798 protein-coding genes, 12 tRNA genes, 3 rRNA genes, 1 other RNA gene, 1 pseudogene, 4 riboswitches and 4 other annotated features (2 of these 823 cut by a window edge) are annotated in these 922,746 nt (G+C 44.6%); of the genes and pseudogenes, 133 read left to right on the forward strand and 682 right to left on the reverse strand.

Annotated features, from left to right (window positions below; translation table 11 throughout):
- On the forward strand, nt 1–100 hold the 3' end of the coding sequence (locus NST40_RS20840; protein ID WP_076276075.1) for a serine hydrolase domain-containing protein. 1,166 nt of this gene lie to the left of the window's left edge; only the last 100 of its 1,266 coding nucleotides appear in the window; its start codon lies beyond the left edge, outside the window; the stop codon is at nt 98–100.
- A 43-nt stretch (nt 101–143) separates the two neighbouring features.
- Here the strand turns inward: NST40_RS20840 and NST40_RS20845 are convergent, their stop codons facing one another.
- The gene (locus NST40_RS20845; protein ID WP_036685802.1) at nt 144–503 is read right to left on the reverse strand and encodes a hypothetical protein; all 360 of its coding nucleotides are present in this window, start codon (nt 501–503) and stop codon (nt 144–146) included.
- 279 nt (nt 504–782) lie between these two features.
- On the opposite strand from NST40_RS20845, the gene NST40_RS20850 reads away from it, so the two are divergent.
- On the forward strand, nt 783–992 hold the full coding sequence (locus NST40_RS20850) for a hypothetical protein (protein ID WP_076100132.1): 210 nt from the start codon (nt 783–785) through the stop codon (nt 990–992).
- On the opposite strand, the gene NST40_RS20855 is transcribed toward NST40_RS20850, so the two are convergent.
- The 6 genes from NST40_RS20855 to NST40_RS20880 form a co-directional block, all read right to left on the reverse strand.
- Nucleotides 989–1,471, reverse strand: coding sequence for a DinB family protein (locus NST40_RS20855; protein WP_179087464.1), 483 nt, complete (start codon nt 1,469–1,471; stop codon nt 989–991). The genes NST40_RS20850 and NST40_RS20855 overlap by 4 nt on opposite strands.
- Nucleotides 1,472–1,508: 37 nt before the next feature.
- Entirely contained in the window at nt 1,509–2,612 is a 1,104-nt protein-coding gene (locus tag NST40_RS20860; protein ID WP_081387120.1) for an LCP family protein, read from the reverse strand.
- An 8-nt stretch (nt 2,613–2,620) separates the two neighbouring features.
- Complete coding sequence (locus tag NST40_RS20865; RefSeq protein WP_076276072.1) at nt 2,621–3,430, reverse strand: GNAT family N-acetyltransferase; 810 nt, start codon at nt 3,428–3,430, stop codon at nt 2,621–2,623.
- A gap of 208 nt (nt 3,431–3,638) precedes the next feature.
- Nucleotides 3,639–3,866, reverse strand: coding sequence for a hypothetical protein (locus tag NST40_RS20870; RefSeq protein ID WP_038572358.1), 228 nt, complete (start codon nt 3,864–3,866; stop codon nt 3,639–3,641).
- 64 nt (nt 3,867–3,930) lie between these two features.
- A complete protein-coding gene (locus NST40_RS20875) occupies nt 3,931–4,131 on the reverse strand; it encodes a cold-shock protein (RefSeq protein ID WP_036685790.1) in 201 nt (66 codons plus the stop codon).
- A 671-nt stretch (nt 4,132–4,802) separates the two neighbouring features.
- A complete protein-coding gene (locus NST40_RS20880; RefSeq protein WP_076129908.1) occupies nt 4,803–6,911 on the reverse strand; it encodes a methyl-accepting chemotaxis protein in 2,109 nt (702 codons plus the stop codon).
- Between the two features lie 178 nt (nt 6,912–7,089).
- Between NST40_RS20880 and NST40_RS20885 the strand changes: the two genes are divergently transcribed.
- Nucleotides 7,090–7,494: a CBS domain-containing protein gene (locus NST40_RS20885; RefSeq protein WP_038572361.1), complete on the forward strand. Its 405-nt coding sequence runs from the start codon at nt 7,090–7,092 to the stop codon at nt 7,492–7,494.
- 54 nt (nt 7,495–7,548) lie between these two features.
- Here NST40_RS20885 and map read toward each other — a convergent pair whose 3' ends face one another.
- Nucleotides 7,549–8,295 (reverse strand): type I methionyl aminopeptidase, encoded by a 747-nt coding sequence (map, locus tag NST40_RS20890; protein WP_036685786.1) that lies wholly within the window; start codon nt 8,293–8,295, stop codon nt 7,549–7,551.
- A 398-nt stretch (nt 8,296–8,693) separates the two neighbouring features.
- On the opposite strand from map, the gene NST40_RS20895 reads away from it, so the two are divergent.
- Nucleotides 8,694–10,325 carry a cellulase family glycosylhydrolase gene (locus NST40_RS20895; protein WP_342409979.1) on the forward strand — a complete coding sequence of 544 codons (1,632 nt, stop codon included), beginning with the start codon at nt 8,694–8,696 and terminating at the stop codon, nt 10,323–10,325.
- A gap of 1,001 nt (nt 10,326–11,326) precedes the next feature.
- Here NST40_RS20895 and cysI read toward each other — a convergent pair.
- The 5 genes from cysI to NST40_RS20920 all read right to left on the reverse strand — a co-directional run bounded on the left by cysI (nt 11,327) and on the right by NST40_RS20920 (nt 20,500).
- Nucleotides 11,327–13,051, reverse strand: coding sequence for an assimilatory sulfite reductase (NADPH) hemoprotein subunit (gene cysI / locus NST40_RS20900; RefSeq protein WP_076276070.1), 1,725 nt, complete (start codon nt 13,049–13,051; stop codon nt 11,327–11,329).
- Nucleotides 13,052–13,097: 46 nt separating this feature from the next.
- Nucleotides 13,098–14,954 carry an assimilatory sulfite reductase (NADPH) flavoprotein subunit gene (locus NST40_RS20905; protein ID WP_342410916.1) on the reverse strand — a complete coding sequence of 619 codons (1,857 nt, stop codon included), beginning with the start codon at nt 14,952–14,954 and terminating at the stop codon, nt 13,098–13,100.
- A 234-nt stretch (nt 14,955–15,188) separates the two neighbouring features.
- Nucleotides 15,189–18,449: an ATP-binding protein gene (locus NST40_RS20910; protein ID WP_342409980.1), complete on the reverse strand. Its 3,261-nt coding sequence runs from the start codon at nt 18,447–18,449 to the stop codon at nt 15,189–15,191.
- Nucleotides 18,427–18,807, reverse strand: coding sequence for a response regulator (locus NST40_RS20915; protein ID WP_076219813.1), 381 nt, complete (start codon nt 18,805–18,807; stop codon nt 18,427–18,429). The genes NST40_RS20910 and NST40_RS20915 overlap by 23 nt, the downstream gene beginning before the upstream one ends.
- Nucleotides 18,808–18,868: 61 nt before the next feature.
- The gene (locus NST40_RS20920) at nt 18,869–20,500 is read right to left on the reverse strand and encodes a diguanylate cyclase (RefSeq protein ID WP_076130764.1); all 1,632 of its coding nucleotides are present in this window, start codon (nt 20,498–20,500) and stop codon (nt 18,869–18,871) included.
- 217 nt (nt 20,501–20,717) lie between these two features.
- Here NST40_RS20920 and NST40_RS20925 point away from each other — a divergent pair, with 217 nt between their 5' ends.
- On the forward strand, nt 20,718–20,987 hold the full coding sequence (locus NST40_RS20925) for an ACT domain-containing protein (protein WP_036685776.1): 270 nt from the start codon (nt 20,718–20,720) through the stop codon (nt 20,985–20,987).
- 17 nt (nt 20,988–21,004) lie between these two features.
- Complete coding sequence (locus NST40_RS20930) at nt 21,005–22,360, forward strand: PFL family protein (protein WP_248548616.1); 1,356 nt, start codon at nt 21,005–21,007, stop codon at nt 22,358–22,360.
- An 89-nt stretch (nt 22,361–22,449) separates the two neighbouring features.
- On the opposite strand, the gene NST40_RS20935 is transcribed toward NST40_RS20930, so the two are convergent.
- Nucleotides 22,450–22,860, reverse strand: a complete 411-nt coding sequence (locus NST40_RS20935) for a hypothetical protein (protein ID WP_248548519.1) — start codon at nt 22,858–22,860, stop codon at nt 22,450–22,452.
- Between the two features lie 207 nt (nt 22,861–23,067).
- On the opposite strand from NST40_RS20935, the gene NST40_RS20940 reads away from it, so the two are divergent.
- Both NST40_RS20940 and NST40_RS20945 read left to right on the forward strand, forming a co-directional pair.
- A complete protein-coding gene (locus NST40_RS20940; protein ID WP_076276067.1) occupies nt 23,068–24,105 on the forward strand; it encodes a glycosyltransferase in 1,038 nt (345 codons plus the stop codon).
- Between the two features lie 13 nt (nt 24,106–24,118).
- On the forward strand, nt 24,119–25,186 hold the full coding sequence (locus NST40_RS20945; protein ID WP_076276066.1) for a glycoside hydrolase family 99-like domain-containing protein: 1,068 nt from the start codon (nt 24,119–24,121) through the stop codon (nt 25,184–25,186).
- Between the two features lie 33 nt (nt 25,187–25,219).
- Here the strand turns inward: NST40_RS20945 and NST40_RS20950 are convergent, their stop codons facing one another.
- Nucleotides 25,220–26,680: an MFS transporter gene (locus tag NST40_RS20950; RefSeq protein ID WP_076278765.1), complete on the reverse strand. Its 1,461-nt coding sequence runs from the start codon at nt 26,678–26,680 to the stop codon at nt 25,220–25,222.
- 164 nt (nt 26,681–26,844) lie between these two features.
- Between NST40_RS20950 and NST40_RS20955 the strand changes: the two genes are divergently transcribed.
- On the forward strand, nt 26,845–27,264 hold the full coding sequence (locus tag NST40_RS20955) for a MarR family winged helix-turn-helix transcriptional regulator (protein ID WP_076130769.1): 420 nt from the start codon (nt 26,845–26,847) through the stop codon (nt 27,262–27,264).
- Between the two features lie 53 nt (nt 27,265–27,317).
- On the opposite strand, the gene NST40_RS20960 is transcribed toward NST40_RS20955, so the two are convergent.
- The 18 genes from NST40_RS20960 to NST40_RS21045 form a co-directional block, all read right to left on the reverse strand.
- A complete protein-coding gene (locus NST40_RS20960) occupies nt 27,318–28,985 on the reverse strand; it encodes an extracellular solute-binding protein (protein WP_076276064.1) in 1,668 nt (555 codons plus the stop codon).
- Nucleotides 28,982–30,388, reverse strand: coding sequence for a response regulator (locus NST40_RS20965; RefSeq protein WP_076219822.1), 1,407 nt, complete (start codon nt 30,386–30,388; stop codon nt 28,982–28,984). Before NST40_RS20965 ends, NST40_RS20960 begins: the two co-directional genes overlap by 4 nt.
- Nucleotides 30,381–32,126: a sensor histidine kinase gene (locus tag NST40_RS20970; protein WP_076276063.1), complete on the reverse strand. Its 1,746-nt coding sequence runs from the start codon at nt 32,124–32,126 to the stop codon at nt 30,381–30,383. The genes NST40_RS20965 and NST40_RS20970 overlap by 8 nt, the downstream gene beginning before the upstream one ends.
- A gap of 134 nt (nt 32,127–32,260) precedes the next feature.
- Complete coding sequence (locus tag NST40_RS20975; RefSeq protein WP_076219824.1) at nt 32,261–34,096, reverse strand: extracellular solute-binding protein; 1,836 nt, start codon at nt 34,094–34,096, stop codon at nt 32,261–32,263.
- A 91-nt stretch (nt 34,097–34,187) separates the two neighbouring features.
- Nucleotides 34,188–35,084, reverse strand: a complete 897-nt coding sequence (locus tag NST40_RS20980) for a carbohydrate ABC transporter permease (RefSeq protein WP_036685756.1) — start codon at nt 35,082–35,084, stop codon at nt 34,188–34,190.
- A gap of 17 nt (nt 35,085–35,101) precedes the next feature.
- Entirely contained in the window at nt 35,102–36,061 is a 960-nt protein-coding gene (locus tag NST40_RS20985; RefSeq protein WP_076130774.1) for an ABC transporter permease subunit, read from the reverse strand.
- Nucleotides 36,062–38,525: 2,464 nt separating this feature from the next.
- Nucleotides 38,526–40,073, reverse strand: coding sequence for an MDR family MFS transporter (locus tag NST40_RS20990; RefSeq protein ID WP_076278179.1), 1,548 nt, complete (start codon nt 40,071–40,073; stop codon nt 38,526–38,528).
- A gap of 40 nt (nt 40,074–40,113) precedes the next feature.
- Nucleotides 40,114–40,785: a hypothetical protein gene (locus NST40_RS20995; protein ID WP_076220714.1), complete on the reverse strand. Its 672-nt coding sequence runs from the start codon at nt 40,783–40,785 to the stop codon at nt 40,114–40,116.
- On the reverse strand, nt 40,778–41,464 hold the full coding sequence (locus NST40_RS21000) for a hypothetical protein (RefSeq protein WP_342409981.1): 687 nt from the start codon (nt 41,462–41,464) through the stop codon (nt 40,778–40,780). Before NST40_RS21000 ends, NST40_RS20995 begins: the two co-directional genes overlap by 8 nt.
- A gap of 12 nt (nt 41,465–41,476) precedes the next feature.
- Nucleotides 41,477–42,121, reverse strand: coding sequence for a YhbD family protein (locus NST40_RS21005; RefSeq protein WP_076192157.1), 645 nt, complete (start codon nt 42,119–42,121; stop codon nt 41,477–41,479).
- A gap of 270 nt (nt 42,122–42,391) precedes the next feature.
- A complete protein-coding gene (locus NST40_RS21010) occupies nt 42,392–44,239 on the reverse strand; it encodes a fibronectin type III domain-containing protein (RefSeq protein WP_179089376.1) in 1,848 nt (615 codons plus the stop codon).
- Nucleotides 44,240–44,563: 324 nt separating this feature from the next.
- A complete protein-coding gene (locus tag NST40_RS21015; protein ID WP_076130800.1) occupies nt 44,564–45,172 on the reverse strand; it encodes a 50S ribosomal protein L25 in 609 nt (202 codons plus the stop codon).
- A gap of 210 nt (nt 45,173–45,382) precedes the next feature.
- Complete coding sequence (locus tag NST40_RS21020) at nt 45,383–46,348, reverse strand: oligopeptide/dipeptide ABC transporter ATP-binding protein (RefSeq protein WP_036685744.1); 966 nt, start codon at nt 46,346–46,348, stop codon at nt 45,383–45,385.
- A complete protein-coding gene (locus NST40_RS21025; protein WP_076130798.1) occupies nt 46,341–47,324 on the reverse strand; it encodes an ABC transporter ATP-binding protein in 984 nt (327 codons plus the stop codon). The genes NST40_RS21020 and NST40_RS21025 overlap by 8 nt, the downstream gene beginning before the upstream one ends.
- Nucleotides 47,325–47,335: 11 nt before the next feature.
- The gene (gene opp4C, locus NST40_RS21030) at nt 47,336–48,259 is read right to left on the reverse strand and encodes an oligopeptide ABC transporter permease (protein WP_036685740.1); all 924 of its coding nucleotides are present in this window, start codon (nt 48,257–48,259) and stop codon (nt 47,336–47,338) included.
- Nucleotides 48,260–48,275: 16 nt separating this feature from the next.
- Entirely contained in the window at nt 48,276–49,229 is a 954-nt protein-coding gene (locus NST40_RS21035; protein ID WP_076130810.1) for an ABC transporter permease, read from the reverse strand.
- A 64-nt stretch (nt 49,230–49,293) separates the two neighbouring features.
- Nucleotides 49,294–51,042 (reverse strand): ABC transporter substrate-binding protein, encoded by a 1,749-nt coding sequence (locus NST40_RS21040; RefSeq protein WP_076278177.1) that lies wholly within the window; start codon nt 51,040–51,042, stop codon nt 49,294–49,296.
- Nucleotides 51,043–51,276: 234 nt separating this feature from the next.
- Entirely contained in the window at nt 51,277–52,179 is a 903-nt protein-coding gene (locus tag NST40_RS21045; RefSeq protein ID WP_076278176.1) for a winged helix-turn-helix domain-containing protein, read from the reverse strand.
- Between the two features lie 1,743 nt (nt 52,180–53,922).
- On the opposite strand from NST40_RS21045, the gene NST40_RS21050 reads away from it, so the two are divergent.
- The gene (locus tag NST40_RS21050; protein WP_076134638.1) at nt 53,923–54,216 is read left to right on the forward strand and encodes a GNAT family N-acetyltransferase; all 294 of its coding nucleotides are present in this window, start codon (nt 53,923–53,925) and stop codon (nt 54,214–54,216) included.
- An 82-nt stretch (nt 54,217–54,298) separates the two neighbouring features.
- On the forward strand, nt 54,299–55,144 hold the full coding sequence (locus NST40_RS21055) for a GNAT family N-acetyltransferase (RefSeq protein WP_076127613.1): 846 nt from the start codon (nt 54,299–54,301) through the stop codon (nt 55,142–55,144).
- 94 nt (nt 55,145–55,238) lie between these two features.
- On the opposite strand, the gene NST40_RS21060 is transcribed toward NST40_RS21055, so the two are convergent.
- The 4 genes from NST40_RS21060 to NST40_RS21075 all read right to left on the reverse strand — a co-directional run bounded on the left by NST40_RS21060 (nt 55,239) and on the right by NST40_RS21075 (nt 57,913).
- Nucleotides 55,239–56,006, reverse strand: coding sequence for a hypothetical protein (locus tag NST40_RS21060; RefSeq protein WP_342409983.1), 768 nt, complete (start codon nt 56,004–56,006; stop codon nt 55,239–55,241).
- Between the two features lies 1 nt (nt 56,007).
- Complete coding sequence (locus tag NST40_RS21065; protein ID WP_076134641.1) at nt 56,008–56,460, reverse strand: flavodoxin; 453 nt, start codon at nt 56,458–56,460, stop codon at nt 56,008–56,010.
- Between the two features lie 171 nt (nt 56,461–56,631).
- The gene (locus tag NST40_RS21070) at nt 56,632–56,997 is read right to left on the reverse strand and encodes a VOC family protein (protein ID WP_076219229.1); all 366 of its coding nucleotides are present in this window, start codon (nt 56,995–56,997) and stop codon (nt 56,632–56,634) included.
- Between the two features lie 85 nt (nt 56,998–57,082).
- The gene (locus tag NST40_RS21075) at nt 57,083–57,913 is read right to left on the reverse strand and encodes a helix-turn-helix domain-containing protein (protein ID WP_076219228.1); all 831 of its coding nucleotides are present in this window, start codon (nt 57,911–57,913) and stop codon (nt 57,083–57,085) included.
- Nucleotides 57,914–58,144: 231 nt separating this feature from the next.
- Between NST40_RS21075 and NST40_RS21080 the strand changes: the two genes are divergently transcribed.
- Complete coding sequence (locus tag NST40_RS21080; RefSeq protein WP_036685718.1) at nt 58,145–59,008, forward strand: class I SAM-dependent methyltransferase; 864 nt, start codon at nt 58,145–58,147, stop codon at nt 59,006–59,008.
- 3 nt (nt 59,009–59,011) lie between these two features.
- A complete protein-coding gene (locus NST40_RS21085; RefSeq protein ID WP_076219226.1) occupies nt 59,012–59,758 on the forward strand; it encodes an RluA family pseudouridine synthase in 747 nt (248 codons plus the stop codon).
- Between the two features lie 816 nt (nt 59,759–60,574).
- Here the strand turns inward: NST40_RS21085 and NST40_RS21090 are convergent.
- From NST40_RS21090 to NST40_RS21125, 8 genes are all read right to left on the reverse strand, one after another.
- The gene (locus NST40_RS21090; protein WP_256721873.1) at nt 60,575–60,757 is read right to left on the reverse strand and encodes a hypothetical protein; all 183 of its coding nucleotides are present in this window, start codon (nt 60,755–60,757) and stop codon (nt 60,575–60,577) included.
- Nucleotides 60,758–60,820: 63 nt separating this feature from the next.
- Nucleotides 60,821–61,120, reverse strand: coding sequence for a hypothetical protein (locus NST40_RS21095; protein ID WP_256721872.1), 300 nt, complete (start codon nt 61,118–61,120; stop codon nt 60,821–60,823).
- Entirely contained in the window at nt 61,117–61,548 is a 432-nt protein-coding gene (locus tag NST40_RS21100) for a MarR family transcriptional regulator (protein ID WP_076127601.1), read from the reverse strand. The genes NST40_RS21095 and NST40_RS21100 overlap by 4 nt, the downstream gene beginning before the upstream one ends.
- 192 nt (nt 61,549–61,740) lie before the next feature.
- On the reverse strand, nt 61,741–64,182 hold the full coding sequence (gene gyrA, locus NST40_RS21105) for a DNA gyrase subunit A (protein WP_076127599.1): 2,442 nt from the start codon (nt 64,180–64,182) through the stop codon (nt 61,741–61,743).
- 177 nt (nt 64,183–64,359) lie between these two features.
- Nucleotides 64,360–66,342 carry a DNA topoisomerase IV subunit B gene (gene parE, locus NST40_RS21110; RefSeq protein ID WP_076127597.1) on the reverse strand — a complete coding sequence of 661 codons (1,983 nt, stop codon included), beginning with the start codon at nt 66,340–66,342 and terminating at the stop codon, nt 64,360–64,362.
- 169 nt (nt 66,343–66,511) lie between these two features.
- The gene (locus NST40_RS21115) at nt 66,512–67,501 is read right to left on the reverse strand and encodes an ABC transporter permease (protein WP_342410917.1); all 990 of its coding nucleotides are present in this window, start codon (nt 67,499–67,501) and stop codon (nt 66,512–66,514) included.
- The gene (locus NST40_RS21120; RefSeq protein WP_036685707.1) at nt 67,494–68,474 is read right to left on the reverse strand and encodes an ABC transporter ATP-binding protein; all 981 of its coding nucleotides are present in this window, start codon (nt 68,472–68,474) and stop codon (nt 67,494–67,496) included. Before NST40_RS21120 ends, NST40_RS21115 begins: the two co-directional genes overlap by 8 nt.
- A gap of 102 nt (nt 68,475–68,576) precedes the next feature.
- Nucleotides 68,577–69,416 (reverse strand): GDSL-type esterase/lipase family protein, encoded by an 840-nt coding sequence (locus NST40_RS21125; RefSeq protein ID WP_076127595.1) that lies wholly within the window; start codon nt 69,414–69,416, stop codon nt 68,577–68,579.
- Nucleotides 69,417–69,655: 239 nt separating this feature from the next.
- Here NST40_RS21125 and NST40_RS21130 point away from each other — a divergent pair.
- Nucleotides 69,656–69,728: transfer RNA gene (locus tag NST40_RS21130), tRNA-Lys, on the forward strand.
- 133 nt (nt 69,729–69,861) lie between these two features.
- Here the strand turns inward: NST40_RS21130 and NST40_RS21135 are convergent.
- Nucleotides 69,862–70,578, reverse strand: coding sequence for a CAP domain-containing protein (locus tag NST40_RS21135; RefSeq protein WP_342409984.1), 717 nt, complete (start codon nt 70,576–70,578; stop codon nt 69,862–69,864).
- 312 nt (nt 70,579–70,890) lie between these two features.
- Nucleotides 70,891–72,855 (reverse strand): WG repeat-containing protein, encoded by a 1,965-nt coding sequence (locus tag NST40_RS21140; RefSeq protein ID WP_076276726.1) that lies wholly within the window; start codon nt 72,853–72,855, stop codon nt 70,891–70,893.
- Between the two features lie 1,132 nt (nt 72,856–73,987).
- Here NST40_RS21140 and NST40_RS21145 point away from each other — a divergent pair.
- On the forward strand, nt 73,988–74,233 hold the full coding sequence (locus NST40_RS21145; protein WP_339244194.1) for a hypothetical protein: 246 nt from the start codon (nt 73,988–73,990) through the stop codon (nt 74,231–74,233).
- A 335-nt stretch (nt 74,234–74,568) separates the two neighbouring features.
- Here NST40_RS21145 and mglC read toward each other — a convergent pair whose 3' ends face one another.
- The 17 genes from mglC to leuC form a co-directional block, all read right to left on the reverse strand.
- The gene (gene mglC, locus NST40_RS21150; protein WP_076127586.1) at nt 74,569–75,576 is read right to left on the reverse strand and encodes a galactose/methyl galactoside ABC transporter permease MglC; all 1,008 of its coding nucleotides are present in this window, start codon (nt 75,574–75,576) and stop codon (nt 74,569–74,571) included.
- A 93-nt stretch (nt 75,577–75,669) separates the two neighbouring features.
- The gene (locus NST40_RS21155; protein WP_076276724.1) at nt 75,670–77,181 is read right to left on the reverse strand and encodes a sugar ABC transporter ATP-binding protein; all 1,512 of its coding nucleotides are present in this window, start codon (nt 77,179–77,181) and stop codon (nt 75,670–75,672) included.
- Nucleotides 77,182–77,327: 146 nt separating this feature from the next.
- A complete protein-coding gene (locus NST40_RS21160; protein WP_143761904.1) occupies nt 77,328–78,398 on the reverse strand; it encodes a galactose ABC transporter substrate-binding protein in 1,071 nt (356 codons plus the stop codon).
- A 198-nt stretch (nt 78,399–78,596) separates the two neighbouring features.
- Complete coding sequence (locus NST40_RS21165) at nt 78,597–79,619, reverse strand: substrate-binding domain-containing protein (protein ID WP_036685687.1); 1,023 nt, start codon at nt 79,617–79,619, stop codon at nt 78,597–78,599.
- On the reverse strand, nt 79,616–81,445 hold the full coding sequence (locus NST40_RS21170) for a sensor histidine kinase (protein ID WP_081387484.1): 1,830 nt from the start codon (nt 81,443–81,445) through the stop codon (nt 79,616–79,618). The genes NST40_RS21165 and NST40_RS21170 overlap by 4 nt, the downstream gene beginning before the upstream one ends.
- A gap of 2 nt (nt 81,446–81,447) precedes the next feature.
- Nucleotides 81,448–83,100, reverse strand: a complete 1,653-nt coding sequence (locus NST40_RS21175; RefSeq protein ID WP_342409985.1) for a response regulator — start codon at nt 83,098–83,100, stop codon at nt 81,448–81,450.
- 195 nt (nt 83,101–83,295) lie between these two features.
- Complete coding sequence (locus tag NST40_RS21180; protein WP_232061416.1) at nt 83,296–83,760, reverse strand: GNAT family N-acetyltransferase; 465 nt, start codon at nt 83,758–83,760, stop codon at nt 83,296–83,298.
- A complete protein-coding gene (purT, locus tag NST40_RS21185) occupies nt 83,750–84,940 on the reverse strand; it encodes a formate-dependent phosphoribosylglycinamide formyltransferase (protein WP_076192169.1) in 1,191 nt (396 codons plus the stop codon). The genes NST40_RS21180 and purT overlap by 11 nt, the downstream gene beginning before the upstream one ends.
- 149 nt (nt 84,941–85,089) lie before the next feature.
- Nucleotides 85,090–88,776: a dynamin family protein gene (locus NST40_RS21190; RefSeq protein WP_256718984.1), complete on the reverse strand. Its 3,687-nt coding sequence runs from the start codon at nt 88,774–88,776 to the stop codon at nt 85,090–85,092.
- A 344-nt stretch (nt 88,777–89,120) separates the two neighbouring features.
- Nucleotides 89,121–89,387, reverse strand: coding sequence for a hypothetical protein (locus tag NST40_RS21195; protein WP_036676334.1), 267 nt, complete (start codon nt 89,385–89,387; stop codon nt 89,121–89,123).
- 32 nt (nt 89,388–89,419) lie between these two features.
- Nucleotides 89,420–90,100: an endonuclease III gene (gene nth / locus NST40_RS21200; protein ID WP_036676333.1), complete on the reverse strand. Its 681-nt coding sequence runs from the start codon at nt 90,098–90,100 to the stop codon at nt 89,420–89,422.
- 313 nt (nt 90,101–90,413) lie between these two features.
- The gene (locus NST40_RS21205) at nt 90,414–93,146 is read right to left on the reverse strand and encodes an S-layer homology domain-containing protein (protein ID WP_081398209.1); all 2,733 of its coding nucleotides are present in this window, start codon (nt 93,144–93,146) and stop codon (nt 90,414–90,416) included.
- Between the two features lie 86 nt (nt 93,147–93,232).
- Nucleotides 93,233–93,892, reverse strand: coding sequence for a GerMN domain-containing protein (locus NST40_RS21210; protein WP_342409986.1), 660 nt, complete (start codon nt 93,890–93,892; stop codon nt 93,233–93,235).
- 116 nt (nt 93,893–94,008) lie between these two features.
- Nucleotides 94,009–95,451 carry an N-acetylmuramoyl-L-alanine amidase family protein gene (locus tag NST40_RS21215; protein WP_076276719.1) on the reverse strand — a complete coding sequence of 481 codons (1,443 nt, stop codon included), beginning with the start codon at nt 95,449–95,451 and terminating at the stop codon, nt 94,009–94,011.
- A gap of 150 nt (nt 95,452–95,601) precedes the next feature.
- Nucleotides 95,602–97,194, reverse strand: coding sequence for an N-acetylmuramoyl-L-alanine amidase family protein (locus tag NST40_RS21220; protein ID WP_342409987.1), 1,593 nt, complete (start codon nt 97,192–97,194; stop codon nt 95,602–95,604).
- A gap of 186 nt (nt 97,195–97,380) precedes the next feature.
- A complete protein-coding gene (leuD, locus tag NST40_RS21225; protein ID WP_076127570.1) occupies nt 97,381–97,983 on the reverse strand; it encodes a 3-isopropylmalate dehydratase small subunit in 603 nt (200 codons plus the stop codon).
- A 29-nt stretch (nt 97,984–98,012) separates the two neighbouring features.
- Nucleotides 98,013–99,437 carry a 3-isopropylmalate dehydratase large subunit gene (gene leuC, locus NST40_RS21230; RefSeq protein WP_339244204.1) on the reverse strand — a complete coding sequence of 475 codons (1,425 nt, stop codon included), beginning with the start codon at nt 99,435–99,437 and terminating at the stop codon, nt 98,013–98,015.
- Between the two features lie 876 nt (nt 99,438–100,313).
- Here leuC and NST40_RS21235 point away from each other — a divergent pair.
- Nucleotides 100,314–101,225, forward strand: a complete 912-nt coding sequence (locus NST40_RS21235; RefSeq protein WP_076101451.1) for a LysR family transcriptional regulator — start codon at nt 100,314–100,316, stop codon at nt 101,223–101,225.
- 85 nt (nt 101,226–101,310) lie between these two features.
- Here the strand turns inward: NST40_RS21235 and NST40_RS21240 are convergent, their stop codons facing one another.
- Nucleotides 101,311–101,508 (reverse strand): hypothetical protein, encoded by a 198-nt coding sequence (locus NST40_RS21240; RefSeq protein WP_076192175.1) that lies wholly within the window; start codon nt 101,506–101,508, stop codon nt 101,311–101,313.
- 432 nt (nt 101,509–101,940) lie between these two features.
- Here NST40_RS21240 and proB point away from each other — a divergent pair, with 432 nt between their 5' ends.
- From proB to proC, 3 genes are read left to right on the forward strand one after another with little or no spacing between them, the layout of a single operon-like run.
- Nucleotides 101,941–103,044: a glutamate 5-kinase gene (gene proB, locus NST40_RS21245; RefSeq protein ID WP_076101454.1), complete on the forward strand. Its 1,104-nt coding sequence runs from the start codon at nt 101,941–101,943 to the stop codon at nt 103,042–103,044.
- A gap of 36 nt (nt 103,045–103,080) precedes the next feature.
- The gene (locus tag NST40_RS21250; RefSeq protein WP_076276716.1) at nt 103,081–104,328 is read left to right on the forward strand and encodes a glutamate-5-semialdehyde dehydrogenase; all 1,248 of its coding nucleotides are present in this window, start codon (nt 103,081–103,083) and stop codon (nt 104,326–104,328) included.
- Between the two features lie 48 nt (nt 104,329–104,376).
- Nucleotides 104,377–105,246 carry a pyrroline-5-carboxylate reductase gene (proC, locus tag NST40_RS21255; RefSeq protein ID WP_076134661.1) on the forward strand — a complete coding sequence of 290 codons (870 nt, stop codon included), beginning with the start codon at nt 104,377–104,379 and terminating at the stop codon, nt 105,244–105,246.
- A gap of 51 nt (nt 105,247–105,297) precedes the next feature.
- Here the strand turns inward: proC and NST40_RS21260 are convergent, their stop codons facing one another.
- From NST40_RS21260 to NST40_RS21385, 26 genes are all read right to left on the reverse strand, one after another.
- Entirely contained in the window at nt 105,298–106,023 is a 726-nt protein-coding gene (locus NST40_RS21260) for a hypothetical protein (protein ID WP_339244206.1), read from the reverse strand.
- Entirely contained in the window at nt 106,020–107,126 is a 1,107-nt protein-coding gene (locus NST40_RS21265; RefSeq protein ID WP_076127557.1) for a hypothetical protein, read from the reverse strand. Before NST40_RS21265 ends, NST40_RS21260 begins: the two co-directional genes overlap by 4 nt.
- A 15-nt stretch (nt 107,127–107,141) precedes the next feature.
- Nucleotides 107,142–107,639, reverse strand: a complete 498-nt coding sequence (locus NST40_RS21270) for a hypothetical protein (protein WP_143761903.1) — start codon at nt 107,637–107,639, stop codon at nt 107,142–107,144.
- The gene (locus NST40_RS21275) at nt 107,630–108,238 is read right to left on the reverse strand and encodes a sigma-70 family RNA polymerase sigma factor (RefSeq protein WP_176462568.1); all 609 of its coding nucleotides are present in this window, start codon (nt 108,236–108,238) and stop codon (nt 107,630–107,632) included. The genes NST40_RS21270 and NST40_RS21275 overlap by 10 nt, the downstream gene beginning before the upstream one ends.
- Nucleotides 108,239–108,309: 71 nt before the next feature.
- Entirely contained in the window at nt 108,310–109,062 is a 753-nt protein-coding gene (locus NST40_RS21280; protein WP_076192183.1) for a DnaD domain-containing protein, read from the reverse strand.
- Between the two features lie 31 nt (nt 109,063–109,093).
- Nucleotides 109,094–110,392: an asparagine--tRNA ligase gene (asnS, locus tag NST40_RS21285; RefSeq protein ID WP_036676308.1), complete on the reverse strand. Its 1,299-nt coding sequence runs from the start codon at nt 110,390–110,392 to the stop codon at nt 109,094–109,096.
- Nucleotides 110,393–110,413: 21 nt separating this feature from the next.
- The gene (locus tag NST40_RS21290) at nt 110,414–111,622 is read right to left on the reverse strand and encodes an acetate kinase (protein ID WP_036676305.1); all 1,209 of its coding nucleotides are present in this window, start codon (nt 111,620–111,622) and stop codon (nt 110,414–110,416) included.
- A complete protein-coding gene (locus NST40_RS21295) occupies nt 111,619–112,491 on the reverse strand; it encodes a 3-hydroxyacyl-CoA dehydrogenase NAD-binding domain-containing protein (protein WP_036676304.1) in 873 nt (290 codons plus the stop codon). The genes NST40_RS21290 and NST40_RS21295 overlap by 4 nt, the downstream gene beginning before the upstream one ends.
- A 133-nt stretch (nt 112,492–112,624) precedes the next feature.
- Nucleotides 112,625–114,127, reverse strand: a complete 1,503-nt coding sequence (locus NST40_RS21300; RefSeq protein ID WP_076276715.1) for an AAA family ATPase — start codon at nt 114,125–114,127, stop codon at nt 112,625–112,627.
- The gene (locus NST40_RS21305) at nt 114,120–114,662 is read right to left on the reverse strand and encodes a hypothetical protein (protein WP_076127549.1); all 543 of its coding nucleotides are present in this window, start codon (nt 114,660–114,662) and stop codon (nt 114,120–114,122) included. The genes NST40_RS21300 and NST40_RS21305 overlap by 8 nt, the downstream gene beginning before the upstream one ends.
- A 410-nt stretch (nt 114,663–115,072) precedes the next feature.
- A complete protein-coding gene (locus tag NST40_RS21310; protein ID WP_036676299.1) occupies nt 115,073–115,591 on the reverse strand; it encodes a DUF5590 domain-containing protein in 519 nt (172 codons plus the stop codon).
- 172 nt (nt 115,592–115,763) lie between these two features.
- Nucleotides 115,764–117,065, reverse strand: coding sequence for an amidohydrolase (locus NST40_RS21315; RefSeq protein ID WP_076183988.1), 1,302 nt, complete (start codon nt 117,063–117,065; stop codon nt 115,764–115,766).
- Nucleotides 117,052–117,705 (reverse strand): redox-sensing transcriptional repressor Rex, encoded by a 654-nt coding sequence (locus tag NST40_RS21320; RefSeq protein ID WP_036676294.1) that lies wholly within the window; start codon nt 117,703–117,705, stop codon nt 117,052–117,054. Before NST40_RS21320 ends, NST40_RS21315 begins: the two co-directional genes overlap by 14 nt.
- A gap of 130 nt (nt 117,706–117,835) precedes the next feature.
- Nucleotides 117,836–120,697 (reverse strand): ATP-dependent DNA helicase DinG, encoded by a 2,862-nt coding sequence (gene dinG, locus NST40_RS21325; RefSeq protein ID WP_339244208.1) that lies wholly within the window; start codon nt 120,695–120,697, stop codon nt 117,836–117,838.
- Nucleotides 120,698–120,823: 126 nt separating this feature from the next.
- Nucleotides 120,824–121,465, reverse strand: coding sequence for a hypothetical protein (locus NST40_RS21330; protein ID WP_076127543.1), 642 nt, complete (start codon nt 121,463–121,465; stop codon nt 120,824–120,826).
- A 110-nt stretch (nt 121,466–121,575) separates the two neighbouring features.
- Complete coding sequence (gene panD / locus NST40_RS21335) at nt 121,576–121,959, reverse strand: aspartate 1-decarboxylase (protein ID WP_036676288.1); 384 nt, start codon at nt 121,957–121,959, stop codon at nt 121,576–121,578.
- Nucleotides 121,952–122,842: a pantoate--beta-alanine ligase gene (gene panC / locus NST40_RS21340; protein WP_076218403.1), complete on the reverse strand. Its 891-nt coding sequence runs from the start codon at nt 122,840–122,842 to the stop codon at nt 121,952–121,954. The genes panD and panC overlap by 8 nt, the downstream gene beginning before the upstream one ends.
- Complete coding sequence (gene panB / locus NST40_RS21345) at nt 122,843–123,709, reverse strand: 3-methyl-2-oxobutanoate hydroxymethyltransferase (RefSeq protein WP_342409988.1); 867 nt, start codon at nt 123,707–123,709, stop codon at nt 122,843–122,845.
- Between the two features lie 336 nt (nt 123,710–124,045).
- The gene (locus tag NST40_RS21350; RefSeq protein ID WP_076127538.1) at nt 124,046–124,846 is read right to left on the reverse strand and encodes a biotin--[acetyl-CoA-carboxylase] ligase; all 801 of its coding nucleotides are present in this window, start codon (nt 124,844–124,846) and stop codon (nt 124,046–124,048) included.
- On the reverse strand, nt 124,836–126,185 hold the full coding sequence (locus NST40_RS21355; RefSeq protein ID WP_341003271.1) for a CCA tRNA nucleotidyltransferase: 1,350 nt from the start codon (nt 126,183–126,185) through the stop codon (nt 124,836–124,838). The genes NST40_RS21350 and NST40_RS21355 overlap by 11 nt, the downstream gene beginning before the upstream one ends.
- A gap of 10 nt (nt 126,186–126,195) precedes the next feature.
- Nucleotides 126,196–127,356, reverse strand: coding sequence for an N-acetyl-alpha-D-glucosaminyl L-malate synthase BshA (bshA, locus tag NST40_RS21360; RefSeq protein WP_036676278.1), 1,161 nt, complete (start codon nt 127,354–127,356; stop codon nt 126,196–126,198).
- Between the two features lie 231 nt (nt 127,357–127,587).
- Nucleotides 127,588–128,280, reverse strand: a complete 693-nt coding sequence (gene bshB1, locus NST40_RS21365; protein ID WP_076127533.1) for a bacillithiol biosynthesis deacetylase BshB1 — start codon at nt 128,278–128,280, stop codon at nt 127,588–127,590.
- The gene (mgsA, locus tag NST40_RS21370) at nt 128,277–128,699 is read right to left on the reverse strand and encodes a methylglyoxal synthase (RefSeq protein WP_036676275.1); all 423 of its coding nucleotides are present in this window, start codon (nt 128,697–128,699) and stop codon (nt 128,277–128,279) included. The genes bshB1 and mgsA overlap by 4 nt, the downstream gene beginning before the upstream one ends.
- Before the next feature lie 15 nt (nt 128,700–128,714).
- Complete coding sequence (gene dapB / locus NST40_RS21375) at nt 128,715–129,518, reverse strand: 4-hydroxy-tetrahydrodipicolinate reductase (RefSeq protein ID WP_036676273.1); 804 nt, start codon at nt 129,516–129,518, stop codon at nt 128,715–128,717.
- 34 nt (nt 129,519–129,552) lie between these two features.
- Nucleotides 129,553–130,074, reverse strand: coding sequence for a tetratricopeptide repeat protein (locus tag NST40_RS21380; protein ID WP_342409989.1), 522 nt, complete (start codon nt 130,072–130,074; stop codon nt 129,553–129,555).
- A 59-nt stretch (nt 130,075–130,133) separates the two neighbouring features.
- A complete protein-coding gene (locus NST40_RS21385; protein WP_036676271.1) occupies nt 130,134–130,463 on the reverse strand; it encodes a nucleotide pyrophosphohydrolase in 330 nt (109 codons plus the stop codon).
- Nucleotides 130,464–130,630: 167 nt separating this feature from the next.
- Between NST40_RS21385 and NST40_RS21390 the strand changes: the two genes are divergently transcribed.
- Nucleotides 130,631–131,500, forward strand: a complete 870-nt coding sequence (locus NST40_RS21390; RefSeq protein ID WP_076127532.1) for a YitT family protein — start codon at nt 130,631–130,633, stop codon at nt 131,498–131,500.
- A gap of 60 nt (nt 131,501–131,560) precedes the next feature.
- Here NST40_RS21390 and NST40_RS21395 read toward each other — a convergent pair whose 3' ends face one another.
- The 12 genes from NST40_RS21395 to NST40_RS21450 all read right to left on the reverse strand — a co-directional run bounded on the left by NST40_RS21395 (nt 131,561) and on the right by NST40_RS21450 (nt 140,604).
- On the reverse strand, nt 131,561–132,463 hold the full coding sequence (locus NST40_RS21395) for a sporulation protein YpjB (protein WP_076141307.1): 903 nt from the start codon (nt 132,461–132,463) through the stop codon (nt 131,561–131,563).
- A gap of 155 nt (nt 132,464–132,618) precedes the next feature.
- The gene (locus NST40_RS21400; protein ID WP_051490910.1) at nt 132,619–133,266 is read right to left on the reverse strand and encodes a DUF1405 domain-containing protein; all 648 of its coding nucleotides are present in this window, start codon (nt 133,264–133,266) and stop codon (nt 132,619–132,621) included.
- Between the two features lie 91 nt (nt 133,267–133,357).
- Nucleotides 133,358–134,230: a menaquinol-cytochrome c reductase cytochrome b/c subunit gene (locus NST40_RS21405; RefSeq protein WP_076134674.1), complete on the reverse strand. Its 873-nt coding sequence runs from the start codon at nt 134,228–134,230 to the stop codon at nt 133,358–133,360.
- A gap of 26 nt (nt 134,231–134,256) precedes the next feature.
- Nucleotides 134,257–134,928: a cytochrome b6 gene (locus NST40_RS21410; RefSeq protein ID WP_036676266.1), complete on the reverse strand. Its 672-nt coding sequence runs from the start codon at nt 134,926–134,928 to the stop codon at nt 134,257–134,259.
- 5 nt (nt 134,929–134,933) lie between these two features.
- A complete protein-coding gene (locus NST40_RS21415) occupies nt 134,934–135,488 on the reverse strand; it encodes a ubiquinol-cytochrome c reductase iron-sulfur subunit (protein WP_076127525.1) in 555 nt (184 codons plus the stop codon).
- A 239-nt stretch (nt 135,489–135,727) separates the two neighbouring features.
- Nucleotides 135,728–136,147, reverse strand: a complete 420-nt coding sequence (locus tag NST40_RS21420; protein WP_076218400.1) for a DUF2487 family protein — start codon at nt 136,145–136,147, stop codon at nt 135,728–135,730.
- A gap of 184 nt (nt 136,148–136,331) precedes the next feature.
- A complete protein-coding gene (locus NST40_RS21425) occupies nt 136,332–136,511 on the reverse strand; it encodes an IDEAL domain-containing protein (RefSeq protein ID WP_036676261.1) in 180 nt (59 codons plus the stop codon).
- A 235-nt stretch (nt 136,512–136,746) separates the two neighbouring features.
- Nucleotides 136,747–137,832, reverse strand: coding sequence for a hypothetical protein (locus NST40_RS21430; protein ID WP_076101463.1), 1,086 nt, complete (start codon nt 137,830–137,832; stop codon nt 136,747–136,749).
- 89 nt (nt 137,833–137,921) lie between these two features.
- A complete protein-coding gene (locus NST40_RS21435; RefSeq protein WP_036676257.1) occupies nt 137,922–138,509 on the reverse strand; it encodes a histidine phosphatase family protein in 588 nt (195 codons plus the stop codon).
- A gap of 178 nt (nt 138,510–138,687) precedes the next feature.
- Nucleotides 138,688–139,134 (reverse strand): hypothetical protein, encoded by a 447-nt coding sequence (locus tag NST40_RS21440; RefSeq protein WP_051490909.1) that lies wholly within the window; start codon nt 139,132–139,134, stop codon nt 138,688–138,690.
- Nucleotides 139,135–139,286: 152 nt separating this feature from the next.
- A complete protein-coding gene (locus NST40_RS21445; protein WP_036676255.1) occupies nt 139,287–139,874 on the reverse strand; it encodes a sigma-70 family RNA polymerase sigma factor in 588 nt (195 codons plus the stop codon).
- Nucleotides 139,875–140,427: 553 nt separating this feature from the next.
- Nucleotides 140,428–140,604 (reverse strand): hypothetical protein, encoded by a 177-nt coding sequence (locus NST40_RS21450; RefSeq protein WP_179087006.1) that lies wholly within the window; start codon nt 140,602–140,604, stop codon nt 140,428–140,430.
- A gap of 193 nt (nt 140,605–140,797) precedes the next feature.
- On the opposite strand from NST40_RS21450, the gene NST40_RS21455 reads away from it, so the two are divergent.
- Entirely contained in the window at nt 140,798–141,364 is a 567-nt protein-coding gene (locus tag NST40_RS21455; RefSeq protein WP_038572428.1) for an XRE family transcriptional regulator, read from the forward strand.
- A 217-nt stretch (nt 141,365–141,581) separates the two neighbouring features.
- The gene (locus NST40_RS21460) at nt 141,582–142,886 is read left to right on the forward strand and encodes an MFS transporter (protein WP_081398171.1); all 1,305 of its coding nucleotides are present in this window, start codon (nt 141,582–141,584) and stop codon (nt 142,884–142,886) included.
- Between the two features lie 465 nt (nt 142,887–143,351).
- Here the strand turns inward: NST40_RS21460 and NST40_RS21465 are convergent, their stop codons facing one another.
- The 39 genes from NST40_RS21465 to NST40_RS21655 all read right to left on the reverse strand — a co-directional run bounded on the left by NST40_RS21465 (nt 143,352) and on the right by NST40_RS21655 (nt 177,920).
- A complete protein-coding gene (locus NST40_RS21465) occupies nt 143,352–144,446 on the reverse strand; it encodes a prephenate dehydrogenase (protein WP_036676253.1) in 1,095 nt (364 codons plus the stop codon).
- 46 nt (nt 144,447–144,492) lie between these two features.
- Complete coding sequence (gene hisC, locus NST40_RS21470; RefSeq protein ID WP_076276734.1) at nt 144,493–145,590, reverse strand: histidinol-phosphate transaminase; 1,098 nt, start codon at nt 145,588–145,590, stop codon at nt 144,493–144,495.
- A 60-nt stretch (nt 145,591–145,650) separates the two neighbouring features.
- Nucleotides 145,651–146,475 carry a tryptophan synthase subunit alpha gene (gene trpA, locus NST40_RS21475; RefSeq protein ID WP_076127517.1) on the reverse strand — a complete coding sequence of 275 codons (825 nt, stop codon included), beginning with the start codon at nt 146,473–146,475 and terminating at the stop codon, nt 145,651–145,653.
- Nucleotides 146,472–147,671, reverse strand: a complete 1,200-nt coding sequence (gene trpB, locus NST40_RS21480) for a tryptophan synthase subunit beta (protein WP_076127515.1) — start codon at nt 147,669–147,671, stop codon at nt 146,472–146,474. Before trpB ends, trpA begins: the two co-directional genes overlap by 4 nt.
- The gene (locus tag NST40_RS21485) at nt 147,668–148,345 is read right to left on the reverse strand and encodes a phosphoribosylanthranilate isomerase (RefSeq protein WP_076276712.1); all 678 of its coding nucleotides are present in this window, start codon (nt 148,343–148,345) and stop codon (nt 147,668–147,670) included. The genes trpB and NST40_RS21485 overlap by 4 nt, the downstream gene beginning before the upstream one ends.
- Nucleotides 148,338–149,168 carry an indole-3-glycerol phosphate synthase TrpC gene (trpC, locus tag NST40_RS21490; protein ID WP_076276711.1) on the reverse strand — a complete coding sequence of 277 codons (831 nt, stop codon included), beginning with the start codon at nt 149,166–149,168 and terminating at the stop codon, nt 148,338–148,340. The genes NST40_RS21485 and trpC overlap by 8 nt, the downstream gene beginning before the upstream one ends.
- Nucleotides 149,158–150,198: an anthranilate phosphoribosyltransferase gene (gene trpD / locus NST40_RS21495; protein ID WP_175618936.1), complete on the reverse strand. Its 1,041-nt coding sequence runs from the start codon at nt 150,196–150,198 to the stop codon at nt 149,158–149,160. The genes trpC and trpD overlap by 11 nt, the downstream gene beginning before the upstream one ends.
- Before the next feature lie 41 nt (nt 150,199–150,239).
- On the reverse strand, nt 150,240–151,805 hold the full coding sequence (trpE, locus tag NST40_RS21500) for an anthranilate synthase component I (RefSeq protein WP_076127509.1): 1,566 nt from the start codon (nt 151,803–151,805) through the stop codon (nt 150,240–150,242).
- Nucleotides 151,806–152,237: 432 nt separating this feature from the next.
- Complete coding sequence (gene aroH, locus NST40_RS21505; protein ID WP_076127508.1) at nt 152,238–152,612, reverse strand: chorismate mutase; 375 nt, start codon at nt 152,610–152,612, stop codon at nt 152,238–152,240.
- The gene (gene aroB, locus NST40_RS21510) at nt 152,606–153,709 is read right to left on the reverse strand and encodes a 3-dehydroquinate synthase (protein WP_076276710.1); all 1,104 of its coding nucleotides are present in this window, start codon (nt 153,707–153,709) and stop codon (nt 152,606–152,608) included. The genes aroH and aroB overlap by 7 nt, the downstream gene beginning before the upstream one ends.
- Nucleotides 153,710–153,711: 2 nt before the next feature.
- Nucleotides 153,712–154,881 carry a chorismate synthase gene (gene aroC, locus NST40_RS21515; protein WP_076134686.1) on the reverse strand — a complete coding sequence of 390 codons (1,170 nt, stop codon included), beginning with the start codon at nt 154,879–154,881 and terminating at the stop codon, nt 153,712–153,714.
- Between the two features lie 192 nt (nt 154,882–155,073).
- Nucleotides 155,074–155,235 carry a hypothetical protein gene (locus NST40_RS21520; RefSeq protein ID WP_169744788.1) on the reverse strand — a complete coding sequence of 54 codons (162 nt, stop codon included), beginning with the start codon at nt 155,233–155,235 and terminating at the stop codon, nt 155,074–155,076.
- A gap of 105 nt (nt 155,236–155,340) precedes the next feature.
- Nucleotides 155,341–156,144 carry a protein-glutamate O-methyltransferase CheR gene (locus tag NST40_RS21525; protein ID WP_036676236.1) on the reverse strand — a complete coding sequence of 268 codons (804 nt, stop codon included), beginning with the start codon at nt 156,142–156,144 and terminating at the stop codon, nt 155,341–155,343.
- Nucleotides 156,145–156,171: 27 nt separating this feature from the next.
- Nucleotides 156,172–156,615, reverse strand: coding sequence for a nucleoside-diphosphate kinase (gene ndk / locus NST40_RS21530; RefSeq protein WP_076127503.1), 444 nt, complete (start codon nt 156,613–156,615; stop codon nt 156,172–156,174).
- A gap of 99 nt (nt 156,616–156,714) precedes the next feature.
- Nucleotides 156,715–157,683 (reverse strand): polyprenyl synthetase family protein, encoded by a 969-nt coding sequence (locus tag NST40_RS21535; RefSeq protein WP_076127501.1) that lies wholly within the window; start codon nt 157,681–157,683, stop codon nt 156,715–156,717.
- Complete coding sequence (locus NST40_RS21540; RefSeq protein WP_076218704.1) at nt 157,680–158,540, reverse strand: menaquinone biosynthesis protein; 861 nt, start codon at nt 158,538–158,540, stop codon at nt 157,680–157,682. Before NST40_RS21540 ends, NST40_RS21535 begins: the two co-directional genes overlap by 4 nt.
- 4 nt (nt 158,541–158,544) lie before the next feature.
- On the reverse strand, nt 158,545–159,147 hold the full coding sequence (locus tag NST40_RS21545) for a flavin prenyltransferase UbiX (RefSeq protein WP_036676229.1): 603 nt from the start codon (nt 159,145–159,147) through the stop codon (nt 158,545–158,547).
- The gene (locus tag NST40_RS21550; RefSeq protein WP_076127498.1) at nt 159,147–160,019 is read right to left on the reverse strand and encodes a UbiA-like polyprenyltransferase; all 873 of its coding nucleotides are present in this window, start codon (nt 160,017–160,019) and stop codon (nt 159,147–159,149) included. The genes NST40_RS21545 and NST40_RS21550 overlap by 1 nt, the downstream gene beginning before the upstream one ends.
- The gene (locus NST40_RS21555) at nt 160,012–160,764 is read right to left on the reverse strand and encodes a demethylmenaquinone methyltransferase (RefSeq protein WP_143761902.1); all 753 of its coding nucleotides are present in this window, start codon (nt 160,762–160,764) and stop codon (nt 160,012–160,014) included. Before NST40_RS21555 ends, NST40_RS21550 begins: the two co-directional genes overlap by 8 nt.
- 3 nt (nt 160,765–160,767) lie before the next feature.
- Complete coding sequence (locus tag NST40_RS21560; protein ID WP_254857027.1) at nt 160,768–161,661, reverse strand: heptaprenyl diphosphate synthase component 1; 894 nt, start codon at nt 161,659–161,661, stop codon at nt 160,768–160,770.
- Nucleotides 161,662–161,752: 91 nt separating this feature from the next.
- A complete protein-coding gene (locus tag NST40_RS21565; protein ID WP_076276708.1) occupies nt 161,753–162,295 on the reverse strand; it encodes a hypothetical protein in 543 nt (180 codons plus the stop codon).
- A 94-nt stretch (nt 162,296–162,389) separates the two neighbouring features.
- Nucleotides 162,390–162,638, reverse strand: coding sequence for a trp RNA-binding attenuation protein MtrB (gene mtrB / locus NST40_RS21570; protein ID WP_051490908.1), 249 nt, complete (start codon nt 162,636–162,638; stop codon nt 162,390–162,392).
- A gap of 116 nt (nt 162,639–162,754) precedes the next feature.
- A complete protein-coding gene (locus tag NST40_RS21575; protein WP_036676223.1) occupies nt 162,755–163,027 on the reverse strand; it encodes an HU family DNA-binding protein in 273 nt (90 codons plus the stop codon).
- A 377-nt stretch (nt 163,028–163,404) separates the two neighbouring features.
- Entirely contained in the window at nt 163,405–164,883 is a 1,479-nt protein-coding gene (spoIVA, locus tag NST40_RS21580; protein WP_036676222.1) for a stage IV sporulation protein A, read from the reverse strand.
- A 437-nt stretch (nt 164,884–165,320) separates the two neighbouring features.
- Nucleotides 165,321–166,067: a hypothetical protein gene (locus NST40_RS21585; RefSeq protein ID WP_341003285.1), complete on the reverse strand. Its 747-nt coding sequence runs from the start codon at nt 166,065–166,067 to the stop codon at nt 165,321–165,323.
- Between the two features lie 30 nt (nt 166,068–166,097).
- Nucleotides 166,098–166,466, reverse strand: coding sequence for a 2Fe-2S iron-sulfur cluster-binding protein (locus NST40_RS21590; RefSeq protein WP_076218703.1), 369 nt, complete (start codon nt 166,464–166,466; stop codon nt 166,098–166,100).
- A gap of 34 nt (nt 166,467–166,500) precedes the next feature.
- Nucleotides 166,501–166,680 carry a DUF2768 family protein gene (locus tag NST40_RS21595; RefSeq protein ID WP_036676218.1) on the reverse strand — a complete coding sequence of 60 codons (180 nt, stop codon included), beginning with the start codon at nt 166,678–166,680 and terminating at the stop codon, nt 166,501–166,503.
- A 197-nt stretch (nt 166,681–166,877) separates the two neighbouring features.
- Complete coding sequence (locus tag NST40_RS21600; RefSeq protein ID WP_038572437.1) at nt 166,878–167,153, reverse strand: stage VI sporulation protein F; 276 nt, start codon at nt 167,151–167,153, stop codon at nt 166,878–166,880.
- Between the two features lie 66 nt (nt 167,154–167,219).
- Nucleotides 167,220–168,260 carry an NAD(P)H-dependent glycerol-3-phosphate dehydrogenase gene (locus NST40_RS21605; RefSeq protein WP_076218702.1) on the reverse strand — a complete coding sequence of 347 codons (1,041 nt, stop codon included), beginning with the start codon at nt 168,258–168,260 and terminating at the stop codon, nt 167,220–167,222.
- Nucleotides 168,253–168,870 carry a glycerol-3-phosphate 1-O-acyltransferase PlsY gene (gene plsY, locus NST40_RS21610; protein WP_036676213.1) on the reverse strand — a complete coding sequence of 206 codons (618 nt, stop codon included), beginning with the start codon at nt 168,868–168,870 and terminating at the stop codon, nt 168,253–168,255. Before plsY ends, NST40_RS21605 begins: the two co-directional genes overlap by 8 nt.
- Nucleotides 168,871–168,882: 12 nt before the next feature.
- Complete coding sequence (gene der / locus NST40_RS21615) at nt 168,883–170,208, reverse strand: ribosome biogenesis GTPase Der (protein WP_036676212.1); 1,326 nt, start codon at nt 170,206–170,208, stop codon at nt 168,883–168,885.
- 176 nt (nt 170,209–170,384) lie between these two features.
- Nucleotides 170,385–171,707: a 30S ribosomal protein S1 gene (gene rpsA, locus NST40_RS21620; protein ID WP_170914203.1), complete on the reverse strand. Its 1,323-nt coding sequence runs from the start codon at nt 171,705–171,707 to the stop codon at nt 170,385–170,387.
- Nucleotides 171,708–171,881: 174 nt separating this feature from the next.
- A complete protein-coding gene (locus tag NST40_RS21625) occupies nt 171,882–172,469 on the reverse strand; it encodes a lysophospholipid acyltransferase family protein (protein ID WP_036676211.1) in 588 nt (195 codons plus the stop codon).
- A complete protein-coding gene (gene cmk / locus NST40_RS21630; RefSeq protein WP_254848699.1) occupies nt 172,466–173,176 on the reverse strand; it encodes a (d)CMP kinase in 711 nt (236 codons plus the stop codon). The genes NST40_RS21625 and cmk overlap by 4 nt, the downstream gene beginning before the upstream one ends.
- A 207-nt stretch (nt 173,177–173,383) precedes the next feature.
- The gene (locus NST40_RS21635; protein ID WP_036676209.1) at nt 173,384–174,037 is read right to left on the reverse strand and encodes a flagellar brake domain-containing protein; all 654 of its coding nucleotides are present in this window, start codon (nt 174,035–174,037) and stop codon (nt 173,384–173,386) included.
- A 133-nt stretch (nt 174,038–174,170) separates the two neighbouring features.
- Complete coding sequence (gene ypeB, locus NST40_RS21640) at nt 174,171–175,529, reverse strand: germination protein YpeB (protein WP_339244221.1); 1,359 nt, start codon at nt 175,527–175,529, stop codon at nt 174,171–174,173.
- A gap of 322 nt (nt 175,530–175,851) precedes the next feature.
- The gene (prsW, locus tag NST40_RS21645) at nt 175,852–176,547 is read right to left on the reverse strand and encodes a glutamic-type intramembrane protease PrsW (protein ID WP_076134692.1); all 696 of its coding nucleotides are present in this window, start codon (nt 176,545–176,547) and stop codon (nt 175,852–175,854) included.
- A 152-nt stretch (nt 176,548–176,699) separates the two neighbouring features.
- On the reverse strand, nt 176,700–177,314 hold the full coding sequence (locus NST40_RS21650; protein WP_036676203.1) for a genetic competence negative regulator: 615 nt from the start codon (nt 177,312–177,314) through the stop codon (nt 176,700–176,702).
- Between the two features lie 234 nt (nt 177,315–177,548).
- Nucleotides 177,549–177,920, reverse strand: a complete 372-nt coding sequence (locus tag NST40_RS21655; RefSeq protein ID WP_076141316.1) for a hypothetical protein — start codon at nt 177,918–177,920, stop codon at nt 177,549–177,551.
- A gap of 94 nt (nt 177,921–178,014) precedes the next feature.
- On the opposite strand from NST40_RS21655, the gene NST40_RS21660 reads away from it, so the two are divergent.
- The gene (locus tag NST40_RS21660) at nt 178,015–178,911 is read left to right on the forward strand and encodes a polysaccharide deacetylase family protein (protein ID WP_076192320.1); all 897 of its coding nucleotides are present in this window, start codon (nt 178,015–178,017) and stop codon (nt 178,909–178,911) included.
- Nucleotides 178,912–179,061: 150 nt separating this feature from the next.
- Here NST40_RS21660 and NST40_RS21665 read toward each other — a convergent pair whose 3' ends face one another.
- The 3 genes from NST40_RS21665 to NST40_RS21675 are packed head-to-tail and all read right to left on the reverse strand — an operon-like array spanning nt 179,062 to nt 180,892.
- Nucleotides 179,062–179,880, reverse strand: a complete 819-nt coding sequence (locus NST40_RS21665; protein ID WP_076276732.1) for a metallophosphoesterase — start codon at nt 179,878–179,880, stop codon at nt 179,062–179,064.
- Nucleotides 179,881–179,897: 17 nt separating this feature from the next.
- Complete coding sequence (locus NST40_RS21670) at nt 179,898–180,302, reverse strand: hypothetical protein (RefSeq protein ID WP_076184021.1); 405 nt, start codon at nt 180,300–180,302, stop codon at nt 179,898–179,900.
- Complete coding sequence (locus NST40_RS21675) at nt 180,299–180,892, reverse strand: CPBP family intramembrane glutamic endopeptidase (protein ID WP_036676197.1); 594 nt, start codon at nt 180,890–180,892, stop codon at nt 180,299–180,301. Before NST40_RS21675 ends, NST40_RS21670 begins: the two co-directional genes overlap by 4 nt.
- Before the next feature lie 116 nt (nt 180,893–181,008).
- On the opposite strand from NST40_RS21675, the gene NST40_RS21680 reads away from it, so the two are divergent.
- Entirely contained in the window at nt 181,009–181,914 is a 906-nt protein-coding gene (locus tag NST40_RS21680; RefSeq protein WP_076127483.1) for a hypothetical protein, read from the forward strand.
- Nucleotides 181,915–182,025: 111 nt separating this feature from the next.
- Nucleotides 182,026–182,256 (forward strand) — a binding site (T-box leader).
- Nucleotides 182,257–182,499: 243 nt separating this feature from the next.
- Nucleotides 182,500–184,092 carry a phosphoglycerate dehydrogenase gene (gene serA / locus NST40_RS21685; protein ID WP_036676193.1) on the forward strand — a complete coding sequence of 531 codons (1,593 nt, stop codon included), beginning with the start codon at nt 182,500–182,502 and terminating at the stop codon, nt 184,090–184,092.
- 373 nt (nt 184,093–184,465) lie between these two features.
- Here serA and NST40_RS21690 read toward each other — a convergent pair whose 3' ends face one another.
- Entirely contained in the window at nt 184,466–185,299 is an 834-nt protein-coding gene (locus NST40_RS21690) for an SDR family NAD(P)-dependent oxidoreductase (protein WP_076276707.1), read from the reverse strand.
- 159 nt (nt 185,300–185,458) lie between these two features.
- Here NST40_RS21690 and NST40_RS21695 point away from each other — a divergent pair, with 159 nt between their 5' ends.
- From NST40_RS21695 to NST40_RS21720, 6 genes are all read left to right on the forward strand, one after another.
- On the forward strand, nt 185,459–186,415 hold the full coding sequence (locus NST40_RS21695) for a YafY family protein (RefSeq protein WP_076127480.1): 957 nt from the start codon (nt 185,459–185,461) through the stop codon (nt 186,413–186,415).
- A 121-nt stretch (nt 186,416–186,536) separates the two neighbouring features.
- Nucleotides 186,537–187,787, forward strand: a complete 1,251-nt coding sequence (locus NST40_RS21700) for a HAMP domain-containing methyl-accepting chemotaxis protein (protein WP_036676188.1) — start codon at nt 186,537–186,539, stop codon at nt 187,785–187,787.
- Nucleotides 187,788–187,961: 174 nt separating this feature from the next.
- Nucleotides 187,962–188,058, forward strand: a riboswitch (cyclic di-GMP riboswitch).
- A gap of 155 nt (nt 188,059–188,213) precedes the next feature.
- The gene (locus tag NST40_RS21705) at nt 188,214–189,854 is read left to right on the forward strand and encodes a thiamine pyrophosphate-binding protein (protein ID WP_143761901.1); all 1,641 of its coding nucleotides are present in this window, start codon (nt 188,214–188,216) and stop codon (nt 189,852–189,854) included.
- A gap of 10 nt (nt 189,855–189,864) precedes the next feature.
- Nucleotides 189,865–190,233 carry a carboxymuconolactone decarboxylase family protein gene (locus NST40_RS21710; RefSeq protein ID WP_036676184.1) on the forward strand — a complete coding sequence of 123 codons (369 nt, stop codon included), beginning with the start codon at nt 189,865–189,867 and terminating at the stop codon, nt 190,231–190,233.
- Nucleotides 190,234–190,438: 205 nt separating this feature from the next.
- A complete protein-coding gene (locus NST40_RS21715) occupies nt 190,439–190,789 on the forward strand; it encodes a hypothetical protein (RefSeq protein WP_076127478.1) in 351 nt (116 codons plus the stop codon).
- Between the two features lie 54 nt (nt 190,790–190,843).
- Complete coding sequence (locus NST40_RS21720) at nt 190,844–191,836, forward strand: ketoacyl-ACP synthase III (protein ID WP_076127476.1); 993 nt, start codon at nt 190,844–190,846, stop codon at nt 191,834–191,836.
- Between the two features lie 76 nt (nt 191,837–191,912).
- Here the strand turns inward: NST40_RS21720 and NST40_RS21725 are convergent, their stop codons facing one another.
- From NST40_RS21725 to mscL, 21 genes are all read right to left on the reverse strand, one after another.
- Entirely contained in the window at nt 191,913–192,122 is a 210-nt protein-coding gene (locus NST40_RS21725) for a DNA-binding protein (protein WP_076127474.1), read from the reverse strand.
- A 20-nt stretch (nt 192,123–192,142) separates the two neighbouring features.
- Entirely contained in the window at nt 192,143–193,636 is a 1,494-nt protein-coding gene (gene glpK, locus NST40_RS21730) for a glycerol kinase GlpK (RefSeq protein WP_076218816.1), read from the reverse strand.
- A gap of 118 nt (nt 193,637–193,754) precedes the next feature.
- On the reverse strand, nt 193,755–195,191 hold the full coding sequence (locus tag NST40_RS21735; RefSeq protein ID WP_076127471.1) for an ATP-binding protein: 1,437 nt from the start codon (nt 195,189–195,191) through the stop codon (nt 193,755–193,757).
- Nucleotides 195,192–195,908: a response regulator transcription factor gene (locus NST40_RS21740; RefSeq protein WP_036676174.1), complete on the reverse strand. Its 717-nt coding sequence runs from the start codon at nt 195,906–195,908 to the stop codon at nt 195,192–195,194.
- A 76-nt stretch (nt 195,909–195,984) separates the two neighbouring features.
- Nucleotides 195,985–197,247, reverse strand: coding sequence for a cytochrome c biogenesis protein CcsA (gene ccsA / locus NST40_RS21745; protein WP_036676173.1), 1,263 nt, complete (start codon nt 197,245–197,247; stop codon nt 195,985–195,987).
- A complete protein-coding gene (locus NST40_RS21750; RefSeq protein ID WP_076218817.1) occupies nt 197,244–198,929 on the reverse strand; it encodes a cytochrome c biogenesis protein ResB in 1,686 nt (561 codons plus the stop codon). Before NST40_RS21750 ends, ccsA begins: the two co-directional genes overlap by 4 nt.
- Nucleotides 198,929–199,450 carry a redoxin domain-containing protein gene (locus NST40_RS21755; RefSeq protein WP_038572444.1) on the reverse strand — a complete coding sequence of 174 codons (522 nt, stop codon included), beginning with the start codon at nt 199,448–199,450 and terminating at the stop codon, nt 198,929–198,931. Before NST40_RS21755 ends, NST40_RS21750 begins: the two co-directional genes overlap by 1 nt.
- 120 nt (nt 199,451–199,570) lie before the next feature.
- The gene (locus tag NST40_RS21760) at nt 199,571–200,329 is read right to left on the reverse strand and encodes a pseudouridine synthase (RefSeq protein ID WP_036676166.1); all 759 of its coding nucleotides are present in this window, start codon (nt 200,327–200,329) and stop codon (nt 199,571–199,573) included.
- 20 nt (nt 200,330–200,349) lie between these two features.
- Nucleotides 200,350–200,694 carry an N-acetylmuramoyl-L-alanine amidase gene (locus tag NST40_RS21765; RefSeq protein WP_076127466.1) on the reverse strand — a complete coding sequence of 115 codons (345 nt, stop codon included), beginning with the start codon at nt 200,692–200,694 and terminating at the stop codon, nt 200,350–200,352.
- Nucleotides 200,695–200,753: 59 nt separating this feature from the next.
- Nucleotides 200,754–201,287, reverse strand: coding sequence for a spore maturation protein (locus tag NST40_RS21770; RefSeq protein ID WP_036676158.1), 534 nt, complete (start codon nt 201,285–201,287; stop codon nt 200,754–200,756).
- A gap of 7 nt (nt 201,288–201,294) precedes the next feature.
- Nucleotides 201,295–201,960: a nucleoside recognition domain-containing protein gene (locus NST40_RS21775; RefSeq protein ID WP_076127464.1), complete on the reverse strand. Its 666-nt coding sequence runs from the start codon at nt 201,958–201,960 to the stop codon at nt 201,295–201,297.
- 36 nt (nt 201,961–201,996) lie between these two features.
- The gene (locus NST40_RS21780) at nt 201,997–203,196 is read right to left on the reverse strand and encodes a D-alanyl-D-alanine carboxypeptidase family protein (protein ID WP_179087488.1); all 1,200 of its coding nucleotides are present in this window, start codon (nt 203,194–203,196) and stop codon (nt 201,997–201,999) included.
- Nucleotides 203,197–203,443: 247 nt separating this feature from the next.
- Nucleotides 203,444–203,932, reverse strand: a complete 489-nt coding sequence (gene ytfJ, locus NST40_RS21785) for a GerW family sporulation protein (RefSeq protein ID WP_076127461.1) — start codon at nt 203,930–203,932, stop codon at nt 203,444–203,446.
- Between the two features lie 89 nt (nt 203,933–204,021).
- Nucleotides 204,022–204,729 (reverse strand): DUF2953 domain-containing protein, encoded by a 708-nt coding sequence (locus NST40_RS21790; protein ID WP_076127459.1) that lies wholly within the window; start codon nt 204,727–204,729, stop codon nt 204,022–204,024.
- A 181-nt stretch (nt 204,730–204,910) separates the two neighbouring features.
- Nucleotides 204,911–205,513 carry an SMC-Scp complex subunit ScpB gene (gene scpB / locus NST40_RS21795; RefSeq protein WP_036676149.1) on the reverse strand — a complete coding sequence of 201 codons (603 nt, stop codon included), beginning with the start codon at nt 205,511–205,513 and terminating at the stop codon, nt 204,911–204,913.
- Nucleotides 205,482–206,273: a segregation/condensation protein A gene (locus NST40_RS21800; RefSeq protein ID WP_036676147.1), complete on the reverse strand. Its 792-nt coding sequence runs from the start codon at nt 206,271–206,273 to the stop codon at nt 205,482–205,484. Before NST40_RS21800 ends, scpB begins: the two co-directional genes overlap by 32 nt.
- Before the next feature lie 136 nt (nt 206,274–206,409).
- The gene (gene ribE, locus NST40_RS21805) at nt 206,410–206,877 is read right to left on the reverse strand and encodes a 6,7-dimethyl-8-ribityllumazine synthase (protein ID WP_036676377.1); all 468 of its coding nucleotides are present in this window, start codon (nt 206,875–206,877) and stop codon (nt 206,410–206,412) included.
- Nucleotides 206,878–206,913: 36 nt separating this feature from the next.
- Nucleotides 206,914–208,167, reverse strand: coding sequence for a bifunctional 3,4-dihydroxy-2-butanone-4-phosphate synthase/GTP cyclohydrolase II (locus NST40_RS21810; RefSeq protein WP_076127453.1), 1,254 nt, complete (start codon nt 208,165–208,167; stop codon nt 206,914–206,916).
- A gap of 62 nt (nt 208,168–208,229) precedes the next feature.
- On the reverse strand, nt 208,230–208,898 hold the full coding sequence (gene ribE, locus NST40_RS21815; RefSeq protein ID WP_076127451.1) for a riboflavin synthase: 669 nt from the start codon (nt 208,896–208,898) through the stop codon (nt 208,230–208,232).
- 55 nt (nt 208,899–208,953) lie between these two features.
- The gene (gene ribD, locus NST40_RS21820; RefSeq protein ID WP_076219851.1) at nt 208,954–210,054 is read right to left on the reverse strand and encodes a bifunctional diaminohydroxyphosphoribosylaminopyrimidine deaminase/5-amino-6-(5-phosphoribosylamino)uracil reductase RibD; all 1,101 of its coding nucleotides are present in this window, start codon (nt 210,052–210,054) and stop codon (nt 208,954–208,956) included.
- A 218-nt stretch (nt 210,055–210,272) separates the two neighbouring features.
- Nucleotides 210,273–210,446: riboswitch (FMN riboswitch) on the reverse strand.
- 188 nt (nt 210,447–210,634) lie between these two features.
- Complete coding sequence (gene mscL, locus NST40_RS21825) at nt 210,635–211,039, reverse strand: large-conductance mechanosensitive channel protein MscL (protein WP_076219852.1); 405 nt, start codon at nt 211,037–211,039, stop codon at nt 210,635–210,637.
- Between the two features lie 405 nt (nt 211,040–211,444).
- On the opposite strand from mscL, the gene NST40_RS21830 reads away from it, so the two are divergent.
- The 4 genes from NST40_RS21830 (at nt 211,445) to NST40_RS21845 (ending at nt 216,285) form a co-directional block, all read left to right on the forward strand.
- The gene (locus NST40_RS21830) at nt 211,445–212,155 is read left to right on the forward strand and encodes a response regulator transcription factor (protein ID WP_076127445.1); all 711 of its coding nucleotides are present in this window, start codon (nt 211,445–211,447) and stop codon (nt 212,153–212,155) included.
- Nucleotides 212,152–213,255 carry a HAMP domain-containing sensor histidine kinase gene (locus NST40_RS21835; RefSeq protein WP_076219854.1) on the forward strand — a complete coding sequence of 368 codons (1,104 nt, stop codon included), beginning with the start codon at nt 212,152–212,154 and terminating at the stop codon, nt 213,253–213,255. Before NST40_RS21830 ends, NST40_RS21835 begins: the two co-directional genes overlap by 4 nt.
- Before the next feature lie 127 nt (nt 213,256–213,382).
- Nucleotides 213,383–214,762, forward strand: coding sequence for an MBOAT family O-acyltransferase (locus NST40_RS21840; protein WP_339244240.1), 1,380 nt, complete (start codon nt 213,383–213,385; stop codon nt 214,760–214,762).
- Nucleotides 214,763–214,776: 14 nt separating this feature from the next.
- Nucleotides 214,777–216,285 (forward strand): stalk domain-containing protein, encoded by a 1,509-nt coding sequence (locus tag NST40_RS21845; protein ID WP_081387479.1) that lies wholly within the window; start codon nt 214,777–214,779, stop codon nt 216,283–216,285.
- Nucleotides 216,286–216,371: 86 nt separating this feature from the next.
- On the opposite strand, the gene NST40_RS21850 is transcribed toward NST40_RS21845, so the two are convergent.
- Complete coding sequence (locus tag NST40_RS21850) at nt 216,372–219,839, reverse strand: collagen binding domain-containing protein (protein ID WP_342409990.1); 3,468 nt, start codon at nt 219,837–219,839, stop codon at nt 216,372–216,374.
- 243 nt (nt 219,840–220,082) lie between these two features.
- On the opposite strand from NST40_RS21850, the gene NST40_RS21855 reads away from it, so the two are divergent.
- Nucleotides 220,083–220,838, forward strand: a complete 756-nt coding sequence (locus tag NST40_RS21855) for a TIGR02206 family membrane protein (RefSeq protein WP_342409991.1) — start codon at nt 220,083–220,085, stop codon at nt 220,836–220,838.
- Nucleotides 220,839–220,892: 54 nt separating this feature from the next.
- Here the strand turns inward: NST40_RS21855 and NST40_RS21860 are convergent, their stop codons facing one another.
- From NST40_RS21860 to NST40_RS21920, 13 genes are all read right to left on the reverse strand, one after another.
- Nucleotides 220,893–221,324: a peptidylprolyl isomerase gene (locus tag NST40_RS21860; protein WP_036676135.1), complete on the reverse strand. Its 432-nt coding sequence runs from the start codon at nt 221,322–221,324 to the stop codon at nt 220,893–220,895.
- A gap of 145 nt (nt 221,325–221,469) precedes the next feature.
- Nucleotides 221,470–222,804 carry a diaminopimelate decarboxylase gene (lysA, locus tag NST40_RS21865; RefSeq protein ID WP_036676133.1) on the reverse strand — a complete coding sequence of 445 codons (1,335 nt, stop codon included), beginning with the start codon at nt 222,802–222,804 and terminating at the stop codon, nt 221,470–221,472.
- 126 nt (nt 222,805–222,930) lie between these two features.
- The gene (locus tag NST40_RS21870) at nt 222,931–224,631 is read right to left on the reverse strand and encodes a spore germination protein (RefSeq protein ID WP_076127621.1); all 1,701 of its coding nucleotides are present in this window, start codon (nt 224,629–224,631) and stop codon (nt 222,931–222,933) included.
- A gap of 645 nt (nt 224,632–225,276) precedes the next feature.
- Nucleotides 225,277–225,702, reverse strand: coding sequence for a stage V sporulation protein AB (locus tag NST40_RS21875; protein ID WP_036676132.1), 426 nt, complete (start codon nt 225,700–225,702; stop codon nt 225,277–225,279).
- 2 nt (nt 225,703–225,704) lie between these two features.
- On the reverse strand, nt 225,705–226,361 hold the full coding sequence (locus NST40_RS21880) for a stage V sporulation protein AA (protein ID WP_076127430.1): 657 nt from the start codon (nt 226,359–226,361) through the stop codon (nt 225,705–225,707).
- Nucleotides 226,362–226,586: 225 nt separating this feature from the next.
- The gene (locus NST40_RS21885; protein ID WP_306066879.1) at nt 226,587–227,633 is read right to left on the reverse strand and encodes an arabinogalactan endo-1,4-beta-galactosidase; all 1,047 of its coding nucleotides are present in this window, start codon (nt 227,631–227,633) and stop codon (nt 226,587–226,589) included.
- Nucleotides 227,634–227,635: 2 nt separating this feature from the next.
- Nucleotides 227,636–228,514 (reverse strand): carbohydrate ABC transporter permease, encoded by an 879-nt coding sequence (locus NST40_RS21890; protein WP_036676128.1) that lies wholly within the window; start codon nt 228,512–228,514, stop codon nt 227,636–227,638.
- Nucleotides 228,515–228,541: 27 nt separating this feature from the next.
- Nucleotides 228,542–229,432, reverse strand: a complete 891-nt coding sequence (locus NST40_RS21895; protein ID WP_036676126.1) for an ABC transporter permease subunit — start codon at nt 229,430–229,432, stop codon at nt 228,542–228,544.
- A 234-nt stretch (nt 229,433–229,666) separates the two neighbouring features.
- Nucleotides 229,667–231,385 (reverse strand): extracellular solute-binding protein, encoded by a 1,719-nt coding sequence (locus tag NST40_RS21900; RefSeq protein WP_076127426.1) that lies wholly within the window; start codon nt 231,383–231,385, stop codon nt 229,667–229,669.
- A gap of 107 nt (nt 231,386–231,492) precedes the next feature.
- A complete protein-coding gene (locus tag NST40_RS21905) occupies nt 231,493–233,133 on the reverse strand; it encodes a response regulator (protein ID WP_076192254.1) in 1,641 nt (546 codons plus the stop codon).
- An 18-nt stretch (nt 233,134–233,151) separates the two neighbouring features.
- Nucleotides 233,152–234,897: a histidine kinase gene (locus tag NST40_RS21910; protein WP_342409992.1), complete on the reverse strand. Its 1,746-nt coding sequence runs from the start codon at nt 234,895–234,897 to the stop codon at nt 233,152–233,154.
- 139 nt (nt 234,898–235,036) lie between these two features.
- Nucleotides 235,037–238,558: a glycosyl hydrolase 53 family protein gene (locus NST40_RS21915; RefSeq protein ID WP_342409993.1), complete on the reverse strand. Its 3,522-nt coding sequence runs from the start codon at nt 238,556–238,558 to the stop codon at nt 235,037–235,039.
- 244 nt (nt 238,559–238,802) lie between these two features.
- Entirely contained in the window at nt 238,803–239,759 is a 957-nt protein-coding gene (locus NST40_RS21920; RefSeq protein WP_076219781.1) for a DMT family transporter, read from the reverse strand.
- 126 nt (nt 239,760–239,885) lie between these two features.
- Nucleotides 239,886–240,034, reverse strand: a riboswitch (FMN riboswitch).
- Nucleotides 240,035–240,243: 209 nt separating this feature from the next.
- On the opposite strand from NST40_RS21920, the gene NST40_RS21925 reads away from it, so the two are divergent.
- On the forward strand, nt 240,244–241,416 hold the full coding sequence (locus NST40_RS21925; protein ID WP_342409994.1) for a substrate-binding domain-containing protein: 1,173 nt from the start codon (nt 240,244–240,246) through the stop codon (nt 241,414–241,416).
- 207 nt (nt 241,417–241,623) lie between these two features.
- The gene (locus tag NST40_RS21930) at nt 241,624–243,126 is read left to right on the forward strand and encodes an N-acetylmuramoyl-L-alanine amidase family protein (RefSeq protein WP_076192328.1); all 1,503 of its coding nucleotides are present in this window, start codon (nt 241,624–241,626) and stop codon (nt 243,124–243,126) included.
- 47 nt (nt 243,127–243,173) lie between these two features.
- Here NST40_RS21930 and NST40_RS21935 read toward each other — a convergent pair whose 3' ends face one another.
- The 4 genes from NST40_RS21935 to NST40_RS21950 form a co-directional block, all read right to left on the reverse strand.
- On the reverse strand, nt 243,174–243,578 hold the full coding sequence (locus NST40_RS21935) for a VOC family protein (RefSeq protein ID WP_076192264.1): 405 nt from the start codon (nt 243,576–243,578) through the stop codon (nt 243,174–243,176).
- A 23-nt stretch (nt 243,579–243,601) separates the two neighbouring features.
- Nucleotides 243,602–245,074 carry a carboxylesterase/lipase family protein gene (locus NST40_RS21940; RefSeq protein WP_342409995.1) on the reverse strand — a complete coding sequence of 491 codons (1,473 nt, stop codon included), beginning with the start codon at nt 245,072–245,074 and terminating at the stop codon, nt 243,602–243,604.
- A gap of 19 nt (nt 245,075–245,093) precedes the next feature.
- On the reverse strand, nt 245,094–246,248 hold the full coding sequence (locus NST40_RS21945; RefSeq protein WP_076127413.1) for an AI-2E family transporter: 1,155 nt from the start codon (nt 246,246–246,248) through the stop codon (nt 245,094–245,096).
- Between the two features lie 243 nt (nt 246,249–246,491).
- The gene (locus NST40_RS21950; RefSeq protein ID WP_076219783.1) at nt 246,492–246,851 is read right to left on the reverse strand and encodes a (2Fe-2S) ferredoxin domain-containing protein; all 360 of its coding nucleotides are present in this window, start codon (nt 246,849–246,851) and stop codon (nt 246,492–246,494) included.
- A gap of 149 nt (nt 246,852–247,000) precedes the next feature.
- Between NST40_RS21950 and NST40_RS21955 the strand changes: the two genes are divergently transcribed.
- The 3 genes from NST40_RS21955 to NST40_RS21965 all read left to right on the forward strand — a co-directional run bounded on the left by NST40_RS21955 (nt 247,001) and on the right by NST40_RS21965 (nt 250,080).
- Nucleotides 247,001–248,587: an AraC family transcriptional regulator gene (locus tag NST40_RS21955; RefSeq protein WP_339281211.1), complete on the forward strand. Its 1,587-nt coding sequence runs from the start codon at nt 247,001–247,003 to the stop codon at nt 248,585–248,587.
- 103 nt (nt 248,588–248,690) lie between these two features.
- Nucleotides 248,691–249,707, forward strand: a complete 1,017-nt coding sequence (locus NST40_RS21960; protein ID WP_342409996.1) for an ABC transporter substrate-binding protein — start codon at nt 248,691–248,693, stop codon at nt 249,705–249,707.
- Between the two features lie 142 nt (nt 249,708–249,849).
- A complete protein-coding gene (locus NST40_RS21965) occupies nt 249,850–250,080 on the forward strand; it encodes a hypothetical protein (protein ID WP_076127617.1) in 231 nt (76 codons plus the stop codon).
- 6 nt (nt 250,081–250,086) lie between these two features.
- Here NST40_RS21965 and NST40_RS21970 read toward each other — a convergent pair whose 3' ends face one another.
- The 9 genes from NST40_RS21970 to NST40_RS22010 form a co-directional block, all read right to left on the reverse strand.
- Nucleotides 250,087–251,184: a GerAB/ArcD/ProY family transporter gene (locus NST40_RS21970; protein WP_076281415.1), complete on the reverse strand. Its 1,098-nt coding sequence runs from the start codon at nt 251,182–251,184 to the stop codon at nt 250,087–250,089.
- Between the two features lie 37 nt (nt 251,185–251,221).
- Complete coding sequence (locus tag NST40_RS21975) at nt 251,222–252,427, reverse strand: Ger(x)C family spore germination protein (protein ID WP_342409997.1); 1,206 nt, start codon at nt 252,425–252,427, stop codon at nt 251,222–251,224.
- Nucleotides 252,424–253,935: a spore germination protein gene (locus tag NST40_RS21980; protein ID WP_076276696.1), complete on the reverse strand. Its 1,512-nt coding sequence runs from the start codon at nt 253,933–253,935 to the stop codon at nt 252,424–252,426. Before NST40_RS21980 ends, NST40_RS21975 begins: the two co-directional genes overlap by 4 nt.
- Before the next feature lie 159 nt (nt 253,936–254,094).
- Nucleotides 254,095–255,120: an iron-hydroxamate ABC transporter substrate-binding protein gene (locus tag NST40_RS21985; protein ID WP_254847660.1), complete on the reverse strand. Its 1,026-nt coding sequence runs from the start codon at nt 255,118–255,120 to the stop codon at nt 254,095–254,097.
- A gap of 132 nt (nt 255,121–255,252) precedes the next feature.
- Nucleotides 255,253–256,878, reverse strand: a complete 1,626-nt coding sequence (locus NST40_RS21990) for an AraC family transcriptional regulator (RefSeq protein WP_076276695.1) — start codon at nt 256,876–256,878, stop codon at nt 255,253–255,255.
- A gap of 144 nt (nt 256,879–257,022) precedes the next feature.
- Entirely contained in the window at nt 257,023–258,063 is a 1,041-nt protein-coding gene (locus NST40_RS21995) for an NAD(P)/FAD-dependent oxidoreductase (RefSeq protein ID WP_076129508.1), read from the reverse strand.
- Between the two features lie 42 nt (nt 258,064–258,105).
- Nucleotides 258,106–259,821, reverse strand: a complete 1,716-nt coding sequence (locus NST40_RS22000; protein ID WP_076276694.1) for an ABC transporter ATP-binding protein — start codon at nt 259,819–259,821, stop codon at nt 258,106–258,108.
- 42 nt (nt 259,822–259,863) lie between these two features.
- Complete coding sequence (locus NST40_RS22005) at nt 259,864–260,901, reverse strand: iron ABC transporter permease (RefSeq protein WP_342409998.1); 1,038 nt, start codon at nt 260,899–260,901, stop codon at nt 259,864–259,866.
- Nucleotides 260,901–261,959 (reverse strand): iron ABC transporter permease, encoded by a 1,059-nt coding sequence (locus tag NST40_RS22010; protein WP_076276693.1) that lies wholly within the window; start codon nt 261,957–261,959, stop codon nt 260,901–260,903. Before NST40_RS22010 ends, NST40_RS22005 begins: the two co-directional genes overlap by 1 nt.
- Nucleotides 261,960–262,172: 213 nt before the next feature.
- Between NST40_RS22010 and NST40_RS22015 the strand changes: the two genes are divergently transcribed.
- The gene (locus tag NST40_RS22015; protein ID WP_076276692.1) at nt 262,173–263,180 is read left to right on the forward strand and encodes an ABC transporter substrate-binding protein; all 1,008 of its coding nucleotides are present in this window, start codon (nt 262,173–262,175) and stop codon (nt 263,178–263,180) included.
- A gap of 88 nt (nt 263,181–263,268) precedes the next feature.
- Here NST40_RS22015 and NST40_RS22020 read toward each other — a convergent pair whose 3' ends face one another.
- The 13 genes from NST40_RS22020 to NST40_RS22080 all read right to left on the reverse strand — a co-directional run bounded on the left by NST40_RS22020 (nt 263,269) and on the right by NST40_RS22080 (nt 278,754).
- Nucleotides 263,269–263,490, reverse strand: a complete 222-nt coding sequence (locus NST40_RS22020) for a hypothetical protein (protein ID WP_076276691.1) — start codon at nt 263,488–263,490, stop codon at nt 263,269–263,271.
- Between the two features lie 46 nt (nt 263,491–263,536).
- Nucleotides 263,537–265,513 carry an ABC transporter permease gene (locus NST40_RS22025; RefSeq protein WP_076276690.1) on the reverse strand — a complete coding sequence of 659 codons (1,977 nt, stop codon included), beginning with the start codon at nt 265,511–265,513 and terminating at the stop codon, nt 263,537–263,539.
- On the reverse strand, nt 265,503–266,270 hold the full coding sequence (locus NST40_RS22030) for an ABC transporter ATP-binding protein (RefSeq protein ID WP_076276689.1): 768 nt from the start codon (nt 266,268–266,270) through the stop codon (nt 265,503–265,505). The genes NST40_RS22025 and NST40_RS22030 overlap by 11 nt, the downstream gene beginning before the upstream one ends.
- Before the next feature lie 134 nt (nt 266,271–266,404).
- Nucleotides 266,405–267,820: an MFS transporter gene (locus tag NST40_RS22035; protein WP_076276688.1), complete on the reverse strand. Its 1,416-nt coding sequence runs from the start codon at nt 267,818–267,820 to the stop codon at nt 266,405–266,407.
- 199 nt (nt 267,821–268,019) lie between these two features.
- On the reverse strand, nt 268,020–269,024 hold the full coding sequence (locus NST40_RS22040; RefSeq protein ID WP_076276687.1) for a helix-turn-helix domain-containing protein: 1,005 nt from the start codon (nt 269,022–269,024) through the stop codon (nt 268,020–268,022).
- Nucleotides 269,025–269,190: 166 nt separating this feature from the next.
- On the reverse strand, nt 269,191–270,294 hold the full coding sequence (cheB, locus tag NST40_RS22045) for a chemotaxis-specific protein-glutamate methyltransferase CheB (RefSeq protein ID WP_076220075.1): 1,104 nt from the start codon (nt 270,292–270,294) through the stop codon (nt 269,191–269,193).
- A gap of 41 nt (nt 270,295–270,335) precedes the next feature.
- Nucleotides 270,336–271,934: a methyl-accepting chemotaxis protein gene (locus NST40_RS22050; RefSeq protein ID WP_342409999.1), complete on the reverse strand. Its 1,599-nt coding sequence runs from the start codon at nt 271,932–271,934 to the stop codon at nt 270,336–270,338.
- Nucleotides 271,935–272,142: 208 nt separating this feature from the next.
- Nucleotides 272,143–272,805 (reverse strand): response regulator transcription factor, encoded by a 663-nt coding sequence (locus NST40_RS22055; protein WP_076219667.1) that lies wholly within the window; start codon nt 272,803–272,805, stop codon nt 272,143–272,145.
- A gap of 37 nt (nt 272,806–272,842) precedes the next feature.
- Entirely contained in the window at nt 272,843–275,773 is a 2,931-nt protein-coding gene (locus NST40_RS22060) for a PAS domain S-box protein (protein WP_342410000.1), read from the reverse strand.
- Between the two features lie 96 nt (nt 275,774–275,869).
- The gene (gene sigF / locus NST40_RS22065; RefSeq protein WP_036676059.1) at nt 275,870–276,625 is read right to left on the reverse strand and encodes an RNA polymerase sporulation sigma factor SigF; all 756 of its coding nucleotides are present in this window, start codon (nt 276,623–276,625) and stop codon (nt 275,870–275,872) included.
- A gap of 11 nt (nt 276,626–276,636) precedes the next feature.
- On the reverse strand, nt 276,637–277,092 hold the full coding sequence (gene spoIIAB, locus NST40_RS22070; protein WP_036676058.1) for an anti-sigma F factor: 456 nt from the start codon (nt 277,090–277,092) through the stop codon (nt 276,637–276,639).
- Complete coding sequence (spoIIAA, locus tag NST40_RS22075) at nt 277,089–277,442, reverse strand: anti-sigma F factor antagonist (RefSeq protein WP_036676057.1); 354 nt, start codon at nt 277,440–277,442, stop codon at nt 277,089–277,091. The genes spoIIAB and spoIIAA overlap by 4 nt, the downstream gene beginning before the upstream one ends.
- A 175-nt stretch (nt 277,443–277,617) precedes the next feature.
- Entirely contained in the window at nt 277,618–278,754 is a 1,137-nt protein-coding gene (locus NST40_RS22080; protein ID WP_256718985.1) for a D-alanyl-D-alanine carboxypeptidase family protein, read from the reverse strand.
- A 374-nt stretch (nt 278,755–279,128) separates the two neighbouring features.
- Here NST40_RS22080 and NST40_RS22085 point away from each other — a divergent pair, with 374 nt between their 5' ends.
- Nucleotides 279,129–280,142 carry a serine hydrolase gene (locus NST40_RS22085; protein ID WP_076276684.1) on the forward strand — a complete coding sequence of 338 codons (1,014 nt, stop codon included), beginning with the start codon at nt 279,129–279,131 and terminating at the stop codon, nt 280,140–280,142.
- Between the two features lie 110 nt (nt 280,143–280,252).
- Here the strand turns inward: NST40_RS22085 and NST40_RS22090 are convergent, their stop codons facing one another.
- The 9 genes from NST40_RS22090 to NST40_RS22130 form a co-directional block, all read right to left on the reverse strand.
- Entirely contained in the window at nt 280,253–281,584 is a 1,332-nt protein-coding gene (locus NST40_RS22090; RefSeq protein WP_036676056.1) for a pyrimidine-nucleoside phosphorylase, read from the reverse strand.
- Nucleotides 281,585–281,745: 161 nt separating this feature from the next.
- Nucleotides 281,746–282,564, reverse strand: a complete 819-nt coding sequence (locus NST40_RS22095; RefSeq protein ID WP_036676055.1) for a purine-nucleoside phosphorylase — start codon at nt 282,562–282,564, stop codon at nt 281,746–281,748.
- 49 nt (nt 282,565–282,613) lie between these two features.
- The gene (gene deoB / locus NST40_RS22100) at nt 282,614–283,792 is read right to left on the reverse strand and encodes a phosphopentomutase (RefSeq protein WP_076129494.1); all 1,179 of its coding nucleotides are present in this window, start codon (nt 283,790–283,792) and stop codon (nt 282,614–282,616) included.
- Nucleotides 283,793–284,034: 242 nt separating this feature from the next.
- Complete coding sequence (gene xerD / locus NST40_RS22105) at nt 284,035–284,928, reverse strand: site-specific tyrosine recombinase XerD (protein ID WP_076219664.1); 894 nt, start codon at nt 284,926–284,928, stop codon at nt 284,035–284,037.
- Between the two features lie 159 nt (nt 284,929–285,087).
- Complete coding sequence (locus NST40_RS22110) at nt 285,088–285,321, reverse strand: DUF4227 family protein (RefSeq protein ID WP_036676052.1); 234 nt, start codon at nt 285,319–285,321, stop codon at nt 285,088–285,090.
- 163 nt (nt 285,322–285,484) lie between these two features.
- Nucleotides 285,485–285,949, reverse strand: a complete 465-nt coding sequence (locus tag NST40_RS22115; protein WP_036676051.1) for a Fur family transcriptional regulator — start codon at nt 285,947–285,949, stop codon at nt 285,485–285,487.
- Between the two features lie 90 nt (nt 285,950–286,039).
- A complete protein-coding gene (spoIIM, locus tag NST40_RS22120) occupies nt 286,040–286,690 on the reverse strand; it encodes a stage II sporulation protein M (protein WP_036676050.1) in 651 nt (216 codons plus the stop codon).
- Between the two features lie 82 nt (nt 286,691–286,772).
- Entirely contained in the window at nt 286,773–287,972 is a 1,200-nt protein-coding gene (locus NST40_RS22125) for an endonuclease Q family protein (RefSeq protein ID WP_312150532.1), read from the reverse strand.
- A complete protein-coding gene (locus tag NST40_RS22130; protein ID WP_076276680.1) occupies nt 287,963–288,535 on the reverse strand; it encodes an NUDIX hydrolase in 573 nt (190 codons plus the stop codon). The genes NST40_RS22125 and NST40_RS22130 overlap by 10 nt, the downstream gene beginning before the upstream one ends.
- 77 nt (nt 288,536–288,612) lie before the next feature.
- On the opposite strand from NST40_RS22130, the gene NST40_RS22135 reads away from it, so the two are divergent.
- On the forward strand, nt 288,613–288,786 hold the full coding sequence (locus tag NST40_RS22135) for a hypothetical protein (RefSeq protein ID WP_162636775.1): 174 nt from the start codon (nt 288,613–288,615) through the stop codon (nt 288,784–288,786).
- Nucleotides 288,787–290,019: 1,233 nt separating this feature from the next.
- On the opposite strand, the gene NST40_RS22140 is transcribed toward NST40_RS22135, so the two are convergent.
- Nucleotides 290,020–291,147, reverse strand: coding sequence for a tripeptidase T (locus NST40_RS22140; RefSeq protein WP_076129490.1), 1,128 nt, complete (start codon nt 291,145–291,147; stop codon nt 290,020–290,022).
- Nucleotides 291,148–291,241: 94 nt separating this feature from the next.
- Between NST40_RS22140 and prli42 the strand changes: the two genes are divergently transcribed.
- Nucleotides 291,242–291,343, forward strand: coding sequence for a stressosome-associated protein Prli42 (gene prli42 / locus NST40_RS22145; RefSeq protein ID WP_094872112.1), 102 nt, complete (start codon nt 291,242–291,244; stop codon nt 291,341–291,343).
- Between the two features lie 70 nt (nt 291,344–291,413).
- Here prli42 and lipB read toward each other — a convergent pair whose 3' ends face one another.
- The 5 genes from lipB to lpdA all read right to left on the reverse strand — a co-directional run bounded on the left by lipB (nt 291,414) and on the right by lpdA (nt 297,289).
- A complete protein-coding gene (gene lipB, locus NST40_RS22150; protein ID WP_076219292.1) occupies nt 291,414–292,133 on the reverse strand; it encodes a lipoyl(octanoyl) transferase LipB in 720 nt (239 codons plus the stop codon).
- 55 nt (nt 292,134–292,188) lie between these two features.
- Nucleotides 292,189–293,559: a dihydrolipoamide acetyltransferase family protein gene (locus NST40_RS22155; protein WP_076184130.1), complete on the reverse strand. Its 1,371-nt coding sequence runs from the start codon at nt 293,557–293,559 to the stop codon at nt 292,189–292,191.
- Nucleotides 293,560–293,704: 145 nt separating this feature from the next.
- Entirely contained in the window at nt 293,705–294,691 is a 987-nt protein-coding gene (locus NST40_RS22160; protein WP_036676034.1) for an alpha-ketoacid dehydrogenase subunit beta, read from the reverse strand.
- 3 nt (nt 294,692–294,694) lie between these two features.
- A complete protein-coding gene (locus NST40_RS22165) occupies nt 294,695–295,726 on the reverse strand; it encodes a thiamine pyrophosphate-dependent dehydrogenase E1 component subunit alpha (RefSeq protein WP_076184133.1) in 1,032 nt (343 codons plus the stop codon).
- Between the two features lie 141 nt (nt 295,727–295,867).
- Nucleotides 295,868–297,289, reverse strand: coding sequence for a dihydrolipoyl dehydrogenase (gene lpdA / locus NST40_RS22170; RefSeq protein WP_076219293.1), 1,422 nt, complete (start codon nt 297,287–297,289; stop codon nt 295,868–295,870).
- Nucleotides 297,290–297,456: 167 nt separating this feature from the next.
- Between lpdA and NST40_RS22175 the strand changes: the two genes are divergently transcribed.
- Nucleotides 297,457–297,762: a DUF2627 domain-containing protein gene (locus tag NST40_RS22175; protein ID WP_076219294.1), complete on the forward strand. Its 306-nt coding sequence runs from the start codon at nt 297,457–297,459 to the stop codon at nt 297,760–297,762.
- 242 nt (nt 297,763–298,004) lie between these two features.
- Here the strand turns inward: NST40_RS22175 and NST40_RS22180 are convergent, their stop codons facing one another.
- Genes NST40_RS22180 through NST40_RS22190 form a run of 3 tightly spaced genes read right to left on the reverse strand, consistent with a single transcriptional unit; the run spans nt 298,005 to nt 301,826 of the window.
- Nucleotides 298,005–299,864: an ABC transporter ATP-binding protein gene (locus NST40_RS22180; protein ID WP_341003323.1), complete on the reverse strand. Its 1,860-nt coding sequence runs from the start codon at nt 299,862–299,864 to the stop codon at nt 298,005–298,007.
- Nucleotides 299,845–301,578: an ABC transporter ATP-binding protein gene (locus tag NST40_RS22185; protein ID WP_076184143.1), complete on the reverse strand. Its 1,734-nt coding sequence runs from the start codon at nt 301,576–301,578 to the stop codon at nt 299,845–299,847. The genes NST40_RS22180 and NST40_RS22185 overlap by 20 nt, the downstream gene beginning before the upstream one ends.
- 17 nt (nt 301,579–301,595) lie before the next feature.
- On the reverse strand, nt 301,596–301,826 hold the full coding sequence (locus NST40_RS22190; protein ID WP_036676022.1) for a hypothetical protein: 231 nt from the start codon (nt 301,824–301,826) through the stop codon (nt 301,596–301,598).
- 135 nt (nt 301,827–301,961) lie between these two features.
- Between NST40_RS22190 and NST40_RS22195 the strand changes: the two genes are divergently transcribed.
- The gene (locus NST40_RS22195) at nt 301,962–302,531 is read left to right on the forward strand and encodes a thymidine kinase (protein WP_036676019.1); all 570 of its coding nucleotides are present in this window, start codon (nt 301,962–301,964) and stop codon (nt 302,529–302,531) included.
- A gap of 64 nt (nt 302,532–302,595) precedes the next feature.
- On the opposite strand, the gene NST40_RS22200 is transcribed toward NST40_RS22195, so the two are convergent.
- The gene (locus tag NST40_RS22200; protein ID WP_076277663.1) at nt 302,596–303,114 is read right to left on the reverse strand and encodes a DinB family protein; all 519 of its coding nucleotides are present in this window, start codon (nt 303,112–303,114) and stop codon (nt 302,596–302,598) included.
- Nucleotides 303,115–303,251: 137 nt separating this feature from the next.
- On the opposite strand from NST40_RS22200, the gene NST40_RS22205 reads away from it, so the two are divergent.
- From NST40_RS22205 to NST40_RS22215, 3 genes are all read left to right on the forward strand, one after another.
- A complete protein-coding gene (locus tag NST40_RS22205) occupies nt 303,252–303,917 on the forward strand; it encodes a hypothetical protein (protein ID WP_179087045.1) in 666 nt (221 codons plus the stop codon).
- Between the two features lie 504 nt (nt 303,918–304,421).
- On the forward strand, nt 304,422–304,541 hold the full coding sequence (locus NST40_RS22210; RefSeq protein WP_139329854.1) for a cyclic lactone autoinducer peptide: 120 nt from the start codon (nt 304,422–304,424) through the stop codon (nt 304,539–304,541).
- 21 nt (nt 304,542–304,562) lie between these two features.
- Complete coding sequence (locus tag NST40_RS22215; protein ID WP_036676016.1) at nt 304,563–304,898, forward strand: LytTR family DNA-binding domain-containing protein; 336 nt, start codon at nt 304,563–304,565, stop codon at nt 304,896–304,898.
- 575 nt (nt 304,899–305,473) lie between these two features.
- Here NST40_RS22215 and NST40_RS22220 read toward each other — a convergent pair.
- From NST40_RS22220 to NST40_RS22235, 4 genes are all read right to left on the reverse strand, one after another.
- Entirely contained in the window at nt 305,474–305,782 is a 309-nt protein-coding gene (locus NST40_RS22220; RefSeq protein ID WP_036676014.1) for a hypothetical protein, read from the reverse strand.
- A 122-nt stretch (nt 305,783–305,904) separates the two neighbouring features.
- A complete protein-coding gene (locus NST40_RS22225; protein ID WP_036676012.1) occupies nt 305,905–306,564 on the reverse strand; it encodes a helix-turn-helix transcriptional regulator in 660 nt (219 codons plus the stop codon).
- A 1,089-nt stretch (nt 306,565–307,653) separates the two neighbouring features.
- Entirely contained in the window at nt 307,654–314,145 is a 6,492-nt protein-coding gene (locus tag NST40_RS22230) for a phosphodiester glycosidase family protein (RefSeq protein WP_342410001.1), read from the reverse strand.
- Nucleotides 314,146–314,262: 117 nt separating this feature from the next.
- A complete protein-coding gene (locus NST40_RS22235; protein WP_076220765.1) occupies nt 314,263–315,180 on the reverse strand; it encodes a LysR family transcriptional regulator in 918 nt (305 codons plus the stop codon).
- Between the two features lie 164 nt (nt 315,181–315,344).
- Here NST40_RS22235 and NST40_RS22240 point away from each other — a divergent pair, with 164 nt between their 5' ends.
- The gene (locus NST40_RS22240) at nt 315,345–316,094 is read left to right on the forward strand and encodes an SDR family oxidoreductase (protein WP_076129478.1); all 750 of its coding nucleotides are present in this window, start codon (nt 315,345–315,347) and stop codon (nt 316,092–316,094) included.
- A gap of 77 nt (nt 316,095–316,171) precedes the next feature.
- On the opposite strand, the gene NST40_RS22245 is transcribed toward NST40_RS22240, so the two are convergent.
- The 8 genes from NST40_RS22245 to NST40_RS22280 form a co-directional block, all read right to left on the reverse strand.
- Nucleotides 316,172–316,462, reverse strand: coding sequence for a MazG nucleotide pyrophosphohydrolase domain-containing protein (locus NST40_RS22245; RefSeq protein WP_076220766.1), 291 nt, complete (start codon nt 316,460–316,462; stop codon nt 316,172–316,174).
- Nucleotides 316,463–316,720: 258 nt separating this feature from the next.
- Entirely contained in the window at nt 316,721–318,079 is a 1,359-nt protein-coding gene (locus tag NST40_RS22250) for an LLM class flavin-dependent oxidoreductase (RefSeq protein ID WP_076277666.1), read from the reverse strand.
- Between the two features lie 31 nt (nt 318,080–318,110).
- Nucleotides 318,111–318,923, reverse strand: a complete 813-nt coding sequence (locus NST40_RS22255) for an ABC transporter permease (RefSeq protein ID WP_076129474.1) — start codon at nt 318,921–318,923, stop codon at nt 318,111–318,113.
- Complete coding sequence (locus NST40_RS22260) at nt 318,920–319,771, reverse strand: ABC transporter permease (protein WP_076129473.1); 852 nt, start codon at nt 319,769–319,771, stop codon at nt 318,920–318,922. The genes NST40_RS22255 and NST40_RS22260 overlap by 4 nt, the downstream gene beginning before the upstream one ends.
- Before the next feature lie 37 nt (nt 319,772–319,808).
- Nucleotides 319,809–320,819, reverse strand: a complete 1,011-nt coding sequence (locus tag NST40_RS22265; RefSeq protein WP_076220340.1) for an aliphatic sulfonate ABC transporter substrate-binding protein — start codon at nt 320,817–320,819, stop codon at nt 319,809–319,811.
- Nucleotides 320,820–320,862: 43 nt separating this feature from the next.
- A complete protein-coding gene (locus NST40_RS22270; protein ID WP_076220339.1) occupies nt 320,863–321,639 on the reverse strand; it encodes an ABC transporter ATP-binding protein in 777 nt (258 codons plus the stop codon).
- A 407-nt stretch (nt 321,640–322,046) separates the two neighbouring features.
- A complete protein-coding gene (locus NST40_RS22275) occupies nt 322,047–322,823 on the reverse strand; it encodes an RNA ligase family protein (RefSeq protein ID WP_342410003.1) in 777 nt (258 codons plus the stop codon).
- A 322-nt stretch (nt 322,824–323,145) separates the two neighbouring features.
- Nucleotides 323,146–323,619 carry a hypothetical protein gene (locus NST40_RS22280; RefSeq protein ID WP_076277668.1) on the reverse strand — a complete coding sequence of 158 codons (474 nt, stop codon included), beginning with the start codon at nt 323,617–323,619 and terminating at the stop codon, nt 323,146–323,148.
- Between the two features lie 382 nt (nt 323,620–324,001).
- Here NST40_RS22280 and NST40_RS22285 point away from each other — a divergent pair, with 382 nt between their 5' ends.
- A complete protein-coding gene (locus NST40_RS22285) occupies nt 324,002–325,744 on the forward strand; it encodes an ATP-binding cassette domain-containing protein (RefSeq protein WP_076277669.1) in 1,743 nt (580 codons plus the stop codon).
- A 293-nt stretch (nt 325,745–326,037) separates the two neighbouring features.
- Here the strand turns inward: NST40_RS22285 and NST40_RS22290 are convergent, their stop codons facing one another.
- From NST40_RS22290 to NST40_RS22425, 28 genes are all read right to left on the reverse strand, one after another.
- Nucleotides 326,038–326,481, reverse strand: a complete 444-nt coding sequence (locus NST40_RS22290; protein WP_076277670.1) for a stalk domain-containing protein — start codon at nt 326,479–326,481, stop codon at nt 326,038–326,040.
- A 60-nt stretch (nt 326,482–326,541) separates the two neighbouring features.
- Nucleotides 326,542–327,702 carry a YrpD family protein gene (locus tag NST40_RS22295; protein ID WP_076277671.1) on the reverse strand — a complete coding sequence of 387 codons (1,161 nt, stop codon included), beginning with the start codon at nt 327,700–327,702 and terminating at the stop codon, nt 326,542–326,544.
- Between the two features lie 723 nt (nt 327,703–328,425).
- Nucleotides 328,426–329,241, reverse strand: a complete 816-nt coding sequence (gene spo0A / locus NST40_RS22300) for a sporulation transcription factor Spo0A (RefSeq protein WP_036682806.1) — start codon at nt 329,239–329,241, stop codon at nt 328,426–328,428.
- A gap of 197 nt (nt 329,242–329,438) precedes the next feature.
- Nucleotides 329,439–330,575, reverse strand: a complete 1,137-nt coding sequence (spoIVB, locus tag NST40_RS22305) for a SpoIVB peptidase (protein WP_076129655.1) — start codon at nt 330,573–330,575, stop codon at nt 329,439–329,441.
- 114 nt (nt 330,576–330,689) lie between these two features.
- Entirely contained in the window at nt 330,690–332,417 is a 1,728-nt protein-coding gene (gene recN / locus NST40_RS22310) for a DNA repair protein RecN (protein ID WP_076129654.1), read from the reverse strand.
- A 46-nt stretch (nt 332,418–332,463) separates the two neighbouring features.
- Nucleotides 332,464–332,913, reverse strand: coding sequence for a transcriptional regulator ArgR (gene argR, locus NST40_RS22315; RefSeq protein ID WP_036682813.1), 450 nt, complete (start codon nt 332,911–332,913; stop codon nt 332,464–332,466).
- Nucleotides 332,914–332,944: 31 nt separating this feature from the next.
- The gene (locus NST40_RS22320; protein ID WP_256719078.1) at nt 332,945–333,418 is read right to left on the reverse strand and encodes a hypothetical protein; all 474 of its coding nucleotides are present in this window, start codon (nt 333,416–333,418) and stop codon (nt 332,945–332,947) included.
- A gap of 331 nt (nt 333,419–333,749) precedes the next feature.
- A complete protein-coding gene (locus NST40_RS22325; RefSeq protein ID WP_076277672.1) occupies nt 333,750–334,652 on the reverse strand; it encodes a TlyA family RNA methyltransferase in 903 nt (300 codons plus the stop codon).
- A 45-nt stretch (nt 334,653–334,697) separates the two neighbouring features.
- On the reverse strand, nt 334,698–336,602 hold the full coding sequence (gene dxs / locus NST40_RS22330) for a 1-deoxy-D-xylulose-5-phosphate synthase (RefSeq protein WP_036682816.1): 1,905 nt from the start codon (nt 336,600–336,602) through the stop codon (nt 334,698–334,700).
- Nucleotides 336,603–336,701: 99 nt separating this feature from the next.
- Nucleotides 336,702–337,649 (reverse strand): polyprenyl synthetase family protein, encoded by a 948-nt coding sequence (locus tag NST40_RS22335; RefSeq protein WP_076277673.1) that lies wholly within the window; start codon nt 337,647–337,649, stop codon nt 336,702–336,704.
- Nucleotides 337,636–337,893 (reverse strand): exodeoxyribonuclease VII small subunit, encoded by a 258-nt coding sequence (gene xseB / locus NST40_RS22340; protein ID WP_036682818.1) that lies wholly within the window; start codon nt 337,891–337,893, stop codon nt 337,636–337,638. The genes NST40_RS22335 and xseB overlap by 14 nt, the downstream gene beginning before the upstream one ends.
- Entirely contained in the window at nt 337,871–339,250 is a 1,380-nt protein-coding gene (gene xseA / locus NST40_RS22345; RefSeq protein WP_076277674.1) for an exodeoxyribonuclease VII large subunit, read from the reverse strand. Before xseA ends, xseB begins: the two co-directional genes overlap by 23 nt.
- 11 nt (nt 339,251–339,261) lie before the next feature.
- Nucleotides 339,262–340,119 (reverse strand): bifunctional methylenetetrahydrofolate dehydrogenase/methenyltetrahydrofolate cyclohydrolase FolD, encoded by an 858-nt coding sequence (gene folD / locus NST40_RS22350; protein WP_036682821.1) that lies wholly within the window; start codon nt 340,117–340,119, stop codon nt 339,262–339,264.
- Between the two features lie 42 nt (nt 340,120–340,161).
- Entirely contained in the window at nt 340,162–340,614 is a 453-nt protein-coding gene (gene nusB / locus NST40_RS22355; RefSeq protein WP_036682824.1) for a transcription antitermination factor NusB, read from the reverse strand.
- Nucleotides 340,615–340,871: 257 nt separating this feature from the next.
- Nucleotides 340,872–341,105, reverse strand: a complete 234-nt coding sequence (locus tag NST40_RS22360) for a DUF2273 domain-containing protein (RefSeq protein WP_036682825.1) — start codon at nt 341,103–341,105, stop codon at nt 340,872–340,874.
- A 15-nt stretch (nt 341,106–341,120) separates the two neighbouring features.
- The gene (gene amaP, locus NST40_RS22365; RefSeq protein WP_036682827.1) at nt 341,121–341,660 is read right to left on the reverse strand and encodes an alkaline shock response membrane anchor protein AmaP; all 540 of its coding nucleotides are present in this window, start codon (nt 341,658–341,660) and stop codon (nt 341,121–341,123) included.
- A 74-nt stretch (nt 341,661–341,734) separates the two neighbouring features.
- Nucleotides 341,735–342,151, reverse strand: coding sequence for an Asp23/Gls24 family envelope stress response protein (locus tag NST40_RS22370; protein WP_076129649.1), 417 nt, complete (start codon nt 342,149–342,151; stop codon nt 341,735–341,737).
- A gap of 115 nt (nt 342,152–342,266) precedes the next feature.
- Nucleotides 342,267–343,610, reverse strand: a complete 1,344-nt coding sequence (gene accC / locus NST40_RS22375) for an acetyl-CoA carboxylase biotin carboxylase subunit (RefSeq protein ID WP_076129648.1) — start codon at nt 343,608–343,610, stop codon at nt 342,267–342,269.
- Between the two features lie 54 nt (nt 343,611–343,664).
- Nucleotides 343,665–344,174, reverse strand: coding sequence for an acetyl-CoA carboxylase biotin carboxyl carrier protein (gene accB, locus NST40_RS22380; protein WP_076098642.1), 510 nt, complete (start codon nt 344,172–344,174; stop codon nt 343,665–343,667).
- Nucleotides 344,175–344,321: 147 nt separating this feature from the next.
- Nucleotides 344,322–345,239 (reverse strand): SpoIIIAH-like family protein, encoded by a 918-nt coding sequence (locus tag NST40_RS22385; RefSeq protein ID WP_076277675.1) that lies wholly within the window; start codon nt 345,237–345,239, stop codon nt 344,322–344,324.
- A 67-nt stretch (nt 345,240–345,306) separates the two neighbouring features.
- On the reverse strand, nt 345,307–345,951 hold the full coding sequence (gene spoIIIAG / locus NST40_RS22390; protein ID WP_175617305.1) for a stage III sporulation protein AG: 645 nt from the start codon (nt 345,949–345,951) through the stop codon (nt 345,307–345,309).
- 43 nt (nt 345,952–345,994) lie between these two features.
- The gene (gene spoIIIAF, locus NST40_RS22395) at nt 345,995–346,771 is read right to left on the reverse strand and encodes a stage III sporulation protein AF (RefSeq protein WP_076277676.1); all 777 of its coding nucleotides are present in this window, start codon (nt 346,769–346,771) and stop codon (nt 345,995–345,997) included.
- A gap of 27 nt (nt 346,772–346,798) precedes the next feature.
- Nucleotides 346,799–348,031, reverse strand: coding sequence for a stage III sporulation protein AE (spoIIIAE, locus tag NST40_RS22400; RefSeq protein ID WP_076218779.1), 1,233 nt, complete (start codon nt 348,029–348,031; stop codon nt 346,799–346,801).
- A gap of 44 nt (nt 348,032–348,075) precedes the next feature.
- A complete protein-coding gene (gene spoIIIAD / locus NST40_RS22405; protein ID WP_036682847.1) occupies nt 348,076–348,465 on the reverse strand; it encodes a stage III sporulation protein AD in 390 nt (129 codons plus the stop codon).
- A 7-nt stretch (nt 348,466–348,472) separates the two neighbouring features.
- On the reverse strand, nt 348,473–348,676 hold the full coding sequence (gene spoIIIAC, locus NST40_RS22410; protein ID WP_036682849.1) for a stage III sporulation protein AC: 204 nt from the start codon (nt 348,674–348,676) through the stop codon (nt 348,473–348,475).
- Between the two features lie 13 nt (nt 348,677–348,689).
- Complete coding sequence (gene spoIIIAB / locus NST40_RS22415) at nt 348,690–349,208, reverse strand: stage III sporulation protein SpoIIIAB (protein ID WP_076104383.1); 519 nt, start codon at nt 349,206–349,208, stop codon at nt 348,690–348,692.
- Nucleotides 349,201–350,202 (reverse strand): stage III sporulation protein AA, encoded by a 1,002-nt coding sequence (gene spoIIIAA, locus NST40_RS22420; RefSeq protein WP_342410004.1) that lies wholly within the window; start codon nt 350,200–350,202, stop codon nt 349,201–349,203. Before spoIIIAA ends, spoIIIAB begins: the two co-directional genes overlap by 8 nt.
- Nucleotides 350,203–350,284: 82 nt before the next feature.
- Entirely contained in the window at nt 350,285–350,527 is a 243-nt protein-coding gene (locus NST40_RS22425; protein WP_036683194.1) for a YqhV family protein, read from the reverse strand.
- Nucleotides 350,528–350,850: 323 nt separating this feature from the next.
- On the opposite strand from NST40_RS22425, the gene NST40_RS22430 reads away from it, so the two are divergent.
- A complete protein-coding gene (locus NST40_RS22430; RefSeq protein ID WP_081382367.1) occupies nt 350,851–351,717 on the forward strand; it encodes a YitT family protein in 867 nt (288 codons plus the stop codon).
- A 134-nt stretch (nt 351,718–351,851) separates the two neighbouring features.
- On the opposite strand, the gene NST40_RS22435 is transcribed toward NST40_RS22430, so the two are convergent.
- The 5 genes from NST40_RS22435 to NST40_RS22455 form a co-directional block, all read right to left on the reverse strand.
- On the reverse strand, nt 351,852–353,105 hold the full coding sequence (locus tag NST40_RS22435; RefSeq protein ID WP_036682855.1) for an aspartate kinase: 1,254 nt from the start codon (nt 353,103–353,105) through the stop codon (nt 351,852–351,854).
- 193 nt (nt 353,106–353,298) lie between these two features.
- Complete coding sequence (locus NST40_RS22440) at nt 353,299–353,847, reverse strand: dihydrofolate reductase family protein (protein ID WP_076302717.1); 549 nt, start codon at nt 353,845–353,847, stop codon at nt 353,299–353,301.
- A 147-nt stretch (nt 353,848–353,994) separates the two neighbouring features.
- Entirely contained in the window at nt 353,995–354,552 is a 558-nt protein-coding gene (gene efp / locus NST40_RS22445; RefSeq protein ID WP_038572538.1) for an elongation factor P, read from the reverse strand.
- A 46-nt stretch (nt 354,553–354,598) separates the two neighbouring features.
- Nucleotides 354,599–355,669 carry a Xaa-Pro peptidase family protein gene (locus NST40_RS22450; RefSeq protein ID WP_342410005.1) on the reverse strand — a complete coding sequence of 357 codons (1,071 nt, stop codon included), beginning with the start codon at nt 355,667–355,669 and terminating at the stop codon, nt 354,599–354,601.
- A 74-nt stretch (nt 355,670–355,743) separates the two neighbouring features.
- Entirely contained in the window at nt 355,744–356,235 is a 492-nt protein-coding gene (locus NST40_RS22455) for a YqhR family membrane protein (protein ID WP_036682865.1), read from the reverse strand.
- Between the two features lie 156 nt (nt 356,236–356,391).
- On the opposite strand from NST40_RS22455, the gene NST40_RS22460 reads away from it, so the two are divergent.
- Both NST40_RS22460 and NST40_RS22465 read left to right on the forward strand, forming a co-directional pair.
- Nucleotides 356,392–357,390 (forward strand): DUF1385 domain-containing protein, encoded by a 999-nt coding sequence (locus tag NST40_RS22460; RefSeq protein WP_036682868.1) that lies wholly within the window; start codon nt 356,392–356,394, stop codon nt 357,388–357,390.
- Nucleotides 357,391–357,397: 7 nt separating this feature from the next.
- Nucleotides 357,398–357,736: a hypothetical protein gene (locus NST40_RS22465; protein ID WP_076129641.1), complete on the forward strand. Its 339-nt coding sequence runs from the start codon at nt 357,398–357,400 to the stop codon at nt 357,734–357,736.
- An 87-nt stretch (nt 357,737–357,823) separates the two neighbouring features.
- Here the strand turns inward: NST40_RS22465 and NST40_RS22470 are convergent, their stop codons facing one another.
- The 3 genes from NST40_RS22470 to mntR form a co-directional block, all read right to left on the reverse strand.
- A complete protein-coding gene (locus NST40_RS22470) occupies nt 357,824–358,753 on the reverse strand; it encodes a patatin-like phospholipase family protein (RefSeq protein WP_076277677.1) in 930 nt (309 codons plus the stop codon).
- Between the two features lie 88 nt (nt 358,754–358,841).
- Nucleotides 358,842–360,530: a family 10 glycosylhydrolase gene (locus NST40_RS22475; protein WP_342410006.1), complete on the reverse strand. Its 1,689-nt coding sequence runs from the start codon at nt 360,528–360,530 to the stop codon at nt 358,842–358,844.
- Between the two features lie 263 nt (nt 360,531–360,793).
- Complete coding sequence (gene mntR / locus NST40_RS22480; protein ID WP_036682880.1) at nt 360,794–361,219, reverse strand: transcriptional regulator MntR; 426 nt, start codon at nt 361,217–361,219, stop codon at nt 360,794–360,796.
- 193 nt (nt 361,220–361,412) lie between these two features.
- On the opposite strand from mntR, the gene splB reads away from it, so the two are divergent.
- Nucleotides 361,413–362,489: a spore photoproduct lyase gene (splB, locus tag NST40_RS22485; RefSeq protein ID WP_076129638.1), complete on the forward strand. Its 1,077-nt coding sequence runs from the start codon at nt 361,413–361,415 to the stop codon at nt 362,487–362,489.
- Here splB and NST40_RS22490 read toward each other — a convergent pair.
- The 8 genes from NST40_RS22490 to NST40_RS22525 all read right to left on the reverse strand — a co-directional run bounded on the left by NST40_RS22490 (nt 362,486) and on the right by NST40_RS22525 (nt 371,999).
- On the reverse strand, nt 362,486–363,199 hold the full coding sequence (locus NST40_RS22490) for a cytochrome c biogenesis protein CcdA (protein ID WP_076220439.1): 714 nt from the start codon (nt 363,197–363,199) through the stop codon (nt 362,486–362,488). The genes splB and NST40_RS22490 overlap by 4 nt on opposite strands.
- 136 nt (nt 363,200–363,335) lie before the next feature.
- Complete coding sequence (locus NST40_RS22495) at nt 363,336–364,139, reverse strand: metal ABC transporter permease (RefSeq protein WP_036682884.1); 804 nt, start codon at nt 364,137–364,139, stop codon at nt 363,336–363,338.
- A 334-nt stretch (nt 364,140–364,473) separates the two neighbouring features.
- Nucleotides 364,474–365,223 (reverse strand): metal ABC transporter ATP-binding protein, encoded by a 750-nt coding sequence (locus tag NST40_RS22500; protein WP_342410007.1) that lies wholly within the window; start codon nt 365,221–365,223, stop codon nt 364,474–364,476.
- Between the two features lie 34 nt (nt 365,224–365,257).
- Nucleotides 365,258–366,256 (reverse strand): zinc ABC transporter substrate-binding protein, encoded by a 999-nt coding sequence (locus tag NST40_RS22505; protein ID WP_076277679.1) that lies wholly within the window; start codon nt 366,254–366,256, stop codon nt 365,258–365,260.
- A 203-nt stretch (nt 366,257–366,459) separates the two neighbouring features.
- On the reverse strand, nt 366,460–368,472 hold the full coding sequence (metG, locus tag NST40_RS22510) for a methionine--tRNA ligase (protein WP_339169033.1): 2,013 nt from the start codon (nt 368,470–368,472) through the stop codon (nt 366,460–366,462).
- A 47-nt stretch (nt 368,473–368,519) separates the two neighbouring features.
- Nucleotides 368,520–368,780: a binding site (T-box leader), on the reverse strand.
- A 40-nt stretch (nt 368,781–368,820) separates the two neighbouring features.
- Entirely contained in the window at nt 368,821–369,084 is a 264-nt protein-coding gene (gene yidD / locus NST40_RS22515; RefSeq protein ID WP_036682893.1) for a membrane protein insertion efficiency factor YidD, read from the reverse strand.
- A gap of 2 nt (nt 369,085–369,086) precedes the next feature.
- Complete coding sequence (locus NST40_RS22520; RefSeq protein WP_036682896.1) at nt 369,087–369,548, reverse strand: transcriptional repressor; 462 nt, start codon at nt 369,546–369,548, stop codon at nt 369,087–369,089.
- Nucleotides 369,549–369,767: 219 nt separating this feature from the next.
- Nucleotides 369,768–371,999: a stalk domain-containing protein gene (locus NST40_RS22525; RefSeq protein WP_342410008.1), complete on the reverse strand. Its 2,232-nt coding sequence runs from the start codon at nt 371,997–371,999 to the stop codon at nt 369,768–369,770.
- Between the two features lie 346 nt (nt 372,000–372,345).
- Here NST40_RS22525 and NST40_RS22530 point away from each other — a divergent pair, with 346 nt between their 5' ends.
- Genes NST40_RS22530 through NST40_RS22540 form a run of 3 tightly spaced genes read left to right on the forward strand, consistent with a single transcriptional unit; the run spans nt 372,346 to nt 376,674 of the window.
- The gene (locus tag NST40_RS22530; protein WP_076277682.1) at nt 372,346–374,115 is read left to right on the forward strand and encodes a sensor histidine kinase; all 1,770 of its coding nucleotides are present in this window, start codon (nt 372,346–372,348) and stop codon (nt 374,113–374,115) included.
- Nucleotides 374,116–374,127: 12 nt separating this feature from the next.
- The gene (locus tag NST40_RS22535) at nt 374,128–375,372 is read left to right on the forward strand and encodes a response regulator (protein WP_342410009.1); all 1,245 of its coding nucleotides are present in this window, start codon (nt 374,128–374,130) and stop codon (nt 375,370–375,372) included.
- An 18-nt stretch (nt 375,373–375,390) separates the two neighbouring features.
- The gene (locus NST40_RS22540) at nt 375,391–376,674 is read left to right on the forward strand and encodes an extracellular solute-binding protein (protein ID WP_342410010.1); all 1,284 of its coding nucleotides are present in this window, start codon (nt 375,391–375,393) and stop codon (nt 376,672–376,674) included.
- Between the two features lie 72 nt (nt 376,675–376,746).
- Here the strand turns inward: NST40_RS22540 and NST40_RS22545 are convergent, their stop codons facing one another.
- From NST40_RS22545 to NST40_RS22640, 20 genes are all read right to left on the reverse strand, one after another.
- The gene (locus NST40_RS22545) at nt 376,747–378,345 is read right to left on the reverse strand and encodes an ABC transporter substrate-binding protein (protein ID WP_342410011.1); all 1,599 of its coding nucleotides are present in this window, start codon (nt 378,343–378,345) and stop codon (nt 376,747–376,749) included.
- Nucleotides 378,346–378,439: 94 nt separating this feature from the next.
- The gene (locus NST40_RS22550) at nt 378,440–379,402 is read right to left on the reverse strand and encodes a carbohydrate ABC transporter permease (RefSeq protein ID WP_235219483.1); all 963 of its coding nucleotides are present in this window, start codon (nt 379,400–379,402) and stop codon (nt 378,440–378,442) included.
- A gap of 15 nt (nt 379,403–379,417) precedes the next feature.
- The gene (locus NST40_RS22555) at nt 379,418–380,395 is read right to left on the reverse strand and encodes an ABC transporter permease subunit (protein ID WP_235219484.1); all 978 of its coding nucleotides are present in this window, start codon (nt 380,393–380,395) and stop codon (nt 379,418–379,420) included.
- Between the two features lie 247 nt (nt 380,396–380,642).
- Complete coding sequence (locus NST40_RS22560; RefSeq protein ID WP_342410012.1) at nt 380,643–380,795, reverse strand: hypothetical protein; 153 nt, start codon at nt 380,793–380,795, stop codon at nt 380,643–380,645.
- 407 nt (nt 380,796–381,202) lie between these two features.
- Entirely contained in the window at nt 381,203–381,994 is a 792-nt protein-coding gene (locus NST40_RS22565) for a response regulator (RefSeq protein WP_036682908.1), read from the reverse strand.
- The gene (locus NST40_RS22570; protein WP_076278166.1) at nt 381,972–383,825 is read right to left on the reverse strand and encodes a sensor histidine kinase; all 1,854 of its coding nucleotides are present in this window, start codon (nt 383,823–383,825) and stop codon (nt 381,972–381,974) included. Before NST40_RS22570 ends, NST40_RS22565 begins: the two co-directional genes overlap by 23 nt.
- A 28-nt stretch (nt 383,826–383,853) precedes the next feature.
- Nucleotides 383,854–384,684 carry a carbohydrate ABC transporter permease gene (locus NST40_RS22575; RefSeq protein WP_036682912.1) on the reverse strand — a complete coding sequence of 277 codons (831 nt, stop codon included), beginning with the start codon at nt 384,682–384,684 and terminating at the stop codon, nt 383,854–383,856.
- Nucleotides 384,684–385,568, reverse strand: coding sequence for a sugar ABC transporter permease (locus tag NST40_RS22580; protein ID WP_036682917.1), 885 nt, complete (start codon nt 385,566–385,568; stop codon nt 384,684–384,686). Before NST40_RS22580 ends, NST40_RS22575 begins: the two co-directional genes overlap by 1 nt.
- A gap of 128 nt (nt 385,569–385,696) precedes the next feature.
- Nucleotides 385,697–387,103, reverse strand: a complete 1,407-nt coding sequence (locus tag NST40_RS22585) for an extracellular solute-binding protein (RefSeq protein ID WP_076129628.1) — start codon at nt 387,101–387,103, stop codon at nt 385,697–385,699.
- A 439-nt stretch (nt 387,104–387,542) separates the two neighbouring features.
- Entirely contained in the window at nt 387,543–388,280 is a 738-nt protein-coding gene (gene pflA, locus NST40_RS22590; protein WP_036682920.1) for a pyruvate formate-lyase-activating protein, read from the reverse strand.
- A 217-nt stretch (nt 388,281–388,497) separates the two neighbouring features.
- A complete protein-coding gene (gene pflB / locus NST40_RS22595) occupies nt 388,498–390,759 on the reverse strand; it encodes a formate C-acetyltransferase (RefSeq protein ID WP_076218917.1) in 2,262 nt (753 codons plus the stop codon).
- Between the two features lie 254 nt (nt 390,760–391,013).
- Complete coding sequence (gene adhE / locus NST40_RS22600; RefSeq protein ID WP_036682925.1) at nt 391,014–393,635, reverse strand: bifunctional acetaldehyde-CoA/alcohol dehydrogenase; 2,622 nt, start codon at nt 393,633–393,635, stop codon at nt 391,014–391,016.
- A gap of 408 nt (nt 393,636–394,043) precedes the next feature.
- On the reverse strand, nt 394,044–395,510 hold the full coding sequence (locus NST40_RS22605; RefSeq protein WP_076129626.1) for an extracellular solute-binding protein: 1,467 nt from the start codon (nt 395,508–395,510) through the stop codon (nt 394,044–394,046).
- A gap of 132 nt (nt 395,511–395,642) precedes the next feature.
- Nucleotides 395,643–396,515 carry a carbohydrate ABC transporter permease gene (locus NST40_RS22610; protein ID WP_036682930.1) on the reverse strand — a complete coding sequence of 291 codons (873 nt, stop codon included), beginning with the start codon at nt 396,513–396,515 and terminating at the stop codon, nt 395,643–395,645.
- Between the two features lies 1 nt (nt 396,516).
- On the reverse strand, nt 396,517–397,437 hold the full coding sequence (locus tag NST40_RS22615; protein ID WP_076129625.1) for a sugar ABC transporter permease: 921 nt from the start codon (nt 397,435–397,437) through the stop codon (nt 396,517–396,519).
- A 117-nt stretch (nt 397,438–397,554) separates the two neighbouring features.
- A complete protein-coding gene (locus NST40_RS22620) occupies nt 397,555–398,883 on the reverse strand; it encodes a response regulator (protein WP_342410014.1) in 1,329 nt (442 codons plus the stop codon).
- 19 nt (nt 398,884–398,902) lie between these two features.
- Nucleotides 398,903–400,696, reverse strand: a complete 1,794-nt coding sequence (locus NST40_RS22625) for a histidine kinase (RefSeq protein ID WP_076184180.1) — start codon at nt 400,694–400,696, stop codon at nt 398,903–398,905.
- Between the two features lie 2,648 nt (nt 400,697–403,344).
- Nucleotides 403,345–403,983, reverse strand: a complete 639-nt coding sequence (gene pgmB, locus NST40_RS22630; protein ID WP_076130680.1) for a beta-phosphoglucomutase — start codon at nt 403,981–403,983, stop codon at nt 403,345–403,347.
- 32 nt (nt 403,984–404,015) lie between these two features.
- On the reverse strand, nt 404,016–406,298 hold the full coding sequence (locus NST40_RS22635; protein ID WP_342410015.1) for a glycosyl hydrolase family 65 protein: 2,283 nt from the start codon (nt 406,296–406,298) through the stop codon (nt 404,016–404,018).
- Complete coding sequence (locus NST40_RS22640; RefSeq protein WP_076278119.1) at nt 406,295–408,601, reverse strand: glycosyl hydrolase family 65 protein; 2,307 nt, start codon at nt 408,599–408,601, stop codon at nt 406,295–406,297. Before NST40_RS22640 ends, NST40_RS22635 begins: the two co-directional genes overlap by 4 nt.
- A 422-nt stretch (nt 408,602–409,023) precedes the next feature.
- On the opposite strand from NST40_RS22640, the gene NST40_RS22645 reads away from it, so the two are divergent.
- A complete protein-coding gene (locus tag NST40_RS22645; RefSeq protein WP_036682945.1) occupies nt 409,024–409,749 on the forward strand; it encodes a Crp/Fnr family transcriptional regulator in 726 nt (241 codons plus the stop codon).
- 179 nt (nt 409,750–409,928) lie between these two features.
- Here the strand turns inward: NST40_RS22645 and NST40_RS22650 are convergent, their stop codons facing one another.
- The 11 genes from NST40_RS22650 to NST40_RS22700 all read right to left on the reverse strand — a co-directional run bounded on the left by NST40_RS22650 (nt 409,929) and on the right by NST40_RS22700 (nt 419,363).
- On the reverse strand, nt 409,929–410,720 hold the full coding sequence (locus NST40_RS22650) for a formate/nitrite transporter family protein (protein WP_076130683.1): 792 nt from the start codon (nt 410,718–410,720) through the stop codon (nt 409,929–409,931).
- A 52-nt stretch (nt 410,721–410,772) separates the two neighbouring features.
- Nucleotides 410,773–411,093 (reverse strand): nitrite reductase small subunit NirD, encoded by a 321-nt coding sequence (nirD, locus tag NST40_RS22655; RefSeq protein ID WP_076218891.1) that lies wholly within the window; start codon nt 411,091–411,093, stop codon nt 410,773–410,775.
- Nucleotides 411,094–411,125: 32 nt separating this feature from the next.
- On the reverse strand, nt 411,126–413,549 hold the full coding sequence (nirB, locus tag NST40_RS22660) for a nitrite reductase large subunit NirB (RefSeq protein WP_076278121.1): 2,424 nt from the start codon (nt 413,547–413,549) through the stop codon (nt 411,126–411,128).
- Nucleotides 413,550–413,778: 229 nt separating this feature from the next.
- Entirely contained in the window at nt 413,779–414,489 is a 711-nt protein-coding gene (locus NST40_RS22665) for a hypothetical protein (RefSeq protein WP_342410016.1), read from the reverse strand.
- Between the two features lie 149 nt (nt 414,490–414,638).
- A complete protein-coding gene (gene ric, locus NST40_RS22670) occupies nt 414,639–415,334 on the reverse strand; it encodes an iron-sulfur cluster repair di-iron protein (protein ID WP_339248794.1) in 696 nt (231 codons plus the stop codon).
- A 382-nt stretch (nt 415,335–415,716) separates the two neighbouring features.
- Nucleotides 415,717–416,109 (reverse strand): hypothetical protein, encoded by a 393-nt coding sequence (locus NST40_RS22675; RefSeq protein ID WP_081387696.1) that lies wholly within the window; start codon nt 416,107–416,109, stop codon nt 415,717–415,719.
- Nucleotides 416,110–416,136: 27 nt separating this feature from the next.
- Nucleotides 416,137–416,430 carry a hypothetical protein gene (locus NST40_RS22680; RefSeq protein WP_076218895.1) on the reverse strand — a complete coding sequence of 98 codons (294 nt, stop codon included), beginning with the start codon at nt 416,428–416,430 and terminating at the stop codon, nt 416,137–416,139.
- Nucleotides 416,431–416,700: 270 nt separating this feature from the next.
- Nucleotides 416,701–417,426 carry a hypothetical protein gene (locus NST40_RS22685; RefSeq protein ID WP_076204958.1) on the reverse strand — a complete coding sequence of 242 codons (726 nt, stop codon included), beginning with the start codon at nt 417,424–417,426 and terminating at the stop codon, nt 416,701–416,703.
- Between the two features lie 212 nt (nt 417,427–417,638).
- Nucleotides 417,639–417,956, reverse strand: coding sequence for a helix-turn-helix domain-containing protein (locus tag NST40_RS22690; RefSeq protein ID WP_036682958.1), 318 nt, complete (start codon nt 417,954–417,956; stop codon nt 417,639–417,641).
- Nucleotides 417,957–418,080: 124 nt separating this feature from the next.
- Nucleotides 418,081–418,404 carry a hypothetical protein gene (locus NST40_RS22695; RefSeq protein ID WP_076184188.1) on the reverse strand — a complete coding sequence of 108 codons (324 nt, stop codon included), beginning with the start codon at nt 418,402–418,404 and terminating at the stop codon, nt 418,081–418,083.
- 23 nt (nt 418,405–418,427) lie between these two features.
- Nucleotides 418,428–419,363, reverse strand: coding sequence for a Gfo/Idh/MocA family oxidoreductase (locus NST40_RS22700; protein ID WP_076184189.1), 936 nt, complete (start codon nt 419,361–419,363; stop codon nt 418,428–418,430).
- Between the two features lie 163 nt (nt 419,364–419,526).
- Between NST40_RS22700 and NST40_RS22705 the strand changes: the two genes are divergently transcribed.
- Both NST40_RS22705 and msrA read left to right on the forward strand, forming a co-directional pair.
- Nucleotides 419,527–420,147: a VTT domain-containing protein gene (locus tag NST40_RS22705; RefSeq protein ID WP_076193058.1), complete on the forward strand. Its 621-nt coding sequence runs from the start codon at nt 419,527–419,529 to the stop codon at nt 420,145–420,147.
- Between the two features lie 98 nt (nt 420,148–420,245).
- The gene (gene msrA, locus NST40_RS22710) at nt 420,246–421,232 is read left to right on the forward strand and encodes a peptide-methionine (S)-S-oxide reductase MsrA (protein WP_038572566.1); all 987 of its coding nucleotides are present in this window, start codon (nt 420,246–420,248) and stop codon (nt 421,230–421,232) included.
- Between the two features lie 92 nt (nt 421,233–421,324).
- Here the strand turns inward: msrA and NST40_RS22715 are convergent, their stop codons facing one another.
- Nucleotides 421,325–422,440 carry a DUF4349 domain-containing protein gene (locus tag NST40_RS22715; RefSeq protein WP_179087063.1) on the reverse strand — a complete coding sequence of 372 codons (1,116 nt, stop codon included), beginning with the start codon at nt 422,438–422,440 and terminating at the stop codon, nt 421,325–421,327.
- A gap of 428 nt (nt 422,441–422,868) precedes the next feature.
- Here NST40_RS22715 and NST40_RS22720 point away from each other — a divergent pair, with 428 nt between their 5' ends.
- Nucleotides 422,869–423,021, forward strand: coding sequence for a DUF1540 domain-containing protein (locus NST40_RS22720; protein WP_076098619.1), 153 nt, complete (start codon nt 422,869–422,871; stop codon nt 423,019–423,021).
- A 146-nt stretch (nt 423,022–423,167) separates the two neighbouring features.
- Here the strand turns inward: NST40_RS22720 and metE are convergent, their stop codons facing one another.
- The 8 genes from metE to NST40_RS22760 form a co-directional block, all read right to left on the reverse strand.
- Nucleotides 423,168–425,471: a 5-methyltetrahydropteroyltriglutamate--homocysteine S-methyltransferase gene (gene metE / locus NST40_RS22725; protein WP_076218898.1), complete on the reverse strand. Its 2,304-nt coding sequence runs from the start codon at nt 425,469–425,471 to the stop codon at nt 423,168–423,170.
- Nucleotides 425,472–425,625: 154 nt separating this feature from the next.
- A riboswitch (cobalamin riboswitch) is annotated at nt 425,626–425,832 on the reverse strand.
- 99 nt (nt 425,833–425,931) lie between these two features.
- Entirely contained in the window at nt 425,932–426,792 is an 861-nt protein-coding gene (locus tag NST40_RS22730) for an undecaprenyl-diphosphate phosphatase (protein ID WP_076130699.1), read from the reverse strand.
- Nucleotides 426,793–426,842: 50 nt separating this feature from the next.
- A complete protein-coding gene (locus NST40_RS22735) occupies nt 426,843–427,466 on the reverse strand; it encodes a DedA family protein (RefSeq protein WP_076218903.1) in 624 nt (207 codons plus the stop codon).
- Between the two features lie 17 nt (nt 427,467–427,483).
- Nucleotides 427,484–429,433: an FtsX-like permease family protein gene (locus tag NST40_RS22740; protein WP_341003412.1), complete on the reverse strand. Its 1,950-nt coding sequence runs from the start codon at nt 429,431–429,433 to the stop codon at nt 427,484–427,486.
- Nucleotides 429,408–430,178 (reverse strand): ABC transporter ATP-binding protein, encoded by a 771-nt coding sequence (locus NST40_RS22745; protein WP_076184196.1) that lies wholly within the window; start codon nt 430,176–430,178, stop codon nt 429,408–429,410. Before NST40_RS22745 ends, NST40_RS22740 begins: the two co-directional genes overlap by 26 nt.
- 85 nt (nt 430,179–430,263) lie before the next feature.
- Nucleotides 430,264–431,271 carry a sensor histidine kinase gene (locus tag NST40_RS22750; RefSeq protein ID WP_076218900.1) on the reverse strand — a complete coding sequence of 336 codons (1,008 nt, stop codon included), beginning with the start codon at nt 431,269–431,271 and terminating at the stop codon, nt 430,264–430,266.
- Nucleotides 431,268–431,969 carry a response regulator transcription factor gene (locus NST40_RS22755; protein ID WP_076218901.1) on the reverse strand — a complete coding sequence of 234 codons (702 nt, stop codon included), beginning with the start codon at nt 431,967–431,969 and terminating at the stop codon, nt 431,268–431,270. The genes NST40_RS22750 and NST40_RS22755 overlap by 4 nt, the downstream gene beginning before the upstream one ends.
- A gap of 162 nt (nt 431,970–432,131) precedes the next feature.
- Complete coding sequence (locus tag NST40_RS22760; RefSeq protein WP_218640451.1) at nt 432,132–432,584, reverse strand: C40 family peptidase; 453 nt, start codon at nt 432,582–432,584, stop codon at nt 432,132–432,134.
- A gap of 251 nt (nt 432,585–432,835) precedes the next feature.
- On the opposite strand from NST40_RS22760, the gene NST40_RS22765 reads away from it, so the two are divergent.
- On the forward strand, nt 432,836–433,432 hold the full coding sequence (locus NST40_RS22765; protein WP_342410017.1) for a hypothetical protein: 597 nt from the start codon (nt 432,836–432,838) through the stop codon (nt 433,430–433,432).
- 719 nt (nt 433,433–434,151) lie between these two features.
- Here NST40_RS22765 and NST40_RS22770 read toward each other — a convergent pair.
- Nucleotides 434,152–434,946, reverse strand: coding sequence for a TIGR00266 family protein (locus NST40_RS22770; protein WP_038572584.1), 795 nt, complete (start codon nt 434,944–434,946; stop codon nt 434,152–434,154).
- 302 nt (nt 434,947–435,248) lie between these two features.
- On the opposite strand from NST40_RS22770, the gene NST40_RS22775 reads away from it, so the two are divergent.
- A complete protein-coding gene (locus NST40_RS22775; RefSeq protein WP_342410018.1) occupies nt 435,249–436,145 on the forward strand; it encodes a rhodanese-related sulfurtransferase in 897 nt (298 codons plus the stop codon).
- 255 nt (nt 436,146–436,400) lie between these two features.
- On the opposite strand, the gene NST40_RS22780 is transcribed toward NST40_RS22775, so the two are convergent.
- The 5 genes from NST40_RS22780 to NST40_RS22800 form a co-directional block, all read right to left on the reverse strand.
- On the reverse strand, nt 436,401–437,072 hold the full coding sequence (locus NST40_RS22780) for a YitT family protein (protein ID WP_076130250.1): 672 nt from the start codon (nt 437,070–437,072) through the stop codon (nt 436,401–436,403).
- A gap of 315 nt (nt 437,073–437,387) precedes the next feature.
- Nucleotides 437,388–437,888 (reverse strand): Crp/Fnr family transcriptional regulator, encoded by a 501-nt coding sequence (locus NST40_RS22785; RefSeq protein ID WP_076217941.1) that lies wholly within the window; start codon nt 437,886–437,888, stop codon nt 437,388–437,390.
- Between the two features lie 175 nt (nt 437,889–438,063).
- Nucleotides 438,064–439,992, reverse strand: a complete 1,929-nt coding sequence (locus tag NST40_RS22790) for a fructose-specific PTS transporter subunit EIIC (protein WP_076217942.1) — start codon at nt 439,990–439,992, stop codon at nt 438,064–438,066.
- 38 nt (nt 439,993–440,030) lie between these two features.
- Nucleotides 440,031–440,942 carry a 1-phosphofructokinase gene (gene pfkB / locus NST40_RS22795; protein WP_076184203.1) on the reverse strand — a complete coding sequence of 304 codons (912 nt, stop codon included), beginning with the start codon at nt 440,940–440,942 and terminating at the stop codon, nt 440,031–440,033.
- Between the two features lie 117 nt (nt 440,943–441,059).
- Complete coding sequence (locus tag NST40_RS22800; RefSeq protein WP_305953507.1) at nt 441,060–441,824, reverse strand: DeoR/GlpR family DNA-binding transcription regulator; 765 nt, start codon at nt 441,822–441,824, stop codon at nt 441,060–441,062.
- Between the two features lie 251 nt (nt 441,825–442,075).
- Between NST40_RS22800 and NST40_RS22805 the strand changes: the two genes are divergently transcribed.
- Nucleotides 442,076–442,348 (forward strand): hypothetical protein, encoded by a 273-nt coding sequence (locus NST40_RS22805; RefSeq protein WP_076130246.1) that lies wholly within the window; start codon nt 442,076–442,078, stop codon nt 442,346–442,348.
- 190 nt (nt 442,349–442,538) lie between these two features.
- Nucleotides 442,539–443,648 carry an AI-2E family transporter gene (locus NST40_RS22810; protein WP_076130245.1) on the forward strand — a complete coding sequence of 370 codons (1,110 nt, stop codon included), beginning with the start codon at nt 442,539–442,541 and terminating at the stop codon, nt 443,646–443,648.
- A gap of 110 nt (nt 443,649–443,758) precedes the next feature.
- On the opposite strand, the gene NST40_RS22815 is transcribed toward NST40_RS22810, so the two are convergent.
- From NST40_RS22815 to NST40_RS22825, 3 genes are read right to left on the reverse strand one after another with little or no spacing between them, the layout of a single operon-like run.
- Entirely contained in the window at nt 443,759–444,163 is a 405-nt protein-coding gene (locus NST40_RS22815; RefSeq protein WP_036683006.1) for a hypothetical protein, read from the reverse strand.
- A gap of 30 nt (nt 444,164–444,193) precedes the next feature.
- Nucleotides 444,194–444,862 carry a uracil-DNA glycosylase gene (gene ung / locus NST40_RS22820; protein ID WP_076130244.1) on the reverse strand — a complete coding sequence of 223 codons (669 nt, stop codon included), beginning with the start codon at nt 444,860–444,862 and terminating at the stop codon, nt 444,194–444,196.
- A gap of 44 nt (nt 444,863–444,906) precedes the next feature.
- Nucleotides 444,907–445,563 carry a ribonuclease H family protein gene (locus NST40_RS22825; RefSeq protein ID WP_076184205.1) on the reverse strand — a complete coding sequence of 219 codons (657 nt, stop codon included), beginning with the start codon at nt 445,561–445,563 and terminating at the stop codon, nt 444,907–444,909.
- A 208-nt stretch (nt 445,564–445,771) separates the two neighbouring features.
- Between NST40_RS22825 and NST40_RS22830 the strand changes: the two genes are divergently transcribed.
- A complete protein-coding gene (locus NST40_RS22830; RefSeq protein ID WP_076130242.1) occupies nt 445,772–446,365 on the forward strand; it encodes a hypothetical protein in 594 nt (197 codons plus the stop codon).
- Between the two features lie 67 nt (nt 446,366–446,432).
- Here the strand turns inward: NST40_RS22830 and NST40_RS22835 are convergent, their stop codons facing one another.
- The 4 genes from NST40_RS22835 to NST40_RS22850 all read right to left on the reverse strand — a co-directional run bounded on the left by NST40_RS22835 (nt 446,433) and on the right by NST40_RS22850 (nt 449,184).
- On the reverse strand, nt 446,433–447,005 hold the full coding sequence (locus NST40_RS22835) for a type 1 glutamine amidotransferase family protein (RefSeq protein ID WP_341003423.1): 573 nt from the start codon (nt 447,003–447,005) through the stop codon (nt 446,433–446,435).
- Nucleotides 447,002–448,120: a DNA alkylation repair protein gene (locus NST40_RS22840; RefSeq protein ID WP_341003424.1), complete on the reverse strand. Its 1,119-nt coding sequence runs from the start codon at nt 448,118–448,120 to the stop codon at nt 447,002–447,004. Before NST40_RS22840 ends, NST40_RS22835 begins: the two co-directional genes overlap by 4 nt.
- A gap of 97 nt (nt 448,121–448,217) precedes the next feature.
- Nucleotides 448,218–448,751, reverse strand: coding sequence for a hypothetical protein (locus tag NST40_RS22845; protein ID WP_076281365.1), 534 nt, complete (start codon nt 448,749–448,751; stop codon nt 448,218–448,220).
- Between the two features lie 118 nt (nt 448,752–448,869).
- On the reverse strand, nt 448,870–449,184 hold the full coding sequence (locus NST40_RS22850) for a hypothetical protein (RefSeq protein WP_341003425.1): 315 nt from the start codon (nt 449,182–449,184) through the stop codon (nt 448,870–448,872).
- Nucleotides 449,185–449,389: 205 nt separating this feature from the next.
- Here NST40_RS22850 and NST40_RS22855 point away from each other — a divergent pair, with 205 nt between their 5' ends.
- Entirely contained in the window at nt 449,390–449,599 is a 210-nt protein-coding gene (locus NST40_RS22855) for a hypothetical protein (protein ID WP_036683023.1), read from the forward strand.
- 77 nt (nt 449,600–449,676) lie between these two features.
- Here NST40_RS22855 and NST40_RS22860 read toward each other — a convergent pair whose 3' ends face one another.
- The 4 genes from NST40_RS22860 to NST40_RS22875 form a co-directional block, all read right to left on the reverse strand.
- Nucleotides 449,677–450,690 (reverse strand): Gfo/Idh/MocA family oxidoreductase, encoded by a 1,014-nt coding sequence (locus NST40_RS22860; RefSeq protein WP_341003427.1) that lies wholly within the window; start codon nt 450,688–450,690, stop codon nt 449,677–449,679.
- Nucleotides 450,691–450,721: 31 nt separating this feature from the next.
- A complete protein-coding gene (locus NST40_RS22865; RefSeq protein WP_342410019.1) occupies nt 450,722–450,850 on the reverse strand; it encodes a hypothetical protein in 129 nt (42 codons plus the stop codon).
- A gap of 101 nt (nt 450,851–450,951) precedes the next feature.
- Nucleotides 450,952–451,734: a Gfo/Idh/MocA family oxidoreductase gene (locus NST40_RS22870; protein ID WP_342410020.1), complete on the reverse strand. Its 783-nt coding sequence runs from the start codon at nt 451,732–451,734 to the stop codon at nt 450,952–450,954.
- Between the two features lie 20 nt (nt 451,735–451,754).
- The gene (locus NST40_RS22875) at nt 451,755–452,603 is read right to left on the reverse strand and encodes a sugar phosphate isomerase/epimerase family protein (protein ID WP_076130236.1); all 849 of its coding nucleotides are present in this window, start codon (nt 452,601–452,603) and stop codon (nt 451,755–451,757) included.
- Nucleotides 452,604–452,785: 182 nt separating this feature from the next.
- Between NST40_RS22875 and NST40_RS22880 the strand changes: the two genes are divergently transcribed.
- Nucleotides 452,786–453,691, forward strand: a complete 906-nt coding sequence (locus NST40_RS22880; protein WP_076281361.1) for an AraC family transcriptional regulator — start codon at nt 452,786–452,788, stop codon at nt 453,689–453,691.
- Nucleotides 453,692–454,183: 492 nt separating this feature from the next.
- Here NST40_RS22880 and gnpA read toward each other — a convergent pair whose 3' ends face one another.
- The 4 genes from gnpA to NST40_RS22900 form a co-directional block, all read right to left on the reverse strand.
- A complete protein-coding gene (gene gnpA / locus NST40_RS22885; protein ID WP_342410021.1) occupies nt 454,184–456,337 on the reverse strand; it encodes a 1,3-beta-galactosyl-N-acetylhexosamine phosphorylase in 2,154 nt (717 codons plus the stop codon).
- 26 nt (nt 456,338–456,363) lie between these two features.
- On the reverse strand, nt 456,364–457,218 hold the full coding sequence (locus NST40_RS22890) for a carbohydrate ABC transporter permease (RefSeq protein WP_076217953.1): 855 nt from the start codon (nt 457,216–457,218) through the stop codon (nt 456,364–456,366).
- Between the two features lie 9 nt (nt 457,219–457,227).
- Nucleotides 457,228–458,169 (reverse strand): sugar ABC transporter permease, encoded by a 942-nt coding sequence (locus tag NST40_RS22895; protein WP_254857029.1) that lies wholly within the window; start codon nt 458,167–458,169, stop codon nt 457,228–457,230.
- 90 nt (nt 458,170–458,259) lie between these two features.
- The gene (locus NST40_RS22900; RefSeq protein WP_076277394.1) at nt 458,260–459,735 is read right to left on the reverse strand and encodes a carbohydrate ABC transporter substrate-binding protein; all 1,476 of its coding nucleotides are present in this window, start codon (nt 459,733–459,735) and stop codon (nt 458,260–458,262) included.
- 347 nt (nt 459,736–460,082) lie between these two features.
- Between NST40_RS22900 and NST40_RS22905 the strand changes: the two genes are divergently transcribed.
- The gene (locus NST40_RS22905; RefSeq protein ID WP_076104348.1) at nt 460,083–461,822 is read left to right on the forward strand and encodes a sensor histidine kinase; all 1,740 of its coding nucleotides are present in this window, start codon (nt 460,083–460,085) and stop codon (nt 461,820–461,822) included.
- A gap of 4 nt (nt 461,823–461,826) precedes the next feature.
- Nucleotides 461,827–463,443 carry a response regulator gene (locus NST40_RS22910; protein ID WP_342410022.1) on the forward strand — a complete coding sequence of 539 codons (1,617 nt, stop codon included), beginning with the start codon at nt 461,827–461,829 and terminating at the stop codon, nt 463,441–463,443.
- A 17-nt stretch (nt 463,444–463,460) separates the two neighbouring features.
- Here the strand turns inward: NST40_RS22910 and NST40_RS22915 are convergent, their stop codons facing one another.
- From NST40_RS22915 to NST40_RS22925, 3 genes are all read right to left on the reverse strand, one after another.
- Complete coding sequence (locus tag NST40_RS22915; protein WP_342410919.1) at nt 463,461–464,054, reverse strand: DinB family protein; 594 nt, start codon at nt 464,052–464,054, stop codon at nt 463,461–463,463.
- A gap of 67 nt (nt 464,055–464,121) precedes the next feature.
- A complete protein-coding gene (locus tag NST40_RS22920) occupies nt 464,122–465,069 on the reverse strand; it encodes a YafY family protein (RefSeq protein ID WP_076217956.1) in 948 nt (315 codons plus the stop codon).
- Nucleotides 465,066–466,262 carry a macrolide family glycosyltransferase gene (locus NST40_RS22925; RefSeq protein WP_076217957.1) on the reverse strand — a complete coding sequence of 399 codons (1,197 nt, stop codon included), beginning with the start codon at nt 466,260–466,262 and terminating at the stop codon, nt 465,066–465,068. The genes NST40_RS22920 and NST40_RS22925 overlap by 4 nt, the downstream gene beginning before the upstream one ends.
- 147 nt (nt 466,263–466,409) lie before the next feature.
- Here NST40_RS22925 and NST40_RS22930 point away from each other — a divergent pair, with 147 nt between their 5' ends.
- The 3 genes from NST40_RS22930 (at nt 466,410) to NST40_RS22940 (ending at nt 469,611) form a co-directional block, all read left to right on the forward strand.
- On the forward strand, nt 466,410–467,600 hold the full coding sequence (locus NST40_RS22930; protein ID WP_076130227.1) for a coenzyme F420-0:L-glutamate ligase: 1,191 nt from the start codon (nt 466,410–466,412) through the stop codon (nt 467,598–467,600).
- 91 nt (nt 467,601–467,691) lie between these two features.
- Nucleotides 467,692–468,591 (forward strand): LysR family transcriptional regulator, encoded by a 900-nt coding sequence (locus tag NST40_RS22935; protein WP_076217958.1) that lies wholly within the window; start codon nt 467,692–467,694, stop codon nt 468,589–468,591.
- Between the two features lie 78 nt (nt 468,592–468,669).
- On the forward strand, nt 468,670–469,611 hold the full coding sequence (locus tag NST40_RS22940) for an NAD(P)H-binding protein (RefSeq protein WP_076279201.1): 942 nt from the start codon (nt 468,670–468,672) through the stop codon (nt 469,609–469,611).
- A 445-nt stretch (nt 469,612–470,056) separates the two neighbouring features.
- Here the strand turns inward: NST40_RS22940 and NST40_RS22945 are convergent, their stop codons facing one another.
- From NST40_RS22945 to NST40_RS22965, 5 genes are all read right to left on the reverse strand, one after another.
- The gene (locus NST40_RS22945) at nt 470,057–471,196 is read right to left on the reverse strand and encodes a 5-methyltetrahydropteroyltriglutamate--homocysteine S-methyltransferase (RefSeq protein WP_341003434.1); all 1,140 of its coding nucleotides are present in this window, start codon (nt 471,194–471,196) and stop codon (nt 470,057–470,059) included.
- A 172-nt stretch (nt 471,197–471,368) separates the two neighbouring features.
- Complete coding sequence (locus tag NST40_RS22950) at nt 471,369–472,133, reverse strand: GNAT family N-acetyltransferase (protein WP_342410023.1); 765 nt, start codon at nt 472,131–472,133, stop codon at nt 471,369–471,371.
- Between the two features lie 244 nt (nt 472,134–472,377).
- Nucleotides 472,378–472,569 (reverse strand): hypothetical protein, encoded by a 192-nt coding sequence (locus tag NST40_RS22955; RefSeq protein ID WP_076104342.1) that lies wholly within the window; start codon nt 472,567–472,569, stop codon nt 472,378–472,380.
- Nucleotides 472,570–472,646: 77 nt separating this feature from the next.
- Nucleotides 472,647–472,997 carry an MmcQ/YjbR family DNA-binding protein gene (locus NST40_RS22960; protein WP_076217962.1) on the reverse strand — a complete coding sequence of 117 codons (351 nt, stop codon included), beginning with the start codon at nt 472,995–472,997 and terminating at the stop codon, nt 472,647–472,649.
- A 23-nt stretch (nt 472,998–473,020) separates the two neighbouring features.
- Nucleotides 473,021–473,644: a hypothetical protein gene (locus tag NST40_RS22965; RefSeq protein WP_076217963.1), complete on the reverse strand. Its 624-nt coding sequence runs from the start codon at nt 473,642–473,644 to the stop codon at nt 473,021–473,023.
- 97 nt (nt 473,645–473,741) lie between these two features.
- Between NST40_RS22965 and NST40_RS22970 the strand changes: the two genes are divergently transcribed.
- Nucleotides 473,742–473,939, forward strand: coding sequence for a hypothetical protein (locus NST40_RS22970; protein ID WP_076130220.1), 198 nt, complete (start codon nt 473,742–473,744; stop codon nt 473,937–473,939).
- A gap of 138 nt (nt 473,940–474,077) precedes the next feature.
- Here NST40_RS22970 and NST40_RS22975 read toward each other — a convergent pair whose 3' ends face one another.
- The 18 genes from NST40_RS22975 to NST40_RS23060 form a co-directional block, all read right to left on the reverse strand.
- Nucleotides 474,078–474,653 carry a dihydrofolate reductase family protein gene (locus tag NST40_RS22975; RefSeq protein WP_076217964.1) on the reverse strand — a complete coding sequence of 192 codons (576 nt, stop codon included), beginning with the start codon at nt 474,651–474,653 and terminating at the stop codon, nt 474,078–474,080.
- A gap of 199 nt (nt 474,654–474,852) precedes the next feature.
- Nucleotides 474,853–476,325, reverse strand: coding sequence for an amidase family protein (locus tag NST40_RS22980; RefSeq protein WP_076184221.1), 1,473 nt, complete (start codon nt 476,323–476,325; stop codon nt 474,853–474,855).
- Between the two features lie 28 nt (nt 476,326–476,353).
- Nucleotides 476,354–476,812 carry a GNAT family N-acetyltransferase gene (locus NST40_RS22985; RefSeq protein WP_076217965.1) on the reverse strand — a complete coding sequence of 153 codons (459 nt, stop codon included), beginning with the start codon at nt 476,810–476,812 and terminating at the stop codon, nt 476,354–476,356.
- A 154-nt stretch (nt 476,813–476,966) separates the two neighbouring features.
- Nucleotides 476,967–478,076: a hypothetical protein gene (locus tag NST40_RS22990; protein ID WP_076217966.1), complete on the reverse strand. Its 1,110-nt coding sequence runs from the start codon at nt 478,074–478,076 to the stop codon at nt 476,967–476,969.
- Nucleotides 478,077–478,190: 114 nt separating this feature from the next.
- The gene (locus NST40_RS22995; protein ID WP_076217967.1) at nt 478,191–479,255 is read right to left on the reverse strand and encodes a serine hydrolase domain-containing protein; all 1,065 of its coding nucleotides are present in this window, start codon (nt 479,253–479,255) and stop codon (nt 478,191–478,193) included.
- A 202-nt stretch (nt 479,256–479,457) separates the two neighbouring features.
- The gene (locus NST40_RS23000; RefSeq protein WP_342410024.1) at nt 479,458–480,642 is read right to left on the reverse strand and encodes a glycosyltransferase; all 1,185 of its coding nucleotides are present in this window, start codon (nt 480,640–480,642) and stop codon (nt 479,458–479,460) included.
- A 222-nt stretch (nt 480,643–480,864) separates the two neighbouring features.
- Complete coding sequence (locus NST40_RS23005) at nt 480,865–481,488, reverse strand: HXXEE domain-containing protein (RefSeq protein ID WP_342410025.1); 624 nt, start codon at nt 481,486–481,488, stop codon at nt 480,865–480,867.
- 23 nt (nt 481,489–481,511) lie between these two features.
- Nucleotides 481,512–482,093 (reverse strand): TetR/AcrR family transcriptional regulator, encoded by a 582-nt coding sequence (locus tag NST40_RS23010; RefSeq protein ID WP_076184227.1) that lies wholly within the window; start codon nt 482,091–482,093, stop codon nt 481,512–481,514.
- Nucleotides 482,094–482,812: 719 nt separating this feature from the next.
- A complete protein-coding gene (locus NST40_RS23015; RefSeq protein WP_076130210.1) occupies nt 482,813–483,256 on the reverse strand; it encodes a GNAT family N-acetyltransferase in 444 nt (147 codons plus the stop codon).
- Nucleotides 483,257–483,442: 186 nt separating this feature from the next.
- The gene (locus NST40_RS23020) at nt 483,443–484,282 is read right to left on the reverse strand and encodes a hypothetical protein (protein ID WP_342410026.1); all 840 of its coding nucleotides are present in this window, start codon (nt 484,280–484,282) and stop codon (nt 483,443–483,445) included.
- 737 nt (nt 484,283–485,019) lie between these two features.
- Nucleotides 485,020–485,478, reverse strand: a complete 459-nt coding sequence (locus NST40_RS23025; protein ID WP_076130208.1) for a hypothetical protein — start codon at nt 485,476–485,478, stop codon at nt 485,020–485,022.
- Between the two features lie 875 nt (nt 485,479–486,353).
- A complete protein-coding gene (locus tag NST40_RS23030; RefSeq protein ID WP_342410027.1) occupies nt 486,354–487,493 on the reverse strand; it encodes a DUF4367 domain-containing protein in 1,140 nt (379 codons plus the stop codon).
- Nucleotides 487,475–488,023 (reverse strand): RNA polymerase sigma factor, encoded by a 549-nt coding sequence (locus tag NST40_RS23035; RefSeq protein ID WP_076217975.1) that lies wholly within the window; start codon nt 488,021–488,023, stop codon nt 487,475–487,477. Before NST40_RS23035 ends, NST40_RS23030 begins: the two co-directional genes overlap by 19 nt.
- Before the next feature lie 946 nt (nt 488,024–488,969).
- Entirely contained in the window at nt 488,970–490,139 is a 1,170-nt protein-coding gene (locus NST40_RS23040; RefSeq protein ID WP_076277407.1) for an MFS transporter, read from the reverse strand.
- A gap of 23 nt (nt 490,140–490,162) precedes the next feature.
- Nucleotides 490,163–490,981: a helix-turn-helix domain-containing protein gene (locus tag NST40_RS23045; RefSeq protein WP_076194965.1), complete on the reverse strand. Its 819-nt coding sequence runs from the start codon at nt 490,979–490,981 to the stop codon at nt 490,163–490,165.
- Between the two features lie 1,098 nt (nt 490,982–492,079).
- Nucleotides 492,080–493,057 (reverse strand): phosphotransferase, encoded by a 978-nt coding sequence (locus tag NST40_RS23050; protein WP_342410028.1) that lies wholly within the window; start codon nt 493,055–493,057, stop codon nt 492,080–492,082.
- A 249-nt stretch (nt 493,058–493,306) separates the two neighbouring features.
- The gene (locus NST40_RS23055; protein ID WP_076218443.1) at nt 493,307–494,230 is read right to left on the reverse strand and encodes a helix-turn-helix transcriptional regulator; all 924 of its coding nucleotides are present in this window, start codon (nt 494,228–494,230) and stop codon (nt 493,307–493,309) included.
- A gap of 277 nt (nt 494,231–494,507) precedes the next feature.
- Nucleotides 494,508–495,689 (reverse strand): MFS transporter, encoded by a 1,182-nt coding sequence (locus NST40_RS23060; protein ID WP_342410029.1) that lies wholly within the window; start codon nt 495,687–495,689, stop codon nt 494,508–494,510.
- A 181-nt stretch (nt 495,690–495,870) separates the two neighbouring features.
- Between NST40_RS23060 and NST40_RS23065 the strand changes: the two genes are divergently transcribed.
- From NST40_RS23065 to NST40_RS23075, 3 genes are all read left to right on the forward strand, one after another.
- Nucleotides 495,871–496,731 carry a LysR family transcriptional regulator gene (locus tag NST40_RS23065; RefSeq protein ID WP_254847659.1) on the forward strand — a complete coding sequence of 287 codons (861 nt, stop codon included), beginning with the start codon at nt 495,871–495,873 and terminating at the stop codon, nt 496,729–496,731.
- A gap of 80 nt (nt 496,732–496,811) precedes the next feature.
- On the forward strand, nt 496,812–497,219 hold the full coding sequence (locus NST40_RS23070) for a VOC family protein (protein WP_342410030.1): 408 nt from the start codon (nt 496,812–496,814) through the stop codon (nt 497,217–497,219).
- Nucleotides 497,220–497,301: 82 nt separating this feature from the next.
- Nucleotides 497,302–497,682 (forward strand): hypothetical protein, encoded by a 381-nt coding sequence (locus NST40_RS23075; protein ID WP_341003447.1) that lies wholly within the window; start codon nt 497,302–497,304, stop codon nt 497,680–497,682.
- 103 nt (nt 497,683–497,785) lie between these two features.
- Here NST40_RS23075 and NST40_RS23080 read toward each other — a convergent pair whose 3' ends face one another.
- The 5 genes from NST40_RS23080 to NST40_RS23100 all read right to left on the reverse strand — a co-directional run bounded on the left by NST40_RS23080 (nt 497,786) and on the right by NST40_RS23100 (nt 501,806).
- Nucleotides 497,786–498,412 (reverse strand): hypothetical protein, encoded by a 627-nt coding sequence (locus NST40_RS23080; RefSeq protein ID WP_342410031.1) that lies wholly within the window; start codon nt 498,410–498,412, stop codon nt 497,786–497,788.
- Nucleotides 498,413–498,735: 323 nt separating this feature from the next.
- Entirely contained in the window at nt 498,736–499,239 is a 504-nt protein-coding gene (locus tag NST40_RS23085; protein ID WP_076218439.1) for a DinB family protein, read from the reverse strand.
- A gap of 429 nt (nt 499,240–499,668) precedes the next feature.
- On the reverse strand, nt 499,669–500,388 hold the full coding sequence (locus tag NST40_RS23090) for an SDR family NAD(P)-dependent oxidoreductase (RefSeq protein WP_341003450.1): 720 nt from the start codon (nt 500,386–500,388) through the stop codon (nt 499,669–499,671).
- Nucleotides 500,389–500,680: 292 nt separating this feature from the next.
- Nucleotides 500,681–501,034, reverse strand: a complete 354-nt coding sequence (locus tag NST40_RS23095) for a VOC family protein (RefSeq protein ID WP_076130263.1) — start codon at nt 501,032–501,034, stop codon at nt 500,681–500,683.
- Between the two features lie 160 nt (nt 501,035–501,194).
- Complete coding sequence (locus NST40_RS23100; RefSeq protein WP_076130264.1) at nt 501,195–501,806, reverse strand: DedA family protein; 612 nt, start codon at nt 501,804–501,806, stop codon at nt 501,195–501,197.
- An 85-nt stretch (nt 501,807–501,891) separates the two neighbouring features.
- On the opposite strand from NST40_RS23100, the gene NST40_RS23105 reads away from it, so the two are divergent.
- Together NST40_RS23105 and NST40_RS23110 are read left to right on the forward strand one after the other, a co-directional pair.
- Complete coding sequence (locus tag NST40_RS23105) at nt 501,892–503,337, forward strand: hypothetical protein (protein WP_341003453.1); 1,446 nt, start codon at nt 501,892–501,894, stop codon at nt 503,335–503,337.
- A 244-nt stretch (nt 503,338–503,581) separates the two neighbouring features.
- Nucleotides 503,582–503,794, forward strand: a complete 213-nt coding sequence (locus tag NST40_RS23110; protein ID WP_038572647.1) for a hypothetical protein — start codon at nt 503,582–503,584, stop codon at nt 503,792–503,794.
- Between the two features lie 85 nt (nt 503,795–503,879).
- Here the strand turns inward: NST40_RS23110 and NST40_RS23115 are convergent, their stop codons facing one another.
- The 22 genes from NST40_RS23115 to NST40_RS23220 form a co-directional block, all read right to left on the reverse strand.
- Entirely contained in the window at nt 503,880–504,191 is a 312-nt protein-coding gene (locus NST40_RS23115; RefSeq protein WP_076194804.1) for a hypothetical protein, read from the reverse strand.
- Nucleotides 504,192–504,311: 120 nt separating this feature from the next.
- On the reverse strand, nt 504,312–505,187 hold the full coding sequence (locus tag NST40_RS23120) for a cysteine ABC transporter substrate-binding protein (RefSeq protein ID WP_076130267.1): 876 nt from the start codon (nt 505,185–505,187) through the stop codon (nt 504,312–504,314).
- Between the two features lie 19 nt (nt 505,188–505,206).
- Nucleotides 505,207–505,962, reverse strand: a complete 756-nt coding sequence (locus NST40_RS23125; protein WP_076130268.1) for an amino acid ABC transporter ATP-binding protein — start codon at nt 505,960–505,962, stop codon at nt 505,207–505,209.
- Between the two features lie 22 nt (nt 505,963–505,984).
- Nucleotides 505,985–506,662, reverse strand: coding sequence for an amino acid ABC transporter permease (locus tag NST40_RS23130; protein WP_076130269.1), 678 nt, complete (start codon nt 506,660–506,662; stop codon nt 505,985–505,987).
- On the reverse strand, nt 506,643–507,308 hold the full coding sequence (locus NST40_RS23135) for an amino acid ABC transporter permease (protein ID WP_076186917.1): 666 nt from the start codon (nt 507,306–507,308) through the stop codon (nt 506,643–506,645). Before NST40_RS23135 ends, NST40_RS23130 begins: the two co-directional genes overlap by 20 nt.
- Before the next feature lie 217 nt (nt 507,309–507,525).
- Complete coding sequence (locus NST40_RS23140; RefSeq protein ID WP_076279222.1) at nt 507,526–508,641, reverse strand: glycoside hydrolase family 88 protein; 1,116 nt, start codon at nt 508,639–508,641, stop codon at nt 507,526–507,528.
- Nucleotides 508,631–510,496: a DUF2264 domain-containing protein gene (locus tag NST40_RS23145; RefSeq protein WP_342410032.1), complete on the reverse strand. Its 1,866-nt coding sequence runs from the start codon at nt 510,494–510,496 to the stop codon at nt 508,631–508,633. Before NST40_RS23145 ends, NST40_RS23140 begins: the two co-directional genes overlap by 11 nt.
- 24 nt (nt 510,497–510,520) lie before the next feature.
- Nucleotides 510,521–512,119, reverse strand: coding sequence for a helix-turn-helix domain-containing protein (locus tag NST40_RS23150; protein WP_341003458.1), 1,599 nt, complete (start codon nt 512,117–512,119; stop codon nt 510,521–510,523).
- Nucleotides 512,094–513,893 (reverse strand): sensor histidine kinase, encoded by a 1,800-nt coding sequence (locus NST40_RS23155; RefSeq protein WP_076277415.1) that lies wholly within the window; start codon nt 513,891–513,893, stop codon nt 512,094–512,096. The genes NST40_RS23150 and NST40_RS23155 overlap by 26 nt, the downstream gene beginning before the upstream one ends.
- A 104-nt stretch (nt 513,894–513,997) precedes the next feature.
- Nucleotides 513,998–515,362, reverse strand: a complete 1,365-nt coding sequence (locus tag NST40_RS23160; RefSeq protein ID WP_076130274.1) for an extracellular solute-binding protein — start codon at nt 515,360–515,362, stop codon at nt 513,998–514,000.
- Nucleotides 515,363–515,502: 140 nt separating this feature from the next.
- Nucleotides 515,503–516,285 carry a carbohydrate ABC transporter permease gene (locus NST40_RS23165; protein WP_052097522.1) on the reverse strand — a complete coding sequence of 261 codons (783 nt, stop codon included), beginning with the start codon at nt 516,283–516,285 and terminating at the stop codon, nt 515,503–515,505.
- A gap of 63 nt (nt 516,286–516,348) precedes the next feature.
- Nucleotides 516,349–517,254, reverse strand: coding sequence for a sugar ABC transporter permease (locus tag NST40_RS23170; protein ID WP_036683142.1), 906 nt, complete (start codon nt 517,252–517,254; stop codon nt 516,349–516,351).
- A 190-nt stretch (nt 517,255–517,444) separates the two neighbouring features.
- On the reverse strand, nt 517,445–518,827 hold the full coding sequence (locus tag NST40_RS23175) for an MATE family efflux transporter (RefSeq protein WP_076130275.1): 1,383 nt from the start codon (nt 518,825–518,827) through the stop codon (nt 517,445–517,447).
- Nucleotides 518,828–518,845: 18 nt separating this feature from the next.
- Entirely contained in the window at nt 518,846–519,277 is a 432-nt protein-coding gene (locus NST40_RS23180; protein ID WP_038572665.1) for a MarR family transcriptional regulator, read from the reverse strand.
- Nucleotides 519,278–519,433: 156 nt separating this feature from the next.
- Nucleotides 519,434–522,364 (reverse strand): insulinase family protein, encoded by a 2,931-nt coding sequence (locus NST40_RS23185; protein WP_342410033.1) that lies wholly within the window; start codon nt 522,362–522,364, stop codon nt 519,434–519,436.
- A 71-nt stretch (nt 522,365–522,435) separates the two neighbouring features.
- Entirely contained in the window at nt 522,436–524,577 is a 2,142-nt protein-coding gene (locus tag NST40_RS23190) for an S-layer homology domain-containing protein (protein WP_076277418.1), read from the reverse strand.
- A gap of 167 nt (nt 524,578–524,744) precedes the next feature.
- Entirely contained in the window at nt 524,745–526,550 is a 1,806-nt protein-coding gene (locus NST40_RS23195; RefSeq protein WP_342410034.1) for a DUF4838 domain-containing protein, read from the reverse strand.
- Between the two features lie 26 nt (nt 526,551–526,576).
- Nucleotides 526,577–527,737 (reverse strand): amidohydrolase family protein, encoded by a 1,161-nt coding sequence (locus tag NST40_RS23200; RefSeq protein WP_342410035.1) that lies wholly within the window; start codon nt 527,735–527,737, stop codon nt 526,577–526,579.
- Nucleotides 527,734–528,513: a glucosamine-6-phosphate deaminase gene (locus NST40_RS23205; protein WP_342410036.1), complete on the reverse strand. Its 780-nt coding sequence runs from the start codon at nt 528,511–528,513 to the stop codon at nt 527,734–527,736. Before NST40_RS23205 ends, NST40_RS23200 begins: the two co-directional genes overlap by 4 nt.
- A 46-nt stretch (nt 528,514–528,559) precedes the next feature.
- Nucleotides 528,560–530,122 carry an extracellular solute-binding protein gene (locus tag NST40_RS23210; RefSeq protein WP_342410037.1) on the reverse strand — a complete coding sequence of 521 codons (1,563 nt, stop codon included), beginning with the start codon at nt 530,120–530,122 and terminating at the stop codon, nt 528,560–528,562.
- Nucleotides 530,123–530,166: 44 nt separating this feature from the next.
- Nucleotides 530,167–531,036 carry a carbohydrate ABC transporter permease gene (locus NST40_RS23215; protein WP_342410038.1) on the reverse strand — a complete coding sequence of 290 codons (870 nt, stop codon included), beginning with the start codon at nt 531,034–531,036 and terminating at the stop codon, nt 530,167–530,169.
- A 15-nt stretch (nt 531,037–531,051) separates the two neighbouring features.
- A complete protein-coding gene (locus NST40_RS23220) occupies nt 531,052–532,002 on the reverse strand; it encodes an ABC transporter permease subunit (protein WP_342410920.1) in 951 nt (316 codons plus the stop codon).
- 293 nt (nt 532,003–532,295) lie between these two features.
- On the opposite strand from NST40_RS23220, the gene NST40_RS23225 reads away from it, so the two are divergent.
- On the forward strand, nt 532,296–534,578 hold the full coding sequence (locus NST40_RS23225; RefSeq protein ID WP_342410039.1) for an AraC family transcriptional regulator: 2,283 nt from the start codon (nt 532,296–532,298) through the stop codon (nt 534,576–534,578).
- 76 nt (nt 534,579–534,654) lie between these two features.
- Here the strand turns inward: NST40_RS23225 and NST40_RS23230 are convergent, their stop codons facing one another.
- From NST40_RS23230 to NST40_RS23250, 5 genes are all read right to left on the reverse strand, one after another.
- Nucleotides 534,655–536,658 (reverse strand): beta-galactosidase, encoded by a 2,004-nt coding sequence (locus NST40_RS23230; protein ID WP_342410040.1) that lies wholly within the window; start codon nt 536,656–536,658, stop codon nt 534,655–534,657.
- 26 nt (nt 536,659–536,684) lie between these two features.
- On the reverse strand, nt 536,685–538,109 hold the full coding sequence (locus NST40_RS23235) for a family 43 glycosylhydrolase (protein ID WP_076219543.1): 1,425 nt from the start codon (nt 538,107–538,109) through the stop codon (nt 536,685–536,687).
- An 86-nt stretch (nt 538,110–538,195) separates the two neighbouring features.
- Nucleotides 538,196–539,869 carry a hypothetical protein gene (locus NST40_RS23240; RefSeq protein WP_342410041.1) on the reverse strand — a complete coding sequence of 558 codons (1,674 nt, stop codon included), beginning with the start codon at nt 539,867–539,869 and terminating at the stop codon, nt 538,196–538,198.
- A gap of 41 nt (nt 539,870–539,910) precedes the next feature.
- Nucleotides 539,911–540,786 carry a carbohydrate ABC transporter permease gene (locus NST40_RS23245; protein ID WP_036683169.1) on the reverse strand — a complete coding sequence of 292 codons (876 nt, stop codon included), beginning with the start codon at nt 540,784–540,786 and terminating at the stop codon, nt 539,911–539,913.
- A 36-nt stretch (nt 540,787–540,822) separates the two neighbouring features.
- A complete protein-coding gene (locus NST40_RS23250; RefSeq protein WP_081382600.1) occupies nt 540,823–541,779 on the reverse strand; it encodes an ABC transporter permease subunit in 957 nt (318 codons plus the stop codon).
- Nucleotides 541,780–542,007: 228 nt separating this feature from the next.
- On the opposite strand from NST40_RS23250, the gene NST40_RS23255 reads away from it, so the two are divergent.
- From NST40_RS23255 to NST40_RS23265, 3 genes are all read left to right on the forward strand, one after another.
- Nucleotides 542,008–543,738 (forward strand): histidine kinase, encoded by a 1,731-nt coding sequence (locus tag NST40_RS23255; protein WP_076302658.1) that lies wholly within the window; start codon nt 542,008–542,010, stop codon nt 543,736–543,738.
- Nucleotides 543,719–545,074, forward strand: a complete 1,356-nt coding sequence (locus tag NST40_RS23260) for a response regulator (protein WP_342410042.1) — start codon at nt 543,719–543,721, stop codon at nt 545,072–545,074. Before NST40_RS23255 ends, NST40_RS23260 begins: the two co-directional genes overlap by 20 nt.
- Nucleotides 545,075–545,149: 75 nt before the next feature.
- Nucleotides 545,150–546,028: an AraC family transcriptional regulator gene (locus tag NST40_RS23265; RefSeq protein ID WP_076130289.1), complete on the forward strand. Its 879-nt coding sequence runs from the start codon at nt 545,150–545,152 to the stop codon at nt 546,026–546,028.
- A gap of 1,235 nt (nt 546,029–547,263) precedes the next feature.
- Here NST40_RS23265 and NST40_RS23270 read toward each other — a convergent pair.
- Entirely contained in the window at nt 547,264–549,453 is a 2,190-nt protein-coding gene (locus tag NST40_RS23270) for an alpha-galactosidase (RefSeq protein WP_076194794.1), read from the reverse strand.
- 235 nt (nt 549,454–549,688) lie between these two features.
- Nucleotides 549,689–549,943, reverse strand: a complete 255-nt coding sequence (locus NST40_RS23275) for a glycoside hydrolase family 2 protein (protein ID WP_256719114.1) — start codon at nt 549,941–549,943, stop codon at nt 549,689–549,691.
- Nucleotides 549,944–550,032: 89 nt separating this feature from the next.
- Here NST40_RS23275 and NST40_RS23280 point away from each other — a divergent pair, with 89 nt between their 5' ends.
- Complete coding sequence (locus NST40_RS23280; RefSeq protein WP_076278197.1) at nt 550,033–550,875, forward strand: hypothetical protein; 843 nt, start codon at nt 550,033–550,035, stop codon at nt 550,873–550,875.
- Nucleotides 550,876–551,152: 277 nt separating this feature from the next.
- Here NST40_RS23280 and NST40_RS23285 read toward each other — a convergent pair whose 3' ends face one another.
- The 16 genes from NST40_RS23285 to uxuA form a co-directional block, all read right to left on the reverse strand.
- Complete coding sequence (locus NST40_RS23285) at nt 551,153–551,362, reverse strand: hypothetical protein (protein ID WP_342410043.1); 210 nt, start codon at nt 551,360–551,362, stop codon at nt 551,153–551,155.
- 48 nt (nt 551,363–551,410) lie between these two features.
- On the reverse strand, nt 551,411–551,722 hold the full coding sequence (locus tag NST40_RS23290; protein ID WP_342410044.1) for a hypothetical protein: 312 nt from the start codon (nt 551,720–551,722) through the stop codon (nt 551,411–551,413).
- Nucleotides 551,719–551,937: a hypothetical protein gene (locus tag NST40_RS23295; protein ID WP_341003474.1), complete on the reverse strand. Its 219-nt coding sequence runs from the start codon at nt 551,935–551,937 to the stop codon at nt 551,719–551,721. The genes NST40_RS23290 and NST40_RS23295 overlap by 4 nt, the downstream gene beginning before the upstream one ends.
- 334 nt (nt 551,938–552,271) lie before the next feature.
- Nucleotides 552,272–554,317 carry a carbohydrate-binding protein gene (locus tag NST40_RS23300; protein ID WP_076276794.1) on the reverse strand — a complete coding sequence of 682 codons (2,046 nt, stop codon included), beginning with the start codon at nt 554,315–554,317 and terminating at the stop codon, nt 552,272–552,274.
- A 200-nt stretch (nt 554,318–554,517) separates the two neighbouring features.
- Nucleotides 554,518–555,501 carry a glycoside hydrolase family 43 protein gene (locus tag NST40_RS23305; RefSeq protein WP_076276793.1) on the reverse strand — a complete coding sequence of 328 codons (984 nt, stop codon included), beginning with the start codon at nt 555,499–555,501 and terminating at the stop codon, nt 554,518–554,520.
- Between the two features lie 46 nt (nt 555,502–555,547).
- Nucleotides 555,548–557,107, reverse strand: coding sequence for a glycoside hydrolase 43 family protein (locus NST40_RS23310; protein WP_076276792.1), 1,560 nt, complete (start codon nt 557,105–557,107; stop codon nt 555,548–555,550).
- Between the two features lie 30 nt (nt 557,108–557,137).
- On the reverse strand, nt 557,138–557,977 hold the full coding sequence (locus NST40_RS23315; protein WP_076128910.1) for a carbohydrate ABC transporter permease: 840 nt from the start codon (nt 557,975–557,977) through the stop codon (nt 557,138–557,140).
- On the reverse strand, nt 557,970–558,914 hold the full coding sequence (locus tag NST40_RS23320; protein ID WP_076128908.1) for a sugar ABC transporter permease: 945 nt from the start codon (nt 558,912–558,914) through the stop codon (nt 557,970–557,972). Before NST40_RS23320 ends, NST40_RS23315 begins: the two co-directional genes overlap by 8 nt.
- A 164-nt stretch (nt 558,915–559,078) precedes the next feature.
- Nucleotides 559,079–560,350 (reverse strand): response regulator, encoded by a 1,272-nt coding sequence (locus NST40_RS23325; RefSeq protein ID WP_076219246.1) that lies wholly within the window; start codon nt 560,348–560,350, stop codon nt 559,079–559,081.
- Nucleotides 560,343–562,145, reverse strand: a complete 1,803-nt coding sequence (locus tag NST40_RS23330; protein ID WP_076219245.1) for a histidine kinase — start codon at nt 562,143–562,145, stop codon at nt 560,343–560,345. The genes NST40_RS23325 and NST40_RS23330 overlap by 8 nt, the downstream gene beginning before the upstream one ends.
- A gap of 154 nt (nt 562,146–562,299) precedes the next feature.
- Nucleotides 562,300–569,037 (reverse strand): pectinesterase family protein, encoded by a 6,738-nt coding sequence (locus NST40_RS23335; RefSeq protein WP_342410045.1) that lies wholly within the window; start codon nt 569,035–569,037, stop codon nt 562,300–562,302.
- A 38-nt stretch (nt 569,038–569,075) separates the two neighbouring features.
- Nucleotides 569,076–570,833, reverse strand: a complete 1,758-nt coding sequence (locus NST40_RS23340; RefSeq protein WP_076276790.1) for an S-layer homology domain-containing protein — start codon at nt 570,831–570,833, stop codon at nt 569,076–569,078.
- Nucleotides 570,834–570,913: 80 nt separating this feature from the next.
- The gene (locus NST40_RS23345; RefSeq protein ID WP_076276789.1) at nt 570,914–575,995 is read right to left on the reverse strand and encodes a pectinesterase family protein; all 5,082 of its coding nucleotides are present in this window, start codon (nt 575,993–575,995) and stop codon (nt 570,914–570,916) included.
- Between the two features lie 150 nt (nt 575,996–576,145).
- Entirely contained in the window at nt 576,146–577,525 is a 1,380-nt protein-coding gene (locus NST40_RS23350; RefSeq protein WP_076128897.1) for a sugar ABC transporter substrate-binding protein, read from the reverse strand.
- Nucleotides 577,526–577,746: 221 nt separating this feature from the next.
- On the reverse strand, nt 577,747–579,357 hold the full coding sequence (locus tag NST40_RS23355; RefSeq protein ID WP_076276788.1) for a mannitol dehydrogenase family protein: 1,611 nt from the start codon (nt 579,355–579,357) through the stop codon (nt 577,747–577,749).
- On the reverse strand, nt 579,358–580,434 hold the full coding sequence (uxuA, locus tag NST40_RS23360; RefSeq protein ID WP_076128893.1) for a mannonate dehydratase: 1,077 nt from the start codon (nt 580,432–580,434) through the stop codon (nt 579,358–579,360). It abuts the gene before it with no gap.
- Between the two features lie 207 nt (nt 580,435–580,641).
- Between uxuA and NST40_RS23365 the strand changes: the two genes are divergently transcribed.
- Nucleotides 580,642–581,295, forward strand: a complete 654-nt coding sequence (locus tag NST40_RS23365; protein WP_076128891.1) for a GntR family transcriptional regulator — start codon at nt 580,642–580,644, stop codon at nt 581,293–581,295.
- Between the two features lie 103 nt (nt 581,296–581,398).
- Here NST40_RS23365 and NST40_RS23370 read toward each other — a convergent pair whose 3' ends face one another.
- From NST40_RS23370 to NST40_RS23445, 16 genes are all read right to left on the reverse strand, one after another.
- On the reverse strand, nt 581,399–582,088 hold the full coding sequence (locus NST40_RS23370; RefSeq protein WP_342410047.1) for a glycosyltransferase family 2 protein: 690 nt from the start codon (nt 582,086–582,088) through the stop codon (nt 581,399–581,401).
- A gap of 37 nt (nt 582,089–582,125) precedes the next feature.
- A complete protein-coding gene (locus NST40_RS23375; RefSeq protein WP_076276786.1) occupies nt 582,126–584,348 on the reverse strand; it encodes an MMPL family transporter in 2,223 nt (740 codons plus the stop codon).
- A gap of 163 nt (nt 584,349–584,511) precedes the next feature.
- On the reverse strand, nt 584,512–585,165 hold the full coding sequence (locus tag NST40_RS23380) for a response regulator transcription factor (protein WP_076218827.1): 654 nt from the start codon (nt 585,163–585,165) through the stop codon (nt 584,512–584,514).
- Entirely contained in the window at nt 585,162–586,358 is a 1,197-nt protein-coding gene (locus NST40_RS23385; protein ID WP_076218828.1) for a sensor histidine kinase, read from the reverse strand. The genes NST40_RS23380 and NST40_RS23385 overlap by 4 nt, the downstream gene beginning before the upstream one ends.
- Nucleotides 586,359–586,587: 229 nt before the next feature.
- Entirely contained in the window at nt 586,588–588,048 is a 1,461-nt protein-coding gene (gene ascB / locus NST40_RS23390; RefSeq protein ID WP_076218829.1) for a 6-phospho-beta-glucosidase, read from the reverse strand.
- An 18-nt stretch (nt 588,049–588,066) separates the two neighbouring features.
- The gene (locus NST40_RS23395) at nt 588,067–589,365 is read right to left on the reverse strand and encodes a PTS transporter subunit EIIC (RefSeq protein ID WP_076128887.1); all 1,299 of its coding nucleotides are present in this window, start codon (nt 589,363–589,365) and stop codon (nt 588,067–588,069) included.
- A 3-nt stretch (nt 589,366–589,368) separates the two neighbouring features.
- Nucleotides 589,369–589,674 carry a PTS sugar transporter subunit IIB gene (locus NST40_RS23400; RefSeq protein WP_036683292.1) on the reverse strand — a complete coding sequence of 102 codons (306 nt, stop codon included), beginning with the start codon at nt 589,672–589,674 and terminating at the stop codon, nt 589,369–589,371.
- A 1-nt stretch (nt 589,675) separates the two neighbouring features.
- Entirely contained in the window at nt 589,676–590,014 is a 339-nt protein-coding gene (locus tag NST40_RS23405; protein ID WP_038572728.1) for a PTS lactose/cellobiose transporter subunit IIA, read from the reverse strand.
- A gap of 28 nt (nt 590,015–590,042) precedes the next feature.
- Nucleotides 590,043–591,965, reverse strand: a complete 1,923-nt coding sequence (locus NST40_RS23410) for a BglG family transcription antiterminator (protein WP_076191835.1) — start codon at nt 591,963–591,965, stop codon at nt 590,043–590,045.
- A gap of 352 nt (nt 591,966–592,317) precedes the next feature.
- The gene (locus NST40_RS23415; protein ID WP_076276785.1) at nt 592,318–593,748 is read right to left on the reverse strand and encodes a YfcC family protein; all 1,431 of its coding nucleotides are present in this window, start codon (nt 593,746–593,748) and stop codon (nt 592,318–592,320) included.
- A 2-nt stretch (nt 593,749–593,750) separates the two neighbouring features.
- A complete protein-coding gene (locus NST40_RS23420; protein WP_076276784.1) occupies nt 593,751–595,331 on the reverse strand; it encodes an amidohydrolase family protein in 1,581 nt (526 codons plus the stop codon).
- A 90-nt stretch (nt 595,332–595,421) separates the two neighbouring features.
- Entirely contained in the window at nt 595,422–596,135 is a 714-nt protein-coding gene (locus NST40_RS23425) for a GntR family transcriptional regulator (RefSeq protein ID WP_342410049.1), read from the reverse strand.
- A gap of 97 nt (nt 596,136–596,232) precedes the next feature.
- The gene (locus tag NST40_RS23430) at nt 596,233–597,045 is read right to left on the reverse strand and encodes a fructoselysine 6-kinase (protein ID WP_076276782.1); all 813 of its coding nucleotides are present in this window, start codon (nt 597,043–597,045) and stop codon (nt 596,233–596,235) included.
- 16 nt (nt 597,046–597,061) lie between these two features.
- Nucleotides 597,062–598,030, reverse strand: a complete 969-nt coding sequence (locus tag NST40_RS23435; RefSeq protein WP_342410050.1) for an SIS domain-containing protein — start codon at nt 598,028–598,030, stop codon at nt 597,062–597,064.
- 305 nt (nt 598,031–598,335) lie between these two features.
- Complete coding sequence (locus NST40_RS23440; RefSeq protein ID WP_342410921.1) at nt 598,336–599,022, reverse strand: cyclase family protein; 687 nt, start codon at nt 599,020–599,022, stop codon at nt 598,336–598,338.
- 184 nt (nt 599,023–599,206) lie between these two features.
- Complete coding sequence (locus NST40_RS23445; protein ID WP_076128868.1) at nt 599,207–599,725, reverse strand: TetR/AcrR family transcriptional regulator; 519 nt, start codon at nt 599,723–599,725, stop codon at nt 599,207–599,209.
- Between the two features lie 199 nt (nt 599,726–599,924).
- On the opposite strand from NST40_RS23445, the gene NST40_RS23450 reads away from it, so the two are divergent.
- Nucleotides 599,925–600,950: a 2-dehydropantoate 2-reductase N-terminal domain-containing protein gene (locus NST40_RS23450; RefSeq protein ID WP_076276780.1), complete on the forward strand. Its 1,026-nt coding sequence runs from the start codon at nt 599,925–599,927 to the stop codon at nt 600,948–600,950.
- Between the two features lie 59 nt (nt 600,951–601,009).
- On the opposite strand, the gene NST40_RS23455 is transcribed toward NST40_RS23450, so the two are convergent.
- The 5 genes from NST40_RS23455 to NST40_RS23475 all read right to left on the reverse strand — a co-directional run bounded on the left by NST40_RS23455 (nt 601,010) and on the right by NST40_RS23475 (nt 604,544).
- Entirely contained in the window at nt 601,010–601,156 is a 147-nt protein-coding gene (locus NST40_RS23455) for a hypothetical protein (protein ID WP_179087010.1), read from the reverse strand.
- Entirely contained in the window at nt 601,149–602,741 is a 1,593-nt protein-coding gene (locus NST40_RS23460; RefSeq protein WP_342410051.1) for a sensor domain-containing diguanylate cyclase, read from the reverse strand. The genes NST40_RS23455 and NST40_RS23460 overlap by 8 nt, the downstream gene beginning before the upstream one ends.
- Before the next feature lie 320 nt (nt 602,742–603,061).
- Nucleotides 603,062–603,147, reverse strand: a tRNA-Leu gene (locus tag NST40_RS23465).
- A gap of 158 nt (nt 603,148–603,305) precedes the next feature.
- The gene (locus NST40_RS23470) at nt 603,306–603,782 is read right to left on the reverse strand and encodes a WGxxGxxG-CTERM domain-containing protein (protein WP_076136668.1); all 477 of its coding nucleotides are present in this window, start codon (nt 603,780–603,782) and stop codon (nt 603,306–603,308) included.
- Nucleotides 603,783–603,857: 75 nt separating this feature from the next.
- The gene (locus NST40_RS23475; RefSeq protein ID WP_076220018.1) at nt 603,858–604,544 is read right to left on the reverse strand and encodes a M15 family metallopeptidase; all 687 of its coding nucleotides are present in this window, start codon (nt 604,542–604,544) and stop codon (nt 603,858–603,860) included.
- A gap of 117 nt (nt 604,545–604,661) precedes the next feature.
- On the opposite strand from NST40_RS23475, the gene NST40_RS23480 reads away from it, so the two are divergent.
- Nucleotides 604,662–604,826, forward strand: a complete 165-nt coding sequence (locus tag NST40_RS23480) for a hypothetical protein (protein ID WP_169744799.1) — start codon at nt 604,662–604,664, stop codon at nt 604,824–604,826.
- On the opposite strand, the gene NST40_RS23485 is transcribed toward NST40_RS23480, so the two are convergent.
- Together NST40_RS23485 and NST40_RS23490 are read right to left on the reverse strand one after the other, a co-directional pair.
- Nucleotides 604,823–605,158 (reverse strand): YolD-like family protein, encoded by a 336-nt coding sequence (locus NST40_RS23485; protein ID WP_076128863.1) that lies wholly within the window; start codon nt 605,156–605,158, stop codon nt 604,823–604,825. The genes NST40_RS23480 and NST40_RS23485 overlap by 4 nt on opposite strands.
- A gap of 214 nt (nt 605,159–605,372) precedes the next feature.
- The gene (locus NST40_RS23490; protein ID WP_076128860.1) at nt 605,373–605,933 is read right to left on the reverse strand and encodes a hypothetical protein; all 561 of its coding nucleotides are present in this window, start codon (nt 605,931–605,933) and stop codon (nt 605,373–605,375) included.
- 117 nt (nt 605,934–606,050) lie between these two features.
- On the opposite strand from NST40_RS23490, the gene NST40_RS23495 reads away from it, so the two are divergent.
- The gene (locus tag NST40_RS23495) at nt 606,051–606,539 is read left to right on the forward strand and encodes a PH domain-containing protein (protein WP_076128858.1); all 489 of its coding nucleotides are present in this window, start codon (nt 606,051–606,053) and stop codon (nt 606,537–606,539) included.
- Between the two features lie 73 nt (nt 606,540–606,612).
- Here the strand turns inward: NST40_RS23495 and NST40_RS23500 are convergent, their stop codons facing one another.
- Nucleotides 606,613–608,088 carry a glycosyl hydrolase gene (locus tag NST40_RS23500; protein WP_342410052.1) on the reverse strand — a complete coding sequence of 492 codons (1,476 nt, stop codon included), beginning with the start codon at nt 608,086–608,088 and terminating at the stop codon, nt 606,613–606,615.
- 174 nt (nt 608,089–608,262) lie between these two features.
- Complete coding sequence (locus NST40_RS23505) at nt 608,263–608,679, reverse strand: cytidine deaminase (protein ID WP_038572821.1); 417 nt, start codon at nt 608,677–608,679, stop codon at nt 608,263–608,265.
- Between the two features lie 106 nt (nt 608,680–608,785).
- Here NST40_RS23505 and NST40_RS23510 point away from each other — a divergent pair, with 106 nt between their 5' ends.
- Nucleotides 608,786–609,217: a NucA/NucB deoxyribonuclease domain-containing protein gene (locus tag NST40_RS23510; protein ID WP_076192139.1), complete on the forward strand. Its 432-nt coding sequence runs from the start codon at nt 608,786–608,788 to the stop codon at nt 609,215–609,217.
- 81 nt (nt 609,218–609,298) lie between these two features.
- Here the strand turns inward: NST40_RS23510 and NST40_RS23515 are convergent, their stop codons facing one another.
- Entirely contained in the window at nt 609,299–609,448 is a 150-nt protein-coding gene (locus NST40_RS23515) for a hypothetical protein (RefSeq protein ID WP_155288175.1), read from the reverse strand.
- Nucleotides 609,449–609,597: 149 nt separating this feature from the next.
- Between NST40_RS23515 and NST40_RS23520 the strand changes: the two genes are divergently transcribed.
- The 7 genes and pseudogenes from NST40_RS23520 to NST40_RS23550 all read left to right on the forward strand — a co-directional run bounded on the left by NST40_RS23520 (nt 609,598) and on the right by NST40_RS23550 (nt 613,463).
- Nucleotides 609,598–609,774: a YjfB family protein gene (locus NST40_RS23520; protein WP_076098563.1), complete on the forward strand. Its 177-nt coding sequence runs from the start codon at nt 609,598–609,600 to the stop codon at nt 609,772–609,774.
- A 163-nt stretch (nt 609,775–609,937) separates the two neighbouring features.
- Entirely contained in the window at nt 609,938–610,489 is a 552-nt protein-coding gene (locus NST40_RS23525) for an ImmA/IrrE family metallo-endopeptidase (protein WP_036683410.1), read from the forward strand.
- Between the two features lie 66 nt (nt 610,490–610,555).
- Nucleotides 610,556–610,717, forward strand: a complete 162-nt coding sequence (locus tag NST40_RS23530; protein ID WP_155288176.1) for a hypothetical protein — start codon at nt 610,556–610,558, stop codon at nt 610,715–610,717.
- Nucleotides 610,718–611,082: 365 nt separating this feature from the next.
- On the forward strand, nt 611,083–611,418 hold the full coding sequence (locus NST40_RS23535) for a DUF3139 domain-containing protein (protein ID WP_076220020.1): 336 nt from the start codon (nt 611,083–611,085) through the stop codon (nt 611,416–611,418).
- 95 nt (nt 611,419–611,513) lie between these two features.
- Nucleotides 611,514–611,624, forward strand: a pseudogene (locus NST40_RS23540) (phosphomethylpyrimidine synthase ThiC); the annotation flags it as partial.
- Between the two features lie 358 nt (nt 611,625–611,982).
- Nucleotides 611,983–612,477 (forward strand): sigma-70 family RNA polymerase sigma factor, encoded by a 495-nt coding sequence (locus tag NST40_RS23545; RefSeq protein WP_076220021.1) that lies wholly within the window; start codon nt 611,983–611,985, stop codon nt 612,475–612,477.
- Entirely contained in the window at nt 612,474–613,463 is a 990-nt protein-coding gene (locus NST40_RS23550; RefSeq protein WP_342410053.1) for a hypothetical protein, read from the forward strand. Before NST40_RS23545 ends, NST40_RS23550 begins: the two co-directional genes overlap by 4 nt.
- Nucleotides 613,464–614,188: 725 nt before the next feature.
- On the opposite strand, the gene NST40_RS23555 is transcribed toward NST40_RS23550, so the two are convergent.
- Nucleotides 614,189–614,692, reverse strand: a complete 504-nt coding sequence (locus NST40_RS23555; RefSeq protein ID WP_076128844.1) for a hypothetical protein — start codon at nt 614,690–614,692, stop codon at nt 614,189–614,191.
- A 399-nt stretch (nt 614,693–615,091) separates the two neighbouring features.
- On the opposite strand from NST40_RS23555, the gene NST40_RS23560 reads away from it, so the two are divergent.
- Nucleotides 615,092–615,457, forward strand: a complete 366-nt coding sequence (locus NST40_RS23560) for a hypothetical protein (RefSeq protein WP_076128842.1) — start codon at nt 615,092–615,094, stop codon at nt 615,455–615,457.
- A 33-nt stretch (nt 615,458–615,490) separates the two neighbouring features.
- Nucleotides 615,491–616,708, forward strand: a complete 1,218-nt coding sequence (locus NST40_RS23565) for a sialidase family protein (protein WP_076128840.1) — start codon at nt 615,491–615,493, stop codon at nt 616,706–616,708.
- Between the two features lie 441 nt (nt 616,709–617,149).
- On the opposite strand, the gene NST40_RS23570 is transcribed toward NST40_RS23565, so the two are convergent.
- The 14 genes from NST40_RS23570 to lspA all read right to left on the reverse strand — a co-directional run bounded on the left by NST40_RS23570 (nt 617,150) and on the right by lspA (nt 633,420).
- Nucleotides 617,150–617,223 (reverse strand) — tRNA-Ile (locus NST40_RS23570).
- A gap of 44 nt (nt 617,224–617,267) precedes the next feature.
- A tRNA-Met gene (locus NST40_RS23575) sits at nt 617,268–617,344 on the reverse strand.
- 82 nt (nt 617,345–617,426) lie between these two features.
- Nucleotides 617,427–617,591 (reverse strand): hypothetical protein, encoded by a 165-nt coding sequence (locus tag NST40_RS23580; RefSeq protein ID WP_167347621.1) that lies wholly within the window; start codon nt 617,589–617,591, stop codon nt 617,427–617,429.
- A 112-nt stretch (nt 617,592–617,703) separates the two neighbouring features.
- Nucleotides 617,704–619,191: an extracellular solute-binding protein gene (locus tag NST40_RS23585; protein WP_076219144.1), complete on the reverse strand. Its 1,488-nt coding sequence runs from the start codon at nt 619,189–619,191 to the stop codon at nt 617,704–617,706.
- A 1,567-nt stretch (nt 619,192–620,758) separates the two neighbouring features.
- The gene (pyrE, locus tag NST40_RS23590; RefSeq protein ID WP_076279282.1) at nt 620,759–621,397 is read right to left on the reverse strand and encodes an orotate phosphoribosyltransferase; all 639 of its coding nucleotides are present in this window, start codon (nt 621,395–621,397) and stop codon (nt 620,759–620,761) included.
- Complete coding sequence (gene pyrF / locus NST40_RS23595; RefSeq protein ID WP_076146022.1) at nt 621,394–622,140, reverse strand: orotidine-5'-phosphate decarboxylase; 747 nt, start codon at nt 622,138–622,140, stop codon at nt 621,394–621,396. Before pyrF ends, pyrE begins: the two co-directional genes overlap by 4 nt.
- 111 nt (nt 622,141–622,251) lie before the next feature.
- Nucleotides 622,252–625,479, reverse strand: coding sequence for a carbamoyl-phosphate synthase large subunit (gene carB / locus NST40_RS23600; RefSeq protein ID WP_076185242.1), 3,228 nt, complete (start codon nt 625,477–625,479; stop codon nt 622,252–622,254).
- Nucleotide 625,480: 1 nt separating this feature from the next.
- On the reverse strand, nt 625,481–626,662 hold the full coding sequence (carA, locus tag NST40_RS23605; RefSeq protein WP_051491286.1) for a glutamine-hydrolyzing carbamoyl-phosphate synthase small subunit: 1,182 nt from the start codon (nt 626,660–626,662) through the stop codon (nt 625,481–625,483).
- Between the two features lie 115 nt (nt 626,663–626,777).
- Nucleotides 626,778–628,061 carry a dihydroorotase gene (locus NST40_RS23610; RefSeq protein ID WP_076276759.1) on the reverse strand — a complete coding sequence of 428 codons (1,284 nt, stop codon included), beginning with the start codon at nt 628,059–628,061 and terminating at the stop codon, nt 626,778–626,780.
- A gap of 109 nt (nt 628,062–628,170) precedes the next feature.
- Nucleotides 628,171–629,076 carry an aspartate carbamoyltransferase catalytic subunit gene (locus NST40_RS23615; RefSeq protein ID WP_076219141.1) on the reverse strand — a complete coding sequence of 302 codons (906 nt, stop codon included), beginning with the start codon at nt 629,074–629,076 and terminating at the stop codon, nt 628,171–628,173.
- A gap of 4 nt (nt 629,077–629,080) precedes the next feature.
- Nucleotides 629,081–629,644, reverse strand: coding sequence for a bifunctional pyr operon transcriptional regulator/uracil phosphoribosyltransferase PyrR (gene pyrR / locus NST40_RS23620; RefSeq protein WP_036683379.1), 564 nt, complete (start codon nt 629,642–629,644; stop codon nt 629,081–629,083).
- 840 nt (nt 629,645–630,484) lie between these two features.
- Nucleotides 630,485–631,738, reverse strand: a complete 1,254-nt coding sequence (locus tag NST40_RS23625) for an LL-diaminopimelate aminotransferase (RefSeq protein ID WP_076098555.1) — start codon at nt 631,736–631,738, stop codon at nt 630,485–630,487.
- Between the two features lie 205 nt (nt 631,739–631,943).
- Entirely contained in the window at nt 631,944–632,915 is a 972-nt protein-coding gene (locus tag NST40_RS23630; protein ID WP_076192046.1) for an RluA family pseudouridine synthase, read from the reverse strand.
- Entirely contained in the window at nt 632,908–633,420 is a 513-nt protein-coding gene (lspA, locus tag NST40_RS23635) for a signal peptidase II (RefSeq protein ID WP_036683603.1), read from the reverse strand. The genes NST40_RS23630 and lspA overlap by 8 nt, the downstream gene beginning before the upstream one ends.
- A 246-nt stretch (nt 633,421–633,666) precedes the next feature.
- Between lspA and NST40_RS23640 the strand changes: the two genes are divergently transcribed.
- The gene (locus tag NST40_RS23640) at nt 633,667–634,389 is read left to right on the forward strand and encodes a TraR/DksA C4-type zinc finger protein (RefSeq protein WP_076098553.1); all 723 of its coding nucleotides are present in this window, start codon (nt 633,667–633,669) and stop codon (nt 634,387–634,389) included.
- Between the two features lie 92 nt (nt 634,390–634,481).
- Here NST40_RS23640 and NST40_RS23645 read toward each other — a convergent pair whose 3' ends face one another.
- The 37 genes from NST40_RS23645 to NST40_RS23825 all read right to left on the reverse strand — a co-directional run bounded on the left by NST40_RS23645 (nt 634,482) and on the right by NST40_RS23825 (nt 676,771).
- Entirely contained in the window at nt 634,482–634,778 is a 297-nt protein-coding gene (locus tag NST40_RS23645) for a DUF5665 domain-containing protein (protein ID WP_051491300.1), read from the reverse strand.
- Nucleotides 634,779–635,107: 329 nt separating this feature from the next.
- Nucleotides 635,108–638,200 (reverse strand): isoleucine--tRNA ligase, encoded by a 3,093-nt coding sequence (gene ileS / locus NST40_RS23650; RefSeq protein ID WP_076185244.1) that lies wholly within the window; start codon nt 638,198–638,200, stop codon nt 635,108–635,110.
- 478 nt (nt 638,201–638,678) lie between these two features.
- Nucleotides 638,679–638,953 (reverse strand) — a binding site (T-box leader).
- 185 nt (nt 638,954–639,138) lie between these two features.
- Complete coding sequence (locus tag NST40_RS23655; RefSeq protein ID WP_051491297.1) at nt 639,139–639,651, reverse strand: DivIVA domain-containing protein; 513 nt, start codon at nt 639,649–639,651, stop codon at nt 639,139–639,141.
- 227 nt (nt 639,652–639,878) lie between these two features.
- A complete protein-coding gene (locus NST40_RS23660) occupies nt 639,879–640,661 on the reverse strand; it encodes a YlmH/Sll1252 family protein (RefSeq protein ID WP_036683613.1) in 783 nt (260 codons plus the stop codon).
- A gap of 9 nt (nt 640,662–640,670) precedes the next feature.
- Entirely contained in the window at nt 640,671–640,937 is a 267-nt protein-coding gene (locus NST40_RS23665) for a YggT family protein (protein ID WP_036683616.1), read from the reverse strand.
- A gap of 7 nt (nt 640,938–640,944) precedes the next feature.
- A complete protein-coding gene (gene sepF / locus NST40_RS23670; RefSeq protein WP_036683619.1) occupies nt 640,945–641,385 on the reverse strand; it encodes a cell division protein SepF in 441 nt (146 codons plus the stop codon).
- A gap of 11 nt (nt 641,386–641,396) precedes the next feature.
- Nucleotides 641,397–642,083, reverse strand: coding sequence for a YggS family pyridoxal phosphate-dependent enzyme (locus NST40_RS23675; RefSeq protein WP_036683622.1), 687 nt, complete (start codon nt 642,081–642,083; stop codon nt 641,397–641,399).
- 3 nt (nt 642,084–642,086) lie between these two features.
- Nucleotides 642,087–642,944 (reverse strand): peptidoglycan editing factor PgeF, encoded by an 858-nt coding sequence (gene pgeF / locus NST40_RS23680; RefSeq protein WP_076276757.1) that lies wholly within the window; start codon nt 642,942–642,944, stop codon nt 642,087–642,089.
- A 104-nt stretch (nt 642,945–643,048) separates the two neighbouring features.
- The gene (locus tag NST40_RS23685; protein WP_036683628.1) at nt 643,049–643,393 is read right to left on the reverse strand and encodes a YlmC/YmxH family sporulation protein; all 345 of its coding nucleotides are present in this window, start codon (nt 643,391–643,393) and stop codon (nt 643,049–643,051) included.
- A 130-nt stretch (nt 643,394–643,523) separates the two neighbouring features.
- Nucleotides 643,524–644,306 (reverse strand): RNA polymerase sporulation sigma factor SigG, encoded by a 783-nt coding sequence (gene sigG, locus NST40_RS23690; protein ID WP_036683631.1) that lies wholly within the window; start codon nt 644,304–644,306, stop codon nt 643,524–643,526.
- A 78-nt stretch (nt 644,307–644,384) separates the two neighbouring features.
- Nucleotides 644,385–645,107, reverse strand: a complete 723-nt coding sequence (gene sigE, locus NST40_RS23695) for an RNA polymerase sporulation sigma factor SigE (protein ID WP_036683937.1) — start codon at nt 645,105–645,107, stop codon at nt 644,385–644,387.
- Between the two features lie 92 nt (nt 645,108–645,199).
- Nucleotides 645,200–646,147 (reverse strand): sigma-E processing peptidase SpoIIGA, encoded by a 948-nt coding sequence (gene spoIIGA / locus NST40_RS23700; protein ID WP_076129086.1) that lies wholly within the window; start codon nt 646,145–646,147, stop codon nt 645,200–645,202.
- A gap of 269 nt (nt 646,148–646,416) precedes the next feature.
- Nucleotides 646,417–647,538: a cell division protein FtsZ gene (gene ftsZ, locus NST40_RS23705; RefSeq protein WP_076129065.1), complete on the reverse strand. Its 1,122-nt coding sequence runs from the start codon at nt 647,536–647,538 to the stop codon at nt 646,417–646,419.
- Between the two features lie 61 nt (nt 647,539–647,599).
- Nucleotides 647,600–648,862, reverse strand: coding sequence for a cell division protein FtsA (ftsA, locus tag NST40_RS23710; protein WP_076136520.1), 1,263 nt, complete (start codon nt 648,860–648,862; stop codon nt 647,600–647,602).
- A gap of 343 nt (nt 648,863–649,205) precedes the next feature.
- Nucleotides 649,206–649,961, reverse strand: coding sequence for an FtsQ-type POTRA domain-containing protein (locus NST40_RS23715; protein ID WP_076276756.1), 756 nt, complete (start codon nt 649,959–649,961; stop codon nt 649,206–649,208).
- 65 nt (nt 649,962–650,026) lie between these two features.
- Complete coding sequence (murA, locus tag NST40_RS23720; RefSeq protein WP_036683642.1) at nt 650,027–651,310, reverse strand: UDP-N-acetylglucosamine 1-carboxyvinyltransferase; 1,284 nt, start codon at nt 651,308–651,310, stop codon at nt 650,027–650,029.
- Nucleotides 651,311–651,515: 205 nt separating this feature from the next.
- Complete coding sequence (murG, locus tag NST40_RS23725; RefSeq protein ID WP_076217862.1) at nt 651,516–652,628, reverse strand: undecaprenyldiphospho-muramoylpentapeptide beta-N-acetylglucosaminyltransferase; 1,113 nt, start codon at nt 652,626–652,628, stop codon at nt 651,516–651,518.
- 5 nt (nt 652,629–652,633) lie between these two features.
- Complete coding sequence (spoVE, locus tag NST40_RS23730; RefSeq protein WP_036683647.1) at nt 652,634–653,731, reverse strand: stage V sporulation protein E; 1,098 nt, start codon at nt 653,729–653,731, stop codon at nt 652,634–652,636.
- A 49-nt stretch (nt 653,732–653,780) separates the two neighbouring features.
- On the reverse strand, nt 653,781–655,202 hold the full coding sequence (gene murD, locus NST40_RS23735) for a UDP-N-acetylmuramoyl-L-alanine--D-glutamate ligase (protein ID WP_342410054.1): 1,422 nt from the start codon (nt 655,200–655,202) through the stop codon (nt 653,781–653,783).
- 3 nt (nt 655,203–655,205) lie between these two features.
- Complete coding sequence (gene mraY / locus NST40_RS23740; RefSeq protein WP_036683653.1) at nt 655,206–656,171, reverse strand: phospho-N-acetylmuramoyl-pentapeptide-transferase; 966 nt, start codon at nt 656,169–656,171, stop codon at nt 655,206–655,208.
- Nucleotides 656,172–656,192: 21 nt separating this feature from the next.
- Nucleotides 656,193–657,599, reverse strand: a complete 1,407-nt coding sequence (gene murF, locus NST40_RS23745; RefSeq protein ID WP_342410055.1) for a UDP-N-acetylmuramoyl-tripeptide--D-alanyl-D-alanine ligase — start codon at nt 657,597–657,599, stop codon at nt 656,193–656,195.
- Nucleotides 657,596–659,083: a UDP-N-acetylmuramoyl-L-alanyl-D-glutamate--2,6-diaminopimelate ligase gene (locus NST40_RS23750; protein WP_038572864.1), complete on the reverse strand. Its 1,488-nt coding sequence runs from the start codon at nt 659,081–659,083 to the stop codon at nt 657,596–657,598. Before NST40_RS23750 ends, murF begins: the two co-directional genes overlap by 4 nt.
- A gap of 55 nt (nt 659,084–659,138) precedes the next feature.
- Complete coding sequence (locus tag NST40_RS23755; protein WP_076136530.1) at nt 659,139–661,064, reverse strand: stage V sporulation protein D; 1,926 nt, start codon at nt 661,062–661,064, stop codon at nt 659,139–659,141.
- A 79-nt stretch (nt 661,065–661,143) separates the two neighbouring features.
- A complete protein-coding gene (locus NST40_RS23760) occupies nt 661,144–663,378 on the reverse strand; it encodes a penicillin-binding transpeptidase domain-containing protein (protein ID WP_076217859.1) in 2,235 nt (744 codons plus the stop codon).
- Nucleotides 663,379–663,424: 46 nt separating this feature from the next.
- Nucleotides 663,425–663,817, reverse strand: a complete 393-nt coding sequence (locus NST40_RS23765; protein ID WP_036683668.1) for a septum formation initiator family protein — start codon at nt 663,815–663,817, stop codon at nt 663,425–663,427.
- Nucleotides 663,818–663,840: 23 nt separating this feature from the next.
- Entirely contained in the window at nt 663,841–664,794 is a 954-nt protein-coding gene (gene rsmH / locus NST40_RS23770) for a 16S rRNA (cytosine(1402)-N(4))-methyltransferase RsmH (RefSeq protein WP_076217858.1), read from the reverse strand.
- 36 nt (nt 664,795–664,830) lie between these two features.
- Nucleotides 664,831–665,268: a division/cell wall cluster transcriptional repressor MraZ gene (gene mraZ / locus NST40_RS23775; protein WP_036683674.1), complete on the reverse strand. Its 438-nt coding sequence runs from the start codon at nt 665,266–665,268 to the stop codon at nt 664,831–664,833.
- Between the two features lie 263 nt (nt 665,269–665,531).
- Nucleotides 665,532–666,803, reverse strand: a complete 1,272-nt coding sequence (locus NST40_RS23780; RefSeq protein WP_170914265.1) for an adenosylhomocysteinase — start codon at nt 666,801–666,803, stop codon at nt 665,532–665,534.
- A 100-nt stretch (nt 666,804–666,903) separates the two neighbouring features.
- Nucleotides 666,904–668,535: a bacillithiol biosynthesis cysteine-adding enzyme BshC gene (gene bshC, locus NST40_RS23785; RefSeq protein ID WP_342410056.1), complete on the reverse strand. Its 1,632-nt coding sequence runs from the start codon at nt 668,533–668,535 to the stop codon at nt 666,904–666,906.
- 230 nt (nt 668,536–668,765) lie between these two features.
- Nucleotides 668,766–669,686 carry an ATP-binding cassette domain-containing protein gene (locus NST40_RS23790; protein WP_036683682.1) on the reverse strand — a complete coding sequence of 307 codons (921 nt, stop codon included), beginning with the start codon at nt 669,684–669,686 and terminating at the stop codon, nt 668,766–668,768.
- Nucleotides 669,683–670,678: an ABC transporter ATP-binding protein gene (locus NST40_RS23795; protein WP_036683686.1), complete on the reverse strand. Its 996-nt coding sequence runs from the start codon at nt 670,676–670,678 to the stop codon at nt 669,683–669,685. The genes NST40_RS23790 and NST40_RS23795 overlap by 4 nt, the downstream gene beginning before the upstream one ends.
- 11 nt (nt 670,679–670,689) lie before the next feature.
- A complete protein-coding gene (locus NST40_RS23800; protein ID WP_036683689.1) occupies nt 670,690–671,625 on the reverse strand; it encodes an ABC transporter permease in 936 nt (311 codons plus the stop codon).
- Between the two features lie 3 nt (nt 671,626–671,628).
- Nucleotides 671,629–672,561, reverse strand: coding sequence for an ABC transporter permease (locus NST40_RS23805; RefSeq protein WP_036683691.1), 933 nt, complete (start codon nt 672,559–672,561; stop codon nt 671,629–671,631).
- Between the two features lie 221 nt (nt 672,562–672,782).
- The gene (locus NST40_RS23810) at nt 672,783–674,492 is read right to left on the reverse strand and encodes a peptide ABC transporter substrate-binding protein (protein WP_076129042.1); all 1,710 of its coding nucleotides are present in this window, start codon (nt 674,490–674,492) and stop codon (nt 672,783–672,785) included.
- Nucleotides 674,493–674,642: 150 nt separating this feature from the next.
- On the reverse strand, nt 674,643–675,029 hold the full coding sequence (locus NST40_RS23815) for a DUF3397 domain-containing protein (protein ID WP_036683696.1): 387 nt from the start codon (nt 675,027–675,029) through the stop codon (nt 674,643–674,645).
- 21 nt (nt 675,030–675,050) lie between these two features.
- On the reverse strand, nt 675,051–676,013 hold the full coding sequence (locus NST40_RS23820; protein ID WP_076276752.1) for a 2-dehydropantoate 2-reductase: 963 nt from the start codon (nt 676,011–676,013) through the stop codon (nt 675,051–675,053).
- 107 nt (nt 676,014–676,120) lie between these two features.
- Nucleotides 676,121–676,771, reverse strand: a complete 651-nt coding sequence (locus tag NST40_RS23825) for an RsfA family transcriptional regulator (protein WP_036683702.1) — start codon at nt 676,769–676,771, stop codon at nt 676,121–676,123.
- A gap of 345 nt (nt 676,772–677,116) precedes the next feature.
- Here NST40_RS23825 and NST40_RS23830 point away from each other — a divergent pair, with 345 nt between their 5' ends.
- Both NST40_RS23830 and NST40_RS23835 read left to right on the forward strand, forming a co-directional pair.
- Entirely contained in the window at nt 677,117–677,353 is a 237-nt protein-coding gene (locus NST40_RS23830) for a DUF2626 family protein (protein WP_036683705.1), read from the forward strand.
- A gap of 140 nt (nt 677,354–677,493) precedes the next feature.
- Entirely contained in the window at nt 677,494–678,621 is a 1,128-nt protein-coding gene (locus tag NST40_RS23835) for a hypothetical protein (protein ID WP_342410057.1), read from the forward strand.
- Here NST40_RS23835 and NST40_RS23840 read toward each other — a convergent pair.
- Nucleotides 678,613–679,839, reverse strand: a complete 1,227-nt coding sequence (locus tag NST40_RS23840) for an extracellular solute-binding protein (RefSeq protein WP_076217857.1) — start codon at nt 679,837–679,839, stop codon at nt 678,613–678,615. The two genes, NST40_RS23835 and NST40_RS23840, sit on opposite strands and share 9 nt — an antisense overlap.
- A gap of 380 nt (nt 679,840–680,219) precedes the next feature.
- The gene (locus tag NST40_RS23845) at nt 680,220–681,551 is read right to left on the reverse strand and encodes a PhoH family protein (protein WP_036683710.1); all 1,332 of its coding nucleotides are present in this window, start codon (nt 681,549–681,551) and stop codon (nt 680,220–680,222) included.
- A gap of 107 nt (nt 681,552–681,658) precedes the next feature.
- Here NST40_RS23845 and NST40_RS23850 point away from each other — a divergent pair, with 107 nt between their 5' ends.
- Nucleotides 681,659–682,234 (forward strand): YhcN/YlaJ family sporulation lipoprotein, encoded by a 576-nt coding sequence (locus NST40_RS23850; protein WP_076129034.1) that lies wholly within the window; start codon nt 681,659–681,661, stop codon nt 682,232–682,234.
- A gap of 55 nt (nt 682,235–682,289) precedes the next feature.
- Here NST40_RS23850 and NST40_RS23855 read toward each other — a convergent pair whose 3' ends face one another.
- From NST40_RS23855 to NST40_RS23880, 6 genes are all read right to left on the reverse strand, one after another.
- Nucleotides 682,290–682,742, reverse strand: a complete 453-nt coding sequence (locus tag NST40_RS23855; RefSeq protein WP_076129033.1) for a pyridoxamine 5'-phosphate oxidase family protein — start codon at nt 682,740–682,742, stop codon at nt 682,290–682,292.
- Between the two features lie 101 nt (nt 682,743–682,843).
- Nucleotides 682,844–683,944: an LCP family protein gene (locus NST40_RS23860; protein WP_076129031.1), complete on the reverse strand. Its 1,101-nt coding sequence runs from the start codon at nt 683,942–683,944 to the stop codon at nt 682,844–682,846.
- Between the two features lie 82 nt (nt 683,945–684,026).
- Nucleotides 684,027–684,323, reverse strand: coding sequence for a YlaH-like family protein (locus NST40_RS23865; RefSeq protein ID WP_076179286.1), 297 nt, complete (start codon nt 684,321–684,323; stop codon nt 684,027–684,029).
- Nucleotides 684,324–684,452: 129 nt separating this feature from the next.
- The gene (typA, locus tag NST40_RS23870; protein ID WP_076129029.1) at nt 684,453–686,294 is read right to left on the reverse strand and encodes a translational GTPase TypA; all 1,842 of its coding nucleotides are present in this window, start codon (nt 686,292–686,294) and stop codon (nt 684,453–684,455) included.
- A gap of 205 nt (nt 686,295–686,499) precedes the next feature.
- Nucleotides 686,500–687,009, reverse strand: a complete 510-nt coding sequence (locus tag NST40_RS23875; protein ID WP_076129027.1) for a hypothetical protein — start codon at nt 687,007–687,009, stop codon at nt 686,500–686,502.
- Between the two features lie 220 nt (nt 687,010–687,229).
- On the reverse strand, nt 687,230–687,889 hold the full coding sequence (locus NST40_RS23880; protein WP_076136549.1) for a TerC family protein: 660 nt from the start codon (nt 687,887–687,889) through the stop codon (nt 687,230–687,232).
- A 171-nt stretch (nt 687,890–688,060) separates the two neighbouring features.
- Between NST40_RS23880 and NST40_RS23885 the strand changes: the two genes are divergently transcribed.
- Nucleotides 688,061–688,753 carry a TerC family protein gene (locus tag NST40_RS23885; protein ID WP_076276751.1) on the forward strand — a complete coding sequence of 231 codons (693 nt, stop codon included), beginning with the start codon at nt 688,061–688,063 and terminating at the stop codon, nt 688,751–688,753.
- A 67-nt stretch (nt 688,754–688,820) separates the two neighbouring features.
- Here the strand turns inward: NST40_RS23885 and thiI are convergent, their stop codons facing one another.
- The 6 genes from thiI to NST40_RS23915 form a co-directional block, all read right to left on the reverse strand.
- Nucleotides 688,821–690,101 (reverse strand): tRNA uracil 4-sulfurtransferase ThiI, encoded by a 1,281-nt coding sequence (thiI, locus tag NST40_RS23890; protein ID WP_256718992.1) that lies wholly within the window; start codon nt 690,099–690,101, stop codon nt 688,821–688,823.
- A gap of 9 nt (nt 690,102–690,110) precedes the next feature.
- Complete coding sequence (locus NST40_RS23895) at nt 690,111–691,262, reverse strand: cysteine desulfurase family protein (protein ID WP_076217853.1); 1,152 nt, start codon at nt 691,260–691,262, stop codon at nt 690,111–690,113.
- A gap of 82 nt (nt 691,263–691,344) precedes the next feature.
- On the reverse strand, nt 691,345–692,049 hold the full coding sequence (locus NST40_RS23900; RefSeq protein ID WP_076217852.1) for a lytic transglycosylase domain-containing protein: 705 nt from the start codon (nt 692,047–692,049) through the stop codon (nt 691,345–691,347).
- 186 nt (nt 692,050–692,235) lie between these two features.
- Nucleotides 692,236–692,646, reverse strand: coding sequence for a hypothetical protein (locus NST40_RS23905; RefSeq protein ID WP_076217851.1), 411 nt, complete (start codon nt 692,644–692,646; stop codon nt 692,236–692,238).
- Between the two features lie 12 nt (nt 692,647–692,658).
- Nucleotides 692,659–692,880, reverse strand: a complete 222-nt coding sequence (locus NST40_RS23910; RefSeq protein WP_036683762.1) for a DUF1540 domain-containing protein — start codon at nt 692,878–692,880, stop codon at nt 692,659–692,661.
- A gap of 166 nt (nt 692,881–693,046) precedes the next feature.
- The gene (locus tag NST40_RS23915) at nt 693,047–693,544 is read right to left on the reverse strand and encodes a YpuI family protein (RefSeq protein WP_036683764.1); all 498 of its coding nucleotides are present in this window, start codon (nt 693,542–693,544) and stop codon (nt 693,047–693,049) included.
- Between the two features lie 316 nt (nt 693,545–693,860).
- On the opposite strand from NST40_RS23915, the gene NST40_RS23920 reads away from it, so the two are divergent.
- The gene (locus NST40_RS23920; protein WP_342410059.1) at nt 693,861–695,795 is read left to right on the forward strand and encodes a S8 family peptidase; all 1,935 of its coding nucleotides are present in this window, start codon (nt 693,861–693,863) and stop codon (nt 695,793–695,795) included.
- Between the two features lie 5 nt (nt 695,796–695,800).
- On the opposite strand, the gene NST40_RS23925 is transcribed toward NST40_RS23920, so the two are convergent.
- Nucleotides 695,801–697,231, reverse strand: a complete 1,431-nt coding sequence (locus NST40_RS23925) for a PLP-dependent aminotransferase family protein (RefSeq protein WP_342410060.1) — start codon at nt 697,229–697,231, stop codon at nt 695,801–695,803.
- A gap of 93 nt (nt 697,232–697,324) precedes the next feature.
- Between NST40_RS23925 and NST40_RS23930 the strand changes: the two genes are divergently transcribed.
- Entirely contained in the window at nt 697,325–698,545 is a 1,221-nt protein-coding gene (locus tag NST40_RS23930) for a PLP-dependent aminotransferase family protein (RefSeq protein ID WP_342410061.1), read from the forward strand.
- Between the two features lie 535 nt (nt 698,546–699,080).
- Here the strand turns inward: NST40_RS23930 and NST40_RS23935 are convergent.
- From NST40_RS23935 to NST40_RS24085, 31 genes are all read right to left on the reverse strand, one after another.
- Nucleotides 699,081–699,404 carry a hypothetical protein gene (locus NST40_RS23935; protein ID WP_342410062.1) on the reverse strand — a complete coding sequence of 108 codons (324 nt, stop codon included), beginning with the start codon at nt 699,402–699,404 and terminating at the stop codon, nt 699,081–699,083.
- 723 nt (nt 699,405–700,127) lie between these two features.
- An RNA gene (rnpB, locus tag NST40_RS23940) (RNase P RNA component class A) lies at nt 700,128–700,530 on the reverse strand.
- Nucleotides 700,531–700,594: 64 nt separating this feature from the next.
- A complete protein-coding gene (locus NST40_RS23945) occupies nt 700,595–701,710 on the reverse strand; it encodes a Nif3-like dinuclear metal center hexameric protein (RefSeq protein ID WP_076098536.1) in 1,116 nt (371 codons plus the stop codon).
- Nucleotides 701,686–702,456 carry a class I SAM-dependent methyltransferase gene (locus NST40_RS23950; RefSeq protein WP_076185284.1) on the reverse strand — a complete coding sequence of 257 codons (771 nt, stop codon included), beginning with the start codon at nt 702,454–702,456 and terminating at the stop codon, nt 701,686–701,688. Before NST40_RS23950 ends, NST40_RS23945 begins: the two co-directional genes overlap by 25 nt.
- 5 nt (nt 702,457–702,461) lie before the next feature.
- Nucleotides 702,462–703,286 carry a hypothetical protein gene (locus tag NST40_RS23955; RefSeq protein ID WP_036683797.1) on the reverse strand — a complete coding sequence of 275 codons (825 nt, stop codon included), beginning with the start codon at nt 703,284–703,286 and terminating at the stop codon, nt 702,462–702,464.
- A gap of 110 nt (nt 703,287–703,396) precedes the next feature.
- Nucleotides 703,397–704,530, reverse strand: coding sequence for an RNA polymerase sigma factor RpoD (rpoD, locus tag NST40_RS23960; RefSeq protein ID WP_036683799.1), 1,134 nt, complete (start codon nt 704,528–704,530; stop codon nt 703,397–703,399).
- Nucleotides 704,531–704,570: 40 nt separating this feature from the next.
- Nucleotides 704,571–706,391, reverse strand: a complete 1,821-nt coding sequence (gene dnaG, locus NST40_RS23965; RefSeq protein ID WP_036683805.1) for a DNA primase — start codon at nt 706,389–706,391, stop codon at nt 704,571–704,573.
- A 39-nt stretch (nt 706,392–706,430) separates the two neighbouring features.
- Nucleotides 706,431–706,910, reverse strand: coding sequence for a DUF188 domain-containing protein (locus NST40_RS23970; protein WP_076220169.1), 480 nt, complete (start codon nt 706,908–706,910; stop codon nt 706,431–706,433).
- Between the two features lie 162 nt (nt 706,911–707,072).
- On the reverse strand, nt 707,073–709,148 hold the full coding sequence (glyS, locus tag NST40_RS23975; protein ID WP_342410063.1) for a glycine--tRNA ligase subunit beta: 2,076 nt from the start codon (nt 709,146–709,148) through the stop codon (nt 707,073–707,075).
- Nucleotides 709,141–710,028 (reverse strand): glycine--tRNA ligase subunit alpha, encoded by an 888-nt coding sequence (glyQ, locus tag NST40_RS23980; RefSeq protein ID WP_036683820.1) that lies wholly within the window; start codon nt 710,026–710,028, stop codon nt 709,141–709,143. Before glyQ ends, glyS begins: the two co-directional genes overlap by 8 nt.
- Nucleotides 710,029–710,448: 420 nt before the next feature.
- Nucleotides 710,449–711,204, reverse strand: coding sequence for a DNA repair protein RecO (gene recO / locus NST40_RS23985; protein WP_342410064.1), 756 nt, complete (start codon nt 711,202–711,204; stop codon nt 710,449–710,451).
- A gap of 36 nt (nt 711,205–711,240) precedes the next feature.
- On the reverse strand, nt 711,241–711,384 hold the full coding sequence (locus NST40_RS23990; RefSeq protein ID WP_076098533.1) for a YqzL family protein: 144 nt from the start codon (nt 711,382–711,384) through the stop codon (nt 711,241–711,243).
- A gap of 113 nt (nt 711,385–711,497) precedes the next feature.
- Complete coding sequence (gene era, locus NST40_RS23995; protein WP_036683823.1) at nt 711,498–712,391, reverse strand: GTPase Era; 894 nt, start codon at nt 712,389–712,391, stop codon at nt 711,498–711,500.
- A 674-nt stretch (nt 712,392–713,065) separates the two neighbouring features.
- A complete protein-coding gene (locus tag NST40_RS24000) occupies nt 713,066–713,485 on the reverse strand; it encodes a cytidine deaminase (RefSeq protein ID WP_076221046.1) in 420 nt (139 codons plus the stop codon).
- Between the two features lie 241 nt (nt 713,486–713,726).
- Nucleotides 713,727–714,122 carry a diacylglycerol kinase family protein gene (locus tag NST40_RS24005; RefSeq protein ID WP_076129003.1) on the reverse strand — a complete coding sequence of 132 codons (396 nt, stop codon included), beginning with the start codon at nt 714,120–714,122 and terminating at the stop codon, nt 713,727–713,729.
- Complete coding sequence (gene ybeY, locus NST40_RS24010) at nt 714,122–714,619, reverse strand: rRNA maturation RNase YbeY (RefSeq protein ID WP_341003595.1); 498 nt, start codon at nt 714,617–714,619, stop codon at nt 714,122–714,124. Before ybeY ends, NST40_RS24005 begins: the two co-directional genes overlap by 1 nt.
- The gene (locus NST40_RS24015) at nt 714,616–716,871 is read right to left on the reverse strand and encodes an HDIG domain-containing metalloprotein (protein WP_076128999.1); all 2,256 of its coding nucleotides are present in this window, start codon (nt 716,869–716,871) and stop codon (nt 714,616–714,618) included. The genes ybeY and NST40_RS24015 overlap by 4 nt, the downstream gene beginning before the upstream one ends.
- A 14-nt stretch (nt 716,872–716,885) precedes the next feature.
- The gene (locus tag NST40_RS24020) at nt 716,886–717,857 is read right to left on the reverse strand and encodes a PhoH family protein (RefSeq protein WP_036683834.1); all 972 of its coding nucleotides are present in this window, start codon (nt 717,855–717,857) and stop codon (nt 716,886–716,888) included.
- A 15-nt stretch (nt 717,858–717,872) separates the two neighbouring features.
- Nucleotides 717,873–719,054, reverse strand: coding sequence for a sporulation protein YqfD (gene yqfD, locus NST40_RS24025; protein WP_076128997.1), 1,182 nt, complete (start codon nt 719,052–719,054; stop codon nt 717,873–717,875).
- Entirely contained in the window at nt 719,051–719,344 is a 294-nt protein-coding gene (gene yqfC, locus NST40_RS24030) for a sporulation protein YqfC (RefSeq protein ID WP_036683844.1), read from the reverse strand. Before yqfC ends, yqfD begins: the two co-directional genes overlap by 4 nt.
- Before the next feature lie 172 nt (nt 719,345–719,516).
- Complete coding sequence (locus NST40_RS24035; RefSeq protein WP_342410065.1) at nt 719,517–720,095, reverse strand: hypothetical protein; 579 nt, start codon at nt 720,093–720,095, stop codon at nt 719,517–719,519.
- Between the two features lie 18 nt (nt 720,096–720,113).
- The gene (gene floA, locus NST40_RS24040; RefSeq protein WP_036683849.1) at nt 720,114–721,118 is read right to left on the reverse strand and encodes a flotillin-like protein FloA; all 1,005 of its coding nucleotides are present in this window, start codon (nt 721,116–721,118) and stop codon (nt 720,114–720,116) included.
- A gap of 55 nt (nt 721,119–721,173) precedes the next feature.
- Nucleotides 721,174–722,559, reverse strand: a complete 1,386-nt coding sequence (locus NST40_RS24045) for an NfeD family protein (RefSeq protein WP_342410066.1) — start codon at nt 722,557–722,559, stop codon at nt 721,174–721,176.
- Between the two features lie 118 nt (nt 722,560–722,677).
- The gene (locus NST40_RS24050; RefSeq protein WP_036683862.1) at nt 722,678–723,121 is read right to left on the reverse strand and encodes a GatB/YqeY domain-containing protein; all 444 of its coding nucleotides are present in this window, start codon (nt 723,119–723,121) and stop codon (nt 722,678–722,680) included.
- 15 nt (nt 723,122–723,136) lie between these two features.
- Nucleotides 723,137–723,310, reverse strand: coding sequence for a 30S ribosomal protein S21 (gene rpsU / locus NST40_RS24055; protein WP_036657994.1), 174 nt, complete (start codon nt 723,308–723,310; stop codon nt 723,137–723,139).
- 139 nt (nt 723,311–723,449) lie between these two features.
- Complete coding sequence (locus NST40_RS24060) at nt 723,450–723,809, reverse strand: histidine triad nucleotide-binding protein (protein WP_036683863.1); 360 nt, start codon at nt 723,807–723,809, stop codon at nt 723,450–723,452.
- A gap of 354 nt (nt 723,810–724,163) precedes the next feature.
- On the reverse strand, nt 724,164–727,580 hold the full coding sequence (locus NST40_RS24065; RefSeq protein ID WP_342410067.1) for an AAA family ATPase: 3,417 nt from the start codon (nt 727,578–727,580) through the stop codon (nt 724,164–724,166).
- Nucleotide 727,581: 1 nt separating this feature from the next.
- A complete protein-coding gene (locus NST40_RS24070; protein WP_076218330.1) occupies nt 727,582–728,763 on the reverse strand; it encodes an exonuclease SbcCD subunit D in 1,182 nt (393 codons plus the stop codon).
- 40 nt (nt 728,764–728,803) lie between these two features.
- Entirely contained in the window at nt 728,804–732,847 is a 4,044-nt protein-coding gene (addA, locus tag NST40_RS24075) for a helicase-exonuclease AddAB subunit AddA (RefSeq protein WP_341004307.1), read from the reverse strand.
- A gap of 2 nt (nt 732,848–732,849) precedes the next feature.
- A complete protein-coding gene (gene addB, locus NST40_RS24080; RefSeq protein WP_342410068.1) occupies nt 732,850–736,362 on the reverse strand; it encodes a helicase-exonuclease AddAB subunit AddB in 3,513 nt (1,170 codons plus the stop codon).
- A 786-nt stretch (nt 736,363–737,148) separates the two neighbouring features.
- Complete coding sequence (locus NST40_RS24085) at nt 737,149–738,573, reverse strand: class I SAM-dependent rRNA methyltransferase (protein ID WP_342410069.1); 1,425 nt, start codon at nt 738,571–738,573, stop codon at nt 737,149–737,151.
- A 99-nt stretch (nt 738,574–738,672) separates the two neighbouring features.
- Between NST40_RS24085 and NST40_RS24090 the strand changes: the two genes are divergently transcribed.
- Complete coding sequence (locus NST40_RS24090) at nt 738,673–739,659, forward strand: Na/Pi symporter (protein ID WP_076218327.1); 987 nt, start codon at nt 738,673–738,675, stop codon at nt 739,657–739,659.
- A gap of 54 nt (nt 739,660–739,713) precedes the next feature.
- On the opposite strand, the gene NST40_RS24095 is transcribed toward NST40_RS24090, so the two are convergent.
- From NST40_RS24095 to NST40_RS24110, 4 genes are all read right to left on the reverse strand, one after another.
- Nucleotides 739,714–740,544: an energy-coupling factor transporter transmembrane component T gene (locus tag NST40_RS24095; protein ID WP_076128979.1), complete on the reverse strand. Its 831-nt coding sequence runs from the start codon at nt 740,542–740,544 to the stop codon at nt 739,714–739,716.
- Nucleotides 740,541–742,247, reverse strand: coding sequence for an ABC transporter ATP-binding protein (locus NST40_RS24100; protein ID WP_341003598.1), 1,707 nt, complete (start codon nt 742,245–742,247; stop codon nt 740,541–740,543). Before NST40_RS24100 ends, NST40_RS24095 begins: the two co-directional genes overlap by 4 nt.
- An 81-nt stretch (nt 742,248–742,328) precedes the next feature.
- A complete protein-coding gene (locus NST40_RS24105) occupies nt 742,329–742,889 on the reverse strand; it encodes an ECF-type riboflavin transporter substrate-binding protein (RefSeq protein ID WP_076128974.1) in 561 nt (186 codons plus the stop codon).
- A 151-nt stretch (nt 742,890–743,040) separates the two neighbouring features.
- Nucleotides 743,041–745,266 (reverse strand): hypothetical protein, encoded by a 2,226-nt coding sequence (locus NST40_RS24110; RefSeq protein WP_076276741.1) that lies wholly within the window; start codon nt 745,264–745,266, stop codon nt 743,041–743,043.
- A gap of 209 nt (nt 745,267–745,475) precedes the next feature.
- On the opposite strand from NST40_RS24110, the gene NST40_RS24115 reads away from it, so the two are divergent.
- Together NST40_RS24115 and NST40_RS24120 are read left to right on the forward strand one after the other, a co-directional pair.
- Entirely contained in the window at nt 745,476–746,210 is a 735-nt protein-coding gene (locus tag NST40_RS24115; protein ID WP_036683898.1) for an AzlC family ABC transporter permease, read from the forward strand.
- Nucleotides 746,201–746,527, forward strand: a complete 327-nt coding sequence (locus tag NST40_RS24120; protein WP_036683900.1) for an AzlD domain-containing protein — start codon at nt 746,201–746,203, stop codon at nt 746,525–746,527. The genes NST40_RS24115 and NST40_RS24120 overlap by 10 nt, the downstream gene beginning before the upstream one ends.
- A gap of 343 nt (nt 746,528–746,870) precedes the next feature.
- Here the strand turns inward: NST40_RS24120 and mtaB are convergent, their stop codons facing one another.
- The 7 genes from mtaB to NST40_RS24155 form a co-directional block, all read right to left on the reverse strand.
- Nucleotides 746,871–748,214, reverse strand: a complete 1,344-nt coding sequence (gene mtaB / locus NST40_RS24125; protein WP_342410070.1) for a tRNA (N(6)-L-threonylcarbamoyladenosine(37)-C(2))-methylthiotransferase MtaB — start codon at nt 748,212–748,214, stop codon at nt 746,871–746,873.
- Nucleotides 748,215–748,217: 3 nt separating this feature from the next.
- Nucleotides 748,218–748,982 (reverse strand): RsmE family RNA methyltransferase, encoded by a 765-nt coding sequence (locus NST40_RS24130; RefSeq protein WP_076185272.1) that lies wholly within the window; start codon nt 748,980–748,982, stop codon nt 748,218–748,220.
- A gap of 179 nt (nt 748,983–749,161) precedes the next feature.
- On the reverse strand, nt 749,162–749,845 hold the full coding sequence (locus NST40_RS24135) for a site-2 protease family protein (RefSeq protein ID WP_076128966.1): 684 nt from the start codon (nt 749,843–749,845) through the stop codon (nt 749,162–749,164).
- 2 nt (nt 749,846–749,847) lie between these two features.
- Complete coding sequence (gene prmA / locus NST40_RS24140) at nt 749,848–750,900, reverse strand: 50S ribosomal protein L11 methyltransferase (protein ID WP_036683907.1); 1,053 nt, start codon at nt 750,898–750,900, stop codon at nt 749,848–749,850.
- Nucleotides 750,901–751,109: 209 nt separating this feature from the next.
- A complete protein-coding gene (locus NST40_RS24145; protein ID WP_076220294.1) occupies nt 751,110–751,688 on the reverse strand; it encodes a DNA-3-methyladenine glycosylase I in 579 nt (192 codons plus the stop codon).
- Nucleotides 751,689–751,791: 103 nt separating this feature from the next.
- Nucleotides 751,792–753,468 carry a DUF4179 domain-containing protein gene (locus tag NST40_RS24150; protein ID WP_143761906.1) on the reverse strand — a complete coding sequence of 559 codons (1,677 nt, stop codon included), beginning with the start codon at nt 753,466–753,468 and terminating at the stop codon, nt 751,792–751,794.
- A complete protein-coding gene (locus NST40_RS24155) occupies nt 753,428–753,988 on the reverse strand; it encodes an RNA polymerase sigma factor (protein WP_076128962.1) in 561 nt (186 codons plus the stop codon). The genes NST40_RS24150 and NST40_RS24155 overlap by 41 nt, the downstream gene beginning before the upstream one ends.
- 154 nt (nt 753,989–754,142) lie before the next feature.
- On the opposite strand from NST40_RS24155, the gene NST40_RS24160 reads away from it, so the two are divergent.
- On the forward strand, nt 754,143–754,538 hold the full coding sequence (locus NST40_RS24160) for a hypothetical protein (protein ID WP_076276739.1): 396 nt from the start codon (nt 754,143–754,145) through the stop codon (nt 754,536–754,538).
- Between the two features lie 213 nt (nt 754,539–754,751).
- Here NST40_RS24160 and NST40_RS24165 read toward each other — a convergent pair whose 3' ends face one another.
- The 4 genes from NST40_RS24165 to NST40_RS24180 all read right to left on the reverse strand — a co-directional run bounded on the left by NST40_RS24165 (nt 754,752) and on the right by NST40_RS24180 (nt 757,261).
- The gene (locus tag NST40_RS24165; RefSeq protein WP_076220488.1) at nt 754,752–755,663 is read right to left on the reverse strand and encodes a methyl-accepting chemotaxis protein; all 912 of its coding nucleotides are present in this window, start codon (nt 755,661–755,663) and stop codon (nt 754,752–754,754) included.
- Nucleotides 755,664–756,214: 551 nt separating this feature from the next.
- Entirely contained in the window at nt 756,215–756,586 is a 372-nt protein-coding gene (locus NST40_RS24170) for a hypothetical protein (RefSeq protein ID WP_076220487.1), read from the reverse strand.
- Between the two features lie 97 nt (nt 756,587–756,683).
- Entirely contained in the window at nt 756,684–756,863 is a 180-nt protein-coding gene (locus tag NST40_RS24175; RefSeq protein WP_036683923.1) for a YfhD family protein, read from the reverse strand.
- A gap of 38 nt (nt 756,864–756,901) precedes the next feature.
- The gene (locus NST40_RS24180) at nt 756,902–757,261 is read right to left on the reverse strand and encodes a hypothetical protein (RefSeq protein WP_036683926.1); all 360 of its coding nucleotides are present in this window, start codon (nt 757,259–757,261) and stop codon (nt 756,902–756,904) included.
- 283 nt (nt 757,262–757,544) lie between these two features.
- Between NST40_RS24180 and NST40_RS24185 the strand changes: the two genes are divergently transcribed.
- The gene (locus NST40_RS24185; protein WP_342410071.1) at nt 757,545–762,077 is read left to right on the forward strand and encodes a S8 family serine peptidase; all 4,533 of its coding nucleotides are present in this window, start codon (nt 757,545–757,547) and stop codon (nt 762,075–762,077) included.
- Nucleotides 762,078–764,067: 1,990 nt separating this feature from the next.
- Here NST40_RS24185 and dnaJ read toward each other — a convergent pair.
- From dnaJ to gpr, 16 genes are all read right to left on the reverse strand, one after another.
- Nucleotides 764,068–765,192, reverse strand: coding sequence for a molecular chaperone DnaJ (dnaJ, locus tag NST40_RS24190; RefSeq protein ID WP_036677487.1), 1,125 nt, complete (start codon nt 765,190–765,192; stop codon nt 764,068–764,070).
- A gap of 253 nt (nt 765,193–765,445) precedes the next feature.
- Entirely contained in the window at nt 765,446–767,293 is a 1,848-nt protein-coding gene (gene dnaK / locus NST40_RS24195; RefSeq protein ID WP_076220088.1) for a molecular chaperone DnaK, read from the reverse strand.
- Between the two features lie 175 nt (nt 767,294–767,468).
- On the reverse strand, nt 767,469–768,050 hold the full coding sequence (gene grpE, locus NST40_RS24200) for a nucleotide exchange factor GrpE (protein ID WP_036677491.1): 582 nt from the start codon (nt 768,048–768,050) through the stop codon (nt 767,469–767,471).
- A gap of 48 nt (nt 768,051–768,098) precedes the next feature.
- Nucleotides 768,099–769,130, reverse strand: a complete 1,032-nt coding sequence (gene hrcA, locus NST40_RS24205; protein WP_036677493.1) for a heat-inducible transcriptional repressor HrcA — start codon at nt 769,128–769,130, stop codon at nt 768,099–768,101.
- A gap of 103 nt (nt 769,131–769,233) precedes the next feature.
- Nucleotides 769,234–769,725, reverse strand: a complete 492-nt coding sequence (locus NST40_RS24210) for an N-acetyltransferase (protein ID WP_051490987.1) — start codon at nt 769,723–769,725, stop codon at nt 769,234–769,236.
- A gap of 93 nt (nt 769,726–769,818) precedes the next feature.
- The gene (gene hemW, locus NST40_RS24215; RefSeq protein ID WP_076105910.1) at nt 769,819–770,991 is read right to left on the reverse strand and encodes a radical SAM family heme chaperone HemW; all 1,173 of its coding nucleotides are present in this window, start codon (nt 770,989–770,991) and stop codon (nt 769,819–769,821) included.
- Between the two features lie 185 nt (nt 770,992–771,176).
- Nucleotides 771,177–773,453, reverse strand: a complete 2,277-nt coding sequence (locus NST40_RS24220; protein ID WP_340392636.1) for an FAD-dependent oxidoreductase — start codon at nt 773,451–773,453, stop codon at nt 771,177–771,179.
- A 19-nt stretch (nt 773,454–773,472) separates the two neighbouring features.
- On the reverse strand, nt 773,473–774,300 hold the full coding sequence (locus NST40_RS24225) for a carbohydrate ABC transporter permease (protein ID WP_076129699.1): 828 nt from the start codon (nt 774,298–774,300) through the stop codon (nt 773,473–773,475).
- A 61-nt stretch (nt 774,301–774,361) separates the two neighbouring features.
- On the reverse strand, nt 774,362–775,246 hold the full coding sequence (locus tag NST40_RS24230; RefSeq protein WP_249267723.1) for a sugar ABC transporter permease: 885 nt from the start codon (nt 775,244–775,246) through the stop codon (nt 774,362–774,364).
- 91 nt (nt 775,247–775,337) lie between these two features.
- Nucleotides 775,338–776,642: an extracellular solute-binding protein gene (locus NST40_RS24235; protein WP_076141557.1), complete on the reverse strand. Its 1,305-nt coding sequence runs from the start codon at nt 776,640–776,642 to the stop codon at nt 775,338–775,340.
- 95 nt (nt 776,643–776,737) lie between these two features.
- Nucleotides 776,738–777,505 carry a response regulator gene (locus tag NST40_RS24240; RefSeq protein ID WP_076219575.1) on the reverse strand — a complete coding sequence of 256 codons (768 nt, stop codon included), beginning with the start codon at nt 777,503–777,505 and terminating at the stop codon, nt 776,738–776,740.
- A complete protein-coding gene (locus tag NST40_RS24245) occupies nt 777,490–779,295 on the reverse strand; it encodes a histidine kinase (protein WP_341003612.1) in 1,806 nt (601 codons plus the stop codon). The genes NST40_RS24240 and NST40_RS24245 overlap by 16 nt, the downstream gene beginning before the upstream one ends.
- A 105-nt stretch (nt 779,296–779,400) precedes the next feature.
- Nucleotides 779,401–781,215 (reverse strand): translation elongation factor 4, encoded by a 1,815-nt coding sequence (gene lepA, locus NST40_RS24250; protein ID WP_036677511.1) that lies wholly within the window; start codon nt 781,213–781,215, stop codon nt 779,401–779,403.
- Between the two features lie 140 nt (nt 781,216–781,355).
- Nucleotides 781,356–781,841: a hypothetical protein gene (locus NST40_RS24255; RefSeq protein WP_076277233.1), complete on the reverse strand. Its 486-nt coding sequence runs from the start codon at nt 781,839–781,841 to the stop codon at nt 781,356–781,358.
- Nucleotides 781,842–781,876: 35 nt separating this feature from the next.
- On the reverse strand, nt 781,877–783,214 hold the full coding sequence (locus NST40_RS24260; RefSeq protein WP_076129693.1) for a stage II sporulation protein P: 1,338 nt from the start codon (nt 783,212–783,214) through the stop codon (nt 781,877–781,879).
- Between the two features lie 156 nt (nt 783,215–783,370).
- Nucleotides 783,371–784,372 (reverse strand): GPR endopeptidase, encoded by a 1,002-nt coding sequence (gpr, locus tag NST40_RS24265; protein ID WP_036677518.1) that lies wholly within the window; start codon nt 784,370–784,372, stop codon nt 783,371–783,373.
- A 304-nt stretch (nt 784,373–784,676) separates the two neighbouring features.
- On the opposite strand from gpr, the gene rpsT reads away from it, so the two are divergent.
- The gene (rpsT, locus tag NST40_RS24270; RefSeq protein WP_036677521.1) at nt 784,677–784,949 is read left to right on the forward strand and encodes a 30S ribosomal protein S20; all 273 of its coding nucleotides are present in this window, start codon (nt 784,677–784,679) and stop codon (nt 784,947–784,949) included.
- Nucleotides 784,950–785,107: 158 nt separating this feature from the next.
- Here rpsT and NST40_RS24275 read toward each other — a convergent pair whose 3' ends face one another.
- From NST40_RS24275 to NST40_RS24300, 6 genes are all read right to left on the reverse strand, one after another.
- Nucleotides 785,108–785,596, reverse strand: a complete 489-nt coding sequence (locus NST40_RS24275) for a hypothetical protein (RefSeq protein WP_076219578.1) — start codon at nt 785,594–785,596, stop codon at nt 785,108–785,110.
- Nucleotides 785,597–785,633: 37 nt separating this feature from the next.
- The gene (gene holA / locus NST40_RS24280) at nt 785,634–786,653 is read right to left on the reverse strand and encodes a DNA polymerase III subunit delta (protein WP_036677525.1); all 1,020 of its coding nucleotides are present in this window, start codon (nt 786,651–786,653) and stop codon (nt 785,634–785,636) included.
- A gap of 276 nt (nt 786,654–786,929) precedes the next feature.
- A complete protein-coding gene (locus tag NST40_RS24285; RefSeq protein ID WP_312148473.1) occupies nt 786,930–788,186 on the reverse strand; it encodes a zf-HC2 domain-containing protein in 1,257 nt (418 codons plus the stop codon).
- Nucleotides 788,183–788,731, reverse strand: a complete 549-nt coding sequence (locus NST40_RS24290; RefSeq protein WP_036677530.1) for a sigma-70 family RNA polymerase sigma factor — start codon at nt 788,729–788,731, stop codon at nt 788,183–788,185. The genes NST40_RS24285 and NST40_RS24290 overlap by 4 nt, the downstream gene beginning before the upstream one ends.
- 308 nt (nt 788,732–789,039) lie before the next feature.
- Nucleotides 789,040–789,276, reverse strand: a complete 237-nt coding sequence (locus NST40_RS24295) for a hypothetical protein (RefSeq protein WP_038572950.1) — start codon at nt 789,274–789,276, stop codon at nt 789,040–789,042.
- Nucleotides 789,277–789,514: 238 nt separating this feature from the next.
- Nucleotides 789,515–790,156 (reverse strand): bifunctional 2-keto-4-hydroxyglutarate aldolase/2-keto-3-deoxy-6-phosphogluconate aldolase, encoded by a 642-nt coding sequence (locus NST40_RS24300; protein WP_038572952.1) that lies wholly within the window; start codon nt 790,154–790,156, stop codon nt 789,515–789,517.
- A 346-nt stretch (nt 790,157–790,502) separates the two neighbouring features.
- On the opposite strand from NST40_RS24300, the gene NST40_RS24305 reads away from it, so the two are divergent.
- Nucleotides 790,503–791,453: a sugar kinase gene (locus NST40_RS24305; RefSeq protein ID WP_076179379.1), complete on the forward strand. Its 951-nt coding sequence runs from the start codon at nt 790,503–790,505 to the stop codon at nt 791,451–791,453.
- A gap of 538 nt (nt 791,454–791,991) precedes the next feature.
- Here the strand turns inward: NST40_RS24305 and NST40_RS24310 are convergent.
- The 7 genes from NST40_RS24310 to NST40_RS24340 form a co-directional block, all read right to left on the reverse strand.
- Nucleotides 791,992–793,008, reverse strand: a complete 1,017-nt coding sequence (locus NST40_RS24310) for a LacI family DNA-binding transcriptional regulator (RefSeq protein WP_342410072.1) — start codon at nt 793,006–793,008, stop codon at nt 791,992–791,994.
- A 72-nt stretch (nt 793,009–793,080) separates the two neighbouring features.
- Nucleotides 793,081–794,199, reverse strand: coding sequence for a hypothetical protein (locus NST40_RS24315; protein ID WP_342410073.1), 1,119 nt, complete (start codon nt 794,197–794,199; stop codon nt 793,081–793,083).
- Nucleotides 794,196–794,735, reverse strand: a complete 540-nt coding sequence (locus tag NST40_RS24320; protein WP_076220530.1) for an RNA polymerase sigma factor — start codon at nt 794,733–794,735, stop codon at nt 794,196–794,198. Before NST40_RS24320 ends, NST40_RS24315 begins: the two co-directional genes overlap by 4 nt.
- 134 nt (nt 794,736–794,869) lie before the next feature.
- Nucleotides 794,870–796,933, reverse strand: coding sequence for a glycosyl hydrolase 115 family protein (locus tag NST40_RS24325; RefSeq protein ID WP_342410074.1), 2,064 nt, complete (start codon nt 796,931–796,933; stop codon nt 794,870–794,872).
- A gap of 847 nt (nt 796,934–797,780) precedes the next feature.
- Nucleotides 797,781–800,456 (reverse strand): ComEC/Rec2 family competence protein, encoded by a 2,676-nt coding sequence (locus NST40_RS24330; RefSeq protein ID WP_342410075.1) that lies wholly within the window; start codon nt 800,454–800,456, stop codon nt 797,781–797,783.
- A 114-nt stretch (nt 800,457–800,570) separates the two neighbouring features.
- On the reverse strand, nt 800,571–801,089 hold the full coding sequence (locus tag NST40_RS24335) for a dCMP deaminase family protein (RefSeq protein ID WP_076137388.1): 519 nt from the start codon (nt 801,087–801,089) through the stop codon (nt 800,571–800,573).
- Nucleotides 801,090–801,202: 113 nt separating this feature from the next.
- Nucleotides 801,203–801,904: a ComEA family DNA-binding protein gene (locus tag NST40_RS24340; RefSeq protein WP_342410076.1), complete on the reverse strand. Its 702-nt coding sequence runs from the start codon at nt 801,902–801,904 to the stop codon at nt 801,203–801,205.
- A 187-nt stretch (nt 801,905–802,091) separates the two neighbouring features.
- Between NST40_RS24340 and comER the strand changes: the two genes are divergently transcribed.
- Nucleotides 802,092–802,943 carry a late competence protein ComER gene (gene comER, locus NST40_RS24345; RefSeq protein ID WP_342410077.1) on the forward strand — a complete coding sequence of 284 codons (852 nt, stop codon included), beginning with the start codon at nt 802,092–802,094 and terminating at the stop codon, nt 802,941–802,943.
- Nucleotides 802,944–803,004: 61 nt separating this feature from the next.
- Here the strand turns inward: comER and leuS are convergent, their stop codons facing one another.
- The 6 genes from leuS to NST40_RS24375 form a co-directional block, all read right to left on the reverse strand.
- Nucleotides 803,005–805,455, reverse strand: coding sequence for a leucine--tRNA ligase (gene leuS / locus NST40_RS24350; protein ID WP_076277227.1), 2,451 nt, complete (start codon nt 805,453–805,455; stop codon nt 803,005–803,007).
- Between the two features lie 517 nt (nt 805,456–805,972).
- Nucleotides 805,973–807,040, reverse strand: a complete 1,068-nt coding sequence (locus NST40_RS24355; protein ID WP_342410078.1) for an AI-2E family transporter — start codon at nt 807,038–807,040, stop codon at nt 805,973–805,975.
- 179 nt (nt 807,041–807,219) lie between these two features.
- Entirely contained in the window at nt 807,220–807,429 is a 210-nt protein-coding gene (locus NST40_RS24360) for a hypothetical protein (protein WP_036677557.1), read from the reverse strand.
- Nucleotides 807,430–807,443: 14 nt separating this feature from the next.
- On the reverse strand, nt 807,444–807,965 hold the full coding sequence (locus NST40_RS24365; RefSeq protein WP_036677560.1) for a PRC-barrel domain-containing protein: 522 nt from the start codon (nt 807,963–807,965) through the stop codon (nt 807,444–807,446).
- A 92-nt stretch (nt 807,966–808,057) separates the two neighbouring features.
- Nucleotides 808,058–809,209, reverse strand: coding sequence for a cysteine desulfurase family protein (locus tag NST40_RS24370; protein WP_341004308.1), 1,152 nt, complete (start codon nt 809,207–809,209; stop codon nt 808,058–808,060).
- 128 nt (nt 809,210–809,337) lie between these two features.
- Nucleotides 809,338–809,793, reverse strand: coding sequence for a DUF523 domain-containing protein (locus tag NST40_RS24375; protein ID WP_076129681.1), 456 nt, complete (start codon nt 809,791–809,793; stop codon nt 809,338–809,340).
- Between the two features lie 156 nt (nt 809,794–809,949).
- Here NST40_RS24375 and NST40_RS24380 point away from each other — a divergent pair, with 156 nt between their 5' ends.
- Nucleotides 809,950–810,618: an SOS response-associated peptidase gene (locus tag NST40_RS24380; RefSeq protein WP_076129680.1), complete on the forward strand. Its 669-nt coding sequence runs from the start codon at nt 809,950–809,952 to the stop codon at nt 810,616–810,618.
- Between the two features lie 249 nt (nt 810,619–810,867).
- Here the strand turns inward: NST40_RS24380 and NST40_RS24385 are convergent, their stop codons facing one another.
- The 3 genes from NST40_RS24385 to NST40_RS24395 form a co-directional block, all read right to left on the reverse strand.
- Entirely contained in the window at nt 810,868–811,968 is a 1,101-nt protein-coding gene (locus NST40_RS24385) for a glycosyltransferase family 4 protein (protein ID WP_341003624.1), read from the reverse strand.
- 22 nt (nt 811,969–811,990) lie between these two features.
- Nucleotides 811,991–813,199, reverse strand: coding sequence for a glycosyltransferase (locus NST40_RS24390; RefSeq protein ID WP_076185497.1), 1,209 nt, complete (start codon nt 813,197–813,199; stop codon nt 811,991–811,993).
- Nucleotides 813,200–813,357: 158 nt separating this feature from the next.
- Entirely contained in the window at nt 813,358–813,732 is a 375-nt protein-coding gene (locus tag NST40_RS24395; protein ID WP_076129677.1) for a hypothetical protein, read from the reverse strand.
- A gap of 271 nt (nt 813,733–814,003) precedes the next feature.
- Here NST40_RS24395 and NST40_RS24400 point away from each other — a divergent pair, with 271 nt between their 5' ends.
- Entirely contained in the window at nt 814,004–814,447 is a 444-nt protein-coding gene (locus NST40_RS24400) for a carboxymuconolactone decarboxylase family protein (protein WP_076179371.1), read from the forward strand.
- Between the two features lie 165 nt (nt 814,448–814,612).
- On the opposite strand, the gene NST40_RS24405 is transcribed toward NST40_RS24400, so the two are convergent.
- A complete protein-coding gene (locus tag NST40_RS24405) occupies nt 814,613–815,065 on the reverse strand; it encodes a MarR family transcriptional regulator (RefSeq protein ID WP_076218488.1) in 453 nt (150 codons plus the stop codon).
- Between the two features lie 128 nt (nt 815,066–815,193).
- On the opposite strand from NST40_RS24405, the gene NST40_RS24410 reads away from it, so the two are divergent.
- Genes NST40_RS24410 through NST40_RS24420 form a run of 3 tightly spaced genes read left to right on the forward strand, consistent with a single transcriptional unit; the run spans nt 815,194 to nt 816,779 of the window.
- On the forward strand, nt 815,194–815,640 hold the full coding sequence (locus tag NST40_RS24410; RefSeq protein WP_076129675.1) for a GNAT family N-acetyltransferase: 447 nt from the start codon (nt 815,194–815,196) through the stop codon (nt 815,638–815,640).
- Nucleotides 815,637–816,281, forward strand: a complete 645-nt coding sequence (locus tag NST40_RS24415) for a YitT family protein (RefSeq protein WP_341003626.1) — start codon at nt 815,637–815,639, stop codon at nt 816,279–816,281. Before NST40_RS24410 ends, NST40_RS24415 begins: the two co-directional genes overlap by 4 nt.
- A gap of 42 nt (nt 816,282–816,323) precedes the next feature.
- Nucleotides 816,324–816,779, forward strand: coding sequence for a GNAT family N-acetyltransferase (locus NST40_RS24420; protein WP_342410079.1), 456 nt, complete (start codon nt 816,324–816,326; stop codon nt 816,777–816,779).
- 198 nt (nt 816,780–816,977) lie between these two features.
- Here NST40_RS24420 and NST40_RS24425 read toward each other — a convergent pair whose 3' ends face one another.
- Nucleotides 816,978–817,397, reverse strand: a complete 420-nt coding sequence (locus NST40_RS24425; protein WP_036677599.1) for an Rrf2 family transcriptional regulator — start codon at nt 817,395–817,397, stop codon at nt 816,978–816,980.
- 293 nt (nt 817,398–817,690) lie between these two features.
- Here NST40_RS24425 and mnmA point away from each other — a divergent pair, with 293 nt between their 5' ends.
- Nucleotides 817,691–818,812: a tRNA 2-thiouridine(34) synthase MnmA gene (gene mnmA, locus NST40_RS24430; protein ID WP_076129704.1), complete on the forward strand. Its 1,122-nt coding sequence runs from the start codon at nt 817,691–817,693 to the stop codon at nt 818,810–818,812.
- A 368-nt stretch (nt 818,813–819,180) separates the two neighbouring features.
- Here the strand turns inward: mnmA and NST40_RS24435 are convergent, their stop codons facing one another.
- From NST40_RS24435 to NST40_RS24480, 10 genes are all read right to left on the reverse strand, one after another.
- Nucleotides 819,181–822,165: a glycoside hydrolase family 48 protein gene (locus tag NST40_RS24435; RefSeq protein ID WP_081387552.1), complete on the reverse strand. Its 2,985-nt coding sequence runs from the start codon at nt 822,163–822,165 to the stop codon at nt 819,181–819,183.
- 32 nt (nt 822,166–822,197) lie between these two features.
- Nucleotides 822,198–824,930 carry a glycoside hydrolase family 9 protein gene (locus NST40_RS24440; RefSeq protein ID WP_342410080.1) on the reverse strand — a complete coding sequence of 911 codons (2,733 nt, stop codon included), beginning with the start codon at nt 824,928–824,930 and terminating at the stop codon, nt 822,198–822,200.
- A gap of 292 nt (nt 824,931–825,222) precedes the next feature.
- Nucleotides 825,223–827,070 carry an oligopeptide ABC transporter substrate-binding protein gene (locus tag NST40_RS24445; protein ID WP_076218485.1) on the reverse strand — a complete coding sequence of 616 codons (1,848 nt, stop codon included), beginning with the start codon at nt 827,068–827,070 and terminating at the stop codon, nt 825,223–825,225.
- 19 nt (nt 827,071–827,089) lie between these two features.
- Nucleotides 827,090–827,995, reverse strand: a complete 906-nt coding sequence (locus tag NST40_RS24450) for an ABC transporter permease (RefSeq protein ID WP_076129671.1) — start codon at nt 827,993–827,995, stop codon at nt 827,090–827,092.
- Nucleotides 827,996–828,022: 27 nt separating this feature from the next.
- Complete coding sequence (gene opp4B, locus NST40_RS24455) at nt 828,023–828,985, reverse strand: oligopeptide ABC transporter permease (protein WP_036677612.1); 963 nt, start codon at nt 828,983–828,985, stop codon at nt 828,023–828,025.
- A gap of 4 nt (nt 828,986–828,989) precedes the next feature.
- Nucleotides 828,990–829,925, reverse strand: a complete 936-nt coding sequence (locus tag NST40_RS24460) for an ATP-binding cassette domain-containing protein (protein WP_036677615.1) — start codon at nt 829,923–829,925, stop codon at nt 828,990–828,992.
- Nucleotides 829,912–830,928, reverse strand: coding sequence for an ABC transporter ATP-binding protein (locus tag NST40_RS24465; RefSeq protein ID WP_076129669.1), 1,017 nt, complete (start codon nt 830,926–830,928; stop codon nt 829,912–829,914). The genes NST40_RS24460 and NST40_RS24465 overlap by 14 nt, the downstream gene beginning before the upstream one ends.
- Before the next feature lie 379 nt (nt 830,929–831,307).
- A complete protein-coding gene (locus NST40_RS24470; RefSeq protein ID WP_076129668.1) occupies nt 831,308–832,612 on the reverse strand; it encodes a replication-associated recombination protein A in 1,305 nt (434 codons plus the stop codon).
- Nucleotides 832,613–832,907: 295 nt separating this feature from the next.
- Nucleotides 832,908–833,189 (reverse strand): CD3324 family protein, encoded by a 282-nt coding sequence (locus NST40_RS24475; RefSeq protein ID WP_076129667.1) that lies wholly within the window; start codon nt 833,187–833,189, stop codon nt 832,908–832,910.
- Between the two features lie 391 nt (nt 833,190–833,580).
- On the reverse strand, nt 833,581–835,764 hold the full coding sequence (locus NST40_RS24480; protein WP_076277221.1) for a UvrD-helicase domain-containing protein: 2,184 nt from the start codon (nt 835,762–835,764) through the stop codon (nt 833,581–833,583).
- A gap of 194 nt (nt 835,765–835,958) precedes the next feature.
- Here NST40_RS24480 and NST40_RS24485 point away from each other — a divergent pair, with 194 nt between their 5' ends.
- Nucleotides 835,959–836,231 carry a hypothetical protein gene (locus NST40_RS24485; RefSeq protein WP_342410081.1) on the forward strand — a complete coding sequence of 91 codons (273 nt, stop codon included), beginning with the start codon at nt 835,959–835,961 and terminating at the stop codon, nt 836,229–836,231.
- Here NST40_RS24485 and NST40_RS24490 read toward each other — a convergent pair.
- The 10 genes from NST40_RS24490 to NST40_RS24535 form a co-directional block, all read right to left on the reverse strand.
- Nucleotides 836,226–837,524: an NCS2 family permease gene (locus tag NST40_RS24490; protein WP_342410082.1), complete on the reverse strand. Its 1,299-nt coding sequence runs from the start codon at nt 837,522–837,524 to the stop codon at nt 836,226–836,228. The genes NST40_RS24485 and NST40_RS24490 overlap by 6 nt on opposite strands.
- Before the next feature lie 239 nt (nt 837,525–837,763).
- Nucleotides 837,764–838,519, reverse strand: a complete 756-nt coding sequence (locus NST40_RS24495) for a tRNA threonylcarbamoyladenosine dehydratase (protein WP_076130395.1) — start codon at nt 838,517–838,519, stop codon at nt 837,764–837,766.
- A gap of 61 nt (nt 838,520–838,580) precedes the next feature.
- Nucleotides 838,581–840,365 carry an aspartate--tRNA ligase gene (gene aspS / locus NST40_RS24500; RefSeq protein ID WP_076193219.1) on the reverse strand — a complete coding sequence of 595 codons (1,785 nt, stop codon included), beginning with the start codon at nt 840,363–840,365 and terminating at the stop codon, nt 838,581–838,583.
- A gap of 55 nt (nt 840,366–840,420) precedes the next feature.
- A complete protein-coding gene (gene hisS, locus NST40_RS24505) occupies nt 840,421–841,674 on the reverse strand; it encodes a histidine--tRNA ligase (RefSeq protein WP_036677635.1) in 1,254 nt (417 codons plus the stop codon).
- A gap of 192 nt (nt 841,675–841,866) precedes the next feature.
- The gene (locus tag NST40_RS24510) at nt 841,867–842,004 is read right to left on the reverse strand and encodes a hypothetical protein (RefSeq protein WP_155288182.1); all 138 of its coding nucleotides are present in this window, start codon (nt 842,002–842,004) and stop codon (nt 841,867–841,869) included.
- 366 nt (nt 842,005–842,370) lie between these two features.
- Nucleotides 842,371–842,820: a hypothetical protein gene (locus NST40_RS24515; RefSeq protein WP_036677637.1), complete on the reverse strand. Its 450-nt coding sequence runs from the start codon at nt 842,818–842,820 to the stop codon at nt 842,371–842,373.
- Between the two features lie 48 nt (nt 842,821–842,868).
- Complete coding sequence (locus NST40_RS24520; RefSeq protein ID WP_076105448.1) at nt 842,869–843,378, reverse strand: type 1 glutamine amidotransferase domain-containing protein; 510 nt, start codon at nt 843,376–843,378, stop codon at nt 842,869–842,871.
- 150 nt (nt 843,379–843,528) lie between these two features.
- On the reverse strand, nt 843,529–843,684 hold the full coding sequence (locus tag NST40_RS24525; protein WP_179087027.1) for a hypothetical protein: 156 nt from the start codon (nt 843,682–843,684) through the stop codon (nt 843,529–843,531).
- Nucleotides 843,685–843,818: 134 nt separating this feature from the next.
- Entirely contained in the window at nt 843,819–844,262 is a 444-nt protein-coding gene (dtd, locus tag NST40_RS24530) for a D-aminoacyl-tRNA deacylase (RefSeq protein ID WP_342410083.1), read from the reverse strand.
- Between the two features lie 21 nt (nt 844,263–844,283).
- Nucleotides 844,284–846,464, reverse strand: coding sequence for a bifunctional (p)ppGpp synthetase/guanosine-3',5'-bis(diphosphate) 3'-pyrophosphohydrolase (locus tag NST40_RS24535; protein WP_342410084.1), 2,181 nt, complete (start codon nt 846,462–846,464; stop codon nt 844,284–844,286).
- Nucleotides 846,465–846,777: 313 nt separating this feature from the next.
- On the opposite strand from NST40_RS24535, the gene uraA reads away from it, so the two are divergent.
- Entirely contained in the window at nt 846,778–848,091 is a 1,314-nt protein-coding gene (gene uraA, locus NST40_RS24540) for a uracil permease (protein ID WP_038572987.1), read from the forward strand.
- A 253-nt stretch (nt 848,092–848,344) separates the two neighbouring features.
- Here uraA and NST40_RS24545 read toward each other — a convergent pair whose 3' ends face one another.
- The 6 genes from NST40_RS24545 to NST40_RS24570 form a co-directional block, all read right to left on the reverse strand.
- A complete protein-coding gene (locus NST40_RS24545; RefSeq protein ID WP_036677647.1) occupies nt 848,345–848,863 on the reverse strand; it encodes an adenine phosphoribosyltransferase in 519 nt (172 codons plus the stop codon).
- A gap of 207 nt (nt 848,864–849,070) precedes the next feature.
- Nucleotides 849,071–851,473, reverse strand: a complete 2,403-nt coding sequence (gene recJ, locus NST40_RS24550) for a single-stranded-DNA-specific exonuclease RecJ (RefSeq protein ID WP_342410085.1) — start codon at nt 851,471–851,473, stop codon at nt 849,071–849,073.
- Nucleotides 851,474–851,502: 29 nt separating this feature from the next.
- Nucleotides 851,503–852,453, reverse strand: coding sequence for a cation diffusion facilitator family transporter (locus NST40_RS24555; RefSeq protein ID WP_036677651.1), 951 nt, complete (start codon nt 852,451–852,453; stop codon nt 851,503–851,505).
- 143 nt (nt 852,454–852,596) lie between these two features.
- A complete protein-coding gene (gene secF / locus NST40_RS24560; RefSeq protein ID WP_052097271.1) occupies nt 852,597–853,499 on the reverse strand; it encodes a protein translocase subunit SecF in 903 nt (300 codons plus the stop codon).
- On the reverse strand, nt 853,489–854,739 hold the full coding sequence (gene secD / locus NST40_RS24565) for a protein translocase subunit SecD (protein ID WP_076277218.1): 1,251 nt from the start codon (nt 854,737–854,739) through the stop codon (nt 853,489–853,491). Before secD ends, secF begins: the two co-directional genes overlap by 11 nt.
- 221 nt (nt 854,740–854,960) lie before the next feature.
- The gene (locus tag NST40_RS24570) at nt 854,961–855,212 is read right to left on the reverse strand and encodes a post-transcriptional regulator (protein WP_036677655.1); all 252 of its coding nucleotides are present in this window, start codon (nt 855,210–855,212) and stop codon (nt 854,961–854,963) included.
- A gap of 196 nt (nt 855,213–855,408) precedes the next feature.
- Here NST40_RS24570 and spoVB point away from each other — a divergent pair, with 196 nt between their 5' ends.
- Nucleotides 855,409–857,007 (forward strand): stage V sporulation protein B, encoded by a 1,599-nt coding sequence (spoVB, locus tag NST40_RS24575; protein WP_076130398.1) that lies wholly within the window; start codon nt 855,409–855,411, stop codon nt 857,005–857,007.
- Between the two features lie 4 nt (nt 857,008–857,011).
- Here spoVB and NST40_RS24580 read toward each other — a convergent pair whose 3' ends face one another.
- A complete protein-coding gene (locus NST40_RS24580) occupies nt 857,012–857,776 on the reverse strand; it encodes a DUF421 domain-containing protein (RefSeq protein ID WP_076277217.1) in 765 nt (254 codons plus the stop codon).
- A 226-nt stretch (nt 857,777–858,002) separates the two neighbouring features.
- On the opposite strand from NST40_RS24580, the gene NST40_RS24585 reads away from it, so the two are divergent.
- Together NST40_RS24585 and NST40_RS24590 are read left to right on the forward strand one after the other, a co-directional pair.
- Nucleotides 858,003–858,395: a TIGR04086 family membrane protein gene (locus NST40_RS24585; RefSeq protein ID WP_036677660.1), complete on the forward strand. Its 393-nt coding sequence runs from the start codon at nt 858,003–858,005 to the stop codon at nt 858,393–858,395.
- 93 nt (nt 858,396–858,488) lie between these two features.
- Nucleotides 858,489–859,328 carry a phosphatase PAP2 family protein gene (locus NST40_RS24590; protein WP_232061443.1) on the forward strand — a complete coding sequence of 280 codons (840 nt, stop codon included), beginning with the start codon at nt 858,489–858,491 and terminating at the stop codon, nt 859,326–859,328.
- Nucleotides 859,329–859,423: 95 nt separating this feature from the next.
- Here NST40_RS24590 and yajC read toward each other — a convergent pair whose 3' ends face one another.
- From yajC to NST40_RS24645, 11 genes are all read right to left on the reverse strand, one after another.
- The gene (yajC, locus tag NST40_RS24595; RefSeq protein ID WP_076206460.1) at nt 859,424–859,744 is read right to left on the reverse strand and encodes a preprotein translocase subunit YajC; all 321 of its coding nucleotides are present in this window, start codon (nt 859,742–859,744) and stop codon (nt 859,424–859,426) included.
- 50 nt (nt 859,745–859,794) lie between these two features.
- Nucleotides 859,795–860,931 (reverse strand): tRNA guanosine(34) transglycosylase Tgt, encoded by a 1,137-nt coding sequence (tgt, locus tag NST40_RS24600; RefSeq protein ID WP_036677666.1) that lies wholly within the window; start codon nt 860,929–860,931, stop codon nt 859,795–859,797.
- 21 nt (nt 860,932–860,952) lie between these two features.
- Nucleotides 860,953–861,981 (reverse strand): tRNA preQ1(34) S-adenosylmethionine ribosyltransferase-isomerase QueA, encoded by a 1,029-nt coding sequence (gene queA, locus NST40_RS24605; protein ID WP_076277215.1) that lies wholly within the window; start codon nt 861,979–861,981, stop codon nt 860,953–860,955.
- A 9-nt stretch (nt 861,982–861,990) separates the two neighbouring features.
- Nucleotides 861,991–864,090 (reverse strand): SpoIID/LytB domain-containing protein, encoded by a 2,100-nt coding sequence (locus NST40_RS24610; RefSeq protein WP_342410086.1) that lies wholly within the window; start codon nt 864,088–864,090, stop codon nt 861,991–861,993.
- A 32-nt stretch (nt 864,091–864,122) separates the two neighbouring features.
- Complete coding sequence (gene ruvB, locus NST40_RS24615; protein ID WP_036677672.1) at nt 864,123–865,130, reverse strand: Holliday junction branch migration DNA helicase RuvB; 1,008 nt, start codon at nt 865,128–865,130, stop codon at nt 864,123–864,125.
- A gap of 36 nt (nt 865,131–865,166) precedes the next feature.
- Nucleotides 865,167–865,784, reverse strand: a complete 618-nt coding sequence (gene ruvA, locus NST40_RS24620; protein ID WP_036677675.1) for a Holliday junction branch migration protein RuvA — start codon at nt 865,782–865,784, stop codon at nt 865,167–865,169.
- Nucleotides 865,781–866,284 (reverse strand): crossover junction endodeoxyribonuclease RuvC, encoded by a 504-nt coding sequence (gene ruvC / locus NST40_RS24625; protein ID WP_036677679.1) that lies wholly within the window; start codon nt 866,282–866,284, stop codon nt 865,781–865,783. The genes ruvA and ruvC overlap by 4 nt, the downstream gene beginning before the upstream one ends.
- A gap of 245 nt (nt 866,285–866,529) precedes the next feature.
- Nucleotides 866,530–867,255 (reverse strand): BofC C-terminal domain-containing protein, encoded by a 726-nt coding sequence (locus NST40_RS24630; RefSeq protein ID WP_076130403.1) that lies wholly within the window; start codon nt 867,253–867,255, stop codon nt 866,530–866,532.
- A gap of 786 nt (nt 867,256–868,041) precedes the next feature.
- Nucleotides 868,042–870,168, reverse strand: a complete 2,127-nt coding sequence (locus tag NST40_RS24635) for a CocE/NonD family hydrolase (RefSeq protein WP_076277214.1) — start codon at nt 870,166–870,168, stop codon at nt 868,042–868,044.
- An 11-nt stretch (nt 870,169–870,179) separates the two neighbouring features.
- On the reverse strand, nt 870,180–871,340 hold the full coding sequence (locus NST40_RS24640) for a membrane dipeptidase (RefSeq protein WP_076277213.1): 1,161 nt from the start codon (nt 871,338–871,340) through the stop codon (nt 870,180–870,182).
- A 14-nt stretch (nt 871,341–871,354) separates the two neighbouring features.
- On the reverse strand, nt 871,355–872,329 hold the full coding sequence (locus NST40_RS24645) for an ornithine cyclodeaminase family protein (RefSeq protein WP_076220086.1): 975 nt from the start codon (nt 872,327–872,329) through the stop codon (nt 871,355–871,357).
- Nucleotides 872,330–872,512: 183 nt separating this feature from the next.
- Here NST40_RS24645 and NST40_RS24650 point away from each other — a divergent pair, with 183 nt between their 5' ends.
- From NST40_RS24650 to NST40_RS24660, 3 genes are all read left to right on the forward strand, one after another.
- Nucleotides 872,513–873,448 (forward strand): aldo/keto reductase, encoded by a 936-nt coding sequence (locus NST40_RS24650; RefSeq protein WP_076185518.1) that lies wholly within the window; start codon nt 872,513–872,515, stop codon nt 873,446–873,448.
- A 523-nt stretch (nt 873,449–873,971) separates the two neighbouring features.
- A complete protein-coding gene (gene fabV, locus NST40_RS24655) occupies nt 873,972–875,162 on the forward strand; it encodes an enoyl-ACP reductase FabV (protein ID WP_341003640.1) in 1,191 nt (396 codons plus the stop codon).
- 162 nt (nt 875,163–875,324) lie between these two features.
- The gene (locus tag NST40_RS24660) at nt 875,325–876,245 is read left to right on the forward strand and encodes an aldo/keto reductase (protein ID WP_038573011.1); all 921 of its coding nucleotides are present in this window, start codon (nt 875,325–875,327) and stop codon (nt 876,243–876,245) included.
- 210 nt (nt 876,246–876,455) lie between these two features.
- Here the strand turns inward: NST40_RS24660 and NST40_RS24665 are convergent, their stop codons facing one another.
- Nucleotides 876,456–877,238 (reverse strand): hypothetical protein, encoded by a 783-nt coding sequence (locus NST40_RS24665; RefSeq protein ID WP_076219804.1) that lies wholly within the window; start codon nt 877,236–877,238, stop codon nt 876,456–876,458.
- Nucleotides 877,235–878,176: an ABC transporter ATP-binding protein gene (locus NST40_RS24670; protein ID WP_179087026.1), complete on the reverse strand. Its 942-nt coding sequence runs from the start codon at nt 878,174–878,176 to the stop codon at nt 877,235–877,237. The genes NST40_RS24665 and NST40_RS24670 overlap by 4 nt, the downstream gene beginning before the upstream one ends.
- Nucleotides 878,177–878,332: 156 nt before the next feature.
- On the opposite strand from NST40_RS24670, the gene NST40_RS24675 reads away from it, so the two are divergent.
- On the forward strand, nt 878,333–879,070 hold the full coding sequence (locus tag NST40_RS24675) for a LytTR family DNA-binding domain-containing protein (RefSeq protein WP_076219805.1): 738 nt from the start codon (nt 878,333–878,335) through the stop codon (nt 879,068–879,070).
- Nucleotides 879,063–880,343 carry a sensor histidine kinase gene (locus NST40_RS24680; RefSeq protein ID WP_076193191.1) on the forward strand — a complete coding sequence of 427 codons (1,281 nt, stop codon included), beginning with the start codon at nt 879,063–879,065 and terminating at the stop codon, nt 880,341–880,343. Before NST40_RS24675 ends, NST40_RS24680 begins: the two co-directional genes overlap by 8 nt.
- A gap of 278 nt (nt 880,344–880,621) precedes the next feature.
- On the opposite strand, the gene NST40_RS24685 is transcribed toward NST40_RS24680, so the two are convergent.
- From NST40_RS24685 to NST40_RS24695, 3 genes are read right to left on the reverse strand one after another with little or no spacing between them, the layout of a single operon-like run.
- Nucleotides 880,622–881,629, reverse strand: coding sequence for an iron ABC transporter permease (locus tag NST40_RS24685; protein ID WP_076098983.1), 1,008 nt, complete (start codon nt 881,627–881,629; stop codon nt 880,622–880,624).
- The gene (locus NST40_RS24690; protein WP_081387548.1) at nt 881,626–882,675 is read right to left on the reverse strand and encodes an iron ABC transporter permease; all 1,050 of its coding nucleotides are present in this window, start codon (nt 882,673–882,675) and stop codon (nt 881,626–881,628) included. The genes NST40_RS24685 and NST40_RS24690 overlap by 4 nt, the downstream gene beginning before the upstream one ends.
- Complete coding sequence (locus tag NST40_RS24695) at nt 882,662–884,647, reverse strand: AraC family transcriptional regulator (RefSeq protein WP_076219807.1); 1,986 nt, start codon at nt 884,645–884,647, stop codon at nt 882,662–882,664. Before NST40_RS24695 ends, NST40_RS24690 begins: the two co-directional genes overlap by 14 nt.
- Nucleotides 884,648–885,300: 653 nt before the next feature.
- Between NST40_RS24695 and NST40_RS24700 the strand changes: the two genes are divergently transcribed.
- Nucleotides 885,301–885,801, forward strand: coding sequence for an AAA family ATPase (locus NST40_RS24700; protein ID WP_076221073.1), 501 nt, complete (start codon nt 885,301–885,303; stop codon nt 885,799–885,801).
- A gap of 170 nt (nt 885,802–885,971) precedes the next feature.
- Here NST40_RS24700 and NST40_RS24705 read toward each other — a convergent pair whose 3' ends face one another.
- The 6 genes from NST40_RS24705 to NST40_RS24730 all read right to left on the reverse strand — a co-directional run bounded on the left by NST40_RS24705 (nt 885,972) and on the right by NST40_RS24730 (nt 892,066).
- Complete coding sequence (locus tag NST40_RS24705) at nt 885,972–887,129, reverse strand: hypothetical protein (RefSeq protein WP_143761926.1); 1,158 nt, start codon at nt 887,127–887,129, stop codon at nt 885,972–885,974.
- Between the two features lie 71 nt (nt 887,130–887,200).
- Entirely contained in the window at nt 887,201–888,346 is a 1,146-nt protein-coding gene (locus tag NST40_RS24710) for a hypothetical protein (RefSeq protein ID WP_076220373.1), read from the reverse strand.
- 18 nt (nt 888,347–888,364) lie between these two features.
- Nucleotides 888,365–889,573 carry a hypothetical protein gene (locus NST40_RS24715; RefSeq protein WP_076185530.1) on the reverse strand — a complete coding sequence of 403 codons (1,209 nt, stop codon included), beginning with the start codon at nt 889,571–889,573 and terminating at the stop codon, nt 888,365–888,367.
- Nucleotides 889,566–890,429, reverse strand: a complete 864-nt coding sequence (locus tag NST40_RS24720; protein ID WP_076220372.1) for an ABC transporter ATP-binding protein — start codon at nt 890,427–890,429, stop codon at nt 889,566–889,568. Before NST40_RS24720 ends, NST40_RS24715 begins: the two co-directional genes overlap by 8 nt.
- Entirely contained in the window at nt 890,419–891,087 is a 669-nt protein-coding gene (locus NST40_RS24725; RefSeq protein ID WP_036687472.1) for a hypothetical protein, read from the reverse strand. The genes NST40_RS24720 and NST40_RS24725 overlap by 11 nt, the downstream gene beginning before the upstream one ends.
- 43 nt (nt 891,088–891,130) lie before the next feature.
- Nucleotides 891,131–892,066: a serine hydrolase gene (locus tag NST40_RS24730; protein ID WP_342410087.1), complete on the reverse strand. Its 936-nt coding sequence runs from the start codon at nt 892,064–892,066 to the stop codon at nt 891,131–891,133.
- Between the two features lie 404 nt (nt 892,067–892,470).
- Here NST40_RS24730 and NST40_RS24735 point away from each other — a divergent pair, with 404 nt between their 5' ends.
- Entirely contained in the window at nt 892,471–892,824 is a 354-nt protein-coding gene (locus NST40_RS24735; RefSeq protein ID WP_051491512.1) for a BlaI/MecI/CopY family transcriptional regulator, read from the forward strand.
- 226 nt (nt 892,825–893,050) lie between these two features.
- Here NST40_RS24735 and NST40_RS24740 read toward each other — a convergent pair whose 3' ends face one another.
- The 35 genes from NST40_RS24740 to NST40_RS24910 all read right to left on the reverse strand — a co-directional run.
- Nucleotides 893,051–894,904 carry an ABC transporter ATP-binding protein gene (locus NST40_RS24740; RefSeq protein WP_036687469.1) on the reverse strand — a complete coding sequence of 618 codons (1,854 nt, stop codon included), beginning with the start codon at nt 894,902–894,904 and terminating at the stop codon, nt 893,051–893,053.
- A 331-nt stretch (nt 894,905–895,235) separates the two neighbouring features.
- Nucleotides 895,236–895,424 (reverse strand): hypothetical protein, encoded by a 189-nt coding sequence (locus NST40_RS24745; protein WP_036687467.1) that lies wholly within the window; start codon nt 895,422–895,424, stop codon nt 895,236–895,238.
- Nucleotides 895,425–895,493: 69 nt separating this feature from the next.
- The gene (locus NST40_RS24750; RefSeq protein WP_076130852.1) at nt 895,494–897,038 is read right to left on the reverse strand and encodes a radical SAM protein; all 1,545 of its coding nucleotides are present in this window, start codon (nt 897,036–897,038) and stop codon (nt 895,494–895,496) included.
- Nucleotides 897,039–897,722: 684 nt separating this feature from the next.
- Nucleotides 897,723–898,292 (reverse strand): sigma-70 family RNA polymerase sigma factor, encoded by a 570-nt coding sequence (locus NST40_RS24755; protein ID WP_036687464.1) that lies wholly within the window; start codon nt 898,290–898,292, stop codon nt 897,723–897,725.
- A 201-nt stretch (nt 898,293–898,493) separates the two neighbouring features.
- A tRNA-Leu gene (locus NST40_RS24760) sits at nt 898,494–898,572 on the reverse strand.
- A 19-nt stretch (nt 898,573–898,591) separates the two neighbouring features.
- Nucleotides 898,592–898,668: transfer RNA gene (locus tag NST40_RS24765), tRNA-Arg, on the reverse strand.
- Between the two features lie 10 nt (nt 898,669–898,678).
- Nucleotides 898,679–898,753: transfer RNA gene (locus NST40_RS24770), tRNA-Gly, on the reverse strand.
- 36 nt (nt 898,754–898,789) lie between these two features.
- A tRNA-Lys gene (locus tag NST40_RS24775) sits at nt 898,790–898,862 on the reverse strand.
- Between the two features lie 14 nt (nt 898,863–898,876).
- A tRNA-Asp gene (locus NST40_RS24780) sits at nt 898,877–898,954 on the reverse strand.
- Nucleotides 898,955–898,979: 25 nt separating this feature from the next.
- Nucleotides 898,980–899,056: transfer RNA gene (locus NST40_RS24785), tRNA-Met, on the reverse strand.
- Nucleotides 899,057–899,145: 89 nt separating this feature from the next.
- A tRNA-Val gene (locus NST40_RS24790) sits at nt 899,146–899,221 on the reverse strand.
- Nucleotides 899,222–899,310: 89 nt separating this feature from the next.
- Nucleotides 899,311–899,385: transfer RNA gene (locus NST40_RS24795), tRNA-Glu, on the reverse strand.
- Between the two features lie 87 nt (nt 899,386–899,472).
- Nucleotides 899,473–899,766 (reverse strand): hypothetical protein, encoded by a 294-nt coding sequence (locus NST40_RS24800; RefSeq protein WP_342410088.1) that lies wholly within the window; start codon nt 899,764–899,766, stop codon nt 899,473–899,475.
- A gap of 233 nt (nt 899,767–899,999) precedes the next feature.
- Nucleotides 900,000–900,117 (reverse strand): 5S ribosomal RNA (gene rrf / locus NST40_RS24805).
- 146 nt (nt 900,118–900,263) lie between these two features.
- Nucleotides 900,264–903,189, reverse strand: a 23S ribosomal RNA gene (locus NST40_RS24810).
- A gap of 232 nt (nt 903,190–903,421) precedes the next feature.
- Nucleotides 903,422–904,979: ribosomal RNA gene (locus NST40_RS24815) — 16S ribosomal RNA — on the reverse strand.
- Together the 16S, 23S and 5S rRNA genes form the textbook arrangement of a ribosomal RNA operon.
- Nucleotides 904,980–905,432: 453 nt before the next feature.
- Nucleotides 905,433–907,160, reverse strand: coding sequence for a LysM peptidoglycan-binding domain-containing protein (locus NST40_RS24820; protein ID WP_342410089.1), 1,728 nt, complete (start codon nt 907,158–907,160; stop codon nt 905,433–905,435).
- Between the two features lie 304 nt (nt 907,161–907,464).
- Complete coding sequence (gene ilvE, locus NST40_RS24825) at nt 907,465–908,346, reverse strand: branched-chain-amino-acid transaminase (RefSeq protein WP_036685189.1); 882 nt, start codon at nt 908,344–908,346, stop codon at nt 907,465–907,467.
- A gap of 4 nt (nt 908,347–908,350) precedes the next feature.
- The gene (gene pheA / locus NST40_RS24830) at nt 908,351–909,238 is read right to left on the reverse strand and encodes a prephenate dehydratase (RefSeq protein ID WP_342410090.1); all 888 of its coding nucleotides are present in this window, start codon (nt 909,236–909,238) and stop codon (nt 908,351–908,353) included.
- The gene (gene thrB / locus NST40_RS24835; protein ID WP_038573028.1) at nt 909,235–910,212 is read right to left on the reverse strand and encodes a homoserine kinase; all 978 of its coding nucleotides are present in this window, start codon (nt 910,210–910,212) and stop codon (nt 909,235–909,237) included. The genes pheA and thrB overlap by 4 nt, the downstream gene beginning before the upstream one ends.
- Nucleotides 910,213–910,271: 59 nt before the next feature.
- The gene (locus NST40_RS24840) at nt 910,272–911,558 is read right to left on the reverse strand and encodes a homoserine dehydrogenase (RefSeq protein WP_036685184.1); all 1,287 of its coding nucleotides are present in this window, start codon (nt 911,556–911,558) and stop codon (nt 910,272–910,274) included.
- A 33-nt stretch (nt 911,559–911,591) separates the two neighbouring features.
- A complete protein-coding gene (locus NST40_RS24845) occupies nt 911,592–912,029 on the reverse strand; it encodes an ACT domain-containing protein (protein ID WP_038573029.1) in 438 nt (145 codons plus the stop codon).
- A 159-nt stretch (nt 912,030–912,188) separates the two neighbouring features.
- Nucleotides 912,189–913,550 carry a hypothetical protein gene (locus NST40_RS24850; protein WP_342410091.1) on the reverse strand — a complete coding sequence of 454 codons (1,362 nt, stop codon included), beginning with the start codon at nt 913,548–913,550 and terminating at the stop codon, nt 912,189–912,191.
- A 66-nt stretch (nt 913,551–913,616) separates the two neighbouring features.
- Complete coding sequence (locus tag NST40_RS24855; protein WP_076218573.1) at nt 913,617–914,393, reverse strand: hypothetical protein; 777 nt, start codon at nt 914,391–914,393, stop codon at nt 913,617–913,619.
- 14 nt (nt 914,394–914,407) lie between these two features.
- A complete protein-coding gene (locus tag NST40_RS24860) occupies nt 914,408–915,154 on the reverse strand; it encodes a hypothetical protein (protein WP_341003658.1) in 747 nt (248 codons plus the stop codon).
- Nucleotides 915,155–915,164: 10 nt separating this feature from the next.
- The gene (locus tag NST40_RS24865) at nt 915,165–916,487 is read right to left on the reverse strand and encodes an SPFH domain-containing protein (RefSeq protein ID WP_076100995.1); all 1,323 of its coding nucleotides are present in this window, start codon (nt 916,485–916,487) and stop codon (nt 915,165–915,167) included.
- 210 nt (nt 916,488–916,697) lie between these two features.
- A complete protein-coding gene (obgE, locus tag NST40_RS24870) occupies nt 916,698–918,008 on the reverse strand; it encodes a GTPase ObgE (protein ID WP_036685174.1) in 1,311 nt (436 codons plus the stop codon).
- A 15-nt stretch (nt 918,009–918,023) separates the two neighbouring features.
- Nucleotides 918,024–918,764 carry a Spo0B domain-containing protein gene (locus tag NST40_RS24875; protein ID WP_076105522.1) on the reverse strand — a complete coding sequence of 247 codons (741 nt, stop codon included), beginning with the start codon at nt 918,762–918,764 and terminating at the stop codon, nt 918,024–918,026.
- 243 nt (nt 918,765–919,007) lie between these two features.
- Nucleotides 919,008–919,319 (reverse strand): 50S ribosomal protein L27, encoded by a 312-nt coding sequence (gene rpmA, locus NST40_RS24880; RefSeq protein WP_036685171.1) that lies wholly within the window; start codon nt 919,317–919,319, stop codon nt 919,008–919,010.
- A gap of 17 nt (nt 919,320–919,336) precedes the next feature.
- Entirely contained in the window at nt 919,337–919,672 is a 336-nt protein-coding gene (locus NST40_RS24885; RefSeq protein ID WP_036685168.1) for a ribosomal-processing cysteine protease Prp, read from the reverse strand.
- 12 nt (nt 919,673–919,684) lie between these two features.
- The gene (gene rplU, locus NST40_RS24890) at nt 919,685–919,996 is read right to left on the reverse strand and encodes a 50S ribosomal protein L21 (RefSeq protein WP_036685166.1); all 312 of its coding nucleotides are present in this window, start codon (nt 919,994–919,996) and stop codon (nt 919,685–919,687) included.
- Nucleotides 919,997–920,010: 14 nt separating this feature from the next.
- Nucleotides 920,011–920,097, reverse strand: a sequence feature (ribosomal protein L21 leader region).
- The gene (locus NST40_RS24895) at nt 920,012–920,179 is read right to left on the reverse strand and encodes a hypothetical protein (RefSeq protein WP_155288184.1); all 168 of its coding nucleotides are present in this window, start codon (nt 920,177–920,179) and stop codon (nt 920,012–920,014) included. Its footprint overlaps the feature before it by 86 nt.
- On the reverse strand, nt 920,160–921,401 hold the full coding sequence (locus NST40_RS24900; protein WP_076129388.1) for an Rne/Rng family ribonuclease: 1,242 nt from the start codon (nt 921,399–921,401) through the stop codon (nt 920,160–920,162). The genes NST40_RS24895 and NST40_RS24900 overlap by 20 nt, the downstream gene beginning before the upstream one ends.
- Nucleotides 921,402–921,455: 54 nt before the next feature.
- Nucleotides 921,456–922,298, reverse strand: coding sequence for a M50 family metallopeptidase (locus NST40_RS24905; protein WP_036685160.1), 843 nt, complete (start codon nt 922,296–922,298; stop codon nt 921,456–921,458).
- Nucleotides 922,291–922,746 carry the 3' portion of a M23 family metallopeptidase gene (locus NST40_RS24910; protein ID WP_076277484.1) on the reverse strand. It continues 441 nt past the right edge of the window, so the window shows 456 of its 897 coding nt (coding positions 442–897); the start codon falls outside the window, past its right edge — the gene reads right to left on this strand; the stop codon is at nt 922,291–922,293. The genes NST40_RS24905 and NST40_RS24910 overlap by 8 nt, the downstream gene beginning before the upstream one ends.

The following is a 922,746-nucleotide window of genomic DNA, read 5'->3' on the forward strand; positions in this document are numbered from 1 at the left end:
CCATCATACCAAGCATGACAGTGAATTTGAATTTAAACGAAATGAACAGGGTGAGCTTTCATTTCTGGGGATGAAAAAAAACAAACGAGTGCCGCAATAGCCATAAAACAGCTACTGGGCACCCGCCTTTTTTCAGCTAAGGCCTAAGCCTTGGCCAAAATTATAAATTGCGTGAGCATCACGATTACCGCTGAAGACACCCCCAGCGAATTAATGATTGTTAAAGCATTTGGATAACTTTCTTTCCGAAATTGTGAGAACAAAGACACCGTCCATAACACGCTGAAAAATAACGACGACAACCCGGATACAGCTTCACTATCAATTCGTCTGCTCCGGAGAAACAATCCGGCAAGGGTGGCGACAGTATAAACAATATATATTACTAGCTCTATCGATGTGATAACGATCGCCTCGCCGGCAGAGAACAAACGCATTAACAAGTATTGAAAACCTAAACAGATAAACACAAGCTGGTTAAAAGATAGTCTCTTCACTCTCATAGCTTAGCTCCTTTAGGATATATTTTCACAAAAGACAACGCTTACATTGTACTAGTGATTGAATATATCTTCTGTGACTTTCCATACCCTGCCAAATATTAGTCGGATAATATCCTCACATACAAAAAAGGAAGTACACTTTGCGAAAAAGATACGCAAGGCATACTTCCTTTTTTTACGATTCGATTGTAGATTTAGACGGAATGGGACATCTTAGTTCCAAAATAGAATGAACAGTGGATTTATAAGATGTTTTCTTAAAATTAGGAGGTCATTGCTGTGAGAAACAAACAATCCATTGTCTTCGTGACCATACCATTATCCGAGATCAAGAAGTTCATCCTTATTGATATTGTTGCTGGATGGGTCTTTTATTTTGCTATAAAATTCCCCTTCCATTCCTTAATTGCCGCCTCTGCCGGAAGCATGTTTGGTCCTATCCTCATACGCCAATCCATGAAGTTAGTTCAAAATCGCGCCAAGTTTTAAGGTTTTAAGAACTGCTCAATCTGTTTTTTATGATGCTTATCATGTGGGATAAAACTTCTCAAGTACTTGCGAACGCTGAATTTTTTGCGATCTCCATCCTTATATTCCTGATTGAATTCCTCTTCCGTTAAGCCTACAGCTGCATCTATGATTTTAGTTCTATAACGTACAAATTGTTCAATTAATGTTTGTTCAGATAATAATTTAGCATATTCTACAGCGTTAGCATTAAACTCGTTAAAATCCAACTGCTTGGTTGTGATCGGTTCCCGGAGAATTATTTTCTTAATCGCACCTTCATAAAAATATTTATCCCATAACATGAGATGACAGATGATATCCTTTAAAGTCCATTTACCAGCTGCAATAGGCTGATTCCAATGTTTGTCTGATACTTCACCTAAAGATTCTACGAACGGGATGAGGGACTTAAATTCGAGTAACATTTGCTCATTTGTTTTTGCAGCCAGAGAGATCAACCTCCACATGAAAAATAAAATAATTCAGTCACAACATCTATGCTGCGTCATCCGCAGAAGCTGCGGCCAGATCCGTATCGGTAGAGTCAGGATTCAGCCAAATCTCAATCAACTCATGGGTACGCTTCACATCATTTTCGTCAAGCATGTAATACCATTGATCCTTCCGTCTGCCCTCACCCTGCAACATATGGCTTGTGATCTCAGGAGTACCCCCTTCAAGAATTACTCTTTTCGCCAAATCAAGAATAAAGTCTGACTTCATATTGGTTTGGAAATTACTGCCTGCTATTTCGATGATTTTCTGTATATTAAGGATATTATCTACTCTCTTCATCCGTTCAAGCGCAGATTTCAAAAAGATCCGCTGCCGCTCCGTTCGTTTAAAATCAGAATCCTCGCGGTATCTTACATACATTAATGCTTCAGCGCCAGAATAAATCGGTTTGTTCGGTTCAATTCTTAATTTCTCATGATCCGGGCTCTTGTTCTCAATCACCTTGGTAATCGGAAGTTCAACACCCCCTAGAGCATCTGTAACGCCCACAAGACCGTTAAAATTAATAGTAGCGTAATACTCGATAGGCGCGTTTAATAAATTTTTAACGGTGTCTACACTCATCTGAGGACCGCCATAGGAATGAGCTGCATTAATCTTGGTTTCTTTCCTAGCTCCTTTAACCTTTTCCGCTCCGATAATTTCTGCATAGGAATCACGAGGGATCGACACGAACAATACTTTATGATCAACTGGCCGGATCACAGTATATATAATCGAATCAGAAAGCCCGTTCTCTTTTCCCCGCTGATCAGTACCCAATAGGAGGATAGAAAATGGACGATCCTTGTTATCCGCCGTTGGCTGTAATCCGGGAGCTTCAGCGTTTTCATTATTTTCTAAAGGAACGTATGATCCATCAAGCGTGTGTTCAATAGTCGGAGCCACAACATTATTAAATCCGAAAATCAGCAGTTCTTTACGAAAAACATAAGATCCTAGCCCAGCAATAAGTACGATAGCAAGCGTAAATAACCAGATCTTTTTTTTCTTGCTGGTCTTAGTTTTCTTCTTCACCTTTTTTTTCTCAATTCTACTTAAAGAAAATGAAGAAGCTGAATGGGTAGTCTGTTTATTTTTCATTCGGATCCTTAACCCTTCCTGATGACGGATTCTACCAGCCGATAATAGGGAATCATGTAGGTTGTCTCAAAGCCTAATCTATGCGCTAAGTTGAAAGAACCCTGGTTATCCAGACGACACGCCCACACCGGCTCAAGCTGATGTTCTAGACAGTATTCTATTAAGGCTGAACAGACCGCGTAGGCATAGCCCTTCCCCCGATGTGCTTCTGAGGTTTCTATGCCAATTTCCAGTTGATGCTCATTAACAAAACCCGAAAATGCCGTAGAGGCAATTTCCCCAGCGTCAAGAATATTGAAGCCCAGCCCCTCAGCAATAAATTGCTCTTCATTCCTCCAAAACGCCTTAGGATTGACACCTCCTGTTGCCGCCAAAAACCGTTCTTTGTTCATTCGCACCACTTCAAGGTCTTGGCTAAGATAAGAAGCTTTCTGTTTCAGATATTTCTCGCGGTTAAAGCTGAAGTTGACCCTTGTATTTCTATGGAGCATTTCCTGTTCACTCCAATAAGCGATAACTTCCGGCCAGCCTCCCGCTGGATCAGCCTGCAGCAACTCTTGATGATGCCGAATCATATTTTTATTGGTTATGTAATCAAAAAGATCGCGCTTAAACTCTTCATTATCCGACTCTCCAATTAATAAAGACATTCCACAAGGGTGAGCAATGTAAAAAGCACGCGGGTTAACGATATCGTCAGCATATACGCTGCCAGGTATGACTTGTTTAACCACGGACTCAGCAAACATCGTATTTATTTTCACTTTTCCTAAAGGCTCAATAGCTTTGTAATAATCTTTACGCTCTAGTCGTTTCATAATTTTCTCCTTAGATCTCACGTAATGTTTTGATAGATAACCACCAGTATGTGAGGATATTTTTTTGCTGGATGACACTGTTACCTAAAATATCCCATTATTATAGACGATCTTAGGGTCGATAAGTTTCTATTTATAAGAAATTTGTGAGACAAAAAAAGACCATATCCTATCAAGGATTGGTCTACCCTATTTATTAATGATGATCTTAGGTTTTTTTCACAATCATATCGATCTCACTCTTCAGTAAAAGATATCTGACGACACTTCTCATGATCGGAACTTTAGTCAACTTATGCTGATCTACATAACTTTTCATTTGGTCTTTAGACAGCCCGAGCAAGCTTCCCGCTTCAGACACCGTCAATACTTCCTTGTTACTTGTAGCGTTAAAGGTTTTCTTAACTTTTAAATTCCAGTCTTCAAACACCTGCATTTACATCCGCCACCTTTCTATAAAAAAATCCCCAAACGATACGTTTGGGGATTCATTTTACTACTTACAGTTTTACAACATTCTCAGCTTGTTGACCACGATTACCTTGAACCACGTTAAATTCTACACGTTGTCCTTCATCCAGGGACTTGAATCCGTCACCAGTAATTGCGCTGAAATGTACGAATACATCTTCTCCACCTTCAACCTCGATAAAACCAAAACCTTTGTCTGCGTTAAACCATTTCACTGTTCCTGTTTGCATAATATAATTACCACCTTATTTTTATTTACATGTTATTCTTATCCTCAAAAAATCTCTAAAAAAATAAAAATTCACATATGGTACAAGGTTATTAACGTCTAAAGAATAACCCTCTACGCTATGTGAATTCGCCAGGTAAATACTTTCGATAGATTGATTATAACACAGCTAACACCAAATAGATACTCTTCTGCATTATGAAGAAAATGGGAAGAAAGAAGGAGCTGTGCCATAAGTGATTCTACGAGCGGAGACTGACCTCCTCACTTTCAAAATCCTAAAATCAACAAAACAGCGATTCTTCTGTTATCGAAGAATCGCTGTTCAGCGTTTTTTGGTCATTCGCGGCCTGCTGCGACTACACATTCATTATCCTACGGGGCTTTCGGACTCGGTAGACGTTATTTACATGTTTTTATTCTTTACCGCTAGATTTCGGACTCCAGTGACGCTATTCCTTGGAAAGAGGCTCATAATAAGCATTTTTCAGGCCAATAGCTGCACTGGAGTCCGATAACATTCCAAATATCGGATAATCGTACGTTTAAGGACCACTGTGTCCGTTAGCAGGTTACTAAGCGTATTTTCCAGTGACTAAACATGTGGTTTCGACACAGCAGTCATTTTCATAGTTTTAGGTGCCAGCCCTTCTCTATATTTGAAAAGGGAATCTAAATTTTAAAGTAAGATAATTTATCCAACAGGTCTTGCACCATTGAGCTGAGTGACTCCGACGAGGCTGAGATCTCTTCCATAGAAGCAAGCTGCTCCTCAGAGGCTGCTGCCACACTTTGGGAGTCAGAGGAAGCTTCCGAAGCAAGATCGGCTAATTGTTTAACGGTAACTGAAATTTGCTCCGTTCCCGCGGTCATCTGCTGTGCAGCTGCTGAGACCTCTTGGATCTGATCGGTTACCTGTGTCATCTCTGTCAGAATCGACGTAAATAAAAGATCACTATCAGATACACTCTGCACACCAAGAATTACTTTTTCATTGCCGACAGCCATCGCTTGTGAAGCTTGATTAGTATCTTGCACCACATCTTCAACCAAAGCAGTAACTTGTTCGGCAGCTTTTTTAGTCTGATCTGCCAGCATGCGAATTTCTGAGGCCACCACCGCAAAACCTCGGCCATGTTCACCCACTCTGGACGCCTCAATAGCCGCATTTAGTGCCAACAGATTGGTCTGTTTACTTATGTTCGAAATCAAGCCGATAATCCCGCTGATCTGAGCAGATCGTTCGCCTAAACGTTCAATCGCCAGACTCGTCTCATCTACAGACAGCTTTAACTCCGACATTTGATTCACTGCCATTTGCAGCTGGGCACTGCCCTTTTTCGTCTGATCGGTAACTTCATCTGCAGATGCAGATACCGATGACGAAGAGTCAGCAATCCGTTGCACTCCAACATTCAGCTCGCTCATCGCCATTGAAGAATCACCCGCATAATCATTCTGCAGCTGCGCTCCTTCGGCTACTCGTCCAATTGCCACAGCAATTTGTTCAGCAGCTTTTCCAGTCTGCTCAGCGTTAGCTGTCAGCTCTTCAGAGGTAGCTCCCACGGACATTGATAGATCAGCGACAAGTCCAAACATTTCTCGAAGCTTATGGGTCATATGATTAAAATGTGTAGCCATTTTGCCGAATTCATCATCATTTCGAACCTGCAGGGTTTGAGTCAAATCCCCCTGAGACATCAGCTGCAATTTCTCAGATAACAAACGAAGCGGTTTAACTACCATCAACCATAGTTGAAGACCAACAATAACAGCTAAAATCAAAATCCCAATAATCATAATGATAAAAAATTCTGTTTTAGCTTGTTCATAATCAGCCATGATAACATCCTTAGAGATCGCTGTCTGTGTGTACCAGACCTGGTCACTTCCAGGCATTGGTATCGGAACAAAAGTCCGCAGCACGTCTTCTCCCTTGGAATTTATCGTGTATCCCAGTTTGGCCTCCCCATTCTTCACACGCTTCCACAGTACTGTTTTATCTTCTGTATCACCGAATTCTTTGAGTACACTTTGAGGATCATTTGGGTTGGCTGCATATTTGCCATTACCAGTGATTAAAGAAACATAACCTCCCAGAGGTTTATAGTTAACGGCTTCTTCCTGCAATTGGGTTAACGAAACATCGAACCCTACAGTCCCCAGAAATGCACCCGTTTTATCCAAAATTGGCAGCATGACCGAAATCATCTCTATAGCTCCACCAGTCGTCTCATAGGAGTAGGGTTCAATATAGACCGGTTTTTTCTCTTTTTTTGGTAAAAGGTAATAATCACCCGCACCTTCTACATCATAATTCTTTAAGGGTTCAACCTTTATTGCACCTTGATTTCTAAAGACATAAGGAATAAAACGCCCCGTACCATCATCATATGGCATCTTATTTATATTAGCCTGATCGTTCTGATCAAAAGCATTGGGTTCCCATAATATGCTCATCCCAAAAATTTCTGGTCTGTGCTCAAGCATAGTTTTCATTGTAGAAACAACATCTTCACGGTCCAAGGTTTGACGTTCTCTTGATTCAAGGAGTACTTCAGCGAGCGCTTCACCCGTCGACTGAATGTCTATCATTCTATTCTGAATGGTCTCCGCATAACTTTTTCCTGCGACCTCTGCCTGAAGTTCACCGTTGGATATGCTCACACTACGCAGATTAGCCAGGTTTGCGACTAAACTAAAGAAAAAGATCACAATAATTACTAAACTTACCACCATAACAAATTTAAACGTTAATGAAAGCCTTCGATACAATGCCATCTGAACAACTCCACTCTAGGATAATATATCTTTAATCGACAAAATACGACCTCTATTCAATAGGACTTATTACCTATAATTCAAGGGGTGAAAATTTAAAATTCTATCCATTCCAAAAGTATGTTTAAATAAAAGTAGCCTAATCAAAAAATAACATAATACAAAGGAGTTCATGCCGATGGAAATATCCTCTTTTTTGTTGCCAAAAGATCAAGTCGCCTATATCACTAACTCACTATCCATGCTGGAAGCCTTAGAACAATTAGAACAGCACCATTACACGGCTATCCCTATTATTGATAATGAAGGAAAATATGTAGGAACACTTTCGGAGGGTGATCTATTGTGGAAGCTGAAAAACACAGCAGATTTAACCTTTGACAATATAGGGGAAGTTCCAGTAAGCGACATCCAAAAGCATGTTCATAACGAAAGTGTTCTCATTAATGCAGAAATGGAGGATATGCTGACGCTCGCTGCGGATCAGAATTTCGTTCCTGTGATTGATAATGAGGGTGTATTTGTTGGAATTATTAGGAGAAAAGATATCATTGAATATTACACTCGCAACATTACAGATTAATAAAAAATGACCAATCTCCATTACGGAGACTGGTCATTTTATTTTTCATCAAAATTACAGTTCAGTCAGGATAATCGTTCCTTGTGGGGTAATCGCTAAGGTATGCTCATATTGTGCTGACAATCCGCCGTCAATGGTACGCGCAGTCCAACCATCCGCATCAATTTTTGTTCTGTAACTGCCTGTGTTCAGCATGGGCTCAATGGTAAATACCATCCCCTCTTTAAGACGAGGCCCTCTCCCTGCTGGACCATAGTGAGGCACTTCCGGAGCTTCATGCATTTCTGAACCGATCCCGTGGCCAATAAAATCACGCACTACAGAAAACCCGTTAGACTCTGCATAAACTTGGATGGCATGCGCAACATCGCCAATACGGTTGCCTGCAACCGCCTGCTCGATTCCACGGAATAAAGATTCCTTAGTAGTGTCTAGAAGTTTGGTCGCCTGTTCACTAATATTGCCAATCCCGTAAGACCAGGCCGAATCTGCCAACCAGCCGTTTAAGTTAACAACCATGTCAATGGTTACGATATCCCCGTCTTTTAGCGGCTCTTTTTTCGGAAATCCGTGGCATATTACATCATTTACAGATGCACAGGTTGCGTACGGGTACCCATTATATCCTTTTTGCTCAGGAGTAGCTCCTTGAGACAATATAAATTTTTCTGCAAATTCATCAATTTCCCAGGTCGTAATACCAGGCTGCAAAATTTGCGCAATTTGACGATGACATTCAGCGAGAATTTTTCCCGCCGCACGCATTTTTTCGATCTCTTCCATCGTTTTCATGATAATCATAATATCGCCTCTTCTGTACAGAACACATCGCTCTCGGGCAACGGTTCTTCTTTTGTATTTAGTTTACCCTTTATATTATGAAAGAAAATCGCGAGAAATCCAAATCATTAGGCAAAAAAAATTATATTTTCCTTGCTGAATCTAAAAATAACATCATTTTTATGAAAATGTTAGATGAAAGACGAGTGCCTTATCAGTAATTTCTCTTATCTATCTAATAAAACATAAAGTTATTGTTATCGTTAAATTATTTATTATTCCTAAAAATTCCTTTATATGTTATATTCAAAATAACTGAGGAGGTGATACATGCCTGTAATTGAGTGCATTTACTGCAACCACCTGGAGGATACGCATAATCAAAGAAGCAACCCTATTTGATTAAGGAGGAAATGTTGATGAAATTCAGAAAGCATTTTTCGTTCCGGAAAATCAGTTTGTTAGTATTAATTAGTATCCTTACTCTTTCTATTTCTTTACCTCAACAGCAGGCAGCGGCTGCGAACACTTCTGTTAAAGGTTTTTATGTAAGCGGTACCACTTTATACGATGCTACTGGCAGTCCTTTTGTAATGCGTGGGGTGAATCATGCACACACTTGGTACAAAAACGATCTGGCTACTGCAATACCGGCCATCGCAGCGACTGGCTCCAATACCGTCAGAATTGTACTTTCTAATGGCAGCAAGTGGTCTCTCGATACTTTAGCTGATGTCCAAAATATTCTTAAGCTTTGTGATCAGTATAAAATGATTGCCATGCTGGAAGTGCATGATGCTACGGGCTCAGACAACACCTCTGACCTTAACGCTGCAGTAAACTATTGGATCAGCATCAAGGATGCTTTGATCGGTAAAGAAGATCGTGTCATTGTGAATATTGCTAATGAATGGTACGGTTCTTGGAACACTGCAACATGGGCCAGTGGATACCAAGCAGCAATTCCTGCGTTAAGAAATGCGGGCATTAAGAACACTTTAGTTGTAGATGCAGCGGGATGGGGTCAATACCCACAATCTATTTTCACTAGTGGTCAGGCTGTATTTAATTCAGATACCTTAAAAAACACTATTTTCTCAATTCATATGTACGAATATGCTGGAGGTAATGCTGCTACAGTCAAGAGTAATATCGATAGTGCCTTGGCTATTGGAGCCCCTGTGATTATCGGCGAATTCGGTGACAAGCACACGGGTGGAGATGTCGATGAAGTCACCATTATGAGCTACACGAAGGAAAAAAAGGTGGGCTGGCTCGCCTGGTCCTGGTATGGTAATGGCGGAGGCGTTGAATATCTGGATCTAGCCAGCGGTCCAGCAGGAACACTCAGCAACTGGGGAAATACAGTCGTTAATGGAGCAAACGGAACCTTAGCAACCTCCGTGCTTAATAAAATTTACACAACACCTGGTTACCAACCTGTGCCGGATGGTGGCACTACACCAACACCTACACCAACAGCTACACCTACACCAACACCTACACCTACACCTACACCTACGCCAACACCAACACCAACACCAACACCTACGCCAACAGCTACAGTAACACCTACAGCCACTCCTACCGGCTCGCCATCCAGTAATCTGGCACTTTACTACCGTGCAGCAGATACCAATGCTACTGATAACTCAATCAAGCCCTACTTCAACATCTATAACAACGGAACAACGGCAGTCAATTTAAATGGACTGAAAATTCGTTATTACTTTACTAAAGATGGAAGTGCCTCTCTCAATGGAGTAATCGATTGGGCGCAGGTCGGTGCTTCTAATATATCGGTTGCCCTCGGGTCCACAAGTGGGACGAACGCCGACTCTTACGTTGAGCTTACTTTCAATGCTAGCGCGGGCTCCATACCTGCCGGTGGGCAGTCAGGAGAAATCCAATTACGCGTGCACAAAAGCGACTGGTCTAACTTCAATGAAGCAAATGACTATTCGTTCGATCCAACCAAAGTTTCCTTCAGCACTTGGAACAAAGTAACCCTGTATCAAAACGATGTACTGATCTCCGGTATCGCTCCTTAAACACATAAACCAGCGAGCCTCCCGGAATTGGAGACTTGCTGGTTTTTAAATTGAATCTGTTGTAGCGCAGATGTTGGGATCTTACTAGATTATTGTAGATCAAATGAAGGCTGTTGCTAGATTTGTCAGTCAACGGTGATCTACTGCTGTTAGCCTGCTCCCGGAATGTTACTACTTTGATGTTAGTCTACTGTCGATCGTCTATTGTTCCGCTAGTCGGTTGCTTCTCTTTTATTTGGCTGTTCTGCGTACTACTCCACTATTGCTACTGCTGAGCTAATCTAATTTTACTCTTTCACCATCTAATGTTATTTTACTATCGATTTAATTCGACCCTTTCACCACTCTGATGTTAGTCTACTGCCGATCGTTTATTGTGCCGCTAGTCGGTTACTGCTCTTTTGTTTGGCTGTTCTGCGTTACTTCACTATTGCTCCTGCTGTTCTGCGTATTACTCTACAATTGCTCCTACTGCGCTAATATCACTCTGTCCCACTATCTAATATGACCCTTTTGCTACTCTGATGTTAGTCTACTGCCGCTCGTCTGCGCTCATCTGCCGTTCTTTACCTTTGGAGCGCTTTTGTCGTGATTTTCGGACTCAGATGACGCTATTTGTGCGATTTGAGCCGTTTTGAGCAACTTTCGGACTGGAGAGGCGCTATTCCTCTGAAAAAGGCCTGTTCCTGTCTCTTTTCATCCCCATAACGGCGCTGGTGTCCGAATACTCGTCAAATTGGCAAGATTTCAGGAAATAAGGGCTCCTGAGTCCGTCACCTTGTTAGTCTACTGCCGCTCTTCTGCGCTCATCTACTACTCATCGGCCCCTCATCTAGTACTCATCTACTATTCGTCTACTACTCGTCTGCGCTCACCTACCGTTCTTTACCTCTGGAGCATTATGTGTACGACACGACACCCCGCGCATCTAACTAAGCCCAAACCACAAAAATCCCGGCAGCCATCAACTGGCCCCGGGACATTTTTAAATCTACTTTCATTTAGTCATGGAAATTAAGTCCAGAGGTAACGGCTTTAACATAATCTGCACGGATCACGAAATCTCCAAAATGCTCGCCTTGTTGACGTTCTTTGGCATATCGGTGAAGAATAGGTTCAAGCGTCTCTAGGATCTCCTTCTCATCTATGTTTTCTTTATACATTTTATTGAGGCGATCACCCGTAAAGCCTGCTCCTAAATACATATTATATCTGCCTGGAGCCTTTCCGATAAACGAGATTTCACCCAACGCCGGTCTAGCACAGCCATTAGGACAGCCGGTCATTCGGATCACAATTTCCTCGTCCCGCAAACCAGCTTTATCTATAACAAGCTCCAGCTTATCTATCAGCGAAGGCAGATAGCGTTCCGCTTCAGCCATCGCAAGTCCGCAGGTTGGCAGTGCTACACAGGACATGGAGCTGCGCCGCAATGCAGAAAGATGTGCTCCATCTGTTAGTCCATGCTGTTTAGCCAGCTCAGCTACTTTGCGTTTTTTGGCAGTAGTGACGTTGGCAATCGTTAGATTCTGATTCGGCGTTAGCCGGAAATCTCCAGTATGAATCTTAGCAATCTCCCGCAAGCCACTCATCAAGGTGTATCCTTCTTGGTCATGAATCCGTCCGCTTTGGATATAAAGTGTCAGATTCCATTTTCCATTGGTCCCCTTCACCCAGCCGTAACGGTCTCCGTTGTGATCAAAATGATAATCACGTGCTGCTTCAAGCTGCCATCCGAGTCTTTCATGCAGTTCGTCTACGAACCATTCCAGACCGTGGCGGTCAATCGTATATTTGAACCGTGCATTTTTGCGGACAGAGCGATTACCATAATCCCGCTGGATTGTTACGGTCTTTTCTGCCACATCAATTAACTGTTCCGGACGGCAAAAACCAATTATACGTCCCAACTGAGGATAAGTACTGGTATCGCCATGAGTCATCCCCATACCGCCGCCTACAGAAACGTTGAAGCCGACTAGCTTCTCATTTTCCAGAATAGCGATAAAACCCAGATCTTGCGAGAATACATCCACATCATTAGAAGGAGGCACCGCTAGACCTATCTTGAATTTACGCGGTAAATATACCGGTCCATAGATCGGTTCTACTTCCGCACGTTCGCCTAAGCTATCTACTACCTTCTCACCGTCCAACCAGATTTCATGGTAAGCAGGCGTACGTGGTGATAAGTGATCACTTACTTTGCGCGCCCATTCGTAGACCTCTGCATGCACCTCTGACTGGTAAGGATTCGGATTACTCATTACGTTACGGTTAACATCGCCGCAAGCTGCCAGCGTCGTCATCAGCGTATCATTAATGCTGCGGATGGTTTTCTTAAGATTCCATTTGAGTACCCCATGCATTTGAAACGCCTGTCTGGTAGTCAGACGTAAGGTTCCATTGCCGTATTTTTGTGCCAGATCATCCATCACTAGCCACTGCTCTGGTGTCGCTACCCCGCCTGGGGCAACTACACGAAGCATGAACTGGAATGCAGGCTCCAGCTTTTGCCGTTCACGCTCGTTGCGTAAATCCCGATCGTCCTGCATATAGCTTCCGTGAAATTTCAGCAGCCGATTATCATCTTCCGGCAAGCCTCCGGTAATCGGATTGCTTAATGTCTCAACAAGCGCGCCCCGCAGATAGTTACTCTCTTGCTTAATGTGCTCAACATCGCTTGGAGGCCCGCCGATCGGCTTAACCTTTTCATTGTTTGCCATTGTTGTTATCTCCCCCCGAAGTCATTCGATAACTTTCCTCTATCCATTAGTAAACATCACGTTGGTAGCACTGCGCCTGCTGCATATTATCCAAATAAGCTGCCGCTTCTTCAGGACTCAGACCACCCTCATGCTGGATGACAGTAATCAGAGCAGAATGAACATCATGTGCCATATGCTTCTCGTCTCCGCAAATGTAAATATGAGCTCCCGCTTGCAGCCATTCGTAGACCTCGCGGCTCTTTTCCAGAATGCGATGCTGAACATATACTTTCTCTTCGGTATCACGGGAGAAAGCAACATCCAGCTTAGTTAACAAGCCGTCTTTAAGCATTCTCTGCCAGTCCGTCTGATAGAGGAAGTCCGTCACAAAATGCCGATCTCCGTAGAACAGCCATGATTTACCTTCCGCCCCAAGCTCGCCACGTTCCTCCAGGAAAGAGCGGAAGGGTGCAACACCTGTGCCCGGTCCAATCATAATGATCGGTGCATCAGGATTCGTCGGAAGCTTAAAGTTCGGATTATGTTGAATGTAGATGGGCAACGTATCTCCCGGCTGGACTCTTTCAGCACAATGTACCGAGCAGACCCCATAACGCTCACGGCCATGTGCCTCATAACGTACAGCTCTAACCGTTAAATGAACCTCATCTGGATTAGCTTTATAGCTGCTGGCAATTGAATAGAGTCGTGCCGGAAGCTTGCGCAAAATAGTCACAAAGCTACTGGCCGAACCCTCCCATGGAGAGAAGTCCTGAACTAAATCGAGCAGATCGCGGCCTTGAATATATTCCTTAAGCTGTTGCGCACGTTCTGGCGACAATAGATCACTTAATTGGTTAGAAGAAGATAACTTCGCCGCTTGTTCAAGTAACGGTTTGGTCAATACAGTGATTTCATAGTGGTGAAGAAGGGCCTCACGTAAGGTGCCGTCTTCCCCTTTTTTATTTAATGGAACAATATCATTAGGATTCCAGCCCATAGTATGAATAATAGCGTCTACCAATTCAGGATGATTCTCCGGATAGACACCCAGCGCATCCCCTGGCTCAAATTGTATGTTAGAACCTTCTAGGGATAGCTCCAAATGGCGGGTCTCACGGTCAGAACCACGTCCGTTCAGATTTAGATTCTCCAATACTTCCGCTTTAAAAGGATTGTTGCGGGTATACAAAGGCTCCTGAGAATCTGCGTCTTCTGCAGCTTGAACCGCTTTTGCCGCAATGGCCGGAGCATTTAAATGTGCATTTAAGGCACTAATGACGCCTTCAAACCACTCGGTAACCGAATCATCATAATCAAGATCACAATCCACACGCGGACTTAACCGCTTGCCGCCAAGTTCCTCAAGCCGCTGATCGAAGTCCTTGCCGGTCTGACAAAAGAATTCATAGGAGGTATCCCCCAGTGCCAGCACTGAGAACTTCAGATTCTCTAATTGAGGAGCTCTTTTGCTATAGAGAAATTCATGGAACATCCGTGCATTATCTGGCGGCTCGCCTTCACCGTGTGTACTGACCAGCAATAGGAGGTTCTCAACCTTCTTAAGCGCATTGGGCTTAAAGCTGTTCATCGCAGTGAGTGTGACCTGAAATCCTTGCTCCTCCAGCTTGCGGGACAAGCTCCCAGCCAGCCGTTGGCAGTTCCCTGTCTGGGACCCAAACAACACGGTCACTTCACGTGAAGCTGCAGGTTGACTAACGGCACTACCTTCCACATTTCCTATCGTATTTGATTGTACTGCTTGAACCCCGGCACCTGCCGATGGTGCAGTAGTAAAGCCCATGGCTGACAAATAACCGCTAAGCCATATTTGCTGTGTCTCCGTTAAGGATGGTAGAAGACGATTGAGTAGCTCGACTTGGCTCTCGTTAAAAGGACTGTTCGTTACCTGTAGTTGCAACAATATCCACCTCTCCTAAACATGAAATCTTCTGATGATCCGTACCTCATGAAATCAGGCTATCACAATAATTGTAAACGATCAATGATGTCGATTTACCCTAATAATTGTATTTTATTGAAAAATCATCTATAAAGTACGTAAAAACCGATCAAAACAGTATGATTTAACCTGTTTTGATCGGTTTCATTATAAAAAGTGATACTATTTATAAAATATTGTGATAAATAAAAGCTATAATTTTTGCTTACTTTCGGGAAATAACACCTCGCCGATCCCCGTCTTAATCTTCACTATCTCCTCAAGCGTATTCGACAGCTCGCCGGGCGGATAAGGTTTAGTTAAATATTTTTGAATTACATCGTTTAATTGGTTCTTATCCGATTGATCCAGAGCAGAAGAAATAACGATAGGTATATTTTCAGTTCTTGGATCTTCTTTAAGCATTCGGATCAAATCCCAGCCATCCAGCTCTTCACCCAACATCAAATCTACCACAATCGCCACAAATGGTGTTTTCAAGGCCTGATCAAAAGCTTGCTGTGGATGGTAATGATGGGTAACACGGAAGCCCTTCCCTTTAAGCTCTTCTGATAAAAGCAACGAAAGACTGTAATCATCTTCAACGATCATTACATTAGGCTTGAGCTCTTTATCGGTGCTCCATTTATTAAGCTCATCCTGTTGCCGGCTCGCTTCCGCATGGAGGATAGGGAGGCTAAACCAGACGGTAGTGCCCTCTCCTTCTACGGAATCTATACCGATATTTCCCTTTTGTTTCTCAATGATCTCCTTACAGATAGCAAGTCCGAGTCCTGTTCCTCCAATTCTTTTAGAGGCGCTATTATCCACTCTTCTGAATTTTTGGAATAGCTGTCCTATTTGATCCTTAGGAATGCCAAGACCATTATCCTGGATACGTACAATAATTCTATCCGACTCGTTATGCAGCAGTACTTTAACTTCATTGTTATCAGGCGAGAATTTAATCGCATTACTTAACAGATTCGTCAGAACTTGGACAATCTTATCCTTGTCCACATCAACATCCGCATTTAAAGCCTCATCCACTAGGAGCACATGATGGGTACTGCTCAGTTTATATTGATCAATTACACCTAATACAATTTCACTGAGATTCAAATGCTCCGTGATATATTGCTGCTTACCTGACTCCATTCTCTGCAAATCAAGAAAATCATTAATGAGCTCCGTCAGTCGTTTAGCTTCTTTATGAATCGTCTCCAGATATTTAAGCTGCTTCTCAGGCTTCATGGTCTTAGATAATAACAGTTCTGTGAAACCAAGTACACTCGATAGCGGTGTTCTTAGCTCATGACTTACCGTACTGACAAGATCAGATTTCATAAGATCCAGCTCATATTCTCTAGTGATATCTCTGTAGACAAACAATGTACCAATACGCAGTTCGCGACGGAATACAGGGATCGCATACACATCAATATGCTTCATCGATTCAGTTCCAATGGAGTATTGCATGCTGCTGGATTCCAGAGCATCCTCAGCAATCGCTTTTTCAAAAAACATCCGAAGTTCATGATTCTCATTCGAGTGCTCAATGAAATAATCCATCCATTTCTGACGGGGAATCAAAGCTCCTTCTGTCCACTCATAATTAAAAATGTTGCTCAACGCTTTATTCATCTGCAGGAGCATACCTTCTGTATTCACAAATTGTATGCCCTCGTTCACATTATTTACGATGTCCCGATTCAGCTTTCGGCCATGTTCAATCTCTTCATACATGAATAAACGTTCAATCGCCAGCGCTACGCGGTTCATCATCCCTTGAACCTCATTAATCTCTTCTTTGCTGAAGGAATAACCAATCCGGCTGCCACAGAACACTGCAAGAATCTCATCCTCTGCGTTCACAACAGTAGTGTAGAAGTCGTAAACATAGACCTCACTCGCAGAAATCCCTTGCTCTGATTGTGTGGCCAGGCGCTTGATTAGGTACGTTTTTTCCGCTTGCAAGCGATATAACATCTCATTATTCTCATGATCAAGATAACGCTCCACATTCTCCTGCGGAATGCCTTTCACAGCCGCGATATTATCTTTCACAAGCAGGAAGAAACTCGAATCAAAGGCATACAGGCGATGCATAAACTCAATAAACTTATCGGCAAATTCATGTTTATCCAAAGTATAAGTAATATCATGATTGAGCTGATTATTAAGTTCAAGCATCATCTTGGTCTGTTCTGTGTTTTTTAACGTTTCGGCTAGCTCCTGCTGTACGCTTTTCATTGAGGTGATATCGTTCGCAATAAGGATGTATTGATAAATCACACCCTCTTCATTCAGGTACGGCACAATCGTCAGATGCAGCCAGATGGGCAATCCGTCTTTGGCTAGAATCTGCAGCTCATTGTTCCACACTCCGCCTGTATTTAATTTGTTAAAGATTTTCTGATAACCCTCATCAGAGAGATTATAAAGTTCAAATAACTTATAGGTGTAACCGATAATCTCAGACTTTTTATAGCGGGTATATCCACTTAAATTATCATTCGCGTAGGTAAAGACACCTTTAGCAGTAAGAATTCCGACGGCAGACGATTGATCCAAGGCTTTCATCATACTCTCAATTTCACTAAGCGAGCGCTGCAGCCTATATTGCTGATCCTGAAGTTCATCCTGCTGCGCATGCAGCTCTTCATTCTGCATCATCAATTCTTCTTCTTTATCTTGAATACTTCTAGCCATATTTAGAAAAGCATCATAAAGTCGGCCAATTTCATCTTGATTCTTAAGCTTGCCCAGAAGAATTTCTTCTCCTGCAGCCAGGGAATGGGTTGCCCCTTCCAGCTTCAGAATAGGATCTATTAGGTTCTTCAGAATCCGCCAGATCATAAAGGTGAAGATTAGCAGAATAATCGTGCTGAAAAAGAATGCGATAAAGGTAAACTCATTGGCACGTTTGATGTAATCCATAGCCATAGTATTTAATGAGGCATCGGATCGTTGCTTGTACTCTTTTGTATACATTAAAAAATCATTTACTGATTTCGTGTTGCCATCTGCGGATAGAGCTCTCAAAGACACATAATCGTCTGCCTCGACAAACCGAATCGCTTCCGGCAAAACTTTAGTTTTGTACTGAACATAAAAGGCTTTCAAACCATCTCTAAACAAGGCTTCTTCCGGAGATAAATTGAGATTAGAATAGGTTTCCAGAATCTTATCAAAGTTAACAAGTCCTAAGTTTAAGAGCTCTAATTCATTGTTACTCTTAAGTGCGCTGAATCCCCTCGCTCGGAAAAAAACCTCATTTAACGCAGTCGCCAATTCGTTAATCGTGTCCGCCTTATTTTGCAGAACTTCACGGTCTCTACTTAATTTGTTCTGCTCATTGTTTATGAAAAACAAAAATACAGATCCCATAAGAATGATTAACGAAAAAACCAAGGCAATGATACGAAAATATCTATTTTTAATACTGTGATTAGAGCTGCTTCCCTTTGTCACTTAGGATCCCCTCCACAATCTGCAAGAGTTCCATCGGACTAAAAGGTTTTGGCATAAAATAACGTACGCCTGCATCTACCGCTCGAAGACGATCTACATCTTGGGCTTTGGCTGTTAACATTAAAATAGCTGTAGCCTTCTTTTTCTCATCATCCAGTTGGCCTAGGACTTCAATCCCTGTCATTTCAGGCATCATATAATCCAATATCACCAAATCATAATGATCCTGTGACAATTTTGAAAGCGCCTCTAATCCGTTCTCGGCAGTGTGGATCTCCACGTCTTCCAAATCTTCTAAGGTGTCTACGATTAACATTCGTAATACTTCTTCATCATCCACTACCATTACCTTTTGCATAGCTGCCTAGTTCCCTCCGCTTTAGATCTCTCCTGGTGCTCACAACATATTCAGAACCCAATTAGAACAAAAATCTATGAGCCAACCGCTCTATCCTCGACAATAACTCAGGCATATGGACCGGTTTGACTACGTAATCATCGGCACCCATCTGCAGGGCATGTACAATATCCGCCTGATTGTTTCTTCCCGTCAACATGATCACTAATATATTTACTTCCGGATACGTTTTGCGGATTCTTTCCAGAACTTCTACTCCATCCAGATCAGGCATCACACCATCCAGCAAAATAATATACTTCTCATCCACGGCATACCAATCCGATTGCAGGAAATCAAGCCCATTCGCATAGCTGCTAACCTTCACCTCAGCAATATTCTCCGGCTCCCAAATGGCGAACTGACTGGTCACAATTCTCCGAATTAGCGTATCGTCATCCACAACAATCACATTCAGAACCGAATGCTTTTTAGTAGTGGATAAATGGTCCGAATAAAGCGTTGTCTGATTCCTTCCAGCATGCTTACTGGCATAAAGAGCCTGATCTGCTTCCTCAATCAATTTATCGGCTATATTCTCGGCATCTGTTACCTCAGAAATCCCGCTAGAGATAGTCACATGAAAGATTTCATTTTTCGCAAAAAAATCAGTCGCCGCAAACCGCTCTTGAATACGTTGTATAACCAACATTGCAGATTCCGCATCCGTGTGAGGTAAGAACACTGCAAACTCTTCTCCCCCATAACGGCAAAAGGTATCCTCCAGACGGATGGAATTCTTCACAAGCTCGGAAAAGCCCTGCAGCACTTCGTCTCCGATTAGGTGACCATATGTATCATTAACGTTTTTAAAATAATCCAAATCAATCAGCGCTAACGAAAATACGCGGTTGGTCCGCTTAAAATCACCAATCAGCTGCTTCATGACTTGATTGAAGTGTTTGCGATTAAATGCGCCGGTCAAATCATCGACGATGATGGACTCCTGCCATTCTCTTTTGAGCTGAAAGCGATTTTTGATCAATACCAGAAATAAATCAATATCTACAGGCTTCGGTAAAAAATCCATCACCCCCAGCGAATACGCCTGCATTTGCGTCGCTTTGGAGTACTCCCCGCTTATAATAATAATGGGAATTCGTTCTTTTTTAGCCTTGCCGATAATTTGGTTCAACACCTCAATCCCGCTTTTATCCGGTAAAAGAATATCCAGCAGAATGAGATCTGGTTTCGTTTCATAAAAGATTTTAAGTCCCCGTTCAGCAGATAAGGCAATGCTTACATAGTAATTCTGCCTCTCCAACGACTCTTTCAGATAAGCAACTAACTCTACATCATCGTCGATAAGAAGAATATCATTCTGCGTGAGCGTCTCAGCAGGTCCCTTTTTATCCAATGCTTTGACAGAGCTTGAAGCTGCCAATGAATGGACATTAAACAATGGAATCAGTGGATATAAATAATCCCCCCATTCCTCGACTGACCAACTCTTAAGACTGCTTTCCATGAAATAGGGCAGCGTATCCTCGGCAAATTGTTCGACATCCGGTAATCCGACAGTTCCAGCAGTGCCTTTTAAATTATGCAAAAAACGATAAATGTCCTTTTCCTTCACTTCCGCCTGTTCCGTCCATTCCTGGAGGGTCATCTTCGTTCTTTGCTCAACCATGTCTTTATATTTTTGTGTAGTCATATTTACTCCTTCAGACTATCATATCAAACTCTCAGTTCATCACATTTTTTATAGGCTGTCAAATGAATTTTCTATAATTTTAGCTGCCAAAATAAATATTTAATCAAACTGACAAAAAACCTTTGGTTGAAGCTTGTTTCATCATTTGCAATAATAGTTGGAATGGTTCATTCCGTATACACGGTGAAATCAACAAATACAAAGGGAGGCTGTATTCATGAAGGGGATTATTACTGTATTAGGAAAAGATAAAGTAGGGATTATCGCAAAAGTATGTACATATCTAGCCGAACACAATTTGAACATTCTGGATATTTCGCAAACGATTGTTCAAGATTATTTTAACATGATGATGATTGTAGACATTTCTAGCTCAACTAAAGCTTTTGAGAATATTGTAGAGGAATTACATTTGCTTGGCGAATCGATTGGCGTGGAAATCAAGCTTCAGCATGAGGATATTTTTAATATTATGCACCGAATCTAGGAGGATGGCTGACCATGATATCACTAGTGGAAGTACAAGAAACGAATAAGATGATTCGTGAAATGAATCTGGATGTGCGTACCATAACGATGGGGATCAGCCTCATGGATTGTGCCCACACGGATATGCGCACCTTTAATCAAAATGTATATGACAAAATCACCAGATCCGCTGAAAAGCTCGTAAAGACGGGTGAAGATCTGGAAAGACAATTTGGGGTTCCTATCGTTAACAAACGGATTTCTGTCACACCCATCGCTATTGCCGCTGGTGCGGTGAAGACAGATACCTATGTACCTGTTGCTGAAATCCTGGACAAGGCTGCAAAAGAGGTAGGCGTTAACTTTATCGGCGGCTTCTCTGCACTTGTACAAAAAGGCTGCACCAAAGGCGATCGTATTCTGATCGACAGTATTCCAGAAGCATTGGCAGTCACTGAAAGAGTCTGCTCCTCGGTCAATGTCGGTTCCTCCAGAAGTGGAATCAACATGGATGCTGTGAAATTAATGGGTGATATCATTATCCAAACTGCGGAACGCACCAAGGATCGGGATTCCATCGGCTGCGCCAAGCTGGTAGTCTTCTGTAATGCCGTTGAGGACAACCCTTTTATGGCCGGAGCATTTCACGGGGTTGGAGAGCGGGAATGTGTCATCAACGTTGGCGTCAGCGGTCCTGGTGTCATCAAACGTGCGCTTGAAGAGGTTCGAGGACAGGATTTTGAAACCTTATGTGAAACCATTAAACGGACAGCCTTCAAAGTCACACGTGTCGGTCAGCTAGTTGCTCAAGAGGCTTCCAAACGGATGAATGTTCCTTTTGGGATTATCGATCTATCCTTAGCTCCTACTCCAGAAATCGGAGATTCCATTGCCGAAATCTTTCAAGTCATGGGTCTGGAGGAAGCTGGGGCTCCGGGAACAACCGCTGCTCTGGCGATCCTAAATGACAATGTTAAAAAAGGTGGCGTAATGGCCTCCTCCTATGTAGGTGGACTTAGTGGAGCCTTTATTCCAGTCAGTGAAGATCACGGCATGATTCAAGCGGTTCAGCGGGGTGCCCTTACACTAGAGAAGCTGGAAGCTATGACCTGTGTGTGTTCCGTGGGACTGGATATGATCGCTATCCCCGGAAGCACCACCAAGGAGACCATTTCCGGCATCATCGCGGATGAAGCTGCAATCGGCATGGTGAATAACAAAACCACTGCGGTTCGCGTGATTCCAGTAATCGGCAAGGACGTTGGTGAAATGGTCGAATTTGGCGGCCTGCTCGGATATGCACCAGTTATGGCAGTGAATGGCTTCAACTGCGCGAATTTCGTTAATCGTGGCGGACGAATCCCTGCACCAATTCATAGCTTTAAGAATTAATAGAAACCTCTAACAGCAAGTCCCTATTTGTACTTAGGAGACTTGCTGTTTTTTTATATTTTAAAGCTGAGAATATTAGTTTATCTTGATTAAGCCCGTTGAATGCCGATATTAGGCGTTCCGCCAGTCAAATCGATAAATAATACATAATCATTTCCATCTGTGCCCTTCAGCACGAGACCCGTCTGACCTACAGCACCTACAGAAAAGTATCGAACCTGTTGCAGGCTGGTAGGAGCGCCTGGTGGCAATGTTGCTTGGTTCGTAGCGATCAACCGGGTTGCAGCTCTGATGGTGCCTGCCCCGCTAATTTCACCGGTAACCCCCAGATGACCGAGTATGGATTCACTGCCGTTCACATTTAGGCTTCCCATTATAGTCTGACTACCATTCAAATGCAGATTCGAATCGATAGTCTCATTTCCATTAACGTGCAGATCATTTTGAATGGTCTGACTTCCTGTAACTAGAACGCTATCGAAGGTTGGCAAGGCGATCATCCCTTTCAGGTTTTATAGTACATCTTATGTTAAACAAGCCAGCCCTGTCATAGATAGATATACAGCTTTCACTAAATCCGCTTTTTATCTTCGAGACTCTGATTAATGGTCTTATACCTAAAGTCAAAATAACCCCCTACACATATAATGATTAGCAAGACTCGGTGCTAGAGCGGACGACTGGCTCCACAGAACACAGGAGGAATTATGAAGAAGACAGCTAATAGGCTCACTCCTGAAAGGCCTTCAAGTCACGAAGTCACCATCAGCCAAGTTAATCCATCGCAACACCATAACCTCATCCTAGAGATGAACTCTTATAGAGCAGAGCCTTTGCAACGGGAACTCAAACAATTAAGAATATTGCTGCTGGTTCCTACAGAGGCAAGCGGTAAAATGCCTAATGTACGACTTTTTAAAGATCAACTAAGGCATCTGGTCAAAGAAGTACTTGCTATTAAATTCCAGCATAATCTGGAGGAATATTTAGCCCATTTTCAACCTGATCTAATATTAGCTCTAGGATCGGAGACCCTATTTCCGGAGGAGAACCTCCCTGCTCTGAAAGCTTCCAATGTTCCCAAAGCGGTATGGATGGCAGATGCCGCTTGTCTTACTCCAACAGAACGTAATCTGGCATTGTTATTCGATTATATTTTCACACAGAACATAGCTAATCTGATCTATTACCAGGGTTTATGGGGCAAACACTCCAGCTATCTCCCATATGCTGCGGATACGGATCTCTATTATCCAAGACGTGTGGAGGACTGTTATCAGAGTGATGTACTCATTCTTGGCGATTTTCAAATCGATAGTGTGCTTTACACATTGGCATATTCAGACCTACTTCAAGGCCTTAAGGTAATGATCGCCGGGCGTGGTTGGGAACCCCCCAGAAATTTCATTGATATCACCCATAGTGAAGATATGTCCAGCTATTATAATGGAGCAAAAATCGTCATCAATTGCACTGGTTCTGTGCAGCAGATTATGGAGGTCACCGCTTGCGGTGTATTTCAGTTAGTGGAGGATCATCCCCATCTTCATAATTACCGAATTGCAGAAGAAGATCTCATTCGTTTCCAGAACTTCAAAGAGCTCTCCGATAGCTTTAAGCACTATTTTTCACATAGTGAAGAAAGAAGAATTTCTGCCTCTCGTGCCCTAAAGGAACTTAAATATAACCATTCTTATATCCAGCAAGGAAAGTTACTGCTGAGAAAAATATTCAAGGAACCATAGGGGGTGACCTGACTTGAAATGCATTGCTTTTGTATTGCCTCAGTTTCATCAGATCTCTGAGAACGATTCCTGGTGGGGTGAGGGTTTTACAGAATGGACAAATGTCAGGAAGGCTGCAGCCCTTTATCCTGAACATGATCAGCCCAAGAAGCCATTAAATAATTACTACTATGATTTAACGGATCCTAAAGTGAAACAATGGCAGGCAGAGACGGCAAGGGCTCATGGCATTTACGGTTTTTGTTATTATCACTATTGGTTTAATGGCAGGCGGCTGCTGGAACAACCGGTTCAGCAGATTCTTGCGAGCAAAGAGCCTGACTTCCCCTTTTGCCTTTCTTGGGCTAACGAACCCTGGACACGTAGCTGGGATGGTACCGAAGAGGATGTCCTGATGCCACAGGAATACGGAGAACAACGGGATTGGCGAATGCACTTTTTTGCTTTGCTGGAAGCCTTCAAAGATGATCGTTATATCCGGGTGGAGGATAAGCCTGTCTTTATCATTTATCGGTCTGCTAGTATCCCGCACTGTGAAGAAATGCTTCAATATTGGCGCGAATTGGCTCTGCAGAACGGACTTAAAGGACTTCATCTGGTCCGGACACTGGGCGGTTTCCCTCTAAAGAAAGAGCAAGGATTCGATGCCAGTCTGGAATTTGAGCCGCATTACACATTCGCACATGGCGGGGTTAAGCATTTATGGAGCTCAAAGCAGGTGGAGGATCAGAGGCATATCGTAATTGATTATGATGAGTTATGGGAATCTATGTTGGAGCGGACACCCCATAGAGACGGAGAAATCATATATCCGGGAGCCTTTGTCAACTGGGATAACACACCACGTAAAGGCCCTGCCGGACAAAGCACCTTAGGCGCTAATCCTCAAAAATTCGGCCAATACCTTTCACGACAAATTGAGCGCGCCAAAAAAATGTTCAAAAGTGAATATATTTATATCAACGCCTGGAATGAATGGGCTGAAGGGGCCTACCTAGAACCGGATGTACGTTATCAATATCAATACTTGCAAGCCGTTAAGGAAGCCTTACAGTTTCATCACAAAGAAGATCCTTCTTAGCCGTAGCGCCAGAAGGATCTTTTTCATGGTATGTTATCTTTCCGATGACTGCACTCTGGCGCTTCTTGCACTCACCAATCTCCAGCCAGTTAATAAAGCAGCCACTAGACATATCGATGCCGAGGTTACAAACACTACATGCATGCCCTCGATAAATAACTCTGGCCGACCAGGAACTAACCCTGTCACCCTATAGCCGGCTTTACTGCTCATCACTTGAAAAAGAATTGTAGTAGCAATTGTTATGCCGACAACCATACCCACATTACGAACTAACGAATTGACACTACCCGCAGAACCAAGCTGTGTTCTTGGTACCTTAGACATGACAAGCGAATTGTTCGGCGATTGAAATAAACCACTTCCTATCCCCAGCATAGCGATCCACACACCTACCAGCACAACAGAGCTTCCTACATGAAGCTGTGCTAATCCGAACTGCGCAATAACCATGACCACCAGCCCTGCAAAAGTCAAAAATTCCGAGCCTATTTTATCCGATAGCGCTCCACTCATTGGAGCCACGACTACCATACATATCGGCAACAGCATTAACAAAAAGCCTGCATAGAATGGCGATAAATTAAGCATGTTCTGTGCATAAAACGGCGCGATAATATTGAAGCAGAAATTCGCTGTAAATACGAGAAAACCACATAAGATACTTAAAGAAAACAACGGATTCTTAAATAATGACAGCTGCAACAGCGGTTCTTTTCTGCGAAGCTCCATCCATATGAAAGCAACGAAGCTGACTACAGCAACAATTATTGATGTAACAATTAAGCTGTTACCATATCCAAGCTGTTGACCTAGTAATAATCCTGCGAACAAAGTAATGATAAAGACAGCGAACAGTAAACTGCCCGGCACATCAATCGAAGATTTCACTCTCGTTAAATCCTTAGGCAATACCTTCCATCCAAAAAATATAGCGATCAGGCCAATAGGGACGTTTACCCAAAAGATATACTCCCAGCCTAAGGTGGAAACCATAATCCCGCCTAGACTTGGACCGGCTATACTTCCCAGAGACACGAATGTACCAATGAAACCAAGGGCTTTACCACGCTCCGTGGCAGGAAAGATATCCGTAACAATTCCCTGACTGTTCGCCATGGTCATCGAAGCACCTAAGGCTTGAATTACGCGCGAAGCAATTAAGGCTGGTAAGCTTACACTAAGCCCACACAGCATAGATCCAATAACAAATACAATCGTGCCAATCTTAAAAATTCGAATCTTTCCTACGATATCTCCAAGCTTGCCGAAGAAAAGGATCGCCGCACAGATCGCCATTAAATATCCTGTTGTTACCCATTCGATTTGCGCCATGGGCAGCTTCAGTTGTTTGGATAGCTCAGGCAGAGCAATATTGACAATACTACCATCAAGGGTGGACATGAACGTAAAAATATTCAGAACAATTAAGATCATCCAGCGCTTCTTCTGAATTTCTTTATCCTCCTGATAGGTTGCACTTACAGAACTCATAACTAACACCTCATTAAATATTAATAATCACTGTTTAGTTGCGCACGCAACCAAACTCGCCATACCCAGTGTACAACAATTTAGTTGCGTGCGCAACGACTTTATTGTACACTTTATTTCAAGGCAACAAATGAACGAACATATAACCCAAAGAGGTGTCTATATTGGCAAGAGAGCCTATCGGGAAGCTAATTTCCCATCTTCACCGTCAAAATCAAAAGAAACTGGTTAAGCAATTTGTCCCCTATGGAATCGGTAGTGGTGGACAGCATAGCTTTCTTAAATTGATTCTCTCTCGGCCAGGCATTACTCAGGATCAGTTAACTGCCGAATTGAAGTTCGATAAAGCAACTACAGCACGTTCTGTGAAGCAATTAGAGAACTCGGGATATATCGAGCGCAAAGACGATCCTAATGATCGACGCTCTCACCTTCTATATCCTACCCCGAAAGCCATCGATTTCTTCCCAGTTTTACAGTCCATCTTAGATGAATTTAATAAAAGCCTTGTGGGCCATTTAACCGATGAAGAAGTAGAGCAACTACATTTCCTGCTGCAAAAAATCAGCAAAAACGAAGAATAGAACATAAGAAAAAGGATGTCCCACAGCCATTAGGCTGTTGAGGCATCCCACGTTTACTTTTGCTTTACGAGCTCAGTAACTTCTTCCGTAATCTCTTCTCCGCCCATACTCTTCCATTTAGCTACAAACGCATCAAAATCACTAAGCGGTGAATCACCCACAATGATATTTAAGAACGTCTCATTCTCCAGATTCTGCAGTTCCGGCCATTTAGTCTTCATAAGCCGGGTGTTCCCATAAAAGACCCCACGCACTCCCTCTATAGCAGTTGAGGTTAACACAGCTACTCCGTATTTATACGCATTTGCTGCTTTCCAGCCTTCAAGATCTTTTTTGGGCTGCTCTGTTTCCGCTACCCATTGATCATAAATGAGCCGGGTATCAGAATTTAATGTATCCGGGTCTATCTTTCCGTGCAAAGCCTGCTGGATATCAGCATAATGTTTCTCAATCGCATCCCTATAATCTATCAGAAGATCGAACGGATAATATGCACGCAGCTGAATGCCTGTCTGCGCAGAGAAATCACCCAGCTTTTTTACCTCCTCTTGATTAGGATCCTGTCTTCTTTCGAGTCTTGTAAACACGTTTAATTGCTTGATTACAGCCTCAGGGTGTTCAAACCCTTTACGCACAACAAGATATCGATCTGTTACCGGCGCTAAATGAGCGACAAACTTACCGGAATCGTCAACTGGAGCTGCATATGCTCTCCATTCTGCCTTCGTATCCAAAGCCACTGCCTCTGATAAAGGATAATAAGGCATCCACCAAGGACCAAAAAACATCCCGGATTTACCTGTAATAATAGGCTCCTGAGTTTCCTTATATAGTGCAAAGTCCGGATCCAGCAACCCGCGTTTATACCAATCAGCAAGTTTAGCAAGCGCTTGTTTGGTCTCTGGTGTAATGGAGCCATACACGATATTGCCGTTGTTATCCTTAATCCAATTCGTGGGGAAAGCGTGAAATGCACTAAACACAGCATCCAGACCATTAACTAATGGTTTAGTTCCATATACGATATTTTTGTAGCCGCTTAGACCGACGGTATCTCTTTTTCCATTTCCATCAGGGTCTTTTTCAATAAAAGCTTTGGCAATTTTCTCGATGTCTTCAAAAGTTTGAGGAGGCCGCAGCTCCAGCTTCTCCAGCCAATCCTGACGTACCCAGAGCAGCACGGGAGAGTCAGCATCAATAGCTACATTTGGTAATCCATATAGTTTACCATCGCGGGAAGCGTCCTCTAATGCCTCACCCTTTGTAGAATTGTACATATCCTTGATAAGTTCAGATCCATATATTTTATAAGTCTCTGTCAAATCTTCAATCATATCATTATCAATTAATTTCTTCAGTTGATCCCGATCCACAACCATGGCATCAGGCAAATCGTTGCTATCAATGGCAAGCTGTACCTTTTGCGTAAAAGCATCCTCACCCTTCGCTTCCCAGGAGTGAACCACTTTGATATTCGTAATGCTCTCTAAATAACGGGTGATTGGATTGTTATCGTTGCTGTCACCTGTATTAAGCCGCGAGTCGGGAACCTTAAACCCTACTCGGATCACAATCGGATCCTCATATTTGCTATAAGCGATAGAAGTAGCTTCATCCCCTGCCTGAGGGCTTGCAACCGAATCTACAATACCATTATTGTCACGACATGATGTCATTCCAATGACCATAAACACTAGGAGGATAGATTTCCAAAATTTCATATTTGGTTTTTCCCCTCCGCACGGAATTCACTTGGTAATTTACCAATACGTTCTCTGAACAATCTGCTGAAATAACGATCATCCTCAAAACCGGACCGCGAAGCAATCTCACAGACGGGAAGTGTAGTCTCCAGCAGCAGTGATTTGGCAAGCTCCAGCCGCATTCCCCGTAAACATTCACCAAATGTCTCTCCGGCAAAACGAGCGAAACATTGGCTGAAATAACCACGGCTCATATTAATGACGGCTGCTACGTCGCTCTGATTGATTTTGTCACCTGCATGGCTCTGCATATAACGAACTGCACGAATAAGACAGGACATAACCTCTTTAGTTAATCCAAGTTCCAGCATTCTTCGTCCCACATGATCAGAAAATCGCCGCAGCCAGTTCTTCCAATGGCACCAGTTCAGATTATGGGAGATGTCCCTTTCCAGTTGAGCAGCATCTTCAGGCTTTAAAAGTAAAGAGCTCCAGCTTTGTATTAGAGAGTGTGCAAACGCCAGAAACTGATCAGAACGGGGTTTCTGCTGAATTATGTTTGCTACAAATTTCTCCCACTCATTTCCATCAATTGTCCACTTCAAATTCTGTGCTTGCTCCAGCAGATTATCCGCCTCTTGTTTTGAGTAGGGAGCCGCTGGTTCCTTCTTTATGTCTTCATATTTCAATGAGGTCAAATCCTCAGGTTCAGGATGATAAAATAGAATACGGCGTAATTTCGCAGTGAGCTGTTCCTCTAATTCCTGTAACGGTTGATCTCTCAATCCACTGATTAGCGCGGTCTGCCATCGTCCGGATAGCTGGATCTTAAGCTCACGTTTGCTCTCATCTATTGAGAAACGATGTAATAAGGGCGACATCCACATCTCATGAAAAGTAATGAGCGGATTATTTTTCACGCTGGACAGCTGAAACAATTCTTCTTCATTGCATTGATGATTTAGTGGCAAATACAGCAGAGCCTTATCAGCAGCCATACGTTTACTTTCCCCACGAACCAGAGCATCCCGTGTATTGTCCTCCCATTTAATACGATCGACAAGACGTCTGATGGTTTCATCCGCATTTTCCATCTCAAGCAGTGTTTTTACAATATAGTCAACGGCTCCTAAACGCATAGCCTCCTGAACATAGTCAAATTCATGATGACAAGTAAGGACAACACAGCGAATGCCTGCGAACCGTTGTCTAACCATTTTAATAAGCTCGAAGCCTGAAATGCCTGGCATGGTCAAATCCACAAATAATAAATCTACTTCCTGCTGTTGAAGCAGCTCCAAAGCAGATTTACCATCACCTGCCTCCCCAACTATAACAATCCCTAAGGATGACCAGTCAATCAGGGAAATGAAGCCTTTTCGCACGAGTCTCTCGTCATCGACAACTACAGCCTTAATCATCGAAGTCCTCCTTACCTTTCCTCGGAATCACAATGGATACAACCGTACCTTCTCCTGGCTTACTGAACATCTCTAGCTTCATTTGTTCTCCATAATAGGTTCTAAGCATCCGGTTCACATATGAAAAACCAATTCCAAGTCCCCGTTTTTTCGCTCCATCATCAGACAACAGCTGATCTAATGTATCTGCATCCATCCCAGCGCCGTTATCTTTTACACATAACTGAACTTCTCCTTCACCATGTTTCGTTATCTCAACATCTACCTTGCCATTATCGCTTAATCCATGATAAATCGAGTTTTCAACCAGAGGCTGAAGCAAAAATCTCGGGACAGCCACAGACAATACATCCTCATCAGCTTCAACGTTAAATTCAAATTCATAATCATAACGAATACGCTGCAGCTCCATATAATTTCGAATCGCTTCAATTTCCTCGCCAATGGTAACAATGATGCTTTGCTTTCCCAGATTATAATGCAGCACCTTTACAAGAAGAGTGACCAGCTTGTCGATCTCCTTCTGGCCGTTTAGCCGGGCCATCCACTGTACCGTATTTAAGGTATTATGCAAAAAATGAGGATTGATCTGGCTGAGCAACTTCTCAATCTCAAATTGGCTTTTCTGTTTCTCATTATGGGCAACCGCAACAATCAGCTCATTCACCTGTTTTTTCATCTGCTGAAAGTTGGTAAGCACGAAATCAAATTCTTCCACATTCGTATAGGCTACCGGAGCGGTAACATTTTCCGCCATTCGGTTGATTTCAAGGTTGACCTTACGCAACGGACCATAAATTTTCCTCCAGATGATCCAAGCCAGAAACCCGGCAAAAAGAAGGGTGGAGAAGGCAAGTAAGATCATTTTATAAAACCAAGAATAAATTTCACTGTTGAATTCTGATTTTTTCACAACGGCAATAAGCTTCCAGCCCTGAGGACTCGCGTAACGAAACAGATGATATCCACTTAGCGTTTCATGGGTGAGATTGGAGTTGCTTCCCGCAGCTTTAATAATACTTAGCGGAAGTTTGCCATCGATCACTTTTGTACTATTACCTTGCTGATTGACCAGCAGATGATTTACTTTCATCCCGTAGGACTCCTGATTGAAGATTTTGCGAAACAAACTATAATTCGTCTCCAAATAAATATAAAGCTTATGCTGGCCCGGCACACGGACAATCCGCTGCTCCGAGAATACGAGATTATCACCAACAGCGTACATAGTGGGATGTGGTCCATAATAGTCAGCCCCGTTATATCGCATAAAAGACGGCAATGTACTGATATCAAAATTTCTGCGTGCGCTCATGTTGGTGAACAGAACGGGATCATCGCTGTCCGGCATAATGTAGGCTGTAAGTCCAATATAAGGGTTCGTAAAATTGACTAGATTGATCTTCTGGTTGATGGAATTCATCATTTGCGATTTGCGAAAAATTTGTTTTTCCTGAATAAATGAGGACATCTCCTGCACAATCTGACCGTCCAGAGCAAACTGTTTGGAGGCAAAATCCATATTGTCGATGGCATTCTCCAGGCTTGAGGCTTCCTGTCTCAGACTAGCGCTGATCCCGTTGCCAATTTTACCTGAAAGGATGGAGTAAATAGAGGTGTAGGTTACGAATCCTACTAAGAGAAGCGGAAGTAGTGTTCCGATTACTAGATAGATAAATAAGGTATTACGTAAGGATTTGACAGCTGGAGTATGACTCCGCAGGGGTACTCTTACCATCTGGATTATCCTCTTCTTTCTATCTGAAAGCGTTTTATATTAATGTGAGAATACCACATTTATCCTTAATTGAATAGAATAAGGCAGAACAGCCTCCACGCCGCCCCGCCTTATTTTATAGTTACTAGCCGTGTTTATTTAACGCTTTTACGGGCCTCGAACAATTCCTCAGCCTTTTTAATCGAGAAATCCATAACTTCAGAATACCCAAGACCATTTACCTTATCATGCATTTCTTTATTCAACTTATCGTATTCCGCTTGATCTTTAGCAAAGACCATTTTCCAGGAAATCTGTTGAATAACCGTACCGATTTGTTTATTCTTTTGTTCCACTGTTTTATCCATGGTTAATGGTTCTTTGCCAGTGAAGCCTTGTGGTGCTACAGCCAATAGATTGTTTTTCTCAAAATACTCCTTAGGAGTCAGAACACCCATTTTCGCTCTCCAGTCACTATCAAGCTTGGAAGGGTTACGCTCTAGGGTTGTTGTCCACAGATTATGATCGAATGGCTCACTATTCTCTGGATTCACCATCGCCGGAACCACAAACGAGAAGTTCATTTGATTGGAGCCATAGTAGTAGTCACCCCCGCCGTATTCAGCAGGAACTTGAGTATTCTGTTGATCAGTATAAGCTTTCCAACCAAAATCAGTCACTGCAGGTTTGCCGTTTGCATCAATATCCCAAGTCAGACCTTGAGGTCCGTTAGGTACTGCTGTACCACTTCCTGCAGAAATCATTGCACCTTCCGGTGTGTACATCCAGTTAATGAATTCCATAATTCTAGCAGGCTCCTTAGCTTTTGCGCCGATTGCAATAATACCGTTACCACCGTAAACATTGAACCCTGTGGAATACATCAATTCATCTTTGAACGGAACCAGCGCAAAACCTTTACCTTCGGCTGTTCTTTCTGGTGTATTGTAGTTAGCAGCTCCAAGCCATGGGAACCAAGAGAACAATAGACGACCATCTTTGTATTTCGCTACAACATCGTCAAATTTTTGCGTCATAGAGTCCGGATCAACCAGACCCATCTGGTTAGCTTCAAAATACAGTTTGAGCGATTTCATGTACCAGCTATCTTCGGATAAGAAGTCATAATACTTTTCTTCATCTGCCTTAACATACACAGCAGTATCAGGAATTTCGTCATAGCCCATCATGTTAGCGAACTGTTTAGCCAATGTCATTTTATAGTTGCCATCCCAATCAGACCACATCGAGAAAGCATAGGTTTTTTTGCCTTGTTCATTCTTAGGCTCGAGCTCTTGCATTTTTTTCAGCACAGGCAGATAATCTTCAATCTTTGTAATTTCTGGCGCTCCAATTTGTTGGTAAAGATCAAAGCGCAGGTCTGGACCCCAAGTCATATCTTTTCCTTCAGAGGGTCCGGATGGATTAGAAGCTACGCTGTTCCCCATACCAAAGACTGATGATCCACCGCCAAAAGCTACCTTAGCTTTTTCAATAGCTTTTGGAAAAGTGCTAGAAATGTCTTTTCCGTATTTGTCCAAAAGACCGTCCTGTGTCCAGTCCAAGAGCAGCTTTCCTTTGATGGCATTTGGATAGTGGTTCTTGTCGTCACCGAAAATGATGATATCTCCAAGATCTCCGGAAGCCATCATTGCAGAAATTTTGGTATCTCCACCAGTCAGGTTTGAAGCTACAATCTCCATTTCGATGTTGAACTTATCCTTGATAATTTTTGCAAACCATCCGGTTTGTGGACCGGCATAGTTAGCGGTTGTTGAGAATACAGTCAGCTTCAGCGGCTTGGAATGATCAAGCGCTCCGTCATCCGGTGCTGCTGTCTCTTCCGCCGGGGCATTCGTGGCAGCCGACGTAGGTTTCTCTGTGCTCGTGTTTTTGCCCGAGTTAGCCGTATTATTCCCCCCGCCACATGCTGCAAGAACGAAGACCAGGATTACGGATAGCATGACAAGCGATGCTCTTCTTATTCTCATTGCTTTATACCCTCCCTTTCATCTCTTCACTTATAGTTCAACTCTGCTTATAGCAGAGGAAAACCCAGTTCTAGTCCAGAGCGGCTACCCATCAGCCTTTAACCGCACCGATCATAATTCCTTTGACGAAAAAGCGTTGGAAGAACGGATACACGATCAAAATCGGCAATACGACGATCATCGTTACAGTCATCCGCACAGAGGTTGGAGTCTGCATATTCGCTGCACTAGCGGCCATATCTGGCGAATTACGAATTAAGGCTGCAAGCGAGCTGGATTCGTTCAAATAACGCCATAATAAGAACTGGAGCGTAAAGTATTTCGTATCTGTCATCAGAAACGCCGTATCAATAAAGGCATTCCACTGATTCACCGCTGAGAAAATCGTAATCGTAGCCAAGATAGGTGTTGTAAGAGGAACAATGATACTCCAGAACACCCGGAAGTAACCTGCTCCATCCATTGACGCCGACTCCTCAAGTGAGGGTGGAATTGCCTCGACGAAGGTTTTGACCAAAATGATATTAAAAGGAGTAATAATGGTTGGCAAAATATAAGCCAGATAATTATTAGTCAGATGCAAGTTATGCATGGTGATATACCATGGGATCAGCCCTGCGCTGAAATACATCGTAACTACAACACTGCGGTACCAAATACTCCGGCCCCACATTTCCTTTTTGGTGAACAAGTACCCAAGAAATGCCGAAGATCCAACGGTGAGCAAAGTACCAACAACTGTTCTATAAATAGAGACTGTAGCCGCATGACCTAAACCACTGATTCTTAGAACCTTACTATAGTTATCAAAATGGATCTGCCTTGGATAAAATTTGATATACCCTGCTGCGCTAAGATCATTCGAACTGATCGTATTAATGAACAAATAGTAGAATGGATAAATGCATGACAGGGTGAACAATCCAAAGAGTGTGTAGATAATAATTTGAAAGATTAATTCTCCAGAAGTTAGTTTTTTCTTTCTCAAATGGGATCACCCCTGCCTTAAATGATAGATTCGTCACGCACCATCTTGGATAATGTGTTTGCCGCGAACAGTAGAATTACACTGACAACCGACTTCAGCATACTGACAGCTGTGGCAAACGGAAAGTTGTTAGCGAACGCAATATTGTATACATAAAGATCCAGCACTTCTATGGAATCTTTATTCATCGCATTTTGAAAGGCAAAGTACTGCTCCATCCCGTTATTGACCAGGTTACCTATGGAGAGCAGCAGTAGGACAAAGAAGGTTGGGATAAGACCCGGAATGGTAATATGCCAGATTTTACGGAACCGGCTTGCACCATCCACCTCTACGGCTTCATACAACTCCTGATCAATGCCTGCGATTGCAGCAAGATAGAGAATGGCACCCCAGCCTAACGATTTCCACCAATACCAAATGATCATCGTGACCCAAATATTTGAGCTGGAGGCTAAAAAGTTATAACCCTCATCAACGATTCCAAGCTGCACTAAAATGTGTGTGATGACCCCGTTATCAACGGAAAACAACGAGAAGGCCAATGCATATACCAGAATCCAGCTGATAAAGTTCGGAATCGTGGTTAGCGTCTGCACCATCTTGCGATACCAGCCTGACTTAATCTCGGTCAGAAAAATCGCAAAGATCACTGGAAATATTGAGGTAATTAGTCCTAGTGAACTCATGGCAAGAGTGTTCTTCAGCACGCGCACAACCTCTGCGGTCTGTGTTGGATTGGATACAATCGTCTTGAACCATTTCAACCCGACATATGGCGTGTCAGACAACGGTATTCCGGGAATGAAATCATAAAATGCATAAATCCATCCGCTGATCGGCAGATAATAGAAAATAAAGGTGACAACAAGAAACGGAAAAGCCATGAAGAACAACTTATGTTTGTTCTTCATCTTCCAGCGGGATCGATGAACCGGATCGACGCTGGGAAGTAATTCACCAGAAGGTACCCCCATGTCGGAATCTCCTATACCCAGATTTTGATTACGTTTTCATAGTATCAGAACCTTTACGTATGACGAGATAGAACACAGAACGGCCTCACTGGAGAACCGTCTGATGCTTGTGAACCAAATTCGCATATATTTCGACCATTTTCTACCTAATCGCTGTGGGTCTAGTGATGGAGAGCCTACATGCCTTTTGGCTTATAAAAAGCGGCAGGATGACGGAAATTCCCGTCATCCTGCCGCTGAAAGAGATGGTTTCCTAAGGAGCGCTTGGGAGCTATGGGCAACTAGACTCTCCTCGTTCACTACATCAACTATGGTGCGCTATGTCCTCTTCGTCCGCTATGGTTTTTCACACTTCATAGTTTTGGCATCGGACCCAGATGCACTTATTTCCGGAATTCAGCGCTTTTCCTCGTGCTATCGGACTCAGGTGCAGCTATTCACTCAAATATAGTCCAAATAAGAGCATATGCATGCCGATAAGAGCTATACAGTCCGAAACTACGGCTAAGTAGCTCAAAAATCAGCAATAGCGACTCTACGGTCCGCAACACTCCATCCATCATACTTGGGCACCCTACTATCACGTATCCATCACATTTGCTCACGCTGTCGGACTCAGTTGCACTTATTTCCGGAATTCAACACATTTTCTCGTGCTATCGGACTCAGGTGCAGCTATTCACTCAAATATAGTCCAAATACGAGCATTTGCATGCCAATAAGAGCTATACAGTCCGAAACTACGGCAAAGTAACTCAAAAATCACCAATAGCGACTCTACGGTCCGCAACACACTTCATGCAGCGAAATCAGGCACTCTTCTCTCGAGAATTCATCGCATTCCCTCATACTGTCTGACTCATTCTTGGATTCATCGCATTTGCTCATGCTGTCGGACCCATTCTTGGATCCATCACATTTGCTCACGCTATCGGACCCAGATGCACTTATTTCCGGAATTCATCGCTTTTCCTCGTGCTATCGGACTCAGGGGCAGCTATTCACTCAAATATAGTCCAAATATGAGCAAATTCATGCCGATAAGAGCTATACAGTCCGTAATTATGGCAAAGCAGCTCAACAATCAGCAATAGCGACTATACGGTCCCCAACACACTTCATGCAGCGAAATCAGGCACGCTTCTATCGAGAATACATCGCATTCCCTCATACTGTCTGACTCATTCTTGGATTCATCACATTCCCTCATGCTGTCGGACCCAGGTGCACTTATTTCCGCGTTTCAACACATTTTCTCGTGCTATCGGACTCAGGTGCAGCTATCCACACAAATATAGTCCAAATATGAGCAAATTCATGCCGATAAGAGCTATACAGTCCGAAACTACGGCAAAGTAGCTCAAAAATCAGCAATAGCGACTATACGGTCCGCAACACTCCACCCATCATTCTTAGGCACACTTCTATCGAGAATACATCGCATTTCCTCATACTGTCGGACCCAGGTGCGCTTATTTCCGGGTTTCAACACATTTCCTCGTGCTATCGGACTCAGGCGCAGCTATTCACACAAATATAGCCCAAATACGAGCATATGAATGCCGATAAGAGCTATACAGTCCGAAACTACGGCAAAGTAGCTCAAAAATCAGCAATAGCGACTATACGGTCCGCAACACTCCACCCATCATTCTTAGGCACACTTCTATCGAGAATACATCGCATTTCCTCATACTGTCGGACCCAGGTGCGCTTATTTCCGGGTTTCAACACATTTCCTCGTGCTATCGGACTCAGGCGCAGCTATTCACACAAATATAGCCCAAATACGAGCATATGAATGCCGATAAGAGCTATACAGTCCGAAACTACGGCAAAGTAGCTCAAAAATCAGCAATAGCGACTATACGGTCCGCAACACTCCACCCATCATTCTTAGGCACACTTCTATCGAGAATACATCGCATTTCCTCATACTGTCGGACCCAGGTGCGCTTATTTCCGGGTTTCAACACATTTTCTCGTGCTATCGGACTCAGGTGCAGCTATCCACACAAATATAGTCCAAATATGAGCAAATTCATGCCGATAAGAGCTATACAGTCCGAAACTACGGCAAAGTAGCTCAAAAATCAGCAATAGCGACTATACAGTCCGCAACACTCCATGCATCATTCTTAGGCACACTTCTCTCGGAAATTCATCTCATTCCCTCCTGCTAGCGGACTCATTCTTGAATCCATCGCATTCCCTCCTGCTATCGGACTCAGATGCTCTTATTTCCAGAATTCATCGCATTTACTCAACCTTCGAACTCAGCTCCTTTACTTCGAGGGTTCATGCTCATTTGTACTCCCAACCACACATAAAAAAGCAGCCTCTCAAATGAGAAGCTGCTCCATCACTTTACAACCCTAGTTTGTTTACAACCAATTCACTGCATTCCGCATAATGCGCACTACATTCCGCTCTTCATTCGAATGCCCGCGCCTTTCGCCACAGCCTAATGCCCAGGCGTCTGAACTTTCCCCTCCGCGGAGGCATCCATTTTCTGGCGCCCCATAAAAAAGGAGGCCAGCAAAGCTAACGCAGCAGGAATAACCGCCCAAGCGAAGGTGTTCGCAATGGAAGAGGAAAGTCCCTCCGTAATTTTGCTCAAAATTTCCGGTGGAATCAGTGCTCTAGTCTCAGGCGACAGCAGAGAATGCGGATCTTTAAAATCCATAACCCCAGCAGCCCCCGCAGAAGCAGCTCCTCCTCCATTTGCTGTGAGCAACTTAGTTAGACTGCCCGAGAAATAATGGCTTTGAATAATGCCAAATGTGGTTATTCCGATGGTCATGCCAAGCGAACGAATGAAATTCAGTGTTGCGCTGGCAGAGCCGCGTTGCTGCGCAGTCAGACCATGAATAGCTGCTGTGCTTAACACAGAGAAGGAAGCGCCAATGCCTAATCCGATTAAAATCATATACAAGGTAACCAAGAGACGTGAAGCTTCCGGAGTAAGCGTTGCTACCAGCCCTGTGCCGATCACCAAAAGTACAAACGTAGGAATCAGCAGATTGCGGTAACTGGTTTTTGCCATCAGGAATCCTCCCGTTGTGGCGGTAATTACTGAGCCTACCATCATCGGCAGCAGGACAAGTCCTGAATTGGTAGCCGAACCCCCTAATACACCTTGGATAAAGATCGGGATATATACGGAAGCCACGATAAATGCAGCACCACTAAATAGCGCGCACAGAATGCTGACGGCGTACAGTCTTTTTTTGAATAACGCAAAGGAAATGATCGGCTCTTTCGCTCTCGTCTCTACAAAAAGGAACACTGCCGCCAATATAGCAAAAGCTGCAAATAAGCCGAGGATCATCGATGAGCCCCAAGCGTACTCTTTTCCACCCAGCTCCAACGCAAACATTAAGCAGATGACAGAGCCCAGCAGTGTGCCCGCACCCAGCCAATCAATAGGTTGTTTGGAATGCTCATGTGACTCTTTATAAAAGAAAACGACCATCACAAAAGCCAACAGTCCAAGCGGTAAGTTAATATAAAATATCCACTGCCAAGCAATATGATCGGTGATATACGCGCCTAGCAATGGACCAAAAATACTCGATAATCCAAATACCGCACCAAATGCACCGCCCAGCTTGCCCCGTGTCTCCAGCGGTACGGCGTCGAACATTATGGCAAAAGCAATCGGCACTAGCGCACCGCCTCCAATTCCCTGAATCGCCCGATAAGCAGCCAGCTGAGTAATCGTATCTGCCGTCCCGCAAAGCGCTGAACCCGCCATAAATACAATAATCCCAAAAACAAAAAACTTTTTACGCCCATACATATCAGACAGCTTGCCAAAGATAGGCATCCCCGCCATCTCAGCTACGAGATAAGCTGATGTTACCCAGACAAATTTGTCCATACCGCCTAGTTCTCCAACAATATTGCCCATTGCTGTAGCAACGATGGTGCTGTCCATGGAGGCCATCAGTATTCCTAACAGCAGACCTGCGATTACAATGCCCAGATTGGGCGCTTTGGCAGCACTCATTTATTCCACTCCCCATTGTCAAAAGATCTATAACTATGTGTTACAGCTTTACTTGATGCCTCACTATTGCATTCTTGTGAATCTCCAAAGCACTACGGTATTCCACAGTATCAATCTCACAGTCCACACCGATGATTACCCGATCTCCTCTGACAATATTTGCTTTTGTATTATTCAGCTCTATCGTATCGCCTTCAATGAGCCCAGCCTCAAAAAGCACTTTAGGATTCTGCTTCATCAAATGCAGGAATTTTCCGGTCTTGCTTTTTTTGATCGTTAAAGCACTGCCTCCAACCTCTTTCGCTATACTTAGACCATATAAATTGATCTCCAGTTGCTCCGCACTTAGCAGTCCTGCCACATTGAGAGCGCCCGAAATACGCAGATGTTCACCTTCACAATCACCATTAACCTCCAAATTACCGTTAAGATGAATATCGTCGATTTTTACGGAGGCTGCTTTAATTTCCCCCTGACCCCGCAAGGAATCCCCTTCAAGATTACCCATAAGTGTCATCTCACCGGTTATTTTCATTTTGGTCATTAGCAGGTTTCCATCTACCCTTGCATTTCCAGTCAGGCTCAACTTCTCACAATCTACATCCCCTGCAAAATGACCTTCCCCAGTAACCTTAATATCCCGAAAAAAGCCTCCCGCTGAGGTCGTTGTGCCCATTATTTTCAAATTACTCCGAATTGTTTCTTCAGTCACCGATCTTCTCCACCTTTCCAACCTTTGCTTCAGGATGTACTGTGATCTGATCACGATACTCTATCCGCTCAACAGTACAGCCTGGACCTACAATCACAATATTGCCCCTGATAACATCAGCCGTTGTATATTCCAAATCAATAAAATCTCCTTCAATAGTCCGAGCCCGCAGCTCCGATCTTAATTTAGGGATGATTCCACTTAACATTTTGCTCCAGACTCCACTATTCGTTTGCCGGATCAGTAGACTCTCCACACCAATTTCATGCGCCTTTCCCTGCCCTTGCAGTTTGAAGTCTACATGTCCTGCACTAAGTAAACCTCCGACACTAAAGCTTCCTTCCCCCGCAAAATCCTCAAGCTCACAATCACCCTTGATATTCAGCATTCCATGAAGTGTGCAGCTTTCTCCCCGAATGCTCTCCCCGACAGTAATCATTCCGTCCACTTTTAGGGAGTTAAAACGCAAATGGCCCAGCACTTTCATCGTTCCATTGCATTCCGCTTCTTCCGCCGAGAGATCATTCTTCAAATTCATATGCCCGTTTCCTTTAAAAATTCGCGTCACGATGGGTCCCGTTAATTTGCCTACACCATCGATTCGCACGCTGTTATAAGTACCTCCTGCCCCCCCGCTGACTCCGTTTATAATCAGATCCGGCAGCTCTCGTTTGTCCATTACACTAACCCCCTATTCAACAAGCTTAAAAGCAAGCTTACCTTTCAATTGTTCTATAACATCAGCACTGAGTATTTTACTGACCAGCTTTACCCCTTCATCGAACCATAACTCTGCTGGTGCCTGAGCCAGAATAAAGGATGACACCCCCATTTTGCGGATAAAAAATAACTCCCAGCTGCCACTCTCAAGATTGGAGGCTTTATCCATTAAGGTTCGAAACAGCAGCTCTGCTTCCTCCATACTCATCTCCCCTGCACTAAGCAGGCGATCTACAGCCAATAAATAAGTGAGTTGATCGAAGCTATATCCATTCTTGACACCGAGCCTCTCTCCAAATTTCCCCAGCGTCATCGACGAAACAATGTTACGTTCTATAATTTCCGCAGCAGATACACTTACTCTGTCAAAAGAAGCTTTATCTGATAGCTTATCAGCCATTTCATCCAAAGAAAGTCCATCTTTCATATTCACAATATTATCGATACGGGACAAAATCATGTCTTTTGGAAAAAAAGTCTCCTGTCCAGTAAACGTAGATTTACGGATAAACCATTCCTCTGGAATCAACTGCTTCCGCTTCCAGCGGTACAATTGCCCATAAGATATACCGGTTAAATCCAATAGCTGCTTCTTTGAGATCAAATCCTCTTCCATGCTTATCACTCCTTGAAGCCATCGTAACATAACACTGTTACGTTGTAAAACCAATAAATTAAACTCCCCTCATACCTACCTACGCTAGTAACCATCGTGTCCTAACGTCTCCCCCAAAGATTTTAAAGCATACCTTAAGAGCAGACCTCCGTCTTGAGAAGGATTTAACGGTCATTCACTATTTTTTCCACAACAAAAGACTGCCCCCGCCGCTATAAATAGCAGCATGGAACAGCCTTCTCTTAGAATGATTTTTACGATCTGCTAATCTTACTGAACAAAAGTATAATGTGCTGAATCATATTGCGGGCCGGATTTTTCGTAAGTGAACCAGTACTCAATACTGCTGCCAGCGCTTAATCCACTCACCGTCTGCTTCCATGTTCCTGAGTTATTAGTCATCCTGTAATTAAGCTGGGAACCCCCGTTAATCTTGTAATGCACATCTACATAAAGGGCACTGGTTACAGGTGTAATATAGATACTCGCCTCTGTAGCAGAAAGTCTCGTTACCCCTGCTGTAAAGTCAGCCGTCACATGATCACCGCCTCCGCTGCCTCCAGTGGGATTAGTAGTAACTGTTGCGGTATTACTAGCGGAGGATAAATTACCTGCTGCATCTGTAGCTTTTACTGTAAACGTATAGGCTGTGCTTGGAGTAAGTCCACTAACAGTAGCTGTAGTTCCCCCCACAGTGGACACCTGCTGTGTTCCACGATAAACAATATAACCTGTAACGCCAACATTATCGGTAGAAGCGGACCAGCTTAAGCTAACTCCTGTATCCGTCTTACTGGTTACCGTTAGATTAGCGGGAGCGGTTGGCGCGGTTGTATCCCCAGTATTACCACCACCCGTCAAATATTGACCTGTGAATGGATTAAACCGGTGCAGGGACATTATTAACCAACCTGTGCTGGAAACACAGTTTTGCTGCGCCATCACCCAATAACTGTTGCTGGACCCTTTCAGCGAGTAGGGAATACCCCCAAGCGAAGCACCGCTTGTGCCTTGTTTTTTAATAATCTCTGTATTAATAGCGTCTGCCTTTGAGGCATTGCCTTGCAGATAATAAGCGAGCGACATGAATGCGCTTCCTTCAAACCATACGTCAGCACCCGTATTGCCAATTTGATTTCCGTTATCGTCATACGCTGGCAATACTTCATCTGTCCAGTCAAAATCATATCCGGTGAGCGTATTCCCAGCATCATTGTAAGTAAGCGTCTGCTTGTAACGCGGATTCGCAAGTGTTCCCGGGGTGCCGGAGGCATTTTCCACATAGGTTAAGCTTGCGCCGTAGTTATGTGTTCCGGATACGCCTAAAGCTAATACTCCCCAAGGATTCACGTCTAAAGGTATTTTGGGGTCGATCAGATTTGTATCGTTTTTCCAGCCCCCCTTGAAACGTTTGACTGTGTCATCCCACACATAATTATCCAGGAAGGTTTTGACTCCAGAAGCCGCACTGTTATAAGTGGCTGCCTTTGAGGAATCCACCGAAGCATAATACTGCAATACCCGGTAAATATCGATATTGTGCTCGGTTGAGCTCCAAGGCTCATCGGAATTACTCCAACCACTCCATCCCCCTGCAATACTGCCATTAGCCTTTTTATACTGTAAACTCCAATCTAGTGCTTTGAGCGCCATTGGACGATACCGTGAATCATTATATTGCTTCTCATAAGCCATAGCAGCCATTGCCATCCATACAACGGGTCCCACATGTTTACGGATTTCTTCTCCGAAGCCGTTGTTATACCAATAAGAATTCAGCCAGAAGCCTGATGGGTCTTGAATGTCCCGCATTTTGTTCAAAACCTGCTCTGCCCGCGTCCGTTCACCCTTTACAATAAAGGCGATAGCTGCAACCGCTTGATCATATGTGTATACAATCTGTTTGGGGTTGTTTGGTCCCCAGAAATCTTCAAAGCTATCTACCAGTCCCTCAAAAGCATACCCCGCTGTTGCATCCTGCTGGGCCTTCAGCCAGATTAAAGCACGATTTGAAGCGTCACTTGCAGCATCTGCATTCGCTTTTCCACCAAAGGGTAGAGCTACCCCAAGCACCAGCAAACTTGTCATTAAGATCGAAAACAGCTTCCTCATCTTCATAACTTTCCTCCTCTTAATCATGATGAACTAGGCAATAAGAGTTCTTTGAAGCATAAAAACTAAAGCGTTTTCAAACAGCAACAACAGGGACTTTTGAATATTTTACCATGGTAATTGTCCTCATTTTCAGGCTTAGAAACCCGTTCGTCAACGATTTTATGTAAATTTTTAACTAAATGAGGCGAAACAACCAAAATTTCCATTTGAGAAATCATACGAAAGACCAGCATCATTTTTATGAATTCATATTTATGAAGACAAAACAAAAAGAGCAGACAGCTCCTTTACAAGGATTCTATCTGCTCTTTACTATTTATCTCTATACTATTCTGCTTTATCTTCGCCAGCAGTTTCAGCTACAGCGGGTTCAGCAGTATCTTCTTCTGTTGGCTCTTGCGCTGCTGGAGGTGAAATACGGACAATCAATGTGTCCTCAGGCGTCAATACTTCCCAGCCTTCATGCTTCGGCAAATCAGATACCAGCAATTGATCACCAATATCTAGTCCACTGATATCCACTTCAAAGGATGCAGCTATTTTATCTGGAAGTGTGCGAATATCCAGCTCATGCAATTCGATTTGTTGCACGCCGCCGCTCTTCACACCTACCGGTTCACCTGTAAAGTGGAACGCTACTTTTGTATCCAATTTGGCCTTCATATCAATCTGCTGAAAATCAATGTGCAGCAGTTGTTTGGAAATTGGCTGACGTTGGATTTCTTGAATAACCACGTTCTTTTTGCCCGAGTCTGGCAATTCCAAAGTAAGAACAGCCCGTGGGTTGCTGGCTAAAATACCTGAAATTGTCTTAGCATCCGCTGTAAAGGACTGGCTATCTGAACCTGCACCGTACACGACTACCGGTACAAAGCCTTTTCTGCGCTGTGAAGAAGTCGAGCCGGATCTTTCTGTCAAACGTACTGTTGTATTCACGATGATTCCTCCTAAGTAGGGATTTTATACTAGACCGATTAGATATGTACGCCTAACCTAACCACTCTCTAATTACCCCATTGACCTGGCTTTGAAACCTCTCACGACTTTTGAGCCCAGGCAAAAATAAGGTCAAATTGTATTATTATACAATTCAACATTAATTATTCATGTCTTAGGAGTAAATCATTGCTATATTTGTGACAACTATTAAACTAAATGACAAGCTACAAAATGGTTACTGCCAACATCACGAAATACCGGGATTTCAGATCTGCAAACCTCTTGCGCAAAGGGACAACGGGTATGGAATTTACAGCCAGAAGGCGGGTTTACCGGACTCGGAATATCTCCCTTAAGTACAATTCTTTCCCTTTTCAGCTTTGGAATAGGAATCGGAACAGCCGACAGCAGCGCTTTGGTATACGGGTGGAGCGGATTCTTAAACAGTTCATCTCTTGAAGCCGTCTCCATCATAGAGCCCAGGTACATGACACCGATTCTTGAACACAAATGCTCCACAACACTCAAGTCATGGGAGATAAACAAATACGTTAACCCTCGACTCTGCTGGAGCTTACTGAATAAATTAATAATCTGTGCTTGGATGGAAACATCCAGTGCTGAAACTGGTTCGTCTGCAATGATCAGCTCAGGATTCAAAACAAGCGCACGGGCGATCCCGATCCGCTGCCGCTGCCCCCCGGAGAATTCATGCGGAAAGCGATCAATATGATAAGAAGATAACCCGCAAGCCGCTAGCGCTTCAAGCACCAGATCTCGCACCTCGGACCTTGAGCATAAACCATGATCCAGTAAAGCTTCACCAATGGCATCACCTATACGAACCCGTGGGTTAAGTGAGCTATAAGGATCTTGGAAGATCAACTGCATTTGGGGTCTAATATTGCGCAATTCAGCGGGCGACAGGGAGTGAATGTCTATCCCTTTGAACTTGATCTCACCTGCCGTTTTATCCGTTAGCCGTAAAATCGTCCGTCCGACTGTACTTTTGCCGCTCCCAGATTCCCCTACAAGCCCAAACGTCTCCCCAGGTTGAAGTGTGATGCTAATATCGTCAACAGCCTTTACATGCCCAACGGTTCGGTTAAGCAGCCCCTTAGTAACAGGGAAATATTTCTTTAAATGATTGACCTCAAGTAGTGCTTCAGGCATGAACAACCGCCTCCTCATACAACCAGCAAGCTACCTTTTGTCTGCTGGCCACCTCTTTAAGCTGGGGCTGCTGGCTGACACATACAGGCATGCAATGCTCACATCGGTCATGAAAATAACAAGAGGGCACCAGCTCAAGCGGATTTGGCACTTGACCTGGTATGGAATACAGCTCATCCTGTCGCTGATTGATTACCGGCTTCGATTTGAGCAGCCCTTTTGTATAGGGATGTTTGGGGTTGTTGAACAATTCAACAACTTCACCCTCCTCCACAATCTTTCCGGAATACATAACAATCACATAATCGGCCATCTCTGCCACTACGCCAAGATCATGGGTGATTAGTAGAATGGACATGCCCGAGCTATCTTTAATTTCACGCAGCATATCCAGAATTTGCGCTTGAATCGTTACATCCAGCGCCGTAGTCGGTTCATCAGCAATCAATAGCTTTGGACTGCAGGCAATGGCAATAGCAATCATAATCCGCTGCAGCATACCTCCACTTAATTCATGCGGGTAACTATCAGCAATTTGCTCTGGTCGTGATATGCCTACCTGCTTAATCAGTTCAATCGCCCGGATGCGCGCCTGTTTCTTGTTCATCTTCAAATGTACAATCAGCGGCTCCATAATTTGCTCACCGATCTTGATTACAGGATTAAGGGAGGACATGGGCTCCTGAAAGATCATCGCGATCTCATTCCCGCGGATGGTCCGCAGTGTGTTTTTGTCCATTTTCAACAAATCTTCACCCTGAAAATCAATTTTCCCTTGGGCTACCTTGCCCCCGGGTTCCTCAACAAGCCCCATGATGGACATCGCGGTCACGCTTTTGCCGCAGCCTGATTCTCCAACGATACATACCGTCTCTCCCTCGCGAACACGGAAGCTTACATCATCAACGGCTTTCACTTTTCCTTCTTCCGTGAAGAAGTATGTACTTAGACCGTCTATATTCATTAAATCACTCATCTGAGGGTCACCTACCTCTTCTGTTTAGGATCAAGCACGTCCCGGAGTCCGTCCCCAAAGATATTGATCGCGATCACTGTCGCAAAAATCGATAACCCTGGTGGAATCCACAGCCACGGCCGATCCTGAAAGTCGATCATATTATTCGCAGCATCAATCATATTGCCCCAGGTTGGAGTTGGCGGCATAACACCTAGTCCAAAAAAGCTAAGAACCGATTCACTCAATATAGCACCACCGATGTTAAGGGTAGCCATAACGATCAGCAACGGAACGATATTCGGCAGCAAATGATTAAATAATTTACGCCGGTCACGGAGGCCTAATACTACCGCCGCCTGCATAAACTCACGTTCACGCAGACTAAGCATTTGCCCCCGTACCATACGTGCCATACCCGGCCAGCTAACAATACTAAGCATCAGCATAACGATATACATCCGATAATCCGTTGGAATCTTCCACTCCGATAATAACGCACCAAAAATAAAGAGCAGTGGCAGACTCGGAACCGTCAACAGAAGATCCGCAATCCGCATTATGATTTGATCAGCAATACCGCGGTAATACCCAGCAATAGCCCCCAGAAGAGCACCGATAAACACCGAAAGAACCATTGATGCTAGTCCCACAGTCAGTGAAATGCGCCCCGCCTGCATTACCCGGGTCAGAATATCTCTGCCCAGTGCATCGGTGCCCAGCCAATGCTTCATATTGGGTGCCTTGTTCATCATGGCCATATTAATTTTGTTATCCGTATAGGGTGAGAACAGCGGACCAATAAAACAAAGCGCAAACATAAAGATCACCACCACAAATCCGGATACCGCCAGCTTGTTCTTCAGCAACCTCCGCATGGATTGCCGGAATAAAGAGGATTTTCCTTTGGTGGTCTGCGGCTTCGCAATCCCAGCTACATTACTTTGAACTGCCACGTCAGCTTCCTCCTCTCTATAGCCGAACTCTAGGATCGGCAATCCGGTACAAAACATCCGAAAGCAACGTTCCTATGACGGTAAGTATGGCAATAAACATCGTAAAGCCCATCAGCAAAGGATAATCCCTTAGTCCGAAGGACTGCATATACAGTTGGCCAATCCCAGGCCAATTGAATATTTTCTCAATAATAAGTGATCCGCCAAATAGTGCCGGAAGCTCAAAACCAACCAGTGTAATTGCGGGCAGCAAGGCATTACGTAAGGCGTGTGTAAAGAGCACCTTGCGTTCTTTCAGGCCTTTGGCGCGTGCCGTACGGATATAATCCTGTTTTAAGACATCGATCATATTACTGCGGAAATAACGGGTGAGCGAACCTAATCCAAGAAGGGTCATAACCACAACCGGAAGGGTCATGTGCGTTACTATCTCCTTAAAGTAAGCCAAACCCGTAGCATTACTACCCGTGGTGATTATTCCACCTGGAGGCAGCCACTTAAGATCGACGGCCAGGATTTTGATCAGGAATAAGCCTATAAAAAATGACGGCAGCGACATTGCTGCGAATATAGCGATCATCACGAGTGTATCGAACCATGAATACTGCTTATAGGCAGAGATGACGCCAATAATGACCGCAATCACCCACGTCAGAAACGTAGATACGGCAGCCAGCAGAAAGGAATTCCAAATATAATCATTAAAAAGCTGCAGCACAGGCTTTTGTTGGGCTAAGGAATACCCGAAATCACCATGCAGCGCATTCTTCATCCAGATCCCATACCGTTCAAGCACAGGCTTGTTTAAGCCGTAGATTTCACGCAGCTCAGCTTTGCGTTCAGCGGTCAATTTAATATTTCCGGTTATGAAGTCACCGGGAGTTGAAGCATACAGACAGAAGATCAATAATGATGCCGCAAATAAGATGATGACCATGTACAACAGTCTTTTCGATAAATAAGCGCTCATGACAGACTCCTTATGATTCGTCCCCTGCCCTTGAATCCAGTCAGGGCAGGGGACACTGGTTTATTTATTTCAGGCTCCAAGTTGGAAGACTGCCAGCAAGACCGATGAACGGGCTGACCGATAGATTCTCAATACGTCCGTTATAGGCGTATACTGTCTTTTTATAACTTGTAAAAATAATAGGCAGTTCATCATTGAAAAGCTGATACAGCTCTTTATATACCGCTTTGCGCGCCTCAATATCAGTAGTGGCCAAGGCTTTGTTGTACAGCTCCAGGAATTTCGGATTGTCATAATCCGTGATTTCTCCATCGAAGAATTGCATGAACCCGTCAGACGGATCAGTCAACATGCTTGTGGAGAAGGATACGAGATCGTAGTCCCCACCTTCTACTTTCGATACCAGTGAGTTAAAGTCTGCGAAAACCTCAGGCTGGAATTCGATACCCAACGCTTCAAAATTCTCTTTAGCTACAGCGATGAAAATATCTGTGTTTTTACTCTTCGAACCGAGGTAATGGATGGACAGCGGTTTGCCATCTTTTTCACGGATACCCCCCGCGCCTACCGTCCAGCCAGCTTCATCGAGTAATTGTTTTGCTTTTTCCGGATCATATTTGTAAGGATTAATACCTTCCTCAGTGTAAGACCAGGAAATCGGCGATGCCGGGATGTTGGCAATAGACCCTGCACCTTGCGCTGCATCCACATAAATACTCTGACGATCCAAACCGTACACAATAGCTTGACGTACAAGCTTATCCTTGAGCTGCTCATGCTTCAGGTTAACTTGCAAGTAACCATAGGTGCTTGGAGTGTAAGGAATAATATTCACAAAACCGAGTGCTTTCAGCTTCTCGATATTCTCGTCTGTCGCACTAAAGGAAGCGTAGTCCACTTCACCAGTTTCTACGAACTGCCATACGTCGCCTTCCGTAGTTTTGTAGATGAAATGCTCCGTCTTTGGTTTACCTTTGAAATAATTTTCATTCGCTACAAAACGAACTTCTTGACCTGGAATAAATTTCTCCAGCTTGTAAGGTCCATCGCCAAGCGGCTTCTCATGCAGCTTTTTAATGTATTCAAGATTTCCAATTTTATAGTCCTTGCCATAGTAAGCTTTCGACAGTACGTTCGAGCCGAGCTGTACCAGCGCTGTTGCGTTTGGTTGCTCAAGGGTTGCTGAGATCGTCTGTGGATCAATTACTTTAATGCCCTCAACTGTAGGGGAAGTACCTTCCTTATAGGCTTTGCCGCCTTTAACATTTAACGATGGAAGCTGGGAGCTACCGTCATACGATTTGTCGTATTGGATCGTCCATGTAAATGCCACATCATCCGCTGTTAACGGTGAACCGTCGCTGAATTTCAAATCTTTTCTCAAGTGGAACGTGTATGTAAGCTGATCATCCGAAACATCCCAGCTCTCCGCAAGCTCCGGCGTTGGAACGCCTTTGTCATCAACAGTTACGAGAGAAGCGTATAGCAGTGAAGAGACATTGCCATCATAACCACTTTGTTGAAAATAAGGAGTGAACGCTCCGCTTGGGTCCGTAAGCCCGACGATAATGGTATCTGTACGTTTCTGGGCCACCGCTGGAAGTTTGGATAAATCCGTGGCAGTAAAAGGTTCGCTTAGAGCACCCGCAGGAACAATCTCTGGTGCAGTGGTTGCTTCCACATTGGTTGAATTGGAGCCTGCAGCCGCATTGTTTGCGGATGAGGATTCGTTAGTACTGTTGTTAGCGCAAGCAGAAAGTAACAGTGACCCCGTAAGCAGTAATGAAGTGATTACAATCGCATTTTTTCTCATGTACCTATCTCCCTTTTCTCTCTGAATAGAATAATAACTATAATTCCTACCCGTTAAGTATGAATAACATCTGATTTTCATTATAGAAAGGTTTTCTAGTTCTGTAAAGAGAGAACTTAAAAAAAATTCTCCATAAACAGAATTGGGTGATAAATAAAACAAATAAAAAAAGCCAAAACCCTCTCTGTAAAAGAGAAGTTCTAGCTTTCAGGCGGTTATATTTTTTCAAAATCATTATTTCAAATACTCGAATAGCTGCTCATTCATCCGATGAATACCTTCGAGACGCAGACTGTATCCGGTGACATTCTCCCCTTCAATATAGGCATGAAGCAAACCTGCACAACGAAGATTAAAAATATGATCATGCACAATCCCCTTCGAGATCCCCGCATGCTTAACAATTTCGGTAAACGTTTTACGGCCACCACTAAGGGCTTGGAGGATTTTTAGCCGGCTTTTTTCACTCAGACTACGGATCGCTCTGTACATAAAAGGGGAGATTTCCTCATTCTCCATCGATATCCACGCCGCATAATGGCAGATCGTTAATTCACCGTAGCAATAAATGATATTAGCAGGCTGAAAATGATACTGTGGAATCAGTACGAGCTTCTTAAGCCCATCCGTAGGCATGAAGTAAAATCCGTTGGTCGTCTTGTTCACGAAATCCGCAGTGTCCAGTCCATTAAGCTCCATGTTCTTGGAATCCGCATGCTGCTGTAGTTTGCTCAAAATCGCAGGATTGCATTGGCTAAAGTACTGGCGGTTCCACTCGGAGAGTAAAAATACTACGCGGTTACGGTAATCCTCCATATGGCTTGGAAATACCTTTACATACTTTGATAAGGTCTCGTATAACTCGCCAACCGATAACCCTTCAATCCAGTTCAACACACTGTCTACATCATCTTTAAATGGACAACAGTAAATGAGCAGATTCAACATTTTCCACTCATTGTTTAGTTCGGTTTCTTTCAGACGGGATAACAGCTCTTCACTGAGCGTGCTTTCAATTTCATTAGCCCACGCTACCCCTAAATCAATCTTCTTATAGGATTTTTTGCAGAGATAAGTATGTAAGCTGTTCAACAATTCATAAATCGATCCAAATTCAACCTCAACCTTGTATTCCACAATGATTCCTCCTGCTAGCGGTTCTTTTCAGTAGTGAGATATTCTCTTAATCTTATTGTATTATCCTGAGAATACGCAAGCTACTCTATAAACGGGAGTGCATAAAAATTCATTAGCTGCTATTTCAGCACCGAATTCTCTGCATTGCACGCTGGTTTAGCTGTCATTTCCGTTAGCGTGGACGCTATCGGACACAACTGAGCTTGTGCTAATGGCGTCTGCTGGGTCCGCAGGCTTCAGCGGGAGATCAGGACTCTGCGCTATCGGACACAATTGACCTTATTCGCAGTATTATCCCCTTTTTTGTGTGCGATCGGACTCCATAGGCGCTATGGGCATTAAAAATGCCTATTTCGCGCCTATTCTAAAGGAATAGCTGCACTGGGGTCCGAAACTTTACTCAAAAGGCTAAATATGTGCTAATAGCGTCTGCTGGGTCCGAGAGGTTCTACGGAGGTTTAGGATTTTGTTCCATCGGTCAGTTGACCTTGTGCAAATAACGTCTATTGGGTCCGTAAGCTCCTGCGGGAGATTAGGATACTCTTCCATCGGACACAGTTGACCTTATTTGCAGTATTATCCTCTTTTCAGCATGCTATCGGACTCCATAGGCGCTATGGGCATAAAATAGGCCTATTTCGTGCCTATTCTAAAGGAATAGCTGCACTGGGGTCCGAAACTTTGCTCAAAAGGCTAAATATGTGCGAATAGCGTCTGCTGGGTCCCTAAGCATCAGTGGGGAATTAAGACTCTGGACCGTAAGCTTCTGCGACGGATTGGGATCCTACGATATTGGACACCTATCGGACACAGTTGACCTTATTCGCAGTATTATCCCATTTTCAGCATGTTATCGGACTCCATAAGCGCTATGGGCATTAAAAATGCCTATTTCGCGCCTATTCCAAAGGAATATCTGCACTGGGGTCCGAAACTTTGCTCAAATGACTAAAAATGTGCAAATAGCGTCTGCTGGGTCCGTAAACATCAGTGGGGAAATCAGGACTCTGGTCCATAAGCATCAGCGGGGGATTAGGACTCTGGTCCGTAAGCTTCTGCGACGGATTGGGATCCTACGATATTGGACACCTATCGGAAACAGTTGACCTTATTCGCAGTATTATCCTCTTTTTTACGTGCGATCGGACTCCATGGGCGCTATTGACACTATAAATGCCTATTTCGTGCCTATTCCAAAGGAATAGCTGCACTGGGGTCCGAAACTTTACTCAAATGACTAAAAATGTGCAAATAGCGTCAATTGGGTCCGTTAGATTCCGCAGAGGATTAGGACAGAGGGTTCGGGGTTCGGGGGTTCCATGGTTCCGGGGTTCCGGGGTTCCGGGGTTCCGGGGGTTCCAGCGTTCCCAGCGTTCCCAGCGTTCCCAGCGTTCCCATCATTCCAGACTTCCAGACTTCCAGACTTCCACCGTTCCCAGCGTTCCCAGCGTTCCCAGCGTTCCCAGCGTTCCCAGCGTTCCCATCATTCCAGACTTCCAGACTTCCAGACTTCCACCGTTCCCAGCTTACCAAAACAAATACTCGAGGTTAGTTAACTCTCACTTGCTCATATTCTGCTATAGCCATGTTGCCCACATGAACAAAAATGCAGTGCAGCGATCCTCGGGTAACAAGGAAAAAAAACATTCAACCCGACGAACAATCAATCTGGTTCGCTCCTCGCTTTTTGCAATTCATGGTAGTAAAATATAGGCAATAACTAATTAGGAGTGAAGCCATAAGATGCAAATTCAAAATGAAAACGGACGTTTTTTTGTTGCTAATGACGGTAAGGACCTTGCCGAAATCACATACAGTTTGGATAAAGAAGCCGGGGAATTAGTCATTGACCACACCCGTGTCTCCGAAGAACTGCGCGGTCAAGGTACTGGACAAGAGCTTGTACGTGCTGTTGTGGACAAGGCTCGGAATGAGAATTTAAAAATTGTACCCGTGTGCTCCTATGCTGCGCATCAATTCGAGAAGCACCCGGAGTACAAAGACGTGCTGAGCGGGAATACTGGCGGGAGAGCTTAAAACCTGCTCCCGTTTCCGCGAAGCTTTTTTAGTAACTATGCGAACTTATAATAGTTCAAATACACTTTAGGGGGAAACGGGTTTGACGACTGCCGACACTTTTAAGAATATTGAGGAATTACAACAACGCTGTGAGCAATATGAAGGAATCTCATTAAAACTGAATTGGGATATGCTCCGCCAGCCATCAAGCGCAGGTGATACGGAATGGCTCGTGACTTATGAGGACGAATTACTGGTCGGTTTCTTGGGACTCTATGGTTTTGGAAGCGATATGGAGGTCTGTGGCATGGTTCGGCCAGGCTACCGTCGACGCGGAATCTTCACCTCTCTGTGGAACCGAGCACAAACCATAATCAAGCGCAATAAAGTCTCTACTCTTCTTCTAAATGCACCCGCCGCTTCTTCATCTGGAACTGCTTTCCTGCAAACCTTGCCTCTGCAGTTCAATCACGCTGAATATCAAATGAAATGGGATGGCAATTCCATGGTGTCATCTGATGTCAGCTCAGCAACAGGGACTGTCGTCTTACGGCCAGCTCGTGAAGAAGAGGCACACATTCTGGTCGAACTGGATTGTGGAGGTTTTGATATGAAGACAGAAGATGCTGCAGAGCAGTATGAGTTGCACAAACAGGAAGGTATGCAAGAGAATATTATGATCGAGATGGACGGCAGGCCTGTTGGGAAGATGCGGGTGTGGACTGAAGATAATGAATCCTGGATCTATGGATTTACAGTCGACAAAAAGCTACGTGGGCTTGGCATTGGCCGCAGCGCCCTTCTTCAGACCATCGAACGAGAGCGCAAAAATTATAATGGTGTAAATCTGGAGGTCGCACTGGATAATCCCAATGCACTTAAGCTGTATGAGAGCTGCGGCTTTGTCATTCAGAATAAACAGGATTATTACCGATATATCGGCTAATCCCCAGACCTATTCTTGAGATTTTAATAAAGCAGTCACAATAAGACCTCCTTACTTGCTGGTGTTCTAACCTGCAGATAAGGAGGCCTATTTATTATAGTAAATAATTCGCTTCGCCTCTCTCATTTCTACGATCGCTGCAGCTTAAGGAACCGTCAGCTAACACTTCCCGCTCAAGAAATACGGATAACAGACGCACATAATCCAGTGACTCCATAAGCGAGATTGCCTCTCCATCAAAGCAGTATTTACGTCCATCCAGCAGCGAGAAAACTTCCACGGTCTCCGCTGGCTCACCATAAGCATGATGGCAAAAAACATTGGCCATATGCATAAATCCAGTGATGATATCCTCATTGTCATTAACCATAAATTTCTGAATGTTCACGCTTCGGCCACTTTTTGAAGAGTTCCAAGCCAGCTGCGTAATCATCGATAACTCCAAATTCAGCGCTGGAACTGGGACATGCCACTGTTCATATAACATCACTGGAATCTCCTGTAGATGATTGCTTGAAACGATACGCATAAGCTCATCAGCTACACTCGTTTTGATATCCCAATATTGCAAAAGGGAGGGAAAAGCATCTCCCCTAGGAGGCCACCGGCGCTCTAACAGAAATTGTATAGGTGTCTCTCTTCGCACTTCCGGCAACAGACTATAGAAGTCATTAAGTGTATGTCCCACAGCATATTGAATCTGCTGGCGCCAGCGTGGGAGCCCCGTCGCTGGAGCTCCGCTAGCTAAATTCTCAGTCCCGCCCAGCATAATATGCTCCATGCGATAATCGTGCAGCCGTTTATACGGAGGGCTATGTACATCCCTTGGCTTGTTAAACCAACTTCCCACTGGCCCACCCATCTTAGGTTACCGCCATACAGGCTTCGATGAATTGACGTCCGAATTGACGGCAGGCTTCTTTTTCGGCAGCATTAGGGCCATACTCAATCTTTAGGCTATCTTGCAAAATGACTGCTCCACGCTCCTTTAGCTTCTCCTCGATAACATCCACTGCCCCACAATAAATGGCGTAGCCTGTATCTCCACTACCAAAAACTGCTGACTTCATAGCAGTCAAATCAAGTTCATCCATCTCCTCATAGAAATCAAGAGCTTCATCCGGCAACTCTCCGTCTCCCCAAGTGTATGCCCCTAGCAGAACGCCTTCATATGATTTTATCTCAATCGCATTACATTCAGTGACCGACTTCAAAACAGCCTCACCGCCTGCTTGGCGTATTCCTTCTACAATCAATTCAGCCATTTCCTCAGTGTTGCCAGTTAAACTAGCATATGCCACAAGCACTTTAGCCATAAACTCCTGTTCCTCCCCTACTAACACCTTAAATTTAAATCATATACGCTTCACCTCATTCTATTTGATAATGATTATCATTGTCAATAAATAAAGTTAAAAAAACGCAAACTCCCCGTTATTACACACGGTTGAGGTTTGCGCTCCGTCTCATTTTTCTTAAAAAGAAGCTTAATAAGCACCTTCCAGCAAGGTTATGTGATTCCCATCAGGATCACGAAAATTCATTTCTTTACCGCCATATTCCATCGTAACAGGTGGCTGACAATCCAGTCCCTTAGCTTTCAACTGCTCGTATGTCTCATCCAGATTATCACAGCCGAATACTAAATTAACAAAACCTGTCGTAAGATTTTCCCATTTTGCAGCATCCCAAATAATAATTCCCGGCTGCTTCTTATCAAAACCAATCTTTGCCCCGTCGAAATTACCGTAACCTTCGAAAGGCATAGGAATTCCTAGTACCTCCGTATAAAATTTAGCTGACACCTCAGTATCTTTAGTGTAAATGTTAGTCCCTTCAAAAGACGAAATCATAACTTGTCCCCTCTCATTCTCATAATATGTCTCATTTCTTACTTGGGTTTAGTCTAACAAGGTTGACACGCTTTGTATTGCAAAATTACGACATTCTTCGGCCTGCATAGACCAAGGCTTCAAGTGGGGTTCTTCCTGCATATTTTTTGAAATTATTGATAAAATGGGACTGGTGACTGTAACCATACGCGAAAATAAGATCCTGCATATTCTTTGTCTGCCCAGGTAAATGACACATCTCCCGCCATACATTCTGAAACCGCACGAGATCTGCTGTTTTTTTGGGCGATACACCTATATATTCTTGAAAAAGCCGTTCAAGTTGTCGTCTGCTTAAATTAGAACTGGTCTCCAAATCCTCTGCGGTCACAATCCCTTTTTGTTTAACCATAGTATAGACTGCGTTCATCATCCGATCGTTAGTCCGCCCTCTACGCTCAAGACGACGAAGCAGATAGGCTTCAGCGGCTGCAATCCTTTCGTCCATCGAGTTTACTTTCTCCAATAGATGACCAAGCTCTTTTTTAAAAGTGCCAAAATATTGTTCTACATCGACATGTGCATTCAAGACATTCCGCAGATGATCATCTGCAAAAAAATGAACCGCCCAGAACTGAAACCGGATACCAAAGGTTGAACTCCCCCCTGGCTTTCTGTCTGAAGAGACTTCAAATGGAGTGTCATTGATGCCGGAGAAAAAAGTGTTTGTATTGCCTGATTCTCTATCCAAATCCCAAATAATATCCATACAGGTGTCCGGAATTATTGTCTCCGTCTCAGGTTGTTGTATAGACTCCACATCTACAGAACCCCAAAAACAGCGAATAAACGGCTGCAAGGCATGGCTGGGCAGAAACTCACTAGTGTGGTTGGGTTTTGCAGTTATAGGGAAATACAGCGGTGAGAGATTGAACATAGCTTTAGTTCTCCGATCGTAAATAGGGTAAGAACTCTACTATCTGATCATACACAATCAAGTCTTGCAGCACCAGTTGAATAGCCGCATAAGCATGGGAATATTATACACTTCATTAGCATTGGACAAAATTATTGGTGAAGCTGGTTGAGGTGTAATTTGTTTGTAGCAATCAGGTGAAATGTTGTACAATAAAGGCTAAATGAATTTTTTTGAAGGATGGATTAAATCATGTATATAGCGAGCGATTGGAAAGACTATGAAGTAATTGATACAGGCGGTGGAGAGAAGCTCGAACGCTGGGGCGATATTATCTTGCGTCGTCCTGATCCACAGATTATTTGGCCTCTAAATAATGAGACCGCTAAATGGCGTGATGTGCACGGACATTATCACCGTTCCTCCGCTGGTGGCGGACAATGGGAAATGAAAAAAACCATTCCGGACGATTGGAAGATTAGCTATGGTAAATTAAAATTCCACTTACGTCCTACAAACTTCAAGCATACAGGACTATTCCCGGAACAAGCAGCCAACTGGAGCTGGATGATGGACAAGATTGCAGCGGCTAACCGTCCAATTTCAGTGCTGAATCTTTTTGCTTACACAGGTGGAGCTACTGTGGCAGCGGCGAGTGCCGGTGCGTCTGTCGTTCACGTGGATGCAGCCAAAGGTATGGTGCAGTGGGCGAAAGAAAACGTTCAGCTGTCTGGTCTTGGAGAACGTCCAGTCCGCTTTATCACGGATGATGTATTCAAGTTCGTACAACGTGAACAACGCCGCGGCAGCAAATATGACGCGATTATTATGGACCCTCCTTCTTACGGAAGAGGACCTGGTGGAGAAATGTGGAAGCTTGAATCAAGCTTGTACCCTTTCCTTGAGAGCTGTATGGAGATTATGAGCGACAACCCATTGTTCATGCTCATTAATTCCTACACCACTGGAATTTCTCCAACTGTACTGCGCAACATGTTGTCCATGACCATGGGCAAACGTTATGGCGGAAAACTTACCTCCGGCGAAATTGGTCTTCCGATCACCTCCTCCGGCATGAACCTGCCATGTGGTATCCTGGGTCGCTGGGAGGCGTAAGCCATGACACAGCATAGTTCCGGCAACAATGAGGCTGTAAGCGGCGGATCACAACGCTTTGAAGTGTTATACGAAGACAACCATCTTCTGGGGATTGTAAAACCCGTGAATATTCCTGTTCAGGAGGATGCAACAGGCGATCCTGACCTGCTGAACCTGCTGAAAGAAGATGTGAAGGAACGTTTCAACAAACCCGGCAACGTCTATATAGGTCTGGTCCACCGTTTGGATCGACCGGTTGGGGGAGCAATGATTTTTGCCAAGACTTCCAAAGCGGCTTCAAGACTATCCGAGAGTGTCCGTACTCACGGCTTTCATAAGGTGTATTTAACAGTCGTGCATGGTAAACCGCCAGCCACTCGTGGCCGTCTTACAGATACGCTGCTTAAAGACGCAAAGAGTAACACCGTCACTGTGGTTCGAAAAGGAACTCCCGGCGGCAAGGAAGCAATTCTGGATTACACAGTGCTTGACAGTGCAGAAGGATACAGCCTGCTTAAGATTGATTTACTTACAGGGCGTTCCCACCAAATTCGGGTGCAGCTGAGTTCGATCGGCTGTCCATTATACGGTGATCAGAAGTACGGGGCTTCAGTGAACAGACCGGGGCAACAAATTGCGTTATGGTCAGCACTTGTAGGATTCCCTCACCCTGTTACTAAAGAAGAAGTGGAACTCATCTCTCTGCCCCCACAAACCCATCCTTGGGATCTGTGGCCGCGTGAAACACTACAAGAAGGGCTGTCCTGAAGCAGCCCTTTTTAGGCAATGAAACAAACCCTGTTATTTAAAACAAGGCAGTGATTCTCCGGTTAGTGGAGAATCACTGCCTTGTTTTTGGTTCTGCGTCTGCTACTTGATCAGAGACTTTGGGAAGAGGGTCCACGTTGGAGTGTTCTTCTTAGCTCCGCACGAATGCTTAGTCCGATTATTCCAGCCGGGCATGGAATATCCCTTTGAGATTAAACATCCCTTCGAGATTAAACATCATTTTGAGAGATTAAACATCCTTTCCACCTTCCAGCCTGAACTTAGCTAACGGTCCACCGCTCTGTTTAGCGATGGATCAGCAGTGGTACAGTAGTGGTACAGTAGTGGATCCTAGTTGGAATCTGAAATGAAAGTAAGATAACTGCACTCTATACACTTATTCCGAATAAAAAAACAGTAGGTCGGATTTTAAGTGTACTCTTTACAACTAAAAATCAGGGAAACTGTAAAAAGAGAAGTAAATCAAGAAAATAGTTGTATAAAATACAGTTATATCTCAATGCTCGAGTAATTTACAAATAATAGCTGTACAAAATACAACTAAATACATTTAGATACCTCTACATGTTTCTCTTACTTCTAGATGCCACTAAATACCTATATATACTTTCAAACGCTTCTAAATGTTTCTATATACTTCTATATATATCTATATACTTCTATATATATCTATATATTTCTATGTATTTCTACATTCATCTAATTCTTCTAAACGCCTCTATCTTCTTCAACATTTTCCGCATTGCTTCCATCGGCTCTTTATACATATATTCTAAATGGGGTGTAGATCCAAATCTAATACCCTATCATATTTATTAAAGGCTTATCATCCCAAATTTGAACCTCAATATATCGTTCAGGTCCCTTGTCACCATTGGCATTCCATTCCTGTGGCATACCGAATTTATCGATTACATCTATAATCTCGTCCCATGTATAAACTTGATTGCGATAAGGTTTGCCATCTTTATATCTCATAGTAGGAAACAAATCCCCGTAAGTGAAACTGATCGAAGCAGGATCAAACTGCTCAATAGTAATTTACAGGCTTTTACCTCTAGGATACCAGTCTAATAACCACGGACATTCTCCCAGCGTCATATAATGCGGACAGGCTCTAGAAGGCTTACCACCTTTTATTATAAATAATTCCCTGGCCTTTGCTTCAAGACCCCGGCGAATATCTAGATAATCTGCTGAACGCTTACTCGCAAAACCTTTATTACGCTGACGTAGATCATTCAGAACCTGTTCCGCTTCTTGGGATGGCAGATCAGACAGATTTTGAAATGGACCTGTAGATTCATCATAGTAGTGATACAGCCAAGCTATTTGCTTCAAGGTGTAGAACCCTCCGGTGTAGTTGTCACAACCATTTTGCCCATTAAGTAGAGCAGTAACTGTTGGTTATGAGAGGAGATCGGATCAAGCGCTTCCGCAAAAAAATCACTGCGGATCTTTAGACCCCGTGCAGTTTCTTCCATTCCAGTCTCCGTTATACTCACCCATACAATCCGCCGGTCCGAAGCATCTCTTTCCCGCACAATAAGCTCATGCTTCTCCATCCGATCAAGTAACATCGTAACCGCTGCAGGACTGGTCGCCAAATGTGGAGCCAGATCAGAAGGCTTCATGGCGTCGCGTTCCTGAAGCAGTTCAAGTACAGTAAGTTGGGCATCCGTCAGCGTTGGAGCAAGATTACTGTCCATATGTAATTTATAATCTTTTAAAATCTTATGCCAAATTTTACTGAATTCAGAAGCATGCACACTTATTCCTTCCTTTCCTCGCGGTTCTATCCGGTATATCTACATTTTCGCGAAACAACTTCCATTTCCTGCAAACGAAGAAAAAATAAATCTGCCAGACCTTCAGCATAAAAAAATAAAAAACGACGCTTAGTCAACCCTCCAAAAGAGCGGACTAAACGCCGTTATAAAATCACTTGTTAATCGCTAGTTTTAATGAACTGATGGGAAAAGATTTATGATCTCATCCTTTTTCTCCACAGCTACAATCTGTTTGCCTGTAGAACGACGCTCGCCCAGCGGCGCTGATTCAGAGGAGAACGTATGGTGGGCATTCTCACGGGTAACGGCATTCAGTTCTAATGGCTCCTTGCAATAGAAAGCCCCTGCTAACCTGCTGCCATTTGGACGTATTCGTTTGCCTTCCTTGAATTCGAAGGTTGGCATTCCTTTGCCACCACGGCTTTGTGATGGATAATCCACAAGTAATGAACGTTTCGCATAACCAATATCAGAAATGGCAAGGATTTCGCCTTCATCTTCGCTGACCCAGAAGCAGGAAATCACCTCGTCGCCCTCGCGCAGCTGAATTCCTCTTACGCCGGATGCAACGCGACCCATAGGGTTAACCTCATTCTCATGGAATCGGATACTCATTCCCTCACGGGTGACCAGCACAATGTCCTTGTCATTCGTACTAGAAGCCACTGTAATGATCTCATCACCCTCGGCTACCTTACAGGCCGCTACAGCTCCAGAACGGCTTGTAGAGTATTCCTTGAGCTCTGTACGCTTCACCTGACCCCGACGGGTGACAAACACAAGGCTCTGCTGCGGATCATCTAGATTATTCACCGGAATCACACTAACGATTCCATCTCCTTTAGACAATCCAATAACATTCACAATCGCTGTACCAGGCTCTTTCCATTTAAACTCCGGGATCTGGTGCACAGGAAGCAAGAAGTATTGCCCTTTGCGGGTAAATACCAGCAGACTGTCACGGGTATTTACATCCAGCAGCCTGACGATATGATCGCCTTCTTTGACGCCTGAGGTATGACGCTCCCCACCAGAACGGGTGAAGGAAAGCATACTAGTCCGCTTAATATATCCATCTGCTGAAAGAGCAACGAGCACATCCTCCGCATTGACCAGCGCTTCAAGGCTAACCTTGAGCTCCTCGACTTCGCCTTGGATCAGAGAACGGCGATCAATGCCGTATTTGTCGCGAATCTCCAGCAGTTCCTTACGAATTACAGCAACTAGCTTTTTGTCGCTATCCAAAATACCGCGCAGATGTGTAATCTTTGCCATCATTTCATCTAACTCTTTCTGGAGTGAAGTGATCTCCAGATTGGTCAGACGATACAATTGCAAAGTAAGAATCGAATCGGCTTGGCGTTCACTGAAGCCGAACATCCATACGAGATTGTTCTGAGCATCCTGACGATTTTTCGAAGCTTTGATCGCAGCGATAACCTCATCCAGGATGTTTAGTGCTTTAACTAAGCCCTCTAAGACATGAGCACGGTCTTCAGCGCGTTCCAGATCGAACTGGGTGCGATGAGTCACAACTTCACGCTGATGGGCGATATAAGCTTCCAGGATGGCTTTTAGACCAAGCTGCTGAGGTGCTTTGTTAACAATAGCAACCATATTGAAGTTATAGGTGATTTGAAGATCGGTTTTTTTGAGCAGATACGCCAACACGCCTTGAGCATCAGCCTCTTTTTTGAGTTCGACTACAATCCGCAGTCCCTCACGGCCGCTCTCATCACGAACCTCGGCAATGCCATCGATCTTTTTCTCCAGCCGAATATTCTCCATGGAAGTAACCAGCCGTGATTTTACAATCTGGAATGGTACTTCCGTGATCACGATTTGCTGCTTGCCGCCCCGCATATTCTCAATCTCTGTTTTGGAGCGCAGGTAAATACGGCCTTTACCTGTGCGGTAAGCATCCATGATGCCGTCTCCGCCCATGATCGTGCCGCCTGTAGGGAAATCCGGACCTTTCATGAAGGTCATAATTTCTTCCAGCTCAATATTTGGTTTCTGCATCACTGCGATACAAGCGTCAATTACTTCACGCAGATTATGTGGCGGAATTTCAGTGGCAAAACCAGCAGAAATCCCACTCGTGCCATTTACGAGCAGATTCGGATACCGGGAAGGAACCACAACAGGCTCTTTGGCGGTATTGTCAAAGTTATCTTTAAACAAGACCGTCCGCTTCTCGATATCACGCATCATCTCCATTGCAATGGGAGACAGCCGTGCTTCTGTATAACGCATTGCCGCTGCTGGGTCATCGTCCATAGAGCCCCAGTTGCCGTGACCGTCAACTAGCACATGCCCCATCTTCCAAGGCTGTGCCATACGTACCATACCATCGTAAATAGAGGAGTCACCATGTGGATGGTAATTACCCATTACATCTCCGACAGTTTTGGCTGACTTGCGGTATGGCTTGTCAGGGGTGTTGCCGGAGTCGTACATCGCATAAAGAATCCGGCGCTGCACGGGTTTAAGTCCATCACGGACATCGGGGATTGCCCGGTCCTGAATAATATATTTGGAATACCGACCAAAGCGGTCACCGACGACCTCTTCCAGAAATGCCGGCAAAAATTGTTCTGATAAACTACTCACTTTGCTCACCTTCTGTTCCTCAAACTGCCCGTTTTAAAATAGTGTGGTGAGTCTCAGGTACTTCAGAGATTTTTGGAATTCCGGGCACTATCGCTCCTACAGTTCCAAAATCCCCTAGGTCCCATAAATCACCAAACTCTTAGAAAATCGGGATTATCGTCACTTGCAGCACTGACATTACTCTACAATTTCGGTGAAATCGACATTTTCAACAATCCAGCGTTTACGTGGATCGACTTTGTCACCCATAAGTGTTGAAACACGGCGCTCCGCCTTAGCGGCATCCTCAATCTGTACCTGAAGCAGCGTACGCGACTCTGGATTCATCGTTGTTTCCCACAGCTGATCGGGGTTCATCTCGCCCAATCCTTTATAACGCTGAAGCTCGAAGTTTTTGCCGAATTCCTTTAAGTAATTTTGCAGCTCTTCATCACTCCATGCATACCTTACGGTCTCCAGCTTACCCGTTTTGCGGGTCAACTTATAAAGCGGAGGCTGAGCGATAAAGACCTTACCTGCATCTAATAAAGGCTTCATATAACGATAGAAAAATGTCAGCAGCAGCACCTGAATATGCGCTCCATCGGTATCGGCATCGGTCATAATGATAATTTTAGAATAATTGCTGTCTTCGACGGTGAAATCCGGACCAATTCCAGCACCTATTGTAGAAATAATTGCTTTATACTCGTCGTTCTTCAGGATGTCCAGCAGCTTAGCTTTCTCCGGATTCATCGGTTTACCTTTTAGCGGCAATATCGCTTGAATCTTAGAGTCACGGCCTTGCTTAGCTGAACCACCGGCGGAATCACCTTCCACGATAAACAGCTCCGTACGTGTAACGTCCTTTGATTGTGCAGGAGACAGCTTACCGCCAAGATTCGAGCTTTCGCTGCGTTTCTTGCCTGTGCGGATCTCATCGCGGGCTTTACGTGCCGCTTCCCGGGCTTTCGACGCTTGAATCGATTTCTTCAGCAGGCTCTGCGCAACTTGTGGATTCTCTTCCAAGAAACGCGCCATATTTTCAGAAACGATATAATCTACTGCACTACGGGCGGAAGCACTGCCAAGCTGATCCTTCGTCTGTCCAACAAATTCAACCTCGGACATTTTCACACTGATAACTGCCATCATGCCTTCCCGCAGATCATTACCTTCCAGGTTTTTATCTTTTTCTTTAAGCAATTGCGTGCGGCGGGCATATTCATTTAATACACGAGTGTACGCAGTTTTAAAGCCGGTCTCATGTGTGCCTCCGCTGCGAGTTGGAATGGAGTTTACGAAGGAAGCCAAGGTTTCTGTGTAGCCTCCGTTGTATTGCAGAGCTACTTCTACCTCGATATCATCCTTTTCTGCACTGAAATGAATAACATCATGGAGAACATCCTTACCTTCGTTGAGGAACTGCACAAATTGACTGGCTCCACCTTCATAAAAGAACTCATCCTGACGGTTGCTCCGCTCATCTTGCAGTGTAATACGCAGACCGGAATTCAGAAAAGCAATCTCCTGAACCCGCTCTGCCAGCGTGTCATAATTCAGAGCAATTCCATTTGGGAAGACACGAATATCTGGCTTGAAAGTAATTTTCGAACCCGTTTTATTGGTGTTACCCAGAACTTCAAGACCAGTTACAGGTTCGCCAACATGCTCCTTGCCCTTCTTGTCCACCCAGTACTCAAACCGCTGCCGATGGATTTTGCCCTCACGATAAATCTCTACTTCGAGCCATTCAGACAAAGCGTTTGTGACAGAAGCCCCTACGCCATGCAAACCGCCTGATTTTTTATAACCCGATCCACCGAACTTACCGCCCGCATGCAAAATTGTAAATACAACTTGCGGGGTAGGTACCCCTGTCTTATGCATTCCAGTTGGGATCCCCCGTCCATTATCGCTAACGGTTACCGAGCCATCCTTGCGAAGCAGTATGTCAATCTTTGTACAATACTTGGCTAAATGCTCATCTACGGCATTATCTACGATTTCCCATACTAAATGATGTAGTCCTGAAGAACTCGTACTGCCGATATACATGCCAGGTCGTTTGCGTACTGCAACCAGACCCTCGAGCACTTGAATGTCGTCAGCATCGTATCCAGTACGGCCATTCTCGCCGTTATTAGAAACTTCAGCAAACATATCGATCTGTTCGAGCATTCATGCTCCTCCTTCTTTTCTCTATACTAAGAAGAAACGGCTTGGCCGTCCTTTATGTTAAGAACGGTATCCGTTACTGCCAAAAACCTAAGGATAGAATATAACGTGAAATTATACTCTCCTATATTTCTAAGAAATGCAAACAAACGTTTTGGTCACTTTGTTCATTCTAATTCAAAATATCCCTTTTCGTAAAGACGGCGAATGAAATGATCACCGAAGCGGCCCCCCATACTGCCAGCACAGCCATGGAAAATGACAAGGACATCCCTTCAATGGGGGCGGGAGTACCAGACAAATAGCTGGTCAGTCCAAGATTTACCATAAATAAATATTTCGCTGTTGTCCAGGCAGAGGCCATATTGGTCAGTATACTACCTGCAATCAGCGCTGCCATCATAACTACTATACTCGCCGCAGTACTGCGAACTAGCACCGAGATCATGAACGCGAGCAGTGCAACCACTACGCTTACGAACCAAATCAAACCACCTTGCATAAGCATATATTTCCACTGGGGCACTGCATGTACAGTAGACATATCTAGCGAATCACCACTGATTTTAAAGCCTGTAAAAACAGGAATGTTAAAACCTTTAAAACCAAAGGCAAGACCAGAGATAAAGTAACTGATTGCAAATGTGGAAAGTACGATAAGCGAGACAAACATTAGCAGTGCTGTCATTTTGCTAAAGAGCACCTTCCAACGCTTGACCGGCCTAGTCAACAGCATTTTGATAGTTCCAGTTGTCCTTTCGGCCGAGACCAAATCTGAGGCCACCGCCATAATGAGCAATGGAATAAATAATGTAACCGAATTATCCATAAATTCTCGGGTAAAGGTAACCCCGCTAGGTTCATTCGGATTAACGTCATGGTGAAGATAATACTGAAGCTGTTGTACAAATATTCGCCGATAAGTCTTCCATTCCTCTGGAATCCGGTCACTGCCCAGTGAATTTTGATTATCGATAATCTGCTGCTGGATCTCAAGCCGCCAATTGGAATTAAATTTCTCCCGACTCCGTTCGGCTGAACGCATCTGTGCATAGGTGAACATAGGCACCAGTACAATCAGAATCAGCAGTATAACATAAAACCGTTTCTTTTTTATAATCTTCAAGCACTCATTACGGATTAGCGGAAGCAAGTTACTCAACATTCTCACCCTCCGTTAGTTTCAAGAATAGCTGTTCCAGTGTCGGATTAATTTTATGCACAGCTCTCACCTCAATTTCAGCAGTAACCATTACGGCCACAATCTCGGGGATCAGATCCTGATCCATGATCGTTATTAAAGAATTGGGGCCCATCCCGGCAATAATTGAGTCATCTAATGTGACGTCTTCCAGTTTCTGAATTTGAATATCTGAACGATCAGCCAGCATTTCCCGGGCCTCAGCAAAAGGCTCCAGCTCCCAAAGTACATACGGCGAATTACGAGCGATCAGCTCATCTACCGCACCTACTGCCAATACACGCCCTTTACTAATAATCGCTACACGGTCGCAAAGAAGCTGAATTTCACTAAGCAGATGGCTCGATACGAACACCGCCAGCCCTTCATCCGCCAGCTTGCGAATGAATTCTCGCAGCTCTTTAATGCCTTTAGGGTCAAGTCCATTCGTCGGCTCGTCCAAAATAAGCAGCCGTGGACGTCCCAACAGCGCCTGCGCAATGCCTAATCGTTGTCTCATCCCAAGCGAGTATGTACTTACCTTATCATGTATCCGCTGATCTAATCGAACAATATCTACCACTTCGCTAATACGTTCATTGTCTACGCCAGGCTGCATCCGTGCAAAATGCTGCAAATTCTCCCACCCGGTCAAATAGGTATATACCTCAGGATTCTCAACGATAGAGCCTACATATTGCAATGCTTTTTCCGGATTTCGGTTCACATTGTACCCACATACTGTAATCTTGCCCTCAGTAGGTCGAATCAAATCCACAAGCATGCGGATCGTGGTCGTCTTCCCAGCGCCATTAGGCCCGAGAAAGCCGAAAATCTCCCCTTTTCTCACATCGAAAGTGACATCATCTATAATCCATTTTCGTCCTATTTTTTTACGTACCCCGTCCACAGACAAGACGACTGTGCCGGAGTCTTCACTATTCGCTTTTGTCATATTTAATTTAGCTCCTTGTGACTGTCATTTTCTCGGTTTGTACTTGCTCAAAGGGCATTTACCTACATGATCTTACTGCAAAATTTAACACTCACCTATATACTACTGCACAGCCTGTATGAACCGTTCTCCGATTCGCTGATAGCCATCACCATTAGGATGAAAATGATCGGTGGATAGATACTTGTCCAAATGTCTGTTAAACAAGTCAAACGTAGGAACCAAGGTCATGTTGCTATGCTCATTAATAATATCCATTGCCGTATTATTCCACTTCGTTACCGCTTGATTGCCTGGTGCCAGTAATTCTGGAATATCGCCAAAGGGATTATACAGCCCCATATAGTAAACTTGCGCATTCGGATTGATCTGTGAGATTTTATCGAGAATCTTCTCCAGTCTAGCTGCTGCTTCTGGCAGAGCGGCTAATAAAGACTCTGGAGTCAGCTCCTGCCCAGAGGTTGATGAAGTTGTGTTGCCCTGTTGCGCCCCATTATTCTCAAGAATATCCGAATCCTTAAACAGATCATTTCCTCCGACGGATAGCAGAACAACATTCGACATGCGCAAGGCATACTCCACACCATCTTCGTTCAGTTTGCTTAACAGCCCCGCAGTAGTCAACCCGTTAATCCCCATATTGCCTAAAAAGTCTACGGTGACACCTTTTGCGGATAAACCAGTAACCGTACGCTTAACAAACCCTTCTCCGGTGTTATCACCGGTCCCCTTGGTTAGCGAATCCCCGAGCGCAACAATTTTTAGGAGCTTGACAGTCTCCGTCACCGGTGCGGCTGTTTGCTGAGGCAAGCTGCTCTCGGTAACCTCTCCGACCGGATAGATAATATCTTTAACCGCATAAACTAAACCAACCATCAAAACTATAGTTGTTACTATGGAAATCAAGCTGACGCTGCGCCATGTCCATTTCGAATCCTTCAAAGCTATCCCTCCGTATGCCGTTCTATTATGTATTGTTCCACAATTTACAAAGATCTTAACTATGTTACATAAACATAATTCTTCCATACAAGTTTTGCAAATGTCTAGCAAAGAAAAAAATCCCGCTGCTACAGTGTTTTTGCCGAGGAACGAGTGTGGACTTTTTTGAAAATAAAAAAATACTGGCTTTTTAATTAATGCCATTATATAATATTCACCGTTGACTCTTTAGACATTACGGGTTATTAGCTTAGCTGGTAGAGCAGCCGACTCTTAATCGGCAGGTCGCAGGTTCGACCCCTGCATAACCCATAGAGCTAGACAGAAGAAGTAAGGACAAGTTCCTTACTTCTTTTTTTGTTGCATTTTTAATCTTCACCACACAAAAAAAACCGCTCCCCGACTTACATCGGAGAACGATTTCTTCCTGAAGCATCTACTCGTATTATTTACCAATAAACTCTTGAACCCAGTAATTATTATCATAACCGACACCGATATAATTGAAGTTAGCATTCAAAATATTAGCGCGGTGACCTGGACTATTCATCCATGCCTTCATTACTTCTTCTGGTGTTTTTTGTCCCATTGCGATGTTCTCACCTGCGGCTTTATAAGTGATGCCAAAGGATTTCATCATATCAAAAGGTGAACCATACGTAGGTGAAGTATGTGAGAAATAGTTATTCGAACGCATATCTGTAGCTTTTGTAGCGGCAACTTTGTGCAGGCTGTCCAATCCAGCTACAGGTGACAAACCAGCTGCTGCACGTTCTTTGTTTACCAGCGTTACGATTTGCTGAACATAGGTTCCTTTATTGCTCACAGCACCTGTTGTAGTTGTATTATCAGTTGGCTTAGTTACAGTAGTTGTGTCTGCTGGCTTTGTAACCGGTTTTGTAGTTGTAGTTGTGGTCGTGTTGTTTTTGTTTGGTACTGTTCCAGTTTGCGGCTTAGTTACCACGATTGTGCTATTCGAAAAAGGGAATCCCTCAAGATTAGCTTGTTTAAAATATTGTAATATTTGCTCATAACTTGTGCCTTTTATTGTTACTGTCGATTCATTCGATGCCGCATTTGCTTCCAATGGAAGAGAAATACTAAGTGCCATAACAGCTGCCACGCTACCACCGATGATTGCTTTTAATGTCTTGTTCTTCAATCTGCCATCTCCTTTTTTCTTGCGTGTAATATATGCTTCTGCCTAGAGTGACCATCTACAAATGTTACAAAGTTGTAATTTGTTCCTCAGTCATTGTAGCATAAATCTCTCAAATGTGCGCTTCTAATTTTTTACATATAATAGTCTTGACTGTAAGATTTCCGATTCCTAGATACATTCGCTTTCTTCCGCTGTTTTCCTGCCTAAAAATACCATTTTACCTGTTATTCGCGAGAAAAAGCGAGAAAAAGCAAAAAAAGTCGCCCTCCCCGAAAGGACGGCAACTTCAGCAAACCTATGGATACCTGACGATTAATGGAACGATTGCCAGAACTCGCCCTCCGTAGAGATCAATCCCATGATTTCCGCATAAGGAATCCGGAAGGTTGGAAAACCTGCAGAATACGGAGCGATCTCATAAGGTGCGAAATATAGATACAACGCTTCATTATCTACAAAGAAGGGCTGATCCGAGGTAATTCCTTTATACGTATCCGGAAAAACATATGAATATTGTGGATCGTTCTCGATCTGTTTACCCACAATTTTACTGAGCTTCTCCACATATCTGCTGCCTGGCTTGAACAAGTCCCCCAGCTTATAGAACCTGCCGCTGCGCAAATTAATATGCGGATAGATTTTGGTAGGCATTCCATGTGCTGCTCCAAAAGGAAAACGATAACCGGTCAGCTCCAGCACCAGCAGGTTTTTACGGAAGAAAGAGACTGAAAAATCACCATTATAACTAAAGTCCTGGGAAATCCCTCCACTCCCAACGTCTTCAGCAAGGGATAGCTTGCGCAGCTTATCGTTAACCTCTCGCGAAACTTCCGCACTTGCAATCCCCTCAACGACCGGATAATACACCAGATAATCCCTGTTCGGTTTGTATTTCTTCTCCACTACGGAATAGGGAGGTCTCAGCGGAATGACTCCATTTTGGCGCCAAACCTGCTTTCCCTGCCGATCATAATAAGATGTGCGTTGATCTACATCTGCTCTTATCAAACGTCCGCTAAGGGTGAGTGTTCCTGCCCCTGGAATAACTGGGGGCTGGGCTGCCTTTTTTCCACTTCTATCGATAAAATAAGTATCTTTAGCATCAAATACAGACGCCAAGCCTTCCTGATAATTGTTCACGCCAAGCAGGGTGTGATTGCTCAGGACCGCTCCCGTTTCCGCATCTGCAATTACGTAACGTGATCCGCGATAAGGCTGGCTGGGGAATACAGGCGTTCCTATGGCTACTCTGCCTTCACCTAGCTGCAATACTTCATAATATTTTGCCGGGATGATCATTTTTCCTTGTTTATCAATCAGCCCGTAGGCGTTGCCATAATTCTCAGCGGTATTCACCACCGCACGTCCTTCTGAAAAAGGTAACGCAGAGGTGAATTGCGGTTGAATGGCTACAGAACCATCCGTATTTAAATAGCCATATTTACCGTTTTCAGTCGCTTGAAAGGCTAGTAAACCTTCTCCCGGACTTCCAACGAAAGGATGGTTATACGTATGCAGAATGTTCCCATCCGGATCGATGAGCGCATACTCTCCTTCTTTGATTTTAACCAAAGCCATGCCGTTCATAAAATCATTGGCATCTACATAAATCGCGGGCAGCACCTCTTTGCCTTGCGCGTCCACATATCCATATAGCGATTGGCCGCCGGTCGTATTTTGTTTTGAAAATAGTGCTCGCCCCTCATGTAATGAGTTCAAATAATCATACCGGGCGGACGTCACTTCTTTGCCTTTTTCATCAATAAAAGTGTACCCCTTAGCATCCGACACGACCGCGCGCTCTTCCGAAAAAGGCGCAATAAATGAATAGATCGGCTTCACTCGTTCTCTTCCAGTGCTGTCAATGAGCCCGCTGCTATTTTTTCGCTGAACTACGGCAAGACCATTCTTCTGAAAATCCTCAGCATATTCGTACCGGGGTTCAATCTGAACACGGCCCTCGTCATTAATATATCCCCAAAGTGTGCCCTCTTTGAGATTAAACGGCGCCGGATGCAGACCCGTGGTCCGCAGATTGTCCCCCACCCACTCCGGCAATAAGTATGGCGCCTCAAAAGGCTTATTAGAGTAATCTACACGATATAATCCCGCTTCTGCCGGAATCGTGACGAACAACTCCTCTTCCGTGCGTATGAAATCCTCATCCTGCTGAGTAATATATTCGTTCCAGCCAATGCCATCCCATTTCCATACATCCGCCTGTATCAGACCATTGTCATTCCCTTTCCCCAGCTCATTCAACCTAATCCTTAACATCCAGTCGCTCCCCTTTAACAAAGGCATTTGCCTATAGAATATGGGAGAACGTTGGTTTATGTGCTTTTTGATCTTTGGGGTTAGGGGGAGGCGTATTCTAGGGCATTAATGTCTCTCTTTCCTCCTCCGTCGCTCGTTTCGGCGTATTCTAGGGCATTTTTGCCTCTCATAATTTCACGTTAGCTCGTTTCAGCCAATTCTACGGGATTTATACCGTTCTTTCGCCCCACGTAGCTCGTTTCAGCCAATTCTACGGGATTTATACCGTTCTTTCGCCCCACGTAGCTCGTTTCAGCCAATTCTACGGGATTTATACCGTTCTTTCGCCCCACGTAGCTCGTTTCAGCCAATTCTACGGGATTTATACCGTTCTTTCGCCCCACGTAGCTCGTTTCAGCCAATTCTACGGGATTTATACCGTTCTTTCACCTCACGTAGCTCGTTTCAGCCAATTCTACGGGATTTATACCGTTCTTTCGCCCCACGTAGCTCGTTTCAGCCAATTCTACGGGATTTATACCGTTCTTTCTCCTCAAGTAGCTCGTTTCAGCCAATTCTACGGGATTTATACCGTTCTTTCACCTCACGTAGCTCGTTTCAGCCAATTCTACGGGATTTATACCGTTCTTTCGCCTCATGGTGCTTCTGTTCTGTTACTAAAATTAGTTTGTTGATATTGTTGGTGAGCTATGATGAATATGATGTGTTTTCGTGGTGCTCCTGATGGCGATGGTAGTGTTATTGCTGCTGATATTGATTTGTGGCGGTGATTGCCGTGTTCATGCTGTTAATGTTGAGAGGATTGTGATAACCGTGTTTGTGTTGATGATAATAATTGGTGATGGTAATGATGCTGTAGTAGTACCGTGGCGGTTATGGTGCAACTATCGGGTGGAGTAAGTCCTATTGGTGGAATATTAGATTTGATGGAGCAGGGGTGGCAATGTTGATTGAAGTTGGTGGTGGTAAGTAATGTTGATGTTAGTGTTGCTGGCGCTGTTTAGTCGTGGTGGCATTTTGGCGGGTAGTTTTAGTGGTATGTTTGTTTCATGTTGGTAGTAGCCATTGAAGATCTGTGTGTTAGTGGTGGTGACACTATTTGGTCGTGGTGGCATTTTAGTGGGTAGTTTTGGTGTTGTGTTTAGTTGTTAGTACTGTAGTTAGTCGTGTTTTGGTTGACAGTGTTGTGGTTGACAGTGTTGTGGTTGGCAGTACCGTAGTTAGTGGTGCATTAGTTAGCAGCGCTGTAGTTAGCAGTGCTGACAGTGGCATTATTGGTGTAGTTGATATTATTGGCGTAGTTGATATTATTGCTGTACTTGATGCTGGTCCCAATGGTACTAGTGGGAGCGAAATTGGTTTATCCCTAACTAATTAAACTAGTTTTTGTGGGTAGTTTTTCATACATAGTTTTTGTGGTTAGTTTTTGTGGGTAGTTTTCGTGCTCGTGCGTAGTTTTCCTATGCGAGGAGCAAGGGGGCGACGTTCAGTACTTGTGAATTGGTACTTATGAATTGCTTCTTATAAATCGGTACTTTTAATTTGCATCATATGAATTGGCACTTATGAATTTGTACTTTAAATAGGTTCATATGAATTGTATCTTATGAACTGATTCTTACGAGTTGCTTATATCCGCAAGCGAAATGAACAAACCAAAAAGCGTTTGCCATAAATAGCAAACGCTATAATCACCACACATCCCCCACACAGCTACTTCTTCGAAGAATACTTCCGCATATCAAACGCGACCGCGGCGATGATGATCAGACCTTTGATAATCAACTGATAGTAAGGGCTGATGCCGATAAAGGTCAGGCCGTAGTTGATTAAGGTAAAGATAATAACACCGACCAGAACACCTGGCACTGTTCCGATACCACCGGTTGTGGACACCCCGCCCACGACGCAAGCAGCAATCGCATCAAGCTCATACATGTTACCATAGTTATTGGTTGCGCCACCTGTTCTGGCAGCCTCCAGCACACCCGCCAAACCATAAAGGGCTCCAGCAATCGCATAGATGTAGATCAAGTTCTTGGAAACATCGATGCCAGATACTTTAGCTGCCTGCATGTTACCGCCGATAGCGTACATGTTCTTGCCCAGCTTGGTTTTATTGAACACCACCCATACGATGGCGGCGACACCCAAGGCTATCAGCACGATATACGGGATTGAATATTGCCCCTTGCCGATAAACCCGGAACCGATTGTAGTGAAATCTGGACGCAGACCGCCAATTGGCTGTGATTGGTTGGGGTCCATGTCAAAGTACAAGGAATTCAAGCCGTAGACGATAACCATCGTACCCAGTGTTGCGATAAACGGCGGGACGTTCAGCTTGGAGACGACAATACCATTGACGAGTCCGCAGAGAAGGCCAGCGATAATAGCTATAAGGATCGGAAGCCACACTTGCACCTGCGGCAGATCAGGAAAAAAGCGCCGGGAATAATCCGGAATTTGCAACATCGATGCAGAGATTACCGCTGTAAAACCAACCACACGTCCAGCAGACAAGTCCGTCCCAGCTGTGATAAGGATGAAGGCAACACCAAGCGCGATGATAATCCGTGTTGACGACTGAATTAGAATGTCCCGTAAAGTATTTACAGAGATAAAGGCCGGCTCATATAAGGCAATACCCATAATTAGAATTACCAAGACAATATAAATAGCATTTTGAGTAATAAAAGATTGGGCTCTTTTAGCGTTCATTAGTAGTGTTCCTCCTTAAAGTTACGCGAAGAGTACTTCTCTTCGTAAACCAAATCTAGTTTCGCCCAGCAAAACTATCATTGAAATCCTATCCTAATGCTGTGCAGCGAGCCGCATAACTTCGGTTTCCGTAGCTTGCTCGCCTTCTAGTATTCCGGTAAGCCTACCCTCCGACATGACCATTACACGGTCAGACATTCCGAGCAGCTCCGGCATTTCTGAGGAGATCATAATGATGCTTTTCCCTTGCTGCGCCAAGTCGGCAATAATCGAATAAATCTCGAATTTAGCCCCTACGTCGATACCGCGAGTCGGCTCGTCCAGAAGCAGGATTTCGGGCTCGGTTAAAAGCCATCTGGCGAGCAGCACTTTTTGCTGATTCCCACCAGAAAGATTCATGATCAGCGTTTTGGTTGTTGGAGTTTTGGTCCGTAATTTTTCAATCATTTTATCGACTTCTTCTTTTTTCTTTTTTCCATCTAGTAGAAGTAGTAGTTTCTGGTATCGATGCAGATTAGCGATTGCGCCATTTTCATGAACAGACAAGACTGGAAAAATACCGGTGACACGCCGTTCCTCCGTAAGCAAAGCCATTCCGTGTTTCTTAGCATCCTTGGGAGATTGGATATGAATGCGCTTACCATCGATAGAAATCGTCCCCGATTTGATAGCCCTCAGGCCAAATAATGCTTCAATAACCTCTGTTCTCTGAGCGCCTACCAGACCACCAATCCCTAAAACCTCACCTCGTCTTAATTCAAAAGAAACATCTTTAAACGATCTTTCTTCAGGGGAGGTTAATCCTTCCACCTTCATATATACTTCGCCAGGCACGTTAAAACGTTCTGGGAATCGATTGGTCAAGTCACGGCCGACCATTTTGGAAATGATAAGATCTGTAGTCAATTCCGCCGCTGGCCAGGTTCCGATTTTTTTACCGTCCCGCATAATGGTAACCTCATCAGAAATTTCGAGAATCTCTTCCATTTTGTGAGATATATAAATAATAGCCACGCCTCTACTCCTAAGGTCCCGTATGATTCGAAATAAATGCTCCACCTCCACACTGGTCAGGGAGGAAGTAGGTTCATCCATTACAATAACGCGGGAGTGAAAAGAGACAGCCTTCGCAATTTCAATGGATTGGATTTTGGATACAGAGAGCTTTCCCACTAATGTCTCGGGATTCAGATCGATATCCAGATCTTTAAACAAATTCTCCGTGTCAGTGTACATTTTCTTATGGTCAATAAACTGAAAAGGTCCAATCCCTTTGGTTGGGAAACGTCCTAACCAGATATTCTCCATCACACTTCGGAACGGCACGGGATGCAGCTCCTGGTGAATCATGGAGATCCCATTTTTTAAAGCGTCATTTGAGCTTCCGATAGAGGTCTTCTCACCCTCCAAAAAAATCTCACCGGCATCCGGTGAATAAATACCAAAGAGACATTTCATTAAAGTGGACTTACCCGCACCATTCTCGCCCATAAGGGCATGCACCGAACCTGGTCTGACCTTTAAACTAACTGCATCCAGCGCTTTGACGCCGGGGAATTCTTTAGTAATGTCATTCATTTCTAGCAAAAACTCAGCTTTTTTCATGTTGTTACGCCCCCTACGCTTTTTTCTTTTTTCATGAGAGGCACAGCGGTTTCATCCTGTTCCCTGCCTGAAAGAAATCCGAGGAGCGAATATCCGCTCCCCGTTGCTGCCATATGATCATGAATTCCATCTAGATTAGAGCGTTATTATTTGGCGTCATCGATATTGTCTTTGGTGATCTTTTTATAGGAAATCCACACGTATTGGTTGTCTGTGATATCAAAGCCTACGTTATCTTTTGTAGGTGTTTCTCCTTTAGCAAGCAGAGCAGCAACTGTGATCGCAGCTTTACCTTGGTTGTTCGCATCATTCAGCACGGTACCAAGCATCGTTCCATCTTGTAGCGCTTGAATCGCAGGAGCAGTAGCATCTACACCTACTACCGGCATGAATTTATCACCCGTGAAGTAACCTGAAGCTTTCAGAGCTTCGATGGCACCGAGAGCCATATCGTCATTGTTCGCAAGCACAGCTTCAATTTTGTCGCCATGGGAGCCAAGGAACGCTGCCATTTTTTCTTGCCCTTTTACGCGGTCCCACATCGCAGTATCTTCAGCCAGCTTTTCTACCTTGATGCCGGCATCTTCAATTGCTTGGATGGAGTAAGTAGTACGAAGCTCAGCGTCTTGGTGCCCCGGTTCGCCTTTTAGCATTACGTATTGGAGGACACCATCGCCGTTTTTATCCGCTTCAGGATGTGCCTTCCAGTAATCCACGATCAGTTGACCGGACATAGTTCCGGATTCTTCTGCCTTAGCGCCTACATAATAAACCTTATCCCATTTCTTCATATCTTCTGGCAGCGGCTCGCGGTTCAGGAAGACCACCGGAATATTTGCCGCTTTTGCTTTTTCGATAATAACGCCAGCCGCAGTACGGTCAACCGGATTGATCAGCATGCCTTTATATTTTTTGGTGATGAACAAGTCAACTTTGTCATTTTGTGTGGGTTGGGAATTTTGGCTATCTACGATATCTACAGTAGCAATGCCTTTGGCAGCAGTGTCGATTGCGTTACGAACACCTGTCATGAAGGTATCGTCAAATTTGTAAATGGCAACCCCTACTTTTGGCGTTTCAGTGGAAGAGCCCGCATTTTCAGTTTTTGGTGCGTTGGTAGCTTTACCATTGTCTGCATTATTGTTGCTATTGCCACAGCCTGCCAGGGCGGCACCCAGTATTGCGCTTGCTAAAAGAACGGAAGTGATTTTTTTCATTATTCATTGACCTCCTGTTTATACTTCTTTTTTTTGGTTTAACCCTGAATTCTCTCGGGCACATCCATATTATGCCTTAGGTGAAAACGGTTTCGAATATAAAATCCTACTCACTTTTATAAAAATTCTACTGAACCCAAAAAACGAATACCTCCCATTTTAAGGATGGCATTCGTCTTTTCAAAAATAAACCGTCCACTATCTGACGAAGGGAAATAACAATTTCTGATTCTCAGGCCACAGCATATTGTCCAAATCAATGAGTTTAGTACCCGTATCGACACGTTCAGGAACATCCATTCCTTCGATTACCTCAACGGCATGTTTTACGGCTAAATACCCGTTACTAAAAGGATTTTGGATTACGGTCGCTTGAACCGTACCCTCCTGCAGCAACTCCATCATTGACGGGGAGCTGTCGAAAGCAACCATTTTAATATTATGCAGCCCTCGGCTCTGGATAGCTTTTGCCGCCCCTTGTGAAGCTGTCTCATTCAAGCTGGCGATCCCGCGAAGATTTGGATGTTTCAGCAGCATTAACCGTGTCAGTTCTTCAGCATCACTAATACTCGAAGTGGTATAAGAAATCTCTACTACCTGTATGTTCGGATATCGGGCAGCGTAATTTAAAAATCCCTTTTCCCGCTCCTCCGCGTCCCTAGCACCATATTCAATGCCGTTTGAAGACTCCTGCTCCGCCCCCAAAGATGAATTTGTGAAGTTAATGATGCCGACCTCCCCGTATCCATTTAGCAGCTGAATGAGTCTTTCTGCAGACTTTTGTCCCGCTTCATAGCCGTTTGAACCCACATAGGCTCTTACTCTGGCCGAACCGACTTCTGCATCCACAGACAATACGGGAATCTTGGAATATGCCGCCCGATCAACCACTTGTGCAAGTCCCATATAGCTACTGGCAGCTAAAATAATAACATCCGCTTTTTCTTTAATGGAGTCCTCAACCATTCTGACCTGTTCCGCAATATCACTCTCAGCATTCGGAGCTTTGAACGTTAGTTTCACATTAAATTCCTGTGCCGCGGCTTCTGCACCCAATCTAACTGTATTCCAATAGTCGCCTTTGTTCATTTTTACAATAAGATGAATATTGCGGGTTTTGTTCGTGTTGATATAATTAGGTGCCGAATTGAAACAAGACGTGATGGTTGTCCATAACACCACACATACCAGCAGGGTTAGCCAAAAACGAACGATTCTCATACCGATGTCTCATCCTCCTCATGTCCAGGATTGCCCTCGCCTGCTGCGAGTGCCGGGAAGATAAGAGTAACCGTAGTGCCTTCTTCAATTTCACTTTCAAAAGAAAGACCATAATCACGCCCATAATACAGCTCAATACGCTCGTTTACATTTCTAACGCCTACCCCGGAGCCATGCATACTCTTACTGCCGCCAGTCAAAAGAACCTTCATAGTCTCCTCGGACATACCCAGTCCATTATCACGAATGCGAATGACGACAAGATCATCCTTCAGCTCCGCTTGGATCGAAATAAAACCTTCATCAGGCATCATTTCAATCCCGTGATACAGGGCATTCTCCACAATAGGTTGTAAAATTAGCTTAATCGTCTGACACTGCAGCACTTCATCCTGAGCCTCAATCTCGTAGCGGAACTTATTTTTGAACCGAAAGCTCTGAATCACAAGGTAATGACGAACATGATCAAGCTCTTCCTGCACGGTAATCATATTATTCCCTTTACTAAGGCTGATCCGGAAAAACTTCGATAAGGACTGAATCATCGTGACTACCTCCTCAGTCTTGCCGCGTTCAGCGAGCCGGATCACAGAATTCAAGGTATTGTACAGAAAGTGCGGATTGATCTGGGATTGCAGTACTTCAAGCTCACCTTTACGTTTGGTTTCCTGTTCATAAATAATCTGATCCATCAGTTGACGGATACGTTGCAGCATAAGGTTAAACCGTTTGGACAGCTGTTCCACCTCATACGCCCCACTGACATCTATTCGGGTGTTGAGATCCCCTTCGCCCACCTGCTGAAGCGTCCGTTCCAGCTTGCGGATAGGGCGGGCAATACGTGCAGACAAAAAGACGGATACAATAATTACGCATAAAATGACTACCGCTAAAAACCAGGATAAAAAAGTGTTTAGATCACGTTTGGTGGTTACAATCTCATCGTAATAAGCCACGCCCACGATCTTCCAGCCTGTCTGTTCCAGTGTTCTTACGGTGATAAACCGTTTTTCACCCGTAGACTCATCCAAATAGCTACGAAAAGCATATTCCAGTACTGGCTCCACATTCTCATATTTTAAGCCAGCGTAAATCAGCTGCTGCTGGGGATGGTACACAATATTTCCTAGCTGATCGAGGATGTAAGCGTATCCTCTTTTGCCAAGCTTAACCTGCTTGCTCAGCTCATCAATGGTTCGAAAGTTAAAATCCATCAGCAGGATGCCGGTTTTTAAGACTCCGTTCTCCTTATATTGAATTAATTTGCTGATAGACACGACCCAGATATATTGACCTTTGAACAAATTCTGAATATGAGGTGCGGAATAGGAGAGCTCTGATGTTCTTTGCGCCGTCGTAAACCAGCTCTGAGTCTCCAGCTGTGTGTTGCTGCGCAGCTTCTGACCGGGTGTACCCACGACATATTTCCCCTGTGGTGTAAAAACAGCCGCCGAGACCAGATCCTCTCTGCTCCCCATTAGCATAGCCATTCTTTCCGTCAATAAAGCGGAATCCACGGAAGGGCTATTCGTAATCTGCTCCTCCGCTGTCTCAAAAATATTGCGCATTCCCTTAACATAAAGACCCAGATTGTAATTCACTTGCTCAATGATCTGCTGCATATTCATATTGGCATTCTCTTCTGCGGTCTTGGCAAACTTGTTGTACAGCATAAGGCTGACAACGACAGCTACCAGCACGGCAACAGATGTAAAAGTGAGTGTAATCGTAACTTGAATGCTTCGGAGCTTGGAGGACAACCGACGTTTTCCGCCTTTGGGATGCTGCGGTCTTAGAGGAAAGGAATAAGGTTTATCCTTCAGCATCTTTACCCTCCTCTGGAGCTGTTTTTATACTCTTTAGGAGATTGACCATATTTTTTGCGGAAACAAAAGCTGAAATAGTTAGGATCGGCAAAACCTATTTTTTCTGCAATTTCAAAGGCCTTCAGCTCCGTGGATCGTAAAAGTTCCTTGGCTGCTTCTAACCTAATTTGCAAAAGATAACTAACGAACGTCATTTTCATTTCCTTCTTAAAAATACTGCTAAAATAGCCGGTACTTATATGTAAATGCTGACAAACCTTGCCGATGGAAATATCAGATTCAACATAGTGGCTGCGTATATATTCTTTAGCTTCATCAATAAGCAGCTTATAGGAGGATTGACGTTCTAATGCAATCGTATCCATTAAACCGCTACAGACTGCAATAATCCATTGCTTGGCTTCGGCCATACTATTAAATTTATTGATGGCAGTTAGCGACGAAATGCCAGAACCAATATACTTTGCAGCCTCACTGCCGGATTCTTTAGCCACTCGCAGGATAGATGTAAAAATCTCCAGCAAAAAAATCTGATAATCCTGTGTAGACACCTGCTCTGCGTCAAGACCGGCAAATAAATCCTCAACAACCTCTTTTAGTTCTTGCACCGTACCTAGTTTAATCGTCCGGATTAAGGATTGCTGGGTTAGTTCATCATAGGTTAGCAGTGTGCTGGAACGTGACTCAACGTCCTCAATCCAGATCACCCGGTTATTGCCGAGAATAAGCCGATAATCTAATGCCTGCAAGGCATCCCCAAAAGAATTAAATAACAAAGCAGGCGATGAACAGACCGTTCCGGAGCCTGCCGTGACCGTCAGCTTCAGAAAACGCTGTACGTTCTGGCGGATTTCTTCAAGAAGCTCAAATGTCTTTCCAGTGATATCAGTTTCTTCCCCTTCTTCATGGATTGTGAGCAATACGACCTCATCACGATGAATAAACACCCTTCCAAAACCATGCTTCGAGCATATTTCTTCAGCAATATTCAGCACAGCGAATAACTGTAAATTCTTTTCACCAGTGTCTCGTAAAGAAATTTGCCTGCCTGTTGTAACCCCAGCAGATTCCCGCTCAGGACGAATATAATCCACACTAATTACCGAAGCCTGAAACCACCGTCCCGTTAATTTTATGCCATATTCAGAGCTTTTCTCAGCAATTTCATCCGTACGCAGTCTACGCGAAATAAGGGACGATAAAAATTGCTCCCTTAACACTGGCAGACTTTTCCGGTAATGCTCACTGAGTACAAATACATTTTCTTTTTCTGCAATTTCAGCCTCGATAGTGGCTCTAACCTTAAGCAATACTTCAATTAATTCCTGTGAAGAGAACGGTTTCAAAATATACTCATCAATTTGCAATTTTATCGCCTTCTGAGCATATTCAAATTCATCATACCCAGTCAAAATGATAATCTTAGTGTTAGGATGATGACTACGAATCCATTCAGCCAGCTGAAGTCCATTCATAAAAGGCATTTGGATATCGGTAACTACCACATCCGGCAGCAAACGGTCTATGGCATCCGCAGCTTCCCGTCCATTCTCCGCCTGCTCGACAATCTCAAATCCGTAACGCTCCCAGTCAATCTGCCCGATAACGCCTTCCCTAACGTCTTCTTCATCTTCAGCAAGAACTAGCTTATACATGTCTCATCCCTCTTTGGAAACGTTTTAGATGTCATAAATTTTATTGTATATGATTCAAACCAATCCATCTATGGTTAAGTTATTTAAATAGTTTTAGGTATTAATATATTAAATACATATAAAAAAAGAGTTCCAGAGCAAAAAAAAAACCATCCCGCCGTAGCTGGGATGGGGATGATCGGTAACCTATAAGTATTATAGCAACGCTTTGTTAAAGCGATAGCCTGCTGTCTTTTCGAAACCGATATGACGATAAAAAGCATGTGCCGGTGCGCGTTCTACGCGGTTGCCACTTCTAAGGAAAAGCTGGCAGCAACCTTGCTCACGTGCCCATTCTTCTGCTGCGGCCACAAGTCTTTTACCGAGTCCGTTTCCTCTGAGTTCTTCTGATACGATAAGTGCAGTAATCTCAGTGATACAATCTGTCTGTTTGTAATACGAGCTTACCTGTCTAAGGCCGATCATACCCACAACTTCATTGTTCAGCTCTGCTACAAGTGTGCATTGGAGATTGCTGTTCTCCATGCTTTCCAGTCTCTCTTTCATCACGCTTAGCGTTGTTGGATAGCCGAATTCCCGCAGAAGCGCTGTAACTCTCTCCAGATCATTCAAGCCGCATTTGCGAATTTCCAGTACAGGTGCCATGGTACTACTGTTCATCCTCATATACCTCCACTTTTAGCATAGACGCCGCCTGCTTGGCTATCGTCCGCGCGATTTCCACATCTTCCGCCGCACTTAACGCTACTGCCATCCGCCGACCAGGACGAACTTCCGGTTTACCAAATACGCGAACCTGAGTCCTAGGCAGTTCCAAAGCTTCACCAATTCCGGTCACAGCAAAGGCTCGTCCTTCTCCATCAGCCTTCAGCGTAGCTGAGGCACCAGGTGTCAGCAATTGTACTGACTGGACAGGAAAACCAAGAATAGCTCTGACATGCACTGCAAATTGAGATAAATCCTGCGTCGCCATCGTGACCATCCCCGTATCATGGGGTCTAGGTGACACTTCACTGAACAATACGCCTCGATCTGTCAAAAAAAGTTCCACTCCAAAAATACCGAAACCTCCGAGCTGATCCGTTACTGCTTTTGCAATAGATTGCGCTTCTTCAAGCAGCTCTGGCTTCATAAAGTGAGGCTGCCAGGATTCCACGTAATCTCCATCCTTCTGAATATGTCCAATAGGTGGACAAAATACCGTACCAGACACAGATCGCACCGTCAAAAGAGTAATCTCGCTCTCAAAAGTAACAAAAGCCTCCACGATAACCCGTGTCCCTTTAGCTCTCGCTCCATCCAAAGCAGTGTTCCAGCAGTTTTCTGCATCTTCAGGTCTTTTGCATACGCTCTGACCCTTGCCAGAAGAACTCATAATCGGCTTAATGACACAAGGAGTGCCTAACTCGGCTATAGCTTGTTGCAGCTCTTCCAGACTATCCGCAAAACGGTAATCAGCAGTTGGCAGTCCAAGGTCTTCAGCCGCAAGACGACGAATCCCTTCTCTGTCCATGGTCAGCCGAGCCGCCCGCGCCGTCGGAACAACGAAAAAGCCTTCTTCTTCAAGCTCTTGAAGAGCATGAGTGGCAATTGCCTCAATCTCCGGAACAATGACATCCGGTTTCTCAGAGCGAATCAGCGCTTTCAGCGCCTCTGCATCCAGCATATCAATTACATGTGAACGATGAGCTACACCCATCGCCGGTGCATCGGTATAACGGTCTACAGCTACGGTCTCTACGCCAAGGCGTTGAGCTTCAATTATGACTTCCTTACCCAGTTCCCCGCTGCCCAGCAGCAACAGCTTGCGGCTTTGAGCTGAAAAAGGAGCTCCCCACATTGTCGATTCCAACCTCTTTCGGCAAATTGACTGTCTCGTTTTTATGAATTTCAGAAAACGTAACAGTTTCATTGTATATTTTCAGGCTTCTTTATTTTCATCCATCATACGCCAGATTGCAAGTGTTCTTCGACATTTTCCTACAAACTTCACAGAACTTTGTCGACTTTATCAACGAAAGTTTGTTCTAGACGTGATAATTGGTGGCTTATTTGGCCCCAATGATCTGCAGTCTCACCCCCTTTAAGGAGATCTAACATCGCTTTCTCTTGCTCCGCAAGCCCTTCTTGCAGGCTTTCGGCAGCAGATTTTAATTCTCTGCTGATATTCTCGACGTAATGAGCAATTAATTTTTCCTTCTGCACTGCCGCTGCAAGATTAACCGCTTCTTTCAAAAGCGGCTCTGCCGCACCTTTGACTAATTCCCGCCCAGTTCCCTCAAAGAAATAACGCGGGGATTTGAAATGGCCCCATAAAGCGGACCACTGCACAGGCTGAAGCTGGCATTCCAGATCCTTAGGAGATGGCCAAGCCTGCTCCTCATTCTCCATAAGATGAAATTCCTCCGTGGAAAAGAGTAGCTCTGTAGCTGCCGCTTCAGCAGCTTCATGTACAAGCCTGCGTCCCGTGCTCTCTAGCCGCAGCGTTGTTGCCCATAGCTCTTGCTCAAGCTCGCGCTGAGTAGTACGCATTAGTTCGGCACCACAGGCAGAGAAAATGGCTTTTAAATTCCCTGCATCCTCACGCAGTAAGGAGGGATGAAAAGATTCCTGAAAATTTCTGTTGAAGGAGAAGCTAATCCGCTGGCACACATGATAGATCAGTTCTTCACTTTCATGAATAAGATCTCTGCTAGGACGTTCCTCAGTCTCCAAAAGAGATAACCGCTTCATGGCGAACTGCCGCCGTTCCTGCAGTTCTTTTAACCCGGCTTCACGCTCGCTCGCCGCCTTGGAAGCCAGATTCTGCCATTCCTCAGCCCGGCGCCGAACCGATGCGATGCTCTCAGCAGCTGCGTTAAGTGAAAGCTGAGGAAGCTCATCACCAGCAAAGCTGGATAATGCTTGCTCAAATTCATTGAAGCGGGAGGTTTCATAAAGATCGTGATTATGTTGAGTTTTAGCTTCTAGAGCAAGCAAGCTGGACAAAGCATAGATTCTCGGAGACCGCAAACCTCCGGCACGCAGATTTTGAACGACATGTGCTTTAACCTCATCTAGTTCTTCTTCGCTTGAAGCGAGATCAGAAGCATTGATAATAAAGAACATTTTATCGAGAGCAAAGCTGTCTTTAATGCGGCCCAGCTGGGCCAAGAGGCCGCGATCCGCCTTCGAAAAGGCGTGGTTATAATAGGTCACAAAACAGATCGCATCCGCATTTTTCATGTAACTAAAGGTTACGCCAGTGTGGCGTGCATGCAGTGAATCTGCTCCTGGTGTATCTACGAGCACAATCCCGCTCTCCGTCAAAGGACAGGCATAATATAGGTCAATCCCTTGCACGAAGCAAGCCCGGGTCTCTTCCGCAACTAGGTTTCGATATTCATCCAAATCAACCGTCCGCACCGTTCCTAATAGCGGCTCAGCTTCAGCCCAACCGGATGCTGCGGCTCTTAGAAATCCTGCATGCGGCAGCGCAGAGGGGTGAATTCCCCGTGTTGGCAGGCTCGCAAGTACTGCTGTCCACGTATCCTGTTGCGGCTCTCCAAGCTGCAGCACGCTGAAGGAATGGCAGATGTCATCCCAGAAATCCGCCATGCTCTTCATCGTTACAACCGCGCTGGCATGGCGGAAGTCTCCTTCCGGCGCCAATATGCGGTTAACTGCGGCCGTGGCAGGGTGTGGCGACACGGGCAGCACTTCTTCGCCGAGCAAAGCGTTGGCGAAGGAAGATTTGCCTGCGCTGAACGCACCGAACAGCGCAAGGGTAAAGCGGCCGCCGGCGAGATCCTCCGCCCGTGCGGCCAGACTGCGCGCCGCCGATGCCATCGCTGGCTCGCGGCGCAGCAGCTCTGCCGCAGCCGCCAGCGCGTCAGCGGCTGCCGAGAGCCGGCGGCGTCCGCCCGCCGGCGAAGCCGTTCCCGCCGCCCAGCTTGCGGCGGCGGCACTTCCAGCCGCGGCGCGTTCGCGCGGCTGGGTCGCCCGCGGTGCGGCGCTCTGCGCAGCCGCAAGCGGGGTGACCCTCACCTCCGGCAGGATGCCGGGGGTAAGGGTCCGGCGCGGCGGCAGCAGCGCCGCTAGCTCGTGCGCGCGGGCGTCAGCCGCGCGGTCCAGGGCGGCTAGCGCGCGGGCAGCGCGCGCCTGCCGGGTAAGGGCCTGTTCGCGGCGCTGGAGTTCCGCGCGCTGCTCCTCGATAAGCGATGGCAGCTTCGCCAGCAGCTCATCGCCAACTAACAGCGCAGCGCGGCGGAATTGGCTCTTCAGATCTGCCGCAAGTGTGCGGCAGAAATTGAGCAGCGCCTCGCCGCTATTCCCCGTTCCCGGCTTAACTGCAGCCGCCAGCCATTCTTGGCTCACCGCCGGGAACCCTTGCTTCAGAGTCGTCTCTGCCTCCTCTGCCCACAGTCCGAGATTCTCCGCCCATTGACGTACCAGCTGAATCAGATGCCATTCCAGCTGAGCGGAAACCTCTCGGACCAGTAATCCTTGCCAGGCATCCAGTCGTTTGCCTTGTTCCTTCTCCCGCCGTCCGGCTGTAGAGAACAAACCTAAGCGGAAGCCTGGGCTGACACTCTCCACATAGCTCCCTGCCGCCTCTCTAACATCCGCAGGCATTAAGTTAGCATTATTGAGTAAGGCATCAAGATCACTTCGCAGGCTAGCTCGTGATTGCTGAGGCAGCTCCTCAAGCAGTGCCTTCTCTTCTTCCAGCGATTTCAGCTCTTCCATCACAACTGTAACCTCTGCACCCTCTAGCTCAGCTAAAAAAGTTTCCCGTTCCTCCTGCTGGTCTTCACGGAACGCGGTTAGCGAAGAATCTGCTGTATGATGAATGGAACGTGACAAGCTATATTGAAGCAATTGTTCCCTGTGCTCCAACAGCTCTGTTATAAGGTTCAGCAGATTATCCCAATGATTCAGCGGGTGCTCTTTCATTTTGAGTGAGGTAAACAGAATCCCCGCACAATGAATCCCCCACTGCTCGAAAGCATTTTCAAGCTGGCGTTTATATTCTTCAATGGAAATTTCTTGTTCTCTATGCTTGTCTATCTGATTAACAATAAGATAGAGCGGTTTGCCCCAGTCACTAAGATTTTTGGCAAAAGCCAAATTATTCTCTGACTGTACATGGTTATAATCCATAACATAAAAGACGACATCAGCTAAATGCAGCGCGGAACGAGTGGCGGCCTGGTGGCCATCATCCGTCGAATCTACGCCAGGCGTATCCAATAGAACACCATGCTTCCCTAGAAGAGGAATCTCATTCCAGACTTCAATCGCGGAATATTCTCCGCCATTTCGACAATATTCCTGTAATCTTTCTGGTGTTGTCTCTACAGGGGTAGATTCATTTTCACTTCCCTCCACCCTTGGATAGATAAGCACTCGTGGAGCCCCGCTACGAATAGAAACAATATTGGCACTAGTCGGCACAGGTCCGGAAGGCAACACTGAGCTGCCGCATAAAAGATTAATCATGCTGGATTTCCCTGCCGAGAAATGCCCACAAAAAGCAAGGGTCAGTTCATTCCCACCCTCTTTATTTTGTAAATCTTCATATATTCGTTCAGCACTCTCATCGCCCCAGTGGCGCATTAAATCTTTCAGCCGGGAAAGCTGCGATGCTGTTTCACTTAATGTTTCTCTCTGAATTCTAACCTGTTCCGCTCCCACAGACATTCCACCTCCACAGTTACCTTCTAATCATGCACTGATCTTAATCCATTCATGAATACTGATTTAAGCTCTTTTTTATGCAAAACTTATATAGGTGCAATTTCTGAACTTTAGCGCGGAACATTTTTTATAAATAATAATTACAGTTTATCACCAGTTTGACACAAATTAAATACACACTACTTACAAAATAACCTATCATCTCCTACGAAATGATACCAAAAAAGAAGCGAGGTTGTCGTCCTGTAAAGCCAACCGTCGTTTCTCGTAGAAATATAAGGATATTCAATAAAAAAAGGAGCCAGCCCCAAGGGCCGACTCCATTTCAGGTCACTTCTCAATTATGCAGTTTCCAAAACAGGCAACAGAATTTCAAAAACTTTTCCGTGCTGCAGAATAGTCAATCCACGAGATTTGTCTCTCATTACGACAACCTCTGGTTTTACAGACATACGCTCCAGATAGTGCTCAGGCACATCACCGGAATGACTGATCGTAATGCCCTCTACTTCTTGCTCTTCATTTTCTTCCAGCGGGCTTTCCACTACGCGGTCAAAAATATCCGAGAATACCTCAAAATTATCTGTGTATACAGAAATGCATTTCATCTCTATCCCATCCTCTTCTTCAACTCTAACTTTTAACTTTTTGGCGTATGATCTTTAGCTTTCCTGACGACAGCCGTTTTCATACGTTTTTTGCCCTCTCGACATACATCAAGGAGCGGACAAACCTGACATTTTGGATTCTGAGCCTTACAGTGATATCGTCCGAAAAAGATTAGCCGGTGATGCGTGAGGGTCCATTCATCACGTGGCACAGCCTTCATCAGCTTTTTCTCCACTTCCAGCACAGAATCTTTCCAGCCTGCCAATGCAAGTCGTTTAGCAACCCGCTCCACATGAGTGTCCACAGCAATGGCAGGAACTCCAAATGCGTTGGATACTACTACGTTAGCAGTTTTACGACCTACTCCTGGCAACGTTACAAGCAAGTCATGTGCCTCAGGCACTTCTCCGCCATACTGTTCTATGAGTATAGAGCACAGGCTTTGGATATGCTTAGCTTTGTTACGATATAAGCCGATGCGCCGGATATCCCCCTCCAATTCCTCCAGCGGCACAGAAATATAATCGATGGGGGCTTTGTACTTTTGGAACAGGTCCTCGGTCACTTTGTTCACCGTTGCATCCGTGCATTGGGCTGACAGCAGCACCGCTATTGTTAATTCAAAAGCATTACTGTGATTCAGCTCGCAATGCGCATCCGGAAACAAATCTCCAATCGTATCCAAAATGTGGCGGACGTCTGCAGCTTTCATAGTGTCCCCTCCACGGAGCAAAAACGCTCAGAAAATTCTATCGAGCGTCTCACCTCAAATGTTAGAAATATAAGCAAAGTATGTATTATAACGTATGGATTCATACATTTCAACACATACGATACTGGCATTATATTTCAAGTATTAACGCCTTGAGTGTCCTAATAAGAACAGTAAGCGTTTAAGCGAGAAATATAAGACATACAGTATAGGAGCAATACTTATACTTTCTTATATTTCAAAAAAAACGTCTTGACGCAGGTAAAGCCCCCTGTGTCAAGACGGTGATTCACTCAGAAATCCACCATTGCAACTATTGTTTCACAATTTCAACCAAAATATCATTATTGAAATACATTATAATATTATCATTTTCTTTCAAAGATTGCACGGATAAAGTCGAATCTCCCTGATGAATATATACATTAGTAGGAACAAAGAATTGATATTTATCATTTAGATTAGCTCTCTTAGTCGACAATAAGTTAGTTGCACTTTCATAGCGTGAGAAGGTTCTACTAAGCTGAGACATTACACGAACGATAATTACTCCATCCGTATCCTTACGAATCTCCACTCGGTCACCTGTAGTCAAGCTGCTAAGAGCCGTCGTTGTCGAGCCATCACGAATGATTTTTACCCCTCCGCTCACCGCTAAGGTCTGTGCTGCTCCAGAATAATCTTTCACAACCAAGGTATTCCCAGCGGCATCTACAGAACTTATCTGGCCTGTTGTAAGCTTCACTGCTTGAATAGCCAGTGGTGTGCTTCCATCGAAGGTCACGTTAAGATAATCACCCGCTTTTAAAGCTGTTAGTTTAATGCTTTCACCAGCTTCATTGGTCATCGGGATAGCATAAGTATTGATCTCGCTGGTTCCACCATTCCATTTGATGCTCAATCGGTTAGTTCCAGAATTTACAGTTGCCGCTTCAACCTGAAGAACGGTCTTTACTTTCAAAACTACGATTAAATCCTGATTAGCTGTTAAAGAAGCTGTCACATAACTTCCAACTGGAATATCTGTTACGGTTGCGTTCGTTTTACCAAAAATATCAATGAGCTGTGGAGTTGGAAGCGTCACACTCTGTCCGTCATTAAGCTTCAGAACTATAGTTCTAGCAGCTACATTGACAGCCGTAACCGTTCCTTCATACTTTGTAACAACTTCTAGAGACAATGCTCGTTGTCCGATTGCTTTAATGTTCACTTTACGGTTCTCGGTGAGTCTTGCACCAATACTAGTTAAGTTAGGAAGTACACCATCGTAGGATAACTTAGTTTTTTCATCCAACTGTACTATATGAGCCTTATTGCTAGTATCCATAACCGTCAACAATTGTGTTTTAGAATTATAATCTATAACAGCTGCTCCGCTATACTGATCAATTTGACGGCTTAACACTTCAATTTTGGTCACTTGATCGCTGCTGTTTAAGGTAAGCTGAATCTTGTCACCGCCTACTGTATCAGCAATTAGATCATCAGGTACAGGCCCACTCATGTTCGGAATAACAATTGTCGGTTTAGTACCAAGCAGTTTAACCTCACGATTTCCGTCCGCTTTTTTGTAAACAACTGTGGAGCTAGTCAGCTCGGTAAGTACCCCCTCAACTGTCCGTTCAACACCTTCTGTTACTTCTACAGTGCGGATCACATTATCTTGAATCGTATATTTGACAGCATTCCCTGTCTTCAGATCAGCAGGTTGTAACACTGATGTTTGAGAGCTGAATAAAGAAGTCCCATCTTCCCATTTAAAAGTCTCTACTATACCCGCGGTATTTTTGAAAGTAATTCTTTTGCCCGTAAGATCTACACTTTGAATGGTGCCTGTTGTTGTTTTGTTAACAACCCCTGAAGTCACTTGAACCCTCACTACTTTGTGCGAACCACTGTACGTTTCACGTTGCAATGAAACTACGCTATCTGCTACCAGCGAAGCAGGTTCAATTCTAGCTCCATTTACATCCACAAAGGAAGTAGTCTCGTCGTAGTAATATTCAGTAAACCCTGTTGGTGACTTTAACCAAAGCTTATTACCTGGAGCTACCATGGCAAAGTTTCCTGAAAGATTCTCTACTTGTTGTGTAGGGTCAGTCACTTCAACATAAGCCACGTTATAAGTCGCTCCAATTACGGTAACTTTAGTGTAGGGTTGAACATCACTTAGATTGATTCTGCTTTCAGAAGCACTTGTGAAATAAGCGGTGCTTGCTCCCAAGGTATATGTAGAAGTCTTTCCGTTGTTATAGACGGATAGTTTCCCATCTGCTAATTGACTGATCGTTCCCGATAACGTGTTGTCGTATTCAACCGTATTGTGAGCTGCGGCACGACTGAAAAAAGTCGCCAATTGCGCACGAGTTACAGCTCCTTGCGGATCAAAACGATTGCCATCAAGTCCGTTGGCTAGGCCTAAATCAACGGCAATGTTGATGTAACCACGTTTGTTTGCAGACACTTTGGCATCATCTGCAAAGCCAGTCGGCTCACTAGCGGCCCCTGCTGCATCTGCGTTTTTTCCAAGGGAGCGGATTAACAGCTCCGCAATCCATTCTCGGGATGCTTTACGTTCTCCCCAAGAAGTCTTCAGATTATCTGGAGCCATTTCGGTCGCTTTATCAAGTAATCCTTGTTGAAAAGCCAACACAACATAATCCTTATAATAATTCGTAACCTTAAAATCGGTAGGCAATGCAACCGTTGAAGAAGCATCCACTTTATCCTGCTGCTTCATAAACCGCAGGGCCATAAGCACCGCTTCCTGCTGAGTTACAGAATCTCCCGGACGGAACAATCCATTATTTCCAACCACGATCCCTTGTGAAGCGAGTTTGTAAATATGTTTTTCAGCCCAGAAGCCTGTCTTCACATCGCTAAAAATCCCTACAGATTGTGTAGTGGTTGATGTCGGTGTAGTGGCAGCTGTGTCAGCAAACACTGCACTTGCACCACCAAAAACCATAACACCAGCCATAACAGCCGACACTGCTTTATTAGAATAAGCCTTCAATGGACGTTTTGACCTTTTTTGCGCGGACAATAGATTATTCCCCTCTCTATGACTCAAATAAATAGTATGTTTAAAATTCGTCAACTAGATGCCTAATTCCTTTGTTAAATAACCAATTAGAAATTATCTCTAGTCATAGGATGCAGCAGGTCTACATGGCCCATTAGACTTTCTACCTTTTCACCATCAACTAAAACTTCGATACTTTTTACTTCCGCAAATTGAAAATAAGTTTTGGCAAGTGAAGTAATGGCAAAGGATTCTCCGCCCGCACCAAGTTGAGCTTCATCTGGTTTATGGATATCCATTACGATTTGACCCTCTACAAACTTCAATGATTTCAGTTCAATTTTGCCCCATAAAGGTACAAGATCTGTATTCTCACTACTTTGCAGTGCTTTGAACGTCTCTGTATATTTCTCCACATCATCAGAGTAGTTAATCGTTGTTTTAGCAGGCACTAAGTCCATAATTTGCGAATCTGTGTAATAAACTTCAATACTCTGTCTTTGCTTTTGTGTCTCATTTTCTACCGGCTTCGAAGACGGTTGAGTTTCTGCATTAGTATTATCTGCTGTCGGTTGCGGAGTGCTAGCCACTTCGGTTTCCTGATCATCAGACGGAGCTGGGGTACTTTCTCCCGCACCACTTACAACGTTTGTAGTATCTTGCTCCACTCCATTAGCAGGAGCTGCAGTAGGCTTATCTCCACAGCCAGCAATCACTAGCAGAAGCAGCGCAGCAACCCCAACCATCGTCCATTTTTGTTTAAACATTAATAAACGCCTCCTCTAGATGAATACGGGCAGACAGGTACCGCAAAACCACTTCTTGCCTTTTTATAGATAAAAGCAGAAAGCTGACTTTGCGGCGCTCGTCTGCCACTGGTCTGTTATTTTATACCCAAATATTCCTTGATTCCACTCACTATTGAAGCAGCAACTTTGTTTTGTAATGCTTCCGTAAAGAGCAATGTCTCATCCTTCTTATTGCTAAGGTATCCTACTTCAAGTAGAACAGCAGGCATTTTCGTTTCACGAATGACATGGAAATTCCCGTATCGTACACCGCGATCACTAAGCCCTGTAGCCTCAACAAGATACTTATGCATTACTTTTGCTAAGGCCTTACTGGCTTCCCGCTGATAATACGTTTCTGTCCCGCTTGCCGCAGAAGATGCGGAACTGTTGGCATGTACAGAAATGAATAGATCTGCTTTTAGATTATTAGCCATAGCCGCTCTATCCTTGAGCTCCAAGAATGTATCGTCACTGCGTGTCAGTACGACGTCGATATTACTTTCTTTTTTCAGCAATGCTGCTGTCTTAAGTACTATAGCTAAATTAAAATTCTTTTCGTATTTTCCTGTTACTCCTACTGCACCAGAATCTTTAGCTCCGTGCCCTGCATCCAGTACTACTAGCTTCTTGCCATCATTACCTGGCTGTGTTGAAGTATCATCCGTACTTTCTGCATTCAGGTCAATGATAACCAACTTAGAATCCGTCCCAGATACGCTGATGTTATAATTCTTAGGATAATTCAAATCAATTACAAAACGTACAGTATAAGGATTGGAGCTATAAAGCGAATACCGGACGCCTGATACATCAGGATAATCCTTCACTTCCAGTTTACCATTCAGATCAGGATCAAGAACTTGTCCCGTCCCAAAAAGATCTGAGAAAGTGGCATTAGGAAAATCAATCACTAACCGATCCGGCCCTGTCATTACACTTACTTTTGGCGCGGAATTACCTTCCATCGCAATGCTCAAACGATTCTCACTAAAGCTCAAACCATTTATCATGGTTAAATTCTTAGTAGGATCTACCGGTGGAACAACAACCTCAGATCCACCATTTCCAGAGTTTCCATTTGAACTTCCGTTTTCATTTGAGGATCCTGGGGTAATGAGGTATACGATCTTCTTCGCATTATCCCAAGTGACGGTGAGACCGAACTGTTCACTTATGAACCGTATAGGCACAAGTGTCGTATCACTCCGCAGGACAGGCGCAGTGCTAAGCTGTACTGTTTTGTCATCAACCGAAGCCGTCTTTTGATTAACAATAAGTTTGATGACCTTACCTTGCTGTTCAATCGTCACCGTTTTGCTTTTTTGATCCCAGCCCACGGTATAACCAAGACTCTCGGAGATCAATCTCAACGGTACCATGATAGTATCATTCACATTTTCAACCGGTACTTTTTGCCCTGCAGTAATCTCTTTGCCGTCTAGATAAATCTTGCTATTCGCGGCAGCAGCATGTCCATGCTCAGGCAAAACCAACACAAAGAGCAACAAAAACAACATCAAACTGAATTTCTTCATTCTTCACCTCTAAGAATCTAGTATTCGCCTGTGAATGGCGATCGTGGTGCCCCTGTCTCCGTCAACCTCAGACCTCTATTAGACGCTGGTAATCTATAAAGGTTGCGAATATATTCCATAAAAATTGAGAAATCTCACCAACCTCAAGTGTTAAAGCCCCAGATATTCCTTAATTCCGGCAACAATTTCTCTCGCTAATTTCTCTTGAAGCTGCTCACTATACATCGCCGATTCATTCCCTGAATTTGTAAGATATCCTACCTCTAGCAAGACTGCTGGCATTGTGGTTTCCCGTGTAACATGAAGGCTTTTCGTACGAATCCCGTTGTCTTTAAAACCAGTAGCGGCTAATAAATGCTTATGCATAATCTGAGCAAGCGGCAGACTATCACTGCGAGAATAATAGGTTTCACTGCCATTTATTTTATCTCTATTTGGATATCCAACCTCTAGCGAATTCGCGTGCACTGAAATAAAGAGATTCGCTTTAGCAGCCTCCGCAATTTTCACGCGATCCTGAAGCCCCAATGTAGCATCGTCAGTTCGAGTAAACACCACGTCAACTAATGTTTCCTGCGTTAACAGCGTTTGTACTTTGCGGATGACGGCCAGATTGAAGACTTTTTCCAGCTTTCCTGTGAGACTGACAGCTCCTGATTGAGTTCCACCATGACCCGCATCTAGAACTACAATTGGCTTACCTAACGTTCCATTAGCCCCTGTGGTGTTGCCTCCGCTGTTAGTTACATTCAAATCAATCGTAACCAGCCCGGTGCTTTCATCCGTACTAAGCTGGTACGGTTGATTTCCAACCGTTTGAATTACGAATCTGACAGTGGACGGACTCACACTGAACAGTGCATAACGGATCTCAGAAACGAGCGGGTAGCCGGCAACGTCCAGCTTACCTTGTGGACCGCCAGTGGTGGTAACACCCGTAAGACTTCCAATGAAATTCGGATCGAACGCAGCACCCGGAAAATCTACGACGATTCGATCAGGATTGCTCATTTTTGTAACGTTTGGCTTAGTAGCCCCCGACACAGCGATAATAAGTCGGTTCTCAGTGAATACTGCCCCGTTTACTAGAGGGCCTGTTGGAATTCCTGCTGTGCTTCCCGGTACCGTAGTTGTTTGTGGAACTGGTGTCGGGCTGGGTGAAGTTACTACACTGCCAGCCGTTGTCCCGTTGTCACTTCCCGGCGTAGCACTTGGAGTTGGAGCAGGTGTATTAGTTGCTGTTGGATTGGTAGTATTCCCCTCAGGTGTCATTGCAGGATTGCTAACTTGTCCACCTGTCAAATAGACGGTTTTATCAACATTATCCCAGCCCACCTTTAAGCCGAACTGCTCGCTTACGAAACGAATTGGAACGAGTACTGTGCCGCCACTCTGCTTAGGAGCTGCATTTAAATCAAATGTCACCCCATCTGCATCAGCTGTTTTCCGTCCTACCGCCAGCTCAATGCTTTTACCATCCTGGTGAACGGTTACTTTCCGGGTCTGCTGCTCCCATAACACCTCGAATCCAAGATTCTCTACTACCACTCTGACCGGAATCATAACGCTACCATTTACATTTTCGAGTTTAATTCCTTTTGGCAAAGCAAGTTCCTGATTGTCCATAATAATTCTGCCTGTGCTGCTACCAGCTGCGGCAGCTTCTTGTCCGGTGGATGTTAAAAATAATAAAGGCAGTAACAAAAGCAGCAATACACGAAGCCCAGCTCTTCTCATTCTCATTTTCCGCTCCTTCTGCAAGTAATAGATCCTAGATAAGTATTTAGACGACAGAAATCACCAAATGTTTCCTTAATGACCAATGAATATATCGATTATAGCAAAAAAACTTCTATTTCCGACACCCGGAAATAGAAGTTTTGCGTATTTTTTGTAAAGTTTAAGAATCAGACCAGTTATATCCTCTTTTTAAGAGAATAGCTTTGCAGCATGACGCTCTTCATAAGCAGCAATTTCATCCGCATGTTGAAGGGTCAAACCGATATCATCCAAGCCTTGCAGCAGGAATTGACGACGGTGCTCATCCAGATCAAAGCTGATGCTCAGTCCGAATTCATCTTGTAAAGCATTGTTCTCAAGATCAACTGTCAGCTTGTAGTCCTCATGCTCAGCTGTCCGTTTGAACAATTCATCCACTTGCTCTTCCGAAAGCTTAATCGGCAGAATGCCGTTCTTAAAGCAGTTATTGTAGAAGATATCCGCATAAGAAGGTGCAATTACAACTCTGAACCCGTAATCCATAATCGCCCATGGTGCATGCTCCCGAGAGGATCCACAGCCAAAGTTAGCGCGTGAGATCAGAACAGAAGCCCCTTGATAACGTGGTTTATTCATTTCGAAGGCTGGATTATCATTACCTTCTTCATCAAAACGCCATTCATAGAACAAAAACTGTCCAAATCCCGTCCGTTCAATCCGTTTCAAAAACTGTTTTGGAATAATCGCATCCGTATCTACATTTACCCGGTCAACTGGTGCAACAATTCCTGTTAATTTTTTAAAAGCATCCATAGTTTTATCCTCCCGTGTTCTCTCTAGTTCTATGAGCTGACGGCTTCCGTCTTATAATTCCAATCACGTACATCAGTGAAACGACCTTTGATCGCAGCTGCGGCTGCCATAGCTGGAGATACAAGATGTGTACGTCCTCCGCGTCCTTGGCGTCCTTCAAAGTTACGGTTCGAGGTAGATGCACAGCGTTGTCCAGGCTGCAGAACATCCGGGTTCATGGCCAAGCACATGCTGCATCCCGCTTCACGCCATTCAAAGCCAGCGTCAGTAAAGACTTTATCAAGTCCTTCTTTCTCAGCCTGCATCTTAACACGGCCCGAGCCTGGAACAACAATGGCAGTAACCTTTTCAGACACCTTATGACCTTTAGCTACCACTGCTGCAGCTCTCAAATCTTCGATCCGCCCGTTAGTGCAGGAACCGATAAATACATAATCGATCGGAATTTCAGAAATAGGTGTTCCAGGAGTCAAATCCATATATTCAAGCGCTTTTTCAGCAGCTTTACGTTCATTTTCAGTGGTGAAGTCCGCCGGATTCGGTACGCTGGAGTTGATGTCAGTACCCATACCCGGGCTAGTACCCCAGGTCACTTGTGGAATCAATGTTTCCACATCAAATTCAACAACCGTATCGTACTGGGCGCCCTCGTCGCTTACAAGACTCTTCCATCCTTCTACAGCAGCATCATAAGCTTCGCCTTGTGGTACGTATTGACGTCCACGCAGATAATTAAAAGTAGTTTCATCAGGGGCAATCAAGCCAGCTCTTGCTCCGCCTTCGATCGACATATTGCAGACAGTCATACGTTCTTCCATCGACAATTCACGAATAGCTTCGCCTGTATACTCAATTACATATCCTGTGGCAAAATCAGTACCGTACTTAGCAATAACACCAAGGATCATATCCTTTGCTGTTACGCCAGGGTTGCGTTTGCCTGTAAAGCGTACTTCCATAGTCTTAGCTTTGGATTGCTGCAAACATTGGGTAGCCATTACATGTTCAACTTCACTAGTTCCGATACCGAATGCCAGCGCGCCGAATGCACCATGCGTGGAGGTATGGCTGTCGCCGCAAACGATAGTTTTTCCAGGATGTGTCAAGCCGATTTCAGGACCCATTACGTGTACAACGCCTTGATCAATATCGTTCAGATCGAACAGCCTTACACCAAAATCAGCACAGTTCTTAGAAAGGGTATCAATTTGTTGTTTGGAGATTGGATCTTTAATGTTAAAACGATCTTTAGTTGGTACGTTATGATCCATCGTTGCGAAAGTCAGCTCAGGACGGCGAACCTTCCGGTTGCTGAGACGAAGACCTTCAAATGCCTGCGGAGAAGTAACTTCATGAACCAAATGCAGATCAATATAAATAATGCTAGGTTTACCTTCCTCTTGATGAATAACGTGATTCTCCCAAATCTTTTCAAACATTGTCTTGTTGCTCATAATTTCACCTCATTAATAGAATCGTTCATTGGAAGAGAGCGTGGAGTCTCTCTTGAATGATCTAAATATAACACCCCTGTCTTTATAATTCCAAGATATGATATCTATAAAAGTGATAGTCTGAACCTATAAGCTGAGTTAGGGTGTGTTGGAGGTATATTAGAGCGATGTGCAAGCGCGATGTGCAAGCGCGATGTGCAAGCAGGATGTGTTGGAGCGTTGCGCAAGCGCGATGTGTTGGAGCGTTGCGCAAGCGCGATGTGTTGGAGCGTTGCGCAAGCGCGATGTGTTGGAGCGTTGCGCAAGCGCGATGTGTTGGAGCGTTGCGCAAGCGCGATGTGTTGGAGCGTTGCGCAAGCGCGATGTGTTGGAGCGTTGCGCAAGCGCGATGTGTTGGAGCGTTGCGCAAGCGCGATGTGTTGGAGCGTTGCGCAAGCGCGATGTGTAGGAGCGATGTGCAAGCGCGATGTGTAGGAGCATTTAGTTGTATTTTGTACATCTATATTCCTGTGAATCATTCGTTAATGAATATAACTGTATTTTGTGCAGCTATTTTCTTGAATTATCGCCCTTTAGCTGACAACACTAGTTTTTAGTTGTATAGAATACACTTAAAACCAAAATGATCCCTTTTGCATACGAAATAGCTGTACAGAATGCAGTTATCTCTCATAGCTACCCTCAAGATCCGGCGTTAAAAATATACCGTGAGAGGATATCGGATACTTCGGTCAGTGTGGAAGGGTTACTCTCTTGAAATCAGGCTCAGCAAATCCTGGGGAGTGATGAAGTGAATGCTCTTTCGGGTTGCCTATACAAAACTATAATCCAATAGGATATACTTATAAGTAAATCATTTCCCTAAGGAGTCCATATATGGAACTGAGACAACTGCAGTATGTGCTGCAAATCGCAGCCGAAAAAAACTTCTCACGTGCAGCGGACAAGCTGCATATTGCCCAGCCCTCGCTCAGCCAGCAGCTTTCCAAACTGGAAAAAGAGCTCGGCGTAATGCTTTTTCAGCGTAATACCAGCTCAGTTGAGCTGACCTACGCAGGTTCTAAATTCGTTGAACAAGCCCAGATTATCATTGACGCAGTGGAGCTGCTGCGACAAGAGATGTCCGACATATCAGAACTGCGCACTGGACGTGTAGTTGTGGGCAGTATGCCGATTACAGGTGCACATCTTCTGCCGCATGTGCTTCCAGTTTTCAAACAAAATTATCCTGAGGTAGAAATTACGCTGCTAGAAGACTCGTCGATGAACCTAGAGAAGCTCACGGCAAGTGGTCAGACCGATTTAAGCCTGCTCTCCTTACCCCTCGAAATTCCTGCTCTAGCTTATGAAGAGCTTGGAGAGGAAAGAATTGATCTTGCCGTCCCTCCTGAACATCCGCTCGCTAAACGAATCTTAGATGGAACACGGACCTCACTTGAAGAGCTTAAGGACGAACCTTTCATCGTACTTAAGGAAGGTCAGGGCTTCCGCAAAATGACTGTGGAGCTGTGCCGGAAAGCCGGATTCGAGCCACGAATCGTTTTCGAGAGCAATAATATGGAAACCGTTCAATCCCTAGTGGCAACAGGTATGGGCGTGACTCTTGTTCCTCGTTTTATCGCTCGTGCACCGCGAAGTGAATTTGTTCCAGTCTACTTACCGCTCGCTGATCCAGTGCCTAGTCGTACGCTAGTTGTAGCATATCGACGCGGACGATATTTATCCAAGGCCGCAAAGGCTTTTGTAGAAACATTCAAATCAACCGTGTCTGAATTAACGGAAGAATAGAATATATACAAATAAAGTGCCCCAGTAACCATTCGCGTGGTTGCCGGGGCACTTTTTCAGGTAAACCTCTTTTAACAGTACTAGATTATTTACGCAAATTACGCTGTGTAATCAGGCGGTTCTGATCATCCGACACACGTGCTTTACTTGAATCAGTCAATCCCTTATCAACTGGAGCCCCGGTGTGCTCTTCCACAAATTCACGAGTCACACTATTCTGAAGCTCTGCTACTTCGTTTGAATCTTGATTCTGTCCCTGCTCGGCATTGTTGTCTTTAGTCAATTTAATCCACCTCCTGGTAACAGATTATAAGTTCTTTACCCCTTCTCTTTGAGGTTAAACATAATATATAGAGCTTTCTGCATGAAGAAATATATCCTACGTTTTCCCTTTGCAATGCAACCAGCTCCATGGTATTCTATTGAAAATAAGTGAAACGTGCAGACGGGACCAGTAAGAATGAGTCTAACCGCGCCTAGAGAGTAGATTCCGACAGGCTGAAAGAATTTACCGCGGTTTTCGTTCCGAATCCTACCCCCGAGCGGCCTGTGTCTAACAGGACGGATCCTCCCGTTATGAGAATGAAGTCGGATGATCCCTCATCAATGAAGGTGGTACCGCGGAAGTTTATAAGCTTTCGTCCTTTGCTAAGTCTAAGGATGGGGGCTTTTTGTTGTTTTCAGGACTTAATAAACGAAGAGGATGTGGATAGAAATGACGACGCGAATCGTGGTCAAAATAGGCAGCAGCTCGCTGACCGGACCCGAGGGCGGTTTGAATCGTGAAGCAGTCTCCTTTTTTGCCTCAGAGATTGCCGAGTTGAAGAAAAACGGCTGTGAGGTGTTGTTAGTAACCTCTGGTGCGGTAGCCGCAGGCTTCCGCAGTATCGGTTATCCAGCACGTCCGAAGCTGCTACATGAGAAGCAGGCCGCTGCGGCTGTGGGTCAGGTACTGCTGATGCAGGCTTATCAGGAAGCTTTTGCCCAGCATGGAATTACTACCGCGCAAATATTGCTGACTCGCACCGATTTCTGCAGCCGCAGAGCCATGAATAACGCTATGATGACTGTAGAAGAGCTACTTCGCCAAGGAGCGGTGCCCGTATTTAACGAGAATGACACTGTCTCCGTAGATGAACTGAAATTTGGCGATAATGATACCCTCTCTGCGCTCGTAGCCAACCTGTTAAAAGCCTCTAGACTGCTTGTCTTAACCGACATGGATGGTTTATACAGTGGAGATCCCCGCAAGCATCCGGATGCTGTCCGTTATCAGTTCGTAGATGACATTACACCAGAGATATATGCTATTGCTGGTGGAGCTGGCTCTAGTGTTGGAACAGGCGGTATGCGATCCAAAATCGATGCGGCCAAGATTGCTACTCGGGGTGGTGTTCCTGTCTTTGTCGGGAGAGCCACCGAACCTGGTGATTTACAGCTTGCTGCAACGGGAGAAGGCAGGGGCACTTATTTTGCAACGAAGCTATCCTCTCTTCCCGTCAAAAAACAATGGTTAGGCTTTATGTCTACCCCTCTCGGCTCCCTATACGTGGACGAAGGGGCTGTAGAAGCTTTGCTACATGGCGGACACAGCCTGTTGCCTGTAGGCGTCAAACAGACAGAAGGTAGTTTTCACGCAGGAGATGTTGTAGAAGTCCTTGGACCCGACTCCAAATTGCTTGGACGTGGGATTGTAAATTACGATGATGCTCAGCTGCGCAGCATTCAAGGTCTGCCAAGCCGTGAAATTGTACCGAAGCTGGGAGAAGTACACCGGCTTGAGGTCATTCACCGTGACGAATGGATTACACTGAGATAAGCATTTTTTTCAATTCAAATATAGGGAGGAAACGTCATGAGTGAAGTTATTAATAAGAGTAAATTAGCCAAGGAGACAACAGGAGTTCTAGCAAGCTTAACAACTGGCCAGAAGAATGAAGCACTGCTGGTCATGGCCGATGCACTTCGCCGCGAAGCTCCCGCCATTATCACCGCCAATGCGGAGGATTTGGAACGAGGAAGACTTAATGGAACTCCGGAATCCATGCTCGACCGGCTGGCATTAGATGTTGACCGGATTAACAGCATTGCCGAAGGCTTGCAACAAATCGCTGTATTACCGGACCCTATCGGTGACACGCTAGAAAGCATTGAACGTCCTAACGGCCTCAACATCCAGAAGCTGCGTGTTCCGATTGGTGTGATCGGCATCATCTACGAAGCACGTCCCAATGTTACTGTTGATGCTGCGGGTCTATGTCTCAAAACCGGCAACGCTGTTGTGCTGCGCGGGGGGTCCTCTGCCCTGTCCTCCAACCGTAAAATTGTCGAGGTTCTGCACAATGCTCTTGCTGAAACCTCAATGCCGCCTAACGCGCTTCAGCTGATTGAAGACCCAAATCGTTCTTCAGTAGATGAAATGCTAAAGCTGAACGGACTTTTAGATGTGATTATCCCGCGCGGAGGCAGCTCTCTTATTCAAAATGTAGTCCTTAACGCAACCGTTCCCGTAATTGAAACTGGAGCAGGCATCTGCCATACTTATCTCGATGCAACTGCCTTGCCAGAAATGGCACAGAACATTAGTTTAAATGCCAAAGCTCAGCGCCCTTCGGTATGTAACTCTATGGAAACACTACTCGTTCATCAGGATTACGCGAGCAAATATCTGTTATCCTTAGCCGAAGCATTCCGTGAGGTTCATGTAGAACTTCGTGGCTGTCAACAAACCATCTCTCTTGTCCCATGGGTATTACCTGCAACCGTAGAAGACTACGCTACAGAATACAATGATTATATCCTTAATATTAGAATCGTCAGTGATTTGGAAGAAGCTATGCAGCATATCGCCCAGTATGGCACGAAACATTCGGAATGTATCGTAACAGAAGATCAGGAGAACTCCACACGCTTTTTACAAGAAGTGGATGCTTCCGCTGTTTATCACAATGCCTCAACCCGCTTCACGGATGGCTTTGAATTTGGATTCGGTGCAGAGATTGGTATTAGTACCCAGAAACTCCACGCTCGTGGCCCGATGGGTCTGCCTGCACTAACTTCAACCAAATATAAGATCTACGGAACGGGACAAATTCGGGGTTAGTATACACGTTTAAGTATTCTATCACACAACTTTAGGAGGATTTTAGCCATGTGTCAGCAACCTTCAGTTCCACTCATGAATCATAATATTGTTTTTTATGGCGCAGGCTCCATGGCAGAAGCCATCGTTCGCGGGATGATTAGCCGCAATATCGTGAAGTCCGATAATGTCATCATGCTCAATCGCAGCAGCAGTGAACGTCTGGCAGAATTAAAAAGCCGTTATGGTGTAATAGGCACGAATGATCCCGAACAAAAAATAGAATACCTACGTAACGCACCAGTAATAGTACTGGCAATGAAACCTAAAGATGCTGCAGAATCCTTACGCGGACTAGGCCCGCTTCTTTCTCCGGATCAGATTGTAGTTTCTGTCATTGCAGGTCTATCTATTCGAACCATGCAAGGTTTACTTGGCAAAGCACAGCCTATTGTTCGCACAATGCCTAACACCTCCAGTTCCATCGGTCTGGGTGCCACTGGTCTAGCCTTCTCCAAAGAAGTAGACGAAAGAGGCCGTCGCCTTGCTCTTAATATCTTTGAGGCTGTCGGGCTTACAACAGTCATTGATGAGGAACGTATGGAAACCTTGACCGGAATTTCAGGCAGCGGGCCTGCGTATATCTATTACATGATGGAAGCCATGATCGCCGCTGGTATCCGTGGTGGGCTGCCACTTGATCAAAGCACCGAATTAACTGTTCAAACTGTGCTGGGAGCTGCCCGAATGGTACAACAGACGGGAGAAGAACCCGCAGCACTTCGTAAGAAGGTTACTTCCCCTAACGGTTCAACACAAGCAGCTATAGAAGTGCTTGAACGAGGGGAATTCTTTGAAACTGTGATTGCTGCCGTTAACCGATGTGCCGAGCGCTCACGTGAAATGGGTGCTGCCCTAGAGAAAGAGCTTCGTTCTTAACCAAAAAAAGATCGCAGCCCATCCCCTCATCGGGTGGGAAGCGATCTTTTTTTACCTTGTTACAACATTTCCATAATTATCTCTTACGATTACCTTTAGATTTACAGGAGCCGCAACGGTCACGTTCAACGCATTCCTGGAGTTATCGAATACTAGATGTCTAGGTATGTCTCCTAAGATAACGTAAAATGTGTCTCCGACTTGCTTAGTTTGCAACAGCCGCTTCTCTTGCTCTTGCTTGAGTTGCCCTTCTGCCGTGGAATAACTCCCAAATACATTCAACTCGTTCCCAGCCGTTCGATCAACCATAATTCCATAAGGTTCGGCAGCCTGGATTATAAGTGTACCTACACCCTGTGGAACATTCCCCTTCCATTCCGGCAAGGAATAATTCTCCTCCGTAGATGAGATCACATGTCTAAGTTCCTGTGTTAATCCTAAAGAGCTGACTCCTGCGAATACTAAACAGCACACTGCCAGAAATCCGACGAACAGAACACTTAGCACATCATAGTACATTTTCCCTTTACCACGGAACCATAAGGTGTAAATTACAATTTCTAAACCAAGTAAGATAAAAATGAGCGGCCACCAAGCAAGCGTTGTCTCGAACACATCCGCTCCTTTCCACTGCGAGACCATTATTAATGCCCCGAGAAATAAAAGGCTCAGTCCCATCGACAACGTACCTACACGCCAACTTCTAGATTTCCCTTCGTTCACTGGAAACTCGCTAGTTACCATGACTCCCGGCTCTACTTCTATTGGATTATTCAAGATTGACCCCCCGCCCCTTTTCTACCTTTATTATTCTTACTTCCAGTCATCAGCTTCACCCCTCCACCAATCAATAACACGGATACGACAATGGTCTTAAAATATTCATTTACGCGATATTCCAGCCGCCATTCTGGAAATCTGATATCGATGGCAGGAACTGCGACATTCACAACAATAAAGTATAATCCGAGGCACATCAGGACTGCTCCGAGCCAGCCTTGATGATTTAAGAAACCTTCGATAACCGGCTTATCCTGCAAAGGTTCACGTCCATATCGGCTAACTAACTGTAAGCCATCGAATAAGCTATAGAACCAAATGACCGGGATAAGGAAAAAGAGCAATGTTAACCGCAATAGATCCATGACATAAATACTTCCTAAGAAAAGAAGCATGAGCTGGAGCCCTCTTTTTTGCAGTCCCAGATACATCTGTCCAGCACCAGGAAATGCGGATAGTAATGTCGCTAATACTTTGCTGCGTCGTCCTTCCTCACGTCCAGCCTCCATCTCTTCGAATAATGTGCGGTCAACAAGCATTTCTCCTGCTTGTTTACGATGGATCAACTGAACTGCATCAAACATGCAATACAGCCAAATTACTGGCAATACTCCAAACAGCAGCAAAAATGCATCACTCGAAGTAATTCCAGCCAAGAATAACATAACGGTCATGAATCCGAAAAATGAAATCAGAAAGGATAGTCCACGCTGCATCAGCCCCATATGAAAATGACCCAATCCAGGAATGAAAGACAATAAGATGACATGCACACGTTCATTATCCTCCGTCTTTACGGGCATAGTAGAACTAAAATCCAGCATTGATCCATCAGGTGCTACAATTGGAGTGGGCATTTGCAGTAATTTAATCACCAGATGAATCATCGAAAGGATCCATAGAAGTAAGAATCCGATCACGCCCAATGCCAGAATTCCCTCATCCCCTTCCGCCATAGCGATTAAGAATGACATAAATAACACACCAAAGCTTAGCAAAAAATAAACAATCCCTTGTGGGCGTCTTCCCATATAATAATGACCTGCTCCAGGAATCATATTAAGAAAAAGACCCTTAATTTTATTACGCTGCTGTTGCATTGTTCATTTCTCCTCTCATTTCTGTCTTCCGTCCATAATCCGGCTCAACCATCCGCTGGTGGCTTGCATGAATTGTTCGCTATAAGATGGCGAATTCTCTTTCTTAGGGACAACAAGCTCCATTTCACCCGTGAGTAACTTATCAAACATCCCGGAAGACATAATCAACAGCGTTAACGAAGCAGCAACGGCATAATGAAAGATTGTTTTTTCATACCAGCGATAACGCCGTGATCCTTCTTCTTGCCCCGCTACTTCTTCTATGACTACTGAAGATCTCACCGTAGCCACCCAATCTCCCATAACTCTCTCTGTAAAAACAGACGAATTCTCCAATGAAGGCAGATCCTCCTTTAGCTCATCCAGCATCTCCATATATGAAACAAATATGTCTTCATCCTCGAGCAGCATTTGTTCCCATTCTTCTCGTTCTATACTATCTTCTTGCCCTTCAAGATAAGCTTTTGCCTGCTCGCGGCGAATTAAGTTTTCTCCACTCTTCATCATAGCCATTCGTCCTCCTTCCAATGTTTTCGCATCCATTGTCTCGCCCTATATAGTCTGGACTCCACCGTCTTCAGAGTAATTTCATTTTCAGCAGCAATTTGCTCATATTTTTTATTTTCCAGATAATAAGCCACCATAATTTCCCGATGACCCTCCGGTAAATTGTTGATCTCACCCGACAGACGATTCATCCGGTCACGACGGACAACAGTGGCTAGTACATCCTCCTCATTAGAAGGTGTCTGGCTCAGCACAAGCTCATAGTCAACAGGTAACTCTCGTAGCCGATCACGTTTACGTTTGGCATCAATAGCCTTATTTAAGGCGATCCGCGTAATCCATGATTTTAAGCCTTGATAACGGTAGTCAGGGAGAGATTTATACATCTGAAGAAAAGCTTCCTGAGCAGCGTCTTCAGCCCCTTTGACTTCACGTAATACAGAATAGGTGATTTTGTATATATGCTGACTGTATGTATTTACAAACTGACGAAACGCATCTTCGTCTCCTTGGCAAATCCGCTTGATTAATAGCTCTTCCTCAATGACTCTCCCCTCCTTCCCACAGCAATAGACGCTGAGTTCTTCGCCTACCCCTGCACTTATCTAAAAAAATAAAAAAAGAACCGTACAGACTCTAGCAATAGCTAAAGCAATACGGTTCTCTCCTAAACGATCTATCTTCCACCATTGCGGAATTTTTGTGTATATGTCTTAACATCCTGAGCGTTCTTGACCCGGTTACGGGCCCATTCCAGCAATATCCGGTCGATATAACGAAAATGAACCTTCCCCGCAAATACGGATTCCTTGAGTGCTAACAGAATCAGCTCCTCAGGATATCGGTCTTGATCCACCCAGCTGGAAATCGTCTCACATTCCATTGGAGACAGCGGGCGCCCGAATTCCTTCTCGAAAATACTGAATAGATTCCGGCTTTCCTCTTTATCTCCAAGAGAAGAAGGAGATATGGGGGGAGTTCCGAATCCTCCACCTGACGCAGCAGCCCGGGGAGCTGATGTTGCATATGCCCCCTTGTCCTTATCTTGCTCATTTTCTTGTACAGCTGTCGCAAGATAAGCACCTAGCTTTCCATATAGCCCTGAGAAATTGTAGCGTTCATAATGGATATCTCTTAGCTCATCGTTGTCTCCATCGATGCTAATGAAACCCTCCTTCATGAGCTTCTGCAATTCTCCGGCCAGAACGGAAATGCTACGACCAGTTACGACCTGAAGCTCCTCCAGAGAAGGGAACTCAATCCCTTCCACTTGCCTGAAGGAGAGCAGATGAATCAGCAGCATGGCTTCACTTCCGCTTAAATTCAGCTTCCGGTAATACTTCAGTAAAGCGTAAGGTATGACGGCCATTCCGTTCTCCAGACCGAAGGAGACGCCTTCGCTCCAGGTACTCCATGTCTTGCCGTCCATGTGCTTCCCCCTTTGTTCAAATCCTAAGAACTTATGGGTAGAGGCGGTACAGTGTACGTGGGAATGGAATAGTCTCACGTACATGGTCAAGACCACAGATCCAAGCTACAGTACGCTCAAGCCCAAGTCCAAAACCGGAGTGAGGTACAGATCCGTAAGTACGCAGATCCATGTACCATTTATAAGAATCCATCGAAAGATTGTGCTCTTTATAACGCTCTTCAAGCAGCGCAGGATCATCGATCCGCTGTGAACCCCCAATAATCTCTCCATAACCTTCAGGAGCGATCATATCAGCACACAGTACGACTTCAGGACGATTTGGATCCGGCTTCATGTAGAACGCTTTGAATGAAGCAGGATAATGAGTAATAAATACAGGTTTATCGTATGCTTCAGCGATTGCTGTTTCATGAGGTGCACCAAAATCATCACCCCAAGCAATATCTTCAAAGCCTTTATCATTCAAGAACTTGATCGCATCGTCATAAGTAATGCGTGGGAATGGTGCTTTGATATTCTCCAGCTTGGAAATATCGCGGCCTACCGCTTCCAACTCCGCACGGCAATTCTTCAATACGGATTGCACTACGAAGCTAATAAACTCTTCCTGAACCTTCAAGCTTTCTTCATGATCTGTGAAGGCCATTTCCGGCTCGATCATCCAGAACTCGATCAAGTGGCGACGAGTCTTAGATTTCTCCGCACGGAAGGTGGGTCCAAAGGAATATACACGGCCCAGTGCCATAGCTGCAGCTTCCATGTACAATTGTCCGCTTTGGGTCAGGTAAGCATCCTCATCGAAGTATTTCGTGTGGAACAAGTTAGTAGTTCCCTCTGCTGACGTTGGCGTCAGAATCGGAGGATCCACCTTTGTAAATCCGCTCTCGTTGAAGAACTGTTGGATTGCCCGGATAATCTCCGCACGAATAACCAGAACAGCCCGCTGCTTCGAGGCACGGAGCCAGAGGTGACGGTGATCCATCAAGAAATCAACGCCATGCTCTTTCGGAGTAATTGGATAATTCTCTGTAAGGTGCAGAACTTCAATTCCGGTAACAGTCATTTCAAAACCGGATTGACTGCGAGGCTCCTCACGAATAATACCGGTCACATACAATGAGCTTTCCTGTGTGAGGCTCTTAGCTGCATCCCATACCTCTTCAGGCACTTCTGATTTCACTACAACTCCCTGAATATAACCTGTACCATCGCGAAGCTGCAGGAACTGAATTTTACCACTGGAGCGCTTGTTGTTTACCCAACAACCGATAACAACACTTTCTCCAACATGTTCATTCACGTTCTTGATTACACTCTTGTTAGCCATGCCTTCAATCTCTCCTCTAATTTAGCCGTTAATTCCTTGCACAATACGGTTTGTATCACGTGCGATGACAAGTTCTTCGTTAGTCGGAACTACAAGCACCTGCACTTTGGAATCTACCGTAGAGATACGACGCGGGTCGCCGGAGCGAACTTTATTAGCTTCAACATCCAACTCAATACCCAGGAACGTAAGGTTATTTAGCAGTTTCTCACGTAGCAATGAAGCATTTTCACCAACACCAGCAGTGAATACGATAGCATCTACACCGTTCATAGCAGCCGCATAAGAACCGATATACTTGCGCAAGCGGTACTCATACATTTCAAAAGCTAGCGTGGAATTAGGCTCACCTTTTTCCATACCCTCAATAATATCACGCATATCACTGCTTACGCCCGAAATTGCTAGAAGTCCACTATGTTTGTTCAACATGGAGTTAACTTCTCCTACGGACAATTCTTCCTTGTTCATCACGTAAGGTACAATTGCTGGATCAAGATCACCACTGCGAGTCCCCATCATCAAACCTTCCAGAGGAGTCATACCCATGGAAGTATCCACAGACACTCCATCTTGAACTGCAGTTACACTACCTCCGTTACCGATATGACAAGTAATGATCTTCAGATCTTCCAACGGACGCTCCAAGTACTCCGCAGCAGCTTTGCTTACGAAGTCGTGTGATGTACCGTGTGCGCCATAACGACGAACTTTATATTTATTGTACAGTACTCTAGGAATCGCGTACATATAAGCTTTTTCAGGCATTGTTTGATGGAATGCAGTATCGAATACAACAACCTGCGGTACACCCGGCATATTTACTTCAGAAGCCGTAATCCCCATCATTGCTGCTGGGTTATGCAGGGGTGCAAGGTCAAACAATTGACGAATTTTAGTCTTGGCATCAGCGTCCACAAGTGCGGAAGCTTTGAAGAATTCACCACCATGTACTACACGGTGACCCACAGCATTGATTTCTTTAATGGATTCAATAACGCCATGCTCTTTATCCGTTAGGCAAGCTAGAACTTTACGAATCGCTGTGTTATGCTCCAAAATTTCACTTACTTCTGTTACTTCAGCTTTACCAGTAGGTTTATGGTTCAGAATGGAGGAATCCATCCCGATACGTTCCACCAAACCTTTAGCCAAAACGGATTCATCAGCCATATTGTACAATTGATATTTTAAAGAAGAACTACCGGAGTTAATTACTAGAATATTCATATACGGTCACCATCCTTGTCGTACTGGAAGAAGCCTTCGCCTGATTTCATACCCAATTGTCCTGCACGCACCATCTTCTTAAGGATCGTGGAAGGACGATATTTCAGCTCACCATATTCACGGAACATATTTTCGAGTGCAGCAAGAACCGAATCCAGACCAAATCTGTCAGCCATTTCAAGCGGTCCATATTGGAATTGATAACCAATACGCATAGCATCGTCAATATCCTGTGCGGAGGCAACGCCCTCTTGCAGTACATGCATAGCTTCGTTGATAAACAAGCAAATGAGGCGTGATGTTACAAATCCTGGGGATTCATAAATCATTACACCTTTTTTCTCAACAATTTCATCAACAAAGGATTTTGTATCTTCAAAAGTAGCATCTGAAGTTTTCAGACCGCGTACAATTTCAACAAGATCCACTTTAGCTACAGGGTATATGAAATGCATTCCGATCACGCGTTCCGGATACATTGTAGAACTTGCAAGTTCAGTCAAGCTAAGTGTTGACGTATTGCTGGCAAGAATAATGTGGTTTGGACATACTTGATCCAGTTGATTCAATATTTTTTTCTTTTCTTCTAAATCCTCAACGATTGTTTCGATAACCATGTCACAAGAGCTCAGCTCTGCGAAATGTGTCACTTTTTGAATGCGGCTAAGAATCAGCTTTTTCTCAGCTTGAGTGATCGCCCATTTCTCCAGTTGCTTATCTAGACTTGTCTCGATCATTTCGTAGGAGTAGTCCAGTTTCTCAGGGGTTTTCTCCACCAGCAATACATCCAGGCCCTTGGCTGCCAGCATTTCGGCAATCCCTTGTCCCATTGTGCCACCGCCGATGACACCAATTTTCTTGAAATTCATAAAAAAGTCTCCATCCTTTCAGGTATCTATACTTTTGTATTGTACCTTGTCTGTCGCAAAAATTTATAAAGCCCGACATATAATGATATCTTAGCATGCCTGAAAAGTAAAAAAAAATAACCAGCATAAATATTTATGCTGGTAAACGCACGCTGTCACGAAATTGACATCGAAATTGCTCTCCAGAGAGCACTTCTTCCTTCATTAAAATGTCAAGGGAGTAATCAAATACATTTCGTTGCTTTTCAAGGTGGTCGTGAGTACGTACCATCAATTCATCCAATATTTTACTGTTTTCCTTCATAAGCTCTTCAGTGGTAACCATTTCCAACTTGGCGATGCCCAACGAAGTCAATCCGGATTTCATCATGGTTTCGACAATATTCAGGGCCTGATCAAAATCGCCACGCGAACCTGTGCTTCTTCCGCCATAATACATTTCTTCTGCAGCCGCTCCACCAAGTGCGATCATAATCTGATCTTCTAGATAATCTTTGGTGTACAAATACTGCTCTTGCTGAGGATTGTGACGTACATAACCAAGGGCTTGCCCCCGCGGAGTCAGCGTAACCTGACTAACACTTCCCGGACGAAGCAGTTCTGCCATAATGGCATGTCCCAATTCGTGGATTGCCACCCGTTTTTTCTCTTCGTGGTTAGTTTCTCTGTCCGTTTTTTCCCCCATCATAACCTTGTCAATCGCCATCGACAGATGCCGCTGCTCAACCTCTGTCAATTCCTCACGCATCATATAAATTGCTGCCTCATTCATAACACTTTCGAGCTGAGCACCGGAAAAACCATAGGCTTCTTCGGAAATTTTGTCGAGGTTCACATTGGCATGAAGCGGCTTATTTTTGGCATGTAATTCGAGAATCGATCTGCGGCCTTTTTTATCAGGCATGTCCACTTGAATATGACGGTCAAACCGGCCAGGACGCAGCAATGCTGAATCAAGCATTTCTTTACGGTTAGTGGCTGCTACCAGTAGAATGCGTGGTGTTTCATTGTTATAGATCCCGTCCATCTCAGTCAACAGCTGATTCAAGGTCTGATCATATTCTCGTTGCTGTCCGCCTTCACGCTTACCGCCAATTACGTCAATTTCATCTATGAAAATAATAGCGCTTTGCTTGTTTTCCTTAAGGGCGCGGGTACGGGCATCCTTAAACAAATCGCGGATACGGCCGGCACCGACACCTACGTACATTTCTACAAACTCACTGCCTGATGCTGCAACAAATACAGAGTTCGTATAATGTGCTGCTGCTCTAGCCATAAGGGTCTTACCTGTTCCTGGAGGGCCTGTAAGCAGAATCCCTTTCAAAGGCCGAATCCCGAATTTGCTGATTTCCTCATGCCGGATCAAAAAATCCAACGCTTCACGAAGCTCCTGTTTTGCATTGTCTTGCCCGCCAATTTCTTCAAAAGTAAGCTTTGAAGGTCCATCCTTCTTGCGTTTCTTCCCGGCACCTGCATTTACCGCAAGTCCGCCTCTTAAATGAGCAATGATAAGTAAAGCCGTGAGCATCCCAGCAGCAATTACAATCGGGAATATATTAATGCCTAGAAAAGCCATGAAAATAAACAAGACAGGAACAAATCCGATTAGAATTTCTTTAAGGTATTTAGGCATTATTCCATACCCCCAATGTCGCAGGTTTTCGCGGCAAAATAATAAATTTGCTTTCTTTTCCATTACTCAAGCTTACATAGACATTATTGTCGTCAATTTCTGTTGAGGCTATCACATTTTTATATTGCGGATATTGCGCTTTGAGTCCATCAAGTTCTGTGGGTATAAGTGTATATTTACGGCTCTCCATGGCTTCAGCTACAGAGAACATCGCTTTATCCCAGTATTCATCCAGCAATTCACTGGAGTTCTGTTCTACATCAAGTTTTAGTGTACGTCCATCAATCATCGATTTTCCTTCTTGGGAGACGTACTGAACCAGCTCACGTAATTTCGTGCCTGGCTGGAGATCAAGTTTCAAAGTGACCTCATTGCGGTTAATACTGATATGAGAATTATTGACGCCCTCATATTGAGATACAATCTTCTGAAGTGGTTCCTGCATTGCAAACTGACGATACAAAAAGAAGCCACCAAACAATAGAGTAGCCGACAGTAGAGACGTTATCAGCACAGGTACAAGACGTAATTTCAAGAAACGTCCTCCTCTCAAAGATGACAAAATATAAAGCTCATTATAATAATTTATAGCTACTTGAGAGCTCATCAGAGAGACTGAAGTCTCTTATTGCTGTTCTAATTACAAGTAGTAGTATATCACAGGTGTATATACTAATTTCAAAATAAATGTGAATATATTTAAAATTTAATTTTTTAAATATTTCCATCAATACCAAATAAATTCCTCACTTTCGACAAAACCGGCCTTGATTTTTAATCAATCGGCCTATTTTCGTATGTGAATTTAAGAGAATATTCGATGATAACCACCCATTCAGTATATCACTTAGTATATCACTTTTGTACATCAAATAAATGTAAACAAGCGAACTTATTATAAGTTCGCTTGTTTACTATGACACCCTTAATTTCCTTATGTTCAGCTTAACTTTTAGGTAAACTGTAACCTTCGCCCATTCGGGACCCATCCGAAAAGCGATAAAATTGATAATAATACCGACCGCTCTGTTTATAAAAAAGCTGCCAAGCATACTCTCCGTTATATACTCCCGGCAGCAAGCGTTCAATCGTTATGTCCGGAAGATCAGCTTTGATAATGCCGCGTATTTGGGCTTCCGAGGTTCCTTTACTTAGTTCCTCAGCAAACACTGCGTCGTCGCCTTCAGCAAATTTTCCATCTACCGTAAAGCGGACCCAGACCATAAGAGCAGTCCCGGCTTCATTTTTCCCTGTTAATACCCAGTACACTGCATTTTCATCCCAAACCGATTTTTGTGCTTTGGTTACCTCTGTTAGACCCGCTCTGGTTTTGGCAACATCCTTAGCGATATCACGCTCGTTCCATTGATCTTTCATAATATAGGCATAGAACTGGATAAGTCCAAACCCCAGGAGCAGAATCAGAACTGACCCCAGGAGGATCCATTTTTTCCTTTTCTTCAAGGTACAGCTCCCTTTCTAGTAATATATCTTTTTTGATTATATAACACACCCGCGTGTTTATCCAAAATTTCATAATTTTCTAGCTTTCCCAGCCTTAAAAATACACAAAAGGCCGCAACTTTTGCTAAAAGCAAAAAGTCGCAGCCTATTATTTATTCGTTATTCTCCAGACTTAACGCTTCAATAAACCTTCGAAGGCTTCTTGCGCTTTACGCCGGATAGCTTCCTCATCCAGGGTTAAGCATTGTCCATGCTTGATGACCTGTTTACCATTCACCCACACATGCTCAACATCCTTAGCGCTAGCAGAGTAAACCGCATGAGACAACAGATCTGTGTGTGGCAGCAAATGCGGCTGATCGATATCAATAGCAATGAAATCTGCTTTCATCCCTACAGCAAGTCTGCCTACATTATTTAAAAAGATGGACTGCGCGCCATATTCTGTAGCCATACGCAGAGCCTCTGGAGCTGGAACAGCCGTTGGATCACCGCTGACACCCTTATGAATGAGAGCTGCAAGCCGCATCTCTTCAAACATATCCAAGTTATTGTTGCTTGCCGCGCCATCCGTGCCAAGAGACACCTTCACACCAGCTTTTAGAAGATCAGTAACCCGAGCCACTCCGCTAGCCAACTTCAAATTACTGCCCGGATTATGAGATACACCCACATTATGGCGAGCCAAGATCTCAATCTCTTCATCATTTAAATGAACACCATGTGCAACTATCGAGGGACGTGTGAACATGCCAAGCTTCTCTAAGTGAGCTACAGGACGCAACCCGTAATCCGCCACATTTTGTTCCACTTCACGTTTCGTTTCGGACATATGCGTATGCATCGGTAAATCCAGATCATGCGCTGCCTGCACGAACTTAACCAGGAAGTCCGGAGGGCAAGTATAAGGGGCGTGCGGCGAGATCATAGTAGTAATTCTGCCTTCAGCCTTTCCATGCCAGTTACGGGCAAAAGAAATCGCTTCCGCAAGCTTGTGATTCTGTACATCCTCTGGACATAACCCGATCACACCACGCATCAATACGGAACGGATACCTGATAACTCAGCTACCTCGGCTACTCGGTCCATATGATCATACATATCGAGGAAGGTCGTAGTTCCACCCTTCAGCATTTCCAATACAGATAAGGAGGTTCCCCAGTATACATCATCACCGGTGAACTTTTCCTCCATTGGCCACATCTTCTCCTGAAGCCACACTTGTAGCGCTAAATCATCTCCATATCCACGCAGCAAAGACATCGCCGCATGACCATGTGTGTTTACAAGTCCAGGCATGAACAGCAGACGGCTGCCATCAACCACTTGCACTCCAGCTTCCATCTGAGGCTCTTCTTTTCCTATGTAAGTGATTAAATCATCTTCAATAGTCATATATCCACTCAGAACCGGCTCATCCGTTCCCGGAGTCAGAAAATACCCGCCCTTAATTATCGTTTTATTGTTGTTCATGTTCGCTTTCTTCCTTTCCATCCCGCAAGTAATAAGCAAGACTTTGCAGATCAGTTGTAAAATCAGCTGCATGCACCCGGATATTCGGTGGTGTCTTCAGAATCACAGGGGCAAAGTTCAAAATCGCTTCAATCCCAGAAGAAATGAGAATATCTGCTACATTTTGAGCTTCTGAATCAGGTACGGTAATAATGGCAATGCGAATACCTTGCTCACGAATCGTGCTGCCTAGTTCATCCATCGGTTGCACAGTAAGGGAGTTGATCTTACGTCCAACCTTAGGAGCGTACGAATCAAATATAGCCGTGATTTTCATAGTATCTTTAAGATATGCATTGTAATTAGACAAGGCATGTCCGAGATTACCTGCTCCAACTAAAGCTACATTAAGCTGTTGATCCAGCTTCAGGATATGACGGATTTTCTCAATAAGATACGTTACATCATAGCCGATACCTTTTCTGCCGAAGTCACCAAAATATGCTAAATCCTTACGAATCTGTGCGGGATTAAGATCAAGCTTTTGTCCAAGTTCCTGAGAGGAAACTGTTAATATTTCGCGATTCTGGAGATCATTCAAAAAACGCAAGTACACAGGCAGTCTGCGAACAACGGCTTCTGATATTTTATCCGATTTCATATTTTTCCTCCTAAAAATAGTAATGTTCTTGTGAAAATCCATATTCAAACGTCTACCTCTCCTTATTAAGGACGGTACTGTAACACACCGCCCTTAAGGATAAGGAGGAGCTAAACTGAAGACGAGCGTTTTAAGAAGCGCCGCCATCCTCTAGCCATTCCGCTATGCGAGGGACCATTTGATCAGTAAGCATATGCTCCATTTTGGGACCAGGCAATGAATAAAGGAAATACTTCCCGTAATGAGATTCAATAACCCTTGTATCATAAACAATAACTATTCCGCGATCCTGCGCCGTGCGAACCAGTCTTCCGAATCCCTGCTTAAAACGAATAACCGCTTGAGGAACAGATAATTTCATGAACGGATTCTTCTTCTGGGCCTGTAATAACTCCGACTTCGCTTCCGCCAACGGGTGATTCGGCGGTTGAAACGGAAGTCTCACGATGGCCAGGCAAGTCAGTGCTTCACCTGGAATATCTACACCTTCCCAGAAGCTGCTCGTCCCCAGCAATACGGATGCTGCACTGTCCTGAAAGCGGCGGATCAGCTTGCTCCGGCTGCCACCTTCCACGCCTTGACCAAGCACCGTAATCTCTTGTGAGGCTAAAGCCTCTTTAAGCGGATCATATACCTGACGCAGCATTTTATAAGAAGTAAACAGAACCAGCATCCGCCCACGTGTTGTTTTAGCAGCTTCCGATAATGACTGTACGAGTGTATCGACAAATCGAGCATCGCCCACACTGCCCTTCACACTAGGAAAATCACGCGGTATAACTAACAGTGCCTGCTCGCGATACTTAAAGGGAGAAGGAAGAAGTGAGGTCATTAGACGTCCTTCTTCCGCAGCTTCGTTAAGTCCGAGATTATCAATCATAAATTGAAAAGATTTATCTACAGACAGCGTCGCCGAGGTAAGCACGATGCTTTTTTTCTTATCGAAGAACAACTCTTTAAGCTGGCTGCTAACATCCACAGGGACAGCATACATCTGCAGTGATTTGCTGCGGTAATTCCCATTTGCCTCCAGCCAATATACTACATTATCGTCATTCAGCCCCATAAAGAATCTTACTTGCTCACGGATGGAAGCCAAATCCTTAAATAAACCGCTAATATCAGTAACAAGACTGTCTGCTGAGGATTGGCTTTCCTGGTCGCGCATCTCGTTAAGCATTTTATCACCCTTACGGATGATGTCGCTTAACGTCAGATTCATAGTGTTCTCTAGTGCAACCAATTCATCCCAATCCTTCGGCTTACGGGCGGGAATCAAACGCATAACCAGTTGTCCCGCTTCCCCTGCCCCTGCATCACTGCGTTCCGGCAAAAGGCTGAACAGCTTGTCGCTGAGTGCATCCCAGGTTTCTTTGACGGTAAGCAGATCCGGGTAGATCCGATCGATGACTCCGCTCCATTCTGAAGCCTCTTCACTGCCTGACGACTGTAATATCTGGCGCAGAGCAGGAAGCTGTCCGTTTCGGCTATCTTTATACAGCCGCGATAATGTGTGTGCCACAGTGAAATGCTTCATATGCATGCCAAGATGTTTACCAGCCACATCTTCTAAATGATGTGCTTCATCAATGACAAGATGCTCGTAAGCCGGAAGCAGCTGGTGCCCAGCCTTAACATCTGCGAATAGCTTGGAGTGGTTCGTAATAACCACGTCAGCAATCCCAGCTTCATGCTTGGCCCTATGATAATAACATTTGCGGAACCAAGGACAAGAACGGCCCAGACAGGAATCGGTATCGCTTGCCACCGTCTCCCAGAAATCACCGCCCCGGCCGCTTAAATTCAGCTCTTCATCATCCCCTGATTCACTTTGAGTGAGCCATACAATCATCTGAGCGGCAGTAAGCGCATCTTCCCTTGGGCTTATAAAGTCCTTTTTATTAATTTTATGCTCAAACTTACGCAGACACAAATAATGCCCTCTTCCCTTAAAAATAGCAGCTTTAAACGGAAAAGGAACTACCTGCGTTAACAAAGGGATATCCCGCTCGCGCAATTGGTCCTGCAGATTAATGGTATGAGTGCTGACCATGACTTTTTCATTGGTGCGAACGCTTTGATAAATGGCAGGCAACAAATAACCGAGCGATTTACCGGTTCCTGTGCCCGCTTCGATCAGTAGGTGTTTGTCTTCGGCAAGTGCCGTCATCACCTCATTGATCATAATATCCTGAGCTTCCCGGCTTTCATACTGCGGTAATGTGTCTTTAAGTCGTTTGGTTACTTCGTCCATATAATCAGTAAAAGATAAATTCGCTAGCGGATTCTCAGCATGCTCATCTCTAGGTGGCGCTAACTCCGTCCAATCTCCTACTGCAAGCGCTAATTGACGATAGAAAGTCAGATCACCTTCGGGCTGTAGCGTCTCCGCTTCCCGCTCTCGCAGCAGACCATCAAAGTACCAGCCCAGATCACTATCCTCTTCGGTAAACAGCTCACAGAGTCTCTGGATCGTAAGCAGCGGCAGCTCGTAGAGCTCCTCAAGACATTTCAACAGCACTAAAGCAGTCGCAAGTGCATCACTATCTGCCTGATGCGGATGATCATGTGTCACTCCAAAATGAGCACTGACAGAGCTTAGTTGATAAGATGTGAGCGAAGGAAAGCAAATTTTCAGAAAATCAATCGTATCCAAAATCCGCCCTTGAAATGGCAAATAACCACAACGATCTAAAGCATTTTGTAAAAAATGGAAGTCGAAAGCGACATTATGCCCTACAAGCACAACATCATCCAAGAGCGGAACAAGCTCCATCATCATCTCATCCAGCTCAGGCGCATCCTTAACATCATCATCGGTAATCCCCGTCAGACCTGTTATAAAAGGAGGAATCGGCGTTCCGGGCTTGACATAGGAACCATATACCCGGGAGATGGACCGGTCTTCTTCTATAATTGCAAGGCCAACCTGGATAATTTCACCCACGGATTGGGTTCCTGTTGTTTCAAAATCAAGCACGGCAAATTTCATTATAATTCTATTCCCTTTCAATTGAGACTCTTAATCAGCATAACAGAAGTTGCGAAAAAAGGCGATGCACACCACTGGTTCAGGGGATGCATCGCTTGAATGGAAATTTCCAAAACCGTTATTCTTTTACAAAAGGGAAACCAGCTGATTTCCAAAATGCAGCTTCCCTCCACGACGGCGGCATACCTCTAAGTTAACGTTTGGTTCCGGAAGCGCAGGGTCATGCTGCAAAGCAAGATCAAACAATTCCTGCGCTTCATTGAAACGTTCCTGTGAGGCTCGTATGCACCCTAAAGCATTATAAACCATGGCTTTCAGCTTGGTTTCCCGTATCAAGCCCAGCATATGGTTCAGATGACTCCAAGCGGCCTCACCGTCACCTTCCTGCAGATAAGAGATGGCTAAATATAATCGAGCAGCCAAGCTATCCGGGTATTGCGCAATAACTTCTTTAAACTGATCAATACACTTTCCATACATCAGCAGCTTATAATACCCCTGACCTCTTACAAAGGAATCCATACACAGCTCTGGTGCTTCCTGTTCCGGCACTTCCTCTTCGACCACTGCTGTAAAATCCGCACTTTCGCGAAAGGAACTAAGCTTCTCAGCAAAAGCGAGCCATTCATCCATCACTTTGTCGCTCAGTCTATGCAGCATATTATAATTGCATAAAAGCTCGTTCCGGCGGGCACCCTCCGCTGTAGGGTAATCTGTTACGATCTCCTGAAGCACCTTGTTCATTTCAGCAAACAAATGTTGAAACATGGGCGATCCCCCTTACTGAAGATGAAATCAGTTCAGCTTGCCTGACTTCATTTTCTGCGAGATCGAGGTCTTTCATCCCTGCCATTCATTACATGGCGTAAGTCCATACATTATGCGATTGTAGCATGCAATTCATGATCAGCCAGCTTCACTGGTTTGTTATTCTCATCCACGAATACCACCGTTGGCTTATGTGACTCCAGTTCTTCTGAGGACAACATCGCATAGGAAATGATAATTACTGTATCGCCCGGCTGAACAAGACGAGCTGCGGCACCATTAAGACAGATCACTCCGCTTCCACGCGGTCCAGGGATTACATAGGTTTCCAGTCGCGAACCATTGTTGTTATCCACAATTTGAACTTTTTCATTCTCAAGAATGTCCGCGGCTTCCATCAAGCTCTCATCAATGGTAATACTGCCCACATAGTTCAAATTCGCTTCCGTTACTGTTGCGCGGTGAATTTTGGATTTCATCATATGTCTAAACAAGTGCAGCAACCTCCTTTGGAATAAATACATTATTATCAATCAAGCGTGTTCTGCCAAACTTCACGGCGAGCGCTATAATAATTTCCCCATCCACTTCTGATAAAAGAGCTTCATCCTCTAATCCTTCAAGATCCGGGAATGTTAAGATCTCCGCGTAATCAATCAACGCTAAAGGGGAGCTGGAAATAACCGATGTCAACAATTCCCGCACTTCAGCAACGGTTGTTACTTTTCCTTCTTCAATGGACTGACGCGCTTCACGTAAGGAACGAGATAACACCAATGCCTGACTACGCTCCTCTGGAGACAAGAATACGTTACGTGAGCTGAGTGCAAGTCCATCCCCTTCACGAACGATCGGACAAGGAATAATTTCGACATTCATATTAAGATCGGACACCATTCGACGAAGCACAGCAACTTGTTGAGCATCCTTCAGCCCAAAGAAAGCATAATCCGGCTGTACGACATTGAAGAATTTATTAACTACTGTGGTTACACCATCAAAATGCCCAGGGCGGGAAGCCCCACAAAGCCGGGTAGTAAGCTCCGATACCGAGACCGTAGTCCGAGTAGGCTGCGGATACATTTCTTCCACACTGGGGATAAATACAATATCTACTCCCTCACGTTCAGCGAGTTCCAAATCACGACGCTCATCACGCGGATAGGAATCATAATCCTCGTTTGGCCCGAATTGCAAAGGATTCACAAAAATGCTCATTACCACTGTGTTGCTCATTTCTCCAGCCCGGCGAAGCAGACTGGCATGTCCGTCATGCAAGTATCCCATCGTAGGAACGAACCCAATCGGGGCGTGCCCACCTTGTCTCATATACTCCAAAGCTTCGCGCAGCTGCTCCATGCTTCTGACGACTCTCATTTATTTCCCTTCCTTTCTTGCAGCGCCATATAAAGATTCCAAAACCGTTTCATCTGCATTAAAAACGTGACGTTCATCTGGGAAGGAACGTTCCTTTACTTCCTTCACATATTGGCTGATGCCCTCACGAATTACATTACCCACATCCGCATAGGTTTTGACAAAACGTTTCTCACGGTAAGGTGAGGCATACCGCAGCAAATCATGGAAAACCAATACCTGTCCATCACAGTAACGGCCTGCACCGATCCCAATGGTTGGGATGCTAAGCGCTTCAGAGATCGCTTGGGCTACTTCTTCCGTTACCAGCTCCAGAACGATTGCAAAAGCACCTGCGGCCTCAAGCGCCTTAGCTTCATCCATCAGGCGTTGCGCATCTTTGGCATCTTTGCCTTGAATCCGGTAGCCACCAATCATATTCACGGATTGCGGAGTAAGCCCGATATGTCCCAGTACAGGGACTCCCGCAGCTACCACCGTAGCTACAGTCTCACAAATCTCGAGTCCACCTTCCATTTTGACGGCATGAGCCCGCCCTTCCTGCATTAATCTGCGCACTCCCCGCAGAGTTTCATCTACACTTCCGTGATAAGTCATAAATGGCATATCCGCCACGATAAAGGTGCTTTGTGCTCCTCGAGTTACCGAGCGGGTATGGTACACCATATCTTCAATCGTTACCGGTAAAGTTGTATCGTATCCAAGGACTACATTCCCAAGAGAGTCACCAACCAAAATAAGGTCGATACCTGCTTCTTCTGCAAGAACTGCAGACGGATAATCATAAGCGGTCAGCATGCTCAGTGGCACACCTTCTGCTTTCATTTTTTTCATTTTTACAATATTTAGCGCTTGTTTGTTTGCCATTTCTCTTTTCGTCCTCCTTTTTTAAGTAACCTGCCCGTAAAAATCGCAACAAAAAAACCTTTTAGCAATCATTTGCTAAAAAGGTCCGAAGGGCAAAAAAGAGTCACTTGCGATCGTCCCTTCTGTCTCGGTCCTTACGGCTCAGAGCAGAATCCAACGTAACCGTCAAACGCAGTTATGAAGGTATTTCCAATAATAAAAATATAAAAAAGTTCTTCAGTTCAAGAGTACAGTTCGTTAAACGATACCGCCTCCGACCCATAGTATAACAAAAAAAGCTCGGAATTACACGAAAAAAATATGACAAGGGATGATACCCTTGTCATATAAAAAATATTATAAAAGTTCAATCTCACCTGAGCATACGTTAGAGATCTCTCCCAAGCTGTTTTTAAGCAGCAGACCACCTATTTCATCCAAACCTACTACCACACCTTCAGAACGCCCCTGAGGGCTATTCAGTGCGATCTGGCGACCCAAAGTCACTGACATAGACTCCCAGAGCTCTTTGATAGGTTTAAAACCTTGCTTCATGTACAAATTGTAATGCATCTCCAGCTCGTCCAAAACCGCTTTTACCAGCTCAGAACGGTCAACTGGAGCACCACCCCGCTCAATCCGAAGTGAAGTCGCGACCTCCTGCAGATGATCAGGATAATCTTCCTCTGTCATGTTCGCGGAAATGCCAATTCCAGCAATGCAATAATGAAGCTCCCCTTCTCTTAGAGAAGATTCCAGTAAAATCCCACAAATCTTACGACCGCCTGCGAGCAGATCATTCGGCCATTTGATGCCGGCATCTACACCTGTTACCCGTCGAATTGCCTTACAGACGGCAACCCCAGCCAGCAATGTCAGCTGCGGAGTCTCCGACAAGGGTAATTGGGGCCGTAACACAATACTCATCCAAATGCCCTTGCCACGGGGAGAAAACCACTTTCTTCCCATTCGGCCTCGGGCGCCCGTCTGTTCTTCCGCGATGACAGTTGTCCCTTCCGGCGCGCCGTTTTCCGCTAAAAACTTAGCTTCTTCTTGAGTGGACACCACAGATTCCAGCAACTGAATGACGCCTACCCAATTCGAAGCGGAGGTCTCTCGCTTCAGCTCAGTTAGCGACAGCGCTTTATCATCGCTCATGTCTATCCATCCTTTTTGCTTCAAGCAGTAATAATTGTTTATCGTTAGGTAAATCACCTGAAGCGACCGCTTGCAGGAGTCCATTTAACATTTTGCCTAGCCATGGTCCCGGACGTTTGTCCAAAGCCTCCACCAGCTCATTGCCTGTAATCTCAAGCTCTGAAAGGCTGGTTAGCGGCATTTGCGCGATCCATTCTCTTGCCGCTTGTACATTTACAGCGGCAGGTGTTGTTGAGGCCTCTGTCGATTCCACGACGGAAAAGGCAGAAGAGGCCGCAGTAGGAAGTACAGGTGCGGCTGCTGGCAGGATCGCCAGCAGCGAGAGCCACCCTTCGGCGGCTTCCACGCCGAAGACCAGCACGGCGGCGATCCATTGCCGCCGCAGACCTTCCATGCTGCCCGTACCCGGCGGCATGGCCTCTATCGCAGCGGTCCAAACTTCGCGGACCCGCAGCACCTGGACGACGCCGCTCCGCGTCGTCCCCGAGAACGTCCATGCCCGCAGCAGCACATCGGCCTCTTGGGCCGACTGCTTCAGGGCATGGAGGAGAAGCGCCCACCGCAGGCGGGCGCTCTCCAGTTCCCCGATCCCGGCCGTTAAGGCGGCAGCAGCCGCCATATCGGTTCCGGTCCAGGGGAACGGGGCTTTGCCGCGCGCCAGCAGCTCGCAGCGCGTTAGCATGCCGAGGCCGCGCAGAAGATGCGGCCCCTCGACGATGCGGTCCAGCTCCGCGCGGACACGCTCCACAGCAATATGCGCCAGCTTATCCCGCTGGCGCATCAGGCCCCTCCACGTGTTCTTCGCGATGGAGAAATCCAGCACCGATGCAAAACGAATGCAGCGAAGCATACGAAGCGCATCTTCGTCAAACCGCTCCTCCGCATCGCCTACACAGCGAATCACCTGCAGCTGTAGATCCTTCTCACCCTCAAAAGGATCAATAAGTTCCCCATTTAATCCACAGCAAATCGCGTTGATCGTGAAATCACGACGACGAAGATCCTCCTTCACATCGTTGACGAAAAAAACATGCTCAGGACGACGGTGGTCTACATAACCACTCTCTGTCCGGTATGTCGTCACTTCAAACCCACAACCATCCTGTATCACGGTGACCGTACCATGAGCTAATCCTGTTGGCACACTGCGCGCAAAGATAGCTATCACTTCCTCCGGCAGTGCTGAGGTTGTAATATCCATATCATGCACTGGCCTACCCAATAGCTCATCGCGAATACATCCTCCAACCCAATAAGCCTCGTGACCATTTTGGGTTAACTCGGCAATTACAATCTCCGCTGCAATTGCCATCGCAGAAGGTGCCATTGTCCATTCCATATATGACTCCTTACCCCCGAACTGGGTCCAGTCCAAGTACCTTGCGCCCCAGCACCCGGTAATAAATATCTTCATATTGTTTCGTTATCGAATCCTTACAGAAATCTTTGCAGGCTGTTTGTAGACAAGCTTCTCTGAACTGTTGCACCATACGTTCATCCGACAGGAGCTTAACTGCATATTTAGCCATAGCCGTTGTATCGCCAATCGGGGCAAGGAATCCAGTCTTTCCATGCTCTATAAGCTCAGGAATGCCTCCGGTTTGCGAGCCAATCGTCGGTACGCCACAAGCCATTGCTTCCAGAGCAACCAGACCAAAGCTTTCCTTCTCGGAAGGTAGCAGAAGCAGATCAGCTAAAGAGATCACCTGAGCGATTTCATCCTGCCTTCCCAGAAAACGAACTTTATCTTCCAGACCCATTTCGCTAATTTTGGCTTGAATTTTGGGAAGATCCGGACCTTCACCTACAAGCAGCAGGCGTGAAGGCAGTTCACGATTCACTTTGGCAAAAACGTCAACAACATCACTGACTCTTTTTACAGGACGGAAGTTACTGATATGCATCAGAATCTTCTCATCAGGCGCTGCGAAATCTCCCCGCAGATCCGTTACATCACGCGGATAATAGACCCGGTGATCCACAAAGTTATAAGTAAGATCAATGTCGCGGGTAATATCGAGTACGTCCCGTGTTTCTCTAATAAGATCCTGAGAGACCGCTGTAACGGCATCACTTTCATTAATCCCCAGACGAATCAAATCTTTAAGCGATTCATCCTGACCAAGCACCGTTATATCCGTACCATGTAAAGTGGTTACAACCTTCATATCGTTCCCTAGCATTTGCTTTGCAAGGAAAGCACACACTGCGTGAGGCACTGCATAGTGAACATGGAGAAGATCCAGATTTTGCATTTTGGCAACCTGAGCCATCTTCGTAGCAAGCGCTAGATCGTACGGGGGATAGCGGAATACATAATAATCGTTTACTTCTACCTCATGGTAAAAAATATTTTTCTGAAACGTTCCCAACCGGAACGGGATACTATGTGTAATAAAATGAACTTCATGACCCTTCTCGGCCAAGAGTTTACCTAATTCAGTCGCAACTACGCCTGAACCGCCAAGAGACGGATAACAGGTAATTCCTATTTTTAGCATACGATCCATCTTCCTGTCTCCTTCTTCTCCAGTATTGATTCGTGTAATGAATCATCTATTGTTTGTCGGCCGCTTTCAAAAAAGCGAACACCGTTTCTTTCAAAATCACACAGGACTTCATTTCTCTAAGCTGTTCAATAAAAGCTCTCAGGAGCGCAATGGCGTATTAATTCCAAGCGCTCCTGGATCAATCTTAATCAGCTTATTATATTATCATACAAACTTCGTTATATCCGTTCCTTAAGTAAACAATTCCACCGTATGAGGTACCTTGGTTGCAAACCCTTCTGCATAAGGAATCAGTCTGCGCTGGCCAAGCAGCATATCTCTCGAACGGACTCGTTCAATGTAGCCTTCCGTTAACGGTGTGGATACAGTATCCGCACCCGGAGGTTTGGTGAACTGGGAGCGATAGCAGGACAATGCCTGCTCCTTCAAGCCATATTGTTCAGTAACATCAACAATAAGATCGGTACGTCCTAAATCATTGATAAAATAGAAGTACAGCTGAGGAGCAGGAATTGCCGGCTTGTCCGGCATATATTTACGTAGCTTGGCATTAAAAACAGCCTCTTCCACCAGCTTGCTACAGGCGATATGATCGGGATGACGATCCTCCCAATAAGGAGCAAAAACTATCGTAGGAGAAAAGCGGCGAATTTCAGCAGTCACAGCCGCCACATGCTCTGCTGTAATAAAAAGCCCTCTATCTGGCAGACCCAGGTTTGTCCGCACGGATGCTCCGAGAAGGTCTGCAGCTTGCTGCGCTTCTTGCTTGCGAAGTTCTACTGTACCGTTCGATGACATTTCCGCGGCTGTTAAATCGCAAAGTCCCACCTTAAGTCCCGCAGCGGTATGTTTTGCAATGGTTCCTGCCATACCAATCTCCGCATCATCTGCATGCGCACCAAATACAAGAATGTCCAGCTTCATTCATCAACACCCGGTTTGTATTTGTGAACCAGTGCACGCCAAGCAAAATCACCACGATCAATCGCCTTCACAAGAACTTCCGCTGTGGCAATATTCGTAGCTACCGGTATCCCGTATACGTCACACAGACGAAGTAGAGCTGAAATATCAGGTTCGTGTGGCTGCGCCATCAAAGGATCACGCATGAAAATAATAAGATCCAGTTCATCCTGTGCTACCATTGCACCGATTTGCTGATCTCCACCTAATGGACCAGACATGTAACGATGAATTTTTAAGTTAGTTACATCCATAATCCGTTGGCCAGTAGTCCCTGTAGAAAAAAGTTCATGACCTTCAAATACATGTTCATAAGCTAATACAAAATTTACAATTTCATCTTTTTTACGATCGTGGGCAATAAATGCGATCTTTAACATGGTGTTCTCTCCTGTCTATTCTATAAAGTGCTCGAATCCATAGATCAAGCCTGTATATCCCATTACCTTTTCAATACCCATCTTAACGCCTGGCATATATCCTGCACGCTCATAAGAATCATGGCGAATCTTTAAGGATTGTCCGAATCCACCAAAAATTACTTCTTCTTGAGCAAACACACCAGGAAGACGGACACTATGTATCCGGAATCCGTTATAGTAACCACCACGGGCACCTTCAATGGTTTCTTCCTCTTTAGGATTACCTTGACGAAGTTCCTCACGAACTTCCGAAATCATTTCTGCAGTTTTGACCGCAGTTCCGGATGGAGCATCCAGTTTCTGGTCACCATGATACTCTATAATTTCCAGATGCGGGAAGTACTTTGAAGCTTGTGCCGCAAATTTCATCAATAGAATAGCTCCAATGGAGAAATTCGGAGCAATAAGTCCGCCGATCCCCTGTTCTTGACACTGCTTGTCCAGTTCCACCATCTGCTCCGGTGTGAATCCGGTTGTACCGATAACCGGACGCACTCCATACTTAATAGCTAGCGCTGTATTCGTATACGCTGACTGCGGTGTAGTGAAATCGACAAGGACATCTCCGTTGCTTCCCGCGAGGGCGGCCTCAAGATCAGAAGTTACAATAACGCCTGAGTCTTCCAGACCTACCAGACGCCCTGCATCAATATCGCCTGAAGAACGATCTACTGCTGCTGCTAACTCCAGCTCTTCGTCCTGCAATACAAGTTTAACAACCTCTTTACCCATTCTTCCGCCTGCGCCGGATACAACGACCCTGATCTTGTTATTCATATTTTTTCCATCCTCGCTCTCACTAGTTATATAGTTATTGCATATACGATTGTATGGATTTCTGAAGGTCTCTCATCAATTCCCGCAAGCCAGAATCATCCGGATGTAACGAAATCACTTCTTTTAAGGCAGTCATAGCCTGTAAATGTTCATTCACTCGGTTATGCGCGATAGCAAGCCATACATAAGCATCCCCATATAATGGATCAAGGGTAATAGCCTCTTTGAGCAGTGTAATCGGATGATAAGGGTTGCGAGTTTTGTTATCTTCATCTTCTATCAACCGTTTGGCTTCTTGTACATGCATCATAGCCTGCAAATGCTGCAGATGCAGACTATACTCAGGTTTGCTGGTGTCCAGCTTTACAGCAGCCTGAGCATGAACTAAAGCTTTATCTAGCATACCACTGCGGGCATACGTTATGGAACAACGATATCTAACCTCGGCATCAGCAGGGCTTGCTGCAATTGCAGACTCGAAGCAAACAATAGCTTCGGCAAAGTCACTGCGCAATATCGAGCGGTAGGCCTCTCTTACATAATCCTTATGATCCATATACACACCATCCTCACGGCTAAATCCCGTTGGTTTGGTACAGCATATGTTATAGAGGCCTAATCGGTGTCTTTCGGTGTCCAACGTCCCGCATCACGGGTATTAAATTTATGCATTACCTTATTATGCGCTTCCGTCAGGTCTATCCCGAGAGAATTCGCAAAACAAACGGTAATAAACAGAATATCTCCCAGTTCAAGTTCAATGGAATTCTCAGCTTCATCAGACTTTTTAGGCTTCTCGCCGAACTCGTGATTGACTTCTCTAGCCAGTTCTCCGACTTCCTCGGACATGCGGGCCAGCATAGAGAGTGGACTGAAGTACCCTTCCTTAAACTGCGATATATAAGCGTCTACTTCACGCTGTATGTCACCAAGACTTTTGTCCATAAAATGTAACTTCTCCCCCTCTGTATATCTTGCCTTCTGTTTGCCCCTATGTTATCGTAAAGACGTTTTGAAGACAATCTTTTTTGAATATTTTAACACACGCAAGAAAAGGTATACTTATTATAGAAAAAGAAAAACTGCCTACAAAAGGCCTAACGAGGGATTTCATGAATTCAAAAAAGGTAATTACAATCAGCAAGACAGTCGCTCCCATCTTGCTCGGAGCCGCAGTATATGCCTTCGGGCTACTGTATTTCATCATTCCTAATCAGTTGATGGAAGGCGGCGTAACCGGGATCACACTTCTCCTTAATTATGCCTTTAGTATTCCCATCTTTTTATCCACACTGCTGATCAACCTTCCTTTGTTTCTGCTGGGCTGGAAAGTCCTAGGCGGGCGGCAAATTGTGTATACAGGTGTAGGGATCGGGGCGTTGACCTTTTTCCTGTGGGTTTTCGAACGAATGATTACTGCGGGATGGATTATCCCCTTCAGTACCGAACACGACTTTATTCTTGCGGCACTGTACGCAGGAGTAACGCTTGGAACGGGGCTTGGGCTTGTATTCCGGTTTGGGGGTACAACAGGTGGTGTTGATATTGTCGCAAGAATTCTGGGACGGAATTTTGGCTGGAGCATGGGGCAGATTATTTTGGCCATCGACATTATTATTATTGGCTCTTCCATCCTCTACATTCCTAAAGAAAAAATACTTTACACACTCGTCGCAGTTTTTATCTCATCACGAGTGATAGATTTTATCCAAGAAGGCGCCTATGCTGCCAAGGCATTTACAATTATCAGTGATGAAGCACCACAAATTGCCGATCTGATTACAGCCGAAATGGACCGTGGTGTAACCCTCATCCCTGCCATTGGTGCTTATTCCAAGCAAGCCAAATATATGGTGTACTGTGTGGTCTCAAGGCAAGAAATCCGCCGGCTAAGTCTGCTGGTCAAATCCGTTGATCCACGCGCCTTCGTAATTATTAGCGATGTACACGACGTACATGGAGAAGGCTTTCGAGAAACCTAAATAAAAAGGAGTGTAGGCCATTTCAAGCCCACACTCCTTTTTACTGTTTATAATTTCACCCTACGGAATCGGCTTCCAATTCTGATTCTGACCACGGTACTTGCGATAGGCTACATAGGCTAACGCAGCTATAATGAAGCTTGCGGCTAACCCTCCCCAAATCCCAAATTCTTGCGATGCCAGCGGCAAGGACAAAGCAGGTTCATCCTTCTCTTTTCCGAACATTACTCTTACCGCATCCTGACCATAAGATACAATTTCAAGCAGGCGGGCACGTTCAACCTTTTGTGAGGACGAAGGAATGCCGGCCGCATATGAGAGCCAGGAATCAAAAGCATTCACAACTTCAGGCTGGCGGGAGACAATCACTGCCGGCCGGATGTTATCATACCTGCCCTGCAGTCTTTCCAGAGCTGTTTTCCAGCCCGCCAAATCATTTGCAACCGCACTTTGCTCCATCGCATTTAAATCCTCGCGAATCAGCTTGTAGTACTGAAGCCAAATAGGCTGGCGCGGATGATTAAGACTGTTGGCAGCTAGACGTAGCTTGGCGGCTGCCGCTTCCCATTGCTGTGGATTTATTTTCGCGCCTGCCACGGTAGCCTTCAGGTCCATAATGACCCCTGACAATGCATTAATCCCCTCCACAGAGGTCATTCCTTCAAAGGATGAGGACACAAAGATCTTGGAGATCGCTTCGGTCTCCTGTCGGACCTTCATTACATCCCCTTCCAAAACATACCCATACAATGCCTCAGCAGCTTGTTCCAGCTGCTGCGCTCCGGTCTTTCCGCTCATTACTGCCAAACCGTTGCCCGAACTAACGTCGGCGCTTTGCTTCGAAGCTTTGCCAGACCCTTCACCAGCATCCCCTAGCGCTGCTGAAGCCTTTACAACATCCATACTGGACAGCAGCCAGCAGAATACTAGAACAACCACTACATAATATCTCCCGCGGAGCATGAGACATCCCCCTCCTACTTAAGAAGAAACGACGTTGTCGTCTTTTAAAGACGATATTCGTTTCTCGTAAAATTATAAGGATAAAGCATAGTATAAAACTTATACTTCTTATAATTCTAAATGTATGGCAGGGGGACAAGGGATAGAACTGCTTACTAACGTCTATTCTTGAACTGATAGATTGACTCTACCGGTCTTTGTCTTCTACTAAACAACCAAGCAGCTGCAACACTAAGCAGCGTAAGCGCCATTGTAAAGTACTGTACCTGTATAACATAATCGTTCAAAACAGAAGGTAACCACGGATAGATTCCGTAAGAATAATCCAGCATATCGTTGGCGAGTGTCCAAAGCAGGGCTAATGGAATCATTTTGCGGAAAGAAAAAAACCTCGCATAAATCAATGCTTCAACTGCCATCCCCGTATGGGAGATTACCAGCATCCAATCTTTCCAAACCAAAACATCACCGTGATAACCCCCGGCAAAAATAATACTCACTGCCCATATCCCGTACTTCACTGACGTAACGACCGCCAAAGCCTCAATAAGTTCCCTTACATTGTTTCCTGTGTAGCTTTTTGGAGGGAAGAGCATCAGCAACAGAGCCAAGGTAAAAAACAAACTTGCGGTTGGGCTATCCGGAACAAATGGAAGCAGCCAGTGTGGATAATTAGCCGCAGTGAACTCCAGTTGATTGCCATACCATATGTAACCATAAATTGTACCCAGGAAATTTACGATAAATAACAACCAGATAATTCCCCGGTTCTTAAACAGTTTGTTAAACCAATGAACTGGCATACAGATTATTAACCTCCCCAAGTAATGGCACTTCGCATTTAGACATACAAAAACCTGACCGCATGCACGATCAGGTTGCGTTATCATTATTTTACTGTTCGCTTTTTTGTTTGGCAAGCCAGCCGGCCAAGGTATCAATATCCGCTTCTGATAGACCTGCTCCCAAAGCGGTATCGTACATTTTTGGCATCTGCCCTTGACCCTCTTTTATAATAGTAAGGATTGCTTCTTTGTCATGGGTGTCTCCAACTCCACGAAGTGAAGGACCGCCCGCCCCTTTCAAATCTGCTGCGTGACAGGAGATACAAGTGGCTTGCTTGAAGAGCCCCATAGCAGGATCATCCTTGTCCACAATCGCTACTTCTTTTGGCTTAACGGCACTGGAGGTCGGCAGACCCTTAGCCCTGTTCTCCGCCGCCTTTTCTTCCCGTTGAACATCTTCAGGAATCTGACCCGTTTCAGCCATTTCATGTTTGTATTCAGTCCAGGCAGTATTGGTCAAATAAACAATTGCTGCAAGCGACAAGAACATTAAAGATGAAGCAATCGGTCTACGGTAAAAGCGACGCTCTCTACCCGTATCCAGAAAGGGAGCCAACAGAAGTGAACCAAAAGCCACACCAGTAACTCCTAGTGTACCCAGAACGATATAATCACCTGAAGCATATGGGAGCTTCAAATACTGATAGAGGAACAAGAAATACCAGTCAGGAATCGGGATAACCGTAGCACTAGCATTTGCTGGAAACCCTAGCGGAGCTGGCTCTGAAATAGTAAGGACTAATATTCCTACAAGTACAACGACTCCGACCATCCATTCCTTCAGTAGAAAGTTAGGGATAAAGGCTTCCGATTTGCCGGGGTAAGCCGTGTAGTCCGGAGGTGTGATAAATCCGTTCCCTCTGCGAACTCTGGAATCACCGACATATACAACCTTTTCCTTAGAATTGTTTCCATGCGCCATCCGTATTCCTCCTCTCTCAGATTAACTTACAACGGTCCGGAAATCCCTTGTCTGCGGATCATAATAAAGTGTCCTACGAGCAGACTAAGAAGCACCGCTGGGAGGAAGAATACATGTAGTGCGAAAAAACGAGTTAAGGTTTCGGCACCAACAATCGTTCCACCTTGCATCAGTTCCTTCAGCACCGGCCCCATCACTGGAACAGAATTGGCTATTTCAAGAGTTACCTTTGTTGCGAAATAAGCTTTATTATCCCAAGGCAACAAGTAACCTGTTAAACCAAGTCCCAACATTACGAAGAAAATCAGCATTCCAACTACCCAGTTCATCTCGCGCGGCGCTTTGTAAGAGCCTGTAAAGAAGACACGCATTGTATGAAGGAACATCATAACAATTACTAGACTTGCGCCCCAGTGATGCATCCCGCGGACAATCTGTCCAAATGCAACACTTGTCTGCAAATACTCAACACTAGCATAAGCATTAATAATGTCCGGAACATAATACATCGTTAAGAACATACCTGATAAAATCTGAATGACTGTAATAAAAAAGGTCAGTCCGCCAAAGCAATACACGAACGCAGAGAAATGATGGGCCGGATTAACATGCTCAGGAACCTCGTGATCGGCCACGTCTCTCCAAATCGGCGTAACATCCAGACGTTCGTCAATCCAGTTATAGACATTTTTAAACATCAGAACTACGCCTCCTCACGAGCTACTGTATTTGGCACAATGTCTCCCAAAAGCACCCACCCGTTATCGAATTTCGTTTTATACTGGTCAAGCGGCTTAGGAGCAACTTCGAGATTTTTGCCAAGCTTTGTATAACGTGCACCATGGCATGGGCAGTGATATTCGTCCGGATGAGCTTTATCGTTGTTCCACCCGACCGTACATCCCAAATGTTTACAGATCGGTGAAAGCGCATAAATATCACCCTTCGCGTCTTTCCGGATCCACGCAGTGAGTGTCGCTGTACTGTCGTACCATCCGTCCTTCTGTTTCAATTCAAAAGTAAATTCCTGGGGCTCTTCGGTGATTTTGCTTATCTCAGCAACCTTGATAAAATCTCCAGCACCCTTCTTATGTAATATCGGATCCACGACAAAACGGACCATGGGGAGAATTGTACCCGCCCCCATAAAAGCAGTGGCGCCACCAAGCGTGTAGGTCAAAAATTGCCTGCGCGACATCTCTTTACGGCTGGGTGGTTGTTCAGGCCATGTCTCCTGTTGTTCATTATGGCTGCTCATACTGTTATATAACCCCCTTCTCAAGATATAAGAAAGTATCTGTGGTGTCCGATCAGAGATGTCTCAATATAAATAATCCGTTTTCAAATCTTTTCAATGAAATACATCACATACCATTTGGATTCAACCTAATAATAGCTTAGGCTCCAAAACCCGTCAAGAATATTGTCTAATTTGTGACAGGCTAAAAAGCGATTTCAACCTATAATTGTTGATTTTCTGTCACATTTATAAGGAGTTCATCTCCGCCACATGTCTTGAATTTTCATCCTAATTTCACTGTCATTCTTCCCTTCATGAGAAGCCTCAATGATAGGCAGAGAGAGAACTAAATCGCTTTCATAGATTTGGCCTTCTTGGAGAGGTACATCCGCTGTCAACACCACTACATGCTGGAAACCACTGGATTTGACTTTTTGGCAAATCTCATTAATTAAATTCACATAGCCCTCTCCAGCGTACTGAATGGCTGGGTAAGTCACGATCCGCCCCTTGAACGGTATTTCCACCATATCCATGAAATTACGTAATCTTTCGAGTGCCTGAACGGTCTCAGGAGGACTCTCCAGTCCACTTAATCCTGTAAAAGGTATGAGACATGTATCATAGAATTTTTGATTTTCTTCCCAAGTGCCCACTTCAAAATCGCTGAATTTCATTCCCATTCATCTCCCTATGTATAATTGTTAATTTTTCCGTTCTTTCGCAAAGCTTCCTGAAGTTATAGAACCCATTATATTGAAGGAGGAGGAGGAACGTCCAGATTTAGATTTTATATTTTCGTCCGATTAAGCAAATTGAGTAGATTATAAGCAAAAAAAGAAATGCGCTAAGCGCATTTCTTTATGCCAAACTTTTAAGTTCCTCAGTAAGATTTCGGAAAGCCATCTCATCTCCGGTAGCCAGCGCCGTGTCAATCTCACGGTGCAAGATGTCGGAGCGACGCTTTCGCAGCGCTTCATCCCACACCATTTCTGCCGCAAGTCCTAGCATCACTTCATACGTAGCCTTCATTTTGTCCATTCGATACACCTCCGCTGTTTAAGAGATCCTTTTTTTCTTGTTATTTGATATTCATCAAGATGATTATGTTTTCGGTTTCAAGAGAATCGGCACCTACTAAAGCATATTCATCAATCCTGTCTTCGTTCTACATATTCGCCCATTCCGCTAAACACTTCCTCTATTGTACCCATCAGCAACAATAACGGATTCCTACTTCTGCATATGTAATCCCCATAAGCATTTGCACGCGCACCTACCGAAGATACTTAGGCACGGCTGTCTCTATCCCCCATGGTGTCATCATAACAGCGAGTCCACCAGAAGTCTCGCCCAGTTTAAGCATGCCTAGGTGCACCATCATCCGTATTATACGTTGCTCTAGAATAGAAGCAGCACTGTCATAATAAAACGGTTTAATTAGCCACCCCACACCATCTACTAAAGAAGGTACTGTCACCCAATTACCGGCGCTGATGCTTATCCAATACACAAGTGAAGGTAGATTTGGCACAGCCCCTTTATATAGTCTTAACCAAAAAGAGAATATCTGCATCAACGAATCACATTTTCCATCGTTTAACACAGCCTCACCGGTCGCAGTAAGCCTTAGCCGGAAGCCTTCCTCAGAGATCCAGCGGCGGTGACGAATATAGTCATACAAAAGCGCAAATCTTGGAGGATAATGCTCACAAGCTCTCCCATAACCAAACCTCCAACCGCCTTTGCTAAGAAGCTCCTCCGGAATATGAAGCGCGTTCATCACACCTTGCTGATAACGCCTATACATTGCCCCTTCCTGATTCAGTTCTGGCTCATTGTCCTTAATATATCTCAGCAGCATTACCAGATCACTGATCATTAATTCTCCTTCACTGCGATACATCACAGGTTCAGGGCTAGTTGCGATGCTCTCTTTGATATGCGCACTCATCGTCTCCCGAAAACGCTCTTTTAAATCTTTGGGTACCTGGTACAAATATCTGGTCTGCTGTGAGGAACCACTAAAGAGCCAGCCTCCACTCTTGAAGCGAGAGACCATCTCCCGGAAACCTCCAGTTTTTCCTTCAGGTGCATCAAAAGACGCTTGCCTTGCCACAGCCAACAAATCCTCAAGACTAAAGTAGGTGCGTTCATCAAAAAGCAATGTATTCAAAAACCTTAAATCCTCCGGAGCGCATTCCCGGATATGAGACTCCATAAAACTTCTGCTTCCAAGCATAATCAAAATACTTTGGATCAAGTCGTGTTTGGAATTCTGTTTGCATTCACACCGGTAGCGGCCCGCTATGGCGGTCAGCTGTCCAATATCTGCATAAGTAAGCATATCCGCCAGATTCATGTTTTATCGCCTCACCGTTTTACTACCATTATGGGGAATACTGCCTATTTTATTCCCTTTATTGCAAAAAAAATAACCCGAAGCCCGGGTTAATGCTGATTTTGCAGGATATGGCGAGTACAATTATATAAAATAGGGTTCCATTCCCGCTCTTTCTTCTCCAGAATCGTCAAGGATAGATTGCCAATTCGTTCAGAATACTTATCCTTGTAAAGAGCAGTATACAGCTGAGCAAGAAATCCTCCATGGGATATGACGAGTATATTCCGATTGGGATGCAGTGCAGAAATATCTTCCATAAAAGCAAGAGCCCGAGCCTGAAGCTGTTCGTCGGTTTCTTGACCGAGGGAGAGCTGGCTCCATTCCTTCCCCCACTTCTCTTCACGTTCTGCGGCAGTAAGCCCTTCTACCTGCCCATAAGCACGTTCCCGGATACGCTGATCAGGTTCTAATAGCGGAATCCCTAACTTGTCAGCAATAATCTTACCGGTCTCAGCAGCGCGGGAAAGATTACTAGTAACGCAGTAGTCCCAGCTGTACGGTTCCTGTAATAAGCGGTCAGCAAGCATTGCAGCTTGCATCCGTCCTTCATCATTAAGTGGAATATCACTTTGTCCCTGTATTTTCCCTATCGCGTTCCAGTCCGTCAATCCATGGCGTATCAAGCCGATTAGCATGTTGCCTCCCCCTTTTCAGCAAAGTATTTGTCTCTTAATGTAACATGGATGAAATAAAAAGTCTTCTTTTTATGAGTTTTACAATGCAAAAAGCCCCTCATTACATTAAGTAAAGGGACTCATTCAATATTCTGAATATTATAAACAACGGAAGCAAAGACATACGTCTAATAACCCTCTATGATCGGCGATAACGATTCAGCCTAGTTAATGAAAATACTGCAAAGCCTACACCTAACATTGATAACATCATCCAGTATTGAGGATGAGTGGGTCCCATACTTACTACAAGGGGTTCAATGATCCCACCTTCAGAGCCCAAAATTGGATACGTTGATTGCCATTCCATCGAGGATCCAGCGACACCTGTCTCCACAATTCCACTCTGAGCAACAACTGCATCACCTGGAGTTCTGAACATCGTAAAATAAAGAACGCTGGACAGAAATATTGCCAAGAAGCATGCGATCCATAAGCTAAGCCGATGGCGAACAATAGCAGAGGTTCCAGCAGATTTCCCGTCACCGGGCATCAACCATGGACTCTCTAAATAAATCCGCTCCATGACTTTAACATTTATGGCTTCAGCACGCTCTTCACTGATCTCTTCCCTCAAATCTTGCATAAGCAGGCTGCTCTCTTGCCATAGAGCCCATTCTGCAGCGCAGTAAGGACAAGTTTCAATATGTCTTTCAAGTAAAATCCGCCTAGGATGTGTGGGGGGAGCGTCCCACAAGAGCGGAATACATTCTTGCGCTTCCCTGCAATTCATTCGCCTTACACCCTCTCAACCTGCTCTTCAACTTCAGGCTCATTGAAATAGGATTCGAGTTGAAGCTTCACACTACTCCTGGCACGAAACAATAATGATTTCACTGAGCTTACACTCTGATCTAAAATTTCTGCGATTTCTTGATAGTCCATTTGATCATATTCACGTAGGATAAGTGCAGAGCGTTGTTTTTCGGGAAGATTATTTATCGCCTCACGGACCAAATTCATCCGTTCATTGCGCAATGCAGCCTGCTCGGGTGCAACTTCAAACGGTGCTACTGGTGTATATCCACTCTCTTCCAGAGATACATTACCGGCACGGTTCTTGCGAAGCTCACTTAGAACAGTGTTGCGGGCGATAGTGTACAGCCATGTTGAGAATGAAGCATCTACCTCTCGAAAGGAATGCAAGCTACGAAATGCCTTGTAGAAGGTCTCCGAACAAAGGTCCTCTGCGATAAGCTCCATATGTGAATTTCTAAGCATATGATATACAAATGCTAGTATTTTACGTTGATAACGACGCATTAATTCTGAATATAATTCCGTGTTTCCTTGTTTGATTTGCTGGATCAACTGGGAATCCGTCATGGTGAGATTGGCCCTCCTCGCCCTTGCACGTCTTTTCCCATCCGGTCCGTACTTATTATACCGGTTTGGGCTTTAAAAGTTGCGGTGTTACTGCAAATTTTTAGTTTTTTTATGAAATACACCTATGTATATTCAACTACCCGATAATTAAGGCATGATGTATATGAAGAAGACAAAAAGAAATAAGGCATACTTCTAATTTTACATAAATATAGAAACGAATCTAGAAACATACCTGCTCTATTGTACCACATATTCTCATAGGATGACATTAATAGACTTTAGATAGGTCGACTCGCCAGCAAGACCCGACATTGGATTTCTGACTTAGAATCCGGCTTTAAAAATAACACATTTATCAATTTTTAAAAACTGTTGACAAAATGTAAACGTATACATATAATAAAAGTACAGTATGGTTTCTCTCCACTCCTATCCAATACTTAACGGTTCCAATTTATTGTGAACTGTAGCCGCTTACTTTGTAAGCGGTCTTTTTTTGTCCTGAAAGCGCTCTACCTTTTTTTAGATGATCTATATTAGATTATTTTTACTATAGCGAGCGAATTAGCTTCCACAAATCCCCACAATCATCTATTACCCCGTCTACGTCCACTTGAAGAGATATCTGCTCATTACGTTTCCCAATGGCTTGCAGCCCTGCGTTACGGCTCGCTTGTACGCCATTCATTGGATGATCACCTACAAATATAGACTCCTCTGCGCTCACCCCATTGTTATCCCTCCTTTTGCAAAAATAAAGGATTAAACCGGGGAAGGTGATAAGCCTACGGGCAGGTTCGTTACATAGACGTCATTTGCATAGCTGCGTGTGTAATCCACCCTCTAATCCTAATCGTATGGAAAAGAGTCAGGATAAACAATATACTAGCTATAAAGTTATTTGTTGAGGTGAATTTGAAATGGATGAAATCGATGAATCAAAACAACTGGTACTACAAATCGGCGGTGCCTTGAAAAAGTACAGAAAAGAAAAAAACATGAGCTTAGATGACTTAGCGGAATTAACGGGCGTAAGTAAACTTACTCTGGGGAATATCGAACGTGGCGAGACAAATCCAACTTTGGCAATAATATGGAAAATTTCAAAAGGCATATCTTTGCCCCTATTAGCTTTGTTCAAATCTGAAGACCCTGTTAGTTTGTATCGAGCAGGCGAAGGTCTTCGGTTTTCTAATGATCAAAAGAATTGGATCATAGAACCCGTCTTTAAAAATGTAAGCAACGATATTGAAATGTGTCGGGCTTACTTACAGCCAAATAGTTCGTATCACCCTGAAGGTCATCATGTGAATACAACTGAAATTGCGACAGTAATGACTGGTTCCATTGAAATACGAGTCGATGGAGAAATGTACACATTGAATCAATATGATACGATCAGTTTTCGTGCAGATCGCCCTCACTCTTATACCAATCATACGAATAGCGAAACAGTGCTCCATATCTCCTTAAAATATGGTTTCTAAAAGTCGAAAATTTCACCTATTACATGCAACTCAGTATTCCATTCTAAATGGAAACTCTGAGTTGTATTTTTTTATCTAATATAAGCATTTCAAGTTATAGAACCATCTCAATAAAGTAAACTTTAAAATACTTATTGTTAAATTTAATATATTATACTATACTTTCATTGTCCGCGCGGATATTAGTACGCATTAATTCTGGGAGGGAAAATGAAGAATGCCGAATAAAAAATTCGTACCATCATCTTTAGGGCTGCTACTACTCGGCATTATTATTATTGCCGCAAATTTACGTGCTCCCTTAACCTCGGTCGGTCCTTTAGTGGGTCTCATTAGGGGTGACGTTCATATTTCCAATACTTTAGCAGGCTTGATCACAACGGTACCTTTACTTACCTTTGCTTTATTATCGCCTCTAGTACCAAAACTAGGACGTAGGTATGGAGTTGAACTTTTAATTTTGTTTGCCCTGATCTTTTTGACTGTTGGAATTGTAATACGTTCTTTATCTGGGGCTGCAAATCTGTATATTGGAACTGCAATTCTTGGATTTGCAATTGCCGTTTGTAATGTATTAATGCCGAGTTTAATCAAACGTGATTTCCCTAATAAAATCGGTGCCATGACTGGTGTATTTGCAATTTCAATGAGTTTATCTGGAGCGATCGCATCGGGAATCAGTGTACCGCTAGCTGCAAACGCTGGTTTAAAATGGCAGGGTGCATTGGGAATTTGGGGGATCCTAAGCTTTGTATCGATCCTCTGCTGGTTGCCTCAATTAAGGAAGCATACGAAGCAAACAGCCTCGACGAGTCAACAGATGGCCGGCAATGATGTGAAGGTTTGGCGTTCCCCTCTTGCCTGGCAAGTAACCTTGTTTATGGGGATGCAGTCCATGATTTTCTATGTGCTAATCGCATGGTTGCCTGAAATTTTAAAACAGCCAGGCATTGACTCAGGCCAATCAGGATGGTACCTCTCAATAATGCAGTTAGCGCTGCTTCCATTTACCTTTATTGTCCCCGTTATTGCAGGGCGAATGTCAAATCAACGTTCGTTAGTGTTCATTACAACCATTTTACTTTTGACGGGAACGCTCGGACTGCTTTACGGAAGCTCCAATATCATTCTGTTGTGGATCATCATACTCGGAATTGGTGGAGGCTGCGCCTTTAGCTTGTCCATGATGTTTTTCGGTTTACGTACTAAAAATGCGCATCAAGCAGCGGAACTGTCTGGTATGGCGCAATCGATCGGATATCTGCTTGCCGCAATTGGTCCTGCCCTTATCGGATATTTGCATGACACGACAAATAGTTGGAACGTGCCACTTTTCATACTGCTTGGAGCTTCGGTCTTACTCTTTATTGTCGGTCTAGGAGCAGCAAGAAATCGTTTTGTAGGTAGTCGAAATAGTTACGACGAAATAAACTCAAGTACCAGAGAATTTCATGGAAGAAATACTGATCAGAATGAAGAAAGCGAGTTTGGGAACAGTTGCAACAAACCAAACCTAAATTAGAGTCCGCGGGTATAAATCCGGAAGCATTTTGCGGCACTCCTTTCTTTTCTTCGTTGATCCAATAAACATTTAGCTTGTACGAAGTCGCTATCGGACACAGTTGACCTAAATGCAGCATTAATCCGCATTTGGGATGCTAACGGACCGCATAGCAGCTATTGGCACGAAAAACACCCAATATAAGCCTCTTTATGTGAAATAGCGTCTGTGGAGTCCGAAAGACTGCTTCAAAGGCAAAAAACGAGCAAATAACGTCATTAGGGTCCGTAAGTACTAGGTGGTACTTATGGTGGTACTTATGGTGGTACTTATGGTGGTACAGATGCCGATGACGATACTGACGGCATGTTGAAATAAGCATCCAATAACCCAAAAAACAAAAAAAATAGCGATTCTCTATTCACATGAGAATCGCTATTTTACTGTTTTTTATGATTTGAAAATGAACCCGAACGAACCTTAATACTACACGTATACCGTATAATCATGATGCTGCAACAGGATCTTCGCCCGCTCCATATCGTTCTCCTGACGGAAAGAGAGACGCATAATCCCCGGCACATCTTCACGGCTTTCGATAATTTGTACGTTGCTAAGGTTAATTCCTTGATCCCCCAGCTCTGTAGCAATACGACCGATAATCCCCGGATGATCCGGTACATCAATATGTAGGTCAAATAAAGGTGCTATCATACCTTTACGCCGTTCAGGCAACTGACTACGGAAGCCATTGGCTTCATGAAATGCCTCTTCAATCCCTACACCATCTTCACTTTCCAGCAAACGAACAAAAGAAGAAACTTCCTCGTTCCAATCCTTCAACAAACGAAGCATCACTGAACGATTGTTTAACAAGATATCACGCCAAATAATTGGATCACTGGACGCAATCCGTGTAATATCCCGAAAGCCTCCTGCAGCTAACGTACTATACAAGGAGTCAGTATCATCATAAGCTTTAATCTGATTTACCAGCGCAACGGCAATAATATGTGGCAAATGACTAATGGCGCCTACAATCTCATCATGACGTTCTGGATTAAGGCGTACAATCTGCGCTCTAGTAAGGTGGAGTAAGGATTCCAACGCATGATAAGCCTCGTCTGGCACTCCCGGTGGAGGCGTTAATACGTAATAGGCATTCTCAAACAACAGCGATGAAGCTGCCTCAACACCTGAACGCTCTGATCCTGCCATAGGGTGACCGCCGATAAAATGTACTCCAGGAATATCCAAAGAGACCGCGCATGCGGCAATACTAGCTTTCGTACTTCCAACATCTGTAATGATGCAGCCGGGCTTGAGCGGCAATTTGCTTAACTGCTGCAAATAATCCTCTAGCATACCCACCGGCACACATAAAAAAATGAAATCGGCATCGATTGCCGCTTCCTCCACAGACAATGTGGCACTATCGACCACACCTCTGCTAATATACTTACTCGCGGATTCAGGACGGTGGGCATGGCCAACGACGGTCAGGCCCTCCTTGCCTTTAAAGCAAAGGGCCAGTGAGCCTCCGATCAGACCGACACCGAATATTGCTATTTTTGTCGTCATGTTCTTTGAACTACCTGCCTTCTTTAGTCTTGACTTGCTGTTATTACTAGGCGCGTACTCCACTCTCTATAAGAGTTTGTTCCAGCGCGGTGATAAAAGCCGTGTTCTGCTCAGCCGAGCCCACAGTAACCCGAATATAAGTCGGATAAACCTGATGACCCGCTCTTACGATGATTCCTTTACGCATCAAAGCATCAAAGACCTCTGTAGCAGGCTTTCGAACATCTACCATGATGAAGTTCCCGTGTGCCGGGAAGGATTCTAGGCCCAGACGTTTGAATTCACCTTGCAATTGGACAATACCCGCGCTATTAAGACGACGACATTCCTGTACGTAATCTTGATCATTCAAAGCAGCAAGAGCTGCAGCTTGAGCAAGCCGTGAGGTATTAAAAGGCTCACGTACCTTGTTGATCAACGAAATGATCTCAGGACTCGCAACACCGTATCCAATACGCAATGCAGCTAAGCCATAAATTTTAGAGAATGTGCGGAGCACAACCAGATTCTTGTAACGAGTCAGTAACTGGATGCCATTGGAGTATGAAAGATCTGTTACATACTCACAGTATGCCTCATCAAGGACAACCATTACATTGGAAGGCACAGCATCCAGGAAAGAAACCAAAGCTTCCTCTGGAACAATCGTACCTGTTGGGTTATTCGGATTACAGATCCAGATAACCTTAGTGCGGTCCGTTACACGGGCCAGCATCCCATCCAGATCATGTGTACCTTTTACAAGCGGCACCTCAATAGATACCGCACTTTCGATGTCTGCGTTACTCTTATACACGGAGAAGGTTTGGTCCGCCATGATTGTCTCATCACCCGGTAAGAAAAAGGCACGAGCAATAAGTGCAATAATCTCATCTGAGCCACAGCCAAAAATAATATTGTCGTTATTCACGCCAAGACGGCTGGAAAGTGCTGAAGTCAATTCAACGGCTGAGCCGTCCGGATAAAGATAAAGATTCTCAAGTTCTGCTAGAATTGCTTCTTTTGCACTCGGTGAAGCTCCATACGGGTTCTCATTGGATGCAAGCTTAATAACCTCACTTAAGCCAAGCTCCTTCTTGACTTCGTCTATAGGTTTCCCTGGTTTGTAGACAGGGAGATTAACTATATTCGGTTTTGGATTCATACAATAGTCCTCGCTCTCCATAGTTGATTACTCCACTATACACAGGTCAGAATGACACTGTTATGGTCTTTTTAATTGTGCCACAAATTCTCGAATTTGCAACAGTCCCTCATTCCGCGTAGCAGGATGATCGAGCAACGGGATTACCTCTTCTATTTTGCGGACAATGGCACTCCCTACTACAACACCATCGCAAATCTGAGCAAAACGGGCAACCTGTTCGCCAGTAGAGATCCCAAATCCTACAGCCACTGGCAGATCCGTAGCTTGACGAACGGAATCAATAAAGGCTTCTACATCCGCATGGAAAGAGGATCTTTCTCCAGTCACCCCTAATGAAGATACACAATAGATAAAACCGCTCGCACCGGATACAATCTTTGCAATACGTTCGCTTGAGGTTGGTGCAACTAAAGGAATGAGGTTGACTCCAACTTCATCACTACGGCGCCGCATCTCCGCTGATTCCTCAACGGGAAGATCCGGGATAATAAGTCCGCTAATTTCATGCTTGTTCAGATCAGCAAAAAACGTATCTAGACCCATTTGCAGGATAGGATTGTAATAAGAAAACAAGATAAATGGCAAACTGCTGCCGGCTTCACGAGCCTTTAACGCGGTCTCCATGCAAGTGCGCAGGTGAACTTCACCCCGCAGTGCCCGGGCAGATGCTCGCTGAATTACAGGGCCGTCTGCAAGCGGATCAGAGTATGGTACTCCAAGCTCCAGAATATCTGCCCCTGCTGTCTCCAGTTCAGTGATGATGGCAAGAGTAGTCTCCAAATCCGGATCTCCAACAGTCAGAAAAGGAATCAATGCGGTCCGGTTCTCAGCTTTTAGCTTCCGGAATACCAAATCCATCCGGTTTGTAGTTTGGGTTGTCATTCAGTTCCCTTCCCTTCTGTATACGCCATAATGGATTCTACGTCTTTGTCTCCCCGGCCTGACAGGCAGATGACAACAATGTCATCCTTAGTAAGGGTTGGACCCATTTTTACAACATGTGCTATCGCATGCGCCGATTCTAACGCTGGAATAATGCCTTCCGTTACACATAGCAGCTTCAGTGCATCTAGCGCCTCTGCATCTGTAATCGGGACATATTTTGCGCGTTCGATATCTTTTAGATAGGAGTGTTCAGGACCCACACCAGGATAATCCAGGCCTGCGGAGATGGAATGTGCTTCTGTTACTTGTCCATGCTCATCCTGCAGGAGATAACTCATCGATCCCTGGAATACGCCATGAGTTCCTTTACTCATTGTTGCCGCATGAAAAGGGGTATCAATGCCTTTACCAGCCGCCTCTACACCAATCATACCGACATTTTCATCCTCAACAAATGGATAGAACATACCGATGGCATTACTGCCACCGCCTACAGCAGCTACGAGCACATCCGGCAGCCTTCCTTCAGCCTCCAGAATCTGGCGCCGTGTTTCATCCCCAATAACCCGCTGAAAGTTACGGACCATCATCGGATAAGGATGTGGTCCTACAGCTGAACCCAATATATAGAAGGTATCGTCTACATTGCTAACCCAGTAGCGAAGCGCTTCGTTGCCGGCATCTTTTAAAGTACGCGATCCGGAAGTAACGGGAATCACTTCTGCACCAAGCAGCTTCATCCGGAATACGTTAAGGGCCTGGCGACGTGTATCCTCTTCCCCCATAAACACCTTACATTCCATACCTAGCAAAGCTGCAACTGTAGCTGTGGCTACACCATGTTGACCCGCACCCGTCTCAGCGATTACCTTCGTTTTTCCCATCATTTTGGCCAAAATCCCTTGACCAATCGCATTGTTAATCTTATGGGCACCTGTATGATTCAAATCTTCACGCTTCAGATATATTTTAGCTTCTCCCAGATGTTTGCTCAGACGCTCCGCATAATACAGCGGGGTCTCCCGTCCGGAATACTGCTTTAATAGATAATCTATTTCTTCCTGAAAAGCTGGATCTGCCGAAAACTTACGGTAAGCCTCCTCCAACTCAATCAATGCATTCATCAAAGTCTCGGGCACGAAGCGGCCTCCGAATGAACCGAAACGTCCATGCTGGTCCGGTACTTGTATCATGATTGCTTCACCCTTTCCACAAAAGCTGTCATTTTTTGAATATCCTTAATGCCGTCAGTCTCTACTCCACTCGACACGTCTACCCCATACGGGGCATAGGTATCAAGCAATTCACCAACATTATCTGAATGAAGCCCTCCAGCCACAAACAAGGGCAAGTCATGTTGTACTGCAATTTCTTGGTAAGCAGGTAATTTATTCCAAGCGAACGTTCGGCCGGAGCCGCCACTCTGCAATGGATCATAAGTATCTAATAAAACCGCATCTACTGCAGCTGCGTAATCTTCCAAGCTATATTCATTTTCAGCTTTATCCCGCTCTTGATCCGCAACGGACAGTGCCTTCCATACCTGAACCTGTGGATAAGCTCGGCGAACCTGCTGGCAAAAAGCTGGACTCTCCTGTCCATGAAGCTGAATTACATCTAAATGCACCACAGACAGCAATTCGTTCAACTCATCCAGCTCCGGATTAACAAAAACCCCGGCAGCCTTAGGAATTTCACCAGTCTTCCAATTTGGAAGCTCTGCAATCAGTTCGGCAGCACGCTCTATGGATACCTTCCGGCGGCTAGGTGCAAAAACAAATCCGATATAATCTAGTGGTAAGTGTAACATAGATTTTAGCACTTCAACGTCCTGAAGTCCACAGATTTTTACTAATGTCTCAGCCATGCCGTACACGGTCCTTTCCATTAGGAAGCTCACCGAGCAAACCGTTAACCGCATCCTCTACGTTAGCTTGACGCATTAGATACTCCCCAACGAGCACTCCGTGAGCACCAGTAGTTCTTAAGTAGTCGATGTCTGTTGACCCGGAAATTCCACTTTCGCTGATCACTGGAACACCTTGCGGCACAAGAGCTGCCAGCTCGGCTGTTGTCTCCAAAGAGGTCTCAAAGGTACGTAGATTACGGTTATTAATTCCTAGCAGGACGTTAGGTTGGGTTATCTTTTCTGTGCTCAGTACAACCGCCAGTTCATTTCGGTCATGCACCTCAATCAAGATATCCAATCCAAGCCCTGAAGCTATATCTATAAAATGAGATAGTTGTGCCGGTGTCAAAATAGCGACGATTAACAACACGGCATCCGCTCCGAGAAGACGTGCTTCGTAGATCTGCTTCTCATCGATAATAAAATCTTTGCGAAGCAGCGGCAGATTTACAGCTTCCTTCACTTGCTGCAGATAAGCTGCGCTGCCCTGGAAATATTCTGTGTCCGTCAGAACAGATAAGCAATCTGCACCTCCAGCTTCATACCCTTTTGCAATGGAAACAGGATCAAAATCCTCACGGATCAACCCTTTGGAAGGAGAAGCCTTCTTCACCTCAGCAATCAAGCCCATATCTCTGTTCTTCCCTTGGGTCAGAGCCTTACGAAAGCCTCTTGTTGCCGGAAGAAGCGCAATATCACGCTCTGCTTGTGCCAGCGAAAAGTTTTTACTGAGCAGTTCAACCTCTTTAATCTTAGTCGCGACAATTTTATCAAGATACATAATTAAGTTCCTCCGTCATAGCTACAAGCTGATTAAGCTTGGATAGTGCCTTGCCTGAATCCACTACTTCTTTTGCTCTCTCTACGCCTCCGGCCATGGTATCTGCCAGACCAGCAACATATATACAGGCTCCGGCGTTAGCAAGAACGATATCGCGATAAGGATTCATCTGCCCTTGAAGGACCGAGGTAATAATCGCCGCATTTTCAGCTGCATCTCCACCCAGCACAGCTTCCAATGGATGTCTGTTAAGACCTAATGCCTCTGGCGTTACCTCATACGTGGTTACGATGCCCTCTTTTAGCTCAGACACTAATGTAGGGGCCGAGATGCTGATTTCATCCAGACCATCCAAGCTGCTAACAACCATCGCACGCTTGGACCCCAGCTCCTTCAGTACATTAGCCACCGTCTCTGTCTTATTCCGATCATAAATCCCCAGCAGCTGACGGTCAGCACCAGCGGGATTCGTAAGCGGACCAAGCATATTAAAAATCGTCCGCACTCCAAGCTCTTTACGCGGTGCTGCCGCATGCCGCATCGAAGGATGATAGATTTGTGCGAATAAAAAACAAATGCCGATTCGATCCAAGCATTCCCGAGCCTGATCCGCATTCAGATGAATGTTGACGCCCAAAGCTTCAAGTACATCTGCACTTCCTGCTCTACCGGAAGCTGAGCGGTTGCCATGTTTGGCAACTCGTACCGAAGCCGCTGATGAAATAATCGCTGAGGCGGTAGAAATATTAAACTTATGGATGCCGGAACCGCCCGTACCACATGTATCTAGCAGACGCGCTTTTTCAGTAAGGACAGGTGTGCCGAAACCTCTCATGGCTTCCGCAAACCCCGTAATCTCCTCCACGGTCTCTCCCTTAATCCGTAAAGCGGTTAGCAGTGATCCGATTTGTGCCTGTGAAGCCTCTCCCAGCATGATTGCGCCCATTATATCCCGTGCTTCTACACGTGTCAGACTTTTGCCTTCGATTAGTCCAGCGATTCCTGATTGTATCAATTTTGTTGCATCCATAATGTTCATCCTCCCAGCCTTAATGTAATCTTTTTTATTAATCAAACCACCTGTTCAGGGGTATATGCGTACATGTAATCTTGATTGATGACTTGTTTCTCTTTTATCTCGGGTGGGAACATAGCCTCTGCCATACGAATAGCTTTTAGCATGCCCTTCGCTTTATTCACCGTCTCTTCATACTCTTTCTCCGGAACTGAGTCCCAAACGATACCCGCTCCAGCCTGCACATATGCTCTGCCCTTACGGAAGATGATTGTACGGATGGTGATACATGAATCCATATTTCCCGAGAATCCCAAATATCCAATCGCCCCCGCATAAGCACCACGGGCTTCTCGCTCCAATTCAGCAATAATCTCCATTGCCCGTAGCTTAGGTGCTCCTGAGACAGTACCGGCTGGCAGACAGGAGAGAAAGGCATCAAAGAAATCTTTATCCTCGCTAAGCGTGCCTGACACATTCGAAACCATATGCATGACATGAGAGTATCTTTCAATTTCCATAAAGGAATCACATTTTACAGAACCGAATTTGGACACTCTTCCTAAATCATTACGACCTAGATCAACTAGCATCAAATGCTCTGCACGTTCTTTTTCATCCTCCAGCAGCTCCGCGGCGTAAGCACGATCCGAAGCTTCACTTTCACCTCTTGGTCTTGTTCCGGCAATCGGCCGTGTCTCCACACGGTTTCCATCTACCTTTACGAGCGCTTCCGGTGAGGTTCCAACAATAATCTCTTCATCCATTTTCAAATAATACATATATGGAGATGGGTTAAGCGTCCTGAGCATCCGGTATACATGCAGTGGAGAAACTTCCGTTTCAATATGCAGGCGCTGCGACAACACCACTTGAAAAATATCGCCAGCCCGAATGTATTCCTTCGCTTGTTCTACGTTGTTGATATATTGTTCTTTAGTCAGGTTGGAATGAATCTCACCCAGCTCAATATCCTGCGGAATGCTGCGGCGGTTCACATTTTCCTTAGGCCCTTCCTTCTGCAGCTCTTCGGCCATATCCTCAAGCTTACGACTTAAGCTTTCGTAATTGGATTTGATATCTGAGTCCGTATCACCGTCTTTAACATGCAGGTTGCCAACTAGGAGAATTTGTTGTTTCACATGATCAAAAACAATGATGCGATCACAGAACATAAACCGGATATCATCCATTTGGAGATCATCTACTGGATGCTCAGGAAGCTTCTCATAATATTGCAGCAGATCATATCCAAAAAATCCGATCGCTCCTCCAGTAAATGGCGGCATCTCATCCAGCTTAGGGCTACGGTATGAACGAAGCAGCGCCTTAAGCTCCTCAATCGGCTTTCCATGCAGCTGTTTTTTCTTACCGTCGATCTCTACGTTAATCGCACCCTTTTTTCCCGATATCATTAAAAAGGGATCGCTGCCGATGAACGAATACCGGGCCCATTGTTTGCCACCCTCTACACTTTCTAGTAAGAACGCGCGGTCACGTTCAGCAAAACGTTGGAATAACCGGATAGGTGTTTCCATATCAGCCAGCAGCCGCTTCACAACAGGAATCAGATTATAATCCTGCGACAGCTTTACCACCTCTTGAACACTCGGATTCGTCATTTTTAGATGCCCCCTTGGTTATATAAATCTTTCCGAAACACAGAAAAACCCTCTACCAAAGTAGAGGGTTTGTGTAAGTAAGTATATGTTTTTGAGCAATGATCAGCATCGTTATGTTGTGCCTACAGACTTATCTCTAAATAAGATACATCACGGATGTGAAATAACACTCCAGTATATATCAAAATAAAGACTCTGCGTACACAAAAACTGCTAATCAGGCATAAACGTCTTCAGCATCCTTATAAGGACGGTAAGCGTATATGCGTGAAATATAAGAATGTATAGAACAAAGCTTATACTTTCTTATATTCGCAAAAATTTCTTGCACTCTGCTCAACTATACTCATCTCAACTCAACTAAACTCTTCTATACTCGGCTAATTACACTATACATGATGACAAGGGTCATTGACAACCCACAACTCAAATTTAAGACTTACTCTGCGACAAATCCGGACGAAGCTTCTGAGCTTCATTCAGATACACATGGCGGATCTCACGCTGTGATTTATCCGTATTAAACTGCACCATTAACCGGATACACATCGGCAGGCTGCCTTTGACCGGGATCTCGGTTGAACACATAAGCGGCACCATTTCCCAGCCCTCAATCTCACGAATGGCTCTTGCCGGAAAAGTAGCATCCAGATCATTGGTCATCGTAATCCATACATTGCTAATATCCTCAGCTATAACATTATTGCGTTCAACGATCTCCCGCAGCAGCACAACGGTTTCACGCAAAATCTCTGTTTCTTCGTTATTAATCACGGTAGTTGCTCCGCGAATCCCTCGATTTACCACGGTTTCCCCTCCTTTTTAAGCTCTGCCAGAACCTCTCGCACAAGCGATTCCTGTACATCGTTTACAATACTAACTACTCCTATGGCATCAGGCACAATAAAAGTCATTCTGCCTTCTTTGAATTTCTTATCATGCATCATTGCTTCCATTAGCTCCTCTTCATCATATTCAGAAGGAAGCTGTATAGGCAGTGAAAGTGCAGATAACATAGATACTGTATCCTCATAGATGGATCGGTCACGTCCAAGCTTTACAGCCAGCAGCGCCGAACCCGCCATACCAATCGCAATCGCTTCACCGTGCAAAAACACACCGTATCCGCCAACCGCTTCAATAGCATGGCCGATCGTATGGCCTAAATTCAGGATCGCCCGAAGTCCATGCTCACGTTCATCGTTCGCCACGACATGAGCTTTGATCGCACAACCGCGCTCAAGGGCATAGCCGAGAGCTTCAGCATTCAAAGCAAGCAGCTCATCAGCATGTTCACGGCACCAATATGCAAATTCTTTGTCACTAATCAGACCATGCTTCACTACTTCAGCTAAGCCAGAAGAGACTTGGCGCGGCGGAAGCGTGCGAAGGGTATCCAAATCGTAAAGCACCAGCGAAGGTTGATAGAACGCACCAACCATATTTTTGGCAAGTGGATGATTGACAGCCACTTTGCCGCCTACGCTGCTGTCATGGGCTAGAATCGTCGTTGGAATTTGTAGAAATCCTATTCCGCGCATGTAGGTAGCTGCTACAAAACCAGCTAAATCACCAACAACCCCGCCACCTAAAGCCAACACCGCTGAGTTACGATCTAGTCCCGCTTGAATCGCGGTCGTCATAACCTCTTCATACACGGTTAATGATTTGGATGCTTCCCCTGCCGGCATAATATGGCTGACTACGGTATAACCTTGCTGACGTAAAGCTTCTTCAAGCGCCGGTAAATACCGTGGAGCTACTTCACTATCACTCACAACCAGTAGCGGGCTGCGAGTGGACAGTCCAGCCTCAGCACAGTACTGGCCAATGTTCTGCAGCAGACCACTACCGATGTGGATTGGATAAGAACGATCTCCCAAATCTACATTGATTGTACGCATGATTAATAACTCTCCAATTGTGCAAGATAGTTTTCATAGTTCGCTTTAATTTCTTCGAGAGAATCCCCGCCGAATTTATCAAGAAATGCTTTGGCAACTTCCCATGCCACTACGCTTTCCAAAACCACACATGCCGCTGGAACCGCACATGCATCCGAACGTTCTACTTGAGCTGTAAAAGGTTCTTTCGTATCGATATCTACACTTTGAAGTGGCTTATACAAGGTAGGAATAGGCTTCATAACACCACGAACCACTACCGGCATGCCATTCGTCATCCCGCCTTCAAAACCGCCTAAACGATTGCTTGCGCGATAGTATCCTTTAGAAGCTTCATACATAATTTCATCATGGACTTGCGATCCACGCAATTTACCTGCTTCAAACCCAATGCCGATTTCAACGCCTTTGAAGGCATTAATCGACATCACTGCCCCAGCGATCGCACCGTCCAGCTTCCGGTCTGACTGTACATAGCTGCCAAGTCCAATGGGCAGTCCTTCGACGATACATTCAACGATTCCACCGATGGAGTCGCCCTCTTCCTTGATCTGATCTATGTAAGCCTCCATTTTCTGTTCCGTTTCTTTGTCGACAACTCTGACAGAAGACTGTTCTGTCCGTTCAATCAGCTCATCGATAGGCAGATCATTTGCAGGTGCCTCAATTTCACCAATGCGAATGACTTGACCTGCTACTTTCACACCAAAAGCTGCCAGCAGCTGTCTGGCTACAGCGCCACATGCAACTCTGGCTGCGGTTTCGCGGGCACTGGAGCGCTCCAGAACGTTGCGAAGATCCGTATGATTGTACTTCAATCCACCATTCAAATCTGCATGTCCAGGGCGCGGCCGATTTACCCGGCGTTTTTCTTCATCACTGCCTGGAATAGGTTCAATATTCATAATATTCTTCCAGTGAGTCCAATCCTTGTTCTCTACTACCAAGGCTACCGGAGCACCCGTAGTATAGCCGTGACGTACTCCACCTACAATTTGTGCCGTATCTTTTTCAATCTGCATGCGGCGTCCACGTCCGTATCCCTTTTGTCGACGATGCAATTGAAAGTTAAGCTCTTCAAAATCCAAAGTTAAATTACTTGGCAATCCCTCAATAATAGCCGTTAGCTGGGGGCCGTGCGTTTCCCCCGCTGTTAAATAGCGTAAACTCATGATGTCTTCCCCCTTTTATACTTTTAAACTGTAAACCGCTAAAATCCTATGATCTTTGCTCATTATAGTATAGGGAATCCGCTTTGACAAGAAAGGGATCTCCCTAGAAACACTGTATGTATACCGAAATAAAAAGCGCCATCCATACCCTTAAGAGTATGAATGGCGCTCCTCGGCTGGGTCCTCAGTTTGTTAGCTGCCGAGCCGCTGGCTTGGTGGAGGGAATGTAGACTTACGCTCTTCCAGCTGCAGAAGGCGCTCCAATTGCATTTCTTCCACACCGAGAATTTGCCCGCACTCACGAACGGTGATAAAGCCTCGTTTGTACGCGGCAATGACCTTGCTTTTGTCCATCGGTTTAACTTTCCTTTCACTTAGCGTACAGATTCTACTATCCAGTATCACTGAACTTTTGCGAAAGTATACCTTTGAAGTTAATGGCGAAGGAGCAAAAAGTATTTATTTTTTACGATAGAAAAAAGTTTCCGTCGATTCAAAGCCATATTGAGCCGGTGTAAAGATTTGCTCTGTGCTGCCCACAAACAAATAACCACCCGGACGTAAGCTAGCCGAAAACTTATGATAGAGCTTGTTCTTCGCTTCTTCAGTAAAATAGATCATTACATTGCGACAAATAATAAGATCGAAGCCTTCGTCGAACTTATCCAAGAGCAAATTTTGTTTGCGGAAATCTATGTTTTTCTTAAGTGAATCGCTGACCTTGAAGACAGGGCCTTCCGGCGTAAAATAACGTGCTGCCACGTCTTTCGGCACATCCTTTAAAGAACGTTCCAAATAAAGACCCTGCTTTGCTTTGGATAAAGCGCCATCATCAATATCAGTGGCAAGAATACCTGTCTGCGCCAATATATTCTTGTCCGACAAAATCATAGCCAGCGTGTAAGGCTCTTCGCCTGTAGAACATGCCGCGCTCCACAGCTTTAATTTGCGGCCCGACTGCTGGAGGTCAGGGAGGATAATATCCCGCAAAACTTCCCAGCGATTCGGATTCCGCCAGAACTCAGAGACATTGATCGTCATTCGATCTAAAAATTCATAAAATAAGTCCTTATTTTTCATCATCGCTGCAAAAAAATCACTGAAGGTATGATACCCATTCTTCATCCGAAGAGTCGTCAAACGCCGCTTCATCTGCGCTTCTTTATATTGAGCCAGATCAATTCCGGTGCTTTGTTTAACGTTGTGAATAAATCCGCTATAATCTGGATCTGTTGTTAATGCTGCAACATTACGATCAGACATGTTAATCCCCTGCCTCCCACCTGGACCTTACATCCAGACTGCGATGTCTTTGTTATACTGATTCAGTTCATCTGGAGCAAAGAAATTAGCAATTTCCCGTTCTGCACTTTCAGGCGAGTCTGATCCATGAATTAAATTAAGTGGTGTATGGCTGGCAAAGTCGCCACGAATCGTGCCTGGCAGAGCTTCTCCAACTTTTGTTTTGCCTATGAGTGTCCGGGATAAAGTTACGACATCATCGCCTTCCCATACCATTGCAAACACTGGACCTGAAGTGATGAAAGAGACCAGCTCTGAAAAAAAGTCTTTGCCTGCATGCTCAGCATAATGTCTTTTCGCTTGATCCTCACTAACTGTAATCAGTTTAGCAGCGACCAATTTAAACCCCTTATCCTCAAAGCGGGCAACAATACGCCCTATTAATCCACGTTGAACTCCATCAGGCTTGACCATCAGATACGTCTTTTCCATAGAAGCACTCTCCATTTTCCCATTTGAAGGGTTGTTTTGACGCTATCTTAACAGAAACATTGCTTTCTGGAAACGTTTAATTTCAATCTCACCAGAAGATCAATAACTTCTTCCTGTTATAAAATACGCAATATCGCGCAGATTGCGCTTAGTCTTATTGTTAGGCAATTGTTCCAGCGCCGCCAGCGCCTTGTCGATATAACGTGAAGCGAGCTCCTCAGAACGGGCGATTCCGTCTCCGGAAAGAATGAGATCAATCGCATGTCCTACCGTGCTATGTCCCTCACGTATAGACTTCAGTTCCTCAAGCAATGACTCGCGCAGTCGCTCATCCTCAAGACTATAAATCACTGGAAGTGTAATGTTTCCTTGCCGCATATCACTGCCCGGAGGTTTACCGATCTGTTTCTCTGTGCCTGAGAGATCCAGTAAATCATCACGAATCTGGAACGCCATACCCACGTTATATCCATAATTATAAAGCAAACGAGCTACTTCTGGATCTGCTTCAGCAGCAAGAGCGCCGAGTTGGCAGCTAACTGCAATCAGCAGGGCTGTTTTGCGGCGGATACGCCGTAGATAATGACGTACACTTTGCTCACTGTTGAAAAAGTCACGAATCTGCTCCATCTCTCCGATCGACATTTCGATCATCGCCTTAGACAGAATTTGATGAATTCGTGGATTCTTCAGCTCCGTAGTCATAACCAGCGCTTTTGCATATATGTAGTCACCAGTGTACATGGCAATTTTATCGCCCCATTTTGCTTTCACGGTGAGTTCACCACGGCGCAATTCTGCATCGTCGATCACATCATCATGGACCAGTGAAGCGCTATGGATCAACTCTAACGGTATCGCCACCCGTTTCAGTTTTTCCAGATCATACTTACCGAATTTCCCGCCCATTAGGACAAATACGGGACGTAATCTTTTGCCGCCTGCCTTTAATAAATGCAGGGAGGTTTCTGTAAGCAGATCGTCATCCCCCTGTACACTGCGGTACAGCTCTTTTTCAATCTGATCCATATCTCTGTTCAGTAATCCGAATATTTGCAGTCGTTTCATTCTTTCACCCGTGTCAACAGTTTATGGCTCCAAATCTCCATCTTCACTTCCTGCGGCAGCAGGCCCATCTCATAGGCATAGCGGAAATAGAGGTTCAAACCTTGCTGCTGCCTTTCTCCAAAATCATAACATAAATTGCGGAAGTACCCTTCCCAATAAGACTTTGTTCCTCCAATGTTAGAACAAGCTGCTTGTACAATAGGATCTAAATCTCTCAATCCCCGCATTTTACTCTCGGCAAAAGCCTCTGCAATCTCAGAAATAGCTTCCGGTTTGTCCTCCGCAGCCTTTCGATTCACTGCCCAGACCGCAAAGGTCATCCCTAAGCCCGTCCATTCCTTCCAAACCTCAGCCAGATCAGTAACGATATAACCTTGATCCTGCCATGAGGCCTTAATAGCATTATCACCAATTAATAAACAGGCATCCGCTTCATGCATCATGTCATCCAAATCCGGATTAGCGCTAATATACTCCGGTTTATTGCCAAAAGCTTTTTCCATTAAAATTTTCAGCAAATTTACCGAGGTTGCAGAAGTATTCGTAACAGCGATCTTACCGCTGCCAATCTGAGCAAATGGCACCCTGGAAAAAAGGAATATTGATCTCACAGGACCGTCCGCGCTAACCGATAAATCAGGTAGAAGTAATAATTTGTCACTGGCCTCAGCATAAGCAAAAGAGGATAAAGCACCTACATGAATAGTTCCACGGCTCATCCCCTGATTAAGAATGGCAGGTACCTCACTCACCATCTCTGCAGAATATTTCAATGCAGAGGGATGAAAATTGTGAAATACCGGCCATGAGTTGGTATAGCTGATTTTGCCGATGATGGTGTGGCTGTTATTGTCCATCCTTTCAATCCCCCCATCTTCGAAATAAATTGTGTTCAATATTAAAGCTGTCAAGCACTTTGCCCACCATGAAATTAATCAGATCATCCATACTTTGCGGCCCAAAATAAAAAGCCGGCATTGCGGGAATCATCCGAACTCCCAGACGGGACAGCTTCAACATATTTTCTAGATGAATAGCATGCAATGGAGTCTCACGAGGTACAAGCACCAGTGGGCGGCCTTCCTTGAGCATAACGTCAGCAGCACGTGTCATCAGATTATCAGAGGTCCCATTCGCTACCGCGGATAATGTTCCCATAGAGCAAGGCATAATAATCATCCCTTCCACACGAAACGAACCACTTGCAATGGATGCGCCGATATCCGCAACAGGATGATAAAGCAGAGAACCGGGATAGCCTTTGAACCTTTCGTTCAAAAAGCCCTCCCGGTCTGATGCGATATAGCCAAGTTCTTCTTTAAATACGCGCCAGCCCGCATTACTAACTACCAAATGCACGGAGTAGCCTAGTGACAGCAAGGTTTCAGTTAGACGAACACCATATATCGCACCGCTTGCTCCTGTAATTCCAACCACGATGTTTTTCGGTTTAGTAAGCGTCATTAGTAGAACTGCACCACCAAGTCAATCAAAGTGAAAGAGAACACCACGATGCTCAATACGCCGTTCATAGTGAAAAAAGCAGTCTGCAGACGGCTCAGGTCACTCGGAGATACAATGTAGTGCTCATAAAAGAGAATGATATATGCGATGATCATGCCTGCTACATACCACCAGCTTAAATCCGTCATAAACAGCAACGATACGAATCCAATCGCCGTGAGAATGTGAAATACGCGGGCAATAAAGAGTGCACCTTGAACCCCGAACCGAACCGGAATGGACTTCAAGCCCTCTTTTAGATCAAACTCAACATCCTGACAAGAATAAATTACATCAAAACCTGCAGTCCAAAACACAATAGTGAAATAAAATACCATTGAAGTCCAATTCACACTACCAGTTACAGCTACCCAACCGCCTAAAGGTGCAAGCGCAATGGTCAGACCGAGGATAAGATGGCAGGCCCATGTAAACCGCTTAGTAAATGAATAAATGACAAGAAGGAAAACTGCGATTGGCAAGAGCTTGGCCGACAAAGGATTCAGCTTAAAGGCTGCCCAAAAGAGTAAGAAAAACGAAATGCCGATAAAAATGACAACTTCACCGATCTTCAATAATCCTGCAGGAATAGCTCTTCCCGCTGTGCGTGGATTCTTAGCATCACTTATCCGGTCAATCAGTCGATTCAGCCCCATAGCAGCGCTCCGTGCCCCAAACATAGCCACTACGATCCAACCAATCTGGCTCCAGGTAGGTAGCGTGCCAAACATGACAACGGAACCAAGTAAAGCGCCCATAAAAGCAAAAGGTAAAGCAAATACCGTATGTTCAAACTTGATCATTTGTAAAAAGATACCGATTTTCTTAAACATTCCCGTTCTCCTTGAGCCCAATATGTAATGCCGCGATGCCTCCGGTCAAGGGGAAGGATTCCACTTTTTGCAGTCCGGTTTCACGGAAAATAGCAGCTAATTGCTCCCGGTCAGGGAACAGCGCCAGCGATTCTGGCAGCCATTTGTATTGCTCATACCTTTTAGCGAATAACTTGCCCAGCAATGGAAGAACACGCTGAAAATAAAAGAAATAGATACCTTTAAACGGTTGTTTCATCGGCTTGGAAAGCTCCAGGCAGACCACCATTCCTCCGGGCTTCACCACTCGTTTCATCTCGTTCAGCACTTGAACAAGATCCGGTACGTTGCGGAGTCCAAAACCAATCGTTGCATAATCAAATGCGTTGTCTTCAAAAGGCAACTCCATAGCGTTGCCCTGTACGAGAGAGATCCGGTTCTGAAGCTTGCGCTCCTCCACCTTACGGTGCCCCACTTCAAGCATGCCTGCACTGAAGTCGAGCCCTATCACATTCCCTGTCTGTGAGGCTTCGGCCAAGGCAATGCTCCAATCGCAAGTGCCGCAGCATAAGTCTACAGCTGAATCCCCGCGCTTCATGCCCATCTTCTTCATCGTGAACTTACGCCAAGCCTTATGCCGGCGAAAACTTAAGATGTCATTCATCAAATCATATTTACCTGCAATACTCTCAAACACCGAGTGCACAAACTGTTCCTTCGGTTTGCTGTTATCACCCACAGCAGTTGTAGTTTTGTCCATAGTCATCCACTAACCCTCCACGGCTGCTTGTCCTGAGACTTTCATCTGCAGGAGAATACGATCCAGCGCTATCTCAAGCTCTCTAAGCAGGCTTTCGTCTTTAACGCTTTGTAATAGTCCCTGAATCGACTGAATCGACTGATGGAGCATGTCCGTCAGCAGAGAATCACATTTATATTTCATCTTCAGCATCTTCCAGTCCTTCTGATCAAGGTTCTGGTCTTGAAGCTGTTTGCGTTCTTCCTCTGTCGCTGACTCCAGCATCTTCCAGTAGCAATAACCATTGCTTGCATTCTCAAGGTTATCACAACGCTGAAGCTCAATGGCAACCGTTTCGCACTGACTGAACTCTGTCAATAACTTCTCCCACAATTCCACTAAGGAATTCTCGATCATGGGCGTAAAAGAAAGGAACAGCCGCATATTGAGCTGTACCATGTGCCGCAAGTATTGTTCAGCCGAAAGACGGATTCCTCTCATCTTCACATAGAGGTTCGCTTTCAAGACATTGAAATCAGCAATCGCCTTACTCAAGATTCCAACCATCTCAATCTGATCACTCTTTGCAAGCAGATGGTAAAACCAGCTACTAAAATAATCGCCAGCCAATACCTTTAATTGACGGGAACGCATAGGATCTCCACCGCGTCTATCATTCGAGCGGTCAATTACCTCATGTGTATCTAGTCCAAGTTGAATAAGTGCGGTTACGAGCGTATACAACTCACCAGTACTTCCTTTTACAGAAGATCCATGGTTTAGAAAAATATATAACAAATGACCCCGGCCATCAGAAAACGGCGGCAAATCCGTATGCTTCTGAATCATGTCGTAGTCGGTGTAGGGTTTTGCCAGTTGCGGTATGCAGTACGGTTTCATTTCAGCCTCCGAAGCCATTGACATTTATATTAATTCCTTTGTTCACAATCTTGTCTATTATATCACATGTTTTTTTGTCACGCACTGTGATACAACTGAGTTTCTTTTATTCTTCTCAAGGATAAATGAACTGCTTCTTCCAGAGCTCAGTCTCACTAATACGGAAGCCCGTCTTGAGACGCTCGGAAATGGGGAAATTACCCGCAGACTGAAGTTCATTCTGGAGTTCAACGGACCACTCCGCGCGTCTGATATCCCCTGCTAGCAGCAGCCGGCGGCTATCCAGCCATTTATCCATGACCACGATGCGCAGCAGGAGCTGATCCACATTCGAGGTTTCTTGAAAAGCAAAAGAAATAGTCTGTGCCATATTTCGATAAAGCTCCTGGGGTTCATGATCATTTCCGCTCACTTTTAAATCCAGAGACAGAACGTGATCCTCCCAGTCTACGCTATCAATGGATAAGGTCAATGGAAGTGCGCCAAGAACATCAACAAGATTATCGTTGTCTAGCACCGTGTTATAGCCGCCAGTAAAAGTCTCCACTGCACCATTTCGCTGCTGTAAGGTTGAATCCATATCTGCCACTTTGGGCAATATTACAGCAGAGGTTGCAGTCAAGAGTAATACGGCTCCAACCCACCAGGCCTTGTTCATGAACACGCCCCCCTTATCCATAATTCCCACTCTTAGCGGAATACGATCATTTATCTTTACTATATTTTGAAAAAAAGCAGGCTATGCCTGCTTTTCAGCTTTCACTTTCCAATTGTCCGTGCTTTGTCCATATTTCAGCCTTACCGCGGATCTTCATCGCTGAGGTATGATCAGTAAACTGGGCAATCAATACCTCGCCCTTATCCAGCTTCTCTGTATGATGAAAACGTGTATCTGTACCTCTGGTTAACCCAATGACCTGAACGCCATTATCTTTAGCCTTAACCACAATATAGTCGCTGCCCGTTGGAAGCGGAGTAGTACCCGTATTTTTATCCATCATCACTCATCCTCCTCTAAACCTATTATACAGTTCATAGTATTTCAAAAAACAAATGCCGCCTTGGAGGGCGGCATAGTTGTTCTTAAAAAGACTATGGGATAGGTATGTAGAAATCTTTATTTGATTCCGTCTTTCAGCGCCTTACCGGGTTTGAATGCCGGTACCTTGCTTGCAGGAATTTCGATTTCTTCACCAGTTTGCGGGTTACGGCCTTTACGTGCAGAACGCTCACGCACTTCAAAGTTTCCGAATCCAACCAGTTGTACTTTATCACCGCTTTGCAGTGCTTCTGTAATTGCTTCGAAAACCGCATCTACAGCTTTAGTAGCATCCTTCTTGGGAAGTTCAGTTGCTTCTGTAACTACATTGATCAAATCTGATTTATTCATGTTTTCTCACCTCCCTGAGTAAATTCTCCGGTATCATACACTGTTTCCGTTTCAACGTAAAATATACGTGATAATCCCGTTTAAAACTTAACTTTGGCGCCCTTAGACCTTGAAGCGCAACAAACTTATAGTAATACAGCCCATCCATAAATTCAAGCTGTTACTCAAAAAAGGAGCAGAAATTATCATCTATACTTGCATATTTATCTAAATTCGATCTAATTTGTTAGACCTATAGGAGCAGTTAAGGTCTTTATTTCATCAGAATAATTGAGTCAGATTCACCGTTATTATAGGAACTAGGTATCAAGTTTTAGGATATATACAAATAAAAAGAGCAGGATTTCTCCCACTCTTTGAATTTATTTATATTCAGCTTAGAGAATAATTGCAATAAGTCCGCCGGAACCCTCATTTATAATGCGGCCAAGCGTTTCTTGCAGTTTGTAGCGCGCATTATCCGGCATCATAGCTATCTTGCCTTGAATTCCTTCTCTTACAATGGAGTGTAGGGAGCGGCCAAAAATATCGGATTCCCAAATCTTAATAGGATCATTCTCAAAGTCCTGCATCAGATAACGAACCAGCTCTTCGCTTTGCTTTTCCGTTCCGATGATTGGCGAGAATTCAGACTCCACATCCACCCGAATCATATGAATGGATGGTGCCGTAGCCTTTAAGCGAACCCCGAAGCGAGAGCCCTGACGAATCAGTTCTGGCTCGTCGAGTGCCATTTCGGCTAAAGATGGAGCCGCGATACCATAGCCAGTAGTCTTGACCATTTCCAAAGCTTCTGAGAATCGGTCGTATTCTCGTTTCGCATGTGAGAACTCCTGCATAAGCTGGAGCAGATGATCCTTACCGCGGATCTCAACCCCCACCACTTCCATCAGAACTTGATCGTACAGCTCTTCTGGAGCATACAGGTCGATCTCTGCTACACCCTGACCCATGTTCATACCACTTAGGCCAGCTTTATCAATAAAGTCATATTCGGTGAACTGAGATACGAGGCGGTCAACATCCCGCAGGCGGCGGATGTCTTTTACAGTATCGCGAACGGAGTTCTCATAACTACTACGCAGCCAGTGGTTTTCTCCAAGCACCATAACCCAGCTTGGCAGATTTACATTTACTTCATGCACTGGGAATTCATAAAGCACTTCCCGCAGCACACCCGTTACGTCATCTTCGCTCATGTTTGCGGCGCTTAGCGTCATAACTGGGATATCGTATTTGATGGCTAGCTCGTTACGGAGCTGCTGCGCTTCCTCACTGCGTGGCCGGGTGGAGTTAATGACAAGCACAAACGGCTTACCCACTTCCTTCAGCTCTGCAATGACGCGCTCTTCAGAGTCCACGTACGAGTTCCGCGGAATTTCTGCAATCGTACCATCTGTTGTTACCACTACACCTAGCGTTGAATGCTCCTGAATAACCTTACGTGTCCCGATTTCTGCCGCTTCCTGAAAAGGAATAGGCTCTTCAAACCAAGGTGTAGAGATCATTCGTGGTCCATTTTCATCCTCGTAACCTTTTGCACCCTCTACAGCGTAACCCACACAGTCTACCAGACGAACATTAACCTCAAGCCCTTCCGCAACCTTGATTTGGACTGCGTTGTTTGGCACAAACTTCGGTTCTGTCGTCATAATCGTTTTGCCTGCTGCGCTTTGCGGAAGCTCATCCACAGCTCTTACTCGATCAGCCTCATTCGTGATGTTTGGCAGGACAATGGTTTCCATGAAGCGCTTGATAAATGTCGATTTCCCCGTGCGAACCGCGCCGACGACGCCAAGATAAATGTCTCCGCCGGTACGCTCGGCAATGTCCTTGAAAATATCCACTTTTTCCAAAAGAGATCCCCTCCTCATATTACTCCGAAGAAAAAATGCCTGAAGAGCATCGACTTCGCGTTCCGCCGGTAATCTGACCCTTGCAGGACATCAACCGGACTTATCGTATGCCCGCCCGAAGCCTAGCTGCTTTCGACCGGGACGTACTTGCCCCGCGCTAAACTCCGAATGCTCGGACATGCATTTGGACTAGTATCATCATATGTATCCGGAACGAATTTATGACCCATATTCGCGCATTTCACAATGTAATTTCAAAAAAAGTTAAGTCTGCGCGCCGCAAGGCGTCTGACGCCCGGAAGCTTACTCATCCATCTTATGAGGTAGGATTCGTTGATAGAACTATTTTTAGTGGATGCTGAGATTAAAAGGTTATAAACAAAAAACGCCTAATGCCCCGGATAAAACCGAAGCTTAGACGCTTTTAAACTATAACTCTAACTTGGAGGCTGTGGGATCGGCTGATTATTAATCCATAGATACGGCAAAGACTTTACGGGAACGTAATATGAAGCTTCCTCCAGATCCAGTCGCAAGTCCTGATTCTTGTCGTGCTCTCCACCCTTCTTATCGACGGCAGCCATGATATCAAAAACATAATCTACGTAGACAGTTCCATCCTTATCCATGATAAAGTCAAGAACTTGACCGGAATAGACGCTAGTTAAGGTTATAGAGCTTGTACCCGCCTGCTTATGATCAATGGTATACAATCCGGGGTATAGCTCATCAAGCACAGGGAGGTTGCCGCCATGAGCTGATTTATAGCGGTTAACCTGTCGTTGCACGTCATTCACCTTTTGAACCGTAACAAGGTCCATCACCTTCACCACAGGATCAATTTCCTCATTCAAAATAAGAAAATAAGCACTTCCACCCTGCTCAAAAGCGGTAGCCGGTATATCATCCAAATATCCCTTATTATTCAACTTCCCCAGGTCAATACGAAACTTCTCATACCTTGGAGTAGTTTCATCCGCATTAAGAATGGGCAGTACCTCTTCCTCCTGTTGATAATCATCAACGGCTGCTTGTATCCGTTTAACACTTTCCCGATAATTAACACTAGCCCGCTTCTCATCACCTGGGTATAGACAACCCGAAAGCGTAAGCGCGAGCGATACCATCCCTAGCAAAAGCTTGGCCCCTGCCTTCAGTTTCATTTTATATCCTATAAACTCCAACCGAGTCCCTCCCACGGTGACATTCTTACGCTACCACAGTTCATCTTCTTCCCCACGCCGCGCTGCTTCAAGCTTACGGCGCACCGCAGCCTTCAGTGGATCTTCCGGCACCTGAACGGTTACGTCGCTCCATACGGCAGCCTGACAGGCCAGACGCGTTCCTTCTTCTAAGGCCGATCCAAGCTTACGCCGCTCAATATCTCCGGGAGGCCTTACTGCAGAAGCCTCTTCCTTCGCGACTGTAACCTTGCACATCAGGCAGCCTGCTTTGCCTCCGCATCTAGTTGTAATTGGCACTCCTGCTTTACGAGCGGCCTCTAATAACGAAATGCCACGGTTCACAACAGCTTTACGACCTTCTGGTTGAAATACAACGGTAACTCCTTTTTGTGATTTCATGATGTTACTTCCTTCCTCAACACTATGTAACTGCTTACATAATTGAAACAACTCCGCCCAATAGGCCCACTAACATGATGACAAAAGCAAGTATAGACAGTACAGCCTTAAGCAATCCCTTGGTTTTGCTCCGAGCAAAAGTTATAAGAAATACTGATAATCCCATAATCAGCATCGCAATCAGGGATAACCACATTTTTGTCATCGGATCCATGGTCAAAGCCCCCATTCGCCTGTAATTTATTAGGGACTATTATATCATGACCTTATCCTTTTCTGTAAAAAAACATCATTTTTTATGTATTATTTTAAATAGATTACGCTTCGTGAAAATTATCAGGAATATAAAAAAAAGCAAAAGACGACGGAATCGTTCATTGATCCGTTTTCTTTTGCTCACCCAACATAAAGCTATTTTTTAAGCATCATTTTCATTAAAGACTCCATTGTGCTGGAACCTGCGCCGCCTTTTTTAACGGCATTGATAATCTCCTGCACAGTAGCTTCACTGACCGGCACTTTCGCCATTGATGACACCTGCTTAATTAACTGGCGGAGCTGGGCTTCATTCTGCGTAGTTCCTGGCTTTACCGTACTGGCTAGCTTTTTGACGGCACTTTCCGTAATGTTCTTGCCCGCCTTTTTGTTAATGGCGTTCAATGCATCCTTGGAAAAATCTCTGCTCACTTTTCATCCCTCCTCCGTCAATCCCCATTACAACATATGAGAATTTGCGGAAAAAGGTGAACAGGATCAGGAATGCCACTGCTCCCAAGTTTCCTGGGAGATCGACTCAAGCTCAGGCTTACGATCACGACCCATCAAGGCTTCAACCGCACTGCGTGGGCTTCTTCCTTGAAAGAGCACATGATAAATCTGATCCGTAATCGGCATCTGCACACCCAGCTTGAGCGAAATTGCATAAGCTGCTTCGGTAGTACGAATACCTTCGACTACCATCCCCATGGATTCCAGCACCTCGGCCAGCGGCTTGCCTTGACCAAGCATGGACCCAGCGCGCCAGTTACGGCTGTGCTGACTAGTAGCCGTCACAACAAGGTCGCCAATTCCGGCAAGGCCGGCAAAGGTCAAAGGATTGGCTCCAAGCTCAACTCCCACCCGAGATATCTCGGCGAGTCCACGGGTCAAAAGCGCTGCTTTAGCATTGTCCCCATATCCAAGGCCATCGGATAGACCTGCACCAAGGGCAATAATATTCTTAAGAGCTCCGGCAAGCTCTACCCCTACCTGATCACGATTCGTATATACACGGAAATCGTTGTTGATGAACAATTCCTGCGCTTCGGCGCTACGTTTGTCATCAGGTGAAGCAACTACAACGGTTGTAGGACACCGGCGTACAACTTCCTCTGCATGACTTGGACCGGAGAGGACGACGATCTGCCCTTCGTCACAGCCTAGTTCCTCTGCAATTACGATGGACATCCGCTTATTGCTTTCTGACTCAAAGCCCTTCGTAGCATGAACACATAACATGTCATCCTTCCAGAATGGCTTCAGACTGCGAGCAACCTGCCGCATTCCTGAAGACGGAGCTACAATTACAACCGCCTTAGAACCGGACACTGCCGTTTCCATATCCGTAGTTGCAATAATGTTAGCTGGCAGTGCGATGTCAGGCAGATACTTATTATTCGTATGAGAGCCATTGATCTCGGCAGCTTGATCAGAGTTGCGTGTCCACAGATAAACTTCCGAGTGGTTTGCAGCCAGCACGCTAGCCAGCGCAGTTCCCCAGCTCCCCGCTACAAGTACGGTAACTTTATCAGACAACACGATTCCCTCCTTTAACTTTTGAGCCTATCTTGTTCTCACGGCCTTCTACGATCTTTACAATATTCGTCCGGTGCCGCCAGAAGGCGAAGACCGCAATAATAATACTGGTCCAGAGCACAGGTTGTGTAAATCCTGTCAACAATAAAGCCACTGGTGTCAGTGCTACAAAAATTAATGAGCCAAGGGACACGTAACGGGTGATAAAGATAGACAGGATGGCGATGATACCGGCGAGCAGCGCTGGCCATAAACAAAGCGTAGCCATAACACCGATCGTAGTAGCAATGCCTTTCCCCCCACGAAAACGAAAATAGAGCGGCCAATTATGCCCGATGATGGCAGCGATTCCGCAAAGAGCCGGAACCCAGGTTCCCCAACCGCCGACCCAGGTTCCTAACCATACAGCGGCCACCCCTTTCAGCACATCCAGCAACAGCACTAGTATTGCAGGACCTTTACCCAATACACGCAGTGTATTGGTAGCTCCCGCATTTCCGCTTCCGTATTGACGGATATCAATTCCCTTTAGCAACTTTGCAAGCAGTACACTAAAGCTGACAGAACCAAGCAAATAGCTTACAACGATAACCAGAAGTTCAAGCGCCACACTTCTTCTCCCCTAACCTTCGTTTTCGGATTTGCGCCGTGTAAAGAGACGGATTGGTGTTCCTTCGAAATTAAATGCTGCGCGAATTTTATTCTCCAGATAACGTTCATAGGAGAAATGCATCAGCGACGGATCATTCACGAACACCACAATCGTAGGCGGCTTAACCGCAACCTGCGTTACATAGTTAATACGCAAGCGACGGCCTTTGTCAGTTGGTGGAGGGTTAATCGCGATTGCATCAGATACAACGTCGTTCACCAAATGTGTAGTAATGCGCAGTGCGTGCTGTTGAGATACATGCTGTACAACAGGCAGCAGTTTTTGCAAACGCTGTTTGGTTAAAGCCGACAAAAAGACAACCGGTGCGTAACTCATAAACAAGAAATGGTCACGAATCTTCGTCTCGAAGTTCTGCATAGTCTTATCGTCTTTCACAATGGCATCCCATTTGTTGACAACAAAAATAGATGCTTTACCAGCTTCATGTGCATAACCAGCAATATGCTTGTCCTGATCGATGATGCCCTCTTCGCCGTTAATTACAACGAGGACCACATCAGCCCGTTCAATCGCACGCATAGCACGCATAACACTGTATTTTTCAATGTTCTCGTATACCTTGCCTTTTTTACGCATACCTGCCGTATCGATAAGCACATAACGTTGCCCATCACGTTCAAAAGGAGTATCGATAGCATCTCTTGTTGTCCCTGCAATATCGCTGACGATAACACGTTCTTCGCCCAAAATCGCGTTAACCAGAGAGGATTTACCTACATTCGGACGGCCAATCAAAGCTACACGAATGACATCCTCATCGTATTCATCATCTATTTTCTCAGGTAGGCGCTCAACTACAGCATCAAGCAAATCTCCGAGTCCGGTTCCGTGACTACCAGAGATTCCGATTGGATCGCCAAAACCAAGGCTATAGAACTCATAAATATCATCCGCACGCTTCATATTATCCACTTTGTTGATGGCAAGAACGACTGGTTTACCTGAACGGAACAGAATCTGAGCTACCTCTTCATCTGAATTCGTCACACCACTCTTCGCCTCACACATAAATACAATAACATCCGCTTCTTCAATCGCCAGCTCCGCTTGAACACGGATTGATTTCAGAATTGTATCTTCTCCATCAATTTCAATACCTCCGGTATCAATCACACTGAACGACTTACCGTTCCAATCTGAAATACCATAAATCCGGTCACGTGTAATCCCCGGCTTATCTTCTACAATGGCTAATCTATCGCCAATCAGCCGATTAAATATCGTCGATTTTCCGACGTTAGGCCTCCCAACAATTGCCACAACGGGTCTTGCCATATTCATTCCTCCTGTCATCCTTACGTTACTCATCATAGCAAAAAACATTTAAATTGGCTAACAATCATGTTAACTCTCATCAATCCGACCAGTTCCGAAAAAAAGACAATCGGCGAACCCCCGTATCGAGGGCTCGCCGATTACTTTACCCGTATATTCAAAAGCTCGTTTAGGGATTAGTTATTCCCCTTAAATTTGTCCAGCTTGTCACCAAAACGTTCAGCAAGCGTAAAGCTAAGGCCTTCGTTGCTAAGGGAAACGTTAGGGTTGTTCAGAACTTCTTTAGGAGCTCTGTCTCTGCTATTGCTGCGTTCAGGTCTAGCAGATGGAGCTGGAGCTTCTTCAGTTTCTTTGATGCTCAGGCTAACACGTTTCTCGGATGGATTGAAGTCCAGAACTTTCACTTGAACTTCTTGTCCTTCTTTCAATACTTCGTGTGGAGTAGCGATGTGTTTGTGGGAGATTTGTGAGATATGCACAAGACCTTCCACACCCGGAAGCAATTCTACGAATGCTCCGAAGTTCACAAGACGTTTTACAACGCCTGTTACAACATCACCGATGTTGATTTCGCCAGCAGCAGAGTCCCAAGGACCTGGAGCAGCAGCTTTGATGCTCAGGCTGATTTTTCCTTTTTCAGGATCAACCTTCAATACTTTAACACGTACTTTATCACCTTCAGATACTACATCAGAAGGTTTCTCTACGTGACTCCAAGCGATTTCAGATACGTGTACAAGACCGTCAACTCCGCCCACATCAACAAATGCGCCGAATTGAGTCAGACGTTGTACTGTACCTTCGATGATTTGGCCTTCAGATAGTTCAGCCATAATTTTCAGCTTGTTAGCTTCGAATTCTTCTTCAAGAACTTCTTTAGCAGACAAGATTACTTTGCTGTTCTCACGGTCAAGTTCTTTCACTTTAACGCGCAAGGTACGGCCTTTGTAATCGCTGAAATCTTCAACGAAGTGACGCTCTACCATGGAAGCTGGGATAAATCCGCGAGCTCCAACATCAGCTACGAGGCCGCCTTTAACAACGTCAGCCACAGTAACTTCGAAAGCTTCTTGGGAAGCGAAGTATTTCTCAAGATCTTCCCATGATTTTTCACTATCAACAGCACGTTTGGAAAGAACAAGGCTTTCCTTGTTGTCGTTGATGCTGACAACTTTACATTCTACTTCCTGTCCAACTTCTACTGCTGCAGCAGCGTTGTCCAGTTGTACTGCGGACAATTCGCGAATTGGAATCACACCGTCGTATTTATATCCAATGCTTACATAAGCTTGGTTATCTTCGATTTTGACGATTGTTCCTTTCACGGTATCGCCTTTTTTCAGAGAAATGATTTCCAAGTCAGCTTGGTTAGTCACTTCTTCTTCGTTAACGGCAGCAACTTCTTCTACAGCTCCGTTATTTTCTGTCACAGCGGAATCCACCGCTTCTACGGATTCATTCTTTTCCGCAGCTTCCTGATTTTTAATTTCTTCAGACATGTGATTAGCCTCCTCGATTCAAAACCCCATTTATTTAAACCTGCGTATAGCAGAGTTCAAAACAAGCAATGCATAATATTTCACTTACACTTGATGATAGTATGTTCCAAAAAATAGCGGCTATGCCGTTATTTAATCAAAACATTGAGCAAAATTTGTTGTTCTGCTCATCCCTTAACTAGCACTTGGTTTACCTGTCTCTTTCATCTCACGGATGCGATCCATAATGACATCGGTAACAGCCTCGAGAGATTCGCTCCCCGCACCGGCAAATTGACTAAGGTCTACAGGAGCACCATAGACAACGACCATGCGTCGAAAGGGTTTATACTGGCCGATAATAGCCGCTGGAATAACTGCTGCGCCACTTCGAAGTGCAAAGCTAGCAGCACCCTTCTTGGCCACTCCGGCATCAGAGTTACGCGTACCCTCCGGGAAGATACCCATGACATTACCATTACGAAGTGTGTTAAGGGCCGTTTTTATGGATTCTTTGCTTACGCCGCCACGTTTCACCGGAAAAGCACCCAATTTATTAATGAGCCAGCCAAGCACCGGAACCTCAAACAGTTCAGCCTTAGCCATATACTTTACCTGACGGTCCAGCTTAATTCCAATAGTCATTGGATCAAGCAGACTAATGTGGTTAGCGCAGAGCAGTACCCCGCCCTCCTTTGGCACATTTTCTTTCCCCACAATCTTAAGTGGGAAAAGGATTGCGTAAATCAAGCGAAGCAATCCAACACAAATTGCATAAATCATAAATGATTTCTCTCCCCGTCAACATGAGATCTACAGTGGGATACAATGGCCTCCACAACTTGATCGATATTCATTAAGGTCGTATCCAGAAGAATAGCATCCTCTGCACGGCGCAGCGGTGAAATCTCCCGTCCTTCATCCAGACGGTCCCGCTTTGCAATATCGTGTTCAAGCTGCTGAAGCGTCACCGATTCCGCGTCTCTCAGTTCCTTATAACGACGGAGAGCTCGTTCTTCCACACTTGCCGTCATAAAAATCTTTACCTCGGCATCCGGCAGCACGGTTGTACCGATATCGCGGCCATCCATTACCACGCCTTTGCGAAGCGCCATCTGACGCTGCAATTGACTCAGTCTGGATCTTACATCCTCGATCTTCGCATACTGCGACACAAGGCCGCTAACCTGAAGGCTCCGAATATGTGGGGTCACGTCTTCCCCATTAATCAGCACCTTCTGAATGTCTCGTTCCGGAATAAGTTCAATCACCATGTCGCGAACCTTCTCGTTCACTCGATGCTGATCTTCCGGTTCAATGCCTTCTTGGATCATATACCAGGTGATTGCCCGGTACATTGCACCAGTATCGACATAGATATAAGACAACTTCTGGGCTACCAATCGGGCTACAGTGCTTTTGCCTGCCCCGGCAGGTCCGTCGATGGCGACGTTTATTCTGTCATAAGTATGTGTACCCTGCCTATCCAACGGGGCATTCCTCCTCAAACACTCTTTCATAAAAAAAGCATCTAGCGTTACGAAAACTATTCCTGCAATATCAAGGAGCACACATAAATTGTTATGCTTGATGATATTATCAAGAAAAAAGCAGGCATTGCCTGCGACTTATAAAATTATACCACAGTTTATACTTCAGTGCAAAATCAGACAGCTTAATAGAGCTGTAAAAAATGCTTATCTGTTGCGGAAATCAAACTGACGTTCGAAGCAATAACGGATAATTTTCTGGCGTTCCAAATCTGAAATAGCGACAAATTTCAACATCGCTAAAAGCCGTCCATTCTCTAGCTTTTTAATGCGCACTACTTCACCTTCAAAATTGACATGCTCCGTGCTTCCGTTTCGATAAGGCACCAATACCCAGCAGGACAATTTATTACCAACCTCCAGCTTAACCTGGTTATCCACCAAAAAGGAGATTCCTCCACCACCAATATCATCTGTACGAACTAGGAACCGTTTGCCAAGGCTATCCTTCACAGCAAGCTCTAGATCTGCATTCACTCGGAAAAAGCTTCTTCTCTGGATCTTAAAAATCGAATCTGTCTCCGGCTTTTGAATCCGGACCATACGAATTACATCTTCTTTAAAGCCCAGTACATAAGTATTAAAGTAATTTTTGATGCCACCCTCAGTTAAAAAATAAACCGAAAGCTCGTCCCCCATAAAGAGCCTTTTTAGACGACCATTGCTCTCCTGCATAGGAATTTCAATCAGGAATGCGTCTTCTTCCGTCTCTGCAATTCTTGATCTATATTCAACTTCTGCTTCAGCAGCGTCACTGGAAGCAACCTGTATGTATAGATATTCGTTAATTTTAGGATACAAAGATGTCACCGCCACATCAGTTTAGTAATTATCACTACCCCTGATTATAGCATGGGAATATCAGCCAGTCAGATATATTTTATAGATATTGCAAAAAAAAGGGACGCACCCAACTGCTGGATGCGCCCTCCCTTTATTTTGCCTCAGACCCCGAAGAAGGTCTGATTTCTTCCACAGACTCTTCAATGCCATCCTCGGCGTTAATGTAAATACGATACTTTGAGCCATTGACCCCTCCACCGAACTCGTAAGTCAAGACCTCGACGGAATCATCATTTTTAATCCAGGACAAGCGATTGTATTGTTCCTTGAAATCAGAATTCAGAAATTTTCTCGCCTCTGCAAGGGTAAGCTTTGGTTTTGGAAGCTTCCGGTTGTCCTTGTGCTCATTGACGTATTCGCTGGCCTCAAAACCGATGGTATCACCTGTATCCAGCCCCATACGAATGGTCATCTTTTCAGGATAAATCAATACATCATTCTGTTTGGTTACAAAGGTCAAATTCCCGATATTATCGTAACGATCAGCGCTGACTGCAGTCATATGGGGATATCCTTTTTTCTCAAGAAACTGCTCTGCTTTGGTAACGGCTCCTTTAATAGAAACTTTGGCAGGGCCAACCTCACGGTTGTCATAATAAGAGATCAGCAACCCGCCATTTTTGGTGAAATCCATACTAATGGTGTGCTTCTTATTCGAAGCGCTAACAGTTGCTGTATAGGATGGCCATTCAGTGTTCTTCCCATTTTCTTTAACATCCACTTTAGCATTGGAGCCCGCATCCGCGAACTTCAACGCCTTACGTTTGATGTCTTCGGCAGTCACGGGGGTACCTCCGAGCATTTTGACGGAACGTTTATCGTAGATGCTTGCTACTGAAGGTCCCCAGTCTAGCTCAGGGTATGCCCCTACACGTTTATCCACCGTTTTGAAGCCGTCAATAATCGTGTTGTCCTCCGCTTTATTTTCTGTCGCCAACGCCGTTTCAACATCCATCCAGCGCAGCCGATTGCCAATGACTTTATTTTGTACCTCTTGCAAATCCTTAGAGATTTCTCCTGAGTTCTTGTACAATGCTTTTAGATTGCTCAGTTCTCCATCTGTCAGAGGTTTTTTAGTGAAGTCACGAATCCCGGCTTTATAAGAAAAGTTGGAGATTTTGGACAGAAACTCCTCTGTTTTGCTAAATGGCAGCAAGGTCAGCGGCAGCTGGTTAATCTCATTTTGGGCCTCACTAGTCATCCGCCACACATTCACAAGTCCTTTGCGGTGCATCCCATTAGAAGCAGAGTTAACCGCAAGCGTATTTCCAAGCTCACCATGAAGACGGTCCACATGATAGGACAAATCATGAAAGGCGCGTTGATATTGGTTCTCCGCCTTAATTAGTATTGAATTCTTCTCCTGATTCTCCTGATAACCCCACACAAGCGCACCAATCAGCAGCAGCGCGGTCAGCGGGAACATTACAGCACTTAATCTTTTGTACATAGGGCTACAAGACTCCTTTCGATAGCTTATTGGCGTTAGTTTGACAATAAACTAGGAGTCTTATGCACTGAAGTTGCTACACAATGTGACTATAACGTCCGCTCAAGCTCTCTCTTCAATCTCAAAGCCACTGCTATTACTGCAAAGGCATTGTTTAAAGCCGGTTTGAATGACACCATGCTCTTTAATCCCTCTTAATATGTAGGTCTCACCGCACTGTTTGCAAACGATACGTACTTTTATACGCAAAAAAAGACACCTCTCTCCTCTCTGGAATTCCTTACTAGGAACTGCCCTTCGAATATAAGTGTGTCCATCTCGATTATAGGTTAACCTCTTCTTCACGTTTCAGAAAGCGGAAAGGAGAACGGCTGTTGGCCCTAGCAACCTTTCCCATACCTCCATACCATAGGATAGCCATCAGAGGCACAATAAACCATATCCAATAGTTGGCTGTCGTACTCAAAATAAAGTCATATATCCCATGCCACATCCATGGCAACAGGAGAGAAAACACCAGAATTCTGCGGGTATGAACTCCTTTTGAGAACTTCGCCCTTCCCATATGGTAGCCCATGATCACACCAAACATAGCGTGTCCAGAAACCGGAAGAAGTGCTCTTAGAAACATTGATCCGATAGAAGCGTTGCTATACCAAGCGTACATTACATTTTCTATTGTTGCGAAGCCGAGCGAAATCGCCACAGCGTATAGTATCCCATCATATGGCTCGTCAAATTCGGTATGATTGTAAATCATATGGTACAGCACAAACCACTTTAGACATTCTTCCACGCCAGCGGATATGAGAAACGACTCCACGTAGGGACCACCATTTAGTCCCAGCATCAGCCCTCTCTGAATGATCATTACTGGAAACACAATCAGAAGGCCGAGCAAGAATACTTTAATGACTACATGAAGCGGTTCTTGATCATACTTGTCTTTCAGATAAAAAAAGGTCAACAGAGCAAGTCCCGGCGCTACTGCCGACGTAATGACCGATAACACGAGCACCGAATAACCTCCCTACACCCCTAAACCCTATTACTGCCGTTACACAGCAAGGTAGATGATAACTTTGATACAAGAATGACCGACATATCACCAACAACAAGACTAGGGCTGATCGGCCTAAACAATGGTCATCAGCCCCTAGTCTTGCCTAATTACTCCTGACGCTTAAAATGAGTGCACAATAACTGGACCGCATTCTCCGGCATCACTGTTTTCCCGTATTCATCGAGAACAGCTTCTGTGACCGGTGAGGAATCTCCAAACTCAGCAAGTACGCCAACAAGACCTGACAACGCCGTTTCTTCAAATTCCTTTGGATCGAAATACAGATACCATTTATTGTTATAAGAATACAGTTTCCCCTGGGAAGTAATATTACCGATGAGCACATGAGCCGCTTCAACCAGAACCTCGAAATCGCGGAATGCATATACAATGGAGTCGCTTTGTTCAAGAGTAACTTCCATTTCATAAATCTCTTCTGGCAATTCTTCTTCCCCGGACGCACCGTACTGATGGTGATCATATTTTCCTCGGGTCACTATAACGACCATGCCTTGCGCGGGCAATGCGAAAACTTCTACGGCAAGCGGACCCGTGGCATCAAAACCTAGTTCACTATATGCTTGATCCATCATCTCCGTAAACAGGTCATGAACCTTAGGAACTTCCTGCCACATGTCTTCCTTCTGGATGCCCCGCTCGCTCAGGTCGTCAAAAGTGAGGAAAATCCGTATCTTATCTTGACTTAATCGCTCTATTCTCATGACAGGATCCTCCTTTTGCAAGCTCATTTATTATAATGTATGATGAGTCCCGAGTAATGAGCCAAAAATGGTTACTATGTAAGTATGTTATCATTTTGCCGAGATAAATGCACGTAAATAAATATATAAAATCCTCTCTATTGAATAAACCATTTTCAAGGCCCTGAATAATAAAAAAGAATCATTCTGCGGAATATTTCATCCCCAAAATGATTCTGATGGAGTCCTTTACGGTTACAATCCCGGTATGGTTGTATGCGTTTCTTTAAGAATCTGCTCTACTTCGCTCTTTACTTCAGGATTGCTGCGAATGAATTCCTTTAACAATTTAAGATTGGATTCCTTCGACTTCACTGGTGATTCAGTCTTATGCTCAGAGGTTGCGCTGCTTGAACCGTTACTTTGAGCATTACTGCTTGAAACAGCAGTGTTACCAAAACCAGTCGTGGCCATACCGATTATTTTTTCTTTTGCTTTATCTGCAGCCCCACTCATGGAACCACCCGATTGCCCTAGCGAAGACATTAAAGAATTCCGCTTTTTGGACATAATCATACTGGCTGCGGCGCCCATCAGCACCCCGCATAAAAATGACGAAGTATTCATATTTCCAGCCTCCTTGTATGGTAAAATCATGTTTAGTGTTCGCGGAAAGATTCCGGCTCATACAACCTAATAACAAGAAAGCGAGTTGAAAAAAGTGGGTAAAATGACATCAGTGCTCCTATTGGCTACCTTGCTGCTTACAGCCTGTGGCAACAGCGGTGCAAATGGAAATACAGCCAAGGAAACAAACACCACAAACAATCCGCCCACGGCGGCAGCTACACAAAGCGCAGAAACTACGGCGCCAGCACCTGAAGCAACAGCCAGTCCTACCCCTGAAGCAACAGCAGATGGAGGTACTACAGGAAATAGTACAGCCAGTAAGGGTGAAGCATCCGCTGAAATTCCACTGCTGTACCATATGAACAAAAATTACGACATCGTTCCTAATGAGGAAGCTACAAATAAAAAAGTGGTTCTGCTCACTTTTGACGACGGTCCTAAAGATGCTGCAATGATTAACCCTTTGATGGATGTTCTGGACAAACATCAAGCTAAAGCCATCTTTTTCGTAAATGGTTATCGTGTTAAGGAGCATCCTGAGCTTCTGGAGTTAATACATAACCGCGGTGGAATTATCGGCAACCACAGCTGGGATCATATTGTATTGAAAGACAAGTCCTATACTGAGGTTAAAAAGCAAATCGAAGATGTTCAAAATATTGTCAAAGAAACATTAGGAGAAGCTCCTCACTTTTTCCGTCCGCCACATGGTGCCGGCGGGGATGTTGGCAAGAAGGTCGCGGCTGAGAATGGAATGTTGTACATGACCTGGTCTGTAGGCTCACTTGACTGGGAAATGAAAGAAAAGGAAACGGGTAAGACAGAAAAATTGATCAGTAATGTTACCGATCAGCTGCATTCCGGCAGTAATATCCTGATGCATGAGCTACCATGGACCGTTGAGGGACTGGATACCTTGCTCACTACACTTGAGGGTAAAGGCTACAGCTTTGTTGATCCGCGCAGCATTGAGCTAAAAATGCGTTGATCTTCTCATCTTTACATGTCCGATAGTTGCTTCGTCAGTGCAATTGTTTTCGAATCAAACGAAAAATAGAAGGGGGTTCCAAAAGCCATTTGCATGGCTTTGGAACCCCCTTTTTACGCTACCAGTTTTTCTTACTGGAAAGAGTAAGCACTATTGGGTTGATTTACGCAGTGTCAGCACATGCATTTCAGCAGGACTGCCCCAGCGAAGTGGCAGATGTGCTGTTCCAAACCCTCTGCTGATCAGCAGCAGGGCATTTTTTGCGGAACCGTCCCCTCTTGGCCAACTAAACTTTCCAGCGTCATATTTATGATAGAAATGCTCTACATGTCTTTGACCCACAAATGGAAGGATCACCTGCCCCCCATGCGTATGACCTGCCAGAATCAGGTCCGCTGGCACACTCTGGCGCTTCGATAACCAAAGCGGATCATGTACAAGAATAATACGACACGTGTCTTCAGCAGAAGGGGTTGTGGTTAATTGCGGAAAAGGACCGTATGGAGTTTTGCCCCCATTTTTCGGAAAATCAATTCCGGTTAACCAAAGTTTAGCTCCCTCACGTTCAAAAGCCACATTTTCATCCATTAACAGTTTTGCACCACTGTCCTGAATAATCTCATCTACCCTTGATATATTAGCCCGATAATCATGATTTCCATGCACTACATAGGTAGATGCAATAGAAGTAACTAGAGTCATATTATCGACAAGACGATTTAAAGGACTATCTTTTTCCGTTAGATCTCCTCCCAGAAAAACAACATCTACCCCACCCTTTAATGGTGTCAGAAGCGCGGAAGGAAGGCGGCGGCGATGGATATCTGTTATAAACAAGATACGAAATCCATCAAACTCTTCAGGTAGCGAATCTAGCATTATTTCCTCGGTAATAATTCTGTTTCTAAAAGCATTAATCACCATAATTATGACAACGGCCGCAGCTATCAATAAAATGACCAAAGCCATTCCCCATGCCCATGTGCTCACCATAATGTGCTCAGCGGAGGCGCTCCTTCAATTCCCCACCAAAGCAGCCCGATTAGCAAAATAACAAAGGTAAAAATCAAAGAATTTACAAACATCTTGCTTAAACGAACTTTTTCTGAAGAATAAGTATCTGAACGAGAAGGAACAGATTCTTCGTCCTTCTCTTTACTTCCTGTGGAAGAGCGCTTTGCAGAACCTGCTGGGCGGCGAGCTTTTCTTGATAAAGTTGCTGTAGAAACCCGAGCGGTAGCATTTTTCTTTATAGGAGTAGACTTCTTTTCAGGAGTAGCCTTTTTTACAGCCTCCGAAGTCCGCTTCTCTTTTTTACTTTTGCCAGGATGTTTGCTTTCACTTTTGTGTTGTTTTTGTCGAGACTTTACCCGGCTTAATTCCTCACTCATGATTCCCTCCTATAGCGGATCACCAGACCTGAGATCAGGTCGATGAAGAAGTGACATAGTATAGGAGCCCAGAGGCTGCCCGATTGAATGTAAATATATCCAAGACCATAACTGCTTAAGAATACCCAGCCGGTAGGTACAAAGTGACGTAAATAACGGACATGAATAAGAGCAAATACTATACTCGTCCAATAAGGGCCAATGGAATATTGGATGGCTCCGCGGAATAAGAGCTCCTCACATACCGATACAATTGCTGCTATGACGATAATATGCCACACAGGGCGATTTCGAAATAAAAGGTCGTTTATTCCACCATCATCCATGCTCTCCTCAGGGACAATATGTGTCAATAAATAGTCAACAATTAGCATTGCAGCAGCAAGACCAAGGCCCCATGCCACAAAATGTACTTTTTCTGGAATAATTAATAGCTGAAAAGGATTTCTTTTCTGAAATAATATCCATATCAAACCGATAATTAATGTGAGCCCCTGAGTGATATAGAGATTGAGCAGCAGAAGACGGTCTGTCAACTGGCCTGGTTCTACCTTTTTAACCTTAATCTCGCCAAATTTGAATTTTTTCATCGTGACCTGCCTGTTCTTTATTTTTTTCGGGCCGCTCCGAGAGAGAAACCGTCCATAGTGTTGCTATCAATACATAATACATAGGATAATCCCCCCCAGAAAAAGGAGCATTTATTATGAGCAAACGTAAGTCCCGCAATCAAATGTTATACACGCTAGTTTTTTTGTTTTTCTTAGTTTGCGCCTTCGCCGCATTTTTTACTGGCGTCAAGGTTGGCGCAGACAAAACTGAAGCCAAATATGACAATCAATCAAGCATGAATGGATTAGTAGAATTCACGGGCTCGTATCAACAGCAGGATCTTGTTACTTTCTATCATAACGTATTTTTGCCCTATCGGGAATTCAAGCGGAATTGGAACATTCAAGTAGATAAGTTAGCGCGCAGCACAGATGCTCGTATGAATGCGGCAGTAATGAAGAATCTAAGTATTCTAGCAGACCAGCAATATGAAAGAGTTAATCAAGATTCAATTTTCACTAACTCTCCTCTATTACATCAGTCACAGGTCAATGTACTCAAAAGCTTAACTTTATTTTCTAAGGCCTCCGGCAAAGTCTCTACTAGTGCCTCTGGTGCAGAGACAGCCAAGTTATTGAAAAATGATGAATTTACAACCGGCGCCGTGAAGTACGGTCTGTTAGCACAAAAGAACTTCTATGATTCTATGCTAAAATGGGGCTCTAAGACAAACCAGAAAATACCTTCTGCACCTGGCGAACTAAAAACGATGTCTTTCATCCAGTGGAAAAAAATGCCGCTTCTTTTGAAGAATGCTTCTATCGCTGACATGATGCTGAATCGCGGAATTTTTGCAGGTTATGATCCTCAGGACATCACTGCTAAAATAGACGATATGATTTACTCAGGCACTGCAAGCTCATTAAATCTTTCGGATATCCAGTCCTCAGTAACCTTGTTGATTTCTACAGGTGCTGTGCAGGAACAGGATTTTGTAAAATGGCGGGAACAGTATTATAACAGGGAGACACTTCCACAGCTTCCGTTCTTTTTTGAATAGAACCAGTTATTGAATCATAACGAAAAATGAAGTTCACTTCAAGAAACGCTGCTTGCAAAGCCTATTGACACAACTTGCATACCGTGTTACATTATGAAAAAAATTAATCATTCAAAACCGATGATGGAACAAAGATCCTGGAAGTCTTCAGAGAGCCGGTGGTTGGTGCAAACCGGTGACGAACAGCTATCTTTAGCGCTCCTGAGATATTGTATCGAACCTTAAAGTAGGTACAATCGGATCAACTCCGTTAACAGTGTGGCCTATGCAGGCCAATGAGGCTGCTTCTTCCAAGTTGCAGTGAATTAGGGTGGTACCACGAAGATAACTCTCGTCCCTTACTACGGCAGTAGTATGGGGTTGGGAGTTTTTTTAATTCCCTAATCCCCCATAAATACTACCTTATGCCCAAAGTTACCGATTTCGCGGTACTCTTGCACGCTGTTTCTTTTGTGCGACACCGCGTTGATCTACTATTATTACATGTTTTTCTCTACTAGTTCGTGAACCTTCTGGTATTGTGGACTGCCCATCAGGGCGTCCTCGACATATAAAGCTTTTCAACTTTAAGGGGGATAAGAAACCATGTTTAAAGTATTAGTATCGGATCCAATCAGTGATTTGGGCATTCAGCAATTGATGGACGCAACAGATGTAGTTGTAGACAAAAAAACAGGTCTCAGTGAAGATGAGCTCGTTGCAATCATCGGTGAATATGATGGTCTACTCGTCCGCAGTCAAACTACAGTAACTGAAAAAATTATCGAAGCTGGAAAAAACTTAAAGGTCATTGGTCGTGCAGGTGTGGGTGTAGATAATATCAAGCTGGAAGCTGCTACTCAACGTGGGGTTGTTGTTATCAACGCTCCTGATGGAAATACCATTACAACTTGTGAGCATGCTTTTGCAATGATGATGGCTTTGGCCCGTCACATTCCACAAGCTTACGCAAAAACAATTGGTGGAACCTGGGATAGAAAAACCTTCGTGGGTGTAGAACTTCGCGGCAAAACTTTAGGTGTACTGGGAATGGGCAGAATCGGTAGCGAAGTGGCAAAACGTGCCAAAGCTTTCGGCATGGAAATCCTTGCTTTTGATCCTTTCTTAACTGCTGAGCGTGCTGAGAAACTGGAAGTAAAATTAGCTTCCGTTGACGATGTAGTCCGCGGAGCAGACTTCATTACTGTGCACACTCCACTTACTCCGGAAACACGCCATATGATTTCCCGCCCGCAATTTGAAGTGATGAAAAAGGGAATGCGCATCATCAACTGTGCCCGTGGTGGTGTAATTGATGAAATGGCGTTAGTAGAAGCTATTGATAGCGGTATTGTTGCTGGCGCTGCATTTGACGTATTCGAAAAAGAACCGCCACAAGCAGATCACCCATTCTTGTCGCATCCAAAAATTATCGTGACTCCTCACTTGGGCGCTTCTACAATTGAAGCTCAGGAGAATGTAGCGATCGATGTATCGGAACAAGTACTGCATATTCTGCGTAATGAACCGTTCATCAATGCTGTAAATATTCCTCCAGTTGCTCCAAGCGTAATGAACAAACTCCAGCCTTACTTCACACTTGGTGAGAAGCTGGGCAGCTTTGTTACCCAGATTACAGATAGTGCTATTCGTGAAATCCATGTTGAGTATGCGGGTGATCTGTCAGATGTCGATACCCAACCACTTACCCGCTATATTGTGAAAGGCGTGCTCTCCCGCCACTTCGCTGAGGATGTTAACATCGTTAACTCCATGCACTTGGCAAAAACACGCGACGTTAATGTAGTAATAACTAAAGCTTCCAAAACTAAAGGCTTCACTAATCTGATTACCGTGACCCTTAAAACAGATCACGACCAAGAACGTCTCGTAGCCGGAACATTGCTGCAAGGTTATGGAGAAAGAATTGTTCAAGTGAACAAGTTCCCGGTTGATATCGCTCCTGAAGGACATCAAATTGTAGTATCCCATAACGACAAACCAGGGATTATCGGACTTGTGGGCACATTGCTGGGCGAAAATGATGTCAATATCGCTTCCATGCAAGTGGGACGTAAAATCGTTGGTGGCGAAGCAATCATGCTGCTGACCGTTGATAAAGCTGTACCTACTCATGTGCTTGTGAAGCTTGCTGGCCTGCCAGAAATCAACACTGCCGAAGAAATCATTCTTCTGTAAGCAATACGATAGAAATCAAACAACAGAGCAGCGATCCTCCCCTTTTAGGAGTTTCGCTGCTTTTGTTGTTGATCGTCGACCTGTTTCGGCTTCATTTACAACACCGAATCGAGTTCCCTCGTGGAGGCTTACGGACACCCTTGAGGTTACGGACCCAGATGACCCTATATGCAATAATTTCGCCTTTGAAGCAGGGTTTCGGACTCTAGTGCCACTATTCCTCAAAAAGGAGCTAAATCAGGTGTTTTGCCTATCAATAGCGTCTCTGGGGACCGATAGCGTTCTAAATATACGAAAATGCTGCATTATAGATCAGCTGTGTCCTATACTGCTTCATACGCACATATGGGATCAAACAGATCAAGTTTGCTGTTTAGACTAAGAATGCGGGAACAGTCCGACCATCGATGTCTGTAAATCCATACTTTTCAGCCAGCTTAGCAACCTGCTGCGGTTGTCCGGTTATAGACATAACCTTAGGATCGGCTGCTAGAGCAGCGGCTGCTCTACCGATATAGGTTGTGGATTCAGTCATCTGCAATTCTTCAACCTCATGCCAATGCTCCTCATCCGTGTTCATGCTCTCCAACACCGCCTCTGTCCTCATCCAGCCCGGAGTAAGCGGAATAACTGCAATGTTGTCCTCTTTAAGCTCATTCGATAACCCGTAGGCCATACGCACAAGTGTATTTTTAGAAAGATCATAATAGAAATTTCCTAGATATTTGTAATGATCCCAAAAGGTTGTGTGGATGATTAGACCGCCAGCTTTTGCCTCACGCATTAATGGTATTGCATAATAATTTGTTATCAACTGTGCCCTCACACCCGCATTAAACATATTGTCCCAATGCGCTGTAGGAAGCTCCCAGAAAGACTTCTGCTCAATAGGTAAATCGTTGCCGCCCCATACATTATTGACTATAATATCAAGCTTTCCTTGCTCTGAAGCAATCTGGCGAATGACCGCCTCTGTCTCCTGATCTTTTGTATGATCACATCGTATGGCGCTGCCGGACCCTCCCTCCGCTTTTATTTCCCTAAGTACGTTATCAATGCTCCGCTTGCTATGCTCTATGCCAGAAGCCTCTGTCGTTCTGCCCGTAATATAAACGAATGCACCTTTCCTTGCCAGCTCCAATGCAATTCCTCTACCAGCACCTCTGCTGCCTCCGGTGACCAATGCTACTTTTCCTTTTAAAGTCATGTTCTCAATCCTTTCTACACTTGTTTTTCTCTAAATGTTCTGTATTTAATCCTTACCTTATATAAGTATAATTCTTTAATATGACACCAACTGACATATATAATATAATAATTAATTAAGAACTAACTAACATTTATTAGGAGGAGGAATGTTCCCTTAATGAGAGCCGATCGTTTGTTATCCATCTTACTTTTGCTGCAAAATCGTGGAAAGATGACGTCCCGTGAGCTAGCCCAGACCTTAGAAGTGTCTGAACGAACTGTGTTTAGAGATATGGAAGCCTTATGTACAGCGGGAATACCGATTCTTGCCGAACGGGGACGCGAAGGAGGTTGGATGCTCACAGAAGGATACCGGACCTCCTTAACGGGTATGAAGCCCTCAGAAATTGCTACTCTGCTGCTGTCCGCAGACTCCTCAATCTTAAAAGATCTGGGTATACAAAACGACTTCTCTTCTGCCGTGCTTAAGCTGGAGGCTGCTTCCCCATCCAGGCCGAATAATCCAGCCAGTTACCTGAGCCAACGCATTCATATAGATGGTGCCAGCTGGCACCCTTCCGACGAGACATATCCGTTCCTATCTGTCCTGCAGGAAGCTGTTTGGGAAGACCGTAAAGTGAAGATCACTTACCCACGGAATGACGAGATGAAGGAGCGTTTCATTGAACCTCTCGGGTTAGTCGCAAAACGTGGAGTTTGGTATGTAGTGGCACGAACCGAGGGTGAAATGCGGACTTTTCGCGTGTCGAGATTAATACAAGCTGACGCAACTTATGAATCATTTGTCAGACCTGAGGCTTTTGATTTAAAAAGCTACTGGGAACAATCGACTTTAGCTTTTAAAGCAGCACTGCCAAAATATGTAGTGAACTTAAAGGTGAATGAGTCTATTCTTAAAGAATTACAGCGTGAAAGATATGTAACTATAACTTTAGTAGAACCCTCTGCTAATACTGGGTGGATGAACGTGGAGGCCGAGTTTAATGCTATAGAATCTGCCTGTCGTATCGTACTCTCTTTCTCTCCTTCAGTTATTGTTTTAGCTCCTATCGAACTAGTAGGGATGGTAAAGTCTGCTATTAAAACAATTTCCACAATATATGAGGAATTTTGACATGAATTCTAAATATCTACTACTTAAAGAAGATTTATGACACTTCTCTATAGACCAATGACCTATAAATCCCCTATAATAACACCATTACATAAAATTTAATAAGGGGGACATTTTACCAATGAGCTGGATGCACAAACTTCCGTTAAAACAAAGAATTGTTGCCGGATGTTACCTCGTTGCCGCACTGTTTGCTATTCCTGTCTTAGTTACGTTAATGATTCTAGGTCAATTTCTCGTAGGAATTATACTAGTAGTTGTTCTTGCAGGTCTGACTTTACCTGTTGCTCGCTTCGTGGAGAGAACGCTTACATCATCTTTTGATGATATTGCTAATGTATCTCACAGTATTTCGAAGGGCGATTTCACTAGCAGAGCGGACGAAAATGGCTCAATGGGTGACGTAAGCCGCTCCTTTAACACAATGATTGATAAGCTCAAGAAGATTCTGACCGATGCATCGCAGATCACCCGTCAAGTTATGGATGCAAGCCGCGGAATCGAAGATAAGAACCAGAACCTGAAAATTGTCATGGCACAAGTAGCCTCTTCTTCTACTGAGCTCGCTCTTGGTGCAAATGAAATATCTACGGATATCGCTGATATGACAGAATCCATTAAAGACATTGAGACCAAAGTATCCAATTATACGAACTCCACCAAAGAAATGAACAGACGTTCAATACATACCTTAGAACTTGTTGAGCAAGGGCGCCAATCCGTAGATACACAGGCTGAAGGCATGCGTAAAAACATAGAGGCTACACAAAAAGTGGCTGATACTATTGAAGCTCTCTCACAAAATGCCCGCGGGATTACGATGATCACCAAGACCATCACAGAGATCGCTGAGCAGACCAACCTGCTGTCACTGAATGCCTCCATCGAAGCTGCTCGTGCCGGAGAGCATGGTCGGGGTTTTGCCGTTGTAGCTCAAGAGGTCCGCAAGCTTGCTGAAGAATCTACGGCATCCACAAAAGAAGTATTCGGCTTGGTCCGCAGCATTGAGTCAGATATTAAACAAGCCATCGATAATATTGCCATCAATGAAGAGGTTGTGCAGGTTCAGAATGAAATGATCACTCAATCTGCCCATATTTTCGCACAAATTGTACAAAGCGTGCAGTACATTACCGAGCAAATCTCTTCATTCTCTGCGGAGAGTGATCTTATGCTAGAAAGTGCCTTGAAAATTTCCAGTGCAATTGAGAATATCTCAGCAATCACCGAAGAAACTGCTGCTGGCACGGAAGAGGTATCGGCGGCTATGAATGAACAGATTAATGCCCTGCAGTCTGTTGCAGAAGAAACGGAAAAAATGACCCAGGCCGTATTTAATCTGCAAAAAACCATTCATATCTTTAAATTCTAGTTCAAAACTATCAACTGCCACCTAAGCTGAGTCTTAGGTGGCAGTTTTTTTCGCGAGGCAAAACTTCATCTCTTGGACAAGACTTTCGTCAAATTTCGAGTTTTTTTAGCGGATTATGTTGACAAAAATTAATGAGGAATATATTGTAAAGGAAAATTATTCTTATCAACTATAAATTAATATTGGCAAAATCCTCGAAAGAGGATGACGCAAAACCATGGATCTACAGCCTCATTTTTTCGTTTGAGGCCATGATTGCCAGGTTGCAGAGGAACCAGGACGGCTGAACTATTGTTCAGTCTTAGCGGCGCCTTATGCCACCAACCTGTGCTTACTATAGAGCACAGGTTTTTACTTTTTGAGTATATTGATCTATCGTATCTATTCGGTAGATTAATAACTAATATATATCAAAAAACTTGTGAGGTGTTTCTTTTGAAGACAGTCGCAGATTACATGGCGGAAGCACTACGTAACCTTGGAGTCACACATTCTTTTGGGATCATTGGCAAATCCATTTGTCCAATTGTTCTAAAGATGGTGGATTACGGTATTGAATTTATTCCCGGCAGACATGAAGCAAGCTCCGGATTCGAAGCAGCAGGGTATGCGCTGAAAACGGGTAACCTAGGCGTAGCATTTGGTACTTCGGGTCCTGGGGGAACTAACCTGCTTACAGCAGCAGCACACGCGAAAGCTAACAACCTACCTGTCCTATTTATTACCGGCCACCAATCCATTACAGAGCTTGGAATTCCTCAATGTCAGGACTCCACCTCTTTTCTGGCTGATTTAGCTGATATGTTCAGACCTGCCACCTTGTTCAGTAAATTGGTTGAACGTGGGGATCACTTCGGTACTATTTTTAATCATGCGATTTCTGTGGCCCTGACCAAACGGGGTCCTGTTCATCTTTGTATTCCTTTTGATGTACAAACTGAAGTATTGGAAGAATGCAATATAGTAATCCCAGAAAGAGAATCTCTAATTAGTCTAGCTAATATCGATAGAGTCATCGATGCTATTCAAGCTGCTAAGAATCCTTTGATTATTGCGGGTAAAGGAATTAACCGCTCCGGAGCACATAAAGAGCTTGTTCAACTCGCAGAAACTTTTAATATTCCTGTAGTAACATCTCCTGGTGGAAAAGGGGCTATAGTCTGGGATCACCCACTCTATCATGGTCCTATTGGCGTTGGCGGTTCGACCCACGGGGACGATTTATTGAATAAAAGCGATTTATTTATAGTGCTTGGATCACGTTTAAGTGATATGACCATCTGTAATCTTAAACGGGAGAATCATCCAGCAACTTTAATTCAATTTGATATTGATCCAACCTTTGTCGGAAAAATACTATTGTCCAAAACGATACCGGTCACCGGGGACCTGCGCGATAATTTGGTGCACTGCCTAAATCATATTGACCCAAGCACAATCACCAAACGTGAGGCTTTGGCCGATACGGATTATTCAGAAGAGCTTCCAACCCTCAAGAATCTTTCCCTTGCTTCGGTAATGAGTACTTTAAGTGATTTGATCCCTTATAATAATTCAATTTTCGTTGATGATGGAAGTCATGGATTCCACGCTGCAAAATGGTACAAGGTTAAGAAACCGGGCAGCTTTGTTTTTGATGCGTATTTTGCTTGCATGGGTAATTCGATCGGCATGGCTATTGGTGCAAAAGTTGCAGCTCCTGAAGAAACTGTCCTCTGCATTACAGGTGATGGTTGTTTCATGATGCTCGGCGCTGAGATTAACACCGCTGTCTGCAAAGATATCCCTGTCATCTTTATCGTGGTCAATAATAAGCAACTAGATATGGCTCTTAAGGGTATGGAGAAAACCACAGGTCGTATCGATGGAACTCTATATGAAGTACCAATGGACGCCGTGAAATTCGCTGAATCTCTAGGTGCTAAAGGCTACAAATGTGAGACTGCGGATGAATTCACAGCTGCAATTAAAGATGCGGTAGCTCTAAACCATGTTGCCGTTATTGAACTGCTAACAGACCGTGATGAAGTCCCTCCGACTGCACACCGTACTTTGAACCTAAACTAGGAGGCTAACCATGAAGGAAAATATCAACAGTGGTCTCAACCACTTCACGAATCTATCAGGAGACTATGGCGCAAAAGCACTAGCTCCAATTAAAGACCACTTCCCTGACTTGGCTGAATTTATTATGGGGAATGCCTATGGCGATATTTTTCAACGTAATACTATAGCCCCTGACTGGAAGGAAATCGCAGTCATTTCATCTTTAATTTCAATGGGTCAATTCGAACAGTTGGGCGTTCATTATGTCATGGCCCTTCGTGTTGGAGTTACAGTAGAACAGCTTAAAGGTATTCTATTACACTTAGTACCCGTTATAGGGGCACCTAGAATCATCACAGCTTTTAATATCCTGCTTGCAACCATAGAAGAAATCCAATAACCCAACAGTTCGACAACAATATACAAAATTCGACTTTATTATTGCATACACTTGAAAAATATGCCTATAATAGAGTCGGAATATCCCATTACTTGCTGTATAGTGTCGAATTTTGACTTTTATAAAACAGCTAAATGGATATACATGGCTGGATATTGCAGTCGAACTGTTTTGGACAAATTCAATCTATGGGAGAGATTTAGGCATGGGAAGTTTCGTTTTGAAGACAGACACTACAAACAAGGTTATTAACATTGAGTTAGATGGAACATTTTCTGAAGAAGATGGTCTAAAATCTATTCAAGCTTATCAACAAACTATCAATCCAATTACTCCAGCTGACTATGAACTAAAAATCGACTGCAGAAAGCTAAATGTAACTGCACCAGATGTTGTACCTCTTTTAGAAAGCTGCTTTGTAATGTTTAAGAATGATGGATTTGTAAAAGTAAATCTAACGCTTGAAAATAACCCGATCCTCAAAATGCAGCTTTCCCGTCTTGGCCGTAAAGCTGGACTCGATAACATCGAGATCATTTCTGCGGTTACAGTCTAGATCTTTTAATCTTAATATGTAGGCCACATTTTACTGCTTTCCTGGAGGCGTATTATGACCGGAATTCGTATTAAAGGCATTGATATCTATCATCCCAGCAATATAGTTGGTAACGACTTTTTCATTAAGCATTTTGACGAAAAAGGCATTGATATTCGAGGTCTATTATCCGCATTAGGTCGTATTACACGGTATAGTATTAAGGATGCGGATGAGAATTCCCTTACGATGGCTTTTGAGGCTGCCAGGAATGTTCTGGAGAAAAGTGGTCTCACAGGTGCCGATATCGACCTTATTGCCTATGCAAGTCAAACTCCTGAGTATATCTTTCCTACCAACTCATTAATGATTCACCGTTTGATCAAAGGCGCATCCCATACGATCTGCATTGACAGTAATGCTAATTGTGCGGGTATGACGGCTTCTGTGGAACAGGTTAGCCGTCAGATGCAAGCGAATCCTAGGATTAAACGAGCGTTGGTCATCGGCTCCGATTATGTAACCCCTCATGCCGATAAGAATGATCCAGTCTATTACGCTAACTTCGGTGATGCAGCGGCGGCAGTCATTCTTGAACAAGCTGAGGATGTGGTCGGTTTCATTGACTCTATCTACCAAACGGATCCTTGTGTTTGCGATAATTCCAAGTTCCCGTGCGCAGGCCTGGCTAAACTGGGTAAACAAGGTGTAGCGGCTGGAGAGTTTAATGTGAAGTTTATTCCTTTTGATAATTCCATTTGTATAGATGCTGCTTCTGAGTCTATTCGTACTCTACTGTCTAACAACAATATCGCGCCTGAAGCCATTAAAGCAGCCTGCTTCTCACAGTTTTCATTGCCTAATATCTTAGAGATGTGTGAGAAAGTCGGCATTGATCGCAATGTAGCGGTATACATAGGGGATGAATTCGGATATACCTCTACCAGCAGCCCATTTATTGCTCTACATAAAGCTGTAACTACTGGAAAGATCGAACGTGGTGATAAAGTCCTGTTCTGGACAGTGGGCGCCGGTTGGCAAAATGTAGCATTTGTTATTGAATATTAGGAGCTGTATAACAAAAAGCGGCAAGCTAGGGATTCACCTAAGCTTGCCGTTTTTTAATATAAATATGAACGCAACATCAGGACTTACTTGCAAAGGTGAGCCCCTTTTCCGCGAGAGCACTCCGTAATAGGACGATCGCCTTTGGCCCCAATCCATGTAGCTGCAGAAGCTCTGCTTCAGTAAGCTTGCTGAATTGTTGAAGCTGAACATATCCAGCCCCATGCAGGGCTCGAAGCGCCGGCTTAGATAGTCCGCCCGGCAGATCAGATTCGGTTCCGTTAACCATAGATATATACAGCTCCTTTATCACTGATATCCTTCATGCTTCTCCCAACCCATGGTACGCGCTACAGCGTCCTTCCAGGCGTTGTAACGACCTTCCCGCTCAGTTATACCCATCTCAGGCGAGAAGACCCTCTCAGCCTTGTTGAAGCTCTCTAGCTGGGCACGTGTCCAGACTCCGGACGTTAACCCGGCCAGAAGCGCCGCACCCAAAGCTGTTGTCTCCGCATAGGTTGTTCTAGTAACCTCACTGCCCAGGATATCAGACTGGAATTGCATCAGCAAATCGTTACGCACAGCTCCGCCATCCACACGAAGGCCGGTCAATGGCATGCCTGCGTCTTTTTCCATAGCTCCTATTACATCTCTAGATTGAAAGGCTAAGGACTCCAATGTAGCTCGTACCAGATGTCCTGAGGTAGTGCCTCTAGTAAGGCCAAATATAGCTCCACGGGCATACATATCCCAATAGGGTGCCCCGAGTCCGGTAAACGCAGGCACAACGATAACCCCTTCACTGTCCTCTACTTCCCGTGCTTTATCTTCTGAGCCTGCTGGCTCCTCTATAAGACCAAGACCCTCCTGCAGCCACTGAACAGCCGCTCCGGCCACGAACACACTGCCCTCTAGGGCATAATAGAGTTCATCTCCCATACCCCAAGCTACAGTGGTCAACAAGCCATGACTGGAGGCTACAGCTTCTGTGCCTGTGTTCATTAGAATAAAACAACCTGTACCATAGGTGTTTTTGGCACTGCCGGGTTCTAGACAAGTATGTCCAAACAATGCGGCCTGTTGATCTCCAAGTACAGAGCGAATTGGAATGTCCGCCCCGAACCACTGTTTGTCTGCTACTCCAAATTCGCCGCCAGACATTCTTACTTCTGGCAGGATGGCACGCGGAATACGAAGCTCTTCCATTAGCTCTTCATCCCAGCACCGTTCATGAAGATTAAACAGCATCGTACGTGAGGCATTGGTAACATCCGTGACATGTACGGCTCCGCAAGTAAGTCTCCAAATTAACCAGCTGTCGATCGTCCCTGCTAGAAGTTCCCCACGATTCGCCCGTTCTCGGGCGCCATCCACATGATCCAGTATCCAGGAGATTTTGGTAGCTGAGAAATAAGCATCTACAACAAGGCCCGTCTTGCTCGCAATAACTTGCTCCAGCCCTTTACTTTTAAGTTCTTCACATTGCTCTGCAGTACGCCTGTCCTGCCACACAATCGCAGGGTATATCGGTTTGCCCGTTATTTTATCCCAGATTAAAGCTGTTTCTCTCTGATTGGTTATTCCGATGGCAGAGATCTCCTCAACTGCTATGCCACCCCGCGCAATCGCATCTCTTGCCGCTGCGAGCTGTGACGCCCAGATTTGCTCAGGGTCATGCTCTACCCAGCTTGGATGGGGGAAGGATTGTTTAACTTCATATTGACCTTGTGAGACCCATTTAGCCTCCGTATCGAACAATATGGCTCGTGAGCTGGTAGTACCTTGGTCTAAAGATAAAATCATTCTATGCCCTCCCAAGCAAAACCTACAAGATATGTTCCACGATGAACAAGATTAATGTGTTTGTTTCAACAAAAAGCACCTCTGCTGTCAGAGGCGCTATCACACATTGTGTTTGGAATTACTGTTTTTCGACAGGAAGTCTTAGCGTAAAGGTTGTACTTTCGCCTAGTTTGCTTGAAGCTGAGATGGTCCCGTGATGCGACTCTACAATATTTTTAACAATCGCAAGCCCAAGTCCCGTTCCACCTGATTCTCCCCGTACACGCGCCTTATCAGCTTTGTAGAAGCGGTCAAATATATACGGCAGATCCTCTGGTGGAATTCCAACCCCTTCATCCTGAATTTTAATCTCAAGATAACGACGGCCTTCTAATACACAAGTTCCTGTATGAACCGTGATTTTTTTGCCACCCTGTGTGTGGCGAAAAGCATTATCGAGTAAATTGGTTAAGACTTGTTCCAGTTTATCCTCATCCGCCGCCTTCAGAACAGCAATATCACTCTCTTGTTGTAAGTGAAGATGGATATCGCGCTCTTTCGCACGTACAGAAAATTTACGGTAGACTCGTTCCAGCAGTTCGTTCATGTCCACCTGAGCTTTCATCATATCCGTATGTCCGGCTTCCATTCGGGCAAGATCAAGCAAATCCTTAACCAGACGCCCCATACGCAGTGATTCGTCATGAATGACCTGGATCAGCTCACTGCTTTCTTCGGGAGATGAAGCCATCCCGTCCAATAAAGCCTCACTGTACCCTTGCATCATCGACAATGGCGTGCGGATTTCATGGGAGACATTAGCTACGAAGTCTCTGCGCATCTTTTCCAGACGCACCTCTTCCGTCACATCCCGCAGTACAGCAACTACTCCCCGGATGCTGCCTTCAGAATATAACGGTGCCATATGAACAGACCAGACGCCCTGCCGTACATGTACATTGGAGCGGTCATCGCCACCTTGCTTCAAGGTGCTTAAAAATAAAGGACGCAGGGGAGGAGGAACACTGCTCTCAGCCGTTTCGGGATGGAGCTCAGCATCACTCGCATGTTCCCACTGCAAATCGCTCCAGCTCTCTAGCAGAGCTTGGCCATGCGGATTGGTCAAAATAATCTGCCCTTCAATGTCAAAGGTGATCACAGCATCGCTCATACTGCGCAGTACGCTAGACAGATGCCCCTTCTCATGATGCAGACTGCGAATGTTCTCTTCAAGCTCCTCAGCCATGTGGTTAAAGGAAGTAGCCAACTGGCCAATTTCATCACTTGTGACAAGCGTAAGCCTTGTTCCGTATTCACCCCGGCGAATGTTATTCGCAGCTTCAATGACACGCTGCATCGGCTGAGTAATTTTGGTAAACAAAAACAATGCAAAAAATGTCGTCAAAGAAAATCCGATCATACAAGTATACATAAATAAACGTTTGATATCTCCGGAATTGGCAAAGTTACTGTCTATGTAGGGAAGCAAAAATAACCCCAAGGTAATAAGCACGACAGCGACCAGGCAGATGATCGTAACCCACAGTTTGCCGACAAGACTTCTCCAGAAGTTCACTTATTTAGGTACCTCTAGTTTGTAGCCTACGCCCCATACGGTCGTAATCATCGCTGCAGATTCCGGTGATACTTTATTCAGTTTTTCACGAAGACGTTTTACGTGAGTATCTACAGTACGCAAATCTCCGAAAAATTCATAATTCCAGACATCCTTAAGCAGTTCTTCACGAGAAAATACTTTATCAGGCGAAATAGCCAAATAATGCAGAAGTTCATATTCTTTAGGTGTCAAACTTACTTCTTCACCACCAGCAGTCACACGGTGAGCATCATGTTCAATAATAAGATGAGTAAATACAATGTTATTGCTGGAATTGCTCTCCTTGGACAAGAAAGCAGTTGCCGAAGAACGGCGCATAATAGCCTTCACCCGGTAAATGACTTCACGTGGACTGAAGGGCTTCACAACGTAATCGTCTGCGCCCATCTCAAAGCCTTGAACACGGTTGATCTCTTCGCCTTTAGCTGTAAGCATTAAGACCGGTGTTGACTTCACTCCTCTGAGTCTTGTCAGCACTTCCATCCCATCGATGCCAGGCAGCATAACATCCAGCAAAATTAGACCGTAGTCATTTGCTGTTGCTTTACGAAGAGCGATTTCTCCGTCTTCCGCTTCATCGATTTCATAACCTTCTTTTTCAAGATACATCTTTAGCAGGCGGCGAATGCGTTCCTCATCATCCACTACCAGAATTCTGTTTAAATGATCTGCCATTTCACTACAACCCCTTCATCAATACAGTAGAACGTAACCTTTAAACCATTGTGCAACGTTAACAGGTAAACTATGCTCAGTCCGTCCCCGCGTAAGAATGAAGTCCGGCGATGACTAAATTAACGCCAACCAGAGTAAACATTACGACCAGGAAGCCAAGCACAGCCAGCCAGGCAGATTTTCTTCCTTGCCATCCACGAGCCAAACGTAAATGAAGATAAGCGCTATAGAAGAGCCAAGTGACAAGCGCCCAGACTTCCTTAGGGTCCCATCCCCAGAATCTTCCCCAAGCGATTTGCGCCCATATCATTGCAAAGATCAAAGCGCCTAATGTGAAAATAGGAAAGCCAATGGCTATCGCCCTATACGTAATCTCATCTAGATCGCCCTCATCAATTCCGTCCATCACTGGGTGTAAAGCAGTGCCCAGCGGTTTACGTACGATCAAGCGAAGAACTCCGTAGAGGATTAATCCCGAAAGGAGTGACCAAATTACAGTATTAAACTTCCGTCCAGCATTTACACCATTCATCCAAGATGGTGCCTCAAAGAGTGGTTCTTTTATGCCAAGAAACGACTGGAAGCTCTCAATTTCGCTATTGTGAGGTGCCACAATCGGCGGCATTCGATAACTCACTTTCTCTATTGTACTATTTTCCTGCCCGGGGCTGTCAATCGTAACGTTCGGACGGACAAAAACAGTTTCATAGCCTGCTCCTCGGAATGCAAAAACAGAACCCAGAAACCCAATTATAACAATGATTGAAAAGAGAGTAAATTCGACCAGCCTCTGTTGCTTGCGATCCGCCTTCTCTTTACTGGAAAAATTGACTGTTCGCAGCAGATACATCAGTCCCGCCGCAAACCCTACTGCGAAGAAGGATTCACCTAGTGCAGCCAGTGTTACGTGAATCTTTAAGTAGTTCGATTGAAGAGATGGAATCAGCGGCTGTACTTCCTGTGGAAATACTGCGGCATAAGCCATCACAATAATACTGATTGGAACTGCAAAAAGACCCAAGATTACCTTACGATAAATAGCGTACATCACAGTAAAGGCAACCATCACCATCATCGATAAAAAAGTCATGAACTCATACATGTTGCTGACCGGAATATGCCCTGAGCCCGCCCAGCGTGTAAAGAAATAAATAAGATGAAAGATAAGACCTATTGAAGAGAAAATAAAAGCAATTTTGCCCCAACGTGCGGTATGTTCCTCCGGCTTGCGGCCTGACCACTTGCGACCCATGATGGCGATAGTGAATAACATAAACGAACCGCTGTATAATAAAAATGCGGCAATAAAGACAGCGCTGCTGATGTCGAGCAAGCTCATGAAAGGCCTCCTCCATTATCTAATGATTTTTCATCGACTACCAGATCTACTTTTTCTAAAATAGAAACGATCTCACGGCGGAACCCGAACCAGTTCTTGTTCGTATGTCCTCCGAGGATAAGCTCCCCGTTAGCAACGGTAAGCCAGATACGTCTATGCTGCCAGTAGAAGCCAAGCACTAAACCCAGCATCACGATTGCTGCACCTAGCCATACAAACGGCATTGCACGATCAATACGTATATTCAAGTAAGTAGTCGATTCCGAAAAATCAACGTCGCTCATGTTGTCCACTTCAAGCTCAAGAAATCTATTGCTCCCGCCAAGCTTATCGTTAATGGCAGCCTGTTGAAACTGCGCCTTATCCACCTGTTTAGGAAAATAGAAATACTGCTGCCCTTCCGCCGGGAGATCCGGACCTTGTATCAGGAACAAAAAAGCAGGTGCATTCGGATAAGGTGATTTGGAAATCGGCTGACCCTCCTCATTTAGACCAAAATCCATATACTTTTCTTTCAAAGTTAAAGTATAAGGACCCGCCTGAATTGCCCGCTGAGGGTTCTTCATGTCCAGCTTAAATTTGCCGTACGCCTCGCCAGTGGTGGAATTCTTAAGCTCAGGCTGTACCGAACGCAGCACAGGGGTCAGATCATAATCAAACTGATACGCTTTCAATCCTTTATAATCCAAAGGTGAATTTACTTGGATATCATGTTTCGTCACCTCGGATAGCTGCGGTTCCTTCGAAGGGTCTCCACAATCCGCGGTGCATTCATAAAGCACAGCTTGGGTCTGGAATAGCTTTGGAAGTATTTTTTTGCCGCGAAATTCCTCAGGCATCTCTTCCTCCGTATAAAACTCCACGGTAAATTTCTCATTTTTCAAATAATAGGTGGTGTCCGGAATCTGTGTGATCTCCCCTTGCGGGAAAGCAAGATGCTGATCCATGTTCAGTCCCGGCAATCCTCTTGCTAATACAGCAAGTAAAAAAATAATTAAGCCAATATGTATTACATAAGGTCCCCAGCGGCTGAAGCGATGTTTCTCTGCCAGCAGAGCCCCTCCATCCGTCTTCACGCGATAGCCCTTTTTACGCATAGGCTGAATTACCCGGGTTACCCAAGCTTCTGGTTCCTCTTGTACTTCAGTCACTAACACAGCTTTTTGCCGAGTTAAGAACTGACGATGTTTCCGAATCTTCTGTCTGGTTAAGGCCTTATAGAGCGGAAGTACTCGATCCAAGCTACAGATCACAAGTGAAGCGCCGATCATTACGAGTAGAGTTACAAACCACCAGGATTCGTATGTATGTGAAAGTCCAAGTTTGTGATAAATATATCCGGCTGTTCCGTACTCTTGCTTGTAATAAACTGAGGCATCAATATTAAGAAAAGTACTCTCCTGCGGGAAAATCGTCCCCAGCATAGAGCCTATAAGTGTCAGCACGATCAGGTAGATCGCTATTTTGACGGAAGAGAAAAAGTTCCACACCCGATCAATAATCCCCGGGTTAACGCGCTGAGATCGGCGAGCTACGCCATCGTAACGCATTTCCAAATTCTCGCCCCAGTCTGATTCCTTCCCCAACGGCTTCCCGCATGCTTCGCATAAAACAGTACCTACAGGGTTCTGGTGACCACATTCACATTTGGTATTGGTTATAAATGCCTCGCGTTCACTCATCAATCCACCAGCTTCCCAATTTGATCATCAAGTGAATTCAAATCAAGCTGGCCGATATGAATGTTGTCAATTTTACCCTTGGAATTAATGAATAAGGTAGTTGGCAGCGGAGAAATACCATAACTTCGTACAGCATCACGTCCAGTGTCCATCAAAATCGGAAAATCGATGTTTACCTGCTTCACAAAATTCTCGACAGTCATCCGGTCTTCGCCCACATTAATGCCTAAGACCACTACGTCTTTGTCCTTCCATTTCTCCCATTGCGCTTGGAGAGCCGGCATTTCTTTGACACAAGGTGCACACCAAGAGCCCCAGAAATTAAGCACAATAGTCTTGCCCTTATATTCGTCTAGGGTATGAGCCAGACCGTCAAGCCCAAGCAAATCAAAGGAAGGTGCTTTGCTCCCTTCCTCTGGTTTGCCACTTCCCCCAAATACAGAGGAACCGATGGCATAACCGCCCACTATAACAATTAGAAACAGAATCACGATTTGAATTGGTTTTCTTGCTTTACCCACACGTAAAGCCCCCTTCTGTGACGCAACTCATACTTATGTTGTAAGGTGTGAACATCCTATGAACATTATAGCGAATTTCGTCACAGCTTTAGGGGGTTTAATTGTGAATATTCTGTGTCTTTATGACTCTTTACGTGGAGTTCTTTCTTTAAGCAATCCTGCTTTGGCAATTTGCTGCAGATGGTTAATTTCATCCTTGGTCAAATGACGGTAAGAGCCACGTTTGAGATTTTGCAGCATAATATCCCCGAATGAAATCCGTTTCAGACGGAGTACGGGGTGTGAAATCGCATCAAACATGCGTCGTACCTGACGGTTACGTCCCTCGTGAATCGTGATGCTGATAACCGCTTCCTTATTTGCCTCATCAATATCCTTGTACTCTACTTCCGCAGGCGCTGTCATGCCATCTTCCAGCTTGATGCCAGCTTTCAGCTTGTCCAATGCAGTGCCATGCGGTATACCCTTGACCGTAGCATGATACGTCTTAGGTACATGATGCTTCGGATGAGTCAGCAAGTTAGCAAAGTCCCCATCATTCGTCAGCAGCAGCAAACCTTCCGTATCGTAATCGAGCCGGCCTACAGGGTAAACCCGTTCAGTAATTCCTTTTAGGTAGTCAGTTACAACCTTACGACCCTTTGGATCGGAAGCGCTTGTGATTACTCCCTTAGGTTTGTTGAACATAATATAGATTTTGTTCTCGCCCCGGATCAGTCTACCGGAAACTTTAATAATATCTGTTGCGGGGTCCACCTTCGTGCCAAGCGTAGTTACGAGTTCCCCGTTGACTTCCACTTTACCGGCCAAAATCATTTCTTCACACTTGCGTCTGGACGCCACACCGGCCTGCGCCAAAATTTTCTGTAATCTTTCCATATTCGACTAGTCACCTCAGATCAATGATAACCATCAGAGGGATAAATCACAAGTTCATTCCAAGGAAAAAATGCTCCTGGGCAGGAATTATTGTGGGGTTCGATGATTAAAGGGGAGATTTGGTAGCGTTCTACTAATTCTAAAACGAGTTTAGCCGTTGCAAAAAGCTGCTCCTGCCTTCCGGATATTGGAGGATCGCCCACTTTCTTACCAAAATCACCTTCCAAACAAATATGAATATACTCCGGATCTGTCAGTAGCGGTGCTGCATAAATTGCGCCATCCACTCCTACCCAGAAGTCAAAACCTTTACCGTTAATGGATGTGCAGCTAGAATGATGCAGAATAAAGCCTTTATAGTTCATTGCGGAATGCCCCCTCCACATTGCTGCAATAGCATATGTTCAGGGGGGCAATGGGGTGACTATCCAAATAATAGCAAACACACAGCGATCGCGGCGACAAAGCCGACAACATCGGAGAACAGGCCAACCTTAAGCGCATAACGGCCATTCCGTACGCCTACAGCTCCAAAGTAAACGGTCAAAACATAAAGCGTAGTATCTGTGCTCCCCTGTATGGTGGAAGCAATCATACCAATTAAAGAATCCGGGCCATGCACACGGATTAGATCCGTAGTGTAAGCAAGCGACCCAGTCCCCGTAAGCGGCCGCAGAAGACCAAGCGGCAATACTTCTGCCGGAACACCAAGCCCCCGCAGGGCTGGGGATATGAAGCCCATAAAAAAATCCAGCGCACCGGAAGCGCGAAAAACGCTGATCGCAACCAGCATCCCCACAAGATGGGGAATAATCGCAATGGCCGTGCCAAACCCATCTTTCGCACCTTCAACAAAGGATTCGTAGACTGGCACTTTGCGCGTAAAAGCATAGAGCGGGATGAACGTGATCATGACCGGAATCGCCCATGCCGATATGAGACTGATAAACTGGTACAAATCACGTTCACCCTTTCAATGAGGAATTAGGGAGTGTTGTCTTCGCCAAAGGAGGAACCCCGGACTTTGCTGAAGGGGGCTTCGGCGGTTTGCGCAATAAAGTCAACCTTCGGAAAAACCGGTCTGCCGCAATCGCTGCAAGTGTAGCCACGGCCGTTGCTGCAAGTGTTGTACCTACTATGCCTGCGGGATCGGCTGAACCATAGTTTAACCGGATGGCAATCAGTGTGGCCGGGATAAGCGTAATACTTGCTGTGTTAAGCGCTAGAAGAGTACACATGGCTGGTGTCGCGGTCTCTTTATCAGGATTGAGCTTTTGCAGCTCCTGCATAGCCTTGATGCCCATTGGCGTTGCGGCATTGCCTAGTCCGAGCAGATTAGCACTCATATTGGAGAGAATATATCCTATGGCAGGATGCCCTTTCGGCACATCAGGGAATAAAAAAGCTACGACAGGGCCAAGCACCTTGGCAATCTTTTTAAGCAAACCTGCATCTTCTGCTATCTTCATAATCCCAAGCCAGAACACAAGCACACTGATTAAGCCAAAACTTACCGTTACCCCACTCTTGGCTCCGTCGAATACGGCGGCTGTAAACTCATCCATTCTGCCGTTAACGGCGGCGAACAGAAAACCGATGATGATCATTCCTAGCCAAATCCCGTTAATCATGGATACGCCTCCTTCTTCATTCATCAGCCCATTTTCTTATTTCGAACTCGCTCCCATTTCAAATAGAGCCTTCAGTGCACTGCCCAGCGCCTGGAACCAATTATTTGCCGGGTAAGCCTGTGCTAGTGTTGGACTGTACTTTTTCATATAAGCAGATTGCTCAGGAGGCAGGTTCTCAGGAGTATACACCGGCACGCGACCTATTTCTTTTCCGCCCAGCTCCAGCACAAGCGCTCCTTGCAATCCAAAATTCGCTCGTGTAGCTTCGGCTGAAGCACTTTCCTTCTGATTTAAAACAAGTTTCGTGATCACTCTATTTTGTTCACCTTGTCCAAGTGGATAAGCAAAGGTTTTGGAGGTTACAAAGTTATAGCCCGTCACGGCATCACCACGTTCGATCAGTGTTTTGAGCGGATAGTGATTAAACCCGAAGTTTAGCAGGGAAGCATGATCATTCCAGTCATCGCCGTCATTTATAGTAACTGCGACAAGCTGCTGGCCGTTTCTGGTGGCAGAGCTGACAAGGCAGCGCAGTGCTTTTTTGGTATAACCTGTCTTTACACCGTCCGCTCCCTCGTATAAATACAGCATCTTATTTTTGTTTCTCCATTTGTAATCCCATTTCTCATTTGGATTGTCTGCAGTTTTCTCCTGCGTCTTCACAATTTCTTTAAATACAGGATTATGAAGAGCATAAGCGGTCAGAACAGCCAAGTCGTTAGCACTAGAATAATGCCCTTCAGCGTCAAGACCATGGGGATTAGCAAAATGAGTATGGGTTAGCCCTAGCTCCTCAGCCTTAGCGTTCATAAGGTATACAAAACCTTCCTCAGAACCACCGATATGCTCAGCGATCGCCGTTGCTGCATCATTCCCTGAGCGCAGCATCAGGCCATACAGCATATTTTCCAGCGTCATCTCTTCTCCCTGCTGCAAGTAAATAGAAGAGCCTTCTTTCGCATAGGCATTTTTTCCTACTTTGACTTTAGAGGCTAAATCACCATTCTCAATGGCGACGAGGGCGGTCATAATTTTGGTCAAGCTGGCAATAAGCATAGGCTCATCCCCACGGCTGCTGTACAAAATACGCCCAGATTCCACATCAATCAGTGCCGCTGCTCTTGCATGTGTAGAGATAGAGCTGTTCTCGGCCTGAATTGAAGATTGCGGCGCCAGAAGCAGCAGCGAAAGGCACAATATTAAGGCGAATGGCCATTTACGGGTTATTGTCTTCATGTTCATCCTCCGGCTTCTTATCGGATCTTAAGTAAAAGTGTTTATGTTGTACAAGTGTATGCGGACCAGCCTTAGGGTATGTCCACTCCTTGGGATGTTCCACACAAAATATCCCCACAACGTGAGGCTTTGCTTCGATACATTCTCAGGTAATTTGGGGATCAAAATATACTTTCTGACACGTCAAAAAAGGGACACCGCCTGTGTATGGCGATATCCCCGAGGCTATTTGTAGAATTATGTGTACCTAATGAGTTGAAGATTGAGATGTACTTGGATCGGTTTTAACAGGTGCTGCTGCCGGTGTGGCAGGTGTTGGCGGCGTTTGAGCTGCAGCATTGCCGGTTTGGAACATCGTTTGAATTTTGTCGATGAGCCCTGGTGTTGCATCGATGATTTTTTCGAATAGGTGCGTTTGATTGTCCAGAGGGACAATATTCACTCCATCCTTACCTACCACTAAAAAAGCGATCGGTCGAATGGAGACGCCTCCCCCGCTACCTCCACCAAATGGAAGCATTTTGACTCCACCTTGGGAGCTTGAACCACTTATAGAATCTTCTACTCGATAATCACTACCACCAGCAGCAAATCCAAAGGCAACTTTACTGATAGGCAGGATAATGCTGCCGTCAGGGGTTTGTACTGGATCACCGACAATGGTATTCACATCTACCATACCCTTGATATTTTCCATCGCTGTTTGCATTAGGCCTTGAATAGGATGGTCGCTCATATTGTTTCCTCCTTTAATTGAGTACGATTTCTCTTTCTTCTACAGCGTATATCATCCCCACATCCGCCCATTTGTATGTAACTTTCATTTTAAACTTTCCCGTGTGGCTCCTGACGCATCTGTTTCAGCAGATTTCTCCAATGGCCGATCCCGCCTTTTTCACGCAAGACACGCCGAGATAGCCGCATTAAGGCATACAAAGTATAGCCGACTGACATTTTCCCCTTACAGACAAACTCCATTGCAAAACAAAGCTCATCTTCAAAAACAGGCTTAACAAAAATTCGAGGATGCTGCTGCAATTTCACCCATTGCGAAATAAAACCAACAATACTCCATTTCAGGCCCCAAACCGCTCCCGATGCGGTCGCAGTGTCTGCTGCATCACCAAGAGAGAAATCGGTGGACCAATCGAGCTTTGATATTTTGACATGAGCTACAGTCTCTTTTAACCATTCCTTCAAGCCGCGTGTAGATTTCACAGCTTGGTTAACATTGGCGCGCCAGTGCATTACTCTTTCTTTATCAAATATCTCTTCTTTTACGGTATCTACACCTGTCGTCGCCGTCCCTGTCTCTTTAAACTTTCCCCACACACCCTGCTCCAATCCCTTAAAGACCAATTGGGGAAGTTCATAGTGAAGCTTTATCAGACCAAAAAGAGAGGTAACATCTAATTCGAGCAGGTCATTTTTTCCATGTTTATAACACCGTATGCGGAAATCGATAGATGAAGACAGGACCAGGATCAGTGCCAGTACAAGCAAAACAAGGGGAATTGCAAGCCATAACGTCACGTATTTACCTCCAAGAAACCTTAATAATGGGAACCTTTGGTTTAGTATGGCAATATAAGCTGGAAAAAATTCGGGGTTTGCATAAAAAATATGAGCTTAAATAAAAATAGGGACTGTCCCAAACCACATAAATGGTTTAAGACCAGTCCCTTCAATACAATTATTAGCGTTCTCGTACCAACTAAGGCAGCTCGACATCCTCAAAAGTCATTTGAGTATCCAGCTTATTGAACAAAAGCTGTGTCTCTTCTTCCAAATTATCCGTGGACTCAAAGTTTGTTGGTTCCGGCAGATCCTTTAGACTGGCAAGACCAAAGCTCTCCAAGAAGGATTTAGTCGTCCCGTACAAAATTGGCCGGCCTACCGCTTCCGCACGACCAACCTCATGAATCAAATCCTTGTTATTCAGCGTATGAATCGCGCGTTCCGACTTCACACCCCGGATCTCTTCAATCTCCACCCGCGTAATCGGTTGGCGATAAGCCACGATTGCGAGAGTCTCTAAGGCAGCCTGAGACAAGGTTGATCTGGATGGTGAATAGGCCAGACGCTCAAAATAGTGGGCATGATCAGGCAATGTAGCCAGCCGATAATTCCCGGCAATTTGCACTACCTGTAAGCCCCGCTCCTGTGCTACATAATCTTCTTTTAGTTCCTCTAATGCTCCGGCCGCAAGCTCTGGGCGCTGTTCCGTAATTTCAGCCACTTGGCGTACGGAGATTCCTTCATCCCCTGATAGAAACAGCAGGCCTTCAATAATCGATTTCAGCGTTTTGTAATCCATTGAAGTGTTCTCCTCCTCTCCACTCCATTACGATGTCATCAAACAATTTCTCTTGGTAGCAAAAAATCGCCTTCATTTTCATCAGTTCCAGAATCGCAAGAAAAGTAACTACGATTTCGTGCCGTGCCATTTCATCGTGAAGCAGTGCCGAGAAATGCAGCTTACCGCCTGTACCTCTGCGCTGCAGCGCATCTGATACATCACGTATACGATCTTTTACCGATATTTCATCCCGGGTGATCCGCTGGTAAGAAGACCTTCTGGCAGCCTTACTTAGCGCTTTACGAAAAGCGGCTATTAAGTCTGAGGTATGTAGTCCTTTTAGCGTTTGATCAATCTCTTCTGGCACGAATGGACCCAAATCCTCAGGCTCCTTCGTAAAAATCAAGCTCCGCTCGCTCTCCATATCCATTAAATGTACAGCAATACTCTTGAACTTACGATACTCAATCAGTCGCTGAACAAGTTCAGCTCGTGGATCAAATTCATCCTCTTCGTAATATTCAAAATCATCGATCTCAATGACCGGTGGTTTGGGCAGCAATAGCTTGCTCTTTATAGATAAAAGGGTAGCGGCCATCACGAGAAATTCACTCGTAATATCCAATTCAAGCTCCTGCATGCTACGCAGGTATTCCATATACTGTTCGGTGATCTCGGCGACCGGAATGTCCTGGATGTCGATTTCCGCCTTATCAATTAAATGCAAGAGCAGATCCAGCGGACCTTCAAACGTCTCCAGCTTGTACAATACAGTCACGAAGCATCCTCCCGCCAAAAAAAGTAAAGTGCAGCGCCCGTCTGGACGCTACACAAGTAGAAAGGGCTCTTATAATCCATGCTTTCTTCTTATACTATAAATAAGCACGAATTCGACTGATTCGTCAATAGCTGACTTACTTAAACAGTTTGTTAAGATTCGCCATTTCAATCGCAGCAGTCGCAGCATCCCAGCCTTTATTGCCTGCTTTGGTTCCTGAACGCTCGATGGCCTGTTCAATATTTTCAGTAGTGACTACGCCAAAAATGGTCGGCACGCCGGTCTTAAGATTGATAGCGGCTACTCCTTTGGCAACTTCATTACATACATAATCATAGTGTGTAGTGGAACCACGGATAACCGTTCCTAAGGTGATTACAGCGTCGTATTTGCCGCTTTCAGCCATTTTTTGCGCGATCAACGGAATTTCAAATACCCCTGGAACCCAAGCAACATCCACTTCATCATCACCAACACCATGGCGTTTAAAGGCATCAAGTGCACCTGACAAAAGCTTGCTGGTAATAAATTCATTAAAACGTCCTACAACAACTCCGTATTTTAACCCCTCAGAAACTAAGTGACCTTCTAAATATTTCGGCATATCCATCATCTACCCTTCGTTTTTTATAATGTATGGTTAAGCTTTCGAATCCTCATTTTGTTCAATATCGTCAAAAGACAGCATATGTCCAAGCTTCGCTTGCTTCGTGTGGAGATAATTGGTGTTGTCCTTGTTCTCCGGCATTTGTATCGGCACGCGCTCAACGACTTCCAACCCATAACCCTCCAGCCCTTTGATCTTACGCGGGTTGTTCGTGAGCAGACGGATTTGGCGCACACCCAGATCCTTCAGAATCTGTGCTCCAATTCCATAGTCACGCAAATCTGCTGGAAAACCAAGCTTTAGATTCGCATCTACAGTGTCAAGACCTTCCTCTTGCAGCTTGTAAGCCCGAAGCTTATTGATAAGGCCAATGCCTCTGCCTTCTTGGCGCATATAGAGTAACACGCCCCTACCGGCAGTTTCGATCTGCCGCAGTGCAGCTTCAAATTGCGGGCCGCAATCACAGCGATGGGAGTGGAATACATCACCAGTCAGGCATTCGGAATGTACACGTACAAGCACTGGCTCATCGCCGGAAATATCGCCTTTTACCAAAGCTACATGCTCTTTATCATCCACTTCATTTGTATAAGCAATGGTCTGGAAATCTCCAAAATCGGTAGGAAGTCGTACAGACACTTCGCGTGTGACGAGTTGTTCTTTTTCGTTGCGATAATGAATAAGATCCTTGATACTGATCAGCTTAAGATCATGCTTGCGGGCAATTTCGATTAGATCAGGTAAGCGGGCCATTGAGCCATCTTCCTTGATAATCTCGCAAATGACACTGGCTGGATAAGCGCCACACATCCGCGCTAGATCAACAGCAGCCTCCGTATGTCCGGAGCGGCGCAGAACGCCACCTTTTTTCGCAATCAGCGGGAACATATGCCCCGGTCTGCGGAAATCAGCAGGTTTCGCTTTTGGATCGATCATGGCTTTAACGGTCAAAGATCTTTCCCCCGCAGAGATCCCAGTGGTTGTATCTTTATGGTCAACAGATACGGTAAAAGCCGTACCGTGATTATCGGTATTGTGGGTTACCATGGCTTGCAGTTCAAGTTCTGCCGCACGCTCCTGGGTAATAGGCATACAAACCAATCCACGTCCCTCAGTAATCATAAAATTGATGACCTCTGGTGTCGCACGTTCAGCAAGGGCTATAAAATCCCCTTCATTCTCACGATCTTCATCATCCACTACAATGATGACTTTACCGCGCATTAAGTCATATATTGCTTCTTCAATCGGATCCAAGACACTTTCCTTTTTCGATTGCTCGCTCATGATCCTATCCTCCTAAAAGCTTTACGAAAGATTATTCCCTTCTTCGTAAGCAAACTCTTTATTTAAACAAACCCGTTCGCCGCCAAAAAATCATGACTAATCCCGGAGCGGCTCTCGCCTTCTTCATCTTGGGCGGCTGAGCCATAATGCAATAAATGATCTACATATTTGCCAAGTACATCACACTCGATATTTACACTATCCCCAGCCCGTTTGTGCGTCAGAACTGTTTCCCCTAACGTATGCGGAATAATGGACACTGCAAGCGATGTGGCTGTAGTCTTCACTACAGTTAAACTAATGCCGTCGATCGTGATCGATCCCTTGGGGATAATATATTTAAATAGTGATTTACGATCCGGTGCAATCTCGAATACAACAGCATTCTGATCACGTTTTACACTTTTAATAATGGCAGTGCCATCAACATGTCCTTGAACAATATGCCCTCCAAAACGCCCGCCGGCTGCCATTGCTCGTTCCAGATTCATCCGGCTGCCGGGCTTCAGTTCCTTCAGGTTGCTATTCCGGTAGGTCTGCGGCATTACATCCACTGTAAAGGAATGATCTCCCAAAGTTGTCGCCGTGAGGCAAACCCCATTGACGGACACACTGTCACCGATTTTTAGATCATCCATGATGACCGAAGCGGCAATATTCAGCACCATCATTTCCCCACCGGCGGAGACACTGCGCAAAACACCAACCTCTTCAATTAATCCGGTGAACATGATATCCCTCCTAAAAAGCATTACTTCCTCAAATTCACTTCTTGCATAGCTTTTGTTAGCGTACTGGAGTGCCGCTGATACATACATTATCTCCCAGCACTTTTACTTCCAATCCTTCAAGTGAGATCGCATCCTTCATCAGCTCTACACCCGGAAATACGAAAGTTCCTTTCGCTTCTGTGCCACCGCCGACAATTTTTGGAGCGAAGAATAGAATAATACGATCCACTAGCCCGCTCTCCAGCATCGCGCCATTCAGCGTCCCCCCGCCTTCCAGTAAAATAGAGCCTATCTCCATTTCGCCAAGAGATATCATGGCCGCCTTCAGATCCACTCTTGGACCTGCTCCGCACACAACGATTTGAACGCCTGCTTCCAGCAGTGCAGCCTTTTTAGCAGGATCTGCAGCATCGGTTGTTACAATAAGTGTAGGCGCTAGACCATCACATACAACTGCCGAATCCAGAGGAATACGTAGCCCGGAATCAATGATGATCCGCGTCGGGTTAATGCCAGGCACTTCTGTTCTTGTTGTCAGAGAGGGATTATCAGCAATCACTGTATTCACACCGACCATGATGCCCTGATGCCGATGCCGCAGCGTATGTACGATCTCCCGCGCTTCCCCATTCGAAATCCATTTACTTTCACCAGATTTGGTAGCTAGATTGCCATCAAGCGTACTTGCACTCTTCAGCGTAACAAAAGGTTGTTTTGTCAAAATATATTTGATAAATCGCTCATTTAATCGAAGCGCACGATCACGCAACAAACCGACTTCGACCGCTATCCCTTGATCACGCAGCATTTGAATTCCGCGCCCTGCCACCTGAGGGTTCGGGTCTTCACAAGCAACTACAACCCTAGCTACCCCTTCATCGATCAGCCTTTGGCTGCAAGGTGGAGTTTTTCCATAATGGCTGCACGGTTCTAGTGTGACATATGCCGTACTGCCCTGTGCCTGCCCAGCTGCCATATTCAAAGCGTGCACCTCGGCATGCCCCGTACCTCGCTGTAAATGAGTTCCGAGTCCAATCATTGCTCCATTCTTCACCACAACGCAGCCAACAACAGGGTTAATTCCCGTCTGTCCTTGGGCACGTTCGGCCATGTCCAGTGCTAGCGACATATAAAACTCATCATTCATGTTGTCCATCTCTTCCTCCTATCCACTGCTGTCAATTCTTTAGCTTAAAAAACAGAAAAACCCATCTCATTCTCCAGGAGGAGTTCAAGATGGGTTATGCGAGAGTACATCGGCAGTCCAAATAAAAGTGTGCTTAAATAGCCGTCAATCGACGGGTATTGTGAAATATCGCACATGATTATATGAAAACACTGCGATCCGCCAGTCCATTGCAGACAAGCGGTCAACCTCTCCTTCTTCCATCCAGACTATACTGTCGGTCCCGGAATTTCACCAGGTCCACCGTTCGCGTCAACAACGCGAGCCGGGTAGCGGACTGAGCACTGTAGATAAACTGAATACGTTATTTCTACAACAGCATCACCGCCGGTAGGGAATTACACCCTGCCCTGAAGGATTGATCCTTTATTTAATTGAGGTTCAAGTTTTCCTTACTAACAAAATTATCACTTACACCAGCGAAATGCAAGTGCGTTTATTATATTTACTTAAAATTTGTAACTAGATTATAGATTGTACTGAGTTTATAAAAGGAAACCAAGAAGCGCCAGGACAATGGCTCCTGGCGCTTCTTGGTTATTTTTCATGATTACAAACCACGTTCTTGTTGTTTCAAAAGATCACGAATTTCTGTAAGCAGCACGATATCCTCTGCAGGTGCTGGAGTCTCCACCACTTCAACTTTAACGGCTTCTTTGCGTTGGAATTTATTAGCCAGCTTAATCACCATAAAGATAGAGAATGAAATAATAAAGAAATCAACTACAGATTGTAAAAATTGCCCATAAGGGATAATTAGTTTATTCTGCATAACCATGACACTTAGAGCCCGATCCTTCAAATCTATACCACCCGTTAGCAAGCCTGCAATTGGAGTAATAATATCAGATACCAATGATGTCACAATCTTCCCGAATGCAGCTCCGATTACTACAGCAACCGCTAAATCAAGAACATTCCCTTTCAAGGCAAAATCTTTAAATTCTTTCCACATATTCCAAATAACCCCCAACATATATAATTTGAAATTATTATAGCATAGTAGCTTCCTAATTCTTAAGACTTGTTAAGAAACTATTAAGTTTCCCTTTACTTTTACCTGCCACCGCTGTTAAGAAGTTTTCTGTAAAATAAGGTTTAAGAATTTTTCTTCTTACATGATAGAGGCAGGGCTGAGAATGTATTACATGGATTGAGGCACAGGGATCAGAGCAAGCTAAAAGAAAAAACAACTTGGCATAATGCTGTGGGGGATTTGGTCTTTTATTCCACTAATTTATTAGCTGCTATACAGTTCCTTTGCCTTCACTGGTCTTCAAATGAGGCTTCCAAACAAGAAAATGTTGTATACTTCTTATAGCAAGAATTGCGCTTTACAAGCAAGAAAGGACGCTGAGAAATGCACAACGCAACGCTGCTATTGGTGGACGACGAAGCCGAGATTATTAAACTAATGCAGATCTATCTGGAGAACGAGGGTTACCGGCTGTTAACTGCCAAAGACGGGCTGGAAGCACTCGAAATTATCAATAGAGAGACTATAGACCTCATGGTTCTTGATATCATGATGCCTAATATGGACGGCATTGAGGCTTGTATTAAAATTCGAGAAACGCAAAAATTTCCGATCATCATGTTATCTGCTAAAGGGCAGGAACTTGATAAAATCACCGGACTTAGCGTAGGTGCAGATGATTATGTTACGAAACCTTTTAGTCCGCTGGAGTTAGTTGCCCGTGTTAAATCCCAGCTGCGCAGAACTCGAAATTACATGGCAGATCTAAACGCCAAACAGGATGAAATCATCATTGATGGCCTGGTTATTAATTCGGTTACGCATGAAGTAAGTGTGGATGATCACCCAGTTAAGCTTACCCCGCGAGAATTTGCGATTCTAGAGCTGCTCGCCCGTAATAAGGGACAAGTTCTAAGCATGGAGCAGATCTACGCCAAAGTATGGAAAGAACAATTCCTGGAAAGCAACAATACACTCATGGTGCATATTCGTAAAATCAGAGAAAAAATAGAAGAAAATCCGCGTAAACCACAATACTTAAAAACGGTATGGGGCGTTGGCTACAAACTGGAAAAGGGAGGTCCTTCTAGTTGAACTTTAAACGATTCGATACCCTATCCTGGAAAATAGTTGGCTTCAGCTTAACGAGCCTAGCACTCACCGCTTTAATCTTAATGGGCGGCTATTATGGCACTTCACTATTGCTGTGGTTAAATCCTTCACGCTCCTTTTGGGGAGTCAGACTCATTCTCTGGGTGATCAATACCATTGGATCGACGCCAGTTGTGATTCTTATAGGGATTCCTTTATTTATTTTTTTCATCCTAAAACTGTCCAGAAATACAACTAAGAATCTTCATAACATTACGAGCGGAGTTCAGGCCATTGCGGATGGCAATTTATCTTTCACGGTGCCGGTAACAGGTACGGATGAACTCGGAAAGCTCGCAGAAAATATGAACACTATGGCTGGCAAGCTAAAATCTGCTATAGAGGAAGAACGAGCCGCTGCAAAAGCCAAAAACGACCTAATCACAGGTGTGTCTCATGACCTCCGAACCCCACTAACCTCTGTTCTCGGATTCCTTGAATATGTGGAGAAGGATCGTTATAAAAATGAGGTTGAACTGCGTTATTATGTGAATATTGCCTATGAGAAATCTCTGACTCTTAAAAAGCTAATCGACGATTTATTTGAATACACTCGCGTCAGCAGCAGCGGATTACCGCTAAATATTGAGCCAGTAGATCTCGGCAAGCTGCTCGAACAGCTGATTGAGGAATTTGCACCCGTACTGGAACAAGCAGATATGAGCTACCGCATTCATACGGATACTGCTCCTCTGATTATCAACGGAGATGCGGACGAGCTGGTGCGATTGTATGAGAACCTATTTACCAATGCCGTAAGATACGGTAAGGAAGGAAAAATTCTAGACATTTCTGTTGTTAGAAAAGACGATAGAATAGTTGCTCTGTGTACGAATTACGGTACTCCTATCCCTGCATCCGACCTCCCCCACTTATTTAAACGCTTTTATCGTGTCGATAAATCCCGTTCCCGAGAGACAGGCGGAAGTGGCTTAGGGCTCGCCATAGCCAAGAGTATTGCAGAGCTTCACGGCGGAACCATTACAGCCAAAAGTACACGCAAACAAACTGAATTTGAAACCTCTTTCCCTGTGAGCGAATGATGCTTGCGGGGATTTTTTGTACAATCTCAACCATTAAGAAAATGATAAGAATTCATAACATAAAGCCTTAAGATCTCTGGCTTATAGTGATTTCATACTAAATCTGCTATAAGTGAGGATTGTTGTTATGCTATTTAATTCGTATCCCTTTATGTTTGGTTTTCTGCCTATCGTGCTGGCCGGATATTTTATTCTGAATCGTCTTCGTCTCACACTCTGTGCTAAGGTATGGCTTACCCTCGCCTCTTTAGTTTTTTACGGGTATTGGAACATAAAATATGTTCCTCTAATCTTGTTATCCATCTTTTTTAACTATGTTATGGGCCATTTCATTCATACCACAACAGCTAAGCGTCGCCGGCCGCTGCTAATCTTTAGCTTAAGCACAAATATTCTATTACTCGGCTATTACAAATACACGGATTTTTTTATAGAAAATTGGAATGAGGTAACCGCAAGCAACCTTTCTCTGCACCATCTTATATTGCCTTTAGGCATAAGTTTCTTTACCTTTACACAAATCGCCTACCTTGTTGATGTTTACCGGAACCAAGCGCGTGAGTACAATCTTTTGAATTACACGCTATTTGTGACTTTTTTCCCGCATCTGATCTCCGGTCCCATCCTTCATCACAAGGATATGATGCCCCAATTCGATAAACTGCGAAATAAGGTTTGGAATTGGAACAATATACGGAAGGGGACCCTCTTCTTCAGCATCGGATTAGGAAAAAAAGTCATCCTAGCGGATACCCTAGCTGGTTATGCTGATAACGGTTTTGCAGCTGCAACATATTTTGTAGATTCATGGGTGGCTATCCTTTCCTATACCTTACAAATCTACTATGATTTCAGCGGCTATACCGATATGGCGATTGGAATAGCACTGCTGTTTAACATCCATCTGCCGCAAAATTTCAATGAACCCTACCGAGCCATAAGCATCCGCGATTTCTGGAGACGCTGGCATATTACGCTCAGCCATTTTCTTAGAGATTATATCTACATTCCACTTGGCGGCAACCGGAAAGGCTTCTGGATTTCGATCCGAAATGTCATTATTACTTTTCTGATCGGTGGTTTCTGGCACGGTGCAGGTTGGCTATTCATCCTGTGGGGGCTCTTGCATGGAGTAGGACAAGCTGTAGAGAAATGTTGGGGACGCTGGGGCTTCTCCCTTCCCAAATGGTTATCATGGTTGCTGACTTTCATATTTGTGAACATCACATGGGTATTTTTCCGTGCAGAACATATATCGCAGGCATTTCGTTTGTTGAAAGGGATGAGTGGGCTTAACGGGGTATCTTTGCAATCTATTGAATCGCTTAAATGGGCAATCATCCTGATTCTCATCTTAATGACGATCATTCTCTGGAATCCCCTTCATCTGTTGAACAAACGTAATTTTCAGTATAGCTGGAAAACAGCATTTGTGATGGCATTTATCATTATGTTCTCGCTGTTATTCTTCAACCGAATTACAACCTTTTTATACTTTAACTTCTAGAACTGTAAGGAGGAATGATGATGCTTGCATCACGGCTTCAAAATAATAACAACCCACGTAAATCCCCCGGGATTCATACTAAATCGAAACGTTTCATAGGTTATTTCCTGCTTTGTTTCAGCTTGTTAGCGCTTCTAACGGCGCTGATTACTGCTTTTATCGACCCATTACAATTCTATCACCGTCCATCGTGGTATACCCCACTCTTGTCAGAAGAAGAACGTTATCAGAATCCAGGTTTAGCTAAAAATTACGACTACGACAATATTATCATCGGCACGTCTATGACAGAGAACTTTCTTCCCTCTCAAGTAGATGCCAGCTTAGGTGGGACAACCTTAAAGTTATCTATGGAAGGATCCACGGTCGATGAGCATTATAAAATTGCCAAACTCGCATTGGAGACAGGCAAAGTAAAACAAGTCCTCTGGGGTTTGGATTATTTCTCTTTGAAACTCGCCACAGCCGAAGATGAGGAAGATTTCCCTGACTATCTGTATGACGGTAAACTGTGGAGCGACTACAAATACTGGTTCAATTCATCTGTATATAAACAATTTTTAAGCAGCATCAAAAATAACCAGAGTGGTGAAGCTAAACAGGATTTGGAATATTTATACAACTGGAATAACAAAGTAGTGTTTGGCAAGCAATACGTTGCAGAATCTTACCTAATGGCTTGTGACAAGGAGCTGGATTACGGTACTAACGAGGAAAGCATTGAGCAAGTAAAGGGCTATTTTAATACGTATATCCGTCCTCTGCTGGAGGAATATCCCGATGTCCAGTTTTATTTCTACTACCCGCCCTACAGCGTTATGCGTCAGGTCGCTTGGTCTGCCAGTAATCCCGTTCGCTTTAACAATCAGCTTGTCATGCGGCAATGGATATTCGAGCAATTTGAACAGTTACCAAATGTGAAGCTATACGATTTCCAAGCCGAAGCGGATTGGACATTCAATCTAGACCTCTATAAGGATTTAAGCCATCATAATGGTGAGGTTAACACGTGGATAGCAGAAGCTATCGGACAGGACAATTCCAAATATCGGGTAACTTCCAGCAACATAAAGGCGCTTAATAGCTCGCTGGAATCACAGGCGGAAAGCGCCGTTATGGATAATAACGGAAAAGTTTATCGCAGCAGTGTACAAGTAAATGGATTACCACTAGCACTTAACATCCGTTTAGTGCAAGGAAATAAAGAATTATGTCTGCCCGCCAAAGATATCGGGACAGCCCTGGGTGCATCCATAACGTGGGATGCGGCCACTAAAACTGTATCGCTTACTTCCGCCGAGAACACCGTTACTATGACTGTGGGCAGTATCAAAGCACTCGTGAACGGGAAAGCTCTCACCATTGATGCTGCGCCGCTACTGGCAGGAGGAAAAGTTTTAGTCCCGCTAGCCTTTGTTGCGGAACAGCTCGGCTGGAATGTCTCAAGTGAAAAGGAAGGCGAATGGCTACGGTATAACCTAAGCACCTCAGATAACGCCGGTACACTTAAGAATCAGCCATAAAATTTTCAAAAAAAAGCATAAAAGCACCCGGCATTTATCATGCTGGGTGCTTTTGCATAAAAATCTTAAATCACACTAATCTCCGATCACTCTGTCTTACCTCTACGTCTAAATACTCGGTTCATAACAAATCCTATGGTTATCAACCCTATTCCCGACAGATACAGAGGCAAAGGACTGTTCTCACCTGTCTTCGGCAGCTGAGGAGCACCCGAAGTGCTATTGTTCACCGTACCTTTTGGTACTTCTTCATCGTCGATATCAACTTCTCCTAATGGAATTTCTTCTTCGGTAATCTCTTGCTCAGGAGTTCCCTCATCGGTTGATGTCACGGATCCTAGATCGGCCGCATTTCCAGGACCAGCAGGAACAGCTGGATCATTAATAATTACTTCGGGTACGGGCGAGCTTGTAGACGTGGGTACCACCGAACCTCCAGATGTGCTGCTTGTAGGGATTGGTGTAGGTGCAGCAGTCACTTCTGGTGATGGAGAAACCGTCGGTGCTGGCGTTGTTGATGGTGCAGGTGTTACGGTTGGTTCTGGTGTTGTTGTTGGAGCACCGGTTGGTTCTGGCGTTACCGTAGGCGTGGGCTCCACTGCTTTTTGATTCGTAATCACCAGTTGAACCGCTGACGAGGAACGAATCTCCACTGGATGCTCGGATGTATCGAGCACGTAACCATTTGGAGCTGCTGTCTCCACCAATACATAGCTACCCAGCCATATTTTATTAAATGTAGCTGTACCCTCTGCATCTGTAGTTAGACTGTTAATCAGTACACGTTCCGTGCCATTTAGTCGATACAATGCAAAAGTCGCATCACCAAGCGCCTTTAAGTTATCTTCAGCATCTAGCTTCTTAATATTGAGAGTGCCTCTTCCCCCGCTGCCTGTGCCAGAACCGCTGGAGACCCCGACAATAATTTCTTTAGAGGTTTCTTTACTTATTTCACTGCCGTTAAAACCACTGAAATGTACAGTATTTATTACTTTGTCTCCAGTGTTAGCCACAATCAGGGATTGATATTCGAGAATGTAAGCCCTGCTGATTTCATAGGCAAAGCTTAACTCAAAGGATTGTTTTCCATCGGCATCCGTTGTGATAACAACGCTATAATCAATACCCTGAATCAGTTCAGGACCGCTTTTCGTGATATCTCCGTTCACAGCTACAGCCGTAGGATACAGATGGAATGAATTCTGCAGCAAAATTTGATTAGCACTAGGAGTATCTTTGATTAATGCATCCTTTATTGTGGACTGCCCCCGGTTAATTTGCAGGCTCCAGTCAATTTTATCCCCGTTTTGTGTACCGTCCTTCAGCACATAATCCTCTCCAAAAGGAATTTTTACGGAGGCGGTCAAATCTTTGGAAACCACTTTTGCTCCATCATAGAGATTAGCTTTATTATCAACAGTAGTGCCTATTATTTGCCCTTCAAGACTTGTATTAAATTCAATGTAGAAAGCGGAGTTAATCTTATCTGTAAAAATAACTTTTAATTCATTATCGCTATTTACGCTATAGCTATATTTATTAGGATTCACTTCTGTACCCTTGGTAGGGTCACCATTCTTTGCAATATTCATAGTGTAAACTTTTAGTGAACCAGGAACCAAGGTCTGGCCTGATTTTAAAATATCAACAAGCGCCGGAGCTTCGAGGGTTTTGCCGTTATAATTGGCGCCTATCGTCCAAATAATTTTTTTAGTTGAAGCATCGTAGGCTCCCCCTTTAAATCCATTGCTTTTCGCCTCAGGTCTAGGAATGAATAACCCTTCTGCTTCTATCGTGCGTAAGGCTTCAGTACTGTCCATCCAGTCTAACCGAACTTTGTTATTGAAATTTTCAGTTTTAGCCCAAATCCATTCCTTGTTAAATTCTGTAGAATAGCTAATCGTATAAAGACCAGATACCGGTGAATTAAACACTACCTTGAAGCCTTTATTAGGCTCGACAGGTGAGTTGTACACTAGATCATAGTTATTTGGATTTAAAACATTCCCATTCAGATTTCTAATCACCAGTGATTCTGGAATAAACTTTAGACCGCCAAATGGGAAGGATTCGGTAACTGTAACATGGCTCATCGGGTAATTATCACTATTCAATGTGACCTTCCAACCCAATGTTTTATTCTGATAATCTACGGTTGATAAAGTCTTATAAAGAATGGAAGACCGGATTAATCGGGTAGCCTGATCACTATACGTACTATCAGATACTGTATTAGTTATGGTGGCATCCTCAAACACGCGTTTTATCGCTTTTGTCTTATATTCGATTCGATATGGTGAAGTAACATCGTGTGCAAATTGCAATACAAATCCAGACTTATGAACGTCTGACGTGGAAACAACCGTGTAGTCAACATCCTTTGTCAAAACCTTGCCTAACGTTGCACCACCGGAAGAATCCAGCTGCACAGCATATACTTTTAGCGAATCGGCTACCAGTTCTTGAGAATCATCGAACAAATCTGTTAACACAGCGTTTCCTTGCGGGATGTTCTTTTCATTGTAGTTATATTCAATTGCCCAGGAAATGATCTGCTTGCCCCCATCATAGCTTGTGGAATACTTTTTCAAGCTTCCTCCACGTTCTACATTTACTGTGGCAGTCGAGCTGGCAGGCTCTTGCCCATTTCCTGAAAAAGTTGCAGTATTGGTGAAGCTTAGCTGATGGTCATTAGTAATCCCTGTGGAATACACAATACGGTAAGCCTCTTTAATCACAGGCTCCGTAAAACGGACAATCAGTGTCCCTCCGGAGAGCTCTGCAGAGTATTTGCTTGTGTCGAGCAATGCTCCTTCCGTTACTGAACCATCCAATTGAATGCTCAGTTGATACACGCTCACTGTGACTGGAGTATTTAATGATAAGCCTGAAGGGATGGGGTCACTCACAATGGCATTCCCCACGGCTTCCAAAGACTTATTGACATCAACAGTCCATAATATTTGGTTCGCATTGAAACCTTCGGCAATACCTCTCTTCTCTATAGTCGATCCAACACTGGGTTTAAAATTTACTGTCACTGTCTGAATACCGCCGCTCACGGGAAATAAAATATTCTGTATAGTACTGCCCGAGATTTGCTGTTTATCGAATTTAGTATTTAACCGCAGCGTTCCCTGCACGTCATCATGCGTTTCTATGTAGTCATTAAAAGTCATTATCACTTCATGTGAAATTTGCCTGACTTCAAAGCTCCCTACATCTCCATCCTCAGAGACCAACGGTCCGTTAAAATCATTAAATAACTGGAACTGTTCTGGAAGCTGAAAAGTAAAAGTGTCACCTTGCTTGTAATTATGATTTTTAGGAAGAGACCAATTATAATCCAAGGTAACATTAGCATCTCGTTCGTATACGCTGTTCGTGACCGTGATTCCATCTGGCCCGTAAACAGCCATTGAAACACTGGTGATGATATTTCTTTCGTCATCAATCGCAGCCGCTTTTACTTGCGGAGCAAATCCGATGCCATAGGCATATTGGGCCACAAGCATCAAAATAATGACTATTACACTTATTTTTTTCTTAAACATGTTCCTGTTGCCTCCATTTTCTTGTTCTAATTGTTTTCCACCCCTGCATGTTCAAAAGCTTCATATGTAATTCCGCGCCCTACGCCCCATCTTATGTTAATATAATGAAAAGTCTTCCTTATGTGGTGGAGTTGACAGAACATATACATATATACCCATTTTATGGATATATAGAATCAAGATTATTAAAATTCTCAAACTTTATTTTTGATGGATGTTTTCACGTTCAAAGGAGGTTCGTCTATGCAGCTTTCATCTTTTTTTGATCGCCAGCACGCGGAGGATTTCATCATGTTCTCATCTTCGCATTGGGTTGCGCTGTCTATCATTACGTTAAGTTGTCTACTGCTCTATGGCTTACGGTTTGAAATTCGTACAGATTCAAGACTTCGGCAAAGCGTGCGTTTGCTGCTAATCATTCTACTTGTAGTCTCAGAAGCCGGGCTGCAAATGTGGTACATCTCTCAGAACATCTGGCGCTCCAGCTCCTCATTACCGTTCGAGCTCTGTGGAATCACTCTACAGCTGTCTATTATCATGTTAATTTCACGCAGTCGAACCCTTTATTCCTTTCTCTACTTTGCCGGGATCGGCGGAGCATTTATTGCGTTGCTCACCCCTAACCTAGTTTATCCGTTCCCTCATTTCCGCTTTCTCCTGTTTTTTATAGCTCACGGTTCTATTATTCTGGCGTCTCTTTACATGACCTGGATTGAGGGCTACAAGCCGACTTGGAGATCTTTACTCATCACCATGCTCGGCCTCAATATTGTGGCTGCCTGCATCTGGACTGCTAATTACTTCCTAGGCTCAAACTACATGTTCCTATCCCAGAAACCTAGTACCTATTCCGTATTGGATTATTTTGGACCTTATCCTTATTACCTGCTTGTTGAAGAGCTGTTTGCCTTCACTGTGTTTCTAGCTATGTATTTGATATTCTTCTGGCTGCCAGAGCGGCGCAATTCACGGCGTAGACAGGTTAGGCGGATTCTTTAACAACACAAAAAAGCCAGCCCCGATATTCGGAGACTGGCTTTTAACTATTAAATCTTAAGCTTCGATGATTTCTACCGAAGTCATTTTGTCGCGTCCTTTGAAAGCATCAACAAGATCCATGCCTTCTACTACTTTACCAAACACAGTGTGTACTCCATCCAAGTGTGGTTGTGGAGCGTAGCAGATGTAGAACTGGCTTCCGCCTGTGTTCTTACCTGCATGTGCCATTGCAAGTGTTCCGCGTTCATGTTTGTTTGGGTTAATTTCGCAGTTGATTGTGTAACCTGGGCCGCCAGAGCCAGTTCCGTTAGGACATCCGCCTTGAGCAACGAAACCAGGAATAACACGGTGGAATGTCAATCCGTTGTAGAAACCTTCTTTTGCCAGCTTTTCAAAGTTGGCTACAGTGTTAGGTGCATCTTGATCGAACAAGTCCAGCAGCACTACGCCGCCATTTTCTAGAGTGATTTTCGCTTGCTTTGCCATATGTAAATGACCCCTTTCAAAATTAACAAATTTAGAATACCTCAATTATATTACTATGAAACCACGCACAAAGCAAAGCAAGCAGGAGACTTTCCTGCTTGCTCTATATGCTGCTCAACTTTACCCACCTTACAGCAGCAGGCTATTACTTAGCAACAACTGTCTGTTTAGCGATACGCTCTGGTACAATATCGTTGGCAATAAGATCCGTATAGCTTTCACGACGCACTACAAGATCGCTTTGTCCGTTCTGTACGAATACTAAAGCCGGACGGCGAAGACGGTTATAGTTGCTGGCCATGGAGTAATTATACGCACCTGTGCAGGCTACAGCCAACAAATCGCCGCTTTCAGCCTTCGGCAGCTCTACATCCCAGATCAACATATCTCCGCTCTCGCAGCATTTACCAGCGATGGAGACAGTCTCAGTTGCGTCTTCGTTAGCACGGTTAGCAAGCAATGCCTCGTATTTAGACTGATACAAAGCAGGGCGTGGATTGTCGGTCATTCCACCATCAACAGCAACGTACTTACGCACGCCAGGAATGTCCTTGTTGGATCCTACAGTGTACAATGTAGTACCTGCATCTCCAACAATACTACGGCCCGGCTCCACCCAAATTTCCGGCAAAGCACTATAAATTCCAGCAAAATGAGTCTTCACTGCATCCGTAATCGCTGCAACATATTCAGAAACATGTAAGGGGGTATCTCCCTCGACATAACGAATGCCGAAACCTCCGCCAAGATTGACTACACGGAAGTCCACTTCCAAGCCTTCTTTAACACTGCGGGCAAAAGTTGCCACACGCTCAACAGCTAGCTGGAAACCATCGGTTTCAAAGATCTGCGAACCAATATGGGAATGCACACCAAGCAGCGTGATATTCTTTTTGCTGACAGCTGCTTTCACTGCTTCATAGGCCGATCCGTTACCGATATCAAAGCCGAATTTGGAATCCGTCTGGCCCGTTGCGGTATATTCATGAGTATGCGCTTCTACACCTGGTGTCACCCGCAATAAGATGTTCACATTAACTTCTTTACGTGCGGCAATGGACTGCAAAAGGTTAAGCTCTACCAGATTATCGACTACAAAGCAGCCGATTTTGGCATCAATCGCCATTTCGATCTCTTCAGATGTCTTATTGTTGCCATGAAAATGAATACGTTCTGCCGGGAAGCCAGCTTGCAAAGCTGTATATAGTTCGCCGTCAGATACAACATCCAGTGACAAACCTTCTTCATCAGCCAAACGAACCATTGCCATTACTGAAAACGCCTTGCTTGCGTAAGCTACTTGGAAACCAAGGCCGGAGGCTTTAAAAGCATCCATATATTCCCGGCAACGTTGTCTAACCAATTGCTCGTCCAATATATATAGCGGGGTTCCATATTCCGCTTTCAATTCAGTTACATCACATCCGCCGATCTCCAAATGCCCAGCATCGTTAATGCGGCTAGTACCGTGTAGAAACATTCTTTAGTCCTCCAATTTCTGTGGAATATCAAGGTTCCACCCTGTCTTAGTGTATTCAGTATAACAGACAGTGGGAACTCCATTGAATGGACTAATTTGCAGTAGTTTTGTATTTTCCTACGATTGTTATTCATTCTCTTGAGATGGCGGCATTCTGGTATTGTCTCTGGTTTTGTTAAAAGACGGTCTTTCCTTCGAACTTAAGACCGGTTTACGCAATAGAATTTCACTCATTGCCTTTGCATTAAAAGGTATAAACGGCCACATATATGAGGAGTTATAGGACCGATGAGTGGTTAAGAAGATAGTCAGTAACGTCGTGCCAATCATAAAGCCTGGTACCTGGAACGCCGCTACGGCAATTAATAACACAAGCCTGACTATACGATTCGCCAGACCCAGCTCATAACTCGGAGTCGCAAACATACCGATTGAGGCTACCGCCATATACAGTACTACTTCGTTTACAAACAGACCGCTCTGCACCGCTATATCACCAATCAATATGGCTGCAATCAGACCCATCGCTGAGCCTAAAGGTGTTGGGGTATGCACGGCGGCCATCCGCAGTAAATCAACCCCAAGCTCTACAATCAGAAACTGAGCGAGAATAGGAATTCTCGCTGTCTTTTGCGGCCCGATAAAATCCAGCATAGCAGGCTTTAACTCAGGATGGATAACAAGCAGCATCCATAATGGGAGCAGGAACATGGAAGCGAAGATGCCGATGAAACGGACCCACCGCAGATATGTCCCCATAAAAGGAGTCTGGCGATTCTCCTCCGCATGCTGGCAAAGATCAAAAAAGGTAGTCGGAAGAACAATTACAATGGGCGAGGTATCCACGAATAATATGACCCGTCCCTCTAATAAATTGGAGGCTACAACGTCAGGGCGTTCAGAATAACGCACCATAGGATAAGGGTTCCACCCTCCGCCGATAATCGCTTCCTCCAATTGCTTATCCGCCAGTGGAATACCATCGATATCGATGCTGTTGATTTTATCGATGACAGACGTAACTTGTGTTTTATCAACGATATCATCAATGTAAGCCACACAGACATCTGTCCGTGTCCGCCGTCCCACTTGAAACATTTCAAGCTTCAGCCCCGGATCACGTATCCGTCTTCTTACAAGTGAAATATTACTAAGCAGGGTTTCTGTAAAACCATCGCGCGCACCACGCACCACCCGATCAATCGAGGGTTCATCAGGACTTCGCATGGGGTAAGATCGAGTATCCATTAGGATAACTTTGTTCTCACCCTCAATAAATAGTGCGCTCATTCCTTTTAATACTTTATCGAAACATTCGCTTAATACACTACCCTCTTCAACTTGAATATGAGGGATGTATTCGTTCATAAAGCTACCTAATACACCTGCGGACAAATTTTCTGAAGAAAGGTAGGTTAGTCGTTTCAGAATTTCATCCGTTACATCTTCGTTGGTGAATCCGCTTAAGCAGAGTAAAGCTGTCTTATGTCCCCCAAAGGACATTTCTCTAAACGTCACATCAAAACTTGTTCCCAGCCCCATCACTTCGGTCAGCGTGTTTTTTGTTTCTTGTAGAGAACCTGGGATATGATCATTGCCTTGCCAATAAATAACGGATTCCTTTAATGAGTTAGAATGCTCACTATCGCGTTTGTTTTGTAGCTTATCTTTACTTTTGTTCTGAGACTGCTGCTGCGCCTGCTTCTTTGAAGGCTTCGGTTGAGCTTGAGACTCCTCCCCAGTACCAGCATCGTTACCTGTTCCTCCTGCTGCCTGAGCATTCTGATCCTGTGCCTCATCATCTGATTCTGAATCCTCTGAATCCATACCAAATAACCTGGCAAAAAAACCTTTACTCGGCTCACTTGGCTCCTGATTGCCGAGCTCATCCGATGCTTCTGCATCCTGCTGCTCTGTTCCCTGCTCCGCAGTCGCTTGTGCATCCTGTTGCTCAGTTCCCTGCTCCGCAGTCACTTCCCCATCCTGCTGCCCTGTTCCCTGCTCCGCAGTCGCTTCTGCATCCTGCTGCTCTGTTCCCTGCTTCGCAGTCGCATCCACATCTTGCTGCCCTGTTCCCTGCTCCGCAGTCACTTCTGCATCCTGTTGCTCTGTTCCCTGCTTCGCAGTCGCATCCACATCTTGCTGCCCTGTTCCCTGCTCCGCAGTGGCATCCGCATTCTGCTGCTCTGTTCCCTGCTCCGAAGTGGCATCCACATCTTGCTGCTCAGTACCTAATTCAGCTGATGCCTCTGCATCCTGCTGGTCCTGGCTAGTTTCAGATGTTGTAGAATTTTCCGCTGAATCTTCACTTTCACCGATAGCTGAAGCGCCCTCAGGTTCTGTGTGATCTGCAACTAGATCCTCTGCAGTTATCTTCATTGCTGCAGCAGCTGAAGCATTATCTTCCAGATGGTCATCTTCCGGTGCAGAATCACCGCTGTGAATAAACTTGCTCATTTCCTAACCCCCTGTTTACTGTCGGTATACAAACCAGTCGAACAAAGAACCCGCGACCTTCCCACTCACCATCGCCATTAACAGACCGAATAGATAATGTGTCATATTTAAGCGTTTAGCGAGTATCGGCAGCACATTTAATACCTCGGTCAATGCTGCAGCGAGCATCCCGACAAAAATCCCATCAAATAGTCCTACACCAAGTTCAACTAGAGGACCTGAGGTAATTTTCCAATTCCAAAAATCACTAACAGTACCTACTAAAGATCCACCAACCATCGCGCCTTCATACCAATGAACTTTATCGTAAGAAGAGGTTAATTGCGCCAGACGCGGCACCATATCCAGCACAACAAATAGAGCGATCACTCCACCGCCTACAGCAATACCACCCGCAATGCCCAGCAGCAAATTTAGTCCCAGTGCTATGGGTGCCGTCATCTTCAGTCCTCCCTATTCTCAGATTGGTTTTCACTGCGGCGCCTCATCTTGCTGTATTCCTCATTGATGACATATTGGTCGATGTTCTTCTGATACAGATACATTTCCACTTCCAGCGGAGTAGGTTCCTCATTCCACTTCTTTTTAAATAAATGGTTGAAAAAAATGACCATCCCAAACCCGATGCCCAGAGAATAAGCAATCTGAAATATATAGGGATGCTCATCCCGATGACCCGTTAGCATCTCCACAATTCGAATTTGTACCTCCAGCATATTTACATCAGCATGAAAGTTCATAATTGTCAGAGCAGACCCAAAGAAAAGCAGCAGCCACACTAAAACAAACATCGCCACCGAAGGTTTCCGTCTCTCCACCTGACTCTCAATCTGCACAATCGTCCTCCCTTCACCGATCGGTTCAATGTCCGCATTCGGTATAAGTTCATATATCCGGGGGATAACCATCAACAGATCAATCAAAATCAGATTGCCGTCACTTTGCTCCGGCTTCATTAAGAGAATTGTCTCCAACGACTCTTTCAGCTCAGGCTCCGCTATCAAAAAAGCAATATCACCCAACGTGACACCTTTACCCTTGGGAACCATCACCCGATTTTTAAGCTGTATATAGATGGTGGGAGCAGAATGTTGTTTCATCCGCATTCCTCCTAAAGGTTATGGTGAAGCTCAGGTCCAAGATAACGGTAGTATGGGAGTAAAGCCTTATTTTTACTCTTGCTGCTCTGTATCAATTTCTTGAAATACTGAAATGTTGCTTGTTTATAGGTATCAGGAAAGGCTAACCCTTCTTCTGGAAATTAAAAAGAAGACAGCTCAAGGTAATTAACCTTAAGCTGTCTTCTTGTTTCAATCCTAAATACGTCAGAATTCGAGCGAATCCAATTTCCCTCCCGCAAAATCAAACAGGGTCAGATTGGACCAACCATTCTCATGTCCCACGGACCATTCCTTTTGCGAAGGAACCCAGGCTGGCTCCCAATAATAAAACCCGATACCTTTACCGTTAGGTATATTCTCAATTACACTAATAAAATCTTTCATATACTTAGTCTGTCCCTCTACTGTAGCCGGATAACCTTCATGCAGCTGCTTTTCCTCACTTACTATTAAGGGGAAACCTTCAGGTGCATTCAGCGTCCAAGGATAAGCTGTTTCAACAACAATAATATCCTTATTGTACCGCACCGCCAATTCATTCAGGTTAGATCGCAAGTCATCCAGCGTGCCGTGCCACCAAGAATAAAAAGATAATCCGATTACATCAAAATTTACGCCATGCTCGAAAAACCGATCATAAAAGTTACGGCTGGCTGGATGATCAGCACCACGGTCAATATGGATCATGATGGACAAATCAGAAGCAACAGCTTTTGCGCCCGCTATTCCTGCTTGAACCAGTGTAATGAACTGTTCCCATTGGTCCGTAGTATCCCACTCTCCATCCACCTTGCCTTCATTCCATAACATGCCTGGAGTAATCTCATTACCGATCTGCACCATGTCGGGCATAGTGCCTTGAGATTGCAAAAACTCAAGAACCTCACGAGTATACTCATATACAGCTGATGTTAAACCCGTAAAATCAAGGTTCTCCCAAGCTTTTGGCTTCGATTGATTAGCAGGATCTGCCCATTTATCCGAATAATGAAAATCCAGCAGAAAGTTAAGTCCTGCTTCTTTAATTCGCTTAGCCATAATCAGCGTACGTTCTAGATTGCAGAAGCCGCCCGGAGGATCATTCCAAATCCGCAGCCGGATGGCATTCACGCCATTGTCCTTCAGAATGTAGAGCAAATCCTCAGCGTTCTCAACGGACTCTACAGCACCGCTGTAATACGCTCCTCCACCCTGCTCAATTTCATCCAGAAACGAGATATCCATTCCATTGATAAATGTGGTTGTCATCATTGCTACTCCTTTACAGAACCAAGTGTCATCCCTTTAACAAAATATTTTTGCAGGAAAGGATATACGATCAAAATTGGAGCGGCTCCGATAAATATTTGCGCGGCTCTCACCGTCGTCTGCGAGATCAGCTCCATTTCCTTTGGATTGATGCTCATGGAGCTCATATCCCGTTGAATGATAACCGTCTGCAGGAATGTCGCCAGTGGAAATTGCTTGGAATTATTCAAATACAATAGTCCATCGAACCAGGAGTTCCAATGGAATACCATGCTGAACAAGGCAATCGTAGCGATCGACGGCAGAGAAATCGGCAAGTAAATACTGAACAACGTACGGAAATGTCCGGCTCCGTCTATTAGCGAGGCCTCCTCCAGATCTTTTGGAATACCACGGAAGAAGTTCAGCATCAGAATCACCAAGAACGTATTTACCGCACCTGGCAGAACAAGTACCCAGAAGGAATCCATCAAACCAATCTTTTGAATCACAATGTAAAATGGAATCAATCCACCGTTGAACACCATACTGAAAACGAACAACCAAGAGTAAACATTACGGCCCTTGAAGGCTGAGTTTTCTTTGGATAACGGATAGGCTGCCAAAAAAGTAATTAAAAGTGTAAGTCCAGTCCCGAGTATGGTTCTTTGAACAGATACCCAGATGGAGTGTAGAAAGATCGGATTGTTTATTGTCTTTTTATAAGCTTCCAGAGAGAACTGCTTTGGCCATAATCCTACCAAATTGGCATCCGCTGCCGACTTCGCGCTAAAGGATACAGCCAGCACGTGAATCAAAGGTACAATACACATCAGTGCGAGCAGGATTAGAAAGCAAGTATTAAACACGTTGAATATACGATAACCTCTTGTTTTGTAATACATAAGTTGTCTCCCTCTTCCTTTGGTAGATTAGAAAATGCGATATCCTGCCCACTTCTTAGCCAAACTGTACGAGACGAGAATTAGGATCATACTAATGGCCGACTTAAACAGTCCGATTGCCGTACCAAAGCCCATCTCACCATTCAGAATAGCCGTGCGGTACACGAAGGTATCAATAATATCGCCTTTCTGATAGACCAGTGGATTGTAGAGGTTAAAAATCTGGTCAAACCCTGCGTTCAATACATTTCCGAGAGCCAAGGTACCTACCACCACAACCATTGGCAATAGAGATGGCATTGTGATAAAACGTGTCTGCTTCCAGCGGTTAGCGCCGTCTATTTCAGCAGCTTCATATAATGATGGATTGATTCCTGCTAGAGCAGCTAAGAAAACGATCGTATTATAACCAAATTCCTTCCACACATCTGTGAGAATAACTGTGAACCGGAACCAGTTGTTATCGCCTAAGAAAAAGATTGGTTTGAAGCCCATGCTGCCTAAGATCTGATTGACAAAACCATCTGTAGCAAGCAAATCCAGCAAGATCCCGCCGAGAATAACCCAAGATAAAAAGTGAGGCAAGTATACCAGTGTCTGAATAGTACGCTGTATGTATACCTTGCGAATCTCATTTAACAAAATGGCGAATACAAACGGTACAGCCAGATTGAAAATCATTTTTAGAACAGCAATAATCAATGTATTCCAAATGACCTGCATACTGTCATTACGTTCAAATAGATAACGGAAATTGTCCAATCCAACCCATGCCGAGCCTGAAATTTTAAGCCATGGCTTATAATCCTGAAATGCCATCACAATTCCGCCCATTGGAATAAAGCTGAAGATGATCAGGAATATCATCGCCGGCAATAACATCAAGTGAAAAGGCCATGTTTTTTTTAGTGTTCTCATCCTTGGTCCCCCATATCTTGTCAAGTTCTTCTGTAACCATACTCAAATTATAGCAACGCCCGAATTCCTCAAATAGCGGGCAAAACCAATATATATGGTACAAAAGCAATCTCTTTATCACATTGAAAAAAGAGGACTTCAAACGCAAACAGGGACCCTCCCTAAAGCCTAATGCTACGGCTGAAGAGACGGTCCCGTTTACTGCTTTTTACCTAGTCAAACTAAATCCAAACCTTATTTTACGCTGTCATACCATTCGTTAACTTCTTTAGTGATTTGATCGCCACCACCTGATTTCCAGGTTGCTACAAAGGAATCAAATGCATCCAGCGGTTTGTTGCCATAGATAATTTCATTAAACGTTTGGTTCTCAATTTTGTTCAGATAGTCCATCTTCGATTTCATAGTTTCGGTCGTAGGACCTGTGAACATATTCTTAAAGGATTTATCCTCTTGCGCCAGCAGAACTTTGGCAGCCGCAGGGGTATCTTTACCATAATTCACAGCTACGTCCTTCTCCAGACGGGTTGTTGGCTCTGCGCCATCTGCCAGGTTAAGGAGTGCTTTCATTTGGGCATCCGGGATCCGGGCACCGTCACGAACCAGCATATAACGAACACTATTCACATAACCGCCAGCAATTTTATCATTTTCGATCATCTTGCCGTTCGCGTCTAGCTCATAGTCATATCCTGCAAAAAGACCGTTATCCAGTTCACTGCCTGGCGTTGGATTAGCAAAGTTATCGAACAGATAGTTTTGATAAGTAAAGAAGGCTTCTGGATTTTTCATTTTCGTGCTGATCAAAGTTACACCGTTAGTGAATTGTGTGCCATGACGCATAACCTTTCCATCTGGACCCGCTGGAATTTCAATTGGAGCCCATACTGCATCTGGAGAGTTCTTCACGGTATCCTGAAGCGGCCAGCCGCTCATCCAGTAAGGACCCGGGAGAATCCCTGCTGTACCTGCAACTGCTGGTTCGGCAGTTTTGTTCTCATCCCAAAGAGCTGCTTCCTGAGGAATATAACCTTTCGCCAACCATTCCTTCAGTTTTTCAAGCCCTTGCTTCATGCCAGCATTTACTGAGCCGTATTCTAGTTTACCATCAGCATCTAGATTCCATTGCTGTGGCAAGGTTCCGTAAGCACCAAAGATCCAAGATGGATCGCCCATCCAAGTGTTCATCGTTGTTTTGAAGCCGATACTAAGTGGAGTTACCTTGTCTGGTGCCAAACCATCAGGGTTCTGATTCTTGAACGCATCCATCACTTTTTCCAGCTCATCGATCGTCTTAGGGGCTTGCATATTCAGCTTATCCAGCCAATCTTGGCGGATCCACAGAATGTAATCATGGTTATATGCATAATCGAGAACAGGCAGGCCCATTCTTTTGCCATCACGGCTGTATTGGTTCCAAACGTTAGGATCCTGTGCCATCGCTTCTTTCCAAGTATCTGAAGCATATTTATCAAACAAAGTTCCTACATCTGCATACATGCCGGAATCGATCAAATCCTGTGCAATCGTGTTGTCGGCTGTACCGATGGTTACGACATCAGGCATGTCCTGACCTGAAGACATGGATAAACGCAGCTTCGTACCAAATGCGCCGTTCGTATCTGTGATGGACCAAAGGGACTTAATATTGATGCCGAATTTTTCTTTAGCCCATTTTGTAGCCACGTTATTCTCAATGCTTTCACCGTTTTTGAATTTCAGCTCAGGGTCTACGCCCCATGCGGTTGTAAATGTCACCTCAGGATCGTATTTATCCTTGTAGGCGTTTTCAGAATTGGAAGCTGTATTTGCAGTCGCTTCACCAGCTGCTTTATCTCCAGCAGTGTCTTTACTGTTAGCAGCGTTATTGCCTGAACAGCCCGCAAGGCTACCCGCCAAAAGCATGCTCATGCACAGGAGCGGCAGCCATCTTTTTCTCTTCATCGCGCTCATTTTGTTCCCCCTTGGATTCCATAAGTGTTGGTTACATTTTAATTATAGGGAACGACGCTGAGCCCGAATACGTCATTTAAACAAGGTTTCTGCACCTTTCTCAACCTCTATCCGTCCCGGAATTCATTTGGTGTCATATTGTAGTGTTTTTTGAACATCTTACTGAAATATTGCGGATTCTGATATCCAAGCTCAGAGGTAATTTCATAGATTTTTTTATTCGTATTTTTAAGCAGATAAAGTGCCCGTTCCATCCGCATCCGAATAATATAGTCCCCAAGTCCTTCCCCAGTCTCAGCTTTATAAATCTTGGACAAGTAGACTGGATGCAAATATACATGATCGGCAATGGTTTTGACGGACAGCTCATGCCCCGAATGGTTTCCTACCAGCTCATGCACCTGCTTGATAATATAACTTTTCGTATTCTGATCGCTTTCGGATAGCTCCTTCTGAAGCTTATCGAGCATATCAAACGCCCAATCTTTAAGCTTATCAAAAGAAACAATAATACTCTGCGTCAACAACGGATCTAAAGCGTATTGGTCGATCTTGGAGATGAACTGACCACTCTTATGCGCTATATACATAAATGCATTGGTTATCGATAGAAAGACCTCGTACAGATGTTCACTGGAAAACCGTGCATTCTCCATATCCCGGAACACGTCAGCAATTTTTTGCCTTGCTGAATCCCATTGTTTGGATTCCAGCAGATGAATGAGTGTAGGTGGACGATAAAGACATTCGAGCGATTTGATGCTGATCGTCTCCTGATGCTGGCGGTCATCCAAAAACAGCACGGAGCTGGATTCATCATGTGCTGCCAAATACATCGAGCTAAGACCGCTTCTATAGGCAGCCGTCATCCCCTCCGGAAAGGTGAACCACTCTGTTACAATCAGTGAAATCTCACCCTTGAGGTAATTGCTTACACTAATTCGGAAATTGGCGATCACCGCTTTTAGGATTTGCTGCCTTGCAGCTTCATAGTTAGCCATTTGCTCCAATTCCTGCTGTACTGCCGGCTTTAATTCAACAAGCAGAATCAAGCAATCATGCGGCGCTTTGCAGAACCAGACATGGAACTGTTCCTTAAAAAGCTCCTCGGCAATGTTGCCGATCGCATATTCCATGAGAGAGACCGAATGGTGATCCATTGCGGCATAATGTTTACCCAGCTGAATCAGCAGCATCGCCGCTTCAGCATCCGGCTGGAAGGAGATTTCATATTCCTTCAGCTTAATGGCTAGTGTCCGCTCAGACAGCACCCTGCCGAGAAGCAATTCATGCATCAGATTAGCCCGCAAAACACTGTAATCGGCTTTGCGATTATACAGCAGCAAATGATATCTATCATGAGCTTCCCATTCGTCTTTCAAAGATTCAATCGCACTGGATACGCTTTTGATAAACTCATCATCACTTACCGGCTTCAAAATATAATCAAATGCCTGCAGTTGAATAGCTTTTTTCGCATATTGAAAATCGGAATAACCTGTCAATAAAATGGACCGAATATTTGGCCATTTCTCGCTCACGGCTTCAATTAATTGCAGGCCAGTCATTCCTGGCATTGAAATATCCGTAACCATAATATCTATAGCCTGCTGTTCCATAATTTGCAGAGCTTCAGCACCCGATGCCGCTTGATGCACCTGCTTTACCCCGATTTCAGCCCATGGAATAGTACGAGCTAAACTTTCCGTAACATAGGGCTCATCATCAACTAACAACAGCTCTATCATTCTTTCCCCTCCTAGATGTCATTCCATTTCATTGTCTGTGTAGGGCAGCAACCACTGCAGTGTCACCTGTAATCCTCCAAGCGGAGAAGGCGAGATGCGCAAGCCAGACGTCTCCCCAAAACGCAGCCGCATTCTCTGATGCACATTCCATAGACCGCAGCCCATTTCTTCATCCATCGCCCTGCTTAGTTTATTTTCCAGTTCTATAATTTCCTCTGGCGTCATGCCCTGACCATCATCTTCAACCGTAAGCGTCATTTCTCTGCCTGCACAGGAACCCGTAATCCGCACCAGTCCCTCTTTGGCGACGGGCTCAATTCCATGTATAACCGCATTCTCCACCAAAGGCTGCAGCACGAGCGGCGGAAGCTCTCTTTTGCGCATTTGCGGTGGGATATTGATCTCATAACGAAGTCTGCTCATCCTCATCTTCTGGATCTCCAGATAATGATTCACAAATTCCACCTCTTCAGACAGCGCAACCAAATCACGTTCCTGACGAGTGGTGTATCTGTAATATCGGGACAAATTATGCGACATCCCAACGACTGCCCCCATATTATCGAGCTTCGCCATACTTGTAATAAAGGAGAAGCAATTATAGAAAAAATGTGGATTTATCTGTGATTGAAGCTGCTTTAAGCGGGCTTCGCGAACATGGATTTTCTCCATCAGCACATTCTCGATCAGCATCTGAATCTGTTCTACCATACTGTTAAACCGGCCGGACAGGAAGCTGAATTCATTCTTCCCTTTAATCTCCACTCGCGCAGAATAATCCCCTTGCTTCAACCGTTGAAAGCCTCCAACCAATAACCTTATAGGCACCTGCACTTGAACATATAATAGATAGGCTACGAGACAGCTCATTAACAACAAAGCACTGATCGCAAAATAAAATAAACGATTAGAGGTCAGGATCGGATGTAGGATTTCAGTCAGCGGCATATAGTCGATCAAATACCAGCCCATTTTGTCCGAATAGACGATATTTACACTGTAGGATTCACCTTCTATTTTGACCGTGCGATTCTCACTAGGCTTCAGCTGGGTCTCTTCCAGCCTGTCTACCAATTCTTTAGCTAACACCTTGTCGGCACTGCGGTTAAAAATAAGTCCTGTTCCCTGCTTATAATAAAAAGGATCTCTTCTGCCATCACTTTTGAATTTATCCAGCATATCTTCTATGTTCCGGCTGTCGAACTCTACCTTCATAACCGTTTTGACTTTTTCCGGAGCGAATTCTGACATAAAGGGTGTAAAAGAAAACCATGAGAATACGAAGCGGTCACCCTCCTGCCCTTCGATTTTCTCCACTTGCCAGCCCGACTTCACTTCCCGCTTCAGATCCACATCTTCGTATAACTTCGCATCATTTTCAGACACCATACGATGAATGGACGGGGAGTATAAATATAGCTTACTCTTCCAATTGGAGGAGCTTTCTTGAATGCTGATTTTGGTCTGAATCCGTTTGATCAGGTTTATCGTATCCAGATTCAAACGCCCTTTTTCCAGATAAGTATCCTTAAGGCTGAGGATATCAGGATCATGGATCAGCAGAATCGGCCACGAGGACAATAACTCCATATTACTTTCTACCTGATTCTGAAAAAAACTAAGCTGATTATTATTCGAAGTATTTAACTCCGTACGCAGCACATCCGTGGTCGTTTTATTGGAATAGAAGTAAAGGATGGTTATCGGGATCAGCATAATGACCATGATACTCACGATTTTGGTAAATAAATTATATCTATACACGTTCCTTCACTCTCCGGCTCAAATGTCATAGCCCCTATTGTACAAACAATCCCTACTTGCGAAAAGATAAATATCTAAAAAATGTGGTAAAGACAGGCCCTAACTGCCTTTTCGAGCACAGTTATTGCCTGTCTGCCTATTATTGCTGCAAAAGATTGAGTATGATGTAAGCCGCTTCAGCGCGTGTTGTATGGGCTTGCGGGCGGAAATTGCCATCTTCGAATCCATTGATAATCCCAGCCTGCGCAAGCGCTGTTATCCCTTCACTGGCATACAACGAGATCAGGTCTTTATCTTTAAAAGAAATAACGTTCACATCTTTCTGACCGTTCACTTTCTCCGCCAGCTTAAGCGCACGGTATGAAATAGCTGCCATTTCTTCACGGGACAATTTATCATTCGGGCCAAAAGTGCCATCCGTATGTCCTTGTACAACACCCAATTTCCCAGCAGTATTCACAGCAGAGCTATACCACGCATCAAGGTTCACATCTTTAAAACTGCCTGTTCCTCTTTCTGCATTTAACTCCAGCGCGGACAGCAGCATGCTGACAAATTCAGCGCGTGTAACCTCCCCTTGCGGATTAAAGATCCCGTTTCCTATTCCTTGCACGATCCCTTTAGCCGTCAAGGATTCAATCGCTAACGTGGCCCAATCTGCTGCTTTTAAATCTGTGTACCCCACCTCTGCGTACCCCGCAGCATAAATGCTGAAATGACTTGGATTAAACACAATCTGTTCCGCGGTTGGGTTGTACCGCACAGCTTTGATAACTTCGAGTTTTCCATCAGCAAGTATCGAATAAACAGCAATCCGCTGGCTCTGCTCCCCGAGCTTCAGCTTGTAGTGGAAGGCTACCGATATTGCTCCTTTTTTGAAAACATCGATAGAAGTCCCGTCTACTGACACATGGATGTTATAGGCCGGATAGTCTTTTGCTCCAGTTGCCAATGGTGAAGGCAAGGTTGGCGTAGCTACCTGAACCAGTGAGAGCGTTAGTTCCTTACCTCCCGTCTTTATAATTCCTGCACTAGCTTCCGTAGAAACCGTAACAGAGGCCGTCCCATATACAATTACTATTTGAGGATGTTTGCCCTGCTCTAGTATAGAACTCAACGGAAGATGAACGACTGCTCCCTTAAGCTCTCCCGTCGATGGCAGAACAGAAATAACCAGTTTTCCATCCGCCGGAAGCCTCGACAACGCCTTATTGATATCCTCTATACTTAGCGTGATATCAGCTATGCCGGAAATTCCTGCTTGTGCCTTCACCTGAAGTTGTCCTGCCGTTGTATGTTCGACCACTGCTTTATTTGCTGAATTTACAACGCTTGAATCTCTAACGGTGATGATAGGATCAGGATTAACCCCTGTTCCGGGTTCCTCACCAGTGCCGGGATTTCCTCCCGTTCCGGGATTCTCGCCAGTGCCGGGATTTCCTCCCGTTCCGGGTTCTTCACCAGTGCCAGGATTCCCTCCCGTTCCGGGTTCCTCACCAGTGCCGGGATTCCCTCCCGTTCCGGGTTCCTCGCCAGTGCCAGGATTCCCTCCCGTTCCGGGTTCCCCACCAGTGCCAGGATTCCCTCCCGTTCCGGGTTCCTCTTCGCCCCCCTCACCGGCCACCGGGGTTTTGAAGACATTTAATGAAGAGAGTGCATTCCCTGCAAAATCGAACATTGCCTGATTCTCCCAAGCATTTCCTTCGCCTACCTTCCAGCCTACACCTTGCACTGGAATCCAAGCTGGTTCCCAATAGAACAAGCCTGTTCCTTTACCATCGGGTACTTTGGACAATACATTCATTACTGTTTTGACCTCCGCCATTTGACCTGCAACCGTAGCTGGGAAGCCACTGCCGTCCAGCTGATCTTGGCGGGCGATGTTATTCTCAAAATTGTCGCCGTCCTCCAGCGTGTAAGGATACGCGGTTTCCGTCACAATCACTTCTTTACCATATCGTTTAGAGATATCGTCCAAGTTAAACTGCAGGCTATCCATCGTTCCGCTCCAATACGGATAAAAGGACGCGCCGATCACATCATAATCAAGATTCCGCTGCGTTAATTCGTCAAAGAACCAACGAAACATATCATTTTTGCCACCTTCAGCAAGATGGATCATAATTTTGATATCCTGACCTGCACCCTCGCTGTCTCTAACTCCCTTCACTCCGCTCTCCAGAAGCGGAACAACCTTCTCAAAAGCATTCTCTTGATCATAGGATTTGCCGTCAGGCCATAACAAGCCCCCATTAATCTCATTTCCGATTTGGACCATATCGGGTGAAGCTCCCTTTTCCTTTAGCTCATCCATAACATCTTTGGTATAGTCATATACCGCTTGCTTCAATTCATCATAGGAGTAATCCGCCCATGCTCCCGGCTTGTTTTGCTTTCCGGGATCAGCCCAGAAATCAGAGTAGTGGAAATCAAGCAACAGCTTAAAGCCTTTGGCTTTGACACGCTGCGCCATTTCCACAACATGCTCACGGTCATTATAGCCGCCAGCTTCCTGAGGATCATTCCATAAACGCAGCCGAATGTAATTTACACCCCGGCTTTTAAGAATATCCAGCAAATCCTTTTCTACTCCATTGTCGTAATACTTTCCACCGGCATCCTCAATCGCTTCCAGTGTGGAAATGTCCGCACCTTTTATGAACCCGGATTGCAGCACAAGCGGAGTAACCTGAATATCAGCTGTGGGTTGTAGGTCTGTCCCTGCAACTTTCCCCATTACGCTGTAAGTTCCTTCAACCGCGTACTCCGCTTCAGTAAGGTCATCCCAGGTTACAGGCAGCTGTTTGCTTGACCCATCTTCGTATATAGCCGTTACCGCTGATGGCAATAAAGCAGGCACATCCGTAATTGTGCTGACATTTATACTCTCAAATCCAACAATAGGCGTGCCGCTGTCACCTACTACTGTTACCTTCGCCACTGCCTTCTGCACAGTACCTGAGATAGAACCGCTTACTGTAAAGGTTCCGGGACGGGAATACTCTGCTGGCGGGATCACATCCCAAGCAACCTGAGCATCCTCCGTGTCAGAATTGCTATATACCACAGTTACAACACTTGGAAGCTCAGGGGCTTGCCCAATTTCCGTGTCCAACCGTACTGGCAGAACAGTTTGTATTTCACCCTGTGCCGGCTCATGCGGCGCGCTGGCTGCGGGAACACCCCAGACCTTCAGATCATTAATGGCTGCCCATTTTCCGCCGTTGATGCCGGTCAGGTTGACCCTTACATAAGAAACATTCCGCAGCTTAAAAGCATTGTACTGAGTTTGCTCTACACTGCTGCTCTGACTTTTGTCCACAACTGTTGTCCATACCTTATGATCACGTGATACTTCAATCGTATATTGATTAATGTAACTCCATGCATTCCAGATGACGGTTGCACCTGACAAATCATATGCACCTTGCAAATCTACTTCCAGCCAATGAGGAAAGCTCCCGTCATTCGCCGTCCAATGTGTGTTCCATTCATCGGAATCTACTGCGTTACCCGCTTCATATCCTGCAAGCTCACTATCGGATATAGCAGGCTTTCCTAGGGCAATATTCTCATCTCCTGCCGCTTGAGCAGACTGCCCAAACGTAAAAGGGGCAATAAGAAAGGTCAGAATCATAAATAATACAAATGATTTCTTCAATGTCTGCTTCCTCCTAAATAATTTAATCATGGATTATGTACTCAGCAGCACAGTCATTTTGTGCACTCCCTAATTGTAAACGCTTTATTAACTCTGCTATATGTTACGTTAGAAACATTTCAGCAGTTTTTGCAGTCGATTTGATCTAAGCAAGGAGTAAAATCACATACAAAAAAAGATGATCCGAAAGCCATACGGCTTCGAATCATCTTTATATAGGTAGAACCATTCCACTTCAATCTGCTCAGAGCGTTTGTGGTTTGGACTGTTGATTAGATAAAAAGAATAAAGCGACCCAGATCAAGGCAAATCCGAGAATCTGCGGGATAGTGACCAGCTGTTGGAACACGATCCAGTTAATGATTACTCCCGTCATAGGAAAGCTGAGTTCAGCCAATGTGGCGAAGGAAGCTTTCGTCGTGCTAAGTCCTTTGTAATACAACAACATACTAAGAAGTCCTGGCAGCAAAGCTTGCAGCAATAGATTAACCGCAATAGCTGCCGATGCACCAAACCCGCCATGAATCTGCCACGGGGCACCTTCTAGCGTAGTGATAACAAAAAGTAAAGGAAGCGCAAGGATAAACCGCAGCGAAGTCACTGTCTCATATTTCATAGAACCGAGCAGATAACGTCCCATGACTGTCGATCCCCCCCACAGTGCAGCTGCTCCCAAGGCCATCAGACTGCTAACCCCAATAAAGTTATTCACATGTCCGAAAGGGATACTCCAGCCAAAGGTCAGCAGATAGGTTCCTACCAGCGCCAACACAATGAGTGGTCCGAAATTTTTTGGCAAACGTTCTTTAAGAATTAAAGCAGCGAGACCGATAGCGAATATTGGCTGAAGCTTCTGCAGTAACAGCACCGCATTCAAATCCCCACTGGAAAGTGCCATCGTAAATAGGATCGTCGCCCCGGCAGAGCCTCCCCATGAAACAATCAATAAAGCACCAATCTGGCGAAATCCAATTCCTTTAAGCTCCGCCCGGTGACGCCAAAGAACAGGTGAAGCAGCCAAGAAAAGCACCACATGCTCCAGAAGAACAATTTGCGATGAGGTTAAGGATTTTAACAGGATGATACGAAAGAGCGGATCAACGCCCCATAATGCTGCACCAATCACAACGAGCCAAAATCCACTGCGTAGCGTTGATGTACTGCCAACCTTAGATGATGATGAAGCTGTAACATTACTCATAATTTCCTTCTCCTTGTCGATACAAACCCTCGATAAGAGACCAAAAACCCCCGAATTACCAAAAAGGTAAACTCGGGGGCATTATCAATAAAGACGTACAAGGATAGACTCCTAGCGTCTTTATCTTATGATCCTCTCCCATCCGGACTTTACCGTCGGCTCTGGATTTACACCAGATCAGTCACTTCTCTGCAAGCAGAACAAGTGAGTCGCGGGCTCAGTTCGCTTTGAACATTACCGCCGGTCGGGAATTTCACCCTACCCCGAGAATCTTGTATTCCGTTGTTTTTTTCACAATCTCAGAATAAACCTCTTCTTGCCATTCGTCCAGTACTTTATGAAAATGTACACATTACTTTCATGTTTCGCAGCATTTTATTACATGTTTATTCGTAATTGTTCTACTGCTTCATCCAAAAAACTTCTGTATAATGAAATTATGTTGATTTTTCCATAGTTTAGTAATCATGTCGAGGAGGTTGTTATGAAAGAAGCATTCTGGACGAAATTATTGTTCTCCATTTTTGCCGTTGGAGGAATAGCTTTTTTAGGATTCATAGGTGCTATAATTACTGCGCTTTACGGAGGACTGCTGTTTTATACCCCACTTGTGACGATCTTAGCGATCGTATTAGCCATCTATGTTGTACTCATCATATTTAATGTATTATCCCGAAGAACAAGCAATATTGTATTGTTATCTATCCTCGGACTTAGTCTGCTCGCGACCGCAGGATATGAGATCAAGCAAGCGTACGTCAACAGAATTGCCATGGTCGATGATCGGGAGGTTAATCTGCTACAGTATGAACCCTTTGCTGAAAAGACCAAAGCAGTGAATCTGGACGAACCTTCTTCCTATCATATCGATAGCGATCTTCCAAGATTGGACGGCGCGACCGCACTTTATCCACTGTATTCAGCTTTCGTTCAATCTACTTATCCTGAGGGTTATTATAATCCGTATGATTTTCAAACAAGTCAAGTAATTTGCAGCAGCACACCTGAAGCTTACAAGAGATTAATTGAAGGAGAAACCGATATTATATTTGTAGCGGCTCCGTCAATTGCACAACAAAAAGAAGCTAAGCGCAAAGGTGTCGAACTGAAGCTAACGCCGATCGGCCGCGAGGCCTTCGTATTTTTTGTAAACAAACGAAACGACGTAACCGGACTTTCCACCGCTCAACTTAAAGATATTTACGCAGGCAAGATCACAAATTGGAAAGATGTAGGCGGAGCTAATAACCGAATCCGTGCTTTTCAACGACCTGAAGATAGCGGAAGCCAGACGATGTTGCAAAAGTTTATGAAGGACACTCCACTCATGAAGCCGCCTCAAGAAGACGTAGCGGATATTATGAGCGGTATCATTCAACAAACCTCCAGCTATCGAAACTATAAAAATGCACTGGGCTACAGCTTCTTATTTTATGCCTCAGAAATGAATCAAAACGGGGAAATAGCCCTGCTGGCCATCGATGATATCCAACCAGACAAGGAAAGTATTCGTAGTGGACAGTACCCTTTGGCAACAGAATTTTATGCAGTGACCGCGGGAAGCGACAACCCTAATATTCAGTCCTTTCTGGATTGGATTCAATCTGCTCAAGGTCAGAAATTGGTAGAGAAAACAGGTTATACATCGTTAAAATAAAATCTCTCTAGCAAATGAGAGCTATCCCAAATGTTTGGGAAGGCTCTTTTTCTATTTTTATACCGAAAATTTTCCTTTTTATCTGTTGTAGAGCGCAACTTTTGGAAACTATTGTCGTTTATACTTTATACGAGCCTTAAACGGCATCAAAGGAAGAAAAAGTAAGAATTGCTAAAGACCAATAAACGGGGATGGTAGGGATTGCAGATGAAAAAGTTTGGTTTTTTGGCGTTACTGCTGCTTTTGTTGGTGCTGGTTCATCCAGGAACTGGTTATGCCGGCTCTGCGGAAACACACATCAACCTAGACGGCAACGATCTTAAGATTTCAAAAGAAGCACAGGTACAAATTGTAAATGGCAGTGTAATGGTTCCTCTTCGTGTTGTTGCGGAACAGCTTGGTTATACCGTGAAATGGGATAATGTGACCAAGACGGCGATCATTGAGCAAAAGGGAACTACTTTAAAGCTGATCGTGGATAATACGATGGCAGAAGCTTCAGGGAAACAAGTCAAACTGGACAATCCTCCGTTTCTCAGTGGCAGCACAACCCTTGTTCCTTTAAGATTTGTTGGGGAACAGACAGGAACTACTGTCGGTTGGGACAATGTAACCAAAACCGTATATTTAACCTCTCCAGTACCTGAGATTGGGGGAAGCGATCCGGAAATTACGGTTCCACAACCCACTCCAACAGCACCTTCAGACAACGGATCAAACGGGAATACAGCAAATGAAGGGAATAGCTCAGTAGCTACAGTCACCAATCTAAGCTTCATCGATAACCAGCTGGTTATTGCAGTGAACGGCAGTATAAAACCTACCGTGTTCACTATGACAGACAAAGACCGAATTGTCGTGGATTTACCGAATACTGGCTTTGGAACCGACTTCCATCAGAATCTGTCCGTAGGAAAGAACCAAAGCGGACAGTTAACGGTTACTGACTATCCTAATGTCTCTGCCGTTCGCTATTCATTATTCAGCAGTTCCCCATCTACCATTCGGATCGTCATTGATCTAAACAGCGCTAATAGCTACAGTCTGATAAATGCTAATGATGGACTTATTATTGTGGATCTTAATGGGACTAGCGTTACGCTTCCTGAAACCACCTTACCAGAAGTACCGGTTATAACTCCTCCACCTTCTACCGGCAACACAGACAAGAAGATAATCGTCATCGATGCAGGACATGGTGGGAAAGATCCAGGGAGTTCAAGTGTTAACAAGCTTAAAGAGAAAGATTTCACCTTACCGACAGCACTGAAAATTGCAGAATTACTAAAGAAAGAACCAAATATCGAGGTTATACTCACGCGCAGTGGCGATACATACCCAACTCTACAGGACAGATCTAACCTCGCCAACAATGTAAAAGCCGATCTATTTATCTCTGTTCATGCCAATAGTATTCCGGCGGGCAGTAAAAGTAACCCTAGTGGCACAGAGACCTATTACACACGTAATGATAGCTTATTATTCGCTCAAACCGTTCACAAATATCTCGCAGTTGCTACAGGACTACAGGACCGAGGGGTTCGTCAAGCAAACTATCATGTAACAAGAGAAACCAAAATGCCAGCAATATTATTAGAATGTGGTTACTTAAGCAATACCAAGGATGAAGCATTGCTGTTTACCCCGGACATCCAAAATAAAATAGCCGAAGCAGTAGTTTTAGGAATCAAAGAATATTTAGGTCGTTAAAAAAATGGGTGTCCCATTAGCCGTTTAGGCTGATAGGACACCCATCTTTATTCGGTAGCAGTGTTCCAAACACTCATTCGTTCCCGCAGATTCGAGGTATGCAGCTCCAGCTGTATACCATCTGGATCTAGAAAATTGACCGTCCAGCCTATTCCCCGTTTGATTGGCCCTCTAATTATGGGCACATTCTGGGTTTGCAATCCTTGGACGGCTTCCTCAAAATGTTCCTCTGCAATACTAAAAGCGATGTGATCTACCCCGACCCCTTTATCTGCAATCGCCATATAATCAGGCTTTTCAAGAAGACATATCCAGGCACTTCCCCATTCCAGATAAGCATCAGTTTTACCTCTATGAACTAGCTGAAGGCCCAGAATTCCTGTGTAGAAATTCAGGGAATTTGCTAAATTACTGACATTTACGGTCACATGGTTAAAACCTTCTACCTGCATCTTTATTCAGCCTCTCAAACTTCTTAAGCCAGCATAGTGACAATTCTTTTGCGTTTCTCTGACTCAGGATCATAAGCTACATGCGTATCTTCATCAAAGATCAAGGTAGCCCGTTCCTCCAGATTGTATTTCGGCCATACCCTCTCTGCTGTAGCCGGATTTCCTTGATGAGCGAAAGCAATCCAAGCGTCATGCATAACTTCAGCCAACTTCTGCATCGTTGGATTAATTTCTGCCCTAAGATGGGTTAGATGAGATAGATTATTAAAGGCATAAACGATTTCTGCACTATGCACAGCTTTATTTAACAAAGGATGCCCTGGGATCGTGCCGTCAAAACGGTACATCCAGACTGGTGCATAATTCAATTGGTTTTCCGCCAGAGACACCGAGGTTGCCCAGAAGTAAAGATCCGTTAGAATTTCAGCTTGTCCCTCCCAGGTGGAAGAATAATGGTTAGCAATTTCCTTCAGACTCCCAGTACCCATCATCTGCTCCAGCGCCTTGAGTGATTCGTCAAAGTCTGCCTCAGGTGATTCTTCTCTGAAGAACAAGTTGCCCTCATCGCGGTTGGTTCCGATCAATAGCGGAATACCATGTGCCGATCCTTCTGCCACAGCCTGTGCTGGTTCTACAGGAAGTATGTCCCCATCAATGACAGGCTGAAATAACATGCCAATTGAGCCACCCGTTAACTTTTTAGTCATTCTTGCGGCTGCATCGATAATTTGTTCAGAAGAAAATGTTTGCAGAAGACTGGCATCTCCATCTGGGACAATCCCTAATTCAGCTAGCAGTGCAGCTGCAATGTACTTTCCTTGCTCGTTAGGCAGCGTCTGAGCAGCCCCACTTTGCATAATCGCGCCAGCGAACAACCCCTTCGCTGCTGGCATAGCCAAAAGGGCTGCGATACTCATACTCCCTGCTGACTCTCCGAATACAGTTACCCGCTGCGGGTCCCCGCCAAAAGCAGCAATATTCAGTTTTACCCATTCCAGCGCGGCAATTTGATCCAATAATCCTTGATTAGAAGCAAGCCCATGGCCAAATGGAGACAAATTCATGAATCCAAATGGACCCAGCCGATAGTTAATGGTCACTAAAATTACTTTGCCTCGCTCAGCGAAGCTTGTGCCGTCAAACTGCGGCTGACTTCCAGCCCCGGTCACAAACGTCCCCCCGTGAATCCAGAACATAACAGGCAGGGGCTCATCATGAACTGCTGGCGCCCAAATATTTAAATACAGACAATCCTCGGAATGAAGCGGCGTCTTGCCACCGAACCGAGTACCTCTCGTATCCGCTGGCTGATGACTAACTGGACCAAATTCAGAAGCATCTCTAATCCCATCCCAGGCCTCTGGTGGCTGTGGTGCACGAAACCTAAGTTCTCCAACAGGTGGAGCTGCAAAAGGGATCCCGCGCCAAATGTTCACGTCCCCCTCCTGTATTCCTTGAAGCTTACCGTAAGAGGTTACTGCTATTGGTCCTCCCATTACATTTCACCCTTCCACATTATTCCTTATTCTCTTCAATCTGTTTATATAAGCCGGATCGAAACCGGAACCATTCAAAAAGATGTGTAAATACCACCTTAAGTACCGCATAACCCGGAACTGCAAGGATAATCCCCAGAATTCCAAACATTTTACCTGCGAATATAATTACAAAAATAATGGTTATCGGATGAATCTTCAACGTCTTGCCCATGATCTGTGGTGAGATGAATTTCCCTTCAATCAGCTGAACAGCTGTCCACACGATAATCATCTTCAGCAGCATAAATGGAGAAGTGACCATCGCCACAATTAGGGCAGGTGTAATCGCGATTGCCGGGCCCAGATAAGGAACAACTGCTGTACAAGCAGCAGCGATAGCCAGAACGAGAGAGTACTCCAAACCAATGATTAAATAGCCAATATAGAGCAGCAGACCAATACAGCAGCTGACTATAATTTGCCCGCGTATGTAAGAGGATACCTGACTGTTCATCTCCGACATGACCATACGAGTCTGCGGCTGCAGAGAAGTAGGTACAAACTTCAGAATATAATCCGGCAATTTTTTCCCATCGCGAAGCAAGTAGAACAAAATAAATGGCGTCGTTACAACCGCCAAGACAATCTCTGTAAGGGCTCCTACAAAGCTGCCAACACCCGTCAAGGCATTATTCAGAAAAGAACTGCCCCACGCTGTTATCTTAGATGTTATCTCACTTAGGTTCGTTCCGATACTGTCTTGAACTTGCCCAAAGAACTCCGTACCGGTCAGATCCATAAACCGTTCTTGAATTAATTCACTATACCTTGGAAAATTGTCGATCAATCCTGATAGCTGAGTCCGTATAATTGGAATGACCATAAACAAAACCAGCGTGATGATACCAGCAATCAACAAATATAGGATGATTATTGCATATACACGTTTTATTCGGGATCTTTTCTCCATCCGATCTACCAACGGATTCAGCAAATAATAAGCTATACCTGCCAGTAATAATGGTGCGGCCACGGTGTGCAGCAATACTGATATCGGCTTAAAAATAAACGGTATTTTGGAGAATACCAGAATATTAATTCCAACCAGCAGCATAATGAGCAGCACTACTACAAATTTATTATTCAGAAAAAATTTTTTGAACTTCTCTGGCCACACCTGCAGCCTCTCCATCGTACCCTCTCCCCTATAAACCATCATATATACTGTGTTATTTCATTCACTTTTTAATAGCATAGTCAACGTTAGCCCTGCAAGTCAAATTTGATGTCCTTAATTAAGCACACAGTCCTATTACGAGTCTGGTCATGATCCGATTCAATCATAATCCTCCCCTGTTTATAAATAAATAACCCTGCACGAGATATTCCTCTGTACAAGGTTAGAACCGCAACTAAAAGGTACTCCCAAGCCTTGCTATTTTTTCTTTTTCCCTTTAGCGCCCTTTTCATTTGAAGCAATCAATTGTCCATCATAGGTGTATAACACGTGACCTTCAAGCTTCTCCCCCTGCAAATGTTTCCGCACTAATGATTTCGCCAGCTTAGGTGTAATCTCTTTGTACCACACACCTTCGGGATAAGCGATCACCACACAAGCATCTGAACATCTTCCATTACAACGGGTCACAGTCGTATGTATAAGACTTTGTGCGCCTTGCTTCTCAATCTCATCTTCTATCGCTTCAGCTACCTCTTCACCTTTATGTTTCTTGCAGCTGCTACCGTTACATATTAATAAGTGACTTACAGTTCCTTGTAAATTCCAGGTCGTCATGGATGACTTCAACCCCTTCTTATCAGCTAACCCTATTCCGTTCGTGGATTATTTTAAACACTATCATAAGCATCATTATAGTCAATAGTAAGAAAGACTGTTATACTATAAATGAGAATGATTATCAATGAAAAGAAGGGGATTACTACATGCAGATCCAATCCGACGGGATGCCTTATTCATCCCATCCTTTTTATATGCCCCTTCGGGTCATCAGCTTATCGGGAATAACCAACTACACAGCCTCAAACATTTCTTCTACTAATTCCAGCCTTATGATGATCTGGGATGGGAAAGGTTTTCTTGAAATAGACGGTAAGCTACACAAGGTCATGGCCGGAAGCTTAATAGCCCTTAGTAGTTCTTCTTTATTGAAGATGGAACCTGAATTACAGTTAAAGGGGATATGGATGGAGTATTCCTGTATACCCCAGAGTAAAGATGAGGACATTTTTATAAATGACAACTCCCCTGTCCACCATGCCTCTACACGTTTGACAGCCTTGGCAGGTGAGCTTTACAGTGCTTGGATAGACGCTGATAAGCAAAAGCCGTTTAGGGTCCAGCAGCTATTCACCCAGTTCCTAGTGGAGCTTCATAGTGAACTGACATCCCGTAAAGAAAGATCAAGCAGTTGGATGGAGCAAGTGACGGAGTATATAGAAGCTCATTACAATGAAGATATCACACGGGATCAAATGGCTGCTTTAGCTGAAGTGAGCCCTGAGCACTTTTCGCGAGCCTTTCGCAAATCAATAGGTCTATCCTTCAGTGCTTATATTACACTATTAAGAATCCGAAAAGCCCAGCAACGAATTCTCACCAGTTCCCCCAATCTGACTACTTTGGCACATGAGGTTGGTTACGAAGAGGGAACTTATTTGAGCCGAAAATTCAAGCAGCTTGTTGGCGTTTCACCTACAGCCTACCAGAATAAGAATAAACGGGTCGTTGCCCTGAACTATAATCACACCGCTAGCCTGCGAGTACTGGAAATCATGCCTCAACTCGGGGTTTATTCCGAATGGCAGCATAGCTTGGAACAAGTTCCCGCTTCCAAGCAGCTTCAAATGAGCGAAGGTAAATTTTCATTACTCTATGACTCAGTAGCTGCGGTAAAACCAGATGTCATTATCGGCTACAGTCTACCCGACAATAAGATTCTGACTCCTGTTGCTCCGGTTATTGAGCTGCCCTTTATGCAAATGAGTTGGCGAGAGCAATTTGCTCTGATTGCCGAGGTTGTGAATCGACGACAGCGTGCTGAACAATGGTTAAGTCATTATGACAGACTTTGTCTTACCGCCAACGGGTTATTAAACCATGCAATAGGAATGGAGAGAGGTACGGCTATCGTGTGGGAGGTTAGCTCCCGATCCGCCTACTGTTTCAGTAGCAGCTTCGGCAGAGGTTGCCAAATTCTATACGGTGATCTTGGCTTCAAGCCCCCCTCCGTAATTATTGAAAAAGGGATCACAGATTCCGGGTACTTAGAGGCATCCATTGAGGATATCGTATCGTTCCCTGCTGACCATATTATTATCACCAGCATCCCTTCATCATCTGAGGGAAGACAACGTTTTACTCGCCTACTACATTCTAAAGCCTGGAAGCAATTAGATGCAGTACGTAACGGACGGGTATATATTCTGAACCAAGGTGATATGTTCTACGGATTTGACCCACTGTCCTCACAGGCACAGCTTCAAGAATTGCTACGGGTAATGACATCATAAATTTGCATAAGCTGAGATCATATCCGTCCATAGTAAATACCCGGTGAAGCTTGTAAAGTTCTTATTGAGAATGATAATCAATATACATAGGAGGAACAACAAATTGCATAATCCAGGAAAAAATAGCACCAAACAATCCCATTGGCTTCTTTTTCCCCTCATGCTGACATTAATTCTAGTCATATCCGCTTGCGGGAATTCCAATAACTCTGTGGGGAATACAGGCAGTAACACCAGCAACACATCATCGGCTACTACAGCACCTACCGAAACTAATCAACCAACAGAAACTACGGAAACAGCTGCTCTTAAAAAGGTCACTACTATAAATGGTGATATTGAAATCCCTGTTCAACCTAAAAGGATTGTCGCTGAGGAATATCTGGGCAGTCTGATTGCGCTAGATACCATCCCTGTTGGTGCTCCCGGATTAACACTGGAGAATATGTATTTTAAGGAGGCACTTACTGGAGTTGCAGACACTGGAACTTACGGCAAAATGTCACCTGAAAAAATCATCGCACTTAATCCTGATTTGATTATTTCTGGACAAGCTGAAAGCTATGAAGCACTAAGCAAAATTGCTCCAACCATCGTTGTGCCATATGGTGATCTGAAAGATGCTCATGCCGAATTAACCTATTTCGGAGAACTCCTTGGTAAGGAAGAGGAAGCCAAAAGCTGGCTTGCAGATTACGACAAACGGATAGCTGAAGCTAAAGCCAAAGTAGACAAAGCACTCCCTGCAGATGCAACGTTTTCCATCATGGAAGACGGCGGAAAATCCATTTGGGCCTATGGCGATAACTTTGGCCGAGGCGGACAGCCTGTCTATCAGGCGCTGGGTCGCAAGCCCCCTACAGCTGTGGCCGCAGAAATTATGGAGAAGCAATGGGCGGAAATCTCTACAGAGGCACTCGCTAAATACGCAGGAGATTATATTATCTTAACTTCCAATAACCGTACAGAAGCTGATTACAAAGCTGATCCAATCTGGAGTAGCCTACCCGCTGTCAAAAATGGCCATCTCTATGTATGGAAAGAAGAACGGTCCTGGTACTATGATCCAATTGCCGTGTTATCCCAGACCGAAGAGCTGGCTGCTTGGCTTACAAAATAAAATGCGCTTAAATTAGAATCCCCTACTGCTTCCAACAACATTGGAGCAGTAGGGGATTTGTTATGTCTTTTGACTACAAAAACACTCAAGAGGTAATAATACATTTAGCCTAAGGTTAATCTAGCAAATGGAGTTGATCATTATGAAATTACTATCACTATATTTCATGCTTGCTTTTATGGGGTTGCTGATGGCAGTAATCATCGACCTTTTATCAGGAGAAACCCTCACCGCTTCAATGCGGACGATCTATGACTCCTTTGCAGCTACAAGCATACAGGAATCAATAACTATGCTCGTTTTTATCTCCTTACCTTTTGTTAATACAATTACATCCTCTATCCGAAATAGAAGCAATAAATCCATTAAATAAAATAAACTAACCTATACTCCCTAATTTTCTGCGGATGTAATGAACGATACACAAGAGAATAGGTACAGCGGCACAGAAATACGGCAAAATATATTTCAGAAATATCCTTCCTTCGTCCATATGTATCGGATAATTCGCTGAACTAATAAAAGCCCCGAACAAAACAACAATACCAACGGGAACGGCGAGCTTCCTGCTGTCTTGTACCTTGAATAGATCCGCGGTGACTACCATTGCAGCGTAGCAATATACTGACATTTTAAAAAATACTCCAATGATTAAGGTTAAGAGCACAAGCGCGTCCAAACGTTGAATGAAATTGGCCAGGTTTACTAACGTTATCGTAGTGAACATCGGAAAATTGGCTCTACTGTAGATTTCTGTTCCTAGAACGGATATTTCGATGGCATGGGTAAAACTGAGTAATAATCCGCATAAAGTCATTGCGATGATTCCGGTTCTTTTTGCTACCTTGGTTTTTTTGATATGAGGTAAAATCGTAGTGAAACATACCATCTCCCCGAACGGAAATAGCCATATATTCAGATAGGCTGATTTTAATGCATTCTTCCAATCCGAGGCCTGTAACGGAAACAAGTTATCTAGTTTTACAAGTCCGGCGGCAATAACCAAAAAGCAACTGGTCAAGCCCAACAATATTATAATCAGCATATAAATCTCAGCTGTCCGCGCAAACACCTCAATCCCCTTGTTTAAGATGTAAATTACCGCAACAACCATCATTGCATAAATGATGAACACGGGTGTTCTGTCGTAAGAAGCAGCTATTAACAACTCACCTGATTCATGCAGATTTCGGGAGCCATTGAAGAGAAGGATTGGAATGTATGTTAAGCTTAACGGCCAGCCTATAACATTGCCCAGTATCTTTCTTGTATACCCGCTAATAATCATGCCCGGATATTGCCGGTATAAATAAACATAAATCAAATACAAAAGAAGTCCACCGGGCAAAGCTAACAGAATAGCAATCCAGACAGCATGGCCACTTTCAAGTCCAATCGGTACCACAAGGGCCGTTCCCAATTCAAACAAAAAAATCAAAGCAAATAATTGACTCGCGCTGATGGTTTCTTTTTTCATAAAGTGGCCTTCTCCCACCTTTCTCAACTAAACCCTGTCATTTTTCCTTTAACAATTGCGGCTCTAATCTCATTCCTACACTGCGAATATATGCCTCCACAGAAACGTCGACTTCCGCTTCCGCGAACACTGACTCCCAATCGTCCTTAACAGTCTCCCATGCTTTTGGATTTGTGCGCTTCAGTTCATTCCCAAAATTGAAAATATCGCATTTCATAGTTTGAGCAGCCTGTAAGGCTTGGGTTATTTCCTGTTTAGTTTTAAGAGCCACTTGTTGTTCCAATTGAACGATTACCTCTCTATTACTTAGCTCAATATAACTCTGAGCCTCACTAAGTGTCCCCTCTTCCACAACATTTACATGAATGACGGGTACTTTATTGCGGAGTTCAATCTTAATTTTTGTTTTTGAATGATTAATATTCACAGCTATCGAATCCTTAACCTCATCTGAATCTACATTAATACTGGTTTCATTAATCTCGTTCTGTACCCACAGTGCCCCCCGGGCAAGAGGTCCATCCAGCCATCCCTGAAGAACCCCTTTTTTCAATACGCTAAGCCCGCTCATTGTGACAAGTGCTTTTACTTTAGTTTGCTCCATCCCGGATTTTTTAGCTCCTTCTTCAGCGTCTCCAAGAATTCTGGCTCCGGATATCACTACTGACCCTTCTCCACTGAGACCATTAATTAGCTCAAAAACATTGATATCCCGGCTTTCTCCATATATTCTAGCGGTATTTTTACTCTTTTTAATAATCCCTATTGCAGGCAGGCTTTCTACTGGAAGTAATAGTTTCAGAATAGAGGATGCTTCCGTATCTCTGGCTACAATAACATTCGTGTTGAGCCGCAGCTCATGGGACCTTTCAAAGATGTCAAAAATCCCATCAATACCGCTCTTCACTGTAGATTCGCCTAAAACTAATAGCTGCGTGTGTGCAAAAAACATCTGTCTTGCCGCCTTTTTTGAAGTCTTGCGAAAAGCGCCAAAGATCGTACGGTCCGTAGAAGAATAAATAGTGACCGTGGGTTGTCCGGTGCTAGCTCCAGCACTTGTAGCTGTTGAGGATGGATTCACAATCTGAAAAGTAACATGATATTCCTCTTTATTCGGTACTTTATCCACGCCTATACCAGTCACAATGCCTAAATTGTTTAATTCCCTACTGTTCCAGCAGCTTGTCAGCAACATTAAGCAGCATATACAAATAAATGAACGCATCATCCATCCGATCTTCATTTGCCACTACCCGGCTTTCCATCATTCACCTTAAGTCGAGTATTATTCTTTTGGCTAACAAGACGCGGCCGAGTTCTCATATATTTCAAAGGCACGCGCAGGATGGAATCCTTCTGATTCTCAGCGATAAAAGGGCCAAACGGAGACATATAGGGAAATCCCAACGATTTCAAGCTACACATATGAGCAACCATAATAAAAGTAAAGATCGTTATTCCATAAAGCCCCATAAAGGCTGCAATAAACATAATGATGAAACGCAAGATGCGTATGGAAAGAGCCATATTAAAAGCAGGAGTAGCAAAGCTGGATATTCCTGTAAGTGAAACTACAATAACCATTGCAGGTGAGACAATACCCGCTTGCACCGCTGCCTGACCCAACACTAAGCCGCCGATAATCGATACAGTTTGACCTATAGGGGATGGCATACGAATTCCTGCTTCACGTATAATCTCAAAGGTAAATTCCATCAGCATAGCCTCAATAAAGGCCGGAAATGGAACCCCCTCCCTTTGCGAAGCGAAATTAATAAGTAGGGCTGTTGGGATCATTTCTTGATGAAAATTCAGAATCGCAATAAAGAGTGCTGGGCCAAATAACGAAATAATAAGGCAAATAAATCTCAATACTCGAATCAAAGTCGTAATATCATAACGCTGGTAGTAATCTTCAACTGCATGTAAAAACATAAAAAAGGTAGTGGGTGCAATCAGCACAAACGGGGTTCCATCCACAAAAATAGCAACTCGTCCTTCTAAAAGATTTCCAGCCACACTGTCAGGACGTTCAGTATTGTATAGTGTTGGGAATGGGGAAAAGGGAGTGTCTTCTAAAAATTGCTCAATGTATCCAGATTCCAGAATCCCGTCTATATCAATGCTTTGCAGCTTAGTTCTAAGCTCATGTAAGGTATTATCATTGACGATCCCATGGATATACATAATAGATACATTCGTTTGGGTTACGTCACCTATCTTCATCGACTCCACCCAGAGATTAGGGCTTTTTATTTTCCTGCGCACCAGAGAGATATTCGTCCCAATAGATTCCGTGAAGCCTTCCTTGGAGCCACGAATGGCTACTTGAGTTGTAGCGTCCGATACCGTTCTAACCTCACCGCCGCTTGTATTCCCTCTGATTGCTTCCCTTATCCCGTCTATCCAAAGAATGGTATCTCCAGAGAATAAAGCCTCAAAAAGCACATCCCAATCTCTAACTGTCTGTTCTTCTCCGATTCCTCTCGCCACTTCTTTCATATACAAAAAGATGTCCTCAGCCGATGTGATCACTGGGTTTTCTTCACTTAGCTTATCGAACGACATCGCATGCTCCACGAACTCATTGACCATCAATTTTTCTATTAATCCCTCAATATATACGGCAGCTACCTCAACCTGTGTGGTGGTGGATTTAATTCTACGAATAACAATATCAGGGCTATGGCCAAGTCTTTCTTGAAGCTCTTTAAGATTATCGTCCAAAATAGTAGAGTTCAAGGGTTCCATAATCAACACCTCCTGCCCATACTATTTGTTCTTGATTGCTTTTTTATGCAACTAATGGAATTTGTAATCTGCCTTAGCTTGGAAAATGAATACGCAAAAGGGATGTCCCTGAGCTACTATAGCTCCGCGAACATCCCCTTTTACTCTTTTGAAATTAACTTATTGAAGAGACTTCAGCAACGTAACTATCTCATCCAGCTGCTTGTCCAGCGCATAAGCATCGGAGAGATAATAAGTTTTAAGATCGTAGGTGAATACATGACCCGCCTTAACAGCAGGTAGGCTTTGCCAGAAGACACTGTCCAGAATGTCCAGCTTATCCTGCTCCACACCACGGCTGAAGCCTTGGAAGATATAATCAGCTTCTCCTAAGTACTCGGGCAACGCTTCGAGTGAGAGGGAAGCCCAGCCTTCTTTAAAGGCTGCCTCTTGGACAAGATCAGGTGCATGCAGCCCCAATCCGTTATATATAATCTCTCCACCACGCCCATATGACGAACCATATAAATACAGCTCTTTACCGGCAATTTCAAAGATCGCCACTTTTTTATCAGCTGCGATCAGATCAGACAATTCCGCTTTCTTCGCTTCCAGCTTCTGATTGAAATCCGCCACCCACTTTACAGCCTGCTGCTCCTTGTTCAAGATTTTCCCGATCTCGATCAATCGTTCCTTATAGTCGTATTTGCCCCAAGGAATAAAGACCGTTGGAGCAATCTTTGAGATTTGCTCATAGGTATCTTCCTGATAAGTGATAATCAAGTCCGGTTCGAGGCTCGTTATTTTCTCCAGGGACACCGTCATGTCATCGCCTACTACTTCAACACCGGTCAGTGCCTCTTTGAAATATGGATGGTTCAGGATGTCATTCCCGGCAACGGCAATGGGCGTCACGCCAAGCGTCAGAAGATCACCAATAAAGTCTTGTACCGGGATCACAACTCTTTGTGGATTGCGTGGAATCTGCACCGGGCCTTTATCGCTTTCGTATGTCCAGTACTCTGCATCAGCAGCCGGCTCCGAGCTGGCAACTACAGAATCATTAGTGCTTTTAGCCACTTCAGCCGACGTGCTAGCTGGAGCATTCCCCTGATTAGCTGCTTGTCCGCATGCGCTCAACAGCAGCACCAGCGTAAGCATAACGGCTATCATGCTTGTTTTTCCTAACGATATTATTTTGTACAATGTAAATCCCCCTTGAGACTTTATATTATTATGATATTGATAATCAATATCATTTAGATCTTTGTTTAATATACCGTCTCCGCGGGAAAACATATATACACGCTAATACATCAATTTTGCTATGGACGATTGTCAGCTTAAATTATGGCCGGTTAACAAATCTGTCTGTATCTCCAATTGGCGTTCGAGCGCAAGCCCTTCGCTGCCCCAAAATTCCTCAAGCTTCAGGTAATATATGCGTTCATTCCTGAATGCTGGAAGATTGCGCCAAACCGCACTTTTACTAATCCGTTTACGTGTCCTCGACATCCAGTCCTCTTGTCCTGATACAACCACAAACATATGGTCAGCCGCGTATATTGGCAATTCCGACAGTGAGATGCATAAATGATCATTCCGCTCCAGAACATCTGACCTTACCTTGTCCGGTGGAGTTAACCCCAGCATTGGATACAGATTGTACACCCCGCGGGCTGTATGATTCCAGATATAAATACTGTTATCTTGCCTGATCTCATACACCGCTACCGTTTCACCAGATTCAATTAGTGAGGACAAGCGCTGCTTGGCCAAATCTATTTTCAAATGATAGTGCCTTATCCATGCCTCTGCCCGCTCCTCTTCTCCCAGCAGTCTGCCGAATAAACGAATCTGTTCCAGGCGGTCCATTTTATCACACTCTACCGTAACTAGTGGACCCAACTTCTCCATGCATTTAAGCTGACGGGGGCTCAGATAGGTTGGTGCAATAACTAAATCGGCTTCCAGCCCAGGCCATTCTGCTTCCTCCGGACATCCCTGCAACTCAAATGATCGTACACCCGCCAGTTCCGGCAGCAAAAGCAAGGAGTAATTCATCACATCTTCTTCAACCGCGACAGGCTTCACACCCAGCGCAAGTAAATCCCCTAAAAATTGCAACGCTACTATCCGCTTTGGTTTGGGACGCAAACGGAACTCTGTTGGGGTCATCCCGGTGACTTGCTTGAATTTCCGGCTCAGATATAGTCCATCTGTATAGCCTACTTTTTGCGAAATTTCCTGTATGGTTGCTTTGCTGGACATCAAGTGTTTTTTCGCTTTATTTACTCTTAAATGCGCTACATATTCGGTGAAGCTCCAACCCGTCTGCTTGCGGAACCATACTGAGAAATAACGAGGATTGAAGCCCATCATTCGAGACATCATCTCCCGCGTAATCTCCCTTTGCAAATTCTGGTGGATAAAAGAGAGCATTCTGAAATATGAACTATCCGTAATGTCTGCTTCAGCGTCAGCCTCTACGACCAGTTGATGTAGCTGATACAGCAAGGATTGAATTCTATCTGCCTGTGCTTCTAAATTATTGGCAGCAACGTCTTCCAATTCGCTGAATAAGCGGGTTATTTTATTCGTCGTACGTATAGGTAAAATCCCATTGACCGGAAAAATTTCACGGCAAAGTCCATAGACCAATTCTTGCTCAGTGCTATTACTTAGCCCATATACCTCATAGGAGATTGCTAGAACAGAGATAACGGTCTCTAATGGAGCATTAATTTGATAAGTCGCACCTGCGCTTAGAAAAAGAATTTCACCATTTTTAAGAGCTACTGTCTCTCCTTCTATGGTTATTTGAACGATAGCTTCTATTGGTGTCAGGAAGAGTGGGGACTGGGCAATCTGGGGTTTACTAATGTGACCGCCGCCGCATTGGCGTTTTCCTGCCTCTTTTAACAGATAAATTCTATGAACCGGGTTATTATTAGATAGCTTCATTCCTGCTCCCTTCCAGACTTCTAGACTTAATAACTCATAAAATATAAAGCAAGCGTATAAGGTTTCTCTCCGCTCGAAATGGATAAGATCCCCTATACGCCTTATATAAAACTTCAGATTTTATGGTTTGAGAAGCCTCTATCCTTAGTGGTCGTCAACGACTCCAAGCGCTTTATTCTTCTCTTTGAACCGTTCATTGTGAGAAGATACGTAAGCGACTTTGGCCGCGGTTGGGTCTATGTACAGCTTAGCGCTATTAAGCGCCAGAGCCGCATCTGTGAAAGTACCTGCGATCAAACGAACCTTGCTTGCATAATCCACAAAGTCACCTGCTGCGAATATACCCGGAAGATTAGTCTCTAGCTTATCAGTTACATTCGCACACCATTCGCCCATATCAAGGCCCCATTCTTTTAACGGACCAAAATCGCTTTTCAGACCATGATTCACAATGACAGCATCCACTTCAAACTGCTCTGTTTCACCTGTCTCTATATGACTGATCGTAACCTGATCTATCGTTTCACCATTACTGCTGTGTAATTGGCTTACTGCATATGGCGCACGGACATTGACTGAGGATTCCTTCATCCGTACAATGTTTTTCTCATGCCCGCCAAACTGTTCACGGCGATGTGCAATCGTCACACTTGCAGCGATAGGCTCCAATTCATTCGCCCAATCTACTGCGGAGTTGCCTCCACCGGAGATTAGCACTCTTTTACCGCGGAACGGCTCCAGCTCTTGAACGGTATAATGAAGATTTGTCACCTCATAACGATCTGCACCTTCAATTTCAAGCTTTGCCATCTGCAGAATTCCGTAACCAATGGCCAAAATGACTGTGCGGGTCCAATGTTGTTCCCCAGTAGAAGAGGTCAGGATGTACGTTCCATCCTCTTGTCTCTCTTGATTCATAATTTGCTGACCCAGCACAATAGTCGGATCGAAGGTTTGAGCCTGCTCCTTGAGCTGACCGATTAGTTGATGACAAAGAGTTGGGGTTACGCCTCCTACATCCCAGATCATTTTTTCGGGATAGATAAGCATTCTTCCTCCGAGCTCATCCTTCGCTTCAATTAGCTTTGTCTTCAAGTCTCTCATTCCGCTATAAAAAGCTGTATACATCCCAGCAGGTCCGCCACCAATAATGGTTACATCGTATAATTCCAGTTGTTTATTCATTGTGTCCCTCCAAAATTATATTCTAGTGATCCCTTCAGCTACTTAAGCTCCAAACTGCGCTTCATGCAATCGGCTGTAAATTCCGGCAGTCTGCAGCAGTTCCTCATGCTTACCTTGTTCTGCGATGCCACCTTCCGCAACGACAACAATCCGGTCCGCATTTCTGATCGTTGCAAGGCGATGAGCAATAACAAGTGTTGTGCGTCCCTCAGACAACTCTGCGAGCGCCTCTTGTATAGCGAACTCCGTTTCAGTATCCAGTGCAGATGTAGCTTCGTCCAGAATGAGAATCGTCGGATTCTTCAAGAACATCCGGGCGATGGACAACCTCTGCTTCTGGCCGCCAGAAAGCTTGACGCCTCTCTCTCCGATCATTGTATCCAGCCCGGCGGGCTGAGATTTAATCAGTTCTTCCAGCTGAGCGCGCCCTGCAGCCTCCCAGATTTCTTCATCGGAAGCTCCCAATCTGCCGTAAGCAATGTTCTCACGGATAGTTCCGTCAAACAGGAATACATCTTGTTGTACAATCCCGATATGGGAACGAAGTGATTCTAACGTCATGGAGCGAATATCTATTCCATCAATAGAGATGTTGCCTTCGCTTACATCGTAAAAGCGTGGCAGCAAGCTGCAAAGTGTTGTCTTACCAGCACCGGATGGACCCACAAGCGCAACGGTCTCTCCTGCTGAAATCGATAAGTTCACATTGGTTAGCACCTTTTCTTTATCACTATAAGCAAAAGCTACATCCTGGAAGGTTATATTCCCTGACAGATGAGACACTGGCTTAGCGTCTTTTGCGTCATCAACATCTGGCTCCGTCTCAAGCAGTTCAAGATAACGTTTGAAACCAGCGATCCCTTTAGGATAGGTCTCAATGACCGAGTTAATCTGTTGCAAAGGTCCTAAGAAGACATTAGACAACATCACAAAGGCAATAAATTCACCGTAGGTCATCTGCTTCTGGATTACAAAATAGGTTCCGCACACAAGAACGAATAACGAGACCAGCTTCATGAGCACAAAGCTAAAGGATGAATTCCAAGCCATAATTCGGTAGGTCATTAGCTTCGTAATACGGAAGCGTTCGTTATTAACTGCAAAGCGGGAAATTTCATGATTCTCATTAGCAAAAGCTTGCACAACACGGATCCCGCTTACATTGTTCTCTACGCGTGCGTTATAGTCAGCAATGTCCGCGAACATGATGTGGAACGCTTTTGACATTTTGCGACTGAAGTACATGGATAAATAAATCATCAGCGGGACAATTACAAAGGTCAGAATAGCTAATTGCCAATTAATGCTAAGCATGATACCGAATACACCCAGCAGCGTCATCACTGCTATGAATAAATCTTCAGGACCATGGTGGGCAATCTCACCGATGTCCATCAGATCATTTGTCATCCGTGAGACCAAATGGCCTGTTTTATTATTATCGAAGAAGTTGAAAGAGAGCTTCTGTACACGATCAAACAGCTTTTTTCTCATATCCGACTCGATATTAATCCCCAGCTTATGCCCCCAATAAGTGACGACAAAATGCATAAAGGCGCTGACGATATAGATCCCCAGCAAACCGAGGCAAGAATAGAGAATCCATTTCCAATTCCCACTTGGCAGCATATCATCCACTACCCGGTTAACGGCCAGCGGGAAGACTAGTTCCAGCAGTGCAGCAGCAATAGCACAGGAGAAGTCAAGAATAAACAATCCCTTATAGGGTCTATAGTAAGCAAAAAAACGACGCAACATTGTAAAAATCCGCTCCTTCCGGTGAGTGACCATCCTCTTTCATCAAGATTTAGTACGGGCTAGCAAATACAAAAAGTATGGCGCTCCAATTACAGCAACAACGATTCCAGTGGGGATCTCAGATGGCTGTAAGATCCAGCGTCCAATGGTATCCGCTATAATGACTAGCAGTGAGCCGAGCAGCGCTGAGGTTGGCAGCATGAGCTGATGTTTGGGCCCAACTAGCCGTCGCGCCAAATGGGGACCGACAAGGCCGACAAAGCCAATCCCGCCACTCACAGCAACACTTGCCGCAGCTAGACCAACCGCAGCCGCAAGAAGCCGGAATTGTTCTTTGGTTACAGCAGCCCCAAGTCCTACGGCTGTCTGTTCACCCAAATTAAGGACGTTCATTACCCTTGCTTTATAGATGACATACGGCACGAGAATTACGATCCATGGTAGTAATGAAAGTACAAACTTCCAGCTTGTGCCCCAAATACTCCCGGCAAGCCAAGTAGCCACAAACTGATACTTCTCCGGATCCAGCCGAAGAGTCAGCACGATCATCGCTGCACTCATTCCAGCTGCAACCGCTACACCGGTCAGCAACAGGCGCATGGGTTTTATTCCTTCATGCCGTTTATAAGCTAAGACATAAATCAAGGCAGCAGTAATTGCCGCACCAACAAACGCTACCATAGGCAGCAGATACACCGGAACCGCGGTTGCCGTTGGATAAAAAGAAATTAACAGCATAACCATAATTCCTGCGCCAGCGTTAATCCCTAAGATGCCGGGGTCGGCCAAAGCATTACGAAAGACGCCCTGCATCACAGCTCCGGATACAGCCAAACCTGCGCCTATCAGAACGGAGATCACAATACGCGGTAACCGAAATTGAAACAAGATTAACTCTTGCTTATCCGTCCCTTTACCGAATAACGTATTAAGCAGCTCCATAGGTGTCAAACGTATGTATCCTGTATTCATACTAATAATAAAAGCAATAACAATCAGTACAGCTAAAATAATCATTATAACTAAGCCACGTTTATTTTTGGCGGCTTGGAAGGAATCGAATGAAGTTTTCTCTATCATTACAGTTCCCTCCTTTCTTTACGTGCAAGATAAAGGAAGAAAGGTACACCGATCAGTGCAATAATGGCTCCAAGCGGCGTTTCATTAGGGGGATTAATCATCCGTGCTGTTAAATCTGCAAATACTGCAAGCAGACTGCCGAGAATAGCTGAACATGGAATGATCCATCTGTAATCCACACCTACAAAAAAACGGGTCAAATGGGGAATGATTAGTCCAATGAACCCAACGGCTCCTACTACGGCAACTGATGATCCAGCCAGAATCAATACAATTAAAGTCCCTGCCAGCTTAACAAGCCCTGTGCGCTGGCCTAGCCCTTTAGCAACATCGTCACCTAGGCTGAGCATTGTAATCGACCGGGATAATACCATAGCTCCTATTAACGCTGCTCCTATCCAAGGGAACATGACTTTAAGCTGAATCCATTTCGTCCCAGCCACGCCTCCCGCATACCAGAAAGCCAAATCTTGCCCAATGTGAAAATATAAAGCTACCCCTTCACTCAGTGCTGACAGCAGTGCACTAAAAGCAGCACCCGCCAACACCAGACGTGCAGGAGTCAGCCCTCCCTTGGCCAATGAACCGACCCCATACACAACCCCAGCCCCTACTCCGGCACCAACGAAGGAATATAGGATCAAATACATAAACGATAAGTTCGGGAAAAATGCAAAACAAAGCGCCAGCGCAAATCCTGCGCCTGAGTTAATGCCCATCAAACCTGAATCTGCGAGTGGATTTCGGGTCATCCCCTGCATAATGGCACCCGCAACTGCAAAGCTGGCCCCTATCATGGCCCCGCCAAGTACACGGGGTAATCGTAATTCCCTAATAATCTGATGATCCATGATCTCCGGATTAAAGTGAAACACGGCTGCCCACACCACAGAAAGTTTAATATCAGCCGCTCCGAAGGAGACTGAAACAGCGATACCTAGTGCTAATAGTACCAGACCGCCAACCAAGATTAACGTGGCAGCCCAAGGACGTGAACGGAACTCTTGTATGGCTGACCCTTTATTAGGGCTAATCTTGGAAGATATCTGTTGATTCATGAATGCCACCTTATTTCTATGAAATTGATTCTCATTATCACTATGCTATTGTAAATGAGCCTTCCTAGGTTTGGCAATAGATAGATTTAATAGGAGGCATTTATTTTATTGCATTGACAGGAAATCTAGGATTTGATAAAGTTCAAATTGAAAATAATAATGATAATGATTCTCATTATTATTTGTTGGTACATATATATAGGGAGGTTTATCATGCTAAAAAGAAAGACCCTCTTCCCCATCCTGGCACTCATAATGTTATTGTCTGTATTTGTGACAGCTTGCGGGGGAACGAACAATGCTTCATCTAATAAACCAACAGCAACAACAGAAGCAACTACAGCACCAAGCACTGAGCCAACGGCTGCTCCTGAGGCTTCAGCTGCTGAAATGCGTAGCTATGAAACCACTAAAGGTACTGTACAGATACCTGTAAAACCACAACGGATTATTACAGATTATTATGGTGGGGAGTTGCTCTCCGTAGGAGCAAATGTAGTAGGTGTCGAACCTAGTACCTTTGATAATCCCTTCTTGAAAGACCTGCTCGCAAATACACAAGATGTCGGCGCTCCAGTTAACGCCGAGAAAGCTCTGGAACTTACACCTGACCTGATCGTCGTTATGTACGATGATAACTACGATGCTTTATCCAAAATTGCTCCAACCATTCATATTCCATACGGAACCGCTACAAATATCTATGAAACTGTTAAACTGTTCGGTGACATTGTAGGTGTGCCTGACAAAGCTGAACAATTTATTGCTGACTTTGAGAAAAAGGCTGCTGAAGGCCGCGAGAAGCTTAAAGGTGTCGTAAATGAAAATGATACTTTTGGAATCTATGAGCTGACTGATAAAGGGGAGCTATGGACCTTCGGAAATAATGCTGGCCGTGGCGGACAAGCCCTTTATAACGCACTTAAGCTAAAAATGCCTACTAAGAACAGCAACGACAACCAAACGTTGCAGCTGTCCATGGAGCTATTGCCAGAATATGCAGCTGACTACATGTTCCTCACCACTTATGATCCTGACAAAAAAGGGGATAAGCTGAAAGAACTGAAGGAATCTCCAGTTTGGAACGGACTTGATGCTGCGAAGAACGATCATCTATTTTACAATGATTTTGATACCTACTACCGCTATGATCCGATTGCGATTACCGCACAGATTGATCTGTTCGTAGATATGATTCTTGAACGCAACGGTAAGAAATAAACATAGGCACATACAAAAACACCCCACTTTAGGCACTGTCTAAAGTGGGGTGTTTGGCTATACATAAGAAGTTTCTGTTGAATTTATATCATCTAGTATATTCATTATACTCATTGGTGTTATTTAGTTTTTTGTACATATACTCATCATTTTTAAGCTTATAGAGCTGCCCCATCCCCGCAAATACGAAAAACAGCACTAAAATTAATCCATACGCATAGGTGAATTCACCAATATAAAAGCAAGTGACTATCGCAACAAGGGTCAAGATCATTAATGCGACTGCAATTCTGGAAAAAATCTTTTTCAAATGGAATCCCCCTACGTTTTGTGCACCAATATTATCATATTTGGGATTAAATTGAAATCCCCTTTTGTTCTATTAAAGGAATATCGAGTAGCTGAATATGTGCCAGCATATTGCGAGTGTATATTTTGGTGTATATACGATAAAAAAGGACTTGAAATAAAAGATATGCTCCGCCTACCAACAAACAAAACCACATCGGCTCCAGAGCTGTAGACATTTCAACCCTGGAAGAACTAACAACATAAAAAGAAGACAATGCAATACCTAATGCATACGGGAGAAAAAACAGCACTTTTAAAGGGCCGCCTATAATGCGGGCCACGTCCTTAGAAGTAATTCCAATCTTGTTCAGCTTCCTGAATTTGATCCGCTCACGCTCTAAATCGGTCTGAATACTGAAATGCAGCACTATCCCGGAGGCGCCGAAAAATATTAAACCAACAAATGAAATTACGAAGATTCCAAATCGGCCAGACTCCTGTAACTGTAGATAGTCACTTATTCTAGACTTCGTAGAGAATACGAGGGCCTCTTGCCGTTCATTGCCATACCAGGACTCTGTATTGTCTTTGTTATATTTGGCTAAAGCGGCATTTAATTTAGCATCTATATCCGCAGTTTTTTTCCAATCCTTAAAATTCAGGAGCTGAAGATTACCGATCGCTTTTTTATTTTCCGCTTTCAGCGCCATATAATCCTCTTCGTTTACAATGATATGAAGACCATTCATTAGATTCGGCACAGGGTTAAATACCATGTCAAATAGGATACCTTGTGAATACAGCGTATGCTTCCCGGAAGCAAGCATCAGATCAAAGGTGGGCATTTCCGGTCTTTGATTCTTCCACTCTTCTCCTTGTGCAACTATGGCCAGATTTAGAAAGTGATCTTTCTCCACATGATAATCAGTACCGATTAATGCGTTTATATTCTGGTCCAGAAATATTTTGAAATTAAACAAGTCGATATACTCCAGCTTTTGGTGTGAAAGCAGCGGCGTGGCGCCATGATCCGTGATCTCGCTTAGTATTTTTGGTGAGATGCTATTTTTTCCGAATACTTCTGAATAGGCAATATCATATGGATTGTTTGCAACCGGAATATCCTCAGCATTCCAGGTCAAATAAAAAATAATTCCGCTTAGAGAAATCGTGATGAAGACGAGGAAGGTGATAAGAGAAAGCACTATTTTGGAGCGACCAAGGGTATAGATCAAATTGGAACTAAACAGCAGGTGCTTGTGATATGCTCTGCTTGATCGCGATATAAAAAGTTTCAACCAGTCCCCAAGTCCTGACAGCAGCAAATAAACGCCTAACATACTAATTCCCAGATTTATTAACATCATGCGAGCATCGGAAGGGTTGTAATGAGTGAGCATATTATAAACGGAGATTCCCAAGAGTAAAACTCCGATGACCCCGGTGATTTTCCCATGAATCAGGTTGCGTTCTGCGGTTCTGGACTCTTTTAAAAGACGTAAAATACTGTATCGCAAAGTTAGTAGCAAATTGACTGCAATCACCACTATGTAAATCACCGCGAAGAATTTAATGGTATACAGATAACTATCCGGCGTCAGTATAAAAGCACTGTCCCCAATATTTACAAACAGCGAAACAATAAAGAAAAAAATACCGGAGAAAACTGTCCCTGCGCCTAGACCGGTAAGAATCGAAGCTAAAGCAATCATGCTATTCTCGAACAAAATGATTTTGCGGATATTGTGGCTTGTCATTCCAAGTACCATTAATAGCCCAAAGTCGCTTTTTCTGAATTTTAAAAAGGCCATTTGAGTATATACAATAAACAGAACAGCAAACACCCTTATCACCAAAAAAGGAGCATATAAATTACCTGACACCATCCCATTCACTTGATAAGGGTCATTAAAATCAGGATTACTGTACAGCGAATAAAATGTAAAAAAGATCATGACCGTAAAGCTGCTGCATAGGAAAAATAACAAATATCTTCTAAGATTCGCCTTAAATATCTGAAATGCCATTCTCCTAAAGGTCATCTTCTCCCCCTCCAATAAAGGCCAGGTTCTCCAGAATCAGATCAAAAAATGCTCTGCGCTCTTTATTCTCTCTAGCAATCTCTAGTAGAGCCTTCCCATCTTTGATAAAAAGCACCCGATTACAATAGCTGGCCGCAAAAGGATCATGCGTGACCATCACAATCGTTGCTCCTGTTAGAGTGTTGAGCTTGGCGAAGGTTTTCATCACCGTACTCGAGGATTTGGAATCCAAATTCCCCGTCGGCTCGTCCGCAAAAATCACATCTGGATGATTAATAATCGCCCTGCTGATCGCCGCCCGCTGCTGTTGCCCCCCTGAAACCATATAAGGATATTTGTCCTTCACCTCATCCAGATCGAATAGCGATAACGTCTCATCTGTCTTGGCATTGATATCTACTACCTCTTGTTCATCCAGCACCATGGGCACCATGATATTTTCCCGTAGGGTCAGACTATCCAGCAGATTGTAATCCTGAAAAACAAATCCCATACGCTGCCGGCGAAAAAGCGCAAGCTCGTTCTTGGACATCTCACTTATACTAGTATCTGCAATTCTTACAACCCCACTATACTCCGTGTCTATTCCGCTTAGTATATTTAAAAGTGTTGTTTTCCCGCTCCCCGAGGGTCCCATAATCGCCACAAACTCGCCGCTATCCACACTAAGACTAATCCCGTTCAGCGCTCGAAACCGATTCGTTTTGCCTTTGCCTTTATATTCTTTCGAGAGATTCTCTACTTGCAGTATGGACATCCTGGCACCTTCTCATTGATAAGTTTGGAGTGAGTTACATTAAATGGAATTCAATCACTCGGTATTACTATAAAGCTAAGAAGGGCGTTCGTTTGTTAGATTGCTCACAGCGCAAAAAAAGCAGGATACCTCCTCTATAATTTCCGCTCCCGCAAAAAACAAAGGCAAACAAAACCAGTAAAAGCAAGTCCACCGATTGCTGCTAATGAGAAGGAAAACGCCCTTACATAATCCGCTAGATCTGCTTCCAAAAGAGAATGCTTTAGCGAAGCGGAGAATAAAATACCGATTAACGCCACTCCTAACGAATTTGCAAAATACATAAAGGTAGTGATCAAGCCTGAACCCGTGCCCGTGATCTTTGTGGGTACTGAACTAAGCGTAACGCTGACTAGAGGTGTAGTAGCCATTCCGAGACCGAAACCATATATCAATAATAGTAGGATATTACGAGGGTCTAGCAGCTGCGTAACGTCCACATTTAGCTCTAACATAAGCAGCAGGCTACAGCTCCCCATCATCAGCGCTCCTATCTTAAGTACACTCATCCCCCATCTTTTGACCATTCGAGAAGAGATTAGGGAAGTCAGAAAAAAGCCTATCCCTATAGGCAAGAAAACCATACTCGTATCTTGAACACTATAGTGCAAACCAAATTGCATATAATAGCTCAAAATAAAAAAGAAAGAGAACATACTTAGATAAAGGACAAGAACGGTTGCCAGACCAGCGCTAAATGTTCGATCTCTGAAAATAGACAGATCGACTAACGGTAACGTCCCCTGCTTTCCCTTTCGATTTTCAACCCAGATAAAAGTAAACAACACGAAAAGAGCTAACATTAGACAGCCAAAAATCCACAACGGCCACCCTTGTTTTTGTCCCTCTGACAACGGATAGATCAGCAGGAACAAACCGATCAGCAGTAGGAAGCTTCCAGTCCAATCAATACTGCCCGCCTGCTCAGCCCGTGTTTCAGGTACAATCGGCATTAACAGCAGGACGAGAAGTCCAAATGGCACATTGAAAAAAAATACTGTCCGCCAACCGAGATCGAACGGATTCCAATTCACAATAGTACCTCCGAGGATGAATCCGAATGCAAATCCAATGCCAATCATTGCGCCGTAAATGCCGAAAACAAACCCTTTTTCCTTTGGCAGAAAGCTGACCTGCAGCGTAGATAGAACCTGAGGTTGAATAAGCGCCGCAGCCAATCCCTGCACAATCCGAATAACAATCAGAAGTGCCGGATCTGAGGTCAATCCGCCTAACACTGCCATGACCGTAAACCCGCTCACCCCGATCATCAACATCCGTTTTCTGCCGTATATATCCCCAAGCTTTCCACTAATAATCAACGCCACAGCTAATCCTAGCGAAAATCCGGTAACGATAAGCTGTGCTTCCGAAAAGCTTGCGTTCAAGCTATATTGCATAGATGGAAGCGCAACTTGAATCATATAAGTATTTAATGAAATAAGTAATGTTGGCAGTAAAATAACCCCCAGCGCATACCACCGTCGCGAATCTACTTGTTGTTGTTCCATTGTATGACCACCTTTTTATCTGCAATCTATGAAATTATTATCATTCAGAGTGGTCTTTTTCTCTACCTGTTAAGGGAGGTTCACTCCTTGATAAGGGAGCAAACACAAAAAAACCTCAAGCATGCAGAAGATAACGTTCGATTCCGAACCCTATGTTCTAACACTTGAAGCTTTAAGCTTTCTGCATTTACAAATCTTCCTACAGCCTATTTCGTTCCAAACTCTGTTGTTCGATACGTTTTAAGTATTCGCTTGGATTGCAGCCATAATGCTTACGGAAGGTCGTCGTGAAATTGCTGACATTGCTATATCCGACCGAAACAGCTGTTTTCCCTATATTCAAACCTTCAACCTCCATATACCAGAGCGCTTTCTCCATCCTTTTTATACGTACAAGCTCGAAGATCGTCATGCCAAATAATTCGCGGAAGCCTTTTTTCAGCTTGAATTCGTTGATCCCTACCCGCTTAGCCAACTCACGTATAGATAACGGTTGTTCGAAATGGATTTGCACCAATTCATGTACCCGCTTCAGATTAGTAATATCATCATGCCGCAGCGTCATACTATCGCTAACAGAACCGTAACCATCAGACTCACCAAACAAAGCAATAAATTCAAGGGCTTTGCTCTCCATATATAAACGTCTCAATGTTCCATGATAGGTACAGTGGATCATTTCGGAGACACATTTTCGGATTGCCGCAGTATCTGGATAACGATCAATATTTCCACGATGATGTCTAAGCCAGGTTTCCATTTGCTGTGTCTCCGATAAATCTCCGGCGTAATTCAGCAGTTCACTAGGAGCAAACCGTATTTCCAGCAATTGATTGGGGACACCTGCTTTTTTCTCTTCATACACCTGAACATCCTCTAGAAAAAGGACATTGCCCATTTGTTTATCCGTGTAACTTTCCTTGCCGTTCCATTCGCAATAGATTTCTCCGCTTAGATTATAGCTTAGTTCAAACAACGGACAAGCTTCTTGAATGTGGAGCTTCATATCCTGTTCGTAAGTTATGTCCGTATACATAATCTCCATACCTGGACGAATCCGTGTACGGGTGACGCTTCCCTTACCAATATGTGAAGGAATAGTAAGCCGCTGTTCCCATTGGTTATGTTCAACATGCCCCTCTATCCGTTCTGTAAATTGATCAAAAAGATCATGAATTTCCATATTCAATATATTTAAAGTCATCGCAAACCTCTCCTTCTTCGCTCCTTGTATACGATGAGTTACATAATCTCTACTCTTGCTCCGTAAATGATAATTGTTATCACTTGAAAGTGTCAACATGAAACACAAAAAAAGCATTGGCGGATTTTATCCTGCCAACGCTTTTTTAGTAGTAAAATAAGACCGTTCAAACCGATGGAAATGCATCCCTCCGGTATCTCAGCTCCCCCGTAACCTCCATAATTTTCGAGGCTAACAAATGCGAGGGCAGCTCGTAATCCACACAACCCAGCTTCGCGGCTGCTTCAGGCATTTCACTTTCAATAGAAGTTTCTTGCGATTCTACTAGCGTTGATTGGGCGCCAGCGTGTTTGGCAGCCAGCATCCCTTTAGCGCCATCATTTCCCATTCCGGTCATTAGGATTAAATGCTGCTGTAGACCAGTTAGTGCAGATATAGACTCAAACAAGATATCGACCGAAGGACAGTGCCCATTCACTGCAGGCTTTTTCATAAGTTTTATTCTGAGATCCTGCCCCTCCTGAATAATGGTCATATGAGAATTACCTGGAGCGATATAGACGGTTCCCCCCAGCACAGATTGCTTGTCCTTGGCTTCCACCACCCGTACACTTGAGAACCGATTCAGTCGTTCCGCCAATGCTTTTGTGTACTTAGGTGGCATATGTTGAACAACCAGAAGGGGATACGGGAAGCTCGCCGGGAGCGAGGAAATTAAGATTTCTAATGCCTTCGGCCCCCCTACTCCGCATCCAATTCCCACGATCTGCTCAATAACTTCTGTACATCCACTCTTAACGTTGTTTTGTTTCTCTTGTCGAGCTTTCACTTTGGAGATGTTTATATTGTTAAGAATAAGAGTTCTTAAAGGAATTTCAGCGGCTTTCTTAATTTTGAATAATAACTCATCTTTTATGCTGTATAGACCAGGTCCATAAGATTGAGCCGGCTTGGATATGAAATCCACTGCACCATTTTGTAGAGCAGTAATGGTTGCTGTTATTCCATCCTTTGTAGCGGAGCTCAAGATAAGTATAGGTGTTGGCCGCTGAGACATTATGCTTGTGAGTGCTACCAAACCGTTCAATTCCGGCATTTCTATATCTATAGCCACGACATCGGGCCTGAGTTTTTGAACCATGCTGATCGCTTCGGATGCATTTCGAGCTACTCCAATGACCTCGAGGCTTGAATCCTCCGAAATTAGGTTCGAGATCTGTTTACGCATGGTTACTGAAGCAGCTACAACGAGCACCTTTATTTTTTGCACTACTTCTCCTCTCCTATCAATGATAATACCCCTGACACTGTTTATTTAACTTTAAAAATAGATACCAGACTATTTAACTCTTCTGCTAGCTGAGCCAAAGCATTGGCGGTCGTTGCCGTTTCACTGCTGCTTGCCGCCATTTCTTCAGTTGCGGCGGATATGCTCTCAATTGAGAACATCACCTCAGACGATTGTGCGGCCTGTTCTTCACTGGCAGCTGCAATTTCTGTTACTTTATGAGCGGTATCGTTCACCATCGTAAGGATATGTTCAAAGGCTTCTCCATTTTTTTGTGAAAAAGCTACTCCTTCTACTACGGCATTTACACTGTGCTGCGTATTCTTCTGCATTTCTTTGATAATGCCCGTGATCTGTTTCGTAGCCCCACTGCTCCGCTCAGCTAACTTTCTTACTTCATTCGCAACAACGGCAAAACCTCGACCTTGTTCACCTGCGCGGGCCGCTTCAATCGCTGCGTTTAGGGCAAGCAGATTTGTCTGTTGGGCAATATCTTCAATCACCGCGATAATCTCACCAATCTTATCGGAGTCTTCCGCAAGTCTAGACATTTGTGTATCCAGTACTGCCATTCCTTCTACGGAGTTCTTAACCACGATCCCTCCATCTTGAGCGATACGCATCGTTTGATCTGAAAGCTCAGAGGCCTGTTCAGCACTCTGGGCTACTGAATTAATCGCCGCAGATAATTCTCGGAACAACTCATTCATCGTTTGTGCTGCACTAGCTTGACTCATACTTCCACTAGCTACTTCCTCTGTACTTGCTGAGATTTGCTGTGCAGCAGCTGAGACACTTTCCGCAGAAGAGGAAATGCCGCTCACAGTGCGTCTTAGGTTCAGAACCATTTCATTAACAGAATAAGCTAGCATTCCAATCTCGTCCTTAGATTCCAGGTTCGACGTTTCGCTTAAATCACCATTGGCCACTTTACCTAGCAGGCGCATTACTTGATTTAGAGGCCGTGCTATGATCTGCGATATTAAAAGACCCAGACCAATACTGATGAGCAGCGCAACAATAGTAACGCTAAAAGTAATCAAACGAGAGGACTGATAAAGGTCATTGGCATTAACAATCGAACCTTGAGCCTGCTTCATATTGATGTCTATTAAATTTTGCAGAAAGTCAGTCAGCTCTGTTGTAGCTGTTTGCAAATCACTTACAAGCAAAAAATTTGTATATTTCTCATTACTAATATTTGTTTTATCAATTTCAATAGTATCATCAAGACTTGTGATATAACGTTGCCAGATCTCAGGATAATCTTTCATTATCGCCAATTCTTCTTCCCTCAACGCAGTCTTGCTATATTTACCCATGATCTCTTCAATATTTTGAACGTTTTTATGTATTTTATCTTCGTATTCTTTCTTTTCTGCCGCTGTTTTAGCCATCGTGTTTATATCACGGATATTGATTCTATTTGTTAAAAATAGTTCATTCGCTTCTCCCAGATAAGCTATAGGTGTTAAGCGATTTTCGTACATGTCCACGATAGAGCGGTCCATCTTACTCAAATTCGTAATTCCATAGAATCCTACAAAGCACAATATTGCGGATACTAACAGAAATGCGGAGATTAACTTCACTGCTGTCCTTAAATTATAAAACCACTTCATTTTCCTCAGCCCCTCATTGGCGTTAGTCATTTTTTAGTAATTCTTAGGAACTATTTCATCATATACGGTAAGCAGATTAAGGTAACCGAAAAAAAATAGCGCGACCACGCAAAAATATTGCGTCGTCCCGCAAAAAAAGCGCAGACCAAAAAATCCCGCCTCACAGCACCGTGAACGGGATTTTGATCTATTTGTTTGTTACGAATTTTCATAGTGAATTGTTGAAATCGGACTCCTTCAATATGCCCAGTCGTTTAGCTTTTATTGCCGCTTCAATTCTTGATTTCACATTTAGTTTTTGGAACAGACTCGTTAAACTGTATTCCAGCGATCGTTGACTCATAAGTACAATCTCTGCTATTTCCTTGTTGCTTTTTCCTTTTGCAATCTCTGTCAGCATTTCATGCTCTTTTTTGCTTATCTTCGGGTTTGCTTGGTCAATATTAATCTCCATTCCTTTAGGTGATACTTTTCTTAACTGTTTAACTAGGGTATGAGGCAAAATGACATCTCCCCTTAAAGCACAACGCACTGCTGCAACCAACTGCTCTCTATTGGTCGTTTTTGAAATAAATCCAAACAAACCCGATTCGATCATCAAGTTGAATTTATTTGTAATTTCGTATCCGGTGTAGATTAAGATAATCGCGTCTGCGTTTATTTTTAAGACTTCCTTCGCCAAATCAATCCCATTCCCATCAGCGATATGAAGATCAAACAACATCACGTCAAACGTATGGCTACCCACCATGTTAAGCGCCTCATGGGCTGAATTGGCTAGGGTAACCTCCATATCTCCCTCTTGTTCCAGTATCATCTTAGTCCCTTCCATGACAGAGGGATGGTCGTCCACTAACAAAATTCGAATCATGCCTAATACACCCCTATCCCCTTATTATGCCCCATGATTAATCTGCAGGTATGGATATAAAGACAGCTAATCCCTTATTCTCTGACGAAAGAAATCGTATGGTCCCATCCATACTGCGAACCCTTTCTTTCATCCCATAAATCCCCATGCTCTTAAGAGAATCCTCTCCTAAAAGGCTCATTCCAATTCCGTTATCTTCATAATCCAAAAGCACCTGTTGCCCTTCACTAGCTAAGGAGATACGTACTTCTGTGGCACAGGAATGTTTAGCTGCATTAGCCAAAAGTTCCTGCACAATACGGTACAGACCTATTAAAATCTCGTCTTTTAACTTATGCCTGAAAGCGTTTGACTCAAAATAAATCTGATAGTCGTTCCGCAGCTGAGCAAATTCAAACAACGTCTCAAGTGAGGAAGCAAGCCCCTCATTGATTAATGCTGGTGGCCTAAGCTCATTGCAGATCATCCGCAGTTCGTAGATAACATCGAGTAAACCTTCTGTGATCTGTTCTAGCTGTTCCTTTAGTTCCCCCGTAACGGATTTATCACTTAAAAAATTATCAAGCTTACGATACCAGATGATCTGTTCTTGAAGTGCTGAATCATGTAAATCTTGAGCCAGCCGTTTGCGTTCATTCTCGGATAAATTAAACATAAAGCGCAGCAACCATGTCGGAGCTTGCTCGGAAGCCGCTAACTCAAGGTCCTTAGTTAGATCTTCTATGAGCAAAAAATTATCAAATAGCACACTAACATAACGGGTAATCGTCTTCAGCCACACTCGAACAGAACTTATTTCTAATAAAATAGACTTCTCATTAATGGATAGAATATAGCTTTTTCTTCGGAACTCTCCGATCTTCAGTGAATAGCCCCGCTCGGTCTCAATAATCTCGCATATTTTATCATGGTTATCTTCAACTTCAATCATACAAATATTGGTAACCCGCAAGACCTCTCTAACTTCTTTCAGTAATCGTTGTTCCATGTGACTGATCTTCATCGCACCAAACAAATCTTGCGAGAATTGATCAAGACTCATCTGTAAGTTGAAATACCTTTCCTCGCTGTTCCGAATGATCTGCTCTGTAAGCTGCCTTTCCACCTCAATTTTTTTCCGATCACTGATATCCCTAAAGATAGAGATACATGCAACCTTACCCTTGTATAGAATTGAGCTAGCTGTTACTTCTACATCGATAATAGATCCATCTGACCGCACGACCTTTTGTTCAACAGGAGCTAATATCCGATTGGGTCCATAATAGATTTCACGCATCCGATCTCTAGCCAGCGTTATATAGTCCGGGTGGGCCCAATTAAAAATAGAGGTGCCAATCAATTGATCCTCACTGCAAACTCCAAACAATCCTAAACAGGAAAAATTCACATAAAGGAATTTATATTCACTATGGAGTACTACCGCTTCAGGTGACATATCAATAAGCAGCCGATTGAGTTCCTCGCTTTCTCTAAGTTCACTCTCCATCTGGACCCTTTTTGTAATGTCTCTCGCTACGATCACAATACTAACTACTTCTCCATCCTCACCAAGAACAGGTGTACCCAAGCATTCCAGGTCTATAATGTGACCTTTGATGTGAATAAACCGATTGTAAAACATCTTACATACTTTTGTCCGAAAAATATCCAAGATCTGTTCCCGCAACACTTCTTGTTCATCAGGATGAATATACTCCAAAATAGTTGTGTTCTTTATTGAACCTACAGGAAGACCAATAATTTTCTCACAAGAGGACGAAGCAATAATGAAGTTCCCTTGCTGATCCAGAACCCCAATCATATCCTCCATATTCTCTGTAATAAGCCTGTACTCCGCCTCCCGCTGAGCCAGCCGCTTTTCTACCTCCACAGATGCAGTGGTATCTCTTGCGATAACAAAGGTACCCACAATTTGATTGTTTTCATGTACAGGGATGTTTTTCATCGACCAATGGTTAACTAATCCATTCTCACGGACAGAAGTAACCGTATAATGCTGCAGAACTCCGCCAACCGTTTTCTCAAAATAATCAGACATCATATGCGAATTCTCTGCGCCAAATAAATTCACAATGGATAAGTTCTCTCCGAATCTATTAAAAGCTTCGCCAGTAATTTGCTCTGCCGCTGGATTGATAGCCACAATGCTGCCCTGCAGATCCAATTCACACACGATATCTGGATTATGGTCAAACAGGGATTTGTAGCGCTGCTCACTTTTTAATAGAACCTCTTGCATCTGCTTTTTTTCCGTATGGTCGATTAAGATCCCATTGAGCCGTACCACTGCCCCTGTCTCATCCATACTGGGAATGATCCTGACTTGGACCCATCGGAGTTCACCGCTGGCATGGATGATCTGATATTCACTGAGATTGCTTATTCCTTGCCCCACTGTAGTTATAATCTCTTGAATTAAAGGCCGCTCTTCTTTAGGAGCAATTCTTAGCCAAAAGTCATCTTCCTTCGCCTGTTCTGCTGAATATCCCGTGATATTGAGAATGGCATCCGATATGAATAACATTTTCCGTGATACGTAGTCGTATGACCAAATCGCCACATCGATCGCAGCAAACATCTGCTGATACAGAGAAAAGCTACTCTCTAACTGGGCTTGAGCATTTTTTTGTTCCGTGATATCTATGATGACGCCATCTATTCGACAAACCTTATGCTCTTGATTAAAAACGGGCGTGCCTATACTTTGAACCCACTTCAGCGCTTTTGCAGGTAACTGCATACGATACTCAAGATTACATAGGTGACCAGAGTATAATTTATCTATATACGCATCAAACCGTTCAAGATCCTCACCGTACACATATTCACGTAAAAAATTGGGGTTATGCGTTAAAGCATGATCTGAACAGTCCACCCATTTCTCCAAAACATTCGACATTGTCAGCAAATTCGCTTCCATGTCAATAGACCATGAGGTCATATCCTTGTCGCCAAGTGAATGCATATTGAGATTCCCTCCACATAAAAAGCCCCCCCTTTTCGGGGCGGCTTTTTCTTCCTATTCGCTATTTCGCAAGCGTCTTTACATTTTAGCCATTATCTACTGAGCAATCTGCTCGCGGATATTCTGCAATATTTTCTTCTCCAGCCGGGATACCTGCACTTGAGAAATCCCAAGGCGACTGGCAACCTCTGACTGCGTTTGGTCACGGTAATACCGAAGATAAACAATCAGCCGTTCACGCTCGCTGAGACCTCCGATAGCCTCATTCAGTGCCAGCTTATCAAACCAGCGTTCCTGTGATTCGTCAGCGATTTGATCAATCAGTGTGATCGGGTCGCCATCATTCTCGAACACAGTCTCATGAATCGAGGTCGGTGGCTTGTTAGCTTCCTGAGCAAATACCACTTCTTCAGGGGTAACTCCCAGTGCCTCAGCAACTTCACCGATGGTAGGCAGACGGTCCAGCGTCTTAGACATTTCATCCTTCATCTTGCGGACCTTATTAGCCATCTCCTTAAGAGAACGGCTAACTTTCAAGGTTCCATCGTCGCGAAGGAAACGCTGAATCTCGCCGATGATCATCGGCACGGCATAAGTGGAGAATTTGACCTCATAGCTGAGATCGAACTTATCAACGGACTTCAAGAGCCCGATGCAACCGATCTGGAACAAATCGTCAGGTTCATACCCGCGGTTCATAAACCGCTGCACTACCGACCAGACCAACCGGATATTGCAGCTAACTAGTGTGTCTCGGGCAAGATTATCTCCGGCCTGACTGAGCGCGATAAGACGTTTGACCTCCGCATCGTCCAAATAGGTCGGCGGAGCTTTTTTTGACTCTGCATCCATGGCTCCAACCCCTAATTGTATAAAGCTTTTTTCGAAACGATGGTTTTCTTCATTGAGATCGAAGTGCCGTGTCCCGGTTCACTAGTGACTTCAAATTCATCCATGAAATTCTCCATAATGGTAAAGCCCATGCCCGACCGCTCCAGCTCTGGCTTTGAGGTATATAGCGGCTGTTGTGCCAGCTCCAAATCCTCAATGCCCCGTCCCTGATCCTCAATGGTTAAATGTACCGTTTCGTTGTCCAGCGAAGCTGAAATAGTCACAATACCTTCCGGATCACTATCATACCCATGAATAATACAATTGGTGACCGCCTCCGACACGACTGTCTTCAGATCATTCAGTTCGTCCATTGTAGGATCAAGCCTAGAAACGAACGCCGCTACAACTACACGCGCGAATGATTCGTTCTCCGAGAGTGCAGCGAACTGCACGTTCATGAAGTTACCAGCCTTACCATTTGTCATAACGCAACCTCCAAATCCGAGAGTGCAGTGCTCTCGTCGTCATATAGGGGCATGATCTTGAACAGGCCTGACATTTCCAGAAGTCGCTTCACAGGTGCCGTTGCATCACACACCACCATTTTGCCGCCTTTACTATGGATCAGTTTATACCTTCCAAGAATTACGCCGAGACCCGAACTGTCCATAAACTGCAGATGCTTAAGACTAAGGATCAAATGCGATACCTGACCCCGCATAATCGCTTCATCCATATCCATTCTTACAAAATCGGCGGCATGATGATCGAGTTCCCCAGATAAACGGACAATCAGCACACCCCTGTGATGCTCCATTTCCACATTAGAATTCATGCTTGCCACTCTCCTCTTCGTTGCTTTGAAAACTTGGCCTTAAGAGACAGTACCTATTCTCTTCAAGGACAAGGTTTCTACGTGGCAAATCAGGAATCCTGCCTCACGACAAAACTAGAAGAAAACCCCTATGAATCTACAAAGCACATGGGCGCAATCTACAAAAAAGCTCTTTTTAATCCATGCCGAACATCGAGCCTGTTGTACGTTTAAAGAGCTTCCACCAGCCTGCTTTTGCCACAGCTTCCCCTGCTTTAAGTTCATACTCTTTAATCACTTGGGTTCCTTGGTAGACAACCAGCTTGCCTATGGACTGGCCTTCAGCCACTGGTGCCTTCACGCTTTCTGGAAGTACTAGTTCGTGACGAATGCCTTCTTGGGTCACACCTTTTTTCAAAAGAACACTATACGTCTCTTTCGCCTTAATCGGCAGCTCGGACTTCACACCCTTCTCAATCTTAAGGGTACCGATAGCGTCCCCTTCTTTGTGAATAGTGTGGATCTTATATTGCGAAAAGAGATAGTCAAACATGCCCGACACTTCACTGTTACGTGTCTTCGTGTTCGGCTCACCCAGCACAACAGCAACAGCACGCAGACCGTCTCTTGCAGCCGTAGCGGATAAGCAGAATTTTGCTTCAGCGGTATATCCTGTTTTCAGTCCATCAGCGCCTGTATAGAAACGTACAAGCTTGTTCGTGTTTACCAACCAGAATGGTTTGGTGGAATCCTTACGCAGATAATCCTGATAGGAACCGGTATATTTGATAATTCTATCATGCTTTAAAAGCTCCCGGCTAATTACCGCAATATCGTAGGCTGAGGAATAGTGATTAGCAGCTGGAAGACCGTTGCAATTGGCAAAGTGGGTATCTTTCAGACCCAGCTCTTCCGCTCTTTTATTCATCAGATCGACAAAAGCGCTCTCCGAACCCGCTATTTTCTCTGCCATTGCCACAGATGCATCATTACCGGAGGCCATAGCGATGCCTTTGAGCATCTCATCCACCGACATTTCTTCACCAGGCTCCAGGAAAATTTGCGATCCGCCCATCGATGCGGCATATTCACTCGTGCGCACCTTATCCGTCAGTTGCAGTCTTCCTTCATCCAGTGCTTCCACCGTAAGCAGCATCGTCATAATCTTCGTAATACTTGCGGGAGGCAGCTTATCATGGCTGTTCTTTTCATAAATAATAGTGCCAGTGCCTGCATCCATCAAAATCGCAGAACGCGCACCAGGCGCAAGATCTACAGCGGCAGCATTACTGCCAGAATCCTTGCTTTTTTCCTCAGCATAAGCACCTGACATCGGTCCTAGAACCGACACAACGATACAGAGCACAAGCACAGCAAAACGCATTTTTCTCACAATGGTTCCCCTCCTGAACGTTAACCTTCATATCACAGGTACTGTGTTCCAGTTTCGTCAGAAAGGGTGGAAATTATTCCATTTCCAAGTAAATAACTATAATAATTTATCGCAAGAAGTAATGATGTTGTCAATAAAAAAAAGCCCAGCAGCAGTTGCAGAGCATTTTTATTATAGGGGAGATCAAAAGTTAATTCAATTTTTAAGTATTTCCAATTTTTCCGTACTCATTTAACCTCCCTTTAAAGGAAATTGGAATATTTTAACGAATGGTATTTAAGAACTTAACTGCTTATAGAGGAGTGAATATACAGATGAACCACCTTGCAGATTGTATTGAAGCAGAAGCTAAACAGAACAATTTCTCTGGTGTAGTGCTGGTACAACAACCTGATAAAGAAGTCATCAGCAGTTGTTACGGTTATGCCAATAAGTCGGATAAGCGCGAAAACAATATTCATACTCGGTTCGGCATTGCTTCCGGGTGTAAAATATTTACCGCGATCGCTGTCTGCCAGCTGGTCGATCAGGGATTGATTTCTTTTGAAAGTAGACTAATAGATTATCTTAAAAAAGTAGATTTTCCTCTCTTTAGTCCCAACATCACCATTCATCAGCTGCTAACGCATAGCTCTGGTATTCCGGATTATTTTGATGAAACAATTATGGATGATTTCGAGGACCTGTGGAAGGCACGGCCTATGTACACCTTGCGACAGCTTGAGAATTTTGTGCCGATGTTCCGAACCCTTCCCATGATGTGGACTCCTGGCGAACGTTTCCACTACAACAATGCCGGCTATATCGTGCTAGGCCTTCTGGTGGAGGAATTGAGTGGAATGACTTTTTCCGATTATGTAGAGCATCACATCTTTAAGCCTTGCGGAATGGAGCAATCCGGTTACTTTACGTTAGATGCCTTACCTGCCAACTGTGCACTAGGATACATAGAGGAAGAGAACGGAAACTGGAGAACCAACATCTACTCAATCCCGGTAAAAGGAGGCGCTGACGGTGGAGCTTTCGTCACTGCCCCCGACATGCAGCTATTCTGGAGCGGGTTAATGAACCATACATTATTGAGTCCAGTACTCACTTCATTATTGCTTACTCCCCATGTACATGTGGATGGCGAAGGCTATTATGGTTATGGTGTATGGATTACCCTCCGCGAAGAAAAAGTGTTCAAATTTCACATTATGGGCTATGATCCCGGTGTTTCCTTCCGGTCGGCTATCTATCCAGCTAGTGGCGAGACTGTGGTCGTATTATGTAATACAAGCAGCGGGGCTTCGCAGATATTCAATAAGATTAATAATCAGTTATAAATATTGCACCATTGAGCAAAACGCAAAGCAGCGACCTTCCCGTTATGGGAGGATCGCTGCTTTGTTGTTTGTTTAAGGCCATAGCCATGACAATATTTATATTGCCTAGGCTAGTACCGTGTTACTCCATCTTTAGTAACAAGCGCAAATACCAGAGGTTGGGCAGGAACAGGTTCAGAAGTGATACGGTAGGCTTCTAACACCTTACCTTCAGCTTCCTCTACTTTCTTCTCACTGGCATCATTGATATGCAAGACTGCAAGCGTCTCACCGATCTCTACAGCATCTCCAACCTTTTTAGAAAGTTGAATTCCCACAGCCAGATCGATTACGGATTCCTTAGTTTCACGTCCAGCTCCAAGCAGCATAGCCGCAACGCCAATTTCCTCGGCCTGAATCCCTTCTATGAACCCTTTGGTTTTTGCTTTCACTTCAATGAATCGCTTAGCCGTAGGGAGCTTCTCCGGAGAATCAATTTGCGATACATCTCCACCTTGTGCCTTCACGATTTGTTTGAACTTCTCTAGCGCACTGCCATCTTCAATATGCGTCATAAGAATCGAACGTGCCTCCGCTTCATCCTTGGCTTTGCCGCCAAGAACAAGCATCTGGCTACCCAGAATAAGACAGACCTCCTGCAGATCCTTCGGACCGTGACCCTTCAAGGTCTCGATTCCTTCCTTAATTTCCAACGCATTTCCGATCCCGTAACCAAGCGGCTGGTCCATATCACTGATAATCGCAACGGTATTGCGACCCAGATGCGTTCCAATGTCAACCATCGCCTGAGCGAGTGCTATAGAATCATCCAGCGTCTTCATAAAAGCACCGCTGCCTGTTTTGACATCCAACACGATCGCATCCGCACCTGCTGCAATCTTCTTGCTCATCACAGAGCTTGCAATAAGGGGGATGGATTCAACTGTTGCAGTTACATCCCGAAGGGCGTACAGCTTTTTGTCTGCGGGTGTAATGTTACCCGACTGGCCGATCACGGCAGCCCCGATCTCCCCTACTTGGTCAAAGAAACGCTCACGAGCCATCTCGATAGAGAAACCACTGATGGACTCCAGCTTATCGAGCGTGCCTCCAGTGTGCCCAAGTCCACGGCCGGACATCTTCGCTACCGGTACTCCAGCAGAAGCTACCAAGGGTGCCAGTACTACAGTTGTTTTATCGCCCACTCCGCCTGTGGAGTGTTTATCGACTTTAATACCTGCGATTGGACTAAGATCTACTTGATCGCCGGACATCGCCATTTCCATCGTTAAATCGCCGGTCTCCCGCGCGTTCATGCCTTGAAAATAAACAGCCATTGCCCATGCAGAGAGCTGATAATCAGGCACTTCACCTTTACTGTAGCCCTGTATTAAAAAGGAAATTTCCTCACGACTCAGCTCTCCACCATCTCTTTTTTTCTGAATAATATCGACAGCTCTCATATTACACCTGCACTTCACGGACAATTGCGCGAGCAAGTCCGATAAATTTTGGTCTAGTCAAATTAGTTACCTTCATTATCTGTTCAAACGTCAATGGCTCAAGCTCATTCACTTGTGTCATAGATTGGACCTCCCAAAAATTCATAATGCAGTACCCGAAATTACATTTTCGGAATAAAGCCCAACACCAGCTTCAGGAAACGCTCACGCACACGATCTGCAGTTTCCATAACCTCTTCATGGTTGAGCGGTTGATCCAGAATTCCCGCAGCCATGTTAGTAATACAGGAGATACCCAATACCTCGATACCTGCATGCCGGGCAACAATGGTTTCCGACACAGTAGACATGCCCACAGCGTCAGCCCCTAGATGACGAAGCATTACGATTTCAGCAGGTGTTTCGTAGCAAGGTCCCAGCAGACCTGCATATACGCCTTCTTTGAATTCGAAATTCTGCTGCGCTGCCGTTTCCTTCGCTACCTTGATCAGGCGGCGGCTATAAGCGGTTGACATATCCGGGAAGCGCACGCCCAGTGCAGGATCATTAGGTCCTATTAACGGGTTCCGTCCCGTCATATTCAGATGATCCGTAAGGAGCATAAGATCGCCCGGCGTGAAATCTGTGTTCACTCCACCAGCAGCATTAGTTACTAATAGGCTGGCTATACCAAGTTCTTTCATAACCCGAACAGGGAATGCCGTAACCTCCGGTCCATAACCCTCATACATATGAAAGCGGCCCTTCATCATCACGACACGGCGTCCTTCAATCATACCGATCAGCAGTTCTCCCTCATGCCCTTCTACAGTGGACACAGGGAAGTGAGGAATCTCATCATATGGAATGCTGATTCCATCGGTGATCAGATCTGCAAGCACACCGAGTCCTGAACCAAGGATCAATCCAATTTCCGGAGCCACCGGACATTTGTCTTTTATATAAATGGCTGCTTCTTGAATTTCTTTTTGAGTTAACATGCTATGGATGATCCTCCTTAATGAATGTTGTGGCGCAACCCACATTCTTTTATTGCAGTTTCGCTAAAAAGCTTGTCCCATACTGCGGCGCCTTCGCACCGAAATTATCAGCAATGGTTGCAGCAACATCCGAGAAGGTCTCACGAATACCCAAGCTATCTGGATGCTTAAGGCGTGGGCTGTAAATAAGCAGCGGCACATATTCACGAGTATGATCTGTTCCACTATGGATTGGATCATTCCCATGATCTGCTGAAATAATCAACAGGTCATCTTCACCAAGCGTGGATAGAATTTCAGGCAGCGCCTGATCGAATACTTCCAGTGCATGACCGTATCCTTCCGGATCGCGGCGGTGTCCATATAAAGAGTCAAAATCCACCAGATTCGTGAACAGCAACCCGTTGAACGGTTGGCGAAGCTGCTCAATGGTAACTTCGATACCATGTTCATTGCTCTTCGTAGGGTAAGAAGCTGTAACCCCTTCACCTGTGAAAATATCGTTGATCTTTCCTACCGCGATAACATCTTTTCCGATATCAGCCAGCGAATTCATTACCGTTGGTTCCGGTGGTTTCACGGCATAATCATGGCGATTCGAGGTCCGTACGAACTTTCCTGGTTCGCCAACATATGGACGAGCAATAACGCGCCCTACGGAGAATTCAGGAGCCATAGTTAGCTCACGGGCGATTTTACACGCGCTGTATAGCTCTTCCAGTGGAATGATATCTTCATGTGCCGCAAGCTGGAATACACTGTCCGCAGAGGTGTACACAATCCAAGCTCCGGTCTTCATCTGCTCTTCGCCATATTCAACTAAAATTTCCGTACCGGAAGCCGGTTTATTACCGATCACTTTCCGGCCAGTTGCTGCTTCGAATTTCTCAATCAATTCTGCCGGAAATCCATCCGGATACGTATTGAATGGAACCTCAATTTTCAGCCCCATCAGCTCCCAGTGCCCGGTCATCGTATCCTTACCTACAGATACTTCCTGCATCTTGCCATAATATCCAGTTGGTGAAGCTACAGGTTCAAGTGGCGGCAGCGGAGCAATATTAGCTAATCCTAACTGCTGAAGGTTAGGCAGTTTTAATCCGGGAACACGGTTCAAAATATGGCCAAGCGTATGCGACCCTGCATCACCAAAATTCGCAGCATCTGGAGCTTCTCCGATACCTACACTATCCAAAACAATAAAACCAATTCGTTTAAATGAGGACATATTGTCTTCACTCCTTTTTTAATATAGATCGTTCGTTCATTCGTTTGCACCAACAAGAAGAAACGGCTGTACCTTCTCCCGGAAGTCAGACGCTTCCGTAGCTAGCGATACAATGTATCGCCTGTCAGGTATCCGTTTCTGCCAAAGGATAACCTGTGGAAAATTACCCATTCCCCAGTCTATCCTATAAGTATGATTCCATCATAACTATCTTACTCACAAAAAGCATCTTTGAAGCATGATCAGCGAGCTCTGGGATGATGGCTCTCATATACTTCCTTCATATTCTTACGCGCGATACCGTTATAAATCTGAGTCGTCGAAATATCAGCATGACCCAGCATTTGTTGTACGGAACGCAAATCCGCTCCACCTTCCAGTAAATGGGCGGCAAAGGAATGCCTAAGCGTATGCGGTGTAATATCCTGCTCAATGTTTGCTTCCCGAGCGTATTTTTTTATGATTTTCCAGAACCCCTGGCGGGTTAAACGCCCACCTAGGCTATTCAGAAACATGGCCGGCTCCTCCTGATGATCACGAAGCAGCTTGTCCCGCATAAGAGAAATGTAAGCTGCTACACTCTCTGCAGCAATGGTTCCAATGGGAACCACTCGTTCCTTGCCCGAAGTCCCTGTACAGCGCGCAAACTTCATGTCTGTATGCACATCGTCTACGTTAAGAGAAATTAATTCAGAAACCTTTATCCCCGTTGCGTAGAGCAATTCCAGCATAGCCTTATCGCGCATCCCTTGTGCTGTACTCACATCTGGAGCAGCTAGCAGCCGCTCAACCTCCGAAACCGCAAGCACCATAGGTGGCTTCTTATCGGGCTTCATGGTTTCCATGTCCAATGTTGGATCCTGCTCAATTAAACGTTCCTTCAGCAAATAATGAAAAAAGGCCCGCAGGGACACCGCGTTTCTATTGAGCGTTGCAGTGGCTCTTCCCGCTCCGCGTAAGGAGCCAAGATATAACATCACATGAGATCTTCTGATTTCTTCAGGCTGTTTAACCCCCCGCTCTTCAGCAAACTCTAGAAACTGCGATACATCCCTACCGTAAGATTCCAGTGTATTCGGGGACAAGCCTTTATCTCCGGACAAATAATGTAAAAAAGGCTGCAAGTGTGACTTCATTATTTCACGCTCCTGTCCTGGCGCAGCTACTCTTAGTGTCTTCCTGCAGCACATTCAGCATGAGGCTTTAGCAGATGTGTACACAACGCTTACTCTGCATAAATCCACCCTAGCTTTCTTCGACATTCTTCTCGCTTGTTCCTGCTTCCTGCGGAGCTTTCATTCTCCGAACCAGTAATAGAAACGCAAGCGCTGCCGCGCATCCAGACCATCATCACCAACCTCGGCGTGATCAAATGCCCGAACAGCGGTACCTTCAGGAATTCCATAGTTCTCTATCGGACTGAGCCATTCCCCTAGCCAGCTCATAGCATAGTAGAGTAAATAGCTTAGAGCCACAAACATGATCATAAAATACAGCTTACGCACTGTTTTGGGCACAGAAACAATCATAAGGACGCCTCCTATTACATATAAATGAATTCTGCTCGTCCTTCATTTTATGCTCCAAAAAAGGCTGATATGTATGGCTCTAATAGACTAATCATTTAAAAAGCCCCCTCCGGTATAGGAACCGGGGAGGACTTGTGAAGTTAATTCTTAATATAAGATAACTTTAGGATGGATTTCCGTCTGTATTGTTCTTATCAGTACAGCGGTAGCAAATTCCATGGAAATCAAGTCTATGATCAAGCACTGTGAAATTAAACTCTTTCTCCAGTCGCTCTTCCAGCGGACCGAGCCAATCCTCGCGAATCTCATCCATACTGCCGCATTGCACACAAATTAAGTGATGATGATGATGCTTCGCAGTATCTGTTCGCAAATCATACCGGGCTACACCGTCGCCGAAATTGATCTTTTCTACGACATGAAGCTCACTGAGAAGTTCGAGGGTACGATACACAGTCGCAAGACCGATCTCGGGAGCTTTCTCCTTCACGAGCATAAATACGTCTTCCGCGCTAAGATGATCTTCCTCATTCTCCAGCAGCACTCTTAAGGTCGCTTCCCGTTGGGGTGTAAGCTTGTATCCTTGGGATTGTAACTGTTGCTTAATCTTGTCTATCCGTGCTTCCACCTGTCTCCCTCCCCCTTGGATAATTACCGCACCGGTCTTCAAACCACTTCTTCCATTATAGGGGGTGTCGCTTTCAGAAGTCAAACGCTTTTACTGCACAGTCAAGGTCGTCACCGCTTGTACAAGTGAAGGCGTGACCCAACGCATCATGGTTGGTGTAACCCAGGTCTCAAAACATGAAATACCCAGGATCAAAAGCGCCATCACAAATGACAATATAGTGTACATGGTAAAAGGACGAGTCACTGGCGTCCGGCGCTGTCCCATCACCCGGCTGCGGATCATCTGCAAGGAAAAAGCTATCGCAGCTGCACTGCTAACCAGCAACACAGGGATCAGCACCAGATTATGTGGAGCCACAGAGACTAACGCGAACAACATCCCATGCCAAGAATATTGACTGACCAGACAGCCAACCGTAAAACCAATCAGTACCCCTTTTAAAAAATCAAGAATCAAAATTCCCGGCAGCCCAATGACCGACAACCCAAGAATCCAGATCAGTCCGATCCATTTCAGATTCAAGGCCGCTATACTCCAGTACGAATCAGGTGCGGCGGGCAGACCTTGCTGATCAACCGTAACAAAGAAATTCCCCAGATAATCCCCCAGCTCCTGCTGCTGATCCATCGTAAGCGCACTAACGATAAGAGCTCCAAATACAACACCTACCAGAAATAATACGCCGACAAAAATATACAGAGGCGTCTGTTCCTTCATCATCAGCCGTAAATTACGCATTTGGGACGTTCCCCTTTCCGGTTACATGTTACACCATATGAGAAAACGTCCCGCGATATGACTTGTCCTTCAGGTAATGACTCTACTTTCTGGGCTGAACCACTTTACCGTACGTCCCGCCACCGCCTGCTGATAGCTCCAAAATTCCAGAGCGGGCCTGGACGATCATCGACGCCAGATCCGCACCTACAACGCTGGCAATTTCCGCTTCACCACAACCATGTAAAATGTTCATCTCAGTTCCAAACGCTTGCAGTAACGCGTTCATCTTCGCCTTCCCTAACCCCGGGATAAATTCAAGCGGAACCTGATAATGATAGGGTGGACGGTCAGCAGGCACTAACGGCGTCTTGCGGTCCGCAATATCTAGGATCCGGTCGAAGACACCTCTAACCAGCTTAAGACTGCCGCAATATTGGCAACGATCCGAGTTGACATAAGCCTCATCAATAATACTGCCACAGCCCCCGCAATAGCTCCGGTGGTATTTGCCAAGCCGCGGATTAAGTCCGAAATTAGCACTTACCTTCCGCCCATCTTTACGTTCCAGTGCAAGCCGCAGTTCAGCGAACGATGGCTGTGCCAGCTCCATCACATTATACTCACGCCCTAACTTACCCAGTGAATGCGCATCTGAGTTGGTTAGAAACGTGAAATTATCCAGCTCAGAGAGATATCCAGCCATTTCGGAATCTGCACTCAGCCCAAGTTCAACCGCAGCTATGCGGTCCAGATCAAAGATGTCCGCCATACGCTCGGCAGCACAGCCGTACAAGCCCTTGTGAGGCGTGAAAATATGTGCAGGGATAAGAATGCCTCCCCGGCCGTAAATCTCATCCTGAAGCTCCCTAGCCGGAGCATACAGGCGTTGGGAACTTAGATTCACGTTCCGCATATAGCGGCTCATCCACGCACTAAAGTCAGTCATGCGTTCCACGTCCGGCATGTAAGCGAGCACATGGCACTCTTTTCGCCCAGGCTCGCGGATTTCAATCTCTGTTCCCAGAATGATCGTAGTCCCTCGGTAAGCAATGCCTCCACCTTCAGCTAATGTCATCTCTCCAGATTCCAAAGACCGCTGAATATCCCGCAGGACGCCAGGTGAATGACTATCTATAATACCGATCATTTCTAGTCCTTTGCGCTCTGCAGCTTCTTTGGCAATTCCCGCAAAGGTAAGCTCGCGGCTGCCGCTAATTTTGACAGCCTGACCTTCCGACGTTCGCCCAATATGAACATGCAAATCGCAATAGAAACTCTTCAGTTCAGTTGTTAATTCCATTGGCCTGTCAGCGTGTATAGATGCCAAGCGTACACTGCCATCATCGTTTTTGCATCCGCGATGCGCCCGTCAGCCATATATTGATACGCTTCCTCCAGGGTAAGCTCCGAAACCTCTAGAAATTCATCCTCGTCCAGTGACATGTCCCCTGGTTGAGCGTTAGTAGTCACATACAAATGAATAATCTCATCGGCGAAGCCGGGAGAAGTATAGAAAGATTTAAGCAATTTCAGATCTCCACTGTGAAATCCAGTCTCTTCCTGAAGTTCACGACCAGCCGCAACTAATGGATCTTCACCTTTATCCAGCTTCCCAGCCGGAATTTCTACCTCAGTGCGTTGCATGGGCTGACGGTATTGCTCTACAACAAGCATTTTGTTGTTGTTTAAAGCAAGCACCGCTACGGCGCCGGGATGCTTCACAACTTCACGTGTCGCAGTATTTCCATCAGGCAGTCTCACTGTGTCCACCTGCAAAGATATAATCTTCCCATCAAAAACAGGCTGTGTAGACAATGTCACTTCATCAAGCTCGGGTTTGCTGTTCAAATGTTGTTCTCCCATAAAGTTTCTGGTCTCCTTTTTCTCTATTGTGCATACGGTGTATTATAGCAAACTTAAAGGGAAAGAAGGAATTTCAGATGAATGAAATCTTCAGCCGTACAAGCTCATCCGCAGTGATGATGGTAGGTAAGCCGGAGGAAATAAAGGCCATCTTGGCTGGATGGATCCAGCAGTATGGGCGCGATATGCCCTTGGCATACATTCTTTCCCTGCACGATCAATCCGCAATTCTTCCGTCCAAGGCAGGATGAATTCATCCTCTCCTTTGGGACTTAGCCATACATGTTCACACAACTATAGGGGTGTCTCAAAAGCCATGAAATGGCTACTGGGGCACCCCAGTCTTTTTGCGTCGCCCCGATTAGGGGGAATTGCGCTTAGACCGCTGGTATTGGGCAAAGGTTGATTGATTAAGCAACTAATGGGCTTACGATGCTGGCGTCAGACACAACTTGTTGATCGCTCACGATGCTGGCATCTAGCACAAGTTGTTTGATTAGGTTACTATTGCGCCTACCTTTGTACGCTTTCGGACTCAGTTGACCTTAAACACACCTTTTCCCCACTTTTGCTATGCTATCGGACCCCAGTGACGCTATCAGCACGAAAAACACACTATATACTACTCTTCTTATGGAATAGCTGCGCTGGTGTCCGTTACTCTGCTCAAATGGCGATTAATTTGCTTTTAGCGTCATATGGGTCCTTTCGCCTCAAGAGAGGGGACGGACTTAGCATTATCGCTCTCTGACATCGGAAGTGACTCGCGCTATCGGACTCAGTTGCCCTTAAACACACCTTTTCCCCACTTTTACGATGCTATCGGACCCCAGTGATGCTATCGGCACGAAAAACACACTATATGCTACTCTTATTATGGAATAGCTGCGCTGGTGTCCGTTACTCTGCTCAAATGGCGATTAATTTGCTTTTAGCGTCATATGGGTCCTTTCACCTCAAGAGAGGGGACGGACTTGGCGCTGTCGGTTGTGTCTCTGTGCTGTGTGATGTGTCTCAGTACTATCGAATGTGACTCGTTGCTGACTCTGCGCTGTGTAATGTGTCTCTGTGTTATCGAATGTGACTCTTTGCTGTGTGTGACTCGCGCTATCGGACTCAGCTGCACTTAAACACACCTTTTCCCCACTTTTGCTATGCTATCGGACCCCAGGGACGCTATCGGCACGAAAAACACACTATATGCTACTCTTCTTAAGAAATAGCTGCGCTGGTGTCCGATACTCTGCTCAAATGGCGATAATTTGGCTTATAGCGTCATCTGGTTCCTTTAGCCTCAAGAGAGGGGTGGCATCCGGGCATTCCGGAAATTTCTACTTCGAGACTCGCCAAAAGCGGCATTAGAGGTCGCATGACTTTTTTTGGGATTACCCTAAATATAGCTGCACTAAACTCCCCATAAAAAAAATACAGAGCAGCAATCCTCCGTTACGGTAGAATCGCTGCTCTGCTGTTTTATAAGGTGGTTAGCCCTTTACGCTCTCTTTTACAATATTCACAACGAGTTCAGCCACTTTAACGATATCTTCGGCTTTAATCCGTTCCTTGGTAGTATGGATATGTTCATAACCCACTGCAAGGTTAACAGTCGGAACATCTAGACCGTTGAACACGTTAGCGTCACTACCTCCGCCAGAGTGGAACAGACGTGGAGTAAGCCCCATAGAAGTAATGGCCCGCTGTGCAAGCTGCACTACCGGATCATGTTCATTAAAGCTAAAAGCAGGGTAGATGATTTCACTGCGGAATTCGCATTCTGCGCCGTATTCCCGCACAGTTGTCTCGAGTGCTTCGCGCATCGAAGCGATTTGATCGCCAACCTTCTCCTGCACAATACTGCGTGCTTCTGCATCCAGCTGGACGTGATCGCACACTACATTCGTTGGGCCGCCGCCAGCGAACTTTCCAATATTCGCTGTGGTTTCGTTATCAATACGACCCAGCTTCATGGCTGCAATCGCTTTGCTAGCGACTTGAATTGCGCTGATGCCGTCCTCTGGGTTCACGCCAGCATGAGCCGATTTCCCAAAGATTTGCATCGTGATTTTAGCCTGTGTCGGTGCTGCCACCGCAATCGCTCCAACTTCACCATTGGAATCAAGCGCAAAGCCGAAGTCTGCATCCAAGTTGCTTGGATCCATCGAACGTGCGCCCAGCAATCCAGATTCTTCACCCGCTGTAATCACGAATTGAATCTGACCATGCGGAAGCTTTTGCTCTTGGATCACGCGAATGGCTTCGAACAATGCCGCAAGCCCTGCTTTGTCATCAGCTCCAAGAATCGTAGTGCCATCACTTGTAATCCATCCATCTGAACCAAGTGTAGGCTTGATATTTTGTCCGGGAACAACCGTATCCATATGGCATGTGAACAGAAGCTTTGGAGCAGCTCCTCCATTCTCAGCTGGCCAGGTAATGAATAGATTACCTGCTCCATGTCCGGTTCTTTCCTGGGAATCGTCTTCGAGCACTTCTAAACCCAGTTCGTTAAACTTACTCTTAAGGACATCGGCAATCTGCCGTTCATTTCTTGTTTCGCTATCAACTTGGACAAGTTCCATAAACTCCTGAATCAATCGGTCTTGTGAAATCACTGGACTTCCCTCTCTTTCGTGAATACGGTACAATGGTTGTACGGCATTACCATCTTCATGTTAATAACTTAAACTAAATCTAAAGGAGTTACCCATGCAACGTAATAAATGGTTCAAGATCTTCATCTACGTCATGTTGTTTGCCATGATTGCCTCTACGCTCTTTATGGTTATCGAGCCGTTCCTTGCAGGTTAAACATTGCTCAGGAAGCATTAATAATAGCGGCTAGGAACTCCTTGCCGCTATTTGGCCTGCACGTTTGTTCCTAATCAACCTTTGCCATATCACAGAAAGTATCCATCAGCTCTTCATATGGAAAATGTTTTAAGAAATATGGAACCAGCTCTCTAGCCACCTCTTGAAGCTCAAATCGACGACCTGCACATTCCTCTAGAGAAGTTATCCCAAAATCGGTGATCCCGCATGGAATAATCCCTTGAAACCCGCGCGCCGCAATCCCCTCAGAAATGTTAAAAGCAAAACCATGACTGGTAATAAAACCTCTTCTAAATTTACTCTTATTAAACTTCACACCAATAGCACAGATCTTCTCATCGCCAACCCATACTCCGGTGTACTCCGGTTTACGATCTCCGGCAATACCGTAGGATGCCAAATAATCAATAATAACAGCCTCCAGACTGCGCAAGTACCCATGCAAATCCACTTTGCCATCTTCTCCGAGCTTAAGGATCGGATAACCTACAAGCTGACCGGGTCCGTGATATGTAATATCTCCTCCGCGATCGATTTCAAACAGCGCGATTCCTTTTTCTTCGAGCTGCTCATGATCCAAGAGAAGATGTTCAGGATGATTTTGTGAACCAATAGTATAGGTAGGCGGATGCTGCAAAAGAATAAGTCTCTCCGGCTGCTCGCCAGAATCAATGGCATGCACACTTTCTTTTTGCAGCTCCCAGGCCGTCCCATACTCCATAATAGGGTCATATGAAATCTGCAGCTTACGAATATCCGAATTATTCATACCGTCAGGTCCCCTTTTTCAGTCTCATGCCTGCACAGTTTGGCTCGTTATTATTTTAGTAAAGTTTCGTATCCGGGGTATATCCTTCAATGTTATCCTTGACGCGTTGCAAGAAACGACCACAAATGACTCCGTCCAGAATCCGATGATCGAGCGACAGACAAATATTAGCCATTGATCGCACACCTATCATATCGTTAATGACCACAGGTCTTTTTACAATCGATTCAAATGTTAAAATCGCTGCCTGTGGATAGTTAATGATTGGATAAGAAAGAATGGAGCCAAACGAGCCTGTATTATTTACAGTGAAAGTCCCTCCCTGCAAATCTTCCAGGCTCAGTTTGCCTTCGCGTGTTTTTTGTGCCAATTCATCAATCTCACGAGCCAACCCAGCGACATTTTTCTGATCAGCCTTCTTAATCACAGGAGTGATAACCGAATCTTCTGTACCTACCGCTAACGAGATATTGATATCACGTTTGACAATAATTTTGTCTACAGCCCAGACAGAGTTCATAATCGGGTAATCCTTAATCGCACTCACAACAGCCTTCATCATGAAAGCCAGATAGGTTAGATTGATACCTTCTTTACGCTTGAACTCATCCTTATGTTTATTGCGCAGTGCGACCAGATTAGTCACGTCTACCTCAATCATTGTCCAAGCATGCGGAATCTCAGAGACACTTTGACGCATTCTTGTAGCAATTGTATTTCGGATTGGCGTTACATCAATCAGGTATTCAGAACTGCTGCCTCTGCCACCCTCAACTTCAATTGTTGGAATACGAGGAGATTCGCTCAAATGTAGACCCGAATGGCGAAGTGGCTCTTCTGCCTTCTTCTCTTGGGCTTGAACGAACTGTGGAGCAGGCGGTTGTGACGCCATTGGGGCAGGCTGGCTAGCAGAAATCGAAGCTGCAGATCTAGCTCCGCCGCTTTCGAGGAAAGTCAGCACATCCTTACGGGTAATCCGACCACCCATACCAGTACCAGCAACTAAAGTCAGATCGATGTTATGTTCAGCAGCCAAAGTCTGTACCGCAGGAGAATAGCGTGCACGCATCATATCGCCAGCAGTTGAAGTCGCACTTTGTCCTGCAGCATTATTAGAGGAATTAGCTGCAACTGTGTTAGTGTTAGTCACGTTTGCAGCAGCAGATGCAGTCACAGGCACGGCTATACGACAAATGACTTCGCCGACATTGACAACCTGGCCTTCTTCCGCCAATAGTTCACCCATAACTCCATCTATCGTTGAAGGTAATTCAGCATTTACTTTATCTGTAATAAGCTCACATATTGGTTCGTATTGCTCTACCGGATCGCCCGGTTTCTTCAGCCATTTTCCGATCGTCGCCGATACTAGCGATTCCGCCAGCTGCGGCATGATCACGTCAGTCAACTTTTGGTTGTCAGACATCTTTTCACTCCTTAAAAGTTTTACGAAGCATTGACTCTTAGAAAGACTACATAGTAAAACTTGCTTCGTAAGCATATTCTTAAAGTTTTACGAAGCTTCGTCAGCATCACCTGAGTTTTAGGAAGCTTCGCATCTACTCAACAAATTAATATTGTGCCAGCCGGAGCATTTCCGCCTTCACTTTTTCTTTACTTAGCATGAAAAACTTCTCCATTGGCGGGCTGATTGGCATCGCCGGAACATCGGGACCACAAAGACGGAAGATTGGTGCATCCAGCTCGAACAGACAATGCTCAGCGATAATGGCCGCCACTTCGCCGCCAATTCCGCCTGTTTTATTATCTTCATGCACAATCAATACCTTACCGGTCTGACGGGCAGCAGCTATGATCGCATCACGATCCAGCGGTTGCAAGGTACGCAGATCAAGAATATGTGCTGTAATTCCTTCCTCGCGTTCCAATTCTTCCGCAGCCTGCATAGCAAAATGCAGCGGGAGACTGTAGCCAATCACCGTAATATCCGTTCCCTCACGCAGCAGATTAGCTTCGCCAATTGGAACGGTGTAATCCCCTTCCGGCACTTCTTCCTTGATCAGCTTGTAACACTTTTTGTTCTCAAAGAAAAGAACCGGATCAGGATCACGTACGGCTGCCTTCAGCAATCCTTTAGCATCATAAGCGGAGTAAGGCGCTACAATCTTCAATCCAGGTGTACCAAAGAAAATCGATTCTGGACACTGTGAATGATACAAACCGCCGAACACCCCGCCGCCAATAGGAGCACGAATGACAACCGGGCAACTCCAATCGTTATTTGAACGATAGCGGATTTTAGCCGCTTCACTGATAATTTGATTCGTCGCCGGAAGCATAAAGTCGGAGTATTGCATTTCAGCTATTGGTTTCATTCCGTACATAGCTGCTCCGATGGCTACACCAGCAATCGCTGATTCAGCGAGGGGTGTATCCATAACCCGCTCTTCGCCAAACTGTTCCTGTAGACCTTTAGTTGTGGTAAATACGCCGCCTTTGAGACCAACGTCCTCACCAAGCACGAACACGGAATCATCGCGCTCCATTTCTTCCTTCATCGCGAGCCTGATGGCATCGATATATTCCATTATAGCCATGGTTTATGCCCCTCCTTTGAGGTCGGAATCACTGTATACATGCAGCAGTGTGTCTTCCGGTTTCGGGAACGGAGCATTATCGGCATACTCGATAGCCGCTTTAAGCTCAAGATTGCATTCAGCAGCAAGATCTTGTTCTTGCTCGTCACTCCACAATCCCAGACCGATCAAGTAATTACGGAATCCTGCTACGCCGTCCTTCTTCCAGTTCTCATCAACCTCTTCTTTGGTCCGGTAAGCCAGATCATTATCTGAGGTGGAGTGTGGAGATAAACGGTACATCATCGCTTCAATCAGCGTAGGACCTTCACCCGCGAGGGCTCTTTCCCGCGCTTCCTTAACGACACGATAAACCTCAAGCGGATCGTTTCCGTCTACACGCACACCAGGAAATCCATAACCCAGTGCACGGTCGCTAACCTTGCCGCCTAACTGTTTATGAACAGGAACAGAGATTGCGTACTGATTGTTCTGGCACATGATAATAACCGGCAGCTTATTCACTCCGGCAAAGTTACAAGCTTCATGAAAATCCCCCTGATTGCTGGAACCTTCACCGAAGGTTACAAAGGAGACGAATTTCTTCTTCTGCATTTTGGCCGCCAGAGCAAAGCCAACCGCATGAGGGACCTGCGTGGTTACAGGGCTTGACCCTGTCACAATACGCAGACGTTTGCTGCCAAAGTGACCCGGCATTTGCCGCCCACCACTGTTTGGATCTTCTGCCTTAGCGAATACGGACAACATAAGTTCGCGTGTAGTCATACCCACTGAGAGCACGAAAGCATAATCGCGGTAATAAGGTAAAAAATAATCATTTTGCCGGTCCAGCGCGAACGCCGCCGCCACCTGACCCGCCTCCTGGCCTATACCGGAGACATGAAAGTTGATCTTGCCAGCGCGCTGAAGCAGCAGACTGCGCTCATCGTATTTACGAGCGAGCGACATATATCTGTACATATCGATGACCTGGCCGTCACTAAGTCCAAGCTGCTTATGTCTGTTAATCGTTTCTACAGTACCTTGGGGTTCCATAAAGAGATACCTCCTTATTCATAAAGCCTGAAGTCTTACAGGAATTAAGACCAATTGTGCCCTGATCTTAAAACCTGGTACTAAGACTTGACTTGAGTATATTATAATCCCTTTCTACCCAAAAAGAAAAGCTAAGAAAAACTAAAATCCAATAGATCTTCCATCCACAGCTAACATTGCTTCTCCGATAATCTCCGAAAGGGTAGGGTGAGCATGTATAGCTTCACCAATCTCCCAAGGTGTTGCATCCAGAAGCTGTGCCAAGGCCGCTTCTCCAATTAGATCCGTCACATGAGGACCAATCATCTGCACACCAAGAATATCTCCACTGCTACGATCCGCTACAACTTTCACAAATCCATCCTTCTGGCCATATACAATTGCCTTACCAATGGCCGAGAATGGGAACTTGCCAATCACTACATCATGTCCAAGCTCTTTAGCTTCCTTCTCGGTGTAGCCCACACTTGCTACCTCAGGCCGAGTATAGACACAACGTGGTACTAAATGTGTATGATAAGGATGTAGCTTCTCACCAGATAGATGGTTAACCGCCATTATCCCTTCATGACTGGCTGCATGAGCCAATTGAAGCCCACCGATGCAGTCGCCAATGGCATAAATATGCGGCTCTGCCGTCTGCATACTAGCGTTTACAGCAATAATCCCTTTGTCAAAGCGAATGTCTGTGTTTTCCAGACCAATATTCTCGATGTTGGCGACTCTGCCTACGGATACAAGCAATTTTTCTGCCGTTAGGCTTTGACTTTGCTCTCCCTTACGGGCTTCGATCGAAATTCCATCCTCCGTTACCTGGCAGGTTGCAGCATCCACTGTAGTTTCAGTCAGTACCTTAACCCCACGCTTTTTCAACAACCGTTGCAGTTCCTTAGCTATCTCTTCATCCTCTTGAGGCAGTAACTGACCTGCCGCTTCAACCACAGTCACCTGCACTCCAAAATCAGCCAGCATTGAAGCCCATTCGACCCCAATTACACCACCGCCCACAATGATGATAGAGGATGGCAGCTCTTCGAGCATGAGCGCTTCATCACTGCTAAGAATCACTTTCCCGTCTGGTTCGAGACCAGGCAATACTCGGGGGCGTGAGCCCGTAGCGATAATAAGATGGCTGGAAACTACTGTTTCCATTTCCCCATCTTCCAGTTCCACAGCTACAGCACCGCTGCGCGGAGAAAAAATAGAAGGACCCGTTACGCGCCCTTTACCTTTGACAACTTGTATTTTATTTTTGCGCATCAAATATTGTACGCCTTGATGAAGTTGCTCAACTACAGCTTCTTTGCGTTTCTGTACCTTTGGGAATACCAGCTGTACACCGCTTGTCTCAATGCCATAGCTCTCACTCTCATTGATTTCAGCATATACCTCTGCACTACGGAGCAGCGATTTACTAGGAATGCAGCCCCGATGCAGACAGGTTCCTCCCAGTTTGTCCATTTCGATGACGACAACGGACTTTCCAAGCTGTGCAGCGCGAATAGCCGCCACATACCCTCCAGTACCTCCGCCAAGTATGGCCACGTCACATGAAATTGTCATGATATGTATCCTCCAGTCATTACACGTAAGTTCATTTTACTTAGTATATTGTACTCTCTTTTTGCTCTATTACAAAACTTATAAACGTCATATGCAAATGGACTTTTTCTTGCTAAAGCGTTATCATATGGGTGAATCTAAAGGGCTAAGAGGGGTAGGAGACACTTATGAAACTGTTAATTTCACGCTTCATTGCCATCCTTATTCTTGTGTTTCCGGGCTTAATAGCAATGAAGGGCTTCCTCATGATGAAGGATGATATTTTTGATTACATATCCATGCATGGTGATGATTCTGTTGTGCCCCACTTTGCTTGGCTGCATTTCGGTGGTGGATTGCTGCTCTTCGCAGCTGGCATGACTTTCCTTGGTGGCTGGATTCTGGCTAGGGACCGTAAGAAGAATTACGTAGGTCCAAGGTTCAAGGAGAAGCAAAAGGCGAAACAAGCCGGAACGCAGGAACCGATCTCTTAAGAGGCTATGCTAAACTTAGGATCAGCTTTTTCATCTCATCATTTATTCACCTGATCATCTGAATCTCGAATCGCACACAATCAAGCCTTATTACCCTGCTGATTGTAATTTGTACAATAGATTTCCCCACATTCAAACCCTCCCAGCTCACCCGATCTGGTGCTCGTTATCTATCATAAATAACATAAAGGCGAGAACTTCATGGACGCAATCTGCGCTACCTGAAAATTCTCGCCTTTTTCTTAAATACCCGCCTTATCAAGCGCCTCTTTCCGCCGCCCCTGTACCAACTCGCTGTACAGTCCGCCTTGCTTCAGCAGCTCTTCATGAGAGCCTTGCTGCAATAATCTGCCGCCCTGAAGCACAAGAATTCGATCAGCTGCACGTATCGTGCCAAGTCTATGAGCAATGACGAAGCTCGTTCGCCCTTTCATCAGCGCCTGCAGCCCTTCCTGAATCTTGATCTCGGTCACTGTATCAATACTGCTGGTTGCTTCATCAAGCACAAGCATAGAGGGGTTAGCAAGAATCGCTCTCGCAATGGAGAGCAGTTGCTTCTGCCCTTGGCTTATACCGCTGCCATCCGCCGAGAGCATCCGTTCATAACCTTCGGGCATTCGCATGATAAAAGAATGGGCATTGGCCAGCTTAGCCGCCTCTTCAACCTCTTCATCGGACGCATCCAGCCTCCCGTATCGGATGTTATCGCGGATACTCCCTTTGAACAAAAAGGAATCCTGCAATACAAAGGCCATATGACTTCTCAAGCTTTCCCGCCGAATCGAAGTGATATCTAAGCCATCCAGCGTGATTTTCCCCTGATTAGGATCATAGAAACGGGATAACAGCCCAATTAGCGTTGTTTTGCCTGCACCGGTAGGTCCAACTAAAGCGATCATCTCGCCAGGCTTCGCTTCAAAGCTGATATCCTGCAGCGTGTTAGAACCTCCATCATAAGAAAAAGCTACATTTTCAAACTTCACCGCACCCTGTACAGTTTCAAGTGATTTGGCTGCACCTTCATCTTTAGCCTCGGTCTCTTCGTCCAGCACTTCAAACACCCGCTCGGCCCCTGCCACCGCTGAGAGCAAGGTATTCCACTGATTCGCTAAATCATTAAGCGGACGAGTAAACTGGCGGGTATATTCCACGAATACGATGATCACACCCACTGTAATCGACCCACGGATCGCAAGCAGACCACCAATTCCTGCAACTATGGCGAAGCTGAGATTATTAAGACCATTCATAAGCTTGGGGATGAAACCAGAAATGGACTGCGCCCAGTAGCCTGACAGCATAATTCGCTTGTTGCGTTCATGAAAACCAGAGATGACGCGTTCCTCTTGTGAAAAAGCCTTGATAATCCGTTGTCCGGATAAGGTCTCCTCAATATAACCGTTAAGCTCCCCTACATTGCGCTGACGTTCTTTAAATAGTGGGCCTGTACGGCGTGTAATCCAGCGCATGCCTAACAACATCAAAGGCACTACGAGGAATGTGAGCAGCGTCAACAAGGGACTAAGCCACAGCATAACCCCTACGGTTCCTAGCAAGGTTAAGACACTTGAAAATATCTGAATAGCCGAGCTATTCAACGTAGAGCTGACGTTCTCGATATCATTGGTAAGACGGCTCATAATTTCCCCCTGCTGTCTCCGATTAAAAAAGGAAATAGGCAGACGGTGTAAATGGGAGAATAGCTCCGTACGCATCCGTAATACAGTTTCTTGAGCAATTTCGATCATCCATATGTTTTGCAGCCAAGAAGTCAGAGAATAAAAAATGTACACACAAGCAAGGCTTGTCAGAAAAACAACCCATGATCGCCCGCCGGTACCTTCCAGATAATTATCCACCGCTCTGCCAATCATGTATGGCCCCAGCAGCGCAAGCGCTGAGCTGAAGACAACCATGATCAGTACAAGAATAAGCGTGGCTTTACGCTCAGCTAGATAACTCCAGATCCGGATCAGCGTCCCTGACCAATCCTTCGCCTTTGCTTTGGGTTTGCCGCCAGATGCTGTCCCTAGACTTCGTCCCACGCCAAGTTCAAAATTCGGTTTAGGATGACGAAAAGGTTCAATTAATGCTTTGAACATGCTGCTTCGCCTCCTCTACCTGTGATTCATAAATCTTGCGGTACAGCTCGGAGCTTGCCATAAGCTCCTTATGCGAGCCTTTGCCAATTAATCGTCCCTCATCCAGCAACAGGATCAAATCGGCTGATGCCGTTGAACTGATTTTCTGAGTAATCAAAAAGGTTGTACAGGAGATATCCTTTAACGCCTCCAGCAAAAGCCCTTCCGTAACCGCATCAAGAGCACTGGTGCTGTCATCAAGGATCAACATAGCCGGTTTTCTAACAAGTGCACGGGCAATCGTTAACCGCTGCTTTTGTCCGCCGGAGAGATTAACCCCTCGTTGACCAAGCATCGTGTCATAACCATCTGGCAACCCTTTTACCGTCTCGTGAATTTGTGCAGCTCCCGCTGCTTGTTGGATTTGTTCCAGTGTGGCGTGTTCATTGCCCCATGCAATATTATCGCGAATTGATCCGCTGAAAAGCTGCAATTCCTGAGGCACATAACCTATCGATTTCCGCAGTCTGGAAATATCGATATCGGCACTTTTTTCACCGTCAATCCAAATGGTGCCGTCTGTCTCTTCATACAAGCGCGGAATCAAACTCACGAGTGAGGATTTTCCTGATCCGGTCGCCCCCATAATCGCTACTCGCTCACCAGCAGCTACTTCAAAATGAATGTCCTCCAGGACAGAGATATCACTATTAGGATACTTAAAGCAAACGCCTTCAAATTTAACGTGGCCCTGAATCGGCTCACCTTGCAAAGTCCCGCCTTCACGAACTCCAGCTCCCGCTTCCATAACTTCTGAAACACGTTGAGAGGAGGCACGAGCGCGGGAAAACGTTACAACAAGACCAGAGATAGCTGATAACGCTCCAATTGTTCGCAAGGAGTAATTAATAACAGCAACAGTCTGACCCAAAGTAGCATCCCCGCTGGAAATGGCTATCCGTCCAAACCATAAAATCGCCAAAATCGCCGCATTCACAATAAGCATAACAAAAGGCATCGTCGTCTCAGTCAAACGCAAGGCAGACACTGTTGATCTCATCAAATTCCCGCTAAATACAGTGAAACGTTCAATCTCATACCCCATACGCACAAATACGCGGATCAAGCGAATACCCGTAAGGTTCTCCTGAATCACGCCATTAACTCCGTCTAAACGCTGCTGGACCGTACGAAATAACAAGGAAGCTTTTCTCATAATCCAGTAGAGGAAAAAAATCAACAAAGGTAACGCCACCGTCAGCAGTAATCCCAGCTTCACATGAACAACTAACGCCATAATCACACTGCCTACCACAACAAGTGGCACCCGTGTCATAAAGCGCAAGCTCATAAAAATAGTATCCTGCAGCTGTGATACATCGCCAGTCAGACGGGTAATCAGTGACGAAGTAGCAAAACGATTAAATACTTCATACGTAAAAGACTGTACCTTTTCGTACAATTTGTCCCTAAGATCGAACGCAAAGCTCTGACTTGCATGGGCAGCAAAAAAAGAACTGAGTACCCCGGCTGTAAACGCAACTACCGCGCTGCCGATCAATACACTGCCCCACAGCCATACTACAGAGGTATCTTTTTCTCGGATCCCCAAGTCAATGATTTTGGAAATGATCAAAGGCTGTGATAATTCTACCGTCAATTCAATGAGCATCATTACAAGGGCAGCTATTGCAGCTACCTTATATTTTTTGAGAAAAGAGAAAATCAAAGCCATTCGCATACCCTCTTTTTCTATTCGTACAGTGCATCCCTTAACCGAGTTGACATCGTGGAAGCCTGTCCAGTTTTCAGTATTGCTCGACGCAGTGCTTTATTACTCCGATTCAATTCCACCAAATCCGCCATCATTTCTTCCAGCAAGCTTTCAGTGTCACTGGATAAATCTCCATTCTGCTGCAAAAGAGCTAACCGTTCCTTATATTCGTCTAATCTTTCAGTCACACTTATTACTTCCTTTCCCATCTCTTATTACCTCTTATCATACCACATCCAATCAATCGCAATGTTTTCACTGGATACATCCGATCCGAATATGATACTCTAATATGGTCGCATTTTTAAGATATGATCATTGTTTTTACGAAAGGATAGATGGAAGTGGCACAATTGTTTTTCAAATACGGAGCAATGAACAGTGGTAAATCTATTGAGATACTCAAGGTTGCACATAATTATGAAGAGCAGGGGAAATCGGTGCTCATTTTCACTCCATCCATAGACGACCGGGACGAGGTTGGTTTTATTTCTTCTCGTATTGGGCTTCGGAAACAAGCAATCCCCATCGATGAGAACACAGATATTTATAATATCGTCAGCAGTAACCAACCTAAACCACACTGTGTACTTATTGATGAATGTCAATTTCTAAGCAAGGAATGTATTCTCCAGCTAGTGCGTATCGTTGATGAGCTGGGCATTCCGGTAATGGCCTTCGGACTTAAAAATGATTTTCAGAATCAGTTATTTGAAGGCAGCAAATATATGCTGATCTACGCTGATAAAATTGAGGAAATGAAGACGATCTGCTGGTTCTGCGAGCGCAAAGCTACTATGGCTCTACGAGTAGAAAACGGCAAGCCCGTATATAGCGGCAAGCAAATCCAGATTGGTGGCAATGAAGCTTACTATCCGGTATGCCGTAAATGTCACAAGAATCCACCGCTATAGCCGTGTATAAAAAGCATCCCAAAGCCATAAAGGCTATTGGAATGCTTTTTTGATTAAGAAGATATTACCCTAAATATCTTTCTTTAAGAATATTCAAATGATGATGGTCATGTCCAATCATAATGCATGCCTGAGCTCTCGCAGAAAGAGTAGCCTCGTTAACTATTCCCTTCCTGATCCATGCTTCCTCCGGCAGAGTTTCCATTAGGAGTAATGTCGATTCTCGAACAAGCTTGTAGTGGGCCAGCAATGCTTTTAAAGTGTGCGCTTCGAAATTGGCGGTAAGTACATAGTCTTTCTCTTCAAAACCCGGCAGTGGAGTCGTATCCCCTCTGGCGATGCACAATAAACGGTAGGACATGATTCTTCCGGTATCAGCCAGATGTCCGACCATTTCCTTGATACTCCATTTCTCCGGAGCGTAACGATAGTCCCCTTGTTCTTCCGTAAGATTCGAAATAAAAGTGCAAATCTCATCCGTCTGCTCTCTAAAAATAGTAATGATGTCTCCTTCAGCTGGCACTAAATAGACATATTTTGATAATTCTTTGAGATACTCACTGCTTTCTGGACGTCGATCCATGTCTAAACCCCTCTCATTTTGAATTTTTTTGAAAAAATAGGAGGAAAATTATACTGTAGTTGTTGTATTTTAGCTCATTTTATACGATACTTGCAATAATAGGGTTAGTTAAACTAGAAGTCATCGGGAGTGTCGGCATGCTAGATTTTATTCTTTTTATGATATTTTCAATACTAGAGACTTATGCAATGTTTTTTCTGGCTTTCAAAATCTTCAAAATTGATTTATATCATAAAGAGATGGTGTTTGCTAGTTTTATTATGGGCTTTTGTTCTTATACAATTAGGATCAACTATGGGATGTTTCCATTAGATATTTTCTCACAATATGCACTAATGTTTTGTTTTATGTGGATGTTATTCCGGATTCATCCCTTCTACGCTTCTATATTAACCGGGATGACCTATCAAGCATACTTGGTGATTCAGACCAGTCTTATGTATCTATTAAACTCTGTAATCATCATGCCTCTAAATATCTTGAATCCGATTACCAAAAACATGATTACAATGCAGGTTTTATCAGCATTAACCGCGATTCTCATTGGTAAGTATGTAGGTCATAAACGTATTGGATATGACTTTGTACCTGATAAACCCGATGTAAAAATTAAACCAACGACTAATGAAAAAATATTATTCGCTCTTAATCTTCCTACAATAATTGTCGTTACTTCACTCAACTACTTTTTTGAATCTCGTTTCTTTTTCATAATCCCATTTCTCTATGGAATACTATTATGGGGATATCTATATTTCTCATACAAAAAGGACAGAAATAATTATGAATCATTTATCTCTTAAAATTGTTGAGTTCATTAAGAAAAGTAATCCAGAGCAAACGCATTCTATTGAAATCATGCATTATGCCCTTAGCATTATTATGAATACTTTATTAATTATTATGACTTCGTTATGCATTGGCGGGCTCACTGGACAGCTAAAGGAAACATTCTTAGCCTTATTCAGCTTCATACTCCTAAGAATGTCATCTGGTGGTGTGCATTTAAAATCCGCAAGAGCCTGCAATATTGTATCTATCTTTATCTGTTCACTTATCCCTCATATTACCTATCTAATACATAACTATTTGATTTGGATTAATCTTTTTTCTTTACTTGTAATGATCTTATGTGCTCCGAATCCTGATGCTAATGCTCAAATCCCCAAAGAATGGTATTTGGGTTTAAAGATCATTTCCATAATTCTGGTTTCTTTGAATTTTTGGATCCATTCGTCTGTCATTGGATTGGCATTTTTAGTTCAATCCTTTACAGTTATAATCCCATTACAAAGGAGGTCAATCAGATGAAAAAAACCTTAGCTCGTTATGCTTCTAACCTACTGGGTACTTCTGCTCAAGTTTTTACAAAAATTCTAAAACCAGCAGCTTACAGCCCTGAAATTCCAAAAGAACTGCGCAAGTAATTAAACAAGGATGGGGAAAAGATGCGTGTCTTACAGAAAGACGGTTCCTCTAGTGATATTCTAGAGGAAGATATATTGTATTTCTCGAATTATAAAAATACAATATTCGTCCATACGAAAGAAGGCGAATTTATTCTCCCCACCACGCTTTCCGATCTTTCCGTAGCGTATGAGGGTAAGGGATTCGAACGCCTTGACCGCAGCAATGTCGTCAATATCAACAACATAGAAGGCTATGATCCCGGGCGGAAGATTGTATGCTTTAATCAAGGTACGCAGTTCACTACTGTTTCGGAATCCAATGAACCTCGCCTTAAGAAGTATCTTGCTTCACAAAAGAAAAAACCGTCAGAATAAAATTGAGTTTTTTAATAATCCCGGCATGTTCACGCATGCCGGGATTATTTTATTAAAAATTGAAACTTTTTAGCATTTTCCTCAAATTCGCACATTATGCCATAATAATCCTCAAATGTAAAGATAAATTCGTAGGATGAATGACAGGAGACGGATTCTATTCCAAATGATACCATATAGATAAACCTATAATAAAAACAATTAATGATGGAGGATCATAATGAATTACTATTTTCATCCCTCTCCACGGCCCTCATCTCTGGAATCTATATCTGACGAGGATTTACTAAGAATCTATGAGCTAGCGATTGATGCCCATGCGTTACCGGATTTCATTGAAATTATTAAAGAGATCATGAGAAGTAGAAATCTCATAGATTCTGAAAATATATAACATCCCCTTCCCCATTAAATTCACACTGACGCATGGTACACATTTTTCTTCAGCTTCAACCAACAATAAGCTCCTTAGGTCGCCTTAAGTCAACTACATTAACATAAAAAAGGTAGAGCCTCCGCGGCCCTACCTTTTTTATATGCACATATGATGGTTAATCTGAGATAAAAATAATGCTCTATTCTGTAATTTCTGTTTTGAAAACATTTTCCAATTTGCCGCCGAGTCTTTTCTTCAAGGGAACTTTGATATCTCTGCCCAATTCTTTAAAGAAAGTTTCAACATCACATTTCACATTTTTTGCAGTTGCGATTACCGCACCATCACCAACAATGTTTTGATTCGCTTCAAGAGGAACATCAACTTCGATGTCATACTTTTTGGATAATGTCTTGATGTAACGTGCGAAGATCTCCAGCAATTCCTCGTTATTAAAATTCTCTATAGCGACTTTGCCCTTGCTGGTAAACTTCATGTTAATTTTCATTATTAATATCCCCTTTTCTGTCAAACCATTTTTAGTTGTTAGTTTATGGATCAAGATGAATAGATGGCTGCAAGAAAGGGCAACATTCATTCATTTTTGAGATCATTAGCAAAAGGCATACATTATTTATAAGCACCCTTTATTTGTTGTACTTTAAACTGAGTAAATTCTTTAAGTGCTTGTATGACCTGATCCTGTTCCTCTTCCTTCAGTTCATAAACGCACTCCCGTAGCCACTCGCCAAATAGAAAGGCTTGACGCCCTTTACGGGGGCTCTTTCTTAAGGAGTCGAGGTTACCCTCAAACTTATCGTTCAGGACATCGGTCAGATTGTATTTCTCAATCTTCTCTATTACCATTCCTGCCCCATATTCCGTTTCGTAAACTATAACTTCATTCGAATCAAAGGAAACGTACGATGTTTCTTTCCCTTCCTTCGCTCTGAATTCCTTAAGCTTGTTAAAGGCTGTCTCGTAGATGTAATCTTGAGACTGTTTGAGCTGTGGCAGCTCATATCCTTGCTTCAAGGTCTTGATATATTCAATATCTGGCATATAATCTGCCAAATGGTACATCCGATTCTTCAGATCCGTTCCAAGCGCTTCAATGATCTTGTCCAGATTGTCTTTAAGCGGAATGCTCTCTCCACGTTCGATTTTGCTAAGCTGTGAGTAACTTATACCGCTCTTTTCTTCCAGTCCTCTTAAGGTTAACCCTCTCGTCTTTCTGATGTGCCGAATGAAATTACCCAGCTCATCGGGATAGTTCTCAAAATCATTCATGGGAGTCACCTCCCTACTATCATAACACAACATAACAATTTGTGTTGGCTAATAACAATTATTCCTTGTTTTTACTTGCCTCTGAAGAGTAATTTCCAGTATTACGCGCCCAATATAACCCTATCTTTACAAAATACAGGAAAAAGACTCAGCGCTCGTCTGTAAGGATTTGGAATATGCTCGTTACTCACCTCAGTTTTACTTTCTGCTTAAGCCCCATCCATCTTCTTGGTCTTACCTTCCGCTTTCTGCTCACTTTACACACTTTACTCGCCTAGCTCACCTTAATCACCTGACTCACTTTACTCACTTTACTCACTTTACTCACTTTACTCACTTTACTCACCTAACTCACTTGGCTCACCTTAATCACTTGACTCACCTGACTCACCTGACTCACCTGACTCACCTTAATCACCTTAATCACCTTAATCACCTTAATCACCTTAATCACTTTACTCACCTAACTCACTCAATTCTACCTCATAGGACCGAGGAGACCTTATTAAGCTGATTTCAGCCATTCTGCTCATCTATCGGACTCAGATGCAGCTATTCATTAAAATATATTACGATTCCGGGCAAAAGTATGACAATAAGAGCTATGGAGTCCGAAAAGTTGGAACAATGGACCAAAAAGTTAAAATAGCGGCAATACAGTCCGTTACGATCCCAAACCATCGAGGCTATCTGTTAAAACAAACTTTCTTGATAAAAGTAGCTCGTCCGAGCCGAACTTACCAAGTGTGCATCGCTGTTGGCGTACTTTAGCTTTAGCGTTCCTCAGCGAGCGTGTCTTAGGTTTAGCCGTACCTCAGCGAGTGTACTTTAGCTTTAGCCTGCCTCAGCGAGCGTGCCTTAGCTTTAGCCGTTCCTCAGCGAGCGTACTTTAGCCTGCCTCAGCGAGCGTGCCTTAACTTTCCGTTCTCCATTTTCCCTTCTCCAATTCTTTGTGTCTCACCACCTGTTTTTACTTTTACTCCGCTTTCCCCCTCTGTGTGTTCATGCGTGCGTACCCTGCACATATCCAACTAATCGAATTATCAAAAAAACAGCCAGTCCCCATCAACCTGAGACTGGCCACAATCATTACTCCATAACACTCAGCAGGTTGAGGATCATCTGTGCACTTTCAGCACGTGTTCCGTTTTGGTTCGGTGCAAATTGTCCTTCAGCCCGTCCTTGCATCAAACCAAGTCTGTACACTTCGCTGATTGCCTCTTGAGCCCACTGTGGAGCGTAACCAATATCGTTGAATGCCGAAATGTTACGGCTAGCTACAGATACATTACTCTTCGCGTAAGCATATGCACGAGCCAGCATTACAGCCATCTCCTGGCGGGAGATTTTCGCCTCCGGTTCAAACTGTGAAGCAGTCTGGCCGTTAATCACTCCAGCTTGTTTGGCTAACCCTACTGCTTCTGCATACCATTTATCTGCAGGTACATCAGCGAAAGCAGGTTCCGCTTGACCTTTCAAGCCAAGCGCACGAACTAACATCGCTGTGAACTCCGCCCGTGTAACCGCACGGTTCGGATCAAATCGGTCCGTAGCAACACCTTGTACAAGTTGTTTTGCCGCAAGCTGCTTCACAGCAAGGTAAGCCCAGTGATCGGACTTCAAATCTTTAAATGTTTTATCAACTTCTAAAACAACGTATTTACTAAAATGACTGACGGCAGCAGATAGATAACCATTCGTCCATGTACTGCTCATATACTCTAATTTACCCACGTCTTCGATAAAATAAATACCGAATAAGCTTCGATCTACATCTGCACCGACCTTATATGAAATCATAATCGGCTCTGCAAACTGTCTTAACGAGAAGGACTGATCATTTTGTGTGAATATGCTAAGCGACCATTCCCGCAGATCACTTTTCGCCCGCAATTGTGCACCCGCAAGTGTACTTGCACGAGTCAACAGGTCCACTGCTGTATTATCAGCTACAGGTTTCAGCCGTAGCGAAATCGTACTCTTGGCAAGAGCCTCAGCTGAGATTAGCTTACTTAGTTCTGCCAGTACTGTAACAGGAATCGTAACGGATAAATCCTGCATAACCACTCTAAGCGGTGCGCGTCCAAGCAGCTCTGCTGCATTGCCTGGCAGAAGTAATTCCGTAATCGCCCCATTAACAGAAACCACAACTTCACCTTGAGCATTCTTGCTCTCTGACAGTTGAGAAGCCGTTATGGTGACTACGCCCGTTTGTGCTGATGCCGACGGAGTTGGTGTAGCGGTTGGCGTTGGTGTCACCGCAGGTCCCGGCTCCCAAACATCTGGCGTTGATGTTGGCTCTGGACTTGGTGTTGGTGTTGGTGTTGGTGTTGGTGTTGGTGTTGGTGTTGGTGTTGGTGTTGGTGTCGGTGTTGGTGTCGGCTCTGGGCTTGGTGTCGTACCCGGCGAGCCCTCAGTCACTATCAGAATATATTCAGTGCTCAAACCGTTATAAACAGCGCTGACTTTTGTTGTACCAGCACTCAATGCATGAAGTTCTCCAGCTTCACTAATCATTGCAATGGAATGATCGGATGTATCAAAGATTACTCCCTCGAACACTTCTTGCTTACTGCCGTCACTATATACCGCCTGAACAACAACGGAGCCTTTACTTCCTTGTTCCAGCGAATCCGGCCCTTCCATCGTTATTTCTGTAAGAATAGGTGCTTCATCATTTGTTACGACAAGGTTATACTCCGAGGCGAACTCCCTATAGGTTACTGAGATCACAGTGGAGCCTTCCTGATGAGCCTCAACTAAACCCTGATCATTGATCGTAGCAATATGCTCATTCGAGCTGGAATAATGAAGTCCATCTAATATTGCGGTACGTTTTCCAGATGCGTAGACAGCTTCTGTTACAGATTGGTCGACTTCTTCCGGTTTAAGCTGTCTCTTTCCCTGAAGCTTAATTGCTTGCAGCCTATCTACAGTTATCGTACTTTCGGCAAAAATATTCGGGTAACCTGCCACTGTGACTCTTATCTTAGCTGTCCCTGGCTTCAATGCAGTAACCAAGCCATTTTCATTTACAGTAACAACTGATTCTGCCGGATCAGGAACGATGGACCAAAGCTTTGTCAGATGATTAGCCTCTTCCGGCCCCACCTTAGCTTGCAATTGCAGGCTAGCCCCAGGCTCAAGCTCTACAGCATTTTGATCCAGCGTAATGGATTCCGGAACCAATTTGCCGATTACTAAACGGTCAATCTCAACCCCGTCTACTGTTCTTGCGGTAACCGTAATCTCGTTCTTCTCAATCTCAACAGCCGTATAGATTTGCTCATCTTCGTCATATATTTTTTCCTGCCAAAAACGTGGTGTCAGCGCATAGAACTTAGGACCCGAGGAACCGCCGATAACATACCGAGTGCCTTCGCCTTCTGCAACCTGTTTACCCTCCTTCATCGGAAAAGTCCGCAAATAGATATGATCATGACCGTTCATGACCAAATCTACGTTGTGCTTATCAAAGACCGGAACCCACTTCGCTTGTACCTGCTCATTCGAATAGATGCTGCCGTACGGTCCTTGATGGAAAAAAATCACCTTCCACTTTTTATCTGTAGCGGAAAGATCCTGATCCAACCACTCGGCCTGTTCAGTGAACGGACTACCTGAATGCTCTGTATTCATAACCACAAAGTGCGTATCCTTAATATCAAAAGAATAATTCGTACCTTTTACGCTCGCCGCACCGTTTTGCGGGTTATTGAATTGCGCCAGATAATCCCCATCTCCATTGGTTCCCATCACTTCATGGTTCCCGATAATCGGAACAAGTGTGGTATTCATCAGCTGCTTTTGAGCTGCATCAAACCACCAGTTCCACTGCTCTTGTTCAAAGCCCTTATCCACCATATCTCCAGCATGAACCAGCATTTCCGCATCCGGCATATACGCGTAAGCCGCTTCAATCGTATCTCCCCAAAGACCAAAACCAGCCTTAGAATCTGCTTGGGAATCTCCGATAAACAGGAATTTTGTAGAAGTGTCCTCACCACCACTTGTAACAAAAGCTCCTTGCTCACTTACATTTGACTCGCCATCACCCGCACGATATACATATTCCGTTCCGGGGGTAAGCGCAGTGGCCTCCGCTTTATGAACTCGCATCGTTCCGTCATTGTTGGTGTTGTAAATTGAACTGCTGCCGGTAATTTTTATTACATTCGCAGCTTGAAAGCTTGTAAACTCCGCTTTTTTCACAAGTTCTACTACAGTATCCATGGTCAACGGTTCTGTCTGCCAAGTAAACTGGCGAGAAGTTGCTGCATCTTGGCCCATCGTAACATTAACATTACGCGGAGCTGTAGTAGCGTCATATGGAGCAACCTTGAACGTCATTACAGGACTATAGGTATTTCCTTTTACCGCCTGCAATTTAAAAGTTCCTTCTGCTGAAGTGACAAAGTCAGTAGTTAGTGTTCCACTTGCCCCTGAAGCAACACCTTGTACCTCCACTCCATCGAACAGCAGCTTTGCTCCTTCAACGACACTTCCATTCAGATCTTTTACCGCAAAAGATGCATCAAAGCCCTTCGCAAGATCATAATGGTTCCAAGTGAGCATCAACTGTGTCTTCACAACAGATTCAACAGCTGCTCCAATAAAAGAAATAGGAACCCCAGTACCCTCTGTAGAAGTTACCGATCCGGATGTATTTTCAATTACAAAAGCTTTGCTAATATCTCCAGCCAACTGCTCCTGAGTGTAGGGACCCACAAAATCATTTCGAACTGTATATTGAATTTGCCCGATGAGATCCGTATCTCCCAGATTGGAAGAATTGATATTCGTTAAGTTAAGACGCACAGTGCCCAATGCCGGATCAATGATGGACTCCACTTGCGTTTCTGATACCTTATTCCCCCGAATTACCTGCAAATCTTTAACTGCAGCCGGATTAAAAGCAAACGTAAGATGTCCTTCCTTCAGCTTGCTCGCTTTCTCTGCCGTTACGTCCAAAGTGTAAGTGTTGCCGGCATATACTACTTCTGGTGTTTTGTACACATAGAACGGAGAGCCCAAATTTACTGTAAAATACCATTCTTTTATCGTCTGGTTACCGCTTAAATCGCGAATGGCAACTTTTACTTTATGACGGCCTTCTGTCAGTGGAACCTTTGGTTTATAAGTAATCTGACCTTTTGGAGGATAAAAGCCATGCTCCACTAATTGATCGTCCACATATACTCGTATTTTGTCAGGATCGATTAAGGTCGTTCCCGGATGCACCACTGGATCATAACCATCATCCTCACCATTGACGGAAAGGGTCGGTGTAGCTGTTTTGACAATTTCGTTCACGCCAGGATATGCATCTTTAAGAATAGGAGGTATTCTGTCCTCCTCTAGCGGGCCATAAATGGCACGAATATCATCAACGTAAATAGCTCCCGCACTCTTATTAAGATTGCTTGTCTCCATATAGCGGACAGGCATATCCATCGTTAACGGGGTGGTTTTCCCCTTAGGAACGGATACTTCGACGTATTTCCACCCCGTCCAGTTCACACCATTTACCTGATCAGTAAAATCCACAGGCACTGCCGCATTATTGCCATCCCGAATCTGTCCCCGCAGCCAGTGCTTTTTGCCATCTCCGTAGATCCACATACTGATCTTTTCAGGATACCCCGGAATCTGAATCCGATTGGCGGTTGAGCTTGCGGCTAAATAAGCACCGGATGTGCCTGTTTTATTAACAAAATCATATTCCAGCTTCAAGGCTTTGTCCCCGTTGCGGACAAAATCCAGATCCGACACTTCCTGAATCGCCACGCTGTTAGCTGCTGCACTAGAGGCTATATATTTATCAATGCCATTCTCAAAATCCTCCAGCATTACAGGCGGTAACCCCACATTTACTTCAAAAGAGGTCTCAACGTCCCTGTATTTAGCATAAATCTTTCCGTTTTTCCCGTTCTCACTCGTCGCCTGAAACAGACCCTTCTCGTCCACGGTTCCGATCTCGCCCTCAACCCGCCATTCGAAGCTAGGGTTGTCAGCTTGAATCACTTGTCCATTACGTAGCGCCTTCACAGTTAATTGTGCAGCAGCACCTGAAGAATAAGTTTTGATCTCATCAGGAAACCTAAGCTCTGTAAGCTTATCTACAACCTCAATTTCAGCACTGCCTTTGACTGCGCCAGCCTCTACAATTACAGTTCCTGTGCCGGCAGTGATTCCTCCGGTGAAGACTCCGTTCGCATCGACAGTACCAAGGTTAGCGTCCACCTGCCAATTCAGCGTACCCGAATAAGGCGCCGGATGACCGTTCTCGTCCACTCCTGCCGCTTTGAATATAAAGCTGGAGCCTTGCAAAATACGTTCCGTATTCGGCTGCACAACCAGCTTAGAAGCCGAAGGTTGCTCAGGGGCTGTATTGACAAGCAATAAACCGTTACCAGTTTTACGCTCGTAACCATCTGAGCCCTGATTCATCATTCGGACACCAGATGTACCCGGCATTCTGGCCACAAAAGTAGAAGAACCGCCACCATCCAGATTCATGGCGTTCACTACGCCCATACCCTTCAGAATGTTGCCAAGCTCATCGGTATCTACGCCCTCACTAAAATCTGGAGATCTTCCATCCACTTCGAATAGAACGAGACTTCCGTCCGCTTTTGTCCCAATGGCTGTCCGCGGATGAATTCCTAAAGGCCCTACACCTTGTTGAACTACTCCGTCTTTTACCAGCGGCCCTTCGCCGCCAATGGCTACCTTCACATCATTCCATTCTCCGCTGAGCGCAAAGCTGGCAGTAACGTTATCGCCAACCGATAACCCTTGCAGAACAGCACTGGACGTACCCTGGGCAGATAAAACCACTTTTCCTTGGGAAAGCGGCGTATTGCCTTGATTGTTGCGGATTTCAGATACCTTCAGCTTCAAGGTCTGGCTGCTTTTCACTTCTCCCTCGACAATATCTAGAACAACCTCGTCACCCTCATTGGTTGACTTTGTAGTTGTATTATAATCTTCCGTATAAAGAACCAGCTCATTTGTATTTCGGTATCGGTTGATGCTAGTCAGATTGGTTGTTTTTCCATTTATCGTCACGTTTTTGGTCAGCTTCGGCACCCCATAAATCGAGCTGCCATCTTCTTTTAAACCGAAAGTAAAAGCTGAAATCGAACTGTTCAGGATTACACCCTCATCCATAAATAACCCATTAGGAACACCCGTAGCAAAACCGGAGATTTCATAGAAATCACCATTGATTCCTGCGATCACTCGGTTTCTAGGTGAATCCGCATACGTGGCCATTTCTGTAACGCCCTTCATACCGTATACCTTTCCATCCTTCGTTCCTGCCCGCAGCTCCAAATTTCCTTGTTGCGGGTTGAACTCCACTGCATGTATCTTTTGTAAACCACGTTCATTCTGGAGATCCATCCAGGTATACATCGCCCCAGTTGCAAGCTCTGTTTGGCGAACATCAATAACGGTTCCGTAGTCTGTTGCTGGTAAATCAGAGATGGAAGCGTGAACAATTGCCCCCGGTTGTAACAACGAAATCAACAAAACAAAGATAACAACAACATTAATTTGCCTTAGATACCTTCTCACTGTGTTGACATCCTCCCCACTTGGCTGTCCTAATATCGATCTGAGCTTGGACAACATCATAGGGTTAATATTAACTAGGAAGCGTAAAGGTTAGATAAAATTTACCAAGGCATACTGTTAACTTCGTCTAATCATTTCATCAAATTCATGCTTTAGCCTGTTGATAAATCTTCGGGCGGTCTGGGAGGTCTGTTTTGAAGCAGAGACAATAGCTCCTGAATATTTCGCACGGGTATCTGGTGATCGTAACTCGATGGTTTTCATGAAGGCAGAAGTCATCTCTGATATTTTAAGAAACGAATAATCCAGACCAATTGTGATGGCCAGTCCTTCTGCAACTGCATTCTCAATCGCCCGTGTGTTGTTACTTACAAAAAGCAAATTGATCGGCCCATAGCCAGATAAATATCGCTCTACATAGTCCTTAATGTAAGGATCATCGTATAAAACTAACGTCTGCCCCACTAACTGATCCGGTGTAAGGATTGAATTCAGGGCTAGCGGTGACTGTGGATGTACACCAACTACAATTTTTCCTTCCATTAACCGTTCAAACTTAACCCCCTTATATGTGTCAGGCATTCCCTCCGGTGAGACCATAAGTCCAATGTCCATTTCATCCTGAAGTACATTATCCAGAATTTCTTTGGGTCCTTTTTCAAAAATCTCTATTTTCACATTTGGAAAATCTGCCTTAAAACTAGAAATTACCTTCACCATCAGATGCATGGGTCCAGGTATCGTAGCAATTTTCAAATGACCACTTAACGTATCGCTGTAAATCTGTGCTTCTTCTTTTAATTCATTTACTTTCATCAGGACTTCATTTGCTTTGCTAATAATGGCATTTCCTTCTGCTGTGGGAACCGCTTTTTGCCCGCGCGAACGGATGAACAAAGTAACTCCCAGCTCAGCCTCCAGCATGGTAATGGACTGACTCATTGCGGATAGAGTGATATGACGATTCTGAGCTGCTTTGGTTAAAGAACCAATCTTTGCGACTTCTACAATATTCTCGCATTGCTCCAAATTCATTTGAATCACCCCTTAAGTTAATCTTTACTTAATAACTATTAAATTTACTTAAATTTTAATTAATTTAGACAAGTGTTACAATGTAAATAAGTTAGTAAGTAACCATTTTTACTATATCAACTTTCATTTCTAGTATAACTATATTTCTTGAGGAGGAAACTCAAATGACAGACAAAAGAGTAGCCGTAATAACAGGTGGAGCCAGTGGAATCGGGAAACAAACCGCCATTAAATTTGCAAGTAAAGGTGATCAAGTTGTCGTTGCCGATTTCAATCAACAATTAGGTGAAGAAACGGTAGCACAAATTATTAAAGAGGGTGGCGAAGCAATTTTCGTCAAAACAGATGTTTCCAAATATGAAGATGTCGAAGCGCTGGTTCAAAAAACTGTAGATACTTATGGAAGAATTGACGTTATGTTCAACAATGCCGGGATCGGCCGCGTCACTCCTGTACTAGACCAAGACCTTAAGGATTATCACAGTGTCATTAATGTCAATCAGCATGGTGTAGCCCATGGGATTATCGCTGCTGGTAAAAAAATGCGTGAGCTCGGCATCAAAGGTGTGATCATCAATACAGCTTCTGTATTTGGATTCCTAGCTTCCCCAGGTACATTCGCATATCACGCTTCCAAAGGTGCGGTCATTATGATGACTAAATCCGCAGCACTTGAACTTTCGGTTCATGGCATCCGCGTGCTTGCCGTTGCTCCAGGCGCTGTAGATACGCCAATTATCCAAGGATATAAAGATCAAGGAATGGTTGACCAAATGAAGAGCAAAGTAATGGGTAACAAACTAACATTACCTGAACAAGTTGCAGACACTGTATACTTGCTCTCCTTACCAGAAGCTAGTGCAATTAACGGTAGTGTTGTAATGGCTGATGAAGGTTATGCTTCATTTAAATAAAGTTTAGGGTGAAAAAAATCCAAGGCTTCCCTCGAGGGAGGTCCTTGGATTTTTTTAAAGTATTCAATAGATACACCCTACTCCCAAGTCCTCTGTTCATTAATCTTCAGCTTACGTTTAAACGCCTGCTCCAGATCAATACCAAGTTTATTGGCCAGATCAAAAATATTCCACACCACATCGTACATCTCGTATCCCAAGTTTTCTTTCCGCTCCGCATCTGGATGAAAAGATACCGACAAAACCTCTTTGGATAACTCCCCAACCTCAGTCATTAAGTACAGCATTCTCTGCTCAATGGTGCTGGTATCAAACCCTTTGATTTCACTGAACTCCTTAACATACTGTTGAAACTCTGCTGCATTCATTTCCTTACGCCTCGCTTTTTGGTATAAAGTTATGTAAAGTAATTATTCCTGCGTATTTACCAATTATCATCCTTTTGATCTAAGAATACAAACTCTCCAAGACTTTGCTGTTTATTAGACAAGAATGCTCTCACAATGCCATAAAAAAGAAGCGATTCCTCATTTATCGAAGAATCGCTTCTTTGCATTTTGCTCACTATAGTGATCCCTCAATAGCCAACTCGGTACAATCTGAATAGATCCACTCCGATGATCACCTTATTTACCAGCCCCTACTTCAGCCACTCTACGATTCTGGAAATGACGGATATCCGGACGCTCCAATCCTAGATGTTCACGAAGGGTACTCCCCGTATACTCAGTACGGAACAAGCCGCGTGCTTGCAAGATGGGCACAACATGATCCACGAATTCATCCAAGTTGCCCGGCAGTACTGGTGGCATAATATTAAATCCATCGCAGCCGTACTCTTCGAACCACAATTGCATTAAATCTGCCAATTGTTCATAGGTTCCAACAAACTGCATATGTCCTCGTGCACCAAGCAAACGGCGGCCTAATTCTAATATCGATAATTTGTCCTTACGAGCCATATCCATAATCAGCTGAACCCGGCTTTTCATTCCATTTGATGCTTCTACTGGATCAGGAATCTCAGGCAGCTGTCCATCTACTGGGTATTCGGACAGGTCAAACCTCAACATGCCAGACAACATACCAACAACAGCGGCAGGAGGAATCAACTCCTGCAGTTCTTTATATTTACTTTGGGCTTCCTCTTCGGTCGCTCCAATGATCGGAGATAAGCCCGGCATAATTTTTAAGCTACCACGTTCACGGCCATAATCTGCTAATTTGGAATTGACGCTTTCATAGAAGGCCTTAGCCGCTTCAAGCGACTGCTGTGCCGTAAAGATCACCTCTCCAAAACTAGCTGCAAAATCTTGTCCTGGACCAGAAGATCCGGCTTGAATAAGTACAGGATACCCTTGAGGTGAGCGAGGAACATTGAGGGTTCCTTTTGTAGAATACCACTCCCCTTTGTATTCCACTTCTTTGATCTTCTTCGCGTCAGCAAATTGTCCCTCTTCGCGGTTGACGATTAAAGAGTCATCCTCCCAGCTGTCCCAGAGAAGCGTTGCCACCTCAACAAATTCACGTGCCATTTTATACCGAAGTCCGTGCTCTGGATGCTCCGGCTTCCCATAGTTATAAGCTTCCACATCAAGCTGAGAGGTGACAATATTCCAACCCGCTCGGCCTTCACTAATATGATCTAAAGAAGCAAATTTGCGAGCCACATTATAAGGTTCGTTATACGTGGTCGATACGGTAGCCGTTAATCCGAGTTTTTCTGTTTCTGTCGAAAGGGCTGACAACAGCGTCAATGGGTCCAGCATACCCGAAGCTGCTTGATCCGCACCCATCACATACAACAAATCCGCCAAAAACATCATATCGAACTTCCCACGCTCGGCGGTTTTTGCCAATTCGCGATAAAATTTATAATTGAAGATCTTATCCGCTCCCGATTCCGGATGACGCCAGCCATAATGATGATGTCCTGAATAATAAATAAATGCACCTAAATGTAGCTGATCTTTTCTGGTTCCCATAATGACCCTGCCTTTCGAATTCTAGAGTTCGTTAACCTTTGAATGTATCACGCCAATGCAGCCATCTTCTCTCCAGCAATCGAATTGCGGAATCCGAAAGTTTTCCTATCACTGCAAAGATTGAAATTCCAACGAATACTATATCTGTTTGCGAATAAGCTCTGGCATCCTGAATCATATAGCCTATCCCCGCACTTGTTCCCATCATCTCCGCTACGACGAGTACAAGCCACGATGCACCAAGTGATAAGCGAATACCAAGTAGAATATTAGGCATTGCAGCCGGAATAATCATTTTGCTAAGCAGCTGCCATCTTGTATATTGGAAAATACGCGATACTTCAACAAGCTTGATATCAACATTACGAATTCCTAGGAAAGTGTTCAGATAAACTGGAAAAAAAGCACCTAATGAAATCATTAGTATTTTAGAAAATTCACCTACACCAAACCACAAAATGAATAACGGAATAAGGGCAAGTAATGGAATCGTTCGAAGCATCTGTAAAGATGGATCCAGTGTACGCTCTACCAACTTCCCAAGTCCTGTAGATAAGCCAAGCAGCAGTCCAGTAGCAGATCCCAATAAAAAGCCAAGCCCTGCCCGATAGGCGCTAATCCCCAGATGTCGAAACAGCTCACCGCTAGCTATTAAAGAAAAGAACTGCGCAATAATGGTAGATGGAGCAGGCAATGTCGTCGCAGAGACTAGATGGAGCGCAGCTGCCACTTCCCAAATCACCACTAGAGCTAGAGGTACAATCCAACCATGCAGTTTTTTTGGAATCCAGCTTAAACCATCATCATGACGCTCTATTTTATTACTGGATAGGTGATTGCTCATGATCCTTTATCTCCTCTATAACTGTCCTGCCATCTTAGCAATCTCGATTCCAACAGCTTCACTAATGAATCTGACAGTTTACCTACTACAGCAAACACGATGATCCCAACAAATACCACTGTGGTCAAAGAAAACGATCGCGCGTCATTGATTAGATAGCCAACACCTGAGCTAGAGCCCATCATCTCCGCTACGACAAGTCCAAGCCAAGCTATGCCCACAGACAAACGGATACCTAAAAAGATGTTGGGCAGTGAGGCTGGAATTATTAACTTACTCACCATCTGCCATTTACTGAATTGCAGTACTCTCCCAACATCAAACAACTTGTTGTCCACCGAACGGATTCCTAGAAATGTGTTCACGTATAATGGGAAAAATGAACCTTTGGCAATCAACAATATTTTTGAGGTTTCACCGAATCCGAACCACAAAATAAATAGTGGAGCGATTGCTAAATGGGGCAGCGTGCGCAGCATTTGCAGCGACGGATCCAGCAAACGTTCTGTTTTGTATGAGAAGCCTACCCACAAACCAGCCGCTAAGCCAAGCCCTCCCCCAATTAAGAAACCAAGCAGTGCCCGCCAAGCGGATATGCCTAAATGTTTCGCCAACTCACCGGACGCGGTCAAGCTAACCAGTTCCCGCCATATTTCACTTGGCCTTGGCAGCAATATAGGATTTAACTTTCCCATCGCTCCGGCTATCTCCCAAATCAGGAGTAAAGCAATTGGTAAGATAAGTCCAAGCAATACATTCGTCGTTTGGATGGAAAGTCCGCGCTTCTTTACTGGATTCTTCTTATGAATTAGTGGCGAAATCACAGCTTTTTCAGCACTGAATTGCATGTAAACAACCTCTTTTCTACATCTGTGGTTTCATCCGTTACTTCAAAGGTTCCTTCAGTGCTGCTTCAATATATTGATTGTCTGTTATTTTAGAAACTTCAATCTCTTTACGGATGTTCTTAATATTAAATTGAAAATCGGCTGTCTTCTGCAATTCTTCAACAACAGCATCACTAATTGGAATGTTGATCATCTGGGAACGTTCAAACGTACCTTCGATTACCGCTGCCGGAATGTTCCGCTCAGCTGCATATCTTTCAGTCGCTTCAGCGCGATTATCTGTCTCCCAAGCTATAGCTTTGTTGGTTACTTTTAAATAAAGCGTAACTAGTTCTGGATATTTCTCTGCGAACGCTGAACGGGAGATCACAAAAGAAGGAGATAAGACACCCAATTGCTCACCATCCGTCAAAACCTTCCCTTTACCGGTCAATGCATTTAGAGTAATATATGGATCCCATGTAGCCCATGCATCAACGCCACCGGTTTCAAATGCAGGTTGTGCTTCATCAGGCTGCAACTGGATAATCTCAAAATCTGCTTCTTTAAGACCTGATTCCTCAATACCGCGATATAGAAAGTTGTAAGCATTGCTGCCTTTTGTAACAGCTATCTTCTTGCCTTTCAGATCCTCCAGTTTCTGAGCAGTACTACTACCAGGTACAAGAAGAGCAACGTTATTCGTACCTTCTAATACTTGTGAGATAATCTTAATAGGAATGCCCGCAGCTTGGGCTGCGATCACCGGCATGTTGCCAAGAGTCGCTATGTCCAACTTATTAGAAGCGATCGCCTCTGTCATTGGGGGCCCACTTTGAAATTCCGTCCATTCTACTTTTACGCCCAGCTTATCAAATTCTTGCTCATACCATTTTTCCTCACGGGCCTTACCAAACATCCCACCGCTGCCCTGCACGCCAATCTTAATGGTCACACCTTCATATTTATTGGCCTCGTTCTTTCCCGCACTCTTTTCATTCGATGCACAACCCGTTGCAAATACAGTCAAAACAAGCATAACAAGTAGTGAATTACGAAATAATTTCATGGATCATTTCTCCCCTTTTTATAAAAAAATGGACTCTCTTTATCTAGATACCAGCTCCAACATCGATTGCCGGTTCTTCAACCTTCTCAAACTCACTCAGCACCAGTCGACGTAGCTCTTGGAATGAAGTACTGGATCTTTTTCGCGGAAACGGTAAATCAATGGGAAGAATATTGCGAATATGCCCAGGTCGGGGATTCATAATGACTACCCGCTCACCCAGGAATACAGCTTCATCCAGATCATGAGTTACAAATAACATAGTCGTCTTATTACTCTGCCAAATATCAAGAAGTACCTCTTGCAGATGTGATCTAGTAAAAGCGTCTAGTGCGCCAAAAGGTTCATCGAGCAGTAATACATCCGGATTACGGAGCAACGCCCTAGCAATAGATACTCGTTGGGCCATCCCGCCTGACAGCTCACGTGGATAGGATTTCTCAAAACCCTTTAATCGTACAAGTTCAATCAATTCATCTACTTTTTTGCGAACCTCTGGATTTTTAAGCGATAAATTTGCTGCAATATTATGCTCCACCGTCAACCACGGAAAAAGTCTTGGTTCTTGAAAAATAAATCCCTTCTCAATACTCGGACCGTCGATCTGTTTGCCATTCAGTAGAACCGTGCCGCTATAGCCCGTATCCAGTCCTGCCACAATTTTTAGCAAGGTACTTTTTCCGCAGCCGCTGGGACCTATAATCGTAATCAACTCGCCTTTTTTCACCTTCAGCTGAATATTGCTTAATGCGATAACATCACCGGCAGGCGCGGCGAATACTTTATTCAAATGTTCGATAACCAGTGTTTCCTCCGACACTCCATTCACCCTTTCCGATAAATTTAAACTAAACTATACTTATGTATTTAATAGGTATTAAGAGCAAAAAAATAATGAGAACTTCTAAAGAACCTTATCCGATTATTCAACTAGGTTTAATTTACATCATCTTATCAGTGACATTCCTCACATGTCAAACATTATTTGCCAAATGGGTGTATGTTTTGTGAAGTGGGGAGGTTTTGCGAATGGCAAGGACATAGCATTAGTTATAGTCGATAGGGATTTATCTAATTGGAGTTCAAAACTGCACAAAAAAATACCGCATATTTATTGGTTTTGGACCAATGAATAAGCAGTATTTTGGGGGCTGTTCACAAACCCTATTGCTTAGGGAACCTCATGCTAAATTCTGAAAGTATCAGCATTGATAATAATTCCAGCTATTACTTTCTAAACGTTCTTTCATAATCTTCAAACCGTATTTTTCTAATTTGTTTACGATCCGTTGTTCTAACAATGATTCCTTCTGATTTGCCTGATGCGTCGATGCCTACTTGCGTGTTTTCGAATCTTTTTAAATAAGAATATGTACTCTCAAGAGAAGTTGGAAACTCGGAACCCTTTATGGTTTCAAGAAGTGGTGCAGACTGCAAATCAATACTTTCAATAAATCTCTTCTTCTCAATTTCATCATAAAATGGTTGATTTCCGTGATCACGCCACACCGCAATTTTCTCCTGCGATAACTCAAGAAGTCTATATAATTCATCCTTATTCAAGGAGAACACATCAAATACACGATACCCTTGAGTTTTTCTGTCAGAATAGTTCTTGGATGCTTTAGTTTTCCCTCCATAAGATTCCTGATAAATTACGGTTAATGCCCAGTCACCCTCAAGAAGGATATCTGCAATTACTTTTTCTGCTAACGGCTTAAGAAATTCCGCAATGTTCCCATAAGGATTACCGATTCTATCTCCTTTTGCATATAACAATTCTTCTCTGGAACCAATTAGATAATCAACTTCGTTATCATCATTTTTTAATAAAATGATCCTTGAATTTTCACCATCTACTTTTTCGCAAACAAAAACATCGTCTAATTCTGCGAAGCCTCTTGACTCCGTTAAAACATCATTTAACCGACCTCGTTCACCTAATTGATGATATGTAAGAATGCTTGGGTACTTTGTTAAAGAATTAATTTTCTTTAAATCCATAAACTATTCTCCCACTTTCAAATTCACTTTATATGACTCTTGTTCTTATAAACATAAACAAAGATAGCCAAGGAATATTTTACCACTGATTACGTGTTCACGTGTTATTCCTGATGGGATTGTCATAAAGAGTTCTCCTTATTTGTTTACCAATTTAACTTTGAAGATAAGTATCATCATAATCTACGTAATTACTTTGTTGATTACGCATGAAGGTTATACGCAAAGAAGGTTCTTATATGTATTTTCAAGTGATACTCATGTAATAGAAAATCAGCAAAATAAGAATATGTAAATAGTAGTAAACACCAATAAATCTTCTTTAATAATCTGATTCAAATATTGTTTCGTTTTTATCATTTGAGAAAATAATTTTTAATTGAGCAGTCGGATTCCAAATCCTACTATCTTTTATAATTAGATATTTTCCACCTGTATATTCATACTCACGAGTCTTACTGTCAATCACCACTGAAAATGTTTTAGCATCTTTTAAAACTGGCGTATTATTAATTACAAGGCCAATTGAACCTTTCTCTAAACCACCAATAGCTATCTCATCTCGTATCATAGCCGTAGATTTAGTATAGTCAGAAGCACTACGATAAATATAAATATAGGGCAAGCTAAAAATGTAATATTCCTCGTCGTTTAGCTTTTGTATAGATACATAATCCAAATTTTCACTTTCGATAAATTGATCTAATTCTTTTTCAGTGATTGCATTCCAGCTACACCCTGACAAAAAGAAGAATACACAAAAAGATAGTATTACATATCTCAAATGAAATTTCATATTCCCTCCATAATTAAATATCACACTTAGATTATTTACATCCTTAGCTATGATTCTCCTTAATAAATTCAAGCATGTACGTATCTAAAAAAACAAAGGATTTATCCTACTAACTCCACTGTAACATTAAATGGAATATTTTCCGCAGCTTATCTTCTACCAAGGCAATAAATTCCGAGTTGTAGCCATTAGGTATTTATAGGTTTTATGACCATAATTTATTAGTCTGTAAGATTGTATTATCAGATGATTTTGATACCTTTAATGCGAAATGATTGAAGTTGCTTGTAAACAGTGTTACTCTATCAACGGTAAACTCAAAATCTGTACTCTTCAATACATCTTATAATAGTCACTATTTTTAGTTAAGAAAGGTAACACTATGATAAAAGTTGATAACTTATCCTTCGCATTCCCGCAAAAAGACCTATATAAAAACATTTCATTTACGCTTGAAGAGGCACAACATTGCGCTTTTATAGGAACAAGCGGCAGTGGTAAAAGTACACTGATCGATATCCTGATGGATCCAGAAAAATATTTGTTCGAAGGCAAGCTAGAGATGGACCCCACCTGCAAAATCGGGTATGTAAGTCAGTTTTCGCAACTAGACAAATCTAAAGAAACAACCGTTTTTGAATATATAGGAGAAGAATTTATTAAGATACAAAATGAAATAACAGCGATTCTAACTGAAATGGAAACATCGTCAGATATTGATTCATTACTCGAAAAGTATCAATTAGCTCTAGATGCCTTTGATTTAATGGATGGAAATGATTTTGAAAGCAATATTAATAAGAAACTAAATTTAGCCAACCTCTTGAAGCTAAAAGATGTTAGGGTATCCGACCTAAGTGGTGGGGAATTCAAACTTATTCAAGTGATGAAGGAAATGCTGACTAGTCCAGACTTAATGATTATGGATGAGCCCGATGTATTTTTAGATTTTGAAAACCTAAATGCACTTAAAAATCTGATTAATGCTCACAAAGGAATATTGCTAGTTGTTACGCATAACCGTTATCTATTAAATCATTGTTTTAACAAAATTATACACCTTGAAAACATGGAGATCCAAGAGTTCGATGGGCGATATATTGAGTATAACTTCTCATTACTTCAGACGAAAATTGAGTTACAAGAAATCGCAGTCGCTGAACAAGAAGAAATAGAGAGATACGATAACATTATTGATAATCTTAGAGCGATCGCAACCTATAATTCAGAAGCATCTAGAGGGAGAGCGTTAAAAGCTAGGGTTAAGTTTCAAGAAAGATTGGAAGCGCGAAAAATTAAAGCGCCATTCGTTGATATTAAGCAACCAAAAATCAGTTTTGGTGTGGACAATGAAATTGGAGATGACATCACTGTTTTAAATGTGAATAATTATAGTGTTTCCTTTGATGAGTTGATTTTAGAAAATGTTAACTTTGAGATGAAACCTACAGATAAAGTAGCCCTTATCGGTCCAAACGGTACCGGGAAAACGACTTTACTCCGAGATATCTTTAAAAATAATCATGATTCAATTGAAATAAATGCTGACATTAAAGTGGCTTATCTTTCTCAGCTTCAAGACGAAGTGCTAAAGGATTCTAATACCATACTAGAAGACTTCATCGATGCCGGGTTTGCAACTTATGACGAGATTAGAGCACATCTTTCAAACTATGGCTTTGAAGGAGAAATTCTTACTCAAAAGATAGAATCTTTATCTGGTGGCGAAAAAAATATACTGCAATTGGCAAAAGTTTCTGCTAGCAAAGCAAACTTATTGCTTCTTGATGAACCGACAAGCCATTTAGACACCTATACACAAATCGCACTGGAGAAAGCCATTGAAGACTATAAAGGTGCGATTCTCATGATTTCTCATGATTTCTATTCTGTAGTAAATGGGATGGATTATGTACTAATCATTGACGAGAAGACGATTAGAAAAATGAGTATGCGAAAATTCAGAAAGATGATTTATGCCAGTCATTTTGATAAAGATTATTTAGAAAATGAACAAAATAAAAAAGCAGTTGAAATGAAAATAGAATTAGCTTTAAAAGACAATAATTTTGAACTTGCGAAAGGTATGGTTGACGAGCTAGAAGAGCTGATTAAGTTACTTTAAAAATTACAATCCTCTGGTGGAAAAATGTCTATTAAAAAGACACTGATAAATGATATGCTCCCTGTCAAGTGGACAGTGGTTCACTTATCATTAGAAATCTATGCCAACATCCCCCTTAAAGAATATTTGTTTTTGTATATGCATTATATACCGAGCATACGTTCTTTAAGCAGGAGATATTTTCTAACTAATCATTTTAAATTACTACCAAATTTATAATATAACGCAAATAATAAACGCCATTCCATATCAACGGTAGTTTATTATTTGATATTTATGATAATAAATAAAAACTACTTTGCAAAATCAATGTGAATCTTAGCATCATTCTCTGTTTTTTCCCAATTCACTTTTGCCCCCAATGCTTCAGAAATAAATCTCAGATTTACATAAAAGATATTACTCGTAGGTTCAAGTGATGGTGCTTGATTTAATACAACATTTTCTCCATTTAATAATGCATCATAAGAATTATTTGTTAACACTATAACTTTATTATCTTTTGATGCTGTCACAGTTTTTGTGTTATTATCCCATTCAATCGACATTCCATACTTTTCAAAAATGGGTCGCATAGGGACAAGAGTTGTTCCAAGATAAGTGACATTTGCATAAATGTCTAACTTTTCATCATTAATGTAAATGACTGGCTTGCTGCGTGAAGCGTTTACGCCAGTCCCTCCTAGCATTAACGTAATAACAGATGTAAGTAAGATTGCTTTAAAAACTACCTTCATACGATTCCTCCTTTAAATAATAATGGACAATAGACACAAAAGTATCTACTGTCCATTATTTTAATTGTAAATGTCACTATTTACAACAATTGTAATTACATTATTTCCACTGACAGTGACATTCGAATGATCGTTCAGTGGGCCTGATAATGCACTGCTAGAAATAGGTGTTCCGTCAACTTTGATATTAGAAAAAGTCGTTCTATTTTTTCCTGTATCAGTTTTAGACCAAACAGTTGATAACAGTTTCCATCTGCTTATTGAGGCAATATTCCAGCTTGCATTTGATTCCATTATTGTTATATTTGGTGTGTCTTGAAGAGAATAGCCCCCGAGTGTTGGACAAATAGATGTTCCATCAATTTTGATTCTTACTTTTCCATTATAATTGTACCAAAAATACATTAATGGAGCTGTGCCAGGTTTATAACCATTTTTTGTTTGTACTTGATTATAGCTAGGATCGAAAGTAGCGCTTTGATATTGATCCCAACCTGTATTTGTCTCACTTACATATGGACGATTTTTTTTCTTGAGAATTATTACTGGGTTCCATCCATAAGACGTAGCACTTGGCCCTAAATTATTATAAAGTTCCACACCCATGTCAGCTGCCCAAGAACCAATACCATCGGTAACAGTCGTAGTATATTCAAATCCACCATAGTTAAAAGCAATATGATTCGGTCTATCCAGACTCACTATATTACTGTCCGCTAATGGTAGTTGCATTAGTGCCATAAGATAGCTACCAGTAGTATTAACATTCATTCTACCGCCTACACCATCCCCAATAAATCCAGCTCTAGGAGCGACGTTAATACTGTTAGCCTCATTAAATTCATTAACATTTCCCGCTAGAAGACTTTCCACATTAGTATCTGTCTTATCTACTACCCATAATTCTGGGGCAGCATTAGCCGACTCTTCATAAAAATAAGTATATTGTTCATCGAAAGTAATGTAATCATAAGTAGTTTGGTCAGCACTTTTTGCAAAAGCTACTTTACTATCTCTTTCTTCTTCAACAGCATTTTTAGCAATTTGTAGTACGGCAGCAAGTTGATAATCGGCAACCTTTTGAGTCTCTTGATGCACCACATTAATCTCTGCCAACTCCAGACTTGAAGTTGGTAAAGTGTCGTCAGCAAAAGCTGAAACAGGGAAAACCGCAAAACTTGAAATAAGAAGACTAGTTAATATTTTTTTACTATAATTCATATAATTACCTCCTTTTGGAATGAGATAATTGTATGTCACATCAGATAAATAAAATAGAATATATTCCCTTGTAATATTTTGTATTTTTTTACTATAATAATGCGATTTTCGCTATATTATTATCTAATAGTCAAAATATAAAATTCCTAAATTTTTTCTTAATTCGCTATATAATAAAAGCCCAATTTCATCGTAAAGAAATCAGTGAAATCAGAGCTACTTTGCAGATTGCTTCGGGTGAAAACTCAGCAGATATTTTGAATCATTAAGTGCTTTTATCGCAATCTCGCTTCCTCTATAAGAAACAGTGCTTAAATAATCAATTAAACTCTTCTTAACATATCCCCTTTTCTATCCTCTTACAGTTTTTATTTGTGAGATATTCTCAACAGGATTTTTAAATAATTCTCCTTATTCACATCATGCTGATTCTTTAAGAATTAACTTTAAAGATTGTTCATAAGAGTTAATGGTCTTACGTGATAAATTTTTGTTCTGACAATATGCTAAAAAGTCTTCTAAGAAAAACTCCAAATCCGATAACTTCATACAAATCCTCCGTCTCTTTACCTACAAAAACAAAACCCAATAAACCATATAGGTTTATCGGGTGAGATGGAAAAAGTTTATCGGTTTCAAAACAAGTTTATCGGTTTTTATATACTGACTGTAAACACCTACCAGCAACCTACAATTCCTTACCACGTACTGCCCCTAACCCTTTCAACTAACCTTATGCTCAATCCGCAGCTTATCTGCTACCATGGCAATAAATTCCGAGTTAGTAGGCTTAGATTTGGAGATATTAATGGTGTAGCCGAATAAATGGCTAATGGAGTCAATGTTGCCACGTGTCCAAGCGACTTCAATCGCATGGCGGATCGCGCGTTCTACGCGTGAAGGCGTGGTTTTGAACTTCTCAGCGATTGCTGGGTAGAGTGTCTTCGTAATCGCACCAAGGATCTCGATATTGTTATATACCATGGTGATCGCTTCACGCAGGTACTGATAGCCCTTGATATGCGCTGGGACACCGATTTCATGGATGATCGAGGTAATGTTAGCGTCGAGGTTCTTGCCCTTAGAGAGCGGCACTACATTCGATCTGGACGTCGACGAATAATTGTACATGTTGGAGGAGGAGCTCATGCTGCCTTGAGAGCCGACAAGCTGACGTACACGATTTGCCAGGACCTCCATATCGAACGGTTTCAAAATATAATAGGATGCACCAAGCTGTACAGCTCTTTGAGTGATGTTCTCCTGACCAAAAGCAGTCAGCATGATGATCTTCGGTTGAGGATTCAGATCCATATCACGTAGACGTTCCAATACACCTAGGCCGTCTAAATGCGGCATGATGATATCAAGAATAAGAACATCGGGAATTTTACGCGCTTCGCTAAGCATTTGAAGCACTTCTTCACCATTGTAGGCGATACCCGTTACGGTCATATCTTCTTGCTCAGAAATGTACTCGGAAAGCAAATTCGTAAATTCCCTGTTATCATCGGCCAACAACACTTCAATATTCTGCACTGGCTGCTTCCTCCTTAATTATATCTGCTATTCGAAAATAACATTTTTTTCTTGTCTCTTACGTTTTCGACATGGAGATCGAATTCCCTTCTGTCGAAAATTATTTTTCTTTATTTTTTTTCTGCGTTGGATTATAATTAAATATTTTATCTCAATGTTCGAGGTTCTTCGTAATCGTTCGACAAAAAATCTTAAGGCTAAACCGCCTTAAGATTTAATGAATACCTATTCTCCTGTTTGGTCACACCTGAATCTTGAAGCATCCATTCGATGAAGCACCCATAACCGGACTTAGGATCATTTACAAATACATGAGTTACGGCTCCGATGAGGCGGCCATCCTGTACGATAGGACTTCCGCTCATACCTTGAACGATACCGCCTGTCTTATCAATAAGGCGTGGATCGGTGATCCGCAGCACCATTCCTTTAGTGGCTGGCGTTTGCTGATGTGCTACATGAATGATCTCAACCTTAAACCGCTCCACCTGCTGACCATCAACTACAGTTAGGATCTCAGCAGGACCTTCCTTGACTTGATCGCTCATCGCCACGGGGATAGGTTCTTTGTAAAGACTGTGCTCGGGATTGGAGCTCATTTTACCGAAGATGCCGAAGTCAGTATTGCTCTCCACATTTCCAAGCACTTGGCTTTCTTTCAAAAAATGCGCTCGTTTCTCGCCCGGATCGCCATCCTGGCTTTTGGATATGGAGGTGACACTGGACTGAACAATATGACCACTGCCTACAACAATTGGAGTACCGGTATTCATGTCTGTAATCACATGTCCCAAAGCTCCATATACACCTTGCTCGGGAGCATAAAAAGTTAATGTGCCGACACCCGCTGCTGAATCACGAATGTACAGGCCTAACCGCCACACTTTGTCATGAATGTCATACGCGGGCTTTAACTTAGCTGTATGCTCTTTACCTCCGCGTTTGAAGACAATGGTCAAGGGGTTATTCGCTTTACCAGCACGATCCACCAGCTTGGCCACCTTGGACAACTCGTCCAATTTCTCACCATTCATGGAGATCATCAGATCACCCGGCACTAAACCGCTGACCTCTCCTGGGGAAAGCTTAGTTTTCTCGGATACTTCAATCAGATGATGACCAACAACCAAAACACCTGCTGATTTCACTTTCACACCGATCGTTTGACCTCCCGGGATCACCTTAAGCTCGGAATGAATTCCTTGTGCAGTCACCTTGGCTGGTTCACCTTGCAGTGGTGCAGCAGAACTTAGATTTGTTCCCGTTATGCCCGATAAACTAAGAAAGAAGGCAAATAAAAGGCCTGGCATTAACTTCCTGAGGTTAGGCTTCAATGGCTGTCACGCTCCCTTTTGCTTCTTTCGCTTGACGAAAAAGGTGGTCGCCAATTGCGTACCTATAAGATAACCTTGCCCCCAGGCTTTTATTACTGTCAATCATTGCTCCGCTTAGCTTGTTGCAGCCTTACTTGCCTCGGCCAGATTAAGCATTTCCTGCGAGTGATGCAATGTTTTTTCGGTAATTTCTACGCCACCCAGCATCCGGGCCAGCTCCATTACACGTCCATCGTTCGTTAGGGATTCCACTTCAGTCATGGTTCTTCCATCCTCAACCTTTTTGCGGATTAAGTACTGATGGTCAGCCATACAAGCCACCTGCGGCAAGTGAGTAATGGAGAACACCTGACAGGTAGAGGACAGCTTAAACAGCTTATCTGCGATGGACTGAGCAGCTCTGCCGCTGACACCAGTATCCACTTCGTCAAAAATTAAAACTGGAATTGCATCATGGCGCGCAAAAATACTTTTCATTGCCAGCATAATACGCGACAGCTCACCACCAGAGGCAATTTTGCCAAGAGGTCTCAGGGGTTCGCCCGGGTTAGGGGATATCATAAATTCTGCGCTGTCTATCCCTTGTCTTGTGAGGCGAATACGCCGACCATTGTATTCGACTCCACGCGGGTCCTCCAGCCTGTCCAATTTGACCTGCAACGAGGTTCTTTCCATTTGAAGGTCTTTGAGCTCACCCTCCACTTGGGTGGCCAGATCAGCAGCACAAAGCTTTCGTGCTTCACTTAATTCCGTAGCTGCTTCCATTAATACAGACAGCAACGAATCGCGCTTCGCCGTCAGTTTCTCCAGATATTCATCTTTATTCTCAAGCAAATCAGTTTCCCGGTGAATTTGTTCATAATAAGCCAAAATCTGTTCTACACTTTCTCCATATTTACGTCGGAGTCCAGTGATCAAATCCAAACGATTCTCGATTTCTTCAAGTCGCATCGGATTGAACTCGATATTTTCCCGGTAATCACGAAGCTGAAAAGCAGCATCCTCTAGCTGGTAATATGAGGACTGCAGCTGTTCGAGCACTGTTCGCAGACCCTTCTCATCGTAACGAACTGCATCCTCAAGTCTGGAAATAACATTACCGATCGATTCCAAGCCTTGTCTGTCGTAAAGCAGCTCATATGCACCCGATACGGAATCCATCATTTTCTCACTGTGGGATAGTTTGACCCGTTCTTCGGTAAGTAATTCATCTTCTCCCGGTTTTAATCCGGCGGATGAAATTTCTTCAAGCTGAAAACGATATAAGTCAAGCATTTGGTATGCCTTCTGGCTGGATTCCTGCAGCTCTCGCAGCTCTTTCTCCACCTTCGCGAAGGCAGAATACCTTTCCTGAAAAACTGCCTTTAGCGGACCAATAATCGGTTCTCCGTATGTATCCAGCAGTCCCAGATGCCGTTCCGCTTTCAGCAAGTTCTGGTGCTCATGCTGGCCGTGTATATTAACCAGCTGCTCACCGATCTCGCGAAGCATGGTAAGATTGACCATCTGCCCATTTACACGTGATGTACTTTTACCTTGAGAGGTAAGCTCGCGTCGTATAATAAGATGCTCCTCGCGCTGGGCCTCAATGCCAAGACGCTCCAAAGTCTCCCAAACGGGATGACCGCTGGGAAGACTGAAGAGCGCCTCCATCTCCGCTTTTTCACAACCATAACGAATGGAATCCGCAGAACCGCGGCCTCCAACAATCAATCCAAGCGCATCAATAATAATGGATTTACCTGCCCCGGTCTCCCCCGTAAGCACGTGGAAGCCAGGATAAAAATGCACATCTACCGCCTCAACGACGGCAAGATTGCGTATAGACAAGGTTTCTAACACTAATAGAGCACCTCCGAGAAGATGACAGGCATCTGATTAATTATAATTAAGAAATATAACCCATGATTTGTGAAATTACGGTCTTGCTGTCCTCAGGTAAACGGCAAATGATAAGGATTGTATCATCACCAGAAAGGGTTCCCATAATTTGCGGCCAGTCAATATTATCAATTAAAGCAGCGACAGAGTTAGCCGTGCCTGGTAAACATTTCATCACCACAAGATTAGCCGAGGAATCGATCTGCACAAAATTATCCACAAGAACGCGCTTAAGCTTCTGAATGGGATTGTACCGTTGATCCGTTGGAAGTGAATATTTATATCTTCCATCATCCATGGGTACCTTGATGAGCAACAGCTCTTTTATATCTCGAGATACTGTGGCTTGAGTAACTTGAAAACCTGATTCCCGCAAGGCTTCCACAAGCTCGTCCTGTGTCTCGATATCCTTTTGTGTAATAATTTCACGAATCTTAATATGTCGTTGTCCCTTCATTGTTGCCTCCTGGTATATAAAAAATATGGACTCAGTTTGATTCTCCGTCGTCTTTGCCAAGCTTAATGACATGGATCGATGCTGTTGCTACATTAACATATAGAACGCCGCTGCATTCCGGATAGATCAGCAGGTAGGGAAGCAAGGTATCACGTAAGCCACTGCCAGTGAAATCCAAAGGCTTGCGTGGTCTGGAAAGGATAACTAAATATAAAGATCCTTCCTCTTTTGTCGCCACATAATCTATAAATAACCGGCTATACATCTGCGCCCCATTTACGTTGAAAGACAAGGGGATTTTTAATTTCCCTCCAACGACCTCATATCCTTCATCCTCAAGTATATCAATAGAGGGATGTGGAATAATCACTTTATTGAACGGAATTTGATCCTTCATAAAAGAACGCGGAGAATTCTGCAGCCATACATATATCCGATATATTATAAAAATCGATAATGCTACCCCAATAAACGCCATAACGACCTTGTCAGAGCTACCCGCCACTATCAATCACCTCGGTGATTTATTCGCGTGAAGCCCTGGTAAATCCTGCTTCTAAGCTGTCTTTTTATAAGCTTTCCGCATAATTGATATTATTCGCTAATTCAGCAATTTACAATTACAACGAGCACAGTAAATCCAAAAAAAGATTCAAAATATAAAGACCCGGATTTTATACCGGGTCTTTATTTTAATAAATTCAATCCCTTTGAGCAAATCTGCTCCCTCAATCTTAACAGATGAAGAGGAATTTTCAAGGTTGAACTCTTCAGACTTCCCGCTCAAAAAAAACACCCCGCTGACCATTTGAGGTTGACGGGGTGTTCATAAAGCTCTAACGGCGCGCGGAGTTTCCATGAGTAGAACTCACATTAAAAGTACCCGTAGCCTGCTTAATCACTTCATCAGCAAGGGATGGAAAGTCCTCCACTGGAATGACTGCTGCAACAGCAGCTGCCGGCTGTACGGATGATTCTTCGCCTTCCGCCACTTCTGGCATCAGTCTCCAATGAGCAAGAAACTCAATATTGCCTTCCCCGCCTGTAATTGGCGAAAAAGTCAATCCATGGAGACCGAATCCTAACTCTGCAGCCATAGTCAGTACATTAATCAAAACCTCTTTATGGACAGCGGAATCACGAATCACACCTGATTTTCCAACCTTCTCACGTCCAGCCTCAAATTGAGGCTTGATGAGTGCAGCGATATCTGCTGGACGTTGCAGCAAGGCTTTGAGGGGTGGGAGAATTATTTTTAAGGATATAAAAGATACATCAATACTGGCAAAGTCCGGAACAGGACCCTGCAAATCTGCAGGTGTCATATACCGGAAGTTCGTACGCTCCATAACGCTCACTCGCTCATCATTCCGCAGTGACCAATCCAGCTGGTTATAGCCAACATCAATGGCGTATACATGGCTTACACCATTCTGAAGCGCACAATCTGTGAAGCCGCCAGTGGAAGCACCAATGTCCAGCATGTTCCGCCCGGTAAGATCAATATTAAATTGGCGAAGAGCCTTCTCCAGCTTTAGGCCCCCACGACTGACATACGGATGCACAGAACCTTTAACCTTAAGGGTAGACTCCCGCGAGACCTTCATGCCAGCTTTTTCAATACGTTCCTCATCCGCGAGCACCAACCCTGCCATAATAGCAGCTTTAGCTTTCTCCCGGCTTTCATAAAAACCTTGCTCCACAAGCAGTACATCAATCCGTTCTTTACGGTGTTCCATGGTCATCTCCTGATCGTTCAAGGGTTACTAATTTCCGGCTTCCACTTAGGAAGACGAAGTCGTTTTGTAATTATAAGCACTTAGAGCCATCATGGACTTGATACGTGCACATAACGCTTCTACGGTAAGGCCTGTTTGCTGACGTTGTTCTTTAATGGAGCCATGCTCCACGAAGATGTCGGGCACACCCATCAGATGTACACGGGCGTCATAAATTTCATGCTCCGCGTAGAACTCCAATACCGCACTGCCGAGACTTCCCGCTTGGCAAGCCTCTTCAATAACAACCATATTGGTTCCAGCATGAGCCAAATCCAGAAGCATGGAATTATCAAGCGGCTTCAGGAAACGCGCATTCACAACGCCCACCTGAATTCCTTCCCGCTTCAGCAAATCAGCGGCTTCTTCAGCCACTTGAACCATAGGACCACATGCCACTACAGCATATCCTTCTCCTGTACGCAGTCGTTCCCATGATCCTATAGGAAGGGTATGCAGTTCAGCGTCCATTGCCACACCTGTTCCATTAATACGCGGATAGCGGTAAGCAATTGGACCGTCATTATATTCAAGTGCCGTCTTCATCATATGACGCAGCTCATTTTCGTCTTTTGGCATCATCATAACCATATTAGGGATATGGCGCATAAAAGCAACATCGTACACACCCTGATGAGTCTCACCATCCGCACCCACAAATCCAGCACGGTCAATGGCGAACATAACATTGGCATTATGGCGGCAAATATCATGGACGATCTGATCATAGGCACGCTGCATGAAGGTAGAATACACGGCGTATACCGGCTTCATCCCTTCCATAGCCAAAGCTGCACACAAGGTTGCTGCATGCTGCTCTGCAATCCCCACGTCAATCATGCGATCCGGGAATTCCTTTGCAAAAGGAAACAAACCTGAACCGCCTGGCATCGCAGGAGTAACTGCAATCAGACGCGAATCTTCACGTCCCAGCTCAATCAGCGTACTGCCAAATACTTCGGTGTACATTGGAGGACCTACAGCTTTAAGTGCCTGACCTGACTCAATTTTGTAAGGCGAAATGGCATGCGATTTATAAAAATCAGTCTCAGCCGGTTTGTAGCCCTTGCCTTTGGTCGTCAGCACATGCACAAGCACAGGACCCGCCACGTTATCTGCTTGATGGAAGGTGTCAATCATTTTCTCCAGATCATGTCCATCCACTGGCCCAAGATACGTAAAGCCAAGCTCTTCAAACAATACTCCAGGAACCATCATATATTTAAGACTGTTTTTTAATTGTTCAGCGGTTTTCGCTAATCGTCCACCGATGGCCGGAATCTTCTTAAGCAGCCCTTCAACCTCGTCTTTGGCACGCAAATAATGACGGTCCGAACGAATTTTGCTTAAATAATTGTGCATCGCCCCTACATTCGGAGCAATCGACATTTCATTATCGTTCAAAATAACCATCAACTTACGCTTCTCATGGCCGATGTGGTTAAGCGCTTCAAAAGCCATCCCGCCGGTAAGCGCACCGTCACCAATCACGGCAATCACCTTGTTGTCTTCGCCTTTTAGATCACGAGCCATAGCCATCCCCATAGCTGCCGACAAAGAGGTGCTGCTATGTCCAGCCTCCCATACATCATGTTCGCTTTCAGAGCGCTTAACAAAGCCGCACAATCCCTGATATTTGCGCAGGGTATCAAAGCGATCTTGACGGCCGGTCAGTATTTTGTGGACATAGGCTTGGTGGCCAACGTCGTAGATCATTTTGTCACGAGGACTGTTGTAGCAATAATGTAAGGCCAGCGTGAGCTCCACCACCCCCAGATTAGAACCGAGGTGCCCGCCGGTTGCTGTAAGCTTCTCAATCAGAAATCGTCGAATTTCCTCTGCAAGAGTAGTTAATTCTTCGACTGACAGTGATTTCAGTTGTTGTGGATCATTTATTTGTGGAAGCAGCACGAATAGTTCCCCGCTTTCCTAGATGTTGTAAAATATATAAAAACCATTATAACACAAACGAAACGGCTGTCGAAATACAGCCGCTTCGAAAGTTCATACTTAGTGATCACGTGCCATTAAATAATCTGCAATTTCCAGCAGGCGCTGGTTGTCGTAAAAACCGCCATTCAGCACAGCATTTCGGGCTGCTTCTGTAAGCTGCTTCACCTCAGCACGAGATTCCTCCAACCCAATAAAATAAGGGTAGGTTACCTTCTGCTGCTTGATATCGCTGCCTGTTTTTTTACCAAGCTTGCCTTCATCACCAACCAAATCAAGAATATCATCCTGAATTTGAAAAGCGAGTCCGATGCTAGTGCCAAAATCACGCAGAGCCTCAAGCTGCTTCTCTGTTGCCCCTGCAATACGTCCGCCGGCTAACAGCGAAAAAATAATTAAATCTCCGGTTTTATGCAGATGAATATATTTCAGCTGCGCTAGATCTGTTAGTCCTTGCTCGCCTTCCATATCTGCAATCTGACCGCCGACCATGCCGCGTGGACCTGCCATTTCCGCCAGATCCTCTACTATGGATAAAACATTTTCAGCAGGAATGCCAAATTTACGTGAGGCTTGTACCACACTGTAAAAAGCATGGGTCAAAAGCGCATCACCCGCAAGAATAGCCGATGCTTCACCAAAGACTTTATGATTCGTCAGCTTGCCGCGCCGATAATCATCATTATCCATGGCAGGCAGATCATCATGAATCAACGAGTAGGTATGTACCATCTCAATCGCAGCAGCAACAGGCAAGGCTGCTTCACGGCTGCCTCCCAGTGATTCACAAGCAGCGATCACAAGCAGCGGCCGGAGGCGTTTGCCTCCTGCCATTAGCGAATACTTCATCGCTTGCTGTAAATTTTCTGGAACCGTCCAAGTTGCGGGAAGAATAGTCTCAAGCTTATGTGAGAGCAAATCACTTATCGACGCGATGTAATCCTCCAGCGGCTGCCGCATGCTTTCACTTGCGGAGCTTCCCTCCAGATCATTCTCAAAGCGATTCATCGGCGTCCCCTTCCAGACGTGCACCAAACGGCTTTTTGCGCAGTTCTCCGTCCTCTTGGGTAATCATTTCGATCTTACGCTCTACTTGTTCCAGCTTGCTGCCGCAAAGCTGCGATAGCTTCATGCCCTGCTGAAATAAATCGATGGCCTTCTCCAGAGGAACGTCGCCGTGTTCAAGCTCACGAACGATTTCTTCCAGTCGGTCCATAGCGCCTTCAAAATCAAGTTCCGCTTCCTTCGTCATCGTCTTTGCCATCCTCCTTCATCCCCCATACTTGGCAGTTCAGCTGTCCGTCATTCATCTTTATCACCACAAGATCGCCAAGCTGTACTTCAGTCAGCGATTTGATTAAATGTTCTTCCGCCTCGTCATACACTAAGCTGTAGCCTCGTGACATTACTTTAAGCGGGCTAAGCGCATCCAAATGGCGGATCTCCGCCACATAGCGAGATCGCTTCTCCTGCAAACGAGCCTGCATAGCGCCCATTAACTCACGGCGCAGACTGTCTGTGAGCTGACGTGCTGCGGCAACACTATCGCGCGGATGGAACCGCTGCAGACTGTGATGCAGCACCGCCTTGCGCTCGCGGGAACGGCTGAGCCGTGCATCCGCTGAGCGCTGGAGCCGCACACGCAGCATGTCCAGCCGCTGCGTGTGCTGAATCAGCGTGCGGCGCGGGCCTGCCAGCGCCAGCGAGCGCTGCAGCACCGAGTGGCGCTCGCGTCCATGCTGGGCGCGTTGTTGCAGCGCCTGGCGCAGCCGCTGCTGCAGTTGGCGAAGCTGCGCAGCTAGCTCGCCGGCGTGAGGCACGGCCAGCTCAGCGGCCGCTGTGGGCGTAGCCGCGCGGAGGTCGGCGGCGAAATCGGCAATCGTGAAATCGGTCTCGTGGCCGACGGCCGAGATGACCGGAATCCTTGATGCCGATATCGCTCGCGCGACTTCCTCCTCGTTGAATGCCCACAGCTCCTCCAGCGAACCGCCGCCGCGGCCGACGATAAGCACGTCGGCTTCACCCATGGCGTTCAGCGCACCAATCGCCTTCACTATCGAAGGCGCAGCGCCTTTGCCTTGCACCAGTACAGGATAGATTACAATAGCTACCTGCGGAAACCGCCGCTGAAGCGTAATCACAATATCTCGTACAGCTGCTCCTGTTGGGGAAGTAATCACACCAATACACTTCGGGAACCGCGGCAACGAACGCTTGCGAGCTTCTGCAAAAAGGCCTTCTTTTTCAAGCTTGCTCTTCAGCTGCTCATAGGCCAGATATAAACTGCCAATCCCATCAGGCTGCATATGTGTGGCGTAGAACTGATATTGCCCATCCCGTTCATAGACGGTCACATTACCTCTGGCAATTACCCGAGCGCCTTCCTTCGGAATAAAAGGCAGCCGCTGGTTATGAGAAGCGAACATAATCGCTTTAATGCGGCTGCTCTCGTCCTTAAGTGTAAAATACATATGCCCGCTGCCATGATGTGTAAAGTTGGATATCTCTCCGCGAATCCACACATCCGAAAGTAAATTATCCGAGTCTAGCTTCATGCGGATATAACGGTTGAGTTCTTTGATCGAATAAACCTGCCGCTCTGCCGCCATGAATCTTACCCCTATTCCAGGCCGTGACGGCGTTTAGCCGCAATCAGCGTGTTGCTCATCAGCATTGTAATAGTCATCGGACCAACCCCGCCTGGAACAGGCGTGATGTATCCGGCAACTTCTTTTGCACTTTCATAATCAACATCACCTGCGAGTTTACCGTTATCCAGACGGTTCATGCCCACATCGATGACAACAGCACCCGGCTTCACATAGGAAGCATCAATGAAATTAGCTCGTCCGATCGCTACAACCAAAATATCCGCTTGACGGCTAATCTCTTGCATATTAGCGGTACGGGAATGGCACATAGTTACGGTAGCATTTTCGCGTTGCAACAAGAGGGAAACTGGCTTTCCTACAATATTGCTACGACCAATTACAACGGCATGTTTACCTGCCATACCTGTTCCTGTACGTTTGATCAGTTCGATTACTCCTGCAGGAGTACATGGAAGAAGACTGTCGGCACCGATGACCAGGTTGCCTACATTGACAGGGTGAAAGCCGTCTACATCCTTTTCCACGGAGATTGCATCAATAACAGCCTTCTCCTCGATATGCTTAGGCAATGGGAGTTGAACCAGAATTCCGTCGATATCATCGCGTCCGTTTAGCTCTGCTACCAGTGCCAGAAGTTCTTCTTGAGAAGTGGATTCATCCAATTTATGCACTTCCGAATGGAATCCTAAGCTGATACAAGATTTCTCCTTATTGCGAACATAAACCTGAGATCCCGGGTCTTCACCTACTAGAATAACAGCCAAACCGGGCTTTACGCCGCGTTTCGCCAGTTCAGCAACCTCTTGGGCAATGCTAATACGAATTTCCTCGGATACTTGTTTACCACTGATGATTGCTGCTGTCATGTTAGTCTCTCCCCTTTTATATACTTTACTATGGTTTATAAATTAAGAATGGTCAGCTTTAATAGTATCTATCTCTTGGATCATCTTGCCGAGTACTCCGTTAACAAACTTCCCGGAATCATCCGTTCCAAAATGCTTGGCCAAATCGATCGCTTCATTCACCGCAACCTTCGCAGGCACATCATTGGCGAACACCATTTCATACGCTGCTAAACGTAGAATCTGACGATCCACACGTGACAGACGGCTCATTTGCCAGCCCTTCAGGTAATGTTCAAGTATATCGTCGATCGCTACCTTGTGCTCCCATACCCCATTCACATGCTCTACCACATAGTGTTTAAGCTGAATCTCGTCCGTGATTACACGTTCGGTTTCATTCTCTTCTGAAGCTTCCTCGAGCAGCATTTCTACGGCTTCCGCGCTTTCCACATCGTTCATTTCCATCTGATACAGGCTTTGGACAATAATCTCTCTAGCTATACGTCTTTTCATGTGTTCCTCCTAAAATCTTATATCGCATTAAAATATTCACTTGTACTGCAACAACGTCTACAACCCAAATATCGCTTCACACTTATTCATTCTTTCCCTAATCCTGTGAGGATTATTGCACAAAGCGAAGATACCTTCAGAGGAAGCTCGCAAATATACCTATCCCTTGTCGCAAAAAAACCGCAAAGCCTTTCTTCCGGGGGCAACGGACAACACAAACTTACGGTTTCCTGCTCCGGGAAAAAGACTATCGCGGTTCACTTAAAGGGACGCCAGCGTCCGGATAATCGCGAAACCAACTCCTGCCATTGAAACAGGGGCGCTTGCGCGGTATCCTTTCTTTTGCCGAGCGTATATCCGATGAACACTACCAGTGCAAAGAACAGCATATCCCAAAAACCGCAAATTAAATAAATCAAACCCAGACCAATGCCGAAAGTCACTCCGGCGATTCTACCCCCGTGACTTTCCCATACTTCTTTCCAAGACATAAGGGAAACTCACCTCTATTCCACTCGACTTTTGAAGCTTGGAGACTGCGTGAGGTTAGCAATATATACAGACACATCAGCAACCGGAATGCCGGTTGTCTCCTGCACAAAATCATGCACCTGACGTTGTACTTCTGTCGTAAGCAGCGGTAATGAATGCTCACCGTCCACTACTGCACGAATTGTAATTTCAAGGCCAGCCTGCGAGACACGAATACGTGACTTGAGATCTCTGATTCCCTTCACTTTACCGGCAGCCTTAAGACTCAGATTCTCAATAGTTTCCATTGAAATCTGGATATCCCCATACTCTGTACGCTGATCGACCGAAGGCAATGAAGCGCGATCACGGCGCAGAGAGATGTAGAAAAATCGGATGCTCAGAAGGAACAAGACAACTGCTACTATTATTGCTGTAATATAAGCTGCTGGTCCATTCTCAATCTCCAAAGTTCTAGGAATCGCACCGCTTAAGAGGAGGATGGCAATAACAGATAGTATTCCGATACTTAAGCTGTAGACAAACAGCAAAAGTCTGTCCAAAATTTTTGCCACGAGTCTCATAACCTCCTTAAATTAGAGTAAACCCTCGACTTTGCTGTCGGGGGTTTATGGAAGAACGATGACTGCTATTTCACACGAAGAATCGTTTCTGTTTCTTCGTTCTTGTCTACAGTGTTGTTGTTCTTGAATTGCACATCATGAATATGCACATTCACTTCCACAACAGTCAGACCAGTCATAGTCTCGATGGAGCGCTTAACATTACGTTGAATTTCAGCAGCCACTTCAGGAAGGCGATTGCCATATTCAATAATTACAGAAACATCCACCGCAGCTTCACGTTGTCCAACCTCTACTTTAACTCCTTTGGACAGATTCTTACGTCCAAGAAGTTCAACAATACCACCGGCGAATCCGCCGCTCATACCTGCTACACCTTTAACCTCAACGGTCGCCAGACCTGCAATAACCTCGATTACTTCAGGAGCAATCTGGATTTCACCGATTTCCGTCCGTTCGTATTCTGTCGGCAATGTACTCATTTTAGACTTCACACCTTTCAAGAAAGATTGTTCATGATTTCAAGCGTAAAGCACGTCTCTTATTAAACATACTATATCATTTGACGAACTTTATGACAAACAAACCGAAGTCGTCCTAAATTTCATACTCTTCAAGAAACTTAATGTCAAAGTTACCATCCAAAAATACAGGATGCTCCAACAGTTTCTGATGGAAAGGGATGGTGGTATGAATGCCTTCCACGGCGAATTCAGCCAAGGCGCGCTTCATCTTCGCAACCGCTTCCTGACGTGTAGGAGCCCAGACAATCAGTTTTGCAATCATAGAATCATAGAAAGGGGAAATCGTATATCCTGGGTACGCCGCACTATCTACACGAACGCCAAGGCCTCCTGGTGGCAAATAAAAGCCGATTTTTCCTGGTGAAGGCATGAAATTACGCTCAGGATCTTCAGCATTTATACGGCATTCAATGGACCAGCCATTAATCACGATATCTTCCTGAGTGAATGACAGCGGATTGCCTTCTGCTACAGAGATCATTTCCTTAATCAAATCCACACCTGTAACCATTTCTGTTACTGGATGTTCAACCTGAATACGGGTATTCATCTCCATGAAGTAGAACTGTCCATCCGGTCCAAGCAGGAATTCAAGTGTTCCGGCTCCCGAATAATTCACGGCAAGTGCTGCTCGAACTGCTGCATTACCCATTGCTTCCCGAATTTCCGGTGTGAGCACTGAACAAGGTGCCTCTTCAATCAGCTTTTGGCGACGACGCTGCACGGAGCAGTCCCGTTCACCTAAATGCACTACATTGCCATGTTTATCTGCAATAATCTGAATCTCTACATGCTTCATGCCTGTTAGGAATTTCTCCAGATATACACCAGCGTTACCAAACGCCTTTTGTGCTTCCTGTTGTGCAGCAGTAATCTGCTTCACCAAAGATTCCTCGTCCTCAGCAATCCGTATTCCCTTACCTCCGCCACCTGCAGTAGCCTTAACGATGATCGGGTAACCAATATCGCGGCCCAGCATGACAGCTTCCTCTACATCGCCTACAAGACCATCTGAGCCCGGGATAATCGGAACTCCAGCCAGTTTCATGGTTTCCTTCGCCACAGCCTTGTCACCCATACGGTTTATGGCATCTGGAGAAGGTCCTATGAAGATAATATTGCAAGATTCACAAATCTCTGCAAAATCCGCATTTTCAGCTAAAAATCCATAGCCAGGATGGATGGCATCACATTCCGTTAAGGTGGCTACACTCATAATATTTGTAAAGTTCAGATAGCTGTCCTTGGCCGGCATCGGACCGATGCAGTAAGCTTCATCAGCCAACCGGACATGCAGTGAATCCCGGTCGGGTTCTGAATAGACCGCGACGGTGGAAATGCCCAGTTCACGGCAGGCCCTAATAATGCGGACCGCGATTTCGCCGCGGTTGGCAATCAACACTTTTTGAATGTTCATGCGTTTCCTCCCAAAGTTTTGCGAAGCTTCCGCTCCTTAAGTAGTCTGCGGTATTTATTCCGGTTTAACCAAGAATAGTGGTTGACCGTATTCTACAAGCTGACCGTTCTCAGCAAGTACAGACACGATTTCACCTTTAATCTCCGCTTCCAGCTCATTCATCAGTTTCATCGCCTCAATAATGCAAACCGTTGATTTTTCACTTACACGGTCTCCAACATTAACAAACGAAGGCGTTTCCGGAGAAGCGGCACTATAAAAGGTCCCCACCATTGGAGACACAATTTTATGTAGTTTGCCTTCTGCAGCTGCTTGTGGCTGCTGCGCTGGAGGAACTTCACCTACTACCGGATAGGATACTTGCGGTACGCTCTGCGGCTGCGGGGCAGGCGTAAAGGGATAGGCAGCATAAGGAGTCGCCTGTACTGCTGTTCCATCAGCTTCAGGGCGATCCGGTTTGCGAATTGCAAGCTTCATTCCTTCGCTTTCGATCTCCAACTCATGTACAGAGGAGGTCTGGTCCAGCAATTTAATCAATTCCTTAATTTCGCTCAACTTGAACATATATCAGTTCACTCCTTCAGCTTTCTCTCGAAGCCACTTCTTAAGCGGACAAGATAACTTTATGTATTATATCACAATCGGTAAAAATGGAAAGAGCCCGGGGCAACCCGAGCTCTTTCGTCATTTTTCTTTTAATTGTACAGCTTATTATTGCTCAGAAACGTATTGTACACTAATTTTATCTTGAGATACACTCAGTTCCTTCATTACGAGATCCACGATGCTGACCGCTTGCTTTACATCCAGTTTGTCGCTGAGAACGACTACTTTATAGCTGTCTCCAGCTTCTTCCTTTACAATCGCTTCGCCATATTTTTGTTGAAGCTGTTCTTCGATACCGGTAATTTTGGATTCTTTTTCTTCAAGATTAAGAAGTTGTTCTTGAGCGACTGCGTTATCAGCAGGTGTTTTGTCCATGTCATTAATCAAAGCAAGCAAGTCTTGTTGGTTCTTAAGATTCTTTTGCTCACGTTCATAAAGGTAGTTAGTGAACATGCTGCTCGCCGATACACTTTGAGAAGCTACTTCATCGAGAATTTCTTTGTCATTTTTAGCTGGAGTCTTGGTTGTTGTATTTGCGGCTGTATCTTTAGCAGATGTATCTGTTTTCGCGGCATCTTTAGCAGCAGTGTCGGTTGTTGCCTTCTCTGAGTCACTGCTATTTGCGGCAGCTTTACTGCTATCGTCCTTAGCAGCTGTAGTTGTACTTTCGTCCGTTTTAGCAGTAGTAGTGATATCATCCGTTTTAGCGGTAGCAGCACTGTCATCCGTTTTGGCGGCAGTAGCGCTGTCGTCCGTAGTAGCGGCGCCAGTAGTGCTATCTACAACGCCTTCATCGGCAACAACATCGCCTTGACTAACAACTTCGTTCACAACAACACCTTTGTCACCAACCGTTGGCAACGCTGCACCTGCTGTGTCTTTCAGGGAATCAACCTGCATTGTGCCAGCCGTGTCTTTTGGAATCGAAGCACCTGAGTCTTCAGTGAATAAATAGTATGCAGAGAGGACCACCATCAAGCTAAGCATAGAAACCAACCATATCGTTTGTCTTTTGCCGTTCATTCCTAATTCCTCCTAAAATTTAATCTAGTGGCTGCTTCGGAAGCACTCACTTATTGACTTTCTCCTGCTACTCTTGTTTGCGTGGTACTACTGAAATGCGCTGGATTGGGACGTTCAAGCCTTTTTCTATAGCCTGCTCGACAAGTCCACGAACAACCTTGTTCTCTGCCCCTTTGGCAACTACCAGTACGCCGCGTACCTGAGGTTTGATTCGCTTCGTCACGATGGGTGTCTCGTCCCCTGATTGCGAGTAGGTTACGATTTCGCCATCCCTCGTATATTGTGTCGTATGACGTTTCCCCCCACTGGCATCTGTCTCTTCACTAAGCTGTTGGGAGTCATTCATATTACGCACCACGACAATTTCTTCTGTAGACTCCACTGTAACCATGATATCGACTGTACCGACGCCAACGATTTTCTCCAAAATTTCCTTCATCCGGTTCTCCATCGCTAGTTCGATGCTGTCGAACGAATTGGTCGTTGTGGTTGGATCACTCTGCACCAGCGCCGTTTGAGAGGACTGATTCACCGGCGGCTCACGCCCTGTATTCTCGTTATCAATCCTCTTCACATTGACGAAGGAATTGAATAGCATGATCGCTGCGCCCAGCAGACCCAGAATGATCAGCCAGCGAAAGGTATGGCTTCTCTTCGGACTTCCGGCCCCACCCCCAGCCCACTGCTCAAGCTTTTTCAGCCAATTGCTCACTCCCATCCCTCCTAAAAATTATAGTTTCTTAGAAACATCAAGCTCATGATTTGACGTTACTAGCCACGCTGCCATCCACCTGAATGACTTTGGGATCCAAATCCCACTTCAATTCCAGCAGCTTTACAATGGACTCCATTTCACTCGAGGACGCGCTGTCTTCAGCTACAGTTCCGTTCACTGCTTTATTAGGTTCAGCTGATGATGTTGCTTCACTCTCTACGTTATCTGCCGGATTAGCGCCAATTTTAACTTCTACAGGTGCTACAGGAGAGATTGTAATGGGTGCTGTAGTCGCTGTGCTGGAAGCTCCGGAAGTACCCGGGGAGTTAGCCGTTGTCTGAGGCATAGAGACCCTTACATTGGAAATGACAGGAACGTCTTCGTTACCAGTGCCGCCAGACTTCCCCATGCCCAGCGTTACGGTGACATTAACCCCGCGTTTGCCGGTCTCACTGATAATCTGCTCTTTCATCTGACCCGCCACCTCTTCGGCAGCGAGCTGCAGACTCTGTTCCTGACGGCCTTGTGCAAGCTTTTGCCCATCTGCCAAAATCTGTTCCAAGGATGGGTCTCCCTTCCCTCCGCCAGTGAACAAACTGCCCTCTTTCTCTTGCTGTCCCATAGCGACACTCAGTTCGGAGATTGCATCACCTTTCAGGAGAGAGACGATAGGGCTGAGCATCGTGAGCAGGATTAGGAGACTTAGCACCAATCTTGCATAACGCTCCATGGATTTGCTTGGGAGCAGCAATTCAACAAATGACGCCAACAGCACAACCAGGATGATCTCCCGCAGCCAACCGCCCAACCAGCTCATGGTTTCCCTCCTAAAAGTTTGGTTGCTTCACCTCATCATTACAGTCAAATTGCCCGCAGTCAGCATGATCGTAACCGCCATAAAAAACATTAAGGAAACAGCAGCCAAAGCAGCGAACACGTATACCATGCTTTTTCCAATCGTCTGGAGACAGACCACAATCGGCGTCTCTCCCAGCGGCTGCATCACAGCGGCGGCTATATTGTAGATAAGGGCAAGCACCAGGATTTTGATTGCCGGAAAAGCACACAGGAACAATATGATAATGACACCCGATAACCCGATCGCATTTTTCACCAGCAGTGAAGCTGAGATTACTGTGTCTGTGGCATCCGCGAACATTTTGCCGATGACCGGAACAAAATTCCCTGTAATATATTTAGCGGCCCGAATGGTGACCCCATCCGTTACTGAGCTTGTTATCCCTCGAACGGAAATTACACCTAGGAACACAGTTAGCAGTACACCTAACAGTCCAGCACCGATGTTTCGCAGCAGATTAGCCAGCTGGGTTAGTTTATATTTCTCCGACAATGCGCTGACCAGATGCAGCACAGCCGAGAAGAACAGAAGCGGAAAAACAAGGGTGTGGATCATGGTGCCAACCGTATGAATCATAAAAACAATTAACGGATGGGTGACGGAGACCGTAACGATATTCCCCATCGAAGCCAGCAGCGCGAACAGCAGTGGAATCATCGCCATCATGAAATCGATCATCCGATCGATAGCATCCTTTGCATAACCAATAGCGATATTGAAGCTGTTCACAGCAATTACCAGCACCACCATATAACAGAGCGTATAAGCGACCTTACTGACCGTTTTTCGCTCAAAAGCGGTTTGCAGCGTCTCCAGAATCATGCTGAGCACACTGATCATCACAATCGTCACGAGCAGCTTTCCGTTGTACAGTACCTCATGCCACATAAAGCCTAGAAGCCCAGATAACACACCCTTTAAGCTGAGCCCCTTATCTCCTGGAAGCAGCATGTCCATTAGCGTTGGTGTGGCCCCGTCCGGGAAAAAACCACCATAATCCTTCATCAGCTGATCCCAGTACGACTCGACTTTATCTTTGGGTAAATTATTCACCTGGCTTTTGACCCACTGGTCTACCGGGGAGGAACTGCCGGATTCTGGTGTTGAGGAAGCTTGCACACTCTGAGCTGTACCTGCAAACCATAGAATGAAAAAGAATGGAAGCAGCAGCAGTATTATTTTTAGTTTTGGAGGACGGAAAACACTGTGCTCTTGCATAATTTCTCCTCCCGATCCGTTGCTCAGCTCTCTTCACGATTGCTTTAAGCAGGCAGTAGTTTCATGACGGTTTCGATAATGATGCTAATAATGGGTACAGCTAGTACCATAATTAGCACTTTTCCGGCGAGTTCTATTTTGGAAGCAATCGATTCCTGACCGGCATCTCGTACAATCTGTGCACCGAACTCCGCGATATAGGAAATGCCGATGATTTTGAAAACAGTCTTCAAATAAATCATTTCCATCCCCGATGACTCAGCCACCCGCTCCAGTGTAGAGAGGATCATTCCGATCTTGCCGATCAGAAACATAAAAATTAGAATTCCTGTTGTAGTAGCAAGAAGGAAGGCGAACATCGGTTTTTGTTCCTTCAGTACGAGAATCAATATGGTCGATATCAGCCCAATCCCAACAACTTGAATAATCTCCATAGCACGCCTATTGAAAAAGAAAGATCGTTTTTATTTCCTGCAGCAACCCGTCCAGCATCCGAATCACCATGAACAGCACGACTACGAACCCGATCACGGTGACCCAATGTGCGAAATCCTCTTTTCCCATCTGTTTGAGCACCGTGTGGATCATGGCGATAATTATGCCAATGCCGGCAATTTGAAAAATCGCATTGACTTCAATATTCATTCCTGGCACCTCGCTAAAAGATCAAAATGACGATCAGTACTCCAAGCAGCAGACCCAGGCTTTTACTTAACTTTTCATATTTGCCTTGATCCTCTCTGGCCACCGACTCCTCCTGCTTCAATTGCTGCAATGCTAACGCGATATGAGTGCTCTGATTCGACCTATCGCTTGTGCCGAGAGTACAGCTGAGCTGGCGAAGAATCTCTCTTTCTGTCCCCTTCATAGCGGTAGACTTCCAATATGCTTCCATCGCCCGCTGGATGGCATCCTGGGCGCTTCTGTCATAGGGAGGACTCATCTCCTCCGCTGTTTTGACAAACAACGATTTCAGCGGGTCCTTCGACTGATTCCCAATCCGCCGCATGGCTTCCGGCAGTGGGGTGAAGCCGTACATGATCTCTGTTTCCAACCGCTGTAGTGCTGCTATTAAACCTCTGATATGTCTGGGCCTGTCTGCATATTGACGAGCAAACTGGAGACCTGCAAGCGTACCAGCCACCACAATGAGCACAGCACCGAACAGCTTAAGCATGCAAATCACCGCCTAGTCGATCCCCGGAAGAGATAAGCAGCATTCCTCTTTTCTGGCCATCCAGAATACGAAACGTGAGGCCTGCTTCTGAACGATGGAGTATGACATATCTCTCGAACATCTTTTGTTCCAGCAGTCCTCCAAGACCCGGCCTACGAGCCAACTCTGTTACATCTTTTCCGTGAGCGGAAGCAATGACAGATATTCCGGCATGCAGTGCCTCGGTAACTGCTTCGGCATCTTCAGGACGCCCAATCTCATCCGCGATTAATACCTCTGGCGATAGCGACCGGATCATCATCATCATGCCTTCTGCCTTGGGACACCCATCAAGAACGTCTGTCCGAGGACCCACGTCAAAGGCGGGAACACCACGCCGGCTGCCAGCAATTTCAGACCGTTCGTCAACAATTCCCACCTTCAGCCCCGGTCTAATCCCTTCGCGCTTGCCCAATTCCCCTAAGGAGATTTGTCTTGCAAGATCGCGGAGTAGGGTAGTCTTGCCATGTTGTGGAGGGGAGAGAATCAAGGTGTGCATCATTCGCTGCCGCCCCTTGTCCAGTAAATAAGGCAGCACTCCATCTGCGATTCCAGGTACCTCACGAGCAATACGGACATTAAAGCCAGTGATATCACGAAGATGCTCTACACCTCCGCCACTCAGTACTGTCCGGCCAGCAAGTCCTATCCGATGACCGCCGGGAATCGTAATAAATCCTTTTCTCAGCTCTTCTTCCATCGTATATAGCGAATGGTTGCTGATCAGGTCTAGCAGTCGATGAGTGTCTTCCCGATCCGGCTTGTAAGCTTCTTCAGGCCTCTGCGTCAAACTGCCATTCACTCTTAGAAAGTGATATTTACCAGAGTAGTTAATTTCCAGCGGACGACCTTCACGGACACGAATCTCCTCCACCATTCCTAGCAGCGGAAGGGGAAGGCACTTTAACAGCGCTCTTACTTTTTCAGGAAACAATTGCAGCCAATCATCTGCCATACAAAGTACCCCCAAGCTGTCCTCTACTTAATTGCTTTATTCCATATTTATGCTTGTACGCGCCCAATATGCCTATCATCTATCATTTTTTCAAAATCCCGATTAAGAGAAAGGCTACACCGCAGCCCACCCAGCCTAATTTGCTCCATGACAGCTGCTGTGCCATCCCAGTCAGGCCAATAGCTGTCGTCAATATCAATATGGTCGGGCCTACCAAAGCCAGTCCAGAATTGACAGCCAGCGCCTTATCGACCTGATTTAATCTGAGCATTATCAGCGCAGCTATAATCTCTGCACTGCCCGAGAACAACCGCAGAGTTGCCATCCAGCTTACATACTTGTCCAATCTACTCCACTCCTTTTACTAATTCATTCATACCAAAAGAGATCTGAGGCTTGTTTAGCTTTCTATTACTCATGGATATGCGTGGCTTTTTCACTTTAGACAATGAGAAATGACAGATTTGCAGATCAGACTGTGAAAGAATTCATAGTGAGTGGGTTCATAAATAAATATAATCAGTACGATAAAATAATTTTTACGAACGCCTTCATCTGTGGTATCCTTTTTAATTGGAAATATAGTGAGTTTATATTTTCAAAAAAAGGCAAACTAAAAAGACATAAGAAAAAGAGGGGATTTGTGTCATGCACGTACGAAATTACGGGCTACCGCTCAGCATGCGGTCCGTAGTCAGACCAGTAAGAGAAGCGGCAATCATTATTTTTTCAGCTTTTTTAGTCGCCGCAGGGATGAGATTATTTCTAATTCCTCATCAACTGCTAAGCGGCGGGGTAGCAGGGGTGGCTTCAGTCATCGGGTATGTAACTAATCCGAAGTACATCTCAATCATTTATTTTGCGATAAACCTTCCTGTTCTGATCTGGGGATTTATTGCAGTGGGGAAAAAGTACATCTTACTAAGCATGCTTTCCGTTTTAGCTACCACCTGGTTCATGACAATTATTCCTGCGGTAAAAGTGACCAAAGACCCGATTTTGGCTAGTATTTTTGGCGGCGTAATTATTGCTGGCGGGGTTGGATTTTCTCTCCGTGCCGGGGGTTCATCTGGAGGATTTGATATATTAGGCTCGATTATTACACGTAAGCGGGATATTCCTATTGGGAATGTACTCTTCGTAATGGATGGGATCGTTATTCTGAGTTTAGGCTTCTTTAAAAGCTGGGACTCAGCCTTATACGCTATGCTCTGTATTTTTGTGAAAAGCAGAGTGGTTGATATGATTCATATTCGTCATGTTAAGCTAACCTGCTTCATTGTTACCAAGGAACGGGATAAAATGCTGAATCGTCTTAGAGAGCTGCCTCATGGCATCACAGTAGTCAACGCAGAGGGCGGTTACAGTCACGAGGGCAATACAATGCTGATGACCGTAACGACCCGCTATGAGCTGTCAGAGCTGCGTAAGACTATCCTTGAGACGGATCCAAGCTCTTTCGTCAATGTACTTGAGACTGTTGAAATTCTAGGCCGGTTTAGACGTTTAGGATAAATACCCATATAGATGTAAAAAGGAACGCTGCATTCAAACCTGCAGCGTTCCTTTTCATTTATTGCTGATGCCCAAAAAGGAGACCCCGTAGCTAAATAGCTGTAGGATCTCCCTTTTTATTGATTGAACGGCTCTTAACGACGATCCTTAGGACCACCAACAAAGGCCTGCTCAGTTGTATCCAGATTATAAGCAGTGTGAAGCGCCTGAATGATCGATGGCAAATTGCCGGATTCGATTACACAAGAAACCTTAATCTCAGACGTGCTGACCATCTTAATGCTTACGCCCTCTTGGGAGAGCACATCAAACATTTGAGCTGCAACACCAGGATGGCTAACCATACCCGCGCCAACAATAGAAACCTTCACAAGGTTATCCTCGGACGTTACTTCACGGTAAGGTAAAGTTTTATGGATTTCTTTAATGACTTCCTTCGCACGATCCAGTTCATCAAGTGAAACTGTAAATGAGAAGTCAGCCTGCTCATTCTGCACACCACTTTGTACTATGATATCAACGTTTACGCCTTCTTCAGCCAGCTTGCCGAAGACTTGAGCGAGTACACCCGGTACATCAGGTACTCCTAGAATACTGACACGTGCTACATTCTTATCATAAGCAATCCCACTAACTACGACTCCTTGCTCCATGCTTGCTTCCTCCTTCACAACAGTACCTTCATTATGATTAAAGCTCGATCTAACGACCAGCTTAACTTGATGACGCTTAGCATACTCCACTGCACGCGGATGTAGTACAGCTGCTCCCAGATTGGCAAGCTCTAGCATCTCATCGTATGAGATTTCGTTCAGCTTGCGGGCTGTTTTCACAATGCGTGGATCTGTAGAATAGATACCATCAACGTCGGTATAAATCTCACATACATCTGCTTGAATAGCAGCCGCAAGGGCTACAGCTGTCGTGTCCGATCCTCCGCGGCCCAGGGTAGTGATCTCACCATCCAAAGTCATCCCTTGGAAACCGGCAACGATAACGATCTGTTCGCGTTCCAAAGACGCTACTACACGGTGTGGATCAATATCATTGATACGAGCTCTACCGTGGGTTTCGTCTGTACGGAACCCGGCCTGCCATCCTGTATAAGATACTGCATTCCGCCCGATCCCATGAAGAGCTATGGACAAAAGAGCAACGGAAATCTGCTCTCCTGTTGTCATCAGCATATCCATTTCACGTGCAGGCGGCTGCCCGTTTAATTGCTTCGCCGTATCGATCAAATCATCTGTTGTATCCCCCATAGCAGATACAACTACAACGCAGCGATGTCCCTCATCCTGCTTGTCTGCGATGCGCTTGGCAACACGTTGCATGCGTTCTGTGTCGCCGACGGAGCTGCCTCCGAATTTCATAACATAAAGTGACAAAGTCCCACTCACTCCCCATATCGGTCTATGTAGTTGCTTCTAATCGGTTTCCCGCTTTAAACCAGTATAATACGAAAATAGCGTAATGCGTTAATGATTTCATTAAAAAATTATTGATTTTCCAGAAGCTAACAAAAAGATAAGGTCAGCTTCAAGACACTAGCTGACCTCATTTCACTCGTCTTCCAGTTTTTTATTGAGAAGCTGGTCGATAAGTCAAGGCCATCACTCCAGAACTGAATCTTTTGGAGTCCACTAGCTCCAAAGTCTTCTCTTCACCAACGTTTTCGAACAGGCGCTGACCGCTACCCAGCAGAATCGGGAAGACCAGAAGCTGATATTCATCGACAAGGCCAAGCTGCATCAGGCTCTGCGCAAGCGTACGACTGCCAAAAACGAGAATATCTCTCCCCGGCTGCTCCTTCAGCTTGGACACCTCCTGAGCAAGATCGCCCTTGATCAAGCTTGAATTGCTCCATGTTGTTTCTTCGAGAGTTGTGGAGACTACGTACTTAGCGTATCCATTCATCATTTCACCGTACTCACCTGTCTGCTCAACCATATTTGGCCAAGCCTCTGCAAAACCTTCGTAGGTTGTCCGTCCTAACATTAGAGCGTCAGCAGCTTTCAGTTCAGCAAATTTGAAATGCTCCTGTTCTTCACTTCCGAATGAGAAGGTCCATTGTGGATTTTCCATAACACCATCAAGGGATATGAACTCAGATATAATTAATTTTCTCATATGCGTCTCCTTCTAATCCTTTAATTCGTAAGTATAACATTCCACACCCATACTGTTCCTCATGCATCCTCGTTTATATACCAAAAACCCCCCACCGTAATAACGGGGGAGGCTGATTGGTTATAAGTTCGGCAAGTATGATGCTTCCTACGCGCGGGAGATATATTTACCTTCGCGAGTATCAATAAGCAGCACATCTCCTTCATTGATGAACAGAGGAACTTGTACAGAATGACCTGTTTCAAGCTTGGCCGATTTAGTAGCGCCTTGAGCAGTATTACCCTTCACACCTGGCTCAGTTTCAACAACCTTCAGCTCTACGCTGGTAGGCAGGTTAATCCCAAGGATTTCACCTTGGTAACTGATGATGTTTACAGTCATGTTCTCTTTAAGGAAGTTCAATTCCCATTCAAGCTGCTTGCTGGACAATTCGAATTGGTCATAAGTTTCGTTGTCCATGAAAGCATGCTCCGATCCGCTTGCATACAAATATTGCACGCCACGGTTCTCAATAATAGCACGGCCAATAGTTTCACCAGCACGGAAAGTACGCTCAACAGTGTTACCATTGCGCAGGTTTTTCAGCTTAGAGCGAACGAACGCTGCACCTTTACCTGGTTTAACGTGCTGAAAATCAAGAACGGTAAAAATATCACCGTCCACCTCTACGGTCAAGCCTGTCTTAAAATCGTTTACTGAAATCACTAAAAATCCCTCCTGAATTCGATAATTAAACTACTACTTTTCTTACTTACAGTACTGTATATTCTTTGGACGAATGGGTCAGCAGCGATATTCCGCTCTCGGTGATCACAATATCGTCTTCAATACGTACTCCGCCAATCCCCGGCAAATAGATACCTGGTTCTACAGTAACGACCATTCCCGGCTGCATGATATCGTCACTCAGCTTGGACAAACGCGGCCATTCATGAACTTCCATTCCAAGTCCATGACCCGTGCTATGTCCAAATTGATCACCATATCCGTAGCTAGCGATGATATTACGTGCCAGTGCATCACATTCCCGTCCAGTCATACCCGGTTTGATATGTGCCAACGTATGTAGCTGAGCTTCCAGCACAATATCATAGATTTCTTTCAGCTTCGGATCTGGAGCTCCGAGTGCAATGGTACGAGTCACATCTGAGCAGTATCCATCGAGTAATGCACCGAAATCAAGCGTAATAAATTCATTACCTTGAATTACACGGCTGCTTGCTACGCCATGCGGCATGGACGAACGTTCACCTGAAGCAACAATCGTATCAAACGATGACGCAGTTGCCCCGTGGGTACGCATATAGAATTCCATTTCCAAATCGACGTCTCTTTCAGTCATGCCTGGTTTGATCACATTCAGAATATGATTGAATGTAGCATCAGCCAGATCAGCTGCACGTTGCATAACAGCAAGCTCTTCAGCATCCTTGAACATACGGAGGTCTTCCACGGCTTTGGAAACTGGAACTAACACTGCCGGCTTAAGGGCTTCCGCATATGAGGTATAAGCGCTGAATGAGACATCATCCTGTTCGAAACCAACACGTACCTCACTGCCTGTTGGCAGCAACTCGCGTACTGTATCAATAAATTTAGGACCATGCTCTACAACCTTAACTCCTACCGCTTGATCCGCAGCCTGTGTCATGTACCTGAAGTCAGTTAGCAGATAACAATCATCGCTTGTCACCAATACATAACCGGACGATCCGGTAAATCCACTTAAATAGCGGCGGTTATAACCGCTGGTTATTAACATTGCTTCCAATCCTTTATCCTGCAAAACCTTACGCAGCTTGGAGACGCGCTCGTTACCCATTTTCATTCTCCTCTCGAAATAGCCACATTGTATTTTAACATAGGGATATCCCCTTGAGAAGTTTTTTCGAGCCGTTAGGCAAGTGCAGTCGCTTGCTCACGCTTTCGTTCGTCGGTATACTCAATCGCCGCTGTGTATCCAATGAACATCCCCCAAAGTAAAAAAAGGCAGAACTCACTAATCACAGTGTTCCACGGCAGCTTAAAAGGCGGCTGCATAAGAAACATTTGCGAGCCGGGAATAAATATAACTACCCACCACAAAACACCATAAACCAATCCTGGCCAAGGTCCCTTCAGCTTGCGCAGAATAAGCACATATAGCAGTGAGGCTATCACTGAAAATAAGATGAAAAACAAATAACCCACGAGATGTCCATACATTGTCGTCAGAAAAGTATGTTTAAAAAACGGCTCTGCTAAATAACCAGGACTAACCTTGGTAAAGCTGAACCAGTAGATTAACCAGTGCAGCCCTCCCCAAATCAAACCTGCGAAAAAACCTAATTCGAGCGCAAAAAACCAAATATTAGTATGATCTGATTGTTGTTGATGTGATTTGCTCATAGAATTGCCTCTCTTTCCGTATTTTTAATACCGATTTGTCTCTCCTTGTCCATATAAGGTAGTATGTGCAGCAAAAGGCGATCCAACTAGTAATGTCTTCAAAAATTAGTTACAATGTATTATATAAATCATATTAATTACGGGAAGGTGAATTGGTTGTCCCAGGAAACTCCCAGCTATGGCGGCCAAGCCGTCATTGAAGGCGTCATGTTCGGCGGCAAGCATATTAATGTAACAGCCGTGCGACGAAAGAATCAGGAGATTACATTTTTGGAGGTGCCAAGAAGCGATAAGAGCTGGGTCACTAAACTGCGCAAGATTCCGCTGCTTCGCGGCCTTGTCAGTATTATAGATGCCAGCGCCAAAGGCTCTAAGCACTTGAACTATTCGGCTGAATCCTATGCCGAAGATGAATTGGAACCCGAAGAACTGGCGAAAGAGAAAGCTAAGCCGAAGAAAAAGGACGAAGGCTGGAGCCTCGGAATGATTTTTGGCGTTGCTGTAATGGGTATTCTCTCCTTCTTATTCGGAAAGCTCATTTTTACGCTTGTACCAGTATTTGTCGAAGATTTTTTATTCAAGAATGCATTTGATAACTATGTACTGCACAACCTCATAGAAGGCGGCATTAAAATGGTTCTCTTGCTGGTCTATTTATGGGCGATTTCGCAAACACCTGTGATCAAGCGGCTATTCCAGTATCACGGTGCGGAACACAAAGTCATCAGCGCCTTTGAAGCAGGCGAAGAGCTGACTGTCCAGAACGTTCAGAAATACAGCCGTCTGCATTACCGCTGCGGAAGCAGTTTTATGATGCTGACGATTATCCTCGGCGTTATTATTTACTCCGTAGTACCCTGGGATAATCTTTGGGAACGTGTGATCCAACGGATTATTCTGCTGCCTGTCGTAATCGGTGTTTCGTTTGAGGTTCTGAAGGGTACCAACGCAGTAAGAGAAATTCCAGGTCTCAAATACTTGGGATACCCTGGACTATGGCTGCAGCTGCTCACTACCAAAGAACCAAAGGATGATCAGGTAGAAGTATCCATCGCCTCTTTCAATCGTATGCGTGAGCTTGATGCAGAGATTGAAGCCAGAGGATATACGGAGGCAAGTGTGTCAGGCGGCATATTGGATCCTGCGAAAGGATGAGTGTCCTATGATCAGGCATGCTTTAATTTTTTGGATTTCTGTAATTCTTGCAATATTCGGTTTTGTGATTGGAGTCTTGACTGAGCCTTTCTATACGCTCTCAAAGCTGATTCTCCCCTTAGTACTGTTAGCGATTATCTATTATGCTTACAAAATGGGACCAGGGAAATACGCTCGCAGCAGCAATGGATCTAGAATCAAAGTCAAACCTTCGCAGAAAACCATGACCAAGGTTGCTGGGATTCGCAAGACTCAAGCAGTACCAGGCAAACGTAAAAGTTATCCCTTCCAAGTCATCGAAGGAAATAAAGGGAAAAACGATGATCAGCTTCCAAAGTACCATTAACTAAATTAAGACAAACACCAAAAAGCATCTCCACGTTTCAAAATAACGTGCGGGATGCTTTTTTTCTGATATTTTAAAGCTTGCTTGTTATCTGGGGCGCCACTCCTTAAAGAAGTCTTCCCCTGCCTTCAGTCCGGCGGCATACAATTCGTCGCTTTGCATCTTCGTAATATTAAATTGGGTCGTGCCGATACCCAGCGTTGGGATGGTGACCGTGCGGACATATTTATCATCTTCAATATATTTCTCATCATGAGCAGACAGCATGGTGCTTACCATAGCTTGCAGCATACTGAACGGTCCCCTAATCCTGTGGGGCTGCGGGTCGGTTTTACCTACTGTTTGATACCCTACCGTAGGGATTCTTTTCCCCGGCACTTTACTATCCTCATTCATCCCGTCAAATAGCCATAAAGGAAAATTGCTTAATAACCCTCCGTCCACGACGTATACAAATTGCTCAATAAAAGACTTTCCTCTAGCGGACTGTCCATTTAACCTGAGCATCACTGGATCAAAAAAATAAGGAATGCTGCAGCTCATACGCACAGCCTTAGCCACTTCAAAATGTTCAGGAGAGATTCCATACTGCTCCAACCCATCTGGTAAGACCAATATCCGGCCATTGGTAATGTCAGAAGCAATTATAGATAGTTTGCCTGGTGGCAGATCACGAAAAGTGATAATTCCCTTTTTAAGCAAAAGCGATCTCATCCACGCTTCCAAGGCTTCACCCGAATACAATCCCTTCTTCAATAACACTCGCAGTGCAGGACCTACCCAAGCCGTATTATAGATGGGAGCTCGCTTCATAAACGATGAAAAAGAAGTTCCTTGGATCATCCGACTCATTTCCTCACCTTCATAACCCGCAGCCAGTAAAGTCGCTACAATCGCGCCTGAGGAGGTTCCAGCGACCTTTTTAAAGGTTCGCCCCGCCCTTTCCGTGGCTTCAACTGCTCCAGCGAGAGAAATCCCTTTTACTCCCCCTCCTTCAAACACAGCGTTAATCTCCATACACAAAAATCCCCCGTTTCCCATAGATTCTATTGCTTATCTATGAGCACGGGGGAGCATTCATGACTCCTTATCTAGAACAGTTATCTTAATTGGACTGAAAATAAAAGGTCAGCAAATTTGATAATCCAAACGGATTGCGGACTACAATGTCATTTGCTCTGAACATGATACTGCCTGCAACCTCTTTATATTTCTCATTATATTTAAGCTGGTTGATGATTTGGTCGCCACTTTGCCATTCTGCTTTCTGGTCACTTGCTCCAACCTTATAAGCAGCTTGCCCAATATAGAGCTTAACATTCGTATTCTCTACCTCTTTAACCCACCAATCTACTAGCTTATCGTAGCGGGCAGTGCTAAAGGACAGACTCCAATAAATTTGCGGTGCGACATAGTCAATCCAGCCTTGCTTGATCCATGTCCGAACATCGGCGTACATATCGTCATAAGCGGTAACTCCAGCTGTGGTATCCGAACCTGTGCTGTCTTTTTTGATATTACGCCATACACCAAACGGACTAATTCCATAAGAAACCTTCGGTTTCACCTTATGAATCTGTTCTCCCAATTGACGGACGAATTCATTAATATTATCGCGGCGCCAATCTGCCTTAGAGGACAAGTTCTTCGTGTTATAAGTCTTATAAGCAGTATCATCGGCAAAAGATACACCTGAAGGATAGAAATAATCATCCAAATGGACACCATCTACATCATAGCCTTTGACGACCTCCAACACTGTATCGATAATGTGCTGGCGGGCTGCTGGGATCCCTGGATTGATGTATTTTTTACCTCCTGCGTCTACAATCCATTCCGGATTTGACTTAGCCACATGATTACTAGCTAATGCAGATGTAGAAGCATCCGTTGTCGCGCGGAATGGGTTGAACCATGCATGGAACTGCATACCGCGTGAATGTGCAGCGCTGACCATATAGCTCAACGGGTCATAACCCGGATTTTTTCCTTGTGTGCCGGTCAGCACCTTAGACCAAGGAACTAGAACAGAAGGGTACAGGCTGTCTGCTGAGGTTCTAACCTGTACAAAAACAGCATTAAAACCAACAGCTTTTAGCTTGTCCAGCAGATTATCAAATTCTTGTTTTTGTTTCGCTTCGTTACCTGCAGAAGCTACTGAAGGCCAGTCCAGATTAAATACCGTAGAGATCCAGGCTCCCTTCATCTCCTTGTTAGCCGACGCACCAGGGATACTTGGAACTGTTGGCGAGGTCGGTTTTGGAGTCGCTGTAGGGGCTGGGGCCGGTGTTGGCGTAACGACTGGAGTCGCTGTAGGTACTGCTGGTGTTTCCGGATCAGCAGCCTGCGGCGGCTCTGTATTAGAGTACAAAGAAATATGTTTGGTTGCCTGATCCCAGATAACCCGTAACCCCAATTGCTCACTTACAAAACGAAGCGGCACCATAACCCGTCCCTGCTTAATCTGTACTGAGGTGTCGAGGGCTACAGAAGCATTATTAACTAATGCACTTTTCTGGCCACTGGTCAGCTTGATCTCTGTATCTCCTTGCGTGATTGTAACTGTCTTACTGCTTTGATTCCAAACTACTCCAGCACTCAACCCTTTACTAATGACGCTAATTGGCACCATCGTTACATTCGAAGCTGTGATATACGGCGGCACATCACTTGCCAGCGCCTCGCCATCCAGTTCAATGGTAATCTGCACAGCTGCCGCACGTGCCCCAGGAGACCATAAAGGCAGAAACAATACTAATACTAGCAATCCCAACATCCATTTACGATAATTCATAATTCCTCCCCAAATCTAAAATAATATGTATCCTATAAAAAAAGAAAAAACGGATCAATCCTCCAAGTTGATGTACCGATTCCACCCTTCAAAAGAATGGTATCAGTCTCAGCCAGAAAAAGGACTTATCCGTTTTGACGCTAAAAACTGGGAAAGGTTGCACTAAACAAAATAGAAACGGCTATACCATCTAGTAGTTTATGCTCACCAAAGCCTTGCTGGGCATAACTTTAAGGACGATATCCGTTTCGGGAAAAAACATTTCAAGAATCGCTTGCCAGTTCATTGTGAATAGCATATAAAGTCTGCAGACGTTCTTCATCGCGGCGGAAATACTCCACCAACGTTTCGATACGTGTAATCGAATCCCAACTCAGGTGGTGCTCGATCCCTTCAACATCATTATAGATAAATTCCTGCTGTACTCCGATCAAACCGAGGAATTCTTCCAATAGTTGATGACGATCAACAAGACGTTTCCCTACTTTTTTCCCTTTGTTGGTTAGGACAAGCCCACGATATTTCTCATAGATGAGATATTCGTCCTTATCCAGTTTTTGGATCATCTTGGTCACAGAGGAGGGGTGTACTTCCAGTCCCTCGGCAATATCCGAGACCCGCGCATAACCTTTCTCATCAATGAGCTTATATATGCGCTCCAAATAATCCTCCATGCTGGGTGTTGGCATTAAAATTTACCTCTTTTCTATAATGAACCTGGCGCCGAGCCAAACCTTGCTCTAACAATGATACATGTTTCTAACGCCCCTTGGCAAGTCCTTCAAGAGAACATGCTGAGGAGTTACCCATGATTGCCATGCTTCTAATGAGACTCAGTTAGGCATAATAAACGTACTCATCTTTCAGAAGGAGCGTGAAATCATGACTATAGTGACACCTGAGACCCCTCCCGTAAAGAGAACCAGAAAAGCTACAGCCCTTTTTGTCCCGGAGCTTGTTTTCTTCGAGCCGGAGGCTTTAAATTACCCGAAAGGTGAACGAATTATGGAATGGGTGAAAGCTAACAATATCCCCTATCGCATGACTACATCGCATAACCGTATAATGAATTTCCCGGGTGACACAGAGGTCGAGCAATATAAAATTGCCAAAAGAACACTTGTAGTCGGCCTGCGCAAAACCTTAAAGTTTGACCAATCCAAACCCTCCGCAGATTATGCAATTCCGATCGCAACTGGCTGCATGGGCCACTGCCATTATTGTTATTTGCAGACTACTTTAGGGGCAAAGCCTTACATTCGTGTATATGTAAATACCGAAGACATTATTGACGCCGCCAAAAAATATATCGAGGAGCGCAGCCCTGAAATCACGACTTTTGAAGCAGCCTGTACCTCAGATCCGTTAGGACTGGAGCATATTACCGGGTCTCTGTCAGAACTCATCACATTCATGGCAGCGGAGCCCCTTGGCCGCCTGCGCTTTGTGACCAAATACCAACATGTTGAACCTCTGCTCGATTTGCAGCATAACGGACATACCAGAATTCGTTTTAGCGTGAATGCTGACTATGTGATCAAAAATTTCGAGCCTGCTACCTCGCGGTTTGAAGAGCGAATTGAAGCGGCTGGAAAGGTTGCCCGCGCCGGCTATCCACTGGGCTTCATCATTGCCCCAATTATTTGGTATGACGGCTGGCAGGAAGGCTATGCGGAGCTGCTGGCCAAATTAGCCAAGACCCTTCCTCCGGAAATCGGAAAAGGTCTAACCTTTGAAATGATTCAGCACCGATTCACCAAAACAGCCAAGACTGTAATTGAGAAACGTTACCCGAAATCTAAACTAGAAATGGACATGGAGAAACGCAAAAAGAAATGGGGCCGCTGGGGACAGAACAAATATGTCTATCCGGATGAACAGCAAACCGCCCTGCGAGAATTTATCACAGAGCGGATTTTCGAGCATTTTCCGGAAGCAGGTATTGATTACTTCACCTAAAAAATCAGCCAATCCGGCGTTACTCCTTGTAGCCACACTGTGATCCTGAACATTTGATCCGTGAACAGCAAAACACCCATAAATACCATAAGTATGCCGCCAATCTTCATCAGCAGATTCGAGTACTTGAGGATACGCTTCACTCCGCCTAGGAAAAAGGCTAAAAGAAAAAATGGCAAAGCAAATCCGATGCTATACGCGGTAATCAATGTAAACCAAGTGCCCGGGTCGCTTGCCGAAAGAGCAATAATTGCCGTCAAAATCGGCCCGATACAGGGTGACCAACCCGCAGAAAAACCAATTCCAAAAATAAAGGAGCCCACATAACCCGCCGGTTTCCATTTTAAATCAAGCTTACGTTCACGAAGTAAAAACTGCGGCTGAAAAATCCCAAGCAAAAACAAACCCATTACAATAATTAGAATCGCCGACAATTGCCGGATCAGATCACGCTGGCCATTAAAGAATTGCCCGAATAATCCAGCCCCAAAACCAAGTGTGTAAAAAACTGCAGAAAAACCTAATATAAATGCCAATGTATGAGTCAGGGTGCGTATACGAACCTCTTTAGAGTTGCTGCCTGATTTTAATTGTTGAACGGATAACCCGGTAATGTACGATAAATAAGAGGGGTACAGCGGTAAACAGCATGGCGATATAAACGATGCCACCCCTGCGGCTAAAGCAATTCCTGCATTGATATTAGACAAAATAGCGGCTCTCCTTCCGGCATTCGAGTCACTTCATGGAGCTGCTTATGGCTCCTTTTTTTCGCTTATCGTCCTTACAAGGACACCGAAGGCGTTTATGCTTGCCTAATGTGATACCGATTACTTAATTCGCTGTTTATGCTGGCAATCCCTTTTTACCGATCAAGGTTAATACCAATAATGATATGAGCAAAAGCACAATAGTTGCACCGGGAGCCAAATTCCAGACTCCAGCTACCACTAGTCCACCTACAACGGCAATCTCCGAAATAATAACCGCCAGGATGACCGAGGATTTAAAGCTACGGGATAGCAATAAGCTGATTGCAACCGGAATAGTCAACAAAGCAGATACCAACAGCGAGCCTACGATCTTGATGGCTGTGCTAATCACAAGTGCTGTCAGAATGGTGATCAGCATGTTAAGCAACTTCACCGGAAGCCCGCTTACACTTGCTGCATCCTCTTCAAAGCTAAGCAAAAAGAACTCTTTAAAGAACATCGAAACTACCACTACAACAGCTATAGTCACTATGCCTACAACGATCAAATCGGTGTTATCGAGCGTATAAATACTGCCGAACAAATAACTCATTACATCCGCATTATACCCTTTTCCTAAGGTGAAAAAGAGTGAAGCTAACGCCACTCCTCCCGACATTATAATGGCAATCGACAGCTCCGCATAACTCTTATAAGCCTTGCGAAGCTTTTCAATTGCGAAGGACGCTACCACTGCAAAGATAAGACCTGCGCCCAGAGGATAAAATCCTGTTAGAAATCCGAGTGCCACCCCCGCTATAGTAACATGAGCCAGCGTATCTCCGATCATGGATAATCGTCTAAGCACAAGAAAAACGCCTATAAGCGGCGCTGTTATACCAATCAGCAGTCCGCCCGCAAGCGCCCGCTGAAAAAAATCGCTAAATAGTATTTCCAACTTAAACTCTCCTTCATACAAAACTCAAACCATTTTAAAGCCTTTTTCAAACCTTTTTCGATCCCTCCCAAACCCTCCCTTCCAAGGGAGGCCCCAAGGGCTCTGCCCTCTGGACACCCGTTAAGTGCAACTAGCGTAGGAGTTAGTGTTACTGAACATAGTTAGGTCGGGGAAAGATCGCTTTCGTCCCTAAAGGGACACGCTTGCAGACTGGGCGGTGCTTAGATACGAGAAAGATTAAGATCAACTAGAATTGAGTCCCCGACTTCCACACTCACACACTATGTATAGCTCTAATCGCAGAGAAAGCTGCGATTCAGAGTTTAATTATGACTTAAGAGAGCGTGTGCTGCAGGTTCTCTTCTGTGCAATTCTGGAGATCATGTGAGTGGCGGGAGTAAAAGTTGATTTTACCATTTGTCTGCACGGGCTCATGACCTAAATAATTTTTAATCATGTCGATATCATGCGACACCATCAGGAAGGTCATATGATGATGAGCATGCATATGCGTGATTAATTCAAAGAATCCCGCTTGCGATTCGGCATCAATACCCACCGTAGGTTCGTCCAAAATCAGCAGGTCAGGATGGTTAATCAGCGCCCGAGCCAGAAAAACACGCTGCTGCTGACCGCCTGACAACTGGCCTACTCTTTTCTCCGCAATATCTTGTATCCGCATGACTTCAAGCGCATCCTCACATTGACGGTGCTGAGCCTTGGATACTCTGCGGATCAGATTCTTGTTATTGTATAGACCTGACAGAACTACTTCACGCACCGTTGCTGGAAACAAAGGGTTGAAGGTATTCTTTTGCGGAACATACCCGATCCGTTCCCAGTCTTTAAACTTGCGGACAGGCGTTCCGAATAATTTAATTTCACCACTGCTCGCTGGAAGCAAGCCGACGATCATTTTCATCAATGTTGTTTTACCAGCACCATTAGAACCAATGATACCAAGGAAATCTCGTTCTCTTACACTATAGTTAAGATTCGATATCACCTTCTGTTCCCCATATGAAAAAGAAAGATCCTGTATATCGATGATATGCTGATGGCAGTCCAAGGATACCGATTGCATGCTTAAGTACCGCCTTTCCCTTATACTTTCCTTATTATTGTAAGGCCATAATCAGATTTTGCAAATTTTTCTCCATCAGAGTGAAGTAATTATCGCCGTTCTTCTCTTGCTCCGCAGTAAGTCCCTCTACCGGATTAAGCACCATAGTGGAAACGCCCGCTTCGGCGGCCAGAGTCTTAGCCAGTTTATCGGAGACAAGCTCTTCAAAAAAGATATACTTAATCCCTTCATCTTTTACCATTTTCGCAAGCTTCACTAAATCCTGTCCGCGCGGCTCAGCGTCTGGCGAAAGTCCCATAATCGCATGCTGATCCAATCCATAGTCACGGGCAAGGTAAGAAAAAGCCTGATGCGATACTACGATCTTATGGTTGGGCAGCTTAGCAAGCTCCTCTTTGAATTTACTGTCTAACGCCTGCAAACGTTCCGCAAGCTTATTGTAACGCTCTTCATAACCTTCTTTATGCTCAGGATCCACGGACTGAAGGCTTTCTTTAATATTCTGAGCCATGACAATGGCTGATTTTGGACTTACCCAAGTATGCGGGTCTGTATGCAGGCTGTCTCCAGAGGCATTACTGTTATGATCCGTGTCCTCATTTTGATGAGACTCTTCCTCACTTGCCCCATGATCATGCCCGTCATCTTCATCGGTCATGATATAATCAATACCTTGACTTACTTCAACCGCCTTAACTTTACTGCTGCTATCAAGGCCTTTTAAAAAGTTAGGAACCCAGCCTTCTAAGCCCGCACCGTTATATAGAAATAGCTGTGCCTTAGAAGTGTTGATAATATCTTGACTGCGCGGTGTCCAATCATGTGGCTCCACACCCACTGGAAGCAGGTTAATAGCATTGATATCTTCCCCGCCAATCTCCTTAGCAAACTCGTAAATAGGATAAAAGGTTGTAACTACATTTACTTTCCCTTCAACTATACTTCCACTGCTCTTAGGTCCGCATGCACTTAGTGTAAATACCAGTACCAGTGCAAGGACGAGCAAACTTATACGTGATTTCATTGCCGCCATTATATTGATCTACCCCTCAAATCGTAAATTTTACTATTAGTAGTATAATAGTAATCGTTACGATAAGTCAACAAAGAAACCTCACTCAGAAGAAAGACGGTATCGTCCTTTATAAAAAAGGAATGCTCCCACAACCAACCCGGCTGAAGGAGCATTCCTTTGTTCAAGCAACCTCATTAAAAAATTTCTACAACAGTATTGTCTTATTTCACTACTGCTCCGTTTGGCATGCTGTCCGGCACGGTAGCGATCGTTAGCTGGTCACCTTTAGAAGCCGCCAAAATCATCCCTTGGGACAACTCCCCACGCAGCTTCACCGGTTTAAGGTTTACGATACAAATCACTTTACGTCCCACCAGCTCTTCCGGTGTATAGAATTTCGCGATACCAGAAACCACTTGACGTTGTTCATAACCCAGATCCAGTTGCAGCTTCAGCAGCTTGTCAGCTTTTTTCACTGGCTCTGCAGCAATAACCTGAGCTACCCGCAGCTCTGCTTTAGCGAAATCGTCAATGCCGATTTCCTCTTTATGCTCTTCCACTGGCTCGGAGTCCGCAGCAGCAGGAGCAGCCGCTTCCGCCACTTCAGCCGCAGCTTTACCAGCGCCCATAGCCTCGGCAATATAAGCTACCTCTTGCTCCACATCCAGACGTGGGAAGATTGGATTGCCTTTCACCAGCTTTGTTCCTGCCGGAATCAGGCCAAAGGTCTTACCGCTATCCCAAGTCGTTAACTCACCAGGCTCAATACCCAGCTGTTCCCAGATTTTCGCTGGTGTTTGTGTCAAGAACGGCTGCAGCAGGATTGAAGCGGTACGCAGACCTTCCACCAGATGTCTCATCACAGAAGCCAGCTCGGCGGTTCTATTTTCATCTTTGGCAAGCACCCAAGGTTGTGTCTCATCGATATATTTGTTGGTGCGGCTAATGAATATTCCGATAGCTGTCAGCGCCACGGAGAACTCCATTTTTTCCATAGCTTCTTCTACTTTGGCATAAGTATTCTCAGCCGCAGCTTGAAGCTCACCATCAAATGCTGTTACATTTCCTTCATATGCCGGAATCTCGCCTGCAAAATACTTTTCAACCATAGCCCCTGTACGGTTCAACAGGTTACCAAGGTCGTTGGCAAGATCATAGTTAACCCGGTCTACAAAGCTTTCCGGTGTGAACGTGCCATCCGAACCAAACGGTACTTCGCGCAGCAGGTAATAACGTAATGCATCCAAGCCATAACGATCAATCAGTGTCACAGGATCAACTACGTTACCTTTAGATTTCGACATTTTTCCATCTTTCATGAGCAACCAGCCATGGGCAAATACCTTTTTCGGAAGGGGTTCACCAAGCGCCATCAGAATGATCGGCCAGTAAATCGTATGGAAACGAACGATTTCTTTACCAACGATGTGTACATCCGCAGGCCAGAACTTGTCATACAAGGTGCGATCCTCGGAACCATAACCCAGCGCAGTAATATAGTTAGTCAAAGCATCAATCCACACGTACACGACATGCTTCTCGTCGCCCTTAACTTTTACGCCCCAATCAAAGGTTGTACGGGAAACTGCAAGGTCTTCCAGTCCGGGTTTGATGAAATTGTTAATCATTTCGTTCTTACGGGATTCCGGCAAAATAAACTCTGGATTCTCCTCGTAAAATTGCAGCAAACGATCCGCATATTTACTCATCCGGAAGAAATAACTTGCTTCCTTCACCAGCTCAACCGGGTGGCCGCTATCTGGGCTTTTTGCACCAGTAATCACACCGTTGTCATCACGCACTATATCAACTAATTGCGTTTCTGTGTAAAAGGTTTCATCTGGGATACTATACCAGCCTTCATATTCACCTTTATAGATGTCTCCTTGCTGCAGCAACCGATCAAAAATATCCTGTACCACTTTTTTATGACGCTCTTCCGTAGTACGGATGAAGTCATCGTTCGAAATGTCCAGCTTACGCCATAGCTCCTTAATACCAACAACAATGTCGTCTACGAACTGCTGAGGGGTCTTTCCTGCTTCCTCTGCCTTCCGCTCGATCTTTTGTCCATGTTCGTCTGTACCGGTTAGATAACGCACTTCGTAGCCGCGCAGACGTTTGTAACGGGCCATTGCGTCTCCTGCCACGGTTGAATAAGCATGTCCGATATGTAGCTTGTCACTTGGATAATAAATTGGTGTCGTTAGGTAAAACGTTTTTTTCTCACTCATTCAGTAATCATCCTTTCTTATTAAAAAACAAAAAACTCCCGCCCCCATAATGGGGCGAGAGTATAACTCACGCGATACCACCCAAATTTCCTGTCTCTTCACAGAGCGCAGGCTTCGCCAGTTCCCTCGCGGGAACTGTCCATTAACGCTGGATCACGCTGTTATCTTACGTGAACCACAATTGCAGTTCCCGCTCGAACACAGTTCCTCCCGGACCATATTCAATCTAACGCTCCATACCGGATTTCAGCATATTCCGGCTCTCTGTAATGGACGTAACGATTTACTTATCCGTTCTTCGGAATTCATACTATTACTTGTGAATATACCCAATGGTAAGGCCCCATGTCAAGTCGCAGGGGCAGAATCCTTCTCAGCAGATTCATCTTGTAGAGGCGGCACAGGATCAAGTCCTCCAGGATGAAAGGGATGACATCTGGCAATCCGTTTAGCTGCAAGCCATGAGCCTTTCAATGGACCATGGACTTCAATGGCTTCCAGGGCATAGGCAGAGCAGGTTGGATAGAAGCGGCAGGTTGCAGGTTTAATAGGGGAAATGTACCTGCGATACACCCGAATAGGCGCCTGAATCGTTCTGCGTAGGGTCACCATTTCTAAAGTCCCTTTTGTTTATCTGATGCTGCAACTAATTCTTCTTCCCGGTTCTCTTCACATTCTTTGCAATAACCGAACACCTCAAATTTATGCTTGACTACCCGGAATTGATCGGGTGTATCCGTTAAATTCATCGGGCAGAAATTAATCGGGTAGGTCTTTTGGCATTGAAGGCAGATCATATGATGGTGATGATCCTGATGATTGCAGCTTCCCTTGAACTTCACTCCGTCTTCAAAGACAATCTGTTCAAGCACACCAAGCTCTTCCATTACACGAAGATTGCGGTACACCGTATCAAAGCTAAGTCCGCTATACTTACGGCCCATATGCTCATATACATCCTTCGCTGACAAATATCCCTTATTCTCGCCGAATAACTGGGCAAGCGTTTTGCGTTGGTCGGTGATTCGCAGTCCTTGCCCCGACATGACTTCTAATATTTGTTCTGTCGACAGCATACGCTCATCTCCCATAAGATCAGTTCATTTATATTTCACTCTCTTAATAATGCCCCAAAATAAATGCCCCGTCAATGAAGCACCATGAAGCACCCCTACGCACCTCTGAATTATTATGTTTACACAAAAGCCCGGCTGCGTATTCCTTGACGGAATATTCAGCCGGGCTTTTAATGTAGATAATTCCCCAATAGAGCTTATAGGGATATTCCTATTCTGTTATTTCTTTGCTGGAAGTGGAGTGATGAGGAAATTGACCGGCAAGTTACTGCCTGAAGCTGCTGTGAATAAAATCTCCACAGAACCTCCATACTCACCACTACGATAAACCACACTGTTCATATCAGCATTCGAGAGACTTCCCACGCTTGGCATATGCACGATTTGGTTATTAACCATAACCGGCCCCATATAGTTACCGCCACGTGGATTAAACGTAATCAATGAGTTTGGTGCAACATTTTCGAATCTGATCTTGTATAATACCCCGAAATTACCGGCATTGGATGCTTCCGTACCTGCCATTGGGTCTACGCCAGCCAGGTTCTTATCACTGTAATTATCGCCTAGCAGAAGTTTTGCAGGAGTTTTCCCTACCTCATCGCTAACCGTGATAATACGAGTAGAATCTTCGTAAGTTCCCCGATTATGCACTCCGTCTCGATCCAGAATTGGAAGTGTTGGAAGTGTAGTCAGTGGATCTTTTTTCGCATCAATCAACATGACGTTATAATCGATTGGATAATCACTAAATAAGTCCGCTTGAAGTGAAACAATTTCACTTGGTTTCATCGCAATTTTGTTAAGATCGGTCAGAATTGAGACGCTTTCCCCTGGTTGCAGAACAATCGTTTTATAATGTTCATTTGTAAGCATTGACTTCCAGTAACGTTCTACAGACATTTTACCGGTTGCTTCTGGGAATGTGTTTGGCCCTGCAAATCCAACATACTCTGTTGTAAGCGTCGTTGGGTACAGATTGTTATTCGTAGCAATTACATAAACCTTCGCATTAATGTTCAGGTTGTTCTTATGGTGGACTAAGAATCGTGTTTTACCTAATGAAGTCTCACGATAAGTAACACCTTCTGTATACACCGTTTCTGGGCTGTTGCTGCGAATTAGTTTATAAGGCTCGGAAGAAAGATTATAAGCTACTTGCTGCCAAGTAGGGACCATCGATCCATCGATGCTAAACACACTGCCCGGAGATGCAAATAATCTGTTGAAATCTTCTTTACTGTACAAGATTTCATCCGAAATATTAACGGTTTTCTCAAACGTGCTGATCGCGCCATGTGAATCTTTTACTTGGACAGCAATTGTCGCTGGCCCCGGAGTAAAGAAAGCCTCGGCCTTGTTCGTCCAAGTTACGGTAATTTCATCACCATCAGGATCGCTACTTAGATCGGTATAAGTAATCATTTCACCCATCTTGTATGAATCCTTGTCTGTAGTGAAATTAGCAACTGGAGGTGTATTAGGTTTAAGCACTGTGATGGTCATGGTGTAAGGATCACTCCACTGTTGATTCGCATCCATTACGGAATAGGTTACTACATAATATCCTGGTTGATCATAGATATCCTGCTTGTTACCTCCCCAGCTTTCATTCACAATAGCTATACCATTTGGTGAAGAACTGGAGGTTACGAAATTCACAGGTTCGCCGGCGTAAATTTCAGTTGGCACTGTGAAAGAAGCTTTAGGTTTGTTGTTTAATGTAAGGATTACTCGCTTTTGTACATTATCAACAGTATAAGGAATGCCCAGTGCCCCAGTTATGGATGTCAATGGAACCATGAAAGTACCCTTGTATTGGTAAGATGGACCTTTCATTGTCTTCTTTACACCATTAACTGTATAGACCTTGCTGTCGGTCTTAAAGCGCATAACGTCGCTTCCCTTGGTAACAATGGTTTCTTTCGTTTTATAATCATAAACGTATTTCACGCCTACACGTTCTACCATAGCCCGGATCGAAACGTAGGATACGCCGTTTTTCACTGCCATAGGCTGATTAGCCAAATATTCCTGGCCGTTCTGATACATTTTGTTGCTGTTCATCATAAGGATAAGCTGACTGTTAGCCGCAGCACGAGCACCATCTGTTGTAGGTTCTGTAGTAACTCCAGGTGTTGCAGTCGGAAGCGGTGTTGCAGTAGGTGCAATTGTTGCTGTAGGTTCAACAGTAGCCGTAGGTTCAACTGTCTCTGCAGGAATTGGAGTAGGTGTTGGTGTCGGTGACACTACTCCTCCTGGCGTCTCCGTCGGCAATGGCGGCAATGGATCAGTAGATTCTGGCATTACCTCCGGCGCAGCTGAAACAACTGTCCCAACTACAGTAGTATTACTTGGGGTATTATTGACAGCTTCAGCAAAAGCCGGCACTGCCGCGGCGGCCTGAGATACGGCCAAAACAGCAACTAACGTTAACTTTTTCAAATCCATGATATAACTCCTCTGCTCCTATTTGTAAATATAAGTAGGTCTCTGTCTTTTTCATACTCCTCTTATATTCCCCGCAAAATGCTGCCACCCACGGTAGGGCGGCAAAAAGCTTTTGCCACGATCGTCATAACAAACATAGTATTAGACGCATACCACCATAAAAAGTTTCATTATTAAGTAAAGAAAGATTAACGCTGTATTAAATAACGTTGGACAACCACGCTGTTTCCCCTGAAAAAAATGAGATTTTTTCTATAAATATGTTTATTTTTCGTCTGCCTATATTCGCTTTCATTTGCTTTTGTTACAATGTATGGAAGAATATCTTTTACATGCGAGGGATAACATGTCCAAAAAAATCTCCATCCTCGTTCAATTAATCATGGGCTTCTCTCTAATCATCTTCACCATCGTAGGATTTACCATTTTTTTGTCCTACCGTTCTTCCTCTCAAGCTGTTCTAAACCGCTCCAACCAATATATCCTGGAATCCGTAAAGCAACTTCAAGGTAAAATGGACGCAATTCTTCAGGATAACGATAAGCTTTCTTCTACGATCATGTTCAGTCCCTTGATTCAAGAAACCTTGGGAGACTTAGCGTTGTCACGTTCACCTCGTACAGACGCCATGGAAATCACTCGGTACATAGATCAACAGACACGTTCCATAAACTCTGACATCCAGTTCAAGCTGCTCGGGCTGTCCGATGATCAGGTGTATACCAACAGCAGTTCCTTAAAGGTCATCTGGGACAGCGAAAAGGAAATCCGCGATGCCTATTGGTTTCCGGCTATAGCACAGAATAAAGGCCGAATGGTCTGGTTCGGTGTAGATGTATGGCAGAACGGTAATATTCCTGTGGTGATGGGAGCCAGACAAATTAATGATTGGAATGATCTAAACCGGTTAGGAACCCTGTTTCTTGTTCTCCCTGTCGAGGTCATCCATAACGCTGTCAGCCAATTTCACCTTGGAAAAAATGAGAAAATCCAAGTTGTTGATTCATTTAATACCATTGTCTATTCCACAGATCCAAAAGAAATTGGACTCTATATGAACGACGGGCTTCTAAAACAATTCAGCAATCATAAAGCCAGAATCATTCCACAAAAAATAAACTCACGCAATCTGTTCGTATCCTATGCCTATTCCGACTATAGCGAGTGGAGCGTTTTTGCTTACATTGATTCTAAAGACGCTGTTAAAGATTTAAATACGATTCGCCGGAATATTATTTTAATTGGCCTGCTGGGGATGGGTGCTGCCCTACTATTTACTTTCTTTTTTTCTTGGACCCTATCCAAGCCACTTCGTAATCTGGCAACCAAACTGAGCAATGTCGAACGGGGAACTACTTTACCTTTTGTAAAAACAACCATGAACAAAGAAATGGCTATCCTATATTCAAGCTATAATTCGATGCTCCAAAACCTGGATCATACTATCGCTGACCTATCCAGCAAACAAATCAGTGAAAAGCAAGCTCAGATCGTAGCACTCAAAGCACAATTCCGCCCGCATTTCCTTTATAACACTTTGAATACAATCTATTGGTCGCTCGCCAACAAACGCATGCAGGATGAGTCCCAAATGGTACTCGCTCTAAGTGACCTGCTTCGCTATAGTATTGACCGCGGATCCGAATTCGTTACAGTTGAGGAGGATTTAAAGCAATTAGAACGATTCATTTTTCTCCAGAAGCTGCGCTACGAGGACAAATTGCAGATTGATCTTTTTGTAAATCCTGAGGTTATGAATGGCCAGCTTATGAAATTAACCCTTCAGCCACTTGTCGAAAATGCCATTACTCATGGACTTGAACCCACACTTCGGGAAGTATGGCTAATTCGCATACGCGCCTATAGTGAAGGAACATCTTTGGTGTTAACTGTAGAAGACAACGGGGACGGCATGAGCGAGGAAAGTATGGCAGATGCATTAGTCGGCGGTGAGGTTAATCCGGAGAAGCTGCTTCATACCGGAATTGGACTATCCAATCTAAATCATCGCATAGAGCTAATCTACGGACAGGAATTTGGTCTACAGCTATCAACAAGCGAACTGGGTGGCTTATTTGTGAAGGTCACTGTTCCATTACAGTATGATCAAAGTTAAGGGGGCACAACGATGAATGTGTTAATCGTGGACGACGAAAGTTTTGTTCGCCGTTCTCTGTCAGAAATGCTGGGAAGTGCGAATCACAACTTTAGCATTATTGGCTCGGCAGAGAACGGTTTAGAGGCTGTGCAACTGTTAAAAGAGCATATGGTTGATCTGGTGATATCCGATATACGAATGCCCGGTATGGATGGGCTGGAACTTGCAAAGCATATCCATGAATGTTATCCAGACACTGAAACCGTGCTGCTCACAGGTTATCAGGATTTCACCTATGCCAGTCAAGCCATCCGTTATGGTGTAAAGGAATATTTGGTTAAACCAAATTCAGTAGAACATATTCTTGAGGTCGCAACAGGCGTATATGAACGTCTTCAATTGAAGAAACAGCAAAGGCAATTAACGCATCTGAGAGAAAAAAACCTTCGGGAGAAACGCTTATCTGATCTTCTTTACGGCATCCCGTTACCCTATTTTGAAGAACAACTTATTCCTCCTTTTCATTCCTTTGTAGTCGTAACCGTAAACCATCTTGGAGTGGGCATGCCCCAGAACTGGTCGGAACAAGCCATGTATGCAGCGGTCGTTAATATATTAGAAGAATGTTTTGCGCTGTACGCCAACGTTGTTGGCATTCAAGAGGAGCAGGAAGCCATCATGCTATTATTCTATCCTCTTGAGCAGCCTAACGGCGTTGATGAGGTATTGACACAAGAGCTGCTGCATAAGCTATCGGGCATTCTGAAATCGCCATTTTGTGCAGGGGTCTCCAACCCTCACTATCAATTGGGGGCGCTCGCAACCGCCTATCATGAGAGTCTGGAAGCTTGTCAGCAGGTCAAAAAAGAGAGTACGCCATCCGTTATCTTTTTCAGAGACCTCTCCATGCATTCGGCTTCTCCACAGCTCACTGAACAACTACAAGTAAAGGCAACGCGCAGGGTAATCTCTATGATGATTGAGGTTATGAATTCCCGGCTCCAAGAAAATCTCTCCCTCAAAATGATCGCAGACGAACTGTATATGAATCCAACGTATCTCGGCCGATTGTTTAAAGATGATGTAGGGGAGCCTTTCTCTAGCTTTCTTACCAAACTTCGTATTCAAAAAGCTACTGAATTATTAGAGAATGTTACTCTCAAGGTATATGAGGTTAGCGAATTAGTAGGCTTTAAGGATCCTGCGTATTTCAGTCTCATTTTCAAGAAATACATGGGGATGACTCCTCAGGAATTTCAGAAGCACAACAAATAAAGCAGAGGTGTGTTTCTCTTGAATGTAAATGGTAAGTTGGTTACTGTCCTATTAACATTTGGCTTGTTACTTAATACAAGTGGTTGTCAGTTCTCCCCTTCCAAGGAAGATACCGCTTTACAAGACCCGATACAGCTGAACATATGGCTCACTGCTGGATCAGGTCTTGAGTCGCTCATTGACCAGTATCAATCCCAACATCCCGAGCTAGAGATTCATATTCAGACCTCCACCTCCACGCAGCTTCCAGCCAAGCTACAGACCTCGTTCGCAGCTGGATATAGTTCGCCGGATGTGGCTGCCATTGATATTAGCTATTTAGATCGCTTCAAACAATTTCCTGATTATTTTTATAATCTAAAAACCTTTGAAGCTGACAATCTGAAGGACCAATTTCTGAATTGGAAGTGGCAGGAGGTGCTGGGTAATGATTTTATTTTCGGATTACCAACGGAAATTGGACCCTATGCCATGTTATATCGAACGGATATATTCGCATTATCAGGCCTCCCTACTAAACCAGAGGAAGTGGCTAAAGAAATCCAAACTTGGGATCAATTCCTTGAAGCGGGCACCAAAGTACAGGAGAGAACAGGAAAAGCTTTTGTAAATGACTTGGAGAACCTCTATCTCACCCTTCTACGTCAGTCCAAGCTTCAATATTACAGTCCCACAACGCAAGAATTGATCCTCGACAATAATCCAGCGGTCAAACGAGCCTGGGACTTCTCAATTCAAGCCCTTAAGCTAAATCTGTCCGCCAGTATTGCAGTGGATACCCAACGCTGGGGTGCAGGCCTGCTCAACGGAGATTTTGCAGTCATGCTCTGTCCGGCTTGGATGATTGGTCATATCAAGAGCAGTGCTCCAACTGCCAGCGGTTTATGGAATGTAACACAAATCCCAGAAAACAGCGCTAATCGCGGAGGCTCCGTTCTGACCTTACCAAAGACAGGTAATCATCCTGATGAATCCTTTGCTCTTATTAAATGGCTAACCGAACCAACGCAGCAATTGGTTTCTTTCAAGGTACAAGGGGCTTTCCCTTCCACCCCCGAAATCTATGATGACCCAGAAATCCACGATCTGCATGATCCTTATTTTCCTAATTCAGAGCTTGGTCTGACCCTTTCGTCAGCAGCAAAAGCAGTAATTCCCACCTATTACGGCCCTCATCATGCTGACGTGGAGACAAGCATGCTCGAATACTTGACCAAAGCTGAAAAAGGCGAGCTAACTCCTGAACTGGCTTGGACCCTTGCTGTTCAAGCCGCAAAGCGAATAGACAGCTCCTTCCGCTAAGTACTATCATAAAAAGGCTCTCCCCGGCTAAATCAGCCTGCCGGGAAGAGCCTTTTTTTAATTCATTTTGCTTTATTTTTGCGCAGCCAGGAAAGTATCCAGCTGTTTTTGTTTCTCTGCAATAATCTTATCAAGCCCTGCCTTTTTCAGCTTATCAGCATACTTAGTCAGTACGGTATCAGGATCAACAGAACCCGTATCCAAACTAATGTCGTATTCATCCATTACAGCTTTACAAGCAGCCATTTCAGTCTTCATTGAGGAGGCATCGAAGTTGAAACCAAGCGCTACAGAGGCTTTACCTTTAGAGTTAAAGGCTTTGAATTGTTCCCATTTGTCTGGAGCTTCACTTTCCCACACTGGGTTCAGGAATTGACTTCCAAGCATCCAAGCTGCAGCCGTATTATAATCAGCTGTTTTATCTGTAGCTTTGATCGTATCACCACTTACGACTTCATAGTGAACACCTTTTATACCGAAAACAAGCAGATTGTTGATATCTTTATCTGTGTGCAGAATATCTAGCACCATCATGGCCCGAGCCGGATCACCAGAGGAAGCGGAGATTGCAAGCATAGATCCAGCAGCATCACTTGTAGAAATCGTTGGATCATTGAATGCAATTTGCTTCAGCTTGCCAACCAAGCCGGTAGCATTAGCCAACTCACTATCTTTACCTGGTTTAAGCGATTGCACTGTCATAAAGACATTGCCAGCCTTCATTGCATCCTGAGTCGAATTCGTAGCAACTGCGGCGTCTTTGTTAATATAACCTTTTTTCATATACTCACGAGTAAGTTTAATGATCTCTTTATAACGATCCATCTCAATCATCGATTGAATCTTAGTATCTGAGGAATCTTTAAGCAGAACACCAGGAATGGCAGCATCACCAAGGGTATCGTATTGTGCCATGTACTGTGAGTTAAAGGTCTCACCTTGTTTGAAATACAATGGAGTCAGGTCAGGTCTTTTCTCCTTCACTACTTTGAGAACTGCATCCAGATCTTGGATGGATTTCACATTCGACATATCGATGCCCAGTTCATCCGCAATATCGGAGCGATAGACAACCCCACCTTGTGCAGCCAGCTCCTTATTTGTAGGAACAGCATAATTCACACCATTGATCGCGGAACCCTTTAAGAATTGTGGATCCAGATTTTTTAGAATCCCTTGGCCGTATTCATTTAGGAGATTACCATATTTGCCGTTATCGTCATTAATCGGGAGATAAGCGCCTTTAGCTGCATTCGTTACGTAGTTCTTCCATTGAGCTGTAAAGATGATATCGAATTTTTCCTGACTCGCAATTTTCAGATTGACATCATTGTCCCATGGACCCCAATCGATCGGTGCGATATCCAATTTGGCGTTGATTTTTGGTTCCAATAACTTATTGATTTCATCTTCTACAGCTTTTTCATCCTTTTGCACGGCACCGACATAAATTAACTTGACGGTATAAGGCTCCAATTCTTTTGCCGGTTCGGCAGTAGGATCCGCGGCTGGCTCATCCGTAGCAGCAGCATTGGTAGCGGTTGCATTTTCACTTGGAGCAGGTGAAGCTGCTTCATTATTCCCGTTATTCCCACCGCAACCCGCTAAACTAAGACTCAGTACCATCGTTAGCAATAGTGTCATTAATGCGCTTTTTCTAACAGCTTTCATATACACCATAACCTCCCTCAAAATATTTATATATGCTGAATCGGCCGTTCACACCTTAGCATAAAGCGGCCGAATTAAGCCATTACAATCGTCCTTAACCTTTGACAGCACCCACGGTAAGCCCTTTAATAAAATACTTCTGGAAGAAGGAATATACAAACACGATAGGTCCGATACCAATAACAGCCATCGCCATTCTTACCGTTTCTGTTGGAATATTGATTTCTACACCCTGTGCAGCCAAGGCAGCCATCGCCTGAGGACTTGCTGTCAGGAACTGAACATTCAGCATCGTCTTATACATTAGGTATTGTAAATTGACATGACCTTCGGGTGAGATAAAGATCAAACTAAGGTACCAATCATTCCAATAGGCCAGAGTCTGAAACAAACCTACTGTAGCTAATACAGGCATAGACAAAGGCAAAATAATTTGAACGAAGATCCGGAATTCTGGTGCCCCATCGATCTTCGCAGATTCAATTAAAGCTGGCGGTATGGTATTGGCAAAAAAGGTCCGTAAGATGATAACAAAGAAAGCAGAAACCAGCAGCGGCATAATTAGAATCCATAACGTATCCTTCATATGCATCATGCGCGTGTAGACCAGATACCAAGGCACAAGGCCACCATTAAACAACATTGTAAAAAACATAAAAAATGAGAAGAAATTACGATGTGGAAAATCTCCACGTGAGATAGGGTAAGCGTACATAGCCATAATGATAAGACTCAGAATCGTGCCCACCACAGTCACAAATAACGAAACGGAAGCTGCATCGATAATTTGCCAATAATCTTTTAACAGAAATTCATAAGAAGAAATATCCCACTTGTTAGGAAAAAAGCTGTAGCCGTTCTGAATAACGGAATTCTCGTCCGAAAACGATACAATCACTACGAGGATCAGCGGCACCACACAAATCGCTGTGTATATCCAAAAGAATATATTAATTAGCAAATTAGATATATTAGATATTTCATTGGGTTGTCTTTGCCGTTTTGTGCGCTTTCCTGTACGACGTGACGACCCTATTGCTGTTTCTGTCTGGCTCAACACTCCCACCTCCCTTTAGAATAAAGCATCATCTTTACTGATTCGCCGCACTGCTAGATTCGCTAAGAAAATCAATAGAAATCCTACAACAGATTGAACGAGACCCGCGGCTGAAGACATTCCTATATCACCGATTGCGAGGAAGGTTTGATATACATATGTGTCGATAACCTGCGTCGTTGAGTATAACGCTCCTGCATTTCTTGTAACCTGAAAGAATAATCCGAAGTCTGCGTTAAAAATCCTACCTATCTGCAGCAGCGTCATTACTATAATAACTGGGCTGATTAGCGGCAGTGTGATTTTTCGAATCTGCTTCCATTTAGAAGCTCCATCAATTAGTGCAGCCTCATAATATTCATTATCTATTCCAATAATAGCGGCCATATAAATAACCGTTGTATACCCAATCTCTTTCCATATCTTCACGATTACTAGAATCCCAGGCCAATATTTGGACTGTGAATACCATTCGATAGGATCTACCCCAAAGAACGGGAGTAATGTCTTGTTCATGAACCCATGCTCTGCACTCAGAAAGCCGTATACTAAGTAACTTACGACGACCCAAGAGAGAAAATAAGGGAGAAACATAGCGCTTTGATGGAATTTCGATAGCCATCTGCTGCGCATTTCGTTAAACATAATTGCGAAAGCCAGCGAAAAAAATAGCGTCAGTATAATAAACGCTGTATTATACAATAATGTATTCCTCGTAATGATCCAGGCCGTCTCCGTCGAGATTAAATATTTGAAGTTCGCTAACCCGACCCAATCACTACCCAGAATCCCTTTTTGGTAATTGATATCCTTAAATGCAATTACCGTTCCTAACATCGGTATGTAGTTATTGATGATTAGAATCACTATCGCAGGTAACATCATCAAATAGAACACCCAATATTTCTTCATTACTCTAAGAAAATTCGGCGTTCTTCCCCTGCCTGGTTTCTTTACTTCTGACAAGCTGACGGAAGGATTCGTCACACTCATTTTTGGTTCCCCCATTCTCCATCATCCCATTCTTAAGCCCTAATTACTCTTGCTTGCCTAACGTTTTGCGTATCCTCCTTACACTCTAATTAAAACATATGATAATTTATGGGAGTATAGGGAACATATTATATTTCTATAAAAAAAGAGACGATTATCCTCGAAAATCGAGGAAAACCATCTCTTCAGCCTCTAATAGAGGCAAAAAATTTAATTAATCATAGCTTATGTACCTTAATCGCATTTATCACAGCCAAAGGCTGGTTGATAATCTTTTCTCTTCATCACAGCCAAGGGCTGGTTGATAATCTTTTCTCTTCATCACAGCCAAGGGCTGGTTGATAATCTTTTTCTCTTCATCACAGCCAAGGGCTGGTTGATAATCTTTTCTCTTCATCACAGCTAAGGGCTGGTTGATAATCTTTTTCTCTTCATCACAGCCAAGGGCTGGTTGATAATCTTTTTCTCTTCATCACAGCCAAGGGCTGGTTGATAATTTCTGCCTTAGATTAACTAGGCAATCAGTCCTTGTGTTCCCAGAGAGGCCCACATCCGCAGGTGTGGGACGGCCCCTATACTACTACGAAGAGGGGTGAGGGAGAAGGAACGGAAAGGAAGTTTGGAACTGTAGGAGCGTAGCGTTCGCCTTTATCCTCGGATTTCAACCGCTAATAGCGGTTTCTAATCAAGAAATCTGAGGATAACAGCGACCGGAAGTCCAAACATTCCTTGGAGCGACGCTAACCTCACCACTCAGCAACAAACATTCCTTGCAGCGACGCTAACCTCACCACTCAGCAGCCGACCTTACTGCACTTCGGTCCGGCATCGGTCGCGATACTCCTTAGGCGACATACCTGTCTGCTTCTGAAATACCTTGGTAAAATAACGCCGCTCCTGATAGCCAACTCCCGAGCCAATCATCGTAATACTCTTATCACTGTTAGTTAGCATAAACTTCGCAGCTTCAATTCGTTGTAGGGTCACGTATTCCACGAAGGTCATAGCAAAACGATTCTTAAATAAGAGACAGAAATAACTGCCACTAATCCCGATCTTATTCGCCACTTCCTCAATCCCAATATCAGAATGGAGATGTTCTGTGATGTACTTAGCTGCTTGGTTCATCAGCTGATCCGGTGTTTTTTTGCCAGAATCATCTTCACCTTCAGGGATTTCCTGAAAAATTGGAATGCTATTATACAGTTTATTCTTAAACTGCTTACTACGGATCTTAGCCCCAATCTCCCGTACCTTATTGCCAAGCTCTTCATAATGTATCGGCTTACAAATATACTCTTTAACACCTAGCCGAATCGCTTCCCGTGCATAATCAAACTCCTGATATCCGGTAAGAAGCAGCACCTCGCTATCCAATCCCATCTCCCGCAACTTACCGATAAAAGTTAACCCGTCCATCACTGGCATACGGATGTCACATAACACAAGATCAGGCTGTTTCTCCTCGGCAATACGCAAAGCATCCATTCCGCTTCGCGCCATACCGACAACCTCCATCCCCATCTCCTGCCAAGGCAACACCCTGTTCAGATTATTCAGAATTGGGGCTTCGTCATCAACCAATAATACTTTTAGCATAATGATCTTCCCCCTGCTCGTATTTAGGTATGACACATTGGATAATAGTACCATGACCTGGACTAGAACAGATAAATATTCCGTACCTGTCACCGTATTCAATGCGGATGCGATCTGCTACACTGCGAATACCAAGACCTCTGCGTTCAAGATTCATCCGGTTATCCCGTTCAGCCTTAACTTCTTGCTCCACAGGATCATTCACAATATATTGAAAAATAGCTAACTGAGACGGTGTAATACCAATACCATTATCTTCAATACGTAAAATCAAATCCCCCTGCTTCTCCCAAACCTTCACAGAAACATGACCTTTGTAATCAATGCCCTCAAATCCATGTTGAATGCTGTTCTCTACAAGCGGTTGTAAAGTGAGTTTAAGAATACCGCAACTCATCAATTCACTCGGAATATCGATCTCATATTCAAACAAATCTTCAAAGCGGAATTTTTGTATATCCAAATAATTGCGCAAATGTTTAACTTCTTCATCCAGCGTAATCTCTTCCCGATCCTGAATGCTAATTCGCAAAATACTGGCCAGCCTGTAGACCATCTCACTAACTTTTTTGCCTTCATTCTGTATAGCGAGAACATTGATTGATTCTAATGTATTGAATAAAAAATGTGGTTTAATCTGTGCCTGCAGAACACGCATCTCAGCTTGATTCTTGCGACGCTGCTCCACATGAATTCTGTTAAACAACCCATTGATTTTATCCATAAGATCATTAAAACCCTTAGCAAGCAGCGTTAACTCATCATTTCCTTTAACTTCTACCCTAGTGGTCAGATCTCCGTCTTCAACCCGGCGCATAAAACGAACTATGACAGCGATGCCGCCGGTAATCCGGTTCATAAAAAATAAATTGAAGATCACAGCTGCCAATAAGCAAAGGAAAATCACAGCGACGAACCAGCGAGCAAATACTGTAACTTCGTGAGACAACGTATCCCAAGAAGTCACAGATACCAGACTCCATGGATAGTCCTTCAAATGATACATGGAAAGAATGCTTTTCTCCCCGTTGTACTCTGTTTTGAAACTCTGAAACCCTTTTTTAAAGGTAATTTCTTTATCCGCGAAAGACTGGAAGTCCTGTCCATCCAGCTTTTGATCTGGGTCAAAAAGAATCATTCCATCATCATTTACAAGCATAAAGGAAACATCCTGATTGCTATCCCCAATTTTTAAATTGCGAAATATGGATTCGAACTCCCAATTCTTGATCTGCACAACTAGGATACCTATGTTCTGAAAGAAGCTCAATTCCTTCACTAGCCGAATTTGTGTAAACACAGGTTCAGTACCCGTAAGCTCGGGATACTCGTGAGGAGCCAGCCATTTCGGCACACCATTTAAGTCCATAACTTCCTGGTACAGATCACTTTTTTTGAATGTATCATAGGGTAGCGTTCGGAAATTTTCCTTGTTAAAAAGCGACACGATTTCAGAGTTACCTCTACCGTTAAAATTGTACAAAAATGCATAACTGATCGATGGATGATTAAACAACAGACTACGGAAATTGCGCTGGCTCGCATTCAGATTCAGTTGCTCAGCATCAGTCAAATCCTGGTTGTTAGGATCATCTGCACTAAGGGCCATATGAAACACCGAGGTAGCAATTCCGTTGTCTGTAACGTTATCCATATCTTTTAATACATTAGAAATACTGTAACTAATCGCTTTAAGTGAGTATTCCGACTGCTGGCTGTACTTTTTCTCAATAGAATTATAAGTCACAAAAAACATAAGCATGCCTAGAATAAATAAAGGAATGATAATCAGGCCCAAAAATGCCGTAAATAATTTATAGCGCAAATTCATCGGCTAGTGCTCCTGACTGAGAATAAGGTTATCCTTTTACGCCACCCGCTGTTACACCTTCAATAATCTTCTCCTGAAGAATTGCATAAATGATTATTACCGGCAGTACGCTGAAGACGATACCGGCTGACATTTGTGCATAGTTCATCTGGTATTGATCACGGAATTGGACCATACCTACTGGAAGCGTTCGCAGCTCGTCATTCGACAGGAAGTAGTTAGCTAGCAAGAACTCGTTCCAATTTCCCAGGAAATTAACAATGAATACCGTAACCATAGCCGGAACCGTTAGAGGTACAATAATTCTAGCAAAGATACCCGGTGCCTTCAAGCCATCCATGACCGCAGCTTCTTCTATTTCTCTAGGTAAATTTCGCATAAATGCTGCTAAAATAATGATGGTAAATGGAATCGCATTGGCGATATAAGGAATGATCAACGCCCAGTGGGTGTTCAGTATTCCTAACTTACGTACGATCGTATAAATCGGTAGCATTAAAGCATTATTCGGGATGAGCATTCCTACTAAAACCAGTGAGAACAAAATAGTATTCCATTTCCCCTGACGCATCCGCGTAACCGCAAAAGCAAACATAGACGCAAGCAGAATGGACACTACAGAGGCAAGGATCGAAATGTACAAACTGTTGAAAAAGTAAGTACTAATCTTGGCATTTACCCAAGCCTCCACGTAGTTATTGAAGACGAATTCCTTTGGGATGCCAAAAGGATTAAGCGCAATCTCATTATTATCCTTTTTCACAGATGAGAATAATACGAATAGGAAAGGAAACAGGATCACTAACAAATAGAATAAAAGGGCAATATGTGGCAGACTCTTTTTCAGGGCGCGTGGCATCAGTATTCAATCCTTTCTGTACGACGTGCAATCAGCAGCTGATAAAGGACTGTAACCACCAGTGTAAATGCAAAGATCAGGACAGCGATGGCATTTCCGTATCCATACTTAAAGTTCGTGATCGCATATTTAATCATGTAAGTTGCCATTACATCGGTTGAACCTGCAGGTCCCCCCTTAGTCATAACGATGACGATATCCGCAGCTTTCATTGCTCCAGCAATGGATAGCATAATTACAACCGAGATGATCGGTACGATTAGTGGGAGCGTGATACGAGTAGCGCGTTGAAATCCAGTTGCGCCGTCAATGGCTGCAGCTTCATCCAATTCACCAGGAATAGCTAGAATCGCCGCTAGGACCATAACGATATAAAATCCAGTCCACTGCCAAGCGTTCGTCAACAAAATAGAAAGCATTGCAAATCTTTCATCTGACAGCCAGTAAATAGGATTAATTCCTACTAGACTAAGGAGCTTATTAAAAAGTCCAATGTTGGGCTCATAGATAAACCCCCAGAGAATACCGATAACCGCTGTAGACATAATGGAAGGCATAAAGACTGCTGTCTTATATAAGCCCTTTAACTTCTTCACATTAGAAATCAATAACGAGAAGAATACGATCAACGGTACCTGTATACATACGGAGAAAAGAATAAACCAACCGTTGTTTTTAACGGATATCCAGAATCGTTCATCTCCTAGTGCTTTCTCATAATTACTTAATCCGGCTGATTTAACCGTCTCCGATACACCGTTCCAACTAGTAAAGCTGTAATAAATAGAGCTAAAAATGGGGTAAATGAAAAACATCGTGAACAATATCAATGCTGGAAGAACGAAAAGGAAAAACACCACTGGATTTCTTAATGCTTTATTCATGACTACCTCCGGTTGCTTTGACATCTGGCGAATAGTGAATGCTTCAGATCAAGTGCAAACACATATTTTCTTTGATTTTAAAAATGTACCCTGGATTTAGCACCAGGGTACATTCAGTTTGCAGCTATTTATTCAACTGCTGCGTTTGCTTCTTCTTGTACCTTTTGCAAAGCTTCGCCCATTTTCTCAGGAGTCGTCTGATCGCCAATCAGTTTTTGAATTTGAATGTTACTGATTTCTGTAGTTACATCAGCTTGAACAAGAGAGTCAAATGCTGGGAACGAAGATTGTGAGTTGTTAAGTACACCTACGATTTCGCTCATCAGATCATCAGTAATATTCTCATTCAATACGTTTTGGTCAATCTTCATTGCTGGCAATACACCATCTTCAACAAGTCCGCGCAATTGCATTTCTTCATTAAATAAGTTTTTAATAAAAGATTTCACAGCAGCCAATTGACGTGGATCTTTCTCAGCAGATGCAGAGAAACCATAACCATTGTTCACATCGCGCATCAATGCAGTTTGGTCACCCGCTCCGCCTTCAACTGCTGGGATGTTGAAGAATCCAACTTTACCGATCAAACCTTCGCCAGATTGGCCCGTTTTAAATACGGAAGATTTCCAAGTACCATCATACAGCAGGATCGCTTCACCACTAGTGAATTGTGTTGTGTATTCAGCATATTCAAAGCCAAGTTCGCCTTTTTTGAAGTAGCCTTTATCAACCCATTCTTTGTATTTCGCAAATCCTTTTACTACATTTGGATCAGACCATTTAGCTTCGCCTGTTGCAAATTTAGCAGTTACATCCGGACCTGCATAACGTGACCACAGGTGGTTAGCTAACATAAGTGGTACCCAACCAGCTTTGGATGCACCAGCCAAAGGTACTTTTCCATCAGCCTTGATATCAGCCAATTGTTGTTCCAATTCAGCAAATGTTGTTGGAGCCTTCCAGCCCTTGCTTGTATAGTATTCTTTGTTATAGAAGAAACCTTCACCAGAACCACCGATAGGCAACCCATAGATTTTTCCTTCATAAGTGAAAGGATCAAGATTTGAGAATTTATCCTTAATTCCAAGTTCCTCAAGGATTGGAGTCAGGTCAAGTAATTTACCTTCTTTAGCATAGATCTTGGAGTCAGGGCTACCGAACAGATCGAAGATTTCCGGTGGATTACCCGCAGCCATTTCACCACGCAATTTTTCTTTACGGTTTACATCTGAATCTACCCCATCGAGTTTAAAGGTCAGACCCGGTACATCCTCTTGTACTTTGTTAACTACTTCTTCGAGAATAGCCAGACGTTTCTGCTTGTCTGCACCGATTTGAGTGTGACGAATCGTCATTTCAAATGGCTCGTTATTTACCGGTTCTTCTGTTGCTGGAGCATTTGTAGCGGCTGAGTTAGTCGCGGTAGCGTTTCCATCTCCTTTGTTAGAAGACGCATTGTTGTTGCCTCCGCAACCAGTCAGTAAAGCTGATGATACGAAAATCAGGGACAATAGCAAAGTCATACTTTTTTTCATTTCTTGTGACCCTCCCTATATATTGATGTGCTTTACACTTCTTATTATAGAAAACAGACTTCATTATCGTAAGGTTAAGATTCATCCACTATAGGGATAAAAATCTCTAATGTAAGCGGAATCAACTACATGATAAGTTATATTTTATAACATTAAAATGTTAAATCGCTTTATTCATTTGTTTTTCTCATCACAAAAGTTTGTTTTTCTTTAAAAACATTTAATTAAAATATAAAATTAGTCATATTACCTGACATATTCATTTATTATCTACCCCATAAACCACGTGTAACTATAGCATGTCTTTATTAGAAATAATATATAATTCCCCCTCAGAGGAGCTTTACCCCCTCCCTTTTTACTTCCTCATAACAAAAAACCGCACCTTCAGTGATGATCAACCACTGAGGGTACGGTCTCTCTTAAAAATAGATTTCTATTATACCAATGCCGTTTGCTTACGACCTTCTTCGACCAAGCGATATGCCCGTTGCACTTCTTCTTCTGTTGGAGAAGGTACTCCATCCAGTTCATAAGCTTTGCCGAGCATTTCCCATTTATAGATACCCATCTGATGATAAGGTAAGATTTCGAATTTCTCGACGCCATTTAAGGTTCCAATATAACGACCTAAGTTAATGAGATCCTCTTCACGATCATGAATACCAGGAACATATACATGTCGGATCCACATCTTACGATTATGGTCTGAGAGCCAGCGTGCAAGCTTCAAAGTTCGATCATTGGATTTACCGGTTAATTTGATATGCGCTTCTTCATCAATATGCTTCAGATCAAGCATAACCAAATCTGTTACATCCAATAAGTCATTAATCTTGTCACCTTCGTTGTAACCATTACTGTCTAATGTGGTGTGCAAATTCCAACGCTTCTTCACTTCCGTAAATAACTGCTTTACAAATTGCGCCTGCAAGGTTGGTTCTCCACCGGATACAGTTAACCCGCCACCGGATGAACGATAGTAGTTTATATATGGCTCGATTTCCGAAAGCACTTCTTCAAGAGTCATTTCTTTACCTTCATCTAAAGCCCAGGTATCAGGGTTATGGCAATACTGACATTTCAGCAAGCAGCCTTGCATAAATAAGACAAATCGAATACCAGGTCCATCAACGGTTCCAAAGGTTTCCAAAGAATGTATGCGACCTTTAATCATAGGATGTCATCCTTTCGCCACGCCAGACTAACAGTCCCTTTTTCAACGATGAAGATCCCTGTCCTTGAGACTGTCATATCCCTATATCGCGGCAATAAAATTTAAAATTTTAACAATTCTCAAACAAGATATTACCGCCCTTGAGACAAGGGCGGTATCTTCCTTGCAATTATTTCAATAGTAGTACTAATTCAAAGATCTTCATGACAGGAACAAATTACATCGAACCGTGGAATGTACGGTTGATTACATCCATTTGTTGTTCACGAGTCAGCTTGATGAAGTTAACTGCATAACCGGATACACGGATAGTCAATTGTGGATAGTTCTCTGGGTGCTCCATAGCGTCCATCAGCTGTTCACGGTTAAATACGTTAACATTCAAATGCTGAGCGTTGTTATGGAAGTATCCATCCATCATGTGTACCAGGTTAGACTTACGGGAATCCTCGTCTTTACCAAGTGCCTTAGGTACGATGGAGAACGTATTAGAGATACCATCTTGTGCATCGGAGTAAGGCAGTTTAGCTACAGAGTTCAGGGAAGCCAAGGCGCCTTTCTTGTCACGTCCGTGCATTGGGTTAGCACCTGGTGCGAAAGGTTCACCTTTCTTACGTCCGTCAGGTGTAGTACCTGTCTTCTTACCGTACACTACATTCGAAGTAATGGTCAGTACCGATTGAGTCGGCACAGAATCACGATATGTTTTGTTTTTACGGATCATAGTCATGAAGGTTTCAACCAATTCTACTGCGATGCTGTCAACAGCATCGTCATTGTTACCGTAGCAAGGGAATTCGCCTTCGGTTTCGAAATCGATCGCAATACCTTGTTCGTTACGAATAGGTTTTACTTTGGCGTATTTAATTGCGCTTAGTGAGTCAGCTGCAACGGACAGCCCAGCAATACCACAAGCCATCGTACGCAGAATGTCACGGTCATGCAGCGCCATTTCGATACGTTCGTAAGAATATTTGTCATGCATATAGTGAATGATGTTCAAAGTGTTAACATAAGTCTTAGCCAACCACTCCATCATCGGTTTGAAACGTTTCATTACTTCGTCATAATCCAGATATTCAGAAGTGATCGCTGGGAATTCCGGTCCAACTTGTGCTCCGGATTTTTCATCTACACCACCATTGATAGCATACAGTAATGCTTTTGCCAGGTTGGCACGAGCACCAAAGAACTGCATTTGTTTACCGATACGCATTGGAGATACGCAGCAAGCAATCGCATAATCTTCACCCCAGTATGGACGCATTACATCGTCATTTTCATACTGAATTGCACTAGTTTCGATGGAAACCTTAGCACAATATTTTTTGAAGGCTTCAGGCAATTTTTCGGACCACAGTACAGTTAAGTTTGGTTCCGGAGCTGGACCCAAGTTGTACAGGGTGTTCAAGAAACGGAAGCTGTTCTTAGTAACACGAGTTGTTCCGTCTTCAGCCATACCACCGATGGATTCAGTTACCCATGTTGGGTCGCCGGAGAACAGATCATTATAGTCAGGTGTACGCAAGAATTTCACGATACGCAGTTTCATTACGAAATGATCGACGATTTCTTGTACTTGTTCTTCAGTCAAAGTACCTTCAGCAATATCGCGTTCTGCATAGATGTCCAGGAAAGAGGACACACGGCCCAGGGACATCGCCGCACCATTTTGCTCTTTAACTGCTGCCAGATATCCGAAGTATACCCATTGAGTAGCTTCTTTGAAGTTGGTCGCCGGTCTGGAAATATCCATACCATGAGCAGCTGCCATTTCTTTCAATTCGCCAAGTGCACGAATTTGTTCGGACAGCTCTTCACGTAAACGAATGATATCTTCAGTCATGGAATCTACTTCAAGCTCAGTTTGTTGTTGTTTTTTGTCTTTAATGAGGAAATCAATACCGTACAGAGCAATGCGGCGGTAGTCGCCGATGATGCGTCCGCGGCCGTAAGCATCAGGAAGACCTGTAATTACGCCGGATTTACGCACAGCTCTCATGTCTGGTGTATATGCATCAAATACGCCTTGGTTATGCGTTTTGCGAATGTTCGTAAACATGTCAACGATGTTTTGTGGAAGCTCGAAGCCATAAGCCTTCGTAGCATCAACCATCATCTTGATCCCGCCGAATGGCTGGATGGAACGTTTGAAAGGAGCATCAGTCTGTACGCCTACAATTTGTTCCTTGTCCTTGTCAATGTAGCCTGGAGCATGTGAAGTGATTGTGGAGACAGTATCTAGGGAAACATCCCATACGCCGCCTCTTTCTCTTTCTTCCTTGCTCAATTGGGAAATAATCTTCCACAGTTCAGTTGTGTTACTAGTAGGTCCTACGAGGAATTCTTCGTTTCCTTCATAAGGCTTAATGTTGCTTGCGATAAAGTTGTTAACGTCAACTTTTCTGGACCATTTACCTTTTGTAAAACTTCTCCAACCGGATTTCACTTCTTGTACATCTTTTTCAATCACCGACATGCTAAATCCCTCCATCTATATTTATATTATATTTGTAGAGATCGCGGGCTTGAAGGTTGATCCCGTGTCTCGTGATCCCAAGAAAAATATGGTTGTTCGAAAATTCACAATCATTGTTCCATATATGGGACCGTTGTTTATATAAACATTTTAGTTTATTTTCTATAAATAGACTGTGACAAATATCACCTTTCCGGTGATATTTGTCACTTATATCTAATCCACAACCATCCTATTATCTACTTAACCAAATATTAATTATCAAATCTTCCGTAGAAAGCATTACGATATACATCTGCAAGTTCAGATACCAGTGGCAGCTTAGGATTGGCAGTTGTACATTGATCTTCAAATGCACGGTCAGCCAAGTAATCTACATGGGATTCAAAATCCTTAGGATCAAAGCCCAATTGTTGGAAGGATTCTTCGATACCCAGTTTTTTGTTCATGTCGCGAATAGCATTGATCAGGCTAGTTACACCTTCTTCAGTTGTGCGAGCTGGCAATCCCAGAATACGGGCGATTTCTGCATAACGCTCGTCAGCTACGAAGTGTGAATATTTAGGGAACGAAGCGAACTTCGTAGGTTTCTTAGCATTGTAACGAATAACGTGTGGCATAAGGATCGCATTAGTACGACCGTGAGCAGTGTGATATTGACCGCCCCATTTATGCGCCAAGCTGTGGTTAATACCCAGGAAAGCATTAGCAAAGGCCATACCAGCAAGTGTTGATGCGTTATGCATTTTTTCACGGGCAACTCTGTCGCCTTCAAGAGCCGATTTTTCAAGGTATTGGAATACCAATTGGATTGCTTTAATTGCCAGACCATCCGTGTAGTCACTCGCCATAACAGATACATAAGCTTCGATGGCATGTGTCAATACGTCCATACCTGTATCAGCTACAGCAGTTTTTGGCAAGCTATATACGAACTCTGGATCAATGATAGCTACGTCTGGAGTTAGCTCGTAGTCAGCCAAAGGATATTTAGTGTGTTGTTCAGTTGTTTTATCGGTAATAACTGCAAAAGATGTTACTTCCGAACCTGTACCCGAAGTAGTTGGAATCGCTACAAACTTAGCTTTGTTTCCAAGTTTAGGGAATTTGTAAACCCGTTTACGGATATCCATGAATTTTTGTTTCAGACCGTTAAAGTCAGCGTCTGGATGTTCATAGAATAACCACATTCCTTTTGCAGCATCCATTGGGGAACCACCACCAAGTGCGATGATGCAGTCCGGTTGGAATCTGTTCATCATTGCTGTACCTTTTTCAACTGTGGTTGTCGATGGATCTGGTTCAACTTCCGAGAACACTTCGATCGCTACAGGAGTTTGGCGTTGACGCAGGTAATGTTCAACTCTCTCAACATATCCAAGCTTAACCATCATTGGGTCAGTGATAATTGCGACACGTGTGATATCAGGCATTTTGGTTAGGTACTGAGTAGCGCCTTTTTCGAAATAGATCTTGTCAGGTACTTTAAACCATTGCATATTCACGGTACGACGATTCACCCTTTTCACGTTGATCAAATTAATTGCTGTAACGTTTTGCGACACGGAGTTACGACCATAAGATCCGCAGCCCAGCGTCAACGAAGGGATGTTAGTGTTATAGATATCGCCGATCGCACCATGAGTGGAAGGCGAGTTAACGAGAATACGTCCTGTTTGCAGACGGTTGGAGAACTTCATGATTACTTCTTCATTGTTGGAGTGGATAGCCGAACTATGGCCCATACCACCAAATTCAACAACTTGTGCTGCGCGTTCAATACCTTGATCTGCGTTTTTAACTTTGTAGCAAGCAAGCACAGGACTCAATTTTTCAGCGGACAATGGATATTTAGTGCCTACACCTTCAAGTTCTGCTACCAGAATCTTAGTGCCGGCAGGAACTTGAATGCCGCACATTTCAGCAATTTTCACTGCGGATTGTCCAACGATTGCTGGATTAACCGCACATTTATCAACGTTCATAGCGCCGCTAGTAAGTTTGGCGGCTTCTTCTTTGTTAACAAAGTAGCAGCCATTAGCGATCATTTTCTTTTTCACTTGATCGAAGATTGGTTCTTCGATAATAACAGCTTGCTCGGAAGCGCAGATCATACCATTATCAAATGTTTTGGAAAGAATGATGTCCGTTACGGCTTGATCGATATCCGCGCTCTTTTCGATGAATGCAGGTACGTTACCAGGACCTACGCCAAGAGCTGGTTTACCACAGCTATAAGCTGCTTTTACCATTGCAGAACCGCCAGTTGCAAGAATAAGTGCAACGTCAGGGTTATTCATCAAAGCGTTTGTTTTGTCCATCGTTGGCATTTCAATCCATTGGATACAATTCTCAGGTGCGCCAGCTTTTACAGCCGCATCATGAAGAATTCTAGCAGCTGCTGCACTACACTCTTGCGCAGATGGGTGGAAACCGAATATAATAGGGTTCCGTGTCTTAATCGAAATCAACGCTTTAAACATCGTGGTGGATGTAGGGTTGGTTACCGGTGTGATACCCATTACAATTCCGACGGGCTCAGCAATTTTTTGGAAGCTTTCATAAGCATTGTCTTCAATAACGCCTACTGTTTTATCGTATTTAATTCCGTGCCAGATATATTCTGTCGAGAAGATGTTTTTAGTAATTTTGTCTTCGTAAACCCCGCGGCCAGTTTCTTCTACAGCCAATTTAGCGAGGTACATATGTTTGTCGAGTCCAGCCAACGCCATTGCATGAACGATTGTGTCAACTTGCTCTTGATCCAGCGCCATGAATGCCTCATGTGCTTTTTTCGCTTTATCCACCAAAGTCTGAATATACTCTTCAGCGGTAGTTTGTTTAACTTGGGCGGCGACTTCGTTCTTAACTGCCATCTCCCTCGTCCTCCTGTCAATTTTTAGGTTGTTTTTCTCTACACATTTATCTTATCACATCATTTCCACCTTGTATAGTGAAATCTTTCACAAAGTATAAAGTTTTTTTGATTTGTTTTCAAAGCGCTTTCATTCGATCATATTATAGGTGTTTTACCATTATTTATGCTGTATTATTCCTTAAATCTAAAGTTTATGTTTAAAAAGACAAGAACCGATACCCATTTTCTACCTTTCCGCTCGCAAAAATATTTTAAAAATGCAAATCTAATTTTGTTGACACTCTATTTTTCCCATGACCCTCTAAAAAATAGTCGGGAGCCATCCGTTGGGTTGATTTATAAAAATATCAATAATATAAACATAAAAAAACCGACTCCTAAAGGAGCCGGTTCTGTCCTTCCTTGCCTATTCTACTTTAATTGTATCGAAGAATTTCTCTTGCACTGTTTTTGCAGCAGCTTCAAGCTGTGTCTTGGAATCTGTTCCCTTTTTGGAGAACAGCTCTTGAATTACATTGGACATGGTTGCGTAGTAGTCCTGTGTATTGTATTGCGCTTCCGGTTTACCGTCCAGCAAGCCTAAAATATCAGGGCTGTATTGATATACATTTGTATATTTATCATACACAGCTTTTGTTTTCTTGCCGAAGTCAGAATCTGCAGAATAGTAATCTAAGAGCGGCGGAATAAAGTATTTGCCATCCGTTGTACGTTGTTGCAGAACCGCATCCAGTGCTTCTAGACCTTTATCGGAGAAGTAATCAAATGTAATATAACGGAATGCCATTTCTTGCTCGTCTGGTGTTGCATTTGGATTGATTACAAGGTAGTCACCACCAAGTACCCCAGTGTGTTTTCCGCCTTTTTCCATCGCAGGCATTGGATACGTAAGTACATCTTCTGGTTTCAGACCGCCTTGATTCAACGCTTGCTCAATAACACCGTCAGATCCAGCCATTACCATTGCTGTACGACTTTGTTGGAATGCGCCTACAGCATCACCCCAGCCCAGTGCCCAGTCCTGAGGAATCGCGTTTGCTTCCCATCTAAGTTTCTTGTAGAAATCCAGCGCTTTAATCCCAGCCTCAGAATTAAAAGTAGCTACAACCTTACCGCCTTCAATCTTCTGAATTTCACCGCCAGCTTCGAACAGGAAGTTGGTCCAGTTCCAGCCTGCTTCATTCCCTTTACCCATTGGAGCAATACCGGAAATCCCTTTTTTGGTATCAGCTACACCTTTCGCGGTATTCAGCATATCATCCCAAGTCCAATCCATAGATGGAACAGCAACGCCTTTTTCATCCAGCATTTTTTTGTTGATCATTGTGGTTGTTACATAACCCTTTTGAGTTACGCCGAATACTTTTCCGTCAATGATAAATTGATTTTGGAGAACCGGGTTAATTTGATCCTTAAATTCGTATTTATTCCACAGATCCGTAATGTCAGCTACCCAGCCTTTTTCAACTAGGAATTTTGCTTCTGTAGCGTAAGTGTTAAAGAAGGTTGGAGCTTCATTCGCTGCCATTTTGATGCCGATTTCACTTACATTGTACTGCCAATCGTCTTTGACGATTTCAACATTCGGATACTCCTCTTGGAAACGTTTGATCTTGTCATCTTCCTGTGCTCTAACTTCGGTTAGGTCAGGGGTTGGATAGTGAATTTTGATGGTCACTTTTCTTTGTGTGATATCATCAGTTGGCGCTGCTGTAGCACTGCCAGCATTATCTGTTGCAGCATTCGTTGGCGCAGTAGTCGCTTCCCCTTCCTTGTTTCCTGTTGTGTTTCCGTTATTGTTGTTACCGCCGCATGCGGTTAACAATGATCCGGCCACAAGGAGGCTTAGTAGCACGCTAGAGTACTTACGCATTGAAACTCCCCTTTTCAATTCATAGTTATCTTACATATCGATCATAAAAGAGAAATCGTTTACAAACGAGGTGCATTTATATTCCTTTCATGTGCATGTTTACGATCCGTGACTAAATTCGTCGATCCGCGCTTATCCCTTAACTGCTGATAATGCGACGCCACGCATAATGAACTTTTGGAAGATCAGGAAGACAAGGATCGGCGGCAACGATACGATAAATAGGATAGCGAATTTAATATTCGTATTAAGTGCCTTTACATTAATAACGTATTTATAGATTGCTGTCGCGAGCGTATATTTCTCTTCACTGTGCATAACCAGAGATGGCCAGAACCAGTCATTCCATGCAGTAGAAAAGATAAAGATCGCCAGCGTAGCAAATATCGGAACCGACAATGGCACTGCAATGGAGAAAAAGCTTCTCGGCTCAGAGGAGCCGTCAATCCGCGCGGCTTCAAAAATTTCAGGATGTATCCCATCAAAAAAGTTCTTTAAGAGTAGAAAATAGAATGTATTCGCACCAGCCGGCAGCCAAAAGGCAGCGTACTGATTCAGTAATCCAAGCTCTTTTAGATTGACAAAGTTGGGAATCATGTAGCTGGTCGCCGGAATAAATAATGTCATCAGGAAAAAGAAATAAATTGCCTTTCTGTAAGGAACATTCATACGAGAAATGCTGAAAGCAGACATTCCCAATACGACTAGTGTCACGACCATATTCCCCACAAAAATATAAATAGTGTTCTTAAGGAACATCAGCAGATCAATGTAGTTCATCGCTTCTTTAAGGTTGCTGAAGTGCCATTCCTGCGGGAAAAAATGCGGTGGGAATGAGTTCACCTCTTGATTCGATTTCAGTCCGTTAAATAACGTCATACAGATCGGATACAGCATGCTAAACACCATAATCAAAATAACCACGCACATCAAGCCATAAACGATCTTATTGCTTGTTTTTTTCAAATCATGTTCTGAGAGAATCCCTCTATCTGCGCTCTTCATCTTAGTTGTCCTCCTTGTTAAGCTTGAACTGTAAAATGCCCAAACCACCTAGGACTATGAACATTAGCATGCCAAGCGCAGTCGCTGTTCCATAATCGAGTCGCGTAAAAGCATATTTTACGATCAGCAGCGCATAGGTAAGCGTAGTATTATTCGGCCCACCATCAAGCAGCGCCATTTGTGACTGATACCCTTGTGAAGTCCCGATAATCTGTAATATAAACATCAAAATGATCAAATTACGTAGCGAAGGCAATGTGATGTACTTTATACGTGCCCACACACCCGCCCCATCAATCTCAGCTGCTTCATACCAATCCCGCGGAATGCTGAGTACAGCAGCCAAGTATATTAACATCCCTGATCCAAACTGCTGCCACGTCTCCATAAAAACAAGGGAAATCATCGACCACCTTGTATCTGTCAGGAAGGCAACCTGGTCCACACCAAGCGAGCTTAACACTGCATTGATTGGGCCCACAGGATCATAAAGCCATCTCCAGAGTCCATATAGCACCACACCAGGCATTACAAAAGGTAGGTAAGCCGCTACCCGCACAAAGCCCCCAAACCTTCTCAGCTCCGAGATCATAATAGCAAAAGCAATCGGAACCCAGAACCCGATAATAAGACATAGAAGCATGTAATACCCTGTATTTTTTAACGCGGTCAAAACATCCGGATCACTAAGGGCTCTAGCATAGTTCTCAAAGCCAACAAAGCTATTCCCTTTTACAAAATCAACATGGTAGAAGCTGTACAACAAGCCTTTAAAAATTGGCACCCACAAGAACATTACAAAAATAATCACAGCAGGTACGAGGAACATATATCCCCAAAAGTTTTTCTTCCAGCGGTTTTGCTTGTAAGGTGTACCCTTCAGCGCCGGCGGATTTTCGGATACAACTGCGGTTTGATTCATCAGGCTCCCTCATTCCATTTTTCTTTCAGCATTTTTCGCAAAATGCTTCCTACCTTAAATTGTAGAAAATGAGGGTTGTACTGAACATGTCTAAATCTACCGAAGTAGTATGTGTTTTTACTTCTTCAATTCACTGGGGCTAATCCCATAATATTTTTTGAAAATTTTACTAAAATGCTCCGGTGATTCATAACCTACACGCTCGGCGATTTCGTATCTGCGAAGATCTGTGTTCAAAATCATCACCCGGCTTTCTTCCATCCGCAGCTTAATTACATATTCCCACAGGTTGTAACCTGTATTTTTCTTAAACAGATAGCTCAAATAATTGGGGCTGACATGGTTTTTCTTAGCCACTTCATGGATGGTTAATCCTTTTTGCGCATAGTTCTCGTCAATATACTCTCTCGCTTTCTCTACAATCAGATTGCTGCGTGTATGAAGCTCTTCTACTGAAGGATCGGTTGTGTAGCTGTTCCAATTAAAATCCCCGTAGTAAAACACATAATGGTCATTGTGTTCATTATTCCAGAGAATGGCTTTGGAGGCTTGACGGTTCAATACAGCCATAAAAGAAAGACCCTTGAGAATCTGGCTGATGCCGATAACTGCATTTAAGTGCAGATATTTTTGAATATTAAAATGAAGACTACGGCCAAGGATATCTAGCCTATTAATTTGGCTGGCAGACGAATCTTCATAGCTTTTTTCATCCCACTGAATAATGATCGTAATCTCTTCATCCTCTGCGTAAAAGGCTGTCGAGTTCCACTCCTGATCCATCAGCTCTTTGGCGATATTCAGCGCGGCATAACAAAGAAGCCGTCTGTCCCGCAGGGTGTAGTGCTTCTCCTGATTCATTCCATCCAGAGGTACCTTAATTTTTAAGACGGAAAAATACGGCCCTTGCAGCTTCAGGTTATCCAGCTTTTGCAAGCGTTCTGCATCACACAGTACACCTTCAGGCTCAATGAGCAGCTCATTCAATAACTTGCTGTATTCCGGAAGCGGCTCTTCCAGCCGAAAGCTTTCGTTAATTCCTGACATGAAAATATCCAATTCTGGTGATGGTTTCCCCATCTTAAGCAGCACATTTCGCACCGAATCCAGAAATTGCTCACTGTTCAAAGGTTTGATCAAATAATCCTTCGCTCCAAGCCTAACGGCCATTTGCGCATATTGAAACGTCTCGTGTGCAGAAATCACGATGGTCTGTACCCAGGGTTTGGCCAATTTTGCATGCTGCATTAGATCAATCCCGCTCATTGCGCCCATCTGAATATCAGTAACGAGCAGGTCTATTTCCTCCATCCGAATGCAGTCCAGCGCTTCAAAACCACTGTTTGCTGTATAAATATGGTCTATGTTTAACCCCGAAGAAGCTAATAAATTGCTCAGCCCTTTACAAATCAAGGGTTCGTCATCCACAACTAATATATTGAACATATCTGTATGCTCCCCTTCCTTAGTCCTGATTCTCTGATTTCGGAAGCTTAACCGTCACCAATGTACCGCCCTCTTTACGAGGGGTATAGCTGATGCCATAATCAGAGCCGAAGTGTAAATGAATACGCTGGTTAATGTTGCGAATCCCGTAACCGCTGGCCGGATTTGGACTGTCGTCATTCAGCACAGCTTCGATGGCCTGATAATCAACAGTCTTATAGCCATTATCTTCAATCGAGATCTCGACGGTATCGTCCACACAAACTGCGCTAATGATGATTTCCCCATCCTCGCCCATATTTTTGACACCATGAATAATAGCATTCTCAATTAACGGCTGCAGGGTAATTTTAGGAATTAGATTTCTTTTCGTATCTGGATGAATCTCCATTACTACACGAAATATATAATCATACCGGTGCTGCTGCAGCTTGATGTAGGCCGTTGCATGCTCCAGCTCTTCTTCAAGGCTAATCAGCTCCCTTCCCCGACTGAGGCTAATCTTCATAAGCTTGGATAATTCCTTGATCATCTCGGCGGATTCAACGTTACCTTCCAGCGAGCTTTTCCAGTAAATACTCTCCAAAGTGTTGTAGAGCAAATGCGGATTGATCTGCTGATAGAGCAGTTGAAGCTGTGATTCCTTCTGTTTTAGCTCCATCTGGTATTTATAAGTAATTAGTCCATTTAGCCTGCGGGCCATGTCATAGGTAGATCCAATCAGCACACTGACCTCATCGTTACTCCCTCTTTTTGGCGTCTCAGGGACACGATTGCCTGGCTCAAACTTCCGGACGAAAAAAGCTAACTTTTGCAAAGGCGTCATTAATGAACGCCAGAAATAAGTAATCATGATTAATCCAAAAACAGCATAGGCCACAGTTATGTATTGAATCACACTTTTCATTTCGTTTTGTTGCTGCAGCAGCGCTTTTACGGCGATTTTGTAGACTAGCTTCTGTCCTAAGGCATGGTTATTATTGACCACATAAATAAAATCCGAGGTAATAACATCCACGGTTCCCTCCAAATCCTCAGCAACGACCGTCTCCGGCAGCGTAATGATCTCACCAGTATTATTCGTAGTAGAAGCGAGTACACGATTATCCAGATCTGTTAAGTAAATATCACCATCAGGCAACGATATGGATTTAAGGGATTCTCCGATTTTTGCGTCCATTTTGGTAATGACTAAAACCCCAATGGTCTCAGCTTTTCTGGAGATGTTATTGACAGCTCTCATATAGGTAAGAGTCTTCAAGTTTTCTGCTTGTGCACTTAGCTTCCCTGTAAATTTTAGAGATCCGCGGCCCTTTTTCTGGACAACCTCCTCGAACCAATAGGGCTCTTCCGCTTTAGAAAAGAAATATACCCCCGCCTTCTTAACCTGTGGGAAATTGGGTGCAAAAAAATAATAATCCTCGGGATCGTATATATAAAGGGAATAATAGATGCCGTCCCCACGCTCCGCTCCCTGCGAGTAACTGACCAACAGCTTCTCTATCGTCTCATAACGTTTAACCCGCTCCAGAATGGTATCCGAACCCGTCATATTAATCTGTTGAATCAGAGGATTTTGAATTACAGTGGTAGTAATTTTATTTACGGTATCGATATCTCGGTTAATGATGGTGAAGTTTTGCTTGTTCAGCTCTACATAAGCATTCGTCACATGGCGCTTCAGAATTTGCTCAGCCTTCATATTCCCGTAAATGTTCAAAAACAGAATCGGCGAGATCATAATCAGAAACAGCAGGATAAGCTGTTGTTTGACGTTTAGCTTCAAAATCGGCCTAATCAGCCTAGACAACATCGAGATACACCTCCGGGTTCAATAACTATATCAAAGTGATAAACGCTTACATATGTTTATTTTAAAGTTTTTTATGTTCATTTGTATGTAGTTTTTTCTGTTGGGCGAATTTGTGAGAGAGGGAGTCATGGGGTCATTACGAGGAAACTTTGGACTTCCGGCCGCTGTTGTCTCCAGATTTTTTGATTTATACCGCTACTGGCGGATAAAATCCGGAGACAAAGGCGGACGCTTCCGCTCCTCCAGTTCCAAATTTCCTCTCCATGATCTTCCTCCCTTTCTAAAAACCGCAAACAGAAAAAAGGGGGGGCGGCGTAAAGATCACTGCGTGGGGCTAGGAGGAATGATCTCTATATGGAAGAAGTGCGATGTATGTTCTTGAACACTTTAATACTCAAGTACTTCAATACTTGAATGTGCTTTGTTGTTGGGCGTCTGGATTACTTGATGTGCGATGGTGGTGCTTATTGTGCGTTGGATTGCTTGATGTGCGACTTACTACTTATTCGGCGTTTTGCATTCCCACACACACTCTTCACGATGAGCGATCGGACTCAGATACATCTATTGGGATGATTTTTGGCTTTTACAGGGAGGTTCGGACTCCAGAGGCGTTATTCGTTCCAAACATGCGCGATACGAGGGCTTTTCGAGCCATTAGCGACTATGGAGTCCGATATCTTCTCAAATGAGCGTAATTTTGGCTAATAGCGACTATGAGGTCCGATACACTGTCCGAGCTTTTGACTAACGTTCTGAATGACTTAATATACGGCTAATAGCGACTATGGGGTCCGATCACCGTCTGAGCTTAAGACTAACTATCTGAATTACTTAATGTGCAGCTCAGCTACTTATTCGGCGTTTTGCATTCCCACACACACTCTTTACGATGAGCGATCGGACTCAGATACAGCTATTGGGATGATTTTTGGCTTTTACAGGGAGGTTCGGACTCCAGTGGCGTTATTCGTTCCAAACAAGCGCGAAACGAGGACTTTTCGAGCCAATAGCGACTATGGGGTCCGATACACTGTCCGAGTTTTTGACTAACGTTCTGAATTACTTAATATACGGCTAATAGCGACTATGGGGTCCGATCACCGTCTGAGCTTAAGACTAACTATCTGAATTACTTAATGTGCAGCTCAGCTACTTATTCGGCGTTTTGCATTCCCACACACACTCTTCACGATGAGCGATCGGACTCAGATACAGCTATTGGGATGATTTTTGGCTTTTACAGGGAGGTTCGGACTCCAGTGGCGTTATTCGTTCCAAACAAGCGCGAAACGAGGACTTTTCGAGCCAATAGCGACTATGGGGTCCGATAGGATCGCAAATGAGCCGGATTATTACTTATAGAGACTATGAGGTCCGATACACTGTCCGAGCTTTTGACTAACGTTCTGAATGACTTAATATACGGCTAATAGCGACTATGGGGTCCGATCACCGTCTGAGCTTAAGACTAACTATCTGAATTACTTAATGTGCAGCTCAGCTACTTATTCGGCGTTTTGCATTCCCACACACACTCTTCACGATGAGCGATCGGACTCAGATACAGCTATTGGGATGATTTTTGGCTTTTACAGGGAGGTTCGGACTCCAGAGGCGTTATTCGTTCCAAACATGCGCGAAACGAGGACTTTTCGAGCCAATAGCGACTATGGAGTCCGATAGGATCACAAATGAGCCGAATTTTGGCTAATAGCGACTATGGGGTCCGATACACTGTCCGAGCTTTTGACTAACGTTCTGAATTACTTAATATACGGCTAATAGCGACTATGGGGTCCGATCACCGTCTGAGCTTAAGACTAACTATCTGAATTACTTAATGTGCAGCTCAGCTACTTATTCGGCGTTTTGCATTCCCACACACACTCTTCACGATGAGCGATCGGACTCAGATACAGCTATTGGGATGATTTTTGGCTTTTACAGGGAGGTTCGGACTCCAGAGGCGTTATTCGTTCCAAACATGCGCGAAACGAGGACTTTTCGAGCCAATAGCGACTATGGAGTCCGATATCTTCTCAAATGAGCCGAATTATTACTTATAGAGACTATGAGGTCCGATACACTGTCCGAGCTTTTGACTAACGTTCTGAATGACTTAATATACGGCTAATAGCGACTATGGGGTCCGATCACCTTCTGAGCTTGAGACTAACCTTCTGAATTATTTACTGTGCGACTTGCTGCTTGTTGTGCGTTTGGATTACTTAATGTGCGGTTTATTACTTATTCGGCGTTTTGCATTCCCACACTCTCTCTTTACGATGAGCGATCGGACTCAGATACAGCTATTGGGATGATTTTTGGCTTTTACAGGGAGGTTCGGACTCCAGTGGCGTTATTCGTTCCAAACAAGCGCGAAACGAGGACTTTTCGAGCCAATAGCGACTATGGGGTCCGATAGGATCGCAAATGAGCCGGATTATTACTTATAGAGACTATGAGGTCCGATACACTGTCCGAGCTTTTGACTAACGTTCTGAATGACTTAATTTGCAGCTAATAGCGACTATGAGGTCCGATAGACAGTCAGAGCTAGCTAAATACAGAGACTTTGCACAAAAAAAAGACCGCCCCCAAAATCATCCGCTACTTTGGAGTCGGTCCCATGTTCATTTAGAGCTTTAGTCTGTCAGCAGCTCATACAATCCTTTTACGACCAGATCAGCTTCCTTCAGCACCTCAGGTTTGCCGATACCTACAACCTTCATCCCAGCAGCTTTACCTGCTTGAACGCCTGCCTCAGCATCTTCAAACACAACACATTCATCCGGCTGCAAGCCTATCTCCTGAGCCGCGATCAGGAACACCTCTGGGTCCGGTTTGGCTAGTGACACTTTGTTGCCGTCAACAACTGCATCAAATAAGTCTGTAATGTTCAGCTTATTCAAAATAAACTCAGCGTTCTTACTGGCTGAACCTAACGCAATCCCAATCCCACGTGATCTCATTCCTGTCAGGTATTCTTTCACTCCAGGCAGCAGCTCCGATTCCTCGAGCCGAGAAATGTATTCTACGTACAGGCGGTTTTTCTTCTCCGCCATTGCCAGCTTCTCTGCTTCCTTAAATTCCAGGCCACCCACTTCCAGCAGGATATCAAGCGATCTCATCCGGCTCACACCTTTAAGCCGTTCGTTATCCTCCTCCGTGAATTTAAAGCCAAGCTCATCTGCAAGACTCGCCCACGCCAAATAATGATATTTGGCTGTATCTACGATCACGCCATCCAGATCAAAGATGGCGCCTTTCATATTTTCCAACATTGATTTGCTTCCTCTCCGTTGTGTATTAATATTTATAATCCCGTTTCGTCAAAGGCCAGTCGAAGGGTCTCACCTGCGGAGCAAGACTTGCCTTCTCCGCCTCGCACCGAGAATACTAAGTCTCCACTGTAATCAGCAGCTGTGATCACAGTGACTTCATCCTTTCTGATCCGCAGTTGGATGGTATCGCCGCGCAGGGTAACCGGAAGCTGAACGGACTGCCAATGTTGCGGCAGAGATGGATTGATGTGCACAACCCCTCCATCGTAGTCCAACCCAGCGAAGCCAAGAACCGCAGCCATCCAAGCACCACCATTCGCAGCCGGATGAGTCCCTCCGATGTAGAGATCCCCTACATATTGCTTAGATTCGCCGGTGAGATCGACGGTAGCCGTACGCATAAAATACGGATAGCCCCAATCCGGTGAACCAATATCAGCAGCTACCAAAGCGTAAATACAAGGGCTTAAGCTTGATCCGTGTTCCGTACGCGGTTCGTAAAATTCCCAGTTCGCTTGTTTCACTTCCTTGCTAAAGGAGTGCTTGAACAAATTCAGCATCAACACAACGTCTGCTTGTTTAAGTATGGTTGTGGTGGTAGCTAAGCCATTGCCGCCGCCAAAATACTCATTTTTATTAAGCACACGTGATTTCAGTTCTGTTAGTTCTACATCCTCCAAGGTGAGGTACCGGTCGAATTGTTCAATAACAAGACTGGCAGGATCAGGCTGTGGAACATAAAAGCTATCCAGCATCGTTTTGAACTCCTTCAGGAATGGCCCTGAGCTAAACTGAGCGGACAATTGACTGTAGTCCTCAGGATACTTCTCTTGCAGCAAGGCTGCCGTACGCAAGGCAATCTCAAGCGTCTCTTTAACCAGTGCATTCGTAAAAGCATTATTGTTCACACGCTCATGATATTCATCCGGACCTGTAACATCCAGAATCTCAAACCGCTGTTTAACCGAATTATAGTAAGCGTAAGAGTAGAAAAAGCGAGCGCATTCCCAGATCACCTCTGCTCCTCCACTAGTAAGCAGACTTTCATCGCCTGTGAATTGAACATATTTCCAGATCCCATGCACAACGTCACCACTGATATGAACCTGCTTATCGCGGAAATAGGTGCGCATCGGCCGGCCTGTAAATACATCATTCACATTAAACAAAGTACAGGCATCGTCTCCCGTATCCTGACTTTCCCAAGCATAAAATGCGCCCAAAAATCCATATTCCGCTGCCTTACGGCGTGCACCATCCAATGTATGAATCCGGTACATCATCAAGTTCCGCGCTACCTTAGGATCACTGTGCAGGAAAAACGGCAACATAAACATTTCCGTATCCCAAAATACAGCTCCCTTATATACCTGACCCGATAATCCCCGGGCTGGAATAGACACCTTCTCCGAAACTGTAGGCGCAATGATTAACAGCTGATAGATACTATATCTCAAGGCAAATTGGGCAGCTTCATCACCTTCGATGATTACATCACTGTGTGACCATCTCTCATCCCATATCAGACGGTGAGACTTAAATAACGCCTCATAACCCAGCGCCTCAGCAGCATGGACAGATTTAACAGCTTCCGTCTCCGGCTGATCAGCATCAAGTCCAGTATAGACTGCTACACACTTAAACCATTCATACGTCTCACCCGCACGGGCATGAAAAGAAATCCGGCGAACAGCAGCCCCATCTTCCAGTAGCTCCTCACCAAAACTGAATACCGCCCTCTCCGCCACAACAACCGGAATCTTCAATTCTCCGCTGACAGATGAAGAGATCAGCACCTCGTCCTTCAATTGCACCGTTTGTCCGTAGAGATGAGGTCCATTGATATCCCACACATCTAAGTCAATTCCCGTCTCAATGACTACTCGGCAGTCTTGTGTGCTGCGAATAGAGTATTTACTAACGAGCAAGTGAAGATTATCCTGGCTTACGAATCGATCTGCGGTAAACGTCAACGTCCCTCCGTCAGATACAGCATATTCAGTGCTCCGATGATGAATGGCATTTCGGATATTTAGCTCCTGAGTATGAGCGGCCGGTTCACGGTCAAGCACACTTAAGAGCTGATCATTACAGAAAATCTTGGTCAACAATCCATTAGGGGCATTAACGGGTTCTCTCCATTTGTCTCCTGCTCTGTCATATAGACCTGCGAGGGTGACAGCTACTAGCTCGGTTTTGCTGAATTCCTCCAGTGTGCCGCGATATCCCATGTAGCCGTTGCCTAACATATATTTGTTACCGTTTGTCGTCACCAGCTGTTTATCAAAACAACTATCCTTTGCGGTCCAATTCATCCTGCCAGCATCCCTTCGCCTAGCGGAAGCGTCTTCCCGGAAGCATCCACTTTAATCGACTGTCCGTACACTATAATTTCGGTACTTCCACCATTAACCGCAGTGATTGTTACTGAATTTTTGTCCACCACAATTCTCAGAAGCACTCCTTCATACAACACTTGGAAGCTATATTCATCCCAGCGTTCTGGCAGGGTTGGCTGAAAGGACAGACGCGCTCCATCCGAACGCATTCCGCCAAAGCCGTAAACAATATTCATCCAAGCAGCAGCAATTGAGGTAGTATGCAGCCCTTCACGGGTATTGCGGTTATAGTTGTCTAAATCCAGTCGAGTAGCAAATTCAAAAAACGAATATGCTTCCTCGGGTTTGCCGATTTCACTTGCCAAAATGGAATGGATCGAAGGTGACAGCGAAGACTCATGAATACATCTAGGCTCGTAGTATTCGTAGTTCGCCAGCTTCGCTTCTTTAGAGAATTGTCCGCTGTACAAGAACATAAACATAAGTACATCCGGCTGCTTAATCATGTCATAGCGATACAAACGATCATATGACCAGTTCGAATATAATGGGAATTCTGTTACCGGAATCGAATGAATATCAATATGTGGCATATCGAAGAACCCATCATGCTCTTCATAAACTCCTGTCACTTCGTCAACCGGAATCCGCATATGCTGCGCCTTATTTTCCCAATCGGTGAGTTCCTCGTCATGAAGTTCTGTTTTCTCTACCACAGCTGCAAAAGCAGCAGGAGCCTGTTCTTTCATCTCCCGAAGAGTCTCTAGGGTGTATTCAAAAGATTGTTGAGCCATCAGATTAATGTAACAGTTGTTATTGACCATCAATTGGAACTCATCAGGACCCATTACGCCAAAATAACCATATTCCCCGCTGCGTTGCCCCCATTGACCACGTGTAGCATAGAATCTGCTGATCTGAATCAGCATCTCAGCCCCTTTACTATGCAGGAAGCTTTTATCACCGGTATTTTTGACATAATGCCAAATGCCATAAGAAACAGCAGTCCCTACATGAAGCTGAAGATTAGAGTGCTGCCAGAGATCACAGCTTTCTGTTCCATCTATAGTAGCAATAGGATAACAAGCTCCCTCACAATCCACCTCTTTAGCGCGCTGCATAGCCTGTGGCAATGTTTTATATCTGAATTCCAATAAGCTCCGGGCAGCCTTTGGATTATTGAACATATAGAACGGTAAGCAATAGGATTCTGTATCCCAAAAAGCCAACCCACGATATACTTCCCCCGTCAGCCCTTTGGCACCAATATTAAAACCGGGATGATCGCCATGATAGGTCTGATAAAGCTGGAAGATACAGAAACGAATACCCTGTTGATTCTCAGGATCGCCCTCAATTCGGATATCACTTGTCTCCCAGATGCCCTTCCAATAAGCTGTCTGATCAGCGATTATTTGAGTATCCGTCAATTGGCTTGCGGTTTCAGCAAGAGACAGACCTTTGCTCCACAGCTCTTCATCTGTATGGGCAGAATCACTATCCGAATAGTTCATAACCAGTTTGGTAAAATAGGAGACTTCTCCTTTCGTAAGGTTGAGGGTGAAATTTTGTCCAATAAACTTATCACTCTCAGTAGCAGTGAGCTGTAACGGCTGCGAGGATTGTAAGGTAAAGCTTGAGAACAGCTTATTCCCAGTATTCACTGTACTCGCCATAATAGCAGAGGACGCTCCACTTACTCCGCTGCGGAGACTGTTCCACATACATTCGCCGCGTTCTTCATGAATAATGCCGAAATCAAGACCTGCACAAATGTCCACGCTCCCCGAGAAATTAAGGGGTTCAAATTCCACCCGCTGCAACCCCAAATGAGACATAGTCATGCTGACCAGACGTGTAAAGACTACTTTTAGTGACTTGCCATCGTTTAGATGCCAGATTAGCTCTCTCCGATACGTACCCTTACGAAGATCCAACCTACGCACATAATCCGTTACGTTACTTTTTGCTAAATCAAGCTGTTCACCATCTACAGATAGACGTGTATACAGCCAGTCCACTGCATTCACCATATATCTCAGCGAGCGAATAATCCCTTTGTAGTGATTGCCAATATCCAATTGTTCATTTAATCCATTAAAATAACTTCCTTGCAGGGTGTCACCTGAATACCCTTCCTCTGCATATCCCCGTACACCCATATATTCATTACCCAATGAAAAAATAGATTCCGAAGTCCGATTTCGCTCTGGATCAAAGCCCTCTTCAATAATTGCCCACGGATCAACCTTAAGATATTTGTCTGCTACTTTAGCCATTTATGATTTCTCCTTCTCCTGATTTTTGCTCCAATTTCAGGATATCGCTGCATAGCAGTAGAGCCAATGTCCGACCGTAATGAAGATGTGTGCATTTATACGGAGTTGAGATAAAACTAATTTCTTGAACATGAATTTCAACTGTGTTATATGTTACAATCTAACGGGGACGCAAAAAAACAGCGATTAACCCAGTATTTGAGAATAATGGATAGCCGCTGTTCATATATCATAAACGTGAGATCACTTACTCTTTTTTAGTTAAAAAGAATATTACATCGAACACTTTAGAAGTGAAATTTATCACAATGTTGAAAATTCGACACTTTTAAACGATTTTTTATAACCAATTCGAGGGATTTTCAAGGTATAATTAATTTAAAATTTACTGAAAAACTGAGGGAATAAAGGGGATGTCGATTATGCTAAAAGAACATTACAATGTTATCGAAGCCCACGGAAATACAAACTGTTTCTCCGAACAGAATTTCAACAGACTTCTAGTTACAATGAAAGAGCGCATAGTTCCAGAGGGTTCACATCTATTCTGGGAAGGCGACTACTCGGATAAATTGTTTTATATCAAACGTGGACGTGTGAAATTAACTAAATCTACTGATGAAGGTAAAGAACTCATTCTTTATATGTATCAAGCTGGTGATATGGTAGGTCAAGCAGATCCATTCTTCAGCACTAAGCATAGCTTTACAGCCGAAGTGATTGAAGAAAGTGAAGTTGGCGTCATCGAACAAAAGGATCTAGAAATTCTCATCTGCCAACATTGTGACTTTGCTATCGACTTTATGAAATGGATGGGTATTCATCACCGTCTCACCCAAACTAAATTCCGTGATCTAATGATGTACGGCAAACCAGGTGCACTCTGCTCCACGCTCATTCGTCTTGGCAACACCTACGGTGAGAAGAGCAGCGACGGTGAGAATATCCTTATCAACAAAAAAATTACGCATACAGATTTGTCCAACATGATCGGTGCCACTCGTGAAAGTGTTAACAGGATGCTGAGCGACCTGCGTAAAAAAGATGCTGTTGAGTATGAGAACGGTATGATTGTCATCAAGGACCTTGGCATGCTGCAAGAAATTTGCCACTGCGAATTGTGTCCGAACGAAATCTGCCGGATCTAATTCCGTTATAATATACCCTCTATTCACCTCAATGAAACATACATGACCCAATTATTCTGCATAATATAAAATAGAGTGGTCCAAGGCGCCTAATGCAGGTGTCTTTTTTTTATATTCAACAAAAAAAGAGCTAAACCCAAGATTTGTTCAGCTCTAATATAGTTAATTAAAAATGGATCTTAACGGTTGTTGCGAGCACCACGCACTGGTGAGATCACCCAATAGGCCATACCGACGAATACGCCTCCACCAATGATATTCCCCAAAGTTACAGGGATCATATTATGCAGCCATCCAGCTATCGTAATGGTTTCCGGATGATTTGGAAGCAACACAGCAACACTAAGCAGAGTCATATTAGCCACACTATGCTCATATCCGCTTGCGATAAAGGCAAACAGACACCACCAGATTAAGATTAGCTTAGCAGATTCACTTTTAGCGCGTGAGGACATCCATAGCGCTAAACAGACCAGCCAGTTACATAGGATTCCACGAAAAAACAGCTCAGAGAACGGGAGACTCATTTTTTTAGCAGCAGCTGTAAAAATCAAATGCTCCGGCGGCGCAGCACTGAACAACCCAGTCCCACGAATTAAAAGTGCTAAAATCACTGCACCTACCACATTCCCGATGAATACAAGAATCCAGTTCTTAACGGTATCCCAGATACTGGTTCTGCCTGCCAGTGTACTTACAGTAAAAAACATATTATTCCCGGTAAACAGCTCTGAGCCTGCAAATACTACAAGCGTCAGGGCGATGCCGAAGGATGTGCCCATAATAAGCGGTTGGAAAGGAGATTTGGCAGCCGCTAGCGGTGCTCCTAGGGAGAAAATAAGGATAATCCCAATGCCTACATAAGCACCTGCCAATAGGGCTGCTAGAAAATATCTTGGCAAGCTTTCATTCATTTTGTCCCGCTTACTGACTGCCGTCTCTACGATGCTCTCCACACTTTGCGTAAACATAATACTCCACCCCACCGTTTTCTATTAAATCTATTACTACACTCTTCGGTGTCTACATGCTCACTGTAACTTTCTCTCCGTCCAGTGTGACTGGATAAGTCACCACACTACCTTGGTCTGGTGCCTGCACCTCACCCGTGCGCAGATCGATTTTCCAATCGTACAGTGGATCGTACAGATAGTGACCTGACACGATCCCTTCAGCAAGCGGGCCCCCCTTAGGATGAGGACTGCGATTCTCTACTGCATAGATGGCTCCGTCAGAGGCACGGAACACAGCCAGTTCAACATTTCCAGCAATCACTACGCGGCCAATTTGCAGCAGGAAATCCTGTACTGATCCTATTGCATACGTTTGTGTGGTCTTATTCATTGGTCTCTCCCCTTCTGTGTGCGTTATATCCGCTAGACTCTTGTTTCTTCAAAAAGCGCAGTACGAGTGCTGCTGTCATTGAGCATTTTTTTCCAAGGATCCGTAACCTGAGTCAGAGCAAAGTCAATCCGTGCGGCCAGCTCTTTGCGGTTATCTTCATTATTCAAAATGACCATTTGAATCTGCTCAAGTCCCATACGCTCAACCCACTCGGAGGTTCTCTCCAAATAATTGCCGGTCTCACGGTAATATTGCATCACAGCGGAGCACACTTCGATCAACTCTTCATCGGTCTTTATTTTGCAGAAGGAGTCAGCGATCCGTGGCTTGATCCCACCGTTACCACCGATAAACACTTCCCAACCGCCATCATTACCGACGATGCCAATATCCTTCGTACAGGATTCCGCACAGTTACGCGGGCAGCCGTTGACAGCTATTTTAAACTTGGCAGGAAAATCAAGACGTTCATACTTACGTTCTATGAGCGCGCCCATTCCCAGCGAATCCTGTGTGCCGAAACGGCAGAACTGTGAACCCACACAAGTCTTAACGGTACGTAGCGACTTAGCATAACCATAACCTGATGGCATATCGAGCTCTTCCCATACTTTCGGCAGATCCTCTTTTTTCACCCCGATTAGATCCAGGCGTTGCCCACCAGTCACCTTAACAACTTTCACATCATATTTAAGGGAGACATCAGCGATTTTCTTCAAATCCTCCGGTGTCGTTACCCCGCCGTACATGCGTGGAATAACGGTATAGGTTCCGTCTTTCTGAATATTGGCTCCCATACGTTCATTAACAAAGCGTGATTCCTTCTCGTCTTGATGTGTATCCGGATTTATCATCCCCAGATAATAGTTAATCGCCGGACGGCATTTAGAGCAGCCTTCCTCTTGTTTCCAACCCAGTACATGCATAACCTCTTTAGTAGTACTAAGACCTTTAGCTGTAATCTCAGCAACAATCTCATCCCGGCTAAGCGTTGTGCAACTACAAATTCCTTGCTTGGCAGACTGCTCAAAACTATCACCCAGGACAAATTGTAAAATTTGTTCTACAACCGGTTTACAACCTCCGCAAGAGCGCGTCGCTCCTGTACATGCTTTTATTTCGTCCACAGTAGTAAAACCATTTTCTATGACCGCATCCACAATCGCTTTTTTCGTAACCCCGTTACAGCCACAAACGATTTCTTCGTCCGCCATCGCTTCTACGGATGTGCTCTTTTTGGCTCCATTTCCGCAGCAGCCCGTACCCATAACCTCTGTATAAATTTCATCGGTCATTACAGCGCCTTGTTTTACTAACTTTTGCAGGTTAGCCGACTCTGTCACATCCCCGAACAGGACTGCACCAACAATGACATTGTCTTTGAGCAGAATTTTCTTATAGGTTCGCTTCCATTCATCTTTGCTTGAGATTACAGCATGTTCAGGAGAATCCATAAACTCACCTGCAGAAAATACATCCACTCCGGAAATTTTTAATTTGGTGGAGACAACAGAACCTTCATATGGGTTTGTATCGCTTCCGCAGAGATGTTTAGCTAGAACCATCCCCTGCTCGAATAGCGGAGCTACTAATCCGTAACAAACTCCGCGATGTTCGGCACATTCGCCAATGGAATATACATTTTGCATAGAGGTCTGCAGATAATCGTCCACTACAATCCCACGATTAACAGCAATTCCGCTTTCTTTTGCCACAGTTATATTCGGTTTGATGCCTACAGCCATAACTACAAAATCAGCCGCAAGTGAAGTGCCATCACTAAATTGTAATCCACTTACTCTCTGTTCCCCGGTCAATTCTACTGTTTGTTTGCCCATGGCAAATTTCACGCCTTGACGCTCTAGCTCAGCTTGCAACATAGAGGAGGCATTACGATCCAGCTGGCGCTCCATTAGATCTTCCATCAGATGCACTACAGTAACGTCCATGCCAAGGTTCACAAGACCCTTTGCCGCTTCCAAGCCAAGTAAACCCCCGCCGATTACCGCCGCTTTGTTGTATTGTTTAGCCGCAGCCAGCATTGCATCACAATCTGCAATATCCCGGAAACCCACAACGCCTTCCTTATCACAACCAGGTACAGGTAAAATAAATGAATTCGAACCCGTTGCAATAATCACTTTATCGTAAGAAACAGCCATACCGTTATCCGCAATTACTTGCTTAGAATGCTCGTCAATTCGTGTAACTGTTGTTGCTGTATGCAAGGTAATGTTGTTATCTTCATACCAATTCCAGTCGTTTAGGATGATATCGTTGATGGTTTTGCTGCCTTCGAGAACATAGGACAACATGATCCGATTATAATTGGGATGAGGTTCGCTTCCAAAGACCGTAATGTCATAAGCTCCACCTAGCTTCAATATTTGCTCTAGCGTACCTATGCCTGCCATACCGTTGCCGACTAATACTAATTTTTCTCTCTTCGCTGCCATGGTTAGGTGCCTCCTCATTCTTATCCGTTTGTTGAACTTTGCTTCAACTTCTCTTCTACATAATGGAATTATACATTTCAAAATTTAAGAGAGATTGTGATTACAGTCACATTAAATGTGAATGTTTTCACATAAAAATGAGACAACTTTATTAGGTTATAACTTCCAATTAAAAAAGCCAGATCACGGGTTCTGAGCAACCGTAGATCTGGCATTTATGTACTTTTTTTTAACGTATAGCCAATAAAATCTCCAATTCATCCTGCACTCTAAGCTTCATGTCCATTCCATTCTCAAGCAGCTGCTTCCCATTCACCTTCATCTTCCAAACTTCATTGCTAAGAGGAGTATAATCACCAATGGATAACACCTTTTTGTTGTCTTCGGTTAACTGCACCACACTGCTGTTCTTCAACAAACCTCTCACTGTTAAATCTTCAGTAAATCCCATAACATATGAATGATTCAAATTCACTTGCTCACTTCCACCATTCACGGTCAACAACACAATTTGAAGGGGTTCTTCTTGTTCCTTAGACATCGCCGTAATTACTAATTTTGATTCATGCCCGACTGTTCGACCCCAATCCTCAGGTCCAATGGTCCCCCCATCCATTTGCAGCTCCCAATTCATTCCTGGACCGAGTGAAATATTATTTACCGTTAGAATGCTTGTGTTATCCTCAGAAAAGGTGGCCTTCCCACTACCTTTCAGTAGGTCAAAGATCGTTATCCCTTTTCTGTAGCTCTCGCTAAGCTGCTTGTCCAAAGGGTTGGTAAGCAAGTCATTTCCCGCAACGATAAGCGAAAGCGTAGGCCCGTCTGATCCTGCTAAGCCATTATTCCCTTCATTATTAATGTCAGCAAGAGTGGAACACCCACCTATTATGAATACGATGACTAATCCTACTAACAACCTCCACATATATTTCGTGGGCATAGTGACACCGCCTTGTCCCGCCTAATGACCACACAGCGTCTCAGGCTTGTAGTAAGTTATGCATACTGTCTATTTAAGAATAACGTAAATAAGCTTTGTTCTCAAATATAAAAAAAGTCCCCTAAGGGACTCTATGAAACTCATTTTTTCTACTGGAATCTAGGGAACAATATATTATTCTCCAGATGAACATGTTCAAAAGTCATGCTCTCCAGCTCCTCTAGCCGGGCATAAGTCAAACGATAGGTTGTACAAGCATGAGCCGGTGGGGTGAAATCAGCTGTTATTTTGCGTATTTGTCTCAATATATCGCCTGCTGTGTCATGTTCACTCTCGAGTTCAATTAATGCCTCGCGAAGTATGGTCAGCCCTTCTTCACTTGGATTGGCATCATATGCTAATAATTTTGGAAACTCGTCTTCCTCTTCTTTAGCTGTATGCTGAAGAAGATCTTCCTTGAGTGCATTAAACAAACTATATACCTCTTCTAAATGAGGGGAATCTCCGCCATGAACCCGGTATACCTTAGTTACATTTTGGCTAATCAGGGGCAGCTCTTCCCGCAGGTAATGGTGATGTTTACTCACGATATGCTCGATTAACTCTGCAGAAGGTGCTGTATTCCATGCGAGTTCTTCTTGAGGTACCGGATATTCCTCGAACAGCTTGTTGAGATCACTAATGATCATCTCTTGATCTAGTCCACGCTCTACCGCTGCTTCAGTAAGAGGTTTGGCGCCTCCACAGCAGAAATCAATCCGTTTGGACTTGAAATAATCCGCAGCTTTTGGGAATTGCAGCACAATATCTTTTACCAGGGCATCTGGAGTAAATCCAGGTTGCACCGATTGCTTATGCTGTAAATCCGAAATTCTATCATTAGGTTTTTTAGTTTCCATAATAGTTCCTCCTCGGGATATGTGATCAGGTTCTGAAAAAATCTTTTCCACCTGTTCACCTTAACCCTGAAAGGACTTTTGACTTGTGATTGTACTCACGAAAATTGTATCTCTTTGTTGAACGAAAAAGGTCAATTATGGTGATCTCTGACCACAATCAACCTGTTTACATAACGCTTTAGCGTACTTTAGGTTAAAATTACCAAGCATTATTGTATGTACAAACGAAATGACGAAATTTTATACAGGTATTATATGTGTTATTGGCTGAATAATAGATTACTTAGGCACTCGGTAGCCCCACCAAAAGAAGAAACTTGAGCAATACTTAAAAAGTTTCTTCTGTTACAGCCTTAAAAGGAGCGTGTCCAGTTTCTGCATTTCTTAATAAAGTCGGCTTTCTAAACCTTAAACTGCACCGCAACTTATAAATAGCCGTGTCTTCATTCATTTCAATGAAGATTACATCTATCCATATTGGTACTAATGGTTCTAGTCCACAAAGTATATTTATAGTTTTATCCAGCGTTAATTGCTTATTCCCAATGTTTTCTTCACTTAAAATGTTTAGCCTCATCATATCATCTGCACCGTTTAGCGGCTTGTCTTTTTCTTTCACAGGCTCTATAACAAATTTACAATCGGTAAAAATCAATCCTTTCTTTCTTGATATTTCCTCAATAGTTTTTAATAAATTCCCTTTAAAAATATCTTTATTCATCTGTTTTATCTCTTCCACGTTCATCACCTACTTTATCTGAATACTAGAAATCTTAACAAGTTCATTTGTATTAACGTAACCTGAAGGAGTTGTTTCTATGGTGTATATTTCAAGCCATGCATTTTTAGTTTTCACCCCTATTTGCTCAAGAACTTGTGAGAATAATTTTGCTTGCTCAATTGAAGGAGTATAGTGACCGGATAAGTTAGATATGCTTCGGACCTGTCCCTGATTATTAAGTTTTAGCTTTCCTGCCGCTTGAACAGACTCCCCATTTGCCAAAAAGGAATGCCCTCTCCCAATATGAAGCTTGCCATTCATGACCTCCAGTTCTTACACTTAGACCATCCAATGTGCTACACTCTTCGACTCATCATTCCAGATCTTTATGTACTATTTTATCTTTAAATACTTAAGTAAAAGGAGCGCGTATCTAACCTATATATCGGCTTAACTTCCCATTATTTTACTTTAAATCCTTTCTTTTAATTTTTTAATTCTAATTACTGCCCTGAAAATAGCAGATAACAAAAACAGGTCAATCATGGAGATAAATCTCCACAATCGACCTGACACTAAAATCTGTATCTTCTATTGAACATAAGCCTGCATATACGTTCGCTTACCCTTTGCGTCCTTCAAATAAGGTCCTAAACCAGCAAAGCGGGAGTGATCCATATAAACACCAGTCATCCATCTGCCTTCTGTTAGGCCTCCGTTCCATTTGAGGACAAGGTCAGGGGCGGCTATCCATTCCTGATAAATCTGTATATTCTGATCTTTGTACTCTTTACAAGGCTTAGACTGCTCCAGAAGACGTAGATCATTAAGGTAAGTTGGCACGAAATAAGAGGATATCGTATGCAAATCATCTTCATCAAAAAAGGGCTCATCCCCTAAAAAGGGTTTGAATAATACGGTATTCTCGTACATGGACCAAATTAGGGCTTGTAGCACCATGCTTTGGCGAATGCCATTATGGAACTTATATTGTCGTTGATTACTCGCCACATTCACTTCTTGAAGAGGTTCCGTCGACTCCAGGCAATGCCGTTCACAGCCGATACATTTCCAGCCAGAAGGACTTTGAATCCATTTTTGAAAAATAGTCCCGCTATCATTGTTGCCTTTGTAGAGTGAAGAGATAATGCTGTAAGGCACGCCAATCCACGCATCCCATAAGGAATCTGGAAGATGGCTATGCAGCATGAACAACGTCTTGTCATAGATGAGCTGTACTTTGATCGAAGCGTTCTCCAGCTCAGCAACATCCTTTTTTCCATACGTTATTTCCCGGGAAAACAGGGTGGTCTTCATCTCCCTCGCCTCCTAATAGTTTTGCTATGCCTGTACTCCAGCTGAGTAGATTTGAGCAAAAACCAATATTGCAAGCGTTTCCATGCAAGGAACATACAACGTTTTTTCTATTATATTACAGATTTTTTCGATCTGTGCAAGGTTTTTATTTAAAAAATTGAAAAGCCCTCCTCCGTTCTTCAGGAAAAAGGGCCACAACACGACTTTGATTTCTACTCTACCCAGCTCTCAGCCCAAGACTGAATCTGCTGCATAACAGGCTCCAGCGCACGGCCTTTGTCTGTTAGTTCATATTCAATACGCACAGGTGTTTCCGGGTATACATGTCTAACCAGAATACCCTCACCTTCCAAATCCTTCATCCGCTCGGACAGCATCTTATCGCTCATTGAAGGAATGAGGCCGGAAATATCTTTAAACCGCTTCGGTCCACTCATCAATGTCTGAATAATAAGTCCATTCCAACGTTTGCCTAAGAAAGAGAAGGCTGTCTCAAATCTGGGACACATCGAAATTTGATGTTCTTCCATTGTTCTCACCTCTCACTAGCGAAACTTACTATTAGTTAGTATATATAATATTAACACATTTCATCCCTGATGAACATCGTTTACTAAAAAAAGTTCATCTGACATTATCATTATATCCTCGTTGTCAATCCCCTGTATGTGCTTTAGATTCCCTTTTAGAGATCGCTTCTGTCACGATTTGCGCCAAGTCATCATTTCCGAATAAGGAGAGTACGCCCAGAACTGTGTCATCAGAAATATCCCCTGCTTCCTCCGCTGAAACCGTTAGGGCAAGCGCTTTTCGCAAGGCTTCATTCCCTTCTTGCTGTGGATAAGCCTGCAAATACAAACTGTGCGGGTCGAGTCCTTGATTCACGCACCACTGGGCGAATACAAGGATCATCATCTCTTCCTCACGCTTATAGCTTTCGATGATTTGTTCCTCCACTAATTTACGGTTGTCTTCCATAATTTACTCCTTTCTTAGAGACCTCATTCAGCAAGCTGAGCTGCCAATCTATGACTAGGCAGAACTGCTGAAGCAGCAATACTGCATAACTCTGGTGTATTTATATTGTTCAGGAAATGATCTACCACTCCACCAAAACCTCTTCTATCCAGCACCGTATCCCAGCTTCCAAAGCTCTGGGTCCGTGGCAAAGCATTTTTTTCATATAGGATGGCTTGGTCCAGATCTGCCACTTCCACCGAACGTCCATTACCGTGCAGCTCCAGCTTCTCCAAATCAACACCCGCCTCACGAAGCATGCTATACATCCCCACTGAGCCTTGCTCCCAACCCAGCATTCCAGATGCCTGCACAAGTCGCCCCTCTCCATTGGATTGAAGATTACTGCGAAGCAGCTCATACTGATCTCCACATAACCATAACAGCAGATCAAGCATATGAATCAAGTCGTCATGCACAGTCTCACGGCTGCTGCCTAACTGCAGCTTCGTGCGATGTTTAATCGCGTGGCAATGGCTAATGCCTCCGGCTTCCTCGAGCCAACTCTTGGCAGTGACATACATTGGGGCAAAACGCCGATTAAAGCCCACGCCTAGCAGCAGCCCTTTATTTTCTGCCAGTTCTGCCATCCTTCTGGATTCTTCCAGATCATAGGACAGCGGCTTATCTACATACACCGAAATCCCATGTTCGAGACATTTTGTTACTATATCATAATGGGTCGTCGTTGGGCTATGCACAAATACTGCATCCAGATCCCAAGACAACAGCTCGTCCAAATTTGTCGTACCTTTAGGAAAACGGTAGGCTTTAACAGCTTGCTCTACTGTTGTGGATGAGTGACTGAGAACCCCCACTACCTCAACTTGTCCATGCTGAGAGAGCAGTGGCAAATATACTTTGCGGGCGATATTTCCAATCCCGATGATGGCGACTCTTTTGCGTGCAGAAACAATCAATGATCTAACTCCCCTCTTTATAATTCAAGAATTTATCTCTCTCTTTGTTCTCTATAAATGCTATTATACCTGCTTGGCGTCCGCCGACAATGATCTACACTTCAATATTTACTTTTTATCCCGTATGATGAGATGAATGAGTGGAAGAAAGGGTATATTAGCTATGAGAAAATGGTTCTCGATTATTCTTTATGTTTCGGGCACAATCCTTGCGTTTATCTACAGATATGACATCCTTAGCTGGATGAAAGAGGATCATAATCTTTTCAGCTCTATAGGGATCGCAACTTTACTGGCTCTCTTTCCAGTTGTACCGTACAAAGCGGTCATCGGATTTTTTGGTTATGCATACGGAAGTTTGGCAGGTGCTTTAATTTGCTGGGTAGCTACAACCCTTGCTGCCGCATTCCTTTTTGGCGTAGTGAAATTCTTATTTCAAGATCAAGCGAGAGCTTATCTGACTTCTATTCCCCTACTCGAAAAATTCACAAAAGGCATAGAACGGCGGCCCTTTGCTTCTATTGTCTTAGCACGTCTCTTGCCGATTATCCCGCAGACAGCAGTTAACATCTATGCCGGAGCAGCCGGACTGCCCTTCTGGGGTTATCTTGCTGCCTCAGCTATTGGAAAAATCCCAGGCATCGCCTTGTATGCCTTCCTTGGGGATCAACTGTTCCAGAACCCAGGTAATGCGATTATAGCCATTATTGTTTATGCCATTGTGCTTATTATAGCCGGACTAAGCTTTCGTTACAGTTCACAGGAAGTAAAAAACACTAGGTAACAGAGAGCTTATTTGGCGGAAGCTGGCAGGCTGTGGTTATTTGCTTTATAATTAGATTGTGATCTATTTAATTGCATTACATGAATGGAGGGATATTAATGAGTGAACATCAGACTAACCATATAAATTCCAAGGCGGAAAAAGCAACCTTTGCAGGTGGATGCTTCTGGTGCATGGTCTCGCCGTTCGAGGAATTGCCAGGCATTATTAGTGTCGTCTCCGGCTATACTGGCGGGCATACAGTGAATCCTACCTATGAAGAGGTATGCTCCGAAACTACAGGACATGTTGAAGCCGTACAAATTACGTTCAATCCAGAAATTTTCCCTTATAGCAAGCTGCTTGAGTTATTCTGGCAGCAAATTGACCCAACCGATGCGGGTGGACAATTCCATGATCGCGGCACCTCTTACGGAACGGCTATCTTCACCCATTCTGAAGAACAGAAGCAACAAGCAGAGGCTTCCAAGGCAGCTTTGCAAGAAAGCGGCCGATTCGCTAGCCCGATTGTTACCCCGATCCTCCCGGCAGCAACCTTCTATCCTGCCGAAGAATATCATCAGGGCTACCATCGTAAGAACCCGGGTCACTACAAACGTTACCGTAAGGGTTCCGGCCGAGAGGATTTTATCGAAACCCACTGGACACATAAAGAAGACAAACTAAGCTTAAAAGAACGTCTGACGCCACTTCAATATGAAGTCACTCAGAATAGCGCTACAGAGTCACCTTTCCGAAATGATTTTTGGGATCACCACGGAGAAGGCATTTATGTAGATATCGTATCTGGTGAAGCATTATTCAGTTCGCAGGATAAATACGATTCCGGTTGTGGCTGGCCCAGCTTTACACGTCCGATTCGCGATTACGCCGTGAAGGAAAAGACGGACCTCAGCCATTTGATGGTTCGCACAGAAGTGCGCAGCAAAGTAGCAGATTCCCATCTAGGTCATGTCTTCGACGATGGTCCAGGGGAAAACGGCCTGCGCTACTGCATTAATTCAGCGGCACTGCGCTTTATACCAAAAGAGGATCTGGAGAAAGAGGGCTATGGCGAGTATCGTGTACTCTTCCAGCCTGCCTAATCTTCGATAAAAGCGAAATACTGTACTGTCTTATAGAAAAGCCTCCAATTCACGGTATACCATGAATTGGAGGCTTTTTAATTCATAGGAGCTTATTCTTTATTCTCGTCCCCGTTAGCTTTCTTATCCTTTATTGAGGTTGTCACCTTTGGCTCTGCTGGTCCAGGGAGTACCGCCTTGTTCAGTTCCCGATTTTCCTGCCGTATCCGCTGGGTCTGCTGCTCCCGTCGTGCACGGATATTTTTGCGGGCAAACCAAACGATGATTAAAATAATGCCCGCACCGATTAGAATCGGCAATGCACCTGCAAGAATTACAAAAATCCACTGAAACATAACAGATAGTGCGTTCAGGCTTCCTTTTAAAGCATCCGATGCCCGTTCTAGCAATGGACCTTGCTCTGCCTTTTCCTTCACGGCTAAGCTCTCATCCGTCTGGTACACTCTAAGCTCTACCGTTGAAAAAGATACGTTCTGATCTATATATCGCATTCTGCCTTTGATCTGCTCAATCGTTTCTTGAATCGAACCAAGCTCGTTTGCAAAGGCGACCAGATCACTTGATTTCGTTGCTTTTTTCATAAACTCTGTGTATTGAGCTTCCATTAACTGCTTTGCCTTTAGACGCGACTCCAGATCAACATACTCCTCCGAGACATCCTGACCTTGAATACTGCGCTGTAGCGATTCGTGTTTTACTTTTTCCAAATTATTCAGAAAAGGAGAGAACCCGGAGGCAGGCACCTTAAGGATAAACGTCCCTCCTTGCTCATATTGCGACATGTTTTCGTTAAACTCTATAATATATCCTTTAGCCATCGTTACCATGTTGCGGATTTCAGTCTGAGCTTTACCGTAATCTTCTACTTCCATAGTCAGATTGGCATGATAGATTAGCTTCTTGTTCAATCCTTCCACGACATCACTGCCCGTGAATCCCGCGTTCCCTTGATCCGTGTTCTCTGATGTCAAACCTTTTTCAACTGGGGCTTCGTTGCCTCCCGCTGCTGTCTCAGCTTCTGCTGAGGTGCTCTTATCCGCTAATGCAGCTTTCGAAGATTGCTCAGTGGTTGCTGCAGCAGAATTACTCGTATTTCCGCCGTCACCAGCTAATTTGTCTGCCGCCGAATTGTTATCACCCGAGCCACAACCTGCCAATACCACCGCAAGAATTAATAAACATAAGTAATGCAGACCCCATTTGCGCATTCTCATTCCTCCAAAAGTGTAGTGGTTATCCCTAGCATTGTAACGTTACGGAATGTCATGTTCTGTACAGATCTCTTCCGTCTCTCATTTCTATAACGCCCCAAAACTTGGAAGGTTGCACTGGAATATGGAATTTCGGTAAATTTCTTTTGGTTTTTCTTGTTGAATACACAAAAAGCCGCATTTCTGCGGCTCTTATTGGACATATTTTTGATGTGGGAGGGTGACCCGAAAGTTAAAGAACTCATTTGCTTACAAACTCATTATTTGGTACAATTACCACGTCTAACCTAGTAAAAAAAGCCAAATACCCTCTATTCATAATGAATGAGGGCGTGACACGGCTTTGTTGAGACAAGCTCCACCTTGCTGAACAGAGCCGTTCATTGAATGATACTATCAATTACTAAAAGGGGAGGTGAACCCTCATGGCAAAAGACGTAGTTTGTGAAGTTAACTCCTGCACCCACTGGGCAGAAGAGAACAAATGCAGCGCTGAATCGATCTTCGTAGCTTTCCACAGCTCCCAAGAACCAAAACGCGCAGAAGAAACAGATTGCAAAACTTTCGAAAGTAAATAAGTAAATGCCTGAAGGGACCCTCCACGGTTCCTTCTTTTTCTTTTTCATTCTAACAAGATTGAGAATTATTATCAAGTAGCTGATTATAAAAAAATAAGTGAACTAAAAAGCCAGGGTAAATTACCCTGGCTCTAATTTATTTATGTCTATTTTGATGCAATAACCCCTGACTTTTCCCTCGCAATAGCAGCAGCTCTTACCATGTTACGTAGTGCATCCTCTGTCTCCTGCCAGCCACGTGTTTTCAGACCGCAATCCGGATTAATCCAGAATTGTTCAGGGTCCAGCACCCGCAGCGCACGATCGATATTCGCCGTCATTTCTTCTACAGCCGGAACCCGCGGACTATGGATGTCATACACTCCAAGACCGATTCCTTTATCATAGGCCTGCTCCTCAAAGCTGATAATCAGCTCCCCATGGCTACGTGAAGTCTCAATGGAGATTACATCAGCATCCATAGCCGATATGGAATCGATCATGTCATTGAATTCGCTATAGCACATATGCGTATGAATTTGTGTCGTAGCCTTCACATGGTTCGTAGCAACGCGGAACGACTTCACTGCCCAGTTCAGGTAATGCTCACGGTCTTCTGCCTTAAGTGGAAGTCCTTCACGTATAGCCGGCTCATCCACTTGAATCATTTCGATGCCTGCATCTTCCAACGCTTTTACTTCATGGCGAAGGGCAAGAGCAATTTGATTGGCTACCTCTTCCCGGCTGAGATCATCACGTACAAATGACCAATTGAGGATAGTTACAGGACCCGTCAACATTCCTTTAACCGGAAGCTTCGTCAACGATTGTGCATAGACACTTTCTTTAACAGTCATAGGCTGTATAAATGCAACATCCGCGTAGATCACCGGTGGCTTAACGCAACGGGAACCGTAGGATTGAACCCAGCCATTACTAGTAAACAAGTATCCGTCCAGCTTTTCTCCGAAAAACTCCACCATATCTGTACGCTCGAACTCACCGTGGACCAGAACATCCAGACCTAGCTTTTCTTGGAAGGTAATTGCATCCGCGATCTGCTCACGAACAAATCCATCATAACGCTCCTGATTCCAGACCCCTTTACGCCATTTCAATCTCGCCTGACGCACTTCTACTGTCTGCGGGAAGCTACCAATTGTAGTGGTTGGCAGAAGTGGAAGCTGCCATTTCTCTTGCTGCACCTTTAAGCGTTCAGCAAAAGGCAAACTGCGTTGGTCAGGCAAAGCTGCAAGTGCAAGCACTTGCTCCGCCACATCCTTACGGCCACGCTCAGGTAGTGCACGGAATGCTGCAATAGCTTCACGACTAGCGGCCAGCGCTGCTTTAGAAGCTTCTCCTTTATCTGCGAGGGCTGCTCCGAGCAGACTAAGCTCTGCAAGCTTCTCATCGGCAAACGCTAACGCATTCTTAACAGTCGCCTTCAGCTTCACCTCACCTTGAACGGTGACTGGGACATGCAGCAGACTGCAAGAAGGCTGAAGAATAAGACGATCAAGCGGCACATGAACGCTGAGCTTTTCTACCAGTTGCAGCTTAGCGTCTAAATCGGAACGCCAGATGTTCCGTCCATCAATAATTCCGGCACCCAGCCATTTGTCCTTCGGCCAGCCAAGACGTTCGATAGAAGCCAGATTCGCTCCACCATCGTGCACAAAGTCAAGACCCAAGCCTTGAACAGGCAACTCTAGAAGTGCCTCCAACGGTTCAGCAGCTTCGAAATACGTCTGTAAAATAATATTCAAGCCCGGCACGGAGCCGGCAATTTCTGTGTATATCGAGTTAAGCAGTGTTAATTCTTCTTTACTTATGCCTGTAACAATCGCTGGCTCATCGATTTGTACCCAGCTTACCCCTTCTTGCTTCAGTTCCTGTAGCAGTTGAACATAGACTGGAACAAAACGTGCAGCAATCTTGGCGATATCTGCCGCTGCGTAACCTTTGGACAGCTTAAGGAAGGTATACAGACCTAAAAGTACCGGTTTACCTTCAATCCCTGCCTGCGATTTAGCAAAACGATAAGCCGCTAGAGGTTTATTTTCAGTCAGGCGTGGTGTTTGTGTGCCGATCTCTGGAACGATATAGTGATAGTTCGTATTGAACCATTTGGTCATCTCACAGGCAGTAGCTTCAGCATTACCACGGGCCATTGCAAAATAAAGATCAAGCCCGATGTCGCCGCCATCATACGTGTACCGTGGAGGTACAATTCCAAACATAACAGCCGTATCCAACACATGGTCATAAAAAGTAAAATCATTCACCGGAATAAGCTCAATTCCTGCCTCTTGCTGGGTCTTCAAATGCTGCAGCTGAATTGCTGCCATTTCGGAGCGGAATTGCTCTTCATTTATTTTCCCCTGCCAGTAGGCTTCCAGTGTCTTTTTCCACTCGCGGTTCTTTCCGATTCTCGGATATCCAAGATTACTTACTTTTACTTTATTCGTCATCTCGATACACTCCCTCTTCCATCTCTTATTTCAAACTCCAAAGCTACTTGCTTTCCTATAAAAAAGAGCGCCCTTCCCTAAAAAAGTCAAAGGGAAAGACGCCCATGATATACTCATGGTTAACGTCTAACACCTCCCTATCTTCCGTAGGTGAAGCAGTGCTGTTGAAACAGGCAGGTCTCCTGGCTAGCGGCGTCAACATCTTGAGCAGTCTTCCCAGCAGTAGTAAATTGCCAGTGACCTCTGTTGCTCGAGATTCTTCCGTTACAGTGGCGGGACCGCATCGGCTTCGAACCGAATTTCCCTATTAAGCCTACCGAATTACTATTTTCCGGTCAGCACCTGTCTCCGATATCATTCATCATTTGAGTGTCTTAATCTGATGTCATCATACGTGAAAGCCCCAGCAATCTGCAATAGATTACTGGGGCTTCTGTTATATCGATTCCTTATAACGGACTTAGAAAAATACGAAATATACTACAGCAGCAAGAATTATACGGTATATAGCAAACGGTAAGAGCTTGATACGATTGATCAGTTTTAAGAAGAAACGCATCGATAACAGCGCAAATAGGAAGGCACTAATAAAGCCTGCAATAAAAAACGGCAACGCGTCCATGGTGAAATATTGCCAGTTTTTCATCAGTGACAACAGACTGGCACCTGCCATGATGGGTACTGCCATAATAAACGTAAAATCAGCAGCGGCACGATGGCTCATCCCGAGGAGTACTCCACCAGAAATCGTCGAGCCCGAGCGTGAAAATCCAGGCCATAACGAAAAACACTGTACAAGACCTACACCAAGTGCCTGTTTGTATGTAATCTGATCTACACTCTCAGTTCTGATCTTCTTCGGCCCAAACAGATCGGCAATAATCATTAATATAGCCCCAATCACTAGACCAATTAACACTGTTGAGGTAGAGAATAAATGCTCATCAATATAATCATTAAACAGAACACCTAACACACCTGCAGGCACTAACCCTACCAGAACCTGAGTCAGCTTGAGATGCCCGCCCTGCTCCAACTGCGGTAGCTCCTCTGTTACAGGATCCAACTGCTTACGGCTGAAACGCTTTAAGCCTAACAAATCAATGAACCGATTTCTAAAGATCACAACAACCGCTAATATTGAACCCAGTTGAATAACTACTTTGAAGGTATTTGCTGTATATTGTCCAAATAACTCCTGTGATTTCAGCCACATATCATCAACAATAATCATATGACCCGTGGAGGATACTGGAGCAAATTCGGTTAAACCTTCAACAAGCCCCAAAATAATGGCTTTAATAATCGTTAATAGCTCCATGTGTTTCCCTCCTTTTTAATAGTCATTTCTATTATCAGTCCACTACCCGCTTAGCCCTCAGTGTTCATTCTCCGGCTGCGTTTGCGGAAGTACAGAAACCCAAGAATAACTAATCCGCCAGCAATTAGTACATAGACTACATTGGAGTACACATCCATGTACATGGCAATGTCTTCCCAGGATTCGCCCAATGCCGCGCCAATAAGCACAAGCAGCAAATTCCATCCCAATGTGCCAATCGTTGTGAAGATCATAAATACTCCAAATTTCATGCCCGACATTCCCGCCGGAATCGAAATCAGACTGCGGACCAGCGGAACCATCCGACAAAACAATACAGTCCAATAGCCATATTTATCAAACCAGGCGTCAGCCTTGTGGATATCTTTTTTACTGACCCTAATTAGGCTACCCCAGCGTTCAACCAGTTTCTCTAACCGGCTCACATCCAATAATCGGCCAATATAATAGAGAATTACTGCACCCAGTAGTGATCCAGCCGTGGCAGCAATGATTACACCAGGAATCGTTAAGCTCGTCGTAGTGGTCATAAATCCTCCAAAGGGCAGGATCACTTCTGAAGGAATTGGTGGAAATATATTTTCAAAGGCCAGCATCAGAAAAATACCGAAGTAACCAAACTGCTCCATAAAATCTGTAATCCATGCTTGCATCTTGTTACCCCCATTTCTCATATCAAGTTCTTCTTCAGGTTGCGTAAATAGCGGCTGCGAATAAAAAAGAAGTATAGTCCTTGAGCAGCCAAATATCCGAGTAACACCGCGCCTGTCTCCGTTGCGATAGATAAGTAGAACAACCGTTGAAGCGCAATAAAGGCAAACACACTGTGTAAAATAGCTATTCCGACCGGCACAAAAAACAACAAAGACAGCTGAATCGTAACTATTCGATTGAGTTCTTTATCCGTAAGCCCCATCTTGGACAAAGTGGAATATTGATTGCGATCATGATCAAGATCGGTATATAACCGGAAGTAAAGAAAGCTGCCTGCCGCGATAAAAAAGACAGTACCCACCAGCAAGGAAGCAAAAAGCATTGTGTTATACAATGTTTTCTGAAGCTCAAACAGCGTGCCGCTGATCACAATCGCATACGGAGAATCACTTTCATAGGACTGTTTGCCTTTATGGGCAAGATCAGCAGCAATACCTACCGTCTGTGGAAAATCCTCTACATAAAAACCTGTATAAAGATCCGTCTGCACGGGATCAATAGCGCTGTAGAGCTCATCACTGATCACGACACCACTAAAATCCCCGCCATCTCTACCATCCAGCTCCGGCAATAAATATTCGGCGATGGGAACTTGCTCGGTATAACCTATTTCTTTAATGGCAAGTCCGTGCTGCAAGGAATAGACCGCTTTTACTCTGCCTTCTGTTAAACTGCGATCCCGCTGTGAACCAATCATCACCAGACCTTCGTTGCCCACCAGAGCATGCTCATCTGTTGGGAAACCTGCACGTTGCAGGGCGAGATTATAATCACTGAAAGCAATCAAGGGAAGGCGTAAAGTGCGATCGGGTCCAGTCTGAGCCTCAACCTCGGCATATTTAATCGGGATACTAAGCGCTTCATAAGGGAGTCCGTGCGTCTTGAGCTCTTCCTTAATTTCGTTCAGATGCTGATCAAAGGGTACACCCGTCTGATTTCCTTTGGCTACATAACCCACTGCTGCGGGATAATCCAATTTCAGCTCTCTGGAAAGTGTATGTATCGATGCAAATACCCCTACGGAAGTGAAGGAGACTGCGGATACAATCGTCACCATAAAAAACATTCGGCCATTCTCTTTCCAGCGGTAGGACAAACCGGATAAAGTGATGATATTCGTACGATGCCAATACAAGCGCCGAATGTCCTTAAGCAGCTTAACCAAACAAATACTTAGCTGGGTATAAAAGAGATACGTCCCGATAACCGTAATCGCAACGACCGGAAACATGACTTTCTCTACGGAAGCAGCTTTTGCAGTAGCCGCCATATAATAACCACTGATCAGCAGTACAGCAGAAATAATAGATAATACAAAGGATACTTTGGGTTCTTCTTCTGCCTTACGCTCTCCCTGAAACAGACGCATCAGTGACTCATTGCCGATAAAAACAAAGGTGCAAAGCGATATCAGAAAAAACAATAACACGAAGCTGCAAATCGTAAGCACAAGTGCCTGCCATGGGAGATGAAAGGTTAACAGGGGAATTCCCAAAAAAGTAGATCCGATCATCAAAAATAATTTGCCCAGAAGTAACCCGAGAAGGGTACCTGTCAGGATGGCAGAGGTGCCGATCATCATATTTTCCAGGAAAACCATGGTGTTCAGCTGTCTCTTCGTCATTCCATGCATCAATAAAATTCCGAACTCCATCTTGCGCGACTGCAGGAAGGATCCAACGGATACGAGTACGAACAAAGAACAAAAGACATAAATAATTGCCTCTGCCACCATCATCGTATGAGCCGCCGTACTATAAATTAAGCTCTTTGAAATATCCGGATGGTAAATAAACAAAGCGCACACGAAAAAGATCATCACCGAAAAAGCACTGACGACAAAATAAGCGGCATATTTGCGTTTATTACGTGTTACATTCCTATAAGCGAATTGCCGAAAGGTCATGGCTGGTTCCCCCAAGCAGAGACAGCATATCAATAATACTTTGGAAGAAAGCGCCTCTATTACTGCCCTTGTACATTTCACTATAGAAACGTCCGTCTTTAATAAAGATGACCCGGTTGCAAAAGCTTGCAGCCACTGCGTCATGTGTGACCATCAGCACCGTAGCTCCTTCTTCCTTATTCACCTCTGTCAACATATTCATGACTTCCCCTGAGGCTTTGGAGTCCAGATTGCCTGTGGGCTCATCCGCCAAAATTAACGATGGACGATGAATCATCGCCCGGGCGATAGCCGCCCGCTGCATTTGTCCGCCTGAGACCTCGTACGTGCGCTTCTTCAGCAAATGTTCGATGCCAAGCAAGGTAGTGACCTCTTTCAGCCTGCTCTCCATCTCTGGGACACGAGCACCTGCAAGCGTCAAAGGTAATACGATGTTTTCCTCTACAGTGAGCGTATCCAGTAGATTAAAATGCTGAAAGACGAAGCCTAGCTCATGACGGCGAAAAAGCGCCTTTTCTTTTCTGCTAAGCAGATTAGGATCTCGGCCGTTGATCAGAATCTGACCGGAGGTCGGTTGGTCGATGGTGGCAATCGTGTTGAGCAGCGTTGTTTTCCCGCTCCCGGATGGACCCATTATGCCAACAAACTCCCCCTTTTCTACAGAAAAGCGGATATGATTCAGCGCCTGAGTGGACACTTTACCCTCATATATTTTTGATAAATTATGAACATCTAGAATGGGCAAGTGTTACCTCTCCTTCTTTCGACTGGATTGCCTTCATTATACAAAGTGTACACATGGGCTGCTATTTCTGAAACTTACAATGCCCTTACACATTTGTAAGGTTTGTTATATCCTGCTCCCTAAATACAATCCGCACGGTGGTCCCGCTTCCTTCTTCGGAACGGATACTCACCTCATGTCCAAGCTTGCCGCAGATCTGCTTCACGAGATATAAACCCATCCCCGTAGATTCCTGAAAGGTTCGTCCATTCACCCCGGTAAAATATGCATCGAACACGCGCGGCAGATCTCCTGCTGGTATGCCTACTCCTTCATCCCGGATCTCAAGCACAGTCTGCTTATCTTCCGTGACCATCCCGTGGAAAAAAACATGTTTGCCTTCTTCAGTCGTATAACGTACAGCGTTCGTAATCAGCTGCGTAAGGACAAAAGTGAGCCATTTTTCATCCGTGGTTACGGTAATCTGCTCATCTATTTGTATAGCTGGAAATACTCTTTTTCGAATAAAAAGCCGCTTCTGCTCAGAGGTCACACCACGTACGATGGTCTCCAGATTCAGCCGTTCCACATAGAAATCGTGCTCAAAAGTATCCAGACGGGCCGTATAAAGCACGGTATCCAGTCCTTTTTTCAGACGATCCAGTTCATCACCAATTGCCGTAAAAGGAGGGCCATCCTTATCCTGAATGATCAGATGAATGACAGACAACGGCGTCTTCATGCCATGTACCCATTGATTAATAAAGTGAATATGTTCTTCTAATTTGTGGCGGTAGCTGTGCAAATCATTTTTGTAGAGGCGGAATTGCGACCCCAGTAAACCTCGCAAGCTTACGGCTAGCGGAGAATCCTGTGTAGGGCCACCTGCCTCATCGAGAGAGGAGGGCGTAGTCTCCAAACGTTCATAAAACGTGCGATTGGTGACGTAACGGTAAGCGAGGTAGCCAATCAGTAGACAAGTGCTGAGCAGCGCGGCATATAAACTTACATTCAGACCGCTGCCTCCATCCAGCCGGTACACTAATGTGATCAGGACTAGCTGGGCTAGATAGACCACAATCAGGGGGAACTGTTCCCGTAATAACAACTTCATTCCTCATCCCCCCAATTCGGAATCAAACGATAGCCTTGACCGCGCACGGTTTGTAGTCCATCTGTGATAGCGAGAGCGGCAAGTTTTTTGCGTACACGTGTAACATATACATTTAAGGTATTTTCATCCACGAAGGCTTGATCATCCCAGATTTTTTCGAGCAGCCTGTCCCGGGTAACGATGACTCCTGATTTTTGCATTAGCTCATCTAGTATCTTGGCTTCCGTGTGGCTTAAGTCCACTTTAGCTTCGCCTCGGGTAAGGATTAGCCGCTCTACATCCAGCGTCATTCCGGCAACGTTTAGTGTGCGTTCATTATTCCCACCGGCATAGGTGCCGTAGGCGCGCCGCAGCTGACTTTTGATTTTGGCCATCGCGATTTCGTAATCAAAAGGCTTAGTGATATAATCGTCCGCTCCATTTTCCAGCGCCATTACTTGGTCCATTTTGCCATCGCGGGCAGATATAAAAAGAATAGGGCAGGTTGAAATTCCGCGAATCTGGCGGCACCAGTAATAACCATCGTATTTTGGCAAATTAACATCAAGGAGTACCAGATGTGGCGTGAACGCCTCAAACTGAGTGCGGACCTGCTCAAAATCACTCACCGCCTGCGTTTCATATCCAAACTTATGTAAATAATCCTGCAGCAAAGCCACAAGTCCACGGTCATCTTCTATAATAAATATTTTGAACATATCATGCCTCCGGTCCAGCCTTAACAATATAAGGGGGTCTGCCAAATAATATATACACCGTGCATAGGGTTAGTCAAATCGGAAGGAAGAAAAAAGAACCCATGAAGCTCCTGTTTACGGCACCTTCTAGGTTCTTGGATAAGTTAGGTTTAAGGATATCAACTAGTCCCATTGTTTCTTCTGAATCCCGGCAAGAACTCTCTCTACAGATGCCCAGCCGATAAGTTCTGGTTGGCTCCAGCCCGGAGCAGCTTGCAGATGGCAAATTTCCATGTAGTGATCTATCCTAACTATATCCCAGGCATGAATGGCCTCGCCATTCCCAAAGGCCAAAGCTACATGCCCCCAATCCTTAAGCTCACCGTCTACCAACCCTGAGCAAGCATAAAAAACAAACGCGCCAGCTGGCGGAGCCCCGGTATTCTTGTGCGCATCGTACAGCTCTGCGGATTCGCGTGCATCGCTGCCTCCCCACATTTCAATTCCATTGCTTCTTTCATAGGCATCTTCAACAAAAGCAAGACAACGCAGCGGATACTCCTGCGACCCCAGCCGCTCCTTAGCCCAACTAATGGCACTCTCAATTTCCTTGCCAAATTCCACGTCCATTACCAATATACATTCCTCCAAAGTACGAAATAGTGTTGAACACATCATACCTGAACCAGCTACTTATGAGCTGGTATTATATAGTTATCAATTAAACTATCCCAATTGTACCTGAGTGGTCATCTACTTCGGCCAACCATTACTTAAAAAACATAAAAAACCGTAAATGAGCATAGCTCATTACGGCTCTAACAAACTATAAATTGGTTTAAAGATACAGGAGTGGTGGTGATAGTGTAGTAGTGGTGGTGGTAGCAGTGGTAGTGGTAGCGGTAGTGGTAGTGGAGGACAATGTAAAGTTGATATTGCAGACGCCGAACGGTGATATCCTATCGAACATAAGTAACTTATTGCTTGTTGGAGTAGCTCATCTGCGGGATTTATCCCGTACATCTGACCGTATACGCTCCATCGGCTTCATTCTACGGGATTTATACCGTACATCTGACCGTATACGCTCCATCGGCTTCATTCTACGGGATTTATACCGTACATCTGACCGTATACGCTCGATCGGCTTCATTCTGCGGGATTTATCCCGTACATTTGGCTATATGTGCTCCATCGGCTCTATTCTACGGGATTTATACCGTACATCTGGACGTATACGCTCGATCGGCTTCATTCTGCGGGATTTATCCCGTACATTTGGCTATATGTGCTCCATCGGCTCTATCTGCGGGATTTATACCGTACATCTGGCCGCAACTGCTCCACCAGCTTCATTCTGCGGGATTTATACCGTACATTTGGCTATATGTGCTCCATCGGCTCTATCTGCGGGATTTATACCGTACATCTGGCCGCAACTGCTCCACCAGCTTCATTCTGCGGGATTTATACCGCTCATCTGACCGTATACGCTCGATCGCCTCCATTCTACGGGATTTATACCGTACATCTGACCATATACGCTTCATCGGCTCCATTCTACGGGATTTATACCGTACATTTGACAGTGTCGAGTAAATCAAAGGCACTTTTGCCCTTCTTTCGCGCCACACTAGCTCATTCGAGCAAATCAAAGGCATTATTGCCCTTCTTTCGCGCCACACTAGCCAATACATACAAATCAAAGGCACTTTTGCCCTTGTCTCACACGATACTAAACCTTTACAGCAAAACAAGGGCATTTCTGCCCTTGTTTCACCACACCCTATAGCGCCACCGCTGAAACGACGCGTCCTCTTGTAATGTTGTATACCTCGTATGTTCCACATTTCGCACGGTCTTTGCTTCATATGCTCAGCATTTCCACGCTCACTCCACATTTCGCACGCTCTTTGCTTCATATACTCAGCATTTCCACGCTCACTCCACATTTCGCACGCTCTTTGCTTCATATACTCAGCATTTCCACGCTCACTCCACATTTCGCACGCTCTTTGCTTCATATACTCAGCATTTCCACGCTCACTCCACATTTCGCACGCTCTTTGCTTCATATGCTCAACATTTCCACGCTCACTCCATATTTCGCACGCTCTCTGCCTCATCTACTCAGCACTTCACACGCTCACTCCACATTCTATATATCCTCTACTTCCACGCTGTGCAATGCGCTCACGCAGACTTATCTACCATCCAGCAGATTGCCGAGCCCGCCAAGCACGCTTCCTTCTTCTTTCCGACCGCTGTTGCCGGCAGCGGACAGGATGCGATCAGCCATTCGGCTGAATGGCAGCGACTGTACCCACACCTTGCCGGGTCCGCGCAACGTTGCGAAGAACAGGCCTTCGCCGCCGAACAGCGCGGTTTTGACCCCTTTTACAAACTCAATATTGTAATCCACCGAAGACGTCATAGCGACTAGACAGCCAGTGTCCAGCTTAAGCGTCTCTCCCGGTTGAAGTGTGCGTTCCATAACATAACCGCCAGAGTGTACAAATGAAAGTCCGTCACCCTCCAGCTTTTGCATAATAAAACCTTCACCACCAAAAAAGCCGGTACCCAGCTTACGCTGAAATTCAATACCGATTGAAACGCCCTTTGCCGCGCAAAGGAATGAATCCTTTTGACAGATGATTTTTCCACCGTATTGCTGCAGGTCGAGCGGGATGATTTTGCCTGGGTACGGAGCAGCAAAGGTGACACTTTTACGTCCATAAGAACCACTGTGTGTAAAGACGGTCATAAACAAGCTTTCACCTGTCAACAGACGTTTGCCCGCGCCCATCAGCTTTCCCATCAAGCCACTTCCACGCGAGCCTCCGCTGCCGTCGCCAAATATCGTCTCCATTGTTATTTCCTGATCCATCATCATGAAACTCCCGGCTTCGGCAATTACACTCTCTCCTGGGTCAAGCTGCACCTCTACACACTGTATTTCCTCACCCATAATGGCATAATCAATCTCATGAGCACTCATCCCGCAGTTCCTCCTTATAATTAAAGTCAACATGTGACTTATGAATGAAAATATATACGTGCGTTGTGGTTCACGGTTTCGCTAATCCTAACTATCCATGAAAACCGCCTATATCCAGCAAAAAAAATCAACCAGAAGTTCTGGCTGACCTTAATCCTGGTATCCCTGAAAAATGTTATTTATACCAGCTTTCTTCAGGTTACTGTACCATATCTCTTGTCAATACTTGATAATATGTTACAATACTTTTTATACTTAAATGTTTATTTAGTAGTCTAATTCTAATGATAAAGGTGAAATGAATGAATCCACAATCGGAATATGCAATTCTGCTATACTATAAATTTGTAAAAGTGCCGGATGCAGAACTATTCGCCCAGGAGCATTTGGCTTACTGCAAAGAGCTTGATGTAAAGGGACGAATTCTCATCTCAGATGAAGGCATTAACGGAACACTATCAGGTACGGTTGCCCAAACCGAGCAATATATGAAGGATTTGCGCGCAAACCCTCTGTTTAGCGATATCGTCTTCAAGATCGATGAGGCTGAGGGTCATGCCTTCAAAAAGATCTTCGTTCGTTATAAAAAAGAACTCGTGACGTTCCGGGTCGAGGATGAACTGGACCCTAACGTGATTACCGGAAAGCATCTGGCGCCTAAAGATTTCTATGAAATGATGCAGCGCGACGATGTGGTGATTCTGGATGGTCGTACCGGTTACGAATTCGATCTTGGTCATTTCCGCGGCTCCATCCGCCCCGAAGTAGACAGCTTCAAAGAATTCCCGGACTGGATTCGCGAGAATATGAGCGACCTTAAGGATAAACCAATCCTGACCTACTGTACAGGCGGGATCCGCTGCGAGAAATTAAGCGGGTTTATGATGAAGGAAGGTTTTGGACAGGTGTACCAGCTGGATGGCGGCATTGTGACTTACGGTAAAGACCCTGAGGTACAGGGCCAACTGTTTGATGGAAAATGTTATGTCTTCGATGAGCGGATTTCCGTACAGATTAATCATACCGACGGGGATATCGTTGTCGGACGATGCCATCACTGCGGTCAGCCAGCTGACCAATTTATCAATTGTGCTAACGATGCTTGTCATCTTCAGCATATTTGCTGTGAGGACTGTGAAACACAGCACAGTGGTCATTGCTCGGACGAATGCGAAGCAATCACGAATGCCGTGGGCTAAATAAAAGGACAAGCTGGCCGCAATTGTTTCAACACGATTCAAAGACGAGCACTAGTGAGTCTTAAGTTAACTAAAAGGTGGTGTACAGGATTTTCACTGTACGTCACCTTTTGTTATGAGCGAAACGTCCGAGCAACGCCCCTAAAGACTACACCCTTTAAATTACGTCATATCCAGCAAAAAAAAGTCAACCAGAAACTCTGGCTGACCTTAAATGTAGTATATCCCCGAATAAGCTGTTTATACCAGCCTTCTTCACATTACCGTACCATCATGCGGTTTACGTAGTGTAGATTGAATCTTTGGCGCCTTCACTAGCTTTGGTTTGCCTAAAGAGGTTGTAAAGGTGATCACATAGCCGGCTACGACTACTGCCATCACTGTATACATCGTTTCTTTAACAGGCATATAAAAGAGTGATAGTGCCAGAACGATTACATCCATCATGATGAATACCGTACCTACTTTGATTCCCTTCCATTCACTAACCAGCAGCGACAAAATATCGTCTCCACCGCTAGCCCCGCCACTCCGCAGGATAATTCCCGCTCCTAAACCTGTCAGTACGCCGGACAATAGAGCTGCTAATGCCAAATTGTCCTGCAAGTTGATGACCAAACCGGAATAACGTTCCATGAGACCATAGAAGATTGTAAAAGCTCCTACAGAAACAAAAGTGTTGCACACGAACGCTTTCCCTTTGAACATCCATGCTATCAAGAGTACTGGAACGTCTAGAAGCAGAGTTGAAATCGAAGGTGAAATTCCTAATACGTATTTGCCAAGCAGCGATAATCCTACGAATCCGCCCTCTGACAAATGATTCTGAAAATTGATGTGATAATAAGTAAATGCAAGCAAAAATGTTCCAAACAAAATGACTGTCAACCGGAGCAGTACATTCACTCCGTAATTGTGGTTCCTCATACAGGTCTCCCCTTATCGTATATGGCGGCTAGACGTCCCACCAACCTCTACGACGGGTAAAACCGGAGGTATTGCTCCTTCGCATATATATACTCCTTCCCCTCGCAGAGGCGGTTCGTCAAGTAACAACGGTTTACGCACCTTCTACAGGGAAGCTAAGTATAAGACAGATCATACCGTTTCCAAATCGTCCTTTGGGGAATCGTCCTTCGGGGACACATGGTATCCTGATCCTTTCTCTAATTTGATAAGTTCTGTTTACATTATACCACGGAGCCACCCTACTCTAAACAGTTTGCCAGAAAAAAGCAGGAATCACTCTGTACTCCGCAGCAAACGGTTGATTGTTTCACGTCTTACACCGATCAATTGTCCTATTTCTTCCTGGGTCAATAACTCTGTTAGCGCTGCGCCATGAGAGTAGTCATTAAACCAGCGGGTTAACAATTCCATACGTTCTGCAGGCGTACCTACAGTAAGATGATCCAGCCGTGTCTGCATAAACCGTACCTTCTCCTGAAGCAGTCTGGCGATTTCCATCGCTTGACCAGAATCCTCCCGCAGCTGTTGATACCATTCTGCTGATGGAACTGCCTCCACCTCGCTCTTCATCATCGCAACTGCCGTTCCATGCGCCTCCTTTGGCGAAATGAGTGAATGATGGGGAACCATCTCACCGGGATACAGGATGTTGAATAACACCATGTTCCCATTCTCATGAAGTCTTGTGACCTTGAACAGCCCGCTTTTTACCTTAAATAAAAAATCACAGCTGTCTCCTTGGCGGAACAAGACTTCCCCCTTATGTAATATCATCTCGCTCGCTCCTTTTCCTTCTGATTATATATATTTTCAATTATATAAAATTAAACCTCATTTATGGAGATAAATCTACCTATGGGCGAGGAGGCGGGTGATTAAAATCCATGCAAAAACTGCTGGACACCAGAATGAAAATTCTGGCACCCAGCAGTTCAATTTGCTTATAAAGTTACTTTGCTTCAAGCGGTTTCTTCCATAATCCGAGCATCAATCCGGAGATGACCGAACCGATCAGAACAGCTAAGAGGAACAACAGCGCGTGGCTTGAAAGGGCAGCTACAAAGATCCCGCCATGCGGAGCCGGCACGTTGATATTCCAAAGCTGTGTAAGACCTCCAGCAACGGCCGAACCAAGAATACAAGAGGTTAGGACACGAAGCGGATCGGCTGCGGCGAATGGAATGGCCCCTTCCGTAATGAACGACAAGCCCAGCACATAGTTCGTTAAGCCTGATTTACGTTCTTCTTCCGTGAATTTATTCTTAAAGAAAGTAGAAGCCAGTGCTATTGCAAGTGGAGGCACCATCCCCCCCGCCATTACAGCAGCCATCATGAAGCCGTTGGTATTGCCACTGGTAGTGAATACACCGATGGCAAAAGTATAAGCAGCTTTATTGAAAGGTCCACCCATATCTATGGCCATCATGCCACCGAGAACCAGACCCAGAATAACAGCATTAACAGTTCCAAGATCATTAAGCCAATCAATCAGTCCTACATTGATCCAGCTAAAGACCGGATCAAACAGGTAATACATCAATCCACCGGTAATTAGAAGCCCGAATACCGGATATAACAGGATCGGCTTCAGTCCGTCAAGTGTTTTAGGCAGTCCTGCAAATACTTTACGTAATCCGATAATTACATAACCCGCCAAGAAACCAGCAGCCAGCCCGCCGAGGAACCCAGCGTTGGAATTCAAGGCCATGTAACCCCCAACCATACCTGGCATCAGAGCCGGACGATCACCAATGCTAAGCGCTATAAATCCAGCAAGGACTGGAATTAGGAAATGGAAGGCACCATCTCCACCACCAATTGTCTGCAGTAACTGGAACAGCGGATGATCTGCTCCACCTACTTGTTCAATCAGGAAGGAGATTGCTAGCAGAATACCGCCACCGACTACAAACGGGAGCATGTGGGAGATCCCATTCATTAAGTCCTTATATATTTTACTGCCGATACTGCCAGATTTCTCTTTAGACCCTTCGTCATTGCCACCGCGACCTTCATTGTGATAGATCGGCGCTTCCCCATTCATAGCTTTACGAATAAGCTCTTCCGGCTTACGGATGCCATCACTTACAGGTCTTTGCAGTACAGGCTTACCGTCAAAACGGGCCATTTCCACCTTTTTATCAGCTGCAACAATTACACCGCTTGCACGCCGAATCTCATCAGGGGTAAGTACGTTTTTGGCCCCTTCTGAACCATTCGTCTCTACACGGATATTAACTCCCATTTCCAGAGCTTTTTTCTTAAGGGCATCTTCAGCCATAAAAGTGTGTGCAATGCCTGTAGGACAAGCAGTTACAGCTACGACAAAAGCTTGGGAATCCGGGTTGCCCACGATTACACGTTCAGGCTCTGACTTCGCGGCAGTTTCAGCAGCTTCGTTCTCTTTCTCCTTAGCTTCACCTTCCGCCTGCTTGGCATCAAACAAAGCGGATACCTCGTCAGGAGTCTGAGTATTCATAAGCTGTTCAATGAACTCGCTATCGATCAGTAGTCTGGACAATGAGGCCAGTGTACGAAGATGCATATTGCCTGCTCCTTCTGGAGCGGCAATCATAAAGAAGATACGTGCAGGCTCATCATCAAGGGATTCAAACTCCACTCCCTTTGCGCTCTTAGCAAATACAACCGTCGCTTCATTAACCGCTTTAGTCTTAGCGTGCGGCATTGCAATGCCGCCGCCAATCCCAGTGCTGGACTGCTCTTCGCGCTTCAGAATCATCTCTTTAAAAAGGATCGGATCATTAATTCGGCCACTTGCAGCAAGACTCGCAATCAATTCATCAATTGCAGCTTCCTTAGCTGTAGCTTTTAGATCCATGATCATCGTTTCTTTTATCATTAAATCCGTTATTCTCATCATGCTCAACTCCCTTAAGTACTTTGAATGCTGTCGGCTTACACTTCTGAGATTTGGATCAGCGGTCTCAGCTGTTCAATGAATTCTCTGTCCGCTAAGTCATCAGAGAATGCGGTTGCACTGCCCGAGGCAACGCCTGCACGGAACGCCTCCAACAAGTCTCCTGTCAAAGACAGTGTCCCTACAAAACCAGCGATCATGGAATCTCCTGCACCTACAGAATTTTTCACTTTACCTGATGGTGCGTTGGCGTGGTATACCCCTTGCTCCGTAATGAACAAAGCCCCTTCACCCGCCATGGAAACCAGTACATTTTTCGCTCCTGCATCCAGCAGCTTGCGTCCATAAGTAATGATCTCTTCCCTCGTATCTATGGTTACGCCGAATAGCTCTGCGAGCTCATGATGGTTCGGTTTAACCAGCAATGGCTGATACGCCAGTGCTTTTTGAAGTGCAGCACCAGTAGTGTCAATGACGAATTCCGCTCCGCTCTGTTTGCACACAGCTATAAGCTTGTCATAGAAATCTGCACCCAGTGATGGGGGAACGCTTCCCGACAAAATCACTACATCCTCCGCGTTCAGGGCAGCCAGCTTTTGCAATAGTGCATTGGCTTCAGGATCATGAATGACGGGTCCAACACCGTTAATCTCCGTTTCCTCTCCATGCTTGAGCTTGATATTAATCCGCGTATCATCAGAAACAAACACGAAATCGCTTGAAATTGACTCTTCGTGTAACCAATCCTCAATATATCGGCCGGTGAAGCCTCCAAGGAATCCCATAGCCTTATTCTGAACCCCAAGCTGATTAAGCACTCGGGATACGTTAATTCCCTTCCCTCCCGGAAGCTTCAAATCACGTTTCATCCGGTTCAAGTCACCCAGTCTCAAATCTTCCACTTCCACGATATAATCAATGGAAGGATTAAGCGTTACAGTATAGATCATGATTATCCCTCAATTATGTTGGTTTTCTAAGCCATAGATTACCGATCACAAGTACGGCATCTGTAATTTCTCCAAACGATCACACGGTAATTCATAATTGCTTATCCTATATAAAATTTATACCAGCGTGAAATCCACACCCAATTGCGTGATCTCACGGATGAATTTGTCAGACGCTCCTGAATCTATAATGCAATGATCCATTTCCGTCACATCTGCAACCTTGCTAAAGGATACCTGCCCCAGCTTACTGTGATCTGCCAGTAGAATAACTTGCTTGGCAACTGCGATCATTTTGCGTTTTGTAGCTGCCTCTAACATGTTCGGGGTTGTGATGCCTTCCCGCAAATCCAGTCCATTAGTGGCAAGAAAAGTTTTATCCACTCTCACCATATCTAAGGAACGTTCTGTCATCGGTCCAACAAAAGCCATCGTATCCGGGCGAAGCATACCGCCTGTAATTGAGACTTCGATATTGCGGCAATCCCGCAGCTCATTCAGCGCCATAATCGAGTTCGTAATGACTTTGATATTCGAAAAGTTCTTCAGCTCTCTGGCAATCTGCAGTGTTGTTGTTCCTGCATCAAGCAGTATTGCGTCCCCCTCCTGAATCATCTCCACGGCCTTACGGGCAATCCGTTGCTTCTCATCCAATAAATGGTCTTCCTTATCAGGATAAGCCGCCTCAAAATTGACGCTCTGCAGGGAAACCGCTCCGCCATGAGTACGCTTTAATAATTTGGCTTCTTCCAGCTCCTTCAGATCACGGCGCACAGTAGACTCAGATACGCCCATTTCCTGACTTAGCTCCTGTACAGAAGCTCTGGAGTTTTTTTCCACAAAAAGCACGATTTTTTGTTTTCTCTCTTCCTCAAACATCATCGTGGCTCGCTCCTTTATGTGACAGCGCGACCTGTGCAATTCCTTGCGCTCATCTATGAATTTTATTGACCGTTAATCGATTATATATGACCGTTATTGATCGTTTGTGCTCGTTTATGATTTTAACAGCGTTTTCATCCTGTGTAAAGTGCTAAAAAGAGACAGTGCAAAATTACATCCGAATTGCCTATCTCATATGCGGCATTTATAACATATTAATAATACATACCGGGAAAAGCGGGTGATCAGAAATGGCCAATGGAAGAAACAGCGGGAGAAATAAAGGCAACAGCAATGCTAATAAGAATGGGACCACCAATAACAATAATCCAGTGGAATCCGCAGAACTTAGCGCTGAGGATTATGAGATCATCGCAGCTGGACTTGTAGCCTTAGGTGAGATTTTTTCCTTTTTATCTCTTGTTAAAGCAAGACAAGTTACCAAAGAAACCGGAGGCGAAGATGTAGTTCCTGAAATCTTCACTTTATCCACTAGAAAATCTCATAGACGAAAGTCAAGATAATCTGTGAAAAAGCAGAGAAATAGTTATACCCCCTTGTTAAATTGCGAACTTTTTACTTGGCGTAACCTTTGTAACTAGAACCTCTATATGGGTATGCCAAGAACTACCTAAAAGGAATTGCCCGCTTTTGAATCAATACTTGTAAATTAGGGTTATTAAACTACATAGACATAAATTTGAATTTTGGGGGATGTTTTTATTGCCACAACAGAAGTATTTTCGGACAAGCCTTGCTATTATCGCCTTTTTACTGATTTTGTACTTAGGCTCCAAAGTAATGTTTCTCTTCGCCCCACTGGGTGCCATTTTCAAATTATTACTTGTTCCCATGATGTTATCAGGGTTCATGTACTACCTGCTGCGTCCGTTAGTAAGAATCCTTGAGAAAAGAAAATTAAACCGGGCGTTCTCCATCCTGCTCATTTATTTTCTGATTGCCGGCTTGTTCGTTCTCTTCTGGATTCTAGTCTGGCCGACACTTCAAGAACAAATTCAGAACTTTATTGATAACACTCCTTACCTCGTGCAAGGTTTGCAGGATCAGTTCAATGCATTGAGGGAGAATCCGACACTTTCGCGTTTTTTCAAAGGGGATTCCGACGTCGCAGCCCGTTTATCAGAATTTCTTAGCGATACTATTACCTGGGTTACCAATTCCATGTCCAATTTGATTGGCGTTGTTTCCAGCATTGTAGTGTTAATCGCAACTTTGCCCATCATTCTGTACTACATGCTAAAAGATGACTATAAGCTATCGCCTAAACTTCAAGGCTTAATTCCGAGAAAATATCGTAAGGAAGGGCAAGAGATGTTTGGAGATATCGACAGCGCCTTAAGCAGCTTCATCGTCACACGCGTGGTGCTAAATGTCGTACTCGGTATTATGTTATATATAGGGTTCCTTATCATCGGACTGCCTTACTCCCTGTTGCTCGCCGTAATTTCAGTGCCCCTTAACTTCATTCCATATGTGGGATCATTCTTAGCAGCGATTCCGGTAATTATAGTGGGTTTCATTGAATCACCGACGATGGCCATATGGTCCCTGGTTGTAATCTTCATTGCCCAGCAGATCCAGGATAATGTACTCTCACCGATTATTTACGGAAAATCATTGGATGTTCATCCACTGACTACGGTCATCCTTGTCCTTATAGGTGGAGACTTCTACGGTATTATCGGAGTTCTTATTGCGCTCCCTGTTTATATGATTATAAAAATTGTTTTCCTGCGCGTGTATGAGATTATTATTGCAGACCGGATAGATGAAACTGAGCCTATCAAAAAAGAGGAGCTATAACGGTTGTAATCTACTTCGTGAACGGGCGGAGCTTATCTATAAAATAAAAAAGGGTACGTCTCCAATCACTCGGAGTCGTACCCTTTTTTATTCTTTACAGGTGCCTGAAATCACCCTCGTAAAGAACGAACTACAAAGATGTGATTGCCCTTCATCAGGTTTTGGCCGTTCTGAAGAGTAACTGAACCTTTCGTATGTGAGGTAATAATCGTATTAAAGGCAATAAGCTGATCTTCTTTCCAGACACTAACCGCCGATTTAAAATACACTGCATTGTCAAATTGCTGCCGATCCCTCATCACATAACCCACGGAATGGAGAACTGGAGGCAGCGCTCTTTCTTTTGGAGCCAGAGCCTTAATAACAACAATATCCCGAAACGGCACAGCAATTTCCTGATGGCCAATCACCGCCACCGATGCGGAAAGGTCCCATTTGCGCAGGATTCCCTTCATAATGGTATAAGGTTTCTCTCCGCAGTACATTATAACGGGTTTACCTACCCAATGCTTCATAGCTACCTCCCCTTCGCATCACTCCATAAATTATAAGTCCGGAATGAACCAATCTATTCCTGCCATTCCCTGCGACTCTAAAAATTGATTGGTCTTTGAGAACGGACGACTGCCAAAAAATCCACGATGCGATGAAAGTGGGCTTGGATGAGGCGATTGCAGCACCTTATGCCGGCTTTGGTCGATGAAGGCGCCTTTTTTCTGCGCATGACTTCCCCATAATATAAACACCATGGGCGTAGATCTTTCATTTAGCTTTTGCATAATAGTGTCTGTGAATGTCTCCCAGCCCAGACCTTTATGCGAACCAGCCTCACCCTCACGTACCGTCAGCACGGTGTTCAGCAACAACACTCCCTGCTCTGCTAAGTGCAGTAAAGAGCCGTGGTTCGGAACAGGCACACCGACGTCCTCTTTCAGCTCTGCATAAATATTGCGCAGTGACGGAGGGATACGTACCCCCGGATTTACAGAGAAGCTTAGTCCGTGCGCTTGTCCGGGACCATGATAAGGATCTTGACCTAAAATAACTACACGGGTCTCCTTATAAGGCGTTAATTTCAATGCTGTGAACAATAATTCTTTTGGCGGATAAACGGTATGTTCCTTATATTCTTGTGTTAGTGCGTCCATTAATTTTAGAAAATAGGGCTTTTGCATTTCATCCTGCAATACCTCATCCCAATCGTTGCCAAACATCCCCAAACTCCTCCTTTAACCGAAACCATAGCGATATAGCTTTTTTATTTCCGACCATAATCCGCTTTGATCTCGCCCCACTCTTTGGTCTGCCACTTGAGCACCTTATTGTCATATGTATTGGTTTGCAACCAACGCTCTGCCCGATCAATAAGCACCCAAATTTCCTCTGTTGAAGAATCGCGCGGCAAGGTTGTTGCCACCTTCTTCTGCTTCACCCACTTCATTGCATTTACTGAATCACTGTAGACCGTTTTATCGCTTCCCTCTTTCTTTAACAACGCCAAGGCATGAACAATCGCTAAAAATTCGCCTAAATTATTAGTGCCCTTTTTGATCGGACCACAGGAGAAAATGATATCTCCCGTTTGTGTATCTACACCCTTATATTCAACAGGCCCCGGATTACCACGAGTCCCCACATCTACTGAAATACTGTTGTAATCAATCTCCTCAGAGGTCTCTACTGTAGCACTGCGTTTAAAAGAACTTGTCCCCTTAGACTTTGCTGCTCCAGCTGCCCCTGTTCCCCAATTCCCCTTCCAGCCCGCTTTATATGCCGCATCAGCTGCTGCTTTAGATTCATAGGATTTATATTTTGCACCGGTATAATGATCTGTCTGTGCCTGGCATTCTGCCCAAGTGCTATAGACTCCCGGTTGTTTACCTTCCCAGACTACATAATATTTCTGTTTGGCCATGGATAATGCTCCTTTTCTACTGCCTGTACTTATTGTAATCCATATTGCTCGTGAATTCATCGGATAAATCACATTTTTCAGGTCATACTATACGCCAGAGATGTCCAGGCCTATATTACCATTTGTAGATTGATTGGTAAATTACTAACTAATCACTCTATAGTAAGCTCGAAGGATATCAGTACAATTACTTAGGGAGGTTATACAGATGAGAAAGATAGCAAGTGTTGCTGCGGTATTTGCTTTTGTGTTAATGGTCGGATGTGGAAATGCAACAAACAATGCCAATAATGCTACTGCAACAAGCACTCCTGAGAACACGAATAATGCGGGAACCACTAATAATACAGGCACCGCTAATAATCAAAATAACACCACAGATGCTGTAACCTCAGCTTCCGTAGTAGATAATGAAGAAGCCTTCAAACGCGCCATCAGTCCAGAAGGAACCTGGATTGCTGCTACACTTAAAGACTTAACCTTCACCGAAGATCTCGTGGTGGATGGAGAATTCATGAATAAAGAGGAACCCGCCAGAAAAATTGCTCTATACACACAAGATGCGGATCACAACATCACCAACTCCTTTAAACTGACTGCTCCAAAATTGACCATCAAGAGTAAAAACGCCCGCATCCAAGGCGGAACCTTTATTGGAGATGTATACGTAGAAGCGGATGGTTTTACCCTGGTGAACGCAACCGTTGAAGGCAATGTCTACTTCGCAAACGATCAATATAAATCCACCTTTAATTCATCCGATCAAGGAAAAGTAACTGGTGTTACAGAAGTGAAAAAATAAGCTTCAACCCCAAAAAGGTGATCTGAAGTCGTTAAGACTTGAGACCACCTTTTTTTTATATACACCCTTATTCTTGATAAAAACCATCTTTGAAAAATTTGTACCATCCCTCGACGGCTTCGATTGGGAAACCCTCTAACTTCTTCATAACTTCCCTTGCAAATTCTAAAGAAGCTGTGCCATTAGCAGTAATAATATATTCACTCGAAACTGCCTGTTTTTCTATATAATTTGCTTCTCCTTTATAATTAGGAGCATTTTGTTTTAAATAATCCAATGAATTTCCGGTATGCGGTATGTTGTCTAAATAGCCATGTTCAGCCAAAAAAGTTGTAGCGTCACATATTGCGGCTATAGGTACACTTTCCTGTAAACATTTTTCAATCACTGGAGTAATAGCTGAATTATCTTTCCAGCCTGTGCCCCCGATTAAAATCAACATTTCATACTGAGCAGGTAAACTGTCTAAAGTATAGTCAGGTACAACAGTAAATCCACCCATAGATTTGACATTGTCGCTAGTTAAAGCAACTGTGCTTACTTTATATTCACTTTCCGGCTTATTTAGTTCGGCACTAATATATCCGCTTTCCCAATCAGCATAGCCATTGGATAGAAACATCAAAACTTCTTTTTTCATATATTAGCACCCCCTTTAAGTTCTAACCCCACTTCCGCCACTTCTCGCCCATTTACCAGCAGCACAATCCGGTGCTCTCCTGGATAATGACGCCGAGTTGTTAAATCAGCCCAACGATGTGTCCGTTTACCTGACAGAATTGTACCTCCAGGTACGGTCTTATCCGATAACAAAAAAGATTTACGGGAGGTTCGACCTGCCGCTTTCACGAAATAGATTCCGTATTCAATCCGAATCCGTGCCGGAGCTCCCTCACAAACTTGAAGCTTATACTGCAATTCAGAGCTTTCGCCAATGGCCAGGATAGAAGGTTCCAGTAGAATTGAAGCACTCGTTATAAGTGGAGCAGCTTCGTCTGTCTGCTCTGCGTATCCGAATAAAGCCATAATCTCTGGCTCAGCTTTACGAATCAAAGAACGGCAGCCGTGCCGCACAATCCAGTCTGTATCGGGATGTGTTCCTTTCCAGCGCCGAGCGGTATCGAGCACCACTTCCGGATGATCCTTCGCAATATCATTCAAATGATTAGCGACACTTTTACGCACATACAGGGATGTATCCGCCTTAAGCTGCTCAAGTACAGGTAATACCGGCGCCGGGTCAAGCTTGAACATGGGAAGCGCCTGTCCCCAAGGCAGACGAGGCCGACAGCCCTCACTAGCCAGCCTACGTACATGCTCATCAGGGTGCTTCGCCCATACCTGCATTTGAGCCATCATCCGCTCTGGTTCCCGCAAAAGAAACGGCCTAACTGCAAATTCAGCCGATGATTTCGCTGTGAATCTTTCCAGCGCCTGCATAGACAATTCCCAATGATCGTCTTCCTGGCCATATACCTCAACAAAATCCGGAAAAATCAAATAAGGAAATCCTACACAATCATTAGCAATGGCGAATAGGATAGCCAGCGCTTCCTCATAAGGAAGCTGTAAGTGGCTGCCCAACGTCTCGGTGATCCGCCGCATTCTCGCCTTCAGCTCAAGCGTTTCCCACGGTTCAGTCATGGCTGAGCTTACAAATGCCTCAGTCTCGAAGACATTATGTACGCCACGAATCTTTTCGCCGAACTCACGCAGAAATTGTTCATTGTACATTGCTTTTAAAGGTTCAGCCATTCGATAATCCCTCATTTTCTTTTTTAAATCAGCAGACTTGATTCTGTCATGAAATCGTAGCACACCCAATTTGACAACAGTATGTCAACTTTGGCAGCTAAGAATTAATAAGTACCTTCACCTCTTCAATCCCTTGTTGGGCTCGACTGTTTAACGCGCGCTTATCTTTAAGGTTATGTTCTTTAAGTTCGTGTCCAGGATCAATGACCAGCGGCTGTGAGATTACATCCTCGAGAATTTGTACAGCAACCTTACAGCCTTGAAATAACAGTTCTTTTGTGATCACTTGGTTATGAGAACGAATGATTTCAAGCATTTTTTCCGCATAAATCAGTCTAACCAAACTATCAGCGCTCATAATATTCCGCGAAGCAAAAGAAGCCACTTTTTCCACAATCCAGCTATCCTGATAATTCCGCGAGATGGATTCCAGTATCGTAATCGCATCCCAGTCCCGTATCGACAACTGCTTGACGTGCTCCGTAGCCCATTCCTGCAGCCATTCCAGCTCCACTTCTCTTGGAATTTCAAAACTCTTGTACTCCTTAAGTACTCCTGCTTTATGCATATTTAAAAAATGACCCAAAAACTGAATGTACAGCTCCTTGGCTCTTTGTGTCGGTTCTGTCATCTGGCAATCATCCTTTCATTATCCAAATCATATCCATTCCCCGGTTTCTTTTCAAATTAAAAATAAAAAAGGACAGGTAGCGAAATCATCGCAATACCTGCCCTTTAGTAACTTCGGGTTATGGTAAATAGTTTGCTTCAACCGGAGGGTTTTTCTCCACTATTTTCAGTTCTAGTCCTCCGAATCTCTTCGCCAGCTTGTTATATACCAGCGCTACCAGCATACCCACCAACCCATAAATGAGTATCAAAATAACCGGCATAATCAAATAAGGGATACCCATAACAACAATAAACGTCTCTTTAATGATAAGCCCGACCACCACCATCCCTAAACCTACTATAAACAATAGCAGTGTAGGAATGATCATAAAATAGATAGTTGTTTTAAAAAAACTCTTTTTGTTAATTTCCAGCACTTCATAGTCTTTCATTATGTAATCCCCTTAATTTATTTAGAGTGGTAAAATTACCCTCTTCGTTTCATTAAAGACGATCTTAAATACAATTTCAACCAAATTTCTCATATTTTCGACTTTTACCAAAGAATTCTTCCTAAAACTCAACGATAAATCATGGTAAAATAACTCCTATGGTTTAATATATCATCATGTACAAGATGTCACCGGAGGGAATAACATGCCACAAACATTAGTGAAAAATATTGATTTTTTTATAGCTGCCTTATCCCAAACCTATATTTCTGCGCTACAGCTTGATCCTGATGGAATGTATTCAGAGGTTGCTTCAGGAATTGTTGAACTGTTCTCTGACGAACAAGTACGGCTGAGAAGATATGACGGATCAGTATCCCATTATGCAAGAGACAACACCAAATTTCAGCGATGACAAAAGGACGTGAACTGGAAAAAGGTCATTGTGAATGATCCTCTTCCAGCTCACGTCCTTATTCACTCTACACACAACTAATCTAGCACAATCCATTCGCCTTCAGCATCCGCTGACTTCATTTCTGCTTCCACGATTCTTAGAGACTCCGCTGTACTCTCTGGCGTACAAATAATGATAGGCTTATCCTGGATAATAACATCCAGAAAATATACAAGCTCTCTATAGTAGCCAACATCCGGTGAAAGTTCCGCTAAATAGCCTGCCCCGGCATTCGGATTGACCTTGACCTCGCTGCCATCAAACACTATATTTCCACGTTCAAAATTAACCCGGTACCCCATGTAAAAACCAAAATCACCTTCCAGCGTCCAATCCACCTGAGCATTAATTACTTTTGCATCCTTATAAAAATAGTGAGTCGATGCGATATCATATCCGCTACCCGGAAGGACATTACGTCCTAAGGATGATACTTTATCCGGTCTGCCGAACAGATAGTTAATCATATCCGTATCGTGAATATGCATATCCATAATGCCTCCACCGCTTAGTGTCTCATCAAGAAACCAATCCTTAGGAGCACCAGATCCCCTGTAAAAATACCCTTCCGTGACCTGACCGAACTGCCCGCTCTCTATCACTTCTTTTAAATATTCATACCCCGGCCAAAAACGGAGACAATGTCCGATCATCAGTTTTTTCCCACAGCGGGCTGCCGTTTCCACCATTTCCAGCGCTTGTACGGAAGTTCTGGCCATCGGTTTCTCACAAAAAACATGATATCCACGCTCCAGCAGCGAACAAGTCATTTCCGCATGCAGATAAGTAGGAACCGCAATGTCGATCATATCCAGTTCCTCACTGGCTATCATTTTCTCCAGATCATCGTATAGATTGTAAGCTGACAAATCATAGACTTCCTGGGCAGTGCTCATATTCCCGGCTGCTTTTCCATCCTTTAATTCTTCAATTCGCAAATCACAGATGGCTTTAAGGGCAATGGGCTGCCCCTCTTCCGTTAAGCGCACATAATTATCAAAATGCATCCGGCCCATAAATCCAAAGCCGATCAAGCCTATTTTCAACATCGTGAAGTCTCCTTTACTAAAAGTATGGTACTTAACGTATCCGTATCCAGGCCCCTTCCTGATCAGCCGATTGGATTTCAGCCTCAATGATTTCTATGGACTGGGCAGCACTTTCGGGCATACATAGGGTCACTGGCTCATCGTTCTGGATGATTTTCAAGAAATATACCAACTCTCTGTAATATCCGGTATGCGAAGAAAGCTTCGCAATGAACCCCGGTTGACGATTAGGATTTACCTTAACTTCCGCGCCATCAAAGACTACATTTCCCCGTTCAAAATAATCCGATAGCCCATGTAAAAACCAAAGTCGCCTTCCAGTGTCCAGTCCGCTTGGGCATTGACCACTTTTCCATCCTGATAAAAATAATGAGTGGAGACGATATCATAGCCACTTCCCGGTAAAACCTTCCGCCCAAGCGTTGATACTTTATCCGGTTTCCCAAACAAGTGATGGATGATGTCCGTATCGTGTACATGCATATCCAGCATACAGCCGCCACTTAGCTCATCATTGACCAACCACCCTTTAGGAGCACCGGAACCCCGGTAAAAATAAGCCTCTGTCACTCCACCGAACTCACCGCTAGCTATAATCCCCTTCAAATATTCATATCCCGGCCAGAAGCGAAGACAATGACCAATCAGCAATTTTTTTCCGCTGCTTTGCACCGCCGCTACCATCTTCCAAGCTTCTGCGGAATGTCTCGCCATCGGCTTTTCACAGAACACATGATACCCTCGTTCCAGCAGCGAACAAGTCATTTCAGCATGCAAGTACGTAGGTACTGCAAGGCTAATAGCATCTAGTTCTTCTTTTTCGAGCATATGCTCCAAATTCTCATAAAGGCTGTAAGGGGATAAATCATATACCTCGTGGGCTGTGTTCATATTCCCCGCGGATTTAGTATGTTTAAGGACTTTAATCTGCGGGTCACAAATGGCAACCAGAGAAATCGGATGGCCGTCTTCCTGCAATTGAACATACTGATCAAAGTTCATTCGGCCCATAAATCCAAAACCCACCAGCCCCACTCTGAGCACAGCCTTCACCTCTCTTAAACTTAGTAACTAGTGCGTCCTAAAATAGCATCCATCGCTGCAGAAGTATTAAAAATGATTTGCTCCGAATAATGCGTATATGGCGGTATCATTTCTCCAGTAACATAATTGCTGTAGCCGATCTCTTGCAGTGCTTCCATAACAGCAGGATAATCCACATCCCCAGCAAGTAGATCAACAAATCCATGAAGTCCTCCGGCTGCCCGGCGGTAATCTTTGAAATGCACCTTCTTGATTCTATGGCCTAGAATCCGTATCCACTGCTCTGGATAACCAGAATGAACGATATTCCCTACATCCAGATAGGAACCTACATAATTGGAGCCTACAGCATCTATAAAAGAACGTAATTCGAGCGGAGACAGCAGGAATTTATTCCACACATTTTCAATCCCAATAGAAACACCCGCCATTTTTGCATCCTGAGCCAGATCACTGATCGCCTTCAAGGCTCGATCATAAGCTTTTTCATAATCGACTATTTCACAGCCCTCAATAAAATCCACACCAACCGCACCAGGAATGACAAGAATCGTATCTACGCCAAGTGTTGCTGCCAGCTCCAATTGTTTTTTACATACATCGATAGCCTTCGTCCGGTTCGCCGCGGATTCACTTGTCATGGCATATGACCAATATAGTCCTGTCGCCAGTCCTGCAATTTCTAACCCCATCTCCTGAATGGAATTTTTGATCTTAATAGCTTCTTTCTCAGTGGTTTGCAGGCCAAGTTCACCCGATTCATTCAAAGATAACTCAATTCCGTCGAAACCTGCCGCTTTAGCCAGACGTGCACATTCTTCGATCTCAGTACCTTCGCGAAACGACCAAATGTTTATTCCCTTTTTCATCTGAATCCTCCTCAAATTTGTTATTTTCCGTTTTTTAAGATTCTGCCCTAAATGCGCTTATATCCTTGATTTATTTATATTATAATAGATTGTAAGTTAGATTTATTTAGGTGAACAAGAGATTTGTTGCACGATTCCGGTCTATTTAATAAATCATTTTATACTGTATGGGAGGTTTATTCGTGGCTGAAAAAGAACCCCGTTATCCCCTGAGAAAACAGGTCCCTTCCCGGGAGTGGTCACCTGGCATTCACTACGCACAATTCCAAACTCTCTCACCTTGCCTCTTTCCAAGAAGAAGATTGTATGATTTCGAGCTGCTATACGTTCGCCAGGGGAAATTATCAACAAAGATGGATACGGAGGAATATATCCTGAATTCAGGACAACTGATATTTCTTTCTTCCGGGGTATATCATCAAAATGCGATTGTCTCAGATTCGGAAACCAAACTCATTGGGATCCATTTTGATTTTTTTGGGGAATCGATTATTACAAGCGATGAAGACATGCTGGTCAATGAGGAGGAGGTTATGGACGAGAAGTTTGCCTTGGAAGCTGTGACCGCTCCTTTTATGCCATTGTCACAGGAGCCCATTTATACCCCGCCACCCGAATGTATCCATGCGATGGAACAGCTCGTGCATGAATTTACGATGCGGCCTGCCGGTTATGAATGGGTCTGTCGGGGGTTACTGCTCGGCGTTCTAACCTCGCTGCTCCGAACACAAAGCTCCCGGAATGCAGCCAAATCTTCCGTTCATACCGGGCGGATCAGAGCTTTAATCGATGAGATGGATTCAAAGCTAGCAGACCGCTGGAGCAATAAATCCATGGCTGGTGCCATGAATATGCATGAAGACCATTTCTCCAAGTTATTTCGTGAGGTAGCTGGCATGCCTCCTGGTGAATATCTCCGTTCCATCCGGCATCGAGAAGCACGCAAGCTGCTGCGTGAAACGGATTGGCCGATTGAACAGGTCGGGGATAAGGTTGGTTATCCTGATATCCATTATTTCAGCAGGGTATTTACCGCAAATGAGGGGATTTCTCCGCGGGCTTATCGCAAAATGTCCCGGATACTCTAGATACGGAAAACTCAAAATATCTCAATCCAAGTGAGAAAAACTTGCGAAAAACATTGAGGGGATGGATTCTTCCTTATGATTCAAAAAGGCAAATGCCCCCTTCCCTGAAAAATCGAAGAAGGAGGCGGCGAACGTTAGTGTTTTCTGCGTTAATGCAGTCTGCGGGGACGGCTCTAAAACTAATTAGGGAAAAACTCCCTGAAAACAGCCAATATTCGCTCTAAATGAACGAAATCAGGGAATTCCTCCCTAATAATAAGAGGAATTTCTATAATTGCTAACGAATCAGCTAAACTTTGGGGAGGTTTTCCCTGATCATTAGTCTGATGATCAAATATCCCGGAATTTCAGGGAGAAATTCCCCAATTACTCTATCGAAGCTGTACAATTCAGGAAAGTTGGAGACAACTGCGGCCGGAAGTCCAATTATTCGCGTAGTTACGGCTGACTCCTAGTGTGTGATCTCAAAATAGGAGAAGGCGAACAAATCTCTTACATAATCATATCCAGCCACACACTTTCCATCCCACGCAACTCTATTTCTTGGATCACAGCGTTGTCCATCAGGATCGTTGTCTTTTGGATCTCGGCAGTGTTATTTACGGCACAATATCGACCCGTCTCAGGATACGCGTGACATTCAACATTCGGATTCACTGAGAACCATGAATACAATTGCTTCTCTTGATGTGCAGCCCAAAAGATCGCTCGGCTGAGTAGTCTGGTATTCTGAACACTATAGGGAAGCCCCGCGATATAAACGCCCCGCCCCCGACCAAATGAATTCACGGCAAGATTGCAGCTGCCTTGGTGCACGTCCAATATTTCTGCTCCGGCCTCCGCTTGATAAATCATGGTCATCCCTTCACCATAATTAATCTCACCTTCCAGATCTTCCGTTATGAAATGACCCTGCACAGGCGTTACCTTGGGCTTATTGATGCTTGCTGTAAATCCAATTTCCTTCTGAACACCTAGAATATCCGCTAGTTGAAAAAGAACCCCTTGATGTTCATAAGCTGATGGATCACCAATCCCAATAAAACCGCCCCCTTGCTCCACCCACTCACGAACTGTTGCCACAACTTGCGGATCGCTCCATTGATCTCCACCGCTCCAAGAGGTGTGTACATCACCGGCGTTAATAATCACACCGATACTAGGATCAATCCCACTTAACCTGATGTCATCAAAGCTTATAAACTCAATGTCGAACGGCAAGCCCGCCAATGACTCTAATGCCCCTATGTAGGAGTAACATCTTTGATTCCATAATGAATGAGCCACTTGATGTGTCTGCCAGCTTCGAAGGGAGCCCCAAGTATTCAGAACCGCCACTTTAAAAGGAGCTTTAAAAGGCTGTGTCCCTTCTACATTGGCATGAATCCCTTTGAACTGCGTTGCAATCTCTGTCACATGATCTATAAAATCCGGAAATTGATGCGCTAGACTTAAATATCCGCCATACCCCATCCTGCCAACTGGTTTACGCATGAGCGCACGCCGGCATTTGATCCAGATCGGCATGGACTCTCCGACAGGGTCTCCCCCTTCAAAAAAGACATCAGGAAAGAAATAAGGATAGAAACGTGCCTCGGTATCCTTAATAGGTATATCCGCAATCATACGGGTTGTAACGCCATCTCCTGCTGCCCCTACCACTGCGTCGAGCCCGATCTCCGGAAAATATTTGCCATAAGGCTCTGTACCAGCCCAGTGATCCCCAAAAAACATAATCGCTTTCTTCCCGAAATCATGCACCCTATCTACACATTGTTTCGCATAACCTGCGATGAATTTCTGATTGAAGTCCATCCAGTCCAGATATCTTTGGGTCGGGTTCTTAAATGGTGTGTTATATCGCCCCTCATCCACAAAATCTTCTGCAGTCAATCGGTACCCATAAGCTTGTTCGAATTGCTCTAACGCAAGTGGACTTACACAACTCAGATAGCCAAACCAATTCACCTGTTTCTCCTTACCTTCCTTGTTAAAAATCAAATCAAAATTATAAAAGAAGGTCGTAAAACGTACGATATCAGTCTTGGGATGTTTCTTCAGCCAATCCTCCAGCACCTTCAAAACATGCTCTTGAGCCTCGGGATAACGAATATCCAACGGTAAACGATGCTCCTCATCCCAATCATTCGTGATGTGGTTGTACATGGAGACCGGCTCCCATTTCTGGTAGGCCAAGAAACTGACCGTATACTTGTGAAATTGTACCGCCTGTTCAAGTGTGACAATTCCCTCTGCGTAACTCCAACATTCAGAAGGTAATACTTCTCCTGTAGTCCGGTTTACAACCTGCCAATATTTTTTTATATCCACATCTGTGTTAGGAATAAATTGCTCGGCAAAATAATCAGCCATAATATCGATGGTCTTCACCTTTGAAGTTACTATTACTGGAGCAGACATCAGATAAATCTGCTGTCTATATTGCGGATGCTGCTTCGCCCACTCATTGTCCTCACGGACAAGACAAAGCGTTGAATAAATTTGCAGACCCATATCGAGAATGTCCTGCGATAGATTCGTGCCATCACTGTCACGTACGGCATCTACACCCCATCTTTCGACGAGATCGGCTATGACCTCTTCCATCCCTGTTTCACCAGGCAGTGTAAATCTTCCTTTGTCCACGTAACTTCCCTCCATATCTTTGTTGTTCAGCCCTTAATTCCGCCTGCGCTTATTCCTTGGAGCAATTGCTTTTGTCCTATCACATATAAAAGAATCGTTGGAATCAGCACTAGGATCAGCGCGGCAAAAAGTGCACTCCAATCAGTAGCATAACGTTGAACCTCAAAAAGATTGGCTAAACCTACTGGCAATGTTTTTTTGCTATCACTTTGAATTAAGACCAATGCCAGCGGATACTCATTCCAAAAGCCCATCGCTGCCAGCATACAGACCGTCACAATGCCCGGTTTAGCAAGCGGTGCAATAATTCTGACGAGCACTCCCGTGTTGCCACAACCGTCAATCTTAGCGGCCTCTTCATAATCTCTAGGAACGGACCTCAGAAATCCACTTAATACAAAGATGGCAAAGGGAAACTGCAGAACAGCATAGATCAAACTGAGCATCCCGCGATTGTCTAACATCCCGAACGAATTCACCTGCAGAAATAAAGGAACCATAATGTAGGAGGCTTGCAGAAAAATACAGGCCATATAAAGGTTAAGGATTAGTTTAGAGCCCCAAAACTTAAATCTCGTTAAGACATAAGCCATAGGAACCACAAAAATAACTAAAATCGCCGTGGATAACACCACAAGAAAGATAGAGTTCAGGAAATAACTCCCCATCTTGGATTTCTGAAAAGCACGTACATAGTTATCGAAGTGTAGGGCTTGTGGAAAGGAGAAGGGGTCTGTCAGAAATTCTGTATTGCTTTTAAATGAGGCTAAAAGATTCCATACAAACGGATATAACAAAACAATGGTGGCTACAATCAGAAACAGCCGCGTGATCCAGTTAGCAATATTCATTTTTAGAAGACTCTGTTGATTGCTCGTCATCCTTCTCCCCTACCCTTCTGCTCGATTTGTAAGTAGTCTGGACAGAAAAGAAAGCACAAAGGCGAACACCAGCGTAAATATAGCTATAGCCATGGCATAACCAAAGTTCGCATTCTGGAAGGCCTGCGTGTACATGTAGTGGAGTAAAACAGTAGTTCCACCTGCCGGACCACCACCAGTCATTACAGTTACAACTATAAAACTTAAATTGATCGTACCTGCCAGAGACAACACAAAAGTAATGCCAATAATATCTTTTAGCAGAGGGATCGTAATACTGGTAAGCTTCCGGAAATATCCCGCACCATCAATAGTCGCCGATTCAAACACATCCGCAGAAATCCCATCAATCGCAGCGATATACATGACCATATAATAACCAACCGCTTGCCAGATCAGTGTAACGGCTACACACCACAATGCTGTTCGGCTATCTCCAAGCCAGGGTCTGCTCAGTTGATCTAATCCGATGCTCCCCAGAATATTATTCAAAATGCCCATATTGGGATGAAACACAAAGGACCAGATAATTCCGACTACCGTCAATGAGATGATACTAGGAAAGAAAAATACGGTTCGGTAAAATCCTCTTTCCTTCAGCTTCGTCTGCGTTAATAAAAAAGCGAGCACCAGCCCAAAAATCAATGTAATCACTGGCACGACCAGCATCAGTTTAAATGTATTGCTCAGAGCTTTGAGGAACATCTCATCCTGAAACATATATTTATAGTTATCCAAAAAGATAAACTTGTTCTCATCACTCATCCCGGTAGCATCCGTAAAAGACATAAAAAATGCCCGAAAGGTTGGAATAATCATAAATACGAGGGTCAACAGGAGCGTTGGAATCGTGCATACCGCTATGAATAGCTTAGGATTTCTGGTTTTCGCTGTCCTAATCTTTGATTTCCTCTGTCTAGGAGCTATTTCTGCCAACTGCATTTCAGACATCTTTCTCACTCCTCTTCATACAAAATGCATCCCGTTCATAGATAACCTTATCCATTCCTAACAGGATGCATTTGCATGAGATACTATAGATTATTTACTAGCCGCTTTCTCTTTACGAATCTGTGCAAAAGCTTTTTCCACATTATCCATCCATTGATCTGTGGTCATTTGGCCTGTCATCACTGGTGTGACCGTATTCTTGAACATTTCGGTGACTACACTAACCTTGGAACCCTTCGGTAACGATTGCCAGCCCTGTAAAATAGAAATGGAACCATTATAAGCCTCAAACATGTCATAGACACCTTTAGTCAAAAATGGCTTAGACAGCTCCTTCGCATCGTTAAGCGCATACGCCCCATTCGCTTTTTCCGCAAATAGTTTTACAGACTCATCGGTATACAGGAACTTTAAGAATTCCTTAGCGAGCTCAGGATTTTTGGCCTTAGCAGGGATGGAGAATTGCTCGTAGCTGGAAAGCACATACTTCTGATCGCCTTTATTGAACACAGGTACTGTTGTCATCCCAAATTCAAATCCATTTTCTCTAGGTGAATCCTTCATTTCATTTTCCATCCAGTTCCCGTTTACGATAAACAAAGCTTTACCCATCATCATATCGGTCTGCGACTGTGTATGGTTCAAGGCAACCGTGCCGTCCATCAGATAACCGTCTTTAGAGATTTTATAGAAAATATCCAGTACTTTTTTGATCGTGTCGTTCTTAAATGAACCTTCCTCATAAGCAAAGACTTTATCCAGCGTTTCTTTTCCCCCCGCACTCGCAATGGCCGGGTAGAGAATTTCCTCCAAATAATCCGGATAGATGCCTTGGTAAGTGAATAAAGCCCGCTTCGTTTTGGTTCCATCTGCATTAACCAGATAGTTCTCCTCTTTGTTCAGCTCATCCCCTAAAGCAAAGAACTCCTCCCAAGTCTCAGGAACACTCCAGCCTTTTTCTGTGAACAGTGTTTTATTGTAAATCAAGCCCATCGGTCCAGCATTAAAAGGTGCGAGGTACGTCTTTCCATCTTGATAGGGCTGAAATCTTGTACTGTCCAGCATCCCCGGTAGAATCATATCCTTAAGCGTCTCCTCTTTATCAAGCGCTTTGCTTTCAAATACATCGCTGATATCTAGCAGTCCCTTTTCTTTAATCAGTGAAAGCACGATGCCACTTTGCTCTGTATCTGTAACGGATAGGAAGTCGGGAGGATTACCCGCAACAATCTGCGGCCGGATTACTTCACCAACTTTAGGATTAATCGTCATGTTCACTTTCACACCTGGATAAGCACTTTCGAATTTGCTGACAATTTCATTCCAATAATCCGCACCATATCCCCCTTGGAATACAGCAATGCTAAGTTCCTTGTTATCAAAATCTTTAGCAGGTTCTTCTTTAGTCTTCCCGGCGTTCGTTGTACTTGTAGCTTGCGCGGTGCTCGTAGCTTTCGTTGAATCAGATTCATTCGAGGCAGCAGGTTTATTATTGCTGTTCCCACAGCCGAGCAACCCCGCACCTAGCAGCATTACTGCTAATAATGTACTCATAGTCTTTTTCATAAACGCCCTCCTTAAGATATTCTTGTAAACGCTTTTTTAATAATCTAAGTATAGAAGGATTTACGCTATATTTACATTTACAATACAAACCTACCTATGTATTATCTTATCCATCTTCCAATGCAAGCTCGTATAAGCTTATTCATCAGGGTCACATAACCTGTAAACTTAGCCGTTAACGGAATGGATAATATTATCCATTCCATAGATTATTCTCACTTTTCGCTGCTGCATATATATTCCATTGTTCTTTTTATGTTAACTTGTAAGTAAAAGATAGTGAATGGGAGGTCATCCACCTGAGTCGACGCAAAGGGAAGCTGCATTTTCCTAATCCTCCGCAAATCATGCGCAAGGTTAAAATTCAAAATCGCTTAACCGTCATTTTCTTAATCGTATCCGTGATCCCAATCATCTTTATAGGTTTCTACTCCTACACCATTTACTCCAAATCTATTAACAATAAATTAAGTAAATCCACATTTCAGGCTTTAACCCTGCTTAATCGAACGATGTTAAGTGAACTTAACAACTATCAATATCTTGCAGGCTCTGTTTCTACCAATAGTATTATTCAGGAGCGTTTATCGGCAGCACCAAATGAACCCGCGCCTAGCAATGCTGCCATTAATCATGCCATGGACAATTTATATAGAACCATCTACCCCGGATATGTCCAGAACGTTCGGGTCATCGACGCCAAGAACCAACCTATTTATGAATTAGGCTACGATGGCATCCCCAATCCTAAGTATGAAGAAATTATGAAACAAGTAGAGCTGAATGCCCCCTATGACAGTCTTAACTATGTAAAAAGCTATCGCGCTTACAATACCATTGTCCTGGGCCGGAAAATTTTTGATCAAGATGACATTGGCGTTCCCTTAGGTCATGTGTTTGTTTTTATTGGTGGGGAGTTATTTTCAAAAGTCATTCTTTCCAGTGTGGATTTAGGTACAGGTTCCAGTCTCCTTATTATGAATAGGGAGGGAAAAGTAATGTCTTCGAATCAAAAGGATACGCCGCTAGGAGAACCCTATTATAAAGATGAGCTTTTTAAGCAAATCAAGACACAAGAGGCAAAGAAAAACCATTCCTTCCAAGGCATGGTCAATGGCAAAATGCAGCAAATCTCCTATATTAACAATAATCAATTAGGCTGGTACATGATTTCTACCGTGCCCTTCTCTTATATCAATTCAGAGACAAGTAAAATCACCACTGGACTACTTATTGTTGTCAGCATCATTGTAGTCGTGTGTATTCTAATTATTATCGTATTGTATAAAAGCATCCTGAAACCAATCAAACAAATCATCGTCTTCTGCAATCAAATTTTTTATGGTGATCTATCGAGCCGGATCGAAGATCACAGCAACGATGAAATGGGCGTGTTGGCCAATAGAATTAACAGCATGGTCAGTAGAATGGAACAGCTGATGAAGGATCAAAAGAAAGATCTGAAAAGAAGACGTTCGCTCGAATTGCAAATGCTGCAATCGCAGATTAATCCTCACTTTCTTTTTAATACACTTAACTCCTTACGATGGCTGGCGATGATTAACCAGGTTCCCGTCCTTAGCGACGGCATCTCCTCACTAGCTGAATTGCTGCGTAGTACCATTATCGATCAAGATGAGCAAATCACCATCAAGCAGGAGCTGAACAATTTGGATCATTATTTTGCCATTCAAAAAATACGTTATGCCGACAGGTTTGACATTGAATATGACTTGGATGAGTCTTTATTACAGAGCATGATCCCCAAGCTCATCCTGCAGCCGATCGCAGAGAACGCGATTCTTCATGGAGTTACAGATATAGGAGGAAAAGTTCTAATCCAAATTAAGGTATACGCAAAAAATGAATACACCCTTATTATTGAGATCATCGATAACGGAAAAGGGTTTGACACCACCAAATCTGAAAAAGCTGACAATCTGTCGGGTATCGGAATTTCAAATGTGGCCGATCGCATTAAACTTCAATACGGTGAGAGTTACGGGCTGTTCATCACAAGCTCAATGGGTCATGGAACCTGCTGCCGCCTAATTATCCCTAAACAAACATACGAACTTAAGGGGTGATACTATGTATCCTATGTATAATGTAATGCTAGTGGATGACGAACCTATTGTTAAAGTCGCGCTCAGAACCATGATTCCATGGGAAGAGCTTGGATACATGATCTGTGCTACTGCCTCTGACGGAGTTGAAGCCTTAACACTTGTAGACAAGTTTAATCCCCATATCATCATTACAGATCTCAAAATGCCTAATATGGATGGTCTGCAGCTGATAAAAGAACTGAATAACAGAGGGTTTGCAGGAAAAATTCTGGTGGCGAGCAACCACGGGGAGTATGAGTTAGTTCGTGAAGCCTTAGTGCTTGGGGCTATAGATTATATGCTGAAGATTAGTATGAAAACGGGGGATTTGATCCATTTGCTGGAGAAATCTACGAAGCTAATTCAAGAGCAGCTTCAATCTAGGCAGCAGCAGGAGACCCAAACACAGTTATTACAGCACAATTTAAAAAGCGTGAAAAATGCGCTGCTAAAAGATTATTTCACCGATCCTTATTACGATGTGCAGCAACTTGATCAGCATGATGCTATAAGTTTCGCTTTCAGCGAAAGCAGCTGTTATTTATTCTACGTGACTTTTGAGCAGAATAACGCCACCCAAAACGAAAGACAAAATCACATCTCCGTATCCTTTATTGAAAACATCATCTTGGATATCTTGGAGACCGTAGATCAGTTAGAAATTATTCAGCTAGAATCTAATGGGCTGCTGCTTCTAATCTCCTGTGATACCTTAGACGATCATCAAATTATCCGCACAGACTTTATCCAGAGAGTCATTCGGTTAATCAAAATGTATATTTCTATCACCCCTACTATTGTTTTTTCTGATCCTGTACGGGGATATGCTGAAGCAAAACGAACCCTAGAGCAATGTAAAGAATCCTTGCAAATCCAATTTTACAACGAAATAACGATTATAGATCCAAAGGATGTCCATTTAAAGGATACGCTGGACTTCGAGGATGTACATGATTTCTCGACGCAATTAATTCAGAACTGGAAGCTTTCAGGGGTTGAAGCCGTTAATCAAGCAACTCAGCAATTTCTCGACACCTGTAAATCCAAGCAAATTAATCCTGCTGAAACCAAAAAGTTCATCGTAAATTGTCTGCATTATCTTCCCTTATGCGATGCCCATCTCATTGTCGAGGATCCAAAGCTTTTGAAGACCTATATAGAAAATATCGCCAGCAGTAAACGTACCACTGACGTTCTATCTATAATGGAGCTTGTGTTCCAACTATTCTCCCATCAAAAGCAACAGATCTTAACTACACACAATAGAGATGTTAAACAAGCGATTGACTATATCAACACATATTATCAGAAGAAGCTGACCTTATCCCTGATTGCCAAGCATGTCAACTTAAGTGAGAACTATCTGTCCAGAATCTTCAAAGAAGAAGTGGGGCAAAGCATCATTCACTACATTAATACTGTGAAAATGGAAAAAGCTGCAGAATTAATACTTAAAGGGAATCCATACATTAAAGAAATTTCCACGCAAATCGGTATACACGATCAATTTTATTTCACCCGGTTATTCAAAAAACACTTTGGTGTTAATCCTAGTGAATATAAGAATCACGTTCAGGCCACGCTTGGTTCAGGAAATTAAGACCATTCCAACTCTTTTTATGATCCTTTCACAACCTGAATGTTATTGATGAACCCTTCTTTAGGTGCAAATATGGAATTAAACAACAACTCTTTGTTTAACCGCTCCAGCTGCAGAAGATGATGACGATAGTGCATTTCAATAAGTAGGAACCATTCCTCCGCGCATAGTCCACCAAATCGCGGGTGAGATACGGTATTTTGTTTGGATGCTTTTTCAAGAGAGGGTTCGATCTCTCTCATTCTTTGAATGACTGTACGTAACCCTTGAATTAATTGTTCTTTGCTCTCCGGCTGCTCCGGCGTATATTGGGCGGAAGGCGGAACCTGAATACGAATGGGCGGAAAGCTTCCTTGCGCAAATATAGCCGCACCATCCTCAGTTTTCCCCACATGAGCTACTAAGGGATCTTGGTCTAGCACAAGGCATTGATCAATATTACGAAGCTGCATATACAGCGCCGAGTGAATGAGATGCTGAAACATCTGTCCGATGGACCAGGCGTTTTCACTCGGCTTTTGCTTCAGCTGCTCCAGATTGAATCGCTCCAATTCTTGAATATAGTATGTCGAAGTTTCTTCAAATCGTTGTAAGACTTCTTTTGTTGTAATCATCATATATCAGCTCCTGTAGTCATTGATGGTCCAAGTATACAAAAACGCTACTGACAGCGTTATGTCAGTAGCGTTTTAACATTATTTCTATTTCATTTCTAACCTGATCACGGAAAGATTCGGGCTCCAGCACAACCATACCGCCTCCCCAGCCAAGCACCCATTGCAGCAATTCCCCTGGCTCGCGAACGCGAAAAGTAACAAGTACCCCCTCCGCATGCTCCTCAATAGTTTCCATATAGAAATTATTTGATTCCCTTACCTTATCGGCTATGTCAGCTTGGACTAAGATAAGCACATGAACGTTGCGATCATCAGGAGGTTGGTATACCTCCAGATGAAAATCTGCTGGCAGCATAAATTCATCTTCCAGATTAATAAGCTCCCTCATTCGGGATAACCGGAAATGACGGATGTCTTGACGCAATTCACACCAGGCGATGAGTACCCATGACCCGTGATGAAGCACAAGTCCATAAGGAGCAACCGTACGAATACTTTGACGGTTCCCATCGGCTTCGGCGATTCTTTTGGAATAACGAAATCTTATTTTCCTTCCCTCCAATATCGCTCCACGAATGGCTTCCAAACATGCCTTCTCTTGTATGGGTGCTATATCTTCTGCGGATGCAAATAAACGAAAACTTTTGCGAATCTGTGATGCTTCACTGCGGATAGCTTCCGGCAGGATGGCTTCTATCTTTGCTTTAGAACTTCTAGCCTTATTACCATAGTGTGCATCAAACCGCTGCTCGATAAAATCAGTTCCTATAAGCAATGTCACTGCTTCGTCCAGCGTGAAACTAACGGGTGGCAGGAAATACCCCTCGATTAAGGAGTAACCCTGCCCTGGCGCTCCTATTATGGAAACGCCCGCTTCACTCAGTGCCTGAATATCCCGATAGATCGTTCTTACGCTCGTTTCAAACGTAGCAGCCAAATCCTCCGCCCGCAACATTTTGTTACGCTGCAGTTCAAGCACTATAGCTAACAACCGGTCCATTTTGTTCATACGACTCCCCCTCCCCGAACAATCTCATCAACAGCTCGTCGATACCCGCCCGAGTTCCGAAACGATTCACTGATATTGGAGACAGCTTTTTTATAAGATAAATCGCTTAATATATGATCTACGGCTTCTCGTAGTTGAGTTGCAGTTAAACTTTGCATTTGTAACTTAATGCCTGCTCCGACATGGACGACTTGATCCGCAATTATTGGCTGATCCGCACTTTGTGGAATTACAATTAGCGGAACCCCGTAATAAAGCCCTTCATTGATACTGTTCATTCCACCATGTGTAATAAATAACTTTGTGTATTGCAGGATATCCGTTTGTGGAACATAATTTTTCACGAAAAAGTTTTGCGGAATTTCCCCTAAATCCGTGATTTGGACTTTATCTCCAATTGACATCACAATAGTGTGCTCCGTGTTCCCCAATGCTTCAATACAAAGTTTATAGAATTCAATGGCTTGGTTAAAAACTGTGCCGAGTGAAATGTAAATTGGACTTTTCCCCTTAATTGCCATGAGGTCGAAGTTTTCTGGAGCTAATCGTGAAGAGATGGAGGGTCCTACAAAGATATAAGACGGGTCGAAAGCTTCTCCCTCAGGTTGAAACTCCCTAGTTGTATAAACGATAGTAAGTGGGGCAGGATTACAAAACACTTCATAAGGGGATTCGATGTCCACATCATATTTGCCCTTCACCATTTGCGTCAAGCTTTGGAATTTATCCTTTATAGGATTAGTTACTTCTGCAGGAACTGTAGTATAAAATTGTTCTAACATTTCATCGAATGCTGCTTTTGTCTGCGCAAAAGAAGTACAGGAGCTAATGGCCGGAAGCCTAAGAATTTGAGCTAACAAACGTCCACAACCAAACATAGAATCATGGATGATGTAATCAAAATGCTCCCCTTTGATCTGTTCAAGAACGCTTGGAATAACTATATCTGTCGTAAGTAATAGACCGTTGATTCTTTCGAGTACATAATTTCTTCCACCTGAGATAAAAGCTTGTATAAATTTCTGATCGTCAAATGTTCTTACTGTAGCCCCCGTCATCTCCATACGTTCTCTATAAGCTTCTATACAAAAGTACACTACCTCTTCGCCACGAGAAATAAGCTCTTCCACAACGCCAATCGTGGGATTAATATGTCCCTCTGATCCACCATTAATAAATAACACACGCGCCAATTGTAATCCTCCTTAACTATAAATCATTTTTATATTAGATATTATAAACATTAATTTTACTTATATCGCTCTAAAAGGGTATAGTAATATAGGCTTTAAAACCATTTTAATAATATAGAGTATACCCTTATTAGAGGAGAGATCATATTGGAAAGAGTAGTTGGAACAGTTGTACGTGGACTTCGCGGACCTATCATTAACAATGGGGATAACATTGAAGAAATCGTAGTTCAGACGGTATTGAATGCAGCAACAGTCGAGGGTTTTTCGATCGAAGATCGTGACATTGTGACCGTAACTGAATCCATTGTTGCTCGGGCACAAGGAAACTATGCAACGATTGACAATATTGCTGCTGATATAAAGGGGAAATTCGGCGAAGAAACTGTAGGGGTCATTTTTCCAATCCTTAGCCGTAACCGGTTTGCTAACTGCTTACGCGGTATTGCCAAAGGGGCACAAAAAGTAGTCCTAATGTTAAGCTATCCAGCTGATGAAGTAGGCAACCACCTTGTAGACATCGACGAACTAGATGCTAAAGGTATCAATCCATGGACGGATGTATTAACAGAAGCTCAGTTCCGTGAGTTTTTCGGCTATATTAAGCACCCATTCACAGGGGTTGACTATATTGAATATTATAAAGGTTTAATTGAAGCTGAAGGTGTGGCTTGTGAAGTCATCTTCTCCAACAACCCAAAAACCATTTTAAACTATACAAAAAATGTATTAACTTGCGATATTCACACTCGCTTCAGAACCAAACGCATTCTCACAAACAACGGTGCTGAAAAAGTATTTGGTTTGGATGATATTCTTACACAATCAATCGATGGCAGCGGCTTTAACGAAGCTTATGGTCTGCTAGGATCAAACAAAGCTACAGAAGAAAGTGTAAAGCTATTTCCAAACAACTGCCAGCCTATCGTGGATGGTATCCAAGCAAAAATCAAAGAAATTACAGGTAAAACTGTAGAAGTTATGGTTTATGGCGATGGAGCATTCAAAGATCCAGTCGGAAAAATCTGGGAGCTCGCAGATCCAGTTGTCTCCCCTGCTTACACTGCCGGACTTGATGGAACACCAAATGAAGTAAAATTGAAATACTTGGCCGATAACAACTTCTCTCATCTTCGTGGTGAAGAGTTAAAACAAGCCATTTCTAAATACATCCAGAATAAAAATGATGATCTAGTTGGTGCGATGGAAGCCCAAGGGACTACACCTCGTAGATTAACTGACCTGATTGGATCATTATCTGATTTGACTTCTGGTAGTGGCGATAAAGGAACACCAATGATTTATATCCAAGGTTATTTCGATAACTATACAAAATAAGAGTAGTACAACAAAGGGAGTCTCTAAACGAGGCTCTCTTTTTTACTTTCTGGGTTATAATAAAAGCAAACAGCGGCAGGCGGAGGATACTATGAACATAAGAAGGATTAAATATTTTATCGATCTCGTGGAATGCAGAAATTTTACGGAAACAGCTAAAAAGAACTATGTTTCGCAGACCACCATTAGTCAACAAATCGCCGCGCTTGAAGAGGAATTCAACATTCAATTGATTGACAGAAAGCAGATCCCTATTGAGCCAACCAAAGCCGGATGGCTTTTCTATGGCGAAGCCCTCATCCTCTGGAAGCAATATAATCATATGAAGCTGAGCATGGAAAACTTTCAAAAGTATAATACGCAATCCCTGAGTATCGAATATGCGGCGATGACGGATATCCAAAGTTTGTTGAAATTGATTCCCTCGTTTCAGGATCATCATCCGAATATTAAGCTGGAACTGAATAAAGTATTGCTAAAAGATATTGCAGAATACTTGCTAAAAGGGATTTACGACGTGGCTATTGCCTTTGATTCCGAGTTTCAGGGAAAAGAGGACATTGTAACCTATCCCTTATATAAGGGACGTTATTGTGCAGCTGTGAGTCATCACCATCCTCTCTTTCATCATAAATCGATCGCCAAAGAGGAGTTATATGAACATCCGCTAGTCATGCTGAATCCAACAGCTATTGGAAACTCTTATCATCTAATGATCCAGCATGCAATTGAAGACGGCTATCAGCCGAACATTCTTCGAACCGCAGACGATGTGGAGACAGAATTGTTTTATATCATCACAGAGAATTTGATTGGCTTTTTCCCGGATAACTATCAGCTCGCTTATCTTCAAGATGAAGTCCGGCTAATTCCTTTAGATGATTCACACCATACCTTTGCAATCGAAGCAGGTTATCTCAAAAATAATACAAACCCGGCCTTGCCCTCCTTCCTGCAACAAATCCAAATTGGATTTAGCAATCGACCATAAGTTTTATGTGTTAGACTATGTTCTTTTTTTCACATACTATAAGGGTATAAATCATATCCACAAGGAGTGACAACGATCATGGGTAAATTATTGTTGACTGGTGTCGATGGAAATCTAGGGAAGCAAGCTGCGGAATACTTGTTGGAGCTGGTAGATAAAGACCAAATCATTTTTTGCGCTTACGATCCGGCATGTTTGAAAGAATATGCGGAACAAGGGATTGAAACACATGTGACCAACTTTAATAACAAGGAAGGCCTTGCCGAAGCTTTTGCTCATGCCGATAAACTCGCTCTAATCTCCATGCCTTTTGTTGGAGAGAAACGTCAAAATGCACAAAAAAATGTGGTCGATGCTGCCAAAGAAGCTGGAGTCAAACAGATCATTTATACTTCTTTGGTCAACGCAGCCGATGAAAGCAATCCAAGCGTAGAAAAAATTGACCATGTGTATACCGAACGTTATATTCAAAGCGTTGGGCTAGATTATATCTTCCTTCGGAATTCCCAATATGCGGAAGCCATGATAACCAATTACTTTACGTATGTGAAGGGTGACGGGGTATTAACAAACAATCAAGGTGACGGTAAAATGGCTTATATCTCGCGGAAGGATTGCGCAAAAGCCGTTGCGTATGCCCTAGCCTCCAATAACTATCAGGAAGCGATTCTAAATATCAACGGGCTTGAATTGATGACAATTACCGACTTCATTAAGATTGGTAATGAAGTAACGGGCAATCATATCACCTACAAAGAAAATACGGATGAAGAAAATTATGCCGTATTCGAAGCAATGGGCGTCCCTAGAACCACCGATGGTGCATTTAAAGAAGGCTCCGAAGCCCCCTTTTCTTCAGAAGGTATGGTAACTTTTGGACAAGCTATTCGTGAAGGAAAAATGGATGTTTATACGGAGGACTTCAAACAACTTACTGGTCAAGACCCTCTGACCGTGAAATATATGTTTGAACATGCCGATGAATTCCAGGTTGGCGAAAGACACTCTAAAGACAATTAAAAGCTGCCACTCTTACTTCTTAGGCTAAATCACCCCCGTTTATTAAACGGGGGTGATTTCTTTTATACTGAGCGTGGCACAAAAACTCCGTAAAGCTCAATCATATGCTCGCCCTGGAGATAATTAGGGAAAACCTCCCTAATATTCTGAGGATTCTGGTCATCAGACTAATAATCAGGGAATTCTTCCCTGAAATTTAAGTGATTTGGCTGTAAATCTTGATATTGCTCTGTTTTTAGGGAGTTATTCCTTAATTTCATTCATTTAGAGCAATTATCGGCTTTTATTAGGGAGGTTTTCCCTAATCCTCCGTCACGGTATAGATAGAACTAGCCAAGTATATCGGTAAAATCGCTGTAGAACAAAATACACCTTTAACTGTACGGATAAACATCCGAATGGCTAAAGGTGCATTATCTTTATCTCTGTCTATTTTTAATTAAAGTTAGTTCCAGATCTCTTCAGCAATTTCTTTAATATAAGCAAGCTTACGCCATTGCTGCTCTTCAGTCAGGTGGTTGCCTTCTTCCGTGGAAGCAAAGCCACATTGCGGGCTAAGGCAAATCCGGTTTAGATCAACGTATTGCTTCGCTTCCTCAATACGCTTCAGAATATCCTCCTTGCTTTCAAGCTCACCAAATTTGGATGAGAACAGACCTAACACAACCTGCTGATTGTCTTTCAAAAAGCGCAATGGTTTGAAATCGCCTGCACGTTCGGTATCAAACTCCAGATAATAACCCGAGTAGTTATTGATATTAAGAAGCGTTTGCGCGATAGGCTCGTAGCCTCCACCTACTCCAGCATAAGTCGAAACATAATTGCCCCGGCATACATGGGTCGTTACAACAAGATCTTCCGGCAGACCGGTTACAACTTCCTCATTCAATTTTGCAAGTTCGCTTGCATATTCAGCTACGTTCACGCCAATCTGATTCATAAACGCTATAAACTGTTCGTCGCAAAGCGCTCCCCACGTACAATCGTCGATTTGAATACAGCGGCAGCCCGCTGCATAGAAGGCAAGAATCGATGCTTTGTATGCTTTGGCAATATCCGAGATAAGCTCTTCACGATTCGGGTATAATTCATTTGTGCTTTCTTTGTTTTCCGCCCGATCTAGCTCGAACAGGAATTGTGCAGCCGCAGGAATCGATTGACGCGCAACAACGTCCTCACCAGCAGCATCTTTTAAAAATTCATAATGCGAAACAAAAGGATGGCTGCTGTAGCTTATTTTCCCGGTCAGTCGGGCTGTTTCTGGTCTGGACTCTGCACCGTTAAATTGGTAACCTTGATCAATAATTGTCCGTTCTACACCGTCAAGTCCCCAGAAGAAGTCGAGGTGCCACCAAGAGCGGCGGAATTCACCATCAGTTACCGCTTGAAGCCCCACCTCTTTTTGTTTCTGCACGAGCTTAACGATTTCGTCGTTCTCTACTTCCTTCAACTGCTCGGCAGTAATTTCACCATTCTTGAATTTTAATCTAGCCTCTTTCAACGCTTGGGGGCGCAGGAAGCTGCCCACGATATCATATCGAAATGGAGTAACGGTTCGTTTTTGGGGTTTGGTCTGAATGCTCATATATTAATCTCCTCGTAAACAAATTATTAGAATTAATATAGCATAACCGACTGACTATACCGATCTACCAATGCGCTATGACAGGTTATAAGTATTAACTATAGCTAGATTCAGTGTGATAATTAGAAGGGCATGATAAAAAAAGAAGAGGCGCATGAGTAGCGCCGCTTCCTTAACAAATCATATCGACGGAAATTACATAGTAATTAAACTCCGCAGTCACCTCGAACCCAACCGACTGATAGAGGGATAATGCATTTCTATTTTGAGTGACCACGCTAAGACGAATCTGGGAATTCTTCTGATCTCGCAAGATTTTAACTACCTCTGAAAGAATTTCACGACCGTATCCTCTGCCTTGACACGAAGGAAGCACACAAAAATCATGTATAACCGCAGTATTTGTATCTAAATCATTGACTCTGATCATCCCAACCGGAATCATGTTGTCCACAGCAATGTAAGTAATCCGTGCCGATTCTCTGGTACGAGTTAAATAATTCCTAGTCCAGGACTCTGAATCACCAAAGGCTTGTGATGAACATTTAACCATGAACTCTAAATCCTGATCTTCTTCCAATCGCACAACTAAACCGGAGTGGCTTGATCCAGCGATTTGTGCCCGATTAAAAACCATGAGGAATTCAGACGGTGCAGCACTTGCCCCTAAATGCCGGATATAATCCATCCCTGATTCAGAATTAGAAGGTATCCTAAAACGGCAAGTTTGTATGCCTTGCATTTGCATATCTGCTGCGGCACTTTTCAGTAAGTCGTGGAATACCCCTTGGCGACGAAAGTCCGGGTGAACCATTCCGTTAATATTAGCTTCGATGACATCCGAAGTATACCAACTGAGAAATCCAACTAATTGGTTATCGATCTGGCACAAGAATGCCTCATCTCCGTCTATCTCCTTAAGGCTTTCTACACCCACCCTCAAACTTGACCTGTCGGACGTCTTGCAAAGGTGTTCTAATATTCGGATTTGGTCAATGTAATGCTTTGAAAAGTCTTTCATTGTACTAATGTTATATTCTTGCATCTAGTACCCTCATTCAGAAGGAAATACGCAGTTTATGGACGAGTAGGCGTTATCCTTCTAAATTCTGTCCACCTAATGATAGTTACCAATGGAACCGCCTCCTAAAAGTCAATATCTTCACTCTAATCTAGGGTAATCATAAAACAAACCTTATAACTAAAAAAATGACGGCAATTATAGCCACAACGATCAACAGATTGGTTACCTCGCTCCAAAATCCAGGAACGCCTTCAGTATGATATTTTTGCGCATTTACATCATGGTTTGCTTTATGGCCTGCAGGGTCCGACAAATTGGGATTAGGTCCTGAATTAAAAAAGTCAGACATAAATACAACTCCTTCCCATGATTATAAACCATATTATACCAGTCCATTACCATTTAAACGACAAATTAATGCCATATTCAGTAGATCGTTTGTCGGAGGCTCTTGGGAAGATTTTGGACAACCCTATCGTAAGAATGATCAATCATTAAATAGATATCCGACTCTGGTAAGGAGCCATCCAAAACAATCGTATTCCAGTGTTTTTTGTTCATGTGGTATCCTGGCCGAACGCTCTCATGCTGCTCTCGCAAGTTCCCTGCAATCACCGGATCACATTTTAGATTTATGTAAGCAGAATTCCCCTTATTCTCAAAAATAAGCGCGAACATTTTACCGGCAATCTTAATCACCAATGGATCGAATCCGAAAGGATAGTCCTTTGTTGCTCCGTTCTTTTTTAAACAGTATTCAATAATATTATGGGTCAAAATCAGTCCCTCGCCTTCTCAGCCTAACCAATTTGGGAATAAAAATAAGATAAGTGTTCCTTTGATAAGGCTTTATCGATTAGTTCTTTATCATAGCCATTTTTTTGTAATGCAGCGATAATCGCTTGTGTCCTATCTGATCTTTTTCGTCTTAAATTAGATTCCAACTGTATTTCTAACGGAACCGTAGGAATAGTATACGGTCCGATCTCCACGTTTTTGAAATGGCTCCAAATGAATTGTCCACCTTCCCATATCCCCCCACCATCCATAGAATCAGGAATTCCAGCTGAATTGGAAATATGAACAACCTCCACCTTAAATCCATCGATTATCCAACTCCCTTTTGTCCAAGAAAATCCCGAAGAAAAGGTTTGAGTGAATGTAGGTTCTTCTAAAGAAGATAACCAGTTATCCCCATGAGGAAATTCACATTTATCCAAAAGGGAAAATTCTTTAAGAAGTTCTGCAAATTGGTCAAGCCCTTCCTTATTCCTTGTATAAATATCAACGTCTCCTGGGGTCATTTCACAGCCCTGAAGAACCGAACCGACCGAGCCAACCAAGATCCATTCTAAATTCGAATTCATTTTGGATGAAAAATAAAGTTCACATACCTTTGACAAAGCTTTTTTCCAGCTAAACATAACTTCACCCCAAATTAACTAGTAAGTTCAAGTGCACGAAACCTGAATAACCTCAAATACGTTAAAGTATTATACAAATCCACAGGAGGTTTTTAAAATGAGATACAGTGCTGCAGGCGCACCAATAATCTGTCCTTGCTGTCAAAACGATACTTTTGATCTGGATTATAAACTGCTTAACACAAGCGGCGCATCATTTTTAGGCTTTGACTGGGCGAACAAAAACGCTGCCATCCTTATTTGTAAGCGATGCACCCATATTTCATGGTTTATGAAAGAACCAACATCTGATTAGTGTTTGGTAAAAATAAAGTATTAGACTGGATCCATTAAAAGAAGCAGCGGCGGACCAAGACTTGATAAATAAAGTCTTAGACTGCCGCTGTTGTCGTTCCAATAACGTTCCCGTGAGCAATCACCTTAAGTGACAAGGTTATCTTACCGTCTGGTAAACGAGACCTATGGCTCCAGAATCAAAGGTCTTGTTTTCGATTAGCTTAAGATTTCTCTTCTCCTTGAGACCTTGGAATAATGGCAATCCCTTACCGATCAGGACGGGAGAAACCGTAATTTTATACTCATCAATTAAATCAAGCTGCATAAGGTGGTGTGCGAATCTAGGACTGCCGAGGATGACCATATCCTTGCCGGGCTGCTGTTTGAGGATATTGATCTCTTTCTCGACAGCTTCTTTCACGAGTCTGGAATTATTCCATTCGACTTTCTCCAGCGTCGTGGAAAAAACAATTTTGGCTGTCTTTTCGATCCACTCGGCGTGATTCCGTTCATGCTGCGAAGCTGATGGGTCCGAAGGGACAGATGGCCAGTAACTGTGCATCATCTGATAAGTCCCGCGTCCCCAAATGACAGTGTCGGCAGTACTCAGAATTTCTTTCGCATGGTTCTCCAAATCCGCATCGTAGGAAACCCAGCCAATGTCCATTTCACCATTCGGCCCTTCTACAAAACCGTCAAGCGATGCGTGAAGAAATAGAACGAGTTTTCTCATTTTCAGTTCTCCTTTGTTCATGAGGGATATCTACATTAGACATTAACTACATTTTAGCAGAATTCAACTTGAGTTGTTTCTTATGGATTGCTAATCTCAAACGCTTTTTTCTTCACTTTGGTATTTTTATCCACATTAACATATTAGCAAACGTACGTTCGTTTGTAAATGCACCTTTTTCTAATTTTCAATTCATCTTTCATTTCTTTAGAGCCGGCATTTTCCTGTGTTTCGTTTGTTGTTCGAATGCAAATGCAATCCGAATGAGTGTCGGTTCACTAAATGCCGTTCCTGCAAATGTGATCCCAAAGGCTCTTCCATTCTCTTGAAAGCCTGCGGGCACTGCTATAGTTGGATAACCTGCTCTAGCACTTAAATCAGCTCCGACATAAGCAGGAAACAGGATTGCATCCAATCCATACTTTTCTAAAGCATGATCGATCCCCATATTTTGCGAATAATATAAGTCAGAGATAGACTCTACTATATATTCCGAATGATTCAACGGTTTATCTAGCTGTGATCGATAGTTCAGCATATCTTGTCCATATTTCAAAGCCTTTTCCGAATTCCGCTCGTTCCATTCCATCAATTCATTTAGGTTATGGACAGGAAGTTGAGCCGGAAGGTTATATAAGTAATTTTCAACGGAATGCTTAAATTCAAGATTCATTTTGTTATATTTCCACTCTCTATGGAACGATGGAATATCTATATCTTCTATTATGTTGGCTCCAGAACCTTTTAATTTAGCCACAGCATCATTAAATAAATGTTCATCATATTCACCCATGTCACAATAATTCTTAGGTAGAGCATTTCTAAAAACGCCTATGGTCGCTTTATTTAATCCGTCTTTATCCAAAAATGCTGTGTAGTCCATAGTAGAATATTCATTTTTCCAAGTAGCAGGATCACTTTCATCTTTTCCCGTAAGCGCATTTAATAAGATCGCAACATCTGTCACATTCCTTGCCATAGGTCCAGCTGTATCCTGAGAATATGACCATGGAATTATGCCTGATCTACTTATTAGACCTACAGTTGGCTTTAAACCAACTATTGCGTTTTGCACAGCTGGACTTAAAATAGAGCCAGACGTCTCTGTCCCCACGGCTACTGTTGAAAAGTTGGCTGCAACGGAAGCGGCAGAACCCGTACTGGAACCTCCCGGAAAATGATCACCGTATGGATTTTTGGTTTGTCCTCCTATTGAGCTATACCCAGCCCACATGGATGATGACATCCCATTTGCCCATTCCGTCATATTTGTTTTTGCAAGTATAATGGCCCCAGCATCCCTTAGTTTTTGGACAAGAAAAGCATCGTTCGAGCTAACATGGTTTTCCAAAGCTAATGCGCCCGCAGTTGTATGCATTTTATCATTCGTTTCAATATTTCCTTTCAATAATACAGGCACACCATGTAGAAGACTTCGTGCTCCGCTTAATTTCCTTTCCTGATCTAATGCCTCGGCAATATAAATCGCATCTGGATTCATTTCCATAATAGAGTTTATCATGGGACCACTCTGGTCAAACGTTGCTATCCGATACATGTAATACATAACAAGTTCCCTAGAACTAACATCCCCTCTATCCATTGCATCCTGCAGTTCGAGTATCGTTATTTCTTCACTCTTTATTTTTGCTAATTCGAAGATATGTTCCATGATAACTCCTGCTTTCCATTTGGGTCATTTATGTAATAGTGTCATGTTCATATATTTTGGTGGGCCGTCCCCACTCGAAGTTATCCAGACCTATTTCCTTAAATCCATATTTCTCATAATAAAGAATATGATCCGTCGCCAAGTAGACTTTTACATAACCTAGTTGCCCAGCTATTTTTCTGGCATGCTCCAACAAAACGGCTCCCAGTGCTTTGCCCCTCTCACTTTCGTCAATAAACAATGGCGCAATCCAAGGTGATAAATCTTTTCGAGTTATAAATTCCTGCTTAATTAATTGATAAAACCCGATGATTACATCATGTTTCAACAGCAAAAATGTAAAAGGGAACTCCTCATCTGTTGAGATTAAACTTTCTTGTATATTGGGGAGCACAGCTTGTTGTACTTTTGGCCATCGTTCTTTGACATACTCAATAAGCTCATTTTGGCGAAGAGGGCATTCTTGTAAGGATTTAATATCTAGCATCTAACCATCCCTTCTTGTAAAAAGAAATTCCTATACCCATGCCTGCCCTCACAATAGTTATCCACCAGCTCTCAAAATGCAGAGCAGCAAGCCCCGAGTGGGGCTTGCTGTAGGTTGTAAATACTAAAGAAGTTTATAACGCTGGTTCACTTCATTACTTGGAAACCGGTGTATAGATCAGGCAACGCAGAGTCTTCTCCGGATAGCGCAGCTCTACCGTGTAGGAGCTACCGTCTTTCAGTTTGACCAAGACCGCTACTACTCCGCTTTTGTCATATGCACTGTCTTTAATGATAGAGGAGCTGGTTATCGCACGGATCTCGCCCTGCTTGTCCACCACAATGGATTTAGCGGCTTGAAGCCAGCTGGAATCCTGGCTAATCTGTTTATTCATAGCTGCTGTAATCGGAGTTCTCTTATAGGACAGGTCCACTATCGTGGTATCAAGTACGGTTCCGCTCTTTGCATCAACGAACGTATTATACATGAAATAAGACTTATCCTGAGCCCGCAGTGTCTCTGCACGGTAAGGTAGAAAATTAACGAACCATTGCCCTTTCGAATCAGGAAAAGGTTTATAATATGAGGTCTGAGCCTGCAACTTTGAGAGATCGACACCGAATAGACGGCTTACGCTCTCTTCTGCTCTGCGTAGGGCTTCATCCTGACTGATGTCCTTCTTATCTGGCTGTGCCACGACAAGATTGAGGCTTACCACATAATTAAAGCGATAATTCCAGTCGATTAGTTGCAGCATTTCTTCATCGGTCAGTTCGCGCTTAGGAATTACATAGGTAAATTTGCTTTGATCCAGATAAAATTCGGAACTCCCTGATTTCAAAGGTAACTTCTGCTTGGGCCGTAAGCCATCGTACTTGTATTGATCATCCAATAACATCCGCCGCTTATTCTCCTGGTCCGTAAATTGCCGCGTAAGCTGTTCATCCTTGCCAGTGAGCCTGGCCTTCTCTGCATACTCATTAATCTGCTTAATTTCTTCAGCAGTGACTGTGCGCTCAAAATACGACTTGATCGTCGAGACCGGTGTTTTGGTTGCAACCTTAAGTACCGGGATCTGGCTACTCGCCAGTTGAACAGCTGGCTTCTGGTTGAGTTCTTGCGTGTAGGAAACGTTCGCTTGAGACACATTCTGGTTCACTGTAGTATAAGCGACGATTGTGGGCACTGCCAAAGCAGTGAGGGCTAGCAGACCACTGGATATCGCGATCACCCCGAGGGCTGATTTCACATCTTTACTCTTCATTTCTCATAACCTCCATAGTGTAAGTGGGCTTGACTTACATGTACTTTAAGATACGAATGTTATAAAGTACGAAGCCCCTTGTTATGAAGTTGTAAAATCATTTACAGACTCGTTCTAAATATTGGAGCCAAGCAACAGATCAAGGATTGGGAAGCATACACTGCCCATGTTGACATAGTCACAATTACTCATAACAGAAATAGCGATTTTTTTATCAGGAAGCAGGAACAGATTGCTTAAGAATCCAGTATCCCAGCCGGAATGTGAGAGAATACGAGAACCCTTATATTCTCCTAGAAACCAGCCCAATCCTATCTGTGCATTTTCCGGATCATAGCCCGTTTGTGCATGAGGTTTCCACATTTCATTATAGCTACCTGGCTGGAGGACTTCATTGCCGTTCCCGGCTGTTCCACCGTTTAGATGCATCAGCAGATATTGGCACATATCTTCGGCATGGGTATATAAAGTGGAGCTAGGTGCATGAGCCCTGTTATATGGAAAAACACTACTAACGCAGCCATCACATTCATGGGTAGCTCCAAGCACATGAGGTGCAGCAATATAAGCTTCAACCTCCTGTTTAAAAAAAGAACTGGACTGCATTCCTGTCGGTTTCAGAATATTTTTTTCCATATACTGCTCGAAGCTCATATCGCTGACTTTTGCTATCATATCTCCCAAGATCTCATATCCTATATTACTATAGGCAAATTTCTGTCCCGGTTGGCTTAACAGCTTGTGGTGACCTATCCCTTTTACATATCGTTCAAGACTTTGCTCGTCGTATTCAGGGCGGTCCCACGCGTAATCTTCCTCATCAGGCATACCGGAGGTATGATTCATAAGCTGTCTTATTGTTATATTTTGATACCGCTCATCCTCTAACTTAAAATATGACAGGTATTTAGTGATGGGAGCATCCAATTCTACCTTACCACGCTCAACTAATTGCATAATGGCGGTTGCTACGAAGGTTTTGGAGACAGAGGCTTGGTGAAACAAAGTGCCACGAACAACAGGATCACCCGTCGATAAATTTGCCGTCCCATATTCACCAGTAAACAGAACTTGGTTGTCCTTTACGATTCCGGCCGCTAATCCCGGAAACTTTTCATTTTCCACAGACTTGATTAGCATTTCATGCAAAATATCCTCTAACTTCTGATTCGTGTACATTTTGACCTCCCCAATGACAATAAAGCAGCATTTTCAATAAATTCACCCATACAAATAATAACATCTTATCGACCCTTTATCTGGTAATAAATAATTATAATCAAATAAACAGGTGCTTACTTGAAAAGGCAGCAATTCATTCCCCGAGCTTCCGAGCCAGCCTCCAATTAGAGGGCCCACAACGCGTGGTCTTCCTACCTTGCTAATAATATCCACGAATCGTCTTCGCCTGCCCTTCAACAATCATAGATTTTACAGCTGAAACAGACGGCTGCCGCAGCTTGATAACCTCTAAAGCCTCAGTAACGATAACATCCGCGGCTGATTTCCGGGAAAAGTTCTTCATATCCTGCACCTTTTCATCCCTGTACCCCAGATGCTCCAATCTCTGAAGCTGCTCTACTAACTGCTCCCCGTTTCGGGCAATCTCTATTAAATTGTACTCAAACAACCATTCTGCATTGCCTGCCTCCTGACCGGGGAGCGGACGATAGACAATTACAGGAAGTGCTAGAGCCATCGCCTCAGTCAAGGTAATCCCCCCTGCTTTGGTCAACAGACAGGAGGATATGCACATTAGCTCCTGCATTTCTTCTGTATAACCCCGTATATGTACCCGAGGATTCCCTTGAAAAAGCTCTTCCGTAGCCATCTGGAGCTTATGATTATTCCCGCACAATACCATTACATCGAAGTTTGATAGCTGCAGCGCCCTTATTATTAAATGGTTAATATCACTCAACACGCCGTAAGCCCCTGCCGCAAGTAATAGATAATGCCGATTTCCATCTAGTCCATGCTTACGTAAAAGGGCTTCACGTTCCTGAGTCTGTTCAAAAGCTTCACGAATCGGAATCCCGCTAACCACAAGCTTTTCTTCAGCAATACCTAATGACATCAGTTCTGCTTTCATGCTTTCCGTAGCGATAAAATACTTTGTGGTTTGTGGATGAAGCCATCTGCCATGAACCACATAATCCGTCATGACAGTGAAAAGGGGGATCCGTCTCCCCTTTGTTGATGCAAGCTCTGCAGCGGCCAAATAAGGAAAGGTATGAATGATAATATCCGGTCCGATCTCGTCGATGATCCTTTGCACTTTCCGCTTGCCCATAGAATGAATCCATCTGCCCATGAACTGGTCTGGGTTCATCTTGCTCGTCAACTTGTACACTAATCCATAAAATTCTTGAGTATAACCTGTGCTGTTCAGGTAGAATCTGCGGGACAGCTCATTCAGAGTAGGGTAGACTGCAGCGAAAAGATCCAAGGTGACAATCCGGCTGATCCCTCTACGTCTAAAAGAATGATCAATCGCTTCTGCTACTTTGAGATGCCCGTCTCCAAATGCCGAAGTTACAATAAGCACTTTAGGATCTGTGTTCATGAGAAAGCTCCTTTTTCGCTTGGCCTTCTCTAACTCTAACTCTGAATCGTAAACAGATAGTGATGAGATCCTCAACAGAATATTAACTTCAACATTTTCATAGCGCGAAGCAAACGAAGAAATCCGCAGAAAAAAACACAGTGCATCAACCTCCAGTAACGATAGGATTAATGTTCTGTGTTTAGTTAAAGGCCAACGAACCTTCTGGTGGGTTATGAGGAGCTACTTATGAAAAGACCATAATTGCTTTTGCGAAAATTTGTGAATGGAGTTTTTGTTTTTCATCCATGTATTTCCTTTCACTATTAAAATATAAACAGCTATGGCAAAATAAATTGCGCTCCAAATCCAGTCTGAGAGGGTTATTAAATGATGCTCATATAAGTAGTTGATGTACCAGATCCCCACCGGCAAATGCACAAAAATTGCGGAGACTAATCCTGGATTATACATGCTTTTTGCTCTTATATTAATGACGACTCCATGGAAAATGATTTGGAAAAGGCCCATTAAAATAGGTGCCATCCCCAGCCATACTACTGACGGGAAGAATACAGGGAGCAAGTAGAACACATAGGCGATGACCACATTAATAATCATTGCCGACTGTTTATTTAATGGATAGTTGTCAGGGGATTCACTTTTAAAAAGGGCTATATTGAATATGCCTGGAAAGTACCCTGGCCAGCGGTATTCCTCAAATTGATGAAGAAGGATCGCCACAAAGCTTAACCATAATATGCTGTTTATCCGCGGTATTGTTTGCCAATTCATTAGAAGATACATGCATATAACAATGCCAATGAATAGTCCTATATCCTGCCAATATTTTCTTAGAAAATTCATTTAATCACCTCAATCTGAGTTTATTAATGAAAGTATCTTGCAAAGAGCAGGTCAATCTGTTCCTCTATAGGTGCTATCTTCACGGAAGCTCCTGTTTCTAGAATAGGACTCATAAGTGCCGGTAGAAAAAGCGCTCCAAAAATCTGCATCGTCATGGTCATCAGGTGCTCTGGCTGCTGTTCATCGGTTAACTCTCTTAAAGTATTTTGTATCTTAGGAAACCCCAATAGATTCAAAAATGATCCATATTCATGCTGGGAGGAGAAAACGGTCTTGCCCATCAGGATGATTCTGGAGAGCAATTCGGGATATTGAAGGATCACTTGCAAATAATCCAGTAAAAATTGCCTCAATCTATCTCGTGAGGATATAGAGAAATCGTCAAGTATGGCAAAGGTATGCTGAAAGCTGTTCAATATCAATTTGATGGACTCGCTAAACAAGTTTTCTTTGGACCCAAAGTAATAGTTAACTAGAGCGACATTCGTGCTTGAGGCTTCTGCAATTTTTTTTATAGTGATCCTTTCAAAGCCTTCTTGTTTGGTCAACTCCAGTGTGGCACGCATAATCTTCTCTTTTGTTTCCAACTTTTTGTCTGTCTCCATACGCAACCTCCAAGTATATTTCCTTTGATTTAAATGACATTTAAAATAACGTTTAAATTTAGTATAGCAATCTTTTTCCTTTTTGCAACTTTTATTTATCCGGAATCAAACCAAGTTTAAATGAAAAAGCAGCCGGTTGTTTGAGCGGCTGCTTACATGTTTTTATTAAATTAACGTTTCCTGTTAGCTTAATTGATTACCTTTGAAAAGTGAGTCTGTATTTGATATATATCCATAAATAAAAAATGTATTATTTTCTTCTCTATACGGAATTCTTAATTCATGTAAAATCGAAAGAAATTCTTTACTTATGTCAATTAATTCAGGAGGAAGCAGATTCCCCTTGTGCTTCTGATACCTTGGTCTAACCCGTATCCATTCTACAGAAAAAAAAGGTGAAAGTCCTTCTATCCAATCCCCTAAATACCAGACGTCGTTTTCGAAGTTCTCTGGATAAAGTATATCGTCTAAGACATACTTAGCTTGATATGGAGGGGTAAAAGGTAGTTTATTTAGTACATCACTTTGTAAGTTTCCCCACTTAGTGTCATTCATAACTGAACATAGTTGTTTCTGTTTAATAACTTCATGTACCCTTTTTTAAAAATCCTGTTCATAACCCACAATCAAAAATCCTCCTGAATAAACAACATAAATCCCACGCTGACCTGCCTGTGTGTCATTATTGAGTTATCGTTTCCCGGTAAATTAATTCAAAATTAGTCAAGTTTAATAATCTTATCAAAGCAGTATGAATCTTTGTCATAGCCATTATGCACATAGAAAGCATGGGCGTCGGTTCGCTTAAATCCGCTACATAAAATAATACTTGATATTCCCATTTCTTTAGCATAATTCTCAGTGTGTCTTAGTAGTTCTGTACCTATCCCACTATGCTGTAATTCCTTTTTAACGGCAAGCCCTTGAATATGTAGATAACCATTCGAAGACCCTACGGATAACGCCTGAACTATAGTGACAAAACCAACCACTTCATTTTCAAATAATGCAACGAATGTTTTATAATTTCCAGCCTTATTCATGTTTTCCATAGTAACTCGAAAATTTTCAATATTAACATTGCGAACACCAAGTACATCATTCCATAAAAAAACCACTTCAGTGTAATCATTTGCTACAACTTCTCGTATCTTAATTTCCATCGCCCCCTTATAGAAATATTCAAGCAAAGGATTCGACAATTGATGAAGCAATCCTGCCCGTTACTTCAACAAATAAAAAAGGAGCATTGCCATGGCAATGCTCCTCAGCTATCGTTTCCCGTAAGCTTAATAGATTGCCCTCTTTCTCAACCTGCAATCATTAGAATCCAATCTCTCGTTAGTTTGTTAATATTCTGATAAAATGCTCTCTAAAACTTGCTTATAATCGTTTTTATTATAAGAAGAGTTATCAACTTTTATCTTGGTAATGTTTAATCTGGTAAAAATCTCTTTTTCTAGTTCCCTTCTTGCTTTAAGAACCTGCAGTGTTCCATCTAACCCTTTATAATTTTGTGTTTTTCCATACCCCTGGTTCGTGTAATATTCAATAAATCCCTCTGACCATTCCTGAGGTCTTTCCTTTACAGCCTTTCTGAAAGAATGATCAAGATCATTCTGCTGTACGTATATCAACAATGGATTCAGCCGCTCTACAATTGTTGCCAGTTCAATAACATAACTTATAACGTCTTCCTTCTCCGCAGCATGTTTAATCATGCCTATTGTTACAGGGTTTTGTATAAAACAACAATCAAAAATAAAGGTGTCTGCGCCATACATAACACGATCCTCAAACTTCGTCCATCGTTCTGTTATCAGTTTCCTATTTTGATCCAGCGGCAATTCATAAATATCATGTTTAAAAACTGCGCGATGCAATTCATCTGGAAAACTTGACCAGACTTCACTTTTTATTTTCCGATATTCTAGGAAGTAATCGTTATCTTGTTGAATCATTAGATTACTCAACAAATCTTTAAACTTTTTATGGGTATTCAATAATTCATCCCATTCAGTTTTCTTAAAGAAAGCGACTCCATCATAATCAGCAGGATGTTCCAAATTACCTTCTAAAAATAGCTGGGATGTAATGTTCACTTCCGTAAAAATTTCATGAACGAGCTGAGCAGTTGTCGTTTTACCAGATCCTGGCATTCCCTCAATCAAGACTAATTTCGATCGCATAATAAAGTTCCTCCACTCGCTAGTAGAAGGATAAACAGGTAGGAATCAATAGAGATGCGGTTTCCCACAAATAAAAGCGGATACCATCAGGTATCCGCAAGAGGGGTATATGATACACCTTTCCCTGCATACCCTTGTAAGATTAAAGAAAAGCATACCTAATAAAATAGTATAGTCACTATTTCAGGCATTCTTTCAAATTGTTAATCTTTACAGAGTATTCCACATGATAAGGTTTATGCTCCTTTGTTAGCATCTCTATTGTTTAGATTAACAGTAAGCATAGGTAAATACAATCAGGGACTTTCTAAACAATCCTGCCCGTTAGCTTAACGGAACTTCGATATTATTGTTATTATCTGATTTAGGATGAAGACGATTTTCTATCACAAAAAAATGATTAAAAATACCTACTACTCGTATTTTGTTATCTGCCTCTCCAAAAATTTTTGTTTCTGCTGTCATAAAAATAATCTGATGTGTGAGACTTGATGATTTCAAGTCATTAATAGTATGAAAGCAATTTGAGCTTTCGGAACTGTCACATTTAAGACCGTGAACCTTATGGAGGTAATTATCATAATATTGACTACTTGGTTTTGTATAAGCCATCACAAATAATAATATGGAAACGATTAGAAAAGCATATTTCTTCTTGATAAAGGCACCTCATCTCTTATGGATAATCGTACTATATAATACCGCATTTAACCGCCGAATAGTGCTTTTGAATACACTTATATCCACGTTTGAAACGATTTATTGACCATCTTAACATTGTTCATTTTTGCCCAACTCTTTAAATCCGAGATACCTTTATCTTCATCCTTTGAATACCTAAATGCCATATCTAATGGGACGATCTTCCTCCTGTAAGGTAATATCCCAATAACAGGTTTAAAGTACCCCCTGGTCATTATCACTTTAATATCCTTTGAATTAATAATATTTCCATTTAATATAATTTGCTCATTGGATAGGCATAACTCCGTTGGTTTCTTAAAAAATGTTCTGTACAATGCGAGTAACAATAAAACTAAACACAAAAGAACCACAGTTAACGAAGTGTAGAATACCCCCCTCTGATTCCATAATCTCAATCCAAGAATAGATTGACTCGATATAAGAGCAATCATGCCTATAATAGTTCCAATTCTGGATGGATTCTTAACTGGATATTTTATTTCCGTCAACATGGCTCCCCCCTGTTCAAATCCCATACCTTAGAATACCACATATTGGAAGTATTCTGCCTGTGTGTCGTTATTGAGTTATCGTTTCACGTTAACGTAAAGTTAAGGTAATGAATCGACATGTGATTCGACTTCAAAAATAAATTCTTCGAGCTTATCGCAGTCAAACCAACCACTTTTTTCATTGATTTCATAAAGCACTTGAATTTTGCTGCTGGGGCAGTGGAACGCTATGTAACTTCCCCGTCCAAGATGAGCTAATGCCTGCACTAGGGCTTGTTCAGTATCTTTCCATGTAGCAAAACCGGCTTTGAGGCGCTACCGTCTCCTTTGTGTAACAGGATGTTTCCCAAGTTCAATCGTGTATGCATAGGTTCCATTCTTTCGTTTGCTGATACAGCCTCGCATCGTTATTCAGCCTCCTCGTTGATTTTCAGTCGTGTTACACTTGTACTGGAAAACAGAACAGCGGGATTGTCGTTATACATAGAGGACAAGCTTGAACCACTGAAGACGGTCTTTATGTATAGAGGGCAGACTTCGAGTGTTACATTGCGCAGCAGTATAGCACACTGTACCCACTTGAGGTTTGCCCTTTTTTTGAAACTGGTTTTCATAATCCATCTTTTCCAGCTCTAATTATGCACTTTCTCTGGTTTAGCCCCTCCATGCTGCTCCTTATTCCGAGAGGCTATAATCTGCATTATCTTGCTACATTGCTACATTAATAATATGAATCGGAAGTTCATATGAGAGCAATGCAAGAATTCTTATAAAATCTCACGAATATGCAGTGCTTCGCATATGCAAAAAACGCTCGAGGGCTGTCCCGCTATCATAGATAGCGAAACAGTCCTGAGCGTAATATCTGTGTTCGTTTAATTCATCATACTGGCAGCAATACGGATGACCTCATCCTTGGTCAACTCAGATTTCTCCTGGCGAACCGACACATTATAGATGATCTGCGCTTCCGGGTCAGACCAGACTAGTCTATACTTATACCCCAGGTCAATCTTTTCGTTGCTGGAAGGTTCGAGATAAATGAGCTGCTTGCCGCCAATATCAATATTCTCCACCTTTGTCGTTTTGGTCCACAGCAGGCTTTCTACCGGTGTAGCTTTTTCATCAACACGTGAGGCACTGATTCTCACCTGAATCTTCCCCTTCTTGTACACAAGTGTAGAAGAATCATAGGCAATATTCTCCGCCTTCTCCCGTTTCCAAGTCATCCGGAAGTTGTCTCCTAGGTCTATCTCGCTTTCGCCTTTAAACTGCTTGTCATCTTCGACCTTTATAAAAGAAGGCTTGATAAACGCCTCGTCCAAGGTATACCCATCCGGCATATATCCCGGTTGCTTCACTTCGGGAGCGTGGTGCTTCTCAACACTGGTCTTATAAGTGGAATAGTCCTTGACTATGATCGGCGGGCAGTATAACCCAAGATGAGATTCTTCTTTCCCGTCTTCACGTTTGATAACATAGGTGGCATACTCTCCAGGAAGCAGCAACTTCTCAATGGCATTGTAGCCCTTTGCATATTTCATCTTGTAGAGTTCATCCTCTTTGCTCAGCTGCGCTTTGGCCGGCCAGGGAATCAAGGGTTCATTCGGCTTCTCTATCATTCCACCTGATTTCGTTGCCAGAAGTGGCTTATAGGGCAGCACCTTGTACTGAATTTGGGCCCCCTGCCGGAGTTCACCGGAATACTGGGTATAACCGCCGCCCAACAAGACCATTACAAGTAGTGCCGCCACCCAGCCCTGCACCGGAATCCGCAGGATTCTCCTCCGGCTCCGCCCCGTTCCGGCTTCTGTCTTTAGCCTGCGCATAACGTTAGGAGCCCCTTCGTTTGACGGAATTGTCTGCAGAGGGGTCTGCTCTTCTGCAGCAGGTAAGATCCCGCCAAGCCCGAGCGCTGTCATTACCTGTTCATGAACATCAACGGGGATGAAATTGGCGGACCGGTCTCCGTGCTTCAGAAACCGCTCCTCCGAGGTTAATTCACTCTTGTCCATAGTTGTTTCTCCTTTCTCTCCAACACCTTTTTAAGCTTGCCTTTGGTCCGTTCATATCTTTTGCGTACGGTAGCCGTACTGACACCCAGAATTTCGCCGATTTCCGCAAACGATTTATCTTCATAAATACGCAGAATCAACAAATTCCGGTCTTCCACATTCAGCTTCCCCAGGGCGGTCGAGACTGGCTCGCTGAACAGACGGTCCTCGACCATTTGTTCGGCACTGTTCACCGCAACCTCCTGCCGGAGCAACTTGCGCAATTGAAACTGAAATTTCTGCCGCCGCAACTGATTCAGACAATGGTGGTACGCGATCTTGTAGAGCCATGATACGAAATCCGCCTGCGGCTTGTATTGCCCGATATTCTGATAGGCCTTAATCAGGACATCCTGCACCGCATCCTCCGCCTCTTCCCTGCTGTTCAGCATCCGGAAGCAGTAGAGGTATATCCGCTGCTGGTACAGCTTGATTACATCTGAGAACAGGCGGGCATCTCCGGCCTGTATTCTCCTAATCTTCTCTTCCATAGAATCCACGTTGGTCTCCTTTCTTCTATTTCTTCTGTTTCTATAGATATAACACTTGAGTAGCCTCAGGCGTGACATTTATTTCTTCCGGCTGCACAGCAAATGAGACCTACAGATGAATCCCGGTTGGTGATCCGCTTGAACATGTGCATCACCTTCTCCGCCAGGTTCCCTTTTTTCCAGTATTGGGCTGCATCGGCATGGACCTTAATCAGAATTACATCCGGTCATCATAGCCGGTCTTCAGGAGCGCCCCGCAAATAAAGGCAGGGCCTACATTGGTGGGGGTTGGCGGCAGTGACTTTCTCTCGCTGGACTTTCCTAGGGATCGGTAACGTAAATAGAGTTACACTTAGCTTAGCTGGCAGCTGACAACAGCCTGACTCCACGATGTAGAATCCGGTACTTTTACTACAAGCTAGTCGCTCTGGGCACCCTTGAACCCCTCGCGGACAAGAACACCAAAATACTTTTGGCCGACAAACTTCCCGCCATGAACTATCCAATAGTAACGATAGCACGTATCGTGATCCATTTTTCTCGTCCTAAGTATGCCAATCTGGTCGTAATAACGCAGTGTCATCTCCTATCTACAACATAATGTGAGTATACAGTTTCCCGTGCTGAGAAACGTCAATGATGCTTTTATTCATTCGAGAAATTACTCTTAGATGAACAAAAGCAGCCGATCGTGTTGATCGGCTGCCTTCTTGTTTTTATTAAGATATCGTTTCATCTAGCTTAAAGTTCAGGTAATGAATCGACATGTGATTCGACTTCAAAAATAAATTCTTCGAGGTTATCGCTTCTAATATCTTACAGTAATCAAATAAACACTCAACATCAGCTCTGTCCATTAAATTGGAATGCTGATACTCAGTCCCAGATGGCTCTGGAAAAATTCGGCGAAAAGGTTCTCTTTGTCGTTCTCCAATCCATTTCTTATTTAAACCGTAGTAGTTTTAGTCCTACTGCTCATTTTTTTAAATAGTAAGCTGGCAAGTAGTAAAGCTATGCATACAGCGGCAAAACCCAGCCAATTCAAATATAGGACAGAGGTACGACTGATGACTAACCCGCCTAATCCAGATCCCAGTGCAAAGCCAAATTGGATGAACGAAGTATTTACACTAAGAGCAATGTCCGGATTTCGAGGCGCCAGAGTAACCAGATATAGTTGCTGGGCCGGGGAAATACTCCACGTTGCTAACATAAAAATCATTAAAACCAAGATTAAAACCAACAGATTGACTCCGGCTAGAGCGAATAAAAGCAGTGTCGTCCCTTGTAACAGGAGCCCGAGACAAATGGTGAATTTCGATCCCTTTGCATCTGCCAGTTGTCCGCCCAGCTTTGATCCGACAAAGCTGCAAATGCCCGCCAGGAACAGAACACCGCTAATTTCGGTCATGGAAAGAGAGGACGTGGCTTGCAAGAAAGGCGTAATATAAGTAAACAGTGTAGAATAGCCGCCGACATAAAATAACGTAATAACCAAGGCCATCAGAATGGTTGGATTTTTTAAAATAGAGAGCTGCATTCTGAGGGTAACCTTTTCCTCTTCTTTGATTGCCGGAACCTTTTTATAGATGATAAGTAATGGAAGAATACTTAATAATCCGATTAAAACAAATAGCACTCTCCATCCAAACATCTCACTAAAAAATGTGCCCACAGGAACACCAAGCACTAGTGAACTGCTAAGCCCCATCAAAATGATACCGATGGCATTGCCCCTTTTTTCTTTTTCAACGAGTCGGGTCGCTATTGCCATGGCTACAACGGTAGCGATTCCTCCGCTAGCCCCTTGGATAATACGTATCCATAGTACTGTTTCATAAGCAAGATCTACAAACATAAGTCCGTTGCTGGCAATAAACACACCTAGGGTGGTCATTAGTAGTTTCTTGCGATCTGCATTGATCGTTAATGCAATCAAAACCGGAGCGACAATGGCTGCAGAGAGGGCAAACACAGTCACCAATAATCCAACTTCAGAAGTAGATACTCCCAAGTCCACAGCGATCATCTCAATAACTCCTGTAATAATATATTCAATGGTTCCAATCAGAAAAACAGCCAGTGCCAGAATATAAATGATCCGTTTATTTTTCAATTTCCCCCACTCCACTTCTTCTGTTATCTATTTATAATGGGAATTTGTATTTCTATGAATTGTGCATCTCGTTCTGGAGATAACGGTAAATATAACTCCCTGCCCGGTTCGTTCTCCTTGATCTGATAGTTGTTTTTCTCAATCCATTTAGCTAAATGAACACAGGCCGCACAATCAAAACTAGTATTTGAATGAAAAGCCATTGTGGCCATCATCGGTTCAGGAGGAAGAGTCCGTAGCTGAAACGGTTCTGGAAATGATCGCAGCTCACAGGTTAAAAAATACCCGACTTCAAACTCAAACTCATCCTCTTTTCCTTCGACTTCTTTCCACAAAACAACCTGAGGGCCTTGAATGAATTGACGATTTTCCGTCGTTATAAACTGATCAAATTGACGAAGCAAATCCGGAATGTCCTCTTCTTTCCCGCATGCTTTCTGATAAAGAAACAATTGAGCACCCTCTGCTTTGACTCTGATTTCTTGACCCGTTTCGAATTGCCCCTCTTTTTCTATAAGCTGCATACGTTCCTCAATCCTGACGAGTTTAGCTTGTTCCGTATCGATGATATGCTGGATTTCGCTTCTTTTCAGCTTAAACATGCCTTGAATATTTTCTAATGAAATATTTTCCTGAAGCAGCTGTTTAATTTGAGGCAATGTAAAACCCAATTCCTTATAGATTAAAATTCGGTTGAGCTCAAGGAGCTGATCTGCGGAATAGTAACGGTAGCACGTATCCTGATCCACTTTTTTCGGCCTTAGTATGCCAATCTGGTCGTAATAACGCAGTGTTTTTAAGGATACCTTGCTTAGCCTAGAAAATGCACTGATTTTGAACAAAATATCATCTCCAATCTATAACATAAGGTGAGTATACAGTTTCCCGTGTAGGGGAAAGTCAAGGGATGCTTTTATTTATTTGAGAAATAACTCTTAGATGAACAAAAGCAGCTGATCGTGTTGATCGGCTGCCTTCTTGTTTATATTAAGCTTCTTTCCAAGGTTTAATTGGTGCGTTATAAGCCAATAAACGTTTTCACCTTTGCCATCCTTCAATTATCGCACGGTGTAGCTAGGTTGGGCTATAGGTAGCTAATTCCGCGCACGGTGTAGATAGCTTGAGCTATAGACGGCTAGTTTAAACACTGGGTAGCACGTTTAGGAGCAAATTTGGCAGGCGGCGTTCTTTTCACCAACTGTTCGGACTCAGTTGCTCTTATTTCCACAATTCAGCTCATTTTGCCACACTATCGGACTCAGTTGCAGCTATTCCCTCAAATGTACTTCTTTTCTGCGCAAATCAAGGGCAATAAGAGCTATACAGTCCGAAACCTTCGCAATATGAACCCATATGCTGAAATAGCTGCACTACGGTCCGATACGATCAAGATCGCGCAAAGGGCAGCTAGTTTCGAGACATAGGCGGCTAGTTTGAGCAACAGGTAACAAATTCTGCGCACGGTGCAGCTAGGTTGGGCTATAGGTAGCTAATTCCGCGCACAGTGTAGATAGCTCGAGCTGTAGTTAGCTAATTCCGCGCGCGGTGTAGATAGCTTGAGCTATAGGTAGCTAATTCCGCGCACGGTGTAGATAGCTTGAGCTTAGACGGCTAGTTTAAGCACTGGGTAGCACGTTTAGGAGCAAATTTGGCAGGCGGCGTTCTTTTCACCAACTATTCGGACTCAGTTGCTCTTATTTCCACAATTCAGCTCGTTTTGCCACACTATCGGACTCAGTTGCAGCTATTCGCTCAAATGTACTTCTTTTCTACGTAAATCAAGGGCAATAAGAGCTATACAGTCCGAAACCTTCGCAATATGAACCCATATGCTGAAATAGCTGCAATACGGTCCGATACGATCAAGATCGAGCAAAAGGCAGCCGATCACGCAGCTGGCTGATCGTGATTTGAGCCAACGTTTCCGTTAGTGGAACAAACTACTCCCAGTAAGGAGTCCCACTAAAAAGAAATTCTTTTTTATTTACATATAACCTAAATTCCCGACTTGCTAATTTACTAATATGACTGGGTAACCACTCATTAGATTCAGGCAACCCAAGCCAAAAATTCATTGTTTCGAGTTGGGCAGCTACAAAGAAGCCTTCTAACTGTTGAACATAGTTATGAGGCAGGCCGAATTGTTTGGCGTATGATTCTAGCAACTGGCTTCTGAACGCTGGGTGGATATAAGAAAGTGCCCAACCTAAATCGAATAAATAATATCCGAACCCGCAAGCTCCAAAATCAATGGCTCTAGCTTCTTGTTTATGAAACACATAATTACCTGGAATCAAGTCTGCGTGAATTATCCCCCAGTTGCCAGGCGTTCTTTCTATATCGTTCATCATTAAAATTGCACGCTCACCGGCCAATTGCAGAATTCCCACATCATTTTTATTGAGCTCACCACCGTCGGCCAGCTGTTTGAGCTTTTCTAATGATTGCGAAATTCTAGTATTATCAAAGGATGGTCTAGTAAATGATTGCGGAACCTTCCAAATAGATGATTGTTTATGAAGCTTTCCGATCAATTCACCTACGCACTCGGCATCATTGACTGTTGGAACAAATTGTTTTTGTTCACCCTCTACCCATTTTACCAATGTACAGTTCATGTCAGCTATCTTAGTAACATATTCACCAATGTTATTTTTTATAGGTGACGGTAACACCAGATCAGTATCATTTATTAATGATTGCAGCCAAATCATTTCTGAATGAATGACTTTTTCCTCAGACCAAATACTTTCCATCGAATCATTTTTTGATAGATGTATCCGCAAACTATAGCAGTTACTTTCCTTATCTGTCACTTTATAGATGGTGTTTGCATTTTGGCCAATATGAGCTATTGATTGATAAGTAATCGAATAACAAGTTAATGCTTCTATTGCAACATCATGAGTATTTAACATGTTCTCCTCACTCCCCCTGAAACAACCGAATAAGGACATCGTACCATGACTTTTTCTAATAGTTCGGGAGAGAACTCTTATATTTATATTTTATCCACCACTTAGTTTATTTAGGTAACTTGCCCGTTAGTTGAATAAAGGCAGCCGATCACATTTACTGACGGGCTGCCTTTATCGTGTTTATGGAACTAGCGTTTCCCGTTAGCTTAACGCCATTGCCTATGCATCACCAATCTCCGATATACGTGTCTACTTTACTTTATTTAATAAGTTTGTCACCATTCTACTCAATGTCCCTTGATCGACGAAAGGAGCAAGGCTTGCCAGCAGATCTGGGCTAAGATGTTCAGCTTCGACTCCACTAATTAACTTCTCGAGATTTTCCCTGTCCAGAAAAGGTGCGAGGCTTATGATCCGGTTCGCATCAATAGTGCCATCTGCAACCCGGTCTACCAAGCGGCTTAACGTTTCTCTGCTAATAAAGGGTGCCAGCCCTTGAACGAAATGCCAGCTCAAGCTACCCTCTTCTGCTTGTTGAACCAACCGATCTACATGTTCTCTTTCAAGAAACGGGGCAATTCCAACAAGATTGTGCACTTCTAAGGAACCGTCAATCGATTTATCTACCAGTCGGCTTAATGTGTCGCTGCTGACGAACGGAGCGAGTCCAGTAATGGCATTCCACACAATTTCGCCCTCTTCTGCCTGACGAACCAGTTCATCCAATGTATCTGTTCCAAGGAACGGAGCCAGCCGCATGATCACGTCTAACTTAAGGACGCTGCTGTCTAATCGTTCTGTAACCTTATGCAGAGCGCTTGCTTTTACAAACGGTGCTACTTCTACAAGCTCTTCCACCTTCATCTCACCGGTATTGACCATCTCTGCAACTTGGTCCGGCCTGTTCTCTGCGATCTCCTCAACGATCGTTCCTAGGTGCTGGTGCTCCCGATTTTCTGAGTTGTCTCCTGCATTTAAAATGTCGTCTACCGTTTTGCCGAATAACCTCGCAAACTGCGGAAGCGTTCCGATATCCGGTAGCGAGTCGCCCCGTTCCCATTTCGATACCGCTTGATGACTTACATTCAGTTGATCGGCAAGTTCCAATTGGGTCAAATCCTGGTCTTTGCGAAGCTTCGAAATATAAGCTCCAATTTTACGCAAGTCGAGCATTGTATACCTCCAATAAAACAAAATGTACAGTGCGCACTGTCGAAAACAGCATAGCATTTCCTCAAACGCAATCCTATCAAGCGGTGGTTGAATTTTCATAGGCGCTTTATTCAACTGTCGGTAGAATTCTCCACTTTTGTCACTTTCATTTATAGGTTTTTTTCTACAGTTCATTTCCATTATCCTGCCCGCTAGTTGAATTACACCACGTACGTTCATAGGTCCATGCAAGCACAACTTCACTAATTGATCAACATGAAGCTATCACACGAAACCTTTAATGGAGACGAGAAATGGATGGAGAACTTTTTTTATTTCCTATAGCCATTTGAACGATAATCTGAAGCACGATGATTACAGACAAACCATAGAATGCTTGAACGAAGCTGCCTGTTGCATCGTGGAGCCAGCCAATCGCTAGCGGCCCAAGCGCTCCGAGAATGTAGCCACCAGATTGGGTCATTGCGGACCAGCTACTGGCTTCCTGAGCATTGCTTGTTTCATCAATGGGCAACATCAGTGCAATCGGGAACAGCCCACCCGCCCCAATACCGAGCGGAATCGCCACGAGCCATGGGCTAACGGATAGGTTCAGAATCAAGACACCCGTCAACTCTAATAATGCACACCCGACAAGCCAGAATACACGTCTTTGGTAACGATGTACAAGCATCGGAATGAACAAAGTAGAGGGCAGCGATATCAAGGTAAATAAAGTTTGGATTTTGCCGGCCGTCTCTTGACTATACCCCTGGCTTTGGATTGCTGGCGCAAGCCAAGCGGTCAACGAATAGAAGATCGCTGCCATCAGCCCGAAGAATAATGTCAGCAGCCAGGCACGTTTGTTGTTCACCGGAAGTGGTGCATTAAGTACACTCGAGATTTTACCGGATTGTCGATCTGTGCGCGCAGACCAGGCTAATCTTAACCAAATCGGCAATGCAATAGCTGCGAGTAATGCCCATACAGCCAACGAGCCTCTCCACGAACCACCCAGCGTATGCTGCAGCGGGACCGATAGTCCCACACTAATGCTGGCCCCCATCACCATCGCTGTAGAGTAAATACCCACCATGGATGCCACTCGGTCAGGGAAGTACTGCTTAATGAAACTGGACAACAGCGGCCCTGCCAATGCAATTCCTACACCGGAAAGAAAAGAAGTGAACATCATCAAAGGAGTTGTACCAACAAACCATCGTAATCCCGTACCTAACCCAATGAGGATTAAAGCCAGAACAATTGCGCCCTCATTTCCCCACCTTCTGCTTAATCGTACGGAGAACGGAGCAAATATGCCCATGCATAATACCGGAAGTGTGGTTAACAAACTGGCGGTAATCCCGCTTATACCCAGATCATTCTGAATGATGCTCATTAGAGGAGAAATAGATGTAATGGGTGGTCGTAAATTCAATGAAGCCAGGATAAGCGCCAAGACGATATAAAAAAGTTTCATTATGAATCACCTCATGGTAGTAGTATCGCTGCATTCTCCCATGACCCTTTGTTAATAACAGATCTTTGGGCGGTGCACGATTAAGTATAGAATCATTAGAATGATTGAACAATACTATTGTTTCTATTAAAATGATTACTAAAACCAATGATTAGAGGTCATGCATATGGAGATTCGTCAGATGGAAAACTTCATTGCTGTGTGTGAGGAGCTTCATTTTACACGAGCAGCTGAGAAGCTTGGCATATCTCAGCCTACGTTGAGTCAACAAATACGCGCGCTTGAGGATGAACTCGGAGTTCCCTTATTTGACCGAGTCGGCAAAAAGATTGTGATGACTCAAGCAGGAAATCTGTTTTTGGAGCACTGTGTACAGATGATTCGGCATTTACAGAATACCCAGGATGCGTTAGCTGAATTACGCAATGATCAACGAGGTCGGTTGGTAATTGGTGTTCTCCCTTCCGATCTGGACTATCGGCTCACCCCATTGCTCGTGAATTTTCATACGCGATTCCCCAAGGTGCAGCTGAAGCTTATCTCTTCGATCTACGTCTTGAATCAAGTACTGGATAATGAAGTAGACATCGGGATCGAGATCACCTCTGCTCCAGATGATCGGCTTGTACGCATTCCCTTGTGCAGTGAAGAATATGTACTTGTCGTTTCTGAGAATCATGATTGGGCTGAACGAAGCACGATTGGAATCCAGGAACTGCGTAATATCCAAACTGTGATGTTCCCCGAAGGATTTACAGGCAGAGAATTAGTTGATGGCTATTGTCGCAAATATGGATTCAGCTTAGATACGATCATGGAGACCAGTTCGGCAACTTCCATTATTAGCTTGGTGAAAGCCAATGTCGGAGGAACATTGCTGCCTTACCGTTTGATCCAAGCAATGAATGAACCAACATTACGCTGCATCCGAATTACAGACGATCCGCCATATCGTCACTTTGAGATCATTCATCGGTCCGACCGTTTTCTGACAAAATCGGCCAAGGCATTTATTGAGAAAACTATCGAGTATTTCAACTAAAGGTGAGATGCGAAAGAGATCGCTTCTGCTGCCAGAAGTAGAGTATAGTAGGAATGAAAATATATTAGGAGGCTACAGCCATGTCACAGGAGATTTGGATTAACCTGCCAGTCAAAGATGTTGAGAGGTCAACTGCCTTTTTCAATGAGATTGGATTCCAAGCGGTGAGTGTTGGTAACGAGAGAGCTAAGCTTGTTATAGGTCAAACAACAATTCTGCTGTTCCCGGATGCGGCGTTTGAGAAATTTACTGGTTCAAAAACCGCAGATACTTCCCATAGCGCTGAAATAATCTTCTCCATTGGTGCTGAAAGCAGAGAAGAAGTAGATGCCTTTGTCCAAAAAGCAGAGGCTGCTGGAGGAAACATCTTTGGCAAGCCAAGTGAGACTGACGGCTGGATGTACGGCGCAGGATTTGCCGACCTGGACGGTCACCGCTGGAATCTGCTGTACATGGATGAGAGCAAAATGCCAAAACGCGAAATTTGAAGCGAAACGCCAACACCAACAAATCCAAGATATGGTGTAATGATTCGGGCTTATACGTTGATGAAAAGAGCTGGGGAACGGAATGAATAAAGAAATAGGGACATCGCTGAACGAGTTCGATGATTTAGCTGGTCAACTGTACCTGAACATTGAATCAAAGTGGACTATATTTGATTCAGTTCCCTCTCAATACCCTAGTAATGAAAGCCAAATTGCAGATGTTTCTGAGGAAGAAAAATACAGTCAGATCATAAAGGTGAGACGTGAAAAGATTATAGATATACAATTGGGAGACAGCACTCCACATTTAATTATAAGCTTTGAATCAGGTAGCATACTATTTGTTATTGGTTTTCATGAGAAGTATGAATGTTGGCAGGTGGGAGTAGAATCTGATAACTGGCTAGTTGTTGCATGTCCAATGAATGGAATTGCTACATGGACTTCAAATAAATTTGAATAATAATAAAACACTCCATTGTCAGGAGTGTTTTTTCTTTTATATACAGATATACATTTAATGGTCAAACTGTACTTTGTGTTTGGAAGCATTGAGGTGAAGCGTATTATATATAATCAATGAATTCATTAGTTTTGTTATATCCATAAATTATGATGGAGTCGGTAGTTACTTCACCTGGAACATGTATTTTTTTCAAGATTTGAATTACATCAGCATTTATCGAGTCATCTTCAGCATGAATTTCTAACCGCCCGATGTCTGTGCCGTGGAAAATCGTCTCCGGACACTCGCTCTTTATTTTTTTGTAGAACTCTTTGACATCAGGGTTGTGACTACGTGTCCGTTCCCAATCATCATAAATCTCCTCTAAAATATCATCATTGTCCGACTGCATCCATAGATTCAAGTATTCGGCGGTAAAATAGGGCAGCTCGACGAATAAGTGTCTCATGCCCTCGTTATGGTAGAGTTCAGACCACAGTTCATATTTCTTGTCAATAATCTTGGCTTGGCCATGTACTTCACCGTACAGATAAATGCTGCCGGATGCTTGCGTCACCACAGGTACATCCTTGGTCGGCTGCGCAGACTTGCTTGCTGTCTTGCCTGCGGTGGAATTATCGCAGGCAGTAAGGCTACTGACCACAAGTATAACGATCAGGGCAAGCAGCAAAGGGTATACAAGCATCATTTTCGCTTTTGCTACGAAGATGAGATTACGGTCATTCATAAACTAGGATCAACCTTTCATGTACATTTATAAATCCATAATTTGGTATTCCCTAGCTGATGCAAGATTTCCTGCTATCTCATCTTCAATTCTATATAGATTAAGGGAAAATGTGTCCTTTAGCGCAACGAAGGTAGCCGTTCATATAGACCAGCTACCTTCGTTTTAGATTAAGCTATTGTTTCCCGTTAGTTCAATAGAATCAACAGTTTCAGTCCGATGGTATCCTCTTGTCTATGATTCAAGCCACCACTTTTAATCCTATGATAAAATACTTATAAATCCCACTATAGCCAAACGGCCAAAGCGGATATAATCTTACTCTAAATTACTGGAGGTAGCGCTCCATACTCGGCCCACTGCTCTTTTGTCGGGCCGTAAAGATCCGGCACACGAAGGCCTGCCTGACGCATCAGTACTGTCATCTGACCACGGTGATGAATCTCATGCTTTACGAGAATTTCCAGCATTAAGCCGTTTGGCCATTGATCACCATACATATCGCTCATGATAAGCAGATTCTCATCTTTCCAACTGGACTGTATAGCATCAAGGAGCGCTTGTGAGGTCCTCTTATAGACTGACGCGATGTCTGCTGCCGAAGCTGGCACCGGCATATCTTCGCCCGGTCCTTCGAAAGACAATCCCGTCCGAGATGGCATTTCGTGCAACGTCTGTACAAGGTGCCATGCAACACGTCCAAGCGTTCTATGATCGCTTGTTATCTGTTGGCCAAGAGACTCGTCCGTCAGCATCTCCAGTGTCCGCATTGTTGCTTCCGTTTCATTCTGCCAAGTTGCGGCAAAATCTTTAATGTGTTTATACATATCCAACATCTCCTTTTTGTAATGGAATCAAGTTTATTGTATCGAACATTAGTTCGCAAGTAAATATTTACATTTACTTGAACTACCCCCGTTAACCAAACGAAGCTGCCGAAAATCATTGTGCTAATCCCGAAATGTAATTAACTACGTATGGTTAATACTTTTGATCATTTTGTTTACGCTAGTCTGCCTATTAGCTTCATAAAAAGAGCAGGATACCGAAGCACTTGTTTATCAATGTATTATTCAACTATCATATCCCGTTAGCTCAACCGTTATTTATGATACGGCTCACCGTAGTATATCTAAGCATAAATTAGAGTTTGACCAAACTTTACACATTCATGTATAAAGCGAAAACCACTCCTTTACTATGGAGTGGTTTCTTAGAACCTCGCTTTTTTGCACTATCATTCTCAATGGAGTTGACTACGCATTTGTATCCAACATTGCTGGAATATTTATTTCTTTTACACAAGAGGCTTTGGAAAGGTTCATTAAGCATTTAACTAAAGAAACAATATCTTGAAGAGGAATCTGTGTACCGCCATACGCAGACAAGACTTTCTCAATTCCATCTTCCAATGGAATTTGGGTTGCAATTTCACCAGGATTTATACAAGTCACACCGATCCCATACTTTTTTACATGCTCCCTTATAGAATTTCCAATACCACGCAAACCGAACTTAGAAGCTACAAATGAAACTTGCGTAAAATCATTATGTTCAAGACCTGCTGTAGAACCAATTAAGAAAATTTTTGCGTTATCTGACTTTTTTAGATTCGGTAAAAGCTTCTGTATGCAGGTAATAGCTGAAGTAACATTTACATTAATGATGTTGACGATTTCAGCTGGGTCATCTTTTTCAAAATCATAGTCATCCCTGAAGCCTTTGCTCTCCCATATCCCTACATTATATATTAATACGTCTATTGTAACGTCATTTACTGTATTCGCAATCAGCTTGCTTGCATCAGATTTCGCTAAATCAGCCTCAATCCAATATTTCTGTACACCATCTTCAAGATTTAAATTGTTAGGACAAGTTCTAGAAACCACCCAAACACGATCACCTTTTTCTGGCAATCCTTTGAAGAATGCCTCACCTAATCCTTTACTTGCTCCGAAGATAATAAAATTTCTCATAAGTTATCCTTTCGATATGATTTATCTCTGCATTTAATCATTAAATTCACAGTGAATGCTGAAAACCATTCAATATAAGAAGCACCAAGAACATTGAATTTTTATATGACGCTTCCCTCAACAATGAATTTATACTTACTTATAATACGGTTAAGCATGATTATGTTCAACTATCCTGCCCGTTAGTTGAATAAAGGCAGCCGATCCACTGATCGGCTGCCTTATGTCATCATTTAGCTATCGCTATTCGATAGTTTAACAATCAAGATTTCTGCACGCCGTGACCACTCTTCTAATGTCTATGCTCAAGGATGTTGATAAGTTTGCCAAACGGGTCGCGGACATAGAATCGCCGAACACCCCAAGGCTCATCAACAAGCCCATATTCTATCGGAAATCCAGCTTTCTTCATGCTTTCAAATGTAGCATCGACATCATCGACTTCAATTGATAGATCAGGCGTAGGCGTTTCTGAGCCACCCTGTGAGGCAAAACTAATCTGAATGCTCATCTCCTCGTCTAAACCATAAGTTCTAATCCAACCATGATCCATCATTAAATCAAGACCGAGCACATCCTCGTAGAAGCATTTAGCTGCCGCGATATCCTTCGTGTTTATATTGGCAACGATTCGTTTGACCTTCATTTCAAACCTCCCAGACAGAAGTAGATTATCCTTGAATATAGAATGCATTCAACATATAACAGTTAATTCTAGCCTCGACGTTCCTGACCTTTATTTATCCATATTAAGCTGCGGAGGCTCACCGAGCAGAAAACACCAGAAAACACCCGAAGAGCTGGCATTAAGTCTGGTTACGAAATCTCCGTACTAACCACCTCAACACAAGAAGCACCACGATTCCGCAAATGGTATAACTGATTGGGCGAATAAATTGCTCAACGATACCCCAGTTGTCACCTAAGCGGTATCCCAGATAGATCAAAGCTAAGTTCCACGGGATACAGCCGAGTGCTGTAAATGTTATGAATCTCCAAGCTTTCATTCCAGCAACCCCTGCGGGCAGTGAGATAAAAGTACGAATAAAGGGCAACATACGAGTAAAAAATACGGTACTCTCTCCATAACGCTCGAACCAACGCTCCGACTGCTCCAAATGATGCTCATTCAAGAGAATATATTTTCCGTATTTCTCTAATAACCGGCGTCCACCAGCCTTACCAATATAATAGGCAATGATGGAACCCAGTAGGTTTCCGAATATCCCAGCAACAGCAACTTCCATAAAAGTAAGCGAGCCTTGCGCAATCAGCCAGCCACCGCTGAGCATAATCACCTCACTGGGAATGGGGATACAGGCACTCTCTAGAATCATCCCTAACCATATGCCCCAAATACCCATAGAATTAACAAGGTGAAGCGCGGATTCAGATATCCACGTAAATAGTTGATGCATGAGTGTTCACTCCGCTTCATAAATTTTACTATTCCTTAAGAAAGTCTCGTTATAATTGAACAAAAAACGGGAGGAAAACAAAATAATGATGAAATTCAATATACACAAATTTTTGTATGGCATATTCGTTATAGCCGCTATCTTGCTGATGTTCCCTAAATTTTCTTACAATGATCCCGATACCTTCTGGCATATAGAGCTAGGACAATATATGATCGGGCACGGACAAGTTCTACATCATGCCATACATACTTTTTACGGAGATAAGCTGCCCTACGTCCCTCATGAATTCGGATTCCAGCTGCTCGTTGCCCCGCTTTATGCAGCTTTTGGATGGCCGGGTGTGTATATTTTGACCGCTGTATGCTTGTTCTTTTTAGTGCTCGGATTGCTTCGTCTGGGTAAGGTTTCACGCAAAGAACTGGGACTTCAAGAAGACCATGTACTCCTGCTCCCTTTTGTGCTGCTAATTTCTTGCTGGATTTATTATAATTATTTCAAAGGCCGTCCACAGATGATCTCTTCGTTTATGATTGTCTGGTTTTTCGTATATTTACGTGAATATCAAATGAGTTCTCAAAAGAAATATGCCGCTGCGATGATTGCTCTTTCTATTGCCATTGCCAATTTTCATGCAGGAGTATGGCTTGTAATTGCTGTATTTACAGGGATGGCTCTGCTTGAATCCTTGATCCAAAAAACGCTGAATGGGCGTAAAATCATAGTCTTCAGTCTCGTCTGGTTCGTTGGCATTCTAAATCCAGGCGGCGTAAAAAGTCTCCTGTTTATTTTGACAGTTACGAAAAAGAACTTTAACCTGCTGATCAATGAATGGCAGCCGATTCGGTTCAATAGCTTGGAGAATTTGCCCATCTTACTATTGCTTTTGTTCTTTGCCTGCACACTTCCTTTTGCACTCCAGGGTAAACCGTTCCGTTTTTTTCTTATGCTTGGGATTCTATACCTCGGTGTATCAAACTTCAAGCAAAACCTGTTTATGTGGCTGTTCATCCCCTATTTTGCGGCTGTATTTTTTGATGCGCTTCCTGAATTCACCAAAACAGGTATTCTAGTCCGACAAAGTACATTACGAGGGTTACTGGCAGTTGGCCTGCTGCTAAACATTGCTTATCTATTCCTTGTACCACCAGTTATTGACGCCAAAAAATATCCTGTCGATGAAATGGACTATATTCTACAGCATACATCTGAAGGTACACGTCCGAAAGTTCTCGCACACTACGGTTCATCCGGCTATGTCATGTTTCGAGGGGGAGATGTGTTATGTGATGGCAGACAAGATCCCTTCGTGACAAAAGATTCTCTTGGCGTATTGGGTTGGACTGCTTTTGAACGCTCGATGCACGGATTCTCTGAATACCTTCCCGAGATCGTTAATTACGATCAGCCCGATTATGTAATTACGAGCAAAAAGGTCTCATATAAGCTACTCAAGGAATGGACACAAAAATTCGGTCAGCCCGTATTTACGGGGACCTATGGCAGTGTCTTCTCGTTTATCCCAGAGTGATGATCCGGCTCGTTAATTCCTCACTCTGTAGAACGCAAAAAAACGCTGACCTGAGGCAATCTAGCCAATAGTCACCATCCGCAATTAAGTATTCTGATTAATAACATCCGTATGGTAAGGATATACATAATTACGACAAATAAGAAAAATAAGTTAGTAAAATATCAAATCTAGCGTTGATTGTTCCTAAATTGTATAGTATTTTATGGAAGAAAGGTAATTTAAAAGAAGGGAGGAATTAAAAATGGACAAGATGTGTATGGAAATGATGATGAACATGTGTATGGATGATATGATGTCTAAGATGAACTGTATGAAGATGGGCATGGAAAAAATGTCTGAAATGGGCATGATGGATATGAACATGGATATGATGATGAAAAAAATGCAGGACTGCGATGAAATGATGACTATGTGTATGACAATGATGCGCGAAGGAATGCAAATGTCTAAGTAGCCTATAGACCATCGTAAGTTTGGCAGAGCAGACTAACTGCATGCCTTTTTTTATTTTCTATTTATTATTACAATGTGAGCTTAAATTATATCCTGATATATCTACTCTGAATCTTCTTCGAAAGATTAATCCGTTCCTGCTTTAACTCCCAGACTTTCTCTTTCCACCGGTACTGCTCTACTGGATCCGCACTTTCCCTCAGCTTATTAAATAAATCCATTAATATTGCATTTATATCGTCGAATTGAATCCACAGCTCTTTCACACTTTGTTCTGTTGTCTCAGCATGAGAATTCTTACTCAGCTTATTCAAACGATCTATGATGTCAGCTTGCCACTGTCCATCGTTAATTGCTTTGGCGTAGTTTAAAAGATCCAGATAATCATCGACAGACATTTTCACCGACTCCTTATTCTGTGTATACCCAGTATTATACTCGGCATTATAGAAATTGCAATAGTCTATCTGTAGAAAAGGCATCTTCTCAGATGCCCCCGCAATGTTATTCCCAATCCGTTACTGGATTTTCCCGCCTTCAACGACAAGCTCATCAGTATATCCTTCACCGTAAATTTCATTTAAGGTTTCTTTGTAGGCTTGATGGATAAATTGTTCTTTACCAAGGGTATCAAGTTCTGTATTAATCCAGTCCAGCAATTCCTTATTCCCCTTTGCCACTGCTGGAGCTATTGTATCCTGACCCCCGAAAGCAGGAATGCTGACCGTAAATCCAGGATTTGATTTAGCCCAAGCAATGAGCTCTGTATTATCGTTAGCGATTGCCGCCCCCCGACCATCTTTAAGCGCTGCAAAAATCTCGGTGTACTGATCGAATTTGAGCAATTCAATATCCGGATATTCTTTGGTAAAATAGGTTTCCGCTGTCGTACCTTTAGCTACAATGAGCTTTTGCTTGTTCCCTTTTAATTGATCAATGGAAGTGATTGGAGCACTGTCTGGGGATACGATCCCAAAGGATAATTTCATGTACGGATTAGCAAAATCCACTTTTTCTTTTCTTTCCTCGGTGACCGTAAAGTTAGCCATAATGATATCAACCTTACCGGATTCAAGATAAGCCACGCGGCTGGCAGCATCAACTAACACAAATTCAACCTTCGAGTCATCCCCTAGCAGATCCTTGGCAAAGCGTTTGGCAATATACACATCAAATCCTTGGTTTTTACCCTCAGCGTCCACATAACCAAAAGGTGGTTTGTCTGCAAATACGCCGATCTTAATCTTCCCTTTCTTCTTTAGCTGTTCAATAGAAGTGAATTTAGAAGATGCTGAGTTTCCGTTGTTATCCGAACTATTTCCGCAAGCAGCCAATCCCATCAATAATATACTTACACCTACCAGCATCGTTAGCCATTTCAAACTTTTCTTCATTTCTCTTCCTCTCCTATTTCTATAATTTTTCGTACTGAAATATATCCAGAAAATGCTGGGCACGTTCTGTCGCAGGGTGGGTAAAAAATTGTTGCGGGGCAGCGATCTCACATATCTTGCCTTGATCCATAAACACGATCCGATCCCCAACCGATTTGGCAAACCCCATTTCATGAGTCACGATGATCATCGTCATTCCTTGCTGAGCAAGCCCTAAGATCACATCAAGCACTTCCCGAACCATTTCCGGATCCAAGGATGCTGTCACTTCATCAAATAACATAATCTCCGGATTCATACATAAAGCTCTTACTATAGCTATTCTCTGCTTTTGTCCACCGGAAAGCTGGCGTGGATAGTCCAGTTTACGCTCAAGCAGCCCAACCCGCTCTAAGAGCTGTTCCGCTTGCTGCGTTGCTTCTTTAAGCTCTCTCTTTTGTACTTTCAGAGGGCCTAGAAGAATGTTATCCATAACCGTCATATGCGGGAATAACTCATAATTTTGAAAGACCATTCCGATATGCTGCCTAACTTCACGCCAATCTACAGCAGCCCCCGCGAGGTTCTGCCCACGATATTGTATCGCCCCTTCCTGAACCGGTTCCAAACCGTTAAGACAACGCAGGAACGTACTTTTTCCACAGCCAGAGGGACCGAGAATAACGATTACTTCTCCTTTTTCGACCTGCAATTCAATGCTGTCCAGAACCTTTCGCTCTCCAAAATATTTGTGTAATTGTGTAACCTCCAGCAGGAGTTCTCCGGAATCTGCCATTACAACCGTTCCTTCCTAAGCCTTAATTTTGCCATCTGCTTTCAACTTTTTTCGAAAGTCTGGATAACGGAAAACATACAGAAAAATATAATATAAAGATAAAGCCGTATACCCAGAATGAAGCGGTGGGCGCTTTTATCACGCCGAGTTCAATGATCTGCTGCCCGATCTTTACCACCTCAATCACTCCAATCAGCACCACCAGTGATGTTGTCTTGATCATTCGTGTGGCAAGATTAATCATTCCCGGCAGCATTCTGCGTACAGCCTGCGGGATCAAAATATGCCGATAAAGTTGACTGCTGCTCAGACCTAGCGCCCTGGCAGATTCCACCTGATGTTTTGGCATAGATTGCAAAGCTCCACGAACAAGATCGCCAATTTCCGCAGCTCCCCATAAGCTGAACACCAATATAGAGGTAGCCTCCCCGCTGATATCGATATGAAGTAATGGAGAGAAACTGAAATGTACTACATACAGCCACACTAGAATCGGAATAATTCTAAAGGTCTCCAAATAAAGACGTAATATAAACCTTAATGGCCTCGATCCCAGCGTCCGGAGCAATCCCATAACGATCCCTAATAACGTACCGATTCCAATAGAGAGAAATGAAATTTCAATCGTTACAAGTAAGCCCCCTAATAATCGTTCGAAATTAGAACCTTCAAAAAGCACCTCAATCCCCGAATTCTGCATATCTCACCTTCCTTTCCACCCAAGTCAATAAAAGCGATAAGGGCAGGACTAACACCAAATAGGCGAGTACCAGAAGGAGCAGAGACTCCGCTGTTTTGTAATGCATGCCGATCAAGTCTTTTGCCACATTCATCAAATCCATTAAAGCAATGGCACCTACAATAGAGGTCTCCTTCAGCAGAAAGATCGCATTTGCCCCTAAAGAAGGAATACTTATCGCAAAGGCTTGGGGAAAAATAACATATCTGACCAGCTGCAGCTTAGACAGTCCAATGCTCTGACCTGATTCAATCTGCGATTGGCTAACTGCCTCGAACCCACTTCGAAAAGCCTCCGTCATATAGCTCCCGCCCAAAAATGTCATGCCTACAATCGCACAGGTCATTTCACTAAAGTGAATTCCGATCTTAGGTAAGCCATAGTAAAGAAAAAAGAGCTGCACAAGTAAAGGGGTGTTCCGTGAAAGCTCAATGTAGATCTTAATAACATCACTGACGATTTTGACCTTATAGTACAAGACGATACTGAACAGTAATCCAATAAGGAGTGAGAATACAATAGCTAACAACGCTAGCTTCACTGTCAGCCACATCGCCTCACCATAAAGCGGCAAACTCTCGTAGATAAACTCCCAGTCTAAATTCATATCTGAGTAACCCGATCCCCTTTTCTTAATTTCTAATAATTATCAAAATCTTACATTAAACCTTACGCGTGGTGATATGATTTTATTCATACTATTCCAAGTAAATAACTACGTTTTAAAACTCTTGTATAGTAGTCCACAAAAAAAACCGCTAAGAGATTAGTCTTAGCAGTTTCCTTGTTCTATAGGCTAAACCTTGCCCCACCCTAACATCCCACTACCAATAGCCTCGGATGCCGGTCTGCAAGCGGATCAGCGCTTCCATATAATAATAATCTCCCCAAATCATATGACCATCAGGCACACGTCCACCTCTCACATGATAAGAACCATGCTTTAGAAGTCCCTCTGCTTCCGGATTTCCAGATGTCGCATAATGTTCCACTAGAGATTTCATGCTACGGTGTAAAGCAACTTCATAAATGGCCCGGTCCGGATCGTCTACGCCTAGGTGATCGAGCAGTTCCAAAAGACCGGCTGCCGCAATCGCCGAAGCCGAGCTGTCGCGAGGGGTCTCCGCTCCCACTGGCACATCGAAATCCCAATAAGCCACACTATCCTCCGGTAGATGGCTGATAAAATAATCCGCTAGGCTCTTAGAAGTCTTAAGAAAATCCTCATTCTGCGTATAGCGATACACCAGAGCAAAACCGTATATTCCCCAAGCTTGACCACGTGTCCAGGTCGATCCGTCCTCATAACCTTGATGTGTTCCTCCACGAATTGCATTTCCGGTAGCCGGATCAAAATAAAAAGTATGGTAAGAGGAGGCATCCCCACGCACAAGAAATTTCCGGCTCTTAAACGCATGTTCGAGCGCTATTTCATAATAGCGCTTATCTCCTGTTTCCTCAGCTGCCCAGAATAATAGAGGTAAATTCATCAAGCAGTCAATAATGATACGTCCCGCATTCTCCGGGTCACTCTCCAGTCCCCAGGCCTGAAGAATCCCTGCTGGTTCACGCCAGCGCTTGCACAGCGTGTCCGCAGCTTGCAGACCGACAGCTCGCGCCGCTTCGCTGCCCGTTATTTTCCACTCCGCTACTGCGGTCAGTGTATACAAGAAACCAATGTCATGATGGTCCAGGGCGATGTGCTGATCCAGACGATGCTTGAAGTCCCCTAACCAAGAGGCTGCCGCCTCCTTATAGCATGAATCCTTACTATATTCATAAGCAAGCCACATCATCCCAACATAGAAACCCTCTATCCAGTCGTCGTTATCTCCCCATTCGTACTGTTGCCCCTCAGCGATATGAGGCAGTTTGCCCGGATGGTTAGCCATATTGCTCCCAACTTTGTGAATCGCATCCTCAATAGCCTTATTCCACATCTTTGTTTCTCCCTCCCCTTAAATCAACAGTATGCAAAAGTGTATCGTTACTAGGTTCGTATACAGCAACCCTTCCGTCCGAGTGCCATTGAATAAGCGGCGGTGAAGCAAGACTTGCCTGGTTCTCCGGAGTATTCGTCGCTCCGAAGACAGCAGATATCAATACTTGATCTCCCGGTTCCAGTCTGGAGCACAAGCTCGGAAGAAGTGTCCGCGGCTTCAGCAGATTGGTATTTGGCTCGGGATATACGCACTCTCCCCGATCAAAGCCGCATAGCCTATGTATGGCACTGATTCCCCAGGGCAGCTGTACCGAAACAGCAGTGTTTGATACATTAATAATTTCCCGTTCACTGTGCGAGAAGCCAGCTGACTGGCCAATGGCAAATCCACCTTCCGCTACATCCAGCCGCCGGGCAGTATGAATGCTGTGAACACGAACATGCCATAGACCTGCCGGAATAATCCATGTCTCCACATTTACATCACTCCAGGGATGCCAGCGGGAATATACATAGCTGTCCCCGATTTCCCAGGTCTCACAGAATCTGCGTACCCGATAGTGTTCATCACATTCGCATAGTGCGAGTGTAGAATCGTAAGCGCCTTGAACCAACCCGTAACCCGCTTTCGGGACACTAAAGCCAAACAGAGTGGAGTATGCAAATTTAGAATATTTGGCTGCGCTATGGGCCATATCAAAGTTAGCCATCTGGCCAGAGGTATAGGCAATAACCTGCCTATTTCCTTCCGGACGACACACAAGCATTCGCGCCTCTTGGAGAGCCCGTACCTCTTTCAAAATAGGCAGAGGCTCTTCCTCCGCCAGCCAAAAAGGATGATCATCTGGCAAGGCAAGAATAAGCATAGCTTTAAAGGCCCAATACGGAGATCCGGGGGCGTTGTAGTTCTCTGTCATGACTAGATTCGGATAAGCATATCCGATGCTAAGCAGTCCGTCTAATCCCATAATAGGTTGTTCAAACCACCAACGAAAATGGCGCATAATGATTCCTTTAAGAACGCCATATGAAAAAGGAACCCCTTCTGCATACACCAGCGCACTCCAGAAAGAAACCTGTGCAAAACGATAGGTCAGGCTACGACCAAAAGGAAGTGCGCTTCCGTCCTCAGCGAACCAATAAATGAAATCCTCGGCAAATCGTACTGATCTTTCCCGATAAACAGCAGCTCTCTGAGGATCATCATCCGCCATCAGCTTAGCGTATATCAGCGTATAATAATGCATAGCAAAAGCAATATAATAGTCCCTCTGATCCGTCAATCCATCGGAATACCAACCGTCACCAAGATAGTAATTATCGATCTGCGCTAGATAATCATCCATTATGCTCTGATCATAAGGTAATCCGACTTTCTTGAAGCCCACATTTACAAGAACCGTGAACATCAGCCAGTTATTCGGATTGGAACGATCCACATGATTAATCTGATTTAGCCAGTTATATACATTTATTTTCTGCGTGTCACTCAGCGGCTCCCACATTTTATGTGGTGCAAGAGCAAGCCCCAGTCCCAACACGGCCTGCTCTACCATACGCTGATCTTTGGAAGTAAATTGCCCCCAATATTCTTCATGCTCCGGGTCTGTCCCGTTGATGATTCCTTCCAGAAACATCGGCCAGAGTGCACTTTCCCCTCCACCGCTGGCATGAGGAACAAGGCCCCATAGAGGACGGGCAAAAGCTTCCATAAGCGCTGTAGCTTCATTGTAAATCGATCCTGTAGCGCCCATATTAATTCCTGCACAACCAGAGGTAAATCTGCGCTCCAGTGGAGTATATAGTTCATTTAGGAACATCTGTAATTCATTTTTAGTGCCCTTTATTCCCACAGCAATGTTTCCTCCTGTCCACACTCAATGCCAAGCGGCATATTCACTAGGCCTCATGCCCATTTCCCGTTTAAACAGCTTGATGAAATAACTTTTGTTGGCATATCCCAGATACTCGGAGATCTCTTCCACTGTCTTTTCAGATTGGTTAAGCAGCTCCTTTGCCTTCTGAAGCTTTAGCATATTTACATATTCGATGAAGTTCTGGTTTGTTTCCCGTTTGAATAAGCGGCTGAAATAACTGGCATTTAAGTTAAGGCGGCCTGCCATGTCCTCCAGCGTTATTTTCTCCGTCACATGACTAATCACGAACTGCTGGGCTTTGATGACCTCACTCCGTTTAGACTTGATGGAGAACATACTTATTTTCCGCGCTAATTCCTCTAAGTACTGCACCAGCCATTGTTCCAAATGCTCCAGAGTTTCAATGTCACCAACCACGCTAAATAGCTTTTCTTCGGTTATAGCCAATGGAGATTGCAGAAGCTGTTTCGTCTTCATCTGCAAGTCCATCAGCAAGCGAAGCACACATTCCTTGACTTCATTCGGATGGAATTTTTGCGAGGCCACCCATTCCCTCCATTCCTTTACATGAACGCGAAGCTCCGTGTTCCTGTTCAAGGCAATATCATCATTGATAACAGCGTACAAGGTTCCATACTCAGCATAAATATCTTCTCCGGAAAAGCAGACTTCTTCAAAACGGTGGATTCCCGCCGCAGGGAGATAAAAGCGCTGTATTTTCTCCCTCAGCATCCGCTGCAATGTTCCGCGAATTTCCTCAGGACTGCGCGCCTCAGCGCCAAATAAGCAAGAGACAGAGAGTTTAAGATATTTTTGAACCGCAGAGGCTGCATTTTGAATGGAGTGATAGATTGCCTGGTGATCTTTAGAAGGCTGGTCGCTGCAAAAGAGAATGACGATCTCCTTATGGCTGTATCTCGAAATAAACAGACTGTGATCAGCCTCAAGCACTTCCTGCATAATATTCTCAACCGCAAAAGAAATCGTATATTCACTCATCCGGCGCACCCTTGAAGCTTCCTCTGGACGGTCAATTACAATAACCAGCGGGATATAGTTTTTGGCGTGGATCATAATTCCGTTTGATCGGGCCTGCTCGATCCAAGCCCCCTTATCCCAGGATTGATACAAGGTATCTTTTAGAAACTTTTCCTTCAGCGCGGCGCGATTTTGAGACTGCTTTTGCTTATAAACCAGCATCTCTGTATGCTGCTGCCTATTCAGTCCCACTTCCGCCACAAGGGTGCTAATCGCTTGCTGTAACTGCTCAATATCCAGTGATTCTTTTAAAATATATTCTCCTACGTTTAATTTCAGCGCTTGCTGGGCGTATTTGAATTCGTTGTGGCAGGAGAGAATAATCGCACGGATTCCGGGCTGCACAGCTCTGAATAGCTCCAGCATCTCCAGCCCGTTCATCTTGGGCATGCCAATATCGGTAATAATAAGATCTGGTGGACTCTGCTGTGCTTTTTCCCAAGCCTCGAGACCGCTATAATAACATCCGATGAGTTCAATACCGAGCTCACTCCAAGGTACGGCCTGCGACAAATAACGGATAACCGGATAGTCATCATCCACCAATATTGCCGTCAGCATTCTCCACACCCACCTTTCCGTAATCCAGAGGAAACTCCAGACAAATCTCTGTGCCCACATCAGGTTCACTTTGAATATTCAGCTTAAAAGAAGCGCCATAAATCATACTGAGGCGTTGGGCCACATTGCGTAAACCTATGCCGGAGAACCCTTTTCTGTCCTCCTCTGTAATTTGTTCGCTGCTGTATGCGGTTTCACGAAGTCTTGTTAAAGTTTCCGGCGACATCCCGATCCCATTATCCTTAATGGTGATAACCAAGCTTCCCGTAGTTGCAACAATACGAGCTTCAATAAAAATCTCGCCACCAAACTGCTCGAAGCCATGGATGATGGCATTCTCGATCATGGGTTGAATCATAAATCGAGGCACCAGTGCTTCAGCGCTACCGTCCGCTAAATTCATTTCCAGCCTGACCTGATTGGCATGGCGGAAATTCATTAAAGTGACATAATGCGATATCGTATCTGTCTCCTCACGAAGCGGGATAAACTCATTGTCCCTGTTAAAGGTCATCCGGAGCAAAGACGACAGCGAACCAATCAACTCAGCATTCTCCCGATCGCCTTGCATCAGGATATTTAAGCGAATCGAATTCAGCAGATTAAACATAAAATGTGGATTGATCTGCGCTTGCAGCATCTCTAGTTCGGCTTTTCTTTTTCCCGTCTGTTCATAAGTGATTTGTTCAATCATAGACTCGATCCGATCCAGCATCTGGTCAATGGTGCGGGCGAGCTGTGCTGCCTCATTATTCCCTCGAATGAACGAACGTTCATCCAACTGACCACGACCTATTCGCTTTACAAAAGCGCTTAATTTTACGATTGGCTGAGTCAGCTTTGAGATTAGAACGGTTAAGAGAACGGAAAACAAGGTAAAGAAAAGAATCTGCACCGCCAGGCTGATAAATAAAATCTGCTTATTTTTCGACAAGGCTGCCTTCAGCGGGATAATGCTGACCATCCGCCATTTGTTACTGCTCAGCTCCTGATCAACATATAAAAACTTCTCTCCGTCGATTTCCACAGTGTCAAGCTCGCCATCCATTTTCAACCACGTCATCGTCTCTCCGATTCGGGTCTTGTCAGCATGGGAAACTACAGTTCCCTTGTCATCCAAAAGCATCATCTCTTTATCATTATCGTTATTTAGATAAGGACGGAGCTTACGCTCATTGATATTAATAATTAAATATCCGATGGTACTGCTGGAGGTCGATTGAATCGGCCTCGCAATGGTTACCCAATCAGCTGAGCCTTTATCAGAATAATTGTAGTACGTATCGTGCTCCGCTCTCCAATAAGTCGAAATGGGTTGAATTTGTTTCAGCAACGATGTCCAATTTTTGTTGTAGAAATTTTCCGGGTTAAAGTCACTGTAAGGATAGCTGGTATAAATCAAACCATTTTTTCCGATTAACGTCACCTTCAAATATTCTGTTAAAACAAACATATCATCCAGCATCCGCGACATACGGTTATACTGAATGATCTGCTTTGGTGCACGGAGCGACTCTGAATCGGCAGACATCATCTGCCTGATCTCGCTGTTCTGGAGCACAAAGTTGGACTGTTCCAGTGTCTGTTCAAATATGGCATTCATATTGGCGCTGGCTGCATTTAAAGATTCTCTTGCGCTACTAACCGCTTTCTCCAGAATGAGATCCCGGGTCAAATAATCAGTAACCATGTAAATGCAGACAAGCGGGATCAGCACGCAGATCAGCGATGACCAGACAAGTTTCTTACGGAGGGATTGATGCTTTCTAAACACGGATTACAGGCCCCACATCTGTTTGAATTTGGAGCAGGAGGCAGAAATGCTTTCCTGCCCCCACATTATAAGCCCCCTTTGAAAAGCGTACAATCAGCCTCCGCTTACTTTCCGCTATTGTTCTGAACAACTTCCGTTATTTTTTTATCGATATTGGCAACTGTGACATCCAGATCCTGTTGGCCAAGGAGATACATCTCCGCTTCTGGAATAACGTTGTTCTTAGCTTCATCCGCATATTTAGCCGGAACCTGCGTTGCACCAGGTGTCGAGTTCTCCATCGTATATTTCAGAGAATCTACATCAATCTTAGAGGAATCCTTAGAACCACTCACAATTGTATCCACTAATTTATTCGTATCCGATTTGGCCCAGCCAGAGAAAACGCGTCCACCGATTTCCAGTCCTTCTGAGGTATACCAGCGCACAAAGGTATAGGCAGCCTCCTTATGCTTGGATTTAGCGGCTATTCCCATGTAGGTCGGCTGTACGGGTGAGTAGTGTTTGCTCTCACTGTCAAGACGGGGGATCGGCGCAAACGCGGTAACAAAGGTTGCCGGAATGGCATCCGTTCCACCCGATTCCGCAACCATCCAGTCGCCCATCGGAAGCATCGCTGCTAAACCGTTAAAATACTGATTCCGGTAGGCTAGTTTTTGCGAAATAATATCCTCATAAGGAGTGGCACTCTTATCTTCGTACATCATTTTCTTCATCATCTGCAGATTAGCCTTAAATTGCGGGTCAAGTGCATTGGAGGTTCCATCAGCTTTTAGAAAAGTATTATCCGTAGACTTGCTCATCAGCTGGAGCTGGAAATAATCCGGCCAATTATGCAGATACGCACCAAAACGTTTCGTTGCGCCCTCACCCTTGGTCAATTTCTTGGCATACTCTTCGAAATCCGCCCATGTCCAGTCGGTCGGAACCGGAAGGCCCGCCTCATCTAACATTTCTTTGTTAAGGAGCACGAACCAGCGCTGCATGGAAGACGGTAATGCATAGATTTTGCCATTGACCGTAGTGTCCACCAGATATTCATCTGCGAGCTTATAACCTTCCTTCTGAATATAGTCATCCATCGGTTCCAACAAACCGATATCTGCACGCTGTGAATAGTTGGTATAAGGCAGTTCGACAATATCCAGCGGATCGCTCGCAGCCGCCATCAAATCCAGCTTCTGCATAGAGGCAACCGAATCACCTTTTTCGTTCAGCAAATCTACTTCCACATGAATATCGGGATGCGTCTTCTCAAACTCCGCGATAATCGTGCTCCATTTCGCTTTGGCTTCTGTCTGCCAGGTGCTCAGCTTCAGGGTAACCTTCTCTGCTGCAGGCTTTGAATTTCCACCAGCATCGGGTGCATTAGTCGCTCCTGCATTATTGGTTTTCGCATTTCCGCCGCAAGCGGCCAATGATAACGCCATCGATGTGATGATGAATGCAGATAATAATTTCTTTTTCATTTAGACCCTCCTATAAATGTGTTGGGCATCACTTGCTTAACAACCAGTGACTATGTAACTGCTTACAAGAACATCCTAACATGCAGGATTGACGAGGAAAGTTCTCATATTCTACCGAAGAGAAACTATTTTGACTTTTATTATCCTTTCACTCCTCCGAGGGCAATTCCCTCAATAACCTGCTTCTGTCCGAGTGCAAAAATGATGAGCAACGGCAGGATTGCAGATACCGCACCAGCCATCATGAGTGAATAGACATCCCCGTATTGGTCCCCGAACAACCGGATCCCCAGCTGAATCGTGAACAGCTCCTTGGATTTCAAAAAAATGAGTGGATATTGATAGTCGTTCCAGGTCCAAATAAAGCGCAAAATAGCATAAGTAGCTACAGCGGGACGGATCAGCGGAAAGGCAATCTGTAGAAAAGAGCGAAAATGCCCTGCTCCATCCATCCGCGCCGATTCAAGATACTCGTTGTTTACCCCCATAAAAAATTGCTTGAGCATAAACGCTCCAATAATACTAAAGCTGTTAATCAGGATTAATCCCAAATGTGTGTCAATCAAATTCAGCCAGTTAAACAGTAGAAACTGTGGAACCAACGATGCCTGCGGAGGAACCATATAAAGTGCCAATACAACTATAAACATCGCATCCCTGCCCGGAAAACGTAGCTTGGAGAACCCATAAGCAGCAAGTGCGCATATCAGCACATTAATTATAGTCGTAGCCAGCGTAATATAAATGGAATTTCCATAATAGCGAGCAAAGTCACCCGACCACACCTGTTTATAATTTTCAATGAGGTTCCACTGCTGTGGCAACCATTGAATCGGAAAGTTAAACACATCTTTCTCCAGCTTAAAGGAAGTGGATAACATCCATAGGAACGGTAAAAGAAATGCGATACCTAGCAGTCCCATGGCGATGGTCCAGAAGGTTCTGGATAAAAGCTCTTTTTTCACTGTAATTTCTCCTTTCCGCCTTTAATAGTTGACCCATTTTTTTTGCGCCAACATCTGCAAGGCTGTAATGATCAGGCAAATAAGGAACAGAACGAGTGCCATGCTAGAGGCGTAACCCGTCTTCAGCTGATTGAAGGCTGTATCATATAACTCGTAGACGATAACGGTCGTGGAGTTAGCCGGTCCACCCTGGGTCAATACTTGTATCAGATCAAAGATTTTAAATGAGCCGATAACCCCTGTTACCAGCAGGAAAAAGGTAGTTGGCGAAATGCAGGGAACCGTGATGTTGCGGAATTTACGCCAGACGTTGGCACCATCAATATCAGCCGCTTCATAAAGATCCTTTGGAATACTCTGTAAACCTGCAATAAAAATAATAATGTTGTAACCGAGCTGAATCCAGACTTGAATCAACATCAGCGACGGCAGAGCATAATGGATATCCGCTAACCATTTGGGTGGGTTGTTCCACCCCAGTGACATCAGGAATTGATTGACGGGTCCCAGTGAAGGGTGAAACATAACCTGCCAAACCATAGCGATGGCAACTACACTGGAAATGTACGGAAGGAAATAAATCACTTTAAACAAATCCTTCAGAAAAACCTGTTTATCAATCAGGATAGCCAGCAGCAGGGCAACGATGATCGTAACCGGTACTGTGATAATAAAGAGCAAATTGTTCAGCAAGCTTTTCATAAAAGCATCATCATGAAACAGCCTGATGAAATTATCCACGCCCGCGAACTTAATCCCCCCTAACCCAGCCACAAAGTTCCAGTCCGTGAAGCTTAACAGCAGTGAGCCCAGCACCGGGATCAACGTCAAGATGATCAGCCCAAGCATAAGCGGAGCAACGAATAGATATCCCGCCATCGCTTCGCGTGTGTCCATATTAAGATGAAACCTTTTTTTGCGTATCATAGTTCTCCTCCTTTACTTATCCATAATTGTAGAAAAAGTAAGCAGTCTTCATAAGAACTAGAATTGTTCATTTTGGAACGAATTTTACCGATCCTTTAGTTATGAATTCTTTTGCACAACGCAAAAAAAGCGCGAGCCAAGCTCCCGCAGTAAACAAAATCCATATTGAGTTTTACATTAAGCAATCGCGTTATACCGGCGTAACCTCTACAGCACCTTTTCCATCGACGCCCGCACTATTCAGCTTTTTCCGAAAAATCATAAACAAAACCACACCCATCACACTCGTTATTACCTCAGTCACAGTCATCGACCAAATCACACCATGCAGGCCAAAAATAGAATGCAATACAATAATCATCGGTATAAATAATACACCTTGGCTTATCGCCATAATAGTGGTGGGTGTGCCTTGCCCCGTTGCTTGAAAAATGCTCATAAATAATCCGGTAAATCCATTAAATAAAGCGGAGATCAGCATCGCTGCCAAAATATAAGTTCCCATGCTTAACACAGAAGGATCGCCTGAGAACCAATGAAGAATCGTTCCTCTAAACACATATACTAGACTCACAAAAACAACTGCAATGCTGCCTATATATGCAAAAGCGTATTTGATGCTGGATTTAAGTCTCTCCGTATTTTTACTAGCAAAGTTAAAAGCAAATAGCGGAATCAATCCCAAAAATAAACCCATCGATAAAAATTCTGGAATCTGCACAATTCTTAAAGCCACACCAAATCCGGCGACCACACTCTCCCCATATTGAATGGAATAGTTATTTAACAAAAGCGTGCTGACAATTAAAAAACTGGCTTGCAATAGCTCGGCTGTACCTATTTTATAAACCTCAAGCTGATCTCGTACAGATATCTTGAAATGCTTCAAAAATCCTCTTAAATGCTCACTTTTCGTTTCCAAAAAGTAAATATAATAAATGGCAGAGCCCAAATTTGCTAAAACCATAGCCAAAGCAGCTCCGGCAACATGCCAATTCAGCACGAGAATAAATAAAGGATCAAAAATCAAACTTAAAGCCGTACTGATAAAAATACCATACATCGATTCCTTCGAGGCACCTTCCGAACGGACCAGTTGTTCCAAAGCAAAATTAAGCACAACAGCAAATCCGCCTGCAAAAAGAGTGAGCACATAAGACTTCGTAAAGTCTAAGGTAGCAGCATCTGCACCAAGCATTCGCGTGATCGGATTTATAGCTAACCAAGCGATGAGCGCGATAAGAAGCCCCACTACAATACTCCCGTAAAAAGTATATCCGGCAACCTTTTTCCCTTTTTCCGTCTCTTTTTGCCCCGCCAAGCGAGTTATAAATGTTCCTCCGCCTACCCCCAGCACATTTCCAAAAGCCATTAAAACGGTAAAAATAGGCAGGCCCAGCGTGATTGCGGTCAGCATACTGGTATTGTGTAATAAGCCGATGAAGTAAGCATTGATTACATTATAAATAGTACCCACAGACATCCCAATCATCATGGGAATCGATAAATGAGCGATCGCTTTTTTCATGGGCGCCGACTCTAAATAATATTGATTTGAGAACTCATTTGTCATAAGTGAACCTCCGAACGTTTATAAACTTGAACTAACTTTTTGAAGTAACGACTTTAGGGTTGCAGTTTCTTCCGGACTAAGCGCCTTAGTAATGCTTGCTTCTACCTCAGAGAAAATCTCATTGAACTCTTCCACTAAAAGAGCACCTTTTTCCAATACAAAAATACTCTTTTGACGTTCATCATTTTCAGGAGTGACACGCTGGATATACCCTTTCTTCTCCAACCCCTGAAGCATACTGGTAATGCTCGCCCCCTTCCTGTTAAAGACCTCCGCTAAATCCTTCTGAATAACCCCTTCTGCTTGATTCTCAAAAATATAGCCGATCATGCGGCCTTGTTGTGAGTTCAGACCTAACTCATTTAACCTGGTGTCAGCTGTACCTTTTATTTTCATCCCAATCTCTCGTATTAAATTAGAAAATGGTGTGTCTACAACGGGTTTGTTCATTGTTATTTCCTCCTCTTGCGGATTAGTTAGAACTCTAAGTAACATCATTATCATAATAGATAGAACTCTAACTGTCAAGGTTCTAACTAAATACAAAAAACTCCTCTCCAGCACTTGTCGAGTAGACAGGTACTGAAGAGGAGTTTATAGAGAGAATTACATCACAAGTTCTTCTAGGTTTCCAAATAAGACTTTTGTTGATTTCAGTTTGGATTCATTGCCGACAACTGTGAAATAATTTTGTTCCGTCACAGCCTTAAGCAAATCGGCATACTGTCTGATGTCTTCCGGTGTGGTCGACAAGATTTCATCCCGTTCCTGCTGCAGCTCGGCCCCGGTCACCTGTTCAAAATAATGCCGGTCCGCCCGCCGTCCCTGAGCGCTTGGGCTCAGCGGCTGGTCCAACATGGACAGGGTGCCGATAATTGCTTTGGTCATCTCGTCGGCATCCGCTTCATATCCTTCGGTGAATCGGTACGCCTGATCATAAACCTCCAGCGTCTCCTGCAAATTGGGATCACGGTAGGAAGTGAACATCAATATCCCATCTCTGCGCAGCATCAGGCTGCCGCCATAAGCTCCGCCCTTCACGCGCACGGCATTCCACAGATAGGTGAGGCTCATGATTTTTTTGAGCACCTGCATTTTGCCGGAATACGTAAATCCTAGCTTGTTGAAGTCGTAGCCTTTAACCACATATTGCACCTGGCTGGAAGACATAAAACCTTCATTATCCGCATGCCCCTGCGCCGTAATCTTAGGTTTATTCACCACTGGCTGATCCTGAATATCCAGCTTCGCTACATTAGCGGCGAATTCTCCATACAAATCAGGGGTACCCGTCACGCTGATGATCAAATTCTGTTTATTGAATAAAACCGTACAGATATCCTTCAGCGTGTTTGCCACCTCTGCTCCCTGCTGATCGATCTTCTCGGCAAGCTCACGGATAAAGCGGTAATAGGCCACGCCACCCTGTTGCTCCTGATACGCTCCCATGTCCGAAAAATAAGACATCAGGCGGCTGGCCGCGATTTCATTACCTTTTTGATTCAGGACTGATTCCATCTGTGAGGCTTCCCGCCGGACGATTTCCTGTAGCTTCGTCAGGTTATCGAGCGCGCTGGTATAGAGCATCTCACGCAGCAGATCCAGCGATTCGCCAATATGCCCCGCCATCACCTTAACCTGCGCAGTGAATTTAGGCTGATAACTGGCCCCAGTATCTTTTGCAGCGCCAAAGATCTCATTTTTGAAATGAATGCCTCCGGTTTTGATCCCAATTTCACTAGTGAGCTCTTCAATGCTGTAAGAAGCTGTCTCCATTTGGCCCAATACCTCTGCCAGCAGCACAAGATAAGGAATTTGCTCAGGAGCCACAACACTCGTATCCCAATAAAACTTGCAGTACGCAATCTTTTGAGTAGATACGTCATGGTGGATCAGCTTTAGACCCTCAAGGTTATATTCATGGGATGGCACCTGAGGTTCAGCACTGCGGTTAATGTCCTGTAGAGATAAACTCGGCAGCTTCTGCAAATCCTCGGCTGCATCTGCACGACCTTGCCGCGCCAGAAGATGCTGTGTACTCTGCACAAGCTGCTCCAGCTGGTCTGGTTGCTGTGATGATTTGTATTCACTTAATTGACGCTGGGTGCTCGCTTCCTTGTCGGCTGCAATCGTCTTGGACGGGTTCAGCACCACCAGACTGCAATGATCACTGTTCAGTAAGTAGACCTCAATCAGCTTCTCAAAATAACGATCCGTTATCTTTTCCCGAATGGTAGTGAATACCTCTTCATAAAGCATATGAGTAGACGGCTGACCGTCATAGAGCCAGGACTTCATCACTTCGATATTGTAAGTAAGTCCCTTTGGATATCGGCTAAAGTCCGCTTCCCGCAGCTCAAATTCTTTGCTGTTGACCGCCGCCAGCACCAGCTTCTCATCCAGCCCGTTCTTAACCAAGCTGCTTAATGCGGTCTTCACCAGCTCCACGAAGGCATCTTTGGCGGAAGCGTTCGAATGTGTCAGAGTAATGCCAAGCAGCGGCTGAACCATACTGTCGGAATAAAAAGCAAAGGCATCTTTGCCCAGACCGCTTTCCAGCAGGGCTTGCTTAAGCGGAGCTGCATTGCTGTCCATCAGCATGCTTTTCAAAATATCAAAAGCCAGATTCAGTTCCCGATCCGTAGAGGTTCCAATTACATAATTCAGACTCAAATAAGTTTTGTCGTCGGCCGTTTCTGCTTCCAGAATCGGATAATCCGCTACCAGCTCCGTCATTCCGGTAGGCTGTTGTAGGGGAATGGAGGTATCAAAGCTGTTTTTTTCATAACGGCTAAGGTATTCCTGGTCTATAAATTGCAGCTTCTCTTCAATAGAGACGTCTCCGTACAGATAAAAATAACTGTTGGACGGATGATAATAATTGCTGTGCGCCTCAAGGAATTGCTCATACGTAAGCGCAGGAATCTCCTGCGGATCTCCACCTGAAGAATGACGGTAAATCGTGTCTGGATACAACGACTTTTTGATCCTGTCCATCAGTACCGTAAACGGCGAGGAATAGGAACCCTTCATCTCGTTGTAAACCACGCCTTTATAGATCAGCTCAGCTTCTGTTTGCTGAAGCTCGTAATGCCAGCCCTCTTGCTCAAAAATCTCCTTTTGCTTATAAATATTCGGCTGAAAAACACTATCCAGGTAGACCTCCATCAGATTGGAGAAATCCTGCTCATTCCGGCTTGCCACCGGATACATCGTCTTATCCCCAAACGTAAATGCATTCAGGAATGTCTGCATCGAACCCTTTAGCAATTCTACAAAAGGTTCCTTCACCGGATATTTCTCCGAACCACATAATACAGAATGCTCCAAAATATGAAAGACCCCTGTACTATCTTCAGGCGGGGTCCTGAAGCTTACGCTAAATACCTTGTTGTCATCCTGATTCTGCACGAAAAGCAGCCTGGCGCCGCTCTTCAGATGTTCCATCGTGAATACGGCGGAATCGATCTCCCGGATAAATTCCTCATTAACGACCTGAAATCCATAATATATATTGCCTGTGATCAAGCGGCTCATAGATTTGCCTCCTCTGCACTGGATGTGATAACTCTATCTGAAGCTTATCATATCCCTGGACGTTTATTCCATTAATAGAAGGCTTCCGGGATTAATTTCTGCAGTCTGACTAAAATTGCCGCTGCCTGCTCACGCACCAGAATCTGCTTTGGATCGAAGCGGCCCCCGCTGCCGGTCATTACTTCATGTTCATTCACGGCCTGAATCGCCTGGCGGCTCGCCTCTGACAAACTGGAAGTATCGGCAAACTTCACACGGTCCGGGCTGCCGTACGTAGACAACCGGGCGGCTTTGGTTACCATAACCGCCGCTTCTTCCCGCGTAATACCGCGGTCCGGCTCGAACTTACCGGTTGGAGAGCTGATAATGCCCAGCTCCTCAGCCTTGGCGATGGTACGGCTGTACCATTTGTCCGCCGGAACATCCTTAAAGCTAGAAGTGGCCTTGGCATCGGGGAACTCATGCAATAGCCGCAGCAGCAGGGTCAGAAATTCAGCCCGGGTCAGCTTCTGCTTAGGAGCCAGCACATTTCCGCTGGCACTTACGCCCTGAATATATCCGCTGCTGAGCGCTGTTGCGATATCCAAACGTGCCCAAGCTGCGACTTTATTGGCATCCGTAAAGCTGGCCAATTCCGGGGAAGAGACATGCAGCGCAAACGTCCGTTTGGAAAGTGCTGGAGCGGCATCTTTACGGTATTTAGTGACTTGCACAGGATAGACACCGGGCTTCATGCCGGCAAATGACACCTTTCCCGTGCTGTCAGCCACTACGCTTTTTCCTTGAAGTGTCACAGTAGCGCCGAAAGCCGGAAGACCGCCCAGCTGACCGTTTGACTTGGTGATATGGAGGGAAAACGGCATATTGGCGCTTGCATATCCACCCATTTCCTGGCCGTTTTTATCTTTCCATTTCACTTCCATCCGGTCAAGCAGTTCTGTATCGTCCGCGTAGTAAACAAGCAGCTGATCCCCATTGCCTATCGTCAGTCTGTACGGGCTATTCTCAGGATACATCCATGCACTGCCCCCGCTGAATACAGCAATCTTCCATTCTCCGCGTCCATTGTATCGCCCGTTCTGAATCCCCTCGATAGCTGTGAAGGCCGGTTTAGCTGCATCCGCATTCAGCTTATACGCCAGACCCTTCGCCTGTAAAAAAGCTGCCGCTGCCTTCACAGCATCTCCGCCAACAATATGCCCCCCGGCAACGGTGCCACCGGGTCCTTCGACCTGAATCGTTGCCCGGTCAACTCCAGCATGATGCAGTCCGCTATACAGCATGCCAGCCTGCTTGGACAACAGCTTATAGGAAGTCAGGGCAAGATAGGCTTGCACAGTTGCGGGACTATCGTTTCCTCCGCCTGCTGTCTGTGTAAAGCCGCCACCCGGATGCTTCCGCGCCAGCAAATGGTCCAGCAGCGAGGCTCCGCCTTCCTTGGTGAAATCTGCTGCATCGACCCCCTGCGAGGATAAAGCAACAATCACCTGCGCTGTCGTCGCAGTTTTATCATCGAATCCTCCGTCTAGCTGCTGCTTGCTCTTAAGCCACAACAAAGCCTTCTCAATCGGCTGCGCAGTTTGTTCTGAACTCACTTCCGAAGCAAGTGCCGTCAGTACCCAGGCAGTAGCTACCAGATCTCCTTGCTTCTGCCCGGCCAGCGGCCAGCTGCCATCCGCTAGCTGCATATCAAGCAGCTGATAAAACAGCAAATCGGGGTAACGGTTTGTCCGCTCCAATGAATTTGAAATGGAGTTCTTCGAGGTAATATAGGCGGTTGCTACCGCTGCTGCCCCTTCCGAATCAATTCCGGCATGATTCATCAGGAATGGATAAAGATCAATACCAGCGATGTTGTTGACGTTGCCCCCCGCAGCACTGTAAGCCAGCGCTGTTCGAGTTAGCTCTGCCACCTTGGTGAACTTGCCCCGCTGTTCCAGAATCTTATCGGCAGTCTGCTCCAGATATCCCTTGGGCAGACTACGCCCATTCTTGAAGAACCCTACGGCTGCTTCGTCCGGGAATGGCTGTATCGTCAGCAGCACATTCTGCGCCCCTTCCAAGGCGCTCTGCATCTCCGCTGTGAATACCGCGGTTGTCTTTTGTTCCGGAGACGGCTCCGCCATTACCCTGCCACTCAGCAATACAAGCAAAATACATAATGCGGTAAGTGTAACCTTCCTTATAGTCCGGTTTATGGGTGTAGCTCTCATATTCATTCTCCTCCAATGTAGTTTGCTAGATCTTTATAAGTTAGACGCAGCGAACTGGGATTTTGTTCCTGAATATGCTGTAATATGTAGCTTCATCCAGCTATAAATTAAAAAAAGACCGCACTGCTACCCGCTCACACGATAGCCCTACGATCTTTTCAAAACTCTTATTCAGCCTGAGCAAACCCCAGCTCACGGTATAATGTCCGCTCCAGATAATCGTGAAGATAGAAGCGGGATTTCACAAAATGCTCCGCCATATCGGATGGCTGGTAACGCTCCAAAGCCGCTTTCATGCGAGGCAAAACGTTCTCACGTCCGCGGCGATTTCGCATGTAATTATTCAGTAGCGAGTGCCTTTCCGCTTCGTCTCCCGGATAAAGCTCCCAGCGGTAGATATATTTGTGGATCGCCCGCGAACGGTCCGTCGCCGCTTCAAAATCATGCATAATGGCAATCAGCTCTGCTTCATCCTTATGATCCTTCACCTTGTCCAACAGCTTCCAGATAACATCATAATAATCTTCCAGCTGATAATTCCCGAGCTGTGCGTGACCTGTTCTAGGATCGATGCCATGGAACTGCTCCATGAATCGATCGATAAATGTTGCTGAGTCCGCTTTGCGGTTCCAGGCCAAATCGGCGTGCAGCAGCATCGGATACCAGGTCGTCTCAAAGATCCCATAAGGAACACCAAGGCTGAACGGCCCCGTCCAGTTCGTGGCGACGATGCACCCGAGGTCCAGCTTATCCGCTGTCTCCGCCCATTGGAGCAGATTATCCGTCCGGTTCAATAGTACCGGATAATTCTGATGTTCAGCCCAGTCAAAGCTGCGAACCGCCGGTGCTCCCATAACCTCGATGCCTAGTGACCTGAATTTATCCGCAAGAGAAGAAACCTCAGCTTCAATATTACGTCCGTTGTATATCCAGATCATCGCTGCACTCCGCTTATCCAGCTTTGCCAGTTCCTCCGGCGGGCATTTGTCCAGCATGTCATGCCAGAAAATCACTTTTTTACCACGGCTGGCTGTAAATTCAATCAAAGTGTTCAAAAAAGCGATAAACGCCCGCTCCCGTACCCCTCCGAACAACGTTTTACAGCGTTCGCATTCACATAAGCTGTACACCTCGTCGCAGCCGAGGTGAATATAACGGGAATCCGGATGAGCATCCATCATCTCCTGTAACAGATCGGTAATCAGCTCGAAGGATTCCGGATGCGCTGGACAGATCTCCCCGAGGGATAACTCCGTTTCGCGCAAGTGCCGCCAAGCGTCGTGGCGGAGTACATACTCCAGATGCCCGAAACTCTGCTGCAGCGGAATGATCTCAATAAAATATTCTTGGGCTGTGCGTTTCAGTTCCTCTAGCTGTGTGAGGCTTAACGAATGCTGAGGATGCACGAATTCCGGGTACTTCTGGAACGGGAATTTATCTTCGTATTCAATCAGAACCGCATTCGTTTTATACCGGGCAAAATCCGCCAAATACGATAGCAGCAGCTCTGGCTTGGAAAATGTCTGGCGAAGATCAAAGTTCATCGCCCGCAAGGTAGTGTCAGGCCAGTCCGTGATAGACACAGCAGGAACTTCCCCTACTGACTTACGCAGTTGTAGTAACGTTTGTAGCCCGTAAAACAGACCCGGCGCATCCAGTGCACGGATTACCACCCGGCGCTCCGACACCTCCAGCCTGTACCCTTCCGCCCGGCCGTTAAGCAATTTCAGATCCACTTCATCTGGCTGTGCTCCTTTCGTTTCTGACTGCAAGAGACTCTGAAGAATAAGTGAATATCCTTTTCCCGAGATAACATGTGTACAATCCAGCTCTGGAAACGCCCGGCGGCAATGGACCACCAGTCTCGGATCATACTGCTCCATGTAAAGGCTCAGGCTTACATCTTCGCTGAACTGAAAAGCTTCTCCCTCTTTCACTTGGATCTGCTTCGGTTGCGGTATCAAGCTCTGCATCGTTCTCCTCCTAATCTTTGCTGTAATTAATTACTGCAAGCCTTGCTATGACCCTTTTTCCAGCATTCCAGCACGGTAAGTGTCCTGTCGTCATAGCAGAAGCTCACGAGATCGGCAGGTGCTCCAGCCCTAAGCCCTGCCGCCTGCTCCAGCCCCAGCAAAGTAGCCGGATGAGCAGAAGCACAATCCCAGGCTTCATCCAGCCGGGCTAATCCAGCCTCCGCAAGATAGGCCACCTGATCTGGAAGCATCATGGCGGAACCTGCAAGCAGCTGCTGATTGCCAGCCAGATGCAGCCGCCCTTCTGCTGTTAATACAACCTCTCCACCAATGTGCAGGTGATAAGTTCCCGGCGGCATTCCGCTCAGTGATACAGCATCGCTGACCAAGATGGTGCGGCTGCGTTTCATCCGTAGGATTACTTTCAGCAGAGCGGGTGGTAAATGTTGACCATCTGCAATCATACAGCCATATAGTTCATCCGCCGCCAGCTGCTCCCACAAATAGTTGGGATGACGGGGCAGCGTCAGATGTGTACCATTGCCGAGATGCGTAGACATCACCGCTCCTGCGGCAACCGCCTCCCTAATCTGCTCGGGGGAAGCTGCTGTATGCCCTATGGAAACAAGGATGCCTGATTCACTGCACCGGGCGATAAATGCAGCGGTGTTTGGCCATTCCGGGGAGACGGTGAGGATACGGATAAGCCCTTCAGCCGCTTCTTGCCAGCGGCATAACATATCCCAATCCGGCGGGCCAATATGTTCCCTTGGATGGGCGCCGCGTGGCCCCTCTTCTGGTGACAGAAAAGGACCTTCCAGATGAATTCCTACAATCCCCCCAGCATCTTCCGGATACAGCGAAGCGGCTTCCGCAATGGCGGAGACCGCTTGAGCCAGCGCTTCTTTGCCATTAGTAATCAGAGTTGGACAATAACTGGTTACCCCGTTTCCTAGCAAAAGTCGGGACAGTTCCAATACCGTTGCAGGCTGTAAAGGCAGCGTGTTGAGATCCAGCCCCCAGCCCCCGTTCACTTGCAGATCCACCAACCCGGGTGCCAGCCAGGGCCAATCGGCCCTGGCTGGACTCTCCGCAAGTTCGGTGACCGAAGTGATTCGCCCCTGCTCAACACTTAGCTCAACCGGCAGCCCAGTTTTATAGTGCTTTCCCTTAATTGGCGCGTTCATAGGCCGAAGGCAGCCCGATCCGTGAACATCGTGATCTCCGGATGGGTGCGCAGAATAGTAGCTGGACATGCCGTGCTGATCGAATCATGAAGTGCCGCGTGTAAAGCCTTGCGTTTGGACACTCCCGGTACAATTCCGTACAGGTGACGGCCAGCCAGCAAGGCTGGTACCGTAAGCGTCAGCGCATGGGTTGGCACCTCGTCCAGCGAGGTAAAACAACCGTCATTCACCTGCTGGCGGCGGCAGGCTTCCTCCAGTTCGACCGCTTTGACCAGCTGCGGGTCGGTAAAATTAGCGATTGGCGGATCATTAAACGCAATATGCCCGTTTTCCCCGATCCCGAGGCAAACGATATCAATAGGCGCCTCGCTCAACAAAGCCGAATATCTATGGCATTCCTGCACCACATCAGCGGCGAGACCATCCAGCAGTTCTACCCGGCCAGGGTTAACCCGACTGTATAGACGATCTGTCAAAAAACGGCCGAACCGCTGGGGAGCCGAAGCCGCAAGGCCGATGTATTCATCCATATGAAAAGCATTGACCCGGGACCAATCCATCCCCTGCTCCCGAACCAGCCCCTCGTACAGTTCATTTTGCGAAGGTGCGGCAGCAAACACAATTCGGACCTGACGCGCAGAATCTTGAAGCAAAGCTCTAATTTTCTGCGCGACCTGCGATGCCGCCGCAGCGCCCATCAGGTTACGATCTTCGTAAACCTGAACGGACATCTGCTCTACTCTGTGTGTCTCTAAAGGCTTAATGATGTCATTCATCCCGCTCATCCTTTCCGGGTAACTATTGTCCTTGGCACCAGACAGATTAATTCCCGTTTAACTGAATGTTCTGAACACGGTCGTAAGCTTCCTTATAAGTAGCCAGCAGCTTATCCACGCCGAGATTGTTCATCTCCTCCACATATTTGTCCCAGTCGGCCAGCTTTCGGGAGCCGGTAACAAACTTGGCAAAGCTTTCCTCACGGTGTTTTTGGATCGCCTGGCCGGTAATCGCAATAATTTCATTCTCTTTCTCCGTAAATGCAGGCCGTGGCTGCATCATGGACGGATCATATTTCGTCGCTTCTTCAAAGGCGTACTTCAAATTGTCTGAGAACAACGACAGATGTGCACCAAAGTCGATCCAGGTGTACGTTCCGCTAGTCTGAAGTCCTGTCTGTTTCCGCATTTCGATCACATCGTTGTACTCTGGTTTGAACTTGATCGTGTCGCCTTCCTTCACATATGTCTCACCCTCCACGCCCCAGCTGCTGAGCGTACGTCCCTCTTCGGAATAGAAAAAGTCCATATAACTCATCACATCATCGATGTTCTTCGAGGTTGAAGCCACGGTTAGGCCACCTTCCATATAATGAAAATACGGGTTCAGTTGCTTGCCGCCGGCAATGCCCGCTGGAGGAGCCATGAACTGCATGTTGAACTCCGGATTTTCCTGCTGCATCGCATTGTTAAAAAAATCGATCCGGCTGATGTAATCAATGGTCACAAACGATTTGCCCGTGGACACCATGTCCTGCCATTGCTTAGTTTGCAGAGATAGAAAGTCGGGCGGAATCAGCCCTTCGTCATAAAATATTTTCCACATACCAACCATTTCCTTGTAACTATCTTCCGTGGGTCCAAAAAGCCACTCTTTTTTATCAAAATCATAATAAGCCCCTTCACCCGTCCCGTAATTCACTGTCATATTGGCATTCATTTCATCGGGAATTTGTCCGTAGCGGATCGAAAGCGGATAGCTGTCCGGATATTTCGCCTTCAAGGTTTTTAGAGCTGTATGCAGCTCCTCATATGTGGCTGGTGCCTGGATTCCTTCTTTGTCAAAAATGTCTTTACGGTATAACCAGATCATGCGGTTCGTCTCGCCAAAGCCCTGATTCGGGAACATATACATTTTGCCATCAGCAGACAGTGCAGCCTTCGCTTCCTGTGGATACTGCTTTACCCAGGCGGTCAGATTCGGCATTTTGTCCATATACTCCATCAAATCCACCAACGCACCCTGTTGCCCGAATTTATTCGATTCTTTGCGGTTAGGCATATACATCAGATCCGGCATTGCCTTCGAGGCAATCGCCAGGTTCAAGCTCTCTTCAAGCTTTCCGGAAGGGGTCTGTACCTCGAGTGTGACACCGGTTTTCTCCTTCAGCCAGCTCCAAATAGGCCAGCTTTTCGAATAAGGGAACGTAGCATTGTTGTCTAAGAGCGCAGTGAAGGTTTTTTCCGTTTTGGGCGAATCAGCAGGTGAAGCGGTACTGCTGCCCTGAGTATTACTCTGCGGCGAGGTGTCATTGCCCCCTCCGCTGCAGCCAGTTACTACGGTTGCTGCAATCATCAGTGGCAGCAGTACAGATTTCCATTTATTCATTACGATCTCTCCCTTATTCTGAATTTGTGACGGTTCCACCCGCCTCAGCCTTTAACCGCGCCAATCATGGCCCCCTTAACGAAGTACTTCTGCACAAATGGATACACAATCAGAATCGGAAGCGTCGAGACCATAATCGTCGCGTACTTCAGCGATTCTTCTATCACCATGTTGTCACCTCCAATGCTAGTAACATCCCCTGAGCTAGCACTGCCAGCCAGCACCAGATTGCGCAGCAGTACTTGCAGCGGGAACAAATCCGGTGAGCGCAGGTAGAGCAGCGGGTAAATAAAGTTATTCCACATGCCAACCGCGTAAAAGAGCGCTATGGTGGCGAAGGAAGCTTTGGAAAGCGGAACAATAATACGATTAAATATGCCGATATCATTCAGTCCGTCGATGCGGCCTGACTCCTCCAGCTCTTTAGGAATGCCGGAGAAAAAGGTCCGCATCAGAATCAGATTCCAAGTGCTAACCGCACCCGGCAGCACCATGCCCCATACGGTATCGACCATATCCAGGGAGCGAACCACGAGGAACGTGGGAATCATTCCTCCGCTGAAAAACATCGTCACCACAATCAACAGGGTGAAGCTCTTGCGCAGCGCCATATCACTGCGTGAGAGTGCATAGGCACCCGTGGAGGTGACTACCAGCGAGATAAGGGTGCCAAGCACGGTGTAAATGAGTGTATTTTTGTAAGCCACCCAGATTTGCGAATCTCCGAGTACAAGCTTATACATATTCAGGTTAAATCCCTTAGGCCAAAAAGAAACGGTATTCTTCATGACATGCACATCACTACTGAGAGAGACAGCGAGCATATGCAGGAACGGATAAAGCGTGACCACCACAACCACGAGAAGGATAAAAGTGCTCACGACATTAAACCAGGATAAACGGGGTGATCTCATCACCACACCTCTTTTCTACCATAAACTTGTCTCGCTTACACGGCGGCTGATGTAATTTGCTGTATAGATGAAGATCAAGCTAATCACGCCCATAAAAAGATCAATAGAAGCGCCATAGCTGAAGTTCCCCTGCACCATACCCACCCTATAGACATAAGTACTGATAATATCCGCTGTGTCGTAGATCGCCGGATTCTGCATCAGGAACACCTTCTCGAAGCCAATCTCGAGCACTTTACCGATATTAAGAATCAAGGTGATCACGATGGCGGGTGAAATGCCGGGCAAGGTGACATGCCATATTTTACGCATGCGGCTGGCTCCGTCCATATCAGCAGCTTCATACAGCTGCGGGTCGATAGCGGTCAACGCGGCCAAGTAGATAATAGTCTCCCAGCCGATATGCTGCCAGATCTCCGACAGGACATAAATACCGCGGAACAATCCAGGTTCATTCATGAAATTGATCGGTCCAATCCCTATGGCACCAAGCAGATTATTAATCAGCCCTCCGGTTGGGGATAAAAACATGATCACCATACTGGCTACAATGACATTTGAGATAAAATGTGGAAGATAGCTGACGGTCTGCACAACTCGTTTGAAAGCAGCCTTGCGCACCTCATTAAGCAGAATCGCCAGTAGAATGGGTGCCGGGAAGCCGAAAAACAGCTTATATAAACCAAGCAGAAAAGTGTTTTTCATCAGCGGCCAAAAATCGAGATTCTCTATAAACATCCTGTAATATTTGAGTCCCACCCAATCACTGGCCCAAATCCCTTTAAAAAGATTGTAATCCTTGAAAGTGATAACTAATCCAAACATCGGTGCATAGCGGAAGATCAAATAATACAACAGGCACGGCAGGAACAGCAGCCAGAGCGCCTTGTTTTTATTCCAAGTTCGAAGGATTCCCGCTTTGTGGCGTTGAGGTCGTTGGGGTCGCCGGTGCACTTTCTTTCGCATTTTGTCCTGCACTACGCTAGCTTGAGCCATATGCATGTCTCCTCTTGTTAAAATGATCATAAATCATATAGATGTCAGATTACTTCCCCCTTTTTCCTGGGATTTGTCTCCGAATTATAGCTGCATTTCTTTGGAAAGCGCTATCTACATGTTATATAACATTTCGCCTTAACTGCGGATTTCCATAGAATAGCGTACAAATCAGCAAAATTGCATATTGTTGGTGTTAGCTTTTTGCCGCTATGATAGAATTAATCCAATTCATTTACGGGTGCATCCAAAGGGGGATACATATGAAGGGATCCGTTACAGGCAAATTTGCGCTGAATGCCCTGTTCGTTAAGCTGATGCTAAGCTTCCTCAGTGTCATCTTGATTTTGGCATCATTTAATCTGTTCTCCCATCTTTATTTAAGCGGCAAAATCTATAAGGAGATGATCCGGCAAAATGAGCTAGGCCTCGCACAAACGGTCGAAGGCTACGAAAATCATTTCCGGTTGACTCAGAACATGATTCTTGCCCTCACCCAATCCGATTCATGGACTGCCAATCTGGGCATTCTAAGCCACCTCAAAGAGAACCGACGATATGATATCCCGGCAGAAGTGATATCGGATCTCTCAACGCTGTATGCTAATCCTTTTCTGCATATCGAAAATTTCATTCTTTATTTTAAAAAGGAAAATTATGTACTGGAGAGGGAGGGCCTAAGCAGCGCCGCAGATATGTTCGGTAAATACTACTTCAGTGCAGAATACCCTCCGGAGTACTGGAGCCGGCAAACGATGGACAATCAATTTTTAAAAGTCATGCCCGCCGTAACCTTTACCGAGAAAACCATACATTCCACCCGTACGCTCGGAAGGTTAATGCCAGTGCTGGTCAAAGCGATTCCTTATGAGGAAGTGTACGGCATTGTCATGCTGAATCCGCAGCTGATGCAGGCCGCCTACGGAGATGCCGGCAATACCCCGTTCTATATCCTGGATGCGCAGAAGAATCTATTGTTCTCTACATCAGAGGGTAAACTGCAAACAAGCCAGCTTCCGGAAAGTGGCAATGCCCATGAGCGGGTCGGAGACCAATATTACTTCTATGAAAAAGGTAAACAGACTGGATTCACCTATATCCGAGTGACCCAGGTGGCGGCTATTGCTGCGGAAATGCGGGGGATGCAGCTATTGCTGGCTGTATTACTCTCTGCCGCAGTACTGATCAGTGTTCTCTCATCCCTAATCTTCAGCCACCGGCTTAACCAACCGCTCCAGCGCCTGATTGCCGCCTTGGACCGTAAGGCAGGCAGCCGGCCTGAAAAATTGAGCAGTGTGAAGGAATTCGCCATTATCGGCGACCGCCTGAGCTCCATTTTGGAGAGTAACCGCTTCATCCAGACCGATCTTGATCATAAGAACTCACTGGTGCGCCAATATGCCTATACTCATAAAGTGAAAAATATCCCGCTGAGTAAAAGCCTCGCGGAGCTTGAAGATGTAAGGCAATCCGAACAGCCCTATGCCTCCATTCTGTTCAAGGTCAGCTTCAAAACCTTGCCGGACGAATTTGAAAAACACACACTGATGTTATGGAAGCTGGTTCAAAACTTGATCACTGGTGGTGAAAGCGAAAGCGTCGCACTCCAGCCGGAACATGATCAGCTCATGCTGCTCCTGTTCAATCCCGGACCGCAGAGCAGTTTTCTGCAGGCTCTTGATACCCTTAAGGAGCTGCTGGATTCGGAGACATCCTTATATCTGACTATTGCTGTAAGTCCGGTATATTCAGGCGAAACCTCATTTACCGATGCCTACAATAATCTATCGATGTTGTTAAATGAGCGTAGATTGAACGGGGAAACACAAATAATCGTAGAACCTAGAGCCTCATCCGCCAAATCCTTTCATTTAAAGGTGACACACGGAGAGGAGCTGCACAATCTGCTGCAGTCTGCCAATGAGGAGGCTGTATTCGCTTGGTTGGATCGTCAGCTGGAGCAGCTGCAGCACAAGGACGCGGCGGCGGCGGATTTTCGGGCATTTGCCTTGGGAGCAGCGGAACAGACGAGCAAAACGGTCACGAGGCTGAATCTGCCCCAAGCGGAGCGTCTCTTACCACCCCCACTAGAGCCATTTAACGCTTTCCACTCAATGGATCAATACAATGAATGGCTGCGTGATCTGGTTCGTCCTGTGCTCGTGGTCATCAGTAGCCGCTCGGAGTCACGCGACCCCATTATCAGCTTTGTGCTGGATTACTTAGACAAACATTACGGCGAGGACATCAACCTCAACCTAGTAGCAGACAAGTTAAATTTAACTCCAGGTTACCTGTCCAGCATTTTTAAAGAGAAAACAAACATCAACTTCAGTGAATATCTGAACAATCTGCGGATTGAGCGGGCCAAAGAGCTGCTAATGAATCTGGAACTGCGGATTCAGGATATCGCGCTTCAGGTAGGTTATCAGAACGTAAATTCCTTCATCCGTATGTTCAAACGTTGTGCCGGAATAACTCCGGGCGAATACCGCAAGCGCTATTCCCGTGATGATTCACTCCCCTCCTCCGGCCTTGGCTTGTAAAGAGGCTACATTGCAGAGGAGAGGACAAAAAAGGCCCCCCATTGGCTGGGGGCCTTTTTGTTGTAAAGATTTGCAATCAGAATCCCGTTTTCGGAATCTCCATTGGCACAATATTATAGGGCGCTGTCATACCCGTCCGCACCTGATACATCTGGTCATGGGCCTTTCTCGCTGCTTGCACGAAAGGTTCATATGGACGGTTGCAGACATCCACTACACCGATTTGATAGTTTTCTCCGTCATAACGTCCGAGCACAGGCTGATCATTCCATTGAAAATAATGAACTCCGATGAGCTGCGGGATGGCTGCCCCCTGCTCCACATAATAACGGTAAGCCTCACCGCGCTCCTTCTGGGTTGCCACCGCACGGATCCCATAAGCCAACATGCCGCCTTCAGCCGCACCAAAATGATATTCTCCAATCATGACTGGTTTGTTCAGTCGTCCGCTGATCTGGGCGATCTGTTCCTTGTCAGGACTGAACTGATAGCAGTTCATAGAGAATACATCAAACCATTCGCAGCCCTCCAGCACCTCATCACTGCCAACCCAGGCATAACGCATTCCCAAATTCAGATGATTCGGATCCGTCTGCTTGCAAAGACGGGCCGGCACTTCTACATACCGTCGAATCATGATCCGGTTAAACTGGTTATAATCCACTTCTCGGGCAGAAGTGAGATTATCCCCGGTTACATTCACATTCGATACATCGTATAAATCCTCGAATTCTTCAAAAACGCTATCCCACGCCATGTTTAATCGTTCCACTGTTTTGTACTTTTCTGCAAGCCAGCGAATGAATTCCTTCTTACTGGCATAACGGACCGGAGATTTCAGCATCTGCCCGGTCAAATTCAACCCATCCACGAATGCCCAATGCGGCTCATTACGCATGAAATAACCGACCATTCTCTGGTCTTCCCTTAATGGAAGAAGCTGCTCCGCAAAGCTCCCGGCATTCCGCTCATACTCCGGGCTAAACACATCCGGGAAATCCCGGAAAATAGTCTGCTCCGTCATAGGAAAGTCCACTAGAGGATAAACATACGGAAGCTGGGATTCGTTGATAAATCTATCATTAGACCAGTTACCGATGGTGTTGAATCCCCATTGTTGTAAGCGAAAATCCGTCATAGCCACCCAGTTAGAGCGCCACTCCGCCCCAAAAGCAGTGATCAGATTAGCAATCTCGATGCTGAATTCCTCGCCATTCTGTGACCAAGCTTCTTGATAGATTCCTTCCCGCTCCGGCAATGAGGGTATCAAGTGTTCCATGCCAGTTACATGCATAGAACAAGCTGGACCCACACAGTCCATCCCCGTACTGAACAGGGCATAACCCTCTGGATCAACGAACCACCAGCGGCTGCCGTCAAACTCCGTGCGGAAATATCCAGTTGCCGCGAATCTCAGCGCCTTCCAACCTCCGTACCTGCTGAGGTCACCTCCATTGTGATCAGCTTGTGCCGCAAGTTGCCGCTCTGTGCGCAGCCGATCCGTCAACGCTTCTGCATCAACCGTTTTCCCTGGCCAATCCCTTCCCTTTAATTGGCCCAGATCATCTATATATGGTTGCTGTTCATACTCAAAGACGGGCTCAGTTAGACTTAGAGCCAAGTCACTAATTTGCACAGCTCTACTTGTTGTTGAAGGGAGAGTAGCGATAGAGAATCGGGTGATATGCTTGCGATCGATGCCTGCATCTCCCCTCAGTACTGTCTGCATCACACCCGGATAACGGGGAAGGAACAGCTTCTCACCATTTAAATGAATCAAGGGTAAACAAATTTCCGTGCGCACACCAGGTAAAATTCCTACATGATAAGTAATGACGCGATGATCCCGATCATAAAAACTGAATAACAGCACCAGAACGTCATGGCTTTCATGGTAAACCTTTGCATTAACGAAACCATAATCGCACCAAGCGGCGGATTCCAGATGCCCTGGCTGAAGCTCAAATCCACCACCTTCTGGTGTAGTGATGAACTGAAACGTCTCAGAGGAAGTCGCAGTAAGTTGTGTATGGGGGTCACTTTTAAACCATTCCATAGGGAAGGAGACAGATAAACTCATCGGTATACCTCTTTTCTCAAAACTGTTTACCTTACTGAAATCAGTTGAAAAAGCTGCGGGTCTGCACCTAGACGGGGATCATGGCAGCGTGTGGATTCAAGAAACACACAACCCCAGCCCCCACGCTGTTCTCCTGCTACGGTAAGAACTCTTCCGTCATTGCTCCCAATAGTCAGTGAACCTGCTTCTGTCTCTGTAAGCAACCATATAAACTGATCTTCGTTGTCACGAATAGGCTCCAGCAGCAAGGAATTCAACGGGCCAATAGATAAGGCCTTTTCACTGTTTCGAATTCTCGCCCTACCCCTCTCCCCGTATTCAACCGTCCATCTCTGCTGCTGATCTTCATACGAAAGCGTCCGGACTTCGACGTTCAGGGTCTCCTCATGTTCAATGGATTGATTTCCCGCCGCCAGATAAAGCCCCATTCCTAAGCTTTTCAATCTGAACAGACCACTACCAGAGCCGCATTCCACAGCTACGATTCCCTTCCTAAGGTCAACCACCGTTCGCTCTGCCCAGTCAAGCTTCATTTCCCGGTCAGAAGGAAAGCTGAGCGGCAGAAATACATAGGAAGAGGCATAATAATCCGCAGGGTCCCAGCGATCCCCAACATACAAGTAAGAGCACTGGTCATTGTCTGTTCCTACAATAGGAACTATAAAAGCAGGCTGGCTGTCGTATGTAGTGATGTCGCCCAAAGGCAGCAAGGGTGACCAACGACCAAATAATTCCTCAGACCAGGCATAGGTTCCTTGGTTAGGCAACCAGCCCGTACAGGCGGACGAGATGAGGAAGTATACACCCTGACGTTTCATTAATGCAGGTGCTTCACGTGCTTGTCCGGGCCACAAGGTCTTGAACTGTTCTTCTATGCTGAGGTAATCAGGTGACAGACGATACATAATAAGATCAGCATTTTCCCTTGCCGCGGAGATAAAATATGCCGTCCCATCGTCATCCTGGAACAAGGTGCAGTCCCGAGACATGTTACCTATCGGATTAAAGCTGCCCCGGTAAACATAATCCCCATCTACCGTCCCGCAATCAGCGATCGCGCAGCGCGCATCAGAGTAGTCGCGTCCATTTTCCCAATGCATCCACATAACAAATCTCCCTGTAAGTTTGTTGTAGAGTACTTTTGGGCGCTCAATTACCGCACCCGTTGGGCGCCCCTCCCTGTCCAAGGGTTCAAGCTCTAATGTGGTGCGATGATAAATCGGCTGTACCGGTGAATCGAGTGTGAGCACATCATTGCGCCATTCCCAATTCACTAGATCCACAGATCGGTAGCAGCTCACTCTCCGCCGATCCATCCGGTTCTCACCAAACCAGTAATAATATCCATCCGTATAGAGCATATGTCCACCATGTGCATGTACAGGATTTCCGCTCATATCCAGAAGTGGAGCGCTATTTAGTAGGGTGACTGTACTCGCATTTTCGTCCATGATTAACCTCCAGAGGATCAGATTTTTAGACAAAAAAGCAGGTCCGGCCAAGGATGACCTTAACTGAACCTGCTGTTCTTGCGAACTTATTTCAATCCCATCTGAGACATCACATCCACCTTGCTAGCATTGTTATACCATTCGTTGATTTCTTCGGAAATTTTCGTACCGCCTTTGTCATGCCATTGCTTCACGAAGTCATCGTACGCAGTTAGCGGCTCTTTACTGTAAATAATTTTGGTGAAGGTTTCCTTTTCCATCGTATTCAGTTGCTCCCAGGTTGTCTGCATGGTCTTGGTAGGTGGACCGTTAAATGCATTTGGAAGCAGTGACTCTCTATTCTCATAGGAAATCACATATCCCTCTTTGGCTGTTTCATCATTTGATGCCGATCTGATCAAGACCCCATTCTCAGCTTGTGCACCTTTGGAAAGATCATAAAAAGATTTACCTGGGCCATCCACACTTGGTGTATTTTTGGTAAAAGCCATTTTCCCTACACCTTGAGCGGCATCCAAAGGCGTATTGAATTTTTTGGAATCGAATACCACTTCATCGCCAACGATGTCATAATCATATCCCTGAGCATAACCATATTTGAAATCTCCGGTACCAAATGCTGCATCGTAAAGCTTGTCATAATACAAGAAGAAAGCTTCCATATTGTTAAAGTCTTTATTAAACATAAAGACACCATCGTTCTGTTGACCGGATTGGTAGGTTCGATCCCCACTTATACCATTAATTGTTGGGTAAGCTTTGATTTTAGCCCCTTTTACGTTAGTTTCCACATCTTTAACACTGCCGTACAGCCAAGGACGGCCAATAATAATCCCTGCTTTACCTTCAGTGAAATCCGCCAGTGCATCCCATGCACCCTGTGTAGCCAGCTCCTTATTTAAATACCCTTTGGAGTACCAATCGCGAAGTTTAGCTAACGCATCCTTTGTCCCATCAGCGACGGAACCGTAAGTAAGTTTACCATTGTCGTTATACCATTGGCCGGGGAGACTCTTCCCTGTATAAGCACTAAAAATCATTACAGAGTCGCTTACCCAGCCCGTGTTGTAAGAATCTTTTCCCGAGAAATCAAATCCATAAGTATCATTTTTTCCGTTACCGTCCGGATCATCATTCGTAAAAGCAGCGATTACCTGTTCAAATTCATCTATATTTGTTGGCGCTTTTAAATTTAATTTATCTAACCAATCTTGACGGATAAGCATGATCTCACCTTCAGTGAGATTGGGCGAGATCGCCATCCCATAAACCTTGCCGTCCTGGATAACCGGGTTGAACGTTGTTGGATATTGTTTATATATTTCTTTCAGACGCTCAGGCATATATTTGTTAATGTCCTCCGCAATATCTTTTACAAGTCCAGATTGAATCAGATCATTTTCTAATGAGGTATCATACACTGGCAAAACATCCGGAAGCTTCTCGGAACCAGTGAGCGCTAAACGAAGTTTCGTATTATATTGGGAGGCATCACCGCCCAAAAGAGTAGTTTGGATGTTAATCCCTAGATTCTCGACACCCCAGCGGGTCAACACATTATCATTTAAGCTCTCCCCGTTGATATATTTACCGGCATTCTCATCTTGTTGCTTGGCGATGTTGATAGTAATAGGAGGATCGTATTTGCCGTCTTTGAGAACCGCTTCTGCCGCAGTAGATTCTTTACCGTTTGAGCCGCAGCCCGCTAGCAATCCTGCCATCAATACAGTAGTCGTTATTAAGGCCCCTGTTTTTTTCATCAATAAGCTCCTTTGAATTAAAGTTTTATATGTTGGTCACGTTATTCTTTTACAGCACCCAGAACGATGCCTTTGACAAAATACTTCTGTAGAAAAGGGTACACAAGGATAATGGGCAGTGTGCTAATAAAAATTTGCGCAGCTTTGATACTCTGTTCTGACAACGCGGCTGCTTCTGATTGACTAAGTGCCATACTCTGCGCTGATCCTTGCACCACTACAGTCTGTAAGAATGAAGCTAACGGATAGTCCGTTGTATTCGACATATACAAAATCCCATCAAACCATGCATTCCAGCTCCCCACCATGATAAACAATCCAACGGTTGCAAGACCGGGAAGGGAAAGCGGAAGATAGATTTTCCGGAAAATGACGAAGAACGAAGCCCCATCGATAAATGCCGCCTCTTCAAGCGCCTTAGGGATTGTTTTAAAGAAATTCATAATCAGAATCAAATTATAAGCTCCGAAGGCACCGGGAAGCACGAGCGACCAGATCGTGTCCTTGAGCCCAAGTTTCGTAACCAATATATAAGAAGGAATCAATCCACCGGAAAACAACATCGTGAATATAAAAATCCACATTAAAGCATTACGCCCACGGAAATCTTTGGACAAGGCATACCCCGCCGTTGTAATAATAAACATACTGATTAACGTCCCCAGTACCGTCCGGACCACTGAGATTCTCATGGAGCCTGTAAAATTCGTGTTTTTAAAAGTTTTCACATAGGCTTCGATATTAAAGTCCACCGGCCAAAAGGATACCAAATTCCCATTTACCGCCGTCTTACTACTAAATGATTGTGCTAGTAAATGAAGCATAGGCAATAAACACGATAAGGCTACTAGAATCAGGAGGATATGATTGAAAATCGAAAATATCCTATATCCCTTGGATTTATAATACACTCCCATTCCTCCTAACAGTTTTGTAAGCTTAACAACTTCGGCTTAAAATATTTTATAGTTAGCTACCTTGTAAGCAATTCGATAGGAAATTACGATTAATATGAAGCTGATGCCGGATTTAAACAATCCAACAGCGGTACCAAAACCGTATTGGCCATTCAATAACGATGACCGGTAAACATAAGTATCGATGATATCTCCCGTACTATATACGAGTGGATTGTATAAGTTAAAGATTTGGTCAAATCCTGCATCCAGGATATTTCCAAGGCTTAACGTTGCAATTACGATGATCATCGGCATCATACTCGGTAAGGTAACATGGCGTATTTGTTGGCGGCGTGAAGCGCCGTCGATCTCAGCTGCCTCATAATAAGAAGGGTCGATCCCTGTAATCACCGCTAAGTAGACAATCATGCCAAATCCGAAGTTTTTCCATAAATCACTGATGATGATCGTCGGTCTGAACAGCGTAGGATCGCCCAAAAAGAAAATTGGTTTCAGTCCGAGGAAATTCGTAAGAAAATGATTTATGCCCCCATCCAGACCTAAGATATCAATCATGATTCCGGCAACGGTTACCCAAGAGAGGAAATGCGGTAAATAGACCAAGGTTTGAATACTCTTTTTAATCCCCATGTTTCTAATCTCGCTTAGCAGAATCGCCATAAAGATAGGAACAATAATTCCGACTATAATTTTGATTACAGCAATAATGAGGGTGTTGATAATGGATTGTGTTGCCTCTTTATATTGGAAGATTCTTGCGAAGTTATCCCAACCAATCCAAGTTGAACCTGTAATTCCAAGCCAGGGCTTGTAATCCTGAAAGGCCATCACTAATCCGACCATAGGACCGTAGGCAAAAATTAGAACGAATACCAAAGCTGGGATACATAAAACATACAATGGCCAATTTTTTTTGATTTCCTTTTTCCAAGGATTCTTTCTGCTTTTTTTAACGTTGGCTTTCTCACTCCATTTGAGCTGGGTATTCATTATCTGTGCTATTGTGCTTACCCCCTTTTACATTCTTGGCTGCTAATTTCTTTCTGGTTTAATGTTAACAAAAGCGCTTTCATTCGAAAATGTCTCAAATTAAATATCATAACCACTCGCTAAACATCTTTATAAACGCTTTCATTTTGCGAGAGCTCTTCTCTTTTTCTTTTGGAATATATAGCTTATGATGAATTCACACGAGTCCTAGCGACAGGAGTAATGCTTATGATTAAAAAAGTAAATATGAAACGATTTATATATTTTTTCGTTTTTTTCCTTTTACTTACCTTAAGTTTGTTTTTCGTAATGAACTCCCTAGGTTCCAAAACCATTCAAGAGAGCTTGGTTAACTCCTCCAAAAATCAGCTAGCCTATACGGAAAGCATTCTGGATGGCATCATCTCTGAGGCAAGTTTGTATGGCATCCAATATACAGCCGACACCTCCGTACGTTTCTATCAAAGCAAAATACAAGAGATGAACAATTACGATGCCCAGATGAAAAAAAACGATATCTATGACCGCATATCAGCACCACTTCTCTCCAGTCAGGCGATTGAATCTATCGGTATCTACTGGAAATCGGACGGCACTTTTATTTTTACGGGTCATGATTCGCTTGCCAAACAGCCCTTTCAGAAGGTCACGCAGCGAGGATGGCAGATTGTTAATAACAATTTGTATTATTTTTCAATCTACCCTTATATTCATGAACCTAAGAATCCTGCCAATATTCAGTACATCGTGGGCGTTAAGCTGAAAAAGGAGTATTTAACAAGTCTTTTAGAAAAAGCAGTGAGTGGCGGCGAGAGCTCCAATGCCTTTTTACTTGTGAACAAGAGTTTAATGATTAGCAATAAAGCGGTGGATATTCGAATCGAGGAAAAAGCCAAGGAGACGATAACACCCAATGCACATGAAATTTTAAAGTTTGACTATCATATCAACGATGATGATTATTATGTTTTATCAAAGTATATTGAGCCGATTGATACGTATCTTGTTACCTATACGCGAATGAGTGATTTTTTGAATCCGCTTAACCGGAATAAACAGGTGTTTTTTGTCAGCATCTTAATGATCTTGATCATTGGCCTTATCGTGATTTTTATGTTCTATCGAAACTATTATCGCAATGTATATCTGCTCGACAAGAAATTCTACCAAGTGGAACAAGGGAATTACAGCACCAGAATTAGTGAGAACCCGGACAATCAATTTTATAGTCTATTTAAAAGCTTTAACCACATGGTCGCCAAAATACAGGCCTTATTCGCTTCATTAAAAATAGAAACCGAGCTGCGCAGAAACGCCGAAGTGAAACAGCTACAGGCTCAGATCAATCCACATTTTCTTTACAATAATCTGTTTTTCATTATGGCTGTGGCAAAAACTTCACCGGAAGCCGTAATGCAGATGAGCAAGCATTTAGCAGAGTACTATCGTTATTTAACAAAAATGAATTCAGATAATGTTACGTTGGCTTCTGAATTGCAGCTTGCCGATCATTTTTTATCCATCATGTCACTTTCCAAAAAAATAAATTATGAAATCAACCTGCCTCCTGAACTGGGAGAGCATCTGATTATGCCACTGATTATCCAGCCTATGGTCGAGAACGCAATCCAGCATGGGATTGAAGAACAGCAAGGGGCTTATCGCGTTACTATAGATGTAAAAGAACTTGATACTGGAGCGTTAATTATTGTAGCCGATGACGGTAAGGGGCTATCTAATGAGGAAATACACCAGCTAATGGCCAGACTTGAGAATGAATCCCCCCCTGAAGGATCAAGAGGAATTGGTCTTTGGAACATTCATCATCGCCTCAAAAATGCGTATGGTGAATTAAGCGGACTGCGGTTCTTCATCAATGACTGGGGTGGTTTATCCGTGCTGGCATTCATAGATTTCTCGCTGGATGAAGGAGGACAATATGCGATTATTGATAGTTGATGACGGGCATTACATCGTTGAATATTTAAAACACCTGCTGGATTGGAGCAAATTTGGAATTGAGCATATTGAGACGACAACAAATTCGATTGAAGCCAAGGAGCTATTGAATCAGAATCATATAGATATCCTTATTACAGATATTCGTATGCCCGAGGTATCCGGCATTGATTTACTGCATCATGTTCATGAGAAAAAGCTCAATACCAAGGTAATTTTCCTTTCCGGTTATTCTCAATTTGATTATGCACAGCAAGCCATCCGTCTGGGCGCTTTGGATTATTTACTCAAGCCGGTAGATAAAGAGGATATGGAAAAAGCCATGCGTCAAGTTATTAAGAATATCGCTGAGAAACCCCCAAAAACCCCAGTGGCAGAGAAAAAGATAGATGGGCTAGGTTACTTGCTTTCTGTTATTAGCGGACCTTCCCCACTACGTTATGATCACAGCACACTCGATACTGCTTTACGGAATGAGCACTTTTGCTTTTTTCACGTCTCAGGGGCTAGAGGGAAAGATGAAATGATGTTAAAAGATCATAATGGTGGACGGGACTTTATTTGGATCACTCCATCAGCCACTACTGGAATTATTCCAGAATCCAATACCGAAACTGTGGCAAGCAGCGTCGATTCCATTTCTTTTTCCGAGCCGTTTGAATTTTCTCAAAAGCATGCTGTTCGGCATATTTTTTATCATTTCTTTTTTAATGAAAATATTGGGGCCAGTGACTTTACTATGCTGAGTGCCTCTAGTGCTCTCCCTAAATTAGAGCTTGGAGAATGGGAACAAACCAGAAAAAACATTTTAAAAAACTTTGCCAAGCTCACTGTCAAAAAACAAAAGCTCCTCTACCTGCTCGAATTCATTAATTTGCTGTATTCCACAACCGATAAAATCCAATCAGCTGAGGTCGCAGACTGGATTTTCAATCAATTATCAGAGCCAAATACGGCTCTTCAATCCATCTTGCAGAGCCTCACCCAATTAGATAGAAGCGCTAAATTTTCCAATCAAAACATTGTTCATACCATTCAAGCCTATATCTCCAATCATATTAGTGATTGCTTGAGCCTGGAGGACTTAGGGAAAATTGTTCACCTACATCCTGTTTACCTGTCCAAATTTTATAAGCAGGAGACGGGTGAAAATTTATCGAGCTACATTTCTTCTAAACGCTTGGAAAAGGCCTCCAAGTTATTAATCGATTCCAACTTACATGTGCTCGATATTTCACATCTAGTCGGCTACAAAAAGCCACAATATTTCATTAAGCTATTCAAAGATCAGTATGGCATTACGCCTTATCAATATCGAAGACAGCAGATTAAATGAAACAAAAATTGAACAGATCAACAAAAAAGTTTACACTTTGAATGAAGTAACGAACCACGGAAAGGAAACCTGCTAATGTTGCGCTCCTCCTACACCATTCGCTCGGAAGAACAAGCTTCTATGCTTCTGTTTGATTCTATTGGCTGGGAACAAGCCGAGACTCCAGCATATTCATTCAACGGCCAGAACCGGACGGAGAGAAGTTGTGTTATTTTTCAGTACACCTTATCTGGAGAGGGTAGAATTGAAATAGACGGGGTTGTTCACCCATTAACGAAGGGCAAAGCTTTCCTAGTGACTGTCCCCAGTATACACAGATATTATTATCCGGAAGAAGGTACAGAGCCCTGGGAATTCATTTGGCTGAATGTACGAGGACCTCTAGCTATTTCACTCTGGAACCAGCTGATCGCACATGGCGGTCCCATTATAGAACTCCCTCAGGAATCGGTTCCGATGGATTTATTGTGGAGTATGTTCAAGGACATCCAGGTTGATGAAGAAAGAGATTTGCATTTTCTAACGGGGAAAGCCTTTCAGTGGATATTGTCCATGGAGAAATACCTCAAGAAACCGAGTTTGTTAACCACCTATATAAAAAATGACAAACTCCATGCCGCTATACAATTCATGAAAAATGATCTGCACAACAATAACCTTAGCTTAGACGATGTCGCCGCACATGTTGGAATTTCCAAACATCATCTTTGCAGGCTATTTCAAAAAAACATCAATCTCTCGCCTTTTGAGTATTTAAGAAGGAGACGGATCGAGCTGGCAGCATCTATGCTGAAAACAACAGATCAGACGATCTACCAGATCGCTGTGGACACCGGATTTGACAATGCCAGCTATTTCGGCAAAGTCTTTCGTTCCTACTTTGGAGTTAGCCCCTCCACTTACCGCGAGCAGGACCTAGAGTTCCTGTCCAAACATGTGTTTTTTGAAAATTGATGTTGCTAGGCATATCTATTCGGCTTCGATAGAGCTGAGTGGCAGGCGTGGCAGGCGTGGCAGGCGTGGCGTGCGTGGGGTGCTAATTCGGGGCCGGTGGATGCAAGTAGTAACCATTCAGATCTGGTGGTGCCAACTCACAACCACCCTCCTCCGCTTTCGGACCCCAATGACGCTATTTGCCAATTTTCCGCCTTTTGAGCACAGTTTCGGACTCCAGTGCAGCTATTCCTTCGAAAGAGGTGCATATTAGGTACTTTTCGAGCCAATAGCGACTATACGGTCCGATAAAACTCCAAATGTGTGAAAAGACTGCGATTAGCGGCATTTGAGTCCGATAGCACTGTGTTGGATGGGTGAGCAACTTGCATGTCGTACTAATTCGCGTCCAGCAGCCCACGGCTAAGGAAGCAACTTGCTAAACACCCTAATTCGCGTACAGCAGCACCGAGTGATAACCATCCCCCGCCGCTTTCGGACCCCAATGACGCTATTTGCCAATTTTCCGTCTTTTGAGTACAGTTTCGGACTCCAGTGCAGCTATTCCTTCGAAAGAGGTGCATATTAGGTACTTTTCGAGCCAATAGCGACTATACAGTCCGATAAAACTCTAAATGTGTGAAAAGACTGCGATTAGCGGCATTTGAGTCCTATAGCACTGTGTTGGATGGGTAAGCAACTTGCAAGGCGTACTAATTCGCGTCCAGCAGCCCCCGCCTAGGTAAACATCCTGCTAAACACCTTAATTCGCATACGAAAGCACCGTGTCACCCCTCTACCGCCGCTTTCGGACCCCAATGACGCTATTTGCCAATTTTCCGCCTTTTGAGCACAGTTTCAGACTCCAGTGCAGCTATTCCTTCGAAAGAGGTGCATATTAGGTACTTTTCGAGCCAATAGCGACTATGCGGTCCGATAAAACTCCAAATGTGTGAAAAGACTGCGGTTAGCGGCATTTGAGTCCGATAGCACCGTGTTGGCTGGGGAAGCAACTTGCATGGTGCCAATTTGAGCCCGCCGACTTCGAGTTATAAACACTCAACTCCAGTGGCGTCAAGCTACTTGCAAGGCGCACTAATTCGCGTACGGCAGCACTTGGCTAGCAAAGCATCTTGCTAAACACCCCATCCAATAACAGCTTCGGGCGCGCAGCTAGTCACAAAAGAACTCAAAAAAGGAGAAAAAAAGGAAGGTGCCCAGCAGCCAATGGCTTTTGGGACCCCCTCCTTTTTTGATTAAACTTCTCTAAGCACGAAAAGTAGGCTTCTGAAATCGCCCTCGAGCTGTGGAAGCGTGAGTCCGAAGTGCATCAGTTCATCCCCTCTGTATACTCCGCCGTTAAACTCAAGCTTATACGATTTCGCAGGGTCGAGTCCTTTCAGACGCAATCTGCGCAACGGTGGATTAGGCCCGGCCAGAACTTGGAAGTAGGTGGCGAAGGCTTCTTTTTTATCAGCGGAAACAAACATCCATGCCGTCTCGTTTCCTTCAAAAGGACTAAGCAGTCGATAGAAATCACCGTACTGAATCAGCATTCTCAGTTCCTTGTACTCCGAAACCTGCTTGCGGATATCCTCGCGCTCAGCTTCAGTAAGCTTGGTCAAATCCAGCTCGTAGCCGAAATTACCCGACATCGCGACATGACCACGTGTCTCCAAAGGTGTAATACGATGTACCTGATGGTTAGGAACAGCCGACACATGGGCACCCATTGAACTCGCAGGATACACCATACTTGTTCCGTATTGGATCTTCAATCTTTCCACTGCATCCGTATCATCGCTAGTCCAGGTCTGTGGCATATAATACAGCATTCCCGGGTCAAATCGTCCGCCACCGCCGGAGCAGCTTTCGAACAAAATATGAGGGAAACGGGAAACGATACGTTCCAGCACATCATAAAGTCCAAGGATATAACGGTGTGCCGTTTCACGTTGACGTTCGGCTGGAAGAAGCGCTGATCCAATCTCCGTCATATTCCGGTTCATATCCCATTTCACATAAGTAATCGGAGCGGATGATAATACCGAGCTAACTGACTCGACGATATAATCACATACATCCTTACGGGATAAATCCAGCACTAGCTGCTGGCGGGCTAATGAACTTTTATGCCCAGGTACATGGAGACACCAGTCTGGATGTTCACGGTAAAGATCACTTTCAGGCGATACCATTTCTGGCTCGAACCATAATCCGAATTCCATGCCCATTGCCGTGATATCTTCGCCTAGCTTTCCAAGACCTTCAGGCAGCTTGCGACGATCCTCTACCCAATCTCCCAGGGAGCTGTCGTCGTTATCACGTTTGCCGAACCAGCCGTCATCCAGCACGAACAGCTCCAGGCCTAGCTCTTTGCCTGCTTTAGCAATTTCTTTGATTTTATCCGCGTTAAAATTAAAATAAGTCGCTTCCCAGTTGTTAATCAGAATAGGACGCTTGCTATCGCGGAATTCACCTCTGCATAACCGGGTCCGATACAGACGGTGATAGGTTCTCGATAATCCGCCAAGCCCTTCACTGGATCTTACCAATACGGCTTCTGGAGCCTGAAAGGATTCGCCCGGTTCAAGCAGCCACTGAAAATTGAAAGGTTGAATACCGATCCCAACTCTGGATATTCCGTATTGATCCACTTCTGCTTGGGCGAGGAAACTCCCGCTATACACAAGGCTGAATCCATAAACTTCGCCATGGTCCTCTGTCGCATCTTTTGCAAGCAAGGCCATAAAAGGATTCTGCTGATGGCTACTGGAGCCGCGTTTGCTGTCAATCCGTTGGATGCCAGGAACGAGGGGTCTTTTGTGAATATGGCGTTCTCTAGTCCAAGTACCGGATAATTGCAGCATGTCATAGTCAGAATCATGGAAGTCAACATTCGCGCTTAATACTCTTTTCAAAACCAGATTGTCCTTACCCAGATTCTCAATCCGCACGGAACGTGTTATAACATCCTGATCGTTAAATACGGTATAGCTCAAGGCAGCGATCAATCCTGTTTTATCATCTTGCAGTATAATTTCCAAGGTCTCTGCTTCTTCATCACTTTCAACATAAGTAGCAGGCAGACCTTTGAGTGCAGGTTTTCCTTTATTAATGGTGTAGCTCTTATAACGGAAATCCGTTACGGTCGTGCCATCTACTAGGTGAACCTCCAGTGCCGGTTCGCGGAAATCCCCGTTTCCATAGGAAGGGAATTCGCTTGGCAAGGTGTCGAGGGAGATATTTTTATCCTCCTGCAAATAAGTTGGACTAAAAGAGCAACGTTCCACCAAATTCAACGGGTGTTGAAATTCTCTCCCTGCCAATTGTGGGCCCCAGTAGACATGCGCTGGAATAACACCTTTGATCATTTCAATAATATAGCTGGATTTCTCTGACTGTAAATGAAACACCTTGCGGTTGTCGTCATAATAAATACCCATAATATGTTTGCACTCTCCTTAAGGTAGCTCAATAGAACGTTTATTGTTTGTAGTTAATGCTTCTTCGAAGTCTATTTTAGAGTGAAATGGAAGGGTATACAATCTTAATATCTATACCTATTATAGTAAAATATTGATCTATCTATACACAGGATCTAAACCACTAGAATATATATCATCAAACTGTCATTTGGAGATTGGTAGCCTAAGATATAGTAGGAAAATAACCTTTTGCTTAAATATCAAAGACGGAACGTACAGTAAGCTGGGCACGCAGTTCCTCAGCCGTAGCTGGTTTGTCGAGATCTTTTTTGGCAACCGTAACGATTCTTGAAATGCCAGCTGACAGGTCGAAATAGTTATCACTGAAGATCGCATCTCTTTCCTTGAAATCAAGTCCAACGAAACGGGCATATGCTTTTGACTTCACAGTATTTTGAAAATTATTAATAAAGACCCTTTTGATCTTATGTAACGTGATGGAAATCACATGATTTAATGTAAAATAAATGAATAATTTAGAAATGAAATACAATTATCTTAATCGATGCATGATATGCTCTAGAAAGGGAGATAGGATTGAAGTTGGATTTGGAAGGGTTGAATGTGGATTCCTTGATTCAGATGCTTAAGGCATCATTTTCATTTGAGAATTGGGATGCCATGATTGAAATTGCAGATAAGCTTCACGAACAAATTTCCATCATATATGAAAACAATAGTAACCTCATAAGAGGTACTAAACTGAAGCGGAGTATCCCCTATTATTTTGGATATAGCTCATGCGCAAAAGGTATAGCACTACAAAAGTCCGGTAAGTATGACGAGGCAAAACTATGTATTCAGAAGTATGCTGACCTGGGCTGGATAATAGGTTTAGATGAAGAGGGTATTTATGAAGTAGAATATTACCGCAATATTGCAAAAGCCAATTCATACGTTATCGATCTGCTGGAAGGCAAAATGGGAGTGCTACATAAATACGTTGAGTTTATTAGAAAAAGTGATGATGAAGAATTATTGCCGGGACTCATTACAATCTTAGAATCTTCGATAATACATGATTATTCCGTTGATTGGATTCTGAAGGAATTCAAAATCAATGTTGATGACATAGGAGAACATGAGACTATTGTAAATATCAGATACCATGAGGATTACATTTATTTGCTGGCGATGTATTACTATAAACAAGAGAATATGTACGATACAATCAACACTATTCTAGAAATCTTGTTATTAAGCATCAAGCTAGACGATGATACAGGCTTCAAAAAATCAGCAGCGCTCTTTGAACTCCTTAGAGACCACGCCGATCAATCACAACTCAAAGTGCATCACAACATCATGAAAACAATAATCGAAAAAGAGTTTACCAGGTCCTTCAGCTCGCGAATCGAGTTCAGTAAAATACACAGTTAAGCATCACGGAGGTCGTCGTTGATTGGAATATAAGTTGATTATTAAAAAGGAGCGGTTCTCCGGTTAATGGGGGAATCACTCCTTTAGGGTGTATTGGTCCCGGTTCAGTCCGCTCCGCTCGATCCGATGCATTCTGGGGATTTATCCTTATCCCATTCATTTCGCCAAATTCGCCCCATCTGGTGACATCCGCTCCATCCGCAACATTCTAGGGCATTTATGCCTCTTTTTTCGCCACTTCCGCTCGATCAGCTGCATTCTGCGGGATTTATCCCGCTCATTTCTCCGCGTTTTGCTCGATCCGCCACATTCTAAGGCATTTTTGCCTCTCTTTTCGCCACATTCGCTCGATCAGCTGCATTCTGCGGGATTTATCCCGCTCATTTCTCCGCGTTTTGCTCGATCCGCCACATTCTAAGGCATTTTTGCCTCTCTTTTCGCCACTTCCGCCCGATCCGCTGCATTCTGCGGGATTTATACCGTTCATTTCCCCCGCATCCGCCCGATCGACTGCATTCTACGGGATTTATTCCGCTCATTTCTCCGCGTTTTGCTCGATCCGCCACTTTCTACGGGATTTATCCCGCTCATTTCTCCACATCCGCCCGATCAGCTGCATTCTGCGGGATTTATCCCGCTCATTTCCCCGCATCCGCCCGATCCGCTGCATTCTGCGGGATTTATCCCGCTCATTTCCCCGCATCCGCCCGATCCGCTGCATTCTGCGGGATTTATCCCGCTCATTTCCCCGCATCCGCCCGATCAGCTGCATTCTGCGGGATTTATACCGTTCATTTCCCCCGCATCCGCCCGATCGACTGCATTCTACGGGATTTATACCGCTCATTTCTCCGCGTTTTGCTCGATCCGCCACATTCTACGGGATTTATACCGTTCATTTCCCCGCATCCGCCCGATCAGCTGCATTCTGCGGGATTTATACCGTTCATTTCCCCGCATCCGCCCGATCCGCTGCATTCTGCGGGATTTATACCGTTCATTTCCCCGCATCCGCTCGATCCGCAACATTCTGCGGGATTTATCCTGTTCATTTCGCCACATTCGCTCGATCCGCTACATTCTACGGGATTTATCCCGCTCATTTCTCCGTATCCGCCCGATCCGCTGCATTCTGCGGGATTTATACCGTTCATTTCCCCGCGTTTTGCTCGATCCGCCTCATTCTAAGGCATTTATGCCTCTCTTTTCGCCACTTCCACTCCATCCACCTCATTCTAAGACATTTTCGCCTCTCTTTTCACCACTTCCGCTCGATTCGCCATATTCTACGGTACAACTCCCGCTCCCTTTTCGCCGCTTCTGCTCCAGCCGAGGTCTATCTGCCCGCCCCAGCATAAAGTTTTTTCACTCCCCCTCAGAACCTCGCTTAATAAAATCACTTAATAAACCTGAACCCATTAAGATTCAATAAATATCCGCTAGAACCGGTAAATTTTAGATATACATTATGCGTGCCGGTGGCGCCGCTGATTGCACATGTTTTAGTCACCCAGGTCTGCCAGCCGCCTGTTCCCGCTACCGGACAAGTTCCAACCAGAGTTCCAGTTGAGCTGTCCAGTCTAATTTCGATAGTTCCTCCCGATGTACCGCTCGCTACTCTTGCTTCGAAACTTGTGGGTCCGACGCTTCCAAAGTTAACATTATTAAACGCGATATAATCACCATTCTCTATATAGCCGACATTCTGACCGCCTTCGGAACTCGCTTCATTTTTCACACCAGACATGCTGGTATAACGTTCTGCTTCGATCGTCGAATAGGCATCATAATAATTTGTTTTTAACCACTCCGCAGTGTTCCAAGAAACTTTTGAGACCCCGGCATATTGATTTACTGTGGAGACAACGCCAGATAGAGGAACTGTTTTATAAGCATAAGGCAATTGCTCGTTATACCCATAAGTGAATGTAAAAGGTGTAGATGGCGGGTTTGATTTACTCATATTTTCAATTCCGACTATTGATGATGACCAAGCCCACTGGCCAATGGTTGCTTTGTTATTCCAATTCATTCCGTTAGTAAAGGCATTAACACCATTATTATCCCAGCTGCTGCCTGTATAGGTTGTTCCGCTACTAGTTGTTACTGTAGAATTTACAATTAAACTATGGTTCATCGCATCCTTAAACAATACGTCAAAAGGAGCATTCATATTGGCGGTATCATCCCCTTGACGCTCCGCACCAATCAGCGGTTCATTAAAAGCATTATAGACATTGGTGTCCCCCGCTATAGAAGCTCCATTTCTGGCGTTCATTCCACGCGATAATTTATCATGGCCGTATTTGGAGATTGCAGTAACGCTGTCGAGTACATTCTGATGTGTAGAGTTATCAAAAGAATTATTAAATAGATGCCCGACTCCTTGACGAATCATTGGCAGACGCGACCCAACATTTGTATAACGATTGTATGCTAAAGTTAAGCGAAGTCTTTGATTTCCATCTTTAATTTCCACACCGTTAGAACCCACATAATTCGTATAATCCTTGTCACCCGATCCTACCAAATGAACTTTGGAGTGATAGGCGGCATAAGCCATAATTTGATTTTTGGTAGCCCCTTCGTTACGCATTTTATAATAAAGGCTGGTGGAGGAGTTCAGTGATCCTGTTGCATATTTTTGCTCCATATATTCAATTGACTTATAAATAGAGCTACTAGTCGCTGGATTTTGAGCTGCCGCTAGACCAAATTCGTTCCAAGAATAAGTTACATTCGTTGAACCATTTTCCATATCAATCATTCCATCCGCGGCTATCGAAAACTTACAGTGGTCTACCCATACATTGTTTGCGCCATTTACCTTGATAAAAGTCCAGCCTACCTCTTTGTGCTCACCTGTATCATCCCATTGCCACATTTCATCAAAATTGAGATTTCTAATGACAATATCATTCACTGAGCTCTGCAATTTTAATTCTGCGTGTTTAATAGTTTTACCTGAAGCTGAAAAAATCGTTAATCCATCAATATTGGCTATGCTTAATTTGGATACACCGGAGGTTATTAAGAGTGGGTTCGTGAATCCGTTTGATGGATCAGGATATTTTGTAACAAAGCTATATTTTGAAATTTCAGTAGAATTTAGTGCTAATTCAGTCCACCCTAAGTTTAGATTATCTGTAACTTCAATAACTTTTACAGCACCACTGCCTGCATCCAAGATTGCTTGTAAAAACTCTCGGCCACTGCTGACCGTTCGATAATATGAGGTACCTGCATAACTGCTTCTATCTTTTACACCTAATGATGCAAAACCAGGAACTGATAAAAAACTGCTGTCATAACCCTGCTCAACCTTAGACGCGTTAGGAATTGTATTTACCGCTGCCGCCTCTGCATTGCCTGCTAGATTAGAACAAGTTAAAGTCACCAATAAACTTCCCAGCATTAAACTACGTAGCACTTTTTTAATCATTTGATCCGATCCCTCCTACTTATTTTAGTGAAACGACCCTACCTGAATGATCACCCCCTTTAATGAAAGCGCATCCAATTACGATATAAAAAGATCCCCTCCGATTGACTGTGATTAGACTCATCTACCATGAGGTCTGTTTCCACTGCCTACCTGAGGGGAATCCTACAAAACCATTCCTTGTTGCCATACAAGTCTATCTATACTAAATTTGGATCGATCATTCGCAGCGTTCCGTCCGCATTATACTTTAATTCAGTAACCTTCACACAGCGCTTATGGCTCACACCGTCCGACAAAGAACTATCATGATAAAATAGGTACCATTTGTCCCGAAAGTTCACGATGGAATGATGCGTTGTCCATCCGATCACCGGGGTCAGAAGTGTGCCTTGAAACGTAAATGGTCCCAGCGGATTGTCTCCAATGGCGTAGACGATTTTATGTGTGTTCCCTGTAGAATAACTGAGGTAGTATTTCCCCTCGTATTTATGCATCCAAGGACCTTCAAAAAATCTTCGTTCTTCATCGCCTGCCAGAATAGGACGTCCTTCAGTATCAATGATGGAGATTTCCATTAATTTGTCCTGAAAGGACAACATATCCTTGCTTAGCTTTGCCACGCGTGGTCCCAATGCAGGTTCGTGTGGAGCCGGCCCTGTGCCATCAGGCATGTAGGTATCCGTACTCCACTTCTCCAGCTGCCCCCCGCGAAGCCCTCCTAAGATCAGATAAACCTCGTCGTCATCGTCGTTGAATACGGCCGGATCAATGCTGAAGCTTCCCTCCATGTAATCCGCCTCCGGCGTAAAAGGTCCCGCCGGTGAATCCGCTGTCGCCACACCAATCCGAAACACCCCGCTGAGATCCCGCGCCGGAAAATAAAGATAATATTTGCCGTTTCGGAAGCCAGCGTCTGGAGCCCACATTTGCTTGGATACCCACGGGACATCCTTCATATGGAGTATTTCACCATCGTCTACGAATTCTGCTGACCTATCATCCATAGTTAGAACATGGTAATCCTCCATAGCATAATGATCTCCATCTAAGTTGTTGGGAACGCTGATTTCAAGATCGTGAGACACATAAATATATAGTTTATCCTCAAAAACATGAGCCGACGGATCAGCAGTGTAAATATGTTTTACCAGAGGCTCATTTCGCTTCGAAACATTCAGCATAAGCTTCTCCTTTGTTTTGGGGTTATTCGGTTACTTGGTTATTCACTTACTTGGTGATTCGGAACCAATCGATATCAAGATATCCTCCATTGCCGGAACCTACGGCAAATAGACCTGTCTTAGCTCCCACCCAATGTCCTTCTATAGCTTGAAATGACTCTACAGGTACGGAAGTGAAGTCTGTACCCTCCAAGCTGTAGCCGAAATGGCAAGTCGCATCCTCTAATACCTCGACCCGCAAGAAGAGACTATCCGTGTCTATCAAAGGATATGACCACATTTCTGTCTCTCCCGTATCATCTCCTTGCATAAGCGATAGGGCTAGCGTCCCCTTCAGTTCTTGATCCTCTAATCTTCGTACCACCAAGCAACAATAACGATAACCAAAAATCATCAAACCTCCGGACTCCCCTATTCCCAAGCCCGAAGGGTCAACCTTGCAGGCTGCTGTAAACGAAAGTGCTGGGAATTTCTGCAGCAAGAGCTGCGGACTATGGTATAGCCCTTTGTTGTCTACGGGTTTATGTTCAGCATTTAACCGAAGATAGCTCTCTCTTGCCTCGAGACTATACCAAGACGATTTGGGGTTAGACTGCCACTGCCACTGCAATCCAAGCGTTGAAGACTCGAAATCGTCAGAAGTTGCAGGCACTGACACTGCGTATGCCTTCCCGACCTCAGGCTTTCGGTAACGTATCACTGGCACTCCAGCTCCATCGCTTGCTTGAAGCTCTCCCATCAAAGGCCAGTCATCTACCCAACTGACCGGCTGCAAATGAACGACCCGGCCATAAGGTCCTTTATCCTGGAAATGGATAAACCACGATTCGCCCGAATCCAGCTCCACTAGTCCGCCTTGATGCGGGCCGTTTACTGAGGTCTGCCCTTGTTGCAGAACGATTCGGTCCTCGTAAGGGCCCCAGATGTTTCGGGAACGGAACACTGTCTGCCATCCGGTTGCCACGCCCCCTGCCGGAGCAAGGATATAATAATATCCGTTGCGCTGGTATAACTTTGGTCCTTCCAGAGTCGGATGATTTTCGGTTCCATCATAGATAATCCGGCCTTCGTCCAGCAGCCCTTTACCGTCAGCGGACATTCGGCACAGCCGCAGCTTGTGCTTAATGCCGCTGCGGCTCTTCGCATAGGCATGAATCAAATACGCCTGTCCGTCCTCGTCCCAGAAGGGACAAGCATCAATTAAGCCTTTGCCTGCCTGAACCAGATGCAGTGGCGTCCATTCTCCGGCAGGGTCCACCGCCGAAGTCATCATGATGCCGACATCTGGATCGCCATAGAAGATCCAGAACTTCCCGCCATGGAATCTTAGGCTAGGTGCCCAAATGCCATTGCCATGCTGCGGACGGTCATACCCCTCCAAGTTCATCTCCAGCACAGCATGATTGATGATTGCCCAATTGACTAAGTCCTTCGAATGCAGGATCGGCAATCCGGGAATGTGCCCGAAGCTAGAAGCGGTCATATAAAAGTCATCACCGACGCGAATTACGTCCGGGTCCGAATAGTCCGCATGCAGGATTGGATTGATATAAGTTCCGTCTCCCTGATCTGAAACCCAAGGCTCTGCGTATTCTCCAAGATTCATGTAGTAATCCTCCCCATGTCCTTTTCCTTTTTATCCTTTGACCGAACCGCCTGTCAGACCTTGAATCAGATAACGCTGAATAAACATAAAGAGCACAATAGGCGGTATCAATCCAATAATGCTGCCTGCCGCGAGCGATCCATACTCTACACTGTACTGGCCGATCAAATACTTCAGTCCGATTGGGATCGTAAATTTGGACGCATCTGTCAGGAATGAGAAAGCAACCAAGAACTCATTCCAGCAGCCGATAAAGGCGAACAGCGCAGTCGCTACGATCCCCGGCAGAATCACTGGCGTAATGATCGTGAACAAGACCCGGAATCTTCCTGCTCCGTCGACCATAGCCGCTTCGTCAATTTCCTTCGGAATACCAGATACAAACCCTTGCATCAACAGCGAGTTGAACGCAACCTGTGAAACGATATAGAACAATATGATCGCAAAAGGCGTATTCATAATCCCCATGCTCTTAAAAATCAGGAACAGCGGGATGACGAATAAGATTACCGGAAGCATCTGAGTGCCCAGCATCATAAGCATAAAAGCATTTTTTCCAACAAATTTAAATCTGCTCAAAGCATAGCCGTTAAAAATCGACAGCAATGTAATAAAGATCACCGACACCGTACAGATGAAAAGACTGTTTACAAAAAATCTCGAAAAATTGTTGACACTCCACACCTTTATGAAATTATCAAACGTAATTGGATGCGGAAGGTAACGAATCGTGGAGCTGATAATATCATTCTCATGCTTAAGGGAAGTTGAGATGTCCCAAAGAAAAGGCAGCAGGACAAACAACAACGTAACAGTCATAGGAATATAGAACAAACACAAAGTGGTTAAAAAACGTTTAAGCTTACTCATTTTGGCCACCTCTGCTTAATTTCATATAGACGACCACAAAAATCATTAGAACAGCGAAGGAAAGGACCCCCATAGCCGAACTATAGCCATAATTCCCGTTCAAAATTGCCGTCTGGAACATATAAATCGGGAGAGTGGTTGTCATATTCATTGGACCGCCGTTTGTCATCGTGAAGATCATATCGATAGAGTTGAACTCCCAGATGGCTCTTAGCATCGTAGTGAAAATAATACTTTCCTTAAGATAAGGCAGGGTAATGGAAAATAACTTTCTTGCCTTTCCGCAACCGTCGACTTCGCAGGACTCGTAGACTTCTTTCGGAATAGACTGCAAGGAAGCAAGCAGCGCGACTGCGAAGAACGGAATCCCTCTCCACAGCTCGGCCAGTACAACCGAACCGAATACGGTATGGGTGTTCGACAGCCAAGCGATATTCTCGTGAATAATCCCTAACCTCTTCAAAAGATCGTTAATGACTCCGATATGCTGGTTGTACATGAGCGACCACAGCATTGTCGTAAGAACGCCTGATACCGCCCAAGGAATAAGCACGAGCGAACGTATAACGCCTCTAAACCGGAAGGCCTGATTAAGCAGCAGGGCCACACCTAAGCCGAACACGAGCTGAAGAACGACTTCAATAACCACCCACTTGATGGTTATCCATAGAGAGCTTGGGAACAGATCGTCATGGAATAAAATCTGCTTAAAGTTACTCCACCCGGCAAAACCGTCATCCATCGGCCGAGTCAAGTCATAGTTCTGAAAGCTTAGTTGGAAGACTTGTAAAATAGGGTAGAACATAATGACCGCCATGAGAACGACAGTCGGGATGATCAGAACGTAAGGAAATATCCTGTCGCTGCCGATCATCTTGTTTTTTCTCTTGGACGTTCCCGTCACTTGTCCTGTTGCTAATTGTTGTTTCACCTTCATGAAATAATCACCTCAATAAGAATAATAGGCTATGCATGAAGCTAGCTAAATAATATATCTTGCAAAGTTTGTTTGTTTTTTTGAAAATAAAAAATAGCAGCAAAAAAACAACCTCATCCCAATCAATGACTGGAATAAGGCTGTTTGTGAACGCTTTCCAACTATTACGAGCTATGCTGCTGTCTATACTCCATCGGGGTAAACCCTGTATGCCGCTTGAACAAAACACTAAAATACTGGGTATTCACATACCCAATTTTCTCAGCAACCTCATATACCTTTAAATCGGTATGCACAAGCAGTTCAGTAGCTTTATCTATTCGCACTTGGACAATATACTCACAAAAATTAACATCCGTATACTTTTTAAACAAAGTACTGACGTACGATGGTGTAATGTGGACCGTCTCCGCTACTTCTTTTAAGTCCAGATTCTCATTCTGATAATGATTTGCGATATAATCCATAATTGTGCGAAGAATAGCTTGATGCGAATTGCTTGAATATTTGACCTGATCATAGAAAATAATCGATTGATCCATCCGGACATCCTTCATCTGTGTCGCAATCAATGCTTCCTCGTAGGAGACGCCAATATGTTTAAACCCTTCACCAATACTGCCTATACCGATCTTGGCGTGAACTTTGAGATATTGCTCAATCATCACTGTTAAGCGGCGGGCAATAAGCTCGGTATCCTGCTTCAGCTTCTCCGCACCCTCGTTTCGGTAGTTGAACAACAGATTGATCCGGTGGTTATATTGAATCGCATACACCTGAACCCCGTCGCAAATTGCAGATTCTAGCACCTCATTGCAAAGGTTTTTGAGAGTGAACAATAATAGCTCCAGATCGACGGGTTTATTGGGTTTAAGAAACCTTCCGACACCATCCAAGCTCAGAACAGCCATCACGAACACCGAGCCGCAAAACGTTAAATCGAGCAGCTTCGCCTCCCTATCAATCGCTTCCTCATTCCCCGACCCAGAGATCAACTCGCTAAAAAATTGGTTCACGATAAGACCATGGCTTTTTATATCCTTCTCACGTTTTCTCCGCTCTTCCTCCAGTGCGTCAGACGCATTCATGATTGTCCGCAGGATTTTATCGTTATCTTCATACTTTAATATGTAATCAAACGCTTGAAGCTGTAGCGCCTCCTTAGCATAAGAAAAATCATCATACCCCGTTAAGAAGACAATCTTCAAATCTAAGCCATTCTCCTTCACTTGGGCGGCAAGCTTCAGTCCATCCATAAAAGGCATGCGAATATCCGAGAGCAGTAGATCCGGCTTCTCCCTTTGGATAAGTTCCCAAGCTTCCTTCCCGTCCACTGCAACTCCTGCCACCTGAATGTTTCCCTGATCCCAATGAATATTCCTGCGAAGCCCTTCCCTAATCCATTCATCATCGTCTGCAATGACCAGCTTATGCACGATTCGTCACCTCATTTTTCGTATATGGAATCCTTACAGTCACTATGGTATAAACCCCCTCTTCACTATCCAGCCGAATCCCGAACCCGTAGCCGAATTGCAGCGCCAGCCGTCGGTGAACATTACGCAGCCCGAATGTCACTGGAGCCTCTTGAACATTCTGCGCTTGAATAGAAGTATTCATCTCCTGTACCTTCTCTACATCCATCCCTGCACCATCGTCGAAGACTTCAATTATTGCTGCATCCCCGCTTGGCCTTCCTGTTATTCTGATGATCCCTTTTCCCTTCTTGTTTTTGATGCCATGATAGATGGCGTTCTCGACAATAGGCTGCAAGGTCAGTTTCATGATAGGAAGATGCATAATGCTCTCTTCAACTTGAATCTCAAATTCAAAATCTTTCTGGTAACGGATATTTTGAATTTGCAAGTAGCTTTGAACATGCTCAATCTCTTCTCTAAGCGTTATGACCTCCCGCCCTCTGCTAATGCCGATCCGAAAAAAGTGGGCCAGCGCACTAACCATTGTCGATGCCTTTTCCTTCTCACCCAAATCAATCATATGTTTGATAGATCCGAGAGTGTTGTATAGAAAATGTGGTTGAATTTGCGACTGCAATGCTAATAACTCCATTTGCCGCTTCTGTTCCTGTTCATCCTTAACTTGCTCCAGCAATTGGCGAACCGAATCGACCAAATTCTCCAATCCACTGGCTAATACACCAATTTCATTTTGCTCTTTCAGCTGAAAGTTAACATTTAGGTTCCCTTGTCTAAAACTCTTCACTTGTTTGGACAAATAACGGATGGGATTCGTCAGGCTGCTCGCAAAATAGGTTGCCATGATAATAAAAACTACGAGAATAACAGCTACGATTGTAAGCGTTATCGATTTAATCTGGCTTGCCTTGGCTAAGATATCGCTTTCAGGAACGATGGCGGCGAGCTTCCACCCGTTCAGCGATAACGTTGTAAAGTGAATCATCATACGTTGGTCCGACTTGCTGGCCGCCCTTAAATCTCCCTGGTGATTTGCGTTATTACGGATATCGTTCACGATCTCATCGCCGATAGCGTACTCTTTGGATAACGGCTTGGAATACATCACCCCATCTGGACTGATCAGAGCCAGCGAGCCATTGGGACTAATATTGACATTCTGTAAAATGTCGAGCAGATAGGATTCCTTCATATTAATCAGAGCCATGCCACTGACCTCGGAATCAAGATTTCCGATAATTTTAAATACGCTTACAACATTACGTTTCGTGACAGTAGTAAACACTTGATCCTCATGCGTATTCAACCAGTAATAACTGCTTTCTGCATCCTTTTGGTTATATCGGGCCAGCCATTCATTAAGATTCACACCGACATGCCGGGGAATAAAGTCCTTCTGTATGTTGAAGGTCCGGCCATTATTAAACGTGACAAAAATTGAATCGATGACTTGCAAATGATTCCGGTAGGCTTCCTCGAACTGTTTATGAAGATCGATGATATCATCGTAGCGATGTTCTCCTTCGTCTTGTCCATTATCTAATAAAATATATTGAAAAGCCGAATTGTTCTCGATTGACACTAGCTGTTCGAAGATCGTATAAAGCTTGTCGTTAAGAAAAAAGCCCGTTTGCTCGGTCGTATCGCTTAGCAAATAATAAGCGTTTTGTTCGAGCTGCTTAACGGCAGTGAAATAGGAAAAAAAACCGGTAAGCGCAACGGATGACACAAGAATAGGCAAAAAATAAATAAGCAGCTTAATTTTGATTGGGCTTCTAGAAAGATACGAGAACATGTATTTCCCCCAAATGAATTCGTTTCGGATTCTCCTCTTATAATAACTCCTAGCTCGAAGAGATGGGTTTGTTTTTTATCAAACCTTGTTTGTTTTTATTCAATTTCTCAAAAAAAGAAGACGAGCCCCTGATTGGGACTCGTCTGTGGCTACTTTATGGATGTAGAATAAGCTGGGCTAACGCCGCAAGATCCACAATATCCAAAAGACCATCTTTATTCAGATCATAAATCTGATATCGGATCCAATCCGTATGTGCGGAGCTTATACCGTAATGAGCGGACAGAATAGCCAAATCACCGATACTTGCTGGATTGGCCGAGCTCAAGAAAGTTGCCAGCGCCGCATCCAGATCAATGATTGCCTGCTCCACAGAAACCTTAGTTACGTTCGGATTATTCACGACCTGCATAGCTTTACCGATTGCATTATTAAGCTCATTCACTACCGTCTTCGTATATTGCCCCCATTTACTGCCAATAGTGGCGTAATCGGATGTTGCTTGTGCTATAGCAATCTTTAATGCCAGAGCCGATTTGTCCGAGGCGCCGTCTAACCCATCCATAGCCAACTGCAAGTTCGAGGCAGCTGCATTCACCTGATTCTGTGTAGCTTGCGATCCAGCAAGAATCACTTTCGCAGAGGTTAGATAGGTTTGCAAGATTAACCAAGTGGATGGATTGTATTGATCTGCCGTAAGGCTCTTCGCTACATCAACCCTGCTGGCCAGGACCGTTTTGTCTATCATGATCTTCATGCCATAGATCGTATTAGATAGCTTTGATACCGTTTCGCTCCCATCGGCAATCAAAACGGGGTGCAAATGAAGATAGGCCGTCGTATCGCCGGCATAGTTCAGGTTTGATGAATGCCAGAGCATTTTGAGCATGTCTCCGCTTGGAAGGATACCAGCTCCAGTGCTTGCGAGCTTGATTGTGATTTTTCCATTCACCTCATCCTTATCGACGGATTCCACTCCCCATTCATCCGCTAAGCATTCTACCGAATCGTAAAGAATTAGGTCCGGGTCATATTCAAACGTCAACTCTTGACCATAAACAACAGTGCTGACACTTTCTGTAACGTAATCATTATTTAAGCCATAAACCAAACCAAATTGTTGGCCGGCAAACGTTGTTCCTTCTCCCATAACCGTAGCATAGGGAAGACTTAAGGAGGGAGCATTTACAATCGCGCTGACCTCGTTAGAGTTATCGCTCTCACCTCCAACATTAACTGCCGTAATCACATAATAATAATTACCAGCAGTAAGATCGGCATTGTCCAAATAAGTGCTGTCCGTGACATTGGAGGCAATGGTTACATACCCCTCTGAGCTATTTACGCTTCGCTTCACTGCATAATAATCAGCTCCGGCAACCTCATCCCAGCGTAGCAAGATTTCGGCCCTGCCCGTAGTTGCACTTACGTTTGCGGGTGCTTTAGGAATCTGAATGGAACCCGGATTAGAGACCGTAATAACTGAAGGACTTATGCCTGAATCCAAGTGAAACGGTATCCCCGCCTGCGAAAAATCCGTATCCTGCAATAGGATATTACTAGCGAATCCCTTCAAATGGATAAAGGTGCTTGTGCCAGGCGGACAAAGAACGTCATTCAATAAAATATCGGCTGCATTGTTCATGGTATAGAGGGTTCCGTTCGCCGGAACGATCTGAACATGATTGAATTGAATATCAGTCGTATTACTGGACACGAATCCAGTTTGAGTCGACATTTTTACATTGGTCAACTCCACATTACGCAGAGGCACATTGGCCAGTGCATCGATGGACACTGCTTCCGAAGCTCCGTCCACCGTAACGTTACGAATGTGGATATTTTTAACCTCTGGAACCCGGTTATCGACTCCCAGCTGTGCATTATCCACTGCTTCGCTGTGCCCCGTATAGAAATCATTAATGGATAATGCCGTATAACCAATATTCTGCATATGGAGACCATCGATATAGATATTCTCAATAGGACCACCACCACCAACAAAGCTTTTAATATTGATCCCATTATCCGTTCCGATATATTGATTGTTGCGAACCGCAAGGTTATGAATGCCTCCGGATGTGTTACTTCCGATAGACAATCCGCCATGGCCACGAAAAACAATGTTGTCGGCAATTACGACTTCGGACAAAGCGTTTGTCGGACTCGGGTCATAGCTGGCCTTCATCCCGATTCCATCATCTCCGGCATTCACCGTGTTGTGATATAAAACAACATTCTGCGAAGAAGTGACATCAAGACCGTCTCCGTTCTGGTACCAAGCGTCGTTATTGACCGTTGAATTACGGATTACCAGATTCCGAATCTTCGTAAAGCTAGTCGCAAATTGTGGTGAATTCATAAAGGTAGGTCCATCGACTAACACATTGCTGCTATTATAGATGTCGACCATGATAGGACGATATACCCCAACAGCTTGTTGAGACGGATACCAAACACTGCCGTTATCGGTCAACACTCCGCCCAAGGACAACAGATAATTCCACTGCGTGGTTGTGACCTTGCCCTTCTTCACATAACGCCAATATTGCCCATTGCCATCGATAACACCTTTTCCTGTGATCGCGATGTTGCTGAGCCCCGATGCCGCCAGCATCGGTTGATATTTTGCATTCACCAAATTGTAGTCATCATAGTCGGGACTAAATTGAATGAGTGCACCAGCCTCTACATGCAGATCAATATTACTTGCCATTTGGATACTTCCTGTCAGCCATACACCAGCAGGTACGACGACACGCCCTCCACCTGCCAGTGTAGCCGCCTCAATTGCCTTTGCGAATGCCGCCGTATTTTTGGTTATACCATCTCCAACAGCGCCATAATCTTCAATATTAAAATCTACGTTTGGAAATGTTGGAAGCGTAATCGCTGGCATATCGAATGGCAGATCTTTTTGATACGTTTGCAAGTCATCCCCGCCCGTTACAAACCCCACGGAATCCGCGGATTTGACGCTAACCTTCGCAGTCGCCTTTACATCGGTGCCCGTTACAGTTCCCTGCACAGTGAAGTTCCCCACAGATGCATACTTAGCTGGATCGATTGAACTCCACACGACAGCCAATGCTTTCTCCGATCCATCCGTAAATTGAACGGGAACGATGCTTGGCAAAAATGGAGCTACCCCCTCAAGGCTATAAAGCTCCAGTGTCGGTATGTTCGATAGGGTCTGTCCCGGCAGCATGGTGGAATTCACAACTTCTATGGCTAACAGAATTTTAGTACCGGAAGCGAAAGTGAAAGTTAGTGTATTTTTTCCAATCGGCAACTGAGACAAGAAGACATCACGAAGAGTATAAATACTTCCATTGGCAGTGTAATCGGTCCCCTTATTCAGTGCATGGGTTCCGAGCATAATTCCCGTCATTGTGTCTCCCGAACGTTTAACGGATACAGACAGATCCGCTTGATTCACATGATTACGATCAAATTTCACCGGAGCTGAAGACAAAGATACTTCAGTTGAATAGACGCTCTCTCCATTGGCATTCACAGCAGTTACTACATAATAAAAAGGAGCTCCTGTGTTCACAACCATATCCGAATATTGAACCTTATCTTTCACTCCCTCCGTCAAGCGGAGCCAATTCAAGTTGTAGCTCCCCGTTACGGAATAAAGGCGTAAAGTTTGATTCCCAGCGGGAAGATTGACATTCACACTGACCGTTGTCCAGCTCTGCCAATCACCGGTTTGCGGAATATCTACGGTGCTCAGCACGCTGCCATTCCCACTCTTTAATTGAAGCTGTTTACCGCTGTCCGGAGCAGAGACGCGCAGATCCAAGGTGTAGAATCCACCCGCAGGAACCTGTATCGCGTAATCCATCCAATCTCCCGGATCGATATAACTGACATTTAGACCTCCGCCTTCATCACTCGTATTCTGAGTTTTGACACCGTACATCGCTGTCCAATCCTCACCTTGGATCGTTGCCAGCGGGGAAGTGGATGACGGAATCAGATCGGATGCAATCGGCAAGTAAGGACCACCCGCTTCGCTTCCGCGATAGACACGATAAGAACTTGCTCCTTCAACCGTGTTCCACGACAGAGCTACGGGAGAATCGCCTAATGTCGCATCAACACCGCTCGGGAAAGTCACACTCAGTCCGGTTGGAGAAGCAGGCTGCTGTTCATTCTGTTCATGCCCAGGAAGCGTGCCGAACAGCGTAGGATCCCACCCATCCGCTCCTTTCAGCACATTCTGAACGGTGTATTGATTGGCTTCGTCAGATGTCAATTGGCTCGACCAGCGATAGCGGCCCTTCGCATTGGCACCTGGTCCCGAAGAGTTGTATTCACCATACCGCGCCGTCGATTCGTTAGAAGGATTTCCCCAATTATCCCAACCTACTGCTTTGATATGCGCATCCATCCAGGTATTAATGTACTTCACGTTGGCGTTAGCTCTCCAAGGTCTACCCAGATCTAGCGAACCGTTAGTAGCAGCCAGCTTAGTGCCGATATCCCATTCCGGTCTCCAAGGATCATGAGTCACCGATTCCTTCAAAGAAGAAGTACCGCGGGTCAATCGCGAGTTCATGAAAACATAGCCAAACTCAGCTTTCTCATCCGTAGAGGCTGCCGTCATATGACCGCCAAAGCCACCAACGAACTTAATCTCCGAATCGTAGAAATAAGCCGCAGCATTCCCAAAGATCCAGTCGACGTCCCCTTCAATTATGCATCGGTTAAAGTACTGTCGCCCGCCGTTTGCATACAAGGTATCTTGGAACCCTGCCAGATAAACGTTCGTAAAAATTGCTCTGTCGCCGGTTACGTTAAGTGCGACTGCGGGACCTACATTTCCCCTCTCAAACGAAGTATTGCGAATCGTCATATTTTCTGCCGTAAAGTCGCTGGCAGAAACTAACAACGTGTGGCTGTTTCCAGTACCTATTCCGGAATTAGCATAATCGTCATAGGTCAAAATCGTTCCGTCTCTGCTTTCACCAACTAAACTAACTAATGGCTTAGAATTCGGAACGGCTACCTTTTCATGATAGATACCGTCTTGGATATAGATCACCCGCCGGGTCGAATTCCCAGTTGGAATCGAATTCAGAGCATCCGTAACGGTCGTATAATCTCCCGTTCCATCCTTCGCAACTACAATTACTTTAGCTGGAGTGGCGATTTGGATCAGGCTATCTGCTCCCGAGCCCCTCGCATTAACAGCAGATACAACATAATAATAGGTCACACCGTTTGTTATGCTGTTGTCCAGATAGTTTGTTTGGGTTACGCTAGCGATCGTTGTAAAGGGTCCCGCCAACGAAGCCGCCCGTTTAACGAGGTATGAATCAGCCTCAGCAACCTCGGTCCACTGCAAGTTAACCTTGCTAACTCCCGCTTGTGCTGTTACTTCATTCGGCGAAGAAGGTACCCCCTGCTGGAAATGAACCGGAGATACGCGTGCTTGATCGGAATTCATACTTTCCGTCTGAGCACTTAAGGCAGATACAACATAATAATAATTCGTTCCGTTGTGTACGGTGCTATCAGTAAATTCCGGAGCGGTCAGGTTGCTAGCCACGACCGAATACGTTCTCCCCGATATTACACTTCGCTTCACTGAATACGAGGAGGCTCCCGGCACAGGGTTCCATGTTATATCCACGCGGGCATCACCAGGAACAGCAATCAATCCAGTTGGTTTCGCTAAAGGGGCAACTGGAGAAATCTTAGCGGAGACCGAATTTTCGCTTAAGCCACCCGCATTTTGAGCTTGAACGGTGTATTCATATACCGTTCCGTCAGTCAATCCGGCGTCGTTATATTGGGTTTCCGTCAAATCCGACGCGATGACCGAATACTTAGCCCCTCCGTCATCCCTTCTGAGCAAATGGTATTGCTCCGCACCTTCGACAGACTCCCATTTCAGGGTCACTTGGCTGTCCCTTGCTATTCCCGTCAACCCTGTCGGAGCAGCTGGTATGTCAGGTAGCAGAATTGGCGTGATGGCTACTTCCTTGGAATTTGGGCTTTCACCGGAATCGGTTACTGCACTGACGACATAATAATAGGTTTTATCGTTCATCAATTTGCTATCTACATACCGGTTGGAATCCATGTTCTTAATCAGCTCGTAGGGCCCGCCAGTTGTTTCGCTGCGCTTCACATTATACGAAATCGCTCTGGTAACCGCCGGCCAATTAAGCATCGCTTGTGTATCACCAGCCTTGCCGGTTACTCCTGTCGGGGTCGAGGCTGATAATACATCAGTGAACATCAGCCAGTTAATATTGAAGTTGCCGGTATTCGTCGTGATGCGCAGGGTTTGCGGACCCGCACTCAGATTTGCCGACACGCTTATGGTCGTCCATTTTTGCCAACCGGTCGTATTTGGCACATAAACCGCTGCCAGAACAGTTCCTCTGCTATCTTGCAATTGAAGCTCCTTATCTGAATACTTCGTAGCAAGACGAAAATCTACGGTGTAGATTCCTGCGGAAGCCACATTTACCTTGTATTCCAGCCAATCTCCGGCTTCAATATTGCCCACATCTAAACCGGCTCCAGTATCCGTGGTTGCCTCGTTCTGAACCCCTTGCATGCTGTCCCAGTTCTCGGCTTCAAGCTTGCCCGGAATCGGCTTGCCATTCTTCGCCCAATACGCCACCGCAATTGAAGGTTTCAGCCCTTCCTCCGAGGTGTGTGCTTGTATACACTGATATTCCAGATCATTATAGATGACCCAATCGTTGATCGTATAAGTGGTATTCGCCTGCCAGCTGGCAGCAGCGGCCGCAGCGGTTCGCGGAGAATAACCATATAAAAGGCTCATTATCATCGCCACGATTATGGCTATAGCCGTTACTTTTCGGCTTATGGTGTCTTCTTGCCCCCAGGGTGCGGTCCTGTTCATATCTTCTTCCTCCTTAGAATAGAAGTGCACGAATACTATCAGAGGTTATATATGTTGTACATTAACACAGCTGCTTCCGCTCGTGTCGTCGTAGACTTAGGCTCGATTTGGCGGCCATTCCCGTGAATCAAACCCGCTTTCACTAGACTTGCGACAGATTCAGACGCATAGGAAGAAATCTTCGCAACATCGCTGAACGGTTGAAGCACGGATGTATCTCCACCTGTAACCTGTTGACCTGACGCCTTCAAGGCTCTGGCGGTTAGGACCATCATGTCCTCACGGGTGATTGGCTCAAGCGGTTTGAACAAGTTGTCTCCTGAGCCTTCCGCAATGCCAAGTGCCCGAGCAATGCCAACGGCCTCGTAATAATAAGCTTGGGATGGGACGTCCGCGAAGGTATCTCCAGCTTTTCCGCTCAGTTCTAGCGTCCTAACGAGCAATACCAAAAAGTCGGCTCTAGTAACAGCTTGAGATGGGCGGAATTCTGTATCGGACACACCACTAATAATTCCCTTGGAAGCCATAACCTCGATCGGATTTTTAGCCCAAGCCACAGACTCAAGATCCTTAAAGGATTTATTCGTATAACCAATTGCATACATGCTGAAATGTGTAGTCTTAAAGCTGACGCGACCGGACTTCGCATCATATCTACCACTAGGAACCGAAGTAAGTTTCCCTTGACTGTCTACATACCACACAACGATATGCTCTGGATTAAGCAGCTCTTGTGCAGTAGGAACGTAGGGGATGCTGACTGTGACCGGAGCTTGGCGATTATCCCAGGTTATGGTCTTGCCACCCGACGTTAAAGTTAATTGTATGACGGGATGGTTGCCGATTTGGTTTTGCACGGACGGCTGCAAGGATTTAGGATCAACACTTGTGATATGAAGACTTATTTGTTCATTGGAGGTAACCCCAGCTTGCAGCATATTATCAGGGAGAGTGAGGTTAGCCAGTGGTGTTACAATTTCAATTTCCGCCTTTTTGACATCATTGGATATAGCCGAAGTTGGAATCGTCTGAACGTACTCTTTTGCCCCGGGCTTCGACTCGACTTCAATGATTACTTTTTTTACTCCTTTGTCGTTGGCGGTAGTTTGGTTAAGAGCTTTCTGCAGTGATTCTAGATCCACGGTTGATTGAACCGATTGTGCAGCTGCGTCATAACGAATCACCGGTTTGATCGTAGAACCGTTGACATTACTCGGAGTTGTAGGCTGGATCGAACTGCCGTTTCCTCCCGCTCCGTTATTACTATTGTTGCTGTTGTTTCCATTGTTACCGTTATTGCCGTTGTTTCCGTTGTTGTCATCGATACTAACAATATGCGCGATCGCCGATGCATCAGGGGTATAGTTAACCGCAGCCAGCTGCGAATCTACTAACTTCACACGGGATAGAACGATTTTGACATCGCCACTCTCAAGCGCTTTGAAAGTAACTGTGGCCAGTTTCAGATCTCCGTTCTTGCCAGATTTCTTCTCAAGCTCTGTATGCGCTAGCCGCACGCCGTTATTCGTCAATAGGGCGTCAATGTTGAAGCCGCCCTCGCCTGCTGTGTAACTCACGAACTCCAGCTTTGAGCGATCATAGGTCAGATTCAACTCGTACGCGTACAAATCCGTCATTAGGTTCGCTGCAATCTCAACAGTAAAGGTACTGTTGAGGGTAGGACTTTCTTTTGATAACACAGTTTGGAAGTTGGGTTCACTACTAGCCTGCGTTACCACAGGTCTCGCTAGAAAAAAGACAAGGAGCATAAGCATCGCGATTCTGAGTTTAGCCATTTCGATTCATCCACCCTTTCAATAGCAGATAGGAGAGAGCGCCGCTGCCGTTGAGTCAGCGCCCTCCAGATTTAGCAAACTTAATTTGAAGTGATTTTACGGGCCATTCCAGCCAGATCGACGATGTCGATCTGCTGGTCTTTATTCAGATCATACCTACTTACCTCACTCCACCCGTTATCACTTGAAGTGATGCCATATTTGGAGCTCAGAAGAAGAAGATCATCCATGCTGGCCTCGAGATTCATCGCTGTAGCGAGCTTTTGAAGTGCAGTAGACAAATCTTTAGCCGCTAGATTCACTTCCTCTTGTGTAGCATCGCTGTCGTTTAAGACAACGGTTGCGTTCGCAATGGCATCCTTAAAGATAGCAATAGCTGACTGCGAATATTGCCCCCAAAGTGTACCCATCGATGCCGACGCCAAAGTGCTGGCGGCTTCGTGAAGGATAGACTGGAGTGCTGTTCTAATGACATCTCCCGAACCTGTATCAGTCACAGTAATGTTAACCTGATAAGCAGTGCCTTCCACAGAAGATTCATTACCTTCGCCATCGCTCATAATAATGCGGGTCGCTTCTAATGAAGCAACCGTCGCTTCCGTTACATCTTTTGCAGTGAAGTGAAGTTGAAGAATTCTCGGCAAATCGCCGCTCATGCCAACCCCTGGGGTTGTGCTTGCCATGAGAATCCGTGTTTGTCCCTCATTATCAAAGGAATCGATGACACGAATTCCATCCAGCAAGGATTCCGCTGCCACGAACTGAATTTGCTCAGGATCGTAGTTCAGCGTCAAATCCAAGCCATATACATCACTTGTAACACGAGACATGCCATATACGACTTCAAAGGACTGCCCCTTCTCCACAGAGCCCGGTCCGGTTAAAAAACTTCCCGATCGAACAGTAACTTTGGCTTCGGCCTTTAACTCCGTGCCATAGACAGCGCCCGTAACTGTAAATCGCCCTTCTACCGCATATAACTCAGGGTTGATAGCTTCCCAAACGACAGGCACTTGCTTCACTGTTTCATCTGCATAAACAGCGCCTACAACTGTTGGCAAAATAGGAGCCACACCTACTGGTGTCTCAACATGAACTGGCAGAAGCGATTCGATTGGATTGTCGGAAGCGAGCTGGGTAGGATCCCAATCCTCTCTCCCGTTGATCGCACTCGTTGCGCTGAAAATACTGTGCAATGTATACGCTTCGGCTTCCGTGTCCGTTAATTGATGGGTCCAGTTCATTCTAGCCTGCGGATTTGCTCCCGGACCAAAGCTTTGATATTCACCGTAATATGCGGTTGCTTCGTTTTTTGAATTGCCGAAGTTGTTCCAGCCACTTGGAGCAATGTGATCTCCCATATAGCTGTTCAGATATACAGTCTTCGCATATGGACGCCATGGTCTTCCCAAATCAACAGCGGATATAGACGAAAGCAACGCTTCGCCGGTCACTTTGCTGTTCAGGAATACATAGCCATACTCCTGTCCCTCAGGAGTGGAAGCTGCCGTCACATGCCCAGCCAATCTGGAATGAATCTCGCTGTTATCAAAAACAGCAATACCCGGACCAAAGATAAAGTCTACCGAACCCGAGATGAAACAATCCTTGAAGTAGGAACGATAGGATTGAATGGTTGCATTATTGGCATAGTTGTTAGGATCCGCGTTATCGGTCAGATTGCGGGTTAACAGTGTATCCTGATAACCGATGATGTTGCAATTTTCGAAAAAAGCTTTATCCGCATATACGTCGACGGCAACGGATTGACCTGCTCCGGAACCCGAGGAATTAATGACCGTTAGATCCTTGGCATAGAAATCATGGCCTTTAATCATGAGCGTATAATCCGTATAAGTGCCCAAACCTAACGAGGTACCATCCGGGGCCGTTTTTTTCGGATTATCATCGTAGGTGAGAATCGTTCCATCCTTGCTCTCACCCATTAAAGAGATGTAAGGCTTGGTATCTGGAATAAGAACCTTCTCATAATACAAGCCGTTTTTCACAAAAATAATGATGCGATTGCGGTTCTGGTCCGGGACTGCATCGACAGCAGCTTGGATACTTTTATAATCCCCGCTTCCATCTGCGGCAACGACGATAACCTTCGCGTCTGGAGCGATATCAGACAGAACATATACATGAGCAGTAACCGGTAGGTCCGACCCTTGTACCGTACCCATAACCTTGAACCCGTCAATATTTGTATCCGCATACAAGTCTGGAGAGATGGGTTCCCAGGACACAGGCAGAGATTTGGTCATTTGATCATTGAAGATCGCCGTTACGTGATCTGGCAAACTCGGTGCGATGCCCTTCGCAGTTGTCGCGATGACAGGCCGATAACCGGTCATGCCAGCCGAAACCACTTCCACTTGAATTTCAGCTCTTGCTGAATATCCCGTTACTGTACCCTGTAAAGTGAATGCTCCTATCTGCTGATATTCAGACGCCGGAACTAAATCCCAGATTACCGGAGCATAACTTACCGCTCCATCCTCTCTCAAAATCGGCATCTGATTCGGCAGATTAGGCTTCGTGCCTAATGCGGTCGTTACCTGTAAGGACTTATAGCCAACAACTGTTTCTTGTCCTGTTATGGTGATTGGCATCAATCCGATAATCGCTGTTCCGTCATTCATCGTCGCTGCGACGATGACTTTACCATTGCTATTAGCGGTCAGTACTCCATTATCGTCGATTGTAGCCACATCTGTAGGGGTCAGATCACTATTATAGACAGCCCATGTAACCTGCGAAGTTTCTCCCGTAGTTTTGGTGGCACTAAAGGTTAAACGCCCTCCTTTATCGGAGATTGAATTCGTCGAACCTGAGTGTGTTAGCTGGATTCCATAACCGCTGGTAGCTTCCTCAGAAGCACTAATGTACAGATTATCCAAGTAAACTTGAGATGCCACTGTCGTATTATTATTAGGCCCTATAGATTTGAAGGTGCTAATATCCGCCATCGCCAGGGTTGAATCATAGAATGGCTGTTTGCTTAACACCTTCGTTCCGTTGTAATAAACATCCACAAGCTTGTTTGGAAAATCTACCACAGTCTTGACTGTAAACCACTTATCAAGCGGGATCGCAGGAATGATGATAGGAGATGTTTTTCCGTTGATGACATAACTTAATGCTCCCGAATTCTCAGTGTTTAACCAGACGGCTACTTTACCATTCGATCCGAGCAGCTGAAATACCCGATTATTCGAGGTAGGTTTGTTCGCATAAGTACCGTTCGGCACACCGTTCGTTAAGTTGGGAGGGGCCGGGAACTTCATATGCACTTCTGCCGATAAGGTTCCCGTCTGCGAACCAAAACCACGGGATACACTTACATAACCGCTATCCTGGTCATTAAGGAAAATACTGTTCGGATTCAAATCTCCGTCCGCCGCAATAGTGATCAGACCCGGGGCATAGCTCGAAGCACTCCAATATCCGCCCGGCGTATCCCCGGCTTTATATTCAGTGAAATCCTCGTGAACCGGGAAGGCTTTATCAGTTACGACCACACCATCCTGAACGATATTCGCACTGTTCGTAGCGCTAATTCCTTTGGGCAAGCTGCTATTGGTGAAAAAGATATTCTCCGTGTAGGCTAATTGAGCTTTAGCAAAAGCACAATTAATGAACTGCAAATTCTTCAAAGCGTTATCAGCTGTTGAAGTGGAGGCTGCCCCTGTCAACGAAATAATGTTATCCGTTCCAGAGATATCGTTGTTCCGCAGGTTGGTAAACCGGAAATTACTCATGTCCGGTGGGTAAATATCAGGAACAGGAAGCTTGTCATAGTTGGAATTCAGATCAATCTTGTTGATAAGCGAATCCCTCACTTGAATGTTCCGAATGTAGCCGCCCCGGGATGTGCTTGTTTTGATCTTAAAGCCCGGTGCCACAGTGTTCGACTTGACGTCGAGGGGAATCAGATTGCAGTCTTCCACGTAGATGTCGCTTATTCCGCCAGACATCTCGCTTCCGATAACGACCCCGCCGTGTCCACCACTAAAGGTATCTCCGCGATAATAAATAAATCTGGAGGGTCTGCCGATATCCCGGCCTTCTTGATTGATCCCGGATTTAATTGCACTGCCGTCGTCCCCGGTTTGAAAGGTAGAATTCAAAATGTAAACGCTCTCGGAAGAATTCGGATTAAAGCCGTCTCCATTATGTTGCGTGGTGTTAATATCGAGGTTATAGGCGGTGATGTCTTTGCTGTATACAGGTACTACGGTCCACATCATTCCATTGCGGATTTTCAATCCATCGATATAGACATTGTGTGCGTTATTAAAAGATAGCAGATGTCCACCACCGTAAGTTGTTCCAACTTCAACCTTGTCGTTATCGTATTCCTCACGCAGCTTCAAGCCGCTCTCCTCGTCACCAATTGTTCCGGGTCCAAGGAATGTAATATCAGTTACACTATAATCATCGTACTTGTCATGATCCATAACTCCGGCGTTAAATAAACTTTGATAAGCCTCGGGTTCCTCAATACTGTGTCTGGCCGTTACGAACGGCAAGAAGTCAGCCTTGTGTGAACTAGGCATCACTTGAGCCCCTGCATCTACAAATACAGTCATATTGCTGTGCAGGAACAATCCGCCAGTCACATACTTCCCGGGTGGAAAGTATAAAGTGTCTCCTGGAGTAACTGCGTCAATCGCGGTTTGAATTGCCACGGTATCCAATGTGTTGCCATCTCCGGATGCTCCATAATCCTTAACATTAAACCTGATGCCCGTCTTTTTAGTTGTGATTTGGACCGTATTGCTATCTAAAGATTCGTTGCCAGATGTATCCTGGGCTCGTACCGTGTAGGTATATGTCCTCTCTGGAGTTAATCCTAAAAACTTATAGTAAGTTTTGTCCGTCGAACCAACCCGGGTTCCATCACTGTCATAAATATTGTACTTAGTAATGTTGGAATAAAATAGAGGTTTCTCCCATGCTAACACTACGGTTGTATCCGTATTAGAGGCAGGTGCCATTCGTAAATCCGTCGGGGAGTAAATATTAGCCGATAAGGAATCATTAATGTTCGCAGCGGCATAAGCCGTGTTGGTTTCTCCGGCAAAGGCGATTTCAGGTACGATCGGGATGAGCAATAAAGCGCATAATGCAATAAGGACACTCTTAATTCTTTTCATAACTTACCTCCTGTTCATTTGCAGGTGATGAAAACGCTGTCAATTAGTGGCATTAATCATTAGGGAGTTGTCATTCAAAAGACAGGCGGCCCAAGTATCATCAAGAGCCCGCCTGCTGAGATTATTTATTGTTCGGGGATATTAACTGTTTTATTTCGAAGAGTCAAAACTTGCTTTTTCTTTTTCAAGCTGCTTTGCCCATTCATCCAATAGTTCTTTGGCACTCATCTTTTTGGCCATTACCTTCTGGATCATAGGCTCCATATTCGTCTGAACCTTGTTATAGCCCGGCAGATAAACGGGATTATCGGTAAACTTCGTGTCCGGTGAGCTCATCAGGTCTGCGCCCGTCTTCACGTAAGGCACGTTTACAATCCAATCAGCATCCAATGCATCAAGATAAGTCGGAATTTCGCCATAGAGCTCTCCGTACTCACTATCATTGTGCGTTACGAAATACGTCATGAATTCCCATGCTGCTTCCTTATTCTCGGAGTTCTTTGTCATCATCATCACCGATGGTGTAACGCCGGGGTGAACGCGATAGCCTTTGGCACCCATAGGGAATGGAACAGCTGTAAACTTGGTTAAATCGTCATTGAATGCTTTACTGTGAGCGCTTGCGGAACCAAGGTTATGGAAAATCATACCTACCTTGCCGGACTGGAACGAAGCAGCCAATTCCGTCCAACCTTTGTTCAAGTCATCTTCAGGTGTATTGACATTATAACCGCTCAAGTATTTCTCCAGAAACTCTACATTCAGTGGATCGTTGATCGTGGCTTTGCCTTCTGGCGTGAAATAGTTCGTAATTCCCGAGTATGAGTACATAAGATATTCCAGCGAGGTAGCACTTCCGGCTCCACCCCGTATAGAGTATCCGTAACGATCCTTGGACTTGTCAGTCAACTTCTGTGCGTTGTCAAAGAATTGATCCCATGTGTCCGGATTCGGTAGATTTGATTCCTTCAGCCAATCCGAACGAATCCATTCCATCCAAGGCAGAACGCCATAAGGCAATCCATATAACTTCTTGTCAACCGGATCCGCTGCTCTCATTGAGGTAACCGAACCCGTTGTGATCTTGTCCTTTCCTTCCCAGCTATCGAAATAAGAATCGATTGGCTCAAGCACATCGCGTGCAATAAAGTCGGACGTAAAGTTATTGATCAGGTCCGGCCCTTGTCCAGCAGCAATAGCGACATTCAGCTTTTGTATATAACCGTTCAAATCTCCAGGCACGCCCAAGTATTCGATTTTAATATTCGGATGCTCAGCCATGAACTCCTTCGTAACTTTTTGCCAGAATACATCACGGTCCGGCGTAGTAGCCGCAGCCCAGAACGTAAGCGTTGTCTTCTTGCCGGAATCTTTCGTTTCAGTACCACTGTCGCTAGTCGAGCTGCTTGGCTGGGGACTGGCATTCGACGAGTTGTTGTTATTGTTACTGCTTCCGCAACCACTTAACACGCCTCCAGCCAACATGACCGAAGCCATGACAAGTGCCCAGCTTTTTTTTCTTTTGAACATGGTGTTGAACCCCCTCAAAATTCGTCGCTCAGTTGACGAACACCGGTTATTCGTCATGTGTTTAGTTTAACTTTCGTCCTTCTCATTTTACATAAGATTCTTTTCACACTTTGTTTGGATTTTTTAAAATCATACAAAAAAAAGCCCCGATTGATTGCCTCGGGACTTTTTTCGCTTTATTTTCTTCTATATTAATTCAAATCTACTTAACTGCCTAGCCTTCACTTTAAATAGTGCTCTAATGTTCTCCGTACCGCTCCTGGGCCTGCCATCATTTCCTGGAACATAATCTCAATCTTATCACCTAGACCAATCTCGTACAACGGAACCCCAAAAAGTCGCTCATCTTCAAGAATGGGGCGCACACTTGCGGTTTGGTCTCCAAGCGAAACTCCCTGCAGGTAACCTTGCAGTGTTTCTAGTAACGGATCTGAACTCAATGTGAAGACCTCTCCAGCATCATTCACTCCAAGTAAGTAACGACACCACACAGCGATAGCCAGTGGAATCGCCGTTAGCTGCGCTGGATCGAGCTCCTCCCGTCGAATATAGGATTTAATAGTTTCACCGAACCGTATACCCACCTTCTGCGAAGTATCTGTAGCAATCCGCTGCGGAGTATCGGGGATAAATGGATTGGCAAAACGCTCCGTAAGGACTTCGTCCAGGAACTGCTTTGGACTGAGAATCCCCGGGTCCACTACGACGGGCAGGCCTTCTTTGTAACCGATTATCTCCACAAACCTCCGCAAAGTATCGTCCTTCATCTCATCCGCGATCAAGGTGTAGCCAAGCAGACAACCGGAAACAGCAAGCGCCGTATGCAGCGGATTAAGGCAGGTCGTTACTTTCATCGTCTCCACCTTGTTGACTGTCTCCCGGTCCGTAAGAATAATTCCGGCTTCCTCTAGTGGTGGACGTCCGTTCGTAAAGTTATCCTCCACTACAAGATATTCGCTGATCTCAGCATTTACGAAAGGAGCGGTATATGTGTTTTTGGAGGTAATGATCACATCCATATCACCAATTCCCTGTTCCAGAAGCGCTGCCTGTACACTCTCCGAAGGACGTGGTGTGATTTTATCGATCATGGACAATGGAAAGGTTATTACTCGTTCATCTTCCAGATAACGCACGAAGTCTTCTATAACAAGTCCTCTTTGGGCCCATTCCTTAGCGATGGACACAACACCGTTCTTCAGCTTGTCGCCATTGTGTGAGCAGTTGTCCATGCTGACAAAGGTCATCGGATATTGGCCTTTCAGATATCTTCGATAAGCAAGCGAAGCTACAATGCTCATGACATGAACAGGATGCTCCGGTCCGCTCTCAATATCCTTTTCCACAATGCCAAAATATTTATCGTACGGATCCGTCAACGAGTAACCCTTCTCCGTGATGGTGAAACTAGCCATTTGCAGGCTGGGATTCTCGAACACCTCGATCAATCGACGGTACTCCGCTTCGCGGTTTTTGTCCGCTGCGATTCCCTCCACAATACTACTGACTACTCTTTTGTGGAAATCACCACGAGCATTCATCAGTACTAAAAGGGTCAGATTGTCGTAGGGCTTGTAGACTTTATCAATCATTTCGAAATCAAAGGTTTCCACCGCAATAATACCTGTATCCGACTTTCTGCTATCCAGCAGCTTCTGATGAGCATTTGCCACGAATCCTCTGAAAATATTACCTGCACCGAAATGAATCCATTCCGGTTTAAGCTGTGTATTGTTTGCTACCTGCTCATAGTCGAACTGTGGAAGCTCCACACCAGCAGCTTTCCAAGCTGCTTTTTCCCCTTGGATACTGCTTCTGGTCAGATGCAGCATTTATTTTGCCTCCTTGACATTATCCAAGCTATCCCAAACACCAAGCAAATACATGATGCCCATAGCTCTATCATACAAGCCATAACCCGGTCGGCAGTTCTTCTCTTCCCCCCACAGATGCCGCCCGTGATCCGGACGTACATAACCAATGTATCCGTTCTCATGATAGGCTTTGACCACCTCGGCCACATCAACACTTCCGTCACGCCCACGGTGCGACACCTCAATGAAATCACCGTTCTCAAATACCTTCACATTGCGGATATGGGCAAAATGAATACGATCATGGAACTCGCGGATCATCGCTGGCAGATCGTTATCCGGATTCGTGCCGAGTGACCCTGTGCAGAACGTCAAACCGTTGTACGGGCTGTCCACTAAATCCAAGAAGCGGCGGATCATATCCCGATTGCGGATAATACGCGGCAGTCCAAAGATCGGCCAAGCCGGATCATCCGGATGGATAGCCATCTTGATGTCCACTTCCTCGCATACTGGAATAATGCGTTCCAGGAAATACTGGAGGTTGTCGAACAGTTTATCTTCCGTCACATCCGCATAAGCCGCAAACAGCTCATCCAGCTTTGCCAGCCGCTCCGGCTCCCAGCCCGGCATCGTAAACTTTCCAGCTCCCTTCAGAATCCGGTCCACCATCTCACGCGGATTATCGGTAATGGCAGCCTTTTCATAAAAGAGAGCATTCGAGCCATCAGGCAACTCTTTATACAGCTCTGTGCGGGTCCAATCGAAAACAGGCATAAAATTATAGCAGATCACCTTAACGCCAACCTTGGCGAGTTTACGAATGGTGTCGATATAAATATCGATATATTTATCACGGGTCGGCAAGCCGATTTTGATATCATCATGAACGTTGACGCTTTCTACTACAGCCGTGCTGAAACCCTTGCTGGTGATTTGGTCCGCCACTTCTTGGATCCGTTCCATTTCCCACACTTCTCCGGCTACTTTCTCATGCAAAGACCAGACAATCCCCATAACACCCGGAATCTGCCGAATATGATCCAGCGTGATATTGTCATTGCCCTCGCCATACCATCTCCACGTCATGTTCATTGATAAACCCTCCTGTGAATTCGTTTTCAACTATCTTGTATACAAGATTTACTTGATCATAGAATAAGAACAATTCTTTGTCAATCACAATTTTATCCTGAAATCAAGGAATATCCACCCTATTTTCATCCCAATGATTTTAATGAACGAACTTATCATGTATACTAGTACTGTATCTGTCATCAACAATTGAAAGCAGGAACAGAAATGTCAATTAAAGCTGAAATTCTAAACACACTGAAGCAAGAAATCCTCACGCTGGCGTTAAAGCCAGGCACCATTCTGAGTGAAACAGCCTTGTCTGAGCGGTTTCAGATTTCACGTACGCCGTTGCGTGATGTTCTCAAACAGCTTGCACTGGAATCTTATACCGATATCTATCCGAAAAAAGGTAATATTGTCTCCTTTATTGATCTTGAATCTGTTGAACAAATCACATACTTGCGTTGCACACTGGAAAAGGAGATCCTCAAGGATCTTTCTGCACAGCTTTTACTACCAGGAGTGCACGAGCTTAAAGAAATTCTTAAGAAACAGAAAGAGGTCATCGGGCAGGAGAATGCTGTAGATTCTTTCCTTAATTTAGACGACGAGTTTCACCGGGCCTTGTACAGGCTTGCTGGACGTGAGTATCTGTGGACTCTGATCCAGCAGTCGAATGTACATTATCTCAGGTACCGCAGACTGCACATGCTTAAGACCGACAAGCTGGAAGAAATCTGGAACGAACACCAATCCATTCTTGAGCTTATGGTGCAAAAAGAAACCGCCAAAATCGGCCCGCTAATCCACCACCATCTCCGGGAAGATATTCATTCACTGGATTTTCAGGAGAATTTCTCGGAATATTTAAAGAAATAGTCAGCTAAAAGGCAGCTTACTGCCTTAAAACAAACAAAGAGACATCGTATGGAATTCTCCGTGATGTCTCTTGTTCAATTTACATAACGTTCTCTAAATCCAATTATCTCTTAATCCGATACAGAATGACTCTCTTTTTGAGCCAACCAATCAATATGGCATCCATGAAACCCATACCGCCACGATTGATTTCCCCATATTTAGAGTTTCCGTGTTTCCTCGCTTGATGGGTTACCGTAACTTCAATAACTGAAAAGCCGTTCATCTTAGCCACCGTGGGCAAAAAGCGGTGCATTCCATTATATAAATAGAAACTGTCAGCTACCTCCCTTTTGAAGAGCTTCATAGGACAGCCTATATCATAAATTGAACCTCCAATAATCCAATTACGGATTTTTTTCGCGAAACCTGAAGAAACTTTCTTAAACCACGTATCTTTATGATCTGCCCATTTTCCATTTACAAAATCTCTTTTCTTGATGAAAGGCATTAATCTAAAGATGTTCCGTGGATCTGTCTGTAGCGCTGCATCCATAAGGGCGATCAGTTCGCCCTGGGAATTTTTCATCCCCGCCCAAATGGCTGCCGTTTGCCCGTAGTTTTTTTCAAAATGAATGACCTTTACCGCTTGATCCATCTGTGCGATTTCATTTAACAGCACGGCACTACGATCCCTACTTCCATCATTCACCAGTACGATTTCGTAATGCTCAATTCTCCCTCTTAATGCTTCAGTAATACTTAAGTAAAGATCGTATATATTTTCCTCTTCATTAAAAATAGGTACGACCACGGAAAGGTGAGTCATCGAGCAACACCTCACTATCCACTTATTTTAGGAGTTCAGTAGAGAGGTTGGTTTTAGGATCCCTCACTAGTCTTAATTGTTTTTTCTCAACCGCCTTCATCACTTCCTCACCTTCTACATCCAGGTTAGGAAGCAAGCGATCGAGCCACTTCGGCAAATACCACGCTGATTTTCCCAGCAAAGTCATTACACCGGGAACGATGAGCATCCGGACAACAAAAGCATCGAACAAAACCCCAAAGAGAAGTGCAAAGCTCATCACCCTGATGTTCGGATCTTCTGCCAGCATGAATCCCGTGAAAACAGAGATCATGATCAGTCCTGCAGCTGTAACTACCCCGCCGCTGTGATGAATACCGGCCAGAACGGACTTTTTGGCATCCCCACTTTTCTTAAATTCTTCCCGCATTCTACTGACGAGGAAAACTTCGTAGTCCATGGCAAGTCCGAACAAAATGCCGACGACCATGATTGGGAGAAAATTGAGTATGGGAGCTTGCCCATTAAAATGGAACACATTTTGCAAATGTCCATCCTGTATGACGAAGGTAATGAAACCTAATGTAGCCCCCAAAGAAAGAATAAATCCCAGGACCGCTTTGATGGGAACCAGGATGGACCGGAATACCATCACTAGAAGAACAAAAGCCAAGCCAACGATGATGATACAGAATTCAGGCAGCGCCTCGTTCAGCTTCTGAGAGATATCGATATTTACGGCTGTGCTCCCGGTTACTTTCAGTTTCACATGATTTTGACTCTCGATTTCTGCTGCTTGACTGCGAATTTGTTTAACCAGATCTACCGTTTTATTATCTGCAGGACCGGTAGCCGGAATCACATGAATCAAAGAAATCTTTCCGGAAGGACCAGGAACAGCAGGAGCAATCGTACCAATGTTAGGATAGGTTCTAAGTTGTTCCAGCGCCCCAGACAGATTGGCTGCAGCATCTTGTCCACCATCAGTTTCGGCTAGGATAACGAGCGGACTATGATACCCAACACCGTATGCCTCTGTCATCAGATCGTATGCCCGCCGCTCAGTTAATTCCGGCGATTTTTGCGCATCATCCATGGTGCCTGTCTCCATGTTGAAGAAAGGTATTGCAATAGTGCCCAGCAATGCTACACCAAGGATCACAGCCAACCATGGGCGCCCGGTAACAAAACTCCCCCATAAATTACCTCGAGTCTCGTTCTTTTTGTTGCGGGTTGAACCTTTGGATCTTTTTTTCGATTTGGCTTTGATCAAGCCTCCCATCGCTTCGAGGATAGCAGGAACCATAAAAATAGCGATGAGAACAGCCACGAAAATGCAAAGCGCAGCGGCTAAACCCATTGCGGTAAGAAAAGGAATACCAATCACCGACATTCCCGCAAGACCGATAATAACCGTTATGCCTGCAAAGACAACCGCACTCCCTGCCGTGCCGTTCGCAATCGCAATTGCTTCTTTTCTCTCATAACCTTCGGCAAGCTGTTGCCGATATCTTGAGATAATAAACAACGCGTAATCGATCCCCACTGCCAGACCAATCATGCTGGCCAGGGATAGAGCAAAAGAAGGGGTGTCGAAGAAATTCGAGCCGATGATGATCAACATCACGCCGGTACCAAGACCAATGACTGCCGTAAGAATCGGTAAGATCCCCGTCAGAACAGATCCAAAAGCAACGGTGAGAACAAGAAGCGCAATGAGCACCCCTATCCCTTCTGTAACGCCGCCGATCTCCATTTTCACATAACCAGAGCCAGTTAATTCAGCTTGTAAGCCGGCATCACGCAAAATACCTGCCACATCAAGCACACGTTCCTTTGATGTTTCTGTAACATCACTACCTGGAGTATTGTATGAGATGGTGGCATAGCCAATTTTGCCATCTGCACTTACCGAATGATTGTCATAAGGACTTACTACTGCTGTGACCGCCGGATCCTTAGCCACTTCCTCTAACTGTGCACCAATTAATTGCTTAGTTGTGTCTGAGGATAAGGTTTCATCCGTTAGTGATTTCATCACCAACTGAATTTTGCCGCTGTTATCCACAATGGAGGGAAATTCCTGATACATCTGTTCCATCGTTTTTATGGACTCCAGTCCAGGGATAGTAGTTCCCTCATGAAGCTTAGGCCCCATCGAAAGAGCTACGATTGCCGAGATCAGCAGGATGGCAATGCTTCCTAGAATGACTTTAACGCGGTTGCTCGCCGACCAGAACCCAAGCCGGTACAATAATTTGGCCATTTCAGTATCGTCTCCTCTATACTAATGTTTTTCTCTATGCCTTTATCTTATAGAAGAGAAGTCTTGCTAACATCGTCCAAAGGGGCGGACACGCACTGCCCTTTCGGGCAGCCCATTAGTCCGCAAAAAAAACATGCGAAAGATTTCTTTCGCATGTTCAAAATTACATATGTAAAATCCCCCGTTCCAAAGCGGCCGCCACTGCCTGCGATCGCGAATCTACCCCTAGCTTGTTGTAAACATTCGTCAGATGAGCTTTTACAGTACGTTCTGAGATTCCCAAATCAAAGGCGATTTCTTTACTTTTGAAGCCCTGCGCTACACTTTGCAGAATTTGAGTTTCTTTATCGGATAACAAGGATACTTCTTTATGAATCGGAGCCGAAGCCTTCTGCTGCTCGCGAGCAGAAATCACTCTCTCCATGATTTCTGCTGAGAGCAAGGTTTCTCCTCTTATCGCCGATTCAATATTCCTGAACAAATTTTCCCGGTTCGTATCCTTTAATAAGTAACCTCTCGCACCCAAGGCCAGTCCATTAATCATTAATTCATCTTCGTTGTAAGTCGTCAAAATAATAACTGGAACGGAGTTGTTCTTCTCCCTCAATACCTTCATGGCTTCCAGTCCGCTCATGACCGGCATATTCAAATCCATCAGGATCACATCCGGTCGCACTTCATCTATAAGGGTTATAGCTTCCTGCCCGTTTACCGCTTCTCCAACAATTTGAAACTGTTCATCCGTCTCCAGGATCAGCTTCAAGCCTTCCCGAACAACAAAATGATCATCTACGATCAGAATTTTCACTTGCGTCATGTAGGGTCTCCCTCACTAAATGATGTCTCAACCTGAATGCTTGTTCCAGCCGAACTGCTGCGCACCTTCAATTCTCCTCCAATCAGCCTTACCCGCTCCTGAATCCCGAGTAAACCGTAGTGTCCGGCATCCTTGCCGATGGCGTCTGTGTTAAATCCCAAACCATTGTCTCTGATTTCTATAAAAAGCCGCTCATTTTGATCGGACAGGGTAATCCACACCTTGTCAGCCCGGGCATGACGGGCGATATTGGTCAGACCTTCTTTTATAATGTGTAAACTATGTTCCATCATTACTCTAGACAACCGTCTGGTAAGCTTAAAATCCATGGTTACAACGATACCTGTAGCTTCACCGAAATGCTGTGTTTCATAATCGACCGCTTCCCTAAAATCAATCTCTGAAGCTGATTTCGCCCGCAAATTGTCAATTGCTCTACGAGCTTCGGCTAAGGTTGTGCGAGCCTGCTTCATAGACTGTCTGACAATTTCTTGAGAACGCTCTGTGTTACCCTTGGTCATATGGGCATCCGCGGCTTCGAGCTGCATAATTAATCCAGCCACTCCCTGCGCCAACGTATCATGCAGATCCCGAGCCATTCGTTGGCGTTCATTAGCCAGTGTCAGCTCCTCTACCTTTTTATGGGCCTCTTTTAGATCATGCAAAAAATTCTGAATTCTGAGACGCTCGCGAACCTGTTGAAAAAACAATAATGTATACGCTAAAACGATCACAAGCATCAGAACAAATAATGGCATAAATACGATCAATTCATCGGTATCGCCCACAGTAAGCGATGAATCAAAAAACAAAATTATACTAATAAGGGCAACGAAGACGATTCTTTTTATCCGAAATGAAAAACCAAGGCTTTGGGCAATCAGGACCGGAAGCAATCCCATCAACACTGCTTGGTACCCCTGCGGCATCAAAATCGCACAAAGATAAATTAAAATTGCTTGTGCCGAAAAATAAAACCAAAATTGCTTATTAGTGATTCGATAGGAGTTCCAGTGCAGCAAAATATGGACCGTGAATAAGCCTGTAAATATAGAACTGGATAATATTTGAGGGTCCTTAAGAAACTGCAGCAACATAGTTCCAATATATACAATGGATACCCAAATCAAAAGCGGCAATCTGGACGCAAACAATTCATCGATGAACAATAGTCCGGCTTTTCTTTCTTTCACTTGGCTGACCCTCCTTCTCCTCTATTATAAAGATTTAACCTACATGTTGGTAATGTACGAAAGTACATGTACGTTTGGGCAATCGAGATCGCCTTGTCTGTAATGCCTTCCCGGATAAAACTTCGTTATAAGAAGAAGCACACACGATCTCTATTCCCTATTAAAAAAACAAAAAAACCTTGATTTCTCAAGGTTTTCGTAAAAAATGGACAAGAACTATAACCCCGCACTAATAGCTTAAATCTGCACCGTTAGAGGTTATGACCTTTTTGTACCAGTAAAAGCTGTCCTTACGCAGACGCAGCAGCGTTCCATTGCCTGCATCATCCTGATCAACATAAATGAAGCCGTACCGCTTGCGCATCTCTGAGGTGGAAGCCGAGATCAGATCAATACAGCCCCAGCTGGTGTAGCCCATCAGCTCCACGCCATCGGCAATGGCTTCCGCCATCTGCTCAATATGCTGTGCCAGATACTCTATCCGGTAGGGATCACGGATCGTGCCATCCAGTTCGAGCACATCTGCAGCACCCAGACCATTCTCTACTACGAACAAAGGAAGCTGGTAGCGGTCATGCATCTCCTTGAGCACAAACCGCAGCCCCTTTGGATCGATCTGCCAGCCCCAATCGGAAGTTTTCAGGAAGGGATTCTTCAGCCCTGTGGACAGGTTACCTTCCGTGGTGGCCGTGATACTCTCATCTACACTGACTACTGAGGACATGTAATAACTAAAGGAAAGAAAATCCACAAGATTGTCCCGCAGCAAAGCTTCGTCTCCCGGCAACATGGTTATTGTCACTCCATGCTGCTCCAAATGCCGGCGGATATAAGAAGGATAATAGCCTCTAACCTGAACATCGGAGCAGAACATTGCCATTTGGTTCTCAGCTTGTGCTTTCAGCACATCACCGGGATGACAGGAATATGGGTAGAGCAGCTTGCGGGCCAGCATGCAGCCGATCTGGAACTGCGGATTGATCTCCCGGCCCCGCTTAATCGCAAGCGCACTGGCTACGAACTGGTGATGCAAAGCCTGAAAAGCAATCTGCTTCTCATTTGACTTGCCATCCAAAATAATCCCTGCGCCCAGAAACGGCGCTTTGAGTGTACAGTTGATTTCGTTGAAAGTCAGCCAATACTTCACCTTATCCCGGTAACGGGTGAACACAGTCTCCGCATAACGGACGAACAGCTCCACCAGTTCTCTGGATTCCCAGCCGTTGTATTTGGTGACTAGGTGCACCGGCATTTCATAATGGGAAATGGTGACCAGCGGCTCGATATTATATTTGCGCAACTCATCAAAAACATCGTCGTAGAAACGCAGTCCTGCCTCGTTAGGTACCTGCTCATCGCCATTCGGATAAATACGAGGCCAGGAGATGGACATACGGAATACCTTAAAACCCATCTCAGCGAACAAGGCGATATCTTCTTTGTAGCGGTGGTAGAAATCAATCCCTCTGCGTTTGGGGTAATTCCCCAGATTATCATCCTGTACGGCCTCTTCTAGCTGTGGACCGGACATGGACAATAGCTGTTCCAGGCTCTGCCGTTCCTTAGGAGGACAATATTTGACTACGTCAGCAGTGGACAAACCCTTGCCGCCCTCATTATACGCGCCTTCGACCTGATTGGCGGCTACCGCACCGCCCCACAGGAAGTTTTCCGGAAATGGATAAGTCATCGGTTGAGCCTCCTTTTATTAATGGGTGGCAGCGGTTGCTGCCGCTTTAGCTTCAGCCTGCTGCTCTTGCTCCAGCGCTTCGGCATCGGCTTTTTTGAAGAATGGATAGTAGATCATGAAGCTTGCGCCAATCATAACCAGCTGGAACGCACTTACGCGCCAGCCCCCGTTCATCCAGCCATTGACCAGCACCGGAATGCCCAGCGGTACCTGAATCCCATGCAGCACAGGAAGGATACCCAGCGTCGTCAGAAGAATCGCCAGACCACTACTCACCAGCGGAGTCAGGATAAATGGAATCATAAACCGAACATTCAGCACCAATGGCATCCCGAAAATCACCGGCTCATTGACACCGATCAGACTTGGGATAATTGCCAGTTTACCAAGTGTCTTATAACGTGTAGATTTGGCAAACAGCATCGCAATAATGAGACCTAACGTTGCCCCTGCACCACCGATCAGTACATAAACCGGGAAGAACGGCGAACCAATGATATGCGTACCTTCCACACCTCTTTGGTAAGCGTCCAGATTCTCAAGTCCCAAAGCCACCCAAATCGGGCCGACAACGGAATAGACTACCAAGGTGCCGTGAACTCCAAAGAACCACAGCAGGTGAATTACGAAGATGCAGATCAGCATCGCCCACCAGGTACCCCCCAGACTAGTCAGTGGCAGCTGGATGATCGAGAAGACAAACTCGTGCATATTGCCATATTTCGTTGCGGCGAAAATCGCCGTCAGCACCAGCATCAGAACCGCTACGATAAAACCAGGCGTAAGCGCGGCAAAAGATTTCTCAACCGTGGGCGGAACACCCTTCGGCATTTTGATATAGAATTTCTTTTCCAATACAAAGGTATAGATCTTACCTACCAGCAGTGCCAGGATGATTGCCACGAACAATCCTTTGGCACCCAACCAGGAGTAACCAAATGCTTTGGTCACGCCATCATCCAGCAGTCCTTTTGGTGTAACTAGCAAGAAACTCATCAGCGCCAAAATCCCTGCCGAAAAGCCTTGCTGCTTATGTTGGGTAGCGAAATTGTAAGCGATGGAGAACACCGCGTAGAGTGCGATCAAATCGGTGGTTACAGTTGCCGGAATCGAAGTATAAGTTTTGAGTCCAGTGCTTTCCAGGAAATTCTGATAAGGATCAAGCTTGAGTGCATTAATCAGGGAAAAAATAGCGCCCAGAATCAAAATTGGCATCAAGGCCATCAGACCGTTGGAAATAGCGCTGATATAGGTGTTTTTTTGGATTTTCGTGCTGACTTTCTGGATCTTGGCTCTCCATTCTGCGCCGCCTGCCATGACTTAAGCCCCCTTCTCCATCAGTTCAAGTGCTGTAGCCAGCACCTTGTCCCCATCCATCATGCCATAGTCCATCATATCGATCGTAGTTACTGGAATGTTCGGATATTCTGCGGCCAGATCGCCTTCGGCATGTCCCATTTGTGGTCCAAGCATAATGATGTCAAAAGGCTTTTGATCGGCGATGTCACTCTCCGCCACCGCATCAATAACCACTTCAACCCCTTGTGTCCGTGCCGATTCTTTCATCCGTTCCACCAGCATACTTGTCGAGAATCCGCCTGCACAGGCGAGCAATATTTTTTTCATCTTAGTTCACCGATCCTTTCAATTCTAGTTCGAGCGCTTTGCGTTCTTTGATTTCTTCGATCAGTTCCACAGCCAGTTCTCTAACCGTCAGGGCATTCATCAAATGATCCTGCGCGTGAATCATCAGCAGCGTAATTTCTGTCTTTTCACCCCGGCCTTCAGCCTGGATCAGCCCCGTTTGCACTTTATGTGCTTTGGTCAGGCTGGTCTTGGCGTTCTTAATCATCTCGCCCGCTTCTTCCAGGTTTCCGGCGCGCGCGGTTCTTACCGCTTTTAGGCTAAGGCTTCTTGCCTCTCCGCTGCTGGCAATAATCTGCATAATCGTTTGTTCATAATCCATGGGTTCTCCACTCCGTATCGTCATTTTTTTATAGTAGGTTCTCTATCTCATTCATAAATTGCTCATAACTATTCGTGTTTAGCAGCCGGTTACGGCTGTCTTCCTTCTCCATTAGAACCAGTAGCAGCTTGCTGATCTCTTTGTGCAGGAATAACTGCCCCGGACCCAGATTGATCAGAAAAATCAATTGGACCGGCTTACCCTCATAGATCAGCGGTTTCTTCAACACGGTTACACTGATACAGTCGCGGATCGCGCTCATCCGCATCGGATGAGGGCCGGCCACCCCATTTTTGTAAATGGTGGTGAATTTCTGCTCTCTGAGCAGCACTTGTTCGGGAAAATCGTCAGCTGCATAATGATTGCCCACGATCTCCCGGCAGCGCTGCTTTAACAGCTCCATGTAATCTTCGTCCGAACCAGACAGATGAAACAGCTCCCTGCGGAACAAATCCTTGAAATCCATCAGCTTGTAGGACGGTTCTGTGCGATTAATCTGCAAAGACAATATTTCTTTGATCCGCTGAATCTCTTGATCATCCAGCAGCTGTTTGATATGGATCACCGGTTTTTCCTTAATCTCTGTTGCCAGCGGCACAGTAGAGAGGATCAGATCCACAGGCTTGCTGCTGATCTCCTCCACCTCCGTGATGGAGGCTGTGATCACCGACGCTTTGGGGAATACCGCTTCCAGCTTCAGCCGGATTAACTGGGCACTGCCCCCTCCCGTCGAGCAGATCACGGCAATCCGCTTGAACTTCTCCAGATTGCGCTGCTGCATCCGTTCCAGATGGGTGGCAAAATGCAACGCGACATACCCTGCCTCATCGCGCGACATCCGAAACCCGTACTGCTCCTCTACAATCTCAGCGAAGCGGAAGGAAATGACGAACACATTTGCATACTGGCTGTAAACATCCTCCACCAATGGGTTGCCGAGCTGAAGATTGTAATACAACCGGTTCAGCAGCGGGAACATATGCAATAGCAGTGCTTCGCGCAGCTCTTGATCTTGAGTGAATCCAGTAAGGAACTCGCGGTCCAAGCGCTCCAGAATAGCCGTGATTCCCTCCCGCAGATGCGATTTGGTCTCTTCCGACATCCGTTCCATAATGGTCTTGCCAGAAATGTGCAGCGCCAAATAATCAATCTCATCCGCCGGAAGCTTAATCTGGTATTGAGAGGAGATGAAATCTGCAATACTCCCGGCAATATCCTGATACAGCGGCTCAGGTGTTCCCTGCAAGGCTTGTCCAGCCACAATGAAATTGTGCTTGGAAACTCTGTAAAGAAGAATGAACAGATGGGTCAAGATATTATCCAGAAACACATCCGAGATCTTCAGTTCTTTTTCCTTGAGGATTTGCAGTAGAAATCCCTTAAGCTGCTCAGCATCGAAGTCCTGACTAAAAGCATGAAAATCCTCCGTATGCTGCAGCGTATGACCCGATTGCAAGATAAAGTAAGAAAAGGCTTTACGGAAGTCTTGCTCTTCCCCCTCGATTTTCATGCCATAATGAGCCCGACGTTTCAAGCTAAGCCGGAAAGCGGCAAGTCGCTGCTCTACTTCCTTCAGATCGGAAATAATAGTAGAACGGCTAACGCCGATTTCTTCCGCCATGTTATCCATAGACTGATAGCTATCGTTCTGTAAGAGATAGAATAGTAAATACTGCTGGCGTGATTGCTTATTATCGAGATCCACCTGATCCAGCTGCAGCATTCCTTTTTCCTGGTAGCTACTGAATTTGGCTTCATCGCCAATCTCCAGTAGATAACCCTGGCCGCGGATCATACGGATACCGAAACCATTCGCCTCTCCTGTTTTGTCGAGTGCACGGATCACGTCACGGAGAGTCCGTTCGGACAACCCCACTTCGGCAATCAGCTCACTCATGCGCACAGGACTCTTGCGGGTATATAAAATATTAACAATCGTATATTCTCTCACCTTAAATTCCCTCATTTGTGATACTAGTATCGGATGAAGCACTCAGCTGGTTATGAATACATCATACGTGGAAGCGTTATCTTCTGAACAGTTTGTATTCTGCTGTTTGGAACGGCAGAAACTGACGGATAGGAAAATAACGGATTAAATTCTTAGCATACATTATTTGTGGCCACAAATCAGGAGGAAATATACAACAAAGAGGAGAGTGTGATGTGAGGGGAATAGGATCAATATGTAGGTTGGAACCAGAAGTATCTTTTACTAATCAAAAATCCCAAGGTCAGTATGACCTTGGGATTTTGATTATCTTCTGCGGGAAATCCCGCATGGCTTTGCAATATGTTATCCACTACATGCCCACAGCTGAGGAAACTGCGGCAAAGATTGCCGCCACCAGCCAAAGAATCGGAAACAGCTTGAGTATTACCTTTAACCATTGTCCAAAATTGATCCGGGCGATGGCCAAACCTGCCAGCAGCACACCGCCTGTTGGCGAAATGAGATTCGTTAGTCCATTTCCAAATTGGTATGCGGTTACTACCGCTTCGCGGTTAACACCCACAAGATCGCCTAATGGTGCAAGCACTGGCATCGTCAAGGCCGCCTCTCCTGATGACGAAGGAACCAAGAACGTAATAATATTATGCACGACCAGCATGATGGTGGTGAACAAGTAATTCGGTAAACCCTTAAGCATAGTAGCTAGGCCATTCAAAATGGTATCGATAATCATCCCGTTCTCTGCAACGACGAGGATCCCCCGGGCTAAACCGATGATCACAGCAGCGTAGATAAATTCCCCGCAACCTTTAACAAAATTCTCGGCAATTTCCTTTTGACTCATCCGGGTGACAATCCCCGAAAAAATACCAAGTGCAAAGAAAAGCGCTCCGATCTCAGTCATATACCAGCCTTTGCTCAGTATTCCCCAGACAATAAGCCCCAAGGTAAAGATGAAGCCGCCAATAATTAATTTATCCCGATTGGAGAAACTTACTTCTATCCCATCATTCTCCTTGATGAAGTGTTGGCGGTTTAGAATATCATTTTGGAATACCGCTGATTTCTCCGGATTCTTCTTCACCCGTTGCGCATACCACATCGTAAAACCAATCGATATCGCAGTAAAAACAACCCATTCAATAAATCTCAGCCATAGCTGTGGATTTCCCTGCACCCCTGCTACGCCTTGCGCAATCAATACAGAGAAAGGATTAACGGTTGATCCGACATAGCCGATCTGTGTTCCGAGAAATAAAATTAGAATCGCCGTCATGGAGTCAAAGCCCAAGGCAAACATTAACGGTATAAAAATAGCGTAAAGCGGAATGATTTCTTCACTCATCCCAAAGGTGGAACCCCCCAGGCTAAAAATCACCATGGCTATCGGAATCAGTAATATCCCTTTACTTTTGAGTCTTCCGGCTAAAGCCATCAGTGCCCGGTCAATCGCCCCCGTCTGCAGAATAATTCCAAAAGCTCCCCCTACAATCAGGACGAAGGCGACGACATCAGCAGCATTGATGATTCCCTCCAACGGCGCACTGGCAATTTGAGCGAATCCTTGTCGCAAATCCCCTTGCTCACTGATTTTAGGAACGGTATGATAGGTTCCCGGGATGATGGCTGTTCTGGAGGAACCATCCACCAGCACTTCCTGGCGGTCAAATTGGCCGCTCGGGACAATCCAGGTTAATCCGGCAATAGCCACGATAATCAGAAAAATCAATGTATAACTATGAGGAAGGGACCATTTTATTTTACGTTTAACCGTTTCCATTTCTACCCCTCGTTCCTGGCAGCATCATAGGTGATTTGACCGGAAGTAATTGTCAAAATCACACGTGCATCTCTAATCTCGGTTGCAGCTGTATCCAGAAGATTACGGTCAAATACAGCGATGTCAGCAGCTTTTCCAACTTCCAAGGTTCCTGTACTTTCCATACCGCAATGTCTGGCCCCGTTAATCGTCCAGGCCTTTAAGACTTCTGATGCCGGCATCCCCTGCTCGAAATTCCAGCCTCCCGGAGGGGATCCATCAGGGAACAGCCGAAAAGAAGCCGCATAGAGCGAATCAGGAACACTGGTGAGGAAAAGCGGCAAATCTGTACCTATCGTAATCGGAACATTGGCCTCAAGCATGGACTTGTAATTATAAAACCGGCTTTCATTTTCTTTTCCGGCCACAGCAGCCATATAAGCATCCTCATAAGAAGGATTCAAGAGCAAAATCTGGGCATATACCTCGGCAAAAATCCCATTCTCCCCCATCCTCTGAATGTCATCGGGATGTGGATATTCCAAATCGCTGATTGAATGCCTAATCCGCTGTGCTCCCCGGTTACGATTGCAATCTTCGATCATGTCTACTGCCTTACGAATTGCCGCATCCCCCTCAGCTGTTAGACAACATTTCATTCCATGGCTGTCTGCTGCCCGAAATGCCTCTTCTAACCCTTCGTAATCAACTGACTGCAAGTTTGTAACACCTGGCATATCCGCATAAGGCACCAGCATATCTCCCGTATGATCAGCTACCACACCATCCAACATCAGCTTATATCCCTGAAACCGAAGAAATTCTCCTTGATAACGCCCTTTGTACTGCAAACCCGTGGAAATATCAATCGGCTGCAATACAGGTTCAAGCGCAAAATGGACCCGCAACGGCAGCTCTCCCGCTGCTTCCAGCTCTTCAAGGACCGGCAGCAAACCGCTATGCCTGTCAAAACCTATATCTTTTATCGAAGTGACACCCCGCTTAGCAAGCATCCGGGCAAAGTCCAAAAACTCTTGTCTGACTAATTCCTGATCCTGCATCATGTCATGAAGGAGACGGGCGCGTGATTCCGCGCTGCATTGGTTAGGGAGAAACTGATACTTATCCTGAGCAAGCTTGTTCATCCAACAATAGCTTTTCGTCAAATTAATGGCTATTACAGCCCTTTCAGTAAAAGCTTCGTCTAATAAGCTTTGCCCCGGAAGCTCGCCCCAACACTCTTCACTCCACCCGTAAGCGTATACATTTTGCTTTAAGGGTGTTTTTTCTGCCTCTTGTTTTAGCAACTCTAAAGCCTCTTGGATTGTAGCGACATTCGTCAGATCCACTCCACGGTGCATGGACATGTAACCGGTAAAAAAGACATGGTTATCATGTACACCAGGCATAATGAACGCATCCTTCAGATGATGAACAAATGTTGCCGGTCCTATCCATTCCTCTGCTTCTGCCGGGTGACCAACCGCGACGATGCGCTCCCCTTGCAGGGCAATAAATGCTGGTGAAACGCCATCTTCTATTCCTGTAAATACTGCATTAGACAATAGTACCCGATCTGCAAAACCATGTTTAACTGCTTCCATGATTTCAACGCCTTTCTGCCGATTAATAATACGACTTATAACGTTATATCGAAGCTTCTGCTTCCCGCTTACCGCAAGAAGAAGAATGAATTATAAAGTAAATTGATAACGGTCACCGATAATGTACTGCTTGCCTACATGAACCGGCTGACTGTCCTGATCATAAATAATAGTGTTCATATAGAATAAAGGGTCACCAATGGGAATCTCCAGTAACTTCGCTTGCTGTTCATCAGCCAAGGTGATTTGCAATATTGATTCGCCTGGCTGATTGGGATCAATATGATAGCGGTTCCGCAGCAGCTCATATACCGATCCTTCAAGCTGTTCATCCATTAAGAAAGAAAAACGGTCATACGAATAATAGTTATTTTCCAGCATTAGAGGTCTCTCCCCGGCATATCTTTTACGTTGAATATATAACACCGGTTCCCCCTGCTGTATTTGCAGCCGCTCCGCGGTTTCCTGATCGGCTTTAAGCTTAATTCTCTCTGTAACGACGCTGTGCGATGAAACTCCATTGGCTTTGCAGGCCGCCGTAAAACTGATGATATGCTCAATTTTGCGGCCGATCTTTTGTGCATTGACAAAAGTGCCCTTGCCCTGGCGTTTCGTCAGAAATCCCTCATTCACCAATTCCTCTATAGCTTTCCTAACAGTAATTCGGCTGACATTATAGGTTTCACTAAGCTCAATTTCAGTAGGAATTTTATCTCCTGAATTAAAGGTACCGTTCGCAATGGCAGATTGGACCGCTTTTTTCAATTGAATATATAATGGCTCTGCCTGCTCTGAATTTAACATGATTTACCCTCACTTGTTATATAACGTTATATTACTCTATTGTTAGAGTAACAAACGATCCTCTTTTTCACAAGCAAAGATAAGTACGCATCCGTTGTTAATAAGAAGCCCCGAATCCAAAGGAACCTTCCACCATACAGCTCTTGGCCGCTAATCTGGAGCCTTCCCGCATAGCAGCTTGAATATCACCATCCTTAATCATACTCATTAAAAAGGCAGTAATATAAGAGTCGCCTGCTCCCATCGTATCAACAGCCTCAATAAGCTCCGGGGTCTGATAATAAAAGCTTGTTCCATCATAGGCAATGGATCTGTCTCCCCCGCGTGTTGCCACCAATACTTGGCCTTCTCTTCTGCGTTTAGTCTCAATAAAATTCTGCGTCTCTTCATCCGTCATATGGCTGCAGGAAAAGAAAGCAAAATCCGCATTGCCAATATACCGTTCTACCTGCACATCCTCGAAGTCATCGGAGAAATCAAAAGAGAGGGGAATCCCCAGTTCATTCAGCTCCGCCAGCAAATGTCCGGTGTGACTATAAAGCCCTGTATGGATGATATCAAACCCGCGGATATATTCTCTGTCAGCTTCACTCAACGCTATTGGATTCAGTCTGGTAACCCCGCCTTCGTTGCTGCCCAGAAATACCCGTTCCCCATTCTCTAAGGTTACCCGTGCACATCCGTTCTCTCCGCTATGATGTCTGCAATGTGAGATATCGATTTCCAGCTGCTGCAGCGTATTTTCCACAAGACGTGCCTCGTCATCATCGCCGAAAACACCGAGGAAAGCCGCGTCAGCTCCTTCACCTTTGGCGAAAACACTAAAGTTGAGCGCATTGCCGCCGGGATACATCGTACGCTGATGAACATACTTGTCTACCACATTATCGCCAATACCTAGCACTTTCATGGTTTTATCCTCCCGATTAGTAGGCTACTTTCCCCATATAACGGCGGGTTTCTAGCGGATGATTTCTCACCTCGGCAAGAGCCTCGCGATAGACACAAATGATACTGTAGAATAATACCGGATTAAAGAATTCCACAACTTCATCAGCAATTGTACCAATTCCCAGCTCTTTAGCATCAATCACTTCGACTTTCTCTGCATACTGATTCAGGAAAGTCCGTGCCCGTTCATCCAGCTCACGGGTGCGCCCTTCATTAATCATTAGGATGAATGGGGTTTCTTTATCCGTCACTTCAAAAGGACCATGGAAGAATTCACCGGAGTGAATCGCCGCAGCATGCAGCCACTGCATTTCCATCAAAGAACAAATTGCAAATCCATAAGCATGTCCGTACGAAGCTCCACTCGTCAAGATATAATAAAGCTCCTCATTACGGTATTTGTCGGCAAACACACGGGCACGTGGAGCGACCTGCTTTTTACCCTGGTTAATAATGCCGTCGATGGCTTCCAATCCTTTTTGAAAAGCTTCAATATGCGCATACCCTTCAGCCACATCTAACAATTGAGTAGCGAGATCCAGAATGATAGCCATCGGGTTGTTTTTGACATTGCTGTCATCTCCCCATGCATACAAGAAAGAAAAATCAGAGTAATTCAGCAGCGCAGCTTCCTTGTTATGGGTTAGGCCAATGGTGTGCGCTCCATGCTGTTTGGCTACTTGCGCCGCAGCTACCGATTCCGGTGTATTTCCGCCGTGGGAACAAACGATTACTACCGATTGTGTGCCCAGACGTTTAGGCAATACATGAACAAACTCATTCGCCGTATAGAGCCCCGCTACCAGTTTCTTCGCTTCACTATCCAGAAAATATTTCGCGGGATACATATCAACCAGTGAACCCCCACAAGCTACAAAATATACCTCTGAAATCCCCTCTGCCACTTTTTCACGGATACTTTGAACAACCTGATTTGTATTCATTTGATTCTCTCCTTTGATATAACGTTATATAACGTATTGTTTACGAGATAAATATAACCGCTTTCAAAAATGCTGTCAACTATTAATTTATTCAGAATAAAACTCCAAATTATCTTCGGCAGCGACGATCTGTAATGCTCTGATTTTTAAAATAAAAAATCGCATGACCTCAATATTTCATGAGAGTCATGCGATCTTCTAATCGAGGATGGTAATGACGGGGATAGAACCCCTACGGTACAGGAACAGTCCGAGATGATATTGCAGATATAATCACAGGCGAAACAACTACTACTGAATAGCCTTTAATCTTCTATTTCAACGATTACATTAATGATAGAAGCATCATGGTCTTTAATACGAAGTGGTGCTGCGAAGGCAGAAATGAGTTTTTTGCCAACTAATGGAGCTGGGTTAATATCTTCATAAATGAGCATTGTCGGCTCTTTATATTTCTCATGATCTAAAAAGGCATGATGGACAAAATAGCCGTTTCTTTTTGCTTCTGCCAAATTTTCAATGCTCAAGGTATCAATAGCTACTGCTTTGCAGTTTGGGAGCTTCGTCCGGATGTATTCGGCAGCTTCCGGAGAGACAGCAGGAAAATTATTGGCGTATTTTTCGAAATCCGTATCTCTGTGTTTCCAATAGCTCGTGTTGAAGATTAGAATATCCGCTTCATTAAGTTCTTCATATTCCTCAAGCATATCGATTGTGATAAAGCCGTTTAGGCCAAGCGGGCAGTCAATTAATAGTGGGTTTCTGTAGATGAAGTCTTCTATAGGAACAGCATCTATCCCCTTACCGTTATTCAAATGATGCCATGGTGCATCGACATGGGTACCAGCATGAAGATAAATGCTTAACACACTTCCGTTCCATTCATCTCCTTTAATCAAGCGCTCTCTAGGATCTAATTTCACTTCTGGTAATCCTGGAAAAATAGGCATTCCTTCATAAATTGGGTAACCAATTTCGACGAATTTTGAAATAGTAACACGCTCCTATAGATCACATAATTCCCCTCTACGTATACTCATTTTTTTGTACAGGAATTGTGCTGGTCCGATAATGTAACGATAATATTACAGCTTAAAGTTGTTGATAAATAGTACATTATTGCAGTAATTATTATATAGCTTCCTAAAATGCCACTCTTAGTGTGTATTTTTCAAACTATTTGTTCTGATGACCCAAAGAATAAATTATATTGGCAATGGTTTGCGGACTTTCTCCACCATTGGACTCGAGCCACTGATTAATAACTCCAATAGATCCATAAACCTTGTAAGTGAAAGAATAGTCCCTTAGAAAGGGTTCGTTCCAATTTTGTTCAAGTAAAACTCGTGTTAAAAATTCACTTTTTCCACTCTCTGAAATTAGAAGCTGATACATGGTTTTCTTATCTTGAATAATGTTTAACAGTTTGACCATGGATTCTTCAGATGTGCAAGGACTGCCTCCTTCTTGTAATGCTTCCACCAATTCTTTATTAAATTCATTCTGCATCACTTCAAATAATTCAAAAGGATCTTTGTAGTGCAAATAAAAGGTGCCACGGTTGATATCAGCGTAGTTACATATTTCAGTGACCGTTATTTGAGGTAACTTTTTAGTTTCTAATAAAACCAGGAAGCTCTCTTTAATGAGATTAATCGTATATTTAGTTCTTCTGTTATTCTTGGTTCCAACCATATGCTCCTCCTGTTCTATCCTTTCAACATAATAGATGTAATCTGTTTACTTCATAACATTTACAAAGGTATTGATTATTGTGATTGTTCAGACGTATAGATTATACTGACAACACGACATTAAATCAACACATGTCCACTTAATGAGGAATTAATAAGCCAAAATCTATTTTTATATAATACAAGGAGATGAACTAACAATGACAATCACTTCAGATAAAACAAACATTCTTATAGTAGGTGCAGGAGCAGTAGGTTTCTCTGTAGGTTACCATCTACACTTATCAGGCACCGATGTTACCTTTCTTGTACGAAAAGGACGAAAAGCAGACTTCGCTCCTCCTCAGAAACTATATTGCTATGACGATGCTACATTGAAAGATTTTAGCAACTTTAATGTCATAGAAGATATAGAAGAAATAGAACCTCAGCAGTATCAATTTATTATTATTACATTGGACGGAAATGTGAGCCGTTCACCAGAAGGCGTAGCTACGTTATCCAAATTGGGAGATGTCGTTCGTAATTCTAAAACTACGGTGATTATGAGTGCGTTTGGAAGCGGGATTCGTGAACATTACATTCAGTACATGAGAATTCCGGAAGACCAGCTGTTAAGAGGAATACTGGGTACGTTAAGTCATCAATCCAAGGCTGATTTGCCTGTGCATGCACCAACAGACCCCAAACTCATTAACCAAGCCATTGTCTGTTACAAACATCCGGCGAACAAGGTCGGTTTCCAGGTCGAGAACAATAATAAATCAGCTGCCAAACAATTTAGCGCACTGTACAATAACTCTGGGGTCTCACGCTGTGGTCAAGTAAGTCCGGCGATGTTCAATATTTACTCTAGTATAGGTTTTCCTGTATACGCTGCTTGTGATATCGTAGGTTGGCCTAAATTCTCAGCCGTTATTGCAAATAAAGATCTTTGGCAGCTCGCTTGCCGTGCTCAGGGTGAAATAGCATCCCTGCCCAAGCATGGTCTAATCGGTAAGATTATGAGTTTTGTGATGGGGCCACGCATGACAGCAAAAATACATCTCAAAATGGAACAAGATATGCTGCCGCTAGATTATCAAGCATTCAATCGTTTCCATCATGGGGGTAAAGTGAAGGCTCAGGATGTAGAATCTATACGGAATTCGATTGTAGAGGGAGAACTTCAAGGCCGGCAGATGAAGGCTTTAAAGGAATTATTGCAACGTGTTGAACATAAATAACATTCACACAAAAAAACAGTATTTCATCAAAGATGAAATACTGTTTCCGCTCCGAACATTCATAATAGCGAATAACATTTTCCTTGTTCAGCTTGGAAGGTTACACTTTCGTCCTTTGCTGCCCGCTGACTTGGGCCACCCGTGCTGATGTGCAGCATTCGGTCAGCCCACACATGGCAGGTCTGCGTAGCCATTGTTTCAAACATCAGCGACCCTCGTCTGGTTTCTTCCCCTGCTCTTGGCCAAGTATAACGCCTGATCCGCCTTCTCCAGCAGCCCCTCCCGCTCCAATGTATGAAAAGGATAATGGGCGATTCCTAGAGAGATTGTAACCTGTGTCTCGATTGGCCCCCTGCTTTGTTCCATTGCCCGCCGGACTCTTTCAGCTATGATGAAAGCTTCCTCAGGTCTTGTGTGGGCTAGCAAGATGATGAACTCTTCACCGCCGTAGCGGTAGCAAACATCGTCTGGACGAACCGAGGTAACTATAACTTTGGCTACATGTTTCAGCACTTCGTCGCCGATGAGATGACCGTAAGTGTCGTTCACGAGTTTGAATTTGTCTACATCCAGTACAATGAGCGAAAACGGTTGTCCTGAGTCAATCCACTGACTCATCGTATACTCTAACGATCTCCGGTTCATTAGACCGGTCAGAGCATCCGTCGTAGCCTCTTGGGTCAGTTGATCCGTCTGCTTCTGAATATCCGTCATGGCAAGCAACACAGCCTTGGTCAGCAGATCTGCCTCTCGGCTCCATTGCGGCTTCGCTTCTGGCAATTCAATCTTCTCCTTGCCCATTCTGCTCACCAGATTTGCCAGGTACACAAAAGGCCGGGCCAGCTTGCGTGCTACGAGAATGACGCCCATCAGGAGGATAATGAACGGAAACAACGAATACCAGAGAATGGTCCGAAGGTGCCCCATCAGTTGATGATGGATGACACTAATCGGCGAAACGACCACAATTCCCCATCCGTTGGCTGGAACGCTGGAGTATCCGGCAAGCATTTCAACGTCACGGGTGTTACGCACTTGCTGTTCCCCACTCTCCCCATTCATGAGTTTCTGCGCAACCTTGTTATTGCTGACATCCTCCCCAATGAGCTGCTTATCCGGGTGGTACAACAGATGCCCACTTGAATCCACAATATAATAATAGGAGCCAGAATCGTCCACGTTATTGTCGCCAAAAATCATAGACAAAATATTGTTCTCCTGCAGATAAAATGTGCCGCTCAAAATACCGCGATATGTACCATTCTTGCTAAAAATCGGCTGACTCATAAAAACGATTAGTCTCTTTGTGGTTTGGGTCATGTAGGGGGAGGATATGTAAGGTTTTTTTAACGCCAGAGCTTCCAAACCGACCTTAGAAGTAATATGGTTTCCTGCTGACCCCAAACTAGCCGGTACTACATTGCGGATCAGCCCGTCGGCATCGAGCACGGCGATAGAATTGAAGTAATTGCTACTATTGCGCATCAGTTCCAAATTATCATCCACTTGCTTCGGCGTTGAGGTTTCGTCATCGGAGAGTATGTCAGCACTGTATTCCAAACTGCTGCGCATGGACTGAAATAAGGAATCCATTGTTTTGGTCATTCGGTCAGCGTTGTAGTAATTCAGATGGAGTGTAGTCTCCATCAATGATTGTTTTTTGGACTCGTAAGAGCCAATCAGAAGAATGCTTGAGGTTAGTAGAACCACCAGCGTAACCAAGCCCGTAAGCAGCGATGTAAGACTGAGCTTTTTACTTTGACCCGGGTCGGCTCTTCTCAGTGTAAGCAAACTTTAACCCTCCTTGGTTCTTGAAAACTAGATTAATCAATAATACAACAAATTAAGATGTTATTCGACAGTAATCAAAAGGCTCGGATCTCTCATACCACTGTGCGTACCGTTTGATATACGGCGGTTCATGAAATCTTCCATATTAAAAAAACTCCTCTCCAAAGCTTGCGATTAGACAAGCACTGAAAAGGAGTGTTATCAACCTGATTCTGTGAGCTCGGATGTGATTCCAAGACACACAGAACCTTTAGCTTTTGACGGAAGTTTTACTCAAGAAAAACAAAAAAAACCTTGATTTCTCAAGGTTTTCACTATGATGCCGAGGACGGGGGTCGAACCCGTACGGTACTCACGTACCGCAGGATTTTAAGTCCTGTGCGTCTGCCTGTTCCGCCACCCCGGCATATTATGTGTTGAAGCTTCATACGTTGTTCACATATAACGCGACAAGAAATATAATATCATGAATATCGATAACGCGCAATCCTTTTTCGAAAAAATTTATTCACAATAAAAATAACCCGTTCAGCCAGAACCGATACGGGTTATTATAAACGCGGATTATCTACGCTCGTCACTTCTGCTTCTCATTCCGGCAAGACCCAAAAGTCCAAGCAGACCGAGCCAGCCCCAATTAGATCCTTTGTTAGTTGCAGCATTCGTTGTTGTACTAGTTGCACGGTATTTGCCGGTCTGTGTGGTGTTGGTTGCCGGGTTGACAGTGCTGTTGGTTCTGTAGTTATTTCGGGTGTCATTGTAGTTATTGGTGTTGTAGTTGTTAGGTCTGTAATTATCATCGATGCGGATCTTATCTTTCATAATGCTCTCATGCTGATTCAGCGTTCCCGTGGTGCCGTTCATTAAATTGCCTTCCGTGTTCATCATCCGAGTGTGTTCCGCAGTCCCATCCATCCCGGTATTCGCGGCTGGGATACCGCCCAATGCTGCTGATCCCACGGCATTTGATGCATAGCTAGCTCCCATTAGACTCATTGATAATACAGTACCGCATGCAAGGCTTGTTATCAGCTTGTTCACAGTGTTATGCCTCCCTTTAAGGTTAGTTATCACTGATAATTTCCCCTTGGACGGCACTGTCTATGCATGGTGGTTTTACTCTTTTACTACATTAACTGTCTTAGTCACAGCATCATAAGTAACCTTTGCTCCAAGCGCCTCAGCCAGCGCACGTATGGGTACATAGGTTGTTCCGGTATCGAGAACGCCATCGGTAAGCTTGCGGCCGTTTAGGTTAATGGTCACTGTAACGTCTTTGTTCACCTGATCATCCCCTCCGGTAATCTTTTTTAAAGCCTCTTTGGCTTGGTCCGTCGTTGGACGTTTACCTGCCCGAAGTTGATCTATAGTTAAACCGAAAGTCATTTGCAGATGTGAATAATCTTTAAAAGAGGTCCAGTCCCCGCCCCATTCTAAACCAAGCCGCTTAGCCTCCTGTACAACCTCTTGCCAATCTGCTGTCTTATCCTTATCACCATCACGATTGATATCCCAAGAAAGGCTAGTGCCATTCGGCAGCAAAAGCGCAAAATCAAACGCAAGACCATAATTATGATAGCTGGTACCGCCTTTAGCGTTGGTAACTATCGGTCCTGGTTTGCTTCTACCCTGCGCATACAAAGCATTTTGCTCAGCAATGGTCCGTAGACCCTGAGTAATAACGATAGGGACTCCTCTCGCATGGCTTTGCTGAATCAAAACATTCGCACCTGCCGCCAAGACAGGATGAAGCCCGACCAGACGCGCCGCGGATTTTTCCCTCAATTGCTCCAAAGTCAGCATAGAATCACCCCTTTGGTATATTCAATGATGCCTTTGCCCTATTTGCCTGTACCCCTGTCCCCCTTAGGATGATTTCCACAAAAAAGGACAAAATATTTAACGAAAGGTGGGAGACATATGGATATTCATAGCGATAGCTATAAAGTTGCAGCCCTTAGTGAACAGGAAGAAGCACTGGAAATTATTCGGAATGCTGAAGCTTCCATTGCACATCTGACCGGTAATCCTACCGTTACCTTAATCGCTTATGAGAAAAGCGAAGGCAACGGTTCTCAGCATTAAACGATGTAGACCTCGACAATATCATCCACATCGATCCACTTCCATTCCTCCGCCCACTGCAGCTTAAACTCACGCGAGTGGGTGTGAATGGAAGTCACAAAACCACTTAACATCGTATTTTCAAAAGGGTCAAAAAGAACAACTGTCACTCGTACATGACTCCGCAACGACAAAGCCAGTGTACATTCAATCTCCTCCAGCTTCTGCTCATCCAGAATAGGCTTGATGCGGCGCAGCGTTTCCCGTTCATCTCTTATAATTCGTATCTTATGCTCCGGCAGCATCATGCGGCTGCTTTCCCACAGCCCGTTTTTCTCCAGCTTTTTGCCCATGGTAACCCCTCCTTAATTATATATCTATTCCTCTAAACACGAACGTATGTTTGTATTATATCCGCATCTTCGCATATTAATCAATAATCAGGAAAAAGATACCTTTTTAAGGGTTACTCTTTATTCAAAAGATGTATATTAATGTATATCTATTCAAGATAAAATTCGCAGCAAAAAAACGCTGACAGATAAACTGCGCAGCGCCTGATTTGATTTATTCTTGAACAACGTCCCCAGACTCTGAGGTAGCCTGACCTTCGGAGTCTATAAGTCCTGTTGCTTCTCTTGCCTCGTTAAGCTTGGAAATACCGAATAACATCGCTACATCAGCGTTCTGATTCAATTCATTAAATTGCTCAGCCGTAACGTTTGCGGAATCAGCACCTTGAGAGGCCTCTTCTTTTAAAGAATAAGCACTTTCAAAGGCAACTTTAGACTCTTCGAGCAACTTACGAATGTCTTCAGGCAAGCTGGAGGAAATTTTTACTTTCTCGGCTTGATTCGATAAATCTGTTGCGGTACTCTGGAATTGCTTAATTTTCTTCTCCAACTGCTTGTCCGTGAGTTCTCCTGCTGAATAACCCGCAATGGCTTCGTTGAACTCCGCTAAAGAAGTTTTTCCTGACTCTTCAAGTTTAGACATTTCATTGTAGAAGTTTTGCACGGTCTCCTGCACTTCTTCCTCCGTGGCAGGTGCCGATGAAGTTGAATTATTGCTGCAGGCGCTAAGGATGACAGTCATCATCAGCATTCCTATTAGTAAAGCTTTTTTCATTATTTATCCCTCCACTTAACAGGATAATGTCGGTTTGTGTAAAGCGCAAATGAAATATATGTAAAATGACTGTTATGTTATAATTATTTTAATTGTGATCAGGAAAGGAGAGTATTTATGCCTTATTGCACCACCTGTGGAGCGGAATACAAGCAGGGCGCTAAATTTTGTGGAGAATGTGGAACCAGCCTTGACGGTACCGCTCCAGTAACCGCTCATCGACCAGCAGTAGATAATCATGTCATTCAAGAAGTCGTGCTCTGGAAAGGCAAACCTGCCGGCATCTCGGATCGACTCAAAGGAATCGTAGGACTTAACACAACTTCATATACCATTACAAGTCAGCGTATTATGGTAAAGACCGGACTTATCGGTAAAAATGTTGAAGAAATCGAATTGCTGCGCGTACGCGATTTATCCGTAAAACAGTCTATCATGGACCGGATGCTTGGCATTGGATCATTAACTGTATTTTCTGATGATGCCTCAGCGCCTCAGCTTCTTTTTCGAAAAATCCATGATGCCCAAACCGTCAAAGATGTTCTGCGCAAAGCCGTTCGTGACGAGAAGATCGCCAACAACATTAGCTACCGCGAGCAAATTTAAGACGTTCATACGTAAAAAGGCCCCGGAAAACCGGGGCTTTTTGCTTGCGCTTGCACACTTGAAGTACTCTTTTTTAAGGAAGATAAAATGCCCCCGCTGGGATAACCCCCTTGATCTGGCTCGGACTCTCCCACTGCAAAACAACCCGGGCGTCGCCCGCATTCTCATAATACTCCACCTTTATTTCATACGGCTTACCTGCAATCAGGTTTATACTCCCTTTTCGTTCCTGGCCGCTCTGATTCACCCAACTATCAATGACTAGCCCGCCATCAATCCATACCCGTATCCCATCATCAGAGTAGGAATAAATGGTATACACCTCGCTAAAAGCAGCCGTCAGCTTCCCACTCCACCGCACAGAGAATGCATCTACACGAATGGCAGGATCAGGTGAACCTTGTCTCCATGAAAAGTTAATATTGGCATCCGTTCGCAACAGTGCAGGCGTGCCGCTAAGCGTCATGTTATTGTAATATTGGCCACAGAGTCCACTCTCCAGCACACTATCCCCGATAGCAGCGAAAGCGGCGGCCTCAGCAGCATACTCCTCTCGTGTGAATACCATTTTGTCGTTCATAAAAGCTTTTATCACAGCGTCGGTATTCTTCTCATAGAGGAGTTTCCCCCAGGTCAGCTGATAAGACCATTTGGGCTGTGTTTTGGACAACAGTTCAGCAGACGGAAGCTCTCCATTCTCACCAATCGCAATCAGCTTGCCACGACCCAGATCCCATAAATTATCATAATGACTAATCTTGAAATCCGCGTCATAAATGTCGAGCGCCAGCACATCTACCTTATCACTGCCCGGATAGTATTCTGCCGGCTCATCACACCACTGATTTTTTGCGTTTGGACTCCAAACCCACAATAAATTATGCAGCTTATGATAATTGGTAAAACGATCGAACATAAGGCTCCACAATGCAGCGTAATTGTTCTTTTGCCCCCACCAAAACCATCCACCATTCATTTCATGATACGGCCGCCAAAGTACAGGAACCCCTGCGTCATTAAGCTTTTTCAGCGACAGGGCTATCTTATCCAGATCAGCTAACAGAGCATTATACTGGGTGGTACCTGGGGTTATATATTTATCAAAATCAGCATTGCTTAGGCTCGTATTTACATTCCCCCAAGTTGGCGCTGTCCCCGGTAATGCAGCGTGATAACACATCGTTACAATCCCGCCGGCCCTAGACCAGCGTATCGCACTGCTGACGACCCAATTCCGTTGATTGTCAATTAGAGCCTGTGACTGATTATTGATTGCTCCCAGCTCGTAGCCATGCAGCGCAGCATATGCCCCGCTGGTATTTTTAAGCTTCTCCATGAGCTCGTCTGCACTTTCCAAATAATCATGTTGGCCGCTTATCACACCCTTTCCCTGCAAGTAATAGAGGGTATTCAGCAATAGCTGAGCCGAGGACGACAGCCCCGAATCCGCCGGAGCCATTTGTAATCTGCGAAAAGCCATCTGCCACTGCACATCGCCCACGAACCTTGATGCTGAATCAACCATCTGACGAATAATCCGCTGCTCCATCTATTCTCACCATCCTTTTAAATCTTTTTAAGTTATAGTATGGGGACAATAATGACATGAACTCAGCGAATGGACATGAAGTTGTAAAATAAGTTGGGACGATATAAGGAACTGCTGAATAAATTCACGGCTCAACAAAAAAAGGAGCTCCGCGGCTCCTCATTACTTTTTTTCTTATCTCGTGTACCTTAAAGGCAATAGCTCAGTGATTTCATATTTAGCTAATCGGTCATCCTCCGATACAATTATCTTGCAGTCTATTCCATAATCCGCAATTAACTCTCGGCACATGCCGCAGGGAGAGACTACTTTAATCTCTTTTTCCTCGCTGTCTGGGTCAGAATGCCTTACCGCAACAATCGTATCAAATTCCTTATAACCTTCGGATATCGCTTTGCCAATCACCATCGCTTCTGCACAGACTGTAATCCTCCCCATGCTGGCTTCCACATGTACCGCTGTAAAAATCTCTCCTGTTTTAGTACGAAGCGCTGCACCCACATGGTGCCGTCCCCATTCATAACGCCTGGTAATTATATCTTCGGCAGCCGTAATAAGCGTCTGATCCTCAATGGTAATTATGTACTCCATATCCAGTTCCGTCCTCCTTTATTTTACCTAATTATATTAAATCGCACTGAATTATGATATAAGATATACTATTTTAAGTGCCAAAAAAGGAGGAGCAGATTTGAAAGTGAAAAAATGGATCTCCAGTCTCATCATTGTTGCATTACTTGCTTTGGCTAGTTACTGGTTTGAACAAAACGGAGAGCCTACAGACCCCTCGTCTCCATCCGATTCGAGTGTTGTTCAGCTAACCTTCCCATCAGACCGCTATCCTGAGACCGCCAAACATATTCAGGATGCCATTGCGAAGGGTGAATCCGCCACATGTACGATTAACCGAGAGCAGGCTGAAGAGAACCGTAAAGAGTCCTTAAAAGGGATTCCCACTAAAAAGGGGTATGACCGGGATGAATGGCCAATGGCTATGTGTAAGGAAGGCGGCGTTGGTGCCGACATTGAATACATAACGCCAAGCGATAACCGCGGGGCAGGAAGCTGGGTTGGCAATCAGCTGGAGGATTATGCAGACGGAACCCGGGTAGAATTTATGTTTAAATAACGGTCTGTCTGACCAGCCCCAGGCAATAGAATAGCCCCACCTGGCATTCGCCAGATGGGGCTACACTGCACATCAGCTAACTTAGAATAAGCAAGCTTTAGTGATGATAACCAGCAAGATGAAAAGTACCAGAATTGCTCCTGTTGAAGTCCAAGGACTACACACCGGACCTACTGATGCTGGACTTACTACCGGACCTACGTTACAACCACAACCATGTTCCATTCCCATTTTCAATTCCTCCTAATGATTAATGACTACAGCACAAGATATGTAAAAAGGAGATAAGCCGTTTGGGCGAATTGGCAAACAAATGCCAATCACCTAATGAATTGAAGGTAGACAGTCGATAAACAGGATATACACAAAGGAGGTGCAATATGGATATAGCTGCATTATCAATGGCAATGAGCCAAGCATCCTTAGCTCAAAATGTTGGGATACAGGTCATGAATATTGCCAAGAATCAGGCTGAAACCCAGAGCCAAACCATGGTGGAAATGCTGGGCAAAAGCGTTGCTCCTAATTTGGGAAAAACACTTGATATTAGTGTGTAATTGCTTTATGCTAAGGATACATGAGAACGAATGTTCCTGTGTATCCTTAGCATTTTTTTACTCTACATAGCCCTTCGGGCTTTTCTTTTGCACATTTATGCGAACATACGATCCCATTAGTGATTTATTAGTGATTTTAAACGAGGTGAATAAGTTGGAGAACATGAAATCATATTATCAAATGACTGTGCTTGAGAAATGGACAGAGGATTTATACAAGCGATTAAATCTTCATCAGCCTTCACAAATTTCAATATCGTATATTGCAGAGCGGCTTAATATCTGGGTTCATTATTTGGATGTGAGAAGCAAGAGCATTGAAGCGTCTGCAGGGATGTACAGCCTGTTTATCGACAACCGCCTTCCAGCCAATCTTCAACGGCTAGAGTTTCTTCATGAACTGTGTCACCTCCTTCGCCATGGCAGTGATAATCAGACCTTGATGCCAGAGCATTTCACGCGGGCACAGGAGGATGAATCCGAGCGTTTTATCTTGTATGCGGCGATGCCTTACTCCATGATCTCCCGCATGACATTGCCTGAGCAACGGGAGGATGCCATCTCCTATCTCGCAGCAGAATTTCAAGTTCCTGCCGAGCTGGCCTTACAGCGGATTGATCAGATCCAAAGACGTGTGTTCCAAGGGCAATTATTGGCCGTGATGGGAAGAAACGAAGAACGACTGACACATATTCGCAACGGATCACGGAGATAATAAGCTTAGTTGCAATAGTGCTCTGCATATTCATTTATGGTGGAATTTCTCGTGAGGGGGAACGACATGGAAGCCATTAAAGTAATTGAATTATTACTTACTCATCCGGATTATAATGTAGATGCAGTACACCCCGAAATCCCGGATTTCGTGGGCATTGAGACGATTGAGGTGGATCACGAAACGGGGACCTTCTCCATTTTATTGCAAGAACCCAAAGAGGACTAAAAGAGAATCATTATTCTTCATAAGTTAAAAGGCAGCAAATATAGTATGTCCCGGCAATTCTTCTTTCGCTTACGCCTGGATTACTATCAGTATTTGCTGCCTTTTTGTATAATCTGTTATGCAGATACAAACTGTATCACACCAATAAGAATTAGAATAACAAATACACCGACAAAACCCCATATTTTAAAACTATAAGATTTTCACCTCCGGCAGCCTCGGACTTGCCTGGTCCTCCAGCATCTTAATTTGCTGCTCCAGCTCCAGTATTTTCTCTTCCTCCTGCGTCATATATCTATGAATGACATACCAGTCTCAGTATATTATCTTATACTATATACAAATTATTTATATGGAGGGAATTAATGAAGAAAAAAACAAAACTAATCTTCATCGTTCTAATCCTTTTAATCTATGGAATAACATCCTTATCCTTCCACTACTTCCAAAATCATATGAACAGAGAAGTCATTCATTATCTAGTAGAGACGAGAAATTATAAGAAAGAAGATTTTGATAAAGTATACACCCAGATTGCCAAAGCTCCCCTCGTAAGTACCACGGTGATTTTTGCAGACGAACCCTACGCAAGATACTTTTATCGAAAAGAAAATGGAAGGATCTTTCAATACAGCAGGGCTCCTGTTAAAGGTAATGATCCTAGCTATACATATAAACATATCGAGGAGAATCTCCCGTGAAGGAGTTGCCCTATAAAAAAGACGCGTTTGTCCAGCAGTCAGCACTTGGCTGCTTGGGCAAACGCGTTTTTTAATCTTCCCTGCTCTAAATAGGTAAACATCGTTTGCGTAGACAGGTGATGGTAGAGGGTCCAGGACATGTGCCGATGCACTTGACTAAAGAGAGTATGGATAAGCAACTTGAAACTTGTAACGAAGCCCCTTTTTAGACATTAGGTCCACTGACTACAGATAACATTGGCGTGGTTCTTAGCAGCTATCGGACACAGTTGATCTTATGCGCGGTATAACCCTCCATTTCAAAGTGTAGCGGACCCCATAGCCTTTATTGGCATGAAAAACACCATATAAGACCTCCTTTTTAAGGAATAGCGTCACTGGAGTCCGCGAACCTGCTCAAAAGCCTATAAATATACAAATAACGACTTCTGAGTCCGTAAGCCTGTGGAGATAATTTATGAATAGGTATTCTTTACGCTCAAACACAAAGGAATTTTCTCAGGAACAAAATGTGACCTAATGCCGTCCTAAATGGTGTTATAGGTAAAGGGGGGGCACAGTATCATGCAGCGATCCATGACCCGGCCGGGAAATCATGTGATGAAGAGTTACGAAATCTACGCAGATATGCTGTTCCGGATCGCATTGGTCCATCTAGGCAGCCGGCAAGATGCCGAAGAAGCCACTCAGGATACCTTCATCAAGCTAATAGAAAAAGCGCCGGAGTTCAAAGATGCCGAACATCAGAAGGCATGGCTGATCCGGGTGATCACCAACCATTGTAAAACACTACTGGGCAGAGGCTGGCGCAAGCGTGAGGTTAAGCTGGAGAGCGCTGAGCCAATTGCGGCAGACAGCCCCGAGGATTGGGCTCTGCTGCAGTTAGTTATGGCGATGCCCATGAAGTATAAAACCGTAATCCATCTTTATTATTACGAGGACTATCCCATCCAGGAGATCAGCAAGATTCTGCAGATTAGTCAGTCTGCCGTGAAGATGAGACTTCAGCGGGGACGGCAACTGTTAAAACTGGAGCTGGAAGGAGCAGAACCACAGTGAAGGAAGATCAGTTTCGAACAACATATAAGAAAGCGGTGGATTCGATGAAACCAGGTGAAGAGATGAAAAAAGAATTGTTCAATAAAATAGAGCAACGGCAGGAGCGGAAGCGTCCGCGCAAAACCGTTTATATCGCGGCAAGTGTCGTGCTCGCCGCAGGAATCGGTCTGGCTGGGCCTAGTATATGGCAGCAGTTGAACAGTCAGAGCTCCCCAGGGCAGGTTGCCCAGGTAACTCCGGGAGCAAGCATTGCTGGCAATTCAGGCACAGCTACATCCGGCAGCATTGTCATTCCCAAGCTGAAACTGCCAGATAAGGAGTCTGGCGTGAAGGCAGATATGATCGCCTTGGTCGTGTATAAAAATAATATTTATACACAGTCAGCGACTCGCATTGACGCTTACGATGCTGCTGCTCTGCGCGGTGACAAGTTGGGACGCACTACAGGCGGCATCAACGAATGGAGCATTAACGACGAATATATTGAGTTAGCCTCGAACATCGGCGAAACGGATCTCTATTCCGTGAAGGGCTATGACTCCAGCTTCCTAATTATGTCCTATTCGGAAATCAACGGTAAGGTATTCGCCGAACTGTATGAGCACACGAACGGCATCACCATAAACAGCGGCGCCGACCTGTTCGGCAAGCTGAATCTTGAAGGCCGAGTTACTTCTGCTCAATGGGAAAGCTTCAACAGCTGGAACAACGGCCTCCAGCAGCAGGCGCCAATCGCCAATGGCGAGGCGCTTGATGGCTTCCTGACAGCCCTCCAAGCTGCCAAACCGCTGGCAGCAGAGCCGCTGATCGAGCAAGGCATCTACGACAGCGAAGACCGTAAGATCATCTATTTGCAGCTGGAAGACAACGCCCGAGTAGAGCTGACGCTGTTCGGTCAAGGACTTGTTCGCTACGGTCAAGCACCGGTATTCTTCGAGGTCGAATCCGGGGCATTCCAGCAGCTGTGGAACAGCATGAAACTTTAGGATTGCTGGTGGAACTGCGATCGGGACTGCAATCAGGACTGCGATCGGGACTGCGATCGGGACTGCGATCGGGACTGCGATCGGGACTGCGGTTGGGCCAGCGATCGGAGGCAATTAGGGACAACGTTTCGGTCGCCCTGCTCTCCATTGGACAATTTAGCTGGCTGTTAACAAAAACGGCGCTGCTTCAAAACCATTTCATGGTTTGGAGCAGTGCCGTTTTGTGCTTTACTGTATGGTTTACGAGCCCGCATACTAGATATGCTGGTTGTAGAGGTGAGACTACTGATTGTTCCTTTAAAAGCTGCTTCTCATTGTAATTTCTGCAACTAAATCTATGAAGAGCACGGCACTAACGAGCTAACGAATTAACGAACTAACCTCCTCCACCTCGAGCTATCGGACCCAGATGTCGCTATTTGCTGATTTTCAGCCTTAAGAGCATGGTTTCGGACTCCATGGACGCTAATGCCTAGAAAGAGGCTCACATGCGGTACTTTTTATGCCAATAGTGACTATGGAGTCCGTTAGAATTGCAAATTTGGAAAAAAAACGCTTTAAGGGTCAGCTGTGTCCGACAGGAGAAGCATCGTTCACGTAATTGTTATCGAATCAAATTTCAAAGGAACACAGGGTCTCTCTCGATACTTCCAATTGCTACAAAAAAGGAACGCCCACCATGGACGCTCCTTGAATTTCTTATTAGTCTACTACACTCTAGCTAGTTACGCATTTACACTTTCCGTTTTACGATCCTGTCTTGCGTGTAATGTTTTCATTGCAAATCTTGCGATCGGCTGCGCAACCAACAGTTCAATCCAAAATGCTATTCCAAAGTTTCTCGGCCAGATGTGAAGAAAGTTTTTAAGTGGATCCAGGCTTATTTGTTTCGTCCCAACCCATGTGCCGATAATTGATAGTAAAATAGATAACACTGTGACATTCAATAAAGTATTCAACAGAATCCTTGCATTAAATCCATCGGTTTGTCCCATGAATTTCGGCATCACTTTTCCAACAATCGGTCCTGCAACTAATCTTACGGATAAAACTACGATCATCCACATAAACGGAATAACCTTTAGTGTATCTATATACACTTCCTTACTGAAGCCGCGTTCCAACCCCACAATAATAGGGGCGATAGTGTTAACTGAAATGATTGAAATAATGAGTAAAAATAGTATACCTTCTTTTCCGTTTCTGGGCAGTCTTGTGTCTCCATGCATGTTTGTCATCTCCGTGAATAATATTTCAGATGGCAGACGTATCATGAGACATATATTTTTGGTCCAATAAAAAAGACCAATATCTCTACACACTGATATTATAATTATAACATTTATTTAAAATAAATGTCAGACCTTCTATTTAAAATTCTCCTGCTGATAGTGAATAGTTACCTGCATACGCCTTACAAGAGCTGCAGTGGCAGAGAAGTCGTAAAAATCCTCAATTGCTGTTCAACTTATAATCAAGTTATCTTCAGATTTCTGAAAATTTATTTGTATTTCCCCACCTAATTAGACCTCTCAGTATTCATTTCCGCGATTTTTCTGATTCCCTTGTCCAAACACAATGAATCTCAATTCATATATATATAGCAAACTAATAAAGAGGTGAAGCTCATGGCAACAACAACAGGCATCATTACGAACACAGGGACTACCCCAGCATCCAACGTGCTCATTAATATCGATAATGACAACCTTAGTTTTTCATCTAACGTAGTCTATCACGTTTACGTATGGAATACCTTGGTTAGTAAAGGTTTAGTCTACTCCAACTCATTAAATGTTAATGCTAACACCAGCCAGTTTCTCGGTTTTAATATCGCAGGCAATTCAGCTTATGAAGTCCAATTTCTAGTAACTGGAAACGCACCGGCAGACACGATTATCACGGTGTTCGGAACGGATTCGTCAGGAAACGTCATTCCCCATCAAAGAGTGCTGCAATCCGAACTTACTTTCATAGCTCAGCTGAACCCATAAGTACCGAAAACTCTCTGACGAAAGGAGCTTAGCATGGCTAATATTCAAATTTCGCCGAGCGCAAGCGTTCAGTTTGAGCCCACCATCGCGGTAAATTGGCTTAATCCTTCAGTTATGGTTGCCGTAGCTGTAGATCTTCGATTAGGCCCTCCTAATATAGGTTTATACAAATCTATTGACGCAGGTGCCACTTGGACAACAACGTTATTGCCGTTACCGACAGGATTTGCAGGCATCGAAGCACCACATATTGATTATATTTTCCCGACCACTTTCGTAGTATTAGCCCACGCCTTCGATTCAGACGGTCTCAGCGGGTCGATCGTTTCCTATACATCTGCCGACAATGCCTCTTCATTCGGACCTCCAGTCATCGTGAATCAAGGGTTTGGGCAGTTTGTAAATGATGATCAGGTGGTCGTTGTCACCGACAAAGCTGGATCAAGTCCCTTTTTTGGAAATGTATATACTGGTTATACGCATGATTACAACACACAATTCATACCGGGAAATACGATATTCTTCAATCGTTCCCTAGATAACGGTAGTACCTATTCCAGTCCCTCCCTGCTGTCTTCGGTCGAAGAATTCGAAGAATTCCCCGGTATAGCAATTACATTAAATGGGATTGTTATCGTGGGATGGATCAATCAGCCTCCCGGTAATACTGATCTTAAAATTCGCACATCCTCAGACGGTGGGGTCATTTTTACTCCTGAAACCATGGTCGCCAGCGTTGTAGTCCCACCAGATCCATTGCCGGGATATACATTTAGATGTCTGACATACCCTTCCCTCGCAGCAGATATTTCTAATGCACCGACGACGCGAGGTAATGTCTATGCTGTATGGCAAGATTTTCGAGAAGGTTATTCCGATATTTTTCTTGCCACTTCCACCAATTTTGGTGTGGATTGGGGGGCACCAATATCCATTACAGGTAGTCCGGTGGGCTCCCAAAACTTTTTCCCAGCCATCACCGTATCCCCTGCGGATGGTGCAATATTCGTTACCTATTACACTAATCGAGTCAACCCCCTCAACCTTGATGTTTATCTAGCAACCTCTAGAGATGGCGGTATGACGTATACAAACACCCGGATAACAACAACTTCCTTTGACGTCACCGGCATCCCCCTAATTGGGGACTACATCGGTAATGCCATCGTCCCCCAAACAGGCCGTCTAGTGAGCGTATGGACAGACACGCGGACCGGTACTGAGAACATCTGGTTTGGGGATAATCAATAAGCTATTAATCAACTTCTGATGATAAATTAAAAGGCTGTTAAGTTAGTATACCCATCTTCAATAAAGGATGCCGAGCGAACATGCGGCATCCTTTATTGCTTCTTATCAAAATTCAGCATTAACCTGTTCAAAGAAATCATCAATTTCAGCGTATTGGACATGCTTTTAATTCAATCAAAAATCTACGGCGTATGGTGCTTCTACTTAATAGTCTATATGTCTTGACTGTCCCCCTTTCCTCTACAAGAGTAGGGCAGTTCCACAGAATACATACTTTTTACCGTTTTCCAGATGATCTATGATAAAACCAGTGGATCTAACAACGCCGTGACCAAAATGTGATCATTCTCTATTTTGTCGCTTTTCCAACTCTTCCACTTCTACTTACAAGGGAACCTACAGACAGCAAAAAACCCTTACAAAGTAAGGGTTTTTGATAAGTGGGCCCTGAGGGACTCGAACCCCCGACCAATCGGTTATGAGCCGACCGCTCTAACCAACTGAGCTAAGGGCCCGGATCTAAAAATATCCGAATGTACAATTGCTGTTGTAATAAAATTGGTTGCGGGGGCAGGATTTGAACCTGCGACCTTCGGGTTATGAGCCCGACGAGCTACCGGGCTGCTCCACCCCGCGTCATAAATAATATTCAAACAGCGACAATAAATAATATACAGTACAAAATGGGTCTACGTCAAGGATGAATTTGTAAAAGTTCTCAAGGCAAAAATCTAACCCCATATCTTCCTTTGCGGGATCGATAAATCTCCACAAAACTTGGGTCATGATAGCCATAAATCCAGCCATCTTGCTCCAGTCTTTTTGCCAAACAGCCTGCTTGAAATCTCGTTCTGAACAGTTTCGCGAAGTATATCCAATTCATGATGCCCTCTTCTCCTTTTCGCAAATTAATCTTACGCTGCTCTGAACTTATCATGCCCAAATTCCACAAAATAAGCCACCGGAAATCCGGTGGCTGCTACATATTCCAAAACTCAATCCCCTATGGAGTCAAAATAATATGTGGGATCTTTTTCGAGCGTACCCAGCATGGTATTCCCTTGCTTCTCCCAAGCTTTTAGGGCACTCTCGACCGTTCTCTTGCCCTGATAAACTTCAGTGAACAGTTGGCGCCCAACATCGTTAATACGGCTAATTCCAGGCTTCTGTGTCTGTAGAATGTTCATCATAGGATCATTGGCAGGTAACGGTTTGAGCGTATAGAAGGACTCCAGATTTACTGAAGGAACCTTCGTAGTAATGTAATCCTTACGGGAAGTTAGTTCTCCGCGCGTATGGGCTTTTATTTTGGCTACATCATTACTGTTGACGAACTTGATCAAATCCCAAGCATCTTCCTTATTAGCAGCCATAGTGTTGATAGCCATCATATTACCTACCCAAGTACCTACAGCCACTCCTGGTTTCTCCTTAAAAGTAGGTACGGTAACGAAACCCCAATCGACAGGATTATAATTTTTAATCTTTGCTGCATTGCGGCTCACACCTGCAAGCTCATTAAGATAATCGTATTCTCCAATTACCATTGCAGCTTTTCCGGTAAGGAAGAGATCCCCTTGGACAGGACTATAGGAGCTCCGTTCTGTTTCTATAAAATCCATACCGTTTAACCCAGGTGTAATTTGCTTTTTCACCAATTGGCTGTAGGTCGTCCAAGCTTGACTCCACTGTGTTTGATTTACCTCCATCTTATGTCCCTTGTTGTCATACATAGCAAGCTCAAGCGGTGAGACATAGGTCTGCATATCCCAGAAAGGATCGCTCATATAACGGTTCATCGAAAAGCCATATATACGCTTATCTTTATTTGTCGATTTCTTGGTCACCTTTTCAGCCAGCGCGAACACTTCATCCCAAGTCATTCCATCTGTCGGATAACCTGCACCTGCAGCATCAAAAATACCTTTGTTAAAATATAACGCACTCGACATAAAGGTCGGCGCTAACGCGTAAAGACTTCCTCCACCCAGCTCACGAACTCCACTTAGCATCGTAGGCGCCATATTGCTTAAATCATATTGATCCCGTGCGATAAGCGGCTCCAGCGATTGCACCAGATTATGTTCCACCAAACTCTTCACCAATGTACTATCACCGACGATTACATCAACCGGCTGTGCACCGCCCATAATCGCTCGGATATTCTCCATATTATCTGGGTTAACCTCTGGATACGTGCTGTCAAAACGAAGCTCATTCATATTAATGGCTGGAATAATCTCAAGTTTGATTTCAGGATGCTGCAATTCATACATATCTGTAAACTGCTGACGAAAAGAAGAATCGTCCTCTCCAGACCAGAGGCTGCCAATACGTAACACACGCTGTTCTGCAGATGGCTTAGAAGCCTCCGCCCAAGCTGTGTGCCTGCTTTCAGAAATTAAAGGCAATAGGAGTGCTGCACATATTCCAAAGCTTAACCAGCGCCGCCATAGCCTTCTATTATTATTTATATGATTCATTCTTGAACCCTCCCATAAAATACTCAATCCATCCACCTTATGAATAATTACCCATAATTCTAGTAACAGTATATAGCTTTATTCAGGAGGGGAAGTTACAGGCTGTTTAAAGTTAAACTACGATTTCTTCATATTATTTCTATAAAAAACATTCCGCGAGTTTCCTGAGGATACTGAAATGCCCTTCTGCGACAGGATAATTGCACTTTGTGCAACTATTACAGCTGAGTGTGTTGTGCTTCTCCTTTTAATTGCACTATGTGCAGTTAAAAAACGTTATTAGGTGCTTTCAGCGGATTTCTGGCTGATTTAATTGCACAAAGTGCAACTATATCGCCAGATCCTCTAAGGAAGGTTAGTTTAAGTGCACAAACTGCAACTATTCGGCGTTTGAGACGACATTGCGATGGAATCACGGGGGCAGAGTATAGTATTCCAGAGTGTCAGAGCGTTCAGAGCGGAGAGCATAGAGCGACAGCGCATAGCAGCAGAGTAGCAGATTAGCAGAGTTTCAGAGCGTTCAGAGCGTTCAGAGCGTTCAGAGCCAGAGCATAGAGCGACAGCGCATAGCAGCGGAGTAGCGGAGTAGCATAGTAACAGAATCCCGAGTGTCAGAGCGCAATATACCAGAGCGACAGAACGCAGGTCAGCCAAATGTCAGAATGAGAATGAGAATGTAAATGTAAATTCAAATGTAAATGTAAATTCAAATGTAAATAAAAACAGCAAAACCCCACTCTCCACTCTACTTTTCCTTTTACCAATACAGCATTTTCCTTCCATACTAACTAACCTACTGACTAACCTGCTACATTTCATGTGACCGGCACAAATCGCCCCCTTCTACGCAGGATAACTGCACTTTGTGCAACTATTAAAGATGAGTGTGTTGTGCTTCTCCCTTTAATTGCACTATGTGCAGTTAAAAAACGTTATTAAGTACTTTCTGCGGATTTCTGGCGATATAATTGCACAAAGTGCAACTATATCGCCAGAACCTCTAAGGAAGGTTAGTTTAAGTGCACAAACTGCAACTATTCGGTGTTTGAGACGACAGCGCGATGGAATCACAGGGGCAGAGTATAGTATTCCAGAGTGTCAGAACGTTCAGAGCGGAGAGCGATAACACATAGCAGCAGAGTAACAGAGTGTCAGAGCGGAGAGCGATAACGCATAGCAGCAGAGTAGCAGAGTAGCAAAGTAACAGAGTGTCAGAACGGAGAGCGACAGCGCATAGCAGCAGAGTAACAGAGTAACAGAGTGTCAGAGCGGAGAGCGATAACACATAGCAGCAGAGTAACAGAGTGTCAGAGCGGAGAGCGATAACACATACCAGCAGAGTAGCAGAGTAGCAGAGTAGCAGAGTGTCAGAATCCCGAGTGTCAGAGTTTACACCTGCCGCGGGTGGATAATTGCATCTTTTTGCAATAAATAGCAGCATACTTCATGCACCTATACAGCAGAGTGCGCTTTAAGCTTTCCTTTTTATTACACTCAATGTAGTTAAAAAGAAAAACCTCCCACCAAAAAGTGAGAGGCCCGTCCAAACTATAATCAAATATTTAGTTTAAACGCCAAATGCGGAAGGATCTTTTCTCCAAGATTTCAGCAGTTCCACATCTGTAGCTGCGATCTTGCCTTGTGTAAGAGCCACATCAATCAATGTGCTATAGTTGGATAAGCTTTGTAATGGCATTTCAGCTGCGGCAAAAGCCTCCACCGCACGGTCCAGCTCGTAGCTGAAGATTGCCAATACAGCCAACGCTTCTGCGCCTGCTTCTTGCACAGCTTGAGCTGCTTTGATGGAGCTTCCGCCAGTGGAGATCAGGTCTTCGATAACGACTACCTTTTGCCCCGGCTTAATCAGTCCTTCGATCTGGTTCTGCTTGCCGTGACCTTTAGCTTTATCGCGGATATAAGCCATTGGCAGATTAAGTTTATCAGCTACCCAAGCTGCGTGAGGAATGCCTGCGGTTGCTGTACCTGCGATCACCTCTGCGTCTGGATACTGGCTTTTAATAAGCTCAGCGAAGGCATCAGCAATATAGTTACGTACCTCTGGGTAAGCCATGGTCAGACGGTTATCGCAATAGATCGGGGATTTAATACCAGAGGTCCAGGTAAAAGGCTCCTGCGGACGCAGTGCCACTGCTCCTATCGTAAGCAGATAACTTGCTACTTGTTCACTTCTATTTAATGTACTCATGCTAGGGTCATCTCCTCAATAATATTTAGTGCTGCTTGACGTGGATCAGCCGCAGTTGTAACAGGACGGCCCACCACCAGAAAGTGGCTGCCTTGCTGAATCGCTTTGCCCGGCGTCATCACCCGGGACTGGTCACCTAGGGATGCACCTGCTGGCCGGATACCAGGTGTAACTGTACAAAATGCGGGCCCACAAGCCTCTGCGATCGCTGAAGACTCTTGCGGTGAAGCCACTACCCCATCCAGACCTGCAGCGGCTGCCAGCTTAGCGTATCTGACCACAGTATCTGCTACGTCTCCTGCGATTCCAATTTCGTTATTCATCACTTCTTGGCTCGTGCTGGTCAGCTGTGTAACTGCAATAATCAAAGGCATTTTAAGCGCAGCATTCGCATTAACTACTGAAGCAGCGCCTTCCCGGGCTGCAGCCATCATCGCTGAGCCTCCTGCGGCATGTACGTTAAACATATCCACACCGAGGTTCGTAAGGCTTTCTGCCCCGCCTTTTACCGTGTTAGGAATATCATGCATTTTGACATCTGCAAATACAGAATACCCCCGAGATTTCAGTTCATTAATGAATTCCGGTCCGGCTGCATAAAAAAGCTGCATTCCCACTTTCATATAACAAGGAATCCCTTCCAGCTTGTCAATCAAGGTTCTTGCCCCTGCAACATCAGGGTAATCCAAGGCGATCATCAAGCGATTCGCCATTTCATTCCACTTTGCATCTCCCTGTCCCATAACCGTTCTCCCATCCAGTGCAGACTTAAATCCACACTCTTCATTTATTAGCCCCTAGGCATAGCGGAACGGTCTGCGTAAACGCAAACCGCCCTATACATCTTTATGAGATTAGTTTAATTGACCGACAAAAGCAGGCATGGACTGTGACGAGAAGTTGATCGTCTGCAGCATTCTGAGCAGTGCCGTTACTGTATCGAGTGATGTCATACATACGACGCCATTCTCAACCGCTTCACGACGGATACGGAATCCATCACGCTCTGGTGTTTTCCCTTTAGTCAGTGTATTAAAGACGAAGTTGGCTTGCCCACCACGAATCAAATCGAGAATGTTCGGCGCACCTTCATCCAGCTTGTTCACGTTCATTACGTTGAGACCTGCTTCTTCAAGCGCTTGAGCGGTGCCTCCGGTAGCAATGATCTTGTAACCCAGCGAGTGGAAGCCTTTCATAAGCTCTACAGCTTCTGCTTTATCTTTATCTGCCACTGTAACGATGATAGCGCCGGTTGCTGGAATTTTCATTCCTGCCCCGATTAGACCTTTATACAAAGCTTTTGCATACAATTTATCGCGGCCCATAACTTCACCCGTCGATTTCATTTCAGGTCCGAGCGTTGGTTCTACTCTACGCAGCTTGGCAAAAGAGAATACCGGCACTTTAACCGATACATAATCACTTTCCGGCCATAGACCTTCTGTATAACCGTCATCTTTCAGCTTGCCACCGAGAATGATTTTGGTTGCCAGATGCGCCATTGGAATTCCAGTTACTTTACTCAAGAATGGAACCGTACGCGATGAACGTGGATTTACTTCAATTACGTACACTTCATTCTGATAGATAACGAACTGGATGTTGACCAGACCAATCGTTTTCAGTTCCTTAGCAATCTTGATTGTGATCTCAGCAATTTTTGCTTTCAGACCTTCATCCAGATATTGCGGAGGATATACAGCGATGGAGTCACCGGAGTGAACACCTGCACGCTCAACATGCTCCATGATCCCTGGAATAACTACCGTCTCACCGTCACAAATTGCGTCTACCTCAACCTCTTTACCTAACATGTAACGGTCAATCAATACCGGATGCTCCGGATTCACCTTAACCGCTTCTACCATGTAGCTAAGCAATTCCGCATCATTATATACAATTTCCATTGCGCGTCCACCTAGTACATAGGAAGGACGTACCAGCACCGGATATCCAAGCGATTGTGCAGTTTCTACTGCTTGATCTACGTTGATAACCGTCTTCCCTTTTGGTTGGGCAATATCCAGACGAGCCAACAAAGCTTCGAATTTCTTCCGGTCTTCAGCTTCGTCAATACTGTCTAGGCTAGTTCCGAGAATCTTAACGCCAGCCGCACTTAGTGGTGCAGCAAGGTTAATGGCTGTTTGGCCTCCGAACTGTACGATAACCCCAATCGGATTCTCTTGCGCAATTACGTTCATTACATCTTCAAAGAACAAGGGTTCAAAATACAACCGGTCCGAAGTATTAAAGTCGGTAGATACAGTTTCAGGGTTATTATTGATAATAACCGCTTCATAACCTGCCTTCTGAATCGCCCACACTGCATGCACAGTGGAGTAATCGAACTCAATCCCTTGGCCGATCCGGATTGGACCCGATCCAAGCACGATAACCTTTTGTTTATCGGAATGAATGACCTCATTTTCAGTCTCATAAGTAGAGTAGTAGTAAGGTGTAGAAGCTTCGAACTCAGCTGCACAGGTATCTACCATTTTGAATACAGGCGTTAATCCTCGCTCTAAACGAAGCGCGCGTACATCAGCTTCTTTGGTGTATTTACCGTTCGCTTGTCCTTCTGCACGTATCTCAGCAATCGCACGGTCTGTAAAACCTCTGCGTTTAGCTTGATACAAGGTTTCTTCTGATAAGCTTTCATCCCCACGGATGACCTCTTCAAAGTTGATCAGTCCCTCGATTTTGGACAGGAACCACCAGTCTACGTTAGTAATGTCTTGAATCTCTTGCAAGCCAAATCCGCGGCGGAAAGCTTCAGCGATCAAGAACAACCGCTCATCATCAGGTTTTGCCAGACGTTCACGCAGGACGCTTTCTTCCAGATCCTCAGCGCCCGGCAGACGGAAACGGTGTACACCGATTTCCAGGGAACGAATTGCTTTATGAATGGACTCTTCAAAGGTACGACCGATGGCCATAACTTCTCCAGTTGCTTTCATTTGTGTGCCCAGCTTACGGTTCGCATGAATGAATTTGTCGAACGGCCAGCGTGGGATTTTGCTTACGATATAGTCAAGTGTAGGCTCGAAGCAAGCATAGGTCTGTCCAGTAACTGGATTGACGATTTCATCGAGTGTGTAACCAAGCGCGATTTTGGCAGCCATTTTGGCAATCGGATAACCGGTTGCTTTCGAAGCCAAAGCCGAAGAGCGGCTGACACGTGGATTTACTTCGATTACATAATATTGATAGCTTTGCGGATCCAGTGCGAACTGCACGTTGCAGCCACCCTCGATATTCAGCGCACGAATGATTTTGAGTGAAGCGCTGCGCAGCATTTGATATTCACGATCGGATAACGTTTGGCTAGGTGCCACAACGATACTATCACCCGTATGCACACCTACCGGGTCAAAGTTCTCCATGTTGCAGACAACGATACAGTTGTCATTCGCATCACGCATAACCTCGTATTCAACTTCCTTCATGCCGGCAATACTTTTCTCCACCAAACATTGTCCAATTGGACTATAACGAATACCTGCTTTGACAGTCTCAAGCAGCTCTTCTTCGTTGTCGCAGATCCCGCCGCCGGTGCCGCCAAGCGTATAGGCTGGGCGTACAATCAGCGGGAAACCAATTTCCTCAGCGAATTTCATCGCTTCATCTACTGTGGTAATAATAGTGCTCTCTGGTACAGGCTGTTCCAATTCGCGCATCAAATCGCGGAACAAATCGCGATCCTCTGCTTTTTCAATGGATTCAAGCTGGGTACCTAGAAGCTTAACATTCTCTTGTTCTAGTACTCCTGCACGAGCCAATTCTACAGCCATATTAAGACCTGTCTGTCCTCCCAAAGTTGGCAACAAGCCATCCGGGCGCTCCTGGCGGATGATGCCAGTTACGAATTCAAGGGTAATCGGCTCGATATAAACTTTATCAGCCATATTGGTGTCAGTCATGATAGTCGCTGGGTTACTGTTGATCAGCACAACTTCCACGCCTTCTTCTTTCAGGGCCTGACAGGCCTGAGTTCCGGCGTAGTCAAATTCTGCGGCTTGCCCGATAACAATCGGTCCAGAACCAATTACTAATATTTTTTTAAGCTTTTCATTCTTAGGCATGTTATAGAGCTCCTTTCACGGCTTCAAGCTGTTTTACTGTAGGTTTTGGCGCCGTGATTCTGGCGTTTGCCGCAAGCTGCGCCTGGCGCGAGCTTACAGGTGTGTTAGCTTTATGATCAGCGATCATCTGTAAGAAACGATCGAATAAATAGCTGCTGTCATGAGGTCCCGGTGCTGCTTCTGGATGGTACTGTACTGAAAATGCAGGGTAACGGGTATGTTTAAGTCCTTCAACGGTCTTATCATTATTATTAATGTGAGTAACTTCTAGATCCGTGCTCTTCACAGAATCTTCATTCACTGTGTAGCCATGGTTCTGAGAAGTAATGAAGCAACGTCCGCTCTCCAATTCTTTAACCGGATGGTTACCGCCACGGTGCCCGAATTTCAGCTTCTCTGTATCCGCGCCACAAGCCAGTGCAAACAGCTGGTGACCTAAGCAGATGCCGAAGATTGGGTATTCACCAAGCAATTCCGAGATCGTCTTCACTGCGTGTGGGACGTCTTTCGGGTCCCCAGGGCCGTTGGACAGCTGGATACCATCTGGATTGAGGCGACGAATCTCATCAGCGGTTACGTCATGAGGTACAACTACAACATCACAACCGCGATTGTTCAACTCGCGCAAGATGCCAGCCTTCGCGCCGTAATCTACCAAGACGATGCGCTCTTTGGTTCCTGGACTATTGTACATGCTTGGAGTAGATGTGCGAGCTACCTGATTGCGCAATTCTTCAATTGAAGTGTCGCCCATCATTTCCATCAATTCCTCTACACGTTTGTTAGAGGTAGTCAGGATCGCCTTCATTGTTCCGTAGTGGCGAATAATCCGCGTCAACATCCGGGTATCAATCTCGCTGATTCCAGGAATATCATATTCTTTCAGCAGGTCGTCCACACTGTATTCTGCGCGCCAGTTACTTGGAACTTCTTCATGACGACGCACTACAAAACCGTGTACGAAAGGTCGAACAGATTCGAAATCATCCCGCGTAATCCCGTAGTTCCCGATCAATGGGTACGTCATGGTAACGATTTGTCCGCAATATGAAGGGTCAGACAGCACCTCTTGATATCCTGTAATTCCTGTGTTAAAAACAACCTCGCCTGTCTTTTCACCTTCAGCGCCAAATGCGGTACCTGTAAATAAAGTTCCGTCTTGAAGCAGCAATCTCGCCTGCATTCCCTTCCACTCCTTCATGTTCTGTAGTCTAATACGTATGCCTTGCATGCCTTCCGGAGTGTACGCGCTCAAATTGCTGATCTGTAAAGATCAGCAATTTCGCCTCACCAGTCCGCTAGTTTTTCTCAGTCCATACGGCTTTGCCGTCCACCCAAGTTTTTACTGGCCAACCCTTAAGCTTCCAGCCGCCAAAAGGAGTGTTACGTCCTTTGCTTGCGAAGGAACTTGGATCTACTTCTTTTTCCTGCTCCAGATCGATCAGTGTCAAATCTGCAGGAGCTCCGATCTCCATAACCCCGGTGTTCAATCTGAATACCCGTGCAGGATCAGCAGTCATTCTTTGTACTAGTAAGGATAAATCCCATTTTCCTGTTTCTACAAATGATGTGTATAAGAGTGGGAAAGCTGTCTCGAATCCAACGATACCAAAAGGTGCCAGCTGCATTCCTTTCGCCTTCTCTTCTTCACTATGTGGCGCATGATCTGTAACAATCATATCTAGTGTGCCATCAAGCAACCCTTCGATACACGCCTCAACATCGCGGCGGGAGCGCAGCGGCGGGTTCATTTTCCAATTGGCATCCAGGCCTGGAATATCGTCTTCAGCAAGAAGCAAGTGATGCGGACATACCTCAGCAGTTACTTTAATGCCGATCTCTTTTGCTTGGCGAATCAGCCGCACCGACTGTTCAGTACTGACATGGCATACATGGTAATGAACGCCTGTCGCTTCTGCCAGCAAAATATCACGTCCAACATGGATCGCTTCTGACTCATTCGGAATTCCTTTGAGGCCATGCTTCTTAGCGAACTCACCTTCAGCTACACAGCAGCCTTCAACCAGCGAATTATCTTCGCAGTGGGCAATGACTGGCATATCGAGCGATGCTGCGATGTTCATTGCATCTTTCATCATTTGAGCACTTTGTACGCCCACACCATCGTCTGTATAACCAATAGCTCCAGCTTCTTTGAGCGCCGCAAAATCCGTCAACTCACGTCCAAGCTCATTTTTCGTAATGGCTGCATAAGGAAGCACTTTAACTAGTCCTGCTTCACGCGCCTTGTCTTTCACAAATTGCACGATCTCCGGGCTATCTGTCACCGGACGAGTATTTGGCATACATGCAATGGTTGTAAATCCGCCTTTAGCAGCTGAGCGACTTCCGGTTTCCACTGTTTCCTTGTGTTCAAATCCCGGTTCACGCAAGTGCACATGCATATCAATGAGTCCCGGAATGAGCAGCTTACCTTCAGCATCAATAATCTCCGTGGCTTCTCCGATAGCTTCATTTCCGTCGATTATAGCCGAGATCACACCCTCCTGAAGTTCGATGTGTTTGCGCTCAAGCAAGCCTTCCTTATTCAATACGCTGGCGTTTCTAATAATCACTGTCATGATTCTACCTTTACCCTCAGATCACAGCTGCGGGCCCTCTCGTTATTATATAATAAAAATTCATCTTTGTGTATATTTATTAGTCTCTATACGTTAGCATTCTGTAAGCTTATAGTAAAGCTCTTTCGAGAACCGCCATCCGGACCGGTACGCCATTAGACATTTGCGGGAAAATCCGCGATTGACTGCACTCAACTACTGCATCATCAATCTCTAGATTCCGGTTAACCGGAGCTGGATGCATAATGATTGTGTCTTTGGCCAGCTTAGCTGCCCGCTCTTCTGTTAGACCATAGTGGCTACGGTAATCTTCAGCAGACAGCTTAATGCCGGAAGTATGGCGCTCAAGCTGTACTCGAAGCATCATTACAACATCCGCTTTAAGAGCTTCTTCCATAGTTACGTAAGGCGCATACTCCATAAGCTCAGGAGCCTTCATATTATCCGGTGCGCAGAACTGCACCTTGGCTCCCATTTTCGTAAGCCCCCAGAGATTAGAGCGCGCTACGCGGCTATGCATAATGTCCCCAATGATGGAGACTGTCAGGCCCTTTAGTTCCCCAAAGGTTTTGGTCATGGTGTATAAATCAAGCAGCGCCTGCGTAGGATGTTCATTGTTGCCGTCGCCCGCATTGATAAGCGGTATAGTCACCTTCTCAGCTAACTGCTGCAGCACACCTGCAGGCTTCAAACGCACAACTCCGGCATCGATCCCCATCGATTCCAGTGTGCGCACTGTATCGTAGATCGACTCCCCTTTTTCTACACTAGAAGCTGCAGCCGTAAAATTAAGTACTTGCGCACCTAGTCGTTTCTCTGCCATCTCGAAAGAGAAGCGTGTGCGTGTGCTGTTCTCAAAAAACATGTTAGAAATAAAATGGGAGTTCAAGATGGGCGTTAGCTTTTCACTTTGATTGTCCCAAAATGCTGTTCTGTCAAGCAGTTGGATAATTTCCGACCGGTCAAGCTCTTTGATTCCCAGCAGACTACGTTCCTTTACCTTGGTAAGTGTCATGATGTTATCGTTCCTCCCGGTTTGAAATAATGTAGACCTCATCTTTGCCGTCGTATTCCTTCAGCGCCACTTCAATCTGCTCGTGCTTTGAGGTAGGTACATTCTTACCGATGTAGTCCGGCCGGATCGGCAGCTCGCGGTGTCCGCGGTCAGCCAGTACTGCCAGTTGAATCATTCGTGGGCGTCCGCAATCCATCAAAGCGTCCATCGCCGCGCGGATGGTGCGTCCGGTGTAAAGTACATCATCGAACAAAATGACTTTCTGATCATGGATGCCAGCACTTCCTGAAGTAATAACGACGTTGCTCTTCACTACTGCTTCACTGCCTTCCACTTCACGGTCATCCCGGTAATGTGTGATATCCAGCTCACCGTATGGAATCTCTACGCCTTCAATCTCCTTGATGCGCTCAGCGATACGTTGTGCCAGATACACACCTCGTGTCCGAATGCCGACCAGCAGACAATTCTCGATACCTTTGTTCTTCTCCAAAATCTCATGAGCAATACGCGATAAGGCCCGGCGGATCGCCGTTTCATCCATAATGACATTTTTCTCAGTAACCATAATCTTGTCACCCTCCAGCTTGTTCGCCTATTCAAGTTCCCGGAAATCAAAAAACTCCTTGCCTATAACAGGCAAGGAGTGAAATCCGCAGATGAGGAAGATGACGGCCGCGCGCATAAAAAGACAGTTCCGTATTTACACACGGATACCTTTCTAAGAGTCGCGAACCTCGATTCACGTTACCTTGCCAGCCTCACAGGACTGAATTAAAGGCGCTATTCATTTAACAAGAATTATGACAGAACAACCCCCTCATGTCAACTTTCTCTGCCTAAACTTTTGCACTTCTCTTCCTTACTTCTATTAACAACAAGGGGGAAGCGGTAGTCAGTATATCTGCATAAAAAACGAGGCTGGTCCCAAGTAGCCATTTCATCGCTTTTTGGACAGCCCCGTTTATGTTCTTAGCACTACTTAATCTCCAAATGATTCAAAAGGTGCACCTAGTAATGCTGAAAATGATGCAATCGGTGAGGTACTTATATAGAATTAAGGAATTTCTCCCTGAAATTCAGTGATTTCTGTTCATCAGACTTGTTATTAGGGATACCTTCCCTAATTGTTGGCCGATTCAGTGATTAATATAGAAAACCACCTAATTATTAGGGAGTTTTTCCCTGATTTCGTACATTTAGAGCGAATATCGGCTAATTTCAGGGAGTTTTTCCCTAATTAGTTTAAAACCCACTCTTTACTTCTCACAAACACAGAACACAACACGTGGCATATAGTCATAGGGCACAGTAACATCTACAACATTTCCTATTCCATAAAAAAGAAGCTGCCCCCAAGTAGAATTCACTACTTTTGGGACAGCCTCATTAATTTCAATAACAATGCTTAAAACTCAAATTCCACATCACTAAGACGTCTTTGAATTTCAGAGATGACACGTCTCTCTTCCTCTTCACCTTTAGCAATAAAGGTAACGGAGAAACGAACAAACGGGCCTGCATCATCCCAAGGCACAGTGGAGATCAGCTTCTCACGAATCAGGAATTGGGAGAAATCTTCACCGGATTCAAAGCGACGGCCGTCTTTGATTCCCTTAGGTGCAGCGACATACAGGAAGAAGGAACCTTTTGGCTTCTCAGCTTTAAAGCCGAGGCTGTTCAGTGCATCAACCAGCAGGTTGTGACGACGGGAGTATTTATCCGCAATCGCTTCAGTAATCTCCGGATGAGCAAGACCATAAGCCGCTGCTTTTTGAATCGCGATAAATTGGCCGGAATCGTTATTATCCTTCACATCGCTGAAGGCTTTAACCACTAGCGGATTACCAGCCACAAAACCAATTCTCCAGCCCGTCATATTGTAAGACTTAGAAAGAGAATGCAGCTCTACACCCACATCCTTTGCACCTGGAACGGAGAGGAAGCTAAGTGGCTTCAAACCGTCATAGGTCAAGGCAGCGTAAGGTGCGTCATGAATAACCACTACATCGTATTTTTTCGCCCATGCAACGACCTCAGCAAAAAACTCAGGAGTGGCACTAGCGCCCGTTGGATTGTTTGGATAGTTTAGATAAAGAAGCTTAGCTTTACGAGCAATGTCTTCCGGAATTTCATTCAGATCTGGAAGGAATTTGTTCTCCTTCTTCAGCTCCACTGTAAATACTTGTCCACCCAAATATTTAGTATGTGTACCCAAGACTGGATAACCCGGCACGGTCATAATCGTGATATCACCTGGATTGATGAAACAAGATGGCAACATAGCCAGCGCAGGCTTCGATCCGATGGAGTGAACTACCTCCGTGTCTGGATCAATTCCTTCCACCCGGAAAACTTCCCGCAAATATTCAGCAGCAGCAGTCTTGAATTCGGCAATTCCATTGTCCGCATATCCGCGGTTTTCTTCCTTCGCTGCTTCTTCAGCAAGCTTAGCTACGATACCCGCATCAGCCATCTCATCCGGCTCGCCTACGCCCATATCAATTAGTTCAATGTTAGGAAAATCCTGTTTTGCGGATGCTTTAGCACGTTTGATTTTCTCGAATTTATAAATCGAAGTGTCTTTGCCATAATTGGCACCGCCGATGCGGTCTGCAAAATTAGTCTGAATGAAGCTATCTTGGTATTGTTCAATACTCATACTGTCATCTCATCTCCTGAATATCTATTCTACTTTTAAAAGAAACGGCTTCGCCGTCCCTTGGATGGCGTATGTTTCCGGATATCCGTTTCATTATAAAAATAAGGATAAAGAATAAGGCATTACCCTTTCTTTATCCTTATGTTTTTAAATATGCCGTAAAGTAGTGTTCAATACCATAGACTAATTATCACTTCATTTGTACTTATCTGCTGCGTAGTGTGAACAGCACTTCTTCCATATCCTCTGGAATAGGTCTGCTGAATTCTTTATATTCACCTGTGGTAGGATGAACAAATCCAAGCACCGCCGCATGCAACGCTTGTCCATTCATCGTAGTGCCCTTGCTGCGTCCATATATCGGATCACCTACAAGTGGATGGCCAATGAACTTCATATGTACCCTGATTTGATGCGTGCGGCCAGTCTCCAGCTGCAGCTCCAGCAGTGTACAATCTCCGAAGCGTTCCATTACTGTAAAATGGGTCACGGATTTCTTGCTGTTCTTTTCGGTTACTGTATATAGCTTGCGATCATGTGGATCTCTGCCAATCGGTGCGTCAACAGTGCCCTTATCATGCGACAAGTTGCCGTGTACGACTGCAATATATCGGCGCGTAACACTATGCTCTTTAAGCTGTGCGGCAAGCGAGGCATGACTGGCATCATTCTTAGCCACCATGATAAGACCAGAGGTATCCTTATCGATCCGATGGACAATACCTGGACGAATCTCACCGTTAATGCCGGACAGATCCTTACAGTGATACATCAGCGCATTTACTAAGGTGCCTGACGGATGTCCCGCAGCTGGGTGCACAACCATGCCCCGGGGTTTATTAATCACAATGACATCACTGTCTTCATATACAACTTCAAGAGGAATGTTCTCCGCGATCAAATCGGTTACTTCTGCTTCAGGGACAACAACGCTAACCACGTCGCCTTCCGATAACTTATAGTTGGCTTTCACTGGCTTGCCATTAACCGTAACGTTACCGCCGCTGATCCACAGCTGCACCTGAGAACGGGAAATTTCTTCTTCCCATGATTCCGTAATATATTTATCGATTCGCTCCCGCGCGTTCTCTGCCGAAACGGTCCATTCCGTGACGTCCCTCTCTTCTTCGCTCGTAGATGCCGCTTGGTGATTGACGTCTTTATTCAAATCATTCATTCCCTTCTCTTACTTCCTTTGCTTCTTTTACTTCTTTTATTTCCGTAATTTCTTCGCCGTTCTTAAGGTCACGAAAAGAATCCAAAAGAATCAATCCAACCCCAATGACAATACAAGAATCCGCCACGTTAAAAATCGGGAAGCTATAGCTCCCAAAATTGAACAGAAGGAAATCAACAACCTCACCATTGATAATCCGGTCCAGGAAGTTACCGATAGCTCCACCCAGTACAAGCCCTAGGGCAACAGATAACAGCTTCCGCGAGTGTCTAGTCTTGTTCAAATACCAAACGATACCACTAACCACTACAACCGTAACTAGAAAGAAGAACCATTGCTGACCTTCGAGAATCCCAAAAGCAGCCCCGCGATTGCGATGAGAGGTAATCAGGAAAAAATCTCCGATAACAGAAATCTGTTCTCCGATCTCCAGACGTGTAGCAATAAGATACTTTGTCCCTTGATCCACCAAAAATACAATAAGAGCAATCAAATAGTACACCACAGAAGTTGTCACTCCGTTCTTATTTTTCCCGCTAAATGCGGTACGAATACTGTTTAAAGACTTGTATATTGTAGCACAGCCCTTAAAGAATCGTCTATTGCGGGACATCCGCTAAGTTCAATCTTGGGGACTATTTTCCAGCGCTAAAATCCCTGCTCTCCGGTCAACCTAACAGAAGAACCATCCGGTGTTATCAGGCAAGTCAGAATGATTCTTATAAAAGGTACAGAAAGGAGCTTTCTCATTATGACGCACCTGACAGTACAGCAGCTCTCAGAGCTACGCGCACGATTGGAAAAAGATCGGGATACGATTCAGCACAGGCTTCAGAATAATGAACATTACGGCTTAGATGAATCCATGCGGGATGGCTCCGGTGAACTTTCCGAGAATGACAACCATCCAGGAGATGCAGCCACCGATTTGTATAATCGCTCCATGGACATTTCACTGTTAGAGCGGGACGAGCATGAGCTGGACGATATTGAAGCTGCTTTATCCGCTATGGATAATGGCACCTATGGGATATGCAAGGCTAGTGGTGAGCCGATCCCTTTTGAACGTTTATCTGCCATCCCTTCCACACTTTATTGTAAAGAGCACAACCCGCGGCAAAACGCACCTTTCACTCGTCCAGTGGAAGAGGAGCTGTTATCTCCACCTTTTGGACGAACCAGTCTGGATGAACGCGACGATCAAAACGGTTTTGACGGTGAGGATGCCTGGCAGATTGTTGAAAGCTGGGGTACCTCGAATTCTCCCGCCATGGCGGAGGGCAACAATATTGATTCTTATAATGATATGGAGATTGAAGCCGATGAGCTGGAAGGCTGCGTAGAGCCTTGGGAGAACTTTATCGCCACTGATATCACGGGCAACAATCTAATTGTAGTGCCGGGACGGAGCTACCAGCGTTATTTGGACAGTGACGAGGCAACCCATAGCCTAGATCCTCTCGACGAAGACTAAACACAGATGTCCCCTACACAAAAATATTTAAACAGCGTACTGTTCCAGTTTTGAGGAATGGTTCGCTGTTTTTAATCTTACCGTTTCGATGACTATTTGAATTCTAGCTGACGCTGTACGATCCGCACAATATCCGCAATATAATCACCAATGATCGGTAGATTGAGCGCCCCTAGTCCCTGAAGGATATAAATAATCGTTGCCGCAAAAAAAGTAAAACCCAGTGCAATCCCAACTCCCCGAGCTGCTCCAAATAAAATATTTCTCCAAATCAACCGCCAAGGTGAATATAGCAGATCCGTATATTGATAAATTCGGGATTTTTCCAAAATATGAGCCCACTCAAAGGTCAAACGGTACATCGTATTCATTTTTTCTTCCAGCGGAATATCCTCGGGATTACGCGGATCTGCTGTTAGATACTCTGGATTAACTTCAGGAAAAGCCTTATTCTCCCTTTCCTTGTCTGGGTTATTCTTATTGCCGGATGTCTTAATGGAGATTCTCCTCTTATTTCCCTCCACAGCTACGGCTCCTCTCATATGTCTTTCCTTCGCTACAAAGTAAACGAGCCCGGCCAAAGAGAATTCATCTCCTTAAGCTCGGGACTCGTTAGTTTTGCGCCGAAATATAAAGACTATATTTCCCGCATAAACGGAAGATCTCCGTTTACACTTATGCCGCTAGTATATGCTGTTTTGGGACAGGTAATGCAGAATTATGCTTCGATATGGATACCGATGGATTTATCACCGACTTCTACCGTCTCAAAAGCATGTTCTCCATCAAAATCAACCGTAGTCACAAGAACATTGTCTCGCAATACATTGTCAAATGCTGTAACAGCTGCTTTTAGCTCATCATCTAACTTCAAAGTGAGTGCGATCCGTTTCTCGATCGGCAGATCCAGACGTTTACGGTAATCTTGAACCGCACGAATGATCTCACGAACCCAGCCTTCTTGTTCAAGCTCAGGCGTGATTTCGGTATTGAGCGCAACCGTAACTCCATATCCGGAAGCTGCGGCGAAACCTGCTTTGGCTTGTTTTTCAACAAGCAGCTCTTCAGAAGTGATTACAAGCTCTTCACCTTCAGGTGTCGCAATTGCAATTTTACCGTCCTGTACCGCTTTGCGGGTAGAATCACTGTCGAGGCTTTTCAGGAAGCCTTGCAGGAAGCCTACATTTTTACCGTATTTTTTACCGGCTACCTTAAGATTCAGCTTGAGTGTGAAATCAACAAATCCGCTGTCACTGTTCTCCAGCACGATGTTCTTGATGTTGATCTCATCTTTGATGATCTCTTCATACTCAGCCAAATGGAAGTCACGGTTCATCGAAACGATCAGCTCGGACAGCGGTTGACGATTCTTAATGCCTGTTTCGTTACGTACGTTACGCGCCAACTCAACGATCTGTCTTGCACTTTCCATATCCTCTTCCAGCTCTTTATCGATCAAGTTCTCGTCAGCAACCGGGTAGTCTGCCAAATGCACACTTTCTCCGCCGCCAAGGTTCGTGAAGATATCTTCGGACAACATCGGCGTAAATGGAGCCATCAAAGTTGCTGTCGCCAAAAGCACATGAGTCAACGTACGGTAAGCATCCAGTTTATCTTCACCTAGGCCACTCCCCCAGAAACGGTCACGGGAACGACGGATATACCAGTTACTCAGCTCATCCACAAAGTTCTCAATAGCTCTAGACGTATTCACGAAGTCATTTACCGCAAGCCCTTTATCCACCAAAAGAATCAAGCTGTTCAGACGGGACAGAATCCAGCGGTCCAGCTTATGTTTTGATACTTTAAAAGGATGATCGGCTGGATCGTAACCATCAATGCCCGCATACAGCGTCAAGAAGGCATGTGTATTTACCAGCGTATCCACTACTTTAGATTTCGTCTCACCTACAAGACCACGCGAGAAACGTTTATTATTCCACGGTGCACTGTCGGACAAAATAGCCCAACGGAAAGCATCCGTGCCGTAATCGTTCATGATTTCCCAAGGATCAATAACATTGCCTTTGGATTTAGACATTTTTTGACCATTCTCATCGAGGATATGACCGTGAGCAATAACTGCTTTATATGGAGCTTTACCCTTGAACAAGGTGGATACTGCAAGCAAGCTGTAGAACCATCCACGGGTCTGGTCGATCCCTTCACAGATCATATCTGCCGGGTACTGATCATCCAGCTTATCCTCGTTCTCAAACGGATAATGGCTTTGTGCAAAAGGCATCGAGCCACTATCGAACCATACGTCGATCACTTCCGATGTACGAACCATCTCTGCACCTTCGCTAAACGGACTGCGCAGCTTGATCTTATCCACGAAAGGTTTATGCAGTTCGATATCTTCAGGAACCTCACCAATCGCCATCGCTCTTAGCTCTTCAATGCTGTGTGGTGCAAACTCTTTGCCCGTCTCTTGACATACCCAGACATTGAGGGGTGTACCCCAATAACGGTTACGGCTGATATTCCAGTCAACCAGTTCATCCAAGAACTTCCCGAAACGACCTTCACGTACATGCTCAGGGTACCAAGCCACACTGTTGTTGTTAGCAATCAGCTGATCTTTGATCGCTGTAGTGTTGATGAACCAGCTGTCTGTTGCGTAATACAAAAGTGGTGTATCACAACGCCAGCAGAACGGATAGCTGTGCTCGTATTTCTCTTTACCGTAAAGCAATCCTTTTTCAGACAAAACCTTAATGATATCCAGATCGCAATCCTTAACAAAACGTCCCGCAAAATCAGAGACTACATCTGTATACTTACCGGAATTATCAACCACATTTACGAAGCTGATGCCATTCTCACGGCAAGTCTTGTAGTCATCTTCACCATGTGCTGGTGCCATGTGTACGATCCCTGTACCACTGGAATCTGTAACGAAAGAAGCGCCTACGATAACATTGCTTTTCTCTGCCTTAATATATCCGAATGGAGGTGCGTAAGTTTTACCGATAAACTCGGAACCTTTATGTGTAGAAAGGACTGTGTGCTCACCTTTCATTACTTCTTCGACCAAGTTTTTAGCAACGATGTACACACCATCTTCTTGTTGCACACGTACATAATCCATGTCCGGGTTCATAGCTAGCGCCATATGGGCTGGCAAGGTCCAAGGTGTTGTCGTCCAAGCCAATACGTAGTCTCCGCTGTCATCCAGCTTGAACTTCGCGGTCGCACTGAGATCCTTAACGGTTTTGTAGCCTTGAGCAACTTCATGTGAGCTTAGTGTAGTCTGGCAGCTCGGGCAATACGGGCTAACACGGTGTCCGCGGTAAAGCAACCCGTTCTCATGCACTGTAGCCAAGATGTTCCATACACTTTCGATATAGGTGTTATCCAAGGTTACGTAAGGATTATCTAAATCCGTCCAGTATCCGATTGCTTCTGTAAATTCACGCCATTGCTTCTCATAACCGAAGACGCTGTCTTTACATTCCTGGATGAATTTTTCTACGCCATATTCCTCGATCTCTTGTTTGCCGGAGATGCCAAGCTTCTTTTGTACGCCTAGTTCTACTGGCAGACCGTGTGTATCCCAGCCCGCTTTACGTACCACGCGGTAACCTTTCATCGTCTGGTAACGACCGATGAAATCCTTGATTACCCGTCCCAGCACGTGTCCGATATGCGGCGCACCGTTTGCTGTAGGCGGACCTTCATAGAATACATAATTTGGACGTCCCTCACGGTTCTCCATGGACTTGCGGAACGTATTTTCGTCGCTCCATTTCTTTAATATGCGGACATCTCTTGCCCGCGCCTTTTCTCTGACATCTACTTTTTGCATGTGATGGTCAATCCTTTCATGGATTAGTCTATAAAGCTCTTTTCGATCTTTGGGCGATCCTTGCCCAGCTGGTCGCCCACCGCTCTTGCCCGGGCACCCGAGCCGCGATCCCGCAGGGCAGCAATCGCTCGGGGCGCCATACGCGACCTTGCGCAGCTGGTCGCTCACCGCTCTTGCCCTGGCTCCCGAGCCGCGATCCCGCAGGGCAGCAATCGCTCGGGGCGCCATACGCGACCTTGCGCAGCTGGTCGCGCACCGCTCTTGCCGTAAAGGCCCCGCAGGCGAACCCGCCAGGGGAGCCTAAGAAGGGCCGCTCCTTCAGCCACATGAATCCGTTCGTTTCCACCACCGTACCTAGTTTGCACGAGGCTTTACTTTGCGGGTGTCCAGAGGGCAGCAGCCCTTGGGGTCCCCCTTAGAAAGGGGGATTTAGGGGGATGGCCGCCCCGGAACAACAAAATAAGCGTCATCCCACCCCCAAAGGGGCGAGACGACGCTCGCGATACCACCCTAATTCTGCGCATGAGCACATCCTTAAGGGGAGTGTATTCAGCACAATCTCAGTCCTGCGCGTAAATCTTGTGCACAGGTCCGGTGTAACGTCCGGCAGACGGTTAGGCTTACGCACGATCAACGCTTCAGCTTAACTTCTAGGGGAAGATCTTCCGGCAGGGTTCGAACAATCGGCTCGCAGCAATCGCCGACTCTCTGGAGAACGTTACCTTGTCGTACTTGTCCCGTCATCGAATACATATAAACATTATACAGATATGTTCTATTTATAGACTTTTTGAATCTAAATGTCAACAACCATTCGCCCAATCTAGCTATTATGAGCGTACTTGCGCATGGAGTTCACTTTATTATGGTCTATTTTATCGGAAAATAAAAATAGAGGGAATAGCTCCCTCTATTTAGCCAATTATCGTCTGAAACCTTTAGATGCGATGAAGAACATCATCCTTGAAAGCTACATTCTCGCTCGCCTCACGACTCTCTAAGGCATTCCAGTCATCCTGTGATAACAGCTCCAGCTGAGCTTCCACTAATGTCCGGAAACGAGTGCGATAGATCGAAGCTTGCTTGCGCAATTCTTCAGTCTCAATAGCAACCTTACGGGATTTGGATAACGCTTCGTTAATAATCCGATCGGCGTTTTTCTCCGCTTCCTTGATAATGAGCTGGGATTCCTTCTTGGAGTTGTTCTTCACATCATCCGCCGCTTCCTGAGCGACTAAGATCGTCTTCGATAAACTTTCTTCAATATTCACAAAATGATCCAGACGCTCTTGAATAGACAAAAGCTGATTCTGCAGTTCCTTGTTCTCACGGATGACACTTTCGTAATCCTTGATCACTTGATCCAGAAATTCGTTGACCTCGTCCTCATCATAACCGCGAAGTCTCCGAGAAAACTCCTTGTTATGTATATCGAGCGGTGTTAATGGCATGCTGTGCACCTCCTAGAAATTTCGGACCTTCTTTATCTCTAAATCGCAACTAAGCGGCAGACAAAGAAGAAAGACTGTACTTCAAGTAAAGGCAGAAGGTGTTCCTGTGTTCCGCCTGCCATTCATGGTCCGCCTCTTCTTAAAAGTATCGGCGTCCAGCTTAAAAAATGTTTGATTCCCTCGAAATAATCAATTTCGACAAGTAAGACCGTATTCCTGCAAGGGATTCACACAAATTTACCAATCTGAACACGGTATCGGCCCTTTTTCGTCAAACTGCCGACCTCTAGAACCTTGAAGCGACCAAAGCCTTGAATAGATACCATGTCACCATCCTTAAGACCACAGGATGGGTCTTCCTCCACTTTCCAGTTTACCCGAACACGTCCAGCCTTGATGGGAGCAAGAATTTTGCTTCGGCTAAGCCGTGTTACATCTGCGGCAATGCCATCCAATCGCAGGGATGCTACAGTCAAATCCATCAATTCCAGCTTAACCTCACTATTACGCAAGGCGGAAAGGGGTAATACTTCCGTACTTACCTGTATCCGGTGCACTCCAGTTAAATTCATAGCTAAATAATCTGCAATATCAGCAGCGACTACAACATGACAACCATCGTCCAGAACATGAATATCACCGATTTTGCCTCGTTTAACGCCCAGCCCCAGAATAGAACCCATGTAGTCCCCATGCTCCAGAGCCAGAAACTTCTGCTCCCCTGAGGTTATTGCAAGCACCTTCAGCTCCATGTCTTCCTGATCCAGGTCACGATAATCAGGAGCGACAAGCGCTCGCTTCCGCTCTGCCTCAGCATGTCCACCTTCCCATTTAACAATCACATCAGGATGGCGGTTAACTAAAGTTTGCAGAATAAAACCTTGGCGGGGATCGAGAAATTCAGTTAATTTAGTCTCATGATATTCTCCAGCGTTGGTAACCCATTCGAAGGCCTTGTCCACAAATTGACGTTCATCGGGATGAAAATGCCCGTAAACTTCGTTCTTCATCACAATTGCCTAAAAAATCAAATGCAGGATAGATTTAAGTCCGCCTGCCGCAAATTCCAAGACAAGTAATGCAATAATTGGAGAGATATCAAGTGTACCGAAGAGCGGTGGAATAAACCGTCTGAAAGGTGTTAAATACGGCTCTACGAGTTTGCTTAGCAGTTCACCAATGAAGTTATCACGAACGTTGGGTAACCAGGACATTAGCACATAGAAAATAATCATGTAAAAATAAATGTTAAACAAAATATCGATAATGTAATCAATTTGAAGCAAAGCCCATTCACCTCATTCTGTTATAGTCTTGATCGTCACCTAGGATTTCTGTAATGGAGCCTTGAATTTCAACAGTATCTGGAGTGCACATAAATATATTGCCCCCAATTTTAGAGATTCCTCCCCCAAGGGCATAAACAGTTCCGCTGAGAAAATCAATAATTCGCATTGCTTGATCATTGCGAACACGCTGCAGGTTAATTACTACCGTCCGATGCGAACGGAGATGATCAGCAATCTCCTGTGCCTCATCATATGAACGTGGTTCATATAATACAACCTTGACATTTTTTTGCGAATGGATACTGACAACGTTGCCCCTCTGATTTTTGCGGGTTTCTACAGGGGCCGGCTCATACTCATCTTCTTCGTGGATTTGCTCCCGCTCCACAACTTCCTCTTCCTCCTGCAAGCCCAAAAAACTCATAAATCGGTTCATAACGCTCATCACGATCCCTCCTAATGGCCTACTAACACCGTACCCAGGCGTACCCAGGTGGCTCCTTCCTGTATCGCCACTTCAAAATCATTCGACATTCCCATGGACAGCTCCGTAATCGGCTCAGGTGTCAAAGCAAGTTGATTAAGCTCATCGCGCAGCTCACGAAGTCCGCGAAATACAGGACGGGTAAGCTCTGGATCACCTTCTAAAGGTGCCATCGTCATAAGTCCAATTACCTTAACGCGGTCCAAACTAGCGATTTCACGTAAAAATCCAGGTACTGCCTCAGGTGACAGACCAAACTTCGTATCTTCGCCAGAGATATTCACTTGAAGAAACACATTCACTTCCTGATCAGCGGCAAGCGCCTTTTTGTGTAATTCTTGCGCCAGAGACATCCGGTCCAAAGAGTGTATATATTGAAATTTGCCAATAACGTCTTTAACCTTATTGGTTTGCAAATGCCCGATAAAATGCCATGTCCCTTTGTCCCCTAAAACCTTCCATTTGTGCTCAGCATCCTGCCAGCGACTCTCAGCAACATGCTCTAGGCCTGCCTCCAATACGGAGGATACCATTTCCAGAGAAACATATTTCGTCACTGCAATTACCTTGACGTCATTACGATCCCGGCCGCTTGCCGCGCAGGCACGTGCTACACGTTCCTCTACCTCAGCAATTCTCTCCTGCAGTGTTAAAGACAACTTTCAACTCTCCTTTATTCCGATCCAGCTCGTCATTCTGCCTGTAATACCGTTTTCTTTGCGATAAGAAAAAAACAAATCACGATTACAGCTTGTACACCATGTTGTACATTCGATATGAGTCGGCAATATTCCTGCTTTTATCATAATGCGTCGATTCATTTCTTTCAAGTTTAGCAAGTATTTACTCTGATCAGTCTCTGAGGCTCTGTAAAGCTCCACAGCATCGAAAGTTTCTATCCCCTCATTCAAGCTGCCCTCCAGCTGCCCAACATGCTCCATCACATAATCATCCACCTCATAACAGCAGTCGCCAATGGATGGACCGATCGCTGCCACAATATCATGTGGATGGCTGCCGTATACCGTTTGCAGCTTACTCACCATAGCTGCGGCAATCTGAGCCACCGTTCCTTTCCAGCCTGCATGCGCAAGACCGACGACTCTACGCACGGGATCATAAAAATAAAGGGGCACACAATCCGCATAAAAAGAAGTCAACAAAACCCCAGGCACATCCGTCAGCAGACCATCCGTAGCTTGAAATGCCGATGCTCTGTCCTGTTGTCCCCGCCCACGGTCTACTTCCCTTACTACAGCTATCTCTGCCCCATGAGTTTGTTCTCCACAGGTCCATGCTTCCGGCTTGAAATCAAGAGCTTCGGCAAGCGCTCTCCGATTGCTCAGGACATCTTCAGGAGCATCCCCAACGTGAAACGCACAATTCAGGCTGTCATAGGGCGCCTTGCTAGCCCCTCCCTGTCTACCAGTAAACCCCGCTGTAATTTCGTTATGCTCCACTCGCCAAGGCTCCAGATGGAGCAGCATAAGCATTTCTTTCCCCTGCACAAACGGTTCCATTTCCTCACCTCCGCCTTAGTGTACCACATGTAAATACCCGTACAAAGTGACGGTTAAGCCTGATCGCCTAAATTCTTAAATAAAAAAACAAAAAACGCACCTAATTAATAAGTGCGCCGTTCGCTGCGATCTCCCCGTTCCAGATACATCGTTTCACGCTCTTCCTGTCCCGGAGACATCCGCGACTCTTCAATCTTCACGAGTACTACATCGGACCCGATCTTAACTATATTCCGCCATGGAATAATCAGATCTGTCCCGCCTCCGAACAATCCCATAAACCGAGTGTATCCGGGTATAACGATGGCATCAATGACACCACGGCGCAAATCAAGCTCCAGATCACTAATCTGCCCCAGCCGCTTGCCATCTACAATGTTGATAACATCCTTCGTCTGAAAATCTGAGATTTTCATTTTTTTGGCAGACCCTTGATAATCCTCGTTCATCTCACCACCCCTGTACAATCCGACCTATAGTCCAATATATGATCCGGAAGCTTGTCAACATGCATTAAAAAGAGGAGACAACCCAAAATCCTTAACCCGGATTCTGGAATATCTCCTCATGGCTACTGCTCTAAGATTTCACGTGTTTTTGCATTTGCTGAATCGCAGATTTCTCCAGACGTGAGACCTGTGCCTGTGAAATGCCAATCTCATCTGCGACCTCCATCTGTGTTTTCCCTTCGAAAAACCGCATGGATAAAATTCGTTTCTCCCTTTGTCCTAACTTACGCATCGCTTCACGTAATGCAATTTCTTCGATCCACGACACATCCTTATTCTTATCGTCGCTAATCTGGTCCATTACATAAATAGGATCGCCGCCGTCATGATAGATCGGCTCGAATAAGGACACTGGATCCTGAATGGCATCAAGAGCAAAAACAACATCTTCCTTCGGCACACCCAGCGCTTCTGATATTTCGAATATCGTCGGTTCCCGTGAGTTCTGATTGGTCAGACTATCACGTACCTGGAGCGCCTTGTAGGCGATATCTCTGAGAGAACGTGATACCCGAATCGGGTTGTTATCACGCAGGTAACGCCGAATCTCACCGATAATCATCGGAACTGCATATGTGGAGAATTTAACGTTTTGTGATAAATCGAAATTATCGATGGCTTTCATCAGACCGATGCAACCCACCTGGAACAAATCGTCAACAAATTCCCCCCTATTATTGAACCTCTGGATAACGCTTAGAACAAGTCTAAGATTACCGTTTACCAATTTCTCTCTGGCGGATCGCTCGCCCTGCTGCTGCAGCGAAGTGAACAGTTGCCGCATTTCCACATTCGTTAGAACAGGCAGCTTAGCAGTATCCACACCGCAAATCTCGACTTTATTACGGGTCATGATGATTTACCTCCCAAGGAGAAACATTACTGTACATTATCTCCCGGGCTCGCCATTTTATTCCTTGCTAATTTCACCTTACACCATCTTGTTAAACTCCTTGCGCAGCCGCTTGATAATTCTTTTCTCCAGCCGCGAAATATAAGATTGGGAGATGCCAAGCAGATCAGCCACATCTTTTTGTGTCTTTTCTTCGCCTCCGCGCAGGCCAAATCTCAGCTCCATAATAAGTCTTTCCCGGTCACTCAGCTTTTCCAGTGCCTTTTGCAGCAGCTTACGATCAACCTGTTCTTCTATGTTCCGATAGATGGTATCATTTTCCGTTCCTAATACGTCAGAAAGCAATAATTCATTGCCATCCCAATCAATATTAAGCGGCTCATCAAAAGAAACCTCACTCCGTGTCTTGCTGTTCCGCCGCAGATACATTAAGATTTCATTCTCTATGCAGCGGGATGCATAAGTAGCCAGTTTTATTTTTTTCTCAGGATCAAAAGTATTCACAGCCTTAATTAAGCCAATAGCGCCAATCGAAACCAGATCCTCGATATTGATGCCGGTATTCTCAAATTTACGAGCGATATATACTACCAAGCGAAGATTGCGCTCAATCAACATCGCACGAACAGCTGCATCGCCGCTAGACAGCCGCTGAAGCAGATATTCTTCTTCTTCCCGTGTCAGCGGTGGAGGAAGTGCCTCACTCCCGCCAATATAATAGATTTCCTGACTCTTCAGCCCTAGTAGAAACAGCATGCGGTAATATTGCAGCTGCAGAGCAATTTTCCATTTGACCATTATTTGTTCCTCCTCCAAGAAGTGCACGGTTCGCGTGTGAAGCTTTCAAATCCCGCTTTCAGCCATCAGAAGTTTGGTTCAGCTAGCTTTAAAGATTAGGAAGGCAGTGCTGCAACAGTAGCGCTCTCTTTTTGAGTCAAATCAGGATGTATTACAGCCCGATAGGCTCCATCCCCCGACAATGTCCCACCATCCAGCCCAATCAAGACTCTTTTACAATAAAAGATATCTTCACCAAGCTTTATCGTCACCTGATCAGGCTTCAGTGCGAGCATAAATGATGCCCCCCGGTTAACTCCCCTGTAAGGCACCAGTCGCATCCTGTCCTGCCAAGCAAACGACTGCCCGTCCGTTTCTAGTAAAAGTTTGTCCGCTCCGTCCTGAGTGAGTCTACCTTTCCATGTTTCAGGCAGATGTCCCTCCCAAAGCGAAGATTCCATAACCATCACCGGTATGCGGGTCAAAGGATCACAAAGCCGGTTACCTGTGTCTAGCAGGCCGGGACAGGAAACAGTCACTCCATCAATTTCTACTACCACCTCACCGATATAGGTTTCAAGCTGCTCCCTTCTGATTCGTGAGGAGTGCACTGCCTTGAAACAGATTAACACCAGGGGAAATACTGCAATTACAAACCAAAAGCCAATCTTTAGGCGGTAAGCATGCCCTCCTGAAGCAGTGAACATAATACCATTCCAAATATCACCGGAGCTCTGCAGCAAATAGTGAATACCTACAATCCCACCAGCCGCTGCGAAATTGATAATATAAAAAGCTCCCATAGTGCGAAGGTAGCTTTGCAGACTCCCAAAACCAAAGGCAATCCATAGCATAACCACCGACAAGCCAAACTTAATGAGGAAGGTATACATGAAAGACAACTCCGGCACAAACATCATCACCACATACAGCGCACCAACCAGAGCTGAGAGGACTAAGCGCCACCATGATATCCTCAGCTTGACCATCCAGCCTGTCAGCCACAAAAGAATTCCGTCGATCACTAGATTGGCGGCGAATATCAAGTCAATATAAACAACCAGTGCATTCACCTGCTTACTATGGCGGAATCTATCCTGTAGCCAAAATAGATCAGGCTCTGTTTTTTTGGACGATATGATTAGTATAAAAAGTCTCGCATTCAAAGTCTGTCTAAACTTGGGGGGCATTCTTAAGGTTTTTTTGTCGAGTTATAGCGCGGGAGGGTTTTATTCCTACTGAACAGCATTTCACATAAAAAAAAGCACCGCATTGCCCTAGCTCTATTAGCTGGGGAATACGGTGCTTCATATCTCTTAATAAAAATATTTAATTAGTCATTGTTGCCACGATTACGGTTACGCAGGAACGTCGGAATATCTAACTGATCTGACGTGTTCTGATTCCCGAACGGACGCAGATTAGCAGCGTTCTTATCCGGTGCTGCCGCTGGCTCGTTATTCGTCGAGACCGGACGGCGTCCTGGAGCTTCAGGCGATGGTTTATGTTCAAAGCCAGTAGCAATTACTGTTACTTTGATATCATCCTTCAGGCCTTCATCAATTATCGCACCAAAGATCATATTCACTTCAGGATCAGAGGCGGATGTAACAATCTCAGCCGCTTCATTGACTTCGTATAGAGAGAGGTTAGATCCTCCCGTAATGTTCATGATTACGCCGCGGGCGCCTTCAATAGACGTTTCCAAGAGTGGGCTCATGATGGCTTTACGTGCTGCTTCAGACGCACGATTCTCACCATTTGCAATACCAATACCCATAAGCGCTGAACCGCGCTCTGTCATGATCGTCTTTACATCCGCAAAGTCAAGGTTAATCAGACCAGGAACCTTAATTAGGTCAGAGATACCTTGAACAGCCTGCCGGAGAACATTATCTGCTTCACGGAAAGCTTCCAACATCGGTGTTTTCTTATCAACAATTTCAAGCAAACGGTCATTTGGAATGACGATTAGCGTGTCGACTTTTTCTTTCAAAGCTTCGATTCCCAGCATTGCCTGGTTATAACGTTTTCTTCCTTCAAATGTGAACGGGCGAGTCACTACACCCACAGTCAGGGCTCCACACTCTCTAGCAATTTCAGCTATAACTGGCGCCGCACCTGTACCTGTACCGCCACCCATTCCTGCAGTAACAAATACCATATCTGCACCTTTAAGGGTATTCGAAATCAGATCACGGGATTCCTCCGCTGCTTTCTTACCTACTTCAGGGTTGGCGCCTGCACCCAAACCGCGGGTCAGCTTGTCCCCAATCTGCAGCTTGTGCTCCGATTTGGCCATATGCAACGCTTGGGCGTCTGTATTAACCGTAATAAATTCTACACCCTGAACGCCGTTTTCAATCATCCGGTTGACAGCATTACTACCTCCGCCGCCCACGCCGATGACTTTTATTTGCGCCAAGCTCTCCATTTCAAAATCAAATTCTAACATATTGTTCCATCTCCCCCTCAATGTGCTTGGATGGCCGGTCCAAGTATATCTGGACTTACACTTATATAAACTCGCTAAACATATTTTTTAGACGCTCCACAAATCCGGGCTTCTGAACAGTTTCCTGACTCGGAGTGGCGTTCTGCTTGCTCCGGTTGACCGTCTTTTTGTTGCTGCTTCCACCACTGTTTCTTCCACGGAAACTACGGACAACATTATGCAGAATACCGACACCGCCGGTAAACCCAGGGTCCCGTACACCGATATAATCCGGCACGGCGATGCGTACAGATGCAGCCAGCTCAGTCTGAGCAGCCTTCAATACACCCGGCATCGAGACAGTACCACCTGTTAGTATATAACCTCCAGGCAGTTCACTGTAACCAAGCCGTTTAACTTCTTGACGAATCAGGTGGAATATTTCTTGCACCCTTGGCTCGATAATGGCCGCCAGATCCTCTTGGTTAAATTCCTTCTCCACGTTACTGCCAATGCGCAATACCTTGAAGACAACGTCTGAGGCTGCATCGTCAATCCAAGCACAACCATATTTAAGTTTTACCTTCTCCGCTTGATCAGTAAGTGTCCGAAGTCCGTAGGCAATATCATTGGTTACGAATTCTCCTCCGATCGGAATCGTGGAGGTTGCACTAAGAGAACCCTCTTCGTATATGGCTATTGTTGTTGAGCCCGCACCGATATCAACCAGAACAGATCCCATCGATTTCTCGTCCTTGGACAGCGCCAATCCACCAGCTCCAAGAGACATCAGCACAAGATCCTTTACCTTCAGCCCTGATTTCTCAACACAGCGTAGTAGATTATGTATTGGCGTCTTAGCACCCGTAATGATTGTTGCCTCAACTTCCAGACGAACACCAATCATTCCGCGCGGGTCTTGAATTCCTTCAAGACCATCGACGATAAATTGTTTGGGAACAACATCAATCACTTCACGCTCCGGAGGCATAGCAATGACTTCCGCAGCTTTAATTACGCGATCGATATCATCATCGCCGATTTCACGATCCTCATTCTGAACGGCCACAACGCCGTGGCTGGATTGCAGGCCAATATGATTACCGGAAATGCCTACATAAACCTCTGATATTTGAATACCCACCATCTGCTCTGCATGATCTATAGCACTTTTGATCGATTGCACAGTTTGGTCGATATCTACAATCGCGCCTTTACGTATTCCTTCCGAATCGGCAGATCCAACGCCAATAATATTAAAGGTTCCATTGGTAACTTCCCCAATTATTGCCCGAACTTTGGATGTACCGATGTCCAAACTAACAATGATGTCATTGTTGCTCAAGTCCTATGGCACCTCCTGTTATAATCATAATTAATTGCATTACCTTATCCCGGTCCCGGGAAACTTCTCTGTACATATTCAACATACCTAATCCTTTCCCTCTTTTTTCTACAAATTTTTTGAACGGAATAATATTCCAACATCCCCAAATGTGAATAGTTACTCATATGTTATTGTAAAAATAGCAATTATCACAAGAAATATCGGCCTAATTGGTCATCTCAACCAAATATAGTACTATATCTCAAAAAAATCGAAGAAAAAAGAGGGATATAGCTTCTTGCCCGTAACTCCGATTGTAGCATTTTTTTAACTCTATTAGTAGGGACTATTTACCTCCACACTACTCTTGCGCAACATCTTCTTCATCGCTTTCAACCTGAAAAGGAACATATGAATCGGCTTCTAGCATTTTAATGAGTCCAGGCTGTTCAGTCTCTATAATCTGATTCAAATAGGACACCTTGCTCTTTAGCAAAGAGATGGCTGTAATCACCTCAAAACGGGATCTAGTATAGAGCTTGATCCGGTCTGGAAAAGACAAAGTCGGTGAGGGAACAATCTCAGAGATATCACTTGTCAATTCATTAGGAATGCTTGCTAATGCTTGACAAAGCTTAGCCTTATTCGGATCTTCCGGGTCCCAGTTCGTTAATATAGGTTTCTCAACAGCAATTCCAGTCTCATTAACAGGCACTGCAGCTCCACTGGACAGAATCGCCTTTAAGAGGCCTCCCTGTTCCAGTTCATAGGCTACCGCTGGAAATTCCTCAATCTTCACTGTGATCACCCCGGGGAAATCCTTCTGCACGCTGACGTCTTTAATCGTCTTAAGCTTCAGCAGAGATTCTTCCACATCTTTCGTTGATACAGCAAAGAATTGCCCACCTATTTTAATTCCACTTTGTGAGAGTAGCTCTTCACTAGTAGAATACTTACTACCTTGAAAATCTATCACTGTAATATGGCTAATAGACGATCTAAAAAAAATCACAGCAAGAAGCGCAGTGAACAGCAGCAGCAGGATCGCCGTAATCTTACGGCTCATTTTTTTCTTAGGCTTGTCCTCTTTAAGAAGAGGTAATCGGGTTGTAGTCATTCTCATATTCTCCGTAATAAGGCCCTGTCTCCTTCTCTGGGAGATCTGGAAGGAGACAGGGAGCTTTAATTGGCCAAATCAAGTGGATCCGTTACAGGCACCTTACGGCTTATACGCGCGCCAAGCTTCTGAAACAGCTTCTCTATTCCATCATAACCACGGTCAATGTGATGCGCTTGCTCAACGACCGTAGTCCCTTGTGCAGCAAGCCCGGCAATGACCAGAGCTGCACCCGCCCGCAAATCAGTAGCTTCCACAGTAGCACCATACAATCTCTGAACGCCGCGAATAAACGCACGATTCAAATCGATAGAAATGTCAGCACCCATCCGGGCCATTTCTTCCACATGTTTGAACCGTCCCTCAAACACCGTCTCCTTGATCACACTGAAACCATCGGCGAGCGACAGCAGCACCATGACCTGAGATTGCAGATCCGTCGGGAAAGAAGGATAAGGAGAGGTTACAATTCTCTCAACCGCACGCGGACGCCCCATGCAGCTGACATTAATTATATCATTGCATACTGTGATTTGAACACCAGCCCGCTTAAGCACATGAATAAGCGAAGTCAGATGCCCGGCGTTCGTATGTGTCAAGGTCACATTCCCACGTGTAGCTGCCGCAGCAATCATTACAGTTCCAGCCACTATCCGGTCTGGGATTACCTCGTACGTACAGGGATATAAGTTTTTGACACCCTGGATCGTAATGGTATCCGTGCCTGCACCGATAATCTGAGCACCCATACTATTCAAAAATTGCTGTAGATCCTGTATTTCCGGCTCTCTTGCTGCTCCCGATATCGTCGTTGTCCCCTCTGCCTTGGCGGCAGCCATCATAATATTCTCCGTGGCTCCAACACTTGGATAGTCGAGATGAATATCACTCCCTACAAGCTTTGAGCCCCGACAGGATATTCGTCCGTTGCTTTCCTCGATCTCCGCCCCCAGTGCTTTAAGACCCTGCAAATGAAGATCGATTTTACGCTCCCCGATCGCACAGCCACCAGGCTGATAGATCGTTACCTCACCAAATCTGGATAACAGCGGTCCCATTAAAAAAATGGAAGATCTCATCTGCCGCATCAAATCCTCAGGTACATGAGATGTCCCCACGGCTGACGTATCTATCGTCACCGTATCCTCTTGATGCACGCACCTGCAGCCCAGCCGATCCAAGATGTCTAGCATAGTCTCGATGTCCAGCAGCTTCGGCACATTATGCAGTGAGTGAACTCCTTCGGCCAGCAGGCTTGCCGCTAGAATCGGCAGCGCCGCATTTTTTGCTCCATGGATACGAATGGTGCCTGACAGGGGACTTCCACCCTCAATCACCAATTTGTCCAATGTATCACCTCCGAGATTACCGCTCACCCACCACAAACACTTCCGATACAAGGTCATATGAAATGTACAAGATTATCCTGCACTACCTTTCAGGTTAGGAAGTGTCCTGGGTGATTGTCACGATTATAGGATTATCCTATGTTCGTTCCTCCAAGTGTGTGACAGAGAGCTGCCAATAAGGAAAAACCTCTCAAAGGTTAATGGCTTAAGACTGTTTACCGGCTAGTCTTCGGAGTTCGTTAGTGACAATGGCAGCAGAATCCCTTTTGCCCAGTCGTTTGGAAGCCGCGGACATTTTTTGGCGTACAGCTTCAGTTCCAATGATTGCTTGCACAGCTTCATAAAGCGCCTTACCATTCAAATCCTTCTCAAGCAGCACCACAGCGGCCCCTTCGCGTTCCAGCTGTCTTGCATTCGCCTCTTGGTGATTGTTCGTCACATTAGGAGAAGGGATAAGTACAGAAGGAATACCCAGCGCTGTAATCTCAGCGAGAAAGGATGCCCCCGCCCGATTTACGATTAAGGAGGTACAAGCCAAGACCTCCGGCATATTGTGAACATAAGGTAGGACATGCAGCCAGTTCGGTGTGCTACCCAGCTTCTGACGCAATTCAGCACGGGTATCCTCAAAATAAGGCTCACCTGTAACGTAAACATAATGAACACCATTACCCTTACCCACAAATGGGGCCATTTCAATCATGGCTTTATTAATAGCCTTAGCCCCTTGACTGCCGCCAACAACCAAAACAACCGTGCTGTTATCCGGAATGCCCAGCGAGGCAAACCCCCGTTGTGGACTAGCCGTAGTAACCGTCGTTGCCCGAGGATTACCTGTGTAGATTACGTGCTTGCTCCCCGGAAAAGCAGATTCTGTCCCTTCAAAGCTTACGGCCACTGTACTCGCGTAACGACTTAGAAAACGATTTGTTAAACCAGGGATAGCATTTTGCTCATGGATCAAGGTTGGGATGCCCAGCCGGGATGCAGCGTAAACGACTGGACCACATACATAACCGCCTGTACCAATTACAACATCAGGCTTAAACTCTCTTAACATTTCTTTGGAAGCCTTAACGCCCTTTAAAAAACGCATCACCGTCTTGACGTTGTCCATGGACAGCTTGCGCCGAAAGCCAGTGATGTCGATAGATTTGAAAGGGATATTCTCTTGGGGAACAAGCTTGCTCTCTAAGCCACGCGTTCCACCAATATACAGGAAGGTAGATTCACTATCTTCTGATTCCAGTTGTCTAGCAACAGCGACTGCGGGATAGATATGACCACCCGTGCCTCCGCCGCTTAATACGATACGCATGTCTTTCACCTCGCATAACGGGATAAGTTCAATAGAATGCCCAGGGAGGTTAACATCAGTGTAAGCGAAGAACCTCCATAGCTAATCAGAGGAAGCGTAATGCCTGTTACAGGCATCAGACCAATGACCACACCAATATTAATAATGACTTGCACAGCCACCATACAGACGATGCCAACGGCCAAATAGCTCCCAAAACGGTCAGGCAGACTCATCGCCACCTTCATTCCGCGCCAGATTAGAATAAGAAACAGGATCAACACTGCCAAACCACCGATAAACCCCAGTTCCTCGGCCAATATAGAAAAAATAAAATCGGTCTGCGGCTCAGGTACATAACTGTACTTCTGCCGGCTCATTCCAAGTCCGAGACCCCCGAGCCCTCCAGGCCCAATCGCGTATAGCGACTGAATAATCTGGTAGCCTGCACCGAGGGGATCGGACCAAGGATCAAGAAAAGCGGTGATCCGCTGCAACCGGTAAGGTGCTGCGGCAACCAAAGCAACAAAACCAGCCACCCCAGCTACTCCTAGTGAGAGTAGATGTTTCATTCTTGCCCCAGCTGTAAAGACCATCATCAAGGCTGCGCCAAACATAACGGTACCTGTACCCAGATCCGGCTGGAGCATAATCAGTGCAAAAGCTGACCCGATAAGCGCTAACGGTGGAAGTAAGCCACGAGTGAAGGAGGTGATATCATACTCTTCTTTTCCCAGCCAATTCGCCAGAAATAGAATCATCCCCATCTTCATGAACTCGGAGGGCTGAATCCCGAAGGAGCTGATTCCGAGCCAGCTGCGCGCTCCCCCGCGAACTACACCAATGCCGGGAATAAGCACCATAACGAGCAGGATAAAGCAGACAATCAGTGCCGGCTTAGCCAGCTTTTTTAACACTTTGTAGTCTGTATTCGCTGTAACAAACATTGCAACAAGTCCCAGTCCTGCAAACAAAAGCTGCCTCTTTACAAAGTAAAACGAATCTCCATAATTGCGGAAGCCTAAAACAGATCCGGCGCTGTATACCATCACCATGCCGATCACCAGCAGAGAAAGAATGGGAATCAGCAACCAAATATCGGGAGCATGACGAGTTTTGTTCATCAGGAGCACACCTCTTGCATCCGTAGTAGGGGCTTATCCACCCCCCTACTTAAAGGTTATGCACCGCCTCTTTAAAAATACACCCGCGCTCTTCATAGGATGTAAACATATCCCAACTAGCACATGCAGGAGACAGGAGAACGATATCTCCTTCTTCCGCCAGAGCGGAAGCTTCCCGCACAGCTGCTTGCAGCACGGCGGCGGCGCTCTCCCCATTATCGACGGAGATAATCTGCTTTAATCCTGCCAGCTGTGCTACATTTATTAGCTTGTCCTTGGTTTGTCCTAACGCCACCAAAGCTTTGACGCGTCCGCTCAGGACAGGCAGCAGCTCCATATAATCGGAGCCACGGTCTAATCCGCCAGCGATCAATACCACCGGCCGCTGAAACGATGTCAAAGCCGTAATTGTCGCTTTGGAGTTCGTTGCTTTGGAATTGTTATAATAAGCGGCTCCAGCCTTATCAGCTACATACTCCAGGCGGTGCTCCACACCGCGAAAAGAAGAAAGCACTTCGCTTAATAGAGAGGGGTCCGCTCCAGCGGCAATAGCAATTCCACAGGCAGCCAGCGCATTCCCCACATTAAAGCGACCCGGAAGGGCGATGGAATCCACATCCGCGATTATCGTTTCCTTGTCCGCAGATTCGCGATAGATAATGTGGCGCTTCAGCTCATCATCTTGCCCCGTAATGTAGGACGGGCTAACAAATACTCCATGAGGCAGCTCCTCAAACAAGGAGAATGGAAGAATCGAAGCCTTCATATAGGGTACAAGTTCCCGGCAGACAGGATCATCCCAGTTCAGCACTGCTGTATCCGTAGCTAATTGATTAGCGAACAGCTTGGTTTTGGAATCCACATAATCTTTCATGCTTCCATGATAATCCAGATGGGTCTCTGCAATATTCAGCAGACAGCCTATCTTAGGGCGGAAGGTCTCCGTACCTTTAAGTTGAAAGCTGCTAAGCTCAACTACCATCCAGTTATCCTCGGTAGCCTCTTGTGCAGCCTGACAGAGAGGCGTACCAATGTTGCCCGCAATTATAGGGTTCATTCCCGCAGCTTCCAGCATATGGCCTACCCAGGTCGTCGTTGTCGTCTTACCATTGGAACCCGTGATCCCGATCATCGGCGCTGCACAAAGTCGATATGCCACCTCTACCTCTGTGACCACTTCAATTCCAAGCTCAATTGCCTTTTGTACAGGGGGCGCAGAATAAGGAATGCCTGGATTCTTGATTACCAGACTTACACCTTCATCAATAAGACCTTCCGGATGCCCACCGCATATAACACAAATTCCCAAAGATTCCAATTCGGAAGCTTCGGGACTTTGATCTCTTTCCTTTTTATCATTCACCGTAACTACAGCGCCGCGTTCATGCAGCACTTTAGCCACCTGGACACCGCTTTTAGCAAGCCCAAGAACCACAACTTCTTCACCACGATACTTATCTGGATGTTTCATTCTCTACAACCCCTTGCTAATAAATAGTCCCACAGCAGCCAACACCAAGCTAACCGCCCAGAACGAAATTACCACACGCCACTCCGACCAGCCACCAAGCTCAAAATGATGGTGAATCGGGCTCATTCTGAATACACGTTTGCCACGGGTTTTAAATGAAACGACTTGAATCACAACGGACAACATTTCAATTACAAAAACACCGCCAATGATGAGAAACAGCAGCTCACTCTTCGTGACAATAGCAATAGCACCTATCGCGCCACCAATACCAAACGAACCCGTATCCCCCATAAATACTTTAGCAGGGTGGGCATTAAACACAAGAAAGCCAAGTACAGCACCAATCATGGCCGCAGCACATACACCTGCCGCAATAGACGTAGCCTGCATTGCCACCACCGCGTATGCGGCCAAAGCAATGGCACTAACTCCGGACAACAGTCCATCGACTCCATCTGTAAAGTTAACGGCATTCGTCACTGCCATCATCATAATAATGATGAATGGATAATAGAACCAGCCACCCCAATCAAAGCTGAAATCAGTACCTGGTACGCTGATACTTGTACTGTGTCCGGCATAAATCAGAAGACCGCACATCAGAGCACCAACCAGCAGCTGTCCAAATAACTTTTGACGTGCTGTGAGCCCTAAGGAACGCTTAAATACAATTTTGATATAGTCATCCAAAAACCCGATCAATCCAAAACCAAGCGTAGCTACGAGCAGTACGTAAAAATCTGTATTCACCACAGAAAATTTCAGATAAGACAAGGTAAAAGCTACGATAATCACGATACCGCCCATAGTCGGCGTTCCCGCTTTCTTCAAATGGGTTTGCGGTCCGTCATCTCGCACCTGCTGTCCGAATTTCATCCTGCGCAGAAGCGGAATGAAGAGCGGAGCGGCAATGACCGCAAGGATAAAGGAAACAGCAATAGTCAATAACAATAGTTGATAATCCATGGGTACACCCCCTCCAATGATTTAGGTCTGTTGAATATCTTTATTTAGGCTCTGAAGCACTTCCTCGAGCTTCATTCCTCTTGATCCTTTAAATAGAACAATATCCTTAGCACTGCATTTCTCTAGAAGGACAGCGGTTAGTTCCGCTTTATCTGTAAAAGCTTTTACGCACTCTTTGCCGAATTTCTCTTCTGCTGCTTTGGCAATATGAACGGATAATGGTCCGTAAGTACATACAAAATCAGTTAATGAAGGGTCAAGGTAGTAGCCTATTTCTTGATGAAATTCTACTTCCTCCGGCCCAAGTTCCAGCATGTCCCCGAGCACAGCGATTTTATTGCCACTGCATTTCATAGATTGCAGGACATCTATAGCCGCCTTCATAGAAGAAGGGCTGGCATTATAAGCATCGTTTAAAAGCGTAAGTCCGGAGGAAGTCCGAATCACTTCAATCCGCATGCCCGTCAACTTGAGCCTGCTGAGACCCTCCTTCATATTCTGCTCCGTAACCCCAAAATGACGAGCAACCGCTAGTGCAGCCAGAGCGTTAACAACGTTATGCTGACCTGGCAGCGGTAATGTAAAAGCATGTTCCTTATGACGGCTTGACGTGAACGTCATGCCTCCAGTATGGGACATCATCCCTGTTGGATAATCATCATTATCCTCATTTAGACCAAATCGGAAGGTTCTCATCCCTTCTGGAGCCTTAAAAGTGGACTCTTGCATTACCTCAGTCAGCAGCGGTTCGTCACCATTATAAATCAGCAATCCCCCCGGCTTCAGCCCTTCAGCAATCTCCAGCTTGGCGCGGGCTATTTCTTTACGTGACCCCAGCTGCAGTAAATGCGACTCGCCTACATTAGTAATTACCGCTACGTCTGGTTCAGCCAAAGAAGCCAGCAGAGCAATTTCTCCCCGCGAGCTCATCCCCATTTCAAGTACAGCGATCTCTGTATCCTCAGCCATGGATAAAATAGTAAGCGGAAGACCGATATGATTATTGAAATTCCCTGCTGTCTTATGCACTTTGAACTGCACTTCAAGCAGAGACATAATGATATCTTTTGTTGTTGTTTTCCCGTTACTGCCCGTAACAGCGACAACCTGTGGAGCCACTTCCTTCAGATAAGCAGCGGACAACTTCTGAAGAGCCTCTAGTGTATCTTCAACAATAATAACTCCGCCACCTTCAGGTACCGGTCCTTTATCGCGTTGCCACAAGGTTGCACCCGCACCAGCAGCCAGTGCTGCGGCAGCATAGTGGTGACCATCGAATTTGTCTCCAGATAGAGGCACAAACAGGCAGCCGGGTGTGATCTTACGGGAGTCGGTAACGACTCCCGTAAGGGTTGTATTCATAGCTTCGACAGCAGCAGGTTCCCCTGCGCACATGGCAGCAATATTTTCAAGCGTTCTTGTAATCAATAGTTTCGGCCCCTTATAACTTCTTTAGCGACGATGCGGTCATCGAAATCATGAACCACTCCGCCAATCAGTTGATAGGTCTCATGACCTTTCCCCGCAATCAATACTACATCGCCAGGGCTTGCCATTTCAATAGCCTTCCCGATAGCTTCTCGGCGATCAACAATCATATGATACCGGTCAGAGGTGACTCCATCCTCTACTAGTCCTGCTTCTATATCCTTCAAGATTAGTTGAGGGTCCTCCGTCCGGGGGTTGTCAGAAGTTACGAATACCATGTCGCTATATCGTGCAGCGATCTTCCCCATTAATGGACGTTTCGTCCGGTCTCTGTCACCGCCACAGCCAAATACTGTAAGCACTTTGCCGGTAGCAAATTCGCAGACCGTTTTTAATACATTCTCTAGCCCGTCTGGTGTATGTGCGTAGTCAACGATAACAGCAAATTCCTGACCTTCGTCCACTGACTCCACCCGTCCAGCTACACCATCGATTGCCTCAAGACTAGTCTTGATATCAGCCAGAGAGACATCTTCCAATAAAGCAGCTGTAATCGCCGCGAGTGCATTGTAGACATTGAACTTACCAACCATACGGAGCGAAATGTCCGTCTTCCCCTTAAACGTATCTACATGGAAAAAAGTTCCTTTTGCTGTGATCGATATTTGCGAAGCTCGGACATTAGCGTTGTTATCAATGCCATATGTAATCACTTCCGCCGCAGTTTGGGCTGCAAAATATTGACTGGCTTCATCATCCGCGTTCAACACCGCATATTTGCGTTCTTCCTTCCACGGAGAGATCACATTTCCCAATCTGGAGAAAAAGAGCCCTTTAACCGCCCGATACTCCTCCATTGTATGATGATAATCCAGATGATCTTGGGTTAAGTTCGTAAAAATTGCCGTACGGAAGTCCGCACCCTTCACACGTCCTTGCTGAAGTGCGTGAGAGGATACTTCCATTACACAACATTCCACACCTTTGGAAGCCATATCATGAAGGGAACGCTGCAGATCTAGCGATTCTGGAGTTGTGCCTGACATAGGGTAGCTTTTGCCGTCATAGCGCATTTGAATCGTTCCAATCAGACCTGTCTTCATATTCTGATCCTGCATAATCCGCTCAATGAGATAAGTCGTTGTTGTTTTGCCGTTTGTGCCCGTCACTCCGATCATTCTCATCCGGCTGCTAGGTGAGCCAAAGAAAGCATTCGACATGACAGACATCGCAAACCGGCAGTCATCCACAACAATCTGCGGGATATCAAGCTCCAGCTTGTGCTCACATACAATAGCCGCCGCTCCGGAGGCTACTGCTTGCGGCGCATATTTGTGCCCGTCCACGGTGTGCCCAGGCAAACAGATGAATAGATCTCCCGGGCCTACACGGCGGGAATCCGTCTGAAGATCAGTAATCTCCACATCTCCATCCCCGTATAGTTGCGAAGTAGCAAGACAAGCAGATAATTCGTTAACTTTCATAGTAATCCCTCACTCTACATTTTCGGATACGAGCTGAAACCTTATACCTTAATCATTATTCACTAGATGCTCCCATATAAATCCTGATGGTTGAGCCCTGTTCTACTCTGGCCCCAGCCTTAGGAGCTTGATTGATGACCGTATTTCCTGTGCCTGAACGTGCAAGATTAAAATTCATATTTAAATCCTCATAGATATCCTGCACCGTTGCTCCGGTAAGATCAGGTACGGTCACTATCGGAGTTTCGCCATACTTATAAGTTTTGGGAAGCTGATCACTGCGCTCCGGAATCTTCATATAGTGCAGCGAGTCTTCCAAAATATTTTGCACGATTGGAGCTGCAACCACACCCCCAAATTGAATCCCTTTCGGATTATCCACGGCAGTGTACACAACGATCTGAGGATCATCCGCCGGCGCAAAGCCAATAAAAGAAACAATGTGCTCTGTTGGAGAATAACGTCCATTTACAACCTTCTGTGCAGTACCCGTCTTGCCACCTACACGATAGCCGTCAATAAAAGCCGGCCGTCCTGTGCCTTTGGCAACCACGCTCTCAAGTGCTGCCCGCACCTTCTTGGATGTTTCCTCCGAAATGACCTGCCGCACAAGCTCTGGCTTCACCTCTGATACAGTCTCTCCAGTAACCGGGTTAACCCATGCTTTTGTTACATGCGGTTTATAGAGATTACCGCCGTTGATAGCCGCGGATACCGCAGCAATCTGCTGAATAGGCGTAACCGAAACCCCTTGACCAAAGGCTGTAGTCGAAAGCTCTACCGGACCTACTTGATTAAGCTTGAACAGAATACCATTAGCTTCCCCATTCAGATCAATTCCCGTTTTGCTGCCAAAACCAAAATCACGAATATATTTGAAAAGTGATTCTTTTCCCAGCCGTTGCCCTAAGGCGACAAACCCAGGGTTACAGGAGTTCTCAACTACCTGTAGAAAGGTTTGACTACCATGACCGCCCTTTTTCCAGCAGCGCAGTTTTGCGCCCGCCACCTCGATAAACCCCGGATCATAGAAATGATCGTTCTGAAGATCTACTTTACCTTCCTGCAGCGCAGCAGCCAGAGTGATGATTTTGAACGTTGAACCAGGTTCATAGGTCATCCAGATAGGCAGATTCCGGTTGTAAATCTGCGCATCATATTCCTTGTATGATGCTGGTTCATACCCCGGTCTGCTAGCCATGGCTAGTATCTCACCATTCTTCGGATTCATAGCTATAGCCCAAGCACCCTGCGCCTGATATTTTACCATAGCCTGATCAAGCTCACGTTCCATAATGGACTGGATCTGTTTATCAATCGTCAGCTCCAGATTAAGTCCGTCTTGAGGGGCAGAATATTTCTCAGATGAGCCAGGCATAAGTCTTCCGCCCGCATCAGACAAATAAGAAATATTGCCGGCTATACCTTTGAGCAGATTGTCATATATACTCTCTACTCCTGTAATACCCTGGTTATCTATACCTGTGAAGCCTAGAATATGCGCGGCTAAATCGCCGTAAGGGTAATACCTTTTGCTATCCTCAGCGACAACGATGCCCGGCAGCTGCAAATCACGGATGCTCGCGGCAAGATCCATCGTAATTTTGCGGCCGCCGGGCTGAAGTTTCACCGACATTTCTTTTTTGGACAGCAATGTCATCAGCTTCTCCTCAGTCATCCCAAGCAGTGGAGCTAATTGCTGTGCTGTCTTTTGCTTCTCTTTTACCTGCACCGGTACTGCATACACTGTAGGTGTGGTGATATTAGAAACGAGCGGCACACCTTCACGATCCATAATTTCACCACGTTTAGCGGTAAAAGGAATATTGCGGCGCAAGGAATCTTCTACCTTCGCAGTCAATTCCTCCCCTTGAGATAATTGCACATACGCAAGACGCACGACCAGCGAACCGAATAACACTGCCAGTCCCAGCAATGTCCACAGCATTCTCCGCCGTGTTACGACTTTGGAAACCTTCATTCCGTTCTCCCCCACTTTCAACAATAGACATGAGCTCTTATCTTCATGACTATTCGGGACAAACAGGGGTTAGAACAAGCTATGTTCCGCTCTCGGAATCTGTCCCCTCATCAGCAGGCGGGGCCACGGGAATATCTTCGCCATAATCATTTAAAGGCTTCATTTTCAAAGTGACCAAGGTCTTGCCATTTTGCGTGCCTACAATCTGTTCTGAGACGTAACCTTCACCGTCTACCGCAATCTCTACTTTTAGTAGAGTTAGAATTTCAAGTGCATCACGCAGGGATTCCCCTTTTAGATCTGGAATGGTAGGCTGAGCCCCCTGCGGACTTAATAAATAGATCCGTTGCCCTGTAGCAAGCTTCGTACCTGCCTCAGGATATTGACTCTCTACAGTAGATCCTTCACCGACCACTACATAATCGAAGCCTTGATCCAAAAGCGCTTCTCTTGCTTCCTTCATCGTCTTGTCTGTTAGATCTGGTGTAGTCCGAAGTGCGACTGTTTCAGTCTTAGCCGGCTTTTTGCTGCTGCTATCACTAGCCTCAGACGCCAGCTTAGGTACTCCCATGTATTGCAGAGACTGGGATACAATCTCTTTAAATACTGGAGCAGCTGCCTTACCGCCGCCAACCTCAACGTTCGGTTCGTCAATAATGACAATAACAGCGATCTTTGGATCATCAACAGGAGCATAACCAATAAAGGAGACAAGTACTTTGGATTTCACATAATCCTTACCTTCAACCTTGATAGCCGTTCCTGTCTTACCTGCCACGCGATAGCCGTCAATATAAGCGTTGCGGCCTGTTCCTTTTACTTGGTCAGCAACAACCTGCTCCAAATATTCACCCGTTTTCTTGGCGCTTTCCTCATCAATCACCTGACGCACTACACTAGGCTGAGTAACCTTTGTCTCACCAGTGTTAGGGTTTGTGACCTCCTTAACTACATACGGAGTCATCAACTTCCCCCCATTAGCGATAGCAGATACGGCAACTAGCTGTTGAAGTGGGGTTACTAGCACTTTACCGTGTCCATATGCGAGTGTCGCAATTTCTATAGGACGTCCAAGGTTAGGGTTAACGACCCCGCTTACTTCTCCTGGCAGATCGATTCCCGTTTTCTCATTGAAGCCAAAATCATTGATATACTGTAATAGCTTGTCCTGTCCGAGCATTTCATATAGCTTAACGAATAGAACGTTACTAGAACGTTTCACACCTTCAAGAAAACTGATTTGCCCCCATCCAGCATGATTAATATCATGCAGTGCCTTACTATATCCCTTTATCCGGATGGACCCGGACAAAAATGTCGCAACAGGATCAAAAAGCTTTTCTTCTACTGCGGCGGCAAGCGTTACAATTTTGAAAGTGGAACCAGGCTCGTATTTAGATTTAATAGCATGATTATAAAATCCCGCCCCATCGGCCCCGGTCTTCCAAAATTCATTTGGATTATAGGTAGGCATATTGGCTAATCCCAAAATCTCCATCGTGTTCGGATCAGCAGCAATGACACTCATACTTTTTGGCTTATATTGCGCATACGCCTTTTGCATGGCCTCTTCTATATAATGCTGGATCGTACTATCGATTGTAAGCTTGAAATTACTTCCATTTACTACTGGCTTATAGGTATCTTGTGAATCCGGCAATTTCACCCCTTGACCGTCACTTTGATAAAGCAGCTTGCCATCGGCACCCTTAAGCTCCGTATCAAAGTATTTTTCCAGTCCCATGATAGCATTGCCGTCCCTATCTGTATAACCTAAGATATGTGCAGCTAATTCATCTTTTGGATAATATCGTTTCTGCTCTCTAACAAGCCCAATACCGGTCTCTTGAATTTTATGTTCTTTACCTAGGGCTACATAAAATTCTTTCACCTTATCGGCAAGCTCCTGATCAATCTTCCAGCCTTCATTACGAATTTCCCGGTTCTTGAGGTAAGCACCCGTCTTTTCGTCCTTGGCTTCAACCAGCTTACGCAGCTCATCCTCTGGTTTGCCGAGCAATTCGTGTAATCCTGTGATGACCTCTTCCCCGATGCCTTGTTGTTGAATCACTTCAGGATTCACCACCACGGTATAAGCAGGGACATCGCTAGCGAGCACACTCCCGTTACGGTCAGAAATCGTACCTCGCTCCGCTTTGATAGTTGAGGTATGCGCCCAAAGTGTGGCGGCCTTTTCCTGCCATTCCTCACCTTGCATAACTTGAATCCAGAACACTCTAACGATCAAAACAAGAAAAAAGAGGGTAATACACCCTCCTATAAACAGCGTGCGAAGTTTTATTCTTTTCAGCATAAGCGAACCTCACAACTTTTTTTATTGCGATCTTGCCAATCGCTCACTAATTATCACCTGGAGTCGTTGCCGAGCTTGCCGGAATATAGATTGTTGCATTCTCATCCGGGGACACATAACCAAGATCCCGTGCTTTTTGGGCGACTTTCTGCTCTAGATTCTGCTTTTCCATCTGATACGTAGAAATCTGCTTCTTGGCTGTTGCAATATCCTGATCTAATTTCTGAGCCTGCAAGTTCAAATCATAAATTTGGACGTAACGTGAAATCAGGGTGATCGCCACCAGAACGCATACTCCTAGCGTCAGCATATACAAAAGTTTCTCTTGCAGCGGAAGTACTCTTCGTCTGGTAACTACTTTTGTCTTCTCGCGGTAAAGGGGGTTTACCTCTTCTTTTCTTTTGGGCTGAACTGCTAAATTGCCGCGGGTATAGGCCATCTCTGACTCTCCTTTATCGTCAATTACAATTTTTCTGCAATGCGCAGCTTAGCTGAGCGGGCTCGGGTATTAAGCTCAAGCTCTTCTTCAGAAGGCACAAGCGGTTTACGATTGATTAACTTAAGCGTGCCTTTCGCGCCGCATACGCAAAACGGAAAGTCAGGCGGGCATGTACATCTGCTTAAATAGCTGCTAAAAATTTGCTTGCAAATTCGGTCTTCGAGCGAATGAAAGGTGATGACGGATACTCTGCCTCCTGGTGCAAGGCAACGTACTGCACTATGTAGCCCTTCTTCAAAAGCACCCAATTCGTCATTCACAGCAATCCTTAATCCTTGAAAGCTACGTTTAGCGGGATGCCCTCCTGTTCTTCGAGCAGCTGCCGGGATACCTTCCTTGATCAGTTCTGCTAATTCTCCTGTTGTCTCAATAGGAGCTTCTTCTCTTCTGTCTACAATTTTTCTAGCGATTCTCCGCGAGAATTTCTCTTCTCCATATTGGAAAAGAACACGGGCAATCTCCTGCTCGGACCATGTATTCACAATTTCAGCAGCCGTCAAAAGTGCTGACTGATCCATGCGCATGTCCAGCGGAGCATCATGATTGTAACTAAAGCCTCGTTCCCCTTCGTCAAACTGGGGAGAGGATACGCCAAGATCAAAGAGCAATCCATCTACTTGGGGAATACCATCTGTTTGTGGCACAAAGGGCACATCCTTAAGTACACTCTCCAGATCACGGAAGTTAGTCTTAATAGTCACAACCTTGTCTCCGTATTCCGCTAATCTTTCTTTGGCGTTCTCCAAAGCCCAATCATCTTGATCCAAACAGATTAAACGGCCTTCGCCGCTAAGCTTGGAAGCGATAAGTGAGCTGTGACCCGCTCCACCGAGAGTGCAATCTACATAGATTCCGTCTTTTTTGATGTGCAGCCCTTCTGTCGCTTCTTCCTTAAGCACCGTGATGTGGTGAAACAAGCTGCATCCCTCCAGGACAGTATTCGTTATTGTGTTTTATAGATCAAAATTGAAATCCACCAATTTCTCAGCGATTTCGTTGAACGATTCCTCGGACTGTTCGAAGTACTGTTCCCAAAGCTCTTTGTTCCAGATTTCCACCCGGTTCGAAACGCCCAGAATGACACAGTCTTTGTCCAGTTTGGCATACTGCCGTAAATTGGCCGGCAGATTTACCCTTCCCTGCTTATCCCAAACACATTCAGTTGCACCTGAGAAAAAAAAGCGGCTAAATGCGCGGGCATCTGATTTCATCAGCGAAAGGCTTTTAAGCTTTTGTTCCATGATTGCCCATTCTTCCATGGGATAAACAAACAGGCAGGAGTCTAGGCCGCGGGTCGTCACGAAGGAGGTTCCGAGCAATTCACGGAGTTTAGCCGGAATAATGATTCGGCCTTTGTCGTCAATGCTGTGTTGATACTCTCCCATGAACATCCTTTTTCCCACCCCTAATCCCCGAATCCCCACTTTACCCCACTTTTCACCACTTAAGCATAATAGATTCGCCATTAAAAATCAAAAACCTTTTTCTGGCCAAGGAAATTTTTCCTAAATCAGATAGCTCGTTTCCCGAAAAACATTTCTCCACAGAAAAAAGCCATACAATCGGAATCTTGTCCGTTGCATGGCTTTGTTAAAAAAGTTGCTTCAGTTCAAGGTACACTGGTTAATACACTTTATTGTTATGCGTTCAGTTATTAATCGTTCAAATTCCAGCTGTCCAAATAATCGACTTGTGCCGGAGTGAGGCTATCGATGTTAATGCCCAGACTTTCCAGCTTATAACGTGCTACTTGCTCATCCAGCTCATAAGGAACATTTTCAACTTTTACGCCAATGCTCTTATAATTATCATTTACATATTTCAGCGACAGTGCCTGGAGTGCAAAGGTTGTATCCATAATTTCAGCAGGGTGACCATCAGCAGCACCCAGATTTACAAGTCTGCCTTCAGCAAGCAGATATAATTTACGTCCGTCACGAAGCTGGTACTCTTCGATATTTTTGCGAACGGTACGTTGGGATACGGATCTTTCCGACAGCTCAGGCTTATTCACTTCAACGTCGAAATGGCCCGCGTTGCACATGATTGCTCCATCCTTCATCACATCATAATGTTCACCGCGAATTACATAACGGTTACCAGTTACTGTAACGAAGAAATCACCAACCTTAGCTGCTTCCAGCATTGGCATTACTTCAAAACCGTCCATATGTGCTTCAACGGCTTTAATCGCATCAACTTCTGTGACAACCACTTTTGCTCCAAGTCCTTTGGCGCGCATGGCAACACCTTTACCACACCAGCCGTAACCGACAACAACTACTGTTTTGCCCGCTACGATAAGGTTGGTTGTGCGAATAATTCCATCCCATGCCGATTGGCCAGTGCCATAACGGTTATCAAACAAATATTTGCAGTAGGCATCATTAACCGCGACCATTGGGAACTTCAATACGCCTTGCTTTTGCAGAGCTTTTAAACGAATAATCCCGGTAGTTGTTTCTTCAGCACCCCCGCGAATATTCTCCATCAGATCAGGACGCTCCGAATGCAGCAATGTAGCAAAATCCCCACCGTCATCAATAATCAAGTCCGGTTTGCTCTCCAGTGCTTTGATATTAAGGGCTTTAAATTCTTCAGGAGACGGATTGTATTTAGCAAATACTGTGATTCCATCCTCCACAAGCGCTGCACATACATCATCCTGTGTAGATAGTGGATTCGAACCTGTAATGGTTACATCTGCACCACCAGCTTTGACAACCTTCGCCAAATAAGCGGTTTTAGCTTCCAAATGCAATGTGATCGATACTTTCAGACCTTTAAATGGCTGTTCTGCTTCAAACTGCTCACGAATACGGTTCAGTACCGGCATATGCTGGCGAACCCAGTCGATTTTCAAATGCCCTTCCGGTGCGAGTGACATATCAGCCACGATACTATTTTGTTTAGATGAACTCATTATGAAACCTCCTATAAGTTTTGTGGGAAATTACTCCAGTGATCTGCTTCGTACAAAACTCACTTCGTAAGCAAAAGCTTAGTTTTATGAAGCGATACTTCCATTACATATAAATGATGCGATGTGTTCCACTGTAATCCGGTTCAACCGTCATTAACTCATCCAGCCAAGCAAGCCCGTACCGGTTCAAGTAATACATGATATTGTAAACTCTTTCCTGCAGTTTACCCAGTGGCATTAACGACAGCTCGATTCGCTCCCATTGCCGGATTGCAGCTTCGTTCTGTTTTGCAATTGCATCTTGGGCTTTCGCCTGTAAAAAAGTAATTTGATCTAGAATCTTCTCTTTATTGTTATTCCCCAGCTTAAGCAGACCGGCCTGAACCGTTCCAAGCTGCTCAATCAGCGGTTCGTACATGGCGGCGAATGAGGTCTTGGTTTCTTCAAAACGACGTTCAATCCCCAGCTCATCCTGTGCGGCCAGCCATTCATGTCTTTTATGATCCAGTCCTTGTCTTACATCCTCAAAGCTAAGTTGATATTTATCCATATGCTTGTGCAGCGTACCTTCTACGACAGTAAAAGACATTCTAGGGATAATTAACGGCATTTCTCCCCCAATGGTCTCAAACGCACGACGCGGAATGGCCCAGTAAGCAATCTCACCTTGACCCAGCACCGTTGCCAGAACAGGCAACACATAATCCTGCATAAGTGGACGTGTCAGCACATTATTGCTAAAGCGTTCCGGATGTGCCTGCACCTCCTCAAGTAATTCATCACGGGAAAAGGATACCTGACCCTTGCGATCCGTAAAGATTCCGTCCTTCTTGTGAAGCAGAAGCCGTGTACCTTCATGAATATAAAAGAGGTTGGCATTGCCAGCTGTAACATCAGCCTGAAGCTCATATCCGGCGCCCACAATATCAGAAGCAGAATTCATATACGCTGTTTCCAGTGCATCATTCTGCATAATTAGCGAAGTGAAAAATGGCTGTTCTAACTTACGTAAGTTGGGATCAGCAGAATCAAGCAGAATTAGACCAAATTTACCAAATAATGAACCCATCAGCTTGGCAAATGCATCTGTCATACTATCTGCTCTAAAAGAAGAAGTGCGAATGAATTCCATAATTTGCGGCTTAAAGTCGCTTTCCTGAAGCAGACCGTCTAACTGTTCCACTACCTGCTGCCAGCTTTCCTCTTCTACACGAATATCACTTACTGAGGAGCGTTTCTCTTCTGACTTTTCTATCTTAATCTTAGTAATCTCCTGCGTACGATTCAGTACATACGTATGATTCACTTCATCCCAGTCATGATCTTCACCTGCAATCCAGAATAAAGGAACTACAGGTCGGCCGAGTTGTTCAGCTGCTTCTTTTGCCGCCATAATAGTAGTTGCAGCTTTATATACCACTAACAGGGGTCCAGTAAATAGTCCGCTTTGCTGCCCACCTGTCACCACTAATGTCCCCGGCTGCTCTAAGAGCGCCAGCGAAGCCATCACCGCATCATGCGAGTTATGCTTTTCATTATATTGACGCAGACACTCAGCAATCTGAGTCCGGTCGGCACGAAGGCTTTCTCTGCCGTCTAGCCACTCCGCCCTTCTACTTCTACTTTCTTTATTGCGGAAATCCCCACCGTACAAATGACTAACCTTTTCAAAATGATCTATATAGTCGCGCGAGAGTGCAGATCCACCCTTGAGCGGTTCCGTTACAATATTCATTTGCTAGTGCCTCCAGTTCTACTAAGCAGTTATATGTAAATCCAAGTTCGTAAAAACTCTCTATGATTGTATCCAAAGTCAGGAGCCGCGTCAAAGTAAAACATGTCTTGATATCAGCAACACAGGTACAGCCAACTGTTCAATTATACTATAAATTCATTAAATAATATCCTAAATACATACAAGAGGCGAGAGCATAATGCTCCCGCCTTTGAAAACCTAAGTATAAATTATGCGAATTTTTTGCTGACAAAGTGGCCTTTAGATACTTCTACTAATTCAAAGTCACTGTCATTGGTCTTATCGTTAGCAGAATAAATAGGGCTGCCAAGCTCATCATGCAAGTGAATACGTTTTTTGTTGACTTCAATTTCCGGGTCCGGAACTGGAATAGCCGACAATAGGGATTTAGTATAAGGGTGGATAGGATTTGCATACAGCTCTTCACTTTCCGCCAACTCAACCATTTTACCCAAGTACATAACTGCTACGCGATCACTGATATGTTTAACCATGGACAGATCATGCGCGATGAAAAGATAAGTCAATCCAAGACGATCTTGCAATTCTTTAAGCAAGTTAACGACCTGAGCTTGAATGGATACGTCAAGTGCGGAAATCGGCTCATCACAAACGATGAACTTAGGATTAACCGCTAACGAACGGGCAATCCCGATACGTTGACGTTGTCCACCGGAGAATTCATGCGGATAACGGGTTGCATGGTCATGGTTAAGACCAACCATATCCAGCAGTTCTTCAATCCGTTTCTTACGTTCTGCACGGCTGCCAGCCATTCCGTGAATGTCCAGTGCCTCGCCGATGATATCAGAAACCGTAAACCGCGGGTTAAGCGATGCGTACGGATCTTGGAAAATCATTTGCATGTCACGGCGCATAGCCTTCATTTGATTTCCAGGCAATTTATAAATGTCTGTACCATTATATTTCACACTTCCAGCAGTTGGCTCATACAAGCGAAGAATCGTACGTCCAGCAGTAGTCTTACCACAACCGGACTCACCTACCATCCCAAGTGTCTCGCCCTCACGGATCGTGAAGTTAATATTATCAACAGCCTTAAGAACCTTACCTTTACCTACATTAAAATATTTCTTAAGACCTTCTACCTCTATTAGGTTCTTACTCAAGAGTACTGCACCTCCTTGGCCATCGAATGCAGATTCCAGCAACGCGCCATATGCGTTTCGCTGAATTCTGTGGCGCCGGGATCGATTTGTTCGCACACATGCATCGCTTCATTACAACGAGCAGTGAACGGACAGCCGATCGGCGGCTTGATCAGATCTGGCGGTGTGCCGATGATCGGAATAAGCGGCTCGCCTTTCTTTTGGTCCAGACGCGGCATTGAGCGCAGCAGACCTTTGGTGTATGGATGTTGTGGATTTTTAAAGATTTCCCATCTTGTTCCGGTCTCCACAACCTCACCTGCATACATTACAATCACCCGATCACACATGCCAGCAACTACGCCCAGATCATGTGTAATCAGAATAATGGAGGTACCTAGTTTTTGCTGCATCTCTCTCATAACTTCCATGATCTGCGCCTGAATGGTTACATCTAGAGCTGTTGTAGGCTCATCTGCTATCAGCAAAGCCGGACGGCAAGCTAACGCGATTGCGATCATTACACGCTGGCGCATACCGCCTGAGAATTCGTGGGGATATTGGTTAAAGCGAGCCTCCGCATTTTTAATGCCTACTAATTTCAACATCTCCATACCTTGCTTTTTCGCTTCGGCCGCTGACATTTTCTGATGTTTAATCAAAACTTCAGTGATCTGTTTGCCCACTTTGATGGTTGGGTTCAGAGAAGTCATCGGGTCTTGAAAAATCATGCCAATATCTTTACCGCGAATAGATTCCATTTCTTTCATGCTTTTGTCTAGCAGATTCTGTCCTTGAAAAATAATCTCTCCCTTTTTCACTTTAGAAGGTGGGGAAGGGATCAAACGCATAATCGATTGAGCAGTTACACTCTTACCGCTGCCGGACTCGCCGACGATGGCAACCGTTTCGCCTTTGCCAATTTCAAAATTCATACCACGGACAGCTTGTACTTCTCCGCCCTTAACAAAAAAGGAAATATGCAAATCTTTGACTTGTAAAATAGGTTCCATCCATATTCCTCCTATTTCTTCAGCTTAGGATCAAGCGCGTCACGAAGACCATCACCGAAAATGTTGAAAGAAAGCATTGTTAAGCTGATTAGGATCGCAGGGAACAAGAAGCGCCATGGATAGTACAACCAGCCGGTGAGTGAGTCATTGATCATCGATCCAAGTGAAGCAACAGGAGCTTGTACACCAAGACCCAAGAAGCTTAGGAAGGCCTCAGCAAAGATAGCATTTGGTACAGACAGTGTAATGGTTACGATAATCGGACCAACCGCATTCGGCAGAAGGTGCTTGAACAACAGTCTCGCAGAACCAGCACCCATGGAACGGGACGCCAATACGAATTCACGATTCTTGAGCTGCATAATTTCTCCACGCACAATCCACGACATCGTAATCCAGCCTGTAATGGTTAGAGCTAGGATGATTGTTCCAAGACTTGGCTCAAGAACGACCAAGAGCAAGATTACAACCAGCAAATAAGGAATAGAATACAAAATTTCAGAGAATTTATTCATAATATTATCTACACGGCCGCCGAAGAAGCCCATAATGCCTCCGTAGATAACACCGATGAACAAGTCGATGGCTGCCGCAGCAAGACCAACGATCAAGGAAATCCGTGCACCGTACCAAGTACGCACAAAGATATCACGACCAAGATCATCCGTTCCAAACCAGTGATCGGAGGAAGGGGGCTTATTGGTGCTCATCAAATCATTAGAATAATAGTTATATTTCGAGATAAAAGGTGCAAAAATCGCTGCAAGTACAATCAAACCCAGGATACCGAGCGCAGTCATCGCCATTTTATTTTGACGCAACCGTTGCCAAGAGTCTTTCCAAGCAGAGAGACTCTCACGCTGGATAACTTCGGCTTCTTTTTCATCTACACCGACTTTTTGAAAATCTTCCGGTTTTAGATTTAGCAAGTTATTTTCAGTAGCCACTATTTAGCCCTCCTTTCCTCCACTTAATTTCATACGTGGGTCAATTAATACATAAGCAATATCCGTAATAAAGCGGGCAACCATGAGTAATACACCATAGAAAATGGTTATCCCCATAATAACGGTATAGTCACGGACACCAATCGCTTCCACGAACTGTTTACCAATACCCCCAACACCAAAGATCTGCTCGATAACAACCGAACCAGTTACGATGTTAGCTGTCATTGGACCCATATAAGTAACAACAGGTAGAATTCCGTTACGAAGTACATGGCGGCTCAGAATAGCCATCCAGCTCAATCCCTTTGCTTTAGCCGTTTTGATATAATCCGCATTCAAAACTTCAAGCATACTTGAACGGGTCAAGCGGGCGATAAAGGCGATCGGCTGTGCCGAGAGCGCGGCCACGGGTAAGAAATAATAGATTGGCCCTTTAAAACCTGAAACCGGTACCCAACCCAGTTTGAAAGCAAATACATACTGCAGTAATGACGCGACTACAAAGCTCGGAACCGCAATCCCCAGAACTGCCAGCACCATAGCTGCGCTGTCAATAAACTTTCTGTGATAGAGTGCCGCCAACATGCCGAGAAATACTCCGACAATAACCGCCACAACGATTGCGACGAGTCCCAGCTTCAGCGACGCTGAAAAGGTTTGACTGATCAAATGTGATACATCTTGATTTAGGCGTTTCATTGAGACACCTAGGTCACCTTGGATAATATCACCTAAATACTTAAAATACTGATGAGAGAGCGGCTTGTCCAGACCATATTGTTCCATCAGACGTGCTTTAATTTCTGGCGGTACCTTCTTTTCAGAAGTAAACGGATCCCCCGGAATAGCTTTCATCAAGAAAAAGGTAGCTGAAATCAATACAAATAGAGAAACCAACATATAGAAAAACTTATTTGCGACATAACGAACCATCCCCATCACACCTCCTCCGACAATTTTTGATACACATAATAATGATTTTATGAAAAAAACGGATTTTTGTCTATTTTCTATATATGTTATTAATAACATTAATTAACAAATAGACAGGAATACAAAAAAAAGGGATATATATGGAATTCCACATATATATCCCGAAGTATTCTGCAACTTCAGTCAACTAACTATTCTGTTGTAATTACTAAAGCAATATCTTAGTGCTCAAGCAAGTATCCGCGAGTCAAGTCAATTGCACCACTAAAGTCAAGAGTAACACCTTTAAGGTACTCTTTAGTCAGGGAGTTGTTAGTGTAGTAGTACAAAGGAATCAGAACCATATCTTGCTCAATGAGCAATTTCTCAGCTGCAGCAAACTTTTCTTGACGTACTGCCAAGTCAGTGCTTGTTTTAGCTTCGCTGATCAATTTGTCATACTCAGGGTTAGCGTAACCAGTATCATTGTTACCGCCACCTGTTACCCACATATCAAGGAAAGTCATTGGATCATTGTAATCCGCAGTCCAACCAGCACGAGCAACTTGGTAGTTCAGGTTTTGACGGTTTTCAATAAATACAGCCCACTCTTGGTTAACGGTTTGTACGTCGATACCAAGATTGTTTTTCCACATATCAGCAATCGCCAAAGCGATTTTCTTGTGACCTTCACTTGTGTTGTAAGTCAGGGAGAATGTAGGCAGTTTATCCATACCTTCTTCTTTCAGACCTTCAGCAAGCAATGTTTTAGCTTGTTCTAGATCTTCAGTGAAGTAGCTATCTTTAACTGCTGTACGGTATTCACCATCAGCACCAGCGATACCCGGAGGTACATAACCGTAGGCTGGGAATTGTCCACCTTGTACTACATTGTCAATCAAAGCTTGACGGTTAATGGACATTGCAAGAGCCTTACGGATTTTAGCGTTTGTGAAAGGTTTTTCAGTGATATTGAATTCGTAGTAGTATACGGAAGCAATACCTTTACGGCTGAATTCGTTAGGAAGTTCTTTTTGCACGATTGGAATTTGTTCTGATGGAATTTCACCAGTTGGTCCACCGGCACGATCGTATTCACCGTTCTTGTAGCTGAGCAGCTCAGTTGCACCGCTGTTTACAAGGGAGAAGTCGATTTTGTTAAGTTTAATGGAATCTTTATCCCAATATTTATCGTTTTTAGTTACAACAAGTGTTTGACCTGTAGTCCACTCAGTAAGAGTGAAAGCACCGTTAACGATCATAGTATCTTTGCTTGTTGCCCATTTAGGATTACTCTCAATGGATTTGTGTACAGGGTAATAAGTGTAGAAGGAAAGCAATCCAAGGAAGTAAGGAGTTGGGGCTTCAAGAGTAACTTCAAGAGTTTTCTCATCAACCGCTTTGACACCTACTTGACTGAAATCGGTAATTTCCTTGTTGTAGAACTTTTGAGCATTTTTGATGTAGTACAATTGATAAGCGTAAGGTGCAGCGGATGCAGCAGCAGGATCGAGCACGCGTTTCCAAGCGCGAACGAAGTCTTCTGTTGTTACAGGATCGCCATTACTCCATTGTGAATCACGGAGTTTGAAAGTATATACCAGACCGTCAGCGGAAACTTCCCAGCTTTCAGCAACACCTGGTTCAGCTTGACCAGATTCAGCATTCATGCGAGTCAGACCTTCGTACATTGTTGTCAGGACAGTGTGAGCTTGGCTATCTTGAGCCAATCCTGGGTCAAATGTTGGAGGCTCAGAACTAAGGTTAATTCTCAATGTTTGGTCAGCAGCCAATTTTTCTTCTGTAGCTGCATTACCAGTTGCCGTGTTACCAGTGTTAGCATTGTTACCTTTATTGCCGCTGTTTGCATTGTTTCCGCCGCAGCCAGCAAGCACTGTGCCGATAACAAGTACTAATGCAATCATTAGCAATAGACTTTTACTCTTCTTCATCTAGCAGTTCCCCCTAAATAGAATGTGGTATATGGTTTATGATTATACAACCAGTGGTCAAAAAAATCTAGTGCAATGTTTTCAGAAAATATTTTTTTTTTAAAACTTTAAACTTTTGTGACGTTGACGCTTCACCGAAGCAGTGGAACGTTACATCGCTTGTGATATGTAGGTAATTAGCCCAACAAACATAAATAATAAATATCCTACGCTCATAAAAAAGAACGAAAGTCTCCAAACTGCCCGAAATAACCGCTTTCCATCTACCTTTCCTTTCATCCGATTTTGAGCTCCGCCAATCAGTCCAGCGGATATTAATACAATAATTAGTATAAGGTAAAACCCAAAACCGGAATTAAAGATGTTGTTAAACAATGCGGAGACCGACAATAATAAAAAAAATGTGGTCACGTCCATTGCGAGCATAAAAGTTTTCTTTTTATCTTTTTTTAAGCCTTTTCCAATGAAAAAAACAATCAAAAACGGCACAATCGGAATAACGCTTAAAGTAATAACCGAATCCATCAGCAGTCCCATAGCTTCACCTCTCCCCAGAGATCATACCCCAATACCTTCTACTAATTGGCAGAGCCAGCGATTTAATGGTGCCGACACTCCAGATCGTTCTGCCATTTCTACAAGACTTCCATTGATCCAACGAATTTCTGTGGTTCTTGAAGCAAGTACATCTGCCAGCATAGATGAAATATTGCCAGACGTTAACCGGCACACCTGAAGGATGTTATCCCAAGCATCCTTATCATAAGTAATTTCACAGAAATCATACACCATTGTTACTTCTTCAAAAACTTCCTTCATTAATTGGAGGCGTTGCTCTGAAGACAGCAGCTCCCCATTTGGAATACGCCAAATCGCCGTGAGTGGATTAATAACGGCATTGATCAAGAGCTTCCGGTAAATCATGGTATCCACTTCATTCGACAAAAAGGCTGCGAATCCTGCCATTATGAGAACTTCTATTAAATTATTCGCTGTTAAATCATTATGTATGCTATGAGCTTGTCCATCCCCTAAGCTCCATTTTCCTATCCACACCTCCCCTGCTCCTGCATGAATGACCTCAGTTAATGATTTGCGCTTCGCAGCCTCCGTAGTCACAGCTACATATAAATTGGCGTTTGGCAACAAGCCTCCTAACATCTCCATATGTCCTGTTCCATTCTGAAAACAAATCATATGTACTTGCTCTTCCTTAAGTAGGGATAGAAATTCAGGAAAATCATTATGTAGAGTATTCTGTTTAACCGTCACCACGATCCAATCACTCGGCTCTTCTAGATAAGCACCTGCGAACTCCCCTATTGGCGCGGATACAAACTGATCTTCCGAAATTGTTATCGGCTCGCGTTCATCCTCGTAGGTAACCGTTAAGCCATCACGCCCTAATCGTTGGCATTGTTCTATCCCTCGGCACCATAGCCTCACATCATTCCCGGCTTGGATCAGTCTCCCTGCCAGCAGCAGCCCGAGTGAACCTGCACCAATTATATCAATTTTCATATAACCCTCCTGCTGATCTTAAGCACAATTTTTCTAAGTATACCAAAAACCCCGCAAGTGGTGCTTAAAAAGCAGACCACTTGCGGGATTGTTAGTTAACCTATCGTTTATTCAATGCGTTCTAAATTTCCGTTACCATCCATTTTGAAACGAGTCTTCATTTCTTCTTCTTCTTCATTTAAGAAAGCAAGCCTGCGAGCACGATCCATAATCTGAATTAAAGCTTTGTAATCATCGTTGACTACCCGGTAGTCGCTTTGAGCAAGATTAACCTCTTTAGACAACCGTTCATTCTCAGATCGTAATTCTGTTAATTCATCTTCCTTCTCGCGCAGGTCTCTTTCCAGCATTTTCAGCTGACGTCCTGCTTCCTGGATCGTACCCTTCCATTGTCTTAAGAAACGAATGACCGCATCAATGGATAATGTGTTTTCACTTAATCCCTCACCGCGCCCAAATTCCTCATCGACATCACCCAGAATGAGACCAGCTACTTGCGCTCCTCTTACTGACGGCTGCTTTTTCAGGTAGCTACGCTTTTGACGTTGCCCTTTAGCAATACCGATTGCACCTTCATAACTTTTCCGAACACAACTGTTCCAGCGGAATCCGCAAGCGGCCGAAGTTCTGCCGATTTTTTCACCCACCTCTTCAAAAGCGGCAAGCTGTGTGCTGCCCTCCCGAATGTGTCGCAAAGTTACTTCTGCCAATATTAGATCATCTTCTGCACTCCAAGCGTCCTGTCTAACGGCTGTCATAAAGCCAAACCTCCTAACAACGTCATGAAATAACCATCTCCATAACCGGCAGTTCTGCCGGGTAGTGAATAGGGATAAAAGCTGCTTACTCCATTTCTATGCTTCTCATAGAGTTCATAGAATCTATTTGATACTAATTTGTATTTCCATTATCTGCGTACATCATACGCATAAAACTATAAATTCTCTTTTTTAAAGCACTAATCACTCAGGTCAATTATAAAAATCACATTTTTTGAAGATTAGTGCATTTTTTTCAATGAATTCGTTTACACATAATTATGTTGAGGGTATAATAAATCGAAGGAATATTCGTGAGATACATACTGGAAGGGGGACTCTCTCTTGGACCGCATGTTTCGGGTATTAGGTTTTTTCACATTAGCTATTGGATTGATGGCTTTCGCCGGAGGTCTAACAGAAATGGCCTTGCTTTTCTTTTTACAAACTGCATTTTTCGTAATACTTGGCTATATGAAATTTACTGAAAAAACTTATGTTCTTCTCTTCTGGGCATACATGATTCTGACTTTCACCGGATTTAGTTATTGGACGATCTTTCAAATGGGTCTTCCACTATAAATTGCAGTACTCTTTTGGAGCGGATGAGGTCCTTATCTTATAAGGATCACTTCCGTTTTTTTGTTTGTATGCTATTTTAGAAGGGTTAAACATATTATTAGTACATACATATATCATTTCAAAAAAAAGGTGGTGGTGTGGTGCGCTCCCGCAATTTACAAAGCCGCATGATTGCAACCATACTAATTTTCTTCTGCTGTACTTTGTTTCCGTTACAACCTGTGAAGTACTTGTCTGCCGATCCTAGCGGTGATTTTTTCAACTCTGCTATACCAGATAATGAAGAAACCCGTAAACTACTTGAACAGACCTTGTCTTCTGCAGAAATTGAACGTGAAATCATCAAGATTACAGCCGAACAAAAAGCGCTTGAACAAAAGGTAGAAAGCCTGAACAGACAAGCTACCCAGAAAAAAACAGCCATTGCGGACCAACAGGAACGGGCAGGTGCAGTTGTGCGTTCTTATTATATGGGGGATAGAGATAATCTTCTGGCCGCGTTTTTTTCAGCAAAAAGTATCAGCAGATTCCTGGCTCTGTTCGATTATTATGAGATTATTATTGGAAATGACCGCGATATTCTCTCACAATATGAAGAACAATATAAGGATTTGAAGGATACCCTTCAGACTGCGAAGCGAAACTCGGAAGAGCTCGCCCGATTGCGTACGGCTCTGGAGGAACAGCAAGTTCGGGTAAACGCGCTCAACAAGGATATTGAGGGTGGGATTAAAAATAGCAGCGATCCTGAAAATATGAGTACTCTACTTAAAGAATTCACATTATATTGGGAGAATATCGGCCTGCACGAGGTAAAAACTTATTTCAAGGCGTTATCCTCCGCAATGAATAAACTACCACAGTTTGTTCAGAATCGAGAGGGTGTACTGACTCGAAAAGGAATGACTTATGAGCTAAACCTGAAGGAAGAGGATCTGAATGAATTTTTGCAATCGCAGAATTCGCTGTTTAAAGACTTCGCCTTTCATTTCAATGACGGATCGATTACTGCCACTGGAAAAAGCGGAGCGCTAGCCCTTTCACTGACCGGTCACTATACCATTCAGGAAGAACCGATCAACGGCCTTATATTCCAAGTCGATCATATTGTATTTAACGGTCTTAAATTGCCTGACACAACAAGAAAAACGTTGGAAGAAGAATTTGACTTAGGCTTTTATCCAGGCAAAATAGTATCTTTCCTTCGTGCCACGGCAGTAGATAGCCAAGAGGGCGTCTTGCATGTTAAGCTTTCCATTTCATTTTAGGCCTTCTTTTAGAAATTCTTTGTAGCCTTCCGCATCTATCTGCCCCGTTAATAGTAACGATACAGCTTCAACAACCTTACTCCAGCCGCCCTGTGACTCATCCTCCGGGGCGGTTTCTTCTGTCAGCAATAGCTCAACATCGAAAGGAAGCTTGTATTTAAAAGCATGCTCCGAACGATAAAGAACATCAAGCGCCGGCAAGCTACCCGTATTCTCCAACCAATCCAGCTGAGCATCCTCAGAGGTGATAAAGGTCAGCCAATTCACAGCTTCCTTTGGACTTTGAGATTGAGCTGGAAGGGCAAAAGATCGACTGTAACAGGATTCAAACCCACCCCCATTATTAGCAGTCAGGGCCGGTACAGCAGCAAGGGATGAATTTCCATGCTTCTGCCACTCGGATAACGGTAATGAAGCAACGGCGACACTACCTCCTTGGAGCATATCCCAGACATCTTTATTGTAGCGGCTGGTGAGATAAAAATAACTGCGGGCATTCTGAATCCAATTCAACACATTTTGGTTATCTGCTAACAAGCTGCTATTCATGCTCTCCATTACCGCTGACAATCCATAAGGATTGCGGGTATCCATCGCAAGTAAATATTTCCCTTGCTCTTTTAGCACATTCTGAAGCAGGATATTCCACTCTTCGAGGCTTTTGGGTAATGCATTAAAACCCAGCTCCGCCAGCCGTTGTGGGGAATAAACAAGCACGTAAGGATCTATATCTAACGGGACTCCCCAATTATATCCATTCCACTGCATCCAGGGGATCAACTGTGTTAACGGTGCACTCCCCGGAACGCTCTGATACACATCCATCGGCAATAAATATCCACGTGTGGCCCAGTCCAGAATGCTTCGTCCATCTGCCATGACTATATCCGGGCTATCCCCGATCGTTAAATCATGCTTCAATACCTCATCGGCATCCTCCATATCCACATTGCTTAAAATAACCTTTACTCCACTTTCTAAGGTATAACGGTTGCTAAGGAGCTCCAGTTCACTAAATTCTTCGCTATTTAACGATACTCTTATGTGTAAGCTATCTATAGTTCCCTCATCTCCGGAAGAGGGATGGGTCGACTGGCTTTGTGGTCTTTTCATAGGACGTGGATCGTTACTGGTACTCAATTCCATACTGGGCGACAGGCTTGTCAGCGATAGTAGTAAAATTGCAAAAAGCAGCCAATAATTTTTGCGTTTCAGCACGATTTCCCACCTTCCCTTTTGATTGGTCTCCCCTATTTTACCAAACCCTCCGGTGCTTGTCTTTAGTTTGTGAAACCGTTCTCTTTCTATTATATGGGTGATACGCCAGAGGCATTAAAAATAGGAAGGTGATCTGACCGCCATTACAAGAAAGCTTTGGACTTCCGATCGCTGTTATCCTCAGATTTCCTGATCTAATTACCGCATCATGCGGTTAAAATCCGAGGATAAAGGCGAACGCTTCGCTTCTACAGTTCCAAACTTTCTTTCCATGGCTCTAATCACCACAACCAACTTTAAATTCCTCTGCCGTTTCCGGGCGGGCAGGAAAAAGCCGGGAGTGTTTGCTTCTCCCGGCTGAAAATAGGATTGATGAACCGTTAGAGTAGATCCGCGGCCAATTGCGCCAAGCGGGAACGCTCACCTTTTTCCAAAGTAATATGTCCGCTAATCCCTTGCTGTTTAAACTTCTCGACGATATAGCTCAGTCCGTTGCTCGCAGCATCCAGATATGGATGATCGATTTGCTCCGGATCGCCCATTAGAATGACTTTACTTCCTTCTCCCGCTCTGGAGACAATGGTCTTCACCTCATGGCGGGAAAGGTTCTGCGCCTCATCAATAATAATGAACTGTGATGGGATTGAACGGCCGCGAATATAGGTTAAGGCTTCTACCTGTATACTTCCTAACCCCATTAAGATTTTATCGATATCGCCAGCTTTTTTGGTATCGAACAGGAATTCCAGATTATCATAAATAGGCTGCATCCAGGGTCTAAGCTTCTCATCCTTCTCACCGGGCAAATACCCAATATCTTTACCCATAGGAACGACCGGACGGGCGATAAGCAATTTTTTGTATTTATGTTCATCCTCCACTTTGAATAGTCCGGCTGCAAGCGCCAATAACGTCTTCCCTGTCCCAGCCTTACCCGTGATCGTTACGAGTGGGATTTCATCATTTAGCAGCAGCTCCAGTGCCATTCGTTGTTGAGCATTACGGGCGCTAATCCCCCAAACCGAATCATTGCCCAGATAGAGTGGCTCCAGACGTGTGGCATCACTATTCACTTTGAGAAGAGCTGATTTGCCAGTGCCAATCTCATCCTTGAGAATCACAAATTCATGAGGGTACAACGGATACGACAACGCAAGCTGTTTTACCGTCAGAGAGCGGTGACTGTAATATTCATCAATCAATGCGGGATGAACCTGCAGAGATTGGTAACCAGTGTATAGTTCATTTAAGTCTCCAGTACGATCTGACAAATAATCCTCTGGCGTAATTCCCAGTACATCCGCTTTAATACGAACCAGTACATCCTTGCTCACAAGCACAACGGGACGCGGATCGGGCTTCTCATTCTCTTCATTTAAATAATTGAGAGCAACAGCCAAAATCCGATTGTCGTTAGACACCTCACCAAACATTTCCTGTACCTTCACAAAACTGCGATGGTTAAGTTCTACCTTCAGCTTGCCTCCATGCTCCAGTTCCACACCACTATGCAAATGACCTAGTTCCCGGAGTCCATCAAGCAATCGGGATACTGTACGGGCATTCCGACCGATTTCGTCAGCATTGCGCTTCTTGGAGTCGATTTCTTCCAGCACAACAGCCGGAATAACCACCTCATGCTCCTTGAAAGAGAAAATTGAATTGGGGTCGTGCAAAAGCACGTTGGTATCTAGCACAAATATCTTGTTCATATTATCCCCTCCACAGCGCCTGGTTTGATTGATCATACATAACTCTTTCCGCCAAGGGAAAAGATATGGTACAGAAACGATTCTTTGGCTGAAAGGAGTAATCACATATGAGAAAATCAATATGTCTGTTGCTGGTACTGCTGCTACTGACAAGCTGCGGTATCGCTAATAAAAAGACATCACCCTCTCCTCAGAATAAACAATCTGCGAATGCTGTAAAGGGTACGGGGAACCATGAGGTTCGGCAATTGTCCAATGATGGTGCGACTAATCCTAAAGCCACCTCAAAAGCTGGTCAAGCCGTCAATGTTAATGGAGAAAGTGAAATTGCACTTAAGGATCATTTTGAACAGTTGGCCAAAAGAGTTCCCGGTGTAAACGGCGCACACTGTGTAGTCATGAACAAAGTTGCCATTGTTGGTCTTGATGTAGAAGGTTCTCTGGGCCGTTCACGTGTAGGAAGCATCAAATATTCTGTAGCGGAAGCCATCCGCAAAGACCCAAGAAGTGTACGGGCGCTTGTCACTGCGGATATGGATCTCTCCAGCAGATTAGCGGAAATGAGCCGCCATATCTCCAAGGGACATCCGATATCCGGATTCTCATCCGAGCTGGCCGATATTATCGGACGAATCATGCCACAGCTGCCAGAGGATACCAAGCCGCAAAAAAATGCACAGTAGAGGTTAAGAACAAAAGATGTTCTTTGAGTTCAAAAAAAGCCCAGTGATATTTTCACTAGGCTTTTTTCATGGCAGCAAATACTTGTCCGTCCAACTTCTCAGCGGCACGTCCATCATAAACTTTCGCATATCTTGGGGCGGAGTCCAGCTGCGCGCCGTAAAAAAGCGCGTTGCGGACCGCTTGAATTTCAACATCAAAACAGCACATCTTAAAAGGAACATCTTCTAGCGGGTCCTGCCTTACAGCAGCACTACCGTTAATGGCATAGACAGTTCCTTCACCAAACACAGTTATAGTTATTAATGGATTAACCTTCATATTATTCACAAGTCTTGAACGATGATCAATAGCCAAACGCACAGTACTAGGACTAACAGCATAAAGCCACGAAATAGCTGTGGATGTAGGACCGCCTGTCTCCGCATCAACTGTGTTTAGAAGAACAAAGGTTTCCGATTGCAGCATCGATAGCAAAGTTTCATTCAGCTGAGCAACGGCTTCGGACATAAGTACTGGCCCCCTATGCGACGTTAATTCATTCGATTTATTATATTATAGCACAGGCTGAAACTTGCATTCAATTTTAGCTATGGAAGATATTAAGGTCCTCAAGGCGTCTCAGCAGCTGTCGAATCAGCTCCCGTGGAAATTCCTGCAATTCGATCCTGCAAGCTTTTCTTAGCGGCCTCAAACTCCTCATCATTAATATATACATATGGACTTCGCCATGTTCCAGTAACCGGCTTGAATTCGATATTCTCTTTGGAAATCTTCCAATACGTCGCAATCATATCTTTGATTTGCGAATTTTCGATATCTGTCTTCATGTTACTGTCCACTGCATCAAGCACCTTGCCGATTTTTAATACGCCACCAAGCGATTGCATCTGATCCACCAGACTGTTCAGAACTTCGTTCTGGCGTTTGTTGCGATCAAAATCATCTGATGCGTTGGTCTTAGGCTTGCAATTGGATTTACGATACCGCACATAGTCCAGTGCATTTTTTCCATCCAGCTCTGCCGGACCCTTTTTCAGATTGATATTCGTGCCATCCACAGTGTCTGTATAACACATATTTTCACTAATATTTACTTCGACTCCCCCAAGCTCGTCCACTACATCACGGAAGCCCTGAAAATCAAGAATCGTTGTATAATCTACATCAATATCCAAATACTTACCCATCATCGTCTTCATCTCATCTTCAGCCAGTAGACCAGAGGATTTCTCCTTACCCTTGAAGCGAGCATAAAATTCATTAATTTTCGTCTTCTTATAGCCGCTTAGCTCCACATAGGTATCACGAGGAAGCGAAACAATAGTCGCTGATTTAGTCTTAGGATTAAGTGCTGCAACCATGATCACGTCAGTCAAATAAGACTCGTGTTTAGGTCTGTTATCCGTTCCCAGTATAAGCATTGTCAGTGGTTTTTCTGAAGCGGAATGCCCTGGAGCAACCGTACCCTCAACCCCTGCATTAAATACGCCATGCTCAAGCTTCCAATACAGATAACCGCCATAACCCAACACGCCGAGGATCGCAATAATTAGCAAAGTTAACAATACTCTAACTAATCTGCCAAAAAAACCTCTCTTTTTCACTTTCTTTTTCGTTTTTTTCTTAGAAGCACCCTTCACAGGCTGTTTTCTATTAGTAGGTTGTTGCCCGTTTGCTCTTGGAGGTAAACCGCTGTTTCTTGTACTCATAATAGAATAAAGTCCTTTTCATTTCATTTAGAATTAGAATTGCTACATTAATTAGACGATCCTTAAGGTACAAAAGTTGCAATTACGATCTCTTCGCTGCTGCCGCAGCCTTTCTCTTCTGTCGAGCTTCTACTATATAACGTATCCGTACCATCAGCATTAATCCGACAGCAACCAACAGACACTGGATAATCGGAAGCTTATCATGTTGGAAAATGAGGAGCATGCCAGAGCCAACCGCCATCATTATGTAGAGCATGATTTCCTTGCCAATCGATAACTTTTGATTCACACGAAAGACTTGATTATAAACAAAAGTAAGCAATATAAAGATAACAATATAAGCGACGATTGGATGCTCAGCGAACCACACCTGCATAGATAACCGCACTCCTCCCAAATTTAAGATACGTTTACATTATATCATCAGTAGGGGAATTTTTTGTTTCTTATATTAAAAAAAGCCGCCGGATGCAATAATCCGGCGGTCTTATTCATAAGCATGTGTTTACGCGTTGGCTTGTGCTGTTTTACGTTGTTTCTCTACACGTTCGCGTTCGCCTTTGTTCAGAATCTTTTTACGCAAACGAATGGATTTAGGTGTAATTTCACAATATTCATCATCGTTCAAATATTCAAGTGCGCCTTCCAAAGAGAAGGTGCGTGGTGTCTTCATTTTTACAGTATCATCTTTGCCTGAGGTACGCATGTTGGTAAGTGCTTTTTCCTTACAGATGTTAACGATAATATCGTTATCACGGGTATGCTCGCCTACGATCATACCTTCATAAATTTCTGTACCTGCATCCAAGAAGAGAATACCACGATCCTCAACACCCACGATTCCGTATTGAGTTGTTGATCCAGTCTCACTTGCTACAAGCACACCTTGATGACGTCCGCCAACTTGACCAGCAACCAGTGGAGCGTAGCTGTCAAAAGCATGGTTCATAACGCCGTAACCGCGTGTCAAAGTCAAGAAGTAAGTGTTGTAACCAATCAATCCACGTGCAGGAATCAGGAACTCCAGACGTACTTGACCCGTACCGTTGTTAATCATATTGACCATTTCGGCTTTACGAGTACCCAGACTCTCCATAACAGAGCCCATGCTCTCTTCTGGAATATCAATCATTAGACGCTCAAGCGGCTCCATTTTGACACCGTCGATTTCTTTAATGATTACTTGTGGTTTAGAAACTTGCATTTCATAACCTTCACGACGCATATTCTCGATCAGAATACCAAGGTGAAGCTCACCGCGTCCAGAAACGATAAATGCATCAGGACTATCAGTTTCTTCCACACGCAAACTCACGTCTGTTTCAAGTTCTTTAAATAGACGCTCACGTAGTTTACGGGAAGTTACCCATTTACCTTCTTTACCAGCAAAAGGACTGTTATTCACTAGGAATGTCATTTGCATGGTTGGCTCGTCAATCTTCAGAACCGGAAGTGCTTCAGGGTTTGCAGGATCAGCAATGGTCTCACCAATGTTGATGTCCTTGATTCCTGCAATAGCAACGATATCCCCTGCGCCCGCTTGCTCTGTTTCAATACGTTTCAAACCTTGGAAGCCGAACAATTTCTCGATACGTGCAGTTTTGCTCTTACCATCACGCATAATAACTGTTACAGATTGACCTTGTTTGATCACACCGCGGTTAACACGTCCAATCGCAATACGACCCAAGTATTCGTTATAATCCATCAACGTTACGAGGAATTGAAGCGGTTCTTCAACACTTTCGGTTGGAGCTGGAATATGTTCAACAATGGTTTCGTAGAGCGAAAGCATCGTTTCATCTTGTTTCTCAGGAACCATGCTTGATGTACCATTAAGAGCAGATGCATAAACAACAGGGAATTCCAATTGTTCGTCATTTGCTTCAAGTTCGATGAACAAATCGAGCACTTCATCAATAACTTCCTTAGGACGAGCAGCTGGACGGTCAATCTTGTTCACGACAACGATCGGTGTAAGTTTTTGTTCCAATGCTTTACGCAGGACGAATTTCGTTTGCGGCATGCAGCCTTCATAAGCATCAACAACCAGCAATACACCGTCAACCATTTTCATGATCCGTTCTACTTCGCCACCAAAGTCAGCATGTCCAGGTGTATCCACAATGTTGATCAAAAACTCTTTATAAGTAATTGCTGTATTTTTAGCTAGGATTGTAATTCCACGTTCCCGTTCGATATCATTAGAGTCCATAGCACGTTCTTGCAAGTGCTCATGGGCGCTGAAGATCCCCGATTGTTGAAGGAGCTGATCGACGAGTGTTGTTTTGCCATGGTCAACGTGGGCAATGATCGCAATGTTGCGAATATCTTTTCTTGAATGCATGATTTGTATCCAAATCCTCTCATTTATCAAATTAAAACTGTTAAAATTCATAGCATGTCACGGCAGTCTCACAAAAGAAGCGCCAGGCAGAAAGCCGACGCTTCAACATAACATTAATATTATAGTGAAAGTACCATGAAAAGCAAGTCTTTTTATGAAAAAACAGTTACCAATTTCCGTTTTTTTTCACAAGATCCTACAGCAATTAGCTTCGATACCATCTATTCCGGCCACGTGCTCTGCCTCGACCGGTAATCAGCCAAATTCCTACAGCTATTAATACAATCCCGATCAGGTAGATCGCGCCGGTGCCCATAAGGCTGAAAATACAAAGTGCAAGGCTTAGTAAGCCTAATGTTACAGCAATTGCTGACAGGCCACCCGTCCGTCTAGGTTCATAGATGGAGTATTCATACAAGCCCACGGCAAGACCAAGCAACAGCACAGGCCATAAGTTTCTCATAAGCCCCCATCCCCAAATATTGCAGAGGCCAAACAACAAACCATACACCGTTAATATCCCGGCAGGAACCAATACCGAGGCCGAAGCACGACGGCTGAAAAATAACATGTGTAGTACTATTCCTGGAATTAAAATCACTAGAGGCCAAAGCGCGCGCCCCAAAAATCCGAAGACGCCCAGCTTACCTAATAAAATCACGATGCCAGCAGCAACAATAAAAATTCCTAGCTGTATATCTTTCTTTGAAGACATCCTTCACCCATCCCTTCAATTTCACGTCTACCTCATTTCCTCGTCACCTTATAGCCTGAAAGCGACAGGATTCTTACTCATATATTATCCGAAACATACGCAAAATGCCATCACTCCCTGTGATTAATCAGTGTCGATAAGCGCTTCTGATCACGCAAAAAAAACGGACAATTCCAATTTATGGAGATGTCCGTTTAGTATTGCCTTTTATTGCAATTTATTAACCTGCAGATGTTTTTCTGCGTTTTATTGCTCCCGTAACGACAACTAATATTCCTAAGGCAATGGGCAAATAGGAATGTGAGGAAGGGAACAAAAAGGAGAGCATCGTCCCTAATTTTGCATCCTGAAGCAACATATCCCCTGCTGTAAACGCCAATATATAAGCACCGATAAATACGAGCACTGGAAACCGGTGCAGCCAGCCTACAATAATGCCGCTTCCCCACACTACTATCGGAATGCTAAGGGCAATCCCGATGACAATTAAAGCCAAATCTCCTTTAGCTACTCCTGCAATGGCTAGTACATTATCCAGGCTCATAATGAAGTCTGCTACAAGAATCGTCCGGATTGCTTTCCAGACTGAGGATGATTCCCTTACTCTGAGATCCTCCTCTTCCTCCAAAAGCAGCTTGAACGCTATCCATAGCAGCAGCATTCCCCCTCCAGCCTGAATATAAGGGATTTTTAATAGCAATACCGCAACAAAAGTAAGCAAACACCGCAGAACAACTGCGCCTGCTGAGCCCCACCATACTGCAGTCTTTCGGTGCTTCGCCGAAAGATCCTTGCTGGCCATTGCGATAACCATTGCATTATCTCCGCTCAGCACCAGATTAATCATCAATATTTCACCAAGGAGCAATAATGAATCCATTCGCACTTACCTCCCCGAGTCACATGTAACTACTTGTATGTTCGGAAATGACAAGCTATGCTTCCTGTCCAACTTTTTTTGAGCGTGAACGCATGTTGGCTCCTTTTTTTGCGTATACAAAACTAAGCATATTTTGAAGCTCAATCTAACAAACTTGGGAGTGACTTCGCTTTGAATACATCCATTTGGGAGTTTATATTATCGCTGCTCAACATTATTTTTCTAGATCTTATTTTGGCGGGAGATAATGCCATTGTGATCGGTCTTGCGGCGCGTAATTTACCGTCAGACACGCAAAAGAAGGCTATCGTATTTGGAACAGCAGGTGCTGTAGTGTTGCGGATCTTCGCAACGATTCTGGTCGTATGGCTCTTGAAAATCCCCTGGTTACTGCTTGCCGGAGGGATTTTACTCATTCTGATTGCCTATAAGCTGTTAACCAGTGAGAACACATCAACAGATATCAAGGCAGGTCAAAGCTTGTGGTCCGCTGTAGGGACAATCATTTTAGCTGATGCTGCCATGGGCCTTGATAATGTGATCGCCATTGCCGGAGCTGCCAAGCATAATATCTCACTGGTTATCATAGGACTGCTGATCAGTGTTCCCATCGTTGTGTGGGGAAGTACCCTTTTTATTAAATTAATCAACAAATATCCATGGATCATTTATATTGGTTCTGCTGTCTTAGGTTTTACTGCTTCAAGTATGATTACGGATGAACATCAGCTTGTGCCATTTTTTGATCATCATCCGCTGCTCAAATATCTGTTTATAATCGTGATCATTATAGGTATCTTGGCAGCGGGACATTGGAAACGCCAATCAAAACCAGAAGAGCCTCAGGAGGGCACAATCGTCTAAACCACAAAAAAACTGCCTCAGAACGTAGATTTCACTACGCTTCAAGGCAGTTTTTTGGTTTATTACTTTAGAACCATTCTTCCTGTAAACCAGCCTCGACACTTACAACATCACTAGGCTTCTCATCTCCATAGGGAGTGATTAACACGGTCTCTGTGGCTTCAATCGCCGCTTCCAGAAGTTCAGAATATCCCGGAAGCGTAGCCTCTATCTTATCCACAATCCGTAAATTCGGATTTGTTGTAGGTGATTTTGGAACAAATAAAGTACAGCAATCCTCATAAGGAAGGATAGACAAATCATAGGTACCGATGTTCTTCGACAGGTCCACGATATCACTTTTGTCCATCATTACCAGCGGACGCAGAAGGGGGAGGGTTGTCGCCCGGCCAATCACGTTCATGCTTGGCAAGGTCTGGCTAGCGACTTGTCCCAGACTATCCCCGGTTACAATCGCCAATGCACCTTCCCGCTCAGCAAGCTGGGTAGTAATTCTCAGCATTGCCCGCCGCATCAGTGTAATAATCAGATTATCCTGGCCGATGCCGGTAAAGGAAGTCTGCACTTCAGTAAAGGGTACCAGATGCAGCTTGATTACACCCGCATAACGTGACAATACCCGCGCAAGATCCACAACTTTTTGTCTAGCAAGCTCGCTTGTATAAGGATAACTGTAGAAGTGCACGCACTCCACTTCAAGTCCGCGCCGCATGGATGACCAGCCTGCTACGGGACTATCAATGCCACCGGACAGCAATAACATCGCTTTTCCGTTAGTGCCTAATGGAAATCCACCTACACCGGCAATATTTTCACAGAAAATATAAGTATGTCCCTGACGAATTTCGACCCTCAGCTCTAATTCAGGCGATTTAACGTCTACGGTGAGGCCAGGATATCCTTGCAATAGTGGTGTCGCGATCAGTTTATTCATCTCAATGGAGCCGTAAGGGAACTCTTTCCATACCCGCCGAGCATTAACCTTAAATCTGGTGCCCTGAGCAGGCGCGATTATCTCCAAAAATTGACGGCTGACCGCTACAATATCCTCAAGCTCTGACTTAGAAACCTTCACTGGACTAACTGAAGCAATGCCAAATACATTCTTCAGTGCTTGTACCAATTCAATCGCAGATTCCCCGTTCAATTCCACGTAAATTCTTCCGAATTCCTTGCTCAGAACTACGTTTGGATAAGGCTTAATCAATTCCTTCACATGACGCAGTACGGTTTTTTCAAATCGGGTACGATTTTTGCCCTTTAAAGTAAACTCTCCAAAACGCAGGAGCAGCATATCAGCGTATTCTATACTATGGGCTCTGCCTTCTGCAGATTCCTTATTCATCATGCTCATTTGTTACTTCATTCCTCCTTCAGCAATCTTTAAAGCTTGTACCGCAGTGGTTAATGCTTGCTCAAGCGCAGCGACATCCTCATCTGTATGACTGTCGCCAAGGCTAATACGAATCCCACCTGAAGCACTGGAGACATCTTTACCCATAGATAATAATACACGACTAGGCTCAGCCAGTCGTGAGGAGCAGGCCGAACGGGTGGAGACAGCCATCCCCAGTTCCTCTAGCTTGCGGGCAAATACCTCTCCCTTCATGCCAGGGTAAGAGAAATGCACAATATGGGGAGCTCCATCCTGTCTGCTGTTTATAACAAATTCAGGAACGGTGCGCAAGAAGCGTAATAATCGATCTCGGAGTGGAACCAACTGGGCAACGAAGGTTTCGCGCTGCTCACCACTCATGCGGATAGCTTTGGAGGATGCGACAATCGCAGGTACATTTTCAGTTCCAGCGCGTTGTCCTTCTTCATGAGAGCCCCCTGTAAGCAATGGGAATAGCTTAATTCCCTCTTTGATATACAGTAATCCCACTCCACGTGGGCCTCGAAGCTTATGAGGAGACAGGCTATAAAGATCCACCTGCCAATCTTTTAAATCAACTGCAAGCTTACCATATCCCTGAACACCATCTACATGAAATAAGGTTCGCGGATTCACAGCTTTAATCAGCTTCCCCATCTCTTTAAGCGGTTGTATCGTTCCAATCTCGTTATTGACATGCATCACACTAACAAGCACTGTGTCGCGCCGGACAGCAGCAGCTACGCGATCAGGATCAACAACGCCAGTGCTATCGGGTGCTACAAAAGTAACCTCCCAGCCCATTCGCTGCAATTGCAGGAAACTCTCATATACAGAGGGATGCTCTATTTCTGTAGTTACCAAATGGCGACCTCTAGTCTGATATTGCAGAGCAGCGCCTTTTATCGCCAAATTATTGCTTTCCGTTGCACCAGAAGTAAATAGAATCTCCTGCGGTTGTACAGATAAAGCAGCAGCGCATACTTCACGCGACCGTCTGATCAGCTTACCCGCTTCACTGCCCGCACGGTGCAAAGAGGAAGGGTTCGCATAATGCAGCTTCATAATTTGTTCCATCGTCTGCACCACTTCTTCATAGGGCGGTGTAGCGGCGGCATAATCCCAGTAAAGCATATGTCAAATGTCTCCTTTACTTCGTTGAGTGAACTTATTATCGAAAAAGGATCAAACGGTGTTTCCCGTTTGATCCTTTTTATTATACCGCGTATTGAGCGCGAGCGCGTTCTATTTTAAAGATATAAGATTGTGTCTCTTTTGGAAGCAGGCTAAGTTTCTCCAATAATTCCTGATCATTGGTTACTCCCAGATCTGTTACCCGTCCCGGCCCTGCGTTGTACGCTGCAAGTGCCATCTTTTCTTCTCCGCCAAAGCGTTTCAGTTGATAAGATAAATAACGTACGCCGCCATCAATGTTTTGCTCCGGATCGAATGAATCAGTAACCCCTAAGCCGCTCGCGGTGCCATCCATAAGCTGCATTAAACCTTTAGCCCCTGCCGAAGAGACCACATTAGGATTAAACGAAGATTCAGTATCAATCACTGCTTTGATCAGATCAATCGGCACGCCATATTTAGCACTCGCCTTCTGGATGAGATCATCATAGCTCGTAGGTGTGGAACCCGTTATTTCCCCGGAAATTATGTTATTGAAGGTTTCTGTTGTCCCACCTATCTGCTGCCATAACAAGCTGCTGACTGAAGTTGCATCCGGGAGAGAAGTCAAATAGCTTGAACTTTCACTACTCGTTGACATTGCCTGAAGCATTGTCGCAAATCCAGAAGCTGAAACTCCCGTTGACCGTTCATTTCCATTCGCGGAGCTAGTTTTTTCGGTTGTAGCCTTAAGGTTGATCCATTTAAGCTGCCCTAACCCGTCGGTTACAGCGGGATTGATCTGCATGCTGGCGCACTCCTTTTTTGTCCTACTCGAATCATATATAAGGTTTCGCGTTGAAATTTCGATGAATTACGGCTTAATCTTACATTTTATCTGAGATTATTGCTATATGTTGGAATGAAAAAACAGACTTCAGACCCTGATATTTAGGTCTAAAAGCCTGTTTAGATCAAAGCCATTCAGTTCTTTTTAGCGCGCAAAGGGAATCATCACAAAGTAACTTAGTGTCGCAACAATCCCTAAGCCCATTGCCCATGCCCCAAGCGTTTTTTGCTCTTTGACATAGGAATAATAACCAACTACGGCAGCGATGGGTCCGAGAATAAAGGACCAGATGAACAATGAGGCGATCCCCATCCCCAGTCCAACATACCCCATTACCCGGCTTCCACTATAATCCGCTTCATTGTCCTTTCGCTCTTCCACTCTCCGCGGGGCATCCCGAACCTGCATTGGAACCGGATTTACCTCAGCAGCGTATTCTTCGCGATGCTCTCTGTCCCGACGAGGATAGTCCACTCTCCGCGGACGAAGAATGACTTTTCTCGGACCGGATTGTTCCCGTGATGAGCTTGATTCATTATCCTTTTCTGTGTCCATTCTGGCGGCCTCCTAAGCGTTCGGCTTAAACGTCAGACAGCATGTTGCAGATGATGTACTGGCATGATCGCGGTGACCTTCATTTGTCATTTCTTCAGCATATTCTTCCTTATAACCATTGCCTACGTGCTTATCGATCTCGATGACAATTTCTTCAGCCCGGCATAAATTATGCTCGCCCCAATAATGACAATTGCTCACGCTACATTTTACTAATGGTTTTTCACTCGACATAATTATCACCTCGGCTTCATTATGTCCGCTCCATTTACCCGCTATTCGACAGAGTGGTTTCCAGTTGATGTATCGAGACAGGCTTTTAATCCACGCAAAAAAGGACCCGCTCATCGTCATTACAAAAATGACAAAGTGCTGATCCCTTTAGATCACTATTTAGAAGTTAAACCTGATTTTGCATACGTTTCTCGGTCAAATAGTCGTTCTCATAATAAATGAGATCATCGCGAAGATCTTCATACGTTTTGGTGATTTCTAGGATGATATCACGTGCGGGACGTACTGGCTTTTTGCGGAAACGGATTGCATCCTGACCTGTATAAGCGTAACGGCCATCTTCAGAATAGCTTTCATTTTTCGGATAAAAGAAGTTGTTCACGCCATAGTGATATACATTATAAAGCGCTTTCTGTGCAAAAGATTCATCGAATGTCGCACGACGCAGCGCAACGCCTAATTTCTCATATGACATTTCCGAGAACACTAATAGGTGACGAAGATCGGACAGAAAACCTTGGTAAAATTGTACGGTTTCCTCATCTCCCTCAACTACAAGCTGAGGCAATGCATGCTCATTTAGAAATACTTCCATTTTGTCGATTACCACTTTAAGTTTATCTCTCGTCGATTCACATAATTTCTGCACATTGGCTGCTGACATAGCGGTTGCTCCTCCTTATTATTCCCTGCTCTTGTAGTCAATAAAGTTAATCCTCTGAAAGAAACCGCCCTAAAGACGTATCTCTTTATTCTTGCAATATCAGGATGTGAACACAGAGAAGTCTAACCTTCTGAACAATTATTAAGAACAACATCTAATGAGGTATCTCTTACAAAATCAAGAAGACAATTCGAGATACTTATTCTCTCTGATATTATCATAAAAAACGTTAGGAAGGTATCCTTTTCTAAGATGCATAAAAGATACGCTCTCTTCTAAACCTATAGACATTACATTGCATAGAGGAGCGGAAATCATGTCACGAAAAAATCTAACAGTTGCAGGTTTGGTTACAGCAGCTTTTACAGTTGGGTTATTTACCTTTGCCCTGCGCCCTGCCACTAATGGGACGACCAGAGAGGCCGCAAAAGTCGCTGTTCAGAATCCGGCTCCAACTTCAGCTTTGCATTCACCTCCAAATCCCTCTCAGGAAAAAACATTAAAGAAAACCTCCTTAAGCCAGGATGTGGAGGCAACAGATCATCTGAATAGAGTCGATGTCAGTAGACACTTAACTAAACTCCTGTCTGAAACAGACGGGATGTCTTCGATTCATGATAAATCAGTGTATGCGAAACGATTGCAGCAAGACCACGGGTTTATCTCCATGCTGATGTGGATCGATTTCCGCACACAAAAGACTGAGACCTTTAAGTCGTCTTTTCCAAAAGGAACCGAACAGGAGAACAAACAGCTTCTAAAATATCTCAATACGGCAAAATCAGCAATCCACGGTCATCAATCCTATGAATCTCCAACGTTTACAATCGGTAAAGAAAAATATTACTTTATCGCTCAGCGGAACAAAGAGAAAAATGTAGGGATTATTGCTCTTATTAACCAAAAGGTGCTTGGGCGTGTGGCAGATCATCAGCTGAAGAACCTGCGTCTCATTCCGTATCCTAAGGAAGGCAAATACCATGTGGAATCAGTCCATACCGATAATTTAAAGGACATCACAGTCAAGACCGGCCATGATAACGAAAATGCCAGCCATTTTTATGAGAATGAAATTGTAGTCCGTTTTAAGGGAAATGCTCCGACTCAGGGACAGCTCCAGACTATAACCGCCGATATCCACTGCAAGCAGCCACGCAAGCTGGGATATGCCTATATCTTTCGCTCTGAGAAGATGAGCTATTATCAGCTGAAATCCTATTTCACCAACAAATGGCATCCCGAGTATACGGAACCTCACTATATGTATTTAACCAATGATACCATCACTAAAAACGCTGAAGGAACTGTCACGCCTAACGACATGTTATTCTCCACTTACCAATGGAACCTCCCGGCGATTGAAACTGAGCTAGGGTGGAATCTTTCCAAGGGTAGCAAAGAAGTGGTTGTCGCCGTAGTCGATACGGGAGTGCAGATTAGTCATCCTGATTTACAAGGTAAGCTTTTGACTGGTTACAATGCCATTACCAATGGTTCCACACCCGAGGATGATGTAGGTCACGGTACACATGTATCTGGAATCATTGGCGCACTTGTTAACAACGGGGAAGGTGTAGCTGGCATCAGCTGGTACAATAAGATCCTCCCTGTAAAAGCGCTAGATAACTCAGGTGCCGGAACGACTTATTCCGTAGCAGAAGGTATCATATGGGCAGCTGACAATGGCGCAAAGGTTATTAACTTAAGTTTAGGGAATTATGCCGACTCGCAGTTCCTCCATGATGCGATTAAATACGCCTATGACCGGGACATCGTGCTTGTGTCTGCAGCAGGCAATGATAATACAGAACGGCCTGGATACCCTGCAGCTTATCCCGAAGTGATTGCAGTGGCTGCTACAAATGCTTCAGGGGAAAAAGCCTCCTTCTCCAACTACGGCGATTATATTGATGTCGCTGCACCCGGAGAAAGCATCGCAAGCACCTATCCGGACAGCCAGTATGCCGCTTTATCCGGCACGTCGATGGCCAGTCCCCATGTCGCTGCGCTGGCGGGTCTGGTACGTTCACTGAATCCTAATCTGACGAATAAGGAAGTTATGGACCTTATGACCAAAAACGCTGTTGATCTGGGAACTTCCGGCCATGATAAATACTTTGGCTGGGGTCAGGTCGATATTTATAAAACGCTACAAGCGGCAAGCGGCAATCAAGTTCCATTGCAGCTTTTTCCGCAACATGTACGCCAGCAAATGAATCAATTAAAACAAAGAACAAATAACACCCCATAACCGTATCATTGCAAAAACCGGCCAAGTAAGCGCAGAAACCGCTGTAACCCTTCCTCCATTTCGAGTTCCTTCATTTGCGAATAGCAAAGACGGATGTGGCGGGAAGGCGTTTCCGCAGAGTAACATACATCACCGGGTAAAAAAGAAATGCTCTCCTGCTCCGCCAAGTCATGCAGGCTTGCGATATCAGGAGAAGGGGGCAGCTCCAGCCAGAGATTAAGTCCTCCCTCTGGTAGAATATAGTTCACTCCAGGCGGCGCGTACAGCTTCAGAAGCTTCGCCGCCTTTTCCATACGACCACGGAGTGTAATTCGTAGCTGTGCTGCGTAGGCGTCGTATTTTTCAGCGATGAAGGGTAATACGGCCTTCTGTGTCAGCAAGGGACTTCCCAGATCACTCGCAGATTTAGCGGCGATCAGCCGGGACAGAATATTTCCTTCTGCAGCCACACAGGCGATTCGGCAACCAGGTGCAAGTACTTTGCTAAAGCTTTTCATATAGACTACATGTCCATCGGGATCCATTGATTTAATCGCCCTAGGTGGTGGTGCATGGAAATATAAATCACTAAATGGGTCATCCTCAACAATGAGGCAACGGTAGCTGCGCGCTAATTCCAGCAGTCGTTGTCTTCTTGTGATGCTCATAGTTGCACCGCTTGGATTTTGAAAAGTAGGGATGGTATAAATTAGCTTTGGAGGTCTTTGATCACACATTTTTGTAAGAACATCCACTCGCATCCCTTCACTATCCGTAGGCACAAAAATCATCTCTGCACCTCGTCCCGCAAAAACATCAATAGCACCAGTATAGCTAGGCGCCTCAAGATAGACTGTATCTCCAGGACCAACAAATGTACGAGCCACCAGATCAATGCCTTGCTGGGTCCCGCTGGTTATCATCAAATCGGAAGAAGTGAGTGAAATCCCACGCGATTTCAAATGTTCTCTCATGACATTCCGCAGCTCAAGATCTCCCTGAAAATTCCCGTAGGTTGCCATAAGCTCCGGTTGCTCTTTGACCAAGGATGCATAGGTGTCACCAATATCTTGAAGTGGCAGCAGCTCACTGTGGATGGCGGCTAAATGAAAGGGATATTTCACTTCTGAAACATCAAAATTCCGCCAAAGCTGAGCCCGCGGCAAATAATCATCATATAAATCCTGCCAGCAACCCTCTTCTTGACGTCTATTATGGGTTGGATCGGCTACAAAGCACCCTTTACCCTGTCTGCAGTAAATAAGTCCTCGTTTCTCAAGCATATCGTAAGCCTTGCTTACTGTAACCTGACTCACGTTCAAGGTTATAGCTAGACTTCTAACGGAGGGCAGCCGGACACCTTGCTGAAGCAGTCCTGATGAGATCCGCTGACTGAGGGTTTCACTAATTTGATGGGGCAGAGTTTTGCTGCCGCTGCGATTCAAATCGATATGCATGAACCCTTCACCTCCACTGTTATATTCAACGCTTTACTGTTATACAGCACTCCTATTATGATAGCATCAAATCGAAAGGTGGAGAACTAATTTATGGATATCAAATACTCAACGGCAGCCAATCATCTAGGATCATCAGCAGTTCGGGAGATTCTAAAAGTTACACAAGGCAATGACATTATTTCACTTGCAGGCGGGCTGCCTGGGGAGGATTTGTTTCCCTTGGAGGCCGTACGTGATGCCTATAATCGTGTGCTCTCCAGCGACACCTCAGCGCTTCAATATGGGCTTACCGAGGGTTTTACTCCACTACGTGACAAAATCGCTGAAAGGCTTACCCGGCAAGGCATCCCGGTTACAACCTCTGAGATGGTATTGACTACAGGCTCACAGCAAGCTATAGATCTGTTATGCAAAATATTGCTGGATCCCGGCGATGCAGTTTTTGTGGAAGCGCCCACCTATCTGGCAGCACTACAAGTGCTCGGTTCTTACCGGGCTGCTATTCATTCGATACCAAATGATGAACATGGCATTCTGCCGGATCAGTTAGAAGAGCAGATTCGGATACATCGGCCAAAACTGCTATACGCAGTTCCGACCTTCAACAATCCGTCTGGAGCAACCTGGAGTAAAGAACGCCGCGAGAAGGTGGTTGAAATCTGCCGCCGTTACGGTGTTCTTATTTTAGAGGACAATCCCTATGGAGAAATAACCTTTGATGAAGATAAAACTCTATATCCACCCTCATTAGCCTCCATCGATAGAAGCTTCGGCGGGGATCATTGTGTAGTCTACACAGGGACCTTCTCCAAGATCGTCGCCCCTGCCCTACGCACCGGCTGGATTATCGGCGATTCCGAACTAATCAAGACCATCGCCAAGGCAAAGCAAGCAGCCGATCTGCATTCCAGCACCATCGACCAGCGTGCTTTAGATGAACTGCTGTTGCATTTTGATATTGAGCAGCATATCCGCCTCATCTCAAGAGAGTATCATTCGCGTATGAAGCTCCTGTCCGCGGAACTCAGATCACATAACTGGAAAGGAGCACATTTCCTCGAGCCAAGAGGCGGCATGTTCCTATGGCTTACCCTTTCCGAAGAGATTAACACTAAGGAATTACTCCCGCTGGCAGTGGAAAACGGAGTAGCGTTTGTACCCGGAGAGGTATTCTATTCAGCGGAGCCTCACAAAAACAAAATGCGCCTTAACTTCACACACACGCCACCAGAGCAAGTTCCTGTTGCTGTCCAGCGTCTAGAGAAAGCATTGGTACAATGGCAGCAAAATCAAAACATCGTTCGGTCGTAAACAACTGCTCGTAATCAATACCTACGATGGCAAAATAAAACGGCTTCTCCATCCTCCTTTATTGGACGGGGAAGCCGTTTTTTGTGAGCAGATTTCTGAGCTTTCACTTTTGCGCATTTGCAGAATGTTACATTTACGCATTTCTGCACATCTCATTTTCGTATTTCTACTTTTGTGGCACTACATAGCTCATTTCGTAATTTCACATTTCACATTTCACATTCAGCAATTTTTGCTCTTCACATTTCGAATTGCCATTATTCAGCGCCTCTGTACAGCTTATTTCGTATTTCCACATTCGCATTTCTACACATCTCATTTCGCATTCAGCAAATTTGCACGTCAAATGTCCCATTTCCCACATTTCGCTTTCCGCATCACCAAACATCCTCTAGTTACTCAACTCATCTGCCACTCAATTAACTCCGATTTCACAGGAAGTTACAGCCAGAGGTTACAATTGATATTTCGCTACTAACTCCAATCTTTCCGCAGAAGATTAGCCAAGCTCCGCATTGTTACAGTTTGCTAGCTACTAGTCTAATTCTGGCGTCAAAGTAACCATGGCGTTCGGAAGTTCGGGAGTTCTGAATTCTGGAGTTCTGAGTTCTGGAGTTCTGGAGTTCTGAGTTCTGGAGTTCTGGAGTTCTGGAGTTCTGAGTTCTGGAGTTCTGGAGTTCTGGAGTTCTGGAGTTCTGGAGTTCTGGAGTTCTGGAGTTCTGGAGTTCTGGAGTTCTGGAGTTCTGGAGTTCTGGAGTTCTGGAGTTCTGGAGTTCTGGAGTTCTGGAGTTCTGGAGTTCTGGAGTTCTGGAGGTTTGTATCGGACCCCAGCGCTCTTATTTGCATCAATTCCGCTCATTTGGTTTGCTATCGGACCCCATAGTCACTATTCGATCCAAAACGCCCGATATCCACCCTATTTATGCCGAATAACGGCTCTCCAGTCCGAAACTCCTCCAAAAAGGCATAAAATACACAAATAACTGCATCTCGGTCCGTTAGCATATCAGCTCATCAAACCATCAACCATCAGCTATCAGCTATCAGCTATCAGCTATCAACTCATCAAGCACCAGCCATCTATTCATCAACCACAAGCCATCTATTCATCAACCACAAGTTATCTGCTCATCAACCACCAGCCATCTGCTCATCAACCACCAGCCATCTATTCATCAACCACCAGCCATCTATTCATCAACCACCAGCCATCTGCTCATCAACCACCAGCCATCTGCTCATCAACCACCAGCCATCTATTCATCAACCACCAGCCATCTGCTCATCAACCACCAGCCATCTACTCATCAACCATCAACCATCAACCATCAACCATCAACCACCAGCCATCTATTCATCAACCACCAGCCATCTGCTCATCAGCCATCAGCTCATCAGCCGCTAGCAATTCTTCTAAAAAGTCTAATTTCTGCATATCACGTTCCAAATCCCTGCATGTTATCGCATTCACCGCTTTATATATTTGCCGTATCCGCATTTGTTTGCAACAAAAAAGGCGGCGTAGGCCGGGTTACCGGGATACGTCGCCGTTTGTATGGTGTTGTTATTATAACGTTGCAGTTAGGAAAGTTTGCCGTAAGCCGGGTTCTGTGCTCGTCGTGGTTCGATCGGGAACTACCCTCCCACCATAAGCGACAATCATCTATCTAGGCCATACATTACTGCACAGCTCCAGCGACCAACCTAGACGCGCCTCAGGCTAAGGCTGCTTATTCAGCTGCGTCTCATTAGGTCTTGCTCCAGATGGGGTTTACCAGGAACGAAGTCACCAGCGTTCCTCGGGGTCTCTTACACCTCGGTTCCATCCTTGCCTGTGCCGCCCTAAGGCAGCCATCGGCGGTCCATTTCTGTGGCACTATCCTTCAGCTCGCGCCGACTGGACGTTATCCAGCATCCTGCCTTATGGAGCCCGGACTTTCCTCCCGTGACGTCTTCACGTCACCGGCGATTGTCTGTCAAACTTTCCGAACAACATTATATATTATACAGACATCACATGTCTGGCACAAGCATTATTAAATGGCAATTTTATAGGAACTTAAATGGCTCCGTATTCACCTGCGAAGCATGCACAGCTGTATCATACTTATGCTCGGCCAATTTTCCAGCCATCCACTCCGCTACTTTCTCTTTCATGATCTTCTCCGCATTATGTCCCGGATCAATCAGAGTGATTCCGGCGAGCGCAGCATCCTGAACTGTATGATAATCCAGATCCCCAGTAACCAGGACATCCGCACCGCGGAAAATAGCACTGTTATAATACTTTCCACCCGAGCCGCCGAGAACGGCAGCTTTACGAATCGGACGGTCCAAATCACCAACAACCCGTACATGGTCTACCTTCAGGCCTTTTTTTACCGTCTCCACGAATTGTCCAAGGGTTGTAGGCTCTTTGAGCTTTCCTACCCGCCCAAGTCCTAAGCTGCGGCCTTTAAGATCCATTGAGTACAAATCATAGGCAACCTCTTCATAAGGATGGGCCTTAAGCATAGCCTGCACCACTTTATTGCGGATGGAGTGCGGGACGATCGTCTCAATACGAATTTCCTCGGCACGTTCCATCTTACCTTTTTCCCCGATATAAGGATCCGTGCCTTCTCCTGGAATAAAAGTACCGTATCCCTCGATATTGAAGCTGCAATGACTATAGTTGCCAATTGCCCCTGCTCCAGCATTCAGAATAGCATCCAGAACCTTCTGATGATGATCCTTCGGCACAAATACTACCAGCTTTGATAATTGCTCGGAGTGAATGTCTTTGATGGGTACTCCGTTTTCTATGCCAAGAGCTTCAGCCATCCAATCATTCATTCCACCTTCGGTGACATCCAGATTGGTGTGGCTGATGTACACCGCAATGTCATTCTTAATTAATTTTTCATACATTTTGCCCGCCGGTGTGTCTGTCTGGATTCCTTGCAATGGACGGAAAATAATCGCATGATGCGCAATAATCAAATTGCAGCCTAGACGAATCGCTTCTTCAACTACCTCATCATTCACATCTAAAGCAACTAATACATTAGTGATTTCTTTTTGCAGCGTGCCCAGTTGAAGGCCAATTTTGTCCCAATCCTCAGCTAAATGCTTAGGAGCCAGTTGCTCCATATACTGAATTACTGTTTGTCCCTTGGCAAACATTGTAGCACCTCCGTAATTTCCCTGATCTGACCTTGAATCTGTTTCCGTTTATGCTCAGCAGATTCGAGTTCTGAACGTGACAACGATGTTAAAATGCCTTCCAATTTCTGAATCTCACCCTGCCACTTAGCAAAAAACACAGTATTTGGTGCTTGAAGCAGCCATGGTCCCATTTGAAGCAAGGCCTCTTGCCCAAGGACTTTAGCGGAATCCCCCAAGGTTAATTCACGATATACACTTTCATTTGTAATTCCAGCTTCCGTATTTTCTGGTACAGCCGTCAATACTTCATATAGCTTCCCGTCTTCTTCCAATATTCTCTCAGCTACGAGTACCCATTTATTATTTAATAACCAGCGGCGCAAAATATCCTCGCCTACATTCGGTTGAAGCAAAAGGGTTGTAACCTCTTTTAGCTTCCCCTGGCTTTGACCCCGGTCCAGAATCGCGGCAATTAATGCGCCTCCCATACCAGCAATCGTGATACAATTGACTTCACCAGGTTCCAGAACCTCAAGGCCATCTCCACGGCGCACCGAGATCACCTTCCCTAGTCCAGCCTCTGCAACGCCCTTACAAGCAGCATCAAAGGGACCCGGGTTTACTTCACCTGCAATTGCAAACACAGCCTTACCGCTTTCGACAGCGGCCACAGGAAGCAAGGCATGATCGGAACCGATATCTGCTAATCTGCTTCCTTGCGGAATTTGCTCCAGCAATTGCTGAAGCCGATCTGATAATTTCACATTGTTCATGTTGCCACCCACGTTATCCATTTTTTTCGAAACCCAAACAACAAAGCTAACCCTGCTGCAATCTTTAGGATCAGCATCAATGAAATCCACTGCGGATAATCCTGTCTTAATAAAAGAGCGTCAAGCTCTGGCATGATCCAAAGCGATACTCCCACTGCAAAATAAACACTGGCAACACCTCTTACCTTATGATGCAAAAGCCAGCTTAACCATACCATCAGCACACACAATGGCAGCCATAGGAACTCCAGTTCAAATATAGAGGCCTCCGGGCTTCTTCCACCGAAGAACCCTGCATACAGTAATGCCCAAAAAGCAAAACCACAGTACTGCAACAAACCTATCCGGAGTAAAAATCCCAAAATACACCATAACAAGCCGCAGCACCCAATTAGAATAGGCCTCCAGAGCTGAGGATCCAGATCATGCAAATCAATCAGCCATAGCCCAAAACCAAGCGTTAAAACACTGCCCAGCCCCGCTAGGATAAGACTGATAACATTGTTCCGGTCCTTATAAACGGCGGAGTATCCATAACAAATAATTAATACAGATAGTGCGGTTGCAAGTTGCAAAGGCCAGGGAAAAACGCTAAAATAAAGACTAATCAAGAAAATCAAGGAAATAATTCCAAAAGAAAACAGCCAAATTTTGATGCTTCCCTGCTGTAAATTTCTCAGCGAAATTGGATTGTTATCCTTATTCGCATCCTCATCGTCATACAGATTGGTTAAGAAATCGCAATACTGCTCTGGCAGCAACCGGCTTTTTCTCCAATACTGAATCTCTTTTATAATGATGTCGCGTTTTTCCAAATTCACTGGCTCATCCTTCTTTCCAGATACACAAGGTCAACACATTTTTTACCAGCGTAAATTCAAATAAAAGAACCTCCTGCCACTGAGCAGCAGAAGGTCCAGTTCATGAAATACTATTCAAGGAAATCCTTAAGCCGTTTACTGCGGCTAGGGTGACGAAGTTTGCGCAATGCCTTGGCTTCAATCTGGCGGATCCGTTCCCGGGTAACACCAAACACCTTGCCGACTTCTTCAAGCGTTCTTGTCCGTCCATCATCAAGGCCAAAACGCAGGCGAAGTACATTCTCTTCACGCTCCGTGAGCGTGTCCAGCACATCCTCCAGCTGTTCCTTCAGGAGTTCATAAGCCGCTGCATCCGCAGGAGCCAATGCTTCCTGATCCTCAATGAAGTCTCCTAGATGAGAGTCATCTTCTTCACCTATTGGCGTTTCCAAGGATACAGGTTCTTGGGCAATCTTCATGATCTCTCTAACTTTCTCCACCGTCAGTTCCATCTCAGCCGCAATTTCCTCTGGGGAAGGTTCGCGTCCCAGTTCTTGCAGCAATTGGCGAGAAACCCGAATCAGCTTGTTGATCGTTTCCACCATGTGTACAGGAATACGAATGGTACGCGCCTGATCCGCAATCGCACGAGTGATGGCCTGGCGAATCCACCAAGTCGCATACGTACTAAATTTGAATCCCTTGTTATGGTCAAATTTCTCTACTGCTTTGATCAGACCCATATTACCTTCCTGAATCAGATCCAGGAACAGCATACCGCGTCCGACATAACGTTTCGCGATACTTACTACGAGACGCAGGTTCGCTTCTGCAAGCCGGCGTTTAGCTTCTTCATCGCCATTCTTAATCCGCATAGCAAGCTCAACTTCATCGTCAGCCGACAACAAAGGAACGCGTCCGATTTCTTTTAGATACATACGGACAGGGTCATTAATCTTGATCCCTGGTGGCAGCGACAGATCGTCATCAAAGCTGAAATCATCGCTGTCTTTATCCTCATTATCCTCACTTGGTCGGAGGCTGTTAACCTCTTCATCGTTCTCGTTTACAACCTCAATTCCCAAATCACTGAGTTGCTCGTAGAACTCCTCCATTTGCTCGGGGTCTTGATCAAACGGCGATAATTTCTCCATAATATCTTTGTAATTTAATGATGATCTTTTCTTACCTTGCTCAATGAGCTGATCCTTAACCTGATCCAAAGTAAATTCTGCTTCCAATTCAGTATGCTGATCGTTCGCCATAATTCGACTCCCTCCTCCCTAGGTACATCCTGTCAACATGTCATTGTCTCTCTAGGGCTATAATCTCACTTGCTATTTGTGCCGCACGCAAAAAGTCACCTGACTTTTCAGCCTGAATCATCTCTTCACGCTTCTGTTCCATTTTGCGTTGCAGTGGGTATTTCCGCACTTCACGAATACAATCATCTAGAACCTGCATATTCCAGTCCGGAGGGGTATCCATCATGGATATTGATGTCGCAGTTTTCTCCAGACGATCATCCTGAAGTGATGATAGAAACCGGCTAATGCCGGGTGGTTTGCCTTGCGCGTAATAGGCATATAGATAAGCAGCAATTGCCGCATGATCAACGATGTTGAAATCTTCTCCGAGGCGTTCGCCCACATACGTGGCGGCTTCCGGGTCCTGAATCATAAAGGACAATAGACGCCGTTCCGCGACATGATAAGCGGGTAGTAAGGTCGGTGTCTGCACCTGCCCTTTTTTATGCCTACCATTATTCCACCTTTTGTCGTTATTATCCCCTTCAGGGATGTTTTTTTGCATCGATGCCCTAAGTAAATTACAATCCTGCTTCAAACTATCATAGGAAAGTTCGAGTTCAGCAGCGATTTCCTTCAGATAAACCTCTCGCTCTGTTGAGGAATGCAGTGAAGCAATAACTTCTAAGGCCTCCTTGACATAGGCGATTTTGCCATCTTCCTCTAGGAGTATATGGTTTTTTTTCAGATATATAAGCTTAAATTTTATGGATGAAACTGCTGAATCAATAACCTGATCTTTAAATCTTTCTCCTCCATGCTTGGAGATAAATTCATCCGGATCCACCCCGCTTGGCAGTAAGGCGATCTTTACACGCAGGCCGCTGCCTTCAAGCATCGGAATGGCTTTCATGGCTGCTGCTTGTCCCGCCCGGTCACCGTCGTAAGACAGTATAATTTCATCAGCCAGGCTTTTCATCAGTGCCACATGACCCTCCGTCAAGGACGTTCCCATCGTTGCTACGCCGTTATGCACACCCGCTTCCCAGGATGAGATGACATCTCCATATCCTTCAAACAGGACGATTTGTCGAGTTTTGCGAATGGATGCTTTGGACTGGTGCAAATTGTACAATATCCGGCTTTTGTTAAACAATCTACTCTCCGGAGAATTTAAATACTTAGGTTGACCCTCTCCAAGTATTCTTCCGGCGAATGCGATTACCTTGCCTGTACGGTTGGCAATCGGAAAGATAATCCGGCCACGGAAACGATCCAAATAGCCTTTGCCCTCACCGCGGGCTGACAGAAGTCCGCCTTTCTCCATTTCCGCAAGGTCAAAATTTCGTTTTTCCAAAAACTGCAACAAAGTATCCCAGCGGTCCGGAGCGTATCCGATCTGAAACTGGTCAATCATTTTATCACTGAAGTTCCGGCCTCTTAAATAGTCCATAGCGGCTTTGCCGTGTTCCGTGTTCTTCAGCAAGTAATGATAGAACTTTGCCGACCATTCATAAGCTTGAATCAACCGGTCGCGTTCCGGATCAGGGGGAGACATCATACCTCCCTTACCTTCTGGAACGGGAATATCACTTTCTTCAGCCATTATTCTGACAGCTTCGGGGAAGGTTAATCCTTCGATTTCCATCCTAAATTTGATGGCATTTCCACCCATACCGCAGCCAAAGCAATGAAATACTCCCCGGTCGGGGGTAACAGTAAAGGAAGGGGTTTTCTCCGAATGGAACGGGCAGAGGCCCCATAAATATTTCCCCTGCTTGGACAAATGAACAACCTTACCGACTGTATCGACTATATCATGACGCGCAAGCACGCTTTCGATAACCTCTTCCGGAATATTGCCGTGTCCGCTAGCCACTTCAACCACCTTCATCTCTTAACAAATAAATATAATTCGCTATTGCTCCACATTCTCCTGCAAAAGTATTAAAAGTTTTGTCAGTTTATGTTGAAAATAAGTTTTTTCTTCTGCCGTTATGGGTTTTGGACCCTTGGAATAATGTCCCCGTCTTCGTTCAACGGCCCTGGCATGTCTTCCCTCCAACATAAAATCCATCTTGGAATTGTCGTATTCCTGACCACGAAATGAAAGCACACTGCATCGTTTACCTAGTGCAAGTGCCGCAAGACCATAATCTTGAGTCAATACCACATCTCCTGCAGTAATATGATTGGCAATATATAGATCGGCACTCTGATCTCCTCGATCCACCTGCACAACCGTTACACCCTCTTCAGCTTTCAGTGCATGGTCATAAGAAGATACCATAAGAACCGGAACACCAAAGGTGCGACCTACCTCAGCGATCTCTTTTTTGACCGGACAAGCATCCCCATCCACCACTATCGTTCTAGACTGGGACTTCTCCATGATCATCACCAATTTCCCGTGTAATATATATACGCCCTCTCCGCAAGAAATCCTTCTTTCTAAGCATAAATACGGAACGGATGTCAAATGACGCATTGGCACCGTTCCGTATATTTATACCCCAAACCAACATTCTATACCATAAGATTCAAATTTTCTTGATTAAAATTACCAGACAAGCTTCGCAAAATCAGCGAACGACTTGGAGTCAGCATCAATACCAGCAAGCAGAGCCAAACGGTTAGCACGCACTTGCTCGTCCTCCGCCATAACCATAACGGAATCAAAAAATGTTGTAACGGCGTCTTTTAGACCCGAAAGAATCCGAAGTGCTTCTTCGGCATTTTTTGCCGCCATAGCTTCAAGGTAAGGTGCGTGAAGCTCCTGCCATGTATTAAAAAGCTGCAATTCAGCATCTTCTTTAAGTAAAGCAGGATCAATCACTTCACTGGTTGCTTTACTTGCCAAATTACTGACACGAGTAAGCGAATCTACGGTAATCTTGAAATCTGCTTGGTCGGACACAGCAGCCATAAGAGCACGGCTTCTGCCCACAACATCTACCACGTCGTCAAAACCAGCCGCTGTTACAGCGTCCACAACATCATAGCGTACATTGTCAGATAAAAGACGTTTTACACGCAGACCGAAGAACTCGTACAGGTTTATACGTAGTTCATCTCCAGAATGTTTCGTATTTCCTGAATTTTCATGAATTTCAATCGCCGCTTCAAAAATTTCGCGCAGCGTAATTGGCAATTTATGCTCAAGCACAATTTGGACAATACCTGCAGCCTGACGGCGCAGGGCATATGGATCCTGAGATCCTGTCGGGATGATGCCGATGGAGAAGCAGCCAACAATCGTATCGATTTTGTCCGCTATGCTGACAACTGAACCTGCTTCTGTTGAAGGTACAGCATCTCCTGCAAATCGTGGCTGATAATGCTCGAAGATCGCTTTTGCCACAGTTTCAGGCTCGCCTGCTTTACGTGCATAATCTTCACCCATTGTTCCTTGCAGCTCAGGAAATTCATAAACCATTTGTGTTACAAGGTCGAATTTACAAATATCCGCAGTGCGACTTACTTCGGACACAGCAGAAGCTGATAGTCCAAGCTTCACAGCCAGACGATCAGAGATTTGGCGAATACGGCGCACCTTATCCCCTACGCTGCCCAAATCTTCATGGTAAACAATGTTTTCAAGCTTGGCTAACGCATCGTCAATCTTCATCTTTTGATCTTCTTGATAGAAGAATTTGGCATCTGATAGACGAGCACGAAGCACTTTTTCATTTCCCTTAGCGATAACATCCAAGGATTCTGCATTCCCGTTACGTACAGTTACAAAGAATGGCAGTAGCTTGCCAGCTGCATCAAAAACAGGGAAATAACGCTGATGCTCACGCATCGAGGTAATCAGCACATCCTGAGGAATCTCTAAGAAAGATGGATCAAAGGTTCCAAAGAGCACGGTTGGTGTTTCTACCAAGAACAGTACTTCTTCCAAAAGATCTTCTTTAATCGCAATCGTCCAGCTTTTCTCTTCAGCTAATTTGTTGATTTGATCCAGGATAAGCGTTTCCCGTTCCTTCACATCCACAAGTACATGCTGCGCACGCATGCTCTCCACATATTGTGCAGGCTCCGAGATTACAGTCTCTGTACCGAGAAAACGATGTCCACGGCTCACATTACCCGCTTTTACATCCGTAATTTCCAAATCAATGATCTCTTTACCAAAAAGAGCAACCATCCAGCGGATCGGACGAACGAATTTAAAATCGTAAGCTCCCCAGCGCATGTTCTTCGGGAAAGTCATTGCATTTACAATACCCAGAAGTCCTTCTGTGAGCAAAGAAGCAGTCTCTACACCCGCACTATTTTTTGTGGCATAAATATATTCCACGCCAGCTAGCTCTTTAAATGTAAATTGCTCTGGAGATACACCTTGACTGCGGGCAAATCCTAGCGCAGCTTTACTCCAGTCGCCGTTAGCATCCAGCGCGATTTTGCGTGAAGGTCCTTTGACCTCTTCGCTAATATCCTCTTGCTTCTCAGCCGCGTCCTTAACAAATACAGCGAAACGACGTGGCGTAGCATATGCAGTAACTCCAGCATGGTTTATACGTGCAGAATCCAACCACTTGGACATTCTATCTTGCAGCTGTTCCATCGCAGCACGGATAAAACGTGCAGGAATTTCCTCCAGACCGATCTCAAACAGGATATCTTTAGACACGGTCAGCACCTTCTTTCTTCAGCAGCGGGAAGCCAAGCTTCTCGCGTTCCTCAAGATATGTTGCCGCTACGGAGCGGGCAAGATTACGCACTCGGGTAATAAATCCAGTCCGTTCAGTTACACTAATTGCCCCACGCGCATCGAGTAGATTAAAGCTATGTGAGCATTTCAACACATAATCGTAGGCTGGAAACACAAGATGTTTCTCCATCGCTCTACGTGCCTCCTCTTCATACATGTTGAACAGCGAGAATAACATTTTTACATCCGATACTTCAAAAGTGTAGGTAGAATGCTCGAACTCCGGCTGATGAAAAACATCACCATAAGTCATACCGCTTACCCATTCAAGATCGAACACATTTTCTTTATCCTGAATGTAAGAGGCTAAGCGCTCCATACCGTAAGTGATTTCTACAGCAACAGGATTAGCTTCGATGCCACCTACCTGCTGGAAGTAAGTAAATTGAGTGATCTCCATACCGTCCAGCCATACTTCCCATCCCAGACCCGCACAGCCCAGTGACGGGTTCTCCCAGTTATCCTCTACAAAACGGATGTCATGCAAGAGCGGATCAATACCTAGTGCTTTCAAGCTATCCAAATAGATCTCTTGAATGTTATCTGGTGAGGGTTTGATGATTACTTGGAATTGGTGATGCTGATACAGACGGTTCGGGTTCTCTCCATAACGACCATCGGAGGGACGACGTGAAGGCTCTACGTAAGCCACTCTCCAAGGCTCAGGACCTAGCGAGCGTAAAAAAGTCATAGGGTTCATCGTGCCGGCGCCTTTTTCTGTGTCATAAGGCTGTACGATGATACAGTTCTGTTCAGCCCAGAACTGCTGCAGTGTCAAAATCATCTGCTGGAAGTTCATAATACCGTCTCCTTCGCTTTACAAGTTTTTTACAACAGCTTGCCTAAAACTTTCTACCATGGAGGCGGCACTTTTAGCTCCTGACAGCAACAAAAAGCCCCCGCCCCCATGCCTGATTAACAGACATAGGGACGAGAGCTTAACTTATTCTCCCGCGGTTCCACCCTACTTGATTTCATACCTTGTATGAGCAAGTTTGCTGCCAAGACAAGAACGAAATCCACTTTCATTCGCCGCATTCGTACTCCCGGGTGCCATGTTCATGAACGTTGTCCCGCTAGGCTTCCACTGCCCCCAGCTCGCTGAATAACGACAATACAGTCCACTACTTTCCCGATCAATGCACGCCTCTCCCCAATTGGAGCATAACGACGATCATATAATAAACTGATCCTATAGTAACGGAAAAATCAGCTTTCGTCAAATCTTGTACTTGTCGAGCTGGTCTAGGAAACTTTGTGACTTCAGCTTTAATCCGAGTTGCACATCCATAAAGGCCCGCATAATTTTTTTCAGCTCATCCCGGCTGCTTTCCTTTACATCCACATTGCCTAGTCTAGTCAGGTCAAGTCTGGCGAATAATCGCAGCAGCTTCAACGCACGAGCAGAGACCTCCATGGCTGGAGGGTCATTATGTTTACAACTGCGGCACAGTGCTCCACCAAGGCGAGGGCTGACCAGCAGTTGATCATCCGGCTTCTTGGCACCACAAATTACACAAGAATCGAATTCAGGACCATAACCGGCTGCCTGTAAGATTTTCATTTCAAAGACATTTATGATAACGCCGGGTTCCTTGTCCTCTTCAAGTGCATTAAGACAGGCCGTAAGCTGGCGAAACCAGAAGCTTCCCGTTTCCTCATCATGCAGAACACGATCAAGCAGTTCACACGCATAAGACGCATAAGCAGCTTTGATCAAATCCTCACGCAGCGGATGGTGCGACTTCGTAATTTCGCCAGAATTCAGTGTCCCAAGTCCTCCATTATTTCTAAAAAAAACAAATTCCCCAACGGTGAACAGTTGTATCAATGCAGCATGGCGGCTTTTGACCTTCTTTGCGCCACGCACCAGAACCCCTACTTTTCCCGCGTTCTCGGTGCAAAGCGTAATAATTGCGTTCCCCTCGCCGTAGTCCATGCTGCGGATGACGATCCCTTCCACCCTGTGTAGCATGCCTCTTCCCCCAACCATTCGGCAAGCAACCAGTCCTTATTGCGCTTCTTCATCACAGGCCTTCTCTTCCTCCACTAGCTGTAATCCACTATCTTCAAGCGGATGGCCAGCTTCCTTATACAGCAGGTAAGCATCGACGTCTCCTGTCATTGCAAAATACTTCCACGAAAAGTTTCGCATTCGTATTCATCCTTTCTTGGGAAAGACGATGTCTCTTATCAAGAATTAGGATGGTGCGATGGAGCAGGTTCTATCCTTGCAATTCCTACCAAACGAGGAATAACGGAATTAACTTAAAGGTCTTTATGGAAGCCCAAATCCCGCAGAACGCGGTCCTGATTGCGCCAATCTTTTTTCACTTTTACCCATAGCTCCAGAAAAATCTTCGAACCCAGCAGGTTCTCAATATCTGTCCGAGCCCGTCTGCCGACCTCTTTCAGCATTGCCCCTTGCTTGCCGATAATAATTCCCTTTTGCGAATCACGCTCAACAAAAATAACAGCTGAAACATGCACTACTCCATTAGGCTCAACCTTCATATCTTCGATGGCTACAGCAATAGAGTGCGGCACTTCTTCACGAGTCAAATGCAGAATTTTCTCCCGGATTAATTCCGCGCAGACAAATTGCTCGGGGTGATCCGTGATTTGATCTTCTGGATAATACTGAGGGCCTTCCGGCAAGTACTTGGCAACCTGCTCTAACAGCGTGTTAACATTGCTGCCCATCTTCGCAGAAATCGGAATAATTTCGGCAAAATCATGCAGCTTGTTATATTGAGCCATAAGCGGGAGCAGAGCTTCCGGCTCTATTTTATCGATCTTGTTGAGCACTAGAATCACCGGTGTCTTCAGACCATTTAATTGCTCGGCAATGTAACGGTCTCCACCGCCCAAGCCCTCTGACGCATCCACAAGGAATAACACTGCTTCTACTTCACCCAGTGTACTCATTGCAGTCTGGTTCATGTAGTCGCCTAGCTTGGACTGTCTTTTATGAATCCCCGGTGTATCCAGGAATACGATTTGTGAAGTGTTTGTTGTGTAAACACCATGGATTTTGTTTCTGGTTGTTTGTGGCTTATCCGACATAATGGCAATCTTCTGGCCAATGACCTGGTTCATGAGTGTTGATTTACCTACGTTTGGTCTGCCGATAATTGCGACAAAGCCTGATTTGAATTTCATATTATCTTCCTTCCATACTTACCTTCTAGTTCAATCTTTTTCAATCATTCAATCTTTTTTTAAAAGCTTTTCCGATCCCCCTAAATCCCCCTTACCCAAGGGGACTCCACGGGTCCCGGTCCTCTGGACACCCGGAAATAGGCGCACCTGCAACGTTCGGCGGGATTAGAGGGACGGTCGTGCGTGAGCGCTTGTGTCCCCTGTTGGGGACACGTTTCTCTGTTGCTTATTAACACGGTTCGCATTAAGCTCACCATAGATAAAGATTACTGAGATGCAGCTTACAGTCAGGGTTCAAGTTACGATGTGCAAAGAATCGCTGGCGGCTTTTGCCGTGGCGCTTACCTCGTAATGTTACTCTAAAAACACATAGTTTGCACCAGTTTAGCCTAACTTGGTAGAACTAGAACACTTTTAATTGTACTTTGTACAACTAATTTTAGGTTGAGTTTATGTTTTTGGTGTTTTAGTTGTATTCTGTGCAATTAAATCCTGTCTTAAGAGCCAAATATGGGCTTTATCATAAATTTAATTGTACTATCTGCAACTAAATTCATTTTTGTGCGAAAGAGTAACAATTTAACTGTACATTGTGCAATTAAAGTAGCAACCTTCGTCTAACTAAGCCTGATTTGCCTTTAAACAGGCACAGGCATTAAATCAAAAACCTAAGTTCACTCTGGAGCTTGTCCTTGCTTCAGATCTACAGGACCAAAAGCGCCTGGAAGCAATTCTCCCACCGTAGTCTCAACGATATCACCCTTCATGTTCCCAAGAATAACCTTCATATCCGGCGAACACAACTCAATCATTACTTGCCGGCACACACCGCAAGGTGAAACTGGGCCGTCCGAGTCAGCTACTACGGCAATTGCTTTAAAAGAACCAATAGCGTGACCGTCCGCAATCGCACGAAATAATGCTGTCCGTTCCGCACAGTTGGTTGGGCCAAAAGCTGCATTTTCCACATTACAGCCGTGGTGAATATGACCATCCTGATCAAGAAGGGCAGCTCCCACTCCGAATCGGGAATATGGAATGTAAGCTTTTGATCGTGCTTTAATCGCCTCTTGCATAAGAAGAGTAGAATCCATATATTGTCCTCCTAAAGTTTTGTGAGTATTGACTTCATTGATTTTTCTTCGCACAAAACTCACTTCGTAAACATCTAATTAGTTTCGTTTATCGTTATTTTCTCAGCGTGCGCTAAATTTTATCAGTGTACTTCATGAGATATATTCGGGTACATAACTCACTTCAAATTATTCAGTAACGAAAGAGGCGGAATCGCAATACGCGGGTCCGCCTCTCCCCTGAATTGATTTTATATTCTGATTATGACATAAGTCCGCTAATCCAGTCCATCACAGGGTGATAAAAAACATAGATCCCGACTAAGACAGCAAACACCGCCGTAAGAAGCACAGCTCCTGCGGCGGTATCTTTTGCTCTCTTAGCCAGTGGATGAATCTCTGGCGAGATCAGATCAACCGTCGCTTCAATCGCCGTATTGAGCAATTCGGCAGTTAGGACAAGCGTGATCGAGAACAGCAGCAACATCCAACTGGCCAGCGGAAGTCTGAACACGGCAGCGGCTATTAGCACAACCACCGCTAAACAGCAATGCACCTTCATGTTAAGCTCGGATTTGAATGCCGACACTAAGCCTTGCGATGCAAACCGAAAAGAGTGCCAGAACTTCTTGTGCCCTACCGCCGTGTTCTTCACCATTAGCGCGTCAACCCAACCTGAGATAGTACTTTTTCTTGCTTGGACATCATCTCTGCTTCTGAAGCTTCATCCTGATGATCATATCCTAACAAATGCAGAAATCCGTGAACGAAAAGAAAACCAAGCTCTCGTTCCAGTGAATGGCCATATTCCAGCGCCTGCTCCTGCGCACGAGTTACGGAAATGATTATATCCCCAAGTACGTCTGGAACTTCTTCCAGTGCCTCGCCTTCCTCTACCTCGTATATAATGTCCAGCTCGTCCTCTCCGCTTTCATTCATAGCAAAAGAAAGCACGTCCGTCGGACGGTCAATCCCCCGATATTCCAAATTCAACTCATGTATACGAACATTATCGACAAAAGTAAGAGCTACCTCGCCCCGATCGATCCCTTCCGCTTCACCTGCTTTTTGCAAAATACTCTCCAGCAGCGTAATGAGATCGTCCTTTATCTCGTATTCTTCCTGCTCGTTATCCCAAACGATCTCCAAACTCATGGGTTAGGTGCCCCTTCCTCTTTTTTCGGCTTACGCACATCTTCTGGATATTCGATCCGTGAATGGAAAATTCCCATAACCGTCTCCTTCAGAGTCCGTGCAATAATATCCAATTCTTTAATCGTCAGATCACATTCGTCAAACTGATGATCATCCAGTCGACTTTTAATAATCTTCTCAATCATCGTTTCCACCTGCAGAACAGTTGGCTTACGCAATGATCTCACTGCAGCCTCGACACTGTCGGCAATTCCCACTACAGCCGCTTCCTTCGACTGGGCTTTCGGTCCAGGGTAACGGAAATCTTCCTCGGTAAAATCAGGATCGACACCTTTTTCTTCCGCCAGCTTCAGTGCCTTATGGTAAAAATAATGCAGGAACGTTGTTCCATGATGCTGCTCCGCAATGTCACGGATTGGTTTTGGCAGCTTATATTCTCGTTGCATTTCCACCCCGTCACGGGCGTGGGCAACGATGATAGATTTACTAAGCTTCGGTTCAATAGAGTCATGTGGATTTTCCATATTATTTTGATTCTCGATAAAATAAAACGGACGTTTTGTTTTACCAATATCATGATAATACGATCCAACCCGGCATAATAAGCCATCTGCTCCAATCGCTTCCGCGGCAGCTTCTGACAGGTTACCTACCATTACACTATGGTGATAGGTTCCCGGCGTTTCGGTAAGCAGTTTGCGCAGCAGCGGGTGGTTTGGATTAGACAATTCTACCAGCTTCAATGCCGATAGAATACCAAAGGTTGCCTCGAAAAAAGGCATTAGCCCAATCACAAGTACAGCCGTTAATAGTCCCCCTGCAAAAGCAAAACCAACCGAATACAAGGTACCTACCTCTTTCCATGCTCCTCCACCTAACAGTATCTGCATAAAGACTGTCAGACAGCCAAAAAGCGATACCATAATCCCGCCTTTAAGGAGCGTGGAGCGTTGACCCGCACGGTGAGTCGCAAAGATAGCCACGTACGAAACCACGATAGCAAAGAAACCAAAGTTAAAATCAAAGATTGAGTTCTGCTGCACATTCAAAATAACACTCGCCAGTACACTGAATAGAATGGAGCAGAAATAGGCCAAAGGCATGTCCAGAAGCATTGCAATTAACATTGCGCCAATCGCCACCGGTGCCAGGAATCCGATATAAGATCGGACATCGGTCTGCAAAACAGCGGCCAGCCGCATAGAGATAATAGTTATAACAAATACAAGCACCAGCATCAATAGCTGAGAATTGTTGTACTTAAAGCCTGAGGTGCCGCCTGAATAACGAATGAACGCAAGCAAACCGACGGAGAGCATCGCAGAGAGAATCAATAGGCCTAACTGTGGCCAGTAATTCACCTCATTGCTTAGTAGTCCATTCTCATCCAAAAGAGTGTAGAGCTCTGGAGTAATTAGCTGCCCCTTAGCAACAAGCGTATCCCCTTGCTCGATGAATACATCAGGTGTGTTCTCCCGGGCTTGTACCTTCGCTTCCTTGGTAGCATCCTCATCGTAGAACTTGTTACTTGTGATCACAAGACGCACAAGCTCCTGAACAACCTCACGCGCTGTACGCTGGCTTAGAGAACTAATACTGACCTGTTCCGCTACCTTGGCGCGAGCGGTCTGCGCATCCGTAATCTGATCATTCATCAGCCTAGTTACAATATCTCGGGCGACAGGCTTCATCTCGATAATGTCCTGAGAGGTCAGGCGCGGAATCTTAATGTAAGTCTCTTCCGGAATGACATAGGTCTGCTCTTTGATGACAGATTGCATTTCATCCAAGAGGTGATCTGAATATGTAGCGCTGCCCCGATTGGAAGCTACGAAATTCAAGATGAAATCGCTGGCTCTCTGCGGGATTTCATCACGATAAATCCCCGTCTTATCGCTTTGCGAGATCAGATCATCCTGATTGAGGCGATCTATCCGGTCCAGCAGCGAGGTCACTAGGTTGTCTGCCCTCATCGGGATAATTTTGTACTTGGGAGATACGCTTTCGGCTGCTTCCTCAGCCGCTTTTAACGTAGCTTTGGTGTCCTTAATTTGTTTCGGTGCCGTTATTTCCTTTGCACTGTAAGTATTCTCTTTAATATCATATTTCTTAGGTAGCAATTCTGGCGACAAGCTGAAGTAGAACACTAGTCCGAGTAACAGGAAAAGAGCATAGCGTGTCACTGCGCTATACTTCCATCCGTTGTTCGTATATACAAATCCGCTTAATTTAGATGGTTGCTTTGAAGCCATGAAGACAATCCCCTTTATTGGAGGTTTTCGGCAGAGCGGTCATAGGCAACGATAATTTTCTGCACCAGGGAATGCCGTACTACATCCTGTTCCGCGAAGTAGACAAAGCCAAGTTCTTCTATGCCGGATAAAATCGCTTTGGCTTCAATCAAACCGGATTTCTTGCCGCGGGGCAGGTCAATCTGGGTAACGTCACCTGTAATCACCATTTTGGACCCGAAGCCGAGTCGAGTCAGGAACATTTTCATTTGCTCAGGTGTTGTATTCTGCGCTTCATCCAAGATGATAAATGAATCATCCAATGTACGTCCGCGCATATAAGCCAGCGGAGCAATCTCAATCAATCCCCGTTCAAGTGCCTTAGCCACCTGATCGGGCCCCATAACGTCGTATAATGCATCATAAAGCGGACGCAGATATGGATCTACCTTTTCTTGCAAATCCCCTGGAAGGAATCCTAGACTCTCCCCTGCTTCTACTGCGGGACGCGTAAGAACAATACGCTTAACCGAACCTTCTTTCAGTGCCGTAACTGCAAGCACCACTGCCAAGTAGGTCTTCCCCGTTCCTGCAGGACCGATTCCGAATACAATATCACGCTTCTTGATCGTTGTCACATAATGCTTCTGGCCGACCGTTTTGACACGGATAGGCTTTCCGCGAAAAGTTGTAGTAATTTCTCCTTTGAACAAATCGAGCAATTGATCAGCACGAAAATCTTTCGCCAGTTCCACAGCGTACTGCACATCACGTTCAGTAAGTATGTAACCGCTCCGAATGAGGGACAGTAGCACATTAAACAATTGCCCCAGCATGTCTACTTCCCGCTCAGCTCCACGAATCGTTAGCTCTGCTTCACGCGAATCAATAATGGCGGGAATTTCACTCTCGATGATTTTTAAGAATCCATCCTGCGGGCCAAACAGCGATTGCGCTTCTCCCGCATTTTGCAAAGATATACGAATGCTTGCAGTCTGTTCTGACAAGTAGCCTCATTCTCCTCAATTGTTTACTATTGGCAGTTCTTCGGAAATTTTTTCTTCTACTTCAAAGATCACTTTCATATAAACTTTACCATTCTCTTTCTTCTCATGCAAAACTTTTTGACTTTTGATGACGCTATCAACACCATATCGAGCTAAAATATCATTCTTCGCCCGCTCAATTCCCCTCGCTACTCCAGCTTCTGGAGTTATCGTATCCTTTGTTTCATTGATCTCCATTTCTTTCTCAGTCATCAGGCCCAGCGGCAGCTCAATAGAGCGCCAAGATAGCGGATCATGCTCTGTGAGCGTCTTTGAATTCTCAAAGGAGGATTTGCCATAACCCCACAGCTGAATAGCCCATTTCCCCAACACGAGATAGGTGCGATCCTTACGCTCCCCAGTGTAGGTGCTATTTGTTGTTTCAAGCGGAACCTCGATATTGTACTCATGCCAAACCAACCCCTTAACCTCACCCTTGGCTACCACATACTCTACATTTTCTTCGTCTCCAAGAGCACCGGAAATCAGGATATCCCCTTTTTTCACACGCGAATTACGCGCTACTACCGGTCTGCCCTGCTCCGCATATATTTCTGTTACCACCGCATCTGTTCGGCTAATTAAATGCCGTTGGCTAAGCAAAGGTTTGATATCGGGCTGTTTAGCCTCTACAACCTGAATTTTGATGCTCGTCCCCGTCCGTTGCAGCCCTATCCAAGAAACACCCGGTAAATGGGCCAGCAGCCCCTTAGAGAGCTTGTCCGGCTCCTCCAGACGCCATATCCACTGAAAAGGATACACACCCTCCTGGCGAGCGGCAGCCAATATATCCTCAGAAGCAATTTTTTCATTCCCTTCGACTCTAATACTCCATACCATCGTAGATAACATAAAAAGTGTAATTCCAAACATCAAAATACCTATGCCAAAAAATTTCCTTTTCCACAGCCGCGCCATAAGAAATGGAAGTCCGCTTCTACCGGTAACGTGCATACGACAGCCTGTCTTTTTTAAAATCGGCCGGAGGACATAAAAATCATCCAGAAGCAGCTTAAGGGAAGCGCCGCCCTCAGCGGGCCTCACATCCCAAATCATGATTCCTGCTTCAGAAATGAAATTAATAAATCGCTCCACCTGAGGTCCCGTCACATGCAGTGTAACGAACCCCCGCAGTGATGACAGAGGTGGCTCCTTCATGATCTCTCCTCGCTTTCGTTATATCTGATCTCCCCGATAACGCCTTCTACAGCCAATTCCTGGCCTAGAATATTTCGGATGACAAGTCCCTCGCCTGTGATTTCAAGCGATCCTTTAGCTAACGCGAGCTTAAGCTGACCAGAGGAAAAATGCAGCACGCCGCGATGATTCTCAATATGCAGTTCCTTATTGCCGATCAGGGTGATCCGGGGCATTTCCTGTAATAAGTCCTGTGGTAGATCCAGTACCCCGTTTGTCCATCCCCGCAGCCTGCGGCCAATACGGGTCATAAGTAGACGTTCCCCCTTCCTGCCTTCTGTACACCTTATGCGGCAACGCTTTTTTTTATGAGAAGAAGTAACAAAGGAGGACCCTTCCAGTGTGAAAAAAGCAAAAAAAGCCCCGGCAACCTATCGTAAAGATAGGAAACCGAGGCTTTATTGTTACTATGATCTGTAAATATTATCTTCGGGTGGAATGCGGCTGACGAGAACGCGGTGGTCCCAGAATCTCTGCCCAGACTACACCATTGCGCAGGTCGTCACGACTCCCTGTTCCATGTGTCTGGTTTCCCGCAGAGGGTGAGTTTGTGTTTTTAGTCTTATTTGATCTTTTGGTATCTGCACCCGCTATCCCGTCAAAAGCAGATTGAAGGCGCCGCACCTCTTCTTGCATTCTTTGCGTGCGTAATTCAACTCCGTCATCGGCATGCTCCAAAGACATTCCTTCTCCAGTAGAATAATCTGGAGTTGGTATATACGCGGGTTCCGGAAATGCAGGAGAGGCATCATACTCCCGGTTATCCTCTGACCTCGACTGCCGGGAAGAGGTGCTAACAGGAGCAGGAAATCCACTGCCAGACTCCGCTTGGCGCCCTCCATCGATATCCGGGCGTTTTACCCGGCGGAGCGGAGAATCCTCTCCGCCCCCAAAAGTGGGCATTCCCCCGCGAGGAGCTCCTTTGGGCTTGTTTTTAGTTGCTTTATTCACATTGGACACGATCGCGAATATAATAACCGCAATAATATAGATCCAGCTCATGGAGATTCACATCCCCTTTTATTTATTATTGTTAGGACGGTTATTGTCGTCCTGATCATTCATTTTGCCGAGAGAGCCCCGCATTTGGGTATCTGCCTCGATGTTTTTGATATTCATATAATCCATCACGCCGATTTGGCCATTTCTGAGCGCCTCAGCCATTGCCATAGGCACCTGAGATTCAGCTTCCACAACAAGCGCCTTCATCTCTACTACGCGCGCCTTCATCTCTTGCTCGTGAGCGACAGCCATCGCTCTGCGTTCTTCCGCTTTGGCTTGGGCAATGCGTTTATCTGCTTCTGCTTGCTCGGTTTGTAGATAAGCACCGATGTTCTTGCCTACATCGATATCCGCAATATCAATGGAGAGGATCTCAAAAGCAGTACCTGAGTCAAGCCCTTTGGACAATACCGTCCGCGAAATCAAATCCGGGTTCTCAAGGACATCTTTATGGGAATCACTCGAACCTACTGTCGTTACAATCCCTTCACCAACACGGGCAATAATCGTTTCTTCACCCGCACCACCCACGAGGCGGTCGATATTGGCACGAACAGTTACGCGCGCTTTTACCTTAACTTCAATCCCGTTCTTAGCAACAGCCGCAACAACCGGTGTCTCAATTACACGAGGGTTAACGCTCATTTGCACAGCCTGCAGCACATCACGTCCTGCAAGATCAATGGCTGCTGCGCGAGTAAATTCCAAAGGAATATCTGCACGTTGTGCTGCAATAAGCGCATTAACAACACGGTCTACGTTACCACCTGCGAGATAGTGACTCTCCAGTTGATTAATGTTCAGTCCAAGACCTGCCTTAGTCGCTTTAATCATTGGGTTAACGATACGACTTGGGGTTACACGACGCAGTCTCATCGCCACCAGCGTAATAATACTGATTCTAACGCCCGATGCTAATGCTGAAATCCAGAGCATAACCGGGAAGAAACTTAAAAACACGCTCAATACAATAATCACCACTACCGCGATGAACAGAATAGGAATCAAAGATGCTTCACCCATACTATATAACCTCCGTAAATTTGTTGTAGAACTATTATTGGTTCCAGTGTTTACCTTATTCCTTGATTTCTTTCACAACAATCCGTCCGCCCTCTACTTTAATAACAGAGACAGGTGCATTAGCACTAATAAAACTACCTTCTGTAACAACATCCACACGTTCGCCGCCTATCATAGCCGTTCCTGAGGGACGAAGTGGAGTAATACTGGTTCCTGTAGTGCCTAATAAGCTAAGCTTCTCTTCTACAGGCACAAATCCCTGATCTTTAGTAAGGCTTTCCTTCAAAATAAATCTGTTCCATATCCCTCGTTCTTTAAAAATGACCGCAACAATTACTACAACTATAGTCGCAGCTACGAAAGAGATACCTAGACTGAGCAGTGCATGCTTATAGCTGTAAGCAGCTCGTACAACACCCGCTACAAGGCTGACAGAGCCTAGGAGCCCCAATATTCCGAAGCTAGGCACAAAGAGCTCCAGCACAAGCATGACAAGCCCAATGATAAACAAGAGCCAAGTTTCCGCTCCGGCGAATCCTGCAACATAGTTGCCGAAGAAATATAACACAAAAGCCAACGTCCCGATAATTCCTGGCGCACCAAAGCCTGGAACAATCAGTTCAATGACAACGCCTGTAATCCCAATGAACAGCAGAATCGTCATAATAATCGGATTGGTCAGAAATTGCGACATTTTTTCCGCACCGGTATGCTCTACGCGAAAGATGTCGTCTGTAGTATATCCAAGCCACTGAATTGCTTCTTCAGGGGTATCTGTAATTTGATCAGCGTAACCAGCTTTTAAAGCTTCTTCACTAGACAAGGCAATGATTTCTCCCTGTGTCTTAGTCACTCCAAGCTCTGGCTTATCCACGACCAAATTACTATCCACCATTCCAGCAGCAATGTCTGGATCACGATCATTCAGAGCAGCAGCGCCGATCATTTTAGATCTCCAGTAGGATATCATTTTGACATCATCGACTTTTTGACCATTCATGTCTACCAAGGAAGCGGAGCCGATCATACTGCCCGGCTTCATGATTATTGCACCTGCATTAAGTGCTATGTAACTGCCTGCAGAAGCGGCATCACCTTTAATATAGGCAGCTGTTGGTATTTCACTCTCTCTTACCATCGTCCCAATCTCTTCTGCCGATTTCACCAGCCCTCCAGGTGTATCGACCTCTAGTAGAATAAGGACTGCTCCATAATTAGCGGCTTCTTCAAATCCTCTTTCCAAAAAGCTTTGCAAACCCCGTTCAATCTTTTGATCTACCGGAATAATAAACACGGGACCTTTTTTCAGCTCACTGTTCGTAACCCCCGGTGTTTTCGGGGCTGCCCCGTCAGCGCTTACATTCGTTGCAAAGGGTGTCAGGAGGAGTAACAGCAGGACCACAGGAATGCTAGCTAACAGTATTTTCCGTAATCTTCTCAATGATTTTACCTCCCTTCTTTAGCTTGACCCAGAACTCATAACCCTTAATACGCTGAAATTGGATTTACGTTTCATAACATAGAAAAGCACCCCTTTTGCAAGGGGTGCTAGTGCTATATTATTGCAGAAATTGCAGAACCGCCTGGTTCACGAGTTTACCATCAGCGCGACCTTTGACCTTAGGCATCAGTGCGCTCATGACCTTCCCCATTTCGCTCTTCGAAGAAGCACCGGTTTCCTGGATGGTCTGCTGTACAATTACTTTAATTTCTTCTTCGGAAAGTTGCTCGGGAAGATATTTAATAATAATCTCGATTTCTGCTTTTGTACTCGCGGCAAGCTCGTCGCGACCCGCTGATTCAAATTCTTGGAGGGCATCTTTGCGCTGTTTGATTTCACGACTAAGGATATCAAGCACTTCGTTGTCGTCCAATGTTCTCTTCAGATCTATTTCAAGATACTTTATTGTAGAACGAACCATTCGAATCGTGGAGAGCGTGAACTTGTCCTTACTCTTCATCGCTTGCTTCATATCTTCGTTCAATCTCTCGCTAAGATTCATGCGTGGGTAATCCTCCTAAAACTTTCTCTTACGAGCAGCCTCAGACTTCAGCTTTTTCTTAACGCTCGGCTTTTCGTAATGTTTGCGTTTCTTCACCTCAGCCAAGACACCATCTTTTGCGATGGAACGTTTAAAGCGACGAAGTGCAGCATCAATTGTCTCGTTTTTGCGAACTTTCGTTTCAGACACAGGTTTCCCCTCCCTCCGACCATACCGTCCAAGAGCATAACACGGTTTATCAAACTCCATTATAGGTCAAACGGAAATAACGTGTCAACCTTCGTGCTATTCTTTTTTCTGGCAAGTTCTTCAACATTAAATGATTATGCTATGCGTGCGAAGCTGAGTTTCCAGTGAGCGCACCCAGCTTGGCTCCACCCAGCAGGTGATAATGAAGATGAGGCACAGCTTGTCCACTATCAGGTCCGCAATTATTGATTAAACGATAACCAGACTCAGCAATTCCAAGGTCTTTGGCGATCTGTTGGGCTACACTGTGGATTTCAGCAATTAGCGGAAGATCCTCAGGTGTAACATCATTCATTGAAGCAATGAACTTCTTGGGAATGATCAACACATGTACCGGTGCAGCCGGCTCGATGTCGTAAAATGCAAGAATACGTTCATTCTCAAATACTTTTTTGGAAGGAATAGTACCCTCAATAATTTTGCTAAACACGGTCTCCATAGAGTGCTTGCCTCCTAAAAATTGGTGAAATTCCACTTCATCATAAGATAATCATACAGGATAATCATCAATTACGAAAGCAGCAAGCAAACTCAGCATAATCTGCCCTAAACTGTATCTGTTACAGAATGAACCATTAAATAAATATATCAACACCGTTAGGCCTAAAAAAGACAAAAAAAAGAGAAACACCCTTCACAGCTTATAAAGCTGATTCGGCGGCGGACGTATGAAAAGGAGTTCATTCCCTGCCATACGTCCGCCGAGGTGTTTCTAAAGTAATGTCGGCTTAGCTGTATTATAACAGCGCGTTGATACTGTATCTGTGATAAGAATCACACACATTGTAGATCTTCACATTTTTTCCAAAAGGATCCGAGATCCCCCTCCACCCTGCTCAGCAGGTACTACTACCAGCTTGCGTGGCAGTCGTGCCCGAAGCTCTGGAACATGGCTGATAATGCCGACAGACAGTTGGTCGTTTTGCAGTCTTTCCAGTGAGGTGATTACCGTATCGAGCAATTCCGGATCCAGCGTACCAAAGCCTTCGTCCAAAAAGAAAAATTGCAATGGATACTGCCCCCGCAGCTGAATCTGTGCCGAAAGTGCAAGTGCAAGTGACAAGGAAGTTAAGAACGTCTCTCCGCCGGAAAGCGTGGAGACCGGTCTTCTTACACCACCGTTTCCATCATCACGGATTACAAAGCCACCACCCGAATCAACCTCCAGCGCATAACGCTGTTTGCTCAGGAAACGAAGCCGCTGGGAAGCAGACTGGCATACCTGCATCAATTGTTCCTCCGCAATATACTCAACAAAAGCATTTCCACGTAAAACCGTCTGCAATTTGGACAAATGATCCTGTAGAGAAGCATGTTCTAGCCGCTGGGCTTCGAGCTCCATCCAGCGAATATGCCGATGCCGCAGGTCCTCCAGATCTCGCTCTGCGCGCGCTCTTGCTTGCAGCGACATTTCATCCTCTGACTTACACACGCTTAAGCTCTCCTGGCTAACTTGCCACTCCTCTTCACTTAAGCTGGCTCCGTCAAGCTTCTCTTCAATATTGCGCAGCTGCAATGAAACTTCAGCTTCTTCCGCACGATGGGCACGTACCCGAGAAGAAGAAATTTCCCGCTCTTCAGGTGCGAGAGCTGCTCCTTCAACCTCAGCGGCGGAACTAAAAGGTGAAGAGGTTAAGCTTTGCTCCCACAGATGGCTTGAAGTCACATAATGCTCTCGAGCAGATTCTGCAGCCTGGCGGGTAATCGCTGCCTCCTTGATCTCATGCTGCGCTTTTTCCGCTGCCGTGAGATGTAATCGTTGGCTGGTCTCCACAGCTGCTAACAATTCCTGCAGACGACGCTCACACTCTGCTAGAAGAGGGGCAGCAGCGCGGCCATTAGTCCACTCTAAAAGACGCCGTTCTTTTTCACGCTGCAATTCTTCTTTGCCTTCCATCTGTGTATTCCACTGAGTAAGCTCTTTATCGAGTCCGGTGATGGTCTCCTGAAGATTCTGCACCGAAGCGCTTTTCTCATCCAGAAACTTGACACTGATTTCCAGTCGGGATCTAATTTCCTCAGCTTGAGCATCCTTGGCTAACAGCTCACGATAAGCTTTTTCTACCTCTTCCGGTGCCAAATCAGGGAACTGCTGTACCCAGTTCTGCCGCAATGCGGCTAGTTGGCCACTCAGTTCCTCGGCTTTGGCGGTTAGGCCTTCTACCCAGCTTCGCTCACCTTCGGCACCCGCTGCTTCTTTGAGGCATAGCTGCTGAACTTCCTGCATCGATTGCTGCCACTGTATCGCTGTACGGCGCAGTTCTCCAGACTGGCTTTTTAATGCTAAAAATGCAGCATCAAGTTCTGCCAAAGCCTTTTCATCTGGAATGGACTTATCGGTAGAGGAAACCTCAGTAGTGCTGACTTCTGAGCCTGCCGCTGCAGGATGATTTACCGTATCAAAAGCTCCATCACCAAACACCTGCTCCAGCCAAACCAGGTCCTGCTCCCGCAGACCACGGAACATATGGCGTGCTTCCAAAGCACGTCTGGACAACACACGCGCCTGTTGAAGTTTTAACTCCAGTTCCTGTTGCTCTACGTTATCCTGCAATACAGCAGGGGCCGGGTGGTTTTCGCTGCCACATACAGGGCAAGGTTGTCCTGCTTCCAATTCTTTAGCCAATCCAAGCGAGAGTCTGTGCAACTCATGCCCCTTGAGGGCTGCTTCCAAAGAACTGATATGTTGCTCCAGACTTTCTGCTGCGGTGCACGCAGCTTCTTCTGTCGCCAGCAGCTTCTCTTGATGCAGCGCCGCCTCGCGGATCAGCTGCCCGCGAGAAGCTTCCTGCTGCCCGCGACGGCCCTCGGCCTCCGCGAGGCGCGCCTGCGCAGCCGCGAGTGCAGTGGCACGCTCGCGGCGCTCCTTCTCCGCCGAATCCCACTGGGATTCGGCGGAGTGCAGCCCTTGCAGTCTCTGCATCGCTTCTTGCAGAGACTGCCGCTCCTGGGAGCGGACACCGAGCGGCTGCAAGCTCTGCTGCAGCTCTTGCTGACGCTTTTGGCCCTTGGCCAAAAGCTCACGCTCCCGGGCCATGCCCTCCCGCAGCTCCGCCAGCTTGCGGGAGGCCTCTTCGCGGCGCTCGTGCAGAGCCGCGAGTTCGCGCCGCAGGGCGCCGAGCTCGGACTCGAGCTCGAGCGCGCGGCGGTAGGTGTCGGCCCCCTGCCGGAGGGCCGGCTCTTCCGCCGCAAGCGCGGCCTGCGCGGCAGCTGCGGCCGCAGCGGCATGCGCCGCCTCCTGCTCGGCAGCGGCGGCCAGCACCTCTTGGCCCTCCGCGCGGGTCAATCGGCTCTTGAAGGCGTCTTCCGCGCTTCGCCATGCTTTCAGCGCGGGAAGCCTAGCCTCGGCCTCGTCAGCTTGGCCGAGCTTCCGTTCAAGGAGGAGAACCTCCTCCTCCTTGGAGAGCAGTCCCTGCCGCTGCAATTCGCGGCGGGTACGTTCCTCTTGCAGCTCGCGAATGCGCGTGAAACGCTCCGCGACCTGCAGCGCCGCCTCCAGCTTGCGGCGGCATTCCGCAGCATGCTGGGCTGCTTGTTCGAGGCGCTCCGCCGCTGCCTTTACATCCTCTTTGCCTGCGCTGCCAAGCCCCTGCTGCTCCGCTTCGAGTGCGCGGAGCGCAGCCTCATTCTCCTTCACCCGTCGGCTAAGCTTCAACGCAAGCTGATCGCCATACTGTTCCAAATGGAACAGGCGCTGCAGCATTTGTCGGCGGTCTACGCCCCGAAGCGATAAGAATTCGGCGAATTTCCCCTGCGGCAATACAACTGCTCGCGTGAAGTCATCCATTTTGAGCCCAATATGCTCTTCCACACAACGTGTAACATCTGCGAGTTTATCCGCCATAACGTTATCCCCGTCAGGTGTAACTTCAATGAAACGGCTAATGGTGTTACTGACTGTTTGCTCACCTGTCCGCTTGAACTTACGTTCAACGCGATAACGATGTACCCCAGCGGAAGAAGTGAGCTCAAAGGTAAACGCCACGCTGAGTGAATCCTCAGAGTGATTCATAATCCCCTGTGTTCCATTAACGGCGCGCTCCACTTTGCCATACATCGCCAAAGTAATAGCATCCAGCAAACTGGACTTGCCGCTGCCCGTAGGTCCAAAAATCCCAAACAGCCCGGTCTCACACAGACTTTCAAAATCTATTTCCTGCATTTCTCTATAACTCTGCAATCCTGCCACTTTTAATAAAATAGGCTTCACCTTAGTTCTCCTCTCCTTCCTCCGGCTGCTGCCGTTCTTCTTCGGTTAGCTGTAAGAACAGCTCAATCAAACGATCCTCCGGCTCCGCCCCGCCCGTCTGGCGCTGATAGAATTTACGGAACAATTCTTGTACAGGCATACGTGAACGGGAAATTTGTTCGAGCTCCAGCTCCATTTGCGGATAAATCGGACGAATATGAATGATCCCCTCACGTGATTTACGCAGGCGCTGAATATCATTCATCGACATAGCTTCACTGAGCCGAATCTCCAAATCTATAAAAGCGGAAGCATCTCTACCTTCATCCAACCAGTTATATACCTCTTGCAATCCCCCCGTAGAGCTCCATCTTACAAGTGGACGCCCACAGCGAAGATAGATTTCTTCGAAGGTCGGCTCACCGCCCGGCGCAACATCAATCAGCGTCACCGACTTGGCTTGTCCTGCTTCCGAAAAGCTATATGCCAGCGGGGATCCGCTATAACGGATCATCCCTTCCCCTTTTACACGCTGAGCGCGATGAAGATGGCCTAGTGCAGTATATTGCGCTCCACAGGATAAAGCAGAAGGGTCTACAGTGTAAGCCCCGCCCACCTGAATTGGGCGTTCCGAATCACTCTCTACACCTCCAAGCACATAAATATGGCTCATCGCCAAATTCACGGTTTGTGGCGTAAATTCCCGTCCCAACAGTTGCATAAGTTTGCCTACCCGTGCGCTGTAAGCTAGTCGAAGCTCCTCTTCCCCGCTGTCCCCAGCAAGCAACTCACCGAGACGTGCCTCAGAGGGATAGGGAAGGGCTGCGATTTTGGCAATCTCACCTGTCCGCGCAGCATGAACTGTCACTGGCTCTGAGGTTGGAAGTCCTACCAAGGTAATCCCCTGCCTTAATACAAGCGGGGAGACTGAAGATACGCGCTCCGGTTGGTCATGATTGCCGGCAATCACCACAAGGGGCCTGCCCCCTGAAGTCAGCCTGGCAGCAGCCTCATAGAATAATTGCTCCGAAGCCGCTGGCGGATTAACGGAATCGTACACATCTCCCGCCATCATAATCAAATCCGCCTTATGAAAATCGGCGATCTCCACCAATTCATCTATGAACTGCTCTTGCTCCTTCTGGCGGCTTCTTCCCTCCAGCGTACGGCCCAAGTGCCAATCCCCCGTATGCAATATCCGCATCTTCGTCCTCTTTCCCCGCTCCTATGCGGCAATGAATAATTTATAATTTCACAGCATGATCGCCGTCAAAAAAGTACAGCCAAATCTCGCTGATCGGTTCTCCCAAAATATCATGTAATGCCTTGCTGTATAACTCTAGCTGAAAACGATATTTTTCCTTAAGTGCCTCTAAGCCGCCCTGATGTTCTAATACAGAGTCCGTCTTATAGTCTAGCAGAATAATCCGGTCCTCTTCACGGAACAGGCAGTCAATGACCCCTTGAATCAGTACAGCCTCACTAAAGCCTTCCTTATTGTTCTCAGGGGAAAGCTCCGAGACGGCTTCATTCATATAATCGAGCCCTCGATAAGCCTCACCTGCGGGAACCATATAACTGAACGGCATTTCTCTAAGCTTCCAAGAAGAAGCTATTAATCTACGTCCCAGTTCATTAGTATAAAAAGCTTCTATCTGATCGGGAGCTACAGCCTCCACCTGCTCAGCAGTTAGAATAGCCACTCTCTGAAGTCGGGCTAAGGTTTCTTCCACAACCCTAGGATCAACTGAACCCTCCAGCGGAATATGCTGCATGACTGTATGGTATGCTGTCCCGCGTTCCGCTGGGGTTAGACTGCGTTTTTCCATAAATTTTGGACGCCGCAAATGAAGACTGTCCGCACCTGCAACACTTGGACGTTTATCGGTTTCTATTGAGGTTGTAGAATTGCCTTCTTCCAGCAGATCAAAAGAGGGCTGCTCCTGCAACGACAACAACGCTTTTAACTCCGTAACAGAAGTTTTAGCCGGAATACCTGAGGCTGCCGCATACGGATAATTCCATTCCAGTCTTCTAGCAATTTCATCGCTAGTCTCTGTTTCATATATATTTACAGCTTCACCCTTATGCAGTGCTTCGAGTACAGCTTGCCGTTCCTCTACCTTCTCTTCAGTCTGATCCGTTGGCAGGAACGCCCCAGAATTAAGTTCGGAAGCATTTTGCACACTGATGCTCCAGTTGGAGACATCGTTGTGCAGCACCGTGGAGACGGTACCTTCTGAACCGCCCAGCTTACGAAGAATCGCCGCCGCAGGGTGCCGGATCAATGCCGGTCCAACCCAGTCCAAATAGCTGCGCCCTCGGGCCAGCAGATGATCTGCAAGCAGCAGCTCATCCCGGTTCTGTACGCTGCTCCAGCTAGCGATTTTGCGCGGCAAATCTCTTACAGTGCCTACTAGAATCATTTTATCTCTCGGACGAGTTAACGCTACATATAATACACGCATCTCCTCCGCTAATAATTCAAGCCGTGTACGCCGGTTAATAGCCAGATAAGGAAGTGTTGGGTAGCTAACTCGCGTTTCCCGTTCCACAAAACGCGGCCCAAAGCCAAGCTCTTTGTGCATAAGAAATGGCGAATGCAAATCTTGTCGATTGAACTGTTTTGCCATCCCGGCTACAAAAACAACAGGGAACTCCAGCCCTTTGGATTTATGGATGGTCATGATTCTGACGCCATTGCCTTCTTCACCGCCACCGCCAGCTACACCCAGATCTCCGCCGTTCTCACGAAGCCGTGAAATGAACACCAGAAAACGGAACAATCCACGCGCTGCGGTGTCATTCTCAAATTGCACAGCCCGATCATACAAAGCTTTAAGATTGTTCTGGCGCTGCGAGCCTCCAGGCAGTCCTCCAACCCATTCCAGATAGCCGCTCTCCCCATAGATACGCCAGATCAGCTCACTGAGACTACCTTGTCTAGCCGCATTTCTCCAGCTTTCCAGCTGTTCTAGGAAATGTCTAAGCTTGCGCTTCAGTTCTGGACTGATCTGCGGCAGATCTTTATCAGGTAAAACATTATTCTCGACGGTGCTTGCGGATTCAATCACATGAGCCGAGAAGAGGTCATACTCTTCTTCAGCCTCTTTTGCATCTTGCATATCCACCGCCATCTGTACTGCTTGAAAATAAGGACCCTGACTACACATACGCACCGTAGCCAATTCTTCTTCCGTTAATCCGACCACAGGTGAACGAAGTACGCCAGCCAGCGGAATGTCCTGCTGAGGATTATCAACTATTTTTAAGAGGGAGAGTGCAATTTCCACTTCTGTAGCTTCAAAATAACCTTTATTCAGATCACCATAAGCAGGGATTCCTTCCATCCGAAGCTCTTCGATGATTAGAGGGGTCCAGATTCTTGCCGAGCGAAGCAGGATTACGATATCACCGTAAATAACCGGGCGCATAATCTTGAGTCCTTTATCGTAGATAAGCAGCGGCGATCCACCGGTCATCCCCGTCATTTGTGAAATACGCCGGGCAATTGCCCGTGCTTCCAGCTGCGCCGTCTCGCTCTCAATGGCTTCACTCTCCTGAAGTGGCGCCTCACCGTCTTCAGAAGTCTCTTCTGACTTCCCTGCTGTTGAACCACGATCTATCAATAATAACTCCGGTGCAAAAAAGGTATCAGGACCCTTCTCTGCTGCACCTGGGAAATTCGCTCCGTAAACAAGCTCAGCGCGTTCGTCATAATTAATCTCCGCTACCGTCTCATTCATAATCTGCCGGAAGATCATATTAACGGCATTCACAACCTCCATGCGACTGCGAAAATTACGGGCCAGATCGATAACCGAACCGCTAGACGATTCATTAGTAATTTCAGATGGATCATCGATTGGGTGTGAGCCAAAGCTGCGGTATTTATCCAGGAATAGCCCCGGCTCCGCCAGACGGAATCGATAGATACTTTGCTTCATATCTCCGACCATAAACCGGTTACCGGGTGTTTCACGGGATATTAGCCGCACAATCTCCTCTTGCACACTATTCGTATCCTGATACTCATCCAGCAGAACCTCATCGAATTGAGCACGGTATTCCATAGCTGCATCAGAAGGCAGGGAATGACCGGGCGTAGAGTCCGGATGGCGTAGAATTTGCAGACAATAATGCTCCAAATCACTGAAGTCGACTAGACCTCTTCCTGCTTTTTCAATTCTATAACGTTCACCGAATGCTATCACTGTCTCTGCAAGCTCTGCCATCAGTGGAGCCGCTTCGTTCAGCTCTTTCAAAAAAACCTCAGGCGGACGGCCAAACAATGCTTTCTGAAGATCTAAAATACTCTTCTTCACACTGTCGCGCAGTTCCTTCACCATCTCCTGCAGTCCAGGATCTGTCGAATCCTTCTTACAAGCCTTTAATTTTCCAAAATATACTTCCATAAAAATATCATATAATTCTGCCCAAGGTCGTTCGTTAACGGCATCCTGCAGTGCATTTACCATCTCAAGATCAGTGGTTAAATTCTCAGCATAGGGTGCCGGACCACCCGGTTGTAGTGCAATCTCCCGGCCTTGCATCAGCTGACTGGCTGCACCCGCAAGTGTCAGCTTCGCTTCTTCAAGAATGCTCAGCACCCATGGCGTTCCACCCAGACTTTCGGTGTCTGGCAATGAGAAATCAGCTGCAGTATCACGGAGCCATTGCGCTGGCCAAGGATGGCTGCGGGCGTAATCATGCAATCGCTGTATGAGCGCATGCACTGCATCATCACTGCGTTCACCACTGAACCAATCAGCGAGCTGCACAAATATGCTATCCTCGCCATCCGCACCTACCTCACCGTACTTTTCCTCCAGCAACTCTTCAAGCAGCTCCTGCCGCATCATCTCCGCTTCATGCTCATTTAATATGCGGAAACCCGGATCAATCGGAATCATTTGATAATAACGCCGGATCACTTCCAGACAGAAGGAGTGCAACGTTGTAATCGAAGCTTTGCCCAGCAGGGATAGCTGACGGCGCAAATGGTCGTTCTCCCCGTTCTCCTCCAGCTCCCGATCAAGGGCTTCCCTGATCCGCTGCCGCATTTCGGCAGCCGCAGCTTTGGTAAACGTGGCTACTAGTAGCCTGTCTACACTGAAGCCGTTCTCTTCCTTACTGATCTTTCGAATAATCCGTTCTACCAGCACCGCCGTCTTGCCGGAACCTGCTGCCGCAGCAACGAGGATGTCATCACCGCTCTCCGCAATGGCGCGCCACTGGTCATCACTCCATATACTTCCTTCCGGTTTCGCTTCTATTTCAGCCTTCATACTCAAGGTGTAGTTCCTCCTTTGCGGGACAGCAGATCCCATATAACATCCTTCCCTGGCTTACCCAGATTGTTATAGCTGTTGCCTTCCACAGCTTCATCGAACTGGCAGACAGGTCTAAAGGAACAGAATGTGCAGGCGGTCTCCTGCCCAATTCGGTACGGCTCAATCGCCACATCACCCTCTGTAATCCGTGTCCCGATATCCGAGATCGTCCCTCTAACGGAGGATAATAGATGGCTCCACTGCTCTGGTGTAGCTACTGAGGCACTGCTATAAAAGCTGCCGTCAGCTTTTACTGCTACAGGCACGATAGAAGAATACCCTTTGTCTAAAGTGGTATCCATCAGGGAGACAACCTCACGATCAGCTGTAAGCAGTCCTTTCATCTTGAAGCGTTTCAACAGCTCTTGCTCAGCCTGTTCCTTGTTCATCCCGTTGGATGAGGTTAACAACGGATCATGCACATGGAAATAAAGCGTGCCTGCTGGAAGTGCCGGCTGCCCCAGCCATTGCTCCGAATATGTCAGCAGCACATCCAAATAAGTCAGCATTTGCAGCGACAATCCATAATACACCTCATGCAGCTTGAGATCCTTTTGGCTCGATTTATAATCAATTACCCGCAGAAGAATACCGTTCTCTCCACGAGCCATGTCTACACGGTCAATCCGGCCAACGACCTCCATCACACAGCCATTCGGCAGCGTAATTCTTAAAGGCGGCAACTCCTTATCCGGTCCAAAATCCAGCTCCAGCCCTACTGGCTCAAAGCTGCCCCGGCGGGCGTGCTCGCCCAGAATCACAGAAGCACGTCCAACAATATTCTTAAGCTTACGGGAGATGTACCCGTAACGTTTGGAGCTCATTAGAATTTCACCCTGCAACATCGGAGATAGCCGTTCTACTGTCTCACTGGCCTCACGCCGACATTCATCCGGAGATAAGCTGCCCCAGCCCCGTCCCTCTTGTTTCAGTCTTATCGCCATATCACTTAACGCAGCATGGAACAGCTGTCCAATATCAGGTGCTTGCAGCTTATATAACTGGCGCTCTTTCAGTCTTAGTCCGTAGGACGCAAAATGGGAAAATGAGCACGCAACAAATTTCTCCATCCGGGACACACTGCCCCGCAGTGTTGAGCCACCATACAATCTGAGGCTTGTGCCACGCTTTAGCTTCGTTCCCTCATTACGATAGAACAGTGAACTTAGCAAACGTTCCAGTTGAAATTTACGATCTTCGTTCTTAGTAAACCAGTTATACACATCCCACCATAGCTCCGGAATTTCTGTTCCTTGGCGCCACTGCCGCAGCTGCATAATCAATGCGCGAAGACTCTGTTCTGGTTGACCAATGAAACCGAGATGGATAGGATTTCCGACTTCTATAGGTAGTCCCGAAGGGGGAAGTGCTGACAAGCTGTGCTCTTGAACCCTTGGGAACATTCTATGCAAATGCCGGATAACCTCAGAGGGAAGGAGAGCTTTGCCCTCATCATCCGCTGTAGCGTAGCTAATCCAGAGCTTTCGGCTTCCTGTCGTTAGTGCATTATAGATCAGAAACCGCTCGTCCAGCAGTTTACGAGAAGCGCCGGGAGCAAGCTCCATTCCAGCATTCTCTAGTACGGAGCGTTCACCTTCCGAGAGAATTCCATCTTCCTTAAACTGCGCAGGCACAACACCTTCATTAAATCCAAGCAAAAAAGCGTATTTAACCCCCGTTGGGCGAGTCCGATCCATATTGCCGACCAATACTTGATCCAGTGCGGGCGGAACTAGTCCCATTTTAAGTTCAGCAAGACCTGTCTCTAGAACTCCAGTGAACACTTCAAACTCAAGTCTTTCATTGCCCATCATTTCTACTATCTGATCTAGAAGATCAAGTACCGCACCCCACAACTGGCTATGTTCCCTAGCCTTCTCGGGTTGGCCCTTCTCCATAGACTTAACACTGAGTTTCTCCAGCTTTCGCGCAACATCCGTCTCTTCAAGCAGCTTGTACAATGCCGTACAAAGTTCAAGACCGCTACGACTTTTCTGGATTCTTTTCTCAAAAGCAAATAATGGACCTGTTATACTAGCACGGCATCGTTCCATAGTAGCAAGCAGTTCATCATCCATCTGTCTGCCGCCTTCCAGCGACAAGCTAGGAATACCTTTCCAGGAGCGGCCATCTGTCCAGCGGTACCCCTGAATCCCACAAGCCAGCACATAGTTTTCTAAAGCATCCATATCTTCACGCGTAATACTACCGTCTAGCGGAAGCAGAAGCTCCGTCTTTACGCAACGGAATACATCCTCATAACGCCAGCGACGACGCACTACATCCAATGCGGAACGTATAAACTCCACTAGCGGATGATGCAGCTCATTCACCTTCTGGTCCAGAAAAAATGGCACTCCATAATCTTGGAACAACGGCTGAACCAGCTGCTCGTAATCGCCAATATTGCGCATCAATACGGCCATTTCGCCATATTTTGCACCTTCATCCCGCGCCAGTCTAGTCATTTCGCGCAGGGCTCCCTCAACCTCTGCTCTGTGCGAAACTGCGGCGCCTATGGATATAGCCTCTCTTGCCAGTTCATCCGCATCTATCCAAGCCTTCCGGCGATCATATCCCCGTTCAAGGTGAGCAAGTACTGGACTTTCTTCAAAACGCGGAAGAACCGTTGGCTCCAGCAGCTCGTCCCATACATCAATGCCCAGCTCTTCAGCAATTCCACGCAGTTTAATGTAAGTAACCGCAGTTGGGTGAAACAATTCAAGCTCATTCAACTGATCTCCATAGGGGTAAGGACGATCAATTGTAAGCGAAACCGTCAGCCTCGAAGCTTGCTGCATCAATTCTCGAAGCACTACGAATTCCTGCGGAGTAAATCCATGGAACCCATCTACCCAAATCTCTGCCCCGCGAATGTAAGAGGAATCTGGAATATGCTCAGCCAGTTCTGCTAAACGATCCTCTTCATCGATATAAAGACGGGACATTTCATTCTCTAAATCGCTAAAAACCAGCTGCAAATCATCCAGCTTACCCTCAAGAATAGGACTTCTTGCAATAGCTCCTCGCATAGCGGACAGCTGTTCCTCTAAATCAGTGGAACCCAAACAGCAACGTTTCATCTCCGTGTGCAGTTGGTTCAGACGTTCCACAAAACCCGGTCTGTCTGCTGAGGCACCGAATAATTTCAGTTCCTCTTTGCGGCGACTGATGATTTTGTAAATTAACATTTTCTTACCTTCTTCACTGATTGGCAGACTTGCACTGCCACCAGTTTCCTGCTTCACACGATAGGCAAGCCGCGAAAAACTCAGTGTCTGCGCCCGAAGGCTTCCCTTCACATTCCCTACGGTCAGAAGCCCCCGTTCTGCTCCAAAAGAACCTTGCTCTGGCACAAGAATAATAATCGGCGCACCAAGCGGTTCCTTTTCTAAGGAAGAAGAGATAGATTCCCATATTTTTGTTGTCTTGCCACTGCCCGAGCGGCCTAGTAAAAAGGTTACCGGCATAAATGATAGACTCCTTCCGTAGCGGAGAAAATATATAGAATACAGGGTGAAATATCCACCCATTGATTACACTCCATTTAAAAAAGTTCAGTGATTCCTCGTCCCCTCAGTATATCATAACCACACTAATCGGAACATGTGTTTGCTAGTATTTTCTAATGTTTTACAAAGGATAAACAGCTATGAGTACAAATAAAAAAAGCAAACCTCCGGATTTTGGCGGCTTGCTTTTTAGAGTGTTTAGTTTGTTTTTAATGCCAGTTGTGCAACGTTAGATAGGAGCTGCCAATGTCGGAGCATAGGGTCAATGTTAGACTGTTCAGCGTTCGGCGTTCAGCATCCAGCGTTCAATACTCAACACCCCGCACTCAACATTAGCACTCTACGCCGATCGTTTTGTAATCCGCATTCCGCATATCATAATTCAATAAGCATCATTCGTTGTTTACTATTTAGTATTCCGAATTTAACACTCAACATTTCGGCTAGGCTTGTTTCATTAATTACTTAGGGACCCAGGAGCCGTTATTCGTGGATTCAGTGCTGTTATGGCAACTTTTCGGACCCCACTGACGCTATTCTTCGAAAATGTGCTGCATTACGGGTGTTATTGGGGCAATAGCGCCTTTAGGGTCCGTAAGAATTCATTAATGGGCTGTTTACGCTAAATAGAGTCATCTGAGTCCGTTGGCCACTACTTGCCTTACAGCCGACTCACGGCCACCCTACGACCAGCCCTTTTATCTTATTTGTTACTTGGCACTGTAGACCTTTTGATCTTCAGGCTTATTTTTTACTCCGCACTTCAAAAATCGCAAACTTCAGATAGTGTCCTTCGTTAACGCCAAGTATTTGTGGGTGGTCTTTGCCTGCGGCCCGCCATTCTACAAGTCTCAACACCTTGCCAGCATCTTTAGCAGCATCGGCAATCGTTTCGAGGAACAGATCTGGCTGCATATGGTAAGAACAGCTTGCGGTAACCAAATAGCCGCCTTCGTTCACCAGCTTCATCCCGTGCAGATTGATATCCTTGTAACCACGGCAAGCGCCAGCTACTGCACTTTTGGTTTTGGCAAACGCCGGAGGGTCTAGGATGACTACATCCCAAGTTCTTCCTCCACCTGCCGTCATCGGCTTGGATGTGTCGGTTTTGGCTGTTTTGCCTCCGGATTTAGGATTTGTAGCAGCTGCTGCCGTCTCTGTTCCACTGGCAACTGTCGCCCGTTCAGAACGTTCCTCTAGTCCTTTAACCTGATTCCGTAGATATGCAAAAGCATCATCCACTACGAATTCAACACGATCGCTAAAGCCGTTCAGCTCCACATTCACTTTGGCACTCTCAATGGCGTGTGCTGAAACGTCAAGGCAGGTTACTTTTTTCGCGCCATACTTGCAGGCATGCAGCGTGAAGCTGCCCGTATGCGAGAAGCATTCCAGCACTGTCGCACCGTCCCAATAAGGGAACGTTACATGTTTGCCGCTCTTATTAACTGGTAAGGTCTGTAGTGAACCATCCTCAGTTTCAATTTCCTGAAGCGTAATGCCGCTTCGTCCTCCCCAGCCTTTCATGAGCGGAGCAATGGAAGCTCTATTCTCACGTTGGTCAAAGAAGTAACCTGTCTTCTGGCCCTCTTCAATATCAACGACCAGCTTCAGGCCATTCTCGCTCACGGTTACATGCCTTGGACATTCCCCGTACAGCACACCCGTTGTCTGCTCCATACCTTCAAGCTCGCGCACACTAACATCACTGCGCTCATAGATTCCGCGCGGTGCCATAACCTGCACCAATGCTTCGACGATTTCTGCACGCCGCTTGTCCATTCCGAGGGTAAGCAGCTGCACAACCAAAATATCTCCGAATCGATCTACAATAAGCCCCGGCAAAAAGTCCGCTTCACCATAAACCAAGCGATAATCATCCGCACCCGGAAGGAACCGGTTTCTGTGTTGCAGACAATTCGCAAACCGTTCTGCAAAAAAGGCTGTATCCATGATCGCAAGGGGTCCCTGCGATACAATTCTTACCCGAATCTGTGACGCTGGATTGTAATATCCCACGGCCAAAAATCGGCCCTGATGATTAAGGACATCTACTAATCCCCCCGCTTCCGGATTTCCTTCTACCGATGCGACTTCACCTGCATAGACCCACGGATGGCCCTGTTCCAGTCTTTTTTTGCGATTGCGTTCTAAAATAACCGATGGCAATGACTTCAACTCCCTGTTTTTCTAAAAATGTTTTTATACATGTCCCATGCAATACATTCATATATTGGTGTACAACCCTCGTCCAAAGGAGTATGCCCTATGTTCAGTGATTTGCTGTTCCCTATCATATATGGTCTTGTTATCTTTCTAGCCGGCATGAAGCTGATGGAAACGGCGTTGTCCAAGCTAGCAGGCCCTCTATTAACTACAAGCCTAAATAGAGCTACCTCAACCCCTATTAAAGGAATGATTGCCAGCAGCCTGTTGTCCGCCTTACTCCAGAGCAGTACTGCTGTAACGGTGTTGACTATCGGCATGGTCAATGCCGGCCTGCTTACCTATGCCCGCACACTTGGCATTATCTTGGGCAGCAACATCGGCACCACATTAACTACAGAATTGATCGGACTTCAGATCAATACCATGGCCACGCCCTTGCTGGCAGCCTCGCTCAGTCTGTGGGCAGCGGCAGTTATTGCAGGCGAACTGCCGCCTACATCGCGAGTGGCAGAGCTCTGCCACAAAATATCCCCGCCGCTGCAATTTATCAGTCTGGCTGTATCAGGCTTCGCCCTCGTCCTATGGGGCATCGCTGTCATGCAGTCTATCGGCGGAATACTTCAGGAAAGTGGCTTATTCCTCTGGTTCCTAAACCATGCCGCTACTAGTGCCTTATGGGGGCTCGCCGCTGGAGCGTGCCTAACAGCCATGCTCCATAGCAGCGCTGCTGTCATAGCTATGGCTATGAGCATTGCCGCCTCGGGTGCCATGCCGCCTGAGCTAGGTATAGCCATAGTGCTGGGCGCCAACGTGGGCACCTGTGTTACAGCAGTCATCGCTTCCATCGGCGGCACGCCATCCGGCGTCTTCGTCGCTTGGTCCCATGTTGCGCTTAATGTAGGTGGTGCACTACTATTCTTGCCCATGATCGGGCTGCTACAAGCAAGTGCTGCATGGATTGGTGGAGGCCCTGCTTCACAAATCGCCCACGCCCAGACCATTTTCAACGTAGTCTGCTCACTTCTAGCACTGCCATTATGCTACCTGCCTATATGGTCAAAACTGGAGAAACGTCTTCAGTCTTAACAAAAAGGTGCCGTTTATTATAATCCCAGCTTTCCACAACTGTACTATTATACTTCAATCGAAAATATTATAAAACCGCGAACCGTCGTAAAAAGTGATCACCGTCGAGAAAATTCCAATCAGCGCAAACAAAGCCAATGCAAAATAATCGTCTCTCGTGAACGGGCGACGGCTATACCAAGTTCGTTTGGTCTCAGTGCCAAAGCCGCGCAGCTCCATAGCGGTACTGATATTTTCAATCCGCTCGATACTAGTCAGAATTAGGGGCATCAGAATCGAAATGATATTTTTTAGCCGCTTAGGCAGCTTTTCTTTTCTAGAAATATCTATTCCCCTTGCTTGAGCAGAAAACGATATATTCTCATAATCTCGTTGAATATCCGGAATGTACCGCAGTGCCAGCGATACAGAATATGCAATTTTATAGTTCACTCCAACTCTATTTAAGGATGCTGCAAATTCACTGGGATTGGTCGTTAGAAGAAATAATAATGCCATAGGAATGACCACCGCATATTTCAGGGCAATATTGAATTGATAAAATAGCTGCTCCCAAGTTACCGTATACCGGCCTGCAATATGCATAATATCATGACGTGTCCCGTAAACACGTACGCCCTCCAAAGGAGAAAAGATAAAGATAGCTATATGATTAAGCAAAAAGAAAATCAAGATAAAATATAATACGAAAGCATAATCCTGAAATTGAACTTTGGAAATTCTAAAGGCAAGCAAACTAAATAACAGCATCACAATTAGACATCTTGTATCATATGTAATCATCCCCGTCACAGACCACACTACAAATAAAATCAACTTCGTAGCGCCGGTAAGACGGTGAATAGGTGAATCCTGCTTCGTAAAAGTTAACATTTTGGCCTTCATCCGCCTCGGCTCCTCCTATCATACGCAATAAACCTTCTAACGAACTCCTCCGGTTGTTTCAATCCAGCTTTTATAGCTAGGGCAAAAAGCGAGGTTTCTTTCAAGTTCGCTTTTTTCACCACATCAGTATTCGTTAATATTCGCTCAGGGCTATCATCCGCAAGCTTCACGCCATCAGCTAACACTATAGCTCTATCGGCATATTCCAGCATCAAGTGCATATCATGCGTAATCATAATGACCGTCATCCCCTGCCCCCGCAGCGTCAAGAGAAACTCCATCATTTCGTTATAATGCCTGTAATCCTGAGCAGCAGTCGGTTCATCCAAAATGATCACTTCCGGCTCCAGTACCAGAATGGCGGCAATCGTGACCCGTTTCTTCTGGCCGTAACTGAGCGCCGAGATCGGCCAGCTGCGAAAAACATAAAGTCCGCACACCTTCAAGACTTGATGGACGCGTTCACGAACGAGCTCCTCAGGGCAACCTCGGAGTCTTAGTCCTAGAGCAACCTCATCATATAAAAGTGTCTTAGAAATCATATGATTGGGATTTTGCATAACAAAACCAATCCGCTCTGCCCGCTCCTTAATCGTGTCCTGAGCAATATCACGCCCATGCATCCGTATCGATCCGGAAGAAGGCTTATAGAAGCCACAAATAAGCTTAGAAACTGTAGATTTCCCAGCCCCATTTCGCCCCGCTATACAGACCATCTCTCCTTTATGAATACAGAGATTGAGCTTATCCAGCACCTGCTGATTTTTTTCGTATCCAAAAGAAATATCTCTTAGCTCAAGGATGGGTGGGTTCTCCAGCTTATCCTGGCGTGACTGATTGCACTCATACCAGATCTTAAGTTTATTAGAACACGCCTCCAACTCTATATCGTTCACATGCTGCGGATTCATATTTGCTGTAATCGAACATCCGGCATACTTCAAAGCCGTTAAATAGAGAGGTTCCCGAATGCCAACTTCTGAAAGCAACGTTGTGCTCAACAGTTCTGCAGCCGGCATATCCGCCGCAATACGTCCTTCATGGATCACAATAATACGATCCACCGCCCGATGCAGCACCTCTTCAAGACGATGCTCGATCATAATAACGGTTTTACCTGTCTCTTTATGCACTCGATCAATAAGCTCAATCGCTTTTGTACCTGTATAAGGATCTAAGCTTGCCAGCGGTTCATCAAAGAGCAGGATGTCCACATCACCTACCAGAACACCTGCCAAGGACGTTTTTTGCTTTTGTCCACCCGATAACTCCTGAGGAGAAGAGGCCAGAAATTCGTGGATATCCACCGCTCTTGCGGCAGCCGCCACTTTGCTCTTCATTTCTGTCTGTTGAACCACATGGTTCTCTAAACTGAAGGCGATATCCTCACCAACCGTTAATCCTACAAATTGTCCATCCGGGTCCTGCAATACGGTACCTACCTGATTGGACAGCTCTGCGATACTCAGATCCTTCTGCTCCTGGCCTATAACCCGTAATGAACCTGATATTTCCCCTCTGTAAGCAAAAGGGATGAGACCATTAATGCAATGAGCCAGTGTACTTTTCCCAGAACCTGAGGGTCCCACGATAAGCACCTTCTCCCCTTCAACAATCGTTAAGTTAATCCCCTGTAGTGTGGGTTCCTGCTGCGCCCGATATTGAAAGCTGAAATCCTTAAATTCAATCATTACTTTTTTCATCTGAGACCTTCCTCTGGGTTAATGTGAAGAGAAAAAAGCCGGTGATTTCCACCGGCTTTTTAGCTTGGATATGTATTCCACTCAAGCTTCTCTAGTCAAGCTGCCCTGTTTCGTTCTTGTCTTAGCATACGCAATGGCTAGTAAAGATCCGATCACTGCCACCGAAGCTATATTTAATGCACCTGCGGTCAGTCCTTGCGTAAATACTTTATTAGCGGGTTCTGCATAGATCAGAATATCCAACACTGGGGCTACAAGGAACCAAGCTACAGCATTCGCTGCAATCTGAGCCAGATTAAAGCGTATTATTTCCTTCCGTCCGAATTCCCCGTCATGAATAGCGATTCTAGCTACTAACAAGCCAATAACCAGCCCTACAATTCCTGATGATATGACCCAACTGAACCATGGCGATCCATAAGATATCGTATCCTTCAGGGTATGCCCGATCAGGCCTATAAATAATCCGGCAAACGGGCCGTACAATAGAGAGAACAATGCCAGTAATGCGTATGTAGTCTCGATGTTAGTGTTTGGAATACCCGAAGGAATCGAGCCGAATCTCCCCAATATAACGAATAAAGCAGAACCAATACCAATCGCTACTATCGTCTTGATCGACAACACCTTTTGTTTTGCCATGTTTTCATCTCCCCCACCGTATCTATTATGTTTTATGTGATTATACATCGGAATAGTCGGAATTACTATAGAATCCAAATAAAAAAATCTGCAAAGCAACATAATGTTGGCTTTGCAGATTCATAGTTGATAATTCAGATCGTATTCTCTATTACTTCACTGTCACTGATACTGTAACTGTTTTGCCGCCTAGCTTTCCTTTAATGGATGTCGTTCCTTTACTCACAGCTACAATCTGACCACTTGCAGATACTCTCGCTACAGAAGGCTTGGAGCTGGTCCATACCGCACTTCCAGTAACAACAGCAGTCTTACCAGTATCATACTGTGCAGTCACGACTACATTCTGAACGGCTCCCGGAGCCATTTTCAGTCTGCTCTCATTAACGGTCAGCTTTGTTAATTTAGGAACTACAGTAATTTTGACACTAGCAGCAATCCCTTGGTAAGATCCTGTCAACGTAGCAGTACCTTCTGTTACTGCTTTAACGGTTGTAGCTTTAACCGTAGCAACCGCTTCGTTCGAGGACTCCCAATTCATACTGCTGGAGACATTCCCTGTCTTACCATTAGAATAATAAGCCGTTACCTTTATCGCTTTAGAGCCTTTAATGTTCATTTCGATAGCAGTAGGTTCTACAACTAGCTTAGTAACCTTTTGTTCAATGGTAACTGGGATACTGATGGTTTTATTAGCGTAAGTTCCCTTTAAAGTAGCAGAACCCTTCACCAGTCCTTTGATTACCTTACCGGAAGTTGTTGTCTTGATAATCGCATTCGTACCGGTAAGCTCCCATTCCATAGTTGCAGTAGCATCAAGTTCACTGCCGTTTTCCATCACAGCTTTTACTTCAGGAACAGCCTTCTCTTCACCAGTAACAATCACCAGGTTTTCTTCTGGTCCAAGCAGGACAAGGACTTTATCTTTCACTGTAACCTTTACTTCAACACTTTTTTCTCTTACAGCAGTTTTTGAAGTCGTTGGGTTTTCTGATTTTATTTTACCGATAACCTTCACAATACCTGCCGATTCAGCAACAATCTTGCCGTCTTTAATGGTGGCAATCTCATCATCCGCAGAGGTCCACTCAATATCACTGCTAAGATCTAGCTTTGTTCCGTCAAGCTTTGTACCATTTACTTTTGGAAGGCTTACGGTGTCATCTGTGTAAAGCTCCAATTCCGTCTTGTCGGCTGTCAGTTCTGTGATCGTAGGATACACTGTCAGCTTAAAGCTTTTATTAATTCCTCTGTACTCTGCTTTAATAACCGAAGTTCCCACTGCTTTAGCAGTCACTGCCGCAGTATCGCTACCAGGCGTAACGGTTGCCGCCAATTGGTTATCCGAAGTCCATACTGCGCTGCCTGAAATGTTCGGAGTAGAATTCGCAGCATCGCGAACCTCAGCTTTAACGTTCAGGGTTTCGCCCATAAACAGGAATTGATCTCCTGTAGGAGTAAGTAGTAGCGCTTCATAAGGAGCACGTACATATACGTCTACTGTTTGTGTAATCCCCAGATAGGATACTGTAATTACAGCTTTACCAGCAGACAACACTTTGATCTCGCCTTTGTCTACTGTAGCTACACTAGCACTAGAAGAGGACCATTCCGCTTTCTCTGAAATATCATTTGCGCTGGATTTTGTAGTTTCTTTAGTCTCTGCAACCAACTTCAAAGGTGCATCTCCGACTAGCATCTCTAGTTCTTTAACGATTTTGTCGTCATGTTTAAGCTCAATTTCAGAATAAGGCAATTTCACTACAGCCTTAAAGGTTGCTGTTAAGGTCTTGTATTTGGCAGTGATCGTTGCTGTACCTTCACCAGCCAAAGTGATCTTACCTTCTGCAATGGTCAACACGCTTGTGTTGGAGCTGCTCCAAGTAGTATCAGCCGTTACATCCTTAGCAGAAGTCGCTGTTTCTCCACCAATCGCATTGGCTTTGACCAGCAGTTTATCCTCATCATCACCCAATTTGTAGTTCCCTTCAGAACTATATTCGAGCTTCAGTTCTTTAACTGGATGGGCTACCTCAACTTCAATGGTAGCAAGTGCATGATTATAAGTCGCTGTAATAATAGCTTTTCCACTGTCAATCGGAGTCAATAGGCCATTTACTACCTTTACAGCGTTTGTGTTAGAAGAATTCCATACAACTGCACCTGTCACATCTCTTTTAGATGAGGACCCTTCCACATTCGCATATACCTTAAGTTGCTTTGGCGTTTGTCCAACCGTAAGCTCTACTTTAGCGGAGCTTTCGAATTCAATCGAGTTGATATCGCCGGTCGCTGCAAAGACACTTACCGGAAAAACCGCAGTAGCTAACAATATCATGATGAGGAGCATTTTCGTCATTTTCCTGTACACAGTCATTTGTTCTCTCCCTTAGGCTATAATGTCGTTCGGTGGTTTATCCCCACACTCTTTTACTTATATCGACAATTGTACCCTAAGTGTTTACCCCCTGGCTCTATAAAGCGAAATTCGGGACTTTCAGACTAGATAATACGGTAAAGGTTGATCAAAATATTAGGAAGTAATATGCTAACTACTAAATTCTTTCTTGAAACAAGGGGGCTACGATGAGTGCAGAGAACGTCCAACTAGAAGCAATCCCGTCTCCTAAACAGGAAGATAGCTTCCTTAAAGGGGTAAAAGATTGTATTCCCACACTACTAGGCTACTTAAGCATCGGACTCGCAGCAGGTGTTGTTCAAAAGACAGCCGGGCTCAGCATTGCTGAGATTGCCTTAATCAGCTTGATTCTTTACGCGGGCTCAGCTCAGTTTATAGCTGCTGGAATGATAGCTGTCAGCAGCTCGCCTGCGGCCATTATTATTACGATATTTATCGTGAATCTTCGCCATATTTTGCTTAGTGCAGCTCTTTCACCTTATTTCCGCCATCTTTCCCCACTGAGAAATATGCTGGTAGGTTCTTTATTGACTGATGAGACCTTTGGAGTTGCCATCAATCAAGCTTTGAATAAGCAGCAAATCAGTGAAAAATGGATGCACGGTCTAAATCTCACCGCTTATTTAAATTGGTTTCTTGCGAATGTAGCGGGAGCTTTTTTAGCCCAGTGGATCTCAGACCCTGATCAATTCGGTTTACAGTTTGCCTTACCTGCGATGTTTATTGGCATTCTTGTAATTTCCATGATTGACCGTAATAAAATCAAACTAGATTTGGTTGTCGCAATCCTTGCCGTGATCATAGCAGTAGGAAGCTCCTTCCTATTCTCCAGCAGTGTTGGAGTGATTATCGCAACAGTCATTGCGTCAACGATAGGGATGGTGTTTGAAAAATGGAAGTGAGATGGGATGTATTTCTGATCATTCTAGGAGCAGCTTTTGTGACCTTTATTCCCAGGGTGGTTCCGCTCATGATCCTTAGCCGGTTTGAATTGCCAGAATGGGGAATGCGCTGGTTAAACTATGTTCCTATCTCTGTTATGGCAGCATTAATAGGTCAGGAGATATTTTTGAATGATGGGAAATTTTCGTCTTTAGCTAATAACATTGAGCTTTTTGCGGCATTGCCTACTTTTTTGGTTGCGATAAAAACCCGGAGCTTGCTTGGCACTGTACTGGCGGGGATTGTTTCAATCATGATTCTACGGATGTTTTTTTGATCCACTTCTACGCGTATGAAGTCACTATCGGACACAGTTGACCTTATTCGCAGCATTATCCCACTTTTGGAACACTAATGGACACCATAGTCGCTATAGTCATGAAAAACACCTATCATGAACTACTTTCTGAGGAATAGCTGCACTGGAGTCCGAAACTAAGCATAAAAGGCAAAAAAAATGCAAATAACGCCAGCTGGGTCCGAAAGCATCATGAGATTGTTATGAATTGGTGGTGTAGACAGCAACAACTTAAAAACAGAGCAGCCCTTCCCCGCTAACGGGAAAATGGTTGCTCTGTTGTCTTTTTACTACTATCTATTGCTTAACGGATATCAATTGCTTAACGGACAGCCTGCTGAAGCCCAGTCTGACTAACCCCGACCAACTCACCGCGGCATTCGTTCACGCCAGCTTCCGTTATCTTCACCTGACAAAGTTCTCCTTGGAGTGAATCTTCACCATCGAAGAACACCTGCAAATAGTTGTCGCTAAATCCATGCTGGATATTGCGCCCCGGCGCCCCTTTAGCAGCTCTTTCCGGAATAACACTTAATGTCTGGCCTACAAATTTGAGAGCATAAGCTATTTGCATTTCTTCCGAAAGATCAATCAGTTCCTGCACGCGTACATTTTTGATTTCTTCGTCGATCTGATTCTCCATCCGCGCTGCCGGAGTGCCCGTCCGCTTGGAGTAAGGGAATACGTGCATCTCGGAGTAATTAATAGCCTTCATGAAGTCGTAGCCGGCACGGAACATTTCATCGGTCTCCCCCGGGAACCCAACGATAACATCCGTAGTAATCCCGACATCTGGCATCGCCTGACGGATCAGCTGCATTTTGGCGTAATATTCTTCTGTCGTATATTTACGGCGCATCACTTTCAGCACATCATTATGTCCGGCTTGCAGCGGGATATGCAGATGACGGCACATTTTAGAGGAACGGTTCAGCACCTCCAGCAGCTTCTCATCGATCTGGCTAGCTTCGATAGAACTGATACGTACCCGCTCCAGTCCATCCACCTTATCTAGATCCCACAGCAAATCGGCTAGACGGTAATTATCAAGATCGTCACCGTAACCACCGGTATGAATACCCGTGAGCACAAATTCCTTATACCCTGCTTCTACTAATTGATGTGCCTGGGTTACGATACTTTTGGGATCACGGCTGCGGGAAAGTCCACGCGACCATGGAATGATGCAGAATGTGCAGAAGTTGTTGCAGCCATCCTGAATCTTCATAAAAGCACGCGTCCGATCCGCAAAGCCAGGTACATCCATCTCTTCGAATTCACGTGTCTTCATAATATTACGAACAGCGTTGACCGGCTGACGTGAGGCTTCAATGTTCTTTACATGCGTCATGATCTGATCGCGGTCCTGGTTACCAATAACAAGATCGACACCAGGAATATCAAGAATCTCACCAGGAGAGGTCTGCGCATAGCAGCCAGTAACCGCCACGATAGCTTCCGGATTGCGGCGAACGGCACGACGAATCATTTGACGGCTTTTTTTGTCACCTGTATTAGTTACAGTACAAGTATTAATCAGATATACATCGGCGGGTCCCTCGAAATCGACCTGCTCGTAACCTTCATTTTTGAATAGCTGCCAGATGGCTTCGGTGTCATAAAAATTCACTTTACAACCTAAAGTATAAAATGCTACGGATGGCATCTCTTAAGCTCCTCCCATTTCTCCCGATTCATATAAAATACAAGCAGCGGCAACCATGCCCGCTGTCTCACAGCGCAGAATACGCCGTCCTAGTCCTACGGAAACCGCACCAGCTTCTTCTGCCTTTTGGCATTCCTCTGGTGTAAAGCCCCCTTCAGGACCTACCACAATCAGTACCTTCCCACCAGCCTGCGGTGAAAGCGAGGATAACCAAGGGGCAACACTGCTGCGAAGCTGCAAGCCTTCTTCTTTTTCATAACAGAAATAAACAGCATCATATTCACTAAAAGTCTGTAGCAGCTGCTTCCAGGATAACGGTGAGCCTACAGCCGGAACGATGTTCCGGTGTGCCTGCTCGGCAGCTTCTTTACAAATTTTACGCCAGCGGTCCAGCCGCTTACTTTCCTTGCGTTCATCGTATTGTACAATCGTGCGCTCCGACAGAAAAGGAATAAAACCAACGGCTCCAATTTCTGTACACTTTTGAATGACAGTTTCCATCTTATCGGCCTTGGGTAAGCTCTGAGCCACTGTGATTTTTATCCGCGGTTCATGCGTCATCTCCAGGGTTTCCAGGATGTTCACTGTCACTTCCCCTATTTCGATCTGAGCAATCTCCACTAACGCTTCACGGGAGACGCCATCGCTGACAATAAGCTTGTCCCCAACCTTACCGCGCATGACTTTGGCAATATGCCTTGCATCTTCCCCGTCAATTCTAACGTTATCTGCACCAAACTGCTCTGGTGTAACAAAATATCGCTGCATCTCTTCATCATCCTGTTCATGAATTCAGTAAGAAGAAACGGTAAAGACGCCTTAATAAAGACGTCACCCGTTTCTTAGAGAAATATAACTATGGATCAGGCGAAATTTAACTATCCTATTTTTCAACAAATTACATAATACAATGTTTAAGCAGGGTTGACCAGACTTCAGTCCCTACCTTAGCTGCCAAACATTCTTAGGAATAGCTGCACAAATGTTCTCGACATTTCACTAGCCCAGTGGCCAAGAGGATCGATGGTATAGGTTCGTAACCCTGGAATAAACAGAATTAATAAAAAGATAAATACAGCCCATTGCTCAAATTGCTGTAATCTGCCCCGAATGGAGCGAGGAGCAATATCCTCCACAATCCGGTAGCCATCCAGCGGAGGCAATGGAATCAGATTGAACAAGAATAAAAAGAAGTTCCATTGAATAAAGGTGCCAAAGAACAGATACACTGCCTCTAAAACGCGATCATTGGAGATCGACTCTAATACACCGGTTGCCGCAAGCACCCCATATATTAAAGCACCAATAATCCCTAGTAACAGGTTACTGATTGGGCCCGCAGCAGACACAATGACTCCCATCAGACGGGGGCGGCTAAAGTTATCACGGTTTACAGGAACTGGACGTGCCCACCCGAAACCAGCAACCAGCAGCAGTAAAATACCAAAAAAATCGAAGTGTACAGCAGGGTTAAGCGTCATGCGTCCTAATAATCTAGCGGTAGGGTCACCGAACTTATTTGCGAAATAAGCATGACTGAATTCATGTACTGTAAAAGCAATTAAAATCGTAATGAGCAGAAAAGGAAGCTGATCCAGATCTACACGTATTATACTTTGCAATATATCCATTTTTACCTCTTTCCGGCTGTAAATGCCACCCAATCTTCTTCACGGGATACTTCCATAATCTCAAAGCCGGACTCTTGTAGTGCGTTAGCCACAAGTCCTTCTTTATCCTTATAAATACCAGAGGTAATATACAAGCCTCCTGGCTGAAGTGCACGATACACATCATCCGTAAACAATACGATGATTTCTGCCAAAATATTCGCAACTACAATCTTCACCGGGAGTGTAACGCCGAGGCTATCCTCTGTTACTTGCTCCGCAGGTGTTCCCTCAAGAGTGTGACCCGGTCTAGCGGATGGCCACATTTCTCCAGCAGCCGTGTCAGCTACACCTTCACCGCCTAGCAAGGAGAGCAGGTCGCTTTCTTTTACCGTAATGAACTTTTCAAGTTTATTCAGTGCTACATTCTCCCGCGCACTTTCAACAGCTACAGGGTCCAAATCTAACGCCAGCACGGATTTCGCACCGAGCAGCATTGCACCTACAGCCAATATTCCTGAACCCGTACCAACATCGATTACTTCTTCGCCGCCGCTAATATTCTTCTCGAGCGCACGCAGGCACAAAGCTGTTGTAGGGTGAGTCCCTGTACCAAATGCCATACCAGGGTCCAACTCAATGATTGCTTCATCGGGGCTCTCAGGCGTATATTCCTCCCAAGTTGGTTTAATCGTGAGACGCTCCGATACCCTGAGCGGTTTAAAATATTGCTTCCAAGCATGCGCCCATTCGTCTTCATCTACGGTTTTCCAAGAAATCAGCGATTTGCCCGGATCAATGCCGTACTCACGCAATTCTGCTACCCGTGGAGTCAGCTCTTCTATAACAGCATCCATATCCGTGGAATCGGCATAATAACCTTTGATTACCGCTTCCCCTTCTGGGATATCATTCAAAGGTTGGTCGTATAATTCACCGTAACGCGTATTCCGCTCTTTACTGAGTGTTCCGGATTCTTCAATAGAAACCCCACCCGCTCCTGCTTCATATAAAAAATTCGAAATCATTTCTTGTGCATCTTCTGTTGTATGTATCGTCACTTCATGCCATAACATCTTTATGTGATCCTCCTAAAGTTTTGTGAGCGTTAGCTTCATTGATTGACTTCGTGCAAAACTGGCTTCGTAAGCATAGACTTAGTTTTGTGAGCGTTAGCTTCATTGATTGACTTCGTGCAAAACTTACTTCGAAAGCATAGGCTTAGTTTTGTGAGCATTCGCTTCATAGTATAACATTTCTTCTTGGGGTAACGCCAAACTACAGATCAACGCTCTGCCATGCCCGGGCTGCTCCTGCAAAAGCAATCGAGCGAATGATCATCTACCATCCCCGATGCCTGCATAAAAGCATAACATATGGTAGAGCCGACAAACTTCATGCCTCGCTTTTTTAATGCTTTACTCATTGCGTCAGACTGAGCCGTCGAAGCAGGAACATCCGCACGTGTCTTCCAATGGTTAAGCGTAGGCGCGCCTCCCACAAAACTCCAGAGATAATCTGAAAAGCTGCCTGTTTCCGCACTAATTTGCAAATATACTTTTGCATTACGAATGATAGAATCAATCTTTAAGCGATTTCTAATAATCCCGGGATCGTTCATCAGCTCAGCAATTTTCGGCTCATCATAATGCACAATTTTTTCCGGATCAAATCCATCAAATACCTCTCTGTAATGTGCCCGCTTTTTTAAGACGGTGTACCAGCTTAACCCTGCCTGCATGCCTTCAAGCATAAGTAATTCAAACAGCTTCCGGTCATCATACAGAGGTTTGCCCCACTCTTCATCATGGTATGCGATATATAAAGGATCCTCATTAACCCAAGCACAACGAGTGATTTCCATCCTTTTCTCTCCTTTACGCTAATCCTTGCTGAGTCCACTCAGCATCTACTCACTGTAAACGAAAAAAAGGGAAGAACACAAGGTTCCTCCCTAAAAAAATTTTCTATGGCCGCAGCTGCACTCTTGTTTCTTTATCCGGATCGTCAGTCGTATAGAAGAATATATAAATAGAAGCTTCTGTACCTTTGAAACCCTTGTAAACATCAATGGCCTTATTGTTTCCATCCCCAGTGAAATTAACGGTCAGAGGTTTACCTAAAATACGCTCTTTCCCCAGTCCGATATGGGTCTGGTTAATTCCACCGAAGCGAGCATCTTCACTTTCAGTCTCTACATAAAGATCGGCACCCTGCATATAGTACGTCCATTTTACCGGATATCCGCTAAGCTGCTGGATAAGCGTCTGTTTCTTATCAGATATATTCGTCAACAGAAGTGGTGTTTTTTCGTCCTTGTTAATTTTATAGCTGCCGTGCTGAGTCACCTTGTATTTAGCAACAAAGGTAATTGGCGTCTCTTCTGTGATTTCAAGGTCAACTGGCCGCTCAAAACGAAGCACTGTTAATTCCGGCTCACCTTCTGGAGATCTCCAGAAATTGCCCTCCAGCGTCTTGCCTGCTACTTCAAGAGTAGACTTTTGATACGGGAAATTGTTGCCTTTCTCTTTACTTCTAATAGCGATTCGAATTTGAGTAGGCGTCACTACCATTTTCTCCAGCGTGTAATTAGGTTCGCCCTCTTCTAGCGGCAGATTCAATGAAGTATTTATGGTTCCGCTCTCCATCTGCTTTTTGCTTAATTGAAGATCAAAAGCTAGGGGCCCCTCAACCTTTTTCTCTTGTTTCATGTACTGCAGCTTGTAATTCACTTCTCCGCTGGAAATATCAGCCGCCTTAAAATATTGCTGGGACGTATATTCCCCGTTTTCTCCCGGTGTACCGAAAGCACCTCCAGCCAGCGAATTTATGAGCGTTCCGTTTTTGTAAGCGACTATATTTGGAAAGACCCATTCTTTTGTTTCTGGCTGATCAAAAATGATCGCTGAAGAGAATAATATTTTTTCTTGTCCTTGGGTAAAAGGTTTCACCTCTATGCTGCGCATTCCTTCCTGTCCAATAGGAAAATTTTGTGTCTCCTGCGATTGGATATCCAGCGGTAAATCTAACTCCTGTGTGCTAAAGGCTTGCAGATTATCTGCAACTAGTTGCACATTCACAGTATCCTTTTTCGGTGTCCAATCACTCTCGAAATATCCGTTGTAATGTTGATTTTTCTCATCCCATAACACATAACTGAACTCACTAGGACCATTCGCCCCATCTGCGCCCTTCAAAGTCATTCCATTAACATTCCAATTTTCATTTTCCAAGCGTTTTCCTACATCCAAAGTGAATAAGATAACCGTCCGATTCTCATCCACAATCGCTGTATGTAGCTTCAGAGTTACTCCATCCTGCGTCACTGACTGGTTCAGTTGTTGTCCGAGATTTTGGGCCAGCGCTGCTTGAACGCCTCCTCTCCCATGGAGCAAATTATCCCAATCATAATGCACTGCTGCATATACGGGTGCCGCTGCAATAAGTACTGAAAATGAAGCCACCACAGCTATTTTACTCCAGTTTCTCCCTCTGTTCCCGCTACCATTCGCCATACGAAGTTGTAGGGGAGTCATTGTACTGTTTTCTTGCTCTAAACGTCCCCACATGCGCTCAAAATCTGGATAAGGCACGCCTTTATCTTCATTTAAACGATGCTCCAGCATATTTTCTAACTTTTTCAAAAGCTTCGCCCTCCTTTAGTTCAAGTTGAACCCCAGCCTCCTGCAGGATTCTCCTCATTACCGTTAGCCCTTTATGCAGCCTAGATTTGGTCGTTCCAAGTGGAATGGACAGCAGATCCGAAATTTCAGCCAGACTGAAATCATGCATATACCTAAGTGTGAGCACCATCCTAAGTTTGATAGGGACCTGGCTCATATATTGCGCCCACTCGACCTCCGTCTCACGCTGCTCAATCTGCTGCTCCACAGCTGTTTCTGCCGTTTTATTAAAGAAATGAAGGTTGTCCGTAATCTTCTGTTGTAAAGTCCGTTTTCGTTTCAAATGATTGAGGCAATGGTTGACCGTTATTTTCATAATCCAAGCCTTGATATGCTCCACGTGCTCACGATTACTGCGAAATACGGTAATAAAGACATCCTGAGTCAAATCCTCTGCATCCGCCGCGTCATGCACCATATAGTAGCAAGTCCGGTATACATCTTTATTGTAGGTTTCAAATAACTCCCGGTTACTCTCCAAATTTTACGCCCTCCTTTCTTGACTGAGATATCTATATGACAACCAATCCTTGGAAAAGGTTCGTTTTTCTGAGCATAAACTATCGCTACTCTTAAAGACATAGAGAAAATCAAACAGGCTTAATAATCTGAATGAAGCAAATGGAGGAAGGACAATGACTCTTTTAACTACTGGTCCGATAGAAAACAATGTTAACTCAGAAAACAACACAAGACTTACACAACAGGTCACGGTCAAAATTGCTAATGGTAGCGGTCAGATTGCTTCCACAGTTCTGATCGAAGGCTACTACATGAATGAAGAAAGAATTCAATATGTAGGCGATCTGCTAGATGTGATGCCAAATCAGGTAATAACTAAAAATTATTTTGCGGATTTTGATACCTTCGAATTTTTTTTCACAACTGCTAGTTTGCCAGACCATCCAATCCAAATCTCATTTTGGGGTAAAGACAGTGCAGAGAAATTAGTAGCCCAGCATCGATTAGCTACAGCAGAATTACTTGGATATGATGGGGCAACTGGGGCAACTGGGGTGACGGGGGGCTAAAGGTGGGACTGGCTCTGATGGGGCGATTGGGGACACCGGAGTTACTAAGGTTAGTGTTACTGTAGACGGAGTCATCACAAATCATAGATATATGATTCCTACCTTGATTGTTAACAAAATCGGATAATACCAACAATAAAAGGGTCCATCTCTTTCAAGTAGGAGACCGACCCTTTTTTGCCGATATTCAATCTATCAACATACATACTGCAACTAGAGAATATCCATAACCTCGCGCGCTTGTGTGTCGAGATTTTGTGCAGAAGAAGCAATCTTCGAAAAATCCTCCAACGCCACCAGAACCTGCTGCTGACTATCTTCTATACTTTCTTGTACTTGATTTGTACCTATAGAGATCTTTCCAATTTCCAGCGTGATCGCATTCACACTATCCCGTACCTTTATGATCGAATCTTGTACCATGGAAGATAATTTCCTTACTTCTTTTGCCACTACGTCAAAACCTCGCCCATACTCCCCGGCATGCGCTGCTTCAATAGCTGCATTTAGGGCTAATAATTGCGTTTGCGATGCAATATCGCGAATCGTTTGCACGATGCTATGAATCGATACAGCTTGCTTTTCAAGATTAGCTAGAGTATGTGTATTTTCTATCGATACTTCGGCGATTTTGTTGATGCTTCGTAATAATTCTTGACTGCGTTCAATACCTAAATCTGCTCTTTGATTCAAGCTGTCTGCCATCTCTTGCATCCGTTGCACAACATTACTCATGTTACTTTGTCTTTGGGTAATATTAGTTGCTATTTTAGATACTCCGATGACTTGTTCATTGCTTTCATCAAATACTGGCATGTAGGTAGCTTCAAGCCAAACCGCATTTCCTTTCGAATCCATTCGTTCGATCTTATCCTGAAAACTCTTCCCTGTAAAAAGATCCTGCCAAAACCGTTCGTAACCTGGGCTATCTGCGAAATGTGGAAAACAGAACTCTTTATGATGCATTCCGTACATTTCATCTTTTTTATATCCCATGGAATTTGCAAAAACTTCATTCACATAAGCTACCCGGCGATCAAGGTCAAACCGGATAATAGCTAAATTTCTTTCTAAAGATCTAACAACAAGCTCATCAGTAACTCCTTGAGAGTGTACCAGCCCCATTCTAATTCCCCCTGAAAAAATTCAATAGTTGATTGGTCGTAGTTAGTATATTCGAACAATTATACATCCTTAATCTGTAGTGTGATATTAGCTATTTTACTTAAAATATTTATAACATCTGCAGACGTTAATATACTCGAAATGATGATAATTAGGGAAAACATCCCTAATGATGTGCAAGATTCGAAGGTTGATCTATCATTTAGGGAAATACTCCCCAAAAACTCATGAAATCAGGCCTTTTTCTATCTTTTCGAGCGTTTTTTAGGGATGTTTTCCCTAATTAATCATTTTCCAACCTCAAACATGCCGAAAATGTTACCCGATTCCAACAGAAAAATAGCTACAGCTACGTCGACTATGAGACCCCCAAATTCTTCTTAGCGGTAACCTTACTTATAAGCTAAAAAATTGCCTAACTCAGTTCATTTTTACTGATCTAATAACAAAAACCCCAGCTGCAATATCAGCTAGGGTTCAAACTCTCAATTTCATTTTCAAATTCCTATCATTCTCAATCCCATGTAGCAAAGTATGGAAGTTCCTCCGATTCAATTGGATTTATAATCTTTTATTTTAATCCCCAAAACCATATCCTTCTGATATGCGGCAGCTTGCTTCAAACCAATAATCCTTGGGTCTGAAGGGTAGTGACGTTCAAGATATAACAAAAATGCGTGATGAAACCTAATTTCGGCATCCAATTTATTCAGTTCATTCGGATGATTCTCTAGTTCGGTTAATTCTGCTTCCCATCGATACAAATCGCTCGCCTCAGAGCGCTCCATACGAACCTTCTCTGTCAGCTCCCGCAACTCAAGATAGGCGCGTTTTACTTTTGGAGAGTACAACTGCTTCTGGTTCAAATAGGTTAATAATGCGATCAATAAGGCTAACCCAGTCCACAAAATAACGTTATCCATCTTCTCCCCCCACACTTAAGCTCTTCGCCCTAATTATACATGCCCAAACGCAAAAATACCCCACAAAGTGAGGTATCCGCCTTAGCTTTTTTAGCTGCTATTCTTTCTTCATAATCTCATTCAGCTGACGTTTGTCCGCTTCTTGTGCGCGATCCTGAGCTTCAATATCATCAAGATCGGCTTCCGCCGCCGAGAATTCTACATCCTCTGCTTTAGCTTCGTATAACATTTTCAATTTCTCCGTCTTGGAGAAGATTTGTGAGTTCTCTCTATCCATTGTTCGTCTCCTTTCTTCTTACTCAATGAAGTGCCTGATCAGACCATCCCGCCTGCTTCTTCAATTAAGCGCAGAGCCTGATCGTAGGACTCCGTATGCACAATAACTGTAAGCAAAATATCTCTCCCCGTTGGACCACCGTTACCACCATGACTCATCCCGCTAGAGCTGGTGTCCGCAGCTGCAAGTATGCCTGTGTGTGCATGCTCAGCAGTCATGGAGTCCATTCTGGCCACATTGCCTGTCACCGGATTTACCCCTGAGCTAAAGCTGGTACCTCCATATCTACTGAAGCGATCAATGGAAACTTCAATGGCCCGAAGTGCACGAAGCTTGCGCGCGACGCCTTCGGCTTCCTCTGGACTTTTAAAATACGCCAAAATATATCTTTCCGACATCTTATCCCCGCTCTCGCTTGAAATTCAGATATCTGTTGCATTCATTTATATTGTCTTAATTTCACTTGTTTTATGCTCTGATTTTCTTATATTCCACTTATCTACTAGGAATTCGACATTTTCTTCAACGCTTCGCTGCAATATGGTACTAAAGTTGTATATTCGATTTGAAGTTATAGCTGTAGAATAAATTTAATTTTCATAATTTTTTACATTTTAAATTGAGGAGGAGAACCACAGACACATTGCAATACAAAAAATTCATTTGGGAGGATGAACTTATTTGAAACGTACCTTTAAACACTCTATTCAAAGATTTGGTATTGGAGCGGCAAGCTTCGGACTGGCTGTGTCTGTTCTTTTTCCATCAGCTGCATTTGCGAACTCATCCCTTGAATCTTCAACCCTGGTTACGGATGTACAGTCTCAAAGTGTAACCCCTCATAACTATGCTGGAATACTCAAAGGTTCAGCACCAGTTTCAGTAATTGTGGAATTGACTAATAAACCAGTCAGTGTGTATGTAAATGAGGCAAAAACTTATTCTTTACGATCCTCAGTCTCCTCACAACGCAGTAAAATTATCTCAGAGCATAAAAGCTTTATTTCCTCAACACAGAAAATCGATGCCGATATCGGTTTTGAATACAGTGAGATTTTTAACGGGTATTCCATTACGCTGCCAGCCAATCAAGTAAACAAGCTGTTAGAGCTTCCAGGCGTTGCGGCTATCTATCCAAATGAAGAAGTACATGCACTAGCAGACAGTGTTGAAGTAGCGACATTACCTGTTACACGTTCCTATTCAGACAGCGGCAAGCTAATAGGCGCGGACAAACTACATGATTTAGGGTACACAGGCAAAGATATACAGGTAGCTGTTGTCGATACTGGTATTGATAAGAATCACCCTTTGTTAAAAGATAATTATAAGGGTGGCTATGATGTATATGATCAGGATGATGATCCGGCTGAAACAGCCCCTGATGCTAACTTCCCTCCAAGAGCAGGTACTCCTTACGAAACCTCGCATGGTACACACGTTGCCGGGACAATTTTAGATGTGGCACCTGAGGTAGAATTGTATGCGTATCGCGTACTTGGTCCCTATGGATCTGGTTCCACAGCGGATGTAATTGCGGGTATTGAGAAAGCAGTCGATGACGGAGCAGATGTTATTAACCTTTCTCTAGGCTCTAGTGTCAACCAAAGCTATTCCGCGAGTTCAATCGCGATAGACAATACCGTAAAATCGGGCGTGAACGTTATTGTTGCCGCCGGTAACGCTGGTCCTGATGCAGGAACACTGGGCGAACCCGCTGGTGCCCAACTCGCGCTTAGTGTTGGAGCTTCTACTACTCCGATAAATACCCCTTTCTTTGATATTGGCGATGTTAAAAAGATTCCCGGAACATTAGCCAGTTACTCCCCAGATTTAATCGATAATATTGCTGGCAGTAAGATCGTTTTCGCTGGTCTTGGGAGTCCTTCCGATTACAAAAATCTGGATGTCAAAGATAAGGTAGTGCTTGTTGATCGGGGCTCGCTGAGCTTCTCAGACAAATCTCTTAATGCCAAAGCTGCTGGTGCGAAGCTTCTGCTGATTGCCAATAATGAGCCTGGTGAAATCAGCCCCACCCTTGGTGCGCCTGGGGATTACATTCCTACCTACGGAATCAGTCAAGCCGATGGCAAAAAAATAAAAACTCAGATGGCTGCGGCTAAAGATATAATCAGTTACTATATAGCGCTTGAAGTAAATCAGTTAGCAAACTTCAGTTCTATGGGTCCAGGGATGCCCGATTATCTAATAAAACCTGATGTTGTAGCGCCCGGAGTCAATATCAACTCGACGATCCCTAGCTGGGATGGGAACTATGACCATGCTTTCGGCTTAAAAAATGGCACTAGCATGGCAACCCCACATGTTGTAGGAGCTGTGGCTTTGTTACTGAGTAAAAACTCTGATCTGAAGCCAAATGAAATTAAAGCTCTGCTGATGAACAATGCTGATCCTATTTTTAACCGTGATGGGAATTCTTACTCCTTGTACCAACAAGGTGCAGGTTTAATTAATCTGGAGAAGTCGATAAACGCTAAATCCATTGCTAAAGTCGGTGAGATCCTTAACAGCGGTCTTCCGGGTACTGTTGAAATTCCTTATTACACAGGTTCCTTATCCTTCGGCTTACAGCCAAAGGGTGTTACTGTAACGAAAGCTGTCTATGTAGAGGACTTTAAAGGGAATGGAGAAACATACACCCTGTCCACCAAATGGCTGACAGAAGCTCCTACTGATATTAGTATTGATTTTGCACCAAACAGCGTTACCTCAGGGGCAGATCAATATGCACAATTCACACTCAATGTATCTAAAACAGCAAAAGAGGGCGCACATGAAGGCATCCTGTTACTTACCTCTGATACAGAAACCCTTCGTCTGCCATTTAACGTTGTTGTAGGTGACCAATTTAATGTAGCACCTATTAATCAGCTCTCTTTTGAAAGTCCACAAATTTCACCTAATGGTGATGGTCGCTCCGACGACACCACCTTTTCCTTTTCTGTCAATGAAGAGTTGGAAGGCATAAGTTTCGTTGCCTCTTCAAAAGATGCTCCTGCAACAGTTTTAGGTGAAGTTTATGCGATCGATGAGAAGATCTATCGTGGTGTATACGAAGTTCCAAATTGGGATGGAACATTAACAGACCTGGAGACCTCCGCCAAGTCTACTTTAGCAGATGGTCACTACTACATCATTCCTGTGCTTCCCAATGGGCAACTGCTTGAGAAACAAAAGACCGAGTTCACAATTGATACCGAGAAGCCGCAAGTTTCTGGCATCACCATTGAGGAGTATGAACGTGAAGCGCCAACCGATCCTGGCGTGGCACAAATTAGTGGTTTCATTGATGATGACCTAATGGCCTATTATATTTCTAATACAAACCCTATTGGAAACTGGTTTACCGTATATGCCGAAGGCAAACATTATGATGGGAATGCTTATAAATTTGGCGGTGTGATTGCAAATAACGGTGCCTTTACCATTGATGTTCCTGTTAACGAGGGGCTAAATGAGTACAAAGTCCATGTGGTCGATAAAGTTGGCAATGGTGCAGACGACGATGATTACGTTCAGCGGCTGCTTTATAGCACAGGGGACGGAACTTTCACAGTAACTCCGGCTCTTTCTGCATCCACCATTGAAGTAGGACAATCTGTGACCGTTGATTTAGATTATTCTGTGACAGACGAGGTTTATGGCGTCTATGGGGCTTCATTCGGTGTCATATACGATGATTCCCTTGAAACACCAGTAATCCAGCCAAGCGTACAACTGGTTACGTATCAAGAGGAGCATTTCTCTAGTGTTCCACTTACAGAATATTCACAAACGTATGACCTTGGAGACGGCCACAAACTGACACAATATAGTGTCAATCTGTCAGGAGGTGCTTATCACGGCTCTGGCTCACTAGCCCAAATAACCTTCGAACCAGCAACAGCAGGAGATTATTCCTTTGAGCTATATGATGTCCAGATTTGGAATGATGCCACAACATCAACTATCCCATCTGGTTTGAGAACAGTAAGTGTAACTGTAAACACACCTGAAAAACCTACACCAACGCCAACACCAACACCATCAGCAACGCCAGATCCAACAGAAACACCAACACCGACACCATCGCCTACATCGCCTCCATCTTCTGAGTCGTATGTACCTACAGCAGCCAGCACTCCCACTCCTGGACCTTCTTCGAAATCCGGGAAGCTAGTAGAGACAGCCGATCCAGCTGGTGGTAAAGCTTCAGCGGTGTTTAATATCTTAGATACTGCATTAACAAATTCGATTCAGAATGCAAAAGATAAGACTTCTGTACTTGATCTTAGCGATGTGAATTTCAATAAGTATAGCCAAGTTGTTATTACGCTTACCCCGGCGCAAGCTGAACAGTTGAAGAAATCGGAGAATGCACTCAGCCTTAACGGTAATGGGTTCAATGTTCTTATTCCAGCGGCAACCCTTCCGGATTTCATTAGCAGCAGTGGTTTGTTGCTTACGATAAGTCTGGCTGATGCTAGTGATGCAGCAGTGTTATCAGGAAGCTCAGCTGCGATCAATATTGGTTCTTCCATTCTTACCATCAAAAATGGTTGGACAACCGGAAAGCCGGTTACCCTTCAGCTTAATCTAAAAGACAGCAGTCTACGTGATGCTCGAAAAACTGCCGCCTATGCAGAAACAAAGGATCATAAATGGTCCTATCTGCAACCTGGATCTTTCTCTAAAGAAGGTATTCTACAGTTTACAGTTACTGGTGACGGCTCTTATAGCGTGGCATCCCGTAATGTAAGCTTCAAGGATATCGGCACACACTGGGCTAAAGGCGATATCGAAGTTCTTGCTGCTCATGGCATCATTGCCGGCAAAGGAACCGATGGCAGCTTCAAGCCTGCTGACACCTTAAATCAAGCGGAACTGCTAACGCTCTTCGACCGTCTACTCGGAAAAGGTGACACTTGGAATGCACGTATCAAACAAAGTGGTTCACGCGATGTGCTGACTCGCGAAGAAGCAGCCCTTATCATTGCTGAGGCCCTAGGCGCTGATCTTACAGTGGCTAAGACTCCTTTGAGCTTTAAGGATGCCGATAACATCGCTGCAGAAGCACGAAACGCCGTAGCCTATGCTGTAAGCAAAGGTTATCTCAAGGGCGTTGGTGCGGACAACTTCAATCCACAAGGCACTCTGACTCGTGCACAAGCAGCAACCATTCTGAGCCGTGTGTTTGAGGACCTACGTTCTTAACCAGTATCTAGTTGAACTCTCAAAGAAAGCCCCAGCAGCCATTTGGCTGCTGGGGCTTTCTCGTCTTAAGGTCACATCTGCGGCGTATACGAGGCAACTATCGGACACAGTTGCACTTAAACGCTGATTTATGCGACTTTTGCCATGCCAACGGACCCCATAGTCACTATTAGCACGTAAAACACCAATCATGGGCGCTTTTCTGAGCAATAGCTGCACTGGAGTCCGAAACTTCGCTCAAAAGGAGAAAAATGTGCTAATTGCATCAGCTGAGTCCGACTTCGCACAAAAGGCGATAAATCTGCAAATAGCGTCAACTGGGTCCGTATGCCTCCAGCTTCTTCCGGGTCCTATCCACGCAGAAGATTATGCTCGGCACTATCGGACACCGTTGCACTTAAACGCTGATTTATGCGACTTTTGCCATGCCAACGGACCTCATAGTCGCTATTAGCACGAAAAACACCAAATATGAGCGCTTTTCTGGGCAATAGCTGCACTGAAGTCCGAAACTTCGCTCAAAAGGCGATAAATTTGCAAATAGCGTCAGCTGGGTCCGTTTGCCTCCAGCGTCTTCCGGGTCCTATCCACTCGGATGATTATTCTCAGCGCTATCGGACACAGTTGCACTTAAACGCTGGATTATGCGCTATTTGCCATGCCAACGGACCCCATAGTCGCTATTAGCACGAAAAACACCAAATATAAGCACTTTTCTAGGCAATAGCTGCACTGAAGTCCGAAACTTCGCTCAAAAGGCGATAAATCTGCAAATAGCGTCAACTGGGTCCGTATGCCTCCAGCTTCTCCGGGTCCCATCCACTCAGATGATTATTCTCGGCGCTATCGGACACTGTTGCACTTAAACGCTGGATTATGCGACATTTGCCATGCCAACGGACCCCATAGTCGCTATTAGCACGAAAAGCACCAAATATGAGCGCTTTTCTGGGCAATAGCTGCACTGAAGTCCGAAACTTCGCTCAAAAGGCGATTAATTTGCAAATAGCGTCAACTGGGTCCGTATGCCTCCAGCTTCTCCGGGTCCCATCCACTCAGATGATTATTCTCGGCGCTATCGGACACTGTTGCACTTAAACGCTGGATTATGCGACATTTGCCATGCCAACGGACCCCATAGTCGCTATTAGCACGAAAAGCACCAAATATGAGCGCTTTTCTGGGCAATAGCTGCACTGGAGTCCGAAACTTCGCTCAAAAGGCGATAAATTTGCAAATAGCGTCAACTGGGTCCGTATGCCTCCAGCTTCTCCGGGTCCCATCCACTCAGATGATTATTCTCGGCGCTATCGGACACTGTTGCACTTAAACGCTGGATTATGCGACATTTGCCATGCCAACGGACCCCATAGTCGCTATTAGCACGAAAAGCACCAAATATGAGCGCTTTTCTGGGCAATAGCTGCACTGAAGTCCGAAACTTCGCTCAAAAGGCGATTAATTTGCAAATAGCGTCAACTGGGTCCGTTAGCACACGTAGATAATTCAAAACAGATAGTGTGTTAAAAAAGCTGGCAGACCAGTCAGGGGTTTCAAGGTTACAGGGTTCGCGGTTCGCGGTTCGCGGTTCGCGGTTCGCGGTTCGCGGTTCGCGGTTCGCGGTTCGCGGTTCGCGGTTCGCGGTTCGCGGTTCGCGGTTCGCGGTTCGCGGTTCGCGGTTCGCGGTTCGCGGTTGCCGGGGTTGCCGGGGTTGCCGGGCTTGTCGGGGTCACCGGGGTCACCGGGGTTACCAAATTTACCGGCGTTACCAGGTTTACCGGGGTTACGGGATTGGCCGAGTTAGCCAAACACGCAGAATTCCGCAGGTTCCAGCATCACAGCTCATCCAAAGAATTGCATGAGGTTAGTTAAATGGCCCTGCCATAATCTCATGCTAAACAAAAACGCAGAGCAGCGATCCCCCAATAACGGGAGGATCGCTGCTCTGCTGTCTTTTTCTATTCATTTACTGAATGAATGAGTTAGGATATCAGTCCCCGCGAAACGCACGTTTCACACGATCAAAGAAGGACTGCTCGTGCTCATGTGTGTTTTCTCCGTTCAGAGAAGCGAACTGGCGTAGCAATTCTTTTTGCTCTTCATTGAGCTTGCTAGGTGTCACAACAATTACCCGTACATGCTGATCACCTTGGCCAGATCCGCGCAGACGTGGAACACCTTTACCTTTGAGGCGGAAGAAAGTGCCTGTTTGCGTTCCGGCAGGAATCTTCAGCTTCACTTTTTCGGTTAAGGTTGGAATTTCAATCTCATCACCAAGTGCTGCCTGTGCAAACGTAAGCGGAACCTCGCACATAATATCATCGTTCTCACGCACGAAGAAATCATGCGATTTAACACGGATAACAATATACAAGTCTCCAGCAGGACCGCCGCGTAAGCCGCCTTCGCCTTCGCCAGTCATGCGCAGCTGTGCACCGTCATCAACACCGGCCGGGATACGCACATGGATCTTGCGTTGCTTTTTAACCTTACCCTGTCCGGCGCAAGTCGTACATTTTTCCTTAATAATCTTACCTGTACCACTGCAATGTGAACAAGGACGACGATTACGCATCTGTCCAAGCGGTGTATTCTGTACGAATTCCTGTTGTCCACTACCATGACATACGGAACAAGTCTCTGGTTTAGTGCCCGGTTTAGCCCCGGAGCCGTAGCAGGTATCGCAAGTTTCTGTACGTGGAATAGTAATATCGGTTTCTTTGCCGAATACCGCTTCCTTGAATTCAATGGTCATGGTATACTGCAAATCCCCACCGCGCTGCGGTGCGTTAGGATCACGGCGTCCGCCGCCTCCAAAGAACATATCAAAGATATCGCCAAGCCCTCCGAAGTCGCCACCACCGCCGCCTCCGAAGCCGCCCATACCTTGGTTAGGGTCAATATGGCCATATTGGTCATATCTAGCTCGCTGTTGTCCATCACTAAGAACATCATAAGCTTCTTTTACTTCCTTAAACTTAGCTTCAGCATCATCTGCTTTATTCACGTCTGGGTGATATTGGCGCGCCAATTTCCGGTACGCTTTTTTCACCTCATCGTCTGAAGCATCTCTACTAAGGCCAAGCACTTCATAATAATCGCGTTTATCTGCCACTGCTTTCACCTCCGTGCATACATACTCAAATTCCTTATTATCTGTCAAACAAACCATTATACGATAAAACCTCAGGATCTGACCATCCAGATTCAGCGATGTTTATTCTTACAATATCAGAAGGCGCATTCGCAAAGAGTGTGCAATCTGATATTACAAAAGGAAAGTCAAAACACGGGATGACCCGGTTTTGACCTTCCCTTCTTAACTATATAAGAATTTATCAGTTTCCTATTACACTTATCGTATAAGGTTACCCTTGATTCTTATCTTCGTCAACAACCTCATAGTCAGCGTCAACTACATTATCTTTTTTAGGAGCGCCTTCAGCGGCTCCATCGCCACCTTCAGCACCTTGCTCAGCTTGAGCAGCTTGTTCGTACAGCTTCATGGACAACTGTTGTACAATCTCAGTCAATGCTTCTGTAGCTGCATTGATTTCTTCAAGATTGTCAGTTTCAAGTGCTGCTTTAACTTTATCTTTAGCTTCATTTGCTTTTTCAACATCAGAAGCATCAGCTTTATCGCCAAGGTCTTTAATTACTTTTTCAGTAGAATACACGAGTTGGTCAGCACCGTTCTTCGCTTCCACCAGTTCTTTACGCTTACGGTCTTCCTCAGCGTGAAGCTCGGCATCCTTCATCATTTGTTCTACTTCTGCGTCGCTCAGGCCGCTGGAAGAAGTGATAGTGATTTTTTGGCTCTTGTTCGTGCCTTTATCTGTTGCAGATACATTTACGATACCATTGGCATCAATATCGAAAGAAACTTCGATTTGTGGCACGCCACGTGGTGCTGGTGGAATCTCGTTCAGCATGAAGCGTCCCAGTGTCTTGTTGCCATTTGCCATTTGACGCTCACCTTGCAGCACGTGAATCTCTACGCTAGGTTGGTTGTCAGCAAAGGTTGAGAATACTTGGGATTTGCTTGTAGGAATCGTAGTATTACGCTCGATCATCTTCGTGAACACGCCACCTGCAGTTTCGATACCCAGGGAAAGCGGAGTTACGTCAAGCAATACAACGTCTTTAACATCACCAGTCAATACACCCGCTTGAACAGCAGCACCAAGAGCTACTACTTCATCCGGATTCACACCTTTGTGTGGTTCTTTGCCAGTAAGCTTTTTGATAGCATCTTGTACAGCTGGGATACGTGTAGAACCACCAACCAGAACGATTCTAGTAAGGTCTGCAGGGGTCATGCCAGCATCAGACAATGCTTGACGAGTTGGTCCCAATGTACGTTCTACCAGACCAGCAGTCAGTTCATCAAATTTCGCACGAGTCAAGTTGATCTCTAAGTGCTGAGGTACGCCGTCAACCACAGTGATGAACGGAAGCGATACAGTTGTTGTCAGTACGCCTGACAATTCTTTTTTCGCTTTTTCAGCTGCATCTTTCAAACGTTGTACAGCAGATTTATCTTTGCTCAGATCAATGCCTTGCTCTTTTTTGAATTCGGATACCAGGTAATCCATAACCACTTGGTCAAAGTCGTCGCCACCCAGCTTGTTGTCGCCGCTTGTAGCTTTTACTTCGAAAAAGCCATCACCAAGTTCAAGGATGGATACGTCAAAAGTACCGCCACCAAGGTCATAGACTAGAATGGTTTGATCTTCGGATTTCTCCAGACCATATGCCAAAGCTGCTGCTGTTGGCTCGTTCACAATACGCAGAACTTCCAAACCTGCAATTTTACCTGCATCTTTGGTAGCTTGACGTTGGCTGTCATTAAAATAAGCAGGAACAGTGATAACTGCTTGAGTAACAGTTTGGCCAAGATAAGCCTCTGCATCGGATTTCAGCTTTTGCAGAATCATTGCCGAAATTTCTTGTGGGGAGTAGTCTTTACCATCAATGCTTTCTTTGTGGTTAGTACCCATGTGACGTTTAACAGAGCTGATCGTACGATCAGGGTTAGTAATCGCTTGGCGTTTAGCCGTTTCACCGACGATACGCTCGCCGTCTTTCTTAAAGCCTACAACCGAAGGGGTTGTACGCGCGCCTTCTGGATTTGGAATTACTACGGCTTCGCCGCCTTCCATAACGGCAACGCAAGAGTTCGTGGTTCCTAAGTCAATACCGATAACTTTACTCACAATAATTTGCCTCCTCTAAAGTTATATGGAGCCTAAGCTCAATAAATTTATAAAAATATTAAAAAAATTCGATTGATAATAAACTATCCGGGCAACAGCCTGCAATCGGATAAATAGTAGGCAAACGCACTGCTGCTTTATGGCGAGCAGAAACTGCCCGTCCTATATAGACAGACTACATGCTGACTTTGACCATGGCCGGACGAAGAACTCTATCTTTCAGAAGATATCCCTTTTGAACCTCTTCTGTAACGATACCCTCTTCGTACTCCTCGCTCTCAACCTGCATAATAGCCTGATGGTATTCAGGATTAAAAGGCTGTCCTACTGTTTCCATAGCTGTAAGCCCCTCAGCCTTCAATACCCCATCCAGCTGACGGAAAATCATATTAACGCCCTTCGCGAAAGCTTCGGATTCAGGATTAGCTGGAGTAGTGACTAACGCACGCTCGAAATTGTCCAGCACGGAAAGCAATTCCGTCAGGAGCTTGGAGGTAGCATATTGAGCCAACTCTTCTTTTTCCTTCTGGGTACGACGACGGAAGTTATCAAAATCAGCTTGTGCACGCAATGCACGACCTTGATATTCATCAGCAAGATCCTGTAGGCGTTTCACCTCAGCACCTGTATCTGAAGCACCTTCACTAACGTTTTCAGCTGTAAATGAGTCGGCATCTGAGACTACTTCAGCCACAGGCTCCTCATTGATCAATTCCTCTTTGAATTCATTAGAATCTTGAACTTGTTCCTTTTTCAAGTTGTCTTCACCTCCTTAAAATCATTCACGAAATCATGTTGACTCTGTTCACTTATACCAGTGCGCCAGCATCGCTGTCAAATCTCGGGATAAAATGCCCAAGATCCCCATCACTCTTGCATATTCCATACGGGTCGGCCCAAGGATCCCAATGCTTCCTAGTGCCTGCCCATCAAGTGAATAAGTGGCGGTGATCAGACTACAGTTAGCGAACGCTTCGTGATTGTTTTCTGTTCCTATTCGTACTTGAATACCTGTGCCACCCACTGTAGGGGCCAGCATTTTGAGCAGTGTCGGTGTCTCTTCCAGCAGATCAAGAATACTCTTCACCTTGTCTACGTCTTTGAACTCAGGCTGTGTCAGCATATTCGTTGCTCCGCTGAGATAGATGCGCTGCTCTTGATCGCTTTCCAGCGCGGTGTCCAGCACCTGCATTAATTCTTCATAATGTGAGATGTGACGCTGCATTTCTTCGCCAAGCTCGGAATAGAGCCGAGTCTTCAGCTTATAGAGTGGTACATTGACCAGTTTACTATTCAGTAGGTTAACCACTTTCTCCATCTCGGAAACAGAAATCTCCGGCGGAATGTTCACCGTACGATTCTCAACTTGCCCCGTACTTGTGACGATAATGGCCACAGCGGTTGTATCATCTAATGGTAACAACTGAAAATGACGCAATGAAGTATGAAAAACCTCCGGTCCCAGCAGGATGGAAGTATAATTCGTCATATTGGAAAGAATCATCGCCGCATGTTGGATTACCTGCTCCATTGCATTTAGCTTCTCGGCAAAAAAAGCGCGGATCGTGCCCATTTCTGCCGTTTCGGCGGAATTCCACGGTACCAAATGATCCACATAATATCGGTATCCTTTATGGGAAGGAATTCTTCCCGCCGATGTATGAGGCTGCTCGAGATAACCTAAATCCTCCAGGTCAGCCATTTCATTTCGAATCGTAGCCGGACTGTATCCTACATCTCCCCGTTTAGAAATGCTGCGAGATCCTACTGGCTCTGCCGATGAAATATAATCATCCACAATTGCATTTAGTATCATTCTCTGGCGATCAGTTAACATGTTATTCCCTCCTATCGGCTGTGGCTCCGATTCGTTAGCACTCGACTCAGATGAGTGCTAACCACTAATACAAAAATACCAAACTGACATTGACATTGTCAAGTCAGTTCAGTATCTTAAGCACTGCTATTTCATCGCAGGCATGCTGCTTTTTACAATTCACGCAATCTGTCCATACTTTTTCAGGGAAAATCTCTTTCTGGACGACTTCAAATCCATTTCTAAGAAAAAAATCAACAGCATAGGTTAGTGCCATTACCTTTGGGATTTTCTGGTTCCTAGCTTCCTCGACCAGCTTCGCCAATATCATGGAGCCTACGCCTTTACCCTTGCCTTCATCATTCAATCCAATTGAACGAATCTCTACGAGATCATTCCCGAGCTTGAAAAGTGAACCACAGCCTACGAATCTGCCTTCGATTTCGGCAACTACGAATTGATCGATCTGGCGTGTCAGCGCCTGCCGGGAACGGGGCAACATGATGCCGCGCTGGGCATACTCTTCTATCATTAGATACAATGGCTCAACGTCTTCTACCACAGCATTTCTACAAATCACCTGTGCGTCTCCCGCTGGAGACGAATGGCGAATCATTTCCGTCTTGGCAAGCACTTTGGTTCACCCCTCTGTTGATAATATGAATAAATATACAACAGAGTGAATTACAATTCAAGGGGTATTTTAAAATTAAACTTCTGTCAGGGCGCCTACAAATTCAGCAAAAACATCGTTCCCAAACAAGATTCCTTGCTTGCTGAGTCGGTAAACCCCTGCTTCTTGTTCCAACAGCCCTGCATGCAGCATTTTATGCAAGGATTTCTCGAATACTTCCTCTATTGAACGCCCGAATTGCGCCTGAAAAGCTTCATTAGAGACGCCCTCATGCATACGCAAGCCGACCATCATAAAGTCTTCCATCGCTTCTGCTTCTGAGATTGGGTATGCATCCAGTCGTGGCAGCCCTTTACGTGTGGCTTCTACATATGGATTTACGCCCTTAACATTAATATGCCGCTGACGCCCCACATATCCATGTGCTCCTGCTCCTAGACCATAATAATCTTCATTACGCCAGTAGGTGATATTATGGCGGCTCTCCATTCCTGGTTTCGCGAAGTTACTGATCTCGTATTGATTGTAACCCGCTTCCTTCATAGAGGACATCAACAGGAGGTACATTTGCAATTCATCTTCTTCATTAGGAAGAGGAAGCTTGTTCTTATTAAACAGCGTGTGAAAAAGAGTATTCTCCTCCACCTTCAAGCTGTAAATAGAATAGTGGGGTAGATCCAGCTCCAACGCCTTGCGGATACTTTCGCCCAACATCTCAACAGTTTGATTAGGCAGCCCAAACATCAGGTCAACCGAAAGATTATTTAGTCCAACTGCACGTGCATTCTCTAGGCTCCGGTATACATCATCTACATTATGAATCCGGCCGATACCTGTGAGCAGCTCGTTCTGAAATGCTTGAACACCAAAACTCACCCGGTTCACGCCGCCTTCTTTCATAACCGTCAGCTTGTCCAGATCCGTTGTTCCAGGGTTAGCTTCCATAGAGAATTCAATATCTTTATCCCAGTTGGGGAAATGCGTGCGAACAGACTTTAAGAAATAAGCCATTTCATCAGGTTTTAAAACAGTGGGTGTGCCTCCGCCGACGAAGATCGTTTTGATAACACCCGGAGGGGTGTTCTTGACGGTCTGCTCCATCTCCCGATCCAAAGCTTCGAGATAATCCATAACTGGCTGATCCTTGAGAACATAGGAATTAAAATCACAATAAAAGCACTTATTGGTACAAAAAGGGATATGAATGTATACAGCCTCAGGGGGACGGCCATTAGTCTTCGTTGTCATTAGCTGTCTCCTTTATATAAAAATATCGTTTGAATAGTGTAATCTAAAAAACAAGAAAAGGGAAGCCTGACGGCTTCCCTCCGAGGGCGTTCATTTATAAATGAACTCTATTTTATAATATAAGAAAGTATAAGTTTTACGTTATCCTATATATTTTGTATTTCCCGCAGAAACGGATACCGTCCCTATAAGGACGGCAAAGCCGTTGCTTCTTGATAAATCCGCATTTCCACAAGTTCGGCATGTACTCCACCGTTAGTTTCATGAATAACGATCCGGACAGCATCTGTAAGGACAGGCTTCTCTAATCGATGAACATTCTTCCGGCGATGGTTATCTTTGACACGGAGCATGACTTGCCACGCGCCATCAATGAGCAGCTCTACATCATAGTTCTTTACCAGTTCAGGAATCACTAGAAATGGCGTTTCATGGTGATGTAAGTTGATGAGATCTTCATTGACATCATCATTAAAGGTGAAATGGATTTCGGAGACTGGAGCAGCATCCGGGAGACGCGCCTCTACCCACTCCGATCTACCCGCGGTCATCGGCTCAGAAACCCAGCTATGTGGTCCCGCGAAAGGTCGAACATACCCATCAATGACTTTAGATGCAGCATATGCCGATGTTTCTACTGCAAAGCAGAAATGCCTGCGTACAAGTTGTTTCATGCTCCACTCTATCACCGGCTGATCTGGCTGATGATCCTCCAGCGCTGAATCAACAACGGATTTAGCACCTCGCTCAAATGTAATGACACCAGTGATTGGGGTTTCTGAAATATGCAATTGAAGGTGTTCATTAGCTCGAATAATAGCGAAGATATTACATTCACCGATAAGACTACATTTCTCCTCTTGTATCGGTACTTCAATCCATTGCTGCTCTCCAGCCTGTACTGTTATAACATCAACCTGTTTGCACTCCGCCGGCACGTAATTTTCCGCGCGTCCAGTCGTCCAGATCTCCACGGTCAGCTGCGTCTGAATACTTGCTGACACAAGCAGCCTTAACCCACGGATACTTCCTTCAACCGGAAACAAAATCCCTACATCATGAGAAAGCTCATAAGCTTCGGCTGGACGATCCAGCAGGATACCATTCAACGTGCTGGATGCATGAATCTCGCTTTTTCTGGCGAGGTCCAGTGGATCTTCGTTACGTAATCCAATAATCGAAGCATCTTGCTTTAACATCACCTGTTGCAATTCATGCATATGCTGCTCGCGAATTTCACGTGGGGTCACACCTTTGATGACGGATAAAGCTGCACCTGCTCCAGCTGCTTCACCCATGATCGCACAGGTTGCCATAACACGTGTTGTTCCAAAAGCCACATGAGATGCACTGATATTACGACCCGCGAAGAATAAATTCCGCACATTCTTCGAATATAGCGAACCAAATGGAATATGGTAGATCCCGTCCGCATGCAGATGCTTGGAGCCACTCTCTTGTGCGTACATCCCCTGTGGGGGATGTAGATCAATCGACCAGCCACCAAATCCAATACGGTCTGCAAATTCACGCTGCGCGAGAATATCATTTTGCGTTAGAATCGTATCGCCAATAAATCGTCTGTATTCACGTTTACCCGGAATCGAGCCAACCCACTCAAGCGTCATATTCTCGGCATCAAAATGGCCTGAGTTTTTGATATAATCCCAAATCCCATAAATAACAGAGGATAGTTCATCACGTATACGTTCATTCTCATCCACCGTATCAAGCTCGCCGCCCCACTCAATCCACCAGTAGTGACAGCCTGAATCCCCACTCCGAATGACCCGGCGGATCGGGATAGACGTTGTTGTAATATCCTTCGCGAATGAGGGTGCAACATAACGTACCGGTTTTCCAGTATCCTGTGTATAGAATAATAATGTACTGCCTAATGTAATATTATCAGGCACTTCTGGTGCCCATTCCTCATTAAATTCATGACGGGCTTCACGTCCTAATCGGAAATCCGCTCCTGCTAGGAAGCCCACTAAACCATCACCCGTACAATCGATGAAAGCATCGCTCTCGAACGTGATTAAACGCTCAGATCCCATCATCCAGCCGGTCACACTCTGAATCGTACGCTCCTCTGCCTCACCTTCCGCTTCCACTTCACGTACATCGGTATTTAGGAACAAGCTGATATTCGATTCTGCCTTCACCGCTTCGAGCAAGGTTAGATCCCATAGATATGGATTCCCTTCCGGGTTCCGGTATTGATTCTCGATGAACAGCTCACCCATAATGCCTGTCTCACGTGCATAGCGATTTACACCATGTCCTGTTGCACCGCATACCCATACCCGAACCTCTGAACTCGAGTTACCACCAAGTACAGGACGATTCTGTACCAGTGCTACCTTTAACCCAAGACGTGCTGCAGCAATCGCCGCGTTCATCCCTGCAAGTCCACCCCCGACCACTGTCACATCGGATTTAACCGTTTCTGTTCTCATGTCAGTATCCCTCCTATAGTTAGCCTTTCACAGCCGAGCTAGAAATTCCTTGAATAATATATTTCTGACCTATGAAGAAGATAACAATCATTGGAATGATCGCAGCCGACGAAGCGGCCATCATCCCGTTGTAATCCACATTGTTCTCAAGAATAAAATTCTGCAATCCAAGCGGAATGGTATATAGCTTAGGGCTCTGCAAAAATACAAGCGCATTCTCATAATCATTCCATTGCCAGGAGAAATCAAGAATAGCAAACGTAGCGATTGCCGGCTTCGCTAATGGCAGAATTAAGCGGAAAAATATTTTGTAATGACCGGCTCCATCCAGAAAAGCAGATTCCGTAATTTCCTTAGGAATGCCCATAAAGAACTGCCGAAGCATAAATACACCGAAGATCGAGAACATGGCTGGAAGGATTAGGGCCAAATGCGTATTGTAAATCCCAACCCAGTTAAACATGATAAACTTAGGAACAAAAAGCACCTGCGGTGGAACCATCATCATGGATAGATATATGACAAATAGGCCATCCCGCCCTTTAAACGAAGTACGTGAAAATCCGTAAGCGGCAAGGGCAGATAGAAACACAGCTCCCGCAGTTCCAATAATCGATATCTTAAGTGAATTTAAATAATACGGAACAAAATCATAACTTCCTGTCCACACCCGAATATGATTGCTCCAGTTGAGAGATGAAGGCAGCCATTCGTTAAACACCTCGGCAGGTGTCTGAAAAGATGTACTGAGCATCCATAGAAAAGGCACAATCATAAATAGTCCTAGAACAAACATGATGATCGTTACTGGCAGCTTCACCTTCATGTTTCCTGCTTTTTCATTCATACCGCCTGCTCCTTTAATTTATGGTTTCGGGGTCCCGCAAAGCACCACTTTGTAGGGTTATTTAGTAATGAACCCAGCGCTTTTGGCCGATCCACTGAATGACTGTAATGACGAGAATGACGGCGAACAAGAACCATGAAATGACTGAAGCGTATCCCATATCGTAATAACTGAATGCTGTTTTATAAACGAATAGTGATAAGACCGTCGTACTTCCGCTAGGTCCTCCAGCCGTAATGGCTTGAATAATCGAGAACGATTTCATCGTCATAATTAATCCGGTAATCATTAATAAAAAAGTTGTTGGACTAACAAGAGGCCATACAATTTTCCATGTTGTTTTGAATGTGCTTGCACCATCGATCCGGGCAGCTTCCAGCTGTTCTGTCGAAATTTCCTGTAGTGCTGCTAAATATATGATCATATTGTAGCCAAGCATCAGCCAGATCTGTACGATATCAATGGCATACATTGCGGTTTCCGTATCCGCAAACCACCCTGGCGGCGATGTTATGCCAATCCAGCGAAGCAGTTCATTGATGGGTCCCTGTGAAGGCTGAAATAGCAGCATCCAGACAAATGCAACGGCTACTCCACTAGAGATATACGGCAGGAAAAACATTCCACGCAATAATCCTTTAAGATACACACTGCGGTTTAGAAATAGCGCCACAATAAAAGCGAGCACCATCGATACTGGAACCGATATCAGGAATATCACCGTATATTTGATCGAGGCATAGAAATTATCGTCATGGAACAACCGTTTGAGATTATCCAGCCCGGTAAATTGCCAATTCGGATTTGAAAATTGATAATTCGTAAACATCAGGACAAAGGAAAAGATTGCAGGAATCACAAAGAATAAGAGAATACCAATCATATTCGGGAGAATAAAAGTCATGCCGATCCAGCCTTGTCTGTCCATCCAGCTTCTCCGCTTCACGGTATCGCCGCCTTTCGTATGCTGAAAAATGGGTACACGAAAGAGAAGAACGAAGAATTCTTCCTCCTTCTCTTTTGTGCCAGCTATTTCTTTATTTCATTAACTCTTGCGAACGGGTTTGCATATTTTTCATCGTGGTATCAATATCTTGCTTATTTAAGAAGTATTTTTCATACTCTTCTTTACGTGCATCAATGGCTTGTTGAGGTACATTTAGCTGGAAGGATGGGAATTTGCCGAATACAATATTATTCATTGAATCTGTATCATATTTGTCTTCTACACCATTCAAGAGAAGGCTCATCGCTTCCTTACTGTCCACACTCTTAGAGGCTGGAATACGCCCCCCGCTTGCCATTGGCAGCATACCGCCATCCGCATACCATTTTGCGAACTCCCAAGCCGCATCCAGGTTCTTGGACTTTGCATTAAGAGCAAGCATGTCGCCCACACCGCCCGAATATTTATAATCCTTTTGATCTTTATTCACTTTTGGAATAGCGGCGAACGCGGTTTTGAAATCATGCGGATAGTCCTTCAAGTTGTTCGCATTGCGGAAAATAAACTCACCTGCTGCCAGCATTGCCGCTTTGCCTTGCAGGAACATGGTGTCAACCGGCATTTTACTGGTCAGCTGCTCCCCATATTCCGGTGTGGATTTGTCCACGAACATCATGTTATGCAATATTTCCAGTTGCTGTTTCCAGAGATCATTTCCAAAGTTTGAAGTACCATCCGCCTGTTTCACACCCATTCCAGCAAGCGTACCGTCCATCGTTGTTGCGAAGGAGGAATCTGCCTGCAATAATCCGTACACACCAGGTTTCGTTAGCTTCTTCGCATACTCCTCAAGATCTGACCAAGTCCAGTCCACCGCAGGAATCGGTAATCCTGCTGCATCCAGCATATCTTTGTTCAACCATACAAACGCCATGTTTTTCTTTGTAGGAATCCCATAGTATTTATCATTGATTTTCCACATCGCTGCGTCCTCACCGATCTGGCTGTCGATATCATAATCTGTTTTCGTGCTTAGATCCAAGGCAACGCCTGCATCCATACGTTTCTGTAAATGAGCAAGATCGTAGTTCATGAAAAGGTCTATGTTTTGATTGGTCATCAAAGCAGTGTCCAGCTTTAAGTTGCCTGCATCGTCATTTACATTACGGATATACTCGACTTGAATATCTGGATGATCTTTATTCCAGTTATCAACTACAGCTTGAGGCCCGGCTTCTGCAGGAACTGCCCCCCACATCGTAAGCTTTATTTTCTCCTTTGCTGGTTCTCCATTTGCACTGCCCTGCGATTCATTACTTCCACCACTCCCACAACCAGCCAGCATCGTACCTGCTAATAAGACAGAAAGCACTGCAGGATACCACTTTTTCTTCATAGATAGCTTCCCCCTTGGAAGGATTATGTGTTGTGCTCTACATCTATAACTTTATCATCAGAGCGGATTCTGGGGGATGAACTACATTTGGGAACTTATAGAACGTTTTTTGGTTCTTTACGGAATTCATTTGGCGTGACACCACACCACTTTTTGAAGATTTTTATAAAATAATTATCGTTCTCAAAGCCTACTTGCTGCCCAATCTCGCTAATTGTTAGCTTCGTCTCTGCAAGCAGCATTTTCCCAGCCTGAATCCGACGCTCTTGAATATAATTGGTCAACGTTTTCCCTGTCTTTTTCTTGAATAAGTCACTTATATAGCTGGCATCCATCCGGATCAACTCTGACATGGATTTGAGCGAGATGTCCTCAGCATAATGTTCTTCAATATAAGCTATAATTTTGTTCATCTCCACATGATCTGTCGGTCCCGTTTGTTGCTTCTCAGGAAACCATTTATCGGCCTTCTTCATCTTCACCATTCGCTCCAGCTCGGCCTGAACCTTACCCATCGTCTGCTTCAAACCTTGGAGATCTAAAGATAACTTCAGAATGTAGTCCGAAGCCCCAAAAACGAGCGCCTGCCGGGCGTATTCAAATTCACTCAATGCGGTCAACATTACAAACCGGCAGTCGAAGCCTTCCTCTCGCGCAATTTGAAGAAGCTTCACCCCATCCATCACCGGCATATTGATATCCGTCACTACCACATCAGGCTGCAGCTCACGAATCATTTGCAAGCCTACTTCTCCATTCTCCGCCTCACCTATAATTTCAAACGGAATTTCAGCCTTTAAGAATAGCTTCCGTATACTTTTAACCGCAGGTTGTTCATCATCCACAATTAACGTTCTCCACATGTGAGCTTACCTCCATCGTAAGGTTTTGAAATAAGGAATGGAAAATGGATGATCACTTCAGTTCCTGTGTCTGATGACACAATGTCCATACCTGTCCGTTGATTCTTGAACAACAGCTCCAAGCTCTCCCTAATATTCTGAACACCGATTCCTTTACGTTTCCGTGTAGCCTTATTCAGCTGTGCTCTTTCTATCCCCATGCCGTTATCTCTAACCTGCAGATACAGCTGTTGCTCAGTCACTTTAGCGGAGATATCAATTCTCCCTTGTTTTACAGACTGACCGAAGCCGTGAATCAAGCTATTTTCAATTAAGGGCTGCAGACAAAATTTAGGGATTAATGCGTATTGCAGTTCCTCGTTGATATCATATTGAATTTCAATCCCATGTCCAAAACGTTGCCGCTGTATCTCCATGTAAGATTCTATTAGTACGATTTCATCCTTTAACAGGATCAAATCGACTTCAGTATTTAAGGTTGTCTCCAATATTTTTCCTAGTGAAACACAAATTCCATAAATTTCATCATCATCTTTATCTAAGGCAATGCTCTTTATCGTATTCAATGTATTTAGTAGAAAATGCGGGTTCATCTGCGAAAGTAATACCTGAAATCGAACGAATTGCTTCTGTTTTTCTTCAAGCTGAAGTCGCTGCAACAGCTCATTTAAATCATGGATCATGATATTGAAACTCTGAGTCAGGGCAAGAATCTCTCCCCGCCCTTGCTCGGGTAATTTCATTTTGAGATTCGTCTTAGCGGTCATTTCCATCTTCTTCTGTAGCTTCTTAAGCGGTACTGTAATCGTCGATGATATGAAAAAAGTTAATAGAACAAATAGCAGCAGAATGATTCCAAATCCACCAAAAAACCGTCGTTTCTGCTTGTCTACCTCAAGAAATAGCTGTGCTAGCTGCACTTTTTTAACTACATAGCCATTTAACTCCTCGATGTAGCTGTATGTGTATAAACTCTCCTCCTTCGGGTCGACAATGGATGCAGCACGCCCCGCCTGCCGCTGGTTGGCACTCTTCACAATACTCTGCGCAATATCAGGGGAAAAAGTCTCATCCTTAAGCGGATTAAGCATCACACCCCCCAAGGCATCGAGTAGAAATAAAGCCCCTTCCTGTTTACTCCCTAACGTTGATCTGGTAAACCACTCCTCATAATCGATACTTAATCTTGCATAGGCATAAATATTCAAACCATTATCACGCATAACCTCATAAAGACTAAGCATTTTCTTACTTGTTGTACTTTCCCGGACCACATTATTCTTGTCATTCGGATTCCATATATATCGATTCGTTCCTTCTCGCTTCAATGCTTGAACCCAATCCTCTGATTGGATTTCGTCGTAGCTCAAGGTTTCCTTTGGCATAAAGGAAGTGTATGCGTTTCCATGAAGGTCGATTAATGTATAATACACCGTCGCTCCACTCATAAAGAATGTATTTTCAATCGCTCCAAACTTGTTTTCAACGAGTTTTTTTCTCGTGATTTCATCAGATTGCTCGGGATTCTTCATTATCGATAAAATCGTCGTATCTTGTTCGAGTAATGACCCTGTTTTCATCACGAGACTCATGAGATCAACAAAACCATTCTTAATACCAATAAGCTGCTCTATGTTCTTCGTTTCCGCATTATCCTGCAGCATTTGTTCTGTCTCTTTAAAGTTATATAGAACGAGTATGGCAATGGGTGTTAGTACCAACAGCAAGAAAGCTAACAAAATCCGATTCTTAAAGGTACTTGGCGTAAGTTTCAAATATAATCGCTTCACGAGGACTCCCCTCACTTTGTATGTGCTTACAATCCTTCCCCCTATTGTAATCTGCTCCTGCTTAAAAAAATAGAGCCGGGATATTCTCCCGGCTCTACCTATTTTCTACTCATCGATCTTCAGTACTGCCATAAACGCTTCTTGTGGTACTTCTACACTACCCACTTGCTTCATGCGTTTCTTACCTTCTTTTTGCTTCTCCAGCAGCTTCCGTTTACGGGAAATATCGCCGCCGTAACATTTAGCAAGTACGTTTTTGCGCATCGCCTTAACGGTTTCACGCGCAACCACCTTCGTACCCACTGAGGCTTGAATCGGCACTTCGAACATTTGACGCGGGATAATCCCCCGCAGCTTCTCACAAATGATACGTCCGCGGTTGTAGGCACGATCGCGGTGAACGATAAAGGACAAGGCATCGACCTGCTCATTGTTAAGCAAGATATCCATCTTGACCAGATTAGAACGGCGGTATCCGCAAATTTCATAGTCGTAAGAAGCATATCCTTTTGTACCGGATTTCAACTGATCAAAGAAATCATAAACGATCTCTGACAGCGGAATCTCGTACGTAATTGTTACACGATTAGTATCTAGATATTCCATATTTACGAACTCGCCGCGTTTGTTCTGGCACAGTTCCATTACAGTACCCACGAAGTCGTTAGGCACAATGATCGCTGCTTTAACATACGGCTCTTCAATATAGTCAATCGTACCGATCTCCGGATAATGTGACGGGTTGTCGATTTGGATCATTTCGCCATTGGTCAGCATAATTCGGTAAATAACACTCGGCGCTGTTGTGATTAGCGGCAAATTGAACTCGCGCTCAATCCGCTCTTGAATAATCTCCATATGCAAGAGTCCAAGGAAACCGCAACGGAAACCAAATCCAAGTGCGCTTGAGCTTTCCGGCTCAAAGCTTAGCGAAGCATCATTTAGCTGGAGCTTCTCCAGTGCCTCACGAAGATCGTTATAATCGGAGGTCTCAATCGGATACAACCCGCAATATACCATCGGGTTGATCTTACGGTAACCCGGAAGCGGCTCAGCAGTAGGATTCTTTGCATCAGTGACAGTATCACCGACACGGGTATCTCCAACATGCTTGATCCCAGCTACGATAAAGCCAACATCACCGATGTTCAATTCATCGACAATGGTCATACGTGGCATAAATGCGCCAACTTCAATGACCTCGAAGGTCTTCTCAGTTGCCATCATCTTAATCTTCGAACCTGCACGGATCTTCCCGTCCATTACGCGCACATAGACGATAACGCCTTTATAAGGATCGTAGTGAGAGTCAAAGATCAATGCTTTAAGCGGCTCTTCTGAATTACCGGATGGCGCAGGAACCTGCTTCACCACCTGCTCCAGAATTTCCTTGATTCCGATACCGGCTTTGGCAGATGCCATAACCGCTTCACTGGTATCCAGCCCGATAACATCCTCAATCTCCTGCTTTACCCGGTCAGGGTCAGCGTTTGGCAAATCAATTTTGTTGAGCACAGGTAGGATTTCCAGGTTATTATCCAGTGCTAAATACACATTGGCCAGCGTCTGTGCTTCAATTCCTTGAGCCGCATCCACAACCAGCAGTGCGCCTTCACATGCTGCAAGACTGCGGGAAACTTCATAGGTGAAATCGACGTGCCCCGGTGTATCAATCAAGTTGAGATAATACTCTACACCATCGTCTGCACGATAGGTTAAACGCACGGCTTGCAGCTTTATTGTGATACCACGTTCGCGCTCCAGATCCATCTGATCGAGTACCTGTTCCTGCATTTCACGCGTGGTTAGTGCCCCCGTGTATTCCAAAATGCGGTCAGCTAGTGTCGATTTACCATGGTCTATATGTGCAATAATCGAGAAATTGCGAATTTGTTGTTGTCTTTTCTGAACGTCAGTCATTCCTTACCCCCACAGACAGCCTGATATTAATCCACTTATTATAACAGTACAAGCTTACTCCATCAATCCCGCGCTGGCCCAAAACAAAAGAAACAGCTATACACGATCCCGTGAAATAACCGTTTCTTCTAAATTTGCTGTTAATTTTCTGCCGAAGCGAACAATGAAACTACCCAGCGGATTCCCTTCTGGGAAGCCTGCTGCAAGAGACCTGCCGTCTTATCTGCCAGAACATCGACTGTAGGCTTTTGCTCCTCAGGAATTAGAATTTGCTCCGGAGATTTCGTACTATAATCATCCACAACTTGTTGAGGAGGATCTGCGGCTGGCGTTATATTGCTATTTTGAGGCAAAGGAGAGACGGCCGTATAGGCACCTGTGACAGGATCGATCACCATTGGCACATATACATAAGTCTGCCCACCCTGTGTCACACCATTCTTTTGCAGTTGTGGCTGTGGCTGCATGCCTGTTACTTGACTGGTGGGTGTAGTCGGACTGGCATTCCAGCCGGGCAGAATCTTAGAGACTGTTGACCCCCCGCTTCCGCCGAACTGCATCCCTAAGAGGATGCCAATCCCTGCCCAAATCCCGACCATAACCAGTTTTCTTCCGAAACGCGACATGTACACCACTCCTTTTTAATCCTTGGTAATTTATTTTAAGAAGCTCCGTTTGATTTCTTTGGTGTTGTAGTGGGATTCGCCACTTTTTCAGGTGCGTTCACCTTCTCAGCGTCATGACTGCTCCAGTAAACATCAGCGATAGCATCCGCCAAAATATCAGCCGTACGCTTTAATTCCTCAGCCGAGTTATCAATTCCGCCCACTTCAATCAAAACACTATTGGGAGACAGGGTCTGATTGTACTCTCCGTTGTTGCCTTTACCCGCAGCTTTTCCCCATATCCCACGAGATATTCCCGGGTAATTCTTTTCAAGCTGTTGATGAATCTTATTGGCAAACTCTTCGTTCTTCTTCCAGTCTTTATTTGCATGTCCAATAATAAAATAGACCTGTGCGTAGCTTTTCCCGTCAATAACAGCTGTTGTTTTGCTATGACGCTGCGAATCGCGGTGAATGTCGATAAAACTATCCATTTCCTCATTTGCGCTGAGTGCTGATTTAACCAAGATCCGGGAATATTTATAGGAAAAGTTCCAGTTATAGTCGGTGATTTTGGTTGGAAAATCTTCTTTGGCATGAACCGTACCAATCCCGAGCTGTTCCAGTCTTTTCGTAATATATGATCCTACCAGCATTACATTTTTAGTTGAAACTCCGGAGCTGGGATTTTCATTTGCTGCCCCTAACAGAGGGTTGTAGGCCTCTCTAGGATGTGAATGATAGATTAGAATCCGTTTGATCGAGGTATCCTTAGTGCTGTCTGTGCCGCTTTGCGGATCACTCTTATCCGTCCCTTCCTCCGCTGATGGTTCAGGGGATGGTGCAACCGTCGCTTCAGGCTGCTGTGTTGTAGTATCTCCATGCTTGTCCCCTTCGTCCGGAACAGAAGTTTCTGCATCTTCACCACCCTCAGCCAGTTCATCAGTCCCAGGATGATAATCCACTGGTGCTCCTGTAGATCCACCTGAACCTTTCCGCAAAAGAAATGGATCATCCGCCGCCATCCCCGGCACTTCACGAGAGACTAGACTCTTAGGGTCACCTGGATTCACACTGGTTAGCAACTGAAATACGAAAGAAGTTACCTTTTCACCTGAAAAAGCGGAAGGCTCTTTACCCTGCGGTAAATGCGGCACCTCCATCCCCAGCAGCTCCATGAAAAAACCACTAGACAGTGAGGCAGCAAGCCCCTTCATTGAAGGAATGGGTGAAGAGCTAAGCTTCTGTCCGGCCAATCCACCGGCTCCAAGCAGCATAAAAAATACTAGCGAACCTCCGGCTAACAGCAGCATCGTTCTCCCCAGCGATAAAACATCCAGCATTTTTCCCCTTAAACGGCCGATGTTCCAAAGCTGAAACCATTTTTTATTCATTGTAGTTATGTCCTCCTCCAGCCCTCTGTAATCTCTTATACTCCAAATCTATGAGCGCAAGAGCAATACTAGAACCGAAAATGAGAGAATAGACATAAAGCCCGTACAGGATACCTTAATTCAGCATCCCGCCGGGCTAAACAAACCATAATTCAGTTAGTGGGTATACGCGCCAACATTCTCAGGATCAACCGCATCATGTAAAGCCGCATTCAGACCACTGGCCACAATATTCGCGATCCCTTCAATAAATTCATCGATTTCCTTGGGAGTGACGATCAAATCGTGCCCCAGAGGTTCAAGCACTTCCTTCACTAATGACAAGCGTTCCTGCTCAGAGATATCGTCCAGCATCCCCATGATTTCCTTCGTATGGTTTGCTCCTTGCCCGAAGTGATTTTTCATCATCTCCAGCACATTATTTACAATAGTTGAGGCATAGCAGACAGTGGGCACTCCGATTGCGATACAAGGCACACCCAGAATTTCTTGGGTTAATCCACGTCGCTTGTTGCCAATCCCCGAACCGGGATGGATCCCAATGTCGGCAATTTGAATCGTCGTATTGATACGCTCCAGTGACCGGGATGCCAACGCATCTATGGCGATAATAAGCTCAGGTTTCGTCCGATCCACGATTCCCTGCACGACTTCACTCGACTCAATCCCAGTCAGCCCAAGCACTCCAGGAGCAATAGCGCTCACCTTACGATAACCAGGGGAGATCTGATCCGGAACCAGCTCATAGAACTGCCGCGTAATGAGTGAGTTCTCCACCACCAACGGACCCAGTGAATCCGGTGTAACATTCCAGTTACCAAGACCAACAATCAACACAGATGCATCCTTGCCAATCCCAATTCTGATCAAAAAGTCCTCAAATTCGCGGGCAAAAACTTCAGCTACCTTTTGCTGCAAGCCAGTATCTCCGCCACGTAGAGCGGGTACCTCTAGGGTTACATAGTTGCCAATTGCGCGTCCTATTGCCTGTGATCCGGCAGCATTAGCTACACCAAGACGGGTCACTTTAATCCCATCAGACTCTTCCACTTCTTCGTTCACACCAGGGATCGGCGTTCTTTGTGGGCCTTGAGCCATTTCCTTTGCCTCTAATGCCAAATCGGTGCGCACAGAATATAGCTGCAGATCCGGTTCCATTGTGTACCAGCCTCCTAAAAGTTTTGTAAGCATACACTTCCATGAATTACTTCGAACAAAACTCACTTCGAAAGCGGCTGCTTAGTTTTGTAAGCATACACTTCCATGAGTTCATCCTCATTTGGCAAGCTTCTGCCTATGCTCTTTTGTCGATAGTGTGCGAGAGAAAGCCAATGTTTATGCAGGATACGGAGGTTTAATTTGAAAGCTTTAAGTATTGCTTTTTGCTACCGGTCATGCTAAACTATTTTAAGTTGTGAATCATTTGATAATGATTTCGAATGTCTTACAGGAGGTGAATGCAATGCCAAATATTAAATCCGCGGTTAAACGCGTAAACACGAACGAAAAACGCCGTGCACTGAATGCTTCCCAAAAATCCGCGCTTCGTACAGCTGTGAAAACTGCTGATGTAGCTCTGACTGGTACGGAAGTAGAAACTGCTCAAGCTGCTTTCCTAGCTGCTTCCAAAAAGCTGGACAAGGCCGTAAGTAAAGGTCTGGTTCATAAAAATGCGGCTGCCCGCAAAAAATCCCGCTTGGCGAAGAAATTGAACGCTCTTACGGCTCAAGCCTAAGACGACATTCATAATGAGCAATTGAAGAACCTGACCGCTATGCTTCATACGGTTAGGTTTTTTTGTGTCTATTAATTAATAATAAGTAGTGTTAGTTACTTTTAAGAGATGTTTATTAAATGAAAGAAGACCGCCTCAGAGAGGCGGTCTTCTTTCATTTATTTATTCTCTTTTTTCATTTCATAATAGTTACCATCCCATAAGAAAATCATCGTTTGATCGTCTTTAACAATAAAACTGCTGCCGGGATTCGTCCAATTATTTATAGATACCGTCTTAACCGATTCCGTCTCGATGCCAAGGTCACTTAATTTATTTCTGTATTCGTTAAAAAAGTCATCCTTTGTAATGCTCTCTTCTTTATATTCAGGGTTCATAATTTCATCTTTATCAAAAGATGCCTTTTCTTGCGAATAAGTTACCCGCATGCCAATAAGCTTTTCATCCTCCGCTGCCGAGACAGGTGTAGAACCTACTAGACCTTGTACACTCCATTCCCCAAAATAAGAAGGTGCATCTGCAGAGGTATTCGAATTCGCAGGCGACTCAGAAGCTGAACCTGACGGTGAATTAGTATCCGTTTTGCCACAGGAACTAATTAATAGAACGAGTAACAGCAGTGCCGAATATTGAAATATTCTTTTCATAGTCAGATCATCTCCAATACTTTTTCCCCTTCTTAGCTCAGACACCTAAACGCAGCATGAACAGCTCCAGCCCTAGCACTTTGTCTATAGCCCCTGTTTTCATTTTATAATCCAGATCCGCCAATGCACTTAAGATTTGCCGCAATCGTTCACTGGAGAACTTATGGGCCTGCTCCCCAGCAAGCTTAACCGCATATGGATGCAATCCGATCTGTGACGCAATCTGTCCCTGCGAATAACTATGTGCTGATAAATCCTTAACCTGCAAAATAATGCGGAACTGCCGCGCAACCAACGCTGCGATCTTGATCGGTTCCTCACGCTGCTTCAGCAGCTCATATAAGGTATCAAGCGCCTTATCAAGACGCAGATTAGCGATATCCTCAACAAGCGTAAACACATTTTGTTCTGTTCCACGGTGTACCAGACTCTCTACGGCCCCCGCATCCACAGTGCCGCCCTTACCAGCGAATAAACAAAGCTTGTCCATCTCTGCAGATAAACCTTGCAAGCCTGTGCCTGCATTCGTTATAAGAATTTCTGCCGTGCCAGGTGCCATTACACAACCCCGCTCACGAATTCCTTTTTCCACCCAGCGCAGCAGCTCTTCTGCTCCCAGCGGATTAAAGGCTAATACTGTGCCCACTGATTTGACAGTCTTCACAATTTTTTTACGCTCATCCAGCTTATCATTATTCACCATAAAGACGATTACACTGAAGTCTACAGGATGCTGCAAATAGTCACTTAAAAGATCTATACGATGCTCCAGTTTGGCATTTTCTTTGCCCGCTGTAAATAACGAGGCATCCCGCACCAGCAATAATTTACGTTCTACCATAAATGGCACAGTCTCCGCTTCTTCTACCACAGCCTGCACCGGCGTCTCAGAGAGATCAAAGGGAATAACTGCGAAATCACGATCCTCTTTAGCAATCAGCTGTTCTTCCAGCAGTGCCGTGAATTCATTCATTCGAAATTTCTCACTGCCATATAAAACATATAACGGTGAGATCTTCCCTTGTTTGATTTCTTTTATCGCCGTTTTGGCATCCATCCCGCCACTTCCTTTTCCATTCATCTAGCCCATTTTGTCCAGAGTTCTATTGTAGCAAAAAAAACTACAAAAATGCATGCAAAAACGGAGAAACTCTGGCAGCCATGGCCAAAGCCTCTCCGTTTAAGCGGCGCATCTATATAAACGACGGAGTGCGAAGCTCTAGAAACTCCGCATCCGGCGGTCATACCGATGTTCTGCAAAACCTATACTTTCTAGTTCCTGTCCTGTTGATATAGTATATTCAGAAACTTCGAAAAAAGTTCCAACCCCACTTTAATTTGTTGAAGATGAGGTTGGAGTGTTCGTTGGTGTCGCCCCAGGGGATACAGCCGGACTTGAAGAAGCTGCTTCCTGTACAGTGTACACCTTGGTTACATTCACACCATCTTTTTCAGTCACGTACGTAAACTTCGAGCTGTCCGCAGACCATTCACCAGAAATCCAATTTCCTTCCAGCGGATAAGAGTTTACGGCTAAACGTTCTTCCGCTGAGCCCTCTGGCGACTTCTTATAAATCACAAGCTGCAGCCCAACAAATTCTATAGCATACTGACCATCAGGAGAAGTCCAGGTCTGCACATTAGATTCATCAGAACTGCTTAAGCTCATAACTTCCCGTCCATAGTCATAAGGAATCTTTAAAGAATCCTCCATCAGCGGAGCAGAATCAGCTGCGCTGTCTGAATTCATATCAGCAGTTTGCTCCTTATTATCCACCTTTAGCTGATTGCTACTGGCATTACTAGAATCTGAATTTTGAGATTTCGTGGCGACATCCTGCTTTGGCGAAACAATTTTCTCTGTAGGCTTAGGATCTGCGCTTTGAGGCGGTTCGGTGATCGACCGCCCTCCAGCTCCAGCTCCCGCATCAGCTGCATCCGCCGGTGCACTTGGCATCGAGGTAGGGTCCACTGGTCCCGTCGCTCTATCTAAAGCGGCGTTATCTTCGTTCATCTCTGTTGCATCCGTCTTATACTGGGCAGCGCCCTCGTTCTCTCCACCAGCTGCAGGTGAAGCTCCATCAGAGTTAGCAGTAATAGAAGCTTGTGATTCCATTGCTGTATCCTTAGTATCATCGCTGGCTGTTTTAGCACTATCCTGCATCCTTTGTTCTACTTCTGCCCCAGGCATTTTATCGGGCATATTAAATATTGCGATCCCTAATAGAACGGCAGCTGCAATAGCTCCAATGCCTGTCCGTGTTGCTATAGAGGTTCCCTTGGAAGGTTTACCGCGGGAGCTTTCACGTGAAAATGGAACAACAACCGGCTCCTCAGATCTCACAGCACTTTGTTCACGACTGCTTCGATCCAATTCTGCAAGCTGAGGTAAAATAGAGTCAACCAGACTAAACGGGGGTTTCACGTCTGGCAACTGCTCCAATTCATTGGAGAGAAGTGTCAGGCGCTCAAAGACTTCCGCGCAGGAAGGACAATTATCGATATGACGGAACATCTCAACAATCTCATCTTGACTCAAATCTTTGTCTAAATAGCGGTGCATCCATTCCATCACCTCCGCGCATTTCATCCCGATACACCACCTTTCTGGTACTCCTGAAGTCTATTCTGCAGTTGCTGTCTAGCCCGAAATAAGTACGATTTCACTGTATTCAAGGGCAAATCCAGACAATCTGCAATCTCGTTGTAAGAAAAATCCTGTAAATAGCGCAGGACGATGACTGTCCGATGATGCTCGGGCAATTGATCAATCGCTTCGCGTATATCCTCAGCTAAATAAGAGGATAGAACCTCACGTTCCACATTGTGTTTATCCTGAAACACCATTTCATGTTCATCAATAGAAACTGTAGGTTTAGTTCTTCTGAATTTATCAATGCAAATGTTAGTGACGATTCGCTGAACCCACGTTTTGAACTGGGCCTTCTCCTCATATGAGCCGATTTTTGTATAAACCCGGATCAAGGCTTCCTGAGATGCATCTAGCGCATCTTGTTCATTATGCAAAATGTAGAAGGCCGTTTTATATACATGTCCTTCAATTTCTCGCAATAGGGTGATTAGAGCGTCGCGATCGCCCGCTTGAGCGGCTCTGATGAGTCCCTGCTCCACCACGAAGGTTCCCCCTCTCTATGCAATCTTACTGACGCGCAAGACTGCGAATTTGTTGCAACCGTGTAATTAATATTTTTAGAATACCAAACTTTTCTTAGAACGTCATGTTAAGCCAGCCGTTACAACGCGCTATCCCGCATTGCACAGCCAATAATTCCTACTAAGCATACAGGGGAAACAACAATCATTCAAATACTCTTTTTCACTATCTTAGTAACAAAAATGACATCAAAAGAAACGGCCTATCCCCTTGTCGGAAATGAAGCCGTCTGTCTTAAATATTACCCTCCGGTATCGAGCAAGAAACTCTATTTATAGAGCGCAATTTTGCAGAGCATGAAGACCGCGTAGTTTTCCCTAGTCTCATCATCCACCACATAGGCTTCTCCATTCTCAAATAATTGAGGGTTATTGTAATTGCGCTCTAATCTGTAGATCTGCCCTTCCGTCACCTTACAACCATGGAATGCCGACTCAATTTCTACGTACTCAGCATCATCTTCATCCGCTGCTTGATACAGCTTTTTATCATTATAAGCAGGCATATACTCACTCCCGGCTGGATAATAAATCCTGACGTTCAGTCCATGTATCACTACTCTTCTATTATATAGTTTATTATCTTTATCCCGATTCTATACTTTCTAAAAAGCATAGAATAAAAGGAATATGGACAGCTCAAAGAAAATCAACATAAAAAGGCTGCATGGCCAACGTCTGTCAGCCACACAGCCTATAAATAAAAACGCGAATCTGGATTTCAATCTCCGTTCGAACTATACATTAAATCCCTTTTATCTCTTTAAACTTCGCCACATATTGGGCAGCAAGATCGGTAATCTGATCATATCGGCCATTCTTCGCCGGTGCAGTCAAATTCCCCCCAATGCCCACAGCCATGCAGCCGTTTGCAATCCACTTCTCCATATTGTTCAAATCCACGCCACCGGTCGGCATAATATTTACATGTGGCATAGGACCTTTAACCGCTTTTACATAATCCGGCCCGAAAGCACTGCCAGGGAACAATTTAAGCACATCCACGCCGTACTTCAGCGCTTCCTTCATTTCATTTAATGTCATGCAACCAGGCATATAGGGAATGCCGTAAAGATTACACATCTTAGCTGTCTCCACTTCAAAGGAGGGACTAACGACAAACTCTGAACCTGCAAGAATGGCTATTCTAGCTGTTAAGGGGTCCAAGACAGTTCCGGCGCCAATCACCGCACGACTTCCGTACTCAGCAACCAATCTCTTAATCGCCACATCCGCGTCTGGTGTAGTAAAAGTTACCTCAATATTATTTAGACCGCCTTCTATACAAGCAACGGACATCTTAAAAGCTTCCTCAGCACTATCTGCTCGAATAACCGCTACAACCCCGACGGATGCCACATTCTGCAATACTTTCATTTTCTTCATCAGTAGACTCCCTTTCTCTTGGTACGATCATAGATAAACAGGAAATACTTTTTTAGATAAACTTTTTTATTAAATTTACTAATTATTGCGTTTTGTTCTATAAGGAAATAGTAATAACAATACGATTAACAGTCAATACATTTTTATTACATCAGGTGGAAATAAGTAATAAAACCTAAGAAAAACCTTTATAAAACAAGGGTTCACGGAAACATTATTTTCTTTTTACGAAAAAAGTTTTTTGGTTAACAATCATTCTTTTATTGTACAAAACCGATTTATGTGATAATTTCAAATTACAAATCATTATACTGGGATAAAATCATTACCCTAGGAGGAACTAAAAATGAGTAAACAGCTGGATGCCGTCACTTTCGGGGAGCCGATGGCGATGTTTTATGCGAATGAGGCCGGTCCTCTGCATGAAGTATTTTCGTTCTCCAAAGCATTAGCAGGTGCAGAAAGCAACGTGGCTACAGGCTTGTCGCGTTTGAATCATCCTACAGGTTATGTTACGAAGCTCGGCGAAGATAACTTTGGCACATTCATTGCTCAGGCGATGAAGAACGAGAACATTAATACGGACAATATTACTTTTACTAAAGAGTATTCAACAGGCATGCTTATCAAATCGAAAGTGGTTACCGGCGATCCAAAGGTCGAATACTTCCGCAAAAACTCCGCGGCCTCCACGCTTAGTCTGGAGGATTTCGACGAGGCCTACTTCAATTCCGCAGGACATCTGCATGTTACAAGTATCTCCGCCGCTTTGTCCAAGAGCTGTCATGAATTTTCTATTCACGCTATGGAATTTATGAAGAGTAAAGGAAAGACGATCTCTCTGGATCCTAATCTGCGTCCTAGCTTATGGCCGGATACAGAAACAATGGTGAGTACTATCAATGATCTGGCTACACGCTGCGACTGGTTCCTGCCGGGACTCGGTGAAGGTAAAATCCTTACCGGACTGAGCACACCCGAAGAGATTGCAGACTATTACCTGGAGCGTGGCGTAAGCTTAGTCGTCATCAAGCTTGGCCCTGAAGGCGCTTACTATAAATCCTCTGCTGGGGAAGGTTACGTGGACGGATTCAAGGTGGAGCAGGTTGTTGATACGGTGGGTGCAGGTGATGGATTTGCGGTTGGCGTAATCAGTGCGATGCTGGAAAAGCTTCCGATTGCTGAGGCCGTCAAACGCGGCAATGCGATCGGTGCGTTAGCCGTCATGTCGCCAGGCGATATGGACGGACTTCCCACCCGTGAGGAACTTGCGAAGTTTATGCAACAAGAAGTCTAATAATTGCAAAAAGACACAGAGCAGCGATTCTCCGTTATTGGAGGAGCGCTGCTCTGCTTTTTGGGTTGCTGATTGGCTGCTATTGCTATTGCTATTGCTATGGCTATGGCTATGGCTATGGCTATGGCTATGGCTATGGCTATGCTATGCTATTGCTATTGCTATTGCTATTGCTATTGCTATTGCTATGCTTCAGCAGTGTAATCACTTCGCTCTGGGGCTTTCGGACCCAAAAGACGCTATTTGCAATTTTTTTACCTTTGCGGCGTAGTTTCGGACTCCAGTGACACTATTCCTTATGAAAAAGGGCATTTAGCATGTTTTCCATGCCGATAGCTGCGATGGGGTCCGATAGTACTCCAAATATGGGATTATACTGCATATAAGGTCAGCTGAGTCCGATAGCGACTTCTTACGCGAAAATATTACCCAATCAAACCCAAGTTTAGTGTTTAGATAAAGTTAGGTCCAATAAAAGGGGGAGTGCCCAACAAGCTAAGAAATAGCTGCTGGGCACTCCCCTTTTTATAGTTCAAACTTATTTGTAAGACTTCACCGACTGCCCTTGCTGCAAGGTCGGCGGGAAACGGTATGTAATTGGAACAGAAGCTCCCTTATCCTCGATACAAGAGAGTATAATCTTGGCAGCCTGCATCCCCATCTCGTAAGCAGGCTGACGGATTGTCGTAATGACCGGATTATAAATTTGCGCGAATTCCGCATCATCTATCCCGATAACCGACAACTGTTCTGGAATAGAGATGGCATTTCGATTCGCATATTTCAGAATTTCCGCTAGTGTGATGTCGTTCGTAGCCAGCAGTGCAGTTGGCGGCTCCGGCAGTGCTAATAAGTGTTCCAGCCCCGAAGCTAATTCCTCTTTGGATACACTGCAAATATACTCCTCACCCAGCGTTATGCCCGCTTCTTCCATCGCCTTTTTGTAGCCGCTAATCCGCTCTTTGCGAGGGGTAATCGCATGCTCCCCAATTGGAAGGGACACCAGAGCAATCCGCTCATGGCCTTGCTGAATTAGCTGCCCTACGCCTATCTTTGCCGCCATTTCATTATCCAGCAATAGACTCTGCGTGGTGATTCCATCTACCAGACGATCCATAAAGACTAGCGGGAATTCAGCCTCTACCAGCTTGCTATAGGCAGACGGGTTATTCCCTGTAGGAAAAATAATCAGCCCATCCACCTGACGAGCGATTAAGGTTTCTACATATTTGCTTTCTTTCTCCGCATTCTCATCTGCGTTGCATATGATCACTTGGATTCCGTGATGCTGCAGCTCATTCTCAATCGCCCGGATACATTGGATTGACAGCGTGTAGTCAATATTAGCTACGATGATCCCGACCATATGCGTCCGGTTCTGCTTCAGACTGCGTGCCAGACCATTTGGCTGATAATTAAGCTCCTCAATTACGGCCTCAATCCGGTTTTTCGTCGCTTCGCTCATATATTTAAAACGTTTGTTCAAAAATTGGGAGACCGTACTTTTCGAAACTCCCGCTTTTTGAGCCACATCATCAATCGTTAACTTCTTCATCGCTTCGGCTCCACTCTTCTCAAAAGAAAATACTTTATCAAAAAGTATAGCTTTTATTTAGTGATTTATCTACTAGGGAGTCTGACTGTAAAATTCCTGATACAGCTCATTTTGTCGCTCTTCTGATAAAAATGCCCAATCTTCATCTAACCACCCTGGTCCACCTTTCGTAAGAATATCCGCTTTATAAAGTTCTCCATTCATCTCATATTCCATGGTTAACGATTGTCCATTAATGTCTCTAAATCCAATGGTAGATGCAGGTGTTTGAATGCTTAAGGTCTCCATATCATAAAGCACTGTTTTGTCTTGGTATGTCTTATCTACCGGGTATTCTAGGTAACTAAATACGATCTGGTCATGCTCCTTATCCACTGCGATTATTGACTTATATTCTAATAGCTCCCAATCAAAGGACGTAAGCTCTTTCGGTACCACAGATTCTCCTGTCGCTGCTTTTTTAACATTTAGAATAAAAAATCTACCATTCTCCATAATGCCTGAACCTACAGTCTTCGTATAGGTAAATAGCAGAGCGTAATCGCCCGCTCCAAAAAATCCACTCAAATATTGATAAGTACTTGCCCCTCCTGCATAAAGAGGTAAAGTATAAATCCTAGTAGCTGAAGAAGCCGATAATTCCGTCTGGTCCTTCGAGCTCAGGTAAAGAGTGAACGGTTCTGTAGGATGTGTGTACTTTGGCTTCTTGTAGTCCACCATCGGGGGTGGCGGCGACCAAAGGATTCCCGCTGTTGTCTCAACGGCATACGCTTTACTCTTATCTCTGTTCATTGGCAAAGGCATGTAGTATTTCTTACCGCTAATCTCAAATTCTACTGGACTTGTCGGAGGCTCTATCGCTTTATCATTAGTTGCAGGACTAGAAGAAGGCAGTATGCCTGCGCCTTGTGACTGAACGGATGACGAATGGATTGGCCCTGTGTTTTTCCATATGCCCATAGGGAAGGTAAGCGCACCTATCAACAAAATCGTAGCCAGACTGGTTAACACCATATTTTTATTTATCCAATAACGTTTGTAAACTGAACTTTTATTCGCAGCAGCCTGTTCGATCCGCATCATTAACTCAGGCGTAAAACCATCTTCAATGAAAGGATTTTTGCCTGCTTGCGCATACCAATCCGTCTGCCCGATCATCACTGGATTACTATCATCGGCGTTGCGTTTCATTCCCTCTCCTCCTTCTGGATAGCCTCTTTAACCTTATCTCTCGCCCGCGCGAGCCGAGATTTCACGGTTCCTTGTGCTACATTCAGCAAATCTGACATTTCGGCAATGGATAATCCATGTTGAATATCTAGCACAAGCACCTCTCTGTTCTTCTCTGGAAGGGTCATAATAATTTCCCAGATACGGTTCGCATACTGATTGCCAAGGGCTTCATTTTCCGCAGAAGGTGCATTAACAGCAATAGGTTGATCACCCAAGGCTATGAATCTGCGCCAAAAGCTATTTTTGCTCCAACTGAAGGCCGTATTTCTGGTAATCGTAAGCAGCCAGGTTTTCATCGAAGATTGCCCCCGGTATTTCCCAACATTCTTATACGCCTTCAAAAATACTTCTTGGCTGATATCATTTGCCTGCTCTCGACTTCTAGTTAAGAAAAAAGCATAATTCCACACATCCGAGCCATACGCCTCCATCATTTCCCGCAAACTCATTGCGGGCGCGTACGCTGCTGTATATGGTATCTCTTCGCTTAGCATGTTTCGCCTCACCTCTTGCCTAATAAGACTTTCCAAACTTGAAAAAGTTCCCTCTAAAATAAAAAAATAGGTCATTTATTAAAAAACACCACCGATGAACGTTTAAGCGTTCACTAGTGGTGTGTGGATATTTTTTAAAGAGAGCTGAATTTCTCCTGTAGCCGCCGTGCAAGCTCATCGTCTGATAACGGATTACGATGCGTATTTTCCAGGTAGATATGCTTTTCGGTCTCGGGCATCAAATATTCCTTATACCATAAAAACATATCCGGACTATCCCCCTGAATCCGCAAAAATTTACGGGCCGTTTCTACATGATCTATAGTGTTGGCAATATTGGTCAACCAATCAGCCCGATAAAAATGCTCCCACTGGCCGATCTCTGCCCGTAAAAGAGCCTGCTGGCCCTCCTTATAATCCCAAACCGCATGAGAAGCTTCGATAAACGCCTCTGGAAATCGCTCTTCTTGGTAACACATATACGCCTGGCAAAGAGAGGATAATCCTCTGCACCCGCTCCAATGCAGCTCAATTTGAACTAGCAGTTGAACATGCAGCCTGTTTCGCTCTTTTTCGGGTAAAAGTTCCATCACCTCTAGGCACTGCTTTCGCAGCAGATACCAAACTAGTATTACTCGCTCAGCTCGATCCCTGAACCATCGAACCTGCTCTACAAAAGGAACATCCCCTGCGGCCCAGCGCAGTCGCTCATCGCTCTCCGTCTTATTTTGCAGCCAATGCCCTATAATCTGCCTTGCCGGATGATGATAGAATTCATCGCCTGCGCGGTCGTCAGCATTAGGACCATATACTATGGTGTTTTTGAAGTAGCTTTTGTACAATTGTGCAATTCGCTCCTGCTGCGCTGTGTAGAAACGGTTAACGAAGGTCTGAAGCTGTTCATCAGCATCTGCTGTTCCATCCATCCACAACTTTGCTGTCAGATCTAATGTATAGAGATGAGGCAAAATATTCCCTGAATTCACTAGCAGATATTCACTAGCTCCTGCCGCAAATGCCCCCTGTAATTCCTCCACTATAAAGGACGGATCCGTTGGGAATTGTGTTAGATGATTGGAGGCCTGCAAGTCGTGGAAGGTGACGTGGTAATATACCCCGTTTTTGCCTTGATCTCCTGCCTCGGGTAGAGCAGGCACGCGCAGATTCAGATGGCCATGTCGTCGCGACACCATTTTACCGTATCCGTTATCCGCCCATATTTTAATAACACCTTCTGGCACTTCGATCTTTCCTTGTTTATACAGCTCCGCAATTTCTCCGTACATCGCCATACAGCACACAGGCTGGTCCACATATTCACAGATCATTTCGTATTGCTTGCGAACTACAAATGAGATCAAATCGCCCTGTTTCTCCGGAGTATCAAAAGAGGGATCATTCTCCCAAAAAGGTTTATCACCCTGTCCGCGGAAAGAGAGCACCCAGAGTGTTTTTTCATCTTTTTGCCGCTCGATGGCCTCTCTCCACAGCTGTTCAAACAATTCTGGATATTCTTTATAACTGGCTTGCTTGCCCGGAAAAGCACGCAGGAACATTTGCGCGCCAAGCGGCTCCGCATGATGATGTGTGATCCACAGTCCCATATCCACCGCAAGCTGATGATGAATTCCGTTTCTCGGCAAATCCGTCCCGGGGATTACCATATTTCCACCACAGCGCAGCAGCGCTTCAAAAACAGGCTCCCATACCTCCGCCGTCGGAGGATAATCCTCCTTCCAGCCGATAAGACACACTTCATCATTCACGAACCAACCTCGGTAGCGTACCTTTGGCTGAATGCTGTTGTAATCAGAAACAGGTAAATTGATCGCATCTTTCTTAACAGGAGGAAGCTCCACCCAGAACCAGAAGGGATCGACACCAAGCACGTGGCGGCTATAATGAAGCATCCCATAAATAATGCCCAATTCATCGCGGCCGATAATATGCAAGATCCGATCCTCTTCACTACCTGTAAAACGCAAACAAAAACCCTCCGCCCATTCCGGGCAGCCATCATCCTCTGTCGCATAACGAATAATTACAGTAGCAGCTGCTCCTTGTACCGGAGCTTTTCCGAACACCTGCTCATGATCCCTGGCGATCATCCGCCAAGCATGTCCAATTGGATTACTGCGTTCCACTTGAACATCATATACACTTTCCGCTGTGACTCTAAATTCTGCATATGTATTCACTATCGCTTCATCTCCTAATTCGCTACAAAACACGGAGGACACAAGCTTCTCACCACCGCACTTTGCAACATAGTTTAAGTAGGCATAGAGTTTACCAGAATCTTCTATCTCTATTATAAAGCGTTTACATAAATTGTGCATGCCCGTGTAATAATTACTGGAGGAGGACGACGGCTACTGGAGCTACTGCGTTAGAGCAGTAGGTGCTAGAGAGGGACAACAGTTATAGTATTAGAGCAGCTGGTGCTAGACAGGACAACAGTTACAGTATTAGAGTAGTTGGTGCTAGAACAGGGACAGTAGCTACTGCGTTAGAGCAGCAGGTACTAGACAGGACAACAGTTACATTATTAGAGCAGCTGGTGCTAGACAGGGACAACAGTTACATACTTAGAGCAGCTGGTGCTAGAACAAATGGACTGGGATCATCAGCAAGTAACAGGAACTTATGTGAAAGTTAGTATCGCTACAACGATAATATGTAACTGAGGTGCTTTGATATGTTCATATGGAGCGTTTAGTTGCACTTTGTGCAACTAAAAAAGATCTTTCCAGCTCATAAAGTGATTTAGTTGCACTACATGCAACTATTTCTGCTCAAAATTAGAAAATAGGCATTTTTCCAGATTTTAAGTGTACAAAGTGCAACTAAATAAAGAACCAGCTACTTTAAATTACGATCTATTGCACAAAGTGCAACTAAACAAGGTTTTAGATTTTATAGTGGTGTAAAAGACCACGAAAGGAGCTTTAAAGGGGCCTTAAAGGGACTTTAAAGGGGCTTTATAGAGTCTGCGAAAATTAACATACACCACCCAGCGCTCAATCACATTACTCGACTACCTCCCTAATCCGCTCCCTCCGCCAACTTATGACGCACAATAATCCCGTCGGCCCGCACACGCATCTGAATCTCCCCCTGCCGATCCGTTCTAAAAATAGCAGCTTGATTAGCTTCCAAACGTTCCAATACCTCAGCTTTCGGATGACCATATAGATTATTTACTCCTGCAGAAATTACAGCAGCGGCTGGGTGCCAAAACTGCAGCCAAGACTCGCCTGTTGAAGTTTTGCTCCCATGGTGAGCTACTTTTAAAACGTCAATGGCAGGTCCTGCGTTAATGCCCTTTTGCAGGGCTTGCTGCACAATCTCCTCCTCGGCTTCCAGATCCATATCTCCGGTAAACAGAAAATTTCTTCCGTTCATCTCTAGACGAAAAACTACAGAATCGTGGTTCTGATCCTCCAGCAGTGGGATGCTATTCAGCATAGAAGAACCTGACGCTGCTCCCTCTCTATCTTGTTCTTCCGGCCATAAAAAGGACAGCTCCGTCTTATCATCCGGGGAAAGCCTCATTCCCTGATGTACGGCATACAGTTGAACATTGTTCTCCAGCGCAGTCCGCATCATCTCCATATAAGATTCACAGTCAGCGAGTGTGCCATTAAAAAGCAGTGCCGAAACCGGAATCGCCTCCATAACGGCTTGGAGTCCCCCGGCATGATCCTGATCCCCATGAGTCAAAATAATCGCGTCCAGACGGTGGATCCCACGTTTTTTAAGCAAAGGCACCAACACTTTAGCCCCTACCTCGAACGGGCTGCGGCGAATGCGCCATTCTTCTTTTTGCTCAAAATTTAACGTTCCTCCACCATCTACAAGAATATGAGCTCCTTTTGGTGTAGTGATGAGGATACTGTCGCCTTGCCCGATATCCAGGTAACTAATCGTCCCTTTAACCGCCTGACGTTCTGACTGATAACCCTTGTACAGCATTAGGCCCAGTCCAACCGCAGATAGTAGAACAATCGCTCCGCTCCAACGTACAATCTTAGGTTCATCCAAAAAATACTGTGCGCTCCCCGTTCCCCCAAACCCGCCGTGCTTGTTCACAGATAAACCAATCTCAGCTAACGGCCTCGTCTCATCCTCCATATACTGAGGTGTTGCGCGGGCTTCTACTCTTAGCTTGGCAGCATACAACAGCCCATACAATAAGACATAATACACTCCGATCCACAACAGTGAAGGCGAGCGCCAAATCAGAACTCCGCCAGCAAAACCATTAATCCATTCAACCGCATAAAAAGTAACGTTATTCAGCAGCTCCGTAATATGTGCCAAAAAAATCGCGGCATCTCCCCACAATCGTCCAAGCAGTAGCGCAAGCGTTCCTAACGGCAATACGATAAAAGTAATAAAGGGCACAAAAACCAGATTAGCCACTAAAGACAGCAGAGAAAATTGATTAAAATAATAAATCGTCAATGGAAATGAGACTAACTGGGCAACTAGAGTCACAGAGACGGCACTTTTAAGCCAGCGTGGCAGTGCGCTCAGCAGAGGGTCCATAAGCGGAACGTAGACCATTAATCCTAAGGTCACCAGAAACGACAACTGGAAACTGACACTGAGCAGCATGTAAGGATTCCAAATCAGCATAACCAGTGCCGCTGCAGCCAAAATATTCAGTCCATCCTTCAGCATGCCAACTCGTGCAGCGAGCAATGCAATCATACTCATTAATCCCGCACGCACGATAGACGGACCCGCACCTGTCAACAGGACGTATACAGGAACGAGCACTAAGGTGACTGTTAGCGTGGTTTCTTTTGTCATCCGTAAGCGCCTGAATATAAATAAAAGAACACCAACATACACCGCAACATGCATACCTGAAATGGCGAGGATATGTGTCAAACCAAGTTGTGAGAACTGCTTAAAGGTATCCGGATCGAGATCATCCTGCATCCCAATCACCAAACCCTTCATATATCCAGAGTGGCGCGCTTGAAACAGCCGATCCGTCTCCGCTCCAAGAACTGCCCGCGCTTTATCATTCCAGCGTAAGATCATTAACGGATTCCATGAATCTGGAGCAGTTGCTTGCACATTTTCTGCACCTTGACTCTTTAGAAGCCAGTGAATCTTCTGCGTATGCAAATAGGCCCGATAATCAAACCCTCCGTAATTCCGCGCTGTTGCTGGCTCTTCAAGTACACCGTTTAGCGACACCTGATCCCCTCTACGCCACTCCGCAGCAATAGCGATTTCTTGCTCGGCAAGTAGTTTGATCTGCACCATAATTAACTCCCCATGCACTCTTTTATCTTGTTCATCCCGCGGATCAGGTGAAGCGGCATCTTCCTCAGTAATCAACGATAACTCTGAGAGCTTCATCGTGAAATCAACCCGGTCCCCGTCCCGTTCCACAACGGAAACTATCGTCCCCTTAGCCTCCACGGCAGTCTCATTCAACTCCGACAATAATCTCCCTAGCGCTTCAGGCAGGTGACTTAAATTACGGCCTTCATTCCATTCCCAATATCCAGCGGATAAACTAATCGCCAAACAAAATATCGCCAGCTGTTTCCAGCTTATGTTCACCCAAACTCTCATACTAACCAGTAAAAATAGTAATCCAGCCCACGCCAACCATAAGCTAATCCCTGAGAATAAACACGCTGCTACACTTCCAGCCAACCAACACACTGTAAAACCTAATAAGGGTCTCTCCTTCAAGCCTCCATTCTCCTCCTTTCGCAAGATAAAAAAAAGAACCTCTGCATACGCCATAAAAGCGCACGAGAGGTTCTTCCTCAAGCCATCTTATTCAATTAGGGTTGTACAATACAGCTACTCCGCTACTTTAATCATCGTTTCACTTGGCGGCTCATAATTCTCCAATTGGCGAAATACGATGCCTTTGGCAGCCATCATTGCTTCTACCTTTTCCATATCCTTACGGTAAGGACGATAATACACAATCTCCACAATACCGCTATTAGCCAGCATATTTGCACAGGTCCAGCAAGGCTCATCCGTCACGTAGACGGTACTGCCTTCCCGGTCAATCCGGTCTGTGAATAGCAAAAGATTCTGTTCGGCATGAATCGTGCGAATGCAGCGCTGTTTCTTCACCATAGTCTCTACGCCATCCACGATCTCCATCTCATATTGCTCCGAGAGCATACAACCTGCCTCTGAGCAATCAGGTACGCCCATTGGCGCCCCGTTGTACGCGGTACCAAGCAGCTTCTTGCCTTGCACCAGTACAGCACCTACATGTCGTCGTGAGCAGCGTGAACGAGTTGAGACCATACAGGCAATGTCCATGAAATAAGTATCCCAGTCTTTACGATAGGCAGTAGTCATAATCAATCTCCATATCCTTCTAAATAGTTGTTAACTATTGTAGCACATCCCCGCAAGTTTTCACTAGGACAACGGTTGTGGCACTTCCAACGATCTTCATTTCTTATTTATCTTCAAAATATTACTAAAGCTTTTAACTTCTCCAGCATTTTAGGTCCTATCCCCTTTACCTTCCCCAGATCAGACAGGCTGCGAAAGGTCCCTGCACGGTTGCGGTAATCCATAATTGCCTGAGCCTTCTTTTCTCCGATGCCCGGAAGATCCATCAGCTCCTTAACACCCGCAGTATTCACATTTACTTTACCTTCCTGTGAAGCTGCTGATATGGAAAGCTCAGTCGTCTCCTTAGCCGCAACAACTTTATCCCCTGCTGGCGTTTGCTTCCCTGCAATGTTTGGCGTTTGAACTTCTGCCCCTGCTGGTGCTTGGCCTTCTGCCATTGGCGTTTGGCCCGCTCCTTCTGCTCTCTCCCCCGCAACTGCTGTCGAAGCTTTTTCAGCTGCCGAAGTTTGGTCAGCTTGTTCTGCTTGCGCTACCTCCTTAACCTTCTCACCTTTTTCAGCATTCCCAGCAGCTTCAGCCTGCCCTGCATCTTTCTCCAAATGTAGCTTATTTCCCTTCGTCTGATGACCTCCCTCACTGCCCCCAGCAGCTGGAGCGGAACCAGACTCAGCGATTCCAACCGCTTGCTCCATACCAACATTCAAAGTCTCCCACCCGGCAATCCCGGAATCGCCCTTGCTCCCTGCCGCCCATAAAAGCCCACTTCCTATTACAGCAGCAGCCACTCCGAGTACGATACTTCCTTTATTCATATTACTTTCCTCCTCACAAAAATTCTTCTTATGCCTTTTTGTGAATCTTCATACATTCCTGCGGCTGGAAACTCCTTTAATAATTCATACAAAACCTGTCATCTGTCCAAGTCTATCCTGCATACATATAACGAAGAGCATTCATGTCAGTTAGTGAATAAGCAACGCTAGAAAGGAGGAACCACAGGTGAAAGTTGGATTTATCGGAACAGGCAGCATGGGCAGCCTGCTGATTGACGCCTTTCTTTCTTCCGGAGCCCTGAATCCGTGCGATGTACTCGCCAGCAACCGCAGTCTGAATAAACTGCTGGAGCTAGAAGATCGTCATCCCGGCATAAACTTATGCGGAAGCAATAGTGAAACAGCGACTGGAAGTGACATTGTTTTTTTATGTGTAAAACCGCTGGAATTCAAAACCTTAACAGATGAGATCGGCCCTTATCTCCGCAGCGATCAAATCGTCGTATCCATTACAAGTCCCGTTCAATTGCAACATCTGGAATCCGCTTTGCCGTCCAAAATAGCCAAGATCATCCCCAGCATTACACACTGTGTCAAAAGTGGGACATCACTGTGCATATTTGGCAGCAGGCTTAATAAAGAAGACAGGCTCGTGCTGCTGCAGCTGTTGTCTTTCATAGGTGTTCCTTTGGAAATTCAAGAGGCCCATACCCGAATCGCTTCTGATTTCTCCAGCTGCGGACCTGCGTTCTTGAGCTATTTCATTGAACGCTGGATTGAAGCTGCGGTGGAAGTTACCGGGATTGAAGAGACGTTAGTCAGCCGGCTTGCAGGTGAAATGCTGCTTGGAACAGGCAAGCTGCTAACAGAAGGAGAATTCACCCCGCAAGAGCTTCAAGAACGTGTAGCTGTCCGTGGTGGGATTACCGCAGAGGCACTGAACCATCTTCGCATTAGCCTTGAGGGCGTATTCGAACGTCTCATCATGACTACCCATGATAAATACGATGAGGATGTTACCAAGCTGGATGCGTTATTTGGGCATGACGGTATTATTCAAAGTCCCGTAGACCGTTAGAAAACAATAAAACCCGCAGCACGGAATTCTCCGTTGCTGCGGGCAATATTGCGTTCTTCGCTTAACCCACTACGATATTTACAAGCTTGCCAGGAACCGCAATGATCTTGCGTACGGTTTTACCTTCTACTGCTGCACTCACATTCGGGAGTGACAACGCATGAGCTTGCATCTCTTCTTGACCCATATCCTGAGGGATCAACGCGCGTTGTACGATTTTACCATTTACCTGAATAACGATTTCAACCTCAGCATCCACCGTCCATGCTTCATCATACGTTGGCCAAGCCACGTAGCTGATACTTCCTTCGTGACCGAGCAGCTGCCACAGCTCTTCAGCGATGTGAGGCGCCAGTGGTGACAACATTTGTACGAAGTGTTCAGCAGCTTCTTGGGACAAAGTTTCTTGCTTATAAGCATCGTTAATAAAAATCATCAATTGGCTAATTGAGGTATTGAAACGCAGATGCTCGAAATCATCAGTGACCTTCTTAATGGTCTTGTGCCAAGTGCGTTTGAACTCGTCAGTGCCACCGTCTGCTGTGATTTTGGTGCTCAGCTTACCATCTTCACTCACGAACAGGCGCCATACACGGGACAAGAAACGGTGAACTCCTTCTACACCCTTTTCATTCCAAGGTTTGGTTGCTTCCAGAGGGCCCATAAACATTTCATACACACGCAGCGTATCTGCACCAAATGCTTCCACAATCTCATCAGGGTTGATGACATTTCCGCGTGATTTACTCATTTTTTCATTATTATTTCCAAGAATCATACCTTGGTTAACCAGCTTATGGAAAGGTTCTTTTGTTTCAACTACGCCGAGATCATAAAGCACCTTGTGCCAGAAACGTGCATAGAGCAAGTGAAGCACGGCATGTTCCGCTCCACCAATATACAGATCTACTGGAAGCCATGCTTTTTGCTTCTCAGGGGAGCAAAGCTCTTGATCGTTTTTCGGATCAATATAACGCAGGTAATACCAGCAGCTGCCCGCCCATTGCGGCATGGTGTTCGTCTCGCGGCGAGCCTTCATGCCAGTCTCAGGATCGATAGTTTCCACCCACTCTGTTACATTAGCAAGTGGAGATTCCCCTGTACCCGAAGGTTTGATTGCCTCTACATCTGGCAGTACCAGCGGCAGCTGATCAACCGGAACAGTCTTCATTGTGCCGTCTTCCAAATGCAGAATTGGAATGGGCTCTCCCCAGTAGCGTTGACGGCTGAACAGCCAGTCACGCAGACGATAGGTTACTTTGCCTTTACCTACGCCCTTCTCTTCCAACCAAGCAATCATCTTAGCAATCGCTTCTTCATTCTTGAGTCCATTCAGGAAATCAGAATTGACATGCGGACCATCTCCGGAATAAACCTCTTCTTCAACGTTACCGCCTTGAACGACTTCCACGATATTCAGACCGAATTGTTTAGCAAATTCCCAGTCGCGAGTATCGTGACCCGGAACTGCCATAATTGCTCCCGTTCCGTAACCAGCAAGCACATAATCTGCAATCCAGATTGGCACCTTCGCACCATTCACAGGATTAATTGCATATGCGCCTGTGAAGACACCGCTCTTCTCTTTCGCCAAATCCGTACGCTCCAGATCGCTCTTACGAGAAGCTTTTTCACGATATTCTGCCACAGCAGCACGCTGTGCTTCAGTTGTAATCACATCAACAAGCTCATGCTCTGGTGCCAATACGCAGTAACTTGCCCCGAACAGTGTATCTGGACGTGTAGTAAACACGGTCAGGTTAGCTTCGTGACCTTCAATGTTAAAGTTCACTTCTGCACCTGTTGATTTCCCGATCCAGTTGCGCTGCATATCCTTGATGCTTTCGGACCAATCCAGCTCTTCCAGATCCTCCAGCAAACGCTCAGCGTACTCTGTAATTCTCAGAATCCATTGACGCATCGGTTTGCGCACGACAGGGTGACCTCCACGCTCACTTTTACCATCGATAACCTCTTCGTTGGCAAGTACCGTACCCAGTGCCTCACACCAGTTAACAGGTACTTCTGCTACATAAGCCAGGCCTTTGTTATACAACTGGATAAAAATCCATTGTGTCCATTTATAATAATCCGGATCTGTCGTACTGATCTCGCGGTCCCAATCGTAGGAGAAACCCAGCGATTTGATCTGACGGCGGAAATTATCGATGTTCTTATCGGTAAAATCACGTGGATGCTGGCCGGTATCCATCGCATACTGCTCTGCCGGAAGTCCAAAAGCATCCCAGCCCATCGGATGCAAAACGTTGAAACCGCGCATCCGTTTGTAGCGAGAAACGATATCCGTCGCTGTGTAACCTTCTGGATGACCTACGTGCAGTCCTGCACCTGACGGATACGGAAACATATCCAGTGCATAAAAATTGGGTTTTTCAGGATCTTCTCCTGTCTTAAAGCTTTTGTTCTCATCCCAGAATTTTTGCCATTTCGGCTCAATAGCCTGCGCCCGGTATCCAGTAGCGGGTATGCTATTTGTTTGATTGTCGCTCATTGTCTGCTCCTCCTTGGAGTGTTACTTCTTAGATTTCTTATTTCTTAACCAAGCATATACGCCCTCGTTGTCTTTATAAGGACAGTAAGCATTTATGCGGGAAATATAAGACATGAAGTATTGCGTGAAACGTATACTCTCTTATATTTACAAAAAAACCTCCCATCCCTAGCGTATTATCGCTAGGGACGAGAGGTTATAATTCCCGTGGTACCACCCTAGTTAGCGGCTGAATATACTTTATTCTGCCACTCACTTTGCACCCTTTAGCGGGGGTGAGGCGACGGCGGTTCATTCATGACATCCATTATCTCTTATGGATATCCTGTAAACTTGCACCGTTACTCCGAGGTGAGTTCACTCTGTTCCGTTAACCGACTCGCACCTTAGTGCCGGCTCTCTGCAATAACGGTATAGAATTAATACTCCTCATCATCGAACAACTATATACTGAGTCATCAGTAATATTCCCCAACATTATATACAAAACTGTTATCAATAGTCAATGATTATCCCTTTATACAGGCTTTCGTTTGATTAAAAACGCCATAAAGTGTTGAATAACGACTTTTGCAGCTGCAAAGAACGGTACAGCAAGGATCAGTCCAATCATCCCTGCCAGCTCACCACCTACCAGCAATGCAAAGATAATAAGCAGCGGATGCAAATGTAGCGTCCTGCCTACTACCTGTGGAGAAATAATATTGCTCTCCACAATTTGGCATAAAGTGTTTACCACAGCAACCAGTAGAACTAATCGAAAAGAGACGGTCGAAGCCATCACAATAGCAGGTGCAGCCCCTAGAAAAGGACCCATATACGGAACAATATTAAATACTGCCACCACACTGGCGAACAGTAAGGCATAAGGCATTCCGACGATAGCATAGCCGATATAGGCGAGCACACCTATAATGATGCAGACCAGAAATTGTCCGCGAATATAATTGCCGAGCGCGGCATCAATATCTTTTAACAAAGTAACAATAGACTTGCGGCGTGCGCGGGGCAGACAAGAGACCACCGTCCGTTCAAATACATCAAAATCCTTCAGAATATAGAACACCAGAAACGGCACGATAAAAGCATTGAACAGCAAATTAATCGTTGTCCCTATGTTATCGAGAAAATGCGAAATCCCTTTGGCCAGACGATTCTCCAGTTGAAAAAACCAGTTGTTCATCCCCATTTCAACCCCAGGTGGTATTAGCCTTGTATTCATATGGCTCATCAGGCCTTGGGCTTGCAGTGTGATCTCAGGCAGGTGTTCATTTAACTCTTCAAGCTGCTCAATAAACATCGGGATAAGGTTGATGGCGATCACGGTAATCGCTGTTAGAAACACTGCATATATAAGTAGAACAGCTACGCTACGCGGCATCTTCCGTCCGGCCAGCATACTAACCACGGGATTCAGCACATAGGAAATAATCATAGCTGCCAAAAATGGAGCAAGGATTGCCTTTAAGAATACAAAAATCCCCTGCAGCATCGGGCGAAGCAACCAAACAAAATACAAAATGATCAGGGATAGCAGCACTCCGATCATCCAGCGGAACCATTTACTTTGGGACCATTGTTCCATGAGAGTACCCTCCTGCGGTAGAGCCTGGACTAGCTTCGTAAATAAGTATATGTATGGCCGCAGCAAAATAACCATCAAACACACAAAAAAGCGTCAATAACCTTGCAACTGATTTCAGCTGAAAGGAAATTGACGCTTAAGTACATAGAGCAGTCTTGCTTACAAAGCAAGATTCATAGTTAAGACGACGCATGAATTTGCGGGAAATCCTGAGTCATATCATCCCCGGAGAACAGGTCGTCCAGTGAGCTTAGTGTGCCGTCTTCTTCAACTTGATAAACCGACATTTTCTCGCCATTTACCGTCAATTCGATGAAACAGCCCCAGCAATAAAACTGGTGGGAACCGATCTTTCCGATATCTTTAGAGTTGCAGTTTGGACACTTCATATAATACATTCCACCTATCCGTTAACAATATTAATGGCTTTTTGTAGCCGTTCTTCGCTCATCGCAGGAACCATTAATGCATTCTCACCAATGGACATCTCGTCAGAACAAGGCAGCCATTTGCGGCCTTCGATCAAATCAGTGACAAGCCCGTCACTAATTTCCAGCGCTCCTATTGTGTTTCCCAACTTTTGGTCAAAATAAACATCAGATATTCGTCCGAGTATAGTTCCAGTTGTAGTTAGCACTTTTAAATCCTTAAGTTTGTTCTTTCCAAGTAGAAAAGTACAAGGTATATGATCGGCATCTATCTTATCAATCGACTCTTTACTACGAATCATGACAGCATCCTCGCCGTAGGCCACAATATCTTCCCATGCCACAAATTTCACATGGCCACCAAAAAAAGATTTGCTTTCCAGTTCAATACCCGTAATATTCCAGTTTGAATCGAGCAAAATATCGACAATTTTGCCGATTGCGTTACCCTCTTCAACTTCATATACAGCCAAGCCGATCAGATCTTGAAGTTTCATGGCTGCTCGGTCTCCTCACTTTGAGTGTAATTACGAGTTCTCAAAAAGTGAAAGCCCGAATGATCGGGATACCTATCATAGCCTAGAAGTAACTAGTCTCTGATACGCAGCCGATTCAGAATGGTTTCAACTTTTCGAGCAACGTACTCAATTTCTTCAGTAGTATTACCCAAACCCATGCTAAATCGAATCGCGGACCCTAAAATATTTTCTGGAAGCTCCATTGCTCTCAGAACATGGGATATTTCCAGTGATCCTGACGTGCAGGCTGAACCGCTTGCCGCCGCAATCCCGTCCATATCCAGGTTCATCAGCATAACATCTGTTCTAGCTCCCGGGAAGCTCAAATTCAGTATACTTGGCAAAAAATGCTCGGTATTGCCGTTAATCGAATAACTTTCCCGGCCAATCAGCGTATCCAGCTCTTCAAGTAGTCTATTGCGCAGGAGCTGCACTTTTTGTCGACGTTCTGATAGACCTGTAACTGCTATCTCAACAGCCTTGGCAAATCCAGCAGTACCTGCTAGATTTTCTGTTCCGGCTCGTCTGCCGCGCTCCTGAAGGCCACCGTGGAGTCTTGGATGCAGCGGTGCTCCACTCCGCACATAAAGGCCACCGATCCCCCCAGGTCCATTGATTTTGTGAGCTGTAAAGCTCATGTAATCTACCGGAAGCTCCCGCAGTGTGATCGGTAAGGCACCAAGAGCTTGTACAGCATCAACATGGAACAGAATTCCCCGCTCTCTGGCAAGCTGGCCAATTTCCCGAATCGGCTGAACGGTTCCTACCTCATTATTGGCATACATTACACTGATTAGCACCGTGTCTTCCTGCACCGCTGCTTCTACGTCTGCAACGGATACTCGGCCTGTAGAATCCACAGGAAGATAAGTAACCTTAAAGCCTTCCTTCTCCAGCTCTTCGCAGGTATGTAGCACCGCATGATGCTCTATCGCAGAGGTGATAATATGATTGCCTTTCTGGGCAACAGCAGCGACAGCTCCATAGAGGGCTAGATTGTCGCTTTCGGTTCCGCCGCCAGTGAACACCCACTCTTCCGGCGAGCAGCCTAAAAAGGCGGCGATAGTATCGCGCGCCCCATTTAATATTTTCTTGGCTGAACGTCCGAACTGATGTACACTGGACGCATTTCCATATTGTTCTGTCATTATATTCAGCATGACCTTGGCCACCTCGGGATGAACCGGAGTTGATGCGGCGTGGTCCAAATAGATGGTTTTCATCATTCATTTCTCCACTTCTAGGGTATAGGACAATAGTTCGTTTTTAAGAACTATTAAATTATACCGCGCGAGAAGTTAGTTTTCCACAAACTAAAGAACACAATATTGTAATCAATTCCCTATATAGGCTAGGATAATGACAGCCAATTCTCTTCAGAGGTAACTTCTATGCCGTTTTTTCTAAGTAAAGCCGCAGTCACGCCGTTGCCAGCGATCTTCTTCCCTTTGAACTCTCCGTTATAAATCATGGTGCTGCCGCAAGAAGGACTGTTTTCCTTGAGGACTACCATCGTGGCTGAAACCTCTTGAGCTTTTTCAAGTGTAATATAGGCCCCTTTTAAATATAGTTCTGTTACATCTGTTCCCGACCGGTCCACTACTTTTGCCGTTCCTGCAAGCACATCCTCACCATCCCCGCCGACAATTTCAGCTGGCTCTCTAGGCGTAGAGAATCCCCCTAATAATTCCGGACACACAGCAATAGCCTGATTCTCATTCAATAGCTTCTGAATTTTCTCATCCAAACAATCCGTACCATTATATCTTACCTTCATGCCAGCTAAACAAGAGCTTACCAAAATCACCTATATGCACCGCTTTCTTCATTCATTGTGCTTCGTTTATAATAAGATACAACCCTCAACAGCCGTTCAAGCTAAGAAATATTTCGAGCATAACATGCTGATTACAAGCTGTAAACAAATCTAGCCTCAAAAACGACCGAATGGGAAGTGTATAAAATGTGCGGACGATATACAATAACAGTCACCATGGAAGAGCTAATGGTCAGATATTTTGCCAATGATTCTACCATTATCCACTATGCTCCAACATATAACGCAGCACCCATGCAGCAAATTCCGGCAGTCATTAACACAGGGTCCAGCAATAAACTTGGGGAACTGCGCTGGGGTCTGGTTCCTTCTTGGGCCAAAGATGATAAAATCGGCAGTAAAATGATCAATGCCCGGGCAGAGTCACTCCTTGAGAAGCCTTCTTTCAAGCGATTAGTAAGCTCCCGCCGCTGCATCATCCCTTCTGATGGTTTCTATGAATGGAAGGCACAGGGCAGCAGTAAACAGCCCATGCGAATCGTGATGCGCGATGGGGGTATTTTTTCAATGGCCGGATTGTATGATATTTGGATGGACCCTGAAGGTAATAAATTAAGTACCTGCACGATTATAACGACTACCCCAAATGAACTTATGGCTGAAATCCACAACCGTATGCCAGTTATTTTGAAGCCTGAGGATGAGCCTGAATGGCTAAGCCGGAGCAATCAGGACGCAACTTCGTTAATAAAGCTTCTTAAACCCTATGATCAGCATCAAATGAGAGCCTATCCGGTTTCCACTGCAGTGGGAAATGTCCGGAATAATACGAAGGAATTAATCAATGAGATATAGACAGGAGGAAGTCATATTTATAAAACACATTTAAAAAAGTGGATCGTAGCAGGGTTAGTATTTCTGAGTTTATTTAGAATTTTGTTCTTTATATTAAAAGAGGTTATCTTTTCTTATGTCACTCTCCCTGATCCCTATAACAATATTATTCAAATGGTGGGAATGATTGTCACCCTTTTATTGACACTAATTCTGACCTCGTTGTTAATCCATGAAAAAACATCTTAACCCTGCAGATTAACCGCAGAGTTAAGACCAGCGCCGCTCAATTTGAATTCTACGTCCCATCAATTGATGATACATCTGTAGAAATCTGTCTGCATACAGCTCGGAGGACAGGTTAGTCCGGATATGCCATTCTCCATTCATCCTGATTCTGGCCCGCAGTGCCGGATCATCCATTAAGGATAGAGCAGCATTCACAGCTTCATCCAGCTGCCCTCTCGTGTATATTTTTCCAGTGTGATTGTTAATGACGAGTCTTCGAACGCCGTCTGAATCTGTAGTAAGTACAGGACAACGGCACAACATCGCCTCAGCAACCGCGTATCCAAATCCTTCCAAAATCGAGGTCGAAAGGAGCAAACCTCCCGAATCACCAATAATGCTCATATAATCTGCCATTTGCTCATGAGGAATATTGGAATACGAAATTAATCGTGAAGAAATCCCTGTCTCAGCTACAAATTGATCAAAGCTTTCTTTTTGCTCTGGATCAAACAACGTATCATCCTGAAAAATCCATAAATAAAGCTCGGGATGGATCGTCAGCAGCCTTTGCCCGATTTGCAGAAATTCCCGCCAATTCTTATTCGTTTGAATGCGTCCTACCCAACCGAGGATAGGGAAACTTTTCACGGGATAATTGGTATATCCAAACTGATCGCAATCGATCGGATCATCAAAACAATATTGTGGAATGGTTGGAAATCCGCCTTTGAAAAGCGCCTGCAAATGGGTTGTTTCCGGATACAGCAGTGCATCGGTGAGCCTGTAAATGCGCTCTGTAAAATTATTAACGACCTGCTCAGCTTCATCTAAGGTACCTAAACCCTGCACTTCAAAAACAAGCGGCCCTTTATACCCAAACCCCCGAATCCGCTCTGCTAAGTTAATATCCGTACACACTACAATTAAGTCAAAAGCTTCACGAGCAAGCATTGCCCTGATCTCGTCATCACTATTGGTAATATGCGTTTGAATGTTACGGATATTCTGCTGTCCTTTTCCATGGTGTGTATACAGTAAATGGCACTCTACACCGCGAGCATATAACGCTTGGCAGCGAACTCGGTTCAGAGTTTGCATACCACCACTCGGGTTATAAAAAGTGAACAAAATCTTCATCATGATCACTCATTCGCAAATTATTTTAGGTAAAAGAGGTCTTCAACAAATCATACAAATCTGCGCTGCGAAACAGCTCATTATAATAGTGGCTTTTGGTCGAGGGGACATGTCTGTGTCGAAATCCAATCAAGCTATGATCATCCGTGTAGTAGTTGGAAATCGTATCCCCACCCGTAGTAATCAAAGCTTCCAGCATGTACTCAATATCGAGCGCTCCTATAAAAACCTTTGGACCTAAAACTATCGTAAATGGGGTGGATAGCTGCTCAATAGCACTGCAAATCGCGTGTGACTCCACAGCCCCAGGCAGCCAAGCGAACGCTGTCGCAGGATGAGGTATGGTTTCCAATAGAGCTGATGGCTGACGTGTAGTTGATAAATCCAGCACCCGGCATTCATAATTGCTATACGTTTGTTCGTACAGATTCTCTATCCTCGTTATTTCATCCGCACAAGCATTCACTACAGGATATAAAACGGTAATCATCGCCGGAATTCCTCTGCGAAACCGCGCCTGATGGCGGGTCAAATGATAGGCATATCTCCATCTACGATGATTTTCAACCGAATGTAACTGGGCAGATACACTAAAGGTAGAATCCACACGATAATTCACCAGTTCCACCGGTATAAAGCGAATCTCACAATGTTCAGCCAGTCTCAGCCAGTAATCATAATCTTCCACCGGTTCCATTCCATAGGCTCCAACAAGCTTCGCAATCTGTGTTTTGTACATAAAAGATACGCCAATGAGCGAATAATCCAGCAATCTCTCTTTGGGCTGTGACTGATAATTACGCTGCGTAGCCAATTGATGTTCGTTGTGAAGAAACTTTCCCTCGTTATCGATGCTTTGAAAAGAACTGAACACGATGCCTAACTCCTGTGGACCTCTAACTAGCGCCCCCCGAAGGATTTCGAGGAAACGGGGTTCATAAACATTGTCGCTGGAAACCCAACTCAAATATTGAATACTGGGCTCACTAAACAAAAGATCAAAGCCAGTATTCAGTGCATGTGCTATACCCCTGTTCTGTGCGTAAGAGATAACCGTTACCCTCGGATCTTCGACAATAATGGATCTCACGAGCGGTTCCATATCTGGTGCTCCATCGATCACAACAACCAGCCGAAAATTGGTAAAAGATTGGTGTAGAACAGACTGCAGAGCTTGCCGCAGAAACTCCGGCTTTTGGGTATACACAGGCATAACTACTCCTACATCCGCCATGATTTTTACCTCTCTCTACATTGGAGTATAAAATCAGTATATTTTGATTCCTCTCATATGATTGTGTGAATGCCCCTAAAATACTTTATTGCGCCTAAAAAAGCAGCAATCGCCCTATTTCTTTCAGCGACTGCTGCTTAATGGTCTAAACGTTACTATTATATAGGGATAGATAATGCCGTAATCTGCGTCAATTCAGATTGAAGCACTCGCTGATCAGTAACTAGATTTCCGAACTCGTCCAGCCCATACACGGAGGTAACTACTTCTGCCAAAGGAAAAGGACTACTAATTTGTACCTCGTAAGCCAAATTGCCCCCAATGAAAAACTCTCTAATATCAGAACTCTTTGCAGGAACGTAATACCCTGTGACATAAAGCGGAGTAAGAGCTGGCATCGAATATGGAACACCAAAAACTTCGACGATCATCATTGCACTCGCATTACTTGTGTTACGAACACTGACTACTACATTACTTGCTGCAGTACCAGTTGCTCTTGTATTTGTAATAAGACCTGTTGTATAAGGCATTTCCTCACTCCTCCTTTTGGTTTCTATCAACTTATTCACCAGGAAGCCGATAGTTGTGAGGCAAGAGGAAGGGGAAACTCGTGGAATAACAGCCAATTAGACAGGTAGAAGATTATATTGATATCATTTCCGTTCCGCTTTGAGGATATGTCGGCGGGTGATTTCTGCCTTCTTATAAACAAAAATAAGTACAAATGTTCGCATATAAAGAATAATAGTGTTAAAATAAAGTTATACTATTCCTAAACTAAAGCCTAAGGAGTCTTGCCTAATGAGTCAAAGAGTCGCTTACAATGAAGTTGCACCTGAGGGTATGAAAATCATGATGGATATGGAGATGTACACCAAAAAATCTACGATTAATCGGACTACAAGAGAACTTATCAAAATCAGAGTTTCTCAAATTAACGGATGTGCTTTCTGCATAGATATGCATACATCCGAAGCTCGTAAAATGGGTGAAACCGAACAACGAATTTATTGTTTAAATGTTTGGGAGGAATGTACTTTTTATACACCTGAAGAGAAGGTTGCTCTAGAACTAGCTGAGCATATTACGCTGATCCCTTCCAAAAGAGTTCCGGATGAGCTATATAAACAAGTACGTGAACATTACGATGAGAAACAATATGTTGATCTTGTGCTGATTATTAATCAAATCAACAGTTGGAACAGAATTTCTATTGCAATGGGAAATACCCCCGCAGCACAATAATTACCCCCAAAGAACTCCTTAGGGTGTTCTTTTTTTCTCCGCTCCGTACGTTCCACGGCTCCGTTGATATATGAATCATCTTATTAAAATGCCCTGCCAGTATATCACTAGCAAGGCATTTTTTTATGCAATCGTGTTGGGTTAGTTCAATAACAATTGCTGATTTTAGTACTCTCTTTTATTTCCCTTCTTTACGTATTCCCACTCAACCTCAACATTTTTCCTAACTCTTTGCAAAAGTTGAAACAAGACTTCCGTTTCTTTTTCAGATAATTCTGCTAACGCAACCAAGTCGGTATGGTCCCCTTCTCTCTTCAGAAAAGAGTAGGCTTGTTTGCCTTTTTCAGTTGTGAATAACCTTTTTATTTTTTTGTTCGTTTCATCGTCTTTCTTTTCAATAAAACCTTGGATTTCAAGCTTCTGAATCGCACGTGCTGCTGTTGTTCGGTCCACCTTTATCATTTCCGACAGCTTTTCTTGAATAATGCCCGGATTCTCATATATCCGGACCAGATATAAATACTGCCCCTTTGTAAGCTCTAATTCCTTGAACTCTATATTACTTATGGAATCTAATGCCCTCGCTATCATTCCAACTTCACGAAGGATCTCTTTCATTCAATCACCTACCAGTTCCAATAATGTTGTATTTACAACAATATTGATTGTATATATACTTATAATTGTCGTTAATTCATTATGACGTTTTTCCTAAAAAAAACAAATACAGAATGGAGTAAGCAAGAATGAATCTTAAAAGAATTACACTAATCGAGGAACTTGAAGCTGCATTTTCAATCAGAAAAAAAGTATTTGTTGAGGAACAAGGCGTTCCCCTTAATGATGAATTTGATGAATTCGATACACTGAATGGAGAATGTGAACATGTCCTGGCCTATTATGATGGGCAACCAGTTGCCACAGGAAGGATCCGCGTTCTTGATGGTATAGGTAAGTTAGAGCGTATTTGCATCCTAGAACCTTATCGTAAATTTGGAATTGGGAAAAAAATCATTTCTGCATTAGAAGAGATCGTGGTGGAAAAGGGACATCAAAAGGTTAAATTGCACGGGCAAACTCAGGCGGAGGGCTTCTATAAGAAACTTGGTTATCGGGCTTCATCTACTGAATTTATGGAGGATGGCATCCCTCATCTTTTAATGACTAAAGATCTTTCTGCTTCAAAAGAATGAAGAAGTTTAGTGTAACTACGTTTTCCATTTTCACTTGCGGGATTTTCATCTTAACCCTAGGCGTTTCACTAACAATAATCTCTGACCTTGGAGCGTCACCTTTTGATGCACTTTTAGTGGGTCTATCCAAAAATGTCGGTCTTACAGTAGGCAGTTGGGAAGTGCTGATCGCATGCCTATTGATTGGATGTAATTCATGTTTATCCAAGCAAAGACCAGAATTATTAGGGCTGGTAACTGCATTCATAGCAGGCTTAGGTATTGATATGTGGCTTTTTTTGTTTAATAATCTGATCGAGCCTAATCTGTGGATCAGTAAAATTGCTTTTTATGGTTTAGGCTTAATCGCAATTGGATTAGGTACATCCATTTATTTATACGCAAATTTCGCACCGATTCCAGTGGACCGGCTAACATTAGTACTGCAAACGATAACTAGGCTTAGTATACTATTTACTAGAACAATCATTTATCTTGTTTTCTTATTTGCCGCCATTATTTTCAATGGGCCTATTGGGATTGGCACTCTACTTACCATTTGTTTAGGCGGATTAATTCTTAATTACTTTATGCCACTTACACAGAAAGCCTTGGACCGATTGCTACAACATATAATAGCGAACTCCGCTAAAGAAACTTGATATATACAACAAACCATAATCTTATCATTGGGAGTGAATAATTTGGAGATTAGAATCGATAACTTAACCGGAACCGAAATCATAGCATTGATCAGTGAACATCTTCAGAGCATGTTTGAGCAATCTCCCCCAGAGAGTGTACATGCGTTGAATTTAGATAAATTAAAAACACCAGAAATCACCTTCTGGAGTGCCTGGGAGCAGGGCGAAATCTTAGGTTGCGGTGCTCTTAAAGACTTGGGTAGCCATCATGGTGAAATCAAATCCATGCGTACTTCTACCAAGCATCTTAGGAAGGGCATTGCATCTAAAATGCTTGCCCATATTATTAAAGAAGCTAAGCAACAAGGCTATCGGCGGCTGAGCTTGGAAACCGGATCCACTGAAGGGTTCGAAGCGGCTAGAAAACTATATGAACAATATGGGTTTGAATACTGTAGTCCGTTTGCAGATTACATTGAAGACCCCTATAGTGTTTTTATGACGAAAGAATTATAAGTACTGTAGAGGTGCTAACTTGACTACTAATCAATGGATACCGATTCTCGCAGCGTTCATCGGAGCCTTTTGCTGCTGGATTGCGCTCCTTAATAAACGTAAGAACAAATAGAATCACAGATAATAAAAGATAAAAAAAGACTCCCAAATGGGAGCCTAAGGTTGACACATTATTTTTTTGGAATGTATTTCCAAATCTTAAATGTAAAACATGTAATTGTCAGCCAAACTCTCTTCTTTGTAGTTAATCAAATCATAAAGTGTTGTGGAATCCAGCACATCGGCAATACTGTCGCGAATACGCAACCATAAATCCCGTTTCGCTGCATCGTCCTCTTCCGTGAAGTCTACAGGAGAGATAGGACCCTCCAGCACACGGATGATATCACCGGCAGTGATAGCATTCGCCTCACGCGACAAAATGTATCCGCCATATGCTCCACGAATACTTTTTACAAGTCCTGCATTGCGCAGAGGAGCAATTAGTTGCTCCAGATAATGCTCGGAAAGACCATTTTTCTCAGCGATACTCTTAAGTGAAGTTGGTCCTTCACCAAATTTCAGTGCAAGCTCCATCATAATTGTTAGTCCGTAACGACCTTTGGTTGATATTTTCAAAGGGGCACCTCTTTCAGTTTAATGTCTGATTATTGTATACTATTGATTCGGCAAGTCTTTTGATTGTCATATCAAGGTATTCCGATAATTACTCTCAGTTTATGTTATCATATCCGAAGTCACAAATGAAATGGAAAACAAAACATTTTACGAGAATGTTCACCCCAGGTGGACATTTTGTTGTTTCCAGTCTCTTATTTCAGAGGTTTAGAGTAGACAGGTATGTTATAATACATTTTGAGCCGGGTGTTCCATGAATGACCGGTATTTTGGGTACAGAAATGGTGATTACGATGACAAAAGCAAAACAAGACACCCGTGTCGTCGTCGGCATGTCCGGAGGGGTCGATTCCTCCGTCACGGCGCTTCTGCTCAAGCAGCAGGGCTATGACGTCATCGGCATCTTCATGAAGAACTGGGACGATACCGACGAATTCGGAGTATGTACGGCCGAAAGCGATGCAGAGGATGTTCGCCGCGTATGCGAGCAGATTGATATTCCTTACTATACCGTTAATTTCGAGAAGGAATACTTTGATAAGGTATTTTCTTATTTTCTCGATGAATATAAGGCCGGCCGGACGCCAAATCCTGACGTCATGTGCAACCGCGAGATTAAGTTTGGAGAATTTTTGAACAAAGCTCTTCAGCTTGGTGCCGATTATGTCGCAACTGGACATTACGCACGTGTTATAGAAGAAGATGGTGTGTACAAGCTGCTCCGCGGCGTAGACAACAATAAGGATCAAACCTATTTCCTGAATGCACTGGGGCAACATCAACTCTCTAAAACAATGTTCCCTATTGGACATCTGCCGAAACCTGAAGTGCGGAGAATTGCTGAAGAAGCAGGACTTTACACTGCCAAGAAAAAAGATAGCACAGGCGTCTGCTTTATCGGCGAGCGCAACTTCCGCGAATTCCTCAGCCAATATCTCCCGGCACAAGCTGGCGATATGGTTGACATAGTAACTGGAGAGATCAAAGGCCGCCACGACGGACTTATGTATTACACGTTAGGCCAACGCCAAGGCCTTGGTATTGGTGGCTCTGGCAACGGCGAACCGTGGTTTGTAGCTGAAAAAGATCTTAGCCGCAACATTCTTTATGTAGTACAAGGAGACAAGCACCACAGCCTGTACTCCACTAGCCTGATTGCTTCCGGTGTTAACTGGATTGACGGTCAAGCGCTTGGGCAAGAACCGCTGAAATGCACCGCCAAATTCCGGTATCGCCAGCCAGATCAAGGCGTGACCCTTACAGCGCGTGAAGATGGAACGATAAATGTAGCCTTTGATGTTCCACAAAAAGCGATCACACCTGGTCAAGCCGTTGTCTTCTATCTCGGCGAGCAATGTCTCGGCGGCGGAACGATAGAATACGCGGAGAAGGTTGTTCCTTCAGCACAAGTGTGAATGTAACCCAAGTTTCTATAAAAGCTTGATCTACAAGTAATCGTAGTAACTCACAATATCTAACTAACATACCAAAAGCACGAAATAGTTGTATTTAATACAGCTATTTCGTGCTTTTTTATTTCTTTTTGGGTTTTAGTTGCACATTGTACAGTTAAACTGAGCTTATATCTTAATAAGTATCCATATACTGATAAATAGTTGTATGAAGTGCAATTAAATTACGTTGACGCGGCTAGAGCCTATTTTAGTTGTAGGAAATACAATTAAAATGGACATGAAGCCACAATTAGTCGAAGTGCAGTCGCTAACCAGCCAATAACAAAAAAAGCCCCAGCCAAATAGCTAGGGCTTCCCTCATTTAGACTTTAAGGCTCAAGTCCCCATGCTAGAGCACCATTCAAGTACAACGGCACATGATTCCATTCCGTGTACGATGTTTTGGTAGGATCATAAGAGTAGTCTCCAACCTCGTTGTAATTGCTCCAGTCCGTTTTGTTGACCCGGATCTGGATATCACCCGTGTTAGCTCCCGGTGCAAGACTGCCTGCACCTGCGCCGAAGGAGATTTCTAAATAATAGTCCGCTCCAGTTTTGGCAGGGTCTACCTTCACGAATGTTCCCTGTATATTACTTCCACCGATGTTAGCATAGTCAACATTAAATTGTTGAGGTTTATCGCCATCAATCGTGTAATAATACCGCAGCTTTACATCGCTAAGCGCTACAGCCGTATCCCCATTGTTAACAATTTGCAGCTGCGGGCGGAACTGATTATCTCCCGGATTGGTATCACTTGTCCGGTACTTCACCACCAAATCTCCTTGTGCCGGAATCGGTACATCCATAGGCTTGGCGTGAACCTCAGGCGAATTCGGGCTCTCTCCAACCACGTTGGAAGCACTAACTACATAGTAATAATCCGTACCGTTAACCACGGAAGTGTCACTGTAAGTAGCTTGAGTGACAACAGCCACATCGCTGTAAGGGCCACCAGTTGTTGCAGCTCTTTTCACAGTATAGCTTGTAGCTCCAGTTACGTTGTTCCAACTAAGATCTACAACTTGGTTACCAGCGACCGCACTTGGTTTGGAAGGTGCTTTTGGAGCTACTGGCTCCGTAGGCACGCTGCTGTTGATCAATCGATCGTATTCTGCATAAGCAGTTGCCATATCTACTTGCGACCAGAAGCGATGGTAGGTAAATTCAGGGGCTCCATTGTCCCATGTTTTAGTCACTTTATTAAAAGAAGTATTGTATTTGTCCAGCAGATATTGCCACTTAGAGTCATTTACGATATTTGGACGGATATCGGTGTAGCTTGCATATACCCCATTTCCGCCTTTAGCAGGATCGGAAGGCACTGTTGATGTACCAGGGATTGTATTTCCTTGGCCGAATGTACCTGTCCAGCCGCTTGGGAAATAGACTTCTTTAGTGAAATAGCGAGAATAATCTGCACGGCTTTCGGTAGTTGCAATACCAATTCCATCGTTATAACCCCATGCCGTGTCTAACAAAGATTTAGCCAGTACCTGAGCTTCTCCTCCCAGAGTACTGTAGCTGCCATGTTCAGCTTTGGTGCCAGCCGCATAGAAGGTAAGTGCCTTAATATAGCTGCCCAGTACACCTGTATCTTGGCTTGGACTCTTAGTTACGGCTTTCAGGTTATTGTTTGCAGTAGAACCACTGAAGCCATTCCAAGTATTAGGTTGTCCTGTCCATTCCACATTACCTGGAATCCAGAATTCTCCTGGTGCAGAGACTGTAGCCACTTGCGGATTGGCGCCTCCAAGAATTCGATTTCCTTGGCTGTTCAGATAGTAACCTTCAGCATCCGTAACTGGACGTTTGTTGGCAAAGGCATAATCTTTAGACCAATCTACCCAATTTTCTATAACTTGTTTTGCCATTTGGAAGTTTTCAGATGTAGTGTCTCCGTTAGAAGCGAGGATATAGTACAGCTCTGCTACCCGCTCCACACTCCATGCCTGCATTCCGAACCAGTTATTGGATGGAGGATCGTGGTAGACTGGAGCTTCGTCATAGGCCATGCCATAAAAAGTACTGGTTCCAGCTGGATAAGCCTTGTAGGCGCCTTGATAACTATTGGTCGCTCCACCGGCAATTGCCCCTTCAGAGGACTGCAGCCAAGTATAAAATTCCAATTGACGTTTCAGAGAGTTTTCCCAATCCTGCCCAGCTGTAGCTGATGACGGAATCAGACCACCATCCGAATCAGAAAGTGCGTAGGCAGCCACGACATTCTGATACCCTTGGTGGGCATGGCTCGCACCGATTCTCCAAGCCCAGTTTCCTGTAGCTCCAAGTCCACCGCCCCATGCGGTATACCAAGCCAGAAGATATTGATTAGAGTCTTTGCCAGTCCCGGCATCAGGGGTGCCGTCAGTAGCAGCACTTCCTACTTTTTGGAAGTATTTATCATACATACCGTAACGCAGGAAATCGCCCATTTTCTTAGCTTTATTCAAATACACTGTATTGTTGTAGCCGAGCTCTTTAGCCCAGTACATTGCTTGTACTGCGCGTGCATCGGCATCTGTAGCATTTGTGTAACGCCATTGAGCGGAAGGCACGTTAGCTTCTTTTGTGAACAGACTCATGAAGCCTTCGTTTGCTTTTCCGAACGTTTTGTCATCTTGAGAAGGGTGAGGGACCGCCTCCCAAACGGACTCTTGTTCACCCCGTTGGAATGTATTCACATAAGCGGCTGTATGCGTAGGATTCAGCAAGTTGCCGAAGCCGTACCAGTTGTCCACGTCTACCAGCCAGTGCATCAAGTAGGTCTGGTTGTTGCCATACGTCGCCTTCAATTCAGCATCTAGCGGATCTTTACCTGCTGTATACTGGCCACCTAGCTGACTTGGATACTGATCCGGCTGAGCATGCTCCGCTGCATACGTAGCCGGGCTGTTCGGATTGTAATAACTCATGGTTGGCTGCTCTTCCTTGCCATCACCTTCGTTAATAGGGATGATATACTTCTCCATGTTGTCCCAAGCGGATTCCAGCTTAGTCCAGTCCCCTGTGTGATAACCATAGAGTACCTCAAGCCACATCCAATAACTGTAAGCTTCTGAGGTCGTCATATGTCCGTAATCAGGGGCTTCACTCATCAAGGTCTCTACCGCATGATAAGGTACTCCTTCGGCAGAGAAATAACCATTTGCGGGGTCTTTTAGCTGCGCATATAATTGCAGAAATCGCGTCTGCTCCGTAGTTGAAGCGTGAGCAGTCTGAGGTCTAAAATTAAATAGACCGGTCATGAGTGAGAGAAACAGGACTGCGGCCATTATTACAGAAACAGGCTTCTTTATTAAGCTCAATTTCATCATCTTAGGCAAGCTCCCTCTCTTGGATATATTTATGGTTCTAAGCCCCATACAAGTGTTTCACCTTGATAAAGTGTAACCTTATTCCAATCGGCAAATGTCTGCTGAACCGCGCTGTAGGAATAATCATCCGTTTCATTATAAGCCGTCCAGTCCGTCTTATTGGTGCGAGCCTGAATCTCGCCGCTATCTCCACCAGGCGCTATACTTCCAGCCCCTGCACCAAAAGAAATCTCCAGATAATAATCCGCGCCCGTACTGGCGGGATTCAGCTTAACAAAACTGCCGCTTAAATTACCACTGCCCACTACAGCATAATCACAATGAAACTGTTGTGGTTTATCCCCATCCACAGTGAAATAATAACGCAGCTTCAAGCCGCTAAGTGCCACAGACTCAGTTCCTGTATTCATAATTCGGAACTGAGGGCGCAGCTGTCCATCACTGGCATTCGTATCATTCGTACGATATTGCACCTTTAAATTTCCCGTTGTGGGCTGTGTCGGTTCTTGGGGTTTGGCACTAACCTGTATAGATGGCAAGCTCTCCCCTACACCATTCTTGGCAGTGATCACATAATAATAAGTGGTTCCGTTCACCCGTCCACTATCCATGTAATCCGTTCCCGTGACATTCTCAAGCACCGTATACGGGCCTCCACTCACTTCACTGCGTTTAACGGTATATTCACTGATCCCGCTAATCGCATTCCAAGTCAAATGGACCGTTCCATTACCTGCTACAGCCTGAACATTTGTCGGACGTGCAGGGACTTGAGGTTCTCCAGGTTGTCCGCCACCCGCTGGAAGTTCTCCATACATGTGTACACCTGCATCAAACACCGGAATGTTCGCTGTTTTTACAGGAGTTACTCCTTGAGCTGCCACCCCTTGGAATGAAAAATCATTAGCATTATTCCAGAAGTTAGTGTTCAGCGGAGCTGCAATTCGGAATTGAATCTCCTTACGATGAGCAGATTGTCCACCCGGATAAATCAAAGTACCTGTAAAATCGATCTTAGTATAGTAGATATGGTTAGCTGCATCGTAAGGCTGAAGTGCAGACACCGTTCCACCCTGATTGTAGCCTCCCGCTGTAACCGTAATATCCTCAGGACCATAACCAGCCGCTATCGCTTCACTAAGATCCACATAATAGTTAAAAGACATCTCTTTACTGGCCCTTGCCGGCCAGCCCGAACGGTTATTCAGCAATGCTCGAATCTCTACAAAGTTGCTGCCACTAGCATTCACAGAGGCTTCGACAAACATCTCATCTTCACGTGTCTCTGCAGGCGGAAATTGTGCAAGGGGCTGTTGCCCTTGTCCATGCAGCAGCACCATTTTTGCAATAGCTCCTGTAAAAGCAGCATTGTAATCGGTTGCAACTTCATTCGAGACATAATCGTTAATGGAGTCGGTGTAGCTGTCTGTTTTGGACGGGCCTCCAACTAGCGCTCCGTACAAGACATGGCGATGATTTACCGGAACGCTCTGACTATCATTCCATGATCCATGTGAGGTTCGATGATGGGGATGCTGAGGAGAATTATTACCAAAACCGATAACATAACTGCTGTTTCGTGGATTGTCGCCAAGCATATACGTAATTTGTCTCTCCGCGAAAGAGCGCGCTGTATCTTTCTTCACCGGATCGCTCACCCAGTCTGAGTAAACGAAGGCCATAAAAGCCTGATTGGCTGCATAACGCAATGCGCCCCATTGATCCAGATGGGCTAGTCCGCCAGGTGTATAGGCAACACGGTCACTTGTTCCACCCACTCCAGTCGTCCAATACTGCATATTCCGTTCAGTGGATTGAATGAACTTGGTCTGCCCGGTGATTCGTGCCAACAGTAATTGAGCGCCATAATGCTTGTCGTCCCAAGACTGTGTCCACTGATACCCCCAGTTTCCAGCCTGATTCGTTCCCCATTGATCGCTTGCTGCAATAGCCTTATTGAGATACTGCTGATCGTTAGTCGCCAAATACAACCAGACAGCCCCCCAGCTCAATTCATCCGCGTAACCGCTCCAAGAATTATAATATTGTTTGACGTCGGTAATGCTGTCGGAATAGGAGCCGCGATAAGTGTCTGCAAAATTGTAAAGCTGTTTAGCATGCAGCAGCAGCTTGTCCGCGTATACGGCATCCGTATCCCTGAAAATAATGGATGCTGAAGCTAACGCTGCAGCTGTTTCTGCGGCAAGATCTGATCCGGGATGAGTGGCATCAATTTTGTAGGAAGGTCTCTGCATCTGCATGACTTCTGCGGGTCCCCACCAATTATGATCGGTTGTTCCGTTACCAACTTGTCCCCACAGCTCGTTAGGAGCGGTATGAGCTTTCACAAAATAATCGGTTGCCCAGCGAATATTGTCTAAAATTTCCTCCAGCTGCCCAGACCCCTCATATCCTTGCTTGTACTCATAAACTGACCATGCCAGCATCGTTGTAGAATAAGCCATAGGCAAACCGAATTTAACGTGATCACCGGCATCGTACCAACCACCAGTCAGATCATGTCCCACATCCGCCCCGTCCAAAAGACCGGAATCGCCCCGCCATTCCACCCGATTGTTATCTGGCAATTCACCAGACCGCTGGGTTTCGTAGAAATAAATAGATTTTTGTAGAACCTCCGCATAGTTGTAGTCTCCGGCCGCTGCCTCTGCTATCGCCGGTTGAAATGCAGCATTTGAACAAAATGTAAGCGTAAACAACAAACTGAACACCAGTCCTTGTTTCCTATACCTCTTGATCATTTCTACTGCCCCTCTCTTCAGTGAATGCCACAAGAAAGATTACACCTCAGTCCCGTAACACCTCCCTCACTTGAATCAGGTACCTGTCATTGCGATCATCCACTCACCTCACTCTAAGAGCTATATTTAAGCGAAAGTTTCGCTCTCACCCAAAATATACCATATCTTTCATTAAAACACTATATTTTTACAGTAAATAATGCACAAAATATAGGAATAATTGTTAATTTAACAGAAAATAAAAAACAGCAGCTCAGGATTTCTCCTTGAACTGCTGTTCATTAATCCCCTCTTACTGAGCCACCGCAGCTTTATCTGCAGAAACCGCAATGTCGTTATAATAGAGTCCGGTTCCATCACCAATTGCAAAGTTTAGCACACGGTTATTAACCGGCACAATCACAGCACGATAAAGTGTTGGGAATACTGGAATCTCATCAACCATAAATTGTTGCCACTCTTTATAGATTTCTTTACGTTTGTCTACATCAAATGCAGCCTCAGAGATCCCTTCGGCGAGCAAACGATCGTTCTCTGCACTGGAGTAACGTGGGAAGTTATAGATTGCATCTTTACCGTACAGGCCTGATGGGTCAACGTCAATCCCTACCCCCCAAGCACCTTGGTACACATCAACAGTAGGATCATCCTCACCATTTTGACCTATACGATCATAGAAGGTATTAAACTCTACCATTTCCAAAGTTACATTCAGACCAATCGCTTTCCAGGATTGTACATAATATTGAGCCAGCGGCTCAGCAATGTCTCCACCAGTCATCGAAATGAAATTAATCTTCAGCTCGCTGCCATCTGGATTCGTTCTAAATTCACCGTTTAATTTGTAACCAGCGTCATCCAGGATCTTTTTAGCTGCTTCTGGATCAAAAGCTACGCCCGGATTGGTAGTATCATGGAATTCTGGATGGGACGGTGGAATCAAGGTAGTCGCATTCCAACGCAGACCATTATAGAACTTTTTACCAACAGTATCATTGTCAACCGCAGCCCACATTGCTTTACGAAGATTCACATCCGCCATTTTAGCTTTAGGATCGGTAACAACCTCTTTTTTCGTTGCATCCCATTTGCCAAGCTTAAATCCAATATACGTATACGCACGGTCAACAGCCCCGAGATACTCAACATTTGATAGCTTCGCATTATCAGGGAATTGATCAATAGGGAAGGAATCCACCAAGTCAACTCCACCAGATTTCAGTTCTTGTACAATCGTTGTTGGGTTGATAACCTTCAAAATTACTTTATCCAGTTTAGGGGCTCCACGCCAGTAATCTTCATTCTTAACAAATACTACAGACTCACCAGGAACGATACTCTCTACTTTAAAAGCTCCGAAGCCAATTGGCTTTTGGCGGACTTCAGGGGAAGAGGAGATTTTGGCAACATCCATGCCGCCAAAGATATGTTTGGCTAATGGATAAATCCATACGCTACCCGTTAACAAGGAAGGTGTAGATTGCTTATAAGTAATTTGCAGTTTCTTATCACCCAGCACTTTAATCCCGGATATGGTCTTGGCCTTACCGGAATGGTACTCATCCATGCCTTCAATATTAGTGAAGTCAGAACCGTAACGAGGACCATCATAAGCAGGATTACCAATAACTTCATGGGCGAACAACCAGTCTTCAGCCGTTACTGGCTTACCATCCTGCCAGTTTACATTGTCGCGAATCGTAAAGGTAAAGGTACGTCCATCTTCTGCAACTTCATAAGTAGCCGCACCATCATTAGTATAAACATAGTCTTTATCCCAAGTTAACAAACCTTCATCAAACCAGTTCAGAACTTGAGCATCTGGATCTCCAGAATAGAAGTTCCAGTTCAAAGTGCCTTCAAATGGACTATCGGAAACAAGTCCAAATGTAATTGTCCCTCCGTCAATAGCTTCACCTTGGTTAGTCTTAACGTTACTGAAATCTTTAATGTTATAAAGTCCGTCTTCTGCCTCAGGCGCGGCCGTTGCTTCTGCGGTTGCCGCAGGTGCGCTGGCGTTAGGAGCTGCTGTTGATTCAGCCGCTTCGTTGTTGTTCTTGGAGCCGCAGGCCGCAAGAGCGAACAACATTACAAACATTAATGAAACTAGTAAAGCTTTTGAACGAATGGCTTTTCTCATTTAATCATTTCCTCCCTTATTATCCTTTTCTTTGTCTTGCGTCGGTCGCACGTTTTAGCGCTTGACCCACATTATTTATACTCAACATCAATACCAGGATCAGCAATGATGCGGGTAACCAGATCCACCATCTGAACTCAAGAGTCTGCGGATTTCTCGCATAGCTTACTAGAGTACCCAGACTGGGTGTACTTTCTGGAAAACCAAAACCTAGAAAGGATAGGCCTGATTCCAATCCAATATTAGCTGCCAGATTCAAGGTCATTGTTACGATAATGATTGAGCTTAAGTTCGGCAGAACTTGCGTAAACATAATTTTTAGATTGGAGGAGCCTAGGGTCTTAGATGCCTGAACATAATCCAATTCCTTCTCTTGTAATGTCTTGGAACGAATGAGCCTGGCAATCCCCATCCAAAGAAATGCTGTCATGATAAAGGAGAAGGTCAACGTATTGTATTTAGGAACTGCGCTGACAAAAGCTATAACAATCATTAGAAAAGGTAGAATCATGAAGAAATCCACAATACGCATCGCGACATTATCTACCGTTCCCCCAAAGTAACCTGAGACTAAACCTACCAGAATACCGATAATTCCCGTAAAAAATGTAACCATAAAGGCAATAGACATGGAATTTCGTGTTCCTATAATTAATTGACCGAATACATCCCGTCCTCCATAATCAGTCCCCAGCCAATGCACAGCCGAAGGCTTCTCATATAGGGCGAACAAGTCAACCGTGACAATTTCTTTCTGATCTAAAAATAAGGAGATCCCATATACAGCAGCAATAATCGTAAATAGGAAAATCAATGAGACCAGTGCCAGCTTATCCCGCACCATCTCCCGCCAAACAATTTTGAAGCCCGATGGACTTTTATCAGTTTCCTGCAGCAGAGCTATCTCTGCGCTCGTCTTTGCCATTTCATTCACCCCAAAGTGTTCATCTTCTTATTTAATCCGGATACGAGGATCTACGATACTTAAAATAATGTCTGATAACAACGCACCGACGATGGAAGCAACCCCATACAGAAGAACGAGGGCTGTTACCACGCTGAAATCCCGAATCGTTATCGAACTTAGAAACAGCAAACCCATTCCTGGATAGCTGAAGATCGTTTCAACGAACACCGTACCACCAATTAGCCCAGTGATCTCATATCCAAAAAATGCAGCGATCGGCAGCAAGGAGTTTCTCAAAATATGACGATTGTATACGCGTGACTCTGAAGCCCCTTTAGCTCTAGCAGTGAGAATGAAATCTTTTTGCTTCGTATCAATGATCTCATTTCTCAGATATTGTACGGTCCCAACCGTTGCAATTAGCGCCATAGATAGCGCAGGCAGAAGCAGATGATAGAATTTACTCCAGAAGTGACTTAGTGTACCTGGAACTTCCCCGGGACTGACACTGCCGCTGGTAGGAAACCAATGAAAATGAAATCCGAAAACCCATACCATTAAAAGTGCAAAAATAAACAACGGTGCAGCAAATCCAATATAGGTATAGCCAGTTATCAAGCGATCCAGCCACGAATCGTTATAACGTCCGCTGGTAATACCAAGCGGGATAGCAATAAGGTATGTAAGAATCAGCGTAACAATGGCCAGCCAAAGTGTATTCATCAGGCGTTGTCCGATTAGCTCTGAGACCGGCATTTTGAAACGGAAGGACTGGCCGAAATCCCCTTGTATCGCTTTAGTGATCCAATCCCAGTACTGGATGTACCATGGATCATTTAGACCGAGCTTTTCTCTCATCGCATCAATGGCCGCCGGATCAATATTCGGATCGAGCATTCCTGAGAGTGCGTCACCAGGCATCGCCTTCGCCATAAGAAAAACAAGAATACTTAATAGAACTACTTGAGGGATCATTATAAGAATTCTACGAACGATAATCTTCCACATATTCTCAACCTTTCTCAGGCAAGGCTACCAGATGAGTCTCGGAAATTGATTTTAATGGATAAGCCATGCCTTCTTCATCAAAATAATTCCGGTGCGCTTGTTCATATTCCTTGCTTACTGATTTTCTGAATTCCGTCTGCTTTTCTCTCTGTTTCGGATCAATATCAGGAATGGCGGCAATGAGTCGTTTGGTATAAATATGCTGAGGATTGTCAAAAATATCTTTAGCAGTCCCTTGCTCCACATGTCGTCCTTTATACATAATCCCTATGTGATCGCACATATGCCTGATGATCCCGAGATCATGACTGATAAATAGAAAAGTAAGATTCAACTCTTTTTGAATGTCCTGCATGAAGTTAAGCACCTGTGCCTGTACTGAGACATCTAGCGCAGATACCGGCTCGTCAGCAATAATAAGTTTTGGCTTGAGTGCAATTGCTCTGGCAATTCCGATCCGCTGCCGCTGGCCGCCAGAAAATTCATGCGGATATTTCAGGATGTTCTCAGGACTTAAGCCTACTTGTAAAAGCAATTCCTGCACCCGGCGTTTTTCTTCCCCTGGAGACATTTTTTCGAAATTACGCAACGGTTCTGCAATAATATCGAGTACACGCTTCTTAGGATTTAAGGAAGAGTACGGATCCTGAAAGATCATCTGAATGTCTTTGCGGACATTTCTTTGCTTTCGTACACCCCTCAAGGCCAAATCTTGCCCTTCAAAAATCACGCTGCCGCTAGTAATAGAATTAAGACCTATAATCGCGCGACCCGTTGTCGTCTTTCCGGAACCAGATTCACCAACCAGACCATAGGTTTGCCCAGCTTCAATGGTAAAATTAACATTATCGACAGCCTTAACTACGCCAACTTCCCTTCGAAAAACACCGCCGTGGATCGGAAAATGTACTGCTAAATTTTTAACCTCAAGAAGTCCCATTGTGGATTGCCTCCTCGTTAGTATCAGGGAAATGGAAATTGTTATAACAGGTGCAGCGAACGAAATGTCCGGGTGCGACTTCATGCAGCTGTGGGTTCTCCTCATGCTCCGATTCAGGAATCCAAGGTGTCCGTGCCGAGAAACGGCAGCCCTTACGCGGAAGGTTTTGCAGTGGTGGAACAATCCCCTGAATCACATGCAACCTGGATTTTTCTTCTTTTGCCGTTGGAATGGAGTTTAATAAGGATCTCGTATATGGATGTTTCGGATTAGACGTCAACGTAAAAATATCTGCGATTTCGACGATTTGTCCGGCATACATCACCGCAACACGGTCAGCCATTTCGCTTACAACCCCTAAGTCATGAGTGATTAAGATAATGCCTGCTTCCATATCGTTTTTTAATTTTTTAATAAGTTCAAGGATTTGTAATTGGATAGTCACATCTAGTGCTGTGGTAGGCTCGTCGGCGATCAAAAGCTTGGGTCCATTGGCTATCGCAATGGCGATAACCACCCGCTGCCTCATGCCACCGGATAATTCGTGGGGGTACTGCTGATATGTATGCTCGGGACGGGAAATTCCAACCTTGGTCAAAAGATCAATGACCTTCTCTTTTCGCTGTTTCTTAGAAAGCTTGGAATCATGTAGGATAAGTACTTCTTCAATCTGTGAACCGATGATCATTAGCGGGTTTAAAGCGGATAAAGGATCTTGAAAAATCATAGACATTTCTTGGCCGCGCAGCTTGTTTAGTGCAGCAGGAGACATAGTAACGATATCCTGGCCCTTGTATTTGATTTGTCCGTCAATTCTGGCTCTGGTATGCAGCCCCATAATGGAAAAGGCGAGCGCACTTTTTCCTGAACCAGATTCTCCAACGATAGCCAGAATTTCATTTTTGCGAACAGACAGGGTAACATCATCAACCGCAGCATAATAGTCGTCTGCAATTCTGAACGATGTCGACAAATTTTTGATTTCTAGTAGTTCTTCGCCCATATTCATCACCCTAACGACAAGGATTTCAAAATTAACACAATGAAAATATTATGTAAATTTTGATATAAATAGTGTTGATTTTCATGAAACATTTTGAAATAACCAATGTGATGATAATTAACACTGTTAAGAATACTACCAGTAGTTCAATCGGAAATAAAAATGAACATCTCGTAACTTTGTAGTTCATTTTAATTAACTTATGGTAAATTATCAATCTTTTCCTATAAAAAATTTTCAATCGATGTGATTAAAAGTAACGTAGATAACAAAAAAACGGCTCTAGGCCGCCTTTTTTTGGGAATTATTTAGTTCGACTGAAAGTTAAAATCTTTGGCTTTCCAGCATGAAATTGGAAGGTATTACAGTCGCTAGCTGCTTACTGCTCCCGCCGAAGCTTTTGATTATGACGAATCTTAATCTCATTGCCTTGCTCAGTAGCTTGATAAAAAACACGCTGAGAAATCTCCTTAGGCAAATACTCTTGCTTCACATAATGCCCTGGAAAATTGTGCGGATATTGATATCCTTCATGCCCTAACGCAGTTGCACCTTTATAGTGCGTATCACGCAGATGCAGCGGTACCTCCGCTGATTTGATCTCATCCATACTTGCCATTGCATTGGAAATAGCCATAACCACAGCATTAGACTTCGGACTTTCCACTGCAAAAAGAATAGCTTGGGCAATGTTCAGCTTCGCCTCTGGCCAACCATTGTTTCGATACGCATCCAGCGCACTCACCGCTTGAACCATAGCTTGGGGATTAGCCAAGCCGATATCCTCACTGCTGGCTGCAATCAGGCGCCGAATAAAAGTCATAGGGTCCATTCCAAGCTTTTCTACCGCATACAGAAACCAAAACAACGCGGCGTCGCTGGAACCGCGAATACTTTTATGAAAAGCGGATAGCACATCATACTGCGTAGATTCATCAGCCTTCACAATGGGGCGCCGAATGGATTCCTCCGCCACCTCCAGCGTGATATGAACACTTCCATCAACTTGCGGCGCGGTAGTCAGGGCTGCCAGCTCCAGCGCGTTTAGTGCCCGCCGGATGTCTCCATTAGCCATTGTTGCAATATGCAACAATGCCTCCTCATCGACCTGAAGCTCCATAAATCCAAGACCTTTCTCTTTGTCCGCCAAGGCTCTGCGCATTGCGATCAAGCTGTGTTCACTCGTTAATGCCTCCAGCTGAAATAAGGTGGAGCGGCTCATAAGCGCCCCATTAACATAATGGAACGGGTTCTCTGTAGTCGCTCCAATGAAGGTAATAGTCCCTTTTTCTACTGCTGGCAAAAGCGCATCCTGGCGTGAGCTATTAAATCGATGCACCTCGTCCAGGAACAGGATCGTCTTAGTGCCGTACAATGTTTGATTGTTCTGAGCTCGCTCAATAACCTCCCGTACATCCTTCACGGTAGCTTCCACCGCATTCAGACGTACGAACTCTCCTTGCGTGTGATGAGAAATAATATGCGCGAGTGTCGTCTTGCCGCATCCCGGGGGGCCATAGAGCAAAATCGAAGAGACTTGATCCGCCTCAATCGCTCTTCGCAGCAGCTTCCCCCGACCTATGATATGCTCTTGACCAATATATTCATCAAGATTCTCCGGTCTCATCCGGTCCGCAAGCAGCCGTCCGCCCCCAGTGTCCTCTCCGAAAGAAAATAAATCCATAACTCCACTTCCTTGCTATATTCTTGTAAAAGCTCAATGTAAATCCCTCTCTATCATACCATATCACAGGGAAGGATTAGGATGTCCTGCCGGTTCAAGGTAACAGTATCAGCATAGACTTATTTTGCGCCAAAATAAAAAGAGCATGATCTCGTCTTAGAAAGGCGGGAGCCATGCTCTTTTTTCAAAATATAAGAAAGTATAGGTTTCACGCTATACTTTATCCTTATGATTTCTCGCATAACGCTTACCATCCTTCTAAGGACACCAGAGGCGTTTATGCTTGAATTGCAAGCTAGCAATTTACTGCCAGCCGCATTTTTGATATGATTTTACGAATGCTTTCTTCCGATAGATGGTACTTCTTCTGAAGTTCCGCTACGGAATCACCGCTTCGATGACAACTGAAAATTTCCTTGTTCCGGTTCGCTATTTCTTTCCTCGAACCGCTGTTCTCGCCCCATCGAACCCGCTCTTCCGTCTTCTTTGGGATGTAGAGCAGTTCACCTTGGATGTATCCCTGAAGCTCTTCGAGCAAGCCAGGGGGGAGCACATCCTTCCCATTTACATAACTCAACTTGCATTTCCTCCTTCAACAGGTGTGTCCCTATGCGTCGGTCAACTAAGTTTTTAGTTATAATCACGTCACCTGCCTCCTTTCTTCTCCTCATATTTGGAAAAATCCGTAATTTCATTATATAAAAACCTTTTGGTAGCGTCTACATTCGATTTCATAAATTTCGTTCTTATGGATAAGTGTGGTACTTCTTATGTTAGTAATAAGGAGGCCGTAAGGCCTCCTCGCTTTAAGCAGGTTTCCGTCTTAAACGGAAACCACCTCGTATACTGAAATCATTTCAATCAGCCTCCTTCCAGAAGTGTTCTTGCCCGGCCGGACACTTATTATTAAGCCATACCTATGGGGGAGTTACAAGACCAAGAACAGTTATAACCATTCTCCACCAGTCTTACTCTCCCTCAGAATCGCTTCCAGCCGCCGTTTGCACATAGGAAGGAACTTCCCCATTATGGAGCAGCCACAGCTCATGGAGAGCACGTGTACAGCCGACATACATCAGCTTCGCGTCCCAAGCCGTCGCTCCGTAATGGTCTTGATCGGCATCTGCTAAGATCACCGCATCGAACTCCAAACCTTTTGATAAATAGACAGGCAGCACCGATAACCCGCCCTGATATTGTGTCATACTGCCATCAATCAGATGAATATCTTCAAAATGCTGTGCCAGCTCCGCATATAGTTCTGCAGCCTCATGAAGATTTCTTGTTAGGACAGCCACCGTACGGTATTCCCTTCCTGACAGAGACTTCAGTGCAGAGGTTATTGTCCGCAAGCGAGCCTGCTCATCAGCCACCAGTTCCCCGGCATCCTCGCCATAGGCGATCATACGCACGGGATCTCCACTACGAAACACAGGAACAGCCAGCAATGAGCTCTCCACACCTGAAGATAGAATTCCATTAGCGAAGTCTATAATTTCCATAGTAGAACGATAGCTGCGTGTCAGCGCGTGATAAGCCGTGTTCTCAGGGGCAAACAACGTCTGCATCTCTTCCCACGCGTGTACGCCTTTATAGGCATGTATGCCCTGCGAGAGATCACCCAGGATCGTAAAGGAATGGCCTCGCACATATAAATCCAGAACGGCAATTTGGAAAGGTGAAAAATCCTGGGCCTCATCGATTACTACATGGTCAAAGCGAGTAACGCCCTCATCACCATTCAAAAGATAATGGATATACAGCAGCGGAGGTAAATCCTCTTCACGTATGATGCCTTTTTTCAGCTCTTTTGCCGTTTCCTTCAACACAGCTGACGGAATTTCCTCTGGCGGTTCAACCGGCCAATCCTCAGGAAGTTTAGCTGCTCGGAAAATTTGCTTATAGATCGTTAATGGATCATATTTAGGCCATTTGGCACTATAAGCCTTCTCTCGCTGCGCGCCTTTTTTCTTGCGATCCTTCATAGCAGCAGCTGACGGACTCTTCTTCAGTTCCATCTCAATCCAGCGATGAATCCGCGCCATTACCCGTTCCTTGCGCTTGGCTGGAGGATAGGGAGCATACTCCTCATTATGCCAGCGCAAAATCATAGAACGGCGTAGCACCGTACCCTCCCACGGGCTAAAATCACCCTCAGGTACAGAGCTGCTTTCCAATAGCTTAATGCTGGACTCTATGATTCCCATCAGCACCGTGGAACCTTTGAAGCGCCCTGGTGTCTCTTCTGTAATTACCGGCATGCCCCCAGGGGTTTCGAACCAGCGGTTCATCGTCTCTGTCGCATCCTGTTCCGGCAATTCCAGTCCTAGTACATTAGCCGCCCAATCCGGAAATGTACTTTGAGCAATATTACCTACCCCGAGCTCAGGCAATACATCCGAGATGTAATCCAAAAACATCCGGTTTGGTGCAAAAATGATCATTTTTTCCGCAGAAACCTGATCCTTATATTGATACAGCAGAAAAGCAAGCCTGTGCAGTGCAACGGTTGTTTTACCGCTTCCTGCCACGCCCTGAATGATTAGCGCTGTATTTTTGGCAGCACGGATAATCTTGTCCTGCTCCTCTTGAATGGTCGATACGATATCCCGTAGACGATTATCCTTGTTCTCCCCAAGTCGATAGACGAGAAACTCATCCGATACAATCGGTGCATCGCTTTCCCGATTGTACGTATCCGCGACCCGCTCCAGAATTTGCTTCCGAATCACCACGTTGCGTTTGAGGTATACCAGCCCCTCTATCAATCCCTCAGGAGCTTCATAGGTGGCTGGCTCCGTACCGCCGGTAAACGAATAGAACAGGCTTGCTACCGGTGCGCGCCAGTCGATGACTAGCGGACGGTCGCTTACCTGCTCGCGGTCTACGCCGATTTTGCCTATATAGAGTGCCTTCCGTTCATTCTCATCATTGCCTTGAAAATCAAGCCGTCCGAAATAAGGCTCCTGCCTAAGCTTGGCAAGATCTTTGCGCTTCTGATCACGGTTCGCTTCCAGCACCTGTTCCGTATAGTCATGTCCCGTGTACACTGGTGTCTGCTGGAGCTTCTCCAGCAAAGTGTCAATTTCAGTAAGCGCTTGATTCAGCCTGTCTTCTTCCTCTTGATAGGCACTTTGAAAGTTGTCTTCCAATTTCAGTTACCTCCTAAAAGTTTATCGAGCTTAAATTTTCATGCTCCTACGCCCATTTCTCACGCAAAAGGATACCCATTGTAGCACAATCAGCACTTAAATACCAAATCTTTCAAATGATTTGACTAAACTTATAAGTTGTTCTCCAACCTAAAGCCCTTTGGTGCACCTTAGCATGCACAAGCGCCGTATGTTTGGGACAAACCAAAGGCATTTTTGCCTTTGATTTCGTCGTCTACACGCATTTAGCTCCAATCAACGGTATTTATACCTTTGTTTTCGACGCTTCCACGCATTTAGCCCCAATCAACGGTATTTATACCTTTGTTTTCGACGCTTCCACGCATTTAGCCCCAATCAACGGCACAGCGGCAATTACCTCTTTGATTTCAACACTGGCTAATAGAACTAATAAGAGTGCAACAACAGGTCCCTCGCAATCAAAGAAACTGGATGCCGCACTATAGCACAGCCTGCAAAATAAAGTTAGCCACAAACAAACCAGCAATTCCATACAGCGCAGGTGGCACTTCCTTCCCTTTGCCCAGCGCCAGCTTCACAATTGGGTAGGTAATAAAACCAAAAGCCATACCGTCCACGATGCTATAGGTGAATGGAATCATAACCATGATTAAAAAAGACGGGAACAGCTCGGTCAAATCGCTCAAGTCCATCTCACGCACATTCTGTACCATAAGCCCGCCGATCACAATCAAAATCGGGGCAATCGCACTGTCAGGAATATAGGATAACAGCGGCAGGAATAAGAAGGTCGCCCCGAATAGAAGCCCTGTTACAAGCGAGGTGAGACCCGAACGCCCGCCCGCAGCTATTCCTGCATTGGATTCTGCAGCGGCCACGACCGGACTGCTTCCGAAAAGACCCGCGGCGATATTAGCAAGCGAGAGCGCACGTAAGCTGCTTTTGAAGCGTTCTGGACGGCCTGCCATCATCGTCTGCGAGGCTACAAGACCGATATTTTCAAATACAACGATTAACAATAACAGGAATACAGCAATCCAGAACACCAGGCTCACAATGCCGCTCCAGTCCATTCCGAAAAATAAGCCGCCATAACCTGAGAATACATGCCCTGAAGCTTGTTTTTCCGGTGTATGTGCAGCTCCCAACAGGTAGGCTAGTCCTGTACCAACCAGCATACTTATCAGCAGGCCGCCGTTGGTTCCCCGGATAAATAACACTAAAGCCAGCAATAAAGTCACACAGGATGTAATAACTGCAGGATCACTAAAATGTCCTATGGCAACAAAAGTAGTCTGATGGGCAATCACTATCCCACTCTTTTGCAGCCCTATAAAGGTCAGAAACAGCCCTATACCGACTGTAATGGCATGCTGCAGGTTTTGGGGAATTGCCTCACTAAGAATACGATAAAGTGATGTGAAGGCCACAATAGCGAATAACACGCCTGTTATAACAACTACAGTAAGCGCCTCTCTCCAGTCCAGCTTCATGGAATGAACAAGCGTATAAGTGAAAAATGCGTTAATTCCCATCCCGGGAACCACGATGATAGGCGTCTTCCCGCCAAAAGCCATCAGCAGACAGCCGGTAATTGCGGTCAACAGTGTGGCCACCATTGCCGGTCTAAGCGGCATCCCCGCGTCATGGAGAATCGTCGCATTCACCATAACAATATAAACTGAAGCAAAATAGGAGAGAATCCCTGCAGCCCATTCCCGTTTCCAGTCATTCTCAGGTGCAAGCCCCACACTATTTCGCCAAAAATTCGATTTCATGTACAAAAACCTCCACTGATATTAAGTTCCGCAGGCGGATATTACCCGGATTATAAATCTAATAATCAGCCGTTCATCCCGGTTCAGCTATTATGCCTATTTGTGGCCTGCTTCTTGCAGAACCCGCCTGTTTAAGGACAACAAAAGGGCGTACGCAGCCGGATTCCAGCTACTCGCCCTTTTGTCCATTACTCTAATCCTATAACTATAATTGAAACAGCCTCAGCTCAGCGATTCACTTACAAGCTGACGCCTCCAGCCTCAAGCAAGTCACGCACGGCAACGCTGACCATAATTAGGCCGGCTACCGGTGGAACAAATGAATTGCTGGCTGGCGGTTGTTTCGCTTTACGTCGATCCGGCGCATTCTCCGGAACAATCTTGTCCGTAACATCCTGACGCGGCTTCATTGGCGGCTCCGTAGAGAAAACCACCTTCACGCCTTTCTTAATCCCATCCTTACGCAGCTTCTGGCGAATGACCCGGGCAATCGGATCATACGTTGTTTTGGAAATGTCCGCTACCTGGAATCTTGTAGGATCCATTTTGTTGGCAGCGCCCATGCTTGAGATCATAGGAATTCCACGTGCCAGACATTCTTTAATCAAATGGACCTTGTAGATAATCGTATCCGAGGCATCAATCACATAATCCGGTTTCAGCTTGAACAGTTCCTCATAGGTTTCTTCCGTATAGAACATGTTCAGCGCAATCGCTTCACATTCCGGATTAATCAGCTTCACACGGTCTACCATCAGTTCGGCCTTCTTTTGCCCAACCGTTGTAGTAAGTGCGTGGATCTGCCGATTCACATTGGTAATGTCGACGGAATCCTTATCAATCAGAATCAGTCTGCCGATCCCGCTACGAGCCAATGCCTCAACAGCCATACCGCCAACACCGCCGATACCAAGTACCGCTACTGTGCTGTTCTTCATAATCTCCAGACCTTCCGGTCCGATCGCCAGTTCCGTACGTGAGAACTGATGCAGCATGAGGTCAGCCTCCTTCAAAAGCTATGGCGAAGCAGAAATCTGCCTCGCCCGCTTTATTTAATTATTCTTTTTCTTTTTCTTTCTTTGGTTTAAGAGCCAGCTTAATATGCAGTTGCTCCAATTGTGAACCGTCTACTGGTGCAGGTGCATCCATAAGCAGGTCCGTTGCACTTGCCGTTTTCGGGAATGCGATGGTTTCGCGCAGATTTGTACGACCCGCCAGCAGCATAATTAGACGATCTAAACCGAAGGCAATACCACCATGTGGAGGTGTACCATATTCGAACGCATCCATCAGGTAACCAAATTTCTCGTAAGCAACCTCATCTGAGAAGCCGAGAGCTTGGAACATTTTTTCCTGTACTTCACGTTTGTAAATCCGCATGGAGCCGCCGCCTACTTCATAACCGTTCAGAACGATATCGTAGGCTTGTGCACGAATTGCACCTGGATCTGTGTCGAACAGATGAAGATCCTCTTCACGTGGACGAGTGAACGGATGGTGTTCTGCTACATAACGTTTCTGATCTTCATCATAACCAAGCAATGGGAAGTCAGTCACCCAAGCGAACTTGAACACGTTATCGTCGATCAGACCCAGCTGACGTCCGATTTTGACACGAAGGGCACCTAGAACGTCCGCTACAACCTTTTTGGTATCAGCGGAGAACAACAGTAGGTCGCCTTCTTCAGCGCCTGTACGCTCCTTCACAGCGGCAATTTCTTCTTCAGTGAAGAATTTGACAATCGGCCCTTTGAACTCGCCGTCTTTCACTTGAATCCAAGCCAAACCTTTCGCTCCATAACGCGCAGCATAAGGTCCGAGATCATCGATTTCTTTACGAGTCCAAGTCCCACAGCCTTTAGCATTTAGACATTTCACTTCTCCGCCTTTTTCGATCACGGAAGCGAATACCTTTACGCCACTTGTGGCAACAATATCGTTCATTTCCACAAGCTCTAATCCAAAACGCAGGTCAGGTTTGTCTGAACCGTATTTGCCCATAGCCTCAGCATAAGTCAAACGTTGGAATGGAAGCTGAATATCCGCTCCTACAGTTTCTTTAAACAGACGTTGCATCAGGTTCTCCATCATGCCAAGCAGCTCATCCTGAGACAGGAATGAAGTCTCGATGTCCACTTGTGTAAATTCCGGCTGACGGTCAGCACGCAAATCTTCATCACGGAAACAACGAGCAATTTGATAATAGCGTTCAACGCCACCCACCATCAATAGCTGCTTGTAGATTTGTGGAGATTGCGGCAATGCGAAAAATTCGCCTTCATGCACACGGCTTGGCACCAAATAATCACGCGCACCTTCCGGTGAGCTCTTAGTTAGGATTGGTGTTTCTACATCAATAAATCCTTCACTGTCAAGGAAATCGCGGAAAATCTTAGAAGCTTTCGAGCGTAGCAACAATGTTTTTTGCATTTCTGGACGACGCAGATCCAGGTAACGATATTTCAGGCGAAGAGATTCGTCTACTTCCACTCCATCTTCGATGAAGAATGGAGGGGTCTTAGCAGCGTTCAGCACTTCGATATCTGTAATTTGAACTTCAATCTCACCTGTTGGCAGATTGCGGTTAATGGTTTCTTCATCACGTTTAACCACTTTTCCTTTGACAGCCAAAACATACTCACTGCGAACCTTATCCGCAATTTGCAGTGCTTCGCCGGAGTAGTCCGGGTTGAATACAACTTGCACAATACCGCTTCTGTCACGCAGGTCAATAAAAAGTACGCCCCCAAGGTCGCGGCGGGTCTGGACCCATCCGTTCAAGGTTACCGTTTGTCCAATATGTTCTGGTGTTAATTGCCCACAGTTATGACTTCTTTGCATAATTCACCATTCCCCTTTTTAGTTAAAAATAAGTTTCTATTTAAAAAGTCTTCTTCTATACCAACGCCTGAGCCAGCTCTTCGAGCTTCACAGTCTGCTGTTCCCCTGTGCTCATCGACTTCAGCGCAATTACACCATTCTTCAGCTCGTCTTCGCCAAGAATCGCAGTATAACGTGCCGACATACGGTCAGCTGACTTCATCTGCGCCTTCATCTTCCGGCCGAGGTAGTCGCGTTCTGCCGAGAACCCTTGGCTACGCAGAAAGTATAGCTGCTTGGAGATTTCAATATCAGCCTCTTCGCCAAGAGCTACAAAATACACATCCAGTGGCTTCGCAGTCTCCAGCTCTACCTTCTGATCTTCCAGAATAAGAAGAATACGCTCCAGCCCGATCCCAAAACCAATACCCGGTTGATCCGGTCCGCCGATTTCTTCAACCAAACCGTTGTAACGGCCTCCGCCGCCTACGGTATCAATAGAGCCAATGCCAGCTGCTTTATATTCAAACGCAGTATGCGTGTAATAATCCAAACCACGTACAAGACGAGGATTAATCGTGAACTCCACACCCATGATGTCGAGATGCATCTTAACCTTCTCAAAATGAGTTATGCATTCATCATCCAAACTGTCCAAAATGGAAGGCGCATCTGTAAATTTATCCTGATCCACCTTGCAATCCAGCACACGAAGCGGATTACGCTCGATTCGACGCTGACAGTCACTGCAGAGGTTATCCTTCATCGGTCTAAGGAATCCCAGCAGCTTCTCCCGGTAAGCCGCACGGCTTGGTGCATTACCCACGGAATTAAGCTCCACTCTTACATCCTTAAGACCTAGATCCTTATAGAATTGATAGCCCATAGAGATTACTTCTGCATCAATAGCCGGATCCACGGCCCCAAACGCCTCAATCCCAAACTGATGGAACTGGCGATATCTTCCGGCCTGCGGACGCTCATACCGGAACATAGGTCCGATATAATACAGCTTGCTTACATCAGGTTCACCGTATAGCTTGTTCTGAACGTAAGCGCGCACGACACCAGCCGTTCCTTCTGGACGAAGAGCCAAATCACGGTCGCCTTTGTCCTTGAACGTATACATTTCCCCTTCCACAATATCCGTTGTTTCGCCTACTCCACGTTCGAATAACCCTGTGTGCTCAAACATAGGTGTGCGAATTTCCCGGTAGTTAAAACGGCGGCATAAATCTCTGGCCTTCCCCTCAATATACTGCCATTTCTCCACAGCACCCGGAAGCACGTCCTGCGTTCCTGTTGGTTTCTCGAATCTTTCTTTAGCCACAGTCTATCCCTCCTAAAAAATAACCCCTCTAAAGCTGTTCTCTTCATCTGTTTCTATTGCAGAAAAAGCAAAAAATCCCTCGCCCTGTTTTATAAAAAAACAGGGACGAGGGATTATCATAACCAATAATACACCACGTGGTACCACCCACATTCCGGATCAGTAAAAATATACTGAAGCCGCTCAAAGCGGTTAACGCCCGCCTACGCGTAAACGGCTACTGATCGCGGCAATCAACACTGCCCACTTTCGCCGTACGTTCTCGGGGAGGTCATTCATTCGCTCATCAACAGAATCCTTGCAGCCAAGCGATACCGGTTCATCATCCACTTAAGTAGATGTCATCCGAATCGACAAGGGATTCTTCTCTGGAGTTGTGGGTTCTCGAATTACTTGGTCCCGTCATCAAAACCATATGATAAAATCGTATATTGTTAATATTCTACTGAACTACTGCATTAAAGTCAAGGTAGTAAAAAGGATGCCTGGTATAAATTTTGACAGCTTCCGAGTTTTTTATTCAGCAATTATATTGTAACAAAAAAATGACCTGCAGCCGAATGCTGCAGGTCCATCATCATATATTATTAAAAAGGGGGTCATGCCTTTATTATAAACACGCTATATTAAGGAATCATGTACGTAATATTACGATTATATTACATTCCATGAAAGCGGTTTATTTTTAATAGAATACTATTCGAATTGTTCAACATAGGCCCCTTTGCCCCGAAGGATTTCCACAACTTCATTATAATTTTCTTCTGCTATACTTAGCTCCATCACATAACGAAGTTCACTTAAATCCCCATCTTCGAGATCTCCTTCTGCCACGTTCGCACTAACCTGATCTTCATTCACACTATAATGTGTTTCAGGGTCAGCCCGAGTATCGGAAGCGGCAATGCCAGGAACCAGCATAGCTCCAGCTGCAGGTGTGCTGGCCGTTCCAAGCGTTCCAGTTGTGCCTGCGACTACAGATGCACTATCCAGTGGAATGATTGGAAACAGAATATTACGATCATTGCCGATAGGGTCTGTGAGTGGCCAAACCTCCAAACCATCCACCTTATAGCTAATCAATGCTGTTTTTGCGCCTTCTGCTTCATTTTCAGTTCTGAAATACGCTTGGATTTTTCTGCTCATTGCCATTACCTCCTTGGATTATATGACTCTAATTTAAATATTGCTTATTTATTTCAGGACCTTCAATATTTCACGAACAAATGCAGGCTCATCTTTTGGTGTACGCGAAGTAATGTAATTGCGATCAACCACTACTTCCTCATCCTTAAACTCCGCGCCGGCATTCACAACATCATCCTTCAGCGGAGGATATGAGGTAATAGTGCGTCCCTTAAGCAAGTCTGCACTGATCAGAATTTGCGGTCCGTGGCAAATAGAGGCGATAGGCTTGCCTGCTTCATTTGCTTCTTTTACAAACTTCAAAATATCAGCATTTTGCCGTAAATTCTCGGGGGAAGAACCACCCGGGATGACTATCGCGTCATAATCACTTGCTTGAACATCGGCGATCGCCTTGTCTGCTGCGTAGGAGACTTCTTTCTTTTTACCTAGCAAGGTCTCCCCTTTTTTCAAACCAATAATGTCCGCTTGATGTCCTGCCTTTATAATTTCATCATAAGGAACCTTCATTTCAGAATCTTCAAAATCATTAGCCAGTAAGAAAGCAACGTTACTCATGTAATAGTTTCTCCTCTCTGTCTTTAGCAATTAATGATGTTCTAATTATTCTTTCTTGTGGTCTATTACCCTTATGAGGATGCTTTCTAACCTTTAACCGGAAAAAAGGCTTCCTTCACAACACCGAAAAAGCCGCCTTTTCCACCCGCTTCAGGTACGCGGCAAGAGATTGCGGCTTCTTCCTTTCATCACTAGTGGTTCGGTCTCGCCGTCTAGCTTTTTGGCTAATGCACAGGCTTCCATAGGACTCCCAGTCGGTAGTGCCGGGAGACTTCTCCATACCCATGCCTTCTGTGATTGTCTCATTCTTAAACTCCCTGCCTTATGCGTGATATCTGCCTGCATTTAGTTTATCCAGCCCAAAGAAGCTCTATCCGCATAAAAAAAAGATGTCGAAAGTTAGCTCCGGCCAGAAGCAATCTTCGACATCCTCTATTTCGTTAGCTGCGGCTATCCAGAATGAGAGTAACTGGGCCCCAATTAGTCAGCGACACATCCATCATCGCTCCAAATATGCCCGTCTCCACCTGAAGACCTCCAGCTCTAAGCTCTTGATTAAAATAATCATAAAGACGCTCGGCCTCCGCAGGAGCTGCAGCTCCCATGAAATTCGGCCGTCTTCCCTTACGGAAATCTCCGTATAAAGTAAACTGGGACACTGAAAGAATAGCTCCGTTAGTATCCGTGACACTATAGTTCATTTTGCCAGCATCATCTTCAAAAATACGCAGTCCAGCTATTTTATCCGCTAAATATTTGGCATCCTTCTCTGTATCTTCATGGGTAACGCCGACAAGCAGCATCAGGCCATTGCCAATCGCTCCGGTCACTGTCTCATCCACGGTTACTTTGGCGTCCTTACAACGCTGTACTACAACTCTCATCGCACTACTTCGCTCCTTGCCTTATTGCATGATCCGATTCACTGTATATACATCCTTGACTCGTTTCACTTTATCTACAACGGATTGCAGATGCTCCGTATTACGAATAAGGATGGTCATATGAATCATTGCCATCTTATTCTTGTCAGAGCGCCCAGTGACCGCTGAAATGTTCGTTTTGCTCTCGGACACAGCCTGCAGTACTTCATTGAGCAGTCCATTGCGGTCATGGCCTGTAATCTCAATATCCACACTATATTTTGCTTCCATCGTGCCTTCCCATTCCACTTCAATCACTCTAGCTGCTTCTTCTCCGTCACCTTCACCCGGAATGTTAGGACAATCCTGGCGGTGTACAGATACACCCCGGCCCCGTGTAACATAACCTACAATGTCGTCACCCGGAACCGGGTTGCAACATCGTGCAAAACGAACAAGTAAGTTTTCAATTCCTTTTACACTAACGCCATTGGTGGGTTGATTTCGTCTCTCGCCGGAAGACTTGATCTCCTTCATCTCTGAAGTAAGCTCCAAGTGGTTAGCAGCTTCTTCCTGCTCCTTGCGCAGCTTCTCCGTCAAACGGGAGGCAATCTGCGAAGCGGTAATCCCACCAAAACCAACGGCAGACAACATATCCTCTACATCATTAAAAGCAAATTTTTTCGCAGCTTCCAACAGTTTTTCATCAGAAATCCACTCGGAAACTTCAACATTCAGGCGCTTCAGCTCACGTTCAATCGCTTCGCGACCTTTTTCGACATTTTCCTCACGTTTTTCTTTTTTGAACCATTGTTTAATTTTGCTTCTTGCGTGAGAGGATTGTGCAATTTTGAGCCAGTCACGGCTAGGTCCGTAAGAATGCTTAGACGTCAAAATCTCAACAATATCGCCCGTCTTCAGCTTGTGATCAAGTGGCACGATCCGCCCGTTCACCTTGGAACCAATCGTACGATTGCCCACTTCTGTATGAATGCGGAACGCGAAGTCAAGAGGCACAGAACCGGCAGGAAGCTCAATAACCTCACCTTTAGGAGTAAATACAAACACGAGGTCTGAGAAAAAATCCATTTTTAGTGATTTTACGAACTCTTCGGCATCCTTAGCTTCATGCTGCAGCTCCAATATTTCGCGAAAGAAAGGCATCCGATTCTCCGGATTAGCATTATTACTGCTGCCTTCTTTGTATGCCCAGTGTGCGGCTATCCCGTATTCTGCCGTGCGGTGCATTTCCCAGGTGCGAATTTGCACCTCAGTAGGCTCTCCGCCTGGTCCTACCACAGTAGTATGCAGAGATTGATACATATTGGCTTTTGGCATAGCTATATAATCTTTAAAACGCCCCGGCATTGGCTTCCATAAGGTATGAATAATTCCAAGGGTTGCATAACAGTCCTTAATATTATCCACAATGATACGAATGGCCAGCAGGTCATAAATTTCATTAAACTGCTTATTTTTTGTGCTCATTTTGTTATAAACACTGTAAATATGCTTCGGGCGGCCGGAAAGATCACCTTCAATGCCCATTTCATCCAGCTTGGCACGAATACGGCCAATTACGCTGTCGATAAATTGCTCACGTTCAGCCCGCTTCTTATGCACCAGATTAGCAATCCGGTAATACTGCTGCGGGTTCAAGTAACGAAGCGCAATATCCTCCATCTCCCACTTAATCGCGGAAATCCCCAGCCGGTCAGCTACAGGACAGAAGATCTCCAACGTCTCATAAGAAATACGGCGCTGGCTCTCTTCAGATTGGTATTTTAACGTTCGCATATTATGCAGACGGTCCGCCAGTTTAATGACAATGACCCGGATATCCTGGGCCATAGCAATAAACATTTTGCGGTAATTCTCGTTCTGCTGCTCTTCCTTTGAGCGAAAGCGAATGCGTTCCAGCTTCGTTAAGCCGTCAACAAGCATTGCGCAGGTATCGCCAAATTTAGCGCGGATTTGTTCCAGTGAGACCGTCGTATCTTCCACCACATCATGCAAAAGCGCTGCAACAATAGATATAACATCCATTTGCATATTGACGACAATATCTGCCACCGCCAGCGGATGCAGAATGTATGGCTCCCCCGACTTGCGGATCTGCCCGTGATGAGCCTGATCGGCAAATTCATAAGCTTCCCGGATGCGGAGAAGATCTTTATCTTTTATATAGGCGCCAGCCTTATCAATTAATCGCTCAATGCCCATTCTCGTCGTATCCGATTCCTTTCTATAATAAAATGAACCCGCAACTGTTCAAAAATCTGCAGGTTCCAATCATTTCATTTGTCCAAGCTTACTTACGCCCTTATTCAAAGTTGTCTATAATTATGAGGCTTAAGGAGGATTACGTCAACACTTGCCATCTCATGGTATTCCAGAAGTAAAAGTAATTAAATTCGGACAAATTAATAACACTTGTGAAAATGTTGTTGTAAAAAAGCCAAGTTCTATTTAATCTAGTAAAGGCGGATTTTCGCCGGACAACCTAATATCAGATAAGAAAGAGGAGTGAACTCCATTGCAACGCGAAATTCAAGTTAACGAAAAACTTCCATGGGGCCCAGGCTTTCTATTAAGTCTCCAGCATTTGTTTGCCATGTTTGGCAGTACAGTGCTAGTGCCTAACTTGTTCGGGGTCGACCCTGGAATGATTTTGCTTATGAATGGTATCGGTACATTGCTGTACATTTGGATCTGTCGCGGTAAAATCCCTGCGTACCTTGGTTCCAGCTTTGCCTTTATTGCACCGGTATTGTCAGTACTCAGTCGTTACCCAAATGATCACATGAAAGGATACTCGCTTGCTTTGGGTGCTTTTATCGTCACTGGTATTATATTCGTGCTCGTGGCATTGATCATTCGTTATGCAGGAACCAAATGGATTGATGTTGTTTTCCCTCCAGCAGTAATGGGAGCGATCGTAGCTACGATCGGACTTGAACTTGTACCTGTTGCCGCACGAATGGCAGGACTTATTGCTCCTGAAGGCGTTGCAGTTGCAGACTGGACTCCAGATGGCAAAACAATCGCACTTTCTATGGTGACACTTGGTGTAACTGTAATTGGAGCTGTACTCTTCCGCGGTTTTCCAAAAATCATTCACATCCTTATTGGTATCGTCACTGGTTATGGTTTAGCATATATTTTGAAAATGGTGGATACCGCTGCTATCTCTAATGCAAAATTTTTAGCGCATCCTTCCATTGTTACTCCTTCATTTGATTGGAATGTAATATTCACTATTATCCCGGTATCATTAGTTGTTATTGTTGAGCATATTGGACATTTACTTGTTACAAGCAATATTGTCGGCAGAGACTTGGCAAAAGATCCTGGACTTGACCGCTCTCTGATGGGGAACGGGATATCTACAATTATCTCCGGTTTTATCGGTTCTACTCCAAATACAACCTACGGTGAAAATATCGGGGTTATGGCGTTGACTAAAGTATATTCGGTATATGTAATCGGCGGCGCAGCGGTGATTGCTATTCTGCTTTCATTCTCTGGTACTTTCTCCTCCGTCATCGCTAATATTCCAACCCCTGTAATGGGTGGTGTATCCCTGTTGCTGTTTGGTGTAATTGCGGCTTCCGGATTACGTATTTTCGTTGAGCAAAAAGTTGATTTTTCCAAGGCTACGAACATGATCATGGCTACGTTGGTACTCGTTGTCGGAATCAGTGGTACAACCCTTACTATGGGCAACGTTAAACTAAGTGGTATGGCGCTGGCTACAATTGTTGGTATCGTATTGGCATTGTTCTTCAAACTCATTGAAGTGCTTGGACTGTCTAATGATGGCGGAGAAAGTGATAAAACTGCCCATTAATCGGTTATAAAAAATAGAATTTTAAAAAAGCTGCTCCAACATCCATTTATGGACTTGGGCAGCTTTTTTTATTAACGCAGATACAAAACAGCAACTCTCCGCTACAAGGCAGAGAGTTGCTGTTATTATCTTACATTTTCCAATTAATGTTTAACTTCCACACTTTGTGTCACGCGTTAATCTTTGCACTTTTCAGCATAATTCGAGCGCCGAATCCCCGTTTATTTCCCGGGAAAAGACAAACTTTACAAGATTAATCCTCGTAATTCACCAAGGAAAGAACTTCAACTCCAGAAAGCTTATTACGCCCAGCAAGCTCAACCAGTTCAATCAGAAAAGCAGCACCTACCACTTTACCGCCAAGCTGTTCTACAAGGTTAACCGAAGTAGCAATGGTTCCACCAGTAGCCAATAAATCATCAGCGATCAATACTTTTTGACCAGGCTTGATGGCATCTGTATGAACAGCAAGGGTGTCCTTGCCATACTCAAGATCATAACCTACCTCTATAGTCTCATATGGAAGCTTGCCGCTTTTACGAATCGGCACAAAACCTACTCCCATCGCATAAGCAAGAGGTGCTCCAACTACGAAGCCACGTGCTTCTGGTCCAGCGATAACGTCGATTTCCAAATGCGCTACGAGAGCTTTCAACGCGTCAATCGCTTGGCGGTAAGCCTCACCGTCTTTAAGCAATGTGGTGATATCTTTAAAACTAATACCTTCTTTAGGAAAATCAGGAATCACACGAATACTATCTTTAAAATCCAAATTTATCATCTCCTATAAGTTTTGTTAGCATAGCTGCATTGATTTCAGATCGACAAAACTTGCTTCGTAAGCATTCGCTTTGTTTTGTTAGCATAGCTGCTTTGATTTCAGATCGGCAAAACTTGCTTCGTAAGCATTCGCTTTGTTATATAAGCGTTGCATTTTTATACACCGTTGGGTACGCTCAGCATCTCATATTTGCATGGATTATGATACGCCTAAACGACGCGATAACATCCAGTCCTGTAACTCTGACAGGCTGCCCTCCATGAAGTATTGCTCCATCTCCGCCATCTGTCCCAGTCTAACAAAATGACTCGATGCTGTCAGACTTTTAGCTACTGGCTGAGTAATAAACGCCACACTTCCCTGACTTCTTTTAATAAAATCAAGCTCCTCAAACACATCAAGCATGTTGTTAAGCATGCGGATACTTAACGAGGACTGGCGGCTTAACCGCAGCAAAACTTCGTTCTCAGGCGTTGCAACTGAGGTGATCGAAGCCAACAGTTTATATAGTATTTTGAAATGATCCCGTGTCGGAGTAATAAGCCGTTCTCGGCCATCCTTGATAGAATGCAATAACGCAATATTATCAGTATTAGGAAAGGTTTGGAGCAGCGCATCCAGTTGTTCAGGAGTCTCCGGCATATCCAGTAAGCATAACAGAGAGACATGCCCTGATTCCTGAAGGGGCTCATCCTTAACAGCAGCGCTAATGCCAGCTTCATTATCATATACCCATAAAGACATTCCTATCAATTCACTTGCAGGCGTACTCCGTCCGTTCTGAAACACTGCAGCAGCTCGATACGGACCCGCACCGCTATAAGGAAGAAGTAGTTCCCTAATATGTGCGGCTTGCCGTACGGCATCAGCAGCACCACGAAGATCGAATAACTGAGCATCCTGCACAGATAAATCCTGCAGCATCAGCTGTGATTTGCGTGAGCCATTCCATTCATTGATCGACAGCTCAGCTAACACGTTGATCGTAGTACCCGCCGGTAGCAGCCTGGATAAAGCGCCTTTACCAAACGCCAAGGCTTCAATGCTGTTTTTCCCCTGCTGCAATACAATCTTCAGGTGTTTTCCATCTTGACCCATTGTACGTGTCTCTTTCACGGTAGCCCCACGAATAATAAACTTCGGCAACGGATTAGACATTCCGAAAGGTGCAAGCCTTTCCAATTCTAACGCGGTCTGCAGTGATAAATCTGAGATTGACACCTCTGCATCAGCGGAAGCAACAGGAACGAAATGCTCTGGCGTTAACACCCCGGACGCATATTCATTTAATGCTGCAGCAAAGGCTTCTAATCCATCCCGATGCAGGCTCATTCCCGCAGCGGCTGGATGACCTCCAAAATGATCCATTAAATCAGAACAAGAAGAAAGTGCAGCGTAGATATCAAGTCCAGGTATGGAGCGAGCAGAACCTTTGCACATTCCGGTCTCTGGATGTACATCCAGAATGATCACAGGCCGATAATAACGCTCCAGCAGTTTGGAAGCCACTATACCTACCACACCCACATTCCAGCCATGATCAGCAAGAACAATGATGTCTGGGATTTCGCCACCCTGTGTCATCTGCTCCAGCTTGGCAGTGGCCTCAACAACAATTCTTTCTACCACCAATTGGCGTTCTTTGTTAAGCAGGTCAAGCTCTCCAGCTAGCTGCTCTGCCTCAGCCGCATGCTCGGTAGTGAGGAGGGACACAGCCCGTCCAGCATGGTCCAGGCGACCACTGGCATTGATGCGCGGCGCCATGCCAAAAGCGATATTGACCGCACTCACAGTGCTCATATTCACACCGCTGACAGCGAGTAAGGCACGAATCCCCGGGAAACTTGAATGCCGCATACTTTCCAAGCCATTTCTAACAATCTCACGGTTCTCGCCAAGCAGCGGCATTAAATCCGCAACCGTTCCTATCGCTGCAATCTCTGCCCATTCTGTGGGAGTCTCTTCCCCTAGAATAGCCTGAGCAAGCTTATAAGCCACACCTACACCCGCTAATCCTTTGAACGGATAAGGGCAATCTGGCAGCTTGGGATTAATAAGCGTATAGGCCTCTGGCAAAAGCTCAGGAGGTTCATGGTGATCCGTAACGATCACATCGATCCCCAGTTCATTAGCGTAAGCAACCTGATGATAAGCGCTAATGCCAGTATCTACTGTAATGATTAAGGAGACACCTTGCTGTAAAGCCCAATCCAGGGCATGATTATGCAGCCCATAGCCCTCATTAGAGCGGTGTGGGATATAAATATCAAAGGAAGCGCCTAAATAGCGCAGCAGATGAATCATAAGTGCTGTGCTGGACACCCCGTCGGCATCATAATCGCCATAAATAAGAATATGTTCTTCATCTTTTAAAGCCTTTCTAATTCTAGGAACCGCTTCAGCCATTCCTTTGAGTAGGAACGGATCATGCTGTTCTTCCTCACTGCCATCCATGAAGCTTAGCGCTTCATGAGGCGTGTTCATTCCTCTATTTACTAATAGTGAGGATAAGAGTGGAGAAATAGAAAGGCTCCGGGCCATATCCCTAACTGTGTCGGGATTGGCTGCCGGAGATTGCCATCTTGTTTTTGAATAAAGCAATAGAACTCACCTTTCTCTCACCTTGCAAACTACTGAAGCAACGTAGGAATATCATTATCCGGCAATTCATAATTGCTTTTGTACGGATAGCCGGGATCATAAGGAACAACGTCCATATGCACCTCACCGACATGAACAAACCGGTGCTGCAGCAGCTTCCTAGCGCATTCCGAAATATCCTGTGCTTCCATCACCGTAATCCGCGGATTTACACTGATTTTCACTTGAAGATTCACATAATTCCCTTGCTCAAGTGCCTTCAAATGTTCTACGCGAATGACGCCATGAACACGTTGCACTGTTTCAATAAAATTAGCGGCTTCCTCCGAAGGAAGCTCCTGCGCATTTTTAGTGTTAATAGAGCTAGCAATGAGTGAATAGCCTTTACGAAGAATTAAAACTCCGGTTAAGAGTGCAGCAATAGGATCCATATAAGATAGAGGATGCCAATAGGTACCACCCATGGATAACGAAATTCCGACTAATACTGTGATAGATGTATATAAGCTGAAACGATGACTATTAACATATGCAGCATGACTGCCATCACCTATTTTTTTAAAGTAGCGATATTGATATTGAAAAACAGCTTCTTTAAACACAATAGATACTAAGACGGTTACAAACGCCAGCTGTCCGTGTGTGGATGATTTTCCATCTGTTAAGTCGCGGATTGCAGAGAATGCGATCTGCAGTCCCCCCATAAGAATAAATACCGAAAAAAGTATAGCCAGCAGCGGCTCCTTAGTGCCCCGCCGTTCTTCGATCCGTTGCTTACTCTTTCTCCCTTGCTCAGAGCGCCACGGAAGAATATCCGCCAGTTTAGCTGCTGCATCTGCTCCGGAATACAAAGCATCCCCCATTAATGCCTTGCTCCCTGAAATATAGCCAAAACTCCCCTTAGCTACTGCCAAAGTAACATCGCTAATGATCCCTGTCCAAGCAACCGTCTCGCTTTGCGGTGATCGTTCTTTATTCATACGAGGCCCTCCTTACCAATAGCAAGTAATCTCATGATGATTCAATACACATGACATGACCCTAAAGATTTCGAAAGCCGCGTCGCATTTGACGCGGCTTTCTTAAACGTATAAGAAAAGTAGAACTTCGATGCTAATTTCTTCTAACCTTTATTCGGGCTGCTCTTCACTTTAACCTTTTCACGCTTTTTAAGCACTAACCAGAGTGGACTTGCAATAAAGATGGAAGAGTAAGCTCCGAAGAGCAAGCCGATTACCATCGCAAGCGAGAACATCTTAATCGACTCGCCTCCGAACAATAACAGGAAGAACGCCGCAATAAATACGGTAAATGCAGTATAGAGAGAACGCATGAGCGTTTGAGCCACACTTTTGTTCACAAGGTGTTTCAAGTCTTCATAAGTTTTCTGTTTACCAAAACGTAAATTCTCACGGATACGGTCAAAGATAACGATCGTATCATTGATGGAATAACCGATGATCGTAAGCACCGCTACAATGAACGTCAAATCCACTTCCAAACGGAAGATAGAGAAGAGCGCGACTACGATAAAGGCATCATGGAGCAAGGCCACAATCGATGCCACGGCGAAACGCCATTCAAAACGAATACTTACATAAATAATAATCCCCAGACAAGAAATCAGAACTGCATAAATAGCATTACGTGCCAATTCTTTTGCCATTTCAGTGTCCACGGTGTTAATTTCAAACGATGCTTTGTCATCCAGTTTAAGGATTTCAGCTTTTAGGGCTTCATCTTGAGCCTCATCAAGAACTTCGTCATAACGAATATTCACACGCTGATCACCAAACGAAATCGTCGGTTCATGATCGACATCGATTGCACTAGTTGCAGTCTTAACCTGATCCAAGTTCAAATTCTTGGATAGGGAGATGTCCACATTAGATCCAGCTTTGAAGTCAACGCTGTAATTCAGGCCAAATGTCGCCAGGAAAATCAATCCTGCTACTGTCAATGCGATAGAGAAAATATAGAAATATTTACTCAAATGTACGAAATCAAGCTCTTTCTTAAAGCGCACGGATTTCACTCTCCTTAACACCGAAGCTCTTCGGTTTGTTCAGCTTACCCGCTTTGACAAGCTGGCTAAGCAACCAGTGGGAGAAATAAAGATTCGTGGCGATACTCAGCACGATTTCTACAATCAGCACCAATGCAAAGCCTTTGACCGCACCTGTACCGAAGGCAAACATAACTGCTGCCACAATAATAGTAGTCACATTGGAGTCCATTACTGTCCGGAAAGAGGATTTATTCCCTGCTTTAACGGAGGACAGTATACTTTTTCCACTGCGCATTTCTTCCCTTATCCGTTCGTTGGTAATGATATTGGCATCGACCGCCATACCTATACCCAGAATAAATGCGGCTATACCAGGCAGCGTCAAGGTAAAGTCTGCAAAGACGAAGACTGCAATTAGTGCCCATGTATGCAAGAGCAAGGCAAAACTAGCCAAAAGACCTGGCAAACGATACATTCCGATCATGAAAATAAGGATAATCACAGAAGCCAGCAGACCTGCTCGAATCGTTTGATCAAGCGATTGCTTACCTAGGGTAGCACCCACACTTTGGGAATATTTCTCCGTCAGCTTCAGTGGCAATGCACCTAGGTTAATGGTGTCTGCAAGTTCACGTGCTTCCTTAATTGTATAGCTGCCCGAAATAGAAGCACTGCCATCGGTAAGTACTGCTTGTACCGTAGGGTCAGATAGTTTGTTCTCATCCAAGTAAATTGCGAGATTCTTTCCTAAGAGACGTTTAGTAATCTCTGCAAATTTGTCCTTGTCCTTAATCTTGATGCTGATGATTGGCTGATTCAGGTTATCCCGTCCAACTTCTGCAGCACCTTCAACAAAATCACTACCTACCAGTTCGATTTTGCTGTAAGTTCCCTCAGCGTCACCTTCAGCAGCACTACGGAAGGTCAGAACTGCAGGTTCTTTCATTTTTTTACGAACCTCGGCTTCATCCGTTACGCCCGCAATTTTCAAACGGATACGGTCCGTACCTTCAGTAGTTACCTCTGGTTCACTTGTTCCGAGCGCATTCGCCCGTTTTTCTAAGCTTTCCGCTGTCTTCAGCAGAGAAGCTCGGGACAATGCTGCTCCCGCTTCCATAGGCTCAGCATGATACAAAATCTCAAATCCGCCTTTCAGGTCAAGACCCAGTCTAACCTTGTCCAGCAGTCCAGGAGTAGTAAATGCCATAACGCCTGTCAAAACGAGCACGGTAATAAAAAAGCCCATTAGTCTCTTCATGCTCTAGCTAGTTCCCCTTTCATTAACTCAATATTCCTATTATAGCTACACGCGAAATGACCGTCAATTCACAGCATTGATAGAGCTATACTCACACAAAGAAACGGCCGCCCCTGCCTAAATCAGCAAGACATCCGTTTTAATAGGAGATGTGGAGTTATTATTCTCTTACTTTACTGCTTTATCAGGCAGTTCGCAAAAAGAAATATGTGGTTTATTGTTCAGTTCAACCCCCGATAGGCCGCAATAGTCAAATAATTCATGTAACTATTGGCTTTCAAGGAATAAATGTCGTTTACCAGCTTATGTAGGGGAGGCAAGCCTTCCTTATCATAATTACGGCTGATGCAATCCCAAATATCCTTGCTGGTTACATACTCATAGCCGAGGAGCCGGAATTCTTCAGCTTTGCTGCGGCACATGGCTTCGATTTCTTCACTATGTTGATCATGATTCCACTGTTCCGATTCCACGTGTTGACACCTCCAAAGATCGCTCATGTTCGTATGCTCACCATAGATATTCGACTCTTGTTCTTCGCTTTCCTTCTTCCGTCACAAAAAGTTAATGCCACTAAAACAAGGCATGCCGAGATAGGGGTACAGCATATCCATAAGAATAGACAAGTTCGCCAGCGTTTTATTTCATTTTGGGAAGAAGGCGTGACCTTTGAAGAAACAGAGCTTTATACAAGGAACTTTAATCTTGCTAGCCGCCGGCATCATTAATCGGATGCTTGGATTTATTCCCCGGATTGCTTTACCCCGTATTATCGGAGCAGAAGGTGTGGGTCTGTATCAGCTCGCGTATCCTTTTTTTCTTGTGCTGGTTACTGTCATTACAGGCGGGATTCCACTGGCGATAGCCAAGATGGTGGCGGAAGCAGAAGGAGAGAATCGGCCTGAAAAATCACGGCTGATTTTACGTACTGGACTTGCTCTTAGTATTGGACTTGCAATCTTCTTTACATTGGTTGCTTTGGTAAGTGCCTCATGGGTCTCCAATGTTATCTTAACAGACCATCGGGTTTATTATACGTTTATTGCCATGATCCCAATGATTGGGATTGTCGCCGTATCTGCAATTTACCGCGGTTATTTCCAAGGCAAGCAGAACATGATACCATCGGCGCTCTCCTCCATCTTCGAATCTTTAGTTCGAATATTCTTTATGCTCTGGTTCTCCTGGTTGTTGCTTCCTAAGGGTATTGCTATGGCGGCGGCTGGAGCGATGTTAGGTGTGACGGTAGGAGAAATTGGCGGAATGTTAGCGATTCTGTGGCAATATTATGTCATTACTAAAAAAGATAAAAAGCAGACAAATCCGACTCCAGAGCAACCCGCTCTCGAGCCGGAGGTTATCCCATCTGATACACAAGGTGTGAAAGCCAACTCCCCCATATTACGGCGGTTACTAGGCATATCCATTCCCGTTACGGCAAGTCGGCTTGTAGGCTCTTTTTCTTATCTGCTGGAATCTATTATTACTGTGCGCAGTCTCGCCTTGGCAGGTATAGCCGCTGCTGCCGCTACAGCTCAGTACGGGTCTTTACAAGGGATGGTTGTTCCTTTATTGCTGCTGCCCGGGGCATTAACCTCTTCACTTGCTGTGTCTCTGGTTCCTTCCATATCAGAAGCTGCGGCAAGAAAGGACTTGCCCACCATTCACAAGCGTATGCATCAAGCGTTGCGGCTTGCGCTGGTAACAGGGGCTCCTTTTGCTGTTCTTATGTATATCCTGGCGGTTCCGCTATGCAATTTGTTATATGGTAACGCGGATACAGCTCCTATGCTGAAGCTCATGGCTCCATTCGCCTTGTTCATTTATGTTCAAGCTCCTTTACAAGCTGCGCTGCAAGCTATGGATCGACCGGGCAGGGCACTCATCAATACCTTAATTGGAGCAGTAGTCAAAATCATTCTGATCGTAATACTGGCATCGCAACCTGAATATGGAATTTACGGCGCCATCATAGCCATTATTGTGAACAGCATTCTGGTTACGCTGCTTCACGGATACAGTGTGGTCAGTCTTATTTCATTATCTTTAAGAGTAACCGAAACCATAAAAACCTTATGTGCAATGGTCATTATGGGAGCGGGCGTGCATTATGTATACACTTCCATTCCCATTGCAGATGTACAATGGATTCAATTTATATTTGCCTCTGCGATAGGAATGGTCCTGTATTTCGGAATCAGTCTGTTAGCTGGCCTCATCTCAATTCGTGATTTGGACCGTCTGCCGTTTATCAAACGCAGGCTTTAAAAAGCTATCTGTTGTCCAAACGGTCGACATAAATTCTGCCCTTATGATCTATGGAGCATAGAAAAACATTTTTGAAATCAGATACTCCCTTTTGGCGAATTTGAGTTCTTAGCCAAAATCTGGTTTTTCCAATCATCTCTAAATTCTGATCCTGCACCTTTCCATCCATAATCAGAGGGATTGGAAGTCCTTCATATCTGATCTTATTCTTCGGCAGCTCTATCTTACGGTTCTTGTTCCCTTTATTATCGTCACTCTTTTTATGCTCAGCAGCTGCACTGCTATTGCCTGATGGATTAGAGGATGCACTCCCCTTCTCTTTCTCGAATACGGTTAGCTGCCCACTAGGCTCCAGGATCGCAAATTCCACGTCAGCAGGACTGGCGATATTCTGTCCACGCAATTGCTGCAGCAGATCATCAATATTATATCTCTGCCTACGCATTTCGCCCCGGTGCAGCTTGCCGCCAGAAATGAGTATGCTCGGTTTGCCGTCCATTAAAAGTCTGAGCTTTCTGCTCTTAAGACTGAGCTGAGCCACAACCACCTGTATCAACACCAATGTTGCCATCGGAACGACTCCCTCATAGATCGGCCGATTAATATCCTCAAGCACAAAAACAGCAATCTCGGCAATCATGATGGAGATCGTTAAATCAAATACAGACAGCTTACCTATTTCCCTCTTCCCCATGATGCGCATACACAGGAATATGAAGAAATACATCAGCACGGTCAAGAAAATATGGGTAGAGATATGCTGGAACATATAGCTTCGCTCCCCTCCATTCTCACCCGCAGACTTGTTTCCCCGGGTGGATTAATGTAACCCTATTCTGACCGCTCTGTGCAGGGAACATTCGGAAGCCGGCATATTAATTAATGGTAAAAAGGCTGCAATGCCCTTTCTTGTACTATTGGGGCAAGCCATCCCATACAATGAATAATAACTATGTTGATTCTTTTTCCTCAAAAAAACTTTAGGAGGTTGTACCATGTATTTAATCCGGCGCATGTTCTCGTGGAGAATAGCCAATCCTGTGTTATCTGGCCTATGTCGATCATTCCTTTGGATGCTGATGGGTGCGTTTGTCCTCTCACTTTTGTTATGGGGCAGCAGTCTGAAGGAGCAGGATCTCTCAATGTACACGTACATTGTACACGGCATAGCTGCAGCATTCGGAGGACTAACCGCCGGTCGCAGAGCCACGAGCAAAGGCTGGTATCAAGGAAGTCTTACAGGCGCATTTTATGGGATTATCGTTCTGTTGATCGGTTTTTTGGCACTGGACAGCGCACCCTCTGGTGTGGATCTGCTATGGGTTCTGGCAGCTGCAGCAATTGGCGCTCTCGGCGGAATGTTTGGCGTTAATTTACAAAAAAGCTAAAATTATAATTCCATTAAATTCGAAACATTCCTTGAAAATATGTTAAACTGTGATCACTGACTTCATTAAGAGATCAAGGAGGCTTCGATTGCTTTGTTTTACCAATCAATGAACCATATTGTTTTGTACACAGTTGCATTAGTAGTGATATTAGTATGGATTGGCGCTAAACGTAATCCACTCATGGCATTGGTTGAAATTGGGAAAGAGATGCTGCGATCCTATAAGTTTTTGTTGCTGATTGCAGGAATGTTTGGCGTATTAGCCATAAATAAATATGAACTGCAAATTGAACAAAAAATGCATCTTACCTCTGATTATACGCCGTTTATATTTGGCCTAGAGGGTCATTTTGTCCAAGCCGTTCAGGATATATTCTACAGTCCATGGTTAACACCGATCATCGTCTTTTTCTACATTTTCATGCTTCAGTCCGTTCTAGCAGCTTCATTAGGAGTCTATCTGTTAGATAAAAACCGGGTGATGTTATATGCCACCTGCTATGCTATTATTATCAACTATGCCTTGGCGATTCCATTCTATCTTTACTTCCCGGTAAACGAGGTTTGGTCCTATCTGCCAGCAGGCGTCAAATTTACTATGCTGGATGTATTTCCGAAATTCGAACAGGAATATAGACCGCTATCCGGTCTCAATAACTGCTTCCCGAGTCTACATACGTCCATATCTGTTACAATGGCACTTCTGGCCTTCCGTTCAGGGAACCGCCGCTGGATGGTCATCACTAGTATTTCCGCAGTTGTAATCGTCTTTGGAATCTTCTATCTGGGCATTCATTGGCTTACAGATATGATTGGTGGAACCTTGCTAGCCGTACTAGCCTCTACAGTTGGCGTTCAACTCGCCAAATTAACTTTGCGGGGACGTGAAGAATCGCTTACCGTTCCGAGCCGCGTAACAAATGTACGTTAAAGTTAAACTGCTAAATCTTAATAACCTTAAAGATCAAAAAAGCGGTGTCCTCTCCAATGAGAAGACACCGCTTTTTATGTACTTAAATAACAAGTCTATACTTTCTCTTCGACATCCGTCGCCACAGCGTGGCTGATGGAACCGCGATCAAAAGTCAGCTTAGTTACATCGTTGACCCGCAGAACCACGATATCATCGGAAATTTCCATGATCGTACCGTGAAGCCCTCCAATAGTAACGATTTTATCGCCCTTTTTCAGAGCTTTCAACATTGCGTTACGAGTTTTGGTCTTCTTTTGTTGCGGACGAATCAGCAAGAAGTAGAATACTACAAACATAAGGACAAAGGGACCTACTAGACCTAGTATACTACCTCCACCACCTGTGTTAGCTGCATATTGAAACGATTGAATCATATTTCTCCCCCCTTTCAAAGTACATTAAAGCATGACTCTTAAATCAAACCCTAAAAGCCTTTAAGATTATCATATAATCCGTATTTGGCGAAAAACTCATCGCGAAAATCAAGCAGCCGATCTTCCTTGATGGCTTCACGCACTTTACGCATTAAATCCAACAAGAAGTGCAAATTGTGGTATGTCGTCAATCGAAGTCCGAAGGTTTCATCGGCTTTGATTAGATGACGCAAATAAGCGCGGGAATAATTCCGGCATGTATAGCAATTGCACTCCGGATCAAGCGGTCCGAAATCACGGGCATACTTAGCGTTGCGTACAACGAGTCTTCCCTGACTGGTCATCGTTGTTCCATTACGGGCAATACGAGTAGGCAAGACACAGTCGAACATGTCTACTCCTCGGATTGATCCTTCCAGCAGCGCATCCGGTGAACCCACGCCCATCAAATAGCGAGGTTTGCCTTGCGGCAGCAGGGGAACTGTATAATCCAGCACTTCATACATTAGCTGCTTGGACTCTCCGACGCTGAGCCCTCCAATAGCATACCCCGGGAAATCCATGGAAGTCAAATCAGCCGCGCTCTGACGGCGCAGATCTTCATACATGCCCCCTTGCACGATAGCAAAAAGACCCTGATCGTTAGGACGAGCATGACTTTTCAGGCAGCGTTCTGCCCAGCGCGTGGTGCGCTCCAGTGATTTTTTCACATAATCATATTCAGCCGGGAATGGAGGACATTCATCAAATGCCATCATTATATCTGAACCCAGAGAGTTCTGAACCTCCATCGCTACTTCCGGAGACAGGAATTTCTTATCCCCATTTAAATGGGAACGGAAATGAACTCCTTCTTCCGTAATCTTGCGCATGTCGCTTAACGAGAATACTTGAAACCCGCCGCTGTCTGTCAGAATCGGGCGATCCCAGTTCATGAACTTGTGCAGTCCACCAGCTTCACGAACAATATCATGGCCTGGTCTTAGAAACAGATGGTAAGTATTGCTCAAAATAATATGAGCATCCATCTCTTTCAGCTCTTCAGGACTCATGGTCTTGACTGTAGCTTGTGTGCCGACTGGCATAAATGCTGGTGTCTCAATCACACCATGTGGAGTGTGGACTCTTCCAAGTCTAGCTCCGGATTGTTTGCACGTTTTGATGTGCTCATAAGTAATTGCTGCCATAAGTTAACCCATCCTCTTACCTTAATAAATAAACATTGCATCTCCAAAGCTAAAGAATCGGTACTTCTGCTCTATCGCTTCTTCATAAGCAGCTAGAATATGTTCCCGACCTGCCAAAGCGCTAACCAACATAACCAAAGTAGACTTTGGCAGGTGGAAATTGGTAATTAGCGCATTTACTACACTGAACTTATACCCTGGGTAGATAAAAATATCCGTCCAGCCGCTGCATTCCACAAGCGGACCACCATCGCATTGTCTTCCGACCGTTTCAAGTGTCCGACAAGACGTTGTGCCAACTGCAATAATACGGCCGCCTCGTGCCTTAGTAGCATTTATGGTATCTGCCGTTTCTTGAGACATTACGAAGTACTCAGAATGCATAACATGCTCTTCTACCTTCTCTACAGACATCGGACGAAAAGTACCGAGACCTACATGAAGGGTGATATAAGCGATATTTACACCCTTAGCCTCAATCTGTTTCAGCAATTCTTGGGTAAAATGAAGCCCTGCGGTAGGCGCAGCGGCCGATCCCTCATGCCGAGCATACACAGTCTGATATCGTTCACGATCATCCAGTGTTTCCTTAATATAAGGTGGCAACGGCATCGTTCCCAGCCTGTCCAGAATCTCCTGAAAAATACCCTGATATATGAAACGAAGCGTACGGCCGCCCATATCAGCTTCGTCCTCGATAACGGCACGAAGCTCATCACTAAAGATAATCACCGCGCCTGTCTTAAGCTTTTTCCCTGGCTTTACAAGTGCTTCCCACCGATCATCCCCAAGATTCTTTAGGAGAAGCACTTCCGCCTTAGCACCAGTATCTTCTTTCACTCCAAACAATCTCGCTGGAATGACTCTCGTATCATTTAGAACAAGCGTGTCTCCGGGATTAAAATAATCAATAATATCGGTAAAATGCCGGTGAGCCAGCTCTCCATCCTCCTTATTCACTAGAAGCAGTCTAGAAGCACTGCGATCAGCGAGAGGTGTCTGGGCAATCAATTCTTCCGGCAAATGAAAATCATAAGCATCTACATTCATGGTCTGTCTTCATTCCTTAACTATAGTAACGTTCTTATAATAGTGTTGCAATATTTGCTTGTAATCATACCCGCTGTCCGCCATGCCTTTCACGCCCCACTGCGACATGCCTAGACCATGGCCGTTGCCTTGTCCAATGAACAGAAAGCCCGAGCTGTTAGTGATCACTCTGGCCGCAGAATCTCCGCCCATCACTACAGTTCCACTGCCATTCACATTAACCTTCTCCGATGCGGAAAGCACGCCAGCACTCTGCGAGCTGCTAATTGTGGCGGTAGCGCCGTCAGCGCCTAATACAGTATAACTTCCGGGTGCCACAATATCAAACAATGTACTAGGTAATCCATTAAACGCGGAGCGGAACATATCAGGATATTTCACATTCAGAGCCTGACCATTAGCTTTCACCTGAATCGCTCTTCCAGAAGGACCGCGCTGGGTGACCTGCAGGTTAGAGATGCTGGAAGGGAGCGTGCTTGTTGTTTTACCCTGCAGGCTTTTTAGAAGTTCAGCAGAGGTATACGGCCCCTTGATCCAGCTATAGCTGCCAGACTCATATACTTTATCCAGAGCCACAGCGTTCTCACCCGGATTCAGCTTTCCGACTGCACTAACACTGCTCTCAATAACTGGCAGAGGACGTATATTCACATCTTTGGTTGTAGCGGTAACTATATCGAGTCCGGCAGCGGTTTTGCTGCCCGTCAATTTAATATTATCTTCACGTGCATAACCAGAGGTACCATTCGCAAGCAGAACATAATACCACTTCTTAGCAGCAGCAGCCGAAACATCTTCAACGCTTGGAACACTAGCAAATACATCGCCACCATTCACCCAAACCTCTGAAGGGTCAGCTGTCATACCTCCACTATTGGAAGAAAATACAGCCTCAACAACTTTACCACCACTCATCAGCACTTCACCAGCAGTAGTATCTACAGCTTTGATAATGGAGGGAGCTTCAGACCCGATTCCGTTATATACCTGACTAAGAGTGGTATCTACTACATTCGCTACATCAAAACGGTTGCCTTGGGACAGCGCATAGCTGCGGGCGGCGACAGCCTGAGCTTTTAGCGCTTCTTCTGGCCAGCTGGAGGAAACCTCTCCTCCAACTACGGCATACAAATATTGCTCCAGCGGCACTACATTAATTACAGCCAGCGATCCGCTCAAATTGCTCAGTTCCAAATTTCCGCGATATGTACGCTTGGATCTTTCCACTAACTGAATCCCAGCCTCGCTGCCTGCAGCAAGAAATTTAGCATTGCTTCCAGAAACCAGATAATGATCGGCTTGAGTTTCACTGCTAAAATCCAGTCCGGCATCCTTACGCAGTATTAATCCGGGCGAGGTCGCCACCGAAACCGTAAATTGTGGTGCCGCCGTAGACACAGCGGCCTGAACAGCTGTTAAATCACTATCGTTGGCAGCTTCGCCTACCCATACCTCTACTTGTGCACTGCCATCGTTTCCTGCCAGAAACACCTTCCAAGCATCCAAACCAGCTGCAGTGAGGGTATTTAACGCCACATCTGCTTCCTGCTCCGAAGAATAGCGGCCAGCTGATAAATGTTTATTTCCTTTCACCGCTGGGGTTTGGTCAGCAGGAATGCTCAACCCTGCTTTGACTACACGGGTAAGCCCATCCTTGGCAGCTGCTTCACTAGCATAGACGCCCGTGTATAACTGATACATAGTCGCCCCATTTCTGGAGATCGCAAAAATCTGTGGTTTATCGGAGGTGGCTTGGAGCTTTTTAGCTGCATCCGCTGCTGTCTGCCAGCTTGAAGCCTCCATCACCTTAACTCTATATCCGTCCAGACTTACACGAATTTGCTTCTGTGCTGGGACAGATACCAAAGGAGCACTTCCTGCTTGACCCGACAACAAAGTAAAGCTTTGCGTTGATAGCAGTGTTACTGCTGGCACAGTGGATTTATATTTACTTCCAATATCAGCATAAAGAGCAACTCGTATCGTGCTATTAGAATCGGCATGACTGGCACCCGCAGGGATCAGGAAACTTCCTACAGCAAGCGCAGCCGCAAGCAATCCTTTGCTTAGCGGGGCGACCCCTCTCCATTTCCTCTTCGTATGCTTCATCCAGCATCCTCCTTTATAATTGTAGTGACGAACTAGTGCTGCTCCGGAGGGAGCGGAAGCCCTAAATGATGATAAGCGGCCGGGGTTACAATTCTTCCACGCGGACTCCGCTGCAAGAAACCTATCTGCAGCAGGTACGGCTCATATACGTCCTCAATCGTCTGACTTTCCTCACCAATCGTAGCTGCAATCGTATCCAGTCCTACAGGACCGCCGCGAAAGCTTGAAATCATAGCACTTAACATCTTGTGGTCAATACTGTCCAGCCCACGAGGGTCTACCTGGAGCATCTTCAATGCTTCCCCAGAAATTTCAGGAGTTATAATTCCATCTCCGCGCACTTGAGCAAAATCACGGACCCGCTTCAATAAGCGGTTCGCTATCCGCGGCGTTCCCCGCGAACGAAGCGCAATCTCTTCTGCTGCATCGCCAACAATCTCAATGCCTAATAGATCCGCATTTCGAGATACAATGTAACTCAGCTCATCTATGTTATAGAATTCCAGGCGACTGACCACTCCGAAACGATCACGCAGTGGCGCAGACAATAGTCCTGCCCGGGTTGTGGCACCTATCAGTGTGAACGGCGGCAAATCCAATCGTACCGAACGGGCACTTGGCCCTTTGCCGATCATGATATCCAGCGCGAAATCCTCCATCGCAGGATACATAACCTCCTCAACCGTGCGGTGCAAACGGTGAATCTCATCGATGAAAAGCACGTCGCCTTCCTGCAGATTCGTCAGCAGAGCGGCAAGATCGCCTGGACGCTCTATCGCAGGGCCGGAAGTTGTTCGCAGGTTCACACCCAGCTCATTGGCGATAATATTAGCGAGCGTTGTTTTGCCCAGACCCGGAGGTCCGTACAGCAGCACATGATCCAGCGCTTCGCTTCTCATTTTGGCCGCTTCTATATATACCTTCAGGTTTTCTTTCACCTGAGTCTGGCCGATATATTCTCCCAGATAACGAGGGCGCAAGCTTAGTTCTACCGCCTGCTCATCCATCATCAAATTCGCGGATATAATCCGGTCATCCATTTCCTATCGCTCCCTTTCTTTAGGATGTGTACGGCTTTACTTAGCTATATATAGCAGCCCTAGTGCTTTCTTCATCAGCACATCTACAGTTCCTGTCTCTGCTCCCTCTTTCTTCAACGCGAGCCACACGCGGTCCAATTCGCTTTCGGTATAACCCAGCCCCTTAAGCGCATCCCGCGCCTCTTGCCAGGCCAATCCATCCGTTGCTTCCTCCGTTGGCACTGCAAACAATCCCGTTTGCATTGAAGCCATACTGAGTCCGTCCAGCTTGTCCTTCAAATCAAGGATCATACGCTGTGCCGTCTTTTTGCCAATGCCCGGTAATTTCGTTAAGAACGTTATATTCTCTTGATAAATCGCTGAAATCAACTGATCCGGTGTTCCACCTGTCAGGATTCCAAGCGCAACCCTAGGACCGATGCCAGATACCTCTATCAGCTTGCGGAACAATTTTTGTTCCTCACGAGTCGGGAACCCAAATAATAGCGTAGCGTCCTCACGTGTTTGGTAATGAATATAGATCGTTACAGGTCCTTCTACTTTAGCAAAAGCATAAGGATTCGGGCAGAATACCCGGTATCCTACTCCCTGCACATCCAGCACCACATATTCCGACTCCAAATGAACGACGGGTCCTCTTAAGAAATCTATCATTTTCGTAATACCTCATTTAATTTAGAATTAAGACTGCTCGAATGGGCATGGCATACCGCTACCGCCAGCGCATCCGCCACATCATCGGGTTTCGGAATCGCCGATAGCTTCAGCAGCAGCTTCACCATTTCCTGGACCTGCCGTTTCTCAGCCTTACCATAACCCACAACAGCCTGCTTTACCATCATAGGTGTATATTCCGAGACGGGGAGACCCCGCTGTACTGCAGCTAATATAGTCACACCGCGGGCCTGCGCCACTGGCAATGCTGTAGTAACGTTGCGAGCGAAAAACAGCTTTTCTATCGCCACAGCATCGGGTTTATATTTATCAATGAGCTGACCCATGCCTTCATAGACATGCAGCAGTCGTTCTTCTTCAGGCGTATGAGCCTCAGTCTGAATACAACCATATTGGACGGGGGTCAGTTTATGTCCTTCCTTATCCACAAAGCCAAAGCCAACGATCGCCAGCCCCGGATCAATTCCCAAAATACGCAAACACGATCTCTCCTCTATAACAGGCAGATTATTCCACCGTTTTCATCCATTCCTCCGCCATGAAGCGAACATATGTATTCCTTCTAACCATTATAGCAAAAATCCCCCTTGCGGGAGAAAAAAAGTTTACTGTTTGCAGCGAAATGGCAACTTTAGGCCTACAGTTAAGACTCTTCCCCGTTTCATTTCACACAAAAAAGCTGCCCTCAGCCATTAATAATGACTTTAGGACAGCTTTATCAAAGCTATTGCTTGTTCTGCATGACATGCTCAGCAGCTTCGCGGGCATAATCACTGAAGGTAGACAGCACACTGTTGTACTCTTCAATATCCTGAACACGAATCCCCTCATGAAGCTCTTTCCAAATATTTTCCGGCAATGAGGATTTCAGGGAACCCATATCCATTTGAAAAAAAGTCTTCAGTACCTTCTCCTGAACTGGCGGACCTTTAAACAAGGTCAAATTCCCAAACGCATCTACACCAATGTAAGCTTCATTTTTTATCATTGTCGATAAATCATTCACTTTTTGTTCCAGCCACAAATCCCCTTCTGAACTAATCCAACCGCTCCATTCAGGGTGTTCATTGATTATAGTCTTCAGCTGAAGCGGGTTCTTTACGCCCGGCAACGTCTGAATCTCTTCTCCGGACACATAGGTTGTTTTTAAATGAACGGTTCTGCTGAGCCCACTTTGGGTGATGGTTTGCAGCAGTTGTTCATTATTTAAAGTGCCCTTCTCTTTTGCCTCATCACTGTCCTCGCCTACTTTAAAGACAGCTGCGGCCAGCTCACTATCGGCACTATCCGCCCAGCTAGAATTCGTCAGCAGTCCACTGATTTCCTCAGGTACCTGCATACTGCGCCAAGCCAGTACAGTAAAAGCTATACAAGCAGCTCCTACCCAAAGCGCCTTTTTCCAACGTCTCCATCGCCGCCAAAGTTGTTTTTTTAAGCGAAACGCGTTCACGTTAATCCCTTCATTCTGGTTTTTCCCTATTGTGACCTAAGAAGGGAGCATTTATGCGCTTTTCTGTGAATAATCGACATTTCTCCAAAAATACAAGGTTGACCTTGCAGTATAGTTCAAGATTTATGGTATAAGTCTGGAAGGGGGATTCTGGGGAGAGGTTTCACATACCGGCCTTAGGTGATACCTATTTCATGACAATCGACCATTTCTTGCACCAAAGCTTTTGCTTCGCCAATAACTATTAGTTCTTAGTGCGCTATGCCATTGGATTGGGCGATGGCGTTTGGGATGGTGGCGATGTAGGCGTTCTGCGTTTGCGTGCTGGGGAATGCGTTCTGGTGCTGGGAGTATGTGTTCTGCGTTTGCGCGTTGTGCGGAGTGGATCTAAAACTAATTAGGGAAAAACTCCCTGAAAGTAGGAGAAATTTGCTCTAAATGAACGAAACCTTGGAATTCCTCCCTAATAAATAGGCTGTTTTCCTTATTTCCGGGGAATCAGACATAAAATTAGGGAGTTTTTCCTCAATTATATGCCTGACGACCAGAATCCTAAAGAATTTCAGGGAGAAATTCCCTAATCGCTCTATAAGAGTTTTACTTTTCGCTTCAATTGAAGCATAAGCTCATTCTTCACTTTTTGTTTCACCTAGGCCTCACTCGGTGTTCACTCGGTACTCACTCGGTACGCCACTTGAAGCATCATTTGTCATCAAATGCAGCTTCAGCTTCAAGTGTTAATTCCCTTTACCTTTGTTCAGCCCTTTCTTCGTATTAAAGTCACATTTAAGCGTTAGGAACCACCGGCAGCTTCACATGGCTCGGATACTCACGATTATGGTAAACAGTCTGCAGCACAGTAATCGCTTCTGAATCTTCATACGGATTACTGCCTGTATTTGTATTAGGGAAAGCAACGAATTTACTGGACGAAGTAATCGAGAACCGAATTCGGTGCCCCACAGCAAATCTATGAGCAATATTCGGCATGAAAATATCATATTTCTCCACCTGCCCGGGAATCAGCAGCTCAGGCGCTTCCAATCCATGACGGTATTTAGCTCTGACAATATAATTGGATAACCGGATAGAGTCCCCTTGTTCATTCACGTCACTAAGCGTAACAACCCAATCCGTATCTTTGCCAGTGCTGGCAGCATAGATAACCGCAGACAATTCTCCGGCCACAGTCAGCTCATCCGTCAGAATATCACTAGTGTAGACAAGAATATCATTGCGCAGCTCGTATTTTCGCAAATTCTCAGGCTCTCGTTCACCGCTATCATTCATAGGATCATGAGGATTATAGATATAAGTATCTTCAGGAGAATGTTCCTCAGGCGTTGCAAGCAGTTGCCCATCCCCTTGTCCTGAATTCGCTCGCCCGCCGCTGGAAAGGTAGAAGGAAGAAGTTGTGGCTTCAGCAGGTGTCCAATCCGCGGACGTTCTCCACTGATTTTCACCAACAACATAATAAGAGGCTCTAGGCTCCTGATCTATTCCATTTGGAATGCCTTTGAGGAAGCGGTCGAACCAGCGCAGCACAGAAACATCGTAATCATAGACTACGGCATCATTGCCGAAGCTCACGCCTTCGTAGTCTCTAGCTCTGTTCGGCCCGTGCTCCCAAGCGCCCAGACGGATTTTTCGATTTGGCACATCATGTTCTGTTAGCATTCTCCATGTTTCCGATACGCCGGCGCTGTCGCCGTCATACCAGCCTGAGATAACATACGTAGGCACCTGCACCTGATCACCGCGCTCGGTAAAAGTACAGTTTTTCCAGAAATCATCATACTCCGGATGCTGGCTCCACAGATCCCATGGACCTGATGTTTTGCCAATCATTTGCTGAGGGATCTCTTTAATCGGTCTTGCATCAACGGCTGCTTCCGGATTCACCGTAATGCCTCCAAAGATATCAAAATCCGTCCGAGTACCCACAGATTGAGCAAGAGTCCAAGAGAGCAATGGCCAAGAACAAAGGGTTCCCCCTTTGCGAACGGTATCAACAAATGGAGAGCCCACGTTCACTTCATCCACAACGGCCTTCAGATTCGGGTGCCCACTGGTGGCCGCCGCCACAACAACAAAACCTAGATAGGATGCGCCCCACATGCCGACGTTGCCATCCGACCATTCCTGAGCAATAATCCAGTCAATCGTATCATAACCGTCATCCCGTTCATTATAAAAAGGAATCAGTTCGCCTTCCGAATCCGCCCGACCTCTAACATCCTGCGATACTACTGCATAACCTTTATTGGCCCATCTCATAAAAATCTCTTTTTTTCCGTTGCGGTCATAACATGTTCTTACGAGAATTGTCGGCAGCTTAGTTCCCGGCTTAATACCCTCTGGTAAAAAAACATCTGTCGCCAGCTTCACCCCATCGCGCATCGGAATCAGATCAGTGCCCAGATCGTTCACCCCATATTCTGCCTTGGATAGAAGAGGATCGTCGTAGACCACTAAAGGAGTCAGCTTCTCATAACCTGCTTTAACCATAAGCTCAATACCATACCGATTCGGCGTTAAAAAAGCGATAATCTCCCCGTCCAAAGTCACAATGTCCAGAGCCGTCTCTTTGCGCAGCGCCCATACTTGTGAGGTCAGTTCGCGGCCTTCAATCTGCGCCTGATACTGGATATGCTTTTGATAGATATCGCCATTACTCAGCACTACCTCGTCTTCTGCCCATTCTGCTTTAGCATAAGCATCCAAATGTTTGTGGATTTTTTGAAGCGGGAGTACGGTCTTGAACTGTCCATCCAGCACATTGTCCTGCATTTGCGTTCTTCTGCGCGGATCGACCTTAGCTAGCATGATCTGTTGCTCTGTAAAATGAATTTTGCCTGTATAAACACCAGAAAAGTAGACGTTAAATGTAGATGTGTGTAAGTAGGTTGTCATCTGTTTATCCCCTATCCGCAAATTTCTTCAAATACACGCAGCCAGTTGCCGCCCATAATCTTAGCAATATCTGCATCCGCATAACCGCGGGCAACCAAACCTCTAGTAAAGTTAATAAAATAACTATATTTCTCAAGTCCAGCAATGGTTTCTGTAGAAGGACCGTCTCCTTTGGCGAATCCAAGCTTGGGTGCGATATGTTCTTTAAAATAAACCAATGACCAGAGCACATCGCTCATCGGCCAATCCGTTCCAATTCCGACATGATCCACGCCTACAAGCCGGATTACATATTCGATATGATCCAGCACATGGTCAATAGTTGTATGTTTAGGATCTTCATGAACAAACCAAGGCATAGCAAAAATACCAATAACTCCGCCTGTCTTGGCTATCGCGATTATCTCCTCATCACTTTTACAGCGCATATGCGGATAGATCGCCTCTACACCCGTATGTGAAGCAATCACCGGAGTTGTGGAATAAGCGCAGGCATCTAATGTAGTCTGTTTCCCGCAATGCCCCGTATCTACAATGATCCCCAGCTTGTTCAAGCGTGCAATGAATCTTTTCCCAAAATTAGTGACCCCGGCGTTCGATTGTTCTGCGCAGCCCGCCCCAATCTGGTTCTGATTGTTGTAGGTCAATTGTAGAATTCTTAATCCGAAGTTATAAAGTACATCTAATTGATCGAGATTCGTGCCCAGACCATCCGTTTCTTGTGCTGTGATAATGCCCGCTTTATAACCATTACGCTTGGCAGCACGTATGTCTTCGGCAGTTAAGGCTTTGATTAACCAATCTGCAGAATCGAATTGCAGCTGTACCTCTGCCATGCTTGTAATGATGCTGTCTAAGGATTCCAAATGAAGTTCGCGGTTCCCTGCTGTAATTCCGGACTTGTACCACTCTTCTTTATACTCAGGGATCTCTCCGCACGCAGATAGCTTTGTGATGATTTTTGCAGGCATACTGCTGTATACCATTGGCTCATCTTTATAAGGCTCACATAATTCTTTGATTCTGTCAGAGATAGAGTCTGGAATCGCGCTTGGAGATAAGGGACCTTGAAACAGCAGATCGATAATAATGTTCTGCTCATGCAAGCGTTTAGCCCGCTCCTCCTCTTGCTCCGTCAACTTGAAATCATACAGACCTTCATAAGTGCTCATCGTGTAGTCGCTCCTTAGAATGCAATTTCAGTGCCTTTATGTAATCTAACAGCTTCATGATATATAAAATTAGCTGCTGCTAAATCCTCTATGGCCAGCCCTAATCCTTTAAAAAGAGTAATGTCAGCTGCGGACCTTCTGCCCTCGATAGTGCCACTGATCAGCTCACCAATCTCCCCGACAATATGATCTGCTGTGATTTTGCCTTCGTTCAGCGGGATTAAATAATCCCCAGATTCATTCTGAGCGGATTCCAGCCGATCTACATATAACTTAGCTAATTGGACGGTCTCCGAATCCAGCTCACGGTCATTTGGTCTACATGCGCCAACAGCATTGATATGTACACCCGGTTTCAGCCATTCTCCCTTGAGCACAGGTTCGGTGGATGCTGTCACGGTACAAATGATATCCGCTGCGCTGACTGCCGCTTGAACTGTCTCCGCAACAATGATCTGCACATCATATTTTTGGCTCATCTCTATTTGGAAATCCTGTGCCTTTGCCAGCTTCCTGCTCCATACTTTTATCTCACGGATGGGTCGAACTCGCAACATCGCTTCCAGATGACTTTTTGCTTGTTCCCCAGTTCCAAGAAGAGCAAGGATCTCAGCATCCTCTCTGGCCAGATATCGGGTTGCTGCTGCACTGACTGCCGCCGTACGAATGGCTGTAATCTTTTGTCCATCCACTATAGCCTTCAGAACACCCGTAGATGAATCGAATAGGGTAACAAGACCTTGATGAGAAGGCAGGCCTGAACCATGATTGCTGGGAAATACACTGATGATTTTGGCACCAGCCACCTCTTCATGCTGCAAATAACCCGGCATTAAGCCGAGCAGATTACTCTTTTGTAAAGGAAGCACTTGTCTTAAGCTTTGTACGGCTTGTCCAGCGGAAAGAGCCTTCAAAACAGATTCCATAACGGAGATGCAAGATTCCATAGCTAACAGTTCGGCCACTTCATTTTGATTAATGACTAGCATAAGACGGACCTCCTTCTCCTCATCATGATTGCACGAACGCGAATATAAAATTTTTCTTACTATCATAACTTATCCGGTTTAAATATTCATGTATAAAGCTGGAAAGCAAAATTTGTCCTGACCCGAGTTATTCTCTATACTTAATATAGTACGTATTATATTTTAAGGAGCTGACTATTGATTATGGCTAATAAAATAACTTTAGGAAAAACCAATCTGCAGGTTCTCCCGCTGGGTCTGGGTGCCAATGCTGTTGGCGGGCATAATTTATTTCCGGGTTTAAATGATGAAACCGGCAGAAATATTGTGCGCAGCGCTCTGGATCATGGGATTAATTTTATTGATTCCGCCTTTATTTATGGACCAGGAAGATCCGAGGAACTGATTGGCGAAGTGCTGAAGGAAAGAGGCGGCCGCGACAATGTGGTCATTGCTACTAAAGGCGCTCACGTGATTACCGGTGACAAGATTACACTCGACAACTCTCCAGCTTTTCTAAGACAGTCTGTAGAAGACAGCTTGAAACGCCTCCAGACCGATTATATTGATCTTTACTATATTCATTTCCCTGATGAAAGCACACCCAAGGACGAAGCTGTAGGTGAACTTAAGAAGCTGAAGGATGAAGGAAAGATTAGAGCCATCGGGGTGTCTAACTTCTCCATTGATCAGCTGAAAGAAGCCAACAAAGATGGTCATGTGGATGTTCTTCAATCCCACTACAATCTGCTGCATCGTGATGCGGAACAAGATTTGCTGCCTTATACGCAGGAGCATGGCATTTCTTTCGTGCCCTATTTCCCACTTGCGTCGGGTCTGCTGGGCGGCAAATATAAGCAAGGCGATACATTCAGCGACATTAGAAAAAATGACCCGCTATTTCAAGGGGAGACCTTTGCCAAGAACCTGGAGAAGGTGGACAAGGTTCGTCAGATTGCCAATGCCAAAGGGGTCGAAGTCGCACATGTCGTACTTGCCTGGTATTTGACCGTACCTTCCATCGATGCGCTTATTCCGGGCGCCAAACGTCCTGAGCAGATCGTTTCCAACTTAGAGACGCTGAAGGTGCAGCTAACACCAGAAGAGATCAAAACTATAGATTCCATATTTAAGGCGTAATCTAGCCTCATTAGATTAAGGGGTTGTCCCATGGCCACGAAATGGCTGCTGGGGCAGCCCCTTTTCTGCTTTGGTTCATCGGATGATTCGGGTTAGATAGTTCGATTGCCATGATTCGTAAGATTCGTCATTCGTTCGTTTTATTTCCTTCGTACGTTCGTTCGATCGACCTATCACAGCTCCCCGCACAATGCCCTATCGGACACAGTTGACCCGTAACGCAGCATTATTGCACATTTGGAATTCCAACGGACCTCATAGCCTCTATTGGCACAAAATACACCTAATATGAACCTTTTTCTATGCAATAACGTCTCTGGGGTCCGAAACCCTGCTGAAAAGGCGATAAATTTGCATATAACGTCATCTGGGTCCGTAAGCGGCAGCGGATGGCAGTCGATCGTAGTGGAGAGCAGTCATTCTTCTCCAATATCCTAAATTCTTTGTATTAGTAAATATTGTTTGCTATACTTTCTCTGAAGTAACATTGGACTTTAATTTTTATAAAAAGGGGAATTCCTTGATGATTATTCAACCTAAAACTCGCGGATTTATATGTACAACAGCCCATCCAGAGGGATGCGCCAAACAAATACAACAACAAATTGAATATGTAAAAGCACAAAAGAAAATTGAGGGACCTGCTAATGTACTAGTCATTGGCGCTTCTACCGGATACGGACTAGCTTCCAGAATTTCAGCCGCTTTTGGTGCGGGCGCCAACACCATTGGTGTTTTCTTTGATAAAGCTGCTGAAGGTCAACGTACAGCTTCTGCTGGCTGGTACAACTCCGCAGCGTTTGAACAACAAGCAGCGCAGCTTGGACTTAAATCTCACAGCATAGTTGGCGATGCCTTCTCCGATGCTATCAAAGAGAAGACCATTGAATTGATTAAAGCTGAATATGGCTCAGTTGATTTAGTTGTCTATAGTGTCGCTTCACCACGCCGCACTCATCCGGTAACAGGAGAAACCTTCTCCTCCGTCATTAAACCGGTGGGAACCGCTTATACGAACAAAACCTTGAACTTCCACACAGGTGAAGTTTCCATGACCACTATTGAGCCTGCCTCAGAAGAGGAAGTACGTCAGACCATCGCAGTTATGGGCGGCGAAGACTGGAGAATGTGGATCGATCAGCTTCAAGCAGCTGGTGTGCTTGCTGATGGAGCTACAACCGTTGCTTACTCCTACATCGGGCCTGAAATCACTCACCCTATCTATCGCGACGGAACGATTGGTCAAGCCAAACATGATCTGGAACAAACAGCGATCCAACTGAATGATCGCCTGTCCACTCAAGGTGGACGTGCTTTTGTTTCCGTGAACAAAGCTCTGGTAACCCAATCCAGCTCCGCGATTCCTGTAGTCCCTCTTTATATCTCTGCATTGTATGAAGTAATGAAGGAAAAAGGGCTGCACGAGAACTGTATTGAACAAATGTACCGTTTATTCTCTGAGCATCTTTACAGTGGGGGCGAAGCTACTGCTGACGGAGGCTGCTTGATCCGAATTGATGACTGGGAAATGCGTGAGGATGTTCAGACTGAGGTTATGAAACGTTGGGACGAGCTGACAACCGACAATGCAGGTGAGCTTGCTGATCTTGAAGGCTACCGCCAAGATTTCTTTAACCTGTTTGGTTTTAGAACAGAGGGTGTAGACTACGAAGCTGACATTGATCCTAATGTCGACATTCCAAATATGTATTAATAACTGATCTATAGACAAATGAGGTTATCTCTGAAGTAGTGAATTCTACTGTTGAGATAACCTCTTTCTCTTTTAGATAGACATTGGCTTACCTCCCCTCTTTATGATATGGTTTGATTGAATACTGCATGTTCTACTAACATTCGAAGGAGTGAGTCACTTTTGGTTAAAAAAATTAGTGTAGCAAACGGCGCACTTGAGGTGTCACAAATTTCGCTTGGCTGTATGCGGATTGCTGATTTATCTGCAAAAGAAGCAGATACACATGTACATAGTGCCCTCGAGCTCGGAATAGACTTTTTTGACCACGCCGACATCTACGCAGCTGGCAAAGCCGAAGAAGTATTCGCAGGTGTACTGGAGAACAATCCGGGTATGCGTGATAAAATGATGATCCAAACCAAATGCGGAATCCGCAACGGTTTTTTTGATTTCTCCAAGGAACATATCCTGCAATCCGTGGAAGGCAGCCTTAAGCGCTTGAAAACAGACTATATCGACGTCCTACTGCTTCACCGTCCTGATACGCTATTCGAGCCAGAAGAAGTCGCTGAGGCTTTTGATATTCTGGAAAGCAAAGGTATGGTCAAACACTTTGGTGTCAGCAATCAGAACCCGTTGCAAATCGAGCTGCTTAAGAAAAATGTAAAGCAACCGCTGCTGTTCAACCAGCTGCAATTGAGCATTATGGTCACTGGCATGATTGATACAGGTTTCAATGTGAATATGACTAACTCCGGTTCAGTTGTTCATGATGGCGGGATTTTGGAGTACAGTCGCCTGCATGACATGACCATTCAGCCTTGGTCGCCTTTCCAATATGGCTTCTTTGAGGGCGTATTCTTAGATAACGATAAGTTCCCTGAATTGAACGAGGTCATTAACCGCTTAGCAGCTGAAAAAGACGTAACCAATACAGCTATTGCCATCGCATGGATTCTTAGACATCCGGCAAATATGCAGCCTGTCGTTGGCACAACTAATACGCAGCGCTTGCGTGATATTGCCAAAGCTTCCGATATTACTCTCACTCGGCAAGAATGGTATGAAATCTACCGTGCTGCCGGCAATGTCCTTCCATAAACACCTAAAGCCACGAGGTACGTTATTAACGTACGCCGTGGCTTTTTTACCAGAGAGCGATTCAATCCTCACGTTCTAGTAAAACTAGATAGACAGCGTCAAGATATTCGTATACTCACAAAAAGAACACAAAAAATAATAACTACTACCGAAATACTTAAGATCATAGTTGTTCTTTTGTTATCCTTTTTCATAATCCATCCTTCCTTTCTATAGATGCACATCTCTCTTTTCAAAAGAAACTAAAGCAACGCTCAAGCAAACTCCTATGATTACAACAGGGATTAGGATCATACGAACACCCTCGTTTAAGGTATATATTTCATGTGAATTTACAGCAGAGAATTTAAAAATTTGCGTCGTTAGCGTATTTTCAGAAACCATTCGCAGATATACATATGATGAGTCTTTAAGATAACCACTGAGCAGAAAATCGCCAAATACAAAAACAAACGTGGCAATAACAGCGGTAGCCGATTTTTTCATCAATACTCCTAACAACAGCACGACAGCGGAATAAGCTGCGAGATACAAAATATTGAATCCAATAGCCCCCATAGCAACGATAAACTTCCCCTCTAAGCTTTCATTTCCGATATGGGAACCCGTAACAAGCGCTGCCAGCATATACAATACATAAAAAAGACCAAAAAATTGAATTACCCACCATAATACCACTTTTAATTCGGTCAGATATTTTCCCAGTAAATATAATGACCTGCTCTGACCCGAAGCGATAATGGTTTGAACCGACCCATACTCAAATCCCTCGGTAGCAAAAAAACAAACGTAAATCGGGATGATAAAATACAGAAAAAAAGATAACTGAATGCTAGTGATTAAAGGCTCTAAAGGACCATCTATATCAAATCCTACTTGTACCCCCATCCAAACCAGTAATAAGGCACTTCCAAACAGCAAAAGAAGACTTATCCCCTTGAACATGGGATCCTTGGTTACATAATAAGCTTCAGCCTCAAGAAAATTCCTCATTCGTTACCTCCAGCAATTAGATCCATATAATAGTTCTCAAGATTTGGAGCCGACAGGTTAATCCCTTCAATATGGATGCCCCGCTGTAGAAAAAAAGACATCAGCTCTTCCAGATTTGTACTCTCTTTAGGAATTTGAATTTCTCCAGCTTCGCTGATCGTAATGGTTTCTAGTTGGAGTTCACTTTTCAAAATCTGAAGTGTCGCTGCGGGATCAGCCGTTCGAATACAGATCTTTGTTTCCGCCGTATGCAAGAGTTCCTCCGCAGAAGCTTCTTTGATTAACCTTCCTTTATGAATAAAACCGTATTGGGTCGCAAGTAGCTGCAACTCACTTAAAATATGACTGGATATTAGTATAGTCACTCCTTGCTCTTTGGATAGCTTCTCCAGGATTTTTCGCACTTCTACAATGCCTGACGGATCAAGACCATTAATAGGCTCGTCCAATACCAGAAATTTGGGATCGTTAAGTAGAGCAATAGCCAGACCTAAACGTTGTTTCATCCCAAGGGAGTATTCTGAGGTTAGCTTAGAACCGGCATCTGCCAGAGAAACTGCCTGCAATACTTCCGCAATTCTGCTCTTATCCTTAATCCCAAACGCACGGCAATAAAACGTAAGATTTTGCTTCGCATTTAGATTAGGATAAAGCGCTGGCCTTTCAATTAGAAATCCAACCTTTCGCCTCGCCTCGTGAACAGCTTTTGTGTCCTTTTTTTCAAAAAGAGAGATTTCGCCATGTGTCGGATGTACCAATCCGCCTATTATCTTCATTAATGTAGTTTTACCTGCCCCATTTTCGCCAACAAACCCATAAATATCTCCTACCCCAATCGTCATATAGACATCCTGAAGCGCAAAAGACTCTCCGTATTGTTTGCTTAAACCTTTGGCCTCAAAGATCGTTTGAGTCAAATCAAACACTCCTCTTTTCACTTTTCCACATCCTAACATGTTGCCATGAACTCTACATTCAAACTGTAACAATCAAGTTAGTTAATGTAATTATTAAGAAGGATTTGTATAATGTGACTTATATGGTCGACAAATTCCCGGATATTTTGGACAATTCTTGTCGAAAGGAATGATAAAGTGATACGTATTGCTGTCTGTGATGATGACTTTCCCACTACTGAATTAATAGAGAGACTTATTCTGGAGACTCAAAGGAATTTCACAAGGAAAATAGAGGTGTCGATCTTTTATTCCGGAGAAAGCTTCACTAAGGCCATTCAAGAGGCCTGCGCGTTTGATATTATTTTTATGGACATTGAAATGGCGGATATGGATGGAATAAAAGCTGGGTATGTACTGCGGGGAAATGATGAAAATGATCTAGTGCAGCTTATCTATGTCTCTAGTCATGATGAATATCATCTGCAACTCTTCGATGTTCAGCCCTCGGGATTTATAAAGAAGCCTATCGATTCAGAGATATTTAAGCAAAAACTGATTTCTACGATTGAAAAAGTAATTCGCAAGCTGCAGCAAGGCAAAAAAAACTTCTTATCACTACAGCAAAAAGGAAAAGAAATTCTAATCCCCTATCGAAATATCATCTATCTGGAAAGCAACCGGCGGAGAATTATTCTTTATTCCTGCAAGGATCAACATGACTACTACAGTACACTAAACGAGGAAGAGCAGAAGCTTCCTGTGAGCGATTTTGTCCGAATCCATCAATCCTACATCGTTAACTTTTACTTTATTAAAGAAATCAGTAACCAGGGAGTAATTCTCCTTAATGGCGAAGCCTTACCCATTAGTGCAAAATACAGTGCCGATTTTAAGAAAAAATATCTGAAATTCAGGGGGAGTCTTGTTGGATAATATCTTTCTGGAGGAGTTATTCTATCTAGTAACGCTTCCACTTTTACCTATCATCATTCATTACTTCTACAGCCATTGTTTCGTTAGCCGACTTACCACCAAAGCCAATCTTGTTATCGTGTACTCTCTATATTTCCTCTGTATTGTCTTTCTGCACTATAGCTCACTGCCAGGCTCAATCCTACTCACACTCAATATTGGCCTGATTGCTCTCTTATCTTTTTTTTACAATGGAAATATCAAATGGCGGATCGTTGCCGCTCTTTTTCTGGTTGCGCTTATTACGCTTAGTGAGTTATCACTACCCCTATTTTACTCGACAAAGGGATATATTCTGAACCAGTTTCTTTCCAAGCTGCTGATGTTTATATTAGCTTTTGTATCCGTGCGCGTAGCTAAAGCCTTTGGAAATGGCGGGTTATCTAAATGGTATTGGGTTCTATTATTTATTTGCCCTTCTATAAGCACACTAGGGATCTACAGCTTCGCATCCAGCCTTTATATGCAGTCCTTCCCTACCCTTGTTCCAATCCTATCCACAGGACTACTCATTATAAATTTATTGATATTTATCTTATGTGACCGTATGTTAGTTATCCAATCTGCGCAGAACCAAAGTTATTTACTTGAGCAACAAAATGCTTACTATGTAAATCAATATCTTTTGACAAAAGAAATACAGGAAGAATCTTTTAAGTTCCAGCATGATATTAAAAATATTCTCATAGGTTTACGCGCAAAGGTACAATCCGGTGAAGCTGCCAATCTAAATGAGTTGGACAACTTACTGGGGCAAATAGACAATCCAATAGGCGTTAGCAATAGCGGGAATACGATTATTGATTCCATTATCAACTACAAGCAGCAGGTCGCTGAGAAGCATCAGATCCCCTTCAAGTTAGACTTGAACATCCCTGTACAGCTGACGCTCGACACCACAGTTATCAGTGTGATTTTAGGAAATGCACTGGACAATGCCATTGAAGCTTGTTGCGATAAAAGAAATGAAGAGTGCTATATAACCATACATATGCATTATCTTAACGAAAGCTTGTTCATCCGGATTCAGAATCCTTATGTGAATGAAATTCATACGAATCGTTTTGGCGACATCTGCTCCACAAAAACTAATAAATCCGGTCATGGTATAGGCTTAAAAAGTATCCAGAAGGTCGTAGAGGATAGTAATGGCTTAGTAGATATTTCATATAACAATAATCTATTTCAAGTCGAAATTGTTCTTTTTATGGTCCCCTGTAAAAAAAGGATTTAGAAGCTTATCATAAGCTTCATCATAAACCCAAGTGATTCCTTCATCTTTACTGGTAAGATATATAGTTCCTGCCACACCGGTATCTTGATCAATTAACGAGATAGGGAACAGTCCTTCCTTTCTATTAAAGATAGGAGAAAGGGGATTTTTTTTATATTTATCAAACTTTTCTGGAATTTAATAAGCTCTGAAAATGAAAAAGGTCTATAAAATCGCTTATTAAGCAATTTTATAGACCTTTTTAGTATACCGGTGAGAGGAATGGAACCTATCGGTATTTATTTTGAACGCATCAATAGATATAGGAAGTAAGGCACACTCAGCATTGTTACAATAATTCCTGCGGGAATATCTGACTTAAAGCTGACCGTTCGAGCAATCGTATCCGCTACAAGCAGCAATAGCGCACCAATAAGCGCTGAAGTAGGTAGAAGCACTTTGTAGTCGTGACCTACCAGCTTGCGAGCCACATGCGGACTAATCAATCCAATAAAGAAGATCGAGCCCCCGAGCGCTACACAGCCAGAAGCTATGCCTACAGCCGCAATTGCCAAGCGCAAAAATTTCTTCTTTACAGCAACACCTAATCCTATCGAAATTTCGTTGCCTAGCACCAAGACGTTCAATGTCCTGAAATTAGAAAGAATATATGCGAATAGCAGCAATACCCAAGGTGCCAACAAGCTGATATAAGACCACTTGTCACCCCATAAATATCCTGCTTGCCAACGCTGCGCAAACTCATACTTCTGGTCATCAAGCTTTAAAGTCAGGAATAGCGATAGCGCACTAAACCCCATATTGATCGCAACACCAGTCAAGACAAGTCGTGTAGAAGAAATCATACGACGTTTTCTATAGGCTAGAACATAGATCAGAGCTGCTGCCAGCAGACCACCTAAGAATGCCATAGACGGCAGTAATAATGTTATAGCGGCGCCTTGAATGCTTACCGTTGAGATAATCAGCAACACCATAAGACCTGAACCTGAGCTAATACCAAGCATGCCGGGATCAGCCAGATCATTGCGCAGCAAAGCCTGCATAACTGCACCTGCCAGTGCCATCCCAAATCCAACAAGTATCGCTAATACGATCCGGGGAAGACGAAACTTATAAACAACGAGATTATGCTCCTCTGGACCTTGTCCAAGCAATACTTGAAATACTTCAAGTGGATTGAGGGACACCTTTCCCATATTAAGACTAAGAATAGCTCCTGCAATAAGCAGTATTAAAAGAGATAGAATCCATATTGTAGCCTTATGCGATTTAACAACATTCATTTGAAGGCTCTCCTCTCTTTGCTCGCAATTAGCAAGAAGAAAGGAACACCAATCATTGCAAAAATAATGCCCAGTGCTGTCTCTGCCGGACGATTAATCAGCCTTCCTGCGATATCCGCTACAACCATAAGTGCGCCGCCGTAAATGGCTGATGCCGGAATAATATAACGATAATCTACACCTACAAAAAAACGCATAATATGCGGAATAATCAACCCTACAAAGCCGATTGGCCCTACAAGTGCAACAGCTACACCCGCTAGTAAAAGGACCGCAAGCGTAGCTATCATCTTAACGAGAACGATCCGTTGCCCGAAGCCTTTCGCAATCTCTTCCCCCAAGTTTAAAACAGTGATAGAGCGTGCAATGAATAGTGACAAAGCCAGTCCACCTAAGAACCAAGGTATAACTAGCCTAATTTCCACCCATGTTGCTCCAGCCACACTACCCGAAGTCCAATAAGCAAGGGCACGACCAATTCCATAGTTTAATGAGATAAATGACCCCACAGCTCCAAATAGCATTGTAATTGATATTCCAGCTAGCACCAGTCGTTGAGGTGTCATTCCTGAACGATTCAATGAAGCGGCAAGATACGTTAATCCTGCTCCAAGTCCTGCGCCAATAAAGCTAACCAGCAAGGTTGTTGTCTGCAGTTGTCCTGGAAGAAAAACCAGTGTAACGGCCATTGAAAGTGCTGCTCCTGCATTTACTCCCATTAATCCGGAATCTGCTAAGGGATTTCGCGTATAGCCCTGCATAACCGCTCCTGCTACCGCGAGACACATACCTGCAATAATATCAGCTGCTGTACGCGGAATACGAAGGGCATGAATAATCTGATGCTCGGTCAGTTCAGGATCAAAATTAAAAATCGCTGTCCATGCCATCTTCAGGCTCATAGAAGCAGAGCCAAATGAGATAGAAGCTGCTACTGAAAGCAGCAGCAGCAGTATCCCTAGGAGTAGAAACAGACCGAAATACGATTTCCCTCTTAAATCAGGGATAACGGTTGTTCTATCATCTAGCTTTCTATTTTTTTTCATACGCTGACACTAGCTTCTCAACTACAAAATCTAGCTGCTTATCAAGAGAGTAGATATCGGAATAATATGAAAAATCAAACCCAATTTCGATCAATCTACCTTCTTTAATTGCTGGAATGCTGTTCCAAATTGGATTGTCCGACAAATCATCAGCCCCATCCCATACAGAGCGGAACACGAAGTCTCCTATATACTCAGGTAACACCTCTAAGGAAACAAACCCTCCAGTAGCCTTCTCTCTGCCATCAATCTTTTTCTGAAGAATCTCTGGTGCTTTTAGCCCTAAATATTCATAAATGATCTGAGAGCCCCTTCCATAAAGCTTGCTATCGATCACCGCCATCTCTTTTTTGCCGCCTTCGATAATGGTTACTGTCTTATCCAAAATTCCAAGTTCATCAAGCTGCTGCTTGCTCTTCTCCAACTTCTCGTGGAAATTATCTAATAGAGCTTGTGCCTCCTGCTCCTTGCCAAATACCTCGCCAATCTTCATTACACGTTCATCCGTCGCCATTTTTTCATAAGGAATTGGAACGGTCGGTGCAATATCCTTAAGGATTTCGTAAGTTTCTTCAGAAGCAGCTATGATCAAGTCCGGCTTTACTGCCATAATAGCCTCTGGATTAGGCTCATACCATGAACCTAGATCTTCAATCCCCCCCAGCTCTTCTGCAAAGGCCGCTCCTTCAAAGACACTCGAAGTCCCTACTGGCTTAATGCCGAGGGCCACAAGATCCCCTTGAAGGTATAACACGACAACCCTCTTTGGATTAGCTGGAACAACAATATCTCCCTTTATTGTAGAGATAGTTCTTGTCTGAGCCTCCTTAATGGCATTGTCAGCTGCAGTTGAATTATTTGCTGGTGATGATGTAACTTCAGAAGCTTTGGATCCATTAGAATTTGTGGCATTAGAACCAACACTTGCAGATCCACATGCACTTAATAGCAAGGTAAAGCTAAGCAGCATCGCTACAATAAAACTTGACGTCTTTGTTAATCTCATAGGTGAAGACCCTCCGGTTATTTCATTATGGTAATAGTAATGATAATGATTATCATACTCAATAACATTATATCGGGAGGATATGTGCTCGCCAATGGAGAATTTGGCGGTGGTAAATGGACGATTGTCCGATGAGCTCACCTGCCTGCTTTCCTTGCGGAACCGGATGGGAGATTGACCATTGTATTTACTGAACATGCGACTGAAGTAATATACATCGTTATATCCAACTTCTTCTGCAATATCGCGAAGTGGAGCATCGGTACATCGTAATAGCTCTTCTGCATGTTTAAGCCGGAATCGTATCAAGTATTCAATCAAGCTGAACCCCGTCTCCCCTTTAAAACGCGTTGATAAATGACGAGGGCTGTAATTAAATTGCTCCGCTATAGATTCTAGTGATAAATTATGACGATAATGCTCCTCAATATAACGGACAACCTGCCCAATGACATCCGGTTGCCTGAGGTTAATTCCATCCTTTGTGAACTGCTTTAATAACTCATGTATAAACTGATAGAACAAGCCTTTAACTTGAATTCTTTCCAATTGGCTTCCTTGTGCCCAAAGTTGTTCCATTGCCATTAGTTGATAGTGCAGTGGTAATGGCTCCAAAGACTCGAAGCTATACTGCATCCGAAATGGATTGCTGCGTTCTAAAAGTCTTGCTAAATCCTTTCTTCCTGGCAAGGAGGCTCTATAGAATAATAAATAGTATTCAAACAACTTCCCTGTCTCTATACTTAGTCTCATGCCCTTGCCACCATGCACAATAAAGTGACGGTCTGCGTCGTAATCTATGCCGTTGAGATTCAAGCTGGCCGTACCCCGCACACAGTAGATAAATCCACATGCTGGTAATACATAGCCTTGCAGCTTGTCCCCAGGCTTCATCACAGCATGTCGAATATCAAGTACTTTAACAGCGGCATAATTCCATGCGAAAATATGATCTTCCAGCCTCATCTTTGCAATACACTCCGATCTGCTCCACAATCTATTTGAATTAATTATATTTCACAATAAATGATAATGATTATCAATTAGTATTAGATAGTTCCTCTATTTTGTCAATCGCTGTTTAGTATCATGATTGCTTATAGCTTTCGAAATGGAGCTTCCTCAGGAATGCCTCTATCTCATTCACATATCCGCTTACATTAATCTTCCTCAGTACAACTAAGTACAATTTCTTATTCACACTTGAAGGATGTATCAAAAGTTTTCCGGCACAGACATGAACGGAATTGTAAAAAAACAAACAAAAAAGTTCATCAGATATAGTATCTAATGAACTTTGAGTTGATTTAGTTGGTACCGGTGAGAGGACTCGAACCTCCACGGTTTCCCTCTCGATTTTGAGTCGCTCATGCTATCGGGAAGATAGCAGAAACTAAGTCAAAGAAAAGGAATCTAAAGCCCGCGAAAATCCTTGTAAGATCAAGTTTTTTTGCAGGTTCTTTCGTTAGATTTAAACGCCGCAAGGCTTCCGGGAATCTTCTCAAATAGTAGTCGCTTTTGCACAAATGAGAGAACTCGGAGAGAACTATAACAGATCAGCCCGCTCCCTATCATTGACAGATAATATCGAAGCTTTGGCTTCAGGGAGGGGAATTGATATGAGAAAAACAACAGTAAACACTATCGCTAATCAAAAAGGCAGTACAGGTAAAACCACCACCACTTATAACCTGGCTTACGCCTTATATAATGAAGGAAAAAAGATATTACTGATTGATTTTGATCCTCAAGGGAATCTAACGATGTACTTTGGTATCGAACAACCTGATAAACTCCCTTACTCTATGTTCAACATCAAGAACGCGATGATGACGGACGAACCGCTTCCATCGCCCGAAGAGTGCATTCATTCTCAAGGTAACATTGACCTGATTCCTAGCAACATTGAACTGTCTGTTGCCGAAATTAACCTACGGGATGAAAATGGCTGTGAAAAGACATTGACCACTTTACTGGAACCGATGAAAGCCAACTATGACTACATCATTATAGACACGACTCCATCACTTGGCTTACTCAATATCAATGCTTTGGTAGCACTCAACTGCTCAGATCATTGTGAAGGTAAAGAAGCGAATCAATCCACATATTCGCATTGAGGGCGACTTGATGACCAGGTGCGACACCCGTACCAATTTATATAATGAAACCATTCGTCTAGTGAAAGTGTGGTGTATCATAGAAGTCAGTCGTCCGGCAAGTTTATTTTGATCAATGAAAATGGACTCTAGACTCCAAAGCGAGGAAAACTGTCGGCCTGTCTTTTACGTTATTCAAAAATAATTAAGTCATCTATCTCCCCTAACGCAAAATACAAGAATCCTTTGAATTTATCAATCGTAACATTCCGTAAAATATCAGCAAAATCTTCATAATCTTTTATTACTTGAAAATTATTAAAGTAAACTTTATTCAATATCTCTGCTTCGCATTCACTTCGACTTATTGGACTAAATCTATTACTGTATACATTTATCCTTAACTCCTCTTTTAACTCGTGGAAATTTACACTTTCAAGCATGAAATTTATTATCTGTTCCACATCTATGGTTATCTTATTTGGAGTCTCGTAAATATCATTGCTGCTCGTTAATTCAAATATATAGTAAATTCTAGTAGAGTCCTCATTACTAAAAAATATAATTTCAAATTTACAGTTATTTTTGACACCATAAGCTTTATCTAATAATTTGCAAATACTTATCAAGTACAATTCATTGAGAATCGTTTGTTCTTTGTTAAAAATCTTAGAAAAATAAGTACTAGAAAGTGCAACTTTTTTATCACTATTACAAAATAATTTAAATATTTGTACATCTATATTTAAATTAGATGCTATCCGTTCCAGTTCTTTGTCATGGAATTCTTGCTTTTCCACACAACCTCTTCGCTTTGTTTTTTGAGGCAAGTCAGAAATAACAAACTCATTTTTTTCATGATTAAAAATGAAATATCTTAAATTTCCTGCTACATAAATACTACTTAAAGTCTCAAATAATTGGTCAACGTTCAAACTTTTTACGTCCTCAAGTAGGCCTATTGGTCGAGAAACAATATCTTTATTTAAAAAATGAATCATTACATTGATCTTTGCCACCTCATTGTGTTTCGATAGTATTTCTTCCTCGACCTCTCTAATGGCCATTAACATTAAGTCATAATATTCATTTTTATTATCTAATATCCTCCTCACATAGTTTTCAAATTCAAAGATAAGGTTTAAACCTACTTGGTACTTCGCATTGCTCCAACTATATAAGCAATAGCAGTAACTTGTTTGTCCTCTCAAATTACTTTCTTTCTCTGTGAAAAAATCTTTGAGCATCGCCAGTATAACAAAGTGCTCTAGAACGTGAGCTAAACCGTTGTTGCTAATACCATCTTTTTCTGATCCAGCTTCGCATAAAATAAAAAATGAATACATCATCTACCTTCTTTCCGAACTTCACTTCATTTTTTTATCCTTGATGTGTTTTAACTTTATGCGTAATGCTCAATCTAAGAAGTAAACCTCATTTTATTAATCCATCTTGGCAAAAATAGTAGGAGTATAAATAAAACTGCAACAGTAATGGAAGGAACGGCAATAATTCTAGAAATACCTCCATAGGGTTCAAAACTTGTGTAATAGCTATTGAACTTGGCTATCTGCATGGGCAGAAAATTGCCCACATAATGTTTCAGAAAGAATACCTCGCTCATCTGAATGGCGTAAGATATGGCTATGGTGAATAGTAACAGGGCGTAGCCAGTATAAATCTGTGTGACTAATACGCTGATCAATAAAGTAATCCCTGTCATCAGTGAGATTGCCACATATCCAATAACCAGGTTGATTAAAAACTGCTCGAAATAATTCACCGCAACCATTGATAAAAAAAATTGTGGACTACTTTGTATAGGCAAATCCGCTCCTTGTAAACCGTACATAAAGAATATAGGCGTAATGTAAATCGCTACCGCCGTCAGATAAAGCAATAAAGAGAGCTGGAAGGCGTTGATAATCCGTATCCTACTCAGCTTACGTTTTCCAAACCTCGTGGATTTGACCAGTCCGTCCACGCCCAAGGTCTCGTCTTCATTAAAAATTGGGACCAGTAGAATGGAAATGAGAACCAGGACAATAAAAACACACTGGCTCATCCCTGAGTTAACGTTCTTCCATCCCTCGGCATAACCCATCCGGATAGGTTCGGAGAGAGAAGCCGCTGCAAAATTCCCGTTGCTGATTCCTTCCCTAGAACTCCCCGCTTCCTTCTGTGCACTTTTGATGATGTCTGCCCTGTCCTGATAAAATTGTTCTGCTGAGACATCCCGTATTCCAGTCCAGTTCCAGCCATACACTTGGATAATTATATCCAAGGCTGGCAAATCTGCAACATCCGCTTTATTCCTGTCTTCTGGTAGGCTAAGTTCTCTGTATTTTTCCAAAATTTTATTAATCTCAACTTCATCCAATACCTCCGGTTGATAGAAATACCGGTATTCCGTCCCATCTGTTACCTCATATCTTGCCTGATTTAAATAACCTGTTTTGATGGTGTCTAAGTTGTAAAAGGTAAGTATCAGAAACAATGCCAACAAAAAACCGAATATGTTTATGTTTAGGATTTTACTTCTGTTTACTTTTGATAAATAGCTCATGATTTCACCTACCTTCCTCTACTGTAAATAATATCTTCTCATCCATATAGAGATACCGATTCGAGATAAGAGAATGTACACAGTACCCAGAAACAGGGCGACAAAAACATAAGGAAATACAGTATTACCCACAAAATATAATTTCTCTATGCCTATAAGATTATTGATAAAGTTCTGGGGCATGAAGACCATCACTTTTTCAATCAGCGCCCCCCTCCCCATCTGATAAGTATTTACGAGATAAAAATAAATCAGTGAAAGTGCTAATACCAGTTTCCCTCTTTTAAAAACCACGGACAAAAACAGGATAAGATGCGTCACGACAAGTGTGGAAAAGTATCCCATGGAAATATAGAGTAACCCCTCTTGAAGCTGATTCATAGAATAAAATGTAATTGTTCCGATTTGAACCGAAGAGTCCCAGCCGTGCAGCGTATACACTGCGGTAATAAACAGCAGTATGATCGCAATATACACAAAATAGGCTATCGTAGAAAACACACAAGCGGCACCAAGCTTGTAGCTGAGCAGCCTCCTCCTGCTCTCCTTGGTGGATAAGGTCACCTTGTCAATTCCTTTGCTGCTGTTTTTGGAGAATCCTTCGCATAGGATAAAGGCCAAGAACATAAAGAAAAGGTAGATCGTATTTAATAAACCTATTTTCAGGTACTCCCAGCCACTATCGTATTTGAATAAAAATGGGGTGGGTACTTTTTGCATTTTCTGGGATATGATTTCGATTTGTTTCTCTGTATAAGGAAATAGATTTTGTTCAGTGGATAAATATTCGGTAAAACTGCCCTTCCAATCTACATAAAAATTGGAGAGCTGCTCATCCGTTAAATTTAAGCTGTTATCGAGAACACGGTACTTTATATATGGAAAGTTCAGTTCCCAGTTCAGCGCATCGTGAGGAAAAGTTAATCTTTTTCCCAACTTGCGATCTGTATCTACTTCGCCTTCAATATAAGGTTTGTCCACGCTGTTTTCGTAGTTTTGTTTCATTTGTAATAAATAATCCGTCGTCATCGTGCCCTCAACCGTGCGCTCCCTTAAAATTTTCCAGCCTCCAAGACCGCTATGTATGGTTCCCTCATCATCCAAGACATCTATACTCTTGGCGGTTTGAATCCAGGGGATCAGAATAATAGTGAGAAAGAGTAGGCTGATAATTACTGTATTTTTATTTAATATTTTTTTCAGTTCTAATGGAATGAAATTACGCATGGCTCCCACTCCCTAAGTAGATGTAGTAATCTTCCAGCGTGGGCTCGCATACGATTGCGCCTGATTCCTTTTCTCCCAAGTAACGGACATTAACAACGTTTTCTTCCTGCCGGATCCGTACGATCAGGTGCTCCTTTTTAAAGGAGGCCAGTCGCTCTCTGTCCATCTCCTCAGTAAATACTTTTCCTTTAATCCCGGATAACATCTTTTGCACATTACCTTGCTCTTTAATTTTCCCCTGATTTAGGATGATCACATTGGTGGTAATTGCTTCGATATCCGAAATAATGTGGGTAGAAAACAAGATGATCTTGTCCTGTCCCATTTCGCTTATGATGTTTGAAAAACGGATTCGCTCATGGGGGTCAAGCCCAGCGGTGGGCTCGTCAAAAATTAATATCTTCGGATCGTTAATAATGGCTTGGGCAATGCCCACCCGCCTTTTCATCCCTCCGGAAAAGGTTTTGACCTTTTTATTAGCAACATTCTCCAGGTTGACAAACTGTAATACCTCTGGAACTTTGTGCATCAGTTCTTTTTTTGACAACCCCTTCAGTGCTCCCATATATTCCAGATATTCTGTTGCTGTAAACGCGGAATAAACCTCGAAATCCTGGGGAATATATCCCACAAGATTCCGGTAGTCGTCGTTCATATGGAAGATATCCTTGCCGTTAAAGGTAACCTTACCACTAGTTTGATGGTCAATTGCCACAAGGATTCTCATCAAGGTGCTTTTCCCTGCCCCATTATCTCCCAAAAGCCCATACACACCTTCAGGCAATGTAAAATTTAGTTCACTGATTGCCCGTTTCATTCCAAATGTTCTTGTTAAATTCTCCGCTTTAATTTCCATCGCTAATTTCCTCTCTCAATTGATATACGTCTCCTTCCGAGAGAACTTGCCATTCTTCTCCCGTAGACTTTCTACCTAACAGGAGGTTGGTATATTCTCCGTCCAGCTTTTTCACTTCCCATGCGAACAGATTTTCATTTTCGAATCCTGCTATGATACCTGTTTTTTCTTCCTTGTATAGAATATTTTGGATTCTCGGATCATCAGTGTTTCCCCTAGTGCCATTATCCGCTGGTTCGGGAAACCGATCTGAATTTTCTCTCATGTATGCATCAACTGTTTTGTAGATGCCTGTTATATCCTCGATAGAAAGAGATGGAACTTCTATTGTTGGCCTAATTGAAGACTCTTTTCTTCCTTGCTCCCGATAAGTTCTTTCATTTTTTTTCCTCCCTTCATCAAGACGTTTGTCCAAAGCAATATCCTCAAAAGTCCTTTTATCATCTAGCGTTGCATCCTTTGGAGATTCCTCATTGCCCGGATTCTTATTCTCTGACTTTACATCCTTCGGATTATTATCTAAGGTAATTAAATCCTCTGAGATGGTTTTATCATCCTGTATGCTTGCATATTCTGAGTAGCTGCTTTGATTTTGGAAGTAGAGGCTTCCTCCAATCAAAATGGTTATAGTTAATACAAACATTAAGATTTTTTTCACTAAGACACCTCCATTTTTTATATGTAATTCTACATTTTATCGTTTATTTCAACTGACTTAATTTTCCGTATAAATTTAAAGTATCCCTAATCTGAGCCTGATCTGGATGACTAATGTCCTTTAATGGCGCCCCCATGACGATGACTATATACTCACGGTTATTCACTAACCCAAGTGTTGCCCAACATTGTCCAGCAGCAGATGTAGTTCCCGATTTACCTCCAATAATTTTGAAGCCGATTTGCTGATCTTCATTAAGGTACTTCAGTACCGTCGATTCTAACAGAATCCCTTCTGGATGGTCTGTTGTTGATGTCGTCAGGTATGTCTCTTGAGTAAACATCTTTTTAAAATCCTCGTTAGCTAATGCATAATCCAAAAGCTTTCCCACGTCTGAAGCGGTTGTATACTGATTGTCATCATGAAGGCCCTCAGGACTAGTGAAATGTGTACCATTTAAGCTGAATTCAGCGGCTTTATCATTCATCATCAAAACAAAATTTTCCACACTTCCCGCAACATGGACAGCTAAAGTGTTTGCCGCTTCACCACCAGAAGTGAGAAGCGTCCCATATAACAAGTCTTGGTAGGTAACCTCCTCATCTTCGCGAAATCCGGCCATAGAAGAGTTACTTGCAAGAAGCTCACCGAACGTTCTCCGGTCTACCGGCGCGATTACAGATAAGTCATCAACATGCTCAAGGGTGACAATTGCGGTCATAATTTTTGTCAGTGAAGCAGGATAAACCTTGGCTCCCGCACTTTCTTCGTAAATGGCTTGATCAGACTCTCTGTCATAGACATAAATATATGGACTGGCATAAGTGTTCTGTACAAAGAATGGCAAGACCTTTTGTGAATCTAAATTCAGTTTACTTGCTGTTCCTATTAGCACTCCGAGAAGAACAATTGTGAATACTGATATTCTTACTAACTTGGGTTTCCTGTTCTTTAGCTTGCTACGTTCACCTTTCTCCATTTCCATTTTCTCCCTATTCTTCTTGGTACAAAGTATAGATTCAACACCTTAAAAATCTAGGTGTGTAGATCTTAAGTTTTTCTTAAATAAATGGTTTGTGCTTTACTATACTTCTCTACTTCATTAGTATCCAGCCGTACACGAACTTCAACCGAGCGTTATATATAAAATGTTTCAAATAAATAGTGACATCAAAAAAATATCATCTAAATATTTTACTGCAATGTTGGTATTGCCTAACGTTGATTCTTTCTTTGTAAATCACTCATATATCCCTTAATATGCTCCAATAACAAACCAGTAAATTTTAAGAATAAAAAAATATGATGTCACTATTTTAAGATTGATATATTGCAATTTAGCAATTATAATAAACACAACCTACTATATGAAAGGTGAATGAAATGAAAAAACTGCCTAGAATCAGTCAAAAAGAACAAGATGTGTTATTGGTTTTTTGGCGAGATGGCGGAAATTTAACCGCATCAGCCATCGCAGATAAAGGGGACGGATTGGGTATTAATACCGTTCAAGCAGCGGTTCGGAATTTATTGAAAAAGGAATATATTGAAATTTCTGACATTGTATATAGTGGCACCGTACTAACAAGAAGTTATAAGCCTGTTATAAGTGCAGAACAATATGCTGCATATCAGTTGCAAATTTTAAAAATAAATGCTAAGAATTTTTCAGTATCGAACTTTGTAGAACATTTTAAAGAAAATAATGAGTTAGATTGTTTAAAAGAATTGAAGTAGTTATACAAATCCAAGTTTAATCTCACCGTAGTTAAAGATAAAATTCATATAGGACGAGTATGAAAACTGAAAAATTAAGTATGTCAAGCATTTTGTTGATATATTATATAGACATCTGTTTATTCCTTCTTCGAGAATTACAACAATACAGGAGTATCAGATGTTTTTCCATTTTCACCTTTTGGACACTTTGTCAAGCACTGATTACTGCTTTGAGCTCTTTATATTATTTCAACAACTCACCTGCAAGAGCAGGCTCTTTAATGAATCCTTTATAGTTGTCTGCTTGAATGTCATACAGCTCCGCATATATTTTATTATTGCTAATCAGAAAATCATGATCACCCACAGCGTCTACTTTTCCTTCGTGTATTACAATTATTTGATCAATATTTTTTATATTAGTGAATCTATGAGTAATAATTATATTAATCCTCTCTGTTTTTTTGTTTACCATATTTTCAAAGACTTCACTTTCTGTCTTAGCATCTAAAGCTGCTGTTGGTTCATCAAATACCATAACGTCTGCTTCCCGGACGAAACTTCTTGAGATAGCAAGTCTTTGCCATTGTCCTGTTGAAATATCCTCACTATTTTCCCATCCAATCAATAAATTTGTATCAAATTTCCTATTTAATTCATTAATAAAATCATGTGCTTGACCTAAGACGGAAGCTTCTATTATAACTGGCATATTGTTAATATTATCAACCATTGAAATTCCAATATTTTCTCTTATTGTAAGCGGAAACTTCACAAAATCCTGAAACATCGCGCTCATTTTCTCAAAATAGGCTTTCTTGTCGTACATAGTTCTATTAATGCCATTGATTAATATCTCGCCTTTTGTTGGTGCATATAACCCTAAAATGATCTTGATCAACGTAGTTTTTCCACTTCCGTTATATCCGACAACTGCATAATCAAATCCTTTTTTTAATGTCAAATTTATATCTTCTAATATATGGTTACATGAGCTTGGATATTTAAAATAAACTCCTATAAACTCAATTGAATCCACGACAAAATCCTTTATTAAATCCTCCCTAACTTCCTCGCTTTTTATTGAATTTATTTTGTTTAACCTCTCAAAGCTCAATAAATACAAACAATTTTCATATAGTGTCAAAGCACAGCTTATTAAATTGATCAAAGCATTTTGCAGCTTGGTAGCAGTTTCAATACTCATTATGATCACACCGATTGACAGTTTACTCATAATACCATTAACAACTATAATTATTTTCAATAAATAGGTCAGTAAATGTTGAATAGAATCACCTACTGTAGATTTTATAGTCAAAGTTCTTTTTACATTTTTATCTTGCTCAATTATCTTTTCAAAAATATTATTAATGATATTCTGTATAAAAGATATGTTGGAAAATAATTTCATTTCTTTGAAATTTTCATATGTAACTATCATATCCTTTAAAGAACTATAGTACCTAGTTTTTTCATATCGTTTATCATATACTTCAAATAACTTTGACATAGATTTTAAATTAATTATTGTACTTGGGACTATTGATAGTATGATGATAATCACTATACTTATCTGGTAAGATGCCAATATACTTATTGTACCAACGAATAAAGTCATATTCATGATAATCTCAACAATGTTATTCAAAATACCTATACTTCTCACTGTTGACTCGTCATTTGTTTTTTGGATGTCATTATGTAGTCTTGGATCTTCGAAATCTTGCATTTCCATGCTGTCTACAATTTCAATAGTTTTATTTGTTATATACTTATCAACTAATACAGTATAAATTTCCTTTACATAATTTGTAGTTTTATTAATAATTAATTTTATTAGTACAATAATGAAATGAAGAAGAAAGAGATATATTATGATAATATAATCTTTGTTGTCATTTATTAAAAGAGAACCTATTTGATCTATTATATGCTGCCATACAATTAAGTTTATGATATCAGGTAAAGCCATAACAGAACTTAAAACTAAAATTAATATGAAGTATTTTTTTGAAGAGGCGAATAATACGCTTAGAGTAGTTTTTATAATAGCAAAGTAGTTACTAAAGTGTCTAAAATTGTTGAATTTCTTCATCTCAATTATCCTCCAGTATTAATTGTGTTCTAAGTACTAAGGACGTGACTAAACCCTGAAGAATAATGTGGTATGGTTATTGTATTTCAATATAGGTCATAGCCTTCTGAAGAGTAACTCCAGTCTAACAACCTTAGATTTGAATACAACAGTGTCTTCGTCGGTATTGGACGAAGACACTGTTGTATTGTGAAACTCAATTTCTTGCCGCGTCGGAGTTATACGCGTTGTTTACAGAACCGACGCAAGAGCAATTACAATCAGGTTCTGAAATTTTATTTAACTGAATAGTTCGTTAATTGAGAATTACACATACTGCTGGTTTGTAAAACTAGTTTCTTGCTGCGTCTTGGTTAGCCGCTTCATTTACAGAACCGATGCAAGAGCATTGACAACCAGTTCCTGAAACCTTAGTAGCTGCTTGGTTCGCTAATTTAGAGTTACACACACATGGCGCACGAAAAGCTATGCTCTCATTGTCAATAGCTTGCTGTTGATATGGATTCATAATTTTCAGCATATTCTCACCTCCTTTCATTATGTATTTATCCAGGTTTAAATGAGAACAATTAAACCGAGAAATTAATTGTTATAAAAGAACATCTTCGTTAAAGATTGCTAATTGTTCCGGTGATGTCCTAAGTAAGTTGTGATAATTCCTTAAACTACGTTCTGTTGTACTTCTATAATATTCACACTCTGCAAGATCAGGTTCCCTGACTCCCGAAGAATCCATTCTGTCTACATAACAACTACTACAAAGTTTAGCAGCCCAACAATCAGAGCAAATATTTTCCCAAACTTCGGAAAATTCATAAACATATTTTTTATAAATCTTTTCCTCAATAATCCCTTGATTTATATTTCCTATTGAAGGACTGTTTCCTATCCTTTCACATGCGAGAAAATCGCCATCTGCGGAAACAAATAATCGTCGGGATCCAACAACACAACAACCGTTCATTGGCACAAAATTAGTAGCTCTTTTTGTTACGCTTCTTTTATGAATTCTATCAAGTGAATTAAAGATAGTTTGTTCTTTAATTTCTTCCAAATTGCTAGTAATACTAATTTGCTTATCCTGCCATTGTCGTAGCGATTGGTCATTATAATCGGAGCTTTTAAGCAATTCTTCAGGCACAGTACCAGGTCCGGCATAACCTAATTGATATCGGAAATCTTCATGAGTAAAATCTAAATTTGTAAAAAAGTCATCTATTTGAGAAACCTTTTCTTCGCTAAACGGAGGCATGTACACCGCATTTGCACTTATGTGCATTTCCTTACCATTTTTTCTAGCTACACTATTTAATAATTTGAATTTCTTGAAAACGTCATCAAATGAGCCTGAGCCATTCTTATAAACTCGATACATATCATGTATTTCTTTGGGACCATCAATGCTACAAAGAATAGATAAATTGTCAACGGTAGAAAAATATTCAGCCATTTTGGGGGTTAATACAGACAAGTTAGTAGTAAAAGAAAATTGTATAGTCCTTCCTGCTAAAGCAACCTTCGAGTATTCAATAACTTCTTTTAATAGCTCGAATTCAAGTAAAGGCTCTCCACCGTAAAAAGTAATAGAAACTTCCTGCTGATCCCCATAAAGTTTCATGTAATCAATAGATTTAAGCGCCGTATCAGATGACATTCTTTTTGAAGTAAACGCCCGATTGTGAGGATACCCATCATGGTATATACAATAGCGACAACGCATGTTGCATTTTCCAGTTAATTCTAAAATGAGTTGCGTTGTCCCTGTATTCATTTCATTTTTTATATACTCTAGGGATATATCATTATATAAGTGCTTAATTTTGAATCCTTTGAATAAATCCTCCTCATTAATTGAAGTCATTAATTCATCTACATTAACGTTGTGAGCATAAATATATTGATTTAATTCATCTAAGCTTTTATTAGAGGAAATTAACAATTCAAATAACTGAGCTATATCATTGTCAAGCATCACAACCTTACTTGTACCACTATCGTAGAAGTAGTAAAAGTTATGTTCAGAGAATATCTTCCCTATGGAAAGTGCTGTTTGTGCTGGTTTTTCTTTTTTGTATTCTTGGATGTAATTAAAGAGTTCTGAAAAGTTTTCGAAGTTATCTTTATATAAATCCATTTCATTACCTCCTGCCATTAAAATACAATTCTTGAATATTATTATAGTAACATATTAAAAAAATATCAACACATTATTTTTTTAATATGTTACTTTCGGTCTTACCACATCTAGGTTATGAAGTTTAGTAGGCGAAAACTCTACTTGATAAGACTAAACCGAGCCCCATATTTTAATAGACAACTTCGCATAGAAACCTGCAACACTCTAAATCAAAAAAGAGCAGCATAAGCGCTGCTCTTTTTTGCTAGGCTAGAATCGGAGTCTTAATACTTGAATTCATACGAATAGGAGTTTATTGTCTCCAGAACCGTACTATTTTCCACAAATTTTGTTATATGTACCACCCGGTAGGTATTCCCGGAATTGACATAGTTAAACCCGTTCGAAGCATGTGAGCCCATGCTCGAGAAAGACTAGGTCCAAGTCTTCACATCAGACCATTGATTGCTGCTGTTTTACCTCTTTTGTAGGGTGAGAGTAATAGAAGTATCATAATCCGTATAAATCTTTATTGTTCTCCCACTCTCGATAGTCAGCGAAACAGATGTCACCGAGATATACTATAAAGGGTATTATTATCTTCTCCTGTACAGCAGGTTCAGCATATTCTACTCTCTAAGGTCATGCAAATAAAGATCTCTTCGTAATTTCCCTCTATTTTTTTCTTATTCAGATGTTTCTTCATACTCCACTTCCGCCATTCTTAAGAAGCAGCTTCATTGCTCTGCGCCTGGCTCTGGTCAAATAAGATCTAATATTCACCGCTTGGACATCCATAGAAGCAGCAAGCTTGTGATCACTCCATTCAAGAATGTACTTGTTATACAATAAAGTCTGATCCCGTTCTGATAACTCACTGAGTATCTTGGCAATCTCTGTGTAATCCTCCTTGAGGCTATACATCTCCTCGATGCTAGGCTGCTTGTCGGCTATTTGCTCTATACTGTCAGCGGTTATCCCTGAAGAGGTATGATTCAGATGTCTTTTGCGCTGCTTCGCATGATTAATACTAGTATTATGTACGGTATGGACCAGATAGGATACTTGTTTATGCAGGTCTAGGGAACGCAATAATGCGGCTTTACTGATTAGTCTGACGAAGGACTCCTGTATCATATCATCAACAACATCATAGTCCTGCAAGATCTCATAAGCCTTCTTTTTCATAATAGGATAATACCTATCGTATAGCTCTGTTAGAAATACAACATCCTCGTTAACTTCTACAGTAGATAGGATGGTGAAGAACATGAATATTCTCACTCCCTTTAATTTACATTATAATACATAATAATAGTTGATCCACCTTATTATGGAAGTGATGTATGATTCACAATATATGCTACTAGAAGCATTCAGCGAAACAAAAAGACCACTATAAATAGCTATATTTAGAAAATAAAAAAAACTTGTAAAATTGCTGGAAGCAATCTTACAAGTTTTTTTTCGATATACCGGTGAGAGGACTCGAACCTCCACGGTTTCCCTCTCGATTTTGAGTCGAGCGCGTCTGCCATTCCGCCACACCGGCAAAGTATTAAGTTAAAATATGGCGCGCCCTGAGAGATTCGAACTCCCGGCCTTTTGATTCGTAGTCAAACGCTCTATCCAGCTGAGCTAAGGGCGCAAAATTTATATGGAGCGGACGACGGGAATCGAACCCGCGACCCTCGCCTTGGCAAGGCGATGCTCTACCGCTGAGCCACGTCCGCACACGGTATGTATTGATGTCCGACTCACTAAAGAAGTGAGCCATGAAGGACTCGAACCTTCGACACCCTGATTAAAAGTCAGGTGCTCTACCAACTGAGCTAATGGCTCATAAAGCAAGAAAATGGCGGAACCGACGGGATTCGAACCCGCGGTCTCCTGCGTGACAGGCAGGCATGTTAGGCCAACTACACCACGGTTCCAGAAGAATAATTGCTTAATGAAAATTGGTTGCGGGGGCAGGATTTGAACCTGCGACCTTCGGGTTATGAGCCCGACGAGCTACCGGGCTGCTCCACCCCGCGTCAGTAAAAAAGTATTAATTCCCTTGGATTCCTCGGAAAGTATCCGGAATCCTTAGTGAAGCATTAACTTCACTTTTGGGGATGTGTTATGGTGGAGGCTGAGGGGATCGAACCCCCGACCCTCTGCTTGTAAGGCAGATGCTCTCCCAGCTGAGCTAAGCCTCCATGTAAAGAAGCAACTTAATTATCATACCACAATCAAACCTGTAATGCAACCATTTTTTCTAGAAGTCTAATGCTGTTTCAAGAAGAAATGGTGACCCGTATGGGATTCGAACCCATGTTACCTCCGTGAAAGGGAGGTGTCTTAACCCCTTGACCAACGGGCCGTTTTAAAAACAAATTGTTTTGACAACAAAAAAGATTATATCATGTATTATTAAGTATAGCAATACCTAAACTAATTATTTTTCTTTTTACTCTTCCCTAGGTAATAGATTGATATGAAGCTTTTGAGATATTATCTCAACGATTTGACCTATAGTTCTATCATTCGTGTTTAGATGCTGCTTAAATACCTCGTGATCAAGCCCTCTGATCCACCTGTCGATCTGCTGAGCAGCCCAAGGGTCTTTTCCTTCACCTCTAACGCTTAATCTCTTAAGCAAGGTCTCTCGGGAGCCACGCAAACTTAAATGATAAAGCTCTATACCTCCATCAATGAACTTGCCGATGATTTCACTATCTAGATTCATTATGGTCATAGGCACGATAATTATTCCATCATACTCGCTAGCTATGTTTTTCTTCTATACATTTCATATGCGGTTTGTGTCTTCCCTGAACCAAAAGCACCATTGATCCATATAATCATGATCATTTGCCTCCATGAACTAATTTTCATTCAAAAACCACTTCACAGTGATTGCCTATCCTTATAATAAACTGCTAAACATCGTACAACAAAAAGACCACTGTCGATTACTCAACAGTGGTCTTGCGTGCTTGGCAACGTTCCTACTCTCCCAGGACCCTTCGGTCCAAGTACCATCGGCGCTGGAGGGCTTAACGGTCGTGTTCGGGATGGGTACGCGTGGAACCCCTCCGCTATCGCCACCAAACGGGCATTTGCGGTACAAATGCATTATTCAGGTCTCAGCATCGCCAAATGCTGAAAACAAATTCATCATCATACAGTCACTTGGACTATATAAATCTGAGATTGATGCCTGAAAACTGAATCCGAAACAAATCTGCATTTTACATATAGGATAAGCCCTCGACCGATTAGTATTGGTCAGCTCCATGCATTGCTGCACTTCCACCTCCAACCTATCTACCTCGTCGTCTTCAAGGGGTCTTACTAATTGGGAAATCTCATCTTGAGGGGGGCTTCACGCTTAGATGCTTTCAGCGCTTATCCCGTCCGTACGTAGCTACCCAGCCATGCTCCTGGCGGAACAACTGGTGCACCAGCGGTACGTCCATCCCGGTCCTCTCGTACTAAGGACAGCTCCTCTCAAATTTCCTGCGCCCACGACAGATAGGGACCGAACTGTCTCACGACGTTCTGAACCCAGCTCGCGTACCGCTTTAATGGGCGAACAGCCCAACCCTTGGGACCTACTTCAGCCCCAGGATGCGATGAGCCGACATCGAGGTGCCAAACCTCCCCGTCGATGTGGACTCTTGGGGGAGATAAGCCTGTTATCCCCAGGGTAGCTTTTATCCGTTGAGCGATGGCCCTTCCATGCGGTACCACCGGATCACTAAGTCCGACTTTCGTCCCTGCTCGACTTGTAGGTCTCGCAGTCAAGCTCCCTTATGCCTTTGCACTCTGCGAATGATTTCCAACCATTCTGAGGGAACCTTGGAACGCCTCCGTTACTCTTTAGGAGGCGACCGCCCCAGTCAAACTGCCCGCCTGACACGGTCCCCGTACCCGGTAAGGGTACTAGGTTAGAACCTAGATACGATCAGGGTGGTATCCCAACGGCGCCTCCACCGAAGCTTGCGCTCCGATTTCTACGGCTCCCACCTATCCTGTACAGATCGTACCCAAATTCAATATCAAGCTGCAGTAAAGCTCCATGGGGTCTTTCCGTCTTGTCGCGGGTAACCTGCATCTTCACAGGTATTAAAATTTCACCGGATCTCTCGTTGAGACAGCGCCCAAGTCGTTACGCCATTCGTGCGGGTCAGAATTTACCTGACAAGGAATTTCGCTACCTTAGGACCGTTATAGTTACGGCCGCCGTTTACTGGGGCTTCGGTTCATAGCTTCGGGTTACCCCTAACCACTCCCCTTAACCTTCCAGCACCGGGCAGGCGTCAGCCCGTATACTTCGCCTTGCGGCTTCGCACAGACCTGTGTTTTTGCTAAACAGTCGCTTGGGCCTTTTCACTGCGGCCCCCTCGTGCTATTCACACTACCGGGGCACCCCTTCTCCCGAAGTTACGGGGTCATTTTGCCGAGTTCCTTAACGAGAGTTCTTCCGCGCGCCTTAGAATTCTCTTCTCGCCTACCTGTGTCGGTTTGCGGTACGGGCACCTTCTCCTGGCTAGAGGCTTTTCTTGGCAGTGTGAGATCATGACCTTCGCTACTACAATTTTCGCTCCCCATCACAGCCCAGCCTTATCGATGTGCGGATTTGCCTACACATCAGCCTCACTGCTTAGACGGACATCCATCAGTCCGCGTCACTACCCTCCTGCGTCACCCCATCGCTCATAGCGGATTACGGTGGTACAGTAATTTCAAACTGTTGTCCTTCGACTACGCCTTTCGGCCTCGCCTTAGGTCCCGACTTACCCTGAGCGGACGAGCCTTCCTCAGGAAACCTTGGGCTTTCGGCGGATCAGATTCTCACTGATCTTTTCGTTACTCATACCGGCATTCTCACTTGTGTAGTGTCCAGCGCTCTTTTCAGTACACCTTCAACCCCTACACAACGCTCCCCTACCCCAGATGCAAAGCATCTAGCCATAGCTTCGGTGGTGTGTTTAGCCCCGTTACATTTTCGGCGCAGAGTCACTCGACCAGTGAGCTATTACGCACTCTTTCAATGGTGGCTGCTTCTAAGCCAACATCCTGGTTGTCTGTGCAACTCCACATCCTTTCCCACTTAACACACACTTGGGGACCTTAGCTGATGGTCTGGGCTGTTTCCCTTTTGACAATGGATCTTAGCACTCACTGTCTGACTCCCGGCAATAAGTATATGGCATTCGGAGTTTGACTGAGCTTGGTAATCCTTGCGGACCCCGCACCCAATCAGTGCTCTACCTCCACTACTCTTATACCGAGGCTAGCCCTAAAGCTATTTCGGGGAGAACCAGCTATCTCCGAGTTCGATTGGAATTTCTCCGCTACCCCCACCTCATCCCCGCACTTTTCAACGTACGTGGGTTCGGGCCTCCAGTGCGTGTTACCGCACCTTCACCCTGGACAGGGGTAGATCACACGGTTTCGGGTCTACGTCCACATACTAAATCGCCCTATTCAGACTCGCTTTCGCTGCGGCTCCACCTTCTCGGCTTAACCTTGCATGTTAAACGTAACTCGCCGGTTCATTCTACAAAAGGCACGCCATCACCCATTAATAGGGCTCTGACTTTTTGTAAGCACACGGTTTCAGGTTCTATTTCACTCCCCTTCCGGGGTGCTTTTCACCTTTCCCTCACGGTACTGTTTCACTATCGGTCGCCAGGTAGTATTTAGCCTTAGCAGATGGTCCTGCTGGATTCATACGGGGTTTCACGTGCCCCGCACTACTCGGGATCCGTCTCGGAGAGAATACAGTTTAGGTTACAGGGCTTTTACCTCTATCGCGGGCCTTTCCAGACCTCTTCACCTACCATATTCCTTTGTAACTCCATGTGAGACGTCCCACAACCCCTAAGAGCAAGCTCTTAGGTTTAGGCTGTTCCGCGTTCGCTCGCCGCTACTGACGGAATCACTATTGTTTTCTCTTCCTCAGGGTACTTAGATGTTTCAGTTCCCCTGGTCTGCCTCTACACACCCTATGTATTCAGGTATGAGTAACTGCGAATTACCACAGCTGGGTTTCCCCATTCGGACACCCCCGGATCAAAGCTTGCTTACAGCTCCCCGAGGCAGTTTCGTTGTTCGCCACGTCCTTCGTCGGCTCCTGGCGCCTAGGCATCCTCCGTGTGCTCTTATTAGCTTAACCTTGATTCTTCCGAAGAAAAATCTCACTAATAACATTTACTTGTTTGCACAAGTTGCTAAAAGATGTTCTAAAACGCAAATTCGTTTCGGTATCCAGTTTTCAAGGATCAAGTCTTACTTGAGAGCTTAAACTCTCAAAACTGAGCAACGAGTGAGTAACAGGCCTAAACCTGAGTTTTGGAAGCTGAGCTTCCGATTTGAATGTCCTCATTGCAGAGAACGATTCTCCATAGAAAGGAGGTGATCCAGCCGCACCTTCCGATACGGCTACCTTGTTACGACTTCACCCCAATCATCTACCCCACCTTCGGCGGCTGGCTCCCTTGCGGGTTACCCCACCGACTTCGGGTGTTGTAAACTCTCGTGGTGTGACGGGCGGTGTGTACAAGACCCGGGAACGTATTCACCGCGGCATGCTGATCCGCGATTACTAGCAATTCCGACTTCATGCAGGCGAGTTGCAGCCTGCAATCCGAACTGAGACCGGCTTTGATGGGATTGGCTCCACCTCGCGGCTTCGCTTCCCGTTGTACCGGCCATTGTAGTACGTGTGTAGCCCAGGTCATAAGGGGCATGATGATTTGACGTCATCCCCACCTTCCTCCGGTTTGTCACCGGCAGTCACTCTAGAGTGCCCAGCTTAACCTGCTGGCAACTAAAGTTAAGGGTTGCGCTCGTTGCGGGACTTAACCCAACATCTCACGACACGAGCTGACGACAACCATGCACCACCTGTCTCCTCTGTCCCGAAGGCCGCTGCTATCTCTAGCAGATTCAGAGGGATGTCAAGACCTGGTAAGGTTCTTCGCGTTGCTTCGAATTAAACCACATACTCCACTGCTTGTGCGGGTCCCCGTCAATTCCTTTGAGTTTCAGTCTTGCGACCGTACTCCCCAGGCGGAGTGCTTACTGTGTTAACTTCGGCACCAAGGGTATCGAAACCCCTAACACCTAGCACTCATCGTTTACGGCGTGGACTACCAGGGTATCTAATCCTGTTTGCTCCCCACGCTTTCGCGCCTCAGCGTCAGTTACAGCCCAGAAAGTCGCCTTCGCCACTGGTGTTCCTCCACATATCTACGCATTTCACCGCTACACGTGGAATTCCACTTTCCTCTTCTGTACTCAAGCCACCCAGTTTCCAGTGCGACCTCAGGTTGAGCCCAAGGTTTAAACACCAGACTTAAATAGCCGCCTGCGCGCGCTTTACGCCCAATAATTCCGGACAACGCTTGCCCCCTACGTATTACCGCGGCTGCTGGCACGTAGTTAGCCGGGGCTTTCTTCTCAGGTACCGTCACTCCGGTAGCAGTTACTCTACCGGACGTTCTTCCCTGGCAACAGAGCTTTACGATCCGAAAACCTTCATCACTCACGCGGCGTTGCTCCGTCAGGCTTTCGCCCATTGCGGAAGATTCCCTACTGCTGCCTCCCGTAGGAGTCTGGGCCGTGTCTCAGTCCCAGTGTGGCCGTTCACCCTCTCAGGTCGGCTACGCATCGTCGCCTTGGTGGGCCGTTACCCCACCAACTAGCTAATGCGCCGCAGGCCCATCCCTCAGTGACAGATTGCTCCGTCTTTCATTCTTCTCTCAGGAGAAAAAAGAAATTATCCGGTATTAGCTACCGTTTCCGGTAGTTATCCCAGTCTGAAGGGCAGGTTGCCTACGTGTTACTCACCCGTCCGCCGCTAAGTTATTTTGAAAGCAAGCTTTCAAAATGACTCCGCTCGACTTGCATGTATTAGGCACGCCGCCAGCGTTCGTCCTGAGCCAGGATCAAACTCTCCAATTAGTATTGAAAAGAGCGATATGCTCATTTTGAAACATCTGACGAGAAAATTAATTCTCTAATTTTGGATTTCACTTACGTGATTTCCTACTCACTCGTTGTTCAGTTTTCAAAGATCAAGTTCTCGTTGGCGCCGTTTAATGTCTCAGCAGCAACTCTTATAATATATCATGTTTTCTGATTTATTGCAACTCTTTTTTTCAAAGTTCTTTGCAATCTAATTCAGATTAACATTCACCAACCGAAAGCTTTATAGTTCCTCTTTGCGACTGGATTTATAATGTACCATATATCCCTATATAAAAACAATACTTAAAAATTTATATTTTATAAATAAGTGCTTTTGCCCCACTTTATTTAACATCTTTTATCCCTATTTACCTATAAAAAAACGTGTAGATTCTAAGGATACAGAATCTACACGTAAGTCAAACAACGGCTTAATATATAAATTTATTAGTTTGAAATCCAAGGATTTCTACGTTTTTTAGTACTCGCTGCTGAACCTTGAGATTTCGTAGCAGTTTTGCTTTTCTTGCTACTAGGTTGACCTGAGGTCTTTGCTTTTTTGCCTGTTACTGTTTCCTTTGCTACATTCCCCTTATTCTTGAGAGAAGCGTTAGAAGTTGACTCATCAGTCTCTGTTCTAGCCGTTTCGGGAGATTCCTGCACGAACGCTTCAGGTTCTTGAATTTCCGGCACCCGATTATGCTGCGAATAATTACCTATCCCTGGATACTGCGGATTGGATGGAATATTAGAGTTATCCGGTCCACCAAATGCTCCAAGCGTAGAAGTAGGTACCATTCCCTGATTAGGCATTCCTGCTCCATATGCGGAAAAAGCGTTTGGATTCCCATATTCAGGATAGGTGTTATATACAGGCATGTCATATGAATAAGTTTGCACTGGTTGAATATGCACGCCTCCGCACCCACAAGTTGGCCAAGGAAGGTTCGGCGTCTGTCCTCCATATTGAGGAACAGCATACGGCGAGAAATCCCCGCCAACATTCATGCCAGCAACATTAGCCTCCATCGGATTCCACTGTCCTGGACTCATATTAGGGGCAGCATTGGGATTCCATTGCTCTGGGCTTATGTTTGGCGCGGCATTTGGATTCCACTGTTCCGGGCTTATGTTTGGCGCGGCATTTGGATTCCATTGCTCCGGGCTTATGTTTGGAGCGGCATTGGGATTCCATTGTTCTGGGCTTATGTTTGGCGCGGCATTTGGATTCCATTGTTCTGGGCTCATATTAGAATACATATTGCCCGAAAAATAACATGGTGAAATACATTCTGGTGCATAAGCCATTGGCTGAACATAACTTGGTGCCCAGTTCATGTTCATATTAGGGCTATTTTGATATGAATCATAGAGATAAGGATTTCCTCCCAGTCCCGGGTATCCGTTGGAATTATCCCATGAGCAATCATTGTCTGCTTTTTTCTCAGCTTTAGGTGCTTCTTGTTGAGCAACCGGCTCTTGATTTGGAACCGTAATCTGAACAAATAAACTCTGCATTTCAATTTCTTGCACAGGAGCAACTTCCATTTGCATATTAGGCGCAGGATTGGGTGCAATGTTTTGTGTATTAATAGGGGCGATATTTAGCGATGGGTGTGGTGCAGAATTAGATTCAGGTGAGATATTTGTCACTGGTTTAGGTGCTGGTTTAGCTTCTGGCTTTATTTCTGGTTTGGTCTCTGGTTTAGTTTCCGGTTTAGGTGTAGGCACTACCTCAGCAGCAGGCTGTTCTTTGGGGCCTGTATATTCCTTGCCACCCACCTGCGTTTTCTCTGAGGCGTTAGAAGGTGTATACCCAGGCTGTGTCGGTGAGGTATTGGATACTTTTTTAGGAATATTAACTACTTCCCCTAACATAAGTACATTTGGATTCTTTAGTTGGGGATTGGCCTCAACCATATCCTTCAAAGGAATTCCCCAGGCTTTAGATAATTTCCACAAGGTATCTCCTTGTTTAACGGTGTGCTTGTAGTAAACTTCACTGTTCTCCGGTACGGATACAGGGGCCGTAGGTATTTTTACTTTGTCTCCAATCCCTAACACATTCGGATTACTGATCTGCGGGTTTGCTTCAATAATTTTTTGTAACGGCACTCCGTACTTTTGCGATAAGGCATACAAACTATCGCCTTGTTTGACAATGTGTATTTTCACGTAGCATTAACCTCCTAAAAGTTTTGTGGAGTATTGCTTTCTTTACAGCTACACAGCAAAACTGACTTCGAAAGCAAACACCCTTTTCATGGAACATTGCTCTCTTACAAAGTTATATGCGGTACAGCCGCCTCCTTCGTTACTACATCTTATGCAGCCCATGGGCGAATGACATCCCCGAAATAAAAAAAATCCTTTCATGATCCATGAAAAGATTAACCGGAGACTCCCGTTTTCTTCTGCATGTATGCATAAAAGGACTTCTGATGCGTATTCAATGCTATTTACGTTGTATGATTAGTCTTTATTCCCAAACCTTATAGCCATCTTTATCAACCACATTACGGAACTCTTCGAGCAGCTTCAAAGTGATTGGACCCGCTTGTCCTTCACCAATGATCCGGCCGTCAATTTCACGTGCAGCAATAACTTCAGCAGCTGTGCCAGTGAAGAACACCTCGTCCGCTATATAAACATCATGCATTGTGAACGGTTCTTCTTTCAGTTTAATACCTAATTTCTCGCAGAGCTCAATGATCGCCAGACGGGTAATTCCTTCAAGGGCTCCCAAGTAACATGGAGGAGTGAAAACTACACCATTTTTGATAATGAAAATATTATCGCCCGATCCCTCAGTAACATAACCTTGAGCGTTCATCATGATGGCTTCGTCGGCTTCTGCCAAGTTGGATTGGATTTTTACTAGGATATTGTTTAGGTAATTAAGCGATTTGATCTTTGGATTGAGTGCATCCGGAATATTACGGCGTTGGGACACAGAAACTGCACGAAGTCCGTTCAAATACGCTTGTTCTGGGTAAATAGCCAGTTGCTCAACGATAATAATTACACTAGCTTTTGGACAACGGCGTGGATCAAGACCTAAGTTCCCTGGTCCCCGGGAGACGATCAGTCGAATATAGCCGTTACGCATGTCGTTAAGACGAATCGTTTCAGCCATAGCTTCCAGCATCTCATCATACGTTAGCGGAATGTCCAGCATGATCGATTTTGCCGAATCATACAGTCTGTCCAAATGCTCTTTACATTTAAAAATATTGCCGTTATAGATACGGATACCTTCAAAAATACCGTCTCCATACAAAAAACCGTGATCAAAAACGGATACCTTTGCATTTTCTTTTGTTACGTGTTGTCCATCCAAATAGATCCATTGCTCAGCCATGAATTTACTGCACCTCCGCTTTCTCTTCCTCATAGGTGTATGTGGGATACGAGCCCAGAATCCTTACCTGACAGCCTAAAGCACTAATTTCTTCAATAGCCCCTGGCAGCAGAACAGATTCTATCGGTTCCAGCACATCAATATAAAAATAATAAGTACCCAGCTTCTTCTTCGTTGGTCGTGATTCAATACGCGATAAATTCAGTTTCCGCCAGGAAAAAGCAGCAAGCACCTGATGCAAGGCACCTGGAAAATCCTCTGGCAGCGTTACTAGAACACTCGTCTTTACTCCTGTGCTGCTCCGCGGAAGATCTATCTTCTGTGGACCAACCAGGACAAACCGTGTGTAATTGTTGTTGTGATCTGTAATTTGCCGATCTACAATCTCCAGCCCATGAGTAGCGGCGCCAAGAGCGGTACCGATAGCAGCCCAGCCCTTGCCGGGATTGTTTTTGACGATTTCCACAGCTTCAGAGGTACTTCCGACCGACTCCAGTTCAGCCCAAGGGGCATGCTTACGAACAAATTGCATACATTGTGCCATTGCTACGGGATGCGAAAGGATTTTCACCATCTTGGTGAAATCCTTGTTGCCGTCTGTATCTGTGAATTCCCTTGGGTTACCGATAAGATTCTGTATCGATGGAAAAATCCATTCCGTCTGCATTGGCAGATCCACTTCATTGATGAGCCAATCGATGTGAAGACTAACTGAGCCTTCAATGGTATTTTCAATCGGAATCACGCTGTAATCGGTGGTACCATTCTCCGTAGAGAGAAATACATCGGAAATTAACTTGTGATGCACAAGCTTTACAGGTTCACCGTTAAACAAATGCAGCAGCGCTTCGTGAGATACCGAGCCCTGCGGCAATACCGCTATTGATTTCATGACCGTACTCCTTTTATCATATCCAAAAATGATACGTTTTGCATCTCGTTTATTTCGAGCAGCTCTGTAGTAACTCCAGAAGCACAAGGTGTTAACCAGCAGGTCCGAGCGGAAATGCCATGTTCCTGCATCGTATTCTTCAAGAAGGCCTCAAGCTCACTCTTGCGGGTCTCTTGGCGATCCACTAAACATAGCAGAGTCGGTCCAGCACCGCTAAGTGCGATCCCTAAAGCACCGTGTTCAGGAGCTTCTGCGAGCAGCTTCTCCATGCCCGGTATAAGCGGTGCACGATACGGCTGATGCAGGCGATCCTGCATCGCTCTGCTAAGCAGGTCAAGCCGGCCTGATGCCAGCGAAGCCGTCAATAGAGAGGTTCTGCTAATGTTGTACACAGCATCACTAACTGAGATTTCTGTTGGAAGCAATCCCCGCGCTTTTGTGGTTTCCAGTTCGAATTCAGGAATAACCACCAGCACCTCAAGATTTTGTGGTGGTTCCAGCCGAACATAATCCGCATGTTCACCATCCCACACGGCAGTAATAATGCCGCCAAACAAGGAGGCACCCACATTATCGGGATGTTTCTCAAGCTGGGTAGCCATATCAAACAGCTTAGCATTATCCAGCGGAGAGCCAATCATTGTGTTCGCTGCGGCCATTCCGCCAATAATAGCTGAGGCACTGCTGCCGAGTCCACGCGTAAGCGGAATTTCCGAGTACATGGATATCGATAATTCAGGCACCGTAACGCCTGCTTCTGCAAATACCATTTGAGCGACCTTATAGAGTAAATTGCTCTTATCCTGAGCCACTCCATTCATCTCATCACCATATAGATGAAAAACAGTCTCCTCTGCTTCCTCCATCTCAATCCAGGCATATAGCGGCAAAGCCATACCCAGAGTATCGAAGCCCGGACCAAGATTGGCAGTACTAGCAGGCACTTTAACCCTAGCTCTTCCGTAAATACTCATAACAGGTACAATCTCCTTACTATGTTTTGAAATATGAAAGTATTAGTTCAGTGGCTTGGTTAACCTTCCACACGATAATGGCTCTTAATCCGGCGGATGACTTTCAGCTCCTCGAAATGGCGCAGCACTTTGTTCATGCTTGCTTTACTAGCGTTATGAGTGACAATAATGATCTCCGCATCAGGATTATTGGGATTGGCTTGCTGAACTACTGAATCCAAACTTACATCATATTCGGCAAACACTTGAGTAATCTTAGCCAATACCCCTGCTTTATCATCAACATGCAGAAGCAAAAAGTTTTTATAAAAAATAGCTTCATCACTCTTAAGCTTTTTCTGCTTGTAAGGTACTTTTTGCTTCAATCCATTCACACCTAGTTTAAGGTTCTTAATGACAGCTACCAAATCGGCTACCACTGAGGTTGCAGTTGGCATTGCGCCCGCACCCGCACCGTAGAACATGGTCTCTCCCACTGCTTCCCCGTATACGTAAACTGCGTTGAACACGCCATTGACGGAAGCCAAGGGATGACTAGCCCGAATCAAGGTTGGCTGAACACTGATGCTGAATTCTTCATCCTGACGTTCAGCGATGCCTAACAGCTTAATTTCATATCCGAGACGTTTCGCAAAGGCGATATCCGCCTTACTCACCTGAGAAATCCCACTCACACTTACATCATGCAGCTCCACATTAGTACGGAAACCTAAGGTTCCGAGAATCGCCATTTTGCGGGCAGCGTCCAGGCCTTCCACATCCGAGGTTGGATCAGACTCTGCGTATCCCAGATCCTGCGCTTCTTTTAACACATCATTATAGGATGCGCCTTCTTGGCTCATTTTGGTTAGTATGTAATTAGTCGTTCCATTCACGATACCTATAATCTTCATAATCTTATCTGAAGAAAAGCCCTCGATAAGTGTGCGGATAATCGGAATGCCTCCTGCTACGCTAGCCTCATAAAAGACATCACATTGCTTCTCCTGCGCCTTAGCAAGAATCTCCGAGCCGTGCAGCGCCATCAAATCCTTGTTCGCAGTTACGACATGTTTACCGCGTTCCAAAGCTTCAAGAATATATTCTTTGGTTCCCGCGATTCCCCCCATAACTTCAACGATGACATCAATTTCAGGATCACGAATCACATCCCATGGATCTGTCGTTATTTTAGCAGGATCAACCTCGATTTCGCGTGGTTTATTAGAATTATTCACAGCTATACGTTCAATGACAATTGAAGAGCCTACCTGGCTGCTTAAATCCTCTTGATTCCCTTCCACGATACGAACTACACCTGTGCCTACTGTTCCCAGGCCCAGCAACCCCACTTTAACCGGCTTCATCTGTCTCCTCCTAAAAGTTTACGAATATAGTTCCTATCCCTGTCCAACGATTAAAGCACGCTTCACTCCTGGAATCTCTTTCAGACTATCCAGCATCTCTCCAAGTTCCTCATTTAAGTGTGAAATTTCTACGGAGATCACCACATTCGCCCGCCCTTGCAGCGGAATACTCTGGTGAATCGTCAACACATTAGCCCCATGTCCCGCTACAGAGCCTAGTACCTTGGAAAGCATTCCAGATTCGTGCTCCAAATCCATGGAAATCGTAACGATCCGCTCTCGTTCGAGCTGATGGATCAAGTGAATTCCATCCTTGTATTTATAAAAAGCGCTTCGGCTTAATCCCACCTGCTCTACACCTTCATTTACGGTCTTCGCATCCCCGGCCTCAAGCAATTGTTTAACCTGCATAGTCTTAAGTACAGCATCAGGCAATATGTCCTCCCGGACCAAATAATAGCGTTCTCTCACGAACGTCCTCACCTCAAAGACTTTTGTGTTTTCTTAGTGGACATTATATCGGAAAAGGCTTGTAAAATGCAATAACTTTATCTGGATGCTCCAAGGCCTGGGGAGTTAGGTGTAGTAAAACCCCCGGATTCCCGGGGGCAGAAGGCAATCGTATGTACACTAACTGTATGGAATCGTCGTCCCGCAATAGTCACAGATTTTATCCTGCCCTGGAAGTACTCTACTCTTAGCACCGCAACTCGGACAAACGATGGATTTCGGCAGTTGGACAGGTGGCTTAGGCCTATTCTCCGGCAATGACTGCCGCCCAGATGATGGCTGGTTCTCTGATGCCGCGGAGGGCTGTGCCCGGTCAGGATGTACAAGATTGGGCGGTTGTTTATCTAAGAGCTTAACACGTCCTTCATAATAGACAAGATCAGAAGCAAGTAACCCCCATCTCACCAAATACCGTAGGTCTCTACGTACATCATCTTCACTTTGTTTCGTGATATCAGCTAAATTACCAATATGCCTAACATCATCCACTACGATCAGCATGAGATACTTCTTGCACAAAAAATCAAAGTCTTCTGTTGCGAAGGTAGCCCTCCCTGCAAAGCTGTCCGCCGGAATTATAAAGATCACGTAGAGGACCACCAGAATGATCAATAAAGTGTACCACTTAAAATCCCCTTTGTAGGTCCCCACGGCGAAGAGGACAGCAAGTTCCATAAAAGCTCCCATACATACATGATAGAGCAATTTGTAGTTAAATGATTTCCGCTCATTCTTATAATGAGTGCTTACAAAACGAAGCATCGCAAGTACAAACCCAAGCGGAGCAAACAAATAGGCAATCGCCATGATGATTCGATCAAACACTGTCTGGTCTCGCTTGTTACGGTAGCGAAGGCTATTCTCAGGCGCACGCACCAGTGCTTGTGCCCGTTTGGAATAAATAAGCTTCGGCGGCAATTTCACAAAAGGATTGTCTACACGTCCTTCATAATAAACAATATCTGGAGAAAGCACTCCCTGATCTTTTAAATATTCCAAAACCTCGCGGACATTCTCTTCACTGAATCCGCGGATATCGGATAGGCTGCCGATATGCCTTATGCCGTCCACAAGAACCAATGCGATATAGTCATTGCAAAGATAGGTGAATCCCTCTCTCCATCCTACGGCCCTAACGGATAATTTGATGGCGGGAATCCTAAACAATGCGTAGATAATCACCAGCCTGATCAAGAGTGCGACATAACCGATTTGACCGAGCAGCTTGCTAATAATGAAATAGATCGCCAATTCTACAAAGGCACCCATACACGCATGATAAAACAGGTTAATATTGCTTGCTTTGCGCTGTCTCTTGGAATGTGTAGATAATAACCGAATGGCAGCCAATATAAAGCCAAACGGAGCAAATACATACGCAAACACAATAGTCGTATAATCAAACGCCGTCCGCTCATATTCATGCTTGTACACGGGTTTTCCCGATACCGGCGGCTGTCTGCGTATATCCAATGCACTCATTTTGTCTTTAATCCCCTTATTTATGTAATCCTATATGCGATGCAGCTAATCTGTTGGTTGACGGCATTAATTGTACGGGATCTTCGTTCCACAGTAATCACAGCTTTTAGATTGGCTTGGGAGCACAGTATTCTGGGCTCCGCACCCCGGACAACGGATAGACTTAGGCAGTTGCGGCGGAGACTGAGGCTGCGCAGGTATCTGCTGCCCCGATGCTTGGGTTCTCCCCGTTCCTCCAAAACCCGAAGTACTTTCAGGGTAACCTTGATTAGCTGCTGATGGTTCTGGCGTCTGGCGCCCTTCGGATAATGCGATATCAATATCAAGCAGTCCTTTATCCTTCAGATAGTGGACATCTCTCCGTACATCACTTTCACTTTGGCCTATTCGTTCAGATATACTGCCAATATGCCGGATATTCTTATTTTGAATCAGCTCTATATAAGAAGTGTTAAGCTTAGAAAGGGTATATTTAGCTTTCGCTGTCACACTGGCCAGTATAAAAGCTGGAGTCAAAAACATGATTGCAATTAAAATAAGCGTTGATACTAATTCAGAAGTTCCAAATTCCCCATTGAGCGCACTAGAAAACATGGCAATAGAAAGTTCAACAAACCCACCAATAAATACATGCATCAGCAGATTGAGGTTAGTCGGTCTGCGGTAATTTTTGTAATGCGTTGTCATCAAACGTAACAAGGCAAGCACAAGTCCAACGGGCATCAGCAGATAAGCAGCCGCGAGAATAACATAATCAAACCCGGTACGTTCGTATTTAAGCCGGGGAACGGCTGCATTTCCTCCCGGGAGCGGTGACGGCTCTTGTAGGTTCAAACTGTTCATGTAGTAAACTCCTCCTATTTAAGTGCCGCTAATTCACGGTTACGCCGCTGAAGTGTAGACTTTATACTCTCTGACATCTCATTTACTTCTACCTGCCAGCCCTCATGTGGCTCTTGGGTCGCCAGCAGTAGCTTCACGTGATCATGTAACAGAGAAATCTGCTGCTGCAGAATATCCTCTGTAGCATATAAAGACGGTTCTGATATCGGATCACTGTACTTAAATTTTTCCTCCAACATATCTAACACGTTCACTAGCTGCTCGGAATCGGAATTCTTCCAGCTACTAGCCAGCTCACTCATTTCAGTTAATTCGTTCTGATACCGCCGAAACTTTTGTAAAGACCTTTTGGCTTGCTGTTCCCCTGCCCCAGCATTCCACCCGTAAAGCCCTATCGCGGCCAAAGTGATCGCTCCTAACACAAGAATCAGCAATTGTTCGGCTGCGTACCACAAGGCGGGTAACTCCAGCAGCCAATCGAAGAGTAAGGCCGATACAAATACGATGGCTGCATAGATTCCCGTAATGATTGCGCCGCTGATAAGAACAGGCGGAGTCTGCTGAATGCTACTTGCCGTTCGGAGCCAAAAAATACAATAGCCATAGATTACACTTTCTGCTAGCAGAACCGCGGATAAAGAAATTATGAACCGAAACAGTGAGTCAGAGAAACCTAATCCAATAAACGAGAACACTGTCAGTACTATAGCTACCGCATAAATGATGGTAATAATGTATATATATCTCCTGCTTTTGTTCATTAGGTCCTCCTTAGCCTGCTTTTGTTCCGCACTCTGCACAGAATTTTTGTCCAGCTTTCAGCTCATGTCCACAGCCGCTGCATTTAATCACCATGCTGTCTCCACAATGAGGACAGAATTTCACCCCTGGCGCTACCATAGTCCCACATTTACCGCAAGCTTTAGGCATTTCTTTTCCACAGGAGACACAAGAAGCCGCTCCTTCAGGATTATCTGCTTTACAGGATGGGCAAGGACGATAAGGATTCCCGCAACCTGGACAGAACTTAGCTCCCGCATTTAGTTCATGCCCGCATTCAAAACATTTGATCTTGTTCGCAGAGGGAGAACCTTGCGGGTTGCCTCCAAGCGCCTGCCCACAACCGCTGCAGAACCGTCCCTCTACTGGATTCATAACTCCACACTTAGAGCAGGAACGCTGCTCTTGACGTATAACTGTAGTCCCTGAATCCAAGTTCATCCCTCTAGTCATACGGTTCACCATATCCATAGCGGGTCCAGCAAATCCCATTCCAAGTCCAAGCCCCATCCCGGTGTTCATCATGCCCACTCCAAGATTGCCGGGATTACCTGCCGCTTCTTCCATCGTGTCAAAACCACGCTCCTGCTGATAGGTGAAGCCGATGATATCCATTTCCGCTTTTTTAGCCAAAGCTTCCTTCAAACGAATCGTTGCCGGATCATCCTCTGGAATATTGATCGAATCAATATAGAAATTATTCAGCTCAATGCCATTATCCAAGAAAGCCGAGGCTAGTCGGCCCTGAATATGTTTGGAGATCTCTGCAACGTAAGCATTAATCTCCAGTATGCTGATTTGCTTGTGCACAAGGTAAGAAGAAATAAGTTCATTTATATTCGACATCAGCAGTCCGCGGAAATAACTGATAAGCGTTTCATGATCAAACTGCGGGAGTGTCCCTACGAGCTTCAGCAAGAATTTTCGCGGATCATCGATTTTTACGCCAAACTGCCCAAAAGAGCGAACAGAAATCATAATTTTGTATTTGGGATCCTGAAGCTGTAAAGGTGAGCTTGTTCCCCATTTGACATTCATCGAATTCGTCTTATTCACATACCATACTTCAGCCGTAAATGGTGATTTTCCACCAAAAGGAAGATTAACGATATTGGATAAAATAGGTATATTAGCGGTGCTTAGCGTGTGCCGCCCAGCTGTAAAAGAATCAAGCGCTTGTCCGCCCTTGAATAGAATCGCTTCCTGGGATTCATTAACGATTAGTTGTGTCCATGTCCCCAGCTCCTGGTTAGGGTATTTCCATGCAAATATACCTGGAGGACCGTCATACTTCACCACTTCTATAATTGCCATCTGCTATTCCTTCTTTCATTATCTTATATATAAATAACGTGTACGCTCCCAAATGGGAATTAGTGTATTTCGATATTTATTGTATACGATATATATCGTGTTTTGGGTTCTTTTATTGAAAAAAATTACTGATCTCCTCACAAAAAAAGCGCCAACTATGCTATCCCTTTACAGGAAAACCATAGTTGGCGTTTCATAGTCAGCTAAATATTAATAGTAGCTGCTGTTCTCAACGAATTCGAATTCGAAATCAGCGATACGGACAATCGTTCCTTCTACAGCACCGCGTTTACGAAGCTCTGCATCTACACCCATATGACGCAAAGTCCGTGCCAGCTTGAGAATCGCATCATGTGTGCTAAGCTGCATGCGCTTCAGCATACGTTCGATACGTGGGCTTGTGACCACAAACGCCTCGTTATCCCGTGTAATAGTAAAGGAATTATCCTCTTCTGCTTCCAGCTTATACACCTTACGTTCAGTAGTTTCAGCAACTTCCTCAACCACCGGCGCAACCGGAATGCTGTCGAGAATATCCGTTGCACGATATAGGAGCTCCTGGACACCCTGACGGGTAAGGGATGAAATTGGCATGATTTCTAAATCCGGCCGCACCTCAGCTACGCGTTCGCGGAAAGAAATAAGATTCTCTTCTGATTCAGGCATATCCATCTTATTCGCCGCCACAATCTGCGGACGATCGATTAGACTAGCATTGTACTGCTTCAGCTCATCATTAATTAGAACCCAATCCTCGAAGGGATCACGGCCCTCAGAGCCAGACATATCAACTACATGAATGATGATACGCGTGCGTTCAACGTGACGCAGGAATTCGTGACCCAGACCTATGCCTTCACTAGCTCCCTCGATTAATCCAGGCAGATCCGCCATCACAAAGCTTCGGCCATCCCCAACATCCACTACCCCTAAATTCGGTGTAATTGTTGTGAAATGGTAAGCTCCGATTTTGGGCTGAGCTGCGGACACAACCGACAGCAACGTAGATTTACCCACACTCGGGAAGCCTACAAGCCCTACATCAGCCATTACCTTAAGTTCCATAACAACATAACGTTCTTGGCCTTCTTCACCGTTCTCCGCAAGCTCTGGTGCAGTATTATTAGCTGTGGCAAAACGGGTGTTACCCCGGCCTCCACGGCCTCCACGTGCAACTACAACCTGTTGTCCATGACGCGTCATATCGGCAATGATCTCTTGCGTATCATCGTCAATCAGAATGGTTCCTGGCGGAATACGAACGATCATATGATCCGCATTCGCTCCATGTTGGCTTTTGTTCCGTCCTTTAATCCCTTTGTCAGCTTTGAAGTGGCGCTGATAACGGAAGTCCATCAACGTGCGCAGTCCCTCATCTACACGGAAAATAACGTCGCCTCCACGGCCTCCGTCACCACCGGCAGGACCACCCTCCGGTACATATTTCTCCCGGCGAAACGCAACGAGACCATCCCCGCCGTCACCGCCTTTAACATAAATCTTAGCTTTATCTACGAACATAAATGTTCACCTTCCTCACATTTCAAGCGGTAATCGCAGCTCTACATAAGCCCTGCTAGGCTTAAACTGCTCTGCTTTCATGATTTTTCCTTGTACTATATTATAAATTTGCCCTTTGAGCAGCTCGGGATTGCCATGCTCCCCCTCGCCTTCGAAGGAGATAAGAATGTCTCCTCCATCCTGAAAAAAGCCAAGGCGCAGCTTGCGCGTCTCCCCCTGAGGAGCCAGCCCGTTGTACTGATAAGCCCGTATGGTCTGCATAATCACTGAAGTCAGCTCATCTCCTGCTTCTGGATTTAGCTTGTCCTCTAGCTGCAACCCTTCCTCCACCTGAACTTCCAATTCCAGACTAGACCTGTTAGTTCGGAAGGATTGGATATAGAAAACCAATGAAGGAATGCCCAACTTAGCGATACGACTATCAAGTGCTATGCGTTCCTTTATTCTTTCCACACACTCCACGGATTTATTAGGCTTTCCAAGCTGAATATATCCGTATAGAATCTGCAAATCGTTCATCCAATCATGTCGATGATGATTCAGTGTCCGAATCGCCGCCTGTTGCAGAGTGTTCTCTTGTATACGCAGCTCCCGTTCATAATGACGCTGGCTCCAGATAAAACTGAAAGCAACGATTGCCACTACCCAGACTCCGAGTAATAGACACGTCAGAAGAGAAGTATGCCAATACAAAAGACCTAAAGGAAGCATTACGGATAACATGACTGCCCAGATTGCACTTTTCCAGGATTTCATTCTTTCTCCCCGTCCCTCAGTTCGCAAAATTCATGACTTCGTTTAGATAATTTGTTTTGTTAGTATCATTTACCATTTCCTAGTATAACACACGCGTTCACTGTAGTTCACCAGAGATAATAACGAGATTTTCACATCTATCTAACCATTCCAACTTTGCAACACAAATAATTATGAATATTCTACAAAAAAGCCTCCGGCACTCATGCCGGAGGCTTCTACTTGCTCATATGGTCCGTAAGCTTACGCTTCCAGTGCCGCTGCTACCGGAGCGACATCAACTGGGTACACGCTCACTTTTTTGCGATCGCGGCCCCAACGTTCGAACTTCACTACGCCATCCACCATTGCGAACAAAGTATCATCTTTACCGATGCCTACGTTAGTTCCTGGGTGAATTTTTGTTCCGCGTTGACGAACCAAGATGTTACCGCCGGTTACTGCTTGACCGTCAGCACGTTTCACGCCAAGACGTTTGGAATGGGAATCCCGTCCGTTTTTTGTGGAACCTACACCTTTTTTCGATGCGAACAATTGAAGATTCAATTTCAACATGTTGTCAACCTCCTTCTTTAAATATTTACTTGCTGTATTTGAATATACTTCCCGTATGATTCTGCGATATCATTCAGCATCACGACCATGGATTCAAGCAGCAATTGTACCTTCGCGGAAGTATCGAAATCTTCAACAGAACTTAATGTTCCACTTAAGAATCCGTTCTTCATGGATGTATCCATGGAGATTCCGGTCAAGGTCTCAATCGAATTGACGGTTCCAACTGTTACAGCGGATACCCCGGCACATACGATATCTTCGCCACGCTTCGCATAACCCGCATGCCCCTTAACCTCAAAGCCAACGATAGTTCCTAGATCCGATAATCGTGTAATCCGCACGCTAATCATTAACGCACCTTCTTACGCTTGAATCTTCTCGATAGTTACTTTCGTGTACGGTTGACGATGACCTTGTTTCTTGTGGTAGTTCTTCTTAGGTTTGTATTTGTAAACTACAACCTTAGCGCCTTTACCATGTTTCTCGACTTTAGCTGTTACAGACGCGCCGCTTACTAGCGGAGTTCCTGCAGTCAGACCACCATCATTAGAAACAGCCAATACACGGTCAAAAGTTACACTTGCGCCGTCTTCAGCTTCCAACTTTTCAATGAACAAAACGTCGCCCTCTTGGACTTTGTATTGTTTACCACCAGTTTCGATAATTGCATACATTTTACTTGCACCTCCTCATGTCTCAGACTCGCCTAGTCTAGGTGGCAGAATTCCCGTAGGAACTGCGCTTATGTACCCGATCGGAGCGGTTACAGCATGTGCAGGATCAACTGCATCAAACACATACTTGAAGATAGTATCATACTTATGACTTATCGTCAACTCATTCCAGCCATTCTCCAACTTTTCCGGTTCCCCCGCAGCACTGGCAAATCACAGGCGCAAAGCTGGCTGAATCATGCCTTGCCTTCTTTCTGGTCATCTCGAGCAGCCCGAGTCTTGTCCACCCCAAAATATGTGTTTTGGTGCGATCCTTGCAGATCACTTTCTCTAATCGCTCTGTGACCATCTTGCGGTGAAGCTCTTGTTCCATATCAATAAAATCGACAATAATGATTCCACCAGTATCGCGTAACCGGATCAAACGACCGATCTCCTCAGCTGCGAGCAAATTCGTATTAGTAACCGTTTCTTCAAGCGATGCTCCGCCAATGTATTGAGCGGTGTTGACATCAATTACGGTTAACGCCTCTGTCTCATCCCAGATCATTGTTGCTCCGCCCTCCAGCGTGATTTTGCGGCTGAAGCTCTTGAGCAATTGATCCTGAATACCATAAGCAGCGAAAATAGACTCCGCTCCATTATAAAGACAGACTGGCTTGTACCCTTCAGGAGCCATGTCGTCCAGAAAGGCTGTTGCTTCTCTAGCTGCGGCAGATGAATCAATAATCAACTGATCCCGTTGCGGATTAAAGGCATCTCTTATAAAGCGTTGGACAATACTAAGATCACGATGTAGTAAAGCGGGAGCCTCTACCGTTTGTGCTTTACGTGTAATATTCTCCCATTGGGCACGCAAAAAAGAAAGATCACCCTCCACAGCTTCATGTGGCTCGTCCTGAGAAACCGTCCGCATAATAAGCCCTTCTTCTTTCATTCGCAGACGTTCTCCGATTCCTTTGAGACGACTGCGCTCTGCATCCCGGCTTATTTTTTTGGAGACACCGACGTATTCTGCAAAGGGCATGTACACCATCCAGCGCCCGGGCAACGTATAATGAGTCGTTACACGCGCGCCTTTTCCGCCGCTCGGCTCTTTCCGCACTTGAACAACAATATCCTGTCCCGGCTGCAAAAGCGTCTCGATAGAGGGCTTCACATCAGGCTGTTTATCCAAATTAGGATGCAATACATCATCAACATATAAAAAAGCATTCTTCTTCTGTCCGATATCAACAAAAGCAGCCTGCATACCTGGAAGTACGTTAATCACACGGCCCTTGTAATAACTGCCGACCAACCCTTGCTGCTGATCGCGTTCAGCCGCGTACTCCACCAGCCTTCCGTTTTCCAGAAGAGCCATTCGGGTAATGTGCTGCGTGCAGTGAACGATCATCTGTTTCATGGCTTCACCTCTGGTTTCGTTCGTTCATTCCTTCACATTCTCTGCATAAATACACTATATTCCGAAGTAGGTTGATATTAAGCGCTGTTCCGGCACAACAGCAACAACATTTCCTTTACCGTTTAACACATAGATAAAATGATATTGATTACGTTTAAATAGACGCAATATATCATCTAAAGGTTTCGCAGATAATGCAACTATTGGACGAGCTACGCTTCCTGTTCGCAAATGATACTCATAAACAGCCTCCCGATTCATCAAAAAAGCAACAAACCGGTACGGTAAATTACGATGGTCGGTGAAATTCGAATACAGCAGAAAAGCTCCGATCATGACCATATTCAGCCTAAGGCCTCCACCCGCTCCAAGAGGCAGCAGCGCATATATAATCACAAGGACACTTGCGGCTACACTCACCCGTCCAGTCCATAACAAAGTGTAGTAATAAGGAAGTACTAAACTAATAGTGGCCTGAAGCACTTTACCTCCGTCAAGCGGCAGCACTGGCACTAGATTAAAAAGCCCAATAATGGCATTGGCATGAATAAAATAGGTCAGAAATTCCTGATTGCCATAACCGGCTTGTTGAAGTCCAAAAGCAATAACGATCATAATTCCATTTTGCAGTGGACCGGCAAGGGCTATTCCGATCTCACGACTGGCTGTAAGCCGCCCATGATCTTCAATAACAGCCACTCCGCCAAACGGAAGAAGCTGAACCGACTTAACTGTAACACCAGCCAAAAGAGCCGCAACGACATGTCCCATTTCATGAATGAAGACAATCGTAAATAAGGTGAGCAGCTCTAGAAATTGTCCCGTGACCACGGAGAATAACATAATGATCACGAACAGTGGATGTAGTGACAGTTCGATACCAAAGATCCTAATCAAACGATACCACTTCTGTAGGATCAATATAAGTCTTGTCTTTCATCACTGCGAAAAATAGTGTTGAAGCTGAGGATACGTCCTTCTCCATCATCCAACCGAGTGAATCCCCGCTCTGCACCCAGTCATCAACCTCCAGCTTGGTGCCGCTCAAATGTCCGTATTCTGCAGTGACACCGCCTGAATGCTGAACAGCAATTCGAATGCCCCCTTCCAGCTCTTTAGAGATGGAGAGAATACGTCCCATGTCTATACTTTTCACCGTCACATTTAAGGTTGAATCGATTTGAGGCATAATTTCCACCCCTTTTAGCGTAGATGCAAAAGGCTGGACAATGCTCCCAGCTATCGGGGCAGTGAGTTGATGATGAGCGGCCACTTTTTGAGCAGGCTCATCTTTATCCCCAAATATCGGAATGAACGCTGGAGCTCCGTTAAAGTTCTCCTCATA

It is taken from the genome of Paenibacillus sp. FSL R10-2778 (assembly GCF_038593035.1).
GTDB classification, from domain to species: domain Bacteria; phylum Bacillota; class Bacilli; order Paenibacillales; family Paenibacillaceae; genus Paenibacillus_AQ; species Paenibacillus_AQ odorifer.

What these genes read in the sequence shown, in the direction of transcription:
- NST40_RS20845 (WP_036685802.1), bottom strand. Translation starts at nt 503, where the DNA reads ATGAGAGTGAAGAGACTATCTTTTAACCAGCTTGTGTTTATCTGTTTA.
- NST40_RS20860 (WP_081387120.1), bottom strand. Translation starts at nt 2,612, where the DNA reads ATGAAAAATAAACAGACTACCCATTCAGCTTCTTCATTTTCTTTAAGT.
- NST40_RS20865 (WP_076276072.1), bottom strand. Translation starts at nt 3,430, where the DNA reads ATGAAACGACTAGAGCGTAAAGATTATTACAAAGCTATTGAGCCTTTA.
- NST40_RS20870 (WP_038572358.1), bottom strand. Translation starts at nt 3,866, where the DNA reads ATGCAGGTGTTTGAAGACTGGAATTTAAAAGTTAAGAAAACCTTTAAC.
- NST40_RS20875 (WP_036685790.1), bottom strand. Translation starts at nt 4,131, where the DNA reads ATGCAAACAGGAACAGTGAAATGGTTTAACGCAGACAAAGGTTTTGGT.
- NST40_RS20880 (WP_076129908.1), bottom strand. Translation starts at nt 6,911, where the DNA reads ATGGCATTGTATCGAAGGCTTTCATTAACGTTTAAATTTGTTATGGTG.
- NST40_RS20885 (WP_038572361.1), top strand. Translation starts at nt 7,090, where the DNA reads ATGGAAATATCCTCTTTTTTGTTGCCAAAAGATCAAGTCGCCTATATC.
- map (WP_036685786.1), bottom strand. Translation starts at nt 8,295, where the DNA reads ATGATTATCATGAAAACGATGGAAGAGATCGAAAAAATGCGTGCGGCG.
- NST40_RS20895 (WP_342409979.1), top strand. Translation starts at nt 8,694, where the DNA reads ATGAAATTCAGAAAGCATTTTTCGTTCCGGAAAATCAGTTTGTTAGTA.
- cysI (WP_076276070.1), bottom strand. Translation starts at nt 13,051, where the DNA reads ATGGCAAACAATGAAAAGGTTAAGCCGATCGGCGGGCCTCCAAGCGAT.
- NST40_RS20915 (WP_076219813.1), bottom strand. Translation starts at nt 18,807, where the DNA reads ATGCAAAAGGTAATGGTAGTGGATGATGAAGAAGTATTACGAATGTTA.
- NST40_RS20920 (WP_076130764.1), bottom strand. Translation starts at nt 20,500, where the DNA reads ATGACTACACAAAAATATAAAGACATGGTTGAGCAAAGAACGAAGATG.
- NST40_RS20925 (WP_036685776.1), top strand. Translation starts at nt 20,718, where the DNA reads ATGAAGGGGATTATTACTGTATTAGGAAAAGATAAAGTAGGGATTATC.
- NST40_RS20935 (WP_248548519.1), bottom strand. Translation starts at nt 22,860, where the DNA reads ATGATCGCCTTGCCAACCTTCGATAGCGTTCTAGTTACAGGAAGTCAG.
- NST40_RS20940 (WP_076276067.1), top strand. Translation starts at nt 23,068, where the DNA reads ATGAAGAAGACAGCTAATAGGCTCACTCCTGAAAGGCCTTCAAGTCAC.
- NST40_RS20950 (WP_076278765.1), bottom strand. Translation starts at nt 26,680, where the DNA reads ATGAGTTCTGTAAGTGCAACCTATCAGGAGGATAAAGAAATTCAGAAG.
- NST40_RS20960 (WP_076276064.1), bottom strand. Translation starts at nt 28,985, where the DNA reads ATGAAATTTTGGAAATCTATCCTCCTAGTGTTTATGGTCATTGGAATG.
- NST40_RS20965 (WP_076219822.1), bottom strand. Translation starts at nt 30,388, where the DNA reads ATGATTAAGGCTGTAGTTGTCGATGACGAGAGACTCGTGCGAAAAGGC.
- NST40_RS20970 (WP_076276063.1), bottom strand. Translation starts at nt 32,126, where the DNA reads ATGGTAAGAGTACCCCTGCGGAGTCATACTCCAGCTGTCAAATCCTTA.
- NST40_RS20975 (WP_076219824.1), bottom strand. Translation starts at nt 34,096, where the DNA reads ATGAGAATAAGAAGAGCATCGCTTGTCATGCTATCCGTAATCCTGGTC.
- NST40_RS20985 (WP_076130774.1), bottom strand. Translation starts at nt 36,061, where the DNA reads ATGGGGGTACCTTCTGGTGAATTACTTCCCAGCGTCGATCCGGTTCAT.
- NST40_RS20990 (WP_076278179.1), bottom strand. Translation starts at nt 40,073, where the DNA reads ATGAGTGCTGCCAAAGCGCCCAATCTGGGCATTGTAATCGCAGGTCTG.
- NST40_RS21000 (WP_342409981.1), bottom strand. Translation starts at nt 41,464, where the DNA reads ATGGACAAACGAGAGCTGCCGGATCTGATTATAAACGGAGTCAGCGGG.
- NST40_RS21005 (WP_076192157.1), bottom strand. Translation starts at nt 42,121, where the DNA reads ATGGAAGAGGATTTGATCTCAAAGAAGCAGCTATTGGATTTAACCGGT.
- NST40_RS21010 (WP_179089376.1), bottom strand. Translation starts at nt 44,239, where the DNA reads ATGAAGATGAGGAAGCTGTTTTCGATCTTAATGACAAGTTTGCTGGTG.
- NST40_RS21020 (WP_036685744.1), bottom strand. Translation starts at nt 46,348, where the DNA reads ATGCCTGAAGCACTACTTGAGGTCAATCATTTAAAGAAATATTTCCCT.
- NST40_RS21025 (WP_076130798.1), bottom strand. Translation starts at nt 47,324, where the DNA reads ATGAGTGATTTAATGAATATAGACGGTCTAAGTACATACTTCTTCACG.
- NST40_RS21035 (WP_076130810.1), bottom strand. Translation starts at nt 49,229, where the DNA reads ATGAGCGCTTATTTATCGAAAAGACTGTTGTACATGGTCATCATCTTA.
- NST40_RS21040 (WP_076278177.1), bottom strand. Translation starts at nt 51,042, where the DNA reads ATGAGAAAAAATGCGATTGTAATCACTTCATTACTGCTTACGGGGTCA.
- NST40_RS21050 (WP_076134638.1), top strand. Translation starts at nt 53,923, where the DNA reads ATGCAAATTCAAAATGAAAACGGACGTTTTTTTGTTGCTAATGACGGT.
- NST40_RS21060 (WP_342409983.1), bottom strand. Translation starts at nt 56,006, where the DNA reads ATGGGTGGGCCAGTGGGAAGTTGGTTTAACAAGCCAAGGGATGTACAT.
- NST40_RS21065 (WP_076134641.1), bottom strand. Translation starts at nt 56,460, where the DNA reads ATGGCTAAAGTGCTTGTGGCATATGCTAGTTTAACTGGCAACACTGAG.
- NST40_RS21070 (WP_076219229.1), bottom strand. Translation starts at nt 56,997, where the DNA reads ATGATTTCGTCTTTTGAAGGGACTAACATTTACACTAAAGATACTGAG.
- NST40_RS21075 (WP_076219228.1), bottom strand. Translation starts at nt 57,913, where the DNA reads ATGTTCAATCTCTCACCGCTGTATTTCCCTATAACTGCAAAACCCAAC.
- NST40_RS21080 (WP_036685718.1), top strand. Translation starts at nt 58,145, where the DNA reads ATGTATATAGCGAGCGATTGGAAAGACTATGAAGTAATTGATACAGGC.
- NST40_RS21085 (WP_076219226.1), top strand. Translation starts at nt 59,012, where the DNA reads ATGACACAGCATAGTTCCGGCAACAATGAGGCTGTAAGCGGCGGATCA.
- NST40_RS21090 (WP_256721873.1), bottom strand. Translation starts at nt 60,757, where the DNA reads ATGAGATATAAAGATGGCAAACCTTATCGCAATCAAGTTTATACATGG.
- parE (WP_076127597.1), bottom strand. Translation starts at nt 66,342, where the DNA reads ATGCTCGAACAGATCGATATGTTTGCTGAAGTTTCTAATAACGGCGAG.
- NST40_RS21120 (WP_036685707.1), bottom strand. Translation starts at nt 68,474, where the DNA reads ATGACAAAAGCGAATAGTGAAGACTCCGGCACAGTCGTCTTGTCTGTG.
- NST40_RS21140 (WP_076276726.1), bottom strand. Translation starts at nt 72,855, where the DNA reads ATGTTAAGGATTAGGTTGAATGAGCTGGGGAAAGGGAATGACAATGGT.
- mglC (WP_076127586.1), bottom strand. Translation starts at nt 75,576, where the DNA reads ATGAACGCTAAAAGAGCCCAATCTTTTATTACTCAAAATGCTATTTAT.
- NST40_RS21155 (WP_076276724.1), bottom strand. Translation starts at nt 77,181, where the DNA reads ATGAAAAAAGCTGAGTTTTTGCTAGAAATGAATGACATTACTAAAGAA.
- NST40_RS21160 (WP_143761904.1), bottom strand. Translation starts at nt 78,398, where the DNA reads ATGAAAAAAATCACTTCCGTTCTTTTAGCAAGCGCAATACTGGGTGCC.
- NST40_RS21165 (WP_036685687.1), bottom strand. Translation starts at nt 79,619, where the DNA reads ATGAGAATCGTTCGTTTTTGGCTAACCCTGCTGGTATGTGTGGTGTTA.
- NST40_RS21170 (WP_081387484.1), bottom strand. Translation starts at nt 81,445, where the DNA reads ATGCTGAAGGATAAACCTTATTCCTTTCCTCTAAGACCGCAGCATCCC.
- NST40_RS21175 (WP_342409985.1), bottom strand. Translation starts at nt 83,100, where the DNA reads ATGTATAAGCTAGTTCTTGCTGAAGATGAAGAAGACGTTAGGGAAGGC.
- NST40_RS21180 (WP_232061416.1), bottom strand. Translation starts at nt 83,760, where the DNA reads ATGAACAGTAGTACCATGGCACCTGTACTGGAAATTCGCAAATGCGGC.
- purT (WP_076192169.1), bottom strand. Translation starts at nt 84,940, where the DNA reads ATGTGGGGAGCTCCTTTTTCAGCTCAAAGCCGCAAGCTGTTGCTGCTG.
- NST40_RS21195 (WP_036676334.1), bottom strand. Translation starts at nt 89,387, where the DNA reads ATGAAATGCATTTCTGTATACACAGATAATTTTGAGGTATTCTCGGAT.
- nth (WP_036676333.1), bottom strand. Translation starts at nt 90,100, where the DNA reads ATGAAAGCTGCAGACGTCCGCCACATTTTGGATACGATTGGAGATTTG.
- NST40_RS21210 (WP_342409986.1), bottom strand. Translation starts at nt 93,892, where the DNA reads ATGTTTAAACAAAAATGGACGATGGTTGGGGTTGCTGCGCTGCTTCTG.
- NST40_RS21215 (WP_076276719.1), bottom strand. Translation starts at nt 95,451, where the DNA reads ATGAAGAAATTCAGTTTGATGTTGTTTTTGTTGCTCTTTGTGTTGGTT.
- NST40_RS21220 (WP_342409987.1), bottom strand. Translation starts at nt 97,194, where the DNA reads ATGAGAATGAGAAGAGCTGGGCTTCGTGTATTGCTGCTTTTGTTACTG.
- leuD (WP_076127570.1), bottom strand. Translation starts at nt 97,983, where the DNA reads ATGGATGCTTTTAAAAAATTAACAGGAATTGTTGCACCAGTTGACCGG.
- leuC (WP_339244204.1), bottom strand. Translation starts at nt 99,437, where the DNA reads ATGAGCAACAAGACAATGTTTGAAAAGATTTGGGAGAATCACGTTATT.
- NST40_RS21235 (WP_076101451.1), top strand. Translation starts at nt 100,314, where the DNA reads ATGGAACTGAGACAACTGCAGTATGTGCTGCAAATCGCAGCCGAAAAA.
- proB (WP_076101454.1), top strand. Translation starts at nt 101,941, where the DNA reads ATGACGACGCGAATCGTGGTCAAAATAGGCAGCAGCTCGCTGACCGGA.
- NST40_RS21250 (WP_076276716.1), top strand. Translation starts at nt 103,081, where the DNA reads ATGAGTGAAGTTATTAATAAGAGTAAATTAGCCAAGGAGACAACAGGA.
- proC (WP_076134661.1), top strand. Translation starts at nt 104,377, where the DNA reads ATGTGTCAGCAACCTTCAGTTCCACTCATGAATCATAATATTGTTTTT.
- NST40_RS21265 (WP_076127557.1), bottom strand. Translation starts at nt 107,126, where the DNA reads ATGCAACAGCAGCGTAATAAAATTAAGGGTCTTTTTCTTAATATGATT.
- NST40_RS21270 (WP_143761903.1), bottom strand. Translation starts at nt 107,639, where the DNA reads ATGGCTATGATGAAGAGTGGAGAAAACTTAATTCGCCGCGAGCAGGCA.
- NST40_RS21280 (WP_076192183.1), bottom strand. Translation starts at nt 109,062, where the DNA reads ATGGACGGCAAGACATGGAGTACCTGGAGCGAAGGCGTCTCCTTCGGT.
- asnS (WP_036676308.1), bottom strand. Translation starts at nt 110,392, where the DNA reads ATGGCTAACAAGAGTGTAATCAAGAACGTGAATGAACATGTTGGAGAA.
- NST40_RS21290 (WP_036676305.1), bottom strand. Translation starts at nt 111,622, where the DNA reads ATGAATATTCTAGTAATTAACTCCGGTAGTTCTTCTTTAAAATATCAA.
- NST40_RS21295 (WP_036676304.1), bottom strand. Translation starts at nt 112,491, where the DNA reads ATGAATTTCAAGAAAATTGGTGTCATCGGCGGTGGCACAATGGGACAA.
- NST40_RS21300 (WP_076276715.1), bottom strand. Translation starts at nt 114,127, where the DNA reads ATGCCTAAATACCTTAAAGAAATTCTAATCGGATTTGTTCCTGTCTTG.
- NST40_RS21315 (WP_076183988.1), bottom strand. Translation starts at nt 117,065, where the DNA reads ATGAACAACAATAAAACGATAATTAAGGGCGGGTATTTTCTGACTCCG.
- NST40_RS21320 (WP_036676294.1), bottom strand. Translation starts at nt 117,705, where the DNA reads ATGAAATCGGATAAAATATCAGAAGCCGTTGTTCGCAGACTGCCTGTG.
- dinG (WP_339244208.1), bottom strand. Translation starts at nt 120,697, where the DNA reads ATGAAATTTGCCGTGCTTGATTTTGAAACAACAGGAACCCAATCCGTG.
- NST40_RS21330 (WP_076127543.1), bottom strand. Translation starts at nt 121,465, where the DNA reads ATGTTTCAACATTTGTTTGCTGAAATGAACAAGGTGCTTCAGGAGATC.
- panC (WP_076218403.1), bottom strand. Translation starts at nt 122,842, where the DNA reads ATGAGAGTCGTCAGAAGCATGGAGCAGCTGCGCGAAGCTTTGGAGTAT.
- panB (WP_342409988.1), bottom strand. Translation starts at nt 123,709, where the DNA reads ATGGCAAACAAACAAGCGCTAAATATTGTAAAAATGAAAAAAATGAAA.
- NST40_RS21350 (WP_076127538.1), bottom strand. Translation starts at nt 124,846, where the DNA reads ATGAGCGATGATAAAGCGCTGTCGCTAACTGAGCTGAAGCGAGAGACC.
- NST40_RS21355 (WP_341003271.1), bottom strand. Translation starts at nt 126,185, where the DNA reads ATGGAATGGACAATGGCACCTTCTGCGATGGCAATTGCAGCGGAGATT.
- bshA (WP_036676278.1), bottom strand. Translation starts at nt 127,356, where the DNA reads ATGGATCGTATGCTAAAAATAGGAATTACCTGTTATCCGTCTCTTGGC.
- bshB1 (WP_076127533.1), bottom strand. Translation starts at nt 128,280, where the DNA reads ATGAAGCTGGACATTCTTGTATTTGGTGCGCATGCAGATGATGCGGAG.
- mgsA (WP_036676275.1), bottom strand. Translation starts at nt 128,699, where the DNA reads ATGTTAAAGATCGCATTTATTGCCCACGATCGTAAAAAAGATGAAATT.
- dapB (WP_036676273.1), bottom strand. Translation starts at nt 129,518, where the DNA reads ATGAATAACAAGATCAGGGTCGTTGTATCCGGCGCAGGCGGAAGAATG.
- NST40_RS21380 (WP_342409989.1), bottom strand. Translation starts at nt 130,074, where the DNA reads ATGGATCATAAGGATTATGTAAGAGAGGCCTACCGCTCGATATTGCGC.
- NST40_RS21385 (WP_036676271.1), bottom strand. Translation starts at nt 130,463, where the DNA reads ATGGACAAAAGTCTTGGTGACATACAGCGTGAAGTAGACGCTTATATA.
- NST40_RS21390 (WP_076127532.1), top strand. Translation starts at nt 130,631, where the DNA reads ATGAATTCAAAAAAGGTAATTACAATCAGCAAGACAGTCGCTCCCATC.
- NST40_RS21395 (WP_076141307.1), bottom strand. Translation starts at nt 132,463, where the DNA reads ATGCTCCGCGGGAGATATTATGTAGTGGTTGTTCTAGTATTCTGCTGG.
- NST40_RS21400 (WP_051490910.1), bottom strand. Translation starts at nt 133,266, where the DNA reads ATGCCAGTTCATTGGTTTAACAAACTGTTTAAGAACCGGGGAATTATC.
- NST40_RS21405 (WP_076134674.1), bottom strand. Translation starts at nt 134,230, where the DNA reads ATGGCGCATGGAAACAATTCTAAGGAAAAGGTTGTATATGTCGGTGAT.
- NST40_RS21410 (WP_036676266.1), bottom strand. Translation starts at nt 134,928, where the DNA reads ATGTTTAAAAATGTCTATAACTGGATTGACGAACGTCTGGATGTTACG.
- NST40_RS21415 (WP_076127525.1), bottom strand. Translation starts at nt 135,488, where the DNA reads ATGAGCAGCCATAATGAACAACAGGAGACATGGCCTGAACAACCACCC.
- NST40_RS21420 (WP_076218400.1), bottom strand. Translation starts at nt 136,147, where the DNA reads ATGAAATTCAGCGATTTTGAAGTGGGCACTTGGGAAGAAAATCAAAAA.
- NST40_RS21425 (WP_036676261.1), bottom strand. Translation starts at nt 136,511, where the DNA reads ATGGACAAAATGAAGGCTACGTATGAAGTGATGCTAGGACTTGCGGCA.
- NST40_RS21430 (WP_076101463.1), bottom strand. Translation starts at nt 137,832, where the DNA reads ATGAATCTGGCGGATATGCTTACTTATGCAGATATTGGACAGCTGACC.
- NST40_RS21435 (WP_036676257.1), bottom strand. Translation starts at nt 138,509, where the DNA reads ATGCTAATCGGCTTGATACGCCATGGATTGACGGACTGGAACGCGATA.
- NST40_RS21440 (WP_051490909.1), bottom strand. Translation starts at nt 139,134, where the DNA reads ATGCAAGATTTGAGGGAAGAGATCAGTGAAGAGCGTGCTGAAGCCATA.
- NST40_RS21445 (WP_036676255.1), bottom strand. Translation starts at nt 139,874, where the DNA reads ATGACGGATTCCCAGTTGATCCAGCAAATCAAACAAGGAAACACGGAA.
- NST40_RS21455 (WP_038572428.1), top strand. Translation starts at nt 140,798, where the DNA reads ATGGATGAAATCGATGAATCAAAACAACTGGTACTACAAATCGGCGGT.
- NST40_RS21460 (WP_081398171.1), top strand. Translation starts at nt 141,582, where the DNA reads ATGCCGAATAAAAAATTCGTACCATCATCTTTAGGGCTGCTACTACTC.
- NST40_RS21465 (WP_036676253.1), bottom strand. Translation starts at nt 144,446, where the DNA reads ATGACGACAAAAATAGCAATATTCGGTGTCGGTCTGATCGGAGGCTCA.
- hisC (WP_076276734.1), bottom strand. Translation starts at nt 145,590, where the DNA reads ATGAATCCAAAACCGAATATAGTTAATCTCCCTGTCTACAAACCAGGG.
- trpA (WP_076127517.1), bottom strand. Translation starts at nt 146,475, where the DNA reads ATGACAACCCAAACTACAAACCGGATGGATTTGGTATTCCGGAAGCTA.
- trpB (WP_076127515.1), bottom strand. Translation starts at nt 147,671, where the DNA reads ATGATACAAGTACCGGACCAGCATGGACGTTTCGGTTCATTCGGAGGC.
- NST40_RS21485 (WP_076276712.1), bottom strand. Translation starts at nt 148,345, where the DNA reads ATGGCTGAGACATTAGTAAAAATCTGTGGACTTCAGGACGTTGAAGTG.
- trpC (WP_076276711.1), bottom strand. Translation starts at nt 149,168, where the DNA reads ATGTATCTTGATAAAATTGTCGCGACTAAGATTAAAGAGGTTGAACTG.
- trpD (WP_175618936.1), bottom strand. Translation starts at nt 150,198, where the DNA reads ATGGATGCAACAAAATTGATACAATCAGGAATCGCTGGACTAATCGAA.
- trpE (WP_076127509.1), bottom strand. Translation starts at nt 151,805, where the DNA reads ATGACGAATCCGAGTGTTCAAGAGGTGGTAAAGCTGTCGCAGGATTAT.
- aroB (WP_076276710.1), bottom strand. Translation starts at nt 153,709, where the DNA reads ATGCGTACAATCAATGTAGATTTGGGAGATCGTTCTTATCCAATCCAC.
- aroC (WP_076134686.1), bottom strand. Translation starts at nt 154,881, where the DNA reads ATGAGTTTACGCTATTTAACAGCGGGGGAAACGCACGGCCCCCAGCTA.
- NST40_RS21520 (WP_169744788.1), bottom strand. Translation starts at nt 155,235, where the DNA reads ATGGACAAAAGCAAGGTCATTGCCGCGTACAAACGAGGCTTTATCACC.
- NST40_RS21525 (WP_036676236.1), bottom strand. Translation starts at nt 156,144, where the DNA reads ATGTCTGATCGTAATGTTGCAGCATTAACAACAGATCCAGATTATAGC.
- ndk (WP_076127503.1), bottom strand. Translation starts at nt 156,615, where the DNA reads ATGGAAAAGACGTATCTGATGGTCAAGCCTGATGGAGTTCAACGTGGA.
- NST40_RS21535 (WP_076127501.1), bottom strand. Translation starts at nt 157,683, where the DNA reads ATGAAACGACTGCAAATATTCGGATTACTGAACAGAGATATGGATCAG.
- NST40_RS21540 (WP_076218704.1), bottom strand. Translation starts at nt 158,540, where the DNA reads ATGGACAATAACAGCCACACCATCATCGGCAAAATCAGCTATACCAAC.
- NST40_RS21545 (WP_036676229.1), bottom strand. Translation starts at nt 159,147, where the DNA reads ATGACGCTTACTAAACCGAAAAACATCGTGGTTGGAATTACAGGAGCA.
- NST40_RS21550 (WP_076127498.1), bottom strand. Translation starts at nt 160,019, where the DNA reads ATGTTTAAGAAAATCGGTATCTTTTTACAAATGATCAAGTTTGAACAT.
- NST40_RS21555 (WP_143761902.1), bottom strand. Translation starts at nt 160,764, where the DNA reads ATGACTATGGACAAAACTACAACTGCTGTGGGTGATAACAGCAAACCG.
- NST40_RS21560 (WP_254857027.1), bottom strand. Translation starts at nt 161,661, where the DNA reads ATGTCAATGGCTTCGGAGGCTGAAATGAAACCGTACTGCATACCGCAA.
- NST40_RS21565 (WP_076276708.1), bottom strand. Translation starts at nt 162,295, where the DNA reads ATGAACAAGGCCTGGTGGGTTGGAGCCGTATTACTCTTGACTGCAACC.
- mtrB (WP_051490908.1), bottom strand. Translation starts at nt 162,638, where the DNA reads ATGATGGATAAAAATACGGGTACTACTCCGCTTCCAACGGGCAGCGAC.
- NST40_RS21575 (WP_036676223.1), bottom strand. Translation starts at nt 163,027, where the DNA reads ATGAATAAATCAGATTTGATCAATGTAGTTACAGAAGCAACTGAACTT.
- NST40_RS21590 (WP_076218703.1), bottom strand. Translation starts at nt 166,466, where the DNA reads ATGAAATCACAAAAAGGAGTTACCGTTGTATTTCAACCAGAAGGTCGT.
- NST40_RS21595 (WP_036676218.1), bottom strand. Translation starts at nt 166,680, where the DNA reads ATGGATCCGATGACAAAAATGTGGTTATCCCTGATTGCGATGCTGATT.
- der (WP_036676212.1), bottom strand. Translation starts at nt 170,208, where the DNA reads ATGGCAAGACCCGTTGTGGCAATTGTTGGGAGGCCTAACGTCGGAAAA.
- rpsA (WP_170914203.1), bottom strand. Translation starts at nt 171,707, where the DNA reads ATGTCTGAAGAAATTAAAAATCAGGAAGCTGCGGAAAAGAATGAATCC.
- NST40_RS21625 (WP_036676211.1), bottom strand. Translation starts at nt 172,469, where the DNA reads ATGATTTATGCAATTTGTGTTGGATTGCTTCGCTTGATTTACGCAATC.
- ypeB (WP_339244221.1), bottom strand. Translation starts at nt 175,529, where the DNA reads ATGTACAAAAGATTAAGTGCTGTAATGTTCCCGCTGACCGCGCTGCTG.
- NST40_RS21650 (WP_036676203.1), bottom strand. Translation starts at nt 177,314, where the DNA reads ATGAGAATAGAGCGATTAAGTCAAGATAAGATACGGATTTTCCTCACT.
- NST40_RS21655 (WP_076141316.1), bottom strand. Translation starts at nt 177,920, where the DNA reads ATGAATACTTCGTCATTTTTATGCGGGGTGCTGATGGGCGCCGCAGCC.
- NST40_RS21665 (WP_076276732.1), bottom strand. Translation starts at nt 179,880, where the DNA reads ATGGCTTTGGTCATTTTATTGATAGCTGCGGCCGTTGTCATAATTATG.
- NST40_RS21670 (WP_076184021.1), bottom strand. Translation starts at nt 180,302, where the DNA reads ATGAGTGAGGAATTAAGCCGGGTAAAGTCTCGACAAAAACAACACAAA.
- NST40_RS21675 (WP_036676197.1), bottom strand. Translation starts at nt 180,892, where the DNA reads ATGAAAAAATTCAAATTTGGCGAGATTAAGGTTAAAAAGGTAGAACCA.
- NST40_RS21680 (WP_076127483.1), top strand. Translation starts at nt 181,009, where the DNA reads ATGAGCAAACGTAAGTCCCGCAATCAAATGTTATACACGCTAGTTTTT.
- serA (WP_036676193.1), top strand. Translation starts at nt 182,500, where the DNA reads ATGTTTAAAGTATTAGTATCGGATCCAATCAGTGATTTGGGCATTCAG.
- NST40_RS21690 (WP_076276707.1), bottom strand. Translation starts at nt 185,299, where the DNA reads ATGACTTTAAAAGGAAAAGTAGCATTGGTCACCGGAGGCAGCAGAGGT.
- NST40_RS21695 (WP_076127480.1), top strand. Translation starts at nt 185,459, where the DNA reads ATGAGAGCCGATCGTTTGTTATCCATCTTACTTTTGCTGCAAAATCGT.
- NST40_RS21700 (WP_036676188.1), top strand. Translation starts at nt 186,537, where the DNA reads ATGAGCTGGATGCACAAACTTCCGTTAAAACAAAGAATTGTTGCCGGA.
- NST40_RS21710 (WP_036676184.1), top strand. Translation starts at nt 189,865, where the DNA reads ATGAAGGAAAATATCAACAGTGGTCTCAACCACTTCACGAATCTATCA.
- NST40_RS21715 (WP_076127478.1), top strand. Translation starts at nt 190,439, where the DNA reads ATGGGAAGTTTCGTTTTGAAGACAGACACTACAAACAAGGTTATTAAC.
- NST40_RS21720 (WP_076127476.1), top strand. Translation starts at nt 190,844, where the DNA reads ATGACCGGAATTCGTATTAAAGGCATTGATATCTATCATCCCAGCAAT.
- NST40_RS21725 (WP_076127474.1), bottom strand. Translation starts at nt 192,122, where the DNA reads ATGGTTAACGGAACCGAATCTGATCTGCCGGGCGGACTATCTAAGCCG.
- glpK (WP_076218816.1), bottom strand. Translation starts at nt 193,636, where the DNA reads ATGATTTTATCTTTAGACCAAGGTACTACCAGCTCACGAGCCATATTG.
- NST40_RS21740 (WP_036676174.1), bottom strand. Translation starts at nt 195,908, where the DNA reads ATGGCAGATCATTTAAACAGAATTCTGGTAGTGGATGATGAGGAACGC.
- ccsA (WP_036676173.1), bottom strand. Translation starts at nt 197,247, where the DNA reads ATGAGCTTGCTCGACATCAGCAGCGCTGTCTTTATTGCCGCATTTTTA.
- NST40_RS21750 (WP_076218817.1), bottom strand. Translation starts at nt 198,929, where the DNA reads ATGAGTGAACGCGAGGCATTTATAACCAATACCAAATGTGAATGTGGT.
- NST40_RS21760 (WP_036676166.1), bottom strand. Translation starts at nt 200,329, where the DNA reads ATGGAAAGATTACAGAAAATTTTGGCGCAGGCCGGTGTGGCGTCCAGA.
- NST40_RS21765 (WP_076127466.1), bottom strand. Translation starts at nt 200,694, where the DNA reads ATGAACTATAAAGGCTTTATTCTGCATCATTCTAGCTGCACATCCATT.
- NST40_RS21775 (WP_076127464.1), bottom strand. Translation starts at nt 201,960, where the DNA reads ATGATTAACGGGATTTGGCTAGGAATGATCATCATCGGTTTTCTGTTC.
- NST40_RS21780 (WP_179087488.1), bottom strand. Translation starts at nt 203,196, where the DNA reads ATGAAGACAATAACCCGTAAATGGCCATTCGCCTTAATATTGTGCCTT.
- ytfJ (WP_076127461.1), bottom strand. Translation starts at nt 203,932, where the DNA reads ATGAGCGACCATCCTATTCAAGGCCTAATGCAAACAGCGATGGAAAAT.
- scpB (WP_036676149.1), bottom strand. Translation starts at nt 205,513, where the DNA reads ATGGATTACAAAACGCTGAAATCGATTATTGAAGGCCTGCTGTTTCTA.
- ribE (WP_036676377.1), bottom strand. Translation starts at nt 206,877, where the DNA reads ATGCCGAAATATTTAGAAGGTCACTTAGTTTCTGAGGGGTTAAAATAC.
- NST40_RS21810 (WP_076127453.1), bottom strand. Translation starts at nt 208,167, where the DNA reads ATGAGCGAGCAATCGAAAAAGGAAAGTGTCTTGGATCCGATTGAAGAA.
- ribE (WP_076127451.1), bottom strand. Translation starts at nt 208,898, where the DNA reads ATGTTCACCGGATTAATTGAAGAGGTTGGTGTTTTGCGCAGTGTCTCC.
- ribD (WP_076219851.1), bottom strand. Translation starts at nt 210,054, where the DNA reads ATGGACAACATGAATGATGAGTTTTATATGTCGCTAGCACTGGACATG.
- mscL (WP_076219852.1), bottom strand. Translation starts at nt 211,039, where the DNA reads ATGTGGAAAGAATTTAAAGATTTTGCCTTGAAAGGGAATGTTCTTGAT.
- NST40_RS21830 (WP_076127445.1), top strand. Translation starts at nt 211,445, where the DNA reads ATGCACAACGCAACGCTGCTATTGGTGGACGACGAAGCCGAGATTATT.
- NST40_RS21840 (WP_339244240.1), top strand. Translation starts at nt 213,383, where the DNA reads ATGCTATTTAATTCGTATCCCTTTATGTTTGGTTTTCTGCCTATCGTG.
- NST40_RS21845 (WP_081387479.1), top strand. Translation starts at nt 214,777, where the DNA reads ATGATGATGCTTGCATCACGGCTTCAAAATAATAACAACCCACGTAAA.
- NST40_RS21850 (WP_342409990.1), bottom strand. Translation starts at nt 219,839, where the DNA reads ATGTTTAAGAAAAAAATAAGTGTAATAGTCATTATTTTGATGCTTGTG.
- NST40_RS21855 (WP_342409991.1), top strand. Translation starts at nt 220,083, where the DNA reads ATGCAGCTTTCATCTTTTTTTGATCGCCAGCACGCGGAGGATTTCATC.
- NST40_RS21860 (WP_036676135.1), bottom strand. Translation starts at nt 221,324, where the DNA reads ATGGCAAAGCAAGCGAAAATCACTCTAGAAAATGGCGGCGTAGTGCTG.
- lysA (WP_036676133.1), bottom strand. Translation starts at nt 222,804, where the DNA reads ATGTTTCTACACGGTACTAGCCGCATTAACGATGCTGGGCATTTGGAG.
- NST40_RS21870 (WP_076127621.1), bottom strand. Translation starts at nt 224,631, where the DNA reads ATGGATTCAGAGGATTCAGAATCAGATGATGAGGCACAGGATCAGAAT.
- NST40_RS21875 (WP_036676132.1), bottom strand. Translation starts at nt 225,702, where the DNA reads ATGACGGCACCCATAGCACTGGGACTAAATTTGCTGCTGGGCATTGCG.
- NST40_RS21880 (WP_076127430.1), bottom strand. Translation starts at nt 226,361, where the DNA reads ATGAAACAACATTCTGCTCCCACCATCTATATACAGCTTAAAAATCGG.
- NST40_RS21885 (WP_306066879.1), bottom strand. Translation starts at nt 227,633, where the DNA reads ATGATGACAACCACATTTATCAATGGAATGGATATCTCGTTTCTGGAT.
- NST40_RS21890 (WP_036676128.1), bottom strand. Translation starts at nt 228,514, where the DNA reads ATGTATTACAAAACAAGAGGTTATCGTATATTCAACGTGTTTAATACT.
- NST40_RS21895 (WP_036676126.1), bottom strand. Translation starts at nt 229,432, where the DNA reads ATGAGAACACTAAAAAAAACATGGCCTTTTCACTTGATGTTATTGCCG.
- NST40_RS21900 (WP_076127426.1), bottom strand. Translation starts at nt 231,385, where the DNA reads ATGAGCGCGATGAAGAGAAAAAGATGGCTGCCGCTCCTGTGCATGAGC.
- NST40_RS21905 (WP_076192254.1), bottom strand. Translation starts at nt 233,133, where the DNA reads ATGATAGAGCTGTTGTTAGTTGATGATGAGCCCTATGTTACGGAAAGT.
- NST40_RS21920 (WP_076219781.1), bottom strand. Translation starts at nt 239,759, where the DNA reads ATGAGTAATGTTACAGCTTCATCATCATCTAAGGTTGGCAGTACATCA.
- NST40_RS21925 (WP_342409994.1), top strand. Translation starts at nt 240,244, where the DNA reads ATGAAAGAAGCATTCTGGACGAAATTATTGTTCTCCATTTTTGCCGTT.
- NST40_RS21930 (WP_076192328.1), top strand. Translation starts at nt 241,624, where the DNA reads ATGAAAAAGTTTGGTTTTTTGGCGTTACTGCTGCTTTTGTTGGTGCTG.
- NST40_RS21935 (WP_076192264.1), bottom strand. Translation starts at nt 243,578, where the DNA reads ATGCAGGTAGAAGGTTTTAACCATGTGACCGTAAATGTCAGTAATTTA.
- NST40_RS21940 (WP_342409995.1), bottom strand. Translation starts at nt 245,074, where the DNA reads ATGGGAGGACCAATAGCAGTAACCTCTTACGGTAAGCTTCAAGGAATA.
- NST40_RS21945 (WP_076127413.1), bottom strand. Translation starts at nt 246,248, where the DNA reads ATGGAGAGGCTGCAGGTGTGGCCAGAGAAGTTCAAAAAATTTTTTCTG.
- NST40_RS21950 (WP_076219783.1), bottom strand. Translation starts at nt 246,851, where the DNA reads ATGACGACCTGGAATTTACAAGGAACTGTAAGTCACTTATTAATATGT.
- NST40_RS21955 (WP_339281211.1), top strand. Translation starts at nt 247,001, where the DNA reads ATGCAGATCCAATCCGACGGGATGCCTTATTCATCCCATCCTTTTTAT.
- NST40_RS21965 (WP_076127617.1), top strand. Translation starts at nt 249,850, where the DNA reads ATGAAATTACTATCACTATATTTCATGCTTGCTTTTATGGGGTTGCTG.
- NST40_RS21970 (WP_076281415.1), bottom strand. Translation starts at nt 251,184, where the DNA reads ATGAAAAAAGAAACCATCAGCGCGAGTCAATTATTTGCTTTGATTTTT.
- NST40_RS21975 (WP_342409997.1), bottom strand. Translation starts at nt 252,427, where the DNA reads ATGAAGATCGGATGGATGATGCGTTCATTTATTTGTATATGCTGCTTA.
- NST40_RS21980 (WP_076276696.1), bottom strand. Translation starts at nt 253,935, where the DNA reads ATGGAACCCTTGAACTCTACTATTTTGGACGATAATCTTAAAGAGCTT.
- NST40_RS21990 (WP_076276695.1), bottom strand. Translation starts at nt 256,878, where the DNA reads ATGAAGCTATCTAATAATAACCCGGTTCATAGAATTTATCTGTTAAAA.
- NST40_RS21995 (WP_076129508.1), bottom strand. Translation starts at nt 258,063, where the DNA reads ATGAATAAACAACTGGAATTATACGATGTAACCATTATTGGTGGCGGA.
- NST40_RS22000 (WP_076276694.1), bottom strand. Translation starts at nt 259,821, where the DNA reads ATGTTGCGTCGTTTTTTTGCTTACTATAGACCCTATAAGGGATTGTTT.
- NST40_RS22005 (WP_342409998.1), bottom strand. Translation starts at nt 260,901, where the DNA reads ATGATAGAGAAAACTTCATTCGATTCCTTCCAAGCCGCCAAAAATAAA.
- NST40_RS22010 (WP_076276693.1), bottom strand. Translation starts at nt 261,959, where the DNA reads ATGAATCAACAGATATCTTCCAAGATTAGCCCTAATAAAGGGTCAGCC.
- NST40_RS22015 (WP_076276692.1), top strand. Translation starts at nt 262,173, where the DNA reads ATGCTAAAAAGAAAGACCCTCTTCCCCATCCTGGCACTCATAATGTTA.
- NST40_RS22025 (WP_076276690.1), bottom strand. Translation starts at nt 265,513, where the DNA reads ATGACCTTTAGGAGAATGGCATTTCAGATATTTAAGGCGAATCTTAGA.
- NST40_RS22030 (WP_076276689.1), bottom strand. Translation starts at nt 266,270, where the DNA reads ATGTCCATACTGCAAGTAGAGAATCTCTCGAAAGAATATAAAGGCAAA.
- NST40_RS22035 (WP_076276688.1), bottom strand. Translation starts at nt 267,820, where the DNA reads ATGGAACAACAACAAGTAGATTCGCGACGGTGGTATGCGCTGGGGGTT.
- NST40_RS22040 (WP_076276687.1), bottom strand. Translation starts at nt 269,024, where the DNA reads ATGACTTTAAATATATTGAATATGGAAATTCATGATCTTTTTGATCAA.
- NST40_RS22050 (WP_342409999.1), bottom strand. Translation starts at nt 271,934, where the DNA reads ATGAAGTGGTTTTATAATTTAAGGACAGCAGTGAAGTTAATCTCCGCA.
- NST40_RS22055 (WP_076219667.1), bottom strand. Translation starts at nt 272,805, where the DNA reads ATGATTCGAATTTTGTTAGTGGACGACCATCCCTCTGTCATGGAAGGG.
- NST40_RS22060 (WP_342410000.1), bottom strand. Translation starts at nt 275,773, where the DNA reads ATGCATTCACTTGGCGACAAGGATATGACCTCATGGTCTATTGACATG.
- sigF (WP_036676059.1), bottom strand. Translation starts at nt 276,625, where the DNA reads ATGGATGCAGAGTCAAAAAAAGCTCCGCCGACCTATTTGGACGATGCG.
- spoIIAB (WP_036676058.1), bottom strand. Translation starts at nt 277,092, where the DNA reads ATGACAAATGGTAAGGCTGGTAACTTCATGAACGTGCAGTTCGCTGCA.
- spoIIAA (WP_036676057.1), bottom strand. Translation starts at nt 277,442, where the DNA reads ATGAATTCTAATGTGGAAATGGAGCATCACAGGGGTGTGCTGATTGTC.
- NST40_RS22080 (WP_256718985.1), bottom strand. Translation starts at nt 278,754, where the DNA reads ATGTCAGGTGCTTATGCTGAGGAAAAAAGCAAGGATTCTGGCAGTAAT.
- NST40_RS22085 (WP_076276684.1), top strand. Translation starts at nt 279,129, where the DNA reads ATGAACCACCTTGCAGATTGTATTGAAGCAGAAGCTAAACAGAACAAT.
- NST40_RS22090 (WP_036676056.1), bottom strand. Translation starts at nt 281,584, where the DNA reads ATGAGAGCTGTCGATATTATTCAGAAAAAAAGAGATGGTGGAGAGCTG.
- NST40_RS22095 (WP_036676055.1), bottom strand. Translation starts at nt 282,564, where the DNA reads ATGTTAACTCAAAAAGAAATTCAAGAAGCAGCCATTTATATAAAAGAC.
- deoB (WP_076129494.1), bottom strand. Translation starts at nt 283,792, where the DNA reads ATGTCCTCATTTAAACGAATTGGTTTTATTGTTTTGGATAGTGTAGGT.
- xerD (WP_076219664.1), bottom strand. Translation starts at nt 284,928, where the DNA reads ATGAAGTCACACTTGCAGCCTTTTTTACATTATTTGTCCGGAGATAAA.
- NST40_RS22110 (WP_036676052.1), bottom strand. Translation starts at nt 285,321, where the DNA reads ATGATTGTTTCTGTGCCCAAAACAGTGCGTAAGCTGTATTTTATGATC.
- spoIIM (WP_036676050.1), bottom strand. Translation starts at nt 286,690, where the DNA reads ATGCGTAATTTACGGCTGATGATGAAGGAACAGACGCCTCTGTATATT.
- NST40_RS22125 (WP_312150532.1), bottom strand. Translation starts at nt 287,972, where the DNA reads ATGGAATTAACAACTGAACTGAAGAGTTTCTATTGCGATTTGCATGTT.
- NST40_RS22130 (WP_076276680.1), bottom strand. Translation starts at nt 288,535, where the DNA reads ATGGGAGAACAACATTTGAACAGCAAACCCGAGCTTGATGAAGTGACA.
- NST40_RS22135 (WP_162636775.1), top strand. Translation starts at nt 288,613, where the DNA reads ATGAATGAAATCTTCAGCCGTACAAGCTCATCCGCAGTGATGATGGTA.
- prli42 (WP_094872112.1), top strand. Translation starts at nt 291,242, where the DNA reads ATGCAACGTAATAAATGGTTCAAGATCTTCATCTACGTCATGTTGTTT.
- lipB (WP_076219292.1), bottom strand. Translation starts at nt 292,133, where the DNA reads ATGAATAATTCGGATATTCGTAAGCTGCAGATTTCATATGACCCTATT.
- NST40_RS22155 (WP_076184130.1), bottom strand. Translation starts at nt 293,559, where the DNA reads ATGTCTGACAACCAAAAGTTGACTGACGTGATCATGCCGCAGCTGGCG.
- NST40_RS22160 (WP_036676034.1), bottom strand. Translation starts at nt 294,691, where the DNA reads ATGGCTATAATGGAATATATCGATGCCATCAGGCTCGCGATGAAGGAA.
- NST40_RS22165 (WP_076184133.1), bottom strand. Translation starts at nt 295,726, where the DNA reads ATGGAACCCCAAGGTACTGTAGAAACGATTAACAGACATAAGCAGCTT.
- lpdA (WP_076219293.1), bottom strand. Translation starts at nt 297,289, where the DNA reads ATGACAATTTCATGTGACGTGGCCATACTTGGCGGAGGTACTGGAGGG.
- NST40_RS22175 (WP_076219294.1), top strand. Translation starts at nt 297,457, where the DNA reads ATGAAACTGTTAATTTCACGCTTCATTGCCATCCTTATTCTTGTGTTT.
- NST40_RS22180 (WP_341003323.1), bottom strand. Translation starts at nt 299,864, where the DNA reads ATGTTCAAAGCATTAATTGAACCTTTTCGTCATCCTAAACCGAATTTT.
- NST40_RS22185 (WP_076184143.1), bottom strand. Translation starts at nt 301,578, where the DNA reads ATGGCTTTGATTTTCTCTTTTCTCAAAAAATATAAGGTAGCTGCAATA.
- NST40_RS22190 (WP_036676022.1), bottom strand. Translation starts at nt 301,826, where the DNA reads ATGGGAAAGGAAGTAATAAGTGTGACTGAAAGATTAGACGAATATAAG.
- NST40_RS22200 (WP_076277663.1), bottom strand. Translation starts at nt 303,114, where the DNA reads ATGGATCGACGTCCAGAAAGCAGTGAGTATCTCAAAGAATTATCAAAA.
- NST40_RS22205 (WP_179087045.1), top strand. Translation starts at nt 303,252, where the DNA reads ATGCTAGATTTTATTCTTTTTATGATATTTTCAATACTAGAGACTTAT.
- NST40_RS22210 (WP_139329854.1), top strand. Translation starts at nt 304,422, where the DNA reads ATGAAAAAAACCTTAGCTCGTTATGCTTCTAACCTACTGGGTACTTCT.
- NST40_RS22215 (WP_036676016.1), top strand. Translation starts at nt 304,563, where the DNA reads ATGCGTGTCTTACAGAAAGACGGTTCCTCTAGTGATATTCTAGAGGAA.
- NST40_RS22220 (WP_036676014.1), bottom strand. Translation starts at nt 305,782, where the DNA reads ATGAAAATTAACATGAAGTTTACCAGCAAGGGCAAAGTCGCTATAGAG.
- NST40_RS22225 (WP_036676012.1), bottom strand. Translation starts at nt 306,564, where the DNA reads ATGAATGATTTTGAGAACTATCCCGATGAGCTGGGTAATTTCATTCGG.
- NST40_RS22235 (WP_076220765.1), bottom strand. Translation starts at nt 315,180, where the DNA reads ATGAATTTGGAGCAATGCGAGAATATTGTAGAAGTCGCAAAGATTGGT.
- NST40_RS22240 (WP_076129478.1), top strand. Translation starts at nt 315,345, where the DNA reads ATGACAGACAAAAGAGTAGCCGTAATAACAGGTGGAGCCAGTGGAATC.
- NST40_RS22245 (WP_076220766.1), bottom strand. Translation starts at nt 316,462, where the DNA reads ATGAATGCAGCAGAGTTTCAACAGTATGTTAAGGAGTTCAGTGAAATC.
- NST40_RS22250 (WP_076277666.1), bottom strand. Translation starts at nt 318,079, where the DNA reads ATGGGAACCAGAAAAGATCAGCTACATTTAGGTGCATTTATTTATTAT.
- NST40_RS22255 (WP_076129474.1), bottom strand. Translation starts at nt 318,923, where the DNA reads ATGAGCAATCACCTATCCAGTAATAAAATAGAGCGTCATGATGATGGT.
- NST40_RS22260 (WP_076129473.1), bottom strand. Translation starts at nt 319,771, where the DNA reads ATGCAATTCAGTGCTGAAAAAGCTGTGATTTCGCCACTAATTCATAAG.
- NST40_RS22265 (WP_076220340.1), bottom strand. Translation starts at nt 320,819, where the DNA reads ATGAAATTATTTCGTAATTCACTACTTGTTATGCTTGTTTTGACTGTA.
- NST40_RS22275 (WP_342410003.1), bottom strand. Translation starts at nt 322,823, where the DNA reads ATGGATTTAAAGAAAATTAATTCTTTAACAAAGTACCCAAGCATTCTT.
- NST40_RS22280 (WP_076277668.1), bottom strand. Translation starts at nt 323,619, where the DNA reads ATGAAATTTCATTTGAGATATGTAATACTATCTTTTTGTGTATTCTTC.
- NST40_RS22285 (WP_076277669.1), top strand. Translation starts at nt 324,002, where the DNA reads ATGATAAAAGTTGATAACTTATCCTTCGCATTCCCGCAAAAAGACCTA.
- NST40_RS22290 (WP_076277670.1), bottom strand. Translation starts at nt 326,481, where the DNA reads ATGAAGGTAGTTTTTAAAGCAATCTTACTTACATCTGTTATTACGTTA.
- NST40_RS22295 (WP_076277671.1), bottom strand. Translation starts at nt 327,702, where the DNA reads ATGAATTATAGTAAAAAAATATTAACTAGTCTTCTTATTTCAAGTTTT.
- argR (WP_036682813.1), bottom strand. Translation starts at nt 332,913, where the DNA reads ATGAAGGGACAACGACATATTAAGATTCGTGAAATTATTACACAAAAG.
- NST40_RS22325 (WP_076277672.1), bottom strand. Translation starts at nt 334,652, where the DNA reads ATGGAACACCGTAAAGAACGGATTGATGTACTGCTTGTGGAGCAAGGT.
- NST40_RS22335 (WP_076277673.1), bottom strand. Translation starts at nt 337,649, where the DNA reads ATGAATCGCTTTGAGAATGATCTGGAGGGAAGCTCCGCAAGTGAAAGC.
- xseB (WP_036682818.1), bottom strand. Translation starts at nt 337,893, where the DNA reads ATGACGAAGGAAGCGGAACTTGATTTTGAAGGCGCTATGGACCGACTG.
- xseA (WP_076277674.1), bottom strand. Translation starts at nt 339,250, where the DNA reads ATGGCGGCAGAGCGGCAGGTTTATTCGATCAAAGAACTCAACCGTTAT.
- folD (WP_036682821.1), bottom strand. Translation starts at nt 340,119, where the DNA reads ATGACAGCAGCAATCATCAGTGGTAAACAAGTATCCGAGGAAATTCGT.
- nusB (WP_036682824.1), bottom strand. Translation starts at nt 340,614, where the DNA reads ATGAAAAGACGTATAGCTAGAGAGATTATTGTCCAAAGCCTGTATCAG.
- NST40_RS22360 (WP_036682825.1), bottom strand. Translation starts at nt 341,105, where the DNA reads ATGTCTTGGAAAGAAGTATGGGAAAGTCACGGGGGTAGAATCGCCGGA.
- NST40_RS22370 (WP_076129649.1), bottom strand. Translation starts at nt 342,151, where the DNA reads ATGAGTACATTGCCGACAGAATACGAACGGACGGAAATCGGTGAAATC.
- accC (WP_076129648.1), bottom strand. Translation starts at nt 343,610, where the DNA reads ATGAACATTCAAAAAGTGTTGATTGCCAACCGCGGCGAAATCGCGGTC.
- accB (WP_076098642.1), bottom strand. Translation starts at nt 344,174, where the DNA reads ATGTTCAAGTTGAGCGAAATTAAGGAATTGATTAAATTGCTGGACCAG.
- NST40_RS22385 (WP_076277675.1), bottom strand. Translation starts at nt 345,239, where the DNA reads ATGAACGGCAAAAGACAAACGATATGGTTGGTTTCTATGCTTAGCTTG.
- spoIIIAF (WP_076277676.1), bottom strand. Translation starts at nt 346,771, where the DNA reads ATGAGCTGGTTGGGCGGTTGGCTGCGGGAGATCATCCTGGTTGTGCTG.
- spoIIIAE (WP_076218779.1), bottom strand. Translation starts at nt 348,031, where the DNA reads ATGCAAGAGCACAGTGTTTTCCGTCCTCCAAAACTAAAAATAATACTG.
- spoIIIAD (WP_036682847.1), bottom strand. Translation starts at nt 348,465, where the DNA reads ATGGAGATTATTCAAGTTGTTGGGATTGGGCTGATATCGACCATATTG.
- spoIIIAC (WP_036682849.1), bottom strand. Translation starts at nt 348,676, where the DNA reads ATGAATATTGAAGTCAATGCGATTTTTCAAATTGCCGGCATTGGCATA.
- spoIIIAB (WP_076104383.1), bottom strand. Translation starts at nt 349,208, where the DNA reads ATGCTTAAGCTGTTCGGTGCTGTGCTCATTGTGGTGGCTGGTACGCTT.
- spoIIIAA (WP_342410004.1), bottom strand. Translation starts at nt 350,202, where the DNA reads ATGGCAGATGATTGGCTGCAATTGTTTCCTGAAAAAGTAAGAGCGCTG.
- NST40_RS22425 (WP_036683194.1), bottom strand. Translation starts at nt 350,527, where the DNA reads ATGGCAACTCTGCGGTTGTTCTCGGGCAGTGCAGAGATTATAGCTGCG.
- NST40_RS22430 (WP_081382367.1), top strand. Translation starts at nt 350,851, where the DNA reads ATGCACGTACGAAATTACGGGCTACCGCTCAGCATGCGGTCCGTAGTC.
- NST40_RS22440 (WP_076302717.1), bottom strand. Translation starts at nt 353,847, where the DNA reads ATGAGAAAATTAATTATATCTGAGTTCATATCCCTTGATGGTGTTATG.
- NST40_RS22450 (WP_342410005.1), bottom strand. Translation starts at nt 355,669, where the DNA reads ATGGGTAACGAGCGCGTCTCCAAGCTGCGTAAGGTTTTGCAGGATAAA.
- NST40_RS22455 (WP_036682865.1), bottom strand. Translation starts at nt 356,235, where the DNA reads ATGAGCAAATCACATCAACAACAATCAGATCATACTAATATTTGGTTT.
- NST40_RS22465 (WP_076129641.1), top strand. Translation starts at nt 357,398, where the DNA reads ATGATCAGGCATGCTTTAATTTTTTGGATTTCTGTAATTCTTGCAATA.
- NST40_RS22470 (WP_076277677.1), bottom strand. Translation starts at nt 358,753, where the DNA reads ATGGAGATTAACGCTGTGTTTGAAGGAGGGGGAGTAAAAGGGATTTCT.
- NST40_RS22475 (WP_342410006.1), bottom strand. Translation starts at nt 360,530, where the DNA reads ATGAATTATCGTAAATGGATGTTGGGATTGCTAGTATTAGTATTGTTT.
- mntR (WP_036682880.1), bottom strand. Translation starts at nt 361,219, where the DNA reads ATGCCAACACCCAGCATGGAGGATTATTTGGAGCGCATATATAAGCTC.
- splB (WP_076129638.1), top strand. Translation starts at nt 361,413, where the DNA reads ATGACTATAGTGACACCTGAGACCCCTCCCGTAAAGAGAACCAGAAAA.
- NST40_RS22500 (WP_342410007.1), bottom strand. Translation starts at nt 365,223, where the DNA reads ATGCAATCGGTATCCTTGGACTGCCATCAGCATATCATCGATATACAG.
- NST40_RS22505 (WP_076277679.1), bottom strand. Translation starts at nt 366,256, where the DNA reads ATGGCGGCAATGAAATCACGTATAAGTTTGCTCGTCCTTGCACTGGTA.
- metG (WP_339169033.1), bottom strand. Translation starts at nt 368,472, where the DNA reads ATGAGTGAGAAAAAAACGTTTTACCTAACGACACCAATTTATTATCCA.
- yidD (WP_036682893.1), bottom strand. Translation starts at nt 369,084, where the DNA reads ATGGTGACCCTACGCAGAACGATTCAGGCGCCTATTCGGGTGTATCGC.
- NST40_RS22520 (WP_036682896.1), bottom strand. Translation starts at nt 369,548, where the DNA reads ATGCTGTCGACAGAACAAATATTAGAAGTCATGTCGGGGCAAGGACTG.
- NST40_RS22525 (WP_342410008.1), bottom strand. Translation starts at nt 371,999, where the DNA reads ATGGATTTGAAAAAGTTAACGTTAGTTGCTGTTTTGGCCGTATCTCAG.
- NST40_RS22530 (WP_076277682.1), top strand. Translation starts at nt 372,346, where the DNA reads ATGTCCAAAAAAATCTCCATCCTCGTTCAATTAATCATGGGCTTCTCT.
- NST40_RS22535 (WP_342410009.1), top strand. Translation starts at nt 374,128, where the DNA reads ATGAATGTGTTAATCGTGGACGACGAAAGTTTTGTTCGCCGTTCTCTG.
- NST40_RS22545 (WP_342410011.1), bottom strand. Translation starts at nt 378,345, where the DNA reads ATGAAAGCTGTTAGAAAAAGCGCATTAATGACACTATTGCTAACGATG.
- NST40_RS22555 (WP_235219484.1), bottom strand. Translation starts at nt 380,395, where the DNA reads ATGAGTGTGACGAATCCTTCCGTCAGCTTGTCAGAAGTAAAGAAACCA.
- NST40_RS22565 (WP_036682908.1), bottom strand. Translation starts at nt 381,994, where the DNA reads ATGCTAAAAGTATTATTGGTTGATGACGAAGCCCCAATTCTGAATAAT.
- NST40_RS22570 (WP_076278166.1), bottom strand. Translation starts at nt 383,825, where the DNA reads ATGAATTTGCGCTATAAATTATTTACGGCATTTTTGGGCCTGATTATC.
- NST40_RS22575 (WP_036682912.1), bottom strand. Translation starts at nt 384,684, where the DNA reads ATGCCACGCGCCCTGAAAAAGAGTCTGCCACATATTGCCCTTTTATTC.
- NST40_RS22580 (WP_036682917.1), bottom strand. Translation starts at nt 385,568, where the DNA reads ATGAATAAAGCATTAAGAAATCCAGTGGTGTTTTTCCTTTTCGTTCTT.
- NST40_RS22585 (WP_076129628.1), bottom strand. Translation starts at nt 387,103, where the DNA reads ATGAAAAAAAGTATGACTTTGCTATTGTCCCTGATTTTCGTATCATCA.
- pflA (WP_036682920.1), bottom strand. Translation starts at nt 388,280, where the DNA reads ATGATTAAAGGTCGCATACATTCTTTGGAAACCTTTGGAACCGTTGAT.
- pflB (WP_076218917.1), bottom strand. Translation starts at nt 390,759, where the DNA reads ATGTCGGTGATTGAAAAAGATGTACAAGAAGTGAAATCCGGTTGGAGA.
- adhE (WP_036682925.1), bottom strand. Translation starts at nt 393,635, where the DNA reads ATGGCAGTTAAGAACGAAGTCGCCGCCCAAGTTAAACAAACTACCGCT.
- NST40_RS22605 (WP_076129626.1), bottom strand. Translation starts at nt 395,510, where the DNA reads ATGCGTAAGTACTCTAGCGTGCTACTAAGCCTCCTTGTGGCCGGATCA.
- NST40_RS22610 (WP_036682930.1), bottom strand. Translation starts at nt 396,515, where the DNA reads ATGAAGAGCGCAGATAGAGGGATTCTCTCAGAACATGATTTGAAAAAA.
- NST40_RS22615 (WP_076129625.1), bottom strand. Translation starts at nt 397,437, where the DNA reads ATGAATCAAACCGCAGTTGTATCCGAAAATCCGCCGGCGCTGAAGGGT.
- NST40_RS22620 (WP_342410014.1), bottom strand. Translation starts at nt 398,883, where the DNA reads ATGTTCAATATATTAGTTGTGGATGACGAACCCTTGATTTGTAAAGGG.
- NST40_RS22625 (WP_076184180.1), bottom strand. Translation starts at nt 400,696, where the DNA reads ATGTTGTCTAGGCTGATTAGGCCGATTTTGAAGCTAAACGTCAAACAA.
- pgmB (WP_076130680.1), bottom strand. Translation starts at nt 403,983, where the DNA reads ATGTTGGAAAATATGAAAGGCGCCATCTTTGATCTGGATGGCGTGATC.
- NST40_RS22635 (WP_342410015.1), bottom strand. Translation starts at nt 406,298, where the DNA reads ATGAATTGGACCGCAAAGGATAGTTGTTTTGATAAACAGCTGGTGACG.
- NST40_RS22640 (WP_076278119.1), bottom strand. Translation starts at nt 408,601, where the DNA reads ATGGCTAAAGTAGCAGACAAATATCTTAAGGTTGATCCGTGGGCAATT.
- NST40_RS22645 (WP_036682945.1), top strand. Translation starts at nt 409,024, where the DNA reads ATGCTAAAAGAACATTACAATGTTATCGAAGCCCACGGAAATACAAAC.
- NST40_RS22650 (WP_076130683.1), bottom strand. Translation starts at nt 410,720, where the DNA reads ATGTTTACGCAAAGTGTGGAGAGCATCGTAGAGACGGCAGTCAGTAAG.
- nirD (WP_076218891.1), bottom strand. Translation starts at nt 411,093, where the DNA reads ATGAATAAGACCACACAAACGTATGCAATAGGATCAGTACAGGATTTC.
- nirB (WP_076278121.1), bottom strand. Translation starts at nt 413,549, where the DNA reads ATGGCAGCGAAGAGAGAAAAATTAGTATTAGTCGGCAACGGTATGGCA.
- NST40_RS22665 (WP_342410016.1), bottom strand. Translation starts at nt 414,489, where the DNA reads ATGCCCACGAAATATATGTGGAGGTTGTTAGTAGGATTAGTCATCGTA.
- NST40_RS22675 (WP_081387696.1), bottom strand. Translation starts at nt 416,109, where the DNA reads ATGAATAAAGATATTTTTAAAGGGAATTTATTAAAAACTATTGAGGAA.
- NST40_RS22680 (WP_076218895.1), bottom strand. Translation starts at nt 416,430, where the DNA reads ATGAATGGCAAGCTTCATATTGGGAGAGGGCATTCCTTTTTGGCAAAT.
- NST40_RS22685 (WP_076204958.1), bottom strand. Translation starts at nt 417,426, where the DNA reads ATGAAGACCACCCTGTTTTCCCGGGAAATAACGTATGGAAAAAAGGAT.
- NST40_RS22690 (WP_036682958.1), bottom strand. Translation starts at nt 417,956, where the DNA reads ATGGAAGAACATCAAATTTCGATGTGTCCCAGATTTGAGACAGCCTTC.
- NST40_RS22695 (WP_076184188.1), bottom strand. Translation starts at nt 418,404, where the DNA reads ATGGAAGACAACCGTAAATTAGTGGAGGAACAAATCATCGAAAGCTAT.
- NST40_RS22705 (WP_076193058.1), top strand. Translation starts at nt 419,527, where the DNA reads ATGAGAAAATGGTTCTCGATTATTCTTTATGTTTCGGGCACAATCCTT.
- msrA (WP_038572566.1), top strand. Translation starts at nt 420,246, where the DNA reads ATGAGTGAACATCAGACTAACCATATAAATTCCAAGGCGGAAAAAGCA.
- NST40_RS22715 (WP_179087063.1), bottom strand. Translation starts at nt 422,440, where the DNA reads ATGCGCAAATGGGGTCTGCATTACTTATGTTTATTAATTCTTGCGGTG.
- NST40_RS22720 (WP_076098619.1), top strand. Translation starts at nt 422,869, where the DNA reads ATGGCAAAAGACGTAGTTTGTGAAGTTAACTCCTGCACCCACTGGGCA.
- metE (WP_076218898.1), bottom strand. Translation starts at nt 425,471, where the DNA reads ATGACGAATAAAGTAAAAGTAAGTAATCTTGGATATCCGAGAATCGGA.
- NST40_RS22730 (WP_076130699.1), bottom strand. Translation starts at nt 426,792, where the DNA reads ATGGAGCTATTAACGATTATTAAAGCCATTATTTTGGGGCTTGTTGAA.
- NST40_RS22735 (WP_076218903.1), bottom strand. Translation starts at nt 427,466, where the DNA reads ATGCAAGCATGGATTACAGATTTTATGGAGCAGTTTGGTTACTTCGGT.
- NST40_RS22740 (WP_341003412.1), bottom strand. Translation starts at nt 429,433, where the DNA reads ATGACCTTTCGGCAATTCGCTTATAGGAATGTAACACGTAATAAACGC.
- NST40_RS22750 (WP_076218900.1), bottom strand. Translation starts at nt 431,271, where the DNA reads ATGAAGTTGTTATTACGGGAACAGTTCCCCCTGATTGTGGTCTATCTA.
- NST40_RS22755 (WP_076218901.1), bottom strand. Translation starts at nt 431,969, where the DNA reads ATGTTCAAAATATTTATTATAGAAGATGACCGTGGACTTGTGGCTTTG.
- NST40_RS22770 (WP_038572584.1), bottom strand. Translation starts at nt 434,946, where the DNA reads ATGAGTGCTCATGAGATTGATTATGCCATTATGGGTGAGGAAATACAG.
- NST40_RS22775 (WP_342410018.1), top strand. Translation starts at nt 435,249, where the DNA reads ATGAATCCACAATCGGAATATGCAATTCTGCTATACTATAAATTTGTA.
- NST40_RS22780 (WP_076130250.1), bottom strand. Translation starts at nt 437,072, where the DNA reads ATGAGGAACCACAATTACGGAGTGAATGTACTGCTCCGGTTGACAGTC.
- NST40_RS22785 (WP_076217941.1), bottom strand. Translation starts at nt 437,888, where the DNA reads ATGATATTACATAAGGGGGAAGTCTTGTTCCGCCAAGGAGACAGCTGT.
- NST40_RS22790 (WP_076217942.1), bottom strand. Translation starts at nt 439,992, where the DNA reads ATGAGAATAACGGATTTAATGATAAAAGAAACGATGATCATGGATCTA.
- pfkB (WP_076184203.1), bottom strand. Translation starts at nt 440,942, where the DNA reads ATGATCTATACTGTAACGCTTAATCCTTCCATTGATTATATCGTGGAA.
- NST40_RS22800 (WP_305953507.1), bottom strand. Translation starts at nt 441,824, where the DNA reads ATGATGTTTGAGGAAGAGAGAAAACAAAAAATCGTGCTTTTTGTGGAA.
- NST40_RS22805 (WP_076130246.1), top strand. Translation starts at nt 442,076, where the DNA reads ATGGCCAATGGAAGAAACAGCGGGAGAAATAAAGGCAACAGCAATGCT.
- NST40_RS22810 (WP_076130245.1), top strand. Translation starts at nt 442,539, where the DNA reads ATGTTTTTATTGCCACAACAGAAGTATTTTCGGACAAGCCTTGCTATT.
- NST40_RS22815 (WP_036683006.1), bottom strand. Translation starts at nt 444,163, where the DNA reads ATGAAGCATTGGGTAGGTAAACCCGTTATAATGTACTGCGGAGAGAAA.
- ung (WP_076130244.1), bottom strand. Translation starts at nt 444,862, where the DNA reads ATGTTTGGCAACGATTGGGATGAGGTATTGCAGGATGAAATGCAAAAG.
- NST40_RS22825 (WP_076184205.1), bottom strand. Translation starts at nt 445,563, where the DNA reads ATGGCCAAACAGAAATATTATGTAGTCTGGGAAGGTAAACAACCGGGA.
- NST40_RS22830 (WP_076130242.1), top strand. Translation starts at nt 445,772, where the DNA reads ATGAGAAAGATAGCAAGTGTTGCTGCGGTATTTGCTTTTGTGTTAATG.
- NST40_RS22835 (WP_341003423.1), bottom strand. Translation starts at nt 447,005, where the DNA reads ATGAAAAAAGAAGTTTTGATGTTTCTATCCAATGGCTATGCTGATTGG.
- NST40_RS22840 (WP_341003424.1), bottom strand. Translation starts at nt 448,120, where the DNA reads ATGGCTGAACCTTTAAAAGCAATGTACAATGAACAATTTCTGCGTGAG.
- NST40_RS22845 (WP_076281365.1), bottom strand. Translation starts at nt 448,751, where the DNA reads ATGACAGAACCGACACAAAGAGCCAAGGAGCTGTACATTCAGTTTTTG.
- NST40_RS22850 (WP_341003425.1), bottom strand. Translation starts at nt 449,184, where the DNA reads ATGAAAGACTATGAAGTGCTGGAAATTAACAAAAAGAGTTTTTTTAAA.
- NST40_RS22855 (WP_036683023.1), top strand. Translation starts at nt 449,390, where the DNA reads ATGCCACAAACATTAGTGAAAAATATTGATTTTTTTATAGCTGCCTTA.
- NST40_RS22860 (WP_341003427.1), bottom strand. Translation starts at nt 450,690, where the DNA reads ATGTTGAAAATAGGCTTGATCGGCTTTGGATTTATGGGCCGGATGCAT.
- NST40_RS22875 (WP_076130236.1), bottom strand. Translation starts at nt 452,603, where the DNA reads ATGAAAAAGGGAATAAACATTTGGTCGTTTCGCGAAGGTACTGAGATC.
- NST40_RS22890 (WP_076217953.1), bottom strand. Translation starts at nt 457,218, where the DNA reads ATGACGAGCAATCAACAGAGTCTTCTAAAAATGAATATTGCTAACTGG.
- NST40_RS22895 (WP_254857029.1), bottom strand. Translation starts at nt 458,169, where the DNA reads ATGTCTGAAATGCAGTTGGCAGAAATAGCTCCTAGACAGAGGAAATCA.
- NST40_RS22900 (WP_076277394.1), bottom strand. Translation starts at nt 459,735, where the DNA reads ATGAAAAAGACTATGAGTACATTATTAGCAGTAATGCTGCTAGGTGCG.
- NST40_RS22905 (WP_076104348.1), top strand. Translation starts at nt 460,083, where the DNA reads ATGCGCAAGGTTAAAATTCAAAATCGCTTAACCGTCATTTTCTTAATC.
- NST40_RS22910 (WP_342410022.1), top strand. Translation starts at nt 461,827, where the DNA reads ATGTATCCTATGTATAATGTAATGCTAGTGGATGACGAACCTATTGTT.
- NST40_RS22920 (WP_076217956.1), bottom strand. Translation starts at nt 465,069, where the DNA reads ATGAACAAAATGGACCGGTTGTTAGCTATAGTGCTTGAACTGCAGCGT.
- NST40_RS22935 (WP_076217958.1), top strand. Translation starts at nt 467,692, where the DNA reads ATGAACATAAGAAGGATTAAATATTTTATCGATCTCGTGGAATGCAGA.
- NST40_RS22940 (WP_076279201.1), top strand. Translation starts at nt 468,670, where the DNA reads ATGGGTAAATTATTGTTGACTGGTGTCGATGGAAATCTAGGGAAGCAA.
- NST40_RS22945 (WP_341003434.1), bottom strand. Translation starts at nt 471,196, where the DNA reads ATGAGCATTCAGACCAAACCCCAAAAACGAACCGTTACTCCATTTCGA.
- NST40_RS22955 (WP_076104342.1), bottom strand. Translation starts at nt 472,569, where the DNA reads ATGTCTGACTTTTTTAATTCAGGACCTAATCCCAATTTGTCGGACCCT.
- NST40_RS22965 (WP_076217963.1), bottom strand. Translation starts at nt 473,644, where the DNA reads ATGTTTAGCTGGAAAAAAGCTTTGTCAAAGGTATGTGAACTTTATTTT.
- NST40_RS22970 (WP_076130220.1), top strand. Translation starts at nt 473,742, where the DNA reads ATGAGATACAGTGCTGCAGGCGCACCAATAATCTGTCCTTGCTGTCAA.
- NST40_RS22975 (WP_076217964.1), bottom strand. Translation starts at nt 474,653, where the DNA reads ATGAGAAAACTCGTTCTATTTCTTCACGCATCGCTTGACGGTTTTGTA.
- NST40_RS22980 (WP_076184221.1), bottom strand. Translation starts at nt 476,325, where the DNA reads ATGGAACATATCTTCGAATTAGCAAAAATAAAGAGTGAAGAAATAACG.
- NST40_RS22985 (WP_076217965.1), bottom strand. Translation starts at nt 476,812, where the DNA reads ATGCTAGATATTAAATCCTTACAAGAATGCCCTCTTCGCCAAAATGAG.
- NST40_RS22990 (WP_076217966.1), bottom strand. Translation starts at nt 478,076, where the DNA reads ATGAAGAGTAAAGATGTGAAATCAGCCCTCGGGGTGATCGCGATATCC.
- NST40_RS22995 (WP_076217967.1), bottom strand. Translation starts at nt 479,255, where the DNA reads ATGTACACGAATCAGAAGTTAGAGGATATTTTGCATGAAATGCTAATC.
- NST40_RS23000 (WP_342410024.1), bottom strand. Translation starts at nt 480,642, where the DNA reads ATGAACACAGATCCTAAAGTGCTTATTGTAACTTCGGCATTTGGAGAC.
- NST40_RS23005 (WP_342410025.1), bottom strand. Translation starts at nt 481,488, where the DNA reads ATGAATTTTCTAAGAAAATATTGGCAGGATATAGGACTATTCATTGGC.
- NST40_RS23010 (WP_076184227.1), bottom strand. Translation starts at nt 482,093, where the DNA reads ATGGAGACAGACAAAAAGTTGGAAACAAAAGAGAAGATTATGCGTGCC.
- NST40_RS23015 (WP_076130210.1), bottom strand. Translation starts at nt 483,256, where the DNA reads ATGGAAATTAAGATACGAGAAGTTGTAGCAAATGATTACACTGAAGTG.
- NST40_RS23020 (WP_342410026.1), bottom strand. Translation starts at nt 484,282, where the DNA reads ATGCGATCGAAATTAGTCTTGATTGAGGGAATGCCAGGATCTGGTAAA.
- NST40_RS23025 (WP_076130208.1), bottom strand. Translation starts at nt 485,478, where the DNA reads ATGTTGACGGAAATAAAATATCCAGTTAAGAATCCATCCAGAATTGGA.
- NST40_RS23030 (WP_342410027.1), bottom strand. Translation starts at nt 487,493, where the DNA reads ATGGACAAGAGTGAATTAACCTCGGAGGAGCGGTTTCTGAAGCACGGA.
- NST40_RS23035 (WP_076217975.1), bottom strand. Translation starts at nt 488,023, where the DNA reads ATGGAAGAGAAGATTAGGAGAATACAGGCCGGAGATGCCCGCCTGTTC.
- NST40_RS23050 (WP_342410028.1), bottom strand. Translation starts at nt 493,057, where the DNA reads ATGTTAAATACTCATGATGTTGCAATAGAAGCATTAACTTGTTATTCG.
- NST40_RS23055 (WP_076218443.1), bottom strand. Translation starts at nt 494,230, where the DNA reads ATGCTCGACTTGCGTAAAATTGGAGCTTATATTTCGAAGCTTCGCAAA.
- NST40_RS23060 (WP_342410029.1), bottom strand. Translation starts at nt 495,689, where the DNA reads ATGAAACTTTTTTATATCGTCTTGGCGCTTATCCTGGCTTCATTGAAT.
- NST40_RS23065 (WP_254847659.1), top strand. Translation starts at nt 495,871, where the DNA reads ATGGAAAACTTCATTGCTGTGTGTGAGGAGCTTCATTTTACACGAGCA.
- NST40_RS23070 (WP_342410030.1), top strand. Translation starts at nt 496,812, where the DNA reads ATGTCACAGGAGATTTGGATTAACCTGCCAGTCAAAGATGTTGAGAGG.
- NST40_RS23075 (WP_341003447.1), top strand. Translation starts at nt 497,302, where the DNA reads ATGAATAAAGAAATAGGGACATCGCTGAACGAGTTCGATGATTTAGCT.
- NST40_RS23080 (WP_342410031.1), bottom strand. Translation starts at nt 498,412, where the DNA reads ATGAATGACCGTAATCTCATCTTCGTAGCAAAAGCGAAAATGATGCTT.
- NST40_RS23085 (WP_076218439.1), bottom strand. Translation starts at nt 499,239, where the DNA reads ATGTATAAACACATTAAAGATTTTGCCGCAACTTGGCAGAATGAAACG.
- NST40_RS23090 (WP_341003450.1), bottom strand. Translation starts at nt 500,388, where the DNA reads ATGAGAAATTTTATTATCTTCGGAGCAAGTAAAGGATTAGGTGAGGCA.
- NST40_RS23095 (WP_076130263.1), bottom strand. Translation starts at nt 501,034, where the DNA reads ATGAAGGTCAAACGAATCGTTGCCAATATAAACACGAAGGATATCGCG.
- NST40_RS23100 (WP_076130264.1), bottom strand. Translation starts at nt 501,806, where the DNA reads ATGCATCAACTATTTACGTGGATATCTGAATCCGCGCTTCACCTTGTT.
- NST40_RS23105 (WP_341003453.1), top strand. Translation starts at nt 501,892, where the DNA reads ATGATGAAATTCAATATACACAAATTTTTGTATGGCATATTCGTTATA.
- NST40_RS23110 (WP_038572647.1), top strand. Translation starts at nt 503,582, where the DNA reads ATGGACAAGATGTGTATGGAAATGATGATGAACATGTGTATGGATGAT.
- NST40_RS23115 (WP_076194804.1), bottom strand. Translation starts at nt 504,191, where the DNA reads ATGTCTGTCGATGATTATCTGGATCTTTTAAACTACGCCAAAGCAATT.
- NST40_RS23120 (WP_076130267.1), bottom strand. Translation starts at nt 505,187, where the DNA reads ATGAAGAAAAGTTTGAAATGGCTAACGATGCTGGTAGGTGTAAGTATA.
- NST40_RS23125 (WP_076130268.1), bottom strand. Translation starts at nt 505,962, where the DNA reads ATGGCAGATTCCGGAGAACTCCTGCTGGAGGTTACACAATTACACAAA.
- NST40_RS23130 (WP_076130269.1), bottom strand. Translation starts at nt 506,662, where the DNA reads ATGCAGAATTCGGGGATTGAGGTGCTTTTTGAAGGTTCTAATTTCGAA.
- NST40_RS23135 (WP_076186917.1), bottom strand. Translation starts at nt 507,308, where the DNA reads ATGAATTTAGACTGGGAGTTTATCTACGAGAGTTTGCCGCTTTATGGT.
- NST40_RS23140 (WP_076279222.1), bottom strand. Translation starts at nt 508,641, where the DNA reads ATGTGGAATAAGGCTATTGAGGATGCGATTCACAAAGTTGGGAGCAAT.
- NST40_RS23150 (WP_341003458.1), bottom strand. Translation starts at nt 512,119, where the DNA reads ATGCTGACGGCAATATTGGTGGATGATGACTATCCGGTTATCCGTTAT.
- NST40_RS23160 (WP_076130274.1), bottom strand. Translation starts at nt 515,362, where the DNA reads ATGAAAAAGAAATTATTATCTGCATTCATCATCACATCGATGGCGTTA.
- NST40_RS23165 (WP_052097522.1), bottom strand. Translation starts at nt 516,285, where the DNA reads ATGGGACTGCTAGGTATCGCATTTCTTTTACCGTTCCTATGGATGTTA.
- NST40_RS23170 (WP_036683142.1), bottom strand. Translation starts at nt 517,254, where the DNA reads ATGATACGCAAAAAAAGGTTTCATCTTAATATGGACACACGCGAAGCG.
- NST40_RS23175 (WP_076130275.1), bottom strand. Translation starts at nt 518,827, where the DNA reads ATGACAAATGAGTTCTCAAATCAATATTATTTAGAGTCGGCGCCCATG.
- NST40_RS23180 (WP_038572665.1), bottom strand. Translation starts at nt 519,277, where the DNA reads ATGAACAAACCCGTTGTAGACACACCATTTTCTAATTTAATACGAGAG.
- NST40_RS23185 (WP_342410033.1), bottom strand. Translation starts at nt 522,364, where the DNA reads ATGAGCCGCTTGATCACAGGCAATATATATTATGGATTTCAGGTCGTT.
- NST40_RS23190 (WP_076277418.1), bottom strand. Translation starts at nt 524,577, where the DNA reads ATGAGAGCTACACCCATAAACCGGACTATAAGGAAGGTTACACTTACC.
- NST40_RS23195 (WP_342410034.1), bottom strand. Translation starts at nt 526,550, where the DNA reads ATGCAGAGCTTGATACCGCAACCGAAGCAGATCCAAGTGAAAGAGGGA.
- NST40_RS23200 (WP_342410035.1), bottom strand. Translation starts at nt 527,737, where the DNA reads ATGAACGCGCCAATTAAGGGAAAGCACTATAAAACTGGGCTGCCGGTT.
- NST40_RS23205 (WP_342410036.1), bottom strand. Translation starts at nt 528,513, where the DNA reads ATGAATGACATCATTAAGCCTTTAGAGACACACAGAGTAGAGCAGATG.
- NST40_RS23210 (WP_342410037.1), bottom strand. Translation starts at nt 530,122, where the DNA reads ATGAATAAATGGAAATCTGTACTGCTGCCACTGATGATTGCAGCAACC.
- NST40_RS23215 (WP_342410038.1), bottom strand. Translation starts at nt 531,036, where the DNA reads ATGAGATCACCCCGTTTATCCTGGTTTAATGTCGTGAGCACTTTTATC.
- NST40_RS23220 (WP_342410920.1), bottom strand. Translation starts at nt 532,002, where the DNA reads ATGCGAAAGAAAGTGCACCGGCGACCCCAACGACCTCAACGCCACAAA.
- NST40_RS23225 (WP_342410039.1), top strand. Translation starts at nt 532,296, where the DNA reads ATGAAGGGATCCGTTACAGGCAAATTTGCGCTGAATGCCCTGTTCGTT.
- NST40_RS23230 (WP_342410040.1), bottom strand. Translation starts at nt 536,658, where the DNA reads ATGAGTTTATCTGTCTCCTTCCCTATGGAATGGTTTAAAAGTGACCCC.
- NST40_RS23235 (WP_076219543.1), bottom strand. Translation starts at nt 538,109, where the DNA reads ATGGACGAAAATGCGAGTACAGTCACCCTACTAAATAGCGCTCCACTT.
- NST40_RS23240 (WP_342410041.1), bottom strand. Translation starts at nt 539,869, where the DNA reads ATGAAAAAAACAGGGGCCTTAATAACGACTACTGTATTGATGGCAGGA.
- NST40_RS23245 (WP_036683169.1), bottom strand. Translation starts at nt 540,786, where the DNA reads ATGGGAGTGTATTATAAATCCAAGGGATATAGGATATTTTCGATTTTC.
- NST40_RS23250 (WP_081382600.1), bottom strand. Translation starts at nt 541,779, where the DNA reads ATGAATACCCAGCTCAAATGGAGTGAGAAAGCCAACGTTAAAAAAAGC.
- NST40_RS23255 (WP_076302658.1), top strand. Translation starts at nt 542,008, where the DNA reads ATGATTAAAAAAGTAAATATGAAACGATTTATATATTTTTTCGTTTTT.
- NST40_RS23260 (WP_342410042.1), top strand. Translation starts at nt 543,719, where the DNA reads ATGCGATTATTGATAGTTGATGACGGGCATTACATCGTTGAATATTTA.
- NST40_RS23265 (WP_076130289.1), top strand. Translation starts at nt 545,150, where the DNA reads ATGTTGCGCTCCTCCTACACCATTCGCTCGGAAGAACAAGCTTCTATG.
- NST40_RS23270 (WP_076194794.1), bottom strand. Translation starts at nt 549,453, where the DNA reads ATGGGTATTTATTATGACGACAACCGCAAGGTGTTTCATTTACAGTCA.
- NST40_RS23285 (WP_342410043.1), bottom strand. Translation starts at nt 551,362, where the DNA reads ATGAACGGTATAAATCCCGCAGAATGCAGCGGATCGGGCGGAAGTGGC.
- NST40_RS23290 (WP_342410044.1), bottom strand. Translation starts at nt 551,722, where the DNA reads ATGAGCGGTATAAATCCCGTAGAATGCAGTCGATCGGGCGGATGCGGG.
- NST40_RS23295 (WP_341003474.1), bottom strand. Translation starts at nt 551,937, where the DNA reads ATGTGGCGAAATGAACAGGATAAATCCCGCAGAATGTTGCGGATCGAG.
- NST40_RS23300 (WP_076276794.1), bottom strand. Translation starts at nt 554,317, where the DNA reads ATGATTAAAAAAGTGCTACGTAGTTTAATGCTGGGAAGTTTATTGGTG.
- NST40_RS23305 (WP_076276793.1), bottom strand. Translation starts at nt 555,501, where the DNA reads ATGCTGAATGTTTCGAAGCGAAATGAGCCTCTGGTAAAACATATTTAC.
- NST40_RS23310 (WP_076276792.1), bottom strand. Translation starts at nt 557,107, where the DNA reads ATGAATCTTGGAGAATACGCAGAGCCTTGGGTTTCAGATCAGGGAGAC.
- NST40_RS23315 (WP_076128910.1), bottom strand. Translation starts at nt 557,977, where the DNA reads ATGAGTAAGCTTAAACGTTTTTTAACCACTTTGTGTTTGTTCTATATT.
- NST40_RS23320 (WP_076128908.1), bottom strand. Translation starts at nt 558,914, where the DNA reads ATGAAGGTGAAACAACAATTAGCAACAGGACAAGTGACGGGAACGTCC.
- NST40_RS23330 (WP_076219245.1), bottom strand. Translation starts at nt 562,145, where the DNA reads ATGTTCTCGTATCTTTCTAGAAGCCCAATCAAAATTAAGCTGCTTATT.
- NST40_RS23335 (WP_342410045.1), bottom strand. Translation starts at nt 569,037, where the DNA reads ATGAACAGGACCGCACCCTGGGGGCAAGAAGACACCATAAGCCGAAAA.
- NST40_RS23340 (WP_076276790.1), bottom strand. Translation starts at nt 570,833, where the DNA reads ATGGCTAAACTCAGAATCGCGATGCTTATGCTCCTTGTCTTTTTTCTA.
- NST40_RS23345 (WP_076276789.1), bottom strand. Translation starts at nt 575,995, where the DNA reads ATGAAAAGAATTAAGAGTGTCCTTATTGCATTATGCGCTTTATTGCTC.
- NST40_RS23350 (WP_076128897.1), bottom strand. Translation starts at nt 577,525, where the DNA reads ATGTTCAAAAGAAAAAAAAGCTGGGCACTTGTCATGGCTTCGGTCATG.
- NST40_RS23355 (WP_076276788.1), bottom strand. Translation starts at nt 579,357, where the DNA reads ATGCTGCATCTGACCAGAAGCAGTATCCAAGGGGAAAAAGCAGCTTGG.
- uxuA (WP_076128893.1), bottom strand. Translation starts at nt 580,434, where the DNA reads ATGAACATGACGTGGAGATGGTATGGCGAGGGCAATGACAATATCACG.
- NST40_RS23365 (WP_076128891.1), top strand. Translation starts at nt 580,642, where the DNA reads ATGTCAATTAAAGCTGAAATTCTAAACACACTGAAGCAAGAAATCCTC.
- NST40_RS23375 (WP_076276786.1), bottom strand. Translation starts at nt 584,348, where the DNA reads ATGGCCAAATTATTGTACCGGCTTGGGTTCTGGTCGGCGAGCAACCGC.
- NST40_RS23380 (WP_076218827.1), bottom strand. Translation starts at nt 585,165, where the DNA reads ATGACGCAAGTGAAAATTCTGATCGTAGATGATCATTTTGTTGTTCGG.
- ascB (WP_076218829.1), bottom strand. Translation starts at nt 588,048, where the DNA reads ATGACTTATCCATTTCCGGAAAACTTCCTGTGGGGCGGTGCGGTAGCC.
- NST40_RS23395 (WP_076128887.1), bottom strand. Translation starts at nt 589,365, where the DNA reads ATGGCAGGCGGCGCAGAATGGAGAGCCAAGATCCAGAAAGTCAGCACG.
- NST40_RS23400 (WP_036683292.1), bottom strand. Translation starts at nt 589,674, where the DNA reads ATGAAAAAAATATTGCTCGCCTGTGCAGGCGGATTCTCGACAAGTATG.
- NST40_RS23405 (WP_038572728.1), bottom strand. Translation starts at nt 590,014, where the DNA reads ATGGATTATGAACAAACGATTATGCAGATTATTGCCAGCAGCGGAGAG.
- NST40_RS23415 (WP_076276785.1), bottom strand. Translation starts at nt 593,748, where the DNA reads ATGGAAACGGTTAAACGTAAAATAAAATGGTCCCTTCCTCATAGTTAT.
- NST40_RS23420 (WP_076276784.1), bottom strand. Translation starts at nt 595,331, where the DNA reads ATGGAAGCAGTTAAACATGGTTTTGCAGATCGGGTACTATTGTCTAAT.
- NST40_RS23425 (WP_342410049.1), bottom strand. Translation starts at nt 596,135, where the DNA reads ATGTTAAATTCAGAGCAGGCAGAGCCATTATATATTCAATTGAAAAAA.
- NST40_RS23430 (WP_076276782.1), bottom strand. Translation starts at nt 597,045, where the DNA reads ATGAAAGTGCTAGGTATTGGCGATAATGTGGTAGACAAGTATGTTCAT.
- NST40_RS23435 (WP_342410050.1), bottom strand. Translation starts at nt 598,030, where the DNA reads ATGAATACAAATCAGGTTGTTCAAAGTATCCGTGAAAAAGTGGCAGAG.
- NST40_RS23445 (WP_076128868.1), bottom strand. Translation starts at nt 599,725, where the DNA reads ATGGTTGGAACCAAGAATAACAGAAGAACTAAATATACGATTAATCTC.
- NST40_RS23450 (WP_076276780.1), top strand. Translation starts at nt 599,925, where the DNA reads ATGACAATCACTTCAGATAAAACAAACATTCTTATAGTAGGTGCAGGA.
- NST40_RS23455 (WP_179087010.1), bottom strand. Translation starts at nt 601,156, where the DNA reads ATGTTTGAAACAATGGCTACGCAGACCTGCCATGTGTGGGCTGACCGA.
- NST40_RS23475 (WP_076220018.1), bottom strand. Translation starts at nt 604,544, where the DNA reads ATGCTGACTTTGGAGCAATTGAGGGAAAAATCCGCGGCGCGTCTGGTC.
- NST40_RS23480 (WP_169744799.1), top strand. Translation starts at nt 604,662, where the DNA reads ATGGATATTCATAGCGATAGCTATAAAGTTGCAGCCCTTAGTGAACAG.
- NST40_RS23485 (WP_076128863.1), bottom strand. Translation starts at nt 605,158, where the DNA reads ATGGGCAAAAAGCTGGAGAAAAACGGGCTGTGGGAAAGCAGCCGCATG.
- NST40_RS23490 (WP_076128860.1), bottom strand. Translation starts at nt 605,933, where the DNA reads ATGAAAAAAGCTTTACTAATAGGAATGCTGATGATGACTGTCATCCTT.
- NST40_RS23495 (WP_076128858.1), top strand. Translation starts at nt 606,051, where the DNA reads ATGCCTTATTGCACCACCTGTGGAGCGGAATACAAGCAGGGCGCTAAA.
- NST40_RS23500 (WP_342410052.1), bottom strand. Translation starts at nt 608,088, where the DNA reads ATGGAGCAGCGGATTATTCGTCAGATGGTTGATTCAGCATCAAGGTTC.
- NST40_RS23505 (WP_038572821.1), bottom strand. Translation starts at nt 608,679, where the DNA reads ATGGAGTACATAATTACCATTGAGGATCAGACGCTTATTACGGCTGCC.
- NST40_RS23515 (WP_155288175.1), bottom strand. Translation starts at nt 609,448, where the DNA reads ATGGGAATGGAACATGGTTGTGGTTGTAACGTAGGTCCGGTAGTAAGT.
- NST40_RS23520 (WP_076098563.1), top strand. Translation starts at nt 609,598, where the DNA reads ATGGATATAGCTGCATTATCAATGGCAATGAGCCAAGCATCCTTAGCT.
- NST40_RS23525 (WP_036683410.1), top strand. Translation starts at nt 609,938, where the DNA reads ATGAAATCATATTATCAAATGACTGTGCTTGAGAAATGGACAGAGGAT.
- NST40_RS23530 (WP_155288176.1), top strand. Translation starts at nt 610,556, where the DNA reads ATGGAAGCCATTAAAGTAATTGAATTATTACTTACTCATCCGGATTAT.
- NST40_RS23535 (WP_076220020.1), top strand. Translation starts at nt 611,083, where the DNA reads ATGAAGAAAAAAACAAAACTAATCTTCATCGTTCTAATCCTTTTAATC.
- NST40_RS23545 (WP_076220021.1), top strand. Translation starts at nt 611,983, where the DNA reads ATGCAGCGATCCATGACCCGGCCGGGAAATCATGTGATGAAGAGTTAC.
- NST40_RS23555 (WP_076128844.1), bottom strand. Translation starts at nt 614,692, where the DNA reads ATGCATGGAGACACAAGACTGCCCAGAAACGGAAAAGAAGGTATACTA.
- NST40_RS23560 (WP_076128842.1), top strand. Translation starts at nt 615,092, where the DNA reads ATGGCAACAACAACAGGCATCATTACGAACACAGGGACTACCCCAGCA.
- NST40_RS23565 (WP_076128840.1), top strand. Translation starts at nt 615,491, where the DNA reads ATGGCTAATATTCAAATTTCGCCGAGCGCAAGCGTTCAGTTTGAGCCC.
- NST40_RS23580 (WP_167347621.1), bottom strand. Translation starts at nt 617,591, where the DNA reads ATGAATTGGATATACTTCGCGAAACTGTTCAGAACGAGATTTCAAGCA.
- NST40_RS23585 (WP_076219144.1), bottom strand. Translation starts at nt 619,191, where the DNA reads ATGAATCATATAAATAATAATAGAAGGCTATGGCGGCGCTGGTTAAGC.
- pyrE (WP_076279282.1), bottom strand. Translation starts at nt 621,397, where the DNA reads ATGAGTACATTAAATAGAAGTGAACAAGTAGCAAGTTATCTGCTTACG.
- pyrF (WP_076146022.1), bottom strand. Translation starts at nt 622,140, where the DNA reads ATGGGACAGGGAGATGCAAAGTGGAATGAAATGGCGAATCGCTTGATG.
- carB (WP_076185242.1), bottom strand. Translation starts at nt 625,479, where the DNA reads ATGCCTAAGAATGAAAAGCTTAAAAAAATATTAGTAATTGGTTCTGGA.
- carA (WP_051491286.1), bottom strand. Translation starts at nt 626,662, where the DNA reads ATGCAGGCGAGATTGCTGCTTCAAGACGGAACTTTATTTACAGGTACC.
- NST40_RS23610 (WP_076276759.1), bottom strand. Translation starts at nt 628,061, where the DNA reads ATGACAGTGATTATTAGAAACGCCAGCGTATTGAATAAGGAAGGCTTG.
- NST40_RS23615 (WP_076219141.1), bottom strand. Translation starts at nt 629,076, where the DNA reads ATGACACTTACCAAGGTAAAGGAACGTAGTCTGCTGGGAATCAAAGAG.
- pyrR (WP_036683379.1), bottom strand. Translation starts at nt 629,644, where the DNA reads ATGGTTACTGAGAAAAATGTCATTATGGATGAAACGGCGATCCGCCGG.
- NST40_RS23625 (WP_076098555.1), bottom strand. Translation starts at nt 631,738, where the DNA reads ATGAGTATTGAACAATACCAAGATAGCTTCATTCAGACTAATTTTGCA.
- NST40_RS23630 (WP_076192046.1), bottom strand. Translation starts at nt 632,915, where the DNA reads ATGAATGATTTGAATAAAGACGTCAATCACCAAGCGGCATCTACGAGC.
- NST40_RS23640 (WP_076098553.1), top strand. Translation starts at nt 633,667, where the DNA reads ATGACGCACCTGACAGTACAGCAGCTCTCAGAGCTACGCGCACGATTG.
- ileS (WP_076185244.1), bottom strand. Translation starts at nt 638,200, where the DNA reads ATGCAAAAAGTAGATGTCAGAGAAAAGGCGCGGGCAAGAGATGTCCGC.
- NST40_RS23655 (WP_051491297.1), bottom strand. Translation starts at nt 639,651, where the DNA reads ATGCCATTAACACCGCTCGATATACATAACAAGGAGTTTTCTCGGAGA.
- NST40_RS23660 (WP_036683613.1), bottom strand. Translation starts at nt 640,661, where the DNA reads ATGAAGAACGAAGTTTACGGGCATTTTCATCCCGATGAACGTCAATTT.
- sepF (WP_036683619.1), bottom strand. Translation starts at nt 641,385, where the DNA reads ATGAGCGTTATGAACCGATTTATGAGTTTTTTGGGCTTGCAGGAGGAA.
- pgeF (WP_076276757.1), bottom strand. Translation starts at nt 642,944, where the DNA reads ATGGAACCGTTTGTGCAGGGGAAAGAAATGCTTATGCTGCTCCATCTG.
- NST40_RS23685 (WP_036683628.1), bottom strand. Translation starts at nt 643,393, where the DNA reads ATGAACGAGGATTATCAAGGGTCTGCCAAAAAAATGAAAATCTCAGAT.
- sigG (WP_036683631.1), bottom strand. Translation starts at nt 644,306, where the DNA reads ATGACCCGTAATAAAGTCGAGATTTGCGGTGTGGATACTGCTAAGCTG.
- ftsZ (WP_076129065.1), bottom strand. Translation starts at nt 647,538, where the DNA reads ATGTTAGAATTTGATTTTGAAATGGAGAGCTTGGCGCAAATAAAAGTC.
- NST40_RS23715 (WP_076276756.1), bottom strand. Translation starts at nt 649,961, where the DNA reads ATGACTACAACCCGATTACCTCTTCTTAAAGAGGACAAGCCTAAGAAA.
- murG (WP_076217862.1), bottom strand. Translation starts at nt 652,628, where the DNA reads ATGCGTATCGTATTAAGCGGCGGAGGCACGGGTGGTCATATCTATCCC.
- spoVE (WP_036683647.1), bottom strand. Translation starts at nt 653,731, where the DNA reads ATGAACAAAACTCGTCATGCTCCCGATATTTGGTTGCTGATTCCCATT.
- murD (WP_342410054.1), bottom strand. Translation starts at nt 655,202, where the DNA reads ATGAAACATCCAGATAAGTATCGTGGTGAAGAAGTTGTGGTTCTTGGG.
- mraY (WP_036683653.1), bottom strand. Translation starts at nt 656,171, where the DNA reads ATGGATTATCAACTATTGTTATTGACTATTGCTGTTTCCTTTATCCTT.
- NST40_RS23750 (WP_038572864.1), bottom strand. Translation starts at nt 659,083, where the DNA reads ATGAAAGTTAACGAATTATCTGCTTGTCTTGCTACTTCGCAACTATAC.
- NST40_RS23755 (WP_076136530.1), bottom strand. Translation starts at nt 661,064, where the DNA reads ATGAAGGTTTCCAAAGTCGTAACACGGCGGAGAATGCTGTGGACATTG.
- NST40_RS23760 (WP_076217859.1), bottom strand. Translation starts at nt 663,378, where the DNA reads ATGCTGAAAAGAATAAAACTTCGCACGCTGTTTATAGGAGGGTGTATT.
- NST40_RS23765 (WP_036683668.1), bottom strand. Translation starts at nt 663,817, where the DNA reads ATGGCCTATACCCGCGGCAATTTAGCAGTTCAGCCCAAAAGAAAAGAA.
- mraZ (WP_036683674.1), bottom strand. Translation starts at nt 665,268, where the DNA reads ATGTTCATGGGAGAGTATCAACACAGCATTGACGACAAAGGCCGAATC.
- bshC (WP_342410056.1), bottom strand. Translation starts at nt 668,535, where the DNA reads ATGAATATTGTAACGGAACCGCTCAAGGGTGGATCTGCACTCTCGCGC.
- NST40_RS23795 (WP_036683686.1), bottom strand. Translation starts at nt 670,678, where the DNA reads ATGGAACCTATTTTACAAGTCAAAGATTTGCATATTTCCTTTTTTGTT.
- NST40_RS23805 (WP_036683691.1), bottom strand. Translation starts at nt 672,561, where the DNA reads ATGGTTCGTTATGTCGCAAATAAGTTTTTCTATATGTTGGTTTCTCTA.
- NST40_RS23810 (WP_076129042.1), bottom strand. Translation starts at nt 674,492, where the DNA reads ATGAAGAAGAGTAAAAGTCTATTGCTAATGATTGCATTAGTACTTGTT.
- NST40_RS23815 (WP_036683696.1), bottom strand. Translation starts at nt 675,029, where the DNA reads ATGGGACTGCTGATGGATTCGGTTATTACTTTAAGCGTTATTCCGATT.
- NST40_RS23820 (WP_076276752.1), bottom strand. Translation starts at nt 676,013, where the DNA reads ATGAAAATTGATATAATTGGTGCAGGTTCACTCGGGCTGCTGCTGGCA.
- NST40_RS23825 (WP_036683702.1), bottom strand. Translation starts at nt 676,771, where the DNA reads ATGACAGCCGTTAGACAGGACGCTTGGAGTGCAGAAGATGATCTAATA.
- NST40_RS23845 (WP_036683710.1), bottom strand. Translation starts at nt 681,551, where the DNA reads ATGAACAAGATATTTGTGCTAGATACCAACGTGCTTTTGCACGACCCC.
- NST40_RS23850 (WP_076129034.1), top strand. Translation starts at nt 681,659, where the DNA reads ATGAGAAAATCAATATGTCTGTTGCTGGTACTGCTGCTACTGACAAGC.
- NST40_RS23855 (WP_076129033.1), bottom strand. Translation starts at nt 682,742, where the DNA reads ATGTCCGAAGCCGTTGCTCAGCTGAATGAAACTTTGCTATCGATGCTG.
- NST40_RS23860 (WP_076129031.1), bottom strand. Translation starts at nt 683,944, where the DNA reads ATGAGTACAAGAAACAGCGGTTTACCTCCAAGAGCAAACGGGCAACAA.
- NST40_RS23865 (WP_076179286.1), bottom strand. Translation starts at nt 684,323, where the DNA reads ATGCAGGTGTGGTTCGCTGAGCATCCAATCGTCGCTTATATTGTTATC.
- typA (WP_076129029.1), bottom strand. Translation starts at nt 686,294, where the DNA reads ATGCATTCAAGAAAAGATATTCGCAACATTGCGATCATTGCCCACGTT.
- NST40_RS23875 (WP_076129027.1), bottom strand. Translation starts at nt 687,009, where the DNA reads ATGTCTTCAAAGAAAGATATACAGCTAGGAATTTTTATTGTTGCTGCT.
- NST40_RS23880 (WP_076136549.1), bottom strand. Translation starts at nt 687,889, where the DNA reads ATGGATTCATTATTGCTCCTTGGTGAAATATTGATGATTAATCTGGTG.
- thiI (WP_256718992.1), bottom strand. Translation starts at nt 690,101, where the DNA reads ATGATGAATAAGGAATCTGCAGAAGGCAGAGCCCATAGTATAGAATAC.
- NST40_RS23895 (WP_076217853.1), bottom strand. Translation starts at nt 691,262, where the DNA reads ATGCTTTACTGGGATTATGCCGCCGCTACACCGCCCTATGAAGAAGTG.
- NST40_RS23900 (WP_076217852.1), bottom strand. Translation starts at nt 692,049, where the DNA reads ATGCAGATCAATCCCGCTGTAACCGACGGGTTAGGGCAGCTTAAATGG.
- NST40_RS23905 (WP_076217851.1), bottom strand. Translation starts at nt 692,646, where the DNA reads ATGGACACAGAAAAGGATAATGAATCAAGCTCATCACGGGAACAATCC.
- NST40_RS23910 (WP_036683762.1), bottom strand. Translation starts at nt 692,880, where the DNA reads ATGTCGAGTGAAAAACCATTAGTAAAATGTAGCGTGAGCAATTGTCAT.
- NST40_RS23915 (WP_036683764.1), bottom strand. Translation starts at nt 693,544, where the DNA reads ATGTCAGCAGCCAATGTGCAGAAATTATGTGAATCGACGAGAGATAAA.
- NST40_RS23920 (WP_342410059.1), top strand. Translation starts at nt 693,861, where the DNA reads ATGTCACGAAAAAATCTAACAGTTGCAGGTTTGGTTACAGCAGCTTTT.
- NST40_RS23925 (WP_342410060.1), bottom strand. Translation starts at nt 697,231, where the DNA reads ATGCATATCGATTTGAATCGCAGCGGCAGCAAAACTCTGCCCCATCAA.
- NST40_RS23930 (WP_342410061.1), top strand. Translation starts at nt 697,325, where the DNA reads ATGGATATCAAATACTCAACGGCAGCCAATCATCTAGGATCATCAGCA.
- NST40_RS23935 (WP_342410062.1), bottom strand. Translation starts at nt 699,404, where the DNA reads ATGAGCGGAATTGATGCAAATAAGAGCGCTGGGGTCCGATACAAACCT.
- NST40_RS23945 (WP_076098536.1), bottom strand. Translation starts at nt 701,710, where the DNA reads ATGTTTGCCAAGGGACAAACAGTAATTCAGTATATGGAGCAACTGGCT.
- rpoD (WP_036683799.1), bottom strand. Translation starts at nt 704,530, where the DNA reads ATGGCGAACGATCAGCATACTGAATTGGAAGCAGAATTTACTTTGGAT.
- NST40_RS23970 (WP_076220169.1), bottom strand. Translation starts at nt 706,910, where the DNA reads ATGATCATGGAGAAGTCCCAGTCTAGAACGATAGTGGTGGATGGGGAT.
- glyQ (WP_036683820.1), bottom strand. Translation starts at nt 710,028, where the DNA reads ATGAACTTCCAGCAGATGATTTTGACACTGCAGCAGTTCTGGGCTGAA.
- recO (WP_342410064.1), bottom strand. Translation starts at nt 711,204, where the DNA reads ATGCTACACAGGGTGGAAGGGATCGTCATCCGCAGCATGGACTACGGC.
- NST40_RS23990 (WP_076098533.1), bottom strand. Translation starts at nt 711,384, where the DNA reads ATGCGAAACTTTTCGTGGAAGTATTTTGCAATGACAGGAGACGTCGAT.
- era (WP_036683823.1), bottom strand. Translation starts at nt 712,391, where the DNA reads ATGAAATTCAAATCAGGCTTTGTCGCAATTATCGGCAGACCAAACGTA.
- NST40_RS24000 (WP_076221046.1), bottom strand. Translation starts at nt 713,485, where the DNA reads ATGGATTCTACTCTTCTTATGCAAGAGGCGATTAAAGCACGATCAAAA.
- NST40_RS24005 (WP_076129003.1), bottom strand. Translation starts at nt 714,122, where the DNA reads ATGGTGAAGAACACGGCGGTAGGGCACAAGAAGTTCTGGCACTCTTTT.
- ybeY (WP_341003595.1), bottom strand. Translation starts at nt 714,619, where the DNA reads ATGAGTTTGGAGATCGTTTGGGATAACGAGCAGGAAGAATACGAGATA.
- NST40_RS24015 (WP_076128999.1), bottom strand. Translation starts at nt 716,871, where the DNA reads ATGGCTTCAAAGCAACCATCTAAATTAAGCGGATTTGTATATACGAAC.
- yqfD (WP_076128997.1), bottom strand. Translation starts at nt 719,054, where the DNA reads ATGAAGGAGCCACCTCTGTCATCACTGCGGGGGTTCGTTACACTGCAT.
- yqfC (WP_036683844.1), bottom strand. Translation starts at nt 719,344, where the DNA reads ATGACCCGTATTGGCCGCAGGCTGCGGGGATGGACAAACGGGGTACTG.
- NST40_RS24035 (WP_342410065.1), bottom strand. Translation starts at nt 720,095, where the DNA reads ATGAGCTGGATCTATATTATTGCGGTTATTATATTCGCGATCGTGTCC.
- floA (WP_036683849.1), bottom strand. Translation starts at nt 721,118, where the DNA reads ATGGGTGAAGCATCTTTGATTCCTATTCTGTTCATCGCGGTAGTGGTG.
- NST40_RS24050 (WP_036683862.1), bottom strand. Translation starts at nt 723,121, where the DNA reads ATGAATCTTAGCGAGAGATTGAACGAAGATATGAAGCAAGCGATGAAG.
- NST40_RS24060 (WP_036683863.1), bottom strand. Translation starts at nt 723,809, where the DNA reads ATGGAGACCGTGTTTAGCAAAATTATTGAGGGTACTATTCCTTCCAAA.
- NST40_RS24070 (WP_076218330.1), bottom strand. Translation starts at nt 728,763, where the DNA reads ATGCGGATATTGCATACGGGGGATTGGCACTTGGGCCGTACGCTGGAG.
- addA (WP_341004307.1), bottom strand. Translation starts at nt 732,847, where the DNA reads ATGAAGGCTGAAATAGAAGCGAAACCGGAAGGAAGTATATGGAGTGAT.
- addB (WP_342410068.1), bottom strand. Translation starts at nt 736,362, where the DNA reads ATGCCGGTAACCTTTTTACTAGGCCGCTCGGGCAGTGGCAAGACAACA.
- NST40_RS24090 (WP_076218327.1), top strand. Translation starts at nt 738,673, where the DNA reads ATGTTCAGTGATTTGCTGTTCCCTATCATATATGGTCTTGTTATCTTT.
- NST40_RS24095 (WP_076128979.1), bottom strand. Translation starts at nt 740,544, where the DNA reads ATGAAGGCCAAAATGTTAACTTTTACGAAGCAGGATTCACCTATTCAC.
- NST40_RS24100 (WP_341003598.1), bottom strand. Translation starts at nt 742,247, where the DNA reads ATGAAAAAAGTAATGATTGAATTTAAGGATTTCAGCTTTCAATATCGG.
- NST40_RS24105 (WP_076128974.1), bottom strand. Translation starts at nt 742,889, where the DNA reads ATGGCAAAACAAAAGGTGTTGTCGATCAAGACGATAGTAGCGATTGGT.
- NST40_RS24110 (WP_076276741.1), bottom strand. Translation starts at nt 745,266, where the DNA reads ATGACTGTGTACAGGAAAATGACGAAAATGCTCCTCATCATGATATTG.
- NST40_RS24115 (WP_036683898.1), top strand. Translation starts at nt 745,476, where the DNA reads ATGAGTGCAGAGAACGTCCAACTAGAAGCAATCCCGTCTCCTAAACAG.
- NST40_RS24120 (WP_036683900.1), top strand. Translation starts at nt 746,201, where the DNA reads ATGGAAGTGAGATGGGATGTATTTCTGATCATTCTAGGAGCAGCTTTT.
- mtaB (WP_342410070.1), bottom strand. Translation starts at nt 748,214, where the DNA reads ATGCCATCCGTAGCATTTTATACTTTAGGTTGTAAAGTGAATTTTTAT.
- NST40_RS24130 (WP_076185272.1), bottom strand. Translation starts at nt 748,982, where the DNA reads ATGCAGCGATATTTTGTTACACCAGAGCAGTTTGGTGCAGATAACGTT.
- NST40_RS24135 (WP_076128966.1), bottom strand. Translation starts at nt 749,845, where the DNA reads ATGGATATATTGCAAAGTATAATACGTGTAGATCTGGATCAGCTTCCT.
- prmA (WP_036683907.1), bottom strand. Translation starts at nt 750,900, where the DNA reads ATGTTATGGCATGAAGTGACGATACATACAACAGAAGATGCACAAGAA.
- NST40_RS24145 (WP_076220294.1), bottom strand. Translation starts at nt 751,688, where the DNA reads ATGGAAATCACTCGTTGTGCTTGGGTTAATGAGGATCCTTTATATATC.
- NST40_RS24160 (WP_076276739.1), top strand. Translation starts at nt 754,143, where the DNA reads ATGACTCTTTTAACTACTGGTCCGATAGAAAACAATGTTAACTCAGAA.
- NST40_RS24165 (WP_076220488.1), bottom strand. Translation starts at nt 755,663, where the DNA reads ATGGGGCTGGTACACTCTCAAGGAGTTACTGATGAGCTTGTTGTTAGA.
- NST40_RS24170 (WP_076220487.1), bottom strand. Translation starts at nt 756,586, where the DNA reads ATGGATAACGTTATTTTGTGGACTGGGTTAGCCTTATTGATCGCATTA.
- NST40_RS24175 (WP_036683923.1), bottom strand. Translation starts at nt 756,863, where the DNA reads ATGGATAGAGAGAACTCACAAATCTTCTCCAAGACGGAGAAATTGAAA.
- NST40_RS24180 (WP_036683926.1), bottom strand. Translation starts at nt 757,261, where the DNA reads ATGTCGGAAAGATATATTTTGGCGTATTTTAAAAGTCCAGAGGAAGCC.
- hrcA (WP_036677493.1), bottom strand. Translation starts at nt 769,130, where the DNA reads ATGTTAACTGATCGCCAGAGAATGATACTAAATGCAATTGTGGATGAT.
- NST40_RS24210 (WP_051490987.1), bottom strand. Translation starts at nt 769,725, where the DNA reads ATGATTCGCCATTCGTCTCCAGCGGGAGACGCACAGGTGATTTGTAGA.
- hemW (WP_076105910.1), bottom strand. Translation starts at nt 770,991, where the DNA reads ATGACAACGAAGACTAATGGCCGTCCCCCTGAGGCTGTATACATTCAT.
- NST40_RS24220 (WP_340392636.1), bottom strand. Translation starts at nt 773,453, where the DNA reads ATGAGAACAGAAACGGTTAAATCCGATGTGACAGTGGTCGGGGGTGGA.
- NST40_RS24225 (WP_076129699.1), bottom strand. Translation starts at nt 774,300, where the DNA reads ATGAATGAAAAAGCAGGAAACATGAAGGTGAAGCTGCCAGTAACGATC.
- NST40_RS24235 (WP_076141557.1), bottom strand. Translation starts at nt 776,642, where the DNA reads ATGAAGAAAAAGTGGTATCCTGCAGTGCTTTCTGTCTTATTAGCAGGT.
- NST40_RS24240 (WP_076219575.1), bottom strand. Translation starts at nt 777,505, where the DNA reads ATGTGGAGAACGTTAATTGTGGATGATGAACAACCTGCGGTTAAAAGT.
- lepA (WP_036677511.1), bottom strand. Translation starts at nt 781,215, where the DNA reads ATGACTGACGTTCAGAAAAGACAACAACAAATTCGCAATTTCTCGATT.
- NST40_RS24255 (WP_076277233.1), bottom strand. Translation starts at nt 781,841, where the DNA reads ATGTCGCGTTTCGGAAGAAAACTGGTTATGGTCGGGATTTGGGCAGGG.
- NST40_RS24260 (WP_076129693.1), bottom strand. Translation starts at nt 783,214, where the DNA reads ATGAATAAAAAATGGTTTCAGCTTTGGAACATCGGCCGTTTAAGGGGA.
- gpr (WP_036677518.1), bottom strand. Translation starts at nt 784,372, where the DNA reads ATGGAACCGGATCTGCAGCTATATTCTGTGCGCACCGATTTGGCATTA.
- rpsT (WP_036677521.1), top strand. Translation starts at nt 784,677, where the DNA reads ATGCCAAATATTAAATCCGCGGTTAAACGCGTAAACACGAACGAAAAA.
- NST40_RS24275 (WP_076219578.1), bottom strand. Translation starts at nt 785,596, where the DNA reads ATGAAAAGAATATTTCAATATTCGGCACTGCTGTTACTCGTTCTATTA.
- holA (WP_036677525.1), bottom strand. Translation starts at nt 786,653, where the DNA reads ATGGATGCCAAAACGGCGATAAAAGAAATCAAACAAGGGAAGATCTCA.
- NST40_RS24285 (WP_312148473.1), bottom strand. Translation starts at nt 788,186, where the DNA reads ATGAAATGCGCGGAGGTGATGGAATGGATGCACCGCTATTTAGACAAA.
- NST40_RS24295 (WP_038572950.1), bottom strand. Translation starts at nt 789,276, where the DNA reads ATGCCTGCTTATAATGATAAAAAGCTGTATCAAGCAGCGGATGAAGAT.
- NST40_RS24300 (WP_038572952.1), bottom strand. Translation starts at nt 790,156, where the DNA reads ATGAAGAAAATGAAAGTATTGCAGAATGTGGCATCCGTCGGGGTTGTA.
- NST40_RS24305 (WP_076179379.1), top strand. Translation starts at nt 790,503, where the DNA reads ATGAGTAAACAGCTGGATGCCGTCACTTTCGGGGAGCCGATGGCGATG.
- NST40_RS24310 (WP_342410072.1), bottom strand. Translation starts at nt 793,008, where the DNA reads ATGAAGAAGTTAACGATTGATGATGTGGCTCAAAAAGCGGGAGTTTCG.
- NST40_RS24315 (WP_342410073.1), bottom strand. Translation starts at nt 794,199, where the DNA reads ATGAAACGCAACGCCGATGATAGTAATCCAGTGATGATCGGGCAGACG.
- NST40_RS24320 (WP_076220530.1), bottom strand. Translation starts at nt 794,735, where the DNA reads ATGCTAAGCGAAGAGATACCATATACAGCAGCGTACGCGCCCGCAATG.
- NST40_RS24335 (WP_076137388.1), bottom strand. Translation starts at nt 801,089, where the DNA reads ATGACTACTGCCTATCGTAAAGACTGGGATACTTATTTCATGGACATT.
- NST40_RS24340 (WP_342410076.1), bottom strand. Translation starts at nt 801,904, where the DNA reads ATGAATAAAGGAAGTATCGTACTCGGAGTGGCTGCTGCTGTAATAGGA.
- leuS (WP_076277227.1), bottom strand. Translation starts at nt 805,455, where the DNA reads ATGAGCGACAATCAAACAAATAGCATACCCGCTACTGGATACCGGGCG.
- NST40_RS24355 (WP_342410078.1), bottom strand. Translation starts at nt 807,040, where the DNA reads ATGGAACAATGGTCCCAAAGTAAATGGTTCCGCTGGATGATCGGAGTG.
- NST40_RS24360 (WP_036677557.1), bottom strand. Translation starts at nt 807,429, where the DNA reads ATGAAGTGTCCAAACTGCAACTCTAAAGATATCGGAAAGATCGGTTCC.
- NST40_RS24365 (WP_036677560.1), bottom strand. Translation starts at nt 807,965, where the DNA reads ATGAAACTTCAAGATCTGATCGGCTTGGCTGTATATGAAGTTGAAGAG.
- NST40_RS24370 (WP_341004308.1), bottom strand. Translation starts at nt 809,209, where the DNA reads ATGAAAACCATCTATTTGGACCACGCCGCATCAACTCCGGTTCATCCC.
- NST40_RS24380 (WP_076129680.1), top strand. Translation starts at nt 809,950, where the DNA reads ATGTGCGGACGATATACAATAACAGTCACCATGGAAGAGCTAATGGTC.
- NST40_RS24385 (WP_341003624.1), bottom strand. Translation starts at nt 811,968, where the DNA reads ATGATGAAGATTTTGTTCACTTTTTATAACCCGAGTGGTGGTATGCAA.
- NST40_RS24390 (WP_076185497.1), bottom strand. Translation starts at nt 813,199, where the DNA reads ATGGCGGATGTAGGAGTAGTTATGCCTGTGTATACCCAAAAGCCGGAG.
- NST40_RS24395 (WP_076129677.1), bottom strand. Translation starts at nt 813,732, where the DNA reads ATGCCTTATACAACAGGTCTTATTACAAATACAAGAGCAACTGGTACT.
- NST40_RS24400 (WP_076179371.1), top strand. Translation starts at nt 814,004, where the DNA reads ATGAGTCAAAGAGTCGCTTACAATGAAGTTGCACCTGAGGGTATGAAA.
- NST40_RS24405 (WP_076218488.1), bottom strand. Translation starts at nt 815,065, where the DNA reads ATGAAAGAGATCCTTCGTGAAGTTGGAATGATAGCGAGGGCATTAGAT.
- NST40_RS24410 (WP_076129675.1), top strand. Translation starts at nt 815,194, where the DNA reads ATGAATCTTAAAAGAATTACACTAATCGAGGAACTTGAAGCTGCATTT.
- NST40_RS24415 (WP_341003626.1), top strand. Translation starts at nt 815,637, where the DNA reads ATGAAGAAGTTTAGTGTAACTACGTTTTCCATTTTCACTTGCGGGATT.
- mnmA (WP_076129704.1), top strand. Translation starts at nt 817,691, where the DNA reads ATGACAAAAGCAAAACAAGACACCCGTGTCGTCGTCGGCATGTCCGGA.
- NST40_RS24435 (WP_081387552.1), bottom strand. Translation starts at nt 822,165, where the DNA reads ATGAAATTGAGCTTAATAAAGAAGCCTGTTTCTGTAATAATGGCCGCA.
- NST40_RS24440 (WP_342410080.1), bottom strand. Translation starts at nt 824,930, where the DNA reads ATGATCAAGAGGTATAGGAAACAAGGACTGGTGTTCAGTTTGTTGTTT.
- NST40_RS24445 (WP_076218485.1), bottom strand. Translation starts at nt 827,070, where the DNA reads ATGAGAAAAGCCATTCGTTCAAAAGCTTTACTAGTTTCATTAATGTTT.
- NST40_RS24450 (WP_076129671.1), bottom strand. Translation starts at nt 827,995, where the DNA reads ATGGCAAAGACGAGCGCAGAGATAGCTCTGCTGCAGGAAACTGATAAA.
- opp4B (WP_036677612.1), bottom strand. Translation starts at nt 828,985, where the DNA reads ATGTGGAAGATTATCGTTCGTAGAATTCTTATAATGATCCCTCAAGTA.
- NST40_RS24460 (WP_036677615.1), bottom strand. Translation starts at nt 829,925, where the DNA reads ATGGGACTTCTTGAGGTTAAAAATTTAGCAGTACATTTTCCGATCCAC.
- NST40_RS24465 (WP_076129669.1), bottom strand. Translation starts at nt 830,928, where the DNA reads ATGGGCGAAGAACTACTAGAAATCAAAAATTTGTCGACATCGTTCAGA.
- NST40_RS24470 (WP_076129668.1), bottom strand. Translation starts at nt 832,612, where the DNA reads ATGGATTTATTTTCTTTCGGAGAGGACACTGGGGGCGGACGGCTGCTT.
- NST40_RS24490 (WP_342410082.1), bottom strand. Translation starts at nt 837,524, where the DNA reads ATGAAATCGAATTTTTGGCGAAATAGTGTGGGGCTTGCACCTGAGAAT.
- NST40_RS24495 (WP_076130395.1), bottom strand. Translation starts at nt 838,519, where the DNA reads ATGCTGCATCAGTTCTCACGTACGGAACTGGCGATCGGACCGGAAGGT.
- aspS (WP_076193219.1), bottom strand. Translation starts at nt 840,365, where the DNA reads ATGCAAAGAAGTCATAACTGTGGGCAATTAACACCAGAACATATTGGA.
- NST40_RS24515 (WP_036677637.1), bottom strand. Translation starts at nt 842,820, where the DNA reads ATGAGCAGAAAAATCCAAGCGTATTTCAGAACTGAAAATGAAGCAGAA.
- NST40_RS24520 (WP_076105448.1), bottom strand. Translation starts at nt 843,378, where the DNA reads ATGAGTAACGTTGCTTTCTTACTGGCTAATGATTTTGAAGATTCTGAA.
- NST40_RS24525 (WP_179087027.1), bottom strand. Translation starts at nt 843,684, where the DNA reads ATGAGACAATCACAGAAGGCATGGGTATGGAGAAGTCTCCCGGCACTA.
- dtd (WP_342410083.1), bottom strand. Translation starts at nt 844,262, where the DNA reads ATGAGAGTTGTAGTACAGCGTTGTAAGGACGCCAAAGTAACCGTGGAT.
- NST40_RS24535 (WP_342410084.1), bottom strand. Translation starts at nt 846,464, where the DNA reads ATGGGCATTGAGCGATTAATTGATAAGGCTGGCGCCTATATAAAAGAT.
- NST40_RS24555 (WP_036677651.1), bottom strand. Translation starts at nt 852,453, where the DNA reads ATGAATAAAGAACGATCACCGCAAAGCGAGACGGTTGCTTGGACAGGG.
- secD (WP_076277218.1), bottom strand. Translation starts at nt 854,739, where the DNA reads ATGAAGAGACTAATGGGCTTTTTTATTACCGTGCTCGTTTTGACAGGC.
- NST40_RS24580 (WP_076277217.1), bottom strand. Translation starts at nt 857,776, where the DNA reads ATGTTCCAGCATATCTCTACCCATATTTTCTTGACCGTGCTGATGTAT.
- NST40_RS24585 (WP_036677660.1), top strand. Translation starts at nt 858,003, where the DNA reads ATGTATTTAATCCGGCGCATGTTCTCGTGGAGAATAGCCAATCCTGTG.
- yajC (WP_076206460.1), bottom strand. Translation starts at nt 859,744, where the DNA reads ATGATTCAATCGTTTCAATATGCAGCTAACACAGGTGGTGGAGGTAGT.
- tgt (WP_036677666.1), bottom strand. Translation starts at nt 860,931, where the DNA reads ATGGCAGCAATTACTTATGAGCACATCAAAACGTGCAAACAATCCGGA.
- queA (WP_076277215.1), bottom strand. Translation starts at nt 861,981, where the DNA reads ATGAATGTAGATGCTTATGATTTTCATTTGCCGGAAGAATTGATTGCC.
- NST40_RS24610 (WP_342410086.1), bottom strand. Translation starts at nt 864,090, where the DNA reads ATGAAGCATACGAAGAGGAAATGGAGAGGGGTCGCCCCGCTAAGCAAA.
- ruvB (WP_036677672.1), bottom strand. Translation starts at nt 865,130, where the DNA reads ATGGATGACCGGATTATATCCGCGAATTTGATGATGGATGAGCAGGCG.
- ruvA (WP_036677675.1), bottom strand. Translation starts at nt 865,784, where the DNA reads ATGATAGATTTCTTAAGAGGACCCGTCGTTCATTTGGAGTCGGAATAT.
- NST40_RS24635 (WP_076277214.1), bottom strand. Translation starts at nt 870,168, where the DNA reads ATGACAACCTACTTACACACATCTACATTTAACGTCTACTTTTCTGGT.
- NST40_RS24640 (WP_076277213.1), bottom strand. Translation starts at nt 871,340, where the DNA reads ATGAGCACTTATGAAGGTCTGTATGATTTCAAGTTGACGGAGCAAGAG.
- NST40_RS24645 (WP_076220086.1), bottom strand. Translation starts at nt 872,329, where the DNA reads ATGCTAGTCATTAATCAAAATGAAGTGGCCGAACTGTTAGCTATGGAA.
- NST40_RS24650 (WP_076185518.1), top strand. Translation starts at nt 872,513, where the DNA reads ATGGCTAATAAAATAACTTTAGGAAAAACCAATCTGCAGGTTCTCCCG.
- fabV (WP_341003640.1), top strand. Translation starts at nt 873,972, where the DNA reads ATGATTATTCAACCTAAAACTCGCGGATTTATATGTACAACAGCCCAT.
- NST40_RS24665 (WP_076219804.1), bottom strand. Translation starts at nt 877,238, where the DNA reads ATGAGGAATTTTCTTGAGGCTGAAGCTTATTATGTAACCAAGGATCCC.
- NST40_RS24685 (WP_076098983.1), bottom strand. Translation starts at nt 881,629, where the DNA reads ATGAATGTTGTTAAATCGCATAAGGCTACAATATGGATTCTATCTCTT.
- NST40_RS24690 (WP_081387548.1), bottom strand. Translation starts at nt 882,675, where the DNA reads ATGAAAAAAAATAGAAAGCTAGATGATAGAACAACCGTTATCCCTGAT.
- NST40_RS24695 (WP_076219807.1), bottom strand. Translation starts at nt 884,647, where the DNA reads ATGAGGCTGGAAGATCATATTTTCGCATGGAATTATGCCGCTGTTAAA.
- NST40_RS24700 (WP_076221073.1), top strand. Translation starts at nt 885,301, where the DNA reads ATGAGAAAAACAACAGTAAACACTATCGCTAATCAAAAAGGCAGTACA.
- NST40_RS24705 (WP_143761926.1), bottom strand. Translation starts at nt 887,129, where the DNA reads ATGATGTATTCATTTTTTATTTTATGCGAAGCTGGATCAGAAAAAGAT.
- NST40_RS24710 (WP_076220373.1), bottom strand. Translation starts at nt 888,346, where the DNA reads ATGAGCTATTTATCAAAAGTAAACAGAAGTAAAATCCTAAACATAAAC.
- NST40_RS24715 (WP_076185530.1), bottom strand. Translation starts at nt 889,573, where the DNA reads ATGCGTAATTTCATTCCATTAGAACTGAAAAAAATATTAAATAAAAAT.
- NST40_RS24720 (WP_076220372.1), bottom strand. Translation starts at nt 890,429, where the DNA reads ATGGAAATTAAAGCGGAGAATTTAACAAGAACATTTGGAATGAAACGG.
- NST40_RS24730 (WP_342410087.1), bottom strand. Translation starts at nt 892,066, where the DNA reads ATGGAGAAAGGTGAACGTAGCAAGCTAAAGAACAGGAAACCCAAGTTA.
- NST40_RS24735 (WP_051491512.1), top strand. Translation starts at nt 892,471, where the DNA reads ATGAAAAAACTGCCTAGAATCAGTCAAAAAGAACAAGATGTGTTATTG.
- NST40_RS24740 (WP_036687469.1), bottom strand. Translation starts at nt 894,904, where the DNA reads ATGAAGAAATTCAACAATTTTAGACACTTTAGTAACTACTTTGCTATT.
- NST40_RS24745 (WP_036687467.1), bottom strand. Translation starts at nt 895,424, where the DNA reads ATGCTGAAAATTATGAATCCATATCAACAGCAAGCTATTGACAATGAG.
- NST40_RS24750 (WP_076130852.1), bottom strand. Translation starts at nt 897,038, where the DNA reads ATGGATTTATATAAAGATAACTTCGAAAACTTTTCAGAACTCTTTAAT.
- NST40_RS24755 (WP_036687464.1), bottom strand. Translation starts at nt 898,292, where the DNA reads ATGTTCTTCACCATCCTATCTACTGTAGAAGTTAACGAGGATGTTGTA.
- ilvE (WP_036685189.1), bottom strand. Translation starts at nt 908,346, where the DNA reads ATGGCTGAGCAATGGATCTATTTGGATGGACAACACGTAACAAAAGAA.
- pheA (WP_342410090.1), bottom strand. Translation starts at nt 909,238, where the DNA reads ATGAAATCAATAGCGGTATTGCCGCAGGGCTCGGTATCTCACGAAGCG.
- thrB (WP_038573028.1), bottom strand. Translation starts at nt 910,212, where the DNA reads ATGAGTATTTACGGAAGAGCTAGGGTTAAAGTGCCTGCTAGTACTGCC.
- NST40_RS24840 (WP_036685184.1), bottom strand. Translation starts at nt 911,558, where the DNA reads ATGAAGCCGGTTAAAGTGGGGTTGCTGGGCCTGGGAACAGTAGGCACA.
- NST40_RS24850 (WP_342410091.1), bottom strand. Translation starts at nt 913,550, where the DNA reads ATGAGTGCATTGGATATACGCAGACAGCCGCCGGTATCGGGAAAACCC.
- NST40_RS24855 (WP_076218573.1), bottom strand. Translation starts at nt 914,393, where the DNA reads ATGAACAGTTTGAACCTACAAGAGCCGTCACCGCTCCCGGGAGGAAAT.
- NST40_RS24860 (WP_341003658.1), bottom strand. Translation starts at nt 915,154, where the DNA reads ATGAACAAAAGCAGGAGATATATATACATTATTACCATCATTTATGCG.
- NST40_RS24865 (WP_076100995.1), bottom strand. Translation starts at nt 916,487, where the DNA reads ATGGCAATTATAGAAGTGGTGAAGTATGACGGTCCTCCAGGTATATTT.
- obgE (WP_036685174.1), bottom strand. Translation starts at nt 918,008, where the DNA reads ATGTTCGTAGATAAAGCTAAGATTTATGTTAAAGGCGGTGACGGCGGG.
- NST40_RS24875 (WP_076105522.1), bottom strand. Translation starts at nt 918,764, where the DNA reads ATGAAATCCTGGAAAAGTGCAATCTGGGCAGTCATGTTATCCGTAATG.
- rpmA (WP_036685171.1), bottom strand. Translation starts at nt 919,319, where the DNA reads ATGTTGAAATTGAATCTTCAATTGTTCGCATCGAAAAAAGGTGTAGGT.
- NST40_RS24885 (WP_036685168.1), bottom strand. Translation starts at nt 919,672, where the DNA reads ATGATTAGCGTGCGGATTACACGATTATCGGATCTAGGAACTATCGTT.
- rplU (WP_036685166.1), bottom strand. Translation starts at nt 919,996, where the DNA reads ATGTATGCAATTATCGAAACTGGTGGTAAACAATACAAAGTCCAAGAG.
- NST40_RS24900 (WP_076129388.1), bottom strand. Translation starts at nt 921,401, where the DNA reads ATGAAACAGATGATCGTTCACTGCACGCAGCACATTACCCGAATGGCT.